General features: G+C 35.8%; 925 protein-coding genes, 21 tRNA genes, 3 rRNA genes, 3 other RNA genes, 19 pseudogenes, 15 riboswitches and 6 other annotated features (2 of these 992 running past the window's edge). Of the genes and pseudogenes, 286 read left to right on the top strand and 685 right to left on the bottom strand.

Annotated elements, in window-relative coordinates:
• Positions 1 to 33: riboswitch (M-box (ykoK) riboswitch) on the bottom strand (it extends 133 nt beyond the left edge of the window).
• Positions 34 to 236: 203 nt separating this feature from the next.
• From MKX37_RS07890 to MKX37_RS07880, 3 genes are read right to left on the bottom strand one after another with little or no spacing between them, the layout of a single operon-like run.
• The gene (locus MKX37_RS07890) at positions 237 to 623 is read right to left on the bottom strand and encodes a DUF350 domain-containing protein (RefSeq protein WP_002086561.1); all 387 of its coding nucleotides are present in this window, start codon (positions 621 to 623) and stop codon (positions 237 to 239) included.
• Positions 620 to 1,855: a glutathionylspermidine synthase family protein gene (locus tag MKX37_RS07885; RefSeq protein WP_033730511.1), complete on the bottom strand. Its 1,236-nt coding sequence runs from the start codon at positions 1,853 to 1,855 to the stop codon at positions 620 to 622. The genes MKX37_RS07890 and MKX37_RS07885 overlap by 4 nt, the downstream gene beginning before the upstream one ends.
• 3 nt (positions 1,856 to 1,858) lie before the next feature.
• Entirely contained in the window at positions 1,859 to 2,170 is a 312-nt protein-coding gene (locus MKX37_RS07880; RefSeq protein WP_002126505.1) for a hypothetical protein, read from the bottom strand.
• An 83-nt stretch (positions 2,171 to 2,253) separates the two neighbouring features.
• On the opposite strand from MKX37_RS07880, the gene MKX37_RS07875 reads away from it, so the two are divergent.
• Complete coding sequence (locus tag MKX37_RS07875; RefSeq protein ID WP_002030848.1) at positions 2,254 to 2,703, top strand: hypothetical protein; 450 nt, start codon at positions 2,254 to 2,256, stop codon at positions 2,701 to 2,703.
• Between the two features lie 55 nt (positions 2,704 to 2,758).
• Here MKX37_RS07875 and ssrS (MKX37_RS07870) read toward each other — a convergent pair.
• The 5 genes from ssrS (MKX37_RS07870) to MKX37_RS07850 all read right to left on the bottom strand — a co-directional run bounded on the left by ssrS (MKX37_RS07870) (position 2,759) and on the right by MKX37_RS07850 (position 4,859).
• Positions 2,759 to 2,942, bottom strand: a non-coding RNA gene (gene ssrS, locus MKX37_RS07870) — 6S RNA.
• 21 nt (positions 2,943 to 2,963) lie between these two features.
• A non-coding RNA gene (gene ssrS / locus MKX37_RS07865) (6S RNA) lies at positions 2,964 to 3,146 on the bottom strand.
• A gap of 116 nt (positions 3,147 to 3,262) precedes the next feature.
• Positions 3,263 to 4,096, bottom strand: coding sequence for a sulfurtransferase (locus tag MKX37_RS07860; RefSeq protein WP_002168769.1), 834 nt, complete (start codon positions 4,094 to 4,096; stop codon positions 3,263 to 3,265).
• A 2-nt stretch (positions 4,097 to 4,098) separates the two neighbouring features.
• Positions 4,099 to 4,371, bottom strand: coding sequence for a YpbS family protein (locus MKX37_RS07855; protein ID WP_002086566.1), 273 nt, complete (start codon positions 4,369 to 4,371; stop codon positions 4,099 to 4,101).
• 20 nt (positions 4,372 to 4,391) lie between these two features.
• Positions 4,392 to 4,859: a GNAT family N-acetyltransferase gene (locus MKX37_RS07850; protein ID WP_002011932.1), complete on the bottom strand. Its 468-nt coding sequence runs from the start codon at positions 4,857 to 4,859 to the stop codon at positions 4,392 to 4,394.
• Positions 4,860 to 4,930: 71 nt separating this feature from the next.
• Here MKX37_RS07850 and MKX37_RS07845 point away from each other — a divergent pair, with 71 nt between their 5' ends.
• Positions 4,931 to 5,185: a DUF3931 domain-containing protein gene (locus tag MKX37_RS07845; protein ID WP_000369740.1), complete on the top strand. Its 255-nt coding sequence runs from the start codon at positions 4,931 to 4,933 to the stop codon at positions 5,183 to 5,185.
• A 3-nt stretch (positions 5,186 to 5,188) separates the two neighbouring features.
• Here MKX37_RS07845 and MKX37_RS07840 read toward each other — a convergent pair whose 3' ends face one another.
• Positions 5,189 to 8,848: a dynamin family protein gene (locus MKX37_RS07840; protein WP_078421998.1), complete on the bottom strand. Its 3,660-nt coding sequence runs from the start codon at positions 8,846 to 8,848 to the stop codon at positions 5,189 to 5,191.
• Between the two features lie 729 nt (positions 8,849 to 9,577).
• Here MKX37_RS07840 and MKX37_RS07835 point away from each other — a divergent pair.
• Positions 9,578 to 10,741, top strand: a complete 1,164-nt coding sequence (locus MKX37_RS07835; protein ID WP_078421997.1) for a DUF418 domain-containing protein — start codon at positions 9,578 to 9,580, stop codon at positions 10,739 to 10,741.
• A gap of 15 nt (positions 10,742 to 10,756) precedes the next feature.
• On the opposite strand, the gene pbuX is transcribed toward MKX37_RS07835, so the two are convergent.
• The 13 genes from pbuX to MKX37_RS07770 all read right to left on the bottom strand — a co-directional run bounded on the left by pbuX (position 10,757) and on the right by MKX37_RS07770 (position 22,436).
• Positions 10,757 to 12,073, bottom strand: coding sequence for a xanthine permease PbuX (gene pbuX, locus MKX37_RS07830; protein WP_002126498.1), 1,317 nt, complete (start codon positions 12,071 to 12,073; stop codon positions 10,757 to 10,759).
• A gap of 2 nt (positions 12,074 to 12,075) precedes the next feature.
• A complete protein-coding gene (locus tag MKX37_RS07825; protein WP_002086571.1) occupies positions 12,076 to 12,669 on the bottom strand; it encodes a xanthine phosphoribosyltransferase in 594 nt (197 codons plus the stop codon).
• A gap of 107 nt (positions 12,670 to 12,776) precedes the next feature.
• Positions 12,777 to 12,878, bottom strand: a riboswitch (purine riboswitch).
• A gap of 116 nt (positions 12,879 to 12,994) precedes the next feature.
• Positions 12,995 to 13,741 (bottom strand): type I methionyl aminopeptidase, encoded by a 747-nt coding sequence (locus tag MKX37_RS07820; protein WP_002168775.1) that lies wholly within the window; start codon positions 13,739 to 13,741, stop codon positions 12,995 to 12,997.
• Between the two features lie 153 nt (positions 13,742 to 13,894).
• The gene (locus tag MKX37_RS07815) at positions 13,895 to 14,368 is read right to left on the bottom strand and encodes a GNAT family N-acetyltransferase (protein ID WP_002126492.1); all 474 of its coding nucleotides are present in this window, start codon (positions 14,366 to 14,368) and stop codon (positions 13,895 to 13,897) included.
• Positions 14,369 to 14,416: 48 nt separating this feature from the next.
• On the bottom strand, positions 14,417 to 15,934 hold the full coding sequence (gene ypwA / locus MKX37_RS07810; protein WP_078421996.1) for a carboxypeptidase: 1,518 nt from the start codon (positions 15,932 to 15,934) through the stop codon (positions 14,417 to 14,419).
• 118 nt (positions 15,935 to 16,052) lie between these two features.
• The gene (locus tag MKX37_RS07805; RefSeq protein ID WP_002011942.1) at positions 16,053 to 17,990 is read right to left on the bottom strand and encodes an ATP-dependent DNA helicase; all 1,938 of its coding nucleotides are present in this window, start codon (positions 17,988 to 17,990) and stop codon (positions 16,053 to 16,055) included.
• 138 nt (positions 17,991 to 18,128) lie between these two features.
• Positions 18,129 to 18,311 (bottom strand): DUF3921 domain-containing protein, encoded by a 183-nt coding sequence (locus tag MKX37_RS07800; RefSeq protein WP_002126488.1) that lies wholly within the window; start codon positions 18,309 to 18,311, stop codon positions 18,129 to 18,131.
• Between the two features lie 61 nt (positions 18,312 to 18,372).
• Positions 18,373 to 19,512, bottom strand: coding sequence for a THUMP domain-containing class I SAM-dependent RNA methyltransferase (locus tag MKX37_RS07795; protein WP_002011868.1), 1,140 nt, complete (start codon positions 19,510 to 19,512; stop codon positions 18,373 to 18,375).
• Positions 19,513 to 19,692: 180 nt separating this feature from the next.
• Positions 19,693 to 20,084, bottom strand: an RNA gene (gene rnpB, locus MKX37_RS07790) — RNase P RNA component class B.
• Between the two features lie 87 nt (positions 20,085 to 20,171).
• Positions 20,172 to 20,507 carry a cell division regulator GpsB gene (gene gpsB, locus MKX37_RS07785; protein WP_000622426.1) on the bottom strand — a complete coding sequence of 112 codons (336 nt, stop codon included), beginning with the start codon at positions 20,505 to 20,507 and terminating at the stop codon, positions 20,172 to 20,174.
• Between the two features lie 97 nt (positions 20,508 to 20,604).
• A complete protein-coding gene (locus MKX37_RS07780; protein WP_002030808.1) occupies positions 20,605 to 21,159 on the bottom strand; it encodes a DUF1273 domain-containing protein in 555 nt (184 codons plus the stop codon).
• A gap of 56 nt (positions 21,160 to 21,215) precedes the next feature.
• Positions 21,216 to 21,665 carry a CotD family spore coat protein gene (locus tag MKX37_RS07775; protein WP_061688856.1) on the bottom strand — a complete coding sequence of 150 codons (450 nt, stop codon included), beginning with the start codon at positions 21,663 to 21,665 and terminating at the stop codon, positions 21,216 to 21,218.
• A gap of 156 nt (positions 21,666 to 21,821) precedes the next feature.
• Positions 21,822 to 22,436, bottom strand: a complete 615-nt coding sequence (locus tag MKX37_RS07770; protein WP_078421995.1) for a YppG family protein — start codon at positions 22,434 to 22,436, stop codon at positions 21,822 to 21,824.
• 177 nt (positions 22,437 to 22,613) lie between these two features.
• On the opposite strand from MKX37_RS07770, the gene MKX37_RS07765 reads away from it, so the two are divergent.
• Positions 22,614 to 22,805, top strand: a complete 192-nt coding sequence (locus MKX37_RS07765; RefSeq protein ID WP_002030817.1) for a YppF family protein — start codon at positions 22,614 to 22,616, stop codon at positions 22,803 to 22,805.
• 25 nt (positions 22,806 to 22,830) lie between these two features.
• On the opposite strand, the gene MKX37_RS07760 is transcribed toward MKX37_RS07765, so the two are convergent.
• Both MKX37_RS07760 and MKX37_RS07755 read right to left on the bottom strand, forming a co-directional pair.
• A complete protein-coding gene (locus MKX37_RS07760; RefSeq protein ID WP_002126482.1) occupies positions 22,831 to 23,175 on the bottom strand; it encodes a YppE family protein in 345 nt (114 codons plus the stop codon).
• A gap of 15 nt (positions 23,176 to 23,190) precedes the next feature.
• The gene (locus MKX37_RS07755) at positions 23,191 to 23,433 is read right to left on the bottom strand and encodes a hypothetical protein (protein ID WP_002011865.1); all 243 of its coding nucleotides are present in this window, start codon (positions 23,431 to 23,433) and stop codon (positions 23,191 to 23,193) included.
• Between the two features lie 118 nt (positions 23,434 to 23,551).
• Here MKX37_RS07755 and MKX37_RS07750 point away from each other — a divergent pair, with 118 nt between their 5' ends.
• A complete protein-coding gene (locus tag MKX37_RS07750) occupies positions 23,552 to 23,698 on the top strand; it encodes a phage portal protein (RefSeq protein ID WP_307838604.1) in 147 nt (48 codons plus the stop codon).
• A 343-nt stretch (positions 23,699 to 24,041) separates the two neighbouring features.
• On the opposite strand, the gene MKX37_RS07745 is transcribed toward MKX37_RS07750, so the two are convergent.
• The gene (locus MKX37_RS07745; RefSeq protein WP_002126479.1) at positions 24,042 to 25,067 is read right to left on the bottom strand and encodes a DUF2515 domain-containing protein; all 1,026 of its coding nucleotides are present in this window, start codon (positions 25,065 to 25,067) and stop codon (positions 24,042 to 24,044) included.
• A gap of 103 nt (positions 25,068 to 25,170) precedes the next feature.
• Here MKX37_RS07745 and recU point away from each other — a divergent pair, with 103 nt between their 5' ends.
• Together recU and MKX37_RS07735 are read left to right on the top strand one after the other, a co-directional pair.
• Positions 25,171 to 25,773, top strand: coding sequence for a Holliday junction resolvase RecU (recU, locus tag MKX37_RS07740; RefSeq protein WP_000155584.1), 603 nt, complete (start codon positions 25,171 to 25,173; stop codon positions 25,771 to 25,773).
• A gap of 66 nt (positions 25,774 to 25,839) precedes the next feature.
• Positions 25,840 to 28,557 (top strand): penicillin-binding protein 1A, encoded by a 2,718-nt coding sequence (locus MKX37_RS07735; RefSeq protein ID WP_078421994.1) that lies wholly within the window; start codon positions 25,840 to 25,842, stop codon positions 28,555 to 28,557.
• Between the two features lie 26 nt (positions 28,558 to 28,583).
• On the opposite strand, the gene MKX37_RS07730 is transcribed toward MKX37_RS07735, so the two are convergent.
• From MKX37_RS07730 to MKX37_RS07650, 17 genes are all read right to left on the bottom strand, one after another.
• On the bottom strand, positions 28,584 to 29,102 hold the full coding sequence (locus MKX37_RS07730) for a YpoC family protein (RefSeq protein ID WP_002086586.1): 519 nt from the start codon (positions 29,100 to 29,102) through the stop codon (positions 28,584 to 28,586).
• Between the two features lie 3 nt (positions 29,103 to 29,105).
• Positions 29,106 to 29,753: an endonuclease III gene (nth, locus tag MKX37_RS07725; RefSeq protein ID WP_000933020.1), complete on the bottom strand. Its 648-nt coding sequence runs from the start codon at positions 29,751 to 29,753 to the stop codon at positions 29,106 to 29,108.
• Between the two features lie 15 nt (positions 29,754 to 29,768).
• Positions 29,769 to 30,476 (bottom strand): DNA replication protein DnaD, encoded by a 708-nt coding sequence (gene dnaD / locus MKX37_RS07720; protein WP_000728546.1) that lies wholly within the window; start codon positions 30,474 to 30,476, stop codon positions 29,769 to 29,771.
• Between the two features lie 121 nt (positions 30,477 to 30,597).
• Entirely contained in the window at positions 30,598 to 31,785 is a 1,188-nt protein-coding gene (aspB, locus tag MKX37_RS07715; protein ID WP_078421993.1) for an aspartate transaminase AspB, read from the bottom strand.
• An 18-nt stretch (positions 31,786 to 31,803) separates the two neighbouring features.
• Positions 31,804 to 32,307, bottom strand: coding sequence for a cell wall elongation regulator TseB-like domain-containing protein (locus MKX37_RS07710; protein WP_002086588.1), 504 nt, complete (start codon positions 32,305 to 32,307; stop codon positions 31,804 to 31,806).
• 7 nt (positions 32,308 to 32,314) lie between these two features.
• Positions 32,315 to 32,485 (bottom strand): YpmA family protein, encoded by a 171-nt coding sequence (locus tag MKX37_RS07705; protein WP_002086589.1) that lies wholly within the window; start codon positions 32,483 to 32,485, stop codon positions 32,315 to 32,317.
• 250 nt (positions 32,486 to 32,735) lie between these two features.
• Complete coding sequence (dinG, locus tag MKX37_RS07700; RefSeq protein ID WP_078421992.1) at positions 32,736 to 35,540, bottom strand: ATP-dependent DNA helicase DinG; 2,805 nt, start codon at positions 35,538 to 35,540, stop codon at positions 32,736 to 32,738.
• A 130-nt stretch (positions 35,541 to 35,670) separates the two neighbouring features.
• Entirely contained in the window at positions 35,671 to 36,054 is a 384-nt protein-coding gene (panD, locus tag MKX37_RS07695; RefSeq protein ID WP_000490176.1) for an aspartate 1-decarboxylase, read from the bottom strand.
• A gap of 12 nt (positions 36,055 to 36,066) precedes the next feature.
• On the bottom strand, positions 36,067 to 36,915 hold the full coding sequence (gene panC / locus MKX37_RS07690) for a pantoate--beta-alanine ligase (protein WP_002126472.1): 849 nt from the start codon (positions 36,913 to 36,915) through the stop codon (positions 36,067 to 36,069).
• Positions 36,915 to 37,751 (bottom strand): 3-methyl-2-oxobutanoate hydroxymethyltransferase, encoded by an 837-nt coding sequence (gene panB / locus MKX37_RS07685; RefSeq protein WP_002126469.1) that lies wholly within the window; start codon positions 37,749 to 37,751, stop codon positions 36,915 to 36,917. Before panB ends, panC begins: the two co-directional genes overlap by 1 nt.
• Before the next feature lie 342 nt (positions 37,752 to 38,093).
• Positions 38,094 to 39,074 carry a biotin--[acetyl-CoA-carboxylase] ligase gene (locus tag MKX37_RS07680; protein ID WP_002086594.1) on the bottom strand — a complete coding sequence of 327 codons (981 nt, stop codon included), beginning with the start codon at positions 39,072 to 39,074 and terminating at the stop codon, positions 38,094 to 38,096.
• Positions 39,059 to 40,252, bottom strand: a complete 1,194-nt coding sequence (locus MKX37_RS07675) for a CCA tRNA nucleotidyltransferase (protein ID WP_078206313.1) — start codon at positions 40,250 to 40,252, stop codon at positions 39,059 to 39,061. Before MKX37_RS07675 ends, MKX37_RS07680 begins: the two co-directional genes overlap by 16 nt.
• Complete coding sequence (gene bshA, locus MKX37_RS07670) at positions 40,239 to 41,384, bottom strand: N-acetyl-alpha-D-glucosaminyl L-malate synthase BshA (RefSeq protein ID WP_078421991.1); 1,146 nt, start codon at positions 41,382 to 41,384, stop codon at positions 40,239 to 40,241. Before bshA ends, MKX37_RS07675 begins: the two co-directional genes overlap by 14 nt.
• On the bottom strand, positions 41,381 to 42,085 hold the full coding sequence (gene bshB1, locus MKX37_RS07665; protein WP_078421990.1) for a bacillithiol biosynthesis deacetylase BshB1: 705 nt from the start codon (positions 42,083 to 42,085) through the stop codon (positions 41,381 to 41,383). Before bshB1 ends, bshA begins: the two co-directional genes overlap by 4 nt.
• An 11-nt stretch (positions 42,086 to 42,096) precedes the next feature.
• Positions 42,097 to 42,492, bottom strand: coding sequence for a methylglyoxal synthase (gene mgsA, locus MKX37_RS07660; RefSeq protein WP_078421989.1), 396 nt, complete (start codon positions 42,490 to 42,492; stop codon positions 42,097 to 42,099).
• Positions 42,493 to 42,506: 14 nt separating this feature from the next.
• Positions 42,507 to 43,307 carry a dihydrodipicolinate reductase gene (dapB, locus tag MKX37_RS07655; RefSeq protein WP_002126457.1) on the bottom strand — a complete coding sequence of 267 codons (801 nt, stop codon included), beginning with the start codon at positions 43,305 to 43,307 and terminating at the stop codon, positions 42,507 to 42,509.
• Positions 43,304 to 43,648: a nucleotide pyrophosphohydrolase gene (locus MKX37_RS07650; RefSeq protein WP_002011846.1), complete on the bottom strand. Its 345-nt coding sequence runs from the start codon at positions 43,646 to 43,648 to the stop codon at positions 43,304 to 43,306. The genes dapB and MKX37_RS07650 overlap by 4 nt, the downstream gene beginning before the upstream one ends.
• 391 nt (positions 43,649 to 44,039) lie before the next feature.
• On the opposite strand from MKX37_RS07650, the gene MKX37_RS07645 reads away from it, so the two are divergent.
• The gene (locus MKX37_RS07645) at positions 44,040 to 44,921 is read left to right on the top strand and encodes a YitT family protein (RefSeq protein ID WP_002126452.1); all 882 of its coding nucleotides are present in this window, start codon (positions 44,040 to 44,042) and stop codon (positions 44,919 to 44,921) included.
• A 28-nt stretch (positions 44,922 to 44,949) separates the two neighbouring features.
• Here the strand turns inward: MKX37_RS07645 and MKX37_RS07640 are convergent, their stop codons facing one another.
• The 30 genes from MKX37_RS07640 to MKX37_RS07495 form a co-directional block, all read right to left on the bottom strand.
• Entirely contained in the window at positions 44,950 to 45,600 is a 651-nt protein-coding gene (locus MKX37_RS07640) for a uracil-DNA glycosylase (protein ID WP_002011844.1), read from the bottom strand.
• A gap of 133 nt (positions 45,601 to 45,733) precedes the next feature.
• Positions 45,734 to 46,414 carry a zinc metallopeptidase gene (locus tag MKX37_RS07635; RefSeq protein WP_002086606.1) on the bottom strand — a complete coding sequence of 227 codons (681 nt, stop codon included), beginning with the start codon at positions 46,412 to 46,414 and terminating at the stop codon, positions 45,734 to 45,736.
• Positions 46,415 to 46,519: 105 nt separating this feature from the next.
• Entirely contained in the window at positions 46,520 to 47,305 is a 786-nt protein-coding gene (gene ypjB, locus MKX37_RS07630; RefSeq protein WP_002126445.1) for a sporulation protein YpjB, read from the bottom strand.
• A gap of 107 nt (positions 47,306 to 47,412) precedes the next feature.
• The gene (gene lit, locus MKX37_RS07625) at positions 47,413 to 48,099 is read right to left on the bottom strand and encodes a lipoprotein intramolecular transacylase Lit (protein ID WP_002064533.1); all 687 of its coding nucleotides are present in this window, start codon (positions 48,097 to 48,099) and stop codon (positions 47,413 to 47,415) included.
• A 25-nt stretch (positions 48,100 to 48,124) separates the two neighbouring features.
• The gene (locus tag MKX37_RS07620; protein WP_002126441.1) at positions 48,125 to 48,715 is read right to left on the bottom strand and encodes a DUF1405 domain-containing protein; all 591 of its coding nucleotides are present in this window, start codon (positions 48,713 to 48,715) and stop codon (positions 48,125 to 48,127) included.
• Positions 48,716 to 49,227: 512 nt separating this feature from the next.
• The gene (gene qcrC / locus MKX37_RS07615) at positions 49,228 to 49,995 is read right to left on the bottom strand and encodes a menaquinol-cytochrome c reductase cytochrome b/c subunit (RefSeq protein ID WP_002011836.1); all 768 of its coding nucleotides are present in this window, start codon (positions 49,993 to 49,995) and stop codon (positions 49,228 to 49,230) included.
• A gap of 43 nt (positions 49,996 to 50,038) precedes the next feature.
• Positions 50,039 to 50,713, bottom strand: a complete 675-nt coding sequence (qcrB, locus tag MKX37_RS07610; RefSeq protein WP_000932700.1) for a menaquinol-cytochrome c reductase cytochrome b subunit — start codon at positions 50,711 to 50,713, stop codon at positions 50,039 to 50,041.
• Positions 50,714 to 51,226 (bottom strand): menaquinol-cytochrome c reductase iron-sulfur subunit, encoded by a 513-nt coding sequence (qcrA, locus tag MKX37_RS07605; RefSeq protein WP_002011835.1) that lies wholly within the window; start codon positions 51,224 to 51,226, stop codon positions 50,714 to 50,716.
• Between the two features lie 144 nt (positions 51,227 to 51,370).
• Positions 51,371 to 51,826 (bottom strand): YpiF family protein, encoded by a 456-nt coding sequence (locus tag MKX37_RS07600; protein ID WP_002126440.1) that lies wholly within the window; start codon positions 51,824 to 51,826, stop codon positions 51,371 to 51,373.
• 153 nt (positions 51,827 to 51,979) lie between these two features.
• Entirely contained in the window at positions 51,980 to 52,516 is a 537-nt protein-coding gene (locus MKX37_RS07595) for a ReoY family proteolytic degradation factor (RefSeq protein WP_002086615.1), read from the bottom strand.
• Between the two features lie 73 nt (positions 52,517 to 52,589).
• On the bottom strand, positions 52,590 to 53,852 hold the full coding sequence (locus MKX37_RS07590; protein WP_002086616.1) for a tetratricopeptide repeat protein: 1,263 nt from the start codon (positions 53,850 to 53,852) through the stop codon (positions 52,590 to 52,592).
• A gap of 107 nt (positions 53,853 to 53,959) precedes the next feature.
• Positions 53,960 to 55,234 carry a 3-phosphoshikimate 1-carboxyvinyltransferase gene (gene aroA / locus MKX37_RS07585; RefSeq protein WP_016092969.1) on the bottom strand — a complete coding sequence of 425 codons (1,275 nt, stop codon included), beginning with the start codon at positions 55,232 to 55,234 and terminating at the stop codon, positions 53,960 to 53,962.
• 157 nt (positions 55,235 to 55,391) lie between these two features.
• Complete coding sequence (gene hisC / locus MKX37_RS07580) at positions 55,392 to 56,504, bottom strand: histidinol-phosphate transaminase (RefSeq protein WP_002188988.1); 1,113 nt, start codon at positions 56,502 to 56,504, stop codon at positions 55,392 to 55,394.
• Positions 56,505 to 56,620: 116 nt separating this feature from the next.
• Complete coding sequence (gene aroB / locus MKX37_RS07575; RefSeq protein ID WP_002011826.1) at positions 56,621 to 57,706, bottom strand: 3-dehydroquinate synthase; 1,086 nt, start codon at positions 57,704 to 57,706, stop codon at positions 56,621 to 56,623.
• On the bottom strand, positions 57,706 to 58,878 hold the full coding sequence (gene aroC, locus MKX37_RS07570; protein WP_002126430.1) for a chorismate synthase: 1,173 nt from the start codon (positions 58,876 to 58,878) through the stop codon (positions 57,706 to 57,708). Before aroC ends, aroB begins: the two co-directional genes overlap by 1 nt.
• 300 nt (positions 58,879 to 59,178) lie before the next feature.
• A complete protein-coding gene (gene ndk, locus MKX37_RS07565) occupies positions 59,179 to 59,625 on the bottom strand; it encodes a nucleoside-diphosphate kinase (RefSeq protein WP_000415879.1) in 447 nt (148 codons plus the stop codon).
• A gap of 124 nt (positions 59,626 to 59,749) precedes the next feature.
• Positions 59,750 to 60,712, bottom strand: coding sequence for a heptaprenyl diphosphate synthase component II (gene hepT / locus MKX37_RS07560; RefSeq protein WP_002011823.1), 963 nt, complete (start codon positions 60,710 to 60,712; stop codon positions 59,750 to 59,752).
• 38 nt (positions 60,713 to 60,750) lie between these two features.
• Positions 60,751 to 61,464, bottom strand: a complete 714-nt coding sequence (gene menG / locus MKX37_RS07555) for a 2-heptaprenyl-1,4-naphthoquinone methyltransferase (protein WP_002086620.1) — start codon at positions 61,462 to 61,464, stop codon at positions 60,751 to 60,753.
• Between the two features lie 29 nt (positions 61,465 to 61,493).
• Positions 61,494 to 62,246: a heptaprenyl diphosphate synthase component 1 gene (locus MKX37_RS07550; protein WP_002030763.1), complete on the bottom strand. Its 753-nt coding sequence runs from the start codon at positions 62,244 to 62,246 to the stop codon at positions 61,494 to 61,496.
• 271 nt (positions 62,247 to 62,517) lie between these two features.
• Entirely contained in the window at positions 62,518 to 63,087 is a 570-nt protein-coding gene (gene folE, locus MKX37_RS07545; protein ID WP_002011819.1) for a GTP cyclohydrolase I FolE, read from the bottom strand.
• Between the two features lie 121 nt (positions 63,088 to 63,208).
• The gene (locus MKX37_RS07540) at positions 63,209 to 63,481 is read right to left on the bottom strand and encodes an HU family DNA-binding protein (RefSeq protein WP_001043860.1); all 273 of its coding nucleotides are present in this window, start codon (positions 63,479 to 63,481) and stop codon (positions 63,209 to 63,211) included.
• A gap of 298 nt (positions 63,482 to 63,779) precedes the next feature.
• Positions 63,780 to 65,258, bottom strand: a complete 1,479-nt coding sequence (spoIVA, locus tag MKX37_RS07535) for a stage IV sporulation protein A (RefSeq protein WP_000416521.1) — start codon at positions 65,256 to 65,258, stop codon at positions 63,780 to 63,782.
• A 242-nt stretch (positions 65,259 to 65,500) separates the two neighbouring features.
• A complete protein-coding gene (locus MKX37_RS07530; protein WP_002126422.1) occupies positions 65,501 to 66,214 on the bottom strand; it encodes a hypothetical protein in 714 nt (237 codons plus the stop codon).
• 65 nt (positions 66,215 to 66,279) lie between these two features.
• Positions 66,280 to 66,483, bottom strand: a complete 204-nt coding sequence (locus MKX37_RS07525) for a DUF2768 domain-containing protein (RefSeq protein ID WP_002011815.1) — start codon at positions 66,481 to 66,483, stop codon at positions 66,280 to 66,282.
• Positions 66,484 to 66,710: 227 nt separating this feature from the next.
• Entirely contained in the window at positions 66,711 to 66,962 is a 252-nt protein-coding gene (locus MKX37_RS07520; protein ID WP_000369753.1) for a stage VI sporulation protein F, read from the bottom strand.
• Positions 66,963 to 67,078: 116 nt separating this feature from the next.
• A complete protein-coding gene (locus tag MKX37_RS07515) occupies positions 67,079 to 68,101 on the bottom strand; it encodes an NAD(P)H-dependent glycerol-3-phosphate dehydrogenase (RefSeq protein ID WP_002011813.1) in 1,023 nt (340 codons plus the stop codon).
• Between the two features lie 18 nt (positions 68,102 to 68,119).
• Positions 68,120 to 69,430, bottom strand: coding sequence for a ribosome biogenesis GTPase Der (gene der / locus MKX37_RS07510; RefSeq protein ID WP_002011811.1), 1,311 nt, complete (start codon positions 69,428 to 69,430; stop codon positions 68,120 to 68,122).
• Positions 69,431 to 69,554: 124 nt separating this feature from the next.
• Complete coding sequence (locus MKX37_RS07505; protein ID WP_002086624.1) at positions 69,555 to 69,740, bottom strand: capping complex subunit for YIEGIA; 186 nt, start codon at positions 69,738 to 69,740, stop codon at positions 69,555 to 69,557.
• Positions 69,737 to 70,630, bottom strand: a complete 894-nt coding sequence (locus MKX37_RS07500) for a YIEGIA family protein (protein WP_002086625.1) — start codon at positions 70,628 to 70,630, stop codon at positions 69,737 to 69,739. The genes MKX37_RS07505 and MKX37_RS07500 overlap by 4 nt, the downstream gene beginning before the upstream one ends.
• Positions 70,623 to 71,234 carry a YphA family membrane protein gene (locus MKX37_RS07495; protein WP_078421988.1) on the bottom strand — a complete coding sequence of 204 codons (612 nt, stop codon included), beginning with the start codon at positions 71,232 to 71,234 and terminating at the stop codon, positions 70,623 to 70,625. The genes MKX37_RS07500 and MKX37_RS07495 overlap by 8 nt, the downstream gene beginning before the upstream one ends.
• Before the next feature lie 117 nt (positions 71,235 to 71,351).
• On the opposite strand from MKX37_RS07495, the gene MKX37_RS07490 reads away from it, so the two are divergent.
• Positions 71,352 to 71,486, top strand: a complete 135-nt coding sequence (locus MKX37_RS07490) for a YpzI family protein (RefSeq protein WP_000513901.1) — start codon at positions 71,352 to 71,354, stop codon at positions 71,484 to 71,486.
• Between the two features lie 194 nt (positions 71,487 to 71,680).
• Here MKX37_RS07490 and MKX37_RS07485 read toward each other — a convergent pair whose 3' ends face one another.
• The 5 genes from MKX37_RS07485 to MKX37_RS07465 all read right to left on the bottom strand — a co-directional run bounded on the left by MKX37_RS07485 (position 71,681) and on the right by MKX37_RS07465 (position 76,176).
• Positions 71,681 to 72,400: a hypothetical protein gene (locus tag MKX37_RS07485; protein WP_233147366.1), complete on the bottom strand. Its 720-nt coding sequence runs from the start codon at positions 72,398 to 72,400 to the stop codon at positions 71,681 to 71,683.
• Between the two features lie 251 nt (positions 72,401 to 72,651).
• Positions 72,652 to 73,701, bottom strand: coding sequence for a type 2 isopentenyl-diphosphate Delta-isomerase (locus MKX37_RS07480; RefSeq protein WP_002011801.1), 1,050 nt, complete (start codon positions 73,699 to 73,701; stop codon positions 72,652 to 72,654).
• A gap of 12 nt (positions 73,702 to 73,713) precedes the next feature.
• Complete coding sequence (gene rpsA, locus MKX37_RS07475) at positions 73,714 to 74,862, bottom strand: 30S ribosomal protein S1 (RefSeq protein ID WP_002126412.1); 1,149 nt, start codon at positions 74,860 to 74,862, stop codon at positions 73,714 to 73,716.
• A 332-nt stretch (positions 74,863 to 75,194) separates the two neighbouring features.
• Complete coding sequence (gene cmk, locus MKX37_RS07470) at positions 75,195 to 75,872, bottom strand: (d)CMP kinase (RefSeq protein WP_002011798.1); 678 nt, start codon at positions 75,870 to 75,872, stop codon at positions 75,195 to 75,197.
• Between the two features lie 130 nt (positions 75,873 to 76,002).
• Positions 76,003 to 76,176: a DUF5359 family protein gene (locus tag MKX37_RS07465; protein ID WP_106388718.1), complete on the bottom strand. Its 174-nt coding sequence runs from the start codon at positions 76,174 to 76,176 to the stop codon at positions 76,003 to 76,005.
• A 212-nt stretch (positions 76,177 to 76,388) separates the two neighbouring features.
• On the opposite strand from MKX37_RS07465, the gene ansA reads away from it, so the two are divergent.
• Positions 76,389 to 77,363 carry an asparaginase gene (ansA, locus tag MKX37_RS07460; protein WP_078421986.1) on the top strand — a complete coding sequence of 325 codons (975 nt, stop codon included), beginning with the start codon at positions 76,389 to 76,391 and terminating at the stop codon, positions 77,361 to 77,363.
• 33 nt (positions 77,364 to 77,396) lie between these two features.
• On the opposite strand, the gene MKX37_RS07455 is transcribed toward ansA, so the two are convergent.
• The 12 genes from MKX37_RS07455 to MKX37_RS07400 form a co-directional block, all read right to left on the bottom strand.
• On the bottom strand, positions 77,397 to 78,377 hold the full coding sequence (locus MKX37_RS07455) for a YpdA family putative bacillithiol disulfide reductase (RefSeq protein ID WP_002126406.1): 981 nt from the start codon (positions 78,375 to 78,377) through the stop codon (positions 77,397 to 77,399).
• Positions 78,378 to 78,486: 109 nt separating this feature from the next.
• Positions 78,487 to 79,017 (bottom strand): peptidoglycan recognition protein family protein, encoded by a 531-nt coding sequence (locus tag MKX37_RS07450; RefSeq protein WP_002011791.1) that lies wholly within the window; start codon positions 79,015 to 79,017, stop codon positions 78,487 to 78,489.
• A 79-nt stretch (positions 79,018 to 79,096) separates the two neighbouring features.
• Positions 79,097 to 79,333 (bottom strand): DUF3961 domain-containing protein, encoded by a 237-nt coding sequence (locus MKX37_RS07445; RefSeq protein WP_002011789.1) that lies wholly within the window; start codon positions 79,331 to 79,333, stop codon positions 79,097 to 79,099.
• 94 nt (positions 79,334 to 79,427) lie between these two features.
• On the bottom strand, positions 79,428 to 79,637 hold the full coding sequence (locus MKX37_RS07440; RefSeq protein WP_002126403.1) for a hypothetical protein: 210 nt from the start codon (positions 79,635 to 79,637) through the stop codon (positions 79,428 to 79,430).
• Positions 79,638 to 79,717: 80 nt separating this feature from the next.
• Positions 79,718 to 81,004 (bottom strand): NAD-specific glutamate dehydrogenase, encoded by a 1,287-nt coding sequence (gene gudB / locus MKX37_RS07435; protein ID WP_000225168.1) that lies wholly within the window; start codon positions 81,002 to 81,004, stop codon positions 79,718 to 79,720.
• A gap of 348 nt (positions 81,005 to 81,352) precedes the next feature.
• Positions 81,353 to 81,961 carry a genetic competence negative regulator gene (locus MKX37_RS07430; protein WP_002126401.1) on the bottom strand — a complete coding sequence of 203 codons (609 nt, stop codon included), beginning with the start codon at positions 81,959 to 81,961 and terminating at the stop codon, positions 81,353 to 81,355.
• A gap of 77 nt (positions 81,962 to 82,038) precedes the next feature.
• Positions 82,039 to 82,914, bottom strand: a complete 876-nt coding sequence (locus MKX37_RS07425; RefSeq protein ID WP_002011784.1) for a MerR family transcriptional regulator — start codon at positions 82,912 to 82,914, stop codon at positions 82,039 to 82,041.
• Complete coding sequence (locus MKX37_RS07420; RefSeq protein WP_002126398.1) at positions 82,914 to 83,690, bottom strand: metallophosphoesterase; 777 nt, start codon at positions 83,688 to 83,690, stop codon at positions 82,914 to 82,916. Before MKX37_RS07420 ends, MKX37_RS07425 begins: the two co-directional genes overlap by 1 nt.
• A gap of 71 nt (positions 83,691 to 83,761) precedes the next feature.
• Entirely contained in the window at positions 83,762 to 84,241 is a 480-nt protein-coding gene (locus MKX37_RS07415) for a LysM peptidoglycan-binding domain-containing protein (protein ID WP_002126396.1), read from the bottom strand.
• 22 nt (positions 84,242 to 84,263) lie between these two features.
• Positions 84,264 to 84,827 carry a CPBP family intramembrane glutamic endopeptidase gene (locus MKX37_RS07410; protein ID WP_002064506.1) on the bottom strand — a complete coding sequence of 188 codons (564 nt, stop codon included), beginning with the start codon at positions 84,825 to 84,827 and terminating at the stop codon, positions 84,264 to 84,266.
• Complete coding sequence (locus MKX37_RS07405) at positions 84,827 to 86,356, bottom strand: RecQ family ATP-dependent DNA helicase (protein WP_002086642.1); 1,530 nt, start codon at positions 86,354 to 86,356, stop codon at positions 84,827 to 84,829. The genes MKX37_RS07410 and MKX37_RS07405 overlap by 1 nt, the downstream gene beginning before the upstream one ends.
• The gene (locus tag MKX37_RS07400; protein ID WP_002086645.1) at positions 86,346 to 87,407 is read right to left on the bottom strand and encodes a helix-turn-helix domain-containing protein; all 1,062 of its coding nucleotides are present in this window, start codon (positions 87,405 to 87,407) and stop codon (positions 86,346 to 86,348) included. The genes MKX37_RS07405 and MKX37_RS07400 overlap by 11 nt, the downstream gene beginning before the upstream one ends.
• A 297-nt stretch (positions 87,408 to 87,704) precedes the next feature.
• Here MKX37_RS07400 and MKX37_RS07395 point away from each other — a divergent pair, with 297 nt between their 5' ends.
• On the top strand, positions 87,705 to 87,953 hold the full coding sequence (locus MKX37_RS07395) for a ferredoxin (RefSeq protein ID WP_001151994.1): 249 nt from the start codon (positions 87,705 to 87,707) through the stop codon (positions 87,951 to 87,953).
• 117 nt (positions 87,954 to 88,070) lie between these two features.
• Here the strand turns inward: MKX37_RS07395 and MKX37_RS07390 are convergent, their stop codons facing one another.
• Positions 88,071 to 88,649: an ECF transporter S component gene (locus MKX37_RS07390; RefSeq protein ID WP_002011769.1), complete on the bottom strand. Its 579-nt coding sequence runs from the start codon at positions 88,647 to 88,649 to the stop codon at positions 88,071 to 88,073.
• A gap of 163 nt (positions 88,650 to 88,812) precedes the next feature.
• Positions 88,813 to 88,952, bottom strand: a riboswitch (FMN riboswitch).
• A gap of 248 nt (positions 88,953 to 89,200) precedes the next feature.
• On the opposite strand from MKX37_RS07390, the gene MKX37_RS07385 reads away from it, so the two are divergent.
• Positions 89,201 to 89,887 (top strand): hypothetical protein, encoded by a 687-nt coding sequence (locus tag MKX37_RS07385; protein ID WP_002011767.1) that lies wholly within the window; start codon positions 89,201 to 89,203, stop codon positions 89,885 to 89,887.
• Positions 89,888 to 90,107: 220 nt separating this feature from the next.
• On the opposite strand, the gene MKX37_RS07380 is transcribed toward MKX37_RS07385, so the two are convergent.
• The 14 genes from MKX37_RS07380 to MKX37_RS07315 form a co-directional block, all read right to left on the bottom strand.
• The gene (locus tag MKX37_RS07380; RefSeq protein ID WP_002141020.1) at positions 90,108 to 90,722 is read right to left on the bottom strand and encodes a peptidoglycan DD-metalloendopeptidase family protein; all 615 of its coding nucleotides are present in this window, start codon (positions 90,720 to 90,722) and stop codon (positions 90,108 to 90,110) included.
• A gap of 85 nt (positions 90,723 to 90,807) precedes the next feature.
• Positions 90,808 to 91,389, bottom strand: coding sequence for a cob(I)yrinic acid a,c-diamide adenosyltransferase (locus MKX37_RS07375; protein WP_002086651.1), 582 nt, complete (start codon positions 91,387 to 91,389; stop codon positions 90,808 to 90,810).
• A gap of 142 nt (positions 91,390 to 91,531) precedes the next feature.
• Positions 91,532 to 93,307 carry a sensor histidine kinase ResE gene (gene resE, locus MKX37_RS07370; RefSeq protein ID WP_088291306.1) on the bottom strand — a complete coding sequence of 592 codons (1,776 nt, stop codon included), beginning with the start codon at positions 93,305 to 93,307 and terminating at the stop codon, positions 91,532 to 91,534.
• Complete coding sequence (gene resD / locus MKX37_RS07365) at positions 93,307 to 94,023, bottom strand: DNA-binding response regulator ResD (RefSeq protein ID WP_002011758.1); 717 nt, start codon at positions 94,021 to 94,023, stop codon at positions 93,307 to 93,309. Before resD ends, resE begins: the two co-directional genes overlap by 1 nt.
• Positions 94,024 to 94,324: 301 nt before the next feature.
• Positions 94,325 to 95,482 carry a cytochrome c biogenesis protein ResC gene (gene resC / locus MKX37_RS07360; RefSeq protein ID WP_002141019.1) on the bottom strand — a complete coding sequence of 386 codons (1,158 nt, stop codon included), beginning with the start codon at positions 95,480 to 95,482 and terminating at the stop codon, positions 94,325 to 94,327.
• 18 nt (positions 95,483 to 95,500) lie between these two features.
• A complete protein-coding gene (resB, locus tag MKX37_RS07355; protein WP_002186305.1) occupies positions 95,501 to 97,117 on the bottom strand; it encodes a cytochrome c biogenesis protein ResB in 1,617 nt (538 codons plus the stop codon).
• A 124-nt stretch (positions 97,118 to 97,241) separates the two neighbouring features.
• Positions 97,242 to 97,763 (bottom strand): thiol-disulfide oxidoreductase ResA, encoded by a 522-nt coding sequence (resA, locus tag MKX37_RS07350; protein WP_002064495.1) that lies wholly within the window; start codon positions 97,761 to 97,763, stop codon positions 97,242 to 97,244.
• A gap of 94 nt (positions 97,764 to 97,857) precedes the next feature.
• Entirely contained in the window at positions 97,858 to 98,586 is a 729-nt protein-coding gene (gene rluB, locus MKX37_RS07345; RefSeq protein WP_002030733.1) for a 23S rRNA pseudouridine(2605) synthase RluB, read from the bottom strand.
• Between the two features lie 288 nt (positions 98,587 to 98,874).
• Complete coding sequence (gene spmB, locus MKX37_RS07340) at positions 98,875 to 99,405, bottom strand: spore maturation protein SpmB (protein WP_002086660.1); 531 nt, start codon at positions 99,403 to 99,405, stop codon at positions 98,875 to 98,877.
• On the bottom strand, positions 99,402 to 99,998 hold the full coding sequence (gene spmA, locus MKX37_RS07335; RefSeq protein ID WP_002086662.1) for a spore maturation protein SpmA: 597 nt from the start codon (positions 99,996 to 99,998) through the stop codon (positions 99,402 to 99,404). Before spmA ends, spmB begins: the two co-directional genes overlap by 4 nt.
• Positions 99,991 to 101,115 (bottom strand): D-alanyl-D-alanine carboxypeptidase family protein, encoded by a 1,125-nt coding sequence (locus MKX37_RS07330; RefSeq protein WP_002086664.1) that lies wholly within the window; start codon positions 101,113 to 101,115, stop codon positions 99,991 to 99,993. Before MKX37_RS07330 ends, spmA begins: the two co-directional genes overlap by 8 nt.
• 112 nt (positions 101,116 to 101,227) lie before the next feature.
• On the bottom strand, positions 101,228 to 102,142 hold the full coding sequence (locus MKX37_RS07325; RefSeq protein WP_002126378.1) for a superoxide dismutase: 915 nt from the start codon (positions 102,140 to 102,142) through the stop codon (positions 101,228 to 101,230).
• 105 nt (positions 102,143 to 102,247) lie between these two features.
• On the bottom strand, positions 102,248 to 102,739 hold the full coding sequence (locus tag MKX37_RS07320; RefSeq protein ID WP_002126375.1) for a YpuI family protein: 492 nt from the start codon (positions 102,737 to 102,739) through the stop codon (positions 102,248 to 102,250).
• Between the two features lie 22 nt (positions 102,740 to 102,761).
• A complete protein-coding gene (locus MKX37_RS07315; protein WP_078421985.1) occupies positions 102,762 to 103,151 on the bottom strand; it encodes a hypothetical protein in 390 nt (129 codons plus the stop codon).
• 186 nt (positions 103,152 to 103,337) lie between these two features.
• Here MKX37_RS07315 and mprF point away from each other — a divergent pair, with 186 nt between their 5' ends.
• The gene (gene mprF, locus MKX37_RS07310; protein WP_016119902.1) at positions 103,338 to 105,923 is read left to right on the top strand and encodes a bifunctional lysylphosphatidylglycerol flippase/synthetase MprF; all 2,586 of its coding nucleotides are present in this window, start codon (positions 103,338 to 103,340) and stop codon (positions 105,921 to 105,923) included.
• Positions 105,924 to 105,927: 4 nt separating this feature from the next.
• Here mprF and MKX37_RS07305 read toward each other — a convergent pair whose 3' ends face one another.
• Complete coding sequence (locus tag MKX37_RS07305; protein WP_078421984.1) at positions 105,928 to 106,722, bottom strand: hypothetical protein; 795 nt, start codon at positions 106,720 to 106,722, stop codon at positions 105,928 to 105,930.
• Between the two features lie 174 nt (positions 106,723 to 106,896).
• Here MKX37_RS07305 and deoD point away from each other — a divergent pair, with 174 nt between their 5' ends.
• From deoD to MKX37_RS07285, 4 genes are all read left to right on the top strand, one after another.
• The gene (gene deoD / locus MKX37_RS07300; protein WP_000110707.1) at positions 106,897 to 107,604 is read left to right on the top strand and encodes a purine-nucleoside phosphorylase; all 708 of its coding nucleotides are present in this window, start codon (positions 106,897 to 106,899) and stop codon (positions 107,602 to 107,604) included.
• Positions 107,605 to 107,805: 201 nt separating this feature from the next.
• A complete protein-coding gene (locus MKX37_RS07295) occupies positions 107,806 to 109,617 on the top strand; it encodes a sensor histidine kinase (protein WP_078421983.1) in 1,812 nt (603 codons plus the stop codon).
• A gap of 107 nt (positions 109,618 to 109,724) precedes the next feature.
• Positions 109,725 to 110,255, top strand: a complete 531-nt coding sequence (locus MKX37_RS07290; RefSeq protein ID WP_000806230.1) for a tyrosine-type recombinase/integrase — start codon at positions 109,725 to 109,727, stop codon at positions 110,253 to 110,255.
• 120 nt (positions 110,256 to 110,375) lie between these two features.
• The gene (locus tag MKX37_RS07285) at positions 110,376 to 110,570 is read left to right on the top strand and encodes a DUF3924 family protein (protein WP_002011737.1); all 195 of its coding nucleotides are present in this window, start codon (positions 110,376 to 110,378) and stop codon (positions 110,568 to 110,570) included.
• A 368-nt stretch (positions 110,571 to 110,938) separates the two neighbouring features.
• Here the strand turns inward: MKX37_RS07285 and MKX37_RS07280 are convergent, their stop codons facing one another.
• Positions 110,939 to 111,784, bottom strand: coding sequence for a DUF72 domain-containing protein (locus tag MKX37_RS07280; protein WP_002086674.1), 846 nt, complete (start codon positions 111,782 to 111,784; stop codon positions 110,939 to 110,941).
• Between the two features lie 160 nt (positions 111,785 to 111,944).
• On the opposite strand from MKX37_RS07280, the gene MKX37_RS07275 reads away from it, so the two are divergent.
• The 3 genes and pseudogenes from MKX37_RS07275 to MKX37_RS07265 all read left to right on the top strand — a co-directional run bounded on the left by MKX37_RS07275 (position 111,945) and on the right by MKX37_RS07265 (position 114,398).
• Positions 111,945 to 113,210 (top strand): ATP-binding protein, encoded by a 1,266-nt coding sequence (locus MKX37_RS07275; RefSeq protein ID WP_078421982.1) that lies wholly within the window; start codon positions 111,945 to 111,947, stop codon positions 113,208 to 113,210.
• Positions 113,210 to 113,741, top strand: a pseudogene (locus MKX37_RS07270) (Gly-Xaa-Xaa repeat protein); the annotation flags it as partial. The gene MKX37_RS07275 and the pseudogene MKX37_RS07270, both read left to right, overlap by 1 nt.
• Before the next feature lie 219 nt (positions 113,742 to 113,960).
• A complete protein-coding gene (locus tag MKX37_RS07265) occupies positions 113,961 to 114,398 on the top strand; it encodes a hypothetical protein (protein ID WP_078421981.1) in 438 nt (145 codons plus the stop codon).
• A gap of 165 nt (positions 114,399 to 114,563) precedes the next feature.
• On the opposite strand, the gene MKX37_RS07260 is transcribed toward MKX37_RS07265, so the two are convergent.
• Positions 114,564 to 116,603: a transglycosylase domain-containing protein gene (locus MKX37_RS07260; RefSeq protein ID WP_002126359.1), complete on the bottom strand. Its 2,040-nt coding sequence runs from the start codon at positions 116,601 to 116,603 to the stop codon at positions 114,564 to 114,566.
• A gap of 310 nt (positions 116,604 to 116,913) precedes the next feature.
• Here MKX37_RS07260 and MKX37_RS07255 point away from each other — a divergent pair, with 310 nt between their 5' ends.
• The 3 genes from MKX37_RS07255 (at position 116,914) to MKX37_RS07245 (ending at position 119,462) form a co-directional block, all read left to right on the top strand.
• On the top strand, positions 116,914 to 117,534 hold the full coding sequence (locus MKX37_RS07255; RefSeq protein ID WP_000231445.1) for a DUF47 domain-containing protein: 621 nt from the start codon (positions 116,914 to 116,916) through the stop codon (positions 117,532 to 117,534).
• 11 nt (positions 117,535 to 117,545) lie between these two features.
• Entirely contained in the window at positions 117,546 to 118,544 is a 999-nt protein-coding gene (locus MKX37_RS07250; protein ID WP_002126356.1) for an inorganic phosphate transporter, read from the top strand.
• A 117-nt stretch (positions 118,545 to 118,661) separates the two neighbouring features.
• Positions 118,662 to 119,462, top strand: a complete 801-nt coding sequence (locus MKX37_RS07245; protein WP_078421980.1) for a sulfite exporter TauE/SafE family protein — start codon at positions 118,662 to 118,664, stop codon at positions 119,460 to 119,462.
• A 293-nt stretch (positions 119,463 to 119,755) separates the two neighbouring features.
• On the opposite strand, the gene MKX37_RS07240 is transcribed toward MKX37_RS07245, so the two are convergent.
• Entirely contained in the window at positions 119,756 to 119,983 is a 228-nt protein-coding gene (locus tag MKX37_RS07240) for a hypothetical protein (RefSeq protein ID WP_000883004.1), read from the bottom strand.
• Positions 119,984 to 120,153: 170 nt separating this feature from the next.
• Between MKX37_RS07240 and MKX37_RS07235 the strand changes: the two genes are divergently transcribed.
• Positions 120,154 to 120,666: a Crp/Fnr family transcriptional regulator gene (locus tag MKX37_RS07235; protein WP_002086692.1), complete on the top strand. Its 513-nt coding sequence runs from the start codon at positions 120,154 to 120,156 to the stop codon at positions 120,664 to 120,666.
• A gap of 29 nt (positions 120,667 to 120,695) precedes the next feature.
• Here MKX37_RS07235 and hmpA read toward each other — a convergent pair whose 3' ends face one another.
• The 3 genes from hmpA to MKX37_RS07220 form a co-directional block, all read right to left on the bottom strand.
• Positions 120,696 to 121,904: an NO-inducible flavohemoprotein gene (hmpA, locus tag MKX37_RS07230; RefSeq protein WP_060750567.1), complete on the bottom strand. Its 1,209-nt coding sequence runs from the start codon at positions 121,902 to 121,904 to the stop codon at positions 120,696 to 120,698.
• Between the two features lie 192 nt (positions 121,905 to 122,096).
• Entirely contained in the window at positions 122,097 to 122,615 is a 519-nt protein-coding gene (locus tag MKX37_RS07225; protein ID WP_078421979.1) for a hypothetical protein, read from the bottom strand.
• A gap of 114 nt (positions 122,616 to 122,729) precedes the next feature.
• Positions 122,730 to 123,827, bottom strand: coding sequence for a site-2 protease family protein (locus MKX37_RS07220; RefSeq protein ID WP_002186315.1), 1,098 nt, complete (start codon positions 123,825 to 123,827; stop codon positions 122,730 to 122,732).
• 152 nt (positions 123,828 to 123,979) lie between these two features.
• Here MKX37_RS07220 and MKX37_RS07215 point away from each other — a divergent pair, with 152 nt between their 5' ends.
• Positions 123,980 to 124,177 (top strand): hypothetical protein, encoded by a 198-nt coding sequence (locus tag MKX37_RS07215; protein WP_000776287.1) that lies wholly within the window; start codon positions 123,980 to 123,982, stop codon positions 124,175 to 124,177.
• A gap of 183 nt (positions 124,178 to 124,360) precedes the next feature.
• On the opposite strand, the gene MKX37_RS07210 is transcribed toward MKX37_RS07215, so the two are convergent.
• Positions 124,361 to 125,212 carry a hypothetical protein gene (locus MKX37_RS07210; RefSeq protein WP_078206321.1) on the bottom strand — a complete coding sequence of 284 codons (852 nt, stop codon included), beginning with the start codon at positions 125,210 to 125,212 and terminating at the stop codon, positions 124,361 to 124,363.
• Between the two features lie 108 nt (positions 125,213 to 125,320).
• Between MKX37_RS07210 and MKX37_RS07205 the strand changes: the two genes are divergently transcribed.
• Positions 125,321 to 126,097, top strand: coding sequence for a class I SAM-dependent methyltransferase (locus MKX37_RS07205; RefSeq protein ID WP_002126342.1), 777 nt, complete (start codon positions 125,321 to 125,323; stop codon positions 126,095 to 126,097).
• 39 nt (positions 126,098 to 126,136) lie between these two features.
• Here MKX37_RS07205 and MKX37_RS07200 read toward each other — a convergent pair whose 3' ends face one another.
• Complete coding sequence (locus MKX37_RS07200; RefSeq protein WP_000880630.1) at positions 126,137 to 126,346, bottom strand: hypothetical protein; 210 nt, start codon at positions 126,344 to 126,346, stop codon at positions 126,137 to 126,139.
• Between the two features lie 262 nt (positions 126,347 to 126,608).
• Positions 126,609 to 126,867, top strand: a binding site (T-box leader).
• A 59-nt stretch (positions 126,868 to 126,926) separates the two neighbouring features.
• On the opposite strand from MKX37_RS07200, the gene brnQ3 reads away from it, so the two are divergent.
• Positions 126,927 to 128,282 (top strand): branched-chain amino acid transport system II carrier protein BrnQ3, encoded by a 1,356-nt coding sequence (gene brnQ3 / locus MKX37_RS07195; RefSeq protein WP_002193225.1) that lies wholly within the window; start codon positions 126,927 to 126,929, stop codon positions 128,280 to 128,282.
• A gap of 24 nt (positions 128,283 to 128,306) precedes the next feature.
• On the opposite strand, the gene MKX37_RS07190 is transcribed toward brnQ3, so the two are convergent.
• From MKX37_RS07190 to gltP, 9 genes are all read right to left on the bottom strand, one after another.
• A complete protein-coding gene (locus MKX37_RS07190; protein WP_002126339.1) occupies positions 128,307 to 128,663 on the bottom strand; it encodes a DUF3992 domain-containing protein in 357 nt (118 codons plus the stop codon).
• A gap of 10 nt (positions 128,664 to 128,673) precedes the next feature.
• Positions 128,674 to 129,306, bottom strand: coding sequence for a response regulator (locus MKX37_RS07185; protein ID WP_000598709.1), 633 nt, complete (start codon positions 129,304 to 129,306; stop codon positions 128,674 to 128,676).
• Positions 129,303 to 130,358 (bottom strand): sensor histidine kinase, encoded by a 1,056-nt coding sequence (locus MKX37_RS07180; protein ID WP_002011673.1) that lies wholly within the window; start codon positions 130,356 to 130,358, stop codon positions 129,303 to 129,305. The genes MKX37_RS07185 and MKX37_RS07180 overlap by 4 nt, the downstream gene beginning before the upstream one ends.
• Entirely contained in the window at positions 130,358 to 131,098 is a 741-nt protein-coding gene (liaF, locus tag MKX37_RS07175) for a cell wall-active antibiotics response protein LiaF (RefSeq protein WP_002126337.1), read from the bottom strand. Before liaF ends, MKX37_RS07180 begins: the two co-directional genes overlap by 1 nt.
• 106 nt (positions 131,099 to 131,204) lie before the next feature.
• Positions 131,205 to 131,867, bottom strand: coding sequence for a PspA/IM30 family protein (locus MKX37_RS07170; protein ID WP_002011675.1), 663 nt, complete (start codon positions 131,865 to 131,867; stop codon positions 131,205 to 131,207).
• 44 nt (positions 131,868 to 131,911) lie between these two features.
• Positions 131,912 to 132,268 (bottom strand): lmo0954 family membrane protein, encoded by a 357-nt coding sequence (locus tag MKX37_RS07165; RefSeq protein ID WP_002011676.1) that lies wholly within the window; start codon positions 132,266 to 132,268, stop codon positions 131,912 to 131,914.
• Between the two features lie 229 nt (positions 132,269 to 132,497).
• A complete protein-coding gene (locus MKX37_RS07160) occupies positions 132,498 to 133,814 on the bottom strand; it encodes a Na+/H+ antiporter NhaC family protein (RefSeq protein ID WP_002126334.1) in 1,317 nt (438 codons plus the stop codon).
• A gap of 94 nt (positions 133,815 to 133,908) precedes the next feature.
• Positions 133,909 to 134,014, bottom strand: a riboswitch (SAM riboswitch).
• A gap of 120 nt (positions 134,015 to 134,134) precedes the next feature.
• Positions 134,135 to 134,653 (bottom strand): DUF402 domain-containing protein, encoded by a 519-nt coding sequence (locus MKX37_RS07155; protein WP_002168807.1) that lies wholly within the window; start codon positions 134,651 to 134,653, stop codon positions 134,135 to 134,137.
• A 68-nt stretch (positions 134,654 to 134,721) separates the two neighbouring features.
• On the bottom strand, positions 134,722 to 135,996 hold the full coding sequence (gene gltP, locus MKX37_RS07150) for a glutamate/aspartate:proton symporter GltP (RefSeq protein WP_002186318.1): 1,275 nt from the start codon (positions 135,994 to 135,996) through the stop codon (positions 134,722 to 134,724).
• Positions 135,997 to 136,488: 492 nt separating this feature from the next.
• Between gltP and MKX37_RS07145 the strand changes: the two genes are divergently transcribed.
• Positions 136,489 to 137,763, top strand: coding sequence for a murein hydrolase activator EnvC family protein (locus MKX37_RS07145; protein WP_002168808.1), 1,275 nt, complete (start codon positions 136,489 to 136,491; stop codon positions 137,761 to 137,763).
• A 97-nt stretch (positions 137,764 to 137,860) separates the two neighbouring features.
• Positions 137,861 to 138,025, top strand: a complete 165-nt coding sequence (locus MKX37_RS07140) for a hypothetical protein (RefSeq protein ID WP_003188170.1) — start codon at positions 137,861 to 137,863, stop codon at positions 138,023 to 138,025.
• Between the two features lie 32 nt (positions 138,026 to 138,057).
• On the opposite strand, the gene MKX37_RS07135 is transcribed toward MKX37_RS07140, so the two are convergent.
• The 12 genes from MKX37_RS07135 to MKX37_RS07080 all read right to left on the bottom strand — a co-directional run bounded on the left by MKX37_RS07135 (position 138,058) and on the right by MKX37_RS07080 (position 149,066).
• Positions 138,058 to 139,413: a sodium-dependent transporter gene (locus MKX37_RS07135; protein WP_002186320.1), complete on the bottom strand. Its 1,356-nt coding sequence runs from the start codon at positions 139,411 to 139,413 to the stop codon at positions 138,058 to 138,060.
• 111 nt (positions 139,414 to 139,524) lie between these two features.
• Positions 139,525 to 139,772: a binding site (T-box leader), on the bottom strand.
• 61 nt (positions 139,773 to 139,833) lie between these two features.
• Positions 139,834 to 140,451, bottom strand: coding sequence for an NAD(P)-binding protein (locus tag MKX37_RS07130; protein ID WP_002186321.1), 618 nt, complete (start codon positions 140,449 to 140,451; stop codon positions 139,834 to 139,836).
• Entirely contained in the window at positions 140,426 to 141,178 is a 753-nt protein-coding gene (locus tag MKX37_RS07125) for a sirohydrochlorin chelatase (RefSeq protein WP_002030685.1), read from the bottom strand. Before MKX37_RS07125 ends, MKX37_RS07130 begins: the two co-directional genes overlap by 26 nt.
• Position 141,179: 1 nt before the next feature.
• Entirely contained in the window at positions 141,180 to 141,956 is a 777-nt protein-coding gene (gene cobA, locus MKX37_RS07120) for a uroporphyrinogen-III C-methyltransferase (protein ID WP_002126317.1), read from the bottom strand.
• Between the two features lie 84 nt (positions 141,957 to 142,040).
• A complete protein-coding gene (locus MKX37_RS07115) occupies positions 142,041 to 142,241 on the bottom strand; it encodes a DUF3906 family protein (protein WP_000366913.1) in 201 nt (66 codons plus the stop codon).
• An 11-nt stretch (positions 142,242 to 142,252) separates the two neighbouring features.
• Complete coding sequence (locus MKX37_RS07110; protein ID WP_078421978.1) at positions 142,253 to 143,875, bottom strand: nitrite/sulfite reductase; 1,623 nt, start codon at positions 143,873 to 143,875, stop codon at positions 142,253 to 142,255.
• An 11-nt stretch (positions 143,876 to 143,886) separates the two neighbouring features.
• Positions 143,887 to 144,480 carry an adenylyl-sulfate kinase gene (gene cysC / locus MKX37_RS07105; RefSeq protein ID WP_002030679.1) on the bottom strand — a complete coding sequence of 198 codons (594 nt, stop codon included), beginning with the start codon at positions 144,478 to 144,480 and terminating at the stop codon, positions 143,887 to 143,889.
• 12 nt (positions 144,481 to 144,492) lie between these two features.
• Entirely contained in the window at positions 144,493 to 145,629 is a 1,137-nt protein-coding gene (sat, locus tag MKX37_RS07100; protein WP_002126309.1) for a sulfate adenylyltransferase, read from the bottom strand.
• A 39-nt stretch (positions 145,630 to 145,668) separates the two neighbouring features.
• Positions 145,669 to 146,373 carry a phosphoadenylyl-sulfate reductase gene (locus MKX37_RS07095; RefSeq protein WP_002126308.1) on the bottom strand — a complete coding sequence of 235 codons (705 nt, stop codon included), beginning with the start codon at positions 146,371 to 146,373 and terminating at the stop codon, positions 145,669 to 145,671.
• Positions 146,374 to 146,460: 87 nt separating this feature from the next.
• Positions 146,461 to 146,604 carry a YezD family protein gene (locus tag MKX37_RS07090; RefSeq protein WP_000116159.1) on the bottom strand — a complete coding sequence of 48 codons (144 nt, stop codon included), beginning with the start codon at positions 146,602 to 146,604 and terminating at the stop codon, positions 146,461 to 146,463.
• 72 nt (positions 146,605 to 146,676) lie between these two features.
• Positions 146,677 to 146,785: riboswitch (SAM riboswitch) on the bottom strand.
• Between the two features lie 117 nt (positions 146,786 to 146,902).
• Positions 146,903 to 148,219 carry a diaminopimelate decarboxylase gene (gene lysA / locus MKX37_RS07085; protein WP_002126306.1) on the bottom strand — a complete coding sequence of 439 codons (1,317 nt, stop codon included), beginning with the start codon at positions 148,217 to 148,219 and terminating at the stop codon, positions 146,903 to 146,905.
• A 180-nt stretch (positions 148,220 to 148,399) separates the two neighbouring features.
• A riboswitch (Lysine riboswitch) is annotated at positions 148,400 to 148,581 on the bottom strand.
• Positions 148,582 to 148,670: 89 nt separating this feature from the next.
• Positions 148,671 to 149,066 (bottom strand): DUF3888 domain-containing protein, encoded by a 396-nt coding sequence (locus MKX37_RS07080; RefSeq protein WP_041868037.1) that lies wholly within the window; start codon positions 149,064 to 149,066, stop codon positions 148,671 to 148,673.
• A gap of 253 nt (positions 149,067 to 149,319) precedes the next feature.
• Between MKX37_RS07080 and MKX37_RS07075 the strand changes: the two genes are divergently transcribed.
• Together MKX37_RS07075 and pssA are read left to right on the top strand one after the other, a co-directional pair.
• Complete coding sequence (locus tag MKX37_RS07075) at positions 149,320 to 151,206, top strand: LTA synthase family protein (protein WP_002086724.1); 1,887 nt, start codon at positions 149,320 to 149,322, stop codon at positions 151,204 to 151,206.
• 182 nt (positions 151,207 to 151,388) lie between these two features.
• Positions 151,389 to 152,090 (top strand): CDP-diacylglycerol--serine O-phosphatidyltransferase, encoded by a 702-nt coding sequence (gene pssA / locus MKX37_RS07070; protein WP_002011698.1) that lies wholly within the window; start codon positions 151,389 to 151,391, stop codon positions 152,088 to 152,090.
• Positions 152,091 to 152,122: 32 nt separating this feature from the next.
• Here the strand turns inward: pssA and MKX37_RS07065 are convergent, their stop codons facing one another.
• From MKX37_RS07065 to ilvE, 20 genes are all read right to left on the bottom strand, one after another.
• The gene (locus MKX37_RS07065; RefSeq protein ID WP_003188176.1) at positions 152,123 to 153,103 is read right to left on the bottom strand and encodes a 2-hydroxyacid dehydrogenase family protein; all 981 of its coding nucleotides are present in this window, start codon (positions 153,101 to 153,103) and stop codon (positions 152,123 to 152,125) included.
• Positions 153,104 to 153,238: 135 nt separating this feature from the next.
• Complete coding sequence (locus MKX37_RS07060; RefSeq protein ID WP_002030670.1) at positions 153,239 to 153,403, bottom strand: YozQ family protein; 165 nt, start codon at positions 153,401 to 153,403, stop codon at positions 153,239 to 153,241.
• Positions 153,404 to 153,471: 68 nt separating this feature from the next.
• Positions 153,472 to 154,491, bottom strand: a complete 1,020-nt coding sequence (locus MKX37_RS07055; protein ID WP_002126297.1) for a histidinol phosphate phosphatase domain-containing protein — start codon at positions 154,489 to 154,491, stop codon at positions 153,472 to 153,474.
• Between the two features lie 12 nt (positions 154,492 to 154,503).
• A complete protein-coding gene (gene hisE, locus MKX37_RS07050) occupies positions 154,504 to 154,827 on the bottom strand; it encodes a phosphoribosyl-ATP diphosphatase (protein WP_002011702.1) in 324 nt (107 codons plus the stop codon).
• 10 nt (positions 154,828 to 154,837) lie between these two features.
• Positions 154,838 to 155,143 (bottom strand): phosphoribosyl-AMP cyclohydrolase, encoded by a 306-nt coding sequence (gene hisI / locus MKX37_RS07045; RefSeq protein ID WP_002086731.1) that lies wholly within the window; start codon positions 155,141 to 155,143, stop codon positions 154,838 to 154,840.
• Positions 155,140 to 155,898 (bottom strand): imidazole glycerol phosphate synthase subunit HisF, encoded by a 759-nt coding sequence (gene hisF, locus MKX37_RS07040; protein WP_002126292.1) that lies wholly within the window; start codon positions 155,896 to 155,898, stop codon positions 155,140 to 155,142. Before hisF ends, hisI begins: the two co-directional genes overlap by 4 nt.
• Complete coding sequence (gene hisA, locus MKX37_RS07035; RefSeq protein WP_002126291.1) at positions 155,892 to 156,611, bottom strand: 1-(5-phosphoribosyl)-5-[(5-phosphoribosylamino)methylideneamino]imidazole-4-carboxamide isomerase; 720 nt, start codon at positions 156,609 to 156,611, stop codon at positions 155,892 to 155,894. Before hisA ends, hisF begins: the two co-directional genes overlap by 7 nt.
• Entirely contained in the window at positions 156,584 to 157,213 is a 630-nt protein-coding gene (hisH, locus tag MKX37_RS07030; RefSeq protein WP_002168816.1) for an imidazole glycerol phosphate synthase subunit HisH, read from the bottom strand. The genes hisA and hisH overlap by 28 nt, the downstream gene beginning before the upstream one ends.
• Entirely contained in the window at positions 157,214 to 157,798 is a 585-nt protein-coding gene (hisB, locus tag MKX37_RS07025) for an imidazoleglycerol-phosphate dehydratase HisB (protein ID WP_078421977.1), read from the bottom strand.
• Positions 157,798 to 159,087: a histidinol dehydrogenase gene (hisD, locus tag MKX37_RS07020; RefSeq protein WP_078421976.1), complete on the bottom strand. Its 1,290-nt coding sequence runs from the start codon at positions 159,085 to 159,087 to the stop codon at positions 157,798 to 157,800. Before hisD ends, hisB begins: the two co-directional genes overlap by 1 nt.
• A gap of 11 nt (positions 159,088 to 159,098) precedes the next feature.
• Entirely contained in the window at positions 159,099 to 159,734 is a 636-nt protein-coding gene (gene hisG, locus MKX37_RS07015; protein WP_033708301.1) for an ATP phosphoribosyltransferase, read from the bottom strand.
• On the bottom strand, positions 159,710 to 160,972 hold the full coding sequence (locus MKX37_RS07010; protein ID WP_078421975.1) for an ATP phosphoribosyltransferase regulatory subunit: 1,263 nt from the start codon (positions 160,970 to 160,972) through the stop codon (positions 159,710 to 159,712). Before MKX37_RS07010 ends, hisG begins: the two co-directional genes overlap by 25 nt.
• A gap of 309 nt (positions 160,973 to 161,281) precedes the next feature.
• Entirely contained in the window at positions 161,282 to 161,863 is a 582-nt protein-coding gene (gene leuD, locus MKX37_RS07005) for a 3-isopropylmalate dehydratase small subunit (protein ID WP_002126281.1), read from the bottom strand.
• Positions 161,841 to 163,235, bottom strand: coding sequence for a 3-isopropylmalate dehydratase large subunit (leuC, locus tag MKX37_RS07000; RefSeq protein ID WP_002011716.1), 1,395 nt, complete (start codon positions 163,233 to 163,235; stop codon positions 161,841 to 161,843). The genes leuD and leuC overlap by 23 nt, the downstream gene beginning before the upstream one ends.
• Entirely contained in the window at positions 163,235 to 164,299 is a 1,065-nt protein-coding gene (gene leuB / locus MKX37_RS06995; RefSeq protein WP_002011718.1) for a 3-isopropylmalate dehydrogenase, read from the bottom strand. Before leuB ends, leuC begins: the two co-directional genes overlap by 1 nt.
• A gap of 78 nt (positions 164,300 to 164,377) precedes the next feature.
• Positions 164,378 to 165,898 (bottom strand): 2-isopropylmalate synthase, encoded by a 1,521-nt coding sequence (leuA, locus tag MKX37_RS06990; RefSeq protein WP_002064438.1) that lies wholly within the window; start codon positions 165,896 to 165,898, stop codon positions 164,378 to 164,380.
• 1 nt (position 165,899) lies between these two features.
• The gene (gene ilvC, locus MKX37_RS06985) at positions 165,900 to 166,910 is read right to left on the bottom strand and encodes a ketol-acid reductoisomerase (RefSeq protein WP_002126277.1); all 1,011 of its coding nucleotides are present in this window, start codon (positions 166,908 to 166,910) and stop codon (positions 165,900 to 165,902) included.
• A gap of 27 nt (positions 166,911 to 166,937) precedes the next feature.
• Positions 166,938 to 167,447 (bottom strand): acetolactate synthase small subunit, encoded by a 510-nt coding sequence (gene ilvN, locus MKX37_RS06980; RefSeq protein WP_000822948.1) that lies wholly within the window; start codon positions 167,445 to 167,447, stop codon positions 166,938 to 166,940.
• Positions 167,444 to 169,144 (bottom strand): acetolactate synthase large subunit, encoded by a 1,701-nt coding sequence (gene ilvB / locus MKX37_RS06975; protein WP_002086744.1) that lies wholly within the window; start codon positions 169,142 to 169,144, stop codon positions 167,444 to 167,446. Before ilvB ends, ilvN begins: the two co-directional genes overlap by 4 nt.
• Before the next feature lie 73 nt (positions 169,145 to 169,217).
• Positions 169,218 to 169,446, bottom strand: a binding site (T-box leader).
• A gap of 15 nt (positions 169,447 to 169,461) precedes the next feature.
• The gene (ilvE, locus tag MKX37_RS06970) at positions 169,462 to 170,358 is read right to left on the bottom strand and encodes a branched-chain-amino-acid transaminase (RefSeq protein WP_002011723.1); all 897 of its coding nucleotides are present in this window, start codon (positions 170,356 to 170,358) and stop codon (positions 169,462 to 169,464) included.
• A gap of 415 nt (positions 170,359 to 170,773) precedes the next feature.
• Here ilvE and MKX37_RS06965 point away from each other — a divergent pair, with 415 nt between their 5' ends.
• Together MKX37_RS06965 and MKX37_RS06960 are read left to right on the top strand one after the other, a co-directional pair.
• The gene (locus MKX37_RS06965; RefSeq protein WP_002126272.1) at positions 170,774 to 171,013 is read left to right on the top strand and encodes a DUF3911 family protein; all 240 of its coding nucleotides are present in this window, start codon (positions 170,774 to 170,776) and stop codon (positions 171,011 to 171,013) included.
• An 86-nt stretch (positions 171,014 to 171,099) separates the two neighbouring features.
• Positions 171,100 to 171,339: a YkuS family protein gene (locus MKX37_RS06960; protein ID WP_002011725.1), complete on the top strand. Its 240-nt coding sequence runs from the start codon at positions 171,100 to 171,102 to the stop codon at positions 171,337 to 171,339.
• Positions 171,340 to 171,767: 428 nt separating this feature from the next.
• Here MKX37_RS06960 and MKX37_RS06955 read toward each other — a convergent pair whose 3' ends face one another.
• Together MKX37_RS06955 and ytfJ are read right to left on the bottom strand one after the other, a co-directional pair.
• Positions 171,768 to 171,857 (bottom strand): hypothetical protein, encoded by a 90-nt coding sequence (locus tag MKX37_RS06955; RefSeq protein WP_000608225.1) that lies wholly within the window; start codon positions 171,855 to 171,857, stop codon positions 171,768 to 171,770.
• Between the two features lie 108 nt (positions 171,858 to 171,965).
• Positions 171,966 to 172,373, bottom strand: coding sequence for a GerW family sporulation protein (gene ytfJ / locus MKX37_RS06950; RefSeq protein ID WP_002030645.1), 408 nt, complete (start codon positions 172,371 to 172,373; stop codon positions 171,966 to 171,968).
• Positions 172,374 to 172,545: 172 nt separating this feature from the next.
• On the opposite strand from ytfJ, the gene MKX37_RS06945 reads away from it, so the two are divergent.
• Entirely contained in the window at positions 172,546 to 172,920 is a 375-nt protein-coding gene (locus MKX37_RS06945) for a hypothetical protein (RefSeq protein WP_002011728.1), read from the top strand.
• Between the two features lie 34 nt (positions 172,921 to 172,954).
• Here the strand turns inward: MKX37_RS06945 and MKX37_RS06940 are convergent, their stop codons facing one another.
• On the bottom strand, positions 172,955 to 174,298 hold the full coding sequence (locus tag MKX37_RS06940) for a TrkH family potassium uptake protein (protein WP_078421974.1): 1,344 nt from the start codon (positions 174,296 to 174,298) through the stop codon (positions 172,955 to 172,957).
• A 1,172-nt stretch (positions 174,299 to 175,470) separates the two neighbouring features.
• On the opposite strand from MKX37_RS06940, the gene MKX37_RS06935 reads away from it, so the two are divergent.
• Positions 175,471 to 176,757 carry a dicarboxylate/amino acid:cation symporter gene (locus MKX37_RS06935; protein ID WP_078421973.1) on the top strand — a complete coding sequence of 429 codons (1,287 nt, stop codon included), beginning with the start codon at positions 175,471 to 175,473 and terminating at the stop codon, positions 176,755 to 176,757.
• Positions 176,758 to 176,779: 22 nt separating this feature from the next.
• On the opposite strand, the gene MKX37_RS06930 is transcribed toward MKX37_RS06935, so the two are convergent.
• Both MKX37_RS06930 and MKX37_RS06925 read right to left on the bottom strand, forming a co-directional pair.
• On the bottom strand, positions 176,780 to 176,935 hold the full coding sequence (locus tag MKX37_RS06930; RefSeq protein ID WP_002011733.1) for a hypothetical protein: 156 nt from the start codon (positions 176,933 to 176,935) through the stop codon (positions 176,780 to 176,782).
• 153 nt (positions 176,936 to 177,088) lie between these two features.
• Positions 177,089 to 177,508, bottom strand: a complete 420-nt coding sequence (locus MKX37_RS06925) for a MarR family winged helix-turn-helix transcriptional regulator (protein ID WP_002064429.1) — start codon at positions 177,506 to 177,508, stop codon at positions 177,089 to 177,091.
• Between the two features lie 162 nt (positions 177,509 to 177,670).
• On the opposite strand from MKX37_RS06925, the gene MKX37_RS06920 reads away from it, so the two are divergent.
• Both MKX37_RS06920 and MKX37_RS06915 read left to right on the top strand, forming a co-directional pair.
• Positions 177,671 to 178,102, top strand: coding sequence for a regulatory YrvL family protein (locus MKX37_RS06920; protein WP_002126264.1), 432 nt, complete (start codon positions 177,671 to 177,673; stop codon positions 178,100 to 178,102).
• Between the two features lie 33 nt (positions 178,103 to 178,135).
• Entirely contained in the window at positions 178,136 to 178,723 is a 588-nt protein-coding gene (locus MKX37_RS06915) for a thioredoxin family protein (RefSeq protein ID WP_078177946.1), read from the top strand.
• Between the two features lie 39 nt (positions 178,724 to 178,762).
• Here the strand turns inward: MKX37_RS06915 and MKX37_RS06910 are convergent, their stop codons facing one another.
• Both MKX37_RS06910 and uppP read right to left on the bottom strand, forming a co-directional pair.
• Positions 178,763 to 179,227, bottom strand: a complete 465-nt coding sequence (locus MKX37_RS06910) for an SRPBCC family protein (protein ID WP_002126258.1) — start codon at positions 179,225 to 179,227, stop codon at positions 178,763 to 178,765.
• Between the two features lie 194 nt (positions 179,228 to 179,421).
• Positions 179,422 to 180,213, bottom strand: a complete 792-nt coding sequence (uppP, locus tag MKX37_RS06905; RefSeq protein ID WP_002186334.1) for a bacitracin resistance undecaprenyl-diphosphatase — start codon at positions 180,211 to 180,213, stop codon at positions 179,422 to 179,424.
• A 182-nt stretch (positions 180,214 to 180,395) separates the two neighbouring features.
• Here uppP and MKX37_RS06900 point away from each other — a divergent pair, with 182 nt between their 5' ends.
• The 3 genes from MKX37_RS06900 (at position 180,396) to MKX37_RS06890 (ending at position 182,172) form a co-directional block, all read left to right on the top strand.
• Positions 180,396 to 181,754, top strand: a complete 1,359-nt coding sequence (locus MKX37_RS06900) for an MATE family efflux transporter (protein ID WP_002126252.1) — start codon at positions 180,396 to 180,398, stop codon at positions 181,752 to 181,754.
• A gap of 76 nt (positions 181,755 to 181,830) precedes the next feature.
• Positions 181,831 to 182,004 carry a hypothetical protein gene (locus MKX37_RS06895; protein ID WP_000343684.1) on the top strand — a complete coding sequence of 58 codons (174 nt, stop codon included), beginning with the start codon at positions 181,831 to 181,833 and terminating at the stop codon, positions 182,002 to 182,004.
• An 18-nt stretch (positions 182,005 to 182,022) separates the two neighbouring features.
• Positions 182,023 to 182,172, top strand: a complete 150-nt coding sequence (locus MKX37_RS06890; protein ID WP_000743737.1) for a hypothetical protein — start codon at positions 182,023 to 182,025, stop codon at positions 182,170 to 182,172.
• A 25-nt stretch (positions 182,173 to 182,197) separates the two neighbouring features.
• Here MKX37_RS06890 and MKX37_RS06885 read toward each other — a convergent pair whose 3' ends face one another.
• Positions 182,198 to 182,695: a hypothetical protein gene (locus tag MKX37_RS06885; protein ID WP_002126248.1), complete on the bottom strand. Its 498-nt coding sequence runs from the start codon at positions 182,693 to 182,695 to the stop codon at positions 182,198 to 182,200.
• A 112-nt stretch (positions 182,696 to 182,807) separates the two neighbouring features.
• On the opposite strand from MKX37_RS06885, the gene MKX37_RS06880 reads away from it, so the two are divergent.
• Positions 182,808 to 183,716: an aminoglycoside phosphotransferase family protein gene (locus MKX37_RS06880; protein ID WP_002126246.1), complete on the top strand. Its 909-nt coding sequence runs from the start codon at positions 182,808 to 182,810 to the stop codon at positions 183,714 to 183,716.
• Here the strand turns inward: MKX37_RS06880 and MKX37_RS06875 are convergent.
• The 5 genes from MKX37_RS06875 to MKX37_RS06855 all read right to left on the bottom strand — a co-directional run bounded on the left by MKX37_RS06875 (position 183,713) and on the right by MKX37_RS06855 (position 186,774).
• Positions 183,713 to 183,874: a hypothetical protein gene (locus MKX37_RS06875; protein WP_002126244.1), complete on the bottom strand. Its 162-nt coding sequence runs from the start codon at positions 183,872 to 183,874 to the stop codon at positions 183,713 to 183,715. The genes MKX37_RS06880 and MKX37_RS06875 overlap by 4 nt on opposite strands.
• A gap of 96 nt (positions 183,875 to 183,970) precedes the next feature.
• Positions 183,971 to 184,744 carry a hypothetical protein gene (locus MKX37_RS06870; RefSeq protein ID WP_002166100.1) on the bottom strand — a complete coding sequence of 258 codons (774 nt, stop codon included), beginning with the start codon at positions 184,742 to 184,744 and terminating at the stop codon, positions 183,971 to 183,973.
• Between the two features lie 24 nt (positions 184,745 to 184,768).
• Positions 184,769 to 185,215: a flavodoxin gene (locus MKX37_RS06865; protein ID WP_002086759.1), complete on the bottom strand. Its 447-nt coding sequence runs from the start codon at positions 185,213 to 185,215 to the stop codon at positions 184,769 to 184,771.
• Entirely contained in the window at positions 185,208 to 185,372 is a 165-nt protein-coding gene (locus MKX37_RS06860; RefSeq protein ID WP_002011628.1) for a hypothetical protein, read from the bottom strand. Before MKX37_RS06860 ends, MKX37_RS06865 begins: the two co-directional genes overlap by 8 nt.
• A 223-nt stretch (positions 185,373 to 185,595) precedes the next feature.
• Complete coding sequence (locus tag MKX37_RS06855; protein WP_078421972.1) at positions 185,596 to 186,774, bottom strand: amidohydrolase; 1,179 nt, start codon at positions 186,772 to 186,774, stop codon at positions 185,596 to 185,598.
• A 359-nt stretch (positions 186,775 to 187,133) separates the two neighbouring features.
• On the opposite strand from MKX37_RS06855, the gene MKX37_RS06850 reads away from it, so the two are divergent.
• The 5 genes from MKX37_RS06850 (at position 187,134) to dltD (ending at position 191,452) form a co-directional block, all read left to right on the top strand.
• Positions 187,134 to 187,280: a teichoic acid D-Ala incorporation-associated protein DltX gene (locus tag MKX37_RS06850; RefSeq protein ID WP_002011626.1), complete on the top strand. Its 147-nt coding sequence runs from the start codon at positions 187,134 to 187,136 to the stop codon at positions 187,278 to 187,280.
• 12 nt (positions 187,281 to 187,292) lie between these two features.
• Complete coding sequence (gene dltA, locus MKX37_RS06845) at positions 187,293 to 188,807, top strand: D-alanine--poly(phosphoribitol) ligase subunit DltA (RefSeq protein WP_078202997.1); 1,515 nt, start codon at positions 187,293 to 187,295, stop codon at positions 188,805 to 188,807.
• Entirely contained in the window at positions 188,804 to 189,970 is a 1,167-nt protein-coding gene (gene dltB, locus MKX37_RS06840; protein ID WP_002193254.1) for a D-alanyl-lipoteichoic acid biosynthesis protein DltB, read from the top strand. Before dltA ends, dltB begins: the two co-directional genes overlap by 4 nt.
• A 70-nt stretch (positions 189,971 to 190,040) precedes the next feature.
• The gene (gene dltC / locus MKX37_RS06835) at positions 190,041 to 190,280 is read left to right on the top strand and encodes a D-alanine--poly(phosphoribitol) ligase subunit DltC (protein WP_002011622.1); all 240 of its coding nucleotides are present in this window, start codon (positions 190,041 to 190,043) and stop codon (positions 190,278 to 190,280) included.
• Positions 190,277 to 191,452 (top strand): D-alanyl-lipoteichoic acid biosynthesis protein DltD, encoded by a 1,176-nt coding sequence (dltD, locus tag MKX37_RS06830; RefSeq protein ID WP_002126231.1) that lies wholly within the window; start codon positions 190,277 to 190,279, stop codon positions 191,450 to 191,452. The genes dltC and dltD overlap by 4 nt, the downstream gene beginning before the upstream one ends.
• A gap of 17 nt (positions 191,453 to 191,469) precedes the next feature.
• Here the strand turns inward: dltD and MKX37_RS06825 are convergent, their stop codons facing one another.
• Positions 191,470 to 192,606: an NAD(P)H-dependent flavin oxidoreductase gene (locus MKX37_RS06825; RefSeq protein ID WP_002140949.1), complete on the bottom strand. Its 1,137-nt coding sequence runs from the start codon at positions 192,604 to 192,606 to the stop codon at positions 191,470 to 191,472.
• A gap of 73 nt (positions 192,607 to 192,679) precedes the next feature.
• On the opposite strand from MKX37_RS06825, the gene MKX37_RS06820 reads away from it, so the two are divergent.
• The gene (locus MKX37_RS06820) at positions 192,680 to 193,600 is read left to right on the top strand and encodes a S66 peptidase family protein (protein ID WP_002126227.1); all 921 of its coding nucleotides are present in this window, start codon (positions 192,680 to 192,682) and stop codon (positions 193,598 to 193,600) included.
• Between the two features lie 27 nt (positions 193,601 to 193,627).
• Here MKX37_RS06820 and MKX37_RS06815 read toward each other — a convergent pair whose 3' ends face one another.
• The 3 genes from MKX37_RS06815 to MKX37_RS06805 form a co-directional block, all read right to left on the bottom strand.
• A complete protein-coding gene (locus MKX37_RS06815) occupies positions 193,628 to 194,026 on the bottom strand; it encodes an SseB family protein (protein WP_002126226.1) in 399 nt (132 codons plus the stop codon).
• Positions 194,027 to 194,113: 87 nt separating this feature from the next.
• Positions 194,114 to 194,668 (bottom strand): cysteine hydrolase family protein, encoded by a 555-nt coding sequence (locus MKX37_RS06810; protein ID WP_078421971.1) that lies wholly within the window; start codon positions 194,666 to 194,668, stop codon positions 194,114 to 194,116.
• A gap of 13 nt (positions 194,669 to 194,681) precedes the next feature.
• Positions 194,682 to 195,095: a carboxymuconolactone decarboxylase family protein gene (locus MKX37_RS06805; RefSeq protein ID WP_170935223.1), complete on the bottom strand. Its 414-nt coding sequence runs from the start codon at positions 195,093 to 195,095 to the stop codon at positions 194,682 to 194,684.
• A gap of 123 nt (positions 195,096 to 195,218) precedes the next feature.
• On the opposite strand from MKX37_RS06805, the gene MKX37_RS06800 reads away from it, so the two are divergent.
• Positions 195,219 to 195,671: an Lrp/AsnC family transcriptional regulator gene (locus MKX37_RS06800; protein ID WP_002030598.1), complete on the top strand. Its 453-nt coding sequence runs from the start codon at positions 195,219 to 195,221 to the stop codon at positions 195,669 to 195,671.
• Between the two features lie 100 nt (positions 195,672 to 195,771).
• A complete protein-coding gene (locus MKX37_RS06795) occupies positions 195,772 to 195,954 on the top strand; it encodes a DUF3913 family protein (RefSeq protein WP_000707108.1) in 183 nt (60 codons plus the stop codon).
• 29 nt (positions 195,955 to 195,983) lie between these two features.
• Here the strand turns inward: MKX37_RS06795 and MKX37_RS06790 are convergent, their stop codons facing one another.
• The 19 genes and pseudogenes from MKX37_RS06790 to MKX37_RS06700 all read right to left on the bottom strand — a co-directional run bounded on the left by MKX37_RS06790 (position 195,984) and on the right by MKX37_RS06700 (position 215,206).
• Positions 195,984 to 196,997 (bottom strand): CPBP family intramembrane glutamic endopeptidase, encoded by a 1,014-nt coding sequence (locus MKX37_RS06790; RefSeq protein ID WP_033730617.1) that lies wholly within the window; start codon positions 196,995 to 196,997, stop codon positions 195,984 to 195,986.
• A gap of 312 nt (positions 196,998 to 197,309) precedes the next feature.
• Positions 197,310 to 198,086 (bottom strand): ABC transporter permease, encoded by a 777-nt coding sequence (locus tag MKX37_RS06785; RefSeq protein WP_078421970.1) that lies wholly within the window; start codon positions 198,084 to 198,086, stop codon positions 197,310 to 197,312.
• Positions 198,086 to 198,988 (bottom strand): ABC transporter ATP-binding protein, encoded by a 903-nt coding sequence (locus tag MKX37_RS06780; RefSeq protein ID WP_002030591.1) that lies wholly within the window; start codon positions 198,986 to 198,988, stop codon positions 198,086 to 198,088. The genes MKX37_RS06785 and MKX37_RS06780 overlap by 1 nt, the downstream gene beginning before the upstream one ends.
• A gap of 14 nt (positions 198,989 to 199,002) precedes the next feature.
• A complete protein-coding gene (locus MKX37_RS06775; RefSeq protein WP_002126215.1) occupies positions 199,003 to 199,794 on the bottom strand; it encodes a hypothetical protein in 792 nt (263 codons plus the stop codon).
• Positions 199,791 to 200,489, bottom strand: a complete 699-nt coding sequence (locus MKX37_RS06770) for an ABC transporter ATP-binding protein (protein ID WP_002126214.1) — start codon at positions 200,487 to 200,489, stop codon at positions 199,791 to 199,793. The genes MKX37_RS06775 and MKX37_RS06770 overlap by 4 nt, the downstream gene beginning before the upstream one ends.
• Positions 200,486 to 200,866 (bottom strand): GntR family transcriptional regulator, encoded by a 381-nt coding sequence (locus MKX37_RS06765; protein WP_002126211.1) that lies wholly within the window; start codon positions 200,864 to 200,866, stop codon positions 200,486 to 200,488. The genes MKX37_RS06770 and MKX37_RS06765 overlap by 4 nt, the downstream gene beginning before the upstream one ends.
• Before the next feature lie 193 nt (positions 200,867 to 201,059).
• Entirely contained in the window at positions 201,060 to 202,433 is a 1,374-nt protein-coding gene (locus MKX37_RS06760) for a putrescine aminotransferase (RefSeq protein ID WP_002168835.1), read from the bottom strand.
• Positions 202,434 to 203,927 (bottom strand): aldehyde dehydrogenase family protein, encoded by a 1,494-nt coding sequence (locus MKX37_RS06755; protein WP_033730619.1) that lies wholly within the window; start codon positions 203,925 to 203,927, stop codon positions 202,434 to 202,436.
• Positions 203,928 to 204,196: 269 nt separating this feature from the next.
• Positions 204,197 to 206,326 (bottom strand): sigma 54-interacting transcriptional regulator, encoded by a 2,130-nt coding sequence (locus tag MKX37_RS06750; protein WP_002186350.1) that lies wholly within the window; start codon positions 206,324 to 206,326, stop codon positions 204,197 to 204,199.
• Positions 206,327 to 206,470: 144 nt separating this feature from the next.
• Positions 206,471 to 206,719 (bottom strand): hypothetical protein, encoded by a 249-nt coding sequence (locus MKX37_RS06745; RefSeq protein WP_002011502.1) that lies wholly within the window; start codon positions 206,717 to 206,719, stop codon positions 206,471 to 206,473.
• 27 nt (positions 206,720 to 206,746) lie between these two features.
• Complete coding sequence (locus MKX37_RS06740) at positions 206,747 to 207,037, bottom strand: SAV0927 family protein (RefSeq protein ID WP_000762559.1); 291 nt, start codon at positions 207,035 to 207,037, stop codon at positions 206,747 to 206,749.
• 18 nt (positions 207,038 to 207,055) lie between these two features.
• Positions 207,056 to 208,336, bottom strand: coding sequence for a Glu/Leu/Phe/Val family dehydrogenase (locus MKX37_RS06735; RefSeq protein ID WP_002126199.1), 1,281 nt, complete (start codon positions 208,334 to 208,336; stop codon positions 207,056 to 207,058).
• Between the two features lie 186 nt (positions 208,337 to 208,522).
• Positions 208,523 to 209,872, bottom strand: coding sequence for an APC family permease (locus MKX37_RS06730; RefSeq protein ID WP_002126196.1), 1,350 nt, complete (start codon positions 209,870 to 209,872; stop codon positions 208,523 to 208,525).
• Between the two features lie 424 nt (positions 209,873 to 210,296).
• The gene (nrdF, locus tag MKX37_RS06725; RefSeq protein ID WP_002011508.1) at positions 210,297 to 211,265 is read right to left on the bottom strand and encodes a class 1b ribonucleoside-diphosphate reductase subunit beta; all 969 of its coding nucleotides are present in this window, start codon (positions 211,263 to 211,265) and stop codon (positions 210,297 to 210,299) included.
• Between the two features lie 94 nt (positions 211,266 to 211,359).
• Positions 211,360 to 212,745, bottom strand: a pseudogene (locus MKX37_RS06720) (ribonucleoside-diphosphate reductase subunit alpha); the annotation flags it as partial.
• A gap of 401 nt (positions 212,746 to 213,146) precedes the next feature.
• Positions 213,147 to 213,845 (bottom strand): annotated as a pseudogene (locus tag MKX37_RS06715) (ribonucleotide reductase N-terminal alpha domain-containing protein); the annotation flags it as partial.
• Complete coding sequence (gene nrdI / locus MKX37_RS06710; RefSeq protein ID WP_000959445.1) at positions 213,832 to 214,191, bottom strand: class Ib ribonucleoside-diphosphate reductase assembly flavoprotein NrdI; 360 nt, start codon at positions 214,189 to 214,191, stop codon at positions 213,832 to 213,834. The pseudogene MKX37_RS06715 and the gene nrdI, both read right to left, overlap by 14 nt.
• A gap of 477 nt (positions 214,192 to 214,668) precedes the next feature.
• Complete coding sequence (locus tag MKX37_RS06705; RefSeq protein WP_002011512.1) at positions 214,669 to 214,986, bottom strand: hypothetical protein; 318 nt, start codon at positions 214,984 to 214,986, stop codon at positions 214,669 to 214,671.
• A 25-nt stretch (positions 214,987 to 215,011) separates the two neighbouring features.
• Positions 215,012 to 215,206 carry an abortive phage infection protein gene (locus MKX37_RS06700; RefSeq protein ID WP_078421969.1) on the bottom strand — a complete coding sequence of 65 codons (195 nt, stop codon included), beginning with the start codon at positions 215,204 to 215,206 and terminating at the stop codon, positions 215,012 to 215,014.
• Positions 215,207 to 215,467: 261 nt separating this feature from the next.
• Here MKX37_RS06700 and MKX37_RS06695 point away from each other — a divergent pair, with 261 nt between their 5' ends.
• Positions 215,468 to 216,046, top strand: coding sequence for a GNAT family N-acetyltransferase (locus MKX37_RS06695; protein WP_002126186.1), 579 nt, complete (start codon positions 215,468 to 215,470; stop codon positions 216,044 to 216,046).
• 60 nt (positions 216,047 to 216,106) lie between these two features.
• On the opposite strand, the gene MKX37_RS06690 is transcribed toward MKX37_RS06695, so the two are convergent.
• Both MKX37_RS06690 and MKX37_RS06685 read right to left on the bottom strand, forming a co-directional pair.
• The gene (locus MKX37_RS06690) at positions 216,107 to 216,709 is read right to left on the bottom strand and encodes a histidine phosphatase family protein (RefSeq protein WP_002126185.1); all 603 of its coding nucleotides are present in this window, start codon (positions 216,707 to 216,709) and stop codon (positions 216,107 to 216,109) included.
• 81 nt (positions 216,710 to 216,790) lie between these two features.
• Positions 216,791 to 216,949: a hypothetical protein gene (locus MKX37_RS06685; protein ID WP_002126183.1), complete on the bottom strand. Its 159-nt coding sequence runs from the start codon at positions 216,947 to 216,949 to the stop codon at positions 216,791 to 216,793.
• 253 nt (positions 216,950 to 217,202) lie between these two features.
• Here MKX37_RS06685 and MKX37_RS06680 point away from each other — a divergent pair, with 253 nt between their 5' ends.
• Positions 217,203 to 217,388, top strand: coding sequence for a YkvS family protein (locus tag MKX37_RS06680; RefSeq protein ID WP_002064385.1), 186 nt, complete (start codon positions 217,203 to 217,205; stop codon positions 217,386 to 217,388).
• 50 nt (positions 217,389 to 217,438) lie between these two features.
• On the opposite strand, the gene queF is transcribed toward MKX37_RS06680, so the two are convergent.
• The 4 genes from queF to queC are packed head-to-tail and all read right to left on the bottom strand — an operon-like array spanning position 217,439 to position 219,817.
• On the bottom strand, positions 217,439 to 217,936 hold the full coding sequence (gene queF, locus MKX37_RS06675; protein ID WP_002086808.1) for a preQ(1) synthase: 498 nt from the start codon (positions 217,934 to 217,936) through the stop codon (positions 217,439 to 217,441).
• An 18-nt stretch (positions 217,937 to 217,954) separates the two neighbouring features.
• The gene (gene queE / locus MKX37_RS06670) at positions 217,955 to 218,671 is read right to left on the bottom strand and encodes a 7-carboxy-7-deazaguanine synthase QueE (RefSeq protein WP_002126181.1); all 717 of its coding nucleotides are present in this window, start codon (positions 218,669 to 218,671) and stop codon (positions 217,955 to 217,957) included.
• Positions 218,664 to 219,155 (bottom strand): 6-carboxytetrahydropterin synthase QueD, encoded by a 492-nt coding sequence (queD, locus tag MKX37_RS06665; RefSeq protein ID WP_002011526.1) that lies wholly within the window; start codon positions 219,153 to 219,155, stop codon positions 218,664 to 218,666. The genes queE and queD overlap by 8 nt, the downstream gene beginning before the upstream one ends.
• Complete coding sequence (queC, locus tag MKX37_RS06660; RefSeq protein WP_002168840.1) at positions 219,155 to 219,817, bottom strand: 7-cyano-7-deazaguanine synthase QueC; 663 nt, start codon at positions 219,815 to 219,817, stop codon at positions 219,155 to 219,157. Before queC ends, queD begins: the two co-directional genes overlap by 1 nt.
• A gap of 93 nt (positions 219,818 to 219,910) precedes the next feature.
• Positions 219,911 to 219,954, bottom strand: a riboswitch (PreQ1 riboswitch).
• A gap of 208 nt (positions 219,955 to 220,162) precedes the next feature.
• Between queC and MKX37_RS06655 the strand changes: the two genes are divergently transcribed.
• Positions 220,163 to 221,371 (top strand): ATP-binding protein, encoded by a 1,209-nt coding sequence (locus tag MKX37_RS06655; RefSeq protein WP_078421968.1) that lies wholly within the window; start codon positions 220,163 to 220,165, stop codon positions 221,369 to 221,371.
• A gap of 9 nt (positions 221,372 to 221,380) precedes the next feature.
• On the opposite strand, the gene MKX37_RS06650 is transcribed toward MKX37_RS06655, so the two are convergent.
• From MKX37_RS06650 to MKX37_RS06635, 4 genes are all read right to left on the bottom strand, one after another.
• Positions 221,381 to 221,497 (bottom strand): DUF6254 family protein, encoded by a 117-nt coding sequence (locus MKX37_RS06650; RefSeq protein ID WP_000038354.1) that lies wholly within the window; start codon positions 221,495 to 221,497, stop codon positions 221,381 to 221,383.
• Between the two features lie 114 nt (positions 221,498 to 221,611).
• On the bottom strand, positions 221,612 to 222,145 hold the full coding sequence (locus MKX37_RS06645; protein WP_002030551.1) for a DinB family protein: 534 nt from the start codon (positions 222,143 to 222,145) through the stop codon (positions 221,612 to 221,614).
• 139 nt (positions 222,146 to 222,284) lie between these two features.
• Entirely contained in the window at positions 222,285 to 223,979 is a 1,695-nt protein-coding gene (locus tag MKX37_RS06640) for a M3 family oligoendopeptidase (RefSeq protein WP_002011536.1), read from the bottom strand.
• Between the two features lie 160 nt (positions 223,980 to 224,139).
• On the bottom strand, positions 224,140 to 224,586 hold the full coding sequence (locus MKX37_RS06635) for a MarR family winged helix-turn-helix transcriptional regulator (RefSeq protein ID WP_078421967.1): 447 nt from the start codon (positions 224,584 to 224,586) through the stop codon (positions 224,140 to 224,142).
• 194 nt (positions 224,587 to 224,780) lie between these two features.
• Here MKX37_RS06635 and MKX37_RS06630 point away from each other — a divergent pair, with 194 nt between their 5' ends.
• Complete coding sequence (locus MKX37_RS06630; RefSeq protein ID WP_078421966.1) at positions 224,781 to 226,277, top strand: DUF3149 domain-containing protein; 1,497 nt, start codon at positions 224,781 to 224,783, stop codon at positions 226,275 to 226,277.
• 29 nt (positions 226,278 to 226,306) lie between these two features.
• Here MKX37_RS06630 and MKX37_RS06625 read toward each other — a convergent pair whose 3' ends face one another.
• Positions 226,307 to 226,588 (bottom strand): aspartyl-phosphate phosphatase Spo0E family protein, encoded by a 282-nt coding sequence (locus tag MKX37_RS06625; protein ID WP_002011543.1) that lies wholly within the window; start codon positions 226,586 to 226,588, stop codon positions 226,307 to 226,309.
• A 489-nt stretch (positions 226,589 to 227,077) separates the two neighbouring features.
• Between MKX37_RS06625 and MKX37_RS06620 the strand changes: the two genes are divergently transcribed.
• Positions 227,078 to 227,848: a divergent polysaccharide deacetylase family protein gene (locus MKX37_RS06620; RefSeq protein ID WP_002011545.1), complete on the top strand. Its 771-nt coding sequence runs from the start codon at positions 227,078 to 227,080 to the stop codon at positions 227,846 to 227,848.
• Between the two features lie 67 nt (positions 227,849 to 227,915).
• On the opposite strand, the gene cbpA is transcribed toward MKX37_RS06620, so the two are convergent.
• The 11 genes from cbpA to MKX37_RS06565 form a co-directional block, all read right to left on the bottom strand.
• On the bottom strand, positions 227,916 to 228,539 hold the full coding sequence (gene cbpA, locus MKX37_RS06615; protein ID WP_002126172.1) for a cyclic di-AMP binding protein CbpA: 624 nt from the start codon (positions 228,537 to 228,539) through the stop codon (positions 227,916 to 227,918).
• Positions 228,540 to 228,664: 125 nt separating this feature from the next.
• The gene (locus tag MKX37_RS06610; RefSeq protein ID WP_002011549.1) at positions 228,665 to 229,294 is read right to left on the bottom strand and encodes a class II aldolase/adducin family protein; all 630 of its coding nucleotides are present in this window, start codon (positions 229,292 to 229,294) and stop codon (positions 228,665 to 228,667) included.
• A 249-nt stretch (positions 229,295 to 229,543) separates the two neighbouring features.
• Entirely contained in the window at positions 229,544 to 231,826 is a 2,283-nt protein-coding gene (locus tag MKX37_RS06605; RefSeq protein ID WP_050000104.1) for an NEAT domain-containing leucine-rich repeat protein, read from the bottom strand.
• Between the two features lie 438 nt (positions 231,827 to 232,264).
• A complete protein-coding gene (locus MKX37_RS06600) occupies positions 232,265 to 233,047 on the bottom strand; it encodes a DeoR/GlpR family DNA-binding transcription regulator (protein ID WP_002030497.1) in 783 nt (260 codons plus the stop codon).
• 40 nt (positions 233,048 to 233,087) lie between these two features.
• Positions 233,088 to 234,272, bottom strand: coding sequence for a saccharopine dehydrogenase family protein (locus tag MKX37_RS06595; RefSeq protein WP_002126167.1), 1,185 nt, complete (start codon positions 234,270 to 234,272; stop codon positions 233,088 to 233,090).
• A complete protein-coding gene (gene phnW, locus MKX37_RS06590) occupies positions 234,269 to 235,366 on the bottom strand; it encodes a 2-aminoethylphosphonate--pyruvate transaminase (protein ID WP_002168848.1) in 1,098 nt (365 codons plus the stop codon). Before phnW ends, MKX37_RS06595 begins: the two co-directional genes overlap by 4 nt.
• A gap of 16 nt (positions 235,367 to 235,382) precedes the next feature.
• Entirely contained in the window at positions 235,383 to 236,177 is a 795-nt protein-coding gene (gene phnX / locus MKX37_RS06585) for a phosphonoacetaldehyde hydrolase (protein ID WP_002186358.1), read from the bottom strand.
• Positions 236,178 to 236,198: 21 nt separating this feature from the next.
• Entirely contained in the window at positions 236,199 to 237,956 is a 1,758-nt protein-coding gene (locus tag MKX37_RS06580) for a putative 2-aminoethylphosphonate ABC transporter permease subunit (RefSeq protein WP_002126162.1), read from the bottom strand.
• Positions 237,957 to 238,958, bottom strand: a complete 1,002-nt coding sequence (locus MKX37_RS06575; protein WP_002130906.1) for a putative 2-aminoethylphosphonate ABC transporter ATP-binding protein — start codon at positions 238,956 to 238,958, stop codon at positions 237,957 to 237,959.
• A 19-nt stretch (positions 238,959 to 238,977) separates the two neighbouring features.
• On the bottom strand, positions 238,978 to 240,054 hold the full coding sequence (locus MKX37_RS06570; RefSeq protein WP_002030507.1) for a putative 2-aminoethylphosphonate ABC transporter substrate-binding protein: 1,077 nt from the start codon (positions 240,052 to 240,054) through the stop codon (positions 238,978 to 238,980).
• A 228-nt stretch (positions 240,055 to 240,282) separates the two neighbouring features.
• Positions 240,283 to 240,438, bottom strand: coding sequence for a hypothetical protein (locus tag MKX37_RS06565; RefSeq protein WP_002011566.1), 156 nt, complete (start codon positions 240,436 to 240,438; stop codon positions 240,283 to 240,285).
• 97 nt (positions 240,439 to 240,535) lie between these two features.
• Between MKX37_RS06565 and MKX37_RS06560 the strand changes: the two genes are divergently transcribed.
• On the top strand, positions 240,536 to 240,919 hold the full coding sequence (locus tag MKX37_RS06560) for a DUF3905 domain-containing protein (protein WP_002011568.1): 384 nt from the start codon (positions 240,536 to 240,538) through the stop codon (positions 240,917 to 240,919).
• A gap of 38 nt (positions 240,920 to 240,957) precedes the next feature.
• Here MKX37_RS06560 and MKX37_RS06555 read toward each other — a convergent pair whose 3' ends face one another.
• The 5 genes from MKX37_RS06555 to phaR form a co-directional block, all read right to left on the bottom strand.
• Positions 240,958 to 242,307, bottom strand: a complete 1,350-nt coding sequence (locus tag MKX37_RS06555) for a TrkH family potassium uptake protein (protein WP_002126155.1) — start codon at positions 242,305 to 242,307, stop codon at positions 240,958 to 240,960.
• Between the two features lie 23 nt (positions 242,308 to 242,330).
• Positions 242,331 to 243,524, bottom strand: coding sequence for an NAD(P)/FAD-dependent oxidoreductase (locus MKX37_RS06550; RefSeq protein ID WP_002126152.1), 1,194 nt, complete (start codon positions 243,522 to 243,524; stop codon positions 242,331 to 242,333).
• 95 nt (positions 243,525 to 243,619) lie between these two features.
• Positions 243,620 to 244,705: a class III poly(R)-hydroxyalkanoic acid synthase subunit PhaC gene (gene phaC, locus MKX37_RS06545; protein WP_002011573.1), complete on the bottom strand. Its 1,086-nt coding sequence runs from the start codon at positions 244,703 to 244,705 to the stop codon at positions 243,620 to 243,622.
• An 83-nt stretch (positions 244,706 to 244,788) separates the two neighbouring features.
• Positions 244,789 to 245,532 carry an acetoacetyl-CoA reductase gene (locus MKX37_RS06540; protein ID WP_000250406.1) on the bottom strand — a complete coding sequence of 248 codons (744 nt, stop codon included), beginning with the start codon at positions 245,530 to 245,532 and terminating at the stop codon, positions 244,789 to 244,791.
• A 152-nt stretch (positions 245,533 to 245,684) separates the two neighbouring features.
• Positions 245,685 to 246,167, bottom strand: a complete 483-nt coding sequence (phaR, locus tag MKX37_RS06535) for a polyhydroxyalkanoic acid synthase subunit PhaR (RefSeq protein WP_078202987.1) — start codon at positions 246,165 to 246,167, stop codon at positions 245,685 to 245,687.
• Positions 246,168 to 246,365: 198 nt separating this feature from the next.
• On the opposite strand from phaR, the gene phaQ reads away from it, so the two are divergent.
• The 7 genes from phaQ (at position 246,366) to MKX37_RS06500 (ending at position 251,837) form a co-directional block, all read left to right on the top strand.
• Positions 246,366 to 246,818, top strand: coding sequence for a poly-beta-hydroxybutyrate-responsive repressor (gene phaQ / locus MKX37_RS06530; protein ID WP_000903018.1), 453 nt, complete (start codon positions 246,366 to 246,368; stop codon positions 246,816 to 246,818).
• A 42-nt stretch (positions 246,819 to 246,860) separates the two neighbouring features.
• Positions 246,861 to 247,385, top strand: a complete 525-nt coding sequence (gene phaP / locus MKX37_RS06525; protein WP_002011575.1) for a polyhydroxyalkanoic acid inclusion protein PhaP — start codon at positions 246,861 to 246,863, stop codon at positions 247,383 to 247,385.
• Positions 247,386 to 247,486: 101 nt separating this feature from the next.
• A complete protein-coding gene (locus tag MKX37_RS06520; RefSeq protein ID WP_002186362.1) occupies positions 247,487 to 247,930 on the top strand; it encodes a MaoC family dehydratase in 444 nt (147 codons plus the stop codon).
• A gap of 142 nt (positions 247,931 to 248,072) precedes the next feature.
• Positions 248,073 to 248,258, top strand: coding sequence for an alpha/beta-type small acid-soluble spore protein (locus MKX37_RS06515; RefSeq protein ID WP_000241212.1), 186 nt, complete (start codon positions 248,073 to 248,075; stop codon positions 248,256 to 248,258).
• Positions 248,259 to 248,371: 113 nt separating this feature from the next.
• Positions 248,372 to 249,691: a TrkH family potassium uptake protein gene (locus MKX37_RS06510; RefSeq protein WP_002126145.1), complete on the top strand. Its 1,320-nt coding sequence runs from the start codon at positions 248,372 to 248,374 to the stop codon at positions 249,689 to 249,691.
• A gap of 38 nt (positions 249,692 to 249,729) precedes the next feature.
• Positions 249,730 to 249,902, top strand: a riboswitch (yybP-ykoY riboswitch).
• A 79-nt stretch (positions 249,903 to 249,981) separates the two neighbouring features.
• Complete coding sequence (locus tag MKX37_RS06505; RefSeq protein ID WP_002011580.1) at positions 249,982 to 250,776, top strand: TerC family protein; 795 nt, start codon at positions 249,982 to 249,984, stop codon at positions 250,774 to 250,776.
• Positions 250,777 to 250,985: 209 nt separating this feature from the next.
• Positions 250,986 to 251,837, top strand: coding sequence for a formate/nitrite transporter family protein (locus tag MKX37_RS06500; RefSeq protein WP_002011581.1), 852 nt, complete (start codon positions 250,986 to 250,988; stop codon positions 251,835 to 251,837).
• Positions 251,838 to 251,864: 27 nt separating this feature from the next.
• Here the strand turns inward: MKX37_RS06500 and MKX37_RS06495 are convergent, their stop codons facing one another.
• The 9 genes from MKX37_RS06495 to MKX37_RS06455 all read right to left on the bottom strand — a co-directional run bounded on the left by MKX37_RS06495 (position 251,865) and on the right by MKX37_RS06455 (position 260,024).
• Positions 251,865 to 252,176 carry a cyclic-phosphate processing receiver domain-containing protein gene (locus MKX37_RS06495; RefSeq protein WP_078421965.1) on the bottom strand — a complete coding sequence of 104 codons (312 nt, stop codon included), beginning with the start codon at positions 252,174 to 252,176 and terminating at the stop codon, positions 251,865 to 251,867.
• A gap of 14 nt (positions 252,177 to 252,190) precedes the next feature.
• Entirely contained in the window at positions 252,191 to 252,913 is a 723-nt protein-coding gene (locus MKX37_RS06490) for a prepilin peptidase (protein ID WP_002086842.1), read from the bottom strand.
• 112 nt (positions 252,914 to 253,025) lie between these two features.
• Positions 253,026 to 253,736 (bottom strand): LutC/YkgG family protein, encoded by a 711-nt coding sequence (locus MKX37_RS06485; protein WP_002126142.1) that lies wholly within the window; start codon positions 253,734 to 253,736, stop codon positions 253,026 to 253,028.
• On the bottom strand, positions 253,736 to 255,157 hold the full coding sequence (locus tag MKX37_RS06480; protein WP_002011586.1) for a LutB/LldF family L-lactate oxidation iron-sulfur protein: 1,422 nt from the start codon (positions 255,155 to 255,157) through the stop codon (positions 253,736 to 253,738). Before MKX37_RS06480 ends, MKX37_RS06485 begins: the two co-directional genes overlap by 1 nt.
• A gap of 16 nt (positions 255,158 to 255,173) precedes the next feature.
• On the bottom strand, positions 255,174 to 255,893 hold the full coding sequence (locus tag MKX37_RS06475) for a (Fe-S)-binding protein (RefSeq protein ID WP_002011587.1): 720 nt from the start codon (positions 255,891 to 255,893) through the stop codon (positions 255,174 to 255,176).
• 168 nt (positions 255,894 to 256,061) lie between these two features.
• On the bottom strand, positions 256,062 to 256,751 hold the full coding sequence (locus MKX37_RS06470; RefSeq protein ID WP_263894884.1) for a FadR/GntR family transcriptional regulator: 690 nt from the start codon (positions 256,749 to 256,751) through the stop codon (positions 256,062 to 256,064).
• Positions 256,752 to 256,980: 229 nt separating this feature from the next.
• A complete protein-coding gene (locus MKX37_RS06465; protein WP_078421964.1) occupies positions 256,981 to 258,381 on the bottom strand; it encodes a sensor histidine kinase in 1,401 nt (466 codons plus the stop codon).
• 3 nt (positions 258,382 to 258,384) lie between these two features.
• Positions 258,385 to 259,056, bottom strand: a complete 672-nt coding sequence (locus MKX37_RS06460; RefSeq protein ID WP_002126137.1) for a response regulator transcription factor — start codon at positions 259,054 to 259,056, stop codon at positions 258,385 to 258,387.
• Positions 259,053 to 260,024, bottom strand: coding sequence for a YncE family protein (locus tag MKX37_RS06455; RefSeq protein ID WP_078421963.1), 972 nt, complete (start codon positions 260,022 to 260,024; stop codon positions 259,053 to 259,055). Before MKX37_RS06455 ends, MKX37_RS06460 begins: the two co-directional genes overlap by 4 nt.
• Positions 260,025 to 260,160: 136 nt before the next feature.
• On the opposite strand from MKX37_RS06455, the gene MKX37_RS06450 reads away from it, so the two are divergent.
• The 4 genes from MKX37_RS06450 (at position 260,161) to MKX37_RS06435 (ending at position 265,427) form a co-directional block, all read left to right on the top strand.
• Entirely contained in the window at positions 260,161 to 261,276 is a 1,116-nt protein-coding gene (locus MKX37_RS06450) for a CdaR family transcriptional regulator (protein ID WP_002140915.1), read from the top strand.
• A gap of 117 nt (positions 261,277 to 261,393) precedes the next feature.
• Positions 261,394 to 262,806, top strand: coding sequence for a glycolate oxidase subunit GlcD (gene glcD, locus MKX37_RS06445; protein ID WP_002168855.1), 1,413 nt, complete (start codon positions 261,394 to 261,396; stop codon positions 262,804 to 262,806).
• Complete coding sequence (locus MKX37_RS06440; RefSeq protein ID WP_002086860.1) at positions 262,803 to 264,131, top strand: (Fe-S)-binding protein; 1,329 nt, start codon at positions 262,803 to 262,805, stop codon at positions 264,129 to 264,131. Before glcD ends, MKX37_RS06440 begins: the two co-directional genes overlap by 4 nt.
• Before the next feature lie 465 nt (positions 264,132 to 264,596).
• On the top strand, positions 264,597 to 265,427 hold the full coding sequence (locus MKX37_RS06435) for a CAP domain-containing protein (RefSeq protein WP_002030537.1): 831 nt from the start codon (positions 264,597 to 264,599) through the stop codon (positions 265,425 to 265,427).
• 35 nt (positions 265,428 to 265,462) lie between these two features.
• Here the strand turns inward: MKX37_RS06435 and MKX37_RS06430 are convergent, their stop codons facing one another.
• From MKX37_RS06430 to inhA1, 11 genes are all read right to left on the bottom strand, one after another.
• Positions 265,463 to 266,068, bottom strand: coding sequence for a DUF1648 domain-containing protein (locus MKX37_RS06430; RefSeq protein WP_002126129.1), 606 nt, complete (start codon positions 266,066 to 266,068; stop codon positions 265,463 to 265,465).
• 91 nt (positions 266,069 to 266,159) lie between these two features.
• Positions 266,160 to 267,083: an RluA family pseudouridine synthase gene (locus MKX37_RS06425; RefSeq protein WP_002126127.1), complete on the bottom strand. Its 924-nt coding sequence runs from the start codon at positions 267,081 to 267,083 to the stop codon at positions 266,160 to 266,162.
• Positions 267,084 to 267,183: 100 nt separating this feature from the next.
• On the bottom strand, positions 267,184 to 267,600 hold the full coding sequence (locus MKX37_RS06420) for a hypothetical protein (protein ID WP_002126125.1): 417 nt from the start codon (positions 267,598 to 267,600) through the stop codon (positions 267,184 to 267,186).
• A 99-nt stretch (positions 267,601 to 267,699) separates the two neighbouring features.
• The gene (locus MKX37_RS06415; protein WP_016119846.1) at positions 267,700 to 269,892 is read right to left on the bottom strand and encodes an MMPL family transporter; all 2,193 of its coding nucleotides are present in this window, start codon (positions 269,890 to 269,892) and stop codon (positions 267,700 to 267,702) included.
• A gap of 110 nt (positions 269,893 to 270,002) precedes the next feature.
• The gene (locus tag MKX37_RS06410) at positions 270,003 to 270,650 is read right to left on the bottom strand and encodes a phosphatase PAP2 family protein (protein WP_078422531.1); all 648 of its coding nucleotides are present in this window, start codon (positions 270,648 to 270,650) and stop codon (positions 270,003 to 270,005) included.
• A gap of 59 nt (positions 270,651 to 270,709) precedes the next feature.
• Positions 270,710 to 271,759, bottom strand: coding sequence for a spermidine/putrescine ABC transporter substrate-binding protein PotD (gene potD / locus MKX37_RS06405; RefSeq protein ID WP_002011485.1), 1,050 nt, complete (start codon positions 271,757 to 271,759; stop codon positions 270,710 to 270,712).
• A gap of 38 nt (positions 271,760 to 271,797) precedes the next feature.
• Positions 271,798 to 272,598, bottom strand: a complete 801-nt coding sequence (gene potC / locus MKX37_RS06400) for a spermidine/putrescine ABC transporter permease PotC (RefSeq protein ID WP_002011483.1) — start codon at positions 272,596 to 272,598, stop codon at positions 271,798 to 271,800.
• A gap of 6 nt (positions 272,599 to 272,604) precedes the next feature.
• Positions 272,605 to 273,453 carry a spermidine/putrescine ABC transporter permease PotB gene (gene potB / locus MKX37_RS06395; protein WP_002126118.1) on the bottom strand — a complete coding sequence of 283 codons (849 nt, stop codon included), beginning with the start codon at positions 273,451 to 273,453 and terminating at the stop codon, positions 272,605 to 272,607.
• Positions 273,450 to 274,433 (bottom strand): spermidine/putrescine ABC transporter ATP-binding protein PotA, encoded by a 984-nt coding sequence (potA, locus tag MKX37_RS06390; RefSeq protein ID WP_002030425.1) that lies wholly within the window; start codon positions 274,431 to 274,433, stop codon positions 273,450 to 273,452. Before potA ends, potB begins: the two co-directional genes overlap by 4 nt.
• A gap of 237 nt (positions 274,434 to 274,670) precedes the next feature.
• Complete coding sequence (locus tag MKX37_RS06385; protein WP_002126112.1) at positions 274,671 to 276,038, bottom strand: aldehyde dehydrogenase; 1,368 nt, start codon at positions 276,036 to 276,038, stop codon at positions 274,671 to 274,673.
• A 170-nt stretch (positions 276,039 to 276,208) separates the two neighbouring features.
• Entirely contained in the window at positions 276,209 to 278,596 is a 2,388-nt protein-coding gene (gene inhA1, locus MKX37_RS06380) for a M6 family metalloprotease immune inhibitor InhA1 (RefSeq protein WP_002126109.1), read from the bottom strand.
• Between the two features lie 342 nt (positions 278,597 to 278,938).
• Here inhA1 and MKX37_RS06375 point away from each other — a divergent pair, with 342 nt between their 5' ends.
• The gene (locus MKX37_RS06375; RefSeq protein WP_002011474.1) at positions 278,939 to 279,073 is read left to right on the top strand and encodes an anti-repressor SinI family protein; all 135 of its coding nucleotides are present in this window, start codon (positions 278,939 to 278,941) and stop codon (positions 279,071 to 279,073) included.
• Positions 279,074 to 279,152: 79 nt separating this feature from the next.
• The gene (locus MKX37_RS06370; protein WP_002030429.1) at positions 279,153 to 279,476 is read left to right on the top strand and encodes a helix-turn-helix domain-containing protein; all 324 of its coding nucleotides are present in this window, start codon (positions 279,153 to 279,155) and stop codon (positions 279,474 to 279,476) included.
• A gap of 82 nt (positions 279,477 to 279,558) precedes the next feature.
• On the opposite strand, the gene calY is transcribed toward MKX37_RS06370, so the two are convergent.
• The 6 genes from calY to MKX37_RS06340 all read right to left on the bottom strand — a co-directional run bounded on the left by calY (position 279,559) and on the right by MKX37_RS06340 (position 284,677).
• The gene (calY, locus tag MKX37_RS06365) at positions 279,559 to 280,152 is read right to left on the bottom strand and encodes a biofilm matrix protein CalY (RefSeq protein WP_002030430.1); all 594 of its coding nucleotides are present in this window, start codon (positions 280,150 to 280,152) and stop codon (positions 279,559 to 279,561) included.
• Positions 280,153 to 280,594: 442 nt separating this feature from the next.
• Positions 280,595 to 281,428, bottom strand: coding sequence for a DUF4047 domain-containing protein (locus MKX37_RS06360; protein ID WP_078422193.1), 834 nt, complete (start codon positions 281,426 to 281,428; stop codon positions 280,595 to 280,597).
• 161 nt (positions 281,429 to 281,589) lie between these two features.
• Positions 281,590 to 282,177: a CalY family protein gene (locus MKX37_RS06355; RefSeq protein WP_000172837.1), complete on the bottom strand. Its 588-nt coding sequence runs from the start codon at positions 282,175 to 282,177 to the stop codon at positions 281,590 to 281,592.
• 66 nt (positions 282,178 to 282,243) lie between these two features.
• Positions 282,244 to 282,813, bottom strand: coding sequence for a signal peptidase I SipW (gene sipW / locus MKX37_RS06350; RefSeq protein WP_002064334.1), 570 nt, complete (start codon positions 282,811 to 282,813; stop codon positions 282,244 to 282,246).
• A 196-nt stretch (positions 282,814 to 283,009) separates the two neighbouring features.
• Entirely contained in the window at positions 283,010 to 284,296 is a 1,287-nt protein-coding gene (locus MKX37_RS06345; protein ID WP_002126097.1) for a D-alanyl-D-alanine carboxypeptidase family protein, read from the bottom strand.
• A 153-nt stretch (positions 284,297 to 284,449) separates the two neighbouring features.
• Entirely contained in the window at positions 284,450 to 284,677 is a 228-nt protein-coding gene (locus MKX37_RS06340; protein ID WP_000251865.1) for a hypothetical protein, read from the bottom strand.
• A gap of 283 nt (positions 284,678 to 284,960) precedes the next feature.
• Here MKX37_RS06340 and MKX37_RS06335 point away from each other — a divergent pair, with 283 nt between their 5' ends.
• Positions 284,961 to 285,185, top strand: a complete 225-nt coding sequence (locus MKX37_RS06335; protein WP_002168860.1) for a hypothetical protein — start codon at positions 284,961 to 284,963, stop codon at positions 285,183 to 285,185.
• 172 nt (positions 285,186 to 285,357) lie between these two features.
• Positions 285,358 to 285,430, top strand: a tRNA-Val gene (locus MKX37_RS06330).
• Between the two features lie 498 nt (positions 285,431 to 285,928).
• Here the strand turns inward: MKX37_RS06330 and MKX37_RS06325 are convergent.
• Positions 285,929 to 286,582, bottom strand: coding sequence for a hypothetical protein (locus tag MKX37_RS06325; RefSeq protein WP_033730637.1), 654 nt, complete (start codon positions 286,580 to 286,582; stop codon positions 285,929 to 285,931).
• A 308-nt stretch (positions 286,583 to 286,890) separates the two neighbouring features.
• Between MKX37_RS06325 and MKX37_RS06320 the strand changes: the two genes are divergently transcribed.
• A complete protein-coding gene (locus MKX37_RS06320; protein WP_033730638.1) occupies positions 286,891 to 287,748 on the top strand; it encodes a hypothetical protein in 858 nt (285 codons plus the stop codon).
• Positions 287,749 to 287,782: 34 nt separating this feature from the next.
• Here MKX37_RS06320 and MKX37_RS06315 read toward each other — a convergent pair whose 3' ends face one another.
• The 4 genes from MKX37_RS06315 to MKX37_RS06300 all read right to left on the bottom strand — a co-directional run bounded on the left by MKX37_RS06315 (position 287,783) and on the right by MKX37_RS06300 (position 289,022).
• Entirely contained in the window at positions 287,783 to 288,094 is a 312-nt protein-coding gene (locus MKX37_RS06315) for a hypothetical protein (protein ID WP_078422194.1), read from the bottom strand.
• A 127-nt stretch (positions 288,095 to 288,221) separates the two neighbouring features.
• Positions 288,222 to 288,404 (bottom strand): DUF3976 domain-containing protein, encoded by a 183-nt coding sequence (locus MKX37_RS06310; RefSeq protein ID WP_002086895.1) that lies wholly within the window; start codon positions 288,402 to 288,404, stop codon positions 288,222 to 288,224.
• Positions 288,405 to 288,432: 28 nt separating this feature from the next.
• A complete protein-coding gene (locus MKX37_RS06305) occupies positions 288,433 to 288,810 on the bottom strand; it encodes a hypothetical protein (RefSeq protein ID WP_016126705.1) in 378 nt (125 codons plus the stop codon).
• A gap of 2 nt (positions 288,811 to 288,812) precedes the next feature.
• Positions 288,813 to 289,022: a helix-turn-helix transcriptional regulator gene (locus MKX37_RS06300; protein WP_000428506.1), complete on the bottom strand. Its 210-nt coding sequence runs from the start codon at positions 289,020 to 289,022 to the stop codon at positions 288,813 to 288,815.
• A gap of 826 nt (positions 289,023 to 289,848) precedes the next feature.
• Here MKX37_RS06300 and odhA point away from each other — a divergent pair.
• The 6 genes and pseudogenes from odhA to MKX37_RS06270 form a co-directional block, all read left to right on the top strand.
• Positions 289,849 to 292,716 (top strand): 2-oxoglutarate dehydrogenase E1 component, encoded by a 2,868-nt coding sequence (odhA, locus tag MKX37_RS06295; RefSeq protein ID WP_002126030.1) that lies wholly within the window; start codon positions 289,849 to 289,851, stop codon positions 292,714 to 292,716.
• A 129-nt stretch (positions 292,717 to 292,845) separates the two neighbouring features.
• The gene (gene odhB, locus MKX37_RS06290; RefSeq protein ID WP_002168867.1) at positions 292,846 to 294,102 is read left to right on the top strand and encodes a 2-oxoglutarate dehydrogenase complex dihydrolipoyllysine-residue succinyltransferase; all 1,257 of its coding nucleotides are present in this window, start codon (positions 292,846 to 292,848) and stop codon (positions 294,100 to 294,102) included.
• Positions 294,103 to 294,227: 125 nt separating this feature from the next.
• The gene (locus MKX37_RS06285) at positions 294,228 to 296,147 is read left to right on the top strand and encodes a putative thiazole-containing bacteriocin maturation protein (RefSeq protein ID WP_002168868.1); all 1,920 of its coding nucleotides are present in this window, start codon (positions 294,228 to 294,230) and stop codon (positions 296,145 to 296,147) included.
• Positions 296,144 to 298,093 (top strand): TOMM precursor leader peptide-binding protein, encoded by a 1,950-nt coding sequence (locus MKX37_RS06280; RefSeq protein WP_078422195.1) that lies wholly within the window; start codon positions 296,144 to 296,146, stop codon positions 298,091 to 298,093. The genes MKX37_RS06285 and MKX37_RS06280 overlap by 4 nt, the downstream gene beginning before the upstream one ends.
• Before the next feature lie 22 nt (positions 298,094 to 298,115).
• Positions 298,116 to 299,678 (top strand): SagB family peptide dehydrogenase, encoded by a 1,563-nt coding sequence (locus tag MKX37_RS06275; protein WP_002126024.1) that lies wholly within the window; start codon positions 298,116 to 298,118, stop codon positions 299,676 to 299,678.
• A 74-nt stretch (positions 299,679 to 299,752) separates the two neighbouring features.
• Positions 299,753 to 299,944 (top strand): annotated as a pseudogene (locus MKX37_RS06270) (SAM-dependent methyltransferase); the annotation flags it as partial.
• On the opposite strand, the gene MKX37_RS06265 reads toward MKX37_RS06270, so the two are convergent.
• Positions 299,941 to 300,351: a DUF3908 family protein gene (locus tag MKX37_RS06265; protein ID WP_002126019.1), complete on the bottom strand. Its 411-nt coding sequence runs from the start codon at positions 300,349 to 300,351 to the stop codon at positions 299,941 to 299,943. The pseudogene MKX37_RS06270 and the gene MKX37_RS06265 overlap by 4 nt on opposite strands.
• A gap of 159 nt (positions 300,352 to 300,510) precedes the next feature.
• Complete coding sequence (locus tag MKX37_RS06260) at positions 300,511 to 301,845, bottom strand: FAD-dependent oxidoreductase (RefSeq protein ID WP_078422196.1); 1,335 nt, start codon at positions 301,843 to 301,845, stop codon at positions 300,511 to 300,513.
• Positions 301,846 to 302,044: 199 nt separating this feature from the next.
• Between MKX37_RS06260 and MKX37_RS06255 the strand changes: the two genes are divergently transcribed.
• Entirely contained in the window at positions 302,045 to 302,467 is a 423-nt protein-coding gene (locus tag MKX37_RS06255) for a hypothetical protein (RefSeq protein ID WP_002188801.1), read from the top strand.
• Positions 302,468 to 302,510: 43 nt separating this feature from the next.
• Here the strand turns inward: MKX37_RS06255 and MKX37_RS06250 are convergent, their stop codons facing one another.
• Together MKX37_RS06250 and MKX37_RS06245 are read right to left on the bottom strand one after the other, a co-directional pair.
• Entirely contained in the window at positions 302,511 to 303,749 is a 1,239-nt protein-coding gene (locus MKX37_RS06250) for a TcaA 3rd/4th domain-containing protein (RefSeq protein ID WP_078178303.1), read from the bottom strand.
• 19 nt (positions 303,750 to 303,768) lie between these two features.
• A complete protein-coding gene (locus MKX37_RS06245) occupies positions 303,769 to 304,551 on the bottom strand; it encodes a zinc ribbon domain-containing protein (RefSeq protein WP_002126012.1) in 783 nt (260 codons plus the stop codon).
• Between the two features lie 200 nt (positions 304,552 to 304,751).
• On the opposite strand from MKX37_RS06245, the gene MKX37_RS06240 reads away from it, so the two are divergent.
• Positions 304,752 to 305,585, top strand: coding sequence for a hypothetical protein (locus MKX37_RS06240; RefSeq protein ID WP_078422197.1), 834 nt, complete (start codon positions 304,752 to 304,754; stop codon positions 305,583 to 305,585).
• Positions 305,586 to 305,599: 14 nt separating this feature from the next.
• Here the strand turns inward: MKX37_RS06240 and MKX37_RS06235 are convergent, their stop codons facing one another.
• From MKX37_RS06235 to trpE, 10 genes are all read right to left on the bottom strand, one after another.
• The gene (locus MKX37_RS06235; protein WP_033730649.1) at positions 305,600 to 306,283 is read right to left on the bottom strand and encodes a DUF2278 family protein; all 684 of its coding nucleotides are present in this window, start codon (positions 306,281 to 306,283) and stop codon (positions 305,600 to 305,602) included.
• A 91-nt stretch (positions 306,284 to 306,374) separates the two neighbouring features.
• Positions 306,375 to 307,874, bottom strand: coding sequence for an L-lactate permease (locus MKX37_RS06230; protein WP_063226134.1), 1,500 nt, complete (start codon positions 307,872 to 307,874; stop codon positions 306,375 to 306,377).
• A 127-nt stretch (positions 307,875 to 308,001) separates the two neighbouring features.
• Complete coding sequence (locus tag MKX37_RS06225; RefSeq protein WP_002126003.1) at positions 308,002 to 308,352, bottom strand: DUF4029 domain-containing protein; 351 nt, start codon at positions 308,350 to 308,352, stop codon at positions 308,002 to 308,004.
• A 74-nt stretch (positions 308,353 to 308,426) separates the two neighbouring features.
• Positions 308,427 to 309,203, bottom strand: a complete 777-nt coding sequence (gene trpA / locus MKX37_RS06220; protein ID WP_002011422.1) for a tryptophan synthase subunit alpha — start codon at positions 309,201 to 309,203, stop codon at positions 308,427 to 308,429.
• 3 nt (positions 309,204 to 309,206) lie between these two features.
• Positions 309,207 to 310,400: a tryptophan synthase subunit beta gene (trpB, locus tag MKX37_RS06215; protein ID WP_002086917.1), complete on the bottom strand. Its 1,194-nt coding sequence runs from the start codon at positions 310,398 to 310,400 to the stop codon at positions 309,207 to 309,209.
• Complete coding sequence (locus MKX37_RS06210) at positions 310,397 to 311,011, bottom strand: phosphoribosylanthranilate isomerase (RefSeq protein ID WP_002186404.1); 615 nt, start codon at positions 311,009 to 311,011, stop codon at positions 310,397 to 310,399. The genes trpB and MKX37_RS06210 overlap by 4 nt, the downstream gene beginning before the upstream one ends.
• Positions 311,008 to 311,769 carry an indole-3-glycerol phosphate synthase TrpC gene (gene trpC, locus MKX37_RS06205; protein ID WP_002125998.1) on the bottom strand — a complete coding sequence of 254 codons (762 nt, stop codon included), beginning with the start codon at positions 311,767 to 311,769 and terminating at the stop codon, positions 311,008 to 311,010. Before trpC ends, MKX37_RS06210 begins: the two co-directional genes overlap by 4 nt.
• Before the next feature lies 1 nt (position 311,770).
• The gene (gene trpD, locus MKX37_RS06200; RefSeq protein ID WP_002125997.1) at positions 311,771 to 312,796 is read right to left on the bottom strand and encodes an anthranilate phosphoribosyltransferase; all 1,026 of its coding nucleotides are present in this window, start codon (positions 312,794 to 312,796) and stop codon (positions 311,771 to 311,773) included.
• Entirely contained in the window at positions 312,793 to 313,380 is a 588-nt protein-coding gene (locus MKX37_RS06195) for an anthranilate synthase component II (RefSeq protein WP_002086924.1), read from the bottom strand. The genes trpD and MKX37_RS06195 overlap by 4 nt, the downstream gene beginning before the upstream one ends.
• Positions 313,377 to 314,795: an anthranilate synthase component I gene (trpE, locus tag MKX37_RS06190; protein WP_002125995.1), complete on the bottom strand. Its 1,419-nt coding sequence runs from the start codon at positions 314,793 to 314,795 to the stop codon at positions 313,377 to 313,379. The genes MKX37_RS06195 and trpE overlap by 4 nt, the downstream gene beginning before the upstream one ends.
• 51 nt (positions 314,796 to 314,846) lie before the next feature.
• Positions 314,847 to 315,091, bottom strand: a binding site (T-box leader).
• Positions 315,092 to 315,133: 42 nt separating this feature from the next.
• Positions 315,134 to 315,371 (bottom strand) — a binding site (T-box leader).
• A gap of 306 nt (positions 315,372 to 315,677) precedes the next feature.
• Here trpE and putP point away from each other — a divergent pair.
• A complete protein-coding gene (putP, locus tag MKX37_RS06185) occupies positions 315,678 to 317,156 on the top strand; it encodes a sodium/proline symporter PutP (protein WP_002125993.1) in 1,479 nt (492 codons plus the stop codon).
• A 158-nt stretch (positions 317,157 to 317,314) separates the two neighbouring features.
• The gene (locus MKX37_RS06180) at positions 317,315 to 317,713 is read left to right on the top strand and encodes an Ig-like domain-containing protein (RefSeq protein WP_002125992.1); all 399 of its coding nucleotides are present in this window, start codon (positions 317,315 to 317,317) and stop codon (positions 317,711 to 317,713) included.
• A gap of 24 nt (positions 317,714 to 317,737) precedes the next feature.
• Here the strand turns inward: MKX37_RS06180 and MKX37_RS06175 are convergent, their stop codons facing one another.
• Positions 317,738 to 318,133, bottom strand: coding sequence for a PH domain-containing protein (locus tag MKX37_RS06175; protein WP_002168888.1), 396 nt, complete (start codon positions 318,131 to 318,133; stop codon positions 317,738 to 317,740).
• Positions 318,134 to 318,220: 87 nt separating this feature from the next.
• Here MKX37_RS06175 and MKX37_RS06170 point away from each other — a divergent pair, with 87 nt between their 5' ends.
• Positions 318,221 to 318,892, top strand: coding sequence for a DUF4386 domain-containing protein (locus tag MKX37_RS06170; RefSeq protein WP_078422198.1), 672 nt, complete (start codon positions 318,221 to 318,223; stop codon positions 318,890 to 318,892).
• Here MKX37_RS06170 and MKX37_RS06165 read toward each other — a convergent pair.
• Positions 318,882 to 319,457: a Crp/Fnr family transcriptional regulator gene (locus tag MKX37_RS06165; protein ID WP_002125984.1), complete on the bottom strand. Its 576-nt coding sequence runs from the start codon at positions 319,455 to 319,457 to the stop codon at positions 318,882 to 318,884. The genes MKX37_RS06170 and MKX37_RS06165 overlap by 11 nt on opposite strands.
• Before the next feature lie 146 nt (positions 319,458 to 319,603).
• Entirely contained in the window at positions 319,604 to 320,515 is a 912-nt protein-coding gene (locus MKX37_RS06160) for a DMT family transporter (protein ID WP_002030492.1), read from the bottom strand.
• A 203-nt stretch (positions 320,516 to 320,718) separates the two neighbouring features.
• On the opposite strand from MKX37_RS06160, the gene MKX37_RS06155 reads away from it, so the two are divergent.
• The 6 genes from MKX37_RS06155 (at position 320,719) to exsF (ending at position 325,934) form a co-directional block, all read left to right on the top strand.
• Entirely contained in the window at positions 320,719 to 321,450 is a 732-nt protein-coding gene (locus tag MKX37_RS06155; RefSeq protein WP_002030493.1) for an alpha/beta hydrolase, read from the top strand.
• Positions 321,451 to 321,540: 90 nt separating this feature from the next.
• Positions 321,541 to 322,059 carry a YjcG family protein gene (locus MKX37_RS06150; protein ID WP_002011397.1) on the top strand — a complete coding sequence of 173 codons (519 nt, stop codon included), beginning with the start codon at positions 321,541 to 321,543 and terminating at the stop codon, positions 322,057 to 322,059.
• Between the two features lies 1 nt (position 322,060).
• Positions 322,061 to 322,483, top strand: coding sequence for a GNAT family N-acetyltransferase (locus tag MKX37_RS06145; protein WP_002125981.1), 423 nt, complete (start codon positions 322,061 to 322,063; stop codon positions 322,481 to 322,483).
• A 99-nt stretch (positions 322,484 to 322,582) separates the two neighbouring features.
• Positions 322,583 to 324,649: an ATP-dependent helicase gene (locus MKX37_RS06140; RefSeq protein ID WP_002125980.1), complete on the top strand. Its 2,067-nt coding sequence runs from the start codon at positions 322,583 to 322,585 to the stop codon at positions 324,647 to 324,649.
• A 143-nt stretch (positions 324,650 to 324,792) separates the two neighbouring features.
• A complete protein-coding gene (gene cotY, locus MKX37_RS06135; RefSeq protein WP_002011392.1) occupies positions 324,793 to 325,263 on the top strand; it encodes a spore coat protein CotY in 471 nt (156 codons plus the stop codon).
• A 167-nt stretch (positions 325,264 to 325,430) separates the two neighbouring features.
• Positions 325,431 to 325,934, top strand: a complete 504-nt coding sequence (gene exsF, locus MKX37_RS06130; RefSeq protein ID WP_002011391.1) for an exosporium protein ExsF — start codon at positions 325,431 to 325,433, stop codon at positions 325,932 to 325,934.
• A gap of 76 nt (positions 325,935 to 326,010) precedes the next feature.
• On the opposite strand, the gene MKX37_RS06125 is transcribed toward exsF, so the two are convergent.
• Positions 326,011 to 326,196, bottom strand: coding sequence for a hypothetical protein (locus MKX37_RS06125; RefSeq protein ID WP_033708144.1), 186 nt, complete (start codon positions 326,194 to 326,196; stop codon positions 326,011 to 326,013).
• Positions 326,197 to 326,360: 164 nt separating this feature from the next.
• The gene (locus MKX37_RS06120) at positions 326,361 to 326,720 is read right to left on the bottom strand and encodes a DUF1360 domain-containing protein (RefSeq protein WP_000899658.1); all 360 of its coding nucleotides are present in this window, start codon (positions 326,718 to 326,720) and stop codon (positions 326,361 to 326,363) included.
• Positions 326,721 to 326,844: 124 nt separating this feature from the next.
• Here MKX37_RS06120 and exsY point away from each other — a divergent pair, with 124 nt between their 5' ends.
• The gene (gene exsY / locus MKX37_RS06115; protein ID WP_002125979.1) at positions 326,845 to 327,309 is read left to right on the top strand and encodes an exosporium assembly protein ExsY; all 465 of its coding nucleotides are present in this window, start codon (positions 326,845 to 326,847) and stop codon (positions 327,307 to 327,309) included.
• Between the two features lie 48 nt (positions 327,310 to 327,357).
• Here the strand turns inward: exsY and MKX37_RS06110 are convergent, their stop codons facing one another.
• The 10 genes from MKX37_RS06110 to MKX37_RS06065 form a co-directional block, all read right to left on the bottom strand.
• On the bottom strand, positions 327,358 to 327,876 hold the full coding sequence (locus MKX37_RS06110) for a CotO family spore coat protein (RefSeq protein WP_002030408.1): 519 nt from the start codon (positions 327,874 to 327,876) through the stop codon (positions 327,358 to 327,360).
• Between the two features lie 147 nt (positions 327,877 to 328,023).
• The gene (gene fabI / locus MKX37_RS06105; protein WP_002011384.1) at positions 328,024 to 328,794 is read right to left on the bottom strand and encodes an enoyl-ACP reductase FabI; all 771 of its coding nucleotides are present in this window, start codon (positions 328,792 to 328,794) and stop codon (positions 328,024 to 328,026) included.
• A 108-nt stretch (positions 328,795 to 328,902) separates the two neighbouring features.
• Entirely contained in the window at positions 328,903 to 329,757 is an 855-nt protein-coding gene (rfbD, locus tag MKX37_RS06100; RefSeq protein ID WP_002011383.1) for a dTDP-4-dehydrorhamnose reductase, read from the bottom strand.
• Between the two features lie 11 nt (positions 329,758 to 329,768).
• Positions 329,769 to 330,740: a dTDP-glucose 4,6-dehydratase gene (gene rfbB / locus MKX37_RS06095; protein ID WP_002125972.1), complete on the bottom strand. Its 972-nt coding sequence runs from the start codon at positions 330,738 to 330,740 to the stop codon at positions 329,769 to 329,771.
• Positions 330,741 to 330,755: 15 nt separating this feature from the next.
• Positions 330,756 to 331,301, bottom strand: coding sequence for a dTDP-4-dehydrorhamnose 3,5-epimerase (gene rfbC, locus MKX37_RS06090; RefSeq protein WP_002011381.1), 546 nt, complete (start codon positions 331,299 to 331,301; stop codon positions 330,756 to 330,758).
• Between the two features lie 8 nt (positions 331,302 to 331,309).
• Positions 331,310 to 332,047, bottom strand: coding sequence for a sugar phosphate nucleotidyltransferase (locus MKX37_RS06085; RefSeq protein WP_002030415.1), 738 nt, complete (start codon positions 332,045 to 332,047; stop codon positions 331,310 to 331,312).
• Positions 332,048 to 332,061: 14 nt separating this feature from the next.
• The gene (locus tag MKX37_RS06080) at positions 332,062 to 332,742 is read right to left on the bottom strand and encodes a glycosyltransferase family protein (protein WP_002125968.1); all 681 of its coding nucleotides are present in this window, start codon (positions 332,740 to 332,742) and stop codon (positions 332,062 to 332,064) included.
• An 11-nt stretch (positions 332,743 to 332,753) separates the two neighbouring features.
• Positions 332,754 to 333,440 (bottom strand): glycosyltransferase family protein, encoded by a 687-nt coding sequence (locus MKX37_RS06075; RefSeq protein WP_002140852.1) that lies wholly within the window; start codon positions 333,438 to 333,440, stop codon positions 332,754 to 332,756.
• Positions 333,437 to 334,126, bottom strand: a complete 690-nt coding sequence (locus tag MKX37_RS06070; RefSeq protein ID WP_002125965.1) for a class I SAM-dependent methyltransferase — start codon at positions 334,124 to 334,126, stop codon at positions 333,437 to 333,439. Before MKX37_RS06070 ends, MKX37_RS06075 begins: the two co-directional genes overlap by 4 nt.
• 155 nt (positions 334,127 to 334,281) lie before the next feature.
• Positions 334,282 to 335,379: a tetratricopeptide repeat-containing glycosyltransferase family 2 protein gene (locus tag MKX37_RS06065; RefSeq protein ID WP_002140850.1), complete on the bottom strand. Its 1,098-nt coding sequence runs from the start codon at positions 335,377 to 335,379 to the stop codon at positions 334,282 to 334,284.
• A gap of 165 nt (positions 335,380 to 335,544) precedes the next feature.
• Here MKX37_RS06065 and MKX37_RS06060 point away from each other — a divergent pair, with 165 nt between their 5' ends.
• The 7 genes from MKX37_RS06060 (at position 335,545) to MKX37_RS06030 (ending at position 343,037) form a co-directional block, all read left to right on the top strand.
• On the top strand, positions 335,545 to 336,423 hold the full coding sequence (locus MKX37_RS06060; protein ID WP_078422199.1) for a BclA C-terminal domain-containing protein: 879 nt from the start codon (positions 335,545 to 335,547) through the stop codon (positions 336,421 to 336,423).
• 123 nt (positions 336,424 to 336,546) lie between these two features.
• Complete coding sequence (locus tag MKX37_RS06055) at positions 336,547 to 337,392, top strand: TylF/MycF family methyltransferase (protein WP_002186420.1); 846 nt, start codon at positions 336,547 to 336,549, stop codon at positions 337,390 to 337,392.
• 224 nt (positions 337,393 to 337,616) lie between these two features.
• Positions 337,617 to 338,375, top strand: coding sequence for a class I SAM-dependent methyltransferase (locus tag MKX37_RS06050; protein ID WP_002030399.1), 759 nt, complete (start codon positions 337,617 to 337,619; stop codon positions 338,373 to 338,375).
• Between the two features lie 6 nt (positions 338,376 to 338,381).
• The gene (locus MKX37_RS06045; RefSeq protein ID WP_002011371.1) at positions 338,382 to 339,308 is read left to right on the top strand and encodes a glycosyltransferase family 2 protein; all 927 of its coding nucleotides are present in this window, start codon (positions 338,382 to 338,384) and stop codon (positions 339,306 to 339,308) included.
• A 130-nt stretch (positions 339,309 to 339,438) separates the two neighbouring features.
• Entirely contained in the window at positions 339,439 to 340,599 is a 1,161-nt protein-coding gene (locus tag MKX37_RS06040; protein WP_002030401.1) for an FtsW/RodA/SpoVE family cell cycle protein, read from the top strand.
• A 79-nt stretch (positions 340,600 to 340,678) separates the two neighbouring features.
• Entirely contained in the window at positions 340,679 to 341,419 is a 741-nt protein-coding gene (gene prpE, locus MKX37_RS06035) for a bis(5'-nucleosyl)-tetraphosphatase PrpE (RefSeq protein ID WP_002125956.1), read from the top strand.
• A 223-nt stretch (positions 341,420 to 341,642) separates the two neighbouring features.
• Positions 341,643 to 343,037: a peptidase G2 autoproteolytic cleavage domain-containing protein gene (locus MKX37_RS06030; protein WP_078422200.1), complete on the top strand. Its 1,395-nt coding sequence runs from the start codon at positions 341,643 to 341,645 to the stop codon at positions 343,035 to 343,037.
• A 45-nt stretch (positions 343,038 to 343,082) separates the two neighbouring features.
• Here MKX37_RS06030 and MKX37_RS06025 read toward each other — a convergent pair whose 3' ends face one another.
• From MKX37_RS06025 to MKX37_RS06010, 4 genes are read right to left on the bottom strand one after another with little or no spacing between them, the layout of a single operon-like run.
• Positions 343,083 to 343,976 carry an RluA family pseudouridine synthase gene (locus MKX37_RS06025; protein ID WP_078422201.1) on the bottom strand — a complete coding sequence of 298 codons (894 nt, stop codon included), beginning with the start codon at positions 343,974 to 343,976 and terminating at the stop codon, positions 343,083 to 343,085.
• A gap of 15 nt (positions 343,977 to 343,991) precedes the next feature.
• Complete coding sequence (locus MKX37_RS06020; protein WP_002011365.1) at positions 343,992 to 344,789, bottom strand: NAD kinase; 798 nt, start codon at positions 344,787 to 344,789, stop codon at positions 343,992 to 343,994.
• An 18-nt stretch (positions 344,790 to 344,807) separates the two neighbouring features.
• Entirely contained in the window at positions 344,808 to 345,446 is a 639-nt protein-coding gene (locus MKX37_RS06015) for a GTP pyrophosphokinase (protein ID WP_002125951.1), read from the bottom strand.
• Between the two features lie 30 nt (positions 345,447 to 345,476).
• Positions 345,477 to 345,848: a UPF0738 family protein gene (locus MKX37_RS06010; protein ID WP_002011362.1), complete on the bottom strand. Its 372-nt coding sequence runs from the start codon at positions 345,846 to 345,848 to the stop codon at positions 345,477 to 345,479.
• Positions 345,849 to 345,992: 144 nt separating this feature from the next.
• Here MKX37_RS06010 and MKX37_RS06005 point away from each other — a divergent pair, with 144 nt between their 5' ends.
• The 4 genes from MKX37_RS06005 to MKX37_RS05990 all read left to right on the top strand — a co-directional run bounded on the left by MKX37_RS06005 (position 345,993) and on the right by MKX37_RS05990 (position 348,451).
• Complete coding sequence (locus MKX37_RS06005) at positions 345,993 to 346,571, top strand: CYTH domain-containing protein (RefSeq protein ID WP_002064261.1); 579 nt, start codon at positions 345,993 to 345,995, stop codon at positions 346,569 to 346,571.
• A gap of 185 nt (positions 346,572 to 346,756) precedes the next feature.
• Positions 346,757 to 347,155 carry a globin domain-containing protein gene (locus MKX37_RS06000; RefSeq protein ID WP_000043388.1) on the top strand — a complete coding sequence of 133 codons (399 nt, stop codon included), beginning with the start codon at positions 346,757 to 346,759 and terminating at the stop codon, positions 347,153 to 347,155.
• On the top strand, positions 347,155 to 348,048 hold the full coding sequence (locus tag MKX37_RS05995) for a ClpXP adapter SpxH family protein (RefSeq protein WP_078422202.1): 894 nt from the start codon (positions 347,155 to 347,157) through the stop codon (positions 348,046 to 348,048). Before MKX37_RS06000 ends, MKX37_RS05995 begins: the two co-directional genes overlap by 1 nt.
• Positions 348,049 to 348,277: 229 nt before the next feature.
• The gene (locus tag MKX37_RS05990) at positions 348,278 to 348,451 is read left to right on the top strand and encodes a hypothetical protein (RefSeq protein ID WP_000748141.1); all 174 of its coding nucleotides are present in this window, start codon (positions 348,278 to 348,280) and stop codon (positions 348,449 to 348,451) included.
• Between the two features lie 132 nt (positions 348,452 to 348,583).
• Here MKX37_RS05990 and pepF read toward each other — a convergent pair whose 3' ends face one another.
• The 4 genes from pepF to mecA all read right to left on the bottom strand — a co-directional run bounded on the left by pepF (position 348,584) and on the right by mecA (position 354,088).
• Positions 348,584 to 350,410 (bottom strand): oligoendopeptidase F, encoded by a 1,827-nt coding sequence (gene pepF / locus MKX37_RS05985; protein ID WP_002134970.1) that lies wholly within the window; start codon positions 350,408 to 350,410, stop codon positions 348,584 to 348,586.
• A gap of 50 nt (positions 350,411 to 350,460) precedes the next feature.
• Positions 350,461 to 351,696 (bottom strand): competence protein CoiA, encoded by a 1,236-nt coding sequence (locus tag MKX37_RS05980; RefSeq protein WP_078214020.1) that lies wholly within the window; start codon positions 351,694 to 351,696, stop codon positions 350,461 to 350,463.
• A 91-nt stretch (positions 351,697 to 351,787) separates the two neighbouring features.
• Complete coding sequence (locus MKX37_RS05975; protein WP_002064255.1) at positions 351,788 to 353,332, bottom strand: cardiolipin synthase; 1,545 nt, start codon at positions 353,330 to 353,332, stop codon at positions 351,788 to 351,790.
• Between the two features lie 72 nt (positions 353,333 to 353,404).
• A complete protein-coding gene (mecA, locus tag MKX37_RS05970; RefSeq protein ID WP_002011351.1) occupies positions 353,405 to 354,088 on the bottom strand; it encodes an adaptor protein MecA in 684 nt (227 codons plus the stop codon).
• Positions 354,089 to 354,524: 436 nt separating this feature from the next.
• Between mecA and MKX37_RS05965 the strand changes: the two genes are divergently transcribed.
• Positions 354,525 to 355,199, top strand: a complete 675-nt coding sequence (locus MKX37_RS05965) for a TerC family protein (RefSeq protein WP_002030376.1) — start codon at positions 354,525 to 354,527, stop codon at positions 355,197 to 355,199.
• 50 nt (positions 355,200 to 355,249) lie between these two features.
• Here the strand turns inward: MKX37_RS05965 and spx are convergent, their stop codons facing one another.
• On the bottom strand, positions 355,250 to 355,645 hold the full coding sequence (gene spx, locus MKX37_RS05960; RefSeq protein WP_002011348.1) for a transcriptional regulator Spx: 396 nt from the start codon (positions 355,643 to 355,645) through the stop codon (positions 355,250 to 355,252).
• A 580-nt stretch (positions 355,646 to 356,225) separates the two neighbouring features.
• On the opposite strand from spx, the gene MKX37_RS05955 reads away from it, so the two are divergent.
• Complete coding sequence (locus MKX37_RS05955) at positions 356,226 to 356,429, top strand: hypothetical protein (RefSeq protein WP_000559981.1); 204 nt, start codon at positions 356,226 to 356,228, stop codon at positions 356,427 to 356,429.
• A 30-nt stretch (positions 356,430 to 356,459) separates the two neighbouring features.
• Here the strand turns inward: MKX37_RS05955 and MKX37_RS05950 are convergent, their stop codons facing one another.
• Positions 356,460 to 358,106 (bottom strand): peptide ABC transporter substrate-binding protein, encoded by a 1,647-nt coding sequence (locus MKX37_RS05950; RefSeq protein ID WP_002125935.1) that lies wholly within the window; start codon positions 358,104 to 358,106, stop codon positions 356,460 to 356,462.
• Positions 358,107 to 358,460: 354 nt separating this feature from the next.
• On the opposite strand from MKX37_RS05950, the gene MKX37_RS05945 reads away from it, so the two are divergent.
• Complete coding sequence (locus MKX37_RS05945; RefSeq protein WP_002125933.1) at positions 358,461 to 359,906, top strand: MATE family efflux transporter; 1,446 nt, start codon at positions 358,461 to 358,463, stop codon at positions 359,904 to 359,906.
• Between the two features lie 190 nt (positions 359,907 to 360,096).
• Here MKX37_RS05945 and MKX37_RS05940 read toward each other — a convergent pair whose 3' ends face one another.
• The 5 genes from MKX37_RS05940 to MKX37_RS05920 form a co-directional block, all read right to left on the bottom strand.
• Positions 360,097 to 361,032, bottom strand: coding sequence for an ABC transporter ATP-binding protein (locus MKX37_RS05940; RefSeq protein WP_002125930.1), 936 nt, complete (start codon positions 361,030 to 361,032; stop codon positions 360,097 to 360,099).
• Positions 361,025 to 362,068 (bottom strand): ABC transporter ATP-binding protein, encoded by a 1,044-nt coding sequence (locus MKX37_RS05935; protein ID WP_002125928.1) that lies wholly within the window; start codon positions 362,066 to 362,068, stop codon positions 361,025 to 361,027. The genes MKX37_RS05940 and MKX37_RS05935 overlap by 8 nt, the downstream gene beginning before the upstream one ends.
• Before the next feature lie 20 nt (positions 362,069 to 362,088).
• Positions 362,089 to 363,105 (bottom strand): oligopeptide ABC transporter permease, encoded by a 1,017-nt coding sequence (gene opp3C, locus MKX37_RS05930; RefSeq protein ID WP_000974104.1) that lies wholly within the window; start codon positions 363,103 to 363,105, stop codon positions 362,089 to 362,091.
• The gene (gene opp3b, locus MKX37_RS05925) at positions 363,102 to 364,031 is read right to left on the bottom strand and encodes an oligopeptide ABC transporter permease (protein WP_063226144.1); all 930 of its coding nucleotides are present in this window, start codon (positions 364,029 to 364,031) and stop codon (positions 363,102 to 363,104) included. The genes opp3C and opp3b overlap by 4 nt, the downstream gene beginning before the upstream one ends.
• Positions 364,032 to 364,156: 125 nt before the next feature.
• Positions 364,157 to 365,812, bottom strand: a complete 1,656-nt coding sequence (locus MKX37_RS05920) for a peptide ABC transporter substrate-binding protein (RefSeq protein WP_002125925.1) — start codon at positions 365,810 to 365,812, stop codon at positions 364,157 to 364,159.
• A gap of 319 nt (positions 365,813 to 366,131) precedes the next feature.
• Here MKX37_RS05920 and MKX37_RS05915 point away from each other — a divergent pair, with 319 nt between their 5' ends.
• Positions 366,132 to 366,512 (top strand): DUF3899 domain-containing protein, encoded by a 381-nt coding sequence (locus tag MKX37_RS05915; RefSeq protein WP_002125921.1) that lies wholly within the window; start codon positions 366,132 to 366,134, stop codon positions 366,510 to 366,512.
• Positions 366,513 to 366,617: 105 nt separating this feature from the next.
• Positions 366,618 to 366,835 (top strand) — a binding site (T-box leader).
• 74 nt (positions 366,836 to 366,909) lie between these two features.
• Positions 366,910 to 367,899 carry a tryptophan--tRNA ligase gene (gene trpS / locus MKX37_RS05910; protein WP_000110999.1) on the top strand — a complete coding sequence of 330 codons (990 nt, stop codon included), beginning with the start codon at positions 366,910 to 366,912 and terminating at the stop codon, positions 367,897 to 367,899.
• A gap of 282 nt (positions 367,900 to 368,181) precedes the next feature.
• On the opposite strand, the gene MKX37_RS05905 is transcribed toward trpS, so the two are convergent.
• The 7 genes from MKX37_RS05905 to MKX37_RS05875 all read right to left on the bottom strand — a co-directional run bounded on the left by MKX37_RS05905 (position 368,182) and on the right by MKX37_RS05875 (position 374,654).
• Positions 368,182 to 368,928, bottom strand: a complete 747-nt coding sequence (locus MKX37_RS05905) for a YjbA family protein (protein WP_002030367.1) — start codon at positions 368,926 to 368,928, stop codon at positions 368,182 to 368,184.
• A 141-nt stretch (positions 368,929 to 369,069) separates the two neighbouring features.
• Complete coding sequence (locus MKX37_RS05900; protein ID WP_002030365.1) at positions 369,070 to 369,861, bottom strand: DUF2268 domain-containing protein; 792 nt, start codon at positions 369,859 to 369,861, stop codon at positions 369,070 to 369,072.
• 115 nt (positions 369,862 to 369,976) lie between these two features.
• Entirely contained in the window at positions 369,977 to 371,215 is a 1,239-nt protein-coding gene (gene fabF, locus MKX37_RS05895; RefSeq protein WP_002030364.1) for a beta-ketoacyl-ACP synthase II, read from the bottom strand.
• A 31-nt stretch (positions 371,216 to 371,246) separates the two neighbouring features.
• Positions 371,247 to 372,179 (bottom strand): beta-ketoacyl-ACP synthase III, encoded by a 933-nt coding sequence (gene fabH / locus MKX37_RS05890; protein WP_001100550.1) that lies wholly within the window; start codon positions 372,177 to 372,179, stop codon positions 371,247 to 371,249.
• Positions 372,180 to 372,776: 597 nt separating this feature from the next.
• Positions 372,777 to 372,953: a ComZ family protein gene (locus tag MKX37_RS05885; protein ID WP_002011319.1), complete on the bottom strand. Its 177-nt coding sequence runs from the start codon at positions 372,951 to 372,953 to the stop codon at positions 372,777 to 372,779.
• A gap of 64 nt (positions 372,954 to 373,017) precedes the next feature.
• Entirely contained in the window at positions 373,018 to 373,890 is an 873-nt protein-coding gene (locus tag MKX37_RS05880; protein ID WP_002086991.1) for an NAD-dependent epimerase/dehydratase family protein, read from the bottom strand.
• 29 nt (positions 373,891 to 373,919) lie between these two features.
• A complete protein-coding gene (locus MKX37_RS05875) occupies positions 373,920 to 374,654 on the bottom strand; it encodes a hydrolase (RefSeq protein WP_002030268.1) in 735 nt (244 codons plus the stop codon).
• 156 nt (positions 374,655 to 374,810) lie between these two features.
• On the opposite strand from MKX37_RS05875, the gene MKX37_RS05870 reads away from it, so the two are divergent.
• Positions 374,811 to 374,993, top strand: a complete 183-nt coding sequence (locus MKX37_RS05870) for a YjzD family protein (protein ID WP_001211111.1) — start codon at positions 374,811 to 374,813, stop codon at positions 374,991 to 374,993.
• 33 nt (positions 374,994 to 375,026) lie between these two features.
• On the opposite strand, the gene clpB is transcribed toward MKX37_RS05870, so the two are convergent.
• Positions 375,027 to 377,627, bottom strand: a complete 2,601-nt coding sequence (clpB, locus tag MKX37_RS05865; RefSeq protein ID WP_003187936.1) for an ATP-dependent chaperone ClpB — start codon at positions 377,625 to 377,627, stop codon at positions 375,027 to 375,029.
• A 172-nt stretch (positions 377,628 to 377,799) separates the two neighbouring features.
• A complete protein-coding gene (locus MKX37_RS05860; protein ID WP_000531422.1) occupies positions 377,800 to 377,979 on the bottom strand; it encodes a YjzC family protein in 180 nt (59 codons plus the stop codon).
• A gap of 490 nt (positions 377,980 to 378,469) precedes the next feature.
• On the opposite strand from MKX37_RS05860, the gene MKX37_RS05855 reads away from it, so the two are divergent.
• The 3 genes from MKX37_RS05855 (at position 378,470) to MKX37_RS05845 (ending at position 379,723) form a co-directional block, all read left to right on the top strand.
• Positions 378,470 to 379,279 carry a Cof-type HAD-IIB family hydrolase gene (locus MKX37_RS05855; RefSeq protein ID WP_002030271.1) on the top strand — a complete coding sequence of 270 codons (810 nt, stop codon included), beginning with the start codon at positions 378,470 to 378,472 and terminating at the stop codon, positions 379,277 to 379,279.
• Between the two features lie 105 nt (positions 379,280 to 379,384).
• Entirely contained in the window at positions 379,385 to 379,525 is a 141-nt protein-coding gene (locus tag MKX37_RS05850; RefSeq protein ID WP_000516816.1) for a hypothetical protein, read from the top strand.
• Entirely contained in the window at positions 379,526 to 379,723 is a 198-nt protein-coding gene (locus tag MKX37_RS05845; protein WP_002011309.1) for a DUF3813 domain-containing protein, read from the top strand.
• A 26-nt stretch (positions 379,724 to 379,749) separates the two neighbouring features.
• Here MKX37_RS05845 and MKX37_RS05840 read toward each other — a convergent pair whose 3' ends face one another.
• Entirely contained in the window at positions 379,750 to 380,607 is an 858-nt protein-coding gene (locus MKX37_RS05840; protein WP_002125914.1) for a YitT family protein, read from the bottom strand.
• Positions 380,608 to 380,707: 100 nt separating this feature from the next.
• Between MKX37_RS05840 and MKX37_RS05835 the strand changes: the two genes are divergently transcribed.
• A complete protein-coding gene (locus tag MKX37_RS05835; protein ID WP_001120851.1) occupies positions 380,708 to 380,839 on the top strand; it encodes a DUF3941 domain-containing protein in 132 nt (43 codons plus the stop codon).
• A 130-nt stretch (positions 380,840 to 380,969) separates the two neighbouring features.
• A complete protein-coding gene (prsA, locus tag MKX37_RS05830; protein ID WP_002125911.1) occupies positions 380,970 to 381,827 on the top strand; it encodes a peptidylprolyl isomerase PrsA in 858 nt (285 codons plus the stop codon).
• A 194-nt stretch (positions 381,828 to 382,021) separates the two neighbouring features.
• Here prsA (MKX37_RS05830) and MKX37_RS05825 read toward each other — a convergent pair whose 3' ends face one another.
• Positions 382,022 to 382,876: a CvfB family protein gene (locus tag MKX37_RS05825; RefSeq protein ID WP_002011240.1), complete on the bottom strand. Its 855-nt coding sequence runs from the start codon at positions 382,874 to 382,876 to the stop codon at positions 382,022 to 382,024.
• Between the two features lie 284 nt (positions 382,877 to 383,160).
• Between MKX37_RS05825 and MKX37_RS05820 the strand changes: the two genes are divergently transcribed.
• Positions 383,161 to 383,652, top strand: coding sequence for a YajQ family cyclic di-GMP-binding protein (locus MKX37_RS05820; protein ID WP_002030284.1), 492 nt, complete (start codon positions 383,161 to 383,163; stop codon positions 383,650 to 383,652).
• Positions 383,653 to 383,670: 18 nt separating this feature from the next.
• Here MKX37_RS05820 and MKX37_RS05815 read toward each other — a convergent pair whose 3' ends face one another.
• Positions 383,671 to 385,032 (bottom strand): alpha-amylase family glycosyl hydrolase, encoded by a 1,362-nt coding sequence (locus tag MKX37_RS05815; protein WP_002125908.1) that lies wholly within the window; start codon positions 385,030 to 385,032, stop codon positions 383,671 to 383,673.
• A gap of 157 nt (positions 385,033 to 385,189) precedes the next feature.
• Here MKX37_RS05815 and MKX37_RS05810 point away from each other — a divergent pair, with 157 nt between their 5' ends.
• Complete coding sequence (locus tag MKX37_RS05810; protein ID WP_078422204.1) at positions 385,190 to 386,422, top strand: ammonium transporter; 1,233 nt, start codon at positions 385,190 to 385,192, stop codon at positions 386,420 to 386,422.
• Between the two features lie 206 nt (positions 386,423 to 386,628).
• On the opposite strand, the gene katB is transcribed toward MKX37_RS05810, so the two are convergent.
• The 3 genes and pseudogenes from katB to asnB form a co-directional block, all read right to left on the bottom strand.
• Positions 386,629 to 388,095, bottom strand: coding sequence for a catalase KatB (gene katB / locus MKX37_RS05805; RefSeq protein WP_078422205.1), 1,467 nt, complete (start codon positions 388,093 to 388,095; stop codon positions 386,629 to 386,631).
• Positions 388,096 to 388,153: 58 nt separating this feature from the next.
• Positions 388,154 to 388,609: pseudogene (locus MKX37_RS05800) on the bottom strand (ferrochelatase).
• Between the two features lie 189 nt (positions 388,610 to 388,798).
• Positions 388,799 to 390,646, bottom strand: a complete 1,848-nt coding sequence (gene asnB, locus MKX37_RS05795) for an asparagine synthase (glutamine-hydrolyzing) (protein WP_016126693.1) — start codon at positions 390,644 to 390,646, stop codon at positions 388,799 to 388,801.
• 242 nt (positions 390,647 to 390,888) lie between these two features.
• Between asnB and MKX37_RS05790 the strand changes: the two genes are divergently transcribed.
• Entirely contained in the window at positions 390,889 to 391,443 is a 555-nt protein-coding gene (locus tag MKX37_RS05790) for a DUF2777 domain-containing protein (RefSeq protein WP_002030292.1), read from the top strand.
• A 57-nt stretch (positions 391,444 to 391,500) separates the two neighbouring features.
• On the opposite strand, the gene MKX37_RS05785 is transcribed toward MKX37_RS05790, so the two are convergent.
• Positions 391,501 to 391,866, bottom strand: a complete 366-nt coding sequence (locus MKX37_RS05785) for a YisL family protein (RefSeq protein ID WP_000233497.1) — start codon at positions 391,864 to 391,866, stop codon at positions 391,501 to 391,503.
• Between the two features lie 150 nt (positions 391,867 to 392,016).
• Between MKX37_RS05785 and rocD the strand changes: the two genes are divergently transcribed.
• Both rocD and MKX37_RS05775 read left to right on the top strand, forming a co-directional pair.
• On the top strand, positions 392,017 to 393,207 hold the full coding sequence (gene rocD / locus MKX37_RS05780) for an ornithine aminotransferase (protein WP_000616665.1): 1,191 nt from the start codon (positions 392,017 to 392,019) through the stop codon (positions 393,205 to 393,207).
• A gap of 105 nt (positions 393,208 to 393,312) precedes the next feature.
• Complete coding sequence (locus MKX37_RS05775; RefSeq protein WP_078422206.1) at positions 393,313 to 393,597, top strand: hypothetical protein; 285 nt, start codon at positions 393,313 to 393,315, stop codon at positions 393,595 to 393,597.
• Positions 393,598 to 393,631: 34 nt separating this feature from the next.
• Here the strand turns inward: MKX37_RS05775 and MKX37_RS05770 are convergent, their stop codons facing one another.
• Entirely contained in the window at positions 393,632 to 394,534 is a 903-nt protein-coding gene (locus MKX37_RS05770; protein ID WP_002125896.1) for a fumarylacetoacetate hydrolase family protein, read from the bottom strand.
• 243 nt (positions 394,535 to 394,777) lie between these two features.
• On the opposite strand from MKX37_RS05770, the gene MKX37_RS05765 reads away from it, so the two are divergent.
• The 7 genes from MKX37_RS05765 to gerPF all read left to right on the top strand — a co-directional run bounded on the left by MKX37_RS05765 (position 394,778) and on the right by gerPF (position 397,038).
• Complete coding sequence (locus MKX37_RS05765; protein ID WP_002087032.1) at positions 394,778 to 394,957, top strand: aspartyl-phosphate phosphatase Spo0E family protein; 180 nt, start codon at positions 394,778 to 394,780, stop codon at positions 394,955 to 394,957.
• Between the two features lie 96 nt (positions 394,958 to 395,053).
• Positions 395,054 to 395,275, top strand: a complete 222-nt coding sequence (gerPA, locus tag MKX37_RS05760; RefSeq protein ID WP_001111190.1) for a spore germination protein GerPA — start codon at positions 395,054 to 395,056, stop codon at positions 395,273 to 395,275.
• Positions 395,276 to 395,289: 14 nt separating this feature from the next.
• Entirely contained in the window at positions 395,290 to 395,496 is a 207-nt protein-coding gene (gene gerPB / locus MKX37_RS05755; RefSeq protein ID WP_001012505.1) for a spore germination protein GerPB, read from the top strand.
• A gap of 67 nt (positions 395,497 to 395,563) precedes the next feature.
• Positions 395,564 to 396,178: a spore germination protein GerPC gene (gerPC, locus tag MKX37_RS05750; RefSeq protein WP_001070757.1), complete on the top strand. Its 615-nt coding sequence runs from the start codon at positions 395,564 to 395,566 to the stop codon at positions 396,176 to 396,178.
• Between the two features lie 6 nt (positions 396,179 to 396,184).
• Positions 396,185 to 396,379 (top strand): spore germination protein GerPD, encoded by a 195-nt coding sequence (gerPD, locus tag MKX37_RS05745; RefSeq protein ID WP_001052805.1) that lies wholly within the window; start codon positions 396,185 to 396,187, stop codon positions 396,377 to 396,379.
• A gap of 14 nt (positions 396,380 to 396,393) precedes the next feature.
• On the top strand, positions 396,394 to 396,780 hold the full coding sequence (locus tag MKX37_RS05740) for a spore germination protein GerPE (protein ID WP_002011268.1): 387 nt from the start codon (positions 396,394 to 396,396) through the stop codon (positions 396,778 to 396,780).
• A 42-nt stretch (positions 396,781 to 396,822) separates the two neighbouring features.
• Positions 396,823 to 397,038, top strand: coding sequence for a spore germination protein GerPF (gene gerPF / locus MKX37_RS05735; protein ID WP_001141570.1), 216 nt, complete (start codon positions 396,823 to 396,825; stop codon positions 397,036 to 397,038).
• 55 nt (positions 397,039 to 397,093) lie between these two features.
• Here gerPF and MKX37_RS05730 read toward each other — a convergent pair whose 3' ends face one another.
• From MKX37_RS05730 to MKX37_RS27410, 8 genes and pseudogenes are all read right to left on the bottom strand, one after another.
• On the bottom strand, positions 397,094 to 397,801 hold the full coding sequence (locus MKX37_RS05730; protein WP_002168910.1) for a DNA alkylation repair protein: 708 nt from the start codon (positions 397,799 to 397,801) through the stop codon (positions 397,094 to 397,096).
• A gap of 192 nt (positions 397,802 to 397,993) precedes the next feature.
• Complete coding sequence (locus MKX37_RS05725; protein WP_002011271.1) at positions 397,994 to 398,272, bottom strand: RNA polymerase alpha subunit C-terminal domain-containing protein; 279 nt, start codon at positions 398,270 to 398,272, stop codon at positions 397,994 to 397,996.
• Positions 398,273 to 398,295: 23 nt separating this feature from the next.
• Positions 398,296 to 402,021, bottom strand: a complete 3,726-nt coding sequence (gene addA / locus MKX37_RS05720) for a helicase-exonuclease AddAB subunit AddA (RefSeq protein ID WP_002125881.1) — start codon at positions 402,019 to 402,021, stop codon at positions 398,296 to 398,298.
• A complete protein-coding gene (gene addB / locus MKX37_RS05715; protein WP_078422207.1) occupies positions 402,018 to 405,533 on the bottom strand; it encodes a helicase-exonuclease AddAB subunit AddB in 3,516 nt (1,171 codons plus the stop codon). Before addB ends, addA begins: the two co-directional genes overlap by 4 nt.
• Positions 405,534 to 405,651: 118 nt before the next feature.
• Positions 405,652 to 406,215, bottom strand: a complete 564-nt coding sequence (gene lepB / locus MKX37_RS05710; protein ID WP_002011277.1) for a signal peptidase I — start codon at positions 406,213 to 406,215, stop codon at positions 405,652 to 405,654.
• A gap of 210 nt (positions 406,216 to 406,425) precedes the next feature.
• Positions 406,426 to 407,019: a TVP38/TMEM64 family protein gene (locus MKX37_RS05705; RefSeq protein WP_002011278.1), complete on the bottom strand. Its 594-nt coding sequence runs from the start codon at positions 407,017 to 407,019 to the stop codon at positions 406,426 to 406,428.
• A gap of 334 nt (positions 407,020 to 407,353) precedes the next feature.
• Positions 407,354 to 407,935, bottom strand: a complete 582-nt coding sequence (locus tag MKX37_RS05700; RefSeq protein WP_002011279.1) for a competence protein ComK — start codon at positions 407,933 to 407,935, stop codon at positions 407,354 to 407,356.
• Positions 407,936 to 407,984: 49 nt separating this feature from the next.
• Positions 407,985 to 408,065: pseudogene (locus MKX37_RS27410) on the bottom strand (RNA-guided endonuclease TnpB family protein); the annotation flags it as partial.
• Positions 408,066 to 408,365: 300 nt separating this feature from the next.
• Here MKX37_RS27410 and MKX37_RS05695 point away from each other — a divergent pair.
• The gene (locus tag MKX37_RS05695; protein WP_002011281.1) at positions 408,366 to 408,551 is read left to right on the top strand and encodes a hypothetical protein; all 186 of its coding nucleotides are present in this window, start codon (positions 408,366 to 408,368) and stop codon (positions 408,549 to 408,551) included.
• Positions 408,552 to 408,600: 49 nt separating this feature from the next.
• Here the strand turns inward: MKX37_RS05695 and MKX37_RS05690 are convergent.
• Positions 408,601 to 408,818 (bottom strand): annotated as a pseudogene (locus MKX37_RS05690) (hypothetical protein).
• A 58-nt stretch (positions 408,819 to 408,876) separates the two neighbouring features.
• On the bottom strand, positions 408,877 to 409,080 hold the full coding sequence (gene cspA / locus MKX37_RS05685) for an RNA chaperone/antiterminator CspA (RefSeq protein WP_002011282.1): 204 nt from the start codon (positions 409,078 to 409,080) through the stop codon (positions 408,877 to 408,879).
• Positions 409,081 to 409,356: 276 nt separating this feature from the next.
• Between cspA and MKX37_RS05680 the strand changes: the two genes are divergently transcribed.
• Positions 409,357 to 409,851 carry a DUF6584 family protein gene (locus MKX37_RS05680; RefSeq protein WP_016119802.1) on the top strand — a complete coding sequence of 165 codons (495 nt, stop codon included), beginning with the start codon at positions 409,357 to 409,359 and terminating at the stop codon, positions 409,849 to 409,851.
• Between the two features lie 135 nt (positions 409,852 to 409,986).
• Here the strand turns inward: MKX37_RS05680 and aceA are convergent, their stop codons facing one another.
• The 11 genes from aceA to MKX37_RS05625 all read right to left on the bottom strand — a co-directional run bounded on the left by aceA (position 409,987) and on the right by MKX37_RS05625 (position 420,431).
• Positions 409,987 to 411,264 carry an isocitrate lyase gene (gene aceA, locus MKX37_RS05675; RefSeq protein WP_002149914.1) on the bottom strand — a complete coding sequence of 426 codons (1,278 nt, stop codon included), beginning with the start codon at positions 411,262 to 411,264 and terminating at the stop codon, positions 409,987 to 409,989.
• Between the two features lie 25 nt (positions 411,265 to 411,289).
• Positions 411,290 to 412,879, bottom strand: coding sequence for a malate synthase A (aceB, locus tag MKX37_RS05670; RefSeq protein WP_078422496.1), 1,590 nt, complete (start codon positions 412,877 to 412,879; stop codon positions 411,290 to 411,292).
• Positions 412,880 to 413,220: 341 nt separating this feature from the next.
• Complete coding sequence (locus MKX37_RS05665) at positions 413,221 to 413,895, bottom strand: S-layer homology domain-containing protein (RefSeq protein WP_002064191.1); 675 nt, start codon at positions 413,893 to 413,895, stop codon at positions 413,221 to 413,223.
• A gap of 362 nt (positions 413,896 to 414,257) precedes the next feature.
• Positions 414,258 to 414,908 carry an S-layer homology domain-containing protein gene (locus tag MKX37_RS05660; protein WP_002168914.1) on the bottom strand — a complete coding sequence of 217 codons (651 nt, stop codon included), beginning with the start codon at positions 414,906 to 414,908 and terminating at the stop codon, positions 414,258 to 414,260.
• Between the two features lie 521 nt (positions 414,909 to 415,429).
• Positions 415,430 to 415,642, bottom strand: coding sequence for an S-layer homology domain-containing protein (locus MKX37_RS27405; protein ID WP_063226437.1), 213 nt, complete (start codon positions 415,640 to 415,642; stop codon positions 415,430 to 415,432).
• An 84-nt stretch (positions 415,643 to 415,726) separates the two neighbouring features.
• On the bottom strand, positions 415,727 to 416,410 hold the full coding sequence (locus MKX37_RS05650; protein ID WP_050000063.1) for an S-layer homology domain-containing protein: 684 nt from the start codon (positions 416,408 to 416,410) through the stop codon (positions 415,727 to 415,729).
• 77 nt (positions 416,411 to 416,487) lie between these two features.
• Positions 416,488 to 417,396 (bottom strand): DMT family transporter, encoded by a 909-nt coding sequence (locus MKX37_RS05645; RefSeq protein ID WP_002125864.1) that lies wholly within the window; start codon positions 417,394 to 417,396, stop codon positions 416,488 to 416,490.
• Between the two features lie 96 nt (positions 417,397 to 417,492).
• Positions 417,493 to 418,758 (bottom strand): M48 family metallopeptidase, encoded by a 1,266-nt coding sequence (locus tag MKX37_RS05640; RefSeq protein ID WP_078422495.1) that lies wholly within the window; start codon positions 418,756 to 418,758, stop codon positions 417,493 to 417,495.
• A gap of 219 nt (positions 418,759 to 418,977) precedes the next feature.
• A complete protein-coding gene (locus MKX37_RS05635) occupies positions 418,978 to 419,277 on the bottom strand; it encodes a hypothetical protein (protein WP_001006056.1) in 300 nt (99 codons plus the stop codon).
• A gap of 49 nt (positions 419,278 to 419,326) precedes the next feature.
• Positions 419,327 to 419,572 (bottom strand): hypothetical protein, encoded by a 246-nt coding sequence (locus tag MKX37_RS05630; RefSeq protein ID WP_002125861.1) that lies wholly within the window; start codon positions 419,570 to 419,572, stop codon positions 419,327 to 419,329.
• A gap of 10 nt (positions 419,573 to 419,582) precedes the next feature.
• Complete coding sequence (locus tag MKX37_RS05625; RefSeq protein WP_002125860.1) at positions 419,583 to 420,431, bottom strand: CPBP family intramembrane glutamic endopeptidase; 849 nt, start codon at positions 420,429 to 420,431, stop codon at positions 419,583 to 419,585.
• 139 nt (positions 420,432 to 420,570) lie between these two features.
• Here MKX37_RS05625 and MKX37_RS05620 point away from each other — a divergent pair, with 139 nt between their 5' ends.
• The gene (locus MKX37_RS05620) at positions 420,571 to 421,272 is read left to right on the top strand and encodes a response regulator transcription factor (RefSeq protein ID WP_002011226.1); all 702 of its coding nucleotides are present in this window, start codon (positions 420,571 to 420,573) and stop codon (positions 421,270 to 421,272) included.
• Positions 421,273 to 421,281: 9 nt separating this feature from the next.
• Positions 421,282 to 423,024, top strand: coding sequence for an ATP-binding response regulator (locus MKX37_RS05615; protein WP_078422494.1), 1,743 nt, complete (start codon positions 421,282 to 421,284; stop codon positions 423,022 to 423,024).
• 153 nt (positions 423,025 to 423,177) lie between these two features.
• Here MKX37_RS05615 and MKX37_RS05610 read toward each other — a convergent pair whose 3' ends face one another.
• Positions 423,178 to 424,080, bottom strand: coding sequence for an AraC family transcriptional regulator (locus tag MKX37_RS05610; protein WP_078422493.1), 903 nt, complete (start codon positions 424,078 to 424,080; stop codon positions 423,178 to 423,180).
• A gap of 136 nt (positions 424,081 to 424,216) precedes the next feature.
• On the opposite strand from MKX37_RS05610, the gene MKX37_RS05605 reads away from it, so the two are divergent.
• Both MKX37_RS05605 and MKX37_RS05600 read left to right on the top strand, forming a co-directional pair.
• Entirely contained in the window at positions 424,217 to 424,702 is a 486-nt protein-coding gene (locus MKX37_RS05605) for an RNA polymerase sigma factor (protein WP_002168921.1), read from the top strand.
• Between the two features lie 5 nt (positions 424,703 to 424,707).
• A complete protein-coding gene (locus MKX37_RS05600) occupies positions 424,708 to 425,829 on the top strand; it encodes an anti-sigma factor (RefSeq protein ID WP_078422492.1) in 1,122 nt (373 codons plus the stop codon).
• 67 nt (positions 425,830 to 425,896) lie between these two features.
• On the opposite strand, the gene MKX37_RS05595 is transcribed toward MKX37_RS05600, so the two are convergent.
• The 14 genes and pseudogenes from MKX37_RS05595 to MKX37_RS05530 all read right to left on the bottom strand — a co-directional run bounded on the left by MKX37_RS05595 (position 425,897) and on the right by MKX37_RS05530 (position 439,270).
• Positions 425,897 to 426,508, bottom strand: a complete 612-nt coding sequence (locus MKX37_RS05595) for a hypothetical protein (protein ID WP_003187863.1) — start codon at positions 426,506 to 426,508, stop codon at positions 425,897 to 425,899.
• 483 nt (positions 426,509 to 426,991) lie between these two features.
• Positions 426,992 to 427,969: an HD domain-containing protein gene (locus MKX37_RS05590; protein ID WP_033730691.1), complete on the bottom strand. Its 978-nt coding sequence runs from the start codon at positions 427,967 to 427,969 to the stop codon at positions 426,992 to 426,994.
• A 132-nt stretch (positions 427,970 to 428,101) separates the two neighbouring features.
• Positions 428,102 to 429,208, bottom strand: coding sequence for a metallophosphoesterase (locus MKX37_RS05585; protein WP_002188705.1), 1,107 nt, complete (start codon positions 429,206 to 429,208; stop codon positions 428,102 to 428,104).
• An 88-nt stretch (positions 429,209 to 429,296) separates the two neighbouring features.
• Positions 429,297 to 429,479 (bottom strand): annotated as a pseudogene (locus tag MKX37_RS05580) (PD-(D/E)XK nuclease family transposase); the annotation flags it as partial.
• Between the two features lie 123 nt (positions 429,480 to 429,602).
• Positions 429,603 to 430,676 carry a sulfate/molybdate ABC transporter ATP-binding protein gene (locus tag MKX37_RS05575; RefSeq protein WP_002125843.1) on the bottom strand — a complete coding sequence of 358 codons (1,074 nt, stop codon included), beginning with the start codon at positions 430,674 to 430,676 and terminating at the stop codon, positions 429,603 to 429,605.
• Between the two features lie 12 nt (positions 430,677 to 430,688).
• Entirely contained in the window at positions 430,689 to 431,546 is an 858-nt protein-coding gene (cysW, locus tag MKX37_RS05570) for a sulfate ABC transporter permease subunit CysW (protein ID WP_078422077.1), read from the bottom strand.
• An 11-nt stretch (positions 431,547 to 431,557) separates the two neighbouring features.
• Positions 431,558 to 432,385: a sulfate ABC transporter permease subunit CysT gene (gene cysT / locus MKX37_RS05565; protein ID WP_078422076.1), complete on the bottom strand. Its 828-nt coding sequence runs from the start codon at positions 432,383 to 432,385 to the stop codon at positions 431,558 to 431,560.
• A gap of 21 nt (positions 432,386 to 432,406) precedes the next feature.
• Complete coding sequence (locus MKX37_RS05560; RefSeq protein WP_050000056.1) at positions 432,407 to 433,462, bottom strand: sulfate ABC transporter substrate-binding protein; 1,056 nt, start codon at positions 433,460 to 433,462, stop codon at positions 432,407 to 432,409.
• A 233-nt stretch (positions 433,463 to 433,695) separates the two neighbouring features.
• A complete protein-coding gene (locus MKX37_RS05555) occupies positions 433,696 to 434,721 on the bottom strand; it encodes an S-layer homology domain-containing protein (RefSeq protein WP_078422075.1) in 1,026 nt (341 codons plus the stop codon).
• A 97-nt stretch (positions 434,722 to 434,818) separates the two neighbouring features.
• The gene (locus MKX37_RS05550) at positions 434,819 to 435,070 is read right to left on the bottom strand and encodes a hypothetical protein (RefSeq protein ID WP_000435463.1); all 252 of its coding nucleotides are present in this window, start codon (positions 435,068 to 435,070) and stop codon (positions 434,819 to 434,821) included.
• Between the two features lie 184 nt (positions 435,071 to 435,254).
• The gene (locus MKX37_RS05545; RefSeq protein ID WP_003187845.1) at positions 435,255 to 436,787 is read right to left on the bottom strand and encodes a fatty acid--CoA ligase family protein; all 1,533 of its coding nucleotides are present in this window, start codon (positions 436,785 to 436,787) and stop codon (positions 435,255 to 435,257) included.
• A gap of 177 nt (positions 436,788 to 436,964) precedes the next feature.
• On the bottom strand, positions 436,965 to 437,390 hold the full coding sequence (locus MKX37_RS05540; RefSeq protein ID WP_016119784.1) for a hypothetical protein: 426 nt from the start codon (positions 437,388 to 437,390) through the stop codon (positions 436,965 to 436,967).
• Positions 437,391 to 437,536: 146 nt separating this feature from the next.
• Entirely contained in the window at positions 437,537 to 438,526 is a 990-nt protein-coding gene (locus MKX37_RS05535) for a lipoate--protein ligase (protein ID WP_003187841.1), read from the bottom strand.
• Between the two features lie 9 nt (positions 438,527 to 438,535).
• Positions 438,536 to 439,270, bottom strand: coding sequence for an MBL fold metallo-hydrolase (locus MKX37_RS05530; protein WP_078422074.1), 735 nt, complete (start codon positions 439,268 to 439,270; stop codon positions 438,536 to 438,538).
• A 203-nt stretch (positions 439,271 to 439,473) separates the two neighbouring features.
• Here MKX37_RS05530 and yhfH point away from each other — a divergent pair, with 203 nt between their 5' ends.
• Positions 439,474 to 439,602, top strand: a complete 129-nt coding sequence (gene yhfH / locus MKX37_RS05525) for a protein YhfH (protein WP_016119782.1) — start codon at positions 439,474 to 439,476, stop codon at positions 439,600 to 439,602.
• A 39-nt stretch (positions 439,603 to 439,641) separates the two neighbouring features.
• On the opposite strand, the gene MKX37_RS05520 is transcribed toward yhfH, so the two are convergent.
• Positions 439,642 to 440,655 carry a LacI family DNA-binding transcriptional regulator gene (locus MKX37_RS05520; RefSeq protein WP_002087115.1) on the bottom strand — a complete coding sequence of 338 codons (1,014 nt, stop codon included), beginning with the start codon at positions 440,653 to 440,655 and terminating at the stop codon, positions 439,642 to 439,644.
• A gap of 194 nt (positions 440,656 to 440,849) precedes the next feature.
• Between MKX37_RS05520 and MKX37_RS05515 the strand changes: the two genes are divergently transcribed.
• Together MKX37_RS05515 and MKX37_RS05510 are read left to right on the top strand one after the other, a co-directional pair.
• Positions 440,850 to 441,791 (top strand): helix-turn-helix transcriptional regulator, encoded by a 942-nt coding sequence (locus MKX37_RS05515; RefSeq protein WP_002168933.1) that lies wholly within the window; start codon positions 440,850 to 440,852, stop codon positions 441,789 to 441,791.
• A 91-nt stretch (positions 441,792 to 441,882) separates the two neighbouring features.
• Positions 441,883 to 442,401 carry a DinB family protein gene (locus MKX37_RS05510; protein ID WP_002168934.1) on the top strand — a complete coding sequence of 173 codons (519 nt, stop codon included), beginning with the start codon at positions 441,883 to 441,885 and terminating at the stop codon, positions 442,399 to 442,401.
• 90 nt (positions 442,402 to 442,491) lie between these two features.
• Here the strand turns inward: MKX37_RS05510 and MKX37_RS05505 are convergent, their stop codons facing one another.
• From MKX37_RS05505 to MKX37_RS05495, 3 genes are all read right to left on the bottom strand, one after another.
• Positions 442,492 to 443,172, bottom strand: coding sequence for a Yip1 family protein (locus MKX37_RS05505; RefSeq protein WP_002168935.1), 681 nt, complete (start codon positions 443,170 to 443,172; stop codon positions 442,492 to 442,494).
• An 81-nt stretch (positions 443,173 to 443,253) separates the two neighbouring features.
• Positions 443,254 to 443,556: a DUF2087 domain-containing protein gene (locus MKX37_RS05500; RefSeq protein WP_002168936.1), complete on the bottom strand. Its 303-nt coding sequence runs from the start codon at positions 443,554 to 443,556 to the stop codon at positions 443,254 to 443,256.
• Positions 443,557 to 443,585: 29 nt separating this feature from the next.
• Positions 443,586 to 443,792, bottom strand: coding sequence for a hypothetical protein (locus MKX37_RS05495; protein ID WP_002125823.1), 207 nt, complete (start codon positions 443,790 to 443,792; stop codon positions 443,586 to 443,588).
• A gap of 242 nt (positions 443,793 to 444,034) precedes the next feature.
• Between MKX37_RS05495 and MKX37_RS05490 the strand changes: the two genes are divergently transcribed.
• The gene (locus MKX37_RS05490; RefSeq protein WP_078422073.1) at positions 444,035 to 444,400 is read left to right on the top strand and encodes a PH domain-containing protein; all 366 of its coding nucleotides are present in this window, start codon (positions 444,035 to 444,037) and stop codon (positions 444,398 to 444,400) included.
• 221 nt (positions 444,401 to 444,621) lie between these two features.
• A complete protein-coding gene (locus MKX37_RS05485) occupies positions 444,622 to 445,383 on the top strand; it encodes a hypothetical protein (protein WP_002168938.1) in 762 nt (253 codons plus the stop codon).
• Between the two features lie 38 nt (positions 445,384 to 445,421).
• On the opposite strand, the gene MKX37_RS05480 is transcribed toward MKX37_RS05485, so the two are convergent.
• Together MKX37_RS05480 and MKX37_RS05475 are read right to left on the bottom strand one after the other, a co-directional pair.
• Positions 445,422 to 447,899 (bottom strand): YhgE/Pip domain-containing protein, encoded by a 2,478-nt coding sequence (locus tag MKX37_RS05480; RefSeq protein ID WP_050000051.1) that lies wholly within the window; start codon positions 447,897 to 447,899, stop codon positions 445,422 to 445,424.
• 206 nt (positions 447,900 to 448,105) lie between these two features.
• A complete protein-coding gene (locus MKX37_RS05475; RefSeq protein ID WP_002168940.1) occupies positions 448,106 to 448,678 on the bottom strand; it encodes a TetR/AcrR family transcriptional regulator in 573 nt (190 codons plus the stop codon).
• Positions 448,679 to 449,004: 326 nt separating this feature from the next.
• Between MKX37_RS05475 and MKX37_RS05470 the strand changes: the two genes are divergently transcribed.
• Complete coding sequence (locus MKX37_RS05470) at positions 449,005 to 449,859, top strand: hypothetical protein (protein ID WP_078422072.1); 855 nt, start codon at positions 449,005 to 449,007, stop codon at positions 449,857 to 449,859.
• Positions 449,860 to 449,972: 113 nt separating this feature from the next.
• Here the strand turns inward: MKX37_RS05470 and MKX37_RS05465 are convergent, their stop codons facing one another.
• The 6 genes from MKX37_RS05465 to MKX37_RS05440 all read right to left on the bottom strand — a co-directional run bounded on the left by MKX37_RS05465 (position 449,973) and on the right by MKX37_RS05440 (position 458,713).
• Positions 449,973 to 450,272: a hypothetical protein gene (locus MKX37_RS05465; protein ID WP_002168944.1), complete on the bottom strand. Its 300-nt coding sequence runs from the start codon at positions 450,270 to 450,272 to the stop codon at positions 449,973 to 449,975.
• 112 nt (positions 450,273 to 450,384) lie between these two features.
• Positions 450,385 to 452,751, bottom strand: a complete 2,367-nt coding sequence (locus MKX37_RS05460) for a DUF6359 domain-containing protein (protein ID WP_002186465.1) — start codon at positions 452,749 to 452,751, stop codon at positions 450,385 to 450,387.
• 217 nt (positions 452,752 to 452,968) lie between these two features.
• Complete coding sequence (hemY, locus tag MKX37_RS05455) at positions 452,969 to 454,390, bottom strand: protoporphyrinogen oxidase (protein ID WP_016126676.1); 1,422 nt, start codon at positions 454,388 to 454,390, stop codon at positions 452,969 to 452,971.
• 19 nt (positions 454,391 to 454,409) lie between these two features.
• On the bottom strand, positions 454,410 to 455,345 hold the full coding sequence (gene hemH / locus MKX37_RS05450) for a ferrochelatase (RefSeq protein ID WP_016119775.1): 936 nt from the start codon (positions 455,343 to 455,345) through the stop codon (positions 454,410 to 454,412).
• 14 nt (positions 455,346 to 455,359) lie between these two features.
• A complete protein-coding gene (gene hemE / locus MKX37_RS05445; RefSeq protein ID WP_002134838.1) occupies positions 455,360 to 456,406 on the bottom strand; it encodes a uroporphyrinogen decarboxylase in 1,047 nt (348 codons plus the stop codon).
• A gap of 189 nt (positions 456,407 to 456,595) precedes the next feature.
• Positions 456,596 to 458,713, bottom strand: a complete 2,118-nt coding sequence (locus MKX37_RS05440) for a transglycosylase domain-containing protein (RefSeq protein WP_078422071.1) — start codon at positions 458,711 to 458,713, stop codon at positions 456,596 to 456,598.
• A gap of 127 nt (positions 458,714 to 458,840) precedes the next feature.
• On the opposite strand from MKX37_RS05440, the gene hmoB reads away from it, so the two are divergent.
• Positions 458,841 to 459,350: a heme-degrading monooxygenase HmoB gene (hmoB, locus tag MKX37_RS05435; protein ID WP_002168949.1), complete on the top strand. Its 510-nt coding sequence runs from the start codon at positions 458,841 to 458,843 to the stop codon at positions 459,348 to 459,350.
• A 120-nt stretch (positions 459,351 to 459,470) separates the two neighbouring features.
• Here hmoB and MKX37_RS05430 read toward each other — a convergent pair whose 3' ends face one another.
• From MKX37_RS05430 to MKX37_RS05420, 3 genes are all read right to left on the bottom strand, one after another.
• The gene (locus MKX37_RS05430) at positions 459,471 to 460,889 is read right to left on the bottom strand and encodes a PH domain-containing protein (protein ID WP_078422070.1); all 1,419 of its coding nucleotides are present in this window, start codon (positions 460,887 to 460,889) and stop codon (positions 459,471 to 459,473) included.
• Positions 460,882 to 461,358, bottom strand: a complete 477-nt coding sequence (locus tag MKX37_RS05425; RefSeq protein WP_002186468.1) for a PH domain-containing protein — start codon at positions 461,356 to 461,358, stop codon at positions 460,882 to 460,884. The genes MKX37_RS05430 and MKX37_RS05425 overlap by 8 nt, the downstream gene beginning before the upstream one ends.
• Positions 461,359 to 461,432: 74 nt before the next feature.
• Complete coding sequence (locus tag MKX37_RS05420) at positions 461,433 to 461,729, bottom strand: hypothetical protein (protein ID WP_003187801.1); 297 nt, start codon at positions 461,727 to 461,729, stop codon at positions 461,433 to 461,435.
• 240 nt (positions 461,730 to 461,969) lie between these two features.
• Between MKX37_RS05420 and MKX37_RS05415 the strand changes: the two genes are divergently transcribed.
• Positions 461,970 to 462,353, top strand: a complete 384-nt coding sequence (locus tag MKX37_RS05415; RefSeq protein WP_078422069.1) for a hypothetical protein — start codon at positions 461,970 to 461,972, stop codon at positions 462,351 to 462,353.
• A gap of 73 nt (positions 462,354 to 462,426) precedes the next feature.
• On the opposite strand, the pseudogene MKX37_RS05410 reads toward MKX37_RS05415, so the two are convergent.
• The 7 genes and pseudogenes from MKX37_RS05410 to MKX37_RS05380 form a co-directional block, all read right to left on the bottom strand.
• Positions 462,427 to 462,684 (bottom strand): annotated as a pseudogene (locus tag MKX37_RS05410) (CPCC family cysteine-rich protein); the annotation flags it as partial.
• A 24-nt stretch (positions 462,685 to 462,708) separates the two neighbouring features.
• Positions 462,709 to 463,134: a hypothetical protein gene (locus MKX37_RS05405; protein ID WP_139367919.1), complete on the bottom strand. Its 426-nt coding sequence runs from the start codon at positions 463,132 to 463,134 to the stop codon at positions 462,709 to 462,711.
• 213 nt (positions 463,135 to 463,347) lie between these two features.
• Positions 463,348 to 464,001 carry a DUF975 family protein gene (locus MKX37_RS05400; RefSeq protein ID WP_050001287.1) on the bottom strand — a complete coding sequence of 218 codons (654 nt, stop codon included), beginning with the start codon at positions 463,999 to 464,001 and terminating at the stop codon, positions 463,348 to 463,350.
• A gap of 202 nt (positions 464,002 to 464,203) precedes the next feature.
• A complete protein-coding gene (locus tag MKX37_RS05395) occupies positions 464,204 to 465,643 on the bottom strand; it encodes a PH domain-containing protein (protein WP_078422068.1) in 1,440 nt (479 codons plus the stop codon).
• Positions 465,636 to 466,112 carry a PH domain-containing protein gene (locus tag MKX37_RS05390; protein WP_002030228.1) on the bottom strand — a complete coding sequence of 159 codons (477 nt, stop codon included), beginning with the start codon at positions 466,110 to 466,112 and terminating at the stop codon, positions 465,636 to 465,638. Before MKX37_RS05390 ends, MKX37_RS05395 begins: the two co-directional genes overlap by 8 nt.
• Before the next feature lie 83 nt (positions 466,113 to 466,195).
• Positions 466,196 to 466,366 (bottom strand): hypothetical protein, encoded by a 171-nt coding sequence (locus MKX37_RS05385; protein ID WP_002011131.1) that lies wholly within the window; start codon positions 466,364 to 466,366, stop codon positions 466,196 to 466,198.
• Between the two features lie 2 nt (positions 466,367 to 466,368).
• Positions 466,369 to 466,953, bottom strand: coding sequence for a TetR/AcrR family transcriptional regulator (locus tag MKX37_RS05380; RefSeq protein WP_002125785.1), 585 nt, complete (start codon positions 466,951 to 466,953; stop codon positions 466,369 to 466,371).
• A 156-nt stretch (positions 466,954 to 467,109) separates the two neighbouring features.
• Between MKX37_RS05380 and MKX37_RS05375 the strand changes: the two genes are divergently transcribed.
• The gene (locus MKX37_RS05375; protein WP_113936597.1) at positions 467,110 to 467,250 is read left to right on the top strand and encodes a sporulation protein YjcZ; all 141 of its coding nucleotides are present in this window, start codon (positions 467,110 to 467,112) and stop codon (positions 467,248 to 467,250) included.
• 193 nt (positions 467,251 to 467,443) lie between these two features.
• Here MKX37_RS05375 and MKX37_RS05370 read toward each other — a convergent pair whose 3' ends face one another.
• The 6 genes from MKX37_RS05370 to ecsA all read right to left on the bottom strand — a co-directional run bounded on the left by MKX37_RS05370 (position 467,444) and on the right by ecsA (position 473,093).
• Entirely contained in the window at positions 467,444 to 468,145 is a 702-nt protein-coding gene (locus MKX37_RS05370; protein WP_078422066.1) for a LutC/YkgG family protein, read from the bottom strand.
• The gene (locus MKX37_RS05365) at positions 468,126 to 469,556 is read right to left on the bottom strand and encodes a LutB/LldF family L-lactate oxidation iron-sulfur protein (protein ID WP_078422065.1); all 1,431 of its coding nucleotides are present in this window, start codon (positions 469,554 to 469,556) and stop codon (positions 468,126 to 468,128) included. The genes MKX37_RS05370 and MKX37_RS05365 overlap by 20 nt, the downstream gene beginning before the upstream one ends.
• A 2-nt stretch (positions 469,557 to 469,558) precedes the next feature.
• Positions 469,559 to 470,296 (bottom strand): (Fe-S)-binding protein, encoded by a 738-nt coding sequence (locus MKX37_RS05360; protein WP_002168964.1) that lies wholly within the window; start codon positions 470,294 to 470,296, stop codon positions 469,559 to 469,561.
• 128 nt (positions 470,297 to 470,424) lie between these two features.
• Positions 470,425 to 471,132: an ecs operon protein EcsC gene (gene ecsC / locus MKX37_RS05355; RefSeq protein ID WP_063226418.1), complete on the bottom strand. Its 708-nt coding sequence runs from the start codon at positions 471,130 to 471,132 to the stop codon at positions 470,425 to 470,427.
• Between the two features lie 13 nt (positions 471,133 to 471,145).
• Entirely contained in the window at positions 471,146 to 472,357 is a 1,212-nt protein-coding gene (locus MKX37_RS05350; RefSeq protein WP_078422064.1) for an ABC transporter permease, read from the bottom strand.
• On the bottom strand, positions 472,350 to 473,093 hold the full coding sequence (ecsA, locus tag MKX37_RS05345; protein ID WP_001292616.1) for an ABC transporter ATP-binding protein EcsA: 744 nt from the start codon (positions 473,091 to 473,093) through the stop codon (positions 472,350 to 472,352). The genes MKX37_RS05350 and ecsA overlap by 8 nt, the downstream gene beginning before the upstream one ends.
• Positions 473,094 to 473,674: 581 nt before the next feature.
• Between ecsA and MKX37_RS05340 the strand changes: the two genes are divergently transcribed.
• The 3 genes from MKX37_RS05340 (at position 473,675) to MKX37_RS05330 (ending at position 475,538) form a co-directional block, all read left to right on the top strand.
• Positions 473,675 to 474,109: an HIT family protein gene (locus MKX37_RS05340; RefSeq protein WP_001016832.1), complete on the top strand. Its 435-nt coding sequence runs from the start codon at positions 473,675 to 473,677 to the stop codon at positions 474,107 to 474,109.
• 209 nt (positions 474,110 to 474,318) lie between these two features.
• On the top strand, positions 474,319 to 474,681 hold the full coding sequence (locus tag MKX37_RS05335) for a YtxH domain-containing protein (RefSeq protein WP_002011120.1): 363 nt from the start codon (positions 474,319 to 474,321) through the stop codon (positions 474,679 to 474,681).
• Positions 474,682 to 474,980: 299 nt separating this feature from the next.
• A complete protein-coding gene (locus MKX37_RS05330; RefSeq protein WP_002011118.1) occupies positions 474,981 to 475,538 on the top strand; it encodes an HTH-type transcriptional regulator Hpr in 558 nt (185 codons plus the stop codon).
• A gap of 5 nt (positions 475,539 to 475,543) precedes the next feature.
• On the opposite strand, the gene MKX37_RS05325 is transcribed toward MKX37_RS05330, so the two are convergent.
• The gene (locus MKX37_RS05325; RefSeq protein ID WP_002087170.1) at positions 475,544 to 475,879 is read right to left on the bottom strand and encodes a YhaI family protein; all 336 of its coding nucleotides are present in this window, start codon (positions 475,877 to 475,879) and stop codon (positions 475,544 to 475,546) included.
• A gap of 118 nt (positions 475,880 to 475,997) precedes the next feature.
• Here MKX37_RS05325 and MKX37_RS05320 point away from each other — a divergent pair, with 118 nt between their 5' ends.
• The 3 genes from MKX37_RS05320 to helD all read left to right on the top strand — a co-directional run bounded on the left by MKX37_RS05320 (position 475,998) and on the right by helD (position 480,133).
• Positions 475,998 to 476,192, top strand: coding sequence for a hypothetical protein (locus MKX37_RS05320; protein WP_000172693.1), 195 nt, complete (start codon positions 475,998 to 476,000; stop codon positions 476,190 to 476,192).
• Between the two features lie 447 nt (positions 476,193 to 476,639).
• Positions 476,640 to 477,503: a peptidylprolyl isomerase PrsA gene (prsA, locus tag MKX37_RS05315; protein ID WP_016119763.1), complete on the top strand. Its 864-nt coding sequence runs from the start codon at positions 476,640 to 476,642 to the stop codon at positions 477,501 to 477,503.
• Between the two features lie 293 nt (positions 477,504 to 477,796).
• Entirely contained in the window at positions 477,797 to 480,133 is a 2,337-nt protein-coding gene (gene helD / locus MKX37_RS05310) for an RNA polymerase recycling motor HelD (protein WP_078422063.1), read from the top strand.
• 6 nt (positions 480,134 to 480,139) lie between these two features.
• Here helD and MKX37_RS05305 read toward each other — a convergent pair whose 3' ends face one another.
• The 20 genes from MKX37_RS05305 to MKX37_RS05210 form a co-directional block, all read right to left on the bottom strand.
• A complete protein-coding gene (locus tag MKX37_RS05305; RefSeq protein ID WP_078422062.1) occupies positions 480,140 to 481,396 on the bottom strand; it encodes an FtsW/RodA/SpoVE family cell cycle protein in 1,257 nt (418 codons plus the stop codon).
• Positions 481,397 to 481,403: 7 nt separating this feature from the next.
• Positions 481,404 to 481,811 carry a PadR family transcriptional regulator gene (locus MKX37_RS05300; protein ID WP_078178140.1) on the bottom strand — a complete coding sequence of 136 codons (408 nt, stop codon included), beginning with the start codon at positions 481,809 to 481,811 and terminating at the stop codon, positions 481,404 to 481,406.
• A gap of 4 nt (positions 481,812 to 481,815) precedes the next feature.
• Positions 481,816 to 482,349: a sigma-70 family RNA polymerase sigma factor gene (locus MKX37_RS05295; RefSeq protein ID WP_002011110.1), complete on the bottom strand. Its 534-nt coding sequence runs from the start codon at positions 482,347 to 482,349 to the stop codon at positions 481,816 to 481,818.
• A gap of 511 nt (positions 482,350 to 482,860) precedes the next feature.
• Positions 482,861 to 483,634, bottom strand: coding sequence for a VanZ family protein (locus MKX37_RS05290; RefSeq protein ID WP_002140717.1), 774 nt, complete (start codon positions 483,632 to 483,634; stop codon positions 482,861 to 482,863).
• Positions 483,627 to 483,959 (bottom strand): PadR family transcriptional regulator, encoded by a 333-nt coding sequence (locus tag MKX37_RS05285; protein ID WP_012260505.1) that lies wholly within the window; start codon positions 483,957 to 483,959, stop codon positions 483,627 to 483,629. Before MKX37_RS05285 ends, MKX37_RS05290 begins: the two co-directional genes overlap by 8 nt.
• 102 nt (positions 483,960 to 484,061) lie before the next feature.
• Positions 484,062 to 485,744: an aerobic glycerol-3-phosphate dehydrogenase gene (gene glpD, locus MKX37_RS05280; protein ID WP_078422061.1), complete on the bottom strand. Its 1,683-nt coding sequence runs from the start codon at positions 485,742 to 485,744 to the stop codon at positions 484,062 to 484,064.
• A 133-nt stretch (positions 485,745 to 485,877) separates the two neighbouring features.
• Positions 485,878 to 487,368 carry a glycerol kinase GlpK gene (gene glpK / locus MKX37_RS05275; protein WP_002125757.1) on the bottom strand — a complete coding sequence of 497 codons (1,491 nt, stop codon included), beginning with the start codon at positions 487,366 to 487,368 and terminating at the stop codon, positions 485,878 to 485,880.
• A gap of 12 nt (positions 487,369 to 487,380) precedes the next feature.
• The gene (gene glpF, locus MKX37_RS05270) at positions 487,381 to 488,202 is read right to left on the bottom strand and encodes a glycerol uptake facilitator protein GlpF (RefSeq protein ID WP_002030197.1); all 822 of its coding nucleotides are present in this window, start codon (positions 488,200 to 488,202) and stop codon (positions 487,381 to 487,383) included.
• 228 nt (positions 488,203 to 488,430) lie between these two features.
• A complete protein-coding gene (glpP, locus tag MKX37_RS05265; RefSeq protein WP_000394293.1) occupies positions 488,431 to 488,991 on the bottom strand; it encodes a glycerol uptake operon antiterminator GlpP in 561 nt (186 codons plus the stop codon).
• 90 nt (positions 488,992 to 489,081) lie between these two features.
• Positions 489,082 to 489,531, bottom strand: a complete 450-nt coding sequence (locus MKX37_RS05260) for a helix-turn-helix domain-containing protein (protein WP_078422060.1) — start codon at positions 489,529 to 489,531, stop codon at positions 489,082 to 489,084.
• Positions 489,532 to 489,872: 341 nt separating this feature from the next.
• The gene (locus MKX37_RS05255) at positions 489,873 to 490,724 is read right to left on the bottom strand and encodes a DUF2935 domain-containing protein (RefSeq protein ID WP_000554485.1); all 852 of its coding nucleotides are present in this window, start codon (positions 490,722 to 490,724) and stop codon (positions 489,873 to 489,875) included.
• A gap of 213 nt (positions 490,725 to 490,937) precedes the next feature.
• Positions 490,938 to 491,138 carry a sporulation YhaL family protein gene (locus MKX37_RS05250; protein ID WP_002087191.1) on the bottom strand — a complete coding sequence of 67 codons (201 nt, stop codon included), beginning with the start codon at positions 491,136 to 491,138 and terminating at the stop codon, positions 490,938 to 490,940.
• A gap of 77 nt (positions 491,139 to 491,215) precedes the next feature.
• The gene (locus MKX37_RS05245; protein ID WP_078422059.1) at positions 491,216 to 492,088 is read right to left on the bottom strand and encodes an alpha/beta fold hydrolase; all 873 of its coding nucleotides are present in this window, start codon (positions 492,086 to 492,088) and stop codon (positions 491,216 to 491,218) included.
• A gap of 243 nt (positions 492,089 to 492,331) precedes the next feature.
• Positions 492,332 to 492,577 (bottom strand): Phr family secreted Rap phosphatase inhibitor, encoded by a 246-nt coding sequence (locus MKX37_RS05240; protein WP_063226412.1) that lies wholly within the window; start codon positions 492,575 to 492,577, stop codon positions 492,332 to 492,334.
• Complete coding sequence (locus tag MKX37_RS05235; RefSeq protein ID WP_002087201.1) at positions 492,577 to 493,671, bottom strand: response regulator aspartate phosphatase; 1,095 nt, start codon at positions 493,669 to 493,671, stop codon at positions 492,577 to 492,579. The genes MKX37_RS05240 and MKX37_RS05235 overlap by 1 nt, the downstream gene beginning before the upstream one ends.
• Positions 493,672 to 493,927: 256 nt before the next feature.
• Positions 493,928 to 494,905, bottom strand: coding sequence for a ring-cleaving dioxygenase (locus tag MKX37_RS05230; RefSeq protein WP_002125749.1), 978 nt, complete (start codon positions 494,903 to 494,905; stop codon positions 493,928 to 493,930).
• 456 nt (positions 494,906 to 495,361) lie between these two features.
• Positions 495,362 to 495,559: a hypothetical protein gene (locus MKX37_RS05225; RefSeq protein ID WP_002150116.1), complete on the bottom strand. Its 198-nt coding sequence runs from the start codon at positions 495,557 to 495,559 to the stop codon at positions 495,362 to 495,364.
• A 398-nt stretch (positions 495,560 to 495,957) separates the two neighbouring features.
• Entirely contained in the window at positions 495,958 to 496,902 is a 945-nt protein-coding gene (yhaM, locus tag MKX37_RS05220; protein ID WP_002030183.1) for a 3'-5' exoribonuclease YhaM, read from the bottom strand.
• A gap of 41 nt (positions 496,903 to 496,943) precedes the next feature.
• Entirely contained in the window at positions 496,944 to 499,868 is a 2,925-nt protein-coding gene (locus tag MKX37_RS05215; RefSeq protein WP_078422058.1) for an ATP-binding protein, read from the bottom strand.
• Positions 499,865 to 501,106 (bottom strand): metallophosphoesterase family protein, encoded by a 1,242-nt coding sequence (locus MKX37_RS05210; RefSeq protein WP_003187753.1) that lies wholly within the window; start codon positions 501,104 to 501,106, stop codon positions 499,865 to 499,867. The genes MKX37_RS05215 and MKX37_RS05210 overlap by 4 nt, the downstream gene beginning before the upstream one ends.
• A gap of 227 nt (positions 501,107 to 501,333) precedes the next feature.
• Between MKX37_RS05210 and MKX37_RS05205 the strand changes: the two genes are divergently transcribed.
• Entirely contained in the window at positions 501,334 to 501,519 is a 186-nt protein-coding gene (locus MKX37_RS05205) for a YhzD family protein (RefSeq protein WP_000539551.1), read from the top strand.
• A 27-nt stretch (positions 501,520 to 501,546) separates the two neighbouring features.
• On the opposite strand, the gene MKX37_RS05200 is transcribed toward MKX37_RS05205, so the two are convergent.
• Positions 501,547 to 501,909 carry a hypothetical protein gene (locus tag MKX37_RS05200; protein WP_002064091.1) on the bottom strand — a complete coding sequence of 121 codons (363 nt, stop codon included), beginning with the start codon at positions 501,907 to 501,909 and terminating at the stop codon, positions 501,547 to 501,549.
• A gap of 152 nt (positions 501,910 to 502,061) precedes the next feature.
• Between MKX37_RS05200 and MKX37_RS05195 the strand changes: the two genes are divergently transcribed.
• On the top strand, positions 502,062 to 502,202 hold the full coding sequence (locus MKX37_RS05195; RefSeq protein WP_002186506.1) for a YflJ family protein: 141 nt from the start codon (positions 502,062 to 502,064) through the stop codon (positions 502,200 to 502,202).
• Positions 502,203 to 502,242: 40 nt separating this feature from the next.
• Here the strand turns inward: MKX37_RS05195 and MKX37_RS05190 are convergent, their stop codons facing one another.
• The 4 genes from MKX37_RS05190 to MKX37_RS05175 all read right to left on the bottom strand — a co-directional run bounded on the left by MKX37_RS05190 (position 502,243) and on the right by MKX37_RS05175 (position 505,231).
• On the bottom strand, positions 502,243 to 502,659 hold the full coding sequence (locus MKX37_RS05190) for a hypothetical protein (protein ID WP_002168977.1): 417 nt from the start codon (positions 502,657 to 502,659) through the stop codon (positions 502,243 to 502,245).
• Between the two features lie 122 nt (positions 502,660 to 502,781).
• On the bottom strand, positions 502,782 to 503,216 hold the full coding sequence (locus MKX37_RS05185; RefSeq protein WP_002186507.1) for a hypothetical protein: 435 nt from the start codon (positions 503,214 to 503,216) through the stop codon (positions 502,782 to 502,784).
• Positions 503,217 to 503,379: 163 nt separating this feature from the next.
• A complete protein-coding gene (locus tag MKX37_RS05180; protein ID WP_002087211.1) occupies positions 503,380 to 504,024 on the bottom strand; it encodes a response regulator in 645 nt (214 codons plus the stop codon).
• Positions 504,014 to 505,231, bottom strand: coding sequence for a sensor histidine kinase (locus tag MKX37_RS05175; protein ID WP_002168979.1), 1,218 nt, complete (start codon positions 505,229 to 505,231; stop codon positions 504,014 to 504,016). The genes MKX37_RS05180 and MKX37_RS05175 overlap by 11 nt, the downstream gene beginning before the upstream one ends.
• Positions 505,232 to 505,367: 136 nt before the next feature.
• Between MKX37_RS05175 and MKX37_RS05170 the strand changes: the two are divergent.
• From MKX37_RS05170 to MKX37_RS05155, 4 genes and pseudogenes are all read left to right on the top strand, one after another.
• A pseudogene (locus MKX37_RS05170) lies at positions 505,368 to 505,549 on the top strand (hypothetical protein).
• 342 nt (positions 505,550 to 505,891) lie between these two features.
• Positions 505,892 to 506,572 carry a FadR/GntR family transcriptional regulator gene (locus MKX37_RS05165; protein ID WP_002168980.1) on the top strand — a complete coding sequence of 227 codons (681 nt, stop codon included), beginning with the start codon at positions 505,892 to 505,894 and terminating at the stop codon, positions 506,570 to 506,572.
• A gap of 70 nt (positions 506,573 to 506,642) precedes the next feature.
• Complete coding sequence (locus tag MKX37_RS05160; protein ID WP_078422057.1) at positions 506,643 to 507,833, top strand: MFS transporter; 1,191 nt, start codon at positions 506,643 to 506,645, stop codon at positions 507,831 to 507,833.
• Between the two features lie 55 nt (positions 507,834 to 507,888).
• Positions 507,889 to 508,194: a hypothetical protein gene (locus tag MKX37_RS05155; RefSeq protein WP_002186510.1), complete on the top strand. Its 306-nt coding sequence runs from the start codon at positions 507,889 to 507,891 to the stop codon at positions 508,192 to 508,194.
• 630 nt (positions 508,195 to 508,824) lie between these two features.
• Here MKX37_RS05155 and MKX37_RS05150 read toward each other — a convergent pair.
• The 4 genes from MKX37_RS05150 to MKX37_RS05135 all read right to left on the bottom strand — a co-directional run bounded on the left by MKX37_RS05150 (position 508,825) and on the right by MKX37_RS05135 (position 510,504).
• On the bottom strand, positions 508,825 to 509,136 hold the full coding sequence (locus tag MKX37_RS05150; protein ID WP_000637510.1) for a YbjQ family protein: 312 nt from the start codon (positions 509,134 to 509,136) through the stop codon (positions 508,825 to 508,827).
• A 138-nt stretch (positions 509,137 to 509,274) separates the two neighbouring features.
• The gene (locus MKX37_RS05145) at positions 509,275 to 509,478 is read right to left on the bottom strand and encodes a DUF4028 family protein (RefSeq protein WP_050001266.1); all 204 of its coding nucleotides are present in this window, start codon (positions 509,476 to 509,478) and stop codon (positions 509,275 to 509,277) included.
• A 318-nt stretch (positions 509,479 to 509,796) separates the two neighbouring features.
• Complete coding sequence (locus MKX37_RS05140; RefSeq protein WP_078422056.1) at positions 509,797 to 510,327, bottom strand: general stress protein; 531 nt, start codon at positions 510,325 to 510,327, stop codon at positions 509,797 to 509,799.
• Between the two features lie 36 nt (positions 510,328 to 510,363).
• A complete protein-coding gene (locus tag MKX37_RS05135; protein WP_002186518.1) occupies positions 510,364 to 510,504 on the bottom strand; it encodes a hypothetical protein in 141 nt (46 codons plus the stop codon).
• A 236-nt stretch (positions 510,505 to 510,740) separates the two neighbouring features.
• On the opposite strand from MKX37_RS05135, the gene MKX37_RS05130 reads away from it, so the two are divergent.
• From MKX37_RS05130 to MKX37_RS05120, 3 genes are all read left to right on the top strand, one after another.
• Complete coding sequence (locus MKX37_RS05130) at positions 510,741 to 510,992, top strand: hypothetical protein (RefSeq protein ID WP_002011075.1); 252 nt, start codon at positions 510,741 to 510,743, stop codon at positions 510,990 to 510,992.
• A gap of 206 nt (positions 510,993 to 511,198) precedes the next feature.
• Complete coding sequence (locus MKX37_RS05125) at positions 511,199 to 513,889, top strand: response regulator (RefSeq protein WP_078422055.1); 2,691 nt, start codon at positions 511,199 to 511,201, stop codon at positions 513,887 to 513,889.
• A 16-nt stretch (positions 513,890 to 513,905) separates the two neighbouring features.
• Entirely contained in the window at positions 513,906 to 514,763 is an 858-nt protein-coding gene (locus MKX37_RS05120) for a CheR family methyltransferase (RefSeq protein WP_002168988.1), read from the top strand.
• A gap of 39 nt (positions 514,764 to 514,802) precedes the next feature.
• On the opposite strand, the gene MKX37_RS05115 is transcribed toward MKX37_RS05120, so the two are convergent.
• The 5 genes from MKX37_RS05115 to rsbV form a co-directional block, all read right to left on the bottom strand.
• The gene (locus MKX37_RS05115; protein WP_078422054.1) at positions 514,803 to 515,945 is read right to left on the bottom strand and encodes a fused response regulator/phosphatase; all 1,143 of its coding nucleotides are present in this window, start codon (positions 515,943 to 515,945) and stop codon (positions 514,803 to 514,805) included.
• Between the two features lie 173 nt (positions 515,946 to 516,118).
• A complete protein-coding gene (locus tag MKX37_RS05110) occupies positions 516,119 to 516,559 on the bottom strand; it encodes a ferritin-like domain-containing protein (protein ID WP_000017757.1) in 441 nt (146 codons plus the stop codon).
• Between the two features lie 69 nt (positions 516,560 to 516,628).
• Positions 516,629 to 517,405, bottom strand: coding sequence for an RNA polymerase sigma factor SigB (gene sigB / locus MKX37_RS05105; protein WP_078422053.1), 777 nt, complete (start codon positions 517,403 to 517,405; stop codon positions 516,629 to 516,631).
• The gene (gene rsbW / locus MKX37_RS05100) at positions 517,368 to 517,850 is read right to left on the bottom strand and encodes an anti-sigma B factor RsbW (protein WP_000970215.1); all 483 of its coding nucleotides are present in this window, start codon (positions 517,848 to 517,850) and stop codon (positions 517,368 to 517,370) included. The genes sigB and rsbW overlap by 38 nt, the downstream gene beginning before the upstream one ends.
• Before the next feature lie 6 nt (positions 517,851 to 517,856).
• On the bottom strand, positions 517,857 to 518,195 hold the full coding sequence (rsbV, locus tag MKX37_RS05095) for an anti sigma b factor antagonist RsbV (RefSeq protein WP_078422052.1): 339 nt from the start codon (positions 518,193 to 518,195) through the stop codon (positions 517,857 to 517,859).
• Between the two features lie 197 nt (positions 518,196 to 518,392).
• Between rsbV and MKX37_RS05090 the strand changes: the two genes are divergently transcribed.
• A complete protein-coding gene (locus MKX37_RS05090) occupies positions 518,393 to 518,593 on the top strand; it encodes a methyltransferase (protein WP_002140674.1) in 201 nt (66 codons plus the stop codon).
• A 163-nt stretch (positions 518,594 to 518,756) separates the two neighbouring features.
• On the opposite strand, the gene MKX37_RS05085 is transcribed toward MKX37_RS05090, so the two are convergent.
• The 3 genes from MKX37_RS05085 to MKX37_RS05075 all read right to left on the bottom strand — a co-directional run bounded on the left by MKX37_RS05085 (position 518,757) and on the right by MKX37_RS05075 (position 519,723).
• Positions 518,757 to 519,008, bottom strand: a complete 252-nt coding sequence (locus tag MKX37_RS05085; RefSeq protein WP_000522906.1) for a GlsB/YeaQ/YmgE family stress response membrane protein — start codon at positions 519,006 to 519,008, stop codon at positions 518,757 to 518,759.
• Positions 519,009 to 519,082: 74 nt separating this feature from the next.
• Positions 519,083 to 519,283: a CsbD family protein gene (locus MKX37_RS05080; protein ID WP_000004264.1), complete on the bottom strand. Its 201-nt coding sequence runs from the start codon at positions 519,281 to 519,283 to the stop codon at positions 519,083 to 519,085.
• Positions 519,284 to 519,333: 50 nt separating this feature from the next.
• Positions 519,334 to 519,723 carry a general stress protein gene (locus tag MKX37_RS05075; protein ID WP_078422051.1) on the bottom strand — a complete coding sequence of 130 codons (390 nt, stop codon included), beginning with the start codon at positions 519,721 to 519,723 and terminating at the stop codon, positions 519,334 to 519,336.
• 273 nt (positions 519,724 to 519,996) lie between these two features.
• Here MKX37_RS05075 and MKX37_RS05070 point away from each other — a divergent pair, with 273 nt between their 5' ends.
• The gene (locus tag MKX37_RS05070; RefSeq protein WP_078206501.1) at positions 519,997 to 520,467 is read left to right on the top strand and encodes a hypothetical protein; all 471 of its coding nucleotides are present in this window, start codon (positions 519,997 to 519,999) and stop codon (positions 520,465 to 520,467) included.
• A gap of 265 nt (positions 520,468 to 520,732) precedes the next feature.
• Complete coding sequence (locus tag MKX37_RS05065) at positions 520,733 to 520,840, top strand: YjcZ family sporulation protein (RefSeq protein ID WP_000505670.1); 108 nt, start codon at positions 520,733 to 520,735, stop codon at positions 520,838 to 520,840.
• A gap of 130 nt (positions 520,841 to 520,970) precedes the next feature.
• On the opposite strand, the gene MKX37_RS05060 is transcribed toward MKX37_RS05065, so the two are convergent.
• Both MKX37_RS05060 and MKX37_RS05055 read right to left on the bottom strand, forming a co-directional pair.
• Positions 520,971 to 521,822, bottom strand: a complete 852-nt coding sequence (locus MKX37_RS05060; RefSeq protein ID WP_016126663.1) for a hypothetical protein — start codon at positions 521,820 to 521,822, stop codon at positions 520,971 to 520,973.
• A 527-nt stretch (positions 521,823 to 522,349) separates the two neighbouring features.
• A complete protein-coding gene (locus MKX37_RS05055; RefSeq protein WP_176126842.1) occupies positions 522,350 to 524,560 on the bottom strand; it encodes an MMPL family transporter in 2,211 nt (736 codons plus the stop codon).
• A gap of 393 nt (positions 524,561 to 524,953) precedes the next feature.
• Between MKX37_RS05055 and MKX37_RS05050 the strand changes: the two genes are divergently transcribed.
• Positions 524,954 to 525,469 carry a TetR/AcrR family transcriptional regulator gene (locus MKX37_RS05050; protein WP_048516921.1) on the top strand — a complete coding sequence of 172 codons (516 nt, stop codon included), beginning with the start codon at positions 524,954 to 524,956 and terminating at the stop codon, positions 525,467 to 525,469.
• Between the two features lie 469 nt (positions 525,470 to 525,938).
• On the opposite strand, the gene MKX37_RS05045 is transcribed toward MKX37_RS05050, so the two are convergent.
• Positions 525,939 to 528,230 (bottom strand): M60 family metallopeptidase, encoded by a 2,292-nt coding sequence (locus tag MKX37_RS05045; protein WP_254865750.1) that lies wholly within the window; start codon positions 528,228 to 528,230, stop codon positions 525,939 to 525,941.
• A gap of 494 nt (positions 528,231 to 528,724) precedes the next feature.
• On the opposite strand from MKX37_RS05045, the gene MKX37_RS05040 reads away from it, so the two are divergent.
• Positions 528,725 to 530,155 carry an IS4 family transposase gene (locus tag MKX37_RS05040; protein ID WP_078422049.1) on the top strand — a complete coding sequence of 477 codons (1,431 nt, stop codon included), beginning with the start codon at positions 528,725 to 528,727 and terminating at the stop codon, positions 530,153 to 530,155.
• 391 nt (positions 530,156 to 530,546) lie between these two features.
• Here the strand turns inward: MKX37_RS05040 and MKX37_RS05035 are convergent, their stop codons facing one another.
• Together MKX37_RS05035 and MKX37_RS05030 are read right to left on the bottom strand one after the other, a co-directional pair.
• Entirely contained in the window at positions 530,547 to 530,747 is a 201-nt protein-coding gene (locus MKX37_RS05035) for a cold-shock protein (RefSeq protein ID WP_000434816.1), read from the bottom strand.
• 524 nt (positions 530,748 to 531,271) lie between these two features.
• Complete coding sequence (locus MKX37_RS05030) at positions 531,272 to 532,498, bottom strand: phospholipase D-like domain-containing protein (protein ID WP_016126658.1); 1,227 nt, start codon at positions 532,496 to 532,498, stop codon at positions 531,272 to 531,274.
• Between the two features lie 210 nt (positions 532,499 to 532,708).
• On the opposite strand from MKX37_RS05030, the gene MKX37_RS05025 reads away from it, so the two are divergent.
• From MKX37_RS05025 to MKX37_RS05010, 4 genes and pseudogenes are all read left to right on the top strand, one after another.
• Positions 532,709 to 532,909, top strand: a complete 201-nt coding sequence (locus MKX37_RS05025; protein WP_000218933.1) for a DUF1657 domain-containing protein — start codon at positions 532,709 to 532,711, stop codon at positions 532,907 to 532,909.
• A gap of 114 nt (positions 532,910 to 533,023) precedes the next feature.
• Positions 533,024 to 533,257, top strand: a pseudogene (locus MKX37_RS05020) (DDE-type integrase/transposase/recombinase); the annotation flags it as partial.
• Between the two features lie 92 nt (positions 533,258 to 533,349).
• Positions 533,350 to 533,559 (top strand): glycine zipper domain-containing protein, encoded by a 210-nt coding sequence (locus tag MKX37_RS05015; RefSeq protein ID WP_000764047.1) that lies wholly within the window; start codon positions 533,350 to 533,352, stop codon positions 533,557 to 533,559.
• 420 nt (positions 533,560 to 533,979) lie between these two features.
• Positions 533,980 to 534,204, top strand: coding sequence for a hypothetical protein (locus tag MKX37_RS05010; RefSeq protein WP_002035172.1), 225 nt, complete (start codon positions 533,980 to 533,982; stop codon positions 534,202 to 534,204).
• A gap of 205 nt (positions 534,205 to 534,409) precedes the next feature.
• On the opposite strand, the gene MKX37_RS05005 is transcribed toward MKX37_RS05010, so the two are convergent.
• From MKX37_RS05005 to MKX37_RS04990, 4 genes are all read right to left on the bottom strand, one after another.
• Complete coding sequence (locus MKX37_RS05005) at positions 534,410 to 535,318, bottom strand: alpha/beta fold hydrolase (RefSeq protein WP_003187714.1); 909 nt, start codon at positions 535,316 to 535,318, stop codon at positions 534,410 to 534,412.
• Positions 535,319 to 535,795: 477 nt separating this feature from the next.
• Positions 535,796 to 536,407 carry a DUF2812 domain-containing protein gene (locus MKX37_RS05000; protein ID WP_002186530.1) on the bottom strand — a complete coding sequence of 204 codons (612 nt, stop codon included), beginning with the start codon at positions 536,405 to 536,407 and terminating at the stop codon, positions 535,796 to 535,798.
• Positions 536,408 to 536,423: 16 nt separating this feature from the next.
• The gene (locus tag MKX37_RS04995) at positions 536,424 to 536,738 is read right to left on the bottom strand and encodes a PadR family transcriptional regulator (protein WP_001078071.1); all 315 of its coding nucleotides are present in this window, start codon (positions 536,736 to 536,738) and stop codon (positions 536,424 to 536,426) included.
• A 140-nt stretch (positions 536,739 to 536,878) separates the two neighbouring features.
• Entirely contained in the window at positions 536,879 to 538,615 is a 1,737-nt protein-coding gene (locus MKX37_RS04990) for an S-layer homology domain-containing protein (protein ID WP_033730912.1), read from the bottom strand.
• Between the two features lie 480 nt (positions 538,616 to 539,095).
• Here MKX37_RS04990 and MKX37_RS04985 point away from each other — a divergent pair, with 480 nt between their 5' ends.
• Positions 539,096 to 539,626, top strand: coding sequence for a cysteine hydrolase family protein (locus MKX37_RS04985; protein WP_033730911.1), 531 nt, complete (start codon positions 539,096 to 539,098; stop codon positions 539,624 to 539,626).
• 172 nt (positions 539,627 to 539,798) lie between these two features.
• Here MKX37_RS04985 and MKX37_RS04980 read toward each other — a convergent pair whose 3' ends face one another.
• The 3 genes from MKX37_RS04980 to MKX37_RS04970 all read right to left on the bottom strand — a co-directional run bounded on the left by MKX37_RS04980 (position 539,799) and on the right by MKX37_RS04970 (position 544,623).
• Positions 539,799 to 542,183 carry an immune inhibitor A domain-containing protein gene (locus MKX37_RS04980; protein WP_176126841.1) on the bottom strand — a complete coding sequence of 795 codons (2,385 nt, stop codon included), beginning with the start codon at positions 542,181 to 542,183 and terminating at the stop codon, positions 539,799 to 539,801.
• A 432-nt stretch (positions 542,184 to 542,615) separates the two neighbouring features.
• Positions 542,616 to 543,572: an ATP-grasp domain-containing protein gene (locus MKX37_RS04975; RefSeq protein WP_078422047.1), complete on the bottom strand. Its 957-nt coding sequence runs from the start codon at positions 543,570 to 543,572 to the stop codon at positions 542,616 to 542,618.
• Entirely contained in the window at positions 543,565 to 544,623 is a 1,059-nt protein-coding gene (locus MKX37_RS04970; RefSeq protein ID WP_033730908.1) for an LLM class flavin-dependent oxidoreductase, read from the bottom strand. Before MKX37_RS04970 ends, MKX37_RS04975 begins: the two co-directional genes overlap by 8 nt.
• An 82-nt stretch (positions 544,624 to 544,705) precedes the next feature.
• A riboswitch (SAM riboswitch) is annotated at positions 544,706 to 544,811 on the bottom strand.
• 256 nt (positions 544,812 to 545,067) lie between these two features.
• Between MKX37_RS04970 and MKX37_RS04965 the strand changes: the two genes are divergently transcribed.
• Complete coding sequence (locus MKX37_RS04965) at positions 545,068 to 545,274, top strand: hypothetical protein (RefSeq protein ID WP_002186538.1); 207 nt, start codon at positions 545,068 to 545,070, stop codon at positions 545,272 to 545,274.
• A 205-nt stretch (positions 545,275 to 545,479) separates the two neighbouring features.
• Positions 545,480 to 546,031, top strand: coding sequence for a DUF4352 domain-containing protein (locus tag MKX37_RS04960; protein ID WP_002169003.1), 552 nt, complete (start codon positions 545,480 to 545,482; stop codon positions 546,029 to 546,031).
• A gap of 55 nt (positions 546,032 to 546,086) precedes the next feature.
• On the opposite strand, the gene dhaK is transcribed toward MKX37_RS04960, so the two are convergent.
• The gene (dhaK, locus tag MKX37_RS04955; RefSeq protein ID WP_078422046.1) at positions 546,087 to 547,838 is read right to left on the bottom strand and encodes a dihydroxyacetone kinase subunit DhaK; all 1,752 of its coding nucleotides are present in this window, start codon (positions 547,836 to 547,838) and stop codon (positions 546,087 to 546,089) included.
• A gap of 178 nt (positions 547,839 to 548,016) precedes the next feature.
• Between dhaK and dhaS the strand changes: the two genes are divergently transcribed.
• From dhaS to MKX37_RS04940, 3 genes are all read left to right on the top strand, one after another.
• Positions 548,017 to 548,583 carry a dihydroxyacetone kinase transcriptional activator DhaS gene (dhaS, locus tag MKX37_RS04950; RefSeq protein ID WP_002140640.1) on the top strand — a complete coding sequence of 189 codons (567 nt, stop codon included), beginning with the start codon at positions 548,017 to 548,019 and terminating at the stop codon, positions 548,581 to 548,583.
• Positions 548,584 to 548,602: 19 nt separating this feature from the next.
• Positions 548,603 to 549,601 carry a DhaKLM operon coactivator DhaQ gene (dhaQ, locus tag MKX37_RS04945; protein ID WP_002186544.1) on the top strand — a complete coding sequence of 333 codons (999 nt, stop codon included), beginning with the start codon at positions 548,603 to 548,605 and terminating at the stop codon, positions 549,599 to 549,601.
• A gap of 294 nt (positions 549,602 to 549,895) precedes the next feature.
• Positions 549,896 to 550,003 carry a YjcZ family sporulation protein gene (locus tag MKX37_RS04940; RefSeq protein WP_000505673.1) on the top strand — a complete coding sequence of 36 codons (108 nt, stop codon included), beginning with the start codon at positions 549,896 to 549,898 and terminating at the stop codon, positions 550,001 to 550,003.
• A gap of 167 nt (positions 550,004 to 550,170) precedes the next feature.
• Here the strand turns inward: MKX37_RS04940 and MKX37_RS04935 are convergent, their stop codons facing one another.
• Positions 550,171 to 550,725 (bottom strand): HPP family protein, encoded by a 555-nt coding sequence (locus tag MKX37_RS04935; RefSeq protein WP_002125693.1) that lies wholly within the window; start codon positions 550,723 to 550,725, stop codon positions 550,171 to 550,173.
• A gap of 164 nt (positions 550,726 to 550,889) precedes the next feature.
• Positions 550,890 to 551,474, bottom strand: a complete 585-nt coding sequence (locus MKX37_RS04930) for a CGNR zinc finger domain-containing protein (RefSeq protein WP_016126648.1) — start codon at positions 551,472 to 551,474, stop codon at positions 550,890 to 550,892.
• A 194-nt stretch (positions 551,475 to 551,668) separates the two neighbouring features.
• On the opposite strand from MKX37_RS04930, the gene MKX37_RS04925 reads away from it, so the two are divergent.
• Both MKX37_RS04925 and MKX37_RS04920 read left to right on the top strand, forming a co-directional pair.
• A complete protein-coding gene (locus MKX37_RS04925) occupies positions 551,669 to 551,980 on the top strand; it encodes an ArsR/SmtB family transcription factor (RefSeq protein WP_002011018.1) in 312 nt (103 codons plus the stop codon).
• Positions 551,981 to 552,268: 288 nt separating this feature from the next.
• Positions 552,269 to 553,444, top strand: coding sequence for an MFS transporter (locus MKX37_RS04920; RefSeq protein WP_063226612.1), 1,176 nt, complete (start codon positions 552,269 to 552,271; stop codon positions 553,442 to 553,444).
• A gap of 613 nt (positions 553,445 to 554,057) precedes the next feature.
• Here MKX37_RS04920 and MKX37_RS04915 read toward each other — a convergent pair.
• Complete coding sequence (locus MKX37_RS04915) at positions 554,058 to 554,339, bottom strand: barstar family protein (RefSeq protein ID WP_033710138.1); 282 nt, start codon at positions 554,337 to 554,339, stop codon at positions 554,058 to 554,060.
• A gap of 155 nt (positions 554,340 to 554,494) precedes the next feature.
• Between MKX37_RS04915 and MKX37_RS04910 the strand changes: the two genes are divergently transcribed.
• A complete protein-coding gene (locus MKX37_RS04910; protein ID WP_002125679.1) occupies positions 554,495 to 554,836 on the top strand; it encodes a YolD-like family protein in 342 nt (113 codons plus the stop codon).
• A gap of 252 nt (positions 554,837 to 555,088) precedes the next feature.
• On the opposite strand, the pseudogene MKX37_RS04905 reads toward MKX37_RS04910, so the two are convergent.
• Positions 555,089 to 555,371, bottom strand: a pseudogene (locus MKX37_RS04905) (N-acetylmuramoyl-L-alanine amidase C-terminal domain-containing protein); the annotation flags it as partial.
• Between the two features lie 97 nt (positions 555,372 to 555,468).
• Here MKX37_RS04905 and MKX37_RS04900 point away from each other — a divergent pair.
• Entirely contained in the window at positions 555,469 to 555,672 is a 204-nt protein-coding gene (locus tag MKX37_RS04900) for a hypothetical protein (protein WP_078176431.1), read from the top strand.
• A gap of 12 nt (positions 555,673 to 555,684) precedes the next feature.
• Positions 555,685 to 555,906, top strand: a complete 222-nt coding sequence (locus MKX37_RS04895) for a hypothetical protein (RefSeq protein WP_002125677.1) — start codon at positions 555,685 to 555,687, stop codon at positions 555,904 to 555,906.
• Positions 555,907 to 555,967: 61 nt separating this feature from the next.
• Here MKX37_RS04895 and MKX37_RS04890 read toward each other — a convergent pair whose 3' ends face one another.
• Positions 555,968 to 556,273, bottom strand: coding sequence for a hypothetical protein (locus MKX37_RS04890; protein WP_002134718.1), 306 nt, complete (start codon positions 556,271 to 556,273; stop codon positions 555,968 to 555,970).
• A gap of 999 nt (positions 556,274 to 557,272) precedes the next feature.
• Between MKX37_RS04890 and MKX37_RS04885 the strand changes: the two genes are divergently transcribed.
• On the top strand, positions 557,273 to 557,596 hold the full coding sequence (locus tag MKX37_RS04885) for a hypothetical protein (protein WP_002064068.1): 324 nt from the start codon (positions 557,273 to 557,275) through the stop codon (positions 557,594 to 557,596).
• Positions 557,597 to 557,715: 119 nt separating this feature from the next.
• Here MKX37_RS04885 and MKX37_RS04880 read toward each other — a convergent pair whose 3' ends face one another.
• Both MKX37_RS04880 and MKX37_RS04875 read right to left on the bottom strand, forming a co-directional pair.
• Positions 557,716 to 558,174, bottom strand: coding sequence for a putative iron-sulfur cluster-binding metallochaperone (locus MKX37_RS04880; protein ID WP_078422045.1), 459 nt, complete (start codon positions 558,172 to 558,174; stop codon positions 557,716 to 557,718).
• Positions 558,175 to 558,434: 260 nt separating this feature from the next.
• Positions 558,435 to 558,635: a hypothetical protein gene (locus MKX37_RS04875; protein WP_002087259.1), complete on the bottom strand. Its 201-nt coding sequence runs from the start codon at positions 558,633 to 558,635 to the stop codon at positions 558,435 to 558,437.
• Between the two features lie 286 nt (positions 558,636 to 558,921).
• Between MKX37_RS04875 and MKX37_RS04870 the strand changes: the two genes are divergently transcribed.
• The gene (locus MKX37_RS04870; protein WP_000505688.1) at positions 558,922 to 559,023 is read left to right on the top strand and encodes a YjcZ family sporulation protein; all 102 of its coding nucleotides are present in this window, start codon (positions 558,922 to 558,924) and stop codon (positions 559,021 to 559,023) included.
• A 549-nt stretch (positions 559,024 to 559,572) separates the two neighbouring features.
• Positions 559,573 to 560,121, top strand: a complete 549-nt coding sequence (locus MKX37_RS04865; RefSeq protein WP_002169011.1) for a DUF4352 domain-containing protein — start codon at positions 559,573 to 559,575, stop codon at positions 560,119 to 560,121.
• 127 nt (positions 560,122 to 560,248) lie between these two features.
• On the opposite strand, the gene MKX37_RS04860 is transcribed toward MKX37_RS04865, so the two are convergent.
• Positions 560,249 to 560,485, bottom strand: a complete 237-nt coding sequence (locus MKX37_RS04860; RefSeq protein WP_002140614.1) for a hypothetical protein — start codon at positions 560,483 to 560,485, stop codon at positions 560,249 to 560,251.
• Between the two features lie 200 nt (positions 560,486 to 560,685).
• On the opposite strand from MKX37_RS04860, the gene MKX37_RS04855 reads away from it, so the two are divergent.
• The 4 genes from MKX37_RS04855 (at position 560,686) to MKX37_RS04840 (ending at position 562,473) form a co-directional block, all read left to right on the top strand.
• Positions 560,686 to 560,832 (top strand): YjcZ family sporulation protein, encoded by a 147-nt coding sequence (locus tag MKX37_RS04855; RefSeq protein WP_000540380.1) that lies wholly within the window; start codon positions 560,686 to 560,688, stop codon positions 560,830 to 560,832.
• Between the two features lie 300 nt (positions 560,833 to 561,132).
• Positions 561,133 to 561,474 carry a PadR family transcriptional regulator gene (locus MKX37_RS04850; RefSeq protein ID WP_050000900.1) on the top strand — a complete coding sequence of 114 codons (342 nt, stop codon included), beginning with the start codon at positions 561,133 to 561,135 and terminating at the stop codon, positions 561,472 to 561,474.
• Positions 561,467 to 561,949: a hypothetical protein gene (locus MKX37_RS04845; protein ID WP_002188538.1), complete on the top strand. Its 483-nt coding sequence runs from the start codon at positions 561,467 to 561,469 to the stop codon at positions 561,947 to 561,949. The genes MKX37_RS04850 and MKX37_RS04845 overlap by 8 nt, the downstream gene beginning before the upstream one ends.
• On the top strand, positions 561,946 to 562,473 hold the full coding sequence (locus MKX37_RS04840) for a permease (protein WP_078422044.1): 528 nt from the start codon (positions 561,946 to 561,948) through the stop codon (positions 562,471 to 562,473). Before MKX37_RS04845 ends, MKX37_RS04840 begins: the two co-directional genes overlap by 4 nt.
• 43 nt (positions 562,474 to 562,516) lie before the next feature.
• On the opposite strand, the gene MKX37_RS04835 is transcribed toward MKX37_RS04840, so the two are convergent.
• Entirely contained in the window at positions 562,517 to 563,992 is a 1,476-nt protein-coding gene (locus MKX37_RS04835) for an MDR family MFS transporter (RefSeq protein ID WP_078422043.1), read from the bottom strand.
• A gap of 142 nt (positions 563,993 to 564,134) precedes the next feature.
• Here MKX37_RS04835 and MKX37_RS04830 point away from each other — a divergent pair, with 142 nt between their 5' ends.
• On the top strand, positions 564,135 to 564,710 hold the full coding sequence (locus MKX37_RS04830) for a TetR/AcrR family transcriptional regulator (RefSeq protein WP_078422042.1): 576 nt from the start codon (positions 564,135 to 564,137) through the stop codon (positions 564,708 to 564,710).
• 50 nt (positions 564,711 to 564,760) lie between these two features.
• Here MKX37_RS04830 and MKX37_RS04825 read toward each other — a convergent pair whose 3' ends face one another.
• A complete protein-coding gene (locus MKX37_RS04825; RefSeq protein WP_087996496.1) occupies positions 564,761 to 565,105 on the bottom strand; it encodes a hypothetical protein in 345 nt (114 codons plus the stop codon).
• Between the two features lie 169 nt (positions 565,106 to 565,274).
• Between MKX37_RS04825 and MKX37_RS04820 the strand changes: the two genes are divergently transcribed.
• On the top strand, positions 565,275 to 566,162 hold the full coding sequence (locus MKX37_RS04820) for a DMT family transporter (RefSeq protein ID WP_002134700.1): 888 nt from the start codon (positions 565,275 to 565,277) through the stop codon (positions 566,160 to 566,162).
• Positions 566,163 to 566,387: 225 nt separating this feature from the next.
• Here the strand turns inward: MKX37_RS04820 and MKX37_RS04815 are convergent, their stop codons facing one another.
• Positions 566,388 to 567,155, bottom strand: coding sequence for a TSUP family transporter (locus MKX37_RS04815; protein ID WP_078422041.1), 768 nt, complete (start codon positions 567,153 to 567,155; stop codon positions 566,388 to 566,390).
• Between the two features lie 110 nt (positions 567,156 to 567,265).
• Between MKX37_RS04815 and MKX37_RS04810 the strand changes: the two genes are divergently transcribed.
• Positions 567,266 to 568,051, top strand: coding sequence for a TrmB family transcriptional regulator (locus tag MKX37_RS04810; protein WP_078178717.1), 786 nt, complete (start codon positions 567,266 to 567,268; stop codon positions 568,049 to 568,051).
• Between the two features lie 96 nt (positions 568,052 to 568,147).
• Here the strand turns inward: MKX37_RS04810 and dnaB are convergent, their stop codons facing one another.
• From dnaB to MKX37_RS04770, 8 genes are all read right to left on the bottom strand, one after another.
• Positions 568,148 to 569,434, bottom strand: a complete 1,287-nt coding sequence (dnaB, locus tag MKX37_RS04805) for a replicative DNA helicase (RefSeq protein WP_078422040.1) — start codon at positions 569,432 to 569,434, stop codon at positions 568,148 to 568,150.
• Positions 569,431 to 570,294: a DnaD domain-containing protein gene (locus MKX37_RS04800; protein ID WP_078422039.1), complete on the bottom strand. Its 864-nt coding sequence runs from the start codon at positions 570,292 to 570,294 to the stop codon at positions 569,431 to 569,433. Before MKX37_RS04800 ends, dnaB begins: the two co-directional genes overlap by 4 nt.
• A gap of 197 nt (positions 570,295 to 570,491) precedes the next feature.
• Positions 570,492 to 570,770: a nucleoside triphosphate pyrophosphohydrolase gene (locus MKX37_RS04795; RefSeq protein WP_078422038.1), complete on the bottom strand. Its 279-nt coding sequence runs from the start codon at positions 570,768 to 570,770 to the stop codon at positions 570,492 to 570,494.
• 50 nt (positions 570,771 to 570,820) lie between these two features.
• Complete coding sequence (locus MKX37_RS04790; RefSeq protein WP_016126637.1) at positions 570,821 to 571,564, bottom strand: MerR family transcriptional regulator; 744 nt, start codon at positions 571,562 to 571,564, stop codon at positions 570,821 to 570,823.
• Positions 571,565 to 571,572: 8 nt separating this feature from the next.
• Complete coding sequence (locus MKX37_RS04785) at positions 571,573 to 571,824, bottom strand: hypothetical protein (RefSeq protein WP_016126636.1); 252 nt, start codon at positions 571,822 to 571,824, stop codon at positions 571,573 to 571,575.
• A 3-nt stretch (positions 571,825 to 571,827) separates the two neighbouring features.
• Entirely contained in the window at positions 571,828 to 572,166 is a 339-nt protein-coding gene (locus MKX37_RS04780) for a DUF4870 domain-containing protein (protein ID WP_016126635.1), read from the bottom strand.
• Between the two features lie 320 nt (positions 572,167 to 572,486).
• Positions 572,487 to 573,374 carry a DUF3307 domain-containing protein gene (locus MKX37_RS04775; protein WP_078422037.1) on the bottom strand — a complete coding sequence of 296 codons (888 nt, stop codon included), beginning with the start codon at positions 573,372 to 573,374 and terminating at the stop codon, positions 572,487 to 572,489.
• A gap of 41 nt (positions 573,375 to 573,415) precedes the next feature.
• Positions 573,416 to 574,210 carry a hypothetical protein gene (locus MKX37_RS04770; protein ID WP_078422036.1) on the bottom strand — a complete coding sequence of 265 codons (795 nt, stop codon included), beginning with the start codon at positions 574,208 to 574,210 and terminating at the stop codon, positions 573,416 to 573,418.
• Between the two features lie 1,562 nt (positions 574,211 to 575,772).
• On the opposite strand from MKX37_RS04770, the gene MKX37_RS04765 reads away from it, so the two are divergent.
• From MKX37_RS04765 to MKX37_RS04755, 3 genes are read left to right on the top strand one after another with little or no spacing between them, the layout of a single operon-like run.
• Positions 575,773 to 577,020: a hypothetical protein gene (locus tag MKX37_RS04765; protein WP_078422035.1), complete on the top strand. Its 1,248-nt coding sequence runs from the start codon at positions 575,773 to 575,775 to the stop codon at positions 577,018 to 577,020.
• A complete protein-coding gene (locus MKX37_RS04760) occupies positions 577,013 to 577,498 on the top strand; it encodes a three component ABC system middle component (protein WP_078422034.1) in 486 nt (161 codons plus the stop codon). The genes MKX37_RS04765 and MKX37_RS04760 overlap by 8 nt, the downstream gene beginning before the upstream one ends.
• Complete coding sequence (locus MKX37_RS04755; protein ID WP_078422033.1) at positions 577,495 to 579,366, top strand: DUF3732 domain-containing protein; 1,872 nt, start codon at positions 577,495 to 577,497, stop codon at positions 579,364 to 579,366. The genes MKX37_RS04760 and MKX37_RS04755 overlap by 4 nt, the downstream gene beginning before the upstream one ends.
• A 389-nt stretch (positions 579,367 to 579,755) precedes the next feature.
• On the opposite strand, the gene MKX37_RS04750 is transcribed toward MKX37_RS04755, so the two are convergent.
• The 9 genes from MKX37_RS04750 to MKX37_RS04710 all read right to left on the bottom strand — a co-directional run bounded on the left by MKX37_RS04750 (position 579,756) and on the right by MKX37_RS04710 (position 592,742).
• The gene (locus MKX37_RS04750; protein WP_078422079.1) at positions 579,756 to 582,200 is read right to left on the bottom strand and encodes a restriction endonuclease-like protein; all 2,445 of its coding nucleotides are present in this window, start codon (positions 582,198 to 582,200) and stop codon (positions 579,756 to 579,758) included.
• Entirely contained in the window at positions 582,175 to 584,709 is a 2,535-nt protein-coding gene (locus MKX37_RS04745) for an McrB family protein (protein WP_078422032.1), read from the bottom strand. Before MKX37_RS04745 ends, MKX37_RS04750 begins: the two co-directional genes overlap by 26 nt.
• A 99-nt stretch (positions 584,710 to 584,808) precedes the next feature.
• Positions 584,809 to 585,771: a hypothetical protein gene (locus tag MKX37_RS04740; RefSeq protein WP_002010959.1), complete on the bottom strand. Its 963-nt coding sequence runs from the start codon at positions 585,769 to 585,771 to the stop codon at positions 584,809 to 584,811.
• Positions 585,772 to 585,982: 211 nt separating this feature from the next.
• Entirely contained in the window at positions 585,983 to 586,927 is a 945-nt protein-coding gene (locus MKX37_RS04735; RefSeq protein ID WP_078422031.1) for a helix-turn-helix transcriptional regulator, read from the bottom strand.
• A gap of 90 nt (positions 586,928 to 587,017) precedes the next feature.
• On the bottom strand, positions 587,018 to 587,434 hold the full coding sequence (locus MKX37_RS04730) for a hypothetical protein (RefSeq protein ID WP_063217477.1): 417 nt from the start codon (positions 587,432 to 587,434) through the stop codon (positions 587,018 to 587,020).
• Positions 587,435 to 587,503: 69 nt separating this feature from the next.
• Positions 587,504 to 589,354 (bottom strand): PDDEXK-like family protein, encoded by a 1,851-nt coding sequence (locus MKX37_RS04725; protein ID WP_078422078.1) that lies wholly within the window; start codon positions 589,352 to 589,354, stop codon positions 587,504 to 587,506.
• A 136-nt stretch (positions 589,355 to 589,490) separates the two neighbouring features.
• Positions 589,491 to 590,459, bottom strand: a complete 969-nt coding sequence (locus MKX37_RS04720; RefSeq protein WP_078422030.1) for a tripartite tricarboxylate transporter substrate binding protein — start codon at positions 590,457 to 590,459, stop codon at positions 589,491 to 589,493.
• The gene (locus MKX37_RS04715; RefSeq protein ID WP_033730885.1) at positions 590,456 to 591,133 is read right to left on the bottom strand and encodes a response regulator; all 678 of its coding nucleotides are present in this window, start codon (positions 591,131 to 591,133) and stop codon (positions 590,456 to 590,458) included. The genes MKX37_RS04720 and MKX37_RS04715 overlap by 4 nt, the downstream gene beginning before the upstream one ends.
• Before the next feature lie 19 nt (positions 591,134 to 591,152).
• Positions 591,153 to 592,742: an ATP-binding protein gene (locus MKX37_RS04710; protein ID WP_078422029.1), complete on the bottom strand. Its 1,590-nt coding sequence runs from the start codon at positions 592,740 to 592,742 to the stop codon at positions 591,153 to 591,155.
• 225 nt (positions 592,743 to 592,967) lie between these two features.
• On the opposite strand from MKX37_RS04710, the gene MKX37_RS04705 reads away from it, so the two are divergent.
• Together MKX37_RS04705 and blaIII are read left to right on the top strand one after the other, a co-directional pair.
• Positions 592,968 to 594,290, top strand: a complete 1,323-nt coding sequence (locus MKX37_RS04705) for an MFS transporter (RefSeq protein WP_078422028.1) — start codon at positions 592,968 to 592,970, stop codon at positions 594,288 to 594,290.
• Between the two features lie 642 nt (positions 594,291 to 594,932).
• A complete protein-coding gene (blaIII, locus tag MKX37_RS04700) occupies positions 594,933 to 595,880 on the top strand; it encodes a class A beta-lactamase BlaIII (RefSeq protein ID WP_002016516.1) in 948 nt (315 codons plus the stop codon).
• A 144-nt stretch (positions 595,881 to 596,024) separates the two neighbouring features.
• Here blaIII and MKX37_RS04695 read toward each other — a convergent pair whose 3' ends face one another.
• From MKX37_RS04695 to MKX37_RS04685, 3 genes are all read right to left on the bottom strand, one after another.
• Positions 596,025 to 596,183 (bottom strand): hypothetical protein, encoded by a 159-nt coding sequence (locus MKX37_RS04695; protein ID WP_002087303.1) that lies wholly within the window; start codon positions 596,181 to 596,183, stop codon positions 596,025 to 596,027.
• 150 nt (positions 596,184 to 596,333) lie between these two features.
• The gene (locus MKX37_RS04690; RefSeq protein WP_002150223.1) at positions 596,334 to 596,495 is read right to left on the bottom strand and encodes a hypothetical protein; all 162 of its coding nucleotides are present in this window, start codon (positions 596,493 to 596,495) and stop codon (positions 596,334 to 596,336) included.
• Between the two features lie 288 nt (positions 596,496 to 596,783).
• Complete coding sequence (locus MKX37_RS04685; protein ID WP_002016512.1) at positions 596,784 to 597,308, bottom strand: hypothetical protein; 525 nt, start codon at positions 597,306 to 597,308, stop codon at positions 596,784 to 596,786.
• A 360-nt stretch (positions 597,309 to 597,668) separates the two neighbouring features.
• Between MKX37_RS04685 and MKX37_RS04680 the strand changes: the two are divergent.
• A pseudogene (locus MKX37_RS04680) lies at positions 597,669 to 598,239 on the top strand (tyrosine-type recombinase/integrase).
• A 215-nt stretch (positions 598,240 to 598,454) separates the two neighbouring features.
• On the opposite strand, the gene MKX37_RS04675 reads toward MKX37_RS04680, so the two are convergent.
• The 14 genes and pseudogenes from MKX37_RS04675 to MKX37_RS04610 all read right to left on the bottom strand — a co-directional run bounded on the left by MKX37_RS04675 (position 598,455) and on the right by MKX37_RS04610 (position 608,942).
• Entirely contained in the window at positions 598,455 to 598,856 is a 402-nt protein-coding gene (locus MKX37_RS04675) for a hypothetical protein (protein WP_016119699.1), read from the bottom strand.
• Positions 598,857 to 598,973: 117 nt separating this feature from the next.
• Complete coding sequence (locus MKX37_RS04670; RefSeq protein ID WP_033730878.1) at positions 598,974 to 599,237, bottom strand: DUF4176 domain-containing protein; 264 nt, start codon at positions 599,235 to 599,237, stop codon at positions 598,974 to 598,976.
• Between the two features lie 14 nt (positions 599,238 to 599,251).
• On the bottom strand, positions 599,252 to 599,443 hold the full coding sequence (locus MKX37_RS04665; protein WP_000171320.1) for a hypothetical protein: 192 nt from the start codon (positions 599,441 to 599,443) through the stop codon (positions 599,252 to 599,254).
• 13 nt (positions 599,444 to 599,456) lie between these two features.
• Positions 599,457 to 600,869, bottom strand: coding sequence for a T7SS effector LXG polymorphic toxin (locus tag MKX37_RS04660; RefSeq protein WP_341088782.1), 1,413 nt, complete (start codon positions 600,867 to 600,869; stop codon positions 599,457 to 599,459).
• Complete coding sequence (locus tag MKX37_RS04655; protein WP_078206469.1) at positions 600,866 to 601,228, bottom strand: DUF3958 family protein; 363 nt, start codon at positions 601,226 to 601,228, stop codon at positions 600,866 to 600,868. The genes MKX37_RS04660 and MKX37_RS04655 overlap by 4 nt, the downstream gene beginning before the upstream one ends.
• Positions 601,229 to 601,268: 40 nt before the next feature.
• Positions 601,269 to 601,544 (bottom strand): TIGR04197 family type VII secretion effector, encoded by a 276-nt coding sequence (locus MKX37_RS04650; protein WP_078206468.1) that lies wholly within the window; start codon positions 601,542 to 601,544, stop codon positions 601,269 to 601,271.
• Between the two features lie 162 nt (positions 601,545 to 601,706).
• Positions 601,707 to 602,003 (bottom strand): WXG100 family type VII secretion target, encoded by a 297-nt coding sequence (locus MKX37_RS04645; protein WP_000918596.1) that lies wholly within the window; start codon positions 602,001 to 602,003, stop codon positions 601,707 to 601,709.
• A gap of 251 nt (positions 602,004 to 602,254) precedes the next feature.
• Positions 602,255 to 602,884: a DUF4352 domain-containing protein gene (locus tag MKX37_RS04640; RefSeq protein WP_078206467.1), complete on the bottom strand. Its 630-nt coding sequence runs from the start codon at positions 602,882 to 602,884 to the stop codon at positions 602,255 to 602,257.
• Between the two features lie 169 nt (positions 602,885 to 603,053).
• Positions 603,054 to 603,281: pseudogene (locus MKX37_RS04635) on the bottom strand (nucleotide excision repair endonuclease); the annotation flags it as partial.
• 134 nt (positions 603,282 to 603,415) lie between these two features.
• Positions 603,416 to 604,387 carry an ABC transporter ATP-binding protein gene (locus MKX37_RS04630; protein ID WP_002125594.1) on the bottom strand — a complete coding sequence of 324 codons (972 nt, stop codon included), beginning with the start codon at positions 604,385 to 604,387 and terminating at the stop codon, positions 603,416 to 603,418.
• A complete protein-coding gene (locus tag MKX37_RS04625) occupies positions 604,380 to 605,372 on the bottom strand; it encodes an ABC transporter ATP-binding protein (protein ID WP_002169052.1) in 993 nt (330 codons plus the stop codon). Before MKX37_RS04625 ends, MKX37_RS04630 begins: the two co-directional genes overlap by 8 nt.
• Before the next feature lie 27 nt (positions 605,373 to 605,399).
• Positions 605,400 to 606,251 carry an ABC transporter permease gene (locus MKX37_RS04620; protein WP_002186601.1) on the bottom strand — a complete coding sequence of 284 codons (852 nt, stop codon included), beginning with the start codon at positions 606,249 to 606,251 and terminating at the stop codon, positions 605,400 to 605,402.
• Between the two features lie 6 nt (positions 606,252 to 606,257).
• A complete protein-coding gene (locus MKX37_RS04615) occupies positions 606,258 to 607,208 on the bottom strand; it encodes an ABC transporter permease (protein WP_002035186.1) in 951 nt (316 codons plus the stop codon).
• A 147-nt stretch (positions 607,209 to 607,355) separates the two neighbouring features.
• On the bottom strand, positions 607,356 to 608,942 hold the full coding sequence (locus MKX37_RS04610; protein ID WP_078422026.1) for an ABC transporter substrate-binding protein: 1,587 nt from the start codon (positions 608,940 to 608,942) through the stop codon (positions 607,356 to 607,358).
• Between the two features lie 317 nt (positions 608,943 to 609,259).
• Here MKX37_RS04610 and MKX37_RS04605 point away from each other — a divergent pair, with 317 nt between their 5' ends.
• The gene (locus MKX37_RS04605) at positions 609,260 to 609,598 is read left to right on the top strand and encodes a hypothetical protein (protein ID WP_078422025.1); all 339 of its coding nucleotides are present in this window, start codon (positions 609,260 to 609,262) and stop codon (positions 609,596 to 609,598) included.
• A gap of 107 nt (positions 609,599 to 609,705) precedes the next feature.
• Here MKX37_RS04605 and MKX37_RS04600 read toward each other — a convergent pair whose 3' ends face one another.
• The 7 genes from MKX37_RS04600 to MKX37_RS04570 all read right to left on the bottom strand — a co-directional run bounded on the left by MKX37_RS04600 (position 609,706) and on the right by MKX37_RS04570 (position 616,493).
• Positions 609,706 to 610,218, bottom strand: coding sequence for a hypothetical protein (locus tag MKX37_RS04600; protein WP_002030070.1), 513 nt, complete (start codon positions 610,216 to 610,218; stop codon positions 609,706 to 609,708).
• 146 nt (positions 610,219 to 610,364) lie between these two features.
• Entirely contained in the window at positions 610,365 to 611,342 is a 978-nt protein-coding gene (locus tag MKX37_RS04595; protein ID WP_050000875.1) for an ornithine cyclodeaminase family protein, read from the bottom strand.
• 19 nt (positions 611,343 to 611,361) lie between these two features.
• The gene (locus MKX37_RS04590; RefSeq protein WP_078422024.1) at positions 611,362 to 612,414 is read right to left on the bottom strand and encodes a proline racemase family protein; all 1,053 of its coding nucleotides are present in this window, start codon (positions 612,412 to 612,414) and stop codon (positions 611,362 to 611,364) included.
• A 283-nt stretch (positions 612,415 to 612,697) separates the two neighbouring features.
• Positions 612,698 to 613,159, bottom strand: coding sequence for a VOC family protein (locus MKX37_RS04585; protein WP_002010888.1), 462 nt, complete (start codon positions 613,157 to 613,159; stop codon positions 612,698 to 612,700).
• Positions 613,160 to 613,409: 250 nt separating this feature from the next.
• A complete protein-coding gene (gene lhgO / locus MKX37_RS04580; RefSeq protein WP_078422023.1) occupies positions 613,410 to 614,612 on the bottom strand; it encodes an L-2-hydroxyglutarate oxidase in 1,203 nt (400 codons plus the stop codon).
• A 58-nt stretch (positions 614,613 to 614,670) separates the two neighbouring features.
• Positions 614,671 to 615,609 (bottom strand): glutarate dioxygenase GlaH, encoded by a 939-nt coding sequence (gene glaH / locus MKX37_RS04575; protein WP_078422022.1) that lies wholly within the window; start codon positions 615,607 to 615,609, stop codon positions 614,671 to 614,673.
• A 530-nt stretch (positions 615,610 to 616,139) separates the two neighbouring features.
• Positions 616,140 to 616,493, bottom strand: coding sequence for a DUF3870 domain-containing protein (locus tag MKX37_RS04570; protein WP_002010894.1), 354 nt, complete (start codon positions 616,491 to 616,493; stop codon positions 616,140 to 616,142).
• A gap of 308 nt (positions 616,494 to 616,801) precedes the next feature.
• Here MKX37_RS04570 and MKX37_RS04565 point away from each other — a divergent pair, with 308 nt between their 5' ends.
• Both MKX37_RS04565 and MKX37_RS04560 read left to right on the top strand, forming a co-directional pair.
• On the top strand, positions 616,802 to 616,948 hold the full coding sequence (locus MKX37_RS04565; protein WP_000291372.1) for a YflJ family protein: 147 nt from the start codon (positions 616,802 to 616,804) through the stop codon (positions 616,946 to 616,948).
• 462 nt (positions 616,949 to 617,410) lie between these two features.
• Entirely contained in the window at positions 617,411 to 617,911 is a 501-nt protein-coding gene (locus MKX37_RS04560; RefSeq protein ID WP_001273686.1) for a DinB family protein, read from the top strand.
• Between the two features lie 201 nt (positions 617,912 to 618,112).
• On the opposite strand, the gene MKX37_RS04555 is transcribed toward MKX37_RS04560, so the two are convergent.
• The 6 genes from MKX37_RS04555 to MKX37_RS04530 form a co-directional block, all read right to left on the bottom strand.
• Entirely contained in the window at positions 618,113 to 619,066 is a 954-nt protein-coding gene (locus tag MKX37_RS04555; protein WP_078422021.1) for a TRM11 family SAM-dependent methyltransferase, read from the bottom strand.
• 160 nt (positions 619,067 to 619,226) lie between these two features.
• Positions 619,227 to 620,816, bottom strand: coding sequence for an N-acetylmuramoyl-L-alanine amidase (locus MKX37_RS04550; protein WP_078422020.1), 1,590 nt, complete (start codon positions 620,814 to 620,816; stop codon positions 619,227 to 619,229).
• A gap of 219 nt (positions 620,817 to 621,035) precedes the next feature.
• Positions 621,036 to 622,085 carry a M42 family metallopeptidase gene (locus MKX37_RS04545; protein WP_002125567.1) on the bottom strand — a complete coding sequence of 350 codons (1,050 nt, stop codon included), beginning with the start codon at positions 622,083 to 622,085 and terminating at the stop codon, positions 621,036 to 621,038.
• A 277-nt stretch (positions 622,086 to 622,362) separates the two neighbouring features.
• On the bottom strand, positions 622,363 to 622,689 hold the full coding sequence (locus MKX37_RS04540) for a nucleoside triphosphate pyrophosphohydrolase (RefSeq protein ID WP_002125566.1): 327 nt from the start codon (positions 622,687 to 622,689) through the stop codon (positions 622,363 to 622,365).
• A gap of 17 nt (positions 622,690 to 622,706) precedes the next feature.
• Positions 622,707 to 623,027: a hypothetical protein gene (locus tag MKX37_RS04535; protein WP_002010902.1), complete on the bottom strand. Its 321-nt coding sequence runs from the start codon at positions 623,025 to 623,027 to the stop codon at positions 622,707 to 622,709.
• Between the two features lie 137 nt (positions 623,028 to 623,164).
• The gene (locus tag MKX37_RS04530) at positions 623,165 to 623,953 is read right to left on the bottom strand and encodes an enoyl-CoA hydratase (RefSeq protein WP_002010905.1); all 789 of its coding nucleotides are present in this window, start codon (positions 623,951 to 623,953) and stop codon (positions 623,165 to 623,167) included.
• A 330-nt stretch (positions 623,954 to 624,283) separates the two neighbouring features.
• Between MKX37_RS04530 and MKX37_RS04525 the strand changes: the two genes are divergently transcribed.
• Positions 624,284 to 625,678 (top strand): O-antigen ligase family protein, encoded by a 1,395-nt coding sequence (locus tag MKX37_RS04525; RefSeq protein ID WP_002125560.1) that lies wholly within the window; start codon positions 624,284 to 624,286, stop codon positions 625,676 to 625,678.
• Between the two features lie 163 nt (positions 625,679 to 625,841).
• On the opposite strand, the gene MKX37_RS04520 is transcribed toward MKX37_RS04525, so the two are convergent.
• Together MKX37_RS04520 and MKX37_RS04515 are read right to left on the bottom strand one after the other, a co-directional pair.
• Entirely contained in the window at positions 625,842 to 626,873 is a 1,032-nt protein-coding gene (locus MKX37_RS04520; protein ID WP_002125557.1) for a hypothetical protein, read from the bottom strand.
• Positions 626,874 to 626,882: 9 nt separating this feature from the next.
• Positions 626,883 to 628,340: an MBOAT family O-acyltransferase gene (locus MKX37_RS04515; RefSeq protein WP_063226577.1), complete on the bottom strand. Its 1,458-nt coding sequence runs from the start codon at positions 628,338 to 628,340 to the stop codon at positions 626,883 to 626,885.
• 227 nt (positions 628,341 to 628,567) lie between these two features.
• Between MKX37_RS04515 and MKX37_RS04510 the strand changes: the two genes are divergently transcribed.
• Entirely contained in the window at positions 628,568 to 629,983 is a 1,416-nt protein-coding gene (locus MKX37_RS04510; protein WP_078203457.1) for an MBOAT family O-acyltransferase, read from the top strand.
• 179 nt (positions 629,984 to 630,162) lie between these two features.
• Positions 630,163 to 631,353: a secondary cell wall polysaccharide O-acetyltransferase PatB1 gene (gene patB1, locus MKX37_RS04505; protein WP_002125551.1), complete on the top strand. Its 1,191-nt coding sequence runs from the start codon at positions 630,163 to 630,165 to the stop codon at positions 631,351 to 631,353.
• 104 nt (positions 631,354 to 631,457) lie between these two features.
• Here patB1 and MKX37_RS04500 read toward each other — a convergent pair whose 3' ends face one another.
• The 4 genes from MKX37_RS04500 to MKX37_RS04485 all read right to left on the bottom strand — a co-directional run bounded on the left by MKX37_RS04500 (position 631,458) and on the right by MKX37_RS04485 (position 640,750).
• On the bottom strand, positions 631,458 to 634,082 hold the full coding sequence (locus MKX37_RS04500) for an S-layer homology domain-containing protein (RefSeq protein WP_050000867.1): 2,625 nt from the start codon (positions 634,080 to 634,082) through the stop codon (positions 631,458 to 631,460).
• Between the two features lie 710 nt (positions 634,083 to 634,792).
• Positions 634,793 to 637,237, bottom strand: coding sequence for an S-layer homology domain-containing protein (locus MKX37_RS04495; protein ID WP_078422569.1), 2,445 nt, complete (start codon positions 637,235 to 637,237; stop codon positions 634,793 to 634,795).
• 726 nt (positions 637,238 to 637,963) lie between these two features.
• A complete protein-coding gene (gene csaB / locus MKX37_RS04490; protein WP_002125544.1) occupies positions 637,964 to 639,064 on the bottom strand; it encodes a polysaccharide pyruvyl transferase CsaB in 1,101 nt (366 codons plus the stop codon).
• Positions 639,065 to 639,229: 165 nt separating this feature from the next.
• Complete coding sequence (locus MKX37_RS04485) at positions 639,230 to 640,750, bottom strand: putative polysaccharide biosynthesis protein (RefSeq protein ID WP_033730863.1); 1,521 nt, start codon at positions 640,748 to 640,750, stop codon at positions 639,230 to 639,232.
• A 269-nt stretch (positions 640,751 to 641,019) separates the two neighbouring features.
• Between MKX37_RS04485 and secA2 the strand changes: the two genes are divergently transcribed.
• Together secA2 and MKX37_RS04475 are read left to right on the top strand one after the other, a co-directional pair.
• On the top strand, positions 641,020 to 643,389 hold the full coding sequence (secA2, locus tag MKX37_RS04480) for an accessory Sec system translocase SecA2 (RefSeq protein ID WP_002125541.1): 2,370 nt from the start codon (positions 641,020 to 641,022) through the stop codon (positions 643,387 to 643,389).
• Between the two features lie 11 nt (positions 643,390 to 643,400).
• On the top strand, positions 643,401 to 644,282 hold the full coding sequence (locus MKX37_RS04475; RefSeq protein WP_002030040.1) for an accessory Sec system S-layer assembly protein: 882 nt from the start codon (positions 643,401 to 643,403) through the stop codon (positions 644,280 to 644,282).
• Positions 644,283 to 644,352: 70 nt separating this feature from the next.
• Here MKX37_RS04475 and MKX37_RS04470 read toward each other — a convergent pair whose 3' ends face one another.
• Positions 644,353 to 644,724 (bottom strand): hypothetical protein, encoded by a 372-nt coding sequence (locus MKX37_RS04470; protein ID WP_033730862.1) that lies wholly within the window; start codon positions 644,722 to 644,724, stop codon positions 644,353 to 644,355.
• Between the two features lie 234 nt (positions 644,725 to 644,958).
• A complete protein-coding gene (locus MKX37_RS04465; protein ID WP_002125536.1) occupies positions 644,959 to 646,437 on the bottom strand; it encodes a SulP family inorganic anion transporter in 1,479 nt (492 codons plus the stop codon).
• 233 nt (positions 646,438 to 646,670) lie between these two features.
• Between MKX37_RS04465 and MKX37_RS04460 the strand changes: the two genes are divergently transcribed.
• Positions 646,671 to 647,141 (top strand): hypothetical protein, encoded by a 471-nt coding sequence (locus tag MKX37_RS04460; protein ID WP_002010927.1) that lies wholly within the window; start codon positions 646,671 to 646,673, stop codon positions 647,139 to 647,141.
• A gap of 38 nt (positions 647,142 to 647,179) precedes the next feature.
• On the opposite strand, the gene MKX37_RS04455 is transcribed toward MKX37_RS04460, so the two are convergent.
• From MKX37_RS04455 to MKX37_RS04440, 4 genes are all read right to left on the bottom strand, one after another.
• Positions 647,180 to 648,736, bottom strand: coding sequence for a fatty acid--CoA ligase (locus tag MKX37_RS04455; protein ID WP_033730860.1), 1,557 nt, complete (start codon positions 648,734 to 648,736; stop codon positions 647,180 to 647,182).
• Positions 648,737 to 649,007: 271 nt separating this feature from the next.
• A complete protein-coding gene (locus tag MKX37_RS04450) occupies positions 649,008 to 650,498 on the bottom strand; it encodes a coproporphyrinogen III oxidase (protein ID WP_002010930.1) in 1,491 nt (496 codons plus the stop codon).
• A gap of 141 nt (positions 650,499 to 650,639) precedes the next feature.
• Positions 650,640 to 654,647, bottom strand: coding sequence for a SpaA isopeptide-forming pilin-related protein (locus MKX37_RS04445; RefSeq protein WP_341088772.1), 4,008 nt, complete (start codon positions 654,645 to 654,647; stop codon positions 650,640 to 650,642).
• A 421-nt stretch (positions 654,648 to 655,068) separates the two neighbouring features.
• The gene (locus MKX37_RS04440; RefSeq protein ID WP_000640394.1) at positions 655,069 to 655,941 is read right to left on the bottom strand and encodes a Cof-type HAD-IIB family hydrolase; all 873 of its coding nucleotides are present in this window, start codon (positions 655,939 to 655,941) and stop codon (positions 655,069 to 655,071) included.
• A gap of 134 nt (positions 655,942 to 656,075) precedes the next feature.
• Here MKX37_RS04440 and MKX37_RS04435 point away from each other — a divergent pair, with 134 nt between their 5' ends.
• A complete protein-coding gene (locus MKX37_RS04435) occupies positions 656,076 to 656,690 on the top strand; it encodes a DNA-3-methyladenine glycosylase (RefSeq protein WP_002186642.1) in 615 nt (204 codons plus the stop codon).
• Positions 656,691 to 656,869: 179 nt separating this feature from the next.
• Here the strand turns inward: MKX37_RS04435 and MKX37_RS04430 are convergent, their stop codons facing one another.
• The 4 genes from MKX37_RS04430 to alsS form a co-directional block, all read right to left on the bottom strand.
• The gene (locus tag MKX37_RS04430; protein WP_002125521.1) at positions 656,870 to 657,979 is read right to left on the bottom strand and encodes a glycosyltransferase; all 1,110 of its coding nucleotides are present in this window, start codon (positions 657,977 to 657,979) and stop codon (positions 656,870 to 656,872) included.
• A gap of 50 nt (positions 657,980 to 658,029) precedes the next feature.
• Positions 658,030 to 659,109: a glycosyltransferase gene (locus MKX37_RS04425; RefSeq protein WP_002140529.1), complete on the bottom strand. Its 1,080-nt coding sequence runs from the start codon at positions 659,107 to 659,109 to the stop codon at positions 658,030 to 658,032.
• A 219-nt stretch (positions 659,110 to 659,328) separates the two neighbouring features.
• A complete protein-coding gene (alsD, locus tag MKX37_RS04420; protein ID WP_002125519.1) occupies positions 659,329 to 660,087 on the bottom strand; it encodes an alpha-acetolactate decarboxylase in 759 nt (252 codons plus the stop codon).
• Between the two features lie 16 nt (positions 660,088 to 660,103).
• Entirely contained in the window at positions 660,104 to 661,792 is a 1,689-nt protein-coding gene (alsS, locus tag MKX37_RS04415; protein WP_002125517.1) for an acetolactate synthase AlsS, read from the bottom strand.
• A gap of 400 nt (positions 661,793 to 662,192) precedes the next feature.
• Here alsS and MKX37_RS04410 point away from each other — a divergent pair, with 400 nt between their 5' ends.
• On the top strand, positions 662,193 to 662,753 hold the full coding sequence (locus tag MKX37_RS04410; protein WP_078422170.1) for an HAAS signaling domain-containing protein: 561 nt from the start codon (positions 662,193 to 662,195) through the stop codon (positions 662,751 to 662,753).
• A gap of 21 nt (positions 662,754 to 662,774) precedes the next feature.
• The gene (locus MKX37_RS04405; protein ID WP_002169078.1) at positions 662,775 to 663,371 is read left to right on the top strand and encodes an NDxxF motif lipoprotein; all 597 of its coding nucleotides are present in this window, start codon (positions 662,775 to 662,777) and stop codon (positions 663,369 to 663,371) included.
• Positions 663,372 to 663,524: 153 nt separating this feature from the next.
• Here MKX37_RS04405 and MKX37_RS04400 read toward each other — a convergent pair whose 3' ends face one another.
• Together MKX37_RS04400 and MKX37_RS04395 are read right to left on the bottom strand one after the other, a co-directional pair.
• Positions 663,525 to 663,878 (bottom strand): YlbF/YmcA family competence regulator, encoded by a 354-nt coding sequence (locus tag MKX37_RS04400; protein WP_002125511.1) that lies wholly within the window; start codon positions 663,876 to 663,878, stop codon positions 663,525 to 663,527.
• 143 nt (positions 663,879 to 664,021) lie between these two features.
• Entirely contained in the window at positions 664,022 to 665,167 is a 1,146-nt protein-coding gene (locus MKX37_RS04395) for a DUF445 domain-containing protein (protein ID WP_002125510.1), read from the bottom strand.
• A gap of 125 nt (positions 665,168 to 665,292) precedes the next feature.
• On the opposite strand from MKX37_RS04395, the gene MKX37_RS04390 reads away from it, so the two are divergent.
• Together MKX37_RS04390 and MKX37_RS04385 are read left to right on the top strand one after the other, a co-directional pair.
• Positions 665,293 to 666,345 carry a YheC/YheD family protein gene (locus MKX37_RS04390; RefSeq protein WP_002010850.1) on the top strand — a complete coding sequence of 351 codons (1,053 nt, stop codon included), beginning with the start codon at positions 665,293 to 665,295 and terminating at the stop codon, positions 666,343 to 666,345.
• 19 nt (positions 666,346 to 666,364) lie between these two features.
• Entirely contained in the window at positions 666,365 to 667,825 is a 1,461-nt protein-coding gene (locus tag MKX37_RS04385; RefSeq protein ID WP_002125506.1) for a YheC/YheD family endospore coat-associated protein, read from the top strand.
• Between the two features lie 16 nt (positions 667,826 to 667,841).
• On the opposite strand, the gene MKX37_RS04380 is transcribed toward MKX37_RS04385, so the two are convergent.
• Positions 667,842 to 668,087, bottom strand: coding sequence for a hypothetical protein (locus tag MKX37_RS04380; RefSeq protein ID WP_002186650.1), 246 nt, complete (start codon positions 668,085 to 668,087; stop codon positions 667,842 to 667,844).
• Between the two features lie 652 nt (positions 668,088 to 668,739).
• Here MKX37_RS04380 and sasP point away from each other — a divergent pair.
• Positions 668,740 to 668,943 carry a small acid-soluble spore protein, SasP family gene (gene sasP / locus MKX37_RS04375; RefSeq protein WP_000013349.1) on the top strand — a complete coding sequence of 68 codons (204 nt, stop codon included), beginning with the start codon at positions 668,740 to 668,742 and terminating at the stop codon, positions 668,941 to 668,943.
• Between the two features lie 51 nt (positions 668,944 to 668,994).
• Here the strand turns inward: sasP and MKX37_RS04370 are convergent, their stop codons facing one another.
• The 5 genes from MKX37_RS04370 to MKX37_RS04350 all read right to left on the bottom strand — a co-directional run bounded on the left by MKX37_RS04370 (position 668,995) and on the right by MKX37_RS04350 (position 675,301).
• The gene (locus MKX37_RS04370; RefSeq protein WP_002010843.1) at positions 668,995 to 669,729 is read right to left on the bottom strand and encodes an amino acid ABC transporter ATP-binding protein; all 735 of its coding nucleotides are present in this window, start codon (positions 669,727 to 669,729) and stop codon (positions 668,995 to 668,997) included.
• A 28-nt stretch (positions 669,730 to 669,757) separates the two neighbouring features.
• The gene (locus tag MKX37_RS04365; protein WP_033706449.1) at positions 669,758 to 670,456 is read right to left on the bottom strand and encodes an amino acid ABC transporter permease; all 699 of its coding nucleotides are present in this window, start codon (positions 670,454 to 670,456) and stop codon (positions 669,758 to 669,760) included.
• The gene (locus MKX37_RS04360; protein ID WP_002010840.1) at positions 670,443 to 671,240 is read right to left on the bottom strand and encodes an amino acid ABC transporter substrate-binding protein; all 798 of its coding nucleotides are present in this window, start codon (positions 671,238 to 671,240) and stop codon (positions 670,443 to 670,445) included. Before MKX37_RS04360 ends, MKX37_RS04365 begins: the two co-directional genes overlap by 14 nt.
• A 303-nt stretch (positions 671,241 to 671,543) precedes the next feature.
• The gene (locus MKX37_RS04355) at positions 671,544 to 673,544 is read right to left on the bottom strand and encodes an ABC transporter ATP-binding protein (RefSeq protein WP_002140515.1); all 2,001 of its coding nucleotides are present in this window, start codon (positions 673,542 to 673,544) and stop codon (positions 671,544 to 671,546) included.
• Positions 673,541 to 675,301, bottom strand: a complete 1,761-nt coding sequence (locus MKX37_RS04350; protein WP_002063973.1) for an ABC transporter ATP-binding protein — start codon at positions 675,299 to 675,301, stop codon at positions 673,541 to 673,543. Before MKX37_RS04350 ends, MKX37_RS04355 begins: the two co-directional genes overlap by 4 nt.
• A 705-nt stretch (positions 675,302 to 676,006) precedes the next feature.
• Here MKX37_RS04350 and gapN point away from each other — a divergent pair.
• The 5 genes from gapN to MKX37_RS04325 all read left to right on the top strand — a co-directional run bounded on the left by gapN (position 676,007) and on the right by MKX37_RS04325 (position 681,859).
• Positions 676,007 to 677,446 (top strand): NADP-dependent glyceraldehyde-3-phosphate dehydrogenase, encoded by a 1,440-nt coding sequence (gene gapN / locus MKX37_RS04345; RefSeq protein ID WP_002125495.1) that lies wholly within the window; start codon positions 676,007 to 676,009, stop codon positions 677,444 to 677,446.
• Between the two features lie 177 nt (positions 677,447 to 677,623).
• Positions 677,624 to 677,805, top strand: a riboswitch (Lysine riboswitch).
• 146 nt (positions 677,806 to 677,951) lie between these two features.
• Positions 677,952 to 679,376 (top strand): amino acid permease, encoded by a 1,425-nt coding sequence (locus MKX37_RS04340; RefSeq protein WP_002010833.1) that lies wholly within the window; start codon positions 677,952 to 677,954, stop codon positions 679,374 to 679,376.
• 60 nt (positions 679,377 to 679,436) lie between these two features.
• The gene (locus MKX37_RS04335; RefSeq protein WP_078422169.1) at positions 679,437 to 680,636 is read left to right on the top strand and encodes an ABC transporter permease; all 1,200 of its coding nucleotides are present in this window, start codon (positions 679,437 to 679,439) and stop codon (positions 680,634 to 680,636) included.
• A gap of 282 nt (positions 680,637 to 680,918) precedes the next feature.
• Positions 680,919 to 681,434, top strand: coding sequence for a type 1 glutamine amidotransferase domain-containing protein (locus MKX37_RS04330; RefSeq protein ID WP_002169082.1), 516 nt, complete (start codon positions 680,919 to 680,921; stop codon positions 681,432 to 681,434).
• Between the two features lie 221 nt (positions 681,435 to 681,655).
• Positions 681,656 to 681,859, top strand: coding sequence for a hypothetical protein (locus tag MKX37_RS04325; RefSeq protein WP_002125489.1), 204 nt, complete (start codon positions 681,656 to 681,658; stop codon positions 681,857 to 681,859).
• A 51-nt stretch (positions 681,860 to 681,910) separates the two neighbouring features.
• Here MKX37_RS04325 and MKX37_RS04320 read toward each other — a convergent pair whose 3' ends face one another.
• Positions 681,911 to 683,173: an MDR family MFS transporter gene (locus MKX37_RS04320; protein WP_078422168.1), complete on the bottom strand. Its 1,263-nt coding sequence runs from the start codon at positions 683,171 to 683,173 to the stop codon at positions 681,911 to 681,913.
• A gap of 154 nt (positions 683,174 to 683,327) precedes the next feature.
• Between MKX37_RS04320 and MKX37_RS04315 the strand changes: the two genes are divergently transcribed.
• The gene (locus MKX37_RS04315) at positions 683,328 to 685,067 is read left to right on the top strand and encodes an SgrR family transcriptional regulator (RefSeq protein WP_078422167.1); all 1,740 of its coding nucleotides are present in this window, start codon (positions 683,328 to 683,330) and stop codon (positions 685,065 to 685,067) included.
• Between the two features lie 18 nt (positions 685,068 to 685,085).
• Here MKX37_RS04315 and MKX37_RS04310 read toward each other — a convergent pair whose 3' ends face one another.
• Together MKX37_RS04310 and MKX37_RS04305 are read right to left on the bottom strand one after the other, a co-directional pair.
• Complete coding sequence (locus MKX37_RS04310) at positions 685,086 to 685,634, bottom strand: NAD(P)H-dependent oxidoreductase (protein ID WP_002125484.1); 549 nt, start codon at positions 685,632 to 685,634, stop codon at positions 685,086 to 685,088.
• A gap of 19 nt (positions 685,635 to 685,653) precedes the next feature.
• Positions 685,654 to 686,193, bottom strand: a complete 540-nt coding sequence (locus MKX37_RS04305) for an ester cyclase (protein WP_002125482.1) — start codon at positions 686,191 to 686,193, stop codon at positions 685,654 to 685,656.
• Positions 686,194 to 686,362: 169 nt separating this feature from the next.
• On the opposite strand from MKX37_RS04305, the gene MKX37_RS04300 reads away from it, so the two are divergent.
• On the top strand, positions 686,363 to 686,701 hold the full coding sequence (locus MKX37_RS04300) for a winged helix-turn-helix transcriptional regulator (protein ID WP_002087382.1): 339 nt from the start codon (positions 686,363 to 686,365) through the stop codon (positions 686,699 to 686,701).
• Positions 686,702 to 686,754: 53 nt separating this feature from the next.
• On the opposite strand, the gene MKX37_RS04295 is transcribed toward MKX37_RS04300, so the two are convergent.
• From MKX37_RS04295 to MKX37_RS04275, 5 genes are all read right to left on the bottom strand, one after another.
• Complete coding sequence (locus MKX37_RS04295; RefSeq protein ID WP_002125479.1) at positions 686,755 to 687,957, bottom strand: MFS transporter; 1,203 nt, start codon at positions 687,955 to 687,957, stop codon at positions 686,755 to 686,757.
• A 210-nt stretch (positions 687,958 to 688,167) separates the two neighbouring features.
• Positions 688,168 to 688,746, bottom strand: coding sequence for a TetR family transcriptional regulator (locus tag MKX37_RS04290; protein ID WP_002125478.1), 579 nt, complete (start codon positions 688,744 to 688,746; stop codon positions 688,168 to 688,170).
• Between the two features lie 138 nt (positions 688,747 to 688,884).
• A complete protein-coding gene (locus MKX37_RS04285; protein WP_002063959.1) occupies positions 688,885 to 689,199 on the bottom strand; it encodes a DMT family transporter in 315 nt (104 codons plus the stop codon).
• A 2-nt stretch (positions 689,200 to 689,201) separates the two neighbouring features.
• Positions 689,202 to 689,558, bottom strand: a complete 357-nt coding sequence (locus MKX37_RS04280; protein ID WP_002125474.1) for a DMT family transporter — start codon at positions 689,556 to 689,558, stop codon at positions 689,202 to 689,204.
• A gap of 492 nt (positions 689,559 to 690,050) precedes the next feature.
• Positions 690,051 to 690,410, bottom strand: coding sequence for a MerR family transcriptional regulator (locus tag MKX37_RS04275; RefSeq protein WP_002169085.1), 360 nt, complete (start codon positions 690,408 to 690,410; stop codon positions 690,051 to 690,053).
• A 140-nt stretch (positions 690,411 to 690,550) separates the two neighbouring features.
• Between MKX37_RS04275 and MKX37_RS04270 the strand changes: the two genes are divergently transcribed.
• Positions 690,551 to 691,321, top strand: a complete 771-nt coding sequence (locus MKX37_RS04270; RefSeq protein WP_002186662.1) for an SDR family NAD(P)-dependent oxidoreductase — start codon at positions 690,551 to 690,553, stop codon at positions 691,319 to 691,321.
• 78 nt (positions 691,322 to 691,399) lie between these two features.
• Here MKX37_RS04270 and MKX37_RS04265 read toward each other — a convergent pair whose 3' ends face one another.
• Complete coding sequence (locus MKX37_RS04265) at positions 691,400 to 691,855, bottom strand: N-acetyltransferase (protein ID WP_002166324.1); 456 nt, start codon at positions 691,853 to 691,855, stop codon at positions 691,400 to 691,402.
• 138 nt (positions 691,856 to 691,993) lie between these two features.
• Positions 691,994 to 692,488 (bottom strand): Lrp/AsnC family transcriptional regulator, encoded by a 495-nt coding sequence (locus tag MKX37_RS04260; protein WP_002125468.1) that lies wholly within the window; start codon positions 692,486 to 692,488, stop codon positions 691,994 to 691,996.
• 205 nt (positions 692,489 to 692,693) lie between these two features.
• On the opposite strand from MKX37_RS04260, the gene MKX37_RS04255 reads away from it, so the two are divergent.
• On the top strand, positions 692,694 to 693,605 hold the full coding sequence (locus MKX37_RS04255) for a DMT family transporter (RefSeq protein ID WP_002169088.1): 912 nt from the start codon (positions 692,694 to 692,696) through the stop codon (positions 693,603 to 693,605).
• 33 nt (positions 693,606 to 693,638) lie between these two features.
• On the opposite strand, the gene MKX37_RS04250 is transcribed toward MKX37_RS04255, so the two are convergent.
• The 10 genes from MKX37_RS04250 to MKX37_RS04205 form a co-directional block, all read right to left on the bottom strand.
• Positions 693,639 to 694,121 carry a PRK06770 family protein gene (locus MKX37_RS04250; RefSeq protein ID WP_002125464.1) on the bottom strand — a complete coding sequence of 161 codons (483 nt, stop codon included), beginning with the start codon at positions 694,119 to 694,121 and terminating at the stop codon, positions 693,639 to 693,641.
• 87 nt (positions 694,122 to 694,208) lie between these two features.
• Positions 694,209 to 694,613, bottom strand: coding sequence for a nuclear transport factor 2 family protein (locus tag MKX37_RS04245; RefSeq protein ID WP_033729782.1), 405 nt, complete (start codon positions 694,611 to 694,613; stop codon positions 694,209 to 694,211).
• Positions 694,613 to 695,413 (bottom strand): MBL fold metallo-hydrolase, encoded by an 801-nt coding sequence (locus MKX37_RS04240; protein WP_033729780.1) that lies wholly within the window; start codon positions 695,411 to 695,413, stop codon positions 694,613 to 694,615. Before MKX37_RS04240 ends, MKX37_RS04245 begins: the two co-directional genes overlap by 1 nt.
• A 182-nt stretch (positions 695,414 to 695,595) precedes the next feature.
• The gene (locus MKX37_RS04235) at positions 695,596 to 696,000 is read right to left on the bottom strand and encodes a DoxX family protein (protein WP_001077751.1); all 405 of its coding nucleotides are present in this window, start codon (positions 695,998 to 696,000) and stop codon (positions 695,596 to 695,598) included.
• Between the two features lie 152 nt (positions 696,001 to 696,152).
• Entirely contained in the window at positions 696,153 to 697,226 is a 1,074-nt protein-coding gene (locus MKX37_RS04230; protein WP_002169091.1) for a DUF871 domain-containing protein, read from the bottom strand.
• A 51-nt stretch (positions 697,227 to 697,277) separates the two neighbouring features.
• A complete protein-coding gene (locus MKX37_RS04225; RefSeq protein ID WP_002125455.1) occupies positions 697,278 to 698,642 on the bottom strand; it encodes a PTS transporter subunit EIIC in 1,365 nt (454 codons plus the stop codon).
• Positions 698,643 to 698,665: 23 nt separating this feature from the next.
• Complete coding sequence (murQ, locus tag MKX37_RS04220; protein ID WP_002125454.1) at positions 698,666 to 699,550, bottom strand: N-acetylmuramic acid 6-phosphate etherase; 885 nt, start codon at positions 699,548 to 699,550, stop codon at positions 698,666 to 698,668.
• A 155-nt stretch (positions 699,551 to 699,705) separates the two neighbouring features.
• The gene (locus MKX37_RS04215; protein ID WP_002186671.1) at positions 699,706 to 700,569 is read right to left on the bottom strand and encodes a MurR/RpiR family transcriptional regulator; all 864 of its coding nucleotides are present in this window, start codon (positions 700,567 to 700,569) and stop codon (positions 699,706 to 699,708) included.
• 17 nt (positions 700,570 to 700,586) lie between these two features.
• Positions 700,587 to 700,913: a hypothetical protein gene (locus tag MKX37_RS04210; protein WP_002125452.1), complete on the bottom strand. Its 327-nt coding sequence runs from the start codon at positions 700,911 to 700,913 to the stop codon at positions 700,587 to 700,589.
• A 124-nt stretch (positions 700,914 to 701,037) separates the two neighbouring features.
• On the bottom strand, positions 701,038 to 702,165 hold the full coding sequence (locus tag MKX37_RS04205) for a cation:proton antiporter (RefSeq protein ID WP_078422166.1): 1,128 nt from the start codon (positions 702,163 to 702,165) through the stop codon (positions 701,038 to 701,040).
• 256 nt (positions 702,166 to 702,421) lie between these two features.
• Here MKX37_RS04205 and MKX37_RS04200 point away from each other — a divergent pair, with 256 nt between their 5' ends.
• On the top strand, positions 702,422 to 703,858 hold the full coding sequence (locus tag MKX37_RS04200; RefSeq protein WP_003187518.1) for an amino acid permease: 1,437 nt from the start codon (positions 702,422 to 702,424) through the stop codon (positions 703,856 to 703,858).
• Between the two features lie 95 nt (positions 703,859 to 703,953).
• Here the strand turns inward: MKX37_RS04200 and MKX37_RS04195 are convergent.
• From MKX37_RS04195 to MKX37_RS04185, 3 genes and pseudogenes are all read right to left on the bottom strand, one after another.
• Positions 703,954 to 704,106 (bottom strand): annotated as a pseudogene (locus tag MKX37_RS04195) (RpiR family transcriptional regulator).
• 29 nt (positions 704,107 to 704,135) lie between these two features.
• Positions 704,136 to 704,339 (bottom strand): hypothetical protein, encoded by a 204-nt coding sequence (locus MKX37_RS04190; protein ID WP_002169093.1) that lies wholly within the window; start codon positions 704,337 to 704,339, stop codon positions 704,136 to 704,138.
• Positions 704,340 to 704,418: 79 nt separating this feature from the next.
• Positions 704,419 to 706,881: a LamG-like jellyroll fold domain-containing protein gene (locus MKX37_RS04185; RefSeq protein WP_078422165.1), complete on the bottom strand. Its 2,463-nt coding sequence runs from the start codon at positions 706,879 to 706,881 to the stop codon at positions 704,419 to 704,421.
• Positions 706,882 to 707,234: 353 nt separating this feature from the next.
• On the opposite strand from MKX37_RS04185, the gene MKX37_RS04180 reads away from it, so the two are divergent.
• Complete coding sequence (locus MKX37_RS04180; RefSeq protein WP_002087412.1) at positions 707,235 to 707,660, top strand: S-Ena type endospore appendage; 426 nt, start codon at positions 707,235 to 707,237, stop codon at positions 707,658 to 707,660.
• A gap of 59 nt (positions 707,661 to 707,719) precedes the next feature.
• Here the strand turns inward: MKX37_RS04180 and MKX37_RS04175 are convergent, their stop codons facing one another.
• The 6 genes from MKX37_RS04175 to MKX37_RS04150 all read right to left on the bottom strand — a co-directional run bounded on the left by MKX37_RS04175 (position 707,720) and on the right by MKX37_RS04150 (position 711,016).
• Entirely contained in the window at positions 707,720 to 708,064 is a 345-nt protein-coding gene (locus tag MKX37_RS04175; protein WP_078422164.1) for a DUF3992 domain-containing protein, read from the bottom strand.
• 20 nt (positions 708,065 to 708,084) lie between these two features.
• The gene (locus MKX37_RS04170; protein ID WP_002116435.1) at positions 708,085 to 708,453 is read right to left on the bottom strand and encodes a DUF3992 domain-containing protein; all 369 of its coding nucleotides are present in this window, start codon (positions 708,451 to 708,453) and stop codon (positions 708,085 to 708,087) included.
• Positions 708,454 to 708,638: 185 nt separating this feature from the next.
• Positions 708,639 to 709,244, bottom strand: a complete 606-nt coding sequence (locus MKX37_RS04165) for a DedA family protein (protein WP_000435001.1) — start codon at positions 709,242 to 709,244, stop codon at positions 708,639 to 708,641.
• Between the two features lie 11 nt (positions 709,245 to 709,255).
• Positions 709,256 to 709,537 carry a YkvA family protein gene (locus MKX37_RS04160; protein ID WP_002125440.1) on the bottom strand — a complete coding sequence of 94 codons (282 nt, stop codon included), beginning with the start codon at positions 709,535 to 709,537 and terminating at the stop codon, positions 709,256 to 709,258.
• Positions 709,538 to 709,850: 313 nt separating this feature from the next.
• Positions 709,851 to 710,654 carry a DUF2935 domain-containing protein gene (locus MKX37_RS04155; RefSeq protein ID WP_078422163.1) on the bottom strand — a complete coding sequence of 268 codons (804 nt, stop codon included), beginning with the start codon at positions 710,652 to 710,654 and terminating at the stop codon, positions 709,851 to 709,853.
• A complete protein-coding gene (locus MKX37_RS04150) occupies positions 710,651 to 711,016 on the bottom strand; it encodes a VOC family protein (protein ID WP_000398543.1) in 366 nt (121 codons plus the stop codon). The genes MKX37_RS04155 and MKX37_RS04150 overlap by 4 nt, the downstream gene beginning before the upstream one ends.
• Positions 711,017 to 711,125: 109 nt before the next feature.
• Here MKX37_RS04150 and MKX37_RS04145 point away from each other — a divergent pair, with 109 nt between their 5' ends.
• The 4 genes from MKX37_RS04145 to brnQ2 all read left to right on the top strand — a co-directional run bounded on the left by MKX37_RS04145 (position 711,126) and on the right by brnQ2 (position 713,732).
• Positions 711,126 to 711,341 carry a spore coat associated protein CotJA gene (locus MKX37_RS04145; protein ID WP_000357172.1) on the top strand — a complete coding sequence of 72 codons (216 nt, stop codon included), beginning with the start codon at positions 711,126 to 711,128 and terminating at the stop codon, positions 711,339 to 711,341.
• Between the two features lie 8 nt (positions 711,342 to 711,349).
• Positions 711,350 to 711,613, top strand: a complete 264-nt coding sequence (locus MKX37_RS04140; protein WP_000194953.1) for a spore coat protein CotJB — start codon at positions 711,350 to 711,352, stop codon at positions 711,611 to 711,613.
• A gap of 12 nt (positions 711,614 to 711,625) precedes the next feature.
• The gene (gene cotJC / locus MKX37_RS04135) at positions 711,626 to 712,195 is read left to right on the top strand and encodes a spore coat protein CotJC (RefSeq protein ID WP_002010774.1); all 570 of its coding nucleotides are present in this window, start codon (positions 711,626 to 711,628) and stop codon (positions 712,193 to 712,195) included.
• A 220-nt stretch (positions 712,196 to 712,415) separates the two neighbouring features.
• On the top strand, positions 712,416 to 713,732 hold the full coding sequence (gene brnQ2, locus MKX37_RS04130) for a branched-chain amino acid transport system II carrier protein BrnQ2 (protein WP_078422162.1): 1,317 nt from the start codon (positions 712,416 to 712,418) through the stop codon (positions 713,730 to 713,732).
• 43 nt (positions 713,733 to 713,775) lie between these two features.
• On the opposite strand, the gene MKX37_RS04125 is transcribed toward brnQ2, so the two are convergent.
• The 3 genes from MKX37_RS04125 to MKX37_RS04115 all read right to left on the bottom strand — a co-directional run bounded on the left by MKX37_RS04125 (position 713,776) and on the right by MKX37_RS04115 (position 716,473).
• A complete protein-coding gene (locus MKX37_RS04125) occupies positions 713,776 to 714,780 on the bottom strand; it encodes an ABC transporter permease (protein WP_078422161.1) in 1,005 nt (334 codons plus the stop codon).
• A 1-nt stretch (position 714,781) separates the two neighbouring features.
• Complete coding sequence (locus MKX37_RS04120) at positions 714,782 to 715,648, bottom strand: ABC transporter permease subunit (protein WP_016119638.1); 867 nt, start codon at positions 715,646 to 715,648, stop codon at positions 714,782 to 714,784.
• A gap of 90 nt (positions 715,649 to 715,738) precedes the next feature.
• Entirely contained in the window at positions 715,739 to 716,473 is a 735-nt protein-coding gene (locus tag MKX37_RS04115) for a YwaF family protein (RefSeq protein WP_078422160.1), read from the bottom strand.
• Between the two features lie 211 nt (positions 716,474 to 716,684).
• On the opposite strand from MKX37_RS04115, the gene MKX37_RS04110 reads away from it, so the two are divergent.
• The 4 genes from MKX37_RS04110 (at position 716,685) to entC (ending at position 721,793) form a co-directional block, all read left to right on the top strand.
• Positions 716,685 to 717,788 (top strand): efflux RND transporter periplasmic adaptor subunit, encoded by a 1,104-nt coding sequence (locus MKX37_RS04110; RefSeq protein ID WP_002186682.1) that lies wholly within the window; start codon positions 716,685 to 716,687, stop codon positions 717,786 to 717,788.
• Entirely contained in the window at positions 717,785 to 718,459 is a 675-nt protein-coding gene (locus MKX37_RS04105; protein ID WP_002087431.1) for an ABC transporter ATP-binding protein, read from the top strand. Before MKX37_RS04110 ends, MKX37_RS04105 begins: the two co-directional genes overlap by 4 nt.
• A gap of 26 nt (positions 718,460 to 718,485) precedes the next feature.
• Positions 718,486 to 719,637, top strand: a complete 1,152-nt coding sequence (locus tag MKX37_RS04100) for an ABC transporter permease (protein WP_438263246.1) — start codon at positions 718,486 to 718,488, stop codon at positions 719,635 to 719,637.
• 719 nt (positions 719,638 to 720,356) lie between these two features.
• The gene (gene entC, locus MKX37_RS04095) at positions 720,357 to 721,793 is read left to right on the top strand and encodes a cell wall-binding protein EntC (protein WP_033729754.1); all 1,437 of its coding nucleotides are present in this window, start codon (positions 720,357 to 720,359) and stop codon (positions 721,791 to 721,793) included.
• 54 nt (positions 721,794 to 721,847) lie between these two features.
• Here the strand turns inward: entC and MKX37_RS04090 are convergent, their stop codons facing one another.
• From MKX37_RS04090 to MKX37_RS04055, 8 genes are all read right to left on the bottom strand, one after another.
• Positions 721,848 to 722,771, bottom strand: a complete 924-nt coding sequence (locus MKX37_RS04090; RefSeq protein ID WP_016126599.1) for a HEAT repeat domain-containing protein — start codon at positions 722,769 to 722,771, stop codon at positions 721,848 to 721,850.
• A 107-nt stretch (positions 722,772 to 722,878) separates the two neighbouring features.
• Positions 722,879 to 723,964 (bottom strand): DUF871 domain-containing protein, encoded by a 1,086-nt coding sequence (locus MKX37_RS04085; RefSeq protein ID WP_050001263.1) that lies wholly within the window; start codon positions 723,962 to 723,964, stop codon positions 722,879 to 722,881.
• Entirely contained in the window at positions 723,954 to 724,232 is a 279-nt protein-coding gene (locus MKX37_RS04080) for a hypothetical protein (protein WP_002087437.1), read from the bottom strand. The genes MKX37_RS04085 and MKX37_RS04080 overlap by 11 nt, the downstream gene beginning before the upstream one ends.
• Positions 724,208 to 725,518 carry a PTS sugar transporter subunit IIC gene (locus MKX37_RS04075; RefSeq protein ID WP_001013048.1) on the bottom strand — a complete coding sequence of 437 codons (1,311 nt, stop codon included), beginning with the start codon at positions 725,516 to 725,518 and terminating at the stop codon, positions 724,208 to 724,210. The genes MKX37_RS04080 and MKX37_RS04075 overlap by 25 nt, the downstream gene beginning before the upstream one ends.
• Positions 725,519 to 725,594: 76 nt before the next feature.
• Complete coding sequence (locus MKX37_RS04070) at positions 725,595 to 725,900, bottom strand: PTS sugar transporter subunit IIB (protein ID WP_002087440.1); 306 nt, start codon at positions 725,898 to 725,900, stop codon at positions 725,595 to 725,597.
• Between the two features lies 1 nt (position 725,901).
• Complete coding sequence (locus MKX37_RS04065) at positions 725,902 to 726,222, bottom strand: PTS lactose/cellobiose transporter subunit IIA (RefSeq protein WP_002125414.1); 321 nt, start codon at positions 726,220 to 726,222, stop codon at positions 725,902 to 725,904.
• Between the two features lie 110 nt (positions 726,223 to 726,332).
• Positions 726,333 to 728,273, bottom strand: a complete 1,941-nt coding sequence (locus tag MKX37_RS04060) for a BglG family transcription antiterminator (protein WP_002125412.1) — start codon at positions 728,271 to 728,273, stop codon at positions 726,333 to 726,335.
• 78 nt (positions 728,274 to 728,351) lie between these two features.
• Positions 728,352 to 729,440, bottom strand: coding sequence for a DUF871 domain-containing protein (locus tag MKX37_RS04055; RefSeq protein WP_016119632.1), 1,089 nt, complete (start codon positions 729,438 to 729,440; stop codon positions 728,352 to 728,354).
• 473 nt (positions 729,441 to 729,913) lie between these two features.
• Here MKX37_RS04055 and MKX37_RS04050 point away from each other — a divergent pair, with 473 nt between their 5' ends.
• From MKX37_RS04050 to MKX37_RS04040, 3 genes are all read left to right on the top strand, one after another.
• A complete protein-coding gene (locus MKX37_RS04050) occupies positions 729,914 to 731,116 on the top strand; it encodes an MFS transporter (protein ID WP_002029919.1) in 1,203 nt (400 codons plus the stop codon).
• 181 nt (positions 731,117 to 731,297) lie between these two features.
• A complete protein-coding gene (locus MKX37_RS04045; protein WP_002125405.1) occupies positions 731,298 to 732,287 on the top strand; it encodes an NAD(P)-dependent alcohol dehydrogenase in 990 nt (329 codons plus the stop codon).
• A 516-nt stretch (positions 732,288 to 732,803) separates the two neighbouring features.
• A complete protein-coding gene (locus MKX37_RS04040; protein ID WP_002125402.1) occupies positions 732,804 to 734,459 on the top strand; it encodes a Na/Pi cotransporter family protein in 1,656 nt (551 codons plus the stop codon).
• A gap of 34 nt (positions 734,460 to 734,493) precedes the next feature.
• Here MKX37_RS04040 and MKX37_RS04035 read toward each other — a convergent pair whose 3' ends face one another.
• Positions 734,494 to 735,492 carry a YhdH/YhfP family quinone oxidoreductase gene (locus MKX37_RS04035; protein WP_002169109.1) on the bottom strand — a complete coding sequence of 333 codons (999 nt, stop codon included), beginning with the start codon at positions 735,490 to 735,492 and terminating at the stop codon, positions 734,494 to 734,496.
• A gap of 314 nt (positions 735,493 to 735,806) precedes the next feature.
• Between MKX37_RS04035 and MKX37_RS04030 the strand changes: the two genes are divergently transcribed.
• The gene (locus MKX37_RS04030) at positions 735,807 to 737,015 is read left to right on the top strand and encodes an LCP family protein (RefSeq protein ID WP_002125398.1); all 1,209 of its coding nucleotides are present in this window, start codon (positions 735,807 to 735,809) and stop codon (positions 737,013 to 737,015) included.
• A 149-nt stretch (positions 737,016 to 737,164) separates the two neighbouring features.
• A complete protein-coding gene (locus MKX37_RS04025; protein ID WP_002029912.1) occupies positions 737,165 to 737,605 on the top strand; it encodes a hypothetical protein in 441 nt (146 codons plus the stop codon).
• A 33-nt stretch (positions 737,606 to 737,638) separates the two neighbouring features.
• Here MKX37_RS04025 and MKX37_RS04020 read toward each other — a convergent pair whose 3' ends face one another.
• The 9 genes from MKX37_RS04020 to MKX37_RS03980 form a co-directional block, all read right to left on the bottom strand.
• The gene (locus tag MKX37_RS04020) at positions 737,639 to 738,412 is read right to left on the bottom strand and encodes a sulfite exporter TauE/SafE family protein (RefSeq protein WP_002169110.1); all 774 of its coding nucleotides are present in this window, start codon (positions 738,410 to 738,412) and stop codon (positions 737,639 to 737,641) included.
• A gap of 33 nt (positions 738,413 to 738,445) precedes the next feature.
• Entirely contained in the window at positions 738,446 to 738,925 is a 480-nt protein-coding gene (locus MKX37_RS04015) for a DsrE/DsrF/DrsH-like family protein (RefSeq protein WP_002029908.1), read from the bottom strand.
• A gap of 88 nt (positions 738,926 to 739,013) precedes the next feature.
• On the bottom strand, positions 739,014 to 739,373 hold the full coding sequence (locus tag MKX37_RS04010) for a rhodanese-like domain-containing protein (RefSeq protein WP_002169111.1): 360 nt from the start codon (positions 739,371 to 739,373) through the stop codon (positions 739,014 to 739,016).
• A 38-nt stretch (positions 739,374 to 739,411) separates the two neighbouring features.
• Entirely contained in the window at positions 739,412 to 739,642 is a 231-nt protein-coding gene (locus MKX37_RS04005) for a sulfurtransferase TusA family protein (protein WP_002125390.1), read from the bottom strand.
• A gap of 21 nt (positions 739,643 to 739,663) precedes the next feature.
• Complete coding sequence (locus tag MKX37_RS04000) at positions 739,664 to 740,800, bottom strand: MBL fold metallo-hydrolase (RefSeq protein ID WP_016126593.1); 1,137 nt, start codon at positions 740,798 to 740,800, stop codon at positions 739,664 to 739,666.
• Positions 740,801 to 740,838: 38 nt separating this feature from the next.
• Positions 740,839 to 741,399, bottom strand: a complete 561-nt coding sequence (locus MKX37_RS03995) for a sulfurtransferase TusA family protein (protein ID WP_078422158.1) — start codon at positions 741,397 to 741,399, stop codon at positions 740,839 to 740,841.
• An 88-nt stretch (positions 741,400 to 741,487) separates the two neighbouring features.
• Positions 741,488 to 741,751, bottom strand: coding sequence for a metal-sensitive transcriptional regulator (locus MKX37_RS03990; RefSeq protein WP_000456201.1), 264 nt, complete (start codon positions 741,749 to 741,751; stop codon positions 741,488 to 741,490).
• Between the two features lie 241 nt (positions 741,752 to 741,992).
• The gene (locus tag MKX37_RS03985; protein ID WP_002169114.1) at positions 741,993 to 742,577 is read right to left on the bottom strand and encodes a DUF3238 domain-containing protein; all 585 of its coding nucleotides are present in this window, start codon (positions 742,575 to 742,577) and stop codon (positions 741,993 to 741,995) included.
• A gap of 136 nt (positions 742,578 to 742,713) precedes the next feature.
• Positions 742,714 to 743,298, bottom strand: coding sequence for a DUF3238 domain-containing protein (locus MKX37_RS03980; RefSeq protein WP_050001255.1), 585 nt, complete (start codon positions 743,296 to 743,298; stop codon positions 742,714 to 742,716).
• Positions 743,299 to 743,450: 152 nt separating this feature from the next.
• On the opposite strand from MKX37_RS03980, the gene MKX37_RS03975 reads away from it, so the two are divergent.
• A complete protein-coding gene (locus MKX37_RS03975; RefSeq protein WP_078206446.1) occupies positions 743,451 to 743,924 on the top strand; it encodes a MarR family winged helix-turn-helix transcriptional regulator in 474 nt (157 codons plus the stop codon).
• A gap of 126 nt (positions 743,925 to 744,050) precedes the next feature.
• Here MKX37_RS03975 and MKX37_RS03970 read toward each other — a convergent pair whose 3' ends face one another.
• The 3 genes from MKX37_RS03970 to MKX37_RS03960 form a co-directional block, all read right to left on the bottom strand.
• Positions 744,051 to 745,313, bottom strand: a complete 1,263-nt coding sequence (locus MKX37_RS03970) for a neutral/alkaline non-lysosomal ceramidase N-terminal domain-containing protein (protein ID WP_078422157.1) — start codon at positions 745,311 to 745,313, stop codon at positions 744,051 to 744,053.
• Between the two features lie 106 nt (positions 745,314 to 745,419).
• Positions 745,420 to 746,835: a stage V sporulation protein SpoVR gene (spoVR, locus tag MKX37_RS03965; protein WP_016101765.1), complete on the bottom strand. Its 1,416-nt coding sequence runs from the start codon at positions 746,833 to 746,835 to the stop codon at positions 745,420 to 745,422.
• Positions 746,836 to 746,951: 116 nt separating this feature from the next.
• A complete protein-coding gene (locus MKX37_RS03960; protein WP_078422156.1) occupies positions 746,952 to 747,512 on the bottom strand; it encodes a nitroreductase family protein in 561 nt (186 codons plus the stop codon).
• Positions 747,513 to 747,743: 231 nt separating this feature from the next.
• On the opposite strand from MKX37_RS03960, the gene MKX37_RS03955 reads away from it, so the two are divergent.
• From MKX37_RS03955 to MKX37_RS03895, 13 genes are all read left to right on the top strand, one after another.
• Complete coding sequence (locus tag MKX37_RS03955; protein ID WP_002087481.1) at positions 747,744 to 748,340, top strand: hypothetical protein; 597 nt, start codon at positions 747,744 to 747,746, stop codon at positions 748,338 to 748,340.
• A gap of 124 nt (positions 748,341 to 748,464) precedes the next feature.
• Complete coding sequence (locus tag MKX37_RS03950) at positions 748,465 to 749,970, top strand: spore germination protein (RefSeq protein ID WP_033729732.1); 1,506 nt, start codon at positions 748,465 to 748,467, stop codon at positions 749,968 to 749,970.
• Positions 749,967 to 751,049: a spore germination protein GerYC gene (gerYC, locus tag MKX37_RS03945; protein ID WP_016126588.1), complete on the top strand. Its 1,083-nt coding sequence runs from the start codon at positions 749,967 to 749,969 to the stop codon at positions 751,047 to 751,049. The genes MKX37_RS03950 and gerYC overlap by 4 nt, the downstream gene beginning before the upstream one ends.
• Positions 751,050 to 751,061: 12 nt before the next feature.
• Entirely contained in the window at positions 751,062 to 752,171 is a 1,110-nt protein-coding gene (locus MKX37_RS03940) for a GerAB/ArcD/ProY family transporter (protein WP_000840531.1), read from the top strand.
• 45 nt (positions 752,172 to 752,216) lie between these two features.
• A complete protein-coding gene (locus MKX37_RS03935) occupies positions 752,217 to 752,726 on the top strand; it encodes a PCYCGC motif-containing (lipo)protein (protein ID WP_002186740.1) in 510 nt (169 codons plus the stop codon).
• A gap of 122 nt (positions 752,727 to 752,848) precedes the next feature.
• Positions 752,849 to 753,097, top strand: coding sequence for a YhdB family protein (locus MKX37_RS03930; RefSeq protein WP_001195459.1), 249 nt, complete (start codon positions 752,849 to 752,851; stop codon positions 753,095 to 753,097).
• 165 nt (positions 753,098 to 753,262) lie between these two features.
• The gene (locus MKX37_RS03925; protein ID WP_000532256.1) at positions 753,263 to 753,682 is read left to right on the top strand and encodes a disulfide formation protein C; all 420 of its coding nucleotides are present in this window, start codon (positions 753,263 to 753,265) and stop codon (positions 753,680 to 753,682) included.
• A gap of 12 nt (positions 753,683 to 753,694) precedes the next feature.
• Positions 753,695 to 754,147: a thioredoxin family protein gene (locus MKX37_RS03920; protein ID WP_002029885.1), complete on the top strand. Its 453-nt coding sequence runs from the start codon at positions 753,695 to 753,697 to the stop codon at positions 754,145 to 754,147.
• A 72-nt stretch (positions 754,148 to 754,219) separates the two neighbouring features.
• The gene (locus MKX37_RS03915; RefSeq protein WP_002029883.1) at positions 754,220 to 754,435 is read left to right on the top strand and encodes a DUF1540 domain-containing protein; all 216 of its coding nucleotides are present in this window, start codon (positions 754,220 to 754,222) and stop codon (positions 754,433 to 754,435) included.
• A 118-nt stretch (positions 754,436 to 754,553) separates the two neighbouring features.
• On the top strand, positions 754,554 to 755,540 hold the full coding sequence (locus MKX37_RS03910) for a LacI family DNA-binding transcriptional regulator (RefSeq protein WP_002125369.1): 987 nt from the start codon (positions 754,554 to 754,556) through the stop codon (positions 755,538 to 755,540).
• Between the two features lie 135 nt (positions 755,541 to 755,675).
• Positions 755,676 to 757,052 carry a sucrose-specific PTS transporter subunit IIBC gene (locus MKX37_RS03905; RefSeq protein ID WP_002125367.1) on the top strand — a complete coding sequence of 459 codons (1,377 nt, stop codon included), beginning with the start codon at positions 755,676 to 755,678 and terminating at the stop codon, positions 757,050 to 757,052.
• A 17-nt stretch (positions 757,053 to 757,069) separates the two neighbouring features.
• Positions 757,070 to 758,545 (top strand): glycoside hydrolase family 32 protein, encoded by a 1,476-nt coding sequence (locus MKX37_RS03900; protein WP_063226061.1) that lies wholly within the window; start codon positions 757,070 to 757,072, stop codon positions 758,543 to 758,545.
• On the top strand, positions 758,542 to 759,483 hold the full coding sequence (locus MKX37_RS03895) for a carbohydrate kinase family protein (RefSeq protein WP_016126587.1): 942 nt from the start codon (positions 758,542 to 758,544) through the stop codon (positions 759,481 to 759,483). The genes MKX37_RS03900 and MKX37_RS03895 overlap by 4 nt, the downstream gene beginning before the upstream one ends.
• A gap of 12 nt (positions 759,484 to 759,495) precedes the next feature.
• Here MKX37_RS03895 and MKX37_RS03890 read toward each other — a convergent pair whose 3' ends face one another.
• The 3 genes from MKX37_RS03890 to MKX37_RS03880 form a co-directional block, all read right to left on the bottom strand.
• Positions 759,496 to 759,747, bottom strand: coding sequence for a hypothetical protein (locus MKX37_RS03890; protein ID WP_002029881.1), 252 nt, complete (start codon positions 759,745 to 759,747; stop codon positions 759,496 to 759,498).
• Between the two features lie 163 nt (positions 759,748 to 759,910).
• The gene (locus MKX37_RS03885) at positions 759,911 to 760,672 is read right to left on the bottom strand and encodes a L,D-transpeptidase (protein ID WP_002029880.1); all 762 of its coding nucleotides are present in this window, start codon (positions 760,670 to 760,672) and stop codon (positions 759,911 to 759,913) included.
• A 221-nt stretch (positions 760,673 to 760,893) separates the two neighbouring features.
• Positions 760,894 to 761,760 carry an SDR family oxidoreductase gene (locus MKX37_RS03880; RefSeq protein WP_002087502.1) on the bottom strand — a complete coding sequence of 289 codons (867 nt, stop codon included), beginning with the start codon at positions 761,758 to 761,760 and terminating at the stop codon, positions 760,894 to 760,896.
• Between the two features lie 224 nt (positions 761,761 to 761,984).
• Between MKX37_RS03880 and MKX37_RS03875 the strand changes: the two genes are divergently transcribed.
• From MKX37_RS03875 to MKX37_RS03860, 4 genes are all read left to right on the top strand, one after another.
• Entirely contained in the window at positions 761,985 to 763,286 is a 1,302-nt protein-coding gene (locus MKX37_RS03875) for an NCS2 family permease (RefSeq protein WP_002029878.1), read from the top strand.
• Between the two features lie 92 nt (positions 763,287 to 763,378).
• Positions 763,379 to 763,484, top strand: a riboswitch (SAM riboswitch).
• Between the two features lie 87 nt (positions 763,485 to 763,571).
• Positions 763,572 to 764,684 (top strand): sugar ABC transporter substrate-binding protein, encoded by a 1,113-nt coding sequence (locus MKX37_RS03870; protein ID WP_016119624.1) that lies wholly within the window; start codon positions 763,572 to 763,574, stop codon positions 764,682 to 764,684.
• A complete protein-coding gene (locus MKX37_RS03865; protein WP_002125354.1) occupies positions 764,681 to 766,168 on the top strand; it encodes a sugar ABC transporter ATP-binding protein in 1,488 nt (495 codons plus the stop codon). The genes MKX37_RS03870 and MKX37_RS03865 overlap by 4 nt, the downstream gene beginning before the upstream one ends.
• The gene (locus MKX37_RS03860; RefSeq protein WP_001054974.1) at positions 766,152 to 767,147 is read left to right on the top strand and encodes an ABC transporter permease; all 996 of its coding nucleotides are present in this window, start codon (positions 766,152 to 766,154) and stop codon (positions 767,145 to 767,147) included. Before MKX37_RS03865 ends, MKX37_RS03860 begins: the two co-directional genes overlap by 17 nt.
• Positions 767,148 to 767,174: 27 nt before the next feature.
• On the opposite strand, the gene MKX37_RS03855 is transcribed toward MKX37_RS03860, so the two are convergent.
• From MKX37_RS03855 to MKX37_RS03840, 4 genes are all read right to left on the bottom strand, one after another.
• Positions 767,175 to 767,447, bottom strand: a complete 273-nt coding sequence (locus tag MKX37_RS03855) for a hypothetical protein (RefSeq protein ID WP_000143386.1) — start codon at positions 767,445 to 767,447, stop codon at positions 767,175 to 767,177.
• A gap of 48 nt (positions 767,448 to 767,495) precedes the next feature.
• Entirely contained in the window at positions 767,496 to 767,699 is a 204-nt protein-coding gene (locus MKX37_RS03850) for a hypothetical protein (protein ID WP_000432819.1), read from the bottom strand.
• A gap of 127 nt (positions 767,700 to 767,826) precedes the next feature.
• Positions 767,827 to 768,681, bottom strand: a complete 855-nt coding sequence (locus MKX37_RS03845; protein WP_002140445.1) for a patatin-like phospholipase family protein — start codon at positions 768,679 to 768,681, stop codon at positions 767,827 to 767,829.
• A gap of 130 nt (positions 768,682 to 768,811) precedes the next feature.
• Positions 768,812 to 769,273 (bottom strand): MarR family transcriptional regulator, encoded by a 462-nt coding sequence (locus tag MKX37_RS03840; RefSeq protein WP_078203439.1) that lies wholly within the window; start codon positions 769,271 to 769,273, stop codon positions 768,812 to 768,814.
• A gap of 140 nt (positions 769,274 to 769,413) precedes the next feature.
• Here MKX37_RS03840 and MKX37_RS03835 point away from each other — a divergent pair, with 140 nt between their 5' ends.
• On the top strand, positions 769,414 to 770,592 hold the full coding sequence (locus MKX37_RS03835) for an MFS transporter (protein ID WP_002186749.1): 1,179 nt from the start codon (positions 769,414 to 769,416) through the stop codon (positions 770,590 to 770,592).
• A 19-nt stretch (positions 770,593 to 770,611) separates the two neighbouring features.
• On the opposite strand, the gene kdpDN is transcribed toward MKX37_RS03835, so the two are convergent.
• The 18 genes from kdpDN to tenA form a co-directional block, all read right to left on the bottom strand.
• On the bottom strand, positions 770,612 to 771,766 hold the full coding sequence (kdpDN, locus tag MKX37_RS03830) for a KdpD-like non-kinase potassium sensor (protein WP_087946251.1): 1,155 nt from the start codon (positions 771,764 to 771,766) through the stop codon (positions 770,612 to 770,614).
• 56 nt (positions 771,767 to 771,822) lie between these two features.
• The gene (gene kdpC, locus MKX37_RS03825; protein WP_002125346.1) at positions 771,823 to 772,404 is read right to left on the bottom strand and encodes a K(+)-transporting ATPase subunit C; all 582 of its coding nucleotides are present in this window, start codon (positions 772,402 to 772,404) and stop codon (positions 771,823 to 771,825) included.
• Positions 772,405 to 772,421: 17 nt separating this feature from the next.
• Positions 772,422 to 774,512, bottom strand: a complete 2,091-nt coding sequence (gene kdpB, locus MKX37_RS03820; RefSeq protein WP_078422155.1) for a potassium-transporting ATPase subunit KdpB — start codon at positions 774,510 to 774,512, stop codon at positions 772,422 to 772,424.
• A 13-nt stretch (positions 774,513 to 774,525) separates the two neighbouring features.
• Entirely contained in the window at positions 774,526 to 776,193 is a 1,668-nt protein-coding gene (gene kdpA, locus MKX37_RS03815) for a potassium-transporting ATPase subunit KdpA (RefSeq protein ID WP_002125340.1), read from the bottom strand.
• A 19-nt stretch (positions 776,194 to 776,212) separates the two neighbouring features.
• Positions 776,213 to 776,293 (bottom strand): K(+)-transporting ATPase subunit F, encoded by an 81-nt coding sequence (gene kdpF, locus MKX37_RS03810; protein ID WP_000972378.1) that lies wholly within the window; start codon positions 776,291 to 776,293, stop codon positions 776,213 to 776,215.
• A complete protein-coding gene (locus MKX37_RS03805; RefSeq protein ID WP_000887888.1) occupies positions 776,290 to 776,394 on the bottom strand; it encodes a SipW-dependent-type signal peptide-containing protein in 105 nt (34 codons plus the stop codon). Before MKX37_RS03805 ends, kdpF begins: the two co-directional genes overlap by 4 nt.
• Positions 776,395 to 776,488: 94 nt before the next feature.
• A riboswitch (cyclic di-AMP (ydaO/yuaA leader) is annotated at positions 776,489 to 776,634 on the bottom strand.
• Positions 776,635 to 776,896: 262 nt separating this feature from the next.
• Complete coding sequence (locus tag MKX37_RS03800) at positions 776,897 to 777,127, bottom strand: hypothetical protein (RefSeq protein ID WP_016101779.1); 231 nt, start codon at positions 777,125 to 777,127, stop codon at positions 776,897 to 776,899.
• Positions 777,128 to 777,143: 16 nt separating this feature from the next.
• Complete coding sequence (locus tag MKX37_RS03795) at positions 777,144 to 777,530, bottom strand: hypothetical protein (RefSeq protein WP_002010661.1); 387 nt, start codon at positions 777,528 to 777,530, stop codon at positions 777,144 to 777,146.
• A gap of 93 nt (positions 777,531 to 777,623) precedes the next feature.
• A riboswitch (cyclic di-AMP (ydaO/yuaA leader) is annotated at positions 777,624 to 777,771 on the bottom strand.
• An 85-nt stretch (positions 777,772 to 777,856) separates the two neighbouring features.
• Positions 777,857 to 778,669 carry a bifunctional hydroxymethylpyrimidine kinase/phosphomethylpyrimidine kinase gene (thiD, locus tag MKX37_RS03790; RefSeq protein WP_002125335.1) on the bottom strand — a complete coding sequence of 271 codons (813 nt, stop codon included), beginning with the start codon at positions 778,667 to 778,669 and terminating at the stop codon, positions 777,857 to 777,859.
• Positions 778,670 to 778,684: 15 nt separating this feature from the next.
• Entirely contained in the window at positions 778,685 to 779,704 is a 1,020-nt protein-coding gene (locus MKX37_RS03785) for a thiazole biosynthesis adenylyltransferase ThiF (RefSeq protein WP_002169126.1), read from the bottom strand.
• On the bottom strand, positions 779,697 to 780,467 hold the full coding sequence (thiG, locus tag MKX37_RS03780) for a thiazole synthase (RefSeq protein WP_002186754.1): 771 nt from the start codon (positions 780,465 to 780,467) through the stop codon (positions 779,697 to 779,699). The genes MKX37_RS03785 and thiG overlap by 8 nt, the downstream gene beginning before the upstream one ends.
• A gap of 2 nt (positions 780,468 to 780,469) precedes the next feature.
• Entirely contained in the window at positions 780,470 to 780,673 is a 204-nt protein-coding gene (gene thiS, locus MKX37_RS03775) for a sulfur carrier protein ThiS (RefSeq protein WP_001049509.1), read from the bottom strand.
• Positions 780,674 to 780,688: 15 nt separating this feature from the next.
• Complete coding sequence (gene thiO / locus MKX37_RS03770; protein ID WP_002186756.1) at positions 780,689 to 781,798, bottom strand: glycine oxidase ThiO; 1,110 nt, start codon at positions 781,796 to 781,798, stop codon at positions 780,689 to 780,691.
• Positions 781,791 to 782,411: a thiazole tautomerase TenI gene (gene tenI / locus MKX37_RS03765; protein ID WP_016101785.1), complete on the bottom strand. Its 621-nt coding sequence runs from the start codon at positions 782,409 to 782,411 to the stop codon at positions 781,791 to 781,793. The genes thiO and tenI overlap by 8 nt, the downstream gene beginning before the upstream one ends.
• Positions 782,412 to 782,421: 10 nt before the next feature.
• A complete protein-coding gene (locus tag MKX37_RS03760; RefSeq protein WP_002125329.1) occupies positions 782,422 to 783,423 on the bottom strand; it encodes an ABC transporter substrate-binding protein in 1,002 nt (333 codons plus the stop codon).
• Entirely contained in the window at positions 783,420 to 784,172 is a 753-nt protein-coding gene (locus MKX37_RS03755; protein WP_033708231.1) for an ABC transporter permease, read from the bottom strand. The genes MKX37_RS03760 and MKX37_RS03755 overlap by 4 nt, the downstream gene beginning before the upstream one ends.
• Positions 784,172 to 784,921: an ABC transporter ATP-binding protein gene (locus tag MKX37_RS03750; protein ID WP_002125326.1), complete on the bottom strand. Its 750-nt coding sequence runs from the start codon at positions 784,919 to 784,921 to the stop codon at positions 784,172 to 784,174. Before MKX37_RS03750 ends, MKX37_RS03755 begins: the two co-directional genes overlap by 1 nt.
• Positions 784,890 to 785,585, bottom strand: coding sequence for a thiaminase II (gene tenA / locus MKX37_RS03745; RefSeq protein ID WP_002125324.1), 696 nt, complete (start codon positions 785,583 to 785,585; stop codon positions 784,890 to 784,892). Before tenA ends, MKX37_RS03750 begins: the two co-directional genes overlap by 32 nt.
• Before the next feature lie 90 nt (positions 785,586 to 785,675).
• Positions 785,676 to 785,779: riboswitch (TPP riboswitch) on the bottom strand.
• Between the two features lie 60 nt (positions 785,780 to 785,839).
• A riboswitch (TPP riboswitch) is annotated at positions 785,840 to 785,952 on the bottom strand.
• A 259-nt stretch (positions 785,953 to 786,211) separates the two neighbouring features.
• Here tenA and MKX37_RS03740 point away from each other — a divergent pair.
• Complete coding sequence (locus tag MKX37_RS03740; protein ID WP_002125323.1) at positions 786,212 to 787,366, top strand: SH3 domain-containing protein; 1,155 nt, start codon at positions 786,212 to 786,214, stop codon at positions 787,364 to 787,366.
• Positions 787,367 to 787,371: 5 nt separating this feature from the next.
• Positions 787,372 to 787,704, top strand: a complete 333-nt coding sequence (locus MKX37_RS03735) for a hypothetical protein (RefSeq protein WP_078422154.1) — start codon at positions 787,372 to 787,374, stop codon at positions 787,702 to 787,704.
• Positions 787,705 to 787,945: 241 nt separating this feature from the next.
• Here MKX37_RS03735 and MKX37_RS03730 read toward each other — a convergent pair whose 3' ends face one another.
• The 25 genes from MKX37_RS03730 to MKX37_RS03610 all read right to left on the bottom strand — a co-directional run bounded on the left by MKX37_RS03730 (position 787,946) and on the right by MKX37_RS03610 (position 796,741).
• Positions 787,946 to 789,097 carry a DUF3965 domain-containing protein gene (locus tag MKX37_RS03730; RefSeq protein ID WP_002125318.1) on the bottom strand — a complete coding sequence of 384 codons (1,152 nt, stop codon included), beginning with the start codon at positions 789,095 to 789,097 and terminating at the stop codon, positions 787,946 to 787,948.
• Positions 789,098 to 789,520: 423 nt separating this feature from the next.
• Entirely contained in the window at positions 789,521 to 789,940 is a 420-nt protein-coding gene (locus MKX37_RS03725; protein ID WP_002125317.1) for a CBS domain-containing protein, read from the bottom strand.
• 131 nt (positions 789,941 to 790,071) lie between these two features.
• Positions 790,072 to 790,143: transfer RNA gene (locus MKX37_RS03720), tRNA-Glu, on the bottom strand.
• Position 790,144: 1 nt separating this feature from the next.
• Positions 790,145 to 790,219 (bottom strand) — tRNA-Asn (locus MKX37_RS03715).
• 7 nt (positions 790,220 to 790,226) lie between these two features.
• Positions 790,227 to 790,303: transfer RNA gene (locus MKX37_RS03710), tRNA-Ile, on the bottom strand.
• An 8-nt stretch (positions 790,304 to 790,311) separates the two neighbouring features.
• Positions 790,312 to 790,382, bottom strand: a tRNA-Trp gene (locus MKX37_RS03705).
• Between the two features lie 6 nt (positions 790,383 to 790,388).
• Positions 790,389 to 790,461: transfer RNA gene (locus tag MKX37_RS03700), tRNA-Thr, on the bottom strand.
• 20 nt (positions 790,462 to 790,481) lie between these two features.
• Positions 790,482 to 790,557, bottom strand: a tRNA-Phe gene (locus MKX37_RS03695).
• Positions 790,558 to 790,566: 9 nt separating this feature from the next.
• Positions 790,567 to 790,642, bottom strand: a tRNA-Asp gene (locus tag MKX37_RS03690).
• 2 nt (positions 790,643 to 790,644) lie between these two features.
• Positions 790,645 to 790,721: transfer RNA gene (locus tag MKX37_RS03685), tRNA-Met, on the bottom strand.
• Between the two features lie 24 nt (positions 790,722 to 790,745).
• A tRNA-Ser gene (locus MKX37_RS03680) sits at positions 790,746 to 790,838 on the bottom strand.
• A 61-nt stretch (positions 790,839 to 790,899) separates the two neighbouring features.
• Positions 790,900 to 790,992: transfer RNA gene (locus tag MKX37_RS03675), tRNA-Ser, on the bottom strand.
• 18 nt (positions 790,993 to 791,010) lie between these two features.
• A tRNA-Ala gene (locus MKX37_RS03670) sits at positions 791,011 to 791,083 on the bottom strand.
• Positions 791,084 to 791,098: 15 nt separating this feature from the next.
• A tRNA-Pro gene (locus MKX37_RS03665) sits at positions 791,099 to 791,172 on the bottom strand.
• Positions 791,173 to 791,182: 10 nt separating this feature from the next.
• Positions 791,183 to 791,256: transfer RNA gene (locus tag MKX37_RS03660), tRNA-Arg, on the bottom strand.
• 3 nt (positions 791,257 to 791,259) lie between these two features.
• Positions 791,260 to 791,348, bottom strand: a tRNA-Leu gene (locus MKX37_RS03655).
• Positions 791,349 to 791,364: 16 nt separating this feature from the next.
• Positions 791,365 to 791,439 (bottom strand) — tRNA-Gly (locus tag MKX37_RS03650).
• A gap of 29 nt (positions 791,440 to 791,468) precedes the next feature.
• Positions 791,469 to 791,549, bottom strand: a tRNA-Leu gene (locus MKX37_RS03645).
• Between the two features lie 16 nt (positions 791,550 to 791,565).
• Positions 791,566 to 791,641: transfer RNA gene (locus MKX37_RS03640), tRNA-Lys, on the bottom strand.
• Between the two features lie 4 nt (positions 791,642 to 791,645).
• A tRNA-Gln gene (locus MKX37_RS03635) sits at positions 791,646 to 791,720 on the bottom strand.
• 12 nt (positions 791,721 to 791,732) lie between these two features.
• Positions 791,733 to 791,816 (bottom strand) — tRNA-Tyr (locus tag MKX37_RS03630).
• A gap of 8 nt (positions 791,817 to 791,824) precedes the next feature.
• Positions 791,825 to 791,900, bottom strand: a tRNA-Val gene (locus MKX37_RS03625).
• A gap of 5 nt (positions 791,901 to 791,905) precedes the next feature.
• Positions 791,906 to 792,021 (bottom strand): 5S ribosomal RNA (rrf, locus tag MKX37_RS03620).
• A 100-nt stretch (positions 792,022 to 792,121) separates the two neighbouring features.
• Positions 792,122 to 795,043 (bottom strand): 23S ribosomal RNA (locus tag MKX37_RS03615).
• Between the two features lie 146 nt (positions 795,044 to 795,189).
• Positions 795,190 to 796,741 (bottom strand): 16S ribosomal RNA (locus tag MKX37_RS03610).
• The 16S, 23S and 5S rRNA genes sit together here with 20 tRNA genes alongside, the layout of an rRNA operon.
• Positions 796,742 to 797,412: 671 nt before the next feature.
• On the opposite strand from MKX37_RS03610, the gene MKX37_RS03605 reads away from it, so the two are divergent.
• On the top strand, positions 797,413 to 800,457 hold the full coding sequence (locus MKX37_RS03605; RefSeq protein WP_033731024.1) for an efflux RND transporter permease subunit: 3,045 nt from the start codon (positions 797,413 to 797,415) through the stop codon (positions 800,455 to 800,457).
• A 49-nt stretch (positions 800,458 to 800,506) separates the two neighbouring features.
• On the opposite strand, the pseudogene MKX37_RS03600 reads toward MKX37_RS03605, so the two are convergent.
• From MKX37_RS03600 to MKX37_RS03585, 4 genes and pseudogenes are all read right to left on the bottom strand, one after another.
• Positions 800,507 to 800,923: pseudogene (locus tag MKX37_RS03600) on the bottom strand (AAA family ATPase); the annotation flags it as partial.
• Positions 800,924 to 800,972: 49 nt separating this feature from the next.
• Positions 800,973 to 801,893, bottom strand: a complete 921-nt coding sequence (pstA, locus tag MKX37_RS03595) for a phosphate ABC transporter permease PstA (RefSeq protein WP_002010630.1) — start codon at positions 801,891 to 801,893, stop codon at positions 800,973 to 800,975.
• Between the two features lie 2 nt (positions 801,894 to 801,895).
• Positions 801,896 to 802,786: a phosphate ABC transporter permease subunit PstC gene (gene pstC / locus MKX37_RS03590; protein WP_002090872.1), complete on the bottom strand. Its 891-nt coding sequence runs from the start codon at positions 802,784 to 802,786 to the stop codon at positions 801,896 to 801,898.
• Positions 802,787 to 802,857: 71 nt separating this feature from the next.
• Positions 802,858 to 803,757, bottom strand: coding sequence for a phosphate ABC transporter substrate-binding protein PstS family protein (locus MKX37_RS03585; RefSeq protein WP_139367925.1), 900 nt, complete (start codon positions 803,755 to 803,757; stop codon positions 802,858 to 802,860).
• A gap of 509 nt (positions 803,758 to 804,266) precedes the next feature.
• Between MKX37_RS03585 and MKX37_RS03580 the strand changes: the two genes are divergently transcribed.
• The 3 genes from MKX37_RS03580 to MKX37_RS03570 are packed head-to-tail and all read left to right on the top strand — an operon-like array spanning position 804,267 to position 806,621.
• On the top strand, positions 804,267 to 804,524 hold the full coding sequence (locus MKX37_RS03580; protein ID WP_002090873.1) for a FeoA family protein: 258 nt from the start codon (positions 804,267 to 804,269) through the stop codon (positions 804,522 to 804,524).
• The gene (locus MKX37_RS03575; protein WP_002010621.1) at positions 804,521 to 805,243 is read left to right on the top strand and encodes a FeoB small GTPase domain-containing protein; all 723 of its coding nucleotides are present in this window, start codon (positions 804,521 to 804,523) and stop codon (positions 805,241 to 805,243) included. The genes MKX37_RS03580 and MKX37_RS03575 overlap by 4 nt, the downstream gene beginning before the upstream one ends.
• Positions 805,221 to 806,621: a nucleoside recognition domain-containing protein gene (locus tag MKX37_RS03570; protein WP_002125307.1), complete on the top strand. Its 1,401-nt coding sequence runs from the start codon at positions 805,221 to 805,223 to the stop codon at positions 806,619 to 806,621. The genes MKX37_RS03575 and MKX37_RS03570 overlap by 23 nt, the downstream gene beginning before the upstream one ends.
• Positions 806,622 to 806,684: 63 nt before the next feature.
• Here MKX37_RS03570 and MKX37_RS03565 read toward each other — a convergent pair whose 3' ends face one another.
• The 8 genes from MKX37_RS03565 to MKX37_RS03530 all read right to left on the bottom strand — a co-directional run bounded on the left by MKX37_RS03565 (position 806,685) and on the right by MKX37_RS03530 (position 814,363).
• Positions 806,685 to 806,813 carry a hypothetical protein gene (locus tag MKX37_RS03565; RefSeq protein WP_002029830.1) on the bottom strand — a complete coding sequence of 43 codons (129 nt, stop codon included), beginning with the start codon at positions 806,811 to 806,813 and terminating at the stop codon, positions 806,685 to 806,687.
• Positions 806,814 to 806,824: 11 nt separating this feature from the next.
• Positions 806,825 to 807,991, bottom strand: a complete 1,167-nt coding sequence (locus tag MKX37_RS03560; protein ID WP_002186981.1) for a Ger(x)C family spore germination protein — start codon at positions 807,989 to 807,991, stop codon at positions 806,825 to 806,827.
• Complete coding sequence (locus tag MKX37_RS03555) at positions 807,975 to 809,099, bottom strand: endospore germination permease (protein WP_002169135.1); 1,125 nt, start codon at positions 809,097 to 809,099, stop codon at positions 807,975 to 807,977. The genes MKX37_RS03560 and MKX37_RS03555 overlap by 17 nt, the downstream gene beginning before the upstream one ends.
• The gene (gerLA, locus tag MKX37_RS03550; protein ID WP_003187400.1) at positions 809,100 to 810,578 is read right to left on the bottom strand and encodes a spore germination protein GerLA; all 1,479 of its coding nucleotides are present in this window, start codon (positions 810,576 to 810,578) and stop codon (positions 809,100 to 809,102) included. It abuts the gene before it with no gap.
• A gap of 101 nt (positions 810,579 to 810,679) precedes the next feature.
• Positions 810,680 to 812,152 (bottom strand): sodium:solute symporter family protein, encoded by a 1,473-nt coding sequence (locus MKX37_RS03545; RefSeq protein ID WP_002186976.1) that lies wholly within the window; start codon positions 812,150 to 812,152, stop codon positions 810,680 to 810,682.
• Positions 812,149 to 812,346, bottom strand: coding sequence for a DUF3311 domain-containing protein (locus tag MKX37_RS03540; RefSeq protein WP_002029838.1), 198 nt, complete (start codon positions 812,344 to 812,346; stop codon positions 812,149 to 812,151). The genes MKX37_RS03545 and MKX37_RS03540 overlap by 4 nt, the downstream gene beginning before the upstream one ends.
• Before the next feature lies 1 nt (position 812,347).
• Positions 812,348 to 813,523, bottom strand: coding sequence for an amidohydrolase (locus tag MKX37_RS03535; RefSeq protein ID WP_002125300.1), 1,176 nt, complete (start codon positions 813,521 to 813,523; stop codon positions 812,348 to 812,350).
• 129 nt (positions 813,524 to 813,652) lie between these two features.
• Complete coding sequence (locus MKX37_RS03530) at positions 813,653 to 814,363, bottom strand: C39 family peptidase (RefSeq protein WP_033708232.1); 711 nt, start codon at positions 814,361 to 814,363, stop codon at positions 813,653 to 813,655.
• 406 nt (positions 814,364 to 814,769) lie between these two features.
• Between MKX37_RS03530 and MKX37_RS03525 the strand changes: the two are divergent.
• The 8 genes and pseudogenes from MKX37_RS03525 to MKX37_RS03490 all read left to right on the top strand — a co-directional run.
• Positions 814,770 to 814,977, top strand: a pseudogene (locus MKX37_RS03525) (amino acid permease); the annotation flags it as partial.
• 294 nt (positions 814,978 to 815,271) lie between these two features.
• Positions 815,272 to 816,147: a cytochrome aa3 quinol oxidase subunit II gene (locus MKX37_RS03520; RefSeq protein ID WP_002010605.1), complete on the top strand. Its 876-nt coding sequence runs from the start codon at positions 815,272 to 815,274 to the stop codon at positions 816,145 to 816,147.
• A 33-nt stretch (positions 816,148 to 816,180) separates the two neighbouring features.
• A complete protein-coding gene (gene qoxB / locus MKX37_RS03515; RefSeq protein ID WP_002063826.1) occupies positions 816,181 to 818,115 on the top strand; it encodes a cytochrome aa3 quinol oxidase subunit I in 1,935 nt (644 codons plus the stop codon).
• A gap of 13 nt (positions 818,116 to 818,128) precedes the next feature.
• The gene (gene qoxC, locus MKX37_RS03510) at positions 818,129 to 818,731 is read left to right on the top strand and encodes a cytochrome aa3 quinol oxidase subunit III (protein WP_002029841.1); all 603 of its coding nucleotides are present in this window, start codon (positions 818,129 to 818,131) and stop codon (positions 818,729 to 818,731) included.
• Positions 818,732 to 819,043, top strand: a complete 312-nt coding sequence (gene qoxD, locus MKX37_RS03505; RefSeq protein ID WP_002029843.1) for a cytochrome aa3 quinol oxidase subunit IV — start codon at positions 818,732 to 818,734, stop codon at positions 819,041 to 819,043.
• A gap of 269 nt (positions 819,044 to 819,312) precedes the next feature.
• Positions 819,313 to 821,142 (top strand): monovalent cation:proton antiporter family protein, encoded by a 1,830-nt coding sequence (locus MKX37_RS03500; RefSeq protein WP_002169140.1) that lies wholly within the window; start codon positions 819,313 to 819,315, stop codon positions 821,140 to 821,142.
• 18 nt (positions 821,143 to 821,160) lie between these two features.
• On the top strand, positions 821,161 to 821,451 hold the full coding sequence (locus tag MKX37_RS03495; protein WP_002090894.1) for a DUF4022 family protein: 291 nt from the start codon (positions 821,161 to 821,163) through the stop codon (positions 821,449 to 821,451).
• 14 nt (positions 821,452 to 821,465) lie between these two features.
• Positions 821,466 to 821,890 (top strand): annotated as a pseudogene (locus MKX37_RS03490) (GNAT family N-acetyltransferase).
• Positions 821,891 to 821,923: 33 nt separating this feature from the next.
• On the opposite strand, the gene MKX37_RS03485 reads toward MKX37_RS03490, so the two are convergent.
• The 3 genes from MKX37_RS03485 to MKX37_RS03475 all read right to left on the bottom strand — a co-directional run bounded on the left by MKX37_RS03485 (position 821,924) and on the right by MKX37_RS03475 (position 823,995).
• The gene (locus tag MKX37_RS03485; RefSeq protein WP_002125294.1) at positions 821,924 to 822,358 is read right to left on the bottom strand and encodes a hypothetical protein; all 435 of its coding nucleotides are present in this window, start codon (positions 822,356 to 822,358) and stop codon (positions 821,924 to 821,926) included.
• Positions 822,359 to 822,362: 4 nt separating this feature from the next.
• The gene (locus MKX37_RS03480) at positions 822,363 to 822,563 is read right to left on the bottom strand and encodes a helix-turn-helix transcriptional regulator (RefSeq protein WP_000301182.1); all 201 of its coding nucleotides are present in this window, start codon (positions 822,561 to 822,563) and stop codon (positions 822,363 to 822,365) included.
• A gap of 139 nt (positions 822,564 to 822,702) precedes the next feature.
• Positions 822,703 to 823,995: an NCS2 family permease gene (locus MKX37_RS03475; RefSeq protein WP_002010534.1), complete on the bottom strand. Its 1,293-nt coding sequence runs from the start codon at positions 823,993 to 823,995 to the stop codon at positions 822,703 to 822,705.
• Between the two features lie 265 nt (positions 823,996 to 824,260).
• On the opposite strand from MKX37_RS03475, the gene MKX37_RS03470 reads away from it, so the two are divergent.
• Positions 824,261 to 825,652 carry an amino acid permease gene (locus MKX37_RS03470; protein ID WP_002125290.1) on the top strand — a complete coding sequence of 464 codons (1,392 nt, stop codon included), beginning with the start codon at positions 824,261 to 824,263 and terminating at the stop codon, positions 825,650 to 825,652.
• Positions 825,653 to 825,833: 181 nt separating this feature from the next.
• Positions 825,834 to 827,381, top strand: coding sequence for a hypothetical protein (locus tag MKX37_RS03465; RefSeq protein ID WP_002169142.1), 1,548 nt, complete (start codon positions 825,834 to 825,836; stop codon positions 827,379 to 827,381).
• A 35-nt stretch (positions 827,382 to 827,416) separates the two neighbouring features.
• Here MKX37_RS03465 and MKX37_RS03460 read toward each other — a convergent pair whose 3' ends face one another.
• Complete coding sequence (locus tag MKX37_RS03460) at positions 827,417 to 829,138, bottom strand: DUF2339 domain-containing protein (protein ID WP_078422231.1); 1,722 nt, start codon at positions 829,136 to 829,138, stop codon at positions 827,417 to 827,419.
• Positions 829,139 to 829,272: 134 nt separating this feature from the next.
• Positions 829,273 to 830,574, bottom strand: coding sequence for a branched-chain amino acid transport system II carrier protein BrnQ1 (gene brnQ1 / locus MKX37_RS03455; RefSeq protein ID WP_438263247.1), 1,302 nt, complete (start codon positions 830,572 to 830,574; stop codon positions 829,273 to 829,275).
• 253 nt (positions 830,575 to 830,827) lie between these two features.
• Here brnQ1 and MKX37_RS03450 point away from each other — a divergent pair, with 253 nt between their 5' ends.
• Positions 830,828 to 832,213, top strand: coding sequence for a peptide MFS transporter (locus MKX37_RS03450; RefSeq protein ID WP_002167113.1), 1,386 nt, complete (start codon positions 830,828 to 830,830; stop codon positions 832,211 to 832,213).
• A 30-nt stretch (positions 832,214 to 832,243) separates the two neighbouring features.
• On the opposite strand, the gene MKX37_RS03445 is transcribed toward MKX37_RS03450, so the two are convergent.
• The 5 genes from MKX37_RS03445 to MKX37_RS03425 form a co-directional block, all read right to left on the bottom strand.
• Positions 832,244 to 833,341 carry a YHYH domain-containing protein gene (locus tag MKX37_RS03445; protein WP_078422233.1) on the bottom strand — a complete coding sequence of 366 codons (1,098 nt, stop codon included), beginning with the start codon at positions 833,339 to 833,341 and terminating at the stop codon, positions 832,244 to 832,246.
• A gap of 145 nt (positions 833,342 to 833,486) precedes the next feature.
• Positions 833,487 to 834,119 carry a class A sortase gene (locus MKX37_RS03440; protein WP_002186970.1) on the bottom strand — a complete coding sequence of 211 codons (633 nt, stop codon included), beginning with the start codon at positions 834,117 to 834,119 and terminating at the stop codon, positions 833,487 to 833,489.
• A 115-nt stretch (positions 834,120 to 834,234) separates the two neighbouring features.
• Positions 834,235 to 834,708 (bottom strand): DUF2178 domain-containing protein, encoded by a 474-nt coding sequence (locus tag MKX37_RS03435; RefSeq protein WP_078422234.1) that lies wholly within the window; start codon positions 834,706 to 834,708, stop codon positions 834,235 to 834,237.
• A complete protein-coding gene (locus MKX37_RS03430) occupies positions 834,701 to 834,919 on the bottom strand; it encodes a helix-turn-helix transcriptional regulator (RefSeq protein ID WP_002167109.1) in 219 nt (72 codons plus the stop codon). Before MKX37_RS03430 ends, MKX37_RS03435 begins: the two co-directional genes overlap by 8 nt.
• Positions 834,920 to 835,031: 112 nt before the next feature.
• Positions 835,032 to 836,282 carry a 3D domain-containing protein gene (locus MKX37_RS03425; RefSeq protein WP_002186966.1) on the bottom strand — a complete coding sequence of 417 codons (1,251 nt, stop codon included), beginning with the start codon at positions 836,280 to 836,282 and terminating at the stop codon, positions 835,032 to 835,034.
• Positions 836,283 to 836,927: 645 nt separating this feature from the next.
• On the opposite strand from MKX37_RS03425, the pseudogene MKX37_RS27400 reads away from it, so the two are divergent.
• A pseudogene (locus tag MKX37_RS27400) lies at positions 836,928 to 837,446 on the top strand (methyl-accepting chemotaxis protein); the annotation flags it as partial.
• Positions 837,447 to 837,578: 132 nt separating this feature from the next.
• Positions 837,579 to 838,391, top strand: a complete 813-nt coding sequence (locus tag MKX37_RS03415; protein WP_002010553.1) for an undecaprenyl-diphosphate phosphatase — start codon at positions 837,579 to 837,581, stop codon at positions 838,389 to 838,391.
• Positions 838,392 to 838,583: 192 nt separating this feature from the next.
• Here the strand turns inward: MKX37_RS03415 and MKX37_RS03410 are convergent, their stop codons facing one another.
• Positions 838,584 to 838,784, bottom strand: coding sequence for a hypothetical protein (locus MKX37_RS03410; RefSeq protein WP_016126567.1), 201 nt, complete (start codon positions 838,782 to 838,784; stop codon positions 838,584 to 838,586).
• A gap of 171 nt (positions 838,785 to 838,955) precedes the next feature.
• On the opposite strand from MKX37_RS03410, the gene MKX37_RS03405 reads away from it, so the two are divergent.
• Positions 838,956 to 840,110 carry a VanZ family protein gene (locus tag MKX37_RS03405; protein WP_002188324.1) on the top strand — a complete coding sequence of 385 codons (1,155 nt, stop codon included), beginning with the start codon at positions 838,956 to 838,958 and terminating at the stop codon, positions 840,108 to 840,110.
• A gap of 4 nt (positions 840,111 to 840,114) precedes the next feature.
• On the opposite strand, the gene MKX37_RS03400 is transcribed toward MKX37_RS03405, so the two are convergent.
• The 6 genes from MKX37_RS03400 to bdhA form a co-directional block, all read right to left on the bottom strand.
• Complete coding sequence (locus MKX37_RS03400) at positions 840,115 to 841,428, bottom strand: D-arabinono-1,4-lactone oxidase (protein ID WP_078422235.1); 1,314 nt, start codon at positions 841,426 to 841,428, stop codon at positions 840,115 to 840,117.
• Entirely contained in the window at positions 841,416 to 842,588 is a 1,173-nt protein-coding gene (locus tag MKX37_RS03395; protein WP_078422236.1) for an amino acid deaminase/aldolase, read from the bottom strand. Before MKX37_RS03395 ends, MKX37_RS03400 begins: the two co-directional genes overlap by 13 nt.
• A 113-nt stretch (positions 842,589 to 842,701) precedes the next feature.
• A complete protein-coding gene (gene sph / locus MKX37_RS03390) occupies positions 842,702 to 843,703 on the bottom strand; it encodes a sphingomyelinase C (protein WP_078422237.1) in 1,002 nt (333 codons plus the stop codon).
• 76 nt (positions 843,704 to 843,779) lie between these two features.
• Positions 843,780 to 844,631: a phospholipase CerA gene (gene cerA / locus MKX37_RS03385; RefSeq protein WP_002029789.1), complete on the bottom strand. Its 852-nt coding sequence runs from the start codon at positions 844,629 to 844,631 to the stop codon at positions 843,780 to 843,782.
• Between the two features lie 264 nt (positions 844,632 to 844,895).
• The gene (locus tag MKX37_RS03380; protein WP_000948238.1) at positions 844,896 to 845,240 is read right to left on the bottom strand and encodes a potassium channel family protein; all 345 of its coding nucleotides are present in this window, start codon (positions 845,238 to 845,240) and stop codon (positions 844,896 to 844,898) included.
• Between the two features lie 118 nt (positions 845,241 to 845,358).
• The gene (gene bdhA / locus MKX37_RS03375) at positions 845,359 to 846,411 is read right to left on the bottom strand and encodes a (R,R)-butanediol dehydrogenase (protein WP_000645834.1); all 1,053 of its coding nucleotides are present in this window, start codon (positions 846,409 to 846,411) and stop codon (positions 845,359 to 845,361) included.
• 226 nt (positions 846,412 to 846,637) lie between these two features.
• Between bdhA and MKX37_RS03370 the strand changes: the two genes are divergently transcribed.
• The gene (locus MKX37_RS03370) at positions 846,638 to 847,792 is read left to right on the top strand and encodes an MFS transporter (RefSeq protein ID WP_002125260.1); all 1,155 of its coding nucleotides are present in this window, start codon (positions 846,638 to 846,640) and stop codon (positions 847,790 to 847,792) included.
• Positions 847,793 to 847,810: 18 nt separating this feature from the next.
• On the opposite strand, the gene MKX37_RS03365 is transcribed toward MKX37_RS03370, so the two are convergent.
• From MKX37_RS03365 to MKX37_RS03310, 12 genes are all read right to left on the bottom strand, one after another.
• Positions 847,811 to 848,140: a hypothetical protein gene (locus MKX37_RS03365; RefSeq protein WP_002125259.1), complete on the bottom strand. Its 330-nt coding sequence runs from the start codon at positions 848,138 to 848,140 to the stop codon at positions 847,811 to 847,813.
• A gap of 16 nt (positions 848,141 to 848,156) precedes the next feature.
• Entirely contained in the window at positions 848,157 to 848,498 is a 342-nt protein-coding gene (locus MKX37_RS03360; protein WP_002125258.1) for a hypothetical protein, read from the bottom strand.
• 318 nt (positions 848,499 to 848,816) lie between these two features.
• The gene (gene inhA2 / locus MKX37_RS03355) at positions 848,817 to 851,210 is read right to left on the bottom strand and encodes a M6 family metalloprotease immune inhibitor InhA2 (protein ID WP_002125257.1); all 2,394 of its coding nucleotides are present in this window, start codon (positions 851,208 to 851,210) and stop codon (positions 848,817 to 848,819) included.
• A 299-nt stretch (positions 851,211 to 851,509) separates the two neighbouring features.
• Positions 851,510 to 852,157 (bottom strand): fructose-6-phosphate aldolase, encoded by a 648-nt coding sequence (gene fsa, locus MKX37_RS03350; protein ID WP_000667669.1) that lies wholly within the window; start codon positions 852,155 to 852,157, stop codon positions 851,510 to 851,512.
• Between the two features lie 38 nt (positions 852,158 to 852,195).
• Complete coding sequence (gene rbsB / locus MKX37_RS03345) at positions 852,196 to 853,119, bottom strand: ribose ABC transporter substrate-binding protein RbsB (RefSeq protein ID WP_002125255.1); 924 nt, start codon at positions 853,117 to 853,119, stop codon at positions 852,196 to 852,198.
• A 14-nt stretch (positions 853,120 to 853,133) separates the two neighbouring features.
• Positions 853,134 to 854,069, bottom strand: coding sequence for an ABC transporter permease subunit (locus MKX37_RS03340; RefSeq protein WP_002029798.1), 936 nt, complete (start codon positions 854,067 to 854,069; stop codon positions 853,134 to 853,136).
• A gap of 3 nt (positions 854,070 to 854,072) precedes the next feature.
• Positions 854,073 to 855,557 (bottom strand): ribose ABC transporter ATP-binding protein RbsA, encoded by a 1,485-nt coding sequence (gene rbsA / locus MKX37_RS03335; protein ID WP_078422238.1) that lies wholly within the window; start codon positions 855,555 to 855,557, stop codon positions 854,073 to 854,075.
• An 18-nt stretch (positions 855,558 to 855,575) separates the two neighbouring features.
• On the bottom strand, positions 855,576 to 855,971 hold the full coding sequence (rbsD, locus tag MKX37_RS03330) for a D-ribose pyranase (RefSeq protein WP_002125248.1): 396 nt from the start codon (positions 855,969 to 855,971) through the stop codon (positions 855,576 to 855,578).
• On the bottom strand, positions 855,968 to 856,864 hold the full coding sequence (gene rbsK, locus MKX37_RS03325) for a ribokinase (protein ID WP_078422239.1): 897 nt from the start codon (positions 856,862 to 856,864) through the stop codon (positions 855,968 to 855,970). The genes rbsD and rbsK overlap by 4 nt, the downstream gene beginning before the upstream one ends.
• A 13-nt stretch (positions 856,865 to 856,877) precedes the next feature.
• Positions 856,878 to 857,849 (bottom strand): ribose operon transcriptional repressor RbsR, encoded by a 972-nt coding sequence (gene rbsR / locus MKX37_RS03320; protein ID WP_002114118.1) that lies wholly within the window; start codon positions 857,847 to 857,849, stop codon positions 856,878 to 856,880.
• A gap of 138 nt (positions 857,850 to 857,987) precedes the next feature.
• Positions 857,988 to 859,601, bottom strand: a complete 1,614-nt coding sequence (locus MKX37_RS03315; RefSeq protein ID WP_002125243.1) for an MDR family MFS transporter — start codon at positions 859,599 to 859,601, stop codon at positions 857,988 to 857,990.
• 19 nt (positions 859,602 to 859,620) lie between these two features.
• Positions 859,621 to 860,079 (bottom strand): MarR family winged helix-turn-helix transcriptional regulator, encoded by a 459-nt coding sequence (locus MKX37_RS03310; RefSeq protein ID WP_002125240.1) that lies wholly within the window; start codon positions 860,077 to 860,079, stop codon positions 859,621 to 859,623.
• A gap of 271 nt (positions 860,080 to 860,350) precedes the next feature.
• On the opposite strand from MKX37_RS03310, the gene glpT reads away from it, so the two are divergent.
• Entirely contained in the window at positions 860,351 to 861,700 is a 1,350-nt protein-coding gene (gene glpT / locus MKX37_RS03305) for a glycerol-3-phosphate transporter (RefSeq protein WP_002125238.1), read from the top strand.
• Positions 861,701 to 861,830: 130 nt separating this feature from the next.
• Here glpT and MKX37_RS03300 read toward each other — a convergent pair whose 3' ends face one another.
• From MKX37_RS03300 to MKX37_RS03285, 4 genes are all read right to left on the bottom strand, one after another.
• A complete protein-coding gene (locus tag MKX37_RS03300; RefSeq protein ID WP_002125236.1) occupies positions 861,831 to 861,947 on the bottom strand; it encodes a DUF4027 family protein in 117 nt (38 codons plus the stop codon).
• Between the two features lie 211 nt (positions 861,948 to 862,158).
• Positions 862,159 to 862,581, bottom strand: coding sequence for a universal stress protein (locus MKX37_RS03295; protein ID WP_002010593.1), 423 nt, complete (start codon positions 862,579 to 862,581; stop codon positions 862,159 to 862,161).
• Positions 862,582 to 862,646: 65 nt separating this feature from the next.
• Complete coding sequence (locus MKX37_RS03290) at positions 862,647 to 864,098, bottom strand: SulP family inorganic anion transporter (protein WP_002186952.1); 1,452 nt, start codon at positions 864,096 to 864,098, stop codon at positions 862,647 to 862,649.
• A gap of 156 nt (positions 864,099 to 864,254) precedes the next feature.
• Positions 864,255 to 865,502, bottom strand: coding sequence for a cell wall-binding repeat-containing protein (locus MKX37_RS03285; protein WP_078206590.1), 1,248 nt, complete (start codon positions 865,500 to 865,502; stop codon positions 864,255 to 864,257).
• A gap of 174 nt (positions 865,503 to 865,676) precedes the next feature.
• Between MKX37_RS03285 and MKX37_RS03280 the strand changes: the two genes are divergently transcribed.
• A complete protein-coding gene (locus tag MKX37_RS03280) occupies positions 865,677 to 866,354 on the top strand; it encodes a response regulator transcription factor (protein WP_002125228.1) in 678 nt (225 codons plus the stop codon).
• Positions 866,355 to 866,365: 11 nt separating this feature from the next.
• The gene (locus MKX37_RS03275; protein ID WP_002140374.1) at positions 866,366 to 867,736 is read left to right on the top strand and encodes a sensor histidine kinase; all 1,371 of its coding nucleotides are present in this window, start codon (positions 866,366 to 866,368) and stop codon (positions 867,734 to 867,736) included.
• Between the two features lie 38 nt (positions 867,737 to 867,774).
• Here the strand turns inward: MKX37_RS03275 and MKX37_RS03270 are convergent, their stop codons facing one another.
• Positions 867,775 to 868,299, bottom strand: a complete 525-nt coding sequence (locus MKX37_RS03270) for a dihydrofolate reductase family protein (RefSeq protein WP_002186949.1) — start codon at positions 868,297 to 868,299, stop codon at positions 867,775 to 867,777.
• A 65-nt stretch (positions 868,300 to 868,364) separates the two neighbouring features.
• Here MKX37_RS03270 and MKX37_RS03265 point away from each other — a divergent pair, with 65 nt between their 5' ends.
• Positions 868,365 to 869,348 carry a helix-turn-helix transcriptional regulator gene (locus MKX37_RS03265; RefSeq protein ID WP_176126845.1) on the top strand — a complete coding sequence of 328 codons (984 nt, stop codon included), beginning with the start codon at positions 868,365 to 868,367 and terminating at the stop codon, positions 869,346 to 869,348.
• Between the two features lie 21 nt (positions 869,349 to 869,369).
• Here MKX37_RS03265 and MKX37_RS03260 read toward each other — a convergent pair whose 3' ends face one another.
• From MKX37_RS03260 to MKX37_RS03195, 14 genes are all read right to left on the bottom strand, one after another.
• Positions 869,370 to 869,804, bottom strand: a complete 435-nt coding sequence (locus tag MKX37_RS03260; RefSeq protein ID WP_033731003.1) for an HIT family protein — start codon at positions 869,802 to 869,804, stop codon at positions 869,370 to 869,372.
• Positions 869,805 to 869,866: 62 nt separating this feature from the next.
• Complete coding sequence (locus MKX37_RS03255; protein WP_000778855.1) at positions 869,867 to 870,244, bottom strand: OsmC family protein; 378 nt, start codon at positions 870,242 to 870,244, stop codon at positions 869,867 to 869,869.
• A complete protein-coding gene (locus tag MKX37_RS03250) occupies positions 870,219 to 871,646 on the bottom strand; it encodes an amino acid permease (RefSeq protein ID WP_002125217.1) in 1,428 nt (475 codons plus the stop codon). Before MKX37_RS03250 ends, MKX37_RS03255 begins: the two co-directional genes overlap by 26 nt.
• A gap of 205 nt (positions 871,647 to 871,851) precedes the next feature.
• On the bottom strand, positions 871,852 to 872,496 hold the full coding sequence (locus tag MKX37_RS03245) for an amino acid ABC transporter permease (protein ID WP_002134376.1): 645 nt from the start codon (positions 872,494 to 872,496) through the stop codon (positions 871,852 to 871,854).
• Positions 872,497 to 873,153: an amino acid ABC transporter permease gene (locus MKX37_RS03240; protein ID WP_002090963.1), complete on the bottom strand. Its 657-nt coding sequence runs from the start codon at positions 873,151 to 873,153 to the stop codon at positions 872,497 to 872,499.
• A gap of 87 nt (positions 873,154 to 873,240) precedes the next feature.
• The gene (gene glnH / locus MKX37_RS03235; RefSeq protein WP_002125212.1) at positions 873,241 to 874,071 is read right to left on the bottom strand and encodes a glutamine ABC transporter substrate-binding protein GlnH; all 831 of its coding nucleotides are present in this window, start codon (positions 874,069 to 874,071) and stop codon (positions 873,241 to 873,243) included.
• Positions 874,072 to 874,083: 12 nt separating this feature from the next.
• Positions 874,084 to 874,938, bottom strand: coding sequence for an amino acid ABC transporter ATP-binding protein (locus MKX37_RS03230; RefSeq protein ID WP_307838809.1), 855 nt, complete (start codon positions 874,936 to 874,938; stop codon positions 874,084 to 874,086).
• A gap of 10 nt (positions 874,939 to 874,948) precedes the next feature.
• Positions 874,949 to 876,409: an alanine/glycine:cation symporter family protein gene (locus MKX37_RS03225; RefSeq protein WP_002010512.1), complete on the bottom strand. Its 1,461-nt coding sequence runs from the start codon at positions 876,407 to 876,409 to the stop codon at positions 874,949 to 874,951.
• A gap of 159 nt (positions 876,410 to 876,568) precedes the next feature.
• Entirely contained in the window at positions 876,569 to 877,540 is a 972-nt protein-coding gene (locus MKX37_RS03220; RefSeq protein ID WP_078422241.1) for a phosphotransferase enzyme family protein, read from the bottom strand.
• Between the two features lie 27 nt (positions 877,541 to 877,567).
• A complete protein-coding gene (locus tag MKX37_RS03215) occupies positions 877,568 to 878,254 on the bottom strand; it encodes a CPBP family intramembrane glutamic endopeptidase (protein WP_002125203.1) in 687 nt (228 codons plus the stop codon).
• Between the two features lie 201 nt (positions 878,255 to 878,455).
• Positions 878,456 to 879,055, bottom strand: a complete 600-nt coding sequence (locus tag MKX37_RS03210; RefSeq protein ID WP_000023371.1) for a TasA family protein — start codon at positions 879,053 to 879,055, stop codon at positions 878,456 to 878,458.
• A 258-nt stretch (positions 879,056 to 879,313) separates the two neighbouring features.
• Entirely contained in the window at positions 879,314 to 883,555 is a 4,242-nt protein-coding gene (locus MKX37_RS03205; protein ID WP_078422242.1) for a S8 family serine peptidase, read from the bottom strand.
• A 390-nt stretch (positions 883,556 to 883,945) separates the two neighbouring features.
• Positions 883,946 to 884,587 (bottom strand): response regulator, encoded by a 642-nt coding sequence (locus MKX37_RS03200; protein ID WP_002035350.1) that lies wholly within the window; start codon positions 884,585 to 884,587, stop codon positions 883,946 to 883,948.
• 1 nt (position 884,588) lies between these two features.
• The gene (locus tag MKX37_RS03195; RefSeq protein ID WP_078422243.1) at positions 884,589 to 886,421 is read right to left on the bottom strand and encodes a GAF domain-containing sensor histidine kinase; all 1,833 of its coding nucleotides are present in this window, start codon (positions 886,419 to 886,421) and stop codon (positions 884,589 to 884,591) included.
• Between the two features lie 402 nt (positions 886,422 to 886,823).
• Here MKX37_RS03195 and gerKA point away from each other — a divergent pair, with 402 nt between their 5' ends.
• The 3 genes from gerKA to gerKC are packed head-to-tail and all read left to right on the top strand — an operon-like array spanning position 886,824 to position 890,518.
• Positions 886,824 to 888,326, top strand: a complete 1,503-nt coding sequence (gerKA, locus tag MKX37_RS03190; RefSeq protein WP_002125193.1) for a spore germination protein GerKA — start codon at positions 886,824 to 886,826, stop codon at positions 888,324 to 888,326.
• Positions 888,307 to 889,413: a GerAB/ArcD/ProY family transporter gene (locus MKX37_RS03185; protein ID WP_078422244.1), complete on the top strand. Its 1,107-nt coding sequence runs from the start codon at positions 888,307 to 888,309 to the stop codon at positions 889,411 to 889,413. Before gerKA ends, MKX37_RS03185 begins: the two co-directional genes overlap by 20 nt.
• Positions 889,394 to 890,518, top strand: coding sequence for a spore germination protein GerKC (gerKC, locus tag MKX37_RS03180; protein WP_002125191.1), 1,125 nt, complete (start codon positions 889,394 to 889,396; stop codon positions 890,516 to 890,518). The genes MKX37_RS03185 and gerKC overlap by 20 nt, the downstream gene beginning before the upstream one ends.
• A 31-nt stretch (positions 890,519 to 890,549) precedes the next feature.
• On the opposite strand, the gene treC is transcribed toward gerKC, so the two are convergent.
• The 3 genes from treC to treR form a co-directional block, all read right to left on the bottom strand.
• Positions 890,550 to 892,211: an alpha,alpha-phosphotrehalase gene (gene treC / locus MKX37_RS03175; RefSeq protein WP_078213700.1), complete on the bottom strand. Its 1,662-nt coding sequence runs from the start codon at positions 892,209 to 892,211 to the stop codon at positions 890,550 to 890,552.
• A 13-nt stretch (positions 892,212 to 892,224) separates the two neighbouring features.
• Entirely contained in the window at positions 892,225 to 893,652 is a 1,428-nt protein-coding gene (treP, locus tag MKX37_RS03170; protein WP_078422245.1) for a PTS system trehalose-specific EIIBC component, read from the bottom strand.
• A 141-nt stretch (positions 893,653 to 893,793) separates the two neighbouring features.
• Positions 893,794 to 894,504 carry a trehalose operon repressor gene (gene treR / locus MKX37_RS03165; protein WP_002186933.1) on the bottom strand — a complete coding sequence of 237 codons (711 nt, stop codon included), beginning with the start codon at positions 894,502 to 894,504 and terminating at the stop codon, positions 893,794 to 893,796.
• Between the two features lie 449 nt (positions 894,505 to 894,953).
• On the opposite strand from treR, the gene MKX37_RS03160 reads away from it, so the two are divergent.
• On the top strand, positions 894,954 to 896,351 hold the full coding sequence (locus tag MKX37_RS03160; RefSeq protein ID WP_002186932.1) for an amino acid permease: 1,398 nt from the start codon (positions 894,954 to 894,956) through the stop codon (positions 896,349 to 896,351).
• A gap of 31 nt (positions 896,352 to 896,382) precedes the next feature.
• Here MKX37_RS03160 and MKX37_RS03155 read toward each other — a convergent pair whose 3' ends face one another.
• Together MKX37_RS03155 and MKX37_RS03150 are read right to left on the bottom strand one after the other, a co-directional pair.
• Complete coding sequence (locus tag MKX37_RS03155) at positions 896,383 to 898,086, bottom strand: putative bifunctional diguanylate cyclase/phosphodiesterase (protein WP_016126545.1); 1,704 nt, start codon at positions 898,084 to 898,086, stop codon at positions 896,383 to 896,385.
• A gap of 824 nt (positions 898,087 to 898,910) precedes the next feature.
• Positions 898,911 to 899,240: a hypothetical protein gene (locus MKX37_RS03150; RefSeq protein WP_002125182.1), complete on the bottom strand. Its 330-nt coding sequence runs from the start codon at positions 899,238 to 899,240 to the stop codon at positions 898,911 to 898,913.
• Between the two features lie 380 nt (positions 899,241 to 899,620).
• Here MKX37_RS03150 and MKX37_RS03145 point away from each other — a divergent pair, with 380 nt between their 5' ends.
• From MKX37_RS03145 to MKX37_RS03135, 3 genes are all read left to right on the top strand, one after another.
• Positions 899,621 to 901,150 (top strand): cardiolipin synthase, encoded by a 1,530-nt coding sequence (locus MKX37_RS03145; RefSeq protein ID WP_002186930.1) that lies wholly within the window; start codon positions 899,621 to 899,623, stop codon positions 901,148 to 901,150.
• A gap of 127 nt (positions 901,151 to 901,277) precedes the next feature.
• A complete protein-coding gene (locus MKX37_RS03140) occupies positions 901,278 to 902,171 on the top strand; it encodes an ATP-binding protein (RefSeq protein ID WP_000892986.1) in 894 nt (297 codons plus the stop codon).
• Positions 902,172 to 902,174: 3 nt separating this feature from the next.
• Entirely contained in the window at positions 902,175 to 904,058 is a 1,884-nt protein-coding gene (locus MKX37_RS03135; protein WP_002029726.1) for a vWA domain-containing protein, read from the top strand.
• A 40-nt stretch (positions 904,059 to 904,098) separates the two neighbouring features.
• Here MKX37_RS03135 and MKX37_RS03130 read toward each other — a convergent pair whose 3' ends face one another.
• The 3 genes from MKX37_RS03130 to MKX37_RS03120 are packed head-to-tail and all read right to left on the bottom strand — an operon-like array spanning position 904,099 to position 906,782.
• Positions 904,099 to 904,521, bottom strand: coding sequence for an NUDIX hydrolase (locus tag MKX37_RS03130; protein WP_002090992.1), 423 nt, complete (start codon positions 904,519 to 904,521; stop codon positions 904,099 to 904,101).
• Positions 904,522 to 904,581: 60 nt separating this feature from the next.
• The gene (locus MKX37_RS03125) at positions 904,582 to 905,547 is read right to left on the bottom strand and encodes an L-threonine 3-dehydrogenase (RefSeq protein WP_002125175.1); all 966 of its coding nucleotides are present in this window, start codon (positions 905,545 to 905,547) and stop codon (positions 904,582 to 904,584) included.
• 44 nt (positions 905,548 to 905,591) lie between these two features.
• The gene (locus MKX37_RS03120) at positions 905,592 to 906,782 is read right to left on the bottom strand and encodes a glycine C-acetyltransferase (protein WP_000095918.1); all 1,191 of its coding nucleotides are present in this window, start codon (positions 906,780 to 906,782) and stop codon (positions 905,592 to 905,594) included.
• A 212-nt stretch (positions 906,783 to 906,994) separates the two neighbouring features.
• On the opposite strand from MKX37_RS03120, the gene MKX37_RS03115 reads away from it, so the two are divergent.
• A complete protein-coding gene (locus tag MKX37_RS03115) occupies positions 906,995 to 907,726 on the top strand; it encodes a class I SAM-dependent methyltransferase (protein WP_003187341.1) in 732 nt (243 codons plus the stop codon).
• Between the two features lie 183 nt (positions 907,727 to 907,909).
• Here MKX37_RS03115 and MKX37_RS03110 read toward each other — a convergent pair whose 3' ends face one another.
• From MKX37_RS03110 to MKX37_RS03100, 3 genes are read right to left on the bottom strand one after another with little or no spacing between them, the layout of a single operon-like run.
• Entirely contained in the window at positions 907,910 to 908,731 is an 822-nt protein-coding gene (locus MKX37_RS03110; RefSeq protein ID WP_002167083.1) for an ABC transporter ATP-binding protein, read from the bottom strand.
• A 12-nt stretch (positions 908,732 to 908,743) separates the two neighbouring features.
• Complete coding sequence (locus MKX37_RS03105; protein WP_002125167.1) at positions 908,744 to 909,802, bottom strand: FecCD family ABC transporter permease; 1,059 nt, start codon at positions 909,800 to 909,802, stop codon at positions 908,744 to 908,746.
• Positions 909,799 to 910,803, bottom strand: a complete 1,005-nt coding sequence (locus MKX37_RS03100) for a FecCD family ABC transporter permease (protein WP_002029732.1) — start codon at positions 910,801 to 910,803, stop codon at positions 909,799 to 909,801. The genes MKX37_RS03105 and MKX37_RS03100 overlap by 4 nt, the downstream gene beginning before the upstream one ends.
• A gap of 172 nt (positions 910,804 to 910,975) precedes the next feature.
• On the opposite strand from MKX37_RS03100, the gene MKX37_RS03095 reads away from it, so the two are divergent.
• Complete coding sequence (locus MKX37_RS03095) at positions 910,976 to 911,944, top strand: ABC transporter substrate-binding protein (RefSeq protein ID WP_002125165.1); 969 nt, start codon at positions 910,976 to 910,978, stop codon at positions 911,942 to 911,944.
• 379 nt (positions 911,945 to 912,323) lie between these two features.
• Positions 912,324 to 913,709, top strand: a complete 1,386-nt coding sequence (locus tag MKX37_RS03090) for a peptide MFS transporter (protein ID WP_003187347.1) — start codon at positions 912,324 to 912,326, stop codon at positions 913,707 to 913,709.
• A gap of 41 nt (positions 913,710 to 913,750) precedes the next feature.
• Here the strand turns inward: MKX37_RS03090 and MKX37_RS03085 are convergent, their stop codons facing one another.
• Together MKX37_RS03085 and MKX37_RS03080 are read right to left on the bottom strand one after the other, a co-directional pair.
• Positions 913,751 to 913,930 (bottom strand): acid-soluble spore protein H, encoded by a 180-nt coding sequence (locus MKX37_RS03085; protein WP_059037725.1) that lies wholly within the window; start codon positions 913,928 to 913,930, stop codon positions 913,751 to 913,753.
• 207 nt (positions 913,931 to 914,137) lie between these two features.
• Positions 914,138 to 914,425: an ArsR/SmtB family transcription factor gene (locus MKX37_RS03080; protein ID WP_001075217.1), complete on the bottom strand. Its 288-nt coding sequence runs from the start codon at positions 914,423 to 914,425 to the stop codon at positions 914,138 to 914,140.
• Positions 914,426 to 914,812: 387 nt separating this feature from the next.
• Between MKX37_RS03080 and MKX37_RS03075 the strand changes: the two genes are divergently transcribed.
• A complete protein-coding gene (locus MKX37_RS03075) occupies positions 914,813 to 915,349 on the top strand; it encodes a redoxin domain-containing protein (RefSeq protein ID WP_307838409.1) in 537 nt (178 codons plus the stop codon).
• Between the two features lie 203 nt (positions 915,350 to 915,552).
• Positions 915,553 to 917,172: an L-lactate permease gene (locus MKX37_RS03070; RefSeq protein ID WP_078203670.1), complete on the top strand. Its 1,620-nt coding sequence runs from the start codon at positions 915,553 to 915,555 to the stop codon at positions 917,170 to 917,172.
• Positions 917,173 to 917,210: 38 nt separating this feature from the next.
• Here the strand turns inward: MKX37_RS03070 and aspA are convergent, their stop codons facing one another.
• The 3 genes from aspA to gloA2 all read right to left on the bottom strand — a co-directional run bounded on the left by aspA (position 917,211) and on the right by gloA2 (position 920,618).
• Positions 917,211 to 918,644 (bottom strand): aspartate ammonia-lyase, encoded by a 1,434-nt coding sequence (gene aspA / locus MKX37_RS03065; RefSeq protein ID WP_002029742.1) that lies wholly within the window; start codon positions 918,642 to 918,644, stop codon positions 917,211 to 917,213.
• Positions 918,645 to 918,825: 181 nt separating this feature from the next.
• On the bottom strand, positions 918,826 to 920,124 hold the full coding sequence (locus MKX37_RS03060) for a hemolysin family protein (protein ID WP_002125161.1): 1,299 nt from the start codon (positions 920,122 to 920,124) through the stop codon (positions 918,826 to 918,828).
• 107 nt (positions 920,125 to 920,231) lie between these two features.
• Positions 920,232 to 920,618 (bottom strand): SMU1112c/YaeR family gloxylase I-like metalloprotein, encoded by a 387-nt coding sequence (gloA2, locus tag MKX37_RS03055; RefSeq protein WP_001017670.1) that lies wholly within the window; start codon positions 920,616 to 920,618, stop codon positions 920,232 to 920,234.
• A 91-nt stretch (positions 920,619 to 920,709) separates the two neighbouring features.
• Here gloA2 and MKX37_RS03050 point away from each other — a divergent pair, with 91 nt between their 5' ends.
• Both MKX37_RS03050 and MKX37_RS03045 read left to right on the top strand, forming a co-directional pair.
• Positions 920,710 to 921,888: a NupC/NupG family nucleoside CNT transporter gene (locus MKX37_RS03050; protein ID WP_002091009.1), complete on the top strand. Its 1,179-nt coding sequence runs from the start codon at positions 920,710 to 920,712 to the stop codon at positions 921,886 to 921,888.
• Between the two features lie 186 nt (positions 921,889 to 922,074).
• Positions 922,075 to 922,746, top strand: the 5' portion of a protein-coding gene (locus tag MKX37_RS03045; protein ID WP_002029713.1) for an LCP family glycopolymer transferase. 345 nt of this gene lie beyond the right edge of the window; only the first 672 of its 1,017 coding nucleotides appear in the window; the start codon lies at positions 922,075 to 922,077; its stop codon lies off the right edge, out of view.

Raw genomic sequence — 922,746 nt, 5'->3', positions numbered from 1 at the left:
TCTATACAGGAGCCTCACCTAACAGAGACTTATTATAATTACATAGAAAATGTTACTCTTATTTAAAATAGATGTCAACACTTTGTATGGAAACTTTTCCTTATTACAATAACTATCTCGAGTTTAGTACACTAATACGCATCCTGCTCAGCGTTCGGCTACATAAATTAATTGAACACATATTGCAAAAAATTAGCAAATGAAAAATAAAACCCTTACGTTAAAATGTAAGGGTTTTAATACGTTACACAACCAGCAATTACAATTCCGATGGAAAGTGATAAAAACATAAGGAAAAGACCAACTGCTTGATTATCTTCTTCAAGACTTTTATTAATATTAAAACGTGGTGTAAGCCATTCCGCTAAATAAAAGACAATAATTTGAGCTAAGATCCCAACAGCTCCCCATGAAACCATATCAAGAATTGAAATAGAATTAGCAGCCGTTGAATATAAAACGATAGCAAGACCAAGTAGTCTTCCTCCAAGTACATAGCTTACCGCTTTATTCCCTTGAGCCATTAACTTAAATTCCTTAACTTTCGTTGTCACTTCCATAAGAAAAAGACCGATACATAAAAGTACAAGTGATACTGCTAAATATAGTAAAAAATTAATCATTTATTTTCCTCCTTCTTAATACCTACCGGTAAATAATACGATTCATTTCCCGTAATTTTTTCTCCGGCACGTATACCGATGCTGCTCGCTTTTCCAGCAATTAAAAAAGCCCCAAACACGTACGACAGCTTCTCAATTCCTTTTTCAGTTTCCAAAAATACAACTGGAAGCTCTGTATATTTCTGAAATATAGGCAGTGACGATTTATACGTTTCATGTGCATTTCGAATCATAATATTTGTATCCTTATCACGAATCGTAATCGTGTCACCTTCCCTACCGAACGAAGGTTTTTGAACGAAAGGACTTTTCCCCAAAAATAAATCTGGCTCTAAATATGTAGGAAGCATATATTCTTTAATCCACTTTTGTTCCTCACTTGTGTAAAAAGCACCTTCTTCTGCTAATCCCCAAATAAGACATTGAATTGATTTCGGCTGAAGTAAAAAGGCCGACAAAGGATTTATAATAAAAAGCTTTCCTTCTTTTACAAGTTGCAAAAGTTCTACTCCCACCAAATCCCCCGTTTCGGGATCTTGATCTTCAATCAAGTCTTCAATTGGATATGTTTGGCGATACAAAACATCAATTGGTAAACCATCTCTATCTACTAAAGCATCATCTGTAATTCTAAGTTCTGTCATTGGCATCACTTTATTTTCAACATGACATAGCCCACTCAAATACATAGTCGTATTCCAATCTTCTATATGTTCAGGATGAGCTGTGAAAACAACATTTGGCTCTTCCATTCCTTTTGTAAACTCCATTACGGCTTTTGTAATACCAGAAGAAAGTAAGCGCTCTTGATTTGCATTTGGATCATCATAGTCAAGTTCTTCACAAACTTTTCCATTCATTTGAAAGCATTCCACAATAAAAGTTGGAGTATCACTATTAAACTCAAGCATTTTAATACGATTATCCTCTGTTAAAGCAAAATCAAATCGTGAAATAACAGATTCAGGATACATCCCTTTCAGTCTAATAAAAGGCAAGCTTGCAGTTGGAAAACCGAGTTCAAGAAGCTGTTCATTAGATAAATTCCGAAGAATTCTAGCAGTCTTAAAAAATATTTTTCCCATTCGTTCAGTTGCTACTTGTAATTGTTTCATTGTTTGCTCTGTTAGCGGGAAAACATGAAACAAACTATACTCACATTCATATAAGTCCGACCAGAAATGAGGATAATTCGAATAAAATTCTTTTCTTTTCTTTATGTATTGCGACATATTTTAACCTCCAAATCCACCTTTTGAACCGCTTCCAATTCCACCTTTAAATTCGGCCGAAGATTGATAAGTTTTAAACTCTGATGAATTTTTGAAGGTGGATTTATTTTGATAGTATGTACCACCATAAAAGTAATGTCCACGATAACCTGAACTACTATCATCACACTGCCAAACACCAAGCTCATCATCCCAATCCCAATCAGAACAACTATTATCATTCGGTTCGGGGGGAATATCTTGCGCGCAGCCAAATAAAGTGCCCGTCATTAAAGATGTTAGGACACCACCTACTAGCCATTTCGTTTTTGTCACCTTTGCACTCCCCTTTTTAAATTATATTTCTATTATATAAGATGTCATGATAAAGTAGAAGAAAAAGGAAGAAGAGGGATAAAATGCGATTGGAATATCGGCTCAATGATGAAACAAACGGGTATCCAGCTTTATGGAACTACGCAAATATTTCTAATTCTGAAATTGTCGCGCGCATGACTTGTGAATATTTTATAAAAGATGGAAATACATATATCGTTACTGCAACTTCAGTAGATCCAGACGGGACAGCAGTGTTATATATACAAAAAGAAGTTTTTTCCAACGACCCTTCAGATCCTACATATTCGCACATAGGTTTTGAAATTAGAGAACTAAAGGAAACCTGCTCAATTATGATAGAAAGTAAAGATATTTGGAATTACGAGGATATCTTACCCTCTCTCCATTCAGATATTATATATATTCAACGGGATGGAATACATTTGGAATTCACCCTCGATTCAAGAGAAATTGATGAAGACCGCAAGTGCTATATTTATTATGGGAACTTTACAGGTAAATCTAGATAACATGAGTATATTTATTCAACAAAAAAACCTTACGTATAAAACGTAAGGTTTTTTATATAGTCCCACATATGCCGTTATCTATAGATGTCCATAAACCTGCTTTCACAGGTGGATGTTCTCACAAATGTTTGTAACTTCCTTCTTAAAAAGATGGCCTGCTATCTACATTTAAATATTGAACTTCCGCATTATACTTATTGGTTTAAGACATACACAAGCTACGTACACCGTAGGAATTTTATATACTATTAGTTGAAATAAGACCCCCGCAAGTGCCGTCTCTCGTAAATGTCCAAAAACCCGCTACTCGCAGGTGGATGCCCTCACAGTTACCGTATATCTTCCTCCACAAGGAAGGCTTGATAATGGTCACTAAATATTGAGCTTCCGTAAAACTAACATCGGTTTTAGACATAAATAAGTTACGCACACCGCAGGATGTATTATTTACTTGTCGTTATATTATCACATTGTTTCCAATGTGTAAAATATAATTTTTTTGAAGCAATCTCTTGCTTGTGACCTTATTTTAATACAAATTATTTTTGCATGCAAGTGATTAATCTTCTTCTTTTGCAATTTGATTTTCTGGATAAGAAATCCAATCACTCCAGCTACCTGTATACAATTTAACATTTTGAAAACCAGCTAATTTTAATGCAACTATGTTCGGACACGCTGTAACACCAGAACCACAATATACGATTGTTTCCTTCTCTTTATCAAGATTTTGGAAACGCCCTTGCTGTTCCTCTTCGTTTTTAAAGTGTCCCGATTCTAAAATCCCATCTTTCCAAAAATAGTTTACTGCCGTCGGAATATGCCCTGCCTTCGAATCAACGAGCTCTTCCGCACCAGCATAACGTTTTGGTTCCCTAGAATCAATTAATGTCATATTTGCACCTGCACGAATTTTCCCTCTCACATCTTCCATCGTTACAAGCATATTTTCTTGTATTTCCGGTATAAAAGGTTTTCGTGCAATAACTGGGATATTCGGCGTTGTGTGTAGTCCATTCTCTTTCCAAGCTGGAAATCCGCCATCTAATATATATACTTTCTCATGTCCTACATAGTTTAATAACCACCAGAGACGAGAAGCATTTGCACCCGCTTGACTGTCATATGCAATTACTGTCGTATGTTCACCAATACCAGCTTGTGAAAGCTTGTCTGCAAACTCCTCAATATTCGGCAATGGATGGCGACCACCATGTTCTGTTACAGGACTTGATAAATCTAAATTCAAATCAAAATATAACGCATGAAGAATATGTTCTTCCTCATACTTTTCTCTACCCCAATTAGGATTCGCTAAATCAAAACGACAATCGATTATACGGACATTCTCATCTTCTATATGCTCACGTAACCATTCGACTGTAACTATCATCTTTAACGACCTTCTTTCTCTTGCAAACGACTTACATACTCCATAACCATTTCTTTTGTAACAAATTTACGCTGCAGTGTAACACCATTTTTTGCAAGATCATTAATTTGCTTTGTTACAACATTAATGATATCAACCGAAAATTCTTTCCCCTTTGACGCAAGAGATACGGCTGCTTCAATAGCTGCTTCACGCTGCGCATCTAATTGTAAACATGCTTTTACACTTTCATTTTGTTTACGAGAATGTGCTGTAATTGCTTTATGTACTTCCATCTTCTCTTCCCCCTAAATAGTTATACGTTCTTATTCAATTCCATTGCAAGCCGAATCATATCGCGACATACAATCCCATTTTCAATAATCTCTTCTTCATAATGCTTTGAAAAGTAATCAAAATCAATAGAAAAAATACGAAATCCACATTTTTGATATAAAGCAAGTTGTGAAACACTAGAATTGCCTGTACCAACTTCAAGTTTTGACATACCATATCCTTTAGCAGTTTCTACGGCATGACTTAATAGCTGCTTTCCAATCCCTTTTCCTTGCAAATGCTCTACAACCGCAATATTCATAATTTCCATTGTCCTTGGTCTTGTTTCCAAAAGCACATATACACCGATGATTCTTTCTTCTTGTTTAGCTATATACGTATACCCTCTCTGTACATATGCATCAATTTGGCTTTCACTTGGATCAGCAAGAAGTAATAAAGATTTCGGTATAGCTTCTTTCGAAATACGCTCTATGACAACAGACATAAAAATTCCCCCTCCTCTATTGTTCTAAACCCCCCTTGTCTACCATAGATAATAGAAAGGAGGGATTCACCATGGACAACAATGAGAAAAAATGCAACGTCATCTCTATTGATGGAAAGAAAAAGAAGAGCGACACATATTCCTATCCAAAATTAGTAGTAGAAAACAAAACGTATGAGTTTTCTTCATTCGTCTTATGCGGTGAAACACCAGACGGCAGACGCTTAGTTCTTACCCATATGATTTCTACTGATGAGTTTGCAGGGTTTGTAAAATCTTTAGATACTGTACTACAAAAGAAAATTGAACGAATCTTTTTTTCATAACAGCTATTTAATATAAATTTCTTTTTCAATTTCTACTAACTGCTTTTGTAGCTCTTCTTTACTTTGTTCGTATAGCGATACATCAATTGTTTCAGCTAAAGCGAATAATATACTTTCATAATAATTCTCAACGTCTTGCTGCATCACTTTTTGGAATAGGTTCCATTTTGCATCCCACTCTTGCTTATAATGATGAACGAATAAATCTTCTTCATCAACTACATAGTTTGATACGAAAGGTTCTAACACTCCTTTAGCGTCTTCTTGCATAAAAGCTTTATCATTTTTTTCAAAAAAGCTTTTCTCATTTTTAAAATGTACTAGTGCCTTTTTAAAATCTTTTATTTCTATTGAAGGAAACGGCTCTTTATGTGTAATAATTTTATATTCATAATCCACTGTTCCACCCATAGAAATCGATTCATTTTCCACTTTGCAATTCACAACAATTTCATCCTTTGCACGCTTCATCGCTTCATCTATCCATTTTTCAAGACGTAATGATGTCGCACGCATTTCTTGTAATAAATCATGTTGAATAAATGAAACTAATTCCATTACACATTGCTGCAACTGCATTTTCACATTCCCATCTGTTCGTAACGACGCCGGATTAATAAATTCAGTAAACACATCGTTATAGCGTAAAAATAGACGTTGGTGTACATAATAAAGCAATTCTTTCACTTCATTTTGCATTGCTTGCTCTTCAGCAAGTACACTATATGATGAAATAATATGAAGTAGCTGATTACGCTCTGCTTCATATTTTTTTGTTTGCTTCTCTTTCTCATCATTTCCCTGCTTTGCGCCATTTATCATATTTACAAGAAGCTGATTCGCTCCTTGCAATGCACCATATAAAGCATGCACAGATACAAGCATTAAATCCCTCATCATAAAGGACGTAAATGATTCTTCAAACTTAGTAATCCCGGAGTTTTGTAAAATACCATACTTTTCTTTATCAATACTTTTCCCTTGCTTTTCTTCAAGCGCACATAAACTTGAAATTGCAAATAAACGTGGATTTCTAATACCGTATTGCAGGAGCTGATCCGCAATATAACCTTTTACCATTTCAAGTTCTTCTTCAGATTGTGCTAAATCGGCAGCATTTATTAAGAAGAACATTTTATCAAGTGCAAATGTATCCTTTACACGACCGAGCTGAATTAAAAATTCACGATCCGCACGAGAGAAAACATGATTATAGTATGTTACGAATAAAATAGCATCTGCGTTTTTAATATACTGGAATGCAACATCCGTATGGCGCGCGTTAATAGAATCCGCCCCTGGTGTATCTACAAGAGCTACTCCTTGCCTTGTTAAAGCACAATCATAATAAAGCTCCATATACTCAACAAAGCATGATTTTTCTTCATTAGCTACATAATCAGAGAATTCCTCTAACGTAACTTGTAATTGTTCCCCTAAATGATTAGCAACTGCCTCATATCCTTTTTGTACCGCTCGCAAAAAGCTAAATGTTGTTTTTTGCTTCCCGCTTGGTGAAGGGTATTTCATAATTTGATCAATTTTCGTTAACGCTTCTTCCAATGTAGCAATTTCATAGTGAAACATTTTATAAACAGCTTTCATATCTTCTAACAGCGCTTGCTCTGACTTAAACTGGACAATTACCGTTCCATGTGGTTTATCTTCTGTAACTGGCAAAATTTGATTTATTGTTGCTGTCGTTGGGTTTGGCGATACAGGAAGTACCTTTTCACCGAGCAATGCGTTAGCAAATGATGATTTCCCAGCACTAAAAGCTCCAAATAACGCTACTGTAAATTGCTTCGTTTCTACACGCTGTCTTTTTCCAACTACTTCTTGCTGTAGATGTTTCAGTGTAGGCAATGGATCTAATATCGTTTCAGCTTTCTTCACTTTTTCTAATATACGCTGAATATTTAAAGCTTTCGTTCCTTTAATCTCTTCTTCACTAGCCGCTACGTTATCATTTACAATTTCTTGCTCTTGTAGTTTAAACTTCTCACTAACAACTTGTTTTTTACTTTGTAATATTTCGTCTATTTGCAATCCATCTGGTATAGAAACATTTTCATTCCAAACATCTCCTAAATAGCTCTCATATTCCTCATACGTCTTAATGTACTGTAATTTTGTTTCTTTTGCTGTTTGTAACATCGTGTATTTTTCAATTTCTTCTTCAATACGAGCAATCTCTATCTTCACTTTCTTCTGCAATATACCCGTACTTTTTCCAAAGATTTGCTGAGATTTCATAAAGTATCTTTTCTTTAACTCATTTGCAACGTCAGCAGTATAAAGAAGTAAGTAATCACCGGTAAATCCAGCCCCCTGTTTAATTGTTTCAGCCAACACTTCCGGTCCGAAAGCAATTTCTAACGCATATATGTCTTTCCCTATTTCCTCTGTAAATAACCCTTCTTCTTTTAAGAAGGCTACAATAAATTCTTTCACATGAAAATCAAGTTGCGTTTCAACAGTCTTTTGAAGAGCAGAATAAAAAGCATCTACACGTCTCTGTTTTTCTTGCTCCGTCTTTCCTTTCGCAAATAACAAACCAACTTTAAACTTCGTTAATTTCGTTTCTAAATATTTATTTGCCAATTCTCTCATTTCAAATGGCATTAAATACGCGTTATCTAATATGGCTTGTAAACCTTTTATAAATTCATTTCTCACATCAGATTCTTTACTAGCCACCCGATCTTTATTTTCAGTTAACTCTTCCTTTTTTTCAACTATCTCTGAAAGTGACAGTGGTGATGTTAATTCTTCTTCATATTTCATGAGATGTTTTTCATTTTCAGAAAGAATAAACGAACAATGTTCTTGCAGTAAATATTCTGTTTCTCGCTCCATTCCCTTTCTTACATACTGCTCTTTTTCTTTCATGATAGAAAAGATTAATGCTTCTAAACTTTGAATTTCATTGTATGGATGATTCATCATTCGCAATGATGTATAGAAAATACCATCTACTTCAATATCCCAGTTAGAAAAAGACTGTTTTACACTATCTCTATACTCTTCAAACGATAACTCATTTGCTTTATGTTTATCTATTTGGTTTACAACGAGATAAACCGTTTTATTACGTTGTTTCAATTCTTTAACAAACTGTAAGTTAACCTCTGATTGGACATGGTTATAATCCATCATATAGAAAATAACATCTGCTAGATGCAGTGTTGATTCCGTCGCTAATTGGTGGGCATCATCCGTAGAATCAATTCCGGGCGTATCAACTAACATAACCCCATCAGGAATTGGCGCATCATTTCGATAAATATGAACACCAATTACTTCATCACCGTCTTTACATATTTGTTTTAATTCTTCTGCTGAATATGCGCCGTCATATTCATACTGTTCTCCAGACTTAATCGTTACAACAACACGATCAGATCCTCTTTCAATTTTAACAACGTTAGCACTCGTTGGAATCGGACTTGTCGGTAATAATTGCGCTTTATATAGGTGATTCATCATTGTCGATTTCCCCGCAGAAAAATGACCACAAAAAGCTAGCATAAGCTGCTCTTGTTTATATTTTTGAATCACTTCAAACAACTTCAAACTATTCTCTACATCGCCGTTTTTTTGCCACTCTTCATAAAAACAAACAAGTTTTTTCATACCGTTTGTCTGTACTATGTTTGTCATCCCCTTGTTCCCCTTTATCCAAGATGTATATACTTTATCCCGCTATTTGTGGGCAGTAAAAACCCGTTTCGTGCGGGCTAGTAATCAGTGAGGGATAGACCTCCCCGCTGATTAAAGTTTCACTTTATTATCATACTAAATTTTCAGCATATTCACATCAAAAATAAAAAATCCCTTTCATTCTTTTTACAAATGAAAGGGATTTTATGTAATATTATTCATTTTGTTGTTCCTACTCCATTTAATACATACTTTGTAACACCAACATATATAGCAATCGTTCCTGCAACAAGTGCATACACCATATTAACACACCAACCTTTTTTTGATAATGATTATCACTTTTGAATACATTTTATCATTAAAGAGAATCATTATCAACAAATTTCTAAAAAAAGAAAGCTCCTTCGGGAAAAGGAGCTTTACTGCCTGTTTTAAAGAAGTTTAAAACTTGCTGTGCACTCTTATTATATCTCATAATACACATCTTAGCAGTTTTAAAAATTGGAAATAACCTATATACCCTCCCCTTTACATTTTGTATAATAAAGTGAAACTGTAATTAGTGGGGATATTTCCCATCTCCACTAATTATTAGTTGAACCAATCGGGCTTTTACAAGCAGCCCGACTCCCACCTAACTTCCTCGTATTCACTGAATTTTGAAGTGGGAGTCTTACCGCTTGTTAATGCGGGATAAAAGGGAATTACTTAACAAGGAGGAAAATAATGACACAAAATATTTCACAAGGCGAGAGGATACATTCCATCGATATTATTAGAGGAATAGCTGTACTAGGTATTTTTCTTGTTAACTGGCCAGTTATCGCTGGTGTTGATTCTCGAGATATTTCCGGCGTTTATGATGGATTAGACAGCTATATTCGATTATTTTATGACATGTTTATTCAAACGAAGTTTTATACTATTTTTTCATTTTTATTCGGATTAGGTTTTTATATCTTTATGAATCGTGCTGAGGCGAAAACAGATCGTCCGAAAACTTTATTTGTTCGCCGCTTGCTTATTTTATTATTATTTGGGTTCTTGCATTACGTTCTTTTATGGGACGGAGACATCTTACATAGTTATGCCATCGCTGGATTTTTCTTATTGTTATTTTATAAGAGAGAGCCTCGTACTATTTTAATATGGGCATTAGTTTTACTAAGTATTTTTCAATTTTTCATGCTAATCGCTAGTATAGTGGTTGCCTTAGTACCAAAGGCAGAGTTAGGGTTTTCCTTACCGATCATGCCACTTGAAGACTGGGCGTCACAAATACAAAATCGTTTCCATGCATTTTATTCTGAAGGAATTGGACTAAATGTATTCATGCTCCCAGAAACAGTTGGACTATTTTTACTTGGTTTATACGCCGGCAAAAAAGATATTTTCCGCCGCACGAAAGAGTTGGATCCAAAGCTTAAAAAATGGCAAATCATTATGTTCATTTTGACATTACCAATGTGGTTCTTCATGGTCCGTTACTTCTTATCAAAACCATCTTATGAACCATTTTATATGCAGGCCTTTACAATGTTTAGTGGAAAAACATTATTCATATTCTACATTTTCACGCTCATGCGTTTATTACAAAAAGAAAGATGGCAAACATTATTACGTCCGTTCCAATATGTCGGACGAATGGCGTTAACAAATTACATCACGCATACGATTGTTACGTTACTTGTATTCGGCCTATTTTTCAAAAATTATTATCCCGCTCCATTATGGGTGGGACCACTATTTTGCATCGGCTTTTATACGTTACAAATCTTTATTAGCCACTGGTGGCTTTCACGTTACCAATATGGGCCACTTGAGTACATTTGGCGTCTTGGTACGTACGGGAAAATGATGCCACTTAAAAAGAAAAGCAAGGTCTCATAATGAGACCTTGCTTTTCTATGCTTCTCTTACTGCACTTTGCATCGGAACTGGCTCTTCTTTTACTTTACGCTGCGGCACCATATTAAATACAATATTTAAAAGTACTGCTGATGCACTTCCAAGTACAATTCCGTTATCTGTCAAAATACGAATGTTTTCCGGAAGCTGTGAAAATAACGTTGGAACAACTGTAACTCCAAGTCCGATTCCGACAGAACATGCAACAATTAATAAATTTTCTTGTTTTCCAAAATCAACACTGCTTAACATTTTAATACCATATGCCATAACCATGCCGAACATTGCTAGCATTGCACCGCCAAGTACTGATTTCGGAATAATTGTTGTAATGGCTGCGATTTTAGGAATAAACCCAAGAGCAATTAACATACCACCACAAGTATAGATAATGACGCGATTTCTTACTCCAGTTAATTGAACAAGTCCTACGTTTTGAGAATATGTTGTGTATGGAAATGCGTTAAAAATACCACCTAGAACCATTGCTAATCCTTCTGCGCGATAACCTTTTGTTAATTCTTTTTCACCGATCTTTTTATTACAAATATCAGATAATGCAAAATATACCCCTGTTGCTTCCACAATTCCTACGCAAGCAACGAGAATCATCGTAATAATTGGCGTTAATTCAAATGTTGGTGTACCGAAGTAAAACGGCTGAATACCGTGGAACCAATCTGCCTCTCCAACCGCTTGCAAACTTACTTTCCCCATAAACGCTGCGACGATTGTACCGAACAAAAGACCAAGTAATATAGAGATTGAACGGATAAATCCATCAAAGAAACGATACATAATAATGATAAATAATAAAACACCAAATGCTAACGCTAAATTTTCTAGACTTCCGAAATCTTTACTTCCAACTCCTCCAGCCATATCATTAATAGCTGCTGGAACAAGTGTAACCCCAATAACTGTAACGACAGATCCTGTTACAACAGGAGGAAACAGTTTTACAAGCTTCCCAAATAATTTCGCGAAAATAACAACAAATAATCCCGCAGCAATAATTGCTCCATATATAGAGGACACGCCGTATTGTTTACCAATTGCAATCATCGGTCCAACCGCTGTAAATGTACAACCAAGTACAACCGGAAGCCCAATACCGAAAAAGCGATTTGATAATGCTTGTAAAATCGTTGCTACGCCGCACATTAATAAGTCAATCGATACTAAATACGTTAATTCTTGTTGATTTAAACCAAGTCCCCCGCCGACAATAAGAGGAACAATAATTGCGCCAGCGTACATGGCAAGCATGTGCTGAATACCAAGCGATGCGATTTTAAATGGGTGCTGCTTCATCGTTAGTTCACCTCCGCAGTTTCTTGCTGTACAAATGTAACTGTGCCGTTATCAAGTGATGCAATTTCTGCTAGTGATTCAACACGAACACCCTGTTCACGCAGCTTCTTTCCTCCATCTTGAAATGCTTTTTCAATAACAATGCCAATTCCCGCAATACTTGCCCCGGCTTGCTCTACTAAACTCATTAAACCTAAAGCAGCCTGACCATTTGCTAAAAAGTCATCAATAATTAATACATGATCATTTTCATCAATATGATTTCGAGATAATGAAATCTCGTTCGTTTCTTGTTTTGTAAATGAATATACGTTTGCAACATACATATTATCTTGTAACGTTAACGATTTACGCTTTCTTGCAAAAACTACTTTTACACCAAGCTCTAAAGCAGCCATAACCGCTGGTGCAATGCCTGAAGATTCAATCGTCACGATTTTTGTAATGTTCTCTTCTTTAAAACGTTTAGCGAATTCTTTTCCGATTTCTTGCATAAGTACTGGATCAATTTGATGATTTAAAAATGCATCTACCTTTAATACATCACCAGATAAAACCTTTCCTTCGTTCAAAATCTTTTCTTGTAATACTTTCATGTTAGTTCCTCCTCTTATGCAAATAAAAAACTCCAAAAGCCGCCACCACTCGTTACAAGTGAGAGACGTGCTTTTGGAGTTTCGCAAAAAAGAATGCTAAACAAGCAAATATATTCGTCCTCACTCATAGTCAAAGTATTTACGGTACTTCGGTAGAAACTTGCAGGCCATATCCCCGCGATTATATGAGTGTAGCTAACTTATTTATTTATAGAAGGATTATAACGCACTTTTTTCACTTTGAAAAGCATTTATCGAAAAAACACGTACGAATTTTATGAAAATACCATTTTCGTTCGAGTTTTTCAAACTTTCACATTTCATATTACAACGTCGTTAATATGATAGGACCATCCTTCGTAATCGCAATTGTATGCTCATACTGTGCAGATAATTTCCCATCCATCGTCCGTGCAGTCCATCCGTTTAAATCTACTTTAGAATATCGCATACCGGCATTTACAATAGGTTCAATTGTAATTACCATTCCTTCTTGTAATTCTTGTCCTTGCCTTGGCTTACCAAAATGAAAAATTGCTGGTTCCTCATGAATTTCTTTACCAATTCCGTGTCCCGTAAAGTCTCTTGCAACAGAAAACCCTTCAGAGGCTACATAACTTTCAATTGCGTATCCAATATCTCCAACATGGTTACCACTTATTGCTTGCTCAATCCCTTTATATAAAGCACTCTCTGCTACTAACAATAACCTTTTTGCTTCATCAGAAATATCTCCAACTATATACGTCCATGCAGAATCCGAAAGCGCACCATTTAAGTTTACTACCATGTCAATTGTCACAATATCGCCTTCACTTAAAGGAACATCTGTTGGAAACCCATGACACATTTCATTGTTCACAGATGCACATATTGCGTATGGATAATCGTTATACCCTTTCTGTTCGGATCTGGCACCATGCTCTTCTAAATACGCTTCAACAAACGTATCAATTTCTTGTGTCGTTATTCCTGGTTTCATCATTTTTGCAATTTCTCTATGACAAGAAGCTAGTAACTTCCCAGATTCATGCATCAAATCTATTTCATTTTTCGTTTTAATTGTAATCATACTACCTCTCCTTACTAAACTTGCTATTTGCTACTAAACTTCAATCATACACATCCTCTTCCAAAATTTCAAAACTTCTAATTACAACAAGTACAAAAAAAACATCATTTATTTCTACATCAAAATAAAAAAACAGAAGCTCTTCTCTGTTGTTTAATCATTTTTACATATATAATTCATTTTCAAAAACTCAAAACAACTACCATTTGTTTTCTGTATAAATGTTCCAACAGCTTCGAATCCTGCTCTTTTATACACTTTAATCGCTCTTTCATTAAATGCCGCTACCGATAGTGTTATATAATTGCATCCGTATTTTTCTTTACTAAAAGCTAGTCCAGCTTTTACGAACTGTAGACCAAATCCATTCCCAGTTATATCAGGTCTCATTCCAAGACCTATATCAACCGTTTGATTATTTATGTTACTAAAACTAAAGAAACCAATGAGAGTACCATTTTCCTTCACAGAAAATGTATGATTCCCTCTACTCTCATCCTCTAAAAACTCAGCTAAATCTTCTTCATCTGCCTCTATATCATAAAAGGAATACTCCCCTTCATAATGCCAGTTATATGCAATTTCTTCTGCTTCCGCTCGCGACATTACTGTAAACATATAGCCCATTTCTCTCACTCCCTCATAAAAAAAAGCTGCAATTAAGCAGCTCCTGTTTTATAACTCATAAATCTCTTTATATTTAGCTTCTAAATAATCAGCTAAGTAGTTTGCATTTAAACCTTCACCTGTCACATCTTTTAAAATTTCAAATGGTTTTTTCGTTTTGCCATATTGGTGAATATTCTCTGTTAACCATTCACGAATTGGTGTCACGTTTCCTTCTTCTAATAATGCATCAAAGTTTGGAATATCCTTTAGCATCCTATGTTTAAATTGCGCTGCATACATATAACCAAGCGCATAAGATGGGAAGTATCCAAATGAACCACCAGCCCAGTGAACATCTTGCAATACACCTTGTGCATCGTTTTCCGGACGAATTCCTAAATATGCTTCCATCTTATCATTCCAAGCCGCTGGCAAATCCTTCACTTGTAATGTACCATCAAATAATTCTTTCTCAAGTTCATAACGAACCATGACGTGAAGCGGATATGTAAGCTCATCTGCTTCTATACGAATAAACGATGGCTTCGATTCGTTAATCGCATCATAAAACTCATCTACTGATATATCATTGAATTGACCATCGCTATACTCTTTTAATAAATCATAATTTTTCTTCCAGAATGATTTATTACGACCGATAAAGTTCTCAAAGAATAATGATTGTGACTCATGAATACCCATAGAAGTTCCACTACATAGCGGTGTACCTTCAAATTCCTCCGCAATATTTTGTTCATATACAGCATGACCACATTCATGAATCGTGCCGAAAACAGCCATACGGAAGTCTTTCTCATCGTAACGAGTCGTAATACGAACATCCCCTCTATTTAATGTAATTTCAAAAGGATGTACCGTTTCATCAAGACGACCCGCTTCAAAGTTATAGTTCAATTGTTTTAATAACTCTAAAGTAAAATTCTTTTGTTTTTCTTTTGAAAAATGTTCAGCTAAAGCATTTGTTTTTAATTCTTTTTTAGACTCAGAAATTTCTTTCACAAGCGGAACGATACGTTCACGTAGTTGACCAAATACATGATCTAACACTTCTACTGTGATTCCCGGCTCATACATGTCTAATAGCGTGTTATATTTGTACGTTTCGTAACCCCAATATGTAATAAACTTCTTTTTGAATTCAACAATTTTTTCTAAATACGGACGGAACATTTCGAAGTCAGATTTTTCGCGAGCTTCTTCCCATACACTTTCCGCTTTCGCTTCTAATTTCACATACGCTTCATATTCCGCTTGTGGAATTTTCTTATTTCTATCATATTCTTTACGACACTCTTCAACCATTTTCTTTGTCGTTTCAGAAAGTTTATTTTCAACAATTAAAGATTCTAGTTCAGTTAAATAGTTCCCCATCTCATCTGAAGTCGACATCGCAAACACTTCGGATGAAAGCATTCCAATTACTTCTGAACGCTGGTCTACTCCTTGCTTTGGTGCACCTGTTCTTAAATCCCAAAACATTAAGCTTAATGCCTCTCCGTAATTCTCTATCTTCTTCACATATGTTAAAAATTGTTTTTCCACTTCATATGTAGCAACTGTCATAGTATAAAAAACCTCCTTTTTCTACCTCAAACTTATTTCGACACTGAAACATAAATTCCTTTTCTAATAGAAAAAAAGCTTGGCAAATGCCAAACTTTTCCCTACAACATTTTTTCGCTTAAAGTACTTTTCCTTCTACCGGAAGTACTTTCTTCACTGCTTCTATCACTTTTTCATCTTCATTATCTGATAAGAATAATGATATAGCACCTTTATCTTCACTTGTACGAATTAAACGTCCAATTCCTTGTCGAAGACGTAAAATCATATAAGGCACATCTACGTCCCAGAATGGATCATTCACATGTTTACGCTTCGCCTCAAACACAGGATCGTTTGGAGGGAATGGTAATGACCAAATAATAACATGTGATAATGATGAACCTGGAATGTCTAAACCTTCCCATAAATGAACGGCACAAAGTACAGTCTCTTCTTCATTTTGGAAACGAGAAACGAGCTGACTAATTTCTTGATCTCCTTCATATAGGAACGGAACTGACATTTGCTCTTTACTTACATATTCTTTAAACGCTGCAAGTTCTTGCGTTGTACGGAATAATACGAGTGTACGTCCATTTGTTTTTTGTATATTTTCAAGTGTATATTGACACTTTCTTTCCCATTCATTTTCTTTCGTATACGGAAGTAAGTTTACTGTCATTTGCTCTTCATAATCAAACGGCGAAGCAACTGAGAATGATAAGTAATCTTTTACCCCTAGACTATTTGCAGTAAATGCGAACGAATCATTGTCAGATAATGTCGCAGAAGAGAAAATATATGGAATCTTCTTCGAGAATACTTTTTCTTGTAACACTTCTTCAACTGCACGCGGCATAATAACTAACGTGAAAGCACCATCGCCTTCTTCACCCCACGTAATTACATTTTTCTCGTGCATGAAAAGACGAAGTGAATGCTCTAACACATCTAAATGCTCATCAACAATATTTAAATCGTATGTGTTTACTGTATGCATTTCACTTTCAAATACTAATGCATCACCGACTTCACCGATTTTCGCATAAAGTCTTTTCGCTTCTGCAGTTACCTTTTCTGTCACAGTAATTTCTAAACGATCAGAACCTTCAATTTCCTTTTTATTCTCTTGTAGTACCCCAAAGAATTGTTCAGTTTGCCAAATTGTTTCTTCTACTAAATGTGCGAACTCTTCACGAATATCATTTTGTAATAATCTCGTTAAAAGTTGCTCCATCATCGTTTGTTTTAAACGGTACGTTAAAGCTTTTTGAGCTGCATATTCTACAAGATGCCCTTCATCGAATACAACGCAACTACTTTCTGGTAATAACGGAATTTGTCCTTCACGTTTGCGAGCTTCGTACGTCCAAATATGATCCATATAGAAATCTTGAGAACAAATGATTAAATCTGCCGCTTTACGATAATGCTCGCGCGAAAGAGTTTGACCACAACGATGACGAGAATCACAAGTGAAGCAATCTTGGAAGTAATCCCAGTTTACCTTTGACCATTCCTCGTCATTTAACAGTGGAAATTCTTTTCGATCACCATAGTGAGTAAAGTTCTGCATCGTACCATGATCGAATACGAACTGAGGTAATTCGTAATATACATCTTCAATTACTTCTGGAGCTCGTCCACTCATAACATCTTCAAGTTTACGTAAACATAAATAATTATCCATTGACTTCGCAAGTCTAACATCAACAGATAGCCCTAATGCTTCAGATAACTTAGCAATGTCTCCTTCTTCTTTCACAAGCTGCTCAATTAACGTTTCATCTGCACAAGCGATAATAGCCGGCTTCCCTGTATAACGTGCATAACAAATTGCATATAAAAGATATACAATTGTTTTCCCTGTTCCTACACCTGCTTCTGCAAACATAACTTTCTTCTCTTGGAAAGCGCGCTCTAACTGAAACGCCATAAAAATCTGTTCATCACGCTCTTCAAAGCCTTTTTCCGGAAGAATGTCGTAAAACACATCTCCAATCCACTCATTCAACTTATCATAAAAATTATCTTGTTTTCCTACTTCAAATGGTAACCTATTCTCAGTAAACATCCTTAGCCTCCAACCAAACAGTTTTTCTATAAAAAGATATAGCAACTGCTACTCACATGTGTGCAGCCACTTTCCCCTGTTACAATACATAGAAATACACGAAAAAAAATTTTCCTTTCGAAAAAGGAAAATTTTTTTCTATATTAATGACCTTAAATAACGTTTATCAATCGCTGTTTCATGTGAAAGAGCTGACAAATATTCTTCCTGCGCTTTTTGTATTCCATCTACAATTGCACCTTGACTATCCACTTCTTTTCCGAGCTCATCATACGTACGGTGAATAGCTTTTTGAATCATCGATAATTGGAAACTATCCATATCACTTCCTCCTTTACGCATTACATAATAGCCAGTATATGCGTGCTGGAGGAGTTTTATACTATGAATTACGCGGTGGACGCTTTCCGAAGTATTGATAGTAATCTGTACGGATAAATCCGTTAAACAGTTTACGCTTTTTCGATGCATCTTTCCCATAACATTTCTCAAATGCTTCATAACTTGTTAATAAATACATTGACCACGTATCTAATGGGCGGAATACCTCTCCCATTTCTTTATATAATTTTTCAACAAGCGCTCTTTCACTTAAACGTTCTCCGTATGGAGGATTCGTTACAACATAGCCATATTCCTCTTTTGTCGTGAAATCTTTTACTTGCATTTGTTTAAATGATATAAGATCCCCTAATCCAACTTCTTCTGCGTTATCTTGGGCAACTCTTATCATACGGTGATCGATATCTGATCCAATGATTTGCAATGGTTGATTATAATTAGCTAAATCTTCAGCTTCTTGACGAGCTTCGCGCCAATTTTGTTTACCAACCCAGCCCCATTCATCCGATGCAAAGCCTCGGTTAAATCCTGGTGCGATATTTTGTCCAATTAATGCAGCTTCAATTGGAATTGTACCAGATCCACAGAAAGGATCAACGAAAGGACGATCCGCCTTCCAGTTTGTTAACTTAATTAAAGACGCAGCTAATGTTTCTTTTAAAGGCGCTTCACCTTGCTCAAGACGGTATCCACGTTTATGAAGACCTACACCACTCGCATCGATTGTTAACGTCGCAATATCCTTGAGCATTGCAATTTCAATACGGAATAACGGTCCATCTTCTTCAAACCAAGTTGTGCGTCTATACGTTGTTTTTAATTTCTCAACAACAGCCTTTTTAACGATACGTTGGCAGTCTGAAACGCTAAATAATGTTGATTTCAAAGATTTCCCAATAACAGGAAATTCTCCGTTCTCTGGAATATAATCTCCCCAGTTTAACGCTTTTGTTTTTTCAAATAACTCATCGAATGTTGTTGCTTTAAATTCGCCGACTTTAATTTTCACACGGTCTGCAGTACGTAACCATAAATTCGTACGACAAATCGCTTTTTCATCCGCTTCAAACGTTACCTTTCCGTTTTCCACTTCACATTCATAACCAAGATCGCGAACTTCTCGGGCAACTAACGCTTCAATACCCATTGCCGCTGTTGCAATTAAAGTAACTTTTCCCATTTGCATTCACCTCTTATGTATAATCAAACAATAATTAATAACATGTTGTCCTATTAATTATCACATATTACGAAGAATATTCTCACTTACCATTTTAACTCACAACTTATAACTTCATACAAATAAAAAGCCCTCCTCTAACAAAGGAGAGCTGAGTTATTTCATAGTTGGTTCATAACGTTCTGTAAGCCATGTTCTGTTCCTTTGTACTGCAAACGGCCCACGCCTCGTACTCCGGTGGTAATCATCTATCTACAGGTTACGAAAACCTGTCCTTTTCCGTCGTTCATTTCCTTGGAAAAGATTCCCCTACCATTATTTGGGTTTCTCGCTCGTGGGGTTTACCTCGTTCCACTCCTATCATTTCTTCAAGGACTTCGTCACTGTGGCACTTTAAAGGTAGTCAAACCATATCCGAAAGGACTTAGGTTTTTTCCCTGCCGTTAAACCAGCCTTGCAGCCAGAATACCCTAGCTTATGACTTGGCTAGGCACGAACACTACAGCCATCTCAGGCCGTGCGAGCATGGACTTTCCTCTACAACGTTGGCGTTGCAGCGATTACCCAAACGTTATGACAAACATTAGTATAGTGGAAACAAAAAGATTTTGCAATGTTTTTTTCTATGTAAAATGCTTTAACCTTTTTGTTACCTTAATTTATTCGTATAACTTACTTCCAAATACAGCTTTTTCTAAATTAGATAGACGTTTTAAAATATCCGTATTCGTATTGTTATACACTGGTTGTGCAACTGGTGTTTGTACCGGTTGTTGCGGAACTTGTGTTGCCGCTACTTTTTGTTCTTCTAATTCACGTTTCAAACGAGCATTTTGTTGTTTTAATTGATCAAATTCCTTATGAAAAGCTTCATAATCTTTAATAATCATATCAAGAAACTTATCTACTTCTTCTTGTTGATAACCTCTCATACCTGTTTTAAATTCTTTTTCTAAAATATCTTTCGCTGTTAATTTAATTTTATCCGAAATCATTTTCTTCACCTCAAATTTTTGCCAAAGCTTTCATTAACTAAATTTTTTCAGAAACAACGCCTTTTGTCAATCAAATATACGAGTACTATATTACATATTACTCTGCATTATTCCACTGTTCCTCTTCCATTATATCTTGTAAATCAGAAAAAAGAATGAAATAACTGTGATAATTTTCTATTTCTCCTTTTTTCTTAGCTGCTTCTACAATATATTTAGGGCTCCCAGACTTTTCTTCATCATATACAGCTAAAAGTGCATCGCTTTTTTCAATAAAAAATTGATTCTTTAATTTAAATTGCTCTGGGCTTTCGTACTTCCGTTTCGTAATACTATCAATATGATCTGCTTGTGAAAGAATAAATTCGTAATATTCACGGTTATCTTCCTTCCAATTTTCCTCTTGTTCTAAAAAAGGAGTAAATACAGCTAATTTTAAATTTGGATATTCTACTTGAATTTCAAAAACAACTTCAGCAGCCCATAGCTCTACTCCTAACTGACCACTTATAATAACCCACTCCAAACCTTCTTCTACAAAAACAGTTAATTTACGACGCAGCGCCTTTTTTATACACTCTACTCCTGGATGATCATTTTTAAATATTCCAAGTTCAAACGGCTTATATCCTGTTACAGCAACAACCTTCATATCAACACTCCAATTACAAAAAAAGAACTAGCATTTCGCTAGTTCTAACATATCATTTACTTTTTAAACATTCCACCAACGTTTGGTCCGATATTTGGTCCAAATGGTGATACGTTCGGTCCTGGTCCATATGGTGATACGTTCGGTCCTGGTCCATATGGTGATACATTCGGTCCTGGTCCAAATGGTGATATTTGATGCCCATGGTGATGATGGCCATGACCGCATGGTCCACATCCACCGCCAAATCCACCAACAGATCCACCGCCAAATCCTGGATCACCAGGATCTACAACGTTTACGTTCGAGTTTGTTTGTGGGAAGAAGCCTTGATTTTTAATTTGTTGATGATGAACATGCGTTGTATGGGTTGGAAAAATGTGTGGCACCACCGTTGTTGAAAAAGAATGTGTTACGCATTGTTTCGTTGGATGAATGACAGGAGCTGTCGTACAAATAGGTCCTACAGGCTTATGCCCTCCAAAGCAAGGATGACAATGATGCATAGTTTTTTCTCTCCTCTCTCATTAAAAAAATCTGACTACACTTTACAATATGAGCGAGGGGCTAAAGCCGCTTGTTATATATACCCATTTATTTCATGGAAATTTGTCTAGTATCCAATTTCATACGTAATACCTATTATAGACAACCCCCTACTATTATTTACCAAAAAAGCCCCCGACTTGCTTAACAATCCCTGTTACTTGATTCATCGCGTTCATCATTTGTCCAGCCGTGTTCATCATTTTATTTACATCGTAGTTACCATCTGATGATTTAAATTGTGAAACAAAACTAGAAAACTGACTTGGTTGCTGTTGCTGTTGCTTTTGTTTATTCATCGTTGGATATGGTTGTTTTGGTGGATAAAACATAGCTTGTTGATTTACATATTGAGCTGGCGACATGTAATTTTGTGAATTCATATACGCTTGCTCTGGTTGATTCGTATACATTTGCTGCGGCTGATTCATATGCGGTTGTTGCGGTTGATTCATATACGCTTGTTGCGACTGATTCATGTGCGGTTGTTGCGGTTGATTCATATGCGCTTGCTGTGGTTGATTCGTATATGCTTGTTGCGGTTGATTCATATGCGCTTGCTGCGGTTGATTCCCAAAAGACACTTCAAATGGTTGATAATAATTTTGGTTTCCATAATGAGGCTCGAAAGGATACATATTATATCGCAAATATGTATCCTCATTATATTGGTACATATTTTGCTGTGCATATGGATTTGCTTGCTGATATACATTAGGTTGTTGAAACATGCATTCTCTCCTCCTTGGCATAAGTTTCTACATATAGAATATGTACCTATAAAATAAAATGTGTGACGGAGTACCTGTCTGTTTTTGTCGGAAGTTTAAATTTTTAAAAAAATTAGAAAGTAAACCCTTCCATGCTATGATAATAAGGAAGAAGATTCTCATGGGGGAGGAATCAACATGGTATTAGGGGATTTAAAACAAGCGTTTTCTCAAAAAAAGGGGTATTACACAGAAAATTCGAATGAACTGTTAGACTTTGCAAGACATTGTTATCTTGAAGGAAAAGTATGCATATCAGATTACCGAACATTAATACGAGAGTTAGAAATAAACGGTGCAACAAAACCTACAACAGTGACAGAGGCATAAAAAAACAAGAGGGTTTTCCCTCTTGTTATTTACATTGATCTACGATATTTTGCAAAGTATACGAAATAGCTTGATGAGTTTCAAAGAAACGTTTGCCTTTTCCCTTATTAACAAAACATTGTAGCACATTAGTTTGTAAATTATCATACACTTGATCAATTTGTTGTACATGTATATACTTAGGTTGTTCTTCCTTTATCCACCTATAAGCTAATTCTTTCCACATCTCTAACTCCGCATCTACAATATCAACAAATGGCTTCATATCCTTATAAAAATCATATTCAGCCATCTCTCTTTTTTTCACATTCGCTTCATCATTATACTGCATTAACTTCTCCGAAGACTGGATTAATGCTTCATGTCCCATTTTGTTCCCACCTTATTATGCACTCACTACGACGTTTTGAAATGTCTTTACCCAGCTCCCTTTTTCTTCGTGATGCACTAATTTATTTTCCATATGTTCTATATGCATTTCTGTTATTTCTATCTTATTGCATATTTTTTCACCTTTATCCTTCAATGCATGATTCATTCTAATCCCAATCTTCATTTCCAGCAAATCGAGAGAACTTAACATTTGATCCATTTTTTTCATAACATCTTCCTTCTGAACCATCGCCATATTTAAAACGCCCCCTTCTTTGCCTTTCCTTTGTCATGTAATTTCGCCGATTGATTAATTACTCCTTCTCACATGACAAAACTAGTTGATATTCGTCAAAGAAATCATTTAGTATGCCATTATTAGAAATGGTAACAATACAAAAAGGAGGTGTATTACGATGGCAAAAAATAAAAACGAAAAAAAGAAAAAGCAAAACAAACAACAAAACCAACCTGAGACTGGTAATCCAAAGCTTGATGGTCCAAATTTCCCCGCTACATAAAGTGAAACTTTAATCAGTGGGGTTTTGTTCATCCCCCACTGATTATCAACCCGCACCAATCGGGTGTTTACGGACAGCAGGGCTTCCACCTACCTTCTTTGCTCCAGCCAAATTTTGAGGTGGGAGTTTTACTGTCCGCAAATAGCGGGATAAAATGACACTTTAACCAAAGTGGCTTTTACAAACAACTATTTTCTAGTCTATCTTACCTCTTCGCTTTCGATAAATGTTGAAGTTAAAGTCGTACTGCCGACAAATAACCGATTAGAAAGTAACTTGTTGTAGAGCTTATTACTTTTAATAAAGAAGTCCCGCCTTCATTTAAGAAGGCGGGACTTCTTTATTATATCATGAACTCATCTATTCTTTTAACAAAACTACTTAATATAGAAAGAGTATGTATTTGCTCCCTCTTCTTTCTATACCATTCTGTTATATTAATTTCTCCCTTAGGTTTTTCAAGTAAAAATAATGAATCTATTTCCAACCCTTCACTAAACCAATCTTTTTCAATTAATTTTTCATGAGTGACAATAGAATACACTTCCCGAAGAGCCGGCGTACATGATTTTCTAATTCCCCTTATATTACATTCATAATCCATTCTTGACCCTGTATGCCTAGTTTGCACTGCAAATTTATAAAAAGAAGACTTATACTTTGAATGAAATAGTAACCAAGCTAATTGCTTCCCCAGTTCTATACGTTTTTGCAACGTTTCAAATTGATAAACTGAAAATCCATACATTCCCCCTTCCACCGTTGGAAAAATAACTGCACTAACATGAAATATTTCTTGAAATTTGAACAGTGCAGTATCAAATACGTGTTTTTGAAAATATGCATTCTCAATTACTGGTTTTTGAATTTTATTTTGTTCATTAATAATAAGTGCCGTCATAAGCCTATTTATATCTTTTTTCTCCCAAAACGCGACCCATTCTTTTTCCATAAAAATTGATATGTTGAAAAATTGTAACAAATGGAAGAGCGGCGCACATCTCTTTTTACTTTCCTCATACAGTAATAGTTGAGGAAATGCATCTAAGAAAATGAGCCAATTGGCTTTCTCATACAAAAGAAATAATCGTCTCTTAACTGTTTGAGATAAAAGATTAGAATAATATTCTCCTTCTAAATCTGTCATGTTCCATCCCCCATTCCTTGAAACCATACTCGCTAAAAAAGACCATCTAATTTCTCTATTTCTCAAATAATATTCTTGGTAAGATTGTGTACGTGAAATATTATCTACGTTAGCTACATCCGTTCTCTCCTTAATAGTAAGAACTATAACTTTTTCCTCTTCTGTACAAAAAATATCATTACGGTTCTGTTTAATTTTTTCATAGTCATTCCATCGAAACATGAGTAAGTCACCATACCTTTCTTGAAAAAGGTCACATCTTTTTTCATTTTTTGATATAATCACCTTTGTAAGTAATTCTTATCAAGTTGGGAGTGGACAAAATATGACCATTCGTTACCCAAATGGAAAAAGGTACGATCAAGCTTCACAACCTCATAAAACACCAATAAAAAAACATACTTACAGTAATAGAGGTATGTCCCTTGAAGAGGAATTGAATGAAACCAATCAATATTACTTAACCCATAATATTGCATGCGTACATAAAAAACCTACACCTCTTCAAATTGTAAAAGTAGATTACCCCGCTCGAAGTGCTGCAGTGGTAAAAGAAGCGTATTTCAAACAACCTTCTACAACAGATTACAACGGTGTATACAAAGGGAAATACATCGATTTTGAAGCGAAAGAAACTAAAAATAAAACCAGTTTTCCACTTCAAAACTTCCACCTTCATCAAATTGAACATATGAAGCAAGTAGTCGCTCATAATGGAATTGCATTTGTTATTATTAAATTTACACTTTTTGATGAATTTTATTTATTAGATGCAAAACATATTATTGCATTTTGGAATCGTCAAAATACTGGTGGACGTAAATCGATTACAAAACAAGAAATAGAAGAGCATGGGTCTTTATTATCATGCGGTTATCACCCTCGAATTGATTATATCCGCGTACTAGACACGGTTTATTTTTCGTGATAGAGTCATCACTAAGGCTCTTTTTTCGACTTTTGGGGGAGAGAATGAAAGGTAGGAGAAAGTATAATGTCAGATAATTATCGTTCTCGTACAGAACGAAATCATGTAAAAAATCAAACGAAAGAAACAAATAATAAAGAAGAAAAACCAAAGAAAAAAGGTTCCTTTTTCAAGAGATTTCTTATAGGTTGTCTACTTCTTGGTATCGTCGGTCTCGTAGCTGGCGTTTCGGCCTTCTTTGTTATGGTAAAGGACGCTCCAAAACTAGACAAATCAAAGCTAGTCAATCCTTTATCAACAAAATTCCTTGATAAAAACGGGAATTTCTTCTATGAATACGGTGCTGAAAAACGAACCCATGTTACATACGATCAAATTCCAAAAGTAATTGAAAGTGCATTCCTTGCGACTGAGGATGCTCGTTTCTACGATCATAATGGAATTGATTTTAGACGTACTGGAATGGCAGTCATGGAAAATGTCACTGGTGGTTTTGGATCACAAGGTGGTAGTACGATTACACAGCAAGTAGTTAAAAACTATTTTCTAACGATGGACAAAACTGCAAAAAGAAAAGTGCAGGAATGGTACTTATCTTATAAGTTAGAGCAACAGTACTCAAAACATGAAATTTTAGAAATGTACTTAAATAAGATTAACCTCGGTAATCGCTCTTACGGTATTTCAACAGCAGCAAAAAAATATTACGGCAAAGATTTAAAAGACATACAACTACACGAAGCTGCAATGCTCGCTGGTTTACCCCAAGGTCCTAACATTTATGATCCAACAAAACCAGATAACGTTGATAGAGCAACGAAACGTCGTAATATCGTATTAACATTAATGAACCGACACGGGTATATAACGAAACAAGAAATGAATGATGCAATGCAAATCCCTGTAACACAAGGACTTCTTCCATCTTCAGAAGTGACTGAAATGAAGTATCAGGCATTTATAGATGCTGTTGTAAAGGAAGTTGAAAAAGAATACCCTGATGTAAATATCGGTTCAGATGGTTTAACGATTCATACAACACTTGATCAAGATGCTCAAGATTACGCTGAAAAAATTATGGATGGGAATCTCATCAAGTATCCAAACGATCAATTCCAAGGATCATTCGTATTTATGGATACTCAGTCTGGAGAAGTTCGAGCAATCGGCGCTGGTCGTAAAGAAAGTAAGTCTACTTTCAAAGGTCATAATATGGCAGTTGATTTAAAACGCCAAGTTGGTTCAACAATGAAACCAATTTTCGACTATGGTCCTGCAATTGAAAACCTTCAATGGTCTACTTATCATCAATTAAATGACTCTGAATATACTTACTCTGATGGCACAAAGATTAAAAATGCTACAGGTAATTTTAAAGGTGACGTTTCACTTCGTGAAGCATTGAAGAAGTCATTAAACATCCCGGCTTTAAAAACAGCTCAAGCAGTCGGTATTCCTAAGGCACAAGAGTTTGCTGAAGGTTTAGGAATGACGTTTAAAGATGGGAAAGCATATGAATCTACTGCAATCGGTAGTAATGAAGGCTCTCCGTTAGATGTCGCTGGAGCTTATGCAACATTTGGAAATGACGGTGTATACAATAAACCTCATTTCGTTAAAGAAGTTATTTTCCCAGATGGAAAAAAGAAAAGCTTTAAACCGAAAGAACAGCGTGCAATGCACGACTATACAGCTTACATGGTTACTGACGTTCTTCGTGACGTAGTAAAACCTGGTTCTGGCGGTACAGGGTCAACAGCATATGTTTCTGGATTCGACGTTGCTGGTAAAACAGGAACACAAAACTTTGATAAATCTGTTATTAAAAAATACGGTATTCCAGCAGATGCCAACAGAGATAGTTGGTTCGCAGGATATACACCACAATATACAATGGCTGTATGGACTGGTTATGAAAAAGATAGCCCAGAAAATTACATTAGCGATCGTTCTACTAGAATTGCTCAGCAAATGTTCCAAGCAATGATGAGCAAATTTGCTACGGATAAATCTCGTTTCGAGCGCCCTTCTTCTGTACAAGAATTAAATGGAGAACTGTACATTAAAGGTGCGAAAAAAGATGCAGTTAAAGAAATTAAAGTAGATCCACCTAGTGGCCTTAATGTCGCTTTCGATGGCGCTAGCACAGTGACACTGAACTGGTCTGGACCATCATCAAATGTTGATGCATACGCAGCAAGCTATAAAGCTACTGACGGTTCTAGTGGTAGCTTATCAGTAAGCGGTACGACAGCTACTCTTGGTGGTATTAAACCAGGTGTTACTTACAGTTTCTCTGTAGTAGCGAAAAAGGGTACTGGAACAAGCCCTGCAGTTGGTGCATCCTTCACTGCCCCTGGCGGAACTCCAGATGCGAAAAAAGCTGACGAAGAAGCTAAGAAAAAAGCTGACGAAGAAGCCCTGAAAAAGACCAATGAAGATAAACTAAAACAAGAAGAAGCTAAGAAAAAAGCTGATGAAGATCAGCGTAAACAGCAAGAACAGCAGCAACAGCAACAACAACAAGAACAACAACGTAAACAACAAGAACAACAGCAGCAACAAGAACAACAACGTAAACAGCAAGAAGAAGCTCAAAAGAAAGCCGCTGACGAAGAGGCTAAGAAGAAAGCTGACGAAGAAGCTAAGAGAAAAGCCGACGAAGAAGCTAAAAGAAAAGCTGACGAAGAAGCTAGAAAAAAAGCTGAAGAGCAACAACAGCAACAAAATACCGGAGGAGATATACCTCACGCGGACGGAAATGTTGTTACAACAGAGTCTTAATAAACAAAAAAAGAAGTCGGTTTCTCTTAATGAGAAATCGACTTCTTTTTTGTTATCATTTTCTTTACATATAGCTTTTCTATTTCGATATACAACTGTACTAATTGAATATACGAATGGTAATTACTCGGTTTCTTTATAATAAATGAATATCGCTCCATAAAATTAACAGGTTGTACTTCCAATTTATTCGTATTTACTTGCATCTCATTCAAACTATGAACAGGCTGCTCATTTAACCAATATATAACCGATAGAAAGTGCGCTGCAAAAAGAATCATCGGACCCTCAGCTTCTTGTTTTTTTCTGTTCCGAAATAGTATAGCAATTTCTTCATGCTTGCTTTTCCATATATTTAACACCGCTGGAATACTTGTTTCAATTTCATTCCATGGCTCATATTTTCTTTCAATATCAAATATAAAGTAAGTATTTTGTATTATCTCTTCAAAAGATTGGTCTGTGTGATACGTAATCGAATTTGCACTCTCTTTAAAAAATGGTACGCACCGAAACTCTTTCGGTATTTCTATAACTCGCTCCATCCTTTATTTCCCCTTCATTCGTTTCTTTCCTTCGCGACATATTTCTAGTAATCGACACTCTTCACATTGTGGTCGCTGCGCCTTACAGTAATAACGTCCGAAGAAAATCATACGGTGGTGTGTAACTCCCCACTCATCCATTGGAATCTTCTTCATCAATGTCTTTTCCACTTCTAACACAGAATCTTTCCATCTACAAATTGCTAACCGTTTACTCACTCTCTCTACATGCGTATCAACAGCAATCGCTGGAATCCCAAATGCTACCGAAACAACTACATTCGCTGTCTTTCTCCCTACTCCTGGTAATTTCGTCAGCTCATCACGGTCTTCTGGAACTTTCCCGTTATAATCATCTAGTAACATCCGGCACAATTTTTGAATATTTTTCGCCTTATTTCTAAACAATCCAATGGAACGTATATCTTGTTGTAATTCTTCTAAAGACACACTTAAATAATCTTCTGGTGTTTTATATTTTTGAAATAAGTTTTTCGTCACTTTATTCACAAGTGCATCTGTACATTGCGCAGATAATGCCACTGCGATTACAAGTTCAAATGGATTATCATGAATTAATTCACAATGCGCTTCTGGATACATATCCGCCATTGTATCTAAACAATAACGAATTTGCGTTTTGTTCAACATATCTTTCCTCCTACACTACTGCTCCAACCAATTATAAAAAGGCACTTTCCCAGTAAATTTCGTCTCTTGTTTTGTCGTTTGTTGTGTGCGTTGTTGATTCGCTCTAAATTTCTGGCCTTGATTTTGCGCTTGATCTACCGTTTTAATTCCGTTCTTTTTCCACTCAAACAAAATACGATCAATATACCGGAAATTAAGTTTACCACTCATAACAGCTTCACGAAGAGCCGCTTGAATTAAATTCGGATGGTGTTGATCTTGATCTTCCCACATCCCTAATGTTTCACATTCAAATGGCGAAAGTGGTCTTCCGAATTCTTTTTCAAATACTGTATATAAATTTACTTGAATTTGCTTTTGTTCTTTTTGCTCTTCCTCTATAGATTCATTCATTAAAAAGTGCAATATTTTTTCCCACAGTGGTTGTAAAGAATAACTTTCACACATCATCGCTTCAGATCTTCGTCCACCTTCTAGTGCTAAAAAACCTTTTTGGATTAAAGTCTGAATCACTTCCATGCATTTCATTTCTGTTATCGTCATCCGTTCTGAAATCTCTGAAGGAGTCGGGAACGAATTACCTGATTCTAAAAATGTGTGTACATGAAGTACTACCATAAATTCCGTCTCATTTAAACCTAGCTTTTTATAATGCATCATAAGCAATTTAGGAATCGCTATGCTTCCCTGTTCAAACCATTGTAACATCATTTTCTTTTTCATCACCAAACACCTCGTTCTCTAGTATAACACACCTTTAGCCATTTCTTTTTGCCACAATTCGTCAAAAAAACCTCCCTATATATAGGGAGGTTTTTTGCCATTTACTACAAGAAACAGACGATTAAGCCTGTACTTTACTTTTCATGAACGTATGAATTCGTTCTAATGCTTTCTCAACTTGCTCAAGAGATGTCGCATACGATAATCGAACGTTATTTGGTGCACCAAATCCTGTACCTGGAACAAGAGCCACCTTTTCTTCTTCTAATAATGCTTTTGCCCACTCATCAACTGTATCATACCCAGCTAACGCTACGGCTTCTTTTACATTTGGGAATAAGTAAAAAGCACCTTGTGGCTTAATGCAAGTGAAACCAGGAATTTGAATTAATTTATCATAAATAATGTTCAATCTTTCTTCAAACGCTTGACGCATTGTTTCTACAGGTTCTTGTGAGCCTGCATACGCAGCAATTGCACCGTATTGAGCAATTGAAGTAGGGTTTGACGTACTATGACTCGCTAAGTTCGTCATCGCTTTAATAAGCTGCTTATTTCCTGCTGCATATCCAATACGCCAACCTGTCATAGAATGTGATTTAGATACACCATTAATAATAAGTGTTTGTTCTTTTAATACATTAGAAAGCTGGGCAATTGAAGTATATTCCGCGTCACCATAAATTAATTTTTCATAAATCTCATCTGAAACGATTAAGATATCATGCTCTAAACATACTTCTCCAAGCTGTTGTAATTCTTCTTTGCTGTAAATCATCCCTGTTGGATTGCTCGGTGAATTAATAATAACAGCTTTCGTTTTCTCTGTAATTGCCTCACGCAGCTGCTTTGCTGTAATTTTGTACTCATTGCCTTCTAGACCTTCTACATAAACTGGCTTACCACCAGCAAGCTTTACTTGCTCAGGATAACTTACCCAATAAGGAGTTGGGATGATAACTTCATCTCCTTCATCAAGTAACACTTGGAATAATGTATATAATGCATGCTTGGCACCATTACATACAATAATTTCAGATGGATCATACGCAATTCCTTGATCACGAGTAAACTTCTTCACAATTTCTTGTTTTAACGCTTGTAATCCACCTGTTGGTGTATATTTCGTATGTCCTTCTAACATCGCTTTATGCGCAGCATCCATAATATGTTTTGGCGTATTAAAGTCAGGTTCTCCTGCTCCTAATCCAATTACATCATGACCTTCTGCTTTTAATGCTTGTGCCTTTGCTGTAATTTCTAAAGTTGCAGATGGTGTTAAAGCAGCTACTCGCTTTGCTAATCTCATTTGTAGTTCCCCCTACATCTATTTTTCAATGCTGTAGTGTCCAGCATAAACCCCATTTTGAAACTCTAAATAGTAATACGTATAACGATCTTCCTGATCAATATATGTAATTTCCCACAATGGAATATCGTTTTGAGCACCTAATTTTACTTTTATAATTTCTTTTGGTTTCGGCTTCGGCTCAGCACCTTCTCCTGTAGCTTGTTCAGCCAATTTTTGCAAAGCTTCTTTTTTAGAAATACCTTCGCTCTTTTTCTTCACAAGGACATTTCCTTTTTTATCAGGCACCCAAACGATAAGTTGTTCTCCTTTTTCATCTGTACCTTGTACGACTGTATATGAAGATTTTCCATTATAATAATCAACAGTATTTACCTTTGTAAGCTTTGCCTTTTCTTTCGCAATTTCTACAGACTTTGACTCTTTTGGAATTTTCTTTTCCATCGCTTTATTATAAACATATGCCCCATATATTCCGCTAGCAACGATAACGATAATGATTGTAAAGATCCACTTTTTCATTGTATCACTACGTTCTGTAAATCGTAAATACAGCTGTTTCTTTATCTTTTTCGTCTAATGCTAATCCGAACATGAGGTCCTGCTCTTTTAACGTACGATTCAAACCATCAACAATTTTATACAAGTCAGACGAATATTTAATACGCGTCGTTGATAGGACTTCGATTTTCTTATCCATGAAAAAACTCCTCCGTTACACAAAAATTTCTAATTATAGAAGAACGCAATGCGGTTACAATAAGAGTACATTCTTTACAACCCCTGCTTCATCACCCATCTATTATAGCAGGACATGTACAGCAAAAAAAGGTTTCAAATCGAAAAGCAATATATTTTGTATACAAGAAGTAAGAAAAATAAAATTCCTCCTACCCACATTTTTTACGCCTGAAGTTTAAATGTACTTCAGGCGTATTTTTCTTCCAATTTTATTCATTTGACGATTCTTCTAACTGTACTAATAATTCTTCTAACGGTCCTTCATAGAGCGGTACAGTTGGGATTGATTGTAAAAATCGTTTTCCATAGGAAGAACTTGTCAAACGACGATCTAATACAAATACAGTTCCCGTATCTGTATTTGTTCTAATAAGACGACCAAACCCTTGTTTGAAACGCAAGATTGCTTGTGGGAGCGCCAACTTATCAAATACGTCTTCTCCTTGATTTTTTAACCACTCTCCTTTTGCTTCCATCATCGGCTGATGAGGAGGGGTAAAAGGCAGACGGACAATGACAAGACAACTCAGAGCATCTCCAGGTATATCTATCCCTTCCCAAAAACTACTTGTTCCTAACAAAATCGATTTGTCGAACTCCTGGAATTTTCGGATTAGACGACTTCGGCTCTTATTATTCACACTTTGCGTTAATAATAAATATCCTTCTAATGTCTCATCATTTTTCAAATTCGTATACGCTTCTTTCAACATTTCATACGAAGTGAATAAAACGAGCATTCTACCTTTTGTAGCTTTCGCTATTTTCGCAATATGTGCCGATATAGACTCAATATATTCTTCATTACTTGCTTTCTTAATAAAAGGTACATCCGTTGAAACCATTAATTTCATTTGCTCTTCAAAACGGAATGGTGATGGAACCTTTAATGTATTGGGAGCAAAATCATGTAAACCTAGCTCCTCTTTTATATAGTCGAATGAATCATTAACTGTTAACGTTGCTGATGTGAAAATAACACTCTTTTTCTGGGTTAAAAATTCATCAGCAAATCTTTCACCAATATGAACAGGCTGCGCATATAGAACTGTTGAATGAATCGTTCCCTTCGTTTCAGTCTCCATCCATGTCACGTATGAATTTTTTTCTAAAATGAGTAATTGTAAAGATTGTGCCATCTTTCTCAACAACTCAATTAAATGCATATATTCACCTGTAACGACATGCATCTCCCATTCTAATTTACTTTGCAATATTTCAGCTTGCTTCTCAAGTGTAGTCAATAACTTTCTTACATCATACACAAATCGATTTGTTAACTCGGTAATGCTATCCCATAACTTACCTTTCTCTACTTCCGTGTTATATCGATAAATGAGTGGCATATTGCTCATCCCTTGTTCCTGCTTTGTTTGTTTAAATACGAAAGTCCGTAACATTTGAAATAGTTCATCCGCATCAAATTTCAATTCCTTCAAACTATGACTCACCATACGGAAAGTCGAACGCGATGCTTGCTCTGATTTTTTCATCATTTTATATACTTTAGAAAGTACATCATCTGTTTCTAGCGTACCAAGACGAGATAAAGCTAATTGAAAATACATGCATGAGAACTGTTCACCTAATGTTCTACTCGCCGCTTCCTCGATATGATGAGCTTCATCAAAAATAATATGTTCACATGAAGCAAATAGTGGTTCTTCACTTGAAAAATCTTGAAATAATAACGCATGATTTGTAATAACGATATCTGCAAATAATGCTTTATTCTTTGCTCTTTGATAAAAACAACGACTATACCAGTTGCTTTGCATCCCGCCTGGACTATGTACATCACTACAAATACGGTTCCAAAGTAACTTGCCGCCCTCAGGAATATTTAATTCATCACGATCGCCAGTTTCCGTTTGCAATAACCACACTAAAATTTTTGCCTTTGTGAGCGCCATATCATAATTTTTCTCTTCCTCTTGCAAAGCATATTCAAATTTGTGTAGACAAAGGTAATGCTTTCTTCCTTTCAGAAGAGCTGCTTCAAATGAAAATGGCATTATTTTCTTTAATAAAGGAATTTCTTTTTCTAGTATTTGTTGTTGCAATTGTACAGTTTGTGTACTTATAATGACAGGCTCTTCTTTTTTCTTTGCGAAATAAATACTTGGAAGTAAATATGCAAGCGTCTTCCCCGTACCTGTTCCTGCTTCAATCAGTGAAAACCTAGAATCTCTTAGCGCTGTATATATTTCCTTCATCATAATTTGTTGGCTTTCTCTTTTTTCAAACTTTGGCATATTCAATTCAAGTTTATCGATTGTCTTATGTAAGAAAGCATCAAATTTAGATGAGTATGTTTCACTGAGGCTTAAAGAATAATTCCGCTTTCGAAGCGCAATATTTCGATACACCTCACACTCCTCTGCCTCTTCTTTACCATGCATCATTTTCTTTAAAATATTTTCAGAAAGTACATCAGCTATATCACTTTGGAAAACATCACTTAATTCATAAAGCGATTGTAATGTGACAAGTGGTAACTTTTCAATTTCACTTAAAAATTGTAAAAACAACTCCGCTGTTGCAAGAGCATCACTATCCGCACGATGTGGTTGATCGTGCTCTAGTTCATGCTGCTTAGCTAAATCACGTAATTTATAACTATCAGCTGTTGGCAAAAGAATTTGCGCCAATTCAACTGTATCAATTTTAGGACAATGTACTTCTGTATATCCAGCCTGCCTTAATTCTTCATTTAAAAAATTCCAATCAAAGTGAACGTTATGTGCAACAAAAGCCGCACCTTGTAATAGCTCAACAATCATCGGGGCTACATCTCGAAATAACGGGGCTTGTTTTACAAGATTTTCATCAATCCCAGTTAATTCTGTAATAAATAGGGGAATCTCTCTCTTCGGATTAATAAAAGATGAAAAAATCTCTAATATCTCTCCATCTTCCACTACAACAGCTGCAATTTGGGTGATTTTATCCTTCCCATCCTTCCAGGAGTTCCCTGTCGTCTCTAAATCAACAACGACATAACGCTTACTCATATATGTAACACCTCAATTTCTTACCTATCAAACACAAAAATTATATAATGTTACTATACCACGTTTTACCTCATCTTAATGAAAAGATGCACAAAAAAGCTATCTCCTTAATTAGAGATAGCCTTCCTACTTATAATATCGTGCCAGCTTTTTCAGCACCTAACATTTCAATAATTTGATTATCATCGTCTAATACTGCAATTTTCGGCTCTTGTTTATGAATATTTTCTTCTGCCACTAAACCATAGCAAATAATAATAACTTTATCACCCGGTTGTACAAGCCTTGCAGCTGCACCATTTAAACACACAACACCGCTACCGCGCTCTCCTTTAATAACATATGTCTCTAAGCGAGCTCCATTGTTGTTATTTACAATTTGTACTTTTTCATTTTCTACAATATTTACCGCATCCATTAAATCTTCATCAATTGTAATACTACCTACATAATTTAAATTTGCTTCTGTTACAGTTGCACGATGTAACTTCGCTCTCATCATTGTGCGAAACATAGATGCTCCCCCTTATTTCCCCATTAATGTTATATTGTCAATTAATCGTACATTTTCAAACTTAACCGCAATCGCTAAAATGATTCTTCCTTCAATTTTATTTATTGCTTTTAATGAAGGATATGCATATAAATCAGCATAATCTACAGTGCCTTTCGTATACTTCTCAATATGCTCTTTCACAAGATTCATAATGATTTCCGGATTACGTTCGCCTGCCTCAATTCGTTCTTTCGCTATACATAGACTGCCGTATAAATGAGGAGCCTCTTCACGTTCTTCTAGTGATAAATACACATTACGAGAACTTTTCGCTAATCCATCTTCTTCCCTTACAATATCAACTGGTACGATCGTAACGGGAATATTAAAATCAGTTACGAATCCTTCAATTACAGCTACTTGCTGTGCATCTTTCATACCGAAATAAGCACGCGTTGGCAATGTAATATTAAATAGTTTCATTAGTACAGTCGCAACACCAGCGAAATGACCAGGTCTTTGTTTGCCACATAATACGTCGGTACGCTTCACAACTTCTACTGTTGTCGTTTGTTCTGCTGGATACATCTCTTCTACACTCGGATAAAATAAATAATCAACACCATTTTCTTTTGCTACATTTTCATCTCTATCAATATCACGTGGGTATCGATCTAAATCTTCATTTGGTCCAAATTGTAGTGGATTTACAAATACACTTAAAACTACAATTTCATTTTCTTCCCTTGCCTTACGTAGTAACGTAGCATGCCCTTCGTGTAAATACCCCATCGTTGGAACAAAACCGATACTTTTTCCACTTGTACGAAGTTCGTTTGTAATTTGCTGCATCTCTTGCACTGTAGTTATGATTTTCATTATTGTTTTCCTCCGTATAACGCTAAGCACTCTTCCTCTTTCATTGTGAATGAATGTTTTTCTTCAGGAAATTGCCCTGTCTTTACTTCAGTAACGTATTGCGAAATCCCTCGCACAATCTCCTCTTGAACAGACGTATATTGCTTCACAAATTTCGGAACACGATTTACGCCGTACGAGATAAGATCGTGGTATACAAGAACTTGCCCATCTACTTTTTGTCCTGCTCCAATTCCGATTGTAGGAATTGTTAACTGCTCTGAAATAATTTCTGCTAATTGCATTGGCACACATTCTAGCACAAGTGCTATCGCACCAGCTTCCTCACATTTCTTTGCATCTTCTATTAATTTTTTTGCACTTTCAGCATCTTTCCCTTGTACTTTATACCCACCTAGCACTCCTACAGATTGAGGAGTTAAACCTAAATGCGCCACAACGGGAATTCCCGCATTCGTTAAGTAGTGAATAGTTGATATAACTTCTCCAGCACCTTCTACCTTTAATGCATGTGCCCCGCTCTCTTGAACAATGCGACGTGCATTAATCATCGTATCTTGCGATGAGACATGATAAGACATAAATGGCATATCAGTTACAATAAACGTCTCTTTCGCTCCGCGGCGTACAGCTTTCGTATGATGAATCATATCCTCTACTGTTACTGGAACTGTTGAATCATACCCAAGTACAACCATTCCTAGAGAATCACCCACTAAAATCATATCGACTTTAGCTTCTTCTGCTAATTTAGCAGATGGATAATCATACGCCGTTAGCATTGTAATCGGCTCACCTTGCTCTTTCATTTTCAAAAAATCTGTTTTTGTTTTCAAAAACTACTCCTCCTTTATGCAGGAGAGAGGAGATGGCCGAAATCATATAAAAAACCCCTCTGGCCATAAAAGGGCAGAAGGGTTGTGTGTTAGTCGGCATTATTCATCCCTCTGTCCCAGTCCGTTATTGGATCAAGGCAGAATCCAAATTATTATTTTTTCATACTGCGTAAAATAATGGTGCAGTTCGCTTTGATACTGCCCATATTCGAAATAATTATAGCAAACTCTGAAAAGGAATTGCTACATTTTTTCGAAAAAATAATTTTTTATCCCTATTATGGTATGTGAAATTTATTAGTATCTAAATGACAAAAAGAAGCTCCAAAATAGGAACTTCTTTTACTTAATTTCTATATCAGCAGAATGAATGTGGTGCACTTGTCCTTGATGATCCTCAAGTAACAATACACCATCCTCCGTAATTCCTTTTGCTAGCCCATTAATAGTTTCCTTCATCGTTCGAGCTGTAATTTCTTTTCCGATACTTACTGCGTAACTTTCCCAAAGAATTTTAATAACAGAGAAGCCATTTTTTAAATACTCTTCATACAATTTCTCTAGTTGCAAGAAAATTTGTTGCATAAGTTCCGCACGAACAATCGGCTTACCCGATTCAATTGCTAATGAAGTTGCAATTTGCTGAATTTCCTCATCAAAATGTTCTTGTTTCTGATTTGCATTAATGCCAATTCCCATAATAACAGCATTAATTTTATCTGGATCAGCTTGCATCTCCGTTAATATACCGACAGCTTTTTTACCTTGAATTAAAATATCATTCGGCCATTTAATCCCTACGTTTACACCGGTACATTTTTCAATTGCTTGCGCTACGCTAACAGCTGCTAATAAAGTAAGCTGTGGTGCATGATGAACTGGAATCGAGGGACGCAAAATAATACTCATCCAAATTCCTGTTCCTTTTGGGGAATACCATTTTCTACTTAAACGTCCTCTACCTGCTGTTTGTTCTTCAGCAACGACAATTGTTCCCTCTTCTGCGCCTTCATAAGCAAGTCTCGCTGCAATATGCTGAGTAGACTCAACCGATTCTTCAAAATAAACCGTTCTACCGATACGCTCTGTTTGTAATCCTAATTGAATCTCATTCGCAGTTACTTTATCTGGTTTACTAGCAATTCGGTACCCTAAGCGGCGTACAGCTTCTAGTTCATACCCTTCATTACGAAGGTCCTCCATATGCTTCCATACAGCGGTTCTCGAACAACCAAGTTTGTCACTAAGTATTTGACCAGATACAAATGCACCATCTGCTTCAGAAAAAACTTGTAATAACTGCTTTCTTATAGTAGATTGCATCTTTGTAGCCACTCCCTTATATCCTCTTTCTTATTAACTAAATCTCCTTGTACGATTGCTTCTTCAATATTTTGAAGCATTTCGGCAACCCACGGACCTGGCTTTTTATCTGTCCAGCTTAATAAATCATTACCAGTCACATTCATTTCTGGACGATTTTTTATCGGCAATGCATGAAATAATGATTGTACTTGCTTAACAGACGCACTATTATAACTTTCTATTATCGCTTCATATACTCTTTCCGCCATCTCAGCGATGCGAATCCCAGTTTTATAAAGAAGGATTGTATCCCACTCCTTCTCCCTTCTAGAACGAATTGCTAATAAAACCGCTACGATATCTTTAATCTTTTTATTCGAGAACTTCCATTGACGCAAAAAGACAGATGGATGCTCTTCTCCGATACAATATAAGAAAAATGCCCACGCCTCAACGTCTGTTTCGAAAGAATCCCATTTATACTGCGTAGCTTTCAAGAGTCTTTCTTCTGACATTTGCAAATATGGCAGATGAGAAAATAGCTTAGTTTCTACTAACTCTTGAAGACCATTCACACAATATGTACCGGTCAACAATTTTTCAAATTCAACTGTAATTCTTTCAATCGCTATATGTTCGAGCAAATGCCCATACGTTTCAATTGCTTGTTTCGTCTTTATTTCCAAAGAGAAACCTAACGTACTTACGAACCGAATACCACGCATCATTCGCAGTGCATCTTCTTGAAAACGGTCTGCAGCATCTCCAACCGTTGTAATTTCCTTCAGACGAATCGCTTCTTTCCCAGCAAATAAATCAACCATTTCGCCTTCCTCTGTCATTGCAATTGCATTCATCGTGAAATCACGTCGTTTTAAATCCTCTTCTAATGAACGGACAAATTGAACACTACTAGGTCTTCGAAAATCTTCATATTCGCTTTCTGTTCGAAAAGTAGTTACCTCATACGGTTCACCATTTTCTACAACAATTACAGTTCCATGCTCAAGACCAACCGGAACATGTCTTGGGAAAATAGCCATTACTTCTTCTGGTAAAGCAGATGTTGCGATATCGATATCTCCAATCGGTCTATCGATAATAAGATCGCGTACACTTCCACCAACGAAGTAAGCCTCATGTCCGTGCTGTTTTAACATCTCAATAATTGAACTAGCTTTTTTAAATCTTTCCATTCTTGTCATCCCTTAGTATGTCATAATAAATCGCCTCATACTGTGAAACGATTTTTTCCGAACGAAACTGCTCATATACAGATTTCATCGCTCGCTCTCCCATATTACGGTGAAGTTCTTCATTTTCTAGTAGCTGAATTGCTTGCTTAGCTATTCCGTCTGTATCTCCAACTTCACATATATATCCTGTTTCACCATGTTGAATGACCTCTGGAATGCCCCCAACCCTCGTTCCGATACTAGGCACACCACACGCCATCGCTTCTAATATAACAAGACCAAAACTTTCCTTTTCTGATAAAAGTAGCATTAAATCACTCATCGCAAGAAGCTCTGCAACATTATCTTGCTTTCCTAGGAATAAGACACGTTCCTCAATATGTAAACTTTTCACCAATTGTAAAATAGTACAGAACTCTGGTCCATCACCAACAAGAAGCAATTTCGCATCTACTTCCTTTACAATTTTGGCAAATGACTGCACAACATCCTGTACACGCTTAACCTTTCGGAAATTTGAAATATGAATCAACACTTTTTCATTTTCTCGTATACCATATTCTTTTTTTAATTGAGACATATCACGTTTGAAATAAACACGTTCATCTACAAAATTGTATACCGTCTCAATTTCTTTATCTGGTTTTACAAGTTCATTTGTTTCTTCAATTAACGAATGTGACACAGCTGTAACAACATCAGATTGTTCAATACCAAAGCGAATTAAATTATTTAACGAAGGGTCGGAACCTAACACAGTAATATCCGTTCCATGTAAGGTCGTAACAATTTTAATACGCTCCCCAATCATTTGTTTTGCTAAATATGCACAAATAGCATGCGGGATTGCATAATGCACATGTAAAATATCAAGGTTTTCTCTATGAGCAACCTCTGCCATTTTACTCGCTAATGCTAAATCGTAAGGTGGATATTGAAAAACAGAATATTGATTTACTGTTACTTCGTGAAAATAAATGTTCGGGTACACTTTATTCAACCGAAATGGTACACCCGATGTAATAAAATGAATTTCATGCCCGCGTTCCGCCAATTGCTTTCCTAACTCTGTCCCAACAACCCCAGAACCACCTACAGAAGGATAACATGTAATACCTATTTTCAATTTCATTTACATCCCCCTATTAAATCAGCATGTAATAAAACCGGTTTCTTACTCATAAATCCTTCGGCATACAGCACTCCAACTTCTTTCCCAAACATCTTCTCCCGAGCGATTACAGTTTCAACGTATCCTTCGGTTAATGGCGTCTTAACACCAGCACTCCCTGTTGAAAACTGACTTTCATACGCTTCTAACGCTTCCACCTTTTTAGAAAGGTATTCACTAATATCTATACAAAAATTCGGTTTATGAAAACCATTAATCATATAATTATAAAACGACTCTACACGGTGCGGCGGAAGTTCAGGCATATATTTACGAATTCCCGCTGAAAAGATAGCTTCTTCCACAAGTTTCGCGCAATTAGCATGGTCTGGATGACGATCTTCGTAATATGGTGCGAAAATTAGTGTTGGTTTATATGTACGAATAATCTTTACAATTTCACGTATATATTCTTCTTTCATATACAAACCACGGTCTGGCATTGCTAAATTAATTCTCGTTTTTACTCCCATAATACGAGCTGCAGCCTTTGCTTCTTCTTTTCTTAGTTCTACCGTTCCATTTGAAGAAAGATCAGCTTCTGTTAAATCGCAAATGCCTACTTCATATCCTTGCTTCGTATACTTTGCAATGGTACCTGCCATGCCGATTTCAACATCATCGGCATGAGCACCAAACGCTAATATATGTAATCCACTCATAATTGTTCCCCTCATTTTCTTAACTTTCGGTAATCTAAATCTCCCCGCTCTAATGCATGCATTAGCATTTCAGCACTTGCCATATTTGTTGCTAATGGGATGGCGTATACATCACATAAACGAAGTAACGCATTAACATCTGGTTCATGCGGCTGGGCTGTTAGTGGATCCCGGAAAAAAATCACCATATCCATCTCATTTTTTGCAATCATTGCACCAATTTCTTGATCTCCACCAAGAGGACCGGATTGATATCTTGTTACAACTAAACCAGTTGCCTCCATAATACGAATTCCTGTCGTTCCTGTTGCAAAAAGTTCATGTTTTTCAAAAATTGGTTTATATGCGTATGCGAACGAAACCATATCATCTTTCTTTTTGTCATGTGCGATTAAGGCAATTTTCATCCGTTGTCTCCCCTTTAGTCGATAATATTTTCTAAACCGTACACAAGATGATCAAGGTTCATTACTGTTTCAATTGATAGTTTTACACCTGACATAAATGATGCACGGTTGAATGAATCATGGCGAACTGTTAACATTTGTCCATCTCCGCCGAACATTACTTCTTGGTGTGCAATAAGCCCTGGTAGACGTACGCTATGAATGTGAATACCGTCTACATTTGCACCACGTGCCCCTTCTAATTGTTCCGTTTCATTAGGGTGCCCTTGCTCTTTTGGTACACGATTTTGACGGATTAATTCTACTGTTTTTACAGCTGTACCAGATGGTGCGTCTAATTTTTGATCATGGTGTAATTCAATTACTTCAACATCTTGGAAGTACTTCGCTGCCATTTGAGAGAACTTCATCATAAGTACTGCACCAATCGCAAAATTTGGAGCGATAATTGTTCCTACTTCTTTTTCTTTTGCATTTTCTGTTAATTGCTTTAGTTCTTCTTCAGTAAATCCAGTTGTACCAATAACTGATCGAAGTCCACGTTCAACTGCAAGTGTCACATGTTTCTTTCCAATTTCTGGTGTTGTTAAATCTAACAATACATCTGCTTCTACTTCATCTAAACAAGTATGTAAATCCGCGTAAATAGGTGCATCTAGCGCTGGCATTCCCGGTAAATCAGAAATTTTTTCTCCGCCATGCTTATAATCAATTGCTGCTACTAAATTGAAATGCGCTGTTCTTTCCATAAGAAGGACTGCTTCATATCCCATGCGTCCTCGTGGTCCAGCGATAATTACTTTAATTTCTTTCATGCGTCTTTCTCTCCCTCATCAATACGTGTCCAACGATCTTTATCACGTGTATTAAATTTATTCATTACAATGTTATGCGCTGTTTCTAAATCAATATTTAAACTATTTGCCATACAAATCATAACAAATAAAACATCTCCAAGCTCTTCCTCAACACTTCGTTCTTTCTCAGTCGTTTTCTTTGGTTTCTCACCATAATAATGATTAACCTCTCTTGCAAGCTCTCCCATTTCTTCAGTTAAACGAGCCATCATTGCAAGCGGACTAAAATAACCTTCTTTAAATTGACCGATATATGCATCTACTTCTTTCTGCATATCTTTCATCGTTTTTGCTTCCATACTAGTCACCTCTTATTCCTTCCTCTTTCATGTTAGCCAATTCATCGCGATTTGACAAATATTATTCCCTCATATCACTATTTACGACTCTTTTTAGGATAGACTATAATAAAGTGAAACTTCTTTTGCGTGATTTTTGCAAAAGATCAGCCTGAACCAATCGGGTCCCTGCGGCTGGTTCGACCTTTTCTTCTTCGCTTTTCCCTCTACCAGCCGTTGGGACGGGATAAAGTGAAACTTTCTTTTGCATTTTTTCCGCACAATATCAGGCTGAACTAATTAAGCTCTTATACCATTCTCTATTTTTACTATCAACTAGAAATAACTTATTATTATGTTCTATCGTTTAAGAGGAGCAATGCAATCATTACATAATTAGGGGGATTTCTAAATGACATCAAATTTGAAGATTCGAAATATCATTTTTATTTTAATCGGTTCCGCTATTTTTTCTTTCGGTATTGTGAATATCAATATTGAAAATCATCTTGCAGAGGGTGGATTTACCGGCATTACGCTATTATTATATTTTAAATTTTCACTTGATCCTTCCTATACAAACTTAATTTTAAACGTCCCTCTATTTTTCATTGGCTGGAAATTACTCGGCCGAACAACATTTTTATACACATTAATCGGTACATTTAGCGTCTCTTTATTCCTTTGGGTGTTTCAGCGCTACGAGGTTCTCAACTTACATTTAAACTTGCAAAATGATATGACACTGGCTGCTTTATTCGCTGGGGCATTTATCGGCATAGGACTTGGAATTATATTCAAATACGGCGGGACTACTGGCGGTGTTGATATTATCGCAAGGCTAGCTCACAAATATGTTGGCTGGAGTATGGGAAAAACGATGTTTATGTTTGATGCGGTCGTTATCATTATCTCTATTCTTACATATTTATCATATCGCGAGGGCATGTATACGTTAGTTGCTGTTTTTATCGGGGCTAAGGTTATTGATTTCATGCAAGAAGGTGCTTATGCAGCAAAAGGAGCAACTATTATTTCTGATAAAAACGATGAAATTGCTTCAAAAATTTTATCAGAAATGGAGCGCGGAGCAACCTTTTTAAAAGCAGTTGGATCCTATACAAAAATAGAACGTAATGTACTATATTGTGTTGTTGCTAAAAATGAAATCGTAAAATTAAAAAATATCATTATTTCAGTAGATCCACATGCCTTTGTCGCTGTAAGTGATGTACACGATGTTGTTGGTGAAGGATTTACATTAGATGAAAATAAAAATCCGTTACATAATTAAATTCAGCTAGAAAAGCTCTGTAGCTTTTCTAGTTTTTTATTATAAATCTTTTAAGTTTCTCCAAATCCTCATAAATAAGCTCCAACAAACTCCGATTATAGAAAATAGAAGCTGGATGAAAGGTCGGAAAAATATGATATTCTTTTTCTGACCAAATAAATTCTGTACTGCTGCTATCTTTCAATCGCTGCACAGGTTGCTTTAACAATTCTCCATGAACATCCGTAATTTTATTATTTTTACCAACTAAACGCTGTAATGCAATATTACCAAGTGTGACAATAACCGGCTGCTGTATAAATTCCAGTTCATAATCTAGCAAAGGTGCATGGGCAAGTATCTCACCTTGATTCGGTGTTCTATTGTACTTCTTCTGTATTATTTCGCCATTTCGTTCCCTTTTCTCTCTCCATTTATAAGGTCTACTCCGGACCGCACTCGTAATATATACTTCTTCCCTTGTAACGTGAATACGTTCTAAAAATTCCATTAAATGTTTTCCCGCTCTCCCACTAAATGGAATCCCATTATGAATTTCTGTTTCACCAGGTGCTTCTCCAACAAGCATTAATTTCGGGTTTTTAGGGCCCTGTCCACTTAAAAAACCTTCTAATTGGTATGTAGCACTACGCTCCTTCACTTGTTTAACTAAATAATATGGATATTCTATGTCCGTCACCTTCTTTCATCATTCCATACTTATCTTTATTTTAACTAGTTCTATACCCCATATTCTCTCTATTATTTCCATTTGTAACATATTATAAGATTCAATCCACAAAACAAAAAAAGACTATCAAAATTGATAGTCTTTAATCGTCGCTACGCTGCATACCAGTATAAATTAATACGAGACGTAATAATTCAAATACTGCTACAGCAGCTGCTGCTACATATGTTAATGCTGCCGCATTTAATACTTTACGAGCTTGACCGTACTCATCTGTTGATACGATACCAAGTGCTTCAATTTGTTGCATTGCGCGTTTTGATGCATCAAACTCAACTGGTAATGTAACAAGTTGGAAAATAACACCTGCTGCCATTAAAATAATTCCTAGTAACAACAAACCAGACATTTGTGCAAATACACCAATTAGGACAAAAACCCATGACATGTTTGAACCAAAATTAGCAACTGGCACTAACGAATGGCGTACACGCATAAAGTTATAATCTTTCGCATCTTGAATTGCGTGTCCTACTTCATGTGCTGCTACAGCTGTACCAGCAACTGAATGACCATAATAGTTATCTGTCGATAATCTAACCGTCTTTACACGCGGGTCATAATGATCTGACAAATGACCTGGCGTTTCTTCTACGGCTACATTGTACAATCCATTTTCATCTAAAATTTTTCGAGCCACTTCCGCTCCTGTCATACCTGATGTTGAATAAACTTGTGAATACTTGCTATAGGCACTACGTACTTTTGACTGTGCATACAACGGTATGATCAAAATGATCGCGAAGTAAATTAAATAAAACATCATAAACCTCCATTGAAGTTTTAATTATAGTACTTCTCATTCTATTTTTTTCTTCCACCGTTGTCAATAAATAAACCTTACAATCCGTATCTTTATTTATGCGTATTATTTATCTTTAGAATGCAAGTTGCTTCTCCGCTTCTCTCTCTCCCCTTTATACTTTCTCCATCCAACATACGTTAAAGTGAACAAAATAAGTCCTCCAGTAATTGTCATAAACCAAATGAGAGAGGGAGCAATCTCATCTTTTTTTACTGTATGAAATATTTTTTGCAAATCACCTTTAATAATCCCTAGTTGCATTTGTCCACCTTTCGTTTTTAACATAACGTTACGAAATTCATCCAAATAAGATAAATGTGCATTTACACGCTGCGCTTCGTTTTCTGGCAGAGCAATCATTAAACTAGGATAAATAATATTAAATTCATTTAAAAATGTATTTAGCGTCTGTTGGAACTGTCCATCATCGTCTTTTTCCATCGCCTTTTCTACTTGAGAAAAAGCATTCATTATCTTTCTTTCTCTTTCCATCCAAAGTGGCTGATATTTAGATACTTGTGCATCAACAGCAAGTTGTAACGCTAACATATTATCCACTTTAACTTGCCTATCTGAATCTTCCGCGAGAGATTGTTTCGCCTTATCGTATGCTAAAGAAACGACTCTAATTTGTCCCGGAGTTACTTTTGAATTATTTTCATTCTCCTTTGATAGAAATTGCTCTGAGAAATGGTACAGTACTTGTATTGCCTTTTCATCTTCTTTTTTCTTCACTAACTGCAAAGAGTCATCTAGCAATCCAGTTAGTTCACTCCACTCTTCAGCATATATACGTACTGGAAACATTATAATTAGAAATGCTATCAGTCCAATTAATGTTCTCTTCATCCCGGTCCCCCCTATAACTACTAGTACAAAATATGTGGAATTGGACAAGAATAGAACAGAACAAAACCAAAAAATATATTATCTCTATGAAAACAAAAAAATTCTCTTTAAACAGAGAATTTTTTCTTTGAAACCCTTTTCTTTTTCACTAAATATTTATACACACCGTAACAAAGCATACTACCACCTAAAATCAATAATAAAATAATACATGCAGCATGCATAAAGAATTCTTCCGGTAACATTAAAATAACCGGATCTGTTTCAATATCAAACATCCAATAATCATTGCTAAATAAAAGCTTATGAAATAATACGAAACTCTTTTCAAAATTAATAGCAATTGGTAACGTAAGAGCTATTGGAAAAATAATTGTAAGAATCGCTCCGTGAAGTAAAAACTTTTCTTTTTTCTTTTTTAATAAATACGCTCCTCCTAATACAGCAATTACAATCGTTCCATACATTATATATTGAATCTTTACTAAAATATTTTTAACATCTACAAAATGAATGCGTCCATTTGTGGACATATCTAATGTCGGCAATTGTAATGCACCTTCATAAAACGGCGATAAATATGTAATAAGCACATCATAGTTTCTCTTAATTTCATCTTTCGTCATATCCGCTAAATCTGGAATATTTAAAAAATCAATTTCAAAATAATACAACCATTTTCCATATACAACTACCGTTGTCGCGAGAGCGAAAACAGAAAATGCTATGCTATAGGAAACTACTAAAGTGATCAATCGATCCAATATGTTTATACCGCTCTTATTTTTCTTCATTTTCTCCCCCTAAATGTCCTCACCATCATAAAGAAAACTGTTTTCGGTTCTCACGTAAGCAATAATAATATGTAATACACAGTACAGCAATACTTAACCAAAACGTAAAATAACCAATTTTCTCTACAAATAAATGCATAATCCCATATCTCGGCATTTGCCAAAATAAATAATCAATTGCATCATTATGTAATGTCCATATGCCAACTACAGTGAAGTGCCATTTTTTTATCCGATAAAACGGAGCATATAACATTCCCTGCACTGCCATCGCAAAATGAGATAACATTAACATATATCCCATAAGGCCAATAGGGCCTTTTACATAAATCATAATTGCATTTACAACAACAGCCCAAACACCATATTTTATTAAAGTAACTATCGCTAGCGCTTCTATTAACCCCCAGTTCTTCTTCATCAAAAAAGCAATTAAAACAAAGACAAAAAAGAGAGTCGCCATAGGGCTATCTGGTACAAACGGCCAAAATATAGGTGAGGTTTCTTTTAATTGATTTCCATACCATATGAATCCGTAAATTGTACCTAATATGTTAACAACCAATAAAAATAATAGTACCGAACGTTGCCTTAACATTGCATACAAGTAAGCCAATCTGTATGTCCAACACCTTTCAAACAAAGTAATTCTTTCATCGAACTCTACTCTATTATATAGCAAACTTTCCGTCATCGTAGAGTAGAAAACTGAAACAGATTAAATTTTCTTTAGAGATGGCTTTGCTATCCCTTTTCTGTTTCAGCTTCCCCTCATCAAACCGTACGTGAGGTTTTCCCTCATACGGCTTTCCGATGCTCTTCCTTCTTTAGCTTTCAGTTTGTTCTAGCTTCCTACTTTCACGAGTGTGTATGTTATTTTCTTCATCAAGTCCTTGATACGACCATGTTTCTTTCGAACATTTCTTTTCTTATTCCAGAAAAGGTTAAGCCGTTCTAAGACGTACCAATCTATTTTACCGAGCCACTTCTGTCCAATTGAAGATAGGCTATAATAATTTTTGAATCCTTGTAGAATTCTATTTAAACCTTTCACCATCAAACAGTGCCCAGCTTAGCTGGGTACGCAAAATAAAAAGCTGACCACAGATTTTGTAGTCAGCTTTTCTATTATTTTTTATTATACTTTGCAACGAATTCCGAAAGCTTTTTCAGTTCCTCATCTGTACCTTTAAATACACCTTTAGGCATTGAACCTTTTCCATCTTTCGCAATTTTAGCGATTTCTTCTGGTTTTAAAGTTAAGTTTTGCAAAGCCGGTGCTGCCGCTCCGCCCTGTAAATTGTCACCATGACATGTTAAACAAGTATTTTTTTGCATCAACTTGTAGCCGTCATCATTTTTATCAACTGGTGCTGTTTTTACAATTGCTCCTTGTTTTTTTGCAGCTTCCCAATCGTGGTGTGCTACAGATTCCCAAGTTAAAAAAATAATCGATGCAATTGCTAAAAGCATAAACCCCGTTGCTACAGGACGCTTCAATGGTGCTCTTTCTGGGCCTCGATCTAGAAACGGAGCTAATAGTAACGCTCCAAACGCAATCCCCGGCATAATAAACGCACCAATTACAGTAAATGAGCCTGAAGCATACGAATACTTTAATAACTGATACAAGAATAAGAAATACCAATCTGGAAGTGGTATATATCCTGCATCTGTAGGATCCGCCATTCTCTCAAGCGGTGACGGATGCGCCACTGTTAAACATAAATAACCGACTAAAAAAACTGCACCAACCATCCATTCTTTTAACAAGAAATTCGGCCAAAACGCTTCTGTTTTCCCTGGATATTCAGAATAATCTTTTGGAATATTTGGTTTCCGGGCTACTGGTACCCGAGAATCTCCTACAAACTTCATCCCTTTGCCGCGATGCATAATCTCCCTCCTTTTGTTCTTTCCCCTTTAATTTAGCAATCTCTTATAGCGGACCGGAAATACCTTGTTTGCGAATCATGATGAAGTGGAAGGCCATTAAACCTAGAAGTGCTGCTGGTAAGAAGAAGACGTGAATAGCAAAGAAGCGAGTTAATGTTTGAGCGCCAACGATTTCGGAATGACCAGCGAGTAATGTTTTAATATAAGGACCAATGAGCGGCGTTTGCTCTGCAATTTGAATCCCTACTTTCGTAGCAAATAACGCTTTCATATCCCACGGTAATAAATATCCGGTAAAACCAAGACCTAACATAACAAAGAAAATAAGAACACCAACAATCCAGTTTAACTCACGAGGCTTTTTATACGCACCTTGGAAGAAAACTCTGAGTGTATGTAAAAACATCATTACAATTACGAGACTAGCACCCCAGTGATGCATACCACGAACAATTTGCCCGTAAGCTACTTCATTTTGTAAATAATAAACCGACTCCCAAGCATTTTTAATATCCGGCACATAATACATCGTCAAAAACATTCCGGACAAAATTTGAATTACTGTAACGAAAAAGGTAAGTCCTCCAAAGCAATAGACGAATGCAGAAAAGTGATGTGCCGGGTTAACATGCTCAGGTACTTCATGATCAGCGATATCACGCCATATCGGTGTAATATCTAAACGTTCGTCCACCCAATCATAAATTTTATTTAGCATCTACTTTGCACCCCCTCTTGGCTTCGCTTTTCCTAAATACAGCGTTCCATCTTTCACTTTAGACTCGTACACATCAAGCGGAGCAAGAGGCGGTGTGCCTTTAATGTTCATCCCATCTTTTGTGTAACGTCCCCCGTGACACGGGCAAAAGAATTGATTAGGATGTGCTTTGTCCGAATTCCAGTTCACTGTGCAACCTAAATGTTTACATACTGGAGAAAACGCAACAATTTCTCCACTTTCATCTTTATGCACCCAAGCAGATTTTGGCTCTTCAGACTTGTACCACCCGTCAACCTGCTTCACCTTAAAATCGAAGCGCTTCGGCTCTGTTGTAATATCCTTTACTTGTCCAACAGCAACCATATCTGTTCCCGCTTCTTTTCTTAACACCGGATCAAGCGCAAACCTCGTCATCGGCATTAAAATACCCGCCGCCATAAAGCCTCCTACCCCTGTAAGTGTGTAATTTAAAAACTGTCTTCTTGACACACGATGTTCTTTCTCGCTCACGAAAATTTCCCCCCTCTATCAGAAATTGTCCCCTCGTGAAAAAATTATATAAAAAATAAAAACTAGGACACTATCATGATATAATACCCTCTTGTATAGGTCAATATCATACTACTCATAATAATAAGAACTTTCTGTTTATTATTATTTTATCCATCTTTCTTCCAACATTTCCATAATATTTTTTATGTGTGCACGAATAACTTCCCTTTTCGCTTGGTCACTAAATTGGTCTAATGATAACGATGGAAACCAAAATAAATCACCCTGCACATCTCTCATATCTTCTTTCCATGAAAAGTCACTTGTCACATAGGCAATATGCTTAAAACCTTGCCTTTGCAAATGATCTGTCCATTCTTGCAAACGGTCTTTTTCATTCTTTTGGCTCTCTACCAAATACGTAAATGCGGGCAGTAAAAGCACTCTTCCTTTATACTCCCTTTCCAACTCCATACTCAAAGCCTCAATAAATTCACCTTGCTCTACAACCATTTTCATCCCTTTTGCTGCCGAAATAGACAAAAGGGGTATAATCCCTGTATCTACATACTCCCTCGCTTGCTCAAACTGTTCTACATCTTTTACAATCCATTTCACCTTTTCTCCCCTCCTCCATTTGAAATAACAGAACTTTCACTTTATATATATTAAACCATACTAAAAGAGGTAAAAAAAGAAAAACTACCTATTATTAAGTAGTTTTTCTTAAAAAGTCTGAATTTCGTAAAGATTACATAATCAAAATGAATTCTATAAAATCTTCAACTCTGCTGTTAACCTATGAAATGCTTCCTTATCTTGCTTATCCAAAGCTTCATCAATTTGTTTCAAAAGACGTTCTCTTCTAAATGAGAATACACTTTCTTCTAAAAATCGTTCTGCAAGCAATCGATCTTTTTCATTCACTTCAATATGCTTTGGCAAATATGGGTTTTCTTCTAATACAGCTACATAGTTTGCATTTTGGAACGATGATTTAAAATTAAGCTGAATATAAATATCCTCATCTCGATTCAAACGAATATCATGAAACGATTTTTCTGCATCTGTTGTCATTACATTTTGTTTGAAAAAGTGAAACGGTGTGTCTTTCACACAATTTGCTGACATTACTAAGCCACGCGGACAATATTTTGCATGTTCTACGAAGTGGACTTTATGCATTAATTGATCGTGACTCATTAAATAATTCAAAATCCATACACATTCACGCTGTTTCAGTTGGTAATTATTCAAAAACCATTTTACAAAATCCTTCTTCTCGTTTACAGAAACAGGGGTATTCATAGCGATTAAGTCCCTCCTCTGTCTTTCTCTTTTCTTTTTAGATTCAAGAAGCGGCATTCAGTTTCCTTCCAACTTATGAAAAATCCTCTAAATTATATAACAATTCTTCAATATGAATTTGTGTCGGGTCTAGTTGTATTAACTGCGTAAATACTTCTTTCGCCTCTTTTCGCATTCCTTCTTCTAATAAGAAATAACCGTACTCTTCCAAGAAATCTGGATGATTCTTAAAAGAAGTATATGCACTTTCATAGTGTTTTAATGCATCCGAATACATTTCTAATTGTTTTTTTGCAAATGCAAGATCCCAAAGTAGTTGTGTATCTGGTTCTCCACTGTCAATTGCACGCTCTACAACTGCAATTAGCTCTTCGTATTTCTCTTGTTCTTTTAAAATATACGCATATTTTAATATCGCACCTAAATGTCCCGGATCTAGCTCCAGCGCTTTTTGAAGCACTTCTTCTGCCTCCGCTATTTTACCTAATTTCGCCGCAATATTCGCTAATTCTACATAGAAAGGAACAGACAGCTCATCTACTTTAATTCCTTCTTGAAGTGTTTCATAGCTTTCTTGAAGCATGCCTTCTTTTTCATAGCTTTTCGCTAAATACATGTATAACGATGCGTATTCAGGATCTAATTCTTTTAATTCTTGCCAAGCACCAATTGCTCTTTGATATTCTTCTCCTTGGTATAATGTGAAGGCATATCCAAATAATGAGTGAATATCTTTTTGCTCTTCTAACCCCGCTTCATAGTAAGAGATTGCCTCTTCCCAGTTTCCAATAGCACTTAAAGTTTCTGCTAGACGAAGCGCAATGACAACACCACCCATAACTTTATGTTCTGCTAGTAACGATTCATAATAAGTGATCGCCTTTTGCTCTTCACCTTTACTACTATATAATTCTGCTAACCCAAACGTAATAACAGGTTCGTCTGGCATCATTTCTTTCGCCTTTAATAGTTTTTGTTCTGCTACATCATCAAAACCTTGCATTTGGAATAAATCCGCTACAAGTAATAACGATTGAACATATAAATCATCGTTTTCTGGAATATCATGAAGCACTTCAATCGCTTCATCTTCTTTATCTAAATCAATATATAATTCTGCTAAAAATACCGTAAACTCACTTTCTTCCGGATATAGCAAGCGTAAGTCTTCAGTAATTGCTAACGCCTCATCCATAAACCCAAGTGTATGATAGTAACGAGCGATATCATACTTCTCTTCATCATTAGCAACTCGTAGTTGTTCTTTTAATAATTGTAATCCTTTTTCTGCTTCACCGTTTTCAATATAAGAAACAGCCTGTTCAAACTTTTGCATAAACGTCTCCTTTAATTCAAAAAATATTCTCTTCTGTTCATTTATCATAAGCAACTAGGTGTAAGAACGCAACCTTTTGAGTGAACTACCTCTTCCTATACTTTCTCTCATAGCGCAGCTAATTGTTCGAAAAATTCCGGATACGATACAGCGACCGCATCACTATTCTCTATTTTCACTTCTCCATCTATAATACACGATGCGATTGCAAGCATCATCCCAATACGATGATCGCCGTGACTATTAACAGTATTTCCTTTTAAACTTTGTTTACCATATATAATCATACCATCTGGTGTAGCTTCAATCTTCGCACCTAATTTGCCTAATTCATCTACAACCGTATCGATACGATTTGTTTCTTTTACTTTTAACTCCTCAGCGTTTTTAATAACAGTAATTCCTTCTGCCTGCGTTGCTAATAAAGCAATTACAGGAATTTCATCAATTAATCTTGGAATAAGAGTTCCACCAATTTCTATTCCTTTTAGTTTAGATGTTTCAATCGTAATATCCCCGCACGGTTCAAACTCTTCATTTCTAATATGATCGATAGAAATAAGTGCACCCATCTTTGTTAATACATCTAAAACCCCTGTTCTCGTCGGATTTAAACCAACATTTTCCAATACAAGCTTACTATTTTGGACAATTGCACCAGCTACTAAGAAAAATGCCGCCGAAGAAATATCCCCTGGAACTTCTATGTCTGCACCTTTAAGTTGTTGTCCACCTTGTAATGAAACAGTCCGTCCATTAACATCTACGGTACAACCGAATGCACGCAACATTCTTTCCGTATGATCACGAGATTGCATAGGCTCTGTTACCGTAGTAATCCCTTCCCCTTGCAAACCCGCAAGTAAAACTGCTGACTTCACTTGTGCGCTTGCTACTGGTGAATGGTAATGCATACCTTTTACCTTACCACCGCGAATAGATAACGGTGTATATTGTCCGTTTTCTCTACCATCAATTTGAGCATTCATCTGACTAAGCGGGTCTGTAACACGTTTCATAGGACGTTTTCCAATTGATGCATCACCAATTATCGTACTATGGAACGGCGTATTTGCTAAAATCCCAAGCATAAGACGAATAGTCGTCCCTGAATTCCCCACATCTAATACTTCTTTCGGTTCTTGTAAATTATGTAATCCTTTACCGTAAATCGTGACATCGTTACCAAACTGTTCAATCTGGACACCTAGTTTTTGAAAACATGCAATTGTACTTAAACAATCTTCTCCTAATAAAAAATTTGATACTTTCGTCGTCCCTTCCGCTATCGCTCCAAACATAACAGAGCGATGCGAAATAGATTTATCTCCTGGAACAACAATTTTCCCATTCAAACTATTTTTTCGTCCTACTAGTTTCAAACTGTATCCTCCTCACATTTTAAATAAGTTATATGTACAATAGTTCTTCTTATACGTCTACTTCTATTGTAACGTTTTCTTTCTTGAACGTGCAAACAACTCCCCTTATTGCAGTTCAAATGAAAAAGGCTCCTGTAACAGGAGCCTCCACCATTTCTTAAGAATACGTTTCTTCTTTCTTCACTTGTTCTTTTACAAGTTCCGTAAGTAATTCAATAATCTCATCATTTTCTTCTTTTAATCCAACAGTAATACGAATACCATCATGCATACCAAATGCTGCACCAGAACGAACGATATATCCTTTTTTCATTAATCGTTCGAAAGCTTCATTACCAGGTATACCAAGTTTCAAGAAAATGAAATTCGTTTGAGATGGATAGTAGAATACGTTATATTCCTTACAAAATGCATAATATTGATTTAATCCTCCGGCATTTTTCTTCACACACTCTTGTAAAAACTGTTGATCCTCTATTGCCGCTAATGCTACCGCTTGGGCGATAGTTGATGTGTTAAATGGTAGTCTTGCTACCTCTAGCTGCCCAATAAGCTTTGCATCACCAATCGCATATCCAATACGAAAAGCAGCTAATCCATATGCTTTTGAGAATGTGCGTAGCACCATAAGATTTTCGTACTTTTCAAGAAGAGGTAATGTTTGCGGATAATCTTCTGCCCCAGCATATTCATAATATGCTTCGTCCATAATAACGAGCGCTGACTTTGGAACTGATTCTAAAAATGAAAGTAATTTTTGTTTTTCTACATATGTACCTGTCGGATTATTCGGATTACAAACCCATACAATCTTCGTTTTCTCATCTACTTGTTGTAACATTGCATCTAAATCGTGAATGCCATCTTTAAGTGGTACTTCACGAACTTCTGCTCCTTCAATAACAGCATGGTGATGGTATTGCGAGAACGTAGGGTTCGCCATTACAACATTTGTTCCATTATGTAGCAAAGCACGACTAATCATTTGAATGACTTCATCTAGCCCACTACCAAATAAAAGTTGTTCCGCTTTTACACCTAAATGCTCTGCTACTTTCTCACGAAGCTCAAATGCCGCCCCGTCTGGATAGAGTGCATATTGATTAGCTAACGAAGTTAATGCTTCTGTCACACGCGCAGAGCAGCCAAACGGATTTTCATTCGATGCTAGTTTTACAATTTTTGACAATCCGTATTCTCTTTTTACTTCCTCAATATTTTTCCCAGGTACATATGCTCTCAAAGTTAACAATTGCTCTTTTACTCTCACTTTTCTTCCCCCAGTCATTGATATGATTTATAATGTCTTACTGTCATCTTTAATCATAACCGTCACCATTACGAGAATACCTTTAAATATGCATTTCATACCTGTTCTATGACTTTTTACACCATATCCTTTTGAAATGCTTCTAACGCAATATGAACAGTCTCATCTGAAATAGATACGACATTCACTCCCCCATATTCCTGCATAAGCACCATATGAATTGTTCCAGCATTTGCTTTTTTATCTTGTTTCATCAACTGAACGAGACGTTCTACATTCAAGTCACTTGGCATTTTTGGATAACCGTATTTCAAGAACCACTGCTTCATTTCTTCATAAGAAAGATCAACTTTGTACACTTGCTCACTTAAAAACATAGCAAATAGCATGCCAACCGCTACTCCATCACCGTGAGTAATATTCCCATATCCTAACTCTTTTTCAAGAGCATGTCCTAACGTATGCCCAAAATTCAAATGGGCACGTACACCTTTTTCTGTTTCATCTTGCGACACAATATTCGCTTTCACAGGAATCGCCTTCGTTAATATATGAATTAACTTTTCATCACGAAGATCCGTTAACGTTTGCACTTCTTCTTTTAACCAATGATATAGCTCTACATCACCAATAAGAGCATGCTTTATCACTTCTGCATAACCTGATCGCCACTCTTTTTCAGGAAGTGAATGTAAAAATGGCGTATGATATACAACAGCTTCTGGCTGATGAAACGCTCCAATCATATTTTTTCCTAGTGGATGGTTAATTGCTACTTTCCCGCCTACTGCGCTATCGTGAGCTAATAAAGTCGTTGGAACTTGGACAAAGCGAATACCACGCATAAACGACGCGGCAACAAATCCAGCCAAATCTCCAATCATTCCGCCTCCAAGTGCGATGATTAAAGAATTTCTATCTAATTTATTTTCAAGAGCCGAAGTGTGAGCCTCATAGAAATTTTCAAAAGACTTCTCTTTTTCGCCACTCGGTACAACAAACGAAAATACTTTTTGCTCTACTTGCAATGCATCAACAACTGTCTGTAAATGCAGTGATGCAACAGCTTCATCAGAAATGATCATTATGTTAGATACTGCAGGATTCATTTTTTGAATAAGCGTTGTTAAGTGTGACAACGCCTCCCTTCCAACATGTACATCATATTCTTTTGATTTCGTTTGAATATGTATGTTCTCCATTAAAATCCCCTCGCATATTCATTATGTTTCTCAATATTTTCACGTATAAGATCGATACGATCTAATCCAAATTGTTCAATTAAAGCTGTTGCGAGCTCCCAAGCCACAACAGCTTCAGCCACAACGCTAGCTGCTGGCACTGCACAACTATCTGAACGTTCAATACTCGCTGTAAAAGGTTCTTTCGTATCAATATCAACACTTTGAAGCGGTTTATATAATGTCGGTATCGGTTTCATAACACCGCGCACAACAACCGGCATACCAGTTGTCATGCCACCTTCTAATCCACCTGCATTGTTCGTTTGTCTTCTGTACCCTTGCACTTCATCCCAAAGGATTTCATCATGCACTTCACTTCCAGGTCTATGTGCTGCTTCAAAACCAATTCCAATTTCAACACCTTTAAAAGCGTTAATACTCATAATTGCCGCTGCTAATTTTGCATCTAATTTTCTATCATAATGTACATAGCTACCTACTCCAATTGGCATTCCTTCTACAACTACTTCAACAATACCACCGATAGAATCACCATTTGCCTTCGCATCATCAATTGCTTGCATCATCTTTTTACCGGCCTCTTCATCTAAACAACGTACAGGAGATGCTTCTGTAGTACTTTGTAATTCCACAATAGAGTTATATTTAATATTTGCTGCCTGTACACCACCAATCTCGATAACATGTCCCGCTACTTGTATACCTAATTCCGCTAATATTTTTTTTGCAACTGCACCAGCTGCAACACGAACTGTCGTTTCACGTGCTGAAGAACGCTCTAATACATTCCTCATATCTCTATGACCATATTTAATCGCACCATTTAAATCTGCGTGTCCAGGTCTAGGTTTCGTAACTTGCCTTTTCATTTCTTTCTCTTCCTGCTCAGTTAACGGCTCTGCACCCATAACCTTTGTCCAATGTGTAAAATCACGATTTTCAACAACAAGTGCAATCGGTGACCCCATCGTCTTCCCATGCCTAACACCACTTACAATTTGCACTTGGTCTTTCTCAATTTGCATGCGTCTACCGCGTCCATATCCTTTTTGTCTTCTAGCTAATTCTTCATTTATATCATTCGCTACTAAAGATACCCCTGCCGGAACACCTTCTAAAATTGTCGTAAGTTGCGGACCGTGGGATTCACCAGCTGTAATATATCGCATACGTTATTCCTCTTTTCGCATATGTATTTATCCCGCTACATAAAGCAGCTATATTATCTTCCATCACTCTTTAAAATACAAAGAAATTATATAGTAAATCGAATGTTTGCTTTCCCTACTTGTAATTGTTCGATTATTTTCATAATAGTAGACCTTTTACTTTACATACCAATATATCATAACAGCCCTAACTTCGTAACTGATCGAAATAAAAAAAGTGCAAGAAGAATACCCCTATTCTTCTCACACTTTTTACTATTATCACAGTTATTAAAGCGTTTACAAATTATTTCAAAATAATTAGTAAATCCATTGATTCATTAATTTTGAGTAGTCTACTAATTCTTCTTCCTTAAAGAAAATAGCAATCTCGCGTTCTGCACTTTCTAAAGAATCCGAACCGTGGATAATGTTTTTCGCAACAGTTACACCGAAATCTCCACGAATTGTTCCAGGAGCAGCTTCATGTGGTCGTGTTTTACCCATCATATTGCGTGCTGTATCTACTACACCTTCACCTTGCCATACCATTGCGAATACAGGACCAGATGTAATAAAGTCTACTAATTCACCAAAGAAAGGTCTTTCTTTATGCTCACCGTAGTGTTGTTCAGCAATTTCCGGAGTAACTTGCATTAATTTTGCACCAACTAATTGAAAGCCCTTTTTCTCAAAACGAGCTACAATTTCCCCAATGAAGGCACGTTGTACACCGTCTGGTTTTACCATTAGAAATGTTTTTTCCATAAAAAATCTCTCCACTTCTGAATTATGTATGTAATTGTATATCCCCACACACATATTAACACCCTTATCACAATTGCGCAATAGTTTTGAAATAGAGAGATTATTTTATTTTTTAGACAAAACACTAAAATTTTCGTTTTCCAATATACTTTGCGACATTTTGCAACGCATACTTCGCCTGTCCACGAGGGAGTGGTTTTATTATTTCTAATGCTTTATGTAAATAACGTTCACTAAACGAAAATGCTTTATCAATAGCTTCGCTCGCTTTAATATCATCAATAATTTCTTTCATTTCACTTGCTGTTGTATTTTCATGCACAGATGTAATTTTTTGACGAAGAACTGGATCTTCCATGGCATACAAAACAGGTAATGTAATGTTACCTTGTAATAAATCACCACCAGCAGGCTTTCCAAGCTTCTCTTCTGTCGATACGAAATCTAAAATATCATCAATAATTTGATAAGACATACCAACAAAATATCCGTACCAAAATAGACGATTTACAGTATCACGATTAGCACCAGCAGCAATCGCTCCCAACTGACAACTTGCGGCGATTAACAATGCTGTTTTTCGTTTTATCCTTCTTAAATACGTTCTTAAATTTTGATCATAGTTATACTTATCTTTAATTTGTTCGATTTCACCTTTACAAACTTCTAAAATTGTATGAGACAACGCTTGATGTGCATCTGGAATTTCTATATTTGTTATACATTCAAGAGACTTCGCAAACAAGTAGTCTCCTGTATACATTGCAATACGATCTCCCCATTTCGCATTCACTGTTGCGCTACCGCGTCGTAAAAACGCAGCATCGATGACATCATCGTGAACAAGCGAAGCCATATGAATTAGTTCTAATGCAACCGCAACATGCTTAATTGCATCTAACTTATAATCCCCAAATTTCCCTGCAAGCAAAACAAAAACAGGGCGAATCCGCTTCCCACCTGCTTCAATAAGCTGTAATGCCGCTTCTTCTACTAACGGCTGCTCAGAAGCAACTGTCTTCTTCAATTCTTTTTCTATAACATTAATATCCGATCGTAAAAAAGAGTACATAAGTTGTAACTTCATATTGTTCACCTTAACCTAAAACGTCTTTTTTCTATTTTCTATTTTGATTCTGGTTTAATACCTAAATGCATAGCTGCTACACCAAAAGTAAATGGTTTCACTTGCACATTCTTAAGCCCAGCTTCTTCAAACATACGTGCTAACTCTTTCATCCCTGGGAATGTACTAGCAGATTCCTGAAGCCATGAATATTCTTTATAACTTTTCGCAAACATCTTTCCAAATAACGGCATGATATATTTAAAGTATAAGACATATCCTTGACGAAAACCTATCATCGTTGGTTGAGATGTTTCCAGGCAAATTACTTTTCCACCAGGCTTTACTACACGCGTCATTTCTTTTAATACTTGCATATAATCCGGAACGTTACGTAACCCAAAACCAATCGTTACATAATCAAACGTATTATCTTCATAAGGAAGTTCCATTGCATTTCCATGCATAAGTTCTACTTGCTTTAATTCTAAAGCTTCTACCTTTTGTTTACCGACAGCTAGCATATTTTCGCTAAAGTCTAAACCGTAAACCTTCCCATCTTCACCTACAGCTCCCGCTAGTGCAATTGTCCAATCTGCCGTCCCGCAGCATACGTCAAGTGCCTTACTCCCGGGTTTCACATCCATAATTCGCATCGTTTCTTTGCGCCATGCCTTATGCCTTTGAAAACTAATTACAGAATTCATCACATCGTATTTATCAGAAATTTTCTCAAATACGTCATGTACTCTTTCTTCTTTTGATTGTTGCATGCTCGTACCTTCTTCCAATGTAAAGTTGCTTATGTCCTTGATTTATCTCTTAACATAGAAATTATCTCATTAACTTCTGTATGATTCTCTAAAAAATTTTCTTCTTGCTTTCTCATTTCCATAAGCCATTCATTAATAACTGTTTCCAAATTTTTATCATCATCCAATGAGATTTTTTGGACTGCTTGAAAAACAGGTGAATTTTGTTTATCAGCATACAATTGACACTCTTTTTGAAGACGATTTTTTCCTAACACATAAGTTATATATGGTTTCCAATTAGATAACTGAAAATGATCACATGTTTTTTGCAAAAGCGCAGATTCAATTATTACTACACTTTCCATTATGTCTTGAATCGTCACATGTGCTTTTTGATACAGCATAATTTTATGTTCATTAATCTCCTTAATTCCTTCAGCAAGTGCACGAATTAAGATAATATCACAATTCATTGACAATAAGTAATAGTATAGACCACTATAATAATCCCCTGCAAGAACTGTCAATTGACGACGCTTATGGAATCCACTCGTCTCTTCGTTTGCTTTATTTGATACTTTTTCATGTGTATCAAGAGCAATTTGTACAAGCATAATCGTTACGACATAATGATCAATTTGTTCTTTATGTATATTTGCACTTTTTAATGCACCGTATAACAGCGCTATTTTTTCTTCATCAATAAATGGTTCTTCAATATAGTTTATAAAATAAGGATGGCGTAATTTCTCCATCAATTTCTCTTTAATACCCGCATACCCTCCGTAGATGTCACACACAAAAAATCACCCTTGTTTTCTAATTCATAAAATTTATTATAACACATACATTCTATTTTCTATAATCAAAACTTGGCTACTTCTGCCAAACTGCCACCGAATAAAGCCTCAACTTTTATTCATACAAGTTATCTTCGTCTCTAACAACTACAAACATTCATTTACACAAAAGGCAGAAGTAATTTTCAACCTTTATATTCTTGCTCTTTAACATTAAAACTATATCATTTTTTTGTATATAAAAAAAAGAAAAGCAGTTTCCCGCTCTTCTTTAATTCGTCTTAATAAACGATAAAATTTCACTACGTGCTGCTGCATCATTTTCTAACACGCCGCGCACTGCAGTCGTTACTGTTTTCGCACCAGGCTTTTTCACACCACGCATCGTCATACACATATGCTCTGCTTCTACTACTACCATTACACCATGCGGCTCTAGTACTTCCATAATAGAGTTAGCTACTGTTGATGTAATACGTTCTTGTAGTTGCGGACGACGCGCAATTGTGTCTACAGTACGAGCTAATTTACTTAGTCCCGTTACTTTTCCACCTTGCGGAATATATGCAACGTGAGCAACTCCATAAAACGGAACAAGATGATGCTCACACATCGAATAGAATGGTATATCTTTTACTAGCACAAGCTCTTCGTGGTCTTCTCCGAATACTTTGTGTAAATGCTCTTTCGGATCCTCATGCATTCCTGAGAATACTTCTGCGTACATTTTCGCAACACGTTTCGGTGTATCAAGTACTCCCTCGCGATTTGGGTCATCTCCGATTGCCTCTAAAATAAGACGTACTGCATGTTCAATTTGTTCTAAATTAACTTTTGCCATCCGCTAGCCCTCCCGAAAAACCTAAAAGTGATACGAACACATTCTAGCATATTTATGTTTTTAAAAGCAAAAAGAAGAGTTTCCAAAAAGGAAACTCTTCTTCCCTGTTAATATGTAAGGATTATTTAACCGCATCTTTTAACGCTTTACCAGGTTTGAATGCAGGTACTTTACTTGCAGCGATTTCAATCTCCTCACCTGTTTGTGGGTTACGACCTTTACGAGCCGCACGCTCACGAACTTCGAAGTTACCGAATCCGATTAGTTGTACTTTATCACCTTGTTTTAAAGCTTCTAAGATAGAATCAAAAACAGCGTCCACTGCTTTTGTTGCGTCCTTTTTAGAAAGGGAACTTGCTTCTGCAACAGCATTGATTAAATCTGTCTTGTTCATGCCATTCACCTCCTCCCAAAGATAAGACTGTATAATGATCATAAAATGAGTCTTACTTTCATTTGTAGGCAATTTTTACAAATTCTATACTACAAAGATGTAGATAAATCATTATCAACGCCTATATTATACGATTCTCCTTTATAATTCAATATTTTTAAGGAAATTGTTACTCTAAAAATGTGAAATTCTGATGAAACTTGACAATTTACAACAAAATATTAGATAATGACTGTTTATTTTTCTATTACGTACTCAAAAAGAAAAAAATCCCTCTGCAATTAGAGGGATTTTTTTCTTATAATATAATCGCAATTAATCCGCCAGATCCTTCATTAATAATTCTTTCTAGCGTTTCTTTTAATTTATAACGAGCGTTTTCTGGCATTAGAGATAACTTCGCTTGAATTCCTTCTCTAACAATAGAGCTAAGAGAGCGCCCAAATATATCAGAATTCCAAATTGATAGCGGGTCATCTTCAAAATCTTGCATCAAGTAACGAACTAGTTCTTCACTTTGTTTTTCAGTACCGATAATTGGTTCAAATGTTGATTCTACATCCACTTTAATCATATGAATAGACGGCGCAACCGCTTTTAATTTAACACCGAACCTTGAGCCGTGACGAATAATTTCCGGTTCATCTAAGCTCATATCAGCTAATGCAGGCGCTGCTACTCCATATCCGGTTTGTTTTACCATCCGCAAGGCATCCGCCACTTGGTCATATTCTGTTTTCGCATGAGATAAATCGAGCATAAGCTTTAATAAATGATCTTTCCCTCGAATCTCTACTCCTACTACTTCTTTTAAAATTTGATCATACAATTCATCTGGCGCATATAAATCAATCTCTGCCACACCTTGCCCCATATCGATGCCAGCTAGACTCGCTCGATCAATAAATTCATATTGACTAAACTGCCAAACGACACGGTCCACATCACGAAGACGTTTTATATCCTTTACAGTCTCTTGAACCGCTTCCTGATAACTTTGGCGTAACCAATGCCCTTCATTTAGTACCATTACCCAGCTCGGAAGGTTTACATTCACTTCTAAAACCGGGAACTCGAATAATGCTTCTCGCAGTACGTTATACACATCTGTTTCTCTTAAACTCTCTACACTCATCGCAATTACTGGGATATCATATTCTTCTGATAAACTTTGACGTAACTGCTCCGTATCTGGATGGTATGGCTGTACAGTATTGATAATCATAATGAAAGGCTTTCCTACTTCTTTTAACTCATTTACAACGCGTTCTTCTGCCTCTATATAATCTCTTCTTGGAATTTCACCAATTGTTCCATCTGTTGTAATAACGACACCAATTGTTGAATGCTCTTGAATTACTTTACGTGTTCCGATTTCTGCAGCTTCATGGAATGGAATAGGCTCTTCATACCAAGGAGTATTAATCATGCGCGGACCATTCTCATCTTCATAGCCTTTTGCTCCTGGAACCGTATATCCAACACAATCTACTAATCGAATATTCACTTCAAGACCTTCATCTACTTCGATAGAAACCGCTTGGTTTGGAACAAACTTCGGTTCCGTCGTCATTATTGTACGACCAGCAGCACTTTGAGGCAGTTCATCCTGCGCTCTTTGACGGTCTGACTCATTTTCAATATTGGGAATAACAACAAGTTCCATAAATTTTTTAATAAATGTTGATTTCCCTGTTCGAACAGCTCCTACAACTCCAAAATAAATATCACCGCCTGTGCGTTCCGCAATATCTTTAAAAATATCTACCTTTTCCAAGTGATTCCCTCCCTCAATATTTTTGGGAATAATTCCACGTTTATAGTCAACTAATACCTTCTCTAATGTTGCCTATAATATCTGATATAATATAATGGTATTCTAGAAGTTCGGACAATATATCATATAATTTTGTCCAATTTCATATGACTATTTAAAAATACCTTTTGTTTGCATCGCAAGTTGTATAACATAAAAAACCTTTCTTCTAGAACTTATTCACTAAAAGAAAGGTTCATGACTTATGATTTTAAAAAAATTGGTTCTCCATTTTTTACTGTGTACGGCAAAGAATATGCAGGAACAAACGGGGAATCCTTCGATAGTATACTCCGGATATCTTCACCTTCTTTAAATTGTCCTTCATTTTTTTTCAACGCTTCATATAAGTCGATTCTATAATCAACAAACAATTCTCCTTTTTCATTAATTACAAGAGGGAGACCTTTTCCTGAGTACGGACTTGTCACTTGTGGTACATCTTTATATCCTAGTTTTTTGAAGTCTAATTCATAAACACCATCTGTAATCACTTTTTTAAAAGGTGGATATTGATGTTCATCACGATACATCCTTAGCTTCAATGCCACTTCTTGAATTTGTTCCGCCATTCTCACATCAATTAACTTTACTGTCGGATTTTTTTCAACATCTATTAATACATATTGATATACCCCACCACTTTCATACGCATTCCCTGGCGCCTCTTGTATGTACCTTGGAGCAATTTTTTGAAAATCAATTGGATACTTCTGATAAATCGGCGTACTCATATCACGCGTCTTAATTGGTAATAAACCATCCGTTTGCTCCTTATATGTATTAATGGCTTTTTGCACAACTTGCAACTGGTCTTCATAAGGAATAGCACTTTGTTTCATATTTTCTCTTGGATACATACACCCTGTTAAAATGCTCATGCAACAAAATATTAAAATAATATGGATTTTTTTCACTGACAATCACCTTTTCATGCTAGTATGGACTGTTGCTTTTGTAACATTTACCGACTACACATCCTTTATTGCTCAATAGGGCCACTAAATACAACAAGGAAAATAACAATTCCCGATACAATCATGAGGGTGTACGCCACTAAAGCTGTAATCCCTTTCAAAAATTTATTCTTCATTTTATGCCTACTCAATAAAATAAAACTTACTGCAAGAAACATAAATCCAATTGCCCCTAAAGCAAACCACATTTTCATAAGTCCTTCCGACATATATACACCCCTTTACTTTCAATCTATTTTTATACTATTTTAACAAATTAAAATCTTTAAACAAATAAAAATCATCATTTTTCCGTGAATTGATGATTTTTATTTAAAATAATAAAACCGAAGCACGAAATGATGCGCTTCGGTTGACCAAATATACCCTTAACAGCTCTATTCCCATTCTTTCATAACTATCATATGCATTCTCTAAACTCTTTGTTTCTCATAATTTATTTTTTAAACATTTTACTTAACGAACCAAAATCCGCCGGCATATTATTGTTAATAATCGCTTTTACAATTTGATCCTCTTGCTCTTTCGGCACTTCGCGTCCTGCCATTAGAGCAACTTGATGAATCAATTGGCGAAGCACTGTCTCATCACGTAAGTTCGCATTTTGAACAGACGACGCTAATTTAAAAATATCTTCTTTGTTCACTTTCGCTTCTTTTTCAATGTTATTAAAAATGTTGTTATCCATTCTTTTCACCCTCTCCTCAAGTTACTCTTCATCCTATGCAGAGATGAAAAATTGGTGAAAAGACCCATAAAAAATAAAAAACGGTAGAAGTACGAAATGTACTTCTACCGCTTTCTTTATAACAAATCAGGTATCGCTTCAACTTCATGTTTTCGAACACGTCCCATCAATGAGCCTACTGCATCTTTCACATTATTCCCATTGAACAGCACGTCATATAAAGCAGCTGTAATCGGCATTTCAACTTCCATTTTCTCTGCCAATTCATGAGCAGCTTTCGTTGTTCTTACACCTTCTACAACCATACCCATACTTTCTAGCACTTCTTCTAAAGAGTGCCCTTTTCCAAGCATATTTCCAGCGCGCCAATTTCGGCTATGCACACTTGTACAAGTTACAATTAAGTCTCCCATACCAGTTAGACCAGCAAACGTTAACGGATTTCCGCCCATTTTTCTTCCTAAACGAGCAATCTCTGTTAAACCACGTGTCATTAATGCCGCTTTCGCATTATCACCTAATCCAAGCCCGTCAGATATCCCCGCAGCTAGTGCAATAATATTTTTTAAAGCACCACCAAGTTCAACTCCAACGATATCTGGGTTTGTATATACACGGAAATAGCTATTCATAAACAAATCTTGTACTCCCTCAGCCGCTTCCATACGCTTCGCTGCAGACGTAACAGTTGTCGCTTGACGCAATCCAACTTCTTCAGCGTGACTCGGCCCAGATAGTACAACAACATCCTTAATCAAGCTCTCTGGAATTTCTTCCTCAATCACTTCCGAAATACGTTTTGACGTACCTGGTTCGATTCCTTTACTTGCATGAATCCAAGTAATTGGCTCTGTAACAATTTCTTTCATCTCTTGCAATACGTCTCGGTACGCTTTCGTCGGTACTACTAGCAGTACTGTATTTACATCTACTAATGCTTCTTCTAAAGAAGAGTAGGCTACGATTGTGCTTGGCAATGTAATCCCTGGAAGATATCTACTGTTCTCACGCTTCGTATTAATTTCATTCATGAGTTCAGGACGGTTTCCCCAAATACGTACATCATGCCCATTGTCAGCTAATACCATCGCTAACGCTGTTCCCCAGCTACCTGCTCCTATTACTGTGATTTTTGTCATAAAATCACATCCTCTCCATTAGTCTCTTGCTCTAGCGATAATGTGAATCGGCGTTCCTACAAAACCGAACGCTTCACGTAAACGGTTCTTTAAGAAGCGCTCATATGAAAAGTGCATTAATTCTGTATCGTTTACAAATATAACAAATGTTGGTGGTTTTACCGCAACTTGTGTCGCATAGAAGATTTTCAGACGGCTACCATTATGTGTCGGCGTTGGATTCATCGCTACCGCATCCATAATTACATCATTTAATACATTCGTTTGTACACGGATGCTATGGCTTTCATTTACCTCATTGATAACCGGTAATAACGTTTGTGTACGCTTTTTCGTTTTCGCAGATAAGAATACAATCGGTGCATACTCTAAAAATTGGAAATGAGCACGGATGTTTTCTTCAAATGCTTTCATTGTTTTTTCATCTTTTTTCACTGCATCCCATTTGTTTACAACGATAATAACAGCTCGTCCTGAATCATGAGCATATCCAGCGATTTTTTTATCTTGCTCAATAATTCCTTCTTCTCCGTCTAAAACGACTAAAACAACGTCAGAACGTTCAATCGCTCTAAGTGCACGAAGTACACTATACTTTTCTGTACTTTCGTATACTTTCCCTTTTTTACGCATACCAGCTGTATCGATGATTACATAATCTTGATCATCTTTACTATATGGTGTATCAACAGCATCACGTGTCGTTCCCGCTATATTACTTACAATTACACGTTCTTGACCAAGAAGTGCATTTACAAGTGATGATTTCCCTACGTTTGGACGTCCAATTAAAGAGAAACGGATTGTTTCATCGTCATACGCTTCTTCTTCAATCTTTGGAAAATGATTTGCAGCTTCATCTAACAAATCACCAAGTCCTAAACCGTGTGTACCTGAAATCGGGAATGGCTCGCCAAATCCTAATGCATAAAAATCATAAATATCACTACGCATGTCTGGATTATCAACCTTATTTACCGCAAGTACAATTGGTTTTTTAGAACGGTATAAAATTTTAGCAACTTCTTCATCTGCTGCAGTTACACCATCGCGACCATTCGTCATAAAAATGATAACATCCGCTTCATCAATCGCTACTTCCGCCTGTTGACGAATTTGTGTCAAGAACGGCTCGTCTCCAATATCAATTCCACCTGTATCAATAATGTTAAACTCATGATTTAACCATTCTCCCGCACTATAAATACGGTCTCGCGTTATACCTGGTATATCTTCTACGATTGAAACTCTTTCTCCAACAATTCTATTGAAAATAGTAGATTTCCCTACGTTCGGGCGGCCTACTATCGCTATTACTGGTTTCGGCATATACTTTCATCCTTTCAACTTGCTTCTGTTTATTATGTAAAAAACCCTTCTTTGTGCAAGAAGGGATTTGCATTCCAGAATATTTCTCAACGTATCAAAACACCTCACATTATACCACACGTTACTAATGTTTCACAATAATATATACATTATCTTGTAAGCGATGTGCAATACCATCTAAAATAGCCTCTAAATTATTTGCAACAAATTCCAGTTCCTCTGTCGACTCGCAAATAAATAAAGGGGCACCACCTGCAAATTTCTCTGGCGTTGTTGTAATGACTGCGAGAATAACACTTTCTAACATCATCTCTTATCTCCCCTTCCTTTCGGAGCTTCTGATGACATATGAACAGCACTCTCTAATGTTGGTACATTTCCGATTACCCCTATCGCTTTTTCTGCATCTTGATCTTGCGGCAGAACAAAAATCCCAACTCTCCCATCCTCTAAATCACGCTTCGCTAACGGTACAAGTGCCGGCGTTCCAGAATCTCTATATATTCCTAAAGCAACCGAAACATCATGTAAAATAGCTTGCCGTTGTCCTAAGTTTGAGATTGTAACCATCGCATCTATCGATTTCGGTTTTAAAATAAATCCCATTCCATATTTCATAATTTCTTCTTGCCTTGCTGGCAATCCAATATTCATAATGTAAATATTATCAATATAAAGTCCCGCTCCTTCAAAACGAAGTGGAACGTGCTCTATTTCTACAAGGTCATGAAGTCTTTTACCTGACATTAATTTTTTCGCAATGAAAAAACTTACTATACCAGTAATTACCCCGGCAATCCATGAATCGAATCCTATATACGCAAACGTTGTTACAAACGACGTTAACATCGCCAAGTAGTTACGACTTTCAAATACTAATGCAATTCCTTCAATGTATGTATTACCACGTGGTACGAGCTCATATCCATCTAATTGTTGAAGCGTATTTCTTTCCATATTGCGCACATCACGAAATTGCGTCGCTGCTAACGTAAGAAATGTAATTGCAGAGAAATCTTTTTTCAAAACAGACGGAATCGCAATTGCTCCTAAGGCAGCCGCAATTAATCCCATCGCGATATGAATAATTTTCCCGTGAAGCCTCGTCGGATATTGCCTCGTATCGGTACGAAGCATTAACAACCTAGTTATTGTACCTGCAATTACGCCACATAAAATAGCTGGTGTATATTCAGTCATGTATTACCCTCGCCTTTCTTTTACGTGTGTTCCTCTTAAATTGTTCCATATATACCGATGCCTTTGTAATCCAAAGTAAAATCGCCATAAATAAAGTGGAAACAGCAGCAACATCTAAAAAAGCTAAACTGCCGTATTCATAAGGAAAATGTAATTTACGAAAAATCAGCGTCACCAATAATTCTCCTTGTAACATCCCTATATATAAGGAGCATAATCGTAATATGCGATCCCCGTGCAATAAAACCGATGCATACACAAGTGCACCACTTAACAGCAACAACCTATCAACCACAATCCAAATTGGATCATATACTTCTAACAAATGAAAGCTTGTATATAACATTGCAATAATAAGTGCCGAAAGTAAGGTATATAATTTTTTCCAAATAGAATATAACGCGATACCTACAAAAGAAATAATACAAAGCAAAAGGGCATTTACCGATATTGTGAAAGAAGCAATCGTCACATTTAACGGAGAACAAATAATAAAAATTAATATACAAGCACTTATCTTCCAACGAATAGATTCCTTTTTCATAAAAAAGGTCACGACAATCCACCCTATCCAAGCAACAAAATAAAAAGTACTCCCATCCATCATTTCACCTCCTATGATTTCCATTATGGGAACTTTTTATGAAAGTTAATCCTCCTTTTCTTTGTGCATAGTTTTTCTCATAACAGCAAAACTTTTAATAAGGAGGTGTAACTCACAATGGGTAAAGATCGCCAAGAACGAAAGCTAAGAGAATCACGCCGCGTTGAATCTGATCGCGACCAATCACTTCAATATCCCGGTGCAACAAGTCTTGATACACCGGAGCAAGCTCGAAAGCAGAATCAGCATTAAATAAAGTGAAACTTCAGCGGGGGATTATTAGCCCACACCAATCAAGCTGCCCTCAAATAGGCAATACAAAAAGACGGTTTCGATATTGTACGAAACCGTCTTTTTACACAATTATTTTATTTATTTCTACTCGTAATATAATTCTTTTGTTTTCGCATTATAAACCCTATCACTTAACGAGGCATTAATCGTAACTACACCTGTTGGTTTTTAGAATATGTAATAACATAATACGTATGTAGAGAAGGATCTTTACTCTTTACCTCTACACGTACATAATCCGTCTCTCTTATCTCATTTAACTTTCGCTCAACCTCTTTTTTCGCACCTACAATATCTTCTTTTTCTCCTTTAATTTCCCTACTCACAATGGTATTTCCTTGATCAGAAAGTAATACTACTTCAGCATTACTTAAACTCACTTCATTTGGTATATTAAAATAATAAATTGTATACGAATCTTCCGATGGATTTTTGTCTTCTCCTAATTCCCTTGGCAAAATTAGTGCTTCTATTCCACTTCCTGCATTCACCGTTGGATTCCTATACAATTTATTCCCGACTGCAATTGCAATATTCGTCGTTTTAATTGCTGATTGTGCTGTTGTTGAACTAGAATCTCCTTCTCTTACATTTGAAGTTAATGAAATTTCAACCTTTTTCTTATATCCAGAAACTGCTGTATCTTCTCTTATATTTCGTGCATGGATGTTAAAATCTTCACTATTATATGTAATGCGTCCTATTGTATTTTTACTATTTGAAGATACATTATCTCCTTTTTTATTAACATCCTCATCCCCAAAATTATAGTGAATTTCCCCTTGTTTCTTTTGACTCTTAAATAGCAATCTCTTATCTTGTTTTATCGCTAACCAGCTATATAGAGAGGAATACTTTCTTACTTTTGCCATGTTTCTCTCCACAAACATGGTAAAAGTAAGAATACTCCAATAATTCAACGGCATATTTTCTACATTTCTTCATTTTTATAACCCCTTTTTTTCAATTTTAGCTTTTCTGTATGATATTTATATATACTTTTATCATAATATAAACTCTCTCTTTTTTCCATTTATAGAATTATATAGAATGATAACTTCTCGCCTTCCCTCTTCATTTTACGAAAATAAAACGCAAAAAAATCAACCGGATGGTTGATTTTTTATCGCCTACTATAATGTGCAGTGTCAATCCCTCGCTGCGCTAACCAATGGTACGTTTCACCTTTTACAACAAGAGGTACAGATTGTAACTCTTCTATCGTCTTCACGCCAAGAGCTGTCATAATAAATTTTAAATCTGTATGTAAAAGATCAATTTCATCCACTAAATTCTCAACACCATCTTGCATTAAAATACGTAAAAAGTATCCAGCAAACGCAGTTGTATTCGCCCCTAATGCGATTGCCTTCGCCACGTCAAGTGCTGTTTGTATACCCCCAGATGCAATAAAAGAGAGGTTATTATTTGTAGAGGTTGCTTCAATAATCGAGGTAGCTGTTTGTATGCCCCAGTTATTAAAATAAGAAAGCATTCGCTGTCTTCTTTCATTTTCAACAGCAGCAAAATTCGTACCACCTTGTCCGCCAATATCAATTGCTGTTATACCTATATTCGCTAACTGTTGTACTGTTTCCTTACTCATTCCAAAACCGACTTCTTTTACGATGACAGGTACTTTACTTTTTAAAACTATTTTCTCAATCCGCTGAAGTACACCAGTAAAATCACGGTCTCCTTCTGGCATCGTTAACTCCTGTATGACATTTAAATGAATTTGCAGTGCATTCGCCTCAATCATATCAACGGCACGCTCTGCCTGTTCGACAGTTGCCTCACTTCCTAAGTTTGCGAAAAAAATCCCATTCGGATTTACTTTCCTAACAACTTTATACGAAGCCGCTTCACTTTCATCTTTTAAAGCTGCCATTTGCGAACCTACAGCCATAGCAAGGTTATGATGTTTCGCTACATATGCTAATTGCTCATTAATATGTAATGTTTGCTCTCCTCCACCACCAGTCATCGCATTGATAAAAATCGGCGAACTTAGTGAAAGTTCGCCGATTTTTGTTTCACATGTTATAGTGTCATAACTTGAATTTGGCAAGCTTTGATGCACAAAATCAATATCATGAAAGCCATGCGTACGAGACTGACCAGTAGAAAGAGCATATTCAATATGATCTAATTTACGTTTTGCCCTTACCACTTGTACCCCTCTTTATTTCTTTAATTTTTTCAGTTGTTCACCAATAATATCACTTAACTGGAAAGTAGCCGAATCAGCATTTGGCTCATATTGGCTATAATCTTCTGTTACATTATTTTCTTCAAGCGTTTCTTTTATGCTTAAAGAAATACGTTTTTCTGCTACATGGACTTCAAGTACTTTCACTTTTACTTCTTGTCCCATTTCCAATACTTCATTTGGATTTTTCACGTGACGATTTGCAATTTGCGATACATGTACAAGCCCTTCAACACCAGGTAAAATTTCAACAAACGCACCGAATGTAACAAGGCGTTTTACTACTCCCTCACGAATATCTCCAGCTTTTATTTCGCCAGCAACATTTTCCCAAGGTCCTGGCTGAGCTGCTTTAATTGATAAAGAAATACGTTGCGTATCAGCATCAACAGATAACACTTTTACCTTTACCTTTTGACCTTGCTCTAATACCTCAGAAGGTTGCTCTACACGTTCGTGTGAAATTTGTGAAATGTGAACTAAACCGTCCACACCACCAACGTTAACGAAAGCACCAAAATCCGTTAATCGTTGTACTGTTCCTTCAACAATGTCCCCTTCTTTTAACGAAGAGATTGCTTCTTTTTTCTTAGAATCTAGTTCTAGTTCTACTACCGCTTTATGTGAAAGAATAACACGATTTTTTTCACGGTCTAATTCAACAATTTTCACCGCTAATGTTTTTCCTTTATAGTCAGCAAAGTCTTCTACATAATGTACTTCTACAAGTGAAGCTGGGATAAAACCACGAACACCAAGGTCCACAACTAACCCACCATTCACGATATCTTTTACAATAACATCAAATACATGACCAGAATTAAATTTTTCTTGTAATTCTACCCACGCTTTTTCTGCGTCAACAGCTCTCTTAGATAAAACAAGATCATCATCTTCTAATTTAATAATTTTCAATTCAAGTGTTTGATCTAATTCTACAACATCGCTTGCTTTTTCAATATGAACGTTAGCTAATTCACTAATCGGAATTACGCCATCTGTTTTGTATCCAACATTTACAAGAACTTGTTTCTCTTCAACTTTCGTTACAGAACCTGTAACAACGTCACCAACTTGTAATTCTTTTGAATTCATAACTTCTTCATTCATTTTCTCTACCATGGAAATACCTCCCTACAGAATTGACAAAGCATTTTTATGTATATACGAAATGAAAACAAATGTTTTCATTTGCATGTTTAAGAATTTATCATCACATATTCTGTTTCAATACAGTTCACAAGAAACTATATTAAATCTATATAAATAGTATACAGCAAAATCATCTTGAAGAAAGTATGATTTGAAATATAATAGCGAATATATTCTGACATTTTTTCCCCTCTGTAACTAACTTCTTACAAATTAGCCCATTTGTCAAGAAAAGAGACTTATAATTCACTTATCCTTTACATTTCAAAAAAAAAAAAAAGAAAGAGGATAGTCCTCTTTCTTTATTTCGCAAATACTCCTGAAACAATACCCATAATTTTTTGGACAACTTCTTCAATTGATAAAGAAGTTGTATCTAATTCCAATGCATCATCAGCTTTTTTCAAAGGAGAAACTTCGCGTTCTGAATCTAATTTATCACGCCTAGCAATTTCTTCTCTTAACTGCTCTAAATTAGAATCGAAACCTTTATTCATATTTTCTAAATGTCTTCTTTCCGCTCTTTCTTCTACAGAAGCAAGCATAAAGATTTTCACTTCAGCATCCGGTAGTACATGTGTACCAATATCACGGCCATCCATTACTACGCCGCCTTTTTTAGCTAATCCTTGTTGACGACGTACCATTTCTTCACGAACAAGACGATGCTTTGCTACAATAGATACACGATTCGTCACATCTGGCGTACGAATCACTTCAGAAACATCTTGTCCATTTAAAAATACAAGTTGTGTATTTTCCCCTTGCTGAAATTCAATATTTACATTTTTTACAACTTCCATTAACTTTTCTTCATTTTCAATATCCACTTTTTGTTCAAGGGCTGCATATGTAATAGTACGGTACATTGCGCCTGTATCAATGTAAACATATGAAAGTTTTTTTGCAACAACTTTTGCCACTGTACTTTTCCCAGCAGCCGCTGGACCATCTATAGCAATCGAAATTCGTTTATCCATTGTAACACCTCATTTTTCACTTATAAAACAAAACGAAAAGCAGGTATTTTCCCCCTGCTTCTTCTCATTTGCCTCACGTCATTAAATCCTCAATAATTGTAGCATAATCCATCATAGAAGAAAATGAAAACTACTTATTCACCTGTAAGATTTCCGCCTTATTTTTCGTGACGACACCTTCGTAATAAACAATTTTCGATAAATATTTCACTGAAGATTTATGTATAAAAAGCAGTTGGACGACAGAAAGAAAAATAAATTGAATCAGTAATATACGAATTATAATTCTCTCCACTTTTTTCAAAAAACTCACTCCTTCCCTCTCTACACTTACACATCCACTCTCATAAATTTCCATAAACAAAACCTAACCTAATAACCACTTACCGGAGCACACTTAAGGTAATTTATTTTATTGTCATTTTCTAAGCATACTTTTATACATTTTCATTGTCGAATTTACTCAAAACATGTTATGTTCTAAATGTATTTTTCAACTTGAAAGGGGTATAAGCATTGAAAAGAATCCTAGTTTTACACACAGGTGGAACAATTGCAATGGAGGAAGATAAAGAAACTGGGGTCGTACAACCAGGTAAAAAGAATCCTCTTTTAAAATTCATTCCTGATTTAGAAGGCGATGTTGATTTAATTGTCGAAGATGTGTTCCATCTTCCATCTCCTCACATGACTCCTAGCGAAATGCTACAATTGCAAGTCATCATTGACGAAAGAGTAAAACAAGACGATATTCACGGCGTAGTCATCACGCATGGTACCGATACATTAGAAGAGACAGCTTATTTTCTTGATTTAACAGTTCAAGCAACTATCCCAATCGTTGTGACAGGGGCAATGCGTTCTAGTAATGAATTAGGTGCCGATGGTCTATATAATTTCTTATCAGCTGTAAAAGTTGCTAGTAGTAATGAAGCTGCTGAAAAAGGCGTTCTAGTCGTATTAAATGACGAAATACATTGTGCTACAAATGTAACAAAAACGCACACAAGTAATGTCGCGACATTCCAAAGTCCACAGTACGGACCAATTGGCATGGTAACAAAACGTGGTGTTGTTTTCCATCATGCTTTAGTGCATCACGAAACATGCACAGTACGACAGATTTCTAAAAACGTTGTCGTTCTAAAAGCATACGCAGGTATGGATGATACATTATTATCAGCAATCGAAACACTACCAGTAGACGGAATTGTTATTGAAGCACTTGGACAAGGTAATTTACCTCCAAGAACACTTCCTAGTCTAGGGCGATTAATAGAAAAAGGCATTCCAATTGTATTAGTTTCACGCTGCTTTAACGGTATCGTTCAAGACGTATACTCTTATGAAGGTGGCGGAAAACAATTAAAAGATATGGGCATTGTTTTCACCTACGGTTTAAACGCTCAAAAGGCGCGAATTAAATTACTAGTCGCACTAGAAAACACAAACTCTCACGAAACAATCCAACATATGTTTATGCACGAATAAAAAGAAGCTGTCGAAGATTTCGACAGCTTCTTTTTATTCTTCTCTTGATGCAATGGTTTGCGCAATCGCATCTCCATGGAATCTACCGTTCTCGATAAATATTTCATTTGCGTTATTCCCCGCAGCAATTACACCTGCAATAAAAATATTTTCAGCGTTTGTTTCCATACTACCCTCTATATAAATCGGGCGCCCTGTTTCTTCATCAATCCGAACTCCCATTTTTGTTAAGAAGCTGTGGTCTGGATGGTAACCCGTCATAGCAAATACAAAATCGTTTTGAATTGTATTTGCCTCACCATCTACTGTATACGTCAACGTATGCTCAGTAATTTCTTTTACATGCGCATGGAAATGCATTTGAATTATCCCATTTCGTACTAACGCCTCAAATTCCGGCAAAATCCACGGCTTAATACTTGGCGAGTATTCCCCACCACGGTATAGAACTGTTACACGTGCACCCGATTTAACAAGCTCTAACGCTGCATCTATACTTGAATTTTTACCACCTATTACAACGACATCTCGATCAAAATAAGGGTGTCCTTCTTTGAAATAATGAGCTACTTTCTCAAGTTTCTCACCAGGTACATTCATATAATTCGGATTATCATAATATCCAGTTGCGACAACAATATATTTCGCAACATATATTTCTTTGTTTCCGTCACGCTTCGTCGTTTCAACTTTAAAAACATCACCATCTTTTTGAACTTGTTCCACTCGTTCAAATGCATTTACACGTATAGATTTACGCTTTACTACTTCACGATAATACGCAAGCGCCTGATTACGAAATGGCTTACGATTTTCTGTAATAAAAGCAACTTCACCAATTTCTAATTTTTCACTAGAGGAGAAAAATGTTTGATGAGTTGGATAATTATAAATTGCATTTACAATGTTTCCTTTTTCGATTACTAACGGATTTAACCCCACTTTTTGCAACGAAATCGCCGCTGCTAATCCGCATGGACCGCCTCCGATAATAATAACTGTTTCTTTTTGCATACTTAGTTCACTCCTAGTCTTCTACCTCTGCTCTATTTATATAAACAAGAAAAAACCTACTTACAGCAGTAGGCATCTATCTTTATTGTATTCATTTTTCATATATTTGTCATCTAAACGAAACATACATCCGATAGACATCTGCTAAAAACTGCTGAAATTTAATTCCTTGTTGCCCTAATACATTCTCAGGATCGATTTTCCGAGTAGGATCCAACGTTTTGTGTGACACAATAGCCTTTTTAGGATTTAAACCGAAATTTTGACATAAATAAGCGTGATACCACGTAAAACGAGTATACGCCTCCCAAAAGTTTACGTCGCCACCATAGCAAAGTTCAACCCCAATTGCAGCCTTATTCGCATCATAACCGAATAACTCATTATCCGTTGGCACATTGTATCGAACATGGTACGCAACTTCATTTATAGGGACAATTTCTAATATTGTTTTATCATCAATAAATGTATGCGCTGAAGCTTTCGGTTGTATTTCATTAAAGTAATCCCGATTTCCTATCGCATTGCTACCAGGGTTCCCCGTGTCATGACTTACAATAAATCTTACTTTTGAAAGAGGAATTCCTGGTCGTGAATTTCCATACCCAATATAGTTACGCTCTATAGGGAACATCGCCATTACTACCAACTCCCGCTCTAAAAAATTACCTTACTTCCTTATATATGTATTCGGTGGCAATGTCCTTATGGCATATTTCTTATGCGAAGAGAACATCGAAAATATTTGATGTGAATACCATAAATAATACAATACTTACAGCCACTCCGTAAAAACCGTAAAACCAAATACAATCTTCTTTCGTATCTAAACCGAAAAATTTATTTACCGATTGTAATAATGTGCCACGCTTGCTTTGTTTGTTTCGTAATACTTCCACTCGTTCTACAACATCTGCTGGCATCATAAATCTTTGGTCTACTGTCATTTTCATCATTTATCTCTCCTTAAAATCATTTCCGTTTTGCTTATCTAAGGAAAGTATAGCACGTTTGTTCGTATAGAACAAGCGTTCTTTTTTATTTTTTATTCTATTTTTCACCAAACCAAGTAATAATTGTGAATATAAACGCGATAATTGGTCCAACTACAACTGCACCAAATATTAAAAATAATAATCCTTCGCCGAACACCCGAACGACACTTGTTTTTCGGGCTCTCTTAGCTCTTGCAAGTTCACCCTCTAACACCTTAACCTTTTCTTCTAATTGGTCTACTCGTTCCATTATTTCATTCCCCATATACAACACCTCATTTAATACTTCAACAAAAAAACGCGATTCCCTCGAAAGGAAATCACGTTTTCTCAAAACATTATATATTATACCCAACCTCTGAAGCGACTAGCCTCAGCCATTTTACGAACACCAATCATGTATGCAGCTAAGCGCATGTTCACTTTACGAACTTGTGATGTTTCATAAATTGAATCGAATGATTTTACCATTACTTTTTCTAAACGTTGTTCTACTTCTTCTTCAGTCCAGTAGTAACCTTGGTTATTTTGTACCCACTCAAAGTAAGATACCGTAACGCCACCAGCACTTGCTAATACGTCTGGAACAAGTAAGATACCACGATCTGTTAAGATTTTTGTTGCTTCTAATGTAGTTGGACCATTTGCAGCTTCAACCACAATTTTCGCTTTAATCTTATCAGCATTTTCTTCTGTAATTTGGTTCTCAATTGCAGCAGGAACTAAAATGTCGCAATCAAGTTCTAACAGTTCTGTATTTGAAATTGTATTATTAAATAGTTTTGTTACAGTACCAAAGCTATCGCGACGATCTAGTAAGTAGTCAATATCTAATCCATTCGGATCATGTAATGCACCGTAAGCATCTGAAATTGCAATTACTTTCGCGCCTGCATCATGCATAAATTTAGCTAAGAAGCTACCCGCATTACCAAATCCTTGAACAACAACGCGTGCACCTTTAATATCAATGTCACGTTTTTTCGCAGCTTCACGAATACAAATTGTTACACCTTTTGCAGTCGCTGTTTCACGTCCGTGTGATCCACCTAATACAAGTGGTTTACCTGTAATAAATCCTGGTGAATTAAATTCATCGATACGGCTATACTCATCCATCATCCATGCCATAATTTGTGAGTTTGTAAATACATCTGGAGCCGGAATATCTTTTGTCGGACCAACAATTTGGCTAATTGCTCGTACATAACCGCGGCTTAATCTTTCTAATTCACGGAAAGACATCTCACGTGGGTCACAAATGATTCCACCTTTACCTCCACCATATGGTAAATCAACAATACCACATTTTAAACTCATCCAAATAGAAAGTGCTTTCACTTCATTTTCTGTTACGTTTGGATGGAAGCGAATTCCACCTTTCGTTGGACCAACAGCATCATTATGTTGTGCACGATATCCTGTAAATATTTTAACAGTCCCGTCATCCATACGAACTGGAATTTTCACTGTCATCATACGAATTGGTTCTTTCAATAATTCATATACTTCGTTTGGATAACCCAATTTTTCTAATGCTTCATTAATTACAATTTGTGTTGAATTTAACAATTCAAAATGTTGTTCCCCTTGTTGTTGTGTTTTCGTTTGAGTTCCCTTTTCGGCTACCATAGTAAGTAAACCCCCTGTAATTTCACTTGTTTAGTAAACCTTCATTGCCTAGTATACACCGTTAAATTTGGAATGCAATAGAAAACGCTAACAAATATATACAAACTATTTTGTATTGCAAGCGTTTTCACTATTATTATAGTCCTTTTATTGCTTTTAGAAAAGTAAAATACTTAAATATTTAAATATTTTTTATTTTCATCAAAATACATTCGATAAAACCATTATTTCATCAAGAAATACTGATTACATTTTAACATACAGATCGGCTAGTCTTGTTACCTACACTTCGTTTTATAGATTTTAGATTTTCAGCTGAATAAAAATAAAACCTCAAGCTACGTTACATTAGCTGAGGTTTTGTTTTTTCACAAAGTAATTGTATATTTGTTCAATCGCTTGAGAATCCATTAATTCTTTACCATATTCCATTACGCGGTAAATTGTTGCTGTTGACGGATTACCGTACTCCGCTAAAATAGCTATAAAATCCGCCTTCAATAATTGAAATTGCTCTTCTTCTTCTATCCAAAGATAAAAACGATCATCCCACGTATACAACTTCCCATCAGTTACACCAAGGTTATATAAGCGATTTGACAAATTGATTACATCATCTAATGTAGCAAACTCGTAAAGTATATGTTCACTTTCATCAAGAGTCACTTGCATTTCAATAAACTCGTCACGGAACTCATCTTCTGTGTCCACTTCGTAATTTTCTTTTGTTACAATTACAACCATACCTTGAGCTTGTAGAGAAAATACTTCAACAGCAATCGGTCCATCCGCTTCAAACCCTAATTCTGTATTTGCTTCTTGCATCATATCACGGAATAATTGCTGTACTTTCGGTGCATTTCTCCACAAATCTTCTTTCGTTAATCCTCGTTCAGATAAATCATCAAATGTTAGGAAAATTTTAATCTTATTATAATTTAAACGTTCCAGTCTCATCTCATACCCTCCCTACGTAACCATTGCATCTAATTTTTATTATATGAAATAGAAAATAGATGGTTCTTTTCGAACGACTATTCCGGCATCTTTAACCATCCATCCCATTCTTCTTTCGTGTTACCAATTAGGATATTTTGAAGATTTAATTGATCTCCAATGCCTTTTCTTCCTATAAAACCACCAGAGATGTTTTCATTTTTTTCTTGCAACAAGTCAATAAATTCTACTGCCTCTTCAAGTTCTCGTTCATCATCAAAAGATATAAACAAATATTTAGGTTGTAATTGTTCAATAGCTAGTAAAATACCTTCTTCATCTAAACTTGTCCCCATATACATTGTTTGATATCCTTTTAGTCGTAAATACGTCGCGAAAATAAATCCTTTTAATATATTATTTTCTAAAACGAAAACTTTGTTAACGGAAGAATACACCGACGCATTATGATAGATCATTCCTAAACGTGTTTGTAAGAATGATACAACATATTTGAATTGCGACATTGTAATCTCATTATTACTTTTTAAAGTTAACAACTTGTTTGCCACTTGAAGAATGATGCTTGCAACAACCTTTTCCGTTGAATATATACTAAAAACCTCGTTTAATAATGCAGAAATTGTAATTTCATCAAATTCTAACAAAGCTTGTAGTATATCGTCCACTAAAACAACTTCTGTATCAGTAATTTTTTCTTTTTGAACGTTGTTCTGCAACCGATTCCCTTCTAATAACTGAACTGCTTGTCCAATCATCATCCCCTCAGAAACTTTGTTCATTAACCATTTCAAAATATGAATATGCTCTTCTGTATATAAACGATGCCCCGCACGATTTCTCTTTGGGGCAATAATATGATAGCGTCTTTCCCATGCGCGAAGTGTACTCGGTTGAATTCCGAGTATATTTGAGACAGCTTTTATATTATATTTTCCATTTGAATTCGGCATTATTTCCCTCCGCATAACGTAATGATATGTGTTTGGGAAGGTGCCCGAAAACGAAGAGGGAACAATGTTGTTCCATACCCATTACTAACAAAGAGAGTCGTATTAGAATGCTTATATACGCCACCCTTTAAATACTTTTCAGATGGAAACAACCGAATCTGGCCTCCATGTGTATGTCCACTTAATACGAGCGAAATTTGTTCATTACCAGACATTTTCTTTATTATATCTGGGTTGTGACTAATTAAAATGCGAAAACCTTCTTCTTTACAATCAGACAACGCTAAATCTAAACGATCTCGTTCTAATCCAACATCATCGATACCGAGTAAGCAAATTTTCTCTCCTAATTCAGATTCAAATACAACTCTTGTATTATCTAATACCTTCACATTATTTTCTATTAATAAAGCATCTAATTCGTGATATTCAATTTCATAGTCATTATTTCCCCATACAAAATATACAGGGGCTATTTCTCTTAACTTTTGAATATTTAAAGAGATTTGCGATAAAGGTACTCCTTTTTCAGCTAAATCACCGCCAATAATTACGATATCTGCTTTTCCTTTCACTCGTTCAATTAGCGAGCTAGAAATGATCCTTCTATGAATATCCGAAATAAAAAAAACTTTAACTTTTTGAAAACTTTCCGGAAATTCTTCGAATACTAAAGTATGTTCCAACACTGTATTACGCATCGCTTCTTTATACATTCCAAGAAGACATACAAAACCAATGCATATGAGAGTACATAATAATATAATCCATGACATATATTTTTTACTCTCCCTCCTCGTAAAGTATAGTCCTTAATTTTATGTGGAGCTATATATCACTCATTTAGCTAGCTCTCATACTTCGTGGACTTATCTTTTATAGGAATTTTCAATTCTTGTCCTACCTTCACTTCGTCTTCTTGTAAATCATTATACTTTTTTATTATTTCTATCCCATCTTCATCTGAGAAATATTGCTTCGCTATACTTTCTAAAGTTTCTCCATCTTTCACAACATGAGTTGCTACTTTCTCAGGCTGCTTCTTTGATTCAGTCTTAGCGGAATCAAAGAAAATTACTTCAAACGCACTTTTCTCAGCATTATTACTATCACTTTTTACCTGTATATACTTATCCGTATACCATAGGATACTAATAGGTAACAATATGAACAAAAATGTTAACACTCGGACGAAAATGTGATTCATTTTAAACTTTGGTTTGTTCTCTTTATTTCTATGAATTTCACTACGCGGCGGTAAACTTTCATCTTCTTCCACTTGCTCAACTTCTAACTCCTCTTCAAAATCAGGAATTCGTTTTCTCATGTTGTTCACCACCACCTTCCATTTATTTTCTTAATTGGAGCCCCATTATAAAATCAACAAGAAAGTGTGCAAAGATTGTTATAAACAAATTTCCTGTCCACTCGAATACATAACCAAAAACAAAACTAATAAAGCAGACGAAACAAAACAAAAAAGGCTTCGTTATATACCGAATATGTAACACAGCAAAAATTAAACTCGCTATTACAATTCCGAAATGAGTCTGCACTACACCTCTAAATAAAAACTCTTCCGCAAAGCCAATAATAAACGTGATAACGAGTAAATGCATGACAGAAATCCCTTGAAACATTCTATCGTTAATGCCACCATCATCAAACCAAGATTCTGGAAACACTCGCATTGCAACATAATCTAATAACACAATACAAATCGCTAACAAGCTACCTATTAAAAGTATAGAAACCGGTTCCCATTTCCATAAACTATAAACTTCTCTTTTATCTTGAAATAATATATATGCTAGTAAACAACCGATACCAATAATGATTAGTTGTGTTATGTAGAGATTCAGTCTTATTTCTCTCGGACTCATATCTTCAACATTATGCCTTTGAATGTTCATCATTCCTCCATCTTTCCTAGGCCGAAAAGCTTTTGTAACTCTGTTTCCCAATTATAGTCGAAAACTAACTGTTGCGCTCGTCTTTTTTTATAATCCGTTTTTGTAATACCACAGTAATCACAACAGTTTTCTATCTCTTTTTCTTTTCTATAACCGAATTGTTGTAATAAATATTCACGTCTACATCCTTGAACTTGTATCCATGACTTCATATTTTCTAACTCACTATATTTATTACGCATTCTCACTTCCACTTCCGCTATTAATCTGTGCATTATTTCATCTGACAAGCTCTCTAGCATGAGATTTCGCTGTTGTATGATTCCAAGATGTTCGAGATGATAACGTGTAAAGCGCCAATACTGTTCATTAAATCTTGCTGCATTATAACAAATTTCTTCTACATCTTCTAATGGTAATACTTTCGTTTGAAACATTCTTTCTTGTAGTAACGAAAATAAAAATTGTATTTGCGATTTACTTGGTAATTCATCTTCAATGATTGAAATTGGCAAATCGTGATCCAATGGACTACATAATAAAATGGCTATACTCAATTCTCCATCTCTTCCGGCTCTTCCAATTTCTTGTAAATAGGAAGCTACATTTGTCGGATATTGAAAATGAATAATATATCTTGTATTCGCCTTATTTACCCCCATCCCAAAAGCACTTGTACATATTACAATTTGCAACTGGTCATTCATAAACTGTTGTTGAATTAACATACGCTCTTCATGTTCCATACCACCATGATAAAAAGCTACACCTGTAATTCCTTTTCCTCTTAAATACTCGGTTAAACGCTCTGTCCAGGCCCTACTTGAACAATAAACAATACCAGGCCCTTGCAAATACATTACATGCTCAAAAAGCGCCTCTTTTTTTTCTTCTATTGTTTCCACAAATTGCACTTCCATCGCAATATTTGGACGATCAATTGAGTACACATGCTCAGCAATATTTTTTAGATTTAAACTTTCCGCTATATCTCGCAGTACATCCTTTGTCGCAGTTGCTGTTAATGCTAGTACTGTCGGAGATCCGATACTCTCAATTACTTTATCTAATTTTTTATAATCTGGCCGAAAATCATAGCCCCATTGTGAAATACAATGCGCTTCATCTACGACAAATAATGAAATATGAATTTTTTTCAATTCTCTTATTAGAAGTTCCGACTGCAACATCTCTGGTGATACGAAAACAAATTTATAAAAAGATAGCTTTTTCATTGCTTCTCTTTTTTCAATTAACGTCCGAAAACTATTCAATGCAATAACTCGATTTTTCACGACATACTTTAATTGCGTAACTTGGTCTTCCATTAAAGATAATAATGGTGATACAACAAGCACCGTACCCTCTTGCAGAAGCCCCGGAAGTTGATAACACATTGACTTTCCCCTTCCAGTCGGAAGCATTGCTACAACATCTTTTCCTTCCAATAAGTCCGTAATAACTCCTTTTTGCCCCGGACGAAATTCAGAATATCCAAACCACTTATATAAATATTCCTCAAGCTTCATTTATACCCTCCATCCGTGCCAATACAAGACGTACTTCAAAATAAGAGATTTCCTCTCCAACCGCTTGCTTCAACACACGCAATTTACGTGTTTGTAATGCTTCAATTACTTTTGTTACTTTTTCCATTTTTTCTTTTTCCATAAACATTTCAATAGAAAATTCTTTTTCTCGTAAAGCAATTTCTACAAAATGGTCTTCTATCGTGGCAACCTTCAAATTCCGAATTGTTGCTATTTCTTCTAAAGAGCGTCCTTGTCTCCAAAGATTATATGTTTTTTTTGTTGATAAACTAAATAAATCAGCTTTCTCATTTGGATAAGATATAATTTCAGCTAATAATGGAAACTCATTTTCTTTATTGCGAACTTCTTGAATAAGGAAATGAATTGTACCCCAAAATAAAAAATACACTCGAAATATATCTTGTTTCGTAATTTCCGCTAATTGTTGTAAAGTACACCCAATACGTTTATACCCAGTTAACCGATATATTACGATTGTCGCCTCTACTGGATTATTTTTTTGTAAAAGAGTATGCATTTCCTTCCATAATCTTTTAGCCAATTCACTTCTCATATACGGTATTCCAGTGAGAAAACGTTTCACCCACATCATTATTTCTGTATCCTGTTGAATTGGAATAAATTTCGTATTCGCCTGTTGTAAATTCGAAATGGTTTGAACGATCAATGATAATCTCTTCCAAAATGTTTCACCTATTTCACCATAGTGTAAACCATTTAAATATGTCGGAAAGGCAAAGTCACCTTCCCATTTGTTTAATTGCACGTTACCAGCAGTCGTTAACACATATGTATTATCATGTATACCTTGAACTAAATCCGTTTGTAACAACTTTGCAACTTCTTGATCATAATCAGCTCTATTTAATGACTTATAAATCCCAAACAAAAAAGAAATTTGAAACATATTCCCATCTTGTAATGTTTGCGACGATCTCTTTCCTTTTAATAAATAATAAATCGAAGAAACGGTTCTTTCACCATTCAATTGTTTTAAACAATATAATAAAGTATATTGTAGCTGCATTACCGCTTCCACCTCTCAGTCTAACTTCATTCCTTTTTCAATACGATTGCACATTAACTGCTATTCATTTAACTTATCATATTCACACTACATGCTTGTATATATTCTATTGTATCAAACGAAATAACATTTAAGTATTTTGAAAATCTTATGAAATAATTCAAAAATAAGTTGACACTCTAATTGATAAGCATTATCATTATAATTTTATGTTGAAAAGTTTTTAAAACCGTTTTACAATAAGATTATAATTTTTTGGCGAACTTTTCACATACATATTATCAGGAGGGAAAAAATATGGCAAAATATACAATCGTTGACAAAGATACTTGTATTGCATGCGGTGCTTGTGGTGCTGCTGCACCAGACATTTATGACTATGATGATGAAGGCATTGCATTTGTAACATTAGACGATAACCAAGGTATCGTTGAAATTCCAGATGTATTAATTGAAGATATGATGGATGCATTCGAAGGTTGTCCAACTGACTCAATTAAAGTTGCTGACGAATCATTTGATGGCGACTCTTTAAAATTCGAATAGTCTTTTATTAACTTCAAAAAATCCCCCTCATACTTATGAGGGGGATTTTTTGCACTCTTTTTCATTCTCACTAACAAAAAAACCATTAGCAGTTACGCTGCCAATGGTTTAATATTTTTAAGCATTTTTCATTTTTGCAAATACCCATACTTTCAAGCGTGAAAATAGTGCTACAAATACAATTGTTACAACAATTCCTTTAATTACATTAAACGGTAATATCGCCGTTACAATAGTTTGTCGCATAATATCACTAGACATAGCTGGTGAATTTAAAAACCAAGTGTACGCTGGTAAAATAATAAAGTAGTTTAACACACTCATAATAACTGTCATAGTAATTGTACCTAGCATTAATCCTGTCGTTAAACTTTTTACTGTGCGATACTTTCGGAATAAGAATGCTGCTGGACCAATAAATAAACATCCCGCTATAAAGTTTGCTACTTCTCCTACTGGTACTCCCGTTAAACTTCCTTGAATTCCGTAATGCAAAATATTTTTTATCGCTTCTACAATTACACCTGCAATTGGACTAAAAATTATCGCCGCAATTAAAGCTGGCACATCACTAAAATCAATTTTTAAAAATGGCGGAAGCCCTGGGAATGGAAAATCCAACATCATTAGTAAATACGCAATACTACTTAGCATCGCTACACTCACCATCTGCACTACACTGTTTTTTTGTTTCATCTTTCTCTCTCCTTTTCCATCGATCTTCTCATGGAAAGTGGAAAGGTTCTGCTATGCCTATTTTTTCATAGAACGAAAAAACCCTTTGTGATTTACACAAAGGGAGAATTTTAAGGCACATCAAACAGACGTTCAAATACTTATCTTTTTTGAACGCTTGAACCTCCATCTTCTCCCATCCAGACTGTACTGTCGGCTTTGGAATCACACCAAATCCTGCCTTAACGGCTCGCGGGCTTAGAACGAAATTATTAAATGTTCATCACCGCCGGTCGGGATTTTCACCCTGCCCCGAAGATAGACCGATATTCTATTTTCCACTTCATTATACAACAACATGATCGTATTGTGAACAAAAAAAGTGTAACTTACTAAAAATAAGTTATTGATTTTATATAATTAAAGAAACAATCACTATATTTTACAATACAACCCATATTTTTTATAATTCGGTATTTCTCTTATGAATCCCCCTAGTCATATGTCGTCAAAAGTGATAAGATGTTGAATTGTTAAGATAAGAACATTTTCTGAGTTATGGAGGAAATGTCATGAAGAAAGATAAAAGACACTCTATTCGAGAAGCAATGAAAAAGAACTTAAGAAAAGAATACTTTTATTTGAAAAAAGAATTACTTTTCTACTGTCCAATTGATCTAGGCACATTCTCAAGAGAGACATACTACGCTACTTTTGACCAAGATGGCATAAGTATTTATCAGTATGATAAAAAAACAGAAAGTAAATTAAAATTGTGTGAGCGTCATCCATGGAAGAGTTGGAATAAGGTAAAAGTTGATCACTATTTAACAACTTCTCAATTTATTTTCCAAGGTGAGCGAAACTGGATTTTATCCCTTTTCCAAAAAGGAAAAGAAGCTCAAAAAATAATTGAAGAACATACATCTTTACAAACGGAAGTTGTTTCCCGTCCGTTTTCCAAGAAACTTCCTGGTTTCCGTTCTGATACTCCATTGAATAAATACATCGGTAGCATTTGTTACACTGCACTTATTGCATTTTTATTAAAATGGATGATTCCATTTCAAGCACCACAAATCGCCCTGTATTCTCTTTCAATTGGCTTTATGCTTCTTGGTTTACTTTGTCTTACAATTGGTCTAATCGAACCAACTATCGTACTATTTCGGACAAAAGAAAAAACAAGAACAAAAGTCTTTTACTTATATAGCTACTTAGCTATTACTGGATTTATATGTGTCTTTATTTTTTGGTAAAAGAAGCCGTCCCAAAAGATCTTTTGGGACGGTTTTTCGTTAAGGATAGGTTGCTCTTACTGTCGCATTTTATTGTTAGTCGACATTTCTTGTCGAAATGTCGATATAATAATAGCTATGTTCGATATAAATTTGCGTCGATATAATTTCATTTACTATCGCAATCTTAAATAAGAAAAAAATAAATTTATTCAAAAGTTATGCTTTTGAGACGTTGCCTTTACTTGACGTATAGTTGTTGGTTCGGATAGATTTGCTCTTGTCGCAATCCATTCCTCACTTTAATTTCCTCAACTGTCATACTAAATTTCCGGGCAATACCAACTAAAGTATCACCTTTTTGTACAATATATAGTGATGATGACACAACTTGATTTTTTTGTTCATTTAAAACAAGCAACGGATTCATCGCATTCCTTTTCTCCATCGTCCATCTCCCTTGATGCACTTCTAAATGTAAATGCGCTCCTCGCGATTCTCCTGTATTCCCTACCTCTCCAATTAGCTCTCCTTTTGAAATGTTATCACCTTGAACTACATATCTCTTATTTAAATGCGCATAAACAGCCTCATATTCTCCATGTTTAATAAACACAACATTTCCATAACTACTTGAAAAATAAGACTTTGTCACCTTACCATTTTGAATAGCTGCAACAGGCGTTCCAATAGGCGCAGCTATATCAATACCATAGTGTTTCCCATGTCTTGTCCCAAAATAATCACTTATCTGCCCATCAACAGGCCATATCCACTGATTCCCTTCAGCGTAAACATGTAATTGAGATAAAAATAATACACTCAATATCACCACGCCACATTTTAACGCTTTCATATACATCCTCCGTTTTCTAATAACCGTCATACCTTCTCTATTGTGGGATATTACAGAAAAAAGTATACAAAAAAAAGAAAGTGGATTACTCCACTTCCTTCTCTTCTTTATTACGAAAAACAAGTGCACTGCGGTTATACTCCACATCTTTCACTTGTAAACGCGCATTTATTACTCTAGCAAGCGCAAATAAATAATCAGATAACCTATTTATATACTTTAGAACAATTTCATTGGTTTCTCCTTCTTTTTGCAATGACACTATACAACGTTCTGCTCTTCTTATAACTGTACGTGCAATGTGTAGTGCAGCCGATATCTCGCTACCGCCTGGTAAAATAAAACGCTCTAAAGGCGGCGCTTCTTCTGTATACGAATCAATTCGTCTCTCTAAATACTCGACCATCTCTATCGTTACTTTATAAGGGATTTTCTTCTCTACTATTGCTAAATCCCCTCCACAATCAAATAGTTCATGTTGAATATTTTCAAGTTCGTTATAAATGTTACGAAAACATTCCTCTTGTAATTTAGACATGGCATATCCGATATGAGAATTCGCCTCATCAATTGTTCCATAAGCTTCTACACGTATATGATCTTTATCCACTCGGCCACCTATGACACTCGTTTCCCCTTTATCACCTGTTTTTGTATAAAGTTTCATTTCATTATGACACCTCTCTTTTTATTTTCATTCTGATTATTAAAGAAAAAAACTCTACCATTCTTTATTTAATTGCACTTACAAAAAAATAAAAAAACAGTAAAGCTTTTATTCATGATCAACTTTTTAAAAACATATATATCTAAATTATACGATTTGGTAAATATACAGAGAATGTAGTTCCTTCTCCAACGACACTTGATACAGAAATTTTCCCGTCATGACCTTGAACAATATTTTTAGCAATCGCAAGCCCGAGTCCTGTTCCAACTTTTTTCCCTCGCGTTCTTGCTTTATCAGCTTTATAGAATCGATCGAACAAGAACGGAATATCTTCTTCTGGAATACCAGCACCTGAATCTTGCACTTCGAAAGTAAGGCCACTATTTTTCGTATTAATTACAAGTGTAACATGTCCACCTGCATTTGTATGACGGATTGCATTATCAATTAAATTCGTCAGTACCTGTTCCATACGGTCTGCATCAAACGGATATTGTTCAATTGGACTTTGGAAATCCACTGTTAATTGGACTTCTTTATCCTTTGCAATCCCCTGGAATTTACGGCCAATTTTTTCGACAAATGGATGAATATCTACTTCACCTATATGTAACTCTACATGTCCACTTTCCATACGGGCTAAATCTAATAACTCATTTACAAGTTTACCTAAACGAACAGATTCATCATAAATAATTTGAACAAACTCATTAATTTCTTCTTTCGTTTGCACAATATCATCTAAAATTGCTTCACTATATCCTTGAAGCATTACCATCGGTGTACGAAGTTCATGTGATACATTCGCAATAAAGTCTTGACGCATTTTCTCAAGACGACGCTCCTCCGTCATATCTCGCAATACTGCTACAGCTCCACGAATTTTTGTTTGATTGTAAAGCGGTGTCATAAGAACTACGTAGTTACCTTTTTGCAAATTAATTTCAACAACTTGTTGTTGCTCACTTTCTACAACGAGATGGAATAGTTCAACAAGTTCAGAAGGCAGTTTTTTAATTAACTCTACTTCTTTTTCTTCTTGCCAAACTTGTAAGAAGTGTTCTGCCGGTGGGTTGATAACAACGACTTCACCTTCTTGATTTAACGTAACAACACCATCTGCCATACTACTCAAAATGCTAGCTAACTGCTCTTTTTCTTGCTGCAGGGCATTCATATTAAACTTCAACTGTTTCCCCATTTGATTTAAAGCAGTTGCAAGCTCACCAATTTCGTCCTGAGACACCATAGGGGCTTTCGTATCAAATTTCCCGCGCGCTACCTCAAATGCAACCTCACGCATTTTACGAAGCGGTGCCGTAATTCGAGTAGATAAGAAAAATGCAAAGAAAGTTGTTAAAATAATCGCAATCCCGGCTGATAAGAAAATAAAATCAGTCGTTCTCTCCATACCTTGTATTGGAACTTGCAATGATTCATATACAAACACTGCACTTTGATTTTTTGACTGTACTGGTTTCCCGACGATCATAATATCATTTTCAGTATTTTTATTCTTCCTACTATTAGAAGCTTTTCTAATATTATTCTTAATATCCTTTTTATCTGTAAAAACAGCTGCTAATTCTTTATCATTTTTCAAATCATCTATTGTAAGAGTAACTAATCCTTCTTGTTTCGGCGAAGAAGAAATTTCCTTACCGTCTTCTACAATGATAATCCTTGAAAGTGGATCAGAAAATTTGTAAGCAATATTCTCAATCGTTTTTACATCGGCACCTTCTTCAATTAATTCCGTGACACTTGTTGCAACTTTCTGAAGCCTAGCTTCACTCATATCAACATAATACGTTCTAAAAAACTGTGAAAGTAAAATAGCAACAAATCCAAGAACAAACGAAACGAGAAGTAATATGGTCATCCATAACTTCCCTACTACACTTCTCCAAAGCATCAGTCGTTCACAACCTCAAACTTGTAACCTACGCCCCAAACGGTAACAATCATTTTCGCTGCATCTGGTGATTGTTTACTTAACTTTTCACGTAAACGCTTTACATGCGTATCAACTGTACGTAAATCTCCGAAGAACTCATATTGCCATACTTCTTTTAACAATTGCTCACGGTCAAAAACTTTATCCGGGGATTTCGCTAAGAATAATAGTAATTCATATTCTTTCGGTGTTAAGTTTACTTCATTACCATCCGCTGTAACGCGGTGCGCATCATTATCAATTGTTAAATGAGGGAAAACAGTAACATCTTTCGTCGTTGTATCTTGTGTAAAGAATGTCGTTGGTACAGCGCGGCGTAATACCGCTTTCACACGAAGTACTACTTCACGCGGGCTAAACGGCTTTACAATATAATCATCAGTTCCAACTTCAAACCCTTGTACCCTATTTACTTCTTCACCTTTTGCTGTCAGCATAATAATTGGCGTCGCTTTCTTCTCACGAATCCCTTTACACACTTCGATACCATCTTTACCAGGCATCATAATATCCAGTAGGATTAAATCATAATCATTTTGTAACGCCATTTCTAAAGCTGTATCACCATTATCCGCTTCTTCAATTGTGTATTGCTCTCTTTCTAAATACATCTTTAATAAACGACGAATACGATCCTCATCGTCTACAATTAAAATTCTTGATTCATTTTCCATTTCTACCCGCTGCGTACTTTTACCACAACGGTTTACACCTACCCTTCTACAATATAATGTTGCACCTATCCTCGTTTAATTAAGCATTTTTTAACGTTCCACTTCCCATATTATGCTTCACAAGAATAATAAAGTTTGTTCATTTTTTTTCCAAAACTATGTATTTTTTTTGAACAGTATATTTGGTCCTCGACATCATTTTACAGAATCAACCACTACTTTGTCATGTTTTTCTCAAAAAAGAAGAAAATTTGACAAAAATAAAATAGGAAAGTGACATACACTTTCCTATTTTATTTCTCTATGCATATGAATGTAAACCCGCGATAATTAAGTTTACTACAATAAAGTTAAACATAATGATTGCAAAACCAATCACTGCAAGCCAGGCGGATTTTTCTCCATGCCATCCTTTAGATAAACGTAAATGTAATACCGCAGCATAAAAGAGCCAAGTAATAAGCGCCCAAACTTCTTTTGGATCCCAACCCCAAAAGCGCGTCCAAGCGATTTGAGCCCAGATCATTGCAAAGATTAATGCTCCTAATGTAAACACCGGGAATCCTATCGCAATAGAACGATATCCGATTTCATCTAATAAATCACTATTCGTATTCTTTACTAACGGCTGAAGTGCCGCTGACACTCGCTTACGTAAAACAAGTCTTAATACAATATAAAGTAGCGTTCCCACTAACACTGACCAAATAACAGTATTTAATTTTTTCGCATTTACAATCGCTGGAACTTCAACTGTTGGCTCTAATTTATTTTCTGTCATTAACTTCCCTTCATGCGGTCCAACTAAAGCAGGGAGATTATACTTCATTTCAACTTGTTGTTCATTTTTATCAACCCATTGAAACTTCGCTTCGTATTTCATACTAGAAAATACCGTTGTTATTCCAATAAACCCAACTGTACAAACAAGTGTGAAAACTACTGTCTCTAACCAAAATGTACGCTTACTTCTTGTTGATTGATCTACATTTTTCAGTAAATACATTACGCCTGTAATAAAACTAATTGCTAATATTGCTTGTCCCGCTGCCGCTGTCGTTACATGAATATGTAGCCAATTACTCTTTAAAGATGGTATAAGCGGCGAAATTTCTCTCGGGAACATACTTGCATAAGCGATTAATAAAAGAGCTACCGGTAAAGCAAATAAACCAATAATACTTACACGATATACAAAGTACATAATGATAAAGGCTCCCACAAGCATCATGCCAAAAAATGTACCAAATTCAAAAAAGTTACTAACCGGTGCATGTCCTGATGCGATCCATCTTGTAACAAAATATACTATTTGTGCAATAAACCCCAAAATTGTTATAGTTATACCTATATTTGCCCACTTGTTACCTTTTTCTTTAATTGCTCCTCCAAAAAATAAAGTTGCAATTAAATATAAGATAAACGCCGCGAACAGAAAATTACTACTTATTTGTACCATGTCGTTTCCCCACCTTAACTAATTTTTTTCATTCATTTTATCGTGTGGTTGTGGAATCGCTGTTCCTTCTAGTACTCTTTCAATATCTTTCTTTAAGCCGAACCAATTTTTATTCGTATGGCCTGCAACCCACCATTCATCATTAACACGTTGTATCCAAATACGGCGATGGTTCCAATACATACCTTGAATCACACCAACCATAAATATAAATCCTCCAATACCGAGAATCCAAAGCGTCAAATCTTTTCTTACTGTAAGAGCTGTTGCATTTTGCATTTCCACACCTGCAAATGACATTTTATATTTATTATTCCCGTCAGGCTCTATGTTTTGCTGAATACCGACGAAACTAACTTCACCATCTGGTGTTTCCGGGGTAAACATTTTAAAGACGAATGCAGGATTATTCGGTAATTTTGTTTTCGTATTCGGCCTTCCATTCTCATCAAAATAAAAATCAGGAAAATAGCTTAATAGTTCTAGAGAATACCCATTTCCTAAATCATATTTTTCTGTAGGATTCGCTAAATCTACTTTAATCGGTCCCAACTTTTGATTATTTTCTTTGTTTTGCAAATGGAAAGACATGCTTTTAAATTCACTTTCTTTGTAATCCACTTGATAAACAGCAAATTGATCAAATTTCAGTGGCTCATTCACTCGAATTTCAGCTTCTTTTACCTTTTCTAATTTTGGTTTTTGACCCGCTATATTTTCTCCTACCGCTTTATATAATACAGCATTTGTTTGGAAGTTTTTCGCAATCATTTTATCACCAACACGATCAATTGCTTCATCAAAAACTTCTTTATCCTTACTCTTATCATAAACTTCCTTGATAAACTTTTCGTTTTTCAAATAGTATTGACCATCTGTTCCTGGTATTTCTTTCGTTTCACCGTCACGTAACCAAAGTGCTTCATCTACATACATACTCGGTAAAAAACGTAGCATTGCACCGAATAGAAAGATAATAAGACCAATATGGTTTACATATGGACCCCAGCGTGAAAAACGTCCCTTTTCCGCTAAAACGTTTCCGTCTTCCACTTTCACCTTATAATTACGTTTCTTTAAATTAATTTGAACTCGTTCTAAGTCACCTTCATGCGGCGTACCAGTCCCGTGCACTCTCTGTCTTTTCAAAAAACTTGGGTGTCTTTTCACCCCTTGTTTTTTTAAAGCTTTATAAAGAGGAATGACACGGTCTAAACTACATATAACAAGTGAAATACCAATGGAAGCAATTAAAATCATGTACCACCATGATCCATATAAATTATTAAATCCTAATTGATAGTATAATTGTCCTAAAAATCCATACTCGGTCTTATAATATTCAGCTGGTTCGATTCCTGGAGTTATGTACATTTCTTGGGGAAAGATAGTTCCTATTGCCGATGAAGCTAAAGTTATTACGATTAACCATACACCTACTTTTACAGAAGAGAAAAAACTCCAAATTTTATCGACTATCGTTTTTGTATGTGTGAGAGATCTCCGAGCACTCCCCTCATATCTCATATCCAATAATTTTATATTTTCATTACTTTCAAATGGTTTCCCACATGCTTCACAAAAAATGGTTCCTATCGGATTAACATGTCCACATTCACACTTAATTTCTTTCAAAGCTCTCACCGCCCTTTTATCTATATGTACTATTGTATATTCCAGCTTATAGTTACCGCAATACTCAGAATTTTTAAAGCGAAGGCGCTATACGTAAGCACCTCTTATGTAAAGGCTTTATTAATTATGGAGTGATTTTCTTTAAGTACTCTTCCAATTGTTCCTTCGTTTGCTCACCTATAATTTGCTCTACTACTTTGCCTTCTTTATCAATTAAAAAGGTTGTTGGTAATGGTCCCACTCCATATGTACCTATGATCTTTTGCCCTTTATCAATTGCAACTGGGAATTTCAAATCGTATTGTTTCACAAAGTTCTTCACTGCGATATCCGTTTCATCTGCATCTAAGGCAATAATTTCAACGCCTTTTTCTTTATATTTCGGATATAACTCATTCATATAAGGCATTTCTTTTTCACAAGGTTTACACCAAGTTCCCCAAAAATTTAAAAATACACCTTTTCCCTTTAAATCTTTTAATTCAATATTCTTTCCTTCTAAATCAGTTACAACAAAGTTAGGTGCTTCTTTTCCAATTTGCATTTTCTCTTTATCAGTAAAAAATCCTTGATATAGCGTAAACCCTACCGCACCGCTTAAAATGAGCAAAATGATAACACGAAATAATAAGCGATTTTTTTTCATGTTGTCTCCCCTCTCTTCGACGAGTGATAAATATATGTATTTTTTAATAAATCACCAGCGGAGCATTCCACTGGTGAAAGTTTCACAATATAGATTAGCGAGGCTTTGTAGAAGCCAATGCACGTAATTGTTTCACCTCATGTGGTGTCAATTCTCTTGCATCGCCAGGACGCAAGCTACCCACTTCTAAAAAGGCATACCGTTCACGTTTTAATTTCATTACTTTACAATCTAACGCTTCAAACATGCGGCGTACTTGACGGTTACGTCCTTCATGAATCGTTAATTGTACAATTGCCATCTCTTTACGCTTGTCCCAAGAAATAATTTTCGCTTGTGCTGGTGCTGTTTTCCCATCTTCTAATGCAACACCTCGTTCTAACATGCGAATTTTCTCACCTGTTAATGGCCCTTTAATTTTCGCAACATACGTTTTTTCAACTTTATATCTCGGATGCATTAATACATTTGCAAATTCACCATCATTTGTCATCAATAATACGCCAGACGTATCATAATCTAAGCGTCCGATTGGGAATAAACGTTGTCTAATTTCAGGGAAAAAGTCTGTTACAACATTTCTTCCTTTATCATCTGATACACTTGAAATTACACCAGTTGGTTTATATAGTAAAAAATAAACAGGTTCTTCTTTTTCAAGAGGGATGTTATTTACTTCCACTTTATCTTGAGGAGTTACTTTTGTTCCTAACTCCTTCACTATTTTCCCATTAACTTTCACTTTCCCTTGCTGAATTAATTCCTCAGCCTTTCTTCTCGATGCAATACCTGCTTGCGCAATCACTTTTTGTAATCGTTCCATTTCTTTTTTTCACCTCAAATTTATCTTACCTTACATTAGAAAGACTTGGCAACCGCCTAAGCTTTATGCCATTTACTTCGCCTATCTTTAACAACATAGCAATGATGATAAACGTCTAAAGGCATATCACGTTTTCACCCTTTATTATTGTTTACACTTTTTCATGTTGTCCACGATAAAAGTTCATCATTTTGTCAAAAACACCGCATAAAAAAACCACTATTAAACTACACGTTAATAGTGGTCGTATACGTATTATAAGCTAAATAGCGCAAAAAATGAATAGCATTACCGAAACAATAGGGAAACAAACACAATTGAACAAATAATTCCGATTAAATCTGCAAAAAGTCCTACCTTTAATGCATCTCCCATTTTTCTAATACCGACAGCCCCAAAGTATACTGTTAATATATAAAAAGTCGTATCTGTGCTACCTTGCATCGTTGAAGCTAACCTACCAATAAACGAGTCTGGCCCATATGTAGCGATTAAGTCGGTCGTAATACTTAAACCAGCAGATCCCGAAATCGGACGTATAAGTGCAAGTGGAACGATTTCGGCTGGTACATGAATAAAGTCTAACATCGGCTTCATTACCGATATCATCGCATCTAAAGCACCTGATGCCCGGAAAATAGAAATAGATACAAGCATTCCAACCATAAACGGCAAAATGGAAACCGCAATTTGAATCCCTTCTTTTCCGCCCTCAACGAACGATTCGTACGTTGGAACTTTCTTTATCGTGCCATACAAAAGGATAAAACCAATTACACAAGGAATTACCCATAATGAAATTGTATTTACAATACTCATTTTTTCCGCCCCTTTCTACTCCTTCTCCGGTAAAAATAGCGGTCAATCCAAATCGCTCCAATCATCGATAACACTTGTGCTATAAATGTTACGCCAACGATTTCAGTAGGGTTTGCTGATTCATAAGTCATTCGAATCGAAATGACAGTAGTCGGAATTAATGTAATCGCTGAAGTATTTAATGCTAGAAACGTCACCATAGAACGACTTGCTGAATCCTTTCCACCATTTAACTCTTTCAGTTGTTCCATTGCTTTAATACCTAAAGGTGTTGCTGCATTACCTAACCCAAAAAAGTTCGCCATCATATTTGATAAAATGAATCCCATTGACGGGTGATCCTTCGGTATTTCTGGAAATAATCTTTTTACTATCGGCATAAAAAGTGATACTAACTTCTTTAACAATCCAGCTTCCTCAGCAATTTTCATTAAACCGAGCCAAAATACTAAAACACTAATAAGTCCAATACAAATCGTTACAGCATCTTTTGACCCTTCAAACACTGCTTTGGTCACTTCTTCCATCGTTCCATTTATCATGGCATACACAATCCCTATAACTGCCATCGCTGCCCATACGAGATTAACCATCTATCCCAACACCTATCATGTAAGAGAATATTTCTTTTACGTTATTCCAATACATTCCCGTTGTAGCTACTAACTTTCGTTTACTGTAAAACAAATTTCGTTCTCCAACTTTCTCGTTCCCTACATAAATTTCTGTCTTCCCAATCTTTACTCCATCCGTAAGTTTTGCACTTTTATCGAGCTCAACTTTCAATAACACGCTCTTTCTTTCCTCTTCAGTTAAAGGTACAGAAAAACTATTTTTCGTATAAACATGATTGGCATATTTCTTTTCATTTATTTCAGCGAGTGCGCCTTGTCCTAAAACTTTCGCTTGCTTATAGCGTTCAAAGCCTTTATCAAACAAATTCATATGATCATCCCAGTCACTAGAAGCACTCAAAGTTACGACAATTAAATCTAGTCCATCTTTTGAAGCTGTTGTGACAAGCGTCCGTCCTGCTTTCTTCGTAAAACCTGTCTTTCCCCCTGTTGCAAATTCATAATAAGATGTCACAAGCTTATGTTTATTTTTCCACGGATAATCCCAAGAATCTGATTTATACGTTTTTGTTCCAAAAATTTTCTTAAAGGTCTCGTTCCCCATTGCATATTTCGTTAATAATGCCATGTCATAAGCCGACGAATAATGCGATCCATCCCCATCCAAGCCATGCGGGTTTGAGAAATGCGTATCTTTCATTCCGATTTCTTTCGCCTTTTCATTCATTAAATATACAAATCCTTCTATACTCCCTCCCACATTTTCAGCAATTACTTGTGCTGCATCATTACCAGATCTAAGCATTAATCCGTAAACTAAATCTTCTAACTTAACTTTTTGTCCAGGTTTTAAATAAATTGCCGATCCTTCTACTCGTACCGCTTCATTACTAACCGATACTAATTCTTTCATTTTTCCTGATTCAGCAGCTAACAATGCTGTCATAATTTTTGTTATACTAGCAATTTTTTGTGGCTCATGTTCTAATTTCCCATATAGCACACGACCGGATTGTTGTTCCATTAAGACTGCGTTACGAGCACTGACACCACCGTTCATTTTTGCATATGCAGGAATTGGCATAACGCTTGCGTACATTATAATTAGCGTAATTATTATACAAATTCGTCTCATATTTCCCCCCACGTCCTTTTGGCACTTTTTGTACAAGTGTATGCTTGGCCTTTTAAAATATGAACGAAATCTTCCTTCCACCTCCACTAAAAAAGACGCATGAGATATGCGTCTAATACGGTGTCCATTCAATTTGTTTCGCAGTTTCAAATCTTTTTTCTACATCAGGCCAATTTACAACATTCCACCAGTTTTTAATATATTCATCTTTTCGATTTTGGTATTGTAAATAATACGCATGTTCCCATACATCTAGTACAAGGAGCGGTATCGTATCCCATTGTGTAAACAATTGATGAAGTGTACTCTGCAAAATTTCTAACCTTCCGGACCGAGGCACCCATACAAGGATTGCCCATCCAGACCCCTCAACTTTCGAGGCCGCCTCTGTAAAATGTTTTTGGAAACGTAAGTAACTCCCAAAATCCTTCTCAATTTCTTGTGATAATGCCCCTCGTGGACCCCCGCCCCCATCTTTTTTCATATTATTCCAAAATATCGTGTGTAAGTAATGACCTGATCCATGAAAAGCCGCTTCTCTTTCCCAATGCTTAATTAAATCAAATTGATTTGTTTTTCTCGCTTCTTCCATCATCTTCTCTGCTTTATTTAATCCTTCCACGTAACTACGATGGTGTTTATCATGGTGTAACATCATAATTTCTCGTGAAATGTACGGTTCTAGCGCATTATATGGATAAGGTAATGGCGGAAGGGTATGCCCCCCAATCGGAACAGCTCGTTCGCTATCCCCTCTTTCACATAGTTCATATTCCTCTCCTTCTTGCATAAATACTTCCTGTAAATGGTGTTGAATATGTTCTACATCCTCACTTATTTCATACATAAACTCGGCATCTGTGTCGTATTCATGCTCTTTCATACGCTCTAATAACGTTTGAATTTTATAAGCAAGCATATGGACATCATACACTTCCATTGCACGGCTATCTAATACTTGAAGAACACTTTCACACCAGCTTTCTACTTCATGAAAGTAATCTGTAAATACACCTTGCTGACTCATGTCACACCTCCTTATTGCTATCCACTTAAATATATTCAATGAAAATCCCTTATATAACTGTACAAAAGGAAAAGAAGCTAAGTATCCTTAGCTTCTTTTCCTTAATTAATATTTGTGCAACATTTTTGTTTGGTAATCTGTCTCATAATATTCTAGTTCTTCACGCATCAATTGAAATTTCCCTTCTAAATCCTTCATCATTCGTTCTATAGACCCAGGGGGGGTTTGCTGAAAAACAATAGAATTTTTCCCTGTATAAGCAGAACGACTATTTTCATACCAATGATCATTCTTTGGCGAAAAAAACTCTGCAATTACTTGATGGTAAATCTTATATAAAACTGTTTCAGCTGCGGTCTTTCGAAATGGTTGGCTATTCAACAAAACAAAACATGCATCAAGTCCTTCTTCACAAAAAACAAGAAGTCTTCTTATTGATGCTAATATACCTTTATAATATTGCTCGTTTCCTGTTGGTGTCTCCTCCAATAAAGAAGGTAACGTATGATAATTTACATAATTAGTTATCAAGGAAATTACATCTTCTAAAAATATAGAAACTTGTTCTGTTTGATTTTCAACCATCAAATTAGACATGGCTTCTCTCTCCTTTGCCGTTTTACGCTATTTCTACTCTTTTATTTTTATGTAATTCAGCTAATATTTCTTGTACTTTCACCACTGTTCCCTCATCAAAGTATCGTTGAAAGTCTGTTACTTCATTGAGATACAAGCGCTTCTGCGCGCGTAGATCTTTATCTTTCACTAAACAAGCGATCGCTACAATATCTCGTAAATATACGTCTTGTTCTTCTACTTTATAAACTGGATTTCCTTCAAAAGGGGTAATTTCTTGTAAAATTTCTTCAAAATATCGAACATATAAGACTGAAAAGGTTTTCTCTTGATTATTTAATATATATGTTACTTCAGATCTATTAAAAAAATCTTCTGATGTATTCGGTTTTGCTTTTTCTAACTCATATCCTGCATAACCTATTATAATCATCTACTTCCCCTCTCTTCCTTCTTTCACCTTATCTTAACTCAATTTTCTAATAAACGAAATATTCTTTTAAATATAACCTATATAAAAAATAGCTTCCCTATACAGGAATTTACCTTTTTATTTTTCTTGAAGTTTGTCATAATAATATTATTGTCTCAGTTTTCTTACACAAGGAGAGTTGTATTTATGTCGTTTTCATGGAAACGTTTCTTACAAATCGGGAAAATAATCTTCCCATTTGTTGTCTTAACAATTGTTTTCTTTCAAGCTAAAAAAGAATTAGCAGGCATTTCTTTTTTAGAAGCAATTGAAACAATTAAAAACATTCCAACTGGTGGGGTATTTTTAGCGATTACACTCGGTGCATTTGCCGTTTCAACAATGTTCTTTTATGACTTTGTTATGCTTCGTTACTTAAAAGCAGATATACCTGTACAAAAGATCTTCCGCATCTCATGGATTGCCAACACTTTAAATGGATTTATCGGTTTTGGTGGTCTTGTTGGTGCCGGTGTACGTACAATGCTATATCGTCCGCATATAAAAGATAATGGAAAACTTATTAAAAGTATTGCTTGGATGACAACCGCTTTTATTAACGGATTAGCCATTCTGTCATTCCTCGGCCTTATTGGAATATTAGACACTAGTTTTATTCTGCACGAAAAACCGTGGTTATGGCCTGTTCTTATCTTCTTTGCTCTTTTCGTTCCTATATATATTGGGTTTTCTAAAATTAAAAATAGAAAAACAAAACAGCTAGACGGACAAGAGGAAGAAGAAGAAGAGAAAAATCCAACTGTTTTATATTCATTAGTTTCATTAGTCGAGTGGGTATCTGCCGGTATCGTTATGTACGTCATTTTAATATTGTTTGGAATTGATATCGAATTTCAAAAGTTTTTAGGTGTTTACGTAATTGCTGCTTTAGCTGGTGTCGTAAGTCTTGTTCCTGGTGGCCTTGGTTCATTTGACCTTGTTTTCTTAACTGGACTAGGACAATACGGCGTTGATACAGGCGTATTACTACCTGCTATGTTATTATACCGACTTGTCTATTACATCTTACCATTCTGCCTAGGTCTCATTTTTGCAGCCTTTGAAATGACAGGAGCTGCCATAAAAAAAATTGAAGATAAACCATTTATTGCACCTGCGTTAGAAACAACTGGTGTAATTTGGACTTTACAACGTGATTTTTTAGGGAAATTAGGTTCATGGGCATCCGCCGCTTTAACAGTATTCGCTGGCTTAATGGTTATTCTATCAACAATTTTACCGACTAGTATAAATCGAGCTCACGCCTTACATATTTTAGCTCCAAAGCACCTTATTCAATTTTCTTTTAGCTTATCATTAACATTCGGTATTCTCCTCCTGATTCTTTCGCGAGGCATATATTATGGAACAAAGCGTTCTTACTATATGACGATTGTTTCTTTAATTGGAGCAGCAATCTTTAATACCCTAAAAGGAATTGACATTGAAGAAACCTTTATTTTATTAATCGTACTTGCTGTGCTGTATATGCTTCGTAAAAGATTTGCACGCGAAAAAATGGAAGTCTCTCTTTCTGATATCGTAAAAGTATTTATCTTCTTATTACTTACGTTATATTTATATAAAAACTTAGGTATTTTATTTGCGGGTGCAAAAGAAGCGTTCCAACCTGATTTTGTCGTTCGAAATATTACACAAGTTAAACGAAGTGCATTAGCAGCAGCCTTTTTCGTTCCTACTTTTTTACTTATCGGCTCACTAATTGCCAATCGTTACCGTAGTCAATTTCCCGGGCAACCAGCTAATGATAAAAGGTTAGAAAACTTCTTAGATGAACATGGCGGGAATGTACTTAGTCATTTAGGTTTTTTAGGAGATAAACAGTTCTTCTTCAGTAGTGACGGAAAAGCACTTCTTCTCTTTTCAATTACTGGAAAACGTCTTGTTGTACTAGGTGATCCAATTGGTGATCCATCCTCCTACCGCACTGTATTGCAAGAATTTTTGACTGAAGCTGATCGATTTGGCTATATTTGCGTATTCTATCAAATTGAAAGCAAATGGATGAGCTTATACCACGATTTTGGCTACAACTTCTTTAAACTGGGTGAAGAAGCTGTCGTTGATTTAAATACGTTTACAATAACAGGAAAGAAACGTGCTGGTATGCGAGCCACTTTCAACCGTTTTGAACGAGAAGGTTATACATTCTCTATTCATGAGCCACCATTCTCAGACGAATTATACGAGGAATTAAAGAAAGTGTCTGATGCTTGGCTCGGCGGAAAAAAAGAGAAAGGATTTTCACTTGGGTACTTCGATCGTGAGTATATTAGTCGTGCCCCTATCGCTACATTATCTGATGCAGAAGGAAAAATCATTGCATTCACAACCTTTATGCCAGTATATCAAAGTGGCATATTATCTGTTGATTTAATGCGTTATTATCCAGATGCCCCTAGCGGAATTATGGATGCAATTTTTATCCACTTATTCCACTGGGCAAAAGAAAATGAATACCATTCCTTTAATATTGGTATGGCACCACTCTCAAATGTCGGTTTATCAACGCAATCGTTTTGGTCTGAACGAGTTGCTGCTGCAATATTTAATAACGTTCGTTACACATATAGCTTCAGCGGTTTACGACATTTCAAAGAAAAATATAAACCTGCATGGAGTGGAAAATATTTAGCATTTCGAAAGAATCATTCTTTACCAATTACAATGCTCTCTGTAACAAAATTAATAGGAAAACGAAAAAACAGCTAAGTACTTAGCTGTTTTTTCGTTTTTGCACTTGTATACTAAACTCCTTTTCATACTTCTTACCATTTATATAGAAATCCCCCCATATTTTATATGTTCCTTCTTCTGGAAATGTAATACGATATTGTAATTGCTCATCCGTATCAACAGGAATGGCATATAAAAAATGTCCCCTCGTTTCATCAACGATATATAGCGCGTTGACTTCGCCTCTCCCTGAATTTAATTTCAGCTTTTCTCCCTTTTTCGCTTGAAACTGAAATGTTAATGTCGTTGCCTCATTCGGATGTAATGCCCCAAATAAAAGAGACACTTGATGCTCTCCTATATTTTTTGTAAGTACAGTATCGACAGGTAGTTTCTTTTTATTCTTGTCCTTGTTTGTCTCCTTTTTTTCTTCACCAAAATCTTTCTTAGCAAATGATTCCACGGACTTGTTTTCATTTTCATACAAAAATATCGTGTACCCTTCACCTTTTGCTACATCTGAAGATAGCTTATACGATCCATTTCCAGCAAACATAGGCTTCGTTTGTTGTATGTTTTTCAAATTCCCATCCACTATCACTGCTCGAATTTGATCGTTCACACCACGAACTTCATTATTCATTTTATTTAGCAATTGAAACGAAATATCGGCTTTTTCATTTTCCTTTTTATTTTTCACATCCCATTTCACTTCTTGAACATCTCCGGTCGTTTCTACAGTTTCTTGATATTTTTTTATGTAAAATCCTCCTGCCACAATAAGTATTAGTGCAATAAGCCCAATGACAAGATTTTTCAAAATATCACCTACCATTTTTATTTTCTTTATCCATGCAAAACCTCTTAAATATATATTCTAGATTATGATTTATGAAATCCTCCTCTTTTGCACATATTACAAATAAAAAAGATTTTAATTGAAAGGAGTCGTAGTGTATAATGCAAATGATATTGATTTCTATCAATACATTAATAAGGAGGATTTTTCATGAGTGTACATATTGAAGCAAAACAAGGCGAAATTGCTGAATCTATTCTATTACCTGGTGATCCATTACGTGCAAAATATATTGCTGAAACATTTTTAGAGGATGTTACTTGTTATAATAACGTGCGTGGCATGTTAGGTTTCACTGGAACTTATAAAGGAAAGCGTGTATCTGTTCAAGGTACAGGTATGGGTGTTCCTTCTATTTCTATTTATGTAAACGAATTAATTCAAAGCTACGGAGTGAAAAATTTAATTCGTGTTGGAACATGTGGTGCAATTCAAAAAGATGTTAAGGTACGTGACGTTATTATTGCGATGACGGCTTGTACAGATTCTAATATGAATCGCTTAACATTCCCGGGTTTTGATTTTGCTCCTGCTGCAAACTTTGATCTTTTAAAGAAAGCCTACGATGCTGGAACAGAAAAAGGATTACACGTTCGTGTTGGTAACGTATTAACAGCAGATGTATTTTATCGTGAGAGCATGGACATGGTTAAAAAACTTGGAGATTACGGTGTATTAGCAGTAGAGATGGAGACGACTGCTCTTTACACATTAGCAGCTAAATATGGTGTAAATGCATTATCTGTATTAACAGTAAGCGACCATATCTTCACTGGTGAAGAAACAACATCTGAAGAGCGCCAAACTACATTTAACGAAATGATTGAAATCGCTTTAGATGCAGCAATTCAGCAATAGTACACTAAAGAACTCGTCATACGTCTGGCGAGTTCTTTTTTATGCTAAAATACTTCTATAGTCACTGTACCGTCTCTTTATGTGACATTCTATAAAAAACTACTTTAGAGAGAGGCAGATTTATCCCCTCTACTTTTTTGTAACCTTTGTTATAATTAAGAAATCATTTATATTACAGTATTTTTCATACGAGGTGAAACAGTGAAGAACAGAAGCATCGTCTTTAAACTATTTTTATTAACATCAACTTTATTTACAATCATATTTCTCCTTTTTTTCCTTGGACAATCTCTATTTTTAGAGAAGTTTTATATTAATAAAAAAATAAAAACCGTTCAAACGGCTTTTGAAAAATTCGTAGATAATTATGAAAAAAGCACCCAGGACTTTGAGGAAACTAGAAAATTAAAACAAGAATTTCATGATAAAACAAATGCTGAAATGCAATTTTTAACTTCTGACGGCATTATTAAAAGTGACAACAATTACTACATTGATGTAATTAATCCTAAAAATAATGAAACATATTCCATTCCGCTCAATAATCTTTTAACGCCCGACGAATATAAGAAATTCGAAAACTTAGGATTGAAAAAAGATGGCATGATAAACGTCGTCGGTTCGGTACAAGGGAACACAATAACACCACTAGAATTGACAACAAATTATAATCGATGGCAAAACGAACGTATCAATTCAGATTTTCAATCCATTAATGGCAACCCTTCTAAAAATAGACTTACAAACCGATACAAAACTGCGATTCAAATTGATTTTACTGGTATTGTATCTAAGTTACAGCTTCCATCAAAAGCCGAGGTTCGTCTTGCAAATGATTTTGAAACATTACAAGCCGTTCAATATTTTGCAGAGATTATTAGAAATGGCACTGCTAACTCGCAGCAATTAAACACTTATATAGTAGATGGCGGAGAGAATATAAAAAATAGTATCTTTGTAAAACCTATTATGGAAAACGGAGAAATTAAGGAGTACGCTTTTGCTATAGCATCTTTACAACCTGTTAATGAAGCGATGCTCGTTTTAAAAGATTATTATGTCTATGCCTTAATTATCGTGTTTCTCGTTATTATTTTGTTATCCTTCTACTACTCAAAAATCATTGTTAAACCATTAATTAAGATAAATCGCGTTACAAAAAAAATGGCCAACTTTGATTTTAGCGAAAAGTTACCTGTTACAGCAGACGATGAAATTGGCGGGTTATCAAGTGGTATTAATACACTCTCTGTAAATTTAAAAGATCGAATCGACCGATTAAATGTTGCCAATACAAAATTACAACAAGATATTGAACGCGAACGTCAATTGGAAAAAACGAGAAAAGAATTCATTTCTGGTGTATCTCATGAATTAAAAACACCACTTAGTGTTATTCGTAGCTTCGCTGAAGGTATTCAAGATGGCGTAAGTAAAGATACGACATATTATACAAATGTTATTTTAGAAGAAACAGAAAATATGAACAGGCTTATTGTTGAAATGTTAGAATTAGCAAAACTTGAATCTGGTACGTACAAACTAGAAATGTCGACATTCTCAATCGGTGAATTAATTCAACAAGTCTATACAAAATTATTATTTAGCATGGAAGAAAAACATTTACAAGTGGACATCCATGTGGACTCTTCTCTATTTGTTAAAGCAAATCGTAGTCGTATTGAGCAAGTAGTTGTGAACTTGCTTAGCAATGCAATTCGATATACTCCAGATGGTGAAAAAATACACGTCTCTGTTGTAGAAACGGAAGATACAATGAAAATCGAAATTGAAAACACAGGCAATCCTATTCCAGAAGAAAGTCTTGAAAAAATTTGGGATCGCTTCTACCGTTTAGACGCTTCTCGTAGCCGTCATACTGGAGGTACTGGTCTTGGGTTATCCATTGTAAAAAACATTTTAGATCTCCATCACGCCGAGTACGGTGTGTATAATACCACTAATAGCGTTGTATTTTATTTTAATTTACAAAAAGTGAAAGAAGTCAAATAATTTGTCTTAATTTCACTAGGAGTTCACATGAAATTCACACTCTCCCTTTATAGTAAGAAACAAGTTAATCCTTTCCTTTACACATATAAAAGAGGAGAGTGCGTAAAATGAAACAAGCAGGACAACCTATTCAAAACGAAAAACAATTAGAAACTATCAAAAATATACTTTTACAATCTTCGAAACGTGATGGCTTATTATTCGTATTAGCTGTAAATTCTGGCTTAAAAGTAAGTGAAATCTTACAATTAAAAGTTAGTGATGTAATCGATGAAGACGAAAATGTTCGCCATTCCATTTTATTTTACAATGAAAAAGTAAAGAAACATAAATGGTTTGCTGTAAATGAAGACTTACAGCACGCAATCGAAGACTACATGAAAGAACGTAAAACTTGGAAACGTAATGAACCATTATTAAAGTCTCAAAAAGGAACAAAGTCTATTACGAGACAACATGCATGGTACATTTTAAACAAAGCTGCAAAAGAAGTTGGATTAGAAGGGATTAGCTCACATACACTTCGAAAAACTTGGGGCTATTGTGCATACAAATCAGGTGTTGATATTGCATTTTTACAACACTTCTTTGATCACAGTACTCCATCCAAAACTTTAAAGTATATCGGTATTGCTTAATAACTCTTATACATAAAAAGGTTACCATTTGTAAATTTGGTAACCTTTTTTATGTTTCATATTCTCTTTTCTTGTCTCTCCTATACTGTAGTGGTACTCTAATAGTAAGGGGGAGAAATTATGAACACATTAACAATTGAATTACCGAAAGAAACGGCTGAAAAACTTGATTTATTAAAGAAATCTTATGAAAAGAAAACAGGTGCTACAATTTCTGAAAGCACTCTCGTTCAAACACTTATCTCAAAGGAATTTATCCAAGCGATAACTCCTTTTGATTTACAACAAATCATCAATGGAAAAGAACAGCAGTAATTGCTGTTCTTTTTTTATTACTATTTAAAATATAAAGTGAAACTTTAATCAGTGGGGGTTTTGTTCATCCCCCACTGATTATTAGCCTTCACCAATCGGGCGTTTACGGGCAGCAGGGCTCCCACCTAACTTCTTTGCTCCAGCCGAATTTTGAGGTAGGAGTTTTACTGCCGCAAATAGCGGGATAAAAAGTTTTTTACTTATTTTCCGAAAAACCATTGACAATGATAATGATAACCATTATCATTTATTATGAAGCCAACAATTGATGAATCAACCAAACGCTCAGTAACATTGTTACCCCTCTTTTTCATATAGAAAGGCACTGTACATTCCCCCTGTTTGTACAGTGCCTTTCTTGTTTATCATCATTCAAACAAATTTAATTGCTCAGGCTTCGGCTCACCATATGTAATGTTCATCATTTTCATAAGCTGTTTCGCATTATCCGCTGCATCTCCGCCCGAATTATTATTAAACAATACAAATATATCCTTCGTCTTCTTTTTCAATCGCTCTAATCGTTCTACCCATTCCGCCAATTCTTTACTATTATAACGATACAAACAGCGAACCGCTCTCCAATTTTCTCCTTTATCCAGCCAACCATGAACATTTCGGCCATGAAAACGTATTAACGCCATGTCCGAGTTTGTTGCCTCTAATATAAGCGGTACTGATCCTATTCCAGCCTGAGGCTCATCGCAAATTGTATGAATCCAGTTTTCTTTTTCTAAAAACTGTAACGTCTTATCTCTCATTTCTGGATAAAACCATGTTTGATTTCGAAATTCTATTGCACATGGTAAATCTTCCATTTTTTCTTTCGTGTATCGAAGTAAATCTACATTTTTCACTTTACAATCAAACCATGGTGGATATTGAAATAAAATCATTTTTAATTTATTTGCTTCTATTAAAGGAAGAATGGATTGTTTATACACATCAAACATCTCATCGAACGTAGAAAAAGGGATTTCCCCTTTCATATGTCCTGTCATTCCTTGATAGGCTTTTACTATAAAAGAAAAATCTTTCGGCGTTTCCATCGCCCATTTTGTATAATTCCGCGCAGGTTGTATCGCATAAAATGAACTATCTACTTCCACAATGGGAAAATGTTCACTATAAGTTCGCAATTTATTTCTATTTTCATAGGGATTTATATATAAAGAATCATGATCTCCCCACCCTGTCACTCCAATGAAAAGCAAATATATCCCTCCCTTTTTAACTTCACCTTCTATCCATTCTACTCACTTCCCGGACATTTCAGCTAATCAATTTCATTAAGTAGCCCCTTCTTTAAGAGTATCCGTATAAAAATATGATATACTAAATGGAAGAATTTTTAAATTGAGGGGTTATTTATTTATGCTTCCAAACGATGATATTGTATCTCATGAAAAACGAATAGAAGAACTAGAAAATAAAGTGCGGTTATATGAAGAGCTTGTGAATCAATTACCACATCATTTCACATACAAAAATCCACATATTGGTTTACAAATAAAGAAAACGAGAACGACTCATTCCATTCAAAACATACAAAAAGAGAATAAAAAGGCTGATTTTCAACTTACTTGCGATTCATTATTTTTATTTGAACAACTTGAAACATACTTTGTTCATATTTTTGATGCTTTTTCACATCATGTCACCTTTGTTGATAGTAAAGGAAATATAACTTTATGTAATCAAGCTGCAGCAGATGATTTTGGTGTAGTACGAAATGATATAATTGGAAAGCCAATTCAACAATTACTAAACTTGCCAGAAGAACAAATTAAAGCGATTGAAACATTAAGAACAGGAACAGAAATATATAATGAAGAAGTGTTAGACAAAAACTATGGTATTTTAAACAATCGAATTATTCGGGATTATAACGGAGAGATTTTTAGAGTTATTAGTGTCTTCCATTATTTAAACACAGAACGTGATGCAGAAAAATTTTCATTAGCAGGACGAATCGCAGCTGGGATTGCTCATGAAGTACGAAATCCCCTTACAACGGTACGTGGATACTTGCAATTTCTACAAGATAACGTTTCTCCATCCAATAAAGAATTGTTTAAAAGTCTACTCATTCCTGAACTAGATCGTGCAAATAGTATTATCACAAAATTTTTAGCCATTTCAAAAACGCGTGAATTTACTAGAGAACCTTTTCCCATCAATACGTTTTTACGCGAATATATTCAACAACTACTTGCTAGTGAAGTTTTTTTACACAACATTTCTATTGACTATGAATTTTCTACGGAATTAGATGGTTTACTTGTCAATATCGATCGTCATGAACTTGTGCAAGTTTTTTTAAATTTATTTCAAAATGCTATCGATGCTCGAGGCGAAAGACCTCTTTCCATTCAAATCTCTAGTTATCGCCTAGATAACTTTGTTCGGATTACTTTCACAGATAACGGAACTGGGGTTCCTCCAGCTATTCAAGAATATATCTTTGATCCATTCTTCTCAACAAAAGATTCAGGAACTGGACTGGGCTTGTCAGTAACGAAGAAAATTATTCAAAATCATAACGGTACATTAAAAATGTCTAGTAATCAAAACGGTACAACTTTCACTATTTCTATTCCAATTTTACCTAAAGCGAACTATGAACGAATTAATTATTAGGTCCGGCTGGTGCTACTGGTGCCCAAGGTGCTCAAGGCGCTCAAGGTCCGGCTGGTGCTACTGGCGCTCAAGGGTGCTCAAGGTACTCAAGGTCCGGCTGGTGCTACTGGCGCTACTGGACCGTCGGGCACACCACTCCCTGTAACTATAGCAGCAATAGGAAATTCTAATCCACAAACTATATCACCTGGAACGAATATCCAATTTAATCAAGTTTTCGAACTAAATAATCTCATTTTTAATGACACTTCAGATACTTTAACTATTTTAGAAACAGGAGTATACGATATTAGTTTCTCAGCATCTACAACCTTCCCGGGTTCTTCACCATTTGGATTCGGTATTTCATTCAACGGTCAACCACCTACTCGTAATTTTTCAACTAACGTTATCGGTAGTGCGGTTTCTTTCTCCACAATTGTTACTTTAACAGCTGGTACAACAATCTCTGTACAACCTACAGTAAATACTATTTCCATCCCTAACACTGGTGACACAACAGCTACACTATCAGTCTTCCGAATTTACTAATTTTAGTTTTCATTTTATTTTTGAACGACCAAGAATGTTTGATTTATAGTAATTTGTATTATTTTGATTGTATGTTAAAACTTTCTTTTAATAAAAAGGAGCACTTATTTTGGAGGATAAGTGCTCCTTCTTTACGTTTCTTTACTTCAAATTTACTCTAGCTTAATCCTCTTTTTGTATGATGAATAGTGAAGACAAAGACATGAAAGAGGGATGACAATGCGAATTATATCACTGACACGTTTTTGGTTTGTTCTTATGGTATGCATAATTTTATGTATAGGGTTTCTTTTAACTCTAAACTATTCAAATGTTTCAAAAGCAGAAAGAAAAACAATTCCATACGAACTTCTGTATACAAAACAAAACAACATCCCGTATTCCTCTTCCACACAAAATGAAAAAAAAGTTATAAAAGGAATGCTTATTACAGAAGCTTCTAGTTATGAAAACCTACTTCAAATCGCTGAAACGATTAAAGATCAATATAAAAATAAAGACGTTGATGAAATAACACTCTCTATCCATAATAAAAATACTGGAAATTTCGAAGAGGAATTGCCATATGAACCTATTAGTAAAGGAATAATAACCGTCACGTATGATTCTCAATCCTTCGGTAGGACCAATGTTACGCTAAATAAACTGAAGCTTTAATCCGTGGCGCTTTTCCCATCCCCACGGATTATTAAGTTAAACCCATCAAATTTTTATAGGCAGCTCGATTCTCACCTAACTTCTTTTCTGTTGCCACATTTTGAACCGAGATAAAACCGCTCATTTCTCATAAAAAAGAGGCGAACTCGTTATTCGCCTCTTTTTTTACCAAAATGGAATCCACTCTTTCACTTTATCTATCCATTCATTTTGCTGTTCTTTTCTTTGTTGTTCCTCTTCTTTTCGTTTTTTCTCTTCTTCTTTCCTTCGTTTTTCTTCCTCAATCGTTTTTAATTGTTTTGTATAATCCGCCTCAGGTATTAGCGATAACTGAAATGCCTTTTGAGTTGGATTTCCATTCGCTTTCTTCATAATATCCCGGAACATTGTCGTTGTAATTTGGCTGCCTCCTGGCACATAATGCTCACTATCCGTTTTATCATACCCTACCCAAATCGCACCTACTAAATCCGGTGTGTATCCAACAAACCACGAATCCTTCGCACCAGTGCTTGGTCCATTTACAAGCTGGGTAGTCCCTGTCTTGCCTGCGGTATCGATATTATTAACTTTCGCTTTTTCACCTGTTCCCCTTTCAATAACACCTTTTAATAAGTATGTCATCTTTTGGGCAACTTTCTCGTTCGTCACACGAGTTTCTTTCTTATACCATTTTCCAATTGTTTTCCCTTCAGCATTTTGGATTTCTCTAATGGCATGAGCTTCTACTTGGACACCATCATTTGCAAGTGCGCTATACGCTTGAGCCATTACAAATGGTGAAGTCCCTACATGCATACCTCCTAAAGCAATCGGATACGTATGGTCTTCAGGCTCTAATGGAATACCAAACCGCTCTAAAGATTTCAATCCTTTATCTAATCCAATTTTCTCTAATAGCCAAACTGCTGAAACATTATATGACTTTGCCACCGCTTCATACATCGTCACATTACCATGGAACGTATGATCACTATTTTGTGGTGCATATTCTTTAATATTAAACGGTTCATCTTTTAAGACATCGTATACTTCATATCCTTGTTCTAACGCTGGTACATACACTGCAAGAGGCTTTAACGTTGAACCTGGCTGTCTTTTTAATTGTGTTGCATGATTAAACTGTAAAAATTGATAAGGACCTCTGCCTCCAACTAAAGCCGGAACACCGCCAGTTTTTGGATTCATAAGGACCACTCCCGTTTGCATAAGCTGATCTGAGCCACTATCTTTAAAATAACTATCATTATTCACAACATCTTCAACCGCTTGTTGTTTTTTCGAGTCAAGTTCCGTATAAATACGATAGCCACCTGCTAAAATTTCATTTTGTGTTAATTCATACTTGTCCATCGCTTCTCTAACAATATAATCTACGTATTGAGAATATTTTCCCTTATATTTATCGTCAACACCACGTCGTAATACAAGACCTGATTCTTTCTCCTGATTATATTGTTCTTCAGAAATATATCCTTGCTCCTTCATTAAACCTAATACGACATTACGTCTTTCAATTGATTTATTAAAGTTTTTATACGGCGAATACGCAGATGGCGCTTTAATTAATCCTGCAATCGTTGCAGCTTCTGAAATCGTTAAGTCTTTTACTTCTTTATCAAAATAAGATTTAGCTGCTCTTTTTATCCCCCAAGCACCTTCACCAAAATAAATTTGATTCATATACATTTCAACAATTTCATCTTTCGTATAAGTACGTTCTATTTTTTTCGTTAGAAAGTATTCCTTTATTTTACGCGAGAATGTACGGTCTTGCGTTAAAAATACATTTTTCGCAAGTTGTTGTGTAATTGTACTACCACCTGCCACAACTTCACCGGCTGTAATGTTCTTAAATACAGCACTTATAATTCCACTATAGTAAATACCATGATGACTAAAAAATTCCTTATCTTCTACTGCAACAATTGCTTGAACCATAATATCAGGAATATCTTTCCTTTTGACCCCTTCTGTTTTAGAAGAAGCTAATTTAGTCGCAACTTCATTATTTGCATCATAAATTAAAGTCGGTTGTGGAACAGCTTGTTTTAATTCAGATATATCTTGAATGGAAATTATTATATTTACAACAATAAATAGAGTAGCAAGTAAACTTCCCAATACAATTAATGAATTGCGTAGTTTCTTCCTCTTATTGAACCACTCAAGCGTTTTTTTAAAGTGAGTGTTCTTCAATTTCATTGGTTCACTTCCTTCATTTGTTTACACTCTTTTTTTAAAAGGAAGAATATACCTCCTTTTAAATTTATTATAATAACGTAGTCGTTCCTATAGTGTAAAGCTTTTCTTTCACATTCATACTTTTTGCAAGAAAAGGACATTCTACAAGTAAGATATTCATTGTTGAGTATTAATATTATTAATACAACAATGAGAGTTTTGTTAAGTTTTTGTAAACTTTTCGATAAAATGTTTTAAAAAACGACAGTTTTTTGTTAGAATTGATTAGCCAATATATTTTACATATATTACTTTTGTGGGGGTAACAATAATGGTCTTTAAATCAAAAAAAGATAAATTTTCTGAAATGCTTATGAACGTTTCCGAAAATTTAAAAGAAGGCGCGCAGTTTTTCGTGGAGTATAAAATTAAAAATGCTAGCGATTTAAAAGAGTTTTCTATGCGCATGAAAGAGTATGAGTCAAAAGGTGACTCATTCATTCACGAAATCATTATGGAGCTAAACAAAGCGTTTATTACTCCTATTGAACGTGAAGACATCCTACAACTTGCAATGAGTATGGATGATGTATTAGACGGATTAGATCACAGTGCTGGTCTATTCGAAATGTATTCTATTACAGAAGCTGATGAATACATGATTAAATTCGTTGAAGCAATTAATCAATGTGCGATTGAGATTGCAAATTCTGTTGAACTACTTTCTAAAAAGAAATTAGTCGATATTCGTACAAATGCGATCAAGATTAAGGATTACGAGTCACAATGTGATGATATTCGCCGTCATGCGATTAAGCACTTATTCTCTCGTGAGAAAGATCCGATTAAGATTATTCAATTTAAAGAGATTTACGAAGAGCTTGAAGAAGTAGCTGATAGCTGTCAAAGCGTTGCAAACGTATTAGAAACAATCATTATGAAGAACGCGTAAGGAGTTTGATCATGGATACACTCTTGATACTGACCGTTTTAGTAGTCATTTGCGCTTTAGCTTTTGACTTTATCAATGGATTTCACGATACAGCAAACGCTATTGCAACGGCTGTTTCAACGAAAGCTCTAAAGCCTAGACATGCAATTGTTATGGCAGCTATTATGAACTTTTTAGGTGCGATGACATTTACAGGTGTAGCAAAAACGATTACAAAAGATATTGTTGACCCGTTTGCTTTGCAAAATGGTTCTCTTGTAATTTTAGCTGCTTTGCTTGCGGCAATAGTCTGGAATTTGATCACTTGGTACTATGGCATTCCAAGTAGTTCTTCGCATGCAATCATTGGCGCAATCGCTGGTGCAGCAATTGCTGCTGCTGGTATTAGCTCATTAAACTATAAAGGGTTTATAAAAATTCTTGAAGCTTTAATCATTTCACCGATCATCGCTTTTGTTATTGGTTACATCGTATATAGTATTTTTAAAGTGGTATTTAAAAACTTTAACTTAACGAAAACGAACAAGAACTTCCGTATATTCCAGATTTTCACCGCTGCATTGCAAGCTTATACGCACGGTACGAATGATGCACAAAAAGCAATGGGAATCATTACGATGGCTCTTATGGCCAATAACTATCATACTTCTGGCGATATCCCTTTCTGGGTACAATTATCTTGTGCAATCGCAATGGGTCTTGGTACTTCTGTCGGTGGTTGGAAAATTATTAAAACTGTCGGTGGACAAATTATGAAAATTCGTCCTGTAAATGGTGTAGCTGCCGATTTATCATCATCACTTGTTATTTTCGGCGCAACATTTATTCACTTACCGGTTAGTACGACGCACGTTATCTCTTCTTCTATTTTAGGAGTTGGTGCTTCACATCGCGTGAAAGGTGTAAAATGGGGAACTGCAAAACGCATGTTAATTACATGGGTTATTACACTTCCTATTTCAGCTTCTTTAGCTGCATTATTTTACTACTTATTACACTTAATCTTTTAATCAAAAGTCGTCTTCCTTATTTTTCTAGGAAGACGACTTTTTTGTGAACAAGCCTATTTCTTATTAAAAAGCGTGTATAATGATTGATGGATAAGTTATATAGAGGAGTTGGCAATTTTGGAATACATCATGTTACTTTTCATCGGATTAATCGCCGGGACAGTCGGGAGCCTAGTCGGACTTGGAGGCGGAATTATTATCGTTCCGTTATTAATTGGATTACACAGTTTATCACCACAACTCGCAGTAGGAACTTCTATGGTAACAGTCGTTTTTACAGGGCTGGCTTCTACCCTTACTTATATGAAACATAAACGGGTAGATTATAAAAGTGGACTTATTTTATTTATCGGGAGTGGCCCTGGTGGTATTATCGGATCATGGGCAAACAAATTTTTAAACCAAGATACATTTTCTTTATACTTTGGGATTTTTCTTATATTCGTCTCCATTCTTCTTATACTACGAGACAAATTGAAACCTCTTTCCCTATCAAATATGACTGTAATTAAGCGATCTTTTACAGATAACAAAGGAAATACTGTAGACTATCAATTCCCACCATTTCTCGCTATCTTTATTGCCTTTATAGTTGGATTTATATCCGGATTATTTGGAATCGGTGGTGGTGCCTTACTTGTGCCAGCGATGATGCTCCTTTTTGCGTTCCCAGCACACATTGCTGTAGCAACTTCAATGTTTATCGTATTTCTCTCAGCAATTGTAAGTTCTTTAACTCACATCTCTCTAGGAAATGTCAGCTGGGCTTATGCATTAATTCTTATTCCTGGTGCATGGATTGGCGGAAAAATCGGGGCTTATATTAACACAAAATTAAGCGGTAATGCAATAATTAATTTATTACGTATCACATTAATTATTCTTGGAACTAGATTAATCATTACTTCATTTTTATAACGCGTTCTTTCTAGAATGCGTTTTTTCTTATACACATGAATATAAAAAGGCTCCTAGGAGAACAAATAAAACTAAACAAACACTTAATAGCATAAAATTTGAAATATGTAATTTCTTCAAGTTGACCACTCCTATAGCTATGACTGTTATCTTTATGATAGCGAAAAAACAGTTATCTTACAGTTACAAAGCGCTAACAATGCAAAATCATTTATTACAAATTTTATCCTTATATTTCATTTCTTTGTATAATCTATCGATTCAATAAAAAAAGATGTCATATTGACATCTTTTTAGTGAAGAAGTGACCATCCCATAAAGTCTTCATGTACTTGGCACGCCCTCTTATCGTTTCGATCATATAATTCAGCATAACTATCTGTTTCTTCATCATAAGCCATCGTATAAATAATTTGGCCGTCTATTTCAACGGATAAAACGACTCCACCTTTCATCTCTTCTACATGAATGATAGCATTCGCCGGAATTCTCATATCCGTCATCTTCATCGCATCTAACAATATACTAAACCCCCTACAGCGTATTCATTGCTAGTACTATTACACACTAAATAGTATACTACTGTAATAGCATACATTTCGTCAATGAAATTGCTGTTTAAAAAGCATATTGTCTTTATACATATACGCTAAAATATAAGAAATAGAAATGTTTTAATGGGGGGCTAACATTGATTCTACATAAGGGAGATGTATTATTCCGTCAAGGTGAGGACGGTCCATTATATTTTATAAAAACAGGTTTATTAAAAGTGATTCGGTTAGAAGAAGACGGAACACCATTTTTATTTAATATTATCGTTCCTGGTGAAACGATACCTCACCATTCTTTAATTTCACCGAAGGAATATCACGGTACAGCTATCGCTTTAATGAAAACAGAAGTCGAGCCTATAATTAGCAATGAATGGTACGACAAACTTCAGGCAAATCCTGCATCATATGAAAATATCGCTATACAATTACAATCGAAGTTAAGAATGATGCAACAGCGTATCGATCAATTGACAACTGTCTCTCCTAAAGAGCGCCTTCATCGTTTACAAGAGTGGTTCACCTTTTATTTAGGTGACATCCCTATTTATGAAATATTAACACAAACTGAAATTGGTCAGCTCATAGGTGTACGCCGCGAAACAGTAAATCGCTTACTTAGAGAACAAGCAAAAAACGAGGTAAAATAATACCTCGTTTTTCGCTTGGCAACGTTAACCTATTGTAAGCTTGCTGCGGGACCGAAAAATTCATAATGAATGTTCTCTTGTTTAACACCCAAATCAATTAATGCAGCATTTATATGTTTCATAAATGGTACTGGACCGCAGAAATAAAATTCTGCATCAGTCGTTGGAATAATAGTTTGTAACCATTCACGTTCAATGAATCCTTCTTGATCAAAATTCTTCATTTCCACATCTTGCTCTGTCGGTGAAGAATAGCAAGTATATGCTTTAACTTGTTCATACTCTTTTTCTACTGTCTCAACATGCTCTTTCATCGCATGTGTATTACTATTTATCGCCGCATGAACAAAGCATACATTACGCTTTGATTCTTGTTCAATTAACGTATTTAACATACTCATCATCGGTGTAATACCTACTCCACCGCTAATTAGTACAACAGGTAATGTTGACTCCATATTTAATACGAAATCTCCCGCTGGTGCACTTACTGGTAAGACATCCCCTTCCCCTACATGATCATGTAAGTAATTAGATACTTTACCATCTGGTGTATCTACACCTTTTTCTTTCTTTACACTAATACGATAATATTCTTTTCCTGGAGCATCAGACAAGCTATATTGACGATTATGTGTATATGTCTCACCTTTAATATTTATTTGAATCGTTACATATTGTCCTGGGATGAATGAAGAAACTTTCCCGCCATCTTCAGGTTTTAAATAAAATGATGTAATAACGTCGCTTTCCTTCACTTTTTTAACAATCACAAAGTTGCGGAAATCTTTCCATCCACCTTCTTTATGTGCAGCTTCTTCATACATACCCGCTTCAATGCTAATGAATGCATCAGCAATGACGCCATACGCTTCTCCCCATGCATTTAAAACTTCATCAGGTGCGCCTGCGACCTCTTTAATCGCTCGTAGTAAGCATGTACCTACTATTGGATAATGCTCTGCTTTAATACCTAAACTTCTATGCTTATGACCGATTTGTTTTACAACTGGAATAATAGCTTCTAAATTATCAATGTACATTGCAGCTGCATAAACAGCATTTGCTAATGCTTGTTGTTGTCTTCCTTTTTTCTGGTTCGTATGGTTGAAAATATTCAATAACTCCGGATGTTCCGAAAATAAAATTTGATAAAATCTCGTTGTAATCTCAACGCCTTTTTCTTGTAATAACGGTACTGTTGACTTTACGATTTCAATTGTTTTTGCACTTAACATTGTATCCCACTCCTCTATTTCCTTAACTGTTTTTAGTTTAACTGAATTGTATAATTCATATTGTGATTTTAATCACTATTAACATGGTGTTTTTGTGAAAAATATATGAACAATGCACATATTAAGTAAATTTTAATTAGCCCCCATTAATTGTGCTCAAAAAAAAAGCTAACTAGAATTCTAGCTAGCCTACTACTTTGTTTGTATTGCTTGTTCAATTACTCTTATATTCTGCCCATCTCCAAACTCTGTATACCCCCATATATTCGTTTCACCTTTATGTTTATTCACAAGTATATCCAAGTCATGATATACGCGATGAGCATAGATTACATACTCAATATTCTGAAGCTCCACACCTTTTTTTACAATTTCATAACTTCTATTCACATCGCGTTTTATTTTTTCATTTTTTATTTCTTTATGTATATTTTTTAAAGAGGCTTCTTGCTCTTGAAACCATCGTTTAAAATATTTCCAATCCCCATCTGTATATTTCTCTGCCTTGCCATAATTCAAGAAATTATTATAACTTTCATGTGTCGTACGAACAAAATCGAGTGTCTTCTTCTTCTCTTGCACCTCTTCTATTTGTGCTACTGTATTTACTCCAGCAGACTTATTCGCATAATATAATAGTACTTTCATAAGACTATAGCTCGCTATTGCCATCACAGTAATAGTTACCAATACACTTAACAATTTCTTCATATACAGAACCCCTTTTCTACTATGAATATTACAATGTACTGTTACACTTGTAACATTCTCTCGTAGAAATGTAATTCCTGTTTAAATCCTCCTTTTCATTTCGACACTATTTTTCTACAAACTTCTCCTTGGTAAATGCTCTTGTAAAACAACATAACCTTCATAAGCTGTATAACCGAGTATAGCCATTAATCCGATATAACAAGCAAATACTGTCCATTTCGTTTTCGTATCGACTTTATAATAATTTTCTTGTTGTTCCTTTTCTGTTTCCCATTCATTTAATTTTCTTTCTGACATTTCAAATGCTTCTCTTATATGAATTGTATGCATTTCTTTTTCATCTTCATATGGGACATAATCAAGTGGCTCAAATTTTGGTAAAAGGTACTCTAGCACTTCAATCTTTTGAAGTTCTCCTGTTTTTAATTCTTTTTCACGTTCTCTTTGTCTTAATACATTCATTTCATGGTGAATCATATAAATCGTTCGATGCACCGCACCAGTTTCTTTTAATTCCTCTTCAAGCCTAGCAACATATCCTGTCATTCCATCGATTTTATATCCTAATTCCTTAATCGGCTCATCTCTCTTTATTACTCTATATAGTTCCATACAGCCGATAATAAAAATAAACCCTCCTAAAATACTCTTGAAGTAAATAGAATAGCCGAGTAGTAAAACTAGCCCTGCTCCCCAAATTTTCGTGCTTACAACTGAAATTATTCGTCCACCATCTAATGGAGAAACTGGAATTAAATTAAAGAAATTAATCATACTTCCAAGTAAAATAATAAGCGCCCAAAACGGCTCTTTCGTGATTATATACAGTGGGATCGCAGGTAAAAATGAAAGCAATCCGAAAAGAGGTCCCATATATGCAATGTAAGCTTCATCTTTTGCATTTTTCGGCATCTCTTTCATCCCAATAAGAGCTCCCATAAATGGTATGAAGATTGCTGGCGATGTTGGTATCCCTTTCTTTCTCGCTGCCCATAAATGCCCCATCTCATGTACAAACAATAAATATACGAGTGCTACCCCAAACTTCCAACCATATATGACTGCGTATGCACCAAGCGATAAAAACATACTAAATACTGTTGAAAATTTTGCTAACTTAAAAATTGCAAATACCCATTTTAACTTAGATAGTAAAAATAACCCTATTGCAACTATAACTCCCCATAATCCTTTTTTATTATTTTTCATATTCCTCTCCTTTATCTCGCTTTATTGAGCCATATACACTCATCAAAACTTATTCTTTTTCTCTATTATGACATATTTTTTTCTATTGTTAGAAATAATGTTTATTCCATCCATTTTTAGCCAAAAATAAAAATAAAAGGAGGTAAATACAAATGAAATTACAATCTCTTATGATAGGCGCTCTATCGTTTTTAGCTTCAACTCTTATTTTTTATACCGTCAGCTACGTATTATTATTAGATTGGTTGCCAAATCACTTATTTATAGCCCTTATTATTCTTTCTGCTCTTATGATTTCCTTTCTAATTACACGAAAATCAATGAATGAGCCATCTGCAAAAGCAAAATAATAGAGGGGATCTTTCCCCTCTATTATCATTTCCTAGGAAAGGCCATATAGACTTTATGATTCTTACTGCCCGCTATTTACGGGCAGTAAGAATCCCACCTCAAAATTCGGCTGGAGCAAAGAATTTAGGTAGGATTCGTGCTAATAATCAGCGGGGGATGCCCCCACTGATTAAAATTTCACTTTATCTTTGTAAATTCATTTTTTCACCATACTCTTTAACAATTTGAATAATGTTTTGAAATGCTCCTACTTTTTCTTTCTTACTATTTAATATTTGTAAATCGTGATTATCATAATAGGTTTCTAGTGATTTTAATTGTGATTCTGAAGCATCTTTTATCGGAACAGTAACATTCAACTCATACTGTTTATACCCTTCCTTTACTTTTTCAGCTGAAATTATTTCACTCTCTTTTGCGCCAATTAATTTTTGGACCTTTTCCGGGAAAATTAATTGCAAATAATATTCTTGTTCCTTTGCTAACTTATTATATAGTGATTGTGAAATCGTATAACGTACTGTATAATTCATTTTTTGATCACCAGCTTTAATATGAAACGCAGTAATCTGCATGTCTTTTTTTGTTACTTCCGTTAAATTACCTACCTGCATCTCATCTTCTTTTTGTTCTGGAATCTTTGGAAAGATAGCCAAAAGCTTTTCCGTATCTTTTTCGTTAAGCATATACATATCTTTCTTATATTGAATCCATCCTCGGCGATCTTCTCCTCTTAACCATGCATAATATGTTTCTTTTTTTCCATCACTACTAATTTGTATTTCATATTCCGGTTCACCAAAACTACCCGTTACTTCTTGTTTTTCCGCTTTGTTTATAATATCCACCACCAACTCCGCATCCATTTTCTTTAAATTTTTTTCTTCTTTACCTTTTTGCATAACAGTTACTTGTAATGGTTCTCTCATTTCATTCACTGTCTCCTCTACTTGTTCCGGTTCTTTCTTTTGCTCGGATTGACCACACGACGCGAGTAAAATAACACATAAAAACATTAAATATTTCCCTTTCAAATCGATTCTCCTTTTCCAATAAGAAATTCTTATAACCCTCATGCATAAAACAAAAACGTTACATTATATAGAATGAGCTATACTATAAACTGAAGGGAGGATTTTACAATGTCCATTAATTTTCATGATGCAAATAATAAGTATACGTATGCAAATCGTAACGCACATATTTCATGGCAGGAAACAATAAACAATATTGTAGATGTGCAAAATAAACAAGTAATTGATATAGGTTGTGGTGGCGGCATTTACACGAAAGAACTTGCTCTTATGGGAGCCAAAAGTGTTGTTGGGCTTGATTTTTCAAAAGAAATATTACAAGCTGCAAAAGAAAATTGTAATGCCTTCCCAAACATTTCATTCATTCACGGTGATGCACATAATATCTCATTCCCTAATGAAACATTCGACCTTGTCATTTCTCGTGCAGTCATTCATCATTTGCATGATATTCCCACATTTATACGAGAGGCTTCTCGTATATTAAAAAAAGACGGTCTACTTATTTTACAAGACCGGACCATTGAAGATTGTATAATCCCAGGAAGTCCTGAACACCTTCGTGGATATTTTTTCTCGGTCTTTCCAAAACTCATTGAAACAGAAGCGCAAAGAAGACCAAAAACCACTACTATACAGCAATTATTACAAACATATCCTCTTCAAGCGCTCCCCATTCAAACACAATGGGAAGTACGAAAAGTACATGATTCTGTAGAGGCTTTGCTACAAGATTTATCTCCTCGAACAGGCCGATCCATTCTATATGAACTAACAGATAATGAACTTTCTCAACTTCTACATCATATCCAAACGGCATTACAAAACGTCTCTCCTATCATCGAAAGAGATCGTTGGACAATTTGGAGCGCGAAAAAATTGTAAGGAAGGAAGCCTCACAAAATAATGTGAGGCTTCCTTCTTTCATAATCTAATTTTGCAACACTCTTGATATCCTCCACTCCTGGCCTGTGCACTTCCACACTTCGGACATACTAAATATCTAGACTGATTTGTCAACAAACTACCTTTTTGAAAGAGTAAAACTTCTGCTTGTTTAAACGAACGCGAATAATATAACCACATAAAACCAATTATAGCAATAATGCCAAATAATACTCCCATCGCAAGCATTTCAGTCACCTCTTTTGGTTTGTTCTTTCCAGCAAGTGGATTGTTGTATTATTCTCTGCAAATTCAAACAATTCCTTCCTTACTCTTATAAATATCGATTTTCTCCATAAACTTTACAATTCTCTATAATGTTTTACAGCATTTTTACAAATAGTATTAACCCCTATATTCTCAGCTATATTTCTACAGGAAAGTGTATTTCTCAAAAAATATGTTGACTTTCTAAAAAAAACATGTAAAAATGTTGTCAGAATACTTGAATAAAAATTCATTGACGAGAACGAGTATGTTATAGAGCTGTTCCCCAGAGAGTTGGTATTTTGCTGAAAGCCAACGCTCAGTTCGTAACCGAAAATCATCTCCGAGAAGTAGAACCGAATGCTAAAGTAAGTTCTTACCGGTCGTCCCCCGTTACAAGGAACACGTATCATGTTGTACGTTGTAAAGCCGTATACATATAGATATATTTCTACATGTATAAATTAGGGTGGTATCGCGGGTAAATATAACTCGTCCCTTTCTTAAGGGGCGAGTTTTTTGTGTTCTTACAATGAATTTACAAAAAAGGAGAAAAAAAACAATGAACACTGTATCAAAAAAACATGTTTTTTTCACAGGTCTTATGCTGTTTTCTTTATTTTTTGGAGCAGGAAATTTAATTTTCCCTCCAATGCTTGGACAAAATGCTGGTGAAAACTTTTGGCCAGCAATGATTGGTTTTTTACTAACAGGAGTCGGCTTACCACTACTTACTGTTATCGCTATTTCTCTATCAGGAAATGGAATGCAACAACTTGCAAGTCATGTTCACCCATTATTCGGAATATTCTTTACGGTAGTTGTATACATTGCAATCGGTCCATCTATGGGCATCCCACGTGTTGCTAATGTCGCTTATGAAATGGGAATTAGTTCTTTCTTACCAGAAACTATTCGCTCTAGCAGCCTAACGCTATTTTTATACACAGTCATCTTCTTTGCTATCGTATTTTGGCTTAGTTTAAATCCTTCTAAACTCGTCGATCGTATCGGAAGCGTATTAACACCTATTTTATTACTCTCTATTTTCTTATTATTCTTTAAGAGTGTATTTTCACCACTTGGGCAATCAGGACCAGCAATGCAAGAGTATCAAACTTCTCCAGTTTTCAAAGGTTTTATGGAAGGATACTTAACGATGGATACCATTTCAGCGCTTGCATTTGGAATTATCGTTGTAAATGCAATTCGCTCAAAAGGTGTGAATGACCGCAAATCAATTGCCATCGCAACAGCAAAAGCAGGACTTATTGCCGCTACTGGTCTCGTACTTGTATATGGTGCACTTGGCTGGCTCGGTACAACTAGTGTCTCTCTCGGATACGCAACAAACGGCGGACAGCTACTTACCGTTATCGTACAACAATTACTCGGTCCATATGGTCTAATTCTATTATCTCTTATCGTTACACTCGCTTGCTTAACAACATGTATTGGACTTGTATCTGCATGCAGTCAATACTTCTCAACATTATTAACGAAATTTTCATACACAACGTTAGCAAGTGTCATTTGCACATTAGGATTATTAGTTGCCAACTTAGGTTTAACAAAAATTATCGCAATCTCTGTTCCTATTTTACTTGTTGTATATCCAATTGCGATTGTACTCGTATTACTATCATTACTTCATAAATATTTCGGTGGATATCGTTCTGTTTATGTAGGTGCGTTAATTGGATCTGCAGTTGTGAGCGTATTTGATGGATTAAAACAAGGGAATATTCCTGTTTCATCTATCACATCTTATTTCGAGTTTATTCCATTATATAATGAAGGAATTGGCTGGTTAGTACCAGCATTAGTTGGGGCTATTATCGGTTTTGCTATCGCAAAATTAAGTGGCGCCAAAGCAGTACCATTAACGGATCATTCACCTGAATCGAAAGTATCATAAAAAAACTCCCATTTCGGGAGTTTTTTACATTTGATAAGAAGTATGATTAAAGCTACTTACTTTATAAGCCTTCGTATAGTAATCAATATTCGTATCCACTGTTTCTACTTTTACAACATCATAGCAATCTTCTTGCTTCACTAGAAATAAATAATATTCTTCTGTCGCCTCAATAATTGCAATACGATCTGTTTCAATATCATATTGTTCACAAAGTGCTTGCAACGCATTCACATAGTTACCTAATTTTTTCGTTTCATCCATTCCAAATATCGTTTGAACTAACATACACTCTCTCCCCTTTGTATGTACTGTTAACACCTTAATGATAACGCTTACATAAATAACCGTCAATAAAAAGCTTTGACCATATATAGTCAAAGCTTCCTTCTTATTTCGTCAATTGGTGTCTAAACGCATAAATAACCGCCTGTGTCCGGTCACTTACATTTAGCTTATTTAATATATTACTCACATGTGTCTTTACTGTTTTAAGGGCAATAAACAACTCATCTGCAATCTCTTGATTACTTTTCCCCTCTGCAATTAATAACAAAATTTCAGACTCTCTTTCTGTTAACTCCTCATGCAAAGGTTGTTCTTTCTTCTGACGCATACGAGACATCATTTTGCCAGTAACTTTCGGCTCTAATACCGTTTCCCCATCATAAGTAGCTCTTACAGCATCTGCAATATCACTCGCTCTTGATGTTTTTAATAAATAACTTGTCGCCCCCGCCTCAATAACAGGATATAACTTTTCATCATCTAAAAAGCTCGTGACAACTACAATTTTCGCTTCTGGCCATTCTTGAATAATAGCACGTGTCGCTTCAACCCCATCCATCTCATCCATAACAAGGTCCATTAAAATAATATCCGGTCTTAATTGCAAAGCTAACTCTGAACCTTTTCTTCCATTTTCAGCTTCTCCAACTACTTCAATATCTGGCTGCGTTGATAAATATGCTGATACACCCATTCGAACCATTTCATGATCATCAACTAGTAATACTTTTATCATGATTCTCCCCCTCTCTCAATCATAATAGGTACTTTCACTTCTATTTGCGTACCTTTATTCGGAAAACTAAGAACTTTTAATGTACCACCAATTTCATGAACTCGCTCTTGCATTGACCTTAAACCGTATGAACCAGCCTTATTAACACCAACTTTAAACCCAACACCGTCATCAATAATTTTCAAAATCGCATATTGATCAATTTTCCGAAGGCGTACTTCGGTTTTCTTTGCCTTCGCATGCCGTAAAGTATTAGACAGCGCCTCTTGTACAATACGGAATAAATGATCCTCTACACCTTTTTTTAATTGGATCGGTTCAATTAACCATTCAATTTTCATATGTTGCTTTCTAGACAGTTCTGTTAATAATTCTTCTATACCCTCTGTTAGTTTCTTACCTTCTAACTGCACTGGGCGTAAATGAAGGAGCAAAGCTCTCATTTCTGATTGTGCATTTACAACCATATTCTCAACAAGCTGCAACTGTTTTTTCGTCGTGTCTGGAATTTCAGCTGCTTGCTCATTAATGGCTGACATCATCATCGACATTGCAAAAAGCTGCTGACTTACAGAATCATGTAGCTCTCTCGCTAATCGATGCCTTTCTTGAGAAATCGCTTCTTGTCTCATCTCTTCATTCCAATGGGCTCGTTCATTCGTTACTTTTTGAAATAGCCCAGCTTGCTCCTCTAAGCGACGAGCAAGACCAATTACTTTTCGTTCCACTTCATGAAATTCATCGTCCGCAGTAAATGAAACATCACTCGGAAAATTCCCTCGCTCTACTTCAAATAGAAAAGTATTTAATCCTTGTATACGCTGTTCTATATAATAACCGATTGCATATCCTACAATTCCTCCGATAAGAAGACTCGTACTCATAATAAACAAGCCAATTGGAACAGAAGCAATGGATTCTTTCCAAAGTAAATCATAAACTTGTTGCTCGCTTTTCCATACATATACAATTGTACAAATAAGTGCGATACTCACAGAGGACAACATAGAATAACGAATATACATCCACGAAATATTCCTTTGTTTTTTCATTATACTTTCCTCACTTCCGTATCGCCTACGACAAGCGAAGAAATAATTTTAATACGACGAGGGGCTTCTTTATACTGTTCTGTTCTAAACGTAACATTACGGTTAAATCCAGTTTCTTCGTGTCCTGGTAGGAGCACTCGCCCAACAATAACAGAATGATTTAAAGACAATTCAATATCATATGGTACATATAAGCGAATATTACCAATGACGCCCCGAATCACAATAACCGTTTCTCCCTCTGGAATCATAGCAGTTGTTAAATCAATCTCGACGTCACAAGCACCATATTGGACGTTAATATCCTCTATTTCATAAATATGATCCATCATTCGTACATTACCTACAAACATATTTTTTATATACGGTTCTGTACGATATATTTGTTTTTCTTCATTTATATATCCCTTTTCTTTAATTTCAACTTTCATTGCTTTTTGCCGATGTCCTTGTTGAATAAGTTGATAACCAATTAAAGCTAAACAAGCAAACACAACAAGTACGAATGCCGCTGATGAAAATAAGAAGAATAAGAAGACAATACCACCGACAAATAAAAATACATTCCCTCTTACATAACGGTTCTTCTTTCGATAATGTCTTCCAAACATAATCATAATAAATGCAAATATTAGACCACCTGGTTCAAAATGTCCAAGTATCATATCAAGAAAAAGACCGAATCCAAATATGATGAGGAGCATCCCCATAAATTGTGTTTTTGAAAATTGCTTCTTCATTTCAGCTCCCCCCTCCTTGTCACATATACATAGAAGAAAAGGCATTGCTTTCCAACACCTTTTCTCCTATCACTATATCATAAGCCTGTTTTATTATATACTACAATTATTTTGTTACTTCTTTCGTTAACGATACTTCATTTTTCTCTTTCATTTCACTCTCTAGTTTTGCAATTTTCATATCAAATGTATCACGCTCATGCTCTTCATTTATACGAAGCTCTATGTCACGAATGTGATCTTCAATTTCTTCGAATCGTAAGAACGGATTATTTTCATCCATTTTATGCATAGCAGTATTCATACGGCGGTTTGCATGCGCCATATTTTCACGTGCCATTAATTCCATACGCTTTGCGTTCATTTCTTTTAATTTATTTTTCATTTCTGAAAGACGACGCTCTAACTCATCAATTTGCTCTACAACACCAGCATACATTTCTTCTAAGCGAGTTACTTGCCCTTCATAATACGCTACTTCTTCTAATGCACGTTCATGCAATTGCAATTCGCCTGCTTCTTGTGCGATGATAGCTTGCTTTGATCTTTTATTAACGAAATAACGTGCTTGCTCAAGCTCACGAGCGAAGTTAGATTTTAATGTTTTATGACGCTGAATTAACTTCTCAATTTTTGTTATTTCACGCTCACTATCTCGTAAATATTGGTTTAACATAGCAATTGGATTTTTTCTTTCTTTCTCATCTAACACATTATGAAAATCAGCTAAAATTGCATCGCGTACACGTCCGAATAAAGATTGTTTCATTATAATCTTCCTCTCTTCTACTTTATAATTTGATTTATTTTATATTAGTTTTTCATTAACTTGTTCCACTCATCTTCAAAGTTGCTATATGGTTTAGCACTTTCTGGAGCAGAATCAACAACTACATTTTTTCCTTTTTTCCACTCACGGTATCCGTAGTATAAAACTACTAATGCTGCGATACCGATTAATGCTGGGGAATGAGAAAGTGCAATGGACAAACCGATTAAACCAACAATACCCCAAGCTAACTTTCCAAAGAATGATTTAGCTCGCACAAATGATTTATAGCTCCAGTACACAACTCCTGCTCCAATGGCGAATCCTACAATACCAGCAAGACTACCAAGAGCAATTAAAGCCAAAATACCGGCTGCGATAAACGCTAGAAATTGTTTCATCTTGTGCTTGCCTCCCTTCGATTTGATACTCTTATCTTAACTATTTTTTCATTTTTTCATAACGAGCTTAAGAACTGTTTTCGACTCAGACTTAAGACCGAGTTAAATTCAGCCTTTTGCAAAAATATGCGGTAGGATAGGATGATTCACTCTTTTATCGCACATAAAAAGCCGTACAGAGAACATTCTCTGTACGGCTTTCGTTACTATTCATAAACTTCATTTTAAATTATGCTGTTTTGTGATACTCTTTCTTTCCCGCTACTTTAGAAAACCTCGGGAAACCAATTAATATAGAAATGATTCCACATACTCCAACTAAGATTGGATAAAACGCATATGGTAACAATTCAATTGGAGATAACGCCGCAAATCCTGCTGCCGTTAACATTTGCGCACCATACGGAATTAATCCTTGCACACAGCATGAGAAAAGATCTAATACACTCGCTGATTTACGAGGGTCAATTTCATATTGATCTGCAATGTTTTTCGCAAGCGGACCTGTAAAGATAATAGAAATCGTATTATTCGCTGTACACATATTCGTCATACTCACTAAGCCAGCAATACCGAACTCTGCTCCTTTTTTCGAACGAATATTACGTGTTAAAAGATTCATTAAATATTGAATGCCACCATTATACTGGATAAGTTCAACCATACCACCGATTAAAATGGCAAGTAACACTAACTCCATCATACCGCCCATTCCAGTCGTTACACTTTTAAAGAAACTCTCTAACGTATAACTTCCATCTATAAGACCGATAACACCAGATAATACCGTTCCACCAGTTAATACAATGAGTACATTCCAGCCAAGTAGCGCTGTAACAAGTACACCTGCATATGGTAAAATTTTCACCCAATCAAATGTATGAGCTTTAATTTCTGTATCATTACCTAAAGTAATCATTACTAATATTACAATTGTAATGACTGCAGCTGGCAATACAATTAAAAAATTCGTTTTAAACTTATCTTTCATTTCTGTTCCTTGCGAACGAACAGCAGCAATTGTCGTATCAGAAATAAATGATAAATTATCACCAAACATCGCTCCACCCACAACAGTAGCCATCGTAAGCGCAATTGAGATATCAGTTTGCCCACTAATACCTACAGCAATCGGTGCTAATGCAGCAATTGTTCCCATTGAAGTTCCCATCGCTAATGAAATAAATGCCCCTATAACAAAAATTCCAGCAACGATAAATCCTTGGGGTAAAATAGATAACGCTAAGTTAACAGTGGAATCAACTCCGCCCATTCCTTTTGCTGTTTCAGAAAACGCCCCTGCAAGTACAAAAATCAGAACCATGATCATAATATCAGGGTTTCCTGCACCTTTAGCAAATCGTTCTACTTTCACATTAAAGCTTTCCTTACGATTCATCACTAAAGCAATTCCTACAGCAATTGAAATTGCTACAAGTATCGGCAATTTATAGAAATCACCTGTAATAATTCCAGAACCAATAAATAGCGCCAAAAATACTCCAAGTGGTAATAAAGCTAAACCATTTCCTCTCGTTTCTTTCAAAGTATCATCTCTCCCTAGTTTTCAACCTTTTCTAATGAATAACAAAAGACCTCTTCCGATGAGAAGAGGTCTTATACATCTATAAGAAACGCTCTTCTCATCTTTCAAGCACACGCTTGCTGGATTTGGCACAGCACTCTGAAATCGAGTCCGCTGCCGAGGCATCGTAGGGCCAGTCCCTCCGCCTCTCTTTATAAGAAGGTTTCATATTTATTTTTTAATAATAATTTCTTTCCTAACTTTACTCGCTTACAAAACAAAAGTCAATTATTTTTTGTATAGATTTTTTTGGTAATTATGCAAAAATATGAATAAACCAATCATTTTAACTTTTCGATTTCTTTATCCAATATTGAGATCCAATAAAATTTTCTATTTTTTATCTTCGCGATAATCCATTTTGTTGTATTCCATGCTAACTCATATTCTTCTTTTGTAACATCACCAATTTTATAGGCATCCTCTAACTCGTCTTCATCCAGTACATAGATCTCACCGTTCGGTAACAATACTACATCTAAATATAAATCATCAAAATAAGGTAAACCACGCTCGTCTATTTTATATTCTTTCGTCACGTCGATATAATATTGCAGTAATTGTTTTTGATTGTCTAACATAGCTGTAATTGCAAAGTTTTCCCCGTTTATAAAATATTGCATCCATGTATACCCATCACCTGCAATGCAAAGCTGTTTACCATTGTATTCTTTATAACTAGGTTCTCTCACTTTTTTTATGTCCAGTATTCCTAACATTCCATCCTCTACTTGCTTAACCATATAATCCTTCTCTATTAGTCGCTTCCACGAAGAACCGTCACCATATTTACGTTTCATTACGTCCGCTCCTCTTCTATATATAGAAAAGCCCCCACATATTATGTGAGAGCTTGTTCATATTATAATTAAGCCGCTTGACCCTTTTCAGATATCTCTTTTAAATAGGCTTGTCCTTTTTCAGCGTCATATTGACCTTCCCACTTAGACATAACTACAGCCGCTAAAGAGTTACCTACAACGTTAACTGCTGTACGAGCCATATCAAGAATACGGTCAATACCTGCAATAAACGCTAAACCTTCAGCTGGAATACCTACTGTACCAAGTGTTGCTAATAATACAACGAATGATACGCCCGGTACACCCGCGATACCTTTTGATGTAACCATTAATACAAGTAATAACGTAATTTGTTGTGTAATGGATAATTCAATACCGTACATTTGCGCTAAGAAAATTGCCGCAATTGCTTGATATAAAGTTGATCCATCTAAGTTAAATGAATAACCTGTTGGAATAACGAAAGATGTAATTGCTTTCGGACAACCGAATTTCTCCATTTTCTCCATAATTTTCGGTAAAACCGTTTCTGAACTTGCTGTAGAATACGCTAAGATCAGCTCGTCTTTTAAAATCTTAAAGAATTGGAAAATGTTTATTCCAAATATTTTCGCTGTAAGTCCTAATACAACTACAACGAAGAAGATCATTGCTCCGTATACTACAATGAGTAATTTCCCTAATGGAATTAATGAAGCTAATCCGAATGTAGAAACTGTAACACCAATTAATGCGAATACACCAAATGGTGCAAACTTCATAACTTGGTTCGTTACATAAAACATTGCATCTGCTACACCTTGGAAAAATTGTAGAACTGGTTTACCACGCTCACCAATTGCTGCTACACCTAAACCAAATAATACTGAGAAGAAGATAATAGCAAGCATATCACCTTCAGCCAATGATTTCATAATGTTCGTCGGAACAATATTTACAAACGTATCCGCAAACGAATGACTTTGTACTTGAGCTGTTGTTTCTGCATATTTAGAAATATCAGTCTTTGTTAATTTATCCATATCAACGCCTTTTCCAGGTTGGAAAATGTTCGCTATTAATAGACCAACAACAATTGCAAGTGTTGTAATAATTTCAAAGTAAAGAATTGTTTTTCCGCCTAATCGGCCTAACTTCTTAACATCGCCAACACCAGCAACACCAACAACGATACTTGCTACAACAATTGGTACAACGATCATCTTAATTAATCGAATGAAAATATCACCAATTGGTTTTAAATAATCAACCACTGCCGGATTGCCAAAGAAAATCGCCCCAACTGCAATACCAAGCGCAAGTCCTATTAAAATTTGCCATGCAAGTCCTATTCTTTTCATATTTGTTGTAACCCCCTCTTCGATGTGTCACTCTATCTCTCATTCTATCTCTATAAAACATGAAATTAAGAGTATTACATATTATTCGACAATTCACTACATTTTGTCCCTGTTAAAAATCATAAATCAAAATTTAAAATCTGACAACAAAATAAGTTTGCCCGAATGCAAATAATTTTCTTGACAAAAATAAAACCCATGTAAGAAAACCTAACATGAGAACGATCCCTCACTAGTGATTTAAAGGTTTTTAAAGTAATGTTTCACCATCGGAAATTCCATCATTTTCCATGTTTTTTTTAGAACAAAATAGAAAATGGTGCATTTTTGTATGCATGCAAAAATTTCACTTTATGACAAACACTACGAAAAGATACTAAATTCCGACAAAACTTAGCAAAATTATAAAATTTTCTTTACATTATGATTACAACGATAGACACTCTTCTTCTTATGATATATAACATTCATAGGGAAAGGAGCAAGACAACCATGAAAAAGAAATTTGCAGCATTTAGTGTTTTAGCAGCTGGAACGATTTTCGTTTCCCCGTTACTTTCACCCGTATACGCTGAAACGAATGAGAATAAATTATCTAATATTCAATCCGAATTAGAAGGCAAACAAAATGACTTACAAAATAAATCAGCTGAGAAAGAACAAATAGAAAAAGAAATCCAGGAATTACAAAAGAAAATCGACGAATTAACTACTTCTATTAATAAAAACGAAGCTGAATTAAACGATACAAAAAAAGAAATTAGCAACACACAGCAAGTTATTACTGAAAAAAAGAAACATATAGAGCAATTACAAACGAACATAGATACACGGCAGGAAGTTATTAAACAACGACTACAATCTATGCAAGAAAAGCCTCGTACGAGTATCATTACAGAAGTAATAACAAGTTCTGCAAATATTGCCGATCTTGTTGATAATATGTATTCTGTAAGTTTAATTTTAAATAACGATACAGATATTGTGAAAAAGCAAACAAGTGATCAGAATGCTGTGACGACAGAAAAAGAAGCTGTTGAGAAAAAAGAGCAACAATTGAAAGAATCCGAGCAAAAATTAGTACAAAAACAACAAGAGTTACAAAGTAATCAACAACAGCAACAAACTCTTATTAAAGATCTACATACGAAAGTATCAAAAGTAGATTCCGAGATTGAAGGATTAGAAGAGTCACAAGGTATTTTAGAAAACCAGCGTCAAGCTGTTCAAAAAGCAATTGAAGAAGAAAAACGTGCGGAAGAAGCTCGCAAAGCTGAAGAGGCACGCAAGGCTGAGGAAGCAAAAAAACAAGCCGCCGCTTCTGCTAAAGAAAGCACACAATCCGCACCAACACCGCAAGATACGAACAAAGGTGGATTTATTAAGCCAGCCGCTGGATCAAAAACTTCTGGATTCGGCGCACGTTCTTTAGATAACCATAAAGGAATTGATATCGCAGCTTCGGGAACAGTTCCAATTATTGCCGCTGCAGATGGCGTTGTTATCCGTTCAGAATTATCCTCTAGTTACGGAAACGTTGTTTACTTATCTCACCGTGTTAATGGAAAAACATATACGACAGTGTATGCACATATGAATAGCCGCTCTGTATCAAATGGACAAACTGTAAAACAAGGCGATCAACTTGGCTTTATGGGAAATACCGGTCAATCTTACGGACAACATTTACACTTCGAACTTCATATCGGGGAATGGAATGTTGGTAAGACAAACGCAGTTGATCCGTCTCCTTATATCGGATTATAAAAAACTCGGTGCATACCGAGTTTTTTTACTACTTCACACTTTTTAGGCGTTTTACATAAACTACAACTAAATGCCTATATTTTGCGGGGTGATAAATATGAATACACAATTACAAGAAGAAATAGAAGAAGCTAGAGAAACATACATTGGCCGGCTATTTACATTCGGCGGCTCAGCGTTATTTTTAATTGGATCATTTATCGCAGTTGTCACAGCTTATAAAGCATATAATCGCTTATTAAATACTTCTACAACACAATAAAAAGACGGAGAATCCACATCTCCGTCTTTTTATTATGCAAACATTTTAAATACACCTATCGCATTTAAAAATACGATAATTACAGTTACCGGAATAACATAACGAAGCAAGAAGAACCAAATATTAAACAATGTTTTCCCTTTCGTTTCCGTAACTTCTAATTCTTTCATTAATAGCTCTTTACTCATTTTATTTGGTACAAATAACGAAATGGCTAGTACTCCGAGTGGCAGTAATACATTACTTACCGAAAAATCGACGAAATCAAAGAATGTCTTACCAAATATTTTCACATCACTCATAATTCCAAACGATAACGCTGATGGGATTCCAACTGCAAAAATAAGAATACCAATTAATAACGAAGCTGACGGACGCTTCTTCTCATTATCTTTCGCAACAGATGCTACTACAATTTCAAGCATTGAAATCGCAGATGTTAAAGTCGCAAAGAAGAATAAAACTAAAAACATAATGAAGAAAAATTGTCCAAATGGAATTTTCGCAAAGACAGCAGGAAGAACGATAAACAGTAGCCCTGGTCCTTCTGTCGGTTTAACTCCTAATGCGAAAATCGCCGGAAAAATCGCTAATCCTGCAAGTACTGTAACAAATACAGTTAAACTTACAATAGATGTTGCTGATTTAGCTAAATGCTCTTCTTTCTTTAAATACGAACTATACGTTACCATTACCGAGGCACCTACCGTTAGTGAGAAGAAAGATTGTCCCATCGCATATAAAATCGTATCTGCTGTAAGCTTTGAAAAATCTGGTTTTAAGAAGAACTCTACCCCAGCCATAGCACCATCAAGTGTTAACGCACGAATAATGATAGCAATAAATAAAATGAATAATAGCGGCATCATGTACTTACTTGCCTTTTCTATGCCTTTTTCCACACCTTTACTAACAACAAAAATGGTACAAAGCATAAAAATGAATTGCGCCCCAATCGCACTTACTGGATTTGCAATTGTTTCAGCAAACAATTGCCCATAATCGACTACTCCGTTCCAGAAACTACCTGTGACACTATAGTATAAATAAAGTAAAATCCATCCACCTACAACACTATAAAAAGATAGTACGCTAAAACAAGTAACAACCCCCATACGACCAATCCAAGGATATAACTTGCTATTTGGTACTAATACTTTATAAGCTGTAACTGCCTCTTTTTGAGTACTACGGCCAATAACAAATTCAGCTACAAGAAGAGGCATACCAATAAATAAAGTTAATAGTAAGAATACAAGGAAGAACGCGCCTCCCCCTCCATTACCTGCAACATATGGAAACTTCCATATTGCCCCAAGACCTACTGCGGCTCCCGCTGCTGCGAGTACAAAGCCTATTTTCGACGTCCATTGCTGTGTTTCTTTCATTATAATTTCTCCTTTTCTGAATATTATAACTTTTACCAATTATACACTTTCATTTCATACTCGCACACCTCCTTTAGAAAATAAAAAAGTCCCCTACACGCAAATATGCATGTAGAGGACGATATATGTAATATAAATACCGTGGTACCACCTCAATTGGATTGATAAATCCCACTTGTTCAAGTACAGGAAAATTCCGATACTCTATCCTTTTAACGGCGGAACCCGGGTTGCCTACTGCAATGTTCAGCATACCTCTCGCAAGCCCATTCTGTATATTTTATCGTACCGGGCTCACACCTTACCCCAGCTCTCTGAACGCATCAAATATACGTACTCTTCTTGCTCATCGATTTCATCTATTGAAGTTACTTGTGATTATAAATTATATTCTTATAGTTGTAAAGCACAATTTATTCATTATCCTATATGAACCTTTCTCTCTAATTCTTGTAAAAACAATTCTCTTTTTTCTCCATTTAGAACATATACTGACTTTAATACTTCTTGTAATAGTATATTTCTCTGCCGCTTATCTACTTGTAATTCTTTCACTTTTATTCTTACTTCATATAAAAAATTAAGATACGCTTCATATGTCTCATCATATTTATTTGCGATATCGTCACGAATTTTTTTCGCCAATTTCGGGCTTGCTCCTCCTGTAGAAACAGCTACATTAAGCAAACCACGATGAAACGCCGCCGGAAAATGAACATTTCCACTTTCCGGATTCGTAATAACATTTACCAATTGATTTACCGAGACATCTTCAGCAATTTGTTCATTTAGTACCGAATCACTAGTCGCTGCAACTACTAAAAAAGCATCTTTAATATCACTTTTCTCATACTCTCTTTGATACCAACGAATTTGCTTTTCTTCTACAAGTTTCACTAAATTTGCATCTAATTCTGTACTTACTACAACAATATCCGCACCTTGTTTTAGTAAAGGAATAATTTTAAACCCCGCTACTTTCCCTCCACCAATGACAACAACACGTTTCTTATCAACTCGCACTGTAAGTGGATACATATTGATCTCCCTTCAATATTTCCTCTGTTTTCTGAATTAACATCTCTCGAAACGCTACATTCTTTCCTAAATAGGGACTTATTTTTATCTCTTCCGACTCATATTGACGCACTTCTTTCTCAACATGTTTCATGAGTAAGCCTGTAAATAATAAGTAAGGTAACACAACAATGTTCCGTTCTTTTTGTTCTACAATTTCTTTCAACCTCTCATCAAACTTCGGCTCCGCGGCTGCTAAATAACAAACTTCCACCTCTTTAATGTTCTCTTCTTTTTGAAATAAAGAAGAAATCCACTTTATGTCTTGTAAAGTTTCCGGATCACTACTCCCTCTTGCAACGAGCAAAAGTGTTACTTCTTCTTTATAGTCTTTAATACCACTTCCGTTATATACCGCTTTTACAAGCACTTCTGATACACCAAATGGATTACCATACACTATTTTGATATCCGGATATTCCTCGTTTAACTTTCGTAATTCAAACGGAATATCTTTCTTTACATGTCCTGCCGCTAATAAAAAAACAGGAATAGCGACAATCTCTGTAGCACCACGCTTCACACATGTACGAAATCCTTCTTCAATAGAAGGATTCGCTAGCTCTAAAAAACAAATTTCTTGAATATTTGCCTCTACACGGTTCATACATGACGTAATAAATGCAACCGCTTCTTCTTTTGCTGCTTTCAAACGGCTTCCATGACATATATATATAACAGCCTTCATTTTACAATACTCCGCTTACTTGATATGCATTTTCCGTTTGTTTCTCAAACCAATGTATCTTTTCTCTAAAACGGACAACTTCTCCAATAACAATCATACTTGGATTTTGAATTCGTTCTTTTTTGGCAACATCTACAATTGTTCCTAACGTCGCTGTAACAGTACGCTGCATAGATGTCGTTCCCCACTCAATGATAGCGGCAGGTGTACTTTGATCTTTTCCATGTTTTATTAGTTGTTCACATATGTAAGGTAAATTACTAACCCCCATATAGACCGCTAATGTATCTACACCTTTCACTAAACTTTCCCACTTCACTTCCTCTTCAGCCCCTTCTTTCCGGTGCCCTGTCACAACAGCAAAACTTGCACTTGCATCGCGATGCGTTACTGGAATTCCAGCATAAGCAGGAGCAGCTATACCAGCTGAAATACCAGGAATAATTTCAAATGGGATACTTTGCTTCGCTAACGCTTCAGCTTCTTCTCCACCTCTTCCAAATACAAATGGATCTCCGCCCTTAAGTCTCGTTACAACTTTTCCTTTTTTCGCATATTTAATAAGAAATGTGTTAATTGTCTCTTGCTTCATCGTGTGATAATTTGGGAGTTTCCCGCAATAAATTAAATCCGCTTCAGGCTTTGCATGAGAAAGCAATTCTTTATTTACGAGACGGTCGTACAATATAACATCAGCCTTCTCGATGCATCTCAACCCTTTAACAGTAATTAAATCCGGATCACCAGGACCCGCCCCGACGATATAAACCTTCCCCATAATCTCTCCTCATTTCTACTATAAAATGAAACTTCCACTCTTAATCACGAATGGAAGTTACTATTATTTCGTATTACATGTTCTCTACTCATGAATAACAAATGCCGCCCCTTTTCGAATCTTCTTTTTTTCAAACAAAGAAATCTCTTTCACTTCTGGTAACGGTAAAAAATGTTTTTCAAGCTCAATTTCCGCAAGCTTAAATGCCTGTTCTTCACTCTGAGCAACGACAACAATTGGAACAATACTATTTACTAATACAGCTTCAAATCGATATAAGTCCATATTGCCCCCTCCTAAGATGCTATTACTTCTTCTAATACACGATTTAGTACAATTTGTAATTCTTCCACTCCAACACGTCCTACGAAATCATAAAACGTTTCGGCTAGTAATTTATTCTTTTGGAAATAACTTAAAAAGGACACGAGAACATCCGGCAAATCTTCTCCATCTATTTTCCCTTTTAACTTTTCGTTATATGCTCCTCCGTCTAATAGTGTTCCGCCCACATATATTTCAAACGCCTCAACGATTCCCTTTTCCTTCGTTTTCAGTTTTATCCCTTGCAAACCAATATCAGCAATTTGACGTTGACCACATGAGTTCGGGCATCCTACCATATGAATTCGAACTGGAACATCGAGTGCAATTTGTGTATCTAAGTACTCTGCGATTTTGCGTAATCTTTCTTTCGTTTCTACTAACGCAAGATTGCAATACTCAATGCCAGTACATGAAACCGCATGACCGATAAACGATTTCGGATTTGCTGAAATTGCTTCAAACAACGGTTCACTTAATAATCCTGCAACATTTTCTGGCGGAACATTCGGAATAATGAAGTTTTGAGAGTTACAAGTTCGAATTTGCCCGTTTCCATATTTCTTTGCAATTCTTGCAATCTCAAACATTTCCTCTGCGTGTAAACGCCCTACTGGTACATTAAAGCCGACATACTTTAATCCTGCTTGTTTTTGATCTTGAACGCCATAAAAGTATCCTGCATTCCAGCCTTTGAGAGCACTTTCCCCTTTACTTTGCAATGGGCCTGTGTATTCTACTAGTTTCTCTTTAAATTTCTCAGCGCCCCAGTCAGCGACAAGAAATTTCAAACGTGCTAAGTGGCGTTTTTCACGATATCCAAAATCACGGAATATAGTAGCAATTGCAATCGACACTGCCTTCACTTCTTCTGGTAAAACGAATACATCTAATTCTTCCGCTAAGTACGGACGAGCTGATAATCCTCCGCCTATTTTTATATGAAACCCAACCTTTTCCTCACCATTTATTTCTTTCGTAGCAGGTGTAAACGCCACACAGTTAATCTCTGCATTTGCTGAATTATAAATGTTAGAACTAATAGACATTTTGAATTTACGTGGTAGATTAGAAAACTCTTCATTATGTTGGAAGTAATCGTATATTTCTTTAACAATCGATGTTGTATCAAATAGTTCATTCGCATCAATTCCAGCAAGTGGATTTCCTGTGATATTACGCGTAATATCACCGCATGCCCCCGCTGAAGATAAACCAACTCTAGCTAACCTCTTAAAAATATCCGGAATTTGCCCAATTTCTAACCAATGAAACTGAATCGCCTGTCTTGTCGTAATATCTAACACATCACGCCCATAATCTTCAGCAATGGAAGCCAGCACCTCTGCCTGCGCATTTGTAATAATTCCAGAAGGAATGTTGACACGCATCATAAAATAGCCCGCTTCTTTTGGTCTTTGCAAATACAATCCTGCCCATTTAAAAGCGTCCCACTCTTCTTTCGGAATAGATTCAAATCCATTCTCCGCATAGTAAGGAATATCATTAAAGATTTCTAATCCATCTTTTTCTAATTTCTTTTGCTCGGACGGATTCAATTTTTCATTATTAGCCCACACTTTTTCATAACTCATCTTTTATCCCCCTATATAAAACTACGCTCTTGTAAGTATTTCACGATTTGTTCTGCACATTCTTCAATAGAATACTTGTGCGTTTCTACAATTAATTCTGCTTGTTTTGGTTCCTCATACGGTGAATCAACACCAGTAAACTCTTTAATATCACCTTGTCTCGCTTTTTTGTATAACCCTTTTGGATCACGTTTTTCACACTCTTCAATTGGACATTTTACAAACACTTCTATAAACTCATCTGCCGCTAATAAATCCCTAACTTGTTTTCGATCTACTTGAAATGGTGAAATGAACGCTGTAAGAACAACAGTACCTTGATCTACAAATAGCTTCGCCACTTCGCCAATACGTCTTATATTTTCCATACGATCACTTTCAGAAAAACCTAAGTCTTTATTTAAACCGTGCCGAATATTATCCCCATCTAGCACATAATTTCCTATATTCTTTTCAAATAGTTTACGAGCAACCGCATTCGCTACTGTAGATTTACCCGAAGCTGATAAACCAGTAAACCAAACTACAAAACTGTGATGCCCATTCTTCACTCTTCTCTCATCTTTTGAAACAGAAGCTGTATGCCAAGTAATATTCGTATCCATCTTATTCTCTCCCTATTCTGTTACTACTTCTTTTTTCAAACCTTTAATTAGCACTTCCACTACTTCTTTACGACTAAATGTACTTGGCGGAATCTCACCATTCCTTAACATTTCTCGTACTTTCGTACCCGATAAGATGACACGGTCTTCTTTTCCATGCGGACATGTTTTCGTTGAAGCCATTGCTTCACATTTCGTGCAGTAAAAACTATGTTCAAAAAATAACGGCGTAATCCCTAACTCTTCTACTGTAAAATTCGTAAAGATTTCCTGCGCTTCATATGTTCCGTAATAGTCCCCTACCCCAGCATGATCACGCCCTACAATAAAGTGGGTACAACCAAAGTTCTTTCTTACTAGTGCATGAAATATCGCTTCCCTTGGTCCTGCATAACGCATTGCTGCAGGAAATACACCTAAAAAGACACGATCTTTCGGATAATAGTTTTGAAGTAATACTTCATAGCTTTCCATCCTTACATCAGCAGGAATATCATCTGACTTCGTTTCCCCAACGAGCGGATTTAAAAAGAGACCATCTACAATTTCAAGGGCAGATTTTTGAATATACTCATGGGCACGATGTACTGGGTTTCTCGTTTGAAATCCAACTACTGTTTTCCAACCGCGTTTTTTAAATTCTTCTCTCGTTTCAATTGGATCTAAATGATAAGAAGGAAATGGATTATTCCCAAAACGTTTTGTAAGAATAATAGCTCCTCCAACGTAAACGTTTGGTCGTTCATATAATTTCTTTACTCCTGGATGAGCTTCATCCGTCGTTTTATATACAAGTAACGCTTCTTTTTCTTTATCAGGTACAAAAATATCTTCTATTTGAATAACACCATATACATTTCCATCGTTAACAAGTTTTACTTCCTCTCCAGCTTTCAGTCCCTCTGCTACTTCCTCTGTTACCGGCAATGTAATTGGTATACTCCATACGCTACCATTTGCTAAACGAAGCGTTTCTACTACTGAATCATAATCTCTCTTCCCTAAAAATCCTGTAAGAGGGCTATATCCTCCTGTCGCCAAAAGTTCTAAATCACTAAGTGCAATTTTGTCTATCTCGATTTCCTTTACAATGTTCGATATTTCATATGTTTCATCAATGCGGTTTACTAATTCATTTGTTGTACTCATCTTCTTATATCCCTTCTTAGCTTTATTTCAAAATCTATCTCATTGAAAGTGAAGGCCACATTCCGTCTTCATTTTCCCAGCCCATCTTCCATCTCTTGAGTTGCCACCATCACCTACAGGTAATGTACATTTCTCACACCCAATACTCGGATAGCCAACATCATGCAATGGGTTATACGGCAAACTATGTTTATATACATATCGCCAAACTTCTTTCCAAGTCCAATGAATGAGTGGACAAACTTTAATAGATTGAAAACGACGATCTTGATTTATAAACTGTGTATGCTTACGCGTTTCTGATTGTTCCCTTCTTAAGCCTGATATCCACGCTTTTTCCGCTGCTAATGATTTTTCTAACGGTAAAATTTTTCTAATACTACAGCAAAGATTCGGATTACTTTCCCATAACTTCTCTCCATGAAGCTTCGCTTGTTCATCGAGTGTAAGTTCTGGCTGTTTTTCTATAATATTTAATGAAGGAAATTTCTCGCGTACCTTCTTAATTAATTCGTATGTTTCTTGAAAATGAACATTTGTATCCAAAAATACAACTTTAGCAGATGGATTTACTTGGTTTATAAGATGCAATAAAACCATTCCCTCCACCCCAAAGCTACATGCATATACAATTTCATCTTTATATTCGTTATAAGCCCAACTTAATACTGATAGCGCGCCTTTCGTTTCATCTTCTTCAGAAAATGAAACACTATTTTCTTTCCACGTTTCGTACGTCAACATGTTTTTTCCCCCTGTAAAAGCAAAAAGACGGCTTTAACCTATTAAAAATAGATTAAAACCGCCTCTAGTTTTTCTAGTCAGCGCTTTTTACTTTAAACGAACCTTTTCACTTTTTTCTAATTGAATCACTTTTCCATCTTGCACAACAATTGTAATGGAACCATATTTCATATCAGCAAGCATCGCTTGAATTTTCTCAGATACTTCATCAAAATGCTCCCGTACGCTCACGCAAACAGCCCCCCTTTTTATTCATAAAAAAAATCTTTCCCATTTCGAAAAGACTGTTCGGTAATATATTTTACCTTATCTTTCAAAATGGATTCCATTTTGCTGGATTTAGCACCTTGCTTTCTATAAGCAGGTTGCCGAGCTTCGTAGGGCCAGTTCCCTCAGCTTCTCTTGATAAGCTTTGTATTTGTATTTTATCACAATTCTGATTTTTTTCAATCCTAGTTTTCCGATATATTTAATTATTTTTATTTTTTTAAAAGGAGCTGCCTTTACTAGACAACTCCTTCTTTCTCATTCACACCAGCTCTTTAATACGTATGCGATCGTTCCCAATGATATTTTCATATGTTTCACGTTCTACGACAATTTGTGACGTCCCGCCTTTTGCAAAGACGACAGCTGGTCTACGAATACGATTATAATTATTCGCCATCGAGTACCCATATGCCCCCGTGCAAGAAATTGCTAGTAAATCAGAAGAAGCAACTTGCGGTAAGTTAATATCCCAAATCAGCATATCTCCACTTTCACAGCATTTCCCAGCAATCGAAACGAGTTCCTCATTCTCATCATTCCCTCGATTCGCCAACATCGCCTCATAACGGGCTCCGTATAGCGCTGGTCTTAAATTATCTGTCATTCCACCATCGACTGAAACATATTTCCGAATGCCAGGAATCTCTTTCACCGCTCCGACTGTATAAAGTGTTGTTCCAGCATCACCTACAATACTACGACCTGGTTCAATCCATATTTCTGGAAGCGGATATTCACATAATGTAAATTGTTCTCTTATCGTACTTGTTACAGCGTGCACATACGTTTCAAGTGTTAACGGTGTATCTGAATCCGTATAACGTATACCGAAACCTCCGCCCACATTTAATACTTTCATCACATAATGTGTTCGCTCTCTCACTTCTTCTAAAAATTGGCGGAGTACTTCAATTGCTCGAACAAATCCAGCCGTTTCAAATATTTGTGATCCGATGTGCGAGTGAATTCCTAGCACATTATAATTTGATTTTTGCAAGGCAAGCTCAATTGCTTGCATCGCTTGACCATTTGAAACACCAAATCCAAATTTCGAATCCTCTTGACCTGTTGTTATATATTCGTGTGTATGTGCCTCTACTCCAGGCGTTACACGGATTAATATGTTCACAAATTTCCCATGTTGCATTGCTAAATCATGTAAAATTTCTAATTCTAAGAAATTATCTACTACAAAACAACCGATATTCGCCTGAAGAGCCATAATCATTTCTTCTTCTGTTTTATTATTTCCGTGAAAATGAATACGCGATGCCGGAAAACCAGCTTGGAGCGCAGTATATAATTCTCCTCCAGAAACAACATCTAAAGACATATTCTCTTCACGAGCTACTCGGCACATCTCCATGCACAAGAACGCCTTGCTTGCATATGCTACTTGATAAGAGAAACCACTTTCTTTAAAAGCACGATGAAACGCGCGGCACTTTCCTCGAATAGACTCTTCATCGTATACATAAAGTGGTGTTCCGTATTGTTTTGCTAGCTGCGTCGTATCGCACCCACCAATTTCTAAGTGTCCTTGCCCATTGATTCGGCTTGTGCCGTGTAAATACATTTGAATTCCTCCCTTATTTCCTCTAAAACTCATAACCCCAATCTTCTATTCATTGCAGCACGCTTTTAGATAGACAAAAAACGCGCGGAACAATGTTCACACGCGTTTCTTATTAGGAAAAATATATATTGAAAAAATAAACGAGTTGTTATCTCCTCAAAATAAGAAACCGCATCAACATCTCCAAATAGCTCTTCATAAAATAAATCTTATGACAGTACTACATTTATTCAATGCAGTCCCAATATATGAATAAGATGGTTATTCTTATATTTCGGCAATAGTCCCTTTCAACCTATGATCACAGATTCCATTAAATCTCCCATAGCTTACTCTTTCCTATCGCGGCCTCTACCTTTGAGAGTAGATGAGGTAAGTCTATTTAATTTTCAAACATCTAATTGTTGCTATTAACAATACCAAAGGACCATTTTATTTGTCAAACAATTTTTTATATTGTTTTTTTACAGTTTAATTTCGTATCATTTGGTAAGCGCTTTACTGAAACCTTTGTCACTTCCCATTCGCCCTCTTCGTTATTAAATGTAATCGTTACCTTCTCAAATGGTGGAACAATTTTCCCACCAACCTGTTCATACTTCGTTACTTCAATACTCGCTTGAAATAAATATGTACCACTATACACTTTTTTTAAACTAATAATTTTAGGACATTGATAAGGCTTCAAGCTCCCATATTGTTTTTCAATTGACTTATTTATTTTTGGAAATAAAACAGAATAAAGGGCATCTTCCATAAGGGGTGCATCATATTGTGCTACCGACACACTCGGTGAAGCAAAAAGTATAACACTACTGCATACTATAAAATATAATAATTTTCGCATTATAACCTCCGTTTTATTACTCGATTCTTTTTGCGCACGATAATTATCATACATAGAAACTCCGTTTTATTGTCTCCCACTGCCCTTTTTCTACTCAATTATTATAAAAAAGCCCACAACTCTCTTTTATTTTCGTATAATGATACTCATAGTATAATAAACATAATAACAAAGGACTGTTCGTATATATAAAATGAGGCGCTAATCAAACCGGCTCACAAGAACCGTCATGCTTTTAGGAGAGGAGTATATTATGCTACAAAATCTGTTTCCAAAACTGCGATTTGCACTAGTTGCAGTCGTTTTATTATGGATAAAAACATATATTGTGTACAAGCTAGCATTTGATATTAGAATTGATAACTTCTTTGAAGAGTTTATGCTTTTTATTAACCCACTAGCTTCGTTACTTTTATTTTTTGGTTTCGCTTTACTTGCATCTAAGTACCGAAACCGAATTATTATTGTAATTAGTTTTATACTGTCATTTATTTTATTTGGAAATGCAATGTTTTACGGATTCTATAACGATTTTGTTACTTTCCCTGTTTTATTCCAAACAAATAATATGGCTGACTTAGGGACGAGTATAAAAGAACTCTTTACGTATAAAACATTACTTTTATTTGCAGACGCAATTATTTTAATGTTTATTTCGCGTAAATTCCCATCATTTGGTGATAAAACACCCCTTTCTCGCTCTGAGAAGCGAACTTTCTTTAGCGGTGTAACAGTATTATTAGCACTACAAATTGTTGTTTCAGTTATATATAAACCACAAATGTTCTCACGCTCGTTTGATCGTCAAACTGTCGTGAAAAATTTAGGGTTATACACATATCATCTATTTGATATTACACTTCAATCTAAGTCTTCAGCTGAGCGTGTATTTGCAAGTGGAGACGGGTTCTCTGAAATTAAAAACTATACAGACTCAAAAGATAAACAAGTTGATAAAAACTTATTTGGAGCTGCAAAGGGTAAAAATGTAATTTTAATTTCAATGGAATCTACACAAAGTTTTGTTATTAATAAAAAAATAAATGGAAAAGAGATTACTCCATTTTTAAATGAGTTTATTAAAGATAGTTTTTATTTCGATAACTTCTATCATCAAACGGGACAAGGTAAAACTTCTGATGCTGAATTTATCGTTGAAAATTCCCTTTATCCGTTAGACCGTGGTTCTGTATTCTTTACTCATGCAACAAATGAATACACTGCCACACCAGAACAATTAAAGAAATACGGATATTCTTCTGCTGTCTTCCATTCAAACGATAAAACGTTTTGGAATCGTGACGTAATGTATCCTGCGCTTGGATATGATCGTTACTTTAATTTAAATGATTACGTAGGAACGGAACAAATGTCTGTCGGTTGGGGATTAAAAGATAAAGAGTTCTTTGAGCAATCTATTCCAAAGTTAAAATCTTTACCACAACCGTTCTATACAAAATTTATTACGTTAACAAACCATTTTCCATTTCTTCTAAATCCAGAAGATCAATATGTTGATGAATTTAATTCCGAAAGTGGTGTTTTAAATCGCTACTTCCCAACCGTTCGTTACACGGATGAAGCTCTTAAATTATTTATTAAACAATTGAAAGACGAAGGACTATATGATAATTCCGTTATTGTCATTTATGGTGATCATTACGGCATTTCTGAAAACCATAATGCAGCTATGGCTCAGTTCCTTGGGAAAGACGCTATTACACCGTTTGATTCTATGCAATTACAACGCGTCCCTCTCATTATTCATGTGCCTGGCCAAGAAGGAAAAGTCATCTCTAAAGTATCTGGTCAAATTGATATTAAACCAACGTTACTTCATTTACTTGGTATTAAAACAAATCAATCCGTAGAATTTGGAACAGACTTATTTACGAAAGAAAAAGACCCTCTTATGGTAATGCGGGACGGCAGTTTTGTTTCGGAAGATTATGTTTATACAAAAAATATGTGCTATAAAAGAAGCACAGGTGAAGAAGCTGATTTAACACTATGTCAGCCTTATATTGAAAAAGCAAAAACAGAATTAAAATTATCCGACAAACTCATTTATGGAGATTTATTAAGATTTGATCCTAACAATCGATATAAAACCGGAACGATGACAACGAAATTTGAATAGTGTAGGAAGCAACTTCACAAAAGTTGCTTCCTTTTTTTACTTATTTTTCAAATTTCTCTTCTATACAATCTTTCACAAATTGGGAATTTTTTTCGTATGAGAAAGAAATTTATGGTATGATAAAATAAGTAAACTTTCATACACTAATTAAGAATTTATAACAGAAAGCAAGGGATCAGATTTTGTATAGAGCAGCTATTCCAAACTTATTTACGCTCGGGAATTTATATAGCGGATTTTTGTCAATCGGCTATGCATCTTTAGGATATTATAAATCAGCTGCTATTTTAGTACTGATCGGGATGATGTTAGATAGTCTTGATGGTCGTGTCGCTCGTTTATTACGCGTTGATTCACAAATGGGAAAAGAGCTTGATTCACTCGCGGATGTTGTAACATTTGGCGCAGCACCTGCTGTTTTAATGTATTACACATCTTTTTCCAACTACGGAATCATTGGACTATACATAGCGGGATTATTCCCTCTGTTCGGAGCATATCGCTTAGCACGATTTAATGTAACACCATCTTCTACTTCTATGAAATATTTCACTGGAGTTCCGATTACCGCAGCAGGAGGGCTTGTTGCTTTCTTAACATTATTTTCACATACCATTCCAAAAATCGTTCTCATTACCGTATTTGTAACGTTCGCATTTTTAATGGTGAGCCGTGTTCGTATCCCAAGTTTAAAAGATGTACCAATTCCACGATATAGCATAATTATTACACTATTTTTAGTTGGAATTATTATCACAATGTACCAAACAAGTTTTGGCAACATTTCTGTTTTCTTATTCATTGCTATTCCACTATACATTTTGTATATGTTATCTCAATTTATTAGACAAAGACCTTCTAAAAAAGCGAATAAAGAAAAATAAAAAAACCTTCCGTATTTCGGAAGGTTTCTTTTTTATTTTGTAACTAATACTTTTTGATTTACAGGTGTTACAGGTTCTTCACCATTTAATACAGCTAAAATATTTCTTACTGCCATTTCAGCCATTGCATCACGTGTTTCGAATGTTGCATTTCCTACGTGAGGAGCAAGCACCACATTCTTTAATCCTTTTAGCTCTTCTGTAATTTTCGGTTCAAATTCAAACACGTCAAGAGCTGCACCTTCAATTTCATTTGTTTTTAGTGCATGAGCAAGTGCAAATTCATGCATAATTGGTCCACGTGAAGCATTTACAATATATGCTGTTTTCTTCATCATTTTAAACTGTTCTTCATCAATCATATGATGTAATTTCGGATTATAAGCACAGTTAATTGTAATAAAGTCCGCTGTTTGTAATAATTCTTCCAACGTTACGTATGTTGCTTCCAGTTCACTTTCAGCTTCAGGCTTTCGATTTGGTCCTGTATATAAAACATTCATTCCAAATGCTCTCGCACGCTTTGCAACTGCCTTCCCAATTTCTCCGAGGCCAATGATTCCAATTGTCTTACCGTGCACTTCACGACCCAAGAAAAATAATGGTGCCCAGCCGTTAAATCCAGTTGTACGACATAAGGTATCCCCTTCAGGAATTCTACGTGCCGCTGCTAAAAGCAGTGCAAACGTTAATTCTGCTGTTGCCTCTGTAGATACTTTCGGCGTATTTGTAACAGCAATACCCTTTTCGCCAGCATATGTGTAATCAATATTATCGTAACCAGCACCATAATTTGCGATAATTTTCAAGTTTGGTGCTGCGTCAATAACCTCTTTCGATACCTTCGTAGAAAGTAAGCTTAAAAGTGCATCTTTATCTTTTACACGTTCTGCTAACTCTTCTACACTAATTAATTCTTCTTTATTGTACATTTCTACATCATGATTTTTCAATAATTCTAATCCGATTTCTGGAATTTTCCCTGCTACTAATATTTTCGCCACTACTAACACCTCTTCTATACAAAATATGATATCTCTTATATTTCATTGTAAGAAATCTACATATAAAAACCAAGGAATTTGATTATAGTTTTGAAAATCGACACTTCTCCATAAAAAAAGAGGAGATGCAACTCTCCCCTCTTTTTACGCTTTTTCTTGCGATTCTTTCCCAAGCTTCGCATCGATTGTTCCTTCTGCAACTGTATCGCTAATTTGTTCCTCAATAACTGAGTTAGCAGTATTATTTGTTTCAGAAGTATAGGCTTGATCTGCCGCTTGTACGTTTTGTTTATTTTGTTGTTTCGCCATTTTTCATCCTCCTTTTCATTCTTTCTTATTTTGAACAAAAAGGGTGATTTTCATCAAAAAATCGTGTTTCATTTTGAAATTATTCCTTCTTCTTCAAGCAATCTCATCGTTCTTACTCGTTTCGTAAATGTAGCTATGTGAGAAATATCATGATTGCGTAATGTCTTTATATTCTCTTCCACATACTTTCCTAAATCATTCGGATAATGGGCATCTGAGGATAGAGTAATCGGAACTCCATGTTTAGCTAATACTTGTAAATAAAGCGGACTTGGGCACATTTCGCGCACAGGATATCGATAGTACAATCCCGCATTTATTTCTGTTGCTGTATTTGTTTCCACTAACGCACGAGCAATTTCCTTATAATAAGAAAGCTGTTCATTCTCATTCAATCGATAATTAAATACTTTTATGTTATCGAGGTGAGCTATAATATCAAAAAGCTCGGAACGAACAGCACTTTCAACTGTAGCGAAAAACGTGTGATATAAAGTATGTAACTCATGCGTACCAAAATACTCTTTCGTATCTGGATTATCAAATCCCCATCCATCTATAAAATGGACCGAACCGATTACATAATCAAAGTCTCCTAATGCTAGTAAACCTTTTAACTCTTGTTCACCCCCGATAAAATAATCCGCTTCAATTCCAAGTTTGAGCGTTATCCCTCGTTTACTCCATCGCTCTTTTGCCTCTTCAATCGCCTTTGTAAAATCATAAATAGACGTTACTCTTACTTGATCTAACCATTCTTTTTGCAGGCGACCAAGCTTAGAATCACTAATATCTACATGCTTTTCATAATATCCTTTCGCTTCATGAAAACGATATAAATGATCGACAATACCAACTTCTTTTATACCTTTTCGCACAGCTTCTTCTAAATATAAATCAATCCATTTCGCTGTAAATGGACCTTCCTTCACACGTCTTTGCAGGCGTTCTTGTGTTTTCATAAGCCATTCCATAGAATGTTTTTCTTCTTTAAGCGGTTCAAAATATTGTAGCGCATCATTTATTTTAGCTAGCCACCCTATTGAATATGGCCCTTCTTCTAAATGAATGTGATAGTCCACTTTCATCCATATTCCCCCTTATAATGTATCTATTTCTCTTCTGTCCCCTACTCGCGAAAGCTTTCCATTTCTTTCTTTCACTTCTTGCATGACATCTTCTAATGGAATATTTTTTTCGGCTAATAGAACAAAACAGTGATAGAACACATCAACCATTTCTTTTACTATTTCTTCTTTATCATTATTTTTAGACGCAATAATTACTTCGGTGCACTCCTCACCAATTTTCTTTAAAATTTTATCTTCACCTTTTGAAAATAAATAATTCGTATATGATTCAGAGAGTGGATTTTTCTTTCGTTCTTCAATTGTTTCAAATAATAACTTAAGGATATCTTCCATATGTATCCCCCTATATAATTTTGTAGTGAAAACACGTTTTTTCTCCCGTATGGCAAGCAGGCCCTACTTGCTTTACGACAACAACGATTGCATCTTGATCACAGTCTAAATAAAGTGATTGCACATATTGGACATTTCCCGATGTACCTCCTTTATTCCATAACGATTGTCTCGAACGGGAATAAAACCATGTTCTTTTCGTTTCCAGCGTCTTGTCATACGCTTCTTCATTCATATAAGCTAACATTAAAACTTCTTTCGTATCTTCCTCGATAACAACAGCTGGTATCAATCCTTTTGCAAAATTAGGTTTCATAACCGCACCTCAACGTTTGCTTCTCTTAATTTTCTCTTTACATCTTGTACAGTCGCTTCACCATAATGAAAGATTGATGCCGCTAATGCTGCATCAACTGTTGTCTTTTGAAATACTTCTATAATGTGATCCACATGACCACATCCACCTGATGCGATTACTGGAACAGAAACGCTGTTTGAAATTGCTCCAGTTAAACGAAGATCATATCCGTTTTTCGTTCCATCTGCATCCATACTCGTCAACAAAATTTCTCCTGCTCCGAGCTGGGCAACGCGTCTCGCCCATTCGATTGCATCCATTCCCGTATTAAGTCTTCCGCCATTTACGTATACATTCCATTTATCTTCTGCTACTTTTCTAGCATCGATTGCTACGACAATACATTGTGAGCCAAAATGTTCCGCACCTTCCTGGATTAACTTCGGATTTCTCACTGCCGCTGAGTTTATTGAAACTTTATCTGCTCCAGCTCTTAGTAAATTGTACATATCTTTAACACTTGAAATCCCCCCGCCAACTGTAAGAGGAATAAACACCTTTGAGGCTGTTTGTTCTACAACATCTATAATCGTTTTTCGCCCTTCATGCGTCGCAGTAATGTCTAAAAATACGATTTCATCTGCTCCCGCATCATTATATAATGCGGCTATTTCAACAGGATTACCGACGTCTTGTAACCCTATAAAATTCACACCCTTTACTACCCGCCCTTCTTTCACATCTAGACATGGAATAATTCGTTTTGCTAACATAGTTTTGTTACCTGTAACACTTTTTCTAAATCAATCGTTTTCTCGTAAAGTGCCTTCCCAATAATGACGCCATATATGTTCATATCATTTAATCTTTTCACATCTTGAATAGATGCGACACCTCCAGATGCAATCACACGAATACCCACACTTTTTTGCAGTAACTCTAATTGCTCAAAATTTGGTCCTGCAAGTGTCCCATCTTTTGAAATGTCCGTAAACACAATCGTTTGAACACCTACACTTTCCATTTGCTTCGCTAAATCGATGTACGAAATTTCAGACACATCTAACCAGCCCCTCGTTGCTACGAAACCATTTTTCGCATCAATTCCAACTATGATTTGCTCCTTATATAGACGAACCGCTTCTTCTAAAAATGATTTATCGTAAAGGGCAGCCGTTCCTAATATCACTTTTTCTACACCTACTGACAACAACTTCTCCACTGCCGCGAGTGACCGAACTCCTCCTCCAATTTGCACTGGAATACGTACCGCCTTGCATATTTTTTCAATGACAGGTAAATTTACTGACTCCCCAACAATTGCTCCATCTAAATCAACAACGTGTAGTATTTTCGCTCCAAGTTTTTCAAATATGATTGCTTGTGCGACTGGATCTTCATTCATCACCGTTTCTTTACTAAACTCTCCTTGATAAAGCCTGACGCATCGTCCTTCTTTTACATCGATAGCTGGGAAGATTTCCATGCTTCTACCACCCCTTTGAAATTTTTTAACATTCGCATCCCAATTTCCCCACTTTTTTCAGGATGAAACTGTGCGCCAAATATATTTCCTTTTGCTACAAAACCAGGTACTTTCACTCCATATTCACTTGCCCCATACACAATTTCATTCGGACAATCTGCATAATAAGAGTGGACATAATATACGAAAGAACCGTCCTCTACTCCATTCCAAAGCGATATTTCTCCTTCTTTTTTTAATTCATTCCACCCCATATGTGGAATTTTATAAGGAACTTTTAACTTTCGAATAACACCTGGCAATAAATTTAATCCGTTACAATTTTGTAGTTCCTCACTTTTTTCAAATAAAAGCTGCATTCCTAAGCAAATACCCAGAAGCGGTTTTCCTAAGCTCCCAACTTCTTTTAGCACACATACTAAATCTTTTTCTTCTAAAACGCCCATCGCTTTCGGAAATGTGCCTACTCCTGGTAAAATAACTCCATCACTTCTCAATATTTCTTTTTTATCATCCGTTATGATGTACTCTGTTCCAATATATTTTAATGCTTGTTCCACACTACGAATATTTCCCATTCCATAATCTATAATTGCAATCAATTACAACATCCCTTTCGTTGAATTTACACCATTAATATTGGCATTTTTATCGACTGCCTCTCTAAGCGCTCGACCGAACGCTTTAAATAAAGCTTCAATTTTGTGATGTGTATTGCTTCCGTATAAAATGCGAGCATGTAACGTAATATTTGCAGCATGGGCAACTGCTCTAAAAAATTCTTCCGTTAGTTCTGTGTCAAAATCTCCTAGCTTCGGATTTGTTAATTCACCTTGAAATACAATATATGAGCGCCCGCTTATATCAATCGCGACAAATCCTAAAGATTCATCCATCGGTACATACGCTGAGCCGTAACGGTTAATCCCCTCTTTATTTTGCAATGCTTCTTTCAAGCAAGTTCCGAGTACAATTCCAACATCTTCAACCGTATGATGCGCATCAACGAATACATCACCTTCAGCTTCAACTTGCAAACCGAATCTTCCATGCCTAGCAAATAAAGTTAGCATATGATCAAAAAAACCAACTCCCGTTTGCACAGAAACACTCGTACTTTCATCGAGCTGCAAACTTAATTTAATCTTTGTTTCAGTCGTCTCACGTGCTTGACTCGATTGGCGCATTATTCTTCCTCCTTAAACCTAATTTGGATCGCTCTTGCGTGTGCATGTAAACCTTCTTTATTTGCAAGTTCTACAATATGATGCTGTACACTTCTTAACGCTTCTTCCGTATAAGAAACGAAACTTGATTTTTTTACGAAATCATCGACGGATAACGGAGAAAAAAATCTTGCCGTTCCACTTGTCGGTAATACGTGATTCGGCCCCGCCAAATAATCTCCGAGCGGCTCAGGTGCATATGGACCAAGAAAAATTGATCCAGCATGCTTTACATAAGCTAGAGCATTCATTGGCTCTTTTATGTGTAACTCTAAATGTTCTGGAGCAATTTCATTTGATAATTGAAATGCCTCTCCTAAAGAAGGAACAATAAAAATCGCTCCATTTCTTTTTATTGACTCACGAGCTATTTCACTTCTTGGTAACGTCTCTAGCTGTCTTTCTATTTCTCTTTCTACTTCTTTAGCAAGGTGTACATTCGTTGTAATACAAATAGCAGTCGCTCTTTCATCATGCTCTGCTTGTGATAATAAATCAGCAGCAATATATTCGGCATTTCCTGTTTCATCTGCGATAACTACAATTTCTGATGGTCCAGCAATCATATCGATATTGACTACCCCATATACTTCTCGCTTCGCTAGAGCAACATACAAATTTCCAGGTCCAACTATTTTATCTACTTTAGGAATCGATTCCGTTCCATATGCTAGAGCAGCAATTGCTTGAGCACCACCGGCCATATAAATTTCATCTACACCTGCAAGACTTGCAGCAGCTAAAATATGCGGATCAATTCCTCCTTGCCTCGGCGGTGTTACCATTACAATTTTTTTCACTCCTGCGAGTTTTGCTGGCAATACATTCATTAATACTGATGAAGGATACGAAGCAGTTCCGCCTGGCACATATACACCTACATTTTCTAACGGCTGAATGAGCTGTCCTCTAATTACCCCTTCACTCACGCAATCGAACATCGATTGTCTTTTTTGCTTTTCATGATACGAGACAATGTTTTTCTTTGCCTCTTCTAACGCTTCTAAAAAAGCTTGTTCTACAAACTTACTTGCTTGTTTTATTTCTTCTGCACTTACACGAAAATTTTTGATTTCTACACCATCAAACTTTTTTGTATAGAACGATAACGCCTCATCTTTACTCTCCCTTACGTTTTGAACAATTTCGCTTACACTTCTTTGAACAGTTTCTTCTATTATATGAGCGCTTTCTCGTAGCAATTTTATTTTCGATAAAGCCTCTTGGAAATCTTCAAAAACTATCTCCATTTAAAGTCCCCCTATTTCCCTGACAAAATTTCTTGTTCCATCATATTTATAATGCAGAATATTTCGTCTTTTTTAGTTTTCAATGCAGCCTTATTCACAATCATTCGAGCTGATATAGAGCACATTTCCTCAAATACAATTAACCCGTTTTCTTGTAATGTTTTTCCTGTTTCAACAATATCAACAATTGCATCTGCCAAACCTAGAAGTGGAGCAATCTCTACAGATCCTTCTATTTTAATAATTTCTACATCCTCCCCTTTATCATGAAAATATGTAGAAGTAATGTGCGGATATTTCGTAGCAATTCGTTTTTTTCGATAACTCTTCGGATTATACGTAGGAATAGAAGCGACACAAAATTTACACACGCCCACTCCTAAATCGACCATCTCATATATATCTTTCTCAAATTCCATTAATATATCTTTTCCAACGACTCCAATATCAGCTACGCCATGTTCTACATAAGTAGCAACATCTACCGCTTTCACTAAAATAAATGAAATGTTTGTGTTTTTACTTTTAAACACAAGTTTTCTTCCTTTATCTTTGAGCTCCGAACAATCAATTCCAATTTTTTCAAACAGTGGAATAACATGCTTTTCTAATCTTCCTTTCGTTAACGCAATTTGAATGTTACGCATGAAGCCTCCCCTTCTTTCTGGATGATCCATTTCTCTCTCCATACATATTCCACTAGTGACTCACTCTTCGCCTCAACGACTGTCATTATTTTATTCTTGTTTGCAAATTGAAAAGTATCGTTTAAATTAGAGAATAAAGATAACTGGGCATTCTTCCCGTCCTTTTGCAGTAAATTTCGTAACCTTTCCGCTTCTGCTAATCTATTTAACTCATAATAAATCATAATATCTATTCTCTTTCGTTTATATGGTTCTTGCTGCTCTTGAAGTGCCTTAACTATTTGATTTACTTGCACCGCGAGCCCAACCGCTGGCATCATCTCTCCAAAATTTCCAATTAACTCATCATATCTTCCGCCACTAACAATCTCTTCTCCAATTTCATATATATACCCTTTGAAAATAACACCCGTATAATAATCCAAATGTTGAACCATACCTAAATCAATTGATATGTAAGAGCCATATCCTAACTGTTCAATTGTTTCATATATTTCTTTCACTCTCGCAATGGCCATTTTCATTTCATTACTTGAGGCGAGTTTTTCTGCTTCCTCAACAACATCTAAACTCCCGAATAACCTTGGTAGTTTCTCAAGTAACCTTACTGTTTCATCACACCGATTTAATTTCTTTTCTTCTATAAAGTGTGAGAGTGCGGCATAATTTTTACTTTCAATATACGTTCTAAGTAACTTCTCTTCTTCATCATTAATGGGGAGCTTTTTTACGATACATTTATATAACTGCACTTGCCCAATCTCAATTGTGAAAGATTGCACCTTTAATTTTTGAAGTGCTTGAATTACGCTTATCACACATTCAATTTCAGCCCTTACATTTTCAATCCCGATAATTTCAATACCACTTTGTACTATTTCATTATATTTCCCAGTAAGGGACTCATTCGCCCGAAATACATTCCCGCTATAAGTTACTTTAAGAGGAATATCCCCTCTCTGTGTTCCAATTACTCTTGCTAAAGGAATTGTCATATCTGGGCGTAAAACGATAATCCGTCCTTTTTCATCGAAAAATTTATACATCTTTTCTTCATCTATCGGCCTGTTTTGAAATGCAAAAACATCATAAAATTCAATTGTAGGTGTCCTTATTTCTTCATAACCTCTCTCTAAAAAGGTCCGTCTTAATTTTTGTTCCACTTCTTCAATTAACGTACATTCTTCGAATAAGTAATCTCTCGTTCCATTCGGATTTGCCCGTTTCCACTTTGTCATCTGAATTCACACACCCTTCCCTCTTTAATTTATGCCCATTCCATCCACCCAAACCGAAAATAAAAAGAGCCTTGTAGACAAAATACCTACAAGGCTCTTTAGTAGAGTGTAGGTACAACGGGAATAACCCTTGTGCCTACACGTTTTCACGTTAGGTTCAAGGGTTTCATGTATGATGATGTAATTTTGTAAGCATTTTAATAGATTGCACGATATTCATAATACTTACTCCCTTTCTCCTCTGATTTTTTACATATTATATAACAGTTAATTCTGAATGTAAATAGATTTCGAATATTCTACTTTTAGTTAGTGTGAAGCTACTTTTCTTTCATACTCTTCAATTTCTTGTTCATATTGCATTGTAATGCTGATTTCATCTAGACCATTTAATAATTTTTCTTTCCACATTTTCTCGATTGTAAAATGAAACCTGTGCGTATTCGTAATAATTACTTCATTCTCTAAATCAACTTCCATTTGATCTCTCGCATTCGTTTTGGCAAGTTGTTCACGCATCTCTTTATCCATTACAATCGGTAACATACCATTCTTCATACAATTCATATAAAAAATATCTGCAAATCCTCCGGCGATAATAACGCGGAAACCATAATCCGCAAGCGCCCACGGAGCATGTTCTCTTGAAGAACCACATCCAAAATTATCACCTGTAATTAATATACTTGCTCCTTTTCGTTCTTGTGCATTAAGGGGGAAATTAGGATTTTCATGGCGCTCATTATCGTAACGCCACTCATCAAATAAATATTTTCCAAATCCCGTCCTTTCAATTCTCTTCAAATATTGCTTCGGAATAATTTGATCTGTATCAATGTTATCATTCATAAGTACTGCGGCAGTACCTTTATGAATATGAAATGGTTCCATCGTAACTCTCCTTTCTAATATCAACAAAATGACCATATAACGCAGCTGCTGCAGCCATAGCTGGACTTACTAAATGTGTTCGTGCTCCTTTCCCTTGCCTTCCTTCAAAATTACGATTTGAAGTAGAAGCACAATGTTCTCCTTCAGGTACTTGATCTGGATTCATCCCAAGACACATTGAACATCCAGGCTCTCTCCATTCAAATCCCGCTTCTTCAAATATGCGATGTAAGCCTTTTTGCATCGCCCGCTCTCTCACACTTTTTGATCCTGGTACAACGAGTGCTCGCACACCTTCTTTTACCTTTTTCCCTTTTACAACAGATGCAGCAATTTCTAAGTCAGATAAACGTGAATTTGTACAAGAACCAATGAAGACATGCTTAACAGGAATTTCAAACGTACTTTGCCCAGGGCTCAATCCCATATATGAAAATGCTCTTTCATCATTTTCGTTATGCTTCTCTGGTAATTTTTCATCAATAGGAACACCCATACTAGGATTTGTTCCCCAAGTGACATACGGTGCTAAATCCGTAACATCTACCGAAATATGTAAATCATAAATTGCATCTGAATCTGTATAAAGCTCCGACCATTTTCCCGTAAACGTTTCATAGTCTTTCGGTGCATATTCACGCCCTTTTACATAAGAAAATGTTTTCTCATCTGGTGCAATGATGCCAGCTTTCGCTCCCCCTTCAATTGCCATATTGCAAAGTGTCATTCTCTCTTCCATACCCATATCACGAATCGTCTCTCCGTAGAATTCCATTACATGCCCCGTTCCAACCGCTACACCGTACTTTGAGAGAAGATGCAAAATAATATCCTTTGCATAAACGCCTTTCGGTAACTTTCCTTTTAATTCAATCCCCATCGCTTTCGGTTTTCGTTGCCACAACGTTTGAGTTGCTAATACATGTTCTACTTCACTCGTACCAATACCAAACGCTAAAGCACCGAAAGCACCGTGGGTTGCTGTATGGCTATCACCGCATACAATCGTTTTCCCCGGTTGTGTGAGCCCAAGTTCTGGTCCTATAACGTGAACGATTCCTTGCTCTTCATCACCAATATCGGCTAATCGCACCTTAAATTGTTTACAATTGTCACGAAGTGTATCCAATTGCTGCTTCGCAATGCGATCGGTAATATTCCAAACATCTTTCGTTGGAATATTATGATCCATCGTTGCAAACGTTAATTCCGGTCTCCGAACAGTTCGATTTGCAAGCCGCAAGCCTTCAAAGGCTTGCGGTGACGTTACTTCATGAACGAGATGAAGATCGATATATAATAAATCCAATCCATTTTCATTCGTTACAACTACATGTCTTTCCCAAAGCTTATCTAGTAACCTTTTCCCCATTATCTTCCTCTCCCTACTAGTGCCTGCTCTTCCATTTCTTGAATAACTGCCCTCGTAAATGAAGTTGTCGTCTCATTCCCCCCAATATCAGCTGTACATTTCCCAGATTGAAGAACTGCAGAAATTGCCTCTTCAATCGCATACCCTTCTCTCGTTAATCCAAATGATTGCCCAAGCATCATCGCTACTGAACGCATCATCGCAATTGGATTCGCTTTATTTTTACCTGCAATATCTGGCGCTGATCCGTGAATAGGCTCATATAAAGACGGCCCGTTTTCCGCATGGCTCGCTGATGGAAGCATTCCTAATGACCCTGCTAATACAGAAGCCTCGTCGCTCAAAATATCACCAAATAAATTTTCTGTTACGATAACGTCAAATCTCCTTGGGTTTCGAATTAACTCCATAGCAGCTGCATCTACTAAAATGTGCTCTAATTCAACATTAGGATAACGAAGAGCTACTTCTTCTGTAACAGCTCTCCACAATTTACTAGATTCTAAAACATTCGCTTTATCAATAGAGGTTACTTTTTTCTCTCTCTTACTCGCTAATTGAAAAGCATACGACACGATACGTTCAATTTCATGACGATGGTACGTAAGTGTATCGGTTGCCGATTCTTCCGTTCTTTCTTTCGGATAAGAGAAATAAATACCGCCTGTTAGTTCACGAACGACAACGAAGTCAATTTCATCTGCGTTTTTTAATGGCGATAAATGTGCAGTTGCGCTTTCTACTGTTACAGGACGAACGTTCGCAAATACACCAAGTCCTTTTCTTAAAGCTAATAATCCTTTCTCTGGCCTTTCTTTCGCATCATCCCACCGCGGTCCACCAACCGCTCCAAGTAAAACCGCATCACTCGCTAAACAAGCGGCAAGTGTTCGCTGTGGTAATGGTTGCCCATTTAAATCGATAGCCGCTCCGCCAAAGTACTCATCTTGTAAATGAAAGTGATGTCCATATAGCCTCTCTACCATATGCAATACTTCCTTCGCGCTTTCCATAATTTCCGGACCAACACCATCACCCGCTAAACAAACGATACGTTTTTCCAATTAAAACACCCCTTTTTATCTGAATTTTCAGAAATATACTTTGATAAGTAAGGGACGATCCCCTCACTTATCAAACAGTTACTTCACAAGAGTAATAAAAGATTTTAATTTTCCGGCCGCATGAACATACGCTCTCGCCGATGCTTCTAATACGTCTTGCGCAACACCAAAACCTGATACTTGATGAGTTCCTTCTTTTAATTCAACATGAACATGTGCAAGTGCATCTTGACCTTGCGTTATAGATTGTATGCGATAATCCGCTAAGTCACATTCTAATCCTAAAATTCTTTGAATTGCATTATAGATCGCTTCAATACTTCCAGAACCAGTTGCTGCATCTTCGTACATATTTCCTTCCTCATCTTTTAGTACAACCGTTGCACACTGTGTACTATTTGATACGAAATGTACTTGCAATTGAGTAATGCTATATTGCTGGGCCGCAAATGCTGCTTCACCAAGCATAAGCGCACGTAAATCTTCTTCTGTAATTTCTTTTTTACGGTCAGCCAAGTTTTTAAATGCTTCAAACACCACATCTCGTTCTTCTTTTGTAAACTCATAACCAAGTTCTTTCATTTTTTCAGTAAACGCATGGCGCCCGGAATGCTTTCCTAATACAAATAAATTTTGTGACTCTCCAATCAGTGATGGTTCAATAATTTCATACGTCGTTACTTCTTTTAATACACCGTCTTGATGAATACCTGATTCGTGAGCAAAAGCATTTGCTCCAACAATCGCCTTATTTTTCGGTACAACCATACCCGTTAACCGACTTACTAACGTACTCGTCGCTTTAATTTCTTTTAATGTCATAGAGGATTCTGCTTCATAGAAATCTTTTCTAATATGGAGAGCAACCGCGACTTCTTCTAGCGCCGCATTCCCCGCTCTTTCTCCAATTCCATTAATCGTTCCTTCTACTTGTAACGCTCCGCCTTCAACCGCAGCTAACGAATTCGCTACTGCCATCCCAAGATCATCGTGACAATGACAAGAGAAAATTGCTTTTTCATACGACGGAACGGATTCTTGTAAGTATTTAAAAAGAGAATAATATTCTTCTGGATTCGTATATCCAACTGTATCAGGAATATTGATTACATTCGCTCCTGCGCGAATCGCGACTTCTACTGCTTCCGCTAAAAATGCTCTCGATGTTCTTGTTGCATCTTCTGCTGAAAATTGAACTGTTGGAAATAGTGATTTCCCAAGCGTAACCGAGCGATGTATGCTATCTAATACATCTTCTTTTGACATACAAAGCTTATATTTCATATGAATGTCACTCGTAGCTAAAAATACGTGTAAACGAGGAGAGACAGCGCCTTTCACAGCTTCATAGGCTCTTCGAATATCACTTTCTTTCGCTCTAGCTAAACTCATAACCGTAGCATTTTGAATGGTATTTGCGATACGTTTTACCGATTGAAAATCACCTTCAGAAGCTGCTGCGAATCCAGCTTCCATTACATTAATACCAAGTCTCTCTAGTTGCCTCGCAATCTGTAATTTCTCTTGTTCATTTAAATTAACTCCTGGTGATTGTTCGCCATCACGAAGCGTCGTATCCATGAACAAAATTTGCTTCATATTATTTAATCCCTACCTTTACTCGGGGCTGTACGAAAGGCATCATTTCACGTAATTTACGTCCAACTACTTCGATTTCATGTTCATTTTCTTTTTCATTTGTCGCCTGGAAATTTGGTCTTCCTGCTTTATGCTCTGCAATCCAGCCTCTTGCAAATGTACCATCTTGAATTTCTGCTAGTACTGCACCCATCGCTTTCTTCGTATCTTCAGTAACAACGCGTGGCCCTGATACGAAGTCCCCCCACTGCGCTGTATCTGAAACTGAATATCTCATATTTTCAAGTCCACCTTCATACATAAGGTCAACAATTAGTTTCAGTTCATGTAAACATTCAAAATATGCAAGTTCAGGTTGATAACCCGCTTCAACTAACGTTTCAAACCCAGCTTTTACTAGTGCAGTTACTCCGCCGCAAAGTACAGCTTGCTCTCCAAATAAATCTGTTTCTGTTTCTTCTTTAAACGTTGTTTCTAATACACCTGCTCTCGTCGCCCCAATTCCATCTGCATATGAAAGTGCCTTTTCAGTCGCAACTCCTGTTGCATCTTGATATACTGCAAATAATGCAGGAACAGCTCCCCCTTCCGCAAACGTACGACGTACTAGATGTCCTGGACCTTTCGGTGCTACTAGAAATACATCTACATTAGCTGGCGGTTTTACTTGATCAAAGTGAACATTAAATCCATGCGCGAAAACGAGAGAATTACCGCCTTGTAAGTTTGGTGCAATTTCAGCTTCATATACTTCCGGCTGTAATTCATCAGGTAGTAGAATCATTACTACATCTGCTTTTTCTGCTGCTTCCGCTACTGTATATACAGAAAAACCGTCTTCTTTCGCCTTATCCCATGACTTCCCTTTCCTCAGTCCTACTACCACATCAAATCCGTTATCACGTAAGTTTTGCGCATGCGCATGGCCTTGCGATCCATATCCGATGATTGCTACTTTCTTTTCCTTTAATACATTTACCGTTACGTCTTTTTCATAATAAACTTTCGCCATTTTCATTTCCCCCTATTTTTTAAATAATTATTGAATTAACATAACTTGTTTATCTTGTTTTTTCATACTACGTGTAAATGCTGTTACACCTGTTCTAGCAATTTCTTTCAAACCATATGGACGAAGTAATTCAATTAACGCTTCTACTTTCTCCTGGGTACCTGTTACTTGCACCACTATGGAATCCTTCCCAACGTCTATTACAGCGGCTCGGAACGGTTCAATTAAACTATATAATTCTGCTCTTGCTACAGACGTTGCTACTTTAATAAGTGCAAGTTCTCTAGCGATCATCGCTTCTTCTGTAATATCTGATACTTTCAGTACATCGATTTGCTTATGAAGTTGTTTAATTAACTGCTCAACTTGCTGTTCATTTTCAACGTGTACAACAATCGTCATTCTCGAAATATCCGATGATTCCGTATGACCTACTGAAATACTTTCAATATTAAAATGTCTACGTGTCATAACACCTGTAATTCGATTTAACACACCGCTTTGATTTCGAACTGTCGCTGTTACAATTCTCTTCACCTTTTCTCCACTCCCTCCATTTGATGAACGCCTTTTCCTGGGGCAACCATCGGCATTACCTTTTCGGATTGAAGTACGCGGCAATCAATTACAACAGGCTCTCTTAACTCAATTGCATACTGTAATTGTTGCTTTGCAAGAAGTGGGTCTTCAATACGAACACCTTTTATGCCATAAGCATTGGCAAGCGCAACAAAATCTGGTTGGCATGAAAGTAAGGAGTGCGAATATCGCCCATTATAAAATTCCTCTTGCCATTGTCTTACCATTCCTAAAGCTTCATTATTTAAAATAAACACTTTAACTGGTAAAGAATGCTCTTTTAATACACTTAGTTCTTGCAAGGTCATTTGAAATCCCGCATCACCGACAATCGCAATAACTAATTCTTCTGGCCTTGCAATTTGTGCACCAATTGCTGCTGGAAATCCGAAGCCCATTGTTCCTAAGCCTCCAGAAGTTACCCATTTATCTGGATTTTTCAGCGGATAATATTGAGCTGCCCACATTTGATGTTGCCCAACATCTGTCGTTACAATCGCTTCCCCTTTCGTAATTTCGTATAGCATATCAATTGCATATTGAGGCTTAATACATTCCGAATGCTCTTTGTAAGAAAGAGGGTATTTTTCTTTTCTACTATTCAATAATGAGAGCCAATCATTGTGATTTACTTCCCCTTCCTTAAAGTTGAGTAGAGCTTCTAATGCTTGCTTCGCACTCGCAACAATTGGAATTTCAGTCGGCACATTTTTTCCGATTTCCGCTGGATCAATATCTATATGTGCGACAATCGCTTCTTTAGCAAAATAAGCTAAATTTCCAGTAAGACGATCGTCAAATCTTGCTCCTATATTTATAAGTAAATCACATTCATATAACGCCATATTAGCCGTGTAAGAACCGTGCATTCCTCCCATCCCAAGAAATAATTTATCATCTGGCGGAAAACCACCAAGACCAAGTAATGTATGAACAACAGGAATTTCATATTTACGAGCAAAGCTTGTTAATTCTTTCGATGCCTTTGCATGCAATACACCTGCTCCAGCTAAAATTAACGGTTTTTTTGAAGTCGCAATCGCTTGTAATAATTTGTTTATTTGTAGTAGATTCGGTTCGTAATTAGGCTGGTATCCTGGTAAATCCATTTGAACATCACTACATCGCTCACCTTTCTCTACTACCATATCTTTCGGAAGGTCAATTACGACTGGGCCTGGTCTTCCTGTTCTAGCGATATGAAATGCTTCTTTAATAATTCGGGGTAAATCCGATGCTTTTCGTACTTGATAATTATGTTTTGTCACCGGCATCGTAAGCCCCATAATATCAGCTTCTTGGAAAGCATCACTCCCGATTAACGTTGTTGCTACTTGCCCTGTAAATACAACAAGTGGCAATGAATCAATCATCGCGTCAGCTAGACCAGTAATAACATTTGTAGCACCCGGTCCACTCGTTGCAATTACCACTCCTGGATTTCCTGTAATTCTTGCATATCCTTCAGCAGCATGAATTGCACCTTGCTCATGCCTCGTTAAAATATGCGGAATTTCACAATCATAAAGCGCATCATATAGAGGTAAAACCGCACCACCTGGATAACCAAAAATCACCTCTACTCCTTCCTTTTCTAGCGCTTCTAACAATAGCTGTGCACCAGTTGCCAGTTTCTCTTCCGTTTTTGAAGACATTTTTCTTATAAGCCCCCTTTTTTAAAACATTTATAAAATAAAAAAATCCTACGTCCACACTCCAGCTATGTGCTGAAGGGACGAAAGATTTCGCGGTACCACCCTTCTTTGCAAGATTACTCTTGCCTCAGTGACTCGGGATATGAGTCTAGCTAATAACGGAGCTACCGTCTAAGCCTAAACAAACGTTTCAGCTTAGCACTCAAGGGTGATGTTCGTCGACGTGAACCATCGGTTTCCAGCAACCACCGACTCTCTGTGAGGCTTCACAGTCAACTACTCCTCCCTATCAACGCTTTATCATGTCATAAGAGCTATTATCCAACTTTATTTTCTTCGTAAATTTTCTCTCCATCTTCTACAACTAATTTACGGAATTCTTCTAATAAACGATTCGTATGTGGCCCTGTTCTACCTAAACCAATCGTTCTTCCATCTACTGTCGTAACAGCAATTACTTCAGCAGCTGTTCCTGTTAAAAACACTTCATCAGCTACATATACATCATGCCTTGTAAATAATTCTTCTCTTACGTCATATCCAAGTTTTTCGCCGATTTCTAAAATCGCGTTTCGTGTAATACCTTCTAACGCTCCAGCAGAACTTGGTGGTGTAATTAATTTATTTCCCTTCACAATAAATACATTATCTCCAGAGCCTTCAGCTACATATCCTTGGTCATTTAACATAAGTGCTTCTTGTACTCCAGCTAATTTCGCCTCAATGCGAACTAAAATATTATTTAAGTAATTTAAAGATTTTACTTGAGGCGATAAAACATCCGGGCGATTGCGACGCGTTGCAACTGTTATAATCGGAATCCCTTTTTCATAATATTCTTGTGGAAATAAAGATAATTGCTCTGCAATTACTACTACATTTGGTTTCGTACAAGAATCGGGATCTAATCCCAGGTTCCCAGGTCCTCTTGATACAACGAGGCGGATATATCCATTAGATAGTTTGTTTTGTCGAATCGTTTCAACAACGATTTTCGTTGCTTCTTCTAACGTATATGGAATTTCTAACATGATGGATTTCGCTGATTCATATAACCGGACAAGATGCTCTCTCAAACGGAAAACATTACCGCTATATACCCTAATTCCTTCGAACACTCCATCGCCATATAAATAGCCATGATCATATACTGAAACCTTTGCTTCGTCTTTTGGAACAAATTCTCCATTTAAGAAAATCCACTGCTCGTTCACTTGAAAGCGCCCCCTATGTTCTATGAGTTTTTTATTGTTTCCTAGTCTACTCTCCTTTTCAAATAAATCAAGTGAATTTTTAGAAAATTTTTAATTTTTAATCGTACGTACATCTTTGTTTATATTGATTTAATAACATTGTTAACGTTTACAAAAAGTCAAAAAAATTTTTTCGTCAAATTCTACTAAAAAAATATTTGTTTAAAAGAAGGGTTTTCGCCAATTGATACGAATCTATTGTATTCAATAAACGGACGTCCGATTTTATAAATCCGGGAATATACAACGACTTTTGGTGAAAAAGGGGGAAAATAACAAAAATAACGCTGTCTAAAAATAACATTCATATTTTTCATTTAGTAATCATAATCCTATTTTTAAAAAACAATTTGTCAAATTGAAGGAGGAAATAACAATGGCGTGTGTACAAATTAAAGGAACGAGACAAGAGGTAGTAGAAATGCTACAACTATTTGATCTAATGGATACGAAAGGATTTTGTAAATTCGATAATTACGTTGAAGTAGAACCAAATAGTAGGAAACATAACAACTACACAGCTTCAATCGATATTCAGTCTAATAACAGTTCATCACAAGATACATTAAATGATCAATTCGTTAGTCAAATGCTTACTGGTGTATATAACGACTAAACAAATATTCTCTTCCTACCATCTTTTCATAAATATATGCTATGGACTTGAGCATACTAGCAACTAGATGGTAGGAGGTGAAAATTATGGCTAGAATTGGTGTTGAGAACTCTTTAACAGATGTTCAACAAGCTCTTCAGCAACAAGGACATGAAGTCGTTTCACTTAACTCTGAAAATGATGCACATGGGTGTGATTGTTGCGTTGTAACCGGGCAAGATTCTAATATGATGGGCATTGCAGATACATCGATAAAAGGATCTGTAATTAAAGCACATGGTTTAACAACAGATGAAATTTGTCAGCAAGTTGAAAACCGCACTTAATCATTTTTATCACATTATTTGTGAGCTAACATGTAAAGGGAATGGAATGGTCCCACTGATTATAGTTTCAATTTATTTATAGAAAAAGGGCTCCTTTTCAAAAGGAGCCCTCTTTTTTATATTCACCTAACGGGAAAGTAACATATACTGGATGAAAGCCCTACCTCTCTCTCATCATTACGGTTCCACTGACCGCTCCTTGATTCACTAGTATACATATAAAGCTTACATATACAATTTATAGGGTTTGTTCACAAAAGTTGTTGGTAAGACTACCCGATCTTTCGCAAACTTTTCGTATTATATTCATAAGATTTATTTACTTTACACTAGCTTTAACCGAGACACGAATTAAAATTTTAACACCAATACAATAACTTGTCAACATTTTTTACAAATTAAAAACAGACATTAACGGTTTGTCTGTTTTAGAATGGAGCTTTTTCTTTTATTACATATACAACAAAACCGCTTACTAACATACATAAGCCAACTACTAAGTTTTTGATATTAATCATAAATTCCTCTCCCTTATTCCACACATCATATATATTTACAGTTCAATTATTCCGATCGTCCTAAAGCGCACTTTTTCTAATATATCATAATTCCTAAAAAATGCAAGTTCACTTTTGGCGACCATTCACAAATTTATCCACAGTGCTTGGCACAGTATTTAACGCTTTTTCAATTAAATGTGTACTACTATTGAGATGCAACACTTGCACACCGTTAGAACCAACTACTAAAAAAGCAACTGGGCTAATAGAAACCCCAGCCCCGCTTCCGCCTCCGAATGGATGACTTTGCTTGTTCTCTTTATGCTGCCCTTGTCCGCCGTTATGTTTTTCGGAAATAAAATCACCTTTAAAGTCACTTCCACCAGCTCCAAAACCAAAAGCCACTTGAGATACTGTTAATACTACATTTCCGTCAGCTGTTGAAACCGGACTTCCAACAATCGTATTTACATCTACCATCTCTTTTAAATTTGTCATTGCTGTTTTCATTAAATTTTCAATTGGATGTTCCATTATGTACTACACCCTTTCCTCATTATTCTTTTTTATACTTTCCAAAATAGAGGAAGTCATACTAAGTTTTCCTATTTTGAAAAAACATTTTCCACTTTCCAATTGGATATTACTCCCTGTACATGCTCGGATAAAAAGGAAAAAGAGATACATACTACTATTGAACCTTGTTATGAAAGGAGTCCTTACTTTGACTGAGAAATTTGATGAATATAAAAAAAGAGATCGAATAGATAGTGATTATAAAGAAGAATACGCAGCTGAAGTTGCACCACAGCGTATCGATTATGATGATAAAGATAACGATGATGTAAGATCGTCTGCAGCTGGATCGACTGCTGGTTTCATTGCTCTTGCCTTAGCAATATTATCATTATTCACATTCCCAACACTATTTGGTCTTGTGTCTGTTCTACTTGGTATTTACGCTTATAATCGCGGGGCTACTGTAACTGGCGGTACCGCTGCCATTGTGGGTGGTATCGCTGCACTCATTGCGATTTTATTCCGAGTGGCGCTTATTGGTTTATTGTTCTCTCTTTTTTAAAAAGAAAAAGGTATCTCGCTTTATGCGGGATACCTTATCCTGTAAATACATCTTCTGATGGATATTTAATTTTTTGTTTTGCTGGTCGTGCCAAAGAGAACACAAGTGTTAACGGTCCGATTAATCCACAAAACATAACAAACATAATAATACATTTTCCAAACGCCGATAGCTTCGCAGTAATCCCCATTGTTAACCCTACTGTACCAAACGCTGAAATTGTCTCAAATAATAACTGAATAAAACTGAAGTCTTCTGTAAGCATTAATACAAATACCGCTGTAAAAATAAGTATTTGACTAGCAACGACAATTGCTAACGCTCTCGTTACTGTCGACATTTTAATCGTACGCTGAAACAAAACAAAATCCTCTTTCTTTCTAAAGAAAGAAAGAACTGATGTAATTAAAATAACGAATGTCGTTAACTTAATTCCACCGCCTGTCGATACACTTCCCGCACCAATAAACATTAATACCATCGTAAATAGTATCGATGACTCTTCCATCCCCCCATAATCTACCGTGTTAAAACCGGCTGTACGAGGTGTAATTCCTTGGAAGAACGAAGCCCATAACTTTTCATTTAAAGATAAGTGCCCCAAAGTCTTCACATTATTATATTCCAATACAAAAATCACAAGCATCGCAATAACATTAAGTACTATCGTTCCAACAATCATGATTTTGGAGTGCAGTGATAATTTTCGGAAACTACGGCTATACCATATATCAATTAATACCGTAAACCCTAACCCTCCTATTACAATTAAAGAACAAATCCCAATATTAATAATAGGATCTCCTACGTATCTTGTTAAATTATCTGGCCAAAGCGCAAAGCCGGCATTATTATATGACGCAATAACGTGAAAAATACTATAGTATAAACCTTTTCCAAAACCAAACTCTGGAATAAAGCGAATCGATAAAAAGATAACTCCAATTAGCTCAATACAAATAGAAAAAATAAAAACACGTTTTACTAATTTCACAAGACCACCAATATTTGTTTGATTAAATGCTTCTCCAATTAATAATCGGTGGCGTAAACCAATTTTTTTCCCTAATACCCAAACAATTAAAATGGCTATCGTCATAAGACCGAGACCACCCGTTTGAATTAAAAACATAATAACAATTTCACCAAACATCGTAAACGTACTCGCAGTATCTACAACACCTAAACCGGTTACAGTCGCTGCCGACGTAGCTGTAAAGAAAGCATCTACCCAACTAATATGTACTTTCGTTGCAAACGGTAACTTTAATAACAATCCTCCGACCACAATTAAACAAAAAAAGCCTAATGCTAAAATTTGTGGTGGATTCAATCGTATAAAACGATTATACAACCCTTGTTTTTTTGCTACTTCCATATCACTAACTCCCTTTATCAAGTGAAGCTTTTATCCCCTCATAAATAAAGACTCTTTAAGAACCTACAAGTAGCGGGATAAACCTTATATTCTCATAATATAGTTGAGCATAATCCTTTTTTTCATAGATTTCAACTTTTATTTATATTCAGACTCCTATCGTTTTACAAAAGAATATTTTCTATTATATCTCCACTTATACTATAACTCTTACAACAACTATTTTATCCCTTTTCAAATTCCCATATCTTTCACTCCAAGTTCACACGAGGGTCACATCTACCTTTTATAGTATATGTATCGGAGCTGTTCCTCCCTAATTTATAAGACATTCCCCAGTGTCTTGAACAGCTTTCCATCCCTAATTAAATTGACATAAATTGTCCCCTTCCTTGACCATCCTATATGTGATGGTCTTATTTTTTTATTCTTTCTATCTTTTATTTGAAACTCCCTCTCTCTTTCACTCCATGTTCACACGAGGATCACATCCACCTTTTATAGTATATGTATCGAAGCTGTTCCTCCCTAATTTATAAGACATTCCCCAGTGTCTTTGAATAGCTTCCATCCCTAATTAAATTGACATAAATTGTCCCCTTCCCTTGACCATCATATATGTGATGGTCTTATTTTTTTATTCTTTCTATCTTTTATTTGAAACTCCCTCTCTCTTTCACTCCATGTTCACACGAGGATCACATCTACCTTTTATAGTATACGTATCGGAGCTGTTCCTCCCTAATTTATAAGACATTCCCCAGTGTCTTGAACAGCTTTCCATCCCTAATTAAATTGACATAAATTGTCCCCTTCCTTTGACCATCCTATATGTGATGGTCTTATTTTTTTATTCTCTCTTTCTTCTTACTTAAAACTCCCTCTCTCTTTCACTCTATGTTCACATCTATCTTTTATAGTATATGTATCGAAGCTGTTCTTCCCTAATTTATAAGACATTCCCCAGTGTCTTTGAATAGCTTCCATCCCTAATTAAATTGATATAAATTGTCCCCTTCCCTAGGCCATCATGTGATGGTCTATTTTTTTTCCAAATACATAAATGTATTCTTTCCACATATTTCAGCAAAACTGGACTATATACATTGAAACAGACAGTTTTATACTAAATATTCAGAAAATATTGTCAAAATAGGTATTTTTTCGGTATAATTAATTTAGAAAGCAATTTTACAAAAACAAAAGGGGGGTTTTTATCGAAACAAACAAAGGCAATCTTAATTGCATTATTTCTCGGTCTAGTTGTCGGACTCACTTTAAATTTAGCTGCTCCATCTATTTTTGAGCCATTGAATCAATATGCGTTCAATCCACTTGGTCAACTGTTTATTCGCCTTATTAAAATGCTAGTTGTTCCTGTTGTGTTCATTTCTATCGTACTTGGGGCTGCTGGTCTTGGAGATCCGAAACAACTTGGAAGAATTGGTTTAAAATCAATTTCATTCTTTCTCGTAACAACAGCTGTCGCTGTCGCTATCTCTATTGCAGTTACATTTGCACTTATCATAAAACCAGGAGCTGGCGGTAACTTTAAAACAGACGGGCTTAAGTATGAAGGTGCAAAAACTGAAACATCTTTCGTTGATACATTGCTGAATATTGTGCCAGATAATCCAGCAAAAGCGATGGCTGATGGGAACATGCTACAAATTATTGCCTTTGCCGCATTGATCGGACTCGGTTTAGCTGTTTTAGGAAAACGAGTTCAAGGTGTCCATTCATTACTTGAACAGGGCAACGAATTAATGATGTATCTTGTTAATCTCGTCATGAAATTAGCTCCAATCGGAACATTCGGGTTGCTCGCTTCGTCCGTTGGTAAAATGGGTCTTGCAGGCGTCGCTGCGATGTTCAAGTATATGATTGTCGTTATGTTGGTACTCATTATTCACGGTGTCTTCGTATACGGCGGCTTATTAAAGGTACTAGCCAAAGAAAGTATTATTCGTTTCTTTAAACATTTCGGTCCGGTAATGGCAATTGGGTTTAGTACATCTAGCTCTAATGCGTCCCTTCCATTTGCCATGAAAACCGCCCAAGAAAAACTTGGAGTTCCAAAAGCGATAAGCTCTTTTGTACAACCACTAGGTGCAACGATTAATATGGATGGTACTGCTATTATGCAAGGGGTAGCAACTGTATTTATCGCTCAAGTATACGGCGTTGAACTTACATTACCACAATTAGCTATGGTCGTATTAACTGCTGTACTAGCTAGTATCGGTACTGCAGGTGTACCAGGTGTTGGACTAGTAATGCTTACGATGGTTTTAAATCAAGTAAATCTACCAGTAGAAGGCATTGCTTTAATTATCGGTATTGACCGCATTCTAGATATGTCTAGAACTGCTGTAAATATTTCCGGTGATGCAATTTGTGCAATGATTGTTGCAAAATCAGAAGAAAAATATAATACGGATCAATCTGCAGCATCTTAAATCAAAAAAGGAGTGAATCATTTCACTCCTTTTTTGATTTACTTCCTTTTTTCGAACGATATTCTTTTCCTTTATTATCATTTCCCGTTTCAAATTCAGTACTAAACTCCTGCTGGAATTGCCCTGATTTTGGTGAACCTTGATTTCCACTTCCTTGACTACCATTACGATTCGTCATATTTCTCCCTCCTTCCTTTATTAGTAGTATGGCGCTCTATCTTTTTTCATACACATTTTATTTTTTATCATCTATTACACACAGAAGAAGACCTTCCATATATGAGGAAGGTCTTCTTTTTAATTAGGTAAGCGTTTTCTTATTTGTAATTATTTAAATAAGTTTTTTAGAAATAGATATCATTATATCCATTTCATCTTCTGAAAGTGCGGAAAATCTTTCTTGTAAATATTTCTTTTTCTCACCTTCCATTTTCGCAACTAACTCTTTCCCTTGTTCTGTAATCTCTAAATATACAACTCGGCGATCTGATGTAGAACGTGAACGAGTTACAAAGCCTTTATTAATTAATTTTTCTGTAACAGCTGTAATATGACTATTCGACACATTTAACTCATTAGCTACACGTGAGACCATTTCTTTATTCGTACGGTTCAATATTCTAAGGACAATGAACTCATTCCACGGTATGTAACCACCAAATATTTTTCCAATATCATTACGCAACGTGCGAAACATTGCAAAAACATTTGTCGATAGTTCTTCCATTAATTGTTCTCGATTTTGAGACAACTTTGACAGCCCCTTTTATTTAATTTAGTTAAATAAAAACCTTATTAATAATTTTACACGAAATCTTACTTTTTGTCACCTTATTTCCCCATAATTCGTAGTTTTTTAATAGATATTTCATGGTACAATGAAATTGATTTTCCAGAAAAAGGAGTTAGGGCAATGAGTGAAGAAGACAAACTTTCTAATCTCAGTCTAAAAGATAAGACTATTATTATTAGTGTTGTTATTCTTATTCTCATTATATTCTTTGCATTTATATTTTTTGTATATGTAGGAATCTTTCATATTACAGGTATAGAATATTCATCAAGAACAGCTCTACTACTCTTTTTTTTACTCATTCTTTTATTAGACGGTATTACATATTTTATATTCATTTTCTTTAAAGTGCTCCTACATCCAATGATGACAAGTATGCCCAATTGGCTCTCAATTGCTCTGCTCTCTATAATTGAAATTACGTTAGATTGGTTTGTCATACATACCGCCGATGACTGGATAGAGAGTGTACAAATGCCCAACATAGCTGAATTATGTGTCACACTATTCCTTTACACACTAAATAAATTATTTAGTGATAAGAAAGAGTAAGAATACAAGCTTTTCTATATAAAAATTGGTACAATAAAAATAAATCATACTAAAGAGGTGTTACTTATGAACTTACTACAATGGGCTGATAAAGGCATGTCCTTTGATACATATGTGAATGAAATGGAAGTAAACCAATACGAGCTACTACACATTTACAATAACTTTTTAATTCCAAATGAATTACTTCCAGTTTTAGAAGAACGTCAAAATGATGGCTGGCGCGTTATCGTATTAACAGCTGACTGGTGCGGCGACGCTCTTTTATGTGTACCTGTTATGAAACGAATTTCTGAAGTTGCAAATATTGATATGCGTTTATTAATTCGCGATGAAAACTTAGAGTTAATGGATCAATACTTAACAAACGGAACAGCACGTGCGATTCCAATCTTTATTTTCATTGATAAAGACGGAAATGAACAAGCCGTCTTTGGACCACGCGCTCCAAAAGTACAAGAATTAGTAACTTCAATGCGCGCTACATTACCTGAAAAAGAAGATCCAACATTCGAAGAGAAACAAAAAGAAATGTATGCTAATTTCCGTGCTACATTAGCTGATGATACTTCTCTTTGGGAACATGTAATGGAAAGCATGATTGAGAAAGTAGTAAAATAAAAAACCTGCCGATTTCGGCAGGTTTTTTATTTTACTAAATTATAATCCTTTTTTCTGAGAATATACAGCATCTACGCACGCTGCTAAACGTTCCATTTCACCCATGTATATTCCACGTGTCATCCACCCAGTCAACTTGTACATAATCTTATATAAAAAATTCTTCGGTTCAAATTCTACGATTAAAGTAAGCGATGTACCTTCTTCATCCTCTTCTAACATATAAGTTGCAGCTGTATAACCTTGCTTCATCTCACATCCAACTGAAACGATATACGGTTCATCATACTCTAAAATTTCCGCCTCAAATTCATATATTTTCTTCCCCATCTTTTGCACAGATATATATTTGTCACCTTCACGAGGGTTTTCAACATCTATATTTGAAGGATACCTATTTTCTACCATAAAGGTACTCCATTCTAGTATTTTCTCGTCATTGTGTACATAATCAAATACAACATCAATTGGTGCTGGAATTACTATTTCTATTGCAAAACTCACTAAATTGCTCCTCTCAAATACCCTATCGATTTCCTTAAAATTATTATAACGAAATCATTATGGCATATTTCACATGGTGAAATACAAGTAATTGAAGGTAAAAGTTTCATTTTTCTCTCTCTATAAAAAAATACCCTACAGTGTAGACTTTTTTTCAAGTGTCTATTCTATAGGGTATTGCTGATATTTTATACTTACATAATGAAGAAATAGAATACCGCAGCTAAAATGAAACGATAGTAAGCGAACGGTGTTAGTTTTACACGACCTAATAATTTTAAGAATGAAACAATTGCAAGCATCGCAACAACGAATGCTGTAATAAATCCTGTTGCAAATAACGGTATATCAGCCGTGCTTAATATATCCCAGCTTTTAATTAAATCTAAGGCACTTGCAGCTACCATCATTGGCACCGCTAGAATAAATGTATATTCCGCTGCCGCTGTATGCGAAACACGTGCTAATAAACCACCACTTATTGTTGATCCAGAACGAGAAAATCCTGGCCAAAGTGCTAAACATTGGAACATTCCGATTGTAAATGCTTGCTTATATGTGATTTCATCTAACGTTCTTGCTGTACTTGGTTTTGAAAACTTCTCAGCAACAATCATTAAAATACCACCAGCTACTAAGCTAATAACAACCGGTCCTGGACCGAATAAAACTTCTTTAATTGCGCTATGGAATAGTACGCCGAGTATGCCGGCAGGAATCATCCCGATAATAATATGTAATAAATTTAAAGATGGTCCATCAGTTACTTTCCCTATTCCAACTAATGACCATAAACGTTTCCAAAATATAACAACAACTGCTAAAATCGATCCCAACTGAATAACAACTTCGAAAACTTTCGCTCTATCGTCTTCAAATCCAATTAAGTGTCCTGTTAAAATCATATGTCCTGTTGATGATACTGGTAAAAACTCTGTTAAACCTTCAACAGCACCCATGATTAATCCAATTAACCAATCAGCCACAAGTAGTGCCTCCTTAATAACGAATATGTAATTTTTTCACACCTTATCATAATACCTTATCCCTTTTCAAAGTGCATCCTTTTTTTATTGATTTCATTTGTTGTATACGCTTATTTCTTTTCTATTTTTTGATTAAATTGTATGATAATAAGAGTTTGTTTTTTACGTTGAAAGGGGATTTTATGAAAGAAACTAATTCATTCTCACAAAAGTTAAAGCAATTTTTATTACTCTTTTTCCCGATTTTTGTAACGCAAATGTCATTATTTGCGATGAGCTTTTTTGATACGACAATGTCAGGACATGCGAGTCCTATTGATTTAGCGGGTGTTGCTATCGGAACAAGTATATGGCTTCCCGTTAGTACCGGCTTAACAGGGATTTTAATGGCTACTACTCCTATTGTTGCACAGCTCGTTGGATCAAAGAAAAAGGAGGACGTTCCCCACATTGTCATACAAGCAGTATATTTAGCAATTTGTGCTAGTTTCGTTGTTATCCTTATCGGATTCTTCGCTGTTTCACCTATTTTAAATGGCATGCAATTAGAAGAACCCGTGGAACGTATTGCAGCACAATTTTTAATTATTATCGCGATTGGAATTATCCCTTTATTTACTTACACCGTTTTACGTGGATTTATTGATGCATTAGGGAAAACTCGAACAACGATGATTATTACATTACTATCATTACCAATTAATGTAGTATTAAATTACTTATTAATTTTTGGTCACTTTGGCTTTCCAAAACTCGGTGGTGTTGGTGCGGCAATCGCTTCTGCAGCAACCTATTGGTGTATTTTAATTATTACGGTTATTATTATTCGTACGAAAGAGCCTTTCGCTTCTTTCAATATCTTTAAACAGTTATACCGCCCTTCCTTTACAATCTGGAAGGAATTCCTGAAACTTGGCGTCCCTATCGGATTTGCTATCTTTTTTGAGACGAGTATTTTCGCTGCGGTAACACTTATGATGAGTAATTTTAGTACGACAACAATAGCAGCACATCAAGCAGCTATGAACTTTGCTTCCTTGTTATATATGACTCCTTTAAGTTTAGCAATGGCAATGACGATAGCCGTTGGATTTGAAGTTGGAGCAAAACGATACAATAATGCGAAACAATATGGATTTATCGGAATTGGGTTAGCCCTTGCTTTCGCTCTTTTATATTCAATCCTTCTTTATTTCTTTGATGATGAAATTGCTTCTATTTATACGACAAATGCAAATGTCCATCATTTAGCTAAAGAATTTCTTATATTCGCGATTTTATTTCAAATTTCAGATGCGATTGCAACTCCAGTACAAGGAGCACTTCGTGGTTATAAAGACGTAAATGTTGCCTTAATTATGACATTAATAGCTTATTGGGTAATAGGTCTACCTCTTGGCTACATGTTAGCAACTTATACTGACTGGGCAGCAAAAGGTTATTGGATCGGTCTTATTATCGGTCTAGCATTTGGAGCAATCTTCCTGCTTATCCGTCTCTTTCAAGTACAAAGAAAATATACAACGCAAAGCAGCCGCTAATGATATAGCGGCTGTTTTCTTCATGCATATTTTTTCTTGTAACGTGTAACATAATGAAAAAGAAAGGTGGATACATATGGACGAAAAACAAAAGAAACAATCATTCGATGAAGAATTCGCCCCTGAAATTTCACCTGGATATCGGCAAGATGTACATAAGCCACCTAAATATAAAAATACTTCTTTTTTAATGGGCATTACCATTTTCGCAGCTGTATTACTCGTGCTCATCATTTTCGTCTATTTTTAAAGAAGGGTGGTCTATTATATGAAGAAACAAGATTCAAATCGTTCAAAAAGAACTGTGAAAACGGAAAAAGGATATGCAGGAGATTCTGTTCATACACTGAAACAAGTTGAGCAAGGAAATTTATACATTGCTCAAAAAGAACTTGGTCAACAAAATGAAAATCTTTAAAGTCCCTCTGCTTCTAGAGGGTTTTTTATTGTACATATTGTTTTTGTTCTAACACCATGAATAAATTATTAACCTTTACAATTTTCATGTCATAATTTAATTTCATTTCACTTCTCTTGCCATTTTCAATACCAGTAACGTACGCTACAGCATGATAGCGAAAACTCTCATCTGTCTCTTCACGTATCTCTTCGTTTGTAAATTTATACTCTAAATCCCGAAAACGGTTTGGGTAATAATTTTCTATTAACTGTTCATACCCTCTACTTACAAATATTTCTTCACCTTTTCGTTTCACATCTTCTTTATTATTAAACTCAAACACTGCTAGTTGCGCTGTCACAAAGTGTTCTCCTATCATTTTCATTTCTTTATCAGTTAAAGTTTCTATACTTTTGTTCTTTAATTCCTTATTTAACTCGTAGCGATCTATCGGTTTAAAGGTGGCAAAAACCTCCTCTTTATATGGCCAAAACAATCCAAAAGCGATACATAGAGAAATGATTAATATTCTTTTCTTCATAATGCACCCCACCCTCCTCCATTAATGATAGTTATATTTTAACATATAGAAAGAAAATTCTGATATCATAAAATGGAATACCCTACCTTTAACTTAGAAACGAGGAACAATTATGGACTCTTACAAACAATATATAAAAGAAGCTCTACCAGATCTTTCTATACATTCATATATACAAAATGAAGAAGGGTGGGATAATATAACGGTTATTATAAATGCCGAACTACTATTTCGTTTCCCACGAAAACTTGAATATGCAAACCGAATTCCGTTAGAAAAAGAACTGTGCACAATTCTTTCTCATTCATTACAAGAAATCGAGATTCCTAAGTATCATTTATTGTATAAGAATGATTGTAATACGGTTCCATTTTGCAGCTATTATCCTCTCATTCATGGTGAACCGTTAACAACTGAACTACTTGCAAAGCTAGAGAAAAAAGAACTTGAAGTAATTATTACACAATTAGCCACTTTCCTTGCGGCTTTACATAGTATTCCTTTAAAACGTACTGAAACGCTAGGGTTCCCTATCGAAAAAACACTTACCTACTGGAAAGAACTACAAACAAAATTAAATCAATATTTTACTAACAATCTTACTTCATTACAGAAATCAGCCTTAAATCGTTTATTCGAAAATTTCTTTACCTGTATAGCTAAATCTACCTTTCAAAATACAATCATCCATGCTGACTTTACACATCACCACATTTTATTTAACAACTTGAACAAAACCATTTCAGGTGTTATCGATTTTGGAGATGCTCAAATTGGCGATCCCGCTTTTGATTTTGCTGGGCTATATTATGATTTCGGTCGTGAGTTTACTACATCTGTATATGAACAATACAGTGCACTTATTTCTCACCGCGATCCATTATTCATTCACCGCATCACTACCTTTTATCAATACAGCCCTTTACTACATAACCTTATTTATAACATTGAAACAAACAACGAAATAACATTAAAGAAGAATGAAGAACAGCTTAAAGCAATACTGCAGGGACGAGATTAAATTCTCTCCCTATACTCTCTCTCCTCATACATCATTAACTTTTTATCCATTTCAACAATAACTTTATACAATTGAAATGCCTGTAAAATTTGCAGTTGAATTCCAAAAGGAGCATTCTGTTCTTTTAACCATTGAAATACTGCCGTTTCATCTTTCATTGATTATTCCTCCCTTTATTAATCTGCTACAAATATACGGTAAATGATGAAAAGCTTTTCATGTCAATAACAAAAAAGGATGCAAAATTGCATCCTTTAATGTACTATATTTTTCTTCTGCTTCGCTTCTTTCTTTACTTCTTCCCTTTGGCATTCACTACGAAACGCACAACTCATACACTCAGAACGAAAATGACGCTCTGTATAGTGCTCAGGTTGCTGCAACATTTCTTTCATTCTAAATAAATCATCCATTCCAGTTATAATATCTTCCTGCTTTGGAATGTACTCATACTTAGTTCCTTCTATTAAATTAATAACTTCAATTTTCCCTGGAAGAATACCGAAAGCTTTATAACTGAATACTGTCATTAGCTTCTGACAAAGAGCAAGCATTTCCTCATCCGCATCGATAACATACTTTTTAATTACAAACGATTCAGTACTCCACTCACCAACTTCAAATGTCAATGACATGTGGACACCTAACTCTTCCATATATGTTTGAAACTTCTCATATAAAAATAACGGCGGTGCCTGACTATCATCCCTTTCAACAAACTGTAATAAGTGATCAGTTAGCTTCGCTAAAACAATATAGTACTCCGCCTTTGAAGCAAACATATTAATCCTTACTTTTTTCCAATACTTTTCTATTAATATTAAAAGTACAATTTTCGTTTGTTGGCCCGCAGGTAGCGTGTAATATTCATTAATAATTTGATTCACAATCATTTGCGCTATTTGTTGCCATTCAAATGAAGAAGGTTCTCTTCTTTTTATATGACGGAAATAAAATTTATGCGGACAACGCATAAAATCATACAAATGGTAATCTGTCATCGTTTTGATTGAGATTTTCTCATGCAATTGCTCTTCATCTCCCTTCTGCCATTAAGAAAGGTGTTTTACGAATTCAGCTCCAAACTGTAAACATTTTTCTACATCTTCATCTTCTGGCGTTAATTCTACTTTCAATCCTTCTAACACAACTGCTGCCCCGCGCTCCTGCAGCTTTTCTATTAAAATATCAACCGCTACCCCGTATTTCGGATAAGCCGAATCACAAGAACCGAATGCAGCTGCTTTTTTACCAGTTAAGTTAATAGAATCCATTGCATCATAAAAATCTAAAAAATCATCAGGAAGATCACCATCTCCCCAAGTATAAGCACCTAAAATAATCCCGTCATATTGCTCTAATATAGAAGCTTCTGGTGTATCCATAATATCAATTACTTCAATCTCATTTTCTGTTTCACGAATCGCACCCGCAATATGGTCAGCCATTTCCTCTGTATTTCCACTCATACTTGCAAAAATCATTACTAACTTACTCAACTGAACCTCTCCTTTTACCTTGTATCTCTTTTTCTGTTTGAAGTGTACTCTTCTCATCTACATATTCAGAACGAATTACATTTCGTTGCCATTCAATATGCTTATCAACATCTTTATTTTTTAATCCCCTTCGTAAAAGGTGAAATGTTTTTCTCATTAAGGTTCCTCATCTGTTTCATTGATAATAATTATCAATTTCAATTATACCATTAGATTAATTGAAATTGATTATCAAAGTCAATAACTATTTTTAAAAAAATAGTTAAAATGTACAAGCTTGTCCGTTAGCTATTCATATACTATAAATGAGCATAGTTCTTTCTCAGCCCTCTCTGACGGAAGAAATAAAAGCAACTGCAATAGAGTGCAGTTGCCTTTTTTTATGCTTTATCAGTTTCTAGTAGTCTTATAGTTGTCTCTAAAAATAGTTCCACTCCATTAATTAAAGCCGATTCATCCACATCAAATTTCGGATGATGATGTGGATAACAAGTATCAATATTTTTATTCCCTGTTCCTAATTTAATGAAACAACCAGGTGCTTTTCTTAAATACGCTGAAAAATCTTCTCCTCCCATAGAAGGTTCAAGATGCACAATACGCTGATTTCCGAACAATTTTATCGCACTTTTTTCTACTATTTTCGTAATGTACTCATTATTAACAACTGGATCATATCCGTAACGATACGTATATGTATAATCTCCCCCATGTGCTTCTGTAATTCCTTTTACAATTTGCTCAATTTTCTCTTTTGCTTCCTCTCTTAATGTTTGATTAAAAGATCGAACAGTTCCCATTAAAGCTGCTGTGTTTGGAATGATATTATCGGCCATCCCCCCATGAAATTGTGTAACTGACACTACTCTATGCATAAAAGCACTTGTATTTCTTGATACGATATGTTGTAAATTTGTAATAATTTGTGCTCCGATAGCAATAGGATCTATCGTTTCTTCTGGTCGTGCCGCGTGACCACCCTTTCCTAAAATTTCAATTGTAAATACGTCTGGTGCTGCCATCATAGGGCCATATACAATTCCTATCTTTCCACTTTCTAATCCAGACATAACGTGCAAACCTACTACATAATCGACGCCGTCCATAACACCGGCCTCCACCATTTCTTGTCCACCACCGGGATACACTTCCTCTGCGTGCTGAAAGAACAGACGGATTTCGCCTGCAAAATCTTCCTTCATATTTGCTATCGTCTCTGCTGCACTTAATAAAATAGCTGCGTGAGCATCATGCCCGCATGCATGCATTATTCCTTTATGCACAGACGTATAAGGTTTCCTTGTTTCCTCTTGGATTGGTAAAGCATCTATATCAGCTCGAATCGCAACTACTTTCCCTTGTTGCCTTCCTCTTTTAATTGCTAGCAAACTGTACTGCGTTGGTCTCGTTACTTCAAAAGAAGAAAATGAGCATAATGTTTCATATATAAATTGCGAAGTTTCTTTTTCATGAAACGATAATTCCGGATACTTATGGAAATGCCGTCTCCATTTAATGATATTTTCCTCTGAAATAAAACTCCTCCACTCTCTTTTCATAATAATTACCTCCTTTTAAAAGGCTCTATACCTTGAAAATGTACTAAGTACCCAGTGATTATTAACCCACTCCAATTCAGGAATAACAAAACAAATATTATATTTTCCCGCCTTCTCACAATCCACTTTTATACATTCACACAATCCACTTCCTATTTACATGTCAAACCCATTACAAATTCATGCTGAATGTAATATAATTGCTAAGTTAGGGATTTTCTTTTTTAGTATTTAGTGCTAATATCAGAAAAGAGCCTTTTGACTTATTTTTACCTAAAATGTGGGATTTTGTTTTTTTCACAATAATGTAGGACATGATACCTACAAAGAGCTATTATTTCATTAAGCGAGGGAAAGACATGGAAAGATTAAAAGAGATATGGTCTCAACCACTCACACAATGGGTTGCAAAGACGGTTTATTACCTTGCAATTTTATTTGCATTGCTTTGGTTGTATGGATTCCATGATACAAACACAAGTACATTTATTTACAACGAATTTTAGGGTGGGAACGTTATGAAGTTATTAGAACAAATTGAAAAGTGGGCTGTAGAAACGCCTGATCAAACCGCTTTTGTTTGGCGAGATGCGAAAATTACGTACAAACAATTAAAGGAAGATTCTGATGCGTTAGCACATTGGATTTCTTCTGAGTATCCAGATGATCGTTCACCAATTATGGTTTATGGCCATATGCAACCTGAAATGATTATTAACTTTTTAGGTTGTGTAAAAGCTGGACATGCTTACATTCCTGTAGATTTATCTATCCCAGCTGATCGCGTACAACGTATCGCTGAAAATTCTGGTGCGAAATTACTTTTATCAGGAACTGAAGTAACTGTAACTGATTTACCAGTTCGTATCGTAAGTGAAGACAACTTAAAAGATATTTTCTTTACTCATAAAGGGAACATTCCAAATCCTGAACATGCGGTAAAAGGTGATGAGAACTTCTACATTATTTACACATCAGGAAGTACAGGTAATCCGAAAGGGGTTCAGATTACTTATAACTGTCTTGTTAGCTTTACAAAATGGGCTGTAGAAGATTTCAACTTACAAACAGGGCAAGTATTCTTAAACCAAGCACCTTTCTCATTCGATTTATCTGTAATGGATATTTACCCATCATTAGTAACGGGTGGCACACTATGGGCAATCGATAAAGACATGATTGCACGTCCAAAAGACTTGTTTGCTTCTTTAGAGCAATCGGATATACAAGTATGGACTTCGACACCATCTTTCGCAGAAATGTGTTTAATGGAAGCCTCTTTCTCTGAAAGTATGCTACCAAACATGAAAACATTCTTATTCTGCGGTGAAGTGTTGCCAAATGAAGTAGCTAGAAAATTAATTGAGCGTTTCCCGAAAGCAGCAATTATGAATACGTACGGTCCAACAGAAGCTACTGTTGCTGTAACAGGCATTCACGTTACAGAAGAAGTGCTTAATCAATACAAATCACTTCCAGTTGGCTACTGTAAATCAGACTGTCGCCTTCTTATTATGAAAGAAGATGGTACAATTGCACCTGACGGTGAAAAAGGTGAAATCGTAATTGTCGGTCCAAGCGTAAGCGTTGGCTATTTAGGAAGCCCTGAATTAACAGAAAAAGTATTTACCATGATTGATGGTGAGCGTGCCTATAAAACAGGTGATGCTGGCTATGTAGAAAATGGTCTTCTATTCTATAATGGTCGTCTTGATTTCCAAATTAAGCTTCATGGTTATCGAATGGAATTAGAAGAAATCGAACATCATCTTCGCGCGTGTTCTTACGTAGAAGGTGCAGTTGTTGTTCCAATTAAAAAAGGTGAAAAATATGATTACTTATTAGCGGTTGTTGTTCCTGGAGAGCATTCGTTTGAAAAAGAATTCAAATTAACATCTGCAATCAAAAAAGAACTCAATGAGCGATTACCAAATTACATGATTCCACGTAAATTCATGTATCAATCTTCTATTCCAATGACACCAAATGGAAAGGTAGATCGCAAAAAATTATTGAGTGAGGTTACAGCATGACCGCATATGGATCATTTTATTTTTTCGCTATAGTAGGCATTTTATTAATACCTACTATCATAGCTGGATTAAAAGGTAAAATGTTGCGTAAATATAATGCCGTTTTAACATTAGTAATGCTCGTTATTATCTTCTCTGATAAACCGAAGCAAGCAATCATGTTAGCCGCATTTATTATTTGGCAATATGCCCTTATTAAAGGCTATTTAATGTTAAGAAAACAAAATAATAGTACATTTAGGTTTTATATGGCTGTTATTTTGTCGATTTTACCGCTTGTTTTAGCAAAAATTGCACCGTTTGTACCTGAGCTAAAGTTTGTTGTATTTTTAGGAATGTCCTATGTAACATTTAGAGCAGTACAAATGGTATTTGAAGTTCGTGATAACTTAATTAAAGAACTTTCCTTCTTTAATTTCTGGGAATTCGTTTTATTCTTCCCAGCTATCTCAACGGGACCTATCGATCGTTACCGCAGATTCCAAAAAGATATTCAAAAGCCACCTAGTGTAGAAGAATATCAAAATTTACTATATACAGGGCTAAACCGTATTTTCCAAGGTTTCTTGTATAAATTTATTATTGCTTACTTAATAAAGCAATATTTTATGGATCCGGCATTCGCTCAGCAAGATACAATCCTATCAAATATGATTTACATGTATAGCTATAGCTTATATTTATTCTTTGACTTTGCTGGTTATAGCTCATTTGTAATTGGTGTAAGTTATATGATGGGAATTAAAACTCCAGAAAACTTTAATAAACCATTCATTAGTCGTAACATTAAAGACTTCTGGAACCGCTGGCATATGAGTTTATCATTCTGGTTCCGTGACTTTATTTACATGCGTTTCGTCTTTTTCGCAACGAAGAAAAAGTTAATTAAAAACCGTTACACAATTTCGTATATCGGTGCATTTTTAAACTTTTTCATCATGGGAATATGGCATATTACTGGTGAGCATGTGTATCAATACATTATTTATGGTCTTTATCACGCTGCCTTGTTTATCTTATTCGATATTTTCGAACGAAAAAACAAGAAGCATAAGTTTTGGCCAAACAATAAATTTACACACGTCCTTGCGATTGTAATTACGTTCCACGTTGTATGTTTCGGTTTCCTGATCTTCTCTGGACACCTTAACAGATACTTTTAATGCACCCTTCTTATACTATTAAGAAGTTGCACATATATAATATATTTCGGATATAAAGGAGATTTTAAAAATGGCAGAATTCAAAGAGCAAGTATTAGATATTTTAGAAGAAGTATGTGAAAACGATATTGTGAAAGAAAACTTAGATGTTCAATTATTTGAAGAAGGTATTCTTGATTCTTTCGCTGTAGTATCTTTATTAGTAGAATTCCAAGAGCGTTTAGAGATTGAAGTTTCTATTTCTGATTTTGACCGCGATGAGTGGGCTACACCAAATATGGTTATTAAAAAGTTAGAAGAAATCCGATGAACAAAGTGAAATTTGGTCCGATGCTTTTAGCATTGGCCCTTTTTGCTGTATTCTTACTTATTCCTACGCGCTTCCTACTCCCACTTTTAAGTGATGAGAAAGTAGAACAAGCTGCGACTTCTTTAAAAGAAGAAAAGATTCAAAGTATGATTTTACAGCAAAAGATGTTAGCAGACCCGAAATATCTTCCGATGTACGGTTCATCGGAATTCGCACGTATGGATGCTTTCCATCCATCGAATTATTTCAAAGTAAAGCCTGAAGGATTCACACCATTCCTACTTGGGCGCGGTGGAACACAAGACCTTGTACATGTATTAAACTTCACATCTACAATGGATCAATTGAAAGATAAGAAAATGATATTCGTTCTTTCTCCGCAATGGTTTGTACCACAAGGTATTGATGAGACACACTTTGCACCTAACTTTTCAAAACAACAAGGTTACCACTTCATTTTCAACGATGATTTAAAACCTGAAATGAAAAAACAAATTGCAAAACGCTTATTAAACTTTGAGATTGTTAAAAAAGAAACTTTATTAAAAATTTCGCTTGAAGGTATCGCCTACGATGATACAAAGTATAAAGTAAAAGCACTTGCTGCTAAACCTTTCGCTTATATTTATCGTAACATTCTAGATCGTAAAGATTTATTTACAGTTATGTTTAATATTAAGCCGCATAAAGAACAGCTTGATCCATCATTGAAACAAATGAACTGGGAAGAAGCTCGTAAGCATGCTGATCAAACAGGTGCAGTAGAATCAAGCTCTAACGAATATGGCATCGAAGATGATTACTTCAATAGCAAAATTAAGAAGAAATTAAAACAACGTGAAGGTTACTTAAAAAATGATGCTTATGACCAATCACCAGAATATGAAGATTTACAAATTGTACTTGATTTATTAAAACAATCTGGCGCAAAACCGCTCTTCATTTCTGTTCCTGTAAAAGGTCCTTGGTATGATTACGCTGGCTTCCCGAAAGAAAAACGCGAATTATACTACAATAAAGTTCATGAGCAAATTAAGCAAGCTGGCTATCCAATTGCTGATTTCTCAAATCATGAATATGATAAGTACTTCTTAAAAGATCATATGCACTTAGGTTGGAAAGGCTGGGTTTACATCGACGAAGCTATCCAACAATTTTATAAAGCAAACTAACGAAAAGACCGCTTGAATTATTCAAGTGGTCTTTTTTTATATACATCTTGTAATTGTTCAATTACGTTCTCTGCTTCTTTCATGACACGTTTCACTACGTGCTGAGCTGATTCCGTTCGTGCTAATGATGATGCTTGTCCCGCCCAAAGCGACATATACTCTTCCTTATTTTGCTTCGCTGCTTCTTGACGTATTTTTGAAGTTAATACGTTTTGCACTGGATACATCGGTAAATTCTCTTCTCTTCCTTCATGTTTCTCTATAAATTCATTACGAATACCCCGTGCATATTTCCCGGAAAACGCACGGGTTACCGTTGTACTCGTATCTGTACTATGTAAAATCGCCTCTTTATACACGTCATGCGTAATACTTTCTTCACTCGTTAAAAAGGCTGATCCCATTTGAACAGCTTCTGCCCCTAACGCAAATGCCGCAACAAGCCCTTGCCCATTCATTACACCACCTGCTGCAACAATCGGGATATGAGGTACTTCCGCTACTAATTGCGGGATTAATGCAAATGTACCAATCATCGCATCTTGTTCTTTCCCAATAAACGTTCCTCTATGCCCTCCTGCCTCGCTACCTTGCCCGACAATAATATCTACCCCTAACTTAGCAAGTGCTTTCGCTTCCGCTACATGGGTAGCTGTTCCGATAACTTTTATCCCTTCCTTTTTCAAATCATCTATTTCTTCTTTTTCTAACGTTTGAAATGCAAAACTAACGACTGGTACCTTTTCCTCTAATAATACTTGTAATTGTTCTTTATAGCTTTTTGGAAGTTTTAAAGTCTTTTCTTCCTCTATACCTAATTCTCTATTCACTCCACTAAGTAATACTTTCGCCTCGTTTACCTTCTCTTCTTCTATCTGTATCTCTTTCGTTAAAAGTAAATTAACACCGAAAGGCTTATTTGTTAGTTCCCTTATTTTATAAATCGCTTCACGGATTTGTTCTGGGCTCATATACCCTGCTCCAAGCGTACCTAATCCTCCGCTATTACTCACAGCTGCAACAAGTTCTGACGTTGTAATCGCTCCTGCCATACCTGCTTGAATGATCGGATACTTAATTTGTAATATATCTATTACTCGACTTGTAAACATCATTTTCCCTCCTACTTTCCCTATACCTTCTTTATATGACATGCTTTCCCCTTCTTTTACAAGGATTGAACTTTCGCTCAAGCGAATATATTGAAAGAGAAGGAGGCTGAGAACAATGATTTATCCAAATGCTTTGCAAAAAGGTGATACAGTAATGATTATTGCACCGTCTGGCCCACCAACACTTGAGAATATATTAAAAGGTGTGAACGTATTACAAGAGATGGGATTATCCGTAATAATTGGAAAGAGTGTTTATGAAAAATATGGATATTTAGCTGGAAGTGATCAAGTTCGTCTTGATGATATACATGAAGCATTTACAAATACTGAGGTCAAAGCAGTCTTTTGTGCACGAGGTGGTTACGGCAGCGCTCGTCTCCTCCCTTACATTCAATATGAAATCATTCAACGGAATCCAAAGATTTTTTGGGGATATAGTGATATTACGGCTTTACATACTGCCTTTTCACGTTATGCGGAGCTGGTTACTTTTCATGGTCCAATGATTGAAGAATTAGGAAAAGGTATAGATTCTCTCTCTTTATCTTCTTTCAATCAACTATTCCATCCGTATTCATCTATCTTATATGCATCAGAATGTATCGTACCTACCTCTCCATGTACAGTTACAGGCACATTAGTTGGAGGGAATTTAACTGTGTTAACAAGTATAATTGGCTCGCCCTATGAGATAAATACGTCAAATAAACTTTTATTGCTTGAAGATATTGGTGAAGAACCGTACCGCATTGACCGGATGTTAAATCAACTACTTTTATCTGGACAGTTTAATGAATGCAGCGGCGTTATTTTTACAAGTTGTCACGACTGCAACCCTTCTAAGCCATCTCAATCATTGCAAACAATATTATATGAATATTTCAAGCCATATAATATACCTGTGTTATTCGGTTTACCGATTGGACATATAAGTCCAAATATCGGTATTCCCCTCGGAGCTACAGCAACAATAAATACAACTAACAAAACTGTTTCTATTTCTTCTGGTATAGCCACTCCATGTTCAAATTAAAAAGGAAAAGCTGCTAAGCTTTTCCTTTTACTTATAATAATTAAAGATTCGTCCTGATGCTATCTCTGCAATTTCTTCTGGAATAAATGTTTTACTCATATCTGTTCCAACATTTAATACAGCTGTCGCATCTTTCTCGATGCTACCCAATAATTCTTTTCCACGTATCGTAATAAGGGGTGTACCTTCTGGCAACACATCTTTTACAAATTTCAATTGTGTAAAGAACGGAACGATCCATCTACCCTCTCCTTGGAAATGACGCAAACGAAGTGTTCCTTCCGTTGCCCCGTCTTCTGCTTCAAGTGAACCAGCAACATAAAACTCCGTTGATAAGAGCAATTCATAAAATTCCTTTTGCTTTTGTTTATCATCTCCTGCTAAAACGAGTACTTCTTCTATTTTCTTTACTGGAATTTGCTCCATATGATGCCACCCCTATTTTCAAAATGATTATACTTAGATTATACGAAATATTCTTATTTTTTTCTACATAATTCCACAATTATTTTCTTAAAATAATTTTAAAACACCTTCAGTCGTAACGATTTTGGCAAATTCATCATGTAAGTTTACAAGTGTCATATTGTGAATGTCCTCTGCACTATACTCTGTCCCGTCCAGACCTTTACGATTGAATGTAGCCGTCGCATCGCTCACTAAATACGTTGTAAGCCCTAAATTACCTGCCATCCGTGTTGTAGTCTCCACACAATGATTTGTTGTTAATCCTACAATCACTACCGTATTACAATTTTGTTCTCTTAATTGTTCTTCCAAATTTGTCCCAATGAACGCGCTATTAACGGATTTCTGGATAATTATTTCATCTGGCATTGGTTGCACTTCTTCTTTAAAGTTTACCGTTTCCGCATGTTGATAAAACATCGATTGAACATTTTCTTTATTTACATGTTGAATATGAAAAACTGGTAGTTTTCTTTTTCTCCATTCTTCTAACAAACTTTTCATATTTTCTTCCGCCAAAAGGTTATTCCTCACGCCCCAGTATGGTAAGTTGAATGCTTCCTGTACATCAATGATTATAAATGCTGCTTGATTAAGCATAATATCCTCCTAATTAATTGGGCTGTAATTGAAACAGAAAACCAAGTTGCTGCGAAGCAGTAATAAAACAAATATAGGCACAAAGCTCTACAATTTCTTTTTCAGTCCAATATTGTTTTAATATATGAAACATATTATCATCTATCGCCTTTTGGTCATGAACAAATGCATGCGCAAAAGTAACGGCTACGCTAATTTCTTCTATTTTTTGTATATCATCCGGCTTTCCCTTTGCCATACAGTACGGACATTCATTCCCAAACGCTAATGTTCTTCTTACTTGCTCCTTTAACTCTACGGAAAGGGCCCCTGTACTATACAGTGTATTCTCTAACGTACTCCACGAATTTAATATATCTGGATTATGACCTAATAATTTTTGAAACTTTGTATCTCCTACATTTGATAATGTAATTCTCTCCATCATTTCCCCTCCTATTTCCTTCTTTTTTATTGTAAAATAAATAAAGTTCACTTTACATTTCATATGAATCTTAATTTTAAATTTTTCTTTACAAAAATTATCATTTTACTGGAGGTATATTTACAAATGCAATTAGACCGTGTTGATCGAAAAATTTTAAATGAATTATATAATGATAGCCGCCTTTCGATGCGTGAATTAGCAAAACGAGTAAACTTATCGGCTCCGTCTACTACAGAACGTGTACGTAAACTTGAAAGTGAGGGGATTATTCAAAAATACACAATCGATATCAATTATAAAAAAGCAGGACTTGTTTTAGATTGTATTTTAGAAATCACTTTAAAAAATGGTGATACAACACGTATGCAACAGTTTATTCAGTCTTATCCATCTGCAAGTTTTTGTTACCGAGTAACAGGAAGCTTATGCTACATTGTAAAAATCTCTGTTCCTTCACTCGTTGAACTTGAAGAATTTATCAATGATGTTTCTTCATATGCAACGACAGTTTCTCATATCGTATTATCAGAAGTAGCTCTTACTCCGGACATTGAACATATATTCCCAGAAGTTTAATTCATCTTTATTCACAAAAAGAGTAAAAACCCCTTACATTAAGAATAAAAATGATATATCATGTATTAAAATACATAAAGTTCGAGAAAGGGGCTTTACATTGAAAATCTGGTTTTATGAAAAAACGGCACAATTAGATGACTTGCTTGGTATTTGGGACAATGTTCCGACCATCCCTCGAATTGGTGAAAAAGTTGAACTTCTAAAAACCGTTCGGATCGTTACAGATATTAAATATGTAAAGAACGGTAATAATTTTCGTGTAGAGATTATTACAAATTAAAAAGTAGCTCTTTAGGAGCTACTTTTTAATTATCTATTATGCGCTTTCTTTATAACAATTTTATCTTCTTCTACAGAAACTGTTACATAATCATTTTCTTCTAACCGAAGCTTATTTACAGCTTCATCAGGTAGTTCTACAGCCATCAATCTATCTGTTACTATCACTTGGCTATATATTTCATTTTCTTCTGATGTATTCACTACTTTTTCTTCATTTATGAAACGAATCGGTGGCACACCAACTTCTTTTACTGTACGCCATTGGTTCCAAGTAAAAGGAATGAACCATAATAAACCGATAATCACAAGACCAATGCCGATCCATAAATTACTTTGTGCTTGTAATTCAGTAATCGAGATTGCGTCACTTCCATCTCCACCTACAAATTGCATACTCGTTGCAATCAAATTATTTAGAGCATGCACAGCAATATTCGTCCATATATTTTTTGTCTTTATGTATAGAAGGCACATAATAACACCGAACATGAAAGCACCGATAACATCAAAATGTCCTAGTCCAAAAATAAGAGAGGATATAATAACCGCTCGTTTAATCCCCCATTTGTAAGCCATTCGCTGTAAGAAAAACCCTCTAAAAATAACCTCTTCCATTATTGGGGCTAATACACATGCTGAAATGAAAGTAAATATCGTCATGTATATGTTACTCGTATTAATTACATTTCCATCTTCTAACATGGTAACTAAGAAATTAGGTAAAGTATGTGCTAAAATATAAAATTGAATTTGGGATATACCGACTGCAAAAATCATTCCCATGATCGTTGCTAATACAATTAACCCCCAATGTAAACGTCCAGGCTTATCAAAAAAACTTTTAAAAACAACATTATTTTTACTTGTTTTTAAATATAGCCACAATAGTGGAAATGCAAAAAATATTGATATTTGTGACAGCAACTCTATCGTATTGTCAGAAGCACCTGATAAATTTAATGGAATCATCGTCAGGAACATCCCTATAATCGTCCATCCAAAAAAACTACGTAGCCTTATACGTGAAAATGCATGTTGCATATTGAACACCTCCAGAGATGATATAAAGTGAAACTTTAATCAGTATTTTATGGGTAGCCCTTCTCCACAAATGGCCGGATAACTAAATTATAATATGAATATAGTTGAAAATCTTCCTATTTTTCTCACTTTATTCCGAATAATATACGTATTAAATTACATAATAACAATCCTATTTGATATACCATATCAATGTTCTTCAACTTAGTTACAATTATGTTCCTAAGTAAATATGTATCTGCCACACTTAAAAGCTACATAAATCAAAAAAGCTGGTTAATAAAAATCCCCGTTAACACGGGGATTTTTCTACTATAATACGTCACGTTTTTGGAATAATACACTTGATGCTACAAGTAATACAGCAAAATATGCAACTACAAGTAATAATGAAGTTGTACACGTAAATTCTGTAAATGCTGGTTCTACTCCGCCGCTTACTAATTTATTACTGTCGTAAACACTTAAATTTAAATGGAAAAACACCACAAATTTCGCTACACCTTTTGCAAACATCATAAGCACCATTGTAATTGCACTTTGTAAGAAGAATAAGAACAACGAAATAATTAATGGTAATACAGAATTTCTAAATACATTAGCTAAGCAAAATGAAAGAGTTGCAAAGAAGAACGGTGAAAGTACTTGATATAAAATGGACTTCATTACGATTCCTAACGTTACTCCTGTTTTACTACCATCCATTACAATCCCGCCAATAATCATTGCGATTAACGTGCTAGCAAATATGATAAATAATATAGTAAGTAACACTGTAATATATTTAGAGAACAAAACTGTAATTCGTTTTCTCGGACGGATTAATAGCTGCTTAATTGTACCTTTTTGGAACTCATCAGTAATTGTACGAGACGCAATCGTAATTCCAAAAATTGTTGCAAATAAGGTAATTAAACCAATCTCTGAACTTACAAAATCTAAATATGATCCTTTAAACTCATTTCCTCCTCCCCATTTCAGCATCGCTAAAACTCCCAAAATCTCCAATGCTGCAATTACACCTATTAAAATGTACATACCTTTTTTCGCATGTAACTTTAAAAATTCATTTTGAATTAATTTAAACATTACGCTTTCACTCCCCCTGTAATCGCTAAGAACTCATCCTCTAACGTTTTATTTTGAACAGTAACACCGTATACGAGTACATCAGCATTCACTAACTGTTTTACAATTTGCGGAATCTCTTCTTTCATTACAGATGCCACAGCTACATTTCCTTGTACTTTACCTTTAATAATTTCGTTCGCTTTTTGAACTTGATCTACTTCAAATGCAACTACAACTGTTTCATCATGCTTCGCTTGTTCATGTAAGTTATACTCTTGTACAAACTCACCTTGCTTTATAATAACTACGCGATCACACATCAATTCAATTTCACTTAATAAATGACTTGATACAATGACTGCAATATTTTCTTCTTTCGCTAATCGTTGTAAATAATCACGAATTTGGCGAATACCAGCTGGATCTAATCCATTTGTCGGTTCATCTAAAATTAAGATTTTCGGCTGATGAAGTAACGCCTGCGCAATTCCTAAACGCTGTTTCATACCAAGTGAGTATGTTTTCACCTTTTTATGAATCGCATGCTCTAATTCAACAAGCTTTACAATTTCAGCGATGCGCTCTTTACTAATTGGGGTAATCGCCATGTTCGCAAAATGCTTTAAATTTTGCATTCCAGTCATATAATCATATAGCTCGGGATTTTCTACAATCGCTCCAATTTGCTCTAGCGCCTTTTCACGCTCTGTGCGAATACTATGACCACAAATTGTAATATCGCCTTCTGTCATAGAAATAAGACCTGTCATCATACGAATTGTCGTCGTCTTACCGCTACCGTTCGGTCCAAGAAACCCGTACACTTCCCCTTCACGAACTTCAAATGATAAACCGCGGATAATTTCTGTTCTACCGATTTTTTTTCGGACATTTTCTAATTTCACTACTACATTTCCCAATGATGATTCCTCCTTTAAACTTCTAGTTTTTTGTCGATGATGCGCCCTGTAACTACTAATAATATAATTGTTAATAAACAGTTAAAACATAGATTTAAAACTGTAATATCTGTACCAGAATAAAATGATGTATTTAAAAAGCCGTTTTGATCTATAAATCCAATATTATTTATGGCAAACACATACTTTTCTATTTGCTGAAAGATATATGTTATTCCCCCATTAAATGCGATAAAAACAACGAATAAGATTACGCAAACAATCTTACTCATCGATGATTTCACATTGAATAGCTTCGTAATTACTATAATTAAATAAATAGAAACTAGCATATTAACAAAATCTAGTCCCCATAAGAAAATAGATAACATATGATGTAATATTCCATAATCATATAAACTGTGGATTGCTTGCTGAACACCTAAATCTGTTTTTCCATTGTAAATATTTAAAGAAAAATAGTATAGAAAAATGATTCCTATTCCTAGCAAAATCATAAAGAGTAGTACACAAAATAAAACATTTGCACATATATACTTTTGTGCTGAAATAGAAGTACAACGTAGCATAGAGTTTTTTAGCATTTTTCGAAAAGACGATATACCTGTTAGAAGAATTGCGAATCCATTTATACCTAGTACGATAAAAAATATAATAATGATTATATCTTGCCTACCTGAAATTCTAGCTCCTGAAACTCCTTTCATATTAAATAAAAGAATTAATGAAACTGTAATAAATCCGAAGTAAATAATGGCTATTTTTCTCTTATTACAATTATACAGATAAAGAAAAAGCTGACTCATTTCTCATAGGCCTCCTTAAACAGCTCATGTACTGCTTTCCCCTTTTGAAATCTTAGTTCTTCCACATTTTCATGCAATATTATTTCTCCATCTTTCAAAAAGATTACTTCATCAAATATATTTTCGATTTCTCTTATTAAATGAGTTGATATAAGCAGCGTACAATCTTCACGATAAAATTTAAGGATTAGCTCAAGTACATGCTCCCTAGAAACGAGATCAATCCCGCCAAGCGGTTCATCCAGTACGTATAACTTCGCTTTTCGAGAAAATGTTAAAATGATTTGCAGCTTCTCAATCATCCCTTTTGACAATGCTTTAATTTTTTCTTCTAACGGTATTTTAAATTCCGTAATCGTATCTACCGCTTTTTGAATATCGAAGTCTTTATAAAAATCTCGATAGAAAAATAAAGAATCTTTTACCGTCATCCAATCATCAAAGACTGGCTTATCAGACATAAATGAAACGATTTCTTTCGTCTCTAATCCTACCTTTTTACCATCTATTGTAATACTACCTTCAGAAGGGTGCTGCAAGCCTGCAATCATTTTCAATAACGTCGTTTTCCCGCTCCCGTTATCTCCAACAAGCCCAACGATTTTCCCTTCTGTAATCTCTATGTTTAACTCACGGATCACTGCTTTTAATCCGTACCGCTTCCATAGATTTTCTATTTTTAATAACTCTGTCATTCGCTCTCCTCCCTTTTCTCATGTAATGAAGAACGAAGGATTGTAAGAATTTCTTCTTCTGAAAAACCTAAATTGTCCATTCCATTTATGAAAGAATGAAGTAATTCTTTCGCCATATCTTTTCGCAGCTCCATAATTTTCTCCCCTTCATTCGTTACATATCGCCCCATTCCTCTACGTGTTACAACAACTCCATCCCGTTCTAGTTCTTGAAATGTGCGTTGAATCGTATTTGGATTTACTTGTAAATCACTCGCTAATTCACGTACGGAGGGAATTTTATCACCAGGCAATAAATGTCCTGTTACAATTTCCTTTTTTATGTATTCCATTACTTGAATGTAAATTGGTGTGTTTGGAGAAAACTCGATTTTCATTTCTCCCCTCCTGTCTTAGTGTGTTAGTTAAATAGTACACTAAGACGAATTATATGTAAATACTTACAACAAAAAATGTAATAAAAAGGCAGTGTAACTTTTCGTTACACTGCCTTCCTGTAATAACATACAGGTAAATCTATTCTAATTTTAGTTTCAATCGTTTGAATTCACATATAACCTTATACAAAATTTATTTTACTTTTACTTGATTTAGCACAGATTTAAACGTATTAATAACTGTATCTACTTCTTCATAACTAATTGTAAGGGATGGTTCAATACGAATTGTTTTTGAGTTAATTAATGTTCCCGCAACAAGAATTCCTTGATCAAACATCGCCTTTGACACTTCATAACCAATCTCGTCTTTATGGAATTCAATCCCAATCATTAAACCTTGACCACGAATTTCAAAGATTTTATCTTCGTGTCCTTCTGCAGCTTGTTTCAATCCATTTAAGAAATACTCCCCAACTTCCATAGCTCGTTCCGGTAATTTCTCTTCCAATAAAACATGGATTGTTGCAATTGCAGCAGCACATGCAAGTGGATTTCCTCCAAATGTTGTTGTGTGCATAAATGGATTTTCAAACCAACTTTTGAATACTGTTTCTTTCGCAACAATAGCTCCCGCTGGCATTACACCTCCACCAAACGCCTTCGCAAGACAAATAATATCCGGCACGACATCATATAATTCTGCAGCAAACATTTTTCCTGTACGTCCCATTCCAGTTTGTACTTCATCAAAGATAAGGAGTGATCCAAACTCATCACAAAGCTCTCGTACTTGTTTCAAATAATTTTCTGGAGGTAAAATAATACCGCCCTCTCCTTGAATTGGTTCTAAAATAACTGCTGCAACATCTTCTCCCACTAATGCACATGTCTCAAATGTTTTTCTCATCATATCAATATCGCCAAACGGAACATGACGGAAACCCGGAATTAATGGTAAAAATGGCTTACGGAACATTCCTTTTGCCGTCCCAGATAAAGCACCAAGGCTCTTACCATGGAAAGCACGCGTTGTAGCAATGAACGTTGTTCGTTCACTATACATTTTTGCTAGTTTTAGTGCTGCCTCCACACTTTCTGTACCACTGTTTGTAAAGAAGGCGTATTTCAAATCACCAGGTGTAATATCCGCTAAAATCTTTGCAAGCATTGCTCGAAGTGGATCCAGTAAATCCTGACTGTGCAATGCTTGACGTTTTAATTGATCTGTCACAGCTTTTACCACTTTCGGATTACGGTGACCAACATTATAAATTCCAAATCCACCTAAACAATCAATATATCTTTTACCGTTAATATCCATGAAACAAGATCCTTCATCTGACCACTCTACTGCTGCAAATTGTCCATCTTTTGTTACTGTTTTTCTATAAGCAAGAAAACCAGGGTTTACATGCTCTCTAAATCCATCTACTGTTTCTTTTTGAATCCAGTTTGCCTCTTCTTCAGTAACCTTTTCTTTTTCAATTAACTGTAGTACTTTCGTAATATACTCATTTACATTTGATTCTTTCTCATTCAATTTATTTTTCACGTTCGTTTCCATCTAATTCACCTCTACATTTTTTTTATTTGCAAACCAACCAATAGGTTCTACTTCTAGATTTATATTAATCTGCTTAATTTCTTGAAATTCTTCTAAACCAAACGTTCCTAGACTACGACCTATACCACTCTGCTTATATCCGCCCCAAGGCGCCTCATTGTATGTTGGGTGATAGCTATTAATCCACGTAATTCCTGCGCGAAGTTTGCGAATCACACGCATTGCTTTTGCACCATCGACTGTAAATACTCCTCCAGCCAAACCATAGTCTGTACCGTTTGCCAACTCAATTGCTTCCTGTTCGTCTTTAAACTTTTGAATTACTACAACAGGACCGAAGATTTCTTCCTGGACAATACGCATATCAGGTTTTACATTGACAAAGACTGTTGGTTCAATAAAGAAACCATCACCTTTTCCATCCTCCATTATTCGTCTACCTCCGCAAGCAACGTTTGCACCTTCGTCTTTCCCAATTTCAATATAACGTAATACTTTTTCCATATGTTCTTGACTTACAAGTGGCCCCATTTCTGATTCTGGATTATCACCAGGCCCAACGTTAATTTGCTGTGCTCGCTCTACAAAACTATTAACAAATTTATCATAAATCTTTTCTTCTACAAGGATTCTTGATCCTGCTGAACATACTTGTCCGCTACCTGCATAAATACCGAATAGAGCATAATCAATAGCGGTCTCAAAATCTGCATCTGCAAAAATAATATTTGGAGATTTCCCTCCAAGTTCTAACGAAATCTTTTTCATATTATCAGCCGCTGTTCTCATAATGTGCTTACCTGTTTTTGTTCCACCTGTAAAGGAAATCATATCCACTTTATTACTCGCTGCAATTTCATTTCCTACTATTGGACCAGCCCCCATTACCATATTGGCAACACCTTTTGGTAGCCCTACTTTTTCAAGGATTTCGAATAGCTTTGTTGCAGTGATTGGTGTCACTTCAGAAGGTTTAAACACAATTGTATTTCCAGCTGCTAAAGCAGGTGCAATTTTCCATACACTCATCAATAGCGGATAATTCCATGGAACAATTAATCCACAAACACCAACTGGCTCTCTTACAACCATCGCTTGCATCGGATCGGCTACATGATATGTTTGACCATCTGGCTTTGTAATCAATCCGGCATAATAGCGAAAACAAGCCGCTGCATCTCCAATATCTCCTTCTGCCTCACGGTACATTTTTCCATTATCCATTGTTTCAAGGTACACTAATTCTTCCATATTTTTATCAATTTCATCTGCTATTTTAAATAAATATGATGCCCTTTCAGCAGTGGATGTTGCTGACCAAATTCCGCTATCGAAAGCCGTTCTTGCCACTTCTATCGCGTATTTTGCATCCTCAATCGTTCCCTCAGGTGCATATGCTATACCCTTGCCATTCGCAGGGTTAATAATCGTTCTTTTCTCTTGATTACTAGACTCTCTCCATTCACCGTTTACATACATTTTTAAATCTAGCACTATATTGAATCCCCCTTCATCGATCGTTTATATATTTATAAGCAATTTTCATGCCAATCTTTAAAATCCAAAGGAATCATACATAAACTGACTATTTTCTTAAAAACAATAAACAATTTATGCACTCTCGCATACACTATTCCATTTTGCATAAAACGGAATGTTAATCATTTCTGCTACCGCCTTCACCACTCGGGACTTGACTCCTAGAGAATATGCACATGCTGAGCGCACACAAAAAGGAGAAGTCTATGTGACCTTCTCCTTTTTTAGGAATAAGAGATGATATCAGCCGCTATCCCTTTTTCACTAACAATTTTTTGATATTTACGACTCACTGAAGATTGGCTGATTCCAAGAGCTTTTGCAGCCTTAGTCGTTGTTTTATACTGCTTCATTGCAAGTAAAATCAATTGTTCTTCTACAGAATGTAGCGCTTCTTGTAATGGTAATACTCTTGTAATAACTGGTTTTGATTTTTTAAAGTCATAACCAGTTGTTAAAAACTTACTAACAAACTCCGCTTCAATTACTGGATCGTCTGCTGATACTACTAAACGTTCAATCATATTTTGTAATTCACGTACATTTCCTGGCCATGAGTAAAACTCTAGTAAGCTAAGCGCATCTGGAGTTAAATGATAATTTTTATTATATTTTTCATTTAACTGTTGCAAGAAATGAAAGGCAAGTACCGGAACATCTTCCATTCGCTCTCGTAGAGGAGGCACTCGCAACGGAATTACATTTAGCCGATAAAACAAATCTTCACGGAATGTTCCAGATTCCACCATCTTTTCAAGACTCTTATTTGTAGCAGCAATAATTTGTACATTTATTTTCGTAGGGATTGTACTTCCAATAGGAATTACTTCTTGTTCCTGTAGGACTCTAAGCAATTTCACTTGCAAATGTAAAGGCATTTCTCCAATTTCATCTAAAAATAAAATACCTTGATCCGCCCGCTTAAAATATCCTTCTTTTCCATTTTTATCGGCTCCTGTAAAAGCACCTTTCGTATAACCAAATAGTTCACTTTCTAACAAAGTTTCTGGAATTGCACCACAATTTAATTTTAAAAATGGCTTTGAAGATCGGTTTCCAAGTTGATGAATTGCCTGAGCAATTACTTCTTTTCCGACGCCAGATTCTCCAGAAATAAGAACATTGGAAGAAAAATCTGCTATTTTTTTAGCTTGGTTAATAATTTGCTCCATTTTCGGACTACAGTAAATAAGCTTCTTAAGAAAACGATCTTTATTTTTAAAGTCATCTAACTCCTTCTTATATTGCTCTGATATCTTCTTTATTTCATGTAATTCCGTCTTCAATCTCGTTGCTTCGGTAATATCCCTGGAGGCAATAATAATACGATGAAGCTCTCCGTTTTCATTAAATACAGGGTTTCCAACTGCTAATATTTTTCTTCCGCTTTTTGTTTCTTGTACAACTGATACCTTTTTTTGTTTTTCCAACACTAATCGCGTAACCGATGGACTAAATAATCCTTTCTTTTCTAGGTCTAAAAGATTTTTTCCTAACAAGTCCTTCAAATTACTCCCCCAAAAATCATTGATAACAGTTTCACTATAACGAATTAATTCCCCTTTATGATTAACAACTAATATTTCATCATAAATGCTAGACAAAATTGCATGTAAATCTTTATTTAAATCCTTTATATATTCAATTTCCATCGCCATGTCCTCGACCATCGGCAAATCTTGCACAATAATAACCATTCCTTCAATACTTTGATCAAAGTTTGGAATCGGACTATAGTCAACTAATACACCCATCTCATTTGTGATTTGTAATTGATTCAAAATCGTTTTTCCCTTTGTAAATACGTTATTAATGTGTTCTCCATTAAAAATCAGTTCTGCTGGTACATTCATAACTTTTTCAGGAGTCGATTTAATCATCTTCAAACCAGATTCATTACAATTTACAATTTTCTTTTCTCGATCTACTACAAAAATCCCCATTGGAATAGACGTTAAAATAATTTTCAATATATCAACACTCTGATTTTCTTGTTTAAATAGTTCTGCAAAAACATCCTCTCTTCTTATATATCCTGTTAGCTCATCCACTTCATTTTTTACTATGGCAATCGGCGCTCCAATAATTTGAAAAAGAGCTGTTAAAGAAATATCTTTACTAAGATGACATATTGTATCTAGTGAAACAGCATTTGAAAGTAATAGCTTAGAAGTTAATTCCTTACTATTTGATAGCAGATCCTTCACATGAACGTATGCAAATAATTTCTCTCCTCTTTTTAAAAATAGAAACGATTCTTTTATATTTTTAACATCTATATGCCATTCCTTTTCAGATTGATCGATAGGTAGAGAAACTATGGGTCTAATTTTTGTATGAGCGATGGAAAACATTCTGCTATTCCTCCTTTGAACTATTTAATTTGTATTGTATCATTAAATACAGATTTTTTTAATTAATCTGAAAATAAAACATTTCTTTCTTTATTTAATAAAAAAAGGAAGATGAGTGCCTCCATCTTCCTCATAGTTCTATCATTAATCACTACCACTAACGAAAAGATCTTCTTGAATATAAGCTAATACCATACCTGGAATTACTTTATCTCCCGCTTCTACTTCTAAAGATTGAACTTCTCCACTACATCCCATCTTAATTACTTCCAGTTTACCATTCATATCTTTAATAGCGAATAATGGCTCCCATTCATAAATTCGAGAATCCTTATCGATAGACACTTTTTCAATTATTCCATAACACGGACTCGTAATAATATCATAATACATAATCAATCATCCCTTTCTTTTATTCTATTAATATTGTTCTTCTAACCTTTGTGACTGAAGAATCATATAGAAAAAGCTTTGAAACTCTTCTATATCTTCTACCTCAATTCCTAGCCTTGTTGCCCAATATTGTTCCTCTCCAATATCTTCTTGGCTTAATAAAACCATTCTCCCATTTTGAATTGAGGTAACCATTGCTTTTCCAAGAAACTGTTGCGAATACGTAACAGCTATATCGTAACGATGACTATTCGACACAATACAGTAATAACCGATTTGTTGTCTCTCCACTTCTTCTAATAAAATATCCAGTTTCATTTTAGCCCTCCCTTTAGGTTAAAAATGCAACCAACCTCTTAGGCGCGATGCTTCTACAATCTTGCGAACCCCTTCCATATAGGCAGCAATTTTCATATTTACTCCAAAGCGTTTAGAAGTATCAAGTACGTTAGAAAAACTAGATGTAATTTTCTCCTTTAAACATTGATCAACATATTGCTCCGTCCAGTAATATCCTTGGTTATTTTGACACCATTCAAAATATGAAACAATCACGCCACCAGAGTTTGCTAAAATATCTGGAACAACCAAAATTCCCTTTTCTTCTAACATGGTTATCGCCTCTTTTGTTGTTGGTCCATTTGCAGCCTCAATGATAATCTTACATCCAAGCTTTCCTGCATTATGTTTTGTAATGACTCCTCCAATTGCCGCCGGAATGAGTACATCACATTCTTTTTCTAACAACTCCTGATTAGAAATTGTTTTACTAAAGAGATTCGATACTACACCGAAAGAATCTCTGTTTTCTAGTAAATAAGGAACATCTAGACCGTCTGGATTATAAATTCCTCCTATAGCATCTGATACCCCGACTACTTTCACACCAATATCATATAAATATTTTGCCAAATAACCTCCAACATTCCCAAACCCTTGAATAATAACTCGCATATTTTGTAGCGGAATTTGTTTTAACTCACTTACTAACTGAAGTGTATACAATACACCTTTAGACGTTGCTGTTTCCCGCCCTTGTGATCCTCCTAGCATTAATGGCTTCCCGGTTATAAAGCCTGGAGAGTCAAACTCCCTGATATGGTCATATTCATCTAGCATCCAAGCCATAATTTGCGCATTTGTATACATATCAGGTGCTGGAATATCTTTCGTCGGCCCCACAATTTGACTTACTGCTCTTACATACCCACGACTCAGTAACTCTAGTTCTCTAAAACTCAACTCCTGTGGATTACAAATAATCCCGCCCTTTGCGCCTCCATATGGCAGTCCTGTCACTCCACATTTCAAGCTCATCCAGCCAGCAAGTGCTTTTACTTCTTCTGCCGTAACATCTGGATGAAATCTAATACCACCTTTTGTTGGCCCTGCTGCGTCGTTATGCTGAGCACGATACCCTTGAAATACCTTTGTTGTTCCATCATCCATTCGAACAGGAATGCTTACTTCTAAAAAACGCATTGGTTTTTTCAGAAATTCGAATACTTCGTCTGGATAACTTAAAAAATGAAGCGCCTCTTTTAATATAGCTTGAAATTCCTCTAAAGGATTTTCAACTTCAACTGTATTTGTATGTTTTTCTGATTGAATCGGCACGATAACACCCCTCTTTATACTTTTACTAATTGTACAAAGCAATAATCGTGCCAAGTGAAAATACTACGTTAATCATATCGTGTCATCCCCTTTACTTATGAATCTTTGAGTGACTTATGCAATGCTGCATGATTATCAAATATAAAAAGAAAAAGACATCGGAACTTATCCGATGCCTTTTTCTTTTTATATTTCCTGTGCTTCTTCAAAATGCATTTGCGGAGGAGCTGAACGGAACATATTTGTAACATATAGAAGGTAACCAATTCCAATAGCAGCCCAGCAAAGTCCCAAAATAAGTGAATGGATATTGAGATTAAACCATAGTACGGCTACAGTAGCAGCACCCAAAATAGGCATAACTAAGTAATTTAAGAAATCTTTTATCGTCTTATATCTTTTTTTCTTGATTATATAGTAAGAAATTACAGACAAATTAACAAATGTAAATGCAATAAGCGCTCCAAAGTTAATAAGAGATGCTGCTGTTTCTAAATCAATGAATATAGCGAAGAGCGAAATAATTCCTACAAAAATAATATTATATACTGGGGTTCTCCAGCGAGGATGAATGTATCCGAATATTTTCTTCGGAATTACATTATCTCGCCCCATTACGTATAATAACCTGGATACACTTGTATGAGAAGCTAAACCAGACGCAAGTGTCCCCATAAGGGTTCCTACTAAAAAGAAAGCTTGAAATAATTTCCCGCCAACATATAGCGCAATTTCTGGGGATGCTGATTCTTGATTTTTAAATACAGATGTATCTGGAAAAATAGATTGTGTAAAATACGTTGTAGTAATGAATAAAACTCCGCCGATTAAAGCAGTAAGAAAAATAGCTCGAGGAATTGTTTTTTTGGCGTTTGGTGTCTCTTCTGAAAATGTAGTTACTGCATCAAAACCTAAAAATGAGAAACAAAGAATTGTTGCACCTGCAACTAACGGTGATATTTGTATATCTGATTGAAAAAACGGCTGAATGGAAAAAACTTCTCCTGTTCCCTCTCCCGCTAATAAGCCTTTTATAACTAGAAAAACAAATACGGCCATTACTAACACTTGAAATATTACTAAGAACGTATTGAAATTAGCAGTAACATTTACGCTAATCATATTTATTAATGTAACCAGGAGAACAAAGCCAATGACCCATACCCAACTAGGAACACTTGGGAAAAATGCTGACATATAAATTCTCGTTAATAGTGCGTTCACCATTGGTAGAAACAAATAATCCAATAACGCGGACCATCCAACAAGAAACCCAAGCCTTGCACTAATTGTCTTCTGTGTATACGTATAAGCAGATCCTGCGGTAGGAAAAGCCTTTACCATTTTTCCGTAGCTTGCAGCGGTAAACAACATCCCCGCTAATGCAATAAGATAAGCTCCTGGAACATGACCACCCGTTTTTTCAGAAACGATTCCAAATGTGTCAAACCCAACCATCGGTGTCATATACCCGACCCCTAGCATAACAATTGACCAAAGCCCTAATGAACGTTTTAAACCAACTACTTTCCCCACCTATCATTCCTCCTACTTTCTCTATCTAATTTCCATTTAAAAATCGACAATCAAAAGGAAGCGTTTTCAAATAACCATATATCACACCGAGTACTACCTCCCTTTTTGTTGCTTTTTAAATATTCATGCAATTTTCAAGCCAAAATTTCTAGAGTTTAAAAATTCAATATTAAAAAGAACGTATAGGTGGAATTAGACCTCATTTCTTCTCATTTTTTATTCATTTTGACATAAATTATTCAATCTCTCATACGACTAAATATGAAAATAAAACCTTAATCCGTGTTTTTTCTTGATTCCCACTTCCTCAAAAATTGGGCTTTTACAAGATTAAAATATTTCCATGAAATAATAACATTATGTAAACTATTCATAGCAAAAAAGCTGTCTTTTCTATAAAGACAGCTTTTTCTATAACACTATATTAAAAATTGAATACGAAGTCATCGTCTGCTAACTTTTCAACATTCGTTGCTTTTACGTAACCATTTCCTTTTACAGAGAAGAAGTCATGGTTTTTCGTATCTGTACGTAAACCATTTAAAACGATTGGGTTAATTTCTTCTTCCTCAAACTTCGGCTCAAGTCCTAAGTTCATAAGTCCTTTATTCGCATTGTAACGAACGAAACGATTTACATCCTCTACAAGACCGATAGACGTGTAAATTTCTTCTGTATATGCCAATTCAATTTCATACAGTTCCATTAATAACTCTTGCGTTTCCGTTTGTACTTCTTGTTGCTCTTCTGCAGAAAGTTCTGTGAAGATTTGTTGTGCTAAAATACCAACGAATACGCCGTGAATTGACTCGTCACGAATTATTAGGTTAATAATCTCACCACTTGCCGTCAATTTACCTTGACCCGCTAAGTAAAGTGGATAGAAGAATCCACTATAGAATAAGTAACTTTCTAAGAACACACTTGCTACCATTGCCATGTATAACTCTTTTTTCGTTACTTCAGGCTTTAATAAGCGACGATAGTAACTAGTAACAATACCAGCTTTTTTCTCAAGTAATGGATGGTTATCTACCCATTCAAAAATATCATCAATTTCTTCTTCAGTAGCTAATGTTGTGAAAATATGACTGTAACTCTTCGCATGTACTTCTTCCATAGCGCCCATGAAAGCTAATACACTTTTCGCTTGTAAATTTTCAAGATGAACAAGTACAAGAGGCATCCCTTCGCCACCTTGTTTCGTATCTAAAAGTGTTAAACCACCTAATACACGCTTATAAGCAATTTGCTCTTCTTTTGATAATTGTGCCCAAGTATTTTTGTCAGAAGATACTGCGATTTCTTCTTCTGTCCAAAACTGAGCGATGTTTTGCTTCCAAAACATTAAACTAAAATCATCTTCTTTTTTGTTCCAGTTTACCGCACGCATTAAATCGCCCCTTCTCTAAATAAACATAAAAAATTGATAACTAAGCATGAGCAGGGTTCAGAAAAACCCTGCTCATAATGTCTCACTTTTTATATTAAACGGTACAAGCCACGCACTCTTCCACGCTTAATTTACGTGTTCTCGTATAATAAAGACTCTTCAAGCCTTTTTTATGTGCATAAATGTAGTAACGTGCTAACTCACGTGTTGAAATATCACTATTAACATAAAGAATTGTACTAATTCCTTGGTCAATATGTTCTTGAACTTCTGCGATTAAATCAATTAATTTAAACTGATTCATATCATAAGAAGATTTATAGTACCAAAACGTATCTTTTGATAAATACGGCATTGGATAATATGTTGTCGCATTCGCATACGTTCTTGATTCAATTTGACTTACGATTGGCATTACGCTTGAAGTTGCATTTTGAACGTAACTGATCGATTGTGTCGGAGCGATTGCAAGACGATATGAGTTGTATAAACCATTCTTCTGTACTTGCTCTTTTAAACTTGTCCAATCTTCTTTTGTTGGAATATGAATTCCTTCAAATAATTGCTGAATTTTTTCAGTTACTGGGCTGTAATCTGTCGTTTCATACTTTTCAAAGTATGTGCCGTTTGCATAATCAGACTTATCGAAGTCTTTAAATGTTTCGCCTTTTTCTTTAGCGATCTCCATACTTTTCTCAATCGAGTAGTAATTTAACATCATAAAGAATGTACGAGCGAATTCTTTCGCTTCAGCACTTTCATAAGCGATTTTATTTTTTGCTAAATATCCATGTAAGTTCATTGCTCCAAGTCCAACTGAATGAAGCTCATCATTTGCTTTTTTCACAGTTGGGGCATTCGGAATGATCGTCATATCAGAAACAGCTGTTAAAGCTTCCATTCCCGCATGAACTGCTTCACGAATTTCTTTATTTTCCATTACGTTTACGATATTTAACGATCCTAAGTTACAGTTAATATCACGGCGGATAATGTCTTCTGTACCGTAATCATTTATTTCAGAAGTTTCTTGTAGCTGGAAGATTTCTGTACATAAGTTCGACATCTTCACAGTTCCAATATCCTTCAGTGGATGCTGGTTATTTGCATTTGATTTAAACATTAAGTATGGGTAACCAGACTCAAGCTGAATCATAGCAATTTTAATCAGCATATCACGCGCACTAATATCTAATGGCTTCTTCTTCACTTTCGGATTGCTCATTAATTCATCGTACATTTCGTCGATATCTATATCATCTAAATGTTTTCCGTACTCTTTAAATACTGTATAAGGCGCGAAAACATGGAAAGGTTCGTTTTTCTCAGCAAGCTCAAAGAACTTACTTGGAACGATAATTCCGATTGATAGAGACTGAATACGGCTCTTCTCATCGGCATTTATTTTTTTGGTATCAAGGAATTCAATAATATCCCAATGGAAAATGTTTAAGTATACTGCACCTGCACCTTTTCGTTGCATATTGTTACTCCATATCGTCAAAACGTATGGGGGATAGTCATTTCTGCTATCCTCTCTATATCGCTATAGAGTTCAGACCATATCTTCTTCTCGCCAAATTCTTCATTTAACCATTTATCATATGTTTGATGCACATGAATATGGCATAAACTATAATAACTGTATACACCCTTTGAATTTGGTTGTTTTGAGAAGCCAGGTTCGAGCTACTTAGTCACCTACATAGCCACTTGGTCGTTGAACCTTCTCCTTATCTAATAAATTTAGGAGCTCGGCTGCTGATTTCCTGCAATCTTGGATTTTCAGGGTTCGCTACGTAATTTCTTCGTAGTATCCTACCTTGATATACTCAGGCGTTCCAGCAATTGACCTGGTTTTATAGTTGAGCCATAAAGTTAACCCAACTGATTCGCATACGAAAACGAATCTTCAAGTAATTTCATAACAGGTACTACACCACTTGCGGCGTTATCAATACCTTTAATTTGCTCACCACGTGCGCGTAGCTTAGATAAGTTTAAAGCTACTCCACCACCGATTTTCGATAATTGCATTGCAGTATTAATGTTAAAGCCGATTGAATTTAAGCTATCATCCATCTCTAACAAGAAACAAGACACCATTTCTCCTCTTCTGCTTCTTCCCGCATTTAAAAAGGTTGGTGTCGCTGGTTGGTAGTTTTGTTTTACAATCATGCTTGCGAAGTGTTTTGCCTTCGCAACATCACCGCGTCCTAAGTATAATGACACAATTGCTACACGATCTTCATAGCTTTCTAAGTATTGTTTTTGATCATTCGTTTTTAACGCATAATCTTTATAGAACTTAGATGCTGCCATATAAGATTGGAACTCGAAGTTTTCACCATAAGCGATGTTATAAACTCCTTCTACTTCCTCCAAGCTATACTCGTCCAGAACGTTGTAATAGTAATCATGTTCTTTCATATACTCCATTCGCTCTGCCACGCTATTAAAATGAACGGTATTCTCTCTAGCTTCTTCCATAAAGACTTCTAACGCCTCTTTATCTTTATGAAGCTGATAAAAACCGTCCTGCATTTGCGTGATTTCATTATTCAGTTCAATGTGTCGCAATCTCCCGCACCCTTTCTTTAAAATATTCTACATCATTATTTGTTCCAGATAACTCAAATTTTGATACAATAGGCACTTCATATTTAGTAGAGATTTTGTCAGCACTTGCACCAAACATGTCTCCCCAATTACGATTGCCACTTGCAGATACGCCTTTTAATTTTTCATTATTGCGTTCTAAAAAGTCTAAAACACGTTCCGGTACATTTCCAAAACCTGTTGTATACGTAATAAGAATAAAGTCTTCATCTAATACTAGAGCTTCATCAATTTGAACGGCCGGCATATTTAATTTGTGAATGAAACGCTTCACGTTTCCTGTCATAGAATCATATGCAACTAACATTTCCGACCCTCCCTCTCCAATCTATATTCTCTGTATGTCGTTTCTTGATTTCTCTATATATTGTATTACGTTTCAAAATAAGACACAAGATATATGTATAAATTCTTTCTTTTTTTAACTTTTACTTTTCGACATGACCGTCGATTTTTTTCAATACAAAGACTATGAAACAACATTCTAAAACTCATGTCAATAAAGTGCTTTTCAAAAAAGTTGTCAACGAATTTAACCTTATTTTTAAAAAAGTTACCAATATTTTTTGTCATAAAACAGTAAATGCTGGAGTAATATATTTCTCCAGCATCACGCAAAAAAGAACAGATATTAAACGATAATCTGTTCTAACAAACGATTACATTTATCAATTTTACTTTATTAAATATTATACATATTCTTTCGTTCCTCGTTACATACTAAAAGATAACTATTATAGAAAAAGATTATTATTATGGAACTTCAATTTATTTATGAAAAAAATTATTCAGGGTGCTCAATACGCAAAATATCTCTTACAAATATATGATGTGGATTCTCATCTTTATCGAGCATTGTACATACAGGAGCTTCTTCATCAAAGTATACGATCATTCCTTCTACGTACTGATATGTATGTTGAACTTGTACCGTTACTTTAATTTCTACTGCTTGTTCATACGCCCTTTTTATTTTCTGAAGCATTTTTGCTGAACATTTTCGTTTCTCTGGATACATAACCATTCCCATAAACCTATTCCCAGCTCTATCTTTCCACATATAATCCCAATGTGGCAATATGCCTTGTTTAAAATCCCCCATAATTCTCCTCTCCTTTATCTTCTATTTATGAACGTGGTGTTTCTGAATATGTATAAATTACCTGTCCACCGCGCTGTGCGTTCCCGATAATATGTTTAAAATCTTCTCGATTTACAACAACTTCTCTGAACGTATAAAATACATCTTTCGTCACAACATACTCCTTTATTTCATCATTTTTCAGCTGATCCAAAATTGTATTTGCTAATTGTTTATCCATGTATTTCACCTCTCTGCAATATTTTATTCTATCGCATCTTCTATAGGTCGACAACGGTAAAATTATCCCGTTACTATTATGTAATTCACTTTCATTATTTTTATATCTACATCACTTTATTATATTCGCACTAAATATCATATACTAACATAGCTACTTCTCTATATCAAACTTTTTGATACCCTGTATAACAAAGTTCCAAATCACTGTTTGATATTTTATTTTATGCTACAATATACATTTAGAACTAGGAGGGATACTATGATTCGGAAAGCAAAAAAGACAGATGCGGTAGAAGTAGCACCTTTATTGTATAACGCTCTGCACGAAATTGCTGAAAAAATCACAGGTAGCACAGTTGAAGCAAAAGTAATACTAGGACTTGAAACATGGTTCGTAAAAGAAAATAATCGATTGAGCTATGAAAACTGTTTAGTGGCTGAACAAGGTGGAAAGGTAGTTGGGGTTATTGTCGTTTATCACGGTAGTGACGCTGAACAACTTGATGCACCAATCATACACTACTTAAGAGAACTACATGAAGACGAATCCATTACGTTAGAAAAAGAAGCTGAACTTGATGAGTATTATATTGACACGTTGTCAGTTTCAAGTATGTACAGTGGACGTGGTATTGGCTCTAAATTAATCGATGCAGCTGAACTTCATGCAACTGAAAAAGGGCATGAAAAAATTGCCTTACTTGTTAATTTAGAAAACAAACGCGCTTTTTCACTATATGAAAAACTTGGTTACAAAGAAGATAAAACCGTTATGCTCGTCGGTGAATCGTATGCCCATCTAATAAAACCATTACGGTCATTGGTTTCTATATTTTAAAAGGACAATTCTTTTTTACTTGTTATGTAGAGAAAGAGGCTGCCAAAGGGACAGCCTCTTTTAAATTAATTTTGTATTTAATACATTTCCATCCATCGCCTCATGAAATGTATACGTTGTACATCCCCATGGCTTCCTATGAAAAATAGGCGACCCAGACCACCCCATTGCCCTCAGTTCAGTCCCAATCATCGCATTAAAATAACTATGACCTACAAGGGCAATATGTCCATGTACGAGCGCATAGCGGTGCAACATATTAGCGGCTTGCCTTGCTCTTTCTCGTACTTCCTTATAAGACTCAACCTCTTTACTATAACCAACTATCCATCGTGTACGTCCAATAAACATCCATACATTCGGTTTACATTTCAACCATTTTGGAGCATAAAAACTCGTTGGAACTTCCGCTTCCCTAAAAAGAGGATTTTGCACAAAAGATAGGGAATCCAATAACTCAGCCGCTGACTGTACAGCGCGCCTTTGATCACTCGTTACAACCAGTTTCGCTGATTCAATCGCCTCAATTGTTTCAATTGGTATAGGAGTTTCTTTTACTGTAGTCCCTAAATCATATTGCTTCATCCATTCACGAAATAAAATAATTGTCATTGGCTCTATAGTACTGTCCAAACGACCATGACGAATAAAAGAAATTCGCATTCTTTCCACTCCCCATTCATCACTTACGAACTATATTACGTACTATTTCTTCTTGCCATCATACCATGCATAAAAAGAAAGTTATATATCCCCACCACTATCATGTGTTATCGAGTTGTGCACACCATCCAGTCCATCAAAATATGTAGTTGTTTCATGATGACGCACTTTCTTCAACTGTATATATGAAAATAAAAATAATAAAATCGCTATAAAGCTCCCCACAATTTCAAACATCATTTTCCAGCCCCTAATTTCTCCCACTTTAGTAGGTCATTGTATCTTTTATTATACTTCCGTATAAAGATGTATGCATTTTCATCATTCTTCTCCTAAACAATATTTTTTACATATTTTCTTACAAAAAGTGAATATTTTTCGAATTTTTACTTTGGAAACATTTACAAAGTAGTAAATATAGTTCAAAATAAGAAGAAATAAAAAAGCCCAAATTATTCTTTTTTTGGGAAAACTGGAACAAGGAGAGTTGCTTATGCAGATCGCAGAAACTGGAGATATCATTGAATTTAAAGGTGGAATGCAAGGCCGTGTTCAAAAGGTAAATCAAAACTCCGTTATTGTTGATATAACAATTATGGAGAATTTTAGAGAACTAGATATGGAACCTCTTACAGTTGTAAGCCATAAAAACTATACTGTCATTAATCAACATGCATAATATAATAGAAAGAAAGGATCTGTATATCATACAGATCCTTTCTTTCTATATTAACGATTATCGATCTTTTCTGGATATAAATCGTGATTCATCATGCGGTAGTCTGCCATTTTCTCATACTTAGTTCCTGGGCGGCCGTAGTTACAGTAAGGATCGATTGAAATACCACCACGTGGTGTAAATTTCCCCCATACCTCAATATAGCGTGGATCCATTAATTTAATTAAATCATTCATAATAACGTTCATGCAATCTTCGTGGAAGTCACCATGATTTCGGAAGCTAAATAAATATAGCTTTAAAGATTTACTCTCTACCATTCTTTGTTCTGGAATGTAGCTAATATAAATTGTTGCAAAATCTGGTTGTCCTGTTTTCGGACATAAACTTGTAAATTCAGGACAATTGAATTTTACAAAGTAATCACGGTTTGGATGGTTATTATCAAATACCTCTAAAATTTCCGGGCTATATTCAAATAAATATTTTGTATTTTGATTTCCTAATAATGTTACATCTTTTAAATCTTCATCTAATCTTCCTGCCATTTTAAACATCCCTTCTCATCATACCCCTCGTTTATTTCCCCATACTAACGCATGAAGCTGAGGCAGTACTTTCGCATCATTCATTTCTTTACAATTCACAGCTTTTTCAATAAGCCACTCATATTTTTCTAATAGTTTTTTTATAAGCACCGCATCATCCACTGTTTTCGTATCATCATTCCCTACTTGTAAGAAAAATGGTACATTCGGATAACGCTCGTGCATCTTAACTGCATATTCAAAATCTTGATCATCGAATACTACTACTTTTAAACTAAAATCTTTCCCTGCTAGTTTATGAATAACAGAATCTAACATATGAAAATCTGTTTTCATAGTTGAACTTGGTGGTTTTGGAGAAATCGTTACCTCATCAATTTGAAGCAACCAATCTTGCCATTTACTCCCTTGCGTTTCTACCGCTGTTCGCATTCCATTCTCCTTTAATATAGAAAGAAGAAATTGCATATTTTTCAGCAAAACAGGATTTCCACCCGAAATCGTAACATGAGAAAAATTTTCTCCACCAATTTCTACAAGCTCATTCCAAATGTCTTCCGGTGTCATTTGTTTAATTTGATCTTTTGCCGATCCATCCCATGTAAAAGCAGAATCACACCAAGCACAGCTATAATCACAGCCCGCTGTACGGATAAACATTGTCTTTTGTCCTACAACCATCCCTTCTCCTTGAATGGTTGGACCAAATATTTCTAAGACGGGGATTTTACTCATCGAGCATCCACTCCCGTCTTACTTCCGCATAACTAGTCGGCGTCTCAAAAAGACGAACAAATTCAACACGAGCTCCCTTATATTCGTTCGCACGATTATCTTTCGTTAATGCTTCTGCCATCTTTTCATAAATCCAAACGACCATATTTTCAGCAGTCGTATTCATTTCTGGCAATGTTTCGTTTAAATAACGATGATCTAAATAAATTTCTATTTCATTTTTCCAAATCTCTTTTATATCTCCAAAGTCAATTGCAAGGCCTATTTCATTTACATATCCGCTAATTCCAAATACGACTTTATATGTGTGTCCATGTAAATTTTTACATTTCCCTTCATAGCAGTGTAAATGGTGCGCTGCGTCAAATGTAAATTCCTTGCTGACCATTACTCTTTTATTATGATATTTGAGTTGTTCACGCTGAATATCCTTGTCCATTTTTTGCAAATTTTCTACGATGCGAAATCCAAAAAAGTTATCCATTAGTTGCTCGCTCCTTCGCGTTCTTGTAGATACGTATCTAATCCCGCTTTACGAAGTTGACATGCTGGACATTCACCGCAACCATCACCAATGATTCCGTTATAACATGTTAATGTTTTTTCTCTAACAAACTCAAATGCTCCAAGTTCATCAGATAATTTCCATGTCTCTGCTTTATCAATCCACATAAGTGGTGTATGAATAACAAACGGATAATCCATAGATAAATTTAATGTAACGTTTAATGATTTCACAAACACGTCACGACAATCTGGATAACCACTGAAATCAGTTTCACATACACCCGTTACAATATGACGTGCTCCAACTTGTTTTGCTAATACAGCCGCAAATGATAAAAATAGTAAATTTCGTCCATCTACAAATGTTGATGGCAATTCACCTTCTTCATGTGTAATCTCCATATCCGTTCTCGTTAACGCATTTGGAGCAAGTTGATTTAATAGGCTCATATCTAGTATCGTATGTTTAATTCCTAGCTCTTTCGCAATTTCCACTGCACAATCAATTTCTAATTTATGACGTTGATTGTAGTTAAATGTTACAGCTTCCACTTCTTCAAACTGCTGTATCGCCCAAAATAAACATGTTGTACTATCTTGTCCACCACTAAAAACAACAACTGCTTTTTCTTTTTTCATTTCACTCATTCTCCTTCTCTACTACGAATAAGAAGAAAGAACGTTCTTGAACTGTCACAATAAAAAAACAAAACAATACCTAATGATATTGTTGTTTCCATAGTTTTTTATAGAGGGAGTTCGCGAACCTCTCCCGTGCAGTGCACGGAATTTCTTCTTTCATTGACAAAGATTATTGTAACATATTGTATACTACCAGAAAAAATTTCTGATTTTTTCCACTATTTCGCATTTCATTTATTTCATTTTATAGTATGATTAATTTAATGTTAGAAGAGAGGAGGCATCCCACTGGAACTCTTTATTATTTACCTCTTTTTAAATATATTATCTATTCTCGTTACAATGCTCGTATATCATTTATTTTGGAATCAGAAAGGGAAACGATCTCCTAAATTAAATTCAGCCATATTTATTGTATTGTGTTGCCTCGCTACCATACTATGTATCACTTTCGCAGCAAAAACAAATAATGGTTTTCAGTTCGACATGCGACATATCGTATTAATTGTCGGCACGTTAACGGGAGGGCCTATTGCTGGTGGCTCTATTTTAGCTGTATTAAACATTTATCGCTTTTTATTGGGAGGAATAGGTGCGTTTCCATCCTTTATCGCTTCTATTCTCCTATTTATTGTTCTACTATTAACATACAAATTTTTTAATCGAAGTTCTAATCATATAAAAATAACACTTGCTATTTTTTACAGTCTTACTTATGGATTTGGTTGGATACCATTTTTCCTTGCAAGTGTTACAAATGAGGCAGATTATATACCACATATCATTGTGTACGAACTATGTACGATGATTGGCACGATCCTTATTTTATATTTACTACACATATTACAAATGCAAGTTCGTCTCCAAAATGAACTTATGAACGCTGAGAAATTTCATTTAATCGGCGAAATGGCAGCTTCTATCTCTCATGAAATTCGTAATCCTTTAACTGCAACGAAAGGTTTTTTACAACTTTTACAGTCAGATACATGTTCTGAGAAAGAACGAAAATTATATATCGACATAGCCATTAATGGTATCGAGCAAGCAAATCACGTTCTTACAGACTACTTAACTTTTGCAAAACCGAGTATTGAAAAAGAACAACAATTACAAGTAGAGGAAGAATTACTTCATGCGTTGTCTTTGATCACACCTCTCGCCAATTTAGCAAATGTTCGTATAAATTATATAAAACAAAGTACATCTTTCTTTATCGCTGGCGAAAAGCAAAAACTGAACCAATGTTTATTAAATATTTTTAAAAATTGTATTGAGGCTATGCCTACAGGTGGCGACCTTATTCTTACATTAGTTCCAAACCATAAACATATACAATTATATATAAAAGATACAGGAGTTGGTATGGATCAAGAACAAATAAAACGCCTTGGATCACCTTTCTACTCAACGAAAGAAAAAGGGACCGGACTCGGAATGATGGTCGTCTTCAGCGTCATTCAAGCAATGGATGGAAAGATTGATATTATAAGCGAAAAAGGGACAGGTACAACCTTCTTATTAACTTTCCCACTCATACAAAAAACGTGATGAACTTCATCACGTTTTTTCTGTTCCTTCAACTAATTCTGCAAAAGCTTTCACTTTCCCATGTGGCTTTTGATTTTCTTTCCGAGCTTTCCAGGCGCGCTCTTCTTCTCTCTTTTTCTTTGACATGCTTTTCAACTCCTTCTTTTTTTTCTTTTCTTTTCTCCATGTAGTATTCCAAAATGAGAAAGAAAACTATGCATGAGTAAAAAAGAAAAGAAGCGGTTCCCCACTTCTTTCATTTTAACGCTGTAAAATTGCATGTTTCGCTTCTTTTAGCTGTGTAAGATGTCTTTGTTCGTGTAAATCTAGAAATTGAACCCATTGATATAAATTCAAATCATTAAAAATAGGATGTTTTAATCCATTTTCAAATAATTCTTTTTCATCTATTACACTATGAAGGGCATGTAATAATTCTTGTCGTGAATGTTCTAGTAATTGAATTCCTTGCAGTTTTTTCATTAATGTTTCTGTTGGTTTCATTTGTTGAGGAGCTTCCCTTTTATGTGTGCGATCAAGCGTAAGTTGGAGGTCTTTAAATGGAGCAAGTTTTCTTTCTTTTTTTTGCAAAGCATATACAAGGGCAGATGTGACAGACTGTTCAACTAAATGCAAATGATGCAAAATTTGAATAATACTCCATTTATCACGGCGTGGCTTTACATTCACCTCCGTATCATTTAACATTTCAATTTCTGATAACAGCGTGCTTCGTGTAGACTGTAATGAGTGGACTAAAGTTTCTAAACTAACATCCATATTAGATTGAAGCATAGTGCTTTCCCCCCTTTTGTTGGTGAAAAGGGGCGCTCCCCATTAAAAACACCCCTAAAATAATTCTGAATTTTCTTTTATTATCTCATCATTTTTCTATTATGTCGATGTTAAACATAGGAAAAAAGTGCATGTTTTTTTACAATTTTGTGTCGTCAACAGCACGTAACCACGCTTCAATTTCTGTAATTACACTTTTTACACACCCTTCAGCGAATGGTGATGTTAAATTTGCAACTTCTACTAATTCTAAGAATGATTTACTTCCACCTTGTTGACAAAGATTCACATAATCTTCCCAAGCCTCTTGTCTATTATCTCTTGCACGTTTCCAAAATTGCAGTGCACAAATTTGAGCTAACGTGTAGTCAATATAATAGAAAGGTGAGCTATAAATATGACCTTGACGTTGCCAGAAACCACCACGCTCTAAATAATCATTATCTTCATAATCACGATGTGGTAAATACTTCTTCTCTATGTTACGCCATGCTGACTTACGCTCTGCTGGCGATGCTTCTGGATTTTCATATACATAATGTTGATATTCATCTACAGATACACCGTACGGTAAAAATAGAAGTGCTGAACTTAAGTGTGAGAAATAATATTTATCCGCATCTTCTTCAAAGAATAACTTCATCCATGGCCATGTAAAGAATTCCATACTCATTGAATGGATTTCACATGCTTCATATGTTGGCCAATTATATTCTGGAATTTCATACTTACGACTTTCATATACTTGGAAAGCATGACCAGCTTCATGTGTTAATACATCAATGTCCCCAGACGTTCCATTAAAGTTTGAGAAGATGAATGGCGCTTTATAATTCTCGATATATGTACAATATCCACCACCAGCTTTTCCTTTTTTCGCAACTAAATCTAATAAATCATTATCGAGCATGAAATTAAAAAACTCATCTGTTTCAGCTGATAATTCTTTATACATCGTTTTCCCGTGATTAATAATCCAATCGGCATCGCCTTTTGGAGTTGGATTACCTGTAGCAAACTCAAAGTTTTCATCATAATAAGCGAGCTTTTCTACACCAATGCGTGCTTTTTGTCTATTTCTTAACTCGGTTGCAACTGGAACGATATAATCTAATACTTGCTGACGATAGTTCGCTACCATTTCAGCATTATAATCTGTACGATACATTCTTGCATATCCTAATTCAACAAAGTTTTTAAAACCAAGTGTTTTTGCGATTTTCGTTCTCACTTTAACAAGCTCATCATAAATACGATCTAACTCTTCCTCGTTCTCAGCTAAAAATCCGTAGTATGCTTCACTTGCTGCTTTACGTTCACTTCTTTCTTTTCCTTGCATAAACGGAATAAGTTGCGATAACGTTCTTTCTTCTCCTGCAAAGTCAATTTTTGCAGATGCTAATAACTGCGTATATTGTGAAGACAATTTATTCTCTAATTGTAAATCTTTCACTACTTCATCTGAATATGTTTTTAAATCACATTCAGCTAGAGCAAATAATTGCTTTCCATAATACGCCTCTAATTCTTCGCGGAATGGAGAATGAATTAACGCATTATAATACTTTGTACCATACCCTTGTACAACTGGAGAGAATTCATCAAAGAAATCCTGCTCATCCTTATAAAAGGCATCTGTCGTATCAACAGAATGACGAATGTAACAAAGGTTACCCATTGTACCAAAGTCATTACGAATTTCATTAATTGAATTGATAACTTGTTTTTGTTCTTCTACAGTTTTTGCGTTATCAAACTTCTCTAAAGCAACAGTAAATTTCCCTTTTAATTCTTCAATATTTGGCCGTTTATATTCATAGTCTTTAAATGACATGAACGAGCCCCCTCTCCATTATATGCATCATTATTATAATTCAATTCTTACTTACAAATCTCCTCTTATTCTTCAGCAAAATGCGGTAGATGATGTCATAAATACATGCACACAAAAAAGCCTTGGATTTCTTTATCCAAAGCTCCTTTGGAACATATCATCATTTTTCATACTTTCCAATTTTTTTCAATAGCTCGAGTAATTCATCCTTCTCATCCTTCGTTAACATTTCAAAAGACTGATATATAACTCGCTCATGACCTGGAAAAATAGAAGCAATAAAGCTCTCTCCAGACTCCGTTAATTGTGCATAAATAACACGCCTGTCATTTGGACATGGAATTCGTTTTACAAGCCCTTTTTTCTCTAGCTTATCTACAACGTATGTAATGCTGCCACTAGCTATTAAAATACGCTCACCGATTTGCTGAAGTGGTTGGCCTCCTTTATGATATAGTAATTCTAATACAGCAAACTCAGTTGGATTTAATCCGTTACTTTGTATGGATTTATTTGTAGTATCCATAACAGAACGATGTACACGGGATAATGCAATAAATACTTTTAAAGATTGAGAAATGTCTTCTCGCTCATTATTTGATGTCATACCATTTCAACCCTTCACTTAAATTCTCCGCAACAAAAAGAAAAGCAACGTAGTACCTCATTACAACTTCCGAATGAATATTCACTCATTCCTTTTCCTTTCCCTAATGTAATGCAAATGATTCTTGAATAAAAACATGACAATTTTAACATAGTTTATATATAATGATAATAAAAAAAGAAGGAGTACCAAATTTGAAAGTCAAATTACAAAGCATAGTTTTTTACATACTGCTTGTTATACTGCCAACGATAGGGATTGGTGCCACATTTTTTTCATATCACACTTATCAAATGAAACAGGCAAACAAACTATCTGCTCACACTGTTCTCTTTTTATATAGAGACTATTTAGACCATCACCTTGGTGAAGCTATATCTGCCTTAGAAATGCTCGCAAAAGTCGTAGGTACCGAAACTGGCAACATCAATGGGATTAAACAGATTGTACATGATACCGATGGAAATGATCAACGTTTTTCCGGTCTATATTACGCTACGACAGATGGGATGATTACACTCGCATCCCAAGGCGATTCGCCGCCTATTGACGTTTCTGACCGCCAATACATCCAAGATGCATTGCAATCTAAGAAAACAACTGTATCATCAGTTATTACAGATCGCGTTCTTGGACATCAAGCTATTATGATTGCGTCTCCAATATTTAATAGACAAAAGGAACTCTCAGGATTATTATTAGCAAGTTTACGCTTTGACTACATTTCAGCCTCTTTAAATGCTATTAAACCACAATATCATTTCGAAGTGACTGATAAACATGATGTAGTTTTTCTAACCGATGATAATAACGAAACAAGCGATGGGCATTCTAACATGCTTACTACCCCACTCCAAAGATTAAATTGGAAAGTCTCTGTTTCTCCGTTACCTATTCATCAACAAACTTTATACCAGTTAGTTTCAATAGAGTGTATAGCTACTTTATTTTTAATGTCTATTTTATTTTTACTTGCTCAATATATGTTATTAAAACGTCAAACAAAACTAGAAAGACAACAAAATGAACTACAAAAAATTGAATTGGTTGGAACTTTTGCAGCTAGTACAGCTCATGAAATCCGTAACCCTCTTACTGGAATTAAAGGACTCGTTGCTCTGTTAAAAGAGAAATATAAAGATGAACAGGATCAGTTCTACTTTTCCGTAATCGAACAAGAAATAGAGCGGATTAATGAAATTGCAAGCGAATTTCTTATTCTTGGAAAACCAACTGCCATCATTGAACAAACATATGATGTAAGAACGATTCTTAATGAGGTCGCATTAATTATCCAATCTGAAGCGAATCTACATAACATTGTATTTCATTTACATTTGCCAGACCACCCTGTTCGTATACGTTGCTCAAAAGACCATATGAAACAAGTGGTTTTAAACATTACAAAAAATGCAATTGAAGCTATGGCTTCTGGTGATACATTAACCATTGTAGTAACAAACAACGAAAAACACGCACACTTGCAAATTATTGATACTGGAAAAGGGATTCCTAAACATATTCAAAAACACCTCTTTCATCCGTTCTTTACTAATAAAGATACTGGAACAGGTCTTGGGCTTGTTATATGTAAACGAATTGTAGAGATGTACAGTGGGCATATATTTATTGATAGTAAAGAAAACAAAGGAACGACAGTTCATATAGAGATTCCATTACACATAGTATAATTATCCTTATCCTAAAAGGGTAATTATACTTATTTCATAAAACCAGCTACAAACATTCTCCAAAAATTGTTTGATTTCCCTTCATACCCAATTTGAAAAATAGGAACCTTTATAATTGAAAACCATTTCGGTGTTTGTTTTTCTTTGTAACGCTGATACTGTACGATAAGCTTGTCCAATTCTTGACTAACTTGAATTGTCTCCATACTATTTAACCCACTTGTTAATCCTAAATGAATCATTTCTTCACGTTTCATATGAATATCATGCGAAAGCTTTTCTAATGTGTACTTCCTTTTTACAGTAAACATCCATATCCCCCTTATTTTTCTTCCATACTCTCAACGCCTCTTCTACTTTAGCCCTTTAAACACTTAATTCTATTTAAAATTGAAGAATCAGAAAATTTAACATTTTTCCCCTGTAATTTACAAATCCTTACCCTCACTTTGAGAATTATTACAAATTATTCTATCTTTGTAAATACATTCGCAATAATAGACATTTTTTTCATCTTCTTTTTTGTAAATACTCAGTAAACAGTGGATTCTCTATTTTCAATGTACTTTTCTTCGACATTTTTTGTTTAATTTATGTAAAAACGCAAAACATAATGATGATTGATAAAGTGAACTTTAATCAGTGGGGGTTTTGTCCATCCTCCACTAATTATTAGCCTTCACCAATCGGGCGTTTATGGGCAGTGGATTTTCCACCTAACTTCTTTACTCCAGCCAAATTTTGAGGTGGGAGTCTTACTGCCCGCAAATAGCGGGATAAAATAGAAAGGAAATATTTATATGCGCAAATATACTATTACAGTTCTTATCTTCACCCTGTTCATACCATTCTTCCTCTTTCCTATTCAAGCAAACGCTCATACGAATAAAGTTGCTATTGTCATCGATGATTTCGGCAATAATATGAAAGGCACAGATAAGATGTTATCACTTCCTATTCCACTCACTGTTGCTGTTATGCCATTTCTTCCTTCTACTAAACAAGATGCAATAGCTGCCCATAAAAAAGGGCATGAAGTTATTATACATATGCCAATGGAACCAATTAGAGGAAAAAAAGAGTGGCTTGGACCAAAAGCGATTACAACAGATTTAAGCGATGAAGAAATAAACAACCGACTCGAACAAGCAATTCAAGAAATACCTCATGCAATAGGAATGAACAATCATATGGGATCAAAAGTAACCGCTGATGAAAGGATTGTACGTCTTATACTTTCTGCCTGTAAAAAACACGGTTTATTTTATTTAGATAGTAAAACAAACCCTAATAGTGTTGTCCCAAAAATCGGTAAAGAATTAGGCGTTCCTATTATTGAAAACCAATTATTTTTTGATGATGTATATACGGTAAGTCACATTTCAAAACAAGCACAATTACTCATAAAAAAAATCCAAGACAAACCCATTATGGTAGCTATCGGACACGTTGGGGCTCCAGGTGAAATTACATCACGTATTATCGAAACTTCTATTCCTAAAATTCGTGAGCATGCAGACTTTATTTTTTTATCTGATTTAGCATTATCTCCACCTTCTGTTTCAAAATAAAATTCATTTCTCGCACTAAAAAAGATACCTATCTACACATAGCAGATAGGTACCTTTCCTTTTCAACTTAAATATAATCTACATGACTCACCCTGAATCCCTTTTTCTCTATCTTTTCAATTAATTGCTTTAATTTTTTTTCATTTAACTCATCCGATATATTTACGATAACACGGCGAATATATTGATCACCGTTATCAAGCGTAAACAGTCCACCGATATTATATGCTTTTAATAATGTCCCAAGCTCTTTAATTGTTCCCTTACAATCTTGTGTTGCAATTGTTAATATATAACCACCCGTCCGCATACCGAACGAATCCTCAATGACATCAAATACATTAGAATGTGTTAAAATGCCGACAAATTCATTATACTCATTTAAAACCGCTAAAAACGGGAGACGACGAATAACGTAAAAAGCTCTAAAAAAAGAATCCTTTTCAAAAATAAACGAATTTGGACTTTCCAGTACATCTTCTATACTTACATCCTCTAATCTGCTATTACACTTCTTTTCTAAAAGATCTACTTTATAAATAATCCCCGTGAATTCCTTCTCATTTTCTGCTAATACAGGAATTGCGCGAAATCCCGTTTCATTCATAATTTGTAACGCCTTTTCACCAGAATCATTCGTTTTGCAAAATGTCACCTGCTGTTTTGGCAGAAAATGATATTTAACTCGCAAAATATGTTCCTCCTTACATGTCAACATGTAATCTATATATAATAAGGAGACCTATATTTTATGAGTAAAATCTCTTTTTAAAACGCTTTCATTTTTAAGGGATGGTAATCTCTGTGAATACATCTTTATATAACAGAACTTTTTGCCCCTTTTATCATTAAAAGCTTTACGTGATAGTTCATTAAATACTCTATACCTTCCAACCATTTTTTCGCTTCTTCTGGAGTTTTTCCCCACACGATCATTCCGTAATTATGAACAAGGACTACTCCTCCACCTTCAATAAAATTCGGAACATTATTTTCTAATAAATTAGCGAATTTCTTTTCATCTTCTACAATTGGAATTGTCATTTCTGTAATACCGTCTTTTCCAAAAACACGTTCCACACTACGTTTTTCGAATGTTACTTCTCCTTCTTTCCCATATAGCTCTGACATTAAATGACTATCTACAGTCTGGACTTGTAAAATGCATTCTGCACTACTTTTTTTATAAATATCCGCATGCATAAATGACTCTATAGCTGGTTTTTCTTCGTTTTCAAATACTGGCTCACACATGCAATTTACGACAATAAAATCTTCTTCAGAAAATACCCCTTTATCTCTTCCCTCTACATTCACTAAAAATGTTAATGGCTCTTTTGACGTACACATCGATAAACTAATTTTCGTACCATAAAACCAATCGCGAAGTGCCAATTCTGCTTTCACATCTTTTAATTCGTTCCATTTTTTCAGAAAAAATAACATTTCGTCACCCCCGGCGTAATATTAATATAATATTCAAATCCTTTCTATATAAAAGGAATGTTTTTTGATTATTCTAAAAATTTAATTGAATTATCACACGAGAATGCCTTTTTGTCAATATGGTTTCAGCACCTATCGGAAAAATAGGCCTATCACATGTAAACACTCCTGTCTATTTAGCACTTGATTTTGTACATATAAAAAATACGTTATTCTTCTTATTAAAGAATAACGTATTTTTCTCATTTATTATTTTTTTATTGCTTTATACAGAAATTGCGCATATTGCTCACGTGTTACGAAATCATCCCCTAAAAAGTTCCCATTCCCGTCACCTTTTGATATATTATTATCCACTAATGCTTTCACATATCCTTCTGCCCAATGACCTGTTGGTACGTCTGTAAAGTTCTCCAAATTATTTTCAGTTTCATTTAACTGAAATACTTTTTGTAATACTACTGACATCTCGTACCTAGTTAATACTCCTTCTGGACGAAACTTACCTGTACCATCTCCTTGCATAATTCCAGCTTGTGCAACTGTAGCAATATCTTGCTCAAACATATGCCCTTTCGTATCAGTAAACATCTCTTTCTGCTCTACTTTACTTTCTAATTTCAAGTACCTTTGTACTAAAGATGCAACTTGTCCACGAGTAATATTATCCCCAAATCCAAATTGTCCATTTCCATATCCCTTGAAAATATTTTCTTTCGCTAAATAATGAATTGCTTCTTCTGACCAATGTCCTTTTGGTACATCTTTAAATTCTACTACCTCTACTTTCTCATCTTCTTTAGAATTGTTGTCCCCTTTACTTTCTACTACATTTTGAATTACAGATCCTGTAAAGAAGATTCCTGTATCCGCAAATGGATCTTTCACTCCAAATTCATATACTTTCTCACCTGGTGTACTCCATTTCACTACACCATTACTATACGTACCACCATCACTCTTCAGACGGATTTTTGTAGATACCTCGCCGTCTTTTTCGTATATAGGTACTTTTACTTCTTTATTTACTTCTGTATCCTCTAAAAAGACTTTTTGGTTTTGGACATTAATATAAGCTTTCTTACTTAGTTCTATTACTGGTCTAACATCACGGATTTCATTTGCAACAAAACTTAAATATACTAACTTATTCAACTTACTAACTGGCGATAAGTCTGAAATATAATTTGCTTCTAAATCAAGTTTTTGTAAGTTTACTAGATTTGATAATGGAGTAATATCCTTTAACTCATTATTAGGTAAATCTAATTCTGTAAGCTGAGTCATTTTAGCAAGTGGTGTTACATCTTCAATTTGATTTTTACCGATAAATAATTTATTTAATTGATTCATTTGATCAATACCCGATAAATCTTTAACCTTATTACGCGTTAATACTAAGTCCTTTAAAGGTAATGAATATAACGGTTTAATATCTTCAATTTGATTACCTGCTAAAGTTAAGTATGTTACATTTTTCAATGCGCTTAATGGAGCAACATCCGTAATTTTATTATTTGCTAAATTCAAGTAATCTAGCTGTTCCATTTTCGCTAATGCTGTTACATCTTCTATTTGGTTGCCTGATAGATATAAACTTTTTACATTTTTCATTTCAATTAGTGGTGCAACGTTTGTAATTTTATTATTACTCAAATCAAGAGATTCTAAATTTTCCATCTTAACAAGTGGTGTTACATCTGAAAATTCATTACCACGCAAAGCTAAATGATTTAATTGCTTTAAATTCGCAAAGAACGACGGATCTGTTATCTTCGCATTCGCAACTGTTAAAGATTTTAAATTTGGCATATATTTTAATGCACTATAATCCAGAATCTCATTCGTGTTTAAAAACAAGTCCTTTACTTGTAATAACTCTTCTTTCGTAATTGGTGTATTTAAATCTTTTCTATTAAATACTTTTTTATTAACAAGTTCTCTTAATTTGTTATCTGTTATCATATTTTGATTATCAACTGGATTATCTGTTTCCGTATTGCCTGAATTAGAGTTATCATCTGGTTTCTCTGTTTCTTTTTCACCTACAGTTGGATCTTTAATTTCAAATTGAACTTGATATTTGTGATCATATCCAATAGCCGGAATAAATATATGCATTTGCATATTGTGCTTCTGCTCAAATTCGCCAATTTCAAATTGGACTACTTTCGTTCCATTTTTTCTTTTATCTTCTGACAGAACTTTCACATCATGAAATACACCAGGTTGATTTCTATCTTCTATTCTAAGATATTGAAAATAATCGCTATCTTGTATTGTTACAGTAACGATTTTTTTCCCATCTTCAATTGCTACTTTAGGATTTTTTATGTACTGAGAAACCATAGATGGCTCATCTTTTTGATCCTTATATATTTTAATCTCAGTATCATACGTGCGATCACTGGCTGCTGCTACCGACTGGTTTGCTTCAATTTTTATTGCTGCTAACGCTGGAGTAGAATACGCAGCAAATGGAATAGCTAATGTTGTTGCTACTACTAGAGCTTTAATATAACTTTTTTTCAAAATAATATCCCCTTATCTTATATATATTTCAATTGATAATTACTATCAATTGCTAACATAATAAATGATAATGAATCTCATTATCATTGTCAATAAGAATATTACATTACGTTTATATTTCCATAGATAAAAAATAAAAAACCCTTTACTCAAAGGGCTTTTTTGCCTATCGTATGAAGGATTTCACTTTTTTCTTTTTCATTAATAACACCAATTTTTTGCAAAATGTTTGCATACAATACAAGTTTATTATATATCCGTTCCGACATACTTTCCCTTCTTTCCTTCGACCAACTTTTTTTGTATTGGTAAATTATATGAACGAGATGAGAAAATGTGTCCACTTTTTGCATAAATACAAAGCTTTTATTTTTTTACTTGCTGATAGTAAAACTCCCACCTAAAAATTAGGTGGGAGTCTAAACGTATTCAATTCATTTAGCAAACTGTCCATTGAATATTATGCTTTTTGACTTCTTCTTCAAAACTATAGGGCATTTTCTTATCACAAATAATATGTTGAATACGAGAAAATCCTGCTATTCGGTAGTTCCCTTTGACGCCTACCTTTGTATGATCGCATAAAATATACGTTTTCTCAGCTAATTTCATCATCGCTTCTGACAGTTTCGCCTTTTCTAATTCAAAGCTAGAAACCCCAAAACCTTGCAACAACCCATCAATCGAAACGAATGCTTTATGAAAATGAAATTGATGAATTACTTGCTGTGAAATAGACCCCGACACACGTGAATGTTTTGGAGATACTTTCCCGCCTATAAATAAAACTTCACCGTGAAACATCTTTTTATTAATAGAAGAAATTAATTGTGTTGCTACTGGAAATGAACTTGTTACAATCGTTAAATTTTTACGATGAACAAGATATGGCACCATTTGAAGTGGTGTACTTCCATCATCAATCGCAATAACATCTCCATCTTCCACAAACGTTGCTGCTTTATACCCAATTCTTTTCTTCTCTTCTATATGCAGCATCTCTCGTTCTAACATCGGTGCCTCTATCCCAGCTCCCGGAAGTTGAACGGCTCCACCGTACACTTTCTTCAATTTTTTTTCACGATCTAATTCTTCTAAATACCGACGAATCGTCTCTGTTGATACTGCGAACTCTCTCGCTAATTCTGAAACTTTTACTTTTCCTTTAAACTCTACCTTCTCAAGAATTGTCCTCTTTCTCTCTTCACCTACTACAGACATAGCCTCACCCCATTTATATCTACCTCATAAACTGTCTTACTTATACAAAGTTATAATTTTCTTTTTCAGTGAAAATCTCTTCATGAATATAAATACCGCGCTTTTCTAGTTCGTCAAAAATAATTTGTGGATTTTCGAAAGCTTCTTCAGGAGTAATAACACCGACTTTATTAACTACTCCTTTTGCAATTAACTCTGTAGCGATTCCAAATGGGATACCAACATTTCTTGTATAGGCCCTTAATTTCTCCCAACCTACTACAGAACCGTCAGATAGCGGATGCGTATGGTATAACACATGCCTTTGTTCTTGATTATTTTTCATACCTACTACTTCTACATGAAGTGCATAACCATAAAGCTCTGTTGCTTGTCCTTCTTTCGATTTTAATAGATACTTCGAAATACAATCCATAATACCAATTTCTTTACCGTTTATTTCAATTTGATCATTACGCAATATACCATAATCATATAAAGCACGAACGAGCTGCATATTTTGCTCTGGCCAAGTTCCTCTTGTTTCAATAAGCTGTACACCTTTATCTTCCAGTGCCTTCGCTAACGTAATCGTTTCTGAATGCGGGATTATATACTGCATTGTTTTTCCGTAAGGTGCTGGTAATTCAATTTCTCTCGGGCGCGCAAACGGAGGTACTTGCTTAAATTCACCTTCCTCATACACTGTACGCGTCGGCAAATGTGGATCATATTCATATGTCGTTGTCTCTGTAATTGATGCAGAAAAAGCAATTGGACGATACGAGCCATGACTTACTCGAACTGACTCTACAGTATCTAACTGATTTGCTGCATACATGGCCATCATTTGCGTTACACCTGGTGTCATACCAAACCCAGGTAAACATGTTGTTCCATGTTGAACAAATTTGGAGTGGGATTCATTTTCTTCACCAAATCCATTTAAGTTCACACCGTGACAACCGGCATCTGCGATACAGCGAGTAGACAATCCATTTAACTTTATCGTCGTACCATCCATTACAATGTTATAGCCCTTCATTTTTGCGACCGTATCCTCATGATTTGTCACATCGACTTTCACAAAATCAACACGAGGATCATTTAACCACTCTACTACTTTTCGGCCTTCCTCTTCATTAAAATCGGCTACCGTAATCGTCTCAAAAGATGAAAATTGAACTAAATCTAAAATTGCTTCACGACAAATTTTACCTGCTCCACCTAAGCAAAATACTTTCACCCTATAACAACCCCTTTAGCAATACTATCAACTAAGCGATTAATATCGTCTTCATGTACATCACCGATATTTCCAATGCGGAACGTATCTACTTTCGAAATTTTACCTGGATAAATAACAAATCCATATCGCTTTAATTCATTATATAGCTGCAAAAATTCAAATCCTGCTTCTGGATAAATGAAAGATGTAATAATAGGAGATTGATATTTTTCATCTACTAATGGCTTAAAGCCCATTTCTTTCATTTTGTGCACTAGTAGTTTTTGATTGCTATAATATCGATTGTAACGGGCTCTTATCCCGCCTTCTTCTTCTAATTCAAGTAATGCCTGATAAAAAGCATGTACAACATGTGTAGGTGAAGTAAAGCGCCATTTCCCATTTTGCTCTTCCATCGTTTCCCACTGATCATATAAATCTAATGATAAAGAACGAGCTTGCCCTTTACATTTCAATAGTTCATCACGATTTGCGATGACAAAACCGAATCCGGGAACACCTTGAATACATTTATTCGCACTACTAATTAGAAAGTCAATTTGCAACTCAGCGATATCTATTTCAATACCACCGAAACTACTCATTGCGTCAACCAGTGTAACTTTTCCGTATTGTTTTCCCAATTTACATACGTCTACAATTGGATTAATAATACCTGTAGTTGTTTCACAATGAACAACTACAATATGCGTAATCTCTTTATCTTGTTGTAATAACTGTTCTACTTCTGCAATATTAGTAGGCTCCCACTCTTCTGTTTGACTGACCACCACATCTATATGTAACATCTCTGCCATTTGTACAATCCGCTTACCATACGCACCATTTGTACAAACTAGCAGCTTTCCGTTTCTAGGAATAACAGAACCAATTACTGCTTCAACCGCAAACGTACCGCTTCCCTGCATTAAAACTGTTGTGTACTTTTCTTCTTCCTTTGTCGCTAACGATACAAGCCTATTTCTTACATCTTGCACCATAGTGTTATATTCAACATCCCACGTACACCAATCGTATAACATAACTTCTTTTACAGTTTTTGTTGTCGTTAATGGTCCTGGTGTTAATAATAAATAGTGATTTTCATTCATGATCGTGTGCCCCCCTTTATGAAATAATAAGTTCTTGTTTTTCGATATGTTCAATTACGTTTTCGAGCTCCTGCATCGTTTCAATTGTAAAATGAGCCCCATTTTCAACGAAACGATTACGAACTACTTCTATTTTTTCACGAAGATCTAACGGATCCATATTCTCAACTTCCTCTTCCGTTAAACCGAGCTCACTACTACCGAGGATTACACCAACTGTCCACATTCCAGCATTTCTGCCCTCTTTCATATCTGACACGGTGTCTCCAACTTTTATCATATGATTCATTGGGTATACACAGAGTTCCATCGCATTTTTATAACACATCCACGGATATGGACGACCTGCTGGAACATCATTTGGCGTCACAAGAAAATCAGGTTTATACCCTTGTATTTCTGCTTCTTTTGCAACAATGTCCATCATTTCTCTCGTATAACCAGTTGTTGATCCAATTTTAATACCTCTTTCACGTAGTGAAGAAACCACTTCTTTTACCCCATCAATTGGCGTGGCATAGTACGGTAAAATAGCAAAGAGAATTTCTTCAAACTCTTCATACATCTCATGAATATCTTCTTCTGTTGGTAATTGTCCGAAGACATGCTTCCACTCATTCGAAATACGGGGCATTTCCGTTAATACCCTAACATGATCAATCTTCAATAACCCCATTGGTTTGCGAGCTTCTTCTGCTGTAATTTCAACACCGCGTTTATGAAAAATCTTCATGAATACTTCTAATGGTGCAAAACATCCGTAATCAACTGTCGTACCTGCCCAATCAAAAATAACTGCTTCAATTTTCATTCTATCCATCACCCTTCTTACTTATCTTTTTTGCCATTGTGACGTTCGGTTACGAAGTGCTTTCGTTCCCCATTCATATACAACCCTCACTACAATATTTGTAACAACAATAAGTACACTCATTGCAGCTGCTGGTGCTACATTTCCTGCATCGTCCATATTTACAATTGATACAGCAGCTAGTTTAAAATCAGCCGCATATAAGAACACTACTGCCGATACAGTCACCATTGAATTTACGAAATAGTACATAACCATTTCTAAAATAGCTGGTAAACACATCGGTACTGTTACTCGAAAGAAAGTTTTATAAAACGGTACGCTCATCGACTGTGAAACAAGTTCAAACTCTCGGTCTAGTTTCTTTAAAGCAGTCGTTGCGGTAACAAACGTTACAGAGTAAAAATGAATGATATTTACTAATACTAAAACAGCAATTGTGCCATATAAGGAATGAAACGGATTTGTTACTGAAAGTCCTAGAATTTGAATTGTTGGTTGACTAAAGAAAAAGACATATCCTAATCCAAGTACTAATCCAGGAATCGCTAACGGTACAATAGAGAAAAAGTAGCCTACTTTTCTGAAAAACTGTAGCTGTTCTATTTTTTCAATCGCATAAGCGAACACAAATGTTAAAATCGCCCCGATAACTGCCGTAATAGCTGAGACAATTACACTATTTTTAAATGCTTCAATTCCGTCTCCTGTCAAACTTGAAAAATTAAAATGCTCAAGTGTAAAACTCATATTATATGGCCATACTTTCACACTTGCAGCAATACCAACTGCCACAAATAAAAGAATGATCATAAACGTGACTATGCTACAATATACGAATGAAATAACATCTCTTTTCTTATTATTTATTATTCTGTAAGGTACTGCTTTTGAAGATAAGAGATTCGCCTGTTTTCTTTGCGTAATACGATCAACTGCAAATGCGAAAATAGCTGGGATCAATAAAATCATTCCGACAGTTGCGCCCATGGACATATTTTGCTGTCCAATTACTTGCTTATATACGTCAGTAGCAAGTACGTTATATTGTCCTCCAACAATTTTAGGTGCCCCAAAATCAGTGAAACTAAGTGTAAATACAACGAACATCGCACTAATTAATCCGTATTTCACACTAGGTAAAGTAACCGTAAAAAACTGTTTCACTTTACTTGCACCCAACATATTAGAAGCTTCATATAAACGATAATCAGAACCTTGGAGAGCAATTAATAAAATAAGGAATGCTTGCGGAAATGTATACATAACTTCAGCCATTACAATTCCTACTGGTCCGTATAACGGTATTTGTATTCCTTCAAATAAACCAAACATTCCTTTTGTTATTAACCCTTGATTACCAAATAAATATGTAAGTGCAATACCGTGCATCATCGTTGGTGCGAATAATGGTAATAATGCTATGTATTGAAATACGCGCTTTCCAAAAACATTTGTACGAGCGATCGCATATGCGTAAGCGAAAGCAAGTGTAACCGAAATAATTGTTGTAGCGCCCGAAATCCATATCGTATTTTGTAGTGATTGAACTAGCGTTGGTGTTGTGAAATATTTACTGAAATTCGCAACACCAACAAAAGCTCCATCTTTATCATAAAAGGCTTGTGTAAACAGTTGTAATAAAGGCAATACAAGCATGATAAAAAATGAAAGAAGCATACCAATAATTAATAGTCTTTGTATCCACTCTTCTTTACCGATACGTCTCTTAATCTTTTTTTTTGTACTTTCTGCCTTAAAGTTTTCTAACATCTCCATCTATACAATGACCTTCTTTCCATATGACAACATATGATTTTCTGAGAAAGAGATTTGAATTGGCTTTCCTTTTCTAATAGCAGTTTCCCCTACTTCTGATGCCAATATATCCACTACAATTTTCTCATTATAAAGGTGTGTTTTCTCTTCTATGACCCGCACTTCCGTCCGGTATACAGAACCGCGAAATTCCATGCTTTCTACAACTGTTTTAATACCATTATTTTGTACAACTGTTACATGTTCAGGACGAATCGCATGTTCTTCGTTATTTTTCGAAAAGAAATTAATAGAACCAATAAAATCTGCCACAAACGGATTGGCTGGTCTTTGATAAATCTCCTCTGGTGTTCCAATCTGCATAATTTCCGCATGATTCATTACAACAATTTTATCAGCCATCGTTAATGCCTCTTCTTGATCATGCGTTACCATAATAGTTGTTACTCCCACTTTTTCTTGCAAATCACGCATTTCTCTGCGCAACTTTTCACGCACTTTTGCATCTAAAGCAGATAACGGCTCATCAAGTAACAAAATATCGGGAGACAGAGCGAGCGCACGTGCAAGTGCTACTCGCTGCTGTTGTCCACCAGACATTTGAGCAGGATATTTATCTTTTACATTCAGCAAATCCACAAGTTCTAACGCCGATAGCGCTTTTTCTTTTACTTCTGCTTTTCCATATTTTTTTGTTTTTAAGCCGTATTCAATGTTTTCAAGTGCAGTTAAATTCGGAAATAATGCATACGATTGAAAAACCATTCCGAAGTTCCTCTTTCCAGGTGGTAATGCTGTAATATCTTTTCCATTCACAGCAATACTACCTGTTGTTGCCTCTTCTAGCCCCGCTAAAATTCGGAGCAATGTCGTTTTCCCACAACCACTTGGGCCTAATAAACAAACAAACTCATTTTTTTTCACAGTAAAAGAAATATCCTTTAACGCTGTAAATGCATCAAACTGTTTTTGGATGTGTTGAATTGATAAATATTCGCTCATTTTTCTCTCTCCCACTCACTTACTTTTTCGGTTCTGCTTTTTGGCCAAACTCTTTTTCCCATTTTTCTAAAATTTTGTCACGATTTTCTGCTGCCCATTTAAAGTCATTCTTTTTATATAACTTTTCTGTCACATCTTTAGGGAATCCATCTGGAAGTTTATAATCATTTTTAATTGTCGCAAATCCATTTTTCTCGAAGTATAACTTCATTACATCATCTGTAATTGCCCAATCTAAAAATGCTTGCGCTAATTTATCATTTTTAGCATTATCTTTTTTAATAAGTGCGTTCGCTTCTACTTCCCAGCCTAATCCTTCTTTCGGCAGTACAACTTCAACTGGTGCACCTTTTTGTTTCTCTTTCAAAGCACTATAAACCATTGATACACCAACTGGATATTCACCTGCACCTGCTAATTTCGCTGGTTTTGAACCTGAATGAGTATAAGTTGCCATATTATCATGAAGTTTCTTCATGTAATCCCAGCCCTTATCTTCTCCCATAATTTGTAGCCATGCAGAAACTGTTAAAAATCCTGTTCCAGAAGAAGCCGGATGCGGCATAACTAGCGTTCCTTTATATTCTGGTTTCGTTAAATCTTCATATGATTCTGGCATCGGTAAATTTTTCTTCTTCAATTCTTCTTTATTTACAGCAATCCCCGTCATAAATGCAGTATTTCCTACCCATTTTTCTGGTTTCTTATCGTCTTTAAATTGCGAAAGGACACGATCTGCTCCTTTTGGAGAGTATCCTTTTAACATATCTTTTTTCTCTAAAGCTAATAGACTAGACGCTGCAGTTCCCCATACAACATCTGCTTGTGTATTTTTTCCTTCAGCTAGCAATTTCGCTGTAATAACTCCTGTTGAATCACGAACAATGTTCAACTTCACGTCTGGGTACTTCTGTTTAAAAGAATCAAGATAAATCGGTACAAGCTCTTCTTCAATCGCTGTGTAAACAGTTAATGATCCAGATAATTTATCATCTTTTACTTTTGCTCCAGCACTTTCTTCTTTCTTTGCACCACACCCCATTAATAACGAAAATACCATTCCAGTTGCTACAGCTTTAAAGATTGTTTTTTTCACTGTCTCTCTCTCCTTTTACAAATCTTATGTACAACTCTAATATAAACAACTAGTGTAAAAGCAGTATTAAACCAACATTAATCTTTTGTTTGTTGTTTGTTTTTGTGTAATACGTTGCTACTTCTATGTTTTTTCGCATTTTTCTGCTAATATCAAACGTGAAATTTACAAATAATTAAAAAAACCTTTATAATCCCACAAAAAAATGAGGCGTTTGTAAAAAACGCCTCACTTTTGTTTACCTTTTTTTGAATTACGATTTGCATACTTCGCACTATTTTCTCCTTCATACTCTAATGCAAATTCTGCATCTGGTAAGCTTTCTTTCGGAGTTTTATTATTATTAATTGCTGCATTTTGTTTTACTTTTCTTTTTACCAACATATTCACCTGCTCTCACGAAATAACTTTCTATTCTAGTTTGAAACAACTTACAGTAATTATTACTGGGAAGTGTTAACAAGTACATAAGAGCTTATAGATGGAAATACTACATACGAACAAGCCATTACAAAAAGGAGCGATTACTTTGAAAGAAAAAGAAACGATACAATCGCCAATTTTAGACGAGACGCTCCCTCATCAAATGAACTTTCCTTCTTTTAAAGGCACAGGCAAAAAGATGCAACAACCTTTTATAAATCAATATGATGTTGTAATTGGAGACAGTAAATACGATTCCACTAACAGTCCTCTTAATAATTGGAGTGATGAGGTAGATCCTGCCATTATGGCTGGGGAAGAATGGATCCATCCTACAAATGATATCGGATGGATTGCAGAAGAAAATCAAGAATTACTTAAAAACGAAGTTGATAATAAAAATGATGCTTTTATGCATCCCCAATTCGGAATTAACGACTAAAAAACCATTCTACCTAACATAGGTAGAATGGTTTCATACTATCCAATAATAATTCTCTCTTTCGGATATTTATAGCGAGGCGGTTGCTCTCTTCCGCCACTAGCTAATATAAATGTTAAAATACCGACGCGTCCGATAAACATAAGTACAATGAGTACAAGTTTACCAACAGTTGTTAAATCAGGAGTAACACCTGTTGATAGTCCCGTCGTTCCGAAAGCAGAACAAACTTCAACGATTAAGCTCATAAGCGGTACATTTTCCGTAATAGATAAAATGAATAGCGCTGAGGCACATAATAAAATCCCCATCGTCATAACGACAGATGCTTTCAACACGTCCTCTTCATGTAGCTGACGTTTGAAAACTCGGACTGTTCTCCCGCCTCTTGCAAATGTATATAACGATAATATACTAACTGCAAATGTTGTTGTACGTATTCCGCCCCCAACTGAACTTGGAGATGCCCCAATGAACATTAATATACTCATAAATAAAAGCGTTGGTTGTGATAATTCACGTATGTCCATTGTAGCGAGTCCTCCACTTCGCGTCGTCACAGATTGGAATAATGTATAAAATACAGTTTCATGCCATGACTTTCCTACTAAAAAATGATTTCGTTCTAATAGAAAAATCATAATTGTTCCAACAATAACGAGTACAAAAAATGTCGTTGTCGTCAATTTTGTAAATAACGAAAAGCGAAATAGTTGTTGTCGCCTTTTACTAAGGAATTGTTTTACTTCCATTAACACTGGGAAACCGATAGCTCCTAAAATAATAAGCAACATATGAATCATTTGAACAATATAATCTTTTTTGTACGGAATAAGTGATTGTCCTGTTAAATCAAATCCTCCGTTCGTTGTTGCACTCACAGCGGCAAAGAAACCGTGAAAATAAGCTTCTTGCCAAGTCGGGAAATATAGTAAGAACCTTGTACCTAACAGTATTGCTCCAATGAGTTCTATCGAAATAATTACAATTAAAATAGAACGCATCAATTCTACAAGACCCGATAAATTCCCTTGGTTATGGTCTGCCATAATTAATCTTCTTCTTTGCAAACCAATCTTTTTCCCCGTTATAATCCAGACGAATGTACCAAGCGCCATAATTCCTAATCCGCCTAATTGTAAAATAAGGGCTAAAACAATAATTCCTGCCGTTGTAAACGTATCTGAAATCGTAACAACAGACAGTCCTGTAACACTTACCGCACTAACAGATGTAAATAGTGCATCGATAAATGTCCATTTCACTTCAGGCTTCGTAACAAATGGTAAACTAAGCAAAATTACCGATACGACTACTGCTAGTAAATAAAATACAACGATAAGTTGTACGGGACGTAACTTTTGTAAAAACTTTTTTATATCTCTCATTCCATCACTTCGCTACCTTTTTTCTATCGATTAAATAAAGAAAAATCATCACTTTCTTCATTTGTAAATAACTGCTGAAATAGTTTCGCAAATACCATTCCGTATACAGTTCCATTTCCCCCATACGGCAGTGCGTAATATAAATTATGTATTTTTTTATCTTCTTTTAAAATAGGAAGACCGTCATGACTGCCACCAAATGCTGCTGCCCAATAGTACTCTGCCCGTATATTTTTATACTGCGGGAACATTTCTTTTACAATGTTAATAAGAAGATCACGCTTATGCAATAATTTCGTATCGCCGATTTTTTGAATTTTCAGCGCCTCATCTAATCCGCCTATAACAATGCGATTTTGATACGTTCGACTATACAAATACGGACGTGCTGTTTCCCAAATTAACGATTGCTCATGCCAGCCTTCAAAATAATCTATCTTATTTGTCACAACGGCATAAGACGTTTCTACTGTTGTATTTTTTTCTTTCTTTCCAAAAATTGCTTCATAACCTGTCGCCATAATAATATTCTTTGCTACAATTTTATTTCCTGTTTTCGTATAACAAATTAAATCATTTTGGATTTGTTTAATATGTAATGCCTCTGTATGTTTGTATATAGTAGCGCCCATTTGTTTCGCTTTATGCAAAAGACTATGCGCTAATAAATACGGATTCACTTCTGCATCACCGCTTGTATATAACGCTGCTTGTTTTGCAAATGAATAACGTTTCTTAATATCAGACTCTGTAAAATATTCAACCGGAAATCCATAATGGCGTAACGTATTATATTCTTCTTGTAAAAATGAAACATCCTCATCTCTACTTGCATAATACAAACTATTTCGCGGAATAAAATGGGGATCAATATCGAGAGTTGGCACAACCTTCTCCATTGTTTGCAGCGCTTCATAACAAAGTCTATATGCTCGTACCCCTTTCTCTTCACCAAATGTATGAATAAGAGAGGTTAACGATTTATCATGAACAAATTGTAATAATCCTGTATTTGCAGCTGTGCTACCACATGCAATTGCTCTTTTTTCAATGAGCATAACACGCATTCCAATTTTAGCTAACGAATACGCTATATGAGCACCTGCTTCTCCACTTCCAATTACTAGTACATCACATATCATATCATTTTCTAACGTTGGATAACAAGGTACAGAAACTCCAGCACTCCAAAACAACTTACCAGTCATAAGCTTCATATATTATACTCCTACCATGTAATTTTCTCCTTTCTATGTTTCGTCATTTTCCATAAAAAAATCCAACTAACATACGCTAGTTGGATTTCTTCTCTTTAATTAGAACGCTCTTCAAGCCAATTTCCAACCGTCGGATATGTTTGCTTTACAGCCGTTCCACCATACACAATAGACATATGTCCTGTCGGTAAACATACATACTCTTTATCTGTGCTAGAAATATGATCAAGTAAAGCTTCTACTTGACATGGCAGAGCGATATGATCACGCTTCGCAGAAATATTTAAGACATTCGCCTTAATATTTGCAAGGTCTACCTTTTGTCCGCGAATAACGAGTTCACCCTTCACTAATTTATTATTTTGATAAAAATCACGAATCCATTGTCTATACGATTCACCTGGGAACGGAATACCATCGCCTACCCACTTTTGAACTAATTTCCAACTTTCGACGAAGCGCTCATTTTCTGAACGATCGACTAAAGCAACATATGGACCGACAAAGTTTGTAATTGGTTTTAACATCTTATTTCCGAAATCAATCATTTCTGGCGGAATATTTCCGAATGTATCAACCGCTTTGTCTAAATTGAAATATTTCTCATCTAATAAAGGACCGTATAATCCTGTTTCAGAGAAATCAAAAGGACTTGTCATAAAAATCAAGTTACGAATTGGCATGTCCGGATGAAGCGCTGCATAAATAGATGTTAACGTTCCACCCATGCAATAACCAAGTAAAGAAATCTCGTCCGATTTTGCAGTTCTCATTACTTTTTTCACTGCTTTTGCAATATAATCGAACACGAAATCATCAAACTTCAAATGACTATCTTCTAAACCGAATGTGCCCCAATCAAGCATATACACATCAAAACCACGATCTACTAAATATTCCACTAAACTATTTCCTGGAGTTAAATCCATAATATACGGTTTATTAATAAGAGCGTATATTAATAAGATTGGAACTCTCTGTGTTTTTTCTTGTTTTGGAATGTAACGATACAGCTTCGTTTTATTCTTCGTCCAAATAACCTCTTTCGGTGTTAAACCAACTTGTGGTTCTGGTTCGCGTAATAAAACTTCGCTCGCTCTTTTCACACGGCGATATGCTTTACGATATTCTTCTGGGTACAACTCCAATTGCTTTTCCCATTCCGTTACGAATGTAGTCATTTTTCCTATCTCCTTTTTGGTCAATTTCTTTCTAAAAAAAGAAGTGCATTCCTGCTATGGATATGCACTTTTTTCTTACTTCATTACATGTATAATCCGCCGTTAATGTTTAATTGCTGACCTGTGATATACGCACCGTCACGGCATAGATATACTACACCTTTTGCAATTTCATCAGCTTGACCAAAACGTTTTTTCGGGATTTTCGCAACGATTTTTTGACGCACTTCTTCTGGTACTTCTGCTACCATTTCAGTATCAATAAATCCTGGGCAAATTGCGTTTACAGTTACATTTGTTCTTGCAAGTTCTAACGCTAATGATTTTGTAAATCCTAGCATACCTGCTTTTGCTGCTGAGTAGTTTGTTTGTCCAAATCCACCAGCTTGGCCAATAATAGAAGAAATACTAATGATTCTTCCTTCTTCTGCTTCCGATATGTATGGAAGTACCGCACTTGTCGTATTAAATACACTGCTTAAGTTCACGTCAATTACGCGCTCCCAATCTTCACGATTTAACTTCTTGAATGTACGATCTCTTGTAATACCAGCATTATTAACAAGAATATCAACTTTACCAAAATGATTCACAGCTTCTTCTACAAGTCTGTTTGCATCTTCTACTTTAGAAACATCCGCTTGAACTGCATAAACGTCATGTCCTTCTTTTCCTAATTCATTTACTAAGTTTTCAGCTGCTTCTTTACTGCTGTTATAGTTAATAACTACTTTTGCTCCCTCTTCTGCTAATGCTACTGTAATTGCTTTTCCAATTCCTTTTGCCCCACCTGTTACGATTGCTACTTTGCCATTTAATTGAACCATTTCTTTTCCCCCTTAAATGAATTTGTGAACGATTGTTATGAATCATTTTAGTACTCATACTAATTGAGTCCATATATTAATTATGTTTCGTTGTTTATACATGAAAAGAGATTCTCCCTCTCTCTTTTACAAGTTATAAACAAACGCGATTATCATTTTTTATTTTCTGGCTTATTTACAGCCTTTACTTCTTCTTTTACAGGTACTTGTAGTTTAGCTAGTACTGCATTTTGCTTTTCTAGCAATTCTAAAATTTGATCAACTTTCGTTTCTAACGTGCGCATATCTTGTTTTACTTTCGTAACATCACGCTTTAATGTAGGAGCTTGTCCTAATGAATCCACTTTCTCTTCTAGAATTTCCTCGATGTTATCAACTTTATTTTCTAAGTTAATAACAAGCGTAGCTACTCTAGCGATATCCTCTCTCGTCGGCACATTCACCTGTTCTAAATAATTTTTTGTCGTATCATTTAATGCTTTTTGATAAAACAAATTCAAATCTAGAACGCTGCCCATCCAAGCAGAATATTCTTCTGTTTTAATTGTTTCATTGAGCGCTTTTCCCCAAAATGTTTCGGTTTGTTCATAAGCATTTTTCCATGCTTGCAATGGATCGAATTTTTGATCAATCACTTCGACTACACTCCCTTTTTCGTTTTTGAAACAATTCAACCTATTCACTATTTTCTAATATTCCGAATAAAACTTCAAGTATATATTTTATTTTTCTTTATTTTCTAACAAATGTATTGACATTAAAAACAGATAGGTGTAAATTGCACTTATAAGCAAAAAATTCCATCTAACTGATTCATGAGGTGATGCACAATCATGCTACATAATGAACCAGAACACCCAGAAAGTTTGGAAAAAAACCAAGCGAAACAACCAAACTCCATGCCAAAAAACTTCTTAGTTCCTTTCTTACTTCTCTGTCTAAAAGACTGGAGTCTTCATGGTTACAAACTTATTCAAATGCTAATGGACATCGGCTTTTCTTCTGTTGACCAAGGTAATGTGTATAGGACACTACGCAAATTAGAAAAAGAAAATCTTATTTCTTCTACTTGGGATACAAGCGAAGGCGGGCCAGCGAAACGAATTTATTCTTTAACAGAATATGGAGAGCAATATTTAACAACATGTGCGACTTCTTTTGAACATTATCAAAATATGTTGCGGACGTTTTTCACGTTATACACCAATGCATTCTTTCCATTTTCTACTTCTCCAGAAAAGGATGAAAAGGATTCTTCATCTTCACCTGGTGGTACAGCAGAGTAATCTGCGTTCACAATATGCAAAAAAACATTTGGAGGTCAAACAATGGAAACTAAGCCATACGAATTAGTCGATGCATTTTGGAAAAACTGGTCTCAATCTCTTTCCCTCTTCTCTTCAGCTGGGAAACAATTAGAGCAACTTACTTTAGAAACGTTAAAACAACAACAAGACGCTTTGCATAAATTAACATCAGGAGTAGATGAACTAGAAAAAGAACTACACCAATTCACTGCTCAGTTCAATAACCAATATACAGACTATGTGAAGCAATTAACTGGAAACTCCTTAAATGATCAAATTAACGAGTGGCAAGAAAAGTGGAATGAGCTTTCTAATCAAATGCACCAACTTACTGTTTCGCCTACGAAAACATCTTTGTCTATTCTTACTCAAACTAGCGGCCAATTTGAAGAAACAACAAAACACTTTATCGAACAACAACAGTCGCAACGTGAAGAGGTTCAAAAACAGTTAGAAGTTTTTTTGGGAGAGTTCAAGTCCAAACAACTAGAACTCGCAAAGCAGTTCGAGGAAAACTCAAAAAATCTATTTACTTCCATCAAGTAAGAAAAATGTGGCAACTAACTGCAGCACAAACAAAACTCTTTCTTCCTCCTACTACATCAAGATGGCTTACATTTTTCGATATGGAAAAGAAGGAGGACAAAATGAATCCATTTCAAGAAGCACAAACTGTTCCGGAGCTTCGTTACGATGAGATTCAAGTCGGTGATCAAGCATCACTTACAAAAAAAATTACGGATGAGGACGTTATCAATTTTGCAAAATTGACTGGAGATGTAAATCCTATTCACATTCTAGACTCTTTTGCAAAAACGACAATGTTCAAAGAACGTATTGCCCATGGCATGCTCGTTTCAAGTTTTATTTCTACCATTCTTGGAACGAAACTTCCTGGCAAAAATACGATTTATTTATCACAAAACGTTTCATTCCGTGCTCCTGTCAAAATCGGTGATACAATTCGCGTTGTGGCAGAAGTTATTAAAAAACGGGACGATAAAAAAATTATCACATTGCAAACAAACATATATAATCAATCTGATGATATTGTCGTAGAAGGTACAGCGACAATACTGAAAAAAGAGTAGCAAATTTGCTACTCTTTTTTCTATCCAAGAACTTCTAATCACACCGTTTACTTCCGTGTATGAGTACGTCGTTTACACATAAAATAACATTACCAGATAGCACTTAGCTAAACTGGATTACTCTTTAAGGATGTGTATCAACATGGTGAAAACAAACAAATTACTAGTTCCGGGTGCAGAGCAAGCACTTGAACAATTCAAATATGAAATCGCACAAGAATTCGGTGTAAGCTTAGGATCTAATACAGCATCTCGTTCTAACGGATCAGTTGGTGGTGAAGTAACGAAACGTCTTGTTGCTTTAGCTCAACAACAATTACGCGGATAACTATATAACCTATGGCTTAGAGGCAGATATTCTCTGCCTCTTTCTTTTTTAACATACATAATAGTGCTTCTTCACATACTAGTAAGAGCAAATCGAAAGGAACGATATGTGAAATGAAACGGATTAACATTAGCATGAGTCCTCCCCGTGTTCTTACTGTATCTTTTATTATGCTATCAATTATCGGTACATGCCTATTGAAATTGCCAATTGCTACAACAACGTCTATTTCATGGCTCGATGCTTTATTTACAACGGTTTCTGCTTGTACGGTTACAGGGCTTGGTGTTGTGGACACTGGTAAAGTATTTACCTTATTTGGCCAATGTGTCATTTTAACACTTATACAAGTTGGCGGGCTTGGCATTATGAGCTTTGCTGTTTTAATCGCAATTATGCTCGGCAGAAAAATCGGCCTTCAAAACCGGATTTTATTACAACAAGCATTAAACCAAACAAATGTCGGCGGAATCATTCGTCTTGCAAAAGCATTATTTTTATTTTCTTTTACTGTAGAATGTATCGCTACTTTACTTCTCTCTTTTGAATGGGTACCAAAATACGGGGTTGCCAAAGGTATATATTATAGCTTTTTTCATTCTATCTCAGCCTTTAACAATGCTGGGTTTTCTGTGTGGAGCGATAATTTAATGCCATACTCCCATAGCATTCTCGTCAATCTCGTTATTTCTTCCCTCATTATTTTAGGTGGGATTGGTTTTACGGTTATCGTAGATATAAAAAGAAAGAAAAACTTTAAAAACCTTACTTTGCACTCAAAGCTTATGCTCTCTTCTACTCTAATCGTCAATATTATTGCTACAGCTTTTATCTTTATATTTGAGTTCCATAATTCAATTTCCATGAGAGGTTTTACACCATTTGAAGAAGGTATGGCTGCTTATTTTCAAGCGGTTTCAACACGTACTGCCGGGTTTAATACTGTTGATATCTCTGCATTATCAAAACCTTCACTTTTATTAATGATGCTTCTTATGTTTATTGGTGCTGGCAGTGCTTCAACTGGTGGTGGGATTAAGTTAACGACTTTTTTGATTATGTTTTTCGGCGTATTTAAATTTTTGCAAGAACAAGATGATATTGTCGTGTTTAAAAAATCCATTAAAGATACGCTCATTGTCAAATCATTAACGATTACTATTATTTCAATTTCTTTTATTTTTCTTTCCATTTTAATTTTAAGCATCACTGAGAAGGTTCCTTTATTAATGAGTGCTTTTGAAGTATTTTCAGCATTTGGAACTGTCGGCCTTAGCATGAATTTGACGCCACACTTAACAATCATCGGCAAAACAATTATTATCTTTATGATGTTTTTTGGAAAGATGGGGCCTTTAACATTAGCCTTTTCATTTGCACGTAAAAAACAAAGAAAAATAAAATATCCAAACGAAGATATTTTAACAGGTTGACAACCGTATAAATTATCCATATAATGAGAGTACAATAGCATATCTCCAAAGGGGAGTAGCGTCCAAGAACTATTTCTTGGAAACAAAGTCGTCATTACGTAGAACTTAGTTCTTCCGGCTTTGTTGGCATTTTCATTACATATGTCTAGCAAGACCTTTGCCTATCAACGGCAGAGGTCTTTTTTGTTTTCAAATTCCTTCCACCGTTGATACGCAGGAGTATGGGGAAACTAAACAGTGGGGAACTTCTTCACTTGTTTAGTCTTTATAGAAATGAGAGGAGAATGTACATGGATGTATCATTATTATTGGAGTATGGTTGGGTATTACTCATCCTAATTGCACTAGAGGGGATTTTAGCGGCTGATAACGCTCTCGTTCTCGCAATTATGGTAAAACATTTACCGGAAGAAAAACGAAAGAAAGCACTATTTTATGGATTAGCAGGAGCGTTCGTTTTCCGCTTCGGATCACTATTTATGATTTCGTTCCTAGTAGATGTATGGCAAGTGCAAGCAATTGGTGCGATTTATCTTATGTTTATCGCGGGGAATCACTTATTTAAAACCTATGTTAAAAAGAATACACATGAAGAAACAGAAGAAAAAGAAGCAAAGAAAAAACAAGAGAACTTTTGGTGGACTGTATTTAAAGTCGAAGTTGCTGATATCGCCTTCGCAGTTGATTCAATTTTAGCTGCTGTTGCATTAGCAGTGACTTTACCGAAAACAGGATTAGGTACGATTGGTAGTCTTGATACAGGTCAATTTATCGTTATCTTTACAGGTGGACTTATCGGATTAGTTATAATGCGATTTGCAGCAACTGCTTTCGTACAAATATTAAAACGTAAACCAGGACTTGAAACTGCAGCATTTTTAATTGTAGGTTGGGTTGGTGTGAAATTAACAGTTTATACGCTAGCACACCCTGCTTTAAATGTCCTTCCGCATTCATTCCCAGAATCCACTCCGTGGAAGCTTACATTCTGGATTGTATTAGTTGGAATCGCAGTTTGCGGTTGGTTCTTCTCGAAAGAAGTAGAAGTAAAAGTAGAAAAGAATTTAGACGAAAAAGCGCTGTAATTACAGCGCTTTTTCTTTTTTCTCGTTTCAATTCCCCTCTCTATTTTCAGAAAAAATTCCATTATACTACCTTTTGTAAACGCTTCCCTTCTAGATGTATGTCCTTTTTGTGAAATATTGCACAAACTTATTGAAACTATGAACAAATCCATGTACCTTATTCATATAAGGAGTATTTATAGACGATGTATTAAAGGAGCGTATTACTCATGCTAGAACAAGGATTAGATTACGTTGTAAAACTGGCTAAGAGCAAAAAACAAATGCTAGATATAAATCCAATGCAATATTTCATTCGTGCTGCACTTGCGGGCATTTATATCGGTTTTATTATTGTACTATGTTTTAAATTAGGTAACTTTTTTCATATTGCAGATTCACCAGCAACATATTTAGCTTCCTCCATGTTTTTCGGAATTGCTCTCGTACTTATTATATATGGCGGCGCTGAATTATTTACTGGCAATACGATGTACTTCACAGTGGCAACTTTAAGAAAAGAAACAACGATTTCTGATACACTTCGCAACTGGGTTGCTTGTTATGCAGGTAACTTAGCTGGCGCTTTATTCTTTGCCTTACTATTTTACGCAACTGGAATTTTCGAAGCAATTGATCACAGTCATTTAATGAATAAAGTTGTTGAAGGAAAGATGAATACACCTACAATGCAATTATTCTTTAAAGCGATTTTATGTAACTGGCTCGTATGTCTTGCCTGCTTCTTACCTTCTCAAGTGAAAGGTGACACAGCAAAAATATTAATGATGATGATGCTCGTTTTCACTTTCTTTTTATCTGGTTATGAGCATAGCATTGCAAACTTATCACTGTTTGCTTTATCTTTAGTATCACCACATCCTGAGACAATTTCTTTTGCGGGCGCTATTCATAACTTAATTCCAGTTACAATCGGTAACATTATTGGCGGATCCGTATTTGTCGGTATGGTATATCATTACTTAACAAAGAAAGCACCTGTTGTTGAACAAGAGAAAACTCAATTAGTTGGAGCTCAAACGGAGGAAATTATTCCTTTACAAGCACATATGAAACATTAAAAACTCCAAAGTTTTACTTTGGAGTTTTTAGCTCCCTACATATTTCAAGGCAATATAAGGATTAATTTCCCCGTTTTCCTTCCCTCTCTCTATGCTCTTTTTCATCTGATGCATACCGATGACATCATTTGTATGAAGGTGAATTTCATTAACATATAAACCTTCGTTGCAGAAAGCTTCTACGAAATCTAACCCACTTTTTTGTCGCCATCCCATATTATAATCGAGGGAAATAATATTCACCTCATTATCCCTAACAATTTGCAAGGCAGATTCTACTGTAGTTGCAAAAACATATCTGTATGGGCAACTTCTTTGATCATCCATATATACATTCATTTTCTATCTCCTCTCTATTTTGCATATGTGACCAACACATAACATATTGCTCCAAGGCTAATAAAAGGTCCGAACGGAATTGGAGTTCTTATGTTTATACGTTTTAGCGCTATACCTATCCCGAAAAAACAAAGACTAAAGCAAGATGCTAAAAATAAAGTTATAAAAACCCCTTTCACTCCGACTATACATCCGAGTAACGAAAGTAATTTCACATCACCTCCGCCAAGACCATCTGGATAAATCTTTTGCATGCAATATAACAAAATGAATATAGTTCCACTACCAGCTAAACTATCTATCCAAGTAACTAACGGTACAAAAATACATTCTAAAATAAGCAAAAGCGCAAACCAAATTAAAATACGATTAGGTATTAGCATATATACTAAATCTGTAACTGAAATAATTAGAAGTAACGAAAAAAGCGATAAAATGATGATGAGCTCTCTTTCCATTCCAATTACATATACAGTAAGAAAAAATAAACTGCCTGTAACAAATTCAAATACTATGTACAAACTTGAGATTTTGCTCTTACAATTCGTACAACGCCCTTTTTGTATACAAAATGAAATGATTGGAATAAGTTCTTTCGGCTGTAACGTATACTTGCAGTAATGACAGTACGAACGCGGTGTAATAATAGATTCCCCTACTGGAACTCTCATCGCAATCACCATAAAAAAAGAACCAAACACCATACCTATTAACAATGCATATAAATAAGTGAACATCCCTTCCTCTCCTTTCCAAAAGAACATAACAAAAAAAGGAGAGAACTTCTACTTCATATTATCTTTATTCTATTAAAAAAGCAGGCCGTTTTCCGGCCTGCTTTCCCCTATTTTATACGATGAAATATACTGCTTTTAACGGCCCGTGTACTCCGACAACAAGATTCATTTCAATATCCGCAGAGTTACTTGGTCCTGTAATAAAGTTAATACAAGATGCGACTGCTTCACCTTTTTCCACACGAGAGTTCATATGTTGAACTGCCTGTGTAATACGCGGTACAAGTGTTTCACGTGGAATAATAGCAAAGTATACAGTCGGTAAAAAGTGTAAAGAACGCCCTTGTCCTTTATGACTTTGTACAACAATCGTACCAGATTCAGCTAAAGTATAATCACTAAATGCAATACCGATATTCGCTTTTTCCGCTATACGCATATTCTCTTCTTTTTTCTCAGGATCCCATACATTTACCTCAACATTTTGCTTTGGAAGCTCTTCTTTAAATAAAGAAGTCAATCCATAGGAATCAAAACGTTCATCTGCTGATAATATAATAGGTCCTCCGCCGTTTTCAACGATTACTTTTTGAATATCTTCACGTAAGCGGTCGTTTGTCGTTTCCACAACAGTTGTATGAATGTTTGTACATTGCTTTTTAAATACTTCTAACAATTCTTCTTGTGAATAATCTTTTAACGTTTCTACATTCACATTACTTTTCCATGCTGGACGTTCTACGCCTTCTGTTTTACGCGCGCGCCCAAGTTCTTTTGCGATATTATCTAGAAAGGACTCACGGTTTTGAATTAATCCTGTCATTATTTGTCCCCGCCTTTCTTATGATCTTTATACCAATCACGGAATCGTTCTTTACTTGGAGCTGGGAATTCACGAATATCCGTCCAGTTTTTAAGTGGTCCAACACCTTTTGATACACGGTTACCAGATGTAAATGGACTCATTGCTGCCGGTGCCATTTTCGATCCCATTTTATATAAAGCTGCTGAAGAAGCACCCATACTAAACATTTTCATTGCTAATTTTTCTGCAAGTGGGGCACGACCTTCTTGCTCAACGATGACTTGACGATGTTTTAACAATAAATCATGTAATGGAATTTTTACTGGACAAGCTTCTGTACATGCTCCGCATAAACTAGATGCATAAGGAAGCTCTTTGTAATCGTCATACCCACCTAAAAGTGGTGTTAATACCGCACCGATTGGTCCTGAATAAATAGATCCATACGAATGTCCACCAACGTGACGATATACGGGACATACGTTAACACAAGCGGCACAACGAATACATTGCAATATTGAACGGAATTCCGATCCAAGAATTTGAGAGCGGCCATTATCAACAACGACTAAATGAAACTCTTCTGGTCCATCTACCTCTTCCTCTTGAATTGGTCCTGCTACTGTTACATAACTTGTTAATTTTTGACCTACCGCACTACGACATAGTAAACCAACTAAAACATCTAATTCTTCCATTGTCGGAACCATACGTTCCATACCCATTACTGCAATTTGTGTTTTCGGAATCGACATGACAAGATCGGCATTACCTTCGTTCGTCACTAAACAAAGAGAGCCAGTATTTGCAACAGCGAAGTTACAACCTGTCACACCAATTTCTGCATCCATAAATTTCTCACGAAGTTGTTTACGAACAAACTTTGTCATTTCGTATGGATCATCAGAATTTTCATATCCAAGTTTTTCTTTAAATACATCACGAATTTGCGTTCTGTTTTTATGAAGTGCAGGCGCAATAATATGTGATGGTGGATCGTTATCTACTTGCAAGATATACTCTCCCAAGTCACTCTCTAACACTTCACAACCAATCTCTTCAAGGGCATGATTCATACTAATTTCTTCAGTTACCATTGATTTTGATTTTACAACTTTCTTCGCTTGTTTCTTTTTTGCAACGTCTTGAATATACTTTGCTGCATCCTCTTTCGTTTTCGCAAAGTAAACGTGACCGCCTCTTTTTGATACATTTTCACTTAACTGCATTAAATAATAATCAAGATTTTCTAACGTATGTTGACGAATTTGTTCACCTAGTTCACGCCACTCTTCCCAGTTTCCCAACTCGTCAGCTGCTTTTAATCGATTTGTATATAAACGCGTTTGTGCAGAAGATACCGCTCCGCGCATAAACGAATCTTGAATTCCATCGCCAACGCGATCATTAAATTTTTTCTCACTGATTTTCATAGACATAGCTTATGTTCCCCCTTCATGAGCGACTATTCAAGACCTCAGCAATATGCATTACTTTTACTTCTTTTCCTAAACGCTCAATACGTCCGCCAATGTTTAACAAACACCCACAATCTGCACCGATTAAATAATCAGCACCTGTTTCCATTACACTATCTACTTTTTCATCTACCATTTGCTCAGAAATTGGAGTCATCTTAACTGAAAACGTTCCCCCAAACCCACAACAATTTTGCACGTTCGGCAGTTCTCTCACAATTAATCCTTTTACGCTTGATAATAAAATTCCTGGTGCCTCTTTTACTCCAAGCAGGCGTGTCATATGACAAGATTTATGAATAGTAGCTATCCCTGGTAAACTTGCACCAACATCTGTAACTTTTAAAACATCTACAATAAATTGTGTAAATTCATATGTTTTATCAGCAACCTTTTGTGCACGTTTAGCCCACTTCGGATCATCTTTAAAAACATGCGGATACTCATGAAACATTGTCGCACAAGATCCAGATGGCGTAACAATATATTCTGCATCTTCGAAAGTTTCAATCATATGTTTCATCGCTTCTTTTGCTGCTTCTACATGGCCGCTATTATAAGCAGGCTGACCACAACAAACTTGTGCTTCTGGAAATTCAATTTCACAACCTAAACGCTCCAATACTTCAACTGTTGCTTTACCGACGTTTGTTTCAAACATATCGACTAAACAAGTAACAAATAAAGTAACTTTCATAACTATAATTCCCCCTCATTACAACTCCGCCAAAAATCATATGGTCATCAGATGACTAAGAATAGAAGAAGTAGGCTCAACCATGGCCTATCCTCTCCCTCTTCTAAAGAAAACGCTTACTTAATCTCTCTCTATTTTATCAGAAAATTAGATTTTTAAAAGATTAAATTACGAATTTATATCGCTTTTACCTGTGACAATATGTTCTACATTTGTTAAATGATCTAGCATCGCTTGCTGCGCTAATTCCACATCTTGCTTTAACACCGCATCATATATAGATTGATGCTCTTCTAAAAGTCGTTCTGATGTTGTTTGTTCACCATATAAAATAATGCGTCTTGATTCACCAATCGTTTCAGCAATCATCTCTGAAACATGATTCATGAGCTCAAGCAAGATGTTATTATGCGAAGATTCTGCAATTCCCATATGAAAATGAAAGTCTGCTTTTTCGCCAGCATTCTCATCTCCAATGCTCTTTGCCATTTCATCTAACCACTGCTTCATATTTTGCAAATTAGCTTCCGTACGTTTTGCCGCTGCCGCTCGAACTGCCCCCACTTCGAGCACCTTCCGTACTTCTAATAAATTCAAAATATCCTCTTTCTTCATTAATAACTTGTTATTTAGTGATTTTGTTAATGAAGAAGGATCGAAATTCCTTACATATGTACCTTCTCCTTGTTTCATTTCAATTAAGCCCATTGCTCTTAGCGCACTTAGCGCTTCACGAACAGCAGATCTGCCAACTTGAAACTGCTCAGCTAATTGATGAACAGGAAGTAGTTTGTCACCAGGTTTTAACGTACCATTTTTAATCATTGTTAAAATAGCTTCAGATACTTCTTCGTAAATTTTTTTCGGTTTAATAGATTTGTACTCCAGTTAAATCACCTCAGTATCTTCCAAACAACAATTGTAACGTTTTATAAGAACTTAGCATCCATAACTATTTTAGAACGAATTAGTAAGAAGTACAAATGTTTTGTTCATAAAATAGTCAAATTTTTGATATTTGTTTGATATTAATTAATACATTTACGCGTAACTATTTACCTTCAATATGAAGAGCATATTCCAAAAGTTAGAATATGCTCTCCTCATCTTGTGCTTTTAATTTAATACTAACTGTCGTGCCCTTACCTTTTTCACTTTCTATTCTCCACTCACCGTCATGTATATGAACAATTTGCCTTACAATTGCAAGACCTAAACCTGTTCCACCGTGTTGACGACTTCTCGCTTTATCTACTCGGTAAAAGCGTTCCCCCAGATTTTCTAAATGCTCTCTATCAATACCTATTCCTGTATCTTTTATGTGCAATTCACAATAATCATCGATTTGCTTTAATGTTATTATGATATCCCCGTTTTGATTTGTATAACGTATCGCATTATCTAATACATTATGAAGTACTTGTTGCATACGATCCTCATCAATCATTACAATAATTTCAGGATTTAAATTCGTTGAAATACGAAGGGTTTTTTCTACAAACTGTAACTCGTACGTATTTAGTACATCTTCAATAAGCTGTGAAAAAACGATAGGTTGTTTCTTTAAGGGAAAGTGTTCACCTTCTAGCTGCGCTAGATCTAATAAATCATGAACGAGGCGCTGCATGCGACCTGCTTCTTTATGAATAAGTTGCGTTACTTTTTCCTGCTGCGGCCCCTTCGCTACACCGTCTAAAATAGCTTCACTATATCCTTTAATATAACTAAGCGGTGTTCTAAGTTCATGCGAAACATTAGCTAAAAATTCCTTACGCTTTACATCTTCTGTTTCTAAGGAATTTGCCATTTTATTAAAGGCTTTTCCCAATCGTCCAATTTCATCTTCTGAAGAAATTGTAATCCGCTCTGAGAAATCTCCAGTAGCCAAATGATTTGCAACTCGTTCCATTTGCGAAAGCGGTCTCGTAATGGCGATAATAATTTTTCTACCAATCCATATTGTAATTAAAATCATTGCAAGTGCTAACGGCGCTAAAATAAGACCCATATCAAATATTAAGTCTTTTATACTTTTTAAAGGAATATAAGAGTATACAATACCAACTAATTTTTTATTATCTAAAACAGGGATGACAACACCCATAATATTACGATCAAAATGTTCTTCATACCCTATCTTTGTCACAGTTTTCCCATCTAATAGCGCCTGTCTATCCCCTTCACTTATAAGAGAATGATGGTGAACATCAAAAGGCAAACATGCGCTTAAATCACGCGGATTGTATACGAAAAGGACATCTGAACTAGATATTTGATCATATGCCCTTACTTTCTCTTCAAAAGTGGATACTCCTTCACGTTTATCATATTGCGTGGCAAGACGTTTCCCTTCCATTACTAATGAATCTTTTAAATTATCAACGTATAACTTTTCATATGAGTATAAAGATACAAAATAAAGAAAGGAAACTGTTACACATACTGCACATACTACTGTAAGCCAAAGCTTTTGTACCATCGTAAACATACGTTACACCTCAAATTTATAACCTACACCCCAAACGGTTTGAATGTAGTTTCCACTTTCTCCTAGCTTTAGACGCATCGTTTTCACATGCGTATCTACCGTTCTTGTACTTCCTGCATAATCATATCCCCACACCTTTTCAAGCAATTGTTCCCGGCTAAATACTTGTCCATTATGTTGGCAAAGAAAATATAGTAAATCGAACTCTTTTACCGTAAGAGGAATCGTCTCACCATTCGTCTCGACCCTCCTACTTTTTTCATTAATAAGAATCGGTCCAAATTGAATCTCTTCTTGCTGTTCTTGCTTTGTATATCGTCTTAAAACAGCTTCCATACGAGCAATTAGTTCCCCGGGACTAAATGGCTTTACAATATAATCATCTGCTCCCATACGTAAGCCGTTCACCCTATTCCACTCTTCACCTTTTGCTGTTAAAAATATAATAGGTACATCCGACGTTTTTCGAATCTCTTTACAAACTGAAAGCCCATCCATCTCAGGCATCATAATATCTAGTACAACGAAATCGTAATGATCCGTCTCTAATTTTCGAAGTGCCTCTTTTCCATTTTCAGCTTCTCCCCACTCGTATCCGAAGTTATCTAAGTACATTCCGACAAGTTGCCTCATATCACTTTCGTCATCTACGACTAGCACGTTATATTTACTCATTGTCCTTCCCCTTCTCTCTCTATGAGTTGAAACGGTCCTTTTCCGACTTTAATTGTTTGTTTTATTTTCATATTCTTCATATCCATTACGCATACTTCATCGCTATCATAACTAGCTACATATCCTTCTGCACCGCTTTTCAAAAATGCAAATGGATTAGATCCTACTTCTGCAAATCCTACCTCTTGATACGTACTTGCATCAAACTTTCTAAGCGTATTTGAACCGTGACTTAGCGCATATACATACTTATCATCCTTTGTTATATTCACAGGCATAAACGGAGCATGTAAAGAACGCATCATCTCTCCGCTCTGTAAAGAATACACTAATACTTTCTCATTCACTTGACTTCCATCACCATGTCCACCAATCCATATTTCTTTCCCATCAGCGCTAACCGTTGCTCCTGTTGATGCTGGTGGAATCATAAAGGACTGTATCACTTCTTTTTTCATTGTATCAATGGTCGTTAGTTTCGTATCATAAAAGTTGAGTACAGATAACTGGTTATGATGCTCTACCATCGTTATCGGCCCTTTTCCTGTTGAAACACTCCCTGTCTCTTTTCCTTTTATCGTAAAGAACCTTACCTTTTGTTCATTTTGATCGGCAGCAAATAATTGTGTTCCATCATCTGATGCGATAACATTAGCAATTCCTTTTCCAATCTTATATTTGTCCACTTGTCTTCCTTCTGTTAGTGAATATACATACATATATTCTAATTGCTTACCATAAACAAGTATTTCCTCGCCATTTGGAAGTAGCGTAACCCCCGCAATCGGCTCATTTAATTCCCATGTTGTTAATAGCTTCTTTGTTTTTTTATCAATAAAACTAATACTACCTTCCTTTACATTCGTTGTTATAATAACACTTTTATCTTTAGCAATCGGTGTATACGAACTTCCTTGACACCCTACTAATAGAAATAAAAAACAGAGAAGAAAAACATACTTTCTCAAAAGATTCCCTCCATCTTCAGATGATTTCGTTATAATTGTAAAATAACAAATAAATGTGTGGAAAATGTGAAATCTTCCTTTATTAATAAACTTACATATATAATGTACAACAAATAGAATTTGAGGTGTGTAAATTATGCTTTTTCCTGATTTAGCGAATAAAATTGTACGTGAAGTACGCAGATTAATTACTGAAAACATTATTATTATTAATATACAAGGCGTTATTATCGCAAGTACAGATGCGGAAAGAATCGGTCAATTTCATGAAGGTGCACTCCGCTGTGCGAAACAAAAGAAAACTGTCATTATTACAAAAGACGATGAACGACGACTGCAAGGTGTAAAAGCTGGGATGAACCTTCCTTTACTATTCCATGACGAAGTAATCGGCGTGATTGGAATTACAGGAGAACCTGAAAATATTTCACAATACGGAGAAATATTACGTAAGATGACCGAATTATTAATTCATGAAAACTACTTTTTAGAACAACTAGAACTTGAGCACCGTTCTTATGAAGCATTTGTCTTTGATTGGCTTCAAAATACAGACTGGTCTCCAAGTTTTCTCGATCGTGCAAAAACGCTTGGCATTGATTTATATAAGAAGAAACAACTTATTTTATTATCAATCGCCCAAGATAATACGATGCTCCAGCGTAAAATTTGGCAACATATGCGCAACATTTTAGCAAAAGAAAATTTATTTGTTCGCTGGGGAAATGATCGGTTTATTTTGTTTACAACAATCCAATCCAAAGAGCAAACCTTTCAATTTTTAAAACGGTTAAAACAAGACTGTGAAACTTTATTTTCTATTACTTTATATATCGGGATTGGACAAACAGTTACGCCAAGCAATATGAACTTATCGTACGAACAAGCATTACGCGCCCTTTCAGTATCACTTGAAACGAAAAAAATTGTATTTAATGAAGATTTACGTTTAGAGATGTGCTTACAAGATATTTCTACTGAAACTCGAGAACAGTTTCTAGAGCGTACCATTGAAAACTTAGTATCATCTCCTGAGCTTATGCACACTTTACGTTTATTTATCGATTATAACCAATCTTATAAGCAGACAGCTGAGCAATTACATATACACATTAACACATTGCATTACAGGCTAAAAAAGATTGAAGAACATACAGGACTTGACCCGAAACAATTCAAAGATTTAAATGTTTTATACTTCGCACTCCTCTTATTAGATAATCACACAAAAAATAACGATAAAATAGATTAATCTTTAGATGATTGTACATAGAAAGAATCCTCCAACTTTTTTATCATTATAATGAAAGCACTGTTACAACGTTTTTTATTATGACGAAATACGTTAACAGTTTGAGGGGGATTTCCAATGTTAGAAAAGCAAATTATTGATTCATTCGTATCTATTGTTGGCGAAGATAATGTAGATACATCCAATATGGGGCGTTTAACTTATAGTTATGATGCCACTCCAAACTTCCAAGCGATGCCTGATGCAGTCATCGCTCCTCGTAATACAAATGAAATAGCAGACGTGTTAAAAGTGTGTAACACTCATAAAATCCCAGTATACGTTCGCGGGTCTGGAACAAATCTTTGCGCTGGAACGTGTCCACTTGAAGGTGGTATCGTCCTTATTTTCCGCCATATGAACAATATTTTAGAAATTGACGAAGAGAATTTAACAATTACTGTACAAGCTGGTGTTATTACACTTGATATTATTAAAGCAGTAGAAGAAAAAGCTTTATTTTATCCACCAGATCCAAGCTCTATGAAAATTTCTACAATCGGCGGTAACATTAATGAAAACTCCGGCGGATTACGTGGTTTAAAATATGGCGTAACACGTGATTATGTAATGGGGCTTGAACTTGTCTTACCGAACGGCGATATCATTCGTACTGGCGGTAAATTAGCAAAAGATGTAGCTGGTTATGATTTAACTCGTTTATTTATTGGTTCTGAAGGAACACTTGGTGTTGTTACGGAAGCTATATTAAAACTTGTCCCTATGCCTGAAACGAAGAAAACGATGCTTGCGCTATATGAAGATATTAACGAAGCTGCTCGAGCTGTTTCTGCTATTATTGCAAATAAAATTATTCCGGCGACACTTGAGTTTTTAGACCAACCAACAATTGAAGTTGTAGAAGAATTTGCACAAATCGGTTTACCAACTGACGTTAAAGCAATTTTATTAATTGAACAAGATGGCCCGCCCGAGGTTGTCAATCGCGATATCGAAAAAATGGCTAACGTTTGCCGTGCTATGAATGCGGTCGATGTTCGCGTTGCAAAAGATGAAGCCGAAGCAGATGCGCTTCGTACAGCACGCCGTAGTGCACTATCAGCACTTGCAAGACTAAAACCGACAACAATATTAGAAGATGCAACTGTACCACGTTCACAAATCGCTCCAATGGTTGAAGCAATTAATGCAATTGCAAAGAAATATAATATTCCTATTTGTACTTTTGGTCATGCTGGTGATGGTAATTTGCATCCGACTTGTATGACAGATGCCCGTAATGAAGAAGAAATGCATCGTGCCGAACAAGCTTTTGCTGAAATATTTGCGAAAGCGATTGAGCTTGGTGGTACGATTACTGGTGAACATGGTGTTGGCGCAATGAAAGCTCCGTATTTAGAAATGAAATTAGGTAAAGAAGGTATTGCTGCTATGCAAGGGATTAAACAAGCCTTCGACCCAAACAACATTATGAATCCTGGAAAGATGTTCGCGAAAGACTCTCGTAAAAGAGTGGTGGTTGAGCGATGACCACATTAAATAAAGAAAACATTCAAAAGGAATTTAAAGAACGATTAAGTGAAGATGAACTACTAAACTGTATGCGATGCGGCTTTTGTTTACCAACTTGCCCTACTTACATTCAATCTGGGTATAAAGAATCACATTCCCCACGCGGACGTATCGCCTTAATGAAAGCCGTCGTTGATGGTTTAATTGAGCCGGATGAAGATGTTGAAGATACATTAAATGTTTGCCTTGGCTGCCGCGCTTGTGAACCTGTTTGTCCATCTGGTGTGAATTATGGACATTTATTAGAAGAAGCTCGTGATATTATTAATCAAAATAAAAAGTTCTCCATGCCCGTGAGAGCTGTTCGTAAAGTTGTTTTTGAAGGACTATTCCCGCATCAAAACCGAATGCGAACATTAACAGGACTAATCGGATTTTACCAGCGTTCTGGTTTACAAACGCTAACACATAAAACAGGTATTATGAAGTTATTCCCTGAAACACTTGCAACGATGGACCTCGTTTTGCCAAAAGTCCCTAAAATGAAAGCAATGAAAGATCGTCCTGAATTTTTACCTGCTGAGGTGGCAAAGAAGAAACAAGTTGCATTCTTCACAGGCTGTTTAATGGATACGATGTTTTTAGAAACAAATAACGCAACGATGAAACTTCTTCAGTTAGCTGGTTGTGATATCGTTATTCCGAAAACACAAAGTTGCTGCGGGGCATTACATGGGCATGCTGGTGAAAAGAGTGGAGCAAAAGAATTAGCAAAACGAAATATAGAAGCATTCGAAGATTTAAACATCGACTATATTATTACGAATGCAGGTGGTTGCGGAGCTTACCTCGTAGACTATGATTATCTGTTAAAAGATGATCCAAAATGGGCTGAACGCGCAAAGCAATTTGTTTCTAAAATTAAAGATATTACTGCTATACTAGTAGAACTAGATTTCCATAAACGTAATGACTTACGACTCACGCCGCAAATCATTACGTATCAAGACTCTTGTCATTTACGCAATGTTATGCGAACATCTTCGGAACCTCGTATGTTACTAGAGGCCATTCAAGGCGCAACATACCGCGAAATGAAAGATGCGGACCGTTGCTGTGGTTCTGCTGGTATTTATAATATTGTCCATTCAGAGTTATCAATGGAATTTCTAGATTACAAAATGGACCGTGTACATGAAACAGATGCAGCGACAATTGTTACTGCAAACCCTGGATGTCTATTACAAATGAAACTAGGTATTGAACGTGAAGGTCTTTCTCATAAAATGAGAGGAATTCACATTGTTGATCTATTATTAGAAGCAATTGAAACCAACTCGTAATAACTCGTAACATACGTAATAATAGGAAAACGGCTATCTCCTTCGTCTACGTAAAGAGATAGCCGCTTTTTTGTCCGCTACAACATTAAAAATATGTTACTTTATTATAAAAAAGAACAACAGAAACATTACAGTTTTGTAAAAATACATCCAGTATATTCCTCAAAAAAATGCTAAAATCATTGATACAATAGGATTCTTCATTTTTAATATAGGTACATTTATCCAAAAACCCCCTCTTAAAACCAAGTATAAAAATGCTAAAAATTCCTTTTATACTCTATGTTTCTCTTATTTCATCCCTTTCCTCCTCTTAGGATAAATTAGGAAATTTTTAAGTCTATGAATTTTTTTCCATCTTTTTTCTCGCAAATTGTATGCTACGATGAATTGGTCAGTCAGACAGGCTGTCAAAAACAAATCGTGTGAAAACAAATTAAAACTTTATATAGGGGGACACACATCATGAAAAAGCGTGTTTTATTATCTGTAGCTGCTGCAACAGCTCTTACTTTAGGAGTATCTTCTTTAGATGCACAAGCTGCAACAGTACAACCATCTAACATAAAGGTTCAAAATATTCAGCATTCAAAAATGATGATGAAGCAAATGAGCCAACAAGAATTACAAGCATTCTTACAATCTATGGGAGTTGAATCATTAGCACAATGGAACCAAGGACAATTCCAACAAGATTGCTTCATTCCTGGTCAACAGCCTACTGAAAATGTTGTTACTGAACAACCAACAGCTAAGCCAGAAGCTCAAAAGCCTGCTGAGGAAACTCAAAAACCAGCTGAACAAAAGCCTGCTGAAGAAGTTGCTAAACCAGAAGCTCAAAAACCAGCTGAAAACAACAATACTCAAAACGAAACACAAAAACCTGCTGAGCAAAAGCCTGCTGAAGAAGCAAAATCTTTAAGCGAATTCGAACAACGCGTTGTTGAATTAACAAACGCAGAGCGTACAAAACAAGGCTTATCAGCATTACAAATCGATACTGAATTAAGCAAAGTAGCACGCATTAAGTCTGAAGATATGCAAAAAAACAACTACTTTGATCATAACAGCCCTACATACGGGTCTCCGTTTGACATGATGAAAAAATTTGGTATTTCTTATAAATCTGCAGGTGAAAACATCGCCCAAGGACAACGTACTCCAGAAGAAGTTGTACAAGCTTGGATGAACAGTGCCGGACACCGTGCAAACATCTTAAATAGTGGCTTCACTCATATCGGTGTTGGCTATGTAGAAAGCGGCAACTACTGGACACAACAATTTATTACGAAGTAAATAAAAAGAGAGTCTTCTAGAAGAAGACTCTTTTTTTATGTTTCATAGCTTTCTAATATGTATGCGTATAAAATATAGAACATAAACAAAATAGACCCGCAGCTTATTACACTAATTAACAAGTAAAATCCCCACTTCAGGCTCAAAAGCAACGAAAATAATATGCTGCATGCCATCACTTGAAAGATTCGCCTACTAACTAAACGGATTTTTTGTAATTTGATCGGTTCTTTCTCTCTATCCTTCACCTTTTTAAACACTTTACTAAACATAAAAAGAAACATACTAATTCCAATCGTTAGTCCTGTCTGAAAGGATATAATACTTCCCAAATTAATAAAGAGAATTAGTATATGGACAAACATCATAAATAAAGTAATACTCTTTATAAATCCATTTATAATGAAATACTCTCCTTCATTAAACTTATATATATTATGTAAAATAACATATACTAATCCATGTAAAATAATAATAAGGACAGGGATAAATAATACGACAACTTGTTTACTCATAAACTCGTTCGCTCCACCATTCTCGTTCCAATGCACTGCCATACGAGTTGGTAAATATGGATAAATACATAGAGTAAGTAAAAGACAAGCGAAAAATATCCCTAGCATATATTTATATTTGATCAAGTAATTCTCACCTCTCTTTTCTCTTAACGGCTTCGCCTCTTTCAGAGAAATCCCTGCAAAAATCTACCTTTTTCAACTTTAAACTTACACTTTACCTATTTTCTCTTTCAAATTTTTTCATTGTATCGTTTAAATTTGTAGGGAAAGGTACGTCAACAACGATCTCTTCTTTCGTAATCGGATGCAAAAAATTAATCTTCATCGCATGTAACGCTTGCCCGGACATATATGTTGTTTGCCCACCATATAATACATCCCCAACTAATGGATTTCCATTATAGCTCATATGAACGCGAATTTGATGCGTTCTACCAGTTTCTAACTGTAACGTTACGAGCGTCGCATTTTGTTTTTTAAAATATTTCTCTACTTTATAATACGTTATAGCTTGGTCTCCCTTTGGAGAAACACGACGCCTTGTAGCATGATGTCGATCTCTTCCGATAGCTGCATCAATTGTCCCCTGCTTCTTTTTTACTTTTCCTTCAACAAGTGCCATATACGTTCTTTTGATTTTCCGTTCCATTAATAAACGATCCATAATTGCACCCGCAATTCTATGTTTTGCGAATACAACACCACCTGTCGTATCTTTATCTAATCTATGGATATGCCGAACCTTCGTCTCTAAACCTTGCATTTGAAAATGAAAAGCAACAAGATTGGCAAGTGTTCCCGTCCCATTTTTTTCAGAAGGATGTGTATCCATTTGCCCCTGCTTATTTACAATGAGTACGTGATCGTCTTCAAACACTACATTTAATTCACCATATTCCGGCTCTACGCCGTACTCCTCCTCCATAAACATATGAACTTGTAACTTATCTCCTTCTTTTAAAAGTTCATTCCATCTCCTTTGTTCTCCGTTAACCGTAACACCTTTTTCCATACGAAGCTGATGTAATAACTTTTTTGGTACTTCCCATTCTACTTTTAACAACGACTCAATACTTATACCATTCCACGTCGCTGGAACCGTAATTTCGCACCATTCGCCCTTTTTCTTTGTTTCCATACTATAATCACCTTATTTCTATTGATTCTCTCATTGTAACGGAAAACATAATTTGATGCACCGTCAAAAATAGAGGACAGCCTTATAATCGACTGTCCCCTCACGCTCTAAGCCTTTTCATTTCCTGCAACACTTCTTCAGCTTTTTGTTCATACAATAAATCTTTAAAGAAATCCGCCAATCGTTTATAGTCGTTGTACGTATCTAATAAGTCGTCTATTTTCTCTCCTTTCATAACTTGTTGCTTTTGCTTCATTTTTACTGGATAGCGATACCCCGATACTTCTTGTATTTTGTAATACTCATCCTCTACTTGAATGACTTTTACAAGTTCCTCTTCTTCCGCATCCATCGTATACCCGTCAAAGTCTCTAAGCAGTTCATAAATAATATGAGTCCATTCATCTTTTGGGTAAAACCCTTTTTCCAACCGATAACCGACAATGCGATACATATGCCCATCGTTTTCAGCAAACTGTACTGTATCATTTAGCTTAAACTTAAAATAACGAAACATTGCCTTCACCTACTTGTATGTAATGTTCTTATCACATACTATGCGCAAAATATGGGCCCTGCTATTCATAAAAAAAACTCATCTTATAGATGAGTTTTTTTATGATGATTTTTCTCTTTTCTTTCGAAATGGTAGCCACCAGTTCCAATCCCCAAACAATTTCATTAAACTTGGTACGAGCATAAGACGGATAATTGTTGCATCAAGAAATATTGCTAATGCAACCCCAAGCCCCATCTGCTTTACTGGTAAAATATCAGTAAAGGCGAACGCACCGGTAACAACAATCATAATTAAAGCGGCGGACGTAATAATCCTACTTGTCGAAACAAGCCCTTCTAACGTTGCTTGATCGTTATCCCCTGTTTCTTCATAGAGCTCATGAATACGTGAAATAAGAAATACTTCATAATCCATGCTAAGCCCAAATACGAGGCCGAAAATAAAGATTGGTAATACAAATAAAACTGAACTCTCTTCTAATCCGAAATGACCACCTTCAAATAACCAAATTACAATTCCAATTGTTGCACTTAAACTAAGTACGTTCATAATAATAGCTTTAATTGGAATGAGTATAGAGCGGAATGCGAATAATAAAATGACAAAGGTTGATCCAAATATAACAGACATACCAATTGCAACTTTATCTTTAATTTCATCTTCTAACTCTTGCTGGAACGTCGTCATACCGCCCAAATAATAAGTAACATCATTTTCTTTATAATTCTTTTTGAAATCACGAACCCATTGTTTTGCGGTTTCTGTACTTGGCTTCGTATCCAAAAAGACTTCCATTGTTGTTTTATTCCCTTTCGTATACGCTTCAAATACAGGAGCTATTTTCGCAGCCTCTGGCGACTGTAACATTCCAGCAACTTGATCTGCTTTCATTCCATTTAGCCCGTCATATACACTTTTCACCTTATATACTTGCTTATCGTCTTTTAACTTTTGAACAACAGCTTCTATCTTTTGTAAACTTTCTTTTTCTGTTATATCTTTCTTCGTCTCTACTACTAATGTCACATCAGCGTGTGTTTGGACAGTTTTATTAAAGGCTTCTTCATACTTCTCAAATGCAACTCTCGTATCACTCTTTTCAGGTAACGCTTCAACACCAGGAAACTGCAAGTTAGCTGTACGTAGCGGTAATAAACAAATAACAATAAATGTTGTAACAACAATAATCATGACGATTGGATGTTTCATTACAAACTGTGCAAATTTACGCCATACATTTGATGGCGTAGGCGCCGCCTGATTCTTTTTTAATATCCTTTTACCAATTAAAGATAATAGCGCCGGAAGAAGTGTGAGCGAAAACAAAATGCTCATAATAACGACAATCATCCCGCTAATAGCAACAGACTGAATATAATCTATCTTAAAGAAAAATAAGCCTGATAAACCGACGAATACACATAACCCTGAAAATACGATAGCACGCCCTGCCGTTTGATACGTAATCGCTATCGCTTCTTTCACTGTTCTCTTCGCAACTTCCTCTCGAAAACGATTTACAAATAACAGTGCGAAATCAATTGATAATGCGAGCCCAATCATCGGCGCGACATTTAACACGAAAATAGATAGCTCTTTATCACTACCTATAAAATATAAAATCCCCATCGTACTAATGACACTAAGCGCGCCATTTACAATCGGTAAAATAGACGCAATCAGACTACCAAATGAGAATAATAGTACGAGAAAAGCAATAGGTAATCCAATCATCTCTGCTACTTTTAAATCATTTTGCGTTCTTTCATTAATCTCTTGATTAATTTTCGGATATCCTGTCGGTGTTACTTTTAATAGGCTATTACTTTCCTTCTCGATTTTCCCGGCAAATTGTAATGTCTTTTCCATTCGTTCTTTATTTGTTTTCCCGGAAAATAAAATCGTCGCATAACCGATATCATCTTGTAACATCTCTTTATTTTGCATTGGATGATGGAAAGATTCGTATTTTTCTTTCTCTTCAATTTGATTTATTATCCCCTCTATACGCTTTTGGAACTCCTCATGCGAAGTATCCTTTTCCTTCTCAAAAACGAGTAAAAGTGTATCTTGAGACTGCTTAAAATCCTTATCTAAAATTTCTTTCGTCTTTTGATAATCCCCTTCTGTTTGGAAACCATCACCGCCCAATACTCCTGGAAGTTTTGGAGCAAAAATACCGAGCACTATCGCAAGTAGTAGTAATGCTACAATTACTGTATAACGAAATTGATACAAAAAAGTTCCTAACTTCCCCCACTTATCAATTTTATGTACATTTGTCTTCACACATTTTCACCTACTTTATATAATTCACTTGTCATTTATACTTTATCACATCTCCCCATAAACAAAAAACGTCTAGAAAAACTATAATACTAGTTTTTCTAGACGTTTTTTTATCTCTCGTTATTAAGTCCCAATCTCTCGGTAAGTAAACGATGACAATAAATTGCGATGATTAACAAAATGCCACCTGCACAGTAACCAGCTAAAATATCAGTCGGGTAATGAACATTTAAAATAACTCTACTTAATCCAATCAATATAATTAATATGCCCATCGAAATCGTAATACCACATTTTCCAGCTACACTCTTCAAATTGGCAGCAATGATATAGGCAAGAAAACCGAATGTTATAATAGATAGCATTGCATGTCCGCTTGGGAAGCTATACCCAAGTGCGTCAAGTGCCTCATTTAATGATGGGCGGTCTCTTTTTGCAATTTCTTTTATTCCCTTATTAACAAGGTGTGTCGTTAATATAGCCATTGGATACACGATCATAGCAGCATAATAACGCTTTTTCCAAAAAACGAGCAAACTTATAATTAGTGTCGTTATAACTCCAATTGCAGATCCTAGCTTTGTAAAGTATGAGAAGAATGTAAGTGAGCTTTCCGTTTGTAATCCTTTTACCATATCACGTACGTATGTATCCATCATTGTAACACCACCTACATGTACCCTCCAAGCGATGATGCTAAATAGAACAAACAATACAATGATACACATTAACTCATACTGATGTAACTTTTTCTTCAATCGACTTCCTCCTACTATGAAAAAATGCGATTTCTACTTTAGAAACCGCATTTTCTTACTTATTTACCTTTTGTTTTCAGCTCTGTCCAGTAGCGATCGTAGTCTTTTAACTTATCGTCTACATCAACAAGCCACTCTGTACGATCTAATTCTTCTTTTGTTAAGAAGATCATGTGATTATCACGATATTCTTTACTATGAAGAGGATGAGCTTTTTCATTTGGATTACTGTAACCAATTGACTCGTAGTTTTTCACACTTACTTTTTCATCTAATAAGTAGTTCATAAACTTCTCTGCAAGTTCTTTATTTTTCGCACCTTTTGGAATTGCTAACGTATCAGCCCAAATTGTGCCACCTTCTTTTGGTACAACGTATCCTACATCTTTATTGTCTTTCGCAATGAATGCTGCGTCTCCAGACCAAACTGTCCCGATCCAAGCATCTTCTGTAATGAATTTTTGTTTAATATTATCTGTATCGAATGCTAATAAGTTTGGAAGTAGCTTCTGCAAATCAGCAGACGCTGTCTTTAACTGTGCATCCTCTTTCGTGCTATTAGAGAAACCGTTTTTCTTAAGTCCCATTCCTAATACTTCACGAGAATCGTTTAATAAAGTAACATGTCCTTTATATTTCTCGTTCCATAAATCATTCCAGCTTGTAGGTGTTTCTTTCACATACTTTTTATTGTATGCAATTCCTGTTACACCCCAAGTATATACTAGAGAATACTTATTCTCTGGATCAAACGCAGGTGTTTTAAAGTTAGACACAAGGTTCTCGATGTTCGGGATATTCTTCTTATCTAAAGGCGCTAATAAGTCCATCTTCGCCATCGTTTTCACCATGTAATCAGATGGCTGAATTAAATCATATGTCGCGCCACCAGCTTGTAATTTCGCAAGCATTTCTTCATTACTTGCATATTTATCGTAGTTAATTTTCACGTTATATTTCTTTTCAAAATCTTTTAAAACTTGCTCATCAAAATTGTCCGCCCAGCTATAAATGTTTAATTCTTCTTTTTTCTCACCACAACCAGCAAGTACACCTGCAGCAAGACTGAAGCTAATTGCTATACCAGCTAATCTCTTCACTAATTTCATCGGTTTATTACCTCCTCGTTCTTTCTATATCATTCGTATTATAAAGGAAGGTGTCCTCCAGAGTTCTCTTCACCGTCTGCACCTTTATTACGGAAAATTTCTGATAGCACCATTAATCCTACAATTACAACAATTAATATTGTAGAAAGAGCATTAATTTCAGGCGATACTCCACGCTTAACCATACTATAAATGTATAATGGCAATGTTGTTGATCCTGGTCCTGATACGAAGAAACTAATTACAAAATCATCAATCGATAATGTGAATGTTAATAATGCGGCTGAAATAACTCCTGGTGCAATTGCTGGAAACGTTACATAACGAAACGTTTGCCACGGCGTTGCTCCTAAATCGTTTGCAGCCTCTTCTAAATCACGTCCCATACCAGAAAGACGTGCCGCTAAAATAACAACAACAAATGAAATACTGAATGTAATGTGTGCAATAATAATTGTTGTTTTTCCAAGTTCCATACCTAATTGACTAAATAGGATAAGTAAAGATAATCCCATTAAAATATCAGGAATTAAAATTGGTAAATATACAAGACCGTTAATGGCCCCTTCAAAACGATATTTGTAACGGTGTAATGCAATAGCAAAAATCACACCAAGAACTGTCGTCACAATTGTCGTTATAACAGCAATCGTCATACTATTTACAAACGCATCAATAACATCTTGTTTTTGAAATAAATCTGTATACCAATGGAGTGTAAAGCCCTCCCATTCCGCATTAATGCGAGAATCGTTGAAGGAATATACCATTAAAACCATCATTGGAAAATACAAAAACAATAAGATTAACCAAGAATAAGAAACTAAAAACTTCTTCATTTTTGCCTATTCCCCTCCGTTTCCATCATATTTATATACTTTCGTTGCACGATAATATAAGTAAATTAACAGAACAGAGAATAGAACAACAATCATAGATAACGCGGAACCAAATGGCCAGTCACGTGAACCTAAGAATTGGTTTTGAATTACGTTTCCGATTAATGCTACTTTCGATCCACCCATAACGTCTGATACAACAAACATTCCGATAGAAGAAACGAATACTAAAATAGAACCAGTTGTAATCCCTGACATCGTCATCGGTACTGTTACATTCCAAAATGCCTTTACTGGTGTTGCTCCTAAATCATAAGCCGCCTCTAGCTTACGCTTATCAAGCTGCTCAATTGCTGCATACACTGGTAAAATCATAAATGGTAATAACGAATATACCATTCCGAGTATTACAGAAGGCGTATTATATAGCAGATTTAAAGGTTCACTAATAATACCTAGTTTCAATAGCAATGTGTTTACAAGACCTTGTGAACGTAAAATAACAATCCATGCGTATGAACGAACAAGAAAGTTAATCCAGAACGGAATCGTTGCCAATAATAGAAGGATAGAACGATATTTACGATCAACAATTGTAATTGTATAGGCGAATGGATAACCGATTAATAAACATAGTACTGTCGTAATAACAGCTATCTTCACTGTTTCCCATAACGTCCCCATATATAATGGATCAAACACACGTGCTATGTTATCTAATGTAAATTTCATTTCCACTGTCCCGTATGCTCCGCGCTGCATGAAGGCAAATGCTAATACGAACAGAAGTGGAATTAGGAAGAAGAGTAACAGCCATACGACTGTAGGTAATGCGAGTAATTTCCCTTTCTTCAATTTAAGGTCACCTCGTCCTCTTGCTCCCAGCCTACATATACATTATCTCCAATGCTCCACTGCGTTGCTTCTTCAGCAGTTTGGTATGCCATTAGTAATTCCGCTGTTTTCTCCTCACGTACATATAGCTTTTCCATATTTCCAACAAATTCAATATCTTCAATATGTCCAAGATGGTATTCTTTTAAAATTGGCTCTTCAACCGAGCGAACTTTTACATTTTCAGGGCGAACTGCTACGTAGTTTTCCCCATTTTTCACGATATTATTTTCACCGATAAACGTCGCAACAAACAATGTTTTCGGCTTATTGTAAATTTCCTTAGGCGTGCCGACTTGTTCGATATGCCCTTTATTCATAACGACAATACGATCACTCATACTCATCGCTTCTTCTTGATCGTGCGTTACATATATGAACGTAATTCCTAAATTACGTTGTAAGTTTTTCAATTCACGTTGCAAATCTTTTCTTAACTTAAAGTCAAGCGCTCCAAGTGGCTCATCTAATAGTAATACACGTGGGTTGTTTACAATTGCTCTTGCAATTGCTACACGCTGCTGCTGTCCACCAGAAAGCTTCGAAGGTTTACGATTACGGAACTCAAGTAACTGCGTTAAACGCATTGCCTCTTCCGCACGTTCTTTCTGTTCTGCTGCTGATACTTTTTGCATTTTCATACCGAAACAAATATTTTTTTCAACATTCATATGTGGGAATAGTGCGTAATGTTGGAACACTAAATTCATATGACGCTTGTATGGCGGCAAATCGTTAATCTTTTCATCATCTAATAAAAGATTCCCTTTAGTTGGGGTTTCAAATCCTGCGATCATACGAAGTAAAGTCGTTTTCCCGCAACCACTCGGTCCTAAAATTGTTAAAAATTCTCCTTCTTTAATATCTAAAGAAAGAGGGGGGATAATCACTTGATTTCCAAAATGTTTTTCTACTGCTTCAACTTTAATAATCTTTTTCATTTTCCCGTCCTATCTACCTTAAATTTTAATTTTTATATTCATGAATAAATATTTATGTTCTATAGACTATTTTTTTGTTTCGATCCAAACAAAAATGGTTGTTTAGCAGCGTTCTCTTCTATTCTTTATGTAGTATGTTTGATTCATTTTCGCATGATACATATGTCGAACAGAAAAACCCCTTCAGTTGCGAAGGGGTTTTTATCATACGGCTACGCCTACTGATAAACACCATCATCATTTTAACAACTTTCGTATGAATTTTAAAGCACTTTTTGTAGAAGAGTAACGAATTTTCATGTCGAATGCTGTAGATTGGGACAAAATGCTTTTATAATGGGAAAAAGTCCGAAAACTTTGTTCACCATGATAGCTGCCTAATCCACTACTTCCAACGCCCCCAAAAGGTAAATATGGCGTTGCAAGATGATATACGACATCATTTATACATCCTCCGCCATATGAAATATTACTCGTCACTTTCTCTTGCACTTTTCTATCTTCAGAAAATACATATAGTGCTAACGGCTTTGGATGGTGCTGAATCGTTTCAATTACCTCTTCTATTTTGTCATATTCTATAATTGGTAAAATCGGCCCAAAAATTTCATCTTCCATAACAGCACTTTGCCATGTAACATTCGTTAACACTGTCGGTTCGATGTGTAATGTTTCTTTCGTATAATTCCCGCCAATCACAGGTTTACCATCTTGCAAAAATGTACATAAACGTTCAAAATGACGCTCACTCACAATTCGCACATAATTGTCATTTTGCAAAGCATCTTTTCCATATTGCTCTGCGATTTCATGTCTTAATGCCTCGATTAACTGCTCTTTCACTGAAGAATGAACGTACATATAATCAGGCGCTACACACGTCTGCCCAGCATTCAAAAACTTGCCCCAAACGATACGTCTTGCGGTTACATCTAGCTTTGCATCTTTATGTACAATACATGGGCTTTTCCCGCCAAGCTCTAACGTAAGAGGCGTTAATTTTTTCGCCGCTGCTTCCATCACAACTTTTCCGATACCAACACTACCTGTAAAGAAAATATAGTCAAACGGTTCCTTTAAAAGTGCAGTGCTTTCCTCAGCACCGCCTTCTACTACCGATACAAGCTCTTCTGGGAATAATTCACCTAACATTCTCGTAAGCACTTTTGAAACGTTTGGCGTTAACTCTGACGGCTTTAAAACGACTGTATTGCCAGCTGCCAATGCTCCTACGAGTGGTGCAATCGCTAATTGAAACGGATAGTTCCACGGTGCGATAATAAGCGTCACACCATACGGTTCTGGCACCACTTTCCCCTTCGATCCAAAATGAGTAAGAGCTGTGCGAACACGCTTTGGTTTACTCCAAGATGAAATATGCTTCATTTGAAAAGAAATCTCTTTTAGTACATATCCAATTTCTGTTGTAAATGATTCGTGAACTGATTTATTCAAATCTAATTTCAACGCTTGAAAAATCTCATCCTCAAAACGCTGAATTCCTTCATAAAGCTTCTTCAAATTATTCTTTCTCGTCTCTAGACTCCTCGTATGTCCTTTATAAAAATATTCCTTTTGTTTATTTACAATAGAGGAAATACTCATGCACTCACCTTCTCCCACTATTTTTATCCAATTCTTTCATTATTTATATAGACTTCATATGTAACAAATTTCTATTCTTAAAGTTACATTATATATAACTTTTCCCTTTATATAAAATTCATTGCTCACAAAAAACTACCGAAAGAAAATCTCCCGGTAGTTTTACTGTATTAACGGTATAAACGAACAGCACCTGCAGAATTATCATCAGCTTGTCCTACTACTTCAAACTTCAGACCAAGCTTCGGTAAAATACGTCCTGCATCTGGAATCTGCTCATTAATATACTTTTTAGAGTCATCGAACTTCGGTACCCCTGGTAATCCATCGTATACGAATGTTCCACGCGTTGGAGATACAACTTTCCAAGCTGGCGTTTTGTCGAATGAGAACGCCGCATCAGCAATTTGGAATCGCGTACTGCTTGTAAATGTTGGTTTGCCATTTAAAGTTCCTGCAATTGCTTCTGGATGAGAGTCAACTACACCAAGGAAACCATGTCCTGGATGTACGCCAACCCAGTTATCTGTGTAAGCTGAATCCGCATACCATACAACCATACCAGTGTTATATACTGGACCGCGAGCAAATTTCAATGCGTTATCTGAACCCGCATAGTTTCTCCACTCTACATAGTAGTTATGCTTTTTCTTATCCATTCCGTTAGATGCAACGAAACCGTCCAATTTGAATTGTGGTGTACCTTCTGCATCATCAGAGAATGCAACATTTCCATCTACAGTTAGTGACGCATTATCAAGTGTAAATCCATTTAACGCCAATCCACCGTCTGTAATATATTCAAATACTAGTTTCACTTTCTTACCTTTGAATTGACTTAAATCATATGATTTATCAACCCATTTTCCATTTGTCGTAGCTGCATTTCCACTATTTGCTTTCTCACCAATTCTTTCAATCAACGTTTTTTGTCCATCTTCTGTTACAGCGTGTACTTCAAGGAAATCGTACTCTGCTTCGATTTCATACAATGACTTATAATCGAATTTTGCAGTCGTTGCTTTCGTTAAATCGAATAGTGGCGTTTCCATCGTTGTATGAAGGTCATCACCTTTTGTGCTGTAGTAATACTGTTTACCAAATGCAGGCTGAATTCCTTTTACATCTTTATCTGGTAAGTTAACACGAATCAGACCTGGACGATCTGACTTCGTAACACTTTGGTCTAAGTATGTTGCCAGACCGATACCTTTATTTAATTTCTCGTAATCTACTTCTACGATATTCGCCCAGTTACCACCGATTGTTTTTTGGAAAAACTCTTTATTTTGTGGTGATAAACTCGTTGGCGTTGTTCCTGCGATTTTACCAGCCCAGCTTCCGCCACTCATAATAGACCAAGCTTCAACCGGTTCACCATCACCGCTATACTGTGTATCATACTCATCTGGAAGACCTAAATCATGGCCATATTCATGTGCGAATACACCAACCGCGCCATCTTCTGGTTCAATTGTGTAGTCGAATGCTGCCATATTTCCGCCCCAATATGGAACTTTCGCTTGTGTACCTTCAATTGCGAATGGTTTTGGTCCAACTGTCCAGCGATGTGACCAAATTGCATCATCACCTAATTTACCACCGCCAGCTTCTTGTCCAACACCCGCATGAATAATCATTAAGTGATCGATTAAACCGTCCGGTTGATTTTGATTCCCATCACCATTTACATCATATTGATCGAACTGATCAAACTGTGATAAATCAAGTCCGCTATCTACAGCCGCTTTTAATGCATCTTTTACTAGATCACGTGGTCCTTTTGGTCCTTTATTATCATGACCTGTACCAGCATCTGCACCGTAATCAGCAGCTTTACCTGGAACTGTTAACCATTTTGTGACTGTTCCGTCCACTGTGTAACTACCACCTGATTGCTCTTCGTAATATTGTTTAAACGTTTCGATTTTGCTTCCATCCTCTAACGCGAATGGCTCATTACCGAATAACATTTTTTCATAATGTTCTTTGTTAAAATCGTTAGAATACATGTAGCCAGGCTCTTTATCAATATTGTTATGCTTGAAATCAGCGTACTCTACAAGTAAAACAAGTACTTTATCTTTACGAACTTCACCGTTATACTCTTTTTGCTTAGCAGGTGAAGTTGGTACTTTCCCATTTAAGCCTCCTCTAACTGGACCTGTTCCTGCTGTAGTCCCGTTTGCTGGCTGCTCTGATTTTTCTTTCGTATCTGCCTTTGCATCTTTCACTTTCTTTAAAAAGTCAGATGCATCTTTCGTAAGTTGGTCCCCACTTGCCGCTTCTTTCCCAGGATTTTCACCCTTCTTTTTCTCTACATACTTTTCGACAGCTTTCTTTGTTTCTGTCCCTGAAGCAGATGAATCAATTACCCCACGTTTTTTTAGCGCATTTGCTAATCTCTCTTCTGGGATTAAGTGATCATCAACTGGGCTTGTAGCTGTCTTGTTCTCCGGCGTTTCAGCATATACAGACTGGCTTCCAGCACCAAACGACAAGCCTAGAACAGCTGTCAAAGCAATTGATGATAACACTTTAAATGGTTTCTTTTTCATCCCTTATTGCCTCCCCTAATATAAAATATGTATTACACACTCTATATTATTAAAAATTCAATATATTTTCAATATTTAGTTATATTATGTAATTTTTTTAATATATTTGTAAAAATTTCATAGTTAGTATACGAATATATCACAATTCAACAATGTTTTCAGAAAATATTGAAAATATTTGTCAGAAACTTTATAATCGCCATAGAGGGAATTTAATGGGGATTTTATCTTTGTTTCATCTACAAAATATTTGATAATTCACTATATAAAATACAAAATCCGATTGCATTATCATATATTCTGTAGCAGCAATTATGACCACTAATTAGGGAGGAATTACATTTGTACAAAGATAAGGCTGACTCACTAGATCAAGAATGGATTGATTTAATACTTGAAGCTCTAGATGCTGGCATTGCCCTGCAAGATATTGAACACTTTTTTCAACGTATGAAGCATACGAGCCAGGCTCAATAGCCTCGTTCTTTTTAACGAAGTTTATGTTATAATAATCACATCATAAGACGACTACATATTGATAGAAAGGTGCGCAAATATGATAGGAGAACGTATAAAACGCCTTCGTTTACAAAAAGGCATTTCATTAACAGAACTCGCCGAAAAAGCTGGTGTCGCTAAATCTTACATTAGTTCTATAGAACGGAATTTACAAAAAAACCCTTCTATTCAGTTTCTTGAAAAAATTGCAGCTGTTCTACAAATTCCAGTTGATACTTTACTTCACGATGAAACAACAACGGAGGGTCACCTAGACTCCGAATGGACACAGCTCGTTAAAGATGCGATGAGCTCTGGTGTCTCAAAAGAACAGTTTCGTGAATTTCTCGAATTTACACAATGGAAGAAAAATCAACAATAATACATATAAAAGAGTGCTTAAAACGGGCACTTCTTTTTTTCTTTATAAAAAAAAGCGGGGAATCCCCCGCTTTTTTTATTTATTATTTTTCTTCTCCATCTGTTTGGTTAGCATTGAATGTCCATTCTAAGTTCAATGAATCGCCTTGGAATTTGTTTTGATCTTGACCATTCTCTTCGAATACAAATTGTACCCATAGATAGTCCTCTGTACCAGCTTCTAAGCCACCTTTTTCTCCCCACTCAGGAGCAAAGATGTCTTTAGCTAAAAGATCTGGATCAGCATTTTGTAAATCAGCTAAAGTTGTTTCATATACAGGCTCGCTTTGTTTATCCCAGTTCCAAAGGAATTTCACTTTAATATGCTTACCGAAGTCTTCACCAGCATTATCACCTTTTGCATCTTTCACAGTATACTTTGTCGCTAATTTAACATCTTTAATTGCTAAAGTACCGTCGTTCTTTAATAAGAACTCTTTCTTAACAGAATCCCCTGGTTTTAAATCTTTAATATCTACAAGCGTTTTAGGGTTTAATGTAAGATCTAACGTCCCAGCTGCAAATGTATTGTTTGATACTTCTTTATCGCTAAAGTAAGCGAATGTTCCTCCACCAATTAAAGATAACCCCAATGCTGCTGATGCAACTCCCATACCTAATTTCTTTTTCAGACTCACAATCAATTCCCCCTAGCTGTTTTTTGTATTTTTATCTCTTATTTCAAAATAAGAGGTGTAACTAAAACTATATTAGCTTAGCTAATATTTGTTCTTTTTTTAAAACCTTAAGTTCATTATAACGAACAAGACTATATAAATACAATATATATTTTGATTATTTTTATTTCTCAACATTTTTTCCTTTTTTTCAGAAAAGTATTGAGAAATAAAGTGAAACCTTAATCAGTGTTTTTCTGTCCATCCCCACTGATCATTAACCTTCACCAAGCGGTGGGCTGCCAACTAACTTCCTCGCATTCGTTAAATTTTTAGGTGAAGACCTATACCCACGAATAGTGAAATAAGAAAAACAAAGCAAATAGGTGAGTCGTAAGGCTCTCTCACCTATTTGTCTTATCATTGTATTTATTCCTTCCGAAATGCTGCTGTATTTTACTTACTATTCCTTCTGTTCTTCCTGCTTCTTACTCTCTTCTAGTTTTTTCGCCTCTTCTTGCTTCTTACTCTCTTCTAGTTTTTTCGCCTCTTCCTGCTTCTTACTCTCTTCTAGTTTTTTCGCCTCTTCCTGCTTCTTGCTCTCTTCTAGCTTTTTCGCTTCTTCTTGCTTCTTACTCTCTTCTAACTTTTTCGCCTCTTCTTGTTTCTTGCTCTCTTCTAGCTTTTTCGCTTCTTCTTGCTTCTTACCCTCTTCTAATTTCTTTTGCTTCTCAGCCTCACTCACTTGCTTTGCTGTTTCATCTACTAATAATTTTTCAAAAGCTTGAATTTGTTTATCAATCACCTGTAAATTAACCTCTTTATCAACATACTCACAGTGCTCTTTAACTATATGAAAACCAGCATTCACATACGAGAATACTTGCTTATTAGATTCACTTTTATTTCCCTTTAACTCTTCTTTCACTTTGTTATAAGGATTTTCTATTGATGCATATACCTTTTGTAACAGTTCCCTCTCAGTAACAATTTTCTCACGTCCTTGCTTCCACGTAACAAGCGCCTGTTCTAATTCTTGAGTGGAAGTGAAAGTTACTTTCGATTTCATCTCTTCATACTCATGCAAAATTACTTCCTTATGTTGCTTAGCTTGTTCTGTCAACTGATCAACTGTTTTTGGAAAAATACTTGCTGTAGAAATAGTAGCCTGCACTTTCGTCTCATGAATGAAAGCTGCCTCTGTATAAGTCATCATTTGAGAACCTAAATAAAAAGTAATAGAGCACAAACATGGCAATATAAGCATCTTTTTGAATTTGCGAGGTGCCTTCAGCATTTTAATCTCTCCTATCGAACAACTTGTTCTTTATCAAGAACTATACCTTTATTATAATAAAGTGAATTACAAAATGATATAAAAATTATGTTTCTTTTTACATTTCTCTTTTAACACAAAAAGAGACTACCACTTTTGATAGTCTCTTTTTGTTGTCATTATTATTTCGTTTCACCATCGCCTTGCTGTGCATCAAACGTCCAAGTTAATTGTAACTTATCGCCTTGGAATTCATTTTGGTCTTTTTTATTATCAACGAATTCAAATTTCACTTTGAATTTATCAGATTTACCTGCAGAAATACCTTTTTCATCCCAGAACCAAGCAGCTAAATCATTATTTACTGCTGTAAGTGTATCACCCTTCAATTTATCTAATGTAGTTTCTTTCACAATCGTCTCATGCTTATCTACATTTTTTAAGAATGTTACTTTAATATGTTTACCAAAATCATCTTTATTATCTTTCTTCGTATCTTCTACATTATAGTCTGTTTTTAATAGAACCTTTTTAATATCTAAAGAGCCTTTATTTTCTAGTTTAAATTCTTTTTCAATTGTATCACCAGGCTTTAAATTCGATACATTAACAACTGTTGATGGATTTAATGATAAATCAAGCGTACCAGCCGCAAATGTATTATTTGACACTTCTTTATCGCTAAAGAATGCAAATGTTCCTCCACCAACTAATGCTGCTCCTAATACTGCTGATGCGATACCCATTCCTAATTTTTTCTTTAAAGTCATGTCCATATCCCCTTAATATATATATATATTTGTTAACTTCCTAAACGGAAAGTATAACCAAACGAACTAGACGGATTGTTCTACTTTTTTATCTTTCTTTTCTCCGTCAATGCTACGAATAGCGCCAAAAATAGAAATTGCGGAATAGCCAAGTAAAAAGACTCCAGGAATAATGAGAAGTAATGCTGCTCCCGCTTTTGAACTCGCATAATTCAGTCCATAACCAACGTATGGAACTGTAATATCTGCATACTTTCCAATTACATTCTCTGCAAGTACTGGTGCTAAATCTGGTCCGTTGTTGTTATCCCCTTTTGTTTCATACATTACTTTTCCATTTGTATCTTTCACACCGATAATACGGTGAGTGATAATTTTGTCATCTTTCTCTTTAAACGTAATAACATCACCTTTTTTATATTTAGAACCATCTTTCGTTGGTTCTATCGCAATGATTGATCCTGTTAAAAATGTTGGTTCCATCGATCCTGAAAGAACGCTCTTAAATTGATATCCCATCACTGTTGGATCCCCGCCACTCGCTTTTGAAGAAATAACTACAAAAGCTAAACAAACCATTACCGCAAATAAAACAAATGAGATAACGTTGCTAATCACCTTCCAAATTAATTTCATCGTCTCTCTCCCTCTCCGTTGTTTTATGTTATTTGAAGTATACAATATTCATTTAGTTCTCTAACAAGAACACAAGTAAATAATATAACGAACGATTTGGAAATGCAATAAGAAAATTTACAATTATTAGTTAAATCATTTTTGAAATGCATACAAAAAAGACCGTGACAAAATCTCATCACGGTCTACTAGCAATTTATTTTTCTTCTGATTTCATCCCTTGGTTATTTCGGCGCAGCACTACATATAAAATCGCTCCAAATAATAAAATCGCACCTATTCCAACACTTATCACTTTCACATTCGATTCCTTTACTTCAGGTGCAACTGTATCTTTTTTAGGCATCGCAAAAGTAACATCTTCTTTTGAAAGAACATTTATAGTCGCAATCGTTTGATTATTCTTTATAATATCTACCGCACCAACTACTTCACCGCGATGAATTCCTTTTTGATACAAAGATTCTTTATCCACTGAATTAACCCGAAAAGCCGTTTTTATATTTTTCCCTTCATCTTTCTTTAGCATAAGCTCTGCACTTTTTTCCAGCTCAGAATCAACATCTTTATTTAAATACTTTGCCTTTTGGTGCCAACTATGTTTATCTAGTACAGTTTGCTTCGTAAATTGCCCAAAAGAATATTCCGCCATCTGCTTCAAATCTTCATAAATTTCAGGTCTTTGAGAAGCCATTACTACATTTATAATACGATTACCATCCTTCTCATTTAATAAAACGAGCGTATTGCGTGCTTCATTCGTAAATCCTGTCTTACCACCCATACTATATGGATTTTCAAAATAAGTAGACTTATTAAAAATAGAAACTGTTTGCGTAGATGTCGTAACCGTCGTTCTTTTCGTATTCATCGCTTGTAAAATTTCAGGATACTTTTGCACACCTCTCGTAATCATGGCCATATCATATGGCGTCGTATAATGATTTGGATCATGCAATCCATTTGGCGTTACAAAATGACTATCTTTAGCCCCTAATTGCTTCGCCCTTTCATTCATCATATTGGCGAAGTTTTCAACACTTCCTCCAATACGCTCCGCAATCGCATACGACACATCATTCGCACTCAGCACCATTAAAATCATAAGTGCAGTATTTCTATTAATAGTCTCACCAGGGTGAAACTCAATTTGATAATTACTCTTCTCTTGATCTAATGCTAATTGTGAAAACGTAAATTGATCCTCTGGCTTCGTATGCTCCATCAGTAAAATCGCCGTTAACACTTTCGTCATACTAGCAGGGAACGCACGATGATGTGCATTTTTGTCGTACAACATATCTCCTGTTTTCGCATCAATCGTAGTCGCAAACTGACTAAAAACATTCGGCCCTTCCGCAGGTGGAGGTGCCACTTGCTCCGGATTTACTCCAATATTCGTCTCAGCATATAACGTCATAGGTGTCAAAAAAAATAAACAAATAACCATAACAAAAACCGAAATTTTCTTAAAATTTACCATATGACTCTCCCTTTTCCCTTTACTTTCACATTCTATAAAATACCTCTACCAACCTATATGTAATTTGTATTAATTTGGAAGAATATTCACTTTTTTACTATATCACACTTTTACGATTAGGAACATAAATATACAACAAAAAATAAGAAGGAATTACTCTTTCTTATCCTTCTCATCAATCAATGAGTCTATTAAATTTTGACTAGCTTCCTCAGGTGTAATCTCATCTGTCATCCCCATAAACGACCAACCTTTAGAATCGACCCACTCAACAAACTCTTGTAAAAACTCATCATGTGTAACATCCACATCAAGAATTGAGCCATTAATCGAAATCGTTCTATTTCTAGATACGCGCATCTTGAACGTTTTTCTTACCATTACAATAATTCTCCCTCTACTTCTGAATATTTATAAATATCTTGTACTTCTTTTATACATGATTTCTTGAAAATTGTAAAAAGGATATATTGGCCAATTTGCATATTAAAAATGAAAATCTCTTATTATATAACCCTCACACTACATTCATTTAGTCATAAATTACGGAATACATCCATATAAAAAAACAAACTAACTTATATTCTATCACACCAACTACACTTGACTTTAGTACGATCAAATAGAATATATTAGAAAACACCTTAAAATGAGGAGGAACTCCATGGCGCGTTGTACATATTGTAAAACAAAGTGGAAAGTAAAAGATGTATGGTCGATACTCGTGACATTTGAAAAAGATTGTCCGTATTGCTTCGGAAGACAATATCTATCAAGGAAAACATTGAACGCTATGCCAGAACTTATAAGCTTACCTTTACACTTCTTATTCCCTTTTCTTGTTGACTTAAGCGATGAAGGTCCTTTGGATTGGTATCGGAAATCATAACAAGTCATCATCTTCTACGTATTAAAAATAAAAACATACATTATAATATAAATTCTAAAATAAACCTTTTTTCCATCACACATCTAATGTAAAATATTGTAAAATTTCAGTTAATTATATATAATTGCTTTAGCAGATTTATTAAAGATGCTATTAGATAAGCATTTTTGAAGATCCCGTAGCTCAGCAGGGAGAGCGCCACCTTGACAGGGTGGAGGTCGTGAGTTCGAGCCTCTCCGGGGTCATATCGTAAAAATAGCGATCTACCAGTTGGTAAATCGCTATTTTTATATGGTAATTCAACCGCTTATGCCACTTTTTTTCCTTAAGAGCCTTGATAATCGATCCAGTAGCGATTAAAAGAGTCCCCGCGATAAAGAATTCTGCGCTAAGTACAAAGAACACTGTAAGTAGATTCGAGTTAATAATGTAGTTATATGCGTCTCCCCCCACATAAACGTGTTTATTTAACTCACTGTATTCACTAGCCATATAATACCCTTCGATTTTGTCAATTCCCTTATATAGCAGTACCGCCGAATGTATATAAAAAATTACCGCCCAAATTATCCATTTTTTCATGATTGTATTTACTCTTGTTGTCTATCTTATTATTTATTAATCTTATGAAGCCTACGCTACTCACAAAGATGACTGCACTTGTGGTCGATTCTCTTAGCTTTAGCTTCTTGTAATTGCTTTAGGAGGCTTTCTAACTCCTTCTTTCCAGTATTTCTTTAAACTTATTCAACTGGAATAAGTTTAACTTGCTCTGCTGTCTTGATAATATCACCACTACCAGCGAAGAAAGTATAATCCCCACGACCTACTGAACTATTGCCCAGAATGGTATTTACTGTTGCTGAACCACTCTTGCTATCGAATACAACAAAGTTACTACCACGACCTACTGCCGCAGCCTTATAACGACCCGCCGGAATATCTTTGCCCACGATGTATTCACCTGCACCTAACATTCTAGGCTCTTCCTGCTTAGCTTTAACGCCTTCTGTAAGCTTCTGTAGTTCACTATTCTTAGCTTGGATATCCCCATCTAATTTACCTACTTCACCCTTCTTAGCCTCTACATCTTTGCCCAACTTATCAACTTCTGATGTTAATTGATTCTTATTAGCTACTATAGCCAAAGTCTCTTCTACTTCAACTTTTTTATCATCAAGCTTCTTTTGCTCTGCATCAATACCTTCTTTGACTTTGCTCTTCGTGTAAATTAATTCATTCTCTTTTTCTTCTGCTTTCACTTTTGCCTCTTCATATGTAACCTTTTCTTTCTCGATAGCGACCTTGGCTCCACTAGCGCCAATTGAATATGAAATTACTAATCCAACGATTACTGCTAAAGTAATCCATAACTTCTTCGACTTTACAATTTTCATAATTTATTCCTCCAATTGAATTTATTATATTAATATATCATATTTTCAAAACGTTTATAACTTAAAAAATGTAAGATTCTCGATATGATATCCCCCTAATTTCTCTCCCGCCTTGAATGGATTTTATGACCACTCTTACTACTATCCATATTGCAAGCACGCCTCCCTATATACAAATTTTTTCTTTCACGGTTACTAACATTCTATAGTTAATATAAATAAGTAATGTTATTATATTTTAATGGATAAGATTTCAAAAATTCCCATTACAATCACAGCATAGAACTACACATAAGGAGCAACGAAACATGAAACATAAAAAGCATTTATCTATCGCATTAGTCGCACTTACTATTACTTCAGGAATAGCCGGATGTAGTAATTCAACATCATCAACACAGTCCACTACCGTAAAAGCGACAAACACTGAAACAGATACACAAAATACAAAAGATATTAAAACAAATCTTATTGCGAAAGCTGATGCTGTCTCTAAAAAAATCGATGAAGCATCACAAAAATCAGGATGGATAGAAGCTACAGATTTCCCTGACATTGCATCTGACCTTCAACTTTTAGCAATCACAGTAGGAATGGAACATGAAAAACTAGTAAATCATAATGAATCATTACGAAATAAAATTATGGATATAAAAAAGAAAGTTTCTTCCTTTTCAAATGAAGAAGCAACCGTAGCGAATAAAAACCTAACAAGCGGAAATGTTATTTATCAAGCTATATTAATGGATGATTTCCACAACATTTTAGATGAAGTGAACTTAAGCCACAGCAATAACAATTTGGCAACACTCGTTTCTATAGATAAATCCTCTCCTGAAGCCGAGATTATTAAGCAAGCTCGAGAGGGTATTGAAAGCATTGAGAAATACACGTATCCAACTATACAAAGAATAGAAAAAAACTTTAGTAAATATCCAAATTCCTTTTCTGATAAAGAATTTAAATTAATCGGTGAATCTATCAATAATTTAAAATCGTCTCTTGAGAAGCAACTTAAAATGATGAAACAATTTGACGGAAATACTGAGAACAGTGAACTGGATTATGAATATCTCTTAAAATCAGCTACAGAAGATTATAAAAAAGCTGAAACAAACATCGAAAACCTTGAATCTTCTTGGAACATAGTATATACAAGCAAATAAAGTGAAACTTTAATCACTCGTTATAACCATATTTTTATAGATTACATAAAAAAAGATGCCAGCAAATGCTGACATCTTTTTTACTACGTTCAAATTCGCACTCTAACATGTTGGATTCACTATCTTTAGTAGGCTGTTTGCTTGTTTCAATTTTCTTTGTTACTTCACCAAGTCTTTGTCCGATTTCTTCTGCTTCGGCAGGTTCATTCGTAACGTAGTATTCTTGATCCTCCCATACTAACATAGGTGGCACTTGTTCTCGTTTGTTACATATTATATAAGTAATACTAGCTATCAGTAGTAGACATATTGCTATAAAGAAGATAGCCTTTTTTTCATATACTATTCTCCTTACCTATCATTTCATTGGATTATATAATATACAGTATAGATAGTAAATGGATTTTATGGTAATTTTTAGATTTATTTCCAAAAAGAAAAACCTTACAAAAGTAAGGTTCCGTTTTTAAGTTCTATAATGACTGATTTATTAAAACGATCATTACGATAATCGCTATAAACATAACAACTAAGCAGCCGATCATTTTATAAAATCCTCGTTTCGTTAACGTTCCGCCTTGCACGTCTTTACGAATAAATAAGAATACCGCTAAAAATAATACAAGCCCCATGCCAAAAGCATACATCATTTGCATATGTTAATCTTCCTTTCTCTTTTACATCTTAATATCTTTTCGATAAAACAACAAACGATATAAAAACTGTACTCATCGTAAGTGCCATTAATATATTCAATAGTTCAACCGCAGATAGCGTCATTATTTTTAAGTTTAAGCCAATAGAGAAAAGAAGATAGTATGCCGTTAGTGCAAAAAAGGTCACGAACATCCCTTTATAACGAATAAGCTTCATTCGCTCGTCTTTTTCTTTAAATTGCGGGTGTAAGTAACTTAAGCAAAAACACATAATCATCATCGCAAGCAATGTATACGTTGGAGCCGGTGGTGCAGAATGCGTCATTATACCTGTTAATATCATAAATCCACTCATAAATAGAAAAATAATTCCCATAATAACGAAGTACTTTTGTGAATAGTTCATCTTTATTCCCCCTCTTCTTTTCCTTCATAAATAAATACATGTTCTATCGTTGTCTGAAATGTTTTTGCTATTTCAAATGCTAACGGAAGTGATGGATCATATTTTCCCTTTTCAATTGAAATGATGGTTTGTCTGGAAACTCCAAGTTTCTCAGCCAATTTTTCTTGAGATAGTCCAAATTTTTTTCGGTATTCAACCATTTTATTTTCCAAGGAAATTTCTCCCTCCTTCCTTATACCGAGTATATATGTAAAGGAAACTTTACGTCAAGTTTCCTTTACATTCATTTCGTCTATTTTTCATTCTATTTATATAGAAGAAACTTTTTCAAATTCAGCACGTCTATTTTGAAATGAAACATGGAACAATGTATATAGCCGTTACTATATCTCCTCTCCGTTTTTATGAAAATTTAATATCTCCATATTTGTTTTATCCTTTTAAAATGTTTCATTCTGCTCTTTATCGGGTGAAATGCGCTATTGTTTTTACGTTGTTTTTCGCCATATTTATAGAAACTAACGGTTTATGAAGCATTTTTTATGTATAGCCACTTTTTTTGTAGAAATCCTTCATTTTCCTTTCGATATTTAACACTATCGAGATAAAGTTTATGGTAAATTCATAATTTTTTATTTTTTATACTATATTCCGTTATATTGTTGTATAATATCAATGAAAGCGCTTATTATTCCAATATACATAATTCGAACTAAACTTTATCGAAACATTCTGATAGTTATACTTATATTTAAATGCAACAATTATAGGTATTAATGTAGGTATACCAAATATATCCACCCCGTTTTCCCGTGAAATTACTTTATAACATGAAAGATTAACTTGGGTGATAAGTTATTGTGAATGTTTTTTTACAAAACAGATAAGTAATAGTGTTTGGTATTATGTAAATTATTGTAATAACATAAGAGTAAAGAAAAACATTTACATTGATTATTGGTTCATCAATTATTGAAAAGAGCAAAATGCACCTTTTTGTATGGAAAAAGGATTATATGCATTGGGAGGTTTAAACAAATGACGAGGAAGAATACAACGACAAACCCTTGGGCCAAGTTCCATGGTCCGAACCTTGGTTATGTTATTGAACAGTATGATCTTTACGTAACTGGAGCAGGTTCTGTTGATCCGGAATTACAAGAGCTTTTTGAAATTTTTGGAGCTCCTTCGTTTCAAGATGATGTCGTAACAGGGGACAACACAGCAACACATTTTTCTCCTCAAAACACAGGGAACATTGAAAAGATTCTTAAAGTCGTTCAACTTGTTGAACAGATCCGTTCTTTCGGGCATACATTGGCTCACATTAATCCGATGGAAGATGCTGCAAACGGACAATCTCTTATCGAGAAAACAATGAACGAACTGAGCGATGCTGACTTGAAAGCGATTCCAGCAAAAACAGTATGGCAAGATGCACCAGAGGGTATTCACACTGCACTTGATGTAATTCATAGATTAAAAGACGTTTATACAAAATCTTTAGCTTATGAATTCTCACATATACAAGATAGTGAAGAACGCGCGTGGTTGCATCAAATGGTGGAATCAAATTCATTGCGTCAACCATTATCAAATAAAAAACGAACTGCTCTTTTAAAACGTTTAACTGCTGTTGAAGGTTTCGAGCAATTCTTGCATAAAACATTCGTTGGTCAAAAGCGTTTCTCAATAGAGGGCGTTGATATGCTTGTACCTGTACTAGATGAAATTGTTTCAGAAGGTGCTAAAGGCGGCGTTGAAGATGTCATGATTGGTATGGCTCACCGTGGTCGTCTAAGCGTACTCGCTCACGTATTAGAAAAGCCATATAATCACATGTTTGCAGAATTCAAACATGCAAAAATAGAAGGTGCAGTGGCAAATGCTGGCTGGACTGGCGACGTGAAATACCATTTAGGTAGAGAACAAGTCGTTGGTAATGAAGAGGTTAGCACTCGTGTTACATTAGCAAATAATCCGAGTCATCTTGAGTTCGTTAACCCTGTTGTTGAAGGTTTCGCACGTGCAGCTCAAGAGAATCGTAAAAAATCTGGTCTTCCAGAACAAGATACTACAAAATCATTCGTAATTTTAGTTCATGGTGATGCTGCATTCCCTGGTCAAGGTGTTGTGTCTGAGACACTCAACTTAAGTAGATTGAATGCATACCAAACTGGCGGAACTATTCATGTTATCGCAAATAATGCAGTCGGCTTTACGACTGATAGCTATGATTCTCGTTCTACTAAATATTCAAGCGACCTTGCAAAAGGTTTCGATATTCCGATTGTTCACGTGAATGCTGATGATCCGGAAGCTTGTCTTGCTGCTGCAAACCTTGCGATCCAATATCGTACGCTGTTCAAAAAGGACTTCTTAATCGATTTAATCGGTTACCGCCGATATGGTCATAACGAAATGGATGATCCAGCAGTTACGCAACCACAAGTGTACAAAAAAATTAAAAATCACCCAACTGTAAGAGCAATTTATGCAGATCAATTACAATCTGCTGGCGTTCTGAATGCAGATGAGGTTGAAACAATTACTCAGTTTATACAAGAGGAATTAAAGGCTGAATACGCACAAGTGCCACCAGCTGATACGAGTGCTGCAACAATTCACGTTAAAGTTCCAGAGGTTGTTGCAAAAGGAATTCAACCGATTGACACTGGTGTTTCAATTGAATCACTTCGTGCAATTAATGAAGGACTATTATCTTGGCCTGAAGGCTTTAACGTATATCCAAAAGTGAAGAAAATTCTTGAGCGCCGTAAAGATGCTCTTGAAGAGAACGGTAAAATTGAATGGGCACTTGCTGAATCGTTAGCATTCGCTTCTATTTTGCAAGAAGGTACGCCAATTCGTTTAACTGGTCAAGATTCACAGCGTGGTACATTCGCGCACCGTCATATCGTATTACACGATACTGATACAAACGAAACATATTCACCATTACACCGTTTACCGAACATTAACGCATCATTCTCTGTTCATAACAGTCCGTTATCAGAAGCTGCTGTTGTTGGTTACGAATATGGTTACAACGTATTTGCTCCAGAAACTCTTGTGATGTGGGAAGCTCAATACGGTGACTTCTCAAATACTGCGCAAGCATTATTTGATCAATATGTTTCAGCAGGAAGAGCAAAATGGGGTCAAAAATCTGGTTTAGTTCTTCTATTACCACACGGCTATGAAGGTCAAGGGCCAGAACACTCTAGTGCACGTCCAGAACGTTTCTTACAATTAGCTGCGGAGAACAACTGGACAGTTGCAAACTTAACGAGCGCGGCACAATACTTCCATATCTTGCGCCGTCAAGCATCTATCTTAGGAACAGAAGCTGTTCGACCATTAGTAATTATGACGCCGAAAAGCTTATTACGTCACCCACTTACACTTTCTACAGGTAGTGAGTTAAGTGAAGGACGTTTCCAACCTGCTTTAGAACAAGGAAACCTTGGTGCGAAACCAAATAAAGTAAAACGTCTTGTTTTAAGTACAGGTAAAATGGCAATTGACTTAGCAGCAGAAATCGAAAGTGGTAAGCATGAGTACAGCCTAGATGAAGTTCATATGGTTCGTATCGAGCAGTTGTACCCATTCCCTGCTGAAAAAGTTCAATCTATTATTAAACGCTTTAAAAACTTAGAAGAAATCATTTGGGTTCAAGAAGAACCTCGTAATATGGGCGCATGGCATTACATGGCTCCAATTCTGTTCGAACTAGCTGGGGATAAAGTGAAAACAGGTTACATTGGACGCCCGGATCGTTCTAGCCCATCTGGTGGCGATCCATTCGCTCACAAAGCTGAGCAAGAATTAATTGTTGCACACGCTTTAGATGTGAAGTACAACTTCCGTCAAGATAAACAAGAAATTGAAGTTTTCAGCAACTGAAAGTAACAATGAGTTTTTCAGGCTTGGCTGTGGCAGATAGTCTGCCACAGCCAGGCTAACAAATGGAGATTACCGAAGATTAAAGAAGATAAAACACACCGTTAGGCAAATAAGGGGAGGACATTTAAAATGATCGAAATTAAAGTACCTGAGCTTGCAGAATCTATTTCAGAAGGAACTATTTCACAATGGCTTATCAACGTAGGCGACAAAGTTGAGAAAGGTGGCAGCGTTGTTGAGCTTGAGACTGACAAAGTCAATGTAGAAATCATTGCAGAGGATTCAGGTATTGTATCGAAGTTACTAGGCGAACCTGGAGATACAGTTGAAGTTGGTGCTACTATCGCAATTTTAGATGCAAACGGCGCAGCGGTTGAAGTAAGCACACCTGCTCCGGCTAATGAGCAACCAAAACAAGAAACTACTGAAGCACCGAAAGCAGCAGCTCCAAGTGCTGAACAAAATAAAGCGTTGCAAGGTTTACCAAATACAAATCGTCCTATCGCATCACCAGCTGCTCGCAAAATGGCTCGTGAATTAGGAATCGATTTAAACGAAGTACGTAGCACAGATCCACTTGGACGTGTGAGACCACATGATGTACAAGCTCACGCTGCAGCGCCAAAAGAAGCACCAGCTGCTCCAAAACAAAGTCCGGCTCCAGTTGCAAAAACTGAATTTGAAAAACCAGTTGAGCGTGTGAAAATGTCCCGCCGCCGTCAAACAATTGCAAAACGTCTTGTAGAAGTTCAACAAACATCTGCAATGTTAACTACATTTAACGAAGTTGATATGAGTGCAATCATGGAATTACGTAAAGAACGCAAAGATGCTTTCGAGAAAAAACATGATGTACGTCTTGGCTTTATGTCATTCTTCACAAAAGCAGTTGTTGCAGCATTAAAACAGTTCCCATTATTAAATGCTGAAATTCAAGGCGATGAGCTTATCATTAAAAAATTCTATGATATCGGTATTGCAGTAGCAGCTCCAGATGGATTAGTTGTTCCAGTTGTACGCGATGCTAACCAATTGAACTTCGCTGAAATTGAAAGCGAGATTCGTAATTTAGGTCTGAAAGCACGCGATAATAAACTTTCATTAAAAGAGCTACAAGGTGGTACATTTACAATTACAAATGGTGGTGTGTTCGGTTCTCTAATGTCGACACCAATCCTAAATAGTCCACAAGTAGGTATTCTAGGGATGCATAAAATCCAAGTACGTCCAGTTGCAATTGATGCAGAGCGTATGGAAAACCGTCCAATGATGTACCTTGCACTATCTTACGATCACCGTATTGTTGATGGTAAAGAAGCAGTTAGCTTCCTTGTTGCTGTTAAAGATATGCTTGAAGATCCAAAATCATTATTATTAGAAGGTTGATAGATTATTAATCTATTAAAGGCTGTAGAATGAATCATTCTACAGCCTTTTTTCATTATGTTCATACGGGACAAATCACACTACATAGACTAATAATGTATGCCTAAAACGTAAGGGGGATAAACATGAATAACCTTCCAGTTCATGCAAAACTTAAAGCAAATAAGGATACTTTCTTCCTCCCCGATTCAAACGGGGGTGTTTACTTTCGAAATAACTCCAGTTCATTCCGTATGGATGGTGATGGAATTTATGACTGGATTGAGAAATTAATGCCTATGTTTAACGGTAATCATTCTTTGACAGAGATAACCGATGGTCTCCCTCTCCCCTATCAAAATCGTGTATTTGAAATTGGAGAGATTTTATATGAAAATGGTTTCATTCGTGATGTAAGCCAAGATGCTCCCCACGAATTAAACAGTGCATTACTCGACAGATACGCTTCGCAAATTGAGTTTTTAGAAGCTGATTCCCATTCAGGCGCTTTAAAATTCGAAACGTACCGCGCAGCAAATGTGCTTATAATTGGTTCTGGCGATATGCTTACTTCCCTAGTTTCTTCTTTATTAGAATCTGGTTTACCTACATTCCATTATCTTGTTACAGATCGTGCTGAAACAAACTACGATCGAATTCACGAACTAAGCGAACGTGCATATGCAAATGATGACAATGTACTTATTCAAGAAATAGATATTACAATTGATCGCCCTTTACATGAAGTATTCGAGCCTTTCGACTGGATTTTATACGTTTCCCAAAATGGAGATATTGAAAGTTTAAGAGCAATCCATACTATTTGTAGAGAGTTTAAGAAAAATTTCATACCAGCTATTTGCTTATCAAGAATTGGTTTAGCTGGACCCGTCGTAACCGCAGACCGTGAAGAATGCTGGGAATCAGCTTGGCATCGTCTACACGAAACTACTTTACAAAGTGAAAATCCACCTGAACTTTTCTCACCAATTGCATCTGCAATGTTAGCAAATGTTATCGTTTTTGAGTTATTTAAACATGTCGCTGAAGGTTCACATAGGCAGCATAATCCTCAATTCTTTTTATTAAACTTGGAAACACTTGAAGGAAAGTGGCACCCTTTCATAAAACATCTTCTCGCAACCGATGAAATCTTTACAATTGATACGGTGCAAAATCTTCAAGAAAACCTTGCCCAACGTTCCGGACAATATACTTCAACTGAACTTTTTCGTTTTTTTGATACGTTAACTTCTAAAGAAGCTGGTATATTCCACATGTGGGATGAACAAGATTTACACCAATTGCCTTTATCACAGTGCAATATTCAAGTTGCAAATCCATTATCAGACGGACCTACCTCTCCCCTTCCTACTATAACTTGCGGTGGATTAACTCATAATGAAGCACGCCGCGAAGCTGGTTTAACAGGAGTTGAAACATATGTAGCTGAAATGATTCATCGTCTTATCCCCGAACATACTGATATCGGTATTGGTGCTGGGGAAACGATGACAGAAGGTGTATACCGAGCACTCCAAAAACATTTAAATAATAAGTTATATGAACGCCAATCACATATGCTAGAAGAGATTACAGAGCTTTATTTAACCGAAATTCATGATAAACATTGTAGGTTTTACTACGATGCTCTCTCTACAATTCATGAAATACCTAAAGTAGGAATGAGTGAGGAGTTACTTGGTTTTCCTGTCGTTTGGATCGGTATTAATGATAGATGGTATGGTGCGGCAAATATTAATATAACACTCGCATTAAGAAATGCTCTGCAACAAGCACTCCTTCATATTCAAAATGAAGAGATTCCTTATAAAGCTAATATGTTACCGGAATCATCCATTGTTTTATATAGTACGGATCCTGTTAGAGTAGCAATACAAGAAGAGGAAGAAATTCCAGGCGTACAGTCTTTACAAGTTGCTTTGCAAAATTTAACGGAAAACAACTTGTATCCATTCGTTTTTGATTTAGCTATTGAGTCATTTTTAAGAGACAACTTAGACGGTGTATATGGGGTATTAATTGCAAAGGAGGATGACCAATGACTCAAAACATACTACTTATAGGAGATGGCCTACTCACAGACTATGTACATGAGCAATTGTGTAAGCAATATTCACTCATCCGCCAGCATACAATTACAGAAGCTCTCCCTGAAAACATTCATCTTGCTCTCGTTTTACATGACGGGTCTCCTTCTTCCGTACATCGTGATGCTGAGCTTATCTTTCGCTCAAATAATATTCCGTGGCTTCGCGCGTTTACTTCGTTTGGTGAAGGTATTATCGGTCCTTACGTGAAGCCTCTTACAACTGGATGTTCCCACTGCGCTGATGGACGCCGGTTTATAGCTGGCTTTGATCAAAAAGAAATGTGGGAACTACAACGAAAATATGCATTAAAAGCAGAGAACGTGACGAGGCGTGATGTACGCGCCACCCAAAATGGAATGTTACAAATGTGCCAGCTCATTCATGTTGAAACAGAGAAAATATTAGCTCATGGATATTCTTCTTTAGAAAACGAACTCATTTTACTGGACTTACAAACGTTACAATGTACCCGGAATTCGTTTCTTCCAGACCCTCTCTGTCCGGTATGCAGCAATTTGCCTGACGATACAGCAGATGCAGCGCAAATTTCTTTACAACCAAGTTTGAAAACGAGTACTGAAACGTATCGCTGTCGTTCCATTCATGAACTAAACACATTTTTAACGAGAGACTATTTAGATTACCGGACTGGTATTTTAAACGGTAAAATGCAACATTCTCTATTACCGTTTGCTGATGTCATTATAAACATGCCGTTACTGTTTGGAAATGAAGGTGTCGCGGGCCGGACTCATTCATTTTCACTTAGTAAAGCAACCGCTATTTTAGAAGGTTTAGAACGCTATTGCGGTATGTCGCCTCGTGGAAAAAAAACAAATGTACATGGCAGTTTTCGTGAGCTAGAAGATATTGCACTGAATCCCCTCACACTTGGTGTGCATACAAATGAACATTACAATCGTGATAGTTTTCCATTTAAGCCGTTTGATCCTGATTATGAGCAAAACTGGGTATGGGGATATTCTTTATTACAAAGCAGGCCCCTTCTAGTTCCAGAATCAATCGCTTATTATAGCCTTGGTCATAGAGATGCTTTCGTGTATGAAACATCAAATGGATGTGCAATTGGTGGTAGTTTAGAAGAAGCAATTTTTCACGGCATTTTAGAAATTGTAGAGCGTGACGCCTTTTTGCTCACTTGGTATGCCGAATTACCTCTTCCCCGTCTCGATCTTAGTTCAGCCAATGATACTGAATTGCAACTAATGTTGGAACGCTTACGCACAATTACTGGATATGAATTATACGTTTTCAACGCGACGATGGAACATGGTATTCCGAGCATATGGGTCATTGCGAAAAATACAAGGCAAGATGGTATGAATCTCGTCTGTGCTGGCGGCGCACATATGGAACCAATTCGAGCTGTAAAAAATGCAATTCATGAAATAGCGGGCATGTTACTTATAACAGATGAAGAGCTTGAACAAAAAAGAGAGAAATATGAAAACGGTTTACAAGATCCATATCTTGTTTCGCAAATGGAAGATCATAGTATGCTGTACGGATTGAAAGAAGCGGAAGAACGTCTTCACTTCCTTTTACGTGATGATGCTCCAGTGCAAACGTTCCAAGAAATGAATGCATTACAATCATTTGATATGGATTTAACATCTGATCTTCATCAACTTTTAAACAGGTTACATCAATCTGGACTTGAAGTACTTGTTGTAAATCAAACGGTCCCCCTTATAGAAAAGAACGGCTTACATTGTGTAAAAGTAATTATTCCAGGCATGTTACCGATGACGTTCGGTCACCATCTCACTCGGGTTACAGGACTGGATAGAGTGTATACCGTACCGATGACACTTGGATATTGGGCTGAGCCTTTAACGAATGAAAGTTTAAATCCACATCCGCATCCGTTTCCATAATTCATAGTGAGGGGGAAATTTGATGCAACCTGATACTTTTTTACATCATCTCCATTTTTCTATTAATGAAATTATGTCGTCCGATAAAGAGATTGACTGGGAAGACGCACCACTTCCTTATAAATTATATCGAAATTTACCAGTAATCCCTCTCTCTTTAGAAATCCCATTAACTTTGCGGAATTCTTCTACTAAACCTAACTTAGAGGAAATCGGTCATTATCTTTGGTACTCATTTGGTTTAACACAATTATGTCAGCCTACTACTAACCTAGAAAATAATAAAACAACGACTCTATTTCGAAGATTCATCCCTTCTGGGGGTGCTTTATATCCGAATGAATTATATATGTATTTAAAAATTGATCATTATCCAGACGGCATTTACCATTACGACGCCGCGCACCACCGTCTTATCTTACTTCGTGAAGGAAATTTTGATTCTTATCTTACAGAAGCACTCGGCAATCGTTGTAACATACATTCTTGTTTTGGTGCTGCATTTGTATCCACTATGTTTTGGAAAAACTTCTTTAAATACAATAACTTTTCGTATCGTCTGCAAGGATTAGATAGTGGTGTTCTAATCGGTCAATTACTTGAATGCGCAAAACAATTTGGTTATACAAATGGTGTATATTTTCAGTTTCTAGATCGGGCAATGAATCATTTACTTGGACTGTCAGAAGGTGAAGAAAGTGTGTATGCTGTTATTCCTTTAAGTACAGAACCGAATACAGATTGGTTTCATGATGATCATCACGAAAATAAAACTATTACTTCTCATGACTTGTTGCAGCAAATCCCGCCGTTAACACATGAGCATTTCGTTCGCTCAAAATATGTAGATGAATATCCGATGATAAAAAAAATAAACGCAGCTTCTATGATTGAATCAACAGAACACTTCCAAACATTTACCCGTGAAGAACGACAACAATATAGTGCACACGCTATGCAGCTACCTAAAGTGGAACGTTTATCATATGATTTTTTACAACTTTGTAAAAAACGATATTCACCTGATTCTGACTTCATTTTAACGAAATGGGATGCAGCCGAGCTCGCTACTCTACTACAAGCAGCGAGCCTCTCCTTCCCTTATTACAACGACCTTGATGGCAAATATTTAAATGAAAACGCACGAGTCTCACTATATGGATGTTTTTATAACGTAAAAGACATAGAAAACGGCGCTTACGCTTATAACAGTAGGACACATTCCATACAGCCAATTCGGTACGGAGACCTTCGTTATTCTCTGCAATCCAGTATGACGATGGATAACGTAAACCTTTTTCAAGTACCACTTTGTCTACATGTAATCGGAAATAAAGATTACTATAAAAATAAATTAGGTTATAGAGGATATCGAATTCATCAAATGGAAGCTGGCATGCTCGTTCATAAACTCGTTTTAGCTGCGACCGCTATGGGGATGGGCGGGCATCCGTTACTAAGTTTTGATACAAATTCATGCGATCAATTGTACGGGATTGATGCCGGAAATGAAACTTCACTCATTCAAATTCCGGTTGGGGCGTATCGAGCGCGAAATTGGCTAAAAGGGTCCTTGCATAATTAGAAGCACGCCGATTAATGGCGTGCTTTTTTTAAAGGAGTTAAATTATTAAAAGCGAAATAAATACATATTCTTATATAAAAAATGATATGAAAGAAGTATTTCGCGTCTTAAAACCGAATGGATCCTTTTTACTAGTCGCTGAAACTTTCAAAATCCAATATCATATGGATAAATTTAAGACGACCGAAGAATTAGTAAACCTTTTTTATGAGACGGGATTTACAAGCGTGAAATGTTATGAAGAAAGAGGGTGCCTTTTTTACTAGATTACTTTAAAAATACTCTTAATTTGTCTTGCAAATAACCAGTTTTTCGTACCGTAGTTATCATTTAGACTATCTAAATTAATAGCTTTCCCGTTAGAAAACTTTAGTTCTAACGTTGTATTTTTGTCATTTGTTTTTAAGTTGCTATTTGTAATGTCATCATACTTTAATTTTTCAATCTCAATATACTCTTCCTTCTCTTCTCCGATAACGACGTGATCTTGGAAGAAGAAGAATACTTCTACTTTCTTACCGAAACAAAATATGTTTTTCGTATAAATTAATGTCGCGTTATCAAGTCCGACACATACTTCTTTCATCTCTTCAACAACGTTTCCTAAGTCTTCTTCGTTTCTTGCATTTGATTCAGCAATCCATTCTTCGATTGTATTCATGTTAATTGCCATACTGTGCCCCCTGGTTCGTTCATTGCTTTATTAAAAAACAAATACTATATGACAATATAAGCGATACGTACTATGTTTTCAAGGGTGAACGGTATATTCAAAATAAAGTGAAACTTTATTTATTCCCCTTTCACAAAAAAAATAGCACTTAAAAAAGTGCTATTCCGCTCTCCTTGCTGCTTGTTGAATTGGATCCCAAACGCTGTTATATGGTGGTGCGTAACTTAAGTCGACATCTTCTAAATCGTGAATACTCATTTTATTGAAAAGTGCCATCGCGATAACATCAATACGTTTATCTACGCCCTCTTCTCCAATTACTTGACCGCCTAATAATTGTTTCGTATCGGCGTGATATAGTAATTTCAAGTGAAGTGGCAAAGCACTCGGGTAATAGCCCGCCATATTTGTTGAATCTACTTTGACCATCTTATACGGGATGTTTAGCCCTTTCGCTTCTTTTTCATTTAAGCCTGTTCTTGCGAGCGTCAGATTCATAAATTTAATAATGCTTGTACCTAACGTACCTTTGAATGCTCTGCGTTTATCAACCATGTTGAGTCCGGCAAGTCGCCCTTGTTTATTCGCAGTCGTTCCGAGCGGGATATGGTCATGAATTTCCTTTATAACATGGTAATGTGTTGCACAATCACCAGCAGCATATACGTCTTTCACATTCGTTTGCATATAAGCATTTACTTCAATTGCACCTTTATGGTTTTTACGTATATTTGTCCCCTCAAGAAAATCAGTATTTGACTGTACACCGACAGATACTAAAACGAGATCAGTTTTATACGTCCCTTTATCCGTCTCCAGTTGTTCTACTCTTTCTTTTCCTTTAAACGCTTTTACATTTTCATTCGTTAAAATTTCAATATTATGTTTATCTGCTTCTTTATGTATATATTCCGCCATATCGGCATCATAAATTGTGCCAATATGATCGTTTCGCTCAATCATTCTTACTTTCTTACCAAGTTCGACGAATGTTTCTGCCATCTCTAGTCCAATTGCACCGCCGCCAATAATAGTTACAGCCTCAACTTTATTCGTTTCTAGCGTTTTTAATATGCGCTCAGCATCCGGAATTGTTTTTAAAAGATGAACGCCTTGCAAATCTCGCCCTTCCCATTCTGGCATAACAGGACGCACTCCAGTCGCAATTAATAAACGGTCATACGGAAATTCAAAAACATCTTTCGTCTCCGTATGCTCTGCGTACACCATTTTCTTTTCCGTATCTACTTTCGTTACTTCATGACGTACTTTCGCATCAATTCCATATTTATCACGAAACGTCTTTACATCGCGTGCAATTAACTTTTCAGTAGAAGCAATAACACCACTAATCACATACGGTAATCCGCACTGAGCGTATGAATAGATTTCACCTTTTTCTAACGTTACAACATTTGCAGTTTCATCGTTTCTAACAATTTGCATTGCTGCACTCATACCTGCTGCATCTCCGCCAATAATGACATAGTTCACTTTACCACTCCTTCTTTTTTACATACTCTTTACGATTTCCATATTTTATAGAAATAACACCTACTTCCATTGTAAAGAAATAGAATTCTATCTACAAATTTGGTGCACAAACCTATGCATGAATAGGTATCCGTCGTGTCTTATAAACAAGATGTTTAATATGCTATAACAGTAACTATTGAAAGTAGGTGAAACATACATGTGCGCCGGCCTTCTCGCTCAAACTCCAGAGGAACCGCAAGAACCGAAAGCCGCCATGCCACTTGATCAAGAATTTTCTATTAACGTAACATTATACAGCGCTCGTGCTTGGTTATCTAATGATGAGACTTTCGCACAAACGATTTGGAAAGGCTCTCGCTTCTCTTCAGCATCACACGCTGGCAAGTCCATCTTACCAATCGGTACTGTTAAAATTGTAAACTTATCTGATGATACAATAACAGTTACTGCCTCATCAGAAAAAGATGATACTCTCAAAATAGTCGTACCCCCTCGTTCTGAAGGTGTTTTAACATCTAGTGCATTATCTGATGTGCAAGCAAGTACATCAGGAGGAGCAAGCAAAGTCACATTCCTCTTTCATATCTTTTTCTCAAGGGATCCTGGTCCAGCTAAATAACCATAGAAAAGGTACAGCTATGCACTGTACCTTTTTCACGCGTTTATTCTCTTGATTTGATCAATTCAACATTATAAGTTTCAATATCTGTTAGCTTTCCTGTAAAATACGGATTTTCTCTATACCAAGACTGTTTTGAAAAATACGCTTGCATATCTTTCGTTTGAAACATATGTCCATGTCTTGCGTATATTTCGTTTCTTGCTATTTTCAATTGTTCTTTCGATAAATATGTTAAGTCCGTACTCGTTAATTTTCGAATATCACTATCAGGGAAGATGAAACCATTATATACATAATGAGTCGTAGGCGGTGGAGTAACATTGTAAACAACTGTTTTTTCTACACTTTTCTTTTGAAATGGAAGATTATAAGCCGAAAGTGCCGTTACCGTTTCTACCTTTGTCGTTTCCCTTCCGTTTTCTCCATTTCGTTCTAAATAAATCGCCGCACTTCCATCAGTCGCTATCGGTCCCCACGTAATTTCTTCTCCAGTCAACGCAGTAACTGGCTTTTGATTCACGTACAATGTTGCACCAGACGCATTCGTTTGAACTGTAATATATTGCCCTTGCAACGTTAAATCTACCGTTACATTATTTTGACTTTGTTTTATAAGTACAACCTTTTCCTCTCGTGATAGTTTTACATAGTCATTTTTATATTCCGCTTGAAACACTTGAGTTCCTGGAAGAAACGGTCCATATTGCTTCTCAAACTTTTTGTCATTTGTCTTATCAATTTCTTTTCCGTTCATTTTTAAAGATGTACCTTTTTCATTTGAAAGCAGCGTCGTATAATACGTCTTCGCTTTCAATTTATACCGATCAAATAAAAAGAAATACTTCCCGTCTTTCGTTAAAGAAAAATCTGCTCTTTCTATTCCATCCCCTTGTTTTTCACCTTGCCTCAAATATTCGTTCAATTCATTCACGTAAGATGGATTTTCTTTTATATATGAAAATAGAGCCGTTACACTCTCTCTTGTGACAATAACGGCTGGATCATCTGCCGTGGTGATCTCAGCTAATTTCTCCCCGTCCCTCTCTTGTAAAACAGTAATAATTCTCTCTACTTGCGATGATTGTGAGTAATATGAAGATCCATACGCATATAATCCGCCCAATACTATAATAAAAAATGTTAAAAGTGTAATTCCAATTATTGTCCCTTTGCTCATTTTCTGCTTCTTTACTACAGGATCCCGCCTCTTCGTCCCGCAGTTTTGACAAAATTGCACACTGTCTTCAAAATGAGTCCCGCACTTTGTGCATACATTCATCCATTCAACCACCTTTTCGTTAGAAGCCTGTTAATCCCCCGATAAAGGTTTGGATTATCGTTTTAATGTAAGACCAAAACACGATAAACGTTGCAATTCCGATTAAAACATTTGCGATAATAAGTGTGTAAACAGGATCTACTCCGCCGTTGTCTAGTTTTAATATAGCTACAATTATACTAATTCCCATATACGTTGTAGCCAGCCCTAATAAGATTGGTAAAAAAAAGATCAATAGGAAACTAAATAGAAAAGAAAGAACTAGTATAGCAATAGCTGGCGTCGCTATCGTCCCCCATATACCGAATGATTCAAGAAAAGAAAAAGATGATTTCATCATCTTACCACTTACAAAAATAATAAATCCGACAAATAAAGTTAAAATTAATAAAAAGAAAAAGACCATTACAGATTCTCCAAAGAAAGTAGGAGTAGCTATATCTGGCACTAATGTCCTCGTAACAGTCGCCGCTGCGCTCATCATTCTATAAAAAATACATGCTCCTAAAAAGCAAATAAGCACAAGACTTACAATTCCATTTCGCACCTCAATATTTCCACTTTCCATAATGGCCGATGGTGATTTAAAAGCATTTTTAAAGAACTGAAAATAGCCACTTGCAAATTGTTTCACTTGCTCTACCGTTTCATTCGGACGAGTTTCCTTTACTCGTGCCGGGCGCGATAGCTGCCCTTCTTCCTGCCCACCACTCGCTACCACTTCTTCCGTTAACGAATGTCCACAATTGCCGCAAAACCTTGCTTCCGCTGCATTTTCAGTATTACATGCCGGACATTTCATTCTCTCATCCCTCCTTAAGCATATACCTTATAGGGTGTTACAAATTCAATATATGACTTTGTACATAAAACATGACTACAAGAAAAAGAATATGAAATCCTTCTTTTAAACGAAACTATGTGTGCTAGTAATATAGAAAAATAATGTTATTATGAAACAGAGCAAATAAAGTGAAACTTTAAACAGATTGGATGAAGACAGTGGAATTTGTAAACTCGATTTTTCAAACACTCCTTACAAGTGTGATCCAATTATTTTCTTTAATTGGTGTCATCATTGTAATTGGATTTATATTAGGTTATTTAGAATCTCTCACACGAACGTATTGGTCAAGAGCTTTTGGTAGGAAAGGTTTTCTTTTAACCGCGTGGATTGGTGTTCCCGTTCATGAGCTTGGACATGCAATTATGTGTCTATTATTTCGTCATAAAATTGTAGCAACGCAGTTTTTCCCAACAGATACAAGTCAGGGAGCTTTAGGTTACGTACAACATCAATACAATCAAAAAAGTATATACCAACGAATCGGTAATTTCTTTATCGGCATCGGTCCTATTATTTCTGGGATTACTGCCTTAATACTTTTAATGCGCTATTTCGTACCAGATTCATATTCTTTATTTAATACGAATCTGGAAAAAACTGTTACATCGACTTCTATTAGCTTAGACATGATCCAAAACATGCTACTATCGACGTTTGTATTATTGAAAAGCTTATTTACATTTAGCAATTTATTGAATCCTTCATTTTGGTTATTTTTATTTATCGCTATTTGCATTTCCGCACATATCGCTTTAAGTAAACCAGACATTAAAGGATCAATAGACGGTGTTATCGTCATGTTTATCGTATTATTTTTATTCAATATAATAGCGGGACTGTTTCAGTACGATAGTAACCAACTAATCGGTAAAATGATGAAGTATAATATGTATTTCATCGCGTTTTCTAGTGTGGCGCTTCTTTTCTCTTGTATTTCTACACTTGTGAGTTTTGTGTTTTATAAAATAAGAAGAGGGCGTTCATTGTGAACGCCCTCTTCTCATCAATTATTTCTCTTATAATCACAATGCTCAACCGGAACACGAGCGTGCCCTTCTTCATCGGTACACCATGACTGTGACTGAAAGGCAAGAAAAATACCAATCCACTCTTCCTTCTTCTCAAAGTGAATCAATATCCCACCGTCTTGCCATTTGCCATCATCACCTTGCCATTTCTCTACATTCCCTTGATTCATATGAATATCGTGTATACCGTTTCCAGGTGTAAAGTGGAAATACGAATCCGGAACCTTTTCTTCTGGTCCCCACCTTTCACCAAACGCATAAATAATTGCTTTCTCATCTATTGCTCTTTTTATATAATGTTCTATTTTCTCATTTAAATCATTATCAGATCCCGATTTTTCAGCAGGTAAAGGAATCATTTGCTTTGAATCAAATAAATTACCTCTTACATAATCTAAAGCTACTTTCGGCTCATTGTTTTTCACTTCCGTAAAACCGAACGGTAATGTCGGTAAAATATGAATCGCCTCTGATCGAATATTGTTACTCGCAAAATATAAAACTTCCGACGGATAGCTTTGCGATTTCACGTTAATTGCAATGCGATAATTAACTCCTGCTTCGCCTTGTAAATGAACTTGATAATGAGGTGTTTTCCCTTTTCCAATCTTAGATTGTACAACTGTACCTTTTAATACACCGTAGTTTTTTAAGGGCATCTCTTTCATCTCCTATTCATTTAGTAGAAGCTTTTCATACTTTAGGCATTATCCATATAAAAAGAAAATCCTCCTTTCCCAGGAGGATTTCTTATTTTCTCAACATATACCAAACAATAACCTCCACCACTACAAGCAACACCGCACCAAAAATCATTAACGTCGTCTTCTTTAATAGTTCATTTTCACGATAAGGGATATTACATAAATACGCGCCTAGTGTAATCCGTGATGGACAAGCGATTGTGGCTACTGATGATGCGGTGTTTTGGAGCGTTGTGACGTATTGCCACGGGAGTGCTACGTTTTGCGCTGTTTGCATTTGTAGCTTTATAAACATCGCATTTGATCCTGCGTTACTACCTGTTAAAAAGCCTCCGATTCCCCCAATAAACGGAGCAACGAAAACGAAAAACGTACCAAATGTTTCACCAGCTGTTTTTGCGAGTAATGAATGCATACCAGATGCGCCCATTAGTTCTGAAATGGCGATAAACATCGTCGTTGTAATTGCGAATGGAATCCATTGTCTTATCGTTTGCGAGAGTGATTGTTTCATAATATTGGATGGAATGCGGAAGAAAATAATTGTAAATAAACAAGTCATAGCGAGCCAAAACCCTGGCGAATATAGTAACTCTAGTTTGTAAGAGTATGATTTTAAATCGAGAACTGCATATGACCTAAGAAAATCATGTAATGCTGGAACGAGGCGAGAAAGTAAAATACAAACTGTTAAGAATATATAAGGGCTAATAATTTTTATAATAGATACTTCTCTCTCTACAGCCGCAGCATGTTCTGTTATAAAGTTTTGCTCACTTTTTCCTTTTAATTTAATGATTAGAAAGCCAAATGTAATGGTAACGATAGAACTTAATATCCCTGCAAGTTCAACACTTACGTATGCGTTAGAAAGATAGATTCCGAGAGAAAATAATAGAAAGAATCCTACTCCTTCCTTACACTTTTCTATAACTGCCTGCCAGCCACCGACAACGTATAAAGAAAGGAAGATAAAATATGCGAAAATCGGGATGCTTAATAATGCTGTATTTGTACCAAGAGTTGTGAGCGGCATGTTAATAAGCTGAGAACCGATAATCGTACCCGTTGCCATCGCGCCCCATGAACTTGCAAGTAAACCGATAAACGATAGTAGCACAGCTTGAAACGGTTTATAACCGAGCGAAAGAAAAATAGGTGCTGCGACCATAAAACCAATTCCGAATCCACTTACTGATTCAATAAGTGGACAAATGCCAAAGCACATAAGAAGCATTTGTAGTAAGCGATCGTGCGTAACTTCTTCTAGAAAACGCGCTACTTGATCGATGTACCCCATTTTGTTCATGAGGTGAAATAAAAAAATACCGAAAAATAAAACGTATCCGACAATAAAACAAATTAACCAACCTTTAATCGTTGCGTGCACAGTTTCACTTATCCCTAATTGGAACGTTGGCGAAAGTAAAACGATTCCGACAGAAACGGCATAAGAAATTAATGAAGCCCTTAATGACGTTTGTTTAAACAAAAATAAACAAATAAAAATCATCATAATTGGGATAAGTGCCAACAATATGGCCATGCTATCATCTCTTTTCGTAAAAATTGCAATTTTTAACTATTATATAACAGATGTTATGATTTTCAATTATTTTTATAACAGATTTAAAAAAGGAGCCGCTTGGCTCCTTTTCTGAATAACTAATATTTTATCTTTTATCCTGAAAAACCGTCTGCTGTCCAATCATTTTTTCTAGTACAACAAACACAATATAAGCACATATTACTTGCAATACAATATTCCCAAGTTTTATTAATTCAAATGAATGGATCCATTGGAATAATTCACTTAATAATACAATCGAAACGATACTAAATAGTTCTATACTAACCGAAAATATACATACTTCTAAAATAGATTGCTCTTGTATTCGATTTAATTGGGAAAAGATGAATACATATCCTAAAAACAGAGCCATCAACTCTATTTTCGTCATGCTAATGAGCCAAGCGTATAATGGTACAGTTAAAAAAAGATATAATAGTTTACGTCTTAGCATGCCTTCTCACCCTCTAAGTTATAAGTATTTTCTGTATATTTTAACATTTATTACACAAAAGAAACAGAAGAGACTTAAGCCTCTTCTGTTTCTTTTACTGCATGTATTAACTCACAAATTTCTTCTCGCTTTTCATTTTCTAACAGCTCAATGACTTTACTTCCAACGACAACGCCGTCACATATTGTAATCATTTCTTCAATTTGCTCTCGTGTTGAAATACCGAATCCTGCGACTACTGGTAAGTGGACGTGTGCTTTTACTTTTTCTAAGTAACTACGAATCTCATCTTTAAAGTTTTGACGTACTCCCGTTACGCCCGCTACTGTAACGGCGTAGACGAATCCTTGTGATTCACTCGTGATTTTTTCGATTCGTTCAATAGGGCTCGTTACGGTAACGAGTGGAATTAAAGCGATATTCGCCACGCGAAGGAGCGGTGCAATAATGTCTTGTTCTTCATACGGTAAGTCTGGAACGATAATACCGTCCACCCCTGCTTCAAGACAGCTCTCAATGAAACGTTCCTTTCCGAATGCGAGTACTGGATTTAAATATGTCATAAGTACAAATGGAATTTGAACTTCTTGCCTCACCTCTATTAATGCTTGAAAAATACCTTTCAATGTTACACCGCTATCTAATGCTCTTTTTCCTGCCCTTTGAATAGTTGGACCGTCTGCGACTGGATCTGAAAATGGGATACCAATTTCAACGATGCTTGCTCCTGCTTCATCAAGAAAACGAATTCTTTCTTTTAACTTTTCAAGTCCACCATCTCCGCCCATTACATACGGAATAAATGCTTTCTTGCCATTTTCAAACGCTGCTATAATTTTTTCTACTCCCATTTTTTACACCTCTTCCATATAACGTTTTATACTCTCTACATCTTTATCACCGCGGCCGGATAAACAAATGACAAGTCCTTCGTCTTTCTTCATTTGCGGCGCTAGTTTTAAAGCGTATGCAACAGCATGTGAACTTTCTAATGCCGGGATAATCCCTTCTTTCTTCGTTAATAATTGAAATGCTTCTAACGCTTCTTCATCTGTAATGGAATGATAAGAAACGCGGCCAATATCTTTTAGCAAGCTATGTTCTGGCCCAACACCTGGGTAATCCAGCCCTGCCGAAATAGAGTGCGCTTCTTGAATTTGCCCTTCTTCATTTTGCAGAAGGTACATCATCGATCCGTGTAAAACACCGACACTTCCTTTCGTTAAAGTGGCTGCGTGCTTTTCTGTGTGAACACCTTTTCCAGCTGCTTCAACACCGTAAAGAGCAACTTCTTCATCGTGTACGAACGGATAAAACATTCCCATTGCATTACTACCACCGCCAATACAAGCAACGACTGCTTCTGGTAATTTCCCTTCTAACGCTTCGTATTGCTTTTTCGTTTCTTTCCCAATTACACTTTGGAAATCACGAACAATTTGCGGGAATGGATGTGGCCCGAGAACTGATCCCATAATGTAGTGCGTATCGTGTACATGTGAAACCCAGTAACGAAGCGCCTCGTTCACCGCATCTTTTAACGTGCCGCTACCTGCCGCAACGCTTTCTACTTTTGCTCCGAGTAATTCCATTCGAAACACGTTTAATTTTTGTCGTCTCACATCTTCTTCTCCCATGAAGATGACGCATTCTAAACCGAAAAGTGCACATACAGTAGCTGTTGCAACTCCGTGTTGTCCTGCTCCTGTTTCAGCGACAACTTTCTTCTTACCCATTCTTACCGCAAGAAGTGCCTGACCGATTGTATTGTTAATTTTATGAGCTCCCGTATGGTTCAAATCTTCACGTTTCAAATAGATTTTTGCTCCGCCGCAATACTTCGTCATATTTTCAGCGAAATAAAGCGGTGTTTCTCTTCCAACATACGTTTGTAAATAATGATCTAATTCCTTTTGAAACGCTTCATCTTGCATCGCTTCTTTATATGCTTCTTCTAATTCTAATACGGATTGCATTAACGTTTCTGGAACGTATCGTCCTCCGTATATACCGTAATGACCTTTTTCATCTGGATATGCGTAGTTCATTTTGAACACTCCTTCGCTTTTTTAATAAATTGTTTTATTTTCTTTAGATCTTTCTTTCCTTCTGTCTCTACTCCGCTGCTCACATCGATCATATATGGCTGAACGGTTCGAATTGCTTCTTCTATATTAAGGATGTTTAATCCGCCAGCTAATATCGTTTTCTCTCGCAACTCGTTTGGCATATGTGCGAGTAACTCCCATGAGAATGTCTTTCCGTTTCCTCCGTGGAACTTTTCTTTCGGGCTATCAAATAACAGATAATCTGTATCGTATTTTTTCGCACATTCAATATCTTTCTCTAAAGCTACTCCTACTGCTTTTATAGACGGAATATTCAATCTCCTAATTTGATGATTGTCTTCATCCCCATGTAGTTGCACATGCGTTAACCCGCACTCCTCTGCAATTTTCTGGATCACTTCTACTGATTCATTTACGAAAACACCTACCTTGAAAACGTGGACTGGAATTTCCCCAATAATTTCTTTCGCTAGCCCTGGGGTGATTTTCCGCTTACTTTCTGCAAAAACAAATCCAATTGCATCTGCTCCGTATTCGCAAGCATGTTTTGCTGTTTCAACATCAGTGATGCCGCAAATTTTCACTTTCATATGTTCACCTTACAGTCTTCGAAAAAGTTACTTATAGAAGATGATGTCATAAGTGCTTCTCCAACTAATACACCTTTTGCACCAGCTCGTTTGACGCGAATAATATCTTCTTTTGAATGAATGCCGCTTTCACTAATCCAAAGTAGGTTTTCCTCATTCAGTCGTTTTCCGAGCTTTTCAGTTTGGCTTAAATCTACTTCAAATGTTTTTAAATTACGGTTGTTAATACCGATAACGTGCGGATTTAATCGGATTGCAATTTCTAATTCCTGTTCATCATGAACTTCAACAATCGCTTCTAATCCTTTTTCTAGCACGTAGTTATAAAGCTCGTTTAATTTCTCTTTTGACAATGCTGCAACAATTAATAAAATAAGATCTGCTCCTGCTTCATACGCTCTATCAATTTGGATTTTATCGATTATAAAATCTTTACATAAAAGCGGAATGTTACTTTCTGCTCTTGCCGTTTCTAAGTCGTGAAACGACCCTTTAAAAAATTGACCGTCTGTTAAAACCGAAACTGCTCCAGCACCGCATTCTTCATATGTTTTCACTTGTTTTGGCACATCAACGTGTAAATTAATATCACCTTTTGATGGAGACGCTCGCTTTACCTCTGCTATTACAGTAAACTGCTCTAAAGCTTTTACAAGTGAGTGTGTTTTCCTTTTTTCTTTCACTGGTGAATATGTTTCATATAACTCCGCAACTTCTACTTTCTTTTGCTCTACAATTTTGTCTAAAATCGTCCCCATTTTAATTCACCCTTTCTAATTTTTCATGGCTTGCTGCAATTAATAAGTTTAGTTTGGCTAATGCTTTTCCAGAGTCAATGCTATGTGCCGCTAGTGTAATTCCTTCTTCAATCGTTTCTGCTCTTCCATTTGCGAAAAGGGCTAGACCTGCATTTAATAAAACAGTATCGCGATAGACACTCTTTTCTCCGCTTAATACTCCGAGTGTAATCTTTGCATTTTCTTTTGAATTCCCACCTCTAATTTCTTCATTTTTCACTCTTGAAAAACCATACTTTTCTGGATCAATACTCATTTCTACTATTTCATTATCTTTTAAAACGACGACATGATTTTCTCCCTGTAATGATGCTTCATCTAAAAAGCCACTTCCGTTTACGACGAGCGCTTGTTTTCTGCCAAGTTTCTGCAATACTTCCGCTACCGGCAATAACATATCTCGCTTATAAATACCGACAAATTGTGTTTCTAAATTAACCGGATTCGTCAACGGTCCAATTAAGTTAAAGATCGTCGGAACGTTTAATTCTTTTCTTATTTTCATAATGCGTCTTAATGCTGGATGCATCGCTGGTGCGAATAAGAAGGCAATCCCTACAATTTCTAATAAGTAGTCAATTTCACCTGGCGTACAACTAATGTTTACACCGAGTTCTTCTAATAAATCAGCACTTCCTGTTTTACTAGAAACAGCGCGGTTTCCATGTTTCGCAACCTTTACACCAGCTCCGGCAAGTACAAATGCCGATGTTGTACTAATATTGAATGTTTGCGCACCGTCACCACCCGTTCCACAATTGTCCATCGCGCCTTTTATATGATTTGAAAACGGTAATGCCTTTTCGCGAAGAGCACGAACGAGACCGTATATTTCTTCTGCTGTTTCGCCTTTCGCTTTCAGCAATACTAAGAAAGCTGCAACTTCACTTTCCAATATGTTGTCACTTAATAAAAGAAGTCCAGCTTCATACATTTCTTCTTCTGTTAAATGTTGTCCCTCTACTAATTTTCGAAGATAACTGTTCATACTCTCTCCTCCTCTTTCACTTCTGCTAAAAAGGCACGTATTAACTTTCCGCCTTCTTCTGTTGCAATTGATTCTGGGTGAAACTGTAATCCGAAGAGCGGATAATAGTTGTGACGAACTGCCATGATTTCTCCGTCATCCATCGCTGTCGCAAGTATGTCAAAACACTGCGGCAAACTATTTTGCACTGCGACGAGTGAATGGTAACGCATTGCTGTTAACGGCTGCGTTACGTACGAAAAGATTGACGTTCCGTTATGTTTCACACGCGATGTTTTTCCGTGTTTAATGCGCTCTGCTCTAACAATTTCTCCTCCAAATGCGGATATGATTGCTTGATGGCCAAGGCAAATTCCTAAGATGGGAACGTTCTTATAAAAATGACGAATAACATCGATACAAATTCCAGCATCTTCTGGTTTCCCAGGTCCTGGTGAGAGCACAATTCCTTTCGGCTTCATCTCCTCTAATTGTTCAATTGTTATTTGATCATTTCTTACGACAACAATTTCTTTCTCGTACTCGCCTAATAGTTGATACAAGTTATATGTGAACGAATCATAATTATCGATAAGTACAATCATTTCATAACCTCCAAAAGCGCTCTCGCTTTATTTAATGTTTCTTCATATTCAGCAACCGGGTCTGAATCGTAGACGATACCCGCTCCTGCCTGAACGTACGCTTTCTCGTCTTTTACAACCATCGTTCGAATTGCTAGCGCCATATCAAGATTTCCTGAGAATGAAATATATCCAACTGCTCCGGCGTATACATTTCTTTTTTCATGCTCTAACGTATTAATAATTTCCATCGCTCTAATTTTCGGAGCACCTGATACTGTACCCGCTGGTAAACAATACGCTAATGCATCAAATCCACTTATTCGTTTTCGCAATGTTCCGTAAACTTCAGATACAATGTGCATAACGTGAGAGTATTTTTCTACTTTCATATATTTATCTATCATCACAGATCCAATTTCACTTACTCTGCCAATATCATTTCGCCCTAGGTCCACAAGCATCATATGCTCCGCCCGCTCTTTCTCATTTCCTAACAGTTCTTTTTCGATTTCCTCATCTTCCTGCTCCGTTTTCCCTCTCGGTCTCGTACCCGCAATTGGGTTCGTCATCACTTTATCCTCTCTAACTGATAACAAACTTTCCGGCGAAGAACCGAGTACAACGTAATCTTGAAAGTCGATATAAAACATATATGGCGACGGGTTTGCAATACGAAGTTTTCGGTATAGTGCAAATGGATCGCCTTTACACTCACTTTTCAAACGCTGAGATAATACGACTTGGAATATGTCCCCGGCTCGTATATGTTCTTTCGCCGTTTCTACCATTTCGCAAAACTCTTTTTCCGTTATAGAAGAAGTGAATGATAATGTTGATTGTATTTCATTTACTTCCGCTTCTTCTCCCTTTAGCACTTCCTCTTTGTATACTTGCAATCTTTCGTATACTTCTTCATAAGAAGCTGAATCGTCTTCCCTGCATACATATACAAATGAAAACTTTTGGCGTAAATGATCGTAAACGGTAAACTCACGATATAGTAAAAGGTGTACTTCTGGAATATTTAATGGATCGTGTAAATCTGCTCCAATGTTTTCATACTGCCGAATGACGTCATAACCAATATAACCAACTGCTCCTCCGCAAAATGGGAATGGACTCTCTACTAGCGATGGTGCGATTACCTCTTCTAACACTTGCAATACGTTACCTTGCAACTTTTCTGTTTGCCCATACATCGTTCGTTCTACTTCTATACCGACGCTTTTCACTTCTCCATATGGATTACACCCTAAGTAAGAATAGCGCCCTTTATCTGGATGAAGCTGTGAGCTTTCTAATAAAAACTTTTTCTTTCCCTTCATACGTCTATATAAAGAAATTGGCGTAATGCTATCTCCTTCTTCTTCAGCGATTACTAAAAATGTTTTTCTTTGTTCTTTTTGCTTCATAAATTCCTCTTTTGTCATCATGCCTTTCACCTCACTCTGAAAAATAAAAAAGTCCCCTACATATCGAAATATGTAGAGGACGATAAATTTACCGTGGTACCACCTCAGGTTGGACGCAAAAGCATCCCGCTTTATTCAGGTACAAAATATATACCTTATCCTTGTAACGGCGGAACCCGGGTTGCCTACTGAAAACAATTGTTCAGCATACCTCTCGTAAGCCCATTCCGTATATGGCACCGCACCGGGCTCCCACCTATTCCCGGCTCTCTGTAACGTCTCCATTATACGTACTCTTCTTACTTAAACGATTTAACATATTTAATTTTTTATACACAAAAAGGGAGTACTCATCCTATAGAAAGGACGGGTACTCCCGTGGTGCCACCTTAATTCGTTACAAACGTAACGCACTTTACCGTATCAAAAACAATACGTGTCTCTTATATCGATGAGATCATGTCGCCAAAGCCTACTTCTTTCGTTTCGGTTTGGAAGCTCCGAAGCCCATTCCACATCAATTCCATACTGATTCGCACCAACCATCAGCTCTCTGACATGTTCATCATGTGTACTCTTCTTCATCAACGCTTGCATTTTTTTAAGTTGCACTCATTATATTCCTCACGTTTCTAAAAAGTCAATACTTTTTTCGAAAAAAATATTTTTTCTTCGTTCGATATTATATTGACAAAACAACCTGTTTTTATGTAAATATAATAAATACTCTATTAAAATTAAGGTTTTTTGTCAGAAAATCATATATTACAAAAGCGAAACATTGTCAAAAAACGCTTACATTTCAGAAAATTCATATTTTTGAATGGATTTTTCTGAATAATCATGATAGATTATAAATATGCATAACGCATCAAAAGACATGACAAAAGGAAGGGGAACTACATGAGTACGCAGATGTTAACTTTAACTTCTATCTCTATTTACATGCTCGGGATGTTAGTAATCGGCTATTTCGCCTACAAACGAACGTCCAACTTAACAGATTATATGCTTGGCGGGCGTACACTAGGCCCCGCAGTAACAGCATTAAGTGCTGGAGCATCTGATATGAGTGGTTGGCTTTTAATGGGATTACCCGGTGCAATGTTTAGCGTTGGATTAAGTAGTAGTTGGATTGCGATCGGCCTAACATTAGGCGCATACGCAAACTGGCTTTATGTCGCTCCTCGCTTACGTACCTACTCTGAAATTGCAAACAACTCTATTACTATTCCAGAATTTTTGGAACACCGTTTCCACGACAAATCTCACATGCTACGCTTAGTATCCGGACTTGTTATTATGATTTTCTTTACTTTTTATGTAGCTTCAGGACTAGTTTCAGGCGCTGTATTATTTGAAAATTCATTTGGTATGAACTATCATATTGGATTATTCATTGTAGCAGGCGTTGTTGTAGCTTACACATTATTTGGTGGTTTCTTAGCTGTAAGTTGGACAGACTTCGTGCAAGGAATCATTATGGTAGTTGCTCTTATTCTTGTTCCTATCGTAACAATTATGAATGCAAACGGACTTGGACCTGCATTTGATACAATTCGATCTGTAGATCCAACACGTTTAGATATTTTTAAAGGTGCCTCCACTTTAGGAATTGTTTCCTTATTCGCATGGGGCCTTGGTTATGTTGGACAACCTCATATTATCGTACGCTTTATGGCAATTTCTTCTGTAAAAGAACTTAAAAGCGCACGAAGAATTGGTATGAGCTGGATGATTTTCTCTGTTGTCGGAGCTATGTTTACTGGTCTTATCGGTATTGCCTACTATTCACAACAAGATTTGACATTATCTAACCCAGAGACAATTTTCCTTGAGCTTGGAAAAATTTTATTCCATCCACTTATTACTGGATTTTTATTAGCAGCGATTTTAGCTGCAATTATGAGTACAATCTCATCTCAGCTTCTCGTTACTTCAAGTGCTGTAACAGAAGACTTATATCATACATTCTTTAAACGTTCTGCTTCTGATAAAGAGCTTGTATTTGTCGGTCGTATGGCTGTTCTTGGTATCGCCTTAGTTGGGTGCGCATTAGCGTTTAAACAAAATGATACGATTTTAGCTCTTGTTGGATACGCTTGGGCTGGATTTGGTTCTTCATTCGGACCAGCTATTTTATTAAGTCTATATTGGAAACGTATGACGAAATGGGGCGCGCTTGCTGGTATGATTTCTGGTGCCGCGACTGTTATTATATGGACTCAATTTAAATTCTTAACAAACTTCTTATATGAAATGATTCCTGGTTTCACAATTAGTTTACTAGCAATCATAATCGTTAGTTTACTAACTCAACCTTCAAAAGAAGTTGAAGAGCAATTTGAGGATTTCGAAAAACAACATAGTCATAGTCTATAAAAAAGCTTTGCTGTTATCGTAACAGCAGAGCTTTTTTTATTACAGTTCGACAATCTTCTTCTCAAATTTAACAAATTCTTTATGTTTCGTTAAATTTAACATAACACTACTCCTTTATAGTATTAGTATTAGCACTTATACAGAAAGGGGACTCCAACATGTTAGCAGCTTTCCAGCAACAACACATAAGAAAATTTTCACCTATTACAAATACTTCTGCTTCTCGTTTAAACATTCAACCTAATCCACCCAAAATTTCAATTGCTCCTTCTGTTATTTCAGTTATCGGTGTTCATATGGAAAAAAATAAGTTAAAAATAAAAACCGGGCAAAGTACTGAGTTATCAGCTTCCGTTTTACCAATGCAAGCGACGAATAAAGAACTTATTTGGACCAATATGAATTCTGATGTCATCACAATATATCCAAAAGGTGAAACTGTGACGATTACTGGACAAAGTGCGGGAAGAGCAGTCGTAATTGTTACAACTGCTGAAGGAAAATTTCGTGACCTATGCGTCATTCATGTACAACCTTATATGACAAATCCAAAGTAAAAGAGTGGCTTCGTAGCCACTCTTTTACTTTATTTCAATGTGCGGATTTTTACTTTTCACAAGATTAATAAATTGTTCTTTATTTTTAGGAGAAATAATCTCTGTTTCATATGATCCGTAAACAATTTCTAATCGATCGAATGATAACGCATAAGCCGCTATTGGATTTTTTGTATTGGAAATTCGTTTTATGTCTCGTATAAATATACGCTTTTTAACCGGACCTGATGTAATCATAATTATTTCTTCCTTAACGATATATTTTGTTGAAAACCAACTCCAACTAAACAGTATAGCCAACGGAATTGTAAAAAATAAAAGAAAATATTCTCTCCCTACAAATATGGGAGCAAAACACGCTCCAATGACAACGAAAAAAATCGGATATAACCATACATCTTTTTTTGATGGAAATTCCACTAAACTTCCTCTCCCTTGATTTAAGTCAATGAATCTCCTCCTCTTCCCTATTACAATGAAAACAACATTAGAATAGGAGGACGTATTATGACTGAGCGAAATTTTGCCTTATTTGCAGGCACTTCTCTTCTTATCATGGCATTCACTGCATTTTTTTCTTACGGTTTTGTTCACGGAAATCTCGTTGTACCAAGTAATGCGAGCACGACACTCCATAATATTCAAACTTCAAGTTCACTTTTCAAAGCAGAAATTTTCGGATGGATTATCATTTTTATTACGGATATTATCGCCTCGTGGGCTCTTTATTTCTTTCTAAAACCTATCTATACTAGCCTCTCATTACTAGCTGCCTGTCTTCGTCTTATGTATACAGCTATACTTGGGATTGCTATATTCAATTTAATATTTGTATTACTTCTTTCCAAAAGCACAGTTGCTAATTCAGAAGCATATACAATGTTATTTCTAGAAGCTTTTGAATACATTTTGTCTGTAGGATTAATCATTTTCGGCTTACATCTTCTCACCTTAGGATACGTAACCTTTCAATCTAAAAACATACCGAAAACTATTAGTATATTACTGCTCATTGCTGCAATCGGCTATATCATCATTAACGTAATGAATACGATGTTTTCACAATATGATGCGATTATTTCCATTCTTAACGTTGTCTTTCAACTACCGATGATCGCAGGTGAACTAGGATTTAGTATATGGCTATTGCTTAGAGGTGGAAAAAACTCTACTGTTTGAGTCGTTTCTTAATTCTACTTAATGATTCTGGCGTAATACCAAGATAGCTCGCTAGCTGATATTGCGGAACACGATCGATTAAATACGGTCGTTTTTGTAATAATGCTTTATATCGTTCTTCTGGTGTCGATGCAATAAATAACGTAAGCTCTTCTTGTACTTCACCAAAATTGTATTCAATCATTTGGCGCGTCATTTCTTCTAACTGTGAATATTTCTTATACATGTCCTTTTCACTATACAGATCGCCAACTACAACTAGACAATCTTCTAGGCACGTTAACGTATGTGGGGATAATTTATCTTGTTTATGATGATTGAAATTTGCGATTGCTTGTTCTTCTGTATAAAAATTTGATGTAACTTCTTTTCCAGATTCATCTATACAATGTTGCCTCACGCATCCTTTTAATACAAAATAACATTTAGACGGAACATCTCCTTGTCTTAAGAGCACTGTTCCTTTTTTATACTCTTCAATTTGTAATTCTTCTACGATCATGCGCTGCTGCTCTTCACTTAATGTTGTAAGATTTGTCATGTATTTCATTAAAATCTCTTTCATTTGGTCTCTCCTTCCCCCACTATATATTATCTTTTTTCATGCTACATGGCGGGAATTCCCCCTATTAATCTGTTTTCTTTTCTGCATGGAACAAAAAAAAGAGAAGTTACCAATAACTTCTCTTTTCGTATATTAGAATAAACTCGTTATAATTCCTGTGTATAAGCCGGTTCGTTCACCACATTTTTTGCTGTTCGCTTTTGTTGCTGTAGTAAGAAAACAGATACACCAAACAATACGAGCATGCTACCGATAATTTGCATTGCATTTAATTTTTCTCCAAGTAAGAAGAACGCTAGTATAGATGCCCCAACTGGTTCTCCTAAAATGCTCATTGAAATCGTTGTTGCATTTACGTAATTTAATAACCAATTATTAATGACGTGTGACACTGTCGGTACAATCGCAAGTAAAAGAAAAATACTCCAATCCCACTTCGTATAGCCTGTAAATGGCACTTGAAGTATAACGTTATAAATCGCTATAAATATACCAGCGAAGGCAAATACAGTGAAACTATAAATCCAATGAGATACTTTCTTTACTGTCGTTTGTCCGATAAATAAATAACCGACAACTGCTATTACACTTAAAAAGGATAATATATCCCCATAAATTGCTTGCTCACTTAGCCCTAAATCTCCCCAGCCAATACACATTACGCCTAGTATCGCAATTCCCATCGTCGCAATTGCTGAATAGGTTGTTCTTTCTTTAAATAAGAAAAAACCTCCCACTAAAGATACGATCGGTTGAAGTGCTAAAATAATCGTCGAACTAGCAACTGTCGTATGCTTTAAGGATTCAAACCATAGAAGAAAATGAAGAGCTAAAAAGAAACCAGATCCAATTAAAAATCCCCAATCTTTTATTTGAATCCTACTAAACTCTTCCCGTTTTTTCCAAACGATCGGCAGCATAATAAGTACGATAATCCATAATCGATACATACTTAAAACGGAAGATGGTGCTGAGGACATCTTTGCAAAAACAGCTGCGAATGAAATTGCTATAATGGAAATTGCTAGTGGTAGTGCGATTGATCTTTCTTGTTTCAAATCCTGTCTCCCCTCTCACCTGTAAAAAATCCCACTTCATTATATCCGTTTTCTTTCACAACTTAAATACTAATTTTTTAGATTCTTCGTACCATTATGGTAAAATAGAAATTAAGGCACCTATTAGTGATTATTTCTTTCCTTTTCACTACAAGCGTCGCTCTTACAATCATTACAGTAAATTTTTATTTAGGGGGATATACATGAATCAAACAATAGGGAGAATTGAAGAAATTTCATTTTTTAGTACATCACTTCAAGAGGAGCTTACACTTCTTGTTTATTTACCAGTAAATTACACACCTCTCCATAAGCATACGGTTGTTATTGCACAAGATGGTAGAGATTATTTTCAGCTTGGTAAAGCGCACCGTGTAATTGAGCGCCTTCGCGAAACTGAAGAAATTGACCGCACAATTATTGTCGGTATTCCATATAAAAATGTACACGATCGTAAGGAAAAATATTTCCCAAATGATGTAAAGAATGCTGCTTACATTCGCTTCCTTGCTCACGAGCTTGCTCCATATATTGATGCAAATTATCCAACGTATCAAATGGGTAAAGGACGCGTTTTAATTGGAGATTCTCTCGGCGGTACAGTTTCCTTCATGACCGCACTTATGTATCCGCATACATTTGGTAAGGTCGTTATGCAATCACCATTTGTTGATGAAACAGTCATGAACTTAGCAAAAGATTTCAAAAATCCGGGGGCGCTAGATCTTTATCACGTAATTGGGACCGAAGAAACAGCTGTCAAGCGTACAGACGGACAAGTATCTGATTTCGTAGAACCAAATCGCGAGTTAAATAAACTACTTACAGATAGAAATTTCATCACGCATTATGAAGAGTTTGAAGGGAATCACACATGGAAATATTGGCAAGCAGATTTACCAAAAGCATTTTCTCATATTCTATCAATGAAATAATAGAGAGCGATATTCAGAATAATTTGATATAATAGATAAAGAGATTTATTCTCAAAATCTAACTAGACTTGCAAAGGGAGGAATTGGAACATGAAATTAGGAATTGTAATTTTTCCATCAAAAATGATTCAAGATAAAGCGAACGGATTACGTAAACGTTATGATCCGCATTACGCATTAGTTCCGCCACATATTACATTGAAAACACCCTTTGAGACGCAAGATGAACAATTAGAATCGATTGTGAATGAGTTACATACAATCGCAAATAAAACGAACCCTTTCACCCTTCATGTTGGGAAAGTCGGTTCATTCGCACCTGTTAATAATGTTCTTTATTTTAAAGTAGAAAAAACACCTGAACTTACTTTCTTAAATGAAGAAATGCATAATGGTTTCTTTACACAAGAGCGCGAGTACTCTTTCGTACCTCATTTAACAATCGGTCAAGACTTATCAGACGCAGAGCACGCTGATGTATTAGGTCGATTACGTATGAAAGATTTCTATTATGAGCAACCAATCGATCGTTTCCACCTTCTATACCAATTAGAAAATGGAACGTGGACTGTACATGAAACATTCCACCTCGGAAAGGAGAACAACTAATTTGCACGCACAAATCGTACAAACGGACGAACAACTAAGTGATGCATTCTCTGTACGTAAGCAAGTATTTGTAAATGAACAACAGGTTTCTGCAGAAGAAGAGTATGATGAGTTTGAAGAGATTTCAACACACGTTGTTATATATGATAATGATGTTCCAGTTGGTGCTGGTCGCTTCCGCATCGTTGATGGAATAGGAAAAATGGAGCGCATTTGCGTACTAGCTTCCCATCGCCAAAAAGGCATTGGCAAAATCATTATGGATGCACTTGAAGCGCATGCAAAAGAAGAGTCTCTACCGAAATTGAAACTCCATGCTCAAACACATGCTGAAGTTTTCTATAAGAAGCTAGGATACGTGACGGCTTCTGATGTGTTTATGGAAGCAAATATCCCACACGTCGTAATGATAAAAGAATTATAATTTTGTAGCAGGAGGTAGCCCCTCCTGTTTTTTACATTGCTATTTTCTTTTTCTTCCGCTAAAGTTAAATGTTGATGCTATAGTTTTGAAGGTGAATATATGACACAAGAAAAATTTTCACAAAAACCGTTAACACACGCTGGCATTCCGCAAGCGGCGTATCATATTCCGAAAACATCTACCCATTTAATTATGGAAGAAGATGCAGATGCGGCGTATTTCCGCGCTTTAGAACAGCAAGGTGTTTATTTAAATGAAAAACAGTTAGAAGCAGTGCAAACGACAGAAGGACCTGTCCTTACACTAGCTGGTGCTGGAAGTGGTAAAACATCTGTTTTAACAACTCGCGTTGGTTATTTAGTTAATGTAAAACATGTCCATCCGCGAAATATTTTGCTGCTGACGTTTACACAAAAAGCAGCTGAAGAAATTCGAAGCCGTGTAGCGAATTTACCTGGTATGAATCATGCCGCAAGTAGCTATGTCGTTGCTGGTACATTCCACTCTGTCTTTTTAAAATTGCTTCGTAGTCAAGGATATAATCAGCAAATTTTAGCAAATGAAAAACATAAACAAATTATGATAAAGAAAATTTTGAAAGAATTGCGCTTAAAAGACGATTATGATGCCGAAACGATACTCGCTATGATTTCACTTGAGAAAAACAAATTGAATCGTCCGAAAGATGTAAAAGCGAAAACACCGGTTGAACAAGAGTTCAAAGAAGTATACGAACGTTTCGAAGAGGTAAAACAACGACACAATTATATCGATTTTGACGACATCTTATTAGAAATGTATTATATGTTAGAAAATAACGCTCCCCTGCTTACTCAATTACAAGAGCGTTTTCATTACATTGAAGTAGATGAGTTTCAAGATACGTCGTATGCACAATATGAAATTGTAAAATTGTTAGCCACGCCGAGAAATAATTTATTTATCGCAGGTGATGACGATCAAGCGATTTACGGCTGGCGAGGGGCAAGTCACCAAATTATTTTATCTTTTCCAAAGGAATTTGATAATACTACGATTATCGCACTTAATACGAATTATCGATCTAATCCATTTATCGTAGGACTTGGAAATGAAGTTATTAAGCTCAATCAAGAACGTTTTGATAAAGAGCTATATTCTGTTCGTAACGATGGCATACAGCCGTTTTATGCACGACCTGCGACAACTCTTGATGAAGCAAATCAAATTTTGCAACTCATTCAGGAAAAAGTAGATAGTGGTGAACGAAATTATAAAGATTTTTGTTTATTATATCGTACACATTCTGTAAGCCGTTCTTTACTTGATCAGCTTACAATTCATAAGATTCCATTTATTAAACATGGAGCGAGCCAATCGTTCTACGAACACTCTTTAATTAGGCCCGTATTAGATCACTTACGACTCGTGCTTGAACCGTTCCGCCTCGAATCACTTTCAAATATATTACCAACAATGTATATTGGTCGTGATGAGTGCATTTCATTTATTGAACGTGAACAATGGAAATATGGTGAGGGCCGTTTCCCTTCTCTTCTTCATTTTCTATTACTAAACCCAAGCTTGAAACCTTTTCAAGTTAAAAAAGTAAATGAGCGAATCGATTTTATTAAGTTTATAAAAGAACTTGAACCGAAAAAAGCATTGAAAGAAATTATTCATGGTAAAGGAAAGTATTTAGAGTACTTACAAAGTAATGATCGTTCTTCCTTTACGATGCATAAGGACATACAAGAAGAAATGTTAGAAGAATTAATGGAATCAGCAACTCGCTTTACGGATATTCCAGCTTACTTACAATTTATTAACGAGGCCATTCAAGGTCAAAAAGAAATGGAAGCATTAAAAACAATGCCGCAAAAAGATGCTGTATCGCTTATGTCAATTCATAACGCGAAAGGCCTTGAGTTTCCATGCGTCTTTTTACTCGGAGCAAGCGATGGTATATTGCCGCATACTTCTTCTTTAAAAGATGCAAATGACCGTGTGACGGAGACTTCTGAAGCATTAGAAGAAGAACGACGATTACTCTATGTCGCCATTACACGCGCAAAAGAAGAACTTTACATTTCCTCCCCGCAATTTTTCAGAGGAAAGAAACTAGATATATCTCGTTTTCTATATACTACGCAAAAAGATTTACCTGAAAAGACATCCATTAAATAATGGGTGTCTTTTTCCATATCACGATATGTACATCCCCTCTATATAAATTCCCTGTTTCTATCCTGAGAATTAACGTAATATCAACCATATCCCGTTCATATTGTAATAGTGTATGTCAGAACTCACGATAAGGAGTGAACATAATGAGCTGCAATTGTAATGAAGATCATCAACACCATGATTGTGATTTCAACTGTGTATCTAATGTCGTTCGTTTTATACATGAACTACAAGAATGTGCAACCACAACATGTGGATCTGGTTGCGAAGTTCCATTTTTAGGAGCACATAACACTGCATCAGTAGCGAATACACGTCCTTTTATTTTATACACAAAAGCTGGAACACCTTTTGAAGCATTTGCACCATCTGCAAGCCTTACTAGCTGCCAATCTCCAATTTTCCGTGTAGAGAGTATAGATGATGATGACTGTGCTGTATTGCGTGTATTAACTGTAGTTTTAGGTGATGGTACCTCTGTACCACCTGGTGACGATCCAATCTGTACATTTTTAGCTGTACCAAATGCAAGATTAGTATCAACCTCCTCTTGTATTACTGTTGATTTAAGTTGCTTCTGCGCTATTCAATGCTTACGCGATGTTTCTATATAAAACTGAATACTAATTTAAGCATGGATTGGGTGGCAGATGATTCTGCCACCCAATCCATGCTTAAAAGGTATTATTATGTATTTTTTATAAAATTGGGAACTTGTCTAGAACATAGAACCTGTCCTTTTCATTAACTAAAAGTAGAAACAGATAAAGGAGTGAAAAACATGTTCTCTTCTGATTGCGAATTTAATAACATTGATTGTGAGGCGAAACCAGCTAGTACACTACCTGCCTTCGGTTTTGCTTTCAACGCTTCTGCACCTCAGTTCGCTTCACTATTCACACCACTACTATTACCTAGCGTAAGTCCAAACCCAAATATTACTGTTCCTGTAATAAATAATACAGTAAGTGTCGGAGACGGTATTCGAATTCAAGTAGCTGGTATTTATCAAATCAGTTATACATTAACGATCAGTCTTGATAACGTTCCTACTGCACCAGAAGCTGGTCGTTTCTTCTTATCATTAGGTACACCAGCTAACATTATTCCTGGATCAGGTACAGCGGTTCGCTCTAACGTTATTGGTACTGGTGAAGTAGACGTATCCAGTGGTGTTATTCTTATTAACTTAAACCCTGGTGACTTAATTCAAATTGTACCAGTTGAACTGCTTGGAACTGTAGACATCCGTGCTGCAGCATTAACAGTTGCACAAATTAGCTAGTAAAAAGCGGTATTTCTTAATTGAAATACCGCTTTTTATTTTTACAATAAAAAACACTCACCGTAACATGAGTGTTTCATTCTTCATATTGTTTTATTGTATTCTTCTTTTTCCCACAGTTGCATCCCTTTTTTTTCACAAACCCTTGTTGCTGTAACTGTTCTTGATATGCCTGTTGGTGTGCTTGTTGCTGTTGCTGTATGTTATACCACTGCTGTAGATCATATGAATTTTGCCTTGGATTATTGCTCACAGCAAACATCTCCTCTACTGTCAATTCTGTCTATTTACTATATGAACAACTCTTTATTTCCGTTCCCGCATCCTCTTAAACTCCGCTTTTTCTAACATCATGAAGATTTATCCCGATTGGTGCGGGCTGATAATTAGCGAGGGATGCCCCACACTGATTAAACTTTCACTTTATTATTCTCCCATAAAATATCCTGTAATTGTTTCAATGATCGCTGCTGCACCTGCAATGGCTAATAATGCTAGTACAGGCTCTGCAACAATAGGAATCCATTTATATAAAACTAATAAAAAAGCACTAACCCACACACCTGTACACCAATAGCAGCTTAATAATTCTCCAATCCACTTTCTTAATCCTTTCCCTTTCACCTTTGTAAAAGTCGATACACTTCCATCAGGCTCTGTAATCTCTAACTCATCAATAAACGGTCTTCGCAAAAAAGCTGTAATTTTATCATAAACAATAAGACGAGTTAACCTAAATGCAGCTAGCGCAAAAATAAAAAATAAAAGCCAGCTTGTAAATAACATAATTCCACCTTCCCTATCCTCTTTAGCCTATTTAAAAAAAAAGGTCTTAAGATTGTGACCAAATCTCCCCCACTCCAATATCTTATTAATGTAAATACAAACAAGAAGATAAGGAGTGACATTAATGAGTTGTAACGAAAATAAACACCATAGCTCTTCTCACTGCGTAGTTGACGTCGTAAAATTCATCAATGAACTACAAGATTGCTCTAGTTCAACATGTGGTTCTGGTTGTGAAATTCCATTTTTAGGAGCACACAATACAGCAGCAGTAGCAAATACACGCCCTTTTATTTTATACACAAAAGCTGGAACGCCATTTGAAGCATTTGCACCATCTTCAAGCCTTACTAGCTGCCAATCTCCAATTTTCCGTGTAGAAAGCGTAGATGACGATAGCTGTGCTGTCCTACGTGTGTTAACTGTAGTATTAGGTGATGGGTCTCCTGTACCACCTGGCGACGATCCAATTTGTACGTTTTTAGCTATACCAAATGCAAGATTAATCTCGACATCTACTTGCATTACTGTTGATTTAAGCTGCTTCTGTGCTATTCAGTGCTTACGCGACGTTTCTATAGTTAAGTAAACTAAAAAACTATTGGGGTGGTAGAAGCTTTCTACCACCTTTACATATTTAAAAGCCGGCCATATCAATCGATTTGATGTCTTCTATAGATAATCGAATATCTCTCATACTATTTGGTGGCATAATGGATACAATGCCATTACGGTAAGATATAATCGATCCTATATATGAGACGGTCGTCGTTCTTATTCTACATCTTATTTTTGGAATGTAATGAGGACGATTTAATAAAAAATGAATTTTTTCTTCATTATTCATATCCTTAAAGGATTTATTGTAAGGGACCGTTCTCACTTGCTCTTCCTCTACTTTTTCTTCCACCTCCACTTGAGGCTCCTCTCGTGGTTCTTGTTTCTCTTGTTCTACCACTTCTTCCACAGCACTACTTACAATACTTTCATTTCTATTACTTTGCTCTTTTTGATCCTCATCTTCGAAATTCGTTAAAATAATTCTTTTTATTTTCGGTGCAGCGAGTTCTAAATTTACTTGTGCAATATATAACAACGGTTTTCCAACTGTTGAACTTTTATTTTTATTCTTCACACTCGTCCCTCCCACTTCCATACGTAGCTGGATAAATCGTGTACTATTATAGTTATATTCATAACGTGGCTAGAACTTTCGTTAAAAATCGTTCTTTCTGGGAACAATTAAAAAGGACAGTCTCAACGTTTAGAGACTGTCCTTTTTAAACTTTAATTCCTATTATATTTATCCTAAAATATGATATCCTGAATCAACATGAATGTTTTCACCTGTTACTCCGCGTGCTAAATCACTGAATAAGAATACTGCTGTATCTCCAACTTCTTCTGGAGTCGTCGCACGACGAAGTGGTGCGCGTTCCTCAATTTCTTTTAAGATTGAGTTAAAGTCGCCTACACCTTTCGCAGATAACGTACGAATTGGTCCTGCAGAAATAGCGTTAACGCGAATGCCATGTTGTCCTAAATCGTTCGCTAAATATTTCACGCTAGCTTCTAACGAAGCTTTCGCAACACCCATAACGTTATAGTTTTTCACAACGCGCTCGCCGCCAAGGTATGTTAAAGTTAAAATATTTCCGCCTTCTGTCATCACTTTCTTCGCTTCTCTTGCTACAGCTGTTAAAGAGAATGCACTAATATTTTGTGCAAGTAAAAATCCATCGCGAGAAGTATCTACAAATTCGCCTTTTAAATCATCACGATTTGCAAAAGCAATACAGTGTGCAACACCGTGAATTGTACCAACTTCTTGCTTAATAGTTTCAAAGCAAGCTGTAAGTTCTTCATCATTCGTTACATCACAAGGTAATACAAGTGATTCTTGTCCTTCTAATGTTTCCGCTAGTTCACGAACGTTTCTTTCTAAACGCTCTCCTGCATATGTGAATATTAATTTTGCACCTGCATTATGCAAAGAGCGAGCAATTCCCCATGCAATACTTCTTTGGTTCGCAACGCCCATAACAACAAATGTTTTCCCTTGTAATAGTTCCATGATATATCCTCCCAGAAATACTTATACTTGTTATTAGTACCTGATACTATAATTATAGTACCATAAAACCTCTTAAAGGCAAACAAAAAAGTCACTAACATAAATTTGTTAATGACTTTTTGTTTCTATAAAAAACCTTTCTAATCCTTCTTCCCAAGTAGGCATTTGTAAAAAACCATTTAATCGTAGCATGTTATGTTGAAAGATAGAATATTTTGGTCTCGCAGCCGCCGATCCGAATTCTTCAGTTGAAACAGGTAATACATTCACTTTCATATTTGCATACGAAAATATTTTTTGGGCAAATTCAAACCAAGAACATGATCCTCTATTGGATACGTGATACGTACCGTATAAAGAAGTGTGAATGAGCTTATTAATCATCATATTTAAATCTGCCACGTACGTAGGAGAGCCAATTTGATCCGCTACAACAGATATGTTTTCTCTCTCTTTTCCTAATCGTAGCATCGTTTTCACAAAATTATTTCCATACTTACCATACAACCACGATGTACGAACTATAAAATATTTATTATGTAACTCTTTTACGAACTGCTCTCCTGCAAATTTAGAAGCTCCATATATATTTATCGGTGCTGGATTATGAAATTCATGATAGCCATCCGGTTTGTCACCTGGAAATACATAATCGGTACTGACATACACTAACTTAGCCCCTACTAATTGTGAAGCAACCGCTACATTTCGAGCTCCAATCGCATTTATTAAGTAAGCAAGATCCTGTTCTTTCTCAGCACCATCTACCTTCGTATACGCTGCACAATGAACAATTGTATGTGGCTTTATTTCTTGTACCACTTGCTTAATTCGGGATATATTTGTTACATCTAATAACTTTTTATCAAATGGATATATGTCATATTCCTCAGAATTCAACTCTTCTTGTAGTTGCTTCCCTAGCTGACCGTTCGCTCCCGTTATGATAATCCGTTCTTTCATCTACATGCCCCTTACTTTTCTTTTAATGGTTTCCACCAGTCCACATTGTTTTTATACCATTCCACCGTTTCTTTTAATCCTTGTTCGAACGTATACTTCGGTTCCCATTCAAACTCATTCTTCATTTTTTGTGCATCAATCGCATAACGACGGTCGTGACCTAAACGGTCTGTTACAAATTCAATATCTTTTTTCGTTTTTCCTAAAAGTTTTATAATTTGTTCCACAACATCTACATTTGTTTTTTCGTTATTTCCGCCGATATTATACACCTCTCCTACACATCCCTTATGCAAAACGGTGTCAATTGCACTACAATGATCCGTTACATGCAGCCAATCCCTTACATTCAATCCATCACCATATAATGGTAGTTTCTTTCCTTCAAGCGCATTCGTAACCATTAACGGAATTAATTTCTCAGGATATTGGTACGGTCCGTAGTTATTAGAACAACGCGTTATAATAACCGGTAATTGATACGTTTCATAATAAGATAAGGCTATCATGTCGCTACTCGCTTTACTTGAAGAATATGGACTATTAGGAGCTAGCGGGGTTTCCTCGGTAAACTTTCCTGTTTTCCCTAAAGAACCGTATACTTCATCTGTTGATACTTGCACGAGTTTAATATGTGAATATTTTTTCACTAACTCCAACAGCGTGACTGTACCTATTACATTCGTATCATAAAAAGGAATTGGGTTTTCAATACTACGATCCACATGTGATTCAGCTGCGAAATTTACAATTACTTGCACGTCACGTTCCTTAACAACATGTTCCAGCAGCTCTCCATTTTGGATTTTCCCTTTTACAAATGAGTAGTTAGGATTTTCTTGAATAGACTTTACATTATTTAAATTCCCGCTATATGTTAATGCATCGTAATTAATGATTTTATATGTTTCATAGTTTTTTAACATATAGTGAATGAAATTACTTCCAATAAATCCAGCTCCACCTGTAACTAATATATTCATAAACAACTCTCCTACTTAAAAACTATCTTCATATTCCTGAAGTAATGGTAATATTCGATCCTTATCGGACAAGATAGGATTTGTTACCGGCCATGGAATTGATAATTCTTTATCTTCCCAAAGCAAACCGGAATCGTGATCAGCACTATAATACTCATCTACTTTATACATAACAATTGTATGAGGTACAAGTGTACAAAAACCATGAGCAAATCCTTTCGGCACTAATAATTGCCTATGATTATCCGCACTTAAAATATAACCTCTCCACTTTTTAAATGTAGGTGAATCTTTTCGCAAATCAACGATAACATCATATATTGCACCTTGCATAACTTGAATGAGTTTCGTTTGTGCTTTCGGATTTTTTTGAAAGTGTAGCCCTCGAATCGTCCCCGAATGCGCTGAATAAGATACGTTATCTTGCAGAAATGAATGCGTAATCCCTAACGATTCTAGCATCTTCTTATTATAACTTTCAGTAAAAAAACCTCGCTCGTCTTCAAACAATCTCGGTTCTAACAATTTCGCATCGGTAAAATTTGTTTCTACAACTTTCATATTTTCACCTATTCTCCATTAAACTGTTTCCCAAAGTTTATATCCCGCGCTAACGTATTCGCTCTTTGAAGAGAAGCATGCGTTCCCGCATCAGTCCACCAGCCGCTCATTTCATTATAAGTAAGTACTCCTCGTTTTAAATACCAATTATTTATATCTGTAATTTCAAGTTCCCCTCTTGCGGAAGGTTTTAATTCTTTTATATAAGAAAAGACTTTCGAATCATACAAATAAATTCCCGTAACAGCATAAGAACTTTTCGGCTCATTCGGCTTTTCTTCAATTCCAATTATTTTTCGGCCTTGAATATGCGCTACACCAAATCGCTCGGGATCTTCTACAGATTGAAGCAGCACTTTAGCCCCTTCTTTTTGACTTGTAAACTCTTCAACATACGGGCAAATATCATCTGAAAAGATATTATCTCCTAATATAACTACCATCCGATCATTTCCTACGAAATCTTCACAAAGTCCTAGTGCCTGCGCAATCCCACCCGCCTTATCTTGCACACGATACGTAAAGGATACACCAAACTCTTGACCACTTCCTAGAAAGCTCACAACATCTCCCATATGCTCTTTACCGGTAATAATCATAATATCTGTAATTTCACATCGCTTCAGCTTATATACCGCATGATAAATCATCGGATACCGCCCAACGGGAAGTAAATGTTTATTCGTTACTTTCGTTATTGGATATAATCTCGATCCTGTCCCGCCTGCTAAAATAATCCCTTTCATCCTTCATCTCTCCCTTATGATGGAGATAGCACCTCTTTATAATGTTCCACAAAAATTTCCCGGTATTTCTCATATGTATCCGCATCAAACTCATCTCCGTTGTAATGAATACACCATAGATTTGCTTGATTAGGGATACCAATTAAATATCCAGCCTTTTGAAATTCTAAAGACTGTGACACATCATAGAAATGAAATCCTTGAAACAAATCCTCTCGCCACGGAATATCATACTGCGTTGCCATGAGTAAACCATCGATTGCTTGCACTGACATAAAAGATTGATTTCCATAAAAACCCAGATCCAAATTTAATAATTGATAATTCTGTCTTCTGTACTCAATCACTTTCCCTACTAAATTTTTCCCTTCCCACCATATCCCGTTACTCGGTAAAAACTGAGCACCAGCTACTCCAATTAAACCAAGCTTTTCATTTTCTTTAAAAAGAGAAATGAGGGTACAAAACATATCACGATTAATAAGGTAAGTATCTTGATGTATATATACTTTATATTTCGCCGGATATGAAAGTGCTCGATTGTACGCACTTGCCATACTTTTCGCATCTCGTATCGGAAAAATTTGCACTACATAGCCAGGGGGAACAACAATGTTTCTTATTTGCCTTTCGCATTGCTCGAAAAGCTCTTCATTATTTACACAAACAACAACTAATATTGTATGATCTTTCATTTTGTAGCCCTCTATTCTTCCTTATTCACATCTGACATATAGTTCTCTACAAATACTTTTCTATACTTTTCATAGTTCGTCATATTTACATCGAAATGATAATGAATACACCAAGCATCACGCTGCACAGGGACACCGACTGTATACCCAGCTTTTTTAAATTCAAAAGATTGGGATACATCATAAAAATCAAACCCATCAAATAAGTCCTCTCGCCACGGAATATCATATTGTGTCGCCATCAATAAACCGTCAATACATTCCACAGGAATAAATGTTTTCGATTCATGAAATGGTTGCTCTAAACTTGCCATATAAAACAAATCGTTCATATAACCAATGACTTTCCCGACAATCCCACGCCCTTCGTTCCATACACCATTTGGAGGAACATATTGGGATCCAACCATCCCAATCATCCCAAGATGTTCATGCTCCTCAAATAATTGAATTAATCCGTATAGAAAGGCTCCATTTATAATAAAGACATCTTGGTGTAAATACACTTTATACTTCGCTGGATGTGAAATGGCTTGATTGTATCCGCTCGTCATACTTTTTGCATTTCGAATCGGCATAAATTGTATAGTATACCCAGGAGGTACTGCCAATTTCAATATATGTCGCGCACATTGTGCATACAATTTCCGATCATTTATACATGTAACAAATAGTATTGTTTTTTCTGCAGCACTCATAATTGTGATTTTTCTGCTTCAATAATATATTGAAATACAACTGTCTCAGCCATGAAGCCACTTCCAAGACGATACTTTTTACAAATTCCATATAACTCTTCAATAAGTGGCTCATATATTTTATGATCAACATATACACGATCTACTTTACTAATAGAATATCCTGCTTTTAAAAACATTCTTAGCATTTCATTAAAAGTAAAGAAACGAATATGCGTTTTATCTAATAATCCATATTCTGTATACGTCCAATTTCCAGCGAGTAAGGGAGCTAATACTGAAATGTGCGCAACGTTTGGTATGCTAGCTAAAATCACACCATTTTCTTTTATATATGGCTTTACTTTCTTTATAACAGCCCACGGATCAAATAAATGCTCTAATACATCCCCGAATATGACACAATCAAATTGTTCCTTCTCATAAGGAAGATCCATTGTTTCTATATCACCTAAAATAACATGATCTAGTTTTTCTTTCGCTTTTTCGGCAGCCTCTGGGAACGCCTCAATTCCTGATACACGTGCTCCATTTTCTTTTATAGCCGCTCCTAATGCACCGCTCGAGCAACCAATATCAAGAACTTCTTGCCATTCCTTTTTTATATGCTTGAATAAATTAGGATTTATCGCATTATAATAATGTTCAGATTTTTCTTCGTATAAAGAACTTTTCTCCCGATTCATTTCACACACTCCTTATGCAAATTGAATTTGAAATATAAACAAAAGATATTCTACAAAGGATGCCATCTCTATTGGTTGCATTACCGATAATCTAATATATAGCCATTCTACTATCATTAGAATAGCGACAAGTCATTTCCTAAAAATAGAACAAATTACATTTTATATTGTTTATCATAGATGCCTCTAAAATATTTACGGTTATATTCAATCGCAGCATTATTCGGAACATAAGAAGCTGCCAATTCATTATAATAATAAGCTTTATCTTGATCTCCTAATCTGCTATAACAAATACACATTTGTAAATATGGAATCCACGTATAACTAGCCGGACTGTGAAAAGGACTATCCTCTGCTAGCGGCACTTCAGTTGCTAGCTTAAACCAAAATATCGCTTCATTATACTTTTGTTGTTCCATATATATATATCCTATTCTTGTACAATTCTCTCCTCTAGGAATACCATAACGAAACGACTTCGTACAAGTTTCAACTGCCTTCTCCCAGTCTCCTAACTTCGCATAACAATCTCCTAACTTACCACATGCATAAATTTTCTCTTCATGCCATCCTTCCTCTTGATTAAGAAATGTTTCATACAGAAGAACCGCATCGTCGTATTTTTGATTATCCATAGATTCATTACCGTAATAAAATAAATCTCTCGGGCTTAATTCTTCTCCAGCTGCTACAGCATTTTGAAAAATTTTCAAATTACGATTCGTTATTTCTTTTTCTTTCTTATGTGTAATGGCGACATTACTATTGTAAATCTCACCAGAAACAGCTAAATACTCATGCACCTTTCCAAACCATTGAAATTGTTTTTCACGCTTTACAAGTCGATATCTTCTTGTGCAATATAAAGGTTTCCCATTAGAATCCATTACAAGATAATAAGGCATAGAAACAGCGTCAACTTTACCATCTAACTCTCGTTTTAATGTTTTCAGTGATTCTTGAGCTTCCTCTAATAACACATCGTCAGCATCTAACCATAATATATATTCTTGCGTTGCTTTTGAAAACGCAAAATTTCTAGCTGCCGCAAAGTCATCAATCCACGGAAAATCGTGTATGTTAGAAGTGTATTTTGCTACAATTTCCTTCGTTCGATCAGTGGATCCTGTATCAACTACAATAATTTCATCAACAATTTTTTCTACCGCGTCCAAACATCGATCTATTGTATTTTCCTCATCGCGAACAATCATACATAGACTAATTGTAATTCCTTGCTTGTTCAACATAATCACCCTCTTCCAACTCAATCATATGTTATACATACAATAAACTTTCCATTTTTTTAACTTGTTCAAGCTATTTAAGATTTCTTTTTAATAATTCAAATGTCCGTGTCATTTTCTTGTGATTTTGCATCTACTATATAATGAAAGCTTTATGGAGGTGAATTTATGTCAAATAATAATTATTCAGATGGCTTAAATCCTGATGAATTCTTATCAGCTAGTGCATTTGATCCTAATCTTGTAGGTCCAACTTTACCACCAATACCACCGTTTACACTTCCAACCGGGCCGACTGGACCTACTGGGCCGACTGGACCGACTGGACCTACCGTACCTACTGGGCCGACTGGACCGACTGGGCCGACTGGGCCGACTGGGCCGACTGGGCCGACTGGGCCGACTGGGCCGACTGGGCCGACTGGAGACACTGGTACAACTGGCGCAACTGGACCTACCGGGCCGACTGGAGACACTGGTGCAACTGGACCGACTGGGCCGACTGGAGACACTGGCGCAACTGGACCTACTGGGCCGACTGGAGACACTGGCGCAACTGGACCTACCGGGCCGACTGGAGACACTGGTGCGACTGGACCTACTGGACCGACTGGGCCGACTGGGCCGACTGGGCCATCTGGATTAGGACTTCCAGCAGGATTGTATGCATTTAACTCTGCTACAGTTTCTTTAGCTCTTGGAATTAATGATCCTGTACCGTTTAACACGGTTGGATCTCAGTTTGGTACAGCAATTTCTCAATTAGACGCTGATACTTTCATCATAAGTGAAACTGGATTCTATAAAATTACTGTTATCGCATATACTGCAGCAGTAAGTATATTAGGTAGCCTTGCAATTCAAGTGAACGGCGTTAATATACCTGGCGCTGGAACAAGTTTAATCTCACTTGGAGCGCCTCTCGTTATCCAGGCAATTACACAAATTACAATAACGCCATCAATGGTTGAAGCTGTCGTTACAGGACTTGGATTATCTCTAGCTCTTGGTACAAGTGCATCCATTATTATTGAAAAAATCGCTTAATTTTTTTACTTAGCAGTAAAACTGATATCAGTTTTACTGCTTTTTCAATTATGAATTCAAGCATGAAACTTTCACTATCTACATAATCATATTGTTGTATGACATTTTGCAGGAGGCACAAATATGGAAAATAAATTTGCTGTTCAGCTTTATCTCGAGTTGTTAAAGAAAACAATTTTATTTGAAATATGGCTAGAGTATGAGCCATACTTACCTGCTTCATTACATATTTCTAAGGAACTTCCATATGAACCAGTTACCGTACCACTTCCTTTATTCATTAAGCAATATGCTGAAAACCATAACTTGAAAATTGTGAAACCAGATGTTTTAAAAAGTGAACGTCAAGATGGGATGGATTGGCCAAGAGCAGCACACAGTATGATCGGCCGGGAACGAATGAATCAATTACATGAAGCACTAGAAACAGTTGTCCGTGAAAATATAGAAGGTGATTTTATTGAAACAGGTGTATGGCGCGGGGGATCGTGCATTTTTATGAATGGTTTTTTACAGGCAAATAACATTACTGATCGTAATGTGTGGGTTGCAGATTCATTTGAAGGTTTGCCAACACCGAATTTAGAACACTATCCGAAAGATTACGGAGATTATTTACACTCTTTCGATTACTTACGCGTTTCTTTAGAACAAGTACAAGAGAATTTTAGAAAATATGATTTATTAAATGATCAAGTAAAATTTTTAAAAGGCTGGTTTAAAGATACTTTACCAACAGCACCAATAGAAAAAATCGCAATTGCACGCCTTGACGGTGATATGTATGAATCCACAATGGATGGTCTCGTGAACTTATACGATAAAGTTTCTAAGGGTGGCTATATTATTATTGATGACTATGGACTACCAGCTTGCGCAGAGGCCGTGACAGACTTTAGAAATCAAAGAAACTTAAAAGCTCCTATTACTAAAATTGATGTATTCGGGGTTTATTGGCGAAAAGAATAGGGCGAAACTTTATTCAGTTAGGGTTTCTCCATCTCACACTAATTATTAGCCTTCGCCAATAGCATGATAAATAAAAACAAAAGCTCCCATTACTATTTCCAGTTGTTCTAGGGAGCTTTTTACATATCGCAACAGTTCTAATATCGTTTCCCCTCCCACTATAAAATGTTAGCTGCATGTTAAAAATGTTGGTTCCCTATTTACTACAAGGAAGGAGTGAAATTATGAGCGAGCTTGAAAAAAAAATCGCATTAATCCCACCTCCCGAACTCGTCCAATATGTAGGTGGCGACTTTCAAAAGGTTGGAAAAGAATTCATAAAGCATTTTATTCAAATTGGTAGTTTAAAATCCAATGAAACAGTGTTAGATGTAGGTTGTGGTGTCGGTCGAATGGCGGTTCCATTAATGAATTACTTAGGTGATGATGGAGCTTATTATGGATTTGATTTATTTAAAGATGGCATTACATGGTGCAAAAATAATATTTCAACTGCCCGTAGCAATTTCCATTTTGAACACGTTGATATATATAATCAATTCTACAACCCAGAAGGAAAAGAAGATGCTTCTCAATACAAATTTCCATATGAAGACGATTCATTCGATTTTATTTTTTTAACTTCTGTATTTACCCATCTCCTTCCGAAAGAATTAGAACATTACGTATCTGAGATTGTACGTGTTCTAAAAAAAGATGGGAGATGTTTTATTACCTTCTTTCTCATTAACCCTGAATCATCCTATTACTTAAATTCTGGGCTAAGTACATTAGGTTTTTATCATCAAATTGAAAATTGTTATGTTGTGAATAAAGATATTCCTAATTTCGCAGTTGCCTATCCTGAAGAAGATATCCGCACCTTATTAAATAAACATGGCTTAGAGGTAATTAATAAACCGCATTATGGTTTATGGTGCGGCAGAAATGAATATACAAGTTATCAAGATATCGTTCTTACAAAAAAAGCTTCTGAAAGGTAGTTTCGTATGAATAATAAAAAAAAGTCACCTCTCGTTTCCATCCTTATTCCCACTTATAATCGACCACATTATTTCAAAATTGCTCTAGAAAGTGCATTGGCACAAACTTATCCAAACATTGAAATTATTATAGGAGACGATAGTACAAATGATGAAACAGAAATCTTAATAAATGAACAGTATTTACCTAATTATAAAAACATAACATACATTCGAAATACCACTACTTTAGGACAATTTCATAACGATCTTATGCTCTTAGAGAAATCTAATGGGGAGTATATAAATTTTTTAATGGACGATGATGTGTTTTATAATCATAAAATACAAAAAATGATGGCTTATTTTGAGCAAGACACAAATAAAAATCTCGTTCTTATAACTTCTTATCGAGTACGTATTGATGATCACGGGAATTTAATTGGAGATGCTCATCCAACACAAAGATTATATAGCGAAGACATTCAATTAAATGGAATATTTTTAGGCGACTGGATGTTAAAAGGTGGACATAACATTATCGGTGAGCCTACAACTATTCTGTTTAGAAAACAGTTACTCACTGAACCTTTCGGCACGCTAAAAGGAAGGCACTATTCTTGTAGTGTCGATATGGCATCATGGATTTCCTTACTTTCTAAAGGAGACGCAGTATACATATCCGAACCTTTAAGCCAATTTCGCTACCATACTGGGCAACAAATACACAGCAAGCTCCTTGAAGGATCTGAGGATTTTACGCACCTCGTTATAACTTCAAAAGAATACGGATTTTTACAAGATAATACAGATTATAGACTAGGTCTAATTAGCGCTTATAAATGGTGTAAAGGTTCCTTAGAATATTATAGCCAGCTACCAAACCTCATTCCAGATGCACATGTACGTCTTTCCCATTGTTTGGACATAATTATAAAAGAGCTACATCATTAGTCTATTCTGCGAAAATAAAATGTGTGAGCTTTACGTGAATAATGCGTATAGTTCATACATTCTTTTTAAACTATGTGATGCACCAACTAAAACCCACTAATATAGAGAGCAGTAGAAAGGAATTCATACAGTGAAAGATCCGAACACTCAATATCAAATAGACTACATATTAATATTCATTTTATTTGCCATTGGGATTGTTAGCTGCTTTGCTATCGCAAGTGCACAAGCTTCTTTACCACCATTTTTACAAAACGTAAATTTTGTATTAAAACAAATCCAATGGTATGCCATTGGATTTATCGCCATTGGTGTTATTATGGTTATTGATTTCGATCGCTATAAACAAATTGCTTGGTATTTATATAGCTTTGCACTCATACTTCTAATTGGCCTAGAACTTCAAGTTCCTGGCGCCGTTACAATTAAAGGGGCTACCGCATGGTACAGACTTCCAGGCATCGGAAACTTTCAGCCTTCTGAAATTATGAAATTATTTTTGATTATCGTCGTTGGACGAATTATAGCGAATCATAATGAAAAATACCTTTTTCGGACAACTCGTGAAGATTTCATTTTACTTTTAAAAATATTTGCAGCTAGTTTACCTCCACTACTTCTAATCGCAAAAGAACCTGATTTAGGAAACACAATGGTCATTTCAGCGATGCTTGCAACAATGGTTTTAGTTTCTGGTATACGTTGGCGCTTTATCCTCGGATTAACCTCCGGTATTTTCGCCATAGGCTCTACCTTAACATATATTTATTTCACGCATACAGAGTTCTTTAAAGAGCACATTCTAAAAGAATATCAATTAAATCGCTTCTATGGTTGGCTTGCACCTTATGAATATGACGCACAAGGATATCAATTAAGACAAGCATTTTTAGCTACTGGATCAGGAGAGATGCAAGGAAAAGGATGGGAAAATAGACAAGTATATTTTCCAGAGCCACATACAGATTTTATTTTTACAAATATCGCTGAACAATTCGGTTTTTTAGGAGCAAGTGTTATTATTTCATTTTTTTTCTTACTCATTTACCGAATGATCCATATCGCTTTAGAAAGCAATGAACCTTTCGGTAGTTATATTTGCGCTGGTACAATTGGAATGTTTACGTTCCAAGTATTCCAAAATATTGGGATGACAATTGGTTTACTCCCTATTACAGGAATAACGTTACCGCTTATGAGCTACGGCGGGAGTTCACTGCTCACATATATGGTTGCTATTGGATTTATTTTAAACGTACGCTCAAGAACTAAAATCTTTATGTTTAAATGAACCATATCGAAAAACGGTATGGTTTTTTTCTATGTCCATTTTAGATATACTAATGAAAAAATGAGCTGGAGGTTTAAATATGAAATATGACATTATAGGTGATATTCACGGATGCTTCCAAGAGTTTCAAGATTTAACAACGAAACTAGGGTATAGCTGGGATAGTGGTATCCCAATTCATAACGCAAAACGAAGGCTTGCATTCGTTGGTGATATTACAGACCGAGGTCCTCATTCATTACGGATGATTGAAATTGTATGGGAGCTCGTAATAAATAGAAAAGATGCTTATTATGCTCCAGGGAATCACTGTAATAAACTGTATCGTTTCTTCCTTGGACGTAATGTTACAATCGCCCATGGGCTCGAAACAACTGTTGCAGAATATGAAGCATTGCCTTCTAATAAGCAACAAATAATAAAAGAAAAATTCATTACTCTTTACGAACAATCACCGCTATATCACATACTGGATGAAAAAAAATTAACCGTCTGTCACGCTGGTATTCGGCAAGATTACATAGGAAGACAAGATAAAAAAGTAGAAACCTTTGTATTATATGGTGATATTACAGGCGAAAAACACCCTGACGGCTCACCTGTCCGCCAAGATTGGGCGAAAGAGTATAAGGGTGAAACATGGATTGTTTATGGACATACACCTGTCAATGAACCTCGCTTTGTGAATCATACAGTCAATATTGATACTGGTGCTGTATTTGGTGGTAAACTAACTGGACTACGTTACCCTGAGTTGGAGACCGTTTCTGTCCCTTCTTCCCTACCTTTTGTCCCTGAAAAGTTCCGCCCAATTTCATAAAGTGAAACTTTAATCAGTGGGGGTTTTGTTCATCCCCCACTGATTATTAGCCCGCACCAATCGGGATAAATACCTCTACTTAATACAATTCACGATTTGCAGAGGATCATGGTGTTTTCTAGACATATTCCTCACTAAAACTAGATAAAGCAATTAAAAAAAGATGCAATAAAGTGCATCTTTTTTTAATTGCACGGCATATACTGTCGCAGGAGGTGACGGAATGAAGAAAAAATCTTCTAAACAAAAAAGAAAATTCCACCCTTTATACCATCCCATGTATGGAATTAACAACTGGTGCAGTATTCGAGCGGCAGCTATAGAAGAAATAGAAGAACAAGAGTCATCAAAAAAAAGCAAACCGAGAGAAAAATATATCTCTTTAGAAAATGCTGTTATGAGGCGAATTATAGATAGCAGGAAAATAAAAGCAAAACAAAAAAAGAAGCTCGCTTCTAATAATGATGAACCTGTGCTTAATTCGGAAAAGATACAAAAAAATATAGAAGAAAACATTCCTGCAGCAATAAAGGAAAAAGTACAACCAGAAATTCCAGCTACTATTATAAATCAAGTAAAAAAAATAAAAGAAGCATTAATCTCGGGCAACGATGTACAAATAGAAAGATCCGCCCCTATTCAGGCTCCTGTACCTACACCTATAAAAAAAGAAAATAACAAAGGAGCTCGTCACGCATATAAAGAAGGACTTCAATCTAAAGCTGATGGAATCGCTTCACATGCAGAAGGGCTTCTTACACATGCAACGGGTCCCTTTTCTCATGCAGAAGGCACAAAAACAAAGGCAACTGGACATAGTTCGCATAGCGAAGGAAGTGAAACGACAGCAGGCGGCTCTTATTCTCATGCAGAAGGAAAACATGCAATTGCTTTGGGCGAAGCAGCACATGCAGAAGGAACCGCAACTATCGCTAACGGATTCTCATCTCATGCGGAAGGAAATCATACATCAACAGCTAATTTTGCAGGCAGCCATATTATGGGGAAATTTGGTACAGCAGAAGAAGCTTATTCCTGGTTTATCGCAAATGGGACAAATGACACTGATTATAATATAGGTGCCAAATGGCTTGCCCATAACGGAGAAATGTATATCGATGGTGCTTCTTACAATGCAGGTGGTACTGATTTTGCACAAATGTTTGAGGCAGCAGATCATAGCCCTATTGATATCGGCTATTTCATTACATTTAGTAGCGAAGAAAAAATTCGAAAAGCTACTTCAAATGATACATTCATATTAGGCATATCCAGCGCTACGCCTGCTCTCATAGGAAATAGCGGTGCTTTAAGTTGGCAAAAACGCTATAAAACAGATAGCTTCGGAAAACGTCAATATACGCGTACGGATACGCAAGAAATACGACCTCTTTTAAATACAGAATGGGATCCAGCTTGTAAGTATATATCAAGAAGAGACCGTACTGAGTGGCTTCCTGTCGGATTAATTGGACAAATGTTAGTACGTGATGACGGCACTTGCGAAACACACGGATATTGTCGTCCGAATGATGACGGCATTGCCACGAAAGCTGAAAGTGGCTTTTTCGTTATAAAACGTACTGGTGAAAATCAAATTTTAATATTATTTCGCTAAAAAAAGGGAACAAAATTCTTTTTATGATAAGAATTTTGTTCCCTTTTAATTGTTATGTAAAGCGTATTGCATATCCTCTGGGATACTTACGGTAAAAGTCATTCCCTTTTCTAAAATAGGATGATAAAACGTCAAAGATGTACTATGCAGCGCTTGACGTTTTATCACATCTCTTCGGCCACCGTATAGATCATCCCCAAGTAGCGGATTTCCTATATATGCCATATGTACACGAATTTGATGTGTTCTTCCCGTCTCGAGCTCAAGCGCTACATGCGTCTTATCGGAAGAACTCTCCATCACTCTAAAATGAGTAACAGCTCTTTGACCATCTTCACAGACAGTTCGCTCGATAATACTATCCGCTTTTCGTCCGATTGGCGCGTCAATCGTTCCTACTTCTTCTAAAATAGTCCCATGAACGATTGCCTCATACGTTCGTTTCACCCCTTTTTGTTGATGCTGCTTCGATAAAAGGTGGTGAACGAATCTATTTTTCGCAATTAACATAAGCCCTGAAGTATCACGGTCTAACCTCGTCACAATGTGCACCGTACTTGCAAGATTTTGTTTATCATAATGATATAAAAGAGCGTTTGCAATACTTCCTGACGGGTGCTCCCTAGACGGAATCGTCGACATATTTGCTTCTTTATTTATAACAAGAACCGCTTCATCTTCATATACGATACATAAAGGGATATCTTCCACTTCCATCCCTTCACTTCTTTCCTCCACTGGAAAAAAGATTTGTAACTCTTCACCAGCTTGTAACTTGTGACGAACACTTGTGTGTTGACCGTTTACTTCAATTGCTCCCCCGCGGAACTTTATATCCGTTAAAGCAGCTTTCGAAATCCCTTTTGTTTTCAAAAATTCTCTAACTAAAGTTCCCTCTTCAGCCAGCCCTATATCCCATTTCAATGTAAATCTGTTCAAATATATAAACCCTCTCTATTTATCTGCAACAAACGAGTCACGAACACGTTTCCAGAATGGGAACGGACGGAAACGAACAAATCGTACTTTCTCGTTTGCAACGCGATACTGAATTGATTTCACATCTTGATGAACCATCGTCAAATGATCCACGGTAATTTGCATGTTCATTCCTGCAGCCGGCTTTAAAACGCATGTATGATGCTTCGGCAGTACGAGCGGCGAACCTACCGTACGAAATACACGATTGTTGATAGATGCCATTTCTGCAATTTGAATCGCTTCAATAGAAGGGTGAATAATTGCTCCGCCAAGCGCCTTATTATACGCGGTACTTCCTGAAGGAGTAGAAATACAAAGACCATCTCCGCGAAACGTTTCGAAATACTCTCCGCGTATTTCCACTTCTGTTACTAATGTACCTTCTGCACTTTTTACAGTCGCTTCATTCATCGCCAAATACTGCGACTCTTTACTACCATTCACATAGCGAATAATCACTTCTAAAAGTGGATATTCCACCACTTGGAACGGTGTTTTAGCGATTGCAATCACCAACTTCTCTACTTCCGTCGGTAACCAATCTGCATAGAAACCTAAATGCCCTGTATGTACACCAACAAATGCGGTTTCATCTAATCGATTATAGTAACGATGGAATGCATATAAAAGCGTTCCATCTCCCCCAACAGAAATTACAATATCAGGTTCCTTTTCATCCATTGTAAACCCAAAATCTAACAAGTATTCTTTCATCGTACTTGCTAGTGTATCTGATGATTGATCTCCCTTTGACATAATTGTAAATTTCATCGCCCAACACCCTTTAGTTTATGATTCAGAATCTTTCGTTTCCTGCTTTCGTGAAAAGACCTTTTGCGCTTCTTGAATTTCAAGACGAATGGAAGACATTTCTTCATCTAATAAAAACGCCGCTTCCGCTGCACGTTGTAAGCGTATTTTAATATCTTCAGGAAAACGTCCACTATATTTGTAATTTAAAGAATGCTCAATCGTTGCCCAAAAATTCATTGCTAACGTGCGAATTTGAATTTCAACTAACACTTTTTTCTCCCCCTGTATCGTTTGAACAGGATAACTAATGACAACGTGGTAAGAGCGATAGCCGCTATCTTTCTTTTGCGTTACATAATCACGTTCTTCTACAATGTCAAAATCATTTCGTTTTCGAAGATATTCTACAACAGGCTTAATCTCATCTACGAATTGACACATCATTCGAAGGCCCGCGATGTCCTGCATATCTTCTCTAATTCGGTCTAGCGGTACATTTCTCTTCTCCGCTTTATCAATAATACTTGCAACCGACTTTACCCTTCCTGTTACAAACTCAATTGGAGAATGCTCCGTTAACATTGCAAATTGAGTACGCATTCCTTTTAGTTTCACTTTCAGCTCCGCCACCGCTTGGTGATACGGTGCTAAAAATTCTTCCCAATTACGATTCATTTCAACCACCACCAAAATCAATCCATTTGCTTATAGAAACACTTTTTCTACAGCAGTTACTAGTTCTTCTCCATAATTTGCATTACCTTCAATATTTTCAACTAAATATTCTACTTCTTCTTTTAATCCTTCTAATTCTATTTCAACATCATTCACGCGAATAAACATCGCTGTATCTTTATTCATCGCTTCATGCATTGCTTCCCAGCATGTATGCGGAATACTTACATAAATGAAAGATGATTCATTTTCTAAGATATATAAAAATGATAAATTGTCTGAGTCTACAAGTACGTGATTACGCGCACTTAACTCCTTTACCTCTATTTCAGTATTTTCCGCACAAAAAATAAGCGCATTCTCTCTCGTTTCTACGCTCTTAACTTGAATTTTATTTTGCATACTCGAACTCCTCCATCTCAACTTCCTGTCTTACTTAACAGTATTATTGTATCATAACATGGACGCAAACAAATAAAACATTGAACCAAATTTGCGAAAAAGCGATAATGTGGAAAGAATTATTTTTCAAAAGGAGCGCATACAATGACACAAGAAATTGAAATTGAATTTAAAAATATGGTTACAGAGGAAGAATTCCAAACATTATGCAAATCTTTTTCTATTGAAGCATTTACAAAACAAGTAAATCACTACTTTGAAACGCCTCACTTCTCTTTAAAAGATACGGGCTCTGCACTTCGTATTCGTCATAAAGATGGAACTTATACATTAACATTAAAACAACCTGCTGAAATTGGTTTATTAGAAACTCATCAGTCTGTAACAGAAAAAGAAGCACAACTTATGATGGAAACAAACACAATCATTCAAGGAACTGTAATGGATCAGCTACACAAATTACAAATTCCCGTTTCCTCTTTAACTTATATGGGTAGTTTAACAACAGAAAGAGCTGAAATATTATTTGAAGGCGGAACGCTTGTCTTTGATCATAGTTTCTATTACAATCACGATGATTATGAAATTGAATACGAAGTGCAAGATGAAAAGACCGGTAAAGCAGCATTTATAAGGTTATTAAAGCAACATAACGTACCAGTTCGTCATACAAACAACAAAGTAAAACGCTTTTTCCTTGCCAAACAAAACGAAGAGCGCTAAAGTAAAATTTCCATCAGTGAAGAAGAGCTGTACTTACGGCTACATTTCACCTTTTTGAAAAGCAAAAGATTTATTAGCAACATATAGAATAAGCAAAGAATGTTATGAAGGCTGTTTAGTTGCTCTTCATAACATTCCATTGCTACAATAGATATACATTTCATGGAAAAAGGGGTTTATAAAGGATGAGCAAGCAACCGATGACACCATTTGAAGCAATCGGCGGTGAACAATGCATTGCAACATTAGTGGATACATTTTATTCCTATGTCAGTGAACACCCTGACTTATCTCCGATCTTCCCGGATGATTTAACAGAAACTGCTAGGAAGCAGAAACAATTTTTAACACAATATTTAGGTGGTCCTAATTTATACACTGAAGAACATGGGCATCCTATGCTAAGAGCACGCCATCTTCCGTTTGAGATTACTCCAAAACGCGCAGAAGCTTGGCTGTCATGTATGGAGCAAGCAATGGATGATACAGGAGTGCACGGTCATATAAGAGAGTTTGTTTTTGAACGTTTAGCATTAACTGCTCAACATATGGTCAATACTCCAAATGAAACAGGTGAAGTGTAATGGATAAGCAGGAAGCAAAGCATATAAATATGCCTTCTCCTTCCACATGCGAGCATAAATCTGTAGAAGCATATTTATTTATTGATCCACTTTGTAAAGATTGCTGGGATATCGAGCCATTTATTATTAAACTATGGCTTGAGTATGGGAAATACTTCTCTATTCGTCATATAGTAACAGGAAAAGTGGACGGGGCAAACGCTTCCTCACACAAATGGAATAAACCTGCTAATATTCGATTTGTGTGGGAAAAGACAACAAGTTTACAAGGTTTTTCATGTGATGGAAAAGTACATATGCAAGAGGCGTCGTCAACACCGTATTTAGTTTCGATGGCAATTAAGGCGGCGGAGTTGCAAGGCCGAAAAGCAGGTTCGAAGTTTTTGCGAAAACTCCAAGAATGCATTTTTCTTGAAAATGTATCAAACCCTGACTGTGAATTATTGCTTACATGTGCTAAAGATAGTGGCATTGATGTAGAGGAATTTAAAAAAGACCTACACTCAGTTAGCGCAAAAAAAGCTTTCCAATGCGACCTAAAATTCACAAATGAGATGCATATTACAGAAATACCTTCCCTCCTATTTTTTCATGCAAATTCAGATGAGGAAGGTATTAAAATCACAGGGATTTATTCCTATGATGTATACGTACAGCTATTAAAAGAACTGGTAAAATGCGAAATTGAGCCAGAACCATTACCTCCTTTAGAAGCATTACTAGAAGCAACACAATTTATTTCTTCAAAGGAAATCTCTTTTATATATGACTGCCCTCAGCAAGAAATAGAGCGTGAACTAAAAAAATTACAACTAAAACGAAAAGTACAAATGATTGAAGTGAAGTGCGAGCGTTATTGGAAATGGATAGCAACAGAAAAAGACCTGGTGTAAACACCAGGTCTTTTTCTTTACGGCTTATAAAAATATTAAAGGGGATGGGAGAAATTTTCACGTTCAAACAAAGGGGTATATGTTTGTATGTGAATTCGTTCACGCTTATTATATTACAAGATTCGACGTCAGATGACAACCCCTTTTGTCGAATTTCACATTTTTGTCACATTCTAAACGTTTTCATTCTTGAATAAGCTATAAAAAAAGCAATTTAGGAGGTTTCCTTATGAAAAAATCTCATATTTTTCTTATCTTTCTATGTGTTATTGTTTCTTTTTTCTTGTATATCCTCTCTCTATTACAAGCTTTCCCTAAAATTATTGCCTTTCCTCTTTTATTCGGAGTTATCGTCATCGCTGTCTCTTATTTCAACTATAGAAAACGATTTAAAGGATTTTAATTACAAAAATCAACTGTAAAACTGCCTTCTAATTTAGAAAAAGTAAGGAAATCCTCCTTATTTTATCGACAAATATCGACAAAAACATTTTCAAACAAAAAAGACGAGGATAAAATCCCTCGTCTTTTCTCATTACTTTTCTTCAAATAATAACGCTTCTAATTCATTTAATTTCTCTTCAAATACTTGAAGTGCCTCTTTCACTGGTTCAGGAGATGCCATATCAACTCCTGCTTTTTTCAACACTTCAATTGGATAATCGGAGCTTCCCGCTTTTAAGAATTCGTTAATGTAACGTTCTACTGCTGGTTGCCCTTCTTCTAAAATTTGTTTAGATAACGCAGTCGCTGCACTAAATCCTGTTGCGTATTGATATACGTAATAGTTGTAATAGAAGTGCGGAATACGAGACCATTCTAAACCGATTTCTTTATCGATTACTAAAGCATCCCCGAAATATTTCTTATTTAAATCGTAGTAGATCTCCGTTAACATATCTGGCGTAACCGCATGTCCTTCTTGTACTTTTTTATGAATGATATGCTCGAACTCTGCAAACATTGTTTGACGGAATACAGTACCACGGAATCCTTCTAAATAATGATTTAATAAATATAGACGCTCTTTTTTATCTTCTGTCGTTTTTAATAAATAATCATTTAGAAGCGCTTCATTACAAGTTGATGCTACCTCTGCAACGAAGATTGAATAATCACCGTATACGTGTGGCTGTGTCTTTCTTGTGTAATAACTATGCACCGAATGACCAAACTCATGAGCAAGTGTATATAAATTATTTACATTATCATGCCAGTTCATTAAAATATACGGATTTGTTCCGTATGCACCAGATGAATATGCTCCGCTTCGTTTGCCTTTATTCTCGTACACATCTACCCAGCGATTTTCATATGCTTCTTTTAAAATTTCAACATATTCATCACCAAGTACGTTTAAAGATTTTAATAACAGGTCTTGCGCTTCTTCATACTTCACATTCATTTTCACTTCTTGTACAAGTGGTGTATATAAATCGTACATATGAAGCTCATCAAGTCCTAGTGCACGCTTACGAATATCAATGTAACGGTGTAATAAATGTAAGTTGTCATTTACCGTTTCAACGAGTTGATCGTATACTGCTTCAGGAATATTATTATTGCTTAATGCTGCTTGGCGAGCAGAGTCATATTTACGAATACGTGCATTGAAATTATTACGTTTCACTGCCCCGCTTAACGTACTTGCAAATGTGTTCTTAAATTTCCCATACGTTTCAAATACAGCTTTGAATGCATCTTCGCGAACACGACGATCATCACTTTCTAAAAACTGAATGTAACGGCCATGTGTTATTTCTACCTCTTCTCCATCCTCACCTTTAATAGATGGGAATTTCAAATCCGCATTATTCAACATACCGAATGTATTACTTGATGCACTCATCACTTCAGATGCTTCTGCTAATAACGCTTCCTCTGCCTCAGATAATACGTGCGGGCGTTGACGTGTAATTTCTTCTAATGCATGCTCATATACACTTAGTTCTCGATTTTCTTGTAAAAATGTTTGCAATGTATCTTCTGAAATAGATAAAATTTCAGGTACGATATACGCTGTGCTACTAGATACTTGTGAGTATAAATTTGTTGCGCGATCATTCAGTGCTTGATACACAGAGTTTGTTGTATCTTGATCGTAACGCATATGTGCATATGTATATAGCTTACCTAATCGCATTGAAATTTCATCTTCATATTGCAATGCCTCAAGCAAATTGTCTGCAGAGTCGCCAAGCTTCCCTTTAAATTCAGTTAACTTTGGCAATAGCTCTTTAATAGCTTGGAATTCTTTTTCCCATTCTGCATCTGTTTGGAAAATATCTTCTAATCGCCATGTGCTTGCTTCTTCAATCTCATTGCGATCTGGTAATGTTTTTGCTTTATTTTGTTCAGACATTCTGTAAGCCCTCCTTTAAATATCTCTACTTAAGTACAATTCTGTTTTTCTTATGTAATTCCTTCACGTTCATTCTTTATTATATCCCCTTTTTCTTCTCTCATGTTGAACTTTGTCTCAAATAGAGATAGCGCATAAGTTAGGCAAATCTCATCATATTTCCTAACTTCCTCCTCCGCCTGTAACATAACTATATTCCTCATTTTTCGGTACGTATAAGTCCCTACTTTATGCAACACGCCTACAAAACATAAAAAAGTCATATATTCAGTAACCGCTACTTTCCATATATGTTGTGCAAAATACGGAAGTAGACGCCTCTTCGTATATTTTGCTACATAGTTACATACGTATTGCAGAGAAATATACTCCCCTACCTTAAGCATACCTATACACTTCAAATAAAGAGAAGCTTGCCATGTAAATGGATTTGTTTGAAAAGCAAACGCAGATGGGAGCGGAACACCGATTTCAGAAGGAAAGCTCGCTGGGGTACATTTATATTGATATAAGAGGCGGAGTAGTGACTTATGATTATAATTCCAGATAGATAGAGCGTTTTGCCGAAAATGGTTCTTTTTTCTCTTCCATTCTTGTCCTAATACCTCTTTTTGGAAAGGCACAGAGGAAAAGAGCATGTCAACAGTAGTCGTATCAGTTGGTAAATAAATAGTATGTGAGAAAGAGACATTTGTAGAAAACGGAGTGATAAATGCGCATTTCATAAACGATTTTTGTTTCGGACAGAAGAAAATAAGAAATGGCTGAGGATAAGATTGTAAGGAGAAAGCCAGAAGTGAGGAAAATTTCATCCAATATGCAGATTGCTTTTTTAATTGATTTCCACCAATGATCCAGATGACCTGTATACCAGCTTGCCAATACGAGTATGTTCGTTTAGAAAGCTGCTCTACGGAGAGATTTGCACATTGATATTCAATCGCAATTTTTCGATCCGCTCTCTCTACGTAAATATCTGGCCGTTGCTTGATTACTGGCAGATAATGCTCTATATCGACATGAAAATCTTGATGTTTTAACCATCTATATAACAATTCTTTACCGTGCATATGATACATAGATTCTGCTTCATAAAAAGTAAGACATGAATCCACTTTCTTATGAGCAAAATGCCAGCTCTTTTGTGTTCCTAATTTCATTTGCACTTCTTTTCCGCAAGCTGTACAAAAGAATTTTTCTCGTTTACGCATTTCGCGTAAACGCTCTTCATCCCGGTTATATAATAGATGAATTTTCTCTCCGTTTTCTCTCCTTGCAATAAACATCCACCATCACACCCTTTCAACTTCTTGTATTCTACAATTTACTACAAATTCCTCTCAAAAAAAGAGATGTCCTAAATTAGGACATCTCTTTCTATAATAAAGGTGATAATAACCGATACGTCGATTCAACAATCCGCCTATGAAGACGTCTCTTATGAAATCGGTCAACATGAATTTCACTGGATTCTTCTAAATCGTCTTTAAAATCTTGAACGAGCTTTCGAATGCTACCTGTATCATATAAAAAGGCATTTACTTCAAAGTTTAAATGAAAACTTCTCATATCCATATTAGCTGTCCCAATTGATGCGAGATCAGAATCCACGATGACAACTTTACTATGAAGAAAACCTTTTTCATATTCATATATTTTTACTCCTGCATCTAATAACTCCGGAAAGTACGATCTTGATGCATAAAAGACAGTCCGCTTATCTGGCTTACTTGGCATTAACAAACGAACATCAATACCAGCAAGTGCAGCTACTTTTAATGCAGATAAAATATCATCATCTGGGATAAAGTATGGTGTTGCAATCCAAATCGATTTCCTAGCTGAAGCAATCATTGCAAAATATAAATGTTTAATTGTTTCCCATTTATTATCCGGTCCACCTCCAACAAGTTGGACTCCGCCCCAATGATCACCCTCAACTGCTTCCGCTTGTAAATATTCAGGTGCTAATACCGCCTCACCAGTCATATAAAACCAGTCTTGAAGGAAAATTAGCTGTAAACTTTGAACTGCTTCACCGCGTAAATATAAATGCGTGTCTCGCCAAAAACCGAAATATTTATCCTTCCCTAAATACTCATCACCAATATTTAATCCACCTACAAACCCTTCATTTCCATCTATAATAACGATTTTTCGGTGGTTTCGATAATTAATTTTATCGTTTAAAATTGGAAAGCGCACAGGGAAAAATGGAATCATTTCTACTCCTGCATCATTCAATTCTTCAATATACGAATTTGATAATTTAAAGCTTCCAACCGCGTCGTATAAAAAACGAACGACAACGCCTTCTTTTGATTTTTTTATTAAAATATCTTTAATTTCTGTACCGAGCTTGTCATCACGCACAATGTAATACTCCATATGAATGTGGTGTTTCGCTCGATTTAACCCATCTAAAATTGCCTGAAACGTTTCGTCTCCATTTGTTAATGTCCTCGTTTCAGTTTGAAATGAAATATTTAAAGCACCTAGTCGATCTGCTAAACGAAATAACAATTCTTGATGCTTATGATTTCGTAAAATCCGTTCTTCGTAATCTTCGTGTCCCTTATATTGTAAAAATGCCTGTTCATCGAGTAATGCCTTCTTTTGGAACATTCTTTTTCTACGAAAATTTTGTCCAAATAAAAGATAAGCAAAGAAACCGAACACCGGAAAAATACCTAGTACGATTAACCACGTAAGTGTTTTAGACGGATGGCGGTTTTCTAAGAAAATAACACATCCAATTAAAAATGCGGAAACCGTAAATAAAATACTAATAATACCTAAAATAGAAACATCCTTTATCCCAATGACATCCGAATAAAATGCTACATCAATAAACATGCGTAATGAAACAAATAATGCGAACAATAGTAGAAAAAAGAAAAGTAGTTTTAACGTGTTTTTCATCTCTTACCTCCTTACTAAGAAAGCCTTCCTATTCTTCATAAAAAAAGCCGATTTCATACTATAGAAATCGGCCTACATTTTAGGAGGGAAATTGTTGCGAATTGTCTCAAGCGCACGCTCTTTCACAACCTGTTTCCCATACTCACTTACACGGTGAATCGTTAAAGTAGATTCTTCTCCATATTCTAAAACAATACTTAAAATACGATCAATTTCTTCTTCATCATGTAGCACTTCATCGAATTCCACATATACATAATATCGGTCCTCAAATGAATGTAATTCATCTTTTATATCTTCAAAGATAAGACGATGACTTAATGAAATAACATCTTCAAAATCATTAAACTTAATTAAAAAGCCAAACGTACCATCTTCATTAAAGTTTGTTCCTACTTGTTCTTCTACCTCTTCCACTAATTCTTGCTGGAATAATGATTCGATGCCTTCATCTAGAGGAATGTCTATAATTTTGTCTACACCTATTGGTAGTTCCAGCTTTTGTCCATCCTTTGAAAGCTCCGCTTTCGTTACAAGTACTTCAATCCCTTTATCGACTGCTTGCACTTGGATCCATAACGGCCCATCGATAAAGAAATCATCATGATCACGAGCTTCGTCCATCATCTCCCAAAAGAGCTCTTCACTTCGTTCGCGATCATACCAAATTTCTTCACGATTAAACCCTCTATCCTCTATATCAATGTACGTAATAAAAAATTTCATCGTATGGTCATTAATTCTTTCAATATCCAAAATACAACGCTCCCTTCCTGCTTAGAATTGTTATGAAGGGATTCCCCACTCATATGACAAAACAATAGATTCTTGTACTCTCATTTTATGATAAGATTCTCCAGAAGGGAAATAAAATCGATTTATTTTACAAAAATAGTTATATACCTATCTGTATTCGACTTTTTACATAAAGTGAAACAATAATCAGTATTTTTTTCATCCTCCACTGATTATTAGCTCGCACCAATCGGAATAAATATACCATTATACTAATTCACTGCTCGCAAAAAATTTGGACATACATTCCCATATTCCCTCGTACACTGTAATAAAGTGAAACTTCTATTAGAGGTGATTATTTTGTCCCTGGGAGCGCGGGATCAAAACTAGACAAACTTTCTTCACCACATACATATATTTCGCTTATTAAAACATCATAAATGGAGGCAGACGAATGGACTTAGAGTTTTTAACATCTGTACTACTGATTGTCGGTATCGATGTTGTACTAGGTGGCGATAACGCAATTGTCATCGCACTAGCTAGCCGAAATTTACCTGAAGCAAAACGAAATAAAGCCATTTTGATTGGTACTATGTTAGCAATTGTGCTACGAATTCTCCTCACGATACTAGCTGTCTATTTACTTGATATCCCATTTTTACAACTCACCGGCGGAATTTTACTTACATTAATTGCGGTCAATTTACTCACTGATAATAACAACGATCTTTCTTCTATCAAAGGAAAAACGACTTTATTCCAAGCTGTGCGTACAATTGTATTCGCGGATCTCGTTATGGGGTTTGACAATGTTATTGCCATTGCAGGAGCAGCTCACGGAAGACTTTCACTCGTAATTATCGGTTTATTCATTTCTATCCCGATTATCATTTGGGGAAGCAAACTTATTTTAATACTCATGGAACGCTTTCCATTTCTCATTTATTGCGGAGCAGCAGTTCTCGCCTATACAGCAGGAAAAATGATTACACATGAAGACAGACTTGCAACGTTTTTTCATCATAATCCTAGTTTTGCCACAAGTATCCCTTATTTGTTCATTTTCACCATTTTATGCATAGGCTTTATCGTTCAACAAGTGCGATTACGTAATGTTAAACAGTAAAAAAAAACCTTCTACTCTATAATAGGTAGAAGGTTTTCATATTATTATAATTAATTTACAAGACGCTGTGCTTCACGTAATTGGAACGTTCTTACTGTACGTGGTAAGAAACGACGGATTTCATCTTCGTTGTAACCTACTTGAAGGCGTTTTTCGTCAATCATAATTGGACGACGTAAAATACCTGGATAGTCACGAATCATCTTATATAAATCTTGAAGTGGTAAAGACTCTAAGTTCACATTCAATTCTTGGAAAACTTTTGAACGAGTAGAAATAATCTCATCCGTTCCGCTTTCTGTCATACGTAAAATCTCTTTAATCTCATCAATCGTTAATGGATCTGAGAAAATATTACGTTCTGTATAAGGAATATGATTTTCCTCTAGCCATAATTTCGCCTTTCTACAAGACGTACAGCTTGGAGAACTATATAATGTTACCATACAAAGCTCACTCTCCTTAAAGAGTACAAATTCTGTACTAATTACAGTTTAAATTTCTAACTTCCGCAATTTTTCGCGATAACTTGTCTTATAGCAAAGTAAAAAATCGCAATTCATGTAAGCAACAATAATTACTTTTAATAAGTAACTTCTATAATCATTATACAATAGTTTTTGCAAGAAATATACAGTGAATTTACTGCTAGTTGAGAAAATTTCTCCGTGTACTCCACTGCTATGCAACATGATTATACTCAGTAAAACTGTCCTTTAACAACGGTCTTCAACCCTTTTGATACTTACTTTCTACAATAATCTTCACTTGATATACAATTACAGTTTCATAATCTTCCCCATTAAAAAGAGAGCGTTTTCTTACCTTTTCCCAACAAAACAATTGAGAAATGTAAGACTCTAAAGGTTAGAAACAAAAAGGAACATTTGTTCTTATTTTAACAAATCTCTTCGCTCATGTCTATATGCTTTCTAAAGTAAATCGAATATTTTTCTGACATTTCTTTCTTTTTTACCATTTATCTCATACAATAAAAATACAGACAGACAAAGGGGGAATTTGCATATGATCGCTTTTTTTACTGATTTTATCATTGTTGCTACCCTCATCATCGGAATAACAGCATTGATTGGTGTCATTACAAATAGCATCGGTGAAAAACTCTTTGGTGGGAAAGAAAAAATGAAGTTTGTTAACAAAAGTTTAGATGTACAATCTGGCTGGAACCAAGTTGGCGGAAAAGGCATTTATAAAAAACGTACGTACTAAAAAAAGCAGGTAATTACCTGCTTTTTTTTGTTATTTTCCTACTGATGCCCATTTGAAGCTTACTTCGCCACCATACTTATGGTTGTACATATCTTTAATTGTTTCTCTTTGTAAATATGCTCTACCACGTTGATATACTGGAACAATCGCAGCGTCATCAAGTAACATTTTTTCTGCTTCAAGTAAGTTTTTCCAACGAGCATTTACGTCGCTTCCATCTTTCTTCGCTTTCATAATAATCTCATCGTACTTCGGATTAGAATACTTCATTTTATTTTGTGCCCCATCAGTTACGAACATATCAAGATATGTAACTGGATCTGGGAAGTCTGCACTCCATCCAGAGAATGACATTACAAAGTCGCCCGCATCTTCTAATTTTAGTTTTTGCGCGAATGGTTGTTGTTTAATTTTCACTGTTAAACCTGGTAAATTCTTTTCTAACTCACCTTTTAAATATTCACCAGTTTTCTTCGATAATTCAACGTCTTCATTTAATAGCTCTAATTCAATTTCGTTTTTACCAAGCTCTTTTTTACCAGCTTCCCAATACTTTTTCGCTTCTTTTACATTTGGTTTTACAATATCTCCATTTTCAACACGGAAATCTTTTTTATCCGGTCCTTTAATGAAATTGTCAGGAATTAATCCCGTCGCTGGCTTAGAACCGTTATTTAATAATGTATCAACGAATGGTTTACGGTCAAAACCAAGAGAAATTGCTTTACGAATATTTTTATTTGCTAAAGCTGGGTCTTTTTGATTTAAGCGAAGGAAGAATACAGATGTATCTTCTACCGTTTTGAAATCTGGTTTTCCTTTATATTTATCGATGAACTCTGCTAATAACGTCGCTCGATCGACTGCGTTTGTTTCATATAAATTAATTGGCGTAGACGTATCTTTTACAATATTAAAGTTTACTTCCTCAAGCTTCACTTCTTTATTGTCCCAATATGATGAGCTCTTTGTCATTTTGAAGCTACGTTCATGTTGCCAATCACTTAATGTAAATGGTCCGTTATAAAGTGTTGTATTTGCTTCTAAACCAAACTTCGCCCCTTGCTCTTTCACATACTTTTCATTAACAGGATAGAAGATCGGATAGACCATTAAATCAACAAGATATGGAATAGAATTATCTAATTCTACTTCTAGTGTATGATCATCAATCGCTTTTACACCTAATTGGTCTGGACTCATCTCTTTTTTATTAATTTTCTCAGCATTTTTTATATCGTACATAATGTACGCCGATTTCGCAGCTGTATCTGGATTAATTGCTCTTTGCCATGCATACACGAAATCTTTCGCCGTTACAGGTTCACCATTTGACCATTTTGCATCTTCACGTAATTTAAATGTATACTTTTTACCGTCTTCTGACTTTTGGAATTCCTTCGCTACACCTGGAACTAATTTATCGTCTTTCCCAAGGCGGTATAGGCCTTCCATCGTATTGTTCATTACTTTTGAAGAAACTGCATCAGCTGATAACGCTGGGTCCATCGTTGGAATTTCTTGTGTTTCAATTAAGTTAATAACTTGCTTCGCACCGCTTTTCCCGCTATCCCCTTTTGCGTTCGCTTGCGGTTCATCTTTTTGGTAGCCACATGCCCCTAAAATCATGCTCATTGCTACTGTTGATGCTACAAAAACTGGTATCTTTTTTTTCATACTTCCACCCTCCAAAAAAAATGTTAGCCCTTTCATTTTCAAACAGAAAGAAATATATATATGTTCTAATAATTCGTATTATACACACAAATATATTCTTTGTATATTTATATTTCTATTTTATTAAAATTTTCTGTTAACACCACGTGCATTTGTAAACGTTTCACACTGCGTTTTTATTGAACTAAAGTGTTAAAAATGACCATTTTTATACTTTTCTAAATTATCAGAGAAAAATAAATTTTATATTCTATAATATCTTGTGCATAATTATTCCTCCTTTTTTGTCATAAAATGAAGGTTTATTCATATTGAAAATATGTAGGCTAAAATAAGTGCAAAGGATATGAAAGTGTGTTACGATACACTTTGCTAAAAATAGATATCGGTAAAGAGGGGACGGACATGACAGCAATTCGCTCAAAAAACGGGCCAACAGAGAAATTAAGTTTATTCTTATTAACATGGCCTATTTTTCTAGAAGTTTTTCTTTTTATGCTGATGGGGATCGCTGATACTTTCATGTTAAGTGCATTATCAGACGATGCTGTATCTGGGGTTGGTGCAGCGAATCAATACCTTCATATCGCGATTTTAGTACTAGAAGTCATAGGAAATGGTGCAGCTATCGTTGTATCCCAATACCTCGGTTCTAAACGCTTTATGGAAGCATCAAAAATATCAGCATTAGCCGTCACATTAAATTTAGTGGTCGGACTCATTATAAGCGCTGGTTTTCTTTTATTTTCAAAACATATGATGATGGCAATGAATTTACAAGGCGATGTACTAACGTATGCACAAAGCTATCTATCCATCGTCGGAGGAGCTATTTTCCTTCAAGCTATTATTAACTCATTAGCCGCAATTATCCGCGTTCACGGCTTTACAAAGCAAGCGATGTTTGTTTCGCTTGGAATGAATATTATTCATATCGCCGGAAACTACGTACTTATTTTCGGGAAATTCGGTTTCCCTGAACTTGGTGTGCAAGGAGCCGCGATTTCTTCCGCTGTCAGCCGGTTAATCGCACTTATCGTTTTCTTCTGGTTACTGTACCGCGTTATGGAATACCGTGTGAAATTACAATATTACTTCACTTTATCAAAAGAATACGTTGGCAAAATTTTAAAGATCGGCATTCCATCTGCATTCGAACAAGTCATGTATCAAGCTTGTCAAATTGTCTTCTTATATTACGCAACATACTTAGGTACGGAATCGTTAGCTGCAAGACAATACGCTACTAACATTTCCATGTTCACTTATTTATTCGCCATTGCTATCGGTATGGGAACAGCTATTATCGTTGGACGCCTAGTTGGCGGAAATGAAAAGGATGAAGCTTACACACGCGTATGGAAAAGTGTACAATGGGCGATTGGTGTAACTTTATTTATGGTCATGCTCGTTGTTACATTCCGCACACAATTAATGGGACTATTTACGGATAATCCTCATATTATCGCTCTAGGGGCAAGCGTTCTTTTACTAAGTGTACTACTTGAAACAGGACGGACGATGAACATCGTCATCATTAATTCACTTCGTGCAGCTGGCGATGCAAAATACCCTGTTTTAATCGGCGCATTCTCCATGGTGTTAATGAGCTTACCACTCGGTTACTTTTTCGCCTTCCATTTAGACATGGGGCTCGTTGGTATTTGGCTAGCGATCGCTATCGATGAATGGACGCGGGCGATTATTATGTTCTTCCGATGGAGAAGTAGATCGTGGGAAAGTTATGCACTTGTTAAACCTGATGAGCAAGATAAGAGCGTTTCTGTTCAAGCGCAATAAAATAAAAGTGTTTCTAAATGAAGAAAAGGCGGCTGATTTCAGTCGCCTTTTTCTTCATTCTCGGAAACTCTTACTTCGCTGTCTTTAAACAGAAAAAGAACTTGGATAAAATCGCTTTATACTAACTTAAGTTTAACTAGTATAAAAAAATAGAGCCATCCTTCTGTAATAGAAGAATGGCTCTACTTTTTTATTGATAGATTTCTTTATATTTCTTATACTCTGCTTCAGAACATAATACAAAATGTCCTGGGCGAATTTCGCGCATTGTTGGCACTTCACTACCATAATCATGCTGCGATGGGTCGTATACGATACGTTTACGATTGCGCTCATAATCTGGATCTGGAAGTGGAATTGCTGATAGTAGTGATTTTGTATATGGATGCATTGGATTCGCATATAACTCTTCACTTGTTGTCAGCTCAACGATTTGACCACGGTACATTACACCAATGCGATCACTAATGTATTTTACCATCGATAAATCATGGGCGATGAATAAGTATGTTAAACCTTTTTCTCTTTGTAACTGTTTCAGTAAGTTTACAACTTGCGCCTGAATCGATACGTCAAGTGCTGAGATTGGTTCATCAGCAATGATAAATTCAGGTTCTACAGCTAGCGCACGAGCGATACCGATACGTTGACGTTGTCCGCCTGAGAATTCATGCGGGAAACGATTCGCGTGCTCTTTATTTAAACCAACTGTATTTAACAGCTCGTGAACACGGTCCATACGCTCTTTTTTACCTTTTGCTAGTCCGTGAATATCAATACCTTCTGCGATAATATCCCCTACTGTCATACGAGGATTTAATGATGCATATGGATCTTGGAAAATCATTTGCATTTTACGGTTGAACTTCTTAAGTTCTGCGCGTGATTTTTTCCCATGTACATTTTCACCATCGAACAACACTTCACCGGCAGTTGCATCGTATAAACGAATGATCGTTCTTCCAGTTGTTGACTTACCACAACCAGATTCTCCTACAAGTCCAAATGTTTCACCGCGGTAAATATCAAATGAAATATCATTAACTGCTTTAACAACACCACCACTCACATCAAAGTGTTGTTTCACATTTTTTACTTCAATTAATTTCTCACGTTGTTTAGTCATGTTGTTCACCTGCTTTCATTTGAAGAATACGTTTTTCAACAACTGCTGGTGGTTTTACTTCTGGCGCTTGCTCATGAAGTAACCAAGTTGCCGCATAATGTGTATCACTTACTTTAAATAAAGGTGGTTCCATTTCAAAATCAATTTTCAGTGCCTGTGGGTTACGTGGTGCAAAAGCATCACCCTTTGGCGGTTTTAATAAGTCTGGAGGCGTTCCTGGAATCGCATATAGCTCGTCCTCTGAACCATCTAAGCTTGGCATAGATGCGATTAAGCCCCATGTGTATGGATGTTGTGGATTGTAGAAAATTTCATCAACAGTTCCAATTTCAACAACTTTACCAGCGTACATAACCGCAACTCGGTCTGCAACGTTTGCCACTACACCTAAGTCATGCGTAATGAAAATGATTGCTGCTTCTGTTTTTTGCTGAATGTCCTTCATAAGCTCTAAAATTTGCGCCTGAATTGTAACGTCTAGCGCCGTTGTCGGCTCATCGGCAATTAATAATTTCGGATTACAAGCTAACGCCATCGCAATAACTACACGCTGTCTCATACCACCTGAGAATTGGTGAGGATATTGTTTTAAACGAGCTTCTGGATTTGGAATACCTACAAGGTCAATTAATTCTAAAGCGACTTTACGTGCATCCGCTTTACTCATCCCTTGGTGTTTAATAAGACCTTCCATAATTTGATTTCCAATTGTCATCGTTGGGTTTAATGATGTCATTGGATCTTGGAAAATCATCGCAATATCTTTACCGCGTACTTGCTGCATTTCTTTTTCCGTTAATTTCGTTAAATCACGACCGTCAAATACAATCTCTCCATTTTTAATACGGCCTGGAGGATTCGGGATTAATCCCATTAGCGCTTTAGAAGTAACTGATTTCCCAGAACCAGACTCTCCTACAATCGCTAATGTTTCCCCTTTTTTCAAATCAAAAGTAACTCCGCGCACTGCTTGTACTTCACCTGCATGTGTATCAAAGGAGACTTGTAAATCTTTTACCTCTAACAATGTTTTCATTTTTACTTCTCCCTCCTCGTTTACTTACGCATTTTTGGATCTAACGCATCGCGTAATCCATCTGCCATTAAGTTGAATGCTAGAATTAACATACTGATGACAACCGCAGGGATGAACATCATGTGTGGATACGTTTGAATTGATTTATATCCATCATTTACAAGAGAACCAAGTGATGCGAATGGTGGCTGAATTCCTAAACCGATGAAGCTTAAGAATGCCTCACCAAACACCGCTGATGGAATTGTAAACATTGTCATTACGATAATTGGTCCCATAACGTTTGGAATTAAGTGTTTCACAATTAATTGTGTATTTGTTGCACCTAATGTACGAGACGCTAATACATACTCTTGGTTTTTTAACTTTAAGATTTGTCCACGAACAATCCGCGACATCCCTATCCAACCTGTAATCGCCATTGCGAGTGTGATTGACCAAATACCAGATCCCATAATGATTACCATTAAAATAACGATGATTAAGTATGGAATACCATTAATAATCTCCATAATACGTTGCATAATATTATCTACTCTACCGCCGTAGAATGCTGAAATACCCCCGTATGCAACCCCAATTACTAGGTCAATTGCTGCTGCTAAAAGAGCGATATATAATGATACGCGTGTACCTTCCCATGTTCTTGTCCATAAGTCACGGCCAAGATCATCTGTACCAAACCAGAAGTACTCTTTAATATCACGTTTTGCATATTGGTCAACACCATATTGATCTGTGCCGTCAAATGGTAACCAATGAATATTTTCAATCACTGGAATTTTCGGTGGCATTTTCGCACGACCTAAATCCTGCTCTTTATAAGAATGTTTACTTACCATCGGTCCAAAAATTGCTAGTAGTACAATAATGCTCAATAATACTAAACCCAACATCGCGCCTTTATGTTGGAACAAGCGTCTTCGTACATCTTGCCAAAACGTTAAGCTTGGACGGGCAATGACTTCATTATCAACATTATTTTGATTGGCTTGTTGAAATAAATCTGGAGATAATTTTTGTACATCTTTCATCATTTTTTCCCTCCCGCTAAACGAATACGAGGATCAATAATTCCGTATAAAATATCGACAATGAAAATAACTACGATGAAGATCGCACTATAGAAAATTGTAGTTCCCATAATAACTGTATAGTCATTCACTGTAATAGATTTAACGAACTGTTCCCCAAGTCCTGGTACAGCATAAATTTGCTCGATAACAAGTGTTCCTGTAATTAATGCAGCAACCATTGGTCCTAAAATTGTTACAACTGGAATTAACGCGTTACGAAGTGCGTGTTTGACAATGATAACGCCTTGACTAATTCCTTTTGCTTTCGCTGTTAAAATATAATCAGACTGCATAACTTCAATTAATTCTGCACGAGAGAAACGTGCGATTGTTGCGATAACTCCCATCGATAATGCAATTGTAGGCATTACTGTAAACTCTGGTCCTTTCCAGAACGCTACTGGGAACCAGCCAAGTTTTACCCCTACGAAATATTGTAGTAATGCGGCGAATACGAACGATGGTACCGACATCCCGAGTACCGAAATAACTGTTGCACTATAATCGACCCACGTATTATTACGAAGTGCCGCAACAATTCCTAAAAGTAAACCGATAAATGTTCCTAATATAATCGCTTGTAAACCAAGTTGTGCTGATGGTCCAATGCGATCCACAATCATGTCTGTTACTGGGCGGTTATCATATTGGAATGATACCCCTAAATCACCTTGCGCTAAGTTACCTAAGTAACGTGCATATTGAACTGGTACTGGATCATTTAATCCATATTTTTCAAGAATGATTTCTTTTTGTGCCGGTGATAGCTTCTCCTGGTTTTTAAGCGGAGAACCCGGTAGTAATTTCATCAAAAAGAAAGTCAGTGTAGTAATTAAAAATAATGTCAAAGCCATGTACACGAAACGTTTTAATACATAACGTCCCATAGTCAAGCACCTCCCCGTTTTTCTCAAAAGCAATAAGATAGTTTAAAATATTCTTACTTTTATTTTTTAAAATAAGAGCATATGCCCATCATAGGCATATACCCTTGTAAACGATGGAAAAAAGATTATTTTTGTTCAACAGATGCCCATTTGTAAGTTAATCTACCACCATAGTTAATTGGGATAATATCTTTTACGGCACCTTTTACCACATATGCTGAACCTTTTTGGAAGATCGGAGTAATAACTGCATCCTCTTTAATTAATATTTTCTCTACTTCTAAAAGGTTGTTCCAGCGAGCTTGTAAATCTTTTGTATCTGTTTTTGCTTTTAGAATTAGCTCATCATATTTCGGATTAGAATATCCTGTTTTATTTTGTGAACCATTCGTAACAAACATATCTAAATATGAGACTGGATCTGGGAAGTCTGGACCCCAAATACCAAACGCCATATCATATTCTTGAGAGTCTTCTAACTTATTTTTTTGTGCGAATGGCTGCTGTTTAATTTTGATCGTTAAACCAGGTAAGTTCTTTTCCATCTCACCTTTTAAGAATTCGCCAATTTTTTTCGCATCTTCATTATCGAAGCTTAAGAATTCTAGTTCAATTTTATCAGTGCCAAGCTCTTTCTTTGCTGTTTCCCAAAGTTTTTTCGCTTCTTTTGAATCCGTTTCAACTAGATTTCCATTTTCAGCACGGAAGTCTTTTTTATTCGGACCTTCAGCGAAATCTTTTCCAACAAATCCGTAAGCACCGATTGCGCCGTTGTTTAAAATAACTTTTGCAATGTTATCACGGTCAAAGGACATTGAAATTGCTTTTCTTAAGTTTTTATTACTCAAATACTTATTATTTTGATTAAATCTTAAGTAGGCAACTCCAGCTTCTTTTCGTGTTTGGAACTCTGGAGTTTGTCTAAATTTATCAACAAATTCCGATGTTAGAGCCGCACGATCAATCGAATTTGTCTCATATAAATTTACATCAGTCGATGTATTCTTCACAATATTGAAATTTATCTCTTCGATTTTAACCGTCTTGTTATCCCAATATGATGGGTTCTTCTTAAATTGGAAGCTTTGTTCATGTTTCCAATCACTCATAACGAATGGCCCGTTATATAATGTTGTATTTGCCTCTAAACCAAACTTATCACCTTGTGATTTCACAAAGTTCTCATTTAGTGGGTAGAACACCGGATAAACCGTTAAATCAATAAAGTAAGGAACGGGATTGTCTAATTCCACTTCTAATGTATAATCATCAATCGCCTTTACACCTAATTGGTCAGCAGGTAATTCTTTTTTATGAATTTTTTCTGCATTTTTAATATCGAACATAATGTATGAATACGTCGCTTTTGTATCTGGATTTACTGCTCTTTTCCATGAATACACAAAGTCTTTCGCTGTTACAGGTTCCCCATTCGACCATTTCGCATCTTTTCTTAACTTAAATATGTATTTCTTCCCATCATCTAGCTTTTGGACATCTTCAGCAATCCCAGGCATTCTCTTTTGATCTTTGCCAGTACGATATAAACCTTCCATCGTATTATTTAATGCTGTTGAAGATGCAGAATCTGATGCTAACGATGCATCCATTGATGGAATTTCAGATAACTCTGTTAAATTAAGAATCTGTTTTCCGTTACTACTACTAGTAGTGTTTTCTTTTCCTTTTGCTTTAGCGTCCTCTTTCTGGTAGCTACACGCGCCAAGCAACATACTTGCCGTTAAAGTTGATGCAAGTAATAACGGTATCTTTTTCTTCATGTTGTGTTGCCTCCCCTAATTGCACTTACTGTACCCTCACTTGTAGAAAAGTAGAATTGAAAGAATAATCTCCAAGTTTCTACAATTTTCATTATACATATAATATGACGATTGTGAATATAGTTTTTTGTTTTTTTGTTAAAATTTTTAATAAAATGTTTATATTTTAAATTTTTTGTAAAGGGATACGGTAACATTGCTACCATCATCTTGAAATTAGAACCTCAATTGCGTATAATTTTCAAAAAATTATTTATATTACTTATTATAACTTTTATAGTATAATAATTCTAGTAATATTTTGACGGAGGGGAATATTTTGAATAAAGTTTTTTTTCATACTTGTATACTATTTTTGGTTGCGATAATCGCTTCTAGTGTGGGCGCATTCCTCGTTTCATCTCATTTTTTGTTGAATTTTGTCAACATCTCATTCTATATTGCATTGTTTTTTATTCTTATAGGTGGTTTTTTATTCATATTTCAAAACGGATTTTTTAACGTAACAATTTACGCATTCCAAAGAGTATTTGGTACGAATAAAAAAATTGACTCTTTAATTGAAGAAGCAGAGGAACCTATCGATAAGAAAGAACGTATTTATAAAACATATTCATTCAAATGGACGTATCCGATTTGTATTACCGGTATCGTACTTGGGTTGTTCTCGATCCTCATTAGCTTTACTATTTTGATGTAGTTTGCAAACACTATTCCATATGATATAATAATCAGCAAAACATTTTGTTATAAAACTTTAGTTCTTTCATATTAAAAGAGCTTAGGTAACAATAAATAAATTTATATGTATGCGATGATAAAGAAGAGTACATATTGGGGCAATTTCAGAGAGCTTGTGGCTGGTGTGAACAAGTAATTGTACAGTATGGAATGGGCTTTTGAGCACCAAACCGAACCGAAAGTAGTAGGCTTTGGCGTTATATCCAGACGTTATTATGGATCTTGAGAGATTTCACAGCTGTGAAATAATTAGGGTGGTACCGCGGTCCATTCGTCCCTATGTAATTTGGGATGAATGGGCTTTTTTGTATGCCTTCTCTTCCCCATCGCACATTCAATTTTAGGAGGAATTACTTATGTCAGTTATCTTTTCTGGTATTCAGCCAAGCGGAACAATTACACTTGGAAACTATTTAGGAGCTATGAAGCAATTTACAGAGCTTCAAAATGAACACGACTGTTATTTCTGTATTGTAAACCAACATGCGATTACAGTACCTCAAGATCCCGTACAACTTCGTAAAAACATTCGCAGTCTTGCTGCACTTTATGTAGCATGTGGCATCGATCCTGAAAAAGCTACTTTATTTGTACAATCAGAAGTACCAGCACACGCTCAACTAGGATGGATTATGCAATCAGTTGCTTACGTTGGAGAATTAGAGCGTATGACGCAATATAAAGATAAATCTTCTGGTAGAGATTCAGTTCCAGCTGGATTACTAACGTATCCACCATTAATGGCTGCTGATATTTTACTTTACAACACTGAAATCGTACCTGTTGGTGATGATCAAAAACAACATATGGAATTAACACGCGACCTAGCAGAGCGTTTCAACAAACGCTTCCGTGAAGTGTTCACTGTTCCTGAAATTCGTATTCCAAAAGTAGGAGCTCGCGTTATGTCATTAACAGAACCTACGAAAAAAATGAGTAAATCTGATCCGAATCCAAAAGCAATGATCAGTATGCTTGATGAACCAAAAACAATTGAAAAGAAAATTAAAAGTGCTGTAACTGATTCTGAAGGTATCGTGAAATTTGATAAAGAAAACAAACCTGGAATCTCTAACTTATTAACAATCTACTCTTCATTCTCTGGAAAAACAGTTGAAGAAATAGAAGCAATGTACGAGGGAAAAGGATACGGAGACTTCAAAGGCGACCTAGCACAAGTAGTCGTAGAAGCAATTCGTCCAATCCAAGACAAATATAACGAACTAATCAACTCACCAGAACTAGACGAAATTCTAGACAAAGGTGCAGAAAAAGCAAACCGCGTTGCATTCAAACAACTACGCAAAGTAGAAAACGCAATGGGATTAAGTAGAAAACGTAGGTAACTTATAAAGCGGAGGCAGCTCGTTCAGCTCTGACTGGCTAAGGTTCTTTCGCATAGAAGACGCTTTTTGTCTTCTTATGCGGAAGGTTCTTAGACACGAAGAGCTTGCTGCCAGAGCTGGATTACTACAAAAAGCGGAAGCGGCTCGTTTAGAATGTGAGGGGGATGGAGCTCCTGACGTAGAGGCGGGTTTTGCCTCGCAGGAAGGCGCGAAGCCACCGAACATTCTTGCCGCTGGAGCTAAGTTACAACAAATTAAAAAAACCGCCAATTGGCGGTTTTTTTAATTTACCTTCTGCTCATTTTCCATTTCCCATAACTTTTCAAAAAACGGCTGTCCTTTTACAAGGCGCTCACATAATTGCTCGTGCTTCTCAGACCATCCAGTTTTCGCTTCATCATAAAGTTTAGCCCAAACATCTTCAAACTCCATATGTTGGACCATTCCGTACGCTGATGGATCCCACTCTGTGAACCAATAGCGAATTTCAGCTGGATTTTTCGTTGTATGTAATTGATCTAATGCCATAAATAATAATTGTTTTAACTGTCTTTCTTTACGAGTTAGACCGTTCATAATGAAAGGCGACGGCGATAAAATATGATGTTCTTTTTCAATCTCTTCCACTTGGAACTCATACTTTTCTGCTTGCACATTCTCTACCATCTCATATACCATCTGTTCTTGACGCGGTATAAGCCTACTTTTTCTAATTGGCACATTATAGCCGATTGAATCAATCGCAATAATTCCTTTTCCATCTGTAACTACAAAACAATATTCTTGTTGCAAACGTTCGTGATTTTTACGAATATAAGCCTTATGATATACGTCTTCCAATAATTTTTGCGGAAGCTCTAATAATTCGTTCTCGATGTAATGATATAATGTGGCATCTACTTTTAATAATGGCACTTGATCTAATAGCTCAATCGTATCATCTTTCCGCCATTCGTAAAAATGACAAACGTTATACCCATTCTCTTCACCTTCAAACCAATTTACCCATACATCATGTAGATATAACATTCACTACCCCTCACTTCACTACTGTTTGTACCAATCATTATGTTCAGTTTTGCTTAACTTTATTCCACTTGAGGAAATATATTCTAATTATTATTTTTTCTTCTATAATATTAAAAAAACAGGAGATAGCTCCCCTGTTTTTCATGAAACATGAAATGTATTTGCTTTATTCAATATTTCTTTCGCATCTATAGATAATAAAGAAAGTGTATTTTCTCCTTCAAATGCTACACAATCTTTCACAATATGAAATCCAAGTGCATAGCCAAGCATTTTCGGATACGAGTGCAGTCCATTTAATAAAACATCATGCTCCCTCGTACCTCTCTTTACGCCTATTCGTTCTTGTATTGAATTCCTCCAATAATAAATAGCATCTTCTTTTGAAATGTAAGTAGTCCACGGTGCACATCTTTTTTCTGTATACCTTTCATACACAGCTTGCTCAGCTAACCCTTCCATAATCATCGTATCAAGTAATGTATACTCTGTTTCTTTCGTCTCAATTTGATGTAACCTACATATATGATGGTATTCATGCGTTAATAAAGCTTTTAGTTCCTCTACTGAATTACGTCCACATACGAATAAGAAAATAACGTGACGCATAGATAAGCCAGCCTTCCCGTTATATTCCTCTTGTACAGTTCGATTGTATGAATCTGATAATAAAATAAAGATAGGGACATCTGGACCTTTTAGCCAACCTTTCAATTTTTCATACTCCATGCTAAGTTCTTTCCAAATTTCTTTCTTCTCTAACTCTTTAATTTCCTGCTCCCCCCGCATTACTGGGCGATACATACCTTTAGAGATTAAAAAGCGATACAGCCTCTCTTTTGGCAATGGAATATACTTTGTAAATTTCTCACAAAGCTTCTCTGGACGTCCATAATACAGATGTAACCATTCTGCCGTTTCAACAACCCCCAACCTTCATCCCTCCTTTTCTTATGTATATGCAAAAAAGAAAAGAACGTAAAGGTGATTAAAAATAAATAAGGTGTCTTTTCGTAATACTTTACGAAAAGACACCTTATTGTACATATTATTTATATGCTTTAAATACTAATACTGCGTTATGACCACCGAATCCTAATGAATTACTTAATACAGCTCGCACTTCTTGATGCCTCGCTGTATTTGGTACGTAATCTAAATCACATTCTGGATCTGGTGTTTCATAGTTAATCGTCGGAGGAATTACTCCGTCTGTAATTGATTTAATAGAGAAGATCGCTTCAACAGCACCAGCTGCTCCTAATAAATGACCTGTCATTGATTTCGTTGAGCTAATCGCTACTTTATATGCATGCTCACCGAAAGTTTCTTTAATTGCCATCGTTTCATACTTTTCATTTGCATCTGTACTTGTACCATGTGCATTAATGTAATCAATATCTTTTGGCTCTAGACCTGCATCAGCTAAAGCTTGACGCATCGCACGAACTCCGCCTTCACCGCCAGGAGCAGGCATTGTAATATGGAACGCATCACCAGTTGCACCGTAACCAGCAATTTCCGCATAAATGTGAGCACCACGTGCTAATGCGTGCTCTAATTCTTCAAGAATAAGAATTCCTGATCCTTCACCCATTACGAAACCGCTACGATTTTTATCGAATGGGCGGCAAGCCGTTGCTGGATCTTCATTGAATGTTAATGCTTTCGCTGAGCTAAACCCAGCGAATGCCATACTTGTTAATGGCGCTTCTGCTCCGCCTGTTATCATCGCATCAGCATCACCGCGCTGGATTACTTTAAACGCATCACCAATTGAGTTTGCTCCAGATGCACAAGCTGTTACAGAGCAAGTATTAATTCCTTTCGCTCCTGTAGCGATTGACACTTGACCTGCTGCCATATCTGGAATCATCATTGGTACGAAGAATGGGCTCACGCGGCGCGGACCTTTTTCAGTAAAAATCTTAAATTGTTCTTCGTATGTTTCCATACCACCAATACCAGAACCAACCCATACACCAATGCGTGGTGCATTTTCTTCTGTAATTTCAAGCTTCGCATCCGCAACTGCCATTTTCGCTGCTGCTACTGCATATTGCGTAAAGCGGTCCATACGGCGCGCTTCTTTTTTATCTATATATTTTTCGACTTCAAAGTCGTTAATTTCTGCTGCTACTTTTGCAGGAATTTGTTCTGAATCTATTCTTGTAAGTCGTCCGATTCCGGATACACCGTTTTTAATGTTTTCCCAAGCTGTTTCAACATCTGTTCCGATCGGTGTAACAGCTCCTAGCCCTGTAATTACGACCCTCTTTTTTTCCATACAAAATACACTCCTTTTTTTCTCTCAGTCCTTATTTACCCCAACGAAGAGCTACTGCTCCCCATGTTAACCCGCCGCCAAAACCGACTAGTATAATTAAATCACCATCTTGAATACGTCCATTTTGCAATTCCTCTACCATTGCAATTGGAATTGAAGAAGCCGATGTATTACCGAACTTTTCAATTGTCATACTCATTTTTTCTTTCGGTAAATTTAATCTTTCTCTTGCAGATTCCATAATACGAATATTCGCTTGATGTGGTACTAAGAAGTCCACATCCTCTTTCGTAAGTCCCGCTTTTTCTAACACGCGAAGACAGGAATCACCAAGTTGGCGAACAGCAAATTTAAAGACTTCTCTGCCGTTCATCATAACATACTCGTCTTGATAAAGATGCTTACCGCCACTTCCGTCCGCTCCTAATTCAAAAGAAAGTACACCTTTTCCTTCCGAAACAGCTCCCATTACGATAGCACCTGCTCCGTCCCCAAATAGTACTGCTGTATTTCGATCGTTCCAGTCTACAATTTTAGATAGTTTGTCACTACCAACTACTAATACATTTTTATAAGTTCCCGTTTGAATAAATTGCTGCGCTGTAATCATTCCGTACATAAAGCCAGCACATGCTGCACTTAAATCCATTGCTGCTGCGTGTTTTGCGCCAATTGCTTCTTGGATTACACAAGCTACTGCTGGGAATGCGCGATCTGGCGTTACTGTTGCCACTAAAATAAGATCGATATCCTCTCCGCTAATCCCGGCATCTTCAAGTGCTTTTTTAGAAGCCTCTACCGCCATATATGAAGTATCTATTGTATCATCGGCAATGCGTCTTTCTGCAATTCCCGTTCTCGTACGAATCCATTCATCAGATGTATCTACGATTTTCTCTAAATCGTGATTTGTGACTACTTTTTCTGGCACATATCTTCCGATCCCTAAAATGCCCACGTTCACATCGCAGCCCTCCGTTTTATATCAATTATTATGACTTGGTACTAATTTTAAAACATAAATGTACTTTTGTCTAGAATATATTTCAGCTAAAAAAATAAGACAGCGTATTACTAACTTTATTTTTCATTAAAAGAAACAGAAAAATCCCTATCCTTTCAAAAGATAAACTTCCCAATACTTTTGACCTTACTCCGCTCGCAACAAAAAAAGCCCTTACCGCTTCTATCCACAGCTCGAGCCTCTCTCCCATCAAAAAGAAGGATTTGGTTTTATTCTTTATCTGCTTTCCCTTCAAAACTAAGACCTTCTCCTCATAACCTTCCACTTTAGCCTCATCATCCCTCTGGTTTTCACTCCACTCGCAACAAAAAAAGACCCCAACCGCTTCTATCCACGGCTCGAGCCTCTCTTCCATCAAAAAAGAAGGGTTTTTTTATTCTTTATCTGCTTTCCTTCAAAACTAAGACGTTCTCCTCATAACCTTTCCCTTTAACCTCATCATCTCTCTGGTCTTACCTCGCTCGAAATAAAAAAAGGCCCTTACCGCTTCTATCCACGGTTCGAGCCTCTCTTCCATCAAAAAAGAAGGGTTTGGTTTTATTCTTTATCTGCTTTCCCAAGCTCATATGCTTCGCCCATTACTTTCATCAATAGCTCTAACACCGGCTGTGCTTTCTCCATATCAAGTGCAATTCCATTAGAATCTAAAATTGCCTTTGCTTCTGGTAAATGCTTCATTGCGATTTGTAAAAATTGCATACTTTTTTCGTTCATGTAATCTCTTCCTCTCCATTAAAGCTTTTCAATCAATTATCCATACAATAGTGTAACACGCATGCTACCCTTCGTATAACTCTTTATATTTTTTCATATGTGCCAATTGTTTATTTAAACCGAATTCTACTGGTGTATTTTTTTGAATAGAAATAACCTCTACAGCTTCATCCCTTACTTCCACATTTTTGTTATTTACTTTATCATCTGCATGTAAAAGACTCATACCTTTTTCCCATAACTCTTCTTTTCCACTAAGTAAATTATATATACCGAGGTGTTTTACATTCATTCCATTTTCCCATAAATATTCACATACATCTTCAACGTAAAGTAAATCACTTCCTTTTTCTCCATTTATACAACGGCACTCTTTTTCATCAAGTTCTGATAAAATAAGCTGATGATACATCATAAACGACGGTTGCCATGGCCCATATAATGTAGGAACTCGATATGCACTATATTGTAATTCGCCTTTTTTCAACCCTTCTTCCACTTTCGAAAATAGATGTTTGTTTTCGGATTCTTCAGTGCTTCCTATTTCAATAGAAGAAATTAGATTTAACTTTACTTTATTTTTTTCACACATCCTTACGATTCGTTTTAAATATTGTAATATGACCCTTTCATTCCGAAATCCACTTTGCTGATTCGGCTCATACAAGCAAAAATAAACTGTATCGAAACTCTCTTCCTCTACCGATCGCCATCCGTCTTCATCCCTTATAGAATAGTACGTAAATAACGCATTCCGCCCAATCAACAATAATTTCTCTTCATTAATTTTTGTCATACTATCAAATTCATCAAAATCAAGACCATATACTTCTACTTCTTCTGCAATCATTTTATTCACAAGGTGATAACCTACAAACGTAAGTGCACCTATAATCAGCACGCGTTTCATACCACCAACCCTTTCCCCTTGAAACAAATAGCTCCTCATTTATGTATATGGGAGCTTCACAATTCTTCTTCATATTTTTTAAAGAAATCAGTCGTTTGTCTAACCATTTTATATTTCACATCTTGCAGATGGAATAAAACAGAAGTATCGCATTGATTGAATTGCCTCATTTTCTCGTATTTACGTAACAATTGTTTTCTTCCTCTTTTTTCCTGTGTTGAGACAAAAACTTTAACAGGTACACAAGACGGCAGAAGCGCAAATGATTTCTTATTTATTTTTGATTCTAATTCTTCTTCTTTGGAATCATACGCCAAACTTAATTCCTTCACTAATCTTTTGTAAAAAAACTTATGCTCTTTCTCAAAATCCACATATTCTGGTAAATCTAAACACGGATTTAACATAACGACAGAACGTATACATTCAGGGTATTTGTTCATCATCTCCAGTGCTACAAGCGCTCCCATACCATCTGCCATAATGTGCATTTTCGCATTCAACGTCTCTTTTCTTAGAACGACATCATACAAACGTTTTGCAAGACGAACAGCTCGATCGTTTCCCCAATGCCTTCCGTATAAGTTAGATGAAAAGACCGTATAGCCTTTTTCAATAAGGCCCTGTAAAAAATAAGCTCTCCCTGCATGCTGTGTCCATAAACTTGTACCATTCTCAATAAAATAGTTATAATCTCCTAGGAGCATAACAGAAAATCCATTTGGCTTTTCCGGTAAATAAATTACACATGGTTCTTTTTCTAAGTAAAAAAAACGTTCCGTAATACTCATTTTTCCCCCGCCTTATTTTCTAAACGTATAAAAGTACTCTTTTATAATGTATGAACAGAATGCAAATTTGCGTTGAAAAATCTACAAATATTTTTCTATATTCTTTTTTCAATTGTGTTACAATAAGGACAGATTGAACGAATAGAGGTGTAAAATATGCGTTTCATTTGGGCATTAATTTGGTCGTTCGCACTTGTACATATGATGAGCTATGTAATCGGCTCTATGACTGGCGGTACATACGATTTTAACCAAGCGTCTATTTTCTCAGTTGTTCTTGCGGTATTAGTATTAGCGATTGCAGCTGCGATTCCAAACGAGCCAGTAGAACAACACTAAAAAAAGAGTCCGGATTTTATCCGAACTCTTTTTTTACTTCACGCGCACGACTAATTCGTTATTTTCTACATCAACCACTACGTGACTATTGTCAGTAATCACTCCTGCAATTAATTCTCTCGCTAATTTCGTCTCAACTTGACGCTGTACGTATCGTTTTAACGGACGAGCTCCGTACAGCGGATCGAATCCAGCTTCTACAACAAATTCTTTTGCAGATTCCGTCAATTCTAATGATATGTGGCGATCTGCTAAACGCCCTTGTAATTCTTGTACAATCTTATCAACAATACCTTTAATTTCATTCCTTGTAAGAGGTTTGAATAAAATAATTTCATCGACACGGTTTAAGAATTCTGGTCGGAAATGTCCTCTTAATTGTCCCATTACAAGTTCTCTTGACTCTTCTTTAATAGAACCATCTTCTTCTAGCCCTTCTAATAAGTGAGCAGATCCAATATTTGAAGTCATAATAATAACCGTATTTTTAAAGTCTACTGTACGTCCTTGTGAATCTGTAATGCGGCCATCGTCTAACATTTGTAATAAAATGTTGAATACTTCTGGATGTGCTTTTTCGATTTCATCTAACAAAATAACAGAATACGGTTTACGTCTTACTGCTTCTGTTAATTGACCACCTTCTTCATATCCAACATATCCAGGAGGCGCTCCAATTAAGCGTGACACCGCGTGTTTCTCCATATACTCAGACATATCGATACGAATCATTTGCTCTTCACTGTCAAATAATGTTTGCGCTAACGTTTTTGCAAGCTCAGTTTTACCAACACCTGTAGGGCCTAAGAAAATAAATGAACCAATTGGACGATTCGGATCTTTAATACCAGCGCGAGCACGAAGTACTGCGTCTGATACAAGGCTTACCGCTTCCTCTTGACCGATAACACGCTCTGATAAAATTTGTTCAAGACGTAATAATTTCTCACGTTCACCTTCAACGAGTTTTGCGACAGGAATACCAGTCCACCTTGAAACAATGTCTGCAATTTCTTCTTCACTTACTTCCTCGCGTAATAAACGATTCTCTTGTTTATTATGTGCACCCATCTCTTCCGCTTCTTTTAACTCTTTTTCGATAGCTGGAATTTTCCCGTGGCGAAGCTCAGCTGCTTTATTTAAATCGTAATTTCCTTCTGCTTCTTCTAACTCACGGCGCAAGCGCTCTAAATGTTCACGTAAGTCACGCACTTTATGAATGTCTTCTTTTTCTTTCTCCCATTTCGCTCTCATACTACTTGCAACTTCTTTTAAATCCGATAATTCACGTTGCAATGTTTTTAGGCGCTCTTGACTACCTAAGTCCTTTTCTTTCCCAAGAGCAGCTTCTTCAATTTCCAGCTGCATAATGCGGCGCGTTACTTCATCTAGTTCTGTTGGCATAGAATCAATTTCTGTTCGAATTGTTGCACAAGCTTCATCAACAAGATCAATTGCTTTATCGGGCAAGAAACGATCCGAAATATATCGATCTGATAAAACAGATGCCGCTACAATCGCGCGATCATGAATATTTACACCGTGATAAATTTCAAAACGCTCTTTTAAACCACGTAAAATGGAAATTGTATCCTCAACAGTTGGCTCTTCTGCTAACACTTGTTGGAAACGTCTTTCTAACGCTGGATCTTTCTCAATATATTTACGGTATTCATCTAATGTCGTTGCCCCGATACAATGCAGTTCACCACGCGCTAGCATTGGTTTTAACATATTTCCCGCATCCATCGCTCCTTCTGTTTTACCAGCGCCGACGATTGTATGAAGTTCATCAATGAATAATAAAATGCGACCTTCACTCTTTTTAATTTCATTTAATACAGCTTGCAGACGTTCTTCAAACTCACCGCGGAATTTTGCTCCGGCCACAAGTGCACTCATATCTAAAGCGAAAATTGTTCTATCTTTTAATCCTTCTGGGACATCTTTTTTCACAATACGCTGCGCTAATCCTTCAACGATTGCTGTTTTACCAACACCTGGCTCTCCGATTAAAACGGGGTTATTTTTCGTTTTGCGTGAAAGAATGCGGATCACGCGGCGAATTTCACTATCTCTGCCAATTACAGGATCAATTTTCCCCGCTCTTACTTCAGCCACTAAATCACGGCCATATTTTTCTAACGCTTCATAAGTTGCTTCTGGATTTTGACTAGTCACTCTTTGATTCCCCCGAACTGTCATTAAAGACTGTAATAAGTTATCTTTCGTAATATAAAATTTTGCGAATAATTGATTTATATCGCCTTTTTCTTCAGAAAAAGCAAGTAATACATGTTCGATTGAAATGTAGTCATCTCGCAATTTCTCCGCTTCTTTTCCTGCTCTTACAAGCAGTTGTTGCAAAGCACCTGTTACATATAATTTCCCTGCCTCTGCCCCGCTTCCAGTTACAGAAGGCTTTTTCTTAATTAAACTTTCTACACCTTGCTTTAACGCTTCTATATCGACATTCATTTTTTGAAAAATACGTACTGTTAATCCGTCTTGCTGCTCTAATAACGTAAGCAATAGATGAACAGTATCTACTTCTTGATGATGATGAGATACCGCTAAAGATTGAGCACTCATAATCGCTTCCTGTGTTTTCGTTGTCATTTGATTTAAGTCCATCTTTACAGCCCTCCAAATGTTTGACTTTCTTTGACCTTTGATTTGATTATACGCCAACTGACTTTTTTATACAATAATTTTGCTTATGTAGTTCAAACTTATTATTGGAAAAAGAAAAAAGTAACATTCATTTTCCTAATCAAAAAAGCCGCAATAACGATTGCGGCTTCTGTTACGGTTTTCTTTTATATGTCCACTGACGGTTATGATTCGTGTTATCTGGAAACTTTTCACCGGCAGTTAATTGTACCATTTGCGGATTTTTCACCATACTTCCCGTTTCACCAATTTCTACGTAAATGCCATCATTTGGCGCCTTTTGCCCTGAACGAAACCTGCGATTTTGTCCCATTTCCATTCTCCTTCCATGACGTCTTGCCTCATTAGTATATCCATTTTAAAAGAAAGCTTTTCTGTCATGTTTAGGAAACAAGTACTACGGTTTACCCATGTACATATATATAATTACACAAGCTTAAGCAGGAATTATTGGCATATTTGTTGAAAAAAAAGAAACCAACCTACTTTAGGCCAGTTTCAAAGGAGAGTCAAACATATACGAGAAGATTACATGTTCATTATAAGTCGCATCATTCAAACAATGTAACCCTTTTCACAAATTGTACATAATGAAAGAAACATTGTTTGAACTTTCTAAAAAGATATTGACTTTTCCTAATTTCCAACGAGAAATAGTAGACACCACAGCGCTTCGCGACGTAAGATGGATATATAGTGAAACTTTCATCTACAGTAGTTTCACCCAGTCTAACCTCTTATTTCTGCATATTAAAAACGGAAATACAGATAGAATCAAAAAATTTATTATAAGAGGTGAAATTATGAACAAACAACATTTAATCGCATTAGACTTAGACGGAACTTTATTAACAGACAACAAAATAATTTCTCCAAGAACGAAAAACACAATTGCAAAAGCAAAAGAACAAGGACATATTGTCGTTATTTCAACAGGGCGTCCATTCCGCGCTAGTTACGATTATTATAAAGAACTTAGCCTTAACACACCAATCGTAAACTTTAATGGAGCTTACGTGCATCATCCTCTTGATTCAAGTTGGGGAACACATCACTCTCCTCTTGAACTTTCAACAGCGCAAGAAATCGTCCGAGCTTGCTTTGATTTCGGCGTGAAAAATGTCTATGCTGAAGTCATCGATGATGTGTATGTCCGTGAAATTGATGAAGATAAAAAACATATTTTTGAATTCGGTTCTCCAAAGATTTTCACAGGAGATTTATTAAATATTTTAAACGACCATCCAACTTGCTTATTAATCGATGCACATGACGAGCATTCTGCTGCAATTCGCCAACATTTAACAGATATGCATGCTGAAGTCATCGACCATAGAAAATGGGGTGCGCCTTGGCCAATTATTGAAATTGTAAAAAGCGGATTAAATAAAGCTGTCGGATTACAAAAAATTTCAGGCCATTATAATATTCCTAAAGAGCGAATTATCGCTTTTGGTGATGAGGATAACGACTTTGAAATGATCGAATTTGCTGGTCATGGAATCGCAATGGGTAATGCGATTCCTGAATTAAAATCACTTGCAAATCATACGACATTAACGAATGAAGAAGATGGTATCGCTCTATATTTAGAAGAGGTTCTTGGATTGTAATCTAAAAATTCCCTGCTTATAGTTTCTCGCCAAACGCTCATACTATTATTAGACGCAAGAGAAAGCGCGTCAATTGTTTTCAGCTAAATAAAGGGGGTTTTTCGAATGGGTAAAAAGAACAAATCAAAGCGTTTTATCCAGCAAGGAGCCGATGCTGTTATGAAGCATGATGCAAGATTCCCGTACAGAGGTACATTAGCTGAGGCAGAAAAAGCGAGAAGTAACTCTTCATTTGGAGGGGTTTAAATGGGGAACTTACTATTCCAACAAGCTAGAGACGCTGTTTCAAGTGCCGTTTCTTGTTCAAGTGGCGCTGAACAACAGGAACTCGTTTATAGAGCAAAAAACTCTTTGCACTCTGCTTATGCAAACTCTTCAACTGCTGAAAAAGTTCAGCTACGTGAAATGCAGGAGCAATTGCAAAACATTACGAATTCGCATTAAAAAAGGAGGACCAGCTTTGGTCCTCCTTAATCTTTTCTAAACAATCCAAACACACCGACCGTTTGCAGTATATTTGTAAATGCACCTGGGTCCACTTGTTTAATAACCCTCTCTAATTCGTACAACTCGTAACGAGTAATAACAATCATTAACATTTCTTTATTTTCATTTGTATAAGCACCTGTTGCTGGTATAGTTGTAATCCCCCTCACTAAGCGAGAGTGAATCGCTTTTCGCACATCTGCCCCGTTCTTTGTAACAATTAATGCCGTAATCTTCACATGACGGGTATGAATCGCATCAATAATTCTCGTTGATACATACAAAGTGACTAAAGTATATAATGCCTTTTCCCATCCATACACGTAGCCAGCAGCGATAATGATAAGTGCATTAAAGAAGAAAAAATACGTGCCGACAGGCTTATCTTTTATTTTTGATAAAATCATAGCAATAATATCTAGACCACCTGTAGAAGCCCCCCACTTTAAAGCAACCCCTACCCCAATCGCTGAAATAATCCCACCAAAAATCGCATTCAATATAATATCATGCGAAACCGCTCTAACTGGGATAATTTCTAAAAACAAAGTCATAAATACAACACAAAGAAAACTAAAAAATGTAAAGGCCTTCCCAACCTTTTTCCACGCTAAAATAACGACAGGAATATTAAACAAACTAAACAATACCCCCGTAGATATATGAATAGATAAAAAGTCACCTAATATTTGTGACAATAATTGAGACAATCCAGCAAAACCACTCGCATACACTTTCGCTGGTGTTAAAAATAAATTCATCCCAATCGCATTTAATAAACCCGCAATAATTACAACGACTAACTTCTTAATAAGTTCAGTATAATTCAGCTTCAAATCCATTTCTAATCCACCTTTAGTATTCATGAATGCACCGCTATACATAGTCTTTACGAAAAAGGAAATGATAAACATACAACGTTTAGAAATGGAGTTGATACATATGCCACATACTAGCGATAACGACAAAAAAGCACGCGACAATAATGCAAAGCGCACTCAAAAAAATGAACAAGAGCAAAAAAATATTCAGCAAGGAAAACGTGCATATTCTAAGAAAACCGATCACCTTTGATTACATCGTACATCAACGTTAATGTTGATGTACTTTTTTTACATTTTACAGGAAAAAAACATTAAAAATTCACTTCATGTTCACTTCTATATTCTACAATAGCGATAACATATTCGGATGAGGTGTTAGCATGAAAGGAAAAAGTACATTCATTATCACTGCACTAATAAGTATATTAATGCTATCTGCTTGCGGACAAAAAAATGACTCGGCCACAATCGCTACAACAACAAACTCAACCATTACGAAGAGCGATTTCGAAAAACAATTGAAAGATCGATACGGAAAAGACACGCTATACGAAATGGTAGCACAAGATGTTATTACTAAAAAATATAAAGTATCTGATGATGCAGTAGATAAAGAAGTAGAAAAAGCAAAAGATCAATATGGAGAACAATTCAAAGCAACACTAGAAAATAATCGTTTAAAAGATGAAGAAGATTTCAAAAATCAAATTAAATTCAAACTTGCATTGAATGAAGCGATTAAACAAAGCGTTACAGAAAAAGATGTGAAAGACCACTATAAACCAGAAATTAAAGCTAGTCACATTTTAGTAAGTAACGAAAATGAAGCGAAAGAGATAAAGAAGAAATTAGATACCGGCACTTCATTTGAAGAATTAGCAAAACAAGAATCTCAAGATTTAGCATCAAAAGATAATGGCGGAGACCTCGGATACTTCGGGGCAGGAAAAATGACACCTGAATTTGAAAAAGCTGCCTACAAATTAAAGCCCGGCCAAATTAGCAATCCCGTAAAATCACCAAACGGCTATCACATTATTAAACTAACTGATAAAAAAGATTTACAACCTTACGATAAAGTGAAAGACTCTATACGTAAAGACTTAGAAGAAGAACGTCTTGCCGACCCTTCCTTCGGTCAAAAATTATTACAAGGTGAATTAAAAAAGGCGGATATTAAAATAAACGATAGTGACTTGAAAGATACATTTTCTCATCTTTTTGGGAAAGAGAACTAAAATAAAGCACGATCTTATTTTTTCAAATAAGGTCGTGCTTTTTCTTCAGACTTTTATAATGCCAATTGATGTGATCTAGTTCTGCCTCTACTTCGATTAATATATCTATTAAGTCGTCTTTATTTTACTGAACGCAAAAAGAACTACCTCCTCCCTAATAAACTTAGAGAAAAAATAGTTCTTTTTCATTTATCTTATTTCTTAAAGTAAGTCCAGCCTTCTTCTTGGTAAATCTTTTCTTCTTTCATCAGTTTACCAAGTGCGCGCTTAAAGGCAGCTTTACTCATATTGAAACGTTCTTTAATGTCTTCTGGGTTGCTCTTATCCCAAAACGGCATCGCTCCGCCTCGTTCTTCCATATATGCATAAAGTACTGCTGCATCATCTTCCATTCCTTCTTCTTTACGAGGAAGAAGTGAAATGTTAATTGTACCGTCATCTTTTACGTCAATAATACGACCTGTTACGCGCTCACCGATGCGGACTTGTTCTTTTCTTTCTGTATGGTGTAAGAAAGCACGGAAATGCTCGTCAGTTAGTATGAATGAACCAACTTGAAGTGAGCGATACACACGTCCATTTACGTTTTTATTACGCATAGATGGCGTTGCATCTACGATAATTTCTTGCATATCACTGTCTCTTGCCGGAAGAGCAATTAAACGATCACGATTCGTTAATTTTAACGTACAATATAATTCGTCGCCTTCTTGAGGCCATACTGGCATATAAATTGGAAACTCATCAAGTGGAATTAGTATATCTTTTGATACACCAATATCAACAAACACACCTAAACTAGGAATAACTTCTACAACCTTTACCCAATTCCAATCATGTGTTGTAATAATTGGTTCCTTCATTGTTGCTGAAATACGATTTTGGTGATCAAGGTATAAGAATACATCAATCGTATCGCCTTCTGCAATTTCTCCAGCTAATTCGTTTTTATGTAGGAAGATTTCTTCCTCTTCGTTTCCAACCATATATCCGATTTCCGTTTCGCGTAAAACAGTTACCTGTTCAATCGATCCTAATTGCAAATACATATTTTTTAATTCCCTTCTCTATATATAAAGTTATCTTTTTTATCATTCCAAACAAAAGTTAATTATAACACGATTTTTCCTTTATTTGTCCAACTGCCCAAAATTCACTATAATTAAATAAAGACTGTATCTATAGGACTATATTCCCCTACGGATGATCCGTCAAAACACTTAAGTTGCAACACTCTATCTAATCGATGTATTTTCCGCTATACTTTAATATGTATATTACATAGCCTATTTAGGTGCATGAAAAGATAGAAATTTATTTGGAGGTGCTAACTATGGCAAAAGAGAGTTCTTTTGACATCGTTTCGAAAGTAGAATTACCTGAAGTAACAAACGCAATTAACATCGCATTAAAGGAAATCCAAAACCGATATGACTTTAAAGGTAGTAAAAGTGATATTAAATTAGAAAAAGAAGTACTTGTTTTAACTTCTGATGACGAGTTCAAATTAGACCAAGTAAAAGACGTTCTAATTTCTAAGCTTGTAAAACGTAACGTTCCAATTAAAAACTTGGACTACGGAAAAGTTGAAACTGCATCTGGTAATACTGTTCGCCAACGTGCAACTCTGCAACAAGGTATCGATAAAGATAACGCGAAAAAAATTAACAACATCATTAAAGAAATGAAATTAAAAGTAAAAACGCAAGTACAAGATGACCAAGTACGCGTAACAGCGAAAAGCCGTGATGACTTACAAGCAGTAATCGCAGCCGTTCGCAGCGTCGACTTACCAATCGACGTACAGTTCATTAACTACCGCTAAGAAAAAAAGATCCTCTATCTATACAGAGGATCTTTTCTTTTTAACCGCAATTAAAAAAGCAATAAATAATACGTTCACACCGACTATTAAGGAGATAAACAACCAATTCACACCTGTTTCTTCGCTAACTTTATACACATTCGACTCTTCGCGCTTTAAAACAAGATAAAACTTTCCGTTTTCTTCTCTTATAATTTCGTCTTCTAACAATCCTCTTAACTCTTGTTTTTCACCAATTGCACTTACAGGTAAGGAAACCTTTTTCGTCTCTTTCGTATTATTAATCGCTACTAGTGTTACTTCATCTTTATACTTTCGTTTTAATATACTCATTCCATCTTTATCATATAGAAGTTCAAACGTACCACGTCGTAAAGATGGTCTCGCTTGTCTAAGTTCACCTAGCTTCGTTATGTGCTGCATAAACTTTTCATCAGATTTGAAATCCATTAATCGTCTATTATCTGGAGCATCTCCCCCATCTAATGCGATTTCAGTTCCGTAATAAAAATTCGGTATCCCCGGGGATGTTAATAAGTAAGTGATCGCTAGTTTTAAACGAGACGGTGGGTAATACATATTTTCTTTTGCAATACGTGCAAATCTCTTTGTTTCTTGATTATCTAAAAACGTAGCGAATTCCTCTTCTTTTCCGCTCACATCATATAAAGGTTTCACAGACATATCTGCTTTTGAAAATGACTCTACTATTTTTTTATAGTACTCATTATCTTCCTTTGTCATAATGCGAAAATCTTTCTTTACCTTCTGCAAATCCTTTTGCACTTCATCCCAAAAAGCACGCGGCTTTTTTTCACTATGTATCACATAACTTCCGTCTAAATCAACTTCTTTTATCCACCATTTCATCGAGTCTATTAATTGTTGCTCATTTTCTGCATACGGAAATTGAAAGACAACTTTCATTCCTTTTTGATGAGCCACTTTTACAAGTTCTTTCACATCATTTTCTGTTCCGAAATGTTCATTTACTTTTTGAAAGTTTCGAACGCCTAATCCATCATACTTTTCACTTTCAAAAAGCGGCGAAAGCATAATAGTAGTAAATCCCATTTCTTTTATGTAGTCCAATCTTTTTATAATCCCTCTTATATCTCCGCCCTGATACCCTTCTAAATTACCAACGTCTAACTGTTTGTCATTTTTCGGTTCTCCGTTATTAAAGCGATCAATCATAATGGAATATATAACTTCATCTCGCCATTCCCTTTTTTCTTCCGCAAAAGTATGTACTGGTACAAACAAAATAACAGCTAAACAAAAACAAATGAATAGTTCCTTAGTCCATATTTTTTTCACACGCATCCCCCAAACTTCTAATTGTAAGAATATTATACCAATTATTAGAACAAATCGCATACGTTGATTTTATCCATCCAAAATACCTAATGTTAGATTTTCTAACATCACTTAAAAAGTTTTCTGAATTTTTAGTTGATTTTTATTTTTATTTCGAATATGATATGAAACATAACAAGACGATGTTATTTTTTCTAACATCATAGGAGGAGAGAGAATGAATACGGGAGATACAGTTTTTATGTTTGTAACGACAGTAATGGTCATGTTGATGACACCAGGATTGGCACTTTTTTACGGGGGCATGGTTCGCAGTAAAAACGTACTCAGCACGACAATGCATAGTTATAGCGCAATGGCTATCGTTTCGATTCAATGGATTGTTATCGGCTATTCTTTATCATTCGGACCAGATTGGCACGGACTTATCGGCAATCTCGATTGGTTCGCTCTAAACGGAGTTACCTACGCACCAAATCCAGACTACTCATCTACTATTCCTCACAATTTATTTATGATGTTCCAACTCATGTTCGCTATTTTAACTCCCGCTTTAATTTCAGGTGCATTCGCCGAAAGAATGCGATTTTCTGCCTTTCTTATTTTCATCCTTCTTTGGACAACAATCGTTTACAATCCTGTCGCTCATTGGGTATGGGGCGTTGGCGGATGGCTGAGAGAACTCGGCGCGTTAGACTTCGCTGGCGGTAATGTCGTTCATATCACATCTGGTGTTGCCGGTCTTGTATTAGCTATTTTCCTAGGAAAACGAAAAAACATAAGCGGCACCTCTCCTCATCATTTACCATTTACAATGTTAGGCGCAGGCTTACTCTGGTTCGGCTGGTTCGGTTTTAACGTCGGTAGTGCATTATCTTTAAATGACGTAGCTTTAACTGCATTTATTAATACAAATATAGCCGCCGCTGCCTCAGCTCTAACTTGGATGCTTTCTGAATGGTTCTTCCAATCGAAGCCGACTGCGATGGGAGCTGCTTGTGGGGTTGTTTCTGGTTTAGTCGCAATTACGCCGGCTTGCGGATTCGTTACACCTTTCTCCGCTCTTCTTATCGGAGCAATTGGCGGTATATTATGCTTTGGCGCTGTCTTCTTCTTAAAAACGAAGTTCGGATACGACGATACACTCGATGCATTTGGATGCCACGGCATCGGAGGAACTTGGGGTGGTATTGCAACTGGACTATTTGCAACCACTACTGCAAACGGTGATGGCGCTAACGGATTATTTTACGGAAACGCAGCTCTCCTTTTCAAACAACTTGTAGCAATAGGAGCAACATATGCATTCACAATCATAATGACGTATGCCATTATTAAAGCGATCAACTTCTTCCTCCCTGTTCGAGTCGATGAGCATGAGGAACATATGGGGCTTGATATTTCGATGCATGGGGAGAAAGCTTATGAGTATACTGAGCGAGTGAACTAAAAAAAGAGAGGCAATCTATTGGTAGTAGATTGCCTCTCTTTTTATTGTACAGGGCGGCAGCATACCCCGCCTTGTATTTTCGTAAATATATCAACGTTTTTTCAAATATATCGATTTACCAACAAATTCCGACATAACTAAAACGAAAAATACCCTGCATGATTTTACACAAAAAAGACGACCGTTTAACAGTCGTCTTTTCCTATTTATTTCGGAGTATTCCCTACATATTGCGTAATATCAACATTTAAAGCTTGCGCTAAGCGTATTCCATACTCTTGATCTGCACGGAAGAAATTACAAACAGCTAATAATTTCGTGCGCTCATTTACGTCTTTTAAGTCATTTGTTAAGTTTGCAATTAAGTTATCTTGCTCTTCTTTAGAGAATGAACGGTAACGCTCACCCGCTTGCTTGAAATCATTTGGTTTGTCAATTTTTTCACGAGATACGTAGCCTTCTACTTTCATAGTTGAATCGCGGTAAGTTGGGTCTTCAACTGGATTTTCAGTATGACGGCTCGGTTCGTAGTTTATTGTAGATGGGTTTTGATCCACTTGCATCGCACCATCACGTTGTTGATTACGAACAGCTGCGTATGGGCAGTTTACAGGAATTTGTAAATAGTTTGCACCAAGGCGGTAACGCTGTGTATCTGGGTAAGAGAATAAACGACCTTGCAATAATTTATCTTCAGATGGTTCAATACCATTTACAGTTGCACTTGGAGAGAACGCCACTTGTTCTACTTCCGCAAAGAAGTTTTTCGGGTTACGATTTAACGTCATCGTCCCTACTTCAATTAATGGGAAACGATCTTCTGGCCATACTTTCGTCGGATCTAATGGATCGAAATCTAAAGAATCCGTTTCTTCTAGTTGCATCACTTGTACGTGTAAATCCCACTTCGGATAATTTCCTTTTTCGATTGCATCGAATAAATCACGAGTTGCATGATTGAAGTCTTTTCCTTGCACTTGCTCGACTTCTTTTGCACTTAAGTTACGCACACCTTGCTGTGGCTTCCAATGATATTTAATGTAAACAATTTTACCTTCTACATTAATCCATTTAAATGAATGTACGCCGAATCCTTCCATTTCACGGTAGTTTGCCGGTGTACCATAATCAGAAAATACCCACGTCATCATATGTGTAGATTCTGGAGTTAACGTCATGAAATCCCAGTAACGATCTGGTGTTTGAACATTTGTATCAGGTGCTGGCTTTAATGAATGCACCATGTCAGGGAATTTAATTGCATCACGAATGAAGAAAACTGGTAAATGGTTACCTACGATATCGTAGTTTCCTTCTTCTGTATAAAATTTAACAGCGAACCCACGCGGATCACGAGCTGTCTCTGGAGAACCTTGGCCATGAATAACCGTTGAGAAACGAACGAATACAGGTGTTTCAGTTCCTTCATTTTGTAAAAACGCTGCTTTCGTATATTGCTTCATGCTGTTTTTCGTTACGAATACGCCGTGAGCACCTGCACCACGCGCATGCACAACACGCTCAGGAATACGTTCACGATCAAAGTGAGCAAGTTTTTCTACTAAATGATAGTCTTCTAACAATACTGGTCCACGGCGACCAGCTGTACGAGAATTTTGGTTATCTCCAACTGGAGCACCTTGATTTGTTGTTAAGCGATTATTTGGATTCATCAGGGGGATCCTCCTCTTTCTTTCATAGTAATTATTATTTATTTAAAATTATTATAAACTAATTATTATTCAAAATTAAATCCTTGTCAACTATTTCCTTTATTTTTTTTGAAGCAATTTCAGCTAAACAATCAATAAATACAGATTGTGAATTGGGCATATTTAGTCTAAAATATGTGCCATTTAATTCATCAGTTACAACTTTACATTCATAATCGGTGTCATATAAAACTTCTAAATCGAGCAATGTGTTTTAAACCTAAGTAACAAACAAATTCATACTCTGTAAACATTTTATTCATTGAATCTGTTAATTTATGCGCCTGCTCTTTCATTATTTTCCCAAGCGGTGAAATTCCACTAATTGCTTTATACCGTCCGATTAAATTTTGGAGCGCTTCTTCAGAGATGGCTTACGCCCATGACGAATGTGAGTATAATAAGCTTCTACATCATCTAATGACTCCGGTGTTCCATATGCCATTACAAGCAAACCTATTTTCTTCTTCGTCATCTATATAGCACCTCAATTTTGGAAATGAGAATCTTTTTCAAGAACATTTGTTTCCAATTATAACAAGCAATAATAAGTACGTCAAAATAATAATTCTAAATAAATATTATTTCTAATATGATTTTGAATTTTATATGACAATTTATTTAAGAAAAAGAGCGGCTCACATAAATATAAGCCGCTCTTTCCCTATTCCTTAATATTCACCCCATACTCTTTAAACCAAACATGAATTTGCGCTAAATGAGCTAAAAGCTGCGGCCCAGTCATTAATTGACCAAACCACGGTTTTTGAAATGCACTGCCGCCAGACTGGATCAATCCGCTCAATTGCTCCTTATCGAACAATTCATGCAAAATTGAGCCTTTATCCGTTAATAAATCTTGGAGCCATACTGTGACTGCTTTCGTATAGTGCGGGTTATGCGTTTTCGGATACGGACTTTTCTTTCTATACAATATATCATTTGGAAGTAATCCTTCTAAAGCCTTACGCAATAGACCTTTTTCGCGGTTTTTATACATTTTCATTTCCCAAGGAATATTCCACGCATATTCGACAAGTCGGTGGTCCGCAAATGGAACGCGTACTTCTAAGCTTGCCCCCATACTCATACGGTCTTTTCTGTCTAATAATGTTGTCATAAACCATACCATGTTTAAATAAAATAATTGTCGTCTCTTCGCTTCTAATGGGCTTTCTCCCTCTAAAATAGGAACTTCTTGAATGGATTCTTCATAGCGTTGTTGTACATATTGTTGTAAATTTAATTTATTTCTCCATTCTTTCTTCAGAAGTTGTTCACGCGCTTCTGTAGAACGCATCCACGGAAATGCACTTGATTGTAAATCATCTTCTCTATAAAACCACGGATAACCGCCGAATATTTCATCTGCACATTCTCCAGATAAACCGACGACAAAATCTTGTTTTATTTCACGGCAAAACCATAATAATGAAGAATCAATATCTGCCATACCAGGCAAATCGCGAACGAGTACTGCTTCTGTTAAATACTGTGCTAGTTGTTCATTAGAAATGACGCAGCGATGATGAATTGTTTGAAATGTCTCTGTCATTAAATTAATAAATGGTGCATCTGAATTCGGCTGAAACGCATTGGCTTTAAAATATTTGTCGTTATCTTCATAGTCAACAGAATACGTGTGCAATTGACCTTTCCCTGATCTTTCATACTCTTTCGCGGCAATTGCTGTGATAGCACTTGAATCTACACCTCCTGATAAAAAAGTGCATAGTGGTACGTCAGAAACTAATTGTCTCGTAATCGCATCTTGTAATAAAAAACGAGTTTTCTCTACTGTTTCTTCAAATGAATCTTCATGTTTTTTACTTTCTACATTCCAATATCTCCATATACATAAACCGTCTTTTGAGAACGTCATTGCATGACCCGGACGCAGTTCTTGAATACCAGCATATACACCATGACCAGGCGTTCTAGATGGTCCGAGGCCAAATATTTCTGACAACCCTTCTAACGTTACTTCCGCCTTCACATCTGGATGCGCTAGTATCGCTTTTAACTCTGAACCAAATAATAATCGTCCGCTATCATATTTATAAAAAAGCGGTTTTACACCTAATCGATCTCTGGCAATAAAGACTCGTTCATTTTTCTCATCCCATACTGCAAACGCATATATACCGTTTAAATGATCGACACATTCTTCTTTCCATTCAATATAAGATGCCAATAGTACTTCTGTATCGGAATGCCCTTTAAATGTATAACCTCTTCTTAATAACTCTTTGCGAATATCTTCTGTATTGTAGAGCTCTCCGTTATAGCAAATCGCATAACTCGTTTCGTTTTTTAAACAAGTCATGGGTTGTTTACCACCTTCAGGATCTACAACGATTAACCGTTTATGCCCAAATGCGACGTTCCCTTTAATCCAAACTTTATTATCATCTGGACCGCGTTTCGCTAGCGTTTCCGCCATCTTCGTCACGATGTCCCTTTCCCCTTCTAATGAGCGTTTATAATCCACCCATCCTGTAATCCCGCACATAAGAATCATCCTTCCTAATCTAATATCTGTTTCTGAACGTGCAGTAATCCCCACCCTATGAGTGCGGATACATAAAAACAACAAACTTGACGATAACTAACTATCCATATATGGAATAGCAGTTTCACAGTGTAAAGCGTGTTTTATTGTATGCCCATCTATCTTTAGGTGTGTCTAGTTATAAAGAACGTACGAACTGTCCATAACAAGAATAACTATTTCTATAAAAGGAGAAATGAACTATGATACAACGCAAACATATTTTGTATAACCAACCGCGCGCTCATACAGTCGGTAATGTAGAATATATAAACAAAGAATGGGTATTCTTTGATGATGAAAATGATGAGGCTTTTCTATTAGAAGATATTGCTGAAGATGGTTTTGAAATTTTATATAACAACAATTGGCTACCAGCTCGTTTTTATGAACAAGACATATTACAAATTGCAAATGAACAACATTCTCTCCAAAACGGAGAAATGATACGAATTCGTAAAAAATTACTTCTTAGCTATAATGAATGGCTTGAGGAATTACCTGACTCTGTCTTTACATTATTAACTGAGGCATTACAATCGCTTCATTACTCTTTATATGATTGCATGTATTGTCATAATTATTTATCCTTCTTGCCAAAAGAGGAAGCATGCGAAGGAGTAAATATTCTTTTATTTGATAATGAAGAGATGATTTGTACATTGCAGCATCATTTTGTACGCCACTCTTCCTCTAATAAAAATATTTTGCGATTTACGAAAGTAAACGGAGAAGAGTTGCATATTGATGCGACATAAAATAAAAACCACCTTATCTCCCAAATATTTGAGATCATAAGGTGGTTTTATTTTTTATTAGAATACTTGCCAACCAATCGGTAATTTCAGTCCAAGGTAAAATACCGCTACTAGTGCAACAATAAATAATCCCCAAAATGCCCCTGTTGCTTTGTTCTTGCTCATTTTCACAAGAACCATTTCCATTCCAGCGATTACTAATATACCAGCTAGCATTTTCATGCCGTACCACATGTGCATGCTACCTGTTGCCGTCTTCACAATACTCATGTACAACATGAAACCTGTCACAATAATGATGATATACATAAGGCGAAGCCCCATATGTACACCTTTACCTTTTCTTCCTGCTGAATAAAGTGAATACGCAACGAAGAATAAAATTAATCCTAACGCCCATGCTGTAATATGCATATGTACCATCGTATCCCTACCTCCTCTTTTTCACACTTTTTCACTCTATATGATAACATGTTCATATATTTTCAGGAAATGTTTCGCTTTTTTATATTTAAATGCTATAATATTTAGAGTATTTACAAACTTCTTGTAATAACAAAAGGGGGAACAATCATGATTCAAACTAAGGATATTATCGAACTTACAGACACATACGGGGCAAATAACTACCATCCACTTCCAATCGTTATTTCTAAAGCAGAAGGCGTTTGGGTAGAAGATCCTGAAGGAAACCGCTATATGGACTTATTAAGTGCATATTCTGCAGTAAACCAAGGTCATCGTCATCCAAAAATCATTAACGCTTTAATTGACCAAGCTAATCGAGTGACGTTAACTTCTCGTGCTTTCCATAGCGATCAATTAGGTCCTTGGTACGAAAAAGTTGCGAAACTAACAAATAAAAATATGGTACTTCCTATGAATACAGGCGCAGAGGCTGTTGAAACTGCAATTAAAACAGCTCGTCGCTGGGCTTATGATGTGAAAAAGGTAGAAGCAAACCGTGCAGAAATCATCGTTTGTGAAGATAACTTCCACGGACGTACAATGGGTGCTGTTTCTATGTCATCAAACGAAGAGTACAAGCGCGGCTTCGGTCCAATGCTTCCTGGCATTATTGTAATTCCTTATGGTGATTTAGAAGCGTTAAAAGCTGCGATTACACCAAATACAGCTGCATTCATTTTAGAGCCAATCCAAGGTGAAGCAGGAATTAACATTCCACCAGCTGGTTTCTTACAAGAAGCTTTTGAAGTATGTAAAAAAGAAAACGTTTTATTCGTAGCAGATGAAATCCAAACAGGCTTAGGCCGTACGGGTAAAGTATTTGCTTGTGACTGGGACAATGTAACTCCTGACATGTACATACTTGGTAAAGCACTTGGCGGCGGCGTATTCCCAATCTCTTGTGTTGCAGCAAACAGCGACATTTTAGGTGTATTCGAGCCAGGTTCTCACGGTTCTACATTCGGTGGTAACCCACTTGCATGTGCTGTTTCTATTGCAGCTCTTGAAGTATTAGAAGAAGAAAAATTAACAGAGCGTTCTCTTCAATTAGGAGAAAAACTAGTTGGGCAATTAAAAGAAATTGATAACCCAATGATTACTGACATTCGCGGTAAAGGTTTATTCATCGGTATCGAATTAAACGAGCCAGCTCGTCCTTACTGTGAACAACTAAAAGCAGCTGGGCTATTATGTAAAGAAACACACGAAAACGTAATTCGTATTGCACCACCTCTAGTAATCTCTGAAGAAGATTTAGAGTGGGCGTTCCAAAAAATTAAAGCTGTACTATCTTAATCATAGTGAGGTTGTCCTAAATATAGGACAACCTCTTTCTTTTTTTAGTAGTTTATCGTAAAATAAAATTGAATATTCTGCTTTCGTTAAAAAGGGGGTAACTGTATGCTATTGAAATACGGAAAACACATTAACAATTTAGCTACAATTTTTATTTCTATGACATTCATCGGCTTCATATTATCTACAACTTTACTCAGTCATTATTCAACTCCTAATACATTCACACTACTCCAAACATCATTTTGGGCTGCTGTTTTCCTTACAATTATCGGTTTTGGCCGTGAGAGAAGCGCACTTGCAGTTATGCTAATTGGAATTTGTACTTTAGCATTAATCGGATTGTATATTTTCGCCATCATAGATTACTCCGTTAATCCACGCCCATAGAAAAGAGCTATCTTTTCACAAGATAGCTCTTTGTTCATTTCACTATATTTCTTAACGTACCAATTCCCTCTACTGTAATAACAACTTCATCACCAGCATGTAAAAACTTCGGTGGTGTAAAACCTTTACCAACACCAGCTGGTGTCCCTGTTGCAATGATATCTCCTGGCTCTAATGTCATGCCTTTACTTATAGTTGAAATAATTTCTTCTACTGAAAAAATCATTTCTCTCGTATTTGAAGTTTGCCTTACTTCTCCATTTACCACTGTTTCAATGTGTAATGCATTCGGCGTTCTAACCATCGATTTATGAATTAAATACGGTCCCATCGGACAAAATGTATCGAAACTTTTCCCTAGGAAAAATTGTTTATGTTTTCTTTGAATATCCCGAGCAGTTACATCATTTATAACTGTATATCCAAAAACATGATCAAGAGCTTTTTCTATTTTTATTTGTTTCCCTCGCTTACCGATAACGATTGCTAGTTCACCTTCATAATCAAGTTCATTCGTCGCGTGAGGGTGACCATTAATTTGCTCATCAATTCCAATCACTGTTGTTGGCGCCTTTGTAAAAATCATTATATTTTCAGGGATAGACTCTACTCCGCCCATTTCTACCGCATGCTCACGATAGTTCTTTCCAACACAAAGAATATTTTTTCTCGGCCTTGGAATCGGTGCTAATATTTTCACCTCTGCTAACGGATAATACGCCGATCCCGCATTTTCCTTCGCCCAATTTACAATATCGTACACTTTCTCAAGACATTCGCTTCCTCTTTCAATACACTCTAACATGGTAATTGGGATAGTAACCTTTTCCCCTTTTTGTCTTTGCGCTTCTCTTAAATGTAATACCTTTTCTTCCTCTTCATCCACAATACCTACAAATACTTTTTCTTCTTTCTTCGCCGTTACAAAACGCAACATTTCCACTCTCCATCCTAAAACTCATACCCTATAATTGTATTCGCATCCTTAAGAAAAAAACCTTCTTACACACGCTAATTTTTACAATATTCAACCATTCTTACATTTGTTCCTCATCCGTTATTTGACATAAAATGTAGAAATTATACTTTTTTTAGCGAAGATGTTTCTTTTTTATGGGATTTTTGTATAATATGTACTACATATATACATAAAATTTATTGAGAGATGGAGCCGATTTCAATGTTTGAGCAAGCTATCGAAAAAAAACGCGAAAAAATGATCTATTTTGCTGAACGCTACGGAATGACTTCTCAAAAAACAGTAGATTGTAGCCAGGAATTGGACAGGCTCTTAAATGTTGTTTGGCCTATACATACAGATTGCACACATACTCAAATGTTCGAAACACATACGCAATAACGTATGTGTTTCTTTTATTTCGAAAAAATACACATTTTATTGAAAACGCCCATACAATAGTAGAAAAGAAAATTTTAAAAACGAAAGGTGTTTTGTATGCCAGCTATGGTCGGACATATTCGTATCGTTAACATTGGATCAAGTGGTATTTTTCATATTGGAGATGTATTTGCGATTAGGCCTATTAGTTATTCACGCGCTTTTGCCGGAGCCGGTTCATTTAATGTTGGGGATAACGTCTCTGTCTACAATTATCAAAGCTCAACGACCGTCAATGATTCAGATGTAATTGATCAAGCAATAATTGGTTCGAACTAAAGGGGGCGATTGCATTGAATTTTTATGTGAACCAAAGTATCATCATTAACAGCATTAAAATCGATAGCATTACGACCTCTTCCGTTTTTCAAATTGGAACTGCAGGTAGTATTAAGGCTCTTTCTAAATTCTCAAATTCTGGCGGATTTACAGAACCGCTTCGCCCTTTACATGCGAAAGGACAAATTATTTCCATCAAACCATCAACTAGTTCTTCTTAAGGTATCCTTGTCATAAATATATAGCAGGAATATATTTCCCCTCCCTATTGAAAAGGAGGTTTCACAAATGAATCAAGATATATATACTTACCTACACCAACTTCAACAAGCTCTCCAAATACAGCAGCAAACTATTCTAAACCTTGAAGAGCAAGTTCGCCTACTACAAGAAGAGCTTAATGAGTTAAAAAGTCGTCCCTCCTCTTCTATAGGAAAAGTGGAATATAAATTCGATCAATTAAAAGTAGAAAATTTAAACGGCACTTTAAATATTGGCTTGAATCCATTTTCAACAAAAGGGCAACAAATTGAAGATTTTCAAGTGGATACAGAAACATTAAAAGTAAATCCTGAAACAGAAACAAATCCAGACTTTTATCAAGGTATCCTCCAAGAAATGCATCGCTATTTAGATGAAGAAGCATATAGTCGAATTCTCCATTTTGAACAAGAAGAGAGAACGCCGCTTGATGAGATGTATCGACAAATGATGGTGGATGACATAAAAAAACAGATGGAACATAGACTTCCATATTATTTATCACAAGTTCAATCGTATGAGGGTATTTCCACAGATCCCGATTATTTACGAGACATCATTATTCAAGCGATGAAACAAGATATTGACAAGGCGTTCCTTTCCTTTATTCAACACATACCGGGCAATTTCCGAAAGGAGTGAGTATGCATGAATTTAAATGTTGTAAACCGTGAGTTAAAAGTAGGCCAGATTAAAATGAACGGGGTTTCTTCTTCCGCATTATTTTTAATTGGAGATGCAAACCTTCTCATCCTTTCTTCTATTCTTGATACGCCATTCGAATCTGTTACAGAGGGACCATTTGTACCATTAGTAACAGATGTCCCTCCGACTCCAGGTTGAGGAGAGGAAAAATTATGCTCCGTCATACTTCAATTGTACAAAATGTTTCTATCGTTTCTATGGGGGTTTCAGCTGTCTTCCAGGCCGGGGATTCTAATCAAATAGAATTAAAAAATAGAGCACTTATCGTTCATCGAGAAATCCCTTGTTATATAAAAGGTGAAGGTCGTTTTGATGCGTTTGAAATCTTTACAGATGAGTACATTACAATTCCAAAGCGAACGACAGATGTAAAACTAAATATTGTAAATGAGTGCCCTTTTATTGAAGTAAATGATGTTCACTTGCGAACCCTTTTAAATTCCGCGTGCTTCCAAATCGGCAATGTTGACTATGTTTTTAATAATTCTCGCACGCTACAAATCCGCCAATTTATTACTGATGAACCTTCCTCTAAATAATTCATATAGTAATTAAAAAGCTTAGTAAAGTAGGTGGATGGTATGCCTTCGGTTGTAGGAAATCTTGTCGTTCAAAACAGTAACGGCTCTTTCAACTTAGGAGATTTTTATAACGTGTCTCCGAAAGAAAATACGAAAGCTTATAACGGCTCTGGGGCTTCCAATGTCGGATTTGTCGTCAACACTTTTAGCGGCGTTAGCGCAACAAATACATTTGATTCGGACGTTGCAGACCAAGATCAAATTGGAACAGCGTAAAAAAGAAACAGCTTTAGCTCTATTTTGTGTAGAGCTAGGGCTGTTTCTTTTAATTTTAACATCTTACATATTTACGTTTGAATCCGAGTCTTCCTCTATCAAGTTCTTTATGAATACTTTCGTAAGCATTTAGAAAACTACTTTTCTTGTTATCCCGTTTTAGTTCTACTATGCCTACTTCCTTTGCGGTTTCAACTGCCTTTTCATGTAGCGGCACATATGAAATCCCCACAGTGTTTAGAAAATTATTCATAGCGGATTTCGTACGTTCTGGCGCATCATGAATTGTATTTTTTACAACTTCTAGCATATTGGCAATCTTACTTTCGGAAAATTCATGGTCTTTTCGATTCCCTAAAAGCCAGCAGTAGCAACTCCATCCCGCTGACATTCTTAGTTCGTCACCACTTGCAATCCATTTATCAGCAACGTCTTGTGCAAAATCTGACTCTGATAAAGTTACTGCTACCACATAATCGGACAGCATATAAAAGTACGCCCCATCCATCCAACGATCAAAATCCGATTCTTTCATAGTTTTTGGATCTGCAATAATGCCTGCAAAGTACATCGCATCATAGTTACCTGTAGCATAAAGCTCTTCAGCTAAACTTTGATTGATTTTTATTTTCTTCGCGATTGGTTTCATAGCACCTGTAGCTACGCCAAAAAGTGGCTCCTTTGCACCATTGGATATGTATATTTTTTTAGTTCGTTCCTTGCCGAGAGTTTCAAGCTCTTGCATTACTGTTTCAAAATCCATCGTGTTGCACTTCCTTCCTTAATATTATAATCAATCCGCTTATATTCTTGATCCATCTTTTAAATCGTTTTGTCCATCGATTTACGATTTTCAAAATGGGATTTCGTTATACGCGTTTATCTAGCTAATTAATACCGATTATAAAAACTAATCATTAATGAAGAGGCTACTCCCCGCTAATGATTAGTTTTTTTATTTAAATGATAATCCCTTATCTTCTAAAGCCGCTCTCAATTTAGGTAAAGATGCTGGTCCTATACCGTGCAGTTTCAAAATTTCTTTTTCACTATACTTTGAAAGTTCTGCTTCAGTCGTTATTCCATGGTGCTCTAACGCTCGCCTTGCTGGTGCTGAAAGAAGAGAAAGAAAGCCTTCTTTTGGCTTTCTCTCTTTCTCACAGGTTGGGCAAGTTGGACAATCGCTACTTTTGTAGTACTCGTGTCCTTGATCACAAGTTCTTAACGTCGCCATAATCCATAACCCCTTTCTAAGCTCTATTCGTCAATATTTACAACATGATTTCCATCAAAGAAATATAAACATTTCTCTTTCACAGGATGTTTTAAGCTTTTCTCGAGTGCTTTTGCATATAGTGAAAGCTGTACTTTGTATCGGTCTTCTAAAATTGGTTTCGCTTGATCAAATCCGCCTGGGAACTTTCCTTCAATCGTATCTGTTTTAAAGTCGATTAAAGTAATTCCGTCTTCCTCTTCGATCATGCAGTCGATAACCCCTTGGACAAGTATTGATTCGCCTTTCTTCCCTTGCCAATCTTGATACGCTTCTTCTGCTGAAAGCATCATCGTAAATGGTACTTCGCGCTCAACACTTTTTGCTGCTAATACCCTTTTACCTAAGTCACTGTCAAAGAATGAAATTACCTTTTCAATCGCTATTTCTTCAGCTTGTTCAAATGTTAATAGTTCTTTATTTACCATTCTTGCAATTTGTTCTTGAAGAACTTCAATCGTAATTGGTTTCTTCAAATCTACATGCTGCATAACGGCATGGACTGCTGTCCCTCGCTCTGCGTATGTTAGCCCTTTTTTCTCCATAAAGCGCGGACGTGTTTTAATTGGTGCACGAAGTTTTTTAATAAAGGCGTTATCGCTACCTTCTTCAGATTGATAATTTCTCTTTATTTCTGTAACAGACTGTTTCGCACGGTGAGATGTCGCGTCCGCATACCCGTATTCCCACATCAATCTGTCGTACACTTCTTCTTTCCGTTCACTTTCTAACGGAACAGCTTTTTTATCGCGAAGCGCTTCTAATAACTCTTGTTTCTCTTCTTGAACTGGTTCTGGTGCAAGTAAATCTTTTCCTTCAACAACTTCTACTTTCCAGCTAGCACTATATTCATAAATTTCGCCTGGAATATTTCCTTGTCCTAATTCAAGAAGCATTTCACTATCACGGTGTCTATATAAGGAAGGTGCAATCCAGTCTAAGTAGCAAGACGCTCCGGCACGAATATGGTCTGGTAATAACCATTCACTATGCTCTCTTGCATCGAGCCATTTTTCCATTTCTTTATTGGCATCTTTAACTGTTCCAATTAAAATTAACTTCTCTTTTGCACGTGTTAACGCTACGTATAGTACGCGCATTTCTTCCGCAATTAATTCCATCTTCATTTTACGCTTAATCGCTAGTTGCGATAATGTCGTATATTTAATTCGTTTACGAGGATCGATAAATTGTGAACCGAAACCGAAATCTTTATGAAGTAAGAAACGCTTCATTAAATCTTGTGTATTAAAACGGCGACCAAGTCCAGCTACAAATACGACTGGGAACTCTAGCCCTTTACTTTTATGAATCGTCATAATGCGAACAACATCTTCTTGTTCTCCGAGGGCTCTCGCCGTTCCCATATCATCTCCGCGTTCTAAAATACGCTCAATAAAGCGCAAGAAGCGGAATAATCCTCTAAACGATGTTGCTTCATATTGTCTTGCACGGTCATATAGTACGCGTAAGTTTGCCTGCCTTTGCTTTCCGGCTGGTAAACCGCCGACAAAGTCGTAATAGCCTGTCTCACCGTACACTTTCCAAATTAAATCAGAAAGAGATTGTTGACGCGCAAATTCACGCCACCCTTGCAGTAAGTTATAAAACCACTCTAATTTATCATGCAGTTCTTGTTCTTCTTCAAGCGGCGCTCCCTTTAAGAATGAGCTCATCACTTCATAAAACGAGCCTTTCTTTCCATGAGCACGAAGCGTCGCAAGTTCTTCGTCATTTAGTCCAACGATCGGTGAACGAAGTACAGCTGCAAGCGGAATATCTTGCATCGGGTTATCAATGACGCGGAATACGTTCATCATAATATTTACTTCTGTCGCTTCAAAGTAACCAGTCGCAAGGTCAGCATATACCGGAATTCCTTGTAGTTTTAACTCTTCCATAATTTGCGGCGCCCATGGCATCGAGCGAAGTAAAATAACGAAATCACGATATTGCACTGGGCGCATACTATCAGTTTTACGATCATACACTTCATAGCCTGAATCGACCATTGCTTTAATACGCTGCGCCATAAGACGAGCTTCAAGCTGCGCTTTTTCTACTTCGGCACCTTCTTCACCGTCTTGCACTTCTTCCTCAGTTTGCTGAATACATAATAGCTCTGCCGCTACATCTTCACCTTCTGGATAGCTAGCACCTAGCTTTAATTCAGCGTCAGCATCATAATCGATTTCGCCGACTTCTTCGCCCATAATTTGTTTGAAAATAAAGTTCGTACCTGCTAGCACTTCATGACGGCTACGGAAGTTTTTCGCTAAGTCAATCTTCATTCCGCCGCCCGATCCTTCTTGTGTGAAACGTTTATATTTTCCTAAGAATAAACCAGGCTCTGCTAGTCGGAAACGATAGATTGACTGTTTTACGTCACCAACCATGAACAAGTTTCCTTCACTCTCAGAATCTTTCGTTACGAATTTAATAATTGATTCCTGTACGAAGTTCGTATCTTGATATTCATCAACTAGTACTTCAGCAAATTTATTACGATATTGAAGTGCTACTGCTGACGGCTTCATTTCACCGCCTTCACTTTGCTCGCTTAAAATTTGCAAACAGAAATGCTCTAAATCTGTGAAATCGACCATTCCTTTATCTCGCTTAATCGCTTGGAAACGCTCTGTAAATACTTTTACAAGCTTCACGAGTTTTTCTAATACAGGATGCATATCTTGAAAATCTCGTAAGAAACTTTCGGGTCTGCGGCTAAATAGCTCTTCTTGTAATTTCTTCACTTCATCTTTCGCTTTATTACGAAGAGAATCTACTTGTTTTACAACATCTTCGTTGTAATCACTTTTTTTAATACGCTTTAACGTTTGCCACGATACATTTTGCATCGCTTCATAAACGCTTGTCCACGATCCACGAGCTGCTGAGGATAACGTTCCAAGTAAAGCTAAATCCGCTTGTAAAGTTTCAACGCGAGGCGCTGGACCATCAGGAAGCATTGCGAGTTCAGTCGCCTTACGAATATGCTTTTCCGCTGTTTCAAGCTGAAACTTCACATCTTCTAATAAGTAAGAAGCGTACACTAAATCTTCAATCGTCTTTCCTTCAACGTCGTATGCTTCTACTAATTTATCAAGCCACTTCTCCGGGTTTGGATGCGCTCTTGATTCTGTATGAAGCGCTAAAATCATTCGTTGTAAGTCATCGTCACTACGGTCACTCGTATAACGATCAACTAGTTCAAAGAAAATACTATTATCTTCGATTCCATATTCTTCTTCTAATATGTCATCTAGCACTTCTTCTTTTAATAACTCATTTTCTGTTTGGTTCGCAATACGAAAACGAGGATCGACATCAAGCATGTAATAATATCCTCTAATAACTTGTAAACAAAATGAATGAATTGTAGAAATGGAAGCTTTATTTAATAAGCTAAGCTGCTTTCTTATATGCTGTGAACCTGGCCCATCAATTAATACTTTTTCTAACGCTTCCCCAATTCGATTTTTCATTTCTTGCGCTGCTGCATTCGTAAATGTTACAACGAGCAGGCGGTCGACATCGACTGGATTTTCCTCACTTATAATCTTTTTAATAATACGTTCAACTAATACCGCTGTTTTCCCTGATCCAGCTGCCGCTGCGACTAAAATATCACGTCCGTTCGCTACAACCGCTTTCCACTGGTCATCTGTCCATTGACTACCTTCTGGTTTCTGAGGCCAATTTTCTATCATTCTCCGCCAACCTCCTCTCTAATTTTCTCCATCGCTTCGCTATCTTTCATATCTTTTAACGTACGGAATTGGTTATCTTCAAGTGATTCATCAAATTGACAAACAGATTTGAAGTTACAGAACGTACATGCCGCTTTATTCCCCTTTTTGTAAGGAGCAATATCAATAACACCTTCTGTAATGTCTTTTCCGATATTTTCAAACGAGTGGTGTACATATTTTTGAAGTACGTTAAACTCTTGTTCACTTGCAATGCTAGAACGCGCACTAAAACTACCATCTTTTTTCAGACCAGCAGAAATAATATCAGAGCTTCCTGTTGAAAGTTTATTATCCATTAAACGCACAACGTCAGCATCTCCTAGTACGAGACCTTTCATTTTAAATTTCTTTAAAATTTCTTTCTCAATTTCTTCTTCAGATGCATCGCCTTTCATCTCAACAATCGGGTTATGAATATGGAAATACAATACACCCGCCGGTGATGCAGTACTGCCCTTTTTCATCCACGTATGTGCATTTGAAGTAACAACATCTAAATACGTTAACATTTGAAGTGCGAGTCCGTAATACACTTCTGTTAAATCTAACGCTTTCGAACTTGATTTATAATCAATAATACGAAGGAACGTACCACTCTCATCTTCCGCCTTATCAACACGGTCAATACGGCCAACTACTTCCATCTTCACACCATTTGGCAACGCAAATTCCATTGGCGGAAGAGATCCAGTCCCGCCCATACCGAACGGTACTTCTAAATCAACTGGTACAAATCCACTCGACTTCGCATGTTCACGAAGAATAAGTGACGTACGGAAAATGATTTGTTGTAGTTTTTGCTTTAAATAGAAATGACGGTTCGAACTTAATAAAATTTGTCTTTGTAATAACGGTGCAATTTCTTCTATTACTAAAGCAGAAAGGTGTTCACACTCTTTTATTGATAAATCCGCCCAAGTCCGATTTTCACGTAATAGCTTGTCTGCAATTCTCTTCAGCGCTGCATGGAATAATTCACCGATATCTGGCGCATCAAGTTTGAAAATATCACGCTCTCTTAGCGATAAACCGTGCTGGGCAAAATGAGCGTACGCACAGCGATTAAATAGTTCCATACGAGAAACGCTTCCCTTAATTGTATCTCCATATAAATCCCTACTTACATCTGTACTTAGTTTCTGTGCACGATTTCGGTAGAATAAACTTGATAACACACGGCTACTTTTTTGCTTCCATTCATCTGAAGTAACGTAGAAGTTATATACGTCCCACCAAAAGTCTAAATTCCCTTCAAATCCGTATCGCTTCCACGTTTGCAGTTGCTGCATGACATAAGACAAAGTTACTTCTGGCGTTGCTACGTATGAAATTTGTTCCGAACGCGATAAGTCATTTACATCATTCGTAATAAACGATTCTTTCACATCAGGGAACATTCTTTTTATTTTCTTAATAAAGCTAGACGCAAGTAACGTCTTTCCTTCTTCATCCGCAAGCGGACAAGAAATGTATAACTTCTCAGATGCTCTCGTCACCATTTGATACATAACGAACTGTTCTTCTAATAAAGTTTGTCTCGTCGTTGGTGCTAATTCGATACCTGCAGCGGTGAGAACATTTCTTTCCTCATCAGAAAGCATACCTTCATCCATAGGCGCTGCTGGAATCACACCTTCGTTTACTCCAATAATGAATGTCGCTTTAATATCTGATAATCTAGAATGATCAATATTAGCAACTAACACTTGATCTAGTGACGGCGGAATGTTCGCAAATTGAAGTGCCTCAAGACCTGTCGACATAACCTCCGTAAACATTGAAAGGGACATCTTCTCTTCGCCAAGCATCTCAACGAACGTATCAAGAAGATTCATCACTTCTTCCCATACTTGCTCATGGTCTGTCGCAAATAAGAAATCTCCATTTTCTTCTGCACGAACACGTAATTCTTCTAGTTTTTTCGGAACGTCAAGCTCCTCTAAAAATAAATATACCGCTTCGCACATTTGCATAACTGTTCCAGCACGCTTCAGTCTTTTTTGCATACGAATAACTGGCGTTCTTACAACGTCGCGAAGTCGATTTATTTTCTCTTCCATTTCACGCTCACTGTCTGTTATCATTTCGCTCGCATCATCAAGAGAACGATAACGACGATACATCCACGGATCTTCAGAAGTCCATCTCTTCCCTTGTACACCGTACGCTAAACAGTAGTTTTCAAACTCATCCATCTCTTCGCGCATCGCTTCTTTTCTTGCATCTAATGGATATAAAAGCTCTGTTTTCACGCAGCGGAATACTGCATCATAACGCCAATTCCCGCTAATAATCTCGAGTGCAGAACGAATACATTCTACTAGCGGATGATGTGACATTGGGCGTTTTTCATCGATGAAATGCGGGATATTATAATCCGTAAATAACGTTCGCATTACGTCGTAATAACTTTCTCCGTTACGAAGAAGGACTGCGATATCTCGGTAACGATAGTCTTCATCCGCCACAAGTCTTCTAATTTCACGAGCTACACCTTCTACTTCAGCTCGTAAATTAGCTGCTGTACTAATTGTTACACTCGCTTCACCATGATACTTTTCATTCGGACGCGCTTCATAATGCGTTTCTAAATGAGCTAATGCTGGAGAATGAAAACGCGGTTGTTCCATAAGTGGAATTGTTTTTTCAATTTCTATTTTCTCTTCACGCGCTACTTGTTTTATTTTTTCATACGTTAACGTCGTTTCATAAAATAAATCTAGTTCATTCACTGGCTGCGCTAACGTTTTTTCATCTATCGTTAATGTTATTGTTACTCTTGTTCCTAATCTCATTAGCCCTCTAACGATTTCTAGCTCTTGAGGAGAAAATGAATGGAATCCATCTATATAAATTTCCGCGCCTTTTACATACTCAGAGTCTGAAAGCTTCTCAATTAATAATTGTAAGTAGTCTTCTGAATCTAAATACTTTCCGATTAAAGCACGTTCAAAATCATCATATAATAACTGTAAATCATACACTTTATTCGCTAGTAGCTTTTGCTCTGCACTAATGCTATGCGTGTCTAATTGTTGCCACATTTCATATACGTTAGACGGCGTCACATTGTAACGTTTAAACTCAGCAATCATACTACCAAGATGTTCAAAGAAACCGTTTTGCTCCGCTGCTTTTTGAAACACAGATAGTCCATCTTTACGAGATTCTACAATTTTACGAAGCAACATATGTACACCAGCTTCATCAATATGAAGACGACTCGCTCCGCCAACTTCTTGCAGCACCTTCCACGCTAATCGCGAAAAACTAAAAACTTGTGCCCGAATAGAACCTCTTACATCTTCGCTCCCAATTAACGCCTGCTGCGTTTGGAATGTCATCTGTTCTGGCACAAGATATAATATTGTTTTCCCTCTTGGGCGCTGTTTTAACTCTTCTTGCACTTCGTGTAAACAAAGTGTACTTTTTCCACTTCCAGCTCTACCAATCACAAATCGAAGTGACATGAAAACCCCACCTTTCACTTACATAACGAACGTTAGTTTGCTATCACAATTGTATTATAGGACGATAAAAAAGACAAACATACTCGTTTGTCTTTTCCTTATACTTCATTTTATTATATCAGCCTTTTGAGAAATTCGTTTGTACCTCTTGAATCGGCCAATATCGTAAATCAACTTTACCGACAACTGTATCAGCTTTCACAAAGCCGAAGTGCCTACTATCCCAGCTACCAAGGCGATTGTCACCAACTACAAAAATAGAACCGGGTGGTACAAACTTTTCTTTCGTTAACTCTTCTAGTTTAAAATCGCCTGTTAATTGCCGTCCATTTGTCTCTTTCTTATACGTCTCTAAATAAGGTTCATCCACGAATTGTCCGTTTATATATAATTTATCATGCTTATATTCGATATGATCCCCAGGTAAACCGATAATTCGCTTTACATAGTCCTCTTTTTTATTCGCATGAAAAACGACGACATCAAATCGATTCAAGTCCCCTACTTGATAACTCACCTTATTCACAACGAGCATATTTCCATCTTGCAATGTCGGCATCATTGACTTCCCCTCTACAACGTACGTTGAAAAGAAAAACGTTCGAAAAAATACAGCTAATAGTACACCAATTAAAATTGTTCTTACCCACTCTAGCCCTTCTTTTTTCAAAGTTTTCTTCATTCGCTTCTCCCCTCGCCCTTTAATGATGAAGCTTGCATTTATAAAGTGAAACTTAATCGGTGGGGGTTTTGTTCATCCCCCACCGATTATTAGCCCGCACCAATCGGGCATTTACGGGCAGTTTGATCTCCCACCTAACTTCTTTGCTTCAGTCGAATTTTTTGGTGGGAGTTTTACTGCCCTCAAATAGCGGGACAAAGAAGACTTTTCCTAATGTAGTTCTAACTTTACTTCAATTTTTTTACCGACATACCATAAAATAAAAATAACAACGCCCACAATAACCGATTTAACCGGCTTATGAATAAATGACACTAAATCATGACCGATATACGTTAAAATAAAGATCATAACAAGCTTTCCAAATGCTAATGCTAGTCCAAACTGTTTTACGCTAATGCGAGATAAACCAGCTACAACGTTTATAAGCGCAGATGGTGTGAACGGAAAACAAAATATAACAAAGATTGGCGCGAACCCTTTTCTTTCAATCCATCCCATCGCTTTTCGCACTCTCTCATGCTTATTTACAAAAGAAAAGAAACGACTTCTTCCAAAGCTACGAATAATGAAAAATACAAGCATTGCACCAATTACTGACCCAATCCATGAATAAAGAAAACCGAACCAAAAACCAAATGCAACAGCATTCGCCAACACAAACACAATGAGTGGCAATGCCGGAATAAGCGCCTCTATCATCGGTAAGCCAATACCGAGAAGCGGTCCGAACGCACGATAACTTTCAACAATATGATCCATATTTTCTGGTGAAAAATACTCTTTGATCGTTTGAAAATCCATTCTACACTTTACCCCTTTACTCTAATTACTACCTCTACTGTATCATTGCTTAAATGAAAGAGGAAATGGTAGATACGACATATGGAGATGTATTTATTAAAGTTTCCATATCATTCGCTAGAATTCCTTCATTATTATGCTATGATAATCTTTCAATATTCGACAAGGTTTGTTGTACGTTTGGTTGTTTGAGGAACAATATTTTTTGATGATTTTTTCGGTAAATGAAATTACACCGGTGATTTTCTGAATACATCGACCACAATTTGATTTTTATCGACTTTCCGACAAAAACAGACAAATAAAAAGGATGAGTCTCCCCATCCTTTCCCTCTCACACTTCGCCTTCCTTCACAAAATACACTTTCTCATATGCTGGTGTTAATTTAGATTCTTCATTTTTATCAATCTCTTTAAAGCAAGGATTTCCTTGTTTTTTCTTACGATCTTCATACTCTGTCCGTAATTTCGCTGTACGATTTTGCTGATTTTCAAAGCTACTTTTTGACATTTCTAGTTTCACAGCGAAACCATTTATAAATCTAATAATAAGATTTCCATCTTTTAATTCTTTATTATCTTCAATATGAAAATGAGATAACCACGCACACTCTTTTCGAGAATAAGAATACGTAGGGAAAAAATAAAGTTGATCTGTCGGGCTAATTGCGATAGGAGCTTTATGTGTAATACGCGTTAACTCCTTCGTTCCTTCTTTTCTTCCAAAGAAACTAGAACCATGCTTCCGGCAACTTCTCTCTATAATATCAAGAGGCTTTTGAAATACGAAAAAAGAATCTTCCATTTCTACAATTCGCGTAACAACTTTCTTTTCTCCTAGAACAACAGGAAGTAAGGCCATTGTATTTTTGCTTACAACATAGTTTTCGACATAACGTTCTACTTTACTTTCCATAGTCTACTGTCTGCTACTACAAATATAGGAAAATGTATATCCTTAGAGTATGTAGTTTTTGCACGCTAAGAATACTTTTATCTATACTCGCTCTTTTGTTAGTAACAGATTTTTCACCTCTCTTTTTTAAAATTTTCGATTGCTATTTAATTTCCCTTCTTCATTTCCCTTTTATAGTAGCACCTACGAAAAGGAAATGGTTTACATTCCACGATTCTTTACAAATACTTATAATAAATCAAATATAATATAAATTTGTTAATAATGATATATGGATATTAAAGGAATAATCTGTATAAAAAAAGGATTCTATATACGAAAAAAGAATTTATATCATTTGTAATATGTTTAACACATTCCCCTTTTCATATAATTACAGCAATTAATTTTGCTATAATTAAAATATAAATCAAATATACGAAGGTCTCTCATGGAAGAAAAGCAAGATCATCCAACAATTCAAATGAAAAATAGTAGCATTGTTATCGTAAAAAATTCAGCGAGTATTATATTCGGTTTATTTTTTATTTTACTGTTCTTCGCGAAGCCTTTTCGTAAATCTAAATGTCCAGAATGCAAGAAACGTGAAAAGAAAAAAGCTGTGAAAGAACACTAAAAGGCCTTCCTTTACGGAAAGCCCTTTTACATACTGATTGCCATTTCCTTCATTCTTCTTCATCCTCAAAAAACCTACTATTTTTTCTTCCAAGATTCTCTGTATCTCTTTCAACCTGTAATATGGTTCTTGATCTAAATACCGAGAATGAGACTTCCTCAAATCAATTACCGTCACTTTATCATTTTCATAAGTTTTCGAGTACGCCTTTATTTCTTCAATCGTACTTTTTAGGCTGTCTTTATTACTAATATAAATATCGTATATCTCAACAACAAAAAAAGGATGGCATAAGCCATCCTTTTTTCTATAATAAACTATAAAATTATAGTTTGATTACGTTTTTAGCTTGAGGTCCACGGTTGCCATCTTCGATTTCGAAGCTAACTTTTTGGCCTTCTTCTAAAGATTTGAAACCATCAGTTTCGATTGCAGAGAAATGTACGAATACATCGTTTTCGCCTGGAACTTCGATGAAACCGAAGCCTTTTTCGTTGTTAAACCATTTTACTTGTCCTGTAACTGTCATAATTATTTCCTCCTACGAAAATACATTTTATTTAGTCTTCATGTATAAAAAAAGAATCCACACATTATCAAATTCGAAAAATAAACTAGTTCTCACATACTTTTTCCCGTTTGTTTTCGGCATTTGATAATATATGGATTGCTTAATTTAATTATTCAACTGGTATTATCATAACATACTTAAAATAGAATGTACAATCCTTTTTAAAAATAAAATTTCTAAATTTTATTATTTCTTATAAAATATAACCACACCTATTCTAATAAGGAGGCGTGTATGACAGAAATAATCCCTAAAAAAACATTAAAGAGAATTGAAAAAGATATTGAAAATAACAACCTTGGAAAAGCAAGAGATAGATTACACGGATTAATCACTACTTATCCGAATGAATTAGCACTTAGGAAAAAACTCGGTGACATTTACTTTACATTACAATACCCAGAAATGGCTGGACGGTATTGGTATCTTGAAAAAGAGAAAACAGATGTTATGCACGCGGCATGTCTACAATTTGAAAAATCGATGGGAAACGACTCTTATCATATTGTACGTGCTTTAAAATTCAAAGGAGATCGTAACATTATTACAGGACTACAAACCGAACGTCCCTTACAGCCATTGCAGAAAAAAGTGATAGAAGAACTAATTGATGATTATGAAGAAACATGGAAAGACAAACTATTTACATGGGGCTGTCTATCATTATTCGCATTCCTTCTTTTTACTGCTATCGTTGGTATATTCACTATATTAGATTGGATATTTTAAATAGAAGTGAACGTCCCACAATACGACGACAAATAAAATCACATCAACTTTCCGACAAAGTTTAACAATGTCATCGACGTAATAATAAATAAGAAAAGTGCCCCAAAAATTTTTTTGGGGCACCTACTTATACCTTTATTTCGTAAACTGTTCTTCTTCTGTGGATCCTTTTAGAGCAGTCGTTGATGAAGTACCGCCCGTAATTACTTGTGCTACTTCATCAAAGTATCCTGTTCCTACTTCGCGTTGATGGCGCGTTGCAGAGTAACCATCTTTTTCTGCTGCGAACTCTGCTTGTTGTAATTCAGAGTACGCTGCCATGCCGCGCTCTTTATAACCACGCGCTAATTCAAACATGCCGTAATTTAATGAATGGAATCCAGCAAGCGTTACGAACTGGAATTTATAACCGTATGATGCAATTTCTTTTTGGAAGCTTGCAATTGTTTTTTCATCTAACTTTTGTTTCCAGTTAAAAGAAGGGGAACAGTTGTAAGCAAGTAGCTTCCCTGGATATTTCTTATGAATTGCGTCCGCAAAGCGTTTTGCATCTTCTAAATTTGGCTCCGACGTTTCACACCAAACGAGATCTGCATACGGCGCATACGCTAAACCACGTGCAATCGCTTGATCAAGACCTGCTTTCGTACGATAAAACCCTTCTGGTGTTCTTTCACCTGTAATAAACTCTTGATCAACTGGATCGATATCGCTCGTAATTAAATCTGCCGCATCTGCATCTGTTCTAGCGACGATAATTGTTGGTACACCCATTACATCCGCAGCAAGACGTGCCGAAATTAAATTACGCACCGCTGTTTGCGTCGGTAATAATACTTTTCCGCCTAAATGCCCGCATTTTTTCTCTGAAGATAATTGGTCTTCAAAGTGCACGCCAGATGCACCCGCTTCAATCATCCCTTTCATTAATTCAAATACGTTTAACTGTCCACCAAACCCAGCTTCAGCATCCGCCACAATTGGGACGAAATAATCCGTATCACCGCTACCTTCCATATGCTGAATTTGATCAGCACGTTGAAGCGTTTGGTTAATTCGCTTTACAACAGCTGGCACACTGTTCGCTGGGTATAAGCTTTGGTCAGGATACATATGTCCAGAAAGGTTCGCATCTGCCGCTACTTGCCAACCGCTTAAATAAATTGCTTTTAATCCAGCCTTCACTTGTTGCATCGCTTGGTTTCCTGTTAATGCCCCAAGTGCATTAATATAATCTTCTGTATGAAGTGATTTCCAAAGCTTCTCTGCACCACAGCGCGCTAACGTATGTTCAATATCAATCGATCCGCGCAGACGAATTACATCTTCAGCTGTATATGGACGTGTGATCCCTTTCCAGCGCGTATCTAATTCCCAGCTTTCCTGCAATTTATCAATTCTTTCGTTTTTCATATGTTCCATCCCCTTTTCTTGTTTCTTATAAAATTTCATAACCCGGTAATGTTAAAAACGGCATGAACTCGTTATTACGAACAAGGTTTGTAAACAGTTTTGTTGCTTCTTCAAATCTCCCCTTATTAAATGCTTCCTTACCAATCTCTCTTTCTATTTTTGCTAGTTCTTCTTCTTTCAATTCTTCCATCAATTTAAAAGTGATATTACGGCCATCACTTAACTTTCCACCCTCATGACGAATCCACTGCCATACTTGTGCTCTTGATATTTCCGCTGTTGCCGCATCTTCCATTAAGTTATAAATTGGAGCTGCTCCTCTCCCGCTTAACCAAGATGCAATATATTGAATACCGACGTTAATATTCGTGCGAAGGCCACCTTCTGTAATCGTTCCCATCGGCACTTCTAATAAGTCCTTTTCTGTTACACGTATTTCTTCACGCTTTCTAAAAATTTGATTTGGCGTTTTCATTATGTGATTAAATACTTCCATTGCAACCGGTACAAGTCCCGGGTGGGCAACCCAAGTCCCGTCATGACCGTCTAAAGCTTCGCGCTCCTTATCAGCACGCACTTTCTCGAAAGCTGCCTCATTTGCTTCTGGGTCATTTTTAATTGGGATTTGCGCTGCCATCCCTCCGATTGCTGGCGCATTACGACGATGACACGTTTGAATAACTTTCAAAGAATACGCGCGCATAAACGGCGCTGTCATCGTGACTTGCGCTCTATCTGGAAGTAAAAATTTATTATGATTTCGGAAACTCTTTAAGAAACTAAATATATAATCCCATCGTCCGCAGTTTAAACCAGCAGAATGATCTCTTAGTTCATACAAAATTTCATCCATTTCAAATGAAGCGTGAATCGTTTCTATTAACACAGTCGCTTTAATCGTTCCGTTCGGAATACCGATATACTTTTGAGCGAATACGAAAACGTCATTCCATAATCTTGCCTCTAAGTAACTTTCCATTTTCGGTAAGTAAAAGTATGGACCACTTCCTTTTGCTAAAAGCGTCTTCGCATTATGGAAAAAGTACAAACCAAAATCTACTAAACTGCCAGACATGTTCTTGCCGTCAACTTGCATATGTTTTTCTTCTAAATGCCACCCTCTCGGACGCACAATTAATACAGCTGTTTTACTATTTAAACGATATTCTTTTCCGTTTTCATTTTTATGTGAGATCGTTCCCTTACTCGCATCTCGTAAGTTAATTTGACCTTCGACAGCATTTCTCCAAGTTGGCGCATTCGAATCTTCAAAGTCTGCCATAAAAAGATGTGCTCCTGAATTTAAAGCGTTAATGACCATCTTTCTATCCACCGGACCAGTAATCTCCACGCGGCGATCCTCTAAATTTTTCGGAAGCTGGGCGATTGTCCAATCCCCTTCACGTATATGCTTTGTTTCTTCTAAAAACGTAGGAAACTCCCCTGCATCAATTCTTTTTTGTTTCTCCACACGCTTTTGTAAAAGTTCCGTGCGGCGTTCATTGAAATTTTCATGCAGTTCCTTTAAAAAACTAAGCGCCTCAGGTGTCAATATTTCGTTGTACGCTGGTAACATTTCTCCGGCCAGTGTAACACGTGAAGTTTGCGTCGACATATTAGCATCCCCTTCTTAAACTGTATTATAACAGATTTGATTTTATGTTTTATATTATATAACAAATCTTCGGAAAAGGAAGTTTTTTTTGAAAATTTAATGATTTTTTTACAAAACTGTGTTTATCCATTATGATTTCAAGCAAAAAAAGAGCCAGTGTTATATAACACTGGCTCTTTTTTATAAAGTGAAACTAATAATCAGTGGGGGGTTGTTCATCCCCCACTGATTATTGGCTCTCACCAATCGGGCTTTTACGGGCAGTTGATCTCCCACCTAACTCCCTCGCATTCGCCGAATTTTGAGGTGGGAGTCTTACTGCCCTCAAATAGCGGGATAAATTATTGTTGCTGATCATTTAAAATTGCTTTGTATAGGAACTGTGCATATTGTTCACGTGTTACTTTCATACCTGGCGCAAAGTTACCTGAACCATCACCTGCTGAAATGCCATTTGAACCTACTGCATTAATTGCTTTAGCTGCCCAATGTCCTGCTGGTACATCTTTAAATCCTGGTGTACTTTTCACTTGTAACTCAAATGTTTCCGTTAAAATTTGTGCCATTTCTGCACGTGTTAACGTATCTTTTGGTCTGAAGTTTCCACTACCATCACCTTTAAAGATTTCTAATTCTGTTAATGCTAAAATTTCAATTGGGAACATTGTTGAGTTATCATCAACGATATCTTTATATGTACTTACAAACTCATGATCTTCATCAAAGTATTGGTCCCCATCAATTGTACGGTAAATTAACGCCGCTACTTGCTCACGTGTTACATTATCACCAAAACCGAATCTTCCATCTCCGTAACCAGCAATAATTCCCCAATCTGCTAGATTTTGGATCGCTCCATAAGACCAATGCCCTTTCGGTACATCTTTAAATGTAACAGGAGCAGCTTGTTGTTGTTTCACAGCTACTTCAGCATTTGCTGTAGTACCTTGTCCGCTTAATCCAATTCCACCCATAATTGTTAAAGCTGTTGCTACTTTTAAAATCTTTTTCTTCACTGTATTCTCTCCCTAAAAAAAACATATTTTTTTCTAATATAAAGAATTTATGGAAAAGTAACAATACACTTATCCATATAATGTTTGTCTAATTTGTGAACTGTACTTCATATACTTATCTTTATACTTAATTAACAATAAAGTTACTAAATCGTACTTTTTTCCCACAAAAAGTAACTATAATTAACCTTTTTTTTCCATAAACACTGGACACCGAACTATGAACAGCAGAATAAATATACAGATAAACAATTTAAAATAAGAAAAAAGCGCGTAATTCCCGCGCTTTTTTTAAAGAAATATGATATATTAATATAATTTTATTTTTCTTGTACTATATTTTTAAAAACTTCCGTTTCATGTTATTCATCTTTCAAATTAAAATTAATAATAGCTTTATTTAAAAATGTTGCATATTGCTCACGTGTTACAACTTTATTTGGTTCAAACTTTCCATTCCCTGTTCCTACTATGACATTATTAGCTTGCAGAGCACTAATTGCATTTTTTGCCCAGTAATTATTTGGTACATCTTTAAATGTATGCTGTTGCTTCGCTTCAAAGGAATATGTCTGTGTAAGAACTTGCGCTACTTCTGCACGTGTTATTGTTTCTCTAGGTCTAAAGTTCCCCTTCTCATCACCTTTAAAAATACCGCGCTCTGTTAATGCTAAAATTTCATTTGGAAACATTGTTGATCTTTCAGAAATATCCTTATAAGGATTTTTTAATGGGCCTTCATGTTTTATATTAAGTGCGCGATACAGTATTGCCGCCACTTGTTCACGGGTTACATTATCACCTACACCAAACTTTCCATTTCCATAACCTAGCATAACTTTATGATACGCCACTTCTATAATATATTCATATGCCCAATGGTCTACTGGAACATCATCAAATACAATCATTTCTGGATATTCTTCTGCTTTTATATTAGGAACATTTGCGCTTACCAATACTCCACTCATAATAGTCGCTGCCGCCATTATACGGAACATTTTTTTCTTCATTGTCCTCTCTCCTTCATTTCCACTTTATTAAAAGTGGAAAATAATAGACTAAATTCTTTTCCCATATTACATATGCTGCATTTGCAAACCGTATGTAATATATTGCATTTTTAACATCTATTATTTTGAAGATTACTAGGTGAGCCAATTCGCTCTCAATTCCAATTGGTATTCTGAATTGCATGCAAATCATTTGAAGAAATATTCTTATCTTTGCGCTCTAGTTTCTCTATTTAATTTTCAAAAAGGATAAACAAAAGCTTTTGCAAAGATGTTATATATACAATATTCTACTATCTACTAATCAAGTCCTTCACTTATAAAAATTTCACTTTATAGACAAAAAAAGCGCAAATATCATATTTGCGCTTTTTTCGAGCTTCATAGATTAATCGTTTACGTAGAATCTATGAAGTGCCTTATTTAAGAACTTCGCATACTGTTCACGGGTTACAAGTTTTTCTGGTTCGAATAAAGTGAAACTTTAATCAGTTGGGGTTTTGTTCATCCCCCACTGATTATTAGCTCTCACCAATCGGGCGTTTACGGACAGCAGGGCTTCCACCTAACTTCTTTGCTCCATCTAAATTTTGAGGTGGGAGTTTTATTGCCCACAAATAGCGGGATAAACCATTACCAGTTCCAACTATAGCTTTATTAGATTGTAAGGTGCTTATCGCATCTTTAGCCCAATGGTCTTCTGGTATGTCAGTAAATGTATGTTTTTCTTTCACTTAGAAAACCTTTATTTCTAAAAACTTCACCTTTCAGACAAAAAAGTACAAGTATAATCTACTTGTACTTTTTTATACTCTTATTTATTCCCATTTCCCTGGTGAATTATAAATTGCTTGTTGTAGAAACTTAGCGAATTGCCCACGTGTAACGAGCATTTCAGGCTCGAACTTACCATCTCCGGTTCCTACTACGACTTTATTAGACTGCAATGCACTAATTGCATCTCTTGCCCAATAGTTTTCTAGTATATCTGTAAATGTATGCGGATGCTTTGCTTTTAACGTATATGCTTTCGTTAAAATTTGTGCTAATTCTGCACGAGTCAATGTTGCTTTCGGACGGAAATTCCCATTTTCGTCTCCTTTAAAAATACCAAGGCTTGTTAAATGTAAAATTTCGTAAGGGAACATTGTTGATTTCCCACTAATATCTCCATATGGATTCTCTTCAAATGGACTTCTTTTTAAATTGAGTGCGCGATGTAGTACTGCTGCTGCTTGTTCACGTGTTATATTATCTTCTACCCCAAACTTACCGTTTCCATATCCATACATAATACGGTGATATACTAAATTCATAATTTCATTATAAGCCCAATGATCATTTGCTAAATCATCAAATTCTAGCATAATATCAGGTGGAGGTGGAGGTGGAGATTGTTGAATTCCATCTGTATTTGCTGAAACAATATTACCGCTAACAAATATCCCCCCTATTAAAGTTAATGATGTCGCTATCTTTAATAACTTTTTCATCTCTCTCATCCGCCTCTTCCTTTATTTTCCTACTTTTATATTGTACAAAAAATAAGAAAATTCTCAATACGTTAGGAGGTAATTTTTCACACTTCATAATACGTATTTTCTTTTACCACCACTTTTTCATCCTTCGTTTTTCGAAAAGTAAACGCCATTCCTACAAATATAAGAATAATCCCTACAATTTGCATACTAGTCGGTCTAAAACCGGTAAAGACCGTATCTAACAAAATTGCAACCGCAGGATCTAAAAACACTAATACCGAAATTAATCTCGTCGATAAACCTCTTAAACTGTCAAAAAACAAGTAATATACAAATCCCGTATGTATAAGTCCTGTCGCTGTGATCATCATCCAGTTCATCTCTGTTAATCCTTGAAACTTCCCGAAGTCTACGAATGGTAGCAATAAAAATATACCCAAAAAAGTTTGTAAAAATGTCATCGCATATGCACTCGTATGCTTAATTCCTTTTCCGAGCAACGTTGTAAATGCATAAAATAAAGCTGCAAGAAGCGCCCACACCATTCCAGACGACATAAGTTTCTCAAGCGACATACTTCCATCTACCCCAGCTACTAAAACTGTACCGATGAAACATATGGTAATGGACAGAACCGCAAATGCTGTTAACCTCTCTTTAAATACAATACTACCAATCATTAATACGATGATCGGTGCAAGATGATATACAGAAATCGCAATTGTAATCGACATGACTTCAAACGCTTTAAATAAAAACACCCAGTTAAAAACGAGAAATACGCCACACGCTAATATTTGTACAATTTCTTTTTTATTCCATTTCTCATTTTTATATTGTCCTGTTGCAAACCAACATAGCGTTAAAAATAAAGTCGCACAAATACAACGAATAAATACTAATTCAAAAGATGGTAAACCCGTTTGGACAGAAAAAAATCCAATCGATCCGAAAATAGACATCGAAAGGATCATTTTTATAGCCGGCATTGATTTTGAATGAAACAAAATATTAACCTCCTAAATATTTAACTGAATATTCTACGTATTATACACTATAATTTTCCAAAACTCGAATCATCCACAATAAAAAGAAGCAGTACACTACTGCTTCTTCTCTTTTTCATATTGTTCAAATGTATGAATTCTTTCAAAAATTGGTGGATGTGTATATAAGAAAAACTTCACTAACGCAGGCGGATTCACTTGGCTTAAACTTGTTTTTGATAAGTATTGAAAAGTTTTCACACCTGAATTTCCATCTTTCGTCATATCTAAAGCGTATTGATCTGCCGCTCGTTCTTCTATACGAGAGACGTAGTTTGTTGCTGGTTGTGACGCAAAGGATAGTACAGAAGAAATTAAGAAAAATAAAGGTAAAATCGAGAAACATGCCATTTTGGAAATTTGCAGCGTATCTCCCCATTTTCGAATACACATATTTAAAATACGACTAATTAAATACATACCTATAAACGATATGAAAATATAACTCGCAACGCCCCAATATATATGTTTCATTACGTAATGTCCCATTTCATGGGCCATAATAAATAAAATCTCTTTATCTTTTAATTGCTGAAGTGTTGTATCCCACATTACAATACGAAGGTTTTTTCCAATTCCTGTTACATATGCATTTAACGCATTCGTTTTTTCCGACATATTTACTTCATATACATGTTCAGATGGAATATCAGCTTTATCTGCGATCGCTAAAATTTTCGTTTCTAATTCCTTATTTTTCAGCGTTGAAAAATCATTATAAAGTGGATCAATTACAACAGGTTGCACAAACGTTAAGAAAATCGTAAACGGAACAGAGAGCGCCCATCCTGCTAGCCACCATCTCTTCGGAAATTTACGGATGAGCCATAACAGAACCGAAACAATGAGTAACATAGTCGCATAGTTCACCCAAAAATCGATGACATGATCTTTTATCCAGCTTTGTGTGCTTTGCGTAGATATTCCGTAATCAACGGATACTTTACGCCCAATCCATTGCATCGGTAATGCAAGAACTGTTGTTAGTAGTGATAAATAAAAGAAATAAATCGCAACTTGTAAGACATTTATTTTGGTCGTTTCCTTCGACCATTTCTCAAACTTTTTTGAAATACCGAGCACAAGTACAAACAATAAAATAATCCATTCAAGAGGCGTCGCTAAAAAGAACAGTAAGTTTTTCACGCGCGAATAATCTTGGCTTAGCGTAAGCTCCCTCGCATTCATAAAAGTTTCTGGATCTGCACTCGTTCCTTTATACATGTCCGGAATGAGTTCATGATTCCATCCAAATAAATACCAATATATAAGTAACGCAAACCCAACGTACAAAAAAAACGACCACCCAATAACTTTCCTCACGCTATTCCCTCCTCTATGCTGCCTGTCTATTATTATTGTAAGTTCGTACATGCTAAATTAGAACAAGCTTATTATGAGAATTGCTCGAGAGCCTTCTACTTACATAAAAAAACTCTTCTACATAAGAAGAGTTTCACCTACCTTTAGACACTTTATTCGGTTCATGGGATAAGAAATGCACTGGCAAACCGCCTTTTAGATAAAATAAAGAGCCTCTCCTTAAGGAAGTACATCTATTAACAAACTAAAATCTTGCAAAGAAAAAGAACTATATTTCATAATACCTTGTACAGTTAGAAGTAAAATAAGACCCATCACACACATATAATTAATACTTTCTTCATGCTTTTTCTCAGCAACTACTCCGCCCGTTATGCATAAAATCCCTAATAAATGGAGCGCTAAATACATAAAAAAGTAAGCTTCCTCCCAGCGAAGAACAACATTTACTGTCGTAATCAATACTAAACTCAGTACAATCAAATAAAAAAACTTATTTGATGATATTGTTTCATTCATATAATTTTATACATCCCTTTCAAATTTCGAATTAATAATGATTTAGTTTTCATAAAATAAAAGTCCCCATCACTTTCTCAAACATTTTATGAGCCCTAACATAATTCACTTCATTTTTTACATACTGTCTGAAGATGCGCTTCATCATTTCTTCTATAATAAAGCTGACTATTATTAATGTCCCTAACACGATAAAAAGAAAAATAATATTTCCTGTATCATTATTGATGGAAAAGTACTTATATCTAATAGAAGTACAATAATCTATCATTTCCTTCAATATTTTCTCAAACATCTTCTCTACCTTACTTATCTCCTGCTATACTCGAAAAGCTCTTTTCCTTCTCCGCATATATAACAGGCACTTCTTTACTCCAATATTTGCGATTCACAAATAAAAAGATGAGCACTAAGTTTAATCCTGTCATAAAAATAATTAATCCTGGAAAGAATGTCGTATAGTTCGAAAAATCGGCAAAACTCATTATCTTTTCTCTACTTACTAAAAAAGAAGAACTAAGCACAAGCGCATTGTTTAACATATGAATAGCAATTGGCATGAGCAAGCTTTTCGTACGAATATATACGATTGATAGTACGATGCTAAACACAACTGCACCAAGGAAATCAACATGTAAGCAAGCAAATAAAAGTGCTACAACGACCATTGCTATACTAGTACCCCATTTTGCTGCAAAACGCTGCAGTAAAAACCCTCGAAAAACAAACTCTCCGACAATAGGCGCGATAAATACAACCCTAATAAATTGAAATACATATCCCCCAGTACTATCTATAATCGGTTCATGCAAGGCATTCATAATAAAATCTGGTGTAATCCATGCAAAGCTGTACATATATAAAATAAGATAGCCGTAACTAAACATACAAAGCATAATCGCGATGTACAAAACTTGCACTAGGTTAAATGTTTCGTTTCTATTAATAAATAATGAAAATGAAACACGATGCTTTCTATATCCGTAAAAAAGCCATATTATTGGAAGGATATAAAATATAAGCATATTTATAAAAGATGAATTCTGTATATGAAATGTATTTTCTAGCACTTCATTACTACTTTGTGCTATTAAAATTAGTAATGCAAATACAATTAAAAAATATCTAGCTCGCATCGTTTGAAACGGATTCACATTCATCTCCTCCCCATGTTACTTTTATCATATCATTTGAATCTTAATTTTTTGTGAAAGAAAACCTTAAAATTTCCTTAAAAATTCCATAAGTTACAAAAAGATGATATGATATTCGAGGAAATTAGGAGGGATTCATATGTATCACGCAAATATTCTACTCATTGATGATGAAACAGCAATTTTACAATTACTAACTACCATTCTTGAAAAAGAAGGTTTTTCTCATATTACAACTGCAACATCTGCGGAAATAGCCTTATCTCTCACCGAGCAAAACAATTACGATTTAATTATTTTAGATGTAATGCTTCCTGGACAATCCGGTTTTGACATTTGTCCAATCCTTCGCCAAAAAACGGATTGCCCTATCTTCTTCCTAACAGCAAAAACATCTGATGTAGATAAAATTTCCGGATTTTCATACGGTGCGGATGATTACATTACGAAACCATTTAATCCACTAGAAGTAGTCGCTCGTATGAAAGCTCAACTCCGAAGACATATGAAACAAAACATACAAGAACAAAGAATATACTCCTTTTCTTTTGGGAGATTTGAAATTGATCAACATTCTGCGGAACTAACAGTAGATGGAAACGTTGTCGAATGTTCCGCTCAACTCTTTCAACTACTACTATTCTTTTGTGAGAATCCGAACTACGTATTTTCGAAGGAAGAATTATATGAAAAAGTTTGGGGAGCACCTGCCTATAATGGAGATGATAATACTGTTATGGTTCACATTCGAAAACTACGTGAAAAAATTGAACAAGATCCAAGTAAACCAGAATACATAAAAACAGTTCGTGGACTTGGCTATAAGTTCATTACAAAGTAGGTTAAAGATATGAATTTTAATAAACGACTTATAATCCAGTTTATTTTACAACACGTTTTTGTCTTAGTTACGTTACTTATCGCAGTAATTGCTTCTTTTTCTTATTTAATTTTTCTTCTTAATAGTACTTTATATGAACCTAATATTTCTGATTATGATACCTTTACAATCTCCGAATATATTTCTTCTGAAGACAATAACATTACTTTAAAATCTAAGGTAAAAGATTTAATAACAGAAAAGAGTGATTGGCTTCAAATTGTAGATGAAGATGGAAAGGTCCTTTACAACTTTAATACGCCTAACGATGTTCCGACCTCTTACACAAAGACATCCTTACTTACGTATTTACAGAATAGTAACAACAATATTTATAAATTTAACTATTGGGAAATTAAATTAGAAAAGAAACCAGTGATCGTTATTTACGGTGCCAAACTAAAAAGTAATGCATTACTAAAAACGATACAACAAGGACACCCTTCTTTATCATTAAATGAATTTGCATTAACTGAACAAGAAAAACAATTACTTTCTAAAGAAAAAGCAACACTGCAAATATTTAATAACAATGGCGAAGAAGTTTTTTCCTATCCAACTGGGAAGAAAAAAACATTTTCGGCTATAAAAACGGCTCTTAATGAAAAAGAACCGTGGAATTATAAAGAAAATACATCTAGTTTTTACGATTCAAATAGCGGTCATCTCGTCGTTGTATCCGCTCCAAACGCTCATTATTATCCAGATGATGAATTAGATGATATATTTACCAAGAAACTTCTAATCGGATGCAGCTTAATCCTCCTTATTGTGTTTGCTTATTTAGTCATTCTTTCAATTTGGTATGGAAATAAGTTTGGAAAGCCTTTATTACACACGATGCGCTGGCTTAAAAACATAGCCGGAGGAAAATATGAAGAACCTGTTAGTAAAAAAGGCAAACCTGTTCGGTTTCGGCGCTCCGGTAAAGAAAAATGGTCGTTCCGCATATTTAAAGATGTTACAAACTCACTAGAGCACCTTTCTATTACTTTGAAAAAGAACGATGCAATGAGAAAAGTACTGCAACAAACACGTGAAGAGTGGATTACCGGCCTGACGCATGATCTAAAAACACCGCTTAGCTCTATATACGGCTATGCATTATTACTAGAATCGAAGCAATATAATTGGACGGATCAAGACATTCAACAATTTGGCCATGTAATGAAAGAAAAATCTCAATATATGACTACATTAATTGACGACTTAAGCTTAACATATCAATTAAAAAATGATACTCTGCCTGCGCAACACGTAAATGTTGAAATTAATCAGTTCGTCCGAAAAGTACTATTACAATTTATTAATAACCCGACACTACAAAATCAAAACATTGAATTCGTGCCAAGTTCAAGCAAAATCCAATATTTTATTGAAGAAAAATGGTTCCAACGTATTATCGAAAACTTACTCGCAAACGCTGTAAAACATAATAATGAAACGACAAACGTAATCGTAAAACTTTCGCAAAATGCAAATTCATTTACACTATCTATTTCAGATAATGGAAAAGGTATGGATGATAAAACGAAAGAACTTCTATTCGAGCGATATTACAGAGGAACGAATACAGAAGAAAGCAACATCGGAACTGGACTTGGTCTCGCCATTACAAAACAGCTCGTTCATGCCCATAACGGAACGATTTTCATTGATAGTGAAGTTGGAAAAGGAACGACGATTATACTTATGTTTCCATTTAGTTCGTAGGAAAAGGTGCTTTTATAAAGCACCTTTCTCTTTTCGGAACAGCGCGCTAGTAAATGAAATTATATCGACTTAACTATAAAATACAACAATAGTAGCAACCTATTAATAAAAGAAGACCGTCCAAAAATACCTTTTGAACGGTCTTTCTTTCTATTATTTCTTCTTCACCGGTATCCAAAGTTCAATTTGAGCCAACTCACTTTTGTCTGCATGGGAACGTTCATCGTATAGCTCAAACTCATTAACGCCGCAATGTTCGTATCCTGAATGCGGGAACCATTCTGAGAATACTGCATTCCACGTTTGGTGAATAGACGATACCATTTCTTCATGAGGAACTTTCGGCGTTGTAAATACTGCATATGTCGCCGCTGGGAATGTACGCTTTGCAACTGCATTTGGTACATTTTCAAAGTCTGTAACTTCCATTCCGATAATATAAGTGAAGTCCCCTGTTTCTAAATTAAAATCAGTACATAATCCAAGTTCTACCCATTGGCTCGTATCTTTACGATTCGGAATCGTCGTTCCAAGATCTTTTTGTAAATATTCTTGCCAAAATGCTGGAATGTCTTGGTGGTTTTTTCCTTCTTTACTTGTCGTCTTCAGCTCATAACCCGCCATTAAAAATTCTGGTTTATTTACAATACGATATTCCATTTGTATGCCCCCTAAATATGGATTTAATTTTCTTTGTTTTACATTCACTCTATAATACATTGGTGTTTCGATTTCTTGTTTTCGATATTCACTTGGTGTCATTTGAAATAATTTTTTAAAGGCTCTCGTGAACGTTTCGTGAGATTGAAAGCCATGCTCAAATGCGATATCAATAACTTTTTCATCCGTATGAGAAAGTTGATAAGCTGCCCGGGCTAACCTCCTCTTTCGAACATACTCCATTACTGTATCGCCTACTAACGCCTGGAATACACGATGAAAATGCGACTCAGAAAAACCTGCAACACGTGCTAAATTACGTAGCGTTTGTTTTTCCATTACATCTTCCTCAATATAATCAATTGACCTTTGAATTTGTGTTTCATAGCTTTCCATCTCTGTTCACCCGCCTTATATGTATTATGATAAAAGAGAATCCTATCCAATTCTTGACGTTTTTTACTATAATTCCATAAAAATTGTAACTTTTTTATATGTATTTCGTTGTTATGTATGAAGGGAGGGAAATGTAGTGAAACGCAAACAATCATTAGAAGAAATTTACTCCGAGCATATGCAAGATTTATTTCGCTATCTTCTCTCCCTAACCGGAGATTCTCATAGTGCTGAAGATCTCATGCAAGAAACATTTTACCGAATGCTCGTCCATATTGACTATTATAAAGGAGAAGAAATTAGGCCGTGGTTATTTACAATCGCCTACAACGCCTTTATCGATTGGTACCGAAAAGAAAAGAAGTATAAAACAACGCAAATTGAAGAATTCCATTTACCAAACGTGCCAAGTACAGAACACTCTTATTTCGTAAAACATGAGATTACTAGTTGGTTACAAAGTATATCCTCTCTTCCGCTCGAAAGACGAAATGTGTTACTACTACGAGATTACTACGGATTCTCTTATAAGGAAATAGCAGAAATGACTGGTCTCTCGTTAGCAAAAGTAAAAATTGAATTACACCGAGGACGAAAAGAAACGAAAAGCATAAAGGAGTGATACAGATGGGTTGTGCAGAGTTTAAAAAACTGTGGACGAAATACGAAAAAGGAACGCTCACACATGACGAACAAGAACAGTTAGAAAGTCATATAGAAACTTGTGCAGAATGTGAAGCTCATTTAGATGAATTGCTTGCGAAGAGTGAACCCGTAAAGAAAAAATTACCGCCAAAAGATCTTAAAGTTCCTTTTTGGAGAATTAAGTGGAAACATCGGTTACAAACGTTTGGTTTTATATTATCCATTTGCATCGTTATATATATAATCGGCGGGGTATTATCAGCCTTTTATTTTCAAGCTAATAATGATAAAAGGCTAGAAGAAATTAGAGAAGTTCCTTCGCTTTCACTTGAAGCAACTATCCCAAATAGCCGTGTTATGGGGGGCGGAACAAGTGTAGAAGCTTTTTTCCGTACGAACAGCAGCTTCGATTTAGTAAGAACCGTCGGTAAAAAAGAAATGCCACTCGGTACAGTAGAAACAAACAGCTTCTTATCATCTGTAGATGTCACGAAACAAACTTGGATGAATCCGTTCTATCAACCAAAACTCTTCTTTGTTCATCCCAAAACAAAGCAGGGTGATTATTTAAAGGATTCCTCAAAAAAAGTATGGGATACACTTGCAAAAGTACATGATGGAACAGTTGCAGAAGTAGCAATTTCTTTTGATAAAACTTACACTTTAAAAGAATTAGAACCGCTTTTATATAGCATATTCGAAGCACAAGAACTCCCTCCAACTCCTGTATGGTACGCTTTAGATACAGGACAAGAAAGAAAAAATGTAGATGACTATATCTTACATGGCGGAGAAGCTATAGGATTTCCAGAACATGTAAGATTTCTAGATAGTAACGCAGACAAGTACAAAACGCCAGAAGATCAAGTAATCGAAATGATGCACGTCCTTTCTATCCATAAAAAAACGGTAAGTAAAATAGCAGCACTTCCTGAGAAAGAACTAAACTTAGATAAACGTTATAAATATGTAAAAGATAACGGCGTAAAAGTATACGGCATTGTCATTACGGGGCCGTCGAAAGAATTATTAAAATTACAAAACTCCCCGCACGTACGTTATGCGACTCTTGGAGATATTGAGGTTTGGAATTGGTTTGATTAGTGAAAATGAAAAGGTTGTGCAGAAAATAGCAGCTATTTTCTACACAACCTTTTTAATAATTTAAAACCTATATTTCACTAACAGAATCCGTGAATAAAGCGTGGAATACGTTAACTTCCCCCATACGTAAACATTCCGTTTCTATATCAGGAATTGCAGTTCTAGCAACCTCTCGTTCTACTCTTACAAATCCTTTTGTATTCATTAGTTTCTCAAATTCACAAATGGTATCCATTTCTACATCGATTGTTTCAAAAGTCCATTCCCTTACATCTTCATCATATGTTGTTTTTAATACGTAGTAATAATAATATTTATCAAGTAAGCTAACAAAAACCCCTAAATCAAGGCGCTCGCCTCTTGATTTTCGTATCCAATCAATATCATCATTTAACATCGGTTCTTTTCCATTTAGTAACACATTATATTCTAGACAATTATATAGGTTTAAATCTGTATAGTCTGACACGTGATAATCACAAAATGTTGACTCGATTAAAGACAAAACTTCCTTTTGAGAGCTTTCGTTTTTTATAAAACTCTCTTTCAAGTCTACAAACTTTTTATGCTCTTTGGACTCCTCGTACAATCCTTCTTCTTTCACAATATTTTTCGGAAAGAATTTGTAAACTGTTTCTTTTAATTCATTCATCATTTCAGGTTTTGCCGTTTTAACCATTCTGTAAATCCTCCTATGCTAAAAAGAATTCTCACCGCAATAAAGAATCATACCCTAAATATGTTATTAATTAACAAATAAATTATATTAAAATAAGCAATATGATTCAATTCTGTTTTTTAAAATTTTTTCTGTTATAATGGCTGATTCCGAACATTAGGTTTATCATAATATGAAAATTACAACAAAAAACGACAAAAATCTTTAAATTACCTTAAAAAATATAACAATCCATATATAAAGAACGAAAGATTCTAAAGCGATTATTGAAAAATATATTATTTTGTCACATTAAAAATTAGTACTTTTTTCACAAATTATTTTTGATGGAAAACTTTATAAAATTTATTTTTTACTATAAAAGGTATTTCTCTGGTAAAATATTATAGTCTCGTAAAAATGTAACACATTTCCATACGAACAACCCTTTAAAGCGAAAAGGTGTCATCATAATTGATGACACCTTTTCCTATTACAAATAAACTAATTAGAAATCACTTTCACATACATCCCTCTTATCGCCTTTTCATAAGCGATATCGCTCATCTGTCTTATTTTTTCCGATACAACAGACGATCGAACAACTTCACCTTCACGAAGTAATGGAGGATCAATAAGACGCACTTTATTTTTCTGATGTAGATCATACTCATTTCTATTTTCTTTTACTTCTATACTTGGATGAACTTTTCTTAATAAAGCATCTACTTCTTGATCTTTACATAGCCGCAATTTCGTAATAAGCTCATGATCTTCAAGAAGAAAATCATCTGGATGGATTATCTTTTTATGAAGAGCTAATTTTAACGTTTTAGCTAACATATCGTTTCCATAAATATTCATTGGTTTCATAAAGAAATCAATTACTTCTTTGTAATACGTCTTCGTAAACCATTCTGCAATTTCAATATTTTGAAGAACCATTTTCCCATCTACTTCGATTAAATCATTTAAAAAGTCTTGAGCTTCTTCTAAAGAAATATATCCATATGTATACATATCTCTCAATGTGTAATCCACTCGGTCTGCACATAATTCTGGCGCAGATTTTTCAAGTAATGTCCACTTCGAATCATCTAACAAAATATCTTCATAGTTATAACCATGTTTTGAAAGAATCGCCGGGATTTCCGAGTTTTTCACGACAGAACTAAATATTTCTTCATGATAACTTTCATTTTCGTTATCAAAAACGTAATCGATCACATGGGAAAAAGCAGTATGCGATACATCATGTAGTAAGCCAGCAATCTGTTCTTCTACTGAACCACCAAGTTTTTTAATTAACAACATAGCACCAACTGAATGATCAAAACGTGTTACATTCCATTTCTCATTCATTAAGTAACTTGCTCCGGCCTGATGAACCCCTTTCAGCCTTTGCACAGGTTTACTTAAAATTAATTCTTCTAACACTTTATCTACTTTAAACTCACCGTATATGACATCTAATATGATCACTTAAAATCCCCCTTTTCAAGCAGAGTCTTCTTATAGTATCTCTTTTTCCAGAGAGTAAATAAAGAACCTCAATCGAATATTTTGTACCTTTAAATAAAAAATAGAGAGCACTCAGCTCTCTATTTCACAACCCTATTCAAATGTAACTTCAACCTGCACAATCTCAGATCTACTTCCCAGTCTAAGCGGTGGTCCCCAGAATCCAAATCCAGAAGAAACAATTGCGTGGAATGCACCTTTTTGTGCGTATCCCCAGTCTAGTTCGTACATTCTTCTCGTCACAATATGGTTCGGCGCCATTTGTCCGCGGTGCGTGTGACCGGATAATAATAAATCAACGCCGGCGTCCGCTGCTTGTTTTAATTCAAATGGTTGGTGATCCATTGCGATAACAGGAAGCGATTTATCTACCGTACTCATTAGATTTTCAAAGCTTTGACGATCTCGCTCTGTTTTATCCCTTCTTCCGACGAGATAAAAATCATCTTCAATTGTAATGACTTCATCTAAAAGAATACGAATATCAATCTTATCCATCTCTTGTAAAAACTCAGGAACAGCTCTGCCGTAATATTCATGATTTCCTAACACACCATATACGCCTAATGGAGCTTTCATCTGTTTCATGATTGGCCCCATATTTTTTTGAATGAACACACCTGGATGATCATCGATAATATCACCAGGCAGTAAAATAATATCGGGTTTCATTTCATTTACATGACGAACGAGTCTCTTTAAATGAGCAACTCCAGACAGTTTACCGAAATGCATATCAGAGGCCATCGCAATGCGTAAACTTTTACGCCCTCCTACTTTTTTCGGTATGTGCACTTCGTACTTTCTTACTACTGGACTATATGCGTTGAATACTCCATATGCAAAGATAAAGATGAATACGAGTAAAACGACCGTTCCTGTCCAAATAATTGCCGTCTCTTTCTCCACTGAAAACTGTAATAATAAGACGGCAATATCGGCTAACGGCAATAACATAAGCGCGTATTGTATAACCGCAAACCAAATTGAACCGACCGTTCGCAGGAAAGGAAGAAATTTAAACACTTGTACGAGAATGTACGCATATGAAATAAATCCGACTATGAAAGCGTAATATCCCCAAGATTCCCAGCCGAACACCGTACTGAGCCAAACCCATCCGTTCCAGCCGATGTAAAACATGAGTAGTGTGTATACAATTAAAATAGTGAATATATTGAGATAACGAAAATTTTTCACTGCTAGCCTCCTTATTGATTTCTTCTATTATAACTTGTTCTGTGCCTAGAACGTAAATAGTAAGCAAATCAAAGTTATTTTCCTCTTACTTGTGATCCTCATATTCTCTGTGCAAATGTGGATATTTTAGCTGTAACGATGTAATAGGTGATTCTAAAGATTCTTATAACATAGCATTTAAGAAAGTCGTAAGAATATCTTCGTTACCACTCGTACCAAATAACTGTTTAAAGGCAAAATCAATGCGCAAATTTACTAATTGTTTGGACATGGCATTCCTCTCCTTTTATATCTATAACCAGCTCTCGTCTACATTGTACATAAGAATAAGACATTCAAGTAAACAAAGAGATGCGGCCCCTATACATACTCATATAGGGACCGCACCTTATTATTAAATAACAAAATCCTCTGGAATAAACACTTTCACTTCTCTCGGATGTACGTATACAAACTCACCTGTTTGAATGCCTAGCTGTCTAAACTGTTCTTTACTAATTTCTGCTTCTAGATACTCATCTGTTCCGTCGCGCTTCAATTCTACATATACGACAGGGCCAACTGCATGTGAGTATGTTACTTTCGCCGGGATGGCATCTATACTTTGTTTCGTACGATCGATTGATAAGTGATGTGGTCTTACATATCCCACTCCGTCTACGTTTGAAACGTGCTTATGCTCTGGTGCTTCTAGTTCCACCGATCCTACATTTAGTTTACCTTTATGAACGCGGCCGTGAAATAAATTCACGTTTCCTAAAAAGTCATATACGAACGGACTTGCCGGTTTTTCATATACTTCTTCCGGTGTTCCCATTTGTTCAATGCGCCCTTCATTCATCACGACAATGCGGTCCGCAACGTCTAGCGCTTCTTCTTGGTCATGCGTTACGAATACGCTCGTAATTTGAAATTCGTCATGTAGTTTCCGGAGCCATCTTCGCAATTCTTTCCGTACTTTTGCATCAAGTGCACCAAACGGTTCATCTAGCAATAAAATTTTCGGTTCGACTGCAAGTGCCCGGGCTAGTGCGATACGTTGGCGTTGTCCGCCAGATAATTGCGCTGGATAACGTTTTGCGAAACCATCCATTTTTACTAGTTTCAATAGTTCTGTTACTTTTTCTTTTATTACTTCAGCTGAAGGTCGTAAGTTTTTCTTTCTTACTTTTAAACCGAAAGCGACATTTTCAAATACATTCATATGTTTAAAAAGTGCATAGTGCTGGAAGACGAAACCGACTTGCCGGTTTTTCACGTGAATATCAGTTAAATCTTCTCCATCAAATGAAATGGAGCCTCCATCCGCTTCTTCTAGTCCTGCAATAATTCGTAATAACGTCGTTTTCCCAGAACCTGATGGGCCTAATAAGGCAACAAGTTCTCCTTTTGGAATATCCAAATGAATGTCTGTCAGCGCTTGAAATGTACCATATTGTTTTGATACATTTTGAATTTGAATACTCACCGCACTCACTCCTTATTGTCGTTTTTCCATTCTCCATTCAATCCAGTTTTTTATAACGAGCGTAAAAACTGCGATGAGTGACATTAAAGTCGCCACAGCGAACGCTGCTGAAAATTGATATTCATTGTACAAAATTTCAATATGAAGCGGCATTGTATTTGTCATGCCGCGCACGTGACCAGACACAACGGAAACTGCTCCGAATTCACCAATGGCCCGGGCGTTACATAAAATCATGCCGTATAATAGACCCCATTTTATATTTGGCAATGTGACGCGCCAAAACATTTTCCAGCCGCTTGCGCCAAGTGATAGAGCTGCTTCTTCTTCACTTTTCCCTTGCGCCTGCATAACCGGGATTAATTCACGCGCAACGAATGGAAACGTAACAAAGATCGTCGCAATGATAATACCAGGGACAGAGAAGATGAGTTTTATCCCGTGTTCCAATAACCATCCACCAAAAGCAGCACGAGGTGTGAAAAGTAAAACGAATACTAATCCTGCGATAACTGGTGATACAGCAAACGGCAGTTCAATAAGAGATAATAATACTTGCTTTCCTTTAAACTGAAACTTCGTAATAAGCCAAGCTGCTGCTATTCCGAATATCGTATTCAGCGGTACAACAATTAATGCAACGAGAAGTGTTAACCTGATTGCCAAAAATGCTTCTTGATCTGTTACAGCGGCAATATATACATCAATTCCTCGTTCGAACGCTTTCATAAAAATTGTCACGAGCGGCAGTAATAGAAAGAGAGATAAAAATAAAATTGTTATCGTAATGAATAGAATTGGTACAAATTTAGATTCTTTTTTAACTGATACGCTTTTTACTATTTTCTTTTCTAATAATGTTGGTTCCATTTTCTCCCCTCCTATTCACTTTTCAGTTCATGCCTTCTGCTCCAAGTTTGAATCATATTAATAAATAGTAGGAAAAGGAGAGAAATAATAAGCATCACAGCCGCTACAGCTGTTGCGCCTGCATAATCATATTGTTCTAGTTTCGTCATAATCATAAGCGGTGCAATTTCTGTTTTCATCGGCATATTACCTGCAATGAACACGACAGATCCATATTCCCCTAACGCCCGAGCAAAGGCGAGTGAAAAACCAGCAAGTAGAGCCGGGAATATTTCTGGCAAAATAATTTTCACAAATATTTGAAAGCGTGATGCCCCTAAACTAGAAGCTGCTTCTTCTACTTCTTTATCAATACTTTGCAGCACTGGTTGCACCATTCGAACGACAAATGGTAAGCCAATAAACGTAAGCGCCACAATAATGCCGAGCTGGGTAAAAGCTACTTTTATATGAAACACACTAAATATTTTTCCAATAAAGCCATTTTCCCCATAAAGCGTCGTAAGTGTAATACCAGCTACAGCAGTCGGAAGAGCGAATGGTAAATCGATTAGTCCGTCTAATAACCGCTTCCCTGGAAATGTGTAGCGAACGAGTACCCAAGCAATTAATAAACCAAAAATGGCATTTACGATTGCCGCTGCAAGTGAAGTTGTGAAACTTACTTGATAGGAATGCAACACACGCTCACTCGTTATAACTTGTGCGAACTTCTTCCAGCCTAGCTGCGAAGTTTGAATAAATACGATAGAAAGTGGTATAAGTACGAATAAGCTCATATACAGCATTGTAAATCCAAGAGATAATCCAAACCCTGGTAAGACACGCTTCTTCCTCATATAACGTCACCTCATCCCCCCTTATTTTTTATACATTTGATCGAATACGCCGCCATCATTAAAATGCTTTTCTTGTGCTTTTTTCCATCCTCCAAATAGTTCATCAACTGTAAATAATTGAACTTTCGGAAATTGTGATGCGTACTTTTCTGCTACTTTTTCATTACGAGGGCGATAAAAGTTTTTCGCCGCAATTTCTTGCCCTTTTTCTGAATACAAATATTCAAGATATCCTTCTGCTACTTTTTTCGTTCCTTTTTTATCAACGACTTTGTCTACAACTGCTACTGGCGGCTCGGCAAGTATACTAATCGAAGGTGTTACAATTTCGAATTTATCTTTTCCAAGTTCTTTTTGTGATAATAACGCTTCATTTTCCCAAGCGATTAACACATCACCAATTCCTTTTTCAACGAAAGTCGTCGTTGCCCCGCGTGCTCCTGAATCTAGTACTTCTACGTTTTTATAAATTTGACCGACAAACTCTTTCGCTTTCTCTTCACTATTGTTATATTTCTTCAGTGCGTATCCCCACGCCCCTAAATAGTTCCACCGTGCTCCTCCAGATGTTTTTGGATTCGGTGTAATGACAGACACACCTTTTTTCGTCAAATCATCCCAATCTTTAATTCCTTTCGGGTTTCCTTTTCTCACAAGAAATACAATCGTTGATGTATACGGAGTAGAATTATCCGCAAGTCGCTTCTGCCAATCTTCTGCTAGTTGCTTCTTCTTACTAATCGCGTCAATATCATAAGCGAGCGCTAGTGTTACAACGTCTGCTTCTAAGCCGTCAATAACGGAGCGTGCCTGACTTCCAGATCCCCCGTGTGATTGCTTTACATTTACTGTTTGACCATGCTTCTCTTTCCAATACTTCGCAAAGTCTTTATTGAAATCTTGATATAACTCACGCGTTGGATCATATGAAACATTTAAAAGTTCGACTGTCTTCTTATCTGCACTTCCTTCAGAATTGTTAGTGGATGTTGCCGAACCACACCCTGACAAAAGGACAAATGCTGATAATAAAACACCTGTACTTTTCATTAATGCTGTCTTACTCCACTGTTTCATATATAAAGCCCCCTTAGTTTGTACAATAGAAAAAGGCACACAATCTATTCACAAAAGTGAACGTTGTGCGCCTTCAGTTTCTCTGATGAGCTTCTATTGTATTCTGTTTGATTTCTTTCCATTTTAATTCCGTAATTCACATGTGTCAACTTGGAATTTAGAATTATTATATAAAAAACTTCATACAAGCTAAAAATCAGCGGGAATGGAATCCCGCTGATTTTAGTTTCGATTTATTTCTTTAACTTATCTGTCTTCGCAATAAATTGAGCTGCTTCGGCGCGGCTTACCGCTTTATCTGGAGCCCAACCATTATCTGTTCCAACTGAAATATTTTCTTGGATTAAAATGTTTGCATACTTCGTACCCCAATGATCTTTTAAATCAGCAAATTCTTTTGGTAGTTTAATATTTTCATTTCTTTCTAATTTATATGCATTCACAAGCATAGAAGCCATTGACGCACGGTTAATTAGCCCGCTCGGATTAAAGTTACCCTTATCGTCACCTTTTACAATGCCAGCTTTTTCAACTGCTGCGATGTATGGTGTAGCCCAATGATTTTGCGCGTCAGAGAATGATGGCTTCTCATCTTTATTAATTTCTAATCCTAAAACAGTAGCTAATATTTTTGCTGCTGAACCACGATCGATATTTTCAGCTGGTGCAAATGTACCATCTGGCTTACCGTGTACTGCCTCTTTGTCTACTAAATATTGAACTGACTCTTGTGCCCAAGTTGGTACATCTGAGAACTTAGATTTCTGTTCAATTGCACTCGCATCGATTTCAAACTGCACTTGATATTTATGATCATATTTAATTGCTGGAATTAATATATGCATTTGCATATTATATTTTTTCGAGAACTCATCGATTTCAAATTGAACAACCTTCGTACCATTATTTGTTTTATCTTCAGAGATCACTTTCACATCATGGAATGTCCCTACTTTATTAGTATCTTCTACTCTAAGGTACTGGAAATAGCTACTATCTTGAATTGTTAACGTAACGATTTTTTTGTCACCTTGAATTGTTACTTTTGCATTTTTTAAATACGTAGAAGCAACAGATGTTTCATTCGTTTGATCTTTATAAGTTTTTAAAATAACGTCATATGTACCATCTGCAAGTTTGCTATTTGCTTTCATTTCAACCGCTGCATCTGCTTTCGCAATAGGTACCATGATACCGCTAAATGGAACTGCTAAAGTTGCTGCTATAACGAATGCATTAATATATTTTTTCTTAATCATTATCAATATGACATCTCCCTTTATATGAATATACCCAACATAACTATCATATTGATAATGATTATCAATGTCAAATAAAAAATTAAACGAATAATACCTATTTATTACACAAATATGCTTTCCGATCATTTTTAAACAATAAATAATGAGCAGTATGCACTTTTCTCTCTAAATAATCTAATGAATACGTACCCGATGGATCCACTAAATCCCCAATCGCCCCTGAAAGGTGATCAATTACCTTTTGCAATGTTTCTAAGTTCTTCTTTTCACTCTCCATATTCATTTCATCCATAATGTCACAAATAAGATATTGTACTTTCCGTAAGCGTAATTCCTTCTGCTCCACGTATATCTCCTCCTTATTAGCAATATTACGTTTTAAATATATGGGCTTATAGCTTAACCAATTCTAAAAAATAACGTGAAACTTTAATGAGTAAGAATTTTGTCCATCCAAACTAATCCAGCTTTTTGGGACAAAAAGATATCCATCTCTAAACATGTAGTCATAGAGATGGATATCTTTATTTTTACACTTGCAATGCCTTCTCTCTCAGAGCTCTTCGTAACAACTTACCAGTTGTATTCTTCGGCAATTCTGTTAAAAACTCAATGCTCATTGGCACTTTATATTTCGCTAAATGTAACGTGCAGTAATGCATAAGCTCTTCTTCTGTTACGCTCGTTTGTTTCAGAACGACGTAAGCTCGCACTGCTTCTCCTAAGTTTTCATCAGGAACACCGATTACGACAACTTCAGCTACCGAATCGTGAGTGTATAATACTTCCTCCACTTCACGAGGATATACGTTATAACCACCAACTAAAACAATATCTTTTTTGCGATCGACGATATAGAAGTAACCTTCTTCATCCATTTTCGCTAAGTCTCCTGTATATAGCCAGCCATCTTTAATTGTCGCCGCAGTATCTTCTGGCGCATTATAGTAACCCTTCATAACGTTAGGTCCGCGAACAATTAACTCCCCAACTGCACCAACAGGTACTTCTTCCCCAAGTTCGTTCACAATTTTATTTTCTACGTGCCAAATATTTGTACCAATCGAACCTGGTTTACGAGGACGATCTAATGGATTAAAACAAGTAACTGGTGATGCTTCTGATAAACCGTATCCTTCTGAAACGATAACGTCAAAACGTTTTTCAAAGTTTTGCAGAAGGGCAACAGGCATTGACGCACCACCTGAAATACAAAGGCGAAGCGTCTTCACATCTTCTGCGCTTGCTTCTTCGAATAAATATAAATAATTGTACATTGTCGGTACACCAGCAAAAATCGTTGGTTCGTACGTGCGACAAATACGGAATACTTCTTTCGGACTAAATTTCGGTAACATTAAAATAGTCGCCCCGTTCACAATCGGCGCATTGACCGCCACTGTTAAGCAAAATACATGGAACATCGGCAGTGCCGCAACGACGCGATCGTCCGCAGTATATTGTAAATACGACGCCACATCGCTTGCATTACTATATAAATTTTTATGTGTTAACATAGCGCCTTTTGGCTTTCCAGTTGTACCTGAAGTGTATAAAATAACAGCTACATCTTCTTCATCTAGTTCAGGACCTTCGTAAGTTACATCTCCAGTTCCTACAAAACTAGTAAACGTTTTCATTTTTTCAGTTTCTGTATGGTTAAAATCTGATGAGGTTTCGCATATGATGATATTTTCAAGTGAAGGAAGTCTTGTTGTAAGAGATTGTATAACAGGTAGAAGGACGTCGAGTACGATGATTGTTTTTACATCTCCATTTTGTAATATGTAATGTATTTCGTCTGCTGTATAAATTGGATTAATCGGAATGACAGTTGCTCCGGCTTTCATCGTTCCGTATAAACCTACTAAAAAATGTGGTGAATTGCCTACAGCTAATGCGACATTGTCCCCTTTTCCAACGCCCATTTTTGCTAAATTACTAGAAAACCTAGTGACCACTTTGTTTAATTGGTCATAAGAGACCGACTGATCCATAAATATGTACGCCGGTTTATCCCCCTTCTTTTTTGCCGTTTCAGCCAAAGATTGAACGAGATTCACACAAACCCCACCTTTATAAAATTTAGAATATTTAAAAATTCTAAATTAATTATATTAAAAGAAAATTAAAGTAGCAAGTGATATTCTATTAATCGAATATACATCGACCACTTTCTTCCAGAACACTTTAGTACGATACGAGAATTATATGTGAAAGAAACAGGTACAAACATATAGTTAAACTATAGCTAAAATCATTGTAGGATAATATGCACTCATCTTTCCCCTAAGTTTTTCAACTTCCTCTTTATTTAAAGCCGTATACTCTCCATACAAATTGAGAGCGTCCGCTCCATTTTCATGCAAGTAGACTGTAACATATAGTGTCGGTAATCCTTTATTGTCTTCATCTATCGACAAGACAACATCTGGCGTTTTATTAACGCTACTAAACGTTTCATTTCTTTTCCATTTCTTATTTTGAAACATAGTTTGTATATCATCTATCTTTCGTTTTTTATCTGTATGCGTATAATATATGGCATTATCCTTCGCTGGCTTTCCAATAAATAAAAGTGTACGACTAGAGGAAGTTTCATCGTTACAAGCTGTCATCCCTATAACGAAGCTGATCAATAATATAAAGTGTATTATCCTTTTCATTTCGATCATCCTCCTTTAATTATATATACTTCCTTTATAATAAAAGAATGTCCTGCTAGTAGATGTTTTTAGCGACGCTTTTAACGGTAAATGAATTCATAATAAAAAAAGCCATCCCAAAAGATATTTCGGGATGGCTTCTTCTTTTAGAAGAATAAATGTAAGAAATCTTCTGTTGTAATATTACCGAAATAGCGTACGATATCTACGCCTTCTAAAGCTACAGTGAATGCATCTTTATCAAATTGTACACCTGTTAGACGCTCTTCAATGTCATGCACATCTAGTGAGCCGAAGAAGTCACCGTAAATTTTACATTCTGTTACTGTTCCTTTTTTCACTTCAAGACGAACGTCAACTTGTCCAACTGGGAAGCGGTGTGAATGTTGTAAGTTGAACTTCGGAGATTTTCCGTAGTTCCAATCCCAATTTTGGTAGCGCTCTTCAGAAAGTTTATGGATTTCTTTCCAATCATTTTCTGTTAATTCGTACGTTGGAATTTCTGTTTCTCCTTCGAAAATTGTTTCTAGAAGAAGTTGTCTAAACTCTTCTGTCGTCATTTTTTCGTTTAAGAACTCTGTAATATTCGCAACGCGGCTACGGATTGATTTAATTCCTTTTGATTGAATCTTATCCATTTTTACTTTTAACGCTGATACGACGTGATCGATTTCAGAGTCAAATAGTAACGTACCGTGACTAAACATACGACCTTTCGTTGAGAACTGCGCGTTACCTGAAATTTTTCTACCTTCAGCTAAAATGTCGTTACGACCACTTAGTTCTGCATTTACGCCTAGTTTACTAAGAGCTTTCGTTACAGGCTCTGTGAATTTTTTAAAGTTGCTGAAACTATCTCCATCATCTTTCGTAATAAAGCTGAAGTTTAAGTTTCCTAAATCATGATATACTGCGCCTCCGCCTGATAGACGACGAACAACATGAATTCCTTGTTCTTTTACGTAATCTGCATTAATTTCTTCTACTGTGTTTTGGTTTTTACCAATGATAATTGAAGGTTCGTTAATGTAGAACAATAAATATGTTTCGTTAATATCTAAATTCTTCACACAATATTCTTCAATCGCTAAGTTTATTCTAGGATCTGTAATCCCTTTATTATCAATAAATAACATCATATCACCTCATGAGTTCCATACGTAGCCACTATGCGCTAGCGTAATATGGCCACTGAAAATTTGTTTTGCTTCTGTTACTAAATCAGATGGATTGCCTGTATGCGGTAAGTGCGTTAATAAAAGTTCTTTTACATTTGCAGTTTTCGCAATACTTGCTACTTCTGTACTATTCATATGCCCTGCTTTTGCAGCCTCTTGATGTGCATACATATTACATTCACAAATGAAAAGATCAGCATCTTTCGTGAACGGAATAAATTCAGGAATATAACTTGAATCTGCACTGTATACAACAACATCATCGCCAGCTGTAATACGCATCGCAAAGCATGTAACAGGATGAACAGTTTTTAAAAATGAAATGGAGAACGGTCCAATTTGAAGTGTTTCTTCTGGATTGTACGCGATTCCTTTCGTATGCGGTGCATGCGTTAAAGAATGGAATCCATTCTCGTCAAACGTATGACCGTATATTGGTAGTTCCGGTAGTTGCCCCTTCGCCCCGCTCATAATTAATCTTGCATATTGCAGCACCCCAATGTCTGCAACATGATCATGATGATAGTGCGACAATACAACTGCATCTATATGAGATGGTGTTATATATTTTTGAATCTGTGCTAGTACACCACTACCACAGTCTACAAGTAAACGAAAACCATCGTGTTCAAACAAATACCCCGACGTTGCTTCTCCCGCTTCTGGAAAGCCGCCCCAAAAGCCGACAACAGTCATTTTCATATGTATCCATCCTTTCTAAAACCGAGTAGGAATGCTGGTTTTCTCCGTACTTGAGAAAGTTTTTTACTTACATCCTACATTGTTAACTATAATCCATTTCCTAAACTTTTTCATTAATTTTCAACTTTGTTATAAAACAGTTGTTGACTTTTATTTTTTGTACTAATACAATGATAGTAAGAAATGGAAATGGAGGGATTGACATGATTGATCAACCAATGGAGTTTTTCCGAAATTTACCGACGAAAACTTGTGCACACTGCGGGAAGGAAATTGATGAGCAACACGAAGCATACCATAACAAATGCGACGATTGCGTTCACGAAGATTAGTAGTTTGTGAACATAAAAAAACCTAGCAGACATAGTCTACTAGGCTAATAACATCGTATCCTTCATCGTTGAACCTTTCACCAAGAGCTCCAGTTCAAACTCATACAATTCTTTTTGTCGATAATTTTTCGTATGGATTTTATCCATCATTAAGTCAACAACTTTTCGGGCCATTTCGTCGATTGGCTGTTCAATTGTCGTAATACCTGGCTCTGTAATCTGCGCTAAAATTTGATTATCAAAACCGATCACAGCGAGATCTTCTGGAATACTCCAACCATGGCGTTTCGCCTCTGAGATAATTCCAGCTGCAACCTCGTCGCCTCCTGCCAAAATCGCGGTAGGATTTTTTTTGTCCTTTAATACTTCATTGAATATTCGTTTTCCATCATCCCAAGAGAAAGCGTTTTCAAGAAAATCGATCGCTTCCACTTCTCTACTCTTTTCAGTAATAGCGCGTAAAAAGCCCATTTTTCGCTGTTGGCTCACTACTTTCGTTTCGTTACCACGGCAAAATATCAGATTACGATATCCTTGTTCTAATACATGATTGGCAGCTATGTATGCACCCTGTGCATGATCGAACTTCACTGTTGGAACATTTGCTTCCTCAATATATTCATTACATAACACGATTGGACCGTGTTGCAAGTATGGCTCCACATTCTCCCATGGATTTTCTAGTGAACATAGAATAATCCCATCTACTTGTTTCGTAGATAATAATTGTAAATACTCCATCTCTTTTTCCGGTAAATATCTTGTTTGACAAATAATCAGTTTATATTTATGTTCAGAAGCAGCAATCTCGATTGCTTCAATAAATCTACTAAAAAAAGGATTTGTAATCCTTGGAACAAGCACCGCAATTGTTTCTGTTTTTTGTTTACGAAGCCTTCTCGCCGCAGAATTAGGAACGAAGCCTAAATGCTTCATTGCTAATTGAACCCTTTTCTTCTTCTCATCTGAAACATATGGATGATTATTGATCACCCTAGAAACCGTTGTCCTTGATAACCCCGCTAATTTCGCCACGTCCTCGATAGTCGACACGAAATTTCCCCCTTTGCATGAAAACGTTTTCTTATCCTGATTATATAGTATATTATTGGAAACTGCAATATAGGTTCTTATGATTTTACTATATTAATATTATACATAGGAAAAAGTCTGTTAATGGCAGGGAATTACATACTACTTTTAGAAGTTCACAATAAGAATATTTATAAAATAAAGGATGATATTTCATGAATCGGACGGATCGTTTATTAGCTATATTAATTGAATTACAAAGAAAACAAACCGTTACAGCACAAAGCTTAGCTGAAAAATTTGAGACAAGTATACGCACTATTTATCGAGATATGGACGCACTCAGCGAATCCGGCGTTCCCATTTTTTCAATGCCTGGTCACGGCTATTCATTAATGGATGGTTATTTCTTGCCACCCATTCAGCTTACGCCGGAAGAGGCTGTTACTCTTTTATTAGGCGGTGATTATATCGAGAAAACTTTCACTTCTTCTTTTTCTGTACATGCGCAATCGGCAAAAGAGAAACTTGAGGTTGTCCTCTCTACTGATCAAAAAAAGAAAGTTGAAGAGCTGCGAGGAACTTTCCGTTTCCTTTCTCCTATATTTTCGCATCAGCAACCCGAGCGAGAACAACTAGAAAACCAACTTTTCTTATTGCAAGAATCTATTCAAAAAGAACAAGCTATCTCTTTTTCTTATCGTAAACCAAGAGAAACTACAAAAATAAAACGGACCGTTCATCCTTACGGTTTAGTCAATATTTCAGGAATTTGGTACATCGTTGCTCATTGCTTACTTCGAAAACAAATACGTAATTTTCGTTTAGACCGTATGGATACATTACAGCAAGAACAAGAATTCTTTACAAAACCGAAAGACTTTTCTTTACAAGACTATCAACCTGAAAACAATCGAACTGTTACGATCCATTTATTATTCCCATCCCATATTGCACATAAAATTGTTGAGTCACGATACTTTTTTATAGATTCATACGAGCATAAAGATAATGGTTTTCATGTCTTTTTGAAATCAAGAAGTATAGATGAAGTATTTCAATGGGTATTAAGCTGGGGGAGCCAAGTGCAAGTACTAGAGCCAAAAATTCTTTCTGAGAAAATATATGATGAAGTAAAAAAAATGTTAAAACTTTAATTTTTTATTTTACTACTGACATAATGTTGTCAGCATCCCTCCTTTATTGTAGGTATTAACAAATACATTTTCTTAAAAAGGGGATACCAATATGAACAGTACTGTTATGTTAGAGAAATTCGAAAGTTTAGCAACGTGTTATGTGAAGGAATTAGACAAATATACGATTGAACAATTTAGAAAAAAACCTTCTGAAGAAGAATGGTCGCTCGGTCAAATGTATAACCATCTGCTAGCTGCTACATATATGCAATTAGATGCAATTGAGAAATGTAAAACTGAAACACCATCTGTAGCTAACAAAAAAACGGATATGGGTGAAAAAGTATATACAATGGGTGCTTTCCCTCCTATACAAATAAAAGTGCCAAATCGCTCTGGATACACACCTGAAAATCCATCATGCAAAGAAGAGATACAGGAGCGTTTTCTAAAATTAATTACAGCTGTAAAAAACATTGAACCAATGCTTGCTTCTATTCCAAATGATTGTAAAGTGGAGCATCCTGGACTTGGGTACTTAAATGCTCCAGAGTGGTTCCAGCTCATTTCTATGCATTTTTCACATCATCTTCTTCAGAAAGAAAGATTGGATCACAGTATTTCATAATTTACCATAAAGAATGAAAGAAGGTGGTTTGGCACATAGCCAAACCACCTTTCTTCATACAAATGAATAAAAATATAATCCAATATACTTTTATTGTAATTTAGATATTTCTTGCATAAATCCAGATATACTTGCTAATGCACTAGTAAAAACGAAAAGCACAATAATGAGAGTGACAAGTTTATTTTCATTTAAATTCGTAATTGTTTTTAAGCCTATTCCTAATAAAACGTAATACCAAATATTAAATATATCTATCCTTTGAGCGATTGCATGTAAAACCATATTATCTGTTGCTATCGCACCTAAACCTGTATAGGACAACTCATATCCACCAAGGGAGAACGCAATCAATCCGTTTAAAAGCATCCCTAATTTTAATACAAAAGATGCATAGATAATGATAGGAAATGTTTCCTTGTAGTTAATATCGACTCCAAAAAAAATCATAATGTTTTTATAGAATATAGGCGCAAAAAATATAGCTACTATTCCACTTACTGTAGAAATTCCAAATGAAGTAAAGAAAGTTATGTATTTTGGAACAGTAAATCCAGTTTTATCATGAAACATACTAAGTGCAGGGTTATGTAAAGAATTCCAGGAAATTAAGGCGCTTGAAATGATAATAAGTAAAATTAAAAGAGTTAATGGGAGGAATATATTTCTTTGATTCCTCATCCTTTTGAATTGTAATGTCGGTGAAGTGAAAATCCCAAAAACCGATGGCTTCCTCGAAAATTCTTCATGCATAAGACTGCTAGCTTGCAAGACAATCCCTCCTTTATCGCTACATTCATCATTTTAATACAGCAAAGATATGAAAACAGGTTCTTACACAATTAGAGCTCTCTATAACATCTCCCACCTCGTCCACTCTTCCCTCGCATTCACACTATAAATATTGTCTTCTCTGTCCATAAACCCATGTATAACAAATTCTCTTCTTATCGTACAAAAATCATCATGATACTGTTTTACGAACGCATTAATTTCTTCTTCTGTATATTGGTTTCCAGCATCCAGCTTTCTAATCAAATGTTCCAATAAGACTAACTTTTTCTTTTTTTGACCTGGAATCGATTTTAAGCGGTCCTCTTTATCAAAAAAGTTGCGAATGGTCGTATCACGAAATTTCATTTGGCTTTCGGTCATTTCGTTCTCCTCCATCAGTTTTTATATTATTAAACTTTACCGTTTTTCTTTATTCTTTTACTTAAAAAATCAATAAAGTAATATCCACCAATTAAAATATAATAGGTTACAATCATTCCCACTATGTCTTTCATACTCGTATATTCTTTTTTATGAAACAAAATCGGAGATAGTGTATAAACTAAGAAGCAGACTAGCGGATATATGATGAAATAGAAGCGAGATTTTTGTCTCATACTATCAACTCCCCTGTAATATGATTCTATTCAAATTGTTGTGATTCCTTTCTTTCGTTTAGGCTACACATAAAATATAGTAAAATTAAGGAAAAGATGCTCTTTGGAAAGTAAGAACCATTCTGAATAATATTCGAAAGACCATACACCAAATATGCAATGTTACATATTTGGTGTATGGTCTTTCTTGCTATAATAATATCCATATAGATTGTATTTTAAATAAAAAAGGATTATATGCAATGAATCAAATTTTAGCGGATGCAAAACAACTATTACATCATGAAGAAAATATTTTATCCACTTTAAGATGTTCACTTACTGGCTATATTATTACACATAATGTCCCTCGTTCCGGAGTGTTACTTGCCACTAATAGGAGGGTTATTTTTTATGGACAATCATTCAAATGTTGTAAAAATGCATTGATTGTGGAATTTGAATATAAAAAAATTCTATCCATAGAGACGAAAAGAACATTCTTTGATAAAAAACTAATATTTTACTATGAAGACGAATATATAACGGTGGGCCAAATTTTAAGCTCGAATATTGAGGGTTTTTTAAATGTAATACAGAGAAAAGAATTCAATAAAGTGAAACTTTAATCCGTGGGGGATTTTGTTCATCCCCCACGGATTATTAGCCTACACCAATTGGGATTTTACGGAATAAAATACTTTTCATCTAAAAGAGAAGTACAGTTCACCTTTCTTACAACTGTATTTCTCTTTCATTTTTACTTCTCTCATCCACACTTCTCTTAATTTACTTATCACTCTCATTCCTGTAACCTATTATTCAAATTGAAAATTTTATATGGAAAATTATGTTACAATTAACTTATACATATTTTGGAGGGAAAATAGTGAAAAAAGCTATTATAGTATTAAGCATCCTATATCTTATTTTAACCGTACATACGGGAGCTGTTCTTTTAGGAAAAGAAGATTATAGAGGTGCTATCAATACATTAAAAGAAACGAAGGAGGTCTCTTCATTTCAATCTGCAAAAGACGGTGTGATTTTATTAAAAGGAACATTAACTACCGCGCAACCTATTACAGAGGAAAAACTTCAAAATAAAGAATTTGCACTTCTTGAAATTAATACGTATAAACGACGAAAAGCAAATTGGAAAAACATTGATACCGAGCAGCATATTGCAAAGCAGCTCTTACTAAACAATGAGGCTCTTCCTGCATTAAAAGAAATCCGTTTTTCGATGGAACCAATTACACTGTCAGGAAAAGATATTTCCACCGAAGATTACTCACTAAAAAAGGATGATACTCAATTAACAATTAAAGGTAAAGGATACCGATATACAGGAATAGAAAACAAATCAGACACTCTTATTTTTGGTATAAAAAAAGGAGATACACTTGAAGGGTATAGTGGTTCTGAAATTCTAATAGGAAAAACAAAAGAGGACATTGCCAGCAACATGAAACTATATACTTTTGCTGAAAGATATGGTCCATTTGTTTGGATTGTAGCTACAATTATTCTTATAAGTATTGTTATATACTTGTTCCGTAAAAATAGAAAAACAAATGAACTTTCTCATCCAATAAAACAAGACCAATAAAAAAGGCACCATTTCGGTGCCTTTTTTATGTTCCTTATTTACGCTTCAACCGATTGATTTTCAGCAACATTTCTAAATTGTCGCTTATGCATCCAAGTTAATGAAGCAATTGTTCCAAGTGATAATACAACGATAAAGATCATGAGTATCCCAATATTTTGCCACATGAAGTTAAAGTCTCCGCTTGATACGACTGCTTTCAATCCTGATACAGAATATGTCATCGGTAACCAAGCATTAAATGGTTGTAAATACTTCGGAATCAACTCTAGTGGGAATGTTCCAGCACTTGTTGTAAGCTGAATAATTAATGTGATGATGGCGATGAAACGCCCTGCATCACCGAATGCTGTTACTAAACATTGAATTAATGAAATAAACGCTAAGCTCGTAACAATACTAAAGAGTATAAAGTATGGAATACTTTGTACTTCTACACCTAACCAGAATAGTAATATGACATCTGCTACTATTGCTTGAATAATACCGACTGATAGTAAAACACCAAACTTACTAATAAACCAACTAAATCCTGATTTTGGAACGCCAACTGTATCACGTAATGGATATACGATTGATAATAGTAATGCCCCAACAAATAAACCGAGTGATAAGAAATACGGTGTAAATCCAGTTCCGTAGTTTGGAACTTCCGCCATTTTCTCCGTCTTCACTTTTACAGGACTTGCAAACATATCATACGTTTTATCCGTTCCTTTTACTTCTCCCGTTTTTTCTGCGCCTTCACCAAGCTTCTCAGCAAGTTCACCTGAACCGTCGTTTACTTTTACGAGTCCGTCAGTCACTTTTCCAGAGCCGTCTGCTAGTTTATTTACGCCGTCGATTAGCTGTGTTGAGCCAGTTGACATTTTATTTAGACCACCATTTAGAGTACCTATGCCTGTTGTTACTTGACTTGAGCCATCCTCTAATTGCGTTATTCCTCCTGTCATTTGGCTTGCTCCTACAGATAATGTACCTAAACCGCCTGTTACTTGACTTGAGCCATCTGCTAATTGAGTTACTCCATCAATTAATTGACCTGACCCGTTATTTAATTTATCTACACCTACTTTGGCATTACTTAATCCTTCACCAAATCCATGAAATTTGCTTACAAATTCGTTTTGCGCATTCAGTAATTTCTCAATACCCTCCGTTAAAGATTGCAATTTCGCTGTATTCGGTAGTTTGTTTTGCGCATCACTTGTTGTTTGAGTTATTTCACCTTTTAATTGTTTTACTTCTTCATTTAATTTATTTGTTCCACCTGCTACTCCAATAGCTTTCTGCTGAACTGTCGCTGTACTTTTCGCCGCATTTGTTATATATGGTTGTAACTTCTCTTGATATTCTTTTGGTAAACTCTCGATTTGCTTTTGCAAATTAGCTACATCTTGCGCTGCAGTTTTTGCATCTCCTGCTGTTGATTGAGTAAATTCATTTAACTGATTTACGTTTTCTGCAGCTCCGTTCATTTTCTCATTTACAGTATTTAATATAGAAGGAACTTTCGCCTGCATTTCCTCTAAACCTACAACAGAATGCTTTACTGTACTATTTAAATCTTGCAAACCATTTTCAATTTTTTGAGAACCTTCTTCTAATTGACTTTGTCCTCCAACAAGCTTTTCCATACCGTTCGCTAATTCATTCGTTCCTGTTTTTAATTCACCTGATTTATTTGCTAATGTATTCAAACCATCAGTTACTTTCTGAGACCCATCTTGCAATTTCCCTATACCTATTTGCATTTCACCTGTTTTGCTATTTAGCGTATTTAAACCGTTTGTTACTTTGCCTGACCCATCTACTAATTTATTAGATCCATCTGCTAATTTCTGAACTCCATCTTTCATCTCCCCAGATTTCCCTTGAAGTGTATGGAGTCCATCCGTCACTTTACTTGATCCATCATGCAACTCACTAGCTCCGTCATGTAACTTATTTGCTCCGTCCGCTCCATCTGCTAATCCTTTTGAGACATCTTTAATGGAATCAAACATTTTCTCTGCATATGTTTTCGTTAACGTGCTTGATACTTCACTTTTAATTTTTTCAATTGCTGTTCCGCCAATTTGTGAAGATAAGAAGTTTAAACTTTCATTTGGAATGTATTCTAAGTTTAATGGTTTTGGATCGTCTTTTAATAACGTTGTAGCGTTACTTGAGAAGTCATCTGGAATACGTACTAACATGTAATACTTTCTGCCTTCCATTCCCTCTTTCGCTTCTTTTTCACTTACAAATTCCCATTTAAAACTTTTATTATCTTTTAAGTTATCAACGAGCCCTTTCCCGACCTCAATTGGTTTCCCATCAAGTTCTGCACCTTTATCTAAATTGACTACCGCAACTGGCAAGTCATCTAGCTGTTCATACGGATCCCAAAAGGCCCATAAAAACATACCCGCATATAAAATCGGTACAAATAAAACCGCAATGATTGGGATTAATATTTTTTTACTTTTTATAATCTCTGCAAATTCTTTACTAAGCAACTTATGCCATTTCATAATTTATCCCCCTTTTTTAAAATGACCGAAATTCATTTATGGTCATTTTTACCCAAATAAAAAGGCTATATCTGTTCATACATATGCCTTATCCCCGAATTTATACTATGCACATTTTCATCTACATGATTATATTTAACCATCCTCCTTATACGATTGACCAATTTGTTCAATTAGTCATTTTTTATAATAATAAAAGGATTATCTTAATTTGACAATCCTTTTAGTAAATAAAGTTCGAATAATTCTGAGATTTTTTCTTTTTCTAACGGTTCATGATTTTTTTCCCAATCAAAAATAAGCGATACGTATAGGCGAAGCATAATAAACGCTGTAATTTCTGGATCACATTTGCTAATTTCACCTTTTTCAATTGCAATCTCTAAATAAGATTGAATAACAGAAACGATTTCCACATCTACTTGTTGCATCACTTCTTGTACTTCTTTCGTTCCCATATCGCGCTCTTCTTGAATTAATTTAATCATGAGCTGATGTTCTTTTCTAAATTCTAATATGCTATATAATGCTCTATGTACATTTTCAAAAAATGAAATATCTGAACGAATTGCGTCTTTTGCGACTTGCTTCATTTCTGTAATTAAATTAGAAATAATTTCACCAAATAGTTCTTCTTTATTTTTGAAAAAAGTATAAATTGTTCCTTTTCCTACATTCGCTAACTTCGCAACTTGATCCATCGTCGTCGCCTTATAACCGAATGCTGAAAAAGACTTTGTTGCAGCTTCAATAATAGAACGTTTTCGATCTATCGCCACATCGTCACCTCCAAAAATGACCAATTGGATAATATAGTCAATCAGTACATCTTTGATATTACCACACGCTTACATTCTATACAAGTTCTCTTTTTTATTATTTCCAGTATAAAAAAATTAAAGTCAAGTTATATAATACTGTCATAGTGTATCAGAAGAAAAGAGAAAAAGAAAAGGTGTTCTTAAGATATATGATTAAACCTTACTTAACGACAACAAATTTCCCTTTTTTCAAATAATCAAATAAAAAAACAAGAAAATCTTTACATTTAATAGTAATATAGAAAATAGACAAGTTTATCAAAATAGTGGAGGCTTTTTCAGTCATGATGCGTGCGCTTCGTTTAAATATAAAGCAAGCTTTTTGTAGTCGTATTTCTTTAATTATTATGTTTAGTGGATTCGTTCTTATTTGTATTTATCACTATTACTATGTAATTCGTTATTTAGGAGACGCAGCGAGTGGACCTATTTCAACAGATATAAAATGGATCGGATTTCGTGACAATGAAATGGATGTTTATTTATTATTAATGCCAGTTATTGCGAGTTTCCCCTTTAGTACAAGTTACAATTCGGATAAGTCAGATGGTTTTAAACCGTTTGTGAGTAAGGGAATTTCTATATTTCCTTATTCAGTAATGAAATATATCGTTACGTTTTTTTGCGGAGGATTTCTTTATACATTTCCATTCATCTTATCGTTATTATTTTGCAAATTAACCATTCCAGACGGAACACCTACGATTGGTTCAGGCATCATAAATGCTGATGGAATGTTCGCAAACCTATATTTCGATACGCCTCTCACTTACATTACTGTATATATCGGAATTAATTTTTTATTTGCAGGTTTAATGGCTCTTTTAGGACTTGCTGCATCTGTATGGTCACAAAAGGACTATATGGCAATTCTCTTTCCATTTGCAGTTGCCTCCATTCCTTACGTCCTGCTAAATACAATATTTCCTTCAATAGGCGGAGCACCTATTCATTTATATGATCCGAAACAACCATTGCAAGGCATGTCACCGTACATTTTAACGATGCAATGTGCTTTCTTCCTTCTCGTTAGCTTATTTATGTATATACAAGGAGTAAAGCGGGATAGAAAAAAATATAGAAGAAGACTGCAAAAAAGAGATCGGTGTAGAAAAGCGTTTCAAGCAATTTCGGACTAAATAATTGAACGAATAAGAGCGTAATTCCCTAAGTTAGCTTAGAGAATTACGCTCTTATTATCATTTACATTTATCAATCTTATATTTTCAATACTCATTTAATCCTCTCCCCTTTACGGCGTACCTGCCAATCCCCATAAAATAACGATCGCCGCAAAATAAATCGCTTTAATAGCTACCACTAAACATAATGCAATAATTGCATATTTACTTAATTCTCTTCTTGCACCGATTAAAGTAAAAATAACCGCCAAACTAAACGTTATATAGGAAGTTGCGGTATTTATTAAATAATACATACTATCTAGAGTCTGTGTAAGCCCTGTTATATCAGCTACAAACTGAAGCATGACGATCGTACTAAAAAAAATTGCAAGCTGATTCATTAATTTCCCGTTTATTCGGGCTACCATATGTCTACACCTCCCTGTATCAAAGAATGAATATTCAATCTATTTTATCATAAAAATCCCTAATAATGTAAAAGAACGCTTAGTATATTTCTAAGCGTTCTTTCTCGACTATTTAAGAAGCCTTCTTCAAATCAATTTGAACAAGTACTGGATCGTGGTCACTTACACGTCCATGCTCTTTCATAATGTTTGAGTTTAAGTGCACTGGATCTACAATTGTGTATGGTGCGATGTTGTTTGTTACTAAAATATGATCTAACACTTGTGCATTTCCTTCATGAATGTACGTGTAGCGGTTCTCTTTCGGCACTGTGTTTAACATATTTTTCAAGATTGTTCCTTCTAGTGCTTTTAGTGGTTTAGCGAACTCAAAATCGTTCATATCCCCTAACACAACAACTGGTGCATTCGTGTTCTTTTTCTGAATTCCTTGTACGAAGTGATTTACTTCTTGCGCTAACTGAATTCGTTTTTCTTCACTCTTTAATACGAGCGGCTGCACTTTTCCAAATGGCGTTGCATCTCCTATTTTTGAGTTTAAGTGATTTGCAACGACAACAACGTTTTGTCCTTGGAACGTAAATTCTGCTGCAAGCGGTTTACGTGTACTTTCAAATAATGAACTTTCGTCTCCAATGCGAACAACATTTTTATCAAGTAACTTCGGTACTGCTGCTAATTTCACGCGTGATGGGTTGTAGAAGAAACCGACGCGAATATTAGCTCCTGGTGCTCCTCCGTCTAGATTATTGTTCGGAGCAATTTCTACATACTCATACTTTGGTCCACGAATTTCTAGAACTGCATCAATGATACGTTTTGCACTTAATGAAGCATCTGTTGTACCGTCATTAATTGATCCATTGTTATCTTGCATTTCCTCTACACCGATAATATCTGGCATTTTTAAATTGTATTTAATAGAATACGCTAACGCTTTTACTTTTTCATCTGTTGTTTCTTTTTTATTCGCCGAGAAATTTTCAATGTTATATGTAGCAACTGTTAACTTATCAAGACGAGGCTGAATATTTGCCCCTACTTGCTTAAATCCGCCGTCCACTACAGATGGTAATTCCGTTATTGGCGCAATGCGGAACGAACCGTAATCATATCCGACTACCCCTGTTATATCTCCAGTAAAAGTATCTCCTACTTTTGCTACATAATCACGAGGTACTTTTACAGAAAGACGTTCTGGGTTTAATTGATTTTCATCTAATACAGGTGTGCCATATTTCGTTACGACTTTATTCCCGCCATTTTCTACTGTTACATATAAATTCCCGTTTTTCTGAGGGGCAATAATTTTTGGCGTTGGCATCGTAACGCGCATACCTTCTACACTTTCATAAAAGTCGATTGCATCTTCATTTGGATCAAATAAACCGAATGCATCATTATCGATAATTTGATCAGGAATTTTCACACCGTTTTCTCCAAGTACAATCGGCGCTGGTAAAGGTTGATCTTTTGCGATGACAGCAACGCGGCTCGCTTTAATTTCCGTCGTCGTTAAATCTGTGTCAAACCTTTCTGCATATCCAGGCCCAACATATTCTTCTACTTCTCCATCAACTTGGACAAGATCTCCTACTGCTACATTCACATCTTTTTTGTATACGTAAATACCTTCAGAAGTAGCTGGATCATTATCCGGCTGATTATCTTCTATATAAAAACCATTTTTATCAAGCGCTGTGACAACGCCTTCCACATTGTTTACTTTCTTCCCATTGTAAGGAGAAATATGTGATTTCCCTTGAATATCATGAATACGAACTGGTTCATTTGTTACGATTATAAATGAAAATGTCGAAACTGCTGAAGAAGTAAGCCCTTCTTTTTCAGCGATTGCTTTCACTACACTATTTTCATTCACTACAATTTGTCCGTTATAACGAACACTTTTGTTTGTAGGATTAGAGCCATCTAACGTATAGTAGATTGTTGCTCCTTCTGTATTCGTTGTTAATGTTACTGCTGTTCCTTTTGCAACTTCCCCACCATTTGGTGATGCCACTACATCGCTAACGCGGTTTTGTTCTTCTCCTTGAAACTTATGAGCTGTTACTGATTTTAAACCTGGGCTACCGAAATATAACTCAAGCGTCCCTGTCAACCTAACTTTCTTCCCGATATTTTCAGGATGGTCTTTCACATTTACTGCCGATCTCACATCGCCTTTTGGCAATTGAACAGGCATGATTTTGTCTGGATTCGTTTCGTTTGGCGAATCGGCAATTGCCACGTTTGTGTCGTCAAACTTAGCCGGATCTTTCGTGTATTTAGAAGGACTTTGCGTATACCCAACGATATATCCTTCCACTATCCCCTTCGTTTTCCCTTGCTGCTTAAATACTTGAATTGCTTTTTCTACTGACATAGAAGTAGTTTCTTCCGCCTGCGCTAAAGTTCCAGTAAATGAAAGCAATAACATCAATGATAAAAAGACACTTAATAATTTCTTCACAGCCATTTCCCTCTCCCTATTTCATATTTTCTCAACATTTCTATCATATCAAATGATTCGTTATATAGAACTATATTTCGACAAGTTTTACACAAAATTTATTTAATTTACAAGTTTTCAAACTATAATACAAAATAACTTATATAGGTTTATTGACTAAAGGTATTTTATCCAATAAACAAAACGCCTTCAATATAATTGAAGGCGTTTTGTTTGAAATATTTTAATGTGCGACTAATTTAGTCTCCATTACTTTCTCTAAATGAAATAACACACGTTTCGCCGCTAACTCACCTTGCTCAATACAAGCCGGAAGACCAGAACCAGCGTAAGAACTACCTGCCAAATACACACCTGGCAATTCTTCCTCCATAAATGTTGTGAGCTTTTTCATTCGCTCTTTATGGCCTACTGTATATTGAGGCATCGCTTCTTTCCAGCGGCTTACAATTGTAAACTCTGGATCCTCTGTAATATCCATTGTCTTTTGTAAGTCTTCGAGTACGAGCTGCACAATTTCTTCGTCAGTTTGTTCGACAATCGCTTCATCACCTGGGCGTCCGACGTAACAGCGAAGAAGCGTTTTTCCTTCTGGCGTTGTATGTGGCCATTTTTTGTGTGTCCACGTACACGCTGTAATTGTATAATCACTATTTCTTGATACGACAAATCCGGTACCATCAATATCACGCTGAATTGCAGACTTTTGGAAAGCAAGTGCCACGTTTGCAACTGATGTAGACGGAATGTTACGGAAGAAACGAAACTGCTTATACTGCGCAAACATAGATGGCAATACTTTATGCGGCGTCGTAACTACAATCGCGTCTGCTTCCATTTCTTTTCCGTTACTAAGCGTAATCGTATAACTATCACCAAGTTTTGCAACCTTTTCGATACGAGTTCCCTTCATTATCATATCATTAGGAATCTTCGTTTCAAGAGATTCTACTATAGATTCTAAACCGGTTTTCACAGTTTTAAATATTCCTTTTTTCAATTCAGCCTTCTCTTGCTTTGGAGCGAGCGTACGCATACCGAGTGAAATACTACGGTGCTCCTGTTCAATTTGATAAATTTGAGGGAATGTTGACATTAAACTCATTTCATCAATATCCCCTGCATAAATACCAGATAATAATGGCTCAATTAAATTTTCAACGACTTCATTTCCAAGGCGATGCCTGAAAAACTGCCCGAGTGATTGATCAGAAACTGGTTTTGATCTAGGCATTAATAAGTCAAAACCAGCTCTTAGTTTACCAATTGGGGAGAACAATCCGGAAAATAGAAACGGCGTAATTTGCGTTGGAATTCCCATCATTGAACCGCTCGGCATTTTATGTAACCGATTGTTTACGAGAACGAACGATTGACCAGCCTTATTATTTACAAGTTCAGCATCAAGTCCTAATTCTTTCACTAATTTAGCTGCGCTCTCTTTTCTTGCTAAGAAAGAATCAGGACCGCGTTCAATTGTAAATCCATCTTTTTGAACGGTTTGAATTTTCCCGCCAAGTTTACCAGACGCTTCTATAAGCAATGCATCTATCGGCAAGTTTTTTTCACGAATTTCTTTTTGTAAGTTATACATTGTTGTTAATCCTGTGATGCCACCGCCGATGATCACAACTTTTTTCCTCAAGTAAGCTCCCCCTTTCTACTTACATTACAGATTCTTTTTTCTTTAATACTACATCTGCTAAACAGTCGATAAATGCGTCCGACGCATTAGGCATTTCTGGACGATAATATTTCGCGCCAATTTCATCCGTTACAACTTTACACTCAAAGTCATTGTCATATAAAACTTCTAAATGTTCCGCAACAAATCCAACTGGTGCATATACGAATGAATTGTAGCCGTACTTTTCATTTAATTCTCTCGTTAAATCTTGTACATCTGGACCAATCCAAGGATCTGGTGTATTTCCGGCACTTTGCCAGCCAACTGCATAATTTGCTACTTCAGCACCACGTGCAATATAGTCAGCTGTTTCGTTTAATTGATCCGGGTATGGATCGCCGAGTGCGATAATTTTTTCTGGTAAGCTATGTGCAGATACGATTAACACTGCTTTTTCACGTTCTGCTTCTGACATACCGTTATATATACCTTTCACTGCATCGACCCAATACTGAATAAATTTCGGTTCTTTATACCAGCTATCGACGCCGTGAATTGTTAAGTTTCCAAGTTTTTCTGCTTCTTCTTGCGCTCGTCCTACATAAGACTTCACGCTAAAAGTAGAATAGTGAGGGGCAAGAACGAGTGCAATTGCATCTTCTATTCCATCTTCATGCATAGCTTGTACTGCATCTTCAATGAACGGTTCAATATGTTTTAAACCAAGATACATGTGGTACTCTACTTCATCTTGTATTTCATTTAAACGCGTTTCTAACTTTTTAGCTTGCTCTAATGTAATAGTAGCTAAAGGAGAAATACCACCAATTGCACGGTAACGCTCTGTTAAATCTTCTAGCATTTCAGGACTTGGCTTTCTTCCTCTGCGAATATGTGTATAGTAACGTTCAATATCTTCTTCTTTATATGGCGTTCCGTATGCCATTACAAGCAAACCAATTTTCTTTTTCATACAGACAATCTCCTTTACTTCGCTAACTGTTCTTTAGAGTACTCATGAATAAATGTAGTTAAGCGTTTTAATGTATCTGGATTTACTTCTGGGAATACGCCGTGACCTAAGTTAAAGATATAACCTGGCTGCTTCATCCCTTGATCTAAAATACCTTTTACATGTTCTTCAATAACAGACCAAGGTGCTAATAAGAATGAAGGATCCATATTTCCTTGTACCGCCTTGTGAACACCACGTGCGCGTGCTTCTTCAATCGGTAAGCGCCAATCTAAACCTACTACATCAAGCGGTAAGTCGTGCCATTCATTCACTAAATGTGCAGCACCTACGCCGTGCATAATCATTGGAACACCCATCGGGCGAACTTCTGCAAAAATACGCTCCATCGCTGGTTTAATAAATATACGGTAATCCGCTACATTTACTGCTCCAACCCAAGAATCGAAAATTTGAACCGCTTTTGCTCCTGCGTTAATTTGCGCTTTTAAATATGTAATAACCATATCTGCTAGCTTATCCATTAATGCGAACCAAGCTTTCGGCTCTGCATACATAAACGCTTTCGTATTATGATAGTTACGAGAAGGACCGCCTTCAATCATATAGCTCGCTAACGTAAATGGAGCTCCTGAAAAACCGATTAACGGTACATCTAACATTTCTGTCGTTAATAAACGAATTGTATCTAGTATGTAAGGTACGTCATCTTCTGGATTGATTTCCCCTAATTTTTCTACGTCTTGTAAAGAACGGATTGGATTATCGATAACTGGACCAATGCCAGATTTAATTTCCACATCAACACCAATTGCAGGTAGTGGTGACATAATATCTTTATAAAGAATTGCTGCGTCTACGTTATATTGATCAACTGGCAACTTTGTAACGTAAGCGCACAACTCTGGATTATGTGTAATTTCAAATAAAGAATATTTCTCTTTTATCTTTCTATATTCCGGCTGTGAACGACCTGCTTGACGCATATACCATGCTGGTACATACTCTGTACGTTCCCCCCTACATGCTTTTAAAAATGTCTCATTTATAGTTCTTACCAAGACCCTAGCTCCCTTCCTTACCAATGCTTTTTCTTTAAATATGCTCTATTCCGATATTTATCTTTTTTTACTATACAGCTTGTAAAAACAAAATGCATAACATTATGTACGTTGTTCATTAAATTGACACAAACGTTCGTAAAAACGTTTACTATTTTCACAACATTCTTATTATAGCACAGAGAAAAACTACGGTTTAGCTACTTTTGACTTTTCTCCTTCACGGTTCGTTTGTGTGTTATATGGCACAACGTAAAAACTTGGTTTTGAGAATATATTAATAAACTTCTCCTCATATTTCCCCGTTCCTTTTGCCGTTCCAACGTGAGTATGAATTCCTTTTTCAACTTTATAAATCCGATACATAATTCGCTCATCAGGAAGCGGCGTCCAGCTTAGTTTCATTGCAAATAAACCGAAAGGACTAAATGCTAGTTTTGCTTCCACGTTTTGAATCTTATCTAAACGAATTGGCAGTCCAATTGTTTCAACACCTTTTGGCCTATGAAAACTCGCTTTATCTTGTATGTTTGCTTTCGTTAAAATCTTTTTAAATAACATCGTTGCAGATGCATTTCCATCTTGTAATTGATGCTCTTTATCGGTGCGGTCATAGCCAATCCAAACTGCACCTACTAAACTCGGTGTATATCCAACGAACCACATATCACGCGCACCATTGTCATCATTCGGCAATGAAGTTGTGCCTGTTTTTCCAGCTAAAGCTCCATTATATACGCCAGCTTTCGCCGTACCTTCTTTCACAACTCCTTCAAGCATCTTTGTCATATACCATGCCGTTTGCTTCGAAAAGACTTTCGTTTCAGCTTTTGATGATTCTCCAATAACCGCCCCGTGTCTATTTAATACTTTATCGATAACGTGCGGTTCGATAATATTCCCGTTTGCTAAAAAAGATCGGTACATTTTGACAAGATCAAATGGAGACACACCATTTTTTAGCCCGCCAAGTGCTGTGCTTAAACCTGAGTCCGCAATATGAACATTCCCTTTCTCTAAATATTGCTTTCCCTCATCTACCCCTAATTCATTTAATAAAGATACAGCTGGCACATTTGCTGATTCTAATACCGCATCGTACATCGTCATCTCTTTCGTATACTCATGATTATAATTTCGAGGTTCATAACCTTCAAACGAACTTTTTTCATTCGTTAATAAAGAATATGGATTATATTTCTTCGTCTCAAGTGCAGGTCCATATACGATAAGCGGCTTTAAAACAGAACCAGGCTGCCGCTTTGCAAAAACGCGATTAAGCCCTCTCGGAACATACTCTCTTCCGCCAATCGCGGCTTTAATTCCGCCAGTCTGATTATCCATTAATAAAAATGCACCTTGCGCCCCGTTTTCTTTACCAGGGAAATTTCTCGCATCTTGAAACTGGTTATATGCTACCTTTTGAACTTTTTCATCCATCGGTACGACAAACGTATATCCTCCGCGCAGTACTTCTTGATGCGATAAACCATATAAACGCGCCGCTTCATCTATAACCATATCGATATACGGCATATATGCGAGTTCACGTTCATCTGAATTTTTATAAAGAGCTATTGTTTTCCCTTGGTAACGAACACTATCTTCCGCTGTTAAATAGCCTTGTTTATGCATAAGTGACAAAACAAGATCACGGCGCCCTTTACTCTTTTCTAGGGATAAGTACGGTGAATAGCCATTTGGCGCTTTCGGAAGCCCTGCAAGCATAGCTCCCTCTTCCACTGTTAAATCTTCTACATTTTTATTAAAATACAACTTTGCTGCCGCTTGAATACCATATGCCCCATGACCGAAATAAATATGGTTCATATACATTTCAAGAATTTGCTGCTTCGTATATTTTTGCTCTAATTGAAGAGAAATTGCGACCTCTTTCAATTTGCGCGTAAATGTTTTTTCGCGAGTTAAAAAGACGTTTTTAGCTAGTTGCTGCGTAATCGTACTACCGCCTTCTACCTTCTCTCCAGCTAACGCGTCTTTATAAAGCGCCCGAAATATAGAAGGGTAATCAATTCCTTGATGCTCATAAAAACGAGAATCTTCCACAGCAATAAATGCTTGCTGCACGTACTTTGGAATTTCTTCAATCGGCACGAGCTCTCTATTTTCTACATATAACTTCGTAATTTCTTTTCCTTTCTGGTCAACGATACGTGATGAAGAGTGGAAAACAAGCTGCTTTTCATCCATCATATAGCCACCAGTTAACACAATAAGTTTATAGAGTACAATCGCTACTACGAACGTTGCTAACCCGCCTAATAAAGTCCACTTTGCTTTCTTCATACATCGGCCTTCTTTCCAAATGATGGTACATTTATTATTTGAAAAAGAAGTATCTTTATGTATATAATCTTCGAAGTTTTTTAAGAGAATTGATATAATAGAGACAAACCATAAAGGGGGCATTAAAATGAAGGCTATTATTTCATACGAAACACCTCTAGAACAAGCACATTTCACTGCAAAAAATAACGAAAAAGATATGTTTTATAAAGAAAATACTGAAGAATCTGTAGAATCGACACTTCAGTATGACGTATTAGACGCTGTTGGAGAATTTAAAGGACAATCTGGCTACATCGTTTGTAACAACATTTCTGTAACAGACGAAGGTCGCCCTGTATTTGAAAACCGTTTTAAAAACCGTGCTGGTCTAATCGAAAATGAGCCTGGCTTCCAAGCAATCCGTGTTCTTCGCCCATTAAGTAATGATACATATGTCATCTTAACGATGTGGGAAACTGAGCAAAACTTTAAAGACTGGACAGAATCACGTTCATTCGAAAACGCTCATAAAAAACGCCCTGCACAAGCAGAAGGACAAGCACAGGCTCAGGCTCAGGCGCATCCACATGCAGAACAGCAAAAAAGCATTTTCTCTCGCCCGTCGTTCGTGACTACTTTTGATGTGTTAGTTTAATTTTCGGAGTTCGGAGTCAGCGGTATGTGAAATTATATCGGCGATTTTTCGAATATATCGGCGCAACTCGAAATATATCGACTTATCGACAAATGACGACACACAAAAAAGGAAACACCATTACACACCGGTGTTTCCTTTTTCTTTATACCAATTATATATGCGAAGCGCGTCTTCTTTTCGCATATGCTTCACTTCATAACCATGTCCCGCCACCGCTACAGCAGCTGTACATAACTCGTCTTTCTTTTGAAAATAAGATTGATTGTATCCGACCACTTGAATATGCCTTCTTCGCATGATCCCTGTATATTTCGCGAGACCTCGGTGCACCATTACTAACTGATTGTCTCGTATCATATATCCACCACTTTTATATCTAGCGTATGCAAGTATTGTAAATACAATAAATAGCGGTATAAGAACGAACAACGCAGTATGTTGTTTAAAATATATACTCGCACCAGCGATTGGCACAGCGAGCACAGCACTTGTAATCCAGCCCATTACGACGTAACGGCGTAATGCAGCCTTCGGTAAATGAACGATTTCCTCTTCTATTTCATACGGTAACTGTAAATAGGCAAGTAGCTGCTGTACATCTTTTTTCTTCATAAAAGGATGTAACATCACTTCATTCCCTGCGGCTTCTATACTTTGAATGACTTCCACTTCGACAGAGCAATAACCGAAAGGCTGGCGGAGAATTCCTTCTTTCACAGTAATTGCTTGAATGCGGTGGAGCTTTAAGACAAACTCTTTCTTATCAAATAACCCTTGCACAATACGAATTTCATTTCCGTTTCGCTCTATTTTAAAGTTCGCATATTTTAGCGCATAACCAGCTGTCGAAACGACCCACGAAACCGCCATTAAAATCGCGGCCATAACGATTAATTCATATACACCGTTATCCATCACATACGCTTCCACTTTATTTATGAGCCATTCTGGAAGAAATTGATTAAACTCTGTGTAAATAAGAAGTAATCCAGAAAACACTAATCCGAATCTACCAGACGTAATGGAAGCTACTAAAATCTCTTTCATCGTTAACTGATAAATCGTCTTACTTTCTTCTGCCATGGTTACTTCTTCACTCGCAGCGCTTCTTTTTTTATTTAATAAGGCAATCAGTTCCTTCGCTTCATCTTCTTTAATACCAGCTAACATCACTTCCGGCTCACTACCGCCGCCCGCTACTTCTATATTTAATTTCGTAAGCCCAAGCATTTGATAAATGACATTAGAAGATGTACTAATGTTTTGCACACGATCTTTATTTAAATAACTTTCCTTCTTCACAAAAACACCGTGTTTTATATGTAAAATATTATTTTCAACCCAGTATACTTTGAAATACCATTTTACAGCTGAAAAAATAGCCATAATAAATAATACAAACAAAAGAACAAGATGTAAGAAATACCAAGGTTTTACTTCACCATCTGAACGAAATAAAACAAGAAAAATAAAAGGCAACAAAGTCGCAATTCGAATACCTAACAATATCGTGATCGGATGTTGCCTCTTATACACCCTCATCACTCACTTTCGCAAGCTCTCCAATTTGTCTTTTCAACTGTTCTGCTTCTTCTTTCGTTAAACCTGGAATACTATGAGAAGTTGCCGCTGTTGAAATATGTAATTCTGCTAAATTATACTTTCTCATAATTGGTCCTTGCTCAATCGTTACGTGCTGCACACGAATCATCGGAATAAGTACGCGCTTCACAACGAACATTCCCTTTTGAATCTCAATCTCTTCTTCATTTAATCTGTAACTATAATAACGTTGACGTAAATTTGGAAATACAAAATAGTCGAGTGGTATGTATATAACTGCTCCTGTCACTAACAATCCAAACAACCAGCCCCACCAGTTAAAGTTAATCATAAAAAAGAAATACGCAATTACGACTGCTAGTATAACCGCCGCCCCAATTAAAGCATGAATTCTCCACACTTTTAGCATATTAGAATGAATCTCCCTCTCTAACGGCTGCATCTCATCACTCCAATTATATGAATTTATTAATTATATATTAGTTGTTATATACAGTTTTGTAAAATTATAGTTCCTTACATTGTGTCGAGCATTTCTTTAAAATTCCCTTCATTAATGGAATACACCTGAAACTGAATGTAATCTATCTCATTCGTATTAGGGCGAGCGTATGGCAAAATGTTAAATTTAGAAGCAGTTCTTCCTAACATATCTATAATCATTAGAGAAACGTCAATATATTCGAAGTCTACACGGAATACTACTGCTTCTCCCGTAAATTCATACTCTTTAATCGCATCATAAGACTTATTCGCACTTATAAGCGTCACTTTTAATAGTTGGTTTAAATTTTCTGGTTTGAAATTAATCATTTATACAACTCCTTTTTTAATAAAACACTATAAAAATAGTGTTATCTTTTACTTTCATAGCCTCACACATTCATTATATTAAAAATAAAGCTAGTTTTTTATAAATTTTTTGATATAATTACTTACGGGAAACGGGAAGAATTTTGTCTTCCCGTGTGTTTTTATTTGCATCTAGTACTTTTGCTAGATGCTTTTTTTTATATCATTTTACATAACTTCTATAGTAAGAGGATGATTCTATTGAAAAAATTCATAATTAGTTATTTAACATGCTTACTAGTTTCCTCTGTCATTGTAAATGTTTTACAGTATACACGAGTTCCCAATTTTGCAGATTCATGGGGACCAATTTGGGTATCAATCATTATGTATATTATTCTTGGCAGTATCCCCATTCTTATCGGTTGTTTATTAGGTGAATTTTGTTATAAAAAAATAAAAAGAAGTCATGAATTAAAAATCGGCATTCCTTTATTTATACTGCTAGGTATTTCCTACAATCATTTATTCTTTACGTGGTTTAACGACAGAGATTTTCTATCCTTTAATTTAAATGCCTTTTTGGATACTGGCCTTCCTATTACTGTATCATCTTTATTGTTTTATCTTATAAGACGTCGTTAATTCTTTCATCATTGCATAAAAAAATGTTATTACTCTTGTTACATTGAGTAATAACATTTTTATTTAAAGCTATTTAACAAATTTGCTTCCAACTAGCGTCCTTCACATCTTCACTAGTCGGCTTTCTAACTGATTCCACAAAACATTCATCGCAAGCACCAAATGCAATGAAATTTTTCTGTGCTTGCCTTAACGAAACTTCATTTGCTCCACCTTCAAAGTCATGATCGTTAAACTGAACAGGATCATCTTCCCAGTAACATATGTTACAAATTTCATATGTACCTGGTGGTTCTTCTTCTAACGTTTTATATCCGCAGCATGGACAAGTTTATTTCATTTTGTCACTCCATTATTAACTGATTTTTTTCTCCCATATATTCCGACTCACAAAGAATGTAACAGCACAAATCATAGTTATTTCCATGAAAAGAGTATTAGAATCTTCATATGTAGTTGGAATCCCTACCGTTACGAAAACAATACTAAAAGCTAAAAGTAGATATAATAGCAAAGATATAATATAGCTCAATTTAAATCGTAAAATGATACCTCTAAACAATAGCTCACCAAGAAGACATCCGCCTAAAATAATAGGTACTCCGAAATACAATGTAAGGACTCCCATTTGCGAAGTAGCTTGAATTACCTTTCCAAGTATGGTCGGCGAAATCATCTCATCATTTTTTCCCATCCTATCATATAAATCAAGTGCCGTTGCTGAAATAAAGAAACTTAATATAGAAAATGAATACGGCATTAAAAATTTACTCAATCTCATTCACCTCACTTTTTCCTTTACATATATTATTCATTATTTTCTATCATTTTTACATAAAAAAATAACCCTCTATGATAAAACATAGAGGGAAGAATTTCTATATAAAAACCTATACCTTACCCTGAAGTGAACCCCGAAAACAGAACACATATCAAAACACCTAAACCGTCTGTTCCCTATATTCTTTAGGGGACAAGTGGTTTAGGTGGTTTATTAGAAGCTAGTACCTTCTTTTTTATAATATTCTTTTGAAATCTCTTCATAAAATGCTGCCGATGTCGCGTAGAAATAAGGTGCAGACCATAAGAAACCGATTCCTAAAGTAAGAATACTTAAAATGAACCAGCCAAGGAAACTTAAGCATAGTAAAAAGTAATCCATTTTATGTCCATTCATCATATGGCGACTTTCGGTAATTGCTTGATTCGCTGTGTATTCTGGACGATCATTCAAAATAAAATACGTCATAGAATAAGAAAATGATTTAATAATACCCGGAATAATAAGAAGTAATGTCCATAGCATCAAGTATACATACATTAGTAAATATGTTAAAAACGACTTCATAAGCTTACTTCCATCGCTAAACCATCTAAATAAATCACCAATGCGAGCACTAGTCTCACGGATTACATTTAAAACAAGATAGTAGGCGCCTATTGTTAACGGACCAATAACAAGCATTGCAATAATACTTACTATAAGCGAATCACTTGCTTCCTCCCAACCCCAAAACATCGAGAAAACACCTGTAATTAGAAGTTCAACAGCTCCAATAAGGATTCCAAGTAATAAGGTTGCCCCTACCGCTAATCCCCATTTTCCTTTTAATGCATCAAGTGCTTCTCTTTTCAACTGACTTATCATATATAACCTCCTAATATTATTTCTATATTAGTATACCATTTATATCAAAAATTTCACGAATTTCCCTGAAATAGAAAGGTACTACTTTTTTTCTGATACGTATTGAGAAATGTGAGCTGTATTTGCACCCATATATGAATCAAACTACTCATTTCTCCATAACAAAAAAGCCTGCCTTTCATAATAGGCAAGCTTTTTTAAATTAATCCTCACTTATTTTCTTCTTATACCAATCCTGCATTCTCTCCGCATCTTCTACTCTCGTATGCTCTAGTTTATAATTCGATGATGCACTAGAAAACGTATACGTACATAAATCCGCTCGGCGCTGGAAATATGATTGTGTTTTTTCAATTGATTGGACGTGTCTTCTTCTTACAAGTCCTGTATGTTTCCCAATACTACGATGTATAATCGTAATTTGTTCTCCGTTTACACCGTAACCATTTGTTTTAAATGTTGCGTATCCAAGTGTAAAGATGAGGATAGCTAGCGGTAACAACGCCCACATGATGAAATACTTTTCAAAGTATATGCTTATCCCAGTAAGCGGGACTGCTAGCATTGCGAAGAAAATGAAACTATCAATTAAATAACGGCGCAAGGCTGCTTTTGGTAATGCAGTAATATTTGTATTCAGTTCATATGGCAATTGTAAATGAGAGAGTAACTCTTGCACACGATCTTTTCGAATAATCGGATGCAGCGTAACTTTGTCTTTCTCTTCTCCCAATCCCTTACTTTGAATGACTTCGACTTGCACAGCACAATAACCGAACATCTGACGGAAAATACCTTCTTTTATCGTAATCCCTTGAATGCGGTGTAACTTTAGTACAAGTTCTTTCCTTTCAAGTAATCCTTGAGAAATACGCACTTCATCGTTTTTTCGATTTACTGTGAAATTACCATGTTTTAACGCGTAACCAATTGTAGATATAATCCACGAAAGGACGAGTAAAATAGCTACCATGTAAATCCAGCCGTATATATCATGATCCATTACATACGACTCTACGCTATTTTTTATCCATTTCGGAATGTACTCATCTACTTGGTGATACACGAAAAAGATTAATGAGAATAATAATCCAAATTGACCGGATGTAACAGATGCTAATAAAATTTCTTTCAAAGTTAATTTGTACTCTGTCGCTTGCTTTTCCTCTGTCATAACTTCTTTTTCTACTACTTCTTCTGATGTTTCTTCTGCTTTTACTTCTGGAGTTGGCTCATTTAGTAAGGAAATAAGCTCCTTCGCCTCATCTTCTGTAATACCAGCTAGGCTTACTTCGGCATCATCGCCTCCGCCAGCTGTTTCGATTTGAATTTTCTTTAAACCGAGCATTTGATATAACACGTTTGAACTTGTATTAATCGTTTGGACACGTTCTTTATTTAAGTAGCTCTCCTTCTTCACAAAGAGCCCTTGTTTAACATGTAATACGTTATTTTCAACCCAGTATGTTGTGTAATACCATTTTTCAAACGCTGAAAAGACGGTGAGTAAACCGAATCCAGCGGGAATTAAATACCAAAATGGAAACTTTCCATTTAAACTAAACATGAAAATAAGTAATGGTATAAAATCTGTTATTTTTAATTCTAATAACATCGTAATGGGATGCTGCCTCTTATACATCCTCATCACTCACTTTCGCTAATTCTGCGATTCTCGTTTTTAACATTTCTGCTTCATACATCGTTAAGCCTGGAATGCTGTGAGAAGTTGCTGCCGTTGCAATATGTAATTCTGCTAATCCATGTTTTCTCATAATTGGCCCTTGTTCAATTGTCACGTGCTGTACACGAATCATCGGTACTAATACGCGCTTTACTACGAAAAGACCGTGCTGAATTTCAAGCTCTTCTTCATTTAATTGATAGCTATAATAACGCTGACGTAGTTTCGGGAATACAAAATACGAAAATGGTGCTAGCGCAACTGTTAACCCAACCATCACATACAAAATCCACGCCCACCAATCAAACTTTATCATAAGGAACAGGTAAGCTAAAATGACGAGAATACCGATCCCTTCTTCAATTACAGCACGAACTTTCCACACCTTGACCATGTCAGGATGAATTTCATTTTTCAATGGATCCATGTAACCACTCCAAATCTATTAATCTAATATATGAATTGTCTCAATCTATATTTTACATAACTTTACATAAAATTGAAAATTTATTATTTATCCGTTTTTTTCTCAGGAATAAAATATCCGAACCAAAGGAGCCAAACTAAACTAATTAATGCGAGCCAACCTTTATCCGCTTGGAAAGCTTCAATCATACCTGGAATTTTATACACTCCCACAAATCCAAGGAAACCGAGCCACCAGTTTTTCTGCATTTTCATTTTTATTCCCCCTCCTTCATTACGTTTTTCACATTTTGAATCCAAATTTCTTTATACTTTAACTGGAATCCTATTAATATGTAATTACTCATATTATCAATAACGAGCGCTAATGTATGCGCGTTTTCTTCAGTTGCATGTTGTGACACAACACCAAGTTCCACACCTTTCTTTAATAAATCGTGGAATCCATTTAAAAACTCTTCTTGTATTTCAAATAAGCGTTTCTGATACTTTTCATTTCGCGTCGCCGTTACGATGAATTCATTTATAACGCGTAATATGCCTTCTTGACCTCTATACTCAGACAACATATGTAAACCATCTGCGATTAACTTTTCTGCAAAGTTTTCTTTCGTATATTGTTCTTTATCGAAGTAATTGACGAAATAATATCCAGAAAAAATCTCTTCAAATAAAAAATCAACTAGCGCTTCTTTAGACGGAAAATGATAATAAATAGCTGGCTTTGATATACCTACTTCTTTCGCAATCATTGAAAGACTCATCTTCTCAATGCCATGCTCTGCCATTAGTTTAAATGATGCATCTACAATGTGCTGCGATGTTTGTAAATTTTTTGTCATACTGTACCTCTTCTATTTTTACTTACCGGTCGGTAAATAAATTGTAAAATGAAAATGAATGATTTGCAAGTTAATTAGAGTTTTAAAAGGAACTTCTTCATGAACCTAGAAAAATATAAAGTAAAAACAATGTATAACGATAAGGAGGATTTTCATATGGGATCTGGCGGTAAAGGTGGTAGCGGCGGTGAAGATGGCAAAGATGGTAAGAGCGGTAGTAGTGGGCTTTTATTAATCATTCTGCTCTTTATCGTATTCATTATAATTGGAGCTAGTTATAGTGTGTTTAGCTTCTAAGAAAAGACACAATTCAGTTAGTTATAGTAGCGTAGAAAACTGAAACAGAGATTAAAATTTTCCTTCTTAAGGTTTCTTCACCAGTAAGGGCACACAAAATAGAAAGCCCCGGTTATATTTAACAGCCAGCGCTTTCTATTTTCAGTATTCTTATAATGCTTCATCTATATTTCCAACTCGCACACGTAAATCGTTATTGATCATCCACAATAATATACGCTGTTCGGATTGGCCCATGCACACCTACGACAAGGTTCATTTCAATATCCGCGCTATTTGACGGACCAGAAACGAAGTTCACACAAGCCGGCAAGTTTTCTCCCGCTTTATTTTGATCATGAATCAGTTTTGTAGCTTGGGTTAATCTTGGTACAATCGTACTTTTAGGAACGATTGCAATATATGACTCCGGAAGAAGACTCACATGTCTTCCTTTTAACCCGTCATTAAATAGTACAACGGTTCCTGATTCTGCCAAAGTCATATCACTGAACGTAATGCCAAGGTCAGCAGCTTTCGCAAATGCTATGTCCTCTTCTTTATGTTCTAATCCCCATGTAAGAAAATGTGTTGTACCTTTATTGCTGAAACATGGCGTAAGACCATACTCATTAAAGCGCTCATCATTCGAACATATAACAGATTTGATATTCCATTCTTTTATAAAAGACCCCAATGTTTCAACAAGATTTCCCTTTGTTGTTCGCTTTACTTCTGTATGAATGACTTCGCAGTGCTCTATTAACTTTAATACAAGTTCGTCTTGCGCCAGTCCGTCAAAAACAGTCCACTGCGGGGAAAAAGACCAGTTCGGTTTTTCCACTGCTTCTGGACGTTTCCTACCAAGCTTTTCTGATAACTGGAGTAAAAATTCCTCACGATTTTGGATGGCCATCATTGTTCTCCTTTTCGTGTTTTTCAAACCACTCTCGAAACGGTTGTTTTTTCGGAACTGGAAAATCTCTCGCATCCGTCCAAGCTTTTAACGGCCCAATTCCGCGCTCGATCTTATCCCCTTTTGCAAGAGGTTTTAATGCATACGGAGCGCTCTTCGCTGCAAAAGAAAATAGTCTAGGACTCTTCACCGCTTTTTCAAAACCTTTCATAGCCACGTTCCAAACTACAGGTGATCGTTTTTCTTCTACAATGCGGCTGCGATGTTTAATTAATAAGTCATGTAACGGGATTTTCACTGGACACGCTTCTGTACAAGCACCACAAAGGCTAGATGCGTAAGGTAAATCCTTATATTCATCATATCCCCCTAAAAGCGGTGTCAACACAGCTCCAATTGGTCCTGGATAAATAGAGCCATATGCATGTCCACCAATATGCCTGTATACAGGACACACATTAATACATGCCGCGCAACGAATGCACTGGAGGACACTTTGGAATTCCGTTCCTACAATATCGGAACGACCATTATCAACAATAACTAAATGAAATTCCTCAGGTCCATCTGTTCCGCCAGGCTCAGTTAATCCTGTAATATAACTTGTTAACTTTTGTCCTACAGAACTTCGGCATAGAAGTGTTACTAAAACATCAAGCTCTTCCCATGTCGGAACAATACGTTCCATCCCCATAACTGTAATCAACGTTTTCGGAAGTGTCGTAGTAAGTCTTGCATTTCCTTCGTTTGCTACGATAGAAATTGACCCAGACTCTGCAACAGCAAAGTTACATCCAGTCACCCCTATATCCGCTGCAAAAAAATCATCACGTAAATACGATCTTACAAACCTCGCCATTTCCGTAGGATCAGATGTTCCAGTATAATTTAACTTTGTTTTAAATATTTCACAAATGTGTTCTTTATCCTTGTGAAGGCACGGAACAACAATATGTGACGGAGGATCGTGGTCGTTCACTTGTAGAATAAATTCAGCAAGATCTGTTTCTAACACTTCCGCTCCAGCTTCTTCAATCGCTTCATTTAAACTAATCTCTTCCGTTACCATCGATTTTGATTTCACAATTTTTTTCGCATTTTTCTTTTTTACAATCTCTTTTACATATTCCCTTGCATCTTCTGCAGTCTTTGCGAAATAAACGAAACCACCGTTTTTTTCAATATTTTCACTTAGCTGATGTAAATAATAATCAAGGTTTTCTAATGTATGCTTTCGAATTTCTTCTCCTAAAGCTCGCCATTCTTCCCAGTTTCCAAGACTCTCAGTAGCTTTTAATTTCTTAACTCTAAGACCATCTTGCGCTTTCCTGACAGCCTGTCGCATAAATTGATCCCCAATGCCTGTTGCAGTACGCTTATGAAAGGGATCGTTCCCAATTTTCATTCCCATCTCTATATCCCCCCTTGTTTTCGATCTTCATTTAATACTTGAGCAATATGTTTTACATCAATTGGATAACCATTACGTGTTAAACGTCCTTTTATATTCATTAAGCAGCTACAATCCATCCCAATTAACAATTCCGCACCGGTTTCCATAATATGCTTTACTTTTTCTTCAACCATTTGCTCAGAGATTTCTGGCATTTTCACCGAGAATGTCCCTCCAAATCCGCAACAATCATAATTATGCGGCAATGAAACAACTTCCAGTCCCTTTACACACTTTAATAGTTTTTGCGGTGGTTCCTTAATCCCCATTAATCGGCTCATATGACAAGATGTATGAACCGTTGCTTTTTTATGAAGCTCTGCACCTAAGTCTTCTTTCCCTAATACTTCCACAAGAAATTGTGTGAATTCATATGTTTTATTTCCAAGTTCAGTAGCTTTTTTCTTCCAATCCGCTTCACTTTCAGAAAATAAGCTAGAAAACTCGTGAACCATCATAGCGCAAGACCCCGATGGTGCCACAACATATTCTGAACTAGCAAAGGTTTCAATCATATGCTTTGCAGCTGTTTTTGTTTCTTTCACATACCCGCTATTATAAGCAGGTTGTCCGCAGCAAGTTTGGCTTTTAGGAAAATCAACTTCACAGCCTAAATCTTCAAGAATTTCGACGACATCACTTCCGACCTCTGGATAAAAAACATCTGCCACACAAGTGATAAAAATTGATACTTTCATATTTGCCCCCCTAAATACAGTAAAGTAATCTCAAGTAACTCTATTTGTATATTATTGGTAAAAAGATGAAAAATATGAATAAAAATAACAAAAAGCACCCTAAATTACACATGTAGGGTGCTTTCTTTTTAATTTCTATTAAGTAAGCGCATACGATAACAATTCATCGTCACTTCCCCAAGCCTTTGCAATAATTGATAGTTCGCATACGCGCCGACCGGGGCACCGATGATCGGGACAAGCTGAAGCATTTTTGCTAAATCAATATAGTCTCGGTATTCTGTTTGGAACTTTTCCCAGTCCATATGATTTTCTTCTTCTGTATCCCACGTTTCAATTACTTTCCATACTTCTTTTCTATGGTCATCACTCGAAAAAGCAAGTTGGAAAACGTGAAGAATAAAAAGGCGCTCTTCTTTTTTACTCGTATCAAATCCGTACAATGTCGCTGCATCAAATAAAAATTTTATTTTAATGGTAAGTAGAAGCGGAAAATCAGCAAGACCGAGGAGAATACCACCTGCTCCCGTTCCTGCTCCTTCTGCCGCTGCGACTTTTTTGTACTCATCCATTTTTTTACGTACTTCATCGTCTCTTCTTTGCAGTGACCAGTTCGTTTCTTTTAGCTTCGGTTTTATGAAGTTTGATCCAGCGCTAATTGTTTGCACCATCATCCGAATCGTTTCTGTTAGTACCTTTTGCACTTTCGCGGGCACTAGTTGTTGCACTTTCACCTGCACTTTTTTAGAGAACCGTGTCATCATAGAAGAATCTTTCATGAATGTAGCTTTCCACTGCTCCAATTCTTTTATAACCTTCTCTTCATATGTAATCATAGGTTCATTCCTTTCAGTTTAAACGCTCAATGCGCTTTGCACCGTATTGATAAACGAAACCAATACTAAATAATATGCTTACGACAAATAAAATGCCGGTCATTACGAAATCTTTCGTCGCAAGTGCAAATATAATTGTAAATACAACGCTACCAATGATAAGAATCGCATTTAATAAAGTAAGGAAATCTCTCTTCTTCTCGTCTCCCCCTACCGGATATAAATCAAGCCAAACTTTCATACGGTGATGTTTCCAAAGGGTTAAGAGCTGGTAGCCGATTAAGTATAAGAAAACAAAGCTTACGATAAAACGTCCATATAAAAATGGGATAAAGTAAAGAATAATTCCCCCAAGAACGAGTAAACGCATATATAATCCGAAATAGTTACCCGATCTTAAAAATGTTCTCGTATATAAGTATAAATATGTACGTTTCTCACCGATCATCGAAAGAATGAAATCAAGCCATTTCCTACGTGATACTCTCTCTTTTAACGCTGGTATATCAACGAACATATTCGCAATGCGGTACAGCAGCATCATTTTTTTACCCTCTTCAGAAATTAAATACTCCCAGTTTAGCGGCTTTCCTTTCACCTTTTGATGCATAACAGCAAGGTATAGCGCCATTAAAAAGACAATCACACCGGTAAAAATGACTGAAGTACGTTCTACAAGGACGTACACAAATATGCCGTTTAAAATAAAACGAATAAACCAATCCGCTCTTTGTACATTTTGATCTGTTAAAAATGATTTTTCCCACGCTACGAATAAATTCCACGCTTTTACAATGACAAACGCGATTACAATCCATATGTAATTGGCACCTGTTTGTTTCATTTGCTGGAAGTATAACGGGGCAAGCGCAGCGGCTACCATTGCGATTATGTATAACTGAATCATAAACGTAAAGAGAAATGCCTTCGTAAAGTAAGGCTTTAACTTTTCTTCAACTGGCAGCAAATACACGAGGTCTGCTTCTTTTAATAACGTTTGGACTGACCCAGCTGTTAATACGAGGCCAAGTAAGACTGCCATAACAATCGCTGTCGGAAACGAAGGTGTTAACGTTTGTAACCATTGCTGGTAATAATACGCTCCTGCGCCGATGATAAATACGAAAATAAATTTCAAATGATCATTAAATACATATTTACTATATGTACGAACTTCTTTTAGAAAGTGCCGAAATCGTTCTTTCCATAACGCTGTGCTATTCATAATCTTCTTCCTTCGTTAACGCAATATAAATATCATCAAGCGTTGCACCAGGCATATTAAACCCGGATTGAAGTTCTGATAATGTTCCCATCGCTCTCACTTCACCTTGATGCAAAATAATGAATGAATCACAATAGCGCTCTGCTGTCGCTAAAATATGTGTACTCATTAAGATGCCCGCACCACTCTTTTTCATTTGATCCATCATTTGAAGAAGTGATTGAATCGCTAACGGATCAAGCCCAACGAAAGGTTCGTCCACAATGTAAAGTGATGGTTCAACTAAAAATGCACTCATAATCATCACTTTTTGTTTCATCCCTTTTGAGAAATGAGACGGAAACCATTTCAAACGATTTTTCATGCGAAACTCTTGTAATAGTTGTCCTACGCGTTCTTCATATTGTTTTTCATCTACACCGTACGCCATCGCTGTTAATTTCAAATGCTCTTCTAACGTTAACTCATCATATAATACTGGCGTTTCTGGAATGAAGGAGAAACTAGAACGGTACGCTGTCATATCATCACGAATTGTTTTCCCATTAATTGTGACAGTTCCTTTTTTCGGCTCCATTAAACCGATGATATGTTTAATTGTCGTACTTTTCCCGGCTCCATTTAAACCGATCAAGCCAACAAGTTCGCCTTTATTAACAGAGAACGAAACATTTTGCAGTACAGGTCGTTTCGTATATCCTCCTGTAACATTTTCTACACGCAATAACTCGCTCATACGACACCACTTTCTTCATTTATATTCATTCACTTTTGTAAGAAATGTATATATTCATCTTACCAAAAATCATGGTGCACTACATAGTATCGATGCCTTCAAAAAAAAATTTAAATTTCTTGGCATATATTTTTACGAAAGCGGACATCATAATTAGTGAAGAAGGAACACATTGAAAAAGCAACCACCAATTGATGAGTACAACAACATAGTGAAGTCATCATGAAATGGGGTGTCCAAGTTGGACAATGAAATTTACACATAACCAGATAATTTGTTTCATTTTCGAAACGGGGTGTCTCCGAAAGAGCATATACTGTTTTAAAAAATAAACAATTTCATTTTAAAAAAAGACTGCAATTCATTTCACTTGAAAATGGGGTGTCTACGGCAGAAACTTTAGCCGATTTACCGTGCATTTCTTAAATAAATGAGGTGTCTGCGAACCGTAAATTATAAAAAATGCTTTTTCAATCCCTCTTCAGAAAACAGGAAGCTGAGTCAGCTTCCTGTTTTTCGTGTTTGTTCTCCTATGTAATTATGGTAAAATACGGCTAAGACTATTTGAAAGGATGAGATCGATGAATCATACAGCGGACAATTGTATTTTTTGTAAAATCATTGACGGGCAAATCCCTTGCTCAAAAGTATACGAAGATGAACATGTACTTGCATTTTTAGATATTAGTCAAGTAACAAAAGGACATACTCTTGTTATTCCAAAAGTACACAAACAAGACATTTTTGCGTTAACGCCAGAAATCGCATCACATATTTTTGCTGTCGTTCCAAAAATCGCAAATGCAATGAAAGCAGAATTTAATCCAGTTGGTTTCAACCTACTTAACAATAACGGCGAGAAAGCTGGACAAACTGTATTCCACTTCCACCTTCATTTAATTCCACGCTACGGTGAAAACGATGGTTTCGGTGCTGTTTGGAAATCACACCAAAATGAATACACAATGGAAAATTTACAAAACATCGCAAGTACAATTGCAAATAGTGTGAAATAGTGCCACTATAATAAGAAGTAATACATAATAAGCCTATTCCTCTGGCATTTATTGTATGGCTTCTTTCTTCACAAAAAATGCCGGGGGTATGATTTTTTTGTGCATAGCATGTACAAGAGAGAAAAGCTCGCTTTTCTTCCCCTTGTCTTAAAGATATGCACACTTTTATACATCATGAATACGAACGAAAAATAAGGAGGTTTCCTTTTATGTCAAAAGCTAAATCCTTTATTACAGGTGTACTTTGCGGCGGAGCAGTTGCTGGACTAGCCGTTCTTTTCTCAACTCCTTCTTCTGGTAAAGCTATGCGCGGTAAGCTGAAAGAAAAAGGAACTGATATTAAAAAAACATTAGCTGATATTACAGCTGATACGAAGTTATTAAAGCGTCAAATCGTTGAAACTGCTTCAGAAGGTAAAGAAGTATTCCAAGAACTAAAAGACGATATGCATGACACGCTTTCTAACTGGAAACAAGATATTTCTCAAAACAAACGACATATCGAAAAAGAAATTTTAGACATTCAAAAGTCAATTGAGAAACTACAAGAAGCCGTTCCAGAAAAAGCGTAAACATATTCCTGCTTAGTTTTTTGCATATAACAAATATTTTTCATACGAATTGACCTTAACACGGCATATCACATAGATATGCCGTGTTTTTATGCATTTACAATATATGTTATCCCTTAACATGTAAAGACAACACATGTATTCTCGACTCATAAAACGCTTCCATAGTTATGCATGATTTGTATAGAATGTTATTTTTCCGAAAAATTTTCACAATTCTCACAAAAAGACTTTATTAATTTTTATTTTACTGGCATAATAGATAATAATGAAAAAAGAATGTTAAAGTGGGTGAGTAAATGAAAAGTGGAGAAAAAAATTACTCGGTAAAAGAAGCGATGATTTTCAGCCAACGTATTGCTCAATTATCGAAAGCGTTATGGAAATGCGTAGAGAAAGATTGGCAACAATGGATTAAACCTTACGATTTAAACATTAACGAGCATCATATTTTATCAATCGCTTATCATTTAAAAGGGGCTTCTATTTCTGAGATTGCTAAGTTTGGAGTTATGCACGTATCAACGGCGTTTAACTTCTCTAAAAAGCTAGAAGAACGCGGCTATCTTGTATTCTCTAAAAAAGAAGATGATAAACGAAATACGTACATTGAAATTACAGACAAAGGGGAAGAATTACTACTTCGCTTAATGGAGGAGTATGACCCTGAAAATAATTCTGTTTTTAATGGGGCACTTGAACTTCGTAATTTTTACGGTAAGTTCCCAGAAAATATCGAACTTATTGCGATCCTTCGCAATATTTACGGACAGGACTTCATCGATATTTTTGAGAAATCATTAGAGAATATTGAGGAGAACTTTACGGAGACCGATCAAAAATTAGTTAAGAAATAATCTATTTATCCTTTCGCAATCATGCGTAAGAATTCATTCATAAGTGGCACAAATAAGCCCTGTTTTGCTAGCGCTTCCGCAGTTTCGTGTACTTCGAGCTGATGTGGAAGCGCTTTTTCAAATTGATCTAATAGCGCATCAAACAATAGAAGGCCTTCTGCTTTCTCCACTACATATTGTTCGTTCAGTCTTTCACAAAGTTTTAGTATACGTTCAATGTCTTTTTTACGAGCTTTTTTCTTTATGATTAAAGAATAAAATGGACACTTTTCTTCATCAATCATTTTAAATAGTAGATCTACGTAGTATTCAGCTTGTTCTAGTCTTCTTACAACGTCCATTTTCTCCCTCGCTTCCTAACACAAAGTCTTCTATTTCTGAATTTTGTAACACGAACAAAATATCGTATGATACAATATATAAAGTATATGTATTTTAGCCAAAAGGAGGTCTCGCCTCATGACTCTTATAACCGTTGTTTTTGTTGCATTCGCACTTCTTGTTATATTTTACACGAATTTCATGACACATACACTGTGTGAGCGAAAACAAATATCTGCGAGCCGCCAGCCCGGTGTCTTTCGAGTTATTAATGTATGTATTACCATTCTATTAATTTCTAGTTATGTAGAAATTATATTTCATGGAAAGTGAGGAAGGAAGCCCCTTCCTCATTTTTTTCCTCTATAAGCAAATTATACCTACTATAACTAATAAAATAAACAGTACAAGTAATAAAATAAGTTTTGAATTCATCCCCCATCCCCTCCTCTTTTCTGTATATGCGACATGCGCCCAATATGGTACCCTTTCAAAATCTGACACAAACTGGTTAAAATTTCTTTATCAATAGGAAAACCCGTCGAAATATGATATATTAAATTTTGTACATATTGCTTATACTATGAAATAAACGACACGCATCTAAACTTTATCCTAAAGCCTCGGTAAGCCCTGTTAAGCGTGCTTTTACATATAAAAAAAGCAAAGACATCAGTGAGACTTAATCAGGTTCTTATGAACGAAAATAACCTATCATAAGGCGTTTCTTCATTCGTATGGGATAAATTAAAAATACATAATAGTAGGAGTGTTTATTGAATGAAGAAAGCTATGCTTGCCTTAGCCGCAACAAGTGTAATCGCATTATCAGCATGTGGAACATCATCATCAGACAAAATTGTTACATCTAAAGCTGGTGACATCACTAAAGAAGAGTTCTACAATCAAATGAAGACACAAGCTGGTAAACAAGTACTAAATAACATGGTTATGGAAAAAGTACTTATTAAAAACTACAAAGTCGATGACAAAGAAGTAGACAAAAAGTTCGATGAAATGAAAAAGCAAGTCGGTGACCAATTCGATACACTAATGAAACAACAAGGCCTTAAAGAAGAAACAGTTAAAAATGGCGTTCGCGCTTCATTAGCTCAAGAACAAGCTATCGAGAAAACAATCACTGATAAAGAATTAAAAGATAACTACAAGCCTCAAGTTAAGGCAAGCCACATTCTTGTAAAAGATGAAGCGACTGCTAAAAAGGTTAAAGAAGAACTTGGACAAGGTAAATCTTTCGAAGAGTTAGCGAAACAATACTCTGAAGATACTGCTTCAAAAGAAAAAGGTGGCGACTTAGGATTCTTCGAACATGGTAAAATGGTTAAAGAATTCGAAGATGCTGCTTATAAACTGAAAAAAGATGAAGTAAGCGAGCCTGTAAAAACACAATTTGGTTACCATATCATTAAAGTAACAGACATTAAAGAACCAGAAAAATCATTTGAGCAATCAAAAGCTGACCTGAAAAAAGAGTTAGTTGCGAAGAAAGCACAAGACGGCGAATTCATGAACGATCTTATGATGAAAGAAATCAAAAAAGCTGACGTAAAAGTTGACGATAAAGATTTGAAAGATCTTTTCGAAGAACCAAAAGCTGACGCTAAAAAAGACGCAAAGAAATAATGAAGTGAAAAAAGCTTGGGTAGCCCCAAGCTTTTTTATTTTGTAGTAGTTTTTTGCCGATAAATTGATGTACTCCCTCACCTTACTCCATTCAACCAAAAAAAACCTTGGTTTCGTGTAGCACGAAACCAAGGTTTATCTTATTATCATTGATTAAATTAAAAAACTATGTTAAATTAGTACAGAAACGCATTCGTTAAAAACAAAAGAATGCATTTATCCGTATCTTAATTGTACAACAAAACACATCTTCAGTCAACCTCTATTTTTCACTTTTAAAGGAGTGCTTACGTATGAACAAAAAACTTGATCAAGAGCAAAAACGATTGGATAACGTAATAGAAACGATTACGGAGCAAATTGATAAACTGGAAAGCGAAACTGGCAGACGCCGGGCAGAAGTAATCAACATTCGTAAACACTTCTGGGATGATGTTAAAGTTAACACTGATACTTTTGACGATTATCTTGAAACAGTTATCAACTTAAGACAACAAGCTCAGTCACTAGCCGTAACACAAATTACCCATAAGCACACCTTTAATCGACTTGCCGCACTACGCCGTATGCATAAAGCACCTTACTTCGGACGAATTGATTTCAAAGAAGAAGGCGAATCTGGCGCAGAACAAATTTATATCGGGGTGGCTACACTTACCGATGCAAGTGGAGAAAACTTTCTTATATACGATTGGCGCGCACCAATTTCAAGTGTTTACTACGATTATCCACCAGGACCGGCTGAATACAGCACACCAGGAGGCGTAATCTGCGGCAATGTGGAGAAGAAATTACAATATATTATTCAGAATGGCGAGATTGATTCAATGTTCGATACGAGCCTCACAATTGGAGATGAAATTCTGCAACAAGCGCTCGGAAAAGGAACAAACAAACATATGCAAAGTATCGTTGCTACTATCCAGCGCGAGCAAAATGAAATTATCCGTCACGATGAAGGGCGACTACTTATCGTTCAAGGAGCTGCTGGTAGCGGTAAAACGTCAGCTGCCCTGCAGCGAATCGCCTACTTACTATATAAATATCGCGAATGGTTAAAAGCAGATCAAATTATTCTCTTCTCCCCTAACTCTATGTTCAACAGCTACGTTTCTAACGTACTACCTGAACTCGGTGAAGAAAATATGCAGCAAGTTACATTCCAAGAATATTTAAACCATAGACTAAGCAAGTCATTTGACGTTGAGGATCCTTACGAGCAATTAGAATATATGCTAACTGAAACGAATAGCGCAAATTATAAAACTCGGAATGCGAGCATTCGATTTAAAGCATCTACTCAATTTTTCGAGATGATTAGAGCGTACAGACAATCTCTTGAATCTTCAGGCATGCTATTTAGAGGAATGAAATTTAGAGGAAAACTGATTGCCTCTGCTAAAGAAATTACAGAGCAATTTTATAATACTGATTCCTCCCTCCGCTTCCATAATCGAATTGAGAAGTTAACGGATTGGCTAAACAAACAAATAGACACAATTGAAAAAAAAGAACTGAAAAAGCCTTGGGTAGAAGAAGAAATTGAACTACTTAGTAAAGATGAATATCAAAAAGCTTATAAATACTTACAGAAAAAAGGCGAGTTTGATGACAACTCCTTTAATGATTATGAAAAAGAAACGAAAGTACTCGGACGTATGATTGTCCGTAAAAAATTAAAACCATTACGTAAAGGCGTTCAAACGCTACGTTTTATCAATTTTACAGGCATATATAAGCAACTCTTCACAGATGAATCATGGGTTACTGGAGAAAAGCCTAAAGAATGGGATGACATTTGTTCACTAACTTTGAACATGCTTGATGAAGGAAAGCTACATTACGAGGATGCGACTCCATTTTTACTTTTAAAAGAATTAATTGAAGGCTTCCAAACGAACAGATCAATTAAACACGTACTCGTAGATGAAGCACAAGATTATTCTCCGTTTCAGTTCGAGTTTTTAAAACGTCTCTTCCCTGCCGCAAAAATGACAGTGCTCGGAGACTTTAACCAAGCGATATTTGCCCATGCGAGTGAAGCAGTAAATTTCAATACACTTACTAGCTTATACGGACCTGATGAAACGAACGGCATCAACTTAACTCGTAGCTATCGATCAACAAAACCGATTATTGAATTCACACGCTATCTCGTACCGGAAGGAAAGAATATTAACGCCTTTGAACGTGACGGCGAGAAACCTACAGTGACTAAAGTTTCTGATTACAGCGAACTGCATGATCGTATCACTTCTAAAGTCGCTGAACTACAAAAGCAACAGCACAATACGATCGCAATTATATGTAAATCCGCGGCTGAAAGTGCCGCTGCCTATGAAGCACTTAGTCATATCGAGAATATTAAACTTGTGAAAAGTAACTCAGCCGAGTATGAGCAAGGAATTGTCGTGATCCCTGCTTACTTAGCGAAAGGTATCGAATTTGATGCTGTTATTATTTACGATGCTTCTAAAGATGTATACAGCGATGAGAGCCTACGTAGATTGTTCTACACTGCTTGTACACGCGCAATGCATGAATTGCAGCTTTATAGCGTTGGTGAGGTTAGTCCTTTTGTAACAGGGGCTGCTTCGGAGAGTTTTAAATGTATAACGAAAACACCTTGATTTTTATCAAGGTGTTTTTTTCATTCTAAACGACATATCTTTACGTCGATATACACTTAGCACGATCCCCATTATAAATGCATGAAACAGAGTTGGTACTAATCCGTAACTAATAAAAGGTAATGATATAGCAACACGTGGTAATATCCCGAGGATCATGCCAACGTTACAAATGAAATGGACTACAAAAAGGGTTACTCCACCAACGAGTAGCAATTTACCATAACCATCATTTGTTTTATACGATATGGTCATTATTCTCACTGCAAAAAGAGAAAGAATCAAGACAAGAACTAGCGCAAGTACATATCCATAATAGTAAGTCAAACTCGCGAATACAAAATCAGTATGGGCAGCAGGGATAGACTTTATATTTCCATATGTACCGAACCAACCTGCTGAAGACATCGCCTCTTGTAAACGTAAATCCCATTGATCATGCGCTGGGTTTATAAATCCTAAAATTCTAGCTATCCGGTATTCTTTTACAGCAGACCAGGAAAATAGATCCCTAATAATAAAGGGTAAAATTGGTAACATTGTAATGAGCCATGCCGTTTTCTTTCCTAGCTTACTCCACCAAAGCATAACGAATACCATCGTAATATAGATGAAAATTGGTAAAAGAATTGATATAGTTGAAAATAGATATAAAGAAAATACGTACAACATGAGAAGATGCATAAACTTTAACCTACTATTATTGAAAAAAGAAGCCCAAGCTAGAAAGAAGAATGGTATCGTCATTAAACAGTCAATTTTGATGGGGCCAATTTTTATTATTGCTTCCCCAATCACGTAACCAGTCGGAAAGCATTTTATCATTAACAAGATAAGTACACCGATTGTATAAAACAGCCACCCGATCCTCTCTAACTTCCGATAATCAAGTAGCATGATCCCAACAGCTGTTGCAATGCCAAGAATCACAAAAATTACTTTGTTCATTAATAAATCATTCGTATGCCCAAGAGCTATTATTGGTAAAAACCCTAACCCCATAGCAGCCACTAATAAAATAAGTAAGAACCAATCCACCTTCTGCTTATGTAGTTTGTTAAGCTCCCGCCCTAATTTAATCGGACTTCCCATTTGTTCCACCGCTTTATTTTCAGCAACTTCCTCACTTAACCCTTTTTCTATCCATGTGCTCTTCGCCTGTTTTAAGTGAAAATCTAGTTCAGTTGCTACAAAGCTCTTTGCTTCTTTTGATTTAATATGATTCGTAACTTCGCTTACAAAACGCTCCCCTTTTTTATTCAATTTCGCCTCACTCCTGTACTAAGCCTTTTAATATAAATTGTACCTTCGTAGCATTTTTCTCTGCCTTTCGCAGCATCTTTCTTCCCTTATCATTTAATTGATAATATTTAGCTCCTGAATGATCCCAACTTGATTGGATAAAACGATTCTGTTCTAGACGATGTAATACAGTATATAAAAAACCTTCATTTCCTTCGAATTTTCGAATCCCTCTCCCTCGTAGTAGCTGTGACAATTCGTATCCTGTTTTTTCATTACTGAGGAGTTGTAAAATGGCTAACGAGATGTCCTCTTCCTTTTCGTGTGATGCATTGATTTTTTCGCGCACCCGCTTTCGGTGTTGATCAGAAAAACTCAAATGTTTAAACGTTGTATTCTCCATTGATTTTCGCAGGCCTTTTAATCGATCTTCCATTTGATTATTCCTCCAATCCTTTCTTCAAAAGCTCCTTCGCTTTTTTCAGTCTCGTTTTTATCGTGTTTTCTTTCACTTCTATTACAATAGCAATCTCTTTAATTGATAGTTCTTCATAATAAAATAGATAAATGACTTCTCGATATTTTATCGGTAAATTCATTACTGCAGAAGCCAGTTCACGGTCCTTCGCATTTTGAATAACAGTTTGTTCGACACTATCATTTTGAACCCCAATATAAGCAGCTTCATCCTCTGTCACGATCACCTTTTTGTTATACCAACTTTTTATGTAGTCCTTACATTGATTAATCGCAATTCTCCACAACCACGTTTTCACATTCGATTTCCCTTTGTATGTATGAAGAGATTTATAACATTTCACAAATATATCTTGCGTTAAATCCTCAGCGACTTCTTTATTATTCACATATGAATACACAAGCTGTAAGACTTCTTGTCCATACTTGTTCATTATTTCATCGATAAGGAGTTCCTTATCTTCTATTTCAAACGCTTCTACCGTTAATTCATCCACATCATTTCCTCCTTCCCATTTATTAGACGACGCACGCCATGGAAAAGTTTTATAAATCCCTAAAAAAATACGGATGGTAGTGTCCCTACCGTTTTTTTAACTTTAATTTTTCTTTACTAAGAGTAAACCTTTTATTATGATACAACACTTCATATTCACTTATAGTCAAAATTTTAGTGCATTCATAATAAAACAAAAACCACCTAAAGGCTCCCCTTCAGGTGGTTCTCTATTTTACGCTAACGCCGCCGCTTGTTCTTGTTGATCTACAGGAATTACAGCGTCTGTTAATGCTTTTTCTAGTTCAGCTGTGTATTTCATTTCGACGCTATCATCATTTATAGCGCCAATAAAGACAGATTATGCAACAGTTTCATAACAGTATGAATAAACAACTAACAACATCTATTACGAGTATAAAAAATCGGCTCAATACATAATACCTATGTTTTCAGTGATACTCTATTACCACCGAACTAAATTTATATAATTTTAACTACATGATAGCAAGTTAATTTTCAAATATCTTCTTTCGCATAACCCTAAATTTATTATCCATTTGTATCATGCTTATAAATAAAAGATATCCTATCGATGCACCGATCATATTTATAGCAATCCGCCACACATCAAAAACATCAGATAAAGTTAGTAAATGTAATAACTCCCAAGCAAGAAAGGCCATAACATACCACTTACAAGCTTTCTTATAGTTAGTCACTTTGTTAATCAACACTGGAACGAAAAATCCAAATGGAACTAACAATATTATATGTTGTAAAACGATTAACCAATAAGTTGAGTTTCCCCATAGACCCGGATGCGCAATAAAATCTTTAATTTGCCAAAGTGTTATTCCAAAAAGTTGCAACAGCGTTTCTAAGTCAGATATATGTAAAAATTGCTGCCAAAATTCAATAGGACGATAGACAGTTCCACCTGTCAAACTACGAACAGAGTCAAATGTAGAAGTTGAAATAAATGTTCCTAAAAAGACAATAAAACAAATGATTATATAAGGAATACATAAAATTTTTGATAATACCTTTAATAGCCTAGGAACTTCGTATACCGATTGATTAATCCCTAAGCCAATAACTTTTGATTCTCCAAAACTTTGAATCGCTTTATAAATCGCTTCTTTTTCATTCATACCTTGTTCCATATATTCTTCTTTCAAGCTGTTCAAATGATCATACATTTCTAGAAATAGCTCATCCTGTTCAATATTACTAAGTTCTGAATAAGCTAAAATAGACTTAATATACTCATCAAATTCACTCATAAATAACTCCTTTCTGACAAGCTTGAATTAATGATGTTACACGCTCCCAAGAGTTCACTTTCTTCTGCAATTCTTTTTTCCCTTTACCTGTAATAGTATAAAATTTCCTTTTCATCCCATTCTCAGATTGATTCCAATAAGATTCAAGAAACTCCTTTTTTTCTAATCGCTTTAAAGCTGGATACAAAGTTCCCTGCCCCATACTATACAAATCTTCACTTGCATCCTTTAAACTTTGAGCTATTTCATATCCATATGTATCACGTTTTGCAATGATAGAAAGTAATAAAATATCTATACTTCCCTTCAAGATTTCTTTGTCCAACAATACCACCTCCTTATATACATCGTATAACAACATATGTCGTTATGCAACATAGTTAGAAAAATAACCCATAAAAAAACCACCTAAAGGTGGTTTTCTATTTTATGCTAACGCAGCCGCCTGCTCTTGTTGATCTACAGGAATTACAGCATCGCTTAATGCTTTTTCTAATTCAGCTGTGTATTTCATTTGCTCTTCTTTGCTCCAGCCTAGTTTCGCAGCCATGTAGTTGATTACTGCTTCTTTCCACTCGTATACCCAGTGGATGTTGAAGAATACAGCGCCTCTGCGGCGTACGAAGAAGTCAACTGGTTTCGCTGTCATTTCGTAATCCATTGCGTATACAAGCGGGATTAGAACGTCTATCGGCATGTTGTATTCTTTCGCTTCGTCTTTATGTTTTTTCGCTAAATCAAACAGTACGTCAACGTTAGAGCCGTAGAATTTCGCGAATTTTTCCGCTTGTGCTGTCGTTAAACCATATTTCGTACCTTCGCCTGCTTTTTTCGCAACAAATGCCGGGAATCCGTGTGAACCACTTACATGACCACCAGAGATTGGCATATGTTTCGTATCGCTCTTCTTATATGCGCTATGGCCTTCTTTTTGTAATAGATTCGTTACGTAGTCTACTACCATTTCAGCCATTTTGCGGTATCCTGTTAATTTACCGCCCGCGATTGTAATTAAACCAGATTCAGAAGTCCAAATTTCATCTTTACGAGAAATTTCAGATGCATTCTTACCTTCTTCATAAATTAGCGGACGTACACCAGCCCAGCTTGATTCCACATCTTTTTCTGTAATTTTCACGCTTGGGAACATGTAATTAATCGCATTAATGATATATGTGCGATCTTCTGTTGTCATGTGTGGTACAGCTGCGTCTTTATCATAGAACGTATCTGTTGTACCTACGTACGTTTTTCCTTCGCGAGGAATCGCGAACACCATACGTTTATCTGGTGTATCAAAGTAAATTGCTTGCCCTAATGGGAACCGTTTTTGGTCAATTACTAAATGCACACCTTTTGATAACTGAAGTACTTTCCCTTTTTTAGAGTTATCTTTTTCACGAAGTGTATCTACCCAAGGACCAGCCGCATTTACAATTTTCTTACCGTAAACTTCATACACTTCTCCGTCTAGTAAATCGATTACACGTACACCGCATACTTTTCCATCTTTATATAAGAAACTGTCTACTTTTGCGTAGTTAACAGCTTTCGCACCATGTTCAATCGCTTCTTTCATTACTTCAATTGTAAGACGCGCATCGTCTGTACGATATTCTACGTAGTAACCGCCGCCTTTTAATCCTTCTTGTTTTACAAGAGGCTCTTTATTTAGCGTTTCTTCACGGTTAAACATCTTTCTGCGCTCGCTTCGTTTTACACCTGCTAAGAAGTCGTATACACGAAGACCAATTGATGTACTGAATGACCCGAACGTGCCGCCTGTATGGAACGGAAGTAACATCCACTCCGGTGTTGTTACATGGGGACCGTTCTCATATACGATCGCACGCTCTTTCCCCACCTCTGCTACCATTTTCACTTCAAGTTGTTTTAAATAACGTAAACCGCCGTGTACAAGTTTCGTTGAACGACTTGATGTACCTGCTGCAAAGTCCTGCATTTCAAACACAATTGTTGATAAACCGCGTGTTGCCCCATCTAATGCAATACCAGAACCAGTAATACCTCCACCAATTACGATCACATCTAACTCTTGTTTATTTACTCCGTTTAATACGTCTTTACGTTGTTTACTTGAAAATTTCATGGTAATTCCTCCCTTTGATAACGAAAAAAGAGACCACAAGCTCCGCTATAGATTTCGCCTCTATAGCGTGTTGTGGTCTCTCCAAATCTCCTACCGAATTATTAACTTGTCATCATTATAACACTGTTTATGATTATTTGAAAGCTTTAGTTGCTTCAATTGCTTTTTTCCATCCAGCATATAGCTCTTCGCTTGTTTCCGCTTCCATCGTTGGTTCAAAGCGTTTGTCCATATGCCACTGTGCTTTAATTTCGTCTTGGTTTTTCCAGTATCCAACCGCAAGACCTGCTAAGTATGCTGCACCTAAAGCTGTCGTTTCATTGATCACTGGACGCTCTACAGGAACGTCTAACATATCACTTTGGAACTGCATTAAGAAGTTATTCTTAACTGCCCCGCCATCAACGCGTAATGTGTTCAGTTCAATACCTGAATCTGCTTCCATTGCGCATAGTACATCTTTCGTTTGGTATGCTAAAGATTCTAGCGTTGCACGAATGAAATGCTCTTTCGTCGTACCGCGCGTTACACCAAACATAGCGCCGCGTACTTCACTATCCCAGTACGGTGTACCTAATCCTACGAATGCTGGTACAACGTATACGCCGTCAGTTGATTCAACGCGAGAAGCGTACACTTCACTCTCACTTGCATCTTTAAACATGCGCATTCCGTCACGTAACCATTGAATTGCAGAACCTGCTACGAAAATACTTCCTTCTAATGCGTAATTTACTTTACCATCTAAACCCCATGCAATTGTTGTTAATAGTCCATGCTCAGAAGCTACTGCTTTTTCACCTGTGTTCATTAACATGAAGCAGCCAGTTCCGTAAGTATTTTTCGCCATACCTTCACCGAAACAAGCTTGTCCAAATAATGCTGCTTGCTGGTCACCAGCTACACCTGCAATCGGTACATTTTGACCGAAGAAGTGATAATCAATTGTTTCTCCATATATTTCAGATGATTGACGTACTTCTGGAAGCATGCTCTTTGGTACTGTTAACATGTCTAGAAGCTCATCATCCCACTGTAAGTCGTGAATGTTAAACATCAATGTACGTGATGCATTTGAGTAGTCTGTTACGTGCGCTTTACCACCAGACAATTTCCATACAAGCCATGTATCAATTGTTCCGAATAATAACTCGCCGTTTTCCGCTTTTTCTCTTGCACCTTCAACGTTATCTAAAATCCATTTTACTTTCGTACCAGAGAAATATGCATCAATTAAAAGACCTGTTTTTTCGCGAACCATCTCGCTATAACCTTTTTCTTTTAACTCATCACAAATTTCAACTGTTTGACGAGACTGCCATACGATTGCGTTATAAATTGGTTTTCCAGTTGTTTTATCCCATACAACCGCTGTTTCACGTTGGTTCGTAATACCGATACCAGCGATTTGTTCTGGTTTTACATCCGCTTCACTTAAGCAAGTTGCGATAACTGCTAAAATAGATCCCCAAATTTCTTGTGCATTATGCTCAACCCAGCCTGGCTTTGGAAAATGTTGTGTAAACTCTTTTTGAGCTGAATGAACGATTTTTCCTTCTTTATTGAAAAGAATTGCGCGTGAGCTTGTTGTTCCTTGGTCTAATGAAAGAATATATTTTTTCATATCAGTTTCCCCCTATGCTACTTTTCTACTATTTGTAGTAGCTCCACTTTTTTTACTTGTCATATAAGAGATTGCTAGTACAATCACAGTTGTAATAATCACATAAATAAGTGCTGAATTTTGTTTTCCTTCAAATACAACTTGATGGAATAATCCTGCAAGTGACCCACCTAGAATTGGACCAACTACTGGGATCCATGCATACTTCCAGTTTGAACCGCCCTTTCCTGCAATCGGAAGGAAGAAGTGTGCAATACGCGGACCTAAATCACGAGCCGGGTTGATTGCGTATCCTGTTGTTCCACCTAATGATAAACCAATACTTACAATTAAGAAACCTACGATAAATGGATTTAAACCATCTGCAAATTTATTTGCTCCAATTGCTAATATACCAAATACTAAAACGAATGTTCCAATCATTTCACTTAAAAGGTTTGTAAATGTGTTCGGAATTGCTGGACCTGTTGCAAATACACCTAACTTTGTTCCTGGATCTTCTGTTTCTTTCCAGTGTGGTAAGTAATGTAAATATACAAGAACTGCCCCGATAATTGCCCCAATCATTTGTGCTGCGATATACATAGGTACATCACTCCATGGGAACGCTCCCTTAAAAGCAAGTCCTATCGTTAAAGCCGGATTCAAATGTGCCCCACTAATTGATCCAACTGCATACGCTGCCATAGCAACCGCTAGACCCCAACCCATTGTAATTACAATCCAACCAGAATCTTTCGCAAACGATTTCTTTAAACTTACACCAGCGCAAACGCCGCCACCAAGTAAGATTAACAACGCAGTCCCTATTAATTCCCCTAAAAATGCTGACATAAAATCCCTCCACAATCAATTTAAATGCTTTCGAAAAGTGATAGAGGTAAAATGAATGGCCATTCGTTTTTTTTCAAAAGAAAAAGATCCACAGCTTACATGCTTCTATATAATATATATAGAAACAATAAAATGTGGATCTCTTCTTTTCTCCGTCACGTTTATTAACTTGTCTATAATGTTAACCCTTAATGAAAGCGGTGTCAACAGAATTTTTTCACATTTTCGTCACTTTTTTTGGTAATGTTTCCATAATTCTTTTTTCGATGTCGTAATTGCTGTCGCACCAGCATTTAACGCTCTTTCAACGTCTTCTACCGTTCGAATAAAACCACCTGCTAAAATTGGTACACCTGTACGCTCTTTCACCTCAGCAATGACACCCGTTAACGCACCAGGAAGCACCTCTATATAATCCGGCTTCGTCTTTTCTAGCAAATTACAGCTCTTTTCCATTGCGCTAGAATCAATTAAAAAGATGCGTTGAATGGAGACGACACCTTTTTGCTTCGCCTTCATAATTACGCTCGCCTTTGTCGATAATAACCCGTACGGTTTATATTCTTGGCATAAAAACTCCGTCGCATGCCCATCACTTTGTAATCCATGGATCAAATCCACATGTAAAAATACTTTTTTATTATGCTGCTTCGCGAGCGACACAACACTCTTCAATTGACCGACATGAATATCTAAAATAACAATATACTCATACGAACTATGTAATAGCTTCTCCAAATCTTTAATTTGCCTCACTGCCGGCAAAATCTTTTGCTCATGAAATTCCATTCTAAACGTCCCCTTCCTATCTATCCTTTATAGTACACAATTTGGGTGAAAAGAACAGCTAGTGTAGGGGATTTCTTACAAATCTTTCTCTTATCTATATATTCTCTTCAACTTATCAGAAACCGTACCACCTATAATCATTAATAGGAGCGGTAAAAAATTCATTACATATGGTGCATCTGCGACAATTGTAATGCTTGCTCCTGCAAACTTATTTAACGCCCATACAACGATTTTTGTAATAAATAAAAATACACCCATCATAAATAGACTATCGAAAAACACCTTCCATTTCGGATACGCTAATTGCTTACTATCCTCAATTACTTTTTGCGTCAACTCTTCATCACTCCTCAATAACTCATCAATTGTAATACCGAACAGATCACTTAAATGAATAATAATTTCAATGCTCGGATAGTTCTTTCCCGTCTCCCATTTCGAAACAGACTGCCTACTTACATGAATTTTTTCAGCCAAATCATTTTGCGACCAATTTCTTTTTTCCCTTTCTTCTTTTAAACGTTCACTAAAAATCATACTGTGTTTATCACCTCTCTATGTCTAGTATGGTCAAATAAATGATGAAGAGTAAAGCTAGTTATCGTTGCATAGGTTGTGCAACTTGTGCGTTACATCTAAAAATGACGCTATGTATCATGTCGATTTCATATGCTTTTCTTCTATAATAATTTCCCGAACAATAATACAATGAACGGATGACTAGATTAAGCATAAAAAAATACGCCATCCCTTCTTATCATTCTCCAGAAAGAATAACGTAAAGTTTCATTTTTAAACATTTTCATCAAAAAGAAAAGAAGCTAACAATAAATTGTTAACTTCTCAGCCGAAAGTAAAATATTATCTTTCCTTATCTTCTAATATCTAGGTTGTGATTGAATATTTGTAAGATGAACATCAAACATATCAATGATTTCAAGAAATCTATCAGCTTCACGGAAAACATGGTCTGCTAATAACGGATGAATGATACTCTTTATTTTACATTGCTCAATTAAATCACGTGCTGTTTTCTTAAAATCCCGAAGAGATGTAACGGACACACGATTTTGATCTAAAAATTGATCTAAAAGAGGGACTGTTTGGGATTGTGGTTTCATAGATTCTAAGTCAATTGCTTGATACATCAATTCATCAAAATCATTGCTAAAATTCCGTGCTGTGTCTACAAGCTTTCTTTCCGATGGATCAAGAAGATGACCAATAAATTTAGCATGGTCTGCCATAATCCTTAAAAAGAAAACATTTTCTTTAATAATAGCATCAGGAAGGGCATCTAATTTCCCTTCATTTAATTGTATTAAACGTTTTCTAAAATAGTCAGCTTCCCTACTTGTATGGTCAACTAACAGTGGAAAGTTATTTTGTCCTGGCAATTTACATGTGAGAATTAATCCTAAAATTTTTCTTTTAAATCCCCAAATATTAGTTGCGGCTTGTTGTACTTCTGAATTAAATCTTTTTATTTGCTCAGGATCTGTTTCATTTGTATAGGAATGCGCTATTTGTTCGATATGTTCAAACAATCGATAAAATTGATTAGCCTCTTCAATTAGTTGAGTATCCTCGCATCTAAACCCTAAGCGAAGAAAAAAAGAATGCTCCTTCATGATTCTAGACCAAAAACGAATTTCATTTAATGAACGCTCAACAAACATTACAGATGTAACACCTGTATCAGGATGTAATGATGTTTCATCCCTATGCATTGTTAATCCCCCCTGTAGATACTGCGCTATTTCCATTCTTATGATTGAACATATATATAAATACCATCAATAAAGTTTCATGATGAATATCATATACATGTAAAATTAAGCTTATATAAGCTTAGCTTGATGAACATATACTGCTCCAAAAAAGAAAAAAGGCTACCACCTAGATATAAAGTTCTCCTAGTTGGTAGCCTTTCAAAATTTCTATTAAAGCAACACCGAATCCTTATCACTATCCTGATTCCGTTTCTCTCGTTCTTCTTCTAAGCGCTTCATATATACTTCGCCTTCTTTTTCGATAAAATCATTATCCATCTCTTGCTCTTTTTTCGAAGTATATAAAACCATGTAGCCACTCAATACGATCCCAATGATTACAAGATAAATCCACCATGGTAAAGTTTCCACTTTCGTTCATCCCTTTCCTTAGACAAGCCTTATTAGTTTCACTTTATGAGGAAAGAAGTGGATTTATGCTTAAAATTTTATTGTGGATTCTTCGCGAAGAACGCTTGTACATACTCCATAAACTCGATTGGCTCCTGGCGAAACGGTGCGTGGTATCCTTTTTCAATGATATGGAACGTACTATTTGCAAATAGCTCATGATACAGTTCACCATTTTTCCAAGAAACACTCTTATCGTGTCGTCCCCATATAATTAAAGTCGGTACCTTAATTTTATCTGCTTCCATCGCAATGCGGCGCTCTCTCATTTTCGTAAGCTGATCATAATGCTCTTTATCATCGCGACTATTTTTCACTTCATTTTTATTATAATCCGTAATCTCTGTTACAGTTTGTAAGTCTGTCGATAGTGGCGGCACTTCATAACTTTCTTTTTGCTGGAAAGACTCTATTCCTGTAGAATCCGCTAAAACGAGATGCGTTACTGCATCCGGATATAAATACGCTAAATTTAGAGACATCTCTCCGCCCATCGAATGACCAAGTACTGCGAATTGATCGTATCCGAGTTTCTTCATTAACTTATAATATAAATTCACTTGCACGGGAAACGAATACTGAAAATCAATTGGTTTAGAAGAACGCCCAAACCCTAAAATATCAACCGCAATAATCGTATGGTCCTTTACAAGTTCCGGATAAATATCATTAAACCCATCTGAAGAACCACCGAACCCGTGAAGCATAAGTAAAGGCGGTTTCCCCTCACCAATTTGCTTAAAATAAATCGTCTGCCCATCAATCTGCGCCATACTCTCTTTCGTATTCAGCCTCATCATCACAGTATCTTTCACTTCTTCAACCTTCGCAATCGGCTTATCAACGAAGTTACATACTATTAATAAAACAAGAACAATACCGCTAATCATATAAAACTTAAACCGTTTCAAAATCCCCGTCTCCTTTCTCATGTTGCTATTTAAAGGTTTTACATTATTTGGTTGTTTTATGTTCTTTTTAATTGTAACCACTTTAGTTACAATTATATTAAAAAAATATAACTCATTTCTATTAATGATGGTTATTTTGTAACTATTATAGTTACATATTTAAAGTAAGTCAATTCTTTTCTTTTCTCTACATGGCCTAATAACAAAGAAAAGGACTTCCTGTTGAAGTCCTTTTCTTTGTTATTATAGTTGGCTTACTCCGCCGTCTCCTCTATTATCTGCAGGTGCTCCGCCTGTATCTCCTATATTAATGTAGTCTGGTCTTGCTGGTGCTCCTCCCGTGTCCCCTATATTAACGTAGTCTGGTCTTGCTGGTGCTCCGCCTGTTTCTCCTATATTTAATGCTTGATTTGTAAATGAACTATTAGCTCCAATTGATAACGCACCTACTAATGCAATCCCCAACATTCCAAAGTGAATCTTTTTCATTATTTTAGCGCCCCTTTTTTTAATAATTTTTTTTGAGCTTTATGACTCATGTAAAAATAATGACTTGCTTTATCGTGATTCTCTTCTTTATAAAACCTTAAGGCTAACATTTCAGCGTATTCCTGTATACACTCCCATAGCTCTTCTTTTTCAAAATAAGAAATACCTTCTAAAACTACTTGCTCTAAGCTTAATGTAGGTGATTTGTCATTTACACTTTTCAAAATCATAAAACGATATTGAAACTCTTCCTTATTTAACTCTTTACAAATATCCAAACCTTTTTCAATCAAATCTGCCACCAATTGATATTGTCCTAATTTATAACATTCACGAGCTTCAACAAATAGCGCTTTAAAGAATTTCGGCTGTTTTTTTGTAACTTCGGATGCATGACGAACTGCAAGTTCCGATAAATCTTGACTGGCATACAAAAAGGCTAAATTATGACGCACCATTAAAATATATTTTTCATAATTTACCTTTTGGAAAATATCCATAGCAGCATTAAAGCTTTCTTCCGCGAGTTCGTAATTTTTCAAATCAATACAACACAGACCAAAAGCATTTTCACATAGCGCTATATTTATTTCGCAACCTATATGTTTTTTGAACTCCTCTTTTGCTTTTCTCAAATAATCAATTGCATTAACTTGTTGATACGTCTGATAGTAAAAATTACCCATACGATAATCAAACTCAGCATTCTCTAAAGAGTGCGAAACGTATTTCAGTAGTATATTTGCCTTTTCATAACTTTCCTTCGCATCATTATATTTAGACATTGAAGTACAATATATCCCTTTAAAAAAATGATAATAATATGCTAAAAATCCTTCAGTTGGAACTTCAAAAGATTCTATTCTTTCAAAACTATTTTCTTTTATATTTAACCAATCCGTCAGCATTTTATATCTAAAATCTAATAACGTAAAATACAAAGATAATTCCTGATCCACTTCCAAACCACTAATCTTACTATCAATCTCCTCTTTCATTTCCGTTGCTTTCTCTATGTTTTGCTGCAACATTACACGATACCAATTATCTAAAGAATGTTTCATTTGCTCCTTCGTTACTACATCTGTTCCCATACCTTCGCATCCCCTTTTCTCCAAACTTACAAAATTAGGATATTTATACAATTATCCAAATTGTATATCACCACCCCTTTTCTATGTATTGAAAAATAATTGTCAGAAAATTTATAATTTAAATAAATTATACCAAATATTTCTATTTAAAAAACTTGAGAAACATTTTTCAGAAAATTTTATAGCCCAAATAAAAAAGCAAGCAATTCCAGCGATTCGCTAAAACTACTTGCTCTTCTACTTATTATTTCTATCTTTACTCTTTAATAAATTCCTTAGTACTTCTCACTGTATCAATCGGACGAACTAATTTTTCGATTTCTTCACGCTTTGGCTCTAAGAACGGAGGTAAAGATAATTTCTCTCCAAGCGTTTCATAAGGCTCATCTCCCATAAAACCAGGGCCATCTGTTGCAAACTCGAATAAAATTTGCGGCGCAACTCTTGCATATAATGACTCAAAGAAGTGACGATTTACATAACCAGATGAAGGGAGTCCAACTCGACTTAGTCGCTCAATCCACTCTTCTAATACAGCGCGATCCTCTACACGGAATGCTGCATGATGCACTGTACCAAAACCTTGTTGCGCTTCTGGAAGAACTGTATTATGTTCTACAATGACTGAGGCACCATTTCCACCTTCGTTTACTTCAAACAAGTAGAATTCTCCTTCTTGAGCAATCTCTTTAAATAATAGAACTTTTTCTAGTACTTCTTTGAAATAACTGAAATTCGCGATACGGATAAATACAGGTCCTAAGCCAGTAATTGCATATTCTAATGGAACTGGCCCGTCTTGCCAAGGTGTACCTGATTCCACCCCTTTATCAAATTCATCTGAGATTAATTGATAGTGTTGATCATCAAAATCAGCGAAAGAAAGAGTTTTCTTACCAAATTGCTCTTTAATTCCTGTATGTTCTACTTCAAGACGGTCAAAACGTTTCACCCAATACTCTAGTGCTGCGTCAGTCGGAACGCGGAATGAAGTTTTTGAAATTTCATTTGTACCGTGTACTCCTTTTGGAACACCTGGGAAGTCAAAGAATGTCATATCTGTTCCTGCACTACCTTTATCATCTGCAAAGAATAAATGATACGTTTGAATATCATCTTGGTTTACTGTTTTTTTAACTAAACGCATTCCTAAAACGTGAGTGAAAAATTCATAGTTCTTTTCTGCACTACTTGTAATTGCTGTAACGTGGTGAATTCCTTTTAATTGGTTCATTTTATATTCCTCCAATAGTTTTAATTTATATTTAACTGTTTTATTTTTGCTCGCTGGTCAACGTAGCATTTGTTTATAAAAGTAATCATTCATTTTACTAGTCAAGTGATAGTTAAAAAAATAATTCACTGTGTAAAACGATTCGTTCGAAAGTAATAATTCCTTTCGTTACTATCACTTTACAACTCAAGTGATTAAAAAGCAAGTAAATTATCTTGAATTCGAGATATTTTTTAATATCTCAGTGTTAGTTTAAAATGCTATATGTTTTGTGGCGTAATTATTTTCATATCTACTGGTAATAAAACCTTTTCACTCGCCAAAATAAATAGCCTACAATCAATGAACTAATCATAGGCTATTAAAATTCTTTAATAGTCAAATATCCTTACAATAAATTGTAATTTTAGCGAATAATTAATATTAGTAATTCTCTGTTTCATTAAATGATTTATTTTATATATTCCAAAAATCACTATTTATATCACTGTTATATTTATAATCAACCTTTTCTTTACCACATTTTTCGCACTTATAAATATTAGCTGTCCCAATCTGCCCTGTTTTAAAATTTTCACTATCCTGAGTTTTAATAAATTTATAATTGTGTATACATCTAGGTTCTCTTACTTTATCCATCCATTTTCCTAGCATAAAGTAATCACTCTCCTTAAAAGAATATTCCTAATACAACTCTATATTTAGAATACTCTACAAAAGATTTTCAATCAACGAACACGTTCTCTTGCCTCCCTTGCATCACATGATATGCAAAAGGGTTGTTTTGTTTAAGATCCGTTTTTTTATTGACAACAGATCCTCATCCATTAGCTTTACACGAGCTAATGGAATATAAATTTGCCGTATGATTTACATCTTTTTCTCTCATTATTTCTTTCCTCATCAAGGAATAAATAATGGTTTTTAAAGCTATTTGCAGTGTCTTCCCTTATCAGGGCAATAAAAGATGGTGTGAAAACTTAATTTCACACCATCTTTTTAAACAATTTTATTGTCATGCCACACTTAATGAGGCCATTCTATTCACAATCTTAATTATGGAACGTCGGCTTATAGAACGAACGATTATCAAGCGCAAAGACACGTTCTGTGTATTCGCCTGGTTTTGTGCGTCCTAATGCGCGGTCCATCATGTTCATTTTTGCATCTAAGTTATCGATGTAGTGCAGAATTTCTGCTTCTTTCACTAATGGTGGTTTTGGGCTACCCCATTCTGCTTTTCCGTGATGGGAAAGGACGATGTGCTGAAGGATTAATACTTCCTCTGCATCGATTTGTAGTTCCTCTGCTGCTTTACCAATTTCGTTCACCATGATAGAAATGTGGCCTAGTAAATTTCCTTCTAACGTATACGTCGTAGAAATTGGTCCAGATAGCTCAAATACTTTACCAAGATCGTGTAAAATAACGCCCGCATATAGTAAGTCTTTATCTAACGATGGGTACAGAGCCGAGATAGCTTTCGCTAAATCTAACATCGATACAACGTGATAAGCTAGTCCAGATACGAACTCGTGATGATTTTTCGTCGCTGCTGGATATTCTAAAAATTCATTTTGATGCTTATTTAACAAATGTCTTGTTAGACGCTGTATGTTCGGGTTTCTCATTTCAAATATGTATTGCGTAATTTTCTCAACCATATCTTCTTTTTTTATTGGAGCTTTTTCTACAAAGTCTGAGATGTCTGTTACTTCATTCTCATTCGCAACACGAATTTGTTTCACACGTAATTGAATACGTCCTTTATAGTTTAGAATATCTCCAGCTACTTTAACGATTGTTTCCGCTACATATTGTTTCTCAACTTCTGGCGATACGTCCCATAGCTTTGCTTCAATATCTCCACTTGGATCTTGTAAGATTACTGTTAAAAACGGCTTGCCATTGCTTGCGAGACCTTTTGTCGCTGTTTTAATTAACAAGAAAACATCGACTTGTTCACCAACTTCATATTCTACAATTTTCTTTTTCATTCGAATTCCTCCACCAAATCAGTTACTTTTAGTATAGCATACTACAACTCATTTTCTTTACGCTTACGTGTTAATTTTATAATCTCATTTTCTGTAAAATACGTTAATAAATGCGCATGGCATGTAAAGAAGATAACTTGTCTATCTTTCGCAATTTCTTTTATAAGTTCAATCGTTCGATTCGTCCTTACCGCGTCAAAATGTACGAAGCTATCATCAATAATAAATGGATAGTCATGCTCAAACGTTTTCGCTAGCGCGAATCGCAATGATAAATATAACTGCTCCGCTGTCGCTTGGCTTAGTTCATGACTGTAAAAACGCATACCATCGTTACGTTCGACAATGAACGGTTCCGCTTCTGACGGTGAGAATATTTTACTATATCTCCCGCCTGTTAAATACACGAAATACTCTTCGGATTTTTGTAAAATACGCGGCAAATGCACTTCATGATAATATTGCTTCGTTTTCGTTAATACTGTCTTTGCGGCCGCATATGCAGCCCACTTCTTCACTTGTTCACGCACTTGCGCTTTTTTCATTTCCCACTCATGTAGCAAATCACCATACGTACTGCCTTCTTCTAAATTCGCAATTTCTATTCGATGCTTCGCAATACGCTCTGTCAGTTCTTTCTCTTGCGCCAGACAGTTTTGCGCGGCTGTGATTTCTTGCTTTAATTTTTCATCATAACCGTCAGCCTCATAATGCTCAGCTAATGACAAACTCGTTAAGCGCTGTTCTAACAAATCAATTTGAGGTAATAAACGCCCCACTTGCTTATCCGCGTCTTCACGTTTCTCTGCCAATTTTCCTGCTTCTAAAAACATCTCTTCATCTGTAGATTCTGCGATATGCCATAACCCATCTCGCTCTACTAGTAGTTGTTTTAATTGCTGCTGCATGAACTCATATTCTTCTTGCCATTCCGCCAGCTTCTCTTTCAGCTGCTTACAAGTTTGACGCTTCTCTTTTTCATTTTGCATACGACTTTGCGCCTCATGCAAATTACTATACTCTTTACTACCGATAACAGTTTCTAGTTTATGCTCAAAGTGCGAAATCATTTCATACAATGAAGATTTCCGCTCGCCTTGTTTATCTAGCTCACGATATAATTGCTGCATTTTTTCAATACGCTCAAACGCTGGCAATATGTGTGCATACGTATAAAATTCAGGGAACATATAGCGCGTTTTATACGCACCTACTTGTTCTCCTATTTGGAAAGTTTCTCTCTCCCATTCTTCATAAGATGAAACGACTTTATCATAAGCACGTTCCATTTGCTGCAACTTATACGACTCACGCTCAAATAGCTTACGAATCTCTTCATCTTTTTCTAACTGATAACGAACAGACATCGCTTCTTCACTTTGTCGTCCGCCAGCACTTTGCTGAAGAGTAAGAAGCTCTTCTTGTAATCCACCCGAAGGATCTTTATATAAAACGAGTGCTAAAACAATCCCTACAAACACAATCACACTAATAAATAACAGCACGCGGTTATCTATAAATAGACTCGTGAATAAAACAAGCGTGTTAATAAGAAGTAACAGAAGACAAATTCTTTGCCACTGTTTTTTCTTTTGCATAGCCGCCCCTGCTTTTTCCTCATACTTGCGCTTCATTCTCTCTGCGCCCATTCCTAAAAATGCCGCATCCTGAAATGATTTTTCTTTCTCAACTAACGTATTTTTTTCTTCATCAGCTAACATTTGCTGGCTGATTTGTCTTATATTTTCTTCTTGCTCTTCTAATTGCTCCTGAGCCGTTTTAAAACGTTCATCTAGTTGTGCTTTTTGCGATTCTAATTCACGCGCCTTTTGCACAGTTTGCATAATTAATTCTTTCGTCGCTAAACTTATATCAAACGAAAGAACAGTCTCTTGTTCAAAAGTAGCGCCAATTTGTTGCTGTAGTTCTGCGATTTCTTCTTTTATATTCGCAATACTTCCCGTCATATCACGCATTTCTTGGCGTGCATTTTCATAAGACATATGCTGCATACGAAGTTCTTCTACGTAACTTTCTTTTTGTAAAAATGCTTCATCTATTTCTGTGGAATCAATTTCTGATTGCACTGTTTCTATCTTTTTTCGAAGTGAATCTACTTGTACTTGGAGCGGTTCTATCTTTGCCTTTACCGCCTCATAGCGCGCCATTCCGTTTACAGGAAACTGCCCGTTCTCGTTTTCTAACACTTTCTCGTGCGTACTCTTTTCAATAACAAGAGGCTCAAGCGCCACTAATATTTCATAGTCTTGCTTTCGTCTTTCGGCTGACTCTTTTTCCGCACGAACAGAAGCAAGTTTCTCTTCACTTTCTTTTAACTGCTCGACTTGTTTTTCATACGTGCCAATTTTCCCTTGCCATTCTTTCATCTTTTCCTCAATTTTCTTCATCTCTTGCAGTGACACGTTAATTTCAGGATTACGACCACTCGGCTTAAAGCGCTGATTCATTTCTTTTTCTAATTTTTTATCTAACTGCAATAACGCATCACTTCCGACTGCGCTGGCCGAAAATAAATAATTGCCGATATCCGCTTCGCCGAGCTGATGAATATTTTGAAGACCATGCATATCAAATGAAAAAACAGAATCAAATAAGCTTTCATTCACACCGCTTAATATATCGTTTAAAATATCTTCGCCGCCAGTTTTCCCGCCTTCAAAATAAACGGTCACCGCGCCTACTGCCGTCTTTGGCAATCGTTCAATTTTCAAACGGCCGTACTTCTCTGTTTGAACAGTCATCGCTCCGCCGTACTTCCCGCCTTCTTTCGGCTCATAACGGCGCTGTCCTCTCGTCGGAAAACCGAATAAAATACTTTTCATAAACGAGCGAATTGTCGATTTCCCCGCTTCATTTTCACCGTACAGTACCGTCAGCATTGACAGATCCATTTCCACATTTTCTAGTTTTCCATAGCCATAAATATGGAGTTTTTCAATTCTCATTTTTTATCCCTCTCTTGCTGGAATAATTGCTCTAAAATAATATTTTCCGCTTCCTTTTGAATCTCTTTCTTCTCTTCTTCCGTAAAAGCTTCAATGCTATTACGCGCTACAGGAGATGTCCAAATGGTGCGCAACACTCCGTCCATATTTGTGAAAGCTTCTAACTCTTTCAGCACACTACCGACGAAATGATTTTCTTCTTTCAAACGTTCAATTTCCGCAAAAGAAACCGTCTCGTTTTTCCACTTCATCGCATATACAAAGTCTTTTCGCTCTTCTCCCGCTGCTAAAATATGAAAAATCTCTTCCACGCGCTTGTCTTCACGCAAATAAGGAGCAAGTGGTCCCTGTCCTGTAAATATGACAGTTAAAAGCGTACCTTCCTCTTCTCTTCTGCATTCATTCATCGCACTTGACGCGCTCGTCATAAGATCATCAACAGTTTCAAGTCCATCAATATTCACTTCTATCTCATCCCACACAACATCCGCCGTATGGAAAAATGAACACTGCGATCCTTGTTTCGTGAGTTCAATAAGGTACGCACCCTTCTCGCCCGTCTCCTTACGATGACGCCCTTGTATATTACCTGGATAAATAATGTACGGCTCTTCTGATAAAATTTCACGTTTATGTATATGGCCAAGAGCCCAATAATCAAACTGCTTTTCCTTCAGCTCACGAATTTGAAACGGTGCATAGCGATTATGCTCTGCATCCCCTTCCACACTTCCGTGAAGCATTCCAATATGAAAAGGCGCATCACTCATTTTCGTATACTGCGCTGTCATATTATCCGTTACCGCTTGCTGCAAATAACTAAACCCATAAATAGAAGCTACAAGCTCACCATCTTTATAAAATGATTTCTCCTCTACATAAGGCTCCGTAAACACATGAACATTTTCCGGAAACTCAATTGCCGCCCAGCTTCCCCCTAAATGATCGTGGTTACCATGAATAATAAAAACGGGAATATCGTACTGCGAAAGTCTCTTCATTTGCTCACGCACAAACACTTGCGCCCTCAAACTTCTCGTCTCCGCATCATACAAATCCCCGGCTAGTAATACGAAATCAACGCGCTCTTGAATCGCTTTATCAACAATACGCTCGAACGATTCAAACGTACTCTGCTTCATTCTCTCCCAAACAGACTGTGGTACATTCATCTCCATCCCTTTAAACGGACTATCCAAATGCAAATCAGCCGCATGTATAAACTTCACTTGTTTCACAAATAACGATCCTTTCTATAGTTCAAAAGTTTCATCTTATCCGCATGAACACAAACAATAAATGCTCAATTGGCGAAAACTAGTAATAAGCAGGAAATAAAAAATCCCCCACTGATTAAAGTTTCACTTTATTGTAACACGCAATGTCATATATTTCTTTGCATATTCTAGTGATTTATGCCAAAATAGTTATAAGATTCTGATTTTTATTATTGGAGGGAATTTTCATGGGAGTATACGTTCTAACAGTCTTTGAAAAAGATGGTTCAAAAGCATTAGACGAATCATTCGAGGCAGCAACTGAAAAAGAAGCGAAAGCAAAAGGTGAATCTATTTTACAAGAAAAAGGATTGTATGAAAAAACACATCGCTGCACATCTTCTGCAGGTAAGCTCGTTTTATTCCAGCGCTAAAAAAAAGAAGCGTCATCCGCTTCTTTTTCACTCTACTATATCTTCGTCACACCACGTAAACACCACATCTAGAATGCGATTACCGATACGTACGCGTTTATTCCATTTACCTGTTTGGATCTGATGTTGCAATTCCGCTTTCATCTTTTCCGTCCAGTCGTGAATCGTGTCACTACGGTCGTACGGATATACGCCCGGAAACTCTTCCTGCAGAAGATGCAAGCTCTCTGCATCAAAATGAAAATGGAAGAAGTAGTTTGCTGTAAGCGATGGTTCTTGCAATCGTAAAAAATGATCATCAACTTGCTTTCTATTTCTATAGAAAGTAAAGATATTCACTTTACCGCTCGTAATTTGGTCAATTTGAATTTCGTGCTTCTCTATAATCACGTCTTGCCCACCTCGTTATATACTACCCTTAGTATATATGTCTTTTGCAACAAAGTTAACCATTTTCGCGCGAAATTCATTTCCTTCATTATATTACCCGTACCTCCAAGTACAATCAGGACAAATAAACAAAGTTGAAGGGGAGCGATCACATGTATTTCGGAAGCAAAGGTTGGTATGTAAAAGAACTTAAAAAATTAGGGATTCGTACTTACGAAGGTAAAAAACTAGAATCTTATCGTACACATATTTTATCTAGTTTACTTGAGAGAATTAAGAAAGCTTCGGCTTAATAGATGTAGGAAGCGACTACGGTTGCTTCCTTTTTATTTACTAAATAAAAAGGAAATCATCATCCCTTAACTTTACCGTTATACTTCCTTGATAGAAACCGCCCATTATCAACTGAATTTCTAGTACCAAATACTCTTCCAGATAATCATTTGTATATATTTTAAATTCTCCATACTTATTAACTCGTCCGCTTCCAACATACATATCACTACTTGTTATGACAATTGTTGAATGGGGTTCTGCACGGCCCAATATACGATTATTACTATAGTCCAAAGCATCCACATTTATTTTTTGATGAATATTATTAACTGAATCTCTACATTTATTTTCACACAAATTAACATTGCTTTCTTCAGCCCTCGATAGCGCTCGATTCCTACTAGTCTTTTCTGAAGAGAAAGCAACATTCCCCAGCCAACTAAACCTATCAAATGTAGTAATAGGTAGAAACATCTACGTTAACTCCCCCATTCTTCCAATACTTCCATCTCATTTTTTATCAACTACGGTCTTTTAATGAACTTACAGCAATACGTTTTATGTTGGGGTAAAAGAAAATAGCTTTGGTTTTCCATTCAATTTCGCACTGTTAATTTGTACAGAACACATAGAATACTGTTTTTCACCCCAGATGTAATGACAACACCACACAAAAGAAACCACGATCCATTAAATGTAAATCCACCTTCAAATATATTAATAATAATTATGTTGCCAATTATTAAGAGAATCCATGAAATGGAATACTGTTTTCCATTTGTAATATATAAAATTTCATCCTCATAACAGACTGTAATTCCCCCACCTTGCCAAACACCAATAGCGAAAGAAATAAGCGTAACTGCCAGTAACTCTGCTTGTAAATCCCTAGTCATTTGTTGCGGCGCCGTATAAGTAATAATCCCTATCATCATGAGAAAAGTTATAATATCTATCCAGTTTAATTTTCTTTGTTTGCTTTGCAGCCAAATAAAGAAAATTAATACAGGAATTAAAAGCAAAGTTTCCATTTAATTATTCTTCTTCCTTTCCTACATTAGAAACGTCTATAATTGTAATGCAATTAGATTGTTCTTAAATCTCTCATACTTTCTGAAGCATAACATGAGAAAGAAATAAAAAAATCGTACAAAAGGGCAAGCCTATAATGTACGATTGGGCATATATAATGTTTTAAAAATGAATTAACTTCCTTTCAATAGATACAGCTACTGCTTCTGACCGTGAATTAACACCTAATTTATTGTATATATTTGTTAAATATGCTTTTACCGTTCGCTCAGCTATTCCCATATCAAATGCAATTTCTTTATTCTTATATCCGCGCGCAATAGCTTTCAGCACAAACAATTCTTTAACCGTTAAGTTATTTTCTGCAACCTTATCAGCATGTACTTCTTTCCTTTTATACTTCACTATCTTTTCCATAATATTTGGTTGTAGTAAAATCTCACCTCGAATAGCCGCTTCCAATGTTCGAAACAAATTCTCTCGATCCGTATCTTTTAGCAAATATCCTTTTGCCCCTAACTCAATTCCCTTTAACATTAATTCATCTTCGTTATAAGTAGTTAATATAATAATCGGCGTATGGTTTTGTTTTTCATTCAAAGCCTCAATTGTTTCTAAACCACTCATTTTAGGCATATTCAAATCCATTAAAATGACATCAGGTTTCTTCTTTTCTATGAAAGAAAGGGCTTCTTCTCCGTTTGCAGCCTCACCTATAATTTGAAATGAATCACTCGTTTCTATTATTAATTTCAGACCTTCTCTTACAACGAAATGATCATCTACAATTAATACGTTATGTTTCATGGCTATCTCCTTCTTTATTTATAGGCACTTGAATATACACTTTCGTACCTTTCATCTTTTCACTCAATATATGTATTTCTCCCTTAATCAATCGAACACGCTCATTTAGACCAATTAAACCATAATGTCCAGGATTCTTACCGATATATCTAGTGTCAAAACCAATTCCATTATCTTCAACTTCAATAGTAAGTTTTTCAAGATCATCGATATATTCAACATTTAAATTTACATCTGCTGCCTGTGAATGTTTTGCGATATTCGTTAAACATTCACTAATTACATATAAGCAGTGCTCTTTTACTACGCTTGAAATATACGGTGGACTTTGGATAGTAAATCTCACATGTATAGACGTAGCTTCAGAAAAACGTTGAATCTCTTCTTTTACTGCTCCATTAAATGAATTAGTAGTATGACGCAAATCATCAATAACCAACCTTGCATCATGTAAAGTTTGTCTCGCTCTTATCATAGTTTGTTTCATAATCTCTTGAGATCGTCCTGTATTCCCTTTTTGCATATGGGCATCTATCGCTTCCAATTGCATAATTAAGCTTGCTAAACCTTGCGCTAACGTATCATGTAAATCTCTTGCCATACGCTGCCTTTCATTAGCTAATGTCAATTCTTCCACTCTCATATATGCAGACTCTAACTCTTGAATATAGCTCTGTATACGATTACGTGCATCAAATTGCTGCTTATTAATATAAGAAAAAGGAATAATAATTGCTAACACTAAAAGAAACATAGAGATAAGAATAGCTAATTTATTCACACCATAATTGATACTAATTGCAGCACAAAATATTGCATACATAAGAGTAAAAACTGCCATTACTTTAAATATATTGTTATAAACATATAAACTTTGGGCGATTAAAATAGGAGTTAATCCAACAAAAATCGCTATCGAAGCATTTGTTGCAATAAACGCAGCCAAAAACACAATGAAAAGTTGTACAAAAAAGAAGTACAACAATTGCCTATTTTTTAATGAACTCGCATACCAATGAAAAATAGTATGAATAACAATGACTATTGTAAAGAAAAAACTATCCATAGAGAAAATATTATTACGAAACTCTAAAAGTACTGAAGCTATATATACGAGTGTAATCCATAAAACAATAAACCTTCTTGGAATAAATACCGCTTCCAATACATTTTTATCCAAATCTATATTTGAATTTATTTTTTTCATATTCGACCTCCACCATTATATTATACAAGATACAGCTTACATTTTGATAAAGTGAAGGCTTTTACATACAGCCCGACTCCCACAAATAGCGGGATAAGTCACTTATTCCTCTTCATCCTCATTACCAAATACAAATATGAATTATTGCATATCGAAATGCATTGATGTTTTTGTAAGCGCTTACTATAATGAATTTATAAAGATTTATTACATCTTACTACTAAAGGAGGCAATCATATGGAAATCGCAATGGCAGTTTTAAACTTTGTAGGTGGAGTAATTCCATTAGTTCAAGAGCTTTTAAAAGCATTCATGTAAGGTTATCATTCAGCAATTATTTATAAGAATTATCATACAAATGATCTGTATATCAAAAACACATTGATACACAGATCATTTGTGTGAGAAAACTTTATACGAGAACTATGTCACCTAGCAGAACAATAATGATACATCTATCTCAAGTTGGAAAAAGACGCTCACAAGGGCGTCTTTTTCTTATATTACTATGTATTCAGGAGAAATCGATTTTTTCAAAATAGATTTTTTATGTCTTATAAACCCTATTGTAGTATCCCAGCTTCAACTACCTAAAAAATAACATTGTCAACCGAACTTAAATTGGTTATTATAAAAGCGAATATAACAGGAGATGAGCAGATGAATATGAACGAAAAGAAATCTTTTTCAAAAGTTTCTCGGCGGAAATTAGTCGATGAAGTGCTAGAACGTCTACAAGAAAAAATCTTTTCTGGCGAGTATGAAGTTGGTGATCGCCTCCCTACAGAGCCGCAATTAATGGAAGAGTTAGGAGTAGGACGTTCAACATTGCGAGAAAGCATAAAGATATTAGTACATGCTGGCATATTAGAAGTTCGACAAGGACAAGGTACTCGTATTGTCTCACTCAATACAACGCAAGATTCATTTGAAAAACGATTGCAAGCAGCTAATATAAATCATGTGTATGAAGCACGAAATATGCTAGATAAAGAAGTAGCGATGTTAGCGGCACAGCGCCGAAGCGACGAGGATCTTTTATACTTAAAAGGACATTTGAATAAAAGAAAACATGCCCTTCAAGAAGGTAATTATGTAGCATACATAGATGCAGACATTCAGTTTCATTTAGCAATTGCAAAGGCGAGCAAAAACGAAGTTCTACTCGATTTGTATCAATCTTTCGTACCTGCCCTTCGCCACATTTTAAGCCAATTCATATTAAATACAGTGGACTATGAAGATAACTCTGACATTCATGAAAAGTTATTCCAAGCTATTTTTAAACAAAATACCGAAGAGGCACGAACATACGCCGTTCAAAATTTGGAGCTGAAATAAGCTCCTTATCTATTACACACAAACATCAGATGATATACTGAATAACATCTGATGTTTAAGAGAGGAGAAAATGAAATTGAAGCATCAAGAACGAACTTATTTGTATATACTAGCACTATTTTTTGTTTCTATTAATTTACGTATCGGAATTACATCTGTTTCACCTGTATTAGAAACAATCCGACAAGACTTAAATATAAGCAATTTTTCCGTTAGCTTTTTAACAGCTATTCCTGTTTTTTGTATGGGGACATTCGCCTTACTGACTGGGAAGGTAATTAGGAAATACGGGGCAGAAAAATCAATTATGGCTTGTCTTATTTTAATCGGCTTTGCAACATGCATGAGAGCTTTTACCTTTTCCATTTCCACATTATTCGCGAGCTCTTTATTTATCGGCATTGGAATTGCACTTGCAGGTCCGTTACTATCAGGTTTTATTAAAGAAAAATTCCCTACGAAAATCGGCTTAATGATTGGAATATATTCAGTAGGCATGGGAACTGGCGCTTCTTTAAGTGCAGGGTTAACGATTCCTTTACAACATGTATTAAAAGACGATTGGAATATGGCACTCGCTTTTTGGGGTGTACTTACTATTATCGCTATTATATTTTGGTATCCGGTTATGAAACGAAAAAAGAATACGAGTACACAAGATAAAAAGAATAATAGTTTACCTTTAAGAAATAAAAAAGCATGGTTGTTCACAATCTTTTTCGGACTACAATCAGGAATCTTTTACTCCATTACGACTTGGCTTGCGCCCGCAAATCAAAATATGGGTGTCAGTAGCGAACAAGCTGGTACTCTCATAACTGTTTTTACAGTTGTTCAAATGATATGCAGCTTTTTAATTCCAACATTAGCGGATATTTATAAAAACCGAGCACTTTGGTTATTAGGGAGTATATGCTTCGTACTCGTAGGTTTATCGCTTATGATTTACCCACTAACTACACCATGGATTCCTTCTATTTTACTAGGTATCGGACTCGGCGGCGTATTCCCACTCGCTCTCATGCTACCGCTATATGAAACAAAAACTTCAGAAGATGCGAGTGCATGGACTGCTATGATGCAGTCAGGAGGATATATTATGGGCGGATTCATTCCTGTCCTAGCAGGAATCGCTCGTGATTATTTTAATAGTTATACGCAAGTTTTTATTATAATGGCACTTTTAAGCTTCATTTTATTCCTATTAACTTTAGTCATGAATAAAAGGAAAAGAAATGCAGAAGATCTTGTCTCCGCTTAAATTCAAAATGTTAATATATGGTATAATTTAATTAAAAACGAAAGGAGCTTCTAACATGTGGTTCATTTCGGCAATCGCGCCTGTTGTAATAGTTGGTGGAATTGTAGTATTTGTAATTAAAAGATTGGAACATAAATATAAGAACGGAAAATTAGGTAAGAAAAAATCTCAAAAAGCTCAACTGTTATTAGATAGTTTCATACCTATGGGAATGCTTGTTGGCTGTATGATCGGTTTGATTTTCGGTATGTTTTTCCCGGACTTCTCCCTGCTTTCAGTTAGTTTAGGGGCCGGAATAGGCTATTTATTTGGTTATTTCGCCTATGAAATTTATAGTAAGACAGGAGATAATTTTTCATAATCCAAAAAGAATAATCAGGACAGTACATAGTAGTCATATACAATATGTACTGTCCTTTATTTTTGCATCAATGCTATCACCTTGCCTTTCACATCCTATACACCTTTTTTATTGATTTTCCTCTCCTCCCTCTTTTGTATATCCGCTTTTTTGTTTTCATTGTAAATTCCTCTTAACCACCTTTAAAGTTATCCATATCACTCATTCTCTCCTTACCCCAAATAACAATTTTATTATTTATCATAAAGTTAACACTCTCGTTAAACATATATAAAGATTGTTGTATTTCTTACTTTTCTCCTTGAAAACAATATATACTACATTTGAAATAAGTGGGTACGTCTGCTTATTATCTAAATTCCCGTGCAATACCCCCTCACGAAATGCTAGGAGCAATCCTAGCATTTTTTACAATAACGTTTTGCTTATTTTAAACATATGTACAGTATAGTTTTTTCAGCTTATCCTTTAAGCGGTTATATCATTTTAGCGAGCCAGTACATTCGCCATCATCTTATTTTTTGTACTTATAATACGCCATCAACTCTTCTTCATTTTAACTTTAATCACGAAACAAAAAAATCCCCTTAAAGCATAAGCTTCAAGGGGTGAGCCTGTATTTTTACTTACTTATATACGTACAGCTGTACCACTTACAGCAACCATTAACATTCCATCACGAACAACTTCGTAATCTACGTCAATACCAACGATAGCGTTCGCACCTTTTTGTTTTGCAAGTTCTTTCATTTCATCCATCGCGATATCACGAGCTTCTTTTAGCTTGCTTTCATAAGAACCAGCACGGCCACCGACAACATCACGAACGGAAGCAAATAAATCACGAACAATATTTGCACCCATAATAGCTTCACCATTTACAATATCAATATACTCAATAATTTCTTTACCTTGGATTCCAGACGTTGTTGTTACAATCATGACTGACACGCTCCTAATAACTTATAGTTTTTTGATTAGCTTTCTTATGTCTTTATTATGACATGGAAAAAGTATCTAATCTATTGAATTACCTTACATGAATGTGACAATTTTGTAAGGATGAAACGCGTATTATTTTTAATAAGGCGCTTTAACATTAGGATATATAAACGATTTTCTATTTTCTTTCCAGTCCTTTTCTACTTCTTTAAAGGTTGGTCGTCCTAATTCTTCATTGTTTTCATGTTTACTAAACCATTTCTTCACATACTTCTCTCCATTTTTATTTTGAACCGTACAAAGGAAACTATTACTACTATCCTTTACTATTTTTACAATCACGAAAAGACACCTCTTTCCTTTTCAATAAAGTGAAACTTTAATCAGTGGGGGTTTTGTTCATCCCCCACTGATTATTAGTTGAACCAATCGGGCTTTTACGGGCAGCCCGACCCCCACTTAACTTCTTTGCTTTCACTAAATTTTGAGGTGGGGGTCTTACTGCCCACAAATAGCGGGGTAACAGAATAGAACTTGATCTTTTACTATAAGCCCTTCCTCTCTTATAGTCATACGACTCCTCGGCCGCGCCAAAGTTGTAAGATCAAAAACGATATTCACTATGTTTACATTTTGCATAATTGATATGTGAAGTAAATATTATTTAAAGAAATCGGAGTTATAAGCATTATGCTTATCAAATATTTTATAGATTTCTAACTTATCATCTAATTTTGCATCTACTAAAATTAATATATTTCCATCGTAAATGTATTCTTCATATTTCTTAGCATGTTCTTCGGGAATTCCTAATCCGATAAATGCTCCTATTAAACTTCCAGCTCCTCCGCCAATACCGGCTCCTTCAATAGCTGCTGCGATAGGTCCCGCTGCTACGATTGGACCCATTCCAGAAACAGCAAGTATACCAAGACCTGTTAATAAACCACCGAGTCCGCCTGCTACTCCTCCTGCCACAAACCCTGTCGCTGAAAAGATATCCGCTTTATGTGCCGTTTCACTATTCACTTTTTCACCCGATTTTTCTTCCAGATGTTCAATTTCCTTTTGATCCTTCGCAATAGCTGAAATGTTACCCGCCGAGTATCCTTTATCTTTTAATTCATTAATAACGAATGCCGCATCATCAATTGTTCTAAAAATACCTACTATTTTTCTATCTACATCCATAACTATTAACCTCCTAAAGTTTTATATAATGTATCTTTATCTTTCTTCATTTCTGTATACACTAACCTTCTTATTAACATAACCATTTACGAAAAAAGCGAATAGTAAAAGCATTACAAGCGAACTACTTAACAAGTAAATTAAATCAAATGTAATATCAACCATCATTTCATTCATGTATACCAGACTCCTTTTTATTTAAAGTAAAATTATATTTTGATAGACTAATCTACTAAACATAGAAATCTTACAATTCATCTTCAGTCAATCTCTTTGTAGTATATGTATACCCTTCGTAACCCTTTCTAAACCTAAAAAACTATAATTATATTTTTTCTTATTTATATGTTTAACATTTTTTAAAACGGGTATGTTTATATTGTTATGCTTACTATACAGAAAGGAATATTTCGATGAATGCAATCCAATCTACTACTATTCTTTATAATGAAACACCTACAATAACGCAGATTCATCATTTTTATGCTTTAATGACAACATTTCAAACTAATCTATTTATAAGTAAACACGGAACACTTACTTCTATTAAAAGCTTAAGCACATTAATATCCTTTTTCCTTACTGTAAAAAAGAGAGAGCTTGTATTATTTATCTTTGAAGGAATAGATGCAAAAAAAGCTTTAAGCACACTCTTTCCTTCTTAAAAGTTTTATTATCCCCCTATTCCCTCGATCGTTACTTTTCATATATGTTTTTATATTTCAAAATGATTTCCTCTATTCAAAACGAGACCCCCTAATACAATAGGGGGATTTCTAGTTTGGCCTTATGAAAACTGATATAATATATATTACGTTTTTCATTCTTTACAATAGAAAACTTTTAATAATCTTGAAGGTAGGAATTTTTAATGAAATCGAAAGCAAAATTTAGTATTCGCTACAAAATTATGGCTGGTTATTTAGTTATGATTTTTTTCTTACTTATTTCTTTCATTATGTTAAACAATGAGATTTCCAATTTACAAAAATCTCGTAATTTTATTATTGATCACGATTTTAAAGTTCTTAATTTAACGAATCAAGTGGAGAAAGAATTGCTAACAATTGAAAATAAAGCGAAAGGATTTATTAATTCTAATAACGCAAATTACGTGCAATCCCTTAACACTGCGGAAAAGGATTACGAAAAACATTATCAAGATCTTTTGGCTCTATTAGAGGATAACCCCTCTCAGCAAGAAAAATTAAAACAGATTAACGAAAATATTAATAGTTGGATTAATAAAGAGATTCATCCATTAATTACAAATCATAATAGTAATAACATACAAGCAATCGACACGACTCAAATTCAGTCATTACAATCGCAGCTAACTAACTTCCGTAGTATAGAGGAGCAACTAACGAAAAAAAGAGCTGCACAATTAGATACTGAAAATAATAAATTAGAGATTTGGTTATACAGTTTATTGTTCTTACTTTCTTGTATTTCTATTATCATTTCACTCTATATTTCGAATTCCATTACGAAAACGATTAAAAACGTAATTCAAGCTATTAAATCCATTTCTTCTAAAGAAAAAATTACTGAAAGAATTCATGTAAACACGCGGGATGAAATAAAAGAGCTTGCTCATACAACGAACCACCTACTAGACGAAATATCTAAAAGAGAGTGGTTACAAACCGAGCTTGCAGAATTAATTTTAATGTATCAAGGTGTACCTTCTATTGAGATGTTAGGTAAAAAAATTCTTAGTGGAATTATACAAAAAACGCAAACCTCTTGCGGTGCATTCTATGTACGTGAAGAAGTTGAAGAAACTGTCTACTATGTGAAGAAAGCTTCTTTCGCCGATCAAGGTTCTGATATTGGAAAACAATCCATTAAAATGGGTGAAGGTTTAATTGGGCAATGTGCTTTAGAAAAACAAAGCTTTATTCTTCGAGAAATACCAGAAGAATTTCGTTATGTCACTAGCGGTTTATTAGAAATACGCCCTCAAAACCTACTAGTCATCCCTATCTTATTTGAAGATGAAGTGATCGCAGTAATGGAGTTAGTAAGTGTAACTGAGATTTCAGACTTACATCAAGATTTAATTCAACAAACCGTTGATAACCTAGGTCTAACAATCCATAGTATTATGGGACGTATGCGAATTCAAACGCTTTTACATGAATCACAAGCAATGATGGAGGAGTTACAAGTTCAATCAGAAGAATTGCAAACGCAAGCTGAAGAACTACAAATGCAAGCCGAAGAATTACGAACAACTAATGAACAACTAGAGTCTAGAACTGAAGAGGCTGAACAAAAGACAACTGATTTAGAAATTACTAAATCAGAATTAGAAGAAAAAGCAAGCGAAATATTACGTAGTTCAAAATACAAATCAGAATTCCTAGCAAATATGTCCCATGAATTACGAACACCGTTAAATAGTATTTTACTATTATCTGAAATGTTAAGAGAAAATCATGATAACCATTTATCCGATGATGAAATTGAATTAGCAACCGTCATTCATTCATCAGGAAAAGATTTACTTACTCTAATTAATGACATACTAGATTTATCTAAAGTAGAAGCCGGAAAACTAGACGTCATTTTTGAAGCAACGAACATAAGTGACATGGCAGCAAATATGCAGCAAAACTTTTTACATATTGCTGCACAAAAAAATGTCGAACTTACTATTGCAGACAGTGATATTATTCCTGATTTATTTTATACAGATGCAAAACGGATTGAACAAATTATTAAAAACTTATTATCCAATGCATTTAAATTCACGGAAAAAGGATCCGTCTCTTTACATTTCGATTCGATAGAAACAACCAATTTGAGTCATGATATGCAGTCTATAAGTAAAGATTGGATGACAATTTCAGTAAAAGATACTGGTATTGGTATCGCTACAGAACAGCATCAACTCATTTTCGAAGCCTTTCAACAGGCAGATGGCGCAACGATTCGGAAATATGGTGGTACAGGCTTAGGATTATCTATCTGTAAAGAGTTTGCTAGATTATTAGGCGGTTGGATTACGTTAGAGAGTAATTTAGGAGAAGGCAGTACTTTCACAGTATATATTCCTAACCTTCCAAATGGGTTAAATGATATACAGTTATCCAATTTAGAAGTCGCAGCAACGATAGAAGATGTTATTCCTGCTGAAGTTATTGAGGAAACTATAGTTACTCCAGAAACAAATAACGTCTTCCAAGAGAAAACTATTTTAATTGTCGATGATGATCATCGAAATATATTTGCATTACAAAATGCATTAGAAAAACAACATGCCAACATTATTACTGCACAAAACGGCATAGAGTGTTTAGAAATACTAAAAAGCAATACAAATATTGACCTTATCTTAATGGATATTATGATGCCAAATATGGACGGTTATGAAACGATGGAACATATCCGAATGAATTTAGGGTTACATGAAATACCTATTATCGCATTAACTGCTAAAGCAATGCCAAATGATAAAGAAAAATGTTTATCTGCTGGCGCTTCAGATTATATAAGTAAACCATTAAATTTACATCAACTCTATTCGGTAATGAGTGTATGGTTAATAAAATAAGTGAGGTTTAGTTTAAGTGGAAAATAAGTATTATAATTTTGATCCATCCGTAGATATGGATAAGCGTACGAACTTAGAAATTGAATTACTATTGGAAGCGGTATTTAAACTGTCAGGATTTGATTTTCGCCAATATGCTCGCACATCTATTTATAGAAGAATTTGTAATAGAATGCAGCTCTCTAATATCCCTACCATTTCAAAATTAATTGAAAAAGTAATTCATGAGGAAGGGTTTTTAGAACAGTTATTAAATGATTTCTCCATTAATGTAACTGAAATGTTCCGTAACCCTACTTTTTTTAAAGCGTTAAGAGAGCATGTTATTCCTGAATTAAAAAAGTATCCTGAAATTAGAATTTGGCATGCTGGATGCGCAACTGGTGAAGAAGTGTTATCAATGTCCATCTTACTTCACGAAGAAGGATTAAGTGAAAAAGCTGTTATTTACGCAACAGATATGAATACAAATGTATTAGAAAAAGCAAAACAAGGCATCCTTCCGTTAAATAAAATGCAAACTTATACGAAAAACTATTTACAAGCTGGAGGTACACAAGCATTTTCTAACTATTATTCAACAGATAATCGTTTTGCTTATTTTAATCCATCCCTTTTACAAAACATTATTTTTGCACAGCATAATTTAGTAACCGATCAATCTTTTAACGAATTTCATATTATACTTTGCCGTAACGTTTTAATTTACTTTACGAGTAAACTTCAAAACCAAGTACAGCAACTATTTTATGAAAGTTTAGGCCACAATGGATTCCTATGTTTAGGAAATAAAGAAACTCTTCGTTTTTCAGATATAATGCCGCATTATATCCAATTTAATCCTAACGAACAAATCTATCAAAAAATACAATAAAAAGCGTATGAAATCCTATGTTTGGATTTCATACGCTTTTTATTTCGCATTCGTTTGTATCATAATTAGACACATATCATCTGATTGTGTTTTCTTCTGTTCTTCCTTATAAAATCCTTCTATCTCTTCTTCTAAATCTCCCCATTTTCTTTCTGTAAAAGTACGCAACTTCTCTTCAGACTCAAATTCATCATTTGCAATTGATTCAAGAACACCATCTGTAAACAATAATATTTGAGCGTTTTTCTCAAAAGGTATGACTGTCTTCTCGACTTTTATTTCATCAAAAAATCCTACCGCACAACTCCCACGATCTAGTTCAATTATATTCTCTTCATCAACTAAAACGTATCCCGAAGGATGTCCTGCATTTACATATTCAATTGTTCTATTTTCTGTATTAACTACTAAGTATATTGCTGTAAAATAATATGGAATATTGTCATTCTCATTATGTAAAAGAGTCATATATTTATTTAAGTCTTTAATGACGAGTTCTGGATCGATTAAACATTTAATCGTTTCACGTAATACAGACGAAATAAACATACAAACTAATGAAGCAGATACACCATGTCCCATCACATCTAATAATATAATACCGTAGCGGTTTTCATCGATTTTATACCAATAATACATATCTCCAGCTAGTTTGAATGAAGGTAAGTAACTTGCTTCAATTTTTATATGATCTTCTCTTAATGGGCTACTTAATAAATTTCTTTGTACTTGTGTAGCTAAATCTAATTCATTACGGAGGTTTTCTTCTTGTTCTTTATGCCAATTTAATTCTGATTTCAAGCGTAATGCTACACGCATACGCGCTAACAATTCAACTTTATTTATCGGTTTCGTAATATAATCCATTGCGCCTATGTCAAGCGCTTCAGCTAATTTATTCGCATCTTCTAAAGCTGTTACAAAAATAATAGGAATATCTTTAAACTTCTTCTTATTTTGTAATCGCCTACAAACTTCAAGTCCATCAATTTCAGGCATCATAATATCTAATAGTATTAAGTCAATTTCATTATGCCTGGAAGAATCTTTTCCAAAATGGATGTATTCGAAAAGCTCTTGTGCAGAATTAAGCGATACAAGATCCTGATATCCGGCTTGTTTTAAAATTTTTTCAATTACAAAGATGTTAACCGGATTATCATCGACAATTAAAATGGACACAAGTTATTTCCCCTTTTCTTATTTAAAATGTAAATCTATTATCATTTTCTATTTTTCTAGTATTGCATACTCAGTTATAAAATGAAAATTTCCTACTCAAACATATTTATACAGCAAAAGAACAAACCCCCTAGAAATGAGAGTTTGTTCTTTCACTCTATAAATTTCCACTATTAATTTAACACCATTGCTTTGTCACTTAAAAGACGATCTAATTCTTCCATATGATTTGTTTCATCTGCGATCATATCTTCTAGCTTTACAACTAACTCTGTCATATTTAATTTCGCTGCCTGTTCTTTTCTCGTTTCATAACGCTTAATTGTTTCATATTCTGATTGTCTAGCGTATTCTAACATTTCTCTAACATCTTCTACTTGTTTCACTGGTAAAGGGATCGTAGTAGGTGTACCACCTAGCGTCTTAATTTTCTCCGCTAAATATAGGGCATGTCCTTGTTCATCACTAATTTCAGATTCAAAGAAAGGTTTTAACACTTGTCTATATATACCAGAAACTGTAGCTGCATTATGGTTATACATAATAATTGCCGAGTATTCTCCTGCTAAATCTTCATTCAATCCTTCGATTAGTTCTTTCACATCGTGTGACATTTTTATATCTCCTCCTATACTTAATAACTACCCCTTTTCTCATGTTTTAAACATAATTATTTAAAATTTTTATGTATCTAAAAACGCTGCTTGCTTCAATTTACTTATCGCTTGTCTTTTAATACGAGAAACGTGCATTTGTGAAATACCTAACCGTTCCCCTGTATCCTTTTGATTTAAATTTTCACCAAATATATAATGAATAACACTCTTTTCCGTATCATTTAATACGTTAAAAATATCCTTTAAAACGAGACGTCTTTCTGTCTCTTCATATCCTTGCTCTACTTCACCTACAGATTCAATTCTCGCTACCGAACTTCCATCAGATGAATTTTCAACTACATCATCTAAGGAAGATACTCGATAATTATTTTTCGCATCCATAATTTCTAGCACTTCCTCTTCAGATAGTCCTAAATGATCCGCAATCTCTATAATCTTCGGTGAACGTTGCAGTTGATCTGTTAGCTCCTCTATCGCAAGTTTAATCTTTCCGCCTAAATCTTTAATTCGCCTTGGAACATGAATACCCCAAGTTTTATCACGTAAATACTTCTTTATTTCGCCTACTATCGTAGGTATTGCAAACGGCTCAAAAGCATTCCCTATCGAATAATCATACCTTCTTATTGCGCCTAAGAGCCCTAACATTCCTACTTGTATAATATCCTCATGCATCGGCCCACCTTTTGAATAGCGATATGCAATGGAATATACGAGATTTTTATAATGATTAACCAATCTTTCCTGCGCTTCATCACATTGTTTTTGTTGGAATTCTGCAATTAGTTTAATAACGTCTTCTTTAGTAAGATTTGTAGGTTGAGATTGGATTTCCATCATTCTCCACCTGCTCTCTTTGTATATATTTTGTCATTAAAACTGTCATGCCCTCATCATGCATAATTTGTATATCATCCATTAACGTATTTATTAAATATAAACCTAAACCATTTTCCGGCAAATGTTCTACTGGTTTATTAATATCATACGGACCAACTTTACTTTTTAAGGTGCTAAAATCAAAGCTAACTCCATTATCCGCAACCATAATTTCTAATCGATCTTCATATAGACCAAAGACAATTGTAATTTCTCCAACGTCTTCTTTATATGCATGTTGTACAATGTTTGTACATGCTTCACTAATAGCAATTTTCATATCTTCTATATCGTCATAAGCAAAGCCCATTCGATTCGCAACACCAGCCATTGTTAAACGAATAATAGCCACATATTCTGCTTTTGCAGGAATTTTCATTTCTATCTTTTCAAATTTCTCCATCATCCCTAGTCACCTTCTTTCTACTTTTTCAAAATCGGAATTCAAATTTAATATTTCTGTTAGTCCTGTAATATTGAATAATCTTTTTAGTCTTTTAGATACACCAATAAACTCTAGTTTTCCATCATTTTTCTTAATTGCTTTTAATAGCGCTATAAAAACACCTAAACCTGTACTATCCATATAATCTACCTTATTAAAATCTACTACTATATAAACCTCTTTCTCACTTGCAATAGGCATTACCTTATTTTTCAAATCTGATGCCGTATACGCATCAATCTCACCATTAAGTTGTACTGTATAACCTAAATCATTTTGCAAAATATTTATTGCCAAATTCATCATTTCCGCCCCCTTATCTCAAACTACTACTATTTAATTACCCATAAAAATTAGTTTTAAACATATTTTTTCATTTTAATTATAAATAAATTTTCTACACCTTTCTCAGCTTAACACTAAAAAAAATACTACCAAATGTTTAAACCTTATAAATTTGTGTATGTATAATGTATAAACATTATTTTTAGGGGGATCTATCTATGGAAGAGCACAGCTTTAAAAAGGGAGATTTTGTTCAATTTTCTTATCGACACGATCATGCTACAAAATTAATTGGTTCCATTATTAACATACTAACGAATACAATTGTAGTTGATATAGGTAATAGCGAGGACTTATCTCATATAGAACCGAGGCAGGTCGTAAGAATAAATAATTGTAAAAAAGTAACGATAGCTTAATATGTAATCTCAATCAGTGGGGCCATCCTCACTGATTCCTATGTAAAATACATTAAAAAAGCATCCAAATTATTTTAATTGGATGCTTTTTTATGTATTTTTATCAGTTTATTAACTTTATAGCTATATATAATAAACTTAAGATTATTATTCATTATCATACTTACGCTTTCCTTAGCATTCTAGAAAAGAATGTAACGATTAAAATAAAGACGATTGCACCTAATAAAGCTGGAAGAATAAAGATACCTCCCCATTCAGGGCCCCAGTGACCAAATAAGGCACTACCTACCCAAGATCCGATTAATCCAGCAATAACATTACCAACTATACCTAAAGGAAAGTCTTTTCCCGTAATCATTCCAGCTAACATACCAATAAGTCCACCTACAATACACGTAATAATAAGTCCCACAATTAGACCTCCTATATATTTTTATAATGGATTTATCAAGCTTTGGCGTTTAACCAAAGCTTGATAAACATGTATTATTCTTTGTTATCCAATCCATCACTTATCTTTTGTTTCACTTTTCCGACTTTTTCTTTTACAGTTCCCTTCGTCTTCTCCCACTTCCCTTCATTTTTCAACTCTCTATCTTCTGTAACTTCACCAATTCCTTCTTTTACTTGCCCCTTTTTCTTTTCAACTTTACCAGTAATTTGTTCTTTTAGCCCGCTCTCACTCATATTTCCAATCTCCTTTTCGTAATAGATTTGTAGATTTAAAGAGTATGAATTTAAATAGAATACGTGCATCTTCTTTCTTGTAACCATTCACCGACTCTTTCTAAATCCTTAACGAATAACAAGATTTTCCCTTCATCCAGTTTTTCTTCATAAAAGTTAGCTTCTTCCTCATTAAGTCCTAATTCTTGCATCTTATTTCTTAACTGATCTCCTGTTTTTTGAAAAACATTAATAATACTTGTCCCAAGTCCCTCTTCTTTTATTCCAATTGTATTCACGTCTGCATTGTCTGCGATTCTATCTGTCCTTTCTTTCTCATATGTTAATACGTAAATATCTTTTTGGTCGATTCCTTTCTTCACTAAATCATTCGCTGCATTCATGACCTCTTTCTCCGTAATAAATTCATATACAAAAGGTTTACTATACTTCGTTTCCATCTTTAACTTCCTCCTCTAAAATGAATTATTTGTTATATTATATGTAATACACCCATTTCCGAAATGTTAAACATAAAATATGAAAAAAATTATGTGAATTTTGATTTTGATAGAGAATGAACCGCATATTTTTCATATATACGCTTCATATTATTCATACGAACATCATTAAAACTAGTAAACATGTCTCCCTATGATTTACAAAATTATCTCCTTACAATAACTACCTAAAATAACAGAAAATTGTTATAATTAAACGTAAGGAGGGATACTATGAAAAAAATCATATCTATATGCGCTCTAACCGCTCTATCTTTCACTTTAATAGGCTGTACAAGCACTTCTACTACAAATAATACTCCAACAACTAAGCAAGAAAATACGAAAAATGCCATTCAATTAAACTCTGCAGACATTACCAACATTGAGATGCTTAGAACAACAAGTAATACTAGTTCCAAATCTCAAACAGATAACGAGGAAATGATACAATCAATCGCTTCAGCAGTCCAAAAAGGAACACCGAAAACAATCACACTAGATCAAAAAAAGAAACAATCTGCGCATTCTACTATAACCGTTACATATAAAGATGACTCAAAAGAAGAGTTTCTTGTGTGGGTTGATAATAAGGAACAAATTACGATTGCTAAAGATGAGAAGAAAGATAAAGTAGAAGCTGTAACGGTGAATATTAAAGGCGCTAAGCTAATGAAGGATTTTTTTAAAAATGATAAAACATAAAAGGATCCCCATCAACTTAAGGATTCAAATTTAGCAAAAAATTTTGTTCAGAAACACTATAAAATTCCAGCCTAATAGGTAAGTGGCGAGACCGTATATTATTAAACTTAAAATGTTTCAAATCGAAGGAAGACACCTTATAAGGTGTCTTTTCTTTATTTACAAAAGGACCTGCTCCATTCATAAATGCATAAAGTAAATTGAATCCGTTAAAGCACATGAGTGAACCTTTGTCTTCCCCCTCCTATCTAAAGGAGGAACTGTTATGGGCTTTGGTGGTAGTTGTGGCGGCTGTGGCTTCGCTGGAGGATTTGCTTTATTAGTTGTATTGTTTATTTTATTAATCATCGTTGGAGCTGCTTGCTTCTGCTAAAAAACTATCGGGAAAGATCCCCGTGCTAAACAAAAAATAAAATAAGCTGCCCATATGGACAGCTTATTTACATAATTATCGAAAGCGGAAGTTAAAAGCTTTTAGTTTCTTGCTCAATTAAAGCACTACATTAATCTAGAAATTCAAGTAATTTAAATTTTTCAATTATCATTGACTTATATTTGATAGCTTCATACTGTGAATTATCAATTTTTGTCTTTTTTATATTTAACATATCAAATATTTCTCTTTCAATATCTCTTCTTGCTTCTAAAACTTTAATTGTTCCGTCTAAACCGTGATAGCCTTTCATTTTCGCATACCCTTGATTTGTATAATACTCAATAAATCCAGCAGACCATTCTTTTGCTCTTTCATTAAATACCTTTCTGAATGAGAATTCCAAATCATCTTGTTCTATATAAAACAATACTGGATTTAATTTCTCTATGATTTTCGCTAATGCATTAATATAACTTATAACTTTCTCTTTTTTTTCACCATATTTAACCATTCCGATTGTTAATGGATTTTGTATGAAGCAACATTCAAAAATATAAGTTTTATTTTCGTTGTTGGCTATTTCAACAAAATCCCTCCATTTTTCAGTTATTAATTCAATATTCCTCTCTAGCGGTAATTCATATATATCATTTTTGAAAATGGTATTTAATAAACTTTCAGGAAAATTAGAGCCGTATTCATTTTTAATTTTTTTATATGGCAATAAATAATTGTTTCCTCGCTTCGTGACTCTATCACTAATTACTTCCCTAAAATTACCACTATTCACTAACAAACTTTCGAATTCACTTTTATCAAAACAAGATACCCCATCATAATCAGCAGGGTGGTCTGGATTCCCTTCAAGAAATAACTCAACGTCAATATTTTTTTCAATTAGAATATCGTAAAGCAAGTTTGCAGTGGTGGATTTCCCAAAGCCAGGAAGCCCTTCTACTATGATTAATTGTGTATTCAAAAAAATCCACACCTTTCTAAGACAAAATAAAAAGTTTTAAATTAAAAATAAATTGTCCACTGAACTCACCCCTAATATCCAATATTAGAGTAATTCCACTATTTTCATAATTTCCCTTCTATCACTAAACTGCCCTTTCGTTGAACAAGGAGCAATGTATAAAATATACATTGCTAATTACATAATTATTTATTATCAGTAGCAAGAAAAAAGCGAATCCCTACTCTCAAAAGAAATCCACTTTTTCTTTGGCTAGGTGCTCTAAAACATGAGGAGACATATGTCGTTGTAATTCTTCAGCGATCGCTTGAAGTTCGTCAAGAATCGAAAGATTCATAAAGAAACGCCATCCTTTCCTATAATTATACAGAAAGGATAACGTCTTTTTTGCTTTATGGATAGTGCAAAAACTTAGTTCCTTATATATATTTACATAATTAGCGAAGGAGGATCTATACTTTCTCTAAAAAACCGCTTCTATTTTATAGAGAGGCGGTTTTTTAAATGAATACAACTATGAATTAACTTTAACTGTTCTGTTTATATATTTTTTCACTTTTGTTTTCTACGCGATGTATAATGCTTTCTCCTTCAACATCAATGTTAGGCAAAATTTTATCCAGCCATTTTGGCAAGTACCAGGCTGACTTACCCATGAGAATCATGACTGCAGGTACGATTGTCATTCTCACGATGAATGCGTCAAAGAAAACACCGAATGTAAGAGCCATACCTATGGATTTAATGATGGTATCAGGTGCCAGCATGAATCCAATAAATACAGACATCATAATTAATCCCGCTGCGACTACGACTCTCCCGCTCTCCCGCATTCCTTCTAGAATAGCTCTCTTTGGATCACCTGTATGCGTATATACTTCCCGCATCTTGCTCACTAGGAACACCTCATAGTCCATGGCGAGTCCGAACAAGATGCCAATCAGAATGACAGGCAAGAAGGCTAAGATCGGACCGGCAGCCGGGAACCCAAATATATTTTGGAAATGTCCATCCTGCACGAAAAATACCACGGCTCCCAACGTAGCGCCAAGAGAAAGTAGAAACCCTAATACTGCTTTTAATGGAATGAGCAGAGATCTAAACACTAGAACTAAGAGTACATACGCAAGTCCCACAATAAGGGCAGCAAAAACTGGCAAGGCGTCACTCAGCTTTTGCACGATATCAATATTCATCGCTGCTGTGCCCGTTACCATTAGTTCAATTTCATTTTTTTTCTCGGTTTGGTTCGATTTGTCCCTGATTGCTTTTACCAAATCCTTTGTCTTTGTATCGTCAGGTCCAGTTTTTGGTGTAATAGAAATCATATAAATCTTTCCAGAAGGCCCAGGGATAGCTGGTGTCACACTTTTCACGTCAGGTAGGTTACCCAATTCTTTTGCGATGGTGTTCATAGCATTTTGCGTTTCAGCTGTTGCTTCTTCTGATTTTGCTACTACCATTAAAGAAGCATGAAATCCTTCCCCATACGCTTCCGTCAATAAATCATATGCTCTTCTTTCTGTCGTTTCTGTGGACTTTGTTGTTCCATCAGAAGGCAGACCAAGGTTCATATGGAAAAACGGAATTGAAATCACTGCAAGTAGTCCGATTGCGAAAATCGTAACAATCAGAGGACGTCTTATGACAAATTCTCCCCATTTATTTGAACCAGCATGTTTCTTACCTGCCCCAGTCATCTTTTGCAAGAATCGATTTTGTTTAGATGGGGCAATCTTATGGCCGACAAGTCCCAAAATGGCTGGTAATATGATGATGGAAACCAACACAGCTGCAAGCACAGTAAAGGCAGCGGATACGCCCATCGCTGTCAGGAATGGAATCTTTGTAACAGACAATCCCAAAAGACCTATAATAACAGTTAATCCTGCGAAGATTACGGCACTTCCCGCTGTTCCCGTTGCGATGGCAACAGATTCTGGAACAGAATCTCCTTGTGCAAGCTGCTGTCTAAAACGATTGATAATGAAGAGTGCATAGTCTATGCCTACTGCGAGTCCCAGCATGGCAGCTAATGATAAGGAAACTGATTGGATTTCCACATAATTGGTTCCAATCATGATTCCTAGCATTCCAATTGCTAATCCGATTATCGCAGTGAGAATCGGCAGTCCAGCTACTAGAAAAGACACAAAGGTAAATGCCAGGACTACGAAGGCAACAAGAACTCCGACAATTTCAGTCATACCTGAAGTCTCTGAGTCAGAAAACGTAACATCGCCTCCTGATAACTCCGTTTGAATGCCGGCATCCCTTGTTGTTTCAATACTATCTAAAAGCTTATCTTTAGAAGCTTCTGTAACCTTTTCTGCTTTTACTTTGTACGTAACAACTGCATATCCAATTGTCTTATCTTCACTGAGGTTCTGCAGTTGCATCGGTGCTGCCACAGAATCAACAGCTGAGTCTTTTTTTATCTCTTCAAGAACTCCTGCAATTTTCTGTTGTACTTCCGCTGACTCCAAGGTTTCGTTTTTTGGTGCTTTAAATGCCACTTTTACTTGGGCACCTGCTGGTTGCATCGCTTTAAACTCTTTTTCAATTATTTTTCCTGCTTTATCTGCTGGTGTATTCGGAATACTCAGCTCGTCCTTGAAAGAGGAACCCATGTTGACTGCAAAAAGCACTAATGCAATAAGAATTGCGAGTGCGCTGAATACAACCTTCTTCCTATGATTTACTGCCCAATATCCTAACTTATACAGATGTTTTGCCAATTAAATCTCACCCTATTCTTGTCAAAAATTATTCTTCTTACGTTGTAATCAAGAAACGTACAAATGCCTAAATTACATATTATTAATATAATAAGATTTTAAAATACTTATTATAGATTGTATCTGAATATCCCTCCCTATTTATAGCTTGCAAAATGGCGACAAATTGCCAGTAAGAAACAAAGAAAATGGTACACATTGACAGCGATAATGTCCTTTTATACAATGAAATTATCACCGCACTAACAATTGTACTTACAAGTGTAAGTATAACAGTGAATTTTCATCTTTCAAGCAATATGTGATGATTTACACTTAAAACGAACAGAATGAAGGGATGTGTTAGCTTTGAGGAAGTCAAGAGAAGACAGTATACACTCTCAAACATACATTATGGAGGCATTGAGCGCACTGTTGCATGAACATAAATTGCAAGATATAACCGTAACAGCTATTTGTAAAAAGGCTGGAGTTGCCAGAGTCACATTCTACAAATACTACCGCAACGTTTACGACGTCGTACAAGCATCTGTGGATGAAATTGTTCAACAATTCTTGAAAGAGGTTGATAGTTTGGATCCGTATGAAAGTATGCAGCTAATTATTGAATATATCATAGAGGGATTTGTCTCTGCACAGAAGCCGTCAGGAAAGTTAATTGATTCAAATATATCTAATATGATGCTTGATTACTTGAATTACACAATGGAAAAGGTCTTTCAAGCGGATATTACACACGATCATGACATGAGCAGAATGCAAATCCTGTTTTTAGCAGGCGGTATCTTCAATATTGTTACCGATTGGATTAAAAGAGGGTCAAGGGAGTCTCCTCAGGCACTTGCTGCAAAAATATACGAGATTCTTCCATATGGGACAACAGATACAAGGAATTTGGCAAATTCCTGATACAACTATTCTACCTTTTATTACATCTTAAAAAATGGGCACCACATAAAAAGCTGTAAGTATTTCATCTAACCATAAACGACCGTTTTTGGTTAAAAGAGCAAAACTTTCTTTCATATAGTCTCGCCACACATCCATCAACTTAAGATCTCATAATACCCTCAGAACGAAAAACGTGTACATTTCGCCCGCTTTTTCTTGTTTTGGGGTAACTCGTTCTTTTTAGCTTGATGGGCATGGGGTACCGCCACATGCCCATCAACCTAAGAAAAGCAAATACCCCAAAACAAGAAAATTGACATCTCCAGATGAAAATTAACATCTCCGGGTGAAAATGTACAATTTTTTGTTTTGGGGGCGTTATAAAATTTTTAAGTTGCTGTGTATGGGGTAGCACCAATTAAGCCTTTACGGGTAGTACTACTCCCTTATAATAAGGATATAATAGGACTCTCAACTTTATTTTCTTTTATTGATGAGATCGCTCATTTAAAATTGCATTATATAAAAACTGTGCATACTGTTCACGTGTTACTTTCATATCCGGAGCAAATTTCCCTTCGCCAACTCCTGCTGCAATTTGGTTCGATTGTACGGCACTAATCGCATCTTTTGCCCATGAGTTCTCTGGAACATCGTTGAAATTATGTGGAGCCTTCACATCTAGTCTAAAAGCTTTCGTAATAACTTGAGCCATTTCTGCACGTGTTAATGTAGCTCTCGGTCTAAAGTTTCCTTGATCATCTCCTTGGAAAACCCCTAGCTTAGTTAAAGCTAGTATTTCCTCAGGAAACATTGTTGAATTTTTATCGATATCTCCGTATGGATTTTCATATTTATCTTGTTTTTCTATATGCAAAGTACGGTAAATTAATGCAGCTACTTGTTCACGTGTTACATTATCACCCATACCAAATATTCCATTCCCATAACCTGCAATAATTCCTTCATTAGCTAAATCATGAATTGCATTAAATGCCCAGTGTCCTTGTGGGACATCCTTAAATATATTTCTATTTACTCCCGCATCAATTGTTAAATCATCATGTAAAAGAGTAATAGCATCTGTTACCCCAGTCTCACTTACATTAGAGTCAACTGTCATATCTTGTCCACTTTGCTTTTGCATGAAGACATACCCGGCAGGCTTCTTTACTTGTACACGATATGTGTTTTCTATTAATCCATCAAACAAGTAATGGCCTTCTTTATCTGTTTTTACTTCTTTTAATCCATTCCCATCTTTATTTAACAGTTGAACACGAACGCCTTCCATTCCTTTTTCACTTTGATCTTGAATACCATTTTGGTTACTATCTTTCCATACTCGGCCACCTAATTTGAGCACATTCGCTTTAATAGGCTTAGAATCAGTTGCTTCCCAAATAGGAGCGGTTAATATTGGATAGTTCAAAGCTTCTATTTTTTGCCGCATTTCTTGCGATGCTTTCAGTCCCCATTGATCAAAAAACGGAAGTACATTTTGTTTCGCTACTTTTGATGTATTATAAATAAATGCTTGTAGTTTCTCTTCATCTGTTTTTGGAAGTTGATCTTTTGGTAACTCTCGATATAGTTTGTGAAGATTTGGATAAAAATCTTCACCATATGCTAAATGAAGTTGCCAAATCATCACAAGTTTTACAAACAAGTCATCAATATTTTTATAGTCTTTGTCTGTTTGTTTTAAGTACGCGAAAGCTTTATCGTAAACCCTCTCTCGTTCTAAACGTGTTGGTTGATTCGGAAATAATTTCTTTTCTGCAGCTAAAGAGTATAAGTTAACTGTAACTTCAGTCATTCCTCTCAAATCATGATTCCACGTCCATGGGTATTGTTGTCTTGCGTGTCCTGCTTCATGCAGTTGTCCCCATTCAAACTTATTTACATCTAAAGCACTTACAATTGCGCCATTATCAGTAGGAAATACGGCTCCATCCAGACTTGCATACATGTACCCACCCGATGTGTTGTTATGAGGATTTTCTACAAAAGCCCAAATGCGGTGAGTTGGACGATGTAACGGATTAGAGTCTGTTTCAGATAATCCTGATATTTTATCTTGTGCTCGAATCATTTCATCATATTTTTTTAATAGAGGAACAGGATCTTGATCCACGATATATTTCTTGGCACTTTCCTGCGTAACAGTAAGTACTGCTTTCTCTGATTTAAGTTGGACAGCATGTGCATCCGGATACTTGTCCATCATCGCAATCCAATCTGCTTTCGTATGCTTTCCTAATTCGAAGAATGGAACAGGGCTCCCACCTTGTGTTACTTTGACCTTAACTGTCCCTGTATCTTGATGGTTATCAAACCCTAATAAACCACCGTTTGGAGAAGAAATCTTATTCATACCAGGAGAAAGATCAATTTCTTTTCCCCATTCTTTATCATATTGATGTGTTCCAATAATCGCTCTAATATTTTTGGTTCCCAATACTTCAATTGTAACCTCTTCATTCGGTTTTACATAAATTCCTGTTGGCATAAATGTTTTTTGCGCACTTCTTCTTTCTCTATCCGCTTCACTCCCAAAATTACCTACACCTGGAAGATCAAACTCTCTCTGTTCATATTTGTTTGTAGTCTGTTCAGCAACTGTTTCAGCATGGGCAGTCAAGCCACTTGTCATTATAGGTGAAAATAATGTAGTTGTCACAATAGCAGACGTCACAAATACTTTCATAGGTTTTTGAAACATGTAATAATTCCTTTTCTGCATATAAATAACCCTTTCCTTTTCAATTCGTTTCATTAAATTTCTTTCGCTGAATGAATGTAATTGATTTCGATTCCGTTTTTTCTGAATATTAAATAAATTAATATCTGACCGTTCGCAAACCTTTCTATAGTTTGATAAATATAAAACATACCCGAAGGAATACATTCCCATCCTTGATCATAATAAATAATTACGAAGGTTAGAATTTAGGAATGAAACGAACCCCTTTCATTTTTGCTTATTATTACGAACTTAACATCAAAACAGGTCGTATAGCAATAAAAACCTGACAATTTCTGCTATTTTTCGACATTATTCTTTTCAAATTACTAAAATAGTAGTCTGTGTACAACACGTCTATCAACTAAAAAATTTTGAAATCAGTAAAGCGAAAAATGAGGTTCCTTTGCAAAGTTTTATAAGGGGTAGCACCCCATCGCTATCAAGCTAACAAAACAAAATCCCCACTAAAATGAAAAAATACGCTATCCTTTCTGTAGAATCATAGGAAAGGATGGCGTTTTTGTATGTCTATTTCTGTATCTGATGAATTACAACTATTTGCTCAAGAAATTCAAAGCTTCTTATCTCCGAATTTCTTACGAGATCTTGCTAGAGATGTTGGTTTTGTACAACGAACCAGTAAGTACCAAGCAAAAGATTTAGTCGCTTTATGTGTATGGATTAGTCAAAATGTCGCTAAAACCTCTTTAACTCAGTTATGTAGCTGTTTAGAAGCATCAACAGAAGTGCTCATCAGTCCTGAAGGACTGAATCAACGGTTTAATGCCACAGCCGTGCAATTTCTACAACAAGTGCTAGCTGAACTTCTCAACCAAAAGTTATCTTCAACTAAGCTGCTCACTTTTTCATACGCTTCTATTTTCAAGCGTATTCGTATCCTAGATTCAACTGCATTTCAACTTCCTGATGTATTTTCATCTGTTTATCCAGGTGCAGGAGGATGCAGCCATACAGCGGGGGTGAAGATTCAGCTTGAGTATGATCTATTAAGTGGACAGTTCCTACATATTCATACAGGTCCAGGTAAACAACATGATCGAACTTATGGTTCTCTATGTGCCCCAACTGTGACAGCGAATGATTTATGTATCCGTGATTTAGGTTATTTTCACTTGAAAGATCTTCAACATATACAAGATAAAAAGGCTTACTATATCTCTCGTATTAAATCAAATACACGTATTTATCAAAAAAATCCCACCCCTGATTATTTTCAAGATGGAAGAATCAAGAAAGGTACAGAGTATATACAGATAGATATGGAGGTCTTAATGAACTCTCTTCACCCAGGACAAACATGTGAAATATCCGACGCCTATGTAGGAATGATTGATAAAGTACCAACTCGTGTGATTGTTCATCGGCTAACGAAAGAACAACAACAAAAACGATTACAAGATCAAACTATAAGAGAAAAAAAGAAAGGAATGAAGTATTCTCCTCGTAGTAAACGACTCAGTGGCATCAATGTATATATGACAAACACCCCTACAGACATTGTCCCGATGGGACAAGTACATGATTGGTATTCTTTACGTTGGCAAATCGAAATTTTATTTAAAACGTGGAAGTCATTCTTTCAAATTCATCAGTGTAAAAAGATAAAACCAGAAAGATGGGAGTGCCATTTGTATGGACAGTTGATTGCCATTCTACTCTGTTCTTCTATCATGTTTCAAATGCGGCAATTACTTCTTATGAAAAAGAAACGAGAACTGAGTGAGTATAAGGCCATATATATGATTAAAGATTATTTTCTTCTTCTTTTCCAAGCTATACAGAAAGACACCCAAGAGCTATCAAAGGTTCTATTTCGCCTATTCAACCTCCTACAGCAAAACGGGCGAAAATCTCATCGATATGAGAAGAAAACAGTCTTTGATATATTAGGTGTCGTTTACAATTGTACCATGTCTGATAATCAAGCGGCTTAATTCAAAAAAGGGAGATTTACTTATGAGATTAGGGCTCCTCCTTATTCTTGCTACTGATAATGAGACGTTATGTTAACTAGACGTGTATGAGATATACAATCAAACAAAATTTTTTCCATTTTTATTCTTATTTTAAAATAGATGCACAATCAAAATTCCACCAACAAATAAGATTGAAAATCCTACGACTATATATAATCCGTTTTTTGGTATTCCTAATATAATTGCAAGATAACTAAAAGAAAAAGCCCATTATGCTAAAACTATGATTTCTAACATCTTCTTTTTCATTAAAAGTTAAGCACCCCAAATCCCCTTAAAAAAGTTGTATTCGGAATATTGTAAAAAAATAAAAAAAAGACCCTACAAGAGGGTCTTTCATCAGCTAATATTAAGCTTTTTGAACATTAGTAGCTTGTAGGCCACGTTGTCCTTTTTCTACTTCAAATGTTACACTTTGTCCTTCGTCTAAAGATTTGAAACCGTCGATTTGGATAGCTGAGAAATGTACGAATACGTCTTCTCCACCTTCACGCTCGATGAATCCAAAACCTTTGTCTGCATTAAACCATTTTACTTTACCTTGTTCCATAATTGTTGCCTCCTAGTGTGGATACCCACACATATGTTACTACCCTTGCTCAAATACCTTAGACGAAAAACAAAATTTATTCTTAATCTCAAACCGAACAAAAATAGGTCTTTCTTAAATTAACATACTTTCTAAAAAATAGCAAATTTCAAAAATAAGTCCTTATGGTAATTAGCTACTAATAGTTGTTACTGGAGAAAAAGTCACTATGATAGTCATCACAGCAAGAAATTTCCAAAGGATCTCAACAATATCATTGGTTTGATTTTTTTCAGACATTCAACAACTGATAAAATTAGCTATTTTCGAGTTAAATTTTACTTCTGATAACGGTAATTATGTAAATGAGCTGTCCATATGGACAGCTTATTGTATTTTTGCTTAGCGTGTTTTTTTTGATGCATGTTGATCGTTTTTATCGTTTTGGAGTAACTCGTCCTTGTTAGCTTGATGGATATGGGGTATTTGCATTTCTTATCTTGATGGCAATGTGAAACTATCCCTAATATAAAAATACTTTGTCTTTACAAATAATACTCAAACATTTTTGCAACCTTTTCTTTCATTTTTTCTTTTATAGATAATTGATTGACGTCAGAGGATGTTACTTGCTTTGAATTTTGTAAGTCTGCATTAATCACTGGTTTTATTCTCGAAATATAGATAGGGTCATGAATATAACAGTTCATTTCTTCATTTAAATGAAACGAGCGTGAATCAAAATTCACGGTCCCAACCATCAATACTTTTTCATCAATCAAAAATACTTTACCGTGTAACACCCCATTTTTATAACCATATACTTCCATCCCCTGTTTTAATGCTTTTCGGATATATGGATATGCTGCTTCTTTAACTAATAGTGCATCCGAATGAGGTGAGAATAGAATTTTGACACGGACTCCCCTCTTTCTTGCATCTACTAATGCGTTCCAAATAGTTCTGTCTTTTGGTATAAAATAAGGTGTTAATATAATGATGGATTCTTTTGCTTGTTGAAACAGCATTGCATAATCTTGCCCAAGTTTTTCTCCACTATAATATGCAGTAAATCGTTGCGAGGTTGCTCCCTTTTCCTTTACCGCATTGTGTATCGGAATCGGTTTCTCTGAGTTTTTATTCCAGTCTAATACAAATTGGTGTTCTAAATCTTGAACTCCTTCTCCTCGTATTTGAAGATGATAATCTCTCCAATAACCAAGTTTTTCTTTTTCCCCCAAATACTTCTTTCCGATGTTGAATCCGCCAATGTAACCAACCTTTCCATCAATAACTGAAATACGACGATGATTCCGATGATCCAAAGAAGAAAAAAGATAAGGGAAAACAGGTTTATTGTAATATGTAAAATGAACTCCTTTTTTAACTAATAATTCTCTTTCCTTTTTCTTTAGTAAAATTCCACCTAACCTGTCCACTGCATAGTATACTTCTACACCTTCCTGACTTTTTTTCCGCAATAGCTCTAGAAACTGATGACTTACTTTATCATCAGCAATAGAAAAAAAGTTAATATGCACGTAATGCTTTGCTTTCTCTATATCTGAGAATAATTGATTGTTTAACTGTTTCCCATCTGTATACATAGTAATATCACTTTGACGCATAGGGTATTGACTAGAATTCTGGCTAAATACCCCATTTTTTTCGGCTATTGTTCTGTCAATTTCCCCCCAAACAAACAGAACTAAACATCCACCGATAAATAAAAAGAGGAATGCTCGGAAAATTCTTCCTATCTTTTTCAGCATATTTAATCTCCTTTATATATTATCGTTTTATTTCTGTTAGTTTTTGTTATTGGGACAAAACTATTCCATGCATCTATTAGCTAAAAAATTCTCCTTTGAATGATTAACTATACAATTTCTCATTCGTATATCCCTAAAATTGGAAATCGTACTTTGATAACAAAATAGGCATTCTATATTTTGAAGTACATTTACAAGGAGGAATACTACATGACAGTAAGTACTAAACTTAAACAAACTATCGCTGGATTAAAGAGTGCTCAAGCATGCCTAGAAGGATTTGTTCTTGATACTGATAACAAGCAAGCAAAACAATTATATAAAGGTGCAGCACAACAAACTCAAGAAATTATTGAATCTTTAAATCCTCGTCTTCAACAAATTGAACATGAAGAGCCTCAGTACAAGTAATAACATAATACCTTTCACATAGAATATCGTCCCCATGGAAGAGTGCCCAGCTTAAATAACGATTATCATAATGCTGATTACGATTAAAGGGTATCGCCATATGCCCATCAACTTAAGAAGCGGAATACACAATCTGCGTATGCTTTTATGAAACGACTCGTTCAAACTTTTGGAGAACCAACGGTTCTGACAACAGATAAGGCCCTTTCTTTACTTTGTTCACTCAAAAAATTAAAGGTGAATGACTTTTATAAAAGTACTACTCATTCTACAATCAAACATTTCAATAATTACATAGAACAAGATCATCGCTATGTAAAGCGCCGGTTTGCTAAATCCTCAGGATTCTAACACTTCGCATAAATCTGTCCTTATAGGTCAAAATATGTAAGGTATTGTGCTGGAATGCACTTGCCTATTCTAAATAAGGAGTGAGATGAGTGGCTGATAAAAACGAACGTAACCGTGTTGATAATGATACTGGCGAAGCGGTAGGAACTGGTGTCGGTGCTGTCGCTGGAGCTGCTTTGGGTTCTGTTCTTGGTCCACTTGGTACCGTTGCAGGAGCTGTTGCAGGAGGAGCGATGGGTAACAAAGTCGGCGAAGGTGCCGATGAGGCTAATGACAGTGTTGCGAACCGAGAAGATTAGACTTTAACCAAAGTGACACTGAATGAATTGGATTCCCAAAAAGGGAGTCCTTTTTTTTATTAAGTTAATTCAGCTTTTTTAGGTAAATTCCCAGTAAGATTGTGAATCAATTCACTTAAAGTAACGTGTGCGTTAGTTCAACAAGCTATAAGCAGCAATCATAATCATTTTCTTGGTCTTCCGCAATCGGGCGCTATTGCTGAATAAACCTTAGATTATCAATCGACTTTATTGTTATATTTTTGAGTACAGTGAAGTATCTTATATCGGAAATTAAACAACTATATTTTAACCCCGTCCTAAATTTAGAACGGGGTTATGCTTGTTTTAGCTTTTTAAATTTAATAGCACCACCTAAATGGAAGTTTTACCTCGAAACGAAGAGGTAACTCCAATTCTAAAAGAAGGGCCTGAAGTGTTTTGGAGTTTGTAGAGTTGATAGATGCTTTAAAATATGTTTCACCAAGTCGTGATAAACCTTTTAAAGCTTATAAGCATATTACTGAAAATTGGGATGATAACTGGGATAGTGTAAATTCACAGTGGAAAAATATAATTGGAGGATTATCAATTTCTAGTGTCCAAGGTGAAGCATTCAAGGAAGTTACTAGTACCATAGAAGGTTTCTTTAAGGAACAGGAATGACTTAATAGTCATTCCTGTTTGTTTTTTTGCGGTATCAAGTTAAGAAGCACATTCTTCCCCAAAAATCATAAAAATGAACTTCGGTGCTATAAAAAAATTCCATTTAGGGGGTACTTTAATATCCTAAAACAAAAAATGAGCTAAATCCTCCTAAATAGCTATATAGAGATAAAGTTGTTATTACAACATATTTTCCACTTTCAACTTAGTTATCATTAGAATGTTTTTCTATAAAATCAAGGATTCTGGCATTAACTTCGTTAGAGAACTCACCATTGATTGCGTGAGATGCATTTTTCCAGTTAACTATATCGATATCTTTAACGTATTTTTTCCCAGTTTCAACTGCTTTTACAGAATTGTGCATTGTACTTTTTTCAGCCATTAATGCAAGCACTGGAACATTGATATTTTTCAAGTCTTCTTTACTAAATAGATCAGGTGCTGGTGTTTTAAGTTTATAGTTACGCATACCCGACTCGATTAACTTAGCGATAGGCTCATCGTCATTTGTTTCTGCTCCTCCAGATACATAGCTTAACATCTTTTGTCTTATAAACTTAGGTACAATAGGGACGGCAGCTGGAATAGATGCAAGAATCATCTTTATGGGCATTTGCGCAAATACAAAGACTGGGTCCAATAAACTAGCCGTAGCAATATGCTCTGAATTATATCTGGCCAAATTCATTGTTGTCCAACCTCCAATGGAGACACCCACGATATGCACTTTTTCTAAACTTAATTCTTCAATTACTTCATTTAACCATTCTGCTTGTTGTTTTTGGTTTTCAATCACCTTCGTTTGCACACTCATTCCAGGTTCACCGAGTAAATCTATCGTGTAAACAGGCCTTTTCTCCCTTAGCCCTTCTAAATTGGGTACCCACATTGGAGTAGATGCACCACGTCCAGGGAGTAAGAGTATTGGCTCCTTATGTTTGTTTTCCTCTTTAGTAAAGTAATAAGCACGAATTGTGCCATATTTAGTTTTTATATCTTTCGTATCGTTAGGTTTTGGAAGAAGTGCCATTGATTCATCGTAGGCAATTTGAAAGTCTTCCTTTCCTTTTTCAGATGTAAAGTGACCAATCCTATTATCATCTCTCTTCACTTGAATTCCTCCTTTCTACAAATATATTGATGAACTTTATCAATATATTCATGACAATAATCCGTTGAAAATTTATCTTCTTTAAGCCAAAATTCTCATTTAGAAAAAAGAAAAGACACCCTAAGGTGCCTTTCTCCGACTTGAACCATCTTAATTTTAATAATATATATTGGACTCCCATCCAAATATTATTTTACCATGTTAAGTTGTTTTGTTCGTTGAGAAATACAATAGTTTATTTATGCTGGTCGTCTGTATTAGGCCTTTTTGTAGTCCATGCAGCGATTAATAAGAGGACAATAGCAGTGATGACACCTAAAAGTATATTAATGATAATCATCCTCCTAAGGAATATTATTATCAAAATTACATCACATTCAAACACTAATAAAGGGAATTAATGTTAATTACAACCAAGTACACCATTTACAAATTCAAAAGAATCCCCCTCAAAGCATCAGCTTTAAGGGGGTCCTCCTAGTATTTTCTCTCTTCATACAATCGATTTGCTTTATATGAGAAAAAGAAAAACATACCAATCGCAGCTGGGATAAACAACCATGAAATGCCCCTCATTAATGCAAATGGCGTTTCAAATAAGAATGATCCTAAAAATGCTGCGCCGTGCATATCCCATAATCCTGGTGTATAGTATAGGCCTTTCGGATTTAACATCACTCCTAAATCAATTGTATTATTAAACATAAATAGCATTAATAGAGGAAAATAACATATTGCTAATTCTAAAAATGTCTTAGATAAACGTTTATACTTCCCTGCTCGTGACATTTGATCTGAAAAAATGTCATCTTCACTTTCCTCATCTATCTTTTTAAAATATTGCGTGCCTGCCCACCATTTACCGGCTATATGCTTCCAGCCGCTATCTTCAAATAACGTACAATAATTAATAAAATCACTTCGTCTATAAAATATTCTATAATCTATTTTAATTGTCGCATCCTCTGGTTCTGCGATTTTAAATTTATAACCAAATGTATTACTTTTTAGTTGATAGCCTTTCCAAGCCATCTCTTCTAACCATTTTTCCTCTTTCTCAAAGTCTAAAAAGAATTTCAATCTCCACATCTTCGCTTCCTCCTAACTATACATTTAATAAGCTTTTTGTAACCCCAATAATGTGCTGCATCCTCATAAAGTCTAAATGTAATACTTCTTTCCCCCGCTCAGTAATGACATACACTTTTCTTCGTTTATCTTCACTTTTTACCGATTCTATTAATTGTTGCTTTAATAAATTTTCAACCGCACCATACAATGTACCCGCTGCGATTTTCACTTGATGATTACTAAGTTCCTCAACCTTTTGCATAATTAAATATCCGTGTGCTGGCTCTAATAAAGCTAAAAGAACGTAATACGTTGTTTCCGTTAATGGTAAATTTTTATCTCTATTCATAAAGACCTCCAGTGTAACGATTAATATATAGCTAAACTATATAGTTGAACTGTATAGTTTTATTTTATACAGTCTAACTGTACATGTCAAATTTAGGTACAAAAAAACAACCTAGATCTCATAGGATCTAGGTTGCTTTTTTACATAAACGTAATCGTCACTAAAGAATATCCTTCTTTCGCATTATACGGCTCAGCTTTATAAGAAACACGGTTCGCTCCTTGCGGATAACCGATTTCTCCAATTACTTTTTTCACATCTTGCAATGCGCCATCCATTGATTGTTTATAAAGAATTTCAATCTTTGCTGACTTTGTGCTATAACGTTGCTGCATTTTATTTTTGAATTCATTATAGTTATTTGCGATATATTCATTTCCTAAATAATTTAACTTTGTATCTTTTAATATTTGCTGATATGCAGGTGTTTTCGTACCACCTGTCGCAATTTTATTTGTTAATGTACTATAATAGTTTGTTGTAGCTTGCGGATAGTCCACGCGGTTCCACTCATGATTTCTTGCAATTTGCTCGTCAGATAAGTTGAAATAAGAATACGTTACGCGGCCTTGTTCATCTGGCACTGGATCATCGAATGTTGTATCAAGGTGATACCACTTGCTATCGATTTTAACTAAATTCCAAGCATGAGGCTGACCGTCTCCAGTTCCTACTACAAAATGATTCTCAATTCCAGCTTCTTTTAATAATTGATAGGTTAATAGTGTGTAACCTTGGCAAACGGCAGAACGATTCGCGAGTGCCTCATATGCTGTATACGCTTTATAAGACGTATCGTAAGAAACATGTTTTACAACATAATCATGAACCGCCTTCACTTTTTCATGATCATCCATTCCCGTTTGAATAATAGAAGAAACGATCGCTTTCGCTTGTTTCATCACATACTCTGTTTGTTCTTTCGTTTCGCGATATGTAATATTTAGCGTAAATGTATAATTTCCAGGTGATCCAGATAGTGAGTATGAAATATTCGATCTATTATAATTTGTATACTCATTTTTATTTGCGACTTCTTCATATGCGTTAAAAAGTGTATTCATCACTTCTTTTGTATTACTGTTTTTCGTTTTATATGGAAGTGTAATATTCGTTTCATACGTATTAATACGCGTTTGTACTTCATTTTTGAATGCTGCTAATAATGCCGCATCTCCCGTATCTTGCACCGCAACCTCAGGCTTTTTATATTTCAATGCATTATATAAAAACTGTGCATACTGTTCACGCGTTACCGTTTTAGCTGGTTCAAATTTCCCTTCTCCTGTACCAGATGCAATCCCGTTTGACTGCACCGCACTAATCGCGTTTTCTGCCCAAAACCCATTTGGAACATCATTAAATGTATGTTTTTGTTTAGCTGAAACTTGGAACGCATTTTTAATAATTTGCGCCATTTCTGCACGGCTAACAGAATCTTTCGGTCTAAAACCGCCATTTCCATCACCTTTAAAAATTCCCAATTTCGTTAACGTTAAAACCTCTTCCGGAAACATTGTAGAACCTGAGCGAATATCACGATACGGATTATTTAAAGTAGACCCATCTTTTAATACATAACGAGCACCATCATTACTAAACGTACCACCTTGCTTATTCGGTACTAACACACGATAAATTAAAGCTGCAACTTGCTCCCGCGTCGCAACATCACCAAAACCAAACATCCCATTTCCATAACCTGAAATAATATTTTTACTCGCTAAGTCTTTAATCGCAGGATAGGACCAGTGCGATGTAGGTACATCCGAAAAAGCACCCGTTTCAGCAGCTTTCACATCACTGCCATTTGTATATAATAAAGCACCACCAATAAGTGATAAGGATGTAATTGATTTTAATAGTTTTATGTACATAATGTATTCTCCCAATACGTCTTCTATTTTTGTTATTTTTTGTCGAAAAATCTAAAAGAATATGACAAAACACATTATACAATTAAAACTTTTCGGAGGATATATTAAATTTCAAAATATGCAAAAACTCATATTGTTATAGAGATTCATACTGATATTATGCTGTTTTACTTACGAATATATAAATAATATCGTTTTTCGAGCTTTTATTTCGCTAAAATGTAGCCTATAAAAACAATGCTACCCCCATTAAAATCGCAATATAATCCTGAGAACATACCTTTTAACATAATTCATTGTATGATTGCCAATTTCATGTCCTTTATTTAAAACAGTTTTTACTAATTGTAATTATTGGAATCCACTTCATACCTCCATGCAATATTCTTTGGAACTTTTGGATACATTAAATGTGCATAGCATTGGAGTTTGCATATATTTCACTTTTGTATTTTTGGACCACGTATTAGGAGGGTATTTATGATGAAAAGCTGTACAGCATTCCTTATTATTGATGTACAGGTAGGTTCATTTGAAGAGAAAAAAGTCCTATATAATAGAACGGAATTATTAAGAGTTATTCAATTATTGATTTCTAAAGCCCGTTCTGCTTCAGCCCCTATTTTTTATATGAAGTTTAACGGGAAGTCTGGTTCCTTGCTTAGCCAAGGGACACCTGGATGGGAAATTCATAAATCAATTGCTCCAGCAACAGGAGATGTCGTTCTTGAAAAGAATCATCCGGATTCTTTTCATAAAACGAGTCTTCAACAAGAGCTGGAAATGAGAAATATAAAACGAGTTGTTATAGCAGGAATTCAATCTGAAATTTGCATAGATGCAACATGCCGGCGTGCATACAGCTTAGGGTATGACGTTACTCTTGTAAAGAATGGACATAGTACATATAATTCTACAATATTATCGGCGTCTCAAATTATTAAGCATCATAACGAGATAATAGGTCAATGGTTTGCCTGCGTAAAAAATTCCGAAAGTATAGAGTTTTGATTCCATTTCTATATTTGATAGTCTATATATTTTTTACTATAGCCACTTTCAAAGAATTGCTTTCCAGTGAACTGCTTCCTAAACTAAGCTGCCTCGTTTCCACAATAAGAAGAGAGCTGTCCATAAGTCAGTTTCACCAACTTATGGACAGCTCTCATAGTTTCACCTTATTCTATCGATGAATCCAAACTGCACCTGCAGATTTGTCTTCAGCTTGACCTACTACTTCAAACTTCAATCCTAGTTTCGGCAACTTACGTCCTGCATCTGGAATAGCGCTGTTGATGTACTGCTTAGAATCATCAAATTTTGCAACTCCTGGTAATCCTTTATAGTCAAAGATACCGCGAGTTGGCGAGTCTACTCTCCATGCTGGCGCTTGATCAAATGAGAATGCCGCATCGGCAATTTGATAACGCGTACTGCTCTTCACAGTCGGTTGTCCGTTTAATGTACCTACGATTGCCTCTGGATGAGAATCTACTACTCCTAAGAATCCTTCACCTGGATGAACACCTACCCAGTTATCTGTAAAGCTTTGATCCGCATACCATACAACCATTCCTGTATTAAAGACTGGACCACGCGCATGTTTTAACGCCGTGTCAGAACCAGCGTAATTTCTCCACTCTACGTAGTAGTTATTTTTTTTCTGTTCCAATCCGTTAGATACAGTAAATCCTTTTAACGTCATTGCTGGCCCGCCTTCTGCATCATCTGAGAAAACAACTTTGCCATCTACAGTTAATGCAGCATTATCTAACGCAAATCCTTTATAAGCTACTGCAATATCTGTTAAATACTCAAATTGCAGTTTTACTTTTTTCCCTTTGAATTGGCTTAAATCGTATGATTTATCAACCCACTTACCATCAGTTGTATCCACGCCGCCTTTTACATCTTTTTCGCCCATTCTATCAATACGTGTCTTCGTTCCATCTTCTGCAATCGCATATACGTCAAGGAAATCATACTTCGCTTCAAGTTCGTAGAATGCCTTATAATCGAACTTAGCATCCTTTGCATTTGTTAAGTCAAATACTGGTGTCTCAAGTGTTGTATGAATGTCATTTCCTTTTGTGCTGTAATAAAACTTCTTCCCAAATGCCGATTCGATATTTTTAATATCCTTGTCCGGCAAGTTAACACGAACGATTCCTGGTCGTTTTGATTTTGTAACACTTTGATCTAAATATGTTGCAACACCGACTCCTGTGCGAAGTTTATCATAATCTACCTCAACGATATTCGCCCAGTTGCCCTTCATATTCTTTTGGAAAAACTCTTTATTTTGTGGTGAGAAGCTTGTTGGCTCTGTTCCTGCAATTTTTCCAGCCCAGCTGCCGCCGCTCATAATAGACCATGACTCAACAGGTTCACCTTGTCCCGAGTACTTCGTATCGTACTCATCTGGTAATCCTAAATCATGACCATACTCATGCGCAAACACACCAACCGCTCCATCTTCAGGCTCGATTGTATAATCGTATGCAGCCATCTTTCCGCCCCAATTTGAAACAGAAGATTTTGTGCCATCAATCGCATATGGTTTTGATCCAAGTTTTGAACGATGAGACCAAATCGCATCATCTTTCAATTTACCGCCGCCAGCTTCTTGACCCACGCCAGCATGTACAACCATTAAATGATCAATAATGCCATCTGACTCATTTTTATTTCCATCACCATTTTGATCGTACTGATCAAATTGGTCATAATCAGCTAAGTTAATTCCTTTTGCTACCGCTGCTTTTAATGCTTCTTTCACAAGATCACGTGGCCCTAAAGGACCTTTGTTATCATGACCAGTACCCGCATCCGCACCATAATCTGAAGCTTTTCCTGGAACAGTAAGCCATTCCGTTACAGTTCCATCCACTGTGTAGCTCCCGCCAGATTGTTCTTCATAATATTGTTTAAATGTGTTAATCTTCGATCCATCAAATAACGTAAATGGTTCATTACCAAATAACATTTTTTGATAATGTTCACGATTGAAGTCCTTAGAATACATGTATCCTGGCTCTTGATCAATATTGTTATGCTTAAAATCGCTAAATTCTACAAGTAAAACAAGTACTTTATCTTTTCGAACAGCACCGTTGTACTCTTCTTGCTTCGCTGGTGCAGTAGGTACTTTTCCATTTAATTTACTAGAATTCAATCCTGCACCTTGTCCAGCTACTGGCCCTACTGTTGGCTGCTGCGCCTGTTCATTTTCCTTCATTTTTGCATCTTTTACTTTTTTCATAAAATCAGAAGCTTCTTGCGTAAGACTATCTCCTGTCAAGATTTCTTTACCAGGGTTTTCCCCTTTCTTTTTCTCAACATATTTTTCGACAGCCTTTGACGTCTCAGCTTGTGATGCAGATTGATCAATTACGCCCCGTTGTTTTAGCGCTTCTGCCAAACGCTCTTCCGGTATTAAATGCTCATCTATTGGTAGAGATGATGGCGAATCAGCATACGCTGCATGACTTCCAAAAGCAAAACTACTACTTAGTACTGCCGCTGTTGCTAAAACTGATAATGGTTTTAACTTCTTATTCTTTTTCAATGCATTTCCTCCCCAGTGTCTGCGAATTATCGTTTTTTTTTGCCGATAGAAACATAATATTCTCTTTATAGAGAATATTCAATGTTTTTCAACAATTAAATGTTGAGAAATATTTTTTTGTGCAGGGTGGGATACATAAGATAAAAAAATACAAACCTTCTACTAGTTTATGTTTTGCACATAACCATAAAGTGGGATCACTCGTTCTTTTGTTTTGATGGCGATAGAGTAGTGCTAGGAAAGGAAAGAAAATACAACATACAAACAGCCCAAGTTCCTTATTCGAACTTGGGCTGTTTTTTAATATAAACTGATACTTTTCTTGCTGGTGCAAAAGCTCTAAAAACCTTGTAAGTACGCTCTTAAACTTGGACATACTGATACTATTAATTTAGCAAAGGTTTGCACCAGAACCTTATTTTTTAATCAACATTATTTAACTGACTCTACTTGTTTTTCTAATTTTATTCCAAGGAATTTAGCAAGCTCAAGCATACCAAATTGATTAGCTACAGACTCTGCGTCAGAATTATAGTTTGTGTTTGTATTAATATCATACGTATAAATTGTTCCATCCGAACTGCGAATAAATTCAATACCAGCGACAGTAATTTCGTTTTCTTTCAAAAATTCTTTGTATTGTTCAATAATTGGCTCTTGGAAGTCCGATATAATTTCAAATTTTGTTGACGACTCTTTCTTACTCTCTTCTCCTACTGGGCAAAAAGCATCGTGAATAGAGCACGCATCTGCTGGACAAAGCTCAAATCCTTCTGATGTATCTACTTTAACTGCATATACAAACTGACCGCCTACAAACTCACAACGTGTAATATATGGTTCTGGCGCTTCAATATACTGCTGGATTAAAGTAATTCCATCAATGGGCTCTTCAAATGTCGGACCATCCAAATATTGCTCTAAAGCATCAATGGAATGAAACAGTTGAACACCAAGACCTTTACCTGCACGGTTATGTTTTGTAATGAATGGCACTTCCCCTAACTCCTTTGCTGCTTTTACTATATTATCACGGCCAACAGCACCAATTGTTTTCGGCACTTGTATCCCAAAATTTCTTAATGCTGCATATTGATTCAATTTACTTACTTCAAGGCGTAATGCACGAGACCCATTAAATACTGTTCGTCCGTATCCCTCTAACCAAGCAAGAACTCCTTCAGTCAACTCAGGTGCATATCGATGCCCTCTCGTATGTGAAGAAGCACTCATACGGCTATAAAAAACACCTTGGGGAGGTTCTTTTTCTAACGAAAGTGTTCCTTCATTTAAAAACCATTCCTCATAAGGTAACTCCAGTTCTTCCAATCTTTTCACCAAATGATCCGTCCATTCCTTATTCTCATGTAATATGTAAATTTTACTCATTTGTAATCAATTCCTTTCTTTTTGCTTCAACTAACGGCATCACTTTTTCAGAAAATCGTTTCATCTCTTCAAGCTGTGGAGAAAATTGTAAAAGTAATAACGTAACACCCACTTTTTCAAAAGCAAGTATCCTTTCTGCAATTTGTTCTGGTGTTCCGATTAAATTAGGACGTAATCCACGATTAGATACGGAATAATCATTGAGCTTCACTTGCTGTTCCAAATGCGACTTACTAATAAAATCTTGGTAACCCGCATAACCTAAAGCATCGTCTTTCACATCCGTTATGCGTCTCCATTCTTCTAATGCCTCTTCTTCTGTATCACGACAAATGACGTAAGCCGCGAGCCCGAATGACTGCAATGGCTCCTCTGTGACTTTCTTTCTACGATTCTTCATATCTTCTATTTTCACAGATACCTCTTCTACTGTTCCCCCATGCATTACATATGCATCCGCGTGGTTTACAATTACTTCTTTTCCTCGCTCACTCTCACCACCTGCATAGATCTTAATCCCTTGTTTCTGCACAGGTTTTGGACTTAAATGTGTATTATGAAGCTCATAAAAATTCCCTTTATAAGAAAACTCTTCTTCTTTCCAAAGCTCTTTCAAAACTGTTACAAATTCCTCTGTGCGATCATACCGTTCATCATGTGCGGTAAATACCCCGCCGTACTGTCTCGCTTCTTCTTCCCACCATGCTGAAACTACATTCAATGTAAAACGGCCATTACTTAATTGATCAATATTTGCTGCCATTTTCGCTGTAACTGCTGGATTATGGAATCCAGGTCTTACAGCTGTCATAATCTCTAATCTATCCGTCACTGCTGCAAGTGCTGCCGCAGTTGTCCATGCTTCTAAACTTGGTGCTGAAACACCTTTTATATCATTTAAATTTAATTCTGCTATAAGTGTTGTTGAAAAACCTAATTGTTCTGCCGCTTGCGCTGTTTGTTTTGCATACTCAAACGTAGGCGGCATAGATTCATCATCTACATTTCGAAGCCATCCCCCAAAAATCGGCAACCAAAAACCATACTCCACTACCTATTCCCCCTTTAACTTTTAACCATAAAAAAAGCTACTCTTAACGAAATAAGAGTAGCCTTCTTGACTAAATGAACCGCTCTTATCTTTCAGGTGTTTTTCACCTGCAGGATTTGGCACCTTTCGTCTAAAACGAGGTTGCCGAAGTTTCATAGGGCCCTTCCCTCCACTTCTCAACATAAGAATTGTTTGATTTCCATTTATTATAATCATCAGAATAATAAAAATCAATCGTTTAATACTTATTTTTCCGATAAACATTAAATGATATATGAAACATCATATTGTTATAGAGATTTATAGGGTATTATGTTGTTTTACTTGCGGATATATAAAGGGCTATGTTGTATCATGTCGAAAACATCATTTATAACTAAGTTGCTTTACTTCTATCTTAAAAACACAGAAAAATAAATATCAATCAAATGAGGTGTTAGTAACATGAAAAATAAACGATGCGAGAATTGTGGTTCTACTACATTTAAAGAAGGAAGGATTGGATCTGCTTATCATGCATATGTTTGTGAGGATGAATCTAGTAGATTCTTTTCAGGAGGGAAACGTTCCAAACTATTAACCACATTTTGTTTAGAGTGCGGTGAGGTGCAATCATTTAGAGTTGAAAAACCGGAGATATTTAAAGAATAAAATAATACTAATTACATATTTACAGTAGGAATGATAACAACGGACGATTTCGCTACAACTAGAGTAAATACACCAATCATATTAATAAAAAACAAGAATAAGGTGTCTAAAGGACCCCCTATTTTGAGCCAATAATGAGACATTATGTTAATCTTATATGTATAGTTGCACAAAATTGAGAAACTTAAGGAGACAGATCAATTTTATGAGAAAATCATTCATATTACTTACTTTAATTCTAGTATTAGTCAGTGTTACGGCTGCTTGTACACAAGATAAAAAAGATAGTGCCGTTGAAAATGGTCCAATAGAAGAACCAACCGCAAAAAATGAAAATGAAGAATTAATAAATTTTGAAGAAAAAGAAGATATGAGCCGCTTGGAACAAGGTATTTTATTAGTTGGTGAGAGTGTTAAGGGAGGCTATTACTTGACCGCCGTTCAAAATGCATATTTAAATGCTAGTAACGATTCCGTCGTTGTTAATGTCTCTGTAAAAAATGTACGAGGTCAAACGATTGGACTATCAGAATTAAAATATAACTTAAAAGATGAAAAAGACGGAAAGGCCTATGAAGGAAAGGTGCTTGATCAAAACCCTTCTGATATACAAGTTAAACCAAATGAAACGGTAGAATTAAAAATAGCTTTTGAAGTACCAAGTACCGCAGATGAATATATGTTTTATATTGAAAGCTCTTTAGATCCTCTAGGAGCACACTGGAAAATCGATAAGCTGCAATCACAAAAAAACTAAATCTAAAATACAATATAAAAGTCCCTCTACCTAAGGCAGAGGGACTTTCTAATTACTATCTCAAACTACCCGCAATCTCCGTAAAGATAACTCCAAGCGCATGTGCACCTGCATCTGGATAGCCTAAGCTTCTTTCACCAACTGTACCAGCGCGGCCCATACGAGCTACGATTTCTTTCGTATACTCTGCGCCTTTAACCGCTGCTTCTGCTCCTTTTTCAAAGGCAGTTTTCACGTCTACTTCGTTTGAAGCGCTAGCTAACCAAGAATCTACACATGGAGCAAGTGCATCAACAAGTGTTTTATCACCAACTACCGCTCCTCTACCGAACGATCTTTCACCGATAGATTGTATGCCTTGAAGTGCCGCTTGCAACATTTCAGCGAACTCTCCAGCTGTTAGCTCACGTTTTTCGCCTGCTGCTTTACTAGCTGCGCGGAACGCTCCGCCCCAAATTGGACCAGAAGCACCGCCGCAATGTTCCATAATAATCATCGAACAACCGTCAAGGAACGAGCCAATCGTTACATTCTCTTGTCCTACAATAGAATGCCACTCACGTTTTAATTGCTTAAATCCTTTTGCGACACTCATTCCGAAGTCTCCGTCACCTGCATGTGTATCTAACTCACAGAACGGTACTTCGTTTTTAATAATAATGTCGCTCATTTTATCAACGAGATAAATCATGTTGTTTAATGTAATGACATTATCTTTAATAACAGCGTGCTCTTCCGCTGTTTCTATTTCGAAGGAAACTTCCTTCTCTTCTACATCTTCAAGCACATTCACGTACTCTACACTTTCAACTGGTCCATCTACTTTAAACGCTGGTGTATTACACTCTTTCGATAACAACGTTTTTAACTCGTCATCTAACTTCATTACTGTTAAAGACATACCTGCCATATCAATACTCGTCATATAATTACCGACGAATACTCTATTAATCTTAATATTTCTAGCAGCTAATTCTCTCGTAACTGCGTTATTAAATAGGTAAAGTTCTTGCAGTGGTGTTCCGCCAAAACCATTTACTAGCAGTGCGATTTCCTCACCATCTTTTACTCCTAAATCTTTTATTAAATCATTTGTCATACGGTTAGCTAATTCATCTGCTGACAGCGTTTTTTCACGTTTAATACCTGGTTCACCGTGAATACCTACGCCGTATTCCATTTCATCTTCCGCAAGTGTAAAAGTAGGTGATCCGCTTGCTGGAACTGTACAAGAAGTTAATGCTAAACCGATTGTGCGCACGTTAGCCGCTGCTTTTTCCGCTACAGCTTTCACCGCTCCTAAATCCATTCCTGCTTCCGCTGCTGCGCCGGCAATTTTATGCACTAAAATAACTCCCGCAACACCGCGGCGTCCTACTGTATACAGGCTATCTTCTACCGCAATATCATCGTCTACTTTTACGTAGTCGACTTCAATTCCATCTTCAGTCGCTAAATGTGCACCGTTTTTGAAATTCATAATATCGCCGCTATAATTTTTAATAATTAATAACGTACCTTTTTTACTAGCTGTCTCTTTAATCGCCTGATATACCTGAATTTGTGAAGGAGAAGCAAACACATCTCCGCACACTGCCGCATCTAACATTCCTTTTCCGACTAGACCTGCATGCGCTGGCTCATGACCACTACCGCCGCCGCTAATTAACGTTACTTTATTTTCATTCATTTCTTTCTTCTTAATAACTTTATACTTTTTCAAAAGCTCAAGCTCTGGATGAGCCATAACCATTCCGTTACACATTTCCATTACTAATGTTTCTGGTTTGTTTATAATCTTTTTCATTGTAGTTCTCCCTCAATTCCTTTAATATATTGTGATATATTTGAAATCTTCTTCTTACTACTCATGTTAAAATGAAAGCGTTTTATAGTAAACGGACAAAATGGACAATCTGTCTAAAGACACCGCTCTCATTTGTAGGTAGGATTTTCATATTACTAACATTCTAGGGATGATTCAGATGACCTCTTCTATAATTTCTAAAAAGATAATCGCGAACTCATTGAAACATTTAATGGAAACAGAATCGTTTCATAAAATATCAGTGAGCGATATTATGTTACACTGTCAAATGCGTAGACAAACTTTTTATTATCATTTTAAAGATAAATTCGAACTATTAAGCTGGATTTATAAAGAAGAAACGAAAGAAAATATTATAGACTTTCTTGATTATGAAACATGGGAAAACATTTTCGATTTATTATTTGATTACTTTTATGAAAATCAAAAATTTTACCGAAATGCCTTTAAAGTCATTGAGCAAAATTCGTTTAATCACTATTTATTTGAGCATACGAAAAACTTATATATGAAGATTATTGATGAACTATCCATGAGCTGTAGATTCAGCCTTTCGAATGAGACAAAAAATACGATTGCCTCTTTTTATAGTCACGGCTTCGTTGGGACGATAAAAGATTGGATTGAAAGCAAATGTGAAGTAGATCCATCCATTATGTCTTCTCTCATGAAAAATATGATAAACAATCAATTACTACTATTACTCGAGCAATCAGCAAAGTAATTAAAGGGTGGCAAAAGCAATGAAAAAGATTATGAATGATGTAGAAAATATTGTTCAAGATATGCTGCATGGCTTTTATTTTGAACATAACGACAAAGTAAATTACGACGAAACACATAACATCATTTATGTAAAAGATATCGCAGAAATGAAACAAAATGTCGCCATTATAAGCGGCGGTGGTAGCGGACACGAACCAGCCGATATTGGCTATGTAGGAAAAGGTATGCTTACAGCGGCAGTAAACGGCAGTATCTTCACTCCCCCTACAGTGGAACAAATTGTGGCGGCAACTCGCTTAATGCCACAGGATAAAAGTATTTTATTCATTATTAAAAACTTTAAAGATGACGTAGAAAACTTTTTAGCTGCAGAACAAATCGCCAAAGAAGAAGGAAGACAAATTGACCACATCATCGTAAATGACGACGTTTCAATTGAAGATGATGCTTCTTTTAATAAAAGAAGACGCGGCGTAGCTGGCACCGTTTTCGTTCAAAAAATATTAGGTGCGGCCGCTGAGAGCGGTCATTCTTTAGAAGAACTAACAGCACTTGGCCAATCTGTCATCCAAAACTTACACACATTAGGAGTCGCCCTTTCACCTGCAAACGATCCAGTACAAGGAAAAGCTTCATTCACATTAAACGACGATGAAGTCTTTTACGGCGTTGGTATTCATGGCGAAAAAGGTTACCGCAAAGAAGCACTATCCTCTTCTGAAATATTAGCAATTGAACTTATGAACAAACTAAAAAGCATTTATCGCTGGAGAAAAGGTGACAACTTTGCCATCCTCATTAACGGACTCGGTGCGACACCATTAATGGAACAATACATTTTCGCAAACGATATTCGCCGTTTATGTGAGCTGGAAGGCTTACATGTGAAGTTCGTAAAGGTTGGTACCCTTCTCACTTCTTTAGATATGAAAGGTGTTTCGCTCAGTTTGCTTAAAATAGAAGATTCGGATTGGGTGAAGTGGTTGAAGGCGGATGTTAGAGCGAGTGGTTGGTAACAATAAACTAAACATTATGATGATTGAACGTTTAGTAATCAAAAGTACTGACTTATATGAAGAATGTATAAACCTTAGGTATCTGTAAATAAATCGAAGCATACATACTATTTGCAAGTTATCCGCCAGTTTCGAAATGCGGTTATCCAGTCGGAGAAAGGCACCTTAATGTGTCTTTTTTTTATTTTCAAAAGGACCTGCTCAATTATTGCGTAAAAAACATAAAGTAAATTGAATCCGTTAAAATACATGAGTGACCCCTTGTTTTCCCCTCTTATTAAAGGAGGAACTATTATGGGATTTGGTGGTAGTTGTGGCGGCTGTGGATTTTCTGGCGGCTTTGCTTTATTAGTAGTATTGTTTATTTTATTAATCATAGTTGGAGCTTCTTGCTTCTGCTAAACAAACTATCGGAAAAGACACTCTTATATGGGTGTCTTTTCTTTGTAAACTAAAAAGAATGAGAATGAAAGCCTTTGGTCATAATTACGACTAAAGGCTTTTTCTATATAAAAAATGAAACATAGTAAAAATAAAGTACTTACTTAAATTGTTTTTCACTTTACAAACTATATCCAAAAAGTTGGATAGTTCCTTTTACTACTCATATTATTAATAAATAAAGCAATAACTACAATAACAACGGAACCAACTAAAACCGGCGTTACTAAATAACTCCAACTATTTGCTCCTAAAATAACGACAATTGGATCAGCCCCTGCCGGAGGATGCGTTGTTCTTGTTAACATCATAATAGCAATCGACACCCCGACTGCTAAAGCAATTGTCCAATATTCATTCCCAAACAAATGATATATTGATAGACCAATGAAAGTTGAAATCAAATGTCCTCCAATAATATTACGCGGCTGAGATAGCGGTGCATTCCAAACTCCAAACGCTAATACACAACTCGCTCCAAATGGAGCCATTAGTAATTCTGTAGAAGTTATACTCGTTAAATATGTTAAGGTGAGAATTGTTAAAAATCCCCCCAGTAGTCCCGTTAAAGAATCCTTTATATTTACTTGTAATGGACTTCTCCCTTTCCCTTTCATTTTTGCAAAATATCGTACACTTATTGGTTGAGCCTCTTTCTGCTTAGCTGCTGTTATATTATCCATCGTTTTCCTCCTTTATCGCGCTATTCGCAGGGATGGACATCCCACTGACTAAAGTCTCACTTTATTTACCAATAATTATAACCCGAATTAACTAACCTGTAAATATTCATTTTAGAGGTTAGTTAAAAGATACAAAAAAAGAATCAACTGCTATAAGCTGATTCCTAAACCTCTTCAGATTTTCGAACCTGAAATTTTGCTACTTTTTTCCGGTTCCCACATATTTTCATAGAACACCATTTTCGTTTTCCACTTTTATCTATAAATAATAAAACACAGTCGGGGTTTGAACACCTTTTAAGAGAAATAAGCTTATTTTCTGCTATTAACGTTAAAGCATCAAATGCAATTAACGATACAAGTACATCCTCAATTTCTCCAACTGGGATAGGTACTAGACGCTGTTCAATGACTTTATATGTAAATGGTGCCTTCTCAATTTGTTTTTCTAAATACGCAATAAAATCATTAGAAATTTCGTGCAGATCAGCAATTGCCTCAAACTGTTTTCTCAGTACTTCTCTTACCTCTAATATGCTAGATGTAACTTGATTCACTCGCTCTTGAATTCCTATAAGTGTTTTTTCATTCCAAAAAGGAAGATTAGCCTTTATTACATGTAGCCATTCTAATACATCTTCATCTGTTATTAATAAATCATAACGTTGTCCACGCCTAACTAACTCTGTATTCACTAAATCTAATGAGAGATTTCCAGATATAAGCGGGAATTGTTTTGTTTCCTGCATGTACTCATCACCTACTCTTTAACCAATCATATTCTAAAGCAATATGACGGTGCAACTTTTTATAAATTCACATCCAGAAAAAAGCCCTATTACTAGAACATCTCATCCACATTTAAAGGAATCTACATATGCCTTCTCCCCTTAAAATCACCAAAACCCATTTACAAATCTATAAAAGTAGATATAATATCCTTATGGAACCTTTATTAATTTATAAAGCATTGTCAAATGAAACAAGATGTCAAATTTTATCATGGTTGAAAAATCCAGAAAACCATTTCGATGAAAAACCTTATCTAGAGCAAGGCCTTAACTTTCAAGTTGGAGTGTGTGTAGGAGATATCCAGCTTAAAACTGGCTTAGCCCAATCGGTTATTTCTAGTTATTTATTAACAATGAAAAAGGCAGGATTACTAGACTCTGACCGAATTGGAAAATGGACCTACTATCGCCGAAATGAAAAAACAATACGAGAGTTTTCTGAATACGTTCAAAACGAATTATAAAATGAAAGCTAATAATCAATCTACATATCAATTGATTATTAGCTTTCACACATTCTGCTTTTTTACAGGTATCCAATTACTTTTTTATAAGATTGCACTACCTATAAAAGCAAGAAACATAGAAAGGAGAAAATTTTTTAACATATCATATCTAGTTATTTAGATATCTGTTATTGTATTTCGAATTACATAATCCTGATAATATTGGCATCCAATCATACTTGTAATAATGCTTCTTTGTTAATGAATTTACTTTCAAAATACTGATACGAATGGAGAGTTTTATAAATGAAAAAAGTAAATCCTTTACTTATTCTGACACTCGCAATAGGTGTGTTCGGAATTATTACTACCGAGATGGGTATTGTCGGCGTATTACCACAAATCACTCAAAAATTTGGAATTTCAACTACACAAGCTGGATTTTTAGTAAGTATATTTGCACTCGTTGTTGCTATTTCTGGTCCGTTTTTAATTCTGCTCGTCTCTAGTATTAATCGCAAAATAATTTTATTATCAGCAATTTTCATATTTGTTATTTCAAATATAATCTACGCTTATACAACACAATTTGAAATCATGCTTATTTTCCGTATTTTACCGGCAGCACTTCACCCACTCTTCTTTTCAATCGCTCTTGTAACAGCTGCTAAACTTGTCCCTCCAGAAAAGAGCGGTCAAGCGGTTACAAAAGTTTTCATGGGAATTACTGTTGGCTTTGCTTTAGGTGTACCACTAACCTCTTACCTTGCAGACCAATTTTCACTCGAAATTGCTTTCTTATTCGGAGCGCTTGTTAACACTCTTGCATTCATTGGAATACTAATCCTACTTCCTTCTATGCCTGTTACAGAAAAAATGTCATTCGGCAAACAAATTCGTATACTCGGCAAACCAGGATTATGGTTAAATATTTTAACCGTCACATTCCTTTTTGCAGCCATGTTTTCCGTATACAGCTACTTCGCCGAGTACCTTGCAAAAGTAACTTCCATGAACGGATCTCTCATCAGTATCATGCTATTCATATTTGGTATCGTTATGATTTTAGGCAATCATTTATTTGGTAGTCTCCTGCAAAAAAGTATAGTAAATACAGTAATATTATTCCCTATCCTATATTCTATTGTTTACATATTGGTTTATTATTTAGGTTCCTACCTTGTTCCAATGATTTTTATCGTATTCATTTGGGGAATCGTACATGCTGGTGGATTAATTGTTGGTCAAACATGGTTAATAAGCGAAGCAAAAGAAGCGCCTGAATTTGGTAATAGTCTATTCGTTTCGTTCTCCAATCTCGGAATTACTTTAGGAACAACTATTGGAGGCTGGTTCATTTCAAACTTAGGTATTCACCAGCTTATTTGGAGCGGATTCATTTTCACACTACTCTCATTTCTGTTAATTATAATAAAACTAAAATTTTTCAATTCTAATAGCCAGGCTTCATTATCAAGTTAGTACATTTTCAGTTTCAAATTTTATAAACTAAAAAGTATAATGATCAAAGCCTTTAGCCATAATTACGACTAAAGGCTTTTTTGTATATAAAGTGAAACTTTACTCAGCGGGGGTTTTGTTCATCCCCCCACTGAGTATTAGCCTTCACCAATCGGGCGTTTACGGGCAGCAGGGCTCCCACCTAACTTCTTTGCTCCAGCTGAATTTTGAGGTGGGAGTTTTACTGCCCGCAAATAGCGGGATAAAAATAAATCTAAAAGGAGCTAATTTTATGGAACATAATCAAAATGGAGTACTTGCTTTAATTGTTTTGTTTTTAGGATTAGTGTTTTTTGTTAGTGGAATGGTTTATCATTTATGGGGTTCTTATTAATTTCAACTTTTAGAAAGATAAATAATTTAAAAACTAAAACGTGTATTGTATCGATATGGCATATTTCCAAAAACAACTTAACATGGTAAAATAATATTTGGACGGGAGTCCTATATTATTAAAATTAAGATGGTTCAAGTCGGAGGAAGGCACCTTAGGGTGTCTTTTCTTTTTTGTTAATTAATAGATTGTTCTCTTCTAGGTAACTCTTTAAAATATAAATTTTAATAAAAAAGACGCTCATGCAGGATCCTTTCTATCCTCTTCATTATAATCAAGAAGACACTCTTTCATTATTTTTGTATCTCTCGGTAACCTTTTTTCAAACTTTGACCATCCGTCGAAGATCATTTTGTTTGGCAAAGGACACACAAATCCTGTAATACAATCCCAAAAAGCATCCCAGTTTTCCACGTACAAATCAGGAAACTCAAGCTTCTCTTTAAGAAGTAAATGCAATTCTTTTGCATTATAAATGTTGCTTACATCTATGACAATAATTGATTCATGTTCATTACTCAATTATATATATAAATCATACTTAGTTAAATTGGGTTGATTTTATAAGGAGTCAAAAACCTCTAAATGTTTATTTTATAATTATATAAATAATCCTAACATCTTCAAAAATTGATATAATGATACAGTTATTTATAGCAATCAGGGAGATGTACAACATGAACTATACACATATGCCAAAAGAAATAGGAATGATTAAGCGGACTCCATTCGCTTCAATACCGAAGAAATTCATCGGTATTGGTAATATTGTTAAAAAACAAACAAAAGTGGAGCGCCCTAAATTAGCCCAAGACAAACAAGAAATTATTGAAAACAAGTTACTATGTTCATTTCTTTCTGAAGAGAAGGTATTGATTACTTATTATAGAGATGGTCATTTACTTACTAGATATGTGACTGTAACTGACATAAATCCGATAAAGAATTTAATAACTTGCACTGATGCATCTTATAACAGAGTTTTCCTTAAATTTATAGATGTAATTGATTTGAGATAAAAAACATACAGTTTTTCAAATATATCCAGGAATAAAAATGAAAGAATCTTGTATTCTAGGTTAAATACAGATAGAGAAAAAGTGTAAGTTCTTGTGAGAATTAGCAAGATAAAGGCTGTTTGTTTAGGTTTTGGACTGTCTGTTATGGTTATCGAATTTACAAATACAAAAGAGGAACAGAACACAATAGAGAAAACTAAAGAAGCATTTAGATAATAGTTGAAAACGCCCGATTAAGGACGGCTTCAACTATTATCTAACTTTGATATATTCATACCACCATTTACCACCTGATCAAGTATCCACCAAGTAATCTTATCTAACTCTGTATTAGGTAGGACATCGGTTTGGATATAACATAGTCCAGAAAGTGAATCAACATTAACGCTACCTTTTATTCCTCGTTCTGCCATAGCTTGAATAGCTTCATCTAAGGAGTTAGTATCGAATCCACCTGACTTAACGTATTGATATCCACATTAGAACCGCCGTTTCCTTCACAATTCCCAACAGTTTGTCCCGTTAGAGCGTATAGTCATACCCCCTCCTTATGGTAATTCCTTTTGTAAATCTTTTTATTTAAATGTATAATTGTATGAAAAGTTCTAAAACTTTGAATCGAGGTGAAAAGCATGAGAAGTTTTGGCTCATTAATGATCTCTACTATCTGCTCAATAATCCTTATAATTTGGAATGCCTATTCCTTCTATGATGGATTCACGATGGGACATACGTATTACTGGGTTAATGGCATCGCAGCTGTTATCTTCTTTCTATTCTTTATCGTAAACATGCGAGAGATCTGCAAGAAAAACTATAGAACCTCAGAACAATAGGAGTTGATACATATGTGGAAAAAAATTAAGAATTATAGATTGAGCTTAAAAGATTTAAAGTTCATGTTATGGCTGTTCGGTATTACATGCTTTATATACAGCTACAATTTCATTGTAGGACTTGCTTTTGTCCACAAATTCCAAGTTTATGATTTAGGTGGTGCTATAGCAACATTCGCCGCATTTATGGATACTAGAAATAGGATTAAAAATAAAAATTATAAAGCAGCTTAATATAAAAAGGATCCTTTGCGGTTTCCTTTTTTCTATGTAAAATAAAAAAGCATCGAATTCGCTACTTTAATTGTTTGTTGTTTGCTTCTATTTCTTCTTCATTAAATAATTTTTGTACATTTCTTTTTAAATCCAATCCTTTATAAACAAGTTCCTTGAACTCTTTCATAGATAATGGATCATTCAATACTTCCCATAATCCTATCAATTCTGTATATTTAGGTGCCTCCGTAACATACTCGTGTGATTTAACTGTTTCGAAGTGTCTATGGAATTCCCAATGACATTCTTCGCATAAATAGTAGAACCCGGAACACCTGTCATTTACACTCAAACTATTTTCTGTTCTATGGTTTCCTAGCCCCATTGTTATTCCTCGCTTTCTACTTGTAAATTTCTATTTCAATTGAATATGCAATATTTCATATTTCATTATTGTAATATTCCTTTATTAACTATCATTTTCTAGTTCATCATTAATATCCATTGATAAATCAACGTTTGTAATTTAATTCCTTATATTAAACCCCGACAAGATACTTTTAAACACTTTATTCAAATAATTATATTGGAATTTCTTGTTCTACAAATCTATACGTGTTTTGTGTATTATATAGCAGAAGAGTAAGGTAAGAGTTACTCTTTGCCATTTTAGAAAAGGTTCTGTTGGAGACAACAGGACCTTTTTTGTTCGAATTTCAATAAAACAATTCTTAAATTCCATCTCATTGGAAATAACTATATAATGAAACTGATTAAATATTAGGAGTGCTATTAATGTCTGATATAATCCGTCTCTTAATTATCATGATGATTGCAACCTTTTTATTTTCTTCCATAATAATGGAGTTTAAAAAACCTCAAAAAAGCATGTTTTGGTTCTCAATTGAAGTCTTGTCTCTCCTCGGAGTTTTACTGCTAATAAAGGAATTTTTTATCAATCATATAACATAGTCCCCTGAATAAAATTCAATATTCCGTCAATACTGTAGACAACCGATTAAGTTACTTTCTCCTTGTTCCCCCTTGGAGAACCGAGCAGTTAGCTTTTGCTGACTGTTCTTTTGTTTGAAATTAAAATAGCGTTTTTGTTCCAAATGATGCCCTCATTAATTCGGACACATTTACCATTATTTTCACCAAAAAATTCATGATATCGTTAATTAGTCGAGTACGTCATTACTTGACGATTACCCTTAGGAGCCCCGCAGACAATCGGGGTTTCTTTTATTTAAAGCCATTGTCTCTTTTAGGGTGATATAGTCCTTAAGATCTTGTTAAACCAGTGTAATTACGGTTGGAACTTCATTCTGTTTGACACATATCCCCAGGCTATCTGGACATTATAAAAGATGAGGTGACTGACATGAAGGATAAAATATTAGAATTAGTACCAGGATCGGTAAAAAAATTACTCCAGAAAAAAGTTAAAGATGGAAACCGATGCATCATTGATTTGGTTGTGGATGATGCAACTGCTTATGGATTTGAACCGGAGCAAGTAATCCCCTGTATCATGGCGGGTTATTATGTTTATGAATCTACCACCTATCCCAGTGAAATGGAGGAAGAATTGAAGCTAAACTTGGTTTTTCATGCGGCCAATCGCTCGGCAATGAAGCTTCTGTCTTATGGGAAGTATAAAGCGAAACAATCTGAAAGTGGATGGATGAGATATACAAATCCATAAGGTTTACTTAACATACACTAACTAGCTTGGTGAGCATGAGGCAACGCCACATGCCCATCGACTTGAGATTTTGAAATACCCCAAAGTATTTTGGTGAAAAAAAGCAACATTTAAGTTCCTTATGACATTTTTCTAATATAAGTTGTAACATTGCCTAAACAACAACTACCTTGTGGATTGTTTACTTCACAACCACATCGATTTTCTCTTATGTTTTCGCGAATATGCTCTACTGGATTAGGAGTAAGTCCATTTTCTACATATTGTTTGATTTTTTCTTTTGTCCAATCAAAACAATAGCAAATTGGTGTAGTTGCTGAGTCATCTTTTTGATTTACAGCTACCTTTATGTCCGATACAAAGTATTTTTTATTATTCGTATCAAAATAGACTACATCACAATCTTCGTTTGAACAAAAATAGTGATTTTCTTTAGCATTTAATGTTTCTAATGCCGATGATTTAAGCAATGATTTTAGTGTAATCAACTTTACATTCTTAGCTTTATTTTTACATGATGGACAATGACCATTATTTTCAATTTTTATTCCTTTAAGGTTACTACAACAATCTTCCATTATTCTCCCACCTTTACAATTTATTGTTTTTATAAATATTCTTCTACTTTCTTTTCTGAATCTATTAAAGTTTCGATAATAAGATATTGCATCTGTCTCACCTCATATAAAGTATAAACCCTGTGCCATAGTACAGGGTCAAGGAAAGTATTATTTACTATATTATCGATTTACTTTCTTAAAATAAACTGTCATTATTCAATAAGCCTTTTTCAGCAATATACTCCGATTGCGAAATTCTAAAACTACATTTAGGGCGATTAACCTTTATCACCTCGTAACTCTTTACTACAACGTTTTACAAAAAATACTGTTATTAAAATAATAATTCCTATACTCAAAACAAGTAATTGATCGAGTGCAATCACATCACGAAAAATCCAACGAGAAACAAAACCGAAGCTAGACATGCACACACATATAAAACCAAAATAATTTAACCATCTATGTACATTTTTCATTCTTCCCCCTCCTTAAACTTGCATTTTATCATTCCATCCTGTTTTTAGGTGTGAGTGCTGGCTAGTCGTGTGGTGATACCTCTATATAGGGCTTTTTCTTTTTTCTCAATGACCAATATTATTAAAATTAAGATGGTTCAAGTCGGAGAAAGGCACCTTAGGGTGTCTTTTCTTTATTTTCAAAAGGACCTGCTCAATTATTGCGTAAAAAACATAAAGTAAATTGAATCCGTTAAAATACATGAGTGACCCCTTGTTTTCCCCTCTTATTAAAGGAGGAACTATTATGGGATTTGGTGGTAGTTGTAGTAGTTGTGGCGGCGGCTTTGCTTTACTAGTTGTATTGTTTATTTTATTGATCATTGTTGGAGCTTCTTGCTTCTGCTAAAAAACTATCGGAAAAGACACTCTTATATGGGTGTCTTTTCTTTGTAATAAAAAGCTCTTCATCACTTTCGGTCTTTAGTGTGACATACAAATAATCCAGTTCCCCAAGCGCCCATATTCCACAGCCCCTTCTTTGTGCTTTTCTTTTCATTTATATTTCAATTTAAAATATAGTAGAAACTCATTACAAGGCTAGTTATATATACAATTATTATAGATAATATATACCTTTCACCACATGTATCATTCTGAATAATTAAAAATAAATATTAAAAATTCCATATAGACCCATTACTGGTTAAAATGTTATAATTAAAACACCCTACATAGTTACTCATGTTCAGGATGAGAAACTAGCGTCTTATTAAGTAATGCGCATAACTTAAATAAACAAGACACTGCAAAGTGTCTTGTTTATTTGCATCAAGTTTCCTTTTTATCCCAAAACCAATATAATAAAATGTAACATTTAATACATATAAAGAAAAATATAGATTTATTAAATCATTATGGCACCCATGAAAGTACTTTTATTTTGGAGGAACAAACTATGAACAAAAAGTTATTAACATCATTATTATGTAGCTCATTCTTATTTGGATTATCAGCTTGCAGTTCACATGATACATCTAGCAGTAACACGAAAAACGAACAGGAGACTTCTAAAGAAACAAAGAATGATGAACTTAGCAACAAGGATCCTCAAAAAGAACTTCCCACCCATGGAGATTCTTCTGATGTATACATATCAATACACTCTGCCGATTCATTAGATGTTATAGGTAATGGAGAAGTTAAAGCACAAGGTGTATTTAAAGTATTAGACGTCGCAGTTTATAATCGTCAAGAGGAACCCATTACACTAAATAACAATAACTTTAAATTAATTGACGGAACCGGAAGAGAATATCACATTTCTAATGAATCTCAATTAGTACTTAAAGCTGCAAATACTGCTACATTTAAATTTGGTGTTCTTAATCCTAATGAAAATTCGGAAGGGAACATTGTATTCGATGTTCCGAAAAATACGCAAGGATTAACTTTGAAAATTAATGGAGATATGCTGGATGAAGGGATCGAGTTAAAGGTGGAATAGTCAAAGAAAATACAAACCGCCTATCACAACTTATACTAACATAACAAAAAGTACAGCCTCTGTATTAACTACAGTAGACTGTACTTTTTCATTTGTGATTTTGTATAACTCACTATAATAGGATTCCTTAGTTCTTTTGAGAAGATGCTCTCCAATCACGAAAAGATGTTGGAAACCCAGAATGTCCACGTTGCTTTGTAACAACTGGTTTCTCTTGAAGAGTAGTTGATTTCTCTTCAGGAATAGTTGGTTTTTCTTCAAGAATACTCAAAGCTGTTTGCATTTTCTCCAGCTGTTCTTTTAAAGCTTGCTGCTCAATCTTTAAATCCGTAAGTAAACGTAATATCATCTCAGAATTAGCCATAACGATCTCCTTTCCCCCAATGCACAGAATAAAATACCATATGTAATAAGCGGAATACTCGTGACAAAAATAAGTTCGTCAACTCTTTTAAAATACCGAGTACTTTTATTTTTTCAAAAGGACCTGCTCAAGTTTATCCGTAAAAACATAAAGTGATATAAATCCATTAATATATGGACTTTATGGAAGGAGGAGTTAATATGGGCTATGGTGGTAGTTGTGGAGGCTATGGTGGTAGTTGTGGTGGAGGCTGTGGTTTTGGCGGTGGATTCGCCTTACTTGTTGTGCTCTTTATCTTATTAATCATCGTTGGAGCTAGCTGTTGGGGCGGCGGATTCGGCTGCTAATAAGAGGCACTCTTGAGAGTGTCTTTTTTTTATTTCTCAATATAGGGCTAACATATATGTGTTACTATCAAAAGGCGAGATTCCCTAAGCGTAATATAGTAGTTTACCAACTATGAAAGCCACTGTCACAAGAAAACAGTAGGCTTTTATTTTTGTTATTTAACAAGATTAAAACAGGAATTGCCATTTCCCCTCAGTACCATTTTAAAATTGACATAGCACTTCATGCACCATATACTGTTAACAACAGTATACTGTCATTAACAGTATATATTCCAATTCATTCTAGGAGGTATATTCATGAAACATACAGGAAGACATACAGGTGCATTTCTTTTGTTATTTTTAGCAGAAGGTGATAACTATGGCGGACAGCTACTTCAGAAATGTGAAGAAGAACTTCCGGTCAATCCAATTGATAGTGCTATCCTTTACCGCACGCTAAAGAAATTAGAAAACGAAGGCGCTATTGAATCTTATGTAAGTACATCCGTTCCAGATAAACCGAGAAAGATGTACAAAATTACTAAGACCGGCAAAGAACAATTAGCAGATTTTCAAATAGATATTGAGGAAAAAATGAAAAACTTAACCTTTTTCTTAAACAAATATAAAGACTTAAAGGAATCTAATCATGATTAATGGCGCTATCCTTTACACTTTGGCCATTATTCTTACGGGGATTTCTTTTATGAAGGATCGGAATAAAACGAAATTTGCCCTATTAAAATCATGGAAAATATTTCGAAACCTCCTCCCTGCCATGCTCTCCATTATGCTTTTCGTTGGACTATCACTTTCTATCTTAACGCCGTCCTTCATCTCTTCCATCATTGGAGAACAGTCTGGATTTTTAGGTATTATTTATTCAGCACTACTCGGATCTGTGGCACTTATCCCAAGCTTTGTCGTATTTCCTCTTGGTAATACGTTAGTACAGCACGGCGCAGGTCTTCCTCAAGTTGCGGCACTCATGTCTACACTAATGTCAGTAGGAATTACAACCTTGCCGATGGAACAAAAGATATTCGGACGAAGCTTTGCTTACGCTCGTAATGCATCTGCATTACTCATGTCACTCCTATTCTCCTATATCATTTGGGTGGTGATGGTATGAAAGAACTAAAAAGATATCGCTTCTTTTTCATTTTGCTGATTGGACTTATCATTCTAACTTTTATAAACCAATCTTTAGGATGGAGCGCATTACAATTAACGGGGAATAGCATTTTAGATATGTTGTTTCTACTCCCCCCTGTCCTAATATTTGTAGGGTTACTTGATCAGTGGGTGAAGAAAGAAACACTAATGAAATATATGGGAGAAAAGTCCGGCATATATGGAATATTATTCTCTCTATTATTAGGCGGCATTGCAGCTGGTCCCCTCTATGTTGCCTTTCCGATTGCAGCACTACTATTAAAAAAAGGCGCAAGTATTAGGTACATCGTATTTTTCTTAGGTGTTTGGACAACTGCGAAATTACCGATTATGGTGTATGAATTTTCTTCATTCGGAGCTACCTTTACGCTCGTTCACATTTGCTTCGGTCTATTGTTTTTCTACGTAATGGGCATCGTTTTTGAGAGGTTTTATGATCAACGGCAGTTGTTGCAGTATGATATTACGAAAGAAATGTAAAAAGACATCTTTATCTTGTAAAGATGTCTTTTTAATATGAACCTTAATTTTCGTTCTGTAAAACCCTCGCTGCCTTTACTTCCTTTTTCTCTTCTTTTAAGAACAACGATACGATAAAAGCAATAACGATAAAGATTAACCCTAGTGTAAATGCGCCTTGGAATCCAGATGTTAAACCGTTTAACTTCTCTACTGGATCCATTGGATTTGCTGAGCTTTCCATATACTTAGTTGTTCCTGAAGACATTTTCGAAATAAAGATAGCCGTACCAATTGCGCCAGCTACTTGCTGTAACGTATTAAACAGTGCTGTTCCGTGCGGATATAAATCTGGTGTTAATTGATTTAATCCATATGTTTGTGCTGTCATTACAAACATGAGTCCGACCATTAATACGCTATGCATGACAATAATTTGTACCATTGATGTATCAGGAGTAATGCCTTTAAATAAGAACATTGCAATACCTACTAACACAATACCGGGAACGATAACAACTTTCGGGCTAAATTTATCAAATAGTTTACCTGCGATTGGTCCCATTATGGCGCTAATAATACTTCCTGGAAGCATTATTAGTCCTGATTTAAATGCTGTAACGAGTAAAACTGTTTGTAGGAACATCGGTAATAAAGTCATCGTTGAAAATAACGACATCATCACAATGACGATTAATCCAACTGATATTGTAAACATCGGAACTTTAAATGCACGTAATTCTAAAATTGGATTCTCGATTTTTAATTGTCGAACGACAAAAATACATAATGATATAAGCCCAACAATTAAAGTGCCATACACTTTCGCATCAGACCATCCTACATCACCCGATGCACTAAAGCTATACACAAGCCCGCCAAATCCTAATGTCGATAAAAGAATAGATGGATAATCTACTTTTGGCCTTGTTAACTCCGTAACATTTTGAATGTACTTCATCCCAATCATAATTGAAATGATCACGATAGGAATAACAATGTAGAATAACCAGCGCCAATTTAATGAATCCACAATTACTCCAGATAATGTAGGACCAATTGCTGGAGCTGCCATCATTACAAGTGCGATTAATCCCATTGTGGCACCACGTTTTTCAGGTGGACAAATAATTAAAATCGTATTCATTAATAACGGTGAAATTAACCCCGTCGCTACTGCTTGGACGATACGGCCGACTAATAAAACGGAAAATGTCGGTGCAAATCCCGCAATTAATGTACCGACTAAAAACGTTACCATAGCGATCAAAAACATTTGTCTCGTTGTGAGCCATTGCTGAAGTAACGCTGTAATCGGGACTAAAACCCCAACCACCAACATGTAAGCTGTAGAAAGCCATTGAATCGTTGAAGCTGTTACGTCGAATTCTTTCATTAATACAGTTAACGCATTACCAAGTAATGTTTCGTTTAATAATGCAACCATTGCCCCTAAAAGTAATGCAATTAAAATCGGGGTATGTTTCATATTAGAAGTATCAACTTTGCCACTTGCAGGGCTCTTAGTTGTTATATTCATGTATTGATTCTCCTCCTGTTTTTTACTTGAAAATCTTTAAATACACCGGAACACATGTAATATAATATACATATGTAGATTAAAAAGGGAGAATCAATTTAAAGCCATTGTATATTTAATCTACAAAAAAGGAGAATTGTAGATGAACGATAATGAAAAACATCTTGATTTACGTATTAGACGTACACATAAATTACTTTGGGATTCCTTATTTGAATTAATGACGCAATCAAAACAGAAATATAGTACCATCACGATTAACCAAATTTGTGATCGTGCAATGGTACACCGAACAACTTTTTATAAACATTTTGAAGATAAAGATGCTTTATTAGCATTTGGATTTAAACGCTACAGCAAGATGATTGCTGAAATACCGATTTCAGATCGATTAAGTAAACCATTTCAAGTAATGGAACAATTTCTACACCATGAAGAAATCGGTAAAATATTAGAGATGCAAATGTCTGATGAACAATTTATTAGCCGTACACAGTATTTAAGTCACGAAACGAGAAAACAAGAAATAGAAGCGTTAAATCAACTTTGCAAAAACCATACGATGCCAAATGATTTAATCATTGAATTTTATTCAGGGGCAATCACCTCATTAAGTGCATGGTGGTTTAAAAATGAAAGAAGCGTTTCTGCTGCTGAAATGGATAGGTATCTCCACCAACTTATTAACCGGAATATTTTTCAGTTTGAAGAAGAATAACTTCACCATCAAAAAAACGCCTATATAAAATAGGCGTTTTTTACATACTATTACTTACCGATTTTCTTCAAATCCGAACTTTCTATAATTGAACGAGAATATCCATCTTTCCCAACTCGCACCATAGCTCTTCCCAACTGCTCAGAAGTTATCACACTGCCGAATCGCTTCAACAGAGGATTAAAGGGCTTCATCACATCATACATTAATTGGTACAATTTCGTTTTTGATTTCACACCATTTGCCGGAATGATTAATCTTAGTCTAAACATATACGCAGATTTGAAAGGTAAACGTAATAACTCATTTTCCGTTCTCTCCTTCACTCTCGCCCACATCGTACGTCCTGATTCTGTACTATCTGTTCCGCTACCGGATACGTAAATGAATGTCATGTTTGGATTTAACTTCGCTAATGTTTTTGCGGTAGATAACGTTAATTCGTACGTAACTATAGAATAAAACGTCGATAAATTTTCGTTCCAAATATTCAGAATTAATATTAAAATAAACAATGGGGATAGGGGTATGGAATCATAAATTATACATAACGAGGGAATAGAAATGAAAATTCAATTAAAAGCTGATTTAATGCTACTACTAGTTACATTTTTTTGGGGTGCATCCATCCTACTTACAAAGCTTGGACTTGATGGCATAGAAGAATATAATTTAATCGCATTACGATTTATTATTGCCTTTCTTTTATCAGGTTTAATATTTTACAAACATTTATTCAAAGTCGATTTTAAAACTGTAAAATATGCTTTTATACTAGCTTCCGTTTTATTTATCGTCTATATTTTCGCGACTTTCGGTACAAAGTATACAAGTGTCTCTAATGCTGGTTTCTTACTATGTCTCACAGTCATTTTCATTCCGATATTATCAGCTATATTTTTAAAACACATTCCTGAAAAGAAAGTTATATTAGGAATTGTGTTAACGATAATAGGAATTGGCTTATTAACATTAACTAGTGAATTCAAGATCGGTAACGGCGATATATTTTGCATATTGTCTGCTTTATTTTATGCCATTCATGTCATCATTACTGGAAACGTAACAAAACATGTGAACTCGATTGCGCTCGGGGTCATACAACTCGGTTTCGTCGGCCTATTTAGTCTTATTTTTTCATTAGTGATGGAAACCCCAAAACTTCCTAGCACGATCAACTCATGGCTAATCATATTAGCCTTAAGCATATTTTGCACCGCAGTCGCTTTCATCGTGCAAGTTATCGCCCAGCAATACACGACGCCTACACATACGGGACTTATCTTTTCATTAGAACCTGTCTTTTCAGCAGGCTTTGCCTTTGTTTTCACAGGCGAAACGCTCACAGGGAAAGGCTATTTAGGGGCGACGCTTATATTATTGAGTGTGTTGATTGCTGAGGTGGACTTTAAGAGTTTGTTGAGGCCTAATTATAAGAAGAATATAGAGTAAACATTTCACTATGATCAATAAACATACCCCAGAAAAAATATGAGTTTATATCATTCTCTTCACTTAGATTTTCTTTTAAATGAGACTTTTTTAGATGCTATCTTTGAATAAGGTAGCATCTAAAAAATGTTAAAAGAAATTTACCCCTAGTATCTTCTTATATTTTATGTAGCCTTCATATTTGACCTTTTCTACGTTCTTTGAAGTGAAGATGTTCCAAATTACTTACTGAATATAGTCATACAGATTTTTCGCTAACAATAAACAAGTTACTGTAATGAAAAGAGCACGAACATACCCGCTTCCTTTTTTTATAGCAAATTTGGAGCCAACAATCCCTCCAGCAATTTGAGCAATCCCCATTATAAAACCATACACATAGTTTACTTGCCCTACATACATAAACATCAACAATGCACCAACATTACTTCCTAAATTAAGAAGCTTCGCATTACCTGCTGCTTTTAAAAAATCATACCCAATAAATAAAAGAGAAAACATTAAAAACGAACCTGTGCCAGGACCTAGAAACCCATCATAAAAACCAATAGCAAAAACAAAAAAAGTAAAGATAATGACGTGTCGACCAGACAATTTTTTATGAGTGGAAATACTACCCCAATCCTTTTTGAATATCGTATAAATAGCAACCGCACCAAGCATGATCAGCATCAATGGCTTCAGTACTTCTGGGTTCATTAAATGAACGGTCCATGCCCCTATTATGGAACCTATGAAAGTGAGTGGAACTAATTTAAACGCCGATTTCAAATCAAGATTACCAGAACGATAAAACACAATATTACTAGTTGCACTTCCCATTGTCGACGCTAGTTTATTCGTAGCTACTGCACTTGCTGGATTCAGTCCTGTAAATAATAAAGCTGGTAAAGCAATGAGTCCTCCACCACCTACAACTGAATCAATAAATGCAGCTAAAAATCCAAAAGCAATCAAAATAATTAATACTGATGGGTCTAAATAAAAATCCACACTATTAACCTCCCCTTTAGTCACTATTCGAATAGTAACTAATAATTTGCTAAATGTAAACAGTTATTGTAACGTTGAAATATAAAAGCAAACATCGGAGGACGAAAAAAGTGGACTACATAGTGCAACAGCTTAAAAAAATTGGTTTTAATGAATATGAAGCTAAATCTTATGTATCTCTTGTTAAACAGGGGCCTGTCACAGCCTACCAAGTGAGTAAGGATTCGGGTATCCCAAGAGCGCGAATTTATGAGATTTTGGGTAACCTTGTAGAAAAAGGAATTGTCATGAAGGAAGAAATAAATGACACCACTCGCTATTCACCTCTACCTGTTGAAATCTTTTTACAAAAGGCGCAATCAGAATGGCAGTCTACTTATGAAGTAATCAGTGATTCATTAAAAAAACTGGAAACTTTCGAGGAAAAAACGGATAATCGAGTGATTACTTTAAAAGACAATAAAACAATAATTAGCTACTGTCAGGCATTAATAAAAAAAGCCCAAAAACGTATTGTCATTTCAATGTGGGATGAGATGTATGAAGCGTTAAAAGAGGAACTATCTGAGGTAGCTGATAAAGTTACAGTACAAGGTATTACCCTGCATGTTGAAAATCCCATTAAAAATCTAGAAGCCCATCGTATAACACCTTATACAGAAACCCTGTCTACAGAACATTGGTTTATTTTATCGATAGATTCTAAAGAGATGATTTATGGACCATCAATTGAAGAGCGTAATATTGCTTTTTATACAGATGACCCCATTCATATATACTTACTAGAGGATTACGTATGGCATGATGTTTTAGTAAATCGACTTGTCCGACGTAGCCAAGACGATTTGGAGCAATGGATTACTACAGAGAGAAAATCCTTCTTTATGGAAAAATAAGAAACATATTCAAAGAATCAAAGAATAAAGCATAAGTTAATGAAATGGAACACTTATGCTTTATTTTATTTGCAAAGTGATACTCCAGTCTTTTAACTATTTCCCTTCCTCAAACCGCCCTAACTCCTTCAAAAATCGCAGCTTAAAACTACCCACAGGTCCATTCCGATGCTTCGCCACATGAATCTCCGTCATCTCTTTCTGCATCGTTTCCTTATCATAATAATCCTCACGATACATAAGCATAATGACATCCGCATCTTGCTCAATTTGTCCTGTCTCTCTTAAATCAGATAAAAGTGGTCGCTTATCTTGACGTGACTCTACGGAACGAGACAATTGCGATAACGCCACTATACAAACATTTAAATCACGCGCTAACAACTTAAGCTTACGTGAAATTTCACTAATCTCTTGAAATCGATTGCCCTTATGCTTCGGATCGCCCGTAATGAGCTGCAAATAATCTACAATAACTAAAAGCTTTTTATCACCGTGCTTCCTCTTTAACTTACGAGTTTGCATCCAAATATCTTGCACCGTAACGCCTGCATTATCGTAAATCTCAAGTGGTAATTCACCGATCTCCGCAAACGCCTTACTCACCTTTTCCCAGTCTTCCATCGCAAAACGGTGCTTCGGATTTTTCAGCCTGCCTCCTGACACTTCACCTACGCAAGACGCCAGCCTTTTTAACAATTGCTTACTACTCATCTCTAATGAAAACAGCCCAACTGCCGCTCCAGACTTCGCCGCATGCAGTCCAACATTTAACGCAAATGCAGTCTTTCCCATAGAAGGACGCGCTCCAAGAACGACAAAATCACCTTCCTGCAATCCGCACGTCATCTTATTTAACGATGTATAACCAGTCTCAATACCAGTATTCTCTTTCGTATCTTGATGAAGCTCTTCATACAAACCAACTAACGCATCCTTCAAATCAAACTCACATACACAGTCCTTTTCCTCTAACTCACAAAGTTCCGTAATCGTCTCACCAATAATTTTCTCATTCTTCTCCGTAATAAGACGCTCTCCCATCTTGTACCCAAGAACACCAGCCTGATACATCTTCCAGGCACCTCGAACAAGCCCCTCATAATAAGAGAAGTTGCTAGTCGCAGGCACACCATCCATTAACCCTATAAAATACTCCATTCCCCCGATATTCTCCAAAAAATTTGGATTCATCCGAGAAACGAGCGTCACAAGATCAATTGGTTGCCCTTCATCTTCAATTTTTCGCATTAACCGAAATATAGACTTATGCACCGGCATAGAAAAATAATGCTCCGTCAAACGGCACTCCTTAATAAGCTCTCCATCAATTAAAAGAGAACCTAACACCGTCTTTTCCGCCTCCACATTTTGAATACTCATGGACGCCACCCTCGTTCAGTTAAGAACCGCTGCAGCTCTTCCTCTGACAGCGCATTCTTCTCCCACTCCTCGCACCTCGTCAAAAACTCCTCCGTCTCCCCAGTACTAACAGACGACTCCTTCTTCCGAAACTGAGTCGTATCCGCCTCAACCTCACACACTTTCGTAAACCCTTTCCCGTGCCAGCCCCTCAAAATCCCCTTCACATAAGCAACCGTCCGCTTATTATTCTCAAACGCAATTTGAAGAGCCTTCAGCACAAGCTCCTCTGACAAATCTTCCATCCACGCACTCAGTTCCTCCACAGTATGAGGAGACAAACTACCGAAATGTTGCTCATAAAAAGAAAACACACGACTTCCCGTTTCTTCCTCTATAACCTCTTCTTCCGCCTCTGTCTCCTCACAAGCTGGCTCAACATCATCCACAGCCAAATCACTCGGCATACCGAAATGTGCTAAAAGCATCGGAACATTCAGCTCCTCCTCTAGGCACTTCTGAAGAAACATATGTACAAACTCCTTATTCTTCACACCCTTCAGCTCACGAAGCACACACTTCTCCACATTCGTATTCGTCACCGGATTATAACGAAGCCAATTTAAAATAAATAACTCCCTCGTCTCCGCATCATAAAGAATCTTCCCATAATCAATAAAGCGCTGCACAAGCTTATCAACAGTCTCCCGATTATAACCAGTCTCCATCTCAGCTAACCGCTTCGGAAACGGAAAAATCCCGCACTGCGTCGTCTTCGAACAAGTTAATAAATAAACATAAAAATACCGCTCCTCCGGCGTCAAATCCAAAACAAAATCATCCTGCCAAAAATTCACCTGCACAGTACGATACACCGCCATCCTAATTCCTCCTGTCCCGATTCAAAAGTAAAAAATTCTTCTTTGTACTATATATAGGAAGGAGGGGTGGGTTTTTGGCGTGTTATTTCAAATTTTTTTTTGACTACTACTACGGTGTTTGTTGTTGTTTTTGTTTTGTTGTGTTTTTTCTTAGTGATTTATTACTTGGTAGGGGCTTGGAAGGGGTATGGGAGGGGCTAGTTGTCGGTTACTTCGATTAGAAAGACTCGATCTGAGAAGCCGCCTCGTTCTTTTGCTTTCTTTTTTCGGATGTTGTTGATTTCTTCTAGTGTTGTGCCTTCGTGTTCGGCTAGGGCGTTGATTAGTTCTAAGAGGTCGGATAGTTCTTCTTGTGTTTTCTTGCAGAGTTCCTCTATGTATTCGTCTTTGGGTAGGATTCTTGTTGTGGGTGTTTTTCCGTTAGCTTTTATTATTTGTGGGATTTTGTTTCGGATTAGTTTGTTGTAGGTTGGCATGTGGGTTCCTCCGTTAGTTTTTCTTCTATTATAATGGAAAAGCAGTTTAACTAGGTGTTAAACTGCTTCATTGCTTCTTTTATATATTTTTCTTCTCCGGTTGTGAAGAGGGCTGGGAGTTCGGATAGTGGGAGGTTTGATTGTTTAATTATGTCCTCTATATCACTTTGAGATGTATCAAGATAGTTCGTTACCTCTTCTATTAAATTAAAAAATTCCTTCAAGGTAACTTGAACATCTTGATGACTCGGATCCTTCTCTTCTACCTTACACTTTTTCAACTTCCCTATCATATCCATAAATCGCCGATCAAATTTTTCTTTTAATTCCTTATTATCATAAAACGCTCGAACACTATCCGTTGAAAAGTGTTCCTCTAACCATTCTTTATTTTCTTTCTCCCATATGAAAGTTTGCAAAAACGAAGAAAACAAAGCGATATCCACGCGTTCTTCCTTTTGAAACTTCTTCGTCATCTCATCCATATGTGAAAGCACCTTCGCAATTCTTTCTTGCTCTACCAAAAGCACTTCCCTTTGAAAATGCATTTGTCTTAAAAATTCTTCTGTCTCTATATCACGCTGCAATATAATATTTTGAATTTCCCCAAGCGAAAACCCAAGATGCTTAAACGATTGAATTTGCTGCAGCACATACAAATCATCTGTCGTATATAACCGATGCCCACCCTCAGTATAATCGCTCGGCTTTAATAAATTAATTTTGTCATAATAACGAAGCGTCCGCACCGTAACATCCCCAACACTTGCAAACTCACTAATCATCCACGCCATATCATCACCTACTCCGCTAACTTCTCTTTCACATACTGAAGCATATAAGAAAAGCTCATCTCATTCCGCCTACAATATTGAAACAAACCTACAACAAGCAATACAAAAGGAACATTCCTTCTATAACGATGTTCATACTCACTAATACCGTCATAAAAGTACTCATACTTTCTTTTTCGTAAAATAATATAAATCGCAATAAACAACACTGCGGCCATAATAAAAATTCGCTTTCTCCTTATCTCCACTTCTTGTTTCATCACCTATTCTCCTTCCACTGCGTACTTATCTTCTTTAAATAACGGAATTCGAATGAAATAACGATATGGCTCGTCGCGTATTACTTTCCACGCAACCATGATCACTTGAACTACCTCAAGAGCAAACACAATCCAAAACAAAACATCACTAATACGCGAACTAATATTAAATAGAAGAAAAATTAACAAATGAAAGTTGAACGCCTTTCGGCAATGATATTTGTACACTTCATTTTTACGTGCCAGTGTAATGTACATGAGTAGTGGTGAAAAAATTCCTATTGCGGCTGATAGTAGTAACATGATGATGGTATTTCTTTTTTCTTTTGTGGTGGTTTTCATGATTGGTTTGGTCCCCCCTTTTTGATTTGTCTCCTTTAGGTTAGGGGGTGACGTTGGGGGAGGTGCAAGAGGATTATATAGGGGAATTTTGGTACCACTAATATAGAGGTAAAACAAGGCCTTTACCTTGATAGGATGGAAGTCACTGGTTCGAGGCCATTAAACCCCCTTGATGTTCAAGGGGGGGCTTATATATATTAGATACTCACTCTAGATGAAGTACCACTTTCATGGCAGCAATGGAGCAGAAACTCCCCAAAAACATTCACCTATTTATAATACTAACTAAATATAAATATACATCGGCATATTACTTCTCTCTATTTCAATACTAAACTAATAGTAATTCCATATATTATTCCTAACAAAATCGATACAAGGGTACCTAATAGAAAGTATTCGGCCCAATCCCTATCATCCATTTGTTTAAAACGCGCAAGTGATTTAGCTGCCAGAATAAATCCTATTGCTGCATATTGATTTTGGAATACCAATACAATAACTAACATACGTTCAACATACCCTATTATTTTCCCTCTTGAAAAACTCTGTTCTTTGATTACCATATAACTATATTCTTCCGAAATTCTAGTTTGGGCATTATCAGTCTTTAAAACTCCCTCTTTATTTAGAACGTCTTTCAAAGTATATTTCCCCTCAAATAAAGCAAGATGATTAGGTAATGTACCAAGTAATAATCTAATTATATGTCCACTTACCGTAGTTGCAATTATTACCATAACAGCCAAAAACATAACTATATTTATTGGCGAAATAATAGGTTTATTACCTGGAACTAAATGTAATAAAATAAGTATTTTCGTAATTATTGTTGAAATATTAATATCAAATACAAAATAACACACAATTAAAATTGATAAAAAATGAAGAATCTGGTCAACTATAAAAAGAACTAAACTCCATGATTTTACATTATATTTTTCTTTAAATTTATTCATTGTATTTATTTTTATACTATCTATTATAAAATGTACCAACACTATACATGCAGTTGGTAATATCAACTGTGATAAGATATTATTTAAGCTACTATTTAACACGAACAATATTAATAATCCGAAAAAAGTTACTACTGCATGATGAATTAAATGACGCTTTAAATACCTTTCTTTATCTTTAACCATTACATCTGTTTGGCAGTAAAAATCAGCAATTAAATGTGCAATTATTAGAGTTAATAAAATCATTTAAAGTACTTTCCTCTCATCTATTCTATAATTAATTTAAATTATTCATCTTTAACAATTAATTCAGGATAAAATCTATCTAAATCTTTTTGAATGTATTCTCTAATCAAGTTGACAAGACTCTCCGCTATTAACAAATTCTCCTCTCGCTTATTTCTACCATTAAAGCCCTCCATAAATACTAGTGTATCTTTTTGTTTATCAAACACTTTAAATATCATTTCGCTAGCTCCTTTTCTAAAGTGGCTAGATATAGTAGAGGTTGTTTTACCCAATTCTTGTGCAATTCTCTTCTGTTCTCCAAACACTGCATATAAAGAACAAACTAATTTTTGTTGAGGAGCTTGATCACTTATCATTTTATCTTGAAGTTGAGCCAGTAAATTCATATTCTCTACTAACTGATTTACCTTCTCCAAATTGGAAGATTCTTCATAAATTTCAAATATTATAGACGTATCTCTATTTGTATCACCTTTAATTCTTTCATTAGCCATTCTTGCTCTTTTTATTAACGGATGATTCCATGAATCAATTTCAATAGATTCTAAATTATCATCAATATAACCACAAGCTATACCAAAATACAATTTTTGTTTCTTAAACTTCCAAATCAAACTCATATAAAAAGCAATTATATACGCTGTAGCATAATGATCAGCTATCAGTAAAATTTCATCGCCCATCCGATGCTTAACTTTTATTGTAGTCTCCTTACTACTCCAACTACTTATGTCACTTTCCCATTCCCTCAAGTAATTTGTTAATTCTTTCCAATTACCTTCTGAAGTAGAGTTCGTAACGTCCATTATAAAAACTGAAACAGGGTATTTCATGACTTACCTCCATTATTTTTCATACATATAATTCAGCTTACTTATTTAACAAGTCATAAATTGGCATGTATTTAATTTTATAACACATAAAAAATATCTATTAATGGAATAACCAATTCATATTTTGTCTCATTAAAATTAATTTTATTTCAACTCAAGGATTTACTCTAATTTTAATCTAACTCGAGGATTTACTCTAACTCCTTATTAATTCGAGGATTTACTCTAACTCCTTATTAACTCGAGGATTTACTTTAACTCCTTATTAATTCGAGGATTTACTCTAACTCCTTATTAACTCGAGGATTTACTCTAACTCCTTATTAACTCGAGGATTTACTCTAACTCCTTATTAACTCGAGGATTTACTCTAACTCCTTATTAACTCGAGGATTTACTCTAACTCCTTATTAACTCGAGGATTTACTCTAACTCCTTATTAACTCGAGGATTTACTCTAACTCCTTATTAACTCGAGGATTTACTCTAACTCCTTATTAACTCGAGGATTTACTCTAACTCCTTATTAACTCAAGGATTTACTCTAACTCCTTATTAACTCGAGGATTTACTCTAACTTCTTATTAACTCGAGGATTTACTCTAACTCCTCATTAACTCGAGGATTTACTCTAATTTTAATCTAACTCGAGGATTTAGTCTAACTTTTTACTAACTCGAGAATTTACTCTAGCTCTTCACTAACTATTTATTCAAATCGCTTTTAGGTTAGTTTTAATCATTTGATTATTATTAATACACTATGCAATTTCTACAAATAATTAAATTGAATTCGCTTTAAAAATTTAATTTAGTATTCCCATTAATGTACTAAATTAAAATAATTACTCTTTAAAGTAATAGCTATTTGCGTTTGTTCGTTTTGTAAAATCACATGTAGTACTACTTAAAAAAGTGTGTAATACTATAACGAATGATAACAATTCTTTTGATAATAGTGATGTGCTCTTTAAATCGTTCTGTAGCCCAATGCTAAAAAATATACATCGTTTACTTGTAGTGTAGTACAGCAGTAGCCATAAAGAGTACTCCATTTAACTTATCATTTCTTATCCTCATCGCCAGTTGTGACGAATCTTTTCCCCAACTTTATGAGAAAGTCCTATGTTTAACATAGAGAGCTATCCATCTAATTGGAATTGTTAGTAATAATCACTACCCACATACAATCTGCACAATTATTACGGTCTGTCAAACCGAATAGAACTTGATTGTTCAAACCTACCTCTTTTCATTTAGATGACACTCCAAGTTAGGGACCCGTACAATACTTAATCGCATGGTTTTACAGGTTAACTACCTGCTACTTATAAAAATGGTTAGAATTAGTAAGCATCTATATAGAAAAAAAGTCTGCTTTTGTGTTTCTTTATGCCGGACTGCACACAAATCGAATGATTTTAGATTATGACAGAAGTTGTTATTTCCATATCATTAACATCACCATATTGTGATATCATATTTATATACATCGAACAACCTTTAAATACTATTCAGCCCGATAAATATTTAGCTTCATAAAATTAACAAGGAGGAAATGTGGTGACATCCTTTCAAGAGAAAACAACTGCGGATAATAAATCTATAGGATTTGATTATCAATATTACTATTTTTTATATTTACTACTTAATCTTAAAGAAGGCGAACAAATTGGTATAGAAGTCAAAGATGATGTGCATCTTGATTTAAAAAATGGAAATCAAATTTTGTTACAGTTAAAACACTCTATTCAAACAAAGGCATCTGGTACAATCATTAATCTAACCGAATTAGACAGCGACTTATGGAAAACAATTTCCAATTGGTTACACATTATAAATGATAAGACTCAGAAGCGAGACACTTTAAAAAAGCAAATGGATTTTATCGATTCTACAAAATTCATTTTAGTTTCTAATAAATCCAATAATAAATCTAACATATTTTTACAAAATGTATCAAAATTCAAAGAAGAGACTATTACAATAAAAAAATTTAAAGAATACCTAGATGACTTACATACAACCGTTAAAGACAAAACTATAAAAGGATATATAGAGTGCTTCAAAAGTCAAAATGATAGGTGGCTTAAGAGTTTCCTCAATAAATTATCTTTTGAATTAGATCAGGATGACTTAATAAATAAAATAAAGAGTAGAATTCGTGAAAAACTTGTGAAAGAAAATAGGATAAACTCTGTTTTCGAATCTCTAGATAGCAATATACGCGCAAATAATTATATGAATGTTAAAAACAAAGGGAAAATAATAATTTCTTTTGAGGACTTTAGAAAACAAGCAGAAAATTACTTTGAAAAAACTCGTGATAGTAGACTACCCATTAGAAAAAAATACACTGAGTTCACAGGCGATCCTTTTAGTCAAGTCTTCATCAAACAGCTTCTAGATATTGAAGTGATTGATGAAGAAGACATCGAAGAACTTCTAACTTTCATCGGATATAAGCTACTTGCATATACTAACTTAGAAGAATGGGAACAAGAAGGAGATATGACCGCTTTACAAAGAAAACAATTTGATGATAATTGCATATTACAGTGGAAGAATATATTTAATGATGCTCATCAATCTATACATAGAAAGTGGAAACGAGATAAAAATAGTATTGATGAAGATGATTTAATTGATTATGCGCGCAAATGCTACTTCGAAATTTTAAAGCAAATTCTCGAATTTGAACAGACACGTTTTGATACAGAATTTAGCAATGGACAATTCTACTTACTAGCTGACACACCAAGAATAGGTTGGAAGCTAGATTGGGAGGAGAAGTACAAATCAAATGAATAACCCAATAGATTCTTATAACAAAAGTTCCTCTAGATATTTATATAACAATGAATTGATTGGAAGTATAGCAATCGCATCTGTATTAAAGCACTTAGAAAAAGCTACTATCTCTCAATGCGCATTGATTCTCCCTCTAGTTTCTCACAAAGGTACTTTGAACTTTTTAAAAAGAAAAAACTCTGTAGTAAGAAGCATGGAGGAATTTATAACTAAAAAGCCTCATTTCTTTGTAAACTTTGACCAAAGATATATTTCACTACTTCCTGTTTCAATGAATTCCATTATTCTATTAAAAGAAATTGGTCTAGTGAATATTGAAAATGAATTTATACACTATAATCATGAAAATAAATTTGAATATACAAATGATACTTTAGGAAAAAGAATTGAAGACATTATAAAATCATCATCTACGCTTGCTTGTTTATTAAATGATGATATTGCAAATCTATACTTACAATTGAGGGTGATATTATGAGATTTATTATTCATAAGATGATACTGTGGTTAGAGAATGATACATGCCGTGAAGTTGAATTTCACGAAAACAAAGTAAATGTAATAACTGGTGACAGCGGTACAGGTAAAACTGCAATCCTTGATATCATTGATTATTGCTTTTTTGCTAGTAAAACAGAAATTCCTCATGAAAAAATAAATGAAAATGTTAAATGGTATGGCTTAAATTTTAGTATTAACAACAAAACATTTACTATAGCTAGGAGTAAATTCCGCTCTTCAAAGTCATTATCGAAAGAATATTATTTCTCAGCTATAGGCAATATACCCGACCTTCCATCATCCAATATTAGTGAAAAAGATTGTAAAAGTATTTTGGAACAAGAATTCAGTATTGATAAAAACATTGTTATACCCTACGGTGGAAACAAACTATCTGCCGGAAGTAAAATATCATTAAGATACTTTTTAATGTTTAATACCCAATCCGAAGATATTATCACCAACAAGCATGTATTTTTCAATAAACAAAATGATGAAAAATATAGAGAAGCGTTAGAAAGAATTTTTGATATTGCTACTGGAATAGACACCGTAGAAAATATCCTGATTCGGGAAAAAATACGTGACATTGAAAAAGAAATAAATAGGTTAGAAAAGAAACAGCTCTCATACGAAGATTCAGCATCGTTGTATGAAGAAAACAAAGCCGAATTAATAAGAAAGGCTAAAGAATATAATTTAATCGATGATAGTATCATGGATTTAGACGCATGTTTACAACAATTGAAAGAAGTTATATTTAATTATAGAGAGTTTGTATCTAGCGAACCAGACAATATAAGTACTCTTAAGAGTCAAAAAAATGCTTTGCTTCGAAAAATAAAAGCTTATAAAACTTTTGATAGACAATATAAAAAATATAAAGAAGTGGAAAGTAATAACCTTCACAGCCTAAAACCTATTACATATATTAAAGATAATTTCTACGAAGTTATACAAACACCTGATATGAAAGGGCTGTTGCTAGACTTTGAAAAAGAACTCTATCGAATTAAAAATACACTTAACCAAAAATATCCTCTTAACTTAAACATACGTGCCGAAGTCAAAAAACTTGAAAAAGAATTGCAATCTATTGAAGCATTACTCGATCTAGCTCCAACAGAAAAGAACACTTTTACAAATGACATTGAAAAATACATCTTTATTGGAGAGCTAAGGCATACATTATCCATTTATGAAGACAGAAAGGTTTCTATTGACCAAGATTACGAAACCCAAATCATAACTAAAAGAGAGCTTTTAGCTGAACTTATAGATTCATTAGATGAAAACACCGATAAGGATGCCGCTATAAAATTACTAGAGGAATTAATTGATAGATACCTAGAACAATCTAAAGAAGCACTTGGAATTTATTCTGGATATAAAGCTTTATTTGATGATAAAAACAAAAAATTAAATCTTAGAAAACCCAAGACCGCCAATCCATCAACTATAGGAAGTAGCTCAAATCATCTCTTCCTACATATTTGTCTTTTCTTAGGTTTACACGAATTAATTCTAAAACAAAATAGTCCTTTTGTCCCTCAGTTCTTAATATTAGACCAACCTAGTAGACCTTATTACGGAGAAGATACTAAACTGAAAGAGACTAAACAGAAAACATGGGAAGAAGTAAATCTAGGAGATAAGAAAAAAATTACCATCGCGATGAAATTATTAAATGATTTTATCCTGTATGTAAACAAAGAGTTTAAAAAAGATTTCCAAATCATTATCTTGGAACACATCCCAAAATCGATCTGGGAAGAAGCTCAACTTGAACAATTTCACTTGGTAGAGGAATTTAAAGAGGGTGAAAATGCTTTAATTAATATCTAGATAAGGGCTGTTCTAAGCACTTGAATTTGGTCACGTTTTTGGTCACAAACACTAAGAAACTCTAGAATACTAGAAAACATTAATTTACCCAATTGAGCAACTTTATCTTGATTCTAAGCAATTGTAGAACATGCAAGTTTCTTTCAGGATATATACCTCCATATCTTGACAGGATGGAGGTCATCATTGAAACTTTCATATCCTATTTACAAATAAAAAGAAGAGCATATACCTCATATGCTCTTCTTCCCATCGCTAACAATACACTTTATCCAACTAATATTTATGTATAATATTTAAATGTTTCTCCACTTCACCTAAAATCATTTGTTCCATGCAAAAATAAACTTGGTCTTTATCCATGACTTAATCACCTTTATATCTAGGTGCTATTCCCCAACATTTAATACTTCTAAAACCTCCCTAAACAACACCGAACTCCTACCAACAACCAACTCCAAAGGAATCTCTTTAACTCGCCCATCTCTCCCCACCATAACAACCTCATCCTCATAATCAACCCAAATCTGAACATCCTGCACATAATAACTCTTAATAGTAGAAGCCTCATCTAAGTTGTTATGATCCAACTCAACTTTAACTTGTTTCGTAAAACGACGCAGCGTTTTCCAAAGAGTTCGTTCTTCTTTTGATTTCATAAATAGTTCCGGGAGTTCTTGTACTTCTTTTAATAGCGACATAGTTGTTATTGTGTATGTTTGAACGCCATATCCTACTGGGCGGATGAGGTGGTCTAGTTTTTTCCATGGTTCTAGTTCGAAATATACATACTCATCGTTTTGTTGCATTTGAATGTGTTTAATTTTGGCTACGTATTGAACGCCGCCTTTTTCTCCATGCCATTTTTTCGGTGCATATAATGCTATGTACTTTGCTTCTTGCCATCCTGGTTTTAGTTGTGTGACTAGTAGCTGATATACGCCATTCTTTCTATATGTTTCATAGTCATTTTCAGTTTTCACGCTGCCTACTAATACTTTTTCTTCTAGTGAAGAGTGCCATTCTTCTTTTGTTCCTCTTGGGAGGATGCCTTCTCTTATAATTTCTTCTGGGCTTTTTTCAATGAGATGATCTAGAAACTGTTCGACTAGCCTTGTTGCGTTTGGTAAGAACGGGAAGCCACCGATATTTACTTTTTCGATACTTTTATAAAATGGATGATTCTCATACGCTTCCTCTTGGTTCCACGGGAATAGTACGTACGCTCCGTAAGCTGTTCTTTCAAATGGTCCTTCTTGTTCTACTACTAGCGCATCTCTGTATCGGTGCATTGTGTTAATGTCTTCTTCCATTGGACCAGGGGTGCCATACTTCCTTTTGTAATGAGCCTTTTCAGCAAAATCAATTCGGTATTTCGCATCAAAAATGTATTGATATTGATAGTTCTTCCCCTTTTTCTCAATAGCAAGCATCGTATCTGGTTTTTGTGTAACTGTTGGTAGTCTACCGTTTCTTTTCTGGAAATAAAGTTCTATTACTTCATCAGTGACTGGATGCTTGAACGTTCTTTTTGCAGTTTTACTTTCATCAAGCGTTACGTATAACCCGTCTTGCTTAACTTGAATAACATCTTGATGGAGCGGTATATATTTTTTTGATAAAATTTGTCCGAGTTTTAAATATGTCCAGTATTCATATAATCTAGCAACATCTTTTACCGACATTTTAAAAATTTGCCCTCGTAATGTTAAACCACGCGATAGCATTAAGAAAATTTGATACGCATCTCTATAGCCTGCCGCCATTTGGATAACAAGTGAAAAGACTGAGCGATCCAATTTTCCGATCCCTCTCCAAAATGGATCATTCAATTCATTTTTCATTCGATACTTCATATTTTTTACACGCTCTAGCAAATCTTCATCAGTTATACCACGTGTATATCTAGACTTTGGCTCTAGCGCCTTAAGTAGATCATCTATTTTATATACAACTCTTTGAATCATCCATTTAACAAATCGATTTTCCAGCGTATCATACGACACTTCCTTATAAGCTGTAATCCCTTTAGTCGGTATATGGTTTTCTCCTTGCAACAAGTGTGGTCGCTTTCGCAAATAGTTCATTCCGACAGAATCCAATTTACGAATTTTTTCTCCTCGTACTAGTTGATGTCTAGTCATAAGCGTATGATGCGGTTGTCTTTTAATGTGAGAGATCGACTTCATAAATCGCTCAAAGGAATCATTTAAAATACGATAAAACTCACTCTTCGATGGATTTGTAGCGTAAATTGCAGATGCTCCTAAGTAAGTTCTCTTTAGTAAATGAAACGCTAAATTATAAATTTCATCATTTACTTCATCCAATAAGGCTCTGTAATCATCCTTATAATCAAGTTTTGCTGGAAAAACTTCAAATGTAACAGTTAATAAAGTATCTTTATCATCTTTAATTTCAAACGTTGTATTTCCTACTTCATTCGGAAATGAAAGATTCCCCATTAACACATGAAGTGACCCCATTTGAATAGAACTAACTTGTTTTCGAAAACCCGGATGTTCATGATAAAAAGAAAACTGCCTATTATTTTTCGGAACAACAACAAGCTGATAACTTCTATTCTCAAAAAAGATTGGCGGGTGTTCGTTCCATTCGTCTAGCCTCTGCAATCTCGCATCAAATACAGAAACAGATTCTGCCTTCCCCTCTACATGAAAATACATCATCTCATCTGCGTTCATGGCGTGATATTCTTTTAAACTCTCGTATTTTTCATGATAAGGATTTCCTTTAATCGTCAATGATAGCTCCTCTGTTTCAATCTTAACTAGCTCTATCTCATTATTAGATCCAGAAAGAGGTGAAACCATCATATTCGAACCTCCTTAACATATGAGACAGCTTGTTAGCTGAACGAGGATACTTCGCATAGGAAGCGTCATTATTGCCACTATCGTATTCTTCATTTGCACATAATACATACAACTGCTTTAATACCTCTTCTGTTCTTCCATCACTACCTGCAAGACGCGGTAAAATCTTTTGATATATTTGATAATCAAGTGCTTCATCGAACGACAATAACTTTCCTTGTTCGTTGTATGCCATATAGAAACAAATTTCATCTCGTATACGATACCCAACTTGAGCCCCAACTGATTCAAGTGTTTTATTTATTTCTATTAAAGTAGTTGATATATTCCTCACAAGATCTTCGTTTTCTTTAAAACAATCTTTTAGATGAAGATACTCGGCTGCTAAGGAGCGATTCGAAGCAATTTCAGCTTCCTTCTCTTCTACATCCATTAAGAAATTAAAATAATCTAAGCTAACGGTATTAAATTCAATTGTATTCGCACGATCTAATACTTTCTTACTTAACGGATGTGTCGTTTCATCCATATTTACAGTTCCGATAATATATACATTTGACGGAATCGTAATATGCTTATTCGTAATTGACTCTGGAAGAACAGGTGACGTAACAATTTTTCCATCTTTCCATTTACGACTTTCAATTACACTTAAAAAATCACTAAAGTAGTATTCCACTCGAGCCAAGTTCATCTCGTCCAACACTACAAAATACGGTCTATTTGGATTTGCATCTGCGGCTTCAAGAACTTTAATTAACGGTCTTTCTTGAAACTCCCCTTGAAGGTTCACATAACCAAGTAAATCAGAGCTATCACTCCAATCAGGTCGAACCGGAATAAGCGTAAATTGTCCATTCTCTTCCATAGCTCCTAAACTCTCCGCAAACCACTGAACAATTTTCGTTTTCCCTGTACCCGAAATGCCTGATAAAATCACAAACGGCTTCGTCTTTAATGAAAGGAAGAAATTAATAAGATCCTTTTTCTCATAATAGAAACCTTTACTTTGAATATAAGAAGACACATGATCGATAATTGATTGCTGATCTAAATATACTTCTTTCCTCTCATAGATCATTTCATATTTCGTTCCTTCCTCTTTGTAAGCAATAAATCCCTCATAATAACGAAGCATTTCTTCCAAGTCTTCAACTAATTCTGATTCGCTTGGCATTTTATTAACATCATACGCAATATAAGCCGCTGTTGAATTCGCATATCCTTTCGCTTTCGGACTTGTCCCTAGGAAGATCTCATCATCTTTTTTCACCTTTTGTGACATTTGTATTTGCTCTCGAATCTCTTCTTTAATTTTTTGCATCTCTTCTTTAGTTGTTTCTGTTACACCTTGGCCAATGGTCAAATATAATCGTTGCATATCTTCGCTAAATAAATAGACGATATAATACCCTCTCTGTGTCGATGTTGTAATATCTCTATGCATTAGGGCAATCCACGGAACTGTTGCCCAATTCCCTTTTCCAACCGATCCTATCACACTGTACTGCTTCTCATTTATAAATGGTAACCGAATGATCTCTGTTGCCATATCATTTCGGACTGTTAATCCTAATTTATGTCCTGCAAATTTTTCTGTTTTTGCATCCAAATACTCTTTCATTATCTTTAAAAAGCCTTCACGTAAACTACTACTCATATTACCGCCCTTTTCTTCATTCTTTTTTATGTATTGTTCGGATGGAATCCATTCAGCATTAATTACTTCCAATTGCTCAAACCACATTAAGAGATTATGCGTACGCTCTTTCGCTACTGATTCTACCATTAAATTATCTCCTCTAGAGTTTCGGACAATTGTCATCGCTAAATCCACTAAAGTAGCTTTCTTAGCAGCCTTTGGATACACTTTTAAAAGATTAAGTACAAACAGAGCAATTTGAAAATACTCCTGCTTTAAAACTAGCTTTCGAATAACATCATTCTTACTTCCCGCCTCAATATATTCGGTTAATAAAGACGTATCAATATTATGATTATCATTTAAAAATCCCAGCAGTCTTAAATCTTGTCTTCCTTTAGATTTAACTCTATACAAATTACCATTAGTTTGATCACTTAAATTCTTCGGATCGTACGTATTGTTTATTACCTCTTCCAAAAATCCAACAACTTTATGATACTGCTCACATGGCAAATTATCAGTTTGGAACTCTTTAAATGTAATAGCTCCTGATTCCGTTACATTCACAAATGGAAGCTGTGAAAAGAAAGCTACTAAGAAAGCATTACATTCACTTGCTTGTCCGAAATCCTCACTCTTTACCGTACGCATATCGATAAATTTTTTCCAAGCGTCCTTAAGAAGTTCAGAACTCACTTTAAAATAAGATGATGTTTCCTTTTCATATTGCTCACGTAAAAATTTGATTTCAATGTCTAAATCTCCATCATCTTTGTTTATAACCAAATAAGTTTTATCACCCTTTATATCTTCAACCTGCTTCGTTGATTTAGCCAATTCAATTATGAGTTGCTCTAACATTTTCATCCCCACCGTTACAATTAATTACAATTACTACTATTTTACCAAACTATGTATAAAAGAAAAATCATACAACATGATGTATGATTTTCTACTCTATTATTTAACATACTTCTGATAATCCTCTTCATTTTTAAATTCACTCGGCCCAACATCCATTCGGAACTTCCCATTCTCATACAATAGTGGTGAAGCTTCTGAATGGTCTTTTGAGTAACTTTTTATCAACCTATCCATTGCAATAAAATCTGTATTTCCCTCAGGTTTATGATAAGCAATATAATCATCCACAATACTTTTTATCAACCTATCCATTGCAATAAATACTGTTAAAAAAAGAAATACTAAATAATCGTTAAATTGATTGGGAGTATCTATTCCCATCAAAATTTTAAAATCATTATAGCCTTTTCCAAGCGCTATCATCATTAATAAAAAATAACTAAGGATTCTTCTCATATTTTGTGAGACTAAATCACGATCGGTAAAGTAAATAAAAGTTATTAAAGAAACTGGCAATATAATAATTACTATATAATAAATTTGATATGGCATATGTTCAAAATTAATTGCACCAACGAACAAAACATATATTATTGTGATATGAATCATTAAACTAAGTGTTGTTTTCCCAAATAGGATGTCCAATCTATTTATTAAATAATTCTCTTTATTAATCTTTGCTACTATTTTTTTGATAATACTGTTAAAAGTACCTAACTCTTTTTCTACGTCCAACTTAATCCGACTAATTATTACAATAAATATTGGATAAACACATACTACACTTAACATTGACCATTTCATTTTTTCTATATCCGCCCCAATAATAACCTGGAAAGCAAAATAGATTAGTGCCATTGTCACTATGATAACCAACACTTCAAACACCAGCAAAACATGTTTAATTATTCGCTTTGACTTCCTCATTAATCTTTTTGCGCTTATTTCCCCAATTTTCTCTAAAGACGGAAGGATCACTTTATTTATAAGAAAGTAAGATATCACCCCTCCTAATACAATTAAAAATAAATAAAACAAAAATAACCTCACATCCTGCATAATCCTACTCTCCTTTTCTTAATATAATCATTAATACATCTCCATATTAACAACATATCCGGTAATTATAACGTCACATAATTACAAAATTTCTTATTAATGGATTTTTTCGTATACAAAAACTCCAATCACCTAAAGTTATCACTAGGTAATTGGAGTTCTATAAAATCTATTAATATTTTTTAAAAATTTTTCTTAAACATATTTCAGTTTACTTTTCGTATAACTTTAACAATTTTCTTCCTTCTTTAATCATGTCATCCCTGAAACTATCAGGCTTTATTACTTCTACAGCCGCTCCCATACCTAGAATCCACTTCTTAATCGACTCTTTCCCACTCATCGTTGCGCGAAAGAGGATACTGCCATCATTATTATGTTCTATCTTTTGATTTTCTCCCCAAATGGATTCTGGTACAGATGCAGCGAATGGCGGATAGATGAGCAACTCTACTTCTAATGGTTCTTTCATAAGGCCGAATTTCGGAAATTCTTCTCGAATATCGAAATTATCGGGTATTTTATATGTATCATACAAAATTCTAATATCTTTCATTCGAGATAGTTTAAACATACGTTTTTCCTTTTTATCATTACACATAGCTAAGCAATAAAAGAATTCGTTGTAGTGTACAAAGCCGTACGGATCAATAATTCGTTCTGATCTTTCACCAAATCGTTTTTCATATTGAATTTTCACCTTACGCCTTGTAAATAACGCTTCTTGTAGTTGTACATATTTTTGATTTTCATTAGAAAACTCATAATTTGGCTTAGATCTTTGAACAAAATAAATATGACGATCTTTATTCGTTTCAACTTTCCGAACTGCATTCAATTTATCTAACGCTACTTGTGCGTCCTTTGCATAAATGTCATTACCTTTTGAAACTAGTTTTTGAATAGAGAATGTTAACGCATCCATCTCTTGCTGAGACATATTTTTAATAGGAAATAACGATGTATTTGAAAGAGAATAACCACCGTCCCTTCCTTTAGTTGTATCAATTTTAATACCAGCCATTTCAATATCATCACGATAAATGCGGACCATCCGCTCTTTTACTTCTAACAACTCCGCTAATTCGCAAATCTTCATCTTGCCTCTCGCGTGCAGGAGTTCAATCATGTACAGACAATTACTTAATTTGCTCATATAATTCCTCGTTTCTATTCAGCTATCCTCATTCAAGTATAAAAGAATAGAACCATCTTTTAAATTATTTCTATATATACTTCTAAAATATCAATATATTACCCCAAAATGCACACTAGCACACCCCTGACATACACCATCCCTATCAAGATGTTCGGGCAAAATCTTTGTATTACAAAACTCACACTGCTGATACCGCCTCTTTCTAAAATCAGCCACCATAATAATACTCTCTTTAATTTCCACCGCTTTCTCACTGTCACTTAATTCCTCTAGATGTTCCCATAATAATATATGATGCGTAAATCCTGTCATATCTGGTATAGCAGGACTATTCCATACCAATCTATAAAAACCTATTTCTAATCCTATTTCTCCCGCACGAATAAACATGTTTGGATCAAAATCCAACCCTCGAACTGCGAACTCGACATCTAGTTCTTTCAACTCACAACGCTCTAATTGTTTTAATATAAATTGTTGTATCTGTGTTTTTGCTAATTTCATTAATGACCAATCTCCTTTATTACATTAAAACAATTGCCAAGTACATCCCTCTGCACTTGGCAATGCTTTTTAAATATGAACTTCCTCTTTAGCGATATCTGTTAACATTTGAATAACATTTTGACAGTCCGTATCATTAAATAACTCGTTCATAGCCTGTATAACAACATCTTCATCCGACCAATTACTTATATTACTTGTATTTGTGTAAATTCTTGTATACGACGCTTCTGGCCTTTTCGCTGCTGTGCTTATTTTTCTCCCTTTACTTTCAAGCCTTGTTAATAGTGCTAATCTCTTTTGTGATTCTAGTGGTCCAATTTCTAGTGTCAATTTCAATCTATTATCCTTCAAGCGTTCAAACCACATAATTGCACAGTTATTTAACCACCAATTCCATTTCGGTGTTCCAAATTGTTCTTCTAGTTTGCGGAACTCCGGTATAATGAATGATGGTAGTCGGTGATGAATATTGTAAAAGCCTTCTTGGAATTTTTGTTTATGGACGAATAATTGAAATGCATTAGCTAAAGTATCCGCATCTGTTTGAATGCTTTCTATCGCAACAATTTCAGAAGAAGAATCTTCTTCTCCGTATACAAGCCCTTTTATAGTATCGCCTATAGCTGCCACCACTTGATTAAAATCAGCATTGTTATACATATCATTCATCACACGGAGAATTTCATCTTGATCTGCCCAATCACTTATATTTTCATATCCAGCATAAATTCTTGTATACATGGATCCAGCTTCTTTTGATTTTTCTTTAATAGTAATTCCATTTTCCTCTAACTTGCATAGTAACTTTAATCTCTGCTTATATTCCAACGGCCCAACTTCAACGATAAGTTTCATACGCCCATCTATTTTTCTTTCGAACCAAGTTATAAGAGCATTATTTAGCCACCACTCATGATTTGGAACTCCAACAATCTCATCAAGTTGTTTCCATTCTTCGAAGATGAAAGATGGAATACGAATGTGTTCATGGTAGCAATCTTCTTGTATTTGATTTTTCTCTACAAACTGTAAAAATGCCTCTCTCATGACGCTATTTCCAGCTCCATGTATAAAGTGAAGCGTTTCAGCATACTTCTTATAAATTTTACAAAGATCTTCTTTTTCTTCAGCATTCAATTTCTTTACAGCACGTAACAACTCTTTATCAACAAACTTTCCAACTACTTTTCCGTTACCATTTAAGCATAGAAAATCAACAGCGGCCTTATGACTCTTATACACTGTTAACGCTAGTTCAATGTCTTCCTCATCACGAACAAGTTCCCCCTCTAATATATCAATATAGTAGGAAAGGAAATCTTTTATCGTACTAGACGTATACTCACTATAAATCTCCAATTGCCCTTTTAGGATATTTAATATATCCCCATAATCTAAAGTAAGATACGACTTATGACTTGGCGCGCTACCATCTAAACTTAAAAAGATTGGAATGATTGTATACCCTTCATATTTCTCGCTAACAAAGTTTATGTAATTTTGTAATTGTCCATCTGATTCAGATGACTTATATTTATTTTCAATCAAAATAGCAACCTTTTGCACCTCTGATATTGCCAAAATATCAATTCGTTTATTATTTTTCGTTTGTACTTCGCGGAACACTTCTAAATCTTGAAGAGACTGCTTATGTAACTTAATAAAATTATATTGACCAATTAATTCCTCATTCTCTGCTTTTACAAACGTTTTAGAAAGTATTTTATTTACAAACATAGAACTTAAATGATGATTCTCCATCGGATCCAGCAACCAAGCAATCATATTAGAATGCCTAATCTCAAACTTATCTACCTTCAATATTTTAAAAGGATTAAAACGATTAAATTTACTATGTAACTTCTCAAACTCAATTGAATTATCTAACAGTGATAAAATCTCAAAATTATAATCCATTCCCCACACCGCCGTTTATAAATTTGTGAATCAATTCTCCTAAATAATCATTTTAATAAATTGTTATAAGTAAATTATAACTTATAATATGGCATTATTTATGTCACATATCCTATTTTTTACAAATAAACATGCATTAATCATTAAATTTAACCATCTCCCCATATTCCCTAACACTCTCCTCCAAAAACCCTCTCGTCTCCCCACTATCCTTATAAAATCCCTCCCAACCCCTCTCCCCCAAAATCCCCTTCCAAGTATCACTCTCGACCATCCTCTTAATAACACCATCCCAATAAGAAACCTCTTCCTCTGTCATATCTTTCGGCCCCATAATCCCTTTCCAGTGCTGAAATACAACATCAATTCCTTGTTCTTTCCACGTCGGGATTTCTGGTAATCTGTCTAGCCGTTTTTCTGAGGATACGGCTAGTATTTTTATTTTGCCAGCTTTGTATTGTTTTTCGGCTTCGGATAGGGTCATGGTTGCGGCGCCTATTTGTTTGTTCGTTAGGGCGTTTATAATTTTTTCTTTGTTTTCGTAGACGAAGAATTGTAGTTCGGCAGGATTTATGCCGAACGCTTTGCTTACTTGTACGAAGGATAGGTGATCGTCGTTTCCTAGGCCGGGGGCAACGCCGATTTTGAAGTTTTTCTTGTCTTGTTTTAGTTGTTCCATTAGTTGGTTTGCGTTTTCTATGTTTGATTCTTTTGATACGACAACGACTTCCCAGTCTGACGCGAGTGTTGCAAGCGGTGTGAAGTCTTTATATGTTAGTTTACTGTGGCCTAGTAGGTTGTTCGTTATGAGTAAGCTTGAGTTAATCGCCAGTACGTGACCGCCTTTTTGTTTCGTATATTTCCATCCGACATCACCGCTGCCACCTACTTTGTTTATGACAGTGATTGGTTTTGTGAAGATTTTTTCTTCTGTGAGTGTTTTTTGCATCGCTCGTGCTGTTAAGTCCCATCCTGCTCCTTGAACGTTTGGCGCAACGATTTCTACTTTGTCGATGTTCACTTTATTTGTGTGAGGTTTTTCTGAGGAACAGCCAGCTATTACTGCTGTCATGATCCATATACATAGTAATAATCGTTTTTTCATAACCCCCGTCCTATTCGATACTTTCGTTCTGGTCGTCCGATAATGCCGTATGTGTACTCTACTGTGCATTCGTTTGTCGCTACTAAGTATTCTAAATATCTTCTTGCGGTTGTTCTGGAGGCACCCATTTGTTCTCCCATTTCTTCTATTGTAATTCCCTCTTCGAATCCTTTTATAATCCCTTTCACTTTTTGCAGTGTTAGCGGATCTACACCTGTCGGTAAGTTTTTTACGTCTTGTGTTTGCGAAATGCCGAAAAAGTTATCGATAAGTGCTTGATTTACTTCATTGTTACTATGTAATAATTGCTTCTTTCTTTTATAGTCTTCAATTGTGCAAACAAATTTTTCTAACGTGACCGGTTTTATAAGATAGTTGCTTACGCCGTTTCGAATTGCTTTTTCTAACATATGGTTTTCATTCGCCGCTGTAACCATAATGACGTCAACGTTTGGAAAGTCAGCATGGATTTTCGGCAATAAGTCTGTACCAATTCCATCTGGTAAATAATTATCTAATAGAAGTAAATCGATTTCTTCCTTTTGTAGTAGTTCCATCGTTTCTTTTGCATTCAATGCTTTTCCAATCACTTTTACGTCCTTTATTTTTAATAAAAACTCCTCTTGAATTTGCGCGACACGGAAATCATCTTCTGCAATTGCAACCTTCAACATATGCCCATCCCCCTGTTTGTCATGTACTTTCTCTCAATGTTTTCGGAAGATAAATTGTAAAAATAGCTCCCCCATTTTTCTCGTTTTGAATTTCAATTGTTCCTTCTAGTAGATCTACCATTTCTTTCACGTTTGCTAGCCCGTAACCACGATTATTTCCTTTCGTTGAAAATCCTTTTTGAAAAATGGTACTTATTTTTTCTGCTGGTACTCCTATCCCGTTATCTATCACTTCAAACACAATATCGTGCCCAATATCCGTAACAAAGAAGGAAACACTCTTTTCCTCTTGTCCACTCACCGCATCAAACGCATTGTCGATTATGTTTCCAAGGATTGTAATAAGGTGCGAAACTTTTATATGTTCTGGTAACGGTTGAAGCGCACTATCTCCTTCAATATGAAAATCAATTTTCTTCTCAGATGCTGTTCCGAGTTTCCCTAATAAAATAGCTTGTACTTTCGCATCATGAATTTGATGAAATAAAATATGGTTTTGGCTTTGATGAATATTAGATTCTTGTTGAATAAATTCAATCGCTTCTTTGTAATGTCCTAACTGAAGTAATCCTGATAAGACGAAAAGCTTATTTGTAAATTCATGTGTTTGAGCGCGTAAGTCCTCAGAATACTTTCTTACCTCAGATATTGTGTTAACAAGGTTTTGCAATTCTGTTTTATCTCTAAAACTACATACAACGCCTACCGTACTGTTATTTTCGAGTATCGGTGTCATATTTAAAATAAACACTTTATCTTGAAATGCGATTTCTTGATCGTTTTCTAGCACTCTTTCCATATTAAAATTCGGTAAAACTTTTAAAATGTGCTGTTGCATATAGTCATCACTTACATGCAACATTTCTTCTGCCGACGTGTTCATCATAGTAATAAAACCGTTTTGATCAATGGCGATAATCCCTTCTTTTATAGATAGTAGTATCGCGCTTCGTTCCCGATATAACGCTGCAATTTCATTCGGCTCTAAACCAAGTGTATCTTTTCTGATGCTACGTGCTAAAAGAATGCCGCCAACAATTCCAACTAGTAACACCGCTAAAGAAAAGAGTATGATTTCTTTCGTTCTACTCAGTATGTTAGATTCAATACCTTTTATTAAAAACTCTACTGTCACAACGCCTACTACTTGATCGTAGTCTCCGTTATGAACAATAATGGGTGCCTTCGCCATTAAAGCTGGACCACTTTCACCATTTCCTTCAAGCGTATAATATCCTCCAAAAGTAAGTGCTTCATAGTTATATGGATTGTTACTCTTTGTACCAATCAAATCCGAATTAGAATGCGAATACATAACCCCATAACGATCTTCCACAATTACATAATCTGCACCAGCTTGTTCACGAACTTGTTCCGCAATGGATTGAATGATACTTTTATGCTCGTTATATTGAAAAGCATCTTTTATAGCTGGCATAAAAGAAAGTGACTTCGCCGTTTGCAGTGCTAACTGCTCCACTTGGCGCTTCGTATCAACGGACTGAATGTAAACAAATATCCCTGCTAACAGGAGAACGACAAATAAAATTAACGTAATAATTAAGCTTACTATTTTCGTTTGCAATGATACTTTACTTGATTTCTTCATACTCCATATCCTTTGATAAAATATTCAAAACTATCAATCTCCTTTTTCTATTATTATGACAAAACTAATAATGAAGCAACTATTAAAACTCTCCATGTACATAAAGTACAAAAAGAATAAAATTGTCATAATATTGAGATTTCAATTAAAGAACAGTACAATTCAACTACATTGAACACGCTTTCATGATTATCGTTTTATTTATAAGTAAGAGGAGGAATTAATATGGCTCAAGCAAAATCAAGCCGAGTCGCCGGCAATATCTTCAAAGGTTCAGTCGGCAATTTAATTGAATGGTACGATTGGTACGTTTACTCTGCTTTCGCTGTTTATTTTTCAGCAGAGTTCTTTCCTAAAGGAGATCCAACGAGCCAATTATTGAACACAGCAGCTATTTTCGCAGTCGGATTTTTAATGCGCCCTATCGGAAGTTTATTAATGGGACGCTATGCAGATCGGCACGGTCGCCGGGCAGCATTAACGCTTTCCATTACAGTTATGGCCGGTGGTTCTTTAATTATCGCCTGTACACCTAGTTACGAAAGCATCGGTATTATGGCGCCAATTATTTTAGTTCTTGCTCGTTTACTTCAAGGGTTGTCACTCGGCGGAGAGTACGGAACTTCCGCAACGTATTTATCTGAAATGGCTAGTAGTGGACGCCGTGGGTTTTATTCAAGTTTCCAATATGTAACGCTCGTCGCTGGGCAGATGGTCGCGTTAGGCGTTCAAATTGTTCTTCAGCAATTACTAAGCGAACCAGATATGAAAGCTTGGGGATGGCGTATTCCATTCATTATTGGTGCGATGGGAGCAGTAGCTGTATTATGGCTTCGCCGTACGATGGATGAATCGGAGCAATTCTCAAATATGGAATCGAAAAACCGCGAAAGCGCAGGAACCGTTCGCGCTCTTATGAAACACCCGAAAGCAGTATTAACAGTAGTCGGCCTAACACTAGGAGGCACTGTTGCATTCTATACGTACACAACATATTTACAAAAATTCATGGTAAACACAGTCGGTCTCCCGAAAGAAGTTGTAAGCTGGATTAACTTTGCCGCACTACTTATTTTCGTCGTACTTCAACCAATTGCAGGGCTATTATCCGATAAAATTGGACGACGCCCACTATTAATGGCTTTCGGTATTCTCGGAACGTTACTAACAGCACCAATCTTCTTCTTCATGGAAAAAACGACAGAACCAATCGTAGCATTTTTACTCATGATGGTCGGCCTCATTATCGTTACTGGTTACACTTCCATTAACGCAATTGTAAAAGCCGAACTCTTCCCAACTGAAATTCGTGCACTTGGCGTAGGTTTACCATATGCTCTAACCGTTGCGATATTTGGCGGAACAGCCGAGTTCATCGCATTATGGCTAAAGAGTATTGGAATGGAATCACTATTCTACTTCTACGTAGCTGGATGTATCGCGATAAGCTTTATTACGTATTGGCGTATGGATGAGTCATCGAAAACTTCGCAGATTGAGGCGGAGCTTAGTGGTGGAGATAAACTAGCTAATAATAAATCTAGTTAAAATTATGTATTCTATGTTCTTCGTTTACCCGAACTCGATTTGCTTTATTTAAAAAAGCATAATTCATTAATATACAATTTAAAAACCTCTACTTATATGTAGAGGTTTTTGTATGACGAAAAAACACATAGTTCCATTGTTATTTTACAAACCCCAAATTCTGCCTCATCTTAAAGTGGAACAAATTTATCCCTTAGAGTGTCTAATAAGTGTATTTCTAATATTAGTTGTCCAGATTGGATACAACATATCCCGTTTGACATCTATTTTTATGTATTACAAAAAAAAAGAAAGGACTTATTATCCCAAAAAGTGAAAAATATGCATCGTAATACTACTGTTAAGTATTACAAGTTTAATACTTTCACAGGTGAACCATTACAAGTGAAAACAAAAAAGAAATAACCCAAACCGTGACTTATCAATCATATAAAGTGAAACTTTAATCAGTGGGGTTTTGTTCATCCCCCGCTGATTATCAGCCCTCACCAATCGGGCTTTTACGGGATAAACGTTTTGGATGTCCTTTAACCTGTGAAATTTTAGCTGCAGTAGTATTGTTACCCTATGCTATCTTTAATTGCATTGGTATTTAGAATACCTAGACAAAATCCATATATTCTTGAAAGAGGTTGAAAATTTATGTTCGTTTTAAACAAGTTCTTTAACATTTTACATTACAAAAAGATTGTGCCTGTAGTATTACTTTCATGTGTATCACTTATAGGCTGTTCCAATAGTAACACTCAATCTGAACCACCTAAACAAACGAATCAAGCTAATCAAATTAAACAAGAAAATACAGGTAATCAATCTTTCGCTAAACTTGAAAAAGAATATGATGCTAAGCTTGGTATTTATGCACTGGACACAGGTACGAATCAAACTGTTGCTTATCATTCAGATGATCGTTTTGCATTTGCATCTACATCTAAATCATTAGCTGTGGGCGCTCTTTTACGCAAGAACTCATTAGAAGCTCTTGATCAAAGGATTACGTATACTCATGAAGATCTTTCTAATTATAATCCAATTACTGAAAAGCATGTTGATACAGGAATGACGTTAAAAGAACTTGCAGATGCTTCTGTTCGATATAGTGACAGCACAGCACATAATTTGATTCTTAAACAGTTAGGGGGACCCTCTGAATTTGAAAAAATCTTGAGAGAAATGGGAGATACTGTTACTACTTCAGAACGATTTGAACCTGAATTAAATGAAGTGCATCCAGGAGAAACACATGATACCAGTACACCAGAAGCGATAGCTAAGACACTTCAATCATTTACATTAGGAACTGCACTTCCAATAGAAAAACGTGAACTATTAGTAGATTGGATGAAGAGAAATACAACTGGAGATAAATTGATTCGTGCGGGCGTACCAAAAGGATGGGAAGTAGCTGATAAAACAGGCGCGGGATCTTACGGAACAAGAAATGATATCGCAATTATTTGGCCACCAAATAAAAAGCCAATTGTTCTTGCTATACTTTCTAATCATGATAAAGAGGATGCTAAATACGATGATAAACTTATTGCAGACGCAACCAAAGTCGTGTTAAATACCTTAAAAGCTACGGAATAAATGATAATAGGTTAAAAGTTTTCTATTTTAGGCGGGTGTTTTCATCAACAAAAAATGTAATAATGTCCCAAAAACGAAATTTGGTGCTAGCCCTAAAACATCTGGACTTTAATAGCCAACTAAAAAATGCAAACAAAAAGACCTTTAATCAGTCGTTTTGTTTGCATTTCCTTTTTCTAAAACTACAGAAAAGATAAGTACTATAGTTAACACCATAATAAACCTTACTTCACTTCCGTCACTTACAAAAAATGAATACAAAGTATAAATTAAAATTAATATTCCATAAATAACTTTGTGCAATGAACTCCCCCCTTTTTGCCGTATATATTTTAGTCTAAAAATTTAATTCAAGCCCTATATCAAAATGAAAATAAAAAGCACCTGTGATATACACAAAGTGCTTTTCTCTTGTCAATTTATCTATTTTCACTATATTTATCTATTTTCTTTTTATAACTCAAATTTCTTCGAATCGTACTTTTCTAGAGTTTGCTGTAATTCATTTTGTTCATATGGAATATGTTTATCTGTCTGTACATCTTCAACATTTTCTCCACCTGTTAATAATCTCCTGTACTTAAAAGAGTGCCCTGTTAATACTGTTGTAATCATTTTGTATTGCCCTCCTTTTGTTTGATTACTTGTATCATAAAACAAGTATCTGAAGTTGATATGTAGTCCATCTAGAGTGTATGTAAATTTAAAAAAATCTCTAATAAAATGTTTATGTTGTAACGTTACCACCAAAACTAGTGCTTCCAACACCATGATTTGAAGAGACAGTAACCTATATTCTAGCCTCAATTCCTCCTACAGTTCTATATTGAGTAAAACTAGTTAATCCCTACAATATAAAAAGAGCACCCCTTTTGGATGCTCTTCGTTATAACTATATATTATTTAATTTCCTTCTTTTGTTGGTACCATTTTTCCTTCTTGAGAGTCTGTACCTTCTGTTCTTTCAACAGTTTTTGCATGTTCTGGTTTTTCAGGGGCTCCCATTTCAAATCCAGATTGAGAATCTGTACCTTCTTTTGCTGGTACCATTTTTCCTTCTTGAGAACCTGTACCTTCTGTTCTTTCAACAGTTTTTGCATGTTCTGGTTTTTCAGGGGCTCCCATTTCAAATCCTGGTTGAGAATCTGTACCTTCTTTTGTTGGTACCATTTTTCCTTCTTGAGAACCTGTACCTTCTGTTCTTTCAACAGTTTTTACATCTCCTTTAGGAGTTGCTGGCACTGCATCTTTAGGTAAATCAAAGTTTTGTGAGAAAGACGTTGTTCCATCTGCACTCTGTGTAATTACTTGATTGGAACTATTTTCATTTGACTTTAAATTGTCCATTTTCGCATCATCTGCACCTACTGCACCTCCCGCTACCAATCCTGTACTTAAAAGTGCTCCTGCTAATAATGTTTTAATCATTTTTCATTACCTCCTGTTTATTTGTAATATTCATCAAAAAAGTATCTAGAGTTAATGTTTTAGTCATTATCTTTATCTACTTGCTTTTTGATTACATTTAGCATAAGACAAGAATCTATAGTTGATATGGACTGTATCTGGAGATTATGTAAAGAAAAATAGATGATCAATTGTATATCCTAATGGATGCTTAGACAAAATTGAAACTTTATATGAGCTTGAACAATTGAGTTCCCCTTTGTTTTTGGGTGTGAGGTTTTTAGCTGGAGTGGAGTGAGGGACTAACCTTTTCTAATTTGAAAGCAAACTTTTATTATTAGTTCACATTCAAAACACTGTAAATAAAGATGTTAAAAATCCGTGAACAAAAAACCACATCTCATTGATGTCCACCCCCTCAGAAATAAAGAACAGATTGAAGATATGAAATGGGTTCTCAAACTTCATTATTCTGAACGAGACTATATTCTCTCTCTTATTGGGATCCATACAGGATTCAGTGTCAGCGATTTACTCCAAATTCAAACAGAACCATAGTAAAGTTAAAACGGAAAAAGAGAAAAGAATTCAAAATCAAAGAGGGGGAAACAAAGAAAGAACGCATGATTAATCTTACTTCTATTTTTGATGAAGTCTATTCGTATACCAAACTCTAGAAAATACCTGGTTATTCCCATCCCGAAAAAGAGATCCATCCATTAGTAAGATCCAGGCTTATCGACAATTGCAAAAAGCCGGAGACTTTGCCAGTATAGAATCCATTGGTACCCATACTATGCGCAAAACCTTCGGCCATTGGTTCTATAAACAAACAAAAGATGTAGCCATGTTACAAGATATACTCAATCACAGTACACCACAAATTACGCTTAAATATATTGGAATCAATAAAGAAGAAAAAGATAATATACTAGATAATTTCTATATCTAATCATATATGATCAACATAAAGAAAAATTTGATATACAATCAGATTTAAAAACATTACTTAATAATTCTTTGAATTAAATTGGAGCTGATTCTCACTCGATTTTCTACTTAAAAAACATGATTACTATATATTTCACCAGAATACAGATTCAAAACTATTTAATTAAAGACTAAAAAAAAAGCATCTATCTTTAGATGCTTTTTTCAATCAAAAAACTATTTTTCTTTTTTCCATGATATTCGAAATTCCCCACCATGTTCTTCCGTTTTAATTTTAACCTTATATGTATCATCCTTAGGCACTTTAATATTTTTTTCGCCTTCGCCACTATTAAACTCTAGTATTGTATTATCATTTGAATCCACAACATAAGCAATTATAGTTCCTTGTTTAGTTTTATCATCAAAAGAAAAAATCCAATTCTCACCTTTTTTAACTTTCCTATCTTGAGTTGCAGATCCAGTAAATTTTCTATAATCTCCAGATATACTACCTGATACACTATCTGAAGAACCATGAACTTTACCACCAACAATAGTTCCCTCTCTTGTAAAACAACCACTAAGAATTACTAAACACAAAACAAATAAAATTGTATTTTTAAAAATTTTCAACATCATTACCCCTTCTATTCCCAATAAAATTTTCAACATTAAACTTATAAAAATAACTATAATAAAAAATTATATCCATTAAGATATATATATTTTATTATAGTTATAAATTTCAAATTATTATTTTAAATCTTCACGCAACTTAATTTCATCCTCATTTATGTAACCAGTAAAAATAACTTCTGATATGTATTCATGGTTAAAAAACATATTATATTCAGTTGAAACATTTCCAATAGGATAATAACAAGCCACATAATCCCAAGTTTCCTTAGTTTTTGAATCTTCCTGTTTTCTACCATATATCATCAAAGGTTGCTCCCATGCTTTAAATTTCACAACCGAACCAATTGGAAGTAATGTATCCTTTTCTATTTTTCCCACAATAATTCACCTCTTTATTTAATAAAAATTTTCCCTATTTTATATAAAACTAAAAAACTGATAGGAATTGTAATTAAATATATTAAAGAAAAAATCATTTTTTCCTTAAAATTATATGTAACATCAAACAATGTAAAAATAATTGTACCAAAAAAACAAATAACAAAAAGAATTGTTAAAACTTTTTTCAAACCTTCTAAAGTCATTAAAAATACTCCTTTACTTTATCTCTATTTCAACACCTGTACCCACAGGACTTGCTCCAGGCCCCCAAGGAAGATTTACTTTAAACCCACTTGAACTTACCTTAACAGTTCCACCGGCTTGTCCAAGTGAAGCTGAACCTCCAATATGCAAATCATGATCTGTAAATGGTATAGGTATATCAATACCCGCTTCATATTTTGCTAAAGAAGCTTCTGCACCAAGTTCAAATCCATTTTTATCTATTTTAGCAGAAACTTCTGCATTCGCCATACTTAAACTAGCTTCTCCTTTTAATTTTCTTCCATTAACATCTACTCCACCTTCAATACCTACTTTAACAGTATTATATGAAGCACTTCCACCAGCAATTGCTCCAGCTTTCAATTCACCACCTATAGCTTTAGCATATAATGGACCACTTTCATGGTTATATAAATATTGTTCATTAGACTTCGTACTTAACACATCAGTTATTGATTGTAAATTAACTTTATTAATAATCCATCCAGCAGCACCTAATCCAGCAGCACCTAATCCAGCAGCACCTAATCCAGCAGCACCTAATCCAGTAGCAACTAATCCAGTAGCACCTAATCCAGTAGCACCTAATCCAGTAGCACCTAATCCAGTAGCACCTAATCCAGCAGCACTTAATCCAGTAGCACCTAATCCAGCAGCACCTAATCCAGCAGCGCCTAATCCAGCAGCTGTTGCTACTCCATTAGCTGTTTCCATTACCACTTTTGAATCCATCAAAAACCAATCATTTTTAACAGCTTCTTTTTCAATTTGAACAGCATGAGATTTATCTTCTGTAATTTTTTGAATAGGCCCCGTCCAATCCATATTCAATCCTTGTGTACTAAATGTACCGCTGACGACACTAAACCCTTTCCCACTTTGAACTTCCGCAAGACCTGTAGCAATACTAGTTGCTAATTGAAGTGCTGTACTATAATTATTACTAGAGGTCTGATTGAATTGATACAAATGATCCAGCTTTTCTTGCAGTTTTTGCCTCATAACAATAAAAAGATTTACCATGGCATCCATACCCGGCATTGGCATAGCTTGATTGACAGCTTCCATACTTGTTTTCATTCGGTCAATTTCTCGAATTTGTTCTAATATCTCGTGTTCAATTACATCTGCCTGAGCTACTTGTGATTGAAATTGACTTGGAAAGGCATCATTCTGACGGATTAATTCTTCACATAAATAAATGATTCCTTGCGCTAAAGGACGAAAGGTTTGAACAAAAAATGCTTTTGCACTACTATATGTTTGCCCTTGTAACACAGTATCAACTGCAAAAGCGTCAATCGACTGAATCACTTGTTCCATGCCTTGAATGGTAGCGATACATACAGCATTCATGCTTTGAGTTTGGCCTTGTACTTCTCCTAAATACATATTTAAACTCATGCATTGACCTCCCTCGCTAATTGTTGTTGTTGATAGGAAAGGTCGTTTTCTAAATCACTAAGGTTTCGTCTTTCTTTAAGCAACGTTTCTTTTTTGTTTTCCAATTCAAATGTGACTTTTCGTTCAATATGTTGTGCATCTTGATACGTATTCATAAAAAACTGAGACATTTCTCTATCACCATGCCAAGTTCCTAAAATTCGATCAAACAAACGACGTTTCCGACTTCTACATTCATAAAAATCTGCTTCCGCTTGTTCTTGAGCTTGAATCGCAGATTGATTTCGGTCCTGTTCTTCAAATACACTTCGTAACTTTTGATTTACTTGATTAATTTGTTTTTCAATATCTTGACTCATCTTTTTCCTCCTACTATTTTACTTTACGTAGGTTGTCACATTAGCGAAAAATATTTTGAAGTTCGTTATCCATTCTCTCAAATTCATTAGATACCGAATGAATATTATCAACCGCTTGTTGAAAGGCAGCGGAAAATTGTTTCGTCAAGTCTAAAACTTGCTGATTCGCTTCTTGTGCTTTGAAGTTAACAGATAATGTTGTACGCATCGCTTTTGTTATGGAACGACTTGTTGCACTTTGAATCCTATCAGAGGCTGATCCCATTTTCGTAGCAATTTGCGTTGCTGTTTGTAAATTACTTTGAAATTGTCCCATTCTTTCAAACCCTTTCTATAAGTTTTCCAAATGCATCAAAGAAATCTCATTAAATATATATCCCTATCAATATCACTCGCTCTAGGCATGCAATCAAATGAGCCATACACTATAAGCTGTATGGCTCATTTGAAATGCTTGTTATATAGAGTATGACAATTTTTATTTCAAACCAAAATTACGTGATAATTCTTCATCATGAGAAGCAACAGCCTCTGCAGTTTTATTAAGTTGCATATTAATTTCTTGCAATAGCTGTGCAAAGTTTTGTACTTTTGGCTTTAATTCATTGAACTGTTGATCAAAACCTTCGAAAGCACGACCTTCCCATTCTCCTCTTAATTCATTTTGTAAGTTTTGTAATTGACGTAAAATATCCTCAATTTGATTTGCACCTTGTCCATATCGAGTCGCTTTTGATTTAAGCTCCTCTGGTGACATACGAATTTGTCCAGCCATTTTCATTTCCCCTTTAATACATAATAAGCAAAATATATTTTGGTTAATTTTACTAGACATATTATAATGTATTATTTTGAACTTTTAAATATTTTATCTTTCTATTGAATATTAGAATATTAATATTCTACTTTTTCTTGCTTTACAATATTTTATGCAAACAAGGCCAACAAAAGGCAGTCCCTCATAACGAAATTCTGTGTTAACTTGTAACAAAAAAAGAGGAGTCATCTCCTCTTAATAAATAAACACTATTTAATTTGTTCCTTATACTCATGGTTAACAAGTACATACCATTTTCCTGTATCAAATTTTTCTTTATTAATCACGTAAACTTTATTTTGTCTCTTTACCTCCCCTGGTTTTAATTCCTTAGTAATAGTAGAGATCTCACCTTTTTCAACCTCATAACTACTAGCTGCCCACACATCACTTTGGTAAGCATTATCATTTTCATCCACTAAATCCACTGATGGTAAAACGGCTAATTTCATCGATTCGTTTGTGATATTTTTCCCTTCTACTTCTACCACAATAAAGACATGTCCATTTTCAGGTTCTTGGAATCCTATACTTTCTTTACCAACCTTATCTCTTTCTACAACTCTTTTTACAGTTACATCAAATTTAGGTGTATGAAAATCTTTGTTTACAGCATACTCTTTTTCTTTTACTTTTGATTTCTCTTTTGTTTGTTCTGTATTTTTCTGCTTTGCATTCTCTTTCGGTTTCGCCTCATCAGTTGTTTGCACTTTCTTTTCTTCTTGTTTAGAATTGGTTTCTTTAGATTCTGAAGAAGTTTTGTCGGATGTATTGCCGCAACCAGATAAATTGAATACTAAAGCGCCCCCTAAAATACATGTAGTAAATTTTTTCAACATCTCTTTTTATCCCCCAATAACACGATATATAAATTCCTTACTTATCATAGCAAAAAATACCATCTTAAATTGTTGCATCTTGTCGAATGATTAAGAATAATCAATTGTTTTTATTGCATATAAAAAACATGATCTTGATGTAGTACCAAGATCATGTTTTACGTTGATGTTATTTATAAAATACTTTATCCACATTATACTTCGCTTGAAATTCGTTAATCATATATGTTTCGTAAATTTCTCTTTCCATCGGATCTTCTACAATACATACATCAATACAATACACTTCATCACGATGATTTTTAATTGGTGATACATTATCTTCAAAATGCTTTTTAATACGTTGTCTTACTTTACGTGCTTTCCCAACAAAAAGAAGTTCTTCATTCAAATTATAGTTAAAAAATAAGGGGAATTATATGATAGGAGATGCAAATATAGACAGTCGCTGACCATTAGTCTACAACTAATCCTAATCCCACACCCCCACACAAAAGAAAAAAGCACCAGGTCCCCCCGATGCTTTCCCCCCTAAAACAAATGACAAGCCACCTGATGTCCCTTCGCAATCTCGACCATCTTCGGTACTTCCTGCGCGCATTTTTCAGTGGCGAATTTGCAGCGCGTTCTGAATTTGCAGCCGGATGGTGAGTTGAGTGGGCTTGGTACTTCTCCCTCTAGGATGATCCGTTCTTTGCCTGTGTTTGTTGGATCTGGTTCTGGCATGGATGAGAGTAGTGCTTGTGTGTATGGATGTGCCGGTTTTGTGTATAGGTCTTCGCTGTCGGCAATTTCTACTATGTTTCCTAAGTACATGACTCCAATTCGGTCTGATATGTGTCTTACCATGGATAGGTCATGGGCGATGAATAAGTATGTGACGCCTGTTTCTTCTTGAATATCTTGCAGCATGTTTACGACTTGTGCTTGGACTGAGACATCTAGTGCTGAGATTGGTTCGTCACATAGGATGAAGTCTGGTTTTACAGATAGTGCGCGCGCGATGCTTATGCGCTGTCTTTGGCCTCCGCTAAATTCGTGCGGGTAGCGATATAGGTGTTCTTCTTTTAGTCCTACTTTTTTGAGCAGGTCTAGAATGATTTCTTTTCTTTCTTCCGCTGTGTAAGAGCCATGAATGTTCATCGGTTCGCTAATAATTTGGAATACGTTCATTGTCGGGTTTAATGATGCGTATGGGTCTTGGAAAATGATTTGCATTCGTTTTCTGTATTCTTTTAGTTCACTTTCCTTTAGATCTGCGATATCTTTTCCATCAAATAGGATGTTACCTGAAGTGACGTCGTGTAAACGAATGATACTTCTTCCTGTCGTTGATTTTCCGCAGCCGGATTCTCCCACTAGTCCGAATGTTTCACCCTTTTTAATTGTGAAGCTTAGGTCATCGACTGCTTTTAATTGCTCTGTTTTTCTGCCGAATAGTCCTTTTTTGATAGGAAAATACTTTTTTAAGTTCCGAACTTCAATTAAGTTTTCTTCATGCATGTGAATCACCTACCGCCCTATCGTTTAGCCAGCACATGGAGCGTCTTCCGTTTCCAATTTCAAAATATGGTGGACGTTCTTTTTCACAAATGTCCATTTTATGTGGGCAACGCTCTGCGAATGGGCACCCTTTCGGCGGGTGTAGTAAGTTTGGCGTTACACCTTGAATAGGAGCGAGTCTTTCTTTTACGCCGTTCGATATTTTTGGCAGAGAGTTTAATAGCCCTTTCGTATATGGATGATTCGGCGATTGGAATATATCAAGTACATGCCCTTCTTCCATAATAAGCCCACCGTACATAACGATGACGCGTGTACAGTTTTGCGCAACAATTCCAAGATCATGTGTAATAAGAAGTAATGACATATTCGTTTCGTTTTTTAAGTTTTTCATTAAATCTAGTATTTGTGCTTGTATCGTTACATCAAGCGCTGTCGTCGGTTCATCCGCAATGAGTAGGTCTGGATTACAAGACATTGCCATTGCGATCATAACCCGCTGCTTCATACCGCCGCTTAGTTCATGCGGATATTGTTTTACCCTTTCTTCCGGTGAAGAAAGACCGACTTGTTTTAGTAAGTTGACCGCGATATTTTGTGCTTCTTTCTTTTTCACTTTTTGATGCCGAATAATTACTTCCGTCATTTGCTTTCCAATTTTCACAACTGGATTTAGTGCAGACATTGGATCTTGGGATATGAGCGAAATTTGATTCCCTCTAATGGAACGTAATTCTTTCTCCGATTTAGAAAGCACGTTTTCATTTTGAAAAAGAATCTCTCCTTCTTTCACTTTCCCTGGCGACGTAACGAGGGCCATAACGGATTTCGCCATAACGCTCTTTCCGCTTCCCGATTCGCCAACAATCCCAACGACTTCACCCTTTTTCAAACTAAATGAAACGCCGCGAACCGCTTCTACTTCGCCGTCTTCTATGAAAAAAGAAGTCTTTAAGTTTTTCACTTCTAATAGTTTTTCAGACACGCTTTTCACTCCCCCTCACTTAAAGCATTAGTTCTCATGATGAGCCCCTTTTGGCGCGAAAGCTTTTTTCAACGCTTCACCGATTACGTTAAAACTTAGTACTGTTAATAAAATAAGGAACCCTGGGAAGAGTGTTAAATACCAAGCTTCACCTATATATCCTTGCGCATTATTTAGCATGCTGCCCCAAGAAGAATCTGGTTCTCTAATACCTAATCCTAAGAAGCTAAGTGATGATTCCATTAAAATAGATGTCGCAATTGTTAATGTCGCTGCGATTATAATGGTCGATAAAATGTTAGGGATGATGTGTCTTACAATAATCATGAGTGATTTTTGTCCAGATACTTTTGCATATAAAACGTACTCACGCTCTTTTACAGATAACGTTTCTGCCCTTACGATACGCGCGGTATCCATCCACGTTAATAATCCGATAATAAGAACAAGCGTTGTAATTCCTGGTTTTAAATACGCATTTAATAGTAGCATTAAGAAGAATGATGGAATCGACATAAGAACTTCAACAATTCGCATTAAGAAGTTGTCTAACTTTCCGCCAAAATATCCGCTAATTGTTCCTACTGCGGTCCCGATTGTAATGGAAACAACCATCGCTAGAAAACCAACAGCAAGGGAAACTCGTCCGCCATATAACGCTCTCGTTAAGTAATCCCTTCCGTAATCGTCTGTGCCGAAAGGATGACTTAAACTCGGTTCTTGTAAACGATCTGGAATCGACATTTTACTAGGATCGTACGGTGATACGAATGCGAAAAGAGACGCGATTGTTAAAACACCCAGTATAATAACTCCCATTACTACAAACTTATTTTTTGTAAAACTATTTTTTATCGTTTGAAATCTCCTATTGTTCATTCCAAATCACCCCCTCATTCGAATGCGCGGATCTACTACGCCATATAAAATATCAGCAATTAAATTACCGAGAATTAACATGAACGATGATAATAATGTGATTGCCATAATAATTGGATAATCAAATCTAAAAATAGCATTTACCCCGAGTGAACCAAGTCCCGGCCATGAGAATACTGTTTCCGTAATGAACGCTCCGCCTACTAAACTTGGAATGGATAATCCGAAGATTGTAATGATCGGTATTAATACGTTTCGAAGTACGTGATTAAATAAAACTGTTTTCTGTGAAGCACCGTACGCATATTGAATTTGTACGTAATCTTCCTCTAATTGCTGGATGGTACTTGAGCGAATATATCTCATATAAACAGAGATGTTTTGGAACGCTAGCACCATGCAAGGTAAAATGCCGTGCTGGACAATATCCCAGAAGGAATCTTGACCGACTGTGCGCATACCCATACTCGGAAGCATGTTCAATTTTAAAGAGAATAAATAGATTAATAGTAACGCGAACCAAAAGACTGGCATTGAGATTCCCACATAGGAGATGAAGTTCACAATGCGGTCAAAGAACGAGTTCTTTTTCACACCTGTAAATAATCCAAGCGGTATTGCGATTACAAATGAGACGAGTAAAGATGATCCCATTAACCCGATTGTTGCGGGTAATCTTTCTGTAATAAGTTCTAAAACAGGACGATGGTTTTGAAGTGAGTATCCAAAATTCCCTGTTAAAATATTTTTTAACCATAAAAAATATTGCACGTAAATCGGCTGATCTAGTCCTAAACTTTTGCGAATACGTTCAACGTCAATCGGACTCATATTCGGCGTTACAAAGTTTCGAACGGGATCGCCCGGCGCTAGTTTTATTAATAGAAAAGAAATAATAGAAATAACAAATAAAAGCGGAATTGCATTTAAAAGCCTCTTTGCAATTACTTTATACACAAACTTCCCCCCTCAAGATAAAGTAAAACTTTAATCAGCCCTACTCCCGCCTAACTTCCTCGCATTCGCCAAGTTTTGAGGTGGGAGTCTTACTGCCCATTAAAGCGGGATAAAGAAGCTGATTTCCACCAGCTTCTTTACTGTTTCTTATTTCACTTCATAGATTTTCGATAGATCTTCAAACATTGTGACAGGAATTGCTTTTGCTTCTTTTAATCCATTAAACTTTTTATCTACTGCAATAACTGCTTTCGGATATGCGATTGGTAGATAAGGTAAGTCTTCTCTAGCTGTCTCTTGAATTTTATGGTATAGTTCTGCGCGTTTCGTTTTATCTGTTTCAACTGCAGCTTCTTCCCATAATTTATCGAAATCAGCGTTTTTATAACGTGCGTAATTGTATTCAGCATTACTTAAGAATAAGCTCTTATATGAATCTGGCTCTGGTCCCATTATGTAACCACCGAATGTAATGTCATATTCTTTATTTTCTTTATCTAAGCTCTTCTCACTTGCCGCACTAGCATCTAATGCATTCAGTTCAACTTGTAAGCCAACTTCTTGTAATTTTTGTTGTGTATAAAGCGCTAAGCTTTCCATGATTTTATTATTCGTTACATACATAACGCGGATTTTTTCTTTATCTTTCACACCAGCTTTTGCTAATAAATCTTTCGCTTCTTTTTGATCATACTTATACTCTTTAATATCTTTCGCATAATACATAGCGTCTGGCGTTAAGATTGAATTTGCCGGTTCTGCAAATTGACTAGAAACGAACGCTGAGTTAATCATTTCTTTCTTATCTAATGCATGCGCAATTGCTTGGCGCACTTCTTTTTTCTTCATAAGATCTGTATTAAAGTTATAAGCTAAGTAGAATAATCTACCTTCAGGGAATGTGACCATTGAGAAGTTCCCAGTGCTATCTAATTTCTTAAAGTCTTGCGGTTCGATCATCTTCATATTAATTTGACCATTTTGTAGTGAAACGTTTGCTGTATTACGGTCTTTTACAACGCGGTACACGACAGAATCTAATTTCGCTTTACCAGCAAAATAATCATCGAATCGCTCTAACGCAACATATTCATCTGATTTAAACTCTTTTAACTTAAATGGACCTGATCCTACAGGTTGTAGGTTTTTCTTACTCTTCACTAAATCTGCTTCACCTTCAAATACATGTTTCGGAATTGGGAAGAAATCGTTCATAACCCCTTCGAAAGATGCACTTACTTGTGGTAAAACGAATTGAGTCGTTAGCTCATCCACTTTTTTCACCTCAAGTGGCTTTCCTTTAAAAATAAAGTTTTCACGGCTTGAACTATTTTGCTTCTCATCTAGAATAGATTTGAATGTAAATACAATATCATCTGATGTAATTTTCTTACCATCATGCCATTTCAAATTATCCTTTAATTTTAAAGTCCATGTTAATTGATCCTCTGAAGGCGTAAAGCTCTCAGCAAGAACAAACTTTTTCTTACCGTCTTCCATATGATACAGCGGTGCATATAAAGCTTGCTGTATTGTTAACGACACACGATCATTCGCATAAAGCGGGTTCATCGTATCTGGATTATCACTAACACCAACTGTTAACGTTCCTCCGTCTTTCGGAGTCCCTGATTTACTAGTGTTCGCTTGCTTCGAAGAATCTTTCTCCCCTGAGCAAGCCGCTAATGCAATAAGTAATAGTAGGACAAATGGTAATGCAAACAACTTCTTCATATTTCGACCCCTCTCGACTATTTACACCTATAAGAAAACTCGGAATTAATACCGAGTTTTCTTATAGGTTTTAAATTACCACTACCCGTATGTATTGTCAAACTTTTTCGCAAAGATAGACAGTTTGAAATCTATTAATGAATTCTTGCGATAAAATATATTTATGCGGAGGGTAAAATAAAAAGACCACGAATAGGTGGCCTAGCAAAATGAGCTAGAAAACTAGCAGCCTACCAGAAATTTCTATAAAATGGTTGTTATATATGATCGAAAATGTAGAATGAGATTAAAGATAAAAACACTTTTAGGAGGTTACCATGACATTTGATGAATTGAAAAAAAACAAACCAACAACCCCATGGGTTGAGTATGATGAAGACGGGGAATTTTTCACTGAAGAAAATATAAGTGCAACAAATAAAGTTCTCGACACTTACATTAACAATTTAGAACTATTAGGGGAGAATCCAACCGAAGTCGAAATAATGAAAGTCGTTAAAGAGGTAGTTATTAAAATAAATGAATTAAATATCGAACATGACCATTTTATCGAAACAATGGAAAGAGAAGATCTCTATGAATTTATCGATGCAGGAGCACAAATAGCTGGCTTAGAATCCGAAGAAGATATTACAGAAGAATGGCGGGAGTGGTAAAAAAGCTGCATACTTGATGTCTAAATTTACTCCTTCATAAAACTTTGTCCCTTATTCTCCAATTGGAAAATAAGGGACAAACAAAGCTAATCAAATACTGATATACATTAAAATCTCCATTCATTTCCCATTACTTTAAAATACAGTTTTTCAAACCCACTAAAATACTTACTATAAATACTTAACATTTCAATATATGTATGAATAACTTGACTTAAATCAAAATGAACACCATCTTTAGCTAAGTCATAGCTATCGTCTAGACTATACAATTCAAAGTATTCCGCCTCCCAATGCACCCCCCTGTTGACTAAAAGTCTAGTGGTGCATTTAATTGATTCTTCAATCGTCAGTTCATGTTTTTTTAGTTTTTCATGAATGACGGAAAGAGTTAACTTAACAGTGTATTCTTCATCAACTGTGCTACTAAACTCAAATAACTTCCCTTCAATATCATCTATCTTTGCTTTAGACATTAAGGATATCTCAATTATTTCATATGGCGGACTGTCACTTGCTTCAATCAATTTATCACACCATTGAATTACTTCAGCTTTACTCCACAACCCACAGCAAAGCCCTAAGCCATAAATACGAGTTAATTTTCGAACTAAATCCAAGGTTTCTCACCTGCAATTTCTTATATGCATTTTTGTTTAATTTTAACAGAATATATAATACATCACATAATTTCTTTGCAAACACTACACATTACAATCGAGATGCATACGCGCATTATAAACAAAAAGACCACCCAAAGGCAGCCTCACAACTGAATCGTAGTACCCATTCCACACTCCACCGCTTTCTCATACAAATACTTCGCAACGATAATATCCACTACCGCCAAACCAACCGATTTAAAAATAGTAATCTCTTCATCGTTCTCTCTACCAGCTTTTTCTCCGCTTATAATCTGACCAAGTTCGGCGTGGATGTCGCTCGCCTCAAATAACCCTTCTTTTATAGGAACTTGAAGGTCACCTGTTTCTTCTAGTGCTGCTTCTTTTGATTCGACTACTACTTTGTTTGCATTCGCGATGGCGTGGGATGGTAGTTCTTGCATGCTCGGTCTAAATGAACCGACGGCGTTTATGTGGACGCCTTTTTGTAGTTTTTCTGAGAAGACTGGTGTGGATGCATTCGTTGTTGTGATGATGATGTCTGCTTCGCTTATTGCTTCATTTGGATTTGTGTAAACGTAAGCCGGTTTGCCTAATTTCTCTTGTATATATTGCGCGAATGCATAGGCTTTTTCTTCCGTTCGGTTATATAGAATGATTTTTTCGATATCCCTAACGGCGAGTACAGCTTCTGCAATTCCTTTCGCTTGTTCACCTGTACCGATAATGCATAAGTTTTTTGCGTTATGACGAGCTAAATGTTTTGTCGCTACTCCTGATAAGGCACCTGTTCGAATCATCGTTAAGTACGATCCTTCTAAAAGCGCAAGCGGTTCTCCCGTTTTAAAGTCTGATAGCATAACAATTCCGTTTATCGTTTTCTTTCCTATCTTTTTGTTCTGCGGGACTACCGTTACTACTTTTAAGCCAAGTGCCTCAAGCCCTTCCGCTACTGAAGGCATAATTAATGCGGTATTTTGCTCTTTCGCAAATGGTAATGAACCGCGAATTGGTGTGATCGTTCTTTCTGCTGAAAATTCTTTTAAAGCAAGCGCCGCGTATTCAATGACTTCCTTCATATTTACTAAGTTTCGTTGTTCGTTCGCGCTTATGACTAGCATATCTTTCCACCTCCTCCTCTTATCCTAACAAAAATCCCCGATTCAAATCATCCCTCGGATCTACAACGAACTGATGAAATCCTGTAATAAATGCATTCCCCGTTACTTTCGGAACGACAGCTTCATATGTATCTACCGCTGTTACCGACAATACTTCTCCCTCAAATTGGCCGTCAGTAATGCATTCGTGGATGAATATCTCTCTTTTTTGTAAGGCATCTTTTTCAAAAAGAGTTGCGATTCTTGCGGATGTTCCTGTACCGCAAGGGGAACGGTCTACTTGCCCATCAGCAAAGATCGTTACATTTCGTAAAGTAGCGTCTTTTCCTTTCGGTTCATCTGAGAAAATAACTCCGTATATTCCTTTTAAATCTTCTTCAAGTGGATGTTTTACTTCCATTTGACTTTCAATGTAGTGTTTAATTTTACCGCCCCACGTTTGAATTGCAGCTAAATCTTTAAAATCGACTTTCAAACCAAACTCTTTACTATCCACTACAGCGTAGAATGCTCCGCCAAACGCGATATCTACTTGAAATTCATAGTCATCTATTTTGATAGGAACGTCTTTTTTGTATACGAACGAAGGAACGTTTTCAAATGATACTGACTCTACTTCGCTCCCGTTAAATTTTGCGTACGCAATGACTTCCCCAGCAGGGCTATCAATAGTAAATTTTTGTTTTTCACCTGTCACTTCAAACATACCTGTTTCAATTCCAACTGTAATAACAGCGATAATTCCGTGACCACACATCGTACTCCAGCCTTCATTGTGCATAAATAATACGCCAAAATCAGCATGAGGACTTGCGGGCGGAGTAATGATACAACCGTACATTCCGTGATGTCCTCTCGGTTCATACATAAGAACCTCACGAAGATGATCCAAATGTTCCATGCAGTATGCGCGTCTTTCTAATTGCGTTTCTCCCTTTACCTCTGGCACTCCGCCCGTAATGATTCGAAGTGGTTCCCCAGCTACGTGAGCATCAATTGTTGTGTATATTTTACTAACCTTCATTTCTATCTCCCCCCTATATGTTAATACTATTTTCATTGCAAGTATCATGCCAACGCATAGAGTATAAAGTGAAACTTTAATCAGTGGGGGGCTTCATCCCCCACTGATTATTAGCCCACACCTAAATCCTTTGCTTTCGTTGAATTTTGAGGTGGGGGTCTTACTGCCCACAAATAGCGGGATAAATCTGTATACATTTTTTGAAAAATACACACTACTGTCTATTTTTTTATACAGTAGGTGATTATTAGCCCCAAAACAAAAAAATCCCCCGAAAACTCAGGGGATGATTTAAGCCATAGATTTACGGGATTTGAGTTAAAAATCGAATTTATTCTTCACTCCCCAAGCTTTCCCACTCACTCAAATACATGACATCTTGTTTTACTTTTTTCTTTTCAGGAAGTAAACATAGAAATTCTAAAGAATTGCCGTCAGGATCGTAAAAATAAAGATTTGCACTAGGTGTCCAAGTTTGAACCATAGGCTCGGAAGGTTCAAGACCGAAAGCAGCCCTTGGGTTTATTCCTTTATTAAGAAGCCATTCTCTTGCATGAATGATTTCTTCATAGTTAACCTTGAATGCGAAGTGACTTGTATGGAATGCTTCTTCCGATACTTCCCAAATGCCCAGCATTTGTTCCTTCTTATTTTCTTTATCAAACCAAAAGAAAGCTACACGGCGTTCTTCAATAGTGCGAGCATGAAATAATCCCAGTTTAGTATAAAACTCTTTTGCCACTTCTAAATTTTTTGTTTTAACATGTGTTTCATATAAAGTACCTGGAAACAAAGCATATCCCTCCTTTATATTTTTAGAAATCCTTACTATAAAGCCTACTTTAATAAACTAGAAATAGAAGTGATATCGTATTTTCTTTAAATATTTTTCAATTTCGTAGCCCTAATGCTGAAGAAAAACCATCACTGATTAAAGTTTTACTTTATAAGAAGGGGTTCTTCAAATTCATGATTTACGGTAATATTATCGTTCAAAGTGAGGCGGATTTATGACTCAAATCACTCGGAGGACCCATTACCCATCAAACCCTAACCGCCACCACATCTGGCACTTGCTTAGCAATTTCCTCACCTATCTTTATACTAGCCGTTGCAGCCGGAGACGGTGCATTGCAAATATGCAGAGAATTTACACCAGGGATAATGCAGAAGTCATCAACCATATTTCCGTTTGATGAAATGGCTTGTGCCCTTACACCTGCATGGGTTGGGACGATATCTTTCTCTGTAAGTTCTGGTATTAGGCGCTGCAAGCTTTTTAGGAATGATTGTTTACTAAATGAGCGTACCATTTCTTTTATGCCTTCTTTCATATTTGGCATCGCCATTTTCCAAAAGCCGGCGTATGTCATTGTTTCCATGAAGTCTTTTATATCAAAGTCTGTTTTCATATAGCCTTCTCGCTTAAAGCTTAATACGGCGTTTGGTCCTGCATGTACGTCTCCGTTTATCATTCTTGTGAAATGAACACCTAAAAACGGAAATTCTGGATTTGGAACTGGATAAATTAAATGTTTTACGAGATGGCGTTTTTCTGGGACAAGTTCATAATATTCACCACGAAACGGAACAATTTTCATATCCGTTAATATCCCTGTCTTTTTCGCAATACGGTCACTATGTAAGCCAGCGCAGTTAATGAGAAATTTCGTTTTAAATACACCTTGATTTGTCTCAATTGTTACAGCGTCTTTCTTCTCAGTAATACGCTCCGCTGTTGTTCCTAAATGTATTTCTCCGCCGCTTTCTTGAATTAAGCGAGCAAATGCATAACTTACTCCTCTATAATCAGCAATCCCGCAAGATGGAACACGGATTGCCCCAAGTCCCTTTACATGAGGTTCAATTTCAGCTAATTCTTCCTTACCTATCTTTTCAATATGTAAATCGTTTTGTAAGCCTCTTTCATATAAGTTATGTAAAAGAGGAAGTTCGTCCTTTTCTGTAGCGACAATTACTTTTCCGCACATGTCATAAGCGATGTCATTTTCTTCACAAAATTGAACCATAGCTGCATTTCCTTCTTTAGCAAACTTTGCTTTATAACTCCCTGGTTTATAGTAAATTCCAGAGTGAATTACTCCGCTATTATGTCCAGTTTGATGATGTGCAAGTTCCTTTTCTTTTTCAATGATCGCGATTTTCGCACGAGGGAATTTTTTCGTTAACGCCATTCCAGTTGAAAGGCCAACAATTCCTCCGCCAATAATTATAAAGTCATACATCCTACTTCCCCCTTAATATGATGAAAGGCAGGTCTTTTTTAAGACCCGCCGTACAAACTTATTTAGAAAAACAACCACGTTGACGCATTAGTTCTCTATATAAATCTTTATTTTTCTCAAACGCAGCTCTTCCGTGCATCCAAAATAAGTTGTTTAAAAGAACTAAGTCACCAATTGGTAATTTCAATGCATGTGTTGCTGGTGAGTTTTCAACAGAATATGATAAGTCTTTCAAATAGTTTGCTTGTTCAATATTATCTGGATAAGCGAACTGATCAATAAAGCAAATACATGGTGCGTTATTCACATCAAAAAACGTTTCACGATAGACGATTTCTTGCGCATTTTTACTTGGTGGTGCTTTATACGTAACCTTAACAGATGCGAGCGAATGATTTCTAAATTTATGAAGGTCTTCCCAATCGTCTAAATGTAGTAAACGAGATTCTCCGCCTACTGCATTTTGCTCTTCAATCTTCATCATAAGAAGCCAATCTGTCGGCTCATCAACGAATGTACCGTCTGTATGCAGTGTAAACAATCGGTACGCTTGACGAAGGTAAGAATCACTACTATCCGTATCTTTCACATTAAATCTAGCATAGTACGTTCCTGTCATTGCATCAAAGTTTGGCTCCCCGATTAAATGTGTTAATGCTGTTGCAAATTTCACGTAGTCTGCTGGATCTGACGTTTCACCTTGTACCCCAATTGTAAATCCGCCCGTTTCACGGTCATGAATAATGCCGCGAATGTTATCCATAAATGATTGCCCAAAAATCTTTCTCATTCCATCCGCAAGATTAAATCGAGAATAAGGAATATATTGCACTGACTGCTCTGAATGCTCTTTTACCTCTTCAAAAAACTGCTTAAGCAATTGCTGTTTTAGCGTAATATGATATAAACGTTTATGCTCTGGATGAGGAACAATTTCATACCCCTCATATTTCTTTGCAAATTTCATCTTTGCATTTTGTTCTGTAATAATCGACATTTCAATTCCTCCCTAATTTAAATATGAAGAATGTATTGACGCTTTTTACAGACAGTTATCCTTATCTTCTTATGCTGAGATTCGGTCTTACTGTCCTAACAACGAAAAAGCCAGTTATACGCATACCACGACATAAAATCGTAGAAACGTACAACTGGCTCATAATTACGAGTGTTCTTTAATCTCTTAAAGTACAATAATAATAGACAGTTTGTATGAAAATATTTGTAAAACAGGAAAGCAAGATCGAATATAGAGAAGGCTAATTTCTCGTATGGATCTTATTAATTAAATAATAATTCAAAATATTCTAACTGTCAATTCGTTTTTTATTATTTTCTCTACATACTTTATACGTTTTAAAAATCCCCTTACTTTCTACACACCCTCTTTTTTTTCATCTCTTGTTTTACAACTTGAACTTCATTTAACTTTTTCATATTCCTTGCCTCCTCAATAAAATAAGCCAGTCGTATCTCTTTAAAAGAAATACAACTGGCTCTCGTTTATGGTTGTAAACTAGATAGTTTTTATGGTGTTGTTTCCTCGTACTCTCCTCTGGGCTGTTCATCATTTAAATAACTTACATATTGGCGATGTAAATCTTTTACCGCACTGACGATCGCATTTTGCGCTTTTCCTTGATAATGATCCGTAATATCTTGAACGATTTCTTCAATACCATCTTGCAAACTATGTCCTCTCAAAATTTGAGCAACGAAGTCTCTACCATGCTCTGTCGCAAGCGTACATGACGCTTCAATAATGACATGATATTTATGATCTGCCTCAATTGTAATTGTTAGTGTCTCGTACATACTGCGAACAGCCATCCCTTTCGGAAGTCTCGAATGTCCTGCCATAAAAAAAGTCCCTTTACGCATATTTCATCCTCCATTACTATGTTAAGAGCCAGAAAAACAATGTACACATTTGCATTGAATTTTACTACCCTTATCCTTATAGCTCGTACTTTTGCTAAAGAAGCTCAAGTGGAAAGAAGTTACTCTCTTCATTTTCAAACATAAATCTGGGCTTACAGCGAGGCTAATCACTGTCATCCGATAATAAGTTAATCATAATCAAAATAAACTGAATATTCAATATTAAACTCCGCGAATTTCATGAATAAACAAGAAAATTCTCTCGCCCAGGCACATATACTGTTCAAAAGAAAGAAGGAAGTGGTCTCATGTATTACGGAACGAAAGGCTGGTACGTAGCTGAACTAAAGAAATTAGGTGTTCGCTATCATGAAGGACGAAAACTAGAAAGTTACCGCGGACACGTATTACGCAATTTACTAATTGCACAACAAGAGAAGACAAAAGAAGAGTAATTTACTAACAAAGCAACTCTCGAGATATATCGTCTATTCAACAAATCCCGTCAAACCTCCCATCTAAACTACCAACTAATCACACATTGATACAAACTAAAAAAAGGTCACCTACACAGGCATGCCCATCAATTTAAGAATTCAGAATCACCACAAAATGAAAAAATAAGCTTTTTTGTCACAAGTGTAGCTTTGTAAAAAAGATTGATTAAAAACATCAAACCTCTATAGATTTCTTAGAGGTTTGATGTTTTCTTGTTGGATATTTATGTTAATCTAACGATAAACATTGTGAAGAAATGTACTTCAACTAACGGGGCAAGTTAGTTGAAGATTGCTTTGACCTTTGTTCAACAATTGGGCCATTTAGTTGAAGATCTCATCAAATAAGTAATGATATTTAAAGGAATAATTCATTCTGATAAAGAACATTAAAAAACGTGATGATAAGGAGGCGATTGTATGGCAAATCATGTAGAAAATCTATATAACTATCATGTATGGGCAAATCAACGGATTATTGATCATCTTAAGACACTTTCTCCTGAGAAATATCAAAAGGAAATGAAAAGTGTCTTTTCTTCTGTTTCAAAGGTTTTATCTCATCTCTATTTGGTGGAATATGGATGGCTTCATACCCTTGAGGGTCAGAGTATGAATGAAGCAATGCAATCTTCATTTCAAATTCAAGAAAAGATTGAGAAACTGCCCATTGAAGACTTAGAAACGGAATTTCACACTTTAACATCCCGGTTTAAAACCTTTTTGAACAGACAGGAAGATATGGAAAAGAGAATAATGTTGGATAATCCATGGGCAGGATTAAGAGAAACAAGTATATCTGAAATGGTCTTACACGTTGTGAATCATGGAACCTATCATAGAGGGAATATTTCAGCTATGTTACATCAGTTGGGTGATTCTTCAGTTATGACTGATTATGCTTTTTATTGGTATTCTTGAAATGTTATTCATTAAGGCTCAGTAAAATAATCAAACTTTTTTATAAAAATCTCATACTTAGCTAAAAAGGGTAACTCCATTTTGATCAACCTTTATTCAAAATGGAGTTTTTGTATTTGTTGTTAAATAAAAAAGGATAATCAGCCTCATAATGGACTAACTATCCTGTAATTTATTAATTTAATAAACGGGTGACCTTTCCTATTCACAAACAAGAATTTGTCTAGAAAATGATCCTTTTCTTGTGATACAGCGGTCTGTAATTTCAAATCCCGCTTCATGAATCATGTCGTCCATTGTTTCCATCGTGACAACGACTACTTTTTTTGCAATACGGCGCGCACTTGAAAGAATTGAGAGTTGATCTTCTGGCGTTGCGTGCGTAAATAGATCGTACGGCATATCGATAATTGCAACGTCGTAGTTCTCAGTCAGTTCTTCAATCGGTCCTTTTGTTACTGTTCCTTCAAACCCGAAATGTGCGATGTTTTTTCTCGTTCCAAGAACCACAAGTGGATTTATATCTCTACCAACGATGTTAATTCCCATAGAAAGTGCTTCTACTACTACTGTTCCAATTCCGCAGCACGGGTCAATCGCTCGTACTCCCTCTGGGTTTGGTACAGCGATATTTGCGACAGCTCTAGCAACTCGTGTGCTCAGTGATGTCGAATAGCTATGCGGTTTTTTTATGTGATGATACCAAACTGGATCACTTTCTACATAGTGTCCGAAGTACCAGCGTCCTCCAAGAGGAACAATTCCGAATACACGCTCTGGATTACGAACATCCGCTTCTCCTTCAATATGCATACCGAGGTCTCGTTCAATAAGGCGTCTTTCTCCATATTCAATTTTATTTTCTTTACCAAGATCATTGATTTTAACGAAGATAACTTTGAATGTCGCTCCCGCTAAATCAATTTGTTCCACTTGTTCTAAAATGCTTTCTAAGTCGTCCCCTTCATACATAACCTCGACGCGCTCTTTAATAAACGGACTTCTACTCGGAGCAATCTTGACTTCACTTTTTAAAATATTAACGTGAGACTCCATCCCAAAGAACGAGCGCATTTCCAAGTAACATAAAGCACGCTCCTCTTCGCGAAATGCATACGTATATATACATGCAGGTGTTTTACTATGATTACTCAATCTATTATCATCCTTTATCGTTTAAAATTGTTATGATTACAATTACTCGAATACTTTTTCACGTAAAATTAAATGATATCACATGCCCGAAATAAAGAGAAACCTTTATAATTTGTTTTATAAATAAAAAGAGACTGCCTATGGCAATCTCTTTTATTTATTAACGGAAAGAAGATACGTTGTTACCCATTGCTTCGTAGTAATCTAAAATTCCTTGATAAATAGCTTCTGCTGCACTTTGTCTCTGTTCTGGTGTAGCAATTTTATCAGCATCGCTTTTATTATCTACAAATGCTAATTCTGCTAATACAGCTGGCATTGTATTTTCTCTAGTTACGTATAAGTCCTGATGTTTCGCACCACGATCTTTTGTTCCAAGTGCATTCACAAGACGTTTTTGAATTTTTTCTGCTAATAAACGACTCTCTTCTACATTTGGATTCGTTGCTCTTGCTCGTGCTGAATCATAATATAATGTTTCTGTGCCTTGTCCATTTTTCAAGTCAGAACCATTAGCATGGATACTTACAAAAATATCTCCATTATTTTGCTGTGCAAATTCTACACGTTTTTTTAAAGAATCAGGACCACTTGTTCCTGGACGTGTATCATCTGTACGAGTGAATAACACAGTAAACGGTGTCTTTTTCTCAAATATTTTCTGTAATCGTAATGATACATCTAATACGGTTTTACTTTCTTTCTCATAATAACCAGGGTTCCCCGAATCAATTCCACCATGACCTGGATCAATAATAATCGCTTTACCTTCTAGGAAGTTACCTTGCTTCACTGGGTTTAATTGATTTTTATCCACCCATTGGAAACCAGCCCCCATACGGATACGAATCCAGCTATCTTTTTCTTCAATAACAGTTACTTGTTGTGCTTTATGTGTGCCTGCCACTGTAGACGTATGTGAAGCTTCTTGATATGTAGTGAATTCTTGATTAATAGACTCTGTTTTTTCTTGTAATGGTGTCCACTTCTCACCTTTACTTGTTACAACCTTCAACCAACCGTCCGCTCTTTGCTCTTTCACTTCAATCATTTGTGGCTTATGTTGAACGTCAGTAATACCAGATGATAACGATGCTTGATGATATGTAATAAAGTTTCTATTCATATACATTCTTTTCGATGTATTTGTTTTATTTTTATCTGCCATTGCGATGAACTGAGCTGCTTCAGCACGAGTTACAGTACCGTCAGGATTCCAGCCATTTCCTGTACCCATTGAAATCTCTAAAGCTACTAAAATATTAGCTTGTTTCTTACCCCAATGAGGTTCCAAATCTTTAAACTGCGTTGGAAGTTCTCCAATAATTTTCTTATCTAATGAATATGCTTGTACAAGCATAGATGCCATTGATGCACGGTTAATTTGGCTTGATGGATTGAATTTTCCAGTACCATCTCCATTAATTACACCTGCTTTTTCTACCGCAGCAATATATGGTGCTGCCCAATGATCTTGCGAATCTTTAAAAGATGGTTTCGCTTTTGGATCAATTGGTAAGCCAAGAACTGCTGCTAATATTTTTGCAGCTGATCCTTTATCTACTGCTTCCGATGGAGAAAACGTTCCGTCTGGTTTTCCATCAAGCGCTTTTTTCCCTACTAAATAGTCAACCGATTCCTGCGCCCATGTAGGAACATCCGAAAACTTCTTCGCTGCTGCGAAACTACTTACTGGAGATGATAATAAACTTGCGGCTAAAATACCAGCCGCGACTGCACGATACTTCATAAAAAATAATACTCCTCTCAAAAACCATTTATAATAACGCGTAATCTTAATATACAAATCATAATAAATCCGAACAAAAAAAATTAGTGCGCCTCTATCATTTTATAATACTAGAATTCTGTAGTAAACCTACTTTCTTAATATTGTAAAATAAAATACAATTTAAGTAGTTTTTATACACAAAAAAGTGGCTGATTCATAGAATCAACCACCCTCTCACTATTCTACTATCATTTCTGATAACACATATGCATAAACAAGCGCTTCTGTATGTGCAATCGAGCTTTCATGCGTACGCTCAAATGCGTGAGAAGAATCAATACCAGCTCCAATTAATGCATGTTTCACATCAAATCCAGCGCGAATCGCAGCTGATGCGTCTGATCCGTAGTATGGATAAATATCCACTTTATATTCAATAGCATTCGCTTTCGCCAGTTCAACTAAATGTTTACGTAAAGCGTAATGGTATGGACCGCTAGAGTCTTTCGCACAAATGGATACTGTATATTCATCAGATGCTTGTCCATCACCTAACGCTCCCATATCAACTGCTAAATATTCTACCGTTTCCTCTGGAATATTTGAGTTTCCACCGTACCCAATTTCTTCATTATTAGAAATTAAGAAATGTGTTGTATATGGCAATGTTACCTTTTCATCTTGCAATCTTTTAATTAATTTTAATAGAATTGCAACACTTACTTTATCGTCTAAATGACGTGATTTTATGTATCCACTCTCTGTAATTTGAACGCGTGGATCAAATGAAACGAAGTCTCCTACTTCAATTCCTAACTCACGTACTTCATCTGCTGAAAAGACACGCTCATCAATACGCACTTCAATATTTTTCTCATCGCGCTTCGCTTCCCCTGCATCTTTGTACACATGGACAGAAGTTTGATGCATTAAAATTGTACCTGTATATTTCTTACCGCTTGACGTTTCAATTTCGCAATATTCTCCTTCTACAGAGTTCCAGCGAAATCCACCAATCATAGATAGACGAAGACGACCGTCAGGCTTAATTTCTTTCACCATCGCACCTAACGTATCAACGTGTGCAGTTAATAAACGATGCTGCTCATCATTCTTTCCTTTAACCGTTAAAATAAGAGCGCCTTTATTATTACGCTTCGTCTCTACATTCCACTCACTTACATAATTTTCAATAAAACTAATAATTTTCGCCGTGTTTCCAGATGGACTTGGAATAGAGACAAGCTCCTTAATAAGTTCCATCGTTTCTTTCGTATGATGTGCCATTGTCGTTTCCTCCTCATTTTCTCTACTATTTAGTATAGCGAAATTACGATAAAACCTCTACTCATATAGTTTAATTTTCTAAATTATAATAAAATTCACTTTATCCTAATCTCAATGACAAAAAAGCACCGCATTATCTCCATTAACACTGTGCTTTTTCTATAAAGTGAAACTTTAATCAGCCCGCATCAATCGGGCTTTTACGGGCAGCCCGACTCCCTCGCATTCGCCGAATTTTGAGTTTGGGGTCTTACTGCCCGCAAATAGCGGGATAAAACTACTCTTCCGAAACGTCCATCAAATAAATCCCTCTTGTAAATCCGCCGCGCTCTTCTTCTTTCTGCTTACGAATAAGCTCTACATCTTCCATTGTTGCACCTTCTGCACGCGCTAATGAAATAATAATTTCAAGTGCATCTGCAAGTGAATCTAGCGCATGTTCACGCTCTTTCATCGAAGCAAATTCACGAATTTCTTCTGTACCAATTTTCGCTAACGCTTGTATGTAAGCTTGCCCTGTTAATTTTTGTGCTGTATATGTTTTTCCAGACATCAAAATTTTCTCCGGGACACGATCTCTTACTAACCTGTTATAAGTTGACATCACTTTTCCTCCCACTTTTAATAACACCCAAGCTCTGCTTTATAGAAAAACCACTCTTTTTTCACACAAGCACTTAACATATCAATTCCTGATCCGTGCGCCTTTACTACCGGAAAGAAGTAATGCTCTGGTTCTTCTTTCTTATCGCCGTATAAGGTTTGGTACTCATCAGGAATCGCCTCTTTTTTCACATCCCGTTCTTTCTTCACTTCACCAGAGAAAGCAACAGTTGGATGTCCCTCAAAGAATAATGCAGTCCGTACCGCAAGAGATGGTGTACTATGCAAAGCATAATATGTTAGTAAAATAATAACGATAACACCGATAATTTTCTTCATTTATTACTCCTAAAAAAAGTGCTAACACAATTATACTAAAATGTGTTAGCACTTTCTTCCCTTTATCTCGAATTAACGGGCAGTAAGACTAATAATCCGCAGGGGATAAACAAATCCCCACGGATTAAAGTTTCACTTTATTCCCCTTTAAATGCTGGTAAACGTTTTTCTAGAAAAGCAGCAATACCTTCTTTATGGTCCGCTGTTTGTCTCATCGCATATTGACCACGCTTTTCGAGCTGAAGCGTTTGTTCTAAATTAGAACGATTCACTTCACATAAAATTTGTTTCGTTTGAATCATTGCCTTGATTGGTTTTTGTAACCATTCATTAATTTTTTGCTTCACAGCCGTTTGGAAATCCTCACCGATTACTTCGTCAATTAAACCGATATCTAACGCTTCTGTCGCTGATAATTTCTTCCCTTCCCAAATGATTTTCTTCGTCATATTTTCACCAACGCGCTTTTGAAGGAAGAAATGGCCGCCACCATCTGGAATTAAAGCGATTCCAATAAAGTTCATCGCAATAACTGATGATATATCTGCCATGACATAATCAGCTGTTAATGCAATACTTAATCCAAGTCCAGCAGTCGGCCCATGAATTGCACTAATAACAAGCTTTGGCATCGTATATAACGTCACAACGATTTCAGAAATTGTATTCATGATGCCTTCAAACTTACTTTCATCATTACTTGAAAGCATTGATTTAATATCTCCACCCGCAGAAAAACCACGGCCACTTCCGCACAACACAACAACGTGAACAGAACTTTCCGCCACTTCTTTCAACTTTTGTAATAACTCTTTTAACGTTGGTTCATCTAATGCATTTAAAACCTCTGGACGATTGACCATAACCGTTGCTACGCGCCCTTCATATTTCACAACAACAGATTCTGTTTTACTTGTTACTTCCATTATATATACCCCTCTTTTCAACATAAAGATTATACTTATATAATTATAGAAAGCATGTTAAAAATCCTTCTTTTTTTCTCAATTTTCTGTCTAATAACCTCATAATTTGTATATATCTCCGTATAAAACATACAATTTCGTTAAAAAATATAGAAATTAAAGTCGGTTTATCAATGCTTTTCATCTATTTACCATTACAATGAAATGGTGTATTCTTAAGTTTGATGCAAAAAAACAAATATTGAAATTCATTCGCCTTATTATGTAAATAAGGCTTTTATCCCCATCTCTTGGGTATTGAACTAAAGGAATGAAGAAATGGAGGAATATATGGTTAATAAGTTGAAACAAACGGATAACTACTTCCCGCATTTCCTATTGCTATTCATTGTGTTTCAACCAATTTTAGATTTATTAACGTCTTTTTCAATCTATGTATTACACATGAGCGCAACAGTTGGAATCGTAGTCCGTTTCGCCTTTATGCTTCTTGCATTAGGTTATCTACTTCTTCATAGAAATCAACATGGAGCGAAAAAGTACATTCTCTATTTATGCCTACTCGGTATCGTACTAGCAATTGGTCTTGTAAATAATATGATGATTAAATCCCCAGTTTCATTTGGCGAAGAAGTGAAATTCATTTTAAAGAGCATATATCCAATTGTACTACTGTTTGGATATATTATCGTCTTTAAAGAGTTAAAAAATAAAGAATATGCATTTCATAAAATCATTACATATTTCTTATATGCAACTTTAATTTTAAGCATCACACTGATTGTTGCAATGCAAACTGGTACAGATTTCCCAAGCTACCCTCACTCAAAGATCGGTTCAAGAGGTTGGTTCTTTGCTGGAAATGATTTAAGTTCTATTTTTGCAATTATGTTCCCAATCGTAGTGTTATATTCGATTCATAAAACAACTTCTTTCTCGAAAATCTATTACTGGATTCCAACAATACTTGCGATGTATGCAAGTATTATGGTCGGAACAAAAGTAGGATATGGTGCAATTGTTCTAACGCTTGGCGTGGCACTTTTATTCTCATTCATTGAATATATGGTTCATCGCAAAAAAGAAGGAAAAGGATTCACATATCTCGTAAATACAGTTGTTGCCGCTATTATACTAGGAGGTTTAATTGCCCTTACACCGCATACTCCTATCGCAAAAAATATGGGCATCCACATGCAAATATACGAATACAAAAAATCAGTACAAGAAGAAAAGGATAGAAAAGAAGGAAAAATAATTAAAGAAGATCCTGACGCAGAGAAAAAACATGCAAAAGGTGAACTAACAGACTCTGAGGTCAAAAGTTTAATTTACAGTGATCGCGATAAGTTTTTAAAAGTATACAAACAATACTATAAAGACGCACCACTATCACAAAAATTATTCGGAATGGGCTATGCTGGTAACTATACGGTTAAAATTAAATTAATCGAAATGGACTTCCACGATCTATTCTTCGCATTCGGAATCGTCGGTTTCCTTATTTACTTCATACCATTCCTTTACTTCGGTATTAAATTATTACTCAGCATCATAACAAACTTTAAGAAAATATTAACTGTGAAATATATGCTATTAGCTAGCACCGTTGTACTATCACTTGGAATCGGCTTTATGTCCGGCCACGTATTAACAGCGCCGTCCGTTAGTATTTTCTTCGTTGTTATACTCGCCTACTTAATTGTTGATTTAGAGGCGGAATAAAAAAAGCAGCATCCAAATGGATGCTGCTTCTTCTTTTGAAAGTAATACATGAAATTATATTAATGATTCTACAGAAGATATCGATTTACCGACAAAGTTTGATAAAGCAGCAATCTACAAAAAAAGACTAGATCACATTATGATCTAGCTTTTCAAAATTTCCCTATTGAAAAGACGCCCGAATCTCCTCCAACACCTCATCAATATTATCCTTCGTAATAACAATACCGAAGTCTTTCGGGACGTTGCTATCTTCCTCATTTACAACTTTATGCGCAATCAACTTTCCAACTTCCGGTCTGAAATGATGCCCATCCATATAGTTATCTAAATTCGTTGTAACGGAATTAAGATACATGAAATGGTGCACTTCTCCAAATACATCTACAGCGTCATGAAGCCATTTTTTATAATCTTCCCATCGCCCTGATTGAATCATCGTACGGAACAGAGGCTCTGAAACAGGCGTTGTAAAAATATAAAACTTCGTGTTCGGATTATGAGCCTTTACTGTTCCTAATATTTCTTTCATATTTTGATACTCATAATTCCCGCCATAAATCTCTTTACTAAACTTATCTACTTGCGCCGCTATTTGCGCATCACGTTCTTCTTTCGTATAATCGCGCATCGATTTTATATTCTCTCGATTGTACCGGTCAAGATTCGTACTATGATGGGTGGAATTTGCAATTGTATTCTTTGAATAAGTAATCCCGTCCATACTTACATACGATTTAATCGGATACAATAAACTTTGCGCCTGATTAATATACGCTTCTGGTTTATCAAAACCAATTTCCCTATTTTTGTTCGTTCCAAGGAAATCTAAACCAAGTACAATAGACTCGAGTCCACTACCTTTTTGTTCTTTTGCATATTCAATATATGCATCATACTCACGCGGATCTGTACTGCTTACCGCATAATTAAATGCGTTTAACCCGGTGAAGTCATTCTCGTTAATAAAAGTCGTTCTACTACTTCCAAGTATAACTCCATCATATGTAAACGGACGGTACGTTATATAATTTGTTTTCTGTTGTCTCTCGTTAAACCCGTACTGAACATCATTCCACTTATTTTTATGCGGGAATAACCAAAGTGAATCTATATAGCTATTAAATATCCCGACACCTGCCAGAGGAACAAAAACACATACAAAAACGAAAATAAGCCAATGTTTGTTTTTCATATTCTCCACCTAGAAATTAAAGTATAAAAACTCACTAATACTCGTTAAATGTAACACGCTATATACGAGCAATACTGCAGTAAATAAAGCAGTCCATACATTCGGACGGAATGAATCTTTTAACTGAATTGAATTTTTTAAGAAGAAACTAATACATAACGCTCCGAAAATATACGCTACCATTTTTGGATCTAATAAAGAGACATGGTACCCTTCACTAAATGAAACACCGTACTCTTTTAAAAATTGCAGCTTCTCTATTATAAATGCTGGGAATACGCTATTTGCTAATTCGATTCCATTTAGTCCGAACATTCCTTTTAACACTTTCACCGCATCATGCATAGATGTTGCCCTAAAGAATACCCACGTTATATTAATGAAGAAAAACGTAACGAACCAACCAGCAAAGGCTGGCATGCGCCCTCCTGCTTTACTCCATAGGCGATGAATAACAGAAGCCAAACCGTGCAAGAATCCCCAAAAAACAAATGTCCAACCAGCTCCGTGCCAAAGTCCACTTATTAAAAATACAATCATAATATTTACGTATGTACGCGTAATTCCTTTTCGATTTCCTCCTAGAGAAATGTATACGTACTTCGTTAAAAACTGGCTAAGCGTCATATGCCAACGATGCCAAAAATCTTGTATATTCACTGCTTTATACGGTGAATTAAAGTTTTGAGGTAATTTAATATTAAACATTAAAGCGATTCCAATTGCCATATCACTATATCCACTAAAATCAAAATACAATTGGAACGTAAACGCTAACGATGAAAGCCATGCTTCGACAAATGTTAATGATTGCTGCACATCAAACCCTTCATGTACAAGGGGAGATAATACATCTGCAATACCTACCTTTTTGAAAATACCAACTGCAAATACAAATATACCAAGAACGATATACTTCGATTGCCAGTGCTTTTTACTATCGTCAGCAAACTGCGGCATAATTTGCGCATGATGCACAATCGGCCCTGCAATAAGCTGCGGAAAAAACGTTACAAACAATGCGTAATCAAGAAAATGACATGCTTTCGTTTCACCACGATACGTATCTACTAAAAATGCAATCTTTTGAAACGTATAGAAACTAATCGCAAGTGGTAACGTTAAAGATAATAATGTAAACTGAGTTCCAAATAATGAATTCACATTTTGTAAGAAGAAATCATAATACTTGAAATAACTAAGCATTCCTATATTAAATATTAACCCTACCGTTAAAAGAAATTTACTCTTATGTTTTACGAGCCTCATTCCGATAAAGTAGTTCACAATGAGTGACACTAACATAAGCGGTAAATATTTCACATTCCAATAACTATAGAAAAATAAAGAGGCCGCAACAAGCCAAGCCTTCGCTAATGTAGCATGTCCAAATTTATTTAATAGAAAATATAAAAGAAATGCTATCGGTAAAAATAAAAAAATAAACTCAAATGAGTTAAATAACACACCATCTCTTCCCTTCCAAACAAATCACACCTTATTCATCTTATCTTATCCAAATAGTGAGTGTCAAAAGGATTCCGCTCCCCTTTTCTTCTATTATATATAATAATCATTTTAATCGAATTATTAACATGATAAAATATTAAAGGCGCTTTTATTTAAAAGAATATATAATAGAAATGTCGGTTTTTTGCACGAAATGTATTTTTGAAAAAAGTGAGGAGAGTCCTTTGGTATTTAGTAGTTCTGTTTTCTTATTTATCTTTTTACCTCTCGTATTATTTTTCTATTTTATAGTGCGTGCCGAGCTACGTAATTTCGTATTACTTGCATTTAGTTTAATTTTCTATGCATGGGGAGAACCTCGATTCGTCCTCTTAATGCTCTTTTCTATTATATTAAACTACTGCTTCGGCCTACTCGTGCATCATTATGATAAACGAAAAAATATGAAATTCACATTTTTAATTATGGCTGTGGTCGGAAATATTTTATTACTTTCTTATTTTAAATATATTTCATTTTTCACAGACATTTTAAACAACGCTTTACATTTATCTATCCAGGTGGAACCTATTCCACTACCAATTGGGATTTCATTTTATACATTCCAAGCGATGTCCTATGTCATCGACATATATCGTAAAGACGGGGATGTTCAAAAGAATCCACTTAACTTAGCACTATATATATCAATTTTCCCGCAGCTTATTGCCGGACCAATCGTTCGTTACAATATCGTTGCTGATCAAATCAAAACGCGCATCCATTCTTTTGAACGATTTACAGAAGGTATCCAAATTTTCGTTTTAGGATTAGCGAAAAAAATGTTAATCGCCAATCAAGTTGGATTTGTCGCAGATAAAATCTTTGCCTTACCACCATCTGAAATGAGCGCTGGAACGGCTTGGATTGGTATTATCGCCTATACACTTCAAATCTATTTCGATTTCTCAGGATACTCTGATATGGCAATTGGACTTGGAAAAATGTTCGGATTTGATTTCCCGAAAAACTTCAATTATCCGTACATCTCGAAATCCATTTCAGAATTTTGGAGAAGATGGCATATTACACTAGGCTCTTGGTTCCGCGACTATATATACATTCCGCTCGGCGGAAACCGTGTATCCAAACTAGCAAATTACCGTAACCTCTTCATCGTATGGGGATTAACCGGTTTATGGCACGGGGCAAGCTGGACATTTATCGCCTGGGGATTATATTACGGCTTTATTATCTCGATTGAAAAAGCTGGATTCGAGAAAATATTAAATAAGCTATGGAAGCCGCTGCAACATGCATATGTACTAATCATCGTTATGATTGGTTGGGTCTTCTTCCGAGCTGATAACTTCGCATACTCGTTCCAATATTTAAAAGCGATGTTTGGCATAGGGAGGCAATCTTTCATCGATGACAACACAATGCTATATATACATGAATACATTGTCATATTTATCATCGCCTTTATCGCAGCGACACCAATTTTGAAACGTGTTAAAAACATATTAGAACTTGCACCCAAAACGTATATATTCACGATGCAAGTTGTACGTCCTATATTATTACTAACATTATTTATGGTTTCGATTATGTATTTAATTAATTCGACGTATAATCCATTTATTTACTTCAGGTTTTAACTTATCCCGCTATTTTCCGGGCAGTAAGACCCCCACCTCAAAATTCAGCGAAAGCAAAGAAGTTAGGTTGGGGTCGGGCTGCCCGGAAAAGCCCGATTGGTTAAGGCTGATAATCGGTGGGGGATGAACAAAACCCCCACTGATTAAAGTTTCACTTTATGTAGGAAGGAAAAGTTATTATGAAAAAATTGGGGAACATCGTCCTATTTATCGGTTTTCTCACCATTATCTTTTCATTTGGCATATTATCGCTTCTCAAAACTGATCGAGCAGTTTCGCCCGTTGAAAATCGTCCGCTCGCTCAAAAACCAGCTCTTACAAAAGAAGTTGCCTTAAATGGTAGTTTCTTTAAAGACTTTGAGACATATACAAACGATCAATTAATCGGAAGAGATGATCTCATAAAAAACTATACACTTACCCAAATTAAAATGGGCAAGTCTCTCATTAACGATATTATTCTAACTGATGATAAATGGCTTCTGAAAAACCCTGCTTGGACTACAAAATATAATGAGATTGACCAAGCTATGCCAGCTGTAAACGACTTATCTCAGTTTTTAAAAGAACAAAACATTGAGTTTTACTTTGCCTTACCACCGTCCAAAACGAATGCATTATCATTTAAATTACCTTCTCATATTCACACATATGCGCAGGAAAATTTAAATTATTTTCTAAATAAACTTCCAGCGGACGTAAAGCCAATTAAACTCATGGAACATTTTAAGAAAAACTATACAAATGAAGAAATACAAAGTATGTACTTTAAAACAGACCATCACTGGAATATGGATGGTGCCTTCTTAGGCTATCAATATATAATGAACACAATCGCGCAACAATCTTCTATATATAAAGGAAAAGAAATAAAAACAGAAGATTACACTCGTACGTGTGCTCCAAATACACATCTAGTCGGAAGCTTTAACAACCAGCTTTACCAACTGATCGATGCGACTGGAGAAAAACTATGCTACTACACACCGAAAGACGGTTTCAACTTTACGAGCGTAGCCGCAAAAGATGTAAATGGCACAGTATATCGCACATTAGATGAACTATACGGCGTAGAAAAACAAAATGATACAACATCGTACGCAGGCTATTATGCAAATGACTATCCAGAAATCGTCATCGAAAATAACAATGCACCAAATGATGTACGAGCTTTAGTCCTAAAAGACTCATTCGCAAACGCAATCGTGCCTCACTTAGCACAAAGCTTCAAACACACATCCATCCTCGACCTTCGTCACTATCACGAAAAGGATGTATATCAATACATTAAAGACAACAACATTAACATGGTATTGTTCGTGTATAGTGATTCGAATTTGAGCGGTGAGATGTTTAAGTTTAAGAAATAATTATTAAAAATAGGTCTCTTTAGAATCCTCTAAAGAGACCTATTTTTTTCGAAACCAAAAACAATCCCCATGTCATAATGACATGGGGATTGCAAATCTAATTATTAGATTTTTTCTTTAATAACGTTGATTGTTACAGCTTTTGTACCATACTCAGTAGTTGGTGCAAGTCTGTCTTTCACAACTTTAAAGATTACTGTACCTTTATCCCCAAACGCAGTTGTTACACCTTTGAAGACATCATTTTTCTCAGTAACAGTTTCGTCAGTTAAGAAGCTAAATAGTTCGTTTCCTTCTTTAGATACTGTATCATTTGATTTAACAGCTGTTACATAACCAAGCGCAACATCGTTACCGTCAAATGTAGCATTGTCGTTACGATCTAGGTAAACTTTACCTTGCTCTGTACCTTCATCAACGATACGTACTTTATGTTCTGTTGAGATGTTTAATTTGATGCCATTTAGAACATCATCTTTATCACTCTTCACAACGTCTAGTACTCTGTCGATATTAACTTTGCGGTTTTCGAATTGCTCAACTTCTACATCTTTAAATTTAACAGATGTAATTTGGATGTTTTCTTGTGTAACAGTAATTGTTGCGTGTCCAGCTGTAGCGCCATCTTTAGTTAAGATAACATCTGTAACACCTGCTTTTTTACCTGTTACTTTTAATGTTTTTCCTTCGATTTTCGCTGAAGCGATACCTTCATTACCTACTCTTAATTCATATCCTGCTAAATCAGCTGCATCAGCATATACGCCTTCTGTAGTGTAATTAGATAATTGATAGTTTACTGTATTTCCAGCACCAAGTGTAGTGTCAGCAGCTTCACCTTTTTGACCAGCTTTAGAAACAAGCTCTAAGCGTGGAGCTTCATGACCGATGTTGCTCTTCGTAACTTCAACATGAAGTGATCCGTAACCTTCACCACTTGCATTTGGATTTTGGAAGTGGATTGTACCAGCTCCAACTTTCGCACCTTTAACTTTAATAGAAGATGTACCGATAGAACCTTCATTTGTCGTAATAACCTCTAATGCAGTTACAGCGCCTGTTTGTGGGAATACTTCTTTAATAGCACCTTCATTCGCACCAAATGGATCGCCGTATTGGTCAGTTGTTACGAATGTAACTGGTAATTCTTTACCATCTACAACTTTTAATTGATCTGGGTTAGCTTTTACAGTTGTAAGTTTACGAGTATCCGTTTTTACAACGAAATCAAATGATTTTGTTACATCGCCCACTTTAACAGTAATTGTTGCAGAACCAGCTGCTTCTGCTTTAATTTCACCGTTTTTAACAGAGATAACACCTGGGTTAGATGATTTTAAGATAATCGCGCTAGGATCAACAACTTTGTTCTCTTTGTTAATTTGAGCAACAACTTTATGGATACCTGCTTTTTCACCAGCAACTAATGTTTTGCTGTTTAATGTGAAGTCTGTTCCACTTAAAGCTTTAGCATAATTTACACCAGCTTTATCTGTATCTACCGCAAACACAACATCTTTAATTGCTGTTGCTTCTGCATCAAGATTTTTCACTTCGATGATACCAGTGTTAGAAACTGTGATGCCGCCACGTTTTGTCACTTGTACTTCAACTTTGTATTTACCTTCGTCGATACCAACTGCTAATTTACCAGTTGTTGACTCTGCAGTACCACCTTCAAAGATATTTGCTGGAGTACCATCTAATTTATTCGCAACAAATTTCACATCATGACCAGCGATATCTAAATACTCGATATCAGCATTGCCTTTTTCTTCATTTAATTTGAAGACAACTGCTTGGTCTGCACGATCGTCATCGAATGTAAGTTGTTCTACGCGTAATTTTTTCACTTCGTATACATACTTCACATTAAATGAATCGCCTTTTACTTTAACAGGAAGCTCTTTATTTGGAGCGATTTTTCCGCTTAACGTTACAACTGCAGATTTTCCATCTTTACTCGCTTCAAGTGCGATCGCTTTATTTCCTTCAAGCGTAACATCTTCAGCAGTAAGATTGTTTAACCCTGTACCAGTTAACGTTAATTGTGTTGGCTCAGTAGCAGTAACGTTTGTTACTTTCGCAACACTGTTATCTGATTTTGCATATTTTTTATCTGTTACTGCGATAAATTGAGCTGCTTCTGCACGAGATACAGTTTTATTTGGCTCCCATTTGCCACCAGTACCTACAGAGATTCCAAGATTAATTAGGATGTTTGCTTTTTCTTCACCCCAATGTCCTCTTAAATCATCAAATGTTGTAACTAATGTGCCATCTACTTTTTCTTTTAAGTTATAAGCACCTACTAGCATAGATGCGAAAGAAGCACGGTCGATTTTTCCTTCTGGATAGAAGTTATCTTTACCGTCACCTTTAACGATACCTGCTTTTTCAACTGCTGCGATATATTTAGCAGCCCATGTATTTTTAGCATCTTTGAAAGATGGCTGAGCATTTTCATCAACTGGTAATCCTAAAATTTGAGTGAAAATTACAGCTGCAGAAGCGCGATCAATTGCTTCAGCTGGGCCATATGTACCGTCTGGCTTACCTTTGATTGCACCTTTATCTACTAAGTAGTTGATAGAATCTAATGCCCAATGATCAGCTGGAACATCCGGGAATGATTTACCTGCAGCTGCTACTGGAGATACAACTCCTGCTACCATTGCTGCTGTCATTGTACCTGCGATTACTTTTTTGTAAGAGTTAGTCTTTGCCATTTTATTATTTTCCTCCTTTAGGACTATGTGCTACTAGTTTCATATCATATGTAATTTGAAAACTAGTTACTTAAAAAGCCATAAAACAATAAAAATACAAAATATCATGCGAAAAGTAGTTCACATAATAAAATGATACAAACCGTTAAATGTAAATATAAGGTTTAAATACCATTTTTTGAAACAAGTTCATCATACTATACAAAACTATTCGTTATCAAGAACTTTCTCAAAAGAAGATTCGACACATTCTGATAATTCAGTCTTTTTATTGTATTATTAAGATATTAATAATACTAAAATATAGAAATGAACAAACTTTTTTCCTAAAAACTACTATCACCGCGCTTCGTATATTTTTCATATCAAATACACAATTGGAATTATAGCACATATTTCCACTTCATCACCTAAATGTTTTTTACAATAAATACAATTTTCAGACTACATTCGACTTAAATTATCGTAATTCGACATTTTCCACTTCTTTTCGAATGTTTTTTTAACGAAAAAAGGTGTTAATTTACAAAAAATTTACATATTAATGGGGTATTTTTCTTTTTTTGAAAACGCTGTCATTTTATTTCTCAATAAACTAACTATCAATCTTCAAAATATGATCACTTTTCCACAGATTGTTTTATATGAAAATTAGACCATAAAAAAAGAGCCCACATAATGTGGACTCTTTCCATTGAAATAAATTTCAATTAGCGAGCTACTGTTACTGGTTTGAAAGCAACAAGTTTGTTAGCTGCTGTATCAACTGTATTTAAAGTTGCATTATCTTTAAGTTCTTTAGTTTTAAGTGTTAATGTACCAGTTGCTAAGTTAACATCTGTTGGAGCTGTTACTTTAAGTACTACTTCTTTAGCTGCTTTGTCATCAGCTTTTGCTACTGTTAACGCTACACCATTTAGGTCAATAACAAAGTCAGTTGCATCAACGTTCACAGCTTCAGAGAATGTTAAAGTAATTTCTTTAGCGTCAACTTTTGTAATTTTAGCTGACTGGAATTCAGGAGCTTTTGTATCTACAACGTTTAATAATAGGTTTTTCGTACCCATTTTCACTCCGTCTTTGTTTGCAACATTAGCTACTGTAAATTTAACTGTTTCTGATTTTTCGAAAGTAAATGTAGATGGTAACTCAATAACTGCATTTGTACCGTCTAATACGATTAGAGCACCTTCTGGTAATTTAGCACCAGCTAATGTGTAATTGTTTACATTAGAAGCTGATTCAGCTACTTGGCCACCTTTTACTTCTTTATCAAAGTTTACTGTAATTTTATTTGTAGCTTTATCAAAAGCCACGCCTGTTACTGCTGGAGCTACTTTATCTGTTTCTTTTTCAGATTCTTTTTCTACAACTTTCACTTCTTTAGTAAATGCTGCAGACTCATTACCAGCTGCATCTTTTACAAGACCTTTTGTAGCAGCTACTTTGTAGTTACCTTTTGCTGGGAATGTTAATGTAATACCTTTGCTGTTGTCTTTTGCTGCTTCGATTGTCACTTCACCAGTTACATCTCTGCTTGTATCTAAATTGATTACACGAATTTTTCCGTCTTGTTTAGTTACATCTTTATCAAAAGTAAATGTAGCTTCTTTATTTTGATCTGCCACAACTTTAACTAAGTTAGGAGCTACAACATCTTTTGTAACTTTTACTGCTTTAGATACTTTAGTACCTACATTGTTTGCTAAATCTTTGTAGCCAACAAATTCAACTGTAAGATCTGCAGCTGTTTCTTTATCTGTAAGAGCACCCGGTACTGTAACAAGCGCTTTTGTTTTATCTTGATCAAGAGCAATTGTAGCCTCTTTTACTACTGTATTACCTTTTTTCACAACTACTGTACCTTGTGCAGAAAGTTCTTCTGTAAATGTAGCTTCTAATGTAGCTGTACCATTAGCAAGGTCTTTCACTTTAACATCTTTAACTTCTGGAGCTGTAACATCTTTTTCTACTTTGTAAGTAGCTTTTCCTTCGTACATTTCCATAGTGTTACCAGTGTAATCTTTAGCACCAGTTACGATTACGTTAAATTCTTCGCCGTTTTTAACTACGTCTTGAACTTGAGCTTTTGTTAATGTAACTGTATTGTCTACAGGAGTAGCTTTGATTTGTTTACCGTTAATAACAACAGTAACTTCATCTGCACTTAATTTTTCACTGAATACAACTTTAACATTTCCATCTGGAGTAGATACTGTAGATACAGTTGGAGCTACTTCATCGTTAAAGAAGATAACTTCATATTTTTTTGGAACATCTTTACCGTCAACAGTTTTAACATTTTGAACAGTTAAAACGTAAGCTTCTTTGTTCTCAAGTTTTTTGTCTCCAGCTACTGTTAAGATTACAGATTTTTTATCTTTACTTAGTTTTGGAGCATCAAATGTCATGCCCTCTTGTGAAATTGCAAAGTTTGCAGCAGTCACATCTTTAACTTCAGCACCGAATTTAACTTCGATTTCTTTAGCGTTGATTGCTTTAATAGACTCAACTTTAGCTTCTGCTTTTTGTCCGAACTGCTTGTCAGTCTTAGCAATAAATTGAGCTGCTTCTGCTTTAGTTACAGATTTATTTGGCTCCCATTTGCCGCCAGTACCTACAGAGATTCCTAATTCAACTAGGATGTTAGCTTTGTCTTTACCCCAGCTATCTTGTAAGTCGTCGAATTTAGTTTCTGGAGTACCAGTTACTTTAGTGTCTAATTTGAAAGCTGGTACAAGCATTGCTGCCATAGAAACGCGGTCGATTTTTCCGTCTGGATCGAATTTACCTTCACCTTTACCTTTAACTACGCCAGCTTTTTCAACTGCTGCGATGATTGAAGTAGCCCAGTGGTCTTGAGAATCAGTGTAAGATGGTTTAGCATCTTTCTCGATTGGTAAGTTTAAGATTTTAGCCATCATTGTAGCTGCTTCTGCACGAGTGATTTCTTTTTCAGGCTCGAACATTCCTGTGCCATTACCTGCAATTGCGCCTTTTTCTGTTAAGTAGTTAATAGAATCAATTCCCCAGTGATCAGCTGGAACGTCTGGGAATGATTTACCTGCTGCTGCTACTGGAGAAACAACACCTGCTACCATTGCTGCTGTCATTGTACCAGCGATTAATTTTTTGTAAGAGTTAGTCTTTGCCATTTTATATATTTCCTCCTTCAGGAATGTAATACTAGTTCCATAATGTTTTAAATAGATATTCTATTTAATGTTGAAACTAGTAAATATAAATGTAGTTAAGATCCTATATATAGAAATGATTCCATAATACAGAATAATAAACATATTACACCATATTTATCTGAATTTAAATCCTTAAATTCGACAAAAAAGTGAATTTTCGTAATTCTAATGTTCATTTTTTTCGACTTTTATTTTAAATAATCAGATTATAAAATCAGAATATTCAAAATGGACGAAACATTGCGTCAGAACTACGTTTGTACAATATTTATATAACCATTTACAACTATAGCAGAAAAACGCTTGCAATTTCAATATCTAACTATGAAGATATTACGACATTAATCGACAAGACGTTTTTATAACTTTCGACATTATTCTTAAATTCATTTTTTGAACAAAACCGACATCATTATCCAATTATTTTCATGTAAAACGTATTATATTAATATTCTTTATATACTAATGTTAAGATTTTAAGATAAAAACATACCTACTCCAGAACAACCAAACCTTTAATCTGTTATTTTTTTCGACATTATTCTACATTTTTATATTTTTTGTCGACATTTTATTTTTTCTTCAATACGCTTCTCTTTCAAACTTTTACTTACATAGCAAAAAAGAACAGGTGATCCCTGTTCTTTTTTCTACTCAATTATTGAATAAAAAGAGGAATGGCCTCTATTCCATTCCTCTTTTTATAGACTCTTTTGCATGTAAGTCATTAATAATATATTTGGACGCTATGGAAATTTGCTCTCGCAATTCCTCTACCCTTTGTCCTAACGTTTCCTGTACATATTCTGTCTGCTCTAATTGCTTAATCGCCATACTATGTAATGTTTCTGTCGTCCAGTCTCCATCCACATTCCCAATAATCGGCTGATTTACTTGTTGTAAAAACGAATCGATCTTTGGATCATATGAAATTCCAATCATAGGCGTGTTTGCAACTGCCGATAATATAAGAGCATGCAGTCTCATTCCTATTAAAAGAGAGCATTCTGATAAAATAGAGATTTTCTCATGAATATCCATTTTATAAGGGAGCATGTGTGCTTCTTCTCCCATCAAATTAATGATATCCCTTGATGCATTTTGATCAAATGGTCCATGCATCGGTACAAATAAAATATGGTATCCCTCTTGCTTAAGCTTTTTCAGCGTATCTGCTAACTTCTTCATATAATCTTCTTTTGCATCCCAGTACCTTACACTAACCGCAACGACCTTTCCTTGCAGCGCATGTTTTTGAAGCCAATCGGATTTCTTTTCTTCTGGCTGACAAGCTAATACTGGATCTGGAACAAGTTCGATGTCTTTCTTAATACCAATTTCTTTTAAGTACAAAAAAGAGTCTTCATCACGTACTGATATATATTCAGCCTTTGATACATGCCATTTCACTAATAAACGATTTTGCTTCTTCGTGATAGGCCCGATTCCTTGGGCGTAAATATAATACGGCTTTTTCAAAAAACGGGCAAGCCGCATAATACCCGTATAGTATAAAATACTCTTAATACTCGTCTTATCTTGTAAGAGACTTCCACCTCCGCTAATTAAACCATTACTTCTCTTTATTTCTCGGTAAATCGCTCTTATATCCCATCGGTTTACTGCTTCTACACCGTACATTTTTCTTGTATAGTCGGGGTCATTTGAAAGTACAACAAGCTCAAGAGTAGGATCCTCTTCATGTAGCGCTTTAATAATTGATTGCAAAATTGCTTCGTCCCCAACATTATAAAAACCATAATATCCTGATAAAACTAACCGCACTCTTAATCTCCTCCAACATTTCGCAATCAACTCTTTTTGTAATTAAACAAATTGTTATCCATTCCTTGCCGAGAAAGGTTTGATAACTTCAAATTGATTTCTTTCACAAACATCTAACAAGTCATACCCATGTATAATACTGTTCATTTTCTATAATCAACGATTTTATTTACGTAAAAATGGAATTTGTTCTTTCGATATCCAGTTTAGTTTCAATGCACATATGCCATATAACACTGAAGCTATACTTAGCGCTACAGCACTATATATCATTGCTAAAATCCTGGAATCTGTCACATTGATTAATGTAGACCCAAAGTATAATGCTATACCTAAAATACTAGATACTCCAATCACAGCCAAAAATTTCCCTATAGCTATTGGATAGGAAAGATCTTTTCTAATATAAATATGATTTGCGATACAAATCATTATATAAATAATTAGAGTACTATACGCTGCTCCATTTATACCGAATTGGTTTACTAGCGCTATATTTAATACAATTTTTACAAAACTTACACCGATGACAATCCATGCTGCTTGCATCGAACGATTAATCCCTTGCAAGATTCCTATTGATAATACCATAAGTGATGTGAAATACGAGCTACCAATTAAAATAGCTAACATGCCACTTCCTTTTGTATCTGTAAATAATGCAACATTAAGCGGTACTGCAAGCGCCATAAGCCATATCGTTATCGGCATTGTTAAAACGTGCGCAAATTCATTTGTACGTTTTACTGTCAGTTTAGCTAAAGCTATATCTTTTTTTGTTAAAGCAGCTGTTAATAATGGAATTAACGGAAATACTATCGCACTTGCAAATACAACAATTAATTGCGTAAATGCAAAACCACGGCTATATATACCAAATTGTTCCTGAATAGTTGTAGAAGATTCATGTAGCACATGTGGAATTGTTACAGAATCAACTAAATTTAAAACAGGCATCGATAACGCTCCGATTGCAATTGGAATTGAAACACGAAGTATGTTTTTCGCGTTTGTCTTAAAATCTTGTAATGAATATGTTTCGCTCTTATAGCGATACGTGCTTTTCACATATTTCATTCGCAAATATATGAGTGACGTAATAACACCAAAACAAGAACCAATCATTGCTCCGCCTGTTATGATATCACTAGCTTTATTCCAATATACAAATATATAGGCTATTGTTAGCATAAAGAATACGCGTATCAACTGTTCAATTACTTGTGATACACCAGTAGGTATCATATCTCCGAACCCTTGGAAATATCCACGGTACACTGCCATATACGGTGCGATTAATAAAGCAAACGAAGTAACAATTAATGCTAGCCTCGTCTCTTGCCCACCAAGCATATTTGCAATGCCACTCGATCCAATGATAATAATTAAAAATCCGAGCACCCCAAATATAACACCGATAATAGATGCGGACGTAAACAATTTAGCTATTCCGTCACGATCATTCTTTTCATGAAGATCAGCTATTAACTGGGATATTGCTAGCGGGACTCCCGCTACTGATAAAGTTAAGGCTATCATATATACAGGAAAAACAAGGCGAAAAATTCCAAGTACTTCATCCCCTGCTATATTTTGCAATGGAATTTGAAAAAAACTCCCCACTACTTTCGATATAAACGTTGTAACGGTTAAAATCGCAGCGCCTTTTACAAACTTTTTATTCATCTTCTATCTCTTTTCTTTCAATATATAATCTACATAAAATATTAAATCCATATTATTCATTCAACTTGAGAATCATCACTTTATCTCATTTAGTTATCATACCAAATTTCTTATATATTGAATACTCTCTTTCTTTTTATGTTTTAAATATAATATGTGCCATATATATGTTTTTTTATCCAGTATTTTCTTCAATTTACTACTTCTACTTGTTCAGGATAAACATGTGCTATAATGTAGCTATTGTCAGTAAGAGGAGTGTTTACAACATGCTGAATTCGGTAAAGAAATTGTTAGGAGATTCTCAAAAAAGAAAGCTAAAAAAATATGAACAACTCGTTCAAGATATTAATGATTTGGAAAAACAAATGGCTGATTTACCTGACGAAGAATTACGTCACAAAACTGTCACATTCAAAAGTATGCTTAAGGATGGTAAAACAGTTGATGACATAAAAGTAGAAGCATTCGCTGTTGTACGCGAAGCCGCAAAACGTGTGCTTGGATTACGCCATTACGATGTGCAGTTAATCGGAGGACTTGTATTACTAGAAGGTAATATTGCGGAGATGCCAACTGGTGAAGGGAAAACATTAGTTTCCTCTCTCCCAACATATGTACGTGCCCTTGAAGGAAAAGGCGTTCATGTTATTACTGTAAACGATTACTTAGCGAAGCGTGATAAAGAGTTAATTGGCCAAGTCCATGAATTTCTAGGCTTACAAGTTGGATTAAATATTCCTCAAATCGATCCTTCTGAAAAGAAACTTGCGTACAAAGCTGATATTACATACGGTATTGGAACAGAGTTTGGCTTTGACTATCTTCGCGATAATATGGCTGCTTCACAAAATGATCAAGTTCAGCGCCCCTATCACTTTGCTATTATCGATGAGATTGATAGCGTTTTAATTGATGAGGCGAAAACGCCACTTATCATTGCTGGGAAGAAATCAGGTAGCTCTGATTTGCATTATTTATGTGCAAAAGTTATCAAATCATTCCAAGATACCCTTCACTATACATACGATGCAGAATCGAAATCAGCTAGTTTTACAGAAGACGGTATTACAAAAATAGAAGATTTATTTGACATCGATAACTTATATGATTTAGAGCATCAAACTCTATACCATTATATGATTCAATCATTACGTGCCAATGTCGCTTTCCAGCTTGACGTTGACTATATTGTGCATGATGAAAAAATACTACTTGTAGATATTTTCACAGGACGTGTTATGGATGGTCGCTCTTTAAGTGACGGCTTACATCAAGCACTAGAAGCAAAAGAAGGTTTAGAAATTACAGAAGAAAACCAAACACAAGCTTCTATTACAATTCAAAACTTCTTCCGTATGTATCCGGCATTATCAGGTATGACAGGTACCGCAAAAACGGAAGAAAAAGAATTCAACCGTGTATATAATATGGAAGTTATTCCAATTCCAACGAACCGTCCTATTCTTCGTGAAGATAAAAATGACGTAGTATATGTAACAGCTGATGATAAATATAAAGCTGTGCGTGAAGAAGTTCTAAAACAGCATAAGCAAGGACGCCCTATTTTAATTGGAACGATGTCTATCTTGCAATCTGAAACTGTTGCTCGTTATTTAGATGAAGCAAACATAAAGTATCAATTATTAAACGCTAAAAGTGCAGAGCAAGAAGCAGACTTAATTGCAACTGCTGGGCAAAAAGGTCAAATTACAATCGCTACCAATATGGCAGGCCGAGGTACTGATATTTTACTAGGTGAAGGTGTCCACACCCTTGGTGGATTACATGTAATTGGAACAGAACGTCATGAATCTCGCCGCGTTGATAACCAGCTTAAAGGACGAGCTGGTCGCCAAGGTGATCCGGGAAGCTCTCAATTTTTCCTATCTTTAGAAGATGAGATGCTAAAGCGCTTTGCTCATGAAGAAGTAGAAAAGCTGGAGAAATCACTGAAACCTGACAAAACGGGGCTTATTAATACATCTAAAGTTCATGATTTCATTAACCGTACACAATTAATTTGTGAAGGTGGTCATTTCTCAATGCGTGAATATAATTTAAAATTAGATGACGTAATTAATGATCAACGTAATGTTATATACACACTACGTAACAACCTTCTAAAAGAAGAAACAAATATGATAGAACTTGTTATTCCAATGATTGAACACTCTGTGGATGCAATTGCTAAGCAGCACCTTTTCGAAGGAATGCTTCCTGAAGAATGGGATTTCACTAGTTTAACAGCATCTATTAAAGAAGTTTTAGCGGTTGAAACTTTGCCGCCATTATCTGCGAACGACGTACATTCGCCTGAGGATTTACAAATCGTTTTAAAAGATACAATTTCTAGCTATATCGAACGTGTACAAGAATTAAATGACCATGCGGATTTACAACAATCACTGCGCTACGTTGGTTTACACTTCCTAGATCAAAACTGGGTAAATCACTTAGATGCAATGACTCACTTGAAAGAAGGTATTGGCTTAAGACAATATCAACAAGAAGATCCAACTCGCCTTTACCAAAAAGAAGGTTTGGATATTTTCTTATACACTTACGGTAATTTTGAAAAAGAAATGTGCCGATATATCGCGAGACATTTAGCAGTTCCAGAAAACGTACAATCATGAGGTGAAAATTTATGTTATCATTCCTGAAAAAGGCAAAGAAAAAAGGAAAAGATACTACTGTTTCTAGTAATCAATTATTTGGACAAGAAGAAACTACTTCTCAAAACAAAACGGTAAAGCCAGTTCTTTACTTCCATCCTAGCTGGGGTGACGTAGCACAAGAACAAAAATACATTTATCAATTTTTACATAAAGAATTACCACGTTTACAAGAATATCAAATTTCCTTATCAGGAATTGAAATTGAAAAACGTGATGGCGCATACGATGTAGCTGCTTTCATTCGCAGCAGTGTCCCAAAACCAATTTCTTTCGAAGAAGTTACATTACTTCTATTAAACAAAGATAAAAAGCTGTGCGCACGTAAAACATTTAACCTATCTGCACTTGGCGATATTCCTGAAAACGTGAATATGCCTTTCGTATTTACATTTGAGCAAGAAACAATAACGGAAGCTGAACTATCTCAATCAGATTGGGAATTAGCTTTCGAACTTGAAAGTAAGCATCAACTAGATTTAGATCCATCTTGGGAATCTCAGTTACCTGAAGCAAGCAAAGATGCTTTACGTAATTTTGTAGACAATTTAACACCTCCAAATGAAGGTGAAATTAACTTCCTAGGTTTACAAGCCGCACTGAAAGAGAACGGCGATTTACATACAACACTTCTAATTCGTAACGGCTGTAAAGATAACATTCAACTAGAGCAACTTCCTCTTCATATTGAAGATGCTTCTGGAGAAGTCGTTGTTAAAGGTGCTTTCACGTTACCGAATCTTGAAATTAAAGCGAATACTACAAAACCGTGGTCATTTGTTTTCCCTGCTTCATCCATCTTGAAACAAAATATGGATTTATCTAGCTGGAAAGCATTTGTACCACAAGACTAATATACAAAAAAGCCTATCCTAAAAGATGGTCATCACACCTTTAGGATAGGCTCTATTTTTTATGTAAAATCTACTTCGTTACTAATAAACGTTCAATATGATACTCAGCTTCTAGTTTACACATTTCATCTACATGCTTTACTTCGCTCTTGTTTAACAGCTCTAATTGTTCTTCGCTCGGCTGCTCACTAATAAGCTCATTAATTTTTTCATTTACTTTCATCGCTAATGCTTGATGGAAATCTGGATGTCCTTTCAACTCGTCATCTACTTTATTAATCCAAGTTGATTTTGTGTATAAATATTGTTTCCACTGTTCAACAAATTGCTGCATATCAAATTTTTCTTCATTCCATTCAATTTCTTTCATATATCTCTTAAAAGAAACAACAATTGATCGTGTAATCCCGATCTTCACTCCATGTGGTAACTGTTTGTACATCAAATATTCCCTCCAGCTTAAAGCTCTTCCTTCTGAATATAAAGGAATCTCAAAATTCATATACCTTCTTATAATAGCACATTGCTAATCTAAGATGTTACTATACTGTGTAGAAAATCAATTGTCAACAGACGTATAACATTTAGATATAATGATTTTATACATAGTAAGCACATATACAAATAATAAGAACCTTCACACTCTATAACGCAATTCATGTGAAGGTTCTTATTGTTATATTGCCTTAACTTTTAAAAACTGCAGTTTCTCTTTTTGCTCATCATTCGCCATCATTACTATCGTCTTTTCAACATGCGGATGTACATGTTCAAGTGTCACACGCACTCCTGCTTTATCCGATTGCTCAACAAAGTTTAATAACGCCATAGCTCCTGATACATCCATATAACGTACATCTTTCATACGCAAACTAACTGGTGACTTCACATCTTGTAAAGAAGCAAAAATACGATCTACTGATAGAAATGAAAGTGGTCCCTGAATCGTATACGTCGCTTCTTTTTCTTTTATAATAGAAGCTTTACGTTCTTTACACTTCACCATGTATATAATGAAGGAAAGAATAATGCCAAACGCAACAGCAACCATTAAATCGAATTTCACTGTCACAACCATCGTCACGAACATAACAATCACATCACCTCTTGGTGCTACATGTGCTTTCTTCATGCTTTCCCAATCAAACATCCCTATGCCAGTTAAAATTAAAATACCTGATAATACAGCAAGCGGAATATATTGTACCACTGAACCGAGTCCCATAATGAAAATAAATAATATGACACTATGCATACAAGCCGACAGTGCCGTCTTCCCCCCGCTTCTTATATTGACGATAGATCTAACAGTTGCACCTGCTCCTGCTAATCCACCGAACAAACCACTCGCAATATTGCCAATACCTTGTCCGATTAACTCTTTATTACTTTTATGACGTGTCCCCGTCACATTATCCATTACGACAGACGTTAATAACGAGTCAATTGATCCTAGTAAAGCAATACTAAGTGCTGGTAATACAAGTGCTAACATGCCATTTGCGTCTAAATTCGGTACGTGAAGAGATGGCATCGCCTCTGGAATTGCACCTATTTTTTCAATCATCTTATTTAAAGAAAGAGTTCCTACAACTGGTAAGTTGACCGTAATTCCTTGTAGCATAGAAGAAAATAACGGCAACGTTACTGTAACACCTACTAATGCTACTAAACTTGATGGAATGGCCTTAATCCATTTTCCAGAAACAATCATTACAATGATCGTTAATAACACAAGCAGAAAGCTATTTTGTACGTGCTTCATTTCACCTAAAATAATAATCAGTGCAATCCCATTCATAAACCCTGAAACAACAGGATACGGAATGTAACGAACGTAAGAGCCGAGCTTACATACACCAAATAAAATTTGAAATAACCCCGCCATCATAAATGCAATAAAACTTGCTTCTAATCCGTGAGTTGCAATAACGCCCGTTGCAATTACTGTAATCGGCCCAGTAGGACCCGTTACTTGCCCCGGTGTACCGCCAAATAACGCCGCAAACAAACCTGCAAAAATTGCACCATACAATCCGACCAGTGCTCCCTCAGACGTTCCCGTTGCAGCAATACCAAATGCAATCGCTAGCGGCAAGGCAACAATCGCAACAGTAAACCCTGCTAAACATTCCTTTGCTATTTTTTGAAACATATAAATAACCACCTTCTTATAAAGTCCATGTTCCATTGTACATCTAAAACAAATCATTCGTTAGCGTATTTATAAAAAACTCTTTACAGTCTCGTGAAGTAAACGTCTACATTTACAAATAGCCTTCCCAAGTCAAACTAAAAAACAGCAATATGACGAATCTACCTTTGGAAACAAACTTGACTATGCTATAATGAACAAATTAAATCTTTTACTATATACTTGGAGGCACTATGCTAACTTTTGAAGAAAAATTATCAATTATTGAATCTTTCCCGGAATTAGAAAGAAAGAACGTATCATTAAAACGCGTAAACTTTCACTTTGAAGAAAGTCGTTTAGATAAAAAGAACGTTGTATATCATTTACACCCAAATGGAAACGGATTTGTATATGCAAACTTCATTAAAGGTTATAGAACAGATGATAAAGGCATGATTAACATCCGCGAGTTTTCAGAAGAAGAACTGCGTTCATTAATTGAAAAAGTAATTGAACGTCTATCACAGGAGCAAGAGGAAATTGTAGCACCAATGGAACCTGCTGCGGAAGAAGAATGGCGTAACGAAGACGGTCATATCCTAACTCTTATTCAAGAGGATGACATGTGGAACGTTTACGCTGGCGTAAACTTAGACGGTACATTCAACTCTTATCCAGAAGCTGCGGAATACCTTGATGAAGAAGGTTTCTCACGCAAGTAATAAAAATGCCTTTCCGAATTTGGAAAGGCATTTTTTCATTATTTTTTCATACCTTTTAACGACTCTCTCAGCACAAATTTTTGCAACTTCCCACTCGCATTACGAGGAAGTTCATCTGCAAATAAGTAATGACGCGGACGTTTATAGTCTGCTAATTCATCACTTTCTTTGCAATACGTTTCTAAATCAGCTTCTGTAATATTTTCATCTTTCTTTACAACAACCGCAACGACACGCTCTCCCCATAGTTCATCGGGCTCACCAAGTACCGCAACATCTAATACACCAGGGTGACTATGAAGAAAATCTTCAATTTCACGTGGATAAATATTAACGCCTCCGCTAATTACCATATCATCCACACGATCTGCGACGAATAAATAGCCATCTTTATCGAAATAACCTAAATCACCCGAGTGATACCATCCTTTATACATCGATTTTGCATTTGCTTCTTCTCGATTATGATAACCAGCCATCATAGTTGGACCGCGCAAAATAATTTCCCCTACTTCATAAGGAGGCAACGTATCATCTGGCTCTGCTGGTCCATCTTCGTTCGGTTTCACAATTCGAATTTCATGGCTAAAGCACGGCGTTCCTGCTGAACCAGCTTTCGTAATTTGATCCTCTTCTACGAGAAACGCAACAACTGGTCCCATTTCTGTCATTCCGTAAATTTGGACAAGATCAATATAAAGACGCTCTTTACATTCCTTCACTAACGCCGGAGCCATCGCAGCCCCGCCATATACACCGATTTTCATCGAAGTTAAATCATACTTAGTTAGATCTTTTTGCAGTAACATATTCCACATCGTCGGTGCTGCAAAAAACGTCGTAATCTTCTCTTCTTGAATGGTATGTAATACTCTATCCGTATCAAAATGATGTAAAATAACATTCTTTCCACCAACTTGAATGCGCGGTATAATTCCAGCATTTAACTCGCCGCAATGATATAAAGGTGCTACCACAAGCCCGGCGCTATCCCTATTATATTTTATGAAATACGTACAAATCATACTATGCTCAGCCATATCACGATGGCGATGTAGTACGCCTTTCGGATGACCCGTCGTTCCGCTCGTATAAAGCATAGAACAAAAGTCCATTTCATCGACTACAATATCTACTTTTTCAGCTGATGCTTCATTTACTTTTTCATGGTAAGAACTAGCATAGGAAGGTGCATCGTCTTCCACGTACCAAAAAGACGAATTTGGAAAATCTCGTTCAATCATAGTAACTGTTGATTCGACTGCTTTTTCAAAGACGACTACTTTCGAGGCTGCATCTTGGAGGATATACGATAATTCTTTTGCTTTTAAGCGGAAATTAATTGGATTGAAGATCGCGCCAATTTTCGCACAGGCTAAGTAAACGTTTACAAATTCACGACAGTTATATAGGTAAACAGATACACAATCTCCCTTTCTTACTCCTTCTTTCAATAGAGCTTGCGCCGTTTTATTTATTTGCTCATCCCACTGTTTATATGTCCAACGAATATTTTTTTCTGGTTCTACTAACGCCTCTTTATTCGGATACTTGCCAACTGTCAAATCAAAAATTCTCCCTATCGTCATGTACATGCCAACAATTTCCCCCTTTTCTCTTTCATAAATCTATCATTTCGTCTATAAGTAGACATTGTCCTCTAATAATCTGACTAATTTTTCTGATTATTATCGACATAGTTTTACATATGGACCGTTTGATGGTAAATGAAATTATATCGGCGATTTTTTGAATATATCGAACGCAACTCAATTTATATCAGCTATTTTTCGAATATATCGACTTACCGACAAAAACTGACAATATAAAAAGAGGCTGTTCCAAATCGGAACAACCCCCTTCTTCTTACACGAATAGCTCTTCTAAAATTTTCAGTTTATCTTCTGTATATTTCACGAAGCCATCGTTATATGATTTTGGATCTTTCGGATTCGCAAAGTGTGTAATTGCTCCTGTTTGTGGGTGAACAAATTTACTTGATGCCCCGCAACCAAGTCCGATAATCGATTGTACTTCTTCCATAATAACAATATTGTAGATACTTTCTTGCGTCGGTATTGCATACCCAACGTTTTCTAAGTTACCTAAAATATTTTTTTGACGATATAAATAGTATGGCACGTAATTATGGTTCTTCGTCCACTCTTCCGCCTCATGCATCATCGCAGTAATTTCTTCGCGACCTGCTACTTTATATTTACGTTTGTTTTGCGTCATTTCAGAAGCACGTTTAAATGATAACGTATGAACTGTTAACGATTCTGGCATTAACTTTTCTGTTTCATCTAACGTATGCTTAAAGATGTCTAATCCTTCACCAGGAAGACCAATAATTAAATCCATATTAATATTGTTCATTCCCATTTCACGTGCTAAATGATACTTCTCAATCGTTTCTTCTACAGTGTGATGACGTCCAATTGCTTTTAGTGTTTCTTGATGGTATGACTGCGGATTAATACTAATACGGTCAATGTTCCATTTATTTAACACTTCTAGCTTTGCTGGTGTGATCGTATCTGGGCGACCTGCCTCAACTGTTACTTCACGTACATCTTTCACATCAGGGAAAGCTTGGTACATTTCTTCATACAACATATCCATCTCTTCTGCTGTAATACTCGTCGGTGTACCGCCGCCGTAATAAATCGTCGTAACTGTAACACCTTTTTCTTTTAAAAACTTACCAATTTCACGAACTTCATAATGTAACCCGCCTAAGAACGAATCAACTGATCCTTGGCGTCCGTTAATTGCATAAGCCGGGAACGTACAGTACGCACATTTTGTAGGACAAAACGGAATACCGATGTAAATACTTACTTCTTCTTTCAAGCGGTATAAATCTGGAACAACCGCTAATTGGCAATCAACAATACGCTGAAGAAGTTCAATTTTCTCTTCATGAATTAAATAACTTTCACGAAGTTCTTTATGCGCTTCTTCTTTTGACATACCATTTTGAAGTAGTTTGTGAAGAAGTTTCGTTGGGCGTACCCCAGTTAATATTCCCCAGCTCTGTTCAAGTCCAGTTAGCTGTTGAAGTACAGAAAGATATACGTAAGAAACAACATGTTTCACTTGCTTCATACGTTCTTTTTCTTCTGTGAAAGCAGATAAATCTTTTGCGAATGTTTCTTCATATACATTTCCGGTTGCAACATCTGTTAAACGAGCCGATGCTGTCACATTACCTTCTATCTGTATATCAACGATAAGATTTGCTTCTTCTTTCTCAAACCCTATCGTGCTCTCTTCAAAAAATAAACCGCCAATATTTTGTAGCGGACGTAAAAAACGATCATCTTGTAACGTTTTAATTGAAATTAACAACATTATCACCTTTTCATTTGCAAACTCTCTTTAGTTTACTTGAAGGGCGTTTGAAGGTCAATACAGAAGGTTTCACCTTATTTCTTCTATTAAAAATTTAAAGGCATAAGAGATAACATTTCTCTTATGCCTTTTATAAACCTATTAGCTATTTTTAATCATAAATCTTAAACGTATTCCTAATAACACCAGAATTACACCTATAAATGGAAGGTAATCCGTATTATGCCCTGTAGCTGGAAGTTTTTGATTATTAGAACTGCCTTGTTCTTTTTCTGGTAAGTTAGGCTTTTCTACTTCTTCGCCTGGGCTTTCTGTTCCTTCACCTGGCTTTTCTATTCCTTCACCTGGTGTTCCTGTTTCCCCACCTGGTTTTTCTGCTCCTTCACCTGGCTTTTCTGTCTCTCCACCTGGTGTTTCTGTCTCTCCACCTGGCTTTTCTGTCTCTCCACTTGGTGTTTCTGTCTCTCCACCTGGTGTTTCTGTCTCTCCACCTGGTGTTTCTGTCTCTCCACCTGGTGTTTCTGTCTCTCCACCTGGTGTTTCTGTCTCTCCACCTGGTGTTTCTGTCTCTCCACCTGGTGTTTCTGTCTCTCCACCTGGTGTTTCTGTCTCTCCACCTGGTTTCTCTGGACCTTTTCCTGTTTCTTTTTCATTGGTAATTTGAAGCTTTATAACTTCTACTTTCTCATTAGAAATCGTAAATTCAATTCCCTTATCAGATAAATTATATCCTTCTGGAGCCTGGACTTCTTTTAAAACATAATCTCCTGGTTCCAGTTTCTTCGAAGTTGCTTTACCATTTTTATCTGATGTTAATGTGTCTATTTTTATTCCGTCTTTCAGAATTTCAAACACTGCACCTTCTAATTTTTTATCTGTATCATTAGCATCTATCTTTGTAATTTCTACTTGACCTGTGATTTTTTCTTTCACTTTTTCATTCAATACTTCTTGTTTTGCTACTTCATTTGCTACAACATTTACTTTTACTGTAACTTCTACCGCTTTGTAGCCTTCTGGCGCTTTCGTTTCTTCTAACGTATACTTACCTGGCAATAAGTTTTCGAATGTCACAACACCATCTTTATTCGTTGTTTTCGCTGCTCCAACTACTTGACCATTTTCGTTTTTCAGTCTGAATTCTGCGCCTTCTAGAACTTTTCCACTCTCTGCATCCTTTTTGATTACTTGTAAGCTTCCTAGTTCTTTCGCATTTTCTACTTGTACTTGTACTACTTTGTTTGCTTCCACAACGACTTCAATTTCTTCTTTTAGTAATTTATATCCTTTTGGTGCTTTCGTTTCTTTTAACGTGTATTTTCCTGGTTCTAATTTCTTAGAGATGACTTTACCTGTTTTATCTGTTTGTAACATCTCTACTTTCTTACCATCTTTATACACTTCAAATTCTGCGTCTGATAAAAGCTTCGTTTTATCGTTTGCATCTACTTTTACGATTTCAAATTGACCAAGGCTCTTACTATTCGTTACTTTTACATCAACAACTTTTTCACCGTCGACTGTTACATGAATTACTTGTTTTGTTAACTCATAACCTTCTGGTGCTTTTGTTTCTTCTAACGTATACTCACCCGGTACTAGTCCTTCTACTTTAACCGTTCCAGACTTATCTGTTGTAATTTTTTCTTTTACAACATTTCCTTTAGCATCTTTCAATGTAAATACTGCGCCTGCTAAACGTTCCGCTTGATCTTTATCATCTGTTTTAATAATTTGTAGAGAGCCCAAGAGTTTTTCATTTTCTGCCTCTACTTTTACTACTTCTTTCTCATTTTGAATTGTTACTTTCCATTCTTTATTTGAAATCTTGTAACCTGCTGGTGCTTTCGTTTCTTTCACTGTGTATTCACCTAATGGTAATTTCGGTAACATCGCTTTTCCACTCTCATCAGTTTTCAACTCTGCTACCTTTTTACCATCTTTATACACAGTAAATTCTGCATCTGATAATAGCTTCGTTTTATCATTCGCATCTACTTTTACGATTTCAAATTGACCCAGAACTTTTTCGTTCATTACTTCCTGTTTTACTACTTCATTTGCTACAACATTTACTTTTACTGTAACTTCTACCGCTTTGTAGCCTTCTGGCGCTTTCGTTTCTTCTAACGTATACTTACCTGGCAATAAGTTTTCGAATGTCACAACACCATCTTTATTCGTTGTTTTCGCTGCTCCAACTACTTGACCATTTTCGTTTTTCAGTCTGAATTCTGCGCCTTCTAGAACTTTTCCACTCTCTGCATCCTTTTTGATTACTTGTAAGCTTCCTAGTTCTTTCGCATTTTCTACTTGTACTTGTACTACTTTGTTTGCTTCCACAACGACTTCAATTTCTTCTTTTAGTAATTTATATCCTTTTGGTGCTTTCGTTTCTTTTAACGTGTATTTTCCTGGTTCTAATTTCTTAGAGATTACTTTACCTGTTTTATCTGTTCGTAATGTATCTATTTTTTCACCATCTTTATACACTTCAAACTCTGCGTCCGATAATAGCTTCGTTTTATCATTCGCATCTACTTTTACGATTTCAAATTGGCCTGTAGCTTTTTCAGCGATTTTTTTATTCAACACATCTACAGTCACTGTTTTATTAGCAGCTACATCAACACGAACTGAGCTAGATGATAGTTCATAACCTTTTGGTGCTTCAACTTCTTTTAATGTATATGTTCCAACTGGAAGTTGTTTTGATAAAGCTGCACCTTTACCATCTGTAATAATTGTTTCAACAACATTTCCATCTTTATCTATAACATCAAATTTTGCACCTGGTAGAAGTTGACTAGATTCACTATCTTTTTTCAACAATTTAAATTGACCATTCTCTACTTTTTTCGTATTCTTCATAACAATTTCAATTACGTTTGTACCATTAATTGTTACTTTTACTGGTGTATCAACTTTTATATATCCTTCTGGTGCACTTATTTCTTTTACAAAATAGTCACCAAGTGGTAAATCCTTGACTTCAGCAATACCCTTTTCATTCGTTGTAACAGTAGCTACAACATTATTGTCTTTGTCTATAACATCAAATTTTGCATCTTTTAAAACAATGTTTTCATCGTTTGCATCAACTTTTTTAATTTGTAAATTTCCTTTTTCAACTGATGGATTTTTCCATTTCGGCCAGTTAAATTTAAAATTGTGAACCTCAAACCCATCTCTTTGGTGTAATCCCCCAACATAGGCTTGTCCATTAATAGAACCACCCTTTGTCTCTACAACAGCATTTGGAGCAAATACACTTCCTACTACGCCATATCCTTTTGTTGATATTTTTGTAGCATTCGGAAACGCCCAAATTACTTTACTAGCTAACTCAGTAAAAGGTGAATTAGGATCATATGCTTGTGATGTATTAATTAAGTCTGTTGCCATCCCAGTATTTTTCGTATCGTACAAAATTGCACCGCTACCAAAATTCACTTCTTCTGCGTCTGAATAAATAACAATAAAGTCTTTGTTATTTACATTCGGAAGATAAACATCTTTTACATCAAATGTTTTCTTTCCTGTTAAGCCTGAAGAAACATAAATATTAGGATTGTTTACATCCTCTCCGATGCCAAAACTCATATTAGGTTTTGGTTTATCAGTATGTAATTGACTCGCATTTCCAATTACACCATCAACGTCTTTTCTAAATTCTTTGAACTTGGCATCAATCTCTGCTTGCTCTTTATAAGAGATACGGTCATAAGATGACTTCATTGCACCTTCTGGGTCACCATCTTTTGTCATCGCCACTGTTCCATCTTGAATGATTACTTGTCCTGCTCCCGCTTTCGTAAATTGACCACCTAGTAATAATGATGGATATCCTTCATCTTTCCATGTTGCTCCAGCTAAGTTGTTTGCTCCAGTTGCAGCCGCTACGACTGTATAACTTGATGCGTTCATGTTCTTTTGAACAGCCATCGCACCCTCAATATCCGCACTCGTTGCACTATGATCACCAAAAATGATTGCGTTATAATAAGATGTATCGCCTAAACCTTTTAATTCTGTTGTAGCTGCCTCCGCTTTATACGGTAAATGGATTAAAAAATTCATACATACTAACAATATAATTATAAAACTACTGCATATCTTTTTTACTTTTTGACTTAATGATTTCCTCAAGAAATTCATTCCCCCTTTTCAAATTTCAAAAACTTATAACAAGAAGTACATTTCAGATGTACTTAAAACCTATTCATACTAATTTACAAATAATCCATTTAAATAAAACAAAGAAGCTCTACAACTAATTGGCGAAACTACTACAATTCATTTTTGAGATAATACGTGAACTAAACTAACATGCTGAAGTGTTTTTACGTACGGGAGCTCAATAAAATTAACTCGAAGAATATTTCATGTGGTGTAACTATTTTGGCAACATCATCCACTCTACAACAGTTTTCTAAAGTATTCAAGTGAATTGTATGGATTACAGACACAATTCCTCGCCTGAAACGCTTTCATTTCTTATTGGAATATTGATTTAAACTTTTCAAATAAAGTCGACAAAAAAACGTAGCCAAAAAGCTACGTTTTTCTTTCATCGTTTCGGTGTATGTTTATGATTCTTTAAAAAAGGAAGCGGGAATTGCTTACGAAAATGCTCTTTAATCATGTACTCTACGCCGTTCTCAGTATTAGAACGTGTAATCCAGTCCGCCGCTTGCTTTAATTCTACAGGAGCGTTCCCCATCGCTACCCCAAGCCCAACATTTTCAATTACCTCTAAGTCTTCTACGCTATCTCCAATCGCAACCATTTCACTAAGGTTAATATTTAAATGCTCCCCAAGTAATTGTAAACCACGTAGTTTTGATACATTTTGAGGGAGAATTTCTATATGTCTTTCATCACACTCGACGTACTCTACATCTTGAAATGCCTTTTTTAACGTATTCATCCCTCTTTCTTTTTCACCTTTCGTATGGAAAACAATATCAATTTTTGGCGCAGCTACTGGATGATCACGCAGTGCATCCCCTAGCGAATCTACAAATTGAACTGGATAAAATAACGGATCTGCGCTTGATAATACAGTACGCGCAATTAAGTTTGGTGTATTTCTCTCACGATTCCCAATTGAATATCGTTCATGAGAAATGCGAACATTACAATCAAAATGCTCTAACACTTGCACAATATTAAAGGTTTTCTCTTCAGATAATCTCCTTTGAGCGAACGGCTTATCTAACGATGCTGAAACGAAAGCACCGCCATGCGTAACTAATATAGAATCTAATTTTAACGCCTTCGCTATTTTATGAGCAGATTGAAAATTACGATTCGTAAATAATGTAACGTATACATCTTTTCTTTTCACAAAGTCAATTGTTTCTCGTATCCCTTTTGCGATTTTTCCGTTGTTGTATAGTAGTGTCCCATCTATATTAAGAGCTAGTAAGCGATAAATCATGTCGCACTCCCCCTCTTCGCTGTTGTACTCTATCCATAATTTATGAAATAAATGTAGTAAATAGAACGAGTTAGAATTACTACTGAAAATTTGGTTTACTATATACATATACAACTGGCAAAGGAGATAGTACAATGCAGGCACCACCTTCTTTTTATGAAGGCGATACATTAGTGGTCGCAAAGAAGTTACTCGGACATAAACTCGTTCATATTGTAGACGGCATAAAGCGGAGCGGAATTATTGTAGAAGTAGAAGCATACAAAGGTCCAGATGATAAGGCCGCTCATAGTTACGGAGGCAGACGGACTGATCGAACAGAAGTAATGTTCGGCGCACCAGGACATGCTTACGTATATTTAATTTACGGCATGTATCATTGCTTTAACGTAATTACAGCAACAATCGGCACCCCGCAAGGAGTTCTCATTCGTGCTCTTGAACCTGTAGATGGAATCGAAGACATGAAACTAGCGCGCTACAACAAAACTGACATTACGAAAGCTCAGTATAAAAACTTAACAAATGGCCCCGGAAAACTATGCCGCGCGCTCGGAATCACTTTAGAAGAGCGCGGCGTATCACTTCAAAGTGATACGTTACATATTGAATTAGTTCCTGAAGAAGACCATTTATCATCCACACATAACATAATAGCTGGCCCTCGTATTAATATTGATTATGCAGAAGAAGCCGTTCACTATCCATGGCGGTTTTATTATGAAAAGCATCCGTTTGTTTCAAAATAAAGAAGCTATCCTATAAGTAAGTGAAACCAACTTATAGGATAGCTCTTTTTTCGTAATTCATCACACGTCGAAAAGCCGAAATCCGGGCTCGGATTTCGGTTTTGTTTCTATAAAAGAAACCGTTGTTCCTCCAACATTGCCAAATACAGCTCATCTCCAAAGAGAAAATCTTAAAAGCATTATTTTTTTAATGCATAATAATTATCCAAATTGAATTTCGACATAATGAAAGTTCCTGTTGGCGTTAAAAGTTGTGACATAGATTGTATGACCTGCGGTAATTTCGCTGGCTCAATAGGATGTGATAACAAAATGTACTGGAATTTTTCATCTGTAAATACCTCATGTAACTTGTCATACTCAGCAGAAGTTGTAGGAGCTACCCTATTTGCAAGAGCTGCTGCTTTTTCATTAATTTCTGCTCCAAATATGGAAACTGCCGGGTAACGCCTTTTCATTTCTAATAAAGTTGCACCACATCCAGCTCCTATATGAAGAATATTCACTTGATCAGGCGCAAATCGATCTACAATTGCTAGTAAATCATAATGAATGTATAAACTTTCACCATAAAACCCCCATTTTTCATACAATTTTATATTATTTGCATGTAAAACTACAGAAAATTTCATACTATCTTCTTTCCATGAGACACTTCCGTAGTGATGAATAAATGTATCTTTACATAAATACAGTTTATATCCTTTTTCAAACATTCTTAGTGACAAATCATCATCTTCATAATTCCCCGGTGTAAATCGTTCATCTAATAATCCAACTTCATCTAACACTGATTTTTTTATAAGCATACAGAATCCGATTAATTTCATACGTTCTTCCCATTTATTTTTATCACTTTGATTATATAAAGTTGCAAACTTCTGCATTCCTTCAATATCTTTATAAAAGGTTGGTATAGCAGTATAGTAAGCGGCATTATTAGTTATGGGCCCTACCGCTCCAGTATCCTTACTTTCATATAAACACCGAATTAAGTTGCTTAGCCAATTTTCAGTTACGACCACATCATTATTCAATAATAGAATATTGTCACCTTTTGCCTCTTTAATTCCCTGATTACATCCCTTTGGAAAACCCATATTCTCCGCATTTTCCACTAGCATAATATCCGATTGTTTTTGTAACCATTCTACAGTACCATCTGTTGACGCGTTGTCCACAACTATTAACTCATACTCTTGTTCCACTGTATAAGTTCTAATACTTTGGATGCATTCTTTTGTATACTGTAATTGATTATGAGTCAATATAATTATACTTGTGAGCATGAATCAAACTCCTCTCAGCAGCCAAAATGATTATCTAGTATTATTAAATATTATTTTTCCGATAAACTATCAAAATATTTTCTATTATATTCAATGCTCGGATTATTAGGTATGAACAGTGCAGCTTGTTCGTTATGATAAATTGCCTTTTCATATTCTTTTATTCGATCATAACAAATACATAGTTGAATATGCGGCAACCATGTATGACACTCTTCTCGGACAAACGGCGAATCCTTTGGTCGTGGCCCGTCAATTGCTGCATGGTACCAATATATCGCTTTAGAATATTCCCCTTGTTGCAAAAATACACGTCCTAAGTGGCAACAAAGTTCTCCTCTAGGCGTGTCATACGTAAATGATTGCAAACAAGACTGTATAGATTTTTTTAAGTCCCCCAATTCTAAATAACATTCGGCTCTTTTTAAACATGCTTGAATGTTATCTTCAACCCAACCCTTTTCTTCATCTAAAAACCTAGAATACCCCTTAACAGCCTTATCAAATAATCTGTGATCCTTACATTCATTTGCATAATAGTACACATCGCGGGGGCTAAACTCTTTTCCACTCTCAAGATGTTTTTCATATATTTTCAAATTACGATTAGTATATGCTTTTTCTTTTTTATGACTTACCCCTACGTCACTATTTATAAGATTTCCATACACCTCTAAATATTCATGAACAAATCCATACCATTGAAAATTTTTACTTCTGTTTACTAATCGATATCTCCTTAAAGAATGTGTTGGATTTCCTTCTATATCAAAAGTTAAATAATATTTCATAGATACTGCATCCGTACTACGATCTAACGTATGTTTTAACTGCAACAATTTCTTTATATCTTCCGTATCTATTATGTCATCTGCGTCTAGCCAAAGAATATATTCTTTTGTAGCTTTAGAAAACGCAAAGTTTCGTGCCGCTGAAAAATCTTCAATCCATTGAAAATCATAAACTTTCGCGTCGTACTTCTTCACAATTTCTTTTGTACCATCAGTGGAACCTGTATCTACAATAATAATTTCATCCACAACACTTTTAACCGATTCTAAGCATTTTGATATAGTTTGTTCTTCATCTTTTACAATCATGCATAAACTAATAGTAATGGAGTTTTCCATCATATCCCCCCTATCCTTTTGATGTATATGTTTGGAGAGAAATTTATATTTCTTTTGCTTCAAAATTGAGTTTTCATTTTACAAAAGAAACATAATGAGGCGGTGCAGTGAAATTGGATAGGGGAATTTCACCCGAAGATTGCAAATCAATGAAAAAAAACCGAAGCCTGAACAAGACTTCGGTTCTTTATATAGAGAATACATAATTTCGATTCCTTTTTACTCCGCACCTTCCGCGGTCGCAATATCATTCTCTAAGTTTTCTCTTGATAATTCCGCCGCCATAAAATCAGCTGTTTCAGGAAGTGCTAAATGCATATGAGCTTTTTGACAAATTTGGATCGTACAGTTTTCTACAACATAGTCGAAAACATGTCCTCCCCCGCTTCTTTCATCATCAATATAATGTAAGTGGAAACCAGCTACACCAATACCTTGCGCATAATCTGGTGTCCAAAATCCAGCTAGCGTACCTTCTGTATCTTTAAACGAAAAAATCGGTTGTGATTTCGTCACTTCAACGAGCGGCGTATACGGTTTTTCTTGTCTTGGAACAGTTCTCGTTCTAACTTCACGGAACGTTCCATCCATTCGAATACCATAAAATAAGTTTTTACTTGGCATTAACTCATGTAATAATGCTTCCACTTCTTCACGATTCATCGGATGCTCTACCGTATAACTCATTTCTTTTTCAAAAAACGTTACAGTCGCAAAAGGTGTTGTTTCTTCCGGTTCTACTTTTTCCGCTGAACCGTCTGAACGTAAATGGTAAAACTCATTATCAAACGCAATCATTTCACCATCTAATTGATCAAATGTACCGATGCCGAAATCACCACGTTCTTTCAGTTCCTCAAAGTTAATAACACCATCGTATATACCATCTAATAGCGCAAGCATTGTAGATGTTTGATATACTTCATTACTCATTTTCGTTCTTTTTGCATCAATATCAATTAATTGCGCAACAGTCATCTCACTCATGCCCCCATCAGTTTAATTGATTTGGTAATAATTTTTCGCTTAATTTAATGTTGTCACGGTAGTCAATTGGAATATCAATAATGACAGGACCTTCTGCTTCTAACGCTTCTCTCAATACACCTTCTAATTCGTCTGGTGTATTGACACGAAGACCTATTGCTCCAAAACTTTCTGCATATTTCACAAGATCAACATCGCCAAACTCTGTAGCTGATGTTCTACCGTATTTCATCATTTGTTGGAACGCAACCATATCATATGTACCGTCTCTCCAAACGAGATGTACAACCGGTGCATTTAAACGTACCGCTGTTTCTAACTCCATCGAAGAGAATAAGAAACCACCATCACCTGACACTGAAACAACTTTTTTACCCGGCTCAACTAAAGTAGCAGCAATTGCCCAAGGAAGTGCAACACCTAACGTTTGCATACCGTTACTAAATAATAGTCTACGTGGTTCATAAGAACGGAAACATCTTGCCATCCAAATAGAATGGGAACCGATGTCACATGTAACGGTTGTATCGTCACTAATTAAAGAACGAAGTGTACGAATGACTTGAAGTGGATGCGTAACACCTTCTGAAGCACGATTTGGAACTTCTGCTTGCTCTGATAATTTCGAGCGTAATCGTTCTAAAACTGCTTCAGATTTCGTATTTAATACAAGCTTCGGTAATTTCTCCGCAATGCTATTTACAGTTAAAGCGATATCGCCAATTAATTCACGCTCTGGTTGGTAATCATGGTCGATATCTGCTTGGTGATCATCAAGGTGAATAATTGTTCTATCGCCAAGTTTATTCCAGAATTTCGGATCATACTCAATTGGGTCATAGCCGATAGATAAAACAAAATCCGCTTCTTCTAGTAAAATATCACCTGGTTGGTTACGGAATAATCCAACGCGGCCGAAGAAATGATCTTCTAACTCACGTGAAATTGCACCAGCTGCTTGATACGTTTCAACAACAGGAAGTTCTGTACCAGCAATTAACTCACGAACTGCTTTCGTTACTTCATTGGTGCTTGCTCTCATACCGAGTAAAATAACTGGTAATTTTGCTGATTTTATTTTTTCTACTACGTATTCAATATGATTTGTGGGAGCGATTCCAAGCTGTGGCTTAGAAAGCGCACCGATAGATTCTACTGTCGTTTCCGCAGTCATAACGTCTTGCGGAAGACTTACAAGTGTTGCTCCTGGATTTGTAGAAGTAGCACTTCGAAATGCATTAGTAAGTGCTTCTGGTACATTATCAGGATGCTCGACTTCTACGCTATATTTAGTGATTGGTTCGAATAATGCAGCATTATCCATAGATTGATGCGTACGTTTTAATCGATCTGTACGCGGAACTGCACCAGCTAAAGCAACAACGGGATCACTCTCCGCATTCGCAGTAACAAGACCTGTCGCTAAATTTGATGTCCCTGGTCCTGAAGTTACAAGACATACGCCCGGTTTCCCTGTTAATCTACCAATAGCAGCTGCCATAAATGCTGCATTTTGTTCATGACGACAAACAATTAACTCTGGTCCTCTTTCTTGCAGTACATCAAATACAGAATCAATCTTCGCTCCTGGAATACCGAAAACATGTGTAACACCTTGTTTAATTAAACAATCAACAACAAGATCTGCTCCTTTTGTTTTTGTTTTCACGTCGTTTGCTTTTACACCTGTACTCAAACTAATCATCCCTTTATTTCATAATGTGTGTAATAAAGATTTTTAATTTCACCTAGTTAATTAACGTAGTGAAGTATTGTTTATCATTATATTACAAATGCATTATTTTTCCAACGATATGAATTTGACATTTTTTTGACAACCTCTAAGGAATACGCTTACAACCCTTTGTTTATCCTAAAATAATATTTTTATATCTCCTCTAAAAATGCACGAAAAAATTCCATCTAATCACAGTATTAATAAGATTATAGTACCTTGCAAAGAACACTACTAAATGATATATTTGTAAATATTGGAATACCCAGTAATTGGAACGCACCTTATAATTCGTATCCCCCTTTTCAAAAGATAGGATTCTCAGCTGTAATTCATCATTTTATAAAGGAAAGTAATTGTTATGAACAAAAGTGAATTTTTGGAACAACTTAGTTCTTCCCTGCCGAATATGCCTAGTTTAGAAAAGAAAGATATTATTTCAGAGTATGAAACTCATTTTATCAGTGCTAAACAGGATGGGAAATCTGAAGAAGAAATTTCCAGGAAACTAGTAGACCCTAAAACTATTGCTAAAGAACTTAATGTTTCCTATGCAATACAAAACGCGGACAATAAACGAAGCTTCAAAAATATGATAACCGCACTATTTTCTGTTATGAGCTTAAGTTTTTTAAACTTTATATTTATCATTATCGCCTTTTTCTTATTACTCTTTCTATTACCGATTCTTCTAGCACTTATAATTGCCACTCCATTCTTAATCATTTCACCTATTTTATTAATAGGGTTAGGATTTTTTAACGGGTTTCATCAAATCAGTTATTCCAATGTCTATAATGTATTCATAGCTTTTTGCATCGGCTTACTCATATCCGTAATATCTTACCAAATGATAAAACATGTATACTCACTTTTAGTAAAGTATTTAAAATGGAATTTAGCCGTTTTACAAAGATACTAATGAATGAAAAAGGAGATTAAAATGAAGAAATATACTTTATATTCACTCATGTTACTTACAATTTTATTTCTATCAGCTTGTTCAAACAGTGCACAACCTAAGGAAGAAAACGATGTGCAATCTATTAAAGATGTAACGATAAAAATTCCAGAAACTATATTCACTTCCTCAAAAAAGAATGAAACGATTAACGAAAACGAAATGAAACAAAATATAAAAACTTATTTAGATTATAGCGGAGAGTTAGACGAAAACATCGTTCCACTTTCATCATCTATGTCTGACGAGAATGTCACGGAATCCGACCGAGAGAAATTAAAGCAACTAGTAGATTTAGCGCAACAAAATGATGCGAATTTCCATGATTTTATTAGTAACAATACGATCCCTGATGATTACAAAAAACCTTCGAAAGAAATGTATGAATTCATTTCAGCATCTACGGCACTTTCAGTAGAACTAGAGCACGAATTAGACAAAATCGCGCAAGATGGTAACTTATTCAAAACTGATTTTTCTTTTACAAAACGCTTTGAGAAAGTTAATGGTAGGAAGCAAAAAGAAATTGAAAAGTTTTTGAAAGAAAAAAATATTAGAACTGAGTATTTCAACAAGTAATTATATATGTAAAAGAGAAATTGAAAGATACATCATATATCCCCTTCAAAACAGTCACTAACACATGGCTATTTTGAAGGGGATTTTTTTGTGGAAGGACTATCAAATTTCCTACACAAAAAAACGCCCCCATACTAGGAGCGTCTTCTATCATTACGCTTGTTGCGCGCTATATAATTCTTCAAGTGGCTTCATGATAATTTTGTTAACGTCAGTGATAACGATGTTTAAACGTTGCTCAGTTTCCATTAACTTTGTGATTTTTGCATCTTGTTGAATGCGAGCTACAACTTCTTGTGCTTTTTGGTTGTCTTCTTCAGTGATTTCTTGGCCTTGCATCATTTTTTGTTGTAAGCCAAGTTGCATCGCGCGGAACTCTTCGAATAAGTTCTTTGACTCTGCATCTCCTTGTACTGCTGCGTAGCTTGCTTTTAATGTTTGGAAATCTTCGTTTTCAGCGATTGTTTTTTGTAATTCATATGCAACATCATGAATGTTTTTTGTCATTTTATTTTTCCTCCTTTAGAAGGCTAGCGCTTTTCGCTCGCACTGCCTTTTAAGTGCATTTACATACGCACCTCTTCCTACCATATCAAACTATGCAAGAGATGGGAAGAAATTTCACTTTTATTTCTATGCACCCATCTTTATTACTTAAGGAACAAGAGTAACAACCCTTGAATAAATCCAATTGTTCCTCCTAATAACGCCCCTAAATATGTAATCATTTTTAACTCATTTTTTGTAATGGACAATACGAGATCTTCTAGTCTCTCTGTTGAAAATGTAGATACTTCTTGCTGGACAATTTCCGCAAGCTGTAGATTTCCCAATATACTTCCCACATTTTCTGTCCCCCACTTCAAGCCTTTCTCTACTGCGCTAGGGACCACTTTTCCAACGATTGTTTCTCGCACTGGCTCACATACTTGCTGAACAGACTGATTTAAAAATCTACTCACTGTTTCCTCTACTTTAACCGCTGACAATATGGAGTTCACAATCATTTCTTTCTCTACGAACGTTTCTAATTCTTTTACGTCTCTTCCTTTTAACTTTTCCCACTCTTTTTGCAGTACATCAGTTAACAGACGCTCTGTTCCATCTTGTCCTAAAAACTTAATGACTTCCGGCTGCACGCGATCAACTAAACTTACATTCCCTAAAAACATACCAACTAAGTTAAGCAGCGTTCCCCTGGAAGCGAAAAAGTCATCAATCATTTTTGAAAGGCGTTCCTTTCCTTCTTCACTTTCCAAAAAGCTAATTCCTCTTTTTAAAATAAAAGATGCTACATTCGGAATCGCATTCTCTACTTTTTCATGAACAGAATGAGGTAACGCCTGTTCCCATGTATATGTATAGTACTCTGCTAAAAATGCATGAATTTTTTCTGTAATAACATGTTCGATTTTCCCGATCGCCTCTTCTTCTACATGTTCTAAATTCCATTTTTCTAACATATCCCGTAACGACTGTTCATTTGTAATTACTTTATCAACTTCCACTTGTGTCCAGCGAATTAAACTGGTTTGAAAATCTTTATTTGTTAGTTTTTTTCCGATTCCTTCTGGTGTTAACAAATGGTCTACAACCATTTTACCTAATTGAACAGCAAGCTCATCGCGGCGCTTCGGAATTAACCCTGGCGTAAATGGAACCTGAAACTTCCCAATATAAATCGGACGATGAGGACGAAATAACATTTTTATCGCTAAATGATTTGTGTATCCTCCAATAATTGCCCCGAGCCCTGTCGTCATTAACATATTTAACCATATATTCATCACAATCAACCTTTCACTTCTCCAAAACTATAGCATATCATCATACGGACAAAAGTATAATGGTATAAAAACGTATTTGCAATATATAGCTCCGCCTATAATGCAAACATCTTATTACTAAAGGAGTGATTTCGTTGGTTCTTGGTCTTTTAACTTCCGGGCTCCATCACGAGCAAACGTATTACACCGAAATCGCTAAGCGAGCTCGTCTTTATCATAACGTCGTTGCCCAATTCACACCGTTTAGCATTGATTCAAAGACAGATCTTGTTTCTGGTCTTATTTACGATACAGATACAGGAAATTGGATAGATCAAACCTTTCCCATTCCTTCATATATATATGATCGTTGTCATTTCAAAGAGGATGAGGAATTCCAACAAGCAAATGCGATTATTCATTCATTACACAAACGTTCTTCCACTACCTTTTTAAACAACACACTTATTAACCCAAGCGATTTACACAATCTTTTTCTTACTAATAAACGTCTTTCCCCTTACGTACCAAAAATAATAAAAGGAACAGTACAAGGAATTTTTAAATTACTACTAGAAACAAGAGATATTATTATAAGACCAATCAATATACACTCCAATGAAAATTTATATCGGGCCACTTACAAAAATAAAACATTTCATATCGATACAATAAATGAACAACATCATACTTCTACTCAATTCAAACGAACAGATAAATTTATATCATGGTGCAAATCGAACATACACTCATTCCGTTATATGATTCATCCAATGTTACAACCTCCAAATCAACTATCATATCCGATTCATATTCGAACCATTATGCAAAAAAATAAAGAACAGAATTGGAAAGTGCTCGGTCAATTTATACAAAAATCTTCATTCCCAGCACAATTTTTACTTTCAGCAACAGAACGTTCTATGTTACATCCATTTTCTAAAATTAAATATTTACTTTCTCCAACTGGCGTTCAATTATTAAAAGATGCTTTACATGATGTTGTAAATGAAGTGTTTAAAACACTCGATCAGTCCTATTCTTCATTATTTGAACTAGAGCTTTCTACCATTATGGATCAAAAAGGTGCCATTTGGCTTATGTACGTCAATACGATGCCATCTTACGATGTTTATACTAGGTACAACGACGAACTGGCTGAACAAATTTTTCATGGTCCATTAAAGTTTAGCCGATTTACACCATAACGAAAGGAGGAAATCCCCGTTGAAAGAGCACATATATACATTAAGTATTTCAGATGAGCATCCAAATAGTATTACTTTACCTTACGTTTTTTCTATTACACCACCAATTACATCCTTTTTCTTTGGCTTACGTTATATTACATGTGAGAATATTAAAATTCATTATTCATTCACGCGAGAAATTATTATTGGCGAACAGATTGCAGCCGATCTTTTACTACCGCATTCAGCAACAATCCATGCCTTCTTACACAATCAAATCATTGTTTTCGGCCCATTAATCGGGATTTTCACAACTGGCTTTAACGATGATTCTAATTCTCCTTTAGGAAGTCGTTCCATCTCTCTCAGTGAGTTATTAACACCACCATTCACATTGCAGCCATTTGTATTTGTCTTTGGCATTCAACATATAAACTGGGAAGAGGAAACAATTGAAGGGTACTTCTTTCAAGAAGGAAAATGGGTAAAAAACAAAGTCCCTTTACCAAATGTCATTTACGACCGATTACCAAATCGGCAAGCAGAAAATTACAAACCTATCGTAAGAGCAAAAAAACGTTTAGAAAGCGACTATGGGATTCCGTGGTTTAATCCGGGATTTTTCAATAAATGGGAAGTGCATCAACTTTTAATGAAAGAAGATTCAATTAAACCATTCTTACCAAATACAGAAGTATTTCAACATTTTGAACAAGTAGAACGACTTCTCGGTACGTATAAGTACATTTATATGAAACCAATACACGGTAGCTTCGGAAGAAATATTCATCAAATACTCTATTCTCAAACTGATAATTGCTACTATTGTCGTTATCGTGAAAATGAACAAAACAAACTAAGAAAGTATCAATCATTAGAAGCCCTTCTTAACCATGTGTTAAAAGGACATGATTTAAAAAAGTTTATCGTACAACAAGGTATCTCACTGCTCCGCTTCGAAGGGCAACCCGTCGATTTTCGCATTCATACAAATAAAAACCATTTTGGTAATTGGGTAGTCAGTGCAATCGTCGCAAAAATCGCCGGCAAAGGTAGCTTAACAACTCATGTAAATAGCGGCGGTGATACGAAATTACTTCAGGAACTATTTCCTGATTCAACAAAGCAAGTTCAAATTGAAAATAAACTAAAACAAACAGCGTTACAAATCAGTTATGCACTTGATGGGCAAGTAACCGGGAACATTGGAGAAATTGGTTTTGACATTGGTTTAGACACCACGGAAAACCCGTGGCTATTTGAAGCAAATTCTAAACCGGGGCGAACTGTATTCCAAGATGAAAAGTTAAAAGAACAAAGTGAACTTACGCGCCAATTATTTTATGAATATGCCATCTATTTAACTGAACACTCTTTGCGCGACACGAAAGAAAAAATGTCACAAATAAAATCAGGTCCTTCGTCACATACCGAAAACATCCCTTCCCCTATGATTAACTCACAAATACAAAAACAAAAACTTCCACCTCCTTCATAAGGTGGAAGTTTTTTATTTAAACGAGCTTCACTACAACTTCTGTTTCCACATTACATACTCCGCAATAAAAAACATGATTGCAATACTCCTGTGAATTATTATGTGTTAAACCGTCTACTGCACTTAATAATTCTTGATCCATATATGCACTGTAATCGTCTATGTAATCTACAGTTTTCCCATAATCTTGGAGTATACCTTGGCAATTTTGACAAGAATATGTTTGTAATTCTAGCGCGTTGCAAAGCGGGCAAATTCCCATCATGATTCCTCCATACGTTATCGTTTAAAAACAATTAAAAAGCCCTTTTTTAGATTGAAGAGAGCATCTAGCCGTGCATAGACGCGGTCAGTTCCTTTTTCTGCCCCACCCTGGGTTAAAAAAGAACTATGCAGTTGCTCCCGATTTAATTTTCATTTTACTAAGCTTTAATTTTTCTCACTTTAATTACATTTTCGTTTAAAAGCCTCTTTTTTAGATTAAAGAGAGCATCTAGCCGTGCATAGACGCGGTCAGTTCCTTTTTCTGCCCACCCTGGGTTAAAACAGAACTATGCAGTTGCTCCCGATTTAATTTTCATTTTACTAAACTGGAATTTGTCTCACTTTAACAAATCATAAGTTAAGTAAGCCAAGCTGGTTATACAAAGAAAAAAACGCATATGATTTCGCTCTTAGTTTAGCCTTCTTTCTTAAAAATACAACGATTACTCTTATTTCATAATTTACGAAATGATGAAATATTTTTTACAAAATTTACAAATTATTTTTTTGTATATCTTTCTAGGTAACATCCATACTATGAGTACAAACTTAATTACCGATGGATTAGCGCCAAACGGGGCGATAATCTGGTTCAAATCCAGCTAGTCCAACCAAAAAAATTTTTATAACTCTAAGGAGGATATATTCCTATGGCAAACCAAAGTTCTTACAATCAATTAGTAGTACCAGGTGCAACAGCAGCAATCGATCAAATGAAGTACGAAATCGCTCAAGAATTTGGTGTACAATTAGGAGCAGATTCTACGGCTCGCGCTAACGGTTCTGTTGGTGGAGAAATTACAAAACGTTTAGTTGCAATGGCTGAGCAAAGCCTTGGCGGATTCCAAAAATAAATATATATGGCAAAAAGGTCTCAGGGCATATGCCCTGAGACCTTCCTTAATTTATTGCAACATTTGTAAAAACTTCTTCGTTCGTTCTTCTTTTGGATTTGTAAATACATCTTCCGGTGTACCTTGTTCGACAACGACACCGCCATCCATGAAAATAACACGGTTCGCAATTTGATGAGCAAAGCGCATTTCATGCGTTACAATGACCATCGTCATTCCTTCTTTAGCAAGTTCTTTCATAACCTTTAAAACTTCTTGAACTAGCTCAGGATCAAGTGCTGACGTTGGCTCATCAAATAGTAAAACTTCCGGCTCCATCGCAAGCGCACGAGCGATTCCAACGCGCTGTTGTTGTCCACCTGATAATTGGAACGGATATAAGTCTACTTTATCCGCAAGACCAACTTTTTCAAGGAAATAGTTTGCTTTTTTCTTCGCTTCTTCTTTCCCCATCTTTTTCACTGTAACGAGCCCTTCCATTACATTGTGAATTGCTGTTAAATGAGGAAATAGATTATGGTGCTGGAATACCATACCTGTTTGCGTACGAAGATTTACAATATCTTTCTTCGATACTTTTTGAGAGAAATCGAGCTCTTTATTGCCGATACGAATGTTACCAGCGTTCGGCGTTTCTAACACGTTGAGACAACGTAAGAATGTCGTCTTACCAGATCCAGATGGCCCGATAATAACAACCACTTCGCCCTTCTCAACTGATAAGTCTATATGTTTTAATACGGTATTATCTCCGAAACTTTTTTGTAAATGTTGAATTGAAATCATAAAAACAAAAACTCCTTTTATGAAAGGGTTATTTTAGAGTATAACGTTCTGAACGTTTTTCTAATATTTGTTGCACGATAGATAATAAGAAGCAAATTACCCAATAAATTAGACCTGCTTCAAAATAAACAATTAAAAACTCATAGTTCATTGCCGCAATTTCCTGCGCTTTTCGGAACATTTCTGTTACTAAAATTAACGACGCTAATGACGTATCCTTCACTAAACTAATAAATGTATTCGAAAGCGGCGGAATTGATACGCGTGTTGCTTGTGGTAAAATAACACGTTTCAATGCTTGCGGGTATGTCATCCCAATTGTGTAAGCCGCTTCCCACTGTCCTTTCGGGATTGAAAGGATAGAAGCACGAATAATTTCAGATGCATATGCACCTACATTTAATGAAAATCCAATAACTGCTGCTGTATATGGCTCAACTTCAATATTAAGAGTTGGAAGACCATAGAAAATAATAAATAACTGTACAAGAAGTGGCGTTCCGCGAATGATAGATACATAGATACGAGCAATCCATTGTAAAATACGACTACCTGAAATACGTGCGAGCGCTGTTAATGTCGCAAGTATAATACCGATAATAAATGTAATAAGCGTTAACGGAATTGTCGTAAAGACAGCTTCCTTCAGCATAGGCGCGAAGGAAGTCTGCATAATATCTATCCAAGTAGACAATCGATCTGACATCAATGCGCTACTTAGATACATTTTCACCGAACCATTTTTTCGTTATTTTATCGTACGTACCATCTTTTTTCATATCTTCTAACGCTTTATTTACTTCTTGTACAAGTTTGTCGCTACCTTTACGGAATAAGAATCCACTTTGTGACGCTTCTTTTTCTGTATCTACAATTTTAATTTTTGCATCTTTTTTCGTTTCTAAATAGTTTAACACTGATAATTTATCATTGATTGTAAAATCAACGCGGCCAGAACTTAATAATTCTGCTGCTTGGCTAAATCCTTCTACACCTGTGATTTCCGCACCATTTTTCTTAGCAATATCTGCGTAGTTACTCGTTAAAGATTGCGCTGCTTTTAATCCTTTTACGTCAGCAAATGTAGCAGGTTTATCTTTATCTTTCGCAACAACTAATGCTGCTGAAGAAGAAATGTATGGACTAGAGAAGTCATATTTCTTTTGGCGATCTTCACGAATACCAACTTCGTTCGCAACCATGTCGAAACGTTTTGCATCTATTCCTGCAAGTAAGCTATCCCATTGTGTTTCTTTAAATACAGGCTTTACACCTAAACGTTTTGCAACTTCTTCTGCTAATTCAACGTCAAACCCAGTTAATTTATCGTTTGTATCGTGGAACGTAAATGGTGGATATGTACCTTCTGTACCAATTACAAGCTCACCGCTTTGTTTTATCTTCTGTAATGCATCTTGATTAGCTGTATCTTTTTTCTCTTCTTTACCGCAGCCCGCTACAATCCCAATCGCTAATGTAGTTACTGCAAGCACTGAAAATAATTTTTTCATGATAGTAGTCCTCCAAGTATTCTGATAGGAATTTAAAAACTATATTGATTGTATGCAATTTCGAACAATTTTTCAATGAAAATGTTCTTATTTAGTTTAACCTTTTTCTTCATAATCAAACAAAATGGAAAAATAGCGCTACATACAAAAAATAAGTAACATTTTTTAATATAGCATTTATAAAGAAAAAGGTAAAACAATACCTACTTATTTATAAGTTTTTCAGCCGGTGAAATATATTAACTTCTAAGCGGACAATCCGATCAAAAAAGAACTTGCGAAAATCGCAAGTTCTTCTAAAAATTAAGCACTCTGGTTTCCTTCCATTTGCGTTTTATACATATCGTAATAACGCCCGCGCTTTTTCATTAATTCATCATGGGAACCTTTTTCCAAAATCGTTCCTCTATCAAGCACAATAATTTGATCAGCGCTCTTAATTGTTGAAAGACGATGAGCGATAATAAACGTCGTTCGTCCTTTCTTCACAACTTCTAGCGCTTGTTGAATCATCGCTTCTGTTTCTGTATCAATACTGGAAGTCGCTTCATCTAAAATTAAAATAGCAGGATCAAAAGCAAGTGCCCTAGCAAACGATATAAGCTGACGTTCTCCGGTTGAAAGTGTACTTCCTTTCTCCGTAATTTTTTCATCTATATTGTTCGCAAACCTTTCCGCACCAACATCACGTAACGCCTTCACGATGCGATCTTTTGAAATTTTTTCATTTTCTAAGCTTACATTGGATGCCACTGTCCCGCTAAATAAAAACGGATCTTGCAATACAATTCCCATATGTTCACGTGTTGCTTGTTTCGGCATCTCTGTTACATCATGACCATCAATCGTAAGCTTCCCTTTTTGAAATTCATAAAACTGAAAGAGCACATTCATAATGGAACTTTTTCCTGATCCAGTATGACCGACAAGTGCCACTGTCTCCCCTTGTTTCGCTTCAAAAGAAATATTTTTTAATACTTCATCTTTTCCATTGTAAGAAAACGAAACATTATCGAATTTCACATTTCCGGTTAAGCGAGGCATACGTTCTTCTTCTACTGCCTCTCCCTTTTCCTCTAGCAATTCAAAGACGCGCTCTGATGCAACACGCGATTGCTCTAAGTTAGCAAGTTGGTTCACCATGTTCGTAATTGGCGAGAACAATCTCGTTAAATAATCGACGAAAGCATACAGTATCCCTAGAGAAAGGAGGCCAGAAGCACTTAATGAAGCACCACCGAAATACCAAATTACACCTGTAAAAGCGATGTTTCTTAATACAGACACTAAATTATGCGAAGTTGCTGCATTTAAATTTAAAATTTTATTTTGATATTTAAAATAATCACCATTTAACTCTTCAAATTCCTTCTTCGTTTCATGTTCTTGACGAAATGCTTGAATAATTGGCATCCCTTGAATTGATTCATTCACTGTTCCGTTAATATCCGATAAACGCGAACGCATTTTATGATTGTATACAGACGCATACTTTCTATACATAATCGCCCAAACAATTAAAATTGGGATGATGAGCAAGCATAGTGCCGCCAGTTTTACATCAAGTAAAAATAGCGCAGCGAAAATCCCGATAATATAGATGATACTAGAGACGAATGTCGCAAGCACTGTTACATATAAATCACGAATCGCTTCTGTATCATTCGTTACACGCGATACAATTTTCCCTGCTGGTAAATGGTCAAAATAACGAATTGGCAACGTTTGAATATGGGAAAAGACGTCTTCCCTCATAATTTGAATAATTTTGTTTGCCGCCTTCTGTAAGAAGAACTGCTTTCCGTATGCAAATAATGATACGACTACTAATAAAGCGAAATACCCACCGCCAAGTAGTAATAACCTATTTATTTCTGGTTTATAAAACGCAAATACCTCTTCTTTCGTTAAGGCTTTCGATTTATACACTTGCACTGCCTTACCACTTTGTACTGTAAGCACATCACCCTTAACAGAACGAGTTCCTTCAAGCGTTATTTTATTCGGTACAAAATAGTACTGAAAACCAACTTGAATCACTCGGACTTCTTTCCCTTTTTGCTCACCTTGTTCAAAGCGATCACTTCGCTTATAAAAGGCGCCATTATATGAAACAGCATCCTCACTCTTTTCTGTTTCATACCAGGGTCTCTCTATTCCAACGATATGCTCATCGATCATCGTTTTTGCGACGAAAGGACCCGCGAGTTCTGCAATAACGAAAACAAATAGCATCGCCATCGCTGCAAAAATCGGCCCTTTTACTTTCATCGCGTATTGAAACAATCGTTTTGAAACACTCATATTTTCACCCCACTATCCGTACTTTCACTTTCACCTTGTTGTCTTTCGAACTGCTCTGCATACCAGCCCCCATTTCGAACGAGCGCTTCATGCGAACCTTCTTCAATAACCTCACCGTTATCCATAACGAGAATCCAATCAGCATGCTGCACTGCTGACAAACGATGCGTTGTTATAATCGTCGTCTTCCCGCTTCTTTCTGTTCGTATGTTTTCAATAATTGCCGCTTCAGTACGAGCATCAACAGCTGATAAAGAATCGTCCAAAATTAAAATTTCCGGATTTTGAATAACAGCCCTCGCAATCGAAATCCTTTGCTTTTGCCCACCTGATAAAGAAACACCTTTCTCTCCAACGAGCGTTTCTAAACCTTCCGGTAAAAACTCTAAATCCTTTTTAAACGCAGCTATTTCAATCGCTTTTTCAAGTTCTTCTTCAGTCGCTTCTCTATTTCCGAATAAAATATTTTCCTTCGCTGTTTTTGAGAACAAAATGTGTTCCTGAGGTACATACCCAATCCAGCCAAGTACGTTATCATTCGTAATTTTATCTAGCTTCACATCAGAAACCGCAATATCCCCTTCCCCAAGTGGATATTGACGAAGAAGCTGACGAACGAGCGTCGTTTTCCCGCTTCCTGTTTTCCCAACAACTCCAAGTGTCTCTCCTTGTTTTAATGAGAATGAAACATTTTTTAAATTTGTTTCAATTGATGAAGGATATGAAAAAGTAACATTATCAAATTGAATGTAATCTGGCTCTTGTACAACCTTTGGATCTTTCGGATTCTTTACATCCGGTTCATAAGCTAACGTTTCATTTACACGGTCGAGCGACGCATTTCCTCTTTGCATAACATTAATCAATTCACCAATTGCAAACATCGGCCAAATCATCATCCCTAAATAGACGTTAAAAGAAACGAGCTCACCAAGTGTCACCTTTGATTGGAATACGAGATATGCACCGTACACTAAACCAATTAAATAACTAAGACCGACGAGCATTTTTACAGTTGGCTGGAATAATGCATCGATTCTTGCTACTCTCATATTTTTCTCGTATACGTCATCTCCTAAATGATGAAACCTTTCTTGATCAGCGTTCTCCTGTACATACGCACGAATAACGCGTACACCCGCAATTGATTCAAGTACTTTATCGTTCATATCCCCGAACGCATCTTGCGCGACTGTAAATCTTTCATGCAACTTCTTTCCGTATCTATTCATCGCATATGCCATAATCGGAAGCGGTATAAGCGCAGCAAATGTTAACTGCCAACTAATTGAGAAGCCCATCATACAAACGATTGTAAGCATATATAGACTAGAATCAACGAGCGTTAATATACCAAAACCAGCTGTCATGGAGATTGCTTTTAAATCATTTGTCGCTCTCGCCATTAAATCGCCAGTACGATTTTTTTGATAAAACGTCGGTGTCATCTTAAGTAAATGCCCCATAAATTTTGAACGCATCGTTTTCTCAAGTACGAACGCACCGCCAAATAGTTGGTGCTGCCAAATGAAAGTAAGCACATACCCACCAATCGTTACCCCAAGTAAAATAAAAATATATTGCATAATCGCCTCATTCGTTAAGGCTCCCGTTTTAATATTATCAATTGTAATTCCTAACACTTTCGGTGGAATTACCTCTATCACGTTTACAATTAAAAGTACCCCAATTGCGATACTATACCTTTTCCAATGCTCTCTAAAAAACCAGCTTAACTTTAGTAATACTGAAAACAATATAACCTCCCCTTTCTCGTTCCCGTTTGATTCACATTTCTTTACCCGCTATCTAAACCCATCACATTTACATTTCGTAAGCCATACAATTTCATCACATTTTTCCACCTTCCAAATTCTGATTTTTTATAGTAACCACGCAAACAAGGAAAATAAAGTGAAACTTTAATCAGTGGGGGTTTTGTTCATTCCCCACTGATTATTAGCCCGCAAATAGCGGGATAAACAAAAAAAAGCATACCGCCGCTTGACGATATGCAAAGAATGCATAAAAGCGTACGTTACGATATACGCAACGTACGCTTCTCATAAGACGCAAAGGTCCTATATATCCGCACGGGTTGCGTAATGATATGAATGTTTTCCGCCATTTAACAGAGCTAAGCCCATTACATTTACGATTACAATCATTACGCACACCCCCTTCATTTATTTTCCATTTATAATCTTACAACTTTATTGAGTATTCTGTCAATTGTTTTTTTCGCTTTAGAATAAAATAATCTTTTATCACAAAAAATGAAAGTGATGCATTCTACTTATAATTCAGTTTGAAATAAGGGAATCTTCTGTAAGAAAGGGCATACAAAACAAAAAAATAATAAGAAATCGTTTTCACAAACATTTCATTTGAAAAATATTATCAAACCACCTACAATCACCTTATACTCACTCTTACAAGTTGCTATTTTAGGAGGACTAATCATGACAACTAGCAATACGTACAAATTTTATTTAAACGGAGAATGGAGAGAAAGCTCTTCAGGTCAAACAATCGACATTCCATCTCCATACTTACACGAAGTAATTGGGCAAGTACAAGCAATTACTCAAGGAGAAGTAGATGAAGCAATTGCATCTGCAAAAGAAGCTCAAAAATCATGGGCTGAAGCTTCTCTACAAGATCGCGCAAAATATTTATATAAATGGGCTGATGAGCTCGTAAATATGCAAGATGAAATTGCCGATATCATTATGAAAGAAGTCGGTAAAGGATATAAAGATGCGAAAAAAGAAGTTGTTCGTACAGCTGACTTCATTCGTTACACTATTGAAGAAGCTCTTCATATGCACGGAGAAAGCATGATGGGCGATAGCTTCCCTGGCGGAACGAAATCTAAACTTGCGATTATCCAACGCGCACCACTTGGTGTTGTATTAGCAATCGCACCATTTAACTACCCAGTAAACTTATCTGCTGCAAAACTTGCACCAGCACTTATTATGGGTAACGCTGTTATCTTCAAACCAGCAACACAAGGTGCAATTAGCGGTGTTAAAATGGTTGAAGCACTTCATAAAGCTGGCCTTCCAAAAGGTCTTGTAAACGTAGCTACAGGACGCGGTTCTGTAATTGGTGACTACTTAGTAGAACATCCTGGCATCAATATGGTATCGTTCACAGGTGGTACAAACACTGGTAAGCACTTAGCGAAAAAAGCTGCAATGATTCCACTTGTATTAGAACTTGGTGGTAAAGACCCTGGTATCGTTCGTGAAGATGCTGACTTACAAGATGCTGCAAATCATATCGTAAGCGGTGCATTCTCTTACTCTGGTCAACGTTGTACAGCTATTAAACGTGTACTTGTACACGAAAATGTAGCAGACGAGCTTGTTGACTTATTAAAAGAGCAAGTAGCTAAATTATCAGTTGGATCTCCAGAGCAAGACAGCACAATCGTCCCATTAATCGACGACAAATCTGCTGACTTCGTTCAAGGCTTAGTTGATGATGCTGTAGAAAAAGGTGCAACAATCGTTATCGGTAACAAACGTGAGCGCAACTTAATTTACCCAACATTAATTGACAACGTAACAGAAGAAATGAAAGTTGCTTGGGAAGAGCCATTCGGCCCAATCCTTCCAATCATCCGTGTTTCTTCTGATGAACAAGCGATTGAAATTGCTAACAAATCAGAGTTCGGTCTGCAAGCAAGTGTCTTCACAAAAGACATTAACAAAGCGTTTGCAATTGCTAACAAAATCGACACTGGTTCTGTTCAAATTAACGGACGCACAGAGCGCGGTCCTGACCACTTCCCATTCATCGGTATAAAAGGTTCAGGTATGGGCGCACAAGGTATTCATAAGAGCCTTGAGTCTATGACACGTGAAAAAGTAACTGTATTAAACTTAGTTTAATCTTATATGTAGCAGCTGATCTAATATTTAGGTCAGCTGCTTTTTAGTTAAAACCCTCCAGGACCTAATAACAAATTCTTCTCTATAATCTGATTATTACTATATCCATTGACGTATAAAAATACATTTGTTACTCTTAAACATGTTAATTTAATACATAAATCCTCATTCGTATCTCGGTGAGGTAGAGGTTGCAGTCATTAAGAGTATCATTTCAGGAGATGTAGTGGCATTGATGAAGAAATGAGAAAGGAATGATTGCCGAAGTAAGTCGTGTCCACCATACACGCTTGCTGGGTCTGCATTTAATAAGTGCAGAACTGTCACAAACGTTTCGTTTGTGGAGAGCTATCGAGAGGTATGTCGTGGGTTTCTTATAAGATAGAAAGCATGTAGCGGCAGATTACGTGCTTTTTTTGTTTTGTTTGGACCTTCTCTTCCTTATCAGGAAGACATACATATCTCCTCGCTTGACTTGGTTATACTAACTTTGGAGGTATTTTCTATGCAACAAAAAAAATGGGGCTTTTGGGTACTAACAGCTTTCGTTGTCGGTAACATGGTTGGCGCTGGTATTTTCATGGTGCCAAGTACGTTAGCACAAACAGCAAGCCCACTCGGTGTCACTTTAGCTTGGTTAACAACAGGGTTTGGTGTTTTAATGCTAGCTCTTGTTTTCGGTAATTTAGCAATTCGTCGTCCTGATTTAACGACAGGACCACAAAGTCATGCATATGCTTTATTCTCAACACCAAAAAGAAAGAAAATGGCTGGTTTCAGCATGGTATGGGGATATTGGGTTGCAAACTGGGCAAGTAACGTTGCCATTATTACATCTTTCGCGGGATATTTATCGCTCTTCTTCCCAATTATGAAAGATACACGACTACTATTTTCAATTGGCTCTTTCAATATAGAAGTTGGAAAACTAATTACATTTACTATTTGTTCCATCTTACTTTGGGGAACACATTTAATTTTAACAAACGGTGTAAGCGGAGCTGGGAAGCTAAACTTCTTAGCGACAACAACGAAAGTAACTGGATTCCTTCTATTCATTGTCGTTACGTTATTTGCGTTCGAAGCTTCAAAGTTTGGACAATGGTACACACCGATGATCGATAAAGAAGGCGTATCACACGGTCTCCTTTCACAAGTAAATTTAGCGGCTCTTACAACGCTTTGGGCATTTATCGGCATTGAATCAGCCGTTCTTTTATCAAACCGAGCTACTTCTCCCAAAACGGTAAAACGTGCGACTGTTGCCGGTTTACTAATAACAGTTGCAATTTATTTAGGAATTACAATTTTAACAATGGGTGTACTTCACGTTGATAAATTACAAGCTTCTGAACGTCCATTAGCAGATGCATTAAACGCTGCAATGGGTCATGGCGGCGGGAAACTTATGGCATTACTTGCTCTTACTTCCCTATTCGGTTCAATATTAGGCTGGATTTTATTAAGCTCAGAAGTACCTTATCAAGCAGCAAAAGAAGGTTTCTTCCCTTCCTTCTTTGCAAAAACGAATAAAAAAGGAAGTCCAATTCATTCACTACGATTAACAAACATTATGTCGCAAGTGTTCTTATTCTCAACATTATCAGGAACAATTGCGGAAGCTTATACATTCGTTATTACCGTATCAACACTGGCCTACCTCATTCCATATCTCGTTTCACCAATCTTCCAGTTAAAACTAGTCGCAACTGGTGAAACATATAAGAATGAAATGGGTTCAAGAATTATGGATGGTGTAGTTGCAGTTATCGCACTTTGCTATGCACTATGGGTTATTAAAACCGGCGCATCCGATATAAAAACATTTCTTCTCGGAATTGGTTTATTCGGAATTGGCTTTGCCTTCTATCCATTAATGAATCGTGATCAGAAAAAAAATAAAGAAAAGAAAAACGAGCAAGTTGCGTAACGCAATTTGCTCGTTTTTTACTTTATAAAACATATATAATAGAAAAAAGAGGTGAAAAACATGTCAATCGAATCACTATGGAGCTCTCGCTTTCAACAACATATTCAAAATGCCATCACATACTTTGCACGTATGATTAACGGTTTACTATATAGCTTCATCTTCGTCTCATGTGTAGGTGCATATTATTACGCTAAGTTTCTTAAAACGGATCCTTCTAAAGGAATATCTTTATTACTCATCACGATCGTACTTACACTCATTATAACGAGATGCCAAGTTCGCACATTTATTCAAAAACCAGACGCTGTCTATTTACTTGCATTAGAAGAGAAATTAACATCTTATTTTAAAAAATCTCTTCTATATAATTACATCATTCAGCTTTTCCCGCTTATATTTACGTTCCTTGTTATCGTACCGCTTGCCATGCAATCATTACAACTAACCGTACCTTTCTTATGTACAATCTTTATAATTTTAATGATTCTAAAGGGCTGGAACATATACATACATTGGATGTGGCGTGATAGTTATGAAAAAAGCATATGGTTTATCATTCGCATTGCTTGTAACGCCCTGATCATTTACATGCTGTTTTATACTGCAAATGTGATCGTGTTAGGCGGACTACTCTTACTTCTTGCTTTCCTGCTTCTATACACGAAGAAACAACCTACAAAACGAATACCGTGGGATTACATAATCGAACAAGAAGAAAAAATGGACGTTCATTTCTATCAATTTGCTAGCATTTTCACCGATGTTCCGCAACTGAATAAGCAAGTAAATAAAAGAAAATGGCTTACAAATTGGATTGAACCTTTATTACATAAAAAACGAGCAACTTTCTTCTATTTACATACACTAGCATTTTTACGCGGTAATGATTATTTCGGTATATATATTCGCTTAGGGTTGATCGGTGCTTTCGCTCTATATTTTATTCCGAATATATATGTAAAAGGTGCTATCGCTTATATCGTCCTATATATGATTTCTATGCAGCTCCGTTCCCTGTGGAAATATTTTTCGGGAAATATTATTGTAGCATTATATCCAATTGATACTGAAGAACGAATGAGTCAATTTCTTAGCTTAATTTTCATATTGCTAAGTATTCAACTCATTGTATTTTCAAGTGTTATACTCATTGCCACAGGGCAATTTTCACATAGTCTTATCATTATGATTATCGGGTTAATCTGGATCAAATTTATTATTGTACCAAAAACGAAGCAACGCGTTTCTTCGTTTTAACGAAAAGAATTATCTTAAAAGCCAAGGAGAAAATAAATTATCTCCTTGGCTTTTTTGTTTTTCTTCCTCAAACAAGAATCATTGAAACAACCGATATTTTATGATTTTTACATACAAAAACGATAATACATGTTTACGTCCTAATAAAAAGGGTAGTTATTAAATTAACAGGGCAAAGGAACTGGAGGGAATGAAAAAATATGAATTAAAGTTTCACTTTATAAAAGGCGTTGCTCAAGGACGATTCTGGAACCGATTATATAATATAAGGAGCTGATTGCAATGAGTAAAAAAATTGCTATTTTAATAACGGATTATTTCGAGGACACAGAATACACAGAGCCAGTAGAAGCTTTTAATCAAAAGGGATACGAATTAACAACTATTGAAATGGAAAAAGGTAAAACGGTACACGGTAAACAAGGAAAAAGTGAAGTCGTAATTGATAAAAGTATTGATGATGTTTCTCCAGAAAACTTTGATGCCCTCTTTATACCAGGCGGATTTTCCCCAGATATACTTCGTGCAGATGAACGTTTTGTTCGCTTTAGCAAAGCATTTATGGATGCGAAAAAACCTGTTTTTGCTATTTGTCACGGCCCCCAATTACTCATCACTGCACAAGCACTTGAAGGACGCGATGTGACTGGATATAAATCCATTGAGGTCGATTTGAAAAATGCCGGTGGAAATTTTCATGATAAAGAAGTGGTTGTATGCCAACATCAGCTAGTAACAAGTAGACAACCGGAGGACATCCCAGTGTTTATTGAAGAATCATTGCGTATATTAGGGTAGTTATTAGAGGTTAACCTTTTTATTTGTAAAAAACAAAATTAACACCATATGAAACATTTCTTCATCTTTAATGATTTTTTGAGACAGCCTCTTTTCTCGTCCCAAAATTTCTAATCACTTTTCATAGGCAGTTCTCATATAGTGAAAATGACTATACAATTCCTATCCATAAGTTAAATAATGATTTTACACATATAAATAAAAAAGATAGGAGCTCTATTATGAACAACAATCCGCCTTCAACGCCCCAAAACAACTCAGAAGAAAATAGCCGTGACATTAAATTGCAAACATTACGGGTCATCGGACTCATCGTCCTTATTAGTGGTTATATTCTCGTCGCTCTCTCAGAAGTAGGTGAGCTGAAAACCTTATTAACAAACCCTAACGCCAATCCTGATTTAGCTGAAGTTGATCCGTTTTAAAAATTATATAAAAAGCGAGTCCCAGTATAACTGGTTCGCTTTTATATAGTTTCATCCAATCTGAGAAACATTTCCTTCATTCTGATACTTCTCTTTCCCTATCGCCTTCATAAATAATAAAATACTGCTCATACCAACGATGAAATATAGAGCGCTCATGCCCCAAGATGCAATAAACGAGCCTAGCATAACACCTAATGCCCCATTCATTTTTGCCACTTGAAAGACCATTCCGTTAATCGCCATATATGAACCTCTTGCCTCATCCGGCACCATGTCCGCCATTATAGATTGACGAACCGGCACATACATCACCTCTCCTACAGTTTGGAAAAGCCCTGCAATTAATAAGATCCATAAACTATTGCTCGTTCCGAGTATTGTAAATCCAATTGTGTAAATGAATAAACCTACATATAAAATTTTCAAATCGTTGAAGCTTTTCAGCATTTTAATAAGAAGCGCTGAACATAACACAACTAAAATTGTATTCTCTGCCGATATCCAGCTGAGCATTCGAATACCTGTTAAATCGAATGTAAAACCATTCCCGAAGAAAAAGTGCGCCGTTTCAAATTCCTTCTGTAAACGTATCCCTAAATAATTATTAATTTGAAACTCTAACGATAGTGTACATATACTTGCTGCACAAAAAATTAAAAACGCTCTATCTTTCATCACGACTTTATAACTATCTGCCATATCTTTTAATACATTTTTCTTCTCCACCGTTTTTCGTGCCATATACACTTCTTCCATATATACAGCCATCACATATAAAGTAATAACTGCAATAACTGTTAATCCGATAAACAATTGCAATCTATAGTTCTCAAATAGTAATCCGCCAAATATTGCTCCAATCGCAATTGATAAGTTAATAGCCCAGTAGTTAATGCTATACATCACTTTTCGATTTTCAGGTGTACTCACATCTATTAACATCGCTTCCGTCGCTGGATTCATAAGTCCAGATCCTAAACTATTCACTAACATAAACACAAATGTTAGCCACGGTGAATCTACATAATCTGAGTTCGCAACTCCCATACAAGCTATGGAAACGACTTGTATACTTTGGCCGATAATCATTACTTTTTTACGACCGAGCCGATCTCCAACATACCCACCATATAAACCGATAATTAATGCAGCTAGCACATTGATGAGTAATAAAGCACCAGCAATCGCACTACCTAACTTTATTGAAAAGTAAATTGCCATAAATGGAAAAATCATTGTGGATACAGTGCGTGTTAAAAACGAAGTTATAATTCTGATTTTTATATTTCGGTGCATACTCCAAAATCCCATTGTTTCCCCCTCCTTATGCTTATTCATTTTACTTTGAAAAAGAGGAAGAAAAAGGTTAGAATATTCTAAAGAGTTTCCCCTTTTATCCCGCATTAACGGGCAGTAAGACCCCCACTGATTAAAGTTTTACTTTATTATAGAAGGAAGTGTATATATGAAAATTATGGACTATTACATTCGTTTAAGATTACATGCACAAGACCAACAACATACACGAAATAGCTTACAAGAATTAGCGGATGTTTTATATTGCAGTACGAAAAACGTAAAGATTTTATTAAAGAAAATGAACGAGGAGCAATTAATTAAGTGGACACCAGGGCGTGGTCGCGGAAATAAAACAGAAATTATATTTGCACATACTTTAGCAGAAGCGATTGAATCCTATACAGATGAACTGTTAACCCAAGAAAAATTAAAAGATGTCTTTCTTCTTTTAAAAGAGCCCCTTCCTATTGCAATTCAAAAAAAGATAGAAAATAAACTACATCATCATTTTGGATACGAACCTTCAAATGATATGTATGACATATTGAAGATCCCTATATCAAGAAAGATATTACCATTAGATCCCGCTTTTACGGCTGTAACAACAGAGGGTCATCTTATTAACCAAATTTTTGATACATTAGTCATTTATAACGATATTACAGAAAAAATGGAACCACACATTGCACATACGTGGGAATTAAGCGAAGACGGGCTTACGTGGACGTTTCATTTAAGAAAAGATATATATTTTCATAACGAAACTGTTCTAACTTCTAAAGATGTACAATTTTCATTTGAAAGATTGCAGCAAGCTCAATCTCCTTACGCATGGTTAACACAGGAAATTGTTCAAATTGAAACACCATCACCACTGCAAATACGATTTCATTTAGCAAAACCTAACGTTTTTTTCTTACGTTATGTGAGTTCCATGCAACTCGCAATTTTACCGCATGATGCAGTTATTCAAAATCATCACTACATAGGTACTGGACCTTTTAAACTTACTCATTACTCTGAAGACAATATCGTACTCGAAGCGTTCACCCATTATTTTAAAGAGCGTGCGTTATTAGACCGTATTGAATTTTGGGGTATTCCTGATCATTTGCAAATAGATGCTGATTATGAACTACCAAATGAAGAGGAAAATGAAAGGCATGATATACAAATAGAAGAAATAGGTTGTATTTATGCTAGCTTCAACTTTACAAAACCTGGTCCTCATCACGACATTCACTTTCGAAAGGCTTGGAGAGAACTATATGACGTTGAAACGATACTTCATAGCATAGAGGGTAGACGAACAATTGCTGCATCAAGCTTTTTCCCTGAAAGAAGCCGTCAAGTTCCTAACAGGTCCTACTCTTTAGAAAAAGCGAAAGACTATTTAAAAAAGAGCACCTATAATGGAGAAACGATACATATTTATTTCTTCGCATTTAAAGATAGTGCAAATGATGCACATTTCCTAAAAGAACGCTGCGAACAATTAGGAGTACACGTAGAACTTCACCCATTTCTCGTTTCAGATTATATGGATCGTTCTATTGATAAACATGCGGATATTATTTTCATGGGGGAAGTATTTGCTACCGATCATGAAATTGCATTTTTAAATGTATTTAAAAATAAAAGTTGCTTCGTAAATCGATTCATGGACCCACACTATGCAAAACAAATTAATTGTTTACTTGATACCTTTTTATTAGAAGACAATAAAGAAAAACGGTATAAGCTCATGTATGAGATTGAAGAGTTTTTACAAGCTGAAAAAATCATTTTATTTAACTATCACGTTTTAAAAAGAAAAACATATCCTTCTTCTTTAAAAAACGTAACAATTGATTCATTCGGTTGGGCAAATTTTGCAAAGTTATGGATACAGCCATCCCCGCATTAAATACGGGGATGACTGTAATTATTGAATGACTTCTTCTAAATGGTTCTTCAAGTTCTCTAAATACTTCTCAACAGTAGGATTTTTCACCACATCATAACAAGCAAAACTCTTTAACGGACTCATACCAAGAAACTTCTGCACACGATGTAAATGACTAAGTGCTGATTCTAAACTTTCTCCTTCAAAGAACTTCGTCTTATCTCCGAATGCTTTTTCAGGTGCATTCCAAGTTGTAGAAAACATATACTGCTTCTCTTTTAATAAACCACCTGTTCCATATTCATCTGCACCTTTAAAGAACAAACCGTATTCATACACTTCATCCATATATGTTTTAAATAATCCCGGTACACTAAACCAGTAAATAGGTGTTTGATAAATTACAACATCAGCCCATAGAAATTTATCTTGTTCTTCTTTCATACTATATCCATCTTGAATCGTCGTTGTTTTCACATAATGATTCTCACTTAATACAGTTATCATATAATCAACTAACGTTCTATTTAATCGACCTTCTTTCGTACCGTATTTTTCATGTCCATTTATAATAAATATATTTTTCATCACTTTTCTCTCCCTTATTTTATTCCTCAGCTATTAACCCAAGTTGTTGTTTCAGCGTAAGATTATCTTCTAAATGCCAATCTTCCGTTATCTTGCCATCCTTCACATGCAAAATATCAATTGCAAAAAAATTGATTTTCTTATCATTATGAGTTCCTGTAAAAGAAAGACGAGCTGTTACTTTATCACCAACGACTAATAAATCTTCAATCTCGCAATGTATATCAGGAACTACTTTACGAAAGTTTTGCGCCGCAAGCTTTAATCCTTCAGTGCCTTGTGGTCGACCTTTCGGCAGTGTGTTATCGAAAAAATTTTCAGTAACCGTCTGCGGAATAAGCTCCTCTTTACCTGTATCCCAAAATGCATAAAAACGCTGAGCTGCATGCACGATTTCTGTCGCTTCCTTTTTACTTAATGAAGAATCAATTGTCATTGCTTTTGGCTTCGGCATTTCTTTTAATAACTGAATTTCAGTTTTTTGCTCACCACTACATGCTACAAGCACAATACAAATGACAAAAAAACTAAGAAACATAAACAACTTTTTCATACCCATGGAAATCACCTCCTCTTCATACAAACCCTTTGTATTTCGTATTGCTATTGTATATGCACTAACTTCCTTTATGGAAGTAGTGATATTTTTTTCATATAGTTACCAAAAAGATAGTTTTGTGATACGATAAGGCAAATTCATTCAAAAAATTTTTATGGAGGCTATTTCCATGAGCAATATAGATCCAGTTGTATTAACGAAAGGTTTACCTGGTATACCTTGTCCTATCGCTAAAACGCTTGACGTAATTAGTACAAAATGGACGTTTTTAATCATTCGTGACCTTCTTATCGAAGGAACTTTACGCTTTAGTAATTTACAAAAATCAATGGATGGGATTAGTCCGAAAACTTTATCGCTTCGCCTAAAAGAATTGGAAACGCAAGGGATTATAACGCGAAAAGTATATCCAGAGGTTCCACCTCGCGTAGAGTACACGTTAACGGATAAAGGAAAGCAATTAGAGGGGATATTTATTGAATTAAAGCGGTTTGGATTAAGTTTATAAACGAAAAGCCCCTTACCATAAAAATAGTAAGAGGCTTTTCGTTATTCACTACATTACTTCGCAAAACTTTGAGCTAGTTGTTTCTCTCTCCACATAAATGTAATGCCGAGACCAACGATTAAAACAACACCTGAAAATGCATATGGATAATTAATGTTTATATCAAATAATATTCCGCCCATCGCTGGTCCTGCGATATTTCCTAAACTCGTATACGTTGAGTTCATACCAGCAACGAATCCTTGCTCTTTTCCAGCTGCTTTTGATAAAAACGTCGTTAAAGCTGGACGAAGCAAATCAAATGCTAGGAAAATAAAGCAAGTAACGAGAAGTACAATCCAATAATTAAAGACTACAGTTGAGACGAATGCTAATACTGCACCTACAATTAAACATATTTGAATTAATACTTTCTCACCGAACATGTCAACCAATTTGCCAAACATAAATACTTGCACAACTACCCCAAAGATGGAGCTAATCGTAATAATTGCAGCAATATCTTTCGGTGTGAAACCAAACTTATGATCAGAGAACAGGCTAAACACAGTTTCATATGCTGATAATCCAAATGCGAGTACAAATACAATAATAAATGCGATTGCATACATTGGATTTAATGATTTCTTTAAATCTCCGATAAAGCTGGATTCTTTCGTATTAGCAGAAATCTCTGCAAGTTCTTCTTTCGTTAACGGCTCTTTCAAAATAAATATAGAAATCACGCATGCAACAAAGGCAATCACTGCTGCCACAAAGAACGGCACACGTATACCGTATTCTGCAATAAACCCGCCGATTCCAGGCCCTATAATAAATCCGGTACTAATAGCCGCTGAAAGATATCCCATCGCCTTTGGACGTTCTTGAATAGAAGTAATATCAGCAACATATGCCGTAACACCCGGCATAATAAACGCGGCACTAATTCCGCCTAACACCCTCGCTGCATAAAGCATCCACACATCTGTACCTAATCCAAAAAGAAGCTCTGAAACACCAAAAATAAATAATCCAATGATTATCATTTTCTTCCTACCGTAAATGTCGACCCAACGACCCGTAATAGGTGAAGTAATAAGCTGCGCCATTGCAAACACTGCAACGAGATAACCCATCGTCTTTCCTGTTAAATTCATATCATTCATAAAGGACGGCATAACCGGAATGATTAATCCAATCCCTAAAAAAGCGATAAATATATTACTCAAAAGAATGATCAATACCATCTTTTGTTCTTTTATCGGTTTCTTCAATTTTTAACACCTCTTCCCGCAGTTCCTCTCAAAAATAATGCCCAAGAAGCTTTTTCTTTATCCTGCTATTTGTGGGCTCACACTAAGTAAAGATGTCCCCACTCATTAGAATTTCACTCTATCCTTCCACACATACATAAACACAGGGTGAATGACTATCATTCAGTTTCCCGCAGAAATGAACCTACCTTTTCAGACAGGTTCATCTTACTACTTCTTTATATGTAGTGCATGTGTTAAAAAATCTAGTACTTCTGCCTTTTGTAGCTCGACTTGCTCATCATCTTTATGATCATATAAATAAACTTGTTCCGCTGCTGATTCAACAAGAGCGATAAATAACTTCGCTGTTCGCTCAGCGTGAACCGAATCACGAATTTCACCTGATTCTTTTGCCTCACTTAAAAAGCCACTTAGCCATATATAAAGAGGCTCATATACAGCTTCCCATTCTTTTATATGTTCAGTTGATGCAAGGCCCGCATACATTAATGCTTGTATTTCACGATATTCAGCTATAAAGGTAAATACTGCATCTATTACTTGCTCAACTTTACTTGAAAAAGGTGAATCGTTCTGTACTTTTTCTTTCACTGCAAGTATCATCTTCTCAACCATCACTTCTGCTATTGCAGGCATAACAGATAACTTAGAAGGAAAATATAAATAGAAAGTTCCTTGTGCAATGCCAGCCAATTTCACGATATCAGAAATCTTCGTTTTTTCAACGCCCTTTTCCTGAAACACTTCAATAGCTGCATAGACAATTTTTTCTTTTTTATTCATCATCTAAACCCTTTCACACGCGTATTGAATGACTGTCACTCATTTTATAAAATAACTAGCTGTACTGTCAATCATCGTGCACTTTTCATAATAAAAATCTCCCAACAAATCGTTAGGAGATTTAACTTTAATATCCTTTTCTTATGAAAGAGCCTTTAATCCCGTAACTCCACATACGATAAGAGCTACACTAATCAAACGTGCCTTACTTTTCGATTCACCAAACAGAAACATATTTAATAAAACAGCTCCTGCTGTTCCAATGCCAATCCAAACCGCATAAGCTACACTTACTTGTAAGAACAAGAAAGATGTGTATAAGAATGCAAAGGAAGTTGCAAATCCACCTATATAAATCGCTCCATTTGTTAACGTCTTATCTTTACTATACATTTTAAGGCCTATCACACCGACTATTTCACTAATTGCAGCAAAAAATACGAAAATCCAACCCATTTTTAAGCAGCTCCTTTCACAATTTCTTCCGCGGTTTCTTCTTTATTATCAGCTAATTTTAAACCGATCACGCCCGCTACGACCATTACGATAAAGAATAGCTTTCCTAAACTGAAACTGCCGCCGAAAAGGAATACATCCATTAGGAAAGTACCAACCGTACCAGCTCCGGCAAACACAGCATATACAGTCCCTGTTGCAAGATGTTCGCACGCTTTCGATAGGAAGTAAAAATCAACAGCGATAACTCCTACAATAATGACCCAATGCCACCAAGTATGAGCTGTATTAAAACCAAACACCCAAAAAATTTCAAAGATACATGTTAATATGACATATAACCAAGCTTTATTTTTCATATCTCTCACCTTCTATTATTTACTGACTGACCGTCAGTCATTTTTAATTTAAAAAATATAATCTCACTCTAACTACTATTTAAAAAACCAATATCATCCTCATTTATCCTTATATTTGTTCCGTTATTAAGCTAACTACATATAAAAGTTGCTTATCTACACCCTTTCACAGAAAAAATGACTGAATGTCATTCATAAACATTCTACATGACCAATTGATAAAGTGTCAACACCCGGATTCTATTAACCAAAAAATATTTTGAATTTTTTAAATCCACATGTATATTTCTTAATAATCTGTCAATAATGGTAGTAACATAATATTTTCTCCATTCCCCCCTTGGAGATCCCTTTGAATCGAGCAGTTGCTTTTAGCTAACTGCTCTTTTTTAATTTATCGGCACATTATAATTAAATACTCATAGATAAATTCCAAAACAAAGACCTGTACTCCCTTTTCAACATGCAACAAAGAACGAAATATTTTGTACGCTATTTACTTTTCAACGAGTCTTTGTATGCAATAATTTTATTTTCGAGCATCTTCTCTGTAATTTCTAAGTTTTCTCTTTGAGTTCGAATAGATTTTTTATGATTTTCTAACAGTTGTAAACGAGCTTCGGTTGTATGCTCTCCTTCTAAATATAATCTAGCGTATTCTCTTATTTTCGCTATCGGCATTTGCGTTTGTTTTAATTTCATTACAAACTGCAACCACTTTATATGCGATTCTTCATACAGTCGATTTCCATTTGTATCGCGGTTTGCAATTAATATGTTCTCCTTTTCATAATAACGTAATGTATGTGTGCTCACTCCTAATAATTTAGCTACCTCGCTAATTGTGTACATAACCATACTCCCTCCGCACGCCATTTACTCTCATATATTTTACTGCCTTATCCAAATTATAAAAAATATTTGACTTAGAGTATACTCTAACAAATACAATCTAACCATGATAAATTAATTTGAATTTAGGAGGCTTTTATATGAAATATACTGTTATTACTGGTGCTAGTTCAGGAATTGGCTATGAATCCGCTTTAGCCTTTGCATCTCGCGGAAAAAACTTAATACTTGTAGCTCGAAGACAAGCAGAATTAGAAGAATTAAAATTGAAAATTAACGAAATGCATCCGGAATTGGATGTTGTCATTCGAAGAACTGATTTATCAGTCACTGAAGAAGTTTATAAATTTTATGAAAGTCTACAAAGTTTTCAAATTGAAACGTGGATTAACAACGCAGGTTTTGGTAATTTCGCCTCAATTGCTGAACAAAATTTAAACAAGATAGAAACGATGTTGCATGTAAATATAGAAGCACTAACAATACTATCTTCCCTTTTCGTTCGAGATTATTCAATGACCGAAGGAACACAGCTTATTAACGTTTCATCAGGCGGTGGATACACGATTGTTGCCAATGCTGTTACGTATTGCGCTACGAAATTTTATGTAAGTGCATTTACAGAAGGACTATCTCACGAACTGAAAGAACAAGGTGCAAAACTACAAGCAAAAGTTTTAGCTCCTGGTGCAACTGAAACAGAATTCGCAAAACGTTCATTTAATATTGATGAGTTCCAATACGATAATGTTGTACCGAAATTCCACACTGCAAAACAAATGGCACAATTTATGCTCGACCTTTATGATAGCGATAAAGTTGTAGGACTTGTCGATGGTTCTACTTATAACTATGAGCTTAAAAATCCCATTTTTAATTTTGCAGTAAGACAAACGAATTCAAATTCTTAACAACATCTCATTTCTGATTAAAATATAGATACCCACTATTTCTTAAATAATAGTGGGCCTTTTTTCTCTCTAAAAATTTCATCCAACATACCGTATCATCGCCACCTCATCACAATAATTGACTTTTGGACAATGTCTACAATCAACCCATACTTTCTCTGGCAGCAATTCTTTATTTACAAAATCAAATCCACACTTTTGAAAAAATACTGTTTCATACGTTAAAGAAATCACTCTTTTTACATTTATTTTCGTCGCTTCCTCCATCACATGACTCACGAGCATACGCCCTATCCCTTTTCCTGCATATGTATGCGAAACTACTAACGATCGTACTTCTGCAAGATCCTCTCCTAACACATGTAAACCAGCCACTCCAACGACTTCCTCTCCTTCTTTCATAACATATAAACATTGTAAATATTGATAGAGAGACAAAAGAGAACGCGGCAAAACAACTCCTTCTTTTGCATACATTTCAATGAGATTATAAATTTCTTTCACATCACTTGTAACCGCATTAAAGATTTTCATATTATATCCCCTTGCCCCCAGCATTAATATTTATAACAATGAATGAATTTTAATTCATAATTTCGTATAATAATACATCTCTCTTTTCTCTCCGTCAATCACTTTTCTGAATTTTACACAAACAAAAAACCAAGCAACTTAATCGATGCTCGGTTCCTCATTTCGTATCGGCAATACCGTCGAATATTTAATTTCACGAAGTGCTAAACTCGTCTGTATCCGTGTAATCCCTAATTTATTTAGTTTCCTAATAAAAAGCTCTAGTTCCTTACGATCACGATTCGCAACTTTTAATAAATAATCATACTCTCCTGTTAAACAGTGACATTCTAACACTTCAGGCATAGATTCTAATTCTCGTTCTAACACTTCCAGCTTTTCATACTGATGAATATTCGTACTCATAAAAATGAAACATAATAAATCAAATCCAAGCTTTTCTTGATTTAAAATTGCTACTTGCTTATCAATAAAACCTTCCCCATCTAACCTTTTTATTCGTGCATGCATCGCAGCTGGAGATAAATTAACACGGCGTGCAAGCTCTGCATTACTTACTTGTGATTCTTTCTGCAATATATCTAAAATTTTCACATCCAAATCATCAAGCACTTTAATAACAGATGACTCCATCAAAATTCCCCCTTTTTTCTTACCGACGATTATTCGAAGAAACATCTCATAACTTATATAAAACTGAATGTTTTTCTGTAAATAAGATTTCTAACGAAACATTTTATCGAGTTTTTACCATTATACAAAAGAATATATTAGATAATAAAGAAAAATGCTAAAATTATTTACAGTTCATTCTTATTTCAACAAAGGGGTTTTTAGTATGCCTTATTTTTACGTCTTTTTACTATTATTAACAAGCTTATTATGGGGAGGAAATTTTGTCGTTGGGAAATCACTTGTCGATCATGCGTCTCCGATGACACTGACAAGTTTAAGATGGATGATTGCGATTGTTTGTTTATTACCACTCGTATGGTTTAAAGAGAAGAAAATTATTCCACCGCGTGCTGCTATAATCCCGTTAGTAATTATGGGAATTACAGGCGTCGCTCTTTTCAACATTTTTCAATTTTTAGCATTAGAAAAAACATCCGCAACGAATGTAGGTCTTATTTCTACATTGAACGCTATTTCAATTGCATTATTTTCTGTGCTATTTCTAAAAGAAAAAGTAAATACGCTTCAAGTTCTTTCTATGATTCTTTCATTTTTCGGGGTCATCCTCGTTCTTTTAAAAGGAAACTTTGCTCTTTTATTTTCACTACATTTTAATAGCGGGGATTTATGGATGATTGCGGCTGTTTGTATTTGGGGAATCTATTCTGTTTGTAGTAAATGGGCTACAAAAACAACTACACCACTCATGGCAACATTATATTCTGGTATTTTCGGCGTTATTTTATTACTACCATTTAACATAGGAAGCTTCACTGTTTCCAATATTAATTCTTCTTTCATTACATCACTTTTATATACAGGACTCATTTCAACAGTACTTTGTATGGTGTTTTGGAATATTGGTGTACAGAAATTAGGCGCTACTACATCGGGGATTTTTCTAAATTTCAATCCAATTTTCACAGCTATTTTAGCATTTATTTTCCTTGGAGAAGAACTAACATGGATTCAAATTTTCGGGACAATTATCGTCGTTACAGGGTGCTATTTATTCTCTCATTTTAAAACTGTTTCTCCTCAGACGACTAGAGCTTTAGTACGAAAGCATTCTTAATGAAAAAGCATCGCCACCAAAGTGGCGATGTTTTTATTTACCTTTCATTTCTTTCACATACTGCTTTTCTTCTTCTGGCGATAAACGTTCTGTTGCCTTTCCGGTATCACCACCTTGAATTTCCCACAAAAAGTTATGATCCTCAACCGTTTGTGAAAAGTCTCCTTTCTCCCAACGCTCCAAAGTAGAAAGTAGCTTTGCTTTATATTTAAAATTTGTACTGCTTTCTACTGCGTTCTTCGCACTACGAATTTCCTTATTTGTCATTTCGATAAATCCCCATTTATCAGATGATTTCACTTTTTGATGTACCATCCTATGCATTGTAGAAATAATTTCATCCTCACTAAATTGTGGCTTCTCTTCCGCAACTTTCTTGTCCTGTTGGCTCATCACTTTTTGTGTTTTAAGACTCTTCTCCTCTTCCTCTATATAATTAAGAAGTTTAGTAACACCGAATACAGCTCCTATCGCAATTACAATCATTGTAATTGCCCCTATTATCCATTTTTTCATATTATGTACTCCCCATTCCCCTAATAATTACATAAACAAATGGAATCGCCTGCGCACAGCCGATTCCATTTGTTTCCTTATTTCATTTTAAACCTTCATCGCTTCTCGTACAATGTAACTGTCCACATATTGTTTAAATTTCACTATTTTTCCATTTTCAAGCTGCCATACATGAACAAATTCCGCCTCAAATGATTTTCCCGTCTCTTTATAAACTCCTGAGTAAACACCTTCAGCAATAATCACATCTTTTCCGTTTACTTCATGGTACGTATTTACACTCGCTTTATAATCATCCCATTCTGATCCTAAACGACTAAATACATTTTCCATTATAGCTTCTGTACCTATATACGTTCCGCCGTACGGAAAACCTGCTGCCTCTGTCCACTCTACTTTTTCAGAGAAAGCTTCCGCTAAATGTTTTGCATTTGAAGAAGATGGTCCTTCATATGTGCTTCGAACAATTTCTAAATTTGTTTTTTGCTTCATTATTTTTTCACCCCAAACGCGTTTGCCGCTAAAACAAGTCCAATTTCTAACGCTTTAACGTGCGGGAACCGCTCCTTTATTGCCGTTTGAATTTCTTCATTTGAAGGATTTCCTGCAAGAACTTCATCAAATGCAACTAAATATTTACGAGTATGTTTAATCGCGTCTGCTGTATTTGGTACGTCATAATCACGATGACCCGCTACAACAATTTCAGGATGAAGATTTTCAAGTTCACTTAATGTTTCTAACCATTTATGACGAGCTTCAGCATCTGTTTCTAACGTCCATACGAAAGTATTGTTATAAACGATATCGCCTGTAACAACGGCTTTTAATGATGGAATCCATACATAACTATTATTCGGTGTATCACCTTGCAAACCACCTTTAATGATTAAATCATTTCCCTCTAAAATCAATTTCTCTTCTGTTAATTCCTCTGGAACAATTGGTTGATGAGGAACATTATGCCCAATAGATGGTTTCCACTGTTCCACTTTCTTCTCAAATGTGTTACGAATATCTTCAACAGTATTCCGTAATGCAACAATCTTCGCTTCTGGAAATGCTTCATGTAATACATTTAATCCAAAATAGTGATCTGGATGGAAATGAGTCACATAAATATGAGTTAAATTCTTTCCTGTTTCAATAATTTGAGCTGCTAAACGGTGCGCATCACTTAATAAAAATTGTGCATCGATAAGAATTGCATCTTTTTCTCCGTATACAATTGTGGATGTAACTTGAAATGCTTGCTCAGATCCTGTAAAAACCTCTAAATGTAATTTTGACATGTTATTTCCTCCACTTTTTATTTACTCTTTTATATTCCTTTATTCTTTAAGCTTTATTCTAGTTGTAACTAAGTTAGTTACAACTAGAATAAAAAAATATACGAATCATTTTATTACTAATCGACTTGATGTAATCATTATAGTTACACCAAGTCGTCAAGTCAACACTAAAAAAATAAAATTTACTTCGTTTTCATTACTTTCTCTTTTAAGAAGCGATCTACATATCCTTCTGCTTTTACAACGAATAAATACGCACCCATTGATAATAATGCAAGATCTAATTCATATCCCGGATTCTTTCCATCTCCTAATAAGCCTGCTGCTCCATTTACCTTTACGATAGCTCCAGCCAAAATAAGAGCGAATAACAATCCTACATACCTCACGCCTAAACCGATAATTAATAATATACCACCAACTAATTCAACTGTTGCTACGCCATATGCAAGACCACCTGGTAAACCGATGCTTGTAAACCATCCTGCTACGTTATCTATACCTGATTGAAACTTTGCTAAACCGTGTGCAAAAAAAGTAACTCCTAATACGATACGAATAATTAAATTACCAATATATTGATTCATTCTGAACTCTCCTTTTTTGTTTTGTTATGGTGAACATTTATTCACAAGACAAAACAATACGGTATTTCTTTTCATTCGTCAAATGCTTTTTTAAAGAAACCAAAAAACATTATCCTTTTTGCAGATAATGTTTTTTATAAAATAGTGCTAATTCAAGCTTTCGCTCTATTACTTAGAAAAAGTTGAAAATTTTTCCCAGCACCTATATAAGACAATAAAGACACATCTTCTTCCATCACCATTCCAACAACATTCACTTTCCTATCTTCAGGTAAATCATTTATAACTATTTGCATTTCACCAGCATATCTACCGTACAATTCATTATCAATTGTAATACTGCCTCGTTTTCTTGAAATTGTATTCATCGGTTGTAATGCAACTTTATTTTCTTCTCTTGATTCCACAGAGCGAATGACATCACGTGCTGGATCTAATCTATTTGTATGCACTTTCTCTACCACTTTTAATACTTCATTTTCATTTATAAATGGCTCATATCCCAGCGGAATAATCCCTCTACTCGCACTTGCTATTTCTTGTACACTTTCTAAACTCCCGCTTATATCGCCAATTAAAACTTTATCAACAGCACAATCTTGCACAAGTTCTAAATATGCTTGAAGCGGGCGCATACTGCGATGTTTTTCTAAAGTTGGTAAACCCTCATATAACGGACCGCGTTTTTCACCATCTCCCGGAATAAATGCCATCGTTTTTATTCCGCACTCATGTAAATATTTATTTTGTTTTTGCAAAAACGACTTTGCTAGTCCTGTTTCTGGACGTGGATAAAAATTATGCCACGCTTCTACACGATCTACTCGTATATTTTCCGCAAGTAACTCTTTCCAAAATGGTTCTGTAATCGTACTCGCATTTAAAGCTACCTTCATCTTATGAGATACACGTGCGATTTCTTTTGGCGTAATACCGTAATCCATTCGTAAACCAGTAATGCCAAAGTCTAATAACTCTTCCACATTTTCATACGTCATCCCTAAATGGTTTAACGATTTTGGAGAGACATCAACCATTAATTCCATTTCATTTTCGAGAGCTTGTTTCCCAAGTATTTGAATTAACTCCTTATACGTATTCGGATCATCTTCTGGAATGTGAAGAGATGTAAAAACAGATGAAAATCCGTTTTCTTTCGCTAGTTTTAACCATGCTTCTTGTTTCTCTACTCGCTCTTTTGAAAGATAAATTGAAACTCCTATCATATAAATCTCTCCTTCTATTAATATAAAAAAAAGAGAAAGGAATCCCTTTCTCTATATGTTTTCTGCCATTTCTTCTTTAAAGCCGAAGAAGTACGTAAAGATGAATCCGAAAATATATGCAACTACTAATCCAAGGAAATATAATAAATATTTATTATCAGCAATTAACGGAATTAATGATAATCCTGATACACCTATTCCGAGTGAAGCCGTTTTCATAACAGCTTGGAATGCACCACCGACAGCCGCTCCTAAACAAGCAGTAATAAACGGTTTCCCAAGTGGCAATGTAACCCCGTATAATAGCGGTTCGCCAATTCCTAAAAATCCTACTGGTAATCCACCTTTAATCACATTACGAAGGCGTTTATTTTTTGTTTTCACATAAATCGCAATTGCTGCTCCTACTTGCCCAGCGCCAGCCATTGCTAATACTGGTAATAAAGGCGTTACGTGCGTTTGATTAATAAATTCCATATGAATCGGTGTTAAACCGTGATGTAATCCGACCATTACGAGAGGTAAAAATGTTCCGGCAAGCACAGCTCCAGCAAATGCTCCGCCAACATTTAAAATTGCATTAATACCGCTTGTAATACCATCAGATAAGAAGCCTGCTACTGGCTGAATCGCTAACATCGTTACTATACTTACAGCTAATACAGTAATGAGTGGTGTCACAATAATATCAACTGCATTTGGCACAGCTTTTCGCACTCGTCTCTCAACTACAACCATAAGCCATGCTGCAAAAATAACTGCAAATAATCCGCCCCGTCCGGGTACGAGCGCTTCACCGAATAATTTTACATTCGCCATCGCTGGGTTGAAAATTAAAATACCTGCAATTGCCCCAAGAACTGGTGTCCCGCCAAATTCTTTCGCTGTATTCCAACCGACTAAAATTCCTAAGAATGTAAAGATACCGCCGCCAATAAGTAGTAGCATTTGTAGCCACGTTGCATTCGGGTCAGCACCTGCGTTTTTCGCAAAGTTAGCAACCCCATTTATAATTCCTGACGCAACAAGTCCCGGAATTAGCGGAATGAAAATACTTCCTATTTTTCTTAAAAAGTTTTTCACTGGTGTATTATTTTTCTTCTTAATCTCTGACTTCATCTCTTGCCCAAGATCTTCAAGGTGGTGATCTGCCACCTCACCAATTCGCAGTCCCGTTAAATCTTCCATCTCAGCTGCTACTTTATTTACTGTCCCTGGCCCAACAACAACTTGAAGCGTTTCATCTTCAATCACTCCCATAACACCTTCAACCTTTTTTAAAAGGTCCATGTTCACTTTACTTTCATCATGAAGCGTTAATCGTAACCTCGTCATACAATGAGCAATGCCACGAATATTTTTTACTCCCCCAAGCTGCTCTGAAATTTCTTTGGCCATTCTCTCTTCTTTCTTCATAATAGAATCCCCCTCCCCAAAGTTTAAAGTGCTTTCTTCACAAATCCTTTCGCACCTTTTAATTTTTCTAGTGCTTCCCCATATTCACACTGTAGTAATATCATAACGATTGCAGCTTTCACATTTCGATCTGCTTTCTCATAACACTCTGTAGCTACTTCATAACTAGCGCCTGTCGCTTCAACAATAATTCGTTTTGAGCGTTCTACCAATTTTTCATTTGTAGATTGAACATCTACCATTAAGTTTTTATATACTTTCCCTACACCAATCATAGACGCTGTAGAAATCATATTGAGTACTAACTTTTGCGCTGTGCCAGCCTTCAACCGTGTTGAGCCTGTTAATATTTCTGCGCCTGTTTCCACTTCCACATTTAGTTTTGCATATTTACTTATTTCAGCATTTTTATTACAGGAAATACTAGCTGTACTTGCTCCCATGCTACTTGCATATTTCAATCCGCCAATTACATAGGGTGTTCTACCACTTGCTGCAATTCCAATAACCGTATCTTTCTCGTTTAATCCAATACTTTTTAAATCTTCTTTTGCTAACTCTTCACGATCTTCGGCACCTTCCACCGCCTTAGTAAACGCTTTCAATCCACCTGCTATAAATCCTTGAACCATGTTATCATCTGTTCCAAATGTCGGGGGACATTCTACTGCGTCTAAAATGCCTAAACGGCCACTCGTACCAGCCCCAATATAAATTAAACGGCCTTCTTCTTCAAAAGACTTAGTAACAATTTGTACAACCTTTTCAATTTCTTCTATTTCATTTTCAACTGCTAACGCAACAGTTCGATCTTCTTCATTCATACTTTGTAAAACTTCTTTTATACTCATCTCATCTAGATTCATCGTTTTCTCATTACGGTGTTCTGTCGATAAATTCTCTAACATATTGCCACCCTCTTCGAAATTATATTTCACACTTTTATTATAACTTTAAGAAACTAAAAATCAATAACTCTTTCTTATTTTATGAAATAAAATTTCACAACATGACATATTTGTGTCAAAGATAATAAAAAAGATGAGTCTCCCCATCTTTTCTTCTACTTCAATTTCCGTAACCGTAATGCTTCTTCTCTCGTCTCCATAAATTGATCTAATACTTTATTACCAATTCGATTGAAAGTAATCACATATAAAGCATCAATCATATTCAGTTGCGTCATTCTCGAAGCAATACTCGCAATGCGATGGTCTTGCTCTACATCTGGCATACAAAGGCGAATGTCTGCCGCTTTATATAACGGAGATGATTGGTCTAGCTTCGTAATCGCAATAACTGTAGCCCCTCGCTTCTTCGCATATTGCGCCATTTCGAGCACATCTTTCGTCCGCCCAGAAGTTGAAATCGCCACAAATATATCTCCCTCTTTTAAATTCGTGACGAGTGGCAACATCATATGAAAATCAGATAGCATCATCGCTGTAAATCCGAGTCGTGTAAATTTATAAGCCCCGTCCATCGCTGGAGTAGCTGAACCACCTACTCCGTAAAATATAACTTTATCCGCATTTACAATACGATCTGCAGCTCTCTCAAGTTCCTTCTTATCTATCGCCGTGACGCTCGCCTCAATTGCAGCTTTATTCACATATGTAACTTTATTAAACAAGTCGTACGGTCCATCTTCCGTATTCATCACTGAAAAATCATTAATATTATAATCAGCAATCGTTAATTCACGAACGAGCGCGATTTTAAATGATTTAAAGCTCCCAATCCCAATCGACTTACAAAAGCGAACAACACTTGCCTCACTTGCGCCTGCATTCGTTGACACTTCTTTCGTCGTTAAGTTCGGAACAATTTCTGCATTCTCCATTATGTACATGGCAACCTTCTTTTCGGCTGGTGAAAATTGATCCATATTACTTTCAATTTTAAATAGTAATGTTGAAGCTTTCACTATTTAACCTCCACTTCTCACGGTTGCGTTCTCTTATTTTCTCTTGCTTCAAGGAGGTAAAAACCATCATCGCCAGGAGGATGAAACACATTTACAATGCGATTTCCTTTTTGATAAACAGTTCTTTCCCCTTCTGTCCACTTCTTTTCCCAACCGTTCATCCAAATCGCAACATTAGGTAAAAAAGCAGTATATTTCAGCTTTTGATCGTACTCACCATCTGCTTCTTCTGAAAAAATAGAAACCGGAAAATCTTTCACTTTTGATTCTTTCCATGCAGTAAATGGTATGCACAATAAAAGGAGTATAATTACACCTATAACCTTCTCCTTAGTAATCTTCACACATTTCTCTCCTCGCCCTAGCATATACGTAGATTTTACCATAATTACAAACCATTCACGCTACATGACTATTGCTTTTTGCGATAAAAAAAGAGCTTACCTACATCAGATAAGCCCTTCCTCCCTATACAAAATACTTCTTCAAAAGTGGCGGCGTAATAATTGTTGTCAATATAACAACAATGACAATAGCTGTGAAATTTTCTTTCGCTAATAAATTTGCCGTAAGTCCATTTGCTGCGATAATAAGCGCTACTTCCCCGCGCGACACCATCCCCGCACCAATACTAATAGAAGATTGTAAGTTAAATCCTGTTAGTCTTGCTCCTAAACCTGATCCAATTAACTTTGTGAAAATTGCGATGAGCGTCATAATGATAATGAACCAAAGCTGGCTTCCGATACCTTGAAATGTAATTTCCATTCCAATACTTACGAAGAAAACTGGTACAAATATCGCATACGCAATCGGTTCAATTTTATGTTCTACTTCATGCTTATACTCTGTTTGAGAAATGGCAATTCCAGCTGCGAATGCTCCAATAATACCTGCAATCCCCATCATTTCACTGTAATACGAAAAAGAGAAACAAATAATAAGAGCTGCACTAATTAATGCTTCTGTTACGCGAAGTGGTACGAGCATTTTCATAATCCATGGAACAACTTTCCAAGAGATGAAAACAATACTTACAAAAAAGATAATTTTCTTTGCAATGACTAGCGTTACATTTACATCTTGTGTACCTAAAAAACTCATCACAAATGCTAATAAAATAACGACAATTACATCATCAAATACAGCTGCACCTAAAATCGTCGTACTTTCTCTCGTATTCATTTTCCCTAAATCTCTTAGTGTTTGAACAGAAATACTAACCGAAGTGGCACAAAGTAATAACCCTAAAAAGATCGCATGCGACTGTAACATTCCAAACGCAAGTCCTGCTAAATACCCACCAAGGAATGGGAAAATAATTCCTCCCATCGCTACTGCGAATGCAGATTTTAAATTACGATTTAACTCTTCTAAATCAGTTTCGAGTCCTGCCATAAACATAAGTAGCAAAACACCAATTTCGCTAAGCTCATCAATAAGTTCTGAACTATTAATAATACCTAGCAAAGCCGGACCGATAATAATACCAACGATTAATTTACCGAGTACAGAAGGCTGGCCAAGTCTAACGCTAATATCACCAGCTAATTTCGTACAAAGTAAAATGACGACAAGTTCAAAATAAAATAACATAACATCTTCTCCTACTATAATAAAGTAAAACTTTAATCAGTGGATTATTCTTCATCTCTACTGATTGTTAACCTGCATCTATTTCTGCACATAGTTTCTCCTTACAACCGGCTTTTTATTTGTTAAAATTTTATTTGACAAAATATTCTGAATTATAATAAGATTAACCCAGAAATTTTAAAAAACTACATACCATAACTGTATTTTCATTCATTTACATACTCTTTTCCAATGGGCTCGTACTATATTCGCAGTTATGGAAATGAAAACTAAAGGAGGAGAGTTCAAAGTGAAGTCATTATTACGAAAAAAAGCGCTTAGTACTGAATCACCACGACAGCTAGATCGAACATTAACGGCACTTGATTTAACGTTTTTAGGAATCGGCGCCGTAATTGGGACAGGGATTTTTGTATTAACAGGTATCGTAGCGGCAAAACATTCTGGCCCTGGTATTATGCTATCATTCCTTATTGCTGCATTTACTTGTGCTTGTGTAGCCTTTTGTTATGCCGAATTTGCTTCTTCTATTCCTGTCTCAGGAAGTGTGTATACTTACGCATACATGACAGTCGGGGAAGTCGTCGCCTTTATCGTTGGTTGGTGTTTAATGCTCGAATATTTACTCGCTGTTGCAGCGGTAGCTGTTGGCTGGTCTGGATACTTACAATCATTGCTTCAAGGGTTCAATATACACCTTCCCACCATTATTTCCTCGGCCCCTGGTACAGGAAAAGGTGGTCTCATTGATTTACCAGCTGTTTGTATTTTACTTCTCATTACTGGGCTTTTAAGTTTTGGTATACGCGAAAGCGCACGCATTAATAATGTTATGGTCCTTATCAAATTAGCAGTTATTATCGCCTTTATCGTAGCAGGCGCAAAATATGTAAAGCCTGAAAATTGGACACCGTTCATTCCATTCGGGTACGACGGTATTATTACCGGAGCTGCCACTGTCTTCTTCGCCTTTTTAGGTTTTGATGCAATCGCAACCGCGGCAGAAGAAACGAAAAAACCGCAGCGTGATTTACCAATTGGCATTATCGGTTCCCTTCTTATTTGTACAGTTTTATACATGATCGTATCTTTCGTTTTAACAGGTATGGTTCCTTATACGCAATTAGACGTTTCTGACCCTGTTGCATTTGCACTACATTTCGTTGGCGAAGATACTATTGCAGGGCTACTTGCAGTTGGTGCGATGACAGGAATGACAACCGTTCTTTTAGTCGTTATGTATGGACAAGTTCGTGTTTCTTATGCAATGAGCCGAGACGGCTTACTCCCAAAAGCGTTATCACGCGTAAATAAAAAAGTTAAAATCCCTTTACTAAACACATGGATTACTGGGGTATTTGCAGCTTTATTAGCAGGACTTTTAGACCTACATTTACTAGCGAATTTAGTAAACATCGGTACGTTAACAGCCTTCGCATTCGTTTGCTTTGCTGTACTTATTTTACGGAAAACTCATCCTGACTTAAAACGCGGATTCCGTACACCTTTCGTACCTGTATTGCCAGTTGTCGCGATTCTTTGCTGTTTATATTTAATGATCAATTTGTCTACAACGACATGGATTAGCTTTGCAGTTTGGCTTATAGTCGGCTTATGCTTCTATTTCTTCTACTCTAGAAAACATAGTCATTTAGCTACTGAAAAAACAAATGATGAGACGAAAAAAGCATAACAAAATAGCTCGCCGATGAAACGGCGAGCTATTTTCATGTTTTATCCCGATTGGTGAGGGCTAATAATCAATGGGGGATGAACACCCCCCACTGATTAAAGTTTCACCTTATTATATTTTTGCGTTAACGATTGTAAAATGGTGAATATACAGATGCAAGCTGTAAATCATGCCCAATTCCCTATCAGTGTAGCGTATTAAAAAACTCCAATACCTACAAATAATAGGAAAATAATGACCTGATATATGAGCTTCTACTTTTGCATAGCCTCCCCCTTTACTTCGTCTCCTTCTTTTTTTTCTTCCACGCATTTACACTATCAAAGAAGAAATTAATAAATAACGTGCCTAAACCCGCTAATAAAAATGTCATTAAAAATAGAACCCATATACTTTTCTCTTTTAAGAAATAATATCCTACAAGGAGCACAACCGCGATCCATACATATTCAAGAATTCTTTTTATCTTTTTCTGTTCCAAATTATTCGCTCCCTTTTTCCATGCTATTTTTAGTATAACAAAAAAGAAGCCTATCATGATAAGCTTCTTTTCTTCTACCTTATTTGTTTATGCTTTTCTCAACAAGTGAAATCGCATGCTCTATCGTACGATTCATCGTTTCTACCTGTGCATCTTTTACTTTCACATCTTTTAACACAGTTTCTGCAACTGTAATTTTTTGACTCAATGATTTCACTGAACCATCCGTTACGTTTGCAGATTGGGCTTTCTTCACTAAAGCTTTGGCTGATTCAATATTGATTTGTAATTTTTCTTTCGGTGTTTTTGGTTGTTCTTCTGCCACTTTTGATTGTACGAATGTTTGGTTTGCTGTTTTTAATTCATTATACATTTGAACAACTTGCTCACCTGTACTTGTCATATTCCCAAACACTTTCTTAGCATTGTCATAGTTTTTTTGTAATTCTTTGAAAGCTTCTTGTGAATATTGGCCTGGTTTTTCACCAAATTCATAAGTACCTGCCAATACTTCTTTCACTTTTCCAATCTCTTCATATAACGTATTTACTTGCTCTAATTTTGTACGATTAGAAAACTCGTTATACGCTGCTACTACTTCTGAAGAACTTAATGCTTTACTATATAATTTTGCTAACGCAATTTGTCCATTTAACGGAATACCCCCATTTCCGTTGCTGTCTGGATCTGCACCAAGTGCAAATGGTACGTTCGGGTGATATACTTTCCCTTGAGCTGGCTGACTATTTATTTTTTTACCATCTACATAAATTGCTACTTCACTTCCGTTATACGTTCCTGTTAAATGATACGTTTTGTTTGCTGCTAATTGAACGCCAACACGTTTATAGCTTCCGCCAATATGAGCCCATAATTCTACATATCCATTTCCTGTAGATTCAAAACCAATTCCGCCGCTCTCTGTATTTTGTAAAATTCCTTGTCCACGAATTTCATTCATCGAAAATACAGTTTCTAACGTAAATGAATTTGCTACTTTTTCTTTTTGTGCTGCTGAAAATGGAAGATAACCAAATGTATTTGCTTTTCCATTTAATTTCATTACATTTGTTTTCAACGCTTTATCATATTCAATAGATACATTCCCTTTCACATCACCTTTTGTTCCAAACGGTGAGTTATCTTTAAATGTACCATCTAAGAAATTCACATCAAAAATGTCTGCCTTTGGTACTTTCACATTCGGATCAATATTATCTTTTTTCGTAGTAATTTCTGCCGTTAACGGCTGCGCGCTTTCATTGCCAAACGAATCAATCGCAACTACTTCAAGTGTATATGTTTTCCCACCATCTAATCCTGCTAGCGTAAATGTAAGTTCTTTCGGCACTGGATCCCGATAAAACTCTGAGAATGCTAACAACTTATTTTTAATTTCTCCTGTTTGTTTATCCTTCGCCTGTACACGATAAGAGTGAACAAGAAGGTTGTCCACTGCTTGCGGGAATGTTACCGTTGCTGCGTTTTCCGTTACATTTGATACTGATACTTTCGCATCTTTCGCAAAAGATGGCTTTTCTTTATCACGGTCTTCTACATGCGTAAATGTTTCTTTCTTTGATGGCAACTGAATTTTCCATGGCTCGCCTGTCCAAGAATTCGTATGGAAATCACGACGATTAATTGTTACTTCCTTATCATCTACCTCTACTAATAAGCCTTGGCTTAATGCACGAGATTCTGAAGGGATATTCCCTTGCACTTTACCACCTTCAACTTCCATATAACTTACAGAAGATGTGCCAACAGATGTAAAGTCTTTTTGATGAATCGATCTTGGATCATCTAATGGATAATGTGAATGACCTGAAAACGTAATGACTTGTGGGTACTCTTTTAACACTGCATTAATTTTTGCACTATCTTGTGTTCCCCATTCATGACTACCGTATACTGTATCTTTAATATGCTGATGTAAAAATACGAAAATCGGTTTTTCCGGATCATCTTTTTGTGCCTTTGCCATTTCTTCTTTTAACCAATTAATTTGCTTGTCCGAATAATAGCCATGTGTTGTCCCATCCTCTGGAGACATAACAAGGAAATGATACCCTTTTACCACCTTATGATAATAAACCGATTCCATTCCTGTCTTTTCTAAGAAACGCTTCTGTGCTCCCTCTACAGATAAGCCGTTCCAATAATCATGATTACCTAGAGAATTCATTCGTACCGCATCTTTATTTGCATTTTCGTTATACACTTGCATGAAACGATCATATTGCTTTACTGAACCCGAATCAGTAAAATCACCTACAATGACAAACGCATCTTGCTTTGGTGCAAGCGTATTAAATTGCTCAATCGCTCTTTTCCAGCGGAACGTATCATCTGTTCCACTATCTTTAATATGCACATCACTTACAACTGGGAAAACGATTTTCTTCTCACTTGGTGCCTTTTCTTGCTTTTTCTCTTCCGCTTTAACCGACGTACTCCACGGTAATGATACAAATCCCAATACAAATACCATTAATAATCCAATAAGACCTTTTACTTTTCGTAAAGCAGTTCTTTCCACGTGAATCCTCCTCATAATAATTGATTCATTACAAGGGCTATTTTATCTTAAACATATTAATATCGTTTAAATAACAAATGAATTTTATTAGATTTTTGTAAATATACAGTTAATTAAGTATTAAGTCCAACATTACTCGTACTATTGTATACAACCACCTTTTGTCTAAAAGAGTCTGATCATTCTTTTCCCATGTCTATTCACATATAATCTTTTCTATAACATTAATGATAAGTTAAGCTGTAAGCCTATTAGACAATCTTAATTTTAAAAATTTTCTTCTTTTCTTAACACATCGGCCATGCTTCTACATTTAATAGTAGTAAAAGACAACTTAAAAAGGAGGGGTTGTATTGAAGAACAAAAAAAATATTGGCTGTTTCGCTCCTTTATCTATCATTTGTCCAGACCCTTGTCCACCGCCCCCTCCTCCAAATCCAAGTTGTGAGCGAGTAACAAATGAATTTGCAGGGAATTTCCTCATAACTAACAACACCATTCCCTCTACCAAAGATGCACTACAATCAATGATACTGTGGCAAAGTGATGGGATACTGCTTATATCAGGTACTGTCTCGGTTTACAATAGTACTAGCAGCACTGAAGCAATTACAATTCAAATCATTGGAGCAGTAACCAATATTTTCACTGTGTTTCCTGGCAATACAATATCTTACACAGGTAAAGATTTAAAATCCGTTAGTATTATTAATATACAAAATAATCCTTCACTATATTTAGAAGGCAAGTACTGTTGCCAATTTACATGTTGCTTATAGAATACCAATTTTATTACTTCCTCAATTTAAAAAAGCATACCATTTACGGTATGCTTTTTTTATGAAATTGGATAACGTACTGTAATACAAAACTCGCCTTGATTAACAGTTGTTCCTATCGTTGTAATTCGAACAGTAGTAAAGTGCCTCACTGTGAAAGTACCACTACTTTGCGGTTGTACAGTAATCGTATCGACTACTGTAGCACCTACTAAAAAATCCACTGTAATCGGATTTGCACCTGTATCATATTTTACATAACCTGAACCGTATATTTCTTGTGTAAGATTATTCGTATAGACAATTTGAGTACCCGCACCTGTAATTGACCAGTCTGCACATACTTGATCTTGCACAAGCGTTTTATTAGAACAACAAGACAAACTGGAACTTCTCATTCCCATTTCAACCCTCTCCTATTCTTCTACGAAAGTGAATAGCGTGTCGTAATACAAAATTCTCCCTGATACGTTCCAGCAGGTGTTGCAGGTAACACAACTTGTATACTATCAAAGCGGCGATACGTAAAAGCAATACTCGTTCCTGGGTTTAATGTTTGTGTATCAATTGTAGCCCCAGCAGAATCAAGTGCTTCTACAGTAATCGGGCCTGGTCCAACATCATATTTAACAAAACCAGTACCAATTACGTTTTGGTTAATATTATTTGTATAGAGAACATTATCAATTGCTGTTGCAACTACAGTAGCAGACCACGGACTACACACTTTATCTTGCACATAATTTTTATCTGGACAGCAAGTTAATGCTGACCCTGAGCACTCACAAGACATAGTTGTTTCCCCTCTCTCTTTTATATTCCCTATATGTGTATGTCCTTCAGAGTCTTTTGCCTGTACTATTCATCTATTTCCAAAAATAAGCACATCATAATTTAAAGTAAAACTCCCACCTCAATACTTTGCTTTACAGCTAAGTTTTGAGGTGGGAATCTTACTGCCCGTTAATGCGAAATAAACTAAATAGATTCAGTTTTGTTTCGTTTTTTCATAAATTTATAGATAAAGATACTAGCCACGATAAGAAGAACGCCTCCTAATATCGGTAACATATATTGTCCAACAACGCCCGCCGCTTTTTCCCAATGCGGACCTAATTTCATTCCAAAATAAATATACAAAGTCGTTAACGGGAACATTGCTACAAATGTATATATGCTAAATTTCCATATGTTCATTTTTGCCATACCACACGGTACAGAAATAAGTGTTCGAACTCCTGGTACGAAGCGTCCAACAAATGCCACAACTGGACCATACTTCGCAAAGAAATCATCTGCTTTTTGAATTTGTTCTTCTTTAATAAAGAAGTATTTCCCGTATTTTATTAATAGAGGGCGACCACCGTAATAACCGAGTGCATATAACGTTAACGGTCCTGTAGTTCCGCCAAGTGTCCCTGCTAATACAGCTAGCCAAAAATTCATATCTCCCTCATATACCCAATACCCAACCATGGGCAAAACTACTTCTGCTGGAATAAATTCAAACGTTAATGCTAACACAACTCCAAAATAAGAAAACTGCTTTAAAAACTCGATTATATCTAAAATAATTTGCTCCATATTTTCAACTCCTATCCTACGTTTACGTTATGCTTTTCTTGTAATTGCACTGGCGCCATCTTTACAATTCGATTCAAAATAAATAACACAATTCCAATATCATCTAAAATACCAATAAACGGTAGGAAGTCTGGAATTAAATCGAGCGGCATCGCTACATAACCAACTAAAAAAGCAATAGATAAAATTTTCTTCTTTATTGAAACCTCTTTTGAAGTAAAAAAGTCAAATAGAAATGGAACAAAACGGCGGACATGGAATACAACTCTTAATCTACTAAAAAGTTTTTTCATTTTCTAGCTCCTCTCTTTGTATACAAAAAGGACCCTACCAAATATGGTAAGGGTCCTAAAAAAGACAATAAGGGGCCTTTACCATTGCTGGTAAAGGTCTCACTAACAACGAAACGTTGCCAATAAAGCCGAGGGTTTCTCCCTGTAATGACGACTTTACTGTGATAAGTTACTCCCCTTTAGATACACAATTTTATACAATCACATTAAGATATTTGGAGGGGCTTGTCAATATTTTTTTCATAACGAAACCTGTTCACATACTTCTATCACTGTTAAAATTTGTCTGCTTGATCTTCCCTACAATCTATTTTTAAAGCAGATTACATTTCGGTATCTCTAACCCTGAGGATTGTGCTAACTTCAATAAATAGTAACACTCCTCCCTCGCCATATGATCCGCCATCCTGGCTGATAATGAACTTAATATTTGCTCAGACAACTCTAATTCTTCTACTTCTCGAAGGAAATGCGAGAATAACTTTAGCTCTAGTGAAACGTCTTTTGTAAACTTCTTCAAAGCTGGAAAATGTTTCAGTTCTGCCCGTAAATAACCTGTCATTTCAACTGCTTTTAAATAAAATTGTTCAAAATGTTTAGCAAACAAATCACTTTTCTCCTTCAATCCTTTTTCCACAACATCTAATCCGCCTGAAATAGAACCAGCATGCCCTGCTGCATCCGTTAACCACGCGAGATGATAGTGTAGTTCATGAAAAACGGGCGGGACTTCTCCCCTCCCTAAGTATTCTAATACTGTTATATATTCCTCCACTTCATTTACCATATGATTAATAAAAGTCGGAGTAAAATGAATCACAATTTTACCTTCCAATTGCTTTTGTATAATATTTAATTTAAATGCTCGAATCTCCTCTGCAGCTTGTTCTGCATCTTTTGAAAATGCAATAAAATTTACAGTATGAATTTCATTTAAAAAGTTCGTGAATTTTTCTACAAAATAGGTGGCTTTCTGTATATCTTCTTTCTCCTGTGGAGCTAAAGCATCTAGTAAAAACTGAGCATGATCCCCGAGAACTTTGAGCCAAAATTTATGTTCAAACAGTGCGCTTTCTTCATACATTCTATCCACGCTATCCCCCCTATGGTTACTCATGCCTCTGATGAAATTTGAAGCTTATAGCAATCTGGATCATAAAGAGTAATTACCACCCCATCCGCATGCTGTTCTTCCGCAAAAGATATTTTGTAAAACTGTAATTTTCTCTTTACTTTTTCCATATCAGAAATTGAAAAGGTTATTAATTCACACGAAGAATTAGCAACCTTCTCTCGCCCTCGTAAATTCCGATTTACTACAAAACAAATTCTCGTTAAACCAACGTCATACCAAACACCTGTTACATGTAGTTGAGGTCTCTCCTTGCTTGGTTTAAAGCCTAAAATCCCTTCATAAAAATACAATGTTTCCTTTAAATTTTTTGATTCTAATACGATACATGTTGTAATGCCTTCCATCCTCAACTCCCCCTGTCTCTATTAGTTTTTTATATGAGTCATAAATGACAATTATGTACGAATACAATACATAATAATGGATATTTCATTTATAAAGGAGGGTTGTAACATGGATAAATTCATGAAATCCTACATACCTTATCATGGTCCAAACGATCCTTGTCCTCCAATTGGAAAGAAATATTACTCAACTCCCCCGCACTTATATATGGGTTTTCAACCAACTAATTTACCCCAATTCACACCAAAAGAAGCTTTAAGAAAAGGGACTTTATGGCCTGCTTTTTATGATTATTATGAAAATCCTTACAAAAAAGGAAGGTGAATAAAAACGTGACACAAACATTGCCTGATGAATATTACAAATGGATTGAAGAACTACAAGAACTAGACTTTGTATTAGTTGAACTTACCCTCTATTTAGATACGCACCCCGACGATACTGCAGCTATAAATCAATTCAATGATTTCTCCTATAAACGAAGAGTATTACAACAAAAAATTGAAGAAAAATACGGGCCACTTCAGCAGTTCGGAAATAGTTATTCTAACGCTCCATGGCAATGGAGCCAAGGACCGTGGCCATGGCAAATATAAAGGAGAGAAACTATGTGGATTTATGAAAAAAAATTACAATATCCTGTTAAAGTGAGTACTTGTAATCCAGCACTCGCAAAATTATTAGTTGAACAGTACGGTGGTGCGGACGGTGAATTAGCCGCTGCTCTTCGCTACTTAAATCAACGTTATACAATTCCTGATAAAGTCGTTGGCTTACTAACCGATATTGGTACAGAAGAGTTCGCACATTTAGAAATGATTGCTACAATGATTTATAAATTAACAAAAGATGCAACACCTGAACAAATGAAAGCTGCCGGATTAGACGCGCATTATGCGAATCATGACAGCGCCTTGTTTTACCATAATGCAGGTGGTGTTCCTTTTACTGCCACTTACATTCAAGCGAAAGGAGATCCTATCGCAGATTTATACGAGGATATTGCAGCTGAAGAAAAAGCACGAGCGACTTATCAATGGCTAATTGATTTATCAGACGATCCCGATATAAATGATAGCTTACGCTTTTTACGCGAACGAGAAATCGTCCATTCTCAACGTTTCCGAGAAGCTGTAGAAATTTTAAAAGAAGAACGTGATAGGCAAATTTATTTTTAACACACGTATCCTAGCGATATGTGTTTTTTTACGTTAAAAGTGAAATTCTTCCTGCATTAACATATAAATAGTATATTTATTCAATTTTACGCATTATTTTAAAATATTTTTAAAATTCCCTCTTGCTTTCTAGTCATCAGACCTTTAAAATAATAACAGTCAATCGACAAATTATTTGAATTTTCGACAAAAAAACGCTCATTAGGAGGCTTTTCTTTATATGCGTACAACTTTAAAACCAGCGCAAATACTTTCGATTAGTTTATTACTATTCGCAGTTTTCTTCGGTGCTGGTAATATGATTTTCCCGCCTCTTCTCGGTCTTTCTTCCGGAGAAAATATGTGGGTTTCCATTACAGGATTTATTATTACAGATGTCGGTTTATCTTTACTAGCTATCGTCGCTGTTGCCCTTGCTGGTGGTAGTTTTAATACTTTAGCGAGCCGTGTTCACCCAAAATTCGCAGCAGTATTCGCTATCATTATTTATCTTTCCATCGGCCCACTATTTGTTATTCCACGAACTGGAACTGTATCTTATGAAATTGGGATTGCACCACTTTTCCCAGATCAATGGTACTCTATGTTAGTTTTTAGTGCGATTTTCTTTATAGTCGTCTACTTCTTATCGTTAAATCCATCCAAATTAGTAGATCATATCGGAAAAATATTAACGCCAATTTTGCTTGGAATTATTGCAATTATGGCAACAAAAGCGATTCTTTCACCAGGATCATTTGCAGAACCTGTTGGTGACTATAAAGAAATTCCATTTTTCAAAGGATTTCTTGAAGGCTTTTTAACATTAGATGCAATCGGAGCACTCGTATTATCAACGATTGTTGTAAATGCAATTCGTCAAAACGGGATACAAGATAAGAAATCCATTGCGAAATATACAATTATTTGCGGAAGCATTGCGGCTCTTTTCTTAACAATTGTTTACTTCTTACTCGGTTATATCGGCGCTTCAAACGGAAACTTAGGACAATTTGAAAATGGCGGTCAACTATTAGCAACTATTATGTATCAATTTTTTGGGACAAGCGGTAATGTTTTATTAAGTATCGCAATTATCTTTGCTTGTTTAACGACTGCAATCGGTGTTGTAAGTGCATTCGCCAACTATTTCACAACAGTATTAACAAATGTTTCATATAAGAAGCTTGTACTATACGTTTGTATTTTTAGCTTCGTTATTTCAAACTTAGGATTAAGTTTATTAATCAAAATTACATTACCTGTATTAATTATTTTATATCCAATTACAATCATTTTAATTTCCGTATCCTTTATTGATAAATATACGAAACGTAAACCTTCTGTCTATATCGGAGCGATGATTGCAGCATTCCTTATTAGCTGTATTCATGCACTTGATAATGTGGGAATGATACCAAGTTTTATCGCTAATATCGTACACGCAATTCCTTTTTATGAACTAGGTATTGGCTGGATTGTTCCAGCAATAATCGGTGGTATAATCGGATACTGTATTCCACAAACAGAAGCTGCAGGTGAAGTTTCTACAAAATAAAGAAAAGAAGCAAGCATTGATTATGCTTGCTTCTTCTTTATTTTCAAATCGTATGCTTAAACGTAAACAGCTCTTCTTTTGACTGCACAGCAGGTTGTTCCTTTTCTACATCTGTCTTCTTTCTCACTCCGCCTAACCTTACTTTCATCATCGCCTCTTCTATACTTTTTACAATCATATTTCCTGAAAAGATAGTAAGTCCAAAAAATGTAATTGGAACGAGAGGAATCCACGGATTAACTGTTAATGATCTAAAATAAACTCCAATTAAACCTGACCATTCATGTGTGTAAGAGTCTATTTCTTCTACCGGTCCTAAAAACTTAACAGTTCCGCCAAAGAATACTTCCAGTAACCCTAAGTGGAGTAAAATAGTAAGAGTCTGCGTAAATTGCTGAAGAAATACAAGTATAAACGTCATATAGAGATGCGGAAAAAGATGCTTTATAACAATGTGTCTTCTTGATCCACCTAATATACACGCAGCCTCAATGAATTCTTCGGTTCTCAATTTACGAACTTCCTTCGCAACATACAGTGCAATAACTGGCATCACAAGCATTACAAGTAATACAACTTGAAACGAAGCCCTTTCAAAAAAAGTTGTTGTTTCCTCTCCACTTCCAAAGGTATTCACAGATTGGAGAAAGAAATACGCAATCATAACTGTTGGAATAACTGTAAAACTATCAAAAAAAGCCTCGATTTTTGAAAACCCTCTTTTTATGTACGTTCCGAGTACAACACCAAAAAATACACCTATTACCATTCTAAGTGCCGCAATTAAAATAGATATACCAATCGTCCACTTCGCGCCTTCAATGACTAAATGTAACAGGTCATATCCTTTCCGGTCTGTCCCGAGTAAAAATTGTAATGAAGGTGAAAACGGTGGTACTTCTGGATTTCCATCCGCATCATATTGCAGTGTAACTTGTCTAATGTGCCCACCATTCCATATCGTATTTCCGATGCTCAAAAGAACTAATATGAGAAGAAACCCAATGCTTATCCAAAATCTTTTATCGCGTTTTATATACGTCCACATATTATAATCTCTCCTTCATCGCAGCTGGAATGAGATAATGAAACAATTTGAATAAAATAAAAATCGGAATATAAATAAGCAGCACACTAACGATGAAAACCTCAACCCTAATACCTTCATAAGATTTCAAAAACATAAAAATACCACCCGTATTAAAAATCCATTCTATAATATATAAATTGGATAACATAAAAAAGATATTCGTTTTCGCAAAGAAAAGTGTACTAAGTAACACATTTCGTAAAATATGACGATTTAAAATATGAAAGCGATTCAGCCCTTTCGCCTTAGCAAATAGTACATAATCTTTTTCTAGCTCATTTTCAAAACGAAGCACTAACATTTTTACAAACATAATCGTAGTCGGTATACTCAAACAAAATATTGGCAATCCTCTAATCGACTCGCCTCCAATTGACGCAATTTGAAAAGGTAAAAAACCTGTTTGTTTAAAAAACCATATAACTAAAATTTGTGATACTAAAATAAGAAGAATGTCTGGAATGGATTCTAGGAAGATGAGAAATGATTTAATTCGATGTTGTATACGCGGTGAACTACTCATAATCATATAAACGATACAAAATGCTACAAATAATGAAATGAAAAAAGCGGCCAAAAAAATAACAATCGTTTCTTTATAATGGACAAACAACTGTGGGAATAAAAATTTATCTCTCACATATTGCAAATTGGAGAGATCCATTAAGTTCGCAAATACTTCTTTTAAACTCTTTATGTACTCTGATACATGCAGCTCAAATCCATAAAACAACTTCGGCAGTGCCCCTAAACAAATAATACCCAAAATCGAAATAATAAATTGAATCGTCACTTCCATCCCATTCAAAAAAACTTTTTTGACCACGTTTTCCCTTCTCTCTATATGTAATTTACCCTCTAATTTTATTCTTAATTTTCTGAATTGTAAATATTTATAAGATAAAAAATCACTAGGTTATGATCCTAGTGATTCTTTATGCGCATGCCCTTCTCTTTTCACAAACGGCATATACAAAATAAAACATCCCATAAGCGCTGCAATTTCTAATGAAATGACATAGTAAGGATGCGGCCCTAACATATCGAGTAATGAAGCAGTTTCTGGCTTACGAGCTAAAAACATATAATTACCGCCTGTTTTGTAATTCACAAACGAAACAATTGGAATCAATATATTTAAAAATACCATCGTACGCTTAATAGATTGTAATGTCGGACGATATCCTTCCACCCATGTCATAAAGAGTGGTGCCCAAATGAGCAATATATGTGCGATAAAGAATTCTATAAAGCGAAAATGCGGAAAAGCATATTGCACGTTCGGTGTTAAAATAGCTTGCGATGCACCGATAATCCCTGTAAAAAACACAATCTCATATATTCGATAGCTTTTCGTTACAATCATAATCGATGCTAACAATAAACTAATCGTACATAACTCAAATGGTAATGAAGTGCCTAGCTCAAAAATCCCAGCTTTCCATTCCCACATATGAAGTCCAATCTCACTTCCTATAAATAGAAATGCAATTGCATATCGAACCGTTATATTCCACTCACTTTGACGCAATAAATCTTGGTATTGATACAGAAAAAATATCCCCACCAACATAATAAATAATATAATGACATGTTGCCTCGAGTACGGAATAAATGGTTTTAATGGATGCGCACTAAAATAAGCTTCCATCTTCCTTCCTCCTCTCCTTCATACAATATTATTGTTAGAAAGAAACAACGAGTCAATTCATTTGCTTAAACTAGGACAACCTCTACCTTACATTTAGATATTCATACCTTACAAAACTGTAAGGTTATTGTAAGCTAAAACGATTTGTCAGATTCTTCACCTCTTTTATACTTAATGTAGATACTAAAACGAACGAAAAGGTGATAAATAGATGAAGAAGAAAAATAAAGTGTTAATTACTAGTGTAGTAGCGATCGGAATTGCAGCTGGATCATATTTTGCATTTGCTGGCGGTAGTTCAGAAGTAGCAATGGCATATAGCGGTTATAAAATTACGGAAAAACAAATTGAAAATGCACAAAAATTTGGCGGCGAAGTTATTCCAAATGGTATTGAAACAATTTCATTCGATCCAACAAAAGGTACGTATGAATTAGCTGTTAAAAAAGGTGATGAAGTGAAAAAAGGTCAGCTTCTATTTAAATATAATGACCCTACTGCTAAACAAGGTGTAACAGAAGCAGAAATGCAAAAGAAAATCGCACAAAAAGAAGTAACATTGTTCCAAAAACAAATTGATGCAGCGAAACAAAAATTACAAAAAGATAAAAATGCAGGCCTTCCCGCTGAAGCATTAAAAGCATCAGAAATTGAAGTTGGGCAATTAGAATCACAACTTGAAATGAAGAAGTTTGAAGTAGAAAAAGCTGATGAAATGATTAAAGTAGCAAAAGAGAAAGTAAACACACTTTCTGTAACGAGTCCAGCCGACGGTGTAATTGATGATATCGTAAAAACTGCTGATGAAAAAACAGGTATGAGTGGCATTACACTTCGTCACGCTGGTCAATTTAAAGTAAAAGGTCAACTTTCTGAATATGAACTTGCTAGTATGAAAGTTGGGCAAGAAGTAACTGTTTCATCAAAAACTGTCGCTGGTAAGACTTGGACAGGAAAAGTAACAGAAATCGGTTCTACACCATTAAAGAGCATGGACGAAAATAAAACTGTTTCTAATTATCAATTCACTGTCACATTAGATAATAGTGAAGAATTACAAAACGGCTTCCATGTTTACGTAACAAGTAAATCTGGCGAAGCAACTGGTACGATTGTTCCGAAAAGCAGCATTGTGAAAAAAGGTGACAAAAATGTTGTCTTCGTTGTAAAAGACGGTAAAGCGAAAGAACAAGCAGTTACTGTTGAATTTGAGACAGATAGCGAAGCAAAAGTTTCTGGAGTGAAAAAAGGAGAGGAAATTATCTCTAAACCTGAAAAAGACTTAAAAGACGGTATGGAGGTTGTCACTCAATGATTAACTTAAAAGGCATCACGAAATCTTTCCAAAATGGTGCAGAGTCCGTTCAAATATTACACGGAATTGATGTAACACTAAACCAAGGAGAATTCACTTCTATTATGGGACCATCTGGTTCTGGTAAATCAACATTAATGAACATTATCGGTTGCTTAGATAAACCAACGACAGGTGCGTACGAACTAGCTGGTCAAAACATTTCAAACATGTCTGAAACAGAACTTGCACATGTTCGTAATAAAGAGATCGGATTCATATTCCAAAACTTTATGTTATTACCGAGACTTACAGCACTTCAAAATGTAGAACTACCTCTTATTTACGCTGGAGTCGATAAAAAAGAAAGACGTGAGCGCTCATTAGCAGCTTTAACAAAAGTCAGTTTAGCTGATCGTGCTACTCACTTACCAAATGAATTGTCAGGTGGACAAAAGCAGCGTGTCGCAGTCGCACGTGCAATCGTAAATAACCCGAAATTTCTCTTAGCAGATGAACCGACGGGTGCACTTGATACGAAAACAAGTACACAAATTATGGATCTCTTTTACGAATTAAACAAACAAGGCTCAACAATCATTATGATTACCCACGATCGTGAAATTGGGGAAGCGGCAGCACGTCAAATTGTAATTCGTGACGGAAATATCGTCCAAGATTGGAGAGGTTAATTTTGAACACGAGTGAAAATATACGCATGGCCCTTTCCTCTATCTTTGCTCATAAAATGCGTTCTATATTAACAATGCTAGGTATTATTATCGGTATTAGCGCCATTATTACTATCATTTCAATGGGTGATGGTACAAATGCAAAGTTTAAAAAAGAGTTAGGCCAAGGAAAAGATACTGAAGTAACGATTTACTACAACAACCCTGATTATGGAACTGATAGTGCCAAAATCACACCTGATATGCTAAAACGTCTTCAAACTGTACCAGGCGTTAAAGATGTTTATCCAGATGTAAGTATGAAAGTAAAAGCATCTTCTGGTTCAAAAGATGTCTCTCTTGATTTAAAAGGTGGAACAGGCGCCTTTATGACAGATTCGAAAATAAAATTAGTTCACGGTCGTGAATTAAACGACAGCGAATTAAACCAAGCAATTCCTGCTGTTATATTAAATGAAGAAGCTTTCAACAAATTATTTAGTGGTTGGGAATCAAATCTATACACAGATGTAAAAGGAAAGCCGTATAAAATAGTCGGTGTATACGAAACGAAAAACGAATTTGGAATGGCTATGCCTGAAGGTTATACATCTCTTGAAAACGCGCCTGTCATTTCAGGAGTAAATGAGTATGACTCTGTAAAATTAACAATGACCTCTCCAACAGAACGTAAAAGTGTAGAAAAACAAGCTATTTCTGTTTTAAACGACATGAAAGCTCCTAAATTCGAGCACAAATTCGAAGCACAGGACTTAGGTGAATTTACGAAGCAATTAGACGAATCCATCGGTATGATGAAAATGGTATTCGGTGGCATTGCCGCTATCTCCTTACTTGTTGGTGGTATCGGTGTAATGAACATCATGCTTGTATCTGTAACAGAACGTACACGTGAGATCGGTATTCGTAAAGCACTTGGTGCAACGCGCGGTAAAGTATTAACACAATTCTTAATTGAATCTTGTATTTTAACAGGACTCGGTGGTTTCATCGGATTCATGCTTGGTATTTTCTTCGCTTGGATCGTCTCAATCTTTGCCGGATGGCCACTCGTTATCTCAAAAGAACTTGGACTTCTTTCAGTAGGTATCTCAATGCTAATCGGTATTGCATTCGGTTTACTACCAGCAAACAAAGCTGCTAAACTTGATCCAATTGAATGTTTACGATATGAGTAAATAAAAAAACGTAGGAGTTTACACTCCTACGTTTTTTATTTTGTTGAAGGCAAATGTAATTTCATCGACGTTTTGACAAAAATAAGAACCTCTAACTTCTATTATATAAAGTGAAACTATAATCAGTGGGGGTTTTGTTCATCCCCCACTGATTATTAGCCTTCACCAATCGGGCTTTTACGGGCAGTTAATCTCCCACCTAACTTCTTTGCTTCAGCCGAATTTTGAGGTGAGGGTTTTACTGCCCACAAATAGCGGGATAATTCTACTGCAACTCGCGAACCAACTCATAACGATATCATCCCTTTAAATCATGTTTCTTCTATTATATATGTTTCATGTTGCGATTATCTTTTTATCCTTGCAACTTTCATTTCGCATTACCACTATCCTACAATCCTATTATTGCAAAAATAATATGTAAAAGAACAAATTCAAGGCGTAATTTTTTCCATACTACAACTTATTTTGTAACAATTATATCTCTATTTCATTAAAATCCCCCCCTATATATACGACTTCACACACAAGAAGATTATATTTTCATAACTACATTGCGATTCAAATAGTTAAATACCCCTTTTTTGTAACGTTACAGAAACACTCAAGTAACACTGCTGATACATTATTAATCTATTAGTAATTAAAAAAGTGTTGATTTTATGAATCGTATGTTCTAATCCCCTCAAAAACGCAAAGGAAACGCTATCAGGATATTAATGGAATTATTACAGAATATTAATGCCTCGTTACGAATGCTTTGTAGTTTTGTGTTTTCCGCAAATAAGAAAATAATGGTTGCTATAATGAGGTCAACGAAAACAAATGCAATGGAGGCTATTATGAAAAAATTTATGGGTATAGCAACAGCAGCGGTTTTTGGTCTTGGGATTTTCACAACATCTGCTAAAGCAGAAACAATCGTAACGACTGATGTACTAAATGTACGAGAAAACCCAACTACTGAATCACAAGTTGTCGGAAAGTTATTAGATGGATATAAAGTTAACGTTTTACATACAGAAAACGGATGGTCAAAAGTTAAATTAAATAGTGGTAAAGAGGCTTTCATAAGCGCTGACTACACAAAAGATACTTACTACGTAACAGCAAACGTATTAAACGTACGTGCTGGAGCAAATACAGATTCAGCGATTCTTGGTAAATTGAAAAAAGATGATGTAATCGAAACAACACACCAAGTACAAAATGATTGGATCCAATTTGAATATAACGGCCAAACAGCTTATGTACACATTCCTTACTTAACAGGAAAAGCACCAGTTAAAGTTCAGCCAGTAGTTAAAGCTGAAAAAGTAACTAACGTTCAAGATACAGCTAAAGTTCGTGAAGCAGTTAAAGCCGGGGAAGTAGCTGAAACTCAAGCAAAAGCTAAGGCTCAAGAAGCAACTAAAGCTCGTGAAGCAGCTGAAACTCAAGCAGAAGCTAAGGCTCAAGAAGCGGCTAAAGCTCGTGAAGCAGCTAAAGCTCAAGAAGCAACTGAAGCAGCTAAAGCTCAAGCAGAAGCTAAAGCTCAAGAAGCAGCTAAAGCTCGTGAAGCAGCTAAAGCTCAGGCAGAAGCTGAAGCTCAAGCAGAAGCTAAGGCTCAAGAGGCAGCTAAAGCTCGTGAAGCGGCTAAAGCTCAAGAAGCAGCTAAGGCTCGTGAAGCGGCTAAAGCCGAGGAAGCAGCTGAAGCTCGTGAAGCGGCTAAAGCCGGGGAGGCAGCTGAAGCTCGTGAAGCAGCTAAGGCTCAAGAGGCAGCTAAAGCTCGTGAAGCGGCTAAAGCTCAAAAACCAGCTACACAACAACCTGTTGCAAAAGAAACTGAAACAAGTGCACCATCTTCTTCTCGTGAATTAAGAGTTCAAGCAACAGCTTACACAGCGGATCCACTTGAAAATGGTTACAAAGCAGGAGACCAAGTAAAATCAGCTATGGGTCATAACTTAACAGCTAATCCAAACATGAAACTAATTGCAGTTGATCCAAGTGTCATTCCATTAGGTTCAAAAGTATGGGTTGAAGGTTACGGAGTAGCAATCGCTGGTGATACTGGTGGAGCTATTAAAGGAAATAAAATCGATGTTTTAATGCCAGATAAAGGTACATCAAGTAACTGGGGACGTAAAACAGTTACAGTGAAAATTTTAAACTAATTATTAAAAAAAGAGTTAGTCTCATTATTGAGGCTAACTCTTTTTTTATGATTCTTACACTCTTTCTTTCTCTTGAAAGTAACTAATATTATCCCGAATCCATTTTCTCTCTGACAAAAACAAGTTTCCTCGTTTTTTATATACTTTATCAAACGTCTTTAAAACTTCTTCATGAGTAGCAAACTTATGTAAGAAACGAAGAGCAATGACGATCTCTGATTCATCAGTAGGCTCTACTTCATTTTTACGTCTTCTAGAAACAACTTTAGTTACACGTTCGCTAATTGGTTGAATCGCCATTTCATCTCCATATGCATAAATAGCTCGAACAGCTTCGTATTTCACCATAACATTTCTATCCTTTAAAGCTTCAATATAAACTATTTGTAAGTCCGCTCCCCCTATTTTCGCTAAAACCTCAATAACAGTTGAACGAACATAAGCACTATCGCAATGTAAAAGCTTTGTTAAAGGTAAGATTGATCGCTTTGTTCCAATCTCATATAAAGTGGCACATATATTTACAATATCATCTCGATTCTCTTCCACTGTAAGTAACTTCAATAAAGCATCTTCTGCTTCCAACGATTTACACAACTTTAAAGCGATGACAGCAGAATAACGAACTCCACTATTTTTATGATATATGTAAGGAATAATTTTATGTGCATTGCTTGCTTCAGATAATTTACTTAAATCTATGAGCATGCTATCTAACACCATCCTGCTTTCTTCACTTTCTAACCGATCTATCAAATAATCTGCAATATACATCTCTTTAGTATTTATTGCCAGTCGTGTAATTAAAAAATAAAGATTTGTTTTTATATATACTTTTCGTGCTTCCATTACTTTCTCTTGGAAACAAGAAAAAAGCGATACATCATTTAACTGCCTCGCTTCTTCATACGCACATTGCCGAATACCTGCTTCTTCATCCGCCATCCGCCTTAATAAATCATCTATATACTCTTCCATCTCCTTCTCCCCCGTCCAAGTTAAATCTATCCCTTTGAATTCTATATACGATAGACTACTATTTCAACAGAAAAAAGAGGATGCTATAGCATCCTCTCTTACCTTCCCTATTCCACACAAGTAAACTGTGTCCAAGCTCCTACATAATCTAGTAAGAATAACTCTTCTTCTGCAATTGTACCGACAATATTTTTCCGTTCATCTATTGGCATTTCTTTCAGAATGATTTGTAGTTCACCTTTATACTTTCCAAATAGGTTATTACCAATTACAACTTGCCCTCTTTCCTGTCGTACACTTTCGCGCACTGGGAAGTCATAGTCTTTGTACTTTTTACGTACTTCTGTAGAACGTACCATATACTCTGTTATGTCACCGCGTCTTACGTGTAATTCTTGCAGTGTCGCTCTCTTCTCTACTTCAGTCGCTTCGTCTACAAATTGTACCTTTAGCTGTAACATGTAACGATTTAAGTTTCCTAGTTTCTCTAACTCTTCTTCACTCGCATAAGCATTTCCGATAATAACATCATCAATAAACCCTGTTGCCCATAAATGTTTCGCTTGTACTTCAATTGGTAAGTTACGATGTTGTTCTAACGTACATAATCCGTCATTAATATCCCATGGACCGATGTCAGCTGCATGCGATGTAATAAAGGCTGCACTGCGAATACCATGCTTTTTGAAGCGTTCACTACAGCGAATGAAATAATCATACGGAAGACCAGTAAATTTTTGCGGATAAAAATTGTGGCAACCAATTAAAGCTGATTTATTCGCTTGATGCGAAAGGATATTTTCTAAATAGGCAATATCATTACTTACATTCAGCTCAATTTTTAAGCCATATGGATTATTCGTCATTTTCGCTTCTGTTAACCCGTCAAACCCTACATCTAAACGAATTCCATCTGCACCTAACTCTGCAAAGAATGATAGATCACTATAACTAATACCAAGTTGATCGAATACAGCCGGAGCTACATCTAAAATAACTTCCATATTATACTCTTTTGCATGCCCAATAATTTCTTTAAATTCAGCTACAATTTCCTCTTTTGGACGATTAACAGACAGTAAACAAGTGAATATTCTTGAAAAACCGTGGCGTGCCGCTGTCGAAATGTATGCCATATCTTGTTCTTTCGTTGAATGCTCTGGATAAAGTGAAATTCCTAATTTACGCTCCATGCTTTTGCATCTCCTTCACACGTTGTATTAATGCCATGCTCGTAAATCTATATTTTGCAGATAAACATGTTGCACATAAAATCGTTGGTACGATGATAAAGTACGGTGATTCTAAACTAAATGCCACATAAGCCCCCATTGAACATCCAATAAATAATATCGACACAAGTAGTAAAACTAATAGCGATTTACTTTGTACCCACTTTGAATAATGTGCAATACACTGCCCCGCCACGAATGTAATTAAGATGATAATTGCTCCGAGCATTCTGTTTTCTCCTCTCCTGCTAATTGTTGCTTCTCATACATTTTGAAGAATGGATAGTAAATAACGAATGAGATAACAAAGTTAACAAGTACAAGTACACCAGCCATAATTGTCCAGTCCGTACTAATAATCGCTGCAATTGGCGCTAACATCGTAAATGGCAGCTTCGCCATCATGAGCGGAATCATACCTGAAACAACTGCGAAATATGATACCGTCGTTGTAACTAACGGTGTAATAACGAACGGAATAATTAAGATTGGATTCATTACAATTGGTGCCCCGAAAATAATTGGCTCGTTAATATTGAATAAACCTGGTACGAATGATAATCTACCTAACTCTTTTAAGAACTTAGATTTAGAGAACATAAACATAATTACTAAAGCTAACGTTGAGCCTGATCCACCAATCCATACGAACCATTGAATAAATTGCTCTGTAAATAAGTTTGGTAACTGATGTGCATTTCCTGTAGCCGTGAATACTTCCATATTTTCAAGAATTGCTGAATCCCACATCGGACGGATGATTGGTCCTAAAATCGCTGGGCCATGTATACCGAACGACCAGAAGAACACGATTAAGAATACTGTTAATAAACCGCCGAATAAATTATTTCCTACTAATACTGATTTTAATGGTGCGATTAAATATGTGATTGTTGTGTTTACATCAAATTTCAAACCGTAACGAATACCCCAGAATAAAAGAATAACTACTAAAGTTGGAATTAATGCTGCAAACGAGTTTGCAACTGCTGGTGGTACACTATCTGGTAATTTAATCGAAATATTATGCTTAATCATAAAGTGATAAATTTCTACTGCAATTAATGCTGTCACAATAGCTCCAAATAAAGACGTAGCACTTAATGTCCCTACTGAAATATATCTTCCTGCATCAATAACACCTGGTACAGCTTTTGTTATTTGAATTGGTTCAACTGATGCTAGTAAAAAGGCGAGTACAGATAATAATCCTGCACTTAATTGATTGAGCTGATAAAAGTTCGCGAGTGAGGCCCCTACCCCAAATGCTGCGTATAAAGCCATTAAGCCTACTGTAAATCGGAATGGAATATCTAAAATATGACGAAACGGTGCAATCCACTCCATATATGCATCAATTGGTAAGTTTAAAAAGATAACGAAAAATGACCCGACAATCGTTAACGGCAATGTAGAAATAACTCCATTTCGAATTGCTAATAAATGTCGTTGCCCCGCAATCTTTTGCGTTGTTGGCATAATCTTCTGTTCCATAAAACTCATAAAACCATTCATCGATAACCCTCCCTATGTTCAATCTGACAAAAGTAAAAGTTATAACATTATAATGTTTATATTTAAAAAAATATAATTACGCTAAAACTAATTGTTCAGCTTGCTTAAGTACTTTCAAACCATCACACATACCATAATCTCGCTGCTCTATAATTGCAACTGGTATATCGTATGACTTTGCAAGAAACTCTACCGCTGGAAACAAATACTTCACCTGTGGTCCAATTAAAACAACATCAGCATTTTTTATTTCCAGTTTCACAAGTTCCGAATCAACTGCTTTAATTTTATAATCCTTCCCTTGTTTCTTTGCCTCTTCTTGCATTTTTCTTACAACCATACTCGTTGACATGCCTGCTGCACAACATAATAAAATGTACATATTATACTGTCACTTTCTCTTCCACTCGTTTATGAAGAGTAATAAATTCCTCAGCAAGTTCTTTCACTGTAATGGCATTCATTAAATGATCTTGTGCATGCACTAATAATAAACTTATTTCTGCATGATTGCCTCTTGCTTCCTCTTGAATTAAATCGGTTTGAATACGATGAGCGGATGATATTTCCTCACTAGCAAGTTCCATCTTTTCACTCGCATTCTGGAAATCTCCTTGTCTTGCAAAAGCAATTGCTTCAAGTGCCGCGCTTCTCGCGTTACCACCATGTAAAATTAACGCAAATGGAGTTTGCATATCAGTCATTTTAAATTCCTCCAAGCTATGTTTTTTCTATATTTTCATCTTATTATGAAAACGCATACAATTAAACATAAAAAACTTCCGTTATGTAACGGAAGTTTTAATATACTTTTTCATAATGATAGTAAGATTTCTTGAAAATCATCAACAGCTTGAGCCTGATGCAATTTTTCTATTATAGTTTGATTAGACATAATATCATATAAAAAATCATAAAGCTTTTGTAAATCTTCATTATTATTGCGCTTCACACTAAATAAAATAATAACTTGTACTTTTTTATCTCCCCAGTCAATCGCCTTATCGAGTGTACAAAACATCAAAAATGTCGTATCGCTTAATAATTGCATCGGATGCGGAATTGCCACTAAGTTTCCAACCGCTGTAGGAGATGTGTTCTCTCTCTCCATAACAGAAGCATAAAAGTTTGCGGGTACATAGTTTTTCTCAGCAGCTTTCTCACATAAAAACTGAATAACCTCTTCTTTCGTAGAAGCACTACGATTTAAGAAGATCAAATCTTCCTTAATATATTGCTGCATACTATCATTCACATGTGTAAATAACTGCTTACCAATTGATTTAATCTCTTTATCATCAAATATTGAGTTTACCTTTATAACCGGAACAGGCAAACCACTCGGTATATGAATCGTACTAATAATACAATCTATTTTATCTTTATAAAGATCTTCCACTTTCAATTGATAGTACCCTGTAATACCTACAATCTCTAGTTTATCTCGGAAATGTGATAGAATTTTATATTTCAGTAGTTGTGCACTCCCTTGACCAGTTGCACAAACTAATAAACATCTTTTCTTTTGATTATTTTCCTGCAAGCGGCTCATCGCCCCACCAAAGTGAATGGCAATATAACCAATCTCACTCTCTGGAATGGATTCACCCGTATATTCACCAATTATATCTCCAACGAGAACTGCAATTTCAAAAGCATATGGATAATTTTTTTTCACTTCTGCCAAAAGAGGATTCCTCGTATTTAACTTATATCTCAAACGATTTAATAACGTTTTTAAATGAACACCAAAACCAAATAATAATTCTTCATCGTAATAAAAAGTAAGATTCCGTTCTTCCGCTACTTTGAAAAGAATATGCTGCATGAATGCATATACGTCTTTCCCTAATAGCTCTTCTACATTTTCATAGCGATCTCTCGCTGTAACAGCAGTACTTAATAAATGCATCGTCACATATAAAATTTCTTCTTCTGGAAATTGAAGCTTTAGCTCTGCCCCTAAATTCCCTAAAATCTGTTTCGCAATTTTATATTCTTTCTTTATTATAAGTTCAGATTCCTCTACATGCAGTGCTTGAATGTAATGATCATCCCTGCATCTCTTTAAAGCAATCGCAATATGAATTGATAAATTATCAATTTCTATATCTGATAAATATATCGTTCCTCCCTCGATATACTTTAGTATAACTGAGCGGATGAGAGAAATATGGGGTAACGATAAATATGTGTCCGTCTGCTCATAGTTCTCATGAAACGGAGTATGTTCATACCGCGGTAAACCATATTGTGATAAACAAGAACGAATATTAAATTCTTCTCCTACAATACGTATACCATAATATGGTCTTTTTTCAATTTGTAACTCATAGCGACTACAAATATCCGTAACATCTTTCATAATTAAGTTTACAGTAGATTTACTCACATAAATCTCTTCCGCTAGCTGTGAAAGCTTCACATACCCATCTGTCGTTAAAATACGGTGTAAAATATAAGCTACTCTTTCTTCATAAGAAGTTGGAATCTTTTCTGTCTGTTTTTGAAATACATTTACGCAAAAATCTTCAAACTTCTTAGTTTGTATAATTTCTAGTTCGTACCCATTCCCTCTTTGTGATTCAATTTTCGCTCCGTGTTCTTCCAATATATCATTTAATAATTTTATATCCTTTTGAATCGTCTTCGTTGATACGTGTAAACGGCTCGCTAAAAAAGCTCGATTTAACATCGATTTCTCTTCTAAAAACTCCTCTAAAATGGAAATTAATCGCTGATGCACTTTTGTCATAGCTCTTCCTCTCGCTCTTTATATAAAAGGGAAAAAGCCACTGAAATCAGTAGTTTTTTCCCTTTTATCCCACGTTCATTATTTCTTTAGCGTAAATCCAAACTTATCCCAAGCTTGTAAATAATCTAATAAGAAAATTTCTTCCTCTATAATTCGGCCAACTACATTTGTTTTTCCTGTATTCACCATATCTTTTAAAGCAATTTGCAATTCACCTTTATATTGGCCATATTGCTCATTATCAATTAAAAGATCGCCACGCTTAATTTCACGCGTATTATGCGGTTTAAACTCTTCTTTTTTATATTTCACACGACTTTGTGTAGAACGAATCATATATTCAGATACATCCCCGCGATAAAAATGAGGTTCTTCTAATACGATAATTCTTTCTAAATCTGTTGTTGTATCGTATATTTCTATATCAAATGTTTGTTTCTCTTTATTTAACGCACCTAGTGCTTGTAATTCTTCTTCTGAAGCATAAGCATTCGCAATAATAACATCATCAATTAATTCTGTTGCAAACAAATGCTTCGCCTGTGTTGTCATCGGTAATTCGCGATGCTGCTCTAACGTACATAACCCTTCTGTTACTGGCCAAGGTCCATATGTTGCATCGAATGATGAAATAAAAGCAGCTGTTCTCATACCGTAATCTTTAAATTGTTTCGAGCATTTAATGAAATGATCGTATGATAATCCTGAATAACGATGCGGATAGAAATTATGACAGCCAATTAAATTTTCACGATTTGGTCTATGACTCATAATGTTATCTACATACTTCGTACCGTTACTCATATTAATCTCAATTTTTAAACCGTATGGATTGTACGTCATAATCGATTCTTCTAATCCTGAGAAACCAACATCTAAACGAATACCGTAAGCACCTAGTTCATGGAAAAACGATAAATCATTATAAGAAATACCTAGTTGCTCAAAAACAGACGGACTAATATCAACCAATACTTGGAATCCTAATGCATTCGCATGAGAAATTATTTCTTTAAACTCTTCTACAATTTTCTCTTTTTCGCCATCTACAGATAATAAACATGTGAATACACGTGTAAATCCGTATTTACTTGCTAATGTTAAATACTCCTTATCTTCCTCTACTGTCGAATGTTCTGGATAAATAGAAATACCTAATCGTCTCATATGTACACGCCTCTTTCTTCATCATATTGTAAACCCTTTCAAATATATGTAGCGAAAAAGTATGTATCCCCTTCTCTTCCACTACAATTTGAATCCGCTTTCTTTAAAGAAAAAACAATTTCTATCATTCATAACAACTACTAGTCTATACATCTATACTTTACATCTTTTTTTCATAGTTGTGTAGTCTTTCCACAAATTTGTCAGTTTTTTTGCCTTGAAAATTGTTATACGTTTTCAAGGCACCTTCCTTGACTGTTACGTTGACCACTACATATACTCGAAAGAACAGAGATAAAGTGAAACTTTAATCAGTGGGGGTATTGTTCATCCCCCACTGATTATTAGCCTTCACCAATCGGGCGTTTACGGACAGCACGACTCCCACCTAACTTCTTTGCTCCAACCAAATTTTGAGGTGAGAGTCTTACTGCCCGTTAACGCGGGAAAACTTTTATATAGGGGATGAATATATGGGAGAGGCAGTACTCGTAAAACGAGAACCGTTATGGACAAAAGAGTTTATTGCGCTAATTCTAGCAAACTTATGTATGTTTTTAGGATTTCAAATGTTAATTCCAACTTTACCTGTTTATGTGAAAGAAATTGGGGGCACAAGTTCAAATATCGGATTCGTTGTCGGCATGTTTACCGTTGCAGCACTTTTTATTAGGCCGCTAACTGGAAATGCCTTGCAGAAATTCAACAAAAAAATCATTTTAATGATCGGTACCGCTATTTGTTTACTCGCTATGGGCAGTTATCTTTTCGCTTCAACCGTTTTCCTATTGCTTGCCGTTCGAATTTTACACGGAGCTGGTTTTGGTATTACAACGACTACATACGGAACTGTCGTTTCAGATTTAATTCCGCAAGCTCGCCGCGGTGAAGGCATGGGATATTTCGGTCTTTCTGGAACTATCGCCATGGCGCTCGGTCCGCTTATCGGACTTTGGCTTATGCAAGCATATAACTTCACGATTCTTTTTTTATGTGCACTTTCATGCACAATAGTTTCATTAATATTAACGAAACTACTTCAAATCAAAAAATCGCCGCAACCACCACAGCAAACATCTGGTACCTTTCTCGATGGATTTATTGAGCGTAAAGCTTTACTTCCTTCATTATTAATATTATGTATTACATTAATGTACGGGGGAATTGGGAGCTTTATCACATTATTTGCTACGGAAGTCGGGATTGCTGATATCAGTCTCTTCTTTTTATTTAACGCACTTGCAATCGCTGTAACTCGCCCGTTTTCTGGAAGATTATATGATACGAAAGGCCATACATTCGTCATCATTCCAGGAGTTATTATTACGTTTACAGGTATTATCTTGCTGTCGTATACAACTACAATTCCGAGTTTAATTATTGCCGCAGCGTGCTACGGCAGTGGTTTCGGAGCAATTCAACCGGCACTACAAGCATGGATGATTGACCGAGTAGCACCGCACCGGAGAGGAGTAGCAACAGCAACATTCTTCTCAGCATTTGATCTTGGAATTGGTGCTGGAGCGATTATTTTTGGATTCATTGCACACTTTACCAACTATGCAACTGTATATCGATATTCCTCTCTATTACTTATCGCTTTTCTTTTCATTTACATCACAAGCTTACGGAAGCAAAAACAGGGGGATAAAACAAAAGAAAAAGCCGTTGGGTAATGCTAATTGGTTCTTTTTCGAAGTACTTGGACCAAAAAATCATGTATACACATTTGTAAAAAGCAGTGGATTCCTAAAAAAATCACACTGCTTTTTGCATTGTATTGAAGAGTGAACCGCTGTTCTATTTATTCATGTTGTTCGTATGATATTAATATAGAACGAATTGGAGGAAATATTAATGAAAGCAATAGTGTACACAAAATACGGTCTCCCCGACGTTCTTCAACTGAAAGAGATAGAAAAACCTGCTCCTAAGGACAATGAAATACTAGTAAAAATAAAAGCGACAACCGTAACAGCAGGAGATATTCGCTCACGAAGTTTTACGGTTCCCTCTTCTGTTTGGCTACCCGCTCGAATCGCACTTGGCTTTAAGCAACCGAAAAAACAAATACTCGGAATGGAATTGGCTGGTGAAGTTGAATCGGTAGGAAAAGACGTCACACGATTTAAAAAAGGAGATCAAGTTTTTGCAGCTACCCAAGTAAATTTTGGTTCTTATGCTGAGTATATTTGTCTACCTGAAGGTGGAGCAGTGTGCATGAAGCCCTCCAATATATCCTATGAAGAAGCCGCAGCCATCCCAATTGGAGCACGTACAGCTTTGTTTTTCCTTAGGAAAGCTAACGTTCAAAGCGGTCAAAACATTCTTATTTACGGAGCTTCTGGAAGTGTCGGAAGTTATGCAGTACAGATTTCCAAGTATTTCGGCGCAACAGTTACAGGTGTGTGCAGTAGCTCCAATTTAGAATTGGTCAAATCTCTAGGAGCTGACGAAGTAATTGATTACACCACAAAAAATTTTTCTACTACAGACGAAACTTATGATGTTATCTTTGAAGCGGTAAACAAGAGCTCCTTTTCAGAGTGTATTAAAATGTTAAAGGAAGGTGGTACCTATATAAATATCGTTGAACCGTTACCAAGTGCTCAAATGCTCTGGACTAAATTGACAAGTCGCATGAAACTCATATTAAGTCAAAACGCACCTGAAACTTCCGAAGCATTAAATTTCCTTAAAGAACTTGTTGAGAACGATAAAATAAAAGTGGTCATTGATAGGCAATACACTTTTGAAGAAATTATTGAAGCTCACATATATGTTGAAAAAGGACATAAGAAGGGGAATGTCGTCATAACTATGGAGCATAATGACGATTCTAAATAAAGAAAAAACTTTCGGTGCTTTGCATAATTGTTAAAATGCAAAGCACCGAAAGTTTTTAACATAAAAAAGCAGAGCAAATTCATATGCGAATTGCTCTTTTTTATTGTTGCGAGCATCTCAAAAGAAAACAGTTTAAAATAATTTAATCGTTTTTTACTTTCATTAAATAAATCCATTTCAAACCTCCCCCGTTTCCCTACATATTTTTCTAACTTTAATCAAAAAATATGCAAAGAACCATCATCATAACAAAATAAAATTCCAATCCGCATACCCAGTTGGGTAGTTTCCCTTCACCTATTTTTACTATCAATAAATAGTGTGATAAATGTGACTTCTTCACAAAATAGTCATATACCATGCATGAAAACCAATTAAATCCAGGTGTTTCTTTAAAGAATTGTAAACTTTTTATCACTTTGTAAATTTAGTGTAAATTTTACAGACAAACCGTTTACAGTGCCTCAAGGTTTAGTTAATAATTACATCGTACATGAAATTTAAGGAGTGGAATGCGTGGAATACAATATTCAAGATATGATCTTCCAGTTCATTGGTGGATTAGGTATTTTCTTATTCGGGATTAAATACATGGGCGATGGACTGCAACAAGCAGCTGGAGATCGTCTTCGCGATATTCTAGATCGTTTTACAACAAATCCTCTTATGGGTGTACTAGCAGGTATGTTAGTTACTGTATTAATTCAATCAAGTTCAGGAACAACCGCTTTAACAGTCGGACTTGTAAGTGCCGGATTTATGACATTAAGACAAGCAATTGGTGTTATTATGGGTGCGAACATCGGAACGACAGTTACTGCATTTATTATCGGAATTAAAATCGGAGAATACGCTCTCCCAATTATGGCAGTTGGAGCAATCTTACTATTCTTCTTTAAAAATAAAAAAGTACATTCTGTAGGTCAAGTTGTATTCGGTTTTGGTATGTTATTCTTCGGTTTAGAATTAATGAGCGCAGGTATGAAACCTCTTCGTTCTTTAGAGTCATTCCAAGAGTTAATGGTTAGCATGAGTGATAATCCAATTTTAGGAATTGTTGTTGGTACAGTCTTCACTTTAATTGTACAAAGTTCAAGTGCGACAATCGGTATTTTGCAAGAACTATTCGGTCAAGGTGCAATCGATTTACAAGCTGCTCTTCCTGTATTGTTCGGTGATAACATCGGTACGACAATTACAGCCGTATTAGCAGCAATCGGTACTTCAATTGCAGCAAGACGTGCAGCATTAGTTCACGTTATCTTTAATATTATCGGTACCATTATCTTTACGATTATATTGATACCATTTACAAGTTTAATTCAATATTTCCAAACGTCATTAAACTTGAATCCAGAAATGACAATTGCATTTGCACATGGAACATTTAACGTAACGAATACAATCATTCAGTTCCCATTCATTGCTGTATTAGCCTGGATTGTAACAAAAATTATTCGTGGTGAAGATGCATCTATTAACTTTAAACCACAACATTTAAATCCAATCTTTATTGAACAATCTCCAGCTATTGCTTTAACAGAAGCTCAAAAAGAGATTATCCGTATGGCGGAGTTTTCATTAGATGGATTAAAAGAAGCAAACCAATTTTTAAATACACAAGACAAAAAACACGCGAACATGGCTACTCAATTAGAAGGCGCTATTAACAATTTAGATAAAAAAATTACCGAGTATTTAGTTTTATTATCAGAAAAACCACTTTCATCAGCAGATTCTGAGAAGCATTCTGTTTTGGCTGGTGTTGTTGGAGATATTGAACGTGTCGGTGATCATGTAGAAAACCTTGTAGAACTTGTAGATTTCCAAATTTCAAACCGCGTTTCACTATCAGATGAAGCACTAGCTGAATTAAATGAAATGCTTGAATTAACAATTTCAACATTACAAGATGCAATCAATGCTTTAACAAACTTCGATACTGAACTAGCACAAACGGTTATTGCAAAAGAACGTAAAATTGACCAAATGGAACGTGTTCTACGTAAACGTCACGTATTACGTCTGAACGAACGTAGCTGTTCAGGTGATGCAAGCATCATCTACGTTGATATGGTAAGTAACTTAGAGCGTATCGGTGATCACGCTGTAAATATCGCTGATGGTGTTTTAGGTGAACAAGGAAAAGTAAATTTAAAACAATCATTATAATAGGAAAGAGACGCTAATTTAAGCGTCTCTTTTTTCATTTCATCTTTACAACCGTTCTTCCTTTTAACTTTCCTTGCAGTATAAGTGCAAACTTCTCATCTAATTCTTTTAATGTACATTCTTCTGTATAAGATAATAGCTCTGAATTTTTCCACTCACCTGCTAGCAATGCCCACACGTCTCTTCTCACATCTACTGGACATTGAACTGAATCTATTCCTAAAAGGCTAATCCCTCGTAATATGAATGGGTATACACTTGTATTTAATTCATGCCCTGCTACGTTACCACACGTTGTTACACAGCCTCCATACTTAACTACCTTTAAAGAACTTTCTAACATGCTTCCGCCTACGGTATCGACAACCCCAGCGTATATTCCTTTAAGCATCGGTCTTCCTGATTCATCACTCAACTCCGCGCGATGAATCATCTTTTTTGCACCTAAACGTAGCAGCATCTGTTCCTCTTCCATTTTCCCAGTTGATCCTACTACGTTATATCCTAGCTTCGCTAAAATGCTAACTGCTACACTGCCTACTCCGCCCGTAGCACCCGTTACTAAAACATCTCCCATACTAGGCGTAATTCCCGCTCTAATGAGCTTATATACCGATAAGGCAGCTGTAAAACCGGCTGTCCCGTACATCATACTTTCCTTCAAAGACATTTCTTTCGGTAAAGGAACAACCCAAGATGATGGCACGCGAATATATTCTCCGAAACCACCAGAAGTATTCATACCTAAATCATATCCAGTTACAATAACTTGATCGCCTTCCTGAAAGGCGTTATTTTCACTACTAACTACCTCTCCCGCTGCATCGATACCTGGTGTATGAGGATATGTTCTCGTTACACCTTTATTACCAGTAGCTGAAAGGGCATCTTTATAATTTAATGAAGAATAATAAACACGTATTAATACGTCTCCTTCAGGTAAACTATTAATTTCTCTCTCAACAAGATTTCTTTCAAATTGATTATTTTCTTTTTCGTTCACGACAATTGCTCGGAATGATGTATGATTCATTATGCTCTCTCCTTCATCCGTAAAATCTTTCTTTATTATATAAGAAGTATATATACAGCTAATCACATCTTCTTGGCTATATTTCAACAAATCTTACTTCTCTATCACTTTCTCACATTACATATTTTCATTTCTACTAAAACACATTATACTTGTTCTACATCTTAAAAATAAAATATAGAAAATCTGACTTTTTATAAATAAATTGAATTTTTACGAAATGTAAATGATTTGTAATGTTTTTTTTCGCTAAATTTCATTATAATAAGTGGATATGAGTGTCGTATTTCAATTCAAATGAAGGAGTACAAGAAATGGAGCAAAACCCATCTTTGCAAGAAAATACACGCAATAAACCGAAAAAAAGTAAGAAAAAAACAAAAATTATTATAAGCGTCATTCTATTCTTTTTAATAGTAGGTGGCGGTTATACATGGTTTTTAGTAAATAAAGCATCTTCTGCTGTTCGAAATGCCGCTCACGATTTAGCGCGCGGTGATAAATCTGATTTACGTGATAAAGCTGTAAAACCTATTACAAATAACGTCTCTGTCTTAATAATGGGTGTTGATGAAAGCGATGTCCGTGGGAAAGAATATGGTGAAGCTATAAGAACGGATGCACTATTACTTGCAACGTTTAATAAAGATAGCAAAACTGTAAAGCTATTAAGTATTCCACGTGACACGTATACTTATATTCCAGTAGAAAAGAAAAAAGATAAAATTACACACGCTCATGCATTTGGTTCTACTAAAAACGGAAAAGATGGTGGACCACAAGCTAGTATTGATGCAGTTGAAAAATTAATGAATGTTCCCGTCGATTACTTTGTAAAATTCAACTTTAAATCATTCATGAAAATCGTTGATGATTTAGGCGGCATTGAAGTTGACGTACCAGTTGAATTTACTGAACAAGATAGTAATGATAACGCCGATGCAATTCACCTGAAAAAAGGTGTTCAAAAGTTAAATAGTGAAGAAGCTCTTGCTCTTGCTAGAACACGACACGTTGATAGTGATGCGATGCGTGGACAACGTCAGCAACTCGTTATTGAAGCAATTTTAAAGAAACTAACAAGCGTCGGATCCGTAACAAAAGTTGGTAACATCATTGATGATATTAACGGACAATTCGTTACAAACTTAACATTCGATGATATGCTTTCATTCTATAAATATGGAGCAGATTCTTCAATTGAGAAATTACAAATTGAAGGTGAAGATTGTTACATGGCAAAAGGTGATGATACATGTAGTAAGTCAGCTGGTGGTGGCCGAACTTACTACTACAATCCAGATAAAAAAGAATTAGCTAATGTTACAAACGAACTTCGTAGTCACCTTGGACTACCTGCATATACAAAATCTGATTCTGATTCTGATTCGAAAAAAACAAACTCAGAGAAAACAAAAGAATCTAAGTCTGCAAATACGAGTGAACGCGAATCAAGTAACAATGAAACGAATAATAAGAATAACAGTGAAGATACAGAAACATCGTCTAATGACAATGAATAAAGTGAAGCAGTGCTCTATGGAGGTAGAGCACTGCTTCTTTTTAATGCTTTCAAAACAAAAAAATCAGAACTTTCCAACTATCTTTTTTAATATTTTTAAATTATAATAAATAATAGTAATCTATTCCAATTATCAGGGGGCTCACACATATGAAAGCTGCAGTAAAACATAACATTTCAGATTTTAAAGAGTACTTAAAATCAAACGATATATATATGGAAGAAAATATAGATGAAAATGATGGTTCTGTACATTTCTCAGTAGGACTAGAAACAGAAGCTGGCGCAAAAATTCAACTTATCGCTGCTTTCCAAAGCGAACATCCTGCTGTGGATATATACTGCTTCAATGTTGCTCTTGTACCTGATTCAACATCAACAAATGATATTTTACATGTCATCAATGAATTAAACACATCTTATCGATTTGCAAAATTCACGCTAAATAAGCAAAATGCAATTGATATTTCAACATCTCTTGCATTCTCAGAACCAAACTTTAATCCCGCACTTGTCTTTGAACATACGAGAATGCTATATAAACTGGCAAACGATGAGTATAAGAACTTAATGAAAGTTATTTGGGCGTAAATAAAAAGATGGTGCTACAAGAGCACCATCTTTTTATTTCGATATCATATCAACCCACATCTTTATCGCAGTTCCTACAATTAAAGTAGACAATACGTATTGCAAAACTTTTTGATTCACTCTCTTCCCTACTCTCACTCCAAGAGGAGCGGCAAATAAACTTGCTATCGCAACGATAAGAGCCGGAATAACAACTATTTGTCCAGTAATCACTTTCCCAGTAGTAATTCCTATCGAGGAAATAAAAGTAATAGCGATAGATGTTGCTATTGTTGTACGTATCGGTAGTTTTAAAACAACTAGCATAATCGGTACTAAAAGAAATGCACCACCAGCCCCAATAATGCCGGAAACACTTCCTACAATAAACGCTAGCAAACTAGCGAGCCACTTATTGTACGTAATTCCTTCTGTCCCCTTACGATTGCTTCGCTTCGGTATAAACATCATAATAGACGCAATAGTAGCTAGTAATGTGTAAACAACGTTTACAGCATGCTCATTTAATAGATTCGCACTAAAGCTACCTACAAAGCTTCCTATTAATATACTAGCTCCCATATACACAACTAAAGTTTTATCCATATCGTTACTTTTCCTATACGCCCACGCGCCTGCAAAAGTTGCAAAGAATACTTGAATCGCTGTAATACCACTCACTTCATGTGATGTATATCCAGCAAATCCTAGCAATACTGGAATGTATAAGATCATCGGATAATTAATAATTGCACCGCCAATCCCAACCATTCCTGAAATAAATGACCCTATAAACCCAATAATAAAAAGCAGTACTGTTAAACTCATATTGTATCCCCCGCCTTCTAAAAAGAAGGTGATTTAAATAAATAAATTCACATTCCCATCCGAAGCATCTGCTAAATATGCACCTACTCCTGCAAACTCTACCCCTTCCATAATCTCTTCCTCTTTTAACCCTAATAAATCTACTGTCATTTGACAAGCTACAAGTTTAACTCCCTGTTCTTTCGCCAAATCAATTAAATCTGGTAAAGGCATCGCATTATGTTTTTTCATAATACCTTTAATCATTTTTGGCCCCATACCAGCAAAATTCATTTTTGATAATCCCATCTTATCAGCGCCGCGCGGCATCATTTTTCCAAATACTTTTTCTATGAACGTTTTCTTTACTTTCACATGCTCATCTTTCCTAAGGGCATTTAAGCCCCAGAAAGTATGAAAAATAGTCACCTCTTGATCATACGCCGCTGCACCATTTGCAATAATATAAGCTGCCATCGCCTTATCATAATCTCCACTAAATAAAACAATCGTCGTTTTCTTCTGTTGTTCCATGTTGTTCTCCTCCTAATTACCTATGGGGGTATTTAAAAAATTGTGAAATGGCTCAAATTATCTAGCTACACCCGATACTAATTTCCCCTTACAAAGCGTTCATACCGCCTGAAACATTTATAATGCGCTGAAATCCTAATTTTTTTAACACTTTTGCTGCTTGCTTACTTCTCATCCCGCTCTGACAAATAACAATCACTTCCTTATTTTTATCTAATTGATTTGCTCTACTAGCTAACTCATTTAGTGGGATATTCTGAAATCCCTTCATATGATTTCCTCTATATTCACCTACTGTACGAACATCGACAAATTGTTTTCCCTGTTTTCCCACTATACTCTTTAATTCTTTTCCATTTATATTTTGAACACCTTTCACCGGTAAAAAACGCGAAATAACAAACCATGCAGCAAGTACAATGAAAAGCGTACTTAATATTGTATTCATATAACCAACCTCTCCGCCTTTACAAAACTAGTTCTTCACTACGCCTTCTTAATCCAAAACTTCAGTACATCGTCCTCTATATTATGCTTTACTATTTCATGACCGCCTGTTTTTGACCATGCTGGAATATCTTTTACTGATCCTTTATCTGTTACATGTACTTCTAACACTTCTCCAGTTTGTAAAGCATCCATCGCTCTCTTCGTTCTTACAATCGGCATTGGACATGCTAAACCTTTCGCATCTAATACTTGTTTTACATTCATCATCTATTCCTCCAGTTTGTTATTTTATAATGAATCATGAACTGCACAACGATTTGGGCCAATCTCCATTTCACGCTCTTCTTCCACACTCGGATAAATCTTACCCATATTCGTTTGACGAATTTCTTCATAAGCATTCGGCTGAGACGGTAAGTTCTCTGTCACATTTTTACGAAACTCTCCCTCATCAACAATATTTAACCCTACATTCTCCTTAAATAAATCTTGTAAATGCGCACTCACAATGCCTCTGTCGTCCATTTCACTTATTTTTGAATAATGAGCCGGTAAAACAATTAAATCTTGAGACAGTTCCTTATAAAGTTTATATAACGTATTTCGTAAATCACTCACCCAATCTTCAGCCTTCCCAGCAAGATCTGGACGGCCAATTGAATCTACAAATAAAATATCACCTGATAATAAATAGGAATCATCTACAATAAATGATGTACTTCCAATCGTATGCCCCGGTGAGTATAATGCGTCAATTTCAATTTTGGTACCCCCCACCGTAATAACAGATCCTTCAACAAGCGGTTTATATGAGAAAACGACTTCCTCCGCATCTTTTGGAGGTAACCAATACGTACCACCTACTTTTTCAGCTAACCTACGTCCTCCAGAAATATGGTCTGCATGTAAATGTGTATCCATGACATTCGTAATAGTAACACCATGCTCTTCCGCAAAATCTTCATATGCTTCAACCGTTCTGACTGCATCAATAACTGCTGCTTCACCGTTTGAGACGATCATATAAGATAAACAGCCTTTTCCCAGACGGTTAAATTGATATACACTTCCTCCGCCCTGTACATCTCCTACTTTTAACGGCTTTACATATTCACTCCAAGCTTTCATACCACCAGCTAAATAATAAACATCATTGAATCCGGCATGTAACAATTGCTCTGCGACAAACTGCGAAGAACCTTCTTTCGCACATACGACTAAAATTTCTTTCTCCCTCGGCAATTCATCTACAATATGATCTACACCATCTAATAAGTCAAAATACGGTTTATTTATAGAAGAAACTTGTTTCCCTTCAATTTTCCAATCTTCATAGTCCGTTTCATTCCGAACGTCTAAAATAAACAACTCTCCGAATAAAACTTTCTCGGCGACCTCTTTTGCTTGTAATATCTTAACACTCATCCAATTACCCCCATAGGTATGTTTTTATTTAAAAAATTTTATTTCCCCACATTCCCTTGCCACTCTAACATACCTGGAATGACATTCTTCACATTTGAATAACCTTTCTCTTTCAACATTTGACAAGCTGCATCACTACGGTTACCAGTTCGGCAAACAACATAAATTGGTTTCGCACTGTCTAACATAGCACTATCTAATTCACCTAACGGCACCGAAATTGCGGATGGAATATGACCAAAGACGAATTCCGCTTCTTCACGAACATCTAATACAGTGCACTCTTCACCACTTAATAATATATTTTGCAATTCCCCATTCTTAATTGTATGAGGATACTTCACAACTTCATTTACTTCATGTTCATGGGATTTTCGTACATAATGCTTTAATATATCTCCCTCTTGTTTCGTTCCAATATATTGATGCCCTACTTTATTTGACCAACTTTGTATATCTAACGTCGATCCTTTATCCTTCGCCTCTATTTCAATAACTTGTCCTGATGCCAATCCTTCCATCGCCTTTTTTGTCTTCACAATTGGCATCGGACAAGCCAAGCCTTTACAGTCTAAATTCATATCAACTTTTATACTCATAATCATTTCCTCCCTAACTATTATACGTATACCTGTAGGGGTATAATAAAATGTTTTTGAAAATCTGTCAACACATATGTTTGACAGATTATCGGCTTTTTACAAGTAATTGAACAGCTTCTTTAATTAACTCTTCATTTGAACCATTACCTGTTTCAAACTGCTCGCGCAAACATTGCTCTAAATTTGTTCCAACAACGAGTCCAATTGTACGATCAAGTGCAGAACGGGATGCAGTTAACTGTGTAATAACATCTCGGCAATCTTTTCCCTCTTCCATCATGCGAAGCACACCACGAACTTGACCTTCAATACGTTTCAATCTATTTTTCATATCTTGATTATATTCCACTGTAGACCACCTCCGTAATTATAACTATATTATACATTACTTTGTAACTTTGTATAATATCATATACCCTTAAGGGTATATTGTAAAGTGGTTTATTTTTTTGAAATATCCTAGAGTATAGTAAAAATGCAAAAGCCACTGATTTCATTGGCTTTTGCATTTCTCAACTACACTGCTTGGTAGTCCAACTAATTCATTTCATTTACGAATCAAGGAATCAACCGTTTTATTATCCTACTTCTTATAACCTCTTTGTAAAACTATAATCCATTTCTCCACCTAACGCTTCAGGTGTATCACCAGTTTCTCTAAAATCATGTGTATAAATTTGTTCAAATGAACCGAAATCTACTTGCTTATAAAATTCGAAACAAGGGAATCCATCATGTTCTCCTTGAATATCGATACTACCATCCTTGTTCACACATACAGTTAATAAATAGTCCACAGGAGGGGCATACACATTTAACGGATTACTAGCGCTTGCACTCATTTTGAATTGCACACCATCAGAATTCCATGAAATATCCGTACACACAATATTTTCAGTACTCGCTTTTCCTGTTCTTTTATTCACAGAACCATCTGGATTTGTGACCTTCTCTGTCGTAATACCCGTGTTTGCATATGAAAACACTTCTTCTTTATAAAAGTCCACTACTACCTCTTGCTCAACTCTAGAGCGCATAGTATTTACCGCATGTGGTGTAAACTCACGTGAATCACCTTCGAATTGGATTACTTTCCCTGTTTGTACATCCTTCCGCGGTTCTGTCCAAGACACTGGAATAAATACACTGGCTCTAATTTTAACGATATTCGTCATAAGAAACACCCCTGTAATTCTAATTTTATATACTGCATACTATTGAATAAAATAGACCACAATTTCAATCCTAGAACCAATAGCTTTCTCTTTTACGTTTGCTACTTCCTTCTAAAAAATAGCGCTATATTTATATCTAGATTTTCGTTTTAAAGCTATATTCCATTTCTCCAGCTAGTGCTGCTGGGGTATCATCCGTTTCTCTGAAATCATGTGTGTATATTAATTCAAATGAACCAAAGTCTATTTGTTTATAAAATTCATAGCAAGGAAAACCATCATGTAAACCTTCAACATGCACAGTACCACTTTCATTAACTCGTATAGTCAAAAAATAATCAGCTGCAGGTGCTGCCGCGTTTAACGGATTACTTGCACTTGCTCTCATTTCAAATGAAACTTCATCTTCACTCCATACAATATTTGTACATGCAATGTTTTCTGTACTTGTTTCTCCTTTTTGATACTCAATTGAGCCATCTGGATTTGTAATTTCCACAGTAACGATACAAGCATCTGCATATGTGAAAATTTCTCTTTTATAAAAATCAACAACCACTTCTTGTTCTAATCTTGAACGCTTTGTGTTCACAGCGTATGGTGTAAACTCACGTGCATCTCCGGCATATTCAAACGCTCTTCCTGTTGCAGGATCTTTAATAGGTTCCAGCGATGCATATGGTGCAAATACACTCCCTCTAATTTTAACGATATTAACCATGTGAAACCTCCATAATTCATTGATTTTATTTAGATAAATCATTATTTATTCTATTACCATTATATAGTCAATTTGATTGACTATATCCTGTATAGTACAATAGATTCTACTTATAGTCAATTTAATTGACTATAAGCAAGGAGGTTATATACATGACTCATCAAACACTTAACGAACTAGATCTTACTTCACTTTTATCACTATCCTTCAGTACATTAATTACTGAACTACACGACAAATTAAGTGAATTGGGATTTGAAGATATTAGGCCCGCACACGGTTTTATGTTCAAACGTATCCTTCCTAATGGAGCAACCGGTATAGAACTAGCTGAATATTTAGGGGTTTCAAAACAAGCCATAAGTAAAATGGTAGATTCTCTTGAGAACAGTGGTTATGTCACGCGCCAAACGCATCCTACTGATAAAAGAGGTAAAATTATTGTTTTAACCGAGCGTGGTTTAGCAGTAATGAAAGCAAAAGAAGAAATAGTAGCTGAAATAGAACAACGATGGATTGCAAACATAGGTGCAGAACGAATGCAAATGCTTAAAGAGGATTTAACAACATTCGTTACTAAAGAAAATACAGGAAAATTATCATCCAACATACGACCTGTTTGGTAAACAAAAACTCCATATAAAAACGAATCCATTTTGAGTAGTCTTTTTCAAAATGGATTCATTTTTTACAATTTTATTAAAACCTTTGATCCCTTCAAATTTCATTCTAAATATAAAAGATACTATATTTTATGCATTATATAAATTCATAACTCTCTTCACAATCAGCTCCGCCGTATTCTCCTCCGGTGGCATCAACAAGTTTGTACCTGGCCCATACACAACCGGATTTAATTCAACTTCATATCCACCATATGCAAACTCTTCCCTCGTCGATAAATACCCAATATATCCATTCATATATCCACCAAAGAAAGCTAGTTCATTTTGAAGACTCTCTTTTATTTCTAACGCAGTTTCCGAAAAAGGTTCCATCGGTATACCAGAGAACATACCATCATTAACTCGAAACAGTTGAACTTCTAAATCAATACTTAACTGCCGTATATTTTGCTTATATTTCTCTAAAACGATAGTTAACCATTCATCAGTATTCACACCCCACTGCTTCTCAGCTAGTTGAGCCATTTTTTGTATCTCATCAATTTCAGGAATATCCTTTAATTTCATTTGCATCGTACTTGAAACTGTCCTTAAATTTACAATTGGGCTATATGTAACTGTTGGCAACATCGTTAATACATGTCCACTAAGCATGTAAGCCATTTGGTTTAATGCTTCCCTTGAGCCGCGATACTTCGCATTCACATTTCCAGCAGCACCTTGAACGATAATAACTGGGCAGTTTACTATTTTCTCAAGAAGCTCTCTCGTCATCCCGGGATAATCCGCTGACAATACATCACTATCACCTTTTAAAACATTCGGATGAGCCGTACAAAACACTAAAACCCCAGATAACTCCTTCGTTTCAACATCTCTTATTGCTAAAACACCAATTCGTTTATCTACAATACCCTCTATATTTATGCCCATCTTTGCTTTTCCATCAGGTGTCCTCTCTCTTCGGTTTACTCCAATATCACCTGTTGTAACATCCCACCCAACTTCACATGACCGCATATTATTATTCGCAGTAATAGCACCCTGCACTACATTATTTAGTAAAATCGTTTTATACGACTTTATTAAAGGATGATCACCGACTGTTTCCGGACCAGAATGAGTATGTGTATAAACGACAGTTATTTGCTGCAACGGCTCATTCAGCTCACTAGCTACTCGTTCACGAATCATCGTCGTATCTTCTACTAACATTCCGATATTATCAATACTTATAAACACAGTTTTCATTTCATCTTTTTCAAATACAAAAATTGTCCCATAAATGTGCTCTTCAATATTATTAATCCCTGTATCTCTATGATATCCGATAAAATCAATACCTATAGGCGGCGTAATATCCACCTTGCATACCCCTACTTTGCTCATTTGAATCGCTCCATTTCTCTATGTAACTCCCTCTCTTCAAGAATAGCATATTTACCATTTTCAAAATAAAAAGAACGGACAAGAAATCCTATGTCCGTTCTTTTCATCACACATACTTCCGATGCACCATTTTCCCATCATAAGAAAACACAACGCCCTTACTCTCCACAATCGATTCCATATGCACTGTTCTTCCCCATAGCTGATGAAGATACGGTAATACTTTTTCTAAGTATTTTAAATCTAACTCAATTCCTTCATAGCTATGTTTAATGTACAATTCCCCATTCTTTAAGTAGTCTCCATCTTCTACTACTAAGTACGGGAAACCTCCATTTGTACGCATATTTACGAGTTGATCGCGTACATGCTCCCATTCTTTATCAATTACTTTATATTCTTTTCCTTGGCGCTGGAATAAGTACATATCTTCTCTCATTACAAGTTTTTTATTTAAATAGTTTCTTAGGAACGATACATCCCATTCAATTTCCCGTACTTCAAAGATTTTGTCACGACCAGAACCAGGTTTCACACCGCGTCGTTTCATTTCTTCTGTCGGGTTGTTATAGCGCTCTTCAATATCTTCGAACATTTTAATACCGAGGTAGTATGGATTAATACTTGTTTTTGATGGCTGTACGACACCTGCGTTAAGCTTCGCGAATTCGATTGCTTCAGAAGATGTTAAGTCCATTTCACGAAGTATGCGTTGATGCCAGAAGGAAGCCCAACCTTCATTCATAATCTTCGTTTCAAGCTGTGGCCAGAAGTATAACATTTCTTCACGCATCATCGTTAATATGTCGCGCTGCCACTCTTCTAGCTCACGGCTATATTCTTCAATAAAGAGGAGTAAATCTTTTTCTGGCTGCGGTGGGATTTTCTTCTTTTTATGCATATTAGGTCGTTCTCTCTTTTTGTTTCGATCATCTAAATTCCATAAATCATCGTACTGTGATATCTTTTTCTTTTCTACATCCTCTTCTAAATCTTCAATACTCCATGCAAGTTTCGGACGCATAAGCGATGGATCAATATGTTCTTGAATGGCAAGTACGGCATCTAAAAATGTTTCTACCTCTTCTCTTCCATACTTATGTTCATACGCCTTCACACGATCTGCTGTCGCTGCCATACTCTCCACCATATCGCGTTTCGTATTAGAAAAACGAATATTATTTTTGAAGAAATCACAATGTGCTAAAACGTGCGCCACGATTAATTTATTTTGAATTAAAGAATTCGTATCTAATAAAAAGGCGTAACATGGATTAGAGTTAATAACGAGTTCATAAATTTTACTAAGTCCTAAATCGTATTGTAATTTCATTCTGAAAAATTGCTTTCCAAAACTCCAATGCGAAAACCTCGTCGGCATCCCATATGCACCAAATGTATAGATAATTTCCGCTGGACATACTTCATAGCGCATCGGATAAAAATCAAGCCCAAATCCAGTCGCAATTTCCGTAATTTCCGCAATCGCATATTGCAGCGCTTTATCTTCACTTGCTCTCATTATTTTCCCTCCTTACACTTTCCCTTAAGAAAGTGTATGATAAGGAACAAGCTTTCATGAGGATTGATTGCATAATAAAAAGGCACCCCCGGAAAAACGAGAATGCCTCTTTCTAATTAACCTTCAATAATCTCCACCTTCTCCGTAATCGGCGTACGCGCTTTTCCTTCTGGTGCTTTATCGAAATAGCCGATATGAAGAATTCCAATGATGCGTTGACCTCTTGTTAAACCAATTCCTTCTATAAATAGTGGATTGTAGTTTAATCCACCTGATTTCCAAACGCACCCTAAGCCGCGTTCCCAAGCAAGTAATTGGAAGTTTTGCATAAATGCACATGTTGCAGCGTAATCTTCGTCACGTTGAATTTGACGCGGATCTTCATTAATGTAAACAACGATTTGAGCAGGTGTGCTTAAGAAACGATCAGATAAAGTTTTGCCGCGTTTTGCTCTTTCTTCTTCTGTGAAAGAGTTTAGTACTGCGTCTACTAATTTCTGACGGCCTTCTCCAATGTATAATTTACAATTCCATGGTTCACGGTGTTTATGATTCGGTGCCCATGTTGCGTCGTTCAATAGTTCAATTAATAGCTCTTTTTCTACTGCTTTATTTGTAAATGTACGAACAGAACGTCTTTCTTTAATAACGTTTGCGATGGAAGTATATGTAGTCATATTTTTCTCTCCCTTATTTTTATCTATATGTATAAATCCGTCATTGATATTGATTTTCAATTTCGATTATAACCTAGTTTTTCACTATTAATCAATGTTTTATGTTGGAAAACCATGAAAAACTTCTTTTTATACTGTGAATAAAAAAACTTAACTTGTTCACAAGTTTTTCACATTTTATGGAAATGATATGTGTAAGTTTTCCACATTACCCATCTAGGAGGAGTTTATATGTACAAGAAAATCGCAGTAAGTATGACTATGGCAGCATTATTGTGCGGGATATCTGTCTTTCCTGCTTCCGCTGCCACGCCAAAAGAAGTAACAATGCACCATCATAAGCCTATTTCAGAAGAAGAAATGCAGTCGCTCGAAAAACTCGGCTATAATAAACATGAAATTTGGAAAGCTGCCCACATTGCAAGAATAAGTAAAAAAGAAATTAAGGACGTTTTAGCTTACTATAAGCAAAATAAATCTTGGGAGAAAACAGCCGAGCATTTCGGTGTAGACCCAAGTAAATTGAAAAAGCATCATATGAATAAAGAAACGAAAAAAGCACTACTGCAAAAATTAGCAAATATGCAAAAGTCCACACCAGATGGACTGAAACAAAAAATGAAAGAATATAACATCGGCTTACGCCAACTTACCGTGTTAACAATCATCTCCCAAAAAAGTAATACCCCTCTTGACGATGTACTAAAAATGAAAAAAGATGGGATGGATATTAAACAAATTGCGGAAAAATTAAATGTTAAAAAAGAAGATATACGGGCAGAAATGATTAAATTAGTGAAGTCTATTAAAGAAAAGAAAACAAATTAGCCTGTCAAAAAGGAAGAGATATTCAATACTCTTCCTTTTCTTTATGAACTTTCAATTTTCAAGTATAAATTCCCGTCTTTCCCAAAAACTAACATAAGAAAATGATGTAGTAAGGGGTGAGAAAATGTTTCGTTTATCGTCTAAAAAGAAGAAAAAAACAATCTGTTCCATTCCAGAGTTTATCCATACTATGAAAGAATCGAGTGATTTCGTTTCTTATAACATCGTAGAAGATGGGACATTATGTTTGTTTTACTATAAATCTACGGCTGAATCACTCCTCATTAATCGATTCATTTTAACACCTATAAAAAGAGAATTAGATCACATTGAAAATATAAGTGATATAGCAAATATCGTCACACTTGAGGAGATTATCACTGGCCCTACTATTGATGACATTCGTGAAAAATTATTAAGTGGATATGTACTTATACAACTAAAAAATGATTCTCAAATCGCAGAATATGCACTTATTCGTGCTGAAAGTTCCGTTTTAGGTACACGGCTATATAACGATACTGAAAATGAATATAGTGTCATCGGTCCAAAAGTCGGATTTGTTGAGAATATCGATACAAATATACACTTACTTCGGCGAAATATCGTCACAGAACAATTAGTTTTCAAAGAAGTTATAGTTGGTTCTATATCAAAAACAAAAGTCGTAGTTGCTTACATCGAAGATATTACGAATGAGCAGCACGTTAATACTGCGATGCAGCGCCTACAAGACATTGACTTTGATGTTCCTTTCGATGCAACTATGATTGAACAGTTTATTAGTGATAACAGCAACTCTCCCTTCCCTGTTTTACTTCCTACAGAGCGTTTAGATCGCTCCGTTTATGCATTATTGAATGGAGGAGTCGTCATTTTAACAGACGGTTCACCTTACGCATTAGCTGGACCAGCGACATTACTCGATTTCTTCGTCTCTCCAGAAGATTATTATTTACCATGGATAGCAGGCTCATTTCTTCGAATGGTTCGCTTTTTCGGAGCAGCATTCTCGCTATTTTCATCAGCTATTTATACAGCTGTATTAACGTATCACTATCAAATGATTCCTGCGGATTTACTAGGTCCGATTATTTTTTCAAGAGCTAATGTACCCTTTCCGCCCATTTTAGAAGCACTTTTTTTAGAAATCACAATCGAATTGCTCCGTGAAGCTGGAGCACGATTACCTACAAAAGTTGGACAAACAATCGGCATCGTTGGCGGGATTGTAATTGGCCAAGCATCTGTTCAGGCTGCTTTAACGAGTACCATTTTATTAATTGCAGTTGCTTTATCAGCACTCGCTTCTTTTACAACACCAACTGTAAAAATGTCTTCTACTATCCGGATACTACGATTTCCACTTATTCTTTTAGCTGGTGCATTTGGGGGCTTAGGTCTCATTGTAGGATTCGTACTCATATTAGCTCATTTAATTCGCTTAAAATCACTTGGATCACCTTATTTATTACCTCTATATCCATTTCGCGGTTTAGGAACGGCAGAAGGTCTCTTTCGCTTGCCATTTAGTCAAACTGCAGGACGTGCCTCTTTTCTAAGACCAAAAAAGAAATGGCGCTATGATCCAAACAAAGCGAAAGAAAAACATGATGGTGAAGAGAAATGAAAAATACTTTATTATGCTTTTCCATTATCATTTTAATTTTCCAATCCGGCTGTACACAACCGAATATAGTAGACACACAGCGAATGATTCATATAGGTGGATTTGATATAACGAAAGATAAAAAATTTCGCGGGACAATCTTATATCCCGATTACACAAAAGGCGTTCAATCAAAACCAGAAACTCAGTCAACTACCGCAGATACAATTGAAACAATTTCTTCACTTCTAAACGCCAAATCACCACATACGATCGCTGTAGGTCAAATGCGTGTTGTCCTATTTGGAAAATCATTTGGTGAACGTGGAATTGGGGATGTTATTAACAACTTACAACGTGATCCTAATATTGGCCGAGATGTTCAACTAGCACTGGTAGACGGTTCTACAGAAAAACTGCTCAAACATATTAAAACAAATGGATCACTCTATCTGTCTGACTTACTGGAGCAAAACATAGAAGCCGAAACGATTCCACGGACTGCTTTAAATATTTTTTTATATAACTTTTATTCATCAGGATGCGATCCATTTCTTCCTTATATTGAAATTGATGAAGACAAGTCTGCTTCCATTAAAGGACTCGCTTTTTTAAAAAAGGATAAAGTGGTTATGTACACAGATAAAAAAGGATCTTTTTTATTGAAATTACTCCTTAATCCAACTACAAATGGTCGTTATGAAGTTCCAATACAGCAAGGTAACCATAAAGGATTAATTGCCACTCAAAACTTATCTGGAAAGAGCGTTTGTTACCTTTCCGATACTGGTGACATTCCGAAAGTTAACATCCACTTAAAATTAAATGGACTCATAAAAAGCGCTCCAAACTGGCTTGATTTAGCGAAAAACGAAAACATAACTTACATAAAAAAACATGTAGAAAAAACAGTTGAGAAACATTTAAACGAATTAATAAAACAATTCCAAGAAAAAGAGGTCGATCCGATAGGGATACGGGAAGAAATTCGTAGTCATTCAAGAAAATGGACTATAAAACAAATTCAAGAAATGTACCCTAATGTAGATGTTGCTGTTCACGTACAAATCAATGTTGTGCAATCTGGTATCGGAGAATAGTGAGGTGTTACAATGGCTGAGCAAAATAAAACAATGACTGTTTCCCCTTATTTCACATTTCTTTTATTACACTCTCTTCAAATTGGAGTAGGCGTGTTAGGATACCAACGAGTTATTGCACAATATGCTGGTTATGATTCTTGGATTTCCCTTATTGTTGCGGGTGTCTTAACTCATATCGTACTGTTTTGTATGTTAAAAATGTTAGATAAAGACAATGATTTGATGACCATTCATACGACATGTTTCGGAAAATGGATTGGAACCTTTTTGTCTATGTGCTTTGCTGCATATCTTCTGTTATTTTGCCTTACTGTGCTTCGTACATATATCGAAGTCATTCAAGTATGGGTCTTTCCTACAATTAAACCATGGAAATTAACATTATTATTTTTACTCGTGACGTATTACGTAATAAAAGGTGGCTTCCGCTCTGTAACAGGAATGTGTTTTTGGGGAGTCGTAATACCGATTTTCGTACTATTCTTCTTAGTTTTCCCTATGAAATACGCACATGTCCGTAATATTTTACCTATTTTCACCCATTCACCTGCAGACATTCTATATTCAGCGAAAGCATCTGCATTAGAGTTTCTTGGATTTGAAGCAATCCTTATCTTTTACCCACTTATTAAAAAGGGAAAATCGCTACATAAATGGGCACATGGCGGGATTGCTTTCACAACTATTTTATATGTAGTACTAGCAATCGTTTCCCTTATGTACTATAGTCAGGGCCAACTGCATCATACAATTTGGCCTACTTTAACAATGCTAAAAATTATTAAAGTCCCATTCATTCAGCGATTTGAATACATTATTATTTTCATCTGGTTTCTTATTATTTTACCTAATCTTTGTTTAACCATTTGGTCTTCTTGTCGTATTAGTAAATACTCTTTTCACATACCATTTAACATTACATTGCCATTGTTTATCGCGACTATATTTGTTTCATCTTTGTTTTTCACAAACAGGGAAAGCATCAATACATTAAATACCGTACTATCTCAGGCTGGATTGTATATTGTATACGCTTATATCCCAATCTTATTTCTATTCCATTCACTACGATGGCGCTTCAAAAATCAGTCGAAAAAATCTTCACCCGACACACCATAATCTCTGATACAATTTTATTAATACATTTGTAAAGGGGACAAGCGAATGAAAAAGTATGTATTTTCTTTACTTGTAGTACTGAGCTTAATTCTTACTGGATGCGGGAGTACTGGTACAAATGAAAAAAAATCTTCTGAATCAAAAGAAGAGCATGACCACGCATCGCATACTCAGCAAGCTGACATTCAAGAAAAGACAAAAGGAGTCGACACACTTCCGGCCTTCCTAGACAAACTTGATCCACAAATGAAAGACATCTATACTGTCGCTGGACAAAATGCTGAACTATTGGATTGGATTCCTTGTTACTGCGGTTGTGGTGAAAGTGTAGGACATAAAAATAATAAAAATTGCTTTATTCGTGAAATCAAAAAGAATGGTGAAGTTGTTTGGGATTCCCATGCAACAACTTGCGTCAATTGCTTAGAAATTGCGGTTGAATCTGCTTCGATGAAACAAAAAGGAAAATCAACTCTTGAAATTCGTAATTATATTGATAATAAATACAAAGAAGGATATGGGAAACCAACACCTACGCCAATGCCAAAAGCTTAAAAAACGAGGAGACTCCTCGTTTTTTTCTTTTCATTCACTTTTTTTCTTAACAAATTCTTTCAAGTGTATTTCTCCTCGCTTGTCACACACTATATATAACTCTTCGGTAAGGAGGGTACACAGTGCAAACATATAACGACTATGACAAAGCTCTCTATTACACGTATTGCTGTAATTGGGATAAACTACTCGTTTTAATGGTCCAAACGAATGATCAACTATTTTCTAAGCGTATTGAACACTTTTTACACGCTTATCAATACAGTAAAGAATTACCAGAAGTTGACAAACAATTGCAGCTCCTATTTCAATATATTGACCACGCATCCCAAAAGTCACATGTAGAAGAAGTAGAGCAAATTCAAATGTAAAATATAGCGCTATTCTCTTTATGAGAATAGCGCTTTTTTAAAATGTTTATATCAATAAAAGTTTCTCCTTATAAAACTTTTATTGATAAACATATTTTTTCTTTCTTTTCCCTACCACTTCATACTATAATTTAGTATGTAACTATTATAAGTGAGGTATAAAATATGGGACGAGAAAAAAAGCAAGAGTATGCTTTATTTACTGCATGGGGAGCTTCGTTTATTGCTACATTAGGAAGTCTATACTTTTCCGAAATTATGAAATTTGAGCCTTGTGTCCTTTGTTGGTATCAACGTATTTTTATGTATCCATTTGTTTTATGGCTCGGTATCGCTGTAGTAAAGAAAGACTATCGCATTGCAAGTTATTCTTTACCAATCGCAAGTATTGGTGCTTGTATTTCTTTATATCACTATGCAATTCAAAAAATCGCAGCATTTTCAGCTGCTGGGGCAGCTTGCGGCCGCGTACCTTGTACGGGAGAATACATAAACTGGTTCGGCTTTGTGACAATCCCGTTTTTAGCACTTATCGGCTTTATCACAATCGCTGTTTGTAGCTTCATCGTAATTAAAAACAAATAAGGAGATGAAAGAATGAAAAAAATGCTTATATTTGGCGGTATTATTATCGCCTTGTTTGCAGCAATTTTCGCTGTAACACAAATGGAAGAAAAAAATGCTTCAACGAGCCAAAAAATTGATAATGCTACTAGTCAAACAGATGGTTCTGACTACTACACAAATAAAATCTCTCTTTCAGATCTCCAAAAGAATTTAAAAGAGAAAAAAGAAGAAACAGTATACTTTTATCAAACATCTTGCGTTCATTGCCAAAAATTATCTCCTATCGTAGTACCAATGGCTAAAGACTTGAATGTTGATATGAAAGTTATGGATATTGAAAAATTAGATGCTCCTTGGGATGAATATAAAATTAAAGGAACTCCAACAATCATTCATTTTAAAGACGGTAAAGAAGTGAGCCGTATTAGCGGCGAACAACCGGAAGACAAATTAAAAGAGTGGCTTGAGCAAACGAAAAAATAATAAGAAAAGGAAACTCCTTCTATACATGAAATGGGCGTAAAATCCCACACTAATGTATGAGGAGGGGGTTTTATGCCAGAAGTGAAATGCTCTGTTTCCAATTGCTCATTTTGGGGACAAGGTAACCTTTGTCAAGCAAGTGCAATCGTTGTTCAACCTGATGCACAAGAAGCAGGTCAAATTGAAAACAGTTCATATACAAACGCTACTTTAACAAACGAGACGCTTGAAAGTTCTGTAACAACGAGTGTAGAAACGTGTTGTCATACATTTAAACCGAAATATTAACACTTATTCCACCTCATATACGTGAGGTGGTTTTTCTTCTTCTCTTCTTGTTTACGTAACCTTTAATTCTCCCTATAATAAAATTAAAAGTTTTTTATGAATATGAAGGTGGAATACTATGGCTAAAACAATTGTAGATATCGCCAAATTAGCTGGGGTTGCAAAAAGTACTGTCTCTCGTTACTTAAATGGTGGCTATGTAAGTAATAAAACAAAAAAGAAAATTGAAGGTATTATTCAAGAAACGAATTTCTCTCCAAATACATTTGCGCAAAGTTTAAAAGCGAAAACAACAAATTTAATTGGCGTTATTATCCCCCGATTAGACTCCTTTGCTACAACAAAAACACTTATTGGTATTGATAATGCTTTACAGGAAAATAACTATCAGATGCTTGTTGCAAATGCGAATCAAAAAATTGAAACAGAAATTCAAGCAATGGAAAACTTTATAAAGCAAAAAGTAGCTGGCATAATTTTATTAACAAAAACTTTAACAAAAGAGCATAAACACATCATCGCTAATTCTACTACCCCTATTTTATTTGTTGGTCAAGAATATGAGAATCAATATTGCCTCGTTCACGATGATTTTGACGCTGCTTATGAGCTAGGAGCATACGTATTATCACAAGGACACCGCCATATCGCTTATTTAGGAGTAGAAAAAGATGATATTTCTGTTGGTGTAAATCGAAAAAATGGTTTTCAAAAAGCCATTGAAAATTTAGAACCTACTTGCATCGCTTCTTACTACGAAACAACTTTCAAAATAGAAGATGCGATGAAACAAGTACAACATATTTTAGATAACAACCGTCCTACTATTATCGTATGTGCTACAGATAATATCGCTCTTGGAGCCATGAAAGTAATTCATTCTAACCACCTTTCCATACCAAATCATATATCTGTAGTAGGATTCGGTGGATATGATATTTCTGAAATGGTACACCCTAGCTTAACGACAATCGCATTTGACTATGAGCATGCTGGTAAGCTTGCTGCTACTTCCCTTTCGCAGCTTGTTGAAAATAAAACAATCCCTAAAATATTACATTCTCGCTATACATTAAAAATTCAAGAAAGCGTTGACAAAATTTAAAGGCGCTTTATAATAAAATTAAAACCGGTTCCACATTTAAAAAACAGGATTTTCACATCACGTCCCTGTTTTTTATTTTAACCAAAAACGGAACCGGTTCCACAAACTCGAAGTATATAGTAAGGGGGAATTTTTATGGATATGAAACAAATTGCAGCTCAAGTCTTACAGAACATCGGAGGAACAGAAAACATTATTCGTGCTACTCATTGCGCTACTCGCCTTCGTCTTGTACTAAAAGATGAAACAAAAATAAACACGTCAGAAATCGAAAACATTGATGGGGTTAAAGGTGCTTTCGCAACGAATGAGCAATACCAAATTATTTTTGGCACTGGCGTAGTAAACAAAGTGTATGATGAGTTTTCAAAACTAATCGGAATAACTGAACTTGATTCTACGGCATCAAACGATCTTCCTAAGAAAAAAATGAATCCGATTACTCGCCTAGCAAAAACGTTATCCAATATTTTCGTTCCAATTATTCCAGCCATCGTTGCAAGTGGTTTACTTATGGGACTACTCGGAATGTTGAAAGCGTTTAAATTAGTTCCTAGCGATCACCCACTTATCCAATTACTTGATATGTTCTCAAGTGCAGCTTTCGTTATTTTACCTATTTTAATCGGTGTTAGTGCAGCCAAGGAATTTGGAGGAAATATTTTCTTAGGTGCCGTTATTGGTGGTATATTAACTCACCCAAACTTAACAAATCCTTGGACTCTTGCAAACGCAAAACCAACTGTTTTACATTTCCTCGGTATGGATATTGATATGATTGGCTATCAAGGCACTGTTTTACCTATTTTATTATGCGTATACGTTATGAGTACAATTGAAAAAGAACTCCGCAAACGAGTTCCGAACTCTTTAGATTTATTAGTTACACCGTTCTTAACAATTATTATAACTGGCTTTTTATCACTTATTATTATCGGACCAATTGGATATAAAATCGGTGACGGTATTACGTACCTTTTAAATACTATTTATCAATTTGCAGGACCAGTGGCTGGTCTTATATTCGGTGGTCTATATTCAACAATCGTTCTTACTGGCTTACACCATAGCTTCCACGCTATTGAAGCTGGCTTACTTGCTAATAAAGATATCGGTGTCAATTTCTTACTCCCTATTTGGTCAATGGCTAACGTCGCCCAAGGCGGAGCTACTTTAGCAGTTTATTTCAAAACAAAAAACAAAAAAACGAAAGAAATCGCAATTCCAGCAGCAGCGTCAGCATTTTTAGGAATTACAGAACCAGCTATTTTTGGTGTCAATTTAAAACTTGGTAAACCATTTATTGCAGCTGCTATTGGTGGCGCAATTGGAGGCGCTTACGTTGTTTGGATGCAAGTCGCAGCCAATGCATACGGTTTAACAGGTATTCCAATGCTTACAATTGTTGCACCGCTTGGCATGATGAATGTGATTCATTATGTAATCGGCTTCGCTATTGCAGTTATTACTGCTTTTGTTGCCACTCTCATTTTATATAAAGAAAGTAAATAACAACGAGGTAAAAACCTATGTCGAAATATAAAACAATACTGCAATCCAATAAAGAAGAATTACATTCTTTATATACAATTGCAAATCAAGATTCATGGAAACCGATTTATCATATTCATCCGCCATATGGATTAATGAATGATCCTAACGGTGTATCATACTACAATGATGAATATCATGTTTTTTATCAGTGGTATCCATTTGGCCCGATTCACGGAATGAAACATTGGGGGCATGTAAAATCAAAAGATCTTATTAACTGGGAACGAATGCCTGTAGCCATTATCCCTACCGAAAGCTATGAGTCACATGGCGCATATTCTGGTAGCTCTATTATAAAAGATGGGCTTCTTCACTTATTGTATACAGGGAATATAAAGAAACCTAATGATTCTCGGGATGCTAAACAATGTATGGTAACGATGGATTCTCAATATACGATGACTAAGTATAGTAATAATCCTGTTATTGATATGATTCCTGACGGATATACGAAGCATGTACGTGACCCCAAAGTATGGAAAAATAACGATACGTACTATATGTTACTCGGAGCACAACGTGAAAATAAAACGGGTACTCTATTATTATATAAGTCACTAGACCTATACAGTTGGAATTTCCAAGGCGAGGTTAAAACAAATTTAAAAGAGTTCGGATTTATGTGGGAGTGCCCCGACTATTTCCAATTATTAGGGAAAGATATGTTACTCTTTTCGCCACAAGGAATCGAAAAAGACGAGGGGAATTTTCAAAATGTATATAATGTCATATATGCAATCGGAAATTTCGATATTGAAAATTTATATTTCCATATTGATTCGTATTACGAAGTTGATAAAGGTTTCGACTTTTATGCCCCTCAAACTTTAGAAGATCAATCTGGACGCCGCCTTTTATTTGCTTGGGCGGGCTCAAGCGAAATAACATACCCTTCTGATGATTATATGTGGGCTCATTGTTTAACACTTCCACGAGAACTAACGTTAGAAAATAATATATTAAAACAAAAACCAGTTTCAGAACTAAAAAAACTAAGAACAACAAAAAAAGAGATTTCAGGTGACATATCAACTGGATTAAACGTACTGGCGACCCTTGGCCATGAATGCTCATATGAATTAATTGTAACTCTTAAAACAGATGATGCGAATAACTTTGGCCTTTCTCTCTTCCATAATGAAGAAGATTCTTTCCCGATTATATTTAACCGTGAAAAAGGAACTGTTTCCATAGACCGAAGCAACTTCCATCACCAATTTGGCGGAGAATATGGATATGAACGCTGTGAAAAAATTGATATTCAAGATACGATAGACCTCAGAATATTTGTAGATAATAGCATCGTAGAAATCTTCTTATATGATGGTTCCACTGTCTTTACGTCTAGAGTATTTCCGCGAAAAGACATTACACATCATATCGCAATCTTTTCAGATGCAAAACTAAACTTTACAATTACACAATATAAACTTAAAAGAGGGATTATATGAGAAATGTTTTTTGTATAGGTGAATTATTAATTGATTTCGTTTGCCGAAACTCCAATGTTTCTTTAGTAGATGGTACTGATTTCGAAAAGAAAGCTGGTGGAGCTCCCGCTAACGTTGCCGCTGCTATTACAAAATTAGGTGGACATGCTACATTTATGGGGCAAGTAGGAAATGATCCATTTGGTGATTTTCTAGAACAAACTTTACAACGTGCTCATGTTGACACTTCAATGCTCATAAAAGATAAACAAACAACGCTTGCTTTCGTATCTATCGATAAAGATGGTGAACGTGATTTTATTTTTATGCGTGGGGCTGATGGTCAATACACCTTTAATAAAATTAATTTAGCAAAAATAAAAAGTAATGATCTAATACATTTCGGTTCGGCAACTGCCTTATTATCAAGTCCATTAAAAGAAACATACTTTCAACTATTACAATATGCAAAAGACAATAATCACTTTATTTCTTTTGATCCAAATTATCGAGATGCACTTATTACAGATGTAGAACAATTTTCTCAAGATTGCCTATCCTTTATAAAACACGCACATTTCGTAAAAGTAAGCCAAGAAGAAGCAACGATGCTTTCTAAAGAAACTAATCTACAACAATCAGCACTAAAATTATTAAATTACGGGGCTAAAGTTGTAGCTATCACACTTGGAAAAGACGGTACTCTTCTCGCGACAAAAGAAGCTCAAATCATTGTACCTTCTATTTCAATTAAACAAGTAGATACAACTGGTGCTGGTGATGCTTTCGTCGGAGCGATGTTGTATCAAATTTCTAAAAATGAACAAACGCTTCCTCAAAAATTCACAGATTTAGCCGAGTTTGTCTCTTTTGCAAATAAAGTAGGTGCCATAACATGTACAAACTACGGAGCAATCGCTTCACTTCCATCATTGGCAGAGGTAAAAGCATACGATTAGTCGTATGCTTTTTTACATTCCTCTCCAAACATCATGCATCATAAAAAAGTACAAAATAACGAGAAGGACCGTCCCGCATAAAGTAATGCGCCGATATACACTCTTCTCCCCTTCCCTCGCTTTAACAAATGCCCAAATAAATCCAACGAACAATATTAAATCAATATATGGAACATAAAAGGAGAAGACGAGTAACGCATATAAATACACGATAAATAAACAAGTCGTGATTAAGAAAATTTTAAATGCAAATTCACTTTTCATAATGTGACCGCCCCCCAGTCTGTACTGTATTATATTCAGCAAAACATAATAGTTGCTGTTTCAATTTTTTTATCTCACTATTTACAGGCGCGCGATTGGTATGAAATCATTAAAACCAACTAAACTTCATCACAAATAAGCTACCGCCTATACACGGTAGCTATTATGGAACATTATATTTCCTTTTATATATGTTACTTAAAATCGAATAAGGTAATTGCTCATAACGAATTTTTTCTCCCGTTACATCTACAATATACAAATTGTTTCCTATATAATAGGTTCCATCTTTTCGTTTGGAATACACTGTATATTTTTCATTTGGCAATACCGTTTTTACTTTCGTCAATTGTCCATTTGGTTCTTGCCAATATATATTTACACGATCTACTAACGTAAGCATTCCAATTTGTTCTTCTTCTACTTTACGACCATTCCAACTCACAACCCGATAACCAAGCTTATACGCTTCATATTCGGGACTCGTATGAAAACGAGAAATAATTACTTTCGTCTGTAATTGTACCCGGTCGTATAACCATTGTATGTCCCGATCGTGCATGCGAATACAACCATTCGACTCCCTGCTTCCAATCGTCCATTCCCGATTTGTTCCATGAATTGCATATTCCTTTTTATCTAGACCTAACCACCTCGTACCGAGAGGGTTATTCGGAGCACCCCCAGCTATTTTTTTACGATGGTATTCTTTATTTTTATATTTAGTTATAATACAAAAATTACCCTCAGGCGTCGGGGTCCTGTCTTTTCCTGTCGTTATCGGAAATGTCTTAGTATAGTTTCCATCTTCAAAAAAAGACAGCTGATTCGTCGTAAGGTTAACTAATATTAAATGATCTGTATTAGCAAAAACGCTAGCTGGCAGGCAGAAAAATAGGATTACGATAAACCATACTTTCTTCATCTAAATCCTCCCTAGCACTAACATCATAATAAAGTGAAACTTTACTCGTTGGGGGATTTTGTCCATCCCCACTGAGGATTAGCCTTCACCAATCGAGCATTTACGGACATTTATCTCCCACCTAACTTCCTTGTATTCACCGAATTGTTAGGTAGGAGTCTTACTGCCCGCAAATAGCGGGATAAATACAATTAACTTTACTTTGCTCTTATAAATGAAAACTATCCATTCACAATTACTCCACCATTTACATGCATCATCTGTCCCGTTACATATGCCGAATCACTAGACGCTAAATATACATATGCAGGCGCTAATTCATACGGCTGACCAGGCCTTTGCATAGGAACATTACTCCCAAACTGTGATACTTTTTTCTCATCAAAACTGGATGGAATAAGCGGTGTCCAAATTGGGCCTGGTGCAACACCATTTACACGAATTCCCTTTTGTACTAACGACTGAGATAGCGATCTTGTAAAAGCGACAATCGCTCCTTTCGTTGCAGAATAATCAATCAACGTTTCATTTCCTTCATACGCAACGATAGATGCCGTGTTTATAATTACATCCCCTTGCTTTAAATGAGAGAGGGCTGCTTTTGTAACATGAAAATAAGAAAAAATATTAATACGGAACGTTTTTTCTAGCTGTTCCGCTGTAATATACTCTAGTCCTTGCTGCGGATATTGCTGTGCGACGTTATTCACAAGAACATTTAGCCCCCCTAGCTGCTGGGCGGTCTCTTCTACAATCTCTTTACAATGTTGTTCATTACTCAAATCTCCCGGCAATAATACACAATTCACGCCTTCTTTTTCCACAAGTTGTTTCGTCTCAGTTGCATCTTCGTCCTCATCTAAATAAGCAATCGCAATATTTGCTCCCTCTTTTGCAAAAGCGATAGAAACAGCTCTTCCAATCCCGCTATCTCCTCCTGTAATTAATACATTCTTTCCTTTTAACTTTTCACTTCCTTTATAATTTGGATCTTCAAACTTTGGAAGAGGATTCATTAACGATTCAATACCAGGTTGTTTATTTTGATGTTGTGCTGGCATTGTTAAAAAGTTTTTTTGCTGCGGCATAACTTCCTTCAACTCCTTTCCCCTTATAATGCGCACAATAAAAAAAACTACTTACACATTAAAGAACCGCAATGCACACACAGTTTTACGATTAATATTCGAATTTACGACATAAAATATGAGTTGTTCTAAAGTTTTTATGCAAAACTATTGCAAAATAGTTAAAAAACGAATATTATATATAACTGTTGTGAAAATTATTCGTAAAAAGAAAGGATGTTTATATGTTTAACCTTTCAAAACATAAAACTTCTATTAAAACTGAAATTATGGCAGGTATTATTACCTTTTTAACAATGGCATATATCATTGTCGTAAACCCTGTCATCCTTGGGGATGCAGGTGTTCCGTTTGAACAAGCATTTACAGCTACAATTATCGCTGCTGTTGTCGGAACATTATTTATGGCGATCTTTACTAATTTACCAATCGCAATTGCACCAGGTATGGGATTAAATGCTTACTTCTCTTATTCTGTTGTAAAAGCCCATGAAGGCATGACTTTCGCAATTGCATTCTCTGCTGTATTCGTAGCAGGTATGATTTTAATTTTGTTATCATTCACATCTTTCCGTACGAAATTAATGGAAGTAATTCCTGAGAACTTAAAACATGCACTTACTGCTGGTATCGGTCTTTTTATTGCTTTTATCGGTTTGCGCTTAACGGGAATTGTTACAAAAAATGATGCAAACTTAGTTGGGCTTGGCGATCTTCACTCTGCTCCAGTTCTACTAGCATTAGCTGGCCTTGGAATTACAATTATCCTTATGTCTTTAAATATAAACGGGGCACTATTTATCGGAATGTTATTAACTGGTATTATCGCTTACTTCACAGGTCAATTAACATTCTCAAGCGGCGTTACATCAATGCCTGGATTACCAGAAGGAATTATCGTTTCAAATCCAATTACTGCTGTATCTGATGTAATTAACTACGGATTATACGGCGTTGTCTTCTCATTCTTCCTTGTTACACTATTTGATACAACAGGTACACTACTTGGCGTTGCACAACAAGGTGGATTTATGAAAGATGGAAAGCTTCCAAAAGCAGGACGAGCTCTTCTATCTGACTCATTCTCAGCAACAATTGGAGCTATGTTCGGAACAACACCATCAACAGCTTACATTGAATCATCTGCTGGTGTTGCAGCTGGTGGTCGTACTGGTTTAACAACTGTTACAGTAGCTGTTCTATTTGCATTAGCAGCATTCTTCGGACCGTTAGTGAGCGCTGTTTCTGGCGTTTCAGCTATTACAGCACCATCACTAATTATCGTTGGTAGTCTTATGATGGGCTCAGTTCGCCACATCGATTGGGATACATTCGATGAAGCATTCCCAGCATTTTTAGTAATCTTAAGCATGCCACTTACATCAAGTATCTCAACAGGTATTGCACTTGGATTTATTTCATACCCACTTATGAAAGTGGCAAAAGGACAATTCCGTGCTGTTCACCCACTTGTGTATTTATTCGGGATCTTGTTCGCTTATCAATTAGTTTTCTTACCACATTAAAATCCCTCGTTGTGAGGGATTTTTTATTTACAAAAAAACATTTGACAACAGCATACACTTATGGAATAATTCGAAATAGTTAAATATTCGATGTCTTATCAAGAGCAGGTGGAGGGATGAGCCCTACGAAGCCCGGCAACCGACCCATTTATGGGCACGGTGCTAATTCTTACAACACATTGTGTTGAAAGATAAGAGTAATATGATAAGACGTCTTTTCTATATGAAAAGACGTTTTTATTTTCACTCCCTCCTCTCTTTTCTTAATTTAGGAGGGATTTTTTTATGAAAAAATTATGTTCCACCGTACTCATTATTCTCTTACTCGCATTAACAGCTTGCACAAATGAACAAGATGCTATCTCTTCACAAAAGCAACAAACGGTGAAGAAAGAAACTACTACAGCAACAAATCATTTACAAACAGAAATTCCAAGCCAAGTAAAAAAGCCATTAAAAATCGCATTAATTATGCAAATGTCCATCGGAACTTTTTCCTCTCAATATATTGAGGGTGTCAAAAAACAAGTCGAGCTATTCGGCGGCAGTGTGCAAGTCTACAATTCTGATAATGATTTAGCAAAAATGGCAGCAAATCTAGATACTGCTATTAATTCAAAAGTTGATGGTATTTTAATCGATCACGGTCGCTCTGAAGCACTAAAACCCGGAGTAGAAAAAGCATTACAAGCGAATATTCCTGTAGTTGCATTTGATAACGACCTACGCTTACCAGGCGTAACGATTATTGATCAAGATGACTATAGTCTTGCATGGAAATCATTAAAAACGTTAGCGGAAGATCTGAATGGACAAGGGAATATCGCCGTCGTATGGGTTGGCGGATTTGCTCCAATGGAACGTCGCAATGTTATCATTGATGCTTTTTATAAACGTTATCCAAATATAAAAGAAGTTGCACGCTTTGGTACCGCTAGTAATAACACACCACTTGATACGCAAACACAAGTAGAGGCTTTACTAAAAAAATATCCGAAAAAAGGTGATTTACAAGCTATTTTCGCTTCGTGGGATGAGTTTGCTAAGGGGGCCGTCAAAGCACTCGAACAAGCTGGTCGTACAGATATAAAAGTATACAGCATTGACTTAAGTAATGAAGATTTACAACTCATGCAAAAAGAAAATTCACCTTGGACTGCTACGGCTGCAACCGATCCAGCTGAAGTCGGTAAAGTTCAAGTGCGTTTCTTATACAAGAAAATCGCTGGTGAACAAACGCCAGATATTTATTCACTAGAACCTTATTTAGTAAAGAAAAATAGTTTGCCACAAGAAAATATAACGATGGATCAATTATCAAAACATATAAACGGTTGGGGCGACTCGAAAGATGCATATTCACCTTGGATGAAAAAATTAGAGAAGGAGAAAAAATGATGACATTCTCTCTTCAAAACATTACACATTCTTATCACATCTCTACCCCTGTACTAGAAAATGTTTCTATTAACATACAAAAAGGAAAAGTTCACGCTTTACTAGGAATGAATGGTGCAGGAAAAAGTACTTTACTAAAAATAGCAACTGGTGAAATTCAACCAGTTGCTGGGAATATAAAAATTGATAATCAGTCTATTTCCTTTACTTCACCACGCGATGCAAAAAAACATGGTATTTCTTTCGTAACACAAGAAGTGGATCACGGACTTATTCCTGGATTATCTGTATTAGAAAATGTACTAATCGATCATTTAGCAATGCAAAATAAAGTACTATTTTCAAAGTCAAAATTAGTCTCACTCGCTAAACAACATTTGCAAACTGTACAGGCTGATTTAAATGTTTCGGAAGATGTTTCAAACTGCTCATTACATGAAAAACAATTACTTCTTATCGCAAGAGCTTTATCCAACAATACAAATTATCTTTTATTAGATGAGCCTACTTCTTCTCTTGGACCGAAAGAAGTTGAAACCTTCGGGCAACTATTAAAAGATTTAACATTGAAAGGAATTGGCATCATCTTAATTTCTCATCGTTTATCAGAGATTCGAAATTTCGCGGATGATGTAACCGTATTACATAACGGTAAAGTTGCACTTTCTGAAGCGATCACAAAGGTTACAGATCAACAAATTGTGGAAGCGATGACTGGAAAACAACTTACACTTCCTATTAATACAGCGCCAAAACGAGGGAGCGAAGAATTATTTAAAGTACAAGAACTTCCATTACACAAAGACCATTCTCCCCTTTCTCTCACCGTACGGAAAGGTGAAACTGTTGTGATATACGGATTAATTGGCAGTGGCAAAACAACACTTGCTGAAACGTTATTTGGTACTCGTCATACTTATCACGCAGAAATAGATGGTCAAACAATAACAATTAAAACACCGCGAGATGCGATTAAAGCAAAGATCGCACTTGTACCAGAGGAAAGAAGAAAACAAGGCGTATTTCTTTCGGAAGATATTATAAGCCACACTAATTTACACCAATCAGGTTGGAGACGAAAGCAAACCGAAGTAAATAATGCTACTACAGCAATTTCTTCTTTCAGCATTTCACCCAATGACCCAAAAGCATTTATCCATTCACTTAGCGGTGGAAACCAGCAAAAAGTCTCCATTGCAAAGTGGCATGGATTCAAACCGAATCTATTTCTTTTGGACGAGCCAACTAAAGGTGTAGACATAGCTGCAAAACAAGACATTTTTCAATTCATTCGTAACATTACTGAAAACGGAAGTTCCGTAATTTACTTCACAGGAGAACAAGATGAAGCACTACATATCGCTGATCGCATTCTTATACTCGCAAACGGAGAATTTGTAGGTGAATACTTACCAGACGAACTATCTCCTGAACAGCTTTTACATTTATCTGAAGGGAGTTATTCCATTGAATCTCGTTCATAAAACAAAAACTAAGAAACTATATTTACCTACTCATCTTTTTTATCAATTTAGTACGATTGCTATCATTATAGGTGTTACAATTTTCTTCTCTATCGTCAACGATTCTTTTTTAACATACAACAATATTAGTGATATTTTACGTTCCATTTCTATCGTAACGTTACTTGCAATTGGTGTTACCTTTACATTAATTGTAGATGGATTTGATTTATCAGTCGGCTCTACCGCTAGTTTAGCAACCATTGCCGCTGCTTCCTGCCTCATTTTATATCGACAAGAACTATTAGTCACACTCCTTGTTCCTATTCTTTGTGGGCTATTAGTTGGATTATTAAATGCACTACTCGTTATCCGAATTAAACTACCAGATTTACTAGCTACATTAAGTATCATGTATATCGTGAATGGACTACACTTAACATTTTCAAAAGGATCTTCTATTTATGAAGGAATGTCTGGTGCCAAAGGACATTTTATTCCATCCTTTTTATTTATCGGTCAAGGTTCTGTGTTAGGAATTCCAGTCCCTGTCATTATCATGCTTATCGTCGTTTTAATTGCATATGTATTTTTAGAAAAAACAACGTACGGTCGTTTCTTTTATATGACAGGTGGGAATCGAGAAGCTGCTAGACTAGCTGGTATTCCTACTGATCGTTACCGTGTATATGCTTATATGATTAGCGGTTTACTTGCCTCTATTGGCGGTATTATTCTATGTAGCCGCGTTGGAACAGGACAAGTTTCAGCTGGCGCCCCATTATTAATGGATGCAGTTGCAGCTGCCTATATCGGTTATGCAATGTTCGGTGCTAAGAAACCAAATGTCATCGGAACATTTCTTGGTTCCGTATTAATTGGAATCATATTAAACGGCCTTACAATGATGAACGTTCCTTATTATGCGCAAGATATCATTAAAGGCAGTATTTTAATTGCAGCTTTAGCCTTTTCATTTATTAAAAAGAAGCGTAAATAAAAAAGTAGCGCATCGAATTCCGATGCGCTACTTTCCTTTTGCAACAATCACACGAACTACTTTCAACGCAAAAAGCAAAAGACCGTTCGCTATTGCTGTAACACCTAAGAAGATGGCTATCATAAGCTCTCCCATTCCGTTATTAAATATAAAAATAATAGAAGAAATGAAAGCCAAAATAAACAAAATGAACGCTGGTATATATTTAATAAAAGGCTTCTCAAATGATCTTTTAGAAAGAAGAAATGTAATTAACAATGTCATAATAAAAACAAAATATACCGCAAATAAAAAAGTCATATGAAAGCCTCCTCTACGACCAAACTACTTAAAAGAGGTTAGAAACCTTTAATATTTCTCATTTACCTGCAATTCTTTACTATACTTTTGAATGAACACTGATGAAATAACCATTACCATTCCTATACTAAAACCAATAAGCTGATCTAATAACATTTCATCATGAATGAACCAGCGCAGTAGAAATACGCCACCAAAAATAAGCAACATTGTAAATCCAGTATGTCTAAGCCCTTTATATACATTTTCCATATGTATCACCTCTCTACATACTTTTATCCATATTATACCATAATCCCAAAATGTATATAACCAACATTCGGTATTGAAACCAATAATAAAAAAGGCTGCAGAGAACTCCTTCTCCACAGCCTAATTATTATTTTTGCAAAAACGCCTGTAAATCTGCAAATTGTCTCTTTGCATCTTCATAGCCTTGCTCATATAAACTTTGTAATTTAGCCGTATCCTTTTCCATACGATCTACTTGAAGCGGCACTTCTGGGCGAATAACAAATAAATTACCAGCTTGCTCTTCTTTTTCAATGTAGTGAAGTGTTTCATTATACACTTCATAACGATTCAGCATCGTATTTACAAGGTTTGGATACTTCTTATAAGCCTTTGCTGCAATCCAACCAAATTTTGATTTTTTCTTCGCGTAACCATGATTTCTCGTCAAAATAACGACTGATTTTTTAAATCCATCTTCCTGTGCTTTACGAACTGGAATCGGATCTGAAATCCCGCCATCTAACAATTGCTTACCTCGGTAGTTTACTGCCGGTGCAATGAAAGGTAATGAACTAGATGCTTGCAATAAATTTAGTGCATCATCATTCGTTCCCTCTTTTTCAAAATAAACAGACTGTCCTGTTTCACAATCAGTTGTTCCTACAAGGAAACGCTCTGGACTATTAAAGTATGTTTCAAAATCAAACGGTACATGCTTTTCTGGAATTTCATGAAAAATGAATTCCATATCAAATAGCTGACGTTTTTTCCACAAGTTTTTATACGATAAATACTGCGGATGTGATGCATAATCAATATTTACTGTTTTATTTCTATTTCTTTGTCTGGAAAGATACGACGCTGCATGACAAGCACCAGCTGATACACCAATTACATATGGAAAATATAAATCTTGTTCCATAAAATATTCTAATATCCCGCCCGTATATACACCACGCATACCGCCGCCTTCTAATACTAACCCCGTATTTTCAAGCATGTTATTCTCTCCTCTTTATATATATTGACTCTTTAATTATTCACTATGTTAAGTATCTTTTTCTATTATATATGAGTTCTTTCAGAAATTATATTGAAAAGGCTTGAAATGGAGGGGGTTTTTCTTCCAATTATATTTCCAAATGACCAGAGACATCCTTTATAAGCCTTTGAATAAAATCTTGCTCTTCTTTCGTATATCCATCTAAAAGTAACAGCCACTTTTCTTCAGCTTGTTTATGCAATTTTTCATGAGCTTTATATATTTCATTTCCTCTTTCCGTTAAGCGGAAGAAAATTTCTTTTTGATTATCTAACATTTGCATTTTCTCAACGAATTGCTTTTGAAACAACTTTGTACAAATTTTAGAGATTGCGCCTTTCGTCATTCCCATTTCTGTTGCAATAGCAGTTACATTCATCAGACCATTTTTTCCGATACACTCGATAACATGTAACTCAGATAAAGACATACCACTTACACCTGTCTCACGAAGAAACTTCTCATTATTTTCTTTCAAATGCTCTTCTTTTTTATGAAAAAGTGTACGAATATCCGAAAGTATTTCCATTTGTTTCGCTGTACGTTCCAATCCATTCGCCTCCTAAGTTTCCAAAGAAACAATTTAACTATATACCATTTTAAAATCATTTTTTCATCTTTACAAGTGAGAAAATCATGTTAAAATTAATTTAGTTTCCAAGGAAACCAAATGACAAGGAGGTTAACATTATGGAAAAAACCAAACTGAATTTCATTTTATATGTTGTCTGTATGAGTGCCTTACTCGGTTCCTTCGCTCAAAATATTTATACACCTATCTTGCCGATGATTCAAAATTCGTTTCATACTTCTCTTTATCTTGTAAATTTAACCGTTTCACTTTTCACATTCGTTCTTGCGGTTATGCAGCTCATATACGGACCTTTAATTGATACAAAGGGAAGAAAATCTGTCCTTATCCCTAGTTTAATCATTAGTACAATCGGCTCAATTGGTTGTGCTTTCTCACCAAACATTTACTTATTTCTATTTTTTAGAGCTGTTCAAGCTATAGGAATAGCGGCTATACCTGTAGTTGCAGCAACGATTATCGGTGATTTATTTGAAGGAAAAGAACGCGGAGAAGCGATGAGCCTTTATCAAATGTTACTTGCTCTCGCACCTGCAATCGGTCCTCTCATAGGTGGCTATCTCGGCAGTATAAATGGCCACTTATCTGTATTTCTTTTTTTATCTACAATTGGCATCATCTTATTAATTATAAACATTTCACTACTTCCAGAAACAAAACCAAATGTAATTGAGAAACCTAAAGCAAAAAAGAATTACTGGCTTATCTTAAAAAATAAAACTGGATTTTCCATTACACTTATTGGCTTTATTCAATTTTGTATATATTTCTGTTTCCTCGTTTTTTTACCTAGCATATTAACAAATATATTTCATCTAAGCGCAAGTGAAATTGGTCTTATGTTTGTACCGATGTCACTTTCTCTTATGTTAGGAAGCTATTGCTACAAATTTTTGCAAAAACATTTCACAACAAAGCAGGCTTTCTTCATCACTAGTTTCTTCAACATTATATGTGTCACTTTATTCTCTTTCACATATAGCATCAATATCCCATCCGTAATTATCGTTACCTCTTTATACGGTTTTAGTATGGGACTTTCTATGCCGACTCACACTACTTTATTAACGGAAGAATTCGTACAAGAACGCGCAACTGCCATCGGTATGTACAACTTCATTCGCTATCTTGGTATGGGTACAGGGCCTATTGTAGGTGGGTTTCTTTTATTTAATCAAAATTACTTTTGGATTTTCTTCCTAGGGGCAATTATATTTCTACTTATAGTTTTACACGCAATGAAAATGCTACATTCCCATGCTGCACAAAGAGCTTAAGAGACCTATAGATGGTCTCTTAAGCTCTTTGATCAGCAACGATATGAATATCAATATACTTCGTTTGTCTCATAATTTCATTTACAATAGAACCTTTTCGTATTTCTTCCCACCGTGTTCTCGCCGATTGCCCGAGTAAAACTTGTGTCACCTGTAGTCTTTTTGCAACTTCAATAATAACATCAGCGGGCTTTCTTCCCTTTGCTTCTTCTAATACAAAGCTCGCATCAAATTGATTCGTTAGCGATTTCCATTCTTCAATCGTTTGCTTTTTGCCAGCTGAAATAGAATCTATATTTTCTCTTTCAACGTTTAACACATACAATTCAGCATTTAGCCGATCAGCCATGCGCCAACCTCTCCGTATTAATTTCTCTGCTGTTGAACTGTATTGTACACAAACGAGAATTTTTTCTTTCACACCGATCGGTTCTATTACTGTTTGGCTAATTTTCTCATCCATATCATCTGCAACTTCTCGAAGTGATAACTCTCTTAATGCCCCTAAATTATTTATCGTAAAGAAGTTTTGTAAGCTTTGTTGAATTTTTTCTTCCTTATATATCTTTCCATCTATTAATCTCTTCCGGAGTACCTCAGGTGTTGCATCAACAAGCTGAATTTCATTTGCTTTTTGTAAAATAAAGTCTGGAATACGCTCTCGTACTTTGACATTCGTAATTTGAGCTACAATATCATGAACGCTTTCTAAATGTTGAATATTAAACGCTGATAATACAGATATACCGGCATCTAACAATTCCTGCACATCCATGTAACGTTTCTTATTTTTCGACCCGGGAATATTACTATGCGCAAGTTCATCCACAACAACAATTTGTGGTGCCCGCTTTATAATTTCTTCTACATCAAGTTCATAAAATACTTTCCCTTTATAATCTATTTCTTTTAAAGGAACTTTTTCTAAATCAGCAATTGCTTCTTCCGTCTCTTTTCTACCGTGTGTTTCAATTAAACCAACTACAATATCAATACCGTCTTTTTTCATCTCTCTTGCATCAAATAGCATTTTATAACTTTTCCCAACTCCAGGTGCAGCCCCTACGTATAGCTTTAACTTTCCGCGATTTTGCTGCCGAATATATTCTAAATACTCTTCTGGCGTTCGCCTTTGAAACGTCGGTTTATAGTCATCCGCATACAAAACACTCACAACCTTTCTTTCGAAACAACGCTACCTCAATCCGTTAGATTGAGGTAGCACTGTTACTATTTCATTAGTTTCTGTAATTCTAAATTTAACTTTAAAACGTTCACGCGATCTTCTCCAAACAAGCCAAGCGCTGCACCTTCCGTTTGATCCTTAATCAATTGATCTAGCTTTTCTTTCGGAATATTCGTTAATTTCGAGATGCGATCTACCTGTACAGAAGCCGCCTTCGGACTAATGTCAGGATCAAGCCCTGAACCTGAATTCGTCACTAAATCTATTGGTACTTCTGTAACTGGAATGGCCCGGTTTTGTTTCTTCCAGTCATCAATACTTTTCTCAACTCGTTTTGCTAAATCTGGATTAGACGGTGCATAGTTATTTGAACCAGATGCTTCTGCTTTATATTCTATACTAGAGACACGTCCATGAAAATAACGTGGATCTGTGAAATTTTGACCGATTAATTTTGAACCAACTACTTCATCTTTATCATTATATATAAGACTTCCATCCGCATTATCCTTCATTACCGCTTGCGCAATACCAGTTACAATAAGCGGGTATACGAGGCCGCACAAAACTAGAAATGTAAAAGTAATACGAATAATTGGTGAAAGTATACTTTGTTTTTTCGCCATCTTTTTTCCCCTCTTCCTTATATGAACAAGCCGACAATCATATCAATTACTTTAATTCCAATGAATGGAACGATAACTCCACCAAGCCCATAAATGAGTAAGTTTCGGCTAAGCAATGCATTAGAACTCATCGGTTTATACGCAATACCTTTCATCGCTAACGGAATTAGTAGTGGAATAATAACTGCATTAAATATTAATGCTGATAAAATCGCTGAAAGTGGCGATGTTAATTTCATAATGTTCAATGCTTCCATTTGCGGAATTGCTAATGTAAACATCGCTGGAATGATTGCAAAGTATTTTGCTATATCGTTTGCAATACTAAACGTTGTTAACGCACCACGCGTCATTAACAATTGCTTACCAATTCCTACAACCTCAATGATTTTTGTTGGATTCGAATCTAGATCAATCATATTCGCTGCTTCTTTCGCAGCTGTCGTACCACTATTCATCGCTAATCCAACATCCGCCTGCGCTAATGCCGGGGCATCATTTGTACCATCACCTGTCATCGCTACAAGTTTCCCTTTGTCTTGCTCTGCTTTAATAACCGCAATTTTATCTTCTGGTTTACACTCAGCAACGAATTCATCTACTCCTGCTTCCTTTGCAATTGTTGCTGCTGTTAACGGATTATCACCTGTACACATAACCGTTTTAATCCCCATTTGGCGCAATTGTTCAAAACGTTCACGCATACCAGGTTTCACTGTATCCTTTAAATATATTAAACCGTAAATACGATTGTCTACTGCAACTACAAGTGGTGTTCCGCCTTCTTTTGAAATCAAATCTGCTTTTTGATTCACATCTTTTGGAATCATCCCGCCTTGCGATTGAACCCATTCAATCATGGCACCAACAGCACCTTTTCTCACTTTCGTTCCATCCTGTAAATCAACACCGCTCATTCTTGTTTCTGCTTTAAATGGAACAAATTCACCTTGTTCTGCAATTTCTCTATTATATGATATAGATTTCGTTTGTACATATTCTATAACAGATCGACCTTCTGGTGTTTCATCTAAAACTGAGCTAATCGCAGCCCATTTTCCTACTTGCTCAATCGTTTCATTTCCTACTGGTAGCAGTGTATGTGCCATCCGGTTCCCGAAAGTAATCGTACCTGTTTTATCTAAAATAATCGTATTAATATCGCCCGCAGCTTCTACTGCTTTCCCTGACATCGCTAATACATTAAACTTTGTTACGCGGTCCATCCCAGCAATACCAATCGCTGATAATAACCCACCAATTGTCGTTGGAATTAAACAAACTAACAATGCTACAAGTACAGCTGTATCAATTTGAAACCCTAGATAATTTGTGAAAATCGGCAACGTCACAACGACGATTAAGAAAATAAGCGTTAAACTCGTTAATACTGTATTTAAAGCAATCTCATTCGGCGTTTTTTGACGTGCAGCCCCTTCTACTAACGAAATCATTTTATCAATAAATGATTCACCAGGATTACTCGTAATTACAATTGTAATTTCATCACTTACGACCATCGTACCGCCTGTTACGGAACAAAAATCACCACCCGCTTCTTTTATAACAGGAGCTGATTCTCCTGTTATTGCAGATTCATCTACAGACGCTAATCCTTTAATTACTTCACCATCATTCGGAATCATTTCTCCTTGTTTTACAATAACAACGTCACCTTTTCTCAGATCAGTTGCTGAAACTTGAACAATGTCTCCATTTTCTTTTACAACGTTTGCAAACACATCTTTCTTCGATTGTTTTAAAGAATCGGCTTGCGCTTTACCACGACCTTCAGCCAACGCTTCTGCAAAGTTAGCAAATAAAACTGTAAATAATAGAATAAGAGAAACTGTTATATTAAACCATCCTGGTACACTACTAGAAATACTTGGAAGAAAGGATAAAATTAACGTAATGATAAATCCAATTTCCACAACAAACATAATCGGATTCTTTATCATTACTTTCGGGTTCAATTTCGCAAAGGATTGTTTCATCGCATGTGTCACGATATCACGATCCATCGTTTTCGCTTGTCTAACTTCATCTTCTACAGCATGTATTTGTGACTGATTTACTTGTTTTTCTTTTACTACTACCGGTCTCATCATTTACCCTCCATTACTTCAATGTAAGAAATTCTGCAATTGGGCCGAGTACTAACATCGGGAAAAATGTTAACGCACCAACAATTACAATCGTTCCAATAAAGATTCCTCCAAATAAACCATTATCCGTACGGAACGTTCCGACTGTTTCTGGTACTACCGTCTTCTCTTTCAATGAAGCTGCCACAGCTAGCATCGTAATTAAACTGAAATAACGTCCTAAAAACATAACTAAACCAGTCGTAATATTCCAAAACGGTGTATTATCTGCTAATCCTTCAAATCCAGATCCGTTATTCGCAGCTGACGATGTGTATTCATATACAACTTGCGTTAAACCGTGAAAACCGGAGTGAGAAATCGCATCCGTTCCTAAACTTGTTGAAAGAGCTAATGCTGAAAATCCTAAAATAAGTAATGGATGAAATAGAATCGTTACTGCAATTAATTTCATTTCCTTACCTTCAATCTTTTTACCTAAAAACTCTGGTGTCCTTCCGACCATTAATCCAGATATAAAGACTGCAATAATTGCATACATAATAATATTAATAAAGCCCGCTCCAACACCACCGTATACTGTATTCAACATCATATTTACGAGTGGTACTAATCCGCCAATTGGTGTTAACGTATCATGCATCGTATTAACGGCCCCTGTTTCAGCAGCTGTCGTTACTGTTGCGTATAGTGAAGAAAATACTGTTCCAAATCGCACTTCTTTTCCTTCTGTACTTCCTTGTACATGTTCGATACCCATTCCATTTAATGCCGGATTACCATTTAATTCAGATGTAGTAATCGTTATAAATCCGAGTAAAAACACCATAAATAGTGAAACGAAAAGGATACGTCCTTGTTTTTTATTTCCTACCATTCTTCCGTACGTAAATGGAAGTGCTGTTGGCAATAACATCATAAGCATCATTTGCAAAATATTACTCATTTGCCCTGGATTTTCGAAAGGATGTGTAGAGTTTGCTCCGAAAAATCCTCCGCCGTTATTTCCAAGTTCCTTAATGGAAACGAATGATGCAACTGGACCACGTAAAATACTTTGCTTCGCACCATCAATTGTTTGTGCTGTAACCGCCCCATCTAACGTTTGTGGTACACCAAGTGCGACAAAGACTAACGCCGCAATAAATGCGATAGGAAGAAAAACTCTCGTTAACGCTCTCGTAAAATCAACGAAAAAGTTACCAAGTTCTTTTCCAGCGAGCCCTCTTATAAATGCCATAACGATGGCTAACGTCGTTGCTGGTGCCGCAAACATTAAAAATGTAATCCCGATTAATTGTGATAAATAAGATAAACCATTTTCACCGCTGTAATGTTGTAAGTTTGTATCAGCCATAAAACTAATCGCTGTATTAAAAGCGAGCGTAGGCTCCATCCCTTCAATATGCGCTGGATTTAATGGCAATACACCTTGTAATCTGAAAATGAAATATACGACGACAATCATAAATCCATTGAGTAGAACTAATGATAATGCATACTGTTTCCACGTTTGATTGTATCCTTTTACACCTGTAATTTTAAAAATAAGTTTCTCAAAAGGCCCGAATACTTTATCTAGCTTCTTGCTACCTTGAAAGGCTTTCTCTAAATAAATCCCCGTTGGCTTTGCTACTAAAATAAACAAGAGCATTGTAATAACGACTGCAACCCAAATCATAATGAATGATTCCCCCTAATTAAAACTTTTCTGGATTTAATAATGCGTATACTAAGTACACCGTAATCGCTGCAACAATAACCGATAAGGCAATCATCATGATTGCTTCCCTTCTTTCACAACTTTATCTGACCAACTTGCAAGACTTGCCATCGATGCGACTAACCCAACAAAAATACCGATCATTACAACATCTAACATAACTACCCCTCACTTTTGTTAATTTTTACCATCTAGTTATCAAAAAAAGAACACTAAGCTCTACTTAGTGTTCGAAACGAACAACACAAAGTAAACCTCCTCTCTAAACGCTTACGAGGTTAGCTGTCGGATTCGGGCCTAAAGAGTAGCCCTACTTTCAAAATTGAAAGATTCACCCCAAGTGACAATGCACAAAATTGGTTCCCCCGCTCCATTTCTGGAACTCAGCGATTTTAGGTTTTTTTTGGAAATTTTACGAATGATTTATGAGAGTAAATATACTCCTCTAAATTTAACTTGTAAAGGGGTAAATTACTGAAAATAAGAAAATATCCATCTATTTAAGCGTTTACATTAGTTGTTATTAATATTTTTTCATCTGTTTTCTCGTCTTTCCTTTCTTTTTCACAGAAATGATCTTTTAAATACGAAATAAAAAGAACGAATTACATGAAGTGCATAGCTTGTTGCACTCAGCATTCGCTCTTTTTTCATTCAACCTTTATTCTCCACGCAAAAAAGCACGCAAATTTCTCCCTCGAATATAAACTTGTGATAATTCCGCATGTAACTGCTCATATTCGGTAATATCCGCCTCTAAATACAAAACATCTTTTGATGGTAATATAATATATGGACCTGGAAAAAGAGGATCGAGCACTACCAATTCGTGAACTCTCTCTACCGATATCGCCCAACGATTCGCTATATCTCCTAGTAACAACACTTTCATCTTCATTTCCCCCACCTTATTCAAAAAATAAAAAAGAAATATTATCACAGTTCGTAAACACTACAAATTTAGCTCCAATTGTTTCATAGAGCCTGGCCGGATAGCGTTTATTCTTTGTAACAACAGTAATAGGCGCTTGAAAAGAAAAACGAATGTGTTCTGTGAAGAAACTAACTATCGGAAGCTCATCCCCTAGTAAAATCACCTTCTTAATACGTGTGCAAATACTAGTAAAATCCTTCTCCTTATTACAGCTATAAGCTGATTCAAACCCATACTCTCTAACTTCAGCCGCTATCTCTTCATTGGCTGTAAAAATAATTAACTCATGCTGAAATGCTACTAGCTCTCTTAAACTCTTTACCTTGTTTTTTTCTCCAACACAAATAAGTGTTAGTTCCATGTACCTCATCCTCCTTAGCATAAAAGAACTCAAACATAGATTGATATTCTCCTATACTAATCAGACCGATGAAGTGATGTATCCATCATGGCACCGTCCTCTCTCAAGACGCTTACGAAGTTAGCTGTCGGATTCGGACTTTGAGAGTAGCCCTACTTTCAACATTGAAAGATTCACCCCTAGTGACGACGCACAAATTGGTTCCTCCGCTCCATACATTTGGACTCAGCGTATTACAAAAAATGTATTCTGGCTGATATATTACTCCTGTATTTGGAAAAAGTAAACACAAAAAAAGCCAGTTAACAAACTGGCTTCTCGTATCTTTATACATGTGTCTTATTCAATTTATATGCAAAATGATTCGTCGGCCCATGACCACTTCCAATATTCAATGGCTCTTCAATTGCTATACTAATAAATCGTTTTGCTTCTTGAACTGCCTCTTCCATCAAGTAGCCTTTCGCAAGTCCTGCTGTAACCGCTGAAGCAAATGTACACCCACTTCCGTGCGTTTGCTTCGAAGGAATTCGTTCACTTCTAAATTCAATAAACTGCTCACCATCAAAGAGTAAATCAATTACTTCATTACCTTGATATTCTGCATGTCCGCCCTTCATAAGCACATATTTAGCCCCTAATTCATGCAATACTTTTGCAGCTTCCTTACTATCTTCTACATTATGAATCTCCATTCCAGTTAACACTTCTGCTTCAGGAACATTCGGTGTGACAACAGTTGCTACTGGCAATAAATATTCTTTTAATGCTTGTACTGCTTCTTGTTGTAATAATGACGCACCGCCTTTAGCAATCATAACAGGATCTAGCACAATATTATTCCAGCCAAATTTCTTAATATGCTCTGCCACAATTTGAATAATTTCACTACTAAATAACATTCCCAGTTTCACAGCATCTGGCGTTAAATCCGTACCAATTGAATTCAGCTGCTCCGTAATCCCTTCTAAAGAAACAGGATATACCCCTTGAACGCCAAGCGTATTTTGAGCAGTAATTGCTGTAATAGCCGTCATTCCATACACACCAAGCTCTTGGAATGTTTTTAAATCCGCCTGAATCCCAGCGCCGCCTCCGCTATCAGACCCTGCAATTGTTAAAGCTTTATTCACTTTCATCCCACTCATCCTTTTCTACCCAAAATAGCGATGATAAATTGTTTTCGCTTCGCTTATATCTTTCGTGCCATGTACAAGTACACGGCCATCTTTAAAAGCAACTAATCTCTTTTCTTCAACCGAAAATGATAATAAATATGGATTTACATTCAAATCATTCACGCGATCATTCAGCAATTTTTTATATTGTTCAAAATCCATTTCCTCTTTATGAGGTGGTCTAATTTGAACTGTATTTCTCCCGCATAACACTGCTGTTTTTGAAGTGTTTTCCTTATTTAAATATGGATATACTGCCTGTTCACCACACGATAGACAATTATGTTTACGAAGCTTTCGCACATTCATACATGAATATTCATTTTTCCATACATCAAATGATACAAGCCCATCTCGAAGCGAGTCATAATCTTCTACTAACAGTTTAAGTGTTTCCGTTACTTGATGAGAAATGACAAGAGACACAGCAGGCGATATAATCCCCGCTGTATCACATGTCGCTCCGCCAAGCGGAATCGATTGTAATAAACAAGATAAACATGGCGTTTTTCCTGGAAGAATAGTATAAGAAAGACCGTAACTCCCTACACATGCCCCATAAACCCATGGAATAGAATATTTTTGCGATATATCATTCACAATGAAACGTGTTTCAAAATTGTCAGTCGCATCGATGATTACATCAACATTTGTAACGAGTTCTTCCAACTCTTCAGCCGTTACATCCTGAACGAGAGCTTCTACTCTTACTTCACTATTAACCTCTTCTAGACGTTTTTTTGCCGCTACAGCCTTCGGAAGATTATTCTCTACATCACTTTCTGCATACAATTGTTGTCTTTGCAAATTACTCCAATCGACATAATCACGGTCAACAATTGTTACTTGACCAACGCCTGCTCTTACAAACATCTCTGCGTTTGCACTACCTAATGCGCCTGCACCGATAATAAGTACATGCTTTGTCCTTATCTTTTGTTGCCCTTCTTCCCCAATTGGAGAAAATAGCTCTTGGCGAGAATATCGATTATTCAACTACGCTCATTCCTTCTAAAGGACTACTTGCTGTCGCGCAGCGCTTACGTGCAATACGACCTGCTTCAAACCCTAATCGTCCTGCCTCAATACCTAATTTCATTGCATATGCCATTTTAATAGGATCGTTCGCTCCAGATACTGCAGTATTTAATAACACACCATCTGCTCCTAATTCCATTGCAAATGCTGCATCAGCTGGACTACCAATACCAGCGTCAACGATAACTGGTACTGTCGCTTGTTCAATAATGAAACTTAAATTTAATGGATTTACAATACCAAGCCCTGAACCAATCGGTGATGCTCCTGGCATAATCGCGTGTACACCAAGTTCTTGTAATTTACGAGCTAATACAACATCATCAGATGTGTATGGTAGAACGATAAATCCTTCTTCTAGTAACATTTCAGATGCCTTTAACGTTTCTACTGGATCAGGTAATAACGTTCTATCATCACCAATAACTTCTACTTTTATCATGTCACAAAGTCCAGACGCTTTTGCTAATTTTGCAATACGAACAGCTTCTTCAGCATTTTTTGCTCCTGCTGTATTCGGTAATAACGTATATTTTTTCACATCAAGTTTCTCTAATAAATTAGGCTGCTTCGCATCGAATATATCCATACGACGTACTGCGAATGTTAAAATCTCAGCCTCAGAAACATCAATTGCCTTTTGCTGCACATCAAAATCAGGGAATTTCCCTGTTCCTAATAAAAGTCTAGAATGAAATGAAAATTGTCCAATGTTTAACATAATCAACCGCCTCCTACGAAAGTTACAATCTCAATTTGGTCCCCATCAAAAACAGATGTATCGTTATGATCATCTTTTTGTAAAATATCTTTATTACGTTCTACTACAACAATTCTGTTATCTAACTCTAAATGTGTAAGTAGCCCAGCTACTGTTTTCACACTCTCTGGTACTTCAATTTGGTTACCATTAATTTTTAAATTCAAACTTCCATCCCCTTTCTAAACCGTTTTAGAAAGCAATGAATCTAGCAAGTGATTCTCCTGCTTTCCTTCTATTAAATCAGCCATATACTGACCAGAAACAGGACTTAATAAAATGCCGTTTCGATAATGTCCAGTACAAGCATATAAACCTTTTATTTCTTCATGCTCTCCCATATAAGGAGCTTCATGATTAGACTGCGGTCTTAACCCAGCCCACGTACTTTCCCATTCTGCTTCTTTTAAAGCAGGCAATATTGTATACGCACGCTCTAATATGGAAGTAATACTTTCTGGTTGTACAGATTTATTAAATGTATGAGGCTTCATCGTTGCCCCAATCACATAACGGCCACCGCGCTTCGGCGTAATATAAAACCTCTCCTGGAAAATAGGAGCTTTCAACAGAGGTTTCCTGCTTCTTACTGCAACAACCTCCCCCTTAACAGGATATGTACCCCAATCACTCTGAAAATAATGTAGCAATTTCGTACTCCATGATCCTCCGGCGATAACGACTTTTTCACATGTGATTACACCTTCGCTTGTCACAATTCCAGTCACTTTATTATTTTCAATACGAATATCAAACACTTCTGTTTGTTCATATATATCAGCTCCGGAAATTGCTGCAGAATGTGCGAATGCTTTCGTAAGCTCTGGTGCAATAACTTGACCATCTTTCGGATAATACACCGCCCCTATAATTGACTCGGAAAGAAACGGCTCTTTTTCCCGTAAATGGTCCCCCGTTAGAAATCGGGAATCTTCACCTGTTTTCTGCTGCCAATCCATAATATGAAGAATTCTTTTCTTCTCATCTTCATTTTGAGCGATGCGATAAATGCCCTTTTCTTCATACCCAATATCGATGCCTGTTTTTTCACGTAAAACTGCTGCAAGTTGTGGAAATATAGCACGGCTTTCTCTAGCAAGCTCAAACAACGGATCATATGCATCCCATTCTGCCTGAACACCGAGCAAACCAGCAGCTGCTTTCGAAGCTTCAGATGCGATTCTTTGCTTCTCTACAATCGCTACTTTATGCCCTCTTTCTGCTAGAAAGTGTGCAACTGAACTACCAATTACACCTCCGCCAATAATCGCTACATCATACTTCTTACACATGTTTTTCCGCCCACTTTCTTATTGATTCCTTATAAGATTTCGCCTTGCTATACGGATTACTACTGCTTATAATCCCGGACATAACAGCAATGCCACTTACACCATTTGCAAGAACATCACCTGTATTTTCAGGGGTAATCCCACCAATTGCAGTTATTGGTATGGATAAACAACTTGCCATATGAGCAATTTCTTCTAATCCTCTCGCTGGCACACCTTTTTTACAATCTGTCGGAAATACATGACCATAAACGAGTGAATCTGCTCCATTTTTAAATGCTACTATCGCTTCATCTAGCGAATGTACTGAATAACCGACATGCAAATAAGAAAACTTTTCTTTTACTAACCTTACATCTGCGCTTCGATATCCTAGCTGAACACGCGGAATATTTAATAGAATAGCAATATCAATTCGATCATTTATCACTATCTTCGATGCTGGAAAGCCTTTCCCCAAAAGACTTTCCACACCTTCATACAATTCCTTCGTACTTTTCTCACGCTCACGAATATGCAAATAATCGATCTCACTCTCAATTTGCATCGCTACATTCACTAACTCTTCGAATGGCATATGGCCATTTGAGATTACATGGAGCTCATTTTTCATATTCATTCGCCTACTTTAAAATGTTTTCAAATAATTCATCGGCTGGAACGATTTCTTTCGTCATTCCTTTGTCTTTCAACCATTTATTTTGTTTCTCCCATGACTCTTTTGAATCCGATAAGAATGGCTCATCTTTCGTTTCCATCTTCTCTAATAAAATTTTCATACTTTCTTTTTCAACTTCTGGTACAAGCGGGAAGTTTTCTTTTTCTTGATGATTTAATAAAATATTTAATGCTTCATCGGGTTTTTTCTTCATAAAGTCATACCCTTTTTGTGCCCCACGTAAAAAGGCTTGCAATGCTTCTTTATCTTTTTTCAACGTTTTATCACCCGTTACAAACACAAGCTCATGATAGTTCGGTACACCATAATCTGCTGGATTAAAGTATGCTGGTTCATGACCTTCATGACGCATAACAGGTACTTCATGGTTAATGTATGCCCCTGTTACCGCATCCACTTTTTTCGTAATTAATGCTGGTACTAAATCAAAGCCAACATCGACTACTTTCACTGTATCTGGATTACCACCAGCTTCTTTTACCATCGTTTTTAAATACATCTCACTTAAAGGTGTTCCAGAATATCCAACTGTTTTCCCCTCTAAATCTTTTGGCGATTGAATGCCTGCTGATTTCAGTGATACAACATGATTTAACGGTGAACGTACGACAGCTCCAATTGATTTCACTGGAATTTGTTCATTTGCTTTTGCCATGACAACATCTGGTTGATAATACAAACCAACTGTCACTTTCCCTGCTGCCGCTAGCGTTAATGGATCAGTCGGATTAGAAGGGAATTTAATATTCACCTTCACTCCTTCTTCTTTAAAGTATCCTTTTTCAATTGCCGTATAAATAAAGCTATGTACCGCATTCGGGTACCAATCAAGCATTACTGTTATTTCTTTTTCTGATTTATTCTTATCTGATGCCGAGTTACTCGAACATCCTGCAATCATTGCAACTAATAATGTAAACACAAAGATGCGTTTTAATAATTTCATGAATGTTTCCTCCAACTAATAAATTTCTTTTCCAATATGGAAATAAGTATGACGAAGAAAATAGCTAATAATGATAACAATACAATTGGTGCAAATACACCAGCTCCGTCTAACTGCGTCATCATTCTTTTACTGAAATATCCAAGCCCAGCTTGTGCACCGAGCCATTCACCAATCGCTGCCCCAATAACGCTAAGTGGTACCGCAATTTTTAACGCTGAAAAAAAGTAAGGAAGAGCAGATGGCAACTTTAGCTTTAGAAAAACATCTTTTTTCGTTGCACCATATGTAACTAATAGCTCCTCCCATTCTTTTTTCGTACTGCGCAGTCCATCATACGTATTGACCGCAATTGGGAAAAACGTAATTAAAACGGTAACAACAACCTTACTCCAGATGGTATATCCAAACCATAAAACGAAGAGCGGCGCAAGCGCAGTAATCGGGATGGTTTGTGAAGCAACTAATAACGGATAAAATGCTCTTTCCATCCACGTACTCGCATTCATTAACATTGCTAGCCCTACGCCCAGTACGATAGAAATAACAACGCCTATTAAAACGACGTACAACGTTGCAGGTAAATGAACCGTAAATAATATATCTTTCAGCGCCCATATCTTCATTACAATTGCAGAAGGTGATGGCAAAATGTACATCTCATCTACAATTCTTGCTCCTACTTCCCACAGAGCAAGTAAAATTCCACTTAATATTAGGGCAGGTAATAACTCCTTCAAGCGATTCATCATACGAGTACCTGCCTTTGTAACATACTAAGGAGCTCTTCTTTAAGCGCTAACACTTCAGGCTTATATAAATCTTTTCTTGTTCGGTTACGATCAAGCGGCACAATTCGCTCAGTTAAAGTTGCTATCGGTTGATTTTCTACAACCAAAATTCGATTAGAAAGAAACAATGCTTCTTCAACATCATGAGTGATAAATAAAATTGTTTTTTCCCACTCTTTCCATTGTTCAAACAACCATTCTTGCAAAGATGCCTTCGTTAAAGCGTCCAATGCGCTAAACGGTTCATCTAACAATAATATCTCCCCGCCTGTTAATAAAGTTCGGATAAATGATACGCGTTGCCTCATACCACCAGATAAATCTTTCGGATATTTTTTCTCGTACCCTTGTAAACCAAATTTATGTAACAGTTCTTTCGCTTTTACTTGCGCTTCTTTCTTCTGCACACCTTGGCACTCTAGCGGCAGGGCAGCATTCTCAATAATCGTCCTCCACGGCAAGAGCATATCTTTTTGGGGCATATACCCTACAGGATGACTCTTTGTTTTTGTCAGCTCTATCTGTCCAGTACTTGCCTCTTCTAAGCCTGTAATAAGGCGAAATAAAGTACTTTTCCCGCATCCACTCGGCCCGATAATACTTACAAACTCTTTATCTTGTATAGAAGCATTTAATTCATTGATGATTGGTTTCTCATCATAATGAAAGGAAACATTATGAAACTGTAGTATGTTCTTGCTCCTCAAAACCCCACATCTCCTTACGATAAGCCATATCCCAGAATAAATATTCAAATCGGCTGGAATATAAGAAAATCTCCTCTAATCGGTCTAGCTCTTTCTCTGACTTTCCAACTGCCATTTCATTTAATAAATCTATTAACCAAATACAAAGGTTACCGTATTCTTCAGAACAATATCCTTGAATCCACTCTCCAAAGAACTCATGATCGCTTGCTCCAGGAATATCATTTAAACGCTTTCCGATCTCCCAATAGCTCCACATACATGGAAGTAAAGCTGATATTAATTCTGCAAGTGTGCCATTTTGAGATACAGACATCATGTAATTTGTATAGGCTAAATTTTTAGCAGATGGTTTCGCAGATTCTATCTCCTCTACAGTAATGCCAAGTTTATTTGCATACTGTTTATGGATCGTCATTTCTCCATTTAAAATCCCATCAATTTGCTCTGCAAATTTTGCCATAACTTGTGGATTCGTTGCCTTTACAACCCCAATTGCATATAGCTTTGCATAATCTAACAAATATAAATAATCTTGAATAATATAGTACTGGAATTTGTCTTTTTCCAACGTACCATCCCCCATACCTACTACAAACGGATGATTATGACTTTTCTCCCAAACAGGCTGCACCGTATCAAATAATCTTTCACAAAATTTCATTAATAATTCCCCTTCCTATATATCTATTTATCTCAATAAAAAAAACCACTTCTGTATATAAGAAGTGGTTACAGCAAATAAAATTATAATTTATTCGTTGTTCCACTTCCCTTCGCTAGTATTATCTAGATCAGGTGTTGTAAGGGTTAAGGATTATTCCTCTCTCAGCACGAAAAGCACCCCTAGTGGTGTTAATATGAAATTTTCAAATAAAAAAGCCCCGTTTCTATACGCAAAGAAACGGGGACTCATTGTTAATGTCCGAATTGCTTCCCTACGCTAGCATAATCTAGATCAGGTAATAAAAAGGATCAAAGGCTTATGGCCCTACTCTCAGCTGGCAACACCAGCCCTCCTAGCAAACTATAAAATTATCACTGTCAGTATAACATCGCCATAAGACATCATCAACTGTTTTAATTTTCTTAATTAAGAATTAATTCTTAACGTGTTAAACAAATATAAATGCGACCTCACAAATGATATATACAATATTTATATACGAATCTCTCTTCTGACATTATTTTTATTGATTTCATATTACATTTATGTGAATACGACCAATATATTATATCTTTATACTATAATAAAATTACAACTATACAACTAGAGGAGGTCTTTATTACATGAATATGAAAGCCACAGCTTTAACAGCAACTACTATCGCAATTGCTTCTTTACTTCCTTCTATGGGAGAATCCGATATACAAACAGCGGCTGCTAAGCAACCATCTACAGTAAAAACTGGATATGTAAAAATTGACAACGTTGCACTACATCAAAATAGCCATACAGACAGTGCAATAGTTGATACCATTCGATTTAATAGCCCGGTTACTATTCTTGAAACAGTTCAAGATTGGTATAAAGTATCTGTTAACAACAAAACAGGCTATATGAAAAAAGATGCAATTCTATTCAAAAAAAATGTTCAACCAAAGTCTCAATATATCGTAAATGCAAACGCATTAAACGTTCGTTCTGAACCTAATACAGAGTCTTCTATTCTAGATATATTACCAAATGGTCAATTCATTACCATTCAAGGTGAACAAGGAGATTGGTACAAAATATTACATAACGGTCAAATTGGTTACGTACAAAAAACATTTGTATCTAATGGATCCACACCTCTAGTAAAAGGTGTAACAGTACAAGGTTCTCCTTCTTATACTGTTGCAACACCAAAATTAAATGTGCGTAGCAATGCTAGCACAAGTGGCACTCTACTTGGCTCATTACAAAATGGTACACAAGTACAAGTAGTAGAAACGGTAGGTACTTGGTATAAAATTCGTTTTGGCACAGGATACGGATATGTAGCAAAACACTATGTAGTGCAAAATCAACCACAAGCTAAAACAGCTCAACCTGCATCAATTCCAGCAGTTTTCAAATTCCCTACTCAAGGGAAAATCAGCTCCACTTTTGATATGCGCTGGGAGCAAATGCATTATGGTATAGATATAGCAGCACAAGGAAATGTCTCTATTCAAGCTGCTGCTGCAGGTAAGGTTGTGAAATCTTATTATTCGGCTAGCTACGGCAATGTCGTGTTCATCGCCCATCAAATAAATGGGAAATTATATACAACAGTTTATGCTCATATGAAGGATCGCACTGTACAAGCTGGTGATCAAGTACAAACTGGACAATTAGTAGGTCATATGGGAAACACAGGTCATTCATACGGGCAACATCTCCATTTTGAATTACATAATGGGGAATGGAATTTTGAAAAAACAAATGCAGTAAACCCACTGCCATATTTAGTTAGGTAAATTATATGCCACGCAATATACCTCTCTTTATTGAATACCTGTCCTTTTTAGGTTTAATCTGTTGTTTAATCATTTATAATACGAACACTGTATTTTTATCTATTATTATTGCTTTTGTTGCTTTAGAAATCATTATGGAAGCATTACAAATGCGGCTAAAACAAAAAATTGCCCATATTTATAATGTAATTTTTCTTTTAAGTGCTCTTATAACAAATATAATTAGTAATGGTTTTTATTTATCTACCGTACTTCCTGTATTCTTTATAGGTGTTTTATTATTCATAGCTAGATACGTTCATGTTCCTAATAACCAAAAACATGAACAAGAAGCTTAGAAAGAGGAGACACTGTGTACCAATCTTTCAAAGATAATCCAATGAAATATATATTGAATTTATATGAAAAAATGAATACTTTTTTTGGTATACAAGGAAGTTATACTGCACAATTTCTCCTTTATGGAATGTTATTTCTTATCTTAGGTACTTTCTCCTTGCTTTACTAACAAAAAAAGGATCTCACATAAACTTGAGATCCTTTTTAATTTATATTAATTTTTAATATAAAAAATATGGTTTATCCACAAGCATATTTTTCATAAATGAAACTAAGATTATATTTTTTCTCTAAGCTCATTCTTTGTTCATCGTCGCACCAATAGAAAAGAATATCATGAATCGTTGCATAACGCTTATTTTTAAGAAATAGTTTAAAGAATGATGGTAAACAATCATGTAATTGTATAAATATATAATTGCGTAGTATTTCTTCTTTGTATTCAATTCCCTTACAAATATACAGTAATTCTTCACAGTAATATGCATGCTGTGGAACTTGGATCATTTCGAAAAATGGTACATATGATAGTAGCTTTCCAATAAAATGACCATACCGATCCATTACCCCTATCGTCATATGCTCCATCATTTCTTTCATCACATATAAATAATCATCTACATGAGTTGTCTTTAAAGGGTCTAATCGATCGGAAATTTGTGAAAGTACAGCTCTTTGACAAGCTAAAACCGCTTGACTAGGTCCATAATATGATAGGAAGTCTGTACACTTACGATACTTCCGTAATAAGTCATGTGTATATAAATCATACACAAAAGTATTACAATACATTGCCAGACTCATCATATCACTATTTAATTGCTCTTTTGACAGTAGCTTAGCTCGCTTACACATATAAAAGAATGTAAATTCCAATACTTCTTTATGAGATAATAGATGTTTGCAATCTGTTATACATTTCTCATTAAATTTAACTCGATCCCAAATTTCTACATCCTCAGCTGTTAATTCACCAATACGATATTTAATAATTAAATAGTTTAAAGCAACTGCTTTCGTCAAAAGATCCCATGTTTCATACTCCAATGAAGTTCGGACAAATTCATCTAGCCCTTGGGTTATCATAAAAGCATTTGCCTCTTCATACCAACCAATCTCTTGACATAAACGAAGAATACGTACTAGAGTTGGAATTTCATCTTTATGAAACTGCGGTAAATTCTTTACTTTATTCATGCCATATACGATAAATGGCGCTAAATTTTCTTCTTTATAAAATTCTTTTTCTTTCCATACTAATATAGTTCGCTCTTTCCCTTCACCTTTTGGATGACAAGGTACAAGCAAAGAAAATAACTCAGCGAAATCATTTGGTTCTATATATGTATCTGTAACCAAATTCCAATTTGGATCGCCCTGTACAGCCCTCATATAATTCCCCTTCCCTTTTTATCCCGCTATTTGCGGGCAGTAAGACTCCCACCTCAAAATTCTGCGAATGCGAGGAAGTTAGGTAGGAGATAAAACTGCCCATAAAAGCCCGATTGGTTCAACTAATAATTATTTTGGGATGGACACCCCCCAATAATTAAAGTTTCACTTTATCTATGTAGGAAATATTAATTCATTATTACATCATTAACGATGAATATTGTTATATTCAAAATCTATCATAATACTTATATCTCTCAGTATATCATTTTTTCTCTTATTAAAAATCAGGAATGACAAATTTAAAAAAACTGTCAAAAATATTGACGCTATACTTATTATATAATGTCTCAGATACATCACGCTAACATATTAGTTTAATCCGTATATACTAGAATAATGTATCTGATCTTTATAAATAGTTTATTCCGTATGCTCTGAGATTTCACTTAAAGCAAACCCTGCTTGATCATCTGCTGATTTTCTTATAGCTAAATCACCTAGTGCTAGCATCCCAACAAGTTGACCGCTCTCAACAACCGGTAACCGTCTAATTTGATATTGTGCCATTAATTCTGTAGCTTTTTCAATAGAATCATCTGGAGAAACTGAAACAATGTTTGTTGTCATTACATTTGTAATTTGATTAGATCCAGGATGTTTTTCAGCAATCCCACGAACAACTAAGTCTCGATCAGTAACAAGCCCAACAACTTGTTTATTTTCAATAACAGGAATCAATCCAACCGATTCTTCCTTCATTTTTACAGCTGCCTCATATACATTGTCTAATGGTGTACAATGTACGATATGAGTACTCATAAGTTCTCTAACTTGCGTCATTTTTCATCTCCTCCTTTTAATACATACCATAGCTTTTCCTAAATCCCTTTATTTATTTCAGAAAAATAAGGTGATAAAAAGAGGCTTATACATAATAAAAAAGAGTCAGCAATATGCTGACTCTTTTTTTATGACCCGTACGGGATTCGAACCCGTGTTACCGCCGTGAAAGGGCGGTGTCTTAACCACTTGACCAACGGGCCATGGCTCCGCAGGTAGGACTCGAACCTACGACCGATCGGTTAACAGCCGATAGCTCTACCACTGAGCTACTGCGGAATATATATGGTGGGCCTAAATGGACTCGAACCATCGACCTCACGCTTATCAGGCGTGCGCTCTAACCAGCTGAGCTATAGGCCCATACTTTACAGGGGCAGTAGGAATTGAACCCACACTGGAGGTTTTGGAGACCTCAGTTCTACCTTTAAACTATGCCCCTAAATGATGCCGGCTAGAGGACTTGAACCCCCAACCTACTGATTACAAGTCAGTTGCTCTACCAATTGAGCTAAGCCGGCATAAAAAAAAAACAAAAAAATGGTGGCTCGGGACGGAATCGAACCGCCGACACGAGGATTTTCAGTCCTCTGCTCTACCGACTGAGCTACCGAGCCAACATAAAATGGCGGTCCCGACCGGGGTCGAACCGGCGATCTCCTGCGTGACAGGCAGGCATGTTAACCACTACACCACGGGACCATTGGTTGCGGGGACAGGATTTGAACCTGCGACCTTCGGATTATGAGCCCGACGAGCTACCGTACTGCTCCACCCCGCGACGATATTATGTTTTAAAAATAAATGGAGGAGGTAGAGGGATTCGAACCCCCGCGCGACTCTCGCCGCCTGTCGGTTTTCAAGACCGATCCCTTCAGCCGAACTTGGGTATACCTCCATGAAGGAAAAATTAATATCTTATTCATTTTTATATGTAACTAAACCACTTTTTAAAAAAATGGAGGAGGTAGAGGGATTCGAACCCCCGCGCGACTCTCGCCGCCTGTCGGTTTTCAAGACCGATCCCTTCAGCCGAACTTGGGTATACCTCCGACATATAAAAAATAAAGTGGAGCCTAGCGGGATCGAACCGCTGACCTCCTGCGTGCAAGGCAGGCGCTCTCCCAGCTGAGCTAAGGCCCCATGTTTTTGGGAAAATCGGGAAGACAGGATTTGAACCTGCGACCCCCTGGTCCCAAACCAGGTGCTCTACCAAGCTGAGCCACTTCCCGTTAATAAAAGCGCGCCCGAGAGGAGTCGAACCCCTAACCTCTTGATCCGTAGTCAAACGCTCTATCCAATTGAGCTACGGGCGCATATGGTGCCGAGGGCGGGGGTCGAACCCGCACGGTGGTCACCCACCGCAGGATTTTAAGTCCTGTGCGTCTGCCTGTTCCGCCACCCCGGCATGTCATACTGAAAATTGGAGCGGAAGACGGGATTCGAACCCGCGACCCCAACCTTGGCAAGGTTGTATTCTACCACTGAACTACTTCCGCAAGACATGTTTGAGTTATTTTATTAAAAGTGCGGGTGAAGGGAGTCGAACCCCCACGCCAAAGGCGCTAGATCCTAAGTCTAGTGCGTCTGCCAATTCCGCCACACCCGCATATTTTTTAAGAAAATGGTGAGCCATGAAGGATTCGAACCTTCGACCCTCTGATTAAAAGTCAGATGCTCTACCAACTGAGCTAATGGCTCTTAATGGCTGGGCTAGCTGGATTCGAACCAGCGCATGACGGAGTCAAAGTCCGTTGCCTTACCGCTTGGCTATAGCCCAATAATTAAGAAATGGTGGAGGGGGGCAGATTCGAACTGCCGAACCCGAAGGAGCGGATTTACAGTCCGCCGCGTTTAGCCACTTCGCTACCCCTCCGACATATATGGTGGAGGATGACGGGATCGAACCGCCGACCCCCTGCTTGTAAGGCAGGTGCTCTCCCAGCTGAGCTAATCCTCCATTTTGCCTGGCAACGTCCTACTCTCGCAGGGACAAGGTCCCAACTACCATTGGCGCTAGAGAGCTTAACTTCCGTGTTCGGTATGGGAACGGGTGTGACCTCTCTGCCATCATTACCAGACTATATTCGATTGAGACAAAAATTATTATACTTGATTCACTTAGAAAGTCAATAAGTTTTTTATATTCTCTCAAAACTAGATAACGTTGCTTCATATTATATGGTTAAGTCCTCGATCTATTAGTATTCGTCAGCTCCACATGTCACCATGCTTCCACCTCGAACCTATCAACCTGATCATCTTTCAGGGATCTTACTAGCTTACGCTATGGGAAATCTCATCTTGAGGGGGGCTTCATGCTTAGATGCTTTCAGCACTTATCCCTTCCGCACATAGCTACCCAGCTATGCCCTTGGCAGAACAACTGGTACACCAGCGGTGCGTCCATCCCGGTCCTCTCGTACTAAGGACAGCTCCTCTCAAATTTCCTGCGCCCACGACGGATAGGGACCGAACTGTCTCACGACGTTCTGAACCCAGCTCGCGTACCGCTTTAATGGGCGAACAGCCCAACCCTTGGGACCGACTACAGCCCCAGGATGCGATGAGCCGACATCGAGGTGCCAAACCTCCCCGTCGATGTGGACTCTTGGGGGAGATAAGCCTGTTATCCCCGGGGTAGCTTTTATCCGTTGAGCGATGGCCCTTCCATGCGGAACCACCGGATCACTAAGCCCGACTTTCGTCCCTGCTCGACTTGTAGGTCTCGCAGTCAAGCTCCCTTATGCCTTTGCACTCTACGAATGATTTCCAACCATTCTGAGGGAACCTTTGGGCGCCTCCGTTACACTTTAGGAGGCGACCGCCCCAGTCAAACTGCCCACCTGACACTGTCTCCCGGGTCGATAAGACCCGTAGGTTAGAATTTCAATACAGTCAGGGCGGTATCCCACCAGCGCCTCCACCGAAGCTAGCGCTCCGGTTTCAATGGCTCCCGCCTATCCTGTACAAACTGTACCAAAATTCAATATCAGGCTACAGTAAAGCTCCACGGGGTCTTTCCGTCCTGTCGCGGGTAACCTGCATCTTCACAGGTACTATAATTTCACCGAGTCTCTGGTTGAGACAGTGCCCAAATCGTTACACCTTTCGTGCGGGTCGGAACTTACCCGACAAGGAATTTCGCTACCTTAGGACCGTTATAGTTACGGCCGCCGTTTACTGGGGCTTCAGTTCAGAGCTTCGCTTACGCTAACCCCTCTCCTTAACCTTCCAGCACCGGGCAGGTGTCAGCCCCTATACTTCGCCTTACGGCTTCGCAGAGACCTGTGTTTTTGCTAAACAGTCGCTTGGGCCTATTCACTGCGGCTTTCCGTTAAGAAAGCACCCCTTCTCCCGAAGTTACGGGGTCATTTTGCCGAGTTCCTTAACCAGAGTTCTCTCGCACACCTTAGGATTCTCTCCTCGCCTACCTGTGTCGGTTTGCGGTACAGGCACCTTTTATCTCGCTAGAAGCTTTTCTTGGCAGCGGGGAATCAAAGACTTCGCTCCATAAGGAGCTTCCCCATCACAGCTCAGCCTTCACGATAAGCGGATTTGCCTACTTATCAGCCTAACTGCTTGGACGTGCACAACCAATCGCACGCTTCTTCTATCCTTCTGCGTCCCTCCATTGCTCAAACGATAAAGAGGTGGTACAGGAATATCAACCTGTTGTCCATCGCCTACGCCTGTCGGCCTCGGCTTAGGTCCTGACTAACCCTGAGCGGACGAGCCTTCCTCAGGAAACCTTAGGCATTCGGTGGACGGGATTCTCACCCGTCTTTCGCTACTCATACCGGCATTCTCACTTCTAAGCGCTCCACCAGTCCTTCCGGTCTGACTTCACTGCACTTAGAACGCTCCCCTACCACTGATACCATTGGTATCAATTCGCAGCTTCGGTGGTGTATTTAGCCCCGGTACATTTTCGGCGCAGAGTCACTCGACTAGTGAGCTATTACGCACTCTTTAAATGGTGGCTGCTTCTGAGCCAACATCCTAGTTGTCTAAGCAACTCCACATCCTTTTCCACTTAATACACACTTTGGGACCTTAGCTGGCGATCTGGGCTGTTTCCCTCTTGACTACGGATCTTATCACTCGCAGTCTGACTCCTAAGGATAAGTCATTGGCATTCGGAGTTTGACTGAATTCGGTAATCCGATGAGGACCCCTAGTTCAATCAGTGCTCTACCTCCAAGACTCTTACACTTAAGGCTAGCCCTAAAGCTATTTCGGGGAGAACCAGCTATCTCCAGGTTCGATTGGAATTTCTCCGCTACCCACACCTCATCCCCGCACTTTTCAACGTGCGTGGGTTCGGGCCTCCATTCAGTGTTACCTGAACTTCACCCTGGACATGGGTAGATCACCTGGTTTCGGGTCTACGACCACGTACTAAACGCCCTATTCAGACTCGCTTTCGCTGCGGCTCCGCCTCTTCAGCTTAACCTCGCACGGGATCGTAACTCGCCGGTTCATTCTACAAAAGGCACGCCATCACCCATTAACGGGCTCTGACTATTTGTAGGCACACGGTTTCAGGATCTCTTTCACTCCCCTTCCGGGGTGCTTTTCACCTTTCCCTCACGGTACTGGTTCACTATCGATCACTAGGGAGTATTTAGCCTTGGGAGATGGTCCTCCCAGATTCCGACGGAATTTCACGTGTTCCGCCGTACTCAGGATACATTCAAGAGAGAACGAAGTTTCGACTACGGGGTTATTACCCTCTGTGACGGACCTTTCCAGGTCGCTTCGTCTACCTCGTTCCTTTGTAACTCCGTATAGAATGTCCTACAACCCCAAGAGGCAAGCCTCTTGGTTTGGGCTAGATTCCGTTTCGCTCGCCGCTACTCAGGAAATCGCATTTGCTTTCTCTTCCTCCAGGTACTTAGATGTTTCAGTTCCCTGGGTCTGTCTTCCATACCCTATGTATTCAGGTAAGGATACCATACCATTACGTATAGTGGGTTTCCCCATTCGGAAATCTTCGGATCAAAGCTTACTTACAGCTCCCCGAAGCATATCGGCGTTAGTCCCGTCCTTCATCGACTCCTAGTGTCAAGGCATCCACCGTGCGCCCTTTCTAACTTAACCAAACTAAAATTAAAAAAATATGAGCTACACTGTTATCTAGTTTTCAAAGAACATACATTTAAACTTGAGAGATAGTTCTCTCAAAACTGAACGAAACAAAACAAGTCAACGTTTATTGATGAACTGCGTTCATCAATTCTCCATAGAAAGGAGGTGATCCAGCCGCACCTTCCGATACGGCTACCTTGTTACGACTTCACCCCAATCATCTGTCCCACCTTAGGCGGCTGGCTCCATAAAGGTTACCCCACCGACTTCGGGTGTTACAAACTCTCGTGGTGTGACGGGCGGTGTGTACAAGGCCCGGGAACGTATTCACCGCGGCATGCTGATCCGCGATTACTAGCGATTCCAGCTTCATGTAGGCGAGTTGCAGCCTACAATCCGAACTGAGAACGGTTTTATGAGATTAGCTCCACCTCGCGGTCTTGCAGCTCTTTGTACCGTCCATTGTAGCACGTGTGTAGCCCAGGTCATAAGGGGCATGATGATTTGACGTCATCCCCACCTTCCTCCGGTTTGTCACCGGCAGTCACCTTAGAGTGCCCAACTTAATGATGGCAACTAAGATCAAGGGTTGCGCTCGTTGCGGGACTTAACCCAACATCTCACGACACGAGCTGACGACAACCATGCACCACCTGTCACTCTGCTCCCGAAGGAGAAGCTCTATCTCTAGAGTTTTCAGAGGATGTCAAGACCTGGTAAGGTTCTTCGCGTTGCTTCGAATTAAACCACATGCTCCACCGCTTGTGCGGGCCCCCGTCAATTCCTTTGAGTTTCAGCCTTGCGGCCGTACTCCCCAGGCGGAGTGCTTAATGCGTTAACTTCAGCACTAAAGGGCGGAAACCCTCTAACACTTAGCACTCATCGTTTACGGCGTGGACTACCAGGGTATCTAATCCTGTTTGCTCCCCACGCTTTCGCGCCTCAGTGTCAGTTACAGACCAGAAAGTCGCCTTCGCCACTGGTGTTCCTCCATATCTCTACGCATTTCACCGCTACACATGGAATTCCACTTTCCTCTTCTGCACTCAAGTCTCCCAGTTTCCAATGACCCTCCACGGTTGAGCCGTGGGCTTTCACATCAGACTTAAGAAACCACCTGCGCGCGCTTTACGCCCAATAATTCCGGATAACGCTTGCCACCTACGTATTACCGCGGCTGCTGGCACGTAGTTAGCCGTGGCTTTCTGGTTAGGTACCGTCAAGGTGCCAGCTTATTCAACTAGCACTTGTTCTTCCCTAACAACAGAGTTTTACGACCCGAAAGCCTTCATCACTCACGCGGCGTTGCTCCGTCAGACTTTCGTCCATTGCGGAAGATTCCCTACTGCTGCCTCCCGTAGGAGTCTGGGCCGTGTCTCAGTCCCAGTGTGGCCGATCACCCTCTCAGGTCGGCTACGCATCGTCGCCTTGGTGAGCCGTTACCTCACCAACTAGCTAATGCGACGCGGGTCCATCCATAAGTGACAGCCGAAGCCGCCTTTCAATTTCGAACTATGCAGTTCAAAATATTATCCGGTATTAGCCCCGGTTTCCCGGAGTTATCCCAGTCTTATGGGTAGGTTACCCACGTGTTACTCACCCGTCCGCCGCTAACTTCATAAGAGCAAGCTCTTAATCCATTCGCTCGACTTGCATGTATTAGGCACGCCGCCAGCGTTCATCCTGAGCCAGGATCAAACTCTCCAATAAAGTTAGTTTGTCTAGCATCTAAAAATAAAAATTGACGTTCACGTTGTTTGTTTCGTTCAGTTTTCAAAGAACTTGTTTGCCGCTTCAAAAGCGACTTCATCATATTAACATCTTCATTTTTCGATGTCAACTATGTTTTGAATTTCTTTTTTGTCGTTTTCTGCGTTTCCGCATCAGCGACGTTTATTAATATACCATCATGGTTTTTAAATAACAAGTATTTTTTATAAAAAAATACAAAAAGTTATCTATCCTACTTTCTTCTATAGAAAGAACCCTTATCCTTTCTACTAAAAACATTCATTTTGATTGTATACAAGTTACTATACACTATCATCAACCAGGCAGTATTTCACAATAACTTCCTAACCTTTAGTCTTCTTCTTTTTTAATTTTATAATTACCATAGTTCTGCTTAAGAAGGACAAATAATCATTTAAATGTAGAGTAACAAAAAACGTGGCCACTATACTAGAGCAAAACTTTAATTCCTGATTTTTCTCTCCAATCAGGAATTTTGCTTCCACAAATAACAAACTTCCCCTCGAAATATTAAATTAAGATTATTGTTAGAATTTTTTTACATTTAATTAATGAAAGATATCCAATTTTTGTTATATAGTAAGAAAGTGCCCACAAAACTATAAATAAACTAATGGAGGAATTATTTTATGGATAGGTTAACAAAATTTTCATTAAAAAACCGAGCCGCTATTATTATCATGGTTTTTCTCATTTCCATACTCGGTGTTTATTCCGGCTCTAAATTACCTATGGAATTTTTACCAAGCATCGATAACCCTGCAATAACTGTTACGACATTATCTCAAGGGCTCGATGCTGAAACGATGACCAAGGACGTAACTGATCCCCTTGAAAAACAATTTCGTAATTTAGAACATATCGATGGCATCACTTCTTCCACACATGAGGGATTATCACGCATCGACATTGCATATACATCCAAGGCAAATATGAAAGATGCGGCACGCGAAGTCGAAAAAACAATTAATACGATTAAATTACCTAAAGATGTAACTAAACCTGTTGTTAGTCAATTAAACACTTCTATGATTCCACTCGCTCAAATTACCATCCAGAAGCAAAACGGATTTTCAAAAGCTGACGAAAAACAAATTGAGAAAGAAATCGTACCACAACTCGAAAGCATTGATGGTGTTGCCAATGTTATGTTTTTCGGAAAATCAACTTCCGAATTATCCATCGTACTTGATCCTAACCAACTAAAAGATAAAAACGTAACATCACAGCAAGTATTAACAGTTTTACAAGGAAAAGAAACGTCCACCCCAGCCGGAGCAATTACCGTTAATAAGGAAGAATACAATCTTCGTGTCATCGGAGATATAAAAAATGTAAATGACATTAAAAATATTACCGTTACACCTCAAGTAAAGTTACAAGATGTCGCTCAAATTGAATTAAAACAACATTACGATACAATCTCGCACATAAACGGGGAAGAAGGAACAGGATTAATCATCATGAAAGAGCCGAGTAAAAATGCGGTTGCAATCGGAAAAGAGATTGATAAAAAGATTAAAGATATAAGCAAGCAATATAAAGATCAATTCTCTATTAAACTTTTAGCTTCAACTCATGAGCAAGTTGAAAATGCTGTTACTAGTATGGGAAAAGAAGTAATCCTTGGGGCAATTGCTGCAACTTTCATTATCTTAATCTTTTTACGCAGCTTTCGAACAACGCTCATCGCTGTCGTTAGTATTCCATTATCTATTTTATTAACACTATTTTTACTCCACCAATCTAACATCACACTTAACATTTTAACTCTAGGTGGCTTAGCCGTTGCAGTTGGACGTCTCGTCGATGATAGTATCGTTGTCATCGAGAATATTTTCCGTCGTTTACAAAAAGAATCTTTCTCTAAAGATATTATTCTCGATGCAACAAAAGAGGTCGCCGTCGCAATTACCTCTTCTACTTTAACAACAGTCGCCGTTTTTTTACCTATCGGTCTCGTATCGGGAGTAATCGGAAAACTAATGTTACCTATGGTGTTAGCAGTTGTATATTCTATACTTTCTTCCTTAATTGTGGCATTAACAGTCGTTCCACTTATGGCTTTTTTACTGCTCAAAAAAACAAAACGTCGCAATTCACATTCTTCACCGCGATATGTCGCTACATTAAAGTGGGCTCTTTCTCATAAGTTTATCATTCTACTCACTTCTTTTTTATTATTTGCAGGATCAATCGCAGCCTACATACTACTTCCGAAAGCGAACATAAAGTCTGAGGATGATACAATGCTTTCCGTTAACATGACATTTCCAGCTGGTTATGATTCTGAAGCTAAAAAACAAAAAGCCTTTGATTTCGAAAAGAAACTACTCTCTAATTCTGATGTAACAGATGTTATTTTGCGAATGGGATCTAGCGCAGAAGATGCACAATGGGGACAGACAACTCAAAACAACCTTGCAACTATATTTGTAGTCTTTAAAAAAGGTTCTGACATCGACCAATATATTAAAGAATTAAAAAAGGATCATACAGCTTTCGAACCAGCTGAACTTGATTATATAAAAACGAGTTACTCTGAATCCGGAGGCGGAAACAACTTACAATTTAATGTAACAGCTACTAACGAAACAAATTTACAAAAGGCCGCTAACATCGTCGAAACAAAACTAAAAAGCATGGATTCTCTTTCCAAAGTAAAAACAAATATAGAAGAATCTAAAAAAGAATGGCAAATTCATATCGATCAAACAAAGGCTGAGCAACTAGGTTTAACACCAGAAGTAGCAGCACAACAAGTATCATTCCTTATGAAGAAATCTCCTATTGGGGAAATCTCAATCAATAATGAAAAAACAACTATTATGATAGAACATAAAAAGGCATCCATTAACAAACAAGAAGATATTTTAAACACAAACATACTATCACCTATTAACGGACCAATTCCTTTAAAAGACATTGCAACTATTTCAGAAAAACAACTTCAAACGGAAATCTTCCATAAAGATGGGAAAGAAACGATTCAAATTACTGCAGAAGCTTCAAGTGAAGATTTAAGTAAAGTAAGCGCTGAAGTAAACAAAGCGATAGCTGACTTAGATTTACCTAACGGGGCAAAAGTAAATATCGCAGGTGCTACTGAATCTATGCAAGAGAACTTCACTGATTTATTTAAAATTATGGGGATTGCAATCGGGATTGTATATTTAATTATGGTTATCACATTCGGGCAAGCACGTGCTCCTTTCGCGATTTTATTCTCTTTACCATTAGCTGCTGTCGGCGGTATTTTAGGATTAATCATTTCAAGAACACCTGTTGACGTAAATTCATTAATCGGCGCATTAATGTTAATCGGGATTGTCGTTACAAATGCTATTGTATTAATAGAAAGAGTGCAACAAAATCGGGAAAACGGTATGGAAACAAGAGAAGCCTTACTAGAAGCAGGATCTACTAGATTACGCCCAATTATTATGACAGCTATAACAACAATCGTCGCTATGCTACCGCTCCTCTTCGGGCAATCTCAAGCAGGAAGTATGGTATCGAAAAGTCTGGCCGTCGTTGTAATCGGTGGTTTGGCAGTCTCAACCGTTCTTACATTAGTAGTCGTTCCCGTTATGTATGAACTATTAGATAAAATCGGGAGAAAAAGACGCTCCCGCAGAAAAATAAGCACTTCTACAGAAACACCTGATATTTAAACCAAAAGGCGTTATCTTCAATTATGAAGATAACGCCTTTTTTATCCCTCTATCTATCCATAATATAATCCATCACTTTTTTACCATACTTCTCTAGCGGCTCTCCAGAATCCACAATAAGATATTCACCATGTAAAGGCCTTTTACTGCCAGCCAGACATTTTTTAAATGCTACCTCTGATTCTACTTTTGTAATTTGACTTATCTTACGTTCACGCGTTTGTAACCTACGATTAATTTCTTCTATATTATTAAGATAACATTCAATATATTTATATGTAGCACCATGTTTCTGACATAAATCTATTCCTTTTTTAACCATCCCTTCATAGAGACATGGACTATCTAATATCACACTGCGCTCTTGTTCCAACAAAAAAACTATCAGTTTCCACTCAATATCATAGGAGACTCCCCCAACAACTGTCGATTCACTCCCTCTTACCGTTAATGATTTTAATAAATGTCCGTAAAAAAACTCCCTGTTTATAAACAGAGAGTTCTTTTACGGACATTTATGCCGCTTTTACCTTCTTCGTCGTTTTACGACTTTTTTTCGCTCCTGTAAAACGCTTGTGTAATACAGATGCTACGAAACGAGAAATGATATTAAAGAGTAATACCATAATAATTAATACAGCTGCAGATTTTGTTGCAATTAACTTCGCATCCGGGATAATCCCTTCAGAGTTTAATTTCCAAATGTGAACAGCTAACGTTTCAGCTGGTCTAAATGGATTTAAAGGATGCGAGGGGCTCGAGAAGTCCGCTGCTGAATTTAAAATAGGTGATGTTAAACCCGCTGTATAAATTAACGCCGCAGCTTCACCGAATATACGGCCTGCCGCTAAAATAATACCTGTAATGATTTGTGGTAACGAAGACGGGATAATGATGCGGGCAATTGTTTGCCATTTCGTTGCACCCAGTCCAAGACTCGCCTCTTTTACATTATGAGGAACTTCAGAAATCGCATTTTCACAAACACGTGTTAAACCAGGCAAATTCAAAATAGTTAAAGCAAGAGCTCCACCCATTACTGTATATCCCCAGCCTGTCATGGTAACAAATACTAATAAGCCAAATAGTCCAACAACAATAGAAGGTAAAGACGCCATTGTTTCAATACATAAACGAACAAAACTTAAAAAACGACCTTGTTTTGCATACTCCGCTAAATATATTCCAGCCCCTAGTCCAAGAGGAATAGATATAATAAGTGTTATAACAAGCATGTAGAAAGAATTGAATAACTGTGGACCAATTCCCCCACCAGCTCTTGTATTGCTTGGTTCTCCGAATAAGAAACTAGGATCCCAAAATCCCCATCCCTTTTGCAGAATTTCGTACATTAAAAAAGCCAGCAAAGCTACAACTAAAGCTGCAACCCCATAAAAGATACCTGTCCAAACTTTATTTACCGTTCTTGCATTCATTATTATCGCTCACCTCTTTGACCAATCGCTCGAATTACTAAAATAAACAGGAATGAAATAACAAGTAAAATCATTGCTAATGTCCATAGCGCATTGTTCCAAGCTGTTCCGTTTAATGTATTCGTCATATCCATTGTCAGAATACCTGTTAACGTTGCTGTTGGACTATATATTCCTTCCGGTAATTTAATCGTGTTCCCGATTACCATTTGAACCGCTAACGCTTCACCAAAAGCACGCGCTAACCCTAAAACTATACCTGTTAAAATTCCTTGTTTTGCAGCAGGAACAATAACTCGGCTAATCGCTTGCCATTTCGTCGATCCTAGACCGTAAGAAGCTTCCAAGTAATCAAACGGAACAGAGCGTATTGCATCAGAGGCAATACTAGCAATAGTAGGTAAAATCATAATACTCAGGACAATAATACCCGCAATTAAACTAAATCCCACTCCACCGAACGAATCCCGTAATAGAGGAACCAAGATCGTAACCCCTAATAATCCGTATACAACTGATGGAATACCAACTAATAATTCTAAAACAGGCTTTAATACTTTATTCCCAAACTTCGGCGAAATTAAATTCATGAATATAGCAAGAGCTATAGCAATTGGTGCACTAATGACAACAGCACCTAACGACACAAGCGTCGAACCGACAATAAAGATGACAGCACCATACGTACCTTGATCAGCATTTGGATTCCATTTTGTCGAAGTTAACACCTCAGAAAACGAGATACCACTTTGCGTGAAAGATTGAATTCCTTTGCCGCAAATAAACGCAATAATAGCTAATGTAATAAAAACAATAAAGATACCGCAAAACGTAACAAGTGATCTACCTATATATTCACTCTTTACGTAATTAATTTGTTTTTTCCCCTTCATCACAGGACAGACCCCACTTCATAGATTGAAATGAACAGGACTGGCCTTGCAGCCAGCCCCATAAAATTTTATTACTTATTTAATTTAGACATTGGGATGTAACCCATATCTTCTACTTGTTTTTCGAAATCTTTACCTTTTACATAGTCAATGTAAGCTTTTGTCGCTTCTTTCGCCTCACCTTTAGTTACCATGTACTCATAAGACCAGAATGGATATTTACCAGCAGAGATGTTTTCAACTTTCGGTTCAGCACCATCAATTTTCACAGTTTGCAATGCACCTTTTTTATCGCCAACCATGTAAGACATTGCTAAATAGCTGATTGAACCTGGAGTAGAGTTAATCGCTTGCTCTACTGCACCGTTAGAATCTTGTGTTGTACCAGTTCCATCATTAATTTTAGCTTCTTTCATAACTGTTTTTTCAAATGTAGCACGTGTACCAGATGAAGCTGGACGATTAATTACATTGATTTTTTCATCTTTTCCGCCTAACTCTTTCCAGTTTGTCACTTTTCCAGTGAAGATATCTTGTACTTGTTTTGCTGTTAAGTTATCAACTTTTACATCTTTATTTACGACAAGTGCGAATGCGATACCCGCTACCTTGTTATCTACTAATTCTTTCGCTTTTTCAGCATCTTTTATTTTATCTGAAGCCGGAACATCCGAATTACCAATTTGTACTGCACCAGATGCTACTTGGTTAATCCCAGTTCCACTACCGCCACCTTGAACTTGAATAGAAACTTTTGAATTTCCCTCCATGAATTTCTTTCCAGCTTCTTCCGCAAGAGGTTGAAGAGCTGTAGAGCCAGCCGCTGCAATCGTACCTGATAATTCTTGTTTTGCATCGCTACCTTTAGCAGCTTCCTTATTATCCGTACTTTCTGTTTTTCCACATCCAACTAATGCACCTGCAACAACTAAAGCCGCTAAAGAAAATTTAATACCCTTTTTCATAATCATGTCTTGTACCCCCATTTGGATTATCACTTTTCGAATTCATCTTCTTTCGAACACAAATTCATTGTAGGACAACAATATTATGTGAGTGTTAAGCAATTTTTAAGTTTAAGTAAATGGAGGTAACATCCCATAAAAGCTAGACATTCCAACATTTACAGTTAAAAAAGCCAACAAAACCCACACTAAACACGCAGTATTGTAAATTTAATCTTAACAATGTAAATTCAATGTAAATATTTTTCTTTATTTTGCCCTTTAGATTAAAACTATATTTACAATTCCTTTATATTTTTTAACTTTCACACTCTTACTTCATTTACATTAAGAAGAATTCCAGTAATATTTTTCGGTACAACTAAATAAATTGGAACAATTCTAAAAATATTTGAATATTTTTAAAGTACTAATTGACAGCATCATTAAATGTAGTCTACTATATTAGTATCAAAAAGTTTACCTAAGGAAACTTTTTAAACTAAAACTAAAAATATAGAGATGAGGTAACTTTTATGGTATCGGCTAATACTAAACCCCTTTCCGAATTCAGAACAGGGGAATTTGTACAAATTGAGAAGATACAATTAGAAGGAACTATGAAACGACGCTTATTAGATTTAGGCTTTTTTCCTGGAGCGACAATTAAAGTATTACAACGCAGCCCACTTGGAGACCCAGTCGCTTATCAAGTAAGCAACACAACTATTGCACTGCGTAGTGAAGAAAGCTCCCTTATTTTCGGGGTATTAATAGGAGATGATTTCAGATGAGTAACCATCGCATTGCGTTAGCTGGTAACCCGAATACCGGGAAAAGTACATTATTTAATACTTTAACAGGCTTAAAACAACATACTGGAAACTGGACGGGGAAAACTGTTTTAAAGGCTGAAGGGGAATATAAGCATGGCGGAAATATATATACAATAATAGATTTACCTGGAACTTACTCACTGTATTCAAATTCGGCAGATGAAGAAGTAGCACGAGATTATATTATATTTGAAAAACCAGAAGTAACTGTAGTTGTTATAGATGCAACTGCAATGGAGAGAAATTTAAATTTAGCACTCCAAGTGATGGAAATGACAAACGATGTGGTCATTTGTATTAACTTAATTGATGAAGCGGAGAAAAAAGGAATCATTATTGACGAAAAGAAATTAGCAAAATCACTCGGTGTACCTGTAGTGAAGATTTCTGCTCGCAACCGAGTAGGCATTGGTCATTTGCTAAATGTCATCGCTAAAGTAGCAAATAAAAAACTAATTCCAACACCAATTAAAATTACTTATAACGATAAAATCGAAAATATGATTCAGGAATTAGAACCACAAATTTATAAAGTATTCGGTGATACGTATCCAGCACGTTGGATTGCATTACGTATATTAGATGGAGATAAGAATTTCTTAACTACACTTCAAAAACACCATAACGAACCACTTGTAAGGGAGGTTATAATCAATGGAATCTCACTCAGCCAGTAAAGCTCTTCCACTGGACTATATTGTTCAACATGCACAAACACTTTCAAAAGAAGATATACGAGATGATATTGTCGGAGATATTTATCGAACCTCCGCAAGTATATGTAAAGAAGCTGTTCAATATACAAATACCGATAAATTGTATCGTTCTGAAAAACTAGATAAAATTTTCACATCTCCAATCTGGGGATTCCCAATTATGCTCGGTATTTTATCTATTATTTTTTATCTTACAATTGCAGGCGCTAACGTACCTTCTGATATGATCGCTAAGTTCTTTGGCTGGGTAGAAGGATATTTAACATCTTGGTTCCAAGCAATGCATGCACCAGAATGGCTACATGGCATTTTAATACTTGGTTTATTCCGCGGTATCGGTGCTGTTATTAGCGTTATGTTACCACCTATGGCAATCTTTTTCCCTATGTTCGCGCTATTAGAAAACTACGGATATTTACCACGTGTCGCATTTAACATGGACCGCTTATTCAAACGATCTGGTGCACATGGCAAGCAATCTTTAACAATGGCAATGGGATTCGGTTGTAATGCAGCTGCCATCATGTCAACACGTATTATTGAATCACCACGTGAACGTATGCTTGCAATCTTAACAAACAACTTCGTTCCTTGTAACGGTCGCTGGCCTATGTTAATTTTAATGGCTTCATTATTTATGGCTGCTGGTTATACAGGTAGTATGCAAACACTTGTTACTGCTGGCGTTGTAGTTGGAATGGTTGTAATTGGTGTCATTATGACATTAACCGTTTCTTGGGTACTATCAAAAACAGCTTTAAAAGGTGTTCCGACTCACTACACACTTGAGTTACCACCGTACCGTAAGCCAAAAGTTTGGAATACAATTGTACGCGCAACACTCGATAAATCAATATATGTTTTAAAACGAGCTGTAGTTGTAGCTGCCCCTGCAGCTGCATTAACTTGGTTACTTGCTAATATTTTCATCGGTGACACAAGCTTACTTATGTATTTTGTAAACTTCCTAGATCCATTTGCTAAAATGTTAGGACTTGACGGATTTATTCTAGCAGCGTTTATTCTTGGACTACCAGCTAATGAAATTGTTATTCCGATTTTATTAATGTCTTACTTATCAACTGGTGCTTTAACTGAAATAGATGATTTTAATCAAATTAAAAATCTATTCTTAGAACACGGTTGGACTTGGTTAACCGCGTTAAACACAATGTTGTTCTCTCTTCTTCATTTCCCATGTGGAACAACACTAGTTAACATATATAAAGAAACAAAAAGTGCAAAATGGACATTCTTATCGTTCGCAATCCCTACTGTCATTGCCATTGTTGTTACATTCCTCTCTACACAATTGGTACATTGGTTAGGACTTGTATAAAAAACAAAGCATACATAGAAGGTATCCCCCTTCACATATGCTTTGCGCAAAAGAAACCTGAAATTATTCAGGTTTCTTTTTTTCTTTCCACGGCTGCGCTCCATACGTTGTAATTTTTTTATGAATGAAGTATATGGCTCCCGGAAGAACCGCCATTAATATCGTGCAACTAATTCCCAATCCAGTAAACAACTTACATCACCTTATTTCACTCTCTTCGGTAAAGCTGAACCTGAATGTGCAATCGTTGGATGAACATGAACAGTAATTTCAGCATTACTAAAGTATTTTTCACCTTGATCCCAATTCTTATCTATCTTCTTCCACTCTTTATAATTATGTCGCTTATATACTTCCCCTAATGCTAATACATCTACCTTATATTTTTTTTGAACAAGCTTAATCGATTTTTGGATGCGTTTCTCCATTTCCTCCGAAATATCCTTCTCTAAACGCTTTTCATTCAAAACCTTTTTATGATCACTAAAGTGCAACTCGGCCAATGTACCTTCCAGAGATAAGTGAATATTAAACTTTGGTTTTGTAGCATCCGTTGTAGATACTTTAATTTTTCGATGCAGCTTATGAATTTCATATGTAATAAGTTGATTCTTTTTACGGATAGTAAAAAAACCTCCAATTTTTTTACCTATTATATAATTCATTCCTAACGTTTCTTCCCCATTCAAAATGCCTACACACTTATTATCCTTCCCGCGAAACAACGCCGCTCCGTTCATTTGTACCCCTTGTTTTGTTAGTTCGAGAATAGGTAATACGAAACTCTGGTTAGAAATCATCTTTTCCTGTACTTCACCAATTCTTGCAGCCTCAATCATTTGGGCATTTTTCGGAGGATGTTCAGCTAACATATCGATATACTGCGCTGGCAAATTTTCAGGCTTGGCACTCTGCTTTAAAATAGCTTCTGCATTTTTCTTAGAAACGAACAAACGAATATTTCTTCTCATTTCATGATCGCGAATATATACATCTAACGTATTTTGTAAAACATATGGATTCGCTAGTAAATCTTTAGAAAAAATTATCACTTGTATATGCGGAAAGAATAATGAGCGACTAATTTTTTTAGCGATAATTCGTATTTGCTCAAAGACACTATCTGCTTTCGCACTAACATTAATATAATTTTCGCTATCTCCATCCCCTTGTCCACCTTGTTGCGACAATTTACTTGGGAGCACCATCTGATACGTCCCTTTCATAATTGGATTCGATTGTTTTTCCTTCACGATATCGTAAGCCGCCCCTACTACAAATCCCCTTTCTTCTATCTCCTCCAGCTCAGAGCACCCACTAATAGATCCAGCTAAAAACATAATTATTATAATTTTAAGAAGGTGTTTCATTGCCACCATTCCTTCTTTTTATTTTATATACAATAAAAACTAGCAAAGGTGCTGACACAACAAACCCCATATCTATCCAAGCTAAATAAGTCCCATAACTTGATAAATCATTCGAATTGCCAGGTATCATATTCACCATAAAAATAATAGGAGCACTCACAAAAATAAATACGTGTTTCTTCACTTTTGGAAACATAGCACAAAACAATAAAGATGCGACGTCATAATACATTGCTGTAGTGTTATAAATAGTAATAATCCAAGTGGTAAAAAAAATCGCATCAAATCTCTCTAAAAATCCTCCACCAATTTCAATTTCTTTCCCTAGTTCAATTGTTGGAAATGTCAATCCACGTGTTGTCATATACGAAAAAACACTAATACAAGTTACATAAATTAAAATGTATGACAAAACGTTTACTATCACCGCTTTTGCAACTGCCATTGGCGCTTTTTTCGCTGTCTTATCGTTCAACATCACGGCATAAAACAGAGCTACCTCAAATCCGATAAATGTGAAAATAGAATTTTTAACTCCTACAGCATATTGACTGACGTCCGTTTGAAAAGCCGGTAGTAAATTATCTATTTCCATTAAGTTCACATTCAATAAAGAAAGCAGTACGATTGCAATTAAAACGATAGGTAAGAATAAAACGTTTAACCTTAATAGAGCCGCTCTCGACCCCGCTATTCCATAAATAACAACTAATAGGAAAAAGAACGACAATAGTTGTACTGGTGTATCACTAAACAAATACGTTTGTGAAATAATTGCAATCATTCGCGATTCATATGCTGTCAAAGCAGCAAACGTTAATACTAAAATGCTACTAATTGTGTATGCAACAGGCTTCGTCAAATGTGCACTCGTATATTGAACAAAGTTTTGTTTTGGGAATAAAATAGCTACCCTCGTTACAAACCAACCTAAAATTGCACATATTAATCCACCCAAAAGCAAAATAATCCAACCGTCCGAAAATAAAGTTTGCGTAGCAATATCTCGCGGCATAGATAATGCACCTATACCGATAATTGTTGACGATACCGCAAAACCAAGTTCCCGAGATCCAATTTCTTCATCCCCATATTCAAATGGCTTCAATTACTCTCGCTCCTTTGGACGTATTGTAGAATCTTTCGTTTGTAAGTACTCTGGTCTTTCTTTCAACATTGATTTTGGCAAGCGGATCATTTCTTCTTCCCAATCTTTATAAAATGCAGGAGCAATAGGCGTTGTATATGGCACCCCAACACTCTTTAAATTCGTAATATGAATCGCAAGTGCAATAAGAGCTAAAATGATTCCGTACAATCCAAAAGCAGTCGCCGCTAACACAAAGACAAAAAGTAAAATCCGGAACGTAATTGTAATGCTATATACAGGCAGTGAAAATGTAGCAATTGCGGTAACCGCAATAATAATTACTAAAAACGGATTTACAATCCCCGCATTTACTGCCGCTTCTCCAATTACAAGACCGCCTACGATGCCAATTGTTTGTCCCATCGGTTTCGGAAGCCTAATCCCGGCTTCTCGTATTAATTCCATCGTTAATGCCATCATTAACGTTTCTATATAAGCAGGAAACGGTACTCCTTCTCTCGCTCCCGCAATGGAATAAGCTAGTTTAGATGGAATAAGCCCTTGATGATACGATACAAGCGCTACGTACATGGCAGGTAATAAAACAGCAGCGATACCTGATCCCATACGTAACATTCTTAATAACGTTCCAATTATCCAACGCTCATAATGATCTTCTACAGATTGAAAAATATCAACAAACACTAGTGGAGCTATAAGAGCAAATGGTGACCCATCTACTAAAATGGCCGCTTTCCCTTTCGCCAATGCAGCCACTATATTATCTGGTCTTTCTGTATTTAAAAACTGCGGAAACGGCGATAAATTATTATCTTGAATTAATTGCTCAATCGTTCCTGTCTCAAAAATGACATCTGTCACTATTGATTGAAGACGCCGATCTAGCTCGTTTACGATGTAAGGGTTAATAATATCCTCTATATATACTAGGGTTACTTCTTTCTGCGATCGTTTCCCCATAATATAAGATTGAAACCGTAACTTCGGATCACGTAAACCACGGCGAATTAGCATTTTGTTCACATTAATATCTTCATTTAATCCAACTCTCGGTCCACGTATTAAATCTTCTGTCACTGGAGGCTCTAGACTTCTTTTCTCCCAAGCTCTACTATTAACAACAATAGCCGTTTGAATATTATCAATTAATATAACTGTATCTCCCGCTAAAATCGCATTTATAATATCAGGAAACGTTGTTTTCATACCAACTTCTGCGATAGAAATAAAACAATCTAATAACGTTTGAACAATAGCTGCTTCTTTTTGTATTTCTTCATATTGAAGCGTACGAACTACATATTTATAAACATTATCCTTATCTGTTAACCCACATAAAAAAATAACAGCACAGCGGGTTAAACTACCAGCAAGAGCAACTTCTCTAATTGTTAAATCATTAGGTGAACCTAACTCATCTCTAATTTCCTTCATAACTTCAAACAAGTTACCTTTTAGCTCTAACAATTTCCCCACCTAACTTCCTTTTCAACAAGTTTTTAGTTAGATTCCGCTAATAGAAGAAAATATATACAAAAAAGAGCTATCTCTTTTCGAAGATAGCTCTAACATACGAATTACTTTTCTACTATTATATTGTCGGTCTTTACAGATACATTTCTTGTGAATCCACTAACGATAAACATCACAATCATATTCATTAACAATGCGACTACACCTACATTTAAATCTTTTATATATTGCGGAAAACTCGGAAACATCGTAGCTATAGTTGAACCAGATAAGGTAATATACGCGACAATTAACAACCCAATCCCCATTCCTGCAATCGCTCCTTGCTTCGTAATAATTTGACGTGGAAACAAACTACATACAAGTGCAGGGAAAAGTTGCGTAACTATACTGTACCCCATTAAAAGAAGAGCCCCTATCGTTTCTCCCCCTTTAAATGTAAACAATACTGCAACAAGCGTTACAACAGGTACAAATAACTTAGCTACTTTTGCAACTTGTCTATCTGAAGCAGATGGCACCATTGTTCGGTAAATATTTTTTGCTAACAACGTAGATGCCGCCATAACAAGCATGGAACCTGGAACTAATGCCGTTAACACTCCTGCACTACCAATAATACCAATAAACCATGGATCAAACGTTTGAAGAGCCAGACGGAATAATGAAAGATCTACATCCGCTCCCTTTAACCCTGGAACTTGCAAGATAGCAGCAAAACCTGCAAAGAACACAAAAAGCAAAACTAAAGAATAGAGAGGCATAATTGCTGCATTTTTCCTAAATACTTTTTCACTTTTCGCTGAGAAAGCTGAGGCAAATGTATGAGGCCACATATAAAAACCGAGAGCCGTTAATATAATAGTAGAAACAAACCAAGAAATACTCATTCCCTTTTCAGGTAAAGATAAAAAACCTGGTTTTGCAGCTTCTACAGCTTCAAACATCGGTTGAAATCCTCCGTAATAGTGATACGGTAAATATATACCTAAAAACATAACGATAAATAGTATCATAATGTCCTTCAAAGCAGCTGTCCAAGCCGATCCATGTATACCTGAAACCATTACATAAATAGTTATAACAATAGCACCAATCCATACCGCAATAACAGGTGTCACTCTTCCATAGGAAGCTTCCGAAACGATAATTCCTAATCCCTTTAATTGCAAAACAAGATACGGGATAATCGAAATAACACCAATAATTGAAACAATTACCCCAAGCGTCTTACTCCTGTATTTCTTCGCAAAGAAATCTGATTGTGAAATGAGGTTATGTTCTTTTGCATACTTCCAAATTGGAGGCAATAAGAAATACGATAAAATATAAGCTAATGCACCATACCCTAAAATATAAAATGTAGGAGCTCCTTTACTATAAGCCCAGCCACTTCCTCCTAAAAATGTGAACGTCGTATAAATTTCCCCTGCCATAAGGAGAAAAACGAAAATAGTTCCAAATCCTCTTCCTCCAACTGACCATTGTTCTAAATTCATATCTTTTCCATGTTGTGCCCGAATTCCTAAAAATAGTGCGAGAAACAAAAATATAATAATGATAAATAATGCAGTCATTTTACGTCCCCCTTATTAGCAGGATCGAATACGTACACAAGACCCATACAAAGAGACGTAATGAGCACTGATAATAGTACCCAAAATAATAAAAATGGCATCCCCCATACGTAAGGAGTGACCGAATTTGCAAATACTGGTCCAACTACTAAACAAAGAACTGGAATAAGTGCTAGCACGTGTATTTTTTTCATCTCATTCTCCTTTACTTATAAAATTCATAATGGATGATACAAAGACTTCCACTCCAATTGGTAATGCGTCTTCGTCAATTGTAAAACGAGGGTGATGATGCGGATATATAATTCCCTTCTCTTCATTTCCTGCCCCTATAAAAAAGAACGTCCCTGGTGCCTTTTGTAAAAATGCTGAAAAATCTTCCCCTGCCATCGTTGGCTGTAAACGAACAACTCTTTCTCTTCCATACAGCTGTAATGCTGTATGTTCAATAAGCTCTGTAACTTCATAATCGTTCACAACTGGGCGATATCCATATTCATAAGAAAATGTATACTTAGCACCGTAGGATTCTGTAATATGTTTTACAATCCTTTCAAGCTTCTTCTTTGTTTCTTCTCTTAATTCATGCCTTAAACTTCTCACTGTCCCTTCAACCTCCGCTTGTTCCGGGATAACATTATGAGTTGTCCCAGAATGAAATTGCGTAACAGATACTACGAGAGAATCTAACGGATTCGTGAGGCGAGATACAATTTGCTGAATTTGCGAAACTACTTGCGCACCAATGGCGATACTATCAACTGTTTCATGCGGAATTCCAGCATGCCCACCTTTTCCCTCTATCGTAATTTTAAAAACGTCCGGCGCCGCCATCGCAGGACCATAAATTACACCTACTTTTCCAACCTCTAATGACGCCCAAAGATGAGCACCAATAATGTAATCCACACCTGTCATCACTCCCGCTGCGACCATTTCCTCTGCACCGCCTGGAAAGTTTTCTTCTGCATGTTGAAATAAAAAGCGAATCTCTCCCTTAACTTTCTCTCTTTCCTCTACCAACTTATGTACTACACCAAGCAATATTGCCATGTGACCATCGTGACCACACGCATGCATCACACCTGGATATATAGAAATAAAATCAAACTTATTTTCTTCATGAATAGGAAGAGCATCCATATCAGCACGAACCGCGATAGTTTTACCAGGCTGCCTACCAATTAACCTTGCCATTACACTATATTTAGTAGGCCTTGAGACTTCTAAATACGGGATTTCCCGAAGTATGTCGAATACAAATTGAGATGTTTTTTCCTCTTGAAAAGATAACTCTGGATACTTATGAAAATGCCTTCTCCACTCAATCAACTGATTCTTTGATAAAACAAGTTCCTTTGCGACATCCATTTCTCTTCTCCCCTTCTTTACCAAGTTAAATGTTATTATAGCGTGAATCGTTAACTTCTGAAAGAATTTTCAGAATTTTCTATAATGAATATTCAAAAAGAAAAAGCCATCTCAAGATGACTTTTCATTTTATAAAATAGTAATTGCTTGTTTCCCCATTTGCTCCCATGCCTTTTCAAATTCAGCACGAGGAACAGCTTTTCGTGGATTGTTTGCAAGAGGATCATTTACGTATACAAAGTTTTGATCATATCCAATTACTACAACACTATGCTCATAATATGTAATTTTCACTTTACCTGAACTCGTATTCCATGTTTCAAAACTACTTTCGGCTAATGGTTTAAACGTTGTATTAATAATTACCCATACTGGAGAACCAGAACTAATTACTTTATATAGATCTTGCACGTCTCTACCCGTTAAATTAATTACTTTTTCAGGAACATACTTTTCTGCTAAATTAAAAATCGGTTGATTATATACACCGTATCCCGGCTCAGCTTTCGTGTAAATATTTCCAACGAATCCCTCATACGGATTTCCATGCAAACCATCTTGTTTAAATGGAACGCGATGAATTTCACTAGCAAGTTGCATCTTATCTACTTGTACACCTTTATGTTGTAGTAGCATAGTTAAACTTGTCACTTCACAACCTCTAGGTAATTCAGGTAACTGTCTAATAAACGGAACCTCTGTAATCATTGCACTTTCTTTCATCTCAGAGAAAAGGTCTAACCGAAATTCTTGTGCCTTTTTCATAATTTTATCTTTCTCAAAAAAGAACACGACAGCAAATATAATACCGAAAATAAAAATATATTTTAACTTTTTCATCATAAACCAAACTCCATTATATCAATTATTTTAAAGGCACAACTCCTATCATTGTACCTTTCTTCTTACTAGTTTGCTAGAAAGATTCTGTGAATTATTATTCACAAATACTTTTTAAAATTCCGATTGTTTGAAATAGAAAGAAAAAAATATAATTTTTCAGAATTTTTTACTAAAAAACAAAATTATTAACCTAGTGAAAGAATCACATTTCCTTCACTAGGTTAATAAACATTCTAAGGTATTTAGTCATAGTTAGTTTTTCCTTTACATACTCAGTTCACAACAAAATAAACCAAGTATGTTTTTCACCCCCACTAATGATTAAAAGCACCGAATAAAATCTAGTTAAAACATACAAAAAAATATGGGGGAGGGACATATGAATCAACAAGTAGAACAAGCAGAATTAAAATACCGCACACCACTTTATCCAATAGTTCCAATCGTAGCTTTCTCACCCAATTTCCTTACATTTGTTAGTTTAGCTTTCATTCCAGATCAGAGAATTGCTCTTTATTGCTGGGTTCCATTTATGATCATTTGTTACATTTTATACCGAGTTAAAGTTTCGGAAAGTTGTCACATTTGAGCAAAAAAGAAATATAACTTAGGTAACAAACTGAATATATTAAAAATTCAGTATTTTTTCTTATGATAAGATAATTTTTTTCTATTTATTGGGTATGTTGGTATAACTTTATTTATCTTAAAATTCCCACAATCACGTTTTTATCTGGAAAATAGTTTACAATGTTATCAAGTTACAAATGATATTCACCTTAAAAAGCGTGCATTTGTGTCTATTTTTTAACAATATAACAAAAACTATTGCCATCTATAAATTAATAGGTTTATATTGTTTTATTGGCATAGTTTCAATCCAAGGAGAAAGGAGATTTTCAATCGTGCAACTAAAGAAAGCATTTTGGAAGTTGGCTTCGCTTCTTCCGTTATCATTACTTCTGTTCCTCGGTGGCTGTGATAAAAAACTCGCAGTATTAAATCCGCAAGGACCTGTTGCAAAAGCACAGTATGATTTAATTGTTTGGTCATTCTTGCTTATGTCATTAATTATCGCAATTGTATTCATCTTGTTTACAGTCATCTTGATTCGTTATCGTGAAAAACCAGAGAATATGGACTATGAGCCACCTGATCAACATGGTAACACATTATTAGAAATCATTTGGACAATTATTCCTGTTATTATCGTTATCGCATTATCGATTCCAACAGTTAAAGCAACTTATGCTTCGGAAGAGGTTCCGCAAGAGTCCAAACATATTAAACCAGTTGAAATTTATGTTACATCTGCAAACTGGAAATGGTTATTTAGTTACCCGGAGGAAAAAATTGAAACCGTTAACTATTTAAACATCCCAGCTGGTGTACCAATTCAATTTAAACTGACTTCTGTAGGTCCAATGAATGCTTTCTGGGTACCAGAACTTGGTGGTATGAAGTATACAATGGATGGCATGATCATGGACTTATATTTACAAGCTGACAAACCAGGTTCTTACCTAGGTCGTAGCTCGAACTTCTCTGGTGAAGGATTTACTCACATGGAATTCGAAGTTGAGGCAAAAACTAAAGAGAAATATGATAAGTGGGTAAAAGAAGTACAAGAAACTGCCCCTAAATTATCAGAAAAGAAATATAACGAAATTATTAAACCTGGTGTAGTGGGGCGTATGACGTTCTCTAGTCACCACTTAAGTTATGTAGATCCAAAATCACTTGAATATTGTGATTACAACTACTACAAAAACAAAAAATAATAGCTATTATTCCAACAGATTGGAGTGAACACAGTGAAGCTTGATGAATTTTTTGTCACAGGTGACCCGATTATTTACGGAGCTGACGCTTCTATCGTTCTTGTGACATTAGCGATTCTTTTCGTACTAACAAAGTACAAAAAATGGAGATGGCTTTGGGATGAGTGGTTGACAACTGTTGACCATAAAAAAATAGGGACCATGTATATTATCTCTGCCGTTATAATGTTATTCCGTGGTGGTATGGATGGTTTAATGATTCGTGCCCAGTTAACATTCCCGGAAACAACTTATTTAAACGCTGAACACTATAACGGAATCTTTACAACACATGGTACGGTAATGATTCTTTTCATGGCAATGCCATTCGTTATGGGATTAATGAACCTTGTAGTACCATTACAAATTGGTGCTCGTGACGTTGCATATCCGTTCTTAAATGCTTTAAGTTTCTGGTTATTCTTTGTCGGAGCAATGTTATTCAACATCGCTTTCGTAATCGGTGGTTCTCCAGACGCTGGGTGGACTTCTTACTTCCCAATGGCAGGTACAGAGTTTACTTCTGGTGTAGGAAATAACTACTACGCAATTGCATTACAGATTTCAGGTCTCGGTACGCTGATGACGGGTATTAACTTCCTTGTTACTATCTTAAAAATGCGTACACCTGGTATGAAATTAATGAGAATGCCAATGTTTACTTGGTCAATCTTAATTACAACAATTATCATTATTTTCGCTTTCCCAGTATTAACAGTTGCTCTTGCATTAATGACATTTGACCGTCTATTCGATGCTCACTTCTTTACGATGGCGAGCGGCGGTATGCCAATGTTATGGGCCAACCTATTCTGGGTATGGGGTCACCCTGAAGTATATATTGTTATTTTACCGGCATTCGGTATTTTCTCTGAAATCATTAGTACATTCTCACGTAAACGTCTATTCGGTTACAGTGCGATGGTGTACTCGATGGTTGCAATTTCTTTACTAAGTTTCGTCGTATGGCTTCACCATTTCTTCACTATGGGTGCAGGTCCAGCGGTTAACTCATTCTTCTCGATTTCGACAATGGCGATTTCGATTCCAACCGGTGTTAAGATCTTTAACTGGTTGTTTACACTGTATAAAGGACGTATTCGTTTTACAGTTCCAATGCTTTGGTCATTGGCATTTATTCCAAACTTCGTAGTTGGTGGAGTTACAGGGGTTATGCTTGGAATGGCAGCAGCTGATTATCAATACCATAACAGCTACTTCCTAATTGCTCACTTCCACTACGTATTAATCGCAGGTACAGTATTCGCTATGCTTGCTGGATTCACATACTGGTATCCAAAAATGACAGGTCATATGTTAAATGAACGCCTAGGTAAATGGACATTCTGGATCTTTATGAGCGGATTTAACATCTGTTTCTTCCCAATGTACTTCTTAGGTTTAGACGGTATGACTCGTCGTATGTACACTTACTCTGAAAGTCTTGGATGGGGCTGGCTAAACCAAATCGCATCTGTTGGTGCTGTAATGATGGCTATTGGCTTCCTAATCCTTTGCTATAACGTAATTTGGAGTGCACGTCACGGTGAGCGTGACACAACTGGAGATCCATGGGACGGCCGTACACTTGAATGGGCAACTCAATCTCCTGTACAACATTACAACTTCGCGAAACTTCCTGAAATTAAAGAAGCTGATGCTTTCTGGTTCATGAAAAAACGTGGAGAAACAATTACACCAACAGCAGATGAATTAAAACCAATTCACATGCCAAGTAATTCTGGTGTGCCTATTATTGCGTCTTTATTCTTCGGTCTTGCAGGTTTTGCATTAGTATTTAGCTGGTTCTGGATTGCAGCAATCGGTGGTATTGGTATTTTAGGTTGCTTAATCTATCGTTCATTCGATTATGATGATGGCTACTACGTAAGCGTTGATGAAATTAAAGAAACAGAACATATAGCATGAGAGGTGAAATGACATGGCGGCTTTAGATAAAAGCTTACCTTTGGAATATCAATCCGAGCAAAGCAGATTGAATATCCTAGGATTCTGGATTTTTCTTGGGGCTGAAATTATGCTGTTCGCAACACTTTTCGCCTCTTATCTAGTCCTTGCTGGTCGTACGGCTGATGGCCCAACACCAGCGCAATTGTTTGAAGTTAAAACACTTTTAATTCAAACACTGTTACTTTTAACAAGTAGCTTTACATGTGGGATCGCAATTCACGAAATGCGTAAACACAATCAAAAAGGAATGTTAGCTTGGTTTATCCTGACTTTACTTTTAGGTGCAGGCTTCCTATTCTTTGAAATTGAAGAATTCATTTTGTACGTTGGTGAAGGTGCAACGATTCAAACAAGTGCTTTCTTATCGGCATTCTTCGTTCTTCTTGGAACGCATGGTGCCCACGTAACAGGTGGTATCATCTGGGCAACTTGTGTTATTATCCAAATTTTAAAACGAGGTTTAACACCAGTTACAGCTCGTAAAGTATTTATTATCAGCTTATACTGGCATTTCCTTGATCTTGTTTGGGTCTTTATTTACACACTAGTTTACTTGAACGGGATGGTGGCGTAAATGGGTCAAAATAACAACCAAGCAAACGGGCATGGGCATAGCGGATTCCCATGGTCACACGTTTTCGGATTTATTTTATCGCTTGCACTAACGTTTCTAGCGTTATACGTGGCACTTTACACAAACCTGCCACTTTCAACGATATTAACAACTATCATCATAATGGCAGTTGCGCAAGCTTTATTACAATTAATTATGTTCATGCACTTAAAAGAAGGAGAAGGAAGAATTCAAGTTCTTACAATGATATACAGTTTCTTCGTTGCAACTGCAACAGTTGGACTTACTGTATGGATCTTCTTCTCAATGTAATTTGCATGAAAAGACTGCTGGGATTCCTCAGCAGTCTTTTTTTATCCCCTATTAACGAGCAGTAAGACCCCCACTGATTAAAGTTTCACTTTATCCCCTCCCCCTATTACATCCACATTACGGAATTAGCAACAAAATCATGAAAAATATACTTATTATGACAAATGTTAAGAAAACTCTTTCTTTATGAAATCGAAACCATATCCGTTGCTTTTCTTCCTATTATATGGCTAAATAGTTACTATATTTATTTGAAGGGAGAGAACGCAATGGAACATCATTCTTCTGTTCTATCACTTATGGTTGTCGTCGCAATCGCGTTTTTCGTTCCCCTTTTGTTACAGCGCTTTAAATTAAAAGCACTTCCTGTCGTTGTTGCAGAAATTATCGCAGGAATCTTTGTAGGTAAAAGTGGATTTAACATCATTGAGCCCGATATGTGGCTTCAAGTCTTATCAACACTAGGGTTTATCTTCCTAATGTTTTTAAGTGGTTTAGAAATTGACTTTTCGATCTTTAAACAAAAAGGGAAAAAGAATACGACAAACGAACCGAACACATTCCAAGCAGCAAGCATTATCTTCTTGTTTATTTTCATTTTATCTTATGCCCTATCATTAATATTCGTATGGCTAGGATTCGTAGACAATGCAATGTTCATGACTTTAATTATTTCAACTATTTCTTTAGGTGTTGTCGTACCAACATTGAAAGAAAATAACTTAGGAAAAACCGCAATCGGGCAAATCATTTTATTAGTCGCTGTTATTGCAGACTTAGTTACAATGATTTTACTCGCTATATTCGTCGGATTAAATTCCGAAAGTGGCCAAAGCATGTGGCTTCTACTTCTTCTATTCGGTGCTGGTATTGTAATTTACTTTGTCGCAAGACGGTTTAAAAATATTCCATACCTAGAAAGCTTAAAAGCCGGTAGTGTACAAATTGATACACGAGCTGTTTTTGCACTCATCTTAATATTAGTTGGATTATCTGAATCTGTTGGGGCAGAAAATATTTTGGGAGCCTTTTTAGCAGGTGTACTCGTATCTTTATTATCACCAAATGAAGATATGGTTGAAAAACTTGATTCCATCGGATATGGCTTCTTCATTCCTATTTTCTTCGTAATGGTTGGTGTAAATCTAGAAGTATGGTCTATTTTTAACGAGCCTTCTAGTATGCTAATGATCCCAATTCTAATTGTGGGACTCTTTATTTCAAAACTGTTGCCATCACTCGTCTTACGAAAATGGTACCCACGCAATATCGTACTCGGAAGTGCTATTTTGTTAACATCAACACTTTCTTTAGTTATTGCGGCTGCACAAATCGGTGAAAAGCTAGGCATCATTAGCCCAAGTTTATCAGCATCTCTTATTTTAAGTGCAGTTATTACTTGTATTTTTGCACCTATATTATTTAAAAAGATGTTTCCAAAAGTGGAAACACCAAAACCGAAAGTATCTATTATTGGTGCAAGCAGAATTACCCTTCCGTTATCACTTGATTTAAAACGTGAAGATTATGACGTAACACTATATATGATACGTCAAAATAAAATAAATGATGAGGAAGCGAAATCTCATGACTTCCCTATTGTAAAATTAGATGAGATTACTATTCAATCTTTAATGGAGCAACAAGCTTTCGAAGCAGACCGTGTTGTTGTTGCGACAAGTGATGATGAACAAAACTTATTATTAGCAGAACACGCAAAAGAATTAGGTGTTGAACACGTCATCGCAAGTGTAGAAGATCCCCTTCTACAAGAAAAAGCGACTCAAGAACATATCGCTGTATTCTCGACTATTAACTCTACACGTATTTTATTACGTGCACTTATTGATAAACCGAGTCTCGTTCGCTTGATTACAACAGCAAATGAAACGGTGCGTGAGGTTGAACTACGAAGTAATAAATATAACGGCTTAGCACTTCGTCGCCTTCCGTTTCTAGGTGATGTACTTGTCATTCAAATTTACCGTGGTAATAAAGCATTAATACCACATGGTGATACGAAGTTACAGCATGGCGATACTTTACTTGTAACGGGTTCAAAAGAACATATTGATACAATGAAAAACATATTAGAATAGAAAATGCCCCTCACATAAATGAGGGGCATTTTTTCAATTTCATATGGTAAAATGTTACTATCACATATTATGGGGATGAATCACATTATGTCTATTTCAACTTTAGCTCTCTTATTATTAGCAGAAGTACTCGTCGCCATTATTCTCATCGGTATTAGCATTGAAATTTGTAGTTATGGATGGAAAAAATCGAATGGAATTAAGTACTTTTGTCTCTTAATTTCACTCCTTCTCGGAACAGCTAGCATACTAGGACTTCTCGTTGCACCCGCATATTTCTTCTTACAACTTATAGAAAAAGGCTTATAAGAAAGGATGATATTATGATTACAGTGAAACATATTGATGCATCTGAAACATACTTATTACGTCAAAAGGTTTTGCGTCCCAATCAATCATTAGAAGATTGTAAATACGATTCAGATTACGAAACAGACGCCTTTCATTTAGGTGCATTTTTATATGATGAACTTGTTAGTATCGCCTCTTTCTCTAAAGAAATACATCCTGATTTACAAGCTGGTACCCACTATCGTCTACGAGAAATGGCAACATTACCTAATTTCCGAAACCAGCATGCTGGCAGCTCCTTAATCCGTAAAGCTGAACAAGTCCTCCAAGAACGCGAAGCAAATATTCTATGATGTAATGCGCGGATTATTACAAACGATTAGGTTTCCATGAGCATGGTGAAATCTTCGAGATTGATCCAATAGGACTACATAAAGTAATGTATAAAGAAATATAAGAAAAGCTTTCTGCATATTGCAGAAAGCTTTTCTTATATTTCATTTTCACTTTTTATTTTTTTCATATATATGTATATAAACAAACTAGGAATTAAAAAGCAAACAAAGATAATAAGTCCTGTTATACTAATTTCCTTTATCGAAATACCTGGTGTTACAATGATACAAATAGCTAACAGTCCAATAACAATCCCTACTGGAATTAATAATAGTTTCATGAAATAACTACGCGATACTCCACCTGTATGCTCATACACTTCCACCGAATTTTTTAAGTTTAAAAAGTTAATAACTATTATCCCGCCCATAAATACCATTAATAAATCCGAAACACTTTCATACCCTGCCCCTTGCAAGACGTAACGGTAAAAAACAATGCCTAGTATGACGACATTTTGTAAGATGAAAGCCAATCTAATATGTTTTAATCCCTCAATCATTAAACGTTCATCTTTCACGATTTTCACCCTATCACTCCTTTTCCTCCCAAAACAAATCATTCAATGTTTTATCTACCGCATAACAAATTTTCAAACATAAATCTAAAGACGGGTTGTATTTCCCCTTCTCAATTAAACTAATCGTTTGCCTTGTAACACCTACTTTTTCTGCTAATTGTTGTTGTGTTAAATCTAACTGAACACGTGCGACTTTTATTTTACTTACAGCCATTCATGTTCCTCCTCTGCCTTTATTGTAACATATATATTCCATTAAGTAATTTATATTTTACGTAATTGATTTGTTTTTTTCACTTTATTATACACAAAAAAGGAGCCTCTCATAAGAAGCCCCCTTTCCTATCTCTATACTATAAGAATAAATGACATCCAAATAAAATTGTAAATAAATATAGTAACGGATGTACTTCCATCCCTTTCCCCTTCACAATTTTTAATACTGGATACACTAAAAATCCAATTGCAATTCCATTTGCAATACTAGACGTTAACGGAATACCAACGAAAATTAAAAATGCTGGTAATGCATCTTCAAATTCATTCCAATTAATATCACGAATGCTTTGTGCCATTAAACTACCTACAATAATTAATGAAGGAGCTGTAATAGCAGCTACACTTGATAAAGACGCGATAACAGGGCTGAAAAATGCCGTTATAATCGTTAGACCAACAACTACAATACCTGTTAATCCAGTTTTACCACCTGCAGCAATACCAGCTGACGATTCAATCGTTGCTGCTGTTGGGCTTGTTCCGAAGATAGAACCTGTCGTTCCGCCAATCGCATCTGCAATAAACGCTTTGCCAAAACGTTTCTCTGTATTATCTGTAATTAAACCAGCTTGTTTAATTAAACCGAGTAATGCACCTGTCGTATCAAATAAAAGTACAAGTAAAAATGAAAATACAACACCATATAATCCATACTGAATTACATCTGAAAAAGCATTGATTGGATTTGAAACGATAATACCCTCTGGTAAATGAGGCATCGCTACAATTTTATCCTCAAACTTCAGTTGCCCCGTAAAGAAGGCGATAATTCCTGTCACAATCATACTAATAAATAATGCACCACTCACACGTAATACCATTAATACTGCCGCTAAAATTAAACCAATTAAAGTTAAAATAACGGCTGGAGAATGAAAATCACCAATCGTAACTAAGTTAGATGGATGATCCACGATAATTCCAGATAGACGTAATCCAATAAAAGCAATAAATAGTCCAATTCCACCTGCAATTGCATGTTTTAAACTGTCAGGAATTGCGATAATTAGCTTTTGCCTAAATGAAGTGAAAGATAATAAAAGAAAAATGATACCTGTTACAAATACTGCCGAAAACGCAATGACATACGTAATCCCCTCTGCCTGTTGAACGACAGAATAAGCAAAATATGCATTCATCCCCATAGCTGGAGCAATAACAATTGGATAGTTAGCTAAAAACGCCATACATAGCGTCCCAATAACTGTCGCAATAATAGTTGCCGTAAACGCTTGATCAAATGGTACACCTGCATCAGATAATATTTTCGGATTGATGACAAGAATATACGCAAATGTAAAAAAAGTTGTGATGCCCGCTAAAAGCTCTCGCTTCACAGAAGTGTTATATTTTTGTAATTGAAACATGGCTATGTACCCTTCCTACACCTGAATTATTATCACACATTCTTTTCTTACTAGTATGTGAGAAAATATAATACTTAATCTTAACAATCAATAAAAAGAAGAGTCAATATATTCTCTAATAGTGAGAATTTTAAGTTTAAGTCCGACAAGTTCAGATGTAGTACAGTTCATTTTGATTATTTTTGTAGCATAACAGATAGAAATGTTTTATAATTTGAAATAGTTAAATATTTAGGTAGCTCATTCTACAAGGGGGATTCTTCTTATGCAGCACACAAACAAATCTGGAACTTTAAATCGAGGTTTAAAAGAACGACATATTACTTTAATGTCACTCGGTTCGGCTATTGGCGTTGGGTTATTTTTAGGATCTGCTTCTGCTATTAAACTAGCTGGTCCTTCCATCTTACTAGGTTATATGATCGCTGGACTCGTTATTTTTTTCATTATGCGAGCGCTCGGAGAAATGGCAATTGAACAACCGGTTGCCGGCTCTTTTAGTAAATATGCTAATGATTATATCGGCCCACTTGCTGGCTATATTACTGGTTGGAACTACTGGTTCTTATGGGTTGTTACTTGTATGGCTGAAATTACGGCGGCTGGAATTTACATGCAGTACTGGTTCCCAGATATCCCGCGCTGGACTTGGGCACTACTCGCTCTATTATTAATGAGCGCTTTCAACTTCTTATCAGTAAAAGTATTTGGAGAACTTGAGTTTTGGTTTGCTCTCATTAAAATTGTCACAATTATCTGTATGATAGTGATTGGCTTTGGTATTATTCTATTCGGATTTGGAAATGGCGGCGTTGCAACTGGTATTTCAAATCTTTGGGAACATGGGGGCTGGTTCCCAAATGGCTTCTCTGGATTATTGCTTTCCTTACAAATGGTATTATTCGCTTATCTAGGCGTTGAACTAATTGGTGTTACAGCTGGTGAAGCTCAAAACCCGAAGAAAACACTCGCAAAAGCTATCGATAACGTATTTTGGAGAATCCTAATCTTTTACGTCGGGGCATTATTCGTTATGATGGCAATTTATCCATGGAACGAACTTGGCGAGAAAGGAAGTCCATTCGTATTAACATTCCAACAAATCGGCATTGCAAAAGCAGCAGGTATTATTAACTTTGTTGTATTAACAGCTGCACTTTCTTCTTGTAACGGTGGTTTATTTAGTACAGGGCGTATGCTATTTACACTAGCACAACAAAAGAAAGCACCTGAACGATTTGGACGTTTAAATAAAAATGGCATTCCAAGTCAAGGTATTATAGCAACTGCGATTGTTTTACTCGTTGGCGTTATATTAAACTATCTCGTTCCTGCAAAAGTGTTTACATGGCTAACTAGTATTTCAACTTTCGGGGCAATTTGGACTTGGGGTATAATATTAGTCGCTCAAATTAAATTCCGTAAAGGATTACCAACTGAGAAAAAAGACAAGCTAACGTATAAAATGCCTTTACATCCATTAAGCTCTTACTTCTCACTTGGCTTCCTCGCACTTGTACTAGGTATTATGGCGTATTCAGAAGATACACGAATTGCATTAATCATTGGCCCAATTTGGCTTATCGGCTTAGCTATCGTGTATTACATGAAAGGGTTTCATAAGATCGATGAAACACCTAATTCAAAAATTAGTTAAACAAGCTATCCCTTCCTTATTAATTGGAAGGGATTTTTTATTGCCTATATAAATATTTCTCAACAAAATTCACGGTATTTTTACAATTTTTTAATATTTTTTACGTTTTCTGTCTTTATTTTTTCAGAAAAATAAATTACATTATTAAAGCACATATATTTATTATTAGGGGGATTCTTCTATGAAGAATAAAAAATGGATTACATTTTCTTTAGCAACAGCAATTACACTTAGTATGGGGAGTTCGTTCATACCGTCTACTTATGCCGAAAGCTCTGTAGACCCAGCTCCTGAAATTGCTGCAAAGGTTGTAAATCAAAACAATGGGAAGAAAGTATTATTTGATAATACGCACGGTCAAACTGCCGGGACAGCTGACTGGGTTATTGATGGCGGCTTTTCTGATTTCGGAAACGGCATTGCCCAAAACGGATATCATGTAAAAGAACTTCGTAAATCAACACCTATTACATACGACGACTTAAAAAATTACAACGTGTTTATCGTTCCAGAGGCAAATATTCCTTACAAAAAATCTGAACAAGACGCAATGTTACAATACGTGAAAAATGGCGGCAGTATTTTCTTCATTGCCGATCATTATAATGCAGATCGTAATAAAAACCGCTGGGACTCCTCAGAAGTGTTCAATGGATATAGACGCGGGGCATGGGATAATCCAGCAAAGGGAATGTCTAATGAAGAAACAACTTCACAAGCTATGCAAGGAGTAGAAAGCTCTGATTGGCTATCCGATAATTTCGGTATTCGCTTCCGTTACAATGCACTTGGTGATGTTTCAGCTAAAAATATTGTCTCACCTGTGCAATCATTCGGAATTACAACTGGCGTTTCATCTGTAGCAATGCATGCCGGCTCTACCCTTGCGATTACAAATCCAAAACTAGCGAAAGGCCTTGTATATCTTCCAGAAAATCCATCAAAATGGAATAACGCTGTTGATAGCGGCGTTTATAACGGTGGTGGCGTTGCAGAGGGGCCTTATGCTGCTATTTCGAAAGTTGGTCTTGGAAAAGCTGCCTTTATTGGTGATTCTTCTCCTGTTGAAGATGCTTCGCCAAAATATGTTCGCGAAGACTCAGGTCAAACAAAGAAAACTTATGATGGTTATAAAGAAGAAAACGATGCTGTTCTATTAGAAAACATCGTGAATTGGTTAGCGAAACAAGAAACATTTACAAGCTTAGATCAAGTGAGTGGTTTACAGCTTGATGCACCTACAGCTCTACAAACATTTGAACAACCAAGTTTATCAACAGAACCACAACCAGAACCTTGGAGCGCACCAAGTCAAGGTTACCAGTGGTTCAATACAAATACTTTCAAACCAGGTTCATACGGCTATAACGGTGCAGTGACAACGAGTGATTACGTAATTACGCACCCTAGCATTCTACCAAACAATGAAGTGTTCCAAATGAAGATTCAAGTAAATAACTTATTACCAAATACAACGTACAATAATTATTCTTTAGGTATCTTCACAACTGGCGGAACACAGGTGGCAAAAGTTCAAAATACAAATGGCACTTGGCCATCTTCTTTCGGATATAGCAGTGCATTCTCTTTCATCACAAATAACCAAGGATCTGCTGAAAAAATTGTGAATGTACAACTTGATCCAAATACAACTGGACAAGCAACACTTCGTCTACGTCAAAATACGACAGCGAAATATAGTGAAACTGTAACGATTAATAAAAAATAATGAAAAAGGCAATCCGAATATGGATTGCCTTCTTTTCACTTCTCTTCTTTTGAGAAAAACATTCTTGAAATAACGATACCTATACTACCTACGATTAAGAATAACACCGCTCTAATCATCATCGACACCTCTGGTAGGTCGAGAAGGAATAACTTCCCTACTGTTACTACTAATACGACTAATCCAGCATATAATATTTCGTTCATCTGTCTATAACGGCCAAACCAAACTGCAAATAAAGCATATACCATCCATAATAATGATACAGATACGCTAATTATACTTCCATCTGTAGAAAGAACTTCACCGATCCTAGTAATTGTAATAAATACAATAACCATTAACGAGTAGAGCGCTATAGAATAAACATATTTACCTAAACTCGCTAACACTTCTTTTGCTTGTATCATGCAATAATAGAACGTTCCTATTAAAATAATATGAGCGACAAACCCTGCTGAAATGAACTCATCAAACGGGCTAAAAATCGTCTGTACCATTCCAATCGCATAAATCGTTGCACCTACATACAACTTAATATTTTGCTTTACTTTAATAGCAGTAACCATACCGAGGAAACCTTGTAACAATAATACGATCGCTGCATTCACCAAACTATACTCGTATAAAATCGCTAAACTAAATGATCCCATTGCAAAGCCAAATATTAGATTTGAAAATACAGAATGTTTATTCTTCCTATATTCAAGTACAAACATAACAGCATGCACAAATGCACTTATAACTAATCCCCACGTTGTAAATTCAGGAATTTGAGAAATGGCTAAAATAAAGAAAACTGCATTCGCACTAAATATCGCCAATCGTGCTTCTTGTATAAACCTTCTCTCCGAAAACATATGCCAAAATAATAGTAAATGAATTGCACCGTATACAACTGTTAACTGTACTTGCACATTCTCTACTAATATTGACATAACAACAAAGAAGACAAATAGGACAATTGCCGCAACAACATAAGAAATCATATACAAGTACTTATAACGGTTTCTCAATGCATACCATAATAGACTAATTGTTAATATCGTCTCATAACTAAAGAAAATATACGTATTAGGAGTCGTACTATTTAACAAGAAAGGAACAAAAAATGCTCCCACCGCCACGAAAATAGCGAGATATTCCGATCTATATCTTTTCGCTAAATAAATCCCTAAAACAACCCATATAATGTTGCAAACAAACGCAATACTTGCAGGAATAAACTCATATAAATAATGTGCCGCAAACGTTGTTAAAACAATTCCCGTAATACTTCCTCCAGCTAATACTAACCCTAACGCTTGCCGCTCTCTTTTAATTTGTATATCTCCTACGTAATACAAACCGGCAGATAGTACTATACCAAACACAATTCGTATCGCTGGTGTTAATAAACCAGCATCTACCCCTGCTTTAAATAACCAAATAACCCCAAGTAGCATAATACCGACAAATATGCGTGGTAACCACGTTTGACAAAACTTTATAATATTAAATGGTTCTGGTTTAAATGCAGATATATCTACTTGTTTCACCTCTGGCTCTTGCATGGACTTCCTCGTCTTAACTACATCTTCTTGTAACTTTTCATTACTTACCGCTTCAATATATTCTTTCTTTTCCTTATTAACATTTTGTTGAACTTTATCTACTTCTATTTTTCTTTGTTTCGCTTTCAATTCATAAAGTGCCTCTTGCATCGTTTCAATTGCCGTTTCGAGTGCTTCTATTTTCTTATTCAAATCCTCCTTCATACGCTCCCCCCTCATCATTCATGTAAAACCTATATATTACCAATTACCTTTATCATACTCTTAGTCTATTCATTTTCAATACTATTTTTCCCAAAAAAGAAAGGTGTTTTCCGAAATAGGAAAACACCTCTTACTTATTTATTCTTATTTATAGCAATACTAACAATTACACCGAGGCAGACACCTACAAATGCCGGAACAATCCAACCTACACCTTCTGAATAAAACGGAAGCATTTTTAGTAGTGGTGTCCATTTATTCATCAATACACTTTTGTTTAAAATATCAATCGCACTAAATACCGCTACGAGTCCAATCGTTACCGAATATACGTATACATACTTTCCAATATACTTATGGAATAACCCTAAAATAATAAGCGTTAGTGCAACTGGATAAATAAATCCAAGAATCGGTACCGATACTTTTAAAATTTGCGTTAATCCTAAATTAGCTAAAACCATACTAACAAAACTTAATATAAATGCCCAAACTTTATAAGATACTTTCGGAAATACACTTGTGAAAAATTGACTACAAGACGTAACAAGTCCGATGGAAACGCATAGACAAGCGACAGTAAAAATAAGACCTAATAAAACTAACCCACCTTGTCCAAATAATGTAATCATAACTTGTGCTAACACTTTCGCACCGTTATCAAATGTACCCAATGAACCACTAATTGAACCAACATATCCAAGAATGACATAAATAATAGATAATAAAAGCCCTGCTCCAATACCAGCAATACTCATATATTTTGCTAAACCTTTATCATCCGCTACACCTTTTGCACGCAGAGCATTTGCAATAACAATCCCAAATATTAAAGCTGCTAACGCATCCATCGTTAAATATCCATCTAAAAATCCTTGGAACATAGGAGCTTGTCCATAATTTCCTGAAGGCTCTTTCACACCGCCTACTGATGTAAACATACTTTTTATAAATATAATAGCAATCATACATAATAATAAAGGCGTTAACACCTTTCCAAACAAGCCCATTAATTTAGACGGTGATAAACTTAACCAGTAAACAATACTAAAGAAAATAGCCGTGTACAATAACAAAACTACGCTATCCGCTTCTGGGAACAACTGGCCTGGCCCCATTTCAAAAGCTAAACTTCCTGCACGTGGTATACCAAGACCTGGTCCAATAAATAAGTACACAATACACGGAAAAATAATTGCAAATGAAGAATGAACCCTGCCCGCTAACGTTTGAAAACTCCCTGCTTTCGCAATAGAGATAACACCTAATATAGGAAGCCCTGTTGCTGATATAATAAAACCTAACAATGCAATCCATACATGTTCTCCTGCTTCATATCCAAGGAAAGGTGGAAATATAAGATTTCCGGCCCCAAAGAACATAGAGAATAACATAAGACTAATAAGCAAAATTTCTTTTTTCTGTAACAATTTCATTTCTTTCTCCTTCTTCAATTTCACCTTACATGAAATCAATTCCACAAATAAAAAAATGCGGTAATCCGCTTCCTTACAAAGAAAACATAGTCCATAGTCTATCACAAAAGAAACACCCATTCTATAGCTATTTCCCTTTTCAAATTTCTTCTGAAAAATCAACCTTTATTGACTTATAATAGTTAATAAAGTAAAATATTAATCATACAATACTATTAACTTTGTTTTTTGCTTGTGTCAGGAGGAAAATATTATGGAATCAGCGATACAACTAGAAAGAGAACAACAAAGAAAAAAGAAACATCCTCCAGGTTTATACTTACTCTTCTTTACAGAAATGTGGGAAAGATTTAGTTACTATGGATTACGAGGATTATTAACATTATATTTAACAACAGCTTTAGTAAGTGGTGGTCTTGGGTTTAGTCCCGCTTGGGCACTCTCTATTTATGGATTTTATACTGGTGCTTGTTATTTCACACCATTGATCGGTGGATACTTAACGGACCGTTTTCTAGGCAAACGAAAAGCCATCACAATTGGTGGTATAACAATGGCAATCGGTAACCTTACACTATTTGCCTTGCAAAACCAAGTCGGTCTATACCTCGGATTAGCGCTTATTATTATCGGTAATGGATTCTTCAAACCGAATATCTCTACACTTGTTGGAGAATTATACGAAGAAAATGATCCAAAACGTGATAGTGCATTTACAATTTTCTATATGGGTATTAACGTCGGTTCATTTTTAGCTCCACTCGTTTGCGGATTTTTATCAGAAAATTTATTTAAAACAACAGTGGACGGTGTTGTTCATTTCGGATTCCGTTACGGTTTCTTAGCCGCTTCAATCGGAATGATCATTGGACAAATTTTATTTACAACACTATCAAATCGCTTCCTTGGTGATATCGGTAAAAAACCAACTCGCGATTTGCAAACGGATGCTGGACAACAAACAATAGGAAATACACCGTTAACAAAAAAAGAAAAACAACGTACAACAGTTATCGTCATTTTAACATGCTTTGTTGTCTTCTTCTGGGCTGGATTTGAACAAGCTGGTAGTTCGTTAACATTATATACAAACAAATTTGTAGACCGCTCTGTGTTCGGATGGGAAGTTCCAACATCTTGGTTCCAATCGGTCAATCCGTTATTTATTATTTTACTTGCACCAGCTATTTCAGCATTATGGGCGAAACTGGCAACTAGAAAAAATGGTGACATGAAAATCCCAACAAAAATGGGACTTGGTATGATCTTACTCGGTATCGGTTATATTGTTCTTGTTATCGCTACATTAAAAACAGGCAGTGACGAACATAACATTACAGAAAAAGCAAACTTACTATTTATCGTCTTTACGTATCTTTTCCATACGTTAGGTGAGCTATTCTTATCACCTGTCGGGCTATCAATGGTTAGTGCTCTCGCTCCAGTAAAACTAGCCTCTTTATTAATGGGCGTATGGTTAGCAAGCTCAGGTATTGCTAATATTTTAGGCGGACAGCTTGCAAGCTTCACAACTTCACTTGGATATGCTGAAGTATTCACAGTTATTGGCGCTGTGGCGATCGTTTTAGGTTGTGTTTTATTATCAATTTCTAAGAAATTAGTGAAATGGATGGATTAAAAAAAGATGAGGAAAATTCCTCATCTTTTTTTACGCTTTCTTTCCCTTTTCTATTGCTTGTTCATACAAGCCTTTATGTTCTTTATATTCACTTGGCACGAAACTCTTATAGAAGAACGAAAGCCAGCTGTCTCCTTTTTTATATCCTTCTTCTCGAATTTCCGCTGCCTTTTTATTTGATTTAAATCCTTCAGTAAACCATTTCTTTAATGTTTCATTCTTTTCATACTTAGCAGGAACTTTTAAGTCGTAGTTTTCAAATGCATATGTATATCCAGCTTTTTCCGCTGCCTTTTTAGCAGACTTATATCCCTTTTCATACGCGGTTTCATATACTTTCACATATGTATCCTTTTCAGTATTTCCAGGTTTCTTTTCAGCTAATTCTTTACCAGCCTTTTCACCGAGTTCTGCTTGTTCTTTTTCAATTTTTGCTGTTCTCTCTTTATTCCCTACTTGGAAACCTTCTGCAAAGTTCCCCTTAAACTCAGGAGTAATTTGACTATCGTCCATTGCTTCTTGTGTTAACCCTTGCTCTTTACCTTTTTCAAAATGTGCTTTTTTCTGTTCTTCTAAAGACCATGCCGCAGCATACGCAGTTGTAAATGCTTGTTTATATGCGTCTGACTTTCCAGCTACATGTCCTTCTGCATTATTCTTTCCTGCTTTAAAATCTGTCTCTCCACTTTTTTGACCTTCAGCTTGTCCCTTTTCAGCCTCAGCTTTACGCTGCGCTTCCTCTGCCTTACGTGCTTCTTCTGCTTTACGTTGTTCTTCTGCAGCACGCTGTCTCTCTTCCTCTACTTTGCGCTGTTCTTCTGCTTTACGTTGTTCTTCTGCAGCTCTTTGTTTCTCTGCCTCAGCCTTACGCTGTGCTTCTGCTTGTTTCTCTGCTTCTACAGCACCATTATTATTTTGGCTAGGAGCTGGACTCGTTGTACCACTATTAGAAGCTGGTTTATTGTGATAATGATATTCCCCGTACTGCAATCCCCATTTTTCACAATTTGTACGACACGTATGTCCACCATTAGCATCTGTACGTCCTGGATGTGCATAAGCAGAAATTGGCGCTACCAATAACGCTACACTTGTTGTTAAAAGAAGTTTTTTTACTTGCTGTTTCACTTTTGTTCCTCCCAAAATCTAGAATCATTACTTTATTATATAAAAATAGAAAAATATTTAAATACCAACTGAAATATTCTTTTATTTCTCAACATTGGATAAAAAAAGAAGGTTCACTCTTTAAAGAGTGAACCTTCTTTTTTCTTTATTTCTTAGCCTTTGTTCCTACTAAATCACCCGTAATAACAAAACGCTTAGAATTATCCTTAACAGATACACATGTAATAAGTGTTATCTCATCTTTCCCATGATCCTCTACAACTTCCCATTTATCAGGAGTCACTTCAGATACACCGGTAACAGTATACTCATACTCATTTGCATTGTCATACAAATAAATTTTATCGTTCTTCTTTAAAGTTGATACATCACTAAATAAAACACCTTTTTTTGACATATTATGCCCTGCAAGTGCATAATTCCCTTGTCCCATTACTTGATTTTCTCTTACAGTTGCCGCACCTGATAATAAATTCTTTTCAGTCGACGCTTTTAAAACAGGAAGTTCTAATGAGATGCTCGGAATTGAAATACGACCGATTACTTGTTTTTTATCTAACGATGCACTCGCTACTTCTGCCAAGTCTGGTTGATTAATTTTTGAAGCATCTACAAATTCTGTATCATGCTTTTCATATTCCATCTTTTGAACAGCTTGTACATTCGCTGTCTGCTTCTTCTCTGCATTATATCCATCATAAAATGGCTTTCCGATTAATACACCACCTACAACAAATAGAAGGATTGCTACTATACTATAAATTCTTTGCTTATTCATATACAATTCCTTTCCGTTACAAAATCTTACTCTATATAAAATGATAAGATAATATTGCTGTATGTACAAGTGTAAGCTGAAAAGAAACCTTCTTGCTTATGCAAGAAGGTTTCTTTTAAACTAACTTATTTCTGTATAGGGATACGTGAAAGACCGTCATTTGAATAAAGAAAATAGAGAATATAATATACAGTGGGTACCCAGGAAGATAGTCATTAATAATAGGCGAAAAAGTTAAAAACCCGACTGCACAAGGTAACACATACCATAACGAAACAAAAGTTGTTCGACAGGCTTTATCCGTAATCGCTTTTTCACGTTCATCTTCTAGTGGAAATAATAATGGATACATCCAAAAAGATAAATTCTTGTATTTTTTCTTTTGAATTCTATAAAAAATTGTAACTATAATAGCTCCAATAAATAATAAAATGAATGGTGCTCCATTAAACCATATTTCAAATGGGAACTTCTCGTTTTTAATTATATCTGCTAACTCTGTAATAACACTATAAAATTCAACAAATGTCCAGCAGGCTAGCGCAGTATAAAGCACGTTTACGATATAAGAAACCCCAATTCTATTCATCCTCTTCCCCCTCCTTATTTAAAACAAATACATCTTCCATCTTTAACTCGAATACATCACAAATCGTCAATGCTAGTAATAATGAAGGAACGTAATCCCCTTTTTCAATTGCTGCAATTGTTTGTCTCGTCACTCCGACTTTTTCCGCTAATACACTTTGTGTAAAATTAAAACGAGCTCTTAATTCCTTCACTCTATTTAAAATGGTCAAATTTACCACCTCTCACTATTATTGTATGATATCCTTAACAAAATGTAAACTCAACTTAACATTATTTTTATAAAAAAATCCAACTTTACGTTTTGTAAAGTTGGATTACGTTTTAGTTTAAAATTGTAACTTTAACACTTCTTCTGCCCCAATTATTAGCTGTAGCTGAATCTGGCATTAATAAATCAATTATATGACCTTTAATCGCACTACCAGTATCTCCAGCAATCGCCGTACCATAATTTTCCACATATACAGTAGAACCTAATGGAATCACAGCTGGATCTACAGCAATTAGTTTCATGTTTGGATTTGCAGTCAAATTATGTCCTAACTTAGACTTTACAATTTCACCCGGTTTATAGCCATTTTCAGATGGATCAGCTGTATAAGCAGTTGCTGTTACATAAAATTCTTTTCCACCTTGAGCTGGTTTTGGATCCGGCTTAGTTGGTGTTGTATCTTTAGCTACAGGCTCTGCCGGCTTAGCTGCCTGTTCTTCTTTTTGCTTAGCTGCTGCTGCCTTCGCTTTTGCCAACTCTTCTTGCTCAGCCTTTGCAGCTGCTTCAGCTTTTGCGCGCTCTTCTGCTGCAATTCTTGCTGCTTCTTGTTCACGAGCAATTGTTTCTTGTACTGCTTTCATATTTGCTTCAACTTTTGCTTTCTCTTCCGCTGCTAAATTAAGTTGGCTTGCAATCTGATTATATTTAGCTTGAACTGTTTGTAAGTTATCTTGACGTTTTTTCAAGTTATCTTGCAAATCCGCTTGTGCTTTTGCTAATTTTTGCTTATCTACTACTAAAGATGCTTCTTTTTCGTCAATTGCTTTTTTATCTTCTTCAATTTGACGAAGATCTTGTTCTTGTAGACGTAAAATTTCTTTATCTGCTTCTAGAATAGTAGTAACTGCGTTCATACGTTGTATGAAATCTGCAAAGTTTTTTGATTCTACAACAACTTCTACTACTAAACTCGTATTTGAGCTATTTTGAACAGAAACCATACGTTTTTTCATAATATCCTTACGAGCAAGGACTTTATCTTCTAAAACGATAATATCTGCTTTTTTTTGTTCAATCTGCTTATGTGTTTCATCGATTTTACGTTGAATAGCAGCTTGATCCTCTTTATTTTTTGCAATTGTATTATTTAAATTATGTAGTTCATTTTCGATACCTTGAATTTCTTTACTAACAGCTTGCTTCTCTTGCTCTTTCTTCTGCATATCTGCATCGTTTTGCTGCAATTGCTGTTGCATGTTGTTAAGTTTCTCGTCGTTTGACTCTGCTTTTACAGCGACTGTACTAGAAAGAACGATAATTCCTGCTAATACTAGACTACTGATTCGCTTAAAATAGTTCATAATCCGACTCCCTTCTTATACAGTTATACATGATTTATTTTACAGTTTGTTTACAGAACCATTAAATACAGTTTATTTTTCATGACAAAAAAAGAGAATTGTGAACAAAATGTAATAGATTCTTAAATATTTAACAATTCCTATATTTAAAAATTATAAAAGATGCTAAAATCCAAATATAGAGAAAATATAACTTCTAAAGGCGGTTGAGATAAATACATGTTTACTCAAAAGAAAGCACTCCAACATAAAATTGATCAATTAGAAAATCGTATACAAGAGCTAGAAACAGAATTAAAACAAAAAGATATTGAAAGCCAAGAGACTATTTCTTCTATCCACGACCGTGTACAAAGCGTTGTTCAAGAGCATCAACTTGTAAATAACCAGCACCATACACTCCAAAATTTAATTCAACATTTAAACTCATGTTTTGAAAATGTTTCAACACGTACGACACATTCCAATGAATTAAATAGTGAAATGTTACAAAAAGAACAAAGCTTAATTCAGTCTATTGAAGAAATTATCGATTGCTCTAATGAAGGAAAAGAATCTGTTCACCGTTTACTTATTGTAATTAATAAATTAGGTGAACAATCTCAGCGCACGTCTAATAGTATGAATCATTTAAGTGAACGCTCAAAAGAAATCGAGCAAATCGTAGAAGTAATTCAAAACATTGCTGCGCAAACAAATTTATTAGCGTTAAATGCAAGTATTGAAGCTGCACGTGCTGGAGAGCATGGAAAAGGATTCGCTGTTGTTGCCAATGAAGTAAGAAAACTAGCAGAAAGCACAGCGGAGAGTACAAAAAACATTGGCAATTTAACGAAAAAAATCCAAGAGGAAATTGAAAAAGCGTACGAAAATACAAAAGATAATTTACATTTAGTTGATGAAGGTGTAGAAATGAGCGCCGATACTAACGCTAGAATTGAAAATATTTTAATAATGATTCAAACATTACAAAGTGGCGCTACAAATGTTATTAAAGCTATCGAAAACCAAAAATCTTGTAATGATGATATATTACGAGAATTTGCAAATACACAGCAAATGTTCCAAAAATTAAATACTACTATTATGAATCATATTCATGATGCTGAAAAAGTCGATGTTCAATTATCAAAAAGTCTTCAAGAAACAGTAGCTTCTCATTAATAATAAAAATCCCTTATACCGGTATAAGGGATTTTTATTATATTTCGAATATTTATTTCTTCTCAATATTCATCCTCTCTTTTGCTATAATGGAAAAGTTGTTTCTTTCGACTAATAAACAAGGAGGTTATTATGGAACAATTTTACTACATTTTAAAATATTTAATTCTTGGTCTGTTCCAAGGGCTAACAGAGCCAATTCCGATTTCTTCAAGCGGTCACCTCGTTTTAGCACAGCATTTGCTAGGACTAAAAATAGAAGGGTTTAGCTTTGAGCTACTTGTTAATTCAGCTTCATTATTAGCTGTATTACTTATTTATAGAAATGATTTAATTCGTCTAACAAAGAATGGTCTATCTTATATATTCACAAGAGCAGAAGATGCAAAATCAGATTTCTTCTTTATTATTTACCTTGTTATTGCAACCATTCCAGCAGGTGTAATTGGAGTTTTATTTAAAGATTATATCGACCACTATTTAAAAGGTGTTAAAATGGTTGGGATTTCCCTTCTTATTACTGCTATCGGCCTTTGGATTATTCGAAACTTGCGTGGACGTAAAAATGATGGCGACCTTTCTATGAAAGATGCAATCATTATTGGTCTAGCACAAGCTTGCGCACTAATTCCTGGTATAAGCAGATCAGGTGCTACAATCGTGGCAGCAATGTTACTTGGTATGAAGCAAGAAACAGCTCTTCGCTTCTCATTCTTACTATACATTCCTGTTAGCTTAGGTGGTTTATTGTTAAGTATTACAGACATTGCAAACGATCCAAATTTAGATACATTATTTGTACCTTATATTGTTGCTTTCATCGCAACATTTGTCATGACATATATTTCATTAAAATGGTTTATGAACATTATGGCAAAAGGAAATTTAAAATACTTCTCTTTCTACTGTATTATCGTAGGTGTGCTAACTATCATTTTCTTATAAAATGAAACTTTAATCAGTGGGGGTTTTGTTCATCCCTCCTGATTATTAGCCCTCACCAATCGGGCTTTTACCGGCAGCAGGGCTCCCACCTAACTTCTTTGCTCCACCTGAATTTTGAGGTGGGAGTTTTACTGCCCACAAATAGCGGGATAAAAAACCACTTACTGCCCTCATACAGTAAGTGGTTTTTCCTTATGCATAAACTTTCTTTTCCTGACAATACAAGCGAATAGCATGTGAATTTTTTTGAAATAAATCATGTGTTAAGCGAATAATAATAAAATTTCGTTTTGTATTATCATGAACAAAAATCTGTTCCCCCTCTTGAAAACGCCATGTGCTTTCAAAAGTTGTAATATGATCCCCGCTTACCGAAAAAAGCTCATATTGCATATCATGTACCCTCTTTCAACTTGTATAATCATAATATCTTTATATTGAACTTATTATAACTTAATCTATTTTAAATTTGTAATTTTTTCTATTTCTAGCTATTTCAACTTTGTTTTACATTCTTTTAAGCGCTATAATGATAAACGAAATTTCATTGAAAGGAGCTTCATTTTGACTGCATATTTATTTCCAGTAAAAACAGCTTTTATTTTATTTCCTATTTTAGCAATGTTTCTATTAATTCCTTTTTTAATATTTAATTATCGAAAATACGGTTATTTAAATAAATGGCGCTCATTTATTTTATACTCATTATTACTTTACTTATTAAATGCCTATTTTCTTGTTATTTTGCCGTTACCACAAACGTATGATACTTGTAGCCTACAACCCGCTAATACACAGCATATGCAACTCTCACCATTTTATTTCATACAAGAGATTAGTAATCATACATCGGCAATTTTAACGAAACCTACTACTTATTTCTTGTTATTAAAAGAATCTGCATTTTTACAAGTTGCTTTTAACGTTCTATTAACCGTTCCATTCGGTATTTACTTACGTTATTATTTCCGACGTAGTTTCTTACAGACTATTTGTATTTCTTTTTGTCTTTCACTATTTTTCGAGCTAACACAAGTGACTGGACTATATGGTATTTATAATTGTGCATATCGCTTATTTGATATCGATGATTTGTTTTTAAATACACTAGGTGGCGTAATTGGTTTTATCATTGCACCAATATTTACGTACTTCCTTCCGAAAGCAAACGAGTTAGATAGTCGTATTGATTTGGAAACGAAACCAGTCGGATTCGTTCGTCGCCTTATCGCGATGCAAATTGATTGGATTTTCTTATCTATCGTTGTACCTGTCATTAAAAACAAAGGAAATTCTTTCTTCATTTCTAATATCCAATCTTACACAAATGTATACGAACTCCTTTTCATTACATGTTCAATCTTAATTTACTTTATTATCATCCCATATTTTACAAATGGAAGAACAATAGGGAAAGCGTTGCTTCGTATTTACATTAAAGGACAAGCAGAGCGTATTACACTAAAAGAATTATTCATTCGTTACGGTATATTCTATTTCATTTTAGGTGGAATCAATTACATTCTTTCTAGTAGCTCTATTTTAAATCATACAGAGCCTTTAGTATTACTAGTTATACTGTTATTCCAATTTGTAATTAACGGGCTATTTATTATTCATGTTTTATTACATGTATTTAGCAGTGATAAATTACTATTTTACGAGCGTATTAGTCATACAAGAAATGCAATTACACTTAAAAAAGCTGACAAATACTAATTTGTCAGCTTTTTTTCATAATCGTAAATAAATTTTCTGTATAAGGGCTTAAAAATATTCCTGTTTCATCTAGTGACTTCCTCACTTTTAGAAACGAATGCAATTCTGGATATATATTTTGCAATTTTTCGTACGTTAACGTATGCATTTTCCCCCAATGTGGGCGCCCTTCATACTTTAAAAAAATTTTCTCCACTTCACCAAAATAAGCGGCATACTTCATACCTTTATACATATGAACAGCTATATACGCTGAATCTCTTCCATATGCTGGACTGAGCCATATATCATCACCTCTCACGTAGCGGCATTCAATCGGGAAGTGCACCTTATACTTTTTCTTTTCAATAAGATTTGAAATTTCTTCTACAACAGCCCTCATATACTTTGAAGGGACACTGTACTCCATTTCATAAAATGGAACTGTACGTGATGTAGCGAACACTTCATAGCTTGGTCCAATTATTTTCGTGTTCGGTACAGCCTTAGCTGATAATCGGCTTACTCCTTTACTTATAGAAGGAAACCATTTACACCCTTTAGATAATAAAGAGAACATCCTATTTTCAAGTAACTCCACCTTTAGTTTATGCCATTTCAAATCACTTTCTTTACTCGTTGTTTCGTTTGTAAATTTCACTTGTACTTCATCTGAATAAGGAAAAACGAAAAATTCAAAATGACGATTCTTCTTATATTCTTCTAGTTTGTTCATTACAGTAGACAATGATTGTTTTTCACTTTCATAAACAAGCGAATACGCTGGGATAACCTTCAATTTTATCTTTACAATGATACCTAGCATTCCAAGCGACAACTGAAATGCTTTCCAATATTCGGCGTTCTCGGTTTCTGAACAAACTATACTCTCACCTGTTGATAAAACTGCCGTGATCTCTATAACTTGTGTTGATAAACTCCCAAATGTAACACCCGTCCCATGAGTTCCCGTACTAATCGCTCCTGCAATAGATTGTGAATCAATATCTCCTAAATTTTCTTGCGCATAACCTTTTTCCTGAAGTAACTTCCCTAAATCATGTAGCTTTGTTCCCGCCCATACTTCGGCAACCTTCTTCTCTGCATCAATATTTGCAATGCCCTTCAATTCATCTAAAGAAACTAAAATTTCTTCCGTTTGCACAAGAGGTGTAAAAGAATGCCCTGAACCGACAACACGAATTTTCTTTCCTTTTTTTCGTGCAAGCCCCACAACTTCTACTACATCTTGTATACTTTTTGGATACATCGTATAATGCGGTGTTCCTTCTACATTCCCTGTCCAATTTCTCCATTTTTGTCCCTTTATAGAAAGCATTGTCCATCCCCCCGATATGTTGAATACTCTCCAACGATTTCCCCTTGTTTAATGCGATACAAAACAGGAAAACGCTCACATAACTCTCCAGCTTTACTATGACGAAACAAGATAGAATCTCCTATCGCTACTCGTTCCTCACCGTCATAAAAAATTGGCGTTTGCACTTCACCAGCACCTTCTAAAGCTAATAGTTTTGCACCACCCGGTCGCCAAACCTCAGGCTCTTTATCTTTACCAACTGCACCTGAGGCAATATATCCGCCACCTAGGCAAGTATAAATAAAAGGAGCCGGTTTGCGTACAACTGGTAAAGCAAATCCGGCAGCTGGCTGAAATTTTACTTCTTTATAATAGTCAAACAGTTTAGGAGAGTAAAAGGCGGATCCTACAGTAATCTCTGAAACTGAGTTATCTTGCTCAGTTGTTTTTATACTTCCTGTTCCTCCCCCATTTACAAATCTTAGTTCAATACCAAGGTTTTGTATTTCTTTTACGATACGTTCTCTTCTTTCTTTAACCTCTAACACTGATTGCTTCTTTAAATACGAAACAGCTTTACTTTTCATCCATTGATTCGGTATATGATCCCCCACCCCGGCAATTTGAGCTTCATATCCCATTACACCATCTAGTATTAAATATGATGAGCCCTTCACCTTTTCTACTATTTTCAAAGCGCTCTGCACATCTTTTACCGGGGATCTTTTTACACCAAAATGAAATTTCAAAAAACGACTACTCATATCAATATCCAAACAAACGCGAAAACACCCTTTAGACTTCTCAGCAATTTTTTCTAAATAAGTAATATGGTCTTCACAATCCACCATACAAGTTATAATGTGCCCTTGCTTTGTCAGCAAACTAATTTCATGTAAAGCTCTTTCATCATAAACAGGATATCCGAGCAATAAATCATTAAATCCTTGTTCAATTAAAAACAAAGCTTCTCTAGGAGAAAAACACATAATACCTTGAAAGCGATTATTTGCAGCCAAAATCTTTTTCATAATTGGAACAGAGCGTAATGATTTACTCGCTATACGAATCTTCTTATCTCCACTTAACTCTATAATCGATTGAATGTTCCTCTCTAAAGCCACTTCATCTAAAAATGCACACGGTAATGGAACTTCCTTAAAAATTCCTCTATCCACAGTTTTCTCTCCTCTTCTATATATGTCTTATACATATTGGAAAGAAAGAATGATTTTCCTGTTTTCAAATAAAAAAAGTTTCTTCTTTACGAAGAAACTTTTTCAAGGCTACTCTACTTCATAGAAATAGTCGCCTCTACTGGATAATGATCCGAGTAATCATTATATGTATATTCTTTGAGCCATGACGTAACAGTCCATTGTGGCGATTTCGACTGTAACACCTTATTCTCTATATACGATGGATTAGCATGGTCCTTACTTGTAATAATATAATCTAAATACTCGGCAGGGCTATCGGGGAAGTTATATTTCGCAATACTGTTTGTCGTCGCATCCCAAGTTGCAGTATGTCCAGTATAAGATGGAATAGAAGCGTGCAATGTTTTGAACATGGATGCGTACTCTGAGTCACTATTATTCTCAGCATTTATTTTATTCACATTCATATCACCACCAATTAACACATACTCGTTATTTGGTATATTTTTATTTTTAATAAACTCTTGAATTTCTTGTAGCTGTTTTGTACGTACAGATGCTGGCGAAGTTTGTCCACACATATTATCTTCAGCTTGTAAATGTGTCCCAATTACATGAACGAAACGATCATTTTTCTTAACTTTTGTGTATACAAATCCTTTATTTGATAAGTTATCTGGCCCACATCCTTTTACAAATACATATTGAATCTTTTCAATGATTGGCCATTTACTTACAATAGCTACACCGCCATCTTCAGGGGTCGAAGATGAATAGTTACCTAATGTTTTATCCCATTCGTTTCCGTTACTACGACCTAATACTGCCGTTTGATTTGGATATTCTTTCTTCAAATTTCCTAATAAGCGATTTGAAGCGTTATTATCAAATACTTCATTTAATATAACAACATCTTGATTTTTCATATAATCCGCTGCCCCAATTAAATCAGCACGCTCATTTTGTCCCCAGTTCGGATATAAGTTCGTTGATAGCATGTACACATTATGCGTCATCACTTTTAATGTATTATTTTGATTTATAGACATTTCTGCTTGAGCTGAAGATCCACTATATAAAGCTCCTAAACCAATCCCAAAGCTAAGTACACCTTTTAGCAATTTACCTTTCACGTTTCATACCTCCATGTACTGTGTAGTGATAAAAAGGCCAAATACTCTATTCTGAGATTTGACCTTTTTCAAATATTTAACGATTTCCGTACGTATCAAACCAAAGCTGGATGTATCCAGCAGTAACACGTTGTGCATCCATTAATCGCGTACCTGTCATTGGTGTAACTTCAGCGCGCCATTTATCTGCATATTCTTGTGATACAGCTGCTTTCACGAACCAATCTTTCGTATTATCATTTACAATGCCAGAGTAATCTTGTTTCGCAGCTACTGCCGCTCCATGAATCCAATCTTCTGGATTTGTACCTTTCCAGTTCCAATATCCATTTCCATCCGTTACTTTATAATTATCTTTTATCGTATCTACAAAGTTTTCATATTTAGAATGGAACCCTTGTGGATACGAAAGATTTGTAAAGTTTGCCGCATGCATCGGTTGATTTACATCCCCTAAGTAATGAAGAGATAACCCCAAATAGAAGAATGCTTGTTTCATATCTTTATTTTTGTATGACTCACCTGCTAATTTGAAATATTTAGCTCCAGTTTCCTTTGCCTGCTTTGCAAATGGAATATAAGTTTTTCCATTGTCAGGGTCATAGAAGTGTGAAGCAAATGTGCTATTATCATAATAAGGATTTTCATAGTCAGCAGCATAAATACCGTTCTCTAACTCCGTACGCCATTCATTTAATAGTGCAACTTGATCTTGTTTTACAAGTGTTGTATTACGAGACATAATATCCATTGCACGGTTTACAATCCATAAATGAGAGTTTACGCCTTCTTTATGCTTATCTTCAGCAGACCAGCGGTGAACTATATTTATTCTACTTCCCCCATCATTTTCATGAGCAAATGCAACACTTTGTAACGGAGCTACTAATGTAATAGCTGCTGCTAAAGCAAGAACTTTCTTTTTCATCTGAAATCCTCCATTTTATAATTGAATTATTTTTCATATTTTGTTAGGATCCTACGATGTCTTCCGGTTAACCTATGACTAGAATATCCCACCTTTCACAAAATTTCTATCAATAAATTAAAATATGTAAATGTTCATATCATTATAACTTTATACATAGTGAATATAATGAATGAATACACTTACATTGTAATAAAATATTGTTAAGCTACTGCAAATACTTGTCTAAACTAATGTAAAAAAAGAGTAAAGCGATTAACCGCTTTACTCTTTTTTTCTTTTCGATAATATACTTGGCAGTTGCACATTAACTGCCAATTTATGAATAAATCCAAACACTAATCCAATCCCGATAAATATGTATAAAATCGTAAATACCTTTCCGAAATCAGTTTGCGGACTAAAATTCCCATCACCGACAGTCGTCAACGTAACCACACTAAAATATAGAGCGTCAAGAGGACGTAATCCTTCAACTGTACTATAAAAAATCGTACCAGATGTTAATGTTAAGAATGTTAATACGAATAATACTTGAAATTCTTTATCTTTCCACGCTCGTAAACAAGCTTTTAGCATCCGTTTCAATGTCAACATAAATGAAAGCATTAGACTTCCCCTTCCAAACAAAATACCTGTAGTTAAAGGAAAGTCTATCACCTTTCTGTATAGAAAAAAAGTAGCCCTCTTCTATTTCTAGAAAAGGGCTACTTTTTACTATTCTCTATTATTTAGGTGAAACAAGAATTTTCACTTGTGTTTTATCTTTTACAAGTGCTTCAAATCCTTCTTCAACAACTTGATCTACTGTGATTTTTTTCGTAATTAATTTCTCTGCTTGAATTTGGCCAGAGCTAATTAATTTAATAACAGCTGGGAAGATATGACGGTATCCAAGAATACCGATAACTTCTTTTTCTTTTAGTACAAGATTGTTTGGCGTAATTGTCGCATCTTTTTCCCACACACTAACAATTACAGTTTGTCCTTCAAAGCTTGTACTTTCAATCGCTTGACGAAGTACTACTTCGACACCTGTTACTTCAAAGCTCACATTTACACCTAAACCATTTGTTAAGTTACGAATTTCTGCTAGTACATCTTGAGTAGCTGGATTTAATACATAATCCGCACCTGCTAATTTTGCTAACTCTTGACGTTCTTTAGAAAGTTCTACTGCAATAACAGGAGTTGCTCCTGCTGCTTTAGCTGCTTGAATGACAAGAAGTCCAATTGGACCACAACCAAATACTGCTACAGCTTCCCCTTCTTTTAATTTACTTTGACGTACTGCATGAACTGCTACCGCTGCTGGTTCTACAAGTGCACCTTGTTCATACGTCATTTCATCAGGAATATGGTGGACCATATCTTCTGGTACTACTGTATATTCAGAGAAACCGCCGCCTTCTCCGCCAAGACCGTGGAAAACAAGTTGTTCACAAACATTGTAATGTCCATGTTTACAAGCTTCACATTTACCACAAGAATAAATTGGTTCTACAACGACGCGATCTCCCACTTTATGAGAAGTAACGCCTTCACCGATTTCAACTACCTCACCACTAAACTCATGACCTAAAATAACCGGTGCTTTTACGTGTGTTAATGGGTGCTCTTCTGTTGGAATAAAAATAGGTCCTGCTAAATATTCATGCAAGTCTGTTCCGCAGATACCACACCATTTCACTTTAATCTTAACTGCTCCTGGTCTTACAGTTGGTTCTGGTACTTCTTCTACTCGTACATCGCGTTGATTATGCCAAAGTAATGCTTTCATTTTATACATCCCTCTCTACGTATATACTTAACCTGGTGAAGTTTACCAATCTATTATAATACTTCTATCCATATATTTCAAAAAAACAATCTCAATTCCACTAAATTTTAACAAATAACGTTCAATATTTTGTCACTTTGTACTTTTTTCCACATCTGTTAATGCTAATTTCATTGCGGTTGAAATTAGCATTATGCCATAATAGCATAGGAGAGGTGAATATCGCTTGAAATATTTTATTTACTTTATTGTTATCGTAGCGTTTCTAGATACATTTTCACAATTACCTATTATGAGTACGTTCGCTCAAAGTCTTGGAGGATCTCCTCTTATTATTGGGCTAGTTGTCGGTATGTACTCATTCGCTAATATGATCGGTAATATTATTGCTGGCGCTGCTGTCGATAAATTTGGTGCAAAAAAAATACTTTATATAAGCATGGGACTTACGAGTTTCATAGTCTTGTTATACACCGTTGTTCAAAGTGGTGAACAACTATTAGTTGTGCGCTTTATGCACGGCTTTAGTGACGGATTTTTAATTCCTGCTGCCTTTACGTTTTTATCAAAACAAACAAATTCAGCAAGACAAGGTAAAGCAATGGCTCTATCTGGTGCTGCTGTTGGAACAGCGGCAATTGTAGGACCGGCTTTCAGTGGAATTATGAAAGCAACTGCTGGTATAGAGTGGGTGTTCATCACCATTTCTATTTTAATGGTCCTTGGTACAATCGTATCTCTATTCTTCTTACCAAATAACGTATCAAGAAAAGATACCTCAAGAACACAAATGATGAACAAAGAAGATATGATTGAACTATTGAAATCAGAACCGTTATTGCAAGCATATATTGGTGCTTTCACACTAATGTTCTCACAAGGAATTGTCACTTATATGCTACCAGTGAAAGTTGAGGCATTAGCGCTTAAAGCATCTACAACAGGCATGATGTTAAGTGTATTCGGAATTACCGCTATCCTCTTCTTCTTGCTACCAACAAACCGTATTTACGATCGATTTAATCGTTCAAAACTCATGCTAATTGGGATTGCAGTAATGGCATTCGCGTTATCTTTACTTGGATTATTCGCAACAAAAGGTATGCTCTTTATCGTTATGATGATTTATGGCATTGGATTCGCTATCCTTTTCCCATCGATAAATGCATTACTTGTTGAAAATACGACAGATGATAAGCGCGGAAAAGCATTCGGATTGTTTTATGCTTTCTTCTCATTAGGAGTTGTTGCTGGCTCCTTTACAGTCGGAGCAATCGGGGCATCGCCTAGCGTCAGCTTCGTTATCGGAACTGCATTCTTGTTAACATTTGCTGGAATGATTTTTGTAAGAAGCAAAGTAAAAAAGACAATGATGGGTTAATTCCATCATTGTCTTTTTTTAAAATGCATATTGATATAATCCGTAATATAATGGCAGCGTTGGGATAATACCAATTAATTTGAATATAAAAGGTAGCGGGTCATCCTTCTCTTCATATAAACGTAAAACAAAAACGGCACTCAAAGTCCAAATAACACTAAACAGGAAGATGCATTTCCAAACGAGTGGGGTTACTATCTCTACATCAAAGACAAAACCAAATAGCCCAATCCACGTGATTATAGTCACCACAAAATCAAACTTTTGAATTAGTGTTTGAAACATGCCTCTTACTAGCGAAGTTATAGTTAATATCGCTATAATTACTAAATAAACTTTCCACAACATAATGATAAGCTCCTATTCAACTTTTGACTTTCAACAAGCCGTATTTAATAAACAATATGGCATTATATTTTTCATAAAGATAATACAACGGATAACAAAATAAGAAGAAAATAAGTACAGTTGGTACATCATCTATAATAGAAAAATATTTTACTAGTAATTCCTTAATACTCTCTCCAATCATAATAAACAGTGGAATTATACAAATTGCCGCTAATATTAAACATGGTGTGATCCTCATTTCTTTTAATTTCACCTTACAGTGTGGACACCTGAATGAAAAAGGATGCGGGAGATCAATAATATGTTGTGCAGTAATATTCCCTTCACACTGTGGACATTCAATTATTTCTTTCATTTAGTTCACTCCTTTCTATCCATAAAAAAGAGCCCTATCGAATAGAGCTCTTTGATTGCCGAATATATCACTTTTGTGTATAGCCAAATAACAATGTAAATAAATTAAACTGTAAAGGCAATACTACATTTCTTCTTCTACAAAGAAAGTGTATAAATACCGACGATACTTCGACAATTTCCTCGGAAATATTTCCTTTACCCACATAATTTGATACACTACATATGAACAGACAATTGTATTACATAAGCTAAAATAATAACTTAATGTACAAATTAAAAAGCACACTCTTCATATGAAGAATGTGCTTTTATGTTATTAACGTTTAATCCAAACAGCGCCTGCCGATTTATCCTCTGCCTGTCCAACAACTTGGAATTTAAGTCCAAGGTTTGGAACTTTTCTTCCCGCGTCTGCAATTTGTTTGTTACTATATACTTTTGAATCATCAAAAGTTGTAACACCTTGTAATCCAGAATAGTTAAACTGTCCACGTGTTAATGAATTTGCACTCCATGCGGGTGTTTGATCAAATGAAAAGGCAGCGTCTGCAATTTGCATGCCTGTATTACCATACGCTGGTTTCCCGTTTAAATTCCCAACAAACGCTTCTGGATGAGAGTCTACAACACCAAGGAAGCCTTCACCTGGATGTACCCCAACCCAGTTATCTTTGAAACTATCATCTGCATACCAAACGACAAGACCAGTATTATACACTGGACCTTTTCCTGCTTTTAATCCATTATCTGATCCAGCATAGTTTCTCCACTCTAAATAATAATAATGTTGTTTCTTCTCTGTCCCATCAGAAACAACGAATCCATTTAACTGCATTTTAGATGTTCCTTCTGCATCATCAGAAAATACTACTTGTCCATCAACTGTTACATTTACATTATCCATCGCGAAACCTTTATATGTTAAAGCTGGATCTGTAATATAGTCGAATTGTAGTTTCACTTTCTTCCCTTTAAATTGACTTAAATCGTATGATTTATCAATCCATTTTCCATCTGTCGTGTCTTTATCTCCTTGTACTACTTTTTCTCCAACTCTATCAATTAACGTCTTCGTTCCATCTTCTGTTACAGCATGTACTTCGATGAAATCACACTCTGCTTCTAACTCATAATTTGCTTTATAATCGAATTTTGCATTTGTTCCTTTTGTTAAATCAAAGAATGGTGTTTCTAACGTTGTATGCATATCATCTCCTCTTGTACTATAATATGCATGCTTTCCAAACTCCGGTTTAATTGTTTCAACACTTTTACCTGGTAAGTTAACACGTACAACGCCTGGACGATTGGATTTCGTAACACTTTGATCAATATATGTAGGAACTCCTACACCACGCTTAATTTTATCGTAATCTACTTCTAAAATTTTTGCCCAGTTACCACCCATATTTTTTTGTAAGAAATCTTTATTTTGTGGTGAGAAACTAGTTGGCTCTGTTCCTGCGATTTTTCCTGTCCAGCTACCTCCACTCATTAATGACCACGCTTCAACAGGTGAACCAGTTCCAGTATATTTCGTGTCATATTCATCCGGTAAACCAAGGTCATGTCCAAATTCATGCGCAAATACACCTACTGCTCCATCTTCTGGTTCAATTGTGTAATCATGCGCTGCTACTTTTCCACCAAAGTAATCTACATTTGATTTTGTACCTTCAATCGCTACTGGATCTATTGCTAATTTTGAACGATGTGACCAAATTGCATCATCACCTAATTTACCGCCACCAGCTTCTTGACCAACACCAGCATGGATTACCATTAAATGATCAATTACACCATCAGGTTCATTTGGATTTCCATCACCATTTGTATCATATCTATCAAATTGATCAAATTGAGATAAATCTAACCCTTTCTCAGCAGCTGCATGTAAAGCTTCTTTCACTAAATCACGTGCGCCTTTTGGTCCTTTATTATCGTGACCACTACTACCATCAGCACCGTAGTCAGACGCTTTCCCTGGCACAGTTAGCCATTCGGTTACATATCCATCCGTCGTATAACTACCGCCAGACTGCTCTTCATAATATTGTTTAAACGTTTTTACTTTCGAACCATCAAATAGCTTGTACGGCTCATTACCAAATAACATTTTTTGATAATGCTCTCTACTAAAGTCTTTCGAATACATATACCCTGGCGTTTGATCAATATTATTATGTTTATAATCACTAAATTCAACGAGTAATACTAATACTTTATCATTTCGAACCGGTCCATTATATGGCGCTTGCTTTGCTTTAGAAGTTGGAACTTGCCCATTCAATTGATTTTTATTTGGTTCCGGTTTTTGCTCAGGGCTAACATTTTTTTCAGGTTTCTTTACTTTCTCCTTTTCTTCCATTTTTTTCTCTTTTACTTTTTTCACAAAATCAGATGCCTCTTTAGCAGTATCCGCTGGAAGAATTTCTTTATTTGCCTGATCCCCTTGTTTCTTTTCAATATATTTCTCTACAGCCTTTTTCGTCTCTTCTTTAGAAGATGCTGGATTAATTGTTCCTCTTTCCTTCAGTGCTTCCGCTAAACGATCTTCTTGAATTAAATTGTAATCAATTGGTGTTGTAGACACACTTTCTTTTGCTGGCGTTTCTGCGTATGCTAACGGAGCACTCATTACAGCTGAGCATCCGATGATTGTCGCGATCGTTAACGATGACAACACTTTAAATGGCGCTTTTTTTCTCATTTTACTCATCCCCTTGTATCAATCTTAAACTTCAGATAAAAATACGTAATCTATCCTCCCTTGTATAATAAAAGACATGATTCTATAAGCAATAAGCTTTCTGTTATAGAATCATGTCCTCCAGTTTTCTGGTCAGACCCTCTATCTTTTTATGTCGAAATGTGAAAAATAAAGAGTGATTTGTATATATTAAATAGCTTATATTAAAAATTTAAAAGACAATATGCACAATTGCATGAAAATTCTTTCAAACAAAAAAAAGAACCCAAGTTAATTAAACTTGGGTTCTCCATTTCGTATTATTTCTCTTGTGTTTTTTCCCAATCAGCTAAGAATTTCTCAATTCCTTGATCTGTTAATGGGTGCTTCACTAATGAAGCGATTACGTTTGCTGGGATTGTTGCAATATGTGAACCGTTTAATGCTGCTTCTGTTACATGAACACTGTGACGGACAGATGCTGCAATGATTTCTGTTTCAATGCCGTGAATTGCAAAGATTTCTGCGATTTGGCGAATTAAGTCCATACCGTTATGACCGATATCATCTAGGCGACCTAAGAACGGTGAAACGTATGTCGCACCAGCGCGAGCTGCAAGTAATGCCTGCACCGCTGAGAATACTAATGTAACGTTCGTACGAATTCCTAAATCTGAGAATGCTTTTACTGCTTTTAAGCCTTCTGTTGTCATTGGAACTTTTACAACAACGTTTGGAGCGATTTTTGCTAACTCTTTCCCTTCTTCAATCATTTTATCAGCTTCTAAGCTAATTACTTCTGCGCTTACAGGTCCTTCAATAAAGCTGCAAATTTCACGAATACGCTCATGGAAATCTACGCCTTCTTTTGCTACAAGTGATGGATTTGTCGTTACTCCAGCTACTACACCTAATGCATTTGCCTCTTTAATTTCGTTAATGTTTGCTGTATCAATAAAAAATTTCATTTGTTATTCTTCCTTCCTAATTTTCATTTTATATTTATTTATTTTTTCTTAATAAGCTCTAATTCAATCGGAATAAATTTGTCCACTTTTTTACCTTGTGTTATCTCTTTCGCTGTTTCCATCGCCTTCTCTCCGATTAATTCTGGTTTTTGAGCGACTGTTGCTGCCATACGCCCATCTTTAACCGCTTTTACAGCATCATCTGTTGCATCAAATCCAACAACAACCACATCTGTTTTACCAGCAGATTTCAATGCCTCAATTGCGCCTAATGCCATTTCATCGTTATGAGCAAACACTGCTTTTATATCGCTATTTGCTTGCAAAATATTTTCCATAACGGATAATCCTTTTGCACGATCGAAATCAGCTGCTTGTTTTGCTACTACTTTTAAAGACTTATCAGCTACGTTATGGAATCCTTTCCCACGCTCACGAGCAGCAGACGATCCAGGGATTCCTTCTAACTCAGCAACATTTGTTCCTTCACCAACTAACTCCCGAATGTAATCACTAGCCATTTGACCACCTTCTATATTGTTGGAAGCAATATGAGAAACAACTTTACCTGAATTCGCAACCCGGTCTACTGTAATAACAGGAACATTGGCTGCATTAGCTGCACTTACCGCTGAAGCAACAGCATCTGAATCGGTTGGATTAATAACAATTACATCGACACCTTTTTGAATTAAATCTTCAACATCATTTGTTTGCTTCGCCGCATCATTTTGTGCATCAACAGCAATTAATTCAATGCCGCTATCTTTTGCCTTCTTTTCTGCACCTTTTTTCAACGTGACGAAAAATGGATTATTTAAAGTTGAAACAGAAAATCCAACTTTAATAGTTTTATTTCGACCTTTATCGCTAGAATCCTTTGCCCATTCTGGTGGTTCCATTGAACAACCAGCAGTAACTACCATGATGCATGCAACGAGTATCAGTAACCATTTTTTCATGAATTGTCCCTCCATTACGCTTCTTTTCGACGATCAATTAGTACAGCTAGTAAGATTACAAGTCCTTTTACAACTTGTTGGAAGAAAGAAGATACACCTAATAAATTTAAACCGTTATTTAGTACACCAATAATAAGCACACCGATGAATGTACCAACAATCCATCCTCTTCCACCTGAAAGACTCGTTCCTCCTAACACAACTGCAGCAATTGCATCCAATTCGTAAGAAGTACCAGCAGTCGGCTGTGCAGAATCTAACCTTGATGTTAAGACAATACCTGCAAGCGCTGCCAAAATTCCGGAAAGACCGTAAATCATTACTTTAATTCTCGTAACATTAATACCTGATAAAGCTGCCGCTTCTTCATTTCCACCAATCGCAAACGTACGGCGACCAAACGTTGTTTTCTTTAAAATAAAGTACAATACTGCAAAAGCAATCATCATTGTAACGGCTGGCACAGGAATACCAAGGAAATAACCACGGCCAAACATTTGGAACATTAAATGATCACCAAGACCAGTGATCGGACGTCCGTCCATATAAACAAGCGTCAACCCGCGAAAAATAGTCATTGTTGCTAAAGTTGCAATAAACGGAGCTACTTTTCCCTTCGCAATAATGATACCGTTTACAATCCCCATTGCAAGACCTGCTAATAATCCAACTACCATTGCAAGGAACGGATCCATGCCACTTGCCATCATTCCGGCAACAAGTGCACTTGATAATGCTAAAATAGAACCTACCGATAAGTCAATACCCCCTGTTAAAATAACGAAGGTCATTCCAAATGCAATGAGTGCATTAATCGATACTTGGCGCAGTATATTAAATAAATTTGGAATTTCAATAAATGCTGGATTTAAAGCTGTAATTACTACGATAATTAATACTAATCCAATTAAAGAACCAAGTTGTTGTAATACATTCCCCTTCTTAGCCATATCTTACTCTCCCCCTGTAGCTAGTGCCATAATAGACTCTTGCGATGCCTGATCTTTCTCTAAAATACCACCGATTTTCCCTTCATGAATGACGAGAACTCGATCACTCATTCCTAAAACTTCTGGAAGCTCAGACGATACCATAATAACGGCATCTCCTTGCTCGGTAAGCTTATTCATAATAGAGTAAATTTCTTTTTTAGCCCCAACATCTACACCTCTCGTTGGTTCATCCAAAATGAGTAACTGCGGATGAATACCTAACCATTTTGCAATTACAATCTTTTGCTGATTTCCACCAGAAAGAGATTTGACAGCTTGCTCTCCGTTTGCTGCTTTCACATTAAGAAGCTTCATCATATCCTCTGTAAATTGCCGTTCTAAAACTTTATTAACCACGCTTCCCTTTGAAAGACTTTCTAAATTTGGTAAAGCTAAATTTTCACGAATCGAAAAATCTAACACAAGCCCTTCAGATTTTCTATCCTCTGTAATAAAGGCAATTCGTTGTCTAATCGCATCAATTGGACTATCAATTTTTACTTCTTGTCCATTCATGAAAATTTTTCCTGAATCGAGCGGTTCATATCCAAATATTGCTTTCATAATATCCGTGCGACCAGCTCCCATCAAGCCCGCAACACCAAGGATTTCACCTTTTCTAACTTGAAACGAAACATTTTCAAATTTTCCTTTTTTCGTTCCGTTTCGCATTTCAAAAATCACTTCGCCAATTTGACTATTTCGTTCTGGATAACGTTCACCAATACTGCGGCCCACCATCATGCTAACTACTTCATCAAATGACGTTTCTGGAATTAATCTTTTCCCTACATATTCTCCATCACGCAAAATCGTAATAGCATCACATATTGAAAAAATTTCTTCCATCCGGTGTGAAATATAAACGAATGAAACGCCCTCTTTACGCAATTTATTAATAACAATAAACAGAGTTTCAATTTCGCGATCTGTTAATGCTGCTGTAGGTTCATCCATAATAATAACGCTCGCCTTTGTCATTAATGCTTTAGCAATTTCAATAATTTGCTGTTGTCCAACTGATAATTCACCTGCTAGCATAGCACCTCTCACATGTAGACCAAGATCTGCTAATTGTTGCTGGGCAATCGCATTCATTTGACGCGTACGTAAAATGCCCGTTTTCCCATACATTAACTCTTTTCCAAGAAACATATTTTCAGCTACCGTTAAATTCGGTAATATGTTCAACTCTTGATGGATAAATGCAATACCATACTCTTCAGCTTCTTTCGCACTTTTAAAAGTTCGTTCTTTCCCATCAATCATGACTGTTCCACTGTCTTTTTTATATACACCTGTTAAAATCTTCATGAGCGTCGATTTCCCCGCTCCATTTTCCCCCATCAATGCATGGACTTCTCCTGTTTCAATCATAAACTGTGCGTTTTTTAGAACAGGATTACCACTGAACGCTTTTGAAATGTTCTTCATTTCAATATGCATTCTCATCACATCCCTTTATTAAAAAATCACGCCTGCATGTAAAATAACATTCGCATAAGGCGTTGCTTCTCCTGTACGAATAATCGCCTTCGCTCTCTTTGTATGCTCTTTAAATTCCTTATGAGACACATATTCAAATGCTGGCTCTATTAATCGCATCTCAACTTCTTTATTTACCTCTGCATTATTTATAATAACTTCTTCTGCTAACATCACTTTTTCAATTGCCATATCATCAGCAACTACTTGTAATACGTCTAAAAAGCTAGGCTTTCCGATTTCAACTGCTAAATCAATTCGTTTTACTCCATCAGGAATAGGTAACCCGCAATCAGCAATTACAATCGTATCTGTATGTCCAAGTGAAGCAAGGACTGCCGCAATTTCGCTATTTAATACACCGTGCTTTTTCATCCGACAATCACCTGCACTTCACGTACTCTATCTCTCGTTGGCATACCGCCCTGTGCCCCAAGTTTCGTTACAGAAAGACCACCAGCAATATTTGCAAAACGAATTGCCTTTTGAAGTGTTGCTCCTTCAGAAAGCGCAACTGCTAACGCACCGTTAAATGTATCACCTGCTCCAGTCGTATCTACTACGTCTACAGCAATACTTGGAACTTGAACAACTTCCGTTCCGTTATGGAAACGAACACCATTAGACCCTTCCGTCATCAATAGCTTATTTGGATATTTCGCAAGTAACTCTTCAATTGGTGATGTGAAATCATTTAATACGATGCGACATTCATGTTCATTCGGCGTAATATAAGTCGCTTTTTCTAAAATATCTTCTGATAAAAATTGTGCTGGAGCCGGATTCAACATAACTGGAATTTTATGCTCCTCACAAATAGACAGAACGTATTTTACTGTTTCAAGCGGAATCTCTAGTTGAAGAACAACCATATCAGCTTTTACAAGAAGGTCTTTTGAACGATCTACAATCGACTCATTTACAAGAGCATTTGCTCCTTGTACGACAACAATACTGTTATCCTCTTCTGCTAAAACGATATGAGCGATTCCTGTCGTCCTATCTGTAACCGGTACCACATAGTCGATAAAAATGCGTTCGTTCTCCAAATTTTTTCTAACTACTGTTCCGTAATCATCATTTCCTACTGCACCAACCATCGCTACATTTGCTCCTAATCTAGCTGCAGCAACTGCTTGGTTGGCCCCTTTTCCTCCTGGTATCGTATGAAACGTTTCACCAATTACTGTTTCTCCTGCTTTCGGCCGTATTTTTGAAACAGCCACTAAGTCCATTGAAATGCTACCTACTACTGCAATATTTGGCATCTGTCTCATCTCCTTACTTCGTTGTATTTCGTTCTATAATTTCAATCGGTAAACGATAGTGTTTCTCTTCTAATGGATTTCCTTCCATCTGCTCTAACAACAATTCTGTTGCAATTTTCCCCATTTCATAAATTGGCTGTGCAACAGTCGTAATAGATGGATACATCATTTCAGTTAAAGAAATTCCATCGAATCCAATAATTTGTAAATCGTCTGGAATAGAAATTCCCTTTTGAAGTGCAGCCTTTACAACGCCGATTGCAATTAAATCATTCCCAGCAACAATTCCATCAATATGCGGATATTCTTCTAATAATTCCACCGCTACCCGTTCACTATTAGCTGGATCGAATGTACTCTCTGCAATCATATAAGAAAGATTATTTTGCGTAATAACGTCTACAAAACCTTCAAAACGTTCATTAGCTGTGCTCACATCACGCGGTCCACGAATATGTGCAATATGTTTACACCCTTTGTCTATTAATAACTTTGTCGCCGCCTGGCTCCCTGCATAGTTATCTGCATATACAGTAGGAATCCGCTCATTAAACATACGGTCAATCGCAACAACTGGAATAGACAAATTCATGTAATTAACACTATTTTGTGGATTCGTTGCTACAATAAATCCGTCCACATTATTTTGTCTAAGCACATCAATGTATTGCTTCTCTTTTTCTAAATTTTCATCAGAGTTACAAAGTACAACTGTGTAACCTTGCTTATGTGCTACATCTTCTACAGCACGTGCAACTTCCGGAAAGAATGGATTCACGATATTTGGAACAACTAAGCCAATTAAACGAGACTTTTTATTATATAAAGAACGCGCTACTGTACTAGGCTTATAATCTAGCATTTCAATTGCTCGCTCTACTTTCTTTAATGTATCCTCATGGACATATCCATTTTTATTTAACACTCTGGAAACGGTCGCAACAGATACCCCTGCTAATTTTGCAACGTCTTTAATCGTACTCATTCTCTTTTCTCCTCATTTCATGTAACCGTTTACAGAAAATAATATAACGCATTTATAAAAATACGTCAATCATTTCTAACTAAAAAGCTTTTAAGGTTATACTCAAAAAAAGCATCGCCATAAGGCGATGCTTTTTTATTACGAATATGATACAGTTTTTTCCTTTTCTTCTACAGCAGGCTCTTCAGCATCTTTTTTACGATCAGACAGTTTAATTTTCTGTAAGAAAATCGTAAAGATAGCACCTACTACGATAAATACCAATCCTGTTAAGAATACAGTATGAAGTGAGTCCACTAAAGAGCTTTTCAAAATTGGTACGATGCTATTAGAAAATGCTTCTGGCATTTGTTTTAATGCCTCTGGACTAAATAGCATAGAATATAAACTTTGTGGATCTGTATGAATCATATCTTTAAATTTTGTTACCATTTGTCCCGCTTCTTTTGGGAATGTGTCTAATACAGGTACTAATTTATTTGTTAACGTTGTGCCTGAAGTATTATTCATAATTGATCCTAAAATTGTAATCCCAAACGTTCCACCGATTTGACGGAAGAATTGACTTGATGATGTTACAACGCCAAGATCTTTTTTCGGGAAGCTTTCTTGTAATGCTAATGTTAATATCGGCATAACAAGACCCATTCCTAAACCGATAACCATCATATAAGAAGTAGCGGTAAGCTTAGTTGTGTGCATATCCATCGTTGTTAATAACCAGAAACCACTAGCCATAATAAGCATCCCTGTAATAATTTGTGGTTTCACACCAATTTTTAATACAAGCTGACCACCAATAATACTCATAACGATCATTGTAATCATCATCGGTGTCATAATCGTTCCTGATTCAGCAGCACTTACGCCTACAATTCCTTGCATAAAGAACGGTACGAACATAATTGCTCCAAACATTCCGATACTCATAAAGAAACCGATCGCATTCAGTAGTGTAAATGTGCGGTTTTTAAAGAAGTGCATCGGTAAAATTGGTTCTTCAGCCTTCGTTTCAACGATAATAAAGCTAACAATACCAATGGCAGCTAGTGCAAATAACCCGATAATTTGCCAAGAACCCCATGCATAATCTTTTCCGCCAAACGTTAACGCAAGTAATAAACTTACAACACCGAGAATCATCGTGAAGATTCCAGCGATATCAATTTTAATTGGTCCTGTTTGTTTATGTGCTTTTAATCCCATTGCAATGAAGATTGTCGCTAAAATACCAACTGGTAAGTTAATATAGAATACCCATCTCCAGTTCACTGCGTCTACAATCCAACCACCAACTTGTGGTCCAATTACAGAGGCAAGACCGTATAGAGCTCCAAAAATACCTTGCCATTTAGCACGTTCTTTTCCCGTGAACATATCTCCGATAATAATCATAGCCATTGGCATCATAATACCGCCACCAAGACCTTGAATACCACGGAAAATAATTAATTCTGTCATACCGTTTGCCATACCACATAACGCTGAACCAACCATAAAGATAATTAATCCTGCTATATATACGTTACGACGCCCAAGTAAATCCGCTAATTTACCTGCAATCGGTACAACCGTTGTTGATGTTAACATGTAAGCTGTTGTTAACCATGTCATTAAACTTAATCCACCTAGTTCACCGACGATACGCGGCATTGCTGTACCAACGATTGTTCCGTCCAATGCAGCAAATAGCATTGCGATTACTAAACCGATTAACAACAACTTTCTATTCTGATTTTCTTGTTGCTCCATGTAATCTCCTCAATTCCTCTTAGTTTTTCTCTTTTTTCTCTGGTTTCCCGCAAATAATTGTTTCTAGCTTTTCAAAGAGGCGCAACAAATCTTCCCTCTCTTGTAATTCTAAGTGTGAGAAGTACTTTGCAATATGCTCATTACGAGCCGCCATCGCTTCTTCTACTGTAGCTTTCCCCTTCTTCGTTAGCTCAATGACAACAACGCGGCGATCATTATCGTCGTGATAGCGCTCTACTAACCCATGATCAATTAAACGATCAGTCATTACTGTAATCGCGCTCGGTTTCACGTACATTTTCTCCGCCAATTGTGTCGCTCTTGAAGCTCCGTAATGATCTAAAATCTTTAAAATATAAAACTGCGGTGGTGTAAGTCCTGATGCTTGCATTTGTTCTAATAGCTCTGTTTGCATTTTCTTTCCTATAGCGAATGTAAGAGCTTGAATCTTATCAATATGAGTCATATCATTTGGCATGTTATCCACCTCTTATTTAAGCAATAAAATATTTAACGTATTTAAATATTAATCCCACAAACAAAATACGTCAACAACTTTCTTTATAAAAACGTTTACATTCTTGTCACAAAGTTGTATAATTTTCGTCGAAGTTAATATTGACAGTCACGGAGAATCGGAGTATATGGCTATGAATCATAAAGAAGGGAACTTTTTTATATTTCATAGCCTTTTTGTATTCTCTCTGTCTTAAAACGCTTCCAATTAATTAGGGGAGGATTTTCATTTTATGTTTTTCACACAATTATTTAAACCTGCGCCCCACGCAGAACGCTTACCAGCTGATCGCACTGATAGCGAATACCGCAAATTGCGTTTGCAAGTATTCTTAGGCATCTTCATCGGTTATGCGGGTTACTACTTTGTTCGAAAAAACTTTTCACTCGCAATGCCATACTTAATCGAACAAGGCTTTAGTAAAGGGGAACTTGGGGTTATCCTTTCAGCAGTATCTATCGCTTACGGATTAAGTAAATTTCTTATGGGTATCGTATCCGATCGTTGTAATCCTCGCTACTTTTTAGCAGCTGGGCTATTTTTATCCGGTATCATTAATATTATTTTCGGCTCATTTTCTTTCATTACAACGAGCATTATACTTATGTTTGTACTTCAGTTTTTAAATGGATGGGTACAAGGTATGGGATGGCCTCCTTGTGGTCGTACGATGGTTCACTGGTTCTCCATTAGTGAACGTGGTACAAAAATGTCTATTTGGAACGTCGCTCATAATGTCGGCGGCGCGCTTATGCCTTCTCTCGTTACATTAGGCTTATATTTCTTTGCAAATGACTGGAAAAGTATATTTTACTTCCCAGGTATTCTTTCAATTTTGGTGGGGATTTATGTATTAATTACGATGAGAGATACACCTCAATCTTGCGGATTACCTTCTATTGAAGAACATACTGGGGAATATCCATCAGATGAAAAAGTAGCGGACCGTGAACGCGAACTTTCGGTAAAGGAAATTTTATTTACATACATATTAAACAATAAGTTTTTATGGTACATCGCTATCGCTAATGTCTTTGTTTATTTCGTTCGTTACGGCGTTGTAGACTGGGCTCCTACTTATTTAGTAGAAGAAAAAAGCTTTACTCACAGTAGCTCACGTACAGCTTATGCTCTATACGAATGGGCTGGTATTCCAGGTACACTTCTTTGCGGATGGATGAGTGATAAACTATTTAAAGGGCGCCGCGCACCTGCTGGCATTCTATTTATGGTCGGTGTATTCATTGCCGTTCTTGTTTACTGGCTAAATCCTGCTGGGCATCCAATCATTGATAGTATCGCACTTGTTTCCATTGGATTTTTAATTTACGGACCTGTTATGCTAATTGGTCTTCACGCGCTTGACTTAGCACCCAAAAAAGCTGCTGGAACTGCCGCTGGGTTAACTGGGTTCTTCGGTTACCTAGGGGGAGCTACTTTTGCTAGCGCAGCTATGGGCTTTATTGTAGATGGATTCGGATGGGACGGCGGATTCATTTTGCTCCTTGCTTCTTGTGTGCTTGCAATGTTCTTCCTTGCTCTTACTTTAAATACAGGATCTGCTAAATCAAAAGAAGTTTAAACAAAATATAATGTGTAGAAAAATAAACATAAAAATAGCTCTCAGCATTTACTTACATGCTAAGAGCTATTTTTTATTTATCGTTCTTCTCTTGCTATTTATATTAATCATTTCCCTTCTATTCATACGATTAAAACATTTGCTGAAACATCTTTATTAAAACAGCTAACATAACAGATCCAGCAAATCCACCTAAACAAATTAAACTTACCCCTTGGCTATAAGACAAATTTTGAAATGATTTCATACCTTCCATCCTCCCTATATCCCCTTTGATATTCTTATTGTATCAATGGGAAAAATTTCATAACATCGATTTCGCTGACAGCTAACTTACAAATTTGTAAGTTAACATTTTTTTAAACTTATATATATTCTGTCCACATTCTCCCTCTTAATACATCAAAAAAGACCTCGAATTATATCAAGGTCCTGCTTACACTACAGAATATCTCACTTTATTTTATAATCATAACCGGGCATTTCACACGCTTTGCTATTTTATGACTTACACTACCAAGCACCATCTCTTGCAGTGTATTTAGCCCTCTACTCCCAGCAATAATAAGATCTATATCTCCTGTATTTACATATTGAACAATCGTATCTCCTGGATCGCCATGTAGAATCGTAATTTTGTAGGAAATGTTCTCTTTCTTTAATAAACCCTCAATCTCTTTTAATTTATCTTTTCGACTAGCTGATATTGTTTCTAAATCCGTTTGTCCTTGTATAATATCTGACTTTGCCGTTCTATTATCTACTACGTACACAACTTCAACATGTGTTTCTTCGTTAAATTTCGCAATATATGTTGCATGCTCGGCTGCTCGAAGTGCATGTTCAGAACCATCGCATGCTAATAAAATTTGTTTGTACATATGCTGAATCCCCTTTTCGTTATCCTACCCGTATTATATAATAAAGCCCCCTAAAAAGGAGGCTTCTAACTAGCAATTCTCTTACTATAAGTAGCTAAATTCGCAACGAGCTTCGAGCTACGTTCATTTAACCCTGTGATCCTTACTTTCACACCGTTCTGTTCATACTTCATTATAACTTTATCAATTGCCGCTACTGCTGAATCATCCCATACGTGTGCGTTAGTAAAGTTCATCTCAATTTCTTTCACATCTTCATTGTATGAAAAAGCATTTATATACTCTGCCGTAGATGCGAAGAATAGTTGGCCGTGAATTTCGTATATTTTCTTATTTTCAATATACAAATGTTTCACGTGAATCTTTGCCATATTGAATGCAAATAAAACTGCACTAATTATCGTTCCGATAATTACACCTAATCCTAAATTATGTGTAATTAGGACAATCACAACTGTTACGATCATAACAAATGCGTTTCCTTTTGGTACTTTATGAATCGTCGCTACAGAGTTCCAATCAAACGTCCCAATCGAAACCATAATCATAACTGCAACTAAAGCTGCCATCGGAATATGAACAACGTAATCACCTAAAACAAATAGCAATACGATTAAAAAACCACCGGCTACAAACGTCGATAATCTCCCGCGACCACCTGATTTAATGTTAATAACAGATTGTCCAATCATTGCACATCCTGCCATTCCTCCGAAGAAACCAGCAACAACGTTCGCAATCCCTTGTCCACGTGCCTCTTTATGCTTATTACTTTCCGTATGTGTCATATCGTCTAAAACCGACGCCGTTAATAATGACTCTAGTAAACCTATAACCGCTAGCATAACTGAATACGGTAAAATAATTGCTAATGTCTCAAGTGTAAATGGAACATCAGGAATACTAAAGAACGGTAATTCTTTCGGTAAGCTTCCCATATCCCCTACTGTTTTTAACTGTAATCCGCTCATAAGTGCAATGCTTGTCACAATAATAATTGAAATAAGTGTAGACGGAACAGCCGTCGTAATACGTGGAAATAAATATATAATTGCAAGTCCTAATGCGACAAGTGCATACATTTGCCAAGTTGCATTTTTAAAATGCGGCAATTGCGCTGTAAAAACTAAAATTCCAAGTGAATTTAAAAAACCACTCATAACGGATTTAGGAACAAACTTCATAAATGAGCTCAGCTTGAACACTCCAAAAATAATTTGAACAATACCTGTTACTATTGTCACAGCAAATAAATATTGCAAACCGTGATCCTTCACAAGAGTGACCATTAATAATGCCATCGCACCCGTTGCCGCCGAGATCATCCCTGGTCTTCCTCCGACAAACGAAATTGTAACCGCAATACAAAAGGCCGCGTACAATCCAACCGTCGGATCTACACCTGCAATAACAGAAAAAGCTATCGCTTCAGGAATTAATGCTAAAGCAACAACAACCCCTGATAGCACGTCCCCTCTCATATTTGAGAACCATTCATTTTTTATAGTTTGAAACAAAGTAACACTCCTCCACTCTTTTATCATTTGATTTTCTCCATAAGAAAATCAAGGCCGACTGCACGAAGGCTATTATATAACGAGCAAAGGATGTTGTGCTATGTAAAAGTTTCCTAAAGAAAAGACGCTACCTTAGCAGCGTCTTTTCTCATTTCATTAATGTCCACCGTGACCTTGACCACTTTCCTGAACAATTTCTAACCTCTCATCCAATATACCTTGTGTTTCAAATGAAACATCACTACTACTTCCTAATAGGAAACCATGGTTATATGGTCCAAGTGTTGGATCATCTTTAAACTTCGGCTGAATAGTAGCAAGGAAGTCATAAACTGGTTGTGAAGCTTTTCCTTCCTCAAGCAAAACAACAGGGGCATGTTTACCCATATGTGAAAACGGTGCTCCCGCAATTGCTAAGTCTGGTGTTTTGCTTGAAACAAATGACAAACCGTGACCTGGTTTTGTGAATCCCCAGCCAAATTTCGTTTTTTCATCTTTAAATTTCGCAAATGCAACCGAATTTTCTGTTGGAGTCTCCCCACTAATACGCGTTACTTTCCCATATTTACTTAACTCTTTTTCTACTTCTTTCGAAACTATTTTTTCTGGTCCTAACACATATATATTCGCTTTATCTTTTCTCGTCTTTAATGCCTCTATTGTCGCTTCTGGCACTTTATTTTTTTCAGTATATAGAAGAGGTTCTGGCATATGAGAAATCCAATTTACAGCTGGTGTTGTATATAAACGTCCTTCTTCTTCAGACGAACCGATAATAACGCTATTTGGATAATTTCCTGTTATATCGGCATATTCTTTATCAACATCTTTAGCAAATTTAGCTGGGTCCGTTTCTTTTATTTGCTTTACTTTATATTCTTTTAATTGCTCTAGGCTAGATGCCCCTATATCCCCCATCACCATAATTTGCGTTCCATCTTTCGTTCCGAGCGGATTTAATCGTTTTATTTCTTTTAACGTCATTTCGGGTACCTTTTCTTTTTCTATAAATAAAATCGGTCCGTTATTCGGGTGATGAATAAGATCCGCACTTGCAATACCTAATTGCCACTCGCTTACTGGCACTAAAATAATAGCGCCTGGCTGATTCTCTTTATGCGTTGCTGGCCATATCGTTTGCGAAGTTAATACTGCCATTTGCAGAGGATCATTTGTATTTAATCTCGTTACATTTTTTAAACTTGTCGTTAATAAATCATTCGATGCACCTTGATTCATTTTTTTCGGTGCAGTTACCTCCTGATTCATTTTCATTTCCTTTTGCTCTGTTTTCTTCTCTTCTGTAGATTCATGATTTTTATGATCTGTACTCGTTTGTCCGCATGCCGCAAGACCGACTGCTGCAATTATTGTTATCCCCAAAATTCGGATCATCTTTTTCACTATATCGCCTCCGTATTATTCGTTTTCGAGCCAATATTATTACCTAAAATGGAATTTCAACTTTACAATAACAAGCAATTCTGAAGAAATTATGCAGATGCATTATAATCTGCACCATTTCTTCATGATTTTGACTTACAATTTAAGTAATAACTACAAATGCGGAGGTACTCTATGATCGATATACTACTCGTAGATGATGAACCGAGAATGCTTGAATTATTAACGCTTTATCTTACTCCAATCGGATATAACTGCGTATGTGCAGTATCCGGAGAAGAAGCTATTTCACATCTAGAAAATCGAAACTTCAAATTTATTTTACTCGATATTATGATGCCAAAGATGGATGGGTGGGAAACTTGCAAAAGAATTCGATCATTTAGTAACGTTCCTATCATTATGGTAACTGCTCGTGATCAAACGGTAGATGTCGTTCAAGGGTTAAAACTTGGAGCAGATGATTACGTGACGAAACCATTCCACGAAGAGGAGCTCTTCGCAAGAATTGAAGCTGTTTTACGCCGAACCAATCAACATGCACAAATCCAATATCACGGCATTTTATGGGATGAGGCCAAGCATTTCATTTCTGTCCATAATGAAGAACTTCTTCTCACCCCAATCGAATTCTCTTTACTCGGATTATTTTTACGTCATGTGAACTACGTATTAAGCCGTGATCAGCTCATTGAACGAATTTGGGGATTAAATACAAATACAGAAGATAGAACAGTCGATTCACATATTCGTAATTTACGTGATAAATTACGAAAAGTAAATTTCCCCATTGATCACCATTTAAAAACTGTTTACGGAGTAGGATATCGATGGATTGATATTGAAAACTAAGGAGCAAAACGATGAAGCGAATTTCTATTCAACTCGGATTTTATTTTCTAATTGTTACACTTTTAATCGAAAGTGTTCTATTTGTCTTGCTCTATTATAGCCTTGTAAACAATAGAGTGAATGAAGAAATGACTGCTTTATTAAAGCGTGGAAATAGTCACCGAGATGTCCTTGAAAAATATTTTGACAGGCAAACAATCTCCCATGTTGCTTTAATGGAATCCGAAGCTGAAACAACTGTTATTATTACAAATGCAAATAAGGAAATACTAGCTAAATCCAATGAAATAAATACTACTATAAAAAAACATATTGAAGGAATGCAAACACGAACAGATCATGATGGAGCAATTATAGAGAATCATTGGAAAACATCTAATTATATATGTACAGTTAGCCCAATTGTAGTGGCAGGAAAAACGGAAGGCTATGTATATATGTTTCTCGGGACGGAATCAATCGAAGAAATGGTTAACGGGCTCACACGGCAATTCATTATCGCTGGAGTCATTACTTTCCTATTAACAGCCATCACCATTTTTCTATTATCACGTTTGTTAACAAAACCATTGTTACACATGAAACAAGCGACTGAAAAAATGAGTAAGGGCGATTTATCCGTTTCATTAACAACTACTCGAAATGACGAAATTGGTGAACTAGCACAATCTATCCAAACTCTCGCAAATGATTTACATTATATGAAAACGGAGCGAAGTGAATTTCTAGCAAGTGTTGCTCACGAATTACGAACACCATTAACGTACGTAAGAGGTTATGCTGACATTGCATCAAAAGAAAACACACCCCCAGAGCAACGTTTACGATACTTATCCATTATAAAAGACGAGTCTGATTATATTACAAACTTAGTCCAAGATTTATTTTCACTCGCTCAAATGGAAAAGCATAACTTTTTCATTCAAGTACAGGAAGTGCATTTACACACCTTCCTTACTCGCATCACTGAAAAAATAAATGTGATGTACGGAGAAAAACAAATTAAAGTTGTTTTCACATGTCCTTCCTCACTCTTAGTAAAGCTAGATGAGCAACGCTTTGAACAAGTTATGGCTAACATTTTAAATAACGCGTATAGACATTCAAAAGAACATTCTCATATAAATATTTCTGTTACAGAAGAACATAAACGTATTTCCATTACAATTGAAGATGAAGGCGAAGGTATTCCGCCTGAAGACCTCCCTCACATTTTCGACCGTTTTTATCGAGTTGATAAAGCAAGATCACGAGCTACAGGCGGAACTGGTTTAGGACTATCTATCGTGAAAGAAATTGTAGAACTACACGGCGGGAATATTACTGTCACAAGTGAAATTGATCACGGATCTTGCTTTACAATTTCATTGCCATCTATATAGAAACACGACTATCATCAATAGTCGTGTTTTCTTATCCTTTAGGACTTTACTTTATAATATAAATTTACGAATTGGCCAAAACGTTTCGTATCCGTTAAAGTTAAATTAATTTCTGGATTCTTTTCTTTAAATAACGGAACTCCAGAACCTAATATGTGAGGTGTAATCGTAACAACATATTCATCAATTAAATTATTCTTAAAGAACTCTCTCAGTAGACTCCCTCCACCGACCATCCATATTTTAGATCCTTCCTGCTCTTTCAACCTTTTTGTAAACTCTAATACATCTTCATTTACAAACTCTACATGTTCGTTTGAACCTTTTTCTGAATTAGAAAAAACATAACATTTTTTATCTAGGTACGGGAATGTTTCCGTATGCTCTACCACATAATCGTACGTTCTCTTTCCCATAATTATCGTATCAATTGTTTCGTACATTTCTGTATAACCGTTGTCTCCCTCACCTTCTGTTTCCATTAACCACTCTAAATCATCATCTTCTTTCGCGATAAATCCATCTAAGCTCGCTGCAATAAATAAAACAATTTCACGTGACATATCTTTTCCTCCTTACAGCTTCTATTGATAAAATCATCTTATAAGCACTATACTAACCATAAAACATGACAACTTATGTCATGTTAAAAAAGAAAAAGGTGATATCCTTGTCAAAAGCAAAACGTTTACTAGACATTCTTATATTTGCTTCTACGAAAAAAACATTTACAGCTCAAGAAATAGCTGATGAATTTAATATTTCCGTTCGTACGGTCCATAGATATATTTTAGATTTAAGTGATATGGGATTACCCATTTACGCTGAACAAGGTCGTAATGGGGGATATAAAGTATTAACAAGCAGCATGCTTCCCCCCATTTTATTTACCGAAGAAGAAGCGGTCTCCATCTTTTTTGCTTTTCAGTCTTTAAGCTACTACAGAGACTTGCCTTTTAACACAGGAATCAATTCCGTTACGCATAAACTGTATAGCTCCCTACAACATGATGCGAAAGCGAAAGTTGATAAAATACGATCTTATATCTCTTTTTGGAATCCGAAGAGAACAATTGATACACCTCTTTTAAACGAAGTATTAACCGCGGCTATTGAAAATAAAAATTTACACTTTCAATACGAATCTAAATCAGGGATTAAAACAAAACATGTTCATCCTATCGGTGTATATGCTCACGATGGTTTATGGTATTTGCCATCCTATGAATTTAGTAGAAAAAAAGTATTACTTTATCGTGTTGATCGCATTCTTTCTATATTATCAACGGAAGAAAATGAAGATACATTCATGAATTTAGAAGAGTGGTTTGCCTCTAACTCTAACGTAGTACACAGTCCTACTCAGTTACATGTTTTACTGACAACAGAAGGCGTACGTCAATGTAAAAGCGTTCCTTACCTTGAAGAATTCGTGGTAGTAAACGAAGATGGGACAGGATATATAAATTCAACAATTGATAAAGGTGAAATTAATTTTATTACGCCTCTATTTTATCGGCTTGGAAAAGATGCACGAGTTTTAGAACCGAAAGAATTAATAGATGGTTTACGTATACGTGCGAAAGAAGTTTTAAATATGTATGGAGACTAAAAAGGCGTAAGAAAACTCCTCTTACGCCTTTTCGCTATGTATTATTTTCTCTATTGCTTCTTTTAATAAATTCTTTGTCTCTTCAAAGTTATGATTCTGCTGTTCTCCTGGCTGCACCGTATAAAACTCAGCAAACGAGCGCTCTTTATATCTCGGTACAATATGCATGTGATAATGAGTTAACTCGTTAAAGATTCCACCATTTTGACAAATTGTAATTCCATCTGGTTTATATAATGCCTTAATCGCTTTTGCAATAAGCTTAGAAGCATCCATAATCGATTTCGCTACAACATCATCTAATTCGTCCACTTCTAAAACATGCTTCTTTGGCACAATTAAAGTATGCCCTGGGTAGAAAGGCGCATGGTCTAAAAAACAAGTTACATAATCATCTTCATACACTTTATATATAATTTCTTCTTCATTTGCTAATTTACAACCTAAACATTCCATCATGCTTCCCCCTCTGCCAAAAACATAAAAACGTGAGCGCCCTATTCTCACGTTTTTATGTTTCACTTTACTAATTCAATTGTTTCTGTAACTTTTATACTATCCTTTACAGATTGAACAATTGTGCAATTTTTCACTGCAAGTTGCAGCGCCTTGTCTAATTGTTCTTCTGTAATGTTTTGCGCTTTAATTTTATAGTGCAAATGAACACTTTCAACTGGTTTTGATAAAGCTTCACTTCTACCAATTTCAGTTTCAATTGTAAACGTATCGTATGTAATACGTTTCTTTTCTAAAATTGTTCGGAAGACAATTGCACTACATCCTGCGATAGAAGACACGAGTAATTGTAACGGTGAATATCCGTTTTCTTTTCCAATCGCTAATTGACCATACGATAAATCTGCCTGTATATCATCGTGTTTGATTGTTAGTTTCATTTGGTGTCTCCATCTCCACTTTCATCGGTTTCTGCCGTTTCTTATTTATATAATAATATATGTAGCAGAAAATGATAAATGGAATACCACAATATAACGCCATTCGTTGTTCTGGAATAAACGCTAAACTAATAACAACGATGCTATTTGTAATTAAAGCTAAAATTGGAACAAGCGGGTATAGTGGTGTTCTATACTTTAAGTCCTCTAATTTTCCTCCGCCTTTTAAATACTGACTTCTAAAGCGAAGTTGTGATAAAGCAATAATGATCCAACTTGAAACAGCCGATAAACCAGCTATAGATAATAAATACATATATACTGTATCTTCTGCAAGGAAACTTGTTAATAAAGATAACGCCGCTACAGCAATCGTTACGACTAACGCTGTAATCGGAATACCACGTTTATTTACTTTCTTGAAAGAAGTTGGTGCCATTCCTTCATTTGCAAGTGACCATAGTATACGCGTTGCTGCATATAACCCTGAGTTCGCTACAGATAGAAGAGCTGTAATAATAACGAAGTTCATAATATCAGCTGCATATGGAATACCGATTTTATCAAATACAACTACGAATGGGCTTTCAATTATCCCTGCTTCTTTCCAAGAAATTAACCCTACTAAAATTGTCATTGTTAAAATGAAGAATAACATAATGCGCCATACTGTATTACGAATCGCACGTGGAATTGTTTTTTCAGGATTCTGACTCTCTCCTGCTGCAATCCCGATTAACTCTGTTCCTTGGAAGGAAAAGTTAACTGTAATCATCGTAAGAAGCACTGCAGCTAGTCCATTTGGGAATAGCCCACCATCACTTACAAAGTTAGAGAAAAGAGGCGCTGCTTCTTTTCCATCGTATGGTAAGAATCCTAGTAATGCGCTACCACCAAGTAGAATGAATGCAATAATTGTAACTACTTTAATACTAGAGAACCAAAACTCTAATTCAGCATAACTCTTCGCTGATATTGCATTTGAAGCATATAAAATAACTCCGAATACGAGACACCATACCCAAACATCAACATTCGGAAACCATCTTTTCATCATTAAACCGATCGATGTTAATTCTAATCCTACTGTTACTGCCCATCCAATCCAGTATAGCCAACCGATCATAAATCCAGTTCCTGGTCCAATAAACTTCGTCGCATACTTTTGGAAAGATCCTGAAACTGGCATTGCTACCGTTAGCTCTCCAAGACAAAGCATTGTTAAATACATAATAAATCCGCCCACTAAATATGAAAGGATGGCTCCCCCTGGTCCAGCCTGATTAATGGTGTAACCTGAACCTAGAAAAAAACCAGTTCCGATTACACCACCTAGTGCGATCATAAATAAATGTCTACTCTTCATCGTACGATGTAATTGCTCATTCGTTGTTTGCTGCATCTTAATCCTCCCCCTACAAGTACCCCTATCTCTTTTTAAAATTTTCTGATAATAAAAATATACACGAAAGCGATTACAATTTCTATATAAAATTAAAACTTTTCTGATAAAACAATATAAAAATTCAAATATTAAGAGCTCGCAATACTAATTTGAGGAAAAAAAGGATTTATAAGGAAAAAACTCTTACATTTTTTTGTAAGAGTTAACGTATTTCTAATCTTCTAGATAAAATTGATAAACCGTAGTTTACAACAAAATACATACAGGCTGCTAGTATAAATGTCGGAATCATATAATTTACATTCTGCCCGCTAATAATTTGAGCATTATGCATAAGCTCTGGCAATGATATAACAACCGCTAATGACGTATCTTTTAACAATGAAATAAATTGACTAACAAGCGGGGGGACCATTCTTCTTAATGCTTGCGGCAAAATAATATGCCAAAGCGCTTGCACATACGTTAATCCAGAAGACCTTGCAGCCTCAATCTGCCCTTTTTCGATAGATAATAGACCGCTTCGAACAATTTCAGATATCATTGCCGCTTCAAATATTGTTAAAGCAACAATTGCAGCTGTTATAATTTCTAACTTCAATCCCGCTTCCGGAAGTGCAAAATACGTAAAAAATATAATTAAAAGTAGCGGTAAATTTCGAATGACTTCCACGATAAAGCCTAATATTTGTGAGACGACAGGTATTTTCGTATAGCGCAATATTCCTATTACACTACCAATAATAAAGCTAAGTACAATTGCTATGAGCGCTACCTCTAACGTTATGAGTAATCCTTTTAATAAAAAGAGGATATGATCACCTGTTATCGCTCCTTTAAAATCCATTTATACCGCCTCCTTTGCCAAGCGTTTTTCTAAATAACGCACTAGCATACTTAGCGGAATTGTTAATACTAAATAAAACATCCCGACAAATATATATACATCAAACGTAACGAACGTCTTCGTTGAAATTAAGTCTCCTTGATACATTAAATCCGTTCCAGCAATAATTCCGAGTATTGAAGAGTTTTTTACTAAATTGAGAAATTGATTTCCTAGAGGAGGAATGACGATTTTCATCGCTTGAGGTAAGACGACATGATACATCGCTTGCGTATAAGTTAATCCTGAAGAACGTGCTGCTTCCATTTGACCTTTCGCGACTGATAAAATACCAGCACGAATTACTTCCGCAATAAAAGCCGCTGTATAAACTGTAAGCGCAACTGTCCCTGCTACAAAACCGTTGAAAGTAATTCCTATTACAGGCAAAGCAAAATAGAAAATGAATGCAATTAATACGAGTGGAATATTTCTAACAAACTCTACATAGGCAGAGCCAATCCAATTCAAAATACGAATAGGTGAAATTCGCATCACTGCCATAACAATTCCTAAAACAAAACTTCCTATTAGTGCAACTACACTAGACATAACCGTATATTTAAATCCTTCTAAATACATATCAATGTTATTCGTTAATATAGAAAAATCAGGCACATATTCTCCCCTCTTTCTTTACAAGAAGAGGATGAGTACTCTCATCCTCTCACTCTTACTATTTATCACGAGAAATAAAGTTTCATTTTACTTCTCTTGTTTTTGACCAATCCATTTTTCATACAATTTATCGTATTCTCCATTCGCTTTCATATCTTTTAATAAACTATTAATCTCTTTCGTTAAATCGTCTGCACCTTTTTGTACTGCAATTCCATACGGTTCATCCGTGAAAATTTTCCCTACAACTTCATAATTAGAATCTTGTTTTGCCATTCCGTAAAGAATCGCATTATCTGTAGTTAAAACATCGCCTTTACCTGCTTTTAACGCTGTAAATGCCTCACTATAATTCTCAAACTCTAATACTGTTGCTTCTGGTGATTTTTGGCGAATGTTATTTGTAGATGTTGATCCTTTTACAGCTAATACTTTAACGCCTTGTTTTATATCATCAATGCTCTTAATATTGCTTCCTTTTTTCACAAGTAACGATTGTCCTGCTTTAAAATATACATCTGAGAAATCTACTTCTTTTTTGCGTTCTTCCGTAATTGTCATTGTCGCAATAATTGCATCAATATCACCATTTTTCAGCATCGGAATACGTGTTTTAGACGTTACTTCTTTCAGCTCTAGTTTCTTTTCATCACCAAGAATTTTTTTCGCAAGTGCCTTCGCGATATCAATATCGAATCCTTCTACTTGCCCTGTTGAAGGGTTTTTCAATCCAAATAAATTCGTATCATTCTTCACTCCAACTACTAACTTCCCGCGCTTCTTAATTTGCTCAACAGCTCCGCCTTGCTTCGTATTCGTTTCTTTCGCCTCGTCTTTTTTCCCCCCGCACCCAGCAACAATAAACACGAATAAACATGAGAATACGATTAGGGTAAACAACTTTTTCATCTTAAGCATGAAATTCCTCCTTTAATGATTTAATACCCGGCTTAAAAATAGACGTGCTCTTTCTTGTTCAGGATTTGCAAAAAATTGTGATGGTGTTGTATCTTCGATAATTTGACCGTCATCCATAAATAAAATTCTATCTGCTACCTCACGTGCAAATCCCATCTCATGTGTGACGACGACCATCGTCATTCCTTCTTTAGCCAGCGCTTTCATAACATCAAGCACCTCTCCGATCATCTCTGGATCAAGAGCGGACGTAGGCTCATCAAATAGCATAATTTTCGGTTGCATCGCGAGCCCTCTAGCAATAGCTACCCTTTGCTGTTGACCTCCGGATAATTGATGAGGATATACACCTGCCTTCTCCGGGATTCCTACTTTCTCTAAATAAACCATCGCTGTTTTTTCTGCTTCTTCTTTTGAAGTTTTATTTACTTTAATTGGTGCTAGTGTAATATTTTGCAGAACTGTTTTATGTGGGTATAAGTAAAAATGCTGGAAGACCATACCAATATTTCGGCGTAATTCATTCATATCTGTTTTTTTATTGTGTACATCTGTATTTTGTACGATTAACTCTCCATCAGTAATCGCCTCTAACTGATTTATACACCGAAGCAATGTACTTTTTCCTGATCCTGAAGGACCAACAACTACTACCACTTCACCTTTTTTCACTTGCACATTAATATTTTTCAAAACTTGGAAGTTACCATAATATTTATTTACATTACGAAACTCTATCACCATACTCCCCCCTCTCCTAAACAAAGCATGTACATTCTTTTTATATTCAAAAATAGGCAAAAAAATAACTTTCATCTTCATTTTGTCCATAAAAAAGAGCAAAGGGATTTCCCTTTGCTCCTTCATTTCTATTCTCTTAAGATACTTCTTCTTTCTTGTCTTTCCCGTATTCATGCTCCCAGAAATCAGCATTTTTAATTCCTAATTTCTGCGGATCGAATACTGGATCTTTTCCTTCTTTTTTCTGCTTTTCATAATCCTTTAATGCGATCAATGCCGGTTTTTGTAATAATAGAATCGCAATAATGTTAACCCATGCCATAATTCCTACACCAATATCTCCTAAAGCCCATGCTGTTTCTGCTGTTTTTACACAACCGTAGAATACAACTCCTAAGAATACAAACTTTAGTACGATAGACATCCAAGGACGGTCTTTATCACGATTTAAGTAAGCTATATTCGTTTCTGCAATGTAGTAATAAGCCATAATTGTTGTAAATGCGAAGAATAGTAAAGAGATTGCTACGAAACCGTTTCCAAATCCAGGGAAAACAGATTCTACTGCTGCCTGTGTATAACCAGGACCTGGCTGTGCACCATTTAATTTATTGACGATAAAGTTTTTTCCGCTTGCATCAAATACGTTATACATGCCTGTAATAATCATCATAAATGCTGTTGCTGAACAAACAAATAATGTATCAATGTAAACGGAAAATGCTTGTACTAACCCTTGTTTAGCTGGATGCGATACTTCAGCTGCTGCTGCTGCATGGGCCCCAGTTCCTTGCCCTGCTTCGTTTGAATAAATACCACGTTTTACCCCCCAAGAAATTGCTAAACCGATAATCCCGCCAAAAGCCGCTTCTAATGCAAATGCACTTTTTAAAATTAACATGAAAGCGTCTGGTAATTTTTCAATATTCATAGCTACAATTACACAGGCTACTAAAATATAGCCAAGCGCCATAAACGGTACTACAACTTGCGCTACGTTAACAATTCGCTTAACTCCACCAAATATAATAAGTGCTAATGCCGCTACTAATACCGCTCCTGATACAGAAGTATTAATACCAAAAGCTGTTTCTAGACTTACAGCAATACTATTCGCCTGAACACCCGGTAACAGCATCCCCGTCGCAAGAATTGTCGCTGCAACGAATACTAAAGCATACCATTTAACACCTAGTCCTTTTTCAATGTAATAAGCAGGACCACCGCGGAATTGCCCTTGATGCTTCGTCTTATATATTTGTGCAAGCGTCGATTCTACATATGCAGAACCAGCTCCTAGAAAGGCTACCGCCCACATCCAAAATACAGCCCCTGGACCACCAAAGGCAACAGCCGTTGCAACACCTGCAATATTTCCTGTTCCAACGCGCCCTGATAATGAAAGTGCTAAAGCTTGGAATGAAGAAACACCCGCATCCGATTTTTCCCCTTGAAATGTAAGTTTCACCATTTCTCCTACATGTCTTACTTGTAAAAACCTTGTTCGAATGGAAAAATATAGACCTACTCCTAAACATAAATAGACAAGTGCTGGACTCCAAACAATATTATTTATCCAACTTACGATAGCTTCCAACTTTCCCCCTCCTTCTTTATAAAGAATATTCAGAATATATATAAAATTATAAGTGTATACCGAATCTATAACAATATTATTTTAATAAAGCAAACATATTTTTGTATAAAAAAACAAAGTATATATTTATTTTATATACTTTGTTCCCTTATCTCTGTATTATGTATTCACTATTGCCTCTTGCTTTATAATTCTTTCATACAACTCATCTGATAACTTTTGAAAATCCTCTGGCATATCTTTCCCCTTAAATTTCTTTTGAATCGTACCGTATAGGCCTATATCACGTAACCGTAAAAATAACGGTAACGATTCATACCAACTATCCGCCAGCCTGTGCTCATATTCGTACCCCTTTCTTAACACTTGTAACTGTTTACGAGCAAATTCCGTCTTTTTCTCCAATGTCCACGGTGTAAAAAGAACAGAGTAATAAAGAACCATTGCCAAATCATGAATGAAGTAATTATAGGCAGCGTCATCAAAATCAAAGATTGTTAGCCCTTTTCCATCATAATGAAAATTACCTGGATGAATATCGCCATGCATAAGGCCAAACGTTTCTCTTTCGATTGGAAGAGCCTTTATTTCATCCATTAATACAGTGGCAATCCCTTTCACCTTCTCATCTTCTAATCCATTAACAATGCTACTTTCATCCTCTTCCCACGTATCACGGTAGTCTGTTTTAGGATAATCCATTGTAAGGCGGTGCAGTTGTCCAATCGCTTTTCCCCACGCTTCAAAGTAAGCATCTCCCCAATAAGGCGATCCTTCTCCTTTTACTTGCTCACCTTGTGCATATGTAAATAAAGACGCGAAAAAGAAAGTGCCATCTTCCGCTCCAATTTCTTCTACAAGGTTTTGAGATATTGAATTACGAGGTCCCGCCACTTTTGCCCCATGCTCTGCAACATACCGTAAAAAATCTAGTTCGGTCTCTACCTCTTTTTTAGACCGATGAGAAGAATGGGTTAAGCGTAATACGTAATCTTCATTATTTTTACCCTTCGCCTTAAAAATATAATTTTCAAAATCACCAAGTGGCTTTTCTTCCACCGTTACATGATATGCCTTTGCTGCTCTTGCTAAAATTTCATTCGTAAAAACACGTTCTACTGCTATCTCCATATATATCCCTCCTATATATCCTTTATTTTAATTCGACATGAATGTCAGAAGTACTGCTATGAAATTGAATAATGCGTGGGCAATCATAGCCGATAAAATAGAATTTGTTTTTTCATATAACCACGCGAATACTACACCGCTTAAAAAATTCACCGGTAATGTGTTATATGTTGGAATATGAACAACGGTAAATATTATTGAACTTATAAGCACCCCGCCCCATATGCCATATCTATCACGAAAAAACGTATAAAAAACACCTCGATATAAAATTTCTTCATAGATTGGTGATATAACTGCTGCTCCAATTACCGCGATACAGAACGCATATATTGATTTATCATTTTGGATCGTCTCCGTTTTACTATTTTCGAAAGAAATCCCCAGTTTCTCCATTATCATTAATACTCCAACACTCACTACAATCAAAGAAATAACCGCTACAAATGTCCACAATAAATCTTTCCATGAAAGCTTCCGAATTCCAATATCTTTCCACGACAGTTTATATCTTTTTATGCAAAAAAGATAAACTAAAAATGTAAATATCACTGCCATTATAAGTCCCATTAATACTCCAGCATATAATGAGTTCCCTATTATTTTTAAAGCATAATCATAAAAAAGAGATTCAACCATTACTGGTACAATCAGAAATACAAAAACAAATAAATATAAAATTTCTTTCCATCCCCACATACATTTTAAAGTCATCTACACCATCCCCCTATATCCTATTTTCTTTAGTATAAAAGATGACGTAACGTAACTTTCAAGCTTATTTTTTTCAAATAATCCAAGCATAATTTTCTCTCAAAACACAAAAAAGGTTGATTCACTCAATCAACCTTTACACTATTAAAAATTTTATTTCTCAATTCTTCATCAATTTATTCTTATATATAACATTTATCTTTATCTCTCTTCACCTTTTGTCTGCATTGAATTGAAAGTCCAATTTAATTTTAATGAATCTCCTTGAAATACATTTTGCTCTTCATTGCTATCTACAAATGTGAACATTACGTAGAAAGTATCATCATCACCAGGAGCAAGTCCATTTCCTTCTCGGTCTACAACACCTTTTTGTACAAGATCAGGAATACTTCCGTTTTGCGTAGCTACCTTTAATTCAGATAATGTAGTAGACCAAATTGGAACCTCATTTTTATCCAAATTCCATAAGAAATCGACACGGATATGATCACCAAAATCAGCACTTCCATTATCTCCTTTAGCATCGATTACACTGTAATCTGTCAGAAGTTTCACATCTCCTATCGCTAAAGTTCCTTTGTTAACTAATTGAAAACCGCGTTCCATTTCATCACCTGGTTTAATATTGTCGACATTAATAACAACTTCAGGATTAACACTCAAATCTAAAGTACCCGCTGCAAACGTGTTTTGTGATACTTCCTTATCACTAAAATACGCATATGTCCCCCCGCCAATTAAAGATAAACCAAGCCCTGCAGTTACAACACCCATACCAAGTTTTTTCTTAATACTCATTTCACAAGTCCCCCTATTTTTAAAGTTCAAACTCCAAACCTTATTTCCATCCCACAAACAATACTAATTAAACAAATAATATCCCCCATAACGAAACCTAACCAACGTTAAACTATTTACTTCATGTATACAAATAACTATCACTTTAAGAATAGCCGGTAATGTTACATCGAATCATTACCGGTCCATTGTTAGTAAATCCTATTTAATTCTATACTCATTGTTTTATCACTTAGTTTACTCTAGAATTGTGCCCACTTATTTTTTTGGCTCTAATCCAATGGAACGTAAGATTTTATCTAACGTCACTGGCCCTACATTTTCTTTCGGTTTCTGATTTTCTTTGGCATCTGGACCCTTTTTCAAGAAATTCTTCTCAATAAAACGAATATCTGTTTCATTTACAACACCATCTTGATTGACATCTCCATCTTTTACAGCCACTTTTCCTTTTTCATATGAAAGAGCTGCTATTCTAGCATCTTGAATATCTACCATTTTATCGCCGTTTACATCACCTGCAAGGCTGTCATCCATATCAGCTCTAAAGTTTTGTCCCACTAATTCTCCATCCTGCATTTTCCCTATTTTTGTAGTTAATTTACTATTTAAATGACCTGGCATTTCTACGAAAATATTATATTCTGTATCACTTACTGGAACACTATGAATTTCAAATTGCCCATTATCATCAACCGTTCCTGTATATTTCTTTCCATCCTTACCAACTGCATACACTTTTGCTCCTAGTTTTGTGTAGTCATTCTTACCTAAATACCCCTCTTCAGTTAAGAAAGCTTCTGGTCCAATATATCCTGTAACCATTGCATGTTTCGAAATAATAGAAAAGGATTTATCTTTAAACACAGGAATCTCAACGCCTTCTGATGCACCTGTTTTTGTATAAGAGAATTTATCTACTCCAAATGCTGTTAAATTATTAAAATACTCGTCACTCGTCATCTCGAATGTAACATCTACAAATGGTGCGTCTCCATCTAGACCTTTAAATTCTGTTCCTTCTAAAGATGCACCAACTTTCACCTTGTTTTCCCAGTTTCCTTCTTCATTTATCACTGGATCTTCTAATTTAATATTTAATCCATGTTGTTTTGCATATTCTGCAAGTGCTGGATTTGGTTTAACATCTACAAATTTAAACAACTGTTTACTATAAGGAATCTCAAATGTACCTGACATAAGTTGTTTCACATTATTAAGATTTAAAGTTAATGTAATTTTTTCTCCTAGTTTAACTTTATCCTTGTCATAGCTTGGGACAGCGTATTCCGTTCCCTCTTTAACAAAGACATAATCTTTAAATCCATTTGCCATATTTGATGCAGTTGCAAGATCATATCCAAATAACCTTAAATTAAGCGGTTCATTGATTTCCTCTGGAAGTACACCAAATTTAAAATCACCATTGGCTTGAATTGTATTCAACCAACCTGACGGAAAAGCAGAGTTTTGGTAATATACAATTTCATTAGTTTTTTGGTCATACTGAAGGCCTTTTGCCTTTAATACATCTATCGTAGAATCATAAATGTTACCATGTACCCATAATGCACGCTGACCATCTTCTTCTTTGAACATAGATTCATTTACCTCATGAACGCCAGGTTTTACATCGGTAAATTTCATTTCAGGTTTGATATTATCAATAATTACGCTATCTCCTTTTGTATAAGGTTTCCCTTCTTTGTCATATCCAATGAAATCAAGTTGGTAATCTCCATCAGGCAACGTAACTCGCTTGTCTCCAATTGGATGATTTGGATCTCCTGTAAACGGGAATACATAGCCACCCATACCATCGAACATGATATATTCAATATTTGGTGTTAGACTGCTAGCATTAATTGTCCCCACAATTCCTAATGCCTTTCCTGTTTTTCGATCCTTCACCACTGCATCGATAGTTTCAAGTGGACTGTTCAATTTAAATGTCAGCGGTGAACTCGGCCTTTCCATAAATGGATGGAAGTTAGATGTATCTGTTGCCATTGCATCTCTCAGCAAATCTACAGATTCAATTCCTTTTTCTGTGAATTTAACTGCAAATGGCACTTGATATACTTCTTTTTCATTTTTTTTATTTGAAATATGAATATATCCCTCATATCTACCAAATTCAGCGTTTTCTGGAATGATAATTTCAGGGCTAATTTCCCCTGATGTACTAGGAGCTACTTTAATAGAATCTTGTACGTTCAGCTTCACACCATTCTTCGCTGCATCTTGCACACCTACACTTGTTGGTGAAAACTCTACTTCTAATTTAAACTCTTTCTCGTCTGTTTTATTGCTGTTCTTAATTAAGACTTTTCGACTATCTTTAATAGGTCCATTTCCCAATTGGTTTTTATACCCGAATGCAATAGACCCTGTTTTTTCTTCAATTTCTACTTCTTCATCATTTACAACGTTTGATGTTTTATCGATAACCTCGATAGCTGTATCTGCATGAACTGCACGATACGCATCAATTCGGCCTGATCCTACCTCAAATACAGAGCGTGCCTCTTTTAAGTCAACTGCAGTATTCATAAGCGCTTCTTTTACTTCAAACGGACTATAGTTTGGATGTTCTTGTAAAATGAGTGCCGCTACCCCCGCAGTATGAGGAGTTGCCATAGATGTACCTGACATACGTCCATACGCTACCGGATAATTTTCTCCATCCTTTGGATCATTAATATATTCAGGAACAGTTGAGAAAATAGACACACCTGGTGCTACAATATCTGGCTTAATATCATCTGTTTTAGTTGCAGGACCACGGGAGCTGAAATCAGCTAAGTGATCTCCCTCTGTTTTTATATTACTAAGTTCCCCAAACGCTAACGACACATCCCCTTGTACAGCTTTTGCTTGCAATTTCTCACCATCTACTTTTGTTAAGCGGAATGATGGAATAGATGCAGTACTTTCCCCAAGATAACTTGTAATTTCCCCATCTACATTGTTGTATACAATTACCGCCTTTGCGCCTGCTTCCTTAGCATTTTTAATTTTTTCATCGAATGTAATCTCACCGCGCTGGATGAGCGCTAACTTTCCTTGTACATCTTTCCCTTTAAAATCATCTATTTTCCCAAGACCTGTATATACAACAGATAATGATTGACCTTTCAAATCTTCAATCTTATCAGTAAAGCTTTTTCCAAGTAGCATCATTTTATCCACATGTAAATCAGCTGCATCGGCGGAAAATGTCGGGATAGTCATCGCAGCGTCACTTGCTCCAACTGTAATTGGAAGTGCTGCTGCACTAGGTGATCCAAGGGTACCTTCTTCTGGACCACTATTACCTGCCGCTACTACTGTAACAACACCAGCTAACATCGCATTGTTTACTGCAATAGAAGTAGGATATAAAGGATCATTAATAGACGCACCTAATGATAAATTGATAACGTCCATATCGTCTTTCACTGCTTTATCAATCGCAGCAAGAATACCGCTTGTTTGTCCACTTCCATATGGACCTAATACACGATATGAATATAAATCTACATCCGGAGCGACTCCCGTAACTGCATAATCCACACTATTCTTTTTGTCTGCAGCAATTGTCCCAGCTACATGAGTACCGTGGGATGTATAGTATGCACTTCCATCATAAATTTCAGGATATCCTCCAGAATTTTGCCAATCCTTATACGTTGTCTCCATTGGATCAGCATCATTATTAACAAAATCCCATCCTTTTATTGAGTTCGGATCTATTTTGCTTGCATCTTCACCTTGCTTTGCACGATACCCTTTATAAGCATCTTTTAAATCAGGGTGGTTATAATCAATACCTGTGTCCAGTACACCTACCTTAATTCCTTTTCCTGTTATTTTTTCATCATGCAGCTTGTCCACACCAATTTGTGGTACACTATCTGCCATTTTGGGTTCGGCAGCCGTCTTAGCTGTTTCTTTCGGTAAATCAATTTTGACCTCACTATCTTCCCATACGCGCTTAACAATACCAGTGCGAACTAAGTCTTCAATCATATTCGCAGGTAACGAAATCGCTACACCATTAAAAGCATTCTTATATTCTCTTGTTATTTTGGCAGATTTAAAATTCGTCCCTTTATCTTTATTCTTTTGAAGCTGCTCAAACTCTGATTTAAATTCTTTATGAGATGCTTCTACCTTTTGTTCCGCAGTTGAAAGGGCTATTTTTTTCCCCTTAGCTGCTTGTTTTAACATCTCGATTTTGCTAGGTGCTTGCTTAAACTCTACAATCACATTCACATTATCAGGACTTGCTGTATTGATGCCTGGTGAAATAACAAAACCTGGTTTTGTATCTAACGTTTTTAAGGCATTACGTTGTTCCTTTGTAAGACCTTTCAATATAGCATTTGCATCATCAATCCCAGTTAAAGTAGTTGTATTTACCTCTTCGGCCAATACGTTATATGGAATTCCTTGAGACATTAACATACCAACAGTTAGCGTTCCGATAAGTATTTTTCCGAATTTCCCCTTCTTCATAGCGCATCTCCTTATTATTAAAATTATTTTTTCTAAAATAAATCCTCTGATCTCCTATTTAGCATTGGCAATTCTATCAACCTTGAATCTATTTAAAATAATCGAGAATCTCCAACACTACTACCGCCATCCCCACACTTCTAATCTTCTTTCTATAAAAGCCCCCATAAATTGTTTCCAACTACAATGATTTACAACATGAATTATTAGTAGCGTTAAGCAATAATTCTATTTTTATTATTTCACATTTTGATTTTTCTGAATATTAAACAAAAGGAGTAATTTTTTTCTAATGATTCTATGCCCAAATAGTACAAAAGAACTACCTTGCCCTTTATTCTTTGTAATATAGAATAAAGAAACACGATAGTTCTTTTAAACATCTCTTATTTAATCCAACGGAACCAATTGATTTCGAACAGCATAAATCACCGCTTGTGATCGACTTTTTACATTTAGTTTTTTAAAAATTTTATTGATGTGAATTTTAACTGTTTTATCACTAATATATAGAGCTTCAGCAATTTCTTTATTACTAAGTCCTTTTACTAATTCAAAAAGAATTTCCTTTTCACGTTCCGTCAGTTCATTTTCATTTGATTCTAATTTCATTTTTTGCTGATGATATGTAATTAATTTTTTAGTCATACGCGGATGAATAACTGAATCGCCTCGATATAACATTCGAATTGCTGCTATTACCTGCTCCGATGATGAATCCTTCAATAAATAACCATCAGCACCAGCCTGAAGTGCATCCATTAAATACTCATCATGTTCATACATTGTAAACACAAGCACTCGGCAATTTGGATAATTTTTTTTTACTAACTCTGTGGCTTCAATCCCATTTTTCCCTGGAAGATTAATATCCATCAAAATACAATCTGGTCTGCATTCTTCTACTTTTCCCAATACTCCGTCCCCAGAGCTAGCTTCTCCAACCACTTTCATATCAGATTCATCCTCTAGTATGCTCCGAATTGCGTCTCGTAAAAAAGCATGATCATCCACTACTAATATTTTAATCATTTTACGCACCCCTTGTTTGTGAATCTGGAATTAATAGTGTAATTTCTGTCCCTTTCCCTACAGAACTATCAATCTGTAAAGTAGCCCCTAATTGTTCAGCTTGTTCATTCATATGTAATATACCATAATGTGGCTCATTCTTCGTTTTAACCATAGACTCAAATAGTGAAAAGCCGACTCCATTATCCTTAACCCTTAAAAGCACGTGCTCACTTTGATAGCTAAGTAAAACATCAGTCTTTTCTGCTTGTGCATGTTTTACAATGTTTTGCAAACTCTCTTGTAATGTATCAAAAATAACTCTTTCTTTTGAAAAGCTGAGTGCACGTGCATGACCTCTTTCATGATATGTAATATCTAGTTCATATTCTTGTTTTAAAGATTTTATTTTACTTGCTATCGCCTGCTTAAGCCCTAATTGTTGTGTCGGATATGGTTTTAAAGCATAAATAGAATAACGAACTTCTCCTAGGCTTCCTCTTAAATCTTTTATACTTTTCTCTACTATTTGCTGCATATCTATTGGTTTATCACGGTATTTTTTCTGCGCGGATTCTAGTTGGTATATCACCCCGGCCAATGTTTGTGCAATACCATCGTGAATTTCGCGTGCGATTCTATTTCTTTCTTCTAAAATCATTCTTTTTTCCTGTTCAGAAATCAATATTCTTGTTTTAACTACGTTAGCTAATTGGTTAGAAAACGTAGCTAACGACTGTACATCTTCCGGAAAAAAACCCGCAGTTCTACTTTTCCCTGCAACAAACATTCCGACTAGTTCATCATTTACAATAAGAGGAAAATATACAAGCGAGCGTATGACGCTATCAAATATTTCATCTCCAGGAGCCGTACCAGTTTTCCAATCATGAAACACAAGATTTTTAGAGATTCCCTCAAACGCCTTGGATATTTCTGAATGATCAGAAATATACAGACGAACTTTCCCATCTTTCAATAGAAGATTCCAGTTCCCATCATCTTTTGTCCATATTACATATGCTTGTATGCCAAAAAAGCCTTTAAGCGCTTGTTTAATATGTTTCAAGTTTCCTCCGGTTAGTCCACGACTAATTTCTGCCGTAATAAGAAACAGCTCATATAATCGTTCCTTCTCCATCCTTATCCGTACAGAAAAAGAACTAATAACTGAAATTGCTACAAGTGGAAAAAAGAAAAACAGTACTGTAATCTCGTTTATTTCCACACTATATGTACTAATTAATACATGCATCAGGGCCGCATAAGAGAAACCAAAAGTTTCGCAAAGAAATACCGTTACAGTTTTTTTATACCACTGATAGATTGAATATGGCTGCGGAAGAATTATCATTAACAAATCGTAAAAGCGGTTGTTGAAGAAGCCAAAAAACACGCAAAATAACAACAAAGATATTAAATTTTCATATAGAACTGACATATCTATCTTGTTAATTAATAAAGACATACATTTATTTGAAAACCATTCGGCCAAGATCAAACTAAGCGCATGCTGAGTACTATTAAATAACATTCTTTGTATCGGTGAACGACGATGCAGGTGAATAATTAGCGTTACGAGTACAATAGCAATAATAGTCATATGGATTCCAAACTGCCAACTCATAGCGTAAATTATCGGAAAGGTAAGCGAGCTAGTTCCTCTCCAAAATCGTACAGGAAAATACTCTGCAATCCCCATAAATATTAATAACAATATTAATATCGTTGGATAAGAAGGGATTTTAATATCAAGTAAAGATATGGTTATAGTAATCAAGCCAAGAAAAGAAATAAAATAAAGATAAGAACTAGCAATCTTTTCTCTCATAAAGATAGAATTTACATCCTTCAAAACAACCCCTTCTTTCTTTATAAAACTTCATTTTCTCTATTATCCAACAAAAAACCGGCACTGGCAAAATGGAAAAACCTCCACTAGCCAATCACCGGCTGTGTACTACACCTAAAAAGGCAAGACACAATATTAGTATAAATCGATTCTCATAAATTTCCTATTCATCAAACGATGTAATTATGCATACCGCTAGGCTTATCCTCTATAGTACAAAAGATATATATTAATATCGCTAATCTAATATACGCTTTCTTTCCATCCCTTATATCCTATTTTCTTTAGTATAAAAGATGATGTAACGTAACCTTCAAGCTACTTTTTTCAAATAATCCAAGCATAATTTTCTCACAAACAACAAAAATTAACAGAAACAATTTCAATGTAAAGGAGATGGAAATTATGGCCGAACAGAAAAATTCACAACAAGATAATAAAAAAAAGCATATGTTTCCATCACTTCCGGAAAATATTAATTACATTGAAAATAAGCTCTGTCATTCAGATGATATAAAAAAATTAGATGTCCCTTTCCAAAATGGAAAAGGAACAATTATATATATCGAATCTTTAGCAGACCCAAATTTAATTCATCAATTAGCTCTTGAACCATTATTAACTCGATCGGATCTGTCTTTAGATAAAGCTTTTGCCACATTAAATATGAAAAAAGAAACAAATTTAAATTATGGTGTGCAGCTTTTATTACAAGGTAAATCTTTATATTTTCATGAACACGTCGACAGTTTTTGTATTTTCGAAACAGCTCTATCTTTAAAGAGAGATATAACAGAACCTGATAATGAAGGGATTGTCCGTGGACCGCATACTGGTTTAGTAGAAGATTTAGCAACCAATTTAGCTTCTATTCGTAAACTCATAAAAAGTCCACATGTCGTCGTTAAATATTTCACACTCGGTGAAGAAATGCATACGAAAGTGGCAATTGCTTATATGCAAAACATAGCTAATGACGATCTAGTTACAGAAGTAAAAAGAAGGTTAGAAACGATTAAGACAGATGCACTTATGCCTCCAGGATATATACAAGAATTTATAGAGGATACGTCTTTCTCACCCTTTCCGCAACAATTAAATACAGAGCGTCCAGATAGAGTCGCAGCAAATTTAATGGAAGGACGAGTTGCTATTTTATCTGATGGAGATCCAACTGCACTTATCGTTCCTGTTACGTTATTTGCTTTCTATCAATCACCAGATGATTATAATAACCGCTGGATTGTCGGTTCTTTCATCCGAATGATTCGCTTAGTCAGTTTCTTGATTGCCTTTCTCTTGCCCGCTATATATATCGCAACAGTTGCTTTTCATCCTGATGTGTTGCCGCTCGAACTTGTTTATACGATTAAAGCTTCATTAGAAAAAGTGCCACTTCCTCCTATTTTTGAAGCTCTCTTAATGGAATTAATCTTTGAATTATTACGGGAAGCTGGTATTCGCTTGCCAAGCCGAGTTGGACAAACAATCGGTATTGTAGGTGGTTTAGTAATTGGTGATGCAATTGTAAAAGCCGGTCTCGTTTCTTATACAATGATTATCGTTGTAGCTTTAACTGCAATCTCATCTTTTCTTGTTCCATCAAATGATATGAGTTCCGCAGTTCGGATTCTTCGTTTTCCGTTAATGCTCCTTGCTGCCATATTCGGCTATGTAGGAATATCATTCGGTCTCATTATAACTTTCGTTCATTTATGCCAGTTACATTCATTTCATACCCCCTATCTTTCTCCTGTTGCTCCGATGCGGATAAAAGATATGAAAGACTCTTTTGTACGACTACCAATTTGGTCGTTTTGGGAACGACCACATGATTCAAAACCGAAAAAAATGCAACGACAACATGTAACGAGAGAGGATGAGAACGGTGACAAACACGCAAAGTAAAATTTCACTTGTTCAATTTACCTTTTTCGTTATTCAATGCCAAATCGGAGTTGGTATACTTTCTCTACCAAACCGTCTTCACCCAATAGCAAAAGGTGGCGGATGGATTTCTGCTCTCATCGCTGGTCTTGCAATTCAACTTATTATTTTACTTATGTGGCTTTTCTTAAAACGATTTCCTGATGCAGATATGTATGAAAGTGTTTGTATGCTATTTGGGAATAAGTTTGGAAAACTATTAGGTTTTGCTTATGTTTTTTATTTTACCCTTATCGGTATGACGGTTATGTTAAATGCTTGTAATGTCATTAAAGTTTGGATATTACAAGCAACTCCTTGGTATGCCACCCTCATGCTATTTACAATAGCTTGTTGTTACATAGCTTATAATACGTTCAAAGTCATCGTACGGTTTTACGTCATGGCTTCTATTCTCATTTTACCAATGGCTCTTTTAATTGCCCTAGGGCTTACACGAGCTGATTTTTCTTACATTTTTCCAATTACAGAAGCCGGATGGTGGAATATTATTCAAGCATCAAAAGAAACCATTACAGCTATGTATGGTTTTGAGATTATTCTTATCGCTTTCCCAAAAGTAAACGGGAGTTCTGTGGCAAAACTGAAAGCAATTTCTATCGCTAATGGATTTGTAACTCTTTTTTATACTTTTACTGTTTGGATTTGCTTTATCGTATTTAGTCCAAAACAAGTTGAACTTATTCCAGAGCCAGTTGCTTACTTATTGCGTTCTCTGCATATTGGGATTATAGACCGAACCGATTTACTATTCATCCCAATATGGATGATAACTGTTGTAGCTTCTATTGCTAGTTATTACTGTGCTGCTTCTATAGGAATTGGACATATCTTCAATCTGGCTAATCATAAAAAGGCTGTTCCAATCGTTGGTATTATTGCTTTTAGTGTAGCCCTATTTATAGATTCACCTGAAGAATTAAAAGTAATTGCAACTTTTACTGATAAGTTCACGTATATTTTCATAGTTGTCCTCCCTCTTTTATTTCTACTTTATTCAGTAATAAGGAATAAGAAAGGAGAACAGTATGTTCCAAAAAAGAGTTAAATTACTTTTTATATTATGTACTAGTGCATTCCTTTCTGGCTGTTGGGATCAAGAACCATTAAGAGAAGCGAGATTAGCTTATAGCATTGGATATGATATTACGGAAGAAAATAAACTTCAGCAAACGCTTGAACTCGTAAAAAGTTCAAGCGGAGAGCAATCTTCATTCGAGAATGAAATACATTCAGCAAACGGGCATAACATAAGGGATACAAGCGATGCCCTAAAAAAAAATGTGACTGGGAATATTCGCTATTTTAAATATGGTGTTCAATTACTAGGAACCAAAATTCTAAAAAAAGGTATACTCCCCTATTTAGATGTCAGCTTTCGGGACCCAACAAACCCAACTGCTTTAGTAAAACTTATTGCAGTAGATGGTGAAACATCCGAGATACTAGAAAAAAAGAAGGTAGGAAATTTACTAATTGGAGATTTTCTAAAGAAAAAAGTGAAAAGCTTAGAAGATATGAGTGTATTTCCAAAAGAAACTTTAGAAACAGCTGCTACAAAAATGTTAGATCCCGGTAAAGACTTTACCCTCCCTTCTATAAAAATAAAAGGAAAAGAAGTAATTACAAACGGGTTAGCTTTATTTAACAATGATAAATTAACTGGGCATTTACCTTTGAAACAATCTGTTTTATTCGTATTATTAACCGGAAAAATGGGAACAAGTGCCCGTATAACCCAAAAACTTACTAGCGATGAATCAGAGAAGACATCTGATTATTTAACAATGGAAGTTAGTAATCGAAAGTTAAAGCGAGACTTAAAAATAACAACAGATAGAAAAGGAAATGTATATGCTCACATTAAGCTTCAACTAAAAGTTATAGCCCTTGAGGCTCCAAGAGATAATATTTACAAAATGGAAGAAAGAAAAAAATTAAATGAAAAATTATCTAAACAACTTACAAAAGAAGCAAAACAAATAACGAACAGGTTACAAAAAGCAAATTGTGATGCTTTCGGTATAGGTAGAAATCTTATCGCTTATCATCCAGAGTTATGGAAGAAAAAGAATTGGAATAAAGATTATGCAAAGGTAAAATTTAAACCGGAAGTAGAAGTAAAGATTTTATATAGTGGCGTCTTAAAATAAAAAGGTTGGACGCCCGCCGGCATCCAACCTTTTATTTCATATAACGATATACAATTGACTCATACGGTCTTAAGTTAAGATTGGTAATATCTTTACTTGAATCTTTGTAATTTGATAATAATACTTCTTGTTTCATACCATCTAATTGAACATGAACTGGTACAGAATACGTTATTTCTTCTCCATAGAAGTTATTTATAACAAGTAATACTTCATTATTTACAGTACGTGTATACGCCCAAATGCTAGGATGATTTCCATCTAAAATAGCATATTTCCCTTCTGTAATTACATCATACGTTTTTCTAAGTTCTATTAACTTTTTATAATGATAAAATACAGACTCTTTATCTTCTAATGCTTTTTCTACGTTTATTTCTGTAAAGTTTTCAGCCACTGAAATCCAAGGTGTACTTGTTGTAAAACCACTGTTCATCTCTTCATTCCACTGCATCGGAGTACGGGAATTATCACGAGATTTTTGTTTTAAAATCCCGATAATATCTTCTTTTGATAATCCTTCTTCCAGCTTTATATCATATATATTTAACGATTCCACATCGCGATATTGCTCGATGGACTCGAATTTAGGATTCGTCATACCGATTTCTTCGCCTTGATAAATGTAAGGTGTGCCCTGCAACATATGCATAGCTGTCGCTAGCATTTTCGCAGATTCATTTCGGTACTTCTCATCATCACCAAACCGTGAAACGATACGAGGCTGGTCATGATTACACCAGAATAACGCATTCCATCCTCCGCCCTTTTGCATTTCAATTTGCCAATTAGACATAATTTCTTTTAATTTAATGAAATCAAAATCAGCTTTCGTCCACTTATCACCATTCGGATAATCTACTTTTAAATGATGGAAACTAAACGTCATGCTTAGTTCATTGCGCTCAGGATTCGAATATTTAATACAATTATCAATTGTCGTAGATGACATTTCTCCAACTGTAATTACATCTTTCCCTTCAAAAACATTTTGGCTCATCTCTTGTAAATATTCATGGACGCGTGGACCATCTGTGTAATATTTACGCCCATCACTTGTAGCAGTGGTGCCTTCATCACTTAAAAATCTTTGATCTTTTGAAATTAAGTTAATAACATCAAGGCGGAATCCTTTTACACCTTTCTCCAACCAAAAGCGCATCATATCGTACACTTCTTCACGAAGCTTTTCATTTTCCCAGTTTAAATCAGCTTGCGTCTCATCAAATAGATGTAAAAAATATTGCCCTGTTTTCTCATCATATTTCCAAGCAGATCCTCCAAATTTAGACTGCCAATTATTCTTTTCATCACGCCAAATATAATAATTTCGATACGGACTATTCTTATCTTCTTTTGCTTCTTTAAACCACTTATGCTCCGTTGAACTATGATTTACAACGATATCAAGCATGATTTCAATGTCACGTACTTTCGCTTCTTTTAAAAGCTCTTCAAACTCTTCCATCGTCCCGTAAGATGGATCAATGCTGTAATAATCACTTACATCGTATCCATTGTCATTTTGTGGTGATCGGTATATCGGTGTTAACCAAATATAATCCACTCCAAGTTCCTTTAAATAATCTAATTTCTCTGTAACTCCCTTTATATCACCGGTTTCTTTATTATAGTAACTATTAAAGCTCTTCGGATAAATTTGATAGACTACACTTTTATGCCAATCTTTCATGCTTAATTTCCTCCTACTTCTGTTTTACTCGTTTCGCAAATAACCATGTTAATGTAAATGGAATTACTACTGCGATTATCATCCCTACAATAAACATTGGAATCGATTTCGGAATGATAGAAATAAATGCTGGCAATCCGCCAATTCCGATTGCTGGTGCTAATACACCATTTAATGTAATAAATATCGCTGCTATAGCAGACCCAATAATCGCTGCATAGAACGGGAATTTATTTCTTAAATTCACACCGAACATCGCTGGCTCTGTAATACCGAAGTACGCTGAGATTGCTGATGTTGATGCCATACTTTTATCATTTTGATTTTTAGAAATCCAGAACATCGCTAGTGCCGCACTACCTTGTGCAATGTTAGAAAGAGCAATCATCGGCCAAATAAATGTACCGCCGTGCTGTGCAATTAGCTGTAAATCAATTGCAATAAACATATGATGCATTCCTGTAATTACGAGCGGTGCATATAATGCTCCAAATAATACTGCTCCAAGTACTGGTACCGTTTCATATACGCCAACTAATCCAGCCGTTAATAAATCGCCAATATGACGTGTAACTGGACCGATAATTCCTAACGCTAACACACCCGTTACAACGATTGTTGTAATTGGTACAACTAATAATTGAATTGCGTTTGGCACATGTTTCTTTAAGAAGATTTCAACTTTACTTAATACGAATGCTGCTACTAAAATGGGTAAAATTTGACCTTGATACCCTACCTTTTCAATTTGGAATAGCCCTAAAATATCGAAGTACTCAATCTTTTGTCCCTCTAAACCAGTCGCTGCTTTTCCATAATCCCACGCGTTTAATAAGGCCGGATGCACAAGCATTAATCCCATAACAATCCCTAGTATTGGACTACCACCAAAGCGCTTCGTTGCTGACCAACCAACAAGTGCCGGTAAGAATACGAATGCTGTATTGGCCATCATATTAATTAAATCCCAAAGCCCACCTAAGTTCGGATATACTTCTAATAAATTTTTCCCATCAAAAAATAAGTCCTTTGCCCCTAACAGGTTATTAATCCCCATTAGTAAACCTGCCGTAATAATTGCTGGCAAAATCGGCATAAATACATCTGAAAATACTTTTACAAACTTTTGAACTGGATTTAATTTTTTATCCCCTGAACCTTTTACGTCAGCTACTGTCGATTCTTCCATACCTGCAAGCGTTATCAATTCAGCGTATACTCGATCGACATCACCTGGACCAATTACAATTTGAAATACCCCAGCGTTATGAAACGCTCCCTTTACTAATGAAACAGACTGCAATTTATCATTATCTATTTTACTTTCATCTTTTAAAGCGATACGGAGCCTCGTTACACAGTGCGCAGCTTGTTCAATATTGTCTTTCCCACCAATATACTGCAACACTTCTTCTGCTATTTTACGATAGTCTTTCCCCATATTCCCGTCCCTCTTTTCTTTTTTTGATACCGTTTACACTTACATATTAACTCGTATATATAAGTTAGTCAACACTCGTATATATAAGTTGATGATTTTTTTATAAATAAAGAGATGGAACGATTATTTCGCTCCATCTCTTTATTTTCTTCGCGCCACATCTGAAAAGTGAAAAATATCTAAACGGTGACGTGATTCCGTATATTCGAACTGACTCCCATCGTATAAATGAGTAAAGTTTTTTACAACGACAACGTAGTCTGTCCCATTTAAATCTAAATACTTGCGGTCATCCTCTGTACATGGTTGCACTTCAATTACCCGCTGTGAATAGCTAATATGTAGCCCTAATTCTTTCTCAATGTATTTATAAATCGATGCAGTTGCAATTTCTCTCGTTAATCCTGGAATATACTCCGATACAAAATGGTTTATATCTAAAATTACTTTTTCTCCATCAATATTTCGTACGCGTTTAATATGATTTATTTCCGTTTTTTCTTTCACATTTAATAACTTTGCTACATCTTTCGTCGCTTTCATTTTCTCTATTTCCACGACTTCTGTAATACAGTAACGTCCTAAACGTTCATTTTCTTCTTGAAAACTTACAATACCACCAAAGTTAAATTCAATGTTTTTGCGCTTTAATACAAAAACACCTTTTCCGTGTATTTTTTGAACATATCCACGCTCTTGCAATAAATCTACAGCTTTTCTTACAGTACCCCGGCTTGCCTCGTACTGCTTCATTAATTCCGTTTCTGATGGAATTTTGCATCCTTCTTTTAATTGTTTATTATCAATAGACTTGCTGATTTCTGTATAAATTTGTTCATACTTACTCATCATCTACAATAGCCCCTTGTCACCTTCTAGTTCTATATGTATTATACCACGCTATACTCTTCTGCCAATCTCTCACTTATTTTCCAGTACAAGAAAACTATGGGTAAATATTTAGTCTCTAAAACGTATTTTTATAAATTTTTTTATATTTTTCTTTTCATTCAAAAAAACATGTAGTATACTAACTTCAAAATCAGAGGAGAAAGGGAGCAAAGAACTATGCTTACTTATACAACAATTGTAGTTACATTTGCACAAAAACATCATCATCATACGTAACCCTTGAAACCTAGCGGAAAAATTACGCGTAGGTACAAGGGTTATTCCCGTTGTACCTACGTTAGGCGAAGAGCCATGTAGGTATTTTTTATCTACATGGCTCTTTTTTTATTGCCAAAAAGCTAGTAAAAAATGATGTTTAAGCAAATCTTACTACAAAGGAGTTAACAAAAATGGAAACGAAAAAATGGGGATTATGGGTTTTAACAGCTTTTGTTATCGGGAATATGGTTGGCGGTGGCGTATTTATGCTCCCAGCAAATTTAGCACACGTATCAGGTCCAATGGGATCTACACTGGCATGGAGTATTACAGGACTTGGTGTATTTATGATTGCACTCGTATTTGGAAATTTAGCAATTCGTAAACCAGAATTAAAAGCAGGACCACAAAGTTACGCCCAAGCAATGTTTACTTCTCAAAAGACAGGTAAAGTTGCAGGATATAGTATGGCTTGGGGATACTGGGCTGCTAACTGGGCTGCTACAGCATCTGTTATTATTTCCTTTGCTGGATATTTATCAACATTTTTTCCAGTTTTACAAAGTAAGCAAATTCTCTTTTCAATAAATGGATTTTCACTAGAACTAGGAAAAGGGTTAACTTTTCTAGTATGTAGCCTTATGTTATGGGGAATTCAATATATTCTTTCTCAAAATATTGATCGAGCTGGAAATATGAATCTTCTTGCTACCATTGCAAAAATTATCGGATTTACAATGTTTATTGTGATTACATTATTCATTTTCAACGCCTCTAATTTCGGAGACGGTCAAACATTTATGAATGAAGCTGGACAACCTATTTCGTTGGGTGGACAAATAAATTCCGCTGCTATTGCAACACTTTGGGCGTTTATCGGTATTGAGTCAGCAGTTATGCTCTCTAACCGTGCAAAATCTCAGCACGATGTTAAGAAAGCTACGATTTTCGGATTAATCATCGCTCTTCTTATTTACATGGCAATTACTCTACTAACAATGGGCGCTCTTCCACAAGACGCTTTAAAAGAGTCTCAAAAACCATTAGTAGATGCATTAAATTTAGCAATTGGTACTAAAGGTGCTTATATAATGGCCTTACTTGCACTCGTATCTTTATTCGGCTCTACTGTAGGATGGATCGTTGTTAGCTCAGAAGTACCTTACCAGGCTGCTAAAAATGGACTTTTCCCTAAGTTTTTCAGTAAAACAAATAAAAAAGGTAGTCCTTCAAAATCATTATTTATTACAAATGTGATGACGCAAATTTTCTTATTCTCAACGATTTCTGGTACTGTTTCAGAAGCATATAATTTCGCTATTGTTGTAGCGACATTAGCATATTTAATCCCGTACCTTGTTTCTACCTTGTATCAGTTAAAATTAGTTATTACGGGGGAAACGTATGATATAATGCCGGGATCTCGAATAAAAGATGGAATCATTACTGCATTAGCATTTTTATATTCCATATGGGTTATTAAAACGGGAACTGCTGATTTAAAAACATTCTTCTTAGGCATTGGTTTGTTTGTATTAGGTCTTATTCTTTATCCAGTTTTAATGAAAGATTCACAAAAAAAACAATAAAAAAGAGAAGCTTTTCGCTTCTCTTTTTTTATTAAAAATCAGTTAATAACTTTTCTTTTAGTTCCCCTATATCTAACGGTTTCGCATAATAAAAACCTTGTACAAAGTCGCAACTCATTGATTTTAATAAACTTTCTTGTTCTACCGTTTCTACCCCTTCAGCAACCACTAATAAATTTAAACTATGGGCGATTTCAATAACCGATTTTACAATCGTTCGCTCTGGTTGTGCATGATCATAATGAAACTCACGAATAAAATTACGATCAATTTTCACAATATCAAGTGGTAGTTGTTTTAAATAATATAATGAGGAATACCCTGTTCCGAAATCGTCTAAAGCGATTAAAATTCCCATACTTCTTAATTCTTGTAATGTAGCAATAATATAATCAAAATGACGTACAGCTATACTTTCTGTTATTTCTAATATTAAACGATTTGGCGGAAACCCTGTTCGCTTCAATATACTACGAACAGATAAAATAAATCGCTTTTGCATCAATTGTTGTATTGATAAATTAACAGATAACTTCAGTCCCTCTTGATAATCTGGTAAAGTTTTAAACAGTCGACATGACTTTTCTAGTACCCAGTCTCCTAGTTTTATAATAAGTCCACACTCTTCAGCTACAGGGATAAATTCACTTGGTGAAATAGGACCTTCTTCTGTCTTACAGCGTACTAAAGCCTCAATACCAGTACATTTCTTTGTTTTCAAATCAATAATGGGTTGTAATGCCACTTTTAATTCTTCGTCACGAATCGCTTTTTGCAAAGCAAATTCTATTTTCATTCTACGGTTTATTTTCGCACGTAATTCATCTGTAAAGAAGCACGCCGCATTTCTTCCTTGCTCTTTCGCACTATACATGGCTAAATCCGAATTTTTTAATAACGTTTCAACGTCTTTTCCATCTTGCGGATAGGAACAAAGTCCTAGACTAGCTGAAATATATACTTCATGACCTTCAAGCATAAATGGCGCTTGAAAGCATGATAACACGGATGTCGCTAACTGCCTCATCTCATCATTTGTATGAGTTTTTGTTAACAGCACAAATTCGTCGCCACCAAGCCTAGCCAGAACATCTTTCTCTCCTAGCACATAATGCAACCGTGAAGCAACTTCGCTTAAAAGTAAATCTCCTATCATATGACCTAACGTATCATTCACTAATTTAAAACGATCTAAATCAAAGTAAATCATGCCAAACTCTATTTTCTCTGCAATCATCTTATTTACAGTCGTAATTAACTGTAAACGGTTCGGTAAACTTGTTAACGCATCATGATAAGCAAGTTCCCTATAACGACTTTCGCTTAATCGTAATCTTTGTTCTGCTTCTTTCCTACTACTTATATCATTTCGAATTGCAATAAATTGATAAGGTTCTCCCTTTTCATTTAAAAATGGAACAATTGTTGTTTTAACCCAATAATACGTACCATCTTTTGCTTGATTTCGAATTTCCCCTGTCCAGACTTTTCCACTCAAAATACGCTTCCATAGGATTTGAAAAAATGCTTTCGGATGATATCCGGAATTTAAAATACGGTGATCTTTTCCTATTAACTCTTCTCTTTTATATTTTGAAATTTTACAAAATTTATCATTCACATATGTAATAAGACCATTTCGGTCTGTAATAGCAACAATTGAAGACTCATCTAATGCTAATTTTAAATCTTGCAATGAAGAGTCATATAATGCATGACCTCTTTGTTCTAGCATGCGCACCTCTCCTTGCTTCCTATCTGACTAAAACACAACTCGTTTCTCTTCATAGAAATAGAGATATTTCATTTTCTAACAATACGCCTTTACATAAAATGAAACTTTAATCAGTGGGGGGGGTTGTCCATCCCCCACTGATTATTAGCCTTCACCAATCGGGCTTTTATCTCCCACCTAACTTCCTCACATTCACCGAATTTTGAGGTGGGAGTCTTACTGCCCGTTAATGCGGGATAAATCACAATTTTTTTCTAAATAGGCCGATTAAAATAACATAATATTATTTATAAAAAAAAGCAATATGGTGCTGTTTTAATTATAGTAGAAGCTTCTCATCTCTCTACTTATCTAAGCTTATTATACAGTATTCTCTTACATTCTTTGAATTTGTAAAGTGACAATTTCATCACTATTAGCCTCTGCTCCCTACTAATACGACCTCACACCTAACCTCTTTTATTTCATTAAATGTTAAGATGTAAATCTAACTGCCGATACATAATGAAATAGAGATTAATATACAAAATGCAACGATTCACGAATAATAATATAAAGTGAAACTTTAATCAGTGGGGGTTTTGTTCATCCCAACTGATCACCAATCGGGCTTTTACGGGTAGCAGGGCTTCCACCTAACTTCTTTGTTCCAGCTGAATTTTGAGGTGGGGGTTTTACTGCCCACAAATAGCGGGATAAAGCCAAAATTTGCATTTAACATATTGAATCATAATAACAAAATATTAACATATTTTCACCTTGTTTTTGGAAATATTTTATAAATAAATTATTAAACTAAAAAAGAGGATATCCTCTTTTTTAGTTTAATACTGATATGGTATTTGCTGATAACCCGGGTATGGCATTGGATATGGTGCTGGGTATGTTACTGGGTACGGTGCTGGATAGTAGCCTCCACCTGCCGCACCCGTTAATGCGCCAGCTGTAAGCCCACCTAACATGCCTCCAGCAAAACTTCCTGGGAAAAATCCTCCGCCCCACGAGCCGCCACCCCAGCCCCATCCACCACCGTGATGATGATGATGATCATAATGATTGTGTCCTCCATGGTGATTATGCCCTCCATGGTGATTATGCCCTCCCCCACCATGATGATTACGATAATATCCTCCGTGATTTAGCATATAGTTCATTTCTCTTCCTCTCCTTTTCAATTTCCCTACTTTAATATGTGTTGTATGAATAGTAAGGATACTGTTAATAATCCGTATAGTATGGATAGCAATATCCGACATAACCAAACGCAGGACTAAGTAAAGCCCCTTCCAGGAAAGAATCCTCCTCCTAAAAATGGAGAATGTACAAACCCACCAAATGGAAGATCGTACATTTTATTCATCCCCTTTTCTATATAAAAATGTAATAATATACTGTATGTAGGACAAATGCGGAAAGCATGGGGAAAATGTCTATATTTTGTAAAAAAAACAAAACACTTTATAATAAGAATGTCAGATTACACTTTTTATATAAGAAGTCTATATTTAAGAAAGATTTGAGGAATTTTATAGAAATGAAGAAACCTATCGTTCAATTATTATTAATATTTACAATCGTATCTATCGTTCTTTTCCTATTAAATACATCGGTTATTTCGTTATATACGTTTGTTGGTGCTCTATGGTCCATCACAATCGTAGGAATTTCATTCGTTATTTTTATCGAAAATAGATCACCCCAAAGTACCTTAGCGTGGTTTTTAGTATTAGCACTTCTTCCTGTTATAGGTGTACTTTTATACTCTATTTTCGGGCGTAGCCGTTGGAGAAGAAAAAAACATCTTCATCGTTCAGAAGAACAAAGAAAGTTATTCCGCGAAATATTAGAAGGAAGACGACTAGAATTATCACTCACAGTCCCATTACATGAACGTTCTATACATTTAACAGAAGTCCTACAAAAATTCGGAGGCGGGCCTGCCGCAGATAGAACGACAACAAAACTTTTAACAAACGGTGATCAAACCTTTTCAGAAATTTTGAACGCAATCGAGAATGCAAAACATCACATACATATTCAATACTATATTTATAAATCTGATGAGATTGGTACAAAAGTACGAGATGCTTTAATACAAAAAGCAAAAGATGGTGTTATTGTACGCTTCCTTTATGATGGACTCGGAAGTAATACGTTAAGACGACGATTTTTACAACCTATGAAAAAAGCTGGAATTGAAATTGTCGAATTTGACCCTATTTTTTCAGCTTGGTTACTCGAGACAGTTAATTATCGTAATCACCGTAAAATCGTCATTGTAGATGGAGAAATTGGTTTTACCGGAGGGCTCAACGTCGGTGATGAATATCTTGGTCGCTCAAAAAAATTCCCTGTTTGGCGTGATAGTCATTTAAAAATAGAAGGAAAAGCATTGTATAAATTACAAGCCATCTTTCTAGAAGATTGGCTTTATGCGTCTAGTGGATTGAATACTTATTCTTGGGATCAATTTATGAATAGACACTACTTCCCAGGAAAAGAAATTCCGGATGCAGAAGGTGCGGTGCAAATTGTAGCAAGTGGACCAAGCTCAGATGATAAAAGTATTCGTAATACATTACTAGCTGTTATGGGCTCAGCCAAAAAATCTATTTGGATCGCTACACCATACTTTATTCCGGATCAAGAAACTTTAACATTATTACGCTTAAGTGCAATATCTGGCATAGATGTACGCATTTTATATCCTGGTAAGAGTGATAGTATTATTAGCGATCAAGCATCTCAATCCTATTTCACTCCACTTTTAAAAGCTGGTGCTTCTATTTACAGTTATAAAGATGGATTTATGCACGCAAAGATTGTACTCGTTGACGATAAAATTGCAACAATCGGAACAGCAAATATGGATGTACGTAGCTTTGAATTGAATTATGAAATTATTAGCGTACTATATGAATCAGAAACCGTTCATGATATTAAACGCGATTTTGAAGAAGACTTTAAACACTCCACTGAAATTAAATGGAACTCGTTCCAAAAAAGAAGTATCAAAAAACGAATATTAGAGTCCTTTATGCGACTCATTTCTCCTTTACTATAAGCAATCAATGTGATATTGATTGCTTTTTCTTTTATATTTCCCCCTTCTCCTTTTCTTTGCATACCATATTAAAACAAGTTATCATAAGATGTATTACTTTATGAAAATAATGTTAGGTGGGAAATACATGTTAGAACAATTTCATATACATTCTGATTTAAAACAGCAGCTTTCTACAATTCATGAAAAGAATAAACAAGAAGCTGGTGAAAATGCACATTTAATTGGCAAGAAAATATATAAAGCATCTGATAATAGCATTATTGAAGATGCCATTACAGCACTTTTACTTGGTAAAAACATTCTATTAAAAGGGCCAACTGGTAGTGGTAAAACAGTACTAGCGGAAACTCTTTCTTCTTTATTCCAAAAACCAATGCATAGCATTAACTGTTCTGTCGACTTAGATGTAGAAGGTATTTTAGGATACAACACATTACAAACAAAAGACGGCGCATCTGAAGTTACGTTCGTTAACGGTCCTCTTATGAAGGCAATGAAAAACGGTCATTTCCTTTATATTGATGAAATCAATATGGCAAAACCTGAAACGTTACCACTTCTTCATGGTGCGTTAGATTACCGTAAAATGATTACAAACCCATTTACACAAGAAGTTGTATACGGTGATGACGAATATCGCGTAATTGCTGCGATTAACGAAGGTTATGTTGGGACAAGTGAACTAAACGAAGCGTTAAAAAACCGTTTCGTTATTATTGAAGTTCCTTACATTCAAGGTGATACATTAAAAGAACTATTACTATCTGAATCAAAATTAAATGATGTTGCAACAATTGAAAAGTTCGTTGCATTCGCAAGCGATCTTATGCCTTTAGCTCGTGATGGGCGCGTAAGTGAAGAAGCAGCTAGTATTCGTGGCATTATCGATGCATGTGATTTAGGTGTATATATTCCTGTTATGCGTGCAATTGAACGTAGTATTATCGCAAAATTAAACGATGAAACAGAACAAATGACTGTCCGTGAATTAGCAGAAAGTTATTTCTTTGAGGGATAATTCATGAGACAAATTTTTAGTGACAAAAAAATTGATGCGTCGCTGTTTCTACAAATGGAAAACTTAATGTATGCTCTTCTAAAAGAAGACGATGCCTATCTTGAGTATGGCTATAAAGCATACTACGACGAAATTGAAAAAAAGGTTGTCATTAGTCACTTTTGGGATGATCGAAAAGAAGAGGATACAGTAATCGGATTAAAAAGCGAAGTGTTCTTAAAGGCACTTGGTAATAAACATTACTCGGACATGACTTTAATTCGTTCTTATGCGATTGAGTTACAAGAATCGCCGCTAAAAAAGTTTTTAACACAATTATTTGTTCTATTAGAAGATTTACGTGTTGAGGAAATCGTCAAAAATTTACGTCCTGGCACAAAACATATTTTTAAACGCCGAAAAGAAATGTATCGCAATTACTTTGGCTCACAAAATGAAATAAATCGTGTTCGTAACTATCACGGTGATCGTCTATTTTGTCTATGCTATCTTTCATTAACGAGTGATAAATATGAAATGTTTAATAATGAATATTTCGAGCAAATTGAATCAATTTTGCATGAAACATTCCAAGCTCGTAATACGGAAGATATTATGTATATTGTTGAGAAAATTCGCTATCGTTTAGAAGGACTTCTTGAAAGTGATATGCTTAATAATTATTTCGGACATGCACCGCTTTATTTATCTGTGATTGCAGATGAGAAAGACAGTCGCGCTGAAAAATTAGCAAATGATGATACGCAGCTCCTAGATGACGATGATAACAAAAACAAAATGGATGAAAGCTTCTCGACATGGCACCGTGAAAATAAAAACAATGAAAACGAGAACTTTTTACGCTTTGATTTAGAAAGCGGAACAAAAACAAATATGATGGGTGATACTGCTCGTGAATCAGAAGATGGTGACCAAGCACTTGGTTCTGTACAAGGTACTTCCCAAAAAAGTACACAATCTAACTTTGATGGTGCTGATACAGAGGAAGCAAGAGCGTCTCATGCTTCTAGCCAAAACGACGGTGCATACGGCAAGTATAATGTGGGAGCTTCTCATACATTTAAAGAAGCTCGCAAATCGAATCCTGATGAGAAAAAAGATTACCAAGCTATCAAATCAGTCGTTAATAAAGATGTAAAAGAATTAAAGAAAATTATCGAAAAAACAATTGAAAACAAAACGAATGCAAACAGTGATAAATATTACGGAAGGCTTCGTAAGAAATTCCTTCGTATTTATACTGAAAAGCAGCCGCGTATGTTTTATAAAAAAGGACAAGAATCACAAGAGCTCGACGTTGCATTCCAACTATTAGTGGACTGCTCTGGTTCTATGTATAACAAAATGGAAGAAACGAAGAAGAGTGTGGTCCTATTCCATGAAGCTTTAAAATCTTTAAAAATCCCGCACGCTATTAGTGGATTTTGGGAAGATGCTTCTAGTGCTAAACCTGAAGATAAACCGAACGTTATCCATGAAGTTGTTACGTATAAAAACTCAACGTTACCAAACGTCGGTCCAGAAATTATGCAACTTCGCGAAGAAGAAGATAACCGCGACGGGTATATTATTCGTATCGTTTCCGAAAAGCTTGCGAAAAGACCAGAAAAACATAAATTCTTACTTGTCTTTACAGACGGTGAACCTTCTGCACTAGACTATCAACAAGACGGAATTTTAGATACGCACGAAGCAGTCAAACTTGCTCGTAAAAGTGGTATGGAAGTAATCGGCATCTTTATCGAAGAAGGCGAAGCGAAAGAAGCGACTTATCAACTAATGAAAAACATTTATAACCATCACTTCTTAGTTGCAAATCATGCTGAAGATTTACGCCTGAAGATTAAACCATTGTTGAAGAAACTATTACTGAAGACGATTGAATAGAAAAACAGGAGCCCCGAGGCTCCTGTTTTTCTTCGTTAACTTACTTTGTTTCTGGTTGAAACTTGTATGGAATGGAAACTTCTAATAATAATTCGAACCCTCCATCGTAGTATGGGAATCGCTCATTCGCGATTTTTCTATCTACCCACTCGATTGCGGAAATTTCTCCTTCATCTTCTGCACGAAGTTCACCTGTTACTACATTTGCTCGGAATGTAAAAAATAATGCATGATGTCCTTTCTCTTCAAAAAACTTCTCATTTAATGCGACAAGTCCACTGAGTGCGGCAGTTAAACCTGTCTCTTCTTTCACTTCTCTTACTAGTGCTTCCTCTAGTATTTCACCTTTTTCAACAGCCCCGCCTGGCAATGACCAAACGTTTTGTTCTATATTATGTACCATTAATATTTTATCTTTTTCGCTATCGTGTATTAATGCATATACAACATCAACTCTTTGCATGTTGCTTTTCTCCCTTCCTAAAATAATTAAGAGCCAATTCCTAAGAATCGGCTCTTCCTATTAATTCATTACTAACTCAGATGCGAGCTTTTTTTTTAACTTAGCCAGCATATCAGTTGTCATTCTGTCTAAATCATATTCTGCTTTAAAGCCCCACTCTTTCATTGCTGCTGTTGCATCAATAGAGTTCGGCCAGCTATCAGCGATTGTTTGACGAGCTGGATCTACTGCGTAATCCATTGTAAAGTTCGGAATGTGTTTACGGATTGATGCTGCAATTTGCTCTGGTTCAAAGCTCATTGCTGTAATGTTAAACGCATTTCTATGAACTAGTTTATTTGGATCAGCTTCCATTAATGAGATGATTGCTTGTAAAGCATCTGGCATATACATCATGTCCATGTATGTTCCTTCTGCAATGTATGAGGTGTATGTACCTTTTTTAATCGCCTCATAATAAATTTCAACTGCATAGTCAGTTGTTCCGCCTCCTGGAGGAGCTACGTAAGAAATTAAGCCTGGGAAACGTACACCGCGCGTATCAACGCCAAACTTTTGATGATAATAATCACATAGTAATTCTCCTGCTACTTTGTTTACCCCATACATCGTAGTAGGACGCTGAATTGTATCTTGTGGTGTATTATCTTTTGGCGTTGATGGACCAAATGCACCGATAGAACTTGGCGTGAAAAACTTACAGTTTAATTCACGTGCTGCTTCTAATGCATTTACAAGTCCGCCCATATTTAAATTCCAAGCAAATAACGGATTTTTTTCTGCAGTTGCTGAAAGTAAAGCCGCTAAATGAATAATTGTATCTACTTCATTACGCTTTGCAATATCATGTAATTTTTGTCCATCCGTTACATCTAACGTTTCAAATGGACCAGACGTTACTACTTCACTGTCTGTTTCACGAATATCTGTTGCAATAACATTTGATGCGCCGTATACATCACGAAGTTTCATTACTAGTTCAGAACCAATTTGCCCTAAAGAACCGGTTACTAGAATTTTTTTCATTTTTCCCACTCCCCATTTGCAAGCTATTCAAAAGATGTCGTTACTTAAATGATACCCATTTCTTTCCCTACTTTTTCATACTTACGAATTGCTTCATCTAGCATTTCTTTCGTATGAGCTGCTGTAGGCATATTACGAACGCGTCCCATTCCTTTTGCTACGGTTGGGAATACGATAGATTTTGCGTAAACGCCTTCTTCATTTAGACGTTTACTAAATTCTTGTGTTAATACTTCATCACCAATAATACAAGGTGTAATTGGTGTCTCACTTTCTCCAATGTTAAAGCCAAGTTCTTTTAACCCTTGTTTTAAATAGCGACCATTTTCCCATAAACGATCGTGTAACTCTGTGCTTTCCATTAGAATTTCAATTGATCTCATACAAGCAGCTGCATCAGCTGGTGTTAAAGCTGTTGAGAATAAGAATGGACGTGAACGCACTTTTAACCAATCGATTAAGTTTTGTTTCCCAGCTACATATCCACCAATTACCCCAATTGCTTTTGATAATGTACCAATTTGAAAATCAACTTTATCAGAAAGGCCGAAATGTTTTACAGTACCTGCACCTTTGCCAAGTACACCTGAACCGTGTGCATCATCTACATATGTCATTAAATCCAGCTCTTCTGCAATTTCAACAATCTCTGGTAATTTTGCAATATCTCCATCCATTGAGAAAACACCGTCTGTAATAACCATTAATTTATTATAAAGACCTGATTCTTTTGCCTCGATTGCTTTTTTGCGTAAATCTTCCATATCAGAATGCTTATAAACGATGATTTTCGCTCTTGATAGACGACTACCATCAATAATAGATGCATGGTTTAATTCATCTGAAAGAATCGCATCATTTTTATCCATAACAGCTGAAATCGCTGCCATATTACAGTTAAATCCTGATTGATAAGCAATTGCTGCTTCTGTATGTTTAAACTTTGCAATTGTTTCTTCTAATTTAATATGCAAATCTAAAGTACCGTTAATTGTACGAACAGCTCCTGCTCCAACACCGTACTTATGAATTGCACCAATTGCTGCTTCTTGTAAGCGATTATCAGTCGCTAATCCAAGGTAGTTGTTTGAAGATAAGTTAATATATTCTTTTCCGCCAATTGTAATAATCGGTCCATTTGGACTTTCAAGCGGATCAATTACGTTATAAAGCCCCTTTGATTTTAAATCCTCTAAATTTTCTTCTAAAAAGTTTGCAAGTGTTTTACTAGACATCGTGAAGCCTCCCATCGTTCATGTAAGCGGATTATTATCTTAATAGTTCTAATAATCCCTCTACTAGCTTAACACGTTTTCAGAATTTATTATAGAAAAATAGTTTAAAGAAACCGCTTACAATTTTAAATTATAAATGATTCATTACAAGAAATCTATCATTTACTTTTCATATTTGATAGAATTAAAAAAATATTTAGGAGGCTTTTAAAATGGCATTTACTGAATCTGATGTATATAATAACGAATCGTTTTTAGAGCAATATATGCAGCGAAGATATCGAGAAAATAGTCCAAACGAATCCCTTGAAAAACCAGCATTCTTTCAGCTCATTGGCAATGTAACAGGAAAACAAATCCTCGATTTAGGTTGTGGTGATGCTAAATTCGGCGAAAAATTATTAGAACATGGATGCCACTCTTACACTGGTATTGAAGACTCCGAGCTTATGTATGAAAAAGCTAAAAAACAACTAGAAAATAAAAATGGCACCGTTCATTTTTTAAACCTCAAAGACTACACATACCCTCCTTCTACTTTTGATTTAGTAACATCTAGACTCGCCTTACATTATATTGAACACCTTGATATCATTTTTCAAAATGTGTTTCAAACTTTAAAAACAAACGGAACCTTCACCTTTAGCGTTCAACATCCCGTTATTACCTCTTCATTTGAAAGCTTGCAAACGAGTGGTAAAAGAACTAGTTGGCTCGTCGATGATTATTTCGAAACAGGAAAACGAGTTGAGCCATGGATTGATCAAGAAGTTATTAAATATCACCGGACTACGGAAGAATATTTTACATTATTACAACAAGCCGGATTTACGATTACAAGCTTAAAAGAAGCTACACCAAATCGAAACTGTTTTCAAGATGAAGAAGAATATGAACGACGTTTACGTATTCCCCTTTTTCTATTATTTTCTTGCCGAAAATAAAGTGAAACTTTAATCAGTGGGGGATGTTCATCCCCCACTGATTATTAGCCCGCACCAATCGGGCTTTTACGGGCAGTTGATCCCCCAACCAGCTTCTTTGCTTTCGCTGGATTTTGAGATGGGGATCTTACTGCCCGTTAATGCGGGGTAAAAAAGACGATGAATCCTCATCGTCTTTTTTCGTTATCTCATCGCCTGAACAGCCTCTTTAAGTACACGTCTTCCTCTTCCATGCGGGATACAGAGCGGTGTCCCAAATAACGGATCAGCGCTTATTTGACACTCCATACGGAATACATCCCGAACTAACTTCTGGTCAATAACTTCTTCTGGTTTACCTTGCGCATATATTTGTTTATCTTGAATAGCTACAATGTTGTCTGCATAACGACATGCCAAATTTAAATCGTGCAATACCATAACAATCGTTCTTTGCTCTGTTTCATTTAATTCGAATAATAAATCTAACACTTCAATTTGGTGCGTCATATCTAAATATGTAGTCGGCTCATCAAGCAAAATAATATCTGTATCTTGTGCAAGGGTCATTGCAATCCAAGCACGTTGACGTTGTCCACCTGAAAGGGCATGAACATCACGCTCAGCAAATTCTGTCATACCCGTTGCAGCAAGCGCTTTTTGTACCATTTCCTCATCTTTTTCGGACCATTGCTTCAGCCATGTTTGATATGGATAACGTCCTTGCTTTACAAGTTGTAATACCGTAAGTCCTTCCGGTGCTTGTGGCCCTTGCGGTAAAATCGCCATTTGACGAGCGATTTGCTTCGTTTGCATACTTTGAATTGCTTGATTATCTAACAAAATGTCACCGGTTGTTGGCTTTAATAATCTAGCTAGTGAACGTAATAAAGTTGATTTCCCACAACCGTTAGAACCGATGAAGATTGTAATTTCCCCTTTTGGAATTTCTAAATTCAGCTCATCAATAATAATCGTTTCACCATACGACAGCGTCAAGCGTTTCGTCTCCAATGCTTTTTGCATATTCATCTCCCTTTATGAATTCCGACTTTTATAAAGTAAATAAATAAAATAAGGTGCACCAATTGCTGATGTAAATACCCCTGCTGGAATTTCAAGTGGTGTGAAAACTGTACGCCCAATTAAATCTGCAGCGAGTACTAGAATTGCACCGATAATCGCCGCAACTGGGAGCAATGCACCGTAGAAAGAACCAACTAATCTTCGCGAAATATGAGGTGCCATTAAACCAACAAATCCAATTCCTCCTGCAAAGGCAACTGCCCCGCCAATTAAAGCTGTACTAAGTAACAACATAAATACACGCGACTTCGTTAAAGGAACACCAAGTCCCACTGCTATATCATCCCCTAGCTCTTGTGCATTTAAATGTCTCGCAGCGATAAATGATATTGTCGTTAAAATGAGAACCCACGGCGCAAGTACCATAACATTTTGCCACGAAGAGCCATAAACAGTACCTGTGATCCATACATTCGCTTGACTTGCTTGATAAATTGGTGCTAACAACATAAATAAAGTTGTTGCTGCTTTCGTTAATGCCCAAAATCCAACACCAATTAAAACAAGACTAATCGGTGATAATCCATCATTTTTCCAGGCAAATAAATATACAAAAAACGCTACAATTGTTGCCCCAGCAAAAGCTGCTAGCGGCATATAATGAATGCTTACTGTTAACGCATTGTTTTTATCACTAAATATAGCTAAAAAGAGTACAACTGCAACACTTGCCCCGCCCGTAATTCCGATGATATCAGGAGAAGCAAGTGGGTTTCGAACGAGCCCTTGTAAAATACAGCCCGCTACCGCAAGCGCAATTCCTACGAGGATAGCAATTAAAATACGCGGCATACGAAATTTATTTACAACCATATTTGACATCGCATCACCATTTCCGGTAATCGCTTGCCATACATCATAAGGAGCAATTTTCATATCCCCCATACCTGCACTCGCAAAAAATAATCCTATTAAAACAACTAGTAAACTCAATAAGACGAGACAAGCTCGTTTATACATTAAAAACGAGAGCTCGCCTTTTCCAATACGAAACGGAATATACTTCTTCATTTGCTAAGCCCTCTCTTACGTGCAATATAAATAAAGAATGGGGCCCCGATAAATGCTGTCATAACCCCTACTGGTACTTCTTGTGGCATAATGACATATCTTGCTGCTATATCAGCCAAGATTAATAGTATTGCACCTAACAATCCGCTATAGGGTACTCTCCATCTGTGATCTACCCCAACAAGAGCTCTTGCGAAATGAGGAGTAACGATGCCAATAAATCCAATTGGACCAGCAACCGCAACTGAACCACCAGACAACAGTACAATAATAAGTAACACGAATGATTTCATTAAAATCGTTCGTTGTCCGAGCCCCTTTGCAACATCTTCCCCCATCATTAATGTATTTACTTTCCCTGCCATCATAAAAGATGCAATCCAGCCTATTAATAAATACGGGAATACTGATTGTAAAATCTCTAACTTTCTTCCTTGCACAGATCCGGCAAGCCAAAATAACACTTCTTCAAATGCTTTTTCATTTAATACAAGTAACCCTTGTGTTAATGATGAAAATAAAGCGCTTATCGCTACACCTGCTAATGTTAACTTAAGAGGCGTTGTCCCTTCTTTTCCTAAAGAACTAGAGGCAAATACAAGTACTGCTGCAACTGCCGCTCCTAAAAAGGCAATCCATGTGAAAGCTGATAATGATGTCACGGAAAAGAGTACAATTGCTACAACTATAAAGAACGCAGCGCCTGAATTTAATCCAATAAAATCTGGAGAAGCAAGCGGATTCTTTGTTAAAGTTTGCATTAAACAACCTGCAATGGCTAAACTAGCACCAACACTTGCTGCAATTAACGCCCTTGGTAGACGCACATTTTGAATAATAATATGCTCATTTGAACCATTAAAATGGAAAAAAGCATCTAAAGCTAATTTCCAGCTCGTATTTGTATATCCGAAAATAATGCTTCCCCAAATACAAATAACGACTGCAATGATTCCAACAAGTAATCCAATCCATTTTGCTTGATTTGTTTTTAATAACATGCAGCGTTTCCCCTTCAATGTATAATGATACGTTGTAAGTGTATTTCAACTTAATTCTCATTGTCAACGATAATGAGAACTATTTTCAGTAATATATATTGACAATCCAAAGATAAAGGCTTAATATCATGCTTGCTATTGAAAAATATTCTCAACATGCAGGGGGTACATAATGAATTTCATGCAAAAGAAATCGTTTACAGTATTTGTATTTTTACTAGCTTTTTCACTTCTTTTAAGTGCTTGTGGAAAATCAAATAACAAAGAAGAATCAACAAAAGAAGATAATAAAAAAGAAATGATTACGGTTGAGCACGCAATGGGTAAAACAGAAGTTCCTGCCAATCCAAAACGTGTAGTTATTTTAACTAATGAAGGAACTGAAGCTTTACTCGAATTAGGTGTAAAACCAGTTGGGGCTGTAAAGTCTTGGACGGGTGACCCATGGTATCCGCATATTAAGGATAAAATGAAAGATGTAAAAGTTGTTGGCGATGAAGGACAAGTTAACGTTGAAACTATCGCTTCTTTAAAACCAGACTTAATTATCGGTAACAAAATGCGCCACGAAAAAGTGTATGAGCAATTAAAAGCTATTGCACCTACTGTTTTCTCGGAAACATTACGTGGTGAATGGAAAGATAACTTCAAATTTTATGCAAAAGCTTTAAATAAGGAAAAAGAAGGTCAAAAAGTTTTAGCTGATTACGGAAAACGTATGGAAGATTTAAAAGGCAAACTTGGTGATACAGTAAATCAAGAAATTTCTATGGTACGCTTTATGCCTGGTGATGTTCGTATTTATCATGGCGATACATTCTCTGGTGTTATTTTAAAAGAACTTGGATTTAAACGTCCTGGAGATCAAAACAAAGATGATTTCGCAGAACGTAACGTATCTAAAGAGCGTATTTCGGCAATGGATGGCGATGTATTATTCTACTTCACATTCGATAAAGGCAATGAGAAAAAAGGTTCTGAACTAGAAAAAGAATATATAAACGACCCTCTCTTTAAAAACTTAAATGCAGTAAAGAACGGAAAAGCATACAAAGTTGACGACGTTATTTGGAATACAGCTGGCGGTGTAATGGCTGCTAACTTACTACTAGACGACATTGAAAAACGCTTTGTTAAATAATTTCATTGTAACCAGCTCCCTCTTTTATGGAGCTGGTTTTTTCATTTCACTGAAGTGTCACATTATTTCATTTTGTATTTTTATTCCCGATATGTTATATTATAAAAGTAAATATAGTATATTTTCTCTATATCAGAATAAACATTTTAATCTAAATTTTCTGATTTATCACTATTTTACTTTATTTTAGAATTCAATTACTACATTTGAAAACGCTTATTATCTTGTTTTCAGGGAAAAATATAATAACGGTTGAAGAAAAATAGATTTTTTCATAAATTTTCTTGCTATTTCCATATAATTCTATTGACTTCTAAATATTTTGTGAATTAAAATAATTACATAAATATCCGTTATACAGGATTAGGGGGAAACAAAAATGGATACAGCTTTAAAATTAGACAAAGCTGGAGAACAACAATCACCAAAAAAACATCCACCAGGATTATATTTGTTGTTCTTAACAGAAATGTGGGAAAGATTTAGTTATTATGGAATGCGCGGCCTTTTAGTTCTTTATTTAACAACTGCTGCTGTTAGTGGCGGGTTAGGATTTGATAAGGCAGTCGCAGTGCAATTATATGGTACTTTTACAGCGGCAGTATATTTCATGCCAATTATAGGCGGATGGCTAACGGATCATTATATTACAAGACGTCATGCCATTACTCTCGGCGGAATTATTATGGCAATCGGCAACTTTGTACTATTCTCAATGAATACAAAAACAGGACTATTCCTTGGATTAATACTATTAGTTATTGGTAATGGATTCTTCAAACCAAATATTTCTACACTGTTAGGTGAATTGTATGGTGAAAATGATTCACGTCGTGACAGTGCATTTACTATCTTCTATATGGGTATTAACGTAGGTGCTTTCTTCGCTCCACTTATTTGTGGATTTTTAGCAGAAGATTTCTTTAAAACAAGCGCTAATGGCGTTATTGTTATGGGATATAAATACGGATTCTTAGCAGCTTGTATCGGTATGATTATTGGACAAATTGTTTTCAACTTATTAGCTCCTCGTTACCTTGGTAAAGCAGGAACAACAGTTGTCGGTAAAAGATCAAAAAATCAGCCTGTAGTCGAAAAGAAACCTTTAACAAAACAAGAGAAAAATCGTACTTGGGCAATTGTAATTTTAACTTGTTTCGTAGTATTCTTCTGGGCAGGATTTGAACAAGCTGGTAGTTCTCTAACACTTTATACAAATAAATTTGTTGATCGTACAATTTTCGGTTGGGAAGTGCCAACATCTTGGTTCCAATCCGTTAACCCAGCATTCATCGTACTACTTGCACCATTTGTATCTATGCTATGGTTAAAACTTTCTAAAACAAAACGCGGTGATTTAAAAGTGCCAACAAAAATGGCATTTGGTATGATTTTACTAGGTATAGGTTATCTTGTTTTAACATTAGCAGTTCTAAAAACTGGAAGTAGTGAAGCAGATATAACTGTAAAAGCAAATTTATTATTCATCGTTATCACTTATCTCTTCCATACAATTGGTGAGCTATTCTTATCACCAATCGGTCTATCAATGGTAAGTGCAATCGCTCCTGTAAAATTAGCATCATTACTAATGGGGGTATGGTTAGCTGGTACGGGTATGGCTAACTGGTTAGCAGGTAAACTTGCTTCCTTTACACAATCATTAGGATACCTTGAAGTATTTGCAAGTATCGGTATTATCGTTATCATCTTAGGCTTTGTACTTCTTCTCTTCTCTAAAAAAGTTGCAAGTATGATGGAATAACACACAAAAAGACGCTTCTAAAATTAGAAGCGTCTTTTCTATTACATCTCTTCTAAAGCCGTCACATCCACGTGAACCCTCTCTCCTGGGTTGGATACGTCATACACTTGAGCACTACCCTTCTGCTCATCACAGCTCTCAATCCATACGGGGACTCCCTCGTATGTAACATCAATTCTACTTGAAGAAGATAATATCTGTTTCACACGTTTTACATCCATTATATTATTCCTCCTTTGGCTTACAACACTCCTTTCTATCTTTTCATATCCCTTCAGAATATATTCCGTCAATTTAGCACTTCAACCGATAGTTTGTTTCTTTCTAACACGCTAATATATACGCTCTCAAATCTTCCTATTATTAGATCCTTTCCAAATAAAAAAAGACGTATATTTCACACGTCTTCTTTCCATAATATTCAAAAATTAAGAAAATAATGTTTTTACTACTTCACTTACTTTATCGTTATGAATTTGATAGTACACTTCTAACCCGCGTCTCTCAAAGCGTACTACTTTATTTTGTTTTAATTTCGTTAAATGCTGCGAAACAGTTGATTGTGGAATTTCTAATACCTCTTGTAATTGTGTTACATTACATGTTCCACGCTGCATCAGTTCCATTACTAAACGTAGACGAAGTGGATGAGCTAATGCTCTTAACATCTGTACGTCTTCTTCTGAAATACGACAGTCAAATTGGTTTTGGTTCATAAAATTCCCCTCATTTTCATTTTTTATTTTCTCTTTATTTATTTATATATCTGTTCTTATATTTCCTGTTACGACATAACTTTATCAACCTATAATGCTGAGAAAATTTTCCGACTTTTATCAGCACACAGTTCAAGAAAAAATCCCACCTGATTTTGAATATTATACTATATGATACAATAAAAAAGCAAAACAAAGGGCTAGCAATACTTTGCTTACAAACGTTGTTTTATCAGGCTTTTTGTTATATTTTCACCTTACTGAAATGTACAGTAATGATATTGTAAAATATCGTCCATAATTGATAACCTATCGTAAAGTAATTTGACCATATTTAACCACTTTGTTACGATAAAAAGGAAATTTAAGTAAGGAGGATGATGTAATATTAAAAAATGGTTTATTTTTGCGTTAATTAGCATTGCGGTTGGCTGGACCATTATCAATCACTTCCTATACAAAAAAGAAGATATAGCTTCAAAATCAAACATCCCCATTGGAACTGAAGTTGGCAATGCTGCCCTCGATTTCCTTCTGGAAACAACCACTGGTCAAGAAGTTCGTCTTACAGACTATAAAGGAAAAAAAGTAATATTGAATTTTTGGGCAAGCTGGTGTGGTCCATGCAAAATAGAAATGCCTGATATGGAAAAGTTTTATCACGATACTAAAGATATGGGGATTGAAATTGTTGCTGTAAATGCGACAGCTACTGAAAAAGACCCGAATAATGTAAAACAATTTCTTGAAGAAAACAAATATACCTTCCCCGTCCTATTAGATCAGAAAGGCCAGGCAAGTGCCACATATCAAATCATCAGCATTCCAACATCTTTTGTCATCGATACAAACGGTGTCATTCAATATAAGCATGTAGGACCAATGACATATGAAAAAATGAAAGAATATGTAAATAATTTATAGAAGCGTAATCAAATCAATTTGATTACGCTTTTTGTCTACTTTATGAACAAAATGTTACTTTTAATACTATTATGGAATAATTATACTTTTTCACGTTGACAATAGTGTTGAAGGAGAATATACTAAGCATGTAAGTTGATTGTGAATAGTTTCACAAATAATGTGAATTTCTTCACATATAATAGATAGGAGTTGTCATTATTATGAGTACTTGGACACAAATTTATGACCCATTAAACAATATTTGGTTATCTGCACTAATCGCAGCACTCCCAATTTTTTGCTTCATTATTTGTTTAGTGGGATTCAAAATGAAAGGTTACATGGCTGGGCTTTATAGTGTGATCGTCGCTATTATTCTTGCTATATTTGTTTATAAAATGCCCGCAACTGTAGCTGTAGCATCTGCCGGATTCGGTGTTTTATCTGGATTTTATCCAATTTGTACTATCGTTATCGCAGCTATCTTCCTTTACAAATTAACTGTTAAAACAGAACAATTCAATGTCATTCGTGATAGCATTTCAAGTATTACAAATGATCAGCGTTTACAAGTATTATTAATCGCTTATTCTTTCGGTGCTTTCTTAGAAGGCGCAGCTGGTTTCGGTGTTCCAGTTGCTATTACAGCTGCATTACTTGTAGGTATGGGCTTTAATCCATTAAAAGCAGCAGGTATTTGCTTAGTAGCTAATATCGCTGGTGGTGCTATGGGTGCTATGGGTATTCCAGTTACAGTACCTGCACAATTAACTGGGCTAGATGCATTAACTGTCGGTCGTCAAGCTGTTTACATTTTGCCATTCATTAGCATTGTTTTACCGTTCTTACTTGTTTCAATGGTAGATGGATTTAAAGGCATTAAAGAAACTTGGCAAGGTATTCTTGTAAGTGGTGTTTCTTTCGCAATTACTCAGTTCCTTGTGACTTACTTCTTAGGCGCTGAACTTACTAATATTTTCGCAGCAGTCGTAAGTATGGTCGCTCTTACATTATTCTTACGTGTTTGGCAACCAAAATCTTCTGATAAAGAAGAAAAACAAGAAGAAAAAGAATCTCATACATTCAATCAAATTTTATATGCTTGGTCCCCATTCGTATTCTTAACTGCATTTGTAACAATCTTTAATTTAAAACCAATTAAAGCTTTATTTGCTCCGGATGGTCCATTGGCAAACTTAGTATTTAACATTCAATTCCCTGGTCTTCATAATGCGGTTATGAAAACTGCACCAATTACAAAGGCTGATACACCTTTCGCAGCGATTTTCAAACTAGATGTATTCTCTTCTACAACTACTGCGATTGTATTAGCAATCATCGTTTCACTTATCGTCTACCGTGTAAACGGCAAAATGATTAAAGAATTAATGATCGAAACAATAAAAGAACTAAAAGTTCCAGTATATACAATTTGTAGCGTTATCGCTTTAGCTTACGTAGAAAACTACTCTGGTATGTCATCTACACTTGGACTTGCATTCTCTTCTACTGGTAATGCATTCCCAGTTCTTTCTCCAATCTTAGGATGGATTGGCGTATTCATTACAGGTTCAGTCGTATCAAGTGGTTCATTATTCGCACCACTTCAAGCAGTAACTGCCGATCAGTTAAACATCGTACCATCTACTCTCGTTTCATTAAACGTAGTTGGTGGTACAATCGCAAAAATGGTTTCACCACAATCTGTAGCAGTTGCTTGTGCAGCAGTTGGACTAGTTGGTCAAGAATCTGCTCTATTTAAAATAGTAATGAAATATAGTTTAATCTTCTTAGCTATTATTAGCTTACTTCAACTCAACTCTGTATTTAATATCTTCTAAAAAAAAGCACCGATCCATTTGGATCGGTGCTTTTTACATTACATTTTTTTAGTCTTTAATAAAGAAGCACCAGCAATTTCAGGATGCGTCATTTCGTATGGGTCCAAAATAATATCAAGCTCTTCTGCTGTAAGTACACCATGTTCTAAACATAGCTCCCTAACAGATTTTCCTGTCGCAATTGCTTCACGTGCAATGCGAGAAGCTGCTTCATAACCAATATGAGGATTCACTGCTGTAATAACTCCAACACTTTTTTCAACATATTGCTTAAGCAACTCTTCATTCGCTGTAATTCCCTTTATACAGTATTCACGGAATACACGGAAACCGTTATTCATAATACTGATGGATTGAATTAAATTAAATACTAATACCGGCTCCATTACATTTAACTCTAATTGTCCAGCTTCTGACGCTAAGCAAATTGTATGGTCATTTCCAATTACTTGGAAAGCAACTTGGTTAATTACTTCTGCCATAACTGGATTTACTTTCCCCGGCATAATAGATGAACCTGGTTGACGAGCTGGTAATTGAATTTCCGCCAACCCAACACGTGGACCAGACGCCATAATACGAAGGTCATTTGCAATTTTAGACATATTCATCATACATACTTTTAGTGCTGCAGATACTTCTGTATATGCATCTGTGTTTTGCGTCGCATCAACTAAGTGCTCTGCACCAACAAGAGGGAAACCACTAAAAGTTCGTAAATGCTTCACAACTTGTTCTATATAAGTAGGGTTTGCATTTAATCCCGTACCGACAGCTGTCGCACCCATATTAACTTCGTATAAATGTTGACGAGACTGTTTAATTCTTTTTATATCACGCTCTAGCACTCTGCTATATGCTTCAAATTCTTGTCCAAGGCGAATTGGAACTGCATCTTGCAAATGCGTACGCCCCATTTTAATAACGTGATCGAACTCTTTTGCTTTATCATGAAAAGCAGAGTGAAGTTCTTCCATTGTAACAAGAAGTTCTTCCAGCATCATAAGAGTTGCTATATGAATCCCAGTTGGAAACGCATCATTTGTTGATTGGGCCATGTTCACATGAGTGTTTGGGCTAATTTTCGCATATTCACCTTTTTCGTATCCCATACGTTCTAGCGCTCTATTAGCAATTACTTCATTAGTATTCATATTAATTGAAGTACCTGCTCCGCCTTGAATCGGGTCTACGATAAATTGATCATGGAACTTTCCATCAACAATCTCTTGTGCCGCTTCTGCAATTTCTTGTCCGATATCTTTAGCTAAGTAACCTGTATCTATATTCGCAAGCGCTGCCGCTTTTTTTACAATTGCCATTGCCGTAATGAGTGACGGATGAATGCGGTATCCTGTAATAGGAAAGTTTTCTACGGCACGTAATGTTTGTACACCATAATAAGCTACACTCGGTACTTCCTTTTCACCTAAAAAATCTTTTTCTATACGTATATCCTTCGTTGCTATCATTTTTCATCACCTATACTTTTCATTCTAAATCCTTATCTAAAGAATTCGCCCTATAAAATACGAGTATCATTAAATGAATTCTTCAGTATCCACTTTCACTATATAGCACCTTTTTTGAAAGCGCAAACATTTATTTTTCTATATATACTTTTTATTAAAGTTTATATAATAGAAAATCCATTCATTCTTCTACTTTCTTTATTTCAACTCGCTTAATTTGATGCATATCCTTTTCAAGAACTTTAAAAGAAAAGCCGTGTTTCTCAATAATATCCCCCTCAGCAACGATCTGTTTTTGTACCATAATCCAACCACCAATTGTATCAACATCATCAGCGACCAAATGTATGCCAAATAAATCATTTACTTCGCTAATAAGCACTTTCCCCTCTACAATTTTACACACTTCACTTATATGTTCTATAGGTGGATGCTCATCTTCATCGTATTCATCTCGGATTTCTCCAACAATTTCTTCTAAAATATCTTCTAGTGTAACGATCCCCGCTGTACCACCATATTCATCATATAATACAGCTAATGGAATTCGTTTTCTTTGCATTTGTAATAGCAAATCATGAATAGGGATATTTTCTAACACTTCAATAACTGGCCTTGTATATGGCGTAATCGAGCACCCCTCTTCTCGATTACCATCCATATAACGAATAAATAAATCCTTTACATTAACCATCCCAATAATTTCATCTTTATCTTCACCAAATACGGGATATCTCGTGTACTTTTCTTGTGCGATTATTTTAATATGTGTTTCAAATGGTTCGTCCTCATATAAACCTACAACTTCCGTACGAGGTACCATAATTTCCTTTGCGACTCTATTATCGAATTCAAAAATATTATTTACATATTTAAATTCCCTTTGATTAATCTCTCCACTCTCATAACTCTCAGATAAGATTAATCGTAATTCTTCCTCCGAATGAGCTACTTCATGTTCAGAAGCCGGATGTAATCCGAATAACCCTGTTACAAGCCTTGCAGAACCATTTAAAGCCCAAATAAACGGATACATTACTCGGTAAAAGTAAATAATTGGCTTCGATAATAATAAACTAACTTGCTCTGCCCTTTGTATAGCGAGCGTCTTCGGAGCAAGTTCACCAATGACAACATGTAAAAACGTAATAACTGCAAAGGCAATAATAAATGAAACTGTACTTGCAATTGCAGGAGATAGGTGTAGTTTTAAAAACAACGGCTCGAGTATATGTTTTATAGTGGGCTCTCCTAACCACCCAAGCCCTAAAGCAGTAATTGTAATACCTAACTGACATGCTGATAAATACTCATCTAAATTCGAAGTTACTTTTTTAGCTGCCAATGCTCCTCGTCGTTTTTCACTAACGAGTTGATCAATACGACTGCTACGCACCTTAATAATTGCAAACTCAACAGCCACAAAAAATGCTGTTAACGCAATAAGGATGGCTACCATCAGTAATTTTAAAATATCCACATATGTCCTTTAGCTTTCTTAGCTAAAGTTACACCTCCTTTAAAAAAGAAGTTTCACTTTAGTTTCTTCATTTATTTGAAAGCAACCCTATATAAAATTCACCAATTTCAAGCCTCATACAATTCTAAAGGCAAGCCATCAGGATCTTGGAAAAAGACAAATTTTTTATCCGTAATTTCATCCATACGTATCGCTTCAGTCTCCACACCGCATTGTTTTAAATGGTTTACAGCTTCTTCTATATTTGTAACAGCAAATGCTAAATGTCTAAGTCCAGCTGCTTCTGGAAAACTTGGGCGCTCAGGTGGACTAGGAAATGAAAATAATTCAATTTGATACTCTTCCCCTACACATAAATCTAACTTATAAGAATCTCGTTCTTTTCTATATACTTCATTTATCGCTTTAAAACCTAATATCCGAGTATAAAAATCCTTTGACAGTTCATAATTCGAACAAATAATTGCAACGTGGTGCACTCTACATATATTCATGCTCTCTCTATTCCTTTCTTTACCAAAGATGCATATTCTCCCTTGAAATGAAAAACATATATAGCAGAATATCTCTTTTAGGGGGCTTACTATGAAATTTATTACTTTTTTCGTGGGACTTATCGTTGTTTTCTTCCTTGCTTATATTGCTAGCAACAATAAGAAACATATTAAATTTAAACCAATTTTTATCATGCTTATTATACAATTAATTTTAACCTATTTATTATTAAATACAGAAATTGGTCTCATACTTATTACGGTAATTTCTAGCCTGTTTACGAGGCTACTTGAGTATGCTGCCAGTGGTATAAACTTTGTATTTGGCGGTCTTGCAAATAAAGGGGAAATGCCATTTTTCCTTAACGTATTATTACCGATTGTCTTTATCTCCGTCTTAATTGGTATATTACAACATTTCAAAATACTACCATTCTTTATTCGTTGGATTGGTTTCTTTCTTAGCAAAATAAACGGTCTTGGGAAATTAGAATCTTACAACGCCATCGCTTCCGCTATTGTCGGCCAATCAGAAGTTTTTATTACGGTTAAAAAACAATTAGCCCAAATTCCAAAACATCGACTATATACACTTTGCGCCTCTGCTATGTCAACAGTATCTATGTCCATTGTCGGTGCCTATATGACAATGATTGAACCAAAATATGTAGTAACCGCACTCGTTCTCAATTTATTTAGTGGTTTTATTATCGTACTCATTATTAACCCTTACGACGTTAACGATGATGAAGACATTTTGGTAATAAAAGGGGGAAAACAAAGTTTCTTTGAAATGCTTGGAGAATACATTCTTGATGGTTTTCGTGTAGCAATTGTCGTCGGTGCTATGCTCATTGGATTCGTCGCATTAATGAGTTGCATTAATGACCTATTCCTCATTATATTCGGCATTACTTTCCAACAATTAATAGGCTATGTATTCGCCCCTATTGCATTTCTTATCGGCGTACCAAGTTCTGAAATTGTCACAGCGGGTAGCATTATGGCAACAAAGCTTGTAACAAATGAATTTGTAGCAATGATGGATCTTAGTAAAATTTCCAGCACTCTCTCTATCCGTACAGTTGGTATTATTTCTGTCTTCCTCGTTTCTTTTGCCAACTTTTCTTCCATTGGAATTATTTCCGGTGCGGTAAAAGGGTTAAACGAAGAACAAGGAAATGTTGTTGCCCGCTTCGGCCTAAAATTACTATACGGCGCTACTCTTGTTAGTATTTTATCTGCGATTATTGTAAGTATTATGCTTTAATTAGGTAAAATTTTATCATTTTCTTATCCCTGTCTTTTGTATACAATAACGAATAGATGTCTTATAAATAATCAATACATCTATTTTTTATACATGTACAATACCTTTTATTTAGCGTAAAATATTTTTTATGTGTTTTAATACGCTTCTAAATGTATACACTTTGATTGTTTTAAAGGAGAAAAAATGATGAAATCCGACATTAACAACGAAACTCGAGCCAAAAAAGGACGCTCAAAGAAAAAGCGCCTACTTTGGTTCATTCTTATTCCCTTACTTATTGTAGCAATGGGAGCAGGAGGCTATTCCTTCCATATATACAGTAAAGCAAAATCCGTCTTAAGCAACGCTTATTCTGAACTCGGCCGAGGAGATAAATCCAGCAAACGTGAAAAAGCTGTTAAACCTATGACTGATAATATTTCTGTCCTGATCATGGGTGTTGATGAAAGTGATATCAGGGAAAAAGGTTACGGAAAAGCGACTCGTACAGATGCATTACTACTTGCAACAATTAATAAAAATGATAAATCTGTTAAACTAGTCAGCATTCCACGTGATTCACGCGTCTTCATTAAATCACGTGATAAATATGATAAAATTACACATGCACATGTATTTGGTGGTGTAGACAGCACAATTGATACAGTAGAAAAATTTTTAGATGTACCAGTTGATTACTATGTAAAATTTAATTTCAAATCCTTTATCAAGATTGTTGATTCTCTAGGTGGTATAACTGTCGACGTTCCAGTTGAGTTCACAGAACAAAATAGTAGCGACGAAGCAGATGCAATTCACCTAAAAAAAGGGCGTCAACATTTAAATGGAGAAGAAGCACTTGCACTAGCTAGAACG

The organism is Bacillus sp. FSL R5-0709 (assembly GCF_038004785.1).
In the GTDB taxonomy this organism is placed as follows: Bacteria; Bacillota; Bacilli; order Bacillales; family Bacillaceae_G; genus Bacillus_A; species Bacillus_A mycoides.
Note: the sequence above shows the minus strand (reverse complement) of the source record. Positions and strands in the feature narration are given on the sequence as shown.

Excerpts from the sequence above, each read along its gene's own strand:
- MKX37_RS07890 (WP_002086561.1), bottom strand. The coding sequence starts at position 623 with ATGATTAATTTTTTACTATATTTAGCAGTATCACTTGTACTTTTATGT.
- MKX37_RS07885 (WP_033730511.1), bottom strand. The coding sequence starts at position 1,855 with ATGTCGCAATACATAAAGAAAAGAAAAGAATTTTATTCGAATTATCCT.
- MKX37_RS07875 (WP_002030848.1), top strand. The coding sequence starts at position 2,254 with ATGCGATTGGAATATCGGCTCAATGATGAAACAAACGGGTATCCAGCT.
- MKX37_RS07860 (WP_002168769.1), bottom strand. The coding sequence starts at position 4,096 with ATGATAGTTACAGTCGAATGGTTACGTGAGCATATAGAAGATGAGAAT.
- MKX37_RS07855 (WP_002086566.1), bottom strand. The coding sequence starts at position 4,371 with ATGGAAGTACATAAAGCAATTACAGCACATTCTCGTAAACAAAATGAA.
- MKX37_RS07850 (WP_002011932.1), bottom strand. The coding sequence starts at position 4,859 with ATGTCTGTTGTCATAGAGCGTATTTCGAAAGAAGCTATACCGAAATCT.
- MKX37_RS07845 (WP_000369740.1), top strand. The coding sequence starts at position 4,931 with ATGGACAACAATGAGAAAAAATGCAACGTCATCTCTATTGATGGAAAG.
- MKX37_RS07840 (WP_078421998.1), bottom strand. The coding sequence starts at position 8,848 with ATGACAAACATAGTACAGACAAACGGTATGAAAAAACTTGTTTGTTTT.
- MKX37_RS07835 (WP_078421997.1), top strand. The coding sequence starts at position 9,578 with ATGACACAAAATATTTCACAAGGCGAGAGGATACATTCCATCGATATT.
- pbuX (WP_002126498.1), bottom strand. The coding sequence starts at position 12,073 with ATGAAGCAGCACCCATTTAAAATCGCATCGCTTGGTATTCAGCACATG.
- MKX37_RS07825 (WP_002086571.1), bottom strand. The coding sequence starts at position 12,669 with ATGAAAGTATTACAAGAAAAGATTTTGAACGAAGGAAAGGTTTTATCT.
- MKX37_RS07820 (WP_002168775.1), bottom strand. The coding sequence starts at position 13,741 with ATGATTACAATTAAAACGAAAAATGAAATAGATTTGATGCATGAATCT.
- MKX37_RS07815 (WP_002126492.1), bottom strand. The coding sequence starts at position 14,368 with ATGGGCTATATGTTTACAGTAATGTCGCGAGCGGAAGCAGAAGAAATT.
- ypwA (WP_078421996.1), bottom strand. The coding sequence starts at position 15,934 with ATGACAGTTGCTACATATGAAGTGGAAAAACAATTTTTAACATATGTG.
- MKX37_RS07805 (WP_002011942.1), bottom strand. The coding sequence starts at position 17,990 with ATGTTTACTGAGAATAGGTTACCATTTGAAGTAGGAAAACAAGATAAT.
- MKX37_RS07800 (WP_002126488.1), bottom strand. The coding sequence starts at position 18,311 with ATGGATAGTTTCCAATTATCGATGATTCAAAAAGCTATTCACCGTACG.
- MKX37_RS07795 (WP_002011868.1), bottom strand. The coding sequence starts at position 19,512 with ATGGGAAAAGTTACTTTAATTGCAACAGCGGCAATGGGTATTGAAGCG.
- gpsB (WP_000622426.1), bottom strand. The coding sequence starts at position 20,507 with ATGATTTCGGATAAAATTAAATTAACAGCGAAAGATATTTTAGAAAAA.
- MKX37_RS07780 (WP_002030808.1), bottom strand. The coding sequence starts at position 21,159 with ATGAAGGTTGTTGCTGTAACAGGATATAAGCCGTTTGAACTTGGAATA.
- MKX37_RS07775 (WP_061688856.1), bottom strand. The coding sequence starts at position 21,665 with ATGCATCATTGTCATCCTTGCTTTGGAGGGCATAAGCCTGTAGGACCT.
- MKX37_RS07770 (WP_078421995.1), bottom strand. The coding sequence starts at position 22,436 with ATGTTTCAACAACCTAATGTATATCAGCAAGCAAATCCATATGCACAG.
- MKX37_RS07765 (WP_002030817.1), top strand. The coding sequence starts at position 22,614 with ATGGTATTAGGGGATTTAAAACAAGCGTTTTCTCAAAAAAAGGGGTAT.
- MKX37_RS07760 (WP_002126482.1), bottom strand. The coding sequence starts at position 23,175 with ATGGGACATGAAGCATTAATCCAGTCTTCGGAGAAGTTAATGCAGTAT.
- MKX37_RS07755 (WP_002011865.1), bottom strand. The coding sequence starts at position 23,433 with ATGGCGATGGTTCAGAAGGAAGATGTTATGAAAAAAATGGATCAAATG.
- MKX37_RS07745 (WP_002126479.1), bottom strand. The coding sequence starts at position 25,067 with ATGTTTCGATGGAATGACTATGAAAAAATTAAACAGAACCGTAATGAT.
- recU (WP_000155584.1), top strand. The coding sequence starts at position 25,171 with ATGACCATTCGTTACCCAAATGGAAAAAGGTACGATCAAGCTTCACAA.
- MKX37_RS07735 (WP_078421994.1), top strand. The coding sequence starts at position 25,840 with ATGTCAGATAATTATCGTTCTCGTACAGAACGAAATCATGTAAAAAAT.
- MKX37_RS07730 (WP_002086586.1), bottom strand. The coding sequence starts at position 29,102 with ATGGAGCGAGTTATAGAAATACCGAAAGAGTTTCGGTGCGTACCATTT.
- nth (WP_000933020.1), bottom strand. The coding sequence starts at position 29,753 with ATGTTGAACAAAACGCAAATTCGTTATTGTTTAGATACAATGGCGGAT.
- dnaD (WP_000728546.1), bottom strand. The coding sequence starts at position 30,476 with ATGAAAAAGAAAATGATGTTACAATGGTTTGAACAGGGAAGCATAGCG.
- aspB (WP_078421993.1), bottom strand. The coding sequence starts at position 31,785 with ATGAGATTAGCAAAGCGAGTAGCTGCTTTAACACCATCTGCAACTTTA.
- MKX37_RS07710 (WP_002086588.1), bottom strand. The coding sequence starts at position 32,307 with ATGAAAAAGTGGATCTTTACAATCATTATCGTTATCGTTGCTAGCGGA.
- MKX37_RS07705 (WP_002086589.1), bottom strand. The coding sequence starts at position 32,485 with ATGGATAAGAAAATCGAAGTCCTATCAACGACGCGTATTAAATATTCG.
- dinG (WP_078421992.1), bottom strand. The coding sequence starts at position 35,540 with ATGAGTAAGCGTTATGTCGTTGTTGATTTAGAGACGACAGGGAACTCC.
- panD (WP_000490176.1), bottom strand. The coding sequence starts at position 36,054 with ATGTTTCGCACAATGATGAGAGCGAAGTTACATCGTGCAACTGTAACA.
- panC (WP_002126472.1), bottom strand. The coding sequence starts at position 36,915 with ATGAAAATCATAACTACAGTGCAAGAGATGCAGCAAATTACAAACGAA.
- MKX37_RS07680 (WP_002086594.1), bottom strand. The coding sequence starts at position 39,074 with ATGCAATCTACTATAAGAAAGCAGTTATTACAAGTTTTTTCTGAAGCA.
- MKX37_RS07675 (WP_078206313.1), bottom strand. The coding sequence starts at position 40,252 with ATGGAAAGATTTAAAAAAGCTAGTTCAATTATTGAGATGTTAAAACAG.
- bshA (WP_078421991.1), bottom strand. The coding sequence starts at position 41,384 with ATGAAATTGAAAATAGGTATTACATGTTATCCTTCTGTAGGTGGTTCT.
- bshB1 (WP_078421990.1), bottom strand. The coding sequence starts at position 42,085 with ATGAGTGGATTACATATATTAGCGTTTGGTGCTCATGCCGATGATGTT.
- mgsA (WP_078421989.1), bottom strand. The coding sequence starts at position 42,492 with ATGAAAATTGCCTTAATCGCACATGACAAAAAGAAAGATGATATGGTT.
- dapB (WP_002126457.1), bottom strand. The coding sequence starts at position 43,307 with ATGAAAGAAATTAAAGTAATTATCGCTGGACCACGAGGACGCATGGGA.
- MKX37_RS07650 (WP_002011846.1), bottom strand. The coding sequence starts at position 43,648 with ATGGAAGCAAAAACGATGAAAGATATGCAGAAAGAAGTAGATGCATAT.
- MKX37_RS07645 (WP_002126452.1), top strand. The coding sequence starts at position 44,040 with ATGACATCAAATTTGAAGATTCGAAATATCATTTTTATTTTAATCGGT.
- MKX37_RS07635 (WP_002086606.1), bottom strand. The coding sequence starts at position 46,414 with ATGTTTTATTTAATTTACTTCGCGATCATTTTGATCATACCGTTGTAT.
- ypjB (WP_002126445.1), bottom strand. The coding sequence starts at position 47,305 with ATGAAGAGAACATTAATTGGACTGATAGCATTTCTAATTATAATGTTT.
- lit (WP_002064533.1), bottom strand. The coding sequence starts at position 48,099 with ATGAAGAAAAATAAGAGCGGTATAAACATATTGGATCGATTGATCACT.
- qcrC (WP_002011836.1), bottom strand. The coding sequence starts at position 49,995 with ATGCATCGCGGCAAAGGGATGAAGTTTGTAGGAGATTCTCGGGTACCA.
- qcrB (WP_000932700.1), bottom strand. The coding sequence starts at position 50,713 with ATGCTAAATAAAATTTATGATTGGGTGGACGAACGTTTAGATATTACA.
- MKX37_RS07595 (WP_002086615.1), bottom strand. The coding sequence starts at position 52,516 with ATGAATACCCCTGTTTCTGTAAACGAGAAGAAGGATTTTGTAAAATGG.
- MKX37_RS07590 (WP_002086616.1), bottom strand. The coding sequence starts at position 53,852 with ATGCAAAAGTTTGAACAGGCTGTTTCTTATATTGAAAACGGTGAAGCA.
- aroB (WP_002011826.1), bottom strand. The coding sequence starts at position 57,706 with ATGGAGAACATACATATTCAAACGAAATCAAAAGAATATGATGTACAT.
- aroC (WP_002126430.1), bottom strand. The coding sequence starts at position 58,878 with ATGCGATATATTACAGCTGGTGAATCCCACGGTCCGCAACTTACGACA.
- ndk (WP_000415879.1), bottom strand. The coding sequence starts at position 59,625 with ATGGAAAAAACATTTCTAATGGTAAAACCAGACGGTGTACAACGTGCC.
- hepT (WP_002011823.1), bottom strand. The coding sequence starts at position 60,712 with ATGAAGTTACAACTTATGTACTCTTTTTTACGATCGGATATTAATGTT.
- menG (WP_002086620.1), bottom strand. The coding sequence starts at position 61,464 with ATGCAACAATCAAAAGAAGAAAGAGTACATGACGTATTTGAGAAAATT.
- folE (WP_002011819.1), bottom strand. The coding sequence starts at position 63,087 with ATGGCAAAAGTTAATTTAGAACAAATTGAACATGCAGTACGTCTTATT.
- MKX37_RS07540 (WP_001043860.1), bottom strand. The coding sequence starts at position 63,481 with ATGAACAAGACAGATTTAATCAATGCTGTTGCAGAAGCAAGTTCCCTT.
- MKX37_RS07525 (WP_002011815.1), bottom strand. The coding sequence starts at position 66,483 with ATGTCGGAAGGACTTATGAAAATGTGGTTTGCTTTAGGGGCAATTGGA.
- MKX37_RS07520 (WP_000369753.1), bottom strand. The coding sequence starts at position 66,962 with ATGGATAACAACATTTTTAATAACATTGAAAAAGAAGCGAAAGTGAAC.
- MKX37_RS07515 (WP_002011813.1), bottom strand. The coding sequence starts at position 68,101 with ATGACAAAAATCACAGTAATAGGAGCAGGTAGCTGGGGAACAGCGTTA.
- der (WP_002011811.1), bottom strand. The coding sequence starts at position 69,430 with ATGCCGAAACCAGTAATAGCGATAGTAGGCCGCCCGAACGTAGGGAAA.
- MKX37_RS07505 (WP_002086624.1), bottom strand. The coding sequence starts at position 69,740 with ATGATGTTAGAAAGTGTTATTCTCGCAGTCATTACAACAACGCCAGAG.
- MKX37_RS07500 (WP_002086625.1), bottom strand. The coding sequence starts at position 70,630 with ATGACTGAATATACACCAGCTATTTTATGTGGCGTAATTGCAGGTACA.
- MKX37_RS07495 (WP_078421988.1), bottom strand. The coding sequence starts at position 71,234 with ATGGATGGGAGTACTTTTTATTTTGTTGCTTGGATAGGGTGGATTGTC.
- MKX37_RS07490 (WP_000513901.1), top strand. The coding sequence starts at position 71,352 with ATGGGTAAAGATCGCCAAGAACGAAAGCTAAGAGAATCACGCCGCGTT.
- MKX37_RS07485 (WP_233147366.1), bottom strand. The coding sequence starts at position 72,400 with ATGGCAAAAGTAAGAAAGTATTCCTCTCTATATAGCTGGTTAGCGATA.
- rpsA (WP_002126412.1), bottom strand. The coding sequence starts at position 74,862 with ATGGTAGAGAAAATGAATGAAGAAGTTATGAATTCAAAAGAATTACAA.
- cmk (WP_002011798.1), bottom strand. The coding sequence starts at position 75,872 with ATGGATAAACGAATTTCGATTGCTATAGATGGTCCAGCGGCTGCTGGG.
- MKX37_RS07455 (WP_002126406.1), bottom strand. The coding sequence starts at position 78,377 with ATGCAAAAAGAAACAGTTATTATTATCGGAGGCGGTCCATGCGGATTA.
- MKX37_RS07450 (WP_002011791.1), bottom strand. The coding sequence starts at position 79,017 with ATGGCGATGTTCCCTATAGAGCGTAACTATATTGGGTATGGAAATTCA.
- MKX37_RS07445 (WP_002011789.1), bottom strand. The coding sequence starts at position 79,333 with ATGATGAAAATGACAGTAGACCAAAGATTTATGATGCCAGCAGATGTT.
- MKX37_RS07440 (WP_002126403.1), bottom strand. The coding sequence starts at position 79,637 with ATGGGGAATGAAATAATGGAACGAGTAGACCAATTAGAAGAAAAGGTT.
- gudB (WP_000225168.1), bottom strand. The coding sequence starts at position 81,004 with ATGGTAGCCGAAAAGGGAACTCAAACGAAAACACAACAACAAGGGGAA.
- MKX37_RS07430 (WP_002126401.1), bottom strand. The coding sequence starts at position 81,961 with ATGAGACTGGAACGTTTAAATTATAATAAGATTAAAATTTTCCTAACA.
- MKX37_RS07425 (WP_002011784.1), bottom strand. The coding sequence starts at position 82,914 with ATGCCGAATTCAAATGGAAAATATAATATAAAAGCTGTCTCAAATATA.
- MKX37_RS07420 (WP_002126398.1), bottom strand. The coding sequence starts at position 83,690 with ATGTCATGGATTATATTATTATGTACTCTCATATGCATTGGTTTTGTA.
- MKX37_RS07415 (WP_002126396.1), bottom strand. The coding sequence starts at position 84,241 with ATGAGAAAACGAATTCCTGATTTTGAAGAGGAGTTAGAAGTTGAGCAA.
- MKX37_RS07410 (WP_002064506.1), bottom strand. The coding sequence starts at position 84,827 with ATGAACATTCAAAGGCATAATGTTGAAGATATGAGTCCGAGAGAAATA.
- MKX37_RS07405 (WP_002086642.1), bottom strand. The coding sequence starts at position 86,356 with ATGAAGCTTGAGGAATATTTATATAAGTGGTTTGGATATTCTGAATTT.
- MKX37_RS07400 (WP_002086645.1), bottom strand. The coding sequence starts at position 87,407 with ATGCAGCTACAATATACTTTATTATATTGTTTAAAACAATTGAATGGT.
- MKX37_RS07395 (WP_001151994.1), top strand. The coding sequence starts at position 87,705 with ATGGCAAAATATACAATCGTTGACAAAGATACTTGTATTGCATGCGGT.
- MKX37_RS07390 (WP_002011769.1), bottom strand. The coding sequence starts at position 88,649 with ATGAAACAAAAAAACAGTGTAGTGCAGATGGTGAGTGTAGCGATGCTA.
- MKX37_RS07385 (WP_002011767.1), top strand. The coding sequence starts at position 89,201 with ATGAAGAAAGATAAAAGACACTCTATTCGAGAAGCAATGAAAAAGAAC.
- MKX37_RS07380 (WP_002141020.1), bottom strand. The coding sequence starts at position 90,722 with ATGAAAGCGTTAAAATGTGGCGTGGTGATATTGAGTGTATTATTTTTA.
- MKX37_RS07375 (WP_002086651.1), bottom strand. The coding sequence starts at position 91,389 with ATGAAACTTTATACAAAAACAGGTGATAAAGGGGAAACGAGTGTCATA.
- resE (WP_088291306.1), bottom strand. The coding sequence starts at position 93,307 with ATGCTTTGGAGAAGTGTAGTAGGGAAGTTATGGATGACCATATTACTT.
- resD (WP_002011758.1), bottom strand. The coding sequence starts at position 94,023 with ATGGAAAATGAATCAAGAATTTTAATTGTAGACGATGAGGATCGTATT.
- resC (WP_002141019.1), bottom strand. The coding sequence starts at position 95,482 with ATGGTACAAATAAGTAGTAATTTTCTGTTCGCGGCGTTTATCTTATAT.
- resA (WP_002064495.1), bottom strand. The coding sequence starts at position 97,763 with ATGAAAAAAAATCGCTTATTATTTCGTGTTATCATTTTGCTCATTTTA.
- rluB (WP_002030733.1), bottom strand. The coding sequence starts at position 98,586 with ATGGAACGATTACAAAAAGTGATTGCGCAAGCAGGTATTGCATCGAGA.
- spmB (WP_002086660.1), bottom strand. The coding sequence starts at position 99,405 with ATGAGTATTGTAAATACAATTTCATTATGGGTAATTCCTTGTGTAATT.
- spmA (WP_002086662.1), bottom strand. The coding sequence starts at position 99,998 with ATGGTTAATCTCGTATGGGCAGCGATGGCAGTTATAGGGATTGTGTAT.
- MKX37_RS07330 (WP_002086664.1), bottom strand. The coding sequence starts at position 101,115 with ATGAGACGAATTTGTATAATAATTACGCTAATTATAATGTACGCAAGC.
- MKX37_RS07325 (WP_002126378.1), bottom strand. The coding sequence starts at position 102,142 with ATGAGTCAGCAAGGTGTATTTACAGATTACTTTCATGAAGTAGAAAGC.
- MKX37_RS07320 (WP_002126375.1), bottom strand. The coding sequence starts at position 102,739 with ATGTCTAATTTGATGGTTGAAAATCAAACAGAACAAGTTTCTATATTT.
- MKX37_RS07315 (WP_078421985.1), bottom strand. The coding sequence starts at position 103,151 with ATGATTATAATAGGTTATGCAGGATATGAGTTAGAAAAAGCAAAACCG.
- mprF (WP_016119902.1), top strand. The coding sequence starts at position 103,338 with ATGTCGTTTTCATGGAAACGTTTCTTACAAATCGGGAAAATAATCTTC.
- MKX37_RS07305 (WP_078421984.1), bottom strand. The coding sequence starts at position 106,722 with ATGGTAGGTGATATTTTGAAAAATCTTGTCATTGGGCTTATTGCACTA.
- deoD (WP_000110707.1), top strand. The coding sequence starts at position 106,897 with ATGAGTGTACATATTGAAGCAAAACAAGGCGAAATTGCTGAATCTATT.
- MKX37_RS07290 (WP_000806230.1), top strand. The coding sequence starts at position 109,725 with ATGAAACAAGCAGGACAACCTATTCAAAACGAAAAACAATTAGAAACT.
- MKX37_RS07285 (WP_002011737.1), top strand. The coding sequence starts at position 110,376 with ATGAACACATTAACAATTGAATTACCGAAAGAAACGGCTGAAAAACTT.
- MKX37_RS07275 (WP_078421982.1), top strand. The coding sequence starts at position 111,945 with ATGCTTCCAAACGATGATATTGTATCTCATGAAAAACGAATAGAAGAA.
- MKX37_RS07265 (WP_078421981.1), top strand. The coding sequence starts at position 113,961 with ATGCGAATTATATCACTGACACGTTTTTGGTTTGTTCTTATGGTATGC.
- MKX37_RS07260 (WP_002126359.1), bottom strand. The coding sequence starts at position 116,603 with ATGAAATTGAAGAACACTCACTTTAAAAAAACGCTTGAGTGGTTCAAT.
- MKX37_RS07255 (WP_000231445.1), top strand. The coding sequence starts at position 116,914 with ATGGTCTTTAAATCAAAAAAAGATAAATTTTCTGAAATGCTTATGAAC.
- MKX37_RS07250 (WP_002126356.1), top strand. The coding sequence starts at position 117,546 with ATGGATACACTCTTGATACTGACCGTTTTAGTAGTCATTTGCGCTTTA.
- hmpA (WP_060750567.1), bottom strand. The coding sequence starts at position 121,904 with ATGTTAAGTGCAAAAACAATTGAAATCGTAAAGTCAACAGTACCGTTA.
- MKX37_RS07225 (WP_078421979.1), bottom strand. The coding sequence starts at position 122,615 with ATGAAGAAATTGTTAAGTGTATTGGTAACTATTACTGTGATGGCAATA.
- MKX37_RS07220 (WP_002186315.1), bottom strand. The coding sequence starts at position 123,827 with ATGAAAAATAATAAAAAAGGATTATGGGGAGTTATAGTTGCAATAGGG.
- MKX37_RS07215 (WP_000776287.1), top strand. The coding sequence starts at position 123,980 with ATGAAATTACAATCTCTTATGATAGGCGCTCTATCGTTTTTAGCTTCA.
- MKX37_RS07205 (WP_002126342.1), top strand. The coding sequence starts at position 125,321 with ATGTCCATTAATTTTCATGATGCAAATAATAAGTATACGTATGCAAAT.
- MKX37_RS07200 (WP_000880630.1), bottom strand. The coding sequence starts at position 126,346 with ATGCTTGCGATGGGAGTATTATTTGGCATTATTGCTATAATTGGTTTT.
- brnQ3 (WP_002193225.1), top strand. The coding sequence starts at position 126,927 with ATGAACACTGTATCAAAAAAACATGTTTTTTTCACAGGTCTTATGCTG.
- MKX37_RS07185 (WP_000598709.1), bottom strand. The coding sequence starts at position 129,306 with ATGATAAAAGTATTACTAGTTGATGATCATGAAATGGTTCGAATGGGT.
- MKX37_RS07180 (WP_002011673.1), bottom strand. The coding sequence starts at position 130,358 with ATGAAAAAACAAAGGAATATTTCGTGGATGTATATTCGTTATTCTATG.
- liaF (WP_002126337.1), bottom strand. The coding sequence starts at position 131,098 with ATGAAGAAGCAATTTTCAAAAACACAATTTATGGGGATGCTCCTCATC.
- MKX37_RS07170 (WP_002011675.1), bottom strand. The coding sequence starts at position 131,867 with ATGAAACAATCTTTATTCGGACGTGTACGCGATGCAATTTTAGCTGAT.
- MKX37_RS07165 (WP_002011676.1), bottom strand. The coding sequence starts at position 132,268 with ATGAAACAATTTCTAGCGTTTATCGCAGCCGGTATTTTGGCTTTAATT.
- MKX37_RS07155 (WP_002168807.1), bottom strand. The coding sequence starts at position 134,653 with ATGAAACGTAAATATGGTGACGGTTCTTCGTGGAAGCGACTAATAGAG.
- gltP (WP_002186318.1), bottom strand. The coding sequence starts at position 135,996 with ATGAAAAGAATAGGACTTGCATGGCAAATTTTAATAGGACTTGCGCTT.
- MKX37_RS07145 (WP_002168808.1), top strand. The coding sequence starts at position 136,489 with ATGAAAAAGAAATTTGCAGCATTTAGTGTTTTAGCAGCTGGAACGATT.
- MKX37_RS07140 (WP_003188170.1), top strand. The coding sequence starts at position 137,861 with ATGAATACACAATTACAAGAAGAAATAGAAGAAGCTAGAGAAACATAC.
- MKX37_RS07135 (WP_002186320.1), bottom strand. The coding sequence starts at position 139,413 with ATGAAAGAAACACAGCAATGGACGTCGAAAATAGGCTTTGTACTCGCA.
- MKX37_RS07130 (WP_002186321.1), bottom strand. The coding sequence starts at position 140,451 with ATGTATCCACTTACAGTGCGAGTTGATAAGAAACGTGTTGTTGTCATT.
- MKX37_RS07125 (WP_002030685.1), bottom strand. The coding sequence starts at position 141,178 with ATGAAGGCTGTTATATATATATGTCATGGAAGCCGTTTGAAAGCAGCA.
- cobA (WP_002126317.1), bottom strand. The coding sequence starts at position 141,956 with ATGGGGAAGGTTTATATCGTCGGGGCGGGTCCTGGTGATCCGGATTTA.
- MKX37_RS07115 (WP_000366913.1), bottom strand. The coding sequence starts at position 142,241 with ATGGACTTATATCGATTTGAAGCTGTATTAGTAAATAGTATTGTTCCA.
- MKX37_RS07110 (WP_078421978.1), bottom strand. The coding sequence starts at position 143,875 with ATGAGTTATGAAAAAGTGTGGGCTAATAATGAAAAATTGAATCCGTCC.
- cysC (WP_002030679.1), bottom strand. The coding sequence starts at position 144,480 with ATGGATACGAATATTACTTGGCATACAGCTTCTGTTTCAAAAGATGAG.
- sat (WP_002126309.1), bottom strand. The coding sequence starts at position 145,629 with ATGAGTACAACAAATGAATTAGTAAACCGCATTGATGAAACATATGAA.
- MKX37_RS07095 (WP_002126308.1), bottom strand. The coding sequence starts at position 146,373 with ATGTTGACGTACGAAACGTGGAAAGAAAATAGTGTTTCATTTTCTGAA.
- lysA (WP_002126306.1), bottom strand. The coding sequence starts at position 148,219 with ATGTATTTACACGGCACAAGCCGAATCAATGGGCAAGGACACTTAGAA.
- MKX37_RS07080 (WP_041868037.1), bottom strand. The coding sequence starts at position 149,066 with ATGCGAAAATTATTATATTTTATAGTATGCAGTAGTGTTATACTTTTT.
- MKX37_RS07075 (WP_002086724.1), top strand. The coding sequence starts at position 149,320 with ATGCTACAAAATCTGTTTCCAAAACTGCGATTTGCACTAGTTGCAGTC.
- MKX37_RS07060 (WP_002030670.1), bottom strand. The coding sequence starts at position 153,403 with ATGGCGAAACAACAAAATAAACAAAACGTACAAGCGGCAGATCAAGCC.
- MKX37_RS07055 (WP_002126297.1), bottom strand. The coding sequence starts at position 154,491 with ATGAAAGTGGACTATCACATTCATTTAGAAGAAGGGCCATATTCAATA.
- hisE (WP_002011702.1), bottom strand. The coding sequence starts at position 154,827 with ATGGAAGATATCCTTAAGTTATTATTTGAAACAATTGAAGAACGAAAG.
- hisI (WP_002086731.1), bottom strand. The coding sequence starts at position 155,143 with ATGAAACCTAATTTTGCAAAAGGATTGATACCAGCTGTTGTTATCGAG.
- hisF (WP_002126292.1), bottom strand. The coding sequence starts at position 155,898 with ATGTTAGCAAAACGAATTATTCCATGTCTAGATGTGAAAGAAGGGCGG.
- hisA (WP_002126291.1), bottom strand. The coding sequence starts at position 156,611 with ATGGAAATCTTCCCAGCTATCGATGTAAAAGAAGGACGATGCGTCAGG.
- hisB (WP_078421977.1), bottom strand. The coding sequence starts at position 157,798 with ATGCGCCAATCGAGTCAAGCACGTGAGACGACTGAAACAAAGATTAAA.
- hisD (WP_078421976.1), bottom strand. The coding sequence starts at position 159,087 with ATGGAGATAGTTTTTGAAGATTTCCAAGAGGCTTTATCGAAAATAAAA.
- hisG (WP_033708301.1), bottom strand. The coding sequence starts at position 159,734 with ATGCGTAACATTCAAATTGCGTTAACGAAAGGAAGATTAGAAAAGCAT.
- MKX37_RS07010 (WP_078421975.1), bottom strand. The coding sequence starts at position 160,972 with ATGACAAAGTGGAAACGGGCAAATCCGAATGGAACGAGAGATTACTTA.
- leuD (WP_002126281.1), bottom strand. The coding sequence starts at position 161,863 with ATGGAACCATTTCATATTCATAAAGGTACTGCCGCAGTACTTATGAAT.
- leuC (WP_002011716.1), bottom strand. The coding sequence starts at position 163,235 with ATGGGGAAAAGGTTACTAGATAAGCTTTGGGAAAGACATGTAGTTGTA.
- leuA (WP_002064438.1), bottom strand. The coding sequence starts at position 165,898 with ATGAAGCAAATTTTGTTCATGGATACGACGCTTCGTGATGGCGAACAA.
- ilvC (WP_002126277.1), bottom strand. The coding sequence starts at position 166,910 with ATGGCGAAAGTTTATTATGAAAAAGACGTAACGGTAAATGTATTAAAG.
- ilvB (WP_002086744.1), bottom strand. The coding sequence starts at position 169,144 with ATGTCTTCAAAAACGGAAGAGAAACTGGCAACTGGTGCACAGCTATTG.
- MKX37_RS06965 (WP_002126272.1), top strand. The coding sequence starts at position 170,774 with ATGGCGTGTGTACAAATTAAAGGAACGAGACAAGAGGTAGTAGAAATG.
- MKX37_RS06960 (WP_002011725.1), top strand. The coding sequence starts at position 171,100 with ATGGCTAGAATTGGTGTTGAGAACTCTTTAACAGATGTTCAACAAGCT.
- MKX37_RS06955 (WP_000608225.1), bottom strand. The coding sequence starts at position 171,857 with ATGATTAATATCAAAAACTTAGTAGTTGGCTTATGTATGTTAGTAAGC.
- ytfJ (WP_002030645.1), bottom strand. The coding sequence starts at position 172,373 with ATGGAACATCCAATTGAAAATTTAATGAAAACAGCAATGACAAATTTA.
- MKX37_RS06945 (WP_002011728.1), top strand. The coding sequence starts at position 172,546 with ATGAAAGGAGTCCTTACTTTGACTGAGAAATTTGATGAATATAAAAAA.
- MKX37_RS06940 (WP_078421974.1), bottom strand. The coding sequence starts at position 174,298 with ATGGAAGTAGCAAAAAAACAAGGGTTGTATAATCGTTTTATACGATTG.
- MKX37_RS06930 (WP_002011733.1), bottom strand. The coding sequence starts at position 176,935 with ATGACGAATCGTAATGGTAGTCAAGGAAGTGGAAATCAAGGTTCACCA.
- MKX37_RS06920 (WP_002126264.1), top strand. The coding sequence starts at position 177,671 with ATGAGTGAAGAAGACAAACTTTCTAATCTCAGTCTAAAAGATAAGACT.
- MKX37_RS06900 (WP_002126252.1), top strand. The coding sequence starts at position 180,396 with ATGAAAGAAACTAATTCATTCTCACAAAAGTTAAAGCAATTTTTATTA.
- MKX37_RS06895 (WP_000343684.1), top strand. The coding sequence starts at position 181,831 with ATGGACGAAAAACAAAAGAAACAATCATTCGATGAAGAATTCGCCCCT.
- MKX37_RS06890 (WP_000743737.1), top strand. The coding sequence starts at position 182,023 with ATGAAGAAACAAGATTCAAATCGTTCAAAAAGAACTGTGAAAACGGAA.
- MKX37_RS06885 (WP_002126248.1), bottom strand. The coding sequence starts at position 182,695 with ATGAAGAAAAGAATATTAATCATTTCTCTATGTATCGCTTTTGGATTG.
- MKX37_RS06880 (WP_002126246.1), top strand. The coding sequence starts at position 182,808 with ATGGACTCTTACAAACAATATATAAAAGAAGCTCTACCAGATCTTTCT.
- MKX37_RS06875 (WP_002126244.1), bottom strand. The coding sequence starts at position 183,874 with ATGAAAGATGAAACGGCAGTATTTCAATGGTTAAAAGAACAGAATGCT.
- MKX37_RS06860 (WP_002011628.1), bottom strand. The coding sequence starts at position 185,372 with ATGAGAAAAACATTTCACCTTTTACGAAGGGGATTAAAAAATAAAGAT.
- MKX37_RS06855 (WP_078421972.1), bottom strand. The coding sequence starts at position 186,774 with ATGAAAAGAGAGTGGAGGAGTTTTATTTCAGAGGAAAATATCATTAAA.
- MKX37_RS06850 (WP_002011626.1), top strand. The coding sequence starts at position 187,134 with ATGGAAAGATTAAAAGAGATATGGTCTCAACCACTCACACAATGGGTT.
- dltA (WP_078202997.1), top strand. The coding sequence starts at position 187,293 with ATGAAGTTATTAGAACAAATTGAAAAGTGGGCTGTAGAAACGCCTGAT.
- dltB (WP_002193254.1), top strand. The coding sequence starts at position 188,804 with ATGACCGCATATGGATCATTTTATTTTTTCGCTATAGTAGGCATTTTA.
- dltC (WP_002011622.1), top strand. The coding sequence starts at position 190,041 with ATGGCAGAATTCAAAGAGCAAGTATTAGATATTTTAGAAGAAGTATGT.
- dltD (WP_002126231.1), top strand. The coding sequence starts at position 190,277 with ATGAACAAAGTGAAATTTGGTCCGATGCTTTTAGCATTGGCCCTTTTT.
- MKX37_RS06825 (WP_002140949.1), bottom strand. The coding sequence starts at position 192,606 with ATGTCATATAAAGAAGGTATAGGGAAAGTAGGAGGGAAAATGATGTTT.
- MKX37_RS06820 (WP_002126227.1), top strand. The coding sequence starts at position 192,680 with ATGATTTATCCAAATGCTTTGCAAAAAGGTGATACAGTAATGATTATT.
- MKX37_RS06815 (WP_002126226.1), bottom strand. The coding sequence starts at position 194,026 with ATGGAGCAAATTCCAGTAAAGAAAATAGAAGAAGTACTCGTTTTAGCA.
- MKX37_RS06810 (WP_078421971.1), bottom strand. The coding sequence starts at position 194,668 with ATGCTTAATCAAGCAGCATTTATAATCATTGATGTACAGGAAGCATTC.
- MKX37_RS06805 (WP_170935223.1), bottom strand. The coding sequence starts at position 195,095 with ATGATGGAGAGAATTACATTATCAAATGTAGGAGATACAAAGTTTCAA.
- MKX37_RS06800 (WP_002030598.1), top strand. The coding sequence starts at position 195,219 with ATGCAATTAGACCGTGTTGATCGAAAAATTTTAAATGAATTATATAAT.
- MKX37_RS06790 (WP_033730617.1), bottom strand. The coding sequence starts at position 196,997 with ATGCAACATGCATTTTCACGTATAAGGCTACGTAGTTTTTTTGGATGG.
- MKX37_RS06785 (WP_078421970.1), bottom strand. The coding sequence starts at position 198,086 with ATGTTTAAATTAATTCAAAATGAATTTTTAAAGTTACATGCGAAAAAA.
- MKX37_RS06775 (WP_002126215.1), bottom strand. The coding sequence starts at position 199,794 with ATGAGTCAGCTTTTTCTTTATCTGTATAATTGTAATAAGAGAAAAATA.
- MKX37_RS06770 (WP_002126214.1), bottom strand. The coding sequence starts at position 200,489 with ATGACAGAGTTATTAAAAATAGAAAATCTATGGAAGCGGTACGGATTA.
- MKX37_RS06765 (WP_002126211.1), bottom strand. The coding sequence starts at position 200,866 with ATGAAAATCGAGTTTTCTCCAAACACACCAATTTACATTCAAGTAATG.
- MKX37_RS06760 (WP_002168835.1), bottom strand. The coding sequence starts at position 202,433 with ATGGAAACGAACGTGAAAAATAAATTGAATGAGAAAGAATCAAATGTA.
- MKX37_RS06750 (WP_002186350.1), bottom strand. The coding sequence starts at position 206,326 with ATGTTTTCCATCGCTCATACAAAAATTAGACCCATAGTTTCTCTACCT.
- MKX37_RS06745 (WP_002011502.1), bottom strand. The coding sequence starts at position 206,719 with ATGTATTATGATATTATTACGAGTCCGTGTTATGGAATAATTGAAAAA.
- MKX37_RS06740 (WP_000762559.1), bottom strand. The coding sequence starts at position 207,037 with ATGAAACTGGATATTTTATTAGAAGAAGTGGAGAGACAACAAATCGGT.
- nrdF (WP_002011508.1), bottom strand. The coding sequence starts at position 211,265 with ATGCGTGCGGTAAACTGGAACAAAAAAGAAGATGATTTTAGTTTAATG.
- nrdI (WP_000959445.1), bottom strand. The coding sequence starts at position 214,191 with ATGTTAGTTGCATATGATTCTATGACAGGAAACGTGAAGCGTTTCATT.
- MKX37_RS06705 (WP_002011512.1), bottom strand. The coding sequence starts at position 214,986 with ATGGGGGATTTTAAACAAGGCATATTGCCACATTGGGATTATATGTGG.
- MKX37_RS06700 (WP_078421969.1), bottom strand. The coding sequence starts at position 215,206 with ATGGATAAACAATTAGCAAATACAATTTTGGATCAGCTGAAAAATGAT.
- MKX37_RS06695 (WP_002126186.1), top strand. The coding sequence starts at position 215,468 with ATGATTCGGAAAGCAAAAAAGACAGATGCGGTAGAAGTAGCACCTTTA.
- MKX37_RS06690 (WP_002126185.1), bottom strand. The coding sequence starts at position 216,709 with ATGCGAATTTCTTTTATTCGTCATGGTCGTTTGGACAGTACTATAGAG.
- MKX37_RS06685 (WP_002126183.1), bottom strand. The coding sequence starts at position 216,949 with ATGATGTTTGAAATTGTGGGGAGCTTTATAGCGATTTTATTATTTTTA.
- MKX37_RS06680 (WP_002064385.1), top strand. The coding sequence starts at position 217,203 with ATGCAGATCGCAGAAACTGGAGATATCATTGAATTTAAAGGTGGAATG.
- queF (WP_002086808.1), bottom strand. The coding sequence starts at position 217,936 with ATGGCAGGAAGATTAGATGAAGATTTAAAAGATGTAACATTATTAGGA.
- queE (WP_002126181.1), bottom strand. The coding sequence starts at position 218,671 with ATGAGTAAAATCCCCGTCTTAGAAATATTTGGTCCAACCATTCAAGGA.
- queD (WP_002011526.1), bottom strand. The coding sequence starts at position 219,155 with ATGGATAACTTTTTTGGATTTCGCATCGTAGAAAATTTGCAAAAAATG.
- queC (WP_002168840.1), bottom strand. The coding sequence starts at position 219,817 with ATGAAAAAAGAAAAAGCAGTTGTTGTTTTTAGTGGTGGACAAGATAGT.
- MKX37_RS06655 (WP_078421968.1), top strand. The coding sequence starts at position 220,163 with ATGCTCGTATATCATTTATTTTGGAATCAGAAAGGGAAACGATCTCCT.
- MKX37_RS06650 (WP_000038354.1), bottom strand. The coding sequence starts at position 221,497 with ATGTCAAAGAAAAAGAGAGAAGAAGAGCGCGCCTGGAAAGCTCGGAAA.
- MKX37_RS06645 (WP_002030551.1), bottom strand. The coding sequence starts at position 222,145 with ATGCTTCAATCTAATATGGATGTTAGTTTAGAAACTTTAGTCCACTCA.
- MKX37_RS06640 (WP_002011536.1), bottom strand. The coding sequence starts at position 223,979 with ATGTCATTTAAAGACTATGAATATAAACGGCCAAATATTGAAGAATTA.
- MKX37_RS06635 (WP_078421967.1), bottom strand. The coding sequence starts at position 224,586 with ATGACATCAAATAATGAGCGAGAAGACATTTCTCAATCTTTAAAAGTA.
- MKX37_RS06625 (WP_002011543.1), bottom strand. The coding sequence starts at position 226,588 with ATGTTTACTGTAAAAAGGAAGTACACATTAGAAAAGCTTTCGCATGAT.
- MKX37_RS06620 (WP_002011545.1), top strand. The coding sequence starts at position 227,078 with ATGCGCAAATATACTATTACAGTTCTTATCTTCACCCTGTTCATACCA.
- MKX37_RS06610 (WP_002011549.1), bottom strand. The coding sequence starts at position 229,294 with ATGTTATTTTTTCTGAAAAAATGGAACGAATTAAAAGATGTGAAAGCA.
- MKX37_RS06600 (WP_002030497.1), bottom strand. The coding sequence starts at position 233,047 with ATGTCTGTAGTAGGTGAAGAGAGAAAGAGGACAATTCTTGAGAAGGTA.
- phnW (WP_002168848.1), bottom strand. The coding sequence starts at position 235,366 with ATGAATGAAAATCACTATTTATTATTAACACCAGGACCATTAACGACA.
- phnX (WP_002186358.1), bottom strand. The coding sequence starts at position 236,177 with ATGAAAATTGAAGCAGTTATTTTTGATTGGGCAGGTACGACAGTTGAT.
- MKX37_RS06580 (WP_002126162.1), bottom strand. The coding sequence starts at position 237,956 with ATGGAGATGTTAGAAAACTTTAAGGCAGAAAGTACAAAAAAAAAGATT.
- MKX37_RS06575 (WP_002130906.1), bottom strand. The coding sequence starts at position 238,958 with ATGAGCGAATATTTATCAATTCAACACATCCAAAAACAGTTTGATGCA.
- MKX37_RS06565 (WP_002011566.1), bottom strand. The coding sequence starts at position 240,438 with ATGTTGGTAAAAAGAAAAGTAAAACAAAATGCAGCAATTAATAATAAT.
- MKX37_RS06560 (WP_002011568.1), top strand. The coding sequence starts at position 240,536 with ATGGAAATACTACATACGAACAAGCCATTACAAAAAGGAGCGATTACT.
- MKX37_RS06555 (WP_002126155.1), bottom strand. The coding sequence starts at position 242,307 with ATGAGAGATATAAAAAAGTTTTTACAAAAGTTACGTCCCGTACAACTT.
- MKX37_RS06550 (WP_002126152.1), bottom strand. The coding sequence starts at position 243,524 with ATGAAGCTTATGACTGGTAAGTTGTTTTGGAGTGCTGGAGTTTCTGTA.
- phaC (WP_002011573.1), bottom strand. The coding sequence starts at position 244,705 with ATGACTACATTCGTAACGGAATGGGAAAAGCAATTGGAGTTGTACCCA.
- MKX37_RS06540 (WP_000250406.1), bottom strand. The coding sequence starts at position 245,532 with ATGGTTCAATTAAATGGCAAAGTAGCAATCGTAACAGGTGGGGCAAAA.
- phaQ (WP_000903018.1), top strand. The coding sequence starts at position 246,366 with ATGCTACATAATGAACCAGAACACCCAGAAAGTTTGGAAAAAAACCAA.
- phaP (WP_002011575.1), top strand. The coding sequence starts at position 246,861 with ATGGAAACTAAGCCATACGAATTAGTCGATGCATTTTGGAAAAACTGG.
- MKX37_RS06520 (WP_002186362.1), top strand. The coding sequence starts at position 247,487 with ATGAATCCATTTCAAGAAGCACAAACTGTTCCGGAGCTTCGTTACGAT.
- MKX37_RS06515 (WP_000241212.1), top strand. The coding sequence starts at position 248,073 with ATGGTGAAAACAAACAAATTACTAGTTCCGGGTGCAGAGCAAGCACTT.
- MKX37_RS06510 (WP_002126145.1), top strand. The coding sequence starts at position 248,372 with ATGAAACGGATTAACATTAGCATGAGTCCTCCCCGTGTTCTTACTGTA.
- MKX37_RS06505 (WP_002011580.1), top strand. The coding sequence starts at position 249,982 with ATGGATGTATCATTATTATTGGAGTATGGTTGGGTATTACTCATCCTA.
- MKX37_RS06500 (WP_002011581.1), top strand. The coding sequence starts at position 250,986 with ATGCTAGAACAAGGATTAGATTACGTTGTAAAACTGGCTAAGAGCAAA.
- MKX37_RS06495 (WP_078421965.1), bottom strand. The coding sequence starts at position 252,176 with ATGAATGTATATATGGATGATCAAAGAAGTTGCCCATACAGATATGTT.
- MKX37_RS06490 (WP_002086842.1), bottom strand. The coding sequence starts at position 252,913 with ATGTTCACTTATTTATATGCATTGTTAATAGGTATGGTGTTTGGTTCT.
- MKX37_RS06485 (WP_002126142.1), bottom strand. The coding sequence starts at position 253,736 with ATGACAGGATTAATTCAAAACCGTGAGTCCTTTCTAGATAATATCGCA.
- MKX37_RS06480 (WP_002011586.1), bottom strand. The coding sequence starts at position 255,157 with ATGTCTATGAAAATCAGTGAGAAAAAATTTAATGATCGCGTTGGCGAT.
- MKX37_RS06475 (WP_002011587.1), bottom strand. The coding sequence starts at position 255,893 with ATGAAAGTTACTTTATTTGTTACTTGTTTAGTCGATATGTTTGAAACA.
- MKX37_RS06465 (WP_078421964.1), bottom strand. The coding sequence starts at position 258,381 with ATGTTTACGATGGTACAAAAGCTTTGGCTTACAGTAGTATGTGCAGTA.
- MKX37_RS06460 (WP_002126137.1), bottom strand. The coding sequence starts at position 259,056 with ATGAGTAAATATAACGTGCTAGTCGTAGATGACGAAAGTGATATGAGG.
- MKX37_RS06450 (WP_002140915.1), top strand. The coding sequence starts at position 260,161 with ATGCTTTTTCCTGATTTAGCGAATAAAATTGTACGTGAAGTACGCAGA.
- glcD (WP_002168855.1), top strand. The coding sequence starts at position 261,394 with ATGTTAGAAAAGCAAATTATTGATTCATTCGTATCTATTGTTGGCGAA.
- MKX37_RS06440 (WP_002086860.1), top strand. The coding sequence starts at position 262,803 with ATGACCACATTAAATAAAGAAAACATTCAAAAGGAATTTAAAGAACGA.
- MKX37_RS06435 (WP_002030537.1), top strand. The coding sequence starts at position 264,597 with ATGAAAAAGCGTGTTTTATTATCTGTAGCTGCTGCAACAGCTCTTACT.
- MKX37_RS06425 (WP_002126127.1), bottom strand. The coding sequence starts at position 267,083 with ATGGAAACAAAGAAAAAGGGCGAATGGTGCGAAATTACGGTTCCAGCG.
- MKX37_RS06420 (WP_002126125.1), bottom strand. The coding sequence starts at position 267,600 with ATGTTTCGTTATTTTAAGTTTAAGCTAAATGATACAGTACAGTTTGCT.
- potD (WP_002011485.1), bottom strand. The coding sequence starts at position 271,759 with ATGAAATTAGTGAAGAGATTAGCTGGTATAGCAATTAGCTTCAGTCTT.
- potC (WP_002011483.1), bottom strand. The coding sequence starts at position 272,598 with ATGAAGAAGTTTTTAGTTTCTTATTCTTGGTTAATCTTATTGTTTTTG.
- potA (WP_002030425.1), bottom strand. The coding sequence starts at position 274,433 with ATGAAAAAGATTATTAAAGTTGAAGCAGTAGAAAAACATTTTGGAAAT.
- MKX37_RS06385 (WP_002126112.1), bottom strand. The coding sequence starts at position 276,038 with ATGAGTATTTCCTCTATTGTAAATAAACAAAAGGAATATTTTTATAAA.
- inhA1 (WP_002126109.1), bottom strand. The coding sequence starts at position 278,596 with ATGAAAAAGAAACCATTTAAAGTGTTATCATCAATTGCTTTGACAGCT.
- MKX37_RS06370 (WP_002030429.1), top strand. The coding sequence starts at position 279,153 with ATGATAGGAGAACGTATAAAACGCCTTCGTTTACAAAAAGGCATTTCA.
- MKX37_RS06360 (WP_078422193.1), bottom strand. The coding sequence starts at position 281,428 with ATGCTGAAGGCACCTCGCAAATTCAAAAAGATGCTTATATTGCCATGT.
- MKX37_RS06355 (WP_000172837.1), bottom strand. The coding sequence starts at position 282,177 with ATGACTTTAAAGAAAAAATTAGGAATGGGTATCGCATCAGCAGTATTA.
- sipW (WP_002064334.1), bottom strand. The coding sequence starts at position 282,813 with ATGAAATTAATTTGGAAGGTGATTAGCAACGTTATCTCATTTGTTTTA.
- MKX37_RS06345 (WP_002126097.1), bottom strand. The coding sequence starts at position 284,296 with ATGGTAAATTTTAAGAAAATTTCGGTTTTTGTTATGGTTATTTGTTTA.
- MKX37_RS06340 (WP_000251865.1), bottom strand. The coding sequence starts at position 284,677 with ATGGTAAGAAAAACGTTCAAGATGCGCGTATCTAGAAATAGAACGATT.
- MKX37_RS06335 (WP_002168860.1), top strand. The coding sequence starts at position 284,961 with ATGGCGCGTTGTACATATTGTAAAACAAAGTGGAAAGTAAAAGATGTA.
- MKX37_RS06325 (WP_033730637.1), bottom strand. The coding sequence starts at position 286,582 with ATGAAAATTGTAAAGTCGAAGAAGTTATGGATTACTTTAGCAGTAATC.
- MKX37_RS06320 (WP_033730638.1), top strand. The coding sequence starts at position 286,891 with ATGAAACATAAAAAGCATTTATCTATCGCATTAGTCGCACTTACTATT.
- MKX37_RS06310 (WP_002086895.1), bottom strand. The coding sequence starts at position 288,404 with ATGCAAATGATGTATGCTTTTGGCATGGGGCTTGTATTATTTTTAGCG.
- MKX37_RS06305 (WP_016126705.1), bottom strand. The coding sequence starts at position 288,810 with ATGAACTATTCACAAAAGTACTTCGTTATTATGGGAATTATTTTTCTA.
- odhA (WP_002126030.1), top strand. The coding sequence starts at position 289,849 with ATGACGAGGAAGAATACAACGACAAACCCTTGGGCCAAGTTCCATGGT.
- odhB (WP_002168867.1), top strand. The coding sequence starts at position 292,846 with ATGATCGAAATTAAAGTACCTGAGCTTGCAGAATCTATTTCAGAAGGA.
- MKX37_RS06285 (WP_002168868.1), top strand. The coding sequence starts at position 294,228 with ATGAATAACCTTCCAGTTCATGCAAAACTTAAAGCAAATAAGGATACT.
- MKX37_RS06280 (WP_078422195.1), top strand. The coding sequence starts at position 296,144 with ATGACTCAAAACATACTACTTATAGGAGATGGCCTACTCACAGACTAT.
- MKX37_RS06275 (WP_002126024.1), top strand. The coding sequence starts at position 298,116 with ATGCAACCTGATACTTTTTTACATCATCTCCATTTTTCTATTAATGAA.
- MKX37_RS06265 (WP_002126019.1), bottom strand. The coding sequence starts at position 300,351 with ATGGCAATTAACATGAATACAATCGAAGAATGGATTGCTGAATCAAAT.
- MKX37_RS06255 (WP_002188801.1), top strand. The coding sequence starts at position 302,045 with ATGTGCGCCGGCCTTCTCGCTCAAACTCCAGAGGAACCGCAAGAACCG.
- MKX37_RS06250 (WP_078178303.1), bottom strand. The coding sequence starts at position 303,749 with ATGAATGTATGCACAAAGTGCGGGACTCATTTTGAAGACAGTGTGCAA.
- MKX37_RS06245 (WP_002126012.1), bottom strand. The coding sequence starts at position 304,551 with ATGAAATGTCCGGCATGTAATACTGAAAATGCAGCGGAAGCAAGGTTT.
- MKX37_RS06235 (WP_033730649.1), bottom strand. The coding sequence starts at position 306,283 with ATGCCCTTAAAAAACTACGGTGTATTAAAAGGTACAGTTGTACAATCT.
- MKX37_RS06230 (WP_063226134.1), bottom strand. The coding sequence starts at position 307,874 with ATGGCCATATTGTTGGCACTTATCCCAATTATGATGATTTTTATTTGT.
- MKX37_RS06225 (WP_002126003.1), bottom strand. The coding sequence starts at position 308,352 with ATGCTAAGACGTAAACTATTATATCTTTTTTTAACTGTACCATTATAC.
- trpA (WP_002011422.1), bottom strand. The coding sequence starts at position 309,203 with ATGGGAGTAGAAAAAATTATAGCAGCGTTTGAAAATGGCAAGAAAGCA.
- trpB (WP_002086917.1), bottom strand. The coding sequence starts at position 310,400 with ATGAACTACGCATATCCAGATGAAAAAGGTCATTACGGTATATACGGA.
- MKX37_RS06210 (WP_002186404.1), bottom strand. The coding sequence starts at position 311,011 with ATGAAAGTGAAAATTTGCGGCATCACTGATGTTGAAACAGCAAAACAT.
- trpC (WP_002125998.1), bottom strand. The coding sequence starts at position 311,769 with ATGGGGACGATTTTAGACAAAATTGTAGAGCAAAAGAAAGTAGAAGTT.
- trpD (WP_002125997.1), bottom strand. The coding sequence starts at position 312,796 with ATGAACAGTTATCTTCGAAAATTAGTAGAGGGACAACATTTAACAGAA.
- MKX37_RS06195 (WP_002086924.1), bottom strand. The coding sequence starts at position 313,380 with ATGATTGTACTTATCGATAATTATGATTCGTTCACATATAACTTGTAT.
- trpE (WP_002125995.1), bottom strand. The coding sequence starts at position 314,795 with ATGATGACAAAAGAGGAATTTATGAAGCAAAAAGAACAAAGAAAAACA.
- putP (WP_002125993.1), top strand. The coding sequence starts at position 315,678 with ATGAGTACGCAGATGTTAACTTTAACTTCTATCTCTATTTACATGCTC.
- MKX37_RS06180 (WP_002125992.1), top strand. The coding sequence starts at position 317,315 with ATGTTAGCAGCTTTCCAGCAACAACACATAAGAAAATTTTCACCTATT.
- MKX37_RS06170 (WP_078422198.1), top strand. The coding sequence starts at position 318,221 with ATGACTGAGCGAAATTTTGCCTTATTTGCAGGCACTTCTCTTCTTATC.
- MKX37_RS06165 (WP_002125984.1), bottom strand. The coding sequence starts at position 319,457 with ATGAAAGAGATTTTAATGAAATACATGACAAATCTTACAACATTAAGT.
- MKX37_RS06155 (WP_002030493.1), top strand. The coding sequence starts at position 320,719 with ATGAATCAAACAATAGGGAGAATTGAAGAAATTTCATTTTTTAGTACA.
- MKX37_RS06150 (WP_002011397.1), top strand. The coding sequence starts at position 321,541 with ATGAAATTAGGAATTGTAATTTTTCCATCAAAAATGATTCAAGATAAA.
- MKX37_RS06140 (WP_002125980.1), top strand. The coding sequence starts at position 322,583 with ATGACACAAGAAAAATTTTCACAAAAACCGTTAACACACGCTGGCATT.
- cotY (WP_002011392.1), top strand. The coding sequence starts at position 324,793 with ATGAGCTGCAATTGTAATGAAGATCATCAACACCATGATTGTGATTTC.
- exsF (WP_002011391.1), top strand. The coding sequence starts at position 325,431 with ATGTTCTCTTCTGATTGCGAATTTAATAACATTGATTGTGAGGCGAAA.
- MKX37_RS06125 (WP_033708144.1), bottom strand. The coding sequence starts at position 326,196 with ATGTTTGCTGTGAGCAATAATCCAAGGCAAAATTCATATGATCTACAG.
- MKX37_RS06120 (WP_000899658.1), bottom strand. The coding sequence starts at position 326,720 with ATGTTATTTACAAGCTGGCTTTTATTTTTTATTTTTGCGCTAGCTGCA.
- exsY (WP_002125979.1), top strand. The coding sequence starts at position 326,845 with ATGAGTTGTAACGAAAATAAACACCATAGCTCTTCTCACTGCGTAGTT.
- MKX37_RS06110 (WP_002030408.1), bottom strand. The coding sequence starts at position 327,876 with ATGGAAGTGGGAGGGACGAGTGTGAAGAATAAAAATAAAAGTTCAACA.
- fabI (WP_002011384.1), bottom strand. The coding sequence starts at position 328,794 with ATGGAACTATTACAAGGGAAAACATTTGTTGTTATGGGCGTTGCGAAC.
- rfbD (WP_002011383.1), bottom strand. The coding sequence starts at position 329,757 with ATGAAAGAACGGATTATCATAACGGGAGCGAACGGTCAGCTAGGGAAG.
- rfbB (WP_002125972.1), bottom strand. The coding sequence starts at position 330,740 with ATGAATATATTAGTTACAGGTGGAGCTGGATTTATTGGAAGTAATTTC.
- rfbC (WP_002011381.1), bottom strand. The coding sequence starts at position 331,301 with ATGAAAGTTGTAGAAACAAATTTTACCGATGCGAAATTGTTAGAACCG.
- MKX37_RS06085 (WP_002030415.1), bottom strand. The coding sequence starts at position 332,047 with ATGAAAGGGATTATTTTAGCAGGCGGGACAGGATCGAGATTATATCCA.
- MKX37_RS06080 (WP_002125968.1), bottom strand. The coding sequence starts at position 332,742 with ATGAAAGATCATACAATATTAGTTGTTGTTTGTGTAAATAATGAAGAG.
- MKX37_RS06075 (WP_002140852.1), bottom strand. The coding sequence starts at position 333,440 with ATGAGTGCTGCAGAAAAAACAATACTATTTGTTACATGTATAAATGAT.
- MKX37_RS06070 (WP_002125965.1), bottom strand. The coding sequence starts at position 334,126 with ATGAATCGGGAGAAAAGTTCTTTATACGAAGAAAAATCTGAACATTAT.
- MKX37_RS06065 (WP_002140850.1), bottom strand. The coding sequence starts at position 335,379 with ATGTTGAACAAGCAAGGAATTACAATTAGTCTATGTATGATTGTTCGC.
- MKX37_RS06060 (WP_078422199.1), top strand. The coding sequence starts at position 335,545 with ATGTCAAATAATAATTATTCAGATGGCTTAAATCCTGATGAATTCTTA.
- MKX37_RS06055 (WP_002186420.1), top strand. The coding sequence starts at position 336,547 with ATGGAAAATAAATTTGCTGTTCAGCTTTATCTCGAGTTGTTAAAGAAA.
- MKX37_RS06050 (WP_002030399.1), top strand. The coding sequence starts at position 337,617 with ATGAGCGAGCTTGAAAAAAAAATCGCATTAATCCCACCTCCCGAACTC.
- MKX37_RS06045 (WP_002011371.1), top strand. The coding sequence starts at position 338,382 with ATGAATAATAAAAAAAAGTCACCTCTCGTTTCCATCCTTATTCCCACT.
- prpE (WP_002125956.1), top strand. The coding sequence starts at position 340,679 with ATGAAATATGACATTATAGGTGATATTCACGGATGCTTCCAAGAGTTT.
- MKX37_RS06030 (WP_078422200.1), top strand. The coding sequence starts at position 341,643 with ATGAAGAAAAAATCTTCTAAACAAAAAAGAAAATTCCACCCTTTATAC.
- MKX37_RS06020 (WP_002011365.1), bottom strand. The coding sequence starts at position 344,789 with ATGAAATTTACAATTATGTCAAAGGGAGATCAATCATCAGATACACTA.
- MKX37_RS06015 (WP_002125951.1), bottom strand. The coding sequence starts at position 345,446 with ATGAATCGTAATTGGGAAGAATTTTTAGCACCGTATCACCAAGCGGTG.
- MKX37_RS06010 (WP_002011362.1), bottom strand. The coding sequence starts at position 345,848 with ATGCAAAATAAAATTCAAGTTAAGAGCGTAGAAACGAGAGAGAATGCG.
- MKX37_RS06005 (WP_002064261.1), top strand. The coding sequence starts at position 345,993 with ATGACACAAGAAATTGAAATTGAATTTAAAAATATGGTTACAGAGGAA.
- MKX37_RS06000 (WP_000043388.1), top strand. The coding sequence starts at position 346,757 with ATGAGCAAGCAACCGATGACACCATTTGAAGCAATCGGCGGTGAACAA.
- MKX37_RS05995 (WP_078422202.1), top strand. The coding sequence starts at position 347,155 with ATGGATAAGCAGGAAGCAAAGCATATAAATATGCCTTCTCCTTCCACA.
- MKX37_RS05990 (WP_000748141.1), top strand. The coding sequence starts at position 348,278 with ATGAAAAAATCTCATATTTTTCTTATCTTTCTATGTGTTATTGTTTCT.
- pepF (WP_002134970.1), bottom strand. The coding sequence starts at position 350,410 with ATGTCTGAACAAAATAAAGCAAAAACATTACCAGATCGCAATGAGATT.
- MKX37_RS05980 (WP_078214020.1), bottom strand. The coding sequence starts at position 351,696 with ATGTTTATTGCAAGGAGAGAAAACGGAGAGAAAATTCATCTATTATAT.
- MKX37_RS05975 (WP_002064255.1), bottom strand. The coding sequence starts at position 353,332 with ATGAAAAACACGTTAAAACTACTTTTCTTTTTTCTACTATTGTTCGCA.
- MKX37_RS05965 (WP_002030376.1), top strand. The coding sequence starts at position 354,525 with ATGGACTTAGAGTTTTTAACATCTGTACTACTGATTGTCGGTATCGAT.
- spx (WP_002011348.1), bottom strand. The coding sequence starts at position 355,645 with ATGGTAACATTATATAGTTCTCCAAGCTGTACGTCTTGTAGAAAGGCG.
- MKX37_RS05955 (WP_000559981.1), top strand. The coding sequence starts at position 356,226 with ATGATCGCTTTTTTTACTGATTTTATCATTGTTGCTACCCTCATCATC.
- MKX37_RS05950 (WP_002125935.1), bottom strand. The coding sequence starts at position 358,106 with ATGAAAAAAAAGATACCAGTTTTTGTAGCATCAACAGTAGCAATGAGC.
- MKX37_RS05940 (WP_002125930.1), bottom strand. The coding sequence starts at position 361,032 with ATGACTAAACAACGTGAGAAATTAATTGAAGTAAAAAATGTGAAACAA.
- MKX37_RS05935 (WP_002125928.1), bottom strand. The coding sequence starts at position 362,068 with ATGAAAACATTGTTAGAGGTAAAAGATTTACAAGTCTCCTTTGATACA.
- opp3C (WP_000974104.1), bottom strand. The coding sequence starts at position 363,105 with ATGATGAAAGATGTACAAAAATTATCTCCAGATTTATTTCAACAAGCC.
- opp3b (WP_063226144.1), bottom strand. The coding sequence starts at position 364,031 with ATGGGACGTTATGTATTAAAACGTTTCGTGTACATGGCTTTGACATTA.
- MKX37_RS05920 (WP_002125925.1), bottom strand. The coding sequence starts at position 365,812 with ATGAAGAAAAAGATACCGTTATTACTTGCATCAACTTTAACGGCAAGT.
- trpS (WP_000110999.1), top strand. The coding sequence starts at position 366,910 with ATGTCAGTTATCTTTTCTGGTATTCAGCCAAGCGGAACAATTACACTT.
- MKX37_RS05905 (WP_002030367.1), bottom strand. The coding sequence starts at position 368,928 with ATGTTATATCTACATGATGTATGGGTAAATTGGTTTGAAGGTGAAGAG.
- fabF (WP_002030364.1), bottom strand. The coding sequence starts at position 371,215 with ATGGAAAAAAAGAGGGTCGTAATTACAGGGCTAGGAGCTGTTACACCG.
- MKX37_RS05885 (WP_002011319.1), bottom strand. The coding sequence starts at position 372,953 with ATGAACGAAAAAAGTATGCAATTTTTACAAATCGCAATGAAGCATTTA.
- MKX37_RS05875 (WP_002030268.1), bottom strand. The coding sequence starts at position 374,654 with ATGAGTATTACGGAACGTTTTTTTTACTTAGAAAAAGAACCATGTGTA.
- MKX37_RS05870 (WP_001211111.1), top strand. The coding sequence starts at position 374,811 with ATGCGTTTCATTTGGGCATTAATTTGGTCGTTCGCACTTGTACATATG.
- clpB (WP_003187936.1), bottom strand. The coding sequence starts at position 377,627 with ATGGACTTAAATCAAATGACAACGAAAACACAGGAAGCGATTATGAGT.
- MKX37_RS05860 (WP_000531422.1), bottom strand. The coding sequence starts at position 377,979 with ATGGGACAAAATCGCAGGTTTCGTTCAGGGCAAAAGGCGCCAAATGAT.
- MKX37_RS05855 (WP_002030271.1), top strand. The coding sequence starts at position 378,470 with ATGAACAAACAACATTTAATCGCATTAGACTTAGACGGAACTTTATTA.
- MKX37_RS05850 (WP_000516816.1), top strand. The coding sequence starts at position 379,385 with ATGGGTAAAAAGAACAAATCAAAGCGTTTTATCCAGCAAGGAGCCGAT.
- MKX37_RS05845 (WP_002011309.1), top strand. The coding sequence starts at position 379,526 with ATGGGGAACTTACTATTCCAACAAGCTAGAGACGCTGTTTCAAGTGCC.
- MKX37_RS05840 (WP_002125914.1), bottom strand. The coding sequence starts at position 380,607 with ATGGATTTGAAGCTGAATTATACTGAACTTATTAAGAAGTTAGTCGTT.
- MKX37_RS05835 (WP_001120851.1), top strand. The coding sequence starts at position 380,708 with ATGCCACATACTAGCGATAACGACAAAAAAGCACGCGACAATAATGCA.
- prsA (WP_002125911.1), top strand. The coding sequence starts at position 380,970 with ATGAAAGGAAAAAGTACATTCATTATCACTGCACTAATAAGTATATTA.
- MKX37_RS05825 (WP_002011240.1), bottom strand. The coding sequence starts at position 382,876 with ATGTATTTGCAATTAGGATCGATTGAACAGGTAACTGTTTTACGCGAA.
- MKX37_RS05820 (WP_002030284.1), top strand. The coding sequence starts at position 383,161 with ATGGCAAAAGAGAGTTCTTTTGACATCGTTTCGAAAGTAGAATTACCT.
- MKX37_RS05815 (WP_002125908.1), bottom strand. The coding sequence starts at position 385,032 with ATGCGATTTGTTCTAATAATTGGTATAATATTCTTACAATTAGAAGTT.
- MKX37_RS05810 (WP_078422204.1), top strand. The coding sequence starts at position 385,190 with ATGAATACGGGAGATACAGTTTTTATGTTTGTAACGACAGTAATGGTC.
- katB (WP_078422205.1), bottom strand. The coding sequence starts at position 388,095 with ATGAATCCAAATAATCGCTTAACAACAAATCAAGGTGCTCCAGTTGGA.
- asnB (WP_016126693.1), bottom strand. The coding sequence starts at position 390,646 with ATGTGCGGGATTACAGGATGGGTGGATTATAAACGCTCATTAGAAGGG.
- MKX37_RS05790 (WP_002030292.1), top strand. The coding sequence starts at position 390,889 with ATGATACAACGCAAACATATTTTGTATAACCAACCGCGCGCTCATACA.
- MKX37_RS05785 (WP_000233497.1), bottom strand. The coding sequence starts at position 391,866 with ATGGTACATATGCATATTACAGCATGGGCGTTAGGATTAATTTTATTC.
- rocD (WP_000616665.1), top strand. The coding sequence starts at position 392,017 with ATGATTCAAACTAAGGATATTATCGAACTTACAGACACATACGGGGCA.
- MKX37_RS05775 (WP_078422206.1), top strand. The coding sequence starts at position 393,313 with ATGCTATTGAAATACGGAAAACACATTAACAATTTAGCTACAATTTTT.
- MKX37_RS05770 (WP_002125896.1), bottom strand. The coding sequence starts at position 394,534 with ATGTTGCGTTTTGTAACGGCGAAGAAAGAAGAAAAAGTATTTGTAGGT.
- MKX37_RS05765 (WP_002087032.1), top strand. The coding sequence starts at position 394,778 with ATGTTTGAGCAAGCTATCGAAAAAAAACGCGAAAAAATGATCTATTTT.
- gerPA (WP_001111190.1), top strand. The coding sequence starts at position 395,054 with ATGCCAGCTATGGTCGGACATATTCGTATCGTTAACATTGGATCAAGT.
- gerPC (WP_001070757.1), top strand. The coding sequence starts at position 395,564 with ATGAATCAAGATATATATACTTACCTACACCAACTTCAACAAGCTCTC.
- gerPD (WP_001052805.1), top strand. The coding sequence starts at position 396,185 with ATGAATTTAAATGTTGTAAACCGTGAGTTAAAAGTAGGCCAGATTAAA.
- MKX37_RS05740 (WP_002011268.1), top strand. The coding sequence starts at position 396,394 with ATGCTCCGTCATACTTCAATTGTACAAAATGTTTCTATCGTTTCTATG.
- gerPF (WP_001141570.1), top strand. The coding sequence starts at position 396,823 with ATGCCTTCGGTTGTAGGAAATCTTGTCGTTCAAAACAGTAACGGCTCT.
- MKX37_RS05730 (WP_002168910.1), bottom strand. The coding sequence starts at position 397,801 with ATGGATTTTGAAACAGTAATGCAAGAGCTTGAAACTCTCGGCAAGGAA.
- MKX37_RS05725 (WP_002011271.1), bottom strand. The coding sequence starts at position 398,272 with ATGGCGACGTTAAGAACTTGTGATCAAGGACACGAGTACTACAAAAGT.
- addA (WP_002125881.1), bottom strand. The coding sequence starts at position 402,021 with ATGATAGAAAATTGGCCTCAGAAACCAGAAGGTAGTCAATGGACAGAT.
- addB (WP_078422207.1), bottom strand. The coding sequence starts at position 405,533 with ATGTCACTTCGATTTGTGATTGGTAGAGCTGGAAGTGGAAAAAGTACA.
- lepB (WP_002011277.1), bottom strand. The coding sequence starts at position 406,215 with ATGAAGAAAACTTTGAAAAAAGAAGGGCTAGAGTGGGTAAGAACAATT.
- MKX37_RS05705 (WP_002011278.1), bottom strand. The coding sequence starts at position 407,019 with ATGGATTTTCAAACGATCAAAGAGTATTTTTCACCAGAAAATATGGAT.
- MKX37_RS05700 (WP_002011279.1), bottom strand. The coding sequence starts at position 407,935 with ATGGAAAGTAAAGTAGAACGTTATGTCGAAAACTATGTTGTAAGCAAA.
- MKX37_RS05695 (WP_002011281.1), top strand. The coding sequence starts at position 408,366 with ATGGAAGAAAAGCAAGATCATCCAACAATTCAAATGAAAAATAGTAGC.
- cspA (WP_002011282.1), bottom strand. The coding sequence starts at position 409,080 with ATGACAGTTACAGGACAAGTAAAATGGTTTAACAACGAAAAAGGCTTC.
- MKX37_RS05680 (WP_016119802.1), top strand. The coding sequence starts at position 409,357 with ATGACAGAAATAATCCCTAAAAAAACATTAAAGAGAATTGAAAAAGAT.
- aceA (WP_002149914.1), bottom strand. The coding sequence starts at position 411,264 with ATGAAAAACGAAAGAATTGATAAATTGCAGGAAAGCTGGGAATTAGAT.
- aceB (WP_078422496.1), bottom strand. The coding sequence starts at position 412,879 with ATGTCGACGCAAACTTCACGTGTTACACTGGCCGGAGAAATGTTACCA.
- MKX37_RS05660 (WP_002168914.1), bottom strand. The coding sequence starts at position 414,908 with ATGAAGAAAAAAATGTTCCGTATAATGGCGGCAGCGACTATTATGAGT.
- MKX37_RS05650 (WP_050000063.1), bottom strand. The coding sequence starts at position 416,410 with ATGAGAGAGATGAAAAAGTTATTAAAGATAGCGACATCATTAACTTTA.
- MKX37_RS05635 (WP_001006056.1), bottom strand. The coding sequence starts at position 419,277 with ATGAATGAAACAATATCATCAAATAAGTTTTTTTATTTGATTGTACTG.
- MKX37_RS05630 (WP_002125861.1), bottom strand. The coding sequence starts at position 419,572 with ATGTTTGAGAAAATATTGAAGGAAATGATAGATTATTGTACTTCTATT.
- MKX37_RS05620 (WP_002011226.1), top strand. The coding sequence starts at position 420,571 with ATGTATCACGCAAATATTCTACTCATTGATGATGAAACAGCAATTTTA.
- MKX37_RS05615 (WP_078422494.1), top strand. The coding sequence starts at position 421,282 with ATGAATTTTAATAAACGACTTATAATCCAGTTTATTTTACAACACGTT.
- MKX37_RS05610 (WP_078422493.1), bottom strand. The coding sequence starts at position 424,080 with ATGGAAAGCTATGAAACACAAATTCAAAGGTCAATTGATTATATTGAG.
- MKX37_RS05600 (WP_078422492.1), top strand. The coding sequence starts at position 424,708 with ATGGGTTGTGCAGAGTTTAAAAAACTGTGGACGAAATACGAAAAAGGA.
- MKX37_RS05595 (WP_003187863.1), bottom strand. The coding sequence starts at position 426,508 with ATGGTTAAAACGGCAAAACCTGAAATGATGAATGAATTAAAAGAAACA.
- cysW (WP_078422077.1), bottom strand. The coding sequence starts at position 431,546 with ATGGAACCAACATTATTAGAAAAGAAAATAGTAAAAAGCGTATCAGTT.
- cysT (WP_078422076.1), bottom strand. The coding sequence starts at position 432,385 with ATGAGGAAGAAGCGTGTCTTACCAGGGTTTGGATTATCTCTTGGATTT.
- MKX37_RS05560 (WP_050000056.1), bottom strand. The coding sequence starts at position 433,462 with ATGAAACAGTGGAGTAAGACAGCATTAATGAAAAGTACAGGTGTTTTA.
- MKX37_RS05555 (WP_078422075.1), bottom strand. The coding sequence starts at position 434,721 with ATGATTAAGAAAAAATATATTAATGCATTCGTTATAGCAGCAACTTTA.
- MKX37_RS05540 (WP_016119784.1), bottom strand. The coding sequence starts at position 437,390 with ATGAAAAGGATAATACACTTTATATTATTGATCAGCTTCGTTATAGGG.
- MKX37_RS05535 (WP_003187841.1), bottom strand. The coding sequence starts at position 438,526 with ATGTTATTTATTGATAATAAAGGGATTACAGATCCTAGAATAAACTTA.
- MKX37_RS05530 (WP_078422074.1), bottom strand. The coding sequence starts at position 439,270 with ATGAAAATGACTGTTGTCGGCTTTTGGGGCGGCTTTCCAGAAGCGGGA.
- yhfH (WP_016119782.1), top strand. The coding sequence starts at position 439,474 with ATGATTGATCAACCAATGGAGTTTTTCCGAAATTTACCGACGAAAACT.
- MKX37_RS05515 (WP_002168933.1), top strand. The coding sequence starts at position 440,850 with ATGAATCGGACGGATCGTTTATTAGCTATATTAATTGAATTACAAAGA.
- MKX37_RS05510 (WP_002168934.1), top strand. The coding sequence starts at position 441,883 with ATGAACAGTACTGTTATGTTAGAGAAATTCGAAAGTTTAGCAACGTGT.
- MKX37_RS05500 (WP_002168936.1), bottom strand. The coding sequence starts at position 443,556 with ATGACCGAAAGCCAAATGAAATTTCGTGATACGACCATTCGCAACTTT.
- MKX37_RS05495 (WP_002125823.1), bottom strand. The coding sequence starts at position 443,792 with ATGAGACAAAAATCTCGCTTCTATTTCATCATATATCCGCTAGTCTGC.
- MKX37_RS05490 (WP_078422073.1), top strand. The coding sequence starts at position 444,035 with ATGAATCAAATTTTAGCGGATGCAAAACAACTATTACATCATGAAGAA.
- MKX37_RS05485 (WP_002168938.1), top strand. The coding sequence starts at position 444,622 with ATGTTACAATTAACTTATACATATTTTGGAGGGAAAATAGTGAAAAAA.
- MKX37_RS05480 (WP_050000051.1), bottom strand. The coding sequence starts at position 447,899 with ATGAAATGGCATAAGTTGCTTAGTAAAGAATTTGCAGAGATTATAAAA.
- MKX37_RS05470 (WP_078422072.1), top strand. The coding sequence starts at position 449,005 with ATGATGCGTGCGCTTCGTTTAAATATAAAGCAAGCTTTTTGTAGTCGT.
- MKX37_RS05465 (WP_002168944.1), bottom strand. The coding sequence starts at position 450,272 with ATGGTAGCCCGAATAAACGGGAAATTAATGAATCAGCTTGCAATTTTT.
- MKX37_RS05460 (WP_002186465.1), bottom strand. The coding sequence starts at position 452,751 with ATGGCTGTGAAGAAATTATTAAGTGTCTTTTTATCATTGATGTTATTG.
- hemH (WP_016119775.1), bottom strand. The coding sequence starts at position 455,345 with ATGAAAAAGAAAATTGGTTTGCTTGTAATGGCATACGGAACGCCATAT.
- MKX37_RS05440 (WP_078422071.1), bottom strand. The coding sequence starts at position 458,713 with ATGAAGAAAGCAAAGTGGACTTTATTAGGCGGGTTAGCAACGTTCGTA.
- hmoB (WP_002168949.1), top strand. The coding sequence starts at position 458,841 with ATGAAGGCTATTATTTCATACGAAACACCTCTAGAACAAGCACATTTC.
- MKX37_RS05425 (WP_002186468.1), bottom strand. The coding sequence starts at position 461,358 with ATGCAGCCGTTAGAGAGGGAGATTCATTCTAATATGCTAAAAGTGTGG.
- MKX37_RS05420 (WP_003187801.1), bottom strand. The coding sequence starts at position 461,729 with ATGATTAATTTCAAACCAGAAAATTTAAACCAACTATTAAAAGTGACG.
- MKX37_RS05405 (WP_139367919.1), bottom strand. The coding sequence starts at position 463,134 with ATGAGATTGAGTAAATTTTTAATGCCGTATTCATTTTCTATATTAAGT.
- MKX37_RS05400 (WP_050001287.1), bottom strand. The coding sequence starts at position 464,001 with ATGATAAGTCAGTTGAAAAGAGAAGCACTTGATGCATTAAAAGGAAAA.
- MKX37_RS05395 (WP_078422068.1), bottom strand. The coding sequence starts at position 465,643 with ATGTATAAGAGGCAGCATCCCATTACGATGTTATTAGAATTAAAAATA.
- MKX37_RS05390 (WP_002030228.1), bottom strand. The coding sequence starts at position 466,112 with ATGGATCCATTGAAAAATGAAATTCATCCTGACATGGTCAAGGTGTGG.
- MKX37_RS05385 (WP_002011131.1), bottom strand. The coding sequence starts at position 466,366 with ATGAAAATGCAGAAAAACTGGTGGCTCGGTTTCCTTGGATTTGTGGGA.
- MKX37_RS05380 (WP_002125785.1), bottom strand. The coding sequence starts at position 466,953 with ATGACAAAAAATTTACAAACATCGCAGCACATTGTAGATGCATCATTT.
- MKX37_RS05375 (WP_113936597.1), top strand. The coding sequence starts at position 467,110 with ATGGGATCTGGCGGTAAAGGTGGTAGCGGCGGTGAAGATGGCAAAGAT.
- MKX37_RS05370 (WP_078422066.1), bottom strand. The coding sequence starts at position 468,145 with ATGGCCATCCAAAATCGTGAGGAATTTTTACTCCAGTTATCAGAAAAG.
- MKX37_RS05365 (WP_078422065.1), bottom strand. The coding sequence starts at position 469,556 with ATGGGAATGAAAATTGGGAACGATCCCTTTCATAAGCGTACTGCAACA.
- MKX37_RS05360 (WP_002168964.1), bottom strand. The coding sequence starts at position 470,296 with ATGAAAGTATCAATTTTTATCACTTGTGTGGCAGATGTTTTTTATCCA.
- ecsC (WP_063226418.1), bottom strand. The coding sequence starts at position 471,132 with ATGATTACATATGAAGAGAAGGTTATAAAAGAATTGGAGCAGTGGAAA.
- MKX37_RS05350 (WP_078422064.1), bottom strand. The coding sequence starts at position 472,357 with ATGAATAGCACAGCGTTATGGAAAGAACGATTTCGGCACTTTCTAAAA.
- ecsA (WP_001292616.1), bottom strand. The coding sequence starts at position 473,093 with ATGAGCGAGTTATTGCGTGTAGAAAATGTTACAGGAGGATATACGAAA.
- MKX37_RS05340 (WP_001016832.1), top strand. The coding sequence starts at position 473,675 with ATGAATCATACAGCGGACAATTGTATTTTTTGTAAAATCATTGACGGG.
- MKX37_RS05335 (WP_002011120.1), top strand. The coding sequence starts at position 474,319 with ATGTCAAAAGCTAAATCCTTTATTACAGGTGTACTTTGCGGCGGAGCA.
- MKX37_RS05330 (WP_002011118.1), top strand. The coding sequence starts at position 474,981 with ATGAAAAGTGGAGAAAAAAATTACTCGGTAAAAGAAGCGATGATTTTC.
- MKX37_RS05325 (WP_002087170.1), bottom strand. The coding sequence starts at position 475,879 with ATGGACGTTGTAAGAAGACTAGAACAAGCTGAATACTACGTAGATCTA.
- MKX37_RS05320 (WP_000172693.1), top strand. The coding sequence starts at position 475,998 with ATGACTCTTATAACCGTTGTTTTTGTTGCATTCGCACTTCTTGTTATA.
- prsA (WP_016119763.1), top strand. The coding sequence starts at position 476,640 with ATGAAGAAAGCTATGCTTGCCTTAGCCGCAACAAGTGTAATCGCATTA.
- helD (WP_078422063.1), top strand. The coding sequence starts at position 477,797 with ATGAACAAAAAACTTGATCAAGAGCAAAAACGATTGGATAACGTAATA.
- MKX37_RS05300 (WP_078178140.1), bottom strand. The coding sequence starts at position 481,811 with ATGGAAGATCGATTAAAAGGCCTGCGAAAATCAATGGAGAATACAACG.
- MKX37_RS05290 (WP_002140717.1), bottom strand. The coding sequence starts at position 483,634 with ATGAGTGAATTTGATGAGTATATTAAGTCTATTTTAGCTTATTCAGAA.
- glpD (WP_078422061.1), bottom strand. The coding sequence starts at position 485,744 with ATGAAATTTTCAAGTAAACAACGTAAAGACGTATTAAACGGAGTAAAT.
- glpK (WP_002125757.1), bottom strand. The coding sequence starts at position 487,368 with ATGAAAAAATATATTCTTTCATTAGACCAAGGAACAACAAGCTCACGC.
- glpF (WP_002030197.1), bottom strand. The coding sequence starts at position 488,202 with ATGTCAGCATTTTTAGGGGAATTAATAGGGACTGCGTTGTTAATCTTA.
- glpP (WP_000394293.1), bottom strand. The coding sequence starts at position 488,991 with ATGGAATTTCATGAGCAAAAGATTTTGCCGGCAGTGAGGCAAATTAAA.
- MKX37_RS05260 (WP_078422060.1), bottom strand. The coding sequence starts at position 489,531 with ATGATTTTTAGTGAACGTTTAAAAGAAGAAAGGGAAAAAAGAAATTGG.
- MKX37_RS05255 (WP_000554485.1), bottom strand. The coding sequence starts at position 490,724 with ATGCATAGGGATGAAACATCATTACATCCTGATACAGGTGTTACATCT.
- MKX37_RS05240 (WP_063226412.1), bottom strand. The coding sequence starts at position 492,577 with ATGAAAAAGATTCACTTTGGAATGTTGGGGATTGCATTAGTAGGTGCG.
- MKX37_RS05235 (WP_002087201.1), bottom strand. The coding sequence starts at position 493,671 with ATGGGAACAGATGTAGTAACGAAGGAGCAAATGAAACATTCTTTAGAT.
- MKX37_RS05230 (WP_002125749.1), bottom strand. The coding sequence starts at position 494,905 with ATGAACCAATTAAAAGGAATTCACCACGTTACAGCAATTACAAGTAGT.
- MKX37_RS05225 (WP_002150116.1), bottom strand. The coding sequence starts at position 495,559 with ATGCTAGGAAAATGGATGGATAAAGTAAGAGAACCTAGATGTATACAC.
- yhaM (WP_002030183.1), bottom strand. The coding sequence starts at position 496,902 with ATGAAAAAGAAAATTGTAGAATATGAAGTTGGTGAACAAGTCGATGTT.
- MKX37_RS05215 (WP_078422058.1), bottom strand. The coding sequence starts at position 499,868 with ATGAGAATTGAAAAACTCCATATTTATGGCTATGGAAAACTAGAAAAT.
- MKX37_RS05205 (WP_000539551.1), top strand. The coding sequence starts at position 501,334 with ATGGGAGTATACGTTCTAACAGTCTTTGAAAAAGATGGTTCAAAAGCA.
- MKX37_RS05195 (WP_002186506.1), top strand. The coding sequence starts at position 502,062 with ATGTATTTCGGAAGCAAAGGTTGGTATGTAAAAGAACTTAAAAAATTA.
- MKX37_RS05190 (WP_002168977.1), bottom strand. The coding sequence starts at position 502,659 with ATGTTTCTACCTATTACTACATTTGATAGGTTTAGTTGGCTGGGGAAT.
- MKX37_RS05185 (WP_002186507.1), bottom strand. The coding sequence starts at position 503,216 with ATGGAAACTTTGCTTTTAATTCCTGTATTAATTTTCTTTATTTGGCTG.
- MKX37_RS05180 (WP_002087211.1), bottom strand. The coding sequence starts at position 504,024 with ATGAAACATAACGTATTAATTGTAGATGATCATTTCGTTGTAAGAGAA.
- MKX37_RS05175 (WP_002168979.1), bottom strand. The coding sequence starts at position 505,231 with ATGAAAAAAATAAATTCAAATATAGATTTGGATAAAAATGTATTGGAA.
- MKX37_RS05165 (WP_002168980.1), top strand. The coding sequence starts at position 505,892 with ATGAATATGAACGAAAAGAAATCTTTTTCAAAAGTTTCTCGGCGGAAA.
- MKX37_RS05160 (WP_078422057.1), top strand. The coding sequence starts at position 506,643 with ATGAAATTGAAGCATCAAGAACGAACTTATTTGTATATACTAGCACTA.
- MKX37_RS05155 (WP_002186510.1), top strand. The coding sequence starts at position 507,889 with ATGTGGTTCATTTCGGCAATCGCGCCTGTTGTAATAGTTGGTGGAATT.
- MKX37_RS05150 (WP_000637510.1), bottom strand. The coding sequence starts at position 509,136 with ATGATTGTAACAACAACGTCTGGAATCCAAGGTAAAGAAATTATTGAG.
- MKX37_RS05140 (WP_078422056.1), bottom strand. The coding sequence starts at position 510,327 with ATGGATGTAGATAGAAAAATAGTAGGTATTTTTAGAACAATTGATGAT.
- MKX37_RS05135 (WP_002186518.1), bottom strand. The coding sequence starts at position 510,504 with ATGAATGAAATGATGGTTGATATTACATTTGATTTAATTTACTTGTTA.
- MKX37_RS05130 (WP_002011075.1), top strand. The coding sequence starts at position 510,741 with ATGAATGCAATCCAATCTACTACTATTCTTTATAATGAAACACCTACA.
- MKX37_RS05125 (WP_078422055.1), top strand. The coding sequence starts at position 511,199 with ATGAAATCGAAAGCAAAATTTAGTATTCGCTACAAAATTATGGCTGGT.
- MKX37_RS05110 (WP_000017757.1), bottom strand. The coding sequence starts at position 516,559 with ATGTCACACGATGTGAAAGAACTAATCGAAGGATTGAATGAAGATTTA.
- sigB (WP_078422053.1), bottom strand. The coding sequence starts at position 517,405 with ATGATGGAAATCCAATCTCAACCTACAAATCTTACTAAAGAAGACGTT.
- rsbW (WP_000970215.1), bottom strand. The coding sequence starts at position 517,850 with ATGATGGAGAAATTTGAAAAGATAGAAATGAAAATTCCTGCAAAAGCA.
- rsbV (WP_078422052.1), bottom strand. The coding sequence starts at position 518,195 with ATGATGAATTTGGCAATAAATATTTTGCAAAATGATTTAGGTTATACA.
- MKX37_RS05090 (WP_002140674.1), top strand. The coding sequence starts at position 518,393 with ATGGAAGAGCACAGCTTTAAAAAGGGAGATTTTGTTCAATTTTCTTAT.
- MKX37_RS05080 (WP_000004264.1), bottom strand. The coding sequence starts at position 519,283 with ATGAGTGAGAGCGGGCTAAAAGAACAAATTACTGGTAAAGTTGAAAAG.
- MKX37_RS05075 (WP_078422051.1), bottom strand. The coding sequence starts at position 519,723 with ATGGAAACGAAGTATAGTAAACCTTTTGTATATGAATTTATTACGGAG.
- MKX37_RS05070 (WP_078206501.1), top strand. The coding sequence starts at position 519,997 with ATGAAAAAAATCATATCTATATGCGCTCTAACCGCTCTATCTTTCACT.
- MKX37_RS05065 (WP_000505670.1), top strand. The coding sequence starts at position 520,733 with ATGGGCTTTGGTGGTAGTTGTGGCGGCTGTGGCTTCGCTGGAGGATTT.
- MKX37_RS05050 (WP_048516921.1), top strand. The coding sequence starts at position 524,954 with ATGGAGGCATTGAGCGCACTGTTGCATGAACATAAATTGCAAGATATA.
- MKX37_RS05045 (WP_254865750.1), bottom strand. The coding sequence starts at position 528,230 with ATGAAACGAATTGAAAAGGAAAGGGTTATTTATATGCAGAAAAGGAAT.
- MKX37_RS05040 (WP_078422049.1), top strand. The coding sequence starts at position 528,725 with ATGTCTATTTCTGTATCTGATGAATTACAACTATTTGCTCAAGAAATT.
- MKX37_RS05035 (WP_000434816.1), bottom strand. The coding sequence starts at position 530,747 with ATGGAACAAGGTAAAGTAAAATGGTTTAATGCAGACAAAGGTTTTGGA.
- MKX37_RS05030 (WP_016126658.1), bottom strand. The coding sequence starts at position 532,498 with ATGCTGAAAAAGATAGGAAGAATTTTCCGAGCATTCCTCTTTTTATTT.
- MKX37_RS05025 (WP_000218933.1), top strand. The coding sequence starts at position 532,709 with ATGACAGTAAGTACTAAACTTAAACAAACTATCGCTGGATTAAAGAGT.
- MKX37_RS05000 (WP_002186530.1), bottom strand. The coding sequence starts at position 536,407 with ATGTGGAGATTGAAATTCTTTTTAGACTTTGAGAAAGAGGAAAAATGG.
- MKX37_RS04995 (WP_001078071.1), bottom strand. The coding sequence starts at position 536,738 with ATGAATAGAGATAAAAATTTACCATTAACGGAAACAACGTATTACGTT.
- MKX37_RS04990 (WP_033730912.1), bottom strand. The coding sequence starts at position 538,615 with ATGTACATAAAACTATTAAAATCAATTACATCCTTATCACTTATTGGT.
- MKX37_RS04985 (WP_033730911.1), top strand. The coding sequence starts at position 539,096 with ATGATGAAAAGCTGTACAGCATTCCTTATTATTGATGTACAGGTAGGT.
- MKX37_RS04975 (WP_078422047.1), bottom strand. The coding sequence starts at position 543,572 with ATGAGTAAAATTTACATATTACATGAGAATAAGGAATGGACGGATCAT.
- MKX37_RS04965 (WP_002186538.1), top strand. The coding sequence starts at position 545,068 with ATGAAAAATAAACGATGCGAGAATTGTGGTTCTACTACATTTAAAGAA.
- MKX37_RS04960 (WP_002169003.1), top strand. The coding sequence starts at position 545,480 with ATGAGAAAATCATTCATATTACTTACTTTAATTCTAGTATTAGTCAGT.
- dhaK (WP_078422046.1), bottom strand. The coding sequence starts at position 547,838 with ATGAAAAAGATTATAAACAAACCAGAAACATTAGTAATGGAAATGTGT.
- dhaS (WP_002140640.1), top strand. The coding sequence starts at position 548,017 with ATGACCTCTTCTATAATTTCTAAAAAGATAATCGCGAACTCATTGAAA.
- dhaQ (WP_002186544.1), top strand. The coding sequence starts at position 548,603 with ATGAAAAAGATTATGAATGATGTAGAAAATATTGTTCAAGATATGCTG.
- MKX37_RS04940 (WP_000505673.1), top strand. The coding sequence starts at position 549,896 with ATGGGATTTGGTGGTAGTTGTGGCGGCTGTGGATTTTCTGGCGGCTTT.
- MKX37_RS04935 (WP_002125693.1), bottom strand. The coding sequence starts at position 550,725 with ATGGATAATATAACAGCAGCTAAGCAGAAAGAGGCTCAACCAATAAGT.
- MKX37_RS04930 (WP_016126648.1), bottom strand. The coding sequence starts at position 551,474 with ATGCAGGAAACAAAACAATTCCCGCTTATATCTGGAAATCTCTCATTA.
- MKX37_RS04925 (WP_002011018.1), top strand. The coding sequence starts at position 551,669 with ATGGAACCTTTATTAATTTATAAAGCATTGTCAAATGAAACAAGATGT.
- MKX37_RS04920 (WP_063226612.1), top strand. The coding sequence starts at position 552,269 with ATGAAAAAAGTAAATCCTTTACTTATTCTGACACTCGCAATAGGTGTG.
- MKX37_RS04910 (WP_002125679.1), top strand. The coding sequence starts at position 554,495 with ATGAACTATACACATATGCCAAAAGAAATAGGAATGATTAAGCGGACT.
- MKX37_RS04900 (WP_078176431.1), top strand. The coding sequence starts at position 555,469 with ATGAGAAGTTTTGGCTCATTAATGATCTCTACTATCTGCTCAATAATC.
- MKX37_RS04895 (WP_002125677.1), top strand. The coding sequence starts at position 555,685 with ATGTGGAAAAAAATTAAGAATTATAGATTGAGCTTAAAAGATTTAAAG.
- MKX37_RS04890 (WP_002134718.1), bottom strand. The coding sequence starts at position 556,273 with ATGGGGCTAGGAAACCATAGAACAGAAAATAGTTTGAGTGTAAATGAC.
- MKX37_RS04885 (WP_002064068.1), top strand. The coding sequence starts at position 557,273 with ATGAAGGATAAAATATTAGAATTAGTACCAGGATCGGTAAAAAAATTA.
- MKX37_RS04880 (WP_078422045.1), bottom strand. The coding sequence starts at position 558,174 with ATGGAAGATTGTTGTAGTAACCTTAAAGGAATAAAAATTGAAAATAAT.
- MKX37_RS04875 (WP_002087259.1), bottom strand. The coding sequence starts at position 558,635 with ATGAAAAATGTACATAGATGGTTAAATTATTTTGGTTTTATATGTGTG.
- MKX37_RS04870 (WP_000505688.1), top strand. The coding sequence starts at position 558,922 with ATGGGATTTGGTGGTAGTTGTAGTAGTTGTGGCGGCGGCTTTGCTTTA.
- MKX37_RS04865 (WP_002169011.1), top strand. The coding sequence starts at position 559,573 with ATGAACAAAAAGTTATTAACATCATTATTATGTAGCTCATTCTTATTT.
- MKX37_RS04860 (WP_002140614.1), bottom strand. The coding sequence starts at position 560,485 with ATGGCTAATTCTGAGATGATATTACGTTTACTTACGGATTTAAAGATT.
- MKX37_RS04855 (WP_000540380.1), top strand. The coding sequence starts at position 560,686 with ATGGGCTATGGTGGTAGTTGTGGAGGCTATGGTGGTAGTTGTGGTGGA.
- MKX37_RS04850 (WP_050000900.1), top strand. The coding sequence starts at position 561,133 with ATGAAACATACAGGAAGACATACAGGTGCATTTCTTTTGTTATTTTTA.
- MKX37_RS04845 (WP_002188538.1), top strand. The coding sequence starts at position 561,467 with ATGATTAATGGCGCTATCCTTTACACTTTGGCCATTATTCTTACGGGG.
- MKX37_RS04840 (WP_078422044.1), top strand. The coding sequence starts at position 561,946 with ATGAAAGAACTAAAAAGATATCGCTTCTTTTTCATTTTGCTGATTGGA.
- MKX37_RS04835 (WP_078422043.1), bottom strand. The coding sequence starts at position 563,992 with ATGAATATAACAACTAAGAGCCCTGCAAGTGGCAAAGTTGATACTTCT.
- MKX37_RS04830 (WP_078422042.1), top strand. The coding sequence starts at position 564,135 with ATGAACGATAATGAAAAACATCTTGATTTACGTATTAGACGTACACAT.
- MKX37_RS04825 (WP_087996496.1), bottom strand. The coding sequence starts at position 565,105 with ATGACATTCATTTACGTATCCGGTAGCGGAACAGATAGTACAGAATCA.
- MKX37_RS04820 (WP_002134700.1), top strand. The coding sequence starts at position 565,275 with ATGAAAATTCAATTAAAAGCTGATTTAATGCTACTACTAGTTACATTT.
- dnaB (WP_078422040.1), bottom strand. The coding sequence starts at position 569,434 with ATGAGTATTCAAAATGTGGAGGCGGAAAAGACGGTGTTAGGTTCTCTT.
- MKX37_RS04800 (WP_078422039.1), bottom strand. The coding sequence starts at position 570,294 with ATGGCGGTGTATCGTACTGTGCAGGTGAATTTTTGGCAGGATGATTTT.
- MKX37_RS04795 (WP_078422038.1), bottom strand. The coding sequence starts at position 570,770 with ATGCCAACCTACAACAAACTAATCCGAAACAAAATCCCACAAATAATA.
- MKX37_RS04790 (WP_016126637.1), bottom strand. The coding sequence starts at position 571,564 with ATGGCGTGGATGATTAGTGAGTTTGCAAGTGTTGGGGATGTTACGGTG.
- MKX37_RS04785 (WP_016126636.1), bottom strand. The coding sequence starts at position 571,824 with ATGAAACAAGAAGTGGAGATAAGGAGAAAGCGAATTTTTATTATGGCC.
- MKX37_RS04780 (WP_016126635.1), bottom strand. The coding sequence starts at position 572,166 with ATGAAAACCACCACAAAAGAAAAAAGAAATACCATCATCATGTTACTA.
- MKX37_RS04775 (WP_078422037.1), bottom strand. The coding sequence starts at position 573,374 with ATGATTTTATTAACTCTAATAATTGCACATTTAATTGCTGATTTTTAC.
- MKX37_RS04770 (WP_078422036.1), bottom strand. The coding sequence starts at position 574,210 with ATGAAATACCCTGTTTCAGTTTTTATAATGGACGTTACGAACTCTACT.
- MKX37_RS04760 (WP_078422034.1), top strand. The coding sequence starts at position 577,013 with ATGAATAACCCAATAGATTCTTATAACAAAAGTTCCTCTAGATATTTA.
- MKX37_RS04755 (WP_078422033.1), top strand. The coding sequence starts at position 577,495 with ATGAGATTTATTATTCATAAGATGATACTGTGGTTAGAGAATGATACA.
- MKX37_RS04750 (WP_078422079.1), bottom strand. The coding sequence starts at position 582,200 with ATGGTTTCACCTCTTTCTGGATCTAATAATGAGATAGAGCTAGTTAAG.
- MKX37_RS04745 (WP_078422032.1), bottom strand. The coding sequence starts at position 584,709 with ATGTTAGAGCAACTCATAATTGAATTGGCTAAATCAACGAAGCAGGTT.
- MKX37_RS04740 (WP_002010959.1), bottom strand. The coding sequence starts at position 585,771 with ATGCAGGATGTGAGGTTATTTTTGTTTTATTTATTTTTAATTGTATTA.
- MKX37_RS04735 (WP_078422031.1), bottom strand. The coding sequence starts at position 586,927 with ATGAGCAAATTAAGTAATTGTCTGTACATGATTGAACTCCTGCACGCG.
- MKX37_RS04730 (WP_063217477.1), bottom strand. The coding sequence starts at position 587,434 with ATGAAATTAGCAAAAACACAGATACAACAATTTATATTAAAACAATTA.
- MKX37_RS04725 (WP_078422078.1), bottom strand. The coding sequence starts at position 589,354 with ATGGATTATAATTTTGAGATTTTATCACTGTTAGATAATTCAATTGAG.
- MKX37_RS04720 (WP_078422030.1), bottom strand. The coding sequence starts at position 590,459 with ATGAAAAAACGATTATTACTATGTATATGGATCATGACAGCAGTAATA.
- MKX37_RS04715 (WP_033730885.1), bottom strand. The coding sequence starts at position 591,133 with ATGTTGAAGGTTGCAATTGCAGAAGATGATTTCCGTGTCGCGCAAATT.
- MKX37_RS04710 (WP_078422029.1), bottom strand. The coding sequence starts at position 592,742 with ATGAAGAAATCAAGTAAAGTATCATTGCAAACGAAAATAGTAAGCTTA.
- MKX37_RS04705 (WP_078422028.1), top strand. The coding sequence starts at position 592,968 with ATGGCTCAAGCAAAATCAAGCCGAGTCGCCGGCAATATCTTCAAAGGT.
- blaIII (WP_002016516.1), top strand. The coding sequence starts at position 594,933 with ATGTTCGTTTTAAACAAGTTCTTTAACATTTTACATTACAAAAAGATT.
- MKX37_RS04690 (WP_002150223.1), bottom strand. The coding sequence starts at position 596,495 with ATGATTACAACAGTATTAACAGGGCACTCTTTTAAGTACAGGAGATTA.
- MKX37_RS04685 (WP_002016512.1), bottom strand. The coding sequence starts at position 597,308 with ATGATTAAAACATTATTAGCAGGAGCACTTTTAAGTACAGGATTGGTA.
- MKX37_RS04675 (WP_016119699.1), bottom strand. The coding sequence starts at position 598,856 with ATGTTGAAAATTTTTAAAAATACAATTTTATTTGTTTTGTGTTTAGTA.
- MKX37_RS04665 (WP_000171320.1), bottom strand. The coding sequence starts at position 599,443 with ATGACTTTAGAAGGTTTGAAAAAAGTTTTAACAATTCTTTTTGTTATT.
- MKX37_RS04660 (WP_341088782.1), bottom strand. The coding sequence starts at position 600,869 with ATGAGTTTAAATATGTATTTAGGAGAAGTACAAGGCCAAACTCAAAGC.
- MKX37_RS04655 (WP_078206469.1), bottom strand. The coding sequence starts at position 601,228 with ATGAGTCAAGATATTGAAAAACAAATTAATCAAGTAAATCAAAAGTTA.
- MKX37_RS04650 (WP_078206468.1), bottom strand. The coding sequence starts at position 601,544 with ATGGGACAATTTCAAAGTAATTTACAAACAGCAACGCAAATTGCTACG.
- MKX37_RS04645 (WP_000918596.1), bottom strand. The coding sequence starts at position 602,003 with ATGGCTGGACAAATTCGTATGTCACCAGAGGAGCTTAAATCAAAAGCG.
- MKX37_RS04640 (WP_078206467.1), bottom strand. The coding sequence starts at position 602,884 with ATGTTGAAAAAATTTACTACATGTATTTTAGGGGGCGCTTTAGTATTC.
- MKX37_RS04630 (WP_002125594.1), bottom strand. The coding sequence starts at position 604,387 with ATGCATGAAGAAAACTTAATTGAAGTTCGGAACTTAAAAAAGTATTTT.
- MKX37_RS04620 (WP_002186601.1), bottom strand. The coding sequence starts at position 606,251 with ATGAACAATAGGAGATTTCAAACGATAAAAAATAGTTTTACAAAAAAT.
- MKX37_RS04610 (WP_078422026.1), bottom strand. The coding sequence starts at position 608,942 with ATGAAGAAGTTGTTTGCATTACCATTTGTCCTACTATTACTTATTGCA.
- MKX37_RS04605 (WP_078422025.1), top strand. The coding sequence starts at position 609,260 with ATGACATTTGATGAATTGAAAAAAAACAAACCAACAACCCCATGGGTT.
- MKX37_RS04595 (WP_050000875.1), bottom strand. The coding sequence starts at position 611,342 with ATGCTAGTCATAAGCGCGAACGAACAACGAAACTTAGTAAATATGAAG.
- MKX37_RS04590 (WP_078422024.1), bottom strand. The coding sequence starts at position 612,414 with ATGATACTTGCAATGAAAATAGTATTAACATATAGGGGGGAGATAGAA.
- lhgO (WP_078422023.1), bottom strand. The coding sequence starts at position 614,612 with ATGTATGACTTTATAATTATTGGCGGAGGAATTGTTGGCCTTTCAACT.
- glaH (WP_078422022.1), bottom strand. The coding sequence starts at position 615,609 with ATGTCGATTATTACAGAACAAAATGCAAAGATGAAATTTGCAAAGAAA.
- MKX37_RS04570 (WP_002010894.1), bottom strand. The coding sequence starts at position 616,493 with ATGCGTAAAGGGACTTTTTTTATGGCAGGACATTCGAGACTTCCGAAA.
- MKX37_RS04565 (WP_000291372.1), top strand. The coding sequence starts at position 616,802 with ATGTATTACGGAACGAAAGGCTGGTACGTAGCTGAACTAAAGAAATTA.
- MKX37_RS04560 (WP_001273686.1), top strand. The coding sequence starts at position 617,411 with ATGGCAAATCATGTAGAAAATCTATATAACTATCATGTATGGGCAAAT.
- MKX37_RS04550 (WP_078422020.1), bottom strand. The coding sequence starts at position 620,816 with ATGAAGTATCGTGCAGTCGCGGCTGGTATTTTAGCCGCAAGTTTATTA.
- MKX37_RS04545 (WP_002125567.1), bottom strand. The coding sequence starts at position 622,085 with ATGGCACATCATACGAAAGAAACGATGGAACTTATTAAGGAGCTTGTC.
- MKX37_RS04540 (WP_002125566.1), bottom strand. The coding sequence starts at position 622,689 with ATGTCAACTTATAACAGGTTAGTAAGAGATCGTGTCCCGGAGAAAATT.
- MKX37_RS04535 (WP_002010902.1), bottom strand. The coding sequence starts at position 623,027 with ATGAAGAAAATTATCGGTGTTATCGTTATTATTTTACTAACATATTAT.
- MKX37_RS04530 (WP_002010905.1), bottom strand. The coding sequence starts at position 623,953 with ATGGAAGTAACAAGTAAAACAGAATCTGTTGTTGTGAAATATGAAGGG.
- MKX37_RS04525 (WP_002125560.1), top strand. The coding sequence starts at position 624,284 with ATGGTTAATAAGTTGAAACAAACGGATAACTACTTCCCGCATTTCCTA.
- MKX37_RS04520 (WP_002125557.1), bottom strand. The coding sequence starts at position 626,873 with ATGAAAAACAAACATTGGCTTATTTTCGTTTTTGTATGTGTTTTTGTT.
- patB1 (WP_002125551.1), top strand. The coding sequence starts at position 630,163 with ATGAAAAAATTGGGGAACATCGTCCTATTTATCGGTTTTCTCACCATT.
- MKX37_RS04500 (WP_050000867.1), bottom strand. The coding sequence starts at position 634,082 with ATGGCAAAGACTAACTCTTACAAAAAAGTAATCGCAGGTACAATGACA.
- MKX37_RS04495 (WP_078422569.1), bottom strand. The coding sequence starts at position 637,237 with ATGGCAAAGACTAACTCTTACAAAAAATTAATCGCTGGTACAATGACA.
- MKX37_RS04485 (WP_033730863.1), bottom strand. The coding sequence starts at position 640,750 with ATGAATAAAAAGTTTGTAAAAGGCGCTGCGATTTTAACCGTTACAACG.
- secA2 (WP_002125541.1), top strand. The coding sequence starts at position 641,020 with ATGCTGAATTCGGTAAAGAAATTGTTAGGAGATTCTCAAAAAAGAAAG.
- MKX37_RS04475 (WP_002030040.1), top strand. The coding sequence starts at position 643,401 with ATGTTATCATTCCTGAAAAAGGCAAAGAAAAAAGGAAAAGATACTACT.
- MKX37_RS04470 (WP_033730862.1), bottom strand. The coding sequence starts at position 644,724 with ATGTACAAACAGTTACCACATGGAGTGAAGATCGGGATTACACGATCA.
- MKX37_RS04465 (WP_002125536.1), bottom strand. The coding sequence starts at position 646,437 with ATGTTTCAAAAAATAGCAAAGGAATGTTTAGCAGGGTTTACTGTTGCG.
- MKX37_RS04460 (WP_002010927.1), top strand. The coding sequence starts at position 646,671 with ATGCTAACTTTTGAAGAAAAATTATCAATTATTGAATCTTTCCCGGAA.
- MKX37_RS04455 (WP_033730860.1), bottom strand. The coding sequence starts at position 648,736 with ATGTACATGACGATAGGGAGAATTTTTGATTTGACAGTTGGCAAGTAT.
- MKX37_RS04450 (WP_002010930.1), bottom strand. The coding sequence starts at position 650,498 with ATGTTGTTAATTTCAATTAAAACGTTACAAGATGATCGTTTTTTACGT.
- MKX37_RS04440 (WP_000640394.1), bottom strand. The coding sequence starts at position 655,941 with ATGATTTATCGCTTACTAGCTCTTAATATAGATGGGACACTACTATAC.
- MKX37_RS04435 (WP_002186642.1), top strand. The coding sequence starts at position 656,076 with ATGCAGGCACCACCTTCTTTTTATGAAGGCGATACATTAGTGGTCGCA.
- MKX37_RS04430 (WP_002125521.1), bottom strand. The coding sequence starts at position 657,979 with ATGCTCACAAGTATAATTATATTGACTCATAATCAATTACAGTATACA.
- MKX37_RS04425 (WP_002140529.1), bottom strand. The coding sequence starts at position 659,109 with ATGGAAAACTCCATTACTATTAGTTTATGCATGATTGTAAAAGATGAA.
- alsD (WP_002125519.1), bottom strand. The coding sequence starts at position 660,087 with ATGACTGTTGCGCAATTAATTGATATTGATGCAAAAAGAACGAAAATG.
- MKX37_RS04410 (WP_078422170.1), top strand. The coding sequence starts at position 662,193 with ATGAACAAAAGTGAATTTTTGGAACAACTTAGTTCTTCCCTGCCGAAT.
- MKX37_RS04405 (WP_002169078.1), top strand. The coding sequence starts at position 662,775 with ATGAAGAAATATACTTTATATTCACTCATGTTACTTACAATTTTATTT.
- MKX37_RS04400 (WP_002125511.1), bottom strand. The coding sequence starts at position 663,878 with ATGACAAAAAACATTCATGATGTTGCATATGAATTACAAAAAACAATC.
- MKX37_RS04380 (WP_002186650.1), bottom strand. The coding sequence starts at position 668,087 with ATGGGAATTTGCCCGCTTTGCAACGCGCTAGAATTACAAACATATTCT.
- sasP (WP_000013349.1), top strand. The coding sequence starts at position 668,740 with ATGGCAAACCAAAGTTCTTACAATCAATTAGTAGTACCAGGTGCAACA.
- MKX37_RS04370 (WP_002010843.1), bottom strand. The coding sequence starts at position 669,729 with ATGATTTCAATTCAACATTTACAAAAAAGTTTCGGAGATAATACCGTA.
- MKX37_RS04365 (WP_033706449.1), bottom strand. The coding sequence starts at position 670,456 with ATGTATCTAAGTAGCGCATTGATGTCAGATCGATTGTCTACTTGGATA.
- MKX37_RS04360 (WP_002010840.1), bottom strand. The coding sequence starts at position 671,240 with ATGAAAAAATTATTTTCAGTGCTTGCAGTAACTACATTAGCGATTGGG.
- MKX37_RS04355 (WP_002140515.1), bottom strand. The coding sequence starts at position 673,544 with ATGAGTGTTTCAAAACGATTGTTTCAATACGCGATGAAAGTAAAAGGG.
- gapN (WP_002125495.1), top strand. The coding sequence starts at position 676,007 with ATGACAACTAGCAATACGTACAAATTTTATTTAAACGGAGAATGGAGA.
- MKX37_RS04340 (WP_002010833.1), top strand. The coding sequence starts at position 677,952 with ATGCAACAAAAAAAATGGGGCTTTTGGGTACTAACAGCTTTCGTTGTC.
- MKX37_RS04335 (WP_078422169.1), top strand. The coding sequence starts at position 679,437 with ATGTCAATCGAATCACTATGGAGCTCTCGCTTTCAACAACATATTCAA.
- MKX37_RS04330 (WP_002169082.1), top strand. The coding sequence starts at position 680,919 with ATGAGTAAAAAAATTGCTATTTTAATAACGGATTATTTCGAGGACACA.
- MKX37_RS04325 (WP_002125489.1), top strand. The coding sequence starts at position 681,656 with ATGAACAACAATCCGCCTTCAACGCCCCAAAACAACTCAGAAGAAAAT.
- MKX37_RS04320 (WP_078422168.1), bottom strand. The coding sequence starts at position 683,173 with ATGGGATTTTGGAGTATGCACCGAAATATAAAAATCAGAATTATAACT.
- MKX37_RS04315 (WP_078422167.1), top strand. The coding sequence starts at position 683,328 with ATGAAAATTATGGACTATTACATTCGTTTAAGATTACATGCACAAGAC.
- MKX37_RS04310 (WP_002125484.1), bottom strand. The coding sequence starts at position 685,634 with ATGAAAAATATATTTATTATAAATGGACATGAAAAATACGGTACGAAA.
- MKX37_RS04305 (WP_002125482.1), bottom strand. The coding sequence starts at position 686,193 with ATGGGTATGAAAAAGTTGTTTATGTTTCTTAGTTTTTTTGTCATTTGT.
- MKX37_RS04300 (WP_002087382.1), top strand. The coding sequence starts at position 686,363 with ATGAGCAATATAGATCCAGTTGTATTAACGAAAGGTTTACCTGGTATA.
- MKX37_RS04290 (WP_002125478.1), bottom strand. The coding sequence starts at position 688,746 with ATGATGAATAAAAAAGAAAAAATTGTCTATGCAGCTATTGAAGTGTTT.
- MKX37_RS04285 (WP_002063959.1), bottom strand. The coding sequence starts at position 689,199 with ATGGGTTGGATTTTCGTATTTTTTGCTGCAATTAGTGAAATAGTCGGT.
- MKX37_RS04280 (WP_002125474.1), bottom strand. The coding sequence starts at position 689,558 with ATGAAAAATAAAGCTTGGTTATATGTCATATTAACATGTATCTTTGAA.
- MKX37_RS04275 (WP_002169085.1), bottom strand. The coding sequence starts at position 690,410 with ATGTACACAATTAGCGAGGTAGCTAAATTATTAGGAGTGAGCACACAT.
- MKX37_RS04270 (WP_002186662.1), top strand. The coding sequence starts at position 690,551 with ATGAAATATACTGTTATTACTGGTGCTAGTTCAGGAATTGGCTATGAA.
- MKX37_RS04265 (WP_002166324.1), bottom strand. The coding sequence starts at position 691,855 with ATGAAAATCTTTAATGCGGTTACAAGTGATGTGAAAGAAATTTATAAT.
- MKX37_RS04260 (WP_002125468.1), bottom strand. The coding sequence starts at position 692,488 with ATGGAGTCATCTGTTATTAAAGTGCTTGATGATTTGGATGTGAAAATT.
- MKX37_RS04255 (WP_002169088.1), top strand. The coding sequence starts at position 692,694 with ATGCCTTATTTTTACGTCTTTTTACTATTATTAACAAGCTTATTATGG.
- MKX37_RS04250 (WP_002125464.1), bottom strand. The coding sequence starts at position 694,121 with ATGAAAAAATGGATAATAGGGGCAATTACAATGATTGTAATTGCGATA.
- MKX37_RS04245 (WP_033729782.1), bottom strand. The coding sequence starts at position 694,613 with ATGAAGCAAAAAACAAATTTAGAAATTGTTCGAAGCACATATGAAGGA.
- MKX37_RS04240 (WP_033729780.1), bottom strand. The coding sequence starts at position 695,413 with ATGTCAAAATTACATTTAGAGGTTTTTACAGGATCTGAGCAAGCATTT.
- MKX37_RS04235 (WP_001077751.1), bottom strand. The coding sequence starts at position 696,000 with ATGAATCAATATATTGGTAATTTAATTATTCGTATCGTATTAGGAGTT.
- MKX37_RS04230 (WP_002169091.1), bottom strand. The coding sequence starts at position 697,226 with ATGATAGGAGTTTCAATTTATCTTTCAAAAGAGCGAGTAGAGAAACAA.
- MKX37_RS04225 (WP_002125455.1), bottom strand. The coding sequence starts at position 698,642 with ATGAAGAAAGAAGAGAGAATGGCCAAAGAAATTTCAGAGCAGCTTGGG.
- murQ (WP_002125454.1), bottom strand. The coding sequence starts at position 699,550 with ATGTTAGAGAATTTATCGACAGAACACCGTAATGAGAAAACGATGAAT.
- MKX37_RS04205 (WP_078422166.1), bottom strand. The coding sequence starts at position 702,165 with ATGTTATTTTATTTTGAACTTGTCGTCATTTTACTTTGTACGAAATTA.
- MKX37_RS04200 (WP_003187518.1), top strand. The coding sequence starts at position 702,422 with ATGGAAATGAAAACTAAAGGAGGAGAGTTCAAAGTGAAGTCATTATTA.
- MKX37_RS04175 (WP_078422164.1), bottom strand. The coding sequence starts at position 708,064 with ATGGGAATGAGAAGTTCCAGTTTGTCTTGTTGTTCTAATAAAACGCTT.
- MKX37_RS04170 (WP_002116435.1), bottom strand. The coding sequence starts at position 708,453 with ATGTCTTGTGAGTGCTCAGGGTCAGCATTAACTTGCTGTCCAGATAAA.
- MKX37_RS04165 (WP_000435001.1), bottom strand. The coding sequence starts at position 709,244 with ATGGAGCAAATTATTTTAGATATAATCGAGTTTTTAAAGCAGTTTTCT.
- MKX37_RS04160 (WP_002125440.1), bottom strand. The coding sequence starts at position 709,537 with ATGAAAAAACTTTTTAGTAGATTAAGAGTTGTATTCCATGTCCGCCGT.
- MKX37_RS04155 (WP_078422163.1), bottom strand. The coding sequence starts at position 710,654 with ATGAGTAACCATAGGGGGGATAGCGTGGATAGAATGTATGAAGAAAGC.
- MKX37_RS04150 (WP_000398543.1), bottom strand. The coding sequence starts at position 711,016 with ATGGAAGGCATTACAACATGTATCGTATTAGAATCAAAAAATTTAAAG.
- MKX37_RS04145 (WP_000357172.1), top strand. The coding sequence starts at position 711,126 with ATGGATAAATTCATGAAATCCTACATACCTTATCATGGTCCAAACGAT.
- cotJC (WP_002010774.1), top strand. The coding sequence starts at position 711,626 with ATGTGGATTTATGAAAAAAAATTACAATATCCTGTTAAAGTGAGTACT.
- brnQ2 (WP_078422162.1), top strand. The coding sequence starts at position 712,416 with ATGCGTACAACTTTAAAACCAGCGCAAATACTTTCGATTAGTTTATTA.
- MKX37_RS04125 (WP_078422161.1), bottom strand. The coding sequence starts at position 714,780 with ATGTGGACGTATATAAAACGCGATAAAAGATTTTGGATAAGCATTGGG.
- MKX37_RS04115 (WP_078422160.1), bottom strand. The coding sequence starts at position 716,473 with ATGGAAGCTTATTTTAGTGCGCATCCATTAAAACCATTTATTCCGTAC.
- MKX37_RS04110 (WP_002186682.1), top strand. The coding sequence starts at position 716,685 with ATGAAGAAGAAAAATAAAGTGTTAATTACTAGTGTAGTAGCGATCGGA.
- MKX37_RS04105 (WP_002087431.1), top strand. The coding sequence starts at position 717,785 with ATGATTAACTTAAAAGGCATCACGAAATCTTTCCAAAATGGTGCAGAG.
- MKX37_RS04100 (WP_438263246.1), top strand. The coding sequence starts at position 718,486 with ATGGCCCTTTCCTCTATCTTTGCTCATAAAATGCGTTCTATATTAACA.
- entC (WP_033729754.1), top strand. The coding sequence starts at position 720,357 with ATGGAATTATTACAGAATATTAATGCCTCGTTACGAATGCTTTGTAGT.
- MKX37_RS04090 (WP_016126599.1), bottom strand. The coding sequence starts at position 722,771 with ATGGAAGAGTATATAGATGATTTATTAAGGCGGATGGCGGATGAAGAA.
- MKX37_RS04085 (WP_050001263.1), bottom strand. The coding sequence starts at position 723,964 with ATGGAGCGTAAATTAGGAATTTCACTTTATCCAGAGCATTCAACGAAA.
- MKX37_RS04080 (WP_002087437.1), bottom strand. The coding sequence starts at position 724,232 with ATGCTCGGAGCAATTATCATCTTAATTACATTCGTGGCGGGGCAGTGT.
- MKX37_RS04075 (WP_001013048.1), bottom strand. The coding sequence starts at position 725,518 with ATGAATGGTTTTATGAGTTTTATGGAACAGAAGATTATGCCAACAACG.
- MKX37_RS04070 (WP_002087440.1), bottom strand. The coding sequence starts at position 725,900 with ATGTACATTTTATTATGTTGTGCAGCAGGCATGTCAACGAGTATGGTT.
- MKX37_RS04065 (WP_002125414.1), bottom strand. The coding sequence starts at position 726,222 with ATGACTGATATGCAAACTCCATTTGCGTTAATTTTACATGGTGGTAAC.
- MKX37_RS04060 (WP_002125412.1), bottom strand. The coding sequence starts at position 728,273 with ATGACAAAAGTGCATCAGCGATTAATTTCCATTTTAGAGGAGTTTTTA.
- MKX37_RS04055 (WP_016119632.1), bottom strand. The coding sequence starts at position 729,440 with ATGAGACGATTAGGTATTTCTATTTATCCAGAACATTCGACAGTAGAG.
- MKX37_RS04050 (WP_002029919.1), top strand. The coding sequence starts at position 729,914 with ATGGGAGAGGCAGTACTCGTAAAACGAGAACCGTTATGGACAAAAGAG.
- MKX37_RS04045 (WP_002125405.1), top strand. The coding sequence starts at position 731,298 with ATGAAAGCAATAGTGTACACAAAATACGGTCTCCCCGACGTTCTTCAA.
- MKX37_RS04035 (WP_002169109.1), bottom strand. The coding sequence starts at position 735,492 with ATGAATCATACATCATTCCGAGCAATTGTCGTGAACGAAAAAGAAAAT.
- MKX37_RS04030 (WP_002125398.1), top strand. The coding sequence starts at position 735,807 with ATGGAGCAAAACCCATCTTTGCAAGAAAATACACGCAATAAACCGAAA.
- MKX37_RS04025 (WP_002029912.1), top strand. The coding sequence starts at position 737,165 with ATGAAAGCTGCAGTAAAACATAACATTTCAGATTTTAAAGAGTACTTA.
- MKX37_RS04020 (WP_002169110.1), bottom strand. The coding sequence starts at position 738,412 with ATGAGTTTAACAGTACTGCTTTTTATTATTGGGTTTATAGGGTCATTT.
- MKX37_RS04015 (WP_002029908.1), bottom strand. The coding sequence starts at position 738,925 with ATGGAACAACAGAAGAAAACGACGATTGTTTTATTTAGTGGAGATTAT.
- MKX37_RS04010 (WP_002169111.1), bottom strand. The coding sequence starts at position 739,373 with ATGAATACAATATTAAGTACGCTTTTCATTGTACTTGCTGCATGGTTT.
- MKX37_RS04005 (WP_002125390.1), bottom strand. The coding sequence starts at position 739,642 with ATGATGAATGTAAAACAAGTATTAGATGCGAAAGGTTTAGCATGTCCA.
- MKX37_RS04000 (WP_016126593.1), bottom strand. The coding sequence starts at position 740,800 with ATGAGTGTTAAGATATTACAAGCAAAAGAGGTCGCCGAGAAAGTTTTA.
- MKX37_RS03995 (WP_078422158.1), bottom strand. The coding sequence starts at position 741,399 with ATGAGTATAAAAGTTGATATGAATTTAGACTGTAAAGGCTTGGCTTGT.
- MKX37_RS03985 (WP_002169114.1), bottom strand. The coding sequence starts at position 742,577 with ATGACGAATATCGTTAAAATTAGAGCCAGTGTATTTATTCCAGTGTCT.
- MKX37_RS03980 (WP_050001255.1), bottom strand. The coding sequence starts at position 743,298 with ATGGTTAATATCGTTAAAATTAGAGGGAGTGTATTTGCACCATATGCA.
- MKX37_RS03975 (WP_078206446.1), top strand. The coding sequence starts at position 743,451 with ATGACTCATCAAACACTTAACGAACTAGATCTTACTTCACTTTTATCA.
- MKX37_RS03970 (WP_078422157.1), bottom strand. The coding sequence starts at position 745,313 with ATGAGCAAAGTAGGGGTATGCAAGGTGGATATTACGCCGCCTATAGGT.
- spoVR (WP_016101765.1), bottom strand. The coding sequence starts at position 746,835 with ATGAGAGCAAGTGAAGATAAAGCGCTGCAATATGCGATTGCGGAAATT.
- MKX37_RS03960 (WP_078422156.1), bottom strand. The coding sequence starts at position 747,512 with ATGACTACATATACTTCCATCGCAAACGTTATTAAAGAAAGACGTTCT.
- MKX37_RS03955 (WP_002087481.1), top strand. The coding sequence starts at position 747,744 with ATGTACAAGAAAATCGCAGTAAGTATGACTATGGCAGCATTATTGTGC.
- MKX37_RS03950 (WP_033729732.1), top strand. The coding sequence starts at position 748,465 with ATGTTTCGTTTATCGTCTAAAAAGAAGAAAAAAACAATCTGTTCCATT.
- gerYC (WP_016126588.1), top strand. The coding sequence starts at position 749,967 with ATGAAAAATACTTTATTATGCTTTTCCATTATCATTTTAATTTTCCAA.
- MKX37_RS03940 (WP_000840531.1), top strand. The coding sequence starts at position 751,062 with ATGGCTGAGCAAAATAAAACAATGACTGTTTCCCCTTATTTCACATTT.
- MKX37_RS03935 (WP_002186740.1), top strand. The coding sequence starts at position 752,217 with ATGAAAAAGTATGTATTTTCTTTACTTGTAGTACTGAGCTTAATTCTT.
- MKX37_RS03925 (WP_000532256.1), top strand. The coding sequence starts at position 753,263 with ATGGGACGAGAAAAAAAGCAAGAGTATGCTTTATTTACTGCATGGGGA.
- MKX37_RS03920 (WP_002029885.1), top strand. The coding sequence starts at position 753,695 with ATGAAAAAAATGCTTATATTTGGCGGTATTATTATCGCCTTGTTTGCA.
- MKX37_RS03915 (WP_002029883.1), top strand. The coding sequence starts at position 754,220 with ATGCCAGAAGTGAAATGCTCTGTTTCCAATTGCTCATTTTGGGGACAA.
- MKX37_RS03910 (WP_002125369.1), top strand. The coding sequence starts at position 754,554 with ATGGCTAAAACAATTGTAGATATCGCCAAATTAGCTGGGGTTGCAAAA.
- MKX37_RS03905 (WP_002125367.1), top strand. The coding sequence starts at position 755,676 with ATGGATATGAAACAAATTGCAGCTCAAGTCTTACAGAACATCGGAGGA.
- MKX37_RS03900 (WP_063226061.1), top strand. The coding sequence starts at position 757,070 with ATGTCGAAATATAAAACAATACTGCAATCCAATAAAGAAGAATTACAT.
- MKX37_RS03895 (WP_016126587.1), top strand. The coding sequence starts at position 758,542 with ATGAGAAATGTTTTTTGTATAGGTGAATTATTAATTGATTTCGTTTGC.
- MKX37_RS03890 (WP_002029881.1), bottom strand. The coding sequence starts at position 759,747 with ATGAAAAGTGAATTTGCATTTAAAATTTTCTTAATCACGACTTGTTTA.
- MKX37_RS03885 (WP_002029880.1), bottom strand. The coding sequence starts at position 760,672 with ATGAAGAAAGTATGGTTTATCGTAATCCTATTTTTCTGCCTGCCAGCT.
- MKX37_RS03880 (WP_002087502.1), bottom strand. The coding sequence starts at position 761,760 with ATGCCGCAGCAAAAAAACTTTTTAACAATGCCAGCACAACATCAAAAT.
- MKX37_RS03875 (WP_002029878.1), top strand. The coding sequence starts at position 761,985 with ATGTTTAACCTTTCAAAACATAAAACTTCTATTAAAACTGAAATTATG.
- MKX37_RS03870 (WP_016119624.1), top strand. The coding sequence starts at position 763,572 with ATGAAAAAATTATGTTCCACCGTACTCATTATTCTCTTACTCGCATTA.
- MKX37_RS03865 (WP_002125354.1), top strand. The coding sequence starts at position 764,681 with ATGATGACATTCTCTCTTCAAAACATTACACATTCTTATCACATCTCT.
- MKX37_RS03855 (WP_000143386.1), bottom strand. The coding sequence starts at position 767,447 with ATGACTTTTTTATTTGCGGTATATTTTGTTTTTATTATGACATTGTTA.
- MKX37_RS03850 (WP_000432819.1), bottom strand. The coding sequence starts at position 767,699 with ATGGAAAATGTATATAAAGGGCTTAGACATACTGGATTTACAATGTTG.
- MKX37_RS03845 (WP_002140445.1), bottom strand. The coding sequence starts at position 768,681 with ATGCTTGAAAATACGGGGTTAGTATTAGAAGGCGGCGGTATGCGTGGT.
- MKX37_RS03835 (WP_002186749.1), top strand. The coding sequence starts at position 769,414 with ATGGAAAAAACCAAACTGAATTTCATTTTATATGTTGTCTGTATGAGT.
- kdpC (WP_002125346.1), bottom strand. The coding sequence starts at position 772,404 with ATGGCGAAAAAACAAAGTATACTTTCACCAATTATTCGTATTACTTTT.
- kdpB (WP_078422155.1), bottom strand. The coding sequence starts at position 774,512 with ATGAGACCGGTAGTAGTAAAAGAAAAACAAGTAAATCAGTCACAAATA.
- kdpA (WP_002125340.1), bottom strand. The coding sequence starts at position 776,193 with ATGATTTGGGTTGCAGTCGTTATTACAATGCTCTTGTTTATTTTAGTA.
- kdpF (WP_000972378.1), bottom strand. The coding sequence starts at position 776,293 with ATGATGATTGCCTTATCGGTTATTGTTGCAGCGATTACGGTGTACTTA.
- MKX37_RS03805 (WP_000887888.1), bottom strand. The coding sequence starts at position 776,394 with ATGTTAGATGTTGTAATGATCGGTATTTTTGTTGGGTTAGTCGCATCG.
- MKX37_RS03800 (WP_016101779.1), bottom strand. The coding sequence starts at position 777,127 with ATGAAAGTGTTGTTACTAGGAGATATAGCGAATCGTTGGGCGATATCG.
- MKX37_RS03795 (WP_002010661.1), bottom strand. The coding sequence starts at position 777,530 with ATGGAACTAACACTTATTTGTGTTGGAGAAAAAAACAAGGTAAAGAGT.
- thiD (WP_002125335.1), bottom strand. The coding sequence starts at position 778,669 with ATGAAAGTGAATAAAGCTTTAACAATTGCAGGGTCTGATAGCGGAGGC.
- thiG (WP_002186754.1), bottom strand. The coding sequence starts at position 780,467 with ATGTTAAACATTGGACAATTTTCATTTCATTCTAGACTTTTATTAGGA.
- thiO (WP_002186756.1), bottom strand. The coding sequence starts at position 781,798 with ATGTGTAAGAAGTATGATGTAGCGATTATTGGCGGAGGTGTAATTGGT.
- tenI (WP_016101785.1), bottom strand. The coding sequence starts at position 782,411 with ATGAAAAATGAGCTCCATGTAATCTCAAATGGCCATATGCCATTCGAA.
- MKX37_RS03760 (WP_002125329.1), bottom strand. The coding sequence starts at position 783,423 with ATGAAATTATTAAAACGCATCTTTGTGTTTACATTATTAGTTGCAATG.
- MKX37_RS03755 (WP_033708231.1), bottom strand. The coding sequence starts at position 784,172 with ATGAATCGCTTGAAGGAGTTATTACCTGCCCTAATATTAAGTGGAATT.
- tenA (WP_002125324.1), bottom strand. The coding sequence starts at position 785,585 with ATGAAATTTTGTGAAAGATTATTTGATACGGTGCAGCCTGTTTGGGAG.
- MKX37_RS03740 (WP_002125323.1), top strand. The coding sequence starts at position 786,212 with ATGAATATGAAAGCCACAGCTTTAACAGCAACTACTATCGCAATTGCT.
- MKX37_RS03735 (WP_078422154.1), top strand. The coding sequence starts at position 787,372 with ATGCCACGCAATATACCTCTCTTTATTGAATACCTGTCCTTTTTAGGT.
- MKX37_RS03730 (WP_002125318.1), bottom strand. The coding sequence starts at position 789,097 with ATGAGGGCTGTACAGGGCGATCCAAATTGGAATTTGGTTACAGATACA.
- MKX37_RS03725 (WP_002125317.1), bottom strand. The coding sequence starts at position 789,940 with ATGACGCAAGTTAGAGAACTTATGAGTACTCATATCGTACATTGTACA.
- MKX37_RS03605 (WP_033731024.1), top strand. The coding sequence starts at position 797,413 with ATGGATAGGTTAACAAAATTTTCATTAAAAAACCGAGCCGCTATTATT.
- pstA (WP_002010630.1), bottom strand. The coding sequence starts at position 801,893 with ATGAATGCAAGAACGGTAAATAAAGTTTGGACAGGTATCTTTTATGGG.
- pstC (WP_002090872.1), bottom strand. The coding sequence starts at position 802,786 with ATGAAGGGGAAAAAACAAATTAATTACGTAAAGAGTGAATATATAGGT.
- MKX37_RS03585 (WP_139367925.1), bottom strand. The coding sequence starts at position 803,757 with ATGATTATGAAAAAGGGTATTAAATTTTCTTTAGCGGCTTTAGTTGTT.
- MKX37_RS03580 (WP_002090873.1), top strand. The coding sequence starts at position 804,267 with ATGGTATCGGCTAATACTAAACCCCTTTCCGAATTCAGAACAGGGGAA.
- MKX37_RS03575 (WP_002010621.1), top strand. The coding sequence starts at position 804,521 with ATGAGTAACCATCGCATTGCGTTAGCTGGTAACCCGAATACCGGGAAA.
- MKX37_RS03570 (WP_002125307.1), top strand. The coding sequence starts at position 805,221 with ATGGAATCTCACTCAGCCAGTAAAGCTCTTCCACTGGACTATATTGTT.
- MKX37_RS03560 (WP_002186981.1), bottom strand. The coding sequence starts at position 807,991 with ATGAAACACCTTCTTAAAATTATAATAATTATGTTTTTAGCTGGATCT.
- MKX37_RS03545 (WP_002186976.1), bottom strand. The coding sequence starts at position 812,152 with ATGACTGCATTATTTATCATTATTATATTTTTGTTTCTCGCACTATTT.
- MKX37_RS03540 (WP_002029838.1), bottom strand. The coding sequence starts at position 812,346 with ATGAAAAAAATACACGTGCTAGCACTTATTCCAGTTCTTTGTTTAGTA.
- MKX37_RS03535 (WP_002125300.1), bottom strand. The coding sequence starts at position 813,523 with ATGGATGTCGCAAAGGAACTTGTTTTATCAAAGAATCAGTTGATTGAG.
- MKX37_RS03530 (WP_033708232.1), bottom strand. The coding sequence starts at position 814,363 with ATGAAAAAGTTAAAATATATTTTTATTTTCGGTATTATATTTGCTGTC.
- qoxC (WP_002029841.1), top strand. The coding sequence starts at position 818,129 with ATGGCGGCTTTAGATAAAAGCTTACCTTTGGAATATCAATCCGAGCAA.
- qoxD (WP_002029843.1), top strand. The coding sequence starts at position 818,732 with ATGGGTCAAAATAACAACCAAGCAAACGGGCATGGGCATAGCGGATTC.
- MKX37_RS03500 (WP_002169140.1), top strand. The coding sequence starts at position 819,313 with ATGGAACATCATTCTTCTGTTCTATCACTTATGGTTGTCGTCGCAATC.
- MKX37_RS03495 (WP_002090894.1), top strand. The coding sequence starts at position 821,161 with ATGAGGGGCATTTTTTCAATTTCATATGGTAAAATGTTACTATCACAT.
- MKX37_RS03480 (WP_000301182.1), bottom strand. The coding sequence starts at position 822,563 with ATGGCTGTAAGTAAAATAAAAGTCGCACGTGTTCAGTTAGATTTAACA.
- MKX37_RS03475 (WP_002010534.1), bottom strand. The coding sequence starts at position 823,995 with ATGTTTCAATTACAAAAATATAACACTTCTGTGAAGCGAGAGCTTTTA.
- MKX37_RS03470 (WP_002125290.1), top strand. The coding sequence starts at position 824,261 with ATGCAGCACACAAACAAATCTGGAACTTTAAATCGAGGTTTAAAAGAA.
- MKX37_RS03465 (WP_002169142.1), top strand. The coding sequence starts at position 825,834 with ATGAAGAATAAAAAATGGATTACATTTTCTTTAGCAACAGCAATTACA.
- MKX37_RS03460 (WP_078422231.1), bottom strand. The coding sequence starts at position 829,138 with ATGAAGGAGGATTTGAATAAGAAAATAGAAGCACTCGAAACGGCAATT.
- brnQ1 (WP_438263247.1), bottom strand. The coding sequence starts at position 830,574 with ATGAAATTGTTACAGAAAAAAGAAATTTTGCTTATTAGTCTTATGTTA.
- MKX37_RS03450 (WP_002167113.1), top strand. The coding sequence starts at position 830,828 with ATGGAATCAGCGATACAACTAGAAAGAGAACAACAAAGAAAAAAGAAA.
- MKX37_RS03440 (WP_002186970.1), bottom strand. The coding sequence starts at position 834,119 with ATGAATAAGCAAAGAATTTATAGTATAGTAGCAATCCTTCTATTTGTT.
- MKX37_RS03435 (WP_078422234.1), bottom strand. The coding sequence starts at position 834,708 with ATGAATAGAATTGGGGTTTCTTATATCGTAAACGTGCTTTATACTGCG.
- MKX37_RS03425 (WP_002186966.1), bottom strand. The coding sequence starts at position 836,282 with ATGAACTATTTTAAGCGAATCAGTAGTCTAGTATTAGCAGGAATTATC.
- MKX37_RS03415 (WP_002010553.1), top strand. The coding sequence starts at position 837,579 with ATGGAACAATTTTACTACATTTTAAAATATTTAATTCTTGGTCTGTTC.
- MKX37_RS03410 (WP_016126567.1), bottom strand. The coding sequence starts at position 838,784 with ATGCAATATGAGCTTTTTTCGGTAAGCGGGGATCATATTACAACTTTT.
- MKX37_RS03400 (WP_078422235.1), bottom strand. The coding sequence starts at position 841,428 with ATGCTTTCTATAAAGGGACAAAAATGGAGAAATTGGACAGGGAATGTA.
- cerA (WP_002029789.1), bottom strand. The coding sequence starts at position 844,631 with ATGAAAAAGAAAGTTCTTGCTTTAGCAGCAGCTATTACATTAGTAGCT.
- MKX37_RS03380 (WP_000948238.1), bottom strand. The coding sequence starts at position 845,240 with ATGCTTTCATTTATGTTGACATTGAAACGGATGCTAAAAGCTTGTTTA.
- bdhA (WP_000645834.1), bottom strand. The coding sequence starts at position 846,411 with ATGAAAGCATTACTTTGGCATAATCAACGCGATGTACGAGTAGAAGAA.
- MKX37_RS03365 (WP_002125259.1), bottom strand. The coding sequence starts at position 848,140 with ATGTTGTGGAAAGTTTATTTAGTAATTATAGCGATATTAACTATAACT.
- MKX37_RS03360 (WP_002125258.1), bottom strand. The coding sequence starts at position 848,498 with ATGAAAGAAATAATTGAATGTCCACAGTGTGAAGGGAATATTACTGCA.
- inhA2 (WP_002125257.1), bottom strand. The coding sequence starts at position 851,210 with ATGAGAAAAAAAGCGCCATTTAAAGTGTTGTCATCGTTAACGATCGCG.
- fsa (WP_000667669.1), bottom strand. The coding sequence starts at position 852,157 with ATGAAATTTTTTATTGATACAGCAAACATTAACGAAATTAAAGAGGCA.
- rbsB (WP_002125255.1), bottom strand. The coding sequence starts at position 853,119 with ATGAAAAAATGGTTACTGATACTCGTTGCATGCATCATGGTAGTTACT.
- MKX37_RS03340 (WP_002029798.1), bottom strand. The coding sequence starts at position 854,069 with ATGGCTAAGAAGGGGAATGTATTACAACAACTTGGTTCTTTAATTGGA.
- rbsA (WP_078422238.1), bottom strand. The coding sequence starts at position 855,557 with ATGCATATTGAAATGAAGAACATTTCAAAAGCGTTCAGTGGTAATCCT.
- rbsD (WP_002125248.1), bottom strand. The coding sequence starts at position 855,971 with ATGAAAAAGCACGGTGTATTAAATAGCGAAATTGCGGCAGTCCTTGCT.
- rbsK (WP_078422239.1), bottom strand. The coding sequence starts at position 856,864 with ATGCCAAATATTGCAGTAGTAGGTAGCATTTCAATGGACTTAGTGGCT.
- rbsR (WP_002114118.1), bottom strand. The coding sequence starts at position 857,849 with ATGAGTACGATTAAAGACGTTGCAAAATTAGCAGGGGTATCTGTTGCG.
- MKX37_RS03315 (WP_002125243.1), bottom strand. The coding sequence starts at position 859,601 with ATGGAGCAACAAGAAAATCAGAATAGAAAGTTGTTGTTAATCGGTTTA.
- MKX37_RS03310 (WP_002125240.1), bottom strand. The coding sequence starts at position 860,079 with ATGCCAAATGATATGACTCATATTGATAAGATTCAAGCTCTTACATTC.
- glpT (WP_002125238.1), top strand. The coding sequence starts at position 860,351 with ATGTTTTTCACACAATTATTTAAACCTGCGCCCCACGCAGAACGCTTA.
- MKX37_RS03300 (WP_002125236.1), bottom strand. The coding sequence starts at position 861,947 with ATGAAATCATTTCAAAATTTGTCTTATAGCCAAGGGGTAAGTTTAATT.
- MKX37_RS03295 (WP_002010593.1), bottom strand. The coding sequence starts at position 862,581 with ATGTACAAACAAATTTTATTAGCATGCGATGGTTCTGAACATGCACTT.
- MKX37_RS03280 (WP_002125228.1), top strand. The coding sequence starts at position 865,677 with ATGATCGATATACTACTCGTAGATGATGAACCGAGAATGCTTGAATTA.
- MKX37_RS03275 (WP_002140374.1), top strand. The coding sequence starts at position 866,366 with ATGAAGCGAATTTCTATTCAACTCGGATTTTATTTTCTAATTGTTACA.
- MKX37_RS03270 (WP_002186949.1), bottom strand. The coding sequence starts at position 868,299 with ATGTCACGTGAAATTGTTTTATTTATTGCAGCGAGCTTAGATGGATTT.
- MKX37_RS03265 (WP_176126845.1), top strand. The coding sequence starts at position 868,365 with ATGACAACTTATGTCATGTTAAAAAAGAAAAAGGTGATATCCTTGTCA.
- MKX37_RS03260 (WP_033731003.1), bottom strand. The coding sequence starts at position 869,804 with ATGGAATGTTTAGGTTGTAAATTAGCAAATGAAGAAGAAATTATATAT.
- MKX37_RS03255 (WP_000778855.1), bottom strand. The coding sequence starts at position 870,244 with ATGAAACTAACAATCAAACACGATGATATACAGGCAGATTTATCGTAT.
- MKX37_RS03250 (WP_002125217.1), bottom strand. The coding sequence starts at position 871,646 with ATGCAGCAAACAACGAATGAGCAATTACATCGTACGATGAAGAGTAGA.
- MKX37_RS03245 (WP_002134376.1), bottom strand. The coding sequence starts at position 872,496 with ATGGATTTTAAAGGAGCGATAACAGGTGATCATATCCTCTTTTTATTA.
- glnH (WP_002125212.1), bottom strand. The coding sequence starts at position 874,071 with ATGCTTAAGATGAAAAAGTTGTTTACCCTAATCGTATTCTCATGTTTA.
- MKX37_RS03230 (WP_307838809.1), bottom strand. The coding sequence starts at position 874,938 with ATGAAGGAGCAAAGGGAAATCCCTTTGCTCTTTTTTATGGACAAAATG.
- MKX37_RS03220 (WP_078422241.1), bottom strand. The coding sequence starts at position 877,540 with ATGGAGATAGCAGTAGAACGTGTTTTTACGAATGAAATTTTAGCAAGA.
- MKX37_RS03215 (WP_002125203.1), bottom strand. The coding sequence starts at position 878,254 with ATGACTTTAAAATGTATGTGGGGATGGAAAGAAATTTTATATTTATTT.
- MKX37_RS03210 (WP_000023371.1), bottom strand. The coding sequence starts at position 879,055 with ATGAGTATTAAGAAAAAACTTGGTATGGGTGTTGTAACTGCAGGGCTT.
- MKX37_RS03205 (WP_078422242.1), bottom strand. The coding sequence starts at position 883,555 with ATGAAGAAGGGGAAATTCGGAAAAATACTTATCGGAACGCTAACTGTT.
- MKX37_RS03200 (WP_002035350.1), bottom strand. The coding sequence starts at position 884,587 with ATGATTAAAATATTAGTAGTGGATGATCATGCTTTTTTACGAGACGCA.
- gerKA (WP_002125193.1), top strand. The coding sequence starts at position 886,824 with ATGGCCGAACAGAAAAATTCACAACAAGATAATAAAAAAAAGCATATG.
- gerKC (WP_002125191.1), top strand. The coding sequence starts at position 889,394 with ATGTTCCAAAAAAGAGTTAAATTACTTTTTATATTATGTACTAGTGCA.
- treC (WP_078213700.1), bottom strand. The coding sequence starts at position 892,211 with ATGAAAGATTGGCATAAAAGTGTAGTCTATCAAATTTATCCGAAGAGC.
- treP (WP_078422245.1), bottom strand. The coding sequence starts at position 893,652 with ATGGGGAAAGACTATCGTAAAATAGCAGAAGAAGTGTTGCAGTATATT.
- treR (WP_002186933.1), bottom strand. The coding sequence starts at position 894,504 with ATGATGAGTAAGTATGAACAAATTTATACAGAAATCAGCAAGTCTATT.
- MKX37_RS03160 (WP_002186932.1), top strand. The coding sequence starts at position 894,954 with ATGGAAACGAAAAAATGGGGATTATGGGTTTTAACAGCTTTTGTTATC.
- MKX37_RS03155 (WP_016126545.1), bottom strand. The coding sequence starts at position 898,086 with ATGCTAGAACAAAGAGGTCATGCATTATATGACTCTTCATTGCAAGAT.
- MKX37_RS03150 (WP_002125182.1), bottom strand. The coding sequence starts at position 899,240 with ATGAACTATATGCTAAATCACGGAGGATATTATCGTAATCATCATGGT.
- MKX37_RS03145 (WP_002186930.1), top strand. The coding sequence starts at position 899,621 with ATGAAGAAACCTATCGTTCAATTATTATTAATATTTACAATCGTATCT.
- MKX37_RS03140 (WP_000892986.1), top strand. The coding sequence starts at position 901,278 with ATGTTAGAACAATTTCATATACATTCTGATTTAAAACAGCAGCTTTCT.
- MKX37_RS03135 (WP_002029726.1), top strand. The coding sequence starts at position 902,175 with ATGAGACAAATTTTTAGTGACAAAAAAATTGATGCGTCGCTGTTTCTA.
- MKX37_RS03130 (WP_002090992.1), bottom strand. The coding sequence starts at position 904,521 with ATGCAAAGAGTTGATGTTGTATATGCATTAATACACGATAGCGAAAAA.
- MKX37_RS03125 (WP_002125175.1), bottom strand. The coding sequence starts at position 905,547 with ATGAAAAAAATTCTAGTAACCGGTTCTTTAGGGCAAATTGGTTCTGAA.
- MKX37_RS03120 (WP_000095918.1), bottom strand. The coding sequence starts at position 906,782 with ATGTCTAGTAAAACACTTGCAAACTTTTTAGAAGAAAATTTAGAGGAT.
- MKX37_RS03115 (WP_003187341.1), top strand. The coding sequence starts at position 906,995 with ATGGCATTTACTGAATCTGATGTATATAATAACGAATCGTTTTTAGAG.
- MKX37_RS03110 (WP_002167083.1), bottom strand. The coding sequence starts at position 908,731 with ATGCAAAAAGCATTGGAGACGAAACGCTTGACGCTGTCGTATGGTGAA.
- MKX37_RS03105 (WP_002125167.1), bottom strand. The coding sequence starts at position 909,802 with ATGAAGAAGTATATTCCGTTTCGTATTGGAAAAGGCGAGCTCTCGTTT.
- MKX37_RS03100 (WP_002029732.1), bottom strand. The coding sequence starts at position 910,803 with ATGTTATTAAAAACAAATCAAGCAAAATGGATTGGATTACTTGTTGGA.
- MKX37_RS03095 (WP_002125165.1), top strand. The coding sequence starts at position 910,976 with ATGAATTTCATGCAAAAGAAATCGTTTACAGTATTTGTATTTTTACTA.
- MKX37_RS03090 (WP_003187347.1), top strand. The coding sequence starts at position 912,324 with ATGGATACAGCTTTAAAATTAGACAAAGCTGGAGAACAACAATCACCA.
- MKX37_RS03085 (WP_059037725.1), bottom strand. The coding sequence starts at position 913,930 with ATGGATGTAAAACGTGTGAAACAGATATTATCTTCTTCAAGTAGAATT.
- MKX37_RS03080 (WP_001075217.1), bottom strand. The coding sequence starts at position 914,425 with ATGAACCAAAACCAATTTGACTGTCGTATTTCAGAAGAAGACGTACAG.
- MKX37_RS03070 (WP_078203670.1), top strand. The coding sequence starts at position 915,553 with ATGAGTACTTGGACACAAATTTATGACCCATTAAACAATATTTGGTTA.
- aspA (WP_002029742.1), bottom strand. The coding sequence starts at position 918,644 with ATGATAGCAACGAAGGATATACGTATAGAAAAAGATTTTTTAGGTGAA.
- gloA2 (WP_001017670.1), bottom strand. The coding sequence starts at position 920,618 with ATGAATATATGTAGAGTGCACCACGTTGCAATTATTTGTTCGAATTAT.
- MKX37_RS03050 (WP_002091009.1), top strand. The coding sequence starts at position 920,710 with ATGAAATTTATTACTTTTTTCGTGGGACTTATCGTTGTTTTCTTCCTT.